The sequence below is a fragment of the Dactylosporangium sp. CS-047395 genome, from assembly GCF_050942185.1.
GTDB lineage: Bacteria > Actinomycetota > Actinomycetes > Mycobacteriales > Micromonosporaceae > Dactylosporangium.
This window is the reverse complement of sequence record NZ_CP192015.1, coordinates 4,526,738-5,428,326: the sequence shown is the minus strand read 5'-3', so window position 1 is coordinate 5,428,326 and position 901,589 is coordinate 4,526,738. Positions and strand designations below refer to the sequence as shown.

General features: G+C 72.4%; 852 protein-coding genes, 21 pseudogenes and 1 riboswitch (2 of these 874 running past the window's edge). Of the genes and pseudogenes, 427 read left to right on the top strand and 446 right to left on the bottom strand.

What is annotated here, in order from left to right:
• Nucleotides 1-1,256 carry the 5' portion of an extracellular solute-binding protein gene (locus tag ACQP00_RS25545; RefSeq protein WP_433223214.1) on the bottom strand. 46 nt of this gene lie to the left of the window's left edge, so the window shows 1,256 of its 1,302 coding nt (coding positions 1-1,256); its start codon is at nucleotides 1,254-1,256; its stop codon lies beyond the left edge, outside the window.
• 319 nt (nucleotides 1,257-1,575) lie between these two features.
• Here ACQP00_RS25545 and ACQP00_RS25540 point away from each other — a divergent pair.
• A pseudogene (locus ACQP00_RS25540) lies at nucleotides 1,576-2,040 on the top strand (IS1634 family transposase); the annotation flags it as partial.
• A 211-nt stretch (nucleotides 2,041-2,251) separates the two neighbouring features.
• Here the strand turns inward: ACQP00_RS25540 and ACQP00_RS25535 are convergent.
• Together ACQP00_RS25535 and ACQP00_RS25530 are read right to left on the bottom strand one after the other, a co-directional pair.
• Nucleotides 2,252-3,199: an amidohydrolase family protein gene (locus ACQP00_RS25535; protein WP_433223211.1), complete on the bottom strand. Its 948-nt coding sequence runs from the start codon at nucleotides 3,197-3,199 to the stop codon at nucleotides 2,252-2,254.
• Nucleotides 3,196-4,158: an acetylxylan esterase gene (locus ACQP00_RS25530; protein WP_433223209.1), complete on the bottom strand. Its 963-nt coding sequence runs from the start codon at nucleotides 4,156-4,158 to the stop codon at nucleotides 3,196-3,198. The genes ACQP00_RS25535 and ACQP00_RS25530 overlap by 4 nt, the downstream gene beginning before the upstream one ends.
• A 105-nt stretch (nucleotides 4,159-4,263) precedes the next feature.
• On the opposite strand from ACQP00_RS25530, the gene ACQP00_RS25525 reads away from it, so the two are divergent.
• Both ACQP00_RS25525 and ACQP00_RS25520 read left to right on the top strand, forming a co-directional pair.
• Entirely contained in the window at nucleotides 4,264-5,367 is a 1,104-nt protein-coding gene (locus ACQP00_RS25525; protein ID WP_433223207.1) for a C45 family autoproteolytic acyltransferase/hydolase, read from the top strand.
• A 37-nt stretch (nucleotides 5,368-5,404) separates the two neighbouring features.
• Entirely contained in the window at nucleotides 5,405-6,082 is a 678-nt protein-coding gene (locus tag ACQP00_RS25520; protein WP_433223205.1) for a FadR/GntR family transcriptional regulator, read from the top strand.
• A 120-nt stretch (nucleotides 6,083-6,202) separates the two neighbouring features.
• Here the strand turns inward: ACQP00_RS25520 and ACQP00_RS25515 are convergent, their stop codons facing one another.
• Complete coding sequence (locus ACQP00_RS25515) at nucleotides 6,203-8,464, bottom strand: catalase (RefSeq protein WP_433223203.1); 2,262 nt, start codon at nucleotides 8,462-8,464, stop codon at nucleotides 6,203-6,205.
• An 81-nt stretch (nucleotides 8,465-8,545) separates the two neighbouring features.
• Nucleotides 8,546-8,676, top strand: a riboswitch (cobalamin riboswitch).
• A 49-nt stretch (nucleotides 8,677-8,725) separates the two neighbouring features.
• Here ACQP00_RS25515 and ACQP00_RS25510 point away from each other — a divergent pair.
• The gene (locus ACQP00_RS25510) at nucleotides 8,726-8,947 is read left to right on the top strand and encodes a CbtB domain-containing protein (RefSeq protein WP_433223201.1); all 222 of its coding nucleotides are present in this window, start codon (nucleotides 8,726-8,728) and stop codon (nucleotides 8,945-8,947) included.
• Nucleotides 8,948-8,960: 13 nt separating this feature from the next.
• A complete protein-coding gene (locus ACQP00_RS25505; protein ID WP_433223199.1) occupies nucleotides 8,961-9,818 on the top strand; it encodes a CbtA family protein in 858 nt (285 codons plus the stop codon).
• Between the two features lies 1 nt (nucleotide 9,819).
• Here ACQP00_RS25505 and ACQP00_RS25500 read toward each other — a convergent pair whose 3' ends face one another.
• The 7 genes from ACQP00_RS25500 to ACQP00_RS25470 all read right to left on the bottom strand — a co-directional run bounded on the left by ACQP00_RS25500 (nucleotide 9,820) and on the right by ACQP00_RS25470 (nucleotide 15,430).
• A complete protein-coding gene (locus tag ACQP00_RS25500) occupies nucleotides 9,820-10,671 on the bottom strand; it encodes a S41 family peptidase (RefSeq protein WP_433223197.1) in 852 nt (283 codons plus the stop codon).
• An 11-nt stretch (nucleotides 10,672-10,682) separates the two neighbouring features.
• Nucleotides 10,683-11,078, bottom strand: a complete 396-nt coding sequence (locus ACQP00_RS25495; RefSeq protein ID WP_433223195.1) for a (R)-mandelonitrile lyase — start codon at nucleotides 11,076-11,078, stop codon at nucleotides 10,683-10,685.
• Complete coding sequence (locus tag ACQP00_RS25490) at nucleotides 11,075-12,100, bottom strand: aldo/keto reductase (protein WP_433223193.1); 1,026 nt, start codon at nucleotides 12,098-12,100, stop codon at nucleotides 11,075-11,077. Before ACQP00_RS25490 ends, ACQP00_RS25495 begins: the two co-directional genes overlap by 4 nt.
• Nucleotides 12,101-12,220: 120 nt before the next feature.
• Nucleotides 12,221-12,823 (bottom strand): flavodoxin family protein, encoded by a 603-nt coding sequence (locus ACQP00_RS25485; RefSeq protein ID WP_433223191.1) that lies wholly within the window; start codon nucleotides 12,821-12,823, stop codon nucleotides 12,221-12,223.
• Between the two features lie 12 nt (nucleotides 12,824-12,835).
• Complete coding sequence (locus ACQP00_RS25480) at nucleotides 12,836-13,774, bottom strand: TIGR03557 family F420-dependent LLM class oxidoreductase (protein ID WP_433223189.1); 939 nt, start codon at nucleotides 13,772-13,774, stop codon at nucleotides 12,836-12,838.
• A gap of 9 nt (nucleotides 13,775-13,783) precedes the next feature.
• A complete protein-coding gene (locus ACQP00_RS25475) occupies nucleotides 13,784-14,395 on the bottom strand; it encodes an NADPH-dependent F420 reductase (protein ID WP_433223186.1) in 612 nt (203 codons plus the stop codon).
• A 3-nt stretch (nucleotides 14,396-14,398) separates the two neighbouring features.
• The gene (locus tag ACQP00_RS25470; RefSeq protein WP_433223184.1) at nucleotides 14,399-15,430 is read right to left on the bottom strand and encodes an LLM class flavin-dependent oxidoreductase; all 1,032 of its coding nucleotides are present in this window, start codon (nucleotides 15,428-15,430) and stop codon (nucleotides 14,399-14,401) included.
• An 84-nt stretch (nucleotides 15,431-15,514) separates the two neighbouring features.
• Here ACQP00_RS25470 and ACQP00_RS25465 point away from each other — a divergent pair, with 84 nt between their 5' ends.
• Nucleotides 15,515-15,964, top strand: coding sequence for a MarR family winged helix-turn-helix transcriptional regulator (locus tag ACQP00_RS25465; protein ID WP_433223182.1), 450 nt, complete (start codon nucleotides 15,515-15,517; stop codon nucleotides 15,962-15,964).
• Between the two features lie 40 nt (nucleotides 15,965-16,004).
• Nucleotides 16,005-17,102 (top strand): M48 family metallopeptidase, encoded by a 1,098-nt coding sequence (locus ACQP00_RS25460; RefSeq protein ID WP_433223180.1) that lies wholly within the window; start codon nucleotides 16,005-16,007, stop codon nucleotides 17,100-17,102.
• A 4-nt stretch (nucleotides 17,103-17,106) separates the two neighbouring features.
• On the opposite strand, the gene ACQP00_RS25455 is transcribed toward ACQP00_RS25460, so the two are convergent.
• Complete coding sequence (locus ACQP00_RS25455) at nucleotides 17,107-17,580, bottom strand: hypothetical protein (RefSeq protein ID WP_433223178.1); 474 nt, start codon at nucleotides 17,578-17,580, stop codon at nucleotides 17,107-17,109.
• Between the two features lie 107 nt (nucleotides 17,581-17,687).
• Nucleotides 17,688-19,973, bottom strand: coding sequence for a putative bifunctional diguanylate cyclase/phosphodiesterase (locus tag ACQP00_RS25450; RefSeq protein ID WP_433223176.1), 2,286 nt, complete (start codon nucleotides 19,971-19,973; stop codon nucleotides 17,688-17,690).
• Nucleotides 19,974-20,192: 219 nt separating this feature from the next.
• Here ACQP00_RS25450 and ACQP00_RS25445 point away from each other — a divergent pair, with 219 nt between their 5' ends.
• Nucleotides 20,193-21,254 (top strand): glycoside hydrolase family 11 protein, encoded by a 1,062-nt coding sequence (locus ACQP00_RS25445; RefSeq protein ID WP_433223979.1) that lies wholly within the window; start codon nucleotides 20,193-20,195, stop codon nucleotides 21,252-21,254.
• Here the strand turns inward: ACQP00_RS25445 and ACQP00_RS25440 are convergent.
• Nucleotides 21,251-22,045 carry an MHYT domain-containing protein gene (locus tag ACQP00_RS25440; RefSeq protein WP_433223174.1) on the bottom strand — a complete coding sequence of 265 codons (795 nt, stop codon included), beginning with the start codon at nucleotides 22,043-22,045 and terminating at the stop codon, nucleotides 21,251-21,253. The genes ACQP00_RS25445 and ACQP00_RS25440 overlap by 4 nt on opposite strands.
• A gap of 147 nt (nucleotides 22,046-22,192) precedes the next feature.
• Here ACQP00_RS25440 and ACQP00_RS25435 point away from each other — a divergent pair, with 147 nt between their 5' ends.
• Nucleotides 22,193-22,642 (top strand): SRPBCC family protein, encoded by a 450-nt coding sequence (locus ACQP00_RS25435; RefSeq protein WP_433223172.1) that lies wholly within the window; start codon nucleotides 22,193-22,195, stop codon nucleotides 22,640-22,642.
• Here ACQP00_RS25435 and ACQP00_RS25430 read toward each other — a convergent pair.
• Entirely contained in the window at nucleotides 22,636-23,598 is a 963-nt protein-coding gene (locus tag ACQP00_RS25430; RefSeq protein ID WP_433223170.1) for a zinc-binding dehydrogenase, read from the bottom strand. The two genes, ACQP00_RS25435 and ACQP00_RS25430, sit on opposite strands and share 7 nt — an antisense overlap.
• Before the next feature lie 109 nt (nucleotides 23,599-23,707).
• On the opposite strand from ACQP00_RS25430, the gene ACQP00_RS25425 reads away from it, so the two are divergent.
• Nucleotides 23,708-24,292 (top strand): TetR/AcrR family transcriptional regulator, encoded by a 585-nt coding sequence (locus ACQP00_RS25425; protein WP_433223168.1) that lies wholly within the window; start codon nucleotides 23,708-23,710, stop codon nucleotides 24,290-24,292.
• A 12-nt stretch (nucleotides 24,293-24,304) separates the two neighbouring features.
• On the opposite strand, the gene ACQP00_RS25420 is transcribed toward ACQP00_RS25425, so the two are convergent.
• Nucleotides 24,305-25,012: a YcnI family protein gene (locus ACQP00_RS25420; RefSeq protein WP_433223166.1), complete on the bottom strand. Its 708-nt coding sequence runs from the start codon at nucleotides 25,010-25,012 to the stop codon at nucleotides 24,305-24,307.
• A gap of 85 nt (nucleotides 25,013-25,097) precedes the next feature.
• Between ACQP00_RS25420 and ACQP00_RS25415 the strand changes: the two genes are divergently transcribed.
• Together ACQP00_RS25415 and ACQP00_RS25410 are read left to right on the top strand one after the other, a co-directional pair.
• On the top strand, nucleotides 25,098-27,119 hold the full coding sequence (locus tag ACQP00_RS25415; RefSeq protein ID WP_433223164.1) for a cytochrome c oxidase assembly protein: 2,022 nt from the start codon (nucleotides 25,098-25,100) through the stop codon (nucleotides 27,117-27,119).
• Nucleotides 27,120-27,163: 44 nt separating this feature from the next.
• Nucleotides 27,164-28,606, top strand: coding sequence for a PepSY-associated TM helix domain-containing protein (locus ACQP00_RS25410; RefSeq protein WP_433223162.1), 1,443 nt, complete (start codon nucleotides 27,164-27,166; stop codon nucleotides 28,604-28,606).
• On the opposite strand, the gene ACQP00_RS25405 is transcribed toward ACQP00_RS25410, so the two are convergent.
• On the bottom strand, nucleotides 28,557-29,126 hold the full coding sequence (locus ACQP00_RS25405; RefSeq protein ID WP_433223161.1) for a copper resistance CopC family protein: 570 nt from the start codon (nucleotides 29,124-29,126) through the stop codon (nucleotides 28,557-28,559). The genes ACQP00_RS25410 and ACQP00_RS25405 overlap by 50 nt on opposite strands.
• Before the next feature lie 69 nt (nucleotides 29,127-29,195).
• Between ACQP00_RS25405 and ACQP00_RS25400 the strand changes: the two genes are divergently transcribed.
• Both ACQP00_RS25400 and ACQP00_RS25395 read left to right on the top strand, forming a co-directional pair.
• Complete coding sequence (locus ACQP00_RS25400; RefSeq protein WP_433223159.1) at nucleotides 29,196-29,723, top strand: copper chaperone PCu(A)C; 528 nt, start codon at nucleotides 29,196-29,198, stop codon at nucleotides 29,721-29,723.
• 1 nt (nucleotide 29,724) lies between these two features.
• A complete protein-coding gene (locus tag ACQP00_RS25395; RefSeq protein ID WP_433223157.1) occupies nucleotides 29,725-30,954 on the top strand; it encodes a Dyp-type peroxidase in 1,230 nt (409 codons plus the stop codon).
• A 139-nt stretch (nucleotides 30,955-31,093) separates the two neighbouring features.
• Here ACQP00_RS25395 and ACQP00_RS25390 read toward each other — a convergent pair whose 3' ends face one another.
• Nucleotides 31,094-31,522: a YybH family protein gene (locus ACQP00_RS25390; protein WP_433223155.1), complete on the bottom strand. Its 429-nt coding sequence runs from the start codon at nucleotides 31,520-31,522 to the stop codon at nucleotides 31,094-31,096.
• A gap of 62 nt (nucleotides 31,523-31,584) precedes the next feature.
• On the opposite strand from ACQP00_RS25390, the gene ACQP00_RS25385 reads away from it, so the two are divergent.
• The 5 genes from ACQP00_RS25385 to ACQP00_RS25365 all read left to right on the top strand — a co-directional run bounded on the left by ACQP00_RS25385 (nucleotide 31,585) and on the right by ACQP00_RS25365 (nucleotide 35,783).
• The gene (locus ACQP00_RS25385; RefSeq protein ID WP_433065011.1) at nucleotides 31,585-31,956 is read left to right on the top strand and encodes a YciI family protein; all 372 of its coding nucleotides are present in this window, start codon (nucleotides 31,585-31,587) and stop codon (nucleotides 31,954-31,956) included.
• Nucleotides 31,944-33,137 (top strand): RNA polymerase sigma factor, encoded by a 1,194-nt coding sequence (locus tag ACQP00_RS25380; RefSeq protein WP_433223153.1) that lies wholly within the window; start codon nucleotides 31,944-31,946, stop codon nucleotides 33,135-33,137. The genes ACQP00_RS25385 and ACQP00_RS25380 overlap by 13 nt, the downstream gene beginning before the upstream one ends.
• Nucleotides 33,138-33,169: 32 nt before the next feature.
• Nucleotides 33,170-33,766, top strand: coding sequence for a TetR/AcrR family transcriptional regulator (locus ACQP00_RS25375; RefSeq protein ID WP_433223151.1), 597 nt, complete (start codon nucleotides 33,170-33,172; stop codon nucleotides 33,764-33,766).
• Entirely contained in the window at nucleotides 33,763-34,395 is a 633-nt protein-coding gene (locus tag ACQP00_RS25370; protein ID WP_433223149.1) for a VC0807 family protein, read from the top strand. The genes ACQP00_RS25375 and ACQP00_RS25370 overlap by 4 nt, the downstream gene beginning before the upstream one ends.
• A gap of 173 nt (nucleotides 34,396-34,568) precedes the next feature.
• The gene (locus tag ACQP00_RS25365) at nucleotides 34,569-35,783 is read left to right on the top strand and encodes an FAD-dependent monooxygenase (protein WP_433223147.1); all 1,215 of its coding nucleotides are present in this window, start codon (nucleotides 34,569-34,571) and stop codon (nucleotides 35,781-35,783) included.
• 243 nt (nucleotides 35,784-36,026) lie between these two features.
• Here the strand turns inward: ACQP00_RS25365 and ACQP00_RS25360 are convergent, their stop codons facing one another.
• Nucleotides 36,027-36,584: a TetR/AcrR family transcriptional regulator gene (locus ACQP00_RS25360; protein ID WP_433223145.1), complete on the bottom strand. Its 558-nt coding sequence runs from the start codon at nucleotides 36,582-36,584 to the stop codon at nucleotides 36,027-36,029.
• A 323-nt stretch (nucleotides 36,585-36,907) separates the two neighbouring features.
• The gene (locus tag ACQP00_RS25355; RefSeq protein ID WP_433223143.1) at nucleotides 36,908-37,582 is read right to left on the bottom strand and encodes a sugar O-acetyltransferase; all 675 of its coding nucleotides are present in this window, start codon (nucleotides 37,580-37,582) and stop codon (nucleotides 36,908-36,910) included.
• Nucleotides 37,583-37,627: 45 nt separating this feature from the next.
• Here ACQP00_RS25355 and ACQP00_RS25350 point away from each other — a divergent pair, with 45 nt between their 5' ends.
• Nucleotides 37,628-37,957 carry an ArsR/SmtB family transcription factor gene (locus ACQP00_RS25350; RefSeq protein ID WP_433223141.1) on the top strand — a complete coding sequence of 110 codons (330 nt, stop codon included), beginning with the start codon at nucleotides 37,628-37,630 and terminating at the stop codon, nucleotides 37,955-37,957.
• Entirely contained in the window at nucleotides 37,957-38,679 is a 723-nt protein-coding gene (locus ACQP00_RS25345) for a cation transporter (protein ID WP_433223139.1), read from the top strand. Before ACQP00_RS25350 ends, ACQP00_RS25345 begins: the two co-directional genes overlap by 1 nt.
• A 308-nt stretch (nucleotides 38,680-38,987) precedes the next feature.
• Here ACQP00_RS25345 and ACQP00_RS25340 read toward each other — a convergent pair whose 3' ends face one another.
• The 3 genes from ACQP00_RS25340 to ACQP00_RS25330 all read right to left on the bottom strand — a co-directional run bounded on the left by ACQP00_RS25340 (nucleotide 38,988) and on the right by ACQP00_RS25330 (nucleotide 40,648).
• On the bottom strand, nucleotides 38,988-39,395 hold the full coding sequence (locus ACQP00_RS25340) for an arsenate reductase ArsC (protein ID WP_433223137.1): 408 nt from the start codon (nucleotides 39,393-39,395) through the stop codon (nucleotides 38,988-38,990).
• Between the two features lie 38 nt (nucleotides 39,396-39,433).
• Nucleotides 39,434-40,168 carry an aquaporin gene (locus ACQP00_RS25335; RefSeq protein ID WP_433223135.1) on the bottom strand — a complete coding sequence of 245 codons (735 nt, stop codon included), beginning with the start codon at nucleotides 40,166-40,168 and terminating at the stop codon, nucleotides 39,434-39,436.
• Nucleotides 40,169-40,267: 99 nt separating this feature from the next.
• Nucleotides 40,268-40,648 carry an ArsR/SmtB family transcription factor gene (locus ACQP00_RS25330; protein WP_433223133.1) on the bottom strand — a complete coding sequence of 127 codons (381 nt, stop codon included), beginning with the start codon at nucleotides 40,646-40,648 and terminating at the stop codon, nucleotides 40,268-40,270.
• A 200-nt stretch (nucleotides 40,649-40,848) separates the two neighbouring features.
• Here ACQP00_RS25330 and ACQP00_RS25325 point away from each other — a divergent pair, with 200 nt between their 5' ends.
• From ACQP00_RS25325 to ACQP00_RS25300, 6 genes are all read left to right on the top strand, one after another.
• Complete coding sequence (locus ACQP00_RS25325) at nucleotides 40,849-41,064, top strand: hypothetical protein (RefSeq protein WP_433223131.1); 216 nt, start codon at nucleotides 40,849-40,851, stop codon at nucleotides 41,062-41,064.
• Nucleotides 41,061-42,317 (top strand): M28 family peptidase, encoded by a 1,257-nt coding sequence (locus ACQP00_RS25320; protein ID WP_433223129.1) that lies wholly within the window; start codon nucleotides 41,061-41,063, stop codon nucleotides 42,315-42,317. The genes ACQP00_RS25325 and ACQP00_RS25320 overlap by 4 nt, the downstream gene beginning before the upstream one ends.
• Nucleotides 42,318-42,344: 27 nt before the next feature.
• On the top strand, nucleotides 42,345-42,677 hold the full coding sequence (locus tag ACQP00_RS25315) for an ArsR/SmtB family transcription factor (RefSeq protein ID WP_433223127.1): 333 nt from the start codon (nucleotides 42,345-42,347) through the stop codon (nucleotides 42,675-42,677).
• A gap of 38 nt (nucleotides 42,678-42,715) precedes the next feature.
• Nucleotides 42,716-43,198: an N-acetyltransferase family protein gene (locus ACQP00_RS25310; protein ID WP_433223977.1), complete on the top strand. Its 483-nt coding sequence runs from the start codon at nucleotides 42,716-42,718 to the stop codon at nucleotides 43,196-43,198.
• Nucleotides 43,199-43,287: 89 nt separating this feature from the next.
• Nucleotides 43,288-44,592: an FAD-dependent oxidoreductase gene (locus ACQP00_RS25305; RefSeq protein WP_433223125.1), complete on the top strand. Its 1,305-nt coding sequence runs from the start codon at nucleotides 43,288-43,290 to the stop codon at nucleotides 44,590-44,592.
• An 11-nt stretch (nucleotides 44,593-44,603) separates the two neighbouring features.
• A complete protein-coding gene (locus tag ACQP00_RS25300; RefSeq protein WP_433223123.1) occupies nucleotides 44,604-45,842 on the top strand; it encodes an MFS transporter in 1,239 nt (412 codons plus the stop codon).
• A gap of 220 nt (nucleotides 45,843-46,062) precedes the next feature.
• Here the strand turns inward: ACQP00_RS25300 and ACQP00_RS25295 are convergent, their stop codons facing one another.
• Nucleotides 46,063-46,386 (bottom strand): plasmid stabilization protein, encoded by a 324-nt coding sequence (locus ACQP00_RS25295; protein WP_433223121.1) that lies wholly within the window; start codon nucleotides 46,384-46,386, stop codon nucleotides 46,063-46,065.
• A 125-nt stretch (nucleotides 46,387-46,511) separates the two neighbouring features.
• On the opposite strand from ACQP00_RS25295, the gene ACQP00_RS25290 reads away from it, so the two are divergent.
• Together ACQP00_RS25290 and ACQP00_RS25285 are read left to right on the top strand one after the other, a co-directional pair.
• Complete coding sequence (locus ACQP00_RS25290; RefSeq protein WP_433223120.1) at nucleotides 46,512-46,913, top strand: hypothetical protein; 402 nt, start codon at nucleotides 46,512-46,514, stop codon at nucleotides 46,911-46,913.
• 81 nt (nucleotides 46,914-46,994) lie between these two features.
• Nucleotides 46,995-47,678 carry a DUF6766 family protein gene (locus tag ACQP00_RS25285; protein ID WP_433223118.1) on the top strand — a complete coding sequence of 228 codons (684 nt, stop codon included), beginning with the start codon at nucleotides 46,995-46,997 and terminating at the stop codon, nucleotides 47,676-47,678.
• 10 nt (nucleotides 47,679-47,688) lie between these two features.
• On the opposite strand, the gene ACQP00_RS25280 is transcribed toward ACQP00_RS25285, so the two are convergent.
• A complete protein-coding gene (locus ACQP00_RS25280; RefSeq protein WP_433207943.1) occupies nucleotides 47,689-48,780 on the bottom strand; it encodes an IS630 family transposase in 1,092 nt (363 codons plus the stop codon).
• A gap of 35 nt (nucleotides 48,781-48,815) precedes the next feature.
• Nucleotides 48,816-49,745, bottom strand: coding sequence for a hypothetical protein (locus ACQP00_RS25275; protein ID WP_433223116.1), 930 nt, complete (start codon nucleotides 49,743-49,745; stop codon nucleotides 48,816-48,818).
• Nucleotides 49,746-49,855: 110 nt separating this feature from the next.
• On the opposite strand from ACQP00_RS25275, the gene ACQP00_RS25270 reads away from it, so the two are divergent.
• Together ACQP00_RS25270 and ACQP00_RS25265 are read left to right on the top strand one after the other, a co-directional pair.
• Nucleotides 49,856-50,554, top strand: coding sequence for a hypothetical protein (locus ACQP00_RS25270; RefSeq protein WP_433223114.1), 699 nt, complete (start codon nucleotides 49,856-49,858; stop codon nucleotides 50,552-50,554).
• Between the two features lie 134 nt (nucleotides 50,555-50,688).
• Nucleotides 50,689-51,060 (top strand): hypothetical protein, encoded by a 372-nt coding sequence (locus tag ACQP00_RS25265; RefSeq protein ID WP_433223112.1) that lies wholly within the window; start codon nucleotides 50,689-50,691, stop codon nucleotides 51,058-51,060.
• Between the two features lie 7 nt (nucleotides 51,061-51,067).
• On the opposite strand, the gene ACQP00_RS25260 is transcribed toward ACQP00_RS25265, so the two are convergent.
• Nucleotides 51,068-52,357: a condensation domain-containing protein gene (locus ACQP00_RS25260; protein ID WP_433223110.1), complete on the bottom strand. Its 1,290-nt coding sequence runs from the start codon at nucleotides 52,355-52,357 to the stop codon at nucleotides 51,068-51,070.
• Between the two features lie 77 nt (nucleotides 52,358-52,434).
• On the opposite strand from ACQP00_RS25260, the gene ACQP00_RS25255 reads away from it, so the two are divergent.
• The 10 genes from ACQP00_RS25255 (at nucleotide 52,435) to ACQP00_RS25210 (ending at nucleotide 72,751) form a co-directional block, all read left to right on the top strand.
• Nucleotides 52,435-53,844 (top strand): class I adenylate-forming enzyme family protein, encoded by a 1,410-nt coding sequence (locus tag ACQP00_RS25255; protein WP_433223109.1) that lies wholly within the window; start codon nucleotides 52,435-52,437, stop codon nucleotides 53,842-53,844.
• Nucleotides 53,841-55,157, top strand: coding sequence for a condensation domain-containing protein (locus ACQP00_RS25250; RefSeq protein WP_433223107.1), 1,317 nt, complete (start codon nucleotides 53,841-53,843; stop codon nucleotides 55,155-55,157). The genes ACQP00_RS25255 and ACQP00_RS25250 overlap by 4 nt, the downstream gene beginning before the upstream one ends.
• Nucleotides 55,138-56,007: a thiamine pyrophosphate-dependent dehydrogenase E1 component subunit alpha gene (locus ACQP00_RS25245; protein ID WP_433223105.1), complete on the top strand. Its 870-nt coding sequence runs from the start codon at nucleotides 55,138-55,140 to the stop codon at nucleotides 56,005-56,007. Before ACQP00_RS25250 ends, ACQP00_RS25245 begins: the two co-directional genes overlap by 20 nt.
• Nucleotides 56,004-56,945: an alpha-ketoacid dehydrogenase subunit beta gene (locus tag ACQP00_RS25240; RefSeq protein WP_433223103.1), complete on the top strand. Its 942-nt coding sequence runs from the start codon at nucleotides 56,004-56,006 to the stop codon at nucleotides 56,943-56,945. Before ACQP00_RS25245 ends, ACQP00_RS25240 begins: the two co-directional genes overlap by 4 nt.
• Entirely contained in the window at nucleotides 56,938-58,146 is a 1,209-nt protein-coding gene (locus ACQP00_RS25235) for a 2-oxo acid dehydrogenase subunit E2 (RefSeq protein ID WP_433223101.1), read from the top strand. The genes ACQP00_RS25240 and ACQP00_RS25235 overlap by 8 nt, the downstream gene beginning before the upstream one ends.
• Entirely contained in the window at nucleotides 58,143-64,262 is a 6,120-nt protein-coding gene (locus tag ACQP00_RS25230; RefSeq protein WP_433223099.1) for an amino acid adenylation domain-containing protein, read from the top strand. The genes ACQP00_RS25235 and ACQP00_RS25230 overlap by 4 nt, the downstream gene beginning before the upstream one ends.
• Complete coding sequence (locus tag ACQP00_RS25225) at nucleotides 64,259-64,552, top strand: hypothetical protein (RefSeq protein WP_433223097.1); 294 nt, start codon at nucleotides 64,259-64,261, stop codon at nucleotides 64,550-64,552. The genes ACQP00_RS25230 and ACQP00_RS25225 overlap by 4 nt, the downstream gene beginning before the upstream one ends.
• On the top strand, nucleotides 64,549-70,143 hold the full coding sequence (locus tag ACQP00_RS25220) for an amino acid adenylation domain-containing protein (RefSeq protein ID WP_433223095.1): 5,595 nt from the start codon (nucleotides 64,549-64,551) through the stop codon (nucleotides 70,141-70,143). The genes ACQP00_RS25225 and ACQP00_RS25220 overlap by 4 nt, the downstream gene beginning before the upstream one ends.
• Complete coding sequence (locus tag ACQP00_RS25215) at nucleotides 70,140-70,547, top strand: MbtH family protein (protein ID WP_433223093.1); 408 nt, start codon at nucleotides 70,140-70,142, stop codon at nucleotides 70,545-70,547. The genes ACQP00_RS25220 and ACQP00_RS25215 overlap by 4 nt, the downstream gene beginning before the upstream one ends.
• A 137-nt stretch (nucleotides 70,548-70,684) precedes the next feature.
• Nucleotides 70,685-72,751, top strand: a complete 2,067-nt coding sequence (locus ACQP00_RS25210; protein WP_433223091.1) for a peptidoglycan DD-metalloendopeptidase family protein — start codon at nucleotides 70,685-70,687, stop codon at nucleotides 72,749-72,751.
• 51 nt (nucleotides 72,752-72,802) lie between these two features.
• On the opposite strand, the gene ACQP00_RS25205 is transcribed toward ACQP00_RS25210, so the two are convergent.
• On the bottom strand, nucleotides 72,803-73,537 hold the full coding sequence (locus tag ACQP00_RS25205; RefSeq protein WP_433223089.1) for a class I SAM-dependent methyltransferase: 735 nt from the start codon (nucleotides 73,535-73,537) through the stop codon (nucleotides 72,803-72,805).
• Nucleotides 73,538-73,699: 162 nt separating this feature from the next.
• Here ACQP00_RS25205 and ACQP00_RS25200 point away from each other — a divergent pair, with 162 nt between their 5' ends.
• The 4 genes from ACQP00_RS25200 to ACQP00_RS25185 are packed head-to-tail and all read left to right on the top strand — an operon-like array spanning nucleotide 73,700 to nucleotide 78,934.
• Entirely contained in the window at nucleotides 73,700-74,344 is a 645-nt protein-coding gene (locus tag ACQP00_RS25200; protein ID WP_433223087.1) for an HAD-IA family hydrolase, read from the top strand.
• A 19-nt stretch (nucleotides 74,345-74,363) separates the two neighbouring features.
• On the top strand, nucleotides 74,364-74,711 hold the full coding sequence (locus ACQP00_RS25195) for a GntR family transcriptional regulator (RefSeq protein WP_433223085.1): 348 nt from the start codon (nucleotides 74,364-74,366) through the stop codon (nucleotides 74,709-74,711).
• A 20-nt stretch (nucleotides 74,712-74,731) separates the two neighbouring features.
• Complete coding sequence (locus ACQP00_RS25190; RefSeq protein ID WP_433223083.1) at nucleotides 74,732-75,199, top strand: hypothetical protein; 468 nt, start codon at nucleotides 74,732-74,734, stop codon at nucleotides 75,197-75,199.
• A 24-nt stretch (nucleotides 75,200-75,223) separates the two neighbouring features.
• Complete coding sequence (locus ACQP00_RS25185; RefSeq protein ID WP_433223081.1) at nucleotides 75,224-78,934, top strand: chemotaxis protein CheB; 3,711 nt, start codon at nucleotides 75,224-75,226, stop codon at nucleotides 78,932-78,934.
• Here the strand turns inward: ACQP00_RS25185 and ACQP00_RS25180 are convergent.
• The 5 genes from ACQP00_RS25180 to ACQP00_RS25160 all read right to left on the bottom strand — a co-directional run bounded on the left by ACQP00_RS25180 (nucleotide 78,918) and on the right by ACQP00_RS25160 (nucleotide 82,880).
• Nucleotides 78,918-79,415 (bottom strand): hypothetical protein, encoded by a 498-nt coding sequence (locus ACQP00_RS25180; protein WP_433223079.1) that lies wholly within the window; start codon nucleotides 79,413-79,415, stop codon nucleotides 78,918-78,920. The two genes, ACQP00_RS25185 and ACQP00_RS25180, sit on opposite strands and share 17 nt — an antisense overlap.
• Nucleotides 79,412-80,014 carry a hypothetical protein gene (locus ACQP00_RS25175; protein ID WP_433223077.1) on the bottom strand — a complete coding sequence of 201 codons (603 nt, stop codon included), beginning with the start codon at nucleotides 80,012-80,014 and terminating at the stop codon, nucleotides 79,412-79,414. Before ACQP00_RS25175 ends, ACQP00_RS25180 begins: the two co-directional genes overlap by 4 nt.
• A complete protein-coding gene (locus ACQP00_RS25170; protein ID WP_433223075.1) occupies nucleotides 80,011-81,420 on the bottom strand; it encodes a PrsW family intramembrane metalloprotease in 1,410 nt (469 codons plus the stop codon). The genes ACQP00_RS25175 and ACQP00_RS25170 overlap by 4 nt, the downstream gene beginning before the upstream one ends.
• Before the next feature lie 82 nt (nucleotides 81,421-81,502).
• On the bottom strand, nucleotides 81,503-82,390 hold the full coding sequence (locus tag ACQP00_RS25165) for a hypothetical protein (RefSeq protein WP_433223074.1): 888 nt from the start codon (nucleotides 82,388-82,390) through the stop codon (nucleotides 81,503-81,505).
• A gap of 64 nt (nucleotides 82,391-82,454) precedes the next feature.
• The gene (locus tag ACQP00_RS25160) at nucleotides 82,455-82,880 is read right to left on the bottom strand and encodes a hypothetical protein (RefSeq protein ID WP_433223072.1); all 426 of its coding nucleotides are present in this window, start codon (nucleotides 82,878-82,880) and stop codon (nucleotides 82,455-82,457) included.
• A gap of 145 nt (nucleotides 82,881-83,025) precedes the next feature.
• Between ACQP00_RS25160 and ACQP00_RS25155 the strand changes: the two genes are divergently transcribed.
• The gene (locus ACQP00_RS25155; RefSeq protein WP_433223070.1) at nucleotides 83,026-85,929 is read left to right on the top strand and encodes a M36 family metallopeptidase; all 2,904 of its coding nucleotides are present in this window, start codon (nucleotides 83,026-83,028) and stop codon (nucleotides 85,927-85,929) included.
• Nucleotides 85,930-86,029: 100 nt separating this feature from the next.
• On the top strand, nucleotides 86,030-86,239 hold the full coding sequence (locus ACQP00_RS25150) for a hypothetical protein (protein ID WP_433223068.1): 210 nt from the start codon (nucleotides 86,030-86,032) through the stop codon (nucleotides 86,237-86,239).
• A gap of 312 nt (nucleotides 86,240-86,551) precedes the next feature.
• Here the strand turns inward: ACQP00_RS25150 and ACQP00_RS25145 are convergent, their stop codons facing one another.
• The 3 genes from ACQP00_RS25145 to ACQP00_RS25135 form a co-directional block, all read right to left on the bottom strand.
• Nucleotides 86,552-88,165: a methyl-accepting chemotaxis protein gene (locus ACQP00_RS25145; protein WP_433223066.1), complete on the bottom strand. Its 1,614-nt coding sequence runs from the start codon at nucleotides 88,163-88,165 to the stop codon at nucleotides 86,552-86,554.
• Nucleotides 88,166-88,236: 71 nt separating this feature from the next.
• Nucleotides 88,237-90,720 (bottom strand): polynucleotide kinase-phosphatase, encoded by a 2,484-nt coding sequence (locus ACQP00_RS25140; RefSeq protein WP_433223064.1) that lies wholly within the window; start codon nucleotides 90,718-90,720, stop codon nucleotides 88,237-88,239.
• Nucleotides 90,717-92,108, bottom strand: a complete 1,392-nt coding sequence (locus ACQP00_RS25135) for a 3' terminal RNA ribose 2'-O-methyltransferase Hen1 (RefSeq protein ID WP_433223062.1) — start codon at nucleotides 92,106-92,108, stop codon at nucleotides 90,717-90,719. Before ACQP00_RS25135 ends, ACQP00_RS25140 begins: the two co-directional genes overlap by 4 nt.
• Before the next feature lie 115 nt (nucleotides 92,109-92,223).
• Between ACQP00_RS25135 and ACQP00_RS25130 the strand changes: the two genes are divergently transcribed.
• Complete coding sequence (locus ACQP00_RS25130) at nucleotides 92,224-93,678, top strand: FG-GAP repeat domain-containing protein (protein WP_433223060.1); 1,455 nt, start codon at nucleotides 92,224-92,226, stop codon at nucleotides 93,676-93,678.
• Here ACQP00_RS25130 and ACQP00_RS25125 read toward each other — a convergent pair.
• Nucleotides 93,675-94,070: a DUF1622 domain-containing protein gene (locus ACQP00_RS25125; RefSeq protein ID WP_433223058.1), complete on the bottom strand. Its 396-nt coding sequence runs from the start codon at nucleotides 94,068-94,070 to the stop codon at nucleotides 93,675-93,677. The genes ACQP00_RS25130 and ACQP00_RS25125 overlap by 4 nt on opposite strands.
• 27 nt (nucleotides 94,071-94,097) lie before the next feature.
• Nucleotides 94,098-95,171 carry a hypothetical protein gene (locus ACQP00_RS25120; RefSeq protein ID WP_433223056.1) on the bottom strand — a complete coding sequence of 358 codons (1,074 nt, stop codon included), beginning with the start codon at nucleotides 95,169-95,171 and terminating at the stop codon, nucleotides 94,098-94,100.
• A gap of 73 nt (nucleotides 95,172-95,244) precedes the next feature.
• Between ACQP00_RS25120 and ACQP00_RS25115 the strand changes: the two genes are divergently transcribed.
• From ACQP00_RS25115 to ACQP00_RS25095, 5 genes are all read left to right on the top strand, one after another.
• Nucleotides 95,245-96,813 carry a hypothetical protein gene (locus tag ACQP00_RS25115; protein ID WP_433223054.1) on the top strand — a complete coding sequence of 523 codons (1,569 nt, stop codon included), beginning with the start codon at nucleotides 95,245-95,247 and terminating at the stop codon, nucleotides 96,811-96,813.
• Nucleotides 96,814-96,925: 112 nt separating this feature from the next.
• Entirely contained in the window at nucleotides 96,926-97,357 is a 432-nt protein-coding gene (locus tag ACQP00_RS25110; RefSeq protein ID WP_433223052.1) for a DUF1801 domain-containing protein, read from the top strand.
• 72 nt (nucleotides 97,358-97,429) lie between these two features.
• Nucleotides 97,430-98,314 (top strand): AraC family transcriptional regulator, encoded by an 885-nt coding sequence (locus tag ACQP00_RS25105; protein ID WP_433223050.1) that lies wholly within the window; start codon nucleotides 97,430-97,432, stop codon nucleotides 98,312-98,314.
• A gap of 99 nt (nucleotides 98,315-98,413) precedes the next feature.
• A complete protein-coding gene (locus tag ACQP00_RS25100; RefSeq protein ID WP_433223048.1) occupies nucleotides 98,414-99,256 on the top strand; it encodes an ALF repeat-containing protein in 843 nt (280 codons plus the stop codon).
• Nucleotides 99,257-99,456: 200 nt separating this feature from the next.
• On the top strand, nucleotides 99,457-102,168 hold the full coding sequence (locus ACQP00_RS25095; RefSeq protein WP_433223046.1) for an NB-ARC domain-containing protein: 2,712 nt from the start codon (nucleotides 99,457-99,459) through the stop codon (nucleotides 102,166-102,168).
• Nucleotides 102,169-102,231: 63 nt separating this feature from the next.
• On the opposite strand, the gene ACQP00_RS25090 is transcribed toward ACQP00_RS25095, so the two are convergent.
• Together ACQP00_RS25090 and ACQP00_RS25085 are read right to left on the bottom strand one after the other, a co-directional pair.
• Nucleotides 102,232-104,265, bottom strand: coding sequence for a glycoside hydrolase domain-containing protein (locus tag ACQP00_RS25090; protein WP_433223044.1), 2,034 nt, complete (start codon nucleotides 104,263-104,265; stop codon nucleotides 102,232-102,234).
• Nucleotides 104,266-104,293: 28 nt separating this feature from the next.
• The gene (locus tag ACQP00_RS25085) at nucleotides 104,294-105,985 is read right to left on the bottom strand and encodes a BTAD domain-containing putative transcriptional regulator (RefSeq protein WP_433223042.1); all 1,692 of its coding nucleotides are present in this window, start codon (nucleotides 105,983-105,985) and stop codon (nucleotides 104,294-104,296) included.
• Between the two features lie 95 nt (nucleotides 105,986-106,080).
• Here ACQP00_RS25085 and ACQP00_RS25080 point away from each other — a divergent pair, with 95 nt between their 5' ends.
• Together ACQP00_RS25080 and ACQP00_RS25075 are read left to right on the top strand one after the other, a co-directional pair.
• Nucleotides 106,081-108,819 (top strand): BTAD domain-containing putative transcriptional regulator, encoded by a 2,739-nt coding sequence (locus tag ACQP00_RS25080; RefSeq protein WP_433223040.1) that lies wholly within the window; start codon nucleotides 106,081-106,083, stop codon nucleotides 108,817-108,819.
• A 210-nt stretch (nucleotides 108,820-109,029) separates the two neighbouring features.
• Nucleotides 109,030-109,452, top strand: coding sequence for an MmcQ/YjbR family DNA-binding protein (locus ACQP00_RS25075; RefSeq protein WP_433223038.1), 423 nt, complete (start codon nucleotides 109,030-109,032; stop codon nucleotides 109,450-109,452).
• A gap of 136 nt (nucleotides 109,453-109,588) precedes the next feature.
• Here ACQP00_RS25075 and ACQP00_RS25070 read toward each other — a convergent pair whose 3' ends face one another.
• The gene (locus ACQP00_RS25070; RefSeq protein ID WP_433223036.1) at nucleotides 109,589-112,843 is read right to left on the bottom strand and encodes a beta strand repeat-containing protein; all 3,255 of its coding nucleotides are present in this window, start codon (nucleotides 112,841-112,843) and stop codon (nucleotides 109,589-109,591) included.
• 291 nt (nucleotides 112,844-113,134) lie between these two features.
• On the opposite strand from ACQP00_RS25070, the gene ACQP00_RS25065 reads away from it, so the two are divergent.
• Entirely contained in the window at nucleotides 113,135-113,620 is a 486-nt protein-coding gene (locus tag ACQP00_RS25065; protein WP_433223034.1) for a DUF6461 domain-containing protein, read from the top strand.
• A 1-nt stretch (nucleotide 113,621) separates the two neighbouring features.
• Nucleotides 113,622-113,954 carry a hypothetical protein gene (locus tag ACQP00_RS25060; protein ID WP_433223032.1) on the top strand — a complete coding sequence of 111 codons (333 nt, stop codon included), beginning with the start codon at nucleotides 113,622-113,624 and terminating at the stop codon, nucleotides 113,952-113,954.
• A 195-nt stretch (nucleotides 113,955-114,149) separates the two neighbouring features.
• Here ACQP00_RS25060 and ACQP00_RS25055 read toward each other — a convergent pair whose 3' ends face one another.
• Nucleotides 114,150-114,809, bottom strand: coding sequence for a winged helix-turn-helix transcriptional regulator (locus tag ACQP00_RS25055; protein WP_433223030.1), 660 nt, complete (start codon nucleotides 114,807-114,809; stop codon nucleotides 114,150-114,152).
• A gap of 111 nt (nucleotides 114,810-114,920) precedes the next feature.
• Between ACQP00_RS25055 and ACQP00_RS25050 the strand changes: the two genes are divergently transcribed.
• Nucleotides 114,921-115,379, top strand: coding sequence for an allene oxide cyclase barrel-like domain-containing protein (locus ACQP00_RS25050; RefSeq protein WP_433223028.1), 459 nt, complete (start codon nucleotides 114,921-114,923; stop codon nucleotides 115,377-115,379).
• Between the two features lie 87 nt (nucleotides 115,380-115,466).
• Nucleotides 115,467-116,543, top strand: a complete 1,077-nt coding sequence (locus ACQP00_RS25045; protein WP_433223026.1) for a vanadium-dependent haloperoxidase — start codon at nucleotides 115,467-115,469, stop codon at nucleotides 116,541-116,543.
• On the opposite strand, the gene ACQP00_RS25040 is transcribed toward ACQP00_RS25045, so the two are convergent.
• From ACQP00_RS25040 to ACQP00_RS25025, 4 genes are all read right to left on the bottom strand, one after another.
• Nucleotides 116,534-117,496, bottom strand: a complete 963-nt coding sequence (locus ACQP00_RS25040) for a cellulase family glycosylhydrolase (RefSeq protein WP_433223024.1) — start codon at nucleotides 117,494-117,496, stop codon at nucleotides 116,534-116,536. The genes ACQP00_RS25045 and ACQP00_RS25040 overlap by 10 nt on opposite strands.
• A gap of 284 nt (nucleotides 117,497-117,780) precedes the next feature.
• A complete protein-coding gene (locus ACQP00_RS25035; RefSeq protein ID WP_433223022.1) occupies nucleotides 117,781-118,383 on the bottom strand; it encodes a hypothetical protein in 603 nt (200 codons plus the stop codon).
• A 201-nt stretch (nucleotides 118,384-118,584) separates the two neighbouring features.
• A complete protein-coding gene (locus tag ACQP00_RS25030; protein WP_433223020.1) occupies nucleotides 118,585-119,076 on the bottom strand; it encodes a MarR family winged helix-turn-helix transcriptional regulator in 492 nt (163 codons plus the stop codon).
• 106 nt (nucleotides 119,077-119,182) lie between these two features.
• Complete coding sequence (locus ACQP00_RS25025) at nucleotides 119,183-119,932, bottom strand: SDR family NAD(P)-dependent oxidoreductase (RefSeq protein WP_433223018.1); 750 nt, start codon at nucleotides 119,930-119,932, stop codon at nucleotides 119,183-119,185.
• 133 nt (nucleotides 119,933-120,065) lie between these two features.
• Between ACQP00_RS25025 and ACQP00_RS25020 the strand changes: the two genes are divergently transcribed.
• On the top strand, nucleotides 120,066-121,367 hold the full coding sequence (locus ACQP00_RS25020) for a low temperature requirement protein A (RefSeq protein ID WP_433223016.1): 1,302 nt from the start codon (nucleotides 120,066-120,068) through the stop codon (nucleotides 121,365-121,367).
• On the opposite strand, the gene ACQP00_RS25015 is transcribed toward ACQP00_RS25020, so the two are convergent.
• Nucleotides 121,324-121,491, bottom strand: coding sequence for a hypothetical protein (locus ACQP00_RS25015; RefSeq protein ID WP_433223015.1), 168 nt, complete (start codon nucleotides 121,489-121,491; stop codon nucleotides 121,324-121,326). The two genes, ACQP00_RS25020 and ACQP00_RS25015, sit on opposite strands and share 44 nt — an antisense overlap.
• A 191-nt stretch (nucleotides 121,492-121,682) precedes the next feature.
• On the opposite strand from ACQP00_RS25015, the gene ACQP00_RS25010 reads away from it, so the two are divergent.
• Both ACQP00_RS25010 and ACQP00_RS25005 read left to right on the top strand, forming a co-directional pair.
• Nucleotides 121,683-123,182 carry an MFS transporter gene (locus tag ACQP00_RS25010; RefSeq protein WP_433223013.1) on the top strand — a complete coding sequence of 500 codons (1,500 nt, stop codon included), beginning with the start codon at nucleotides 121,683-121,685 and terminating at the stop codon, nucleotides 123,180-123,182.
• Between the two features lie 45 nt (nucleotides 123,183-123,227).
• The gene (locus ACQP00_RS25005) at nucleotides 123,228-124,010 is read left to right on the top strand and encodes a class I SAM-dependent methyltransferase (protein ID WP_433223011.1); all 783 of its coding nucleotides are present in this window, start codon (nucleotides 123,228-123,230) and stop codon (nucleotides 124,008-124,010) included.
• Nucleotides 124,011-124,021: 11 nt separating this feature from the next.
• Here ACQP00_RS25005 and ACQP00_RS25000 read toward each other — a convergent pair whose 3' ends face one another.
• On the bottom strand, nucleotides 124,022-124,339 hold the full coding sequence (locus ACQP00_RS25000; protein WP_433223009.1) for an STAS domain-containing protein: 318 nt from the start codon (nucleotides 124,337-124,339) through the stop codon (nucleotides 124,022-124,024).
• An 89-nt stretch (nucleotides 124,340-124,428) separates the two neighbouring features.
• Here ACQP00_RS25000 and ACQP00_RS24995 point away from each other — a divergent pair, with 89 nt between their 5' ends.
• Nucleotides 124,429-126,225, top strand: a complete 1,797-nt coding sequence (locus ACQP00_RS24995; protein WP_433223007.1) for a SpoIIE family protein phosphatase — start codon at nucleotides 124,429-124,431, stop codon at nucleotides 126,223-126,225.
• Here the strand turns inward: ACQP00_RS24995 and ACQP00_RS24990 are convergent.
• Nucleotides 126,182-126,514, bottom strand: coding sequence for an STAS domain-containing protein (locus ACQP00_RS24990; RefSeq protein ID WP_433223005.1), 333 nt, complete (start codon nucleotides 126,512-126,514; stop codon nucleotides 126,182-126,184). The genes ACQP00_RS24995 and ACQP00_RS24990 overlap by 44 nt on opposite strands.
• A 107-nt stretch (nucleotides 126,515-126,621) precedes the next feature.
• On the opposite strand from ACQP00_RS24990, the gene rimI reads away from it, so the two are divergent.
• Together rimI and ACQP00_RS24980 are read left to right on the top strand one after the other, a co-directional pair.
• The gene (gene rimI / locus ACQP00_RS24985) at nucleotides 126,622-127,131 is read left to right on the top strand and encodes a ribosomal protein S18-alanine N-acetyltransferase (protein WP_433223003.1); all 510 of its coding nucleotides are present in this window, start codon (nucleotides 126,622-126,624) and stop codon (nucleotides 127,129-127,131) included.
• 5 nt (nucleotides 127,132-127,136) lie between these two features.
• Nucleotides 127,137-127,310 (top strand): hypothetical protein, encoded by a 174-nt coding sequence (locus ACQP00_RS24980; protein ID WP_433223001.1) that lies wholly within the window; start codon nucleotides 127,137-127,139, stop codon nucleotides 127,308-127,310.
• A gap of 219 nt (nucleotides 127,311-127,529) precedes the next feature.
• On the opposite strand, the gene ACQP00_RS24975 is transcribed toward ACQP00_RS24980, so the two are convergent.
• Complete coding sequence (locus ACQP00_RS24975) at nucleotides 127,530-127,997, bottom strand: DIP1984 family protein (RefSeq protein WP_433222999.1); 468 nt, start codon at nucleotides 127,995-127,997, stop codon at nucleotides 127,530-127,532.
• Nucleotides 127,998-128,039: 42 nt separating this feature from the next.
• Here ACQP00_RS24975 and ACQP00_RS24970 point away from each other — a divergent pair, with 42 nt between their 5' ends.
• The 10 genes from ACQP00_RS24970 (at nucleotide 128,040) to ACQP00_RS24925 (ending at nucleotide 145,003) form a co-directional block, all read left to right on the top strand.
• Nucleotides 128,040-128,495 (top strand): pyridoxamine 5'-phosphate oxidase family protein, encoded by a 456-nt coding sequence (locus tag ACQP00_RS24970; protein ID WP_433222997.1) that lies wholly within the window; start codon nucleotides 128,040-128,042, stop codon nucleotides 128,493-128,495.
• A gap of 100 nt (nucleotides 128,496-128,595) precedes the next feature.
• Complete coding sequence (locus ACQP00_RS24965; RefSeq protein WP_433222995.1) at nucleotides 128,596-130,491, top strand: Hsp70 family protein; 1,896 nt, start codon at nucleotides 128,596-128,598, stop codon at nucleotides 130,489-130,491.
• Between the two features lie 5 nt (nucleotides 130,492-130,496).
• Nucleotides 130,497-131,855 (top strand): Hsp70 family protein, encoded by a 1,359-nt coding sequence (locus ACQP00_RS24960; protein WP_433222993.1) that lies wholly within the window; start codon nucleotides 130,497-130,499, stop codon nucleotides 131,853-131,855.
• 30 nt (nucleotides 131,856-131,885) lie between these two features.
• Entirely contained in the window at nucleotides 131,886-133,340 is a 1,455-nt protein-coding gene (locus tag ACQP00_RS24955) for an Hsp70 family protein (protein ID WP_433222991.1), read from the top strand.
• 11 nt (nucleotides 133,341-133,351) lie between these two features.
• The gene (locus ACQP00_RS24950; RefSeq protein WP_433222989.1) at nucleotides 133,352-135,322 is read left to right on the top strand and encodes a dynamin family protein; all 1,971 of its coding nucleotides are present in this window, start codon (nucleotides 133,352-133,354) and stop codon (nucleotides 135,320-135,322) included.
• Nucleotides 135,319-136,989 (top strand): dynamin family protein, encoded by a 1,671-nt coding sequence (locus ACQP00_RS24945; RefSeq protein ID WP_433222987.1) that lies wholly within the window; start codon nucleotides 135,319-135,321, stop codon nucleotides 136,987-136,989. Before ACQP00_RS24950 ends, ACQP00_RS24945 begins: the two co-directional genes overlap by 4 nt.
• Complete coding sequence (locus ACQP00_RS24940; RefSeq protein WP_433222985.1) at nucleotides 136,986-139,301, top strand: Hsp70 family protein; 2,316 nt, start codon at nucleotides 136,986-136,988, stop codon at nucleotides 139,299-139,301. Before ACQP00_RS24945 ends, ACQP00_RS24940 begins: the two co-directional genes overlap by 4 nt.
• On the top strand, nucleotides 139,294-141,249 hold the full coding sequence (locus tag ACQP00_RS24935) for a dynamin family protein (protein ID WP_433222983.1): 1,956 nt from the start codon (nucleotides 139,294-139,296) through the stop codon (nucleotides 141,247-141,249). The genes ACQP00_RS24940 and ACQP00_RS24935 overlap by 8 nt, the downstream gene beginning before the upstream one ends.
• Entirely contained in the window at nucleotides 141,246-142,808 is a 1,563-nt protein-coding gene (locus ACQP00_RS24930; RefSeq protein ID WP_433222981.1) for a dynamin family protein, read from the top strand. The genes ACQP00_RS24935 and ACQP00_RS24930 overlap by 4 nt, the downstream gene beginning before the upstream one ends.
• On the top strand, nucleotides 142,802-145,003 hold the full coding sequence (locus ACQP00_RS24925; protein WP_433222979.1) for an Hsp70 family protein: 2,202 nt from the start codon (nucleotides 142,802-142,804) through the stop codon (nucleotides 145,001-145,003). The genes ACQP00_RS24930 and ACQP00_RS24925 overlap by 7 nt, the downstream gene beginning before the upstream one ends.
• Before the next feature lie 3 nt (nucleotides 145,004-145,006).
• Here ACQP00_RS24925 and ACQP00_RS24920 read toward each other — a convergent pair whose 3' ends face one another.
• Together ACQP00_RS24920 and ACQP00_RS24915 are read right to left on the bottom strand one after the other, a co-directional pair.
• Nucleotides 145,007-146,524, bottom strand: coding sequence for a PH domain-containing protein (locus tag ACQP00_RS24920; protein ID WP_433222977.1), 1,518 nt, complete (start codon nucleotides 146,522-146,524; stop codon nucleotides 145,007-145,009).
• Nucleotides 146,521-147,018 (bottom strand): PH domain-containing protein, encoded by a 498-nt coding sequence (locus ACQP00_RS24915; RefSeq protein WP_433223975.1) that lies wholly within the window; start codon nucleotides 147,016-147,018, stop codon nucleotides 146,521-146,523. Before ACQP00_RS24915 ends, ACQP00_RS24920 begins: the two co-directional genes overlap by 4 nt.
• A 126-nt stretch (nucleotides 147,019-147,144) precedes the next feature.
• On the opposite strand from ACQP00_RS24915, the gene ACQP00_RS24910 reads away from it, so the two are divergent.
• From ACQP00_RS24910 to ACQP00_RS24900, 3 genes are all read left to right on the top strand, one after another.
• A complete protein-coding gene (locus ACQP00_RS24910) occupies nucleotides 147,145-147,651 on the top strand; it encodes a hypothetical protein (RefSeq protein ID WP_433222975.1) in 507 nt (168 codons plus the stop codon).
• Nucleotides 147,652-147,858: 207 nt separating this feature from the next.
• Nucleotides 147,859-150,954 (top strand): ExeM/NucH family extracellular endonuclease, encoded by a 3,096-nt coding sequence (locus tag ACQP00_RS24905; RefSeq protein ID WP_433222973.1) that lies wholly within the window; start codon nucleotides 147,859-147,861, stop codon nucleotides 150,952-150,954.
• Between the two features lie 70 nt (nucleotides 150,955-151,024).
• A complete protein-coding gene (locus ACQP00_RS24900) occupies nucleotides 151,025-151,936 on the top strand; it encodes a septum formation family protein (RefSeq protein ID WP_433222971.1) in 912 nt (303 codons plus the stop codon).
• Between the two features lie 15 nt (nucleotides 151,937-151,951).
• Here the strand turns inward: ACQP00_RS24900 and ACQP00_RS24895 are convergent, their stop codons facing one another.
• Together ACQP00_RS24895 and ACQP00_RS24890 are read right to left on the bottom strand one after the other, a co-directional pair.
• Entirely contained in the window at nucleotides 151,952-152,788 is an 837-nt protein-coding gene (locus ACQP00_RS24895) for an alpha/beta fold hydrolase (protein WP_433222969.1), read from the bottom strand.
• Nucleotides 152,789-152,824: 36 nt separating this feature from the next.
• On the bottom strand, nucleotides 152,825-153,436 hold the full coding sequence (locus ACQP00_RS24890) for a class I SAM-dependent methyltransferase (RefSeq protein WP_433222967.1): 612 nt from the start codon (nucleotides 153,434-153,436) through the stop codon (nucleotides 152,825-152,827).
• Nucleotides 153,437-153,476: 40 nt separating this feature from the next.
• Here ACQP00_RS24890 and ACQP00_RS24885 point away from each other — a divergent pair, with 40 nt between their 5' ends.
• Entirely contained in the window at nucleotides 153,477-154,445 is a 969-nt protein-coding gene (locus ACQP00_RS24885) for an NAD(P)/FAD-dependent oxidoreductase (protein WP_433222965.1), read from the top strand.
• A gap of 10 nt (nucleotides 154,446-154,455) precedes the next feature.
• The gene (locus ACQP00_RS24880; RefSeq protein WP_433222963.1) at nucleotides 154,456-154,923 is read left to right on the top strand and encodes an SAM-dependent methyltransferase; all 468 of its coding nucleotides are present in this window, start codon (nucleotides 154,456-154,458) and stop codon (nucleotides 154,921-154,923) included.
• Here ACQP00_RS24880 and ACQP00_RS24875 read toward each other — a convergent pair.
• From ACQP00_RS24875 to ACQP00_RS24845, 7 genes are all read right to left on the bottom strand, one after another.
• Nucleotides 154,889-155,497 (bottom strand): hypothetical protein, encoded by a 609-nt coding sequence (locus ACQP00_RS24875; RefSeq protein WP_433222961.1) that lies wholly within the window; start codon nucleotides 155,495-155,497, stop codon nucleotides 154,889-154,891. The two genes, ACQP00_RS24880 and ACQP00_RS24875, sit on opposite strands and share 35 nt — an antisense overlap.
• A gap of 41 nt (nucleotides 155,498-155,538) precedes the next feature.
• Nucleotides 155,539-162,504 carry a ricin-type beta-trefoil lectin domain protein gene (locus tag ACQP00_RS24870; protein WP_433222959.1) on the bottom strand — a complete coding sequence of 2,322 codons (6,966 nt, stop codon included), beginning with the start codon at nucleotides 162,502-162,504 and terminating at the stop codon, nucleotides 155,539-155,541.
• A 255-nt stretch (nucleotides 162,505-162,759) separates the two neighbouring features.
• A complete protein-coding gene (locus ACQP00_RS24865) occupies nucleotides 162,760-163,071 on the bottom strand; it encodes an NIPSNAP family protein (protein WP_433222957.1) in 312 nt (103 codons plus the stop codon).
• 13 nt (nucleotides 163,072-163,084) lie between these two features.
• The gene (locus tag ACQP00_RS24860; protein ID WP_433222955.1) at nucleotides 163,085-163,831 is read right to left on the bottom strand and encodes an alpha/beta hydrolase; all 747 of its coding nucleotides are present in this window, start codon (nucleotides 163,829-163,831) and stop codon (nucleotides 163,085-163,087) included.
• 158 nt (nucleotides 163,832-163,989) lie between these two features.
• On the bottom strand, nucleotides 163,990-164,991 hold the full coding sequence (locus tag ACQP00_RS24855; protein ID WP_433222953.1) for a hypothetical protein: 1,002 nt from the start codon (nucleotides 164,989-164,991) through the stop codon (nucleotides 163,990-163,992).
• On the bottom strand, nucleotides 164,988-165,527 hold the full coding sequence (locus ACQP00_RS24850) for an RNA polymerase sigma factor (RefSeq protein ID WP_433222951.1): 540 nt from the start codon (nucleotides 165,525-165,527) through the stop codon (nucleotides 164,988-164,990). Before ACQP00_RS24850 ends, ACQP00_RS24855 begins: the two co-directional genes overlap by 4 nt.
• Nucleotides 165,528-165,638: 111 nt before the next feature.
• Entirely contained in the window at nucleotides 165,639-166,295 is a 657-nt protein-coding gene (locus tag ACQP00_RS24845; RefSeq protein ID WP_433222948.1) for a TetR/AcrR family transcriptional regulator, read from the bottom strand.
• Between the two features lie 54 nt (nucleotides 166,296-166,349).
• Here ACQP00_RS24845 and ACQP00_RS24840 point away from each other — a divergent pair, with 54 nt between their 5' ends.
• Nucleotides 166,350-167,966, top strand: a complete 1,617-nt coding sequence (locus ACQP00_RS24840; protein WP_433222946.1) for an MFS transporter — start codon at nucleotides 166,350-166,352, stop codon at nucleotides 167,964-167,966.
• A 241-nt stretch (nucleotides 167,967-168,207) separates the two neighbouring features.
• On the opposite strand, the gene ACQP00_RS24835 is transcribed toward ACQP00_RS24840, so the two are convergent.
• The 8 genes from ACQP00_RS24835 to ACQP00_RS24800 form a co-directional block, all read right to left on the bottom strand.
• Complete coding sequence (locus ACQP00_RS24835; protein WP_433222944.1) at nucleotides 168,208-169,617, bottom strand: flippase-like domain-containing protein; 1,410 nt, start codon at nucleotides 169,615-169,617, stop codon at nucleotides 168,208-168,210.
• Nucleotides 169,618-169,880: 263 nt separating this feature from the next.
• The gene (locus ACQP00_RS24830; RefSeq protein ID WP_433222942.1) at nucleotides 169,881-170,615 is read right to left on the bottom strand and encodes a hypothetical protein; all 735 of its coding nucleotides are present in this window, start codon (nucleotides 170,613-170,615) and stop codon (nucleotides 169,881-169,883) included.
• A gap of 155 nt (nucleotides 170,616-170,770) precedes the next feature.
• Complete coding sequence (locus tag ACQP00_RS24825; protein ID WP_433222940.1) at nucleotides 170,771-171,436, bottom strand: GNAT family N-acetyltransferase; 666 nt, start codon at nucleotides 171,434-171,436, stop codon at nucleotides 170,771-170,773.
• A gap of 16 nt (nucleotides 171,437-171,452) precedes the next feature.
• Nucleotides 171,453-172,019 (bottom strand): hypothetical protein, encoded by a 567-nt coding sequence (locus tag ACQP00_RS24820; RefSeq protein ID WP_433222938.1) that lies wholly within the window; start codon nucleotides 172,017-172,019, stop codon nucleotides 171,453-171,455.
• Nucleotides 172,020-172,087: 68 nt separating this feature from the next.
• Nucleotides 172,088-173,395, bottom strand: coding sequence for an NAD(P)/FAD-dependent oxidoreductase (locus tag ACQP00_RS24815; protein ID WP_433222936.1), 1,308 nt, complete (start codon nucleotides 173,393-173,395; stop codon nucleotides 172,088-172,090).
• 1 nt (nucleotide 173,396) lies between these two features.
• Nucleotides 173,397-173,831 (bottom strand): DUF6582 domain-containing protein, encoded by a 435-nt coding sequence (locus ACQP00_RS24810; RefSeq protein ID WP_433222934.1) that lies wholly within the window; start codon nucleotides 173,829-173,831, stop codon nucleotides 173,397-173,399.
• Nucleotides 173,832-174,550: 719 nt separating this feature from the next.
• Nucleotides 174,551-175,180, bottom strand: a complete 630-nt coding sequence (locus ACQP00_RS24805; protein ID WP_433222932.1) for a hypothetical protein — start codon at nucleotides 175,178-175,180, stop codon at nucleotides 174,551-174,553.
• 77 nt (nucleotides 175,181-175,257) lie between these two features.
• Complete coding sequence (locus ACQP00_RS24800; protein ID WP_433222930.1) at nucleotides 175,258-175,707, bottom strand: hypothetical protein; 450 nt, start codon at nucleotides 175,705-175,707, stop codon at nucleotides 175,258-175,260.
• A 63-nt stretch (nucleotides 175,708-175,770) separates the two neighbouring features.
• Between ACQP00_RS24800 and ACQP00_RS24795 the strand changes: the two genes are divergently transcribed.
• From ACQP00_RS24795 to ACQP00_RS24770, 6 genes are all read left to right on the top strand, one after another.
• Entirely contained in the window at nucleotides 175,771-176,745 is a 975-nt protein-coding gene (locus tag ACQP00_RS24795; protein ID WP_433222928.1) for a helix-turn-helix transcriptional regulator, read from the top strand.
• A gap of 163 nt (nucleotides 176,746-176,908) precedes the next feature.
• Complete coding sequence (locus tag ACQP00_RS24790; RefSeq protein WP_433222926.1) at nucleotides 176,909-177,574, top strand: hypothetical protein; 666 nt, start codon at nucleotides 176,909-176,911, stop codon at nucleotides 177,572-177,574.
• Nucleotides 177,575-177,629: 55 nt separating this feature from the next.
• A complete protein-coding gene (locus ACQP00_RS24785; RefSeq protein ID WP_433222924.1) occupies nucleotides 177,630-178,037 on the top strand; it encodes an ankyrin repeat domain-containing protein in 408 nt (135 codons plus the stop codon).
• Between the two features lie 143 nt (nucleotides 178,038-178,180).
• Nucleotides 178,181-178,456, top strand: coding sequence for a hypothetical protein (locus ACQP00_RS24780; RefSeq protein ID WP_433222922.1), 276 nt, complete (start codon nucleotides 178,181-178,183; stop codon nucleotides 178,454-178,456).
• Nucleotides 178,457-178,648: 192 nt separating this feature from the next.
• Complete coding sequence (locus tag ACQP00_RS24775; protein ID WP_433222920.1) at nucleotides 178,649-179,461, top strand: MBL fold metallo-hydrolase; 813 nt, start codon at nucleotides 178,649-178,651, stop codon at nucleotides 179,459-179,461.
• A gap of 341 nt (nucleotides 179,462-179,802) precedes the next feature.
• Nucleotides 179,803-181,428 (top strand): alpha-amylase family protein, encoded by a 1,626-nt coding sequence (locus tag ACQP00_RS24770; RefSeq protein WP_433222918.1) that lies wholly within the window; start codon nucleotides 179,803-179,805, stop codon nucleotides 181,426-181,428.
• Here ACQP00_RS24770 and ACQP00_RS24765 read toward each other — a convergent pair.
• Together ACQP00_RS24765 and ACQP00_RS24760 are read right to left on the bottom strand one after the other, a co-directional pair.
• Nucleotides 181,425-181,853 (bottom strand): MarR family transcriptional regulator, encoded by a 429-nt coding sequence (locus ACQP00_RS24765; RefSeq protein WP_433222916.1) that lies wholly within the window; start codon nucleotides 181,851-181,853, stop codon nucleotides 181,425-181,427. The genes ACQP00_RS24770 and ACQP00_RS24765 overlap by 4 nt on opposite strands.
• 24 nt (nucleotides 181,854-181,877) lie before the next feature.
• Entirely contained in the window at nucleotides 181,878-182,846 is a 969-nt protein-coding gene (locus tag ACQP00_RS24760) for a DNA topoisomerase IB (RefSeq protein ID WP_433222914.1), read from the bottom strand.
• Here ACQP00_RS24760 and ACQP00_RS24755 point away from each other — a divergent pair.
• A pseudogene (locus ACQP00_RS24755) lies at nucleotides 182,845-183,018 on the top strand (hypothetical protein); the annotation flags it as partial. The gene ACQP00_RS24760 and the pseudogene ACQP00_RS24755 sit on opposite strands and share 2 nt — an antisense overlap.
• Before the next feature lie 152 nt (nucleotides 183,019-183,170).
• The gene (locus ACQP00_RS24750; protein ID WP_433222912.1) at nucleotides 183,171-183,911 is read left to right on the top strand and encodes a substrate-binding domain-containing protein; all 741 of its coding nucleotides are present in this window, start codon (nucleotides 183,171-183,173) and stop codon (nucleotides 183,909-183,911) included.
• 11 nt (nucleotides 183,912-183,922) lie between these two features.
• On the opposite strand, the gene gap is transcribed toward ACQP00_RS24750, so the two are convergent.
• Both gap and ACQP00_RS24740 read right to left on the bottom strand, forming a co-directional pair.
• Nucleotides 183,923-184,933, bottom strand: coding sequence for a type I glyceraldehyde-3-phosphate dehydrogenase (gap, locus tag ACQP00_RS24745; RefSeq protein WP_433222911.1), 1,011 nt, complete (start codon nucleotides 184,931-184,933; stop codon nucleotides 183,923-183,925).
• Nucleotides 184,934-184,959: 26 nt separating this feature from the next.
• Entirely contained in the window at nucleotides 184,960-185,940 is a 981-nt protein-coding gene (locus ACQP00_RS24740) for a GlxA family transcriptional regulator (RefSeq protein ID WP_433222909.1), read from the bottom strand.
• 88 nt (nucleotides 185,941-186,028) lie between these two features.
• Between ACQP00_RS24740 and ACQP00_RS24735 the strand changes: the two genes are divergently transcribed.
• From ACQP00_RS24735 to ACQP00_RS24725, 3 genes are all read left to right on the top strand, one after another.
• Complete coding sequence (locus ACQP00_RS24735; protein ID WP_433222906.1) at nucleotides 186,029-186,421, top strand: ankyrin repeat domain-containing protein; 393 nt, start codon at nucleotides 186,029-186,031, stop codon at nucleotides 186,419-186,421.
• Between the two features lie 87 nt (nucleotides 186,422-186,508).
• Nucleotides 186,509-187,450, top strand: coding sequence for a DNA-processing protein DprA (locus tag ACQP00_RS24730; RefSeq protein ID WP_433222904.1), 942 nt, complete (start codon nucleotides 186,509-186,511; stop codon nucleotides 187,448-187,450).
• A gap of 249 nt (nucleotides 187,451-187,699) precedes the next feature.
• On the top strand, nucleotides 187,700-188,179 hold the full coding sequence (locus ACQP00_RS24725) for a ComF family protein (RefSeq protein WP_433222902.1): 480 nt from the start codon (nucleotides 187,700-187,702) through the stop codon (nucleotides 188,177-188,179).
• Here ACQP00_RS24725 and ACQP00_RS24720 read toward each other — a convergent pair.
• On the bottom strand, nucleotides 188,173-189,078 hold the full coding sequence (locus ACQP00_RS24720) for a hypothetical protein (protein WP_433222900.1): 906 nt from the start codon (nucleotides 189,076-189,078) through the stop codon (nucleotides 188,173-188,175). The two genes, ACQP00_RS24725 and ACQP00_RS24720, sit on opposite strands and share 7 nt — an antisense overlap.
• Before the next feature lie 2 nt (nucleotides 189,079-189,080).
• Nucleotides 189,081-189,659: a dihydrofolate reductase family protein gene (locus ACQP00_RS24715; RefSeq protein WP_433222898.1), complete on the bottom strand. Its 579-nt coding sequence runs from the start codon at nucleotides 189,657-189,659 to the stop codon at nucleotides 189,081-189,083.
• A gap of 106 nt (nucleotides 189,660-189,765) precedes the next feature.
• On the opposite strand from ACQP00_RS24715, the gene ACQP00_RS24710 reads away from it, so the two are divergent.
• From ACQP00_RS24710 to ACQP00_RS24695, 4 genes are all read left to right on the top strand, one after another.
• Nucleotides 189,766-190,488, top strand: a complete 723-nt coding sequence (locus tag ACQP00_RS24710; protein WP_433222896.1) for an SDR family oxidoreductase — start codon at nucleotides 189,766-189,768, stop codon at nucleotides 190,486-190,488.
• A gap of 86 nt (nucleotides 190,489-190,574) precedes the next feature.
• Entirely contained in the window at nucleotides 190,575-193,430 is a 2,856-nt protein-coding gene (locus tag ACQP00_RS24705) for a BTAD domain-containing putative transcriptional regulator (RefSeq protein ID WP_433222894.1), read from the top strand.
• A gap of 76 nt (nucleotides 193,431-193,506) precedes the next feature.
• A complete protein-coding gene (locus ACQP00_RS24700) occupies nucleotides 193,507-195,093 on the top strand; it encodes a hypothetical protein (RefSeq protein ID WP_433222893.1) in 1,587 nt (528 codons plus the stop codon).
• 599 nt (nucleotides 195,094-195,692) lie between these two features.
• Complete coding sequence (locus ACQP00_RS24695) at nucleotides 195,693-197,018, top strand: hypothetical protein (protein WP_433222891.1); 1,326 nt, start codon at nucleotides 195,693-195,695, stop codon at nucleotides 197,016-197,018.
• A 323-nt stretch (nucleotides 197,019-197,341) separates the two neighbouring features.
• On the opposite strand, the gene ACQP00_RS24690 is transcribed toward ACQP00_RS24695, so the two are convergent.
• From ACQP00_RS24690 to ACQP00_RS24660, 7 genes are all read right to left on the bottom strand, one after another.
• Nucleotides 197,342-199,051, bottom strand: a complete 1,710-nt coding sequence (locus ACQP00_RS24690; RefSeq protein ID WP_433222889.1) for a glycoside hydrolase family 13 protein — start codon at nucleotides 199,049-199,051, stop codon at nucleotides 197,342-197,344.
• Between the two features lie 28 nt (nucleotides 199,052-199,079).
• Complete coding sequence (locus ACQP00_RS24685) at nucleotides 199,080-201,992, bottom strand: CBM35 domain-containing protein (RefSeq protein ID WP_433222887.1); 2,913 nt, start codon at nucleotides 201,990-201,992, stop codon at nucleotides 199,080-199,082.
• Between the two features lie 14 nt (nucleotides 201,993-202,006).
• Nucleotides 202,007-204,361, bottom strand: coding sequence for a choice-of-anchor D domain-containing protein (locus ACQP00_RS24680; protein ID WP_433222885.1), 2,355 nt, complete (start codon nucleotides 204,359-204,361; stop codon nucleotides 202,007-202,009).
• A gap of 8 nt (nucleotides 204,362-204,369) precedes the next feature.
• Nucleotides 204,370-205,239: a carbohydrate ABC transporter permease gene (locus ACQP00_RS24675; protein ID WP_433222883.1), complete on the bottom strand. Its 870-nt coding sequence runs from the start codon at nucleotides 205,237-205,239 to the stop codon at nucleotides 204,370-204,372.
• A 10-nt stretch (nucleotides 205,240-205,249) separates the two neighbouring features.
• Nucleotides 205,250-206,188, bottom strand: a complete 939-nt coding sequence (locus ACQP00_RS24670) for a carbohydrate ABC transporter permease (protein ID WP_433222881.1) — start codon at nucleotides 206,186-206,188, stop codon at nucleotides 205,250-205,252.
• Nucleotides 206,189-207,559, bottom strand: a complete 1,371-nt coding sequence (locus ACQP00_RS24665) for an extracellular solute-binding protein (protein WP_433222879.1) — start codon at nucleotides 207,557-207,559, stop codon at nucleotides 206,189-206,191. It lies immediately after the preceding gene.
• 312 nt (nucleotides 207,560-207,871) lie between these two features.
• Nucleotides 207,872-208,132: a DUF4235 domain-containing protein gene (locus tag ACQP00_RS24660; RefSeq protein WP_433223973.1), complete on the bottom strand. Its 261-nt coding sequence runs from the start codon at nucleotides 208,130-208,132 to the stop codon at nucleotides 207,872-207,874.
• A gap of 106 nt (nucleotides 208,133-208,238) precedes the next feature.
• Between ACQP00_RS24660 and ACQP00_RS24655 the strand changes: the two genes are divergently transcribed.
• Entirely contained in the window at nucleotides 208,239-209,525 is a 1,287-nt protein-coding gene (locus ACQP00_RS24655) for a cytochrome P450 (protein WP_433222877.1), read from the top strand.
• On the opposite strand, the gene ACQP00_RS24650 is transcribed toward ACQP00_RS24655, so the two are convergent.
• A complete protein-coding gene (locus ACQP00_RS24650) occupies nucleotides 209,522-210,355 on the bottom strand; it encodes a glucose 1-dehydrogenase (protein WP_433222875.1) in 834 nt (277 codons plus the stop codon). The genes ACQP00_RS24655 and ACQP00_RS24650 overlap by 4 nt on opposite strands.
• Before the next feature lie 10 nt (nucleotides 210,356-210,365).
• Entirely contained in the window at nucleotides 210,366-210,791 is a 426-nt protein-coding gene (locus tag ACQP00_RS24645) for a winged helix-turn-helix transcriptional regulator (RefSeq protein WP_433222873.1), read from the bottom strand.
• Nucleotides 210,792-210,868: 77 nt separating this feature from the next.
• On the opposite strand from ACQP00_RS24645, the gene ACQP00_RS24640 reads away from it, so the two are divergent.
• Nucleotides 210,869-211,459: a dihydrofolate reductase family protein gene (locus tag ACQP00_RS24640; RefSeq protein WP_433222871.1), complete on the top strand. Its 591-nt coding sequence runs from the start codon at nucleotides 210,869-210,871 to the stop codon at nucleotides 211,457-211,459.
• A 3-nt stretch (nucleotides 211,460-211,462) separates the two neighbouring features.
• On the opposite strand, the gene ACQP00_RS24635 is transcribed toward ACQP00_RS24640, so the two are convergent.
• Genes ACQP00_RS24635 through ACQP00_RS24625 form a run of 3 tightly spaced genes read right to left on the bottom strand, consistent with a single transcriptional unit; the run spans nucleotide 211,463 to nucleotide 214,508 of the window.
• Nucleotides 211,463-212,281 carry a carbohydrate ABC transporter permease gene (locus ACQP00_RS24635; RefSeq protein ID WP_433222869.1) on the bottom strand — a complete coding sequence of 273 codons (819 nt, stop codon included), beginning with the start codon at nucleotides 212,279-212,281 and terminating at the stop codon, nucleotides 211,463-211,465.
• The gene (locus tag ACQP00_RS24630) at nucleotides 212,278-213,177 is read right to left on the bottom strand and encodes a carbohydrate ABC transporter permease (protein ID WP_433222867.1); all 900 of its coding nucleotides are present in this window, start codon (nucleotides 213,175-213,177) and stop codon (nucleotides 212,278-212,280) included. The genes ACQP00_RS24635 and ACQP00_RS24630 overlap by 4 nt, the downstream gene beginning before the upstream one ends.
• Complete coding sequence (locus tag ACQP00_RS24625; RefSeq protein ID WP_433222865.1) at nucleotides 213,174-214,508, bottom strand: extracellular solute-binding protein; 1,335 nt, start codon at nucleotides 214,506-214,508, stop codon at nucleotides 213,174-213,176. Before ACQP00_RS24625 ends, ACQP00_RS24630 begins: the two co-directional genes overlap by 4 nt.
• A gap of 108 nt (nucleotides 214,509-214,616) precedes the next feature.
• Between ACQP00_RS24625 and ACQP00_RS24620 the strand changes: the two genes are divergently transcribed.
• Nucleotides 214,617-215,744, top strand: coding sequence for a SigB/SigF/SigG family RNA polymerase sigma factor (locus tag ACQP00_RS24620; RefSeq protein WP_433222863.1), 1,128 nt, complete (start codon nucleotides 214,617-214,619; stop codon nucleotides 215,742-215,744).
• A gap of 10 nt (nucleotides 215,745-215,754) precedes the next feature.
• Nucleotides 215,755-215,928, top strand: a complete 174-nt coding sequence (locus ACQP00_RS24615; protein WP_433222861.1) for a hypothetical protein — start codon at nucleotides 215,755-215,757, stop codon at nucleotides 215,926-215,928.
• Nucleotides 215,929-215,931: 3 nt separating this feature from the next.
• On the opposite strand, the gene ACQP00_RS24610 is transcribed toward ACQP00_RS24615, so the two are convergent.
• The 3 genes from ACQP00_RS24610 to ACQP00_RS24600 are packed head-to-tail and all read right to left on the bottom strand — an operon-like array spanning nucleotide 215,932 to nucleotide 220,197.
• On the bottom strand, nucleotides 215,932-217,113 hold the full coding sequence (locus tag ACQP00_RS24610; protein ID WP_433222859.1) for a zinc-dependent alcohol dehydrogenase: 1,182 nt from the start codon (nucleotides 217,111-217,113) through the stop codon (nucleotides 215,932-215,934).
• On the bottom strand, nucleotides 217,110-217,913 hold the full coding sequence (locus tag ACQP00_RS24605; protein WP_433222857.1) for an SDR family NAD(P)-dependent oxidoreductase: 804 nt from the start codon (nucleotides 217,911-217,913) through the stop codon (nucleotides 217,110-217,112). Before ACQP00_RS24605 ends, ACQP00_RS24610 begins: the two co-directional genes overlap by 4 nt.
• A gap of 22 nt (nucleotides 217,914-217,935) precedes the next feature.
• Nucleotides 217,936-220,197 carry a molybdopterin oxidoreductase family protein gene (locus ACQP00_RS24600; protein ID WP_433222855.1) on the bottom strand — a complete coding sequence of 754 codons (2,262 nt, stop codon included), beginning with the start codon at nucleotides 220,195-220,197 and terminating at the stop codon, nucleotides 217,936-217,938.
• An 84-nt stretch (nucleotides 220,198-220,281) separates the two neighbouring features.
• Between ACQP00_RS24600 and ACQP00_RS24595 the strand changes: the two genes are divergently transcribed.
• Nucleotides 220,282-220,833, top strand: a complete 552-nt coding sequence (locus tag ACQP00_RS24595; RefSeq protein ID WP_433222853.1) for a hemerythrin domain-containing protein — start codon at nucleotides 220,282-220,284, stop codon at nucleotides 220,831-220,833.
• 63 nt (nucleotides 220,834-220,896) lie between these two features.
• On the opposite strand, the gene ACQP00_RS24590 is transcribed toward ACQP00_RS24595, so the two are convergent.
• Entirely contained in the window at nucleotides 220,897-221,361 is a 465-nt protein-coding gene (locus ACQP00_RS24590; RefSeq protein ID WP_433222851.1) for an SRPBCC family protein, read from the bottom strand.
• 169 nt (nucleotides 221,362-221,530) lie between these two features.
• On the opposite strand from ACQP00_RS24590, the gene ACQP00_RS24585 reads away from it, so the two are divergent.
• Genes ACQP00_RS24585 through ACQP00_RS24575 form a run of 3 tightly spaced genes read left to right on the top strand, consistent with a single transcriptional unit; the run spans nucleotide 221,531 to nucleotide 225,682 of the window.
• A complete protein-coding gene (locus ACQP00_RS24585; RefSeq protein WP_433222849.1) occupies nucleotides 221,531-223,981 on the top strand; it encodes a PAS domain-containing protein in 2,451 nt (816 codons plus the stop codon).
• 27 nt (nucleotides 223,982-224,008) lie between these two features.
• Nucleotides 224,009-224,380 (top strand): response regulator, encoded by a 372-nt coding sequence (locus tag ACQP00_RS24580; RefSeq protein WP_433222847.1) that lies wholly within the window; start codon nucleotides 224,009-224,011, stop codon nucleotides 224,378-224,380.
• A 39-nt stretch (nucleotides 224,381-224,419) separates the two neighbouring features.
• On the top strand, nucleotides 224,420-225,682 hold the full coding sequence (locus tag ACQP00_RS24575; RefSeq protein WP_433222845.1) for a sugar efflux transporter: 1,263 nt from the start codon (nucleotides 224,420-224,422) through the stop codon (nucleotides 225,680-225,682).
• Here ACQP00_RS24575 and surE read toward each other — a convergent pair.
• The 3 genes from surE to ACQP00_RS24560 are packed head-to-tail and all read right to left on the bottom strand — an operon-like array spanning nucleotide 225,615 to nucleotide 228,778.
• Entirely contained in the window at nucleotides 225,615-226,418 is an 804-nt protein-coding gene (gene surE, locus ACQP00_RS24570) for a 5'/3'-nucleotidase SurE (RefSeq protein WP_433222843.1), read from the bottom strand. The genes ACQP00_RS24575 and surE overlap by 68 nt on opposite strands.
• Entirely contained in the window at nucleotides 226,415-227,350 is a 936-nt protein-coding gene (locus ACQP00_RS24565; RefSeq protein ID WP_433222841.1) for a PfkB family carbohydrate kinase, read from the bottom strand. Before ACQP00_RS24565 ends, surE begins: the two co-directional genes overlap by 4 nt.
• 18 nt (nucleotides 227,351-227,368) lie before the next feature.
• Nucleotides 227,369-228,778 carry an FAD-dependent monooxygenase gene (locus tag ACQP00_RS24560; RefSeq protein ID WP_433222839.1) on the bottom strand — a complete coding sequence of 470 codons (1,410 nt, stop codon included), beginning with the start codon at nucleotides 228,776-228,778 and terminating at the stop codon, nucleotides 227,369-227,371.
• Between the two features lie 21 nt (nucleotides 228,779-228,799).
• On the opposite strand from ACQP00_RS24560, the gene ACQP00_RS24555 reads away from it, so the two are divergent.
• Nucleotides 228,800-229,381, top strand: a complete 582-nt coding sequence (locus ACQP00_RS24555) for a TetR/AcrR family transcriptional regulator (RefSeq protein ID WP_433222838.1) — start codon at nucleotides 228,800-228,802, stop codon at nucleotides 229,379-229,381.
• A 2-nt stretch (nucleotides 229,382-229,383) separates the two neighbouring features.
• On the top strand, nucleotides 229,384-229,809 hold the full coding sequence (locus tag ACQP00_RS24550; RefSeq protein WP_433222836.1) for a VOC family protein: 426 nt from the start codon (nucleotides 229,384-229,386) through the stop codon (nucleotides 229,807-229,809).
• Here the strand turns inward: ACQP00_RS24550 and ACQP00_RS24545 are convergent.
• Both ACQP00_RS24545 and ACQP00_RS24540 read right to left on the bottom strand, forming a co-directional pair.
• Nucleotides 229,766-230,149, bottom strand: coding sequence for a nuclear transport factor 2 family protein (locus ACQP00_RS24545; protein ID WP_433222834.1), 384 nt, complete (start codon nucleotides 230,147-230,149; stop codon nucleotides 229,766-229,768). The genes ACQP00_RS24550 and ACQP00_RS24545 overlap by 44 nt on opposite strands.
• A gap of 115 nt (nucleotides 230,150-230,264) precedes the next feature.
• Nucleotides 230,265-230,585, bottom strand: a complete 321-nt coding sequence (locus ACQP00_RS24540; RefSeq protein WP_433223971.1) for an ArsR/SmtB family transcription factor — start codon at nucleotides 230,583-230,585, stop codon at nucleotides 230,265-230,267.
• Nucleotides 230,586-230,684: 99 nt separating this feature from the next.
• On the opposite strand from ACQP00_RS24540, the gene ACQP00_RS24535 reads away from it, so the two are divergent.
• Entirely contained in the window at nucleotides 230,685-231,134 is a 450-nt protein-coding gene (locus tag ACQP00_RS24535) for an ArsI/CadI family heavy metal resistance metalloenzyme (protein WP_433222832.1), read from the top strand.
• Between the two features lie 20 nt (nucleotides 231,135-231,154).
• Here ACQP00_RS24535 and ACQP00_RS24530 read toward each other — a convergent pair whose 3' ends face one another.
• On the bottom strand, nucleotides 231,155-231,586 hold the full coding sequence (locus ACQP00_RS24530; RefSeq protein ID WP_433222830.1) for a hypothetical protein: 432 nt from the start codon (nucleotides 231,584-231,586) through the stop codon (nucleotides 231,155-231,157).
• A 124-nt stretch (nucleotides 231,587-231,710) separates the two neighbouring features.
• Between ACQP00_RS24530 and ACQP00_RS24525 the strand changes: the two genes are divergently transcribed.
• Nucleotides 231,711-232,976, top strand: coding sequence for a hypothetical protein (locus tag ACQP00_RS24525; protein ID WP_433222828.1), 1,266 nt, complete (start codon nucleotides 231,711-231,713; stop codon nucleotides 232,974-232,976).
• Here ACQP00_RS24525 and ACQP00_RS24520 read toward each other — a convergent pair.
• Together ACQP00_RS24520 and ACQP00_RS24515 are read right to left on the bottom strand one after the other, a co-directional pair.
• Nucleotides 232,973-233,602 carry a cytidylate kinase family protein gene (locus tag ACQP00_RS24520; RefSeq protein WP_433222826.1) on the bottom strand — a complete coding sequence of 210 codons (630 nt, stop codon included), beginning with the start codon at nucleotides 233,600-233,602 and terminating at the stop codon, nucleotides 232,973-232,975. The two genes, ACQP00_RS24525 and ACQP00_RS24520, sit on opposite strands and share 4 nt — an antisense overlap.
• Before the next feature lie 3 nt (nucleotides 233,603-233,605).
• Nucleotides 233,606-234,031 carry an organic hydroperoxide resistance protein gene (locus ACQP00_RS24515; RefSeq protein WP_433222824.1) on the bottom strand — a complete coding sequence of 142 codons (426 nt, stop codon included), beginning with the start codon at nucleotides 234,029-234,031 and terminating at the stop codon, nucleotides 233,606-233,608.
• Between the two features lie 102 nt (nucleotides 234,032-234,133).
• Here ACQP00_RS24515 and ACQP00_RS24510 point away from each other — a divergent pair, with 102 nt between their 5' ends.
• From ACQP00_RS24510 to ACQP00_RS24500, 3 genes are all read left to right on the top strand, one after another.
• A complete protein-coding gene (locus tag ACQP00_RS24510) occupies nucleotides 234,134-235,036 on the top strand; it encodes an AraC family transcriptional regulator (RefSeq protein ID WP_433222822.1) in 903 nt (300 codons plus the stop codon).
• Nucleotides 235,037-235,080: 44 nt separating this feature from the next.
• On the top strand, nucleotides 235,081-235,206 hold the full coding sequence (locus ACQP00_RS24505) for a hypothetical protein (protein ID WP_433222820.1): 126 nt from the start codon (nucleotides 235,081-235,083) through the stop codon (nucleotides 235,204-235,206).
• 366 nt (nucleotides 235,207-235,572) lie between these two features.
• Nucleotides 235,573-236,094, top strand: coding sequence for a hypothetical protein (locus ACQP00_RS24500; RefSeq protein WP_433222818.1), 522 nt, complete (start codon nucleotides 235,573-235,575; stop codon nucleotides 236,092-236,094).
• On the opposite strand, the gene ACQP00_RS24495 is transcribed toward ACQP00_RS24500, so the two are convergent.
• Entirely contained in the window at nucleotides 236,091-236,504 is a 414-nt protein-coding gene (locus ACQP00_RS24495) for a hypothetical protein (RefSeq protein WP_433222816.1), read from the bottom strand. The two genes, ACQP00_RS24500 and ACQP00_RS24495, sit on opposite strands and share 4 nt — an antisense overlap.
• A gap of 121 nt (nucleotides 236,505-236,625) precedes the next feature.
• Nucleotides 236,626-237,303, bottom strand: a pseudogene (locus ACQP00_RS24490) (MFS transporter); the annotation flags it as partial.
• 68 nt (nucleotides 237,304-237,371) lie between these two features.
• Here ACQP00_RS24490 and ACQP00_RS24485 point away from each other — a divergent pair.
• A complete protein-coding gene (locus ACQP00_RS24485) occupies nucleotides 237,372-237,878 on the top strand; it encodes a MarR family winged helix-turn-helix transcriptional regulator (protein ID WP_433222814.1) in 507 nt (168 codons plus the stop codon).
• Nucleotides 237,879-238,142: 264 nt separating this feature from the next.
• On the opposite strand, the gene ACQP00_RS24480 is transcribed toward ACQP00_RS24485, so the two are convergent.
• Nucleotides 238,143-238,706, bottom strand: a complete 564-nt coding sequence (locus ACQP00_RS24480) for a hypothetical protein (RefSeq protein WP_433222812.1) — start codon at nucleotides 238,704-238,706, stop codon at nucleotides 238,143-238,145.
• A gap of 74 nt (nucleotides 238,707-238,780) precedes the next feature.
• Here ACQP00_RS24480 and ACQP00_RS24475 point away from each other — a divergent pair, with 74 nt between their 5' ends.
• From ACQP00_RS24475 to ACQP00_RS24455, 5 genes are all read left to right on the top strand, one after another.
• Complete coding sequence (locus ACQP00_RS24475; protein WP_433222810.1) at nucleotides 238,781-239,161, top strand: ArsR/SmtB family transcription factor; 381 nt, start codon at nucleotides 238,781-238,783, stop codon at nucleotides 239,159-239,161.
• A gap of 282 nt (nucleotides 239,162-239,443) precedes the next feature.
• Nucleotides 239,444-239,908 carry an SRPBCC family protein gene (locus ACQP00_RS24470; RefSeq protein ID WP_433222808.1) on the top strand — a complete coding sequence of 155 codons (465 nt, stop codon included), beginning with the start codon at nucleotides 239,444-239,446 and terminating at the stop codon, nucleotides 239,906-239,908.
• Nucleotides 239,896-240,453 carry a dihydrofolate reductase family protein gene (locus tag ACQP00_RS24465; RefSeq protein ID WP_433222806.1) on the top strand — a complete coding sequence of 186 codons (558 nt, stop codon included), beginning with the start codon at nucleotides 239,896-239,898 and terminating at the stop codon, nucleotides 240,451-240,453. Before ACQP00_RS24470 ends, ACQP00_RS24465 begins: the two co-directional genes overlap by 13 nt.
• Before the next feature lie 47 nt (nucleotides 240,454-240,500).
• Nucleotides 240,501-241,010 (top strand): hypothetical protein, encoded by a 510-nt coding sequence (locus ACQP00_RS24460; protein ID WP_433222804.1) that lies wholly within the window; start codon nucleotides 240,501-240,503, stop codon nucleotides 241,008-241,010.
• Nucleotides 241,011-241,191: 181 nt separating this feature from the next.
• Complete coding sequence (locus tag ACQP00_RS24455; protein WP_433222802.1) at nucleotides 241,192-242,433, top strand: MFS transporter; 1,242 nt, start codon at nucleotides 241,192-241,194, stop codon at nucleotides 242,431-242,433.
• Here the strand turns inward: ACQP00_RS24455 and ACQP00_RS24450 are convergent.
• A complete protein-coding gene (locus ACQP00_RS24450) occupies nucleotides 242,374-243,366 on the bottom strand; it encodes a hypothetical protein (RefSeq protein WP_433222800.1) in 993 nt (330 codons plus the stop codon). The two genes, ACQP00_RS24455 and ACQP00_RS24450, sit on opposite strands and share 60 nt — an antisense overlap.
• Nucleotides 243,367-243,384: 18 nt before the next feature.
• Here ACQP00_RS24450 and ACQP00_RS24445 point away from each other — a divergent pair, with 18 nt between their 5' ends.
• From ACQP00_RS24445 to ACQP00_RS24435, 3 genes are all read left to right on the top strand, one after another.
• On the top strand, nucleotides 243,385-243,819 hold the full coding sequence (locus tag ACQP00_RS24445) for an NUDIX domain-containing protein (RefSeq protein WP_433222798.1): 435 nt from the start codon (nucleotides 243,385-243,387) through the stop codon (nucleotides 243,817-243,819).
• A gap of 22 nt (nucleotides 243,820-243,841) precedes the next feature.
• A complete protein-coding gene (locus ACQP00_RS24440) occupies nucleotides 243,842-244,234 on the top strand; it encodes a hypothetical protein (RefSeq protein WP_433222796.1) in 393 nt (130 codons plus the stop codon).
• An 83-nt stretch (nucleotides 244,235-244,317) separates the two neighbouring features.
• Nucleotides 244,318-245,127, top strand: a complete 810-nt coding sequence (locus ACQP00_RS24435) for an SCO6745 family protein (protein WP_433222795.1) — start codon at nucleotides 244,318-244,320, stop codon at nucleotides 245,125-245,127.
• 195 nt (nucleotides 245,128-245,322) lie between these two features.
• Here ACQP00_RS24435 and ACQP00_RS24430 read toward each other — a convergent pair whose 3' ends face one another.
• The gene (locus ACQP00_RS24430; RefSeq protein WP_433222793.1) at nucleotides 245,323-245,607 is read right to left on the bottom strand and encodes a DUF6959 family protein; all 285 of its coding nucleotides are present in this window, start codon (nucleotides 245,605-245,607) and stop codon (nucleotides 245,323-245,325) included.
• 253 nt (nucleotides 245,608-245,860) lie between these two features.
• On the opposite strand from ACQP00_RS24430, the gene ACQP00_RS24425 reads away from it, so the two are divergent.
• The 6 genes from ACQP00_RS24425 to ACQP00_RS24400 all read left to right on the top strand — a co-directional run bounded on the left by ACQP00_RS24425 (nucleotide 245,861) and on the right by ACQP00_RS24400 (nucleotide 252,778).
• On the top strand, nucleotides 245,861-247,276 hold the full coding sequence (locus ACQP00_RS24425) for a carbohydrate-binding protein (RefSeq protein ID WP_433222791.1): 1,416 nt from the start codon (nucleotides 245,861-245,863) through the stop codon (nucleotides 247,274-247,276).
• Between the two features lie 83 nt (nucleotides 247,277-247,359).
• A complete protein-coding gene (locus ACQP00_RS24420; RefSeq protein WP_433222789.1) occupies nucleotides 247,360-247,908 on the top strand; it encodes a dihydrofolate reductase family protein in 549 nt (182 codons plus the stop codon).
• A 66-nt stretch (nucleotides 247,909-247,974) separates the two neighbouring features.
• The gene (locus ACQP00_RS24415; protein WP_433222787.1) at nucleotides 247,975-248,994 is read left to right on the top strand and encodes a chemotaxis protein CheB; all 1,020 of its coding nucleotides are present in this window, start codon (nucleotides 247,975-247,977) and stop codon (nucleotides 248,992-248,994) included.
• Nucleotides 248,991-249,734: an ATP-binding protein gene (locus tag ACQP00_RS24410; RefSeq protein WP_433222785.1), complete on the top strand. Its 744-nt coding sequence runs from the start codon at nucleotides 248,991-248,993 to the stop codon at nucleotides 249,732-249,734. The genes ACQP00_RS24415 and ACQP00_RS24410 overlap by 4 nt, the downstream gene beginning before the upstream one ends.
• A 9-nt stretch (nucleotides 249,735-249,743) precedes the next feature.
• Nucleotides 249,744-251,621 carry a CheR family methyltransferase gene (locus ACQP00_RS24405; protein WP_433222783.1) on the top strand — a complete coding sequence of 626 codons (1,878 nt, stop codon included), beginning with the start codon at nucleotides 249,744-249,746 and terminating at the stop codon, nucleotides 251,619-251,621.
• A gap of 23 nt (nucleotides 251,622-251,644) precedes the next feature.
• On the top strand, nucleotides 251,645-252,778 hold the full coding sequence (locus tag ACQP00_RS24400) for a SigB/SigF/SigG family RNA polymerase sigma factor (RefSeq protein WP_433222781.1): 1,134 nt from the start codon (nucleotides 251,645-251,647) through the stop codon (nucleotides 252,776-252,778).
• A gap of 228 nt (nucleotides 252,779-253,006) precedes the next feature.
• On the opposite strand, the gene ACQP00_RS24395 is transcribed toward ACQP00_RS24400, so the two are convergent.
• Nucleotides 253,007-254,401, bottom strand: coding sequence for an aldehyde dehydrogenase family protein (locus tag ACQP00_RS24395; protein ID WP_433222779.1), 1,395 nt, complete (start codon nucleotides 254,399-254,401; stop codon nucleotides 253,007-253,009).
• 113 nt (nucleotides 254,402-254,514) lie between these two features.
• Between ACQP00_RS24395 and ACQP00_RS24390 the strand changes: the two genes are divergently transcribed.
• The 11 genes from ACQP00_RS24390 (at nucleotide 254,515) to ACQP00_RS24340 (ending at nucleotide 265,789) form a co-directional block, all read left to right on the top strand.
• On the top strand, nucleotides 254,515-256,170 hold the full coding sequence (locus ACQP00_RS24390) for a carbamoyltransferase family protein (RefSeq protein ID WP_433222777.1): 1,656 nt from the start codon (nucleotides 254,515-254,517) through the stop codon (nucleotides 256,168-256,170).
• A complete protein-coding gene (locus ACQP00_RS24385) occupies nucleotides 256,167-257,057 on the top strand; it encodes a glycosyltransferase family 2 protein (RefSeq protein WP_433222775.1) in 891 nt (296 codons plus the stop codon). The genes ACQP00_RS24390 and ACQP00_RS24385 overlap by 4 nt, the downstream gene beginning before the upstream one ends.
• Nucleotides 257,054-258,616 carry an HAD-IIIA family hydrolase gene (locus ACQP00_RS24380; protein WP_433222773.1) on the top strand — a complete coding sequence of 521 codons (1,563 nt, stop codon included), beginning with the start codon at nucleotides 257,054-257,056 and terminating at the stop codon, nucleotides 258,614-258,616. The genes ACQP00_RS24385 and ACQP00_RS24380 overlap by 4 nt, the downstream gene beginning before the upstream one ends.
• Nucleotides 258,613-259,560, top strand: a complete 948-nt coding sequence (locus tag ACQP00_RS24375; protein WP_433222771.1) for a glycosyltransferase — start codon at nucleotides 258,613-258,615, stop codon at nucleotides 259,558-259,560. Before ACQP00_RS24380 ends, ACQP00_RS24375 begins: the two co-directional genes overlap by 4 nt.
• A complete protein-coding gene (locus ACQP00_RS24370) occupies nucleotides 259,545-260,741 on the top strand; it encodes a glycosyltransferase (protein ID WP_433222769.1) in 1,197 nt (398 codons plus the stop codon). The genes ACQP00_RS24375 and ACQP00_RS24370 overlap by 16 nt, the downstream gene beginning before the upstream one ends.
• Nucleotides 260,738-261,334 carry a D-sedoheptulose-7-phosphate isomerase gene (locus tag ACQP00_RS24365; RefSeq protein ID WP_433222767.1) on the top strand — a complete coding sequence of 199 codons (597 nt, stop codon included), beginning with the start codon at nucleotides 260,738-260,740 and terminating at the stop codon, nucleotides 261,332-261,334. Before ACQP00_RS24370 ends, ACQP00_RS24365 begins: the two co-directional genes overlap by 4 nt.
• Nucleotides 261,331-262,677, top strand: coding sequence for a PfkB family carbohydrate kinase (locus tag ACQP00_RS24360; RefSeq protein WP_433222765.1), 1,347 nt, complete (start codon nucleotides 261,331-261,333; stop codon nucleotides 262,675-262,677). The genes ACQP00_RS24365 and ACQP00_RS24360 overlap by 4 nt, the downstream gene beginning before the upstream one ends.
• Nucleotides 262,674-263,351 (top strand): SDR family oxidoreductase, encoded by a 678-nt coding sequence (locus ACQP00_RS24355; protein ID WP_433222763.1) that lies wholly within the window; start codon nucleotides 262,674-262,676, stop codon nucleotides 263,349-263,351. Before ACQP00_RS24360 ends, ACQP00_RS24355 begins: the two co-directional genes overlap by 4 nt.
• Nucleotides 263,348-264,295 (top strand): glycosyltransferase family 9 protein, encoded by a 948-nt coding sequence (locus ACQP00_RS24350; RefSeq protein ID WP_433222761.1) that lies wholly within the window; start codon nucleotides 263,348-263,350, stop codon nucleotides 264,293-264,295. Before ACQP00_RS24355 ends, ACQP00_RS24350 begins: the two co-directional genes overlap by 4 nt.
• Complete coding sequence (locus ACQP00_RS24345; protein WP_433222759.1) at nucleotides 264,244-265,062, top strand: alpha/beta fold hydrolase; 819 nt, start codon at nucleotides 264,244-264,246, stop codon at nucleotides 265,060-265,062. Before ACQP00_RS24350 ends, ACQP00_RS24345 begins: the two co-directional genes overlap by 52 nt.
• A gap of 208 nt (nucleotides 265,063-265,270) precedes the next feature.
• Entirely contained in the window at nucleotides 265,271-265,789 is a 519-nt protein-coding gene (locus ACQP00_RS24340) for a hypothetical protein (protein ID WP_433222757.1), read from the top strand.
• A gap of 2 nt (nucleotides 265,790-265,791) precedes the next feature.
• Here the strand turns inward: ACQP00_RS24340 and ACQP00_RS24335 are convergent, their stop codons facing one another.
• Complete coding sequence (locus ACQP00_RS24335; RefSeq protein WP_433222755.1) at nucleotides 265,792-266,121, bottom strand: cupin domain-containing protein; 330 nt, start codon at nucleotides 266,119-266,121, stop codon at nucleotides 265,792-265,794.
• Between the two features lie 35 nt (nucleotides 266,122-266,156).
• The gene (locus ACQP00_RS24330) at nucleotides 266,157-266,885 is read right to left on the bottom strand and encodes a DUF4142 domain-containing protein (RefSeq protein WP_433222753.1); all 729 of its coding nucleotides are present in this window, start codon (nucleotides 266,883-266,885) and stop codon (nucleotides 266,157-266,159) included.
• A 128-nt stretch (nucleotides 266,886-267,013) separates the two neighbouring features.
• Here ACQP00_RS24330 and ACQP00_RS24325 point away from each other — a divergent pair, with 128 nt between their 5' ends.
• A complete protein-coding gene (locus ACQP00_RS24325; protein ID WP_433222751.1) occupies nucleotides 267,014-267,805 on the top strand; it encodes a hypothetical protein in 792 nt (263 codons plus the stop codon).
• Entirely contained in the window at nucleotides 267,798-269,297 is a 1,500-nt protein-coding gene (locus ACQP00_RS24320) for an NADH-ubiquinone oxidoreductase-F iron-sulfur binding region domain-containing protein (RefSeq protein WP_433222749.1), read from the top strand. The genes ACQP00_RS24325 and ACQP00_RS24320 overlap by 8 nt, the downstream gene beginning before the upstream one ends.
• On the opposite strand, the gene ACQP00_RS24315 is transcribed toward ACQP00_RS24320, so the two are convergent.
• Nucleotides 269,271-270,620 carry a helix-turn-helix domain-containing protein gene (locus ACQP00_RS24315; protein WP_433222747.1) on the bottom strand — a complete coding sequence of 450 codons (1,350 nt, stop codon included), beginning with the start codon at nucleotides 270,618-270,620 and terminating at the stop codon, nucleotides 269,271-269,273. The genes ACQP00_RS24320 and ACQP00_RS24315 overlap by 27 nt on opposite strands.
• A 95-nt stretch (nucleotides 270,621-270,715) precedes the next feature.
• Between ACQP00_RS24315 and ACQP00_RS24310 the strand changes: the two genes are divergently transcribed.
• The gene (locus ACQP00_RS24310; RefSeq protein ID WP_433222745.1) at nucleotides 270,716-270,958 is read left to right on the top strand and encodes a hypothetical protein; all 243 of its coding nucleotides are present in this window, start codon (nucleotides 270,716-270,718) and stop codon (nucleotides 270,956-270,958) included.
• 62 nt (nucleotides 270,959-271,020) lie between these two features.
• Here ACQP00_RS24310 and ACQP00_RS24305 read toward each other — a convergent pair whose 3' ends face one another.
• Nucleotides 271,021-271,623 carry a TetR/AcrR family transcriptional regulator gene (locus ACQP00_RS24305; RefSeq protein WP_433222743.1) on the bottom strand — a complete coding sequence of 201 codons (603 nt, stop codon included), beginning with the start codon at nucleotides 271,621-271,623 and terminating at the stop codon, nucleotides 271,021-271,023.
• Nucleotides 271,624-271,702: 79 nt separating this feature from the next.
• Between ACQP00_RS24305 and ACQP00_RS24300 the strand changes: the two genes are divergently transcribed.
• Complete coding sequence (locus ACQP00_RS24300; RefSeq protein ID WP_433222741.1) at nucleotides 271,703-272,119, top strand: DUF6069 family protein; 417 nt, start codon at nucleotides 271,703-271,705, stop codon at nucleotides 272,117-272,119.
• A gap of 96 nt (nucleotides 272,120-272,215) precedes the next feature.
• Nucleotides 272,216-273,187: a hypothetical protein gene (locus ACQP00_RS24295; protein ID WP_433222739.1), complete on the top strand. Its 972-nt coding sequence runs from the start codon at nucleotides 272,216-272,218 to the stop codon at nucleotides 273,185-273,187.
• A gap of 3 nt (nucleotides 273,188-273,190) precedes the next feature.
• On the opposite strand, the gene ACQP00_RS24290 is transcribed toward ACQP00_RS24295, so the two are convergent.
• Nucleotides 273,191-273,688, bottom strand: coding sequence for a hypothetical protein (locus ACQP00_RS24290; RefSeq protein WP_433222737.1), 498 nt, complete (start codon nucleotides 273,686-273,688; stop codon nucleotides 273,191-273,193).
• A 92-nt stretch (nucleotides 273,689-273,780) separates the two neighbouring features.
• Nucleotides 273,781-274,656, bottom strand: coding sequence for a DUF72 domain-containing protein (locus ACQP00_RS24285; protein WP_433222735.1), 876 nt, complete (start codon nucleotides 274,654-274,656; stop codon nucleotides 273,781-273,783).
• A 111-nt stretch (nucleotides 274,657-274,767) separates the two neighbouring features.
• Between ACQP00_RS24285 and ACQP00_RS24280 the strand changes: the two genes are divergently transcribed.
• The 4 genes from ACQP00_RS24280 to ACQP00_RS24265 all read left to right on the top strand — a co-directional run bounded on the left by ACQP00_RS24280 (nucleotide 274,768) and on the right by ACQP00_RS24265 (nucleotide 278,995).
• On the top strand, nucleotides 274,768-275,175 hold the full coding sequence (locus ACQP00_RS24280; protein WP_433222734.1) for a YciI family protein: 408 nt from the start codon (nucleotides 274,768-274,770) through the stop codon (nucleotides 275,173-275,175).
• Between the two features lie 244 nt (nucleotides 275,176-275,419).
• A complete protein-coding gene (locus tag ACQP00_RS24275) occupies nucleotides 275,420-276,562 on the top strand; it encodes an RNA polymerase sigma factor (protein WP_433222732.1) in 1,143 nt (380 codons plus the stop codon).
• Nucleotides 276,563-276,566: 4 nt separating this feature from the next.
• Nucleotides 276,567-277,706 carry a hypothetical protein gene (locus ACQP00_RS24270; RefSeq protein ID WP_433222730.1) on the top strand — a complete coding sequence of 380 codons (1,140 nt, stop codon included), beginning with the start codon at nucleotides 276,567-276,569 and terminating at the stop codon, nucleotides 277,704-277,706.
• Between the two features lie 65 nt (nucleotides 277,707-277,771).
• Entirely contained in the window at nucleotides 277,772-278,995 is a 1,224-nt protein-coding gene (locus ACQP00_RS24265) for a hypothetical protein (protein WP_433222728.1), read from the top strand.
• Here the strand turns inward: ACQP00_RS24265 and ACQP00_RS24260 are convergent.
• The 3 genes from ACQP00_RS24260 to ACQP00_RS24250 all read right to left on the bottom strand — a co-directional run bounded on the left by ACQP00_RS24260 (nucleotide 278,982) and on the right by ACQP00_RS24250 (nucleotide 281,419).
• Nucleotides 278,982-279,977, bottom strand: a complete 996-nt coding sequence (locus ACQP00_RS24260; RefSeq protein WP_433222726.1) for an aldo/keto reductase family protein — start codon at nucleotides 279,975-279,977, stop codon at nucleotides 278,982-278,984. The two genes, ACQP00_RS24265 and ACQP00_RS24260, sit on opposite strands and share 14 nt — an antisense overlap.
• A gap of 41 nt (nucleotides 279,978-280,018) precedes the next feature.
• Nucleotides 280,019-281,122, bottom strand: a complete 1,104-nt coding sequence (locus ACQP00_RS24255; RefSeq protein WP_433222724.1) for a sensor histidine kinase — start codon at nucleotides 281,120-281,122, stop codon at nucleotides 280,019-280,021.
• 75 nt (nucleotides 281,123-281,197) lie between these two features.
• Entirely contained in the window at nucleotides 281,198-281,419 is a 222-nt protein-coding gene (locus ACQP00_RS24250; protein WP_433222722.1) for a hypothetical protein, read from the bottom strand.
• 77 nt (nucleotides 281,420-281,496) lie between these two features.
• Between ACQP00_RS24250 and ACQP00_RS24245 the strand changes: the two genes are divergently transcribed.
• Nucleotides 281,497-281,745 carry a CsbD family protein gene (locus ACQP00_RS24245; RefSeq protein WP_433222720.1) on the top strand — a complete coding sequence of 83 codons (249 nt, stop codon included), beginning with the start codon at nucleotides 281,497-281,499 and terminating at the stop codon, nucleotides 281,743-281,745.
• Between the two features lie 116 nt (nucleotides 281,746-281,861).
• On the top strand, nucleotides 281,862-283,448 hold the full coding sequence (locus ACQP00_RS24240) for a copper resistance protein CopC (protein ID WP_433222718.1): 1,587 nt from the start codon (nucleotides 281,862-281,864) through the stop codon (nucleotides 283,446-283,448).
• Here ACQP00_RS24240 and ACQP00_RS24235 read toward each other — a convergent pair.
• Both ACQP00_RS24235 and ACQP00_RS24230 read right to left on the bottom strand, forming a co-directional pair.
• Complete coding sequence (locus ACQP00_RS24235; protein WP_433222717.1) at nucleotides 283,412-283,900, bottom strand: chemotaxis protein CheX; 489 nt, start codon at nucleotides 283,898-283,900, stop codon at nucleotides 283,412-283,414. The two genes, ACQP00_RS24240 and ACQP00_RS24235, sit on opposite strands and share 37 nt — an antisense overlap.
• 8 nt (nucleotides 283,901-283,908) lie before the next feature.
• The gene (locus ACQP00_RS24230; RefSeq protein WP_433222715.1) at nucleotides 283,909-285,495 is read right to left on the bottom strand and encodes a methyl-accepting chemotaxis protein; all 1,587 of its coding nucleotides are present in this window, start codon (nucleotides 285,493-285,495) and stop codon (nucleotides 283,909-283,911) included.
• A 51-nt stretch (nucleotides 285,496-285,546) separates the two neighbouring features.
• Here ACQP00_RS24230 and ACQP00_RS24225 point away from each other — a divergent pair, with 51 nt between their 5' ends.
• Nucleotides 285,547-286,785, top strand: a complete 1,239-nt coding sequence (locus ACQP00_RS24225) for an MFS transporter (RefSeq protein ID WP_433222713.1) — start codon at nucleotides 285,547-285,549, stop codon at nucleotides 286,783-286,785.
• Here the strand turns inward: ACQP00_RS24225 and manD are convergent.
• The 6 genes from manD to ACQP00_RS24195 are packed head-to-tail and all read right to left on the bottom strand — an operon-like array spanning nucleotide 286,741 to nucleotide 292,887.
• Complete coding sequence (manD, locus tag ACQP00_RS24220; RefSeq protein WP_433222711.1) at nucleotides 286,741-287,949, bottom strand: D-mannonate dehydratase ManD; 1,209 nt, start codon at nucleotides 287,947-287,949, stop codon at nucleotides 286,741-286,743. The two genes, ACQP00_RS24225 and manD, sit on opposite strands and share 45 nt — an antisense overlap.
• Nucleotides 287,950-287,951: 2 nt before the next feature.
• Nucleotides 287,952-288,785 carry an ABC transporter permease gene (locus ACQP00_RS24215; protein ID WP_433222709.1) on the bottom strand — a complete coding sequence of 278 codons (834 nt, stop codon included), beginning with the start codon at nucleotides 288,783-288,785 and terminating at the stop codon, nucleotides 287,952-287,954.
• The gene (locus ACQP00_RS24210) at nucleotides 288,782-289,654 is read right to left on the bottom strand and encodes an ABC transporter permease (protein WP_433223969.1); all 873 of its coding nucleotides are present in this window, start codon (nucleotides 289,652-289,654) and stop codon (nucleotides 288,782-288,784) included. Before ACQP00_RS24210 ends, ACQP00_RS24215 begins: the two co-directional genes overlap by 4 nt.
• The gene (locus ACQP00_RS24205) at nucleotides 289,654-290,703 is read right to left on the bottom strand and encodes an ABC transporter ATP-binding protein (RefSeq protein ID WP_433222707.1); all 1,050 of its coding nucleotides are present in this window, start codon (nucleotides 290,701-290,703) and stop codon (nucleotides 289,654-289,656) included. Before ACQP00_RS24205 ends, ACQP00_RS24210 begins: the two co-directional genes overlap by 1 nt.
• Nucleotides 290,700-291,890 (bottom strand): ABC transporter substrate-binding protein, encoded by a 1,191-nt coding sequence (locus ACQP00_RS24200; protein ID WP_433222705.1) that lies wholly within the window; start codon nucleotides 291,888-291,890, stop codon nucleotides 290,700-290,702. The genes ACQP00_RS24205 and ACQP00_RS24200 overlap by 4 nt, the downstream gene beginning before the upstream one ends.
• 13 nt (nucleotides 291,891-291,903) lie before the next feature.
• Nucleotides 291,904-292,887, bottom strand: a complete 984-nt coding sequence (locus ACQP00_RS24195) for a LacI family DNA-binding transcriptional regulator (RefSeq protein ID WP_433222703.1) — start codon at nucleotides 292,885-292,887, stop codon at nucleotides 291,904-291,906.
• A 125-nt stretch (nucleotides 292,888-293,012) separates the two neighbouring features.
• Between ACQP00_RS24195 and ACQP00_RS24190 the strand changes: the two genes are divergently transcribed.
• Nucleotides 293,013-294,893, top strand: coding sequence for a transketolase (locus tag ACQP00_RS24190; RefSeq protein ID WP_433222701.1), 1,881 nt, complete (start codon nucleotides 293,013-293,015; stop codon nucleotides 294,891-294,893).
• A gap of 87 nt (nucleotides 294,894-294,980) precedes the next feature.
• Here ACQP00_RS24190 and ACQP00_RS24185 read toward each other — a convergent pair whose 3' ends face one another.
• A complete protein-coding gene (locus tag ACQP00_RS24185; protein WP_433223967.1) occupies nucleotides 294,981-295,529 on the bottom strand; it encodes a DUF2231 domain-containing protein in 549 nt (182 codons plus the stop codon).
• Between the two features lie 117 nt (nucleotides 295,530-295,646).
• Here ACQP00_RS24185 and ACQP00_RS24180 point away from each other — a divergent pair, with 117 nt between their 5' ends.
• Nucleotides 295,647-297,920 carry a putative bifunctional diguanylate cyclase/phosphodiesterase gene (locus ACQP00_RS24180; RefSeq protein WP_433222699.1) on the top strand — a complete coding sequence of 758 codons (2,274 nt, stop codon included), beginning with the start codon at nucleotides 295,647-295,649 and terminating at the stop codon, nucleotides 297,918-297,920.
• Here the strand turns inward: ACQP00_RS24180 and ACQP00_RS24175 are convergent.
• Both ACQP00_RS24175 and ACQP00_RS24170 read right to left on the bottom strand, forming a co-directional pair.
• Nucleotides 297,917-298,360, bottom strand: coding sequence for a zinc-binding dehydrogenase (locus ACQP00_RS24175; protein WP_433222697.1), 444 nt, complete (start codon nucleotides 298,358-298,360; stop codon nucleotides 297,917-297,919). The two genes, ACQP00_RS24180 and ACQP00_RS24175, sit on opposite strands and share 4 nt — an antisense overlap.
• A 226-nt stretch (nucleotides 298,361-298,586) precedes the next feature.
• A pseudogene (locus tag ACQP00_RS24170) lies at nucleotides 298,587-298,964 on the bottom strand (alcohol dehydrogenase catalytic domain-containing protein); the annotation flags it as partial.
• A 92-nt stretch (nucleotides 298,965-299,056) separates the two neighbouring features.
• Between ACQP00_RS24170 and ACQP00_RS24165 the strand changes: the two are divergent.
• Both ACQP00_RS24165 and ACQP00_RS24160 read left to right on the top strand, forming a co-directional pair.
• Entirely contained in the window at nucleotides 299,057-299,641 is a 585-nt protein-coding gene (locus tag ACQP00_RS24165) for a TetR family transcriptional regulator (RefSeq protein ID WP_433222695.1), read from the top strand.
• Between the two features lie 30 nt (nucleotides 299,642-299,671).
• Nucleotides 299,672-299,896: a hypothetical protein gene (locus ACQP00_RS24160; protein ID WP_433222693.1), complete on the top strand. Its 225-nt coding sequence runs from the start codon at nucleotides 299,672-299,674 to the stop codon at nucleotides 299,894-299,896.
• On the opposite strand, the gene ACQP00_RS24155 is transcribed toward ACQP00_RS24160, so the two are convergent.
• The 4 genes from ACQP00_RS24155 to ACQP00_RS24140 all read right to left on the bottom strand — a co-directional run bounded on the left by ACQP00_RS24155 (nucleotide 299,827) and on the right by ACQP00_RS24140 (nucleotide 303,052).
• Nucleotides 299,827-301,236 (bottom strand): class-II fumarase/aspartase family protein, encoded by a 1,410-nt coding sequence (locus ACQP00_RS24155; RefSeq protein WP_433222691.1) that lies wholly within the window; start codon nucleotides 301,234-301,236, stop codon nucleotides 299,827-299,829. The two genes, ACQP00_RS24160 and ACQP00_RS24155, sit on opposite strands and share 70 nt — an antisense overlap.
• Before the next feature lie 28 nt (nucleotides 301,237-301,264).
• Nucleotides 301,265-301,600 (bottom strand): STAS domain-containing protein, encoded by a 336-nt coding sequence (locus tag ACQP00_RS24150; protein ID WP_433222689.1) that lies wholly within the window; start codon nucleotides 301,598-301,600, stop codon nucleotides 301,265-301,267.
• Between the two features lie 77 nt (nucleotides 301,601-301,677).
• On the bottom strand, nucleotides 301,678-302,538 hold the full coding sequence (locus ACQP00_RS24145; protein WP_433222687.1) for an aldo/keto reductase family oxidoreductase: 861 nt from the start codon (nucleotides 302,536-302,538) through the stop codon (nucleotides 301,678-301,680).
• A gap of 118 nt (nucleotides 302,539-302,656) precedes the next feature.
• Nucleotides 302,657-303,052 carry a PRC-barrel domain-containing protein gene (locus tag ACQP00_RS24140; RefSeq protein ID WP_433222685.1) on the bottom strand — a complete coding sequence of 132 codons (396 nt, stop codon included), beginning with the start codon at nucleotides 303,050-303,052 and terminating at the stop codon, nucleotides 302,657-302,659.
• A gap of 292 nt (nucleotides 303,053-303,344) precedes the next feature.
• On the opposite strand from ACQP00_RS24140, the gene ACQP00_RS24135 reads away from it, so the two are divergent.
• Together ACQP00_RS24135 and ACQP00_RS24130 are read left to right on the top strand one after the other, a co-directional pair.
• A complete protein-coding gene (locus ACQP00_RS24135; protein ID WP_433222683.1) occupies nucleotides 303,345-304,289 on the top strand; it encodes a TIGR03619 family F420-dependent LLM class oxidoreductase in 945 nt (314 codons plus the stop codon).
• Nucleotides 304,286-305,125 (top strand): SIR2 family NAD-dependent protein deacylase, encoded by an 840-nt coding sequence (locus tag ACQP00_RS24130; protein ID WP_433222681.1) that lies wholly within the window; start codon nucleotides 304,286-304,288, stop codon nucleotides 305,123-305,125. The genes ACQP00_RS24135 and ACQP00_RS24130 overlap by 4 nt, the downstream gene beginning before the upstream one ends.
• On the opposite strand, the gene ACQP00_RS24125 is transcribed toward ACQP00_RS24130, so the two are convergent.
• The gene (locus ACQP00_RS24125; protein WP_433222679.1) at nucleotides 305,104-308,139 is read right to left on the bottom strand and encodes an NACHT domain-containing protein; all 3,036 of its coding nucleotides are present in this window, start codon (nucleotides 308,137-308,139) and stop codon (nucleotides 305,104-305,106) included. The genes ACQP00_RS24130 and ACQP00_RS24125 overlap by 22 nt on opposite strands.
• Nucleotides 308,140-308,246: 107 nt before the next feature.
• Between ACQP00_RS24125 and ACQP00_RS24120 the strand changes: the two genes are divergently transcribed.
• Both ACQP00_RS24120 and ACQP00_RS24115 read left to right on the top strand, forming a co-directional pair.
• The gene (locus tag ACQP00_RS24120; protein ID WP_433222677.1) at nucleotides 308,247-309,095 is read left to right on the top strand and encodes an alpha/beta fold hydrolase; all 849 of its coding nucleotides are present in this window, start codon (nucleotides 308,247-308,249) and stop codon (nucleotides 309,093-309,095) included.
• Nucleotides 309,096-309,101: 6 nt separating this feature from the next.
• Nucleotides 309,102-310,562 carry a catalase gene (locus tag ACQP00_RS24115; protein ID WP_433222675.1) on the top strand — a complete coding sequence of 487 codons (1,461 nt, stop codon included), beginning with the start codon at nucleotides 309,102-309,104 and terminating at the stop codon, nucleotides 310,560-310,562.
• 3 nt (nucleotides 310,563-310,565) lie between these two features.
• Here ACQP00_RS24115 and ACQP00_RS24110 read toward each other — a convergent pair whose 3' ends face one another.
• Nucleotides 310,566-311,153: a DUF4352 domain-containing protein gene (locus ACQP00_RS24110; RefSeq protein ID WP_433222673.1), complete on the bottom strand. Its 588-nt coding sequence runs from the start codon at nucleotides 311,151-311,153 to the stop codon at nucleotides 310,566-310,568.
• Between the two features lie 285 nt (nucleotides 311,154-311,438).
• Between ACQP00_RS24110 and ACQP00_RS24105 the strand changes: the two genes are divergently transcribed.
• Entirely contained in the window at nucleotides 311,439-313,088 is a 1,650-nt protein-coding gene (locus ACQP00_RS24105) for a methyl-accepting chemotaxis protein (protein ID WP_433222671.1), read from the top strand.
• Nucleotides 313,089-313,113: 25 nt separating this feature from the next.
• On the opposite strand, the gene ACQP00_RS24100 is transcribed toward ACQP00_RS24105, so the two are convergent.
• The gene (locus ACQP00_RS24100) at nucleotides 313,114-314,259 is read right to left on the bottom strand and encodes a glutathione-independent formaldehyde dehydrogenase (protein WP_433222669.1); all 1,146 of its coding nucleotides are present in this window, start codon (nucleotides 314,257-314,259) and stop codon (nucleotides 313,114-313,116) included.
• A 68-nt stretch (nucleotides 314,260-314,327) separates the two neighbouring features.
• Between ACQP00_RS24100 and ACQP00_RS24095 the strand changes: the two genes are divergently transcribed.
• The 3 genes from ACQP00_RS24095 (at nucleotide 314,328) to ACQP00_RS24085 (ending at nucleotide 316,656) form a co-directional block, all read left to right on the top strand.
• Nucleotides 314,328-314,786, top strand: a complete 459-nt coding sequence (locus ACQP00_RS24095) for an SRPBCC family protein (RefSeq protein WP_433222667.1) — start codon at nucleotides 314,328-314,330, stop codon at nucleotides 314,784-314,786.
• 474 nt (nucleotides 314,787-315,260) lie between these two features.
• On the top strand, nucleotides 315,261-316,046 hold the full coding sequence (locus ACQP00_RS24090; RefSeq protein WP_433222665.1) for an RNA polymerase sigma factor SigF: 786 nt from the start codon (nucleotides 315,261-315,263) through the stop codon (nucleotides 316,044-316,046).
• A gap of 178 nt (nucleotides 316,047-316,224) precedes the next feature.
• Nucleotides 316,225-316,656, top strand: coding sequence for a hypothetical protein (locus ACQP00_RS24085; protein WP_433222663.1), 432 nt, complete (start codon nucleotides 316,225-316,227; stop codon nucleotides 316,654-316,656).
• Here the strand turns inward: ACQP00_RS24085 and ACQP00_RS24080 are convergent.
• Both ACQP00_RS24080 and ACQP00_RS24075 read right to left on the bottom strand, forming a co-directional pair.
• A complete protein-coding gene (locus tag ACQP00_RS24080; protein ID WP_433222661.1) occupies nucleotides 316,636-317,901 on the bottom strand; it encodes a CHAT domain-containing protein in 1,266 nt (421 codons plus the stop codon). The genes ACQP00_RS24085 and ACQP00_RS24080 overlap by 21 nt on opposite strands.
• Nucleotides 317,898-320,255: a hypothetical protein gene (locus ACQP00_RS24075; RefSeq protein WP_433222659.1), complete on the bottom strand. Its 2,358-nt coding sequence runs from the start codon at nucleotides 320,253-320,255 to the stop codon at nucleotides 317,898-317,900. The genes ACQP00_RS24080 and ACQP00_RS24075 overlap by 4 nt, the downstream gene beginning before the upstream one ends.
• Nucleotides 320,256-320,371: 116 nt before the next feature.
• Between ACQP00_RS24075 and ACQP00_RS24070 the strand changes: the two genes are divergently transcribed.
• Complete coding sequence (locus tag ACQP00_RS24070) at nucleotides 320,372-321,403, top strand: DUF6183 family protein (RefSeq protein WP_433222657.1); 1,032 nt, start codon at nucleotides 320,372-320,374, stop codon at nucleotides 321,401-321,403.
• A gap of 8 nt (nucleotides 321,404-321,411) precedes the next feature.
• Here the strand turns inward: ACQP00_RS24070 and ACQP00_RS24065 are convergent, their stop codons facing one another.
• Nucleotides 321,412-322,227 (bottom strand): SDR family oxidoreductase, encoded by an 816-nt coding sequence (locus ACQP00_RS24065; RefSeq protein WP_433222655.1) that lies wholly within the window; start codon nucleotides 322,225-322,227, stop codon nucleotides 321,412-321,414.
• Between the two features lie 113 nt (nucleotides 322,228-322,340).
• Between ACQP00_RS24065 and ACQP00_RS24060 the strand changes: the two genes are divergently transcribed.
• Together ACQP00_RS24060 and ACQP00_RS24055 are read left to right on the top strand one after the other, a co-directional pair.
• On the top strand, nucleotides 322,341-323,516 hold the full coding sequence (locus tag ACQP00_RS24060) for a nucleoside 2-deoxyribosyltransferase domain-containing protein (RefSeq protein ID WP_433222653.1): 1,176 nt from the start codon (nucleotides 322,341-322,343) through the stop codon (nucleotides 323,514-323,516).
• 419 nt (nucleotides 323,517-323,935) lie between these two features.
• Nucleotides 323,936-325,012: a cellulose binding domain-containing protein gene (locus tag ACQP00_RS24055; protein ID WP_433222651.1), complete on the top strand. Its 1,077-nt coding sequence runs from the start codon at nucleotides 323,936-323,938 to the stop codon at nucleotides 325,010-325,012.
• 442 nt (nucleotides 325,013-325,454) lie between these two features.
• Here ACQP00_RS24055 and ACQP00_RS24050 read toward each other — a convergent pair whose 3' ends face one another.
• From ACQP00_RS24050 to ACQP00_RS24020, 7 genes are all read right to left on the bottom strand, one after another.
• On the bottom strand, nucleotides 325,455-325,949 hold the full coding sequence (locus ACQP00_RS24050; protein ID WP_433222649.1) for an ABC transporter permease: 495 nt from the start codon (nucleotides 325,947-325,949) through the stop codon (nucleotides 325,455-325,457).
• A 373-nt stretch (nucleotides 325,950-326,322) separates the two neighbouring features.
• Nucleotides 326,323-327,336, bottom strand: coding sequence for an aliphatic sulfonate ABC transporter substrate-binding protein (locus ACQP00_RS24045; protein WP_433222647.1), 1,014 nt, complete (start codon nucleotides 327,334-327,336; stop codon nucleotides 326,323-326,325).
• On the bottom strand, nucleotides 327,333-328,112 hold the full coding sequence (locus tag ACQP00_RS24040) for an ABC transporter ATP-binding protein (protein WP_433222645.1): 780 nt from the start codon (nucleotides 328,110-328,112) through the stop codon (nucleotides 327,333-327,335). Before ACQP00_RS24040 ends, ACQP00_RS24045 begins: the two co-directional genes overlap by 4 nt.
• 33 nt (nucleotides 328,113-328,145) lie before the next feature.
• Nucleotides 328,146-329,285: a 6-phospho-beta-glucosidase gene (locus ACQP00_RS24035; RefSeq protein WP_433222643.1), complete on the bottom strand. Its 1,140-nt coding sequence runs from the start codon at nucleotides 329,283-329,285 to the stop codon at nucleotides 328,146-328,148.
• Nucleotides 329,282-330,280: a PfkB family carbohydrate kinase gene (locus ACQP00_RS24030; protein WP_433222642.1), complete on the bottom strand. Its 999-nt coding sequence runs from the start codon at nucleotides 330,278-330,280 to the stop codon at nucleotides 329,282-329,284. The genes ACQP00_RS24035 and ACQP00_RS24030 overlap by 4 nt, the downstream gene beginning before the upstream one ends.
• 18 nt (nucleotides 330,281-330,298) lie before the next feature.
• Entirely contained in the window at nucleotides 330,299-331,519 is a 1,221-nt protein-coding gene (locus ACQP00_RS24025; protein ID WP_433222640.1) for an NAD(P)-binding domain-containing protein, read from the bottom strand.
• Nucleotides 331,512-332,060: an OsmC family protein gene (locus ACQP00_RS24020; protein ID WP_433222638.1), complete on the bottom strand. Its 549-nt coding sequence runs from the start codon at nucleotides 332,058-332,060 to the stop codon at nucleotides 331,512-331,514. Before ACQP00_RS24020 ends, ACQP00_RS24025 begins: the two co-directional genes overlap by 8 nt.
• A gap of 65 nt (nucleotides 332,061-332,125) precedes the next feature.
• On the opposite strand from ACQP00_RS24020, the gene metX reads away from it, so the two are divergent.
• Genes metX through ACQP00_RS23990 form a run of 6 tightly spaced genes read left to right on the top strand, consistent with a single transcriptional unit; the run spans nucleotide 332,126 to nucleotide 337,696 of the window.
• On the top strand, nucleotides 332,126-333,310 hold the full coding sequence (gene metX, locus ACQP00_RS24015) for a homoserine O-acetyltransferase MetX (RefSeq protein WP_433222636.1): 1,185 nt from the start codon (nucleotides 332,126-332,128) through the stop codon (nucleotides 333,308-333,310).
• Nucleotides 333,307-334,620, top strand: coding sequence for an O-acetylhomoserine aminocarboxypropyltransferase/cysteine synthase family protein (locus ACQP00_RS24010; protein WP_433222634.1), 1,314 nt, complete (start codon nucleotides 333,307-333,309; stop codon nucleotides 334,618-334,620). Before metX ends, ACQP00_RS24010 begins: the two co-directional genes overlap by 4 nt.
• Nucleotides 334,620-335,099, top strand: a complete 480-nt coding sequence (locus tag ACQP00_RS24005; protein ID WP_433222632.1) for a CoA-binding protein — start codon at nucleotides 334,620-334,622, stop codon at nucleotides 335,097-335,099. Before ACQP00_RS24010 ends, ACQP00_RS24005 begins: the two co-directional genes overlap by 1 nt.
• On the top strand, nucleotides 335,096-335,953 hold the full coding sequence (locus ACQP00_RS24000) for a PhzF family phenazine biosynthesis protein (protein WP_433222630.1): 858 nt from the start codon (nucleotides 335,096-335,098) through the stop codon (nucleotides 335,951-335,953). The genes ACQP00_RS24005 and ACQP00_RS24000 overlap by 4 nt, the downstream gene beginning before the upstream one ends.
• Nucleotides 335,950-337,269 carry a DNA polymerase IV gene (locus ACQP00_RS23995; protein WP_433222628.1) on the top strand — a complete coding sequence of 440 codons (1,320 nt, stop codon included), beginning with the start codon at nucleotides 335,950-335,952 and terminating at the stop codon, nucleotides 337,267-337,269. The genes ACQP00_RS24000 and ACQP00_RS23995 overlap by 4 nt, the downstream gene beginning before the upstream one ends.
• A 10-nt stretch (nucleotides 337,270-337,279) precedes the next feature.
• The gene (locus ACQP00_RS23990; RefSeq protein ID WP_433222626.1) at nucleotides 337,280-337,696 is read left to right on the top strand and encodes an HIT family protein; all 417 of its coding nucleotides are present in this window, start codon (nucleotides 337,280-337,282) and stop codon (nucleotides 337,694-337,696) included.
• Between the two features lie 14 nt (nucleotides 337,697-337,710).
• Here ACQP00_RS23990 and ACQP00_RS23985 read toward each other — a convergent pair whose 3' ends face one another.
• Nucleotides 337,711-338,553: a hypothetical protein gene (locus ACQP00_RS23985; protein ID WP_433222624.1), complete on the bottom strand. Its 843-nt coding sequence runs from the start codon at nucleotides 338,551-338,553 to the stop codon at nucleotides 337,711-337,713.
• A gap of 228 nt (nucleotides 338,554-338,781) precedes the next feature.
• Here ACQP00_RS23985 and ACQP00_RS23980 point away from each other — a divergent pair, with 228 nt between their 5' ends.
• Nucleotides 338,782-339,987, top strand: coding sequence for a hypothetical protein (locus ACQP00_RS23980; protein ID WP_433222622.1), 1,206 nt, complete (start codon nucleotides 338,782-338,784; stop codon nucleotides 339,985-339,987).
• 76 nt (nucleotides 339,988-340,063) lie between these two features.
• On the opposite strand, the gene ACQP00_RS23975 is transcribed toward ACQP00_RS23980, so the two are convergent.
• Nucleotides 340,064-340,336 carry a GlsB/YeaQ/YmgE family stress response membrane protein gene (locus ACQP00_RS23975; RefSeq protein WP_433222620.1) on the bottom strand — a complete coding sequence of 91 codons (273 nt, stop codon included), beginning with the start codon at nucleotides 340,334-340,336 and terminating at the stop codon, nucleotides 340,064-340,066.
• A 145-nt stretch (nucleotides 340,337-340,481) separates the two neighbouring features.
• On the opposite strand from ACQP00_RS23975, the gene ACQP00_RS23970 reads away from it, so the two are divergent.
• Nucleotides 340,482-341,636, top strand: coding sequence for an LCP family protein (locus ACQP00_RS23970; RefSeq protein ID WP_433222618.1), 1,155 nt, complete (start codon nucleotides 340,482-340,484; stop codon nucleotides 341,634-341,636).
• Between the two features lie 6 nt (nucleotides 341,637-341,642).
• Here ACQP00_RS23970 and ACQP00_RS23965 read toward each other — a convergent pair whose 3' ends face one another.
• From ACQP00_RS23965 to ACQP00_RS23955, 3 genes are all read right to left on the bottom strand, one after another.
• Complete coding sequence (locus ACQP00_RS23965; RefSeq protein ID WP_433222616.1) at nucleotides 341,643-342,200, bottom strand: SDR family NAD(P)-dependent oxidoreductase; 558 nt, start codon at nucleotides 342,198-342,200, stop codon at nucleotides 341,643-341,645.
• Nucleotides 342,201-342,292: 92 nt separating this feature from the next.
• The gene (locus ACQP00_RS23960) at nucleotides 342,293-342,973 is read right to left on the bottom strand and encodes a GOLPH3/VPS74 family protein (protein WP_433222614.1); all 681 of its coding nucleotides are present in this window, start codon (nucleotides 342,971-342,973) and stop codon (nucleotides 342,293-342,295) included.
• A gap of 42 nt (nucleotides 342,974-343,015) precedes the next feature.
• Nucleotides 343,016-343,216: a hypothetical protein gene (locus ACQP00_RS23955; protein ID WP_433222612.1), complete on the bottom strand. Its 201-nt coding sequence runs from the start codon at nucleotides 343,214-343,216 to the stop codon at nucleotides 343,016-343,018.
• 48 nt (nucleotides 343,217-343,264) lie between these two features.
• On the opposite strand from ACQP00_RS23955, the gene ACQP00_RS23950 reads away from it, so the two are divergent.
• The 3 genes from ACQP00_RS23950 to ACQP00_RS23940 all read left to right on the top strand — a co-directional run bounded on the left by ACQP00_RS23950 (nucleotide 343,265) and on the right by ACQP00_RS23940 (nucleotide 345,648).
• Complete coding sequence (locus ACQP00_RS23950; protein ID WP_433222610.1) at nucleotides 343,265-343,957, top strand: type 1 glutamine amidotransferase domain-containing protein; 693 nt, start codon at nucleotides 343,265-343,267, stop codon at nucleotides 343,955-343,957.
• 19 nt (nucleotides 343,958-343,976) lie between these two features.
• Complete coding sequence (locus ACQP00_RS23945) at nucleotides 343,977-344,519, top strand: GNAT family N-acetyltransferase (protein WP_433222608.1); 543 nt, start codon at nucleotides 343,977-343,979, stop codon at nucleotides 344,517-344,519.
• A gap of 121 nt (nucleotides 344,520-344,640) precedes the next feature.
• Nucleotides 344,641-345,648 (top strand): serine hydrolase, encoded by a 1,008-nt coding sequence (locus ACQP00_RS23940; RefSeq protein WP_433222607.1) that lies wholly within the window; start codon nucleotides 344,641-344,643, stop codon nucleotides 345,646-345,648.
• On the opposite strand, the gene ACQP00_RS23935 is transcribed toward ACQP00_RS23940, so the two are convergent.
• Nucleotides 345,614-346,375, bottom strand: a complete 762-nt coding sequence (locus ACQP00_RS23935) for an SIMPL domain-containing protein (RefSeq protein WP_433222605.1) — start codon at nucleotides 346,373-346,375, stop codon at nucleotides 345,614-345,616. The genes ACQP00_RS23940 and ACQP00_RS23935 overlap by 35 nt on opposite strands.
• Before the next feature lie 101 nt (nucleotides 346,376-346,476).
• Nucleotides 346,477-347,247, bottom strand: coding sequence for a class I SAM-dependent methyltransferase (locus ACQP00_RS23930; protein ID WP_433222603.1), 771 nt, complete (start codon nucleotides 347,245-347,247; stop codon nucleotides 346,477-346,479).
• Nucleotides 347,248-347,412: 165 nt separating this feature from the next.
• Here ACQP00_RS23930 and ACQP00_RS23925 point away from each other — a divergent pair, with 165 nt between their 5' ends.
• The 5 genes from ACQP00_RS23925 to ACQP00_RS23905 all read left to right on the top strand — a co-directional run bounded on the left by ACQP00_RS23925 (nucleotide 347,413) and on the right by ACQP00_RS23905 (nucleotide 352,765).
• Nucleotides 347,413-350,235 carry an AbfB domain-containing protein gene (locus ACQP00_RS23925; RefSeq protein ID WP_433222601.1) on the top strand — a complete coding sequence of 941 codons (2,823 nt, stop codon included), beginning with the start codon at nucleotides 347,413-347,415 and terminating at the stop codon, nucleotides 350,233-350,235.
• Between the two features lie 52 nt (nucleotides 350,236-350,287).
• On the top strand, nucleotides 350,288-351,208 hold the full coding sequence (locus ACQP00_RS23920; protein ID WP_433222599.1) for an alcohol dehydrogenase catalytic domain-containing protein: 921 nt from the start codon (nucleotides 350,288-350,290) through the stop codon (nucleotides 351,206-351,208).
• 27 nt (nucleotides 351,209-351,235) lie between these two features.
• Nucleotides 351,236-351,973 (top strand): MFS transporter, encoded by a 738-nt coding sequence (locus ACQP00_RS23915; RefSeq protein WP_433222597.1) that lies wholly within the window; start codon nucleotides 351,236-351,238, stop codon nucleotides 351,971-351,973.
• A complete protein-coding gene (locus tag ACQP00_RS23910) occupies nucleotides 351,859-352,224 on the top strand; it encodes a hypothetical protein (protein ID WP_433222595.1) in 366 nt (121 codons plus the stop codon). The genes ACQP00_RS23915 and ACQP00_RS23910 overlap by 115 nt, the downstream gene beginning before the upstream one ends.
• A 76-nt stretch (nucleotides 352,225-352,300) precedes the next feature.
• The gene (locus ACQP00_RS23905) at nucleotides 352,301-352,765 is read left to right on the top strand and encodes a hypothetical protein (RefSeq protein ID WP_433222594.1); all 465 of its coding nucleotides are present in this window, start codon (nucleotides 352,301-352,303) and stop codon (nucleotides 352,763-352,765) included.
• A gap of 3 nt (nucleotides 352,766-352,768) precedes the next feature.
• Here ACQP00_RS23905 and ACQP00_RS23900 read toward each other — a convergent pair whose 3' ends face one another.
• The 3 genes from ACQP00_RS23900 to ACQP00_RS23890 all read right to left on the bottom strand — a co-directional run bounded on the left by ACQP00_RS23900 (nucleotide 352,769) and on the right by ACQP00_RS23890 (nucleotide 355,824).
• Complete coding sequence (locus tag ACQP00_RS23900) at nucleotides 352,769-354,532, bottom strand: thiamine pyrophosphate-dependent enzyme (RefSeq protein WP_433222593.1); 1,764 nt, start codon at nucleotides 354,530-354,532, stop codon at nucleotides 352,769-352,771.
• 108 nt (nucleotides 354,533-354,640) lie between these two features.
• A complete protein-coding gene (locus ACQP00_RS23895) occupies nucleotides 354,641-354,913 on the bottom strand; it encodes a hypothetical protein (protein WP_433222591.1) in 273 nt (90 codons plus the stop codon).
• Nucleotides 354,910-355,824, bottom strand: a complete 915-nt coding sequence (locus ACQP00_RS23890; protein WP_433222590.1) for a cation diffusion facilitator family transporter — start codon at nucleotides 355,822-355,824, stop codon at nucleotides 354,910-354,912. The genes ACQP00_RS23895 and ACQP00_RS23890 overlap by 4 nt, the downstream gene beginning before the upstream one ends.
• Nucleotides 355,825-355,881: 57 nt before the next feature.
• Here ACQP00_RS23890 and ACQP00_RS23885 point away from each other — a divergent pair, with 57 nt between their 5' ends.
• From ACQP00_RS23885 to ACQP00_RS23860, 6 genes are all read left to right on the top strand, one after another.
• Nucleotides 355,882-356,295: a hypothetical protein gene (locus ACQP00_RS23885; RefSeq protein ID WP_433222589.1), complete on the top strand. Its 414-nt coding sequence runs from the start codon at nucleotides 355,882-355,884 to the stop codon at nucleotides 356,293-356,295.
• A complete protein-coding gene (locus tag ACQP00_RS23880) occupies nucleotides 356,292-357,521 on the top strand; it encodes an NRAMP family divalent metal transporter (RefSeq protein WP_433222587.1) in 1,230 nt (409 codons plus the stop codon). The genes ACQP00_RS23885 and ACQP00_RS23880 overlap by 4 nt, the downstream gene beginning before the upstream one ends.
• A gap of 1 nt (nucleotide 357,522) precedes the next feature.
• A complete protein-coding gene (locus tag ACQP00_RS23875; RefSeq protein WP_433222586.1) occupies nucleotides 357,523-357,903 on the top strand; it encodes a hypothetical protein in 381 nt (126 codons plus the stop codon).
• A complete protein-coding gene (locus tag ACQP00_RS23870; RefSeq protein ID WP_433222584.1) occupies nucleotides 357,890-358,168 on the top strand; it encodes a hypothetical protein in 279 nt (92 codons plus the stop codon). Before ACQP00_RS23875 ends, ACQP00_RS23870 begins: the two co-directional genes overlap by 14 nt.
• A 134-nt stretch (nucleotides 358,169-358,302) precedes the next feature.
• On the top strand, nucleotides 358,303-358,545 hold the full coding sequence (locus ACQP00_RS23865) for a hypothetical protein (protein WP_433222582.1): 243 nt from the start codon (nucleotides 358,303-358,305) through the stop codon (nucleotides 358,543-358,545).
• 162 nt (nucleotides 358,546-358,707) lie between these two features.
• Nucleotides 358,708-359,460, top strand: coding sequence for a hypothetical protein (locus ACQP00_RS23860; RefSeq protein WP_433222581.1), 753 nt, complete (start codon nucleotides 358,708-358,710; stop codon nucleotides 359,458-359,460).
• A gap of 128 nt (nucleotides 359,461-359,588) precedes the next feature.
• On the opposite strand, the gene ACQP00_RS23855 is transcribed toward ACQP00_RS23860, so the two are convergent.
• Entirely contained in the window at nucleotides 359,589-360,551 is a 963-nt protein-coding gene (locus ACQP00_RS23855; RefSeq protein ID WP_433222579.1) for an NAD(+)/NADH kinase, read from the bottom strand.
• A 443-nt stretch (nucleotides 360,552-360,994) separates the two neighbouring features.
• Complete coding sequence (locus ACQP00_RS23850; RefSeq protein ID WP_433222577.1) at nucleotides 360,995-361,657, bottom strand: phosphoribosyltransferase; 663 nt, start codon at nucleotides 361,655-361,657, stop codon at nucleotides 360,995-360,997.
• Between the two features lie 499 nt (nucleotides 361,658-362,156).
• On the opposite strand from ACQP00_RS23850, the gene ACQP00_RS23845 reads away from it, so the two are divergent.
• Entirely contained in the window at nucleotides 362,157-362,828 is a 672-nt protein-coding gene (locus tag ACQP00_RS23845) for a dienelactone hydrolase family protein (RefSeq protein WP_433222575.1), read from the top strand.
• Here ACQP00_RS23845 and ACQP00_RS23840 read toward each other — a convergent pair.
• Complete coding sequence (locus tag ACQP00_RS23840) at nucleotides 362,822-363,190, bottom strand: hypothetical protein (protein WP_433222574.1); 369 nt, start codon at nucleotides 363,188-363,190, stop codon at nucleotides 362,822-362,824. The genes ACQP00_RS23845 and ACQP00_RS23840 overlap by 7 nt on opposite strands.
• Here ACQP00_RS23840 and ACQP00_RS23835 point away from each other — a divergent pair.
• Both ACQP00_RS23835 and ACQP00_RS23830 read left to right on the top strand, forming a co-directional pair.
• A complete protein-coding gene (locus ACQP00_RS23835) occupies nucleotides 363,189-364,688 on the top strand; it encodes a DUF7402 domain-containing protein (RefSeq protein WP_433222572.1) in 1,500 nt (499 codons plus the stop codon). The genes ACQP00_RS23840 and ACQP00_RS23835 overlap by 2 nt on opposite strands.
• A 114-nt stretch (nucleotides 364,689-364,802) precedes the next feature.
• Nucleotides 364,803-365,144: a DUF952 domain-containing protein gene (locus tag ACQP00_RS23830; RefSeq protein ID WP_433222571.1), complete on the top strand. Its 342-nt coding sequence runs from the start codon at nucleotides 364,803-364,805 to the stop codon at nucleotides 365,142-365,144.
• Here ACQP00_RS23830 and ACQP00_RS23825 read toward each other — a convergent pair.
• The 3 genes from ACQP00_RS23825 to ACQP00_RS23815 are packed head-to-tail and all read right to left on the bottom strand — an operon-like array spanning nucleotide 365,134 to nucleotide 367,649.
• Nucleotides 365,134-365,784 (bottom strand): hypothetical protein, encoded by a 651-nt coding sequence (locus ACQP00_RS23825; protein WP_433222569.1) that lies wholly within the window; start codon nucleotides 365,782-365,784, stop codon nucleotides 365,134-365,136. The genes ACQP00_RS23830 and ACQP00_RS23825 overlap by 11 nt on opposite strands.
• 37 nt (nucleotides 365,785-365,821) lie before the next feature.
• On the bottom strand, nucleotides 365,822-366,973 hold the full coding sequence (locus ACQP00_RS23820) for an MFS transporter (protein ID WP_433222568.1): 1,152 nt from the start codon (nucleotides 366,971-366,973) through the stop codon (nucleotides 365,822-365,824).
• Between the two features lie 58 nt (nucleotides 366,974-367,031).
• The gene (locus tag ACQP00_RS23815) at nucleotides 367,032-367,649 is read right to left on the bottom strand and encodes a TetR/AcrR family transcriptional regulator (RefSeq protein WP_433222566.1); all 618 of its coding nucleotides are present in this window, start codon (nucleotides 367,647-367,649) and stop codon (nucleotides 367,032-367,034) included.
• A gap of 72 nt (nucleotides 367,650-367,721) precedes the next feature.
• On the opposite strand from ACQP00_RS23815, the gene ACQP00_RS23810 reads away from it, so the two are divergent.
• A complete protein-coding gene (locus tag ACQP00_RS23810) occupies nucleotides 367,722-369,134 on the top strand; it encodes a DHA2 family efflux MFS transporter permease subunit (RefSeq protein WP_433222564.1) in 1,413 nt (470 codons plus the stop codon).
• Here the strand turns inward: ACQP00_RS23810 and ACQP00_RS23805 are convergent.
• From ACQP00_RS23805 to ACQP00_RS23750, 12 genes are all read right to left on the bottom strand, one after another.
• A complete protein-coding gene (locus tag ACQP00_RS23805; RefSeq protein ID WP_433222563.1) occupies nucleotides 369,131-369,337 on the bottom strand; it encodes a hypothetical protein in 207 nt (68 codons plus the stop codon). The two genes, ACQP00_RS23810 and ACQP00_RS23805, sit on opposite strands and share 4 nt — an antisense overlap.
• Before the next feature lie 15 nt (nucleotides 369,338-369,352).
• Nucleotides 369,353-370,654 (bottom strand): diaminopimelate decarboxylase family protein, encoded by a 1,302-nt coding sequence (locus ACQP00_RS23800; protein WP_433222562.1) that lies wholly within the window; start codon nucleotides 370,652-370,654, stop codon nucleotides 369,353-369,355.
• A gap of 54 nt (nucleotides 370,655-370,708) precedes the next feature.
• Nucleotides 370,709-371,401 carry a response regulator gene (locus ACQP00_RS23795; protein WP_433222560.1) on the bottom strand — a complete coding sequence of 231 codons (693 nt, stop codon included), beginning with the start codon at nucleotides 371,399-371,401 and terminating at the stop codon, nucleotides 370,709-370,711.
• Between the two features lie 72 nt (nucleotides 371,402-371,473).
• Nucleotides 371,474-372,274 carry a potassium-transporting ATPase subunit C gene (locus ACQP00_RS23790; RefSeq protein ID WP_433222558.1) on the bottom strand — a complete coding sequence of 267 codons (801 nt, stop codon included), beginning with the start codon at nucleotides 372,272-372,274 and terminating at the stop codon, nucleotides 371,474-371,476.
• Nucleotides 372,274-374,250, bottom strand: a complete 1,977-nt coding sequence (gene kdpB / locus ACQP00_RS23785) for a potassium-transporting ATPase subunit KdpB (RefSeq protein WP_433222556.1) — start codon at nucleotides 374,248-374,250, stop codon at nucleotides 372,274-372,276. Before kdpB ends, ACQP00_RS23790 begins: the two co-directional genes overlap by 1 nt.
• Nucleotides 374,247-375,896 carry a potassium-transporting ATPase subunit KdpA gene (gene kdpA / locus ACQP00_RS23780; RefSeq protein ID WP_433222554.1) on the bottom strand — a complete coding sequence of 550 codons (1,650 nt, stop codon included), beginning with the start codon at nucleotides 375,894-375,896 and terminating at the stop codon, nucleotides 374,247-374,249. The genes kdpB and kdpA overlap by 4 nt, the downstream gene beginning before the upstream one ends.
• Nucleotides 375,896-375,985 carry a K(+)-transporting ATPase subunit F gene (gene kdpF / locus ACQP00_RS23775; RefSeq protein WP_433222552.1) on the bottom strand — a complete coding sequence of 30 codons (90 nt, stop codon included), beginning with the start codon at nucleotides 375,983-375,985 and terminating at the stop codon, nucleotides 375,896-375,898. Before kdpF ends, kdpA begins: the two co-directional genes overlap by 1 nt.
• A gap of 72 nt (nucleotides 375,986-376,057) precedes the next feature.
• Complete coding sequence (locus tag ACQP00_RS23770) at nucleotides 376,058-376,495, bottom strand: hypothetical protein (protein ID WP_433222551.1); 438 nt, start codon at nucleotides 376,493-376,495, stop codon at nucleotides 376,058-376,060.
• A gap of 181 nt (nucleotides 376,496-376,676) precedes the next feature.
• On the bottom strand, nucleotides 376,677-378,866 hold the full coding sequence (locus tag ACQP00_RS23765) for a hypothetical protein (protein ID WP_433222549.1): 2,190 nt from the start codon (nucleotides 378,864-378,866) through the stop codon (nucleotides 376,677-376,679).
• Nucleotides 378,866-379,396: an SUKH-4 family immunity protein gene (locus tag ACQP00_RS23760; RefSeq protein ID WP_433222548.1), complete on the bottom strand. Its 531-nt coding sequence runs from the start codon at nucleotides 379,394-379,396 to the stop codon at nucleotides 378,866-378,868. The genes ACQP00_RS23765 and ACQP00_RS23760 overlap by 1 nt, the downstream gene beginning before the upstream one ends.
• A 92-nt stretch (nucleotides 379,397-379,488) precedes the next feature.
• The gene (locus ACQP00_RS23755; RefSeq protein WP_433222546.1) at nucleotides 379,489-381,684 is read right to left on the bottom strand and encodes an alkaline phosphatase family protein; all 2,196 of its coding nucleotides are present in this window, start codon (nucleotides 381,682-381,684) and stop codon (nucleotides 379,489-379,491) included.
• A gap of 84 nt (nucleotides 381,685-381,768) precedes the next feature.
• The gene (locus ACQP00_RS23750) at nucleotides 381,769-382,500 is read right to left on the bottom strand and encodes a GntR family transcriptional regulator (RefSeq protein WP_433222544.1); all 732 of its coding nucleotides are present in this window, start codon (nucleotides 382,498-382,500) and stop codon (nucleotides 381,769-381,771) included.
• A 163-nt stretch (nucleotides 382,501-382,663) separates the two neighbouring features.
• On the opposite strand from ACQP00_RS23750, the gene ACQP00_RS23745 reads away from it, so the two are divergent.
• Genes ACQP00_RS23745 through ACQP00_RS23720 form a run of 6 tightly spaced genes read left to right on the top strand, consistent with a single transcriptional unit; the run spans nucleotide 382,664 to nucleotide 388,866 of the window.
• On the top strand, nucleotides 382,664-383,602 hold the full coding sequence (locus ACQP00_RS23745) for a phosphate/phosphite/phosphonate ABC transporter substrate-binding protein (RefSeq protein ID WP_433222542.1): 939 nt from the start codon (nucleotides 382,664-382,666) through the stop codon (nucleotides 383,600-383,602).
• Between the two features lie 12 nt (nucleotides 383,603-383,614).
• On the top strand, nucleotides 383,615-384,400 hold the full coding sequence (gene phnC / locus ACQP00_RS23740; RefSeq protein ID WP_433222540.1) for a phosphonate ABC transporter ATP-binding protein: 786 nt from the start codon (nucleotides 383,615-383,617) through the stop codon (nucleotides 384,398-384,400).
• Nucleotides 384,397-386,091, top strand: a complete 1,695-nt coding sequence (gene phnE, locus ACQP00_RS23735; RefSeq protein ID WP_433222538.1) for a phosphonate ABC transporter, permease protein PhnE — start codon at nucleotides 384,397-384,399, stop codon at nucleotides 386,089-386,091. The genes phnC and phnE overlap by 4 nt, the downstream gene beginning before the upstream one ends.
• Nucleotides 386,088-387,194, top strand: a complete 1,107-nt coding sequence (locus ACQP00_RS23730; protein ID WP_433222536.1) for a TIGR03364 family FAD-dependent oxidoreductase — start codon at nucleotides 386,088-386,090, stop codon at nucleotides 387,192-387,194. Before phnE ends, ACQP00_RS23730 begins: the two co-directional genes overlap by 4 nt.
• Before the next feature lie 9 nt (nucleotides 387,195-387,203).
• Nucleotides 387,204-387,872 carry a phosphonatase-like hydrolase gene (locus tag ACQP00_RS23725; RefSeq protein ID WP_433222534.1) on the top strand — a complete coding sequence of 223 codons (669 nt, stop codon included), beginning with the start codon at nucleotides 387,204-387,206 and terminating at the stop codon, nucleotides 387,870-387,872.
• 4 nt (nucleotides 387,873-387,876) lie between these two features.
• The gene (locus ACQP00_RS23720; protein WP_433222532.1) at nucleotides 387,877-388,866 is read left to right on the top strand and encodes a zinc-binding dehydrogenase; all 990 of its coding nucleotides are present in this window, start codon (nucleotides 387,877-387,879) and stop codon (nucleotides 388,864-388,866) included.
• 4 nt (nucleotides 388,867-388,870) lie between these two features.
• On the opposite strand, the gene ACQP00_RS23715 is transcribed toward ACQP00_RS23720, so the two are convergent.
• Nucleotides 388,871-389,305 carry an effector-associated constant component EACC1 gene (locus ACQP00_RS23715; RefSeq protein WP_433222530.1) on the bottom strand — a complete coding sequence of 145 codons (435 nt, stop codon included), beginning with the start codon at nucleotides 389,303-389,305 and terminating at the stop codon, nucleotides 388,871-388,873.
• A 23-nt stretch (nucleotides 389,306-389,328) separates the two neighbouring features.
• Here ACQP00_RS23715 and ACQP00_RS23710 point away from each other — a divergent pair, with 23 nt between their 5' ends.
• Nucleotides 389,329-395,427, top strand: coding sequence for a caspase, EACC1-associated type (locus ACQP00_RS23710; protein ID WP_433222528.1), 6,099 nt, complete (start codon nucleotides 389,329-389,331; stop codon nucleotides 395,425-395,427).
• Nucleotides 395,428-395,444: 17 nt separating this feature from the next.
• Here the strand turns inward: ACQP00_RS23710 and ACQP00_RS23705 are convergent, their stop codons facing one another.
• Nucleotides 395,445-396,353, bottom strand: coding sequence for an aldo/keto reductase (locus ACQP00_RS23705; protein WP_433222526.1), 909 nt, complete (start codon nucleotides 396,351-396,353; stop codon nucleotides 395,445-395,447).
• Nucleotides 396,354-396,396: 43 nt separating this feature from the next.
• Between ACQP00_RS23705 and ACQP00_RS23700 the strand changes: the two genes are divergently transcribed.
• Nucleotides 396,397-397,083: a hypothetical protein gene (locus tag ACQP00_RS23700; protein WP_433222524.1), complete on the top strand. Its 687-nt coding sequence runs from the start codon at nucleotides 396,397-396,399 to the stop codon at nucleotides 397,081-397,083.
• Here the strand turns inward: ACQP00_RS23700 and ACQP00_RS23695 are convergent.
• Entirely contained in the window at nucleotides 397,070-398,185 is a 1,116-nt protein-coding gene (locus ACQP00_RS23695) for a M48 family metallopeptidase (protein WP_433222522.1), read from the bottom strand. The two genes, ACQP00_RS23700 and ACQP00_RS23695, sit on opposite strands and share 14 nt — an antisense overlap.
• Before the next feature lie 46 nt (nucleotides 398,186-398,231).
• On the opposite strand from ACQP00_RS23695, the gene ACQP00_RS23690 reads away from it, so the two are divergent.
• Nucleotides 398,232-398,615 (top strand): VOC family protein, encoded by a 384-nt coding sequence (locus ACQP00_RS23690; RefSeq protein ID WP_433222520.1) that lies wholly within the window; start codon nucleotides 398,232-398,234, stop codon nucleotides 398,613-398,615.
• 48 nt (nucleotides 398,616-398,663) lie between these two features.
• Here ACQP00_RS23690 and ACQP00_RS23685 read toward each other — a convergent pair whose 3' ends face one another.
• The 3 genes from ACQP00_RS23685 to ACQP00_RS23675 form a co-directional block, all read right to left on the bottom strand.
• Complete coding sequence (locus ACQP00_RS23685) at nucleotides 398,664-399,344, bottom strand: AAA family ATPase (RefSeq protein ID WP_433222518.1); 681 nt, start codon at nucleotides 399,342-399,344, stop codon at nucleotides 398,664-398,666.
• Nucleotides 399,345-399,507: 163 nt separating this feature from the next.
• Entirely contained in the window at nucleotides 399,508-399,654 is a 147-nt protein-coding gene (locus ACQP00_RS23680) for a hypothetical protein (protein ID WP_433222516.1), read from the bottom strand.
• A gap of 615 nt (nucleotides 399,655-400,269) precedes the next feature.
• Nucleotides 400,270-401,202, bottom strand: coding sequence for a helix-turn-helix transcriptional regulator (locus ACQP00_RS23675; RefSeq protein WP_433222514.1), 933 nt, complete (start codon nucleotides 401,200-401,202; stop codon nucleotides 400,270-400,272).
• 154 nt (nucleotides 401,203-401,356) lie between these two features.
• Between ACQP00_RS23675 and ACQP00_RS23670 the strand changes: the two genes are divergently transcribed.
• Nucleotides 401,357-401,548, top strand: coding sequence for a hypothetical protein (locus tag ACQP00_RS23670; protein WP_433222513.1), 192 nt, complete (start codon nucleotides 401,357-401,359; stop codon nucleotides 401,546-401,548).
• Nucleotides 401,549-401,693: 145 nt separating this feature from the next.
• Here the strand turns inward: ACQP00_RS23670 and ACQP00_RS23665 are convergent, their stop codons facing one another.
• From ACQP00_RS23665 to ACQP00_RS23655, 3 genes are all read right to left on the bottom strand, one after another.
• Nucleotides 401,694-402,260, bottom strand: coding sequence for a dihydrofolate reductase family protein (locus ACQP00_RS23665; RefSeq protein WP_433222511.1), 567 nt, complete (start codon nucleotides 402,258-402,260; stop codon nucleotides 401,694-401,696).
• Between the two features lie 20 nt (nucleotides 402,261-402,280).
• The gene (locus ACQP00_RS23660) at nucleotides 402,281-403,708 is read right to left on the bottom strand and encodes an MATE family efflux transporter (protein ID WP_433222509.1); all 1,428 of its coding nucleotides are present in this window, start codon (nucleotides 403,706-403,708) and stop codon (nucleotides 402,281-402,283) included.
• 77 nt (nucleotides 403,709-403,785) lie between these two features.
• Nucleotides 403,786-404,229, bottom strand: a complete 444-nt coding sequence (locus ACQP00_RS23655; protein WP_433222507.1) for a MarR family winged helix-turn-helix transcriptional regulator — start codon at nucleotides 404,227-404,229, stop codon at nucleotides 403,786-403,788.
• A gap of 75 nt (nucleotides 404,230-404,304) precedes the next feature.
• Here ACQP00_RS23655 and ACQP00_RS23650 point away from each other — a divergent pair, with 75 nt between their 5' ends.
• On the top strand, nucleotides 404,305-405,168 hold the full coding sequence (locus ACQP00_RS23650) for a hypothetical protein (RefSeq protein WP_433222506.1): 864 nt from the start codon (nucleotides 404,305-404,307) through the stop codon (nucleotides 405,166-405,168).
• Between the two features lie 257 nt (nucleotides 405,169-405,425).
• Here ACQP00_RS23650 and ACQP00_RS23645 read toward each other — a convergent pair whose 3' ends face one another.
• Entirely contained in the window at nucleotides 405,426-406,268 is an 843-nt protein-coding gene (locus ACQP00_RS23645) for an LLM class flavin-dependent oxidoreductase (RefSeq protein WP_433222504.1), read from the bottom strand.
• A 109-nt stretch (nucleotides 406,269-406,377) separates the two neighbouring features.
• Here ACQP00_RS23645 and ACQP00_RS23640 point away from each other — a divergent pair, with 109 nt between their 5' ends.
• Nucleotides 406,378-406,803 carry a MarR family winged helix-turn-helix transcriptional regulator gene (locus tag ACQP00_RS23640; protein WP_433222502.1) on the top strand — a complete coding sequence of 142 codons (426 nt, stop codon included), beginning with the start codon at nucleotides 406,378-406,380 and terminating at the stop codon, nucleotides 406,801-406,803.
• Between the two features lie 26 nt (nucleotides 406,804-406,829).
• Nucleotides 406,830-407,453 carry a hypothetical protein gene (locus ACQP00_RS23635; protein WP_433222501.1) on the top strand — a complete coding sequence of 208 codons (624 nt, stop codon included), beginning with the start codon at nucleotides 406,830-406,832 and terminating at the stop codon, nucleotides 407,451-407,453.
• 129 nt (nucleotides 407,454-407,582) lie between these two features.
• On the opposite strand, the gene ACQP00_RS23630 is transcribed toward ACQP00_RS23635, so the two are convergent.
• Nucleotides 407,583-408,227, bottom strand: coding sequence for a TetR/AcrR family transcriptional regulator (locus ACQP00_RS23630; protein ID WP_433222499.1), 645 nt, complete (start codon nucleotides 408,225-408,227; stop codon nucleotides 407,583-407,585).
• Nucleotides 408,228-408,280: 53 nt separating this feature from the next.
• On the opposite strand from ACQP00_RS23630, the gene ACQP00_RS23625 reads away from it, so the two are divergent.
• From ACQP00_RS23625 to ACQP00_RS23615, 3 genes are all read left to right on the top strand, one after another.
• Nucleotides 408,281-409,675 (top strand): MFS transporter, encoded by a 1,395-nt coding sequence (locus tag ACQP00_RS23625; protein WP_433222497.1) that lies wholly within the window; start codon nucleotides 408,281-408,283, stop codon nucleotides 409,673-409,675.
• 273 nt (nucleotides 409,676-409,948) lie between these two features.
• A complete protein-coding gene (locus tag ACQP00_RS23620) occupies nucleotides 409,949-411,487 on the top strand; it encodes a serine/threonine protein kinase (protein ID WP_433222495.1) in 1,539 nt (512 codons plus the stop codon).
• A gap of 10 nt (nucleotides 411,488-411,497) precedes the next feature.
• Nucleotides 411,498-412,640: an FHA domain-containing protein gene (locus tag ACQP00_RS23615; RefSeq protein WP_433222493.1), complete on the top strand. Its 1,143-nt coding sequence runs from the start codon at nucleotides 411,498-411,500 to the stop codon at nucleotides 412,638-412,640.
• Here ACQP00_RS23615 and ACQP00_RS23610 read toward each other — a convergent pair.
• Nucleotides 412,524-413,792: an alpha/beta fold hydrolase gene (locus ACQP00_RS23610; protein ID WP_433222491.1), complete on the bottom strand. Its 1,269-nt coding sequence runs from the start codon at nucleotides 413,790-413,792 to the stop codon at nucleotides 412,524-412,526. The two genes, ACQP00_RS23615 and ACQP00_RS23610, sit on opposite strands and share 117 nt — an antisense overlap.
• A gap of 94 nt (nucleotides 413,793-413,886) precedes the next feature.
• Between ACQP00_RS23610 and ACQP00_RS23605 the strand changes: the two genes are divergently transcribed.
• From ACQP00_RS23605 to ACQP00_RS23590, 4 genes are all read left to right on the top strand, one after another.
• A complete protein-coding gene (locus ACQP00_RS23605; protein WP_433222489.1) occupies nucleotides 413,887-414,138 on the top strand; it encodes a hypothetical protein in 252 nt (83 codons plus the stop codon).
• A gap of 101 nt (nucleotides 414,139-414,239) precedes the next feature.
• Nucleotides 414,240-415,061: a chemotaxis protein CheB gene (locus ACQP00_RS23600; protein ID WP_433222487.1), complete on the top strand. Its 822-nt coding sequence runs from the start codon at nucleotides 414,240-414,242 to the stop codon at nucleotides 415,059-415,061.
• A 5-nt stretch (nucleotides 415,062-415,066) separates the two neighbouring features.
• Nucleotides 415,067-418,450: a CHAT domain-containing protein gene (locus tag ACQP00_RS23595; RefSeq protein WP_433222485.1), complete on the top strand. Its 3,384-nt coding sequence runs from the start codon at nucleotides 415,067-415,069 to the stop codon at nucleotides 418,448-418,450.
• Between the two features lie 22 nt (nucleotides 418,451-418,472).
• Nucleotides 418,473-419,726 (top strand): macro domain-containing protein, encoded by a 1,254-nt coding sequence (locus tag ACQP00_RS23590; RefSeq protein WP_433222483.1) that lies wholly within the window; start codon nucleotides 418,473-418,475, stop codon nucleotides 419,724-419,726.
• 45 nt (nucleotides 419,727-419,771) lie between these two features.
• On the opposite strand, the gene ACQP00_RS23585 is transcribed toward ACQP00_RS23590, so the two are convergent.
• The 5 genes from ACQP00_RS23585 to ACQP00_RS23565 form a co-directional block, all read right to left on the bottom strand.
• A complete protein-coding gene (locus ACQP00_RS23585) occupies nucleotides 419,772-420,512 on the bottom strand; it encodes a CHAT domain-containing protein (RefSeq protein ID WP_433222481.1) in 741 nt (246 codons plus the stop codon).
• A 906-nt stretch (nucleotides 420,513-421,418) separates the two neighbouring features.
• Nucleotides 421,419-422,450: a hypothetical protein gene (locus ACQP00_RS23580; RefSeq protein WP_433222479.1), complete on the bottom strand. Its 1,032-nt coding sequence runs from the start codon at nucleotides 422,448-422,450 to the stop codon at nucleotides 421,419-421,421.
• Nucleotides 422,440-424,590, bottom strand: coding sequence for a CATRA conflict system CASPASE/TPR repeat-associated protein (locus tag ACQP00_RS23575; RefSeq protein ID WP_433222477.1), 2,151 nt, complete (start codon nucleotides 424,588-424,590; stop codon nucleotides 422,440-422,442). The genes ACQP00_RS23580 and ACQP00_RS23575 overlap by 11 nt, the downstream gene beginning before the upstream one ends.
• An 11-nt stretch (nucleotides 424,591-424,601) precedes the next feature.
• Complete coding sequence (locus ACQP00_RS23570; RefSeq protein ID WP_433222475.1) at nucleotides 424,602-425,561, bottom strand: NAD-dependent epimerase/dehydratase family protein; 960 nt, start codon at nucleotides 425,559-425,561, stop codon at nucleotides 424,602-424,604.
• Nucleotides 425,562-425,786: 225 nt separating this feature from the next.
• On the bottom strand, nucleotides 425,787-428,138 hold the full coding sequence (locus tag ACQP00_RS23565) for a transglycosylase domain-containing protein (protein ID WP_433222473.1): 2,352 nt from the start codon (nucleotides 428,136-428,138) through the stop codon (nucleotides 425,787-425,789).
• 101 nt (nucleotides 428,139-428,239) lie between these two features.
• Here ACQP00_RS23565 and ACQP00_RS23560 point away from each other — a divergent pair, with 101 nt between their 5' ends.
• Together ACQP00_RS23560 and ACQP00_RS23555 are read left to right on the top strand one after the other, a co-directional pair.
• A complete protein-coding gene (locus ACQP00_RS23560; protein ID WP_433222471.1) occupies nucleotides 428,240-429,061 on the top strand; it encodes a phosphotransferase family protein in 822 nt (273 codons plus the stop codon).
• A gap of 35 nt (nucleotides 429,062-429,096) precedes the next feature.
• Nucleotides 429,097-429,303, top strand: a complete 207-nt coding sequence (locus tag ACQP00_RS23555; protein ID WP_433222469.1) for a DUF7489 domain-containing protein — start codon at nucleotides 429,097-429,099, stop codon at nucleotides 429,301-429,303.
• 3 nt (nucleotides 429,304-429,306) lie between these two features.
• Here ACQP00_RS23555 and ACQP00_RS23550 read toward each other — a convergent pair whose 3' ends face one another.
• Together ACQP00_RS23550 and ACQP00_RS23545 are read right to left on the bottom strand one after the other, a co-directional pair.
• On the bottom strand, nucleotides 429,307-429,801 hold the full coding sequence (locus tag ACQP00_RS23550) for a DUF4265 domain-containing protein (RefSeq protein ID WP_433223965.1): 495 nt from the start codon (nucleotides 429,799-429,801) through the stop codon (nucleotides 429,307-429,309).
• A gap of 187 nt (nucleotides 429,802-429,988) precedes the next feature.
• The gene (locus tag ACQP00_RS23545; RefSeq protein ID WP_433222467.1) at nucleotides 429,989-430,879 is read right to left on the bottom strand and encodes an NADP-dependent oxidoreductase; all 891 of its coding nucleotides are present in this window, start codon (nucleotides 430,877-430,879) and stop codon (nucleotides 429,989-429,991) included.
• A gap of 158 nt (nucleotides 430,880-431,037) precedes the next feature.
• Here ACQP00_RS23545 and ACQP00_RS23540 point away from each other — a divergent pair, with 158 nt between their 5' ends.
• The 4 genes from ACQP00_RS23540 (at nucleotide 431,038) to ACQP00_RS23525 (ending at nucleotide 435,195) form a co-directional block, all read left to right on the top strand.
• Nucleotides 431,038-432,129: an L-dopachrome tautomerase-related protein gene (locus ACQP00_RS23540; protein ID WP_433222465.1), complete on the top strand. Its 1,092-nt coding sequence runs from the start codon at nucleotides 431,038-431,040 to the stop codon at nucleotides 432,127-432,129.
• 6 nt (nucleotides 432,130-432,135) lie between these two features.
• The gene (locus ACQP00_RS23535) at nucleotides 432,136-432,270 is read left to right on the top strand and encodes a hypothetical protein (RefSeq protein WP_433222463.1); all 135 of its coding nucleotides are present in this window, start codon (nucleotides 432,136-432,138) and stop codon (nucleotides 432,268-432,270) included.
• Nucleotides 432,271-432,508: 238 nt separating this feature from the next.
• Complete coding sequence (locus tag ACQP00_RS23530; RefSeq protein WP_433222461.1) at nucleotides 432,509-434,764, top strand: HelD family protein; 2,256 nt, start codon at nucleotides 432,509-432,511, stop codon at nucleotides 434,762-434,764.
• 17 nt (nucleotides 434,765-434,781) lie between these two features.
• A complete protein-coding gene (locus ACQP00_RS23525) occupies nucleotides 434,782-435,195 on the top strand; it encodes an AAA family ATPase (protein WP_433222459.1) in 414 nt (137 codons plus the stop codon).
• Here the strand turns inward: ACQP00_RS23525 and lepB are convergent.
• From lepB to ACQP00_RS23505, 4 genes are all read right to left on the bottom strand, one after another.
• Complete coding sequence (gene lepB / locus ACQP00_RS23520; protein ID WP_433222457.1) at nucleotides 435,175-435,657, bottom strand: signal peptidase I; 483 nt, start codon at nucleotides 435,655-435,657, stop codon at nucleotides 435,175-435,177. The genes ACQP00_RS23525 and lepB overlap by 21 nt on opposite strands.
• The gene (locus ACQP00_RS23515) at nucleotides 435,654-437,432 is read right to left on the bottom strand and encodes an ABC transporter ATP-binding protein (protein WP_433222455.1); all 1,779 of its coding nucleotides are present in this window, start codon (nucleotides 437,430-437,432) and stop codon (nucleotides 435,654-435,656) included. Before ACQP00_RS23515 ends, lepB begins: the two co-directional genes overlap by 4 nt.
• Entirely contained in the window at nucleotides 437,425-437,979 is a 555-nt protein-coding gene (locus ACQP00_RS23510) for a TlpA family protein disulfide reductase (RefSeq protein ID WP_433222453.1), read from the bottom strand. Before ACQP00_RS23510 ends, ACQP00_RS23515 begins: the two co-directional genes overlap by 8 nt.
• Nucleotides 437,980-438,052: 73 nt before the next feature.
• Nucleotides 438,053-438,244 (bottom strand): hypothetical protein, encoded by a 192-nt coding sequence (locus tag ACQP00_RS23505; protein ID WP_433222451.1) that lies wholly within the window; start codon nucleotides 438,242-438,244, stop codon nucleotides 438,053-438,055.
• A gap of 322 nt (nucleotides 438,245-438,566) precedes the next feature.
• On the opposite strand from ACQP00_RS23505, the gene ACQP00_RS23500 reads away from it, so the two are divergent.
• Nucleotides 438,567-438,890: a hypothetical protein gene (locus ACQP00_RS23500; RefSeq protein ID WP_433063982.1), complete on the top strand. Its 324-nt coding sequence runs from the start codon at nucleotides 438,567-438,569 to the stop codon at nucleotides 438,888-438,890.
• Between the two features lie 174 nt (nucleotides 438,891-439,064).
• Nucleotides 439,065-439,640 (top strand): HdeD family acid-resistance protein, encoded by a 576-nt coding sequence (locus ACQP00_RS23495; protein ID WP_433222449.1) that lies wholly within the window; start codon nucleotides 439,065-439,067, stop codon nucleotides 439,638-439,640.
• Here ACQP00_RS23495 and ACQP00_RS23490 read toward each other — a convergent pair whose 3' ends face one another.
• Both ACQP00_RS23490 and ACQP00_RS23485 read right to left on the bottom strand, forming a co-directional pair.
• Nucleotides 439,641-442,118 carry a hypothetical protein gene (locus tag ACQP00_RS23490; protein ID WP_433222447.1) on the bottom strand — a complete coding sequence of 826 codons (2,478 nt, stop codon included), beginning with the start codon at nucleotides 442,116-442,118 and terminating at the stop codon, nucleotides 439,641-439,643.
• Between the two features lie 35 nt (nucleotides 442,119-442,153).
• Nucleotides 442,154-443,113: a sigma-70 family RNA polymerase sigma factor gene (locus ACQP00_RS23485; protein WP_433222445.1), complete on the bottom strand. Its 960-nt coding sequence runs from the start codon at nucleotides 443,111-443,113 to the stop codon at nucleotides 442,154-442,156.
• A gap of 72 nt (nucleotides 443,114-443,185) precedes the next feature.
• On the opposite strand from ACQP00_RS23485, the gene ACQP00_RS23480 reads away from it, so the two are divergent.
• Nucleotides 443,186-443,740, top strand: a complete 555-nt coding sequence (locus ACQP00_RS23480; protein ID WP_433222443.1) for a dihydrofolate reductase family protein — start codon at nucleotides 443,186-443,188, stop codon at nucleotides 443,738-443,740.
• A gap of 64 nt (nucleotides 443,741-443,804) precedes the next feature.
• Entirely contained in the window at nucleotides 443,805-445,130 is a 1,326-nt protein-coding gene (locus ACQP00_RS23475) for a histidine-type phosphatase (protein ID WP_433222441.1), read from the top strand.
• On the opposite strand, the gene ACQP00_RS23470 is transcribed toward ACQP00_RS23475, so the two are convergent.
• From ACQP00_RS23470 to ACQP00_RS23425, 10 genes are all read right to left on the bottom strand, one after another.
• On the bottom strand, nucleotides 445,107-446,273 hold the full coding sequence (locus ACQP00_RS23470; RefSeq protein WP_433222439.1) for a CaiB/BaiF CoA transferase family protein: 1,167 nt from the start codon (nucleotides 446,271-446,273) through the stop codon (nucleotides 445,107-445,109). The genes ACQP00_RS23475 and ACQP00_RS23470 overlap by 24 nt on opposite strands.
• Before the next feature lie 12 nt (nucleotides 446,274-446,285).
• Nucleotides 446,286-446,804 carry a gamma carbonic anhydrase family protein gene (locus tag ACQP00_RS23465; RefSeq protein ID WP_433222437.1) on the bottom strand — a complete coding sequence of 173 codons (519 nt, stop codon included), beginning with the start codon at nucleotides 446,802-446,804 and terminating at the stop codon, nucleotides 446,286-446,288.
• Nucleotides 446,805-446,808: 4 nt separating this feature from the next.
• On the bottom strand, nucleotides 446,809-447,957 hold the full coding sequence (locus ACQP00_RS23460) for an acyl-CoA dehydrogenase family protein (RefSeq protein WP_433222435.1): 1,149 nt from the start codon (nucleotides 447,955-447,957) through the stop codon (nucleotides 446,809-446,811).
• Between the two features lie 4 nt (nucleotides 447,958-447,961).
• Nucleotides 447,962-448,816, bottom strand: a complete 855-nt coding sequence (locus ACQP00_RS23455; RefSeq protein ID WP_433222433.1) for an ABC transporter permease — start codon at nucleotides 448,814-448,816, stop codon at nucleotides 447,962-447,964.
• Nucleotides 448,813-449,616, bottom strand: coding sequence for an ABC transporter ATP-binding protein (locus ACQP00_RS23450; RefSeq protein WP_433223963.1), 804 nt, complete (start codon nucleotides 449,614-449,616; stop codon nucleotides 448,813-448,815). Before ACQP00_RS23450 ends, ACQP00_RS23455 begins: the two co-directional genes overlap by 4 nt.
• 17 nt (nucleotides 449,617-449,633) lie before the next feature.
• A complete protein-coding gene (locus ACQP00_RS23445) occupies nucleotides 449,634-450,722 on the bottom strand; it encodes an ABC transporter substrate-binding protein (RefSeq protein WP_433222431.1) in 1,089 nt (362 codons plus the stop codon).
• Between the two features lie 157 nt (nucleotides 450,723-450,879).
• The gene (locus tag ACQP00_RS23440) at nucleotides 450,880-451,878 is read right to left on the bottom strand and encodes a LysR family transcriptional regulator (protein WP_433222429.1); all 999 of its coding nucleotides are present in this window, start codon (nucleotides 451,876-451,878) and stop codon (nucleotides 450,880-450,882) included.
• A gap of 132 nt (nucleotides 451,879-452,010) precedes the next feature.
• Complete coding sequence (locus ACQP00_RS23435) at nucleotides 452,011-452,655, bottom strand: TetR/AcrR family transcriptional regulator (protein WP_433222427.1); 645 nt, start codon at nucleotides 452,653-452,655, stop codon at nucleotides 452,011-452,013.
• A gap of 16 nt (nucleotides 452,656-452,671) precedes the next feature.
• Nucleotides 452,672-453,436 carry an enoyl-CoA hydratase/isomerase family protein gene (locus tag ACQP00_RS23430; protein ID WP_433222425.1) on the bottom strand — a complete coding sequence of 255 codons (765 nt, stop codon included), beginning with the start codon at nucleotides 453,434-453,436 and terminating at the stop codon, nucleotides 452,672-452,674.
• A complete protein-coding gene (locus ACQP00_RS23425; RefSeq protein ID WP_433222423.1) occupies nucleotides 453,433-454,977 on the bottom strand; it encodes a class I adenylate-forming enzyme family protein in 1,545 nt (514 codons plus the stop codon). The genes ACQP00_RS23430 and ACQP00_RS23425 overlap by 4 nt, the downstream gene beginning before the upstream one ends.
• 183 nt (nucleotides 454,978-455,160) lie before the next feature.
• Here ACQP00_RS23425 and ACQP00_RS23420 point away from each other — a divergent pair, with 183 nt between their 5' ends.
• Genes ACQP00_RS23420 through ACQP00_RS23380 form a run of 9 tightly spaced genes read left to right on the top strand, consistent with a single transcriptional unit; the run spans nucleotide 455,161 to nucleotide 463,239 of the window.
• On the top strand, nucleotides 455,161-455,934 hold the full coding sequence (locus ACQP00_RS23420; RefSeq protein ID WP_433222421.1) for an SDR family NAD(P)-dependent oxidoreductase: 774 nt from the start codon (nucleotides 455,161-455,163) through the stop codon (nucleotides 455,932-455,934).
• A complete protein-coding gene (locus ACQP00_RS23415) occupies nucleotides 455,934-456,692 on the top strand; it encodes a crotonase/enoyl-CoA hydratase family protein (protein ID WP_433222419.1) in 759 nt (252 codons plus the stop codon). The genes ACQP00_RS23420 and ACQP00_RS23415 overlap by 1 nt, the downstream gene beginning before the upstream one ends.
• Nucleotides 456,693-456,694: 2 nt before the next feature.
• Nucleotides 456,695-457,816 carry an acyl-CoA dehydrogenase family protein gene (locus tag ACQP00_RS23410; RefSeq protein ID WP_433222417.1) on the top strand — a complete coding sequence of 374 codons (1,122 nt, stop codon included), beginning with the start codon at nucleotides 456,695-456,697 and terminating at the stop codon, nucleotides 457,814-457,816.
• 16 nt (nucleotides 457,817-457,832) lie between these two features.
• Nucleotides 457,833-459,218 (top strand): 4-hydroxyphenylacetate 3-hydroxylase N-terminal domain-containing protein, encoded by a 1,386-nt coding sequence (locus ACQP00_RS23405; RefSeq protein WP_433222416.1) that lies wholly within the window; start codon nucleotides 457,833-457,835, stop codon nucleotides 459,216-459,218.
• A complete protein-coding gene (locus ACQP00_RS23400) occupies nucleotides 459,215-460,201 on the top strand; it encodes an acyl-CoA dehydrogenase family protein (RefSeq protein WP_433222414.1) in 987 nt (328 codons plus the stop codon). Before ACQP00_RS23405 ends, ACQP00_RS23400 begins: the two co-directional genes overlap by 4 nt.
• A 2-nt stretch (nucleotides 460,202-460,203) precedes the next feature.
• Nucleotides 460,204-461,595 (top strand): acyclic terpene utilization AtuA family protein, encoded by a 1,392-nt coding sequence (locus tag ACQP00_RS23395; RefSeq protein ID WP_433222412.1) that lies wholly within the window; start codon nucleotides 460,204-460,206, stop codon nucleotides 461,593-461,595.
• The gene (locus ACQP00_RS23390; protein ID WP_433222410.1) at nucleotides 461,592-461,900 is read left to right on the top strand and encodes a DUF4387 family protein; all 309 of its coding nucleotides are present in this window, start codon (nucleotides 461,592-461,594) and stop codon (nucleotides 461,898-461,900) included. Before ACQP00_RS23395 ends, ACQP00_RS23390 begins: the two co-directional genes overlap by 4 nt.
• Nucleotides 461,897-462,859 (top strand): CaiB/BaiF CoA transferase family protein, encoded by a 963-nt coding sequence (locus tag ACQP00_RS23385; protein WP_433222409.1) that lies wholly within the window; start codon nucleotides 461,897-461,899, stop codon nucleotides 462,857-462,859. The genes ACQP00_RS23390 and ACQP00_RS23385 overlap by 4 nt, the downstream gene beginning before the upstream one ends.
• A complete protein-coding gene (locus tag ACQP00_RS23380) occupies nucleotides 462,856-463,239 on the top strand; it encodes a nuclear transport factor 2 family protein (protein ID WP_433222407.1) in 384 nt (127 codons plus the stop codon). The genes ACQP00_RS23385 and ACQP00_RS23380 overlap by 4 nt, the downstream gene beginning before the upstream one ends.
• Here ACQP00_RS23380 and ACQP00_RS23375 read toward each other — a convergent pair.
• The 3 genes from ACQP00_RS23375 to ACQP00_RS23365 form a co-directional block, all read right to left on the bottom strand.
• Entirely contained in the window at nucleotides 463,219-463,986 is a 768-nt protein-coding gene (locus tag ACQP00_RS23375) for an SDR family NAD(P)-dependent oxidoreductase (RefSeq protein ID WP_433222405.1), read from the bottom strand. The two genes, ACQP00_RS23380 and ACQP00_RS23375, sit on opposite strands and share 21 nt — an antisense overlap.
• On the bottom strand, nucleotides 463,983-465,128 hold the full coding sequence (locus ACQP00_RS23370; RefSeq protein ID WP_433222403.1) for a thiolase family protein: 1,146 nt from the start codon (nucleotides 465,126-465,128) through the stop codon (nucleotides 463,983-463,985). The genes ACQP00_RS23375 and ACQP00_RS23370 overlap by 4 nt, the downstream gene beginning before the upstream one ends.
• An 80-nt stretch (nucleotides 465,129-465,208) precedes the next feature.
• Nucleotides 465,209-466,801 carry a sensor histidine kinase gene (locus ACQP00_RS23365; RefSeq protein WP_433222401.1) on the bottom strand — a complete coding sequence of 531 codons (1,593 nt, stop codon included), beginning with the start codon at nucleotides 466,799-466,801 and terminating at the stop codon, nucleotides 465,209-465,211.
• Nucleotides 466,802-467,081: 280 nt separating this feature from the next.
• Between ACQP00_RS23365 and ACQP00_RS23360 the strand changes: the two genes are divergently transcribed.
• The 3 genes from ACQP00_RS23360 (at nucleotide 467,082) to ACQP00_RS23350 (ending at nucleotide 469,129) form a co-directional block, all read left to right on the top strand.
• Entirely contained in the window at nucleotides 467,082-467,840 is a 759-nt protein-coding gene (locus ACQP00_RS23360; RefSeq protein WP_433222399.1) for an ATP-binding protein, read from the top strand.
• 76 nt (nucleotides 467,841-467,916) lie between these two features.
• Nucleotides 467,917-468,234, top strand: coding sequence for a DUF3618 domain-containing protein (locus ACQP00_RS23355; protein ID WP_433222397.1), 318 nt, complete (start codon nucleotides 467,917-467,919; stop codon nucleotides 468,232-468,234).
• 46 nt (nucleotides 468,235-468,280) lie between these two features.
• Complete coding sequence (locus tag ACQP00_RS23350) at nucleotides 468,281-469,129, top strand: polysaccharide deacetylase family protein (protein ID WP_433222395.1); 849 nt, start codon at nucleotides 468,281-468,283, stop codon at nucleotides 469,127-469,129.
• Here the strand turns inward: ACQP00_RS23350 and ACQP00_RS23345 are convergent.
• Nucleotides 469,089-471,176, bottom strand: coding sequence for a putative bifunctional diguanylate cyclase/phosphodiesterase (locus tag ACQP00_RS23345; RefSeq protein ID WP_433222393.1), 2,088 nt, complete (start codon nucleotides 471,174-471,176; stop codon nucleotides 469,089-469,091). The genes ACQP00_RS23350 and ACQP00_RS23345 overlap by 41 nt on opposite strands.
• Before the next feature lie 119 nt (nucleotides 471,177-471,295).
• On the opposite strand from ACQP00_RS23345, the gene ACQP00_RS23340 reads away from it, so the two are divergent.
• Nucleotides 471,296-472,492: a M20/M25/M40 family metallo-hydrolase gene (locus ACQP00_RS23340; RefSeq protein ID WP_433222391.1), complete on the top strand. Its 1,197-nt coding sequence runs from the start codon at nucleotides 471,296-471,298 to the stop codon at nucleotides 472,490-472,492.
• Here ACQP00_RS23340 and ACQP00_RS23335 read toward each other — a convergent pair.
• The gene (locus ACQP00_RS23335) at nucleotides 472,464-473,051 is read right to left on the bottom strand and encodes a TetR/AcrR family transcriptional regulator (protein ID WP_433222389.1); all 588 of its coding nucleotides are present in this window, start codon (nucleotides 473,049-473,051) and stop codon (nucleotides 472,464-472,466) included. The two genes, ACQP00_RS23340 and ACQP00_RS23335, sit on opposite strands and share 29 nt — an antisense overlap.
• A gap of 117 nt (nucleotides 473,052-473,168) precedes the next feature.
• Between ACQP00_RS23335 and ACQP00_RS23330 the strand changes: the two genes are divergently transcribed.
• The 3 genes from ACQP00_RS23330 to ACQP00_RS23320 all read left to right on the top strand — a co-directional run bounded on the left by ACQP00_RS23330 (nucleotide 473,169) and on the right by ACQP00_RS23320 (nucleotide 477,105).
• Nucleotides 473,169-475,364 carry an MMPL family transporter gene (locus ACQP00_RS23330; RefSeq protein WP_433222387.1) on the top strand — a complete coding sequence of 732 codons (2,196 nt, stop codon included), beginning with the start codon at nucleotides 473,169-473,171 and terminating at the stop codon, nucleotides 475,362-475,364.
• 162 nt (nucleotides 475,365-475,526) lie between these two features.
• The gene (locus ACQP00_RS23325) at nucleotides 475,527-476,105 is read left to right on the top strand and encodes a hypothetical protein (RefSeq protein ID WP_433222385.1); all 579 of its coding nucleotides are present in this window, start codon (nucleotides 475,527-475,529) and stop codon (nucleotides 476,103-476,105) included.
• Between the two features lie 28 nt (nucleotides 476,106-476,133).
• On the top strand, nucleotides 476,134-477,105 hold the full coding sequence (locus ACQP00_RS23320) for a zinc-binding dehydrogenase (RefSeq protein ID WP_433222383.1): 972 nt from the start codon (nucleotides 476,134-476,136) through the stop codon (nucleotides 477,103-477,105).
• A gap of 334 nt (nucleotides 477,106-477,439) precedes the next feature.
• On the opposite strand, the gene ACQP00_RS23315 is transcribed toward ACQP00_RS23320, so the two are convergent.
• Nucleotides 477,440-478,021: a TetR/AcrR family transcriptional regulator gene (locus tag ACQP00_RS23315; protein WP_433222381.1), complete on the bottom strand. Its 582-nt coding sequence runs from the start codon at nucleotides 478,019-478,021 to the stop codon at nucleotides 477,440-477,442.
• Between the two features lie 70 nt (nucleotides 478,022-478,091).
• Here ACQP00_RS23315 and ACQP00_RS23310 point away from each other — a divergent pair, with 70 nt between their 5' ends.
• The gene (locus ACQP00_RS23310) at nucleotides 478,092-479,531 is read left to right on the top strand and encodes an MFS transporter (RefSeq protein ID WP_433222379.1); all 1,440 of its coding nucleotides are present in this window, start codon (nucleotides 478,092-478,094) and stop codon (nucleotides 479,529-479,531) included.
• Nucleotides 479,532-479,731: 200 nt separating this feature from the next.
• Here ACQP00_RS23310 and ACQP00_RS23305 read toward each other — a convergent pair whose 3' ends face one another.
• Entirely contained in the window at nucleotides 479,732-480,361 is a 630-nt protein-coding gene (locus tag ACQP00_RS23305) for an alpha/beta hydrolase (protein ID WP_433222377.1), read from the bottom strand.
• Between the two features lie 85 nt (nucleotides 480,362-480,446).
• Nucleotides 480,447-480,932: a VOC family protein gene (locus tag ACQP00_RS23300; RefSeq protein ID WP_433222375.1), complete on the bottom strand. Its 486-nt coding sequence runs from the start codon at nucleotides 480,930-480,932 to the stop codon at nucleotides 480,447-480,449.
• A 79-nt stretch (nucleotides 480,933-481,011) separates the two neighbouring features.
• On the opposite strand from ACQP00_RS23300, the gene ACQP00_RS23295 reads away from it, so the two are divergent.
• Nucleotides 481,012-481,506, top strand: coding sequence for a MarR family winged helix-turn-helix transcriptional regulator (locus ACQP00_RS23295; protein ID WP_433222373.1), 495 nt, complete (start codon nucleotides 481,012-481,014; stop codon nucleotides 481,504-481,506).
• On the opposite strand, the gene ACQP00_RS23290 is transcribed toward ACQP00_RS23295, so the two are convergent.
• The 4 genes from ACQP00_RS23290 to ACQP00_RS23275 all read right to left on the bottom strand — a co-directional run bounded on the left by ACQP00_RS23290 (nucleotide 481,503) and on the right by ACQP00_RS23275 (nucleotide 484,532).
• Nucleotides 481,503-482,033 (bottom strand): YbhB/YbcL family Raf kinase inhibitor-like protein, encoded by a 531-nt coding sequence (locus tag ACQP00_RS23290; RefSeq protein ID WP_433222371.1) that lies wholly within the window; start codon nucleotides 482,031-482,033, stop codon nucleotides 481,503-481,505. The genes ACQP00_RS23295 and ACQP00_RS23290 overlap by 4 nt on opposite strands.
• A 2-nt stretch (nucleotides 482,034-482,035) precedes the next feature.
• Complete coding sequence (locus tag ACQP00_RS23285) at nucleotides 482,036-483,094, bottom strand: NAD(P)-dependent alcohol dehydrogenase (RefSeq protein WP_433222369.1); 1,059 nt, start codon at nucleotides 483,092-483,094, stop codon at nucleotides 482,036-482,038.
• Between the two features lie 86 nt (nucleotides 483,095-483,180).
• A complete protein-coding gene (locus ACQP00_RS23280; RefSeq protein ID WP_433222368.1) occupies nucleotides 483,181-483,954 on the bottom strand; it encodes a hypothetical protein in 774 nt (257 codons plus the stop codon).
• On the bottom strand, nucleotides 483,951-484,532 hold the full coding sequence (locus ACQP00_RS23275; RefSeq protein ID WP_433222366.1) for a TetR/AcrR family transcriptional regulator: 582 nt from the start codon (nucleotides 484,530-484,532) through the stop codon (nucleotides 483,951-483,953). The genes ACQP00_RS23280 and ACQP00_RS23275 overlap by 4 nt, the downstream gene beginning before the upstream one ends.
• A 65-nt stretch (nucleotides 484,533-484,597) precedes the next feature.
• Here ACQP00_RS23275 and ACQP00_RS23270 point away from each other — a divergent pair, with 65 nt between their 5' ends.
• Nucleotides 484,598-485,290, top strand: coding sequence for a methyltransferase domain-containing protein (locus ACQP00_RS23270; RefSeq protein ID WP_433222364.1), 693 nt, complete (start codon nucleotides 484,598-484,600; stop codon nucleotides 485,288-485,290).
• A 3-nt stretch (nucleotides 485,291-485,293) separates the two neighbouring features.
• Here ACQP00_RS23270 and ACQP00_RS23265 read toward each other — a convergent pair whose 3' ends face one another.
• Entirely contained in the window at nucleotides 485,294-485,620 is a 327-nt protein-coding gene (locus ACQP00_RS23265; RefSeq protein ID WP_433222362.1) for a VOC family protein, read from the bottom strand.
• Here ACQP00_RS23265 and ACQP00_RS23260 point away from each other — a divergent pair.
• Nucleotides 485,574-486,200, top strand: a complete 627-nt coding sequence (locus ACQP00_RS23260; protein ID WP_433222360.1) for a response regulator — start codon at nucleotides 485,574-485,576, stop codon at nucleotides 486,198-486,200. The genes ACQP00_RS23265 and ACQP00_RS23260 overlap by 47 nt on opposite strands.
• A gap of 5 nt (nucleotides 486,201-486,205) precedes the next feature.
• On the opposite strand, the gene ACQP00_RS23255 is transcribed toward ACQP00_RS23260, so the two are convergent.
• Nucleotides 486,206-487,147: an ATP-binding protein gene (locus ACQP00_RS23255; protein WP_433222358.1), complete on the bottom strand. Its 942-nt coding sequence runs from the start codon at nucleotides 487,145-487,147 to the stop codon at nucleotides 486,206-486,208.
• 183 nt (nucleotides 487,148-487,330) lie between these two features.
• Between ACQP00_RS23255 and ACQP00_RS23250 the strand changes: the two genes are divergently transcribed.
• Nucleotides 487,331-488,308, top strand: a complete 978-nt coding sequence (locus ACQP00_RS23250) for a hypothetical protein (protein ID WP_433222356.1) — start codon at nucleotides 487,331-487,333, stop codon at nucleotides 488,306-488,308.
• On the opposite strand, the gene ACQP00_RS23245 is transcribed toward ACQP00_RS23250, so the two are convergent.
• From ACQP00_RS23245 to ACQP00_RS23200, 10 genes are all read right to left on the bottom strand, one after another.
• Nucleotides 488,302-489,414 (bottom strand): hypothetical protein, encoded by a 1,113-nt coding sequence (locus ACQP00_RS23245; RefSeq protein WP_433222354.1) that lies wholly within the window; start codon nucleotides 489,412-489,414, stop codon nucleotides 488,302-488,304. The two genes, ACQP00_RS23250 and ACQP00_RS23245, sit on opposite strands and share 7 nt — an antisense overlap.
• A gap of 111 nt (nucleotides 489,415-489,525) precedes the next feature.
• The gene (locus ACQP00_RS23240; protein WP_433222352.1) at nucleotides 489,526-490,227 is read right to left on the bottom strand and encodes a DUF427 domain-containing protein; all 702 of its coding nucleotides are present in this window, start codon (nucleotides 490,225-490,227) and stop codon (nucleotides 489,526-489,528) included.
• Nucleotides 490,227-492,428 (bottom strand): glycoside hydrolase family 3 N-terminal domain-containing protein, encoded by a 2,202-nt coding sequence (locus ACQP00_RS23235; RefSeq protein WP_433222350.1) that lies wholly within the window; start codon nucleotides 492,426-492,428, stop codon nucleotides 490,227-490,229. Before ACQP00_RS23235 ends, ACQP00_RS23240 begins: the two co-directional genes overlap by 1 nt.
• A gap of 6 nt (nucleotides 492,429-492,434) precedes the next feature.
• Complete coding sequence (locus tag ACQP00_RS23230) at nucleotides 492,435-493,709, bottom strand: MFS transporter (RefSeq protein ID WP_433222349.1); 1,275 nt, start codon at nucleotides 493,707-493,709, stop codon at nucleotides 492,435-492,437.
• A gap of 86 nt (nucleotides 493,710-493,795) precedes the next feature.
• Nucleotides 493,796-494,554 carry a class I SAM-dependent methyltransferase gene (locus ACQP00_RS23225; RefSeq protein ID WP_433222347.1) on the bottom strand — a complete coding sequence of 253 codons (759 nt, stop codon included), beginning with the start codon at nucleotides 494,552-494,554 and terminating at the stop codon, nucleotides 493,796-493,798.
• Complete coding sequence (locus ACQP00_RS23220; RefSeq protein ID WP_433222345.1) at nucleotides 494,551-495,216, bottom strand: ABC transporter ATP-binding protein; 666 nt, start codon at nucleotides 495,214-495,216, stop codon at nucleotides 494,551-494,553. The genes ACQP00_RS23225 and ACQP00_RS23220 overlap by 4 nt, the downstream gene beginning before the upstream one ends.
• Entirely contained in the window at nucleotides 495,195-496,067 is an 873-nt protein-coding gene (locus tag ACQP00_RS23215; RefSeq protein ID WP_433222343.1) for an ABC transporter ATP-binding protein, read from the bottom strand. The genes ACQP00_RS23220 and ACQP00_RS23215 overlap by 22 nt, the downstream gene beginning before the upstream one ends.
• Nucleotides 496,064-496,870: an ABC transporter permease gene (locus ACQP00_RS23210; protein WP_433222341.1), complete on the bottom strand. Its 807-nt coding sequence runs from the start codon at nucleotides 496,868-496,870 to the stop codon at nucleotides 496,064-496,066. Before ACQP00_RS23210 ends, ACQP00_RS23215 begins: the two co-directional genes overlap by 4 nt.
• Nucleotides 496,863-497,798, bottom strand: a complete 936-nt coding sequence (locus ACQP00_RS23205) for an ABC transporter permease (protein WP_433222340.1) — start codon at nucleotides 497,796-497,798, stop codon at nucleotides 496,863-496,865. The genes ACQP00_RS23210 and ACQP00_RS23205 overlap by 8 nt, the downstream gene beginning before the upstream one ends.
• The gene (locus ACQP00_RS23200; protein ID WP_433222338.1) at nucleotides 497,795-499,351 is read right to left on the bottom strand and encodes an ABC transporter substrate-binding protein; all 1,557 of its coding nucleotides are present in this window, start codon (nucleotides 499,349-499,351) and stop codon (nucleotides 497,795-497,797) included. The genes ACQP00_RS23205 and ACQP00_RS23200 overlap by 4 nt, the downstream gene beginning before the upstream one ends.
• Nucleotides 499,352-499,412: 61 nt before the next feature.
• Here ACQP00_RS23200 and ACQP00_RS23195 point away from each other — a divergent pair, with 61 nt between their 5' ends.
• From ACQP00_RS23195 to ACQP00_RS23185, 3 genes are all read left to right on the top strand, one after another.
• Nucleotides 499,413-499,919: a hypothetical protein gene (locus ACQP00_RS23195; RefSeq protein WP_433222336.1), complete on the top strand. Its 507-nt coding sequence runs from the start codon at nucleotides 499,413-499,415 to the stop codon at nucleotides 499,917-499,919.
• 74 nt (nucleotides 499,920-499,993) lie between these two features.
• Entirely contained in the window at nucleotides 499,994-500,482 is a 489-nt protein-coding gene (locus ACQP00_RS23190) for a hypothetical protein (protein WP_433222334.1), read from the top strand.
• A 4-nt stretch (nucleotides 500,483-500,486) separates the two neighbouring features.
• On the top strand, nucleotides 500,487-500,948 hold the full coding sequence (locus tag ACQP00_RS23185) for a hypothetical protein (protein WP_433222332.1): 462 nt from the start codon (nucleotides 500,487-500,489) through the stop codon (nucleotides 500,946-500,948).
• Here the strand turns inward: ACQP00_RS23185 and ACQP00_RS23180 are convergent.
• Nucleotides 500,923-501,549, bottom strand: a complete 627-nt coding sequence (locus ACQP00_RS23180; RefSeq protein ID WP_433222330.1) for a class F sortase — start codon at nucleotides 501,547-501,549, stop codon at nucleotides 500,923-500,925. The two genes, ACQP00_RS23185 and ACQP00_RS23180, sit on opposite strands and share 26 nt — an antisense overlap.
• Complete coding sequence (locus tag ACQP00_RS23175) at nucleotides 501,549-502,358, bottom strand: DUF4397 domain-containing protein (protein ID WP_433222328.1); 810 nt, start codon at nucleotides 502,356-502,358, stop codon at nucleotides 501,549-501,551. The genes ACQP00_RS23180 and ACQP00_RS23175 overlap by 1 nt, the downstream gene beginning before the upstream one ends.
• 175 nt (nucleotides 502,359-502,533) lie before the next feature.
• On the opposite strand from ACQP00_RS23175, the gene ACQP00_RS23170 reads away from it, so the two are divergent.
• A complete protein-coding gene (locus ACQP00_RS23170; protein WP_433222326.1) occupies nucleotides 502,534-502,974 on the top strand; it encodes a hypothetical protein in 441 nt (146 codons plus the stop codon).
• A 37-nt stretch (nucleotides 502,975-503,011) separates the two neighbouring features.
• Here the strand turns inward: ACQP00_RS23170 and ACQP00_RS23165 are convergent, their stop codons facing one another.
• Both ACQP00_RS23165 and ACQP00_RS23160 read right to left on the bottom strand, forming a co-directional pair.
• Entirely contained in the window at nucleotides 503,012-504,433 is a 1,422-nt protein-coding gene (locus tag ACQP00_RS23165) for a PQQ-binding-like beta-propeller repeat protein (protein WP_433222324.1), read from the bottom strand.
• Nucleotides 504,417-504,929, bottom strand: coding sequence for a SigE family RNA polymerase sigma factor (locus tag ACQP00_RS23160; RefSeq protein WP_433222322.1), 513 nt, complete (start codon nucleotides 504,927-504,929; stop codon nucleotides 504,417-504,419). The genes ACQP00_RS23165 and ACQP00_RS23160 overlap by 17 nt, the downstream gene beginning before the upstream one ends.
• 89 nt (nucleotides 504,930-505,018) lie before the next feature.
• Between ACQP00_RS23160 and ACQP00_RS23155 the strand changes: the two genes are divergently transcribed.
• Nucleotides 505,019-505,213, top strand: coding sequence for a hypothetical protein (locus tag ACQP00_RS23155; RefSeq protein WP_433063749.1), 195 nt, complete (start codon nucleotides 505,019-505,021; stop codon nucleotides 505,211-505,213).
• On the opposite strand, the gene ACQP00_RS23150 is transcribed toward ACQP00_RS23155, so the two are convergent.
• From ACQP00_RS23150 to ACQP00_RS23140, 3 genes are read right to left on the bottom strand one after another with little or no spacing between them, the layout of a single operon-like run.
• Nucleotides 505,214-506,422: a S1 family peptidase gene (locus tag ACQP00_RS23150; protein WP_433222320.1), complete on the bottom strand. Its 1,209-nt coding sequence runs from the start codon at nucleotides 506,420-506,422 to the stop codon at nucleotides 505,214-505,216. It abuts the gene before it with no gap.
• A 51-nt stretch (nucleotides 506,423-506,473) separates the two neighbouring features.
• Nucleotides 506,474-507,190, bottom strand: coding sequence for a Type 1 glutamine amidotransferase-like domain-containing protein (locus tag ACQP00_RS23145; RefSeq protein ID WP_433222318.1), 717 nt, complete (start codon nucleotides 507,188-507,190; stop codon nucleotides 506,474-506,476).
• Entirely contained in the window at nucleotides 507,187-508,164 is a 978-nt protein-coding gene (locus ACQP00_RS23140) for a zinc-binding dehydrogenase (RefSeq protein WP_433223961.1), read from the bottom strand. The genes ACQP00_RS23145 and ACQP00_RS23140 overlap by 4 nt, the downstream gene beginning before the upstream one ends.
• Nucleotides 508,165-508,231: 67 nt before the next feature.
• Here ACQP00_RS23140 and ACQP00_RS23135 point away from each other — a divergent pair, with 67 nt between their 5' ends.
• From ACQP00_RS23135 to ACQP00_RS23120, 4 genes are all read left to right on the top strand, one after another.
• On the top strand, nucleotides 508,232-509,023 hold the full coding sequence (locus ACQP00_RS23135; RefSeq protein WP_433222316.1) for an AraC family transcriptional regulator: 792 nt from the start codon (nucleotides 508,232-508,234) through the stop codon (nucleotides 509,021-509,023).
• A gap of 17 nt (nucleotides 509,024-509,040) precedes the next feature.
• Nucleotides 509,041-509,469 carry a hypothetical protein gene (locus tag ACQP00_RS23130; protein WP_433222314.1) on the top strand — a complete coding sequence of 143 codons (429 nt, stop codon included), beginning with the start codon at nucleotides 509,041-509,043 and terminating at the stop codon, nucleotides 509,467-509,469.
• Nucleotides 509,470-509,627: 158 nt separating this feature from the next.
• On the top strand, nucleotides 509,628-510,137 hold the full coding sequence (locus ACQP00_RS23125; RefSeq protein WP_433223959.1) for a SigE family RNA polymerase sigma factor: 510 nt from the start codon (nucleotides 509,628-509,630) through the stop codon (nucleotides 510,135-510,137).
• On the top strand, nucleotides 510,134-511,225 hold the full coding sequence (locus tag ACQP00_RS23120) for a hypothetical protein (RefSeq protein ID WP_433222312.1): 1,092 nt from the start codon (nucleotides 510,134-510,136) through the stop codon (nucleotides 511,223-511,225). The genes ACQP00_RS23125 and ACQP00_RS23120 overlap by 4 nt, the downstream gene beginning before the upstream one ends.
• Nucleotides 511,226-511,470: 245 nt before the next feature.
• Here the strand turns inward: ACQP00_RS23120 and ACQP00_RS23115 are convergent, their stop codons facing one another.
• Both ACQP00_RS23115 and ACQP00_RS23110 read right to left on the bottom strand, forming a co-directional pair.
• Nucleotides 511,471-512,226 carry a cobalt transporter gene (locus tag ACQP00_RS23115; protein ID WP_433222311.1) on the bottom strand — a complete coding sequence of 252 codons (756 nt, stop codon included), beginning with the start codon at nucleotides 512,224-512,226 and terminating at the stop codon, nucleotides 511,471-511,473.
• On the bottom strand, nucleotides 512,223-512,429 hold the full coding sequence (locus ACQP00_RS23110) for a hypothetical protein (protein ID WP_433222309.1): 207 nt from the start codon (nucleotides 512,427-512,429) through the stop codon (nucleotides 512,223-512,225). The genes ACQP00_RS23115 and ACQP00_RS23110 overlap by 4 nt, the downstream gene beginning before the upstream one ends.
• A gap of 80 nt (nucleotides 512,430-512,509) precedes the next feature.
• On the opposite strand from ACQP00_RS23110, the gene ACQP00_RS23105 reads away from it, so the two are divergent.
• Nucleotides 512,510-513,148 carry a trimeric intracellular cation channel family protein gene (locus ACQP00_RS23105; protein ID WP_433222307.1) on the top strand — a complete coding sequence of 213 codons (639 nt, stop codon included), beginning with the start codon at nucleotides 512,510-512,512 and terminating at the stop codon, nucleotides 513,146-513,148.
• Here ACQP00_RS23105 and ACQP00_RS23100 read toward each other — a convergent pair.
• From ACQP00_RS23100 to ACQP00_RS23065, 8 genes are all read right to left on the bottom strand, one after another.
• Nucleotides 513,126-513,818 (bottom strand): GNAT family N-acetyltransferase, encoded by a 693-nt coding sequence (locus tag ACQP00_RS23100; RefSeq protein ID WP_433222305.1) that lies wholly within the window; start codon nucleotides 513,816-513,818, stop codon nucleotides 513,126-513,128. The genes ACQP00_RS23105 and ACQP00_RS23100 overlap by 23 nt on opposite strands.
• Nucleotides 513,819-513,827: 9 nt before the next feature.
• On the bottom strand, nucleotides 513,828-514,964 hold the full coding sequence (locus ACQP00_RS23095; protein WP_433222303.1) for an FAD-dependent oxidoreductase: 1,137 nt from the start codon (nucleotides 514,962-514,964) through the stop codon (nucleotides 513,828-513,830).
• 48 nt (nucleotides 514,965-515,012) lie between these two features.
• Nucleotides 515,013-516,089 carry a TIGR03557 family F420-dependent LLM class oxidoreductase gene (locus ACQP00_RS23090; RefSeq protein ID WP_433222301.1) on the bottom strand — a complete coding sequence of 359 codons (1,077 nt, stop codon included), beginning with the start codon at nucleotides 516,087-516,089 and terminating at the stop codon, nucleotides 515,013-515,015.
• Between the two features lie 25 nt (nucleotides 516,090-516,114).
• Nucleotides 516,115-516,990, bottom strand: coding sequence for an LLM class flavin-dependent oxidoreductase (locus ACQP00_RS23085; RefSeq protein WP_433222299.1), 876 nt, complete (start codon nucleotides 516,988-516,990; stop codon nucleotides 516,115-516,117).
• Between the two features lie 9 nt (nucleotides 516,991-516,999).
• Complete coding sequence (locus ACQP00_RS23080) at nucleotides 517,000-517,536, bottom strand: transcriptional regulator (RefSeq protein WP_433222297.1); 537 nt, start codon at nucleotides 517,534-517,536, stop codon at nucleotides 517,000-517,002.
• Entirely contained in the window at nucleotides 517,533-517,862 is a 330-nt protein-coding gene (locus ACQP00_RS23075; protein ID WP_433222295.1) for a PEP-utilizing enzyme, read from the bottom strand. The genes ACQP00_RS23080 and ACQP00_RS23075 overlap by 4 nt, the downstream gene beginning before the upstream one ends.
• On the bottom strand, nucleotides 517,859-518,197 hold the full coding sequence (locus ACQP00_RS23070; RefSeq protein WP_433222293.1) for a DNA-binding protein: 339 nt from the start codon (nucleotides 518,195-518,197) through the stop codon (nucleotides 517,859-517,861). Before ACQP00_RS23070 ends, ACQP00_RS23075 begins: the two co-directional genes overlap by 4 nt.
• 139 nt (nucleotides 518,198-518,336) lie before the next feature.
• Nucleotides 518,337-519,734, bottom strand: coding sequence for an enoyl-CoA hydratase-related protein (locus ACQP00_RS23065; RefSeq protein ID WP_433222291.1), 1,398 nt, complete (start codon nucleotides 519,732-519,734; stop codon nucleotides 518,337-518,339).
• 51 nt (nucleotides 519,735-519,785) lie between these two features.
• Between ACQP00_RS23065 and ACQP00_RS23060 the strand changes: the two genes are divergently transcribed.
• The gene (locus ACQP00_RS23060; protein ID WP_433222289.1) at nucleotides 519,786-520,103 is read left to right on the top strand and encodes an ArsR/SmtB family transcription factor; all 318 of its coding nucleotides are present in this window, start codon (nucleotides 519,786-519,788) and stop codon (nucleotides 520,101-520,103) included.
• 300 nt (nucleotides 520,104-520,403) lie between these two features.
• On the opposite strand, the gene ACQP00_RS23055 is transcribed toward ACQP00_RS23060, so the two are convergent.
• The 5 genes from ACQP00_RS23055 to ACQP00_RS23035 all read right to left on the bottom strand — a co-directional run bounded on the left by ACQP00_RS23055 (nucleotide 520,404) and on the right by ACQP00_RS23035 (nucleotide 524,640).
• Nucleotides 520,404-521,282: a hypothetical protein gene (locus ACQP00_RS23055; RefSeq protein ID WP_433222287.1), complete on the bottom strand. Its 879-nt coding sequence runs from the start codon at nucleotides 521,280-521,282 to the stop codon at nucleotides 520,404-520,406.
• Nucleotides 521,282-522,136, bottom strand: coding sequence for a hypothetical protein (locus ACQP00_RS23050; RefSeq protein ID WP_433222285.1), 855 nt, complete (start codon nucleotides 522,134-522,136; stop codon nucleotides 521,282-521,284). Before ACQP00_RS23050 ends, ACQP00_RS23055 begins: the two co-directional genes overlap by 1 nt.
• Nucleotides 522,133-522,522, bottom strand: coding sequence for a hypothetical protein (locus ACQP00_RS23045; protein WP_433222284.1), 390 nt, complete (start codon nucleotides 522,520-522,522; stop codon nucleotides 522,133-522,135). Before ACQP00_RS23045 ends, ACQP00_RS23050 begins: the two co-directional genes overlap by 4 nt.
• Nucleotides 522,523-522,604: 82 nt before the next feature.
• Nucleotides 522,605-523,537, bottom strand: coding sequence for a quinone oxidoreductase family protein (locus tag ACQP00_RS23040; RefSeq protein ID WP_433222282.1), 933 nt, complete (start codon nucleotides 523,535-523,537; stop codon nucleotides 522,605-522,607).
• Nucleotides 523,538-523,539: 2 nt separating this feature from the next.
• Nucleotides 523,540-524,640, bottom strand: a complete 1,101-nt coding sequence (locus tag ACQP00_RS23035) for an LLM class flavin-dependent oxidoreductase (RefSeq protein WP_433222280.1) — start codon at nucleotides 524,638-524,640, stop codon at nucleotides 523,540-523,542.
• A gap of 83 nt (nucleotides 524,641-524,723) precedes the next feature.
• Here ACQP00_RS23035 and ACQP00_RS23030 point away from each other — a divergent pair, with 83 nt between their 5' ends.
• Nucleotides 524,724-524,987 (top strand): hypothetical protein, encoded by a 264-nt coding sequence (locus ACQP00_RS23030; RefSeq protein WP_433222278.1) that lies wholly within the window; start codon nucleotides 524,724-524,726, stop codon nucleotides 524,985-524,987.
• A gap of 39 nt (nucleotides 524,988-525,026) precedes the next feature.
• Here ACQP00_RS23030 and ACQP00_RS23025 read toward each other — a convergent pair whose 3' ends face one another.
• Nucleotides 525,027-526,109 (bottom strand): FUSC family protein, encoded by a 1,083-nt coding sequence (locus tag ACQP00_RS23025; RefSeq protein ID WP_433222276.1) that lies wholly within the window; start codon nucleotides 526,107-526,109, stop codon nucleotides 525,027-525,029.
• A 27-nt stretch (nucleotides 526,110-526,136) separates the two neighbouring features.
• Nucleotides 526,137-526,715 (bottom strand): hypothetical protein, encoded by a 579-nt coding sequence (locus tag ACQP00_RS23020; RefSeq protein WP_433222274.1) that lies wholly within the window; start codon nucleotides 526,713-526,715, stop codon nucleotides 526,137-526,139.
• A 141-nt stretch (nucleotides 526,716-526,856) separates the two neighbouring features.
• Here ACQP00_RS23020 and ACQP00_RS23015 point away from each other — a divergent pair, with 141 nt between their 5' ends.
• A complete protein-coding gene (locus ACQP00_RS23015; protein ID WP_433222272.1) occupies nucleotides 526,857-527,291 on the top strand; it encodes a VOC family protein in 435 nt (144 codons plus the stop codon).
• 43 nt (nucleotides 527,292-527,334) lie between these two features.
• Here the strand turns inward: ACQP00_RS23015 and ACQP00_RS23010 are convergent, their stop codons facing one another.
• Complete coding sequence (locus tag ACQP00_RS23010) at nucleotides 527,335-527,508, bottom strand: hypothetical protein (protein ID WP_433222270.1); 174 nt, start codon at nucleotides 527,506-527,508, stop codon at nucleotides 527,335-527,337.
• Nucleotides 527,475-527,768 carry a hypothetical protein gene (locus ACQP00_RS23005; RefSeq protein ID WP_433222268.1) on the bottom strand — a complete coding sequence of 98 codons (294 nt, stop codon included), beginning with the start codon at nucleotides 527,766-527,768 and terminating at the stop codon, nucleotides 527,475-527,477. Before ACQP00_RS23005 ends, ACQP00_RS23010 begins: the two co-directional genes overlap by 34 nt.
• A gap of 105 nt (nucleotides 527,769-527,873) precedes the next feature.
• On the opposite strand from ACQP00_RS23005, the gene ACQP00_RS23000 reads away from it, so the two are divergent.
• The 6 genes from ACQP00_RS23000 to ACQP00_RS22975 all read left to right on the top strand — a co-directional run bounded on the left by ACQP00_RS23000 (nucleotide 527,874) and on the right by ACQP00_RS22975 (nucleotide 534,339).
• Nucleotides 527,874-528,560 (top strand): TetR/AcrR family transcriptional regulator C-terminal domain-containing protein, encoded by a 687-nt coding sequence (locus ACQP00_RS23000; RefSeq protein WP_433222266.1) that lies wholly within the window; start codon nucleotides 527,874-527,876, stop codon nucleotides 528,558-528,560.
• Nucleotides 528,561-528,670: 110 nt separating this feature from the next.
• Nucleotides 528,671-530,476: a putative bifunctional diguanylate cyclase/phosphodiesterase gene (locus tag ACQP00_RS22995; protein ID WP_433222264.1), complete on the top strand. Its 1,806-nt coding sequence runs from the start codon at nucleotides 528,671-528,673 to the stop codon at nucleotides 530,474-530,476.
• A 145-nt stretch (nucleotides 530,477-530,621) separates the two neighbouring features.
• Complete coding sequence (locus ACQP00_RS22990) at nucleotides 530,622-530,858, top strand: hypothetical protein (protein ID WP_433222262.1); 237 nt, start codon at nucleotides 530,622-530,624, stop codon at nucleotides 530,856-530,858.
• Nucleotides 530,859-530,903: 45 nt separating this feature from the next.
• Nucleotides 530,904-532,076 carry a multidrug effflux MFS transporter gene (locus ACQP00_RS22985; RefSeq protein ID WP_433222260.1) on the top strand — a complete coding sequence of 391 codons (1,173 nt, stop codon included), beginning with the start codon at nucleotides 530,904-530,906 and terminating at the stop codon, nucleotides 532,074-532,076.
• A 4-nt stretch (nucleotides 532,077-532,080) separates the two neighbouring features.
• Nucleotides 532,081-532,578, top strand: coding sequence for an N-acetyltransferase family protein (locus ACQP00_RS22980; RefSeq protein ID WP_433222258.1), 498 nt, complete (start codon nucleotides 532,081-532,083; stop codon nucleotides 532,576-532,578).
• 108 nt (nucleotides 532,579-532,686) lie between these two features.
• Nucleotides 532,687-534,339, top strand: coding sequence for a cellulase family glycosylhydrolase (locus ACQP00_RS22975; protein WP_433222256.1), 1,653 nt, complete (start codon nucleotides 532,687-532,689; stop codon nucleotides 534,337-534,339).
• A 43-nt stretch (nucleotides 534,340-534,382) separates the two neighbouring features.
• On the opposite strand, the gene ACQP00_RS22970 is transcribed toward ACQP00_RS22975, so the two are convergent.
• Together ACQP00_RS22970 and ACQP00_RS22965 are read right to left on the bottom strand one after the other, a co-directional pair.
• Nucleotides 534,383-535,852: an MFS transporter gene (locus ACQP00_RS22970; protein WP_433222254.1), complete on the bottom strand. Its 1,470-nt coding sequence runs from the start codon at nucleotides 535,850-535,852 to the stop codon at nucleotides 534,383-534,385.
• Between the two features lie 88 nt (nucleotides 535,853-535,940).
• Complete coding sequence (locus ACQP00_RS22965; RefSeq protein ID WP_433222252.1) at nucleotides 535,941-537,050, bottom strand: Vms1/Ankzf1 family peptidyl-tRNA hydrolase; 1,110 nt, start codon at nucleotides 537,048-537,050, stop codon at nucleotides 535,941-535,943.
• A gap of 78 nt (nucleotides 537,051-537,128) precedes the next feature.
• Here ACQP00_RS22965 and ACQP00_RS22960 point away from each other — a divergent pair, with 78 nt between their 5' ends.
• Nucleotides 537,129-537,410: a hypothetical protein gene (locus ACQP00_RS22960; protein ID WP_433222251.1), complete on the top strand. Its 282-nt coding sequence runs from the start codon at nucleotides 537,129-537,131 to the stop codon at nucleotides 537,408-537,410.
• Nucleotides 537,411-537,478: 68 nt separating this feature from the next.
• Entirely contained in the window at nucleotides 537,479-538,642 is a 1,164-nt protein-coding gene (locus ACQP00_RS22955; protein ID WP_433222249.1) for a sialidase family protein, read from the top strand.
• On the opposite strand, the gene ACQP00_RS22950 is transcribed toward ACQP00_RS22955, so the two are convergent.
• The 8 genes from ACQP00_RS22950 to ACQP00_RS22915 are packed head-to-tail and all read right to left on the bottom strand — an operon-like array spanning nucleotide 538,614 to nucleotide 548,740.
• Nucleotides 538,614-540,371, bottom strand: a complete 1,758-nt coding sequence (locus tag ACQP00_RS22950; protein ID WP_433222247.1) for a hypothetical protein — start codon at nucleotides 540,369-540,371, stop codon at nucleotides 538,614-538,616. The two genes, ACQP00_RS22955 and ACQP00_RS22950, sit on opposite strands and share 29 nt — an antisense overlap.
• 33 nt (nucleotides 540,372-540,404) lie before the next feature.
• Complete coding sequence (locus ACQP00_RS22945) at nucleotides 540,405-540,920, bottom strand: Rv0361 family membrane protein (RefSeq protein WP_433222245.1); 516 nt, start codon at nucleotides 540,918-540,920, stop codon at nucleotides 540,405-540,407.
• A gap of 22 nt (nucleotides 540,921-540,942) precedes the next feature.
• Nucleotides 540,943-541,809 carry a helix-turn-helix transcriptional regulator gene (locus tag ACQP00_RS22940; RefSeq protein WP_433222243.1) on the bottom strand — a complete coding sequence of 289 codons (867 nt, stop codon included), beginning with the start codon at nucleotides 541,807-541,809 and terminating at the stop codon, nucleotides 540,943-540,945.
• 54 nt (nucleotides 541,810-541,863) lie between these two features.
• The gene (locus ACQP00_RS22935; RefSeq protein WP_433222241.1) at nucleotides 541,864-543,663 is read right to left on the bottom strand and encodes a glycoside hydrolase family 15 protein; all 1,800 of its coding nucleotides are present in this window, start codon (nucleotides 543,661-543,663) and stop codon (nucleotides 541,864-541,866) included.
• 35 nt (nucleotides 543,664-543,698) lie between these two features.
• Nucleotides 543,699-544,145, bottom strand: coding sequence for an ATP-binding protein (locus tag ACQP00_RS22930; protein WP_433222239.1), 447 nt, complete (start codon nucleotides 544,143-544,145; stop codon nucleotides 543,699-543,701).
• Nucleotides 544,142-545,155 (bottom strand): AI-2E family transporter, encoded by a 1,014-nt coding sequence (locus ACQP00_RS22925; protein ID WP_433222237.1) that lies wholly within the window; start codon nucleotides 545,153-545,155, stop codon nucleotides 544,142-544,144. The genes ACQP00_RS22930 and ACQP00_RS22925 overlap by 4 nt, the downstream gene beginning before the upstream one ends.
• A 5-nt stretch (nucleotides 545,156-545,160) precedes the next feature.
• Complete coding sequence (locus tag ACQP00_RS22920) at nucleotides 545,161-546,057, bottom strand: PPK2 family polyphosphate kinase (RefSeq protein WP_433222235.1); 897 nt, start codon at nucleotides 546,055-546,057, stop codon at nucleotides 545,161-545,163.
• Nucleotides 546,038-548,740 (bottom strand): cation-translocating P-type ATPase, encoded by a 2,703-nt coding sequence (locus tag ACQP00_RS22915; protein ID WP_433222233.1) that lies wholly within the window; start codon nucleotides 548,738-548,740, stop codon nucleotides 546,038-546,040. Before ACQP00_RS22915 ends, ACQP00_RS22920 begins: the two co-directional genes overlap by 20 nt.
• 105 nt (nucleotides 548,741-548,845) lie before the next feature.
• Here ACQP00_RS22915 and ACQP00_RS22910 point away from each other — a divergent pair, with 105 nt between their 5' ends.
• Complete coding sequence (locus ACQP00_RS22910) at nucleotides 548,846-549,184, top strand: hypothetical protein (protein ID WP_433222231.1); 339 nt, start codon at nucleotides 548,846-548,848, stop codon at nucleotides 549,182-549,184.
• Nucleotides 549,185-549,339: 155 nt separating this feature from the next.
• On the opposite strand, the gene ACQP00_RS22905 is transcribed toward ACQP00_RS22910, so the two are convergent.
• The 3 genes from ACQP00_RS22905 to ACQP00_RS22895 all read right to left on the bottom strand — a co-directional run bounded on the left by ACQP00_RS22905 (nucleotide 549,340) and on the right by ACQP00_RS22895 (nucleotide 550,583).
• Complete coding sequence (locus ACQP00_RS22905; protein WP_433222229.1) at nucleotides 549,340-549,483, bottom strand: hypothetical protein; 144 nt, start codon at nucleotides 549,481-549,483, stop codon at nucleotides 549,340-549,342.
• A gap of 172 nt (nucleotides 549,484-549,655) precedes the next feature.
• Nucleotides 549,656-550,033 (bottom strand): hypothetical protein, encoded by a 378-nt coding sequence (locus tag ACQP00_RS22900; RefSeq protein WP_433222227.1) that lies wholly within the window; start codon nucleotides 550,031-550,033, stop codon nucleotides 549,656-549,658.
• A gap of 223 nt (nucleotides 550,034-550,256) precedes the next feature.
• Entirely contained in the window at nucleotides 550,257-550,583 is a 327-nt protein-coding gene (locus tag ACQP00_RS22895) for a winged helix-turn-helix transcriptional regulator (RefSeq protein ID WP_433222225.1), read from the bottom strand.
• Nucleotides 550,584-550,784: 201 nt separating this feature from the next.
• Between ACQP00_RS22895 and ACQP00_RS22890 the strand changes: the two genes are divergently transcribed.
• Nucleotides 550,785-551,639 (top strand): NmrA family NAD(P)-binding protein, encoded by an 855-nt coding sequence (locus tag ACQP00_RS22890; protein WP_433222223.1) that lies wholly within the window; start codon nucleotides 550,785-550,787, stop codon nucleotides 551,637-551,639.
• Nucleotides 551,640-551,661: 22 nt separating this feature from the next.
• On the opposite strand, the gene ACQP00_RS22885 is transcribed toward ACQP00_RS22890, so the two are convergent.
• A complete protein-coding gene (locus tag ACQP00_RS22885; RefSeq protein ID WP_433222221.1) occupies nucleotides 551,662-552,693 on the bottom strand; it encodes a LacI family DNA-binding transcriptional regulator in 1,032 nt (343 codons plus the stop codon).
• Nucleotides 552,694-552,839: 146 nt separating this feature from the next.
• Here ACQP00_RS22885 and ACQP00_RS22880 point away from each other — a divergent pair, with 146 nt between their 5' ends.
• Genes ACQP00_RS22880 through ACQP00_RS22865 form a run of 4 tightly spaced genes read left to right on the top strand, consistent with a single transcriptional unit; the run spans nucleotide 552,840 to nucleotide 557,540 of the window.
• The gene (locus ACQP00_RS22880; RefSeq protein WP_433222219.1) at nucleotides 552,840-553,736 is read left to right on the top strand and encodes a carbohydrate ABC transporter permease; all 897 of its coding nucleotides are present in this window, start codon (nucleotides 552,840-552,842) and stop codon (nucleotides 553,734-553,736) included.
• Nucleotides 553,733-554,572: a carbohydrate ABC transporter permease gene (locus ACQP00_RS22875; RefSeq protein WP_433222217.1), complete on the top strand. Its 840-nt coding sequence runs from the start codon at nucleotides 553,733-553,735 to the stop codon at nucleotides 554,570-554,572. Before ACQP00_RS22880 ends, ACQP00_RS22875 begins: the two co-directional genes overlap by 4 nt.
• A gap of 37 nt (nucleotides 554,573-554,609) precedes the next feature.
• Nucleotides 554,610-555,878, top strand: a complete 1,269-nt coding sequence (locus tag ACQP00_RS22870; protein WP_433222215.1) for an ABC transporter substrate-binding protein — start codon at nucleotides 554,610-554,612, stop codon at nucleotides 555,876-555,878.
• Nucleotides 555,879-555,902: 24 nt separating this feature from the next.
• The gene (locus tag ACQP00_RS22865) at nucleotides 555,903-557,540 is read left to right on the top strand and encodes a hypothetical protein (RefSeq protein ID WP_433222213.1); all 1,638 of its coding nucleotides are present in this window, start codon (nucleotides 555,903-555,905) and stop codon (nucleotides 557,538-557,540) included.
• Between the two features lie 58 nt (nucleotides 557,541-557,598).
• Here ACQP00_RS22865 and ACQP00_RS22860 read toward each other — a convergent pair whose 3' ends face one another.
• The 4 genes from ACQP00_RS22860 to ACQP00_RS22845 form a co-directional block, all read right to left on the bottom strand.
• Nucleotides 557,599-558,252, bottom strand: coding sequence for a DUF998 domain-containing protein (locus ACQP00_RS22860; protein WP_433222212.1), 654 nt, complete (start codon nucleotides 558,250-558,252; stop codon nucleotides 557,599-557,601).
• 26 nt (nucleotides 558,253-558,278) lie between these two features.
• Complete coding sequence (locus ACQP00_RS22855) at nucleotides 558,279-558,953, bottom strand: dienelactone hydrolase family protein (RefSeq protein ID WP_433223957.1); 675 nt, start codon at nucleotides 558,951-558,953, stop codon at nucleotides 558,279-558,281.
• 105 nt (nucleotides 558,954-559,058) lie between these two features.
• Nucleotides 559,059-559,802, bottom strand: coding sequence for an SDR family NAD(P)-dependent oxidoreductase (locus tag ACQP00_RS22850; protein WP_433222210.1), 744 nt, complete (start codon nucleotides 559,800-559,802; stop codon nucleotides 559,059-559,061).
• 10 nt (nucleotides 559,803-559,812) lie between these two features.
• Nucleotides 559,813-560,430, bottom strand: coding sequence for a hypothetical protein (locus ACQP00_RS22845; RefSeq protein WP_433222208.1), 618 nt, complete (start codon nucleotides 560,428-560,430; stop codon nucleotides 559,813-559,815).
• 239 nt (nucleotides 560,431-560,669) lie between these two features.
• Here ACQP00_RS22845 and ACQP00_RS22840 point away from each other — a divergent pair, with 239 nt between their 5' ends.
• From ACQP00_RS22840 to ACQP00_RS22815, 6 genes are all read left to right on the top strand, one after another.
• A complete protein-coding gene (locus ACQP00_RS22840) occupies nucleotides 560,670-562,295 on the top strand; it encodes a cellulase family glycosylhydrolase (protein ID WP_433222206.1) in 1,626 nt (541 codons plus the stop codon).
• Between the two features lie 141 nt (nucleotides 562,296-562,436).
• Nucleotides 562,437-563,246, top strand: a complete 810-nt coding sequence (locus ACQP00_RS22835; protein ID WP_433222204.1) for a hypothetical protein — start codon at nucleotides 562,437-562,439, stop codon at nucleotides 563,244-563,246.
• A 27-nt stretch (nucleotides 563,247-563,273) separates the two neighbouring features.
• Entirely contained in the window at nucleotides 563,274-564,131 is an 858-nt protein-coding gene (locus ACQP00_RS22830; RefSeq protein ID WP_433222202.1) for a sensor domain-containing protein, read from the top strand.
• A 126-nt stretch (nucleotides 564,132-564,257) separates the two neighbouring features.
• A complete protein-coding gene (locus tag ACQP00_RS22825; protein WP_433222200.1) occupies nucleotides 564,258-564,512 on the top strand; it encodes a sensor histidine kinase in 255 nt (84 codons plus the stop codon).
• Nucleotides 564,513-564,535: 23 nt separating this feature from the next.
• Nucleotides 564,536-565,147: a LuxR C-terminal-related transcriptional regulator gene (locus ACQP00_RS22820; protein WP_433223955.1), complete on the top strand. Its 612-nt coding sequence runs from the start codon at nucleotides 564,536-564,538 to the stop codon at nucleotides 565,145-565,147.
• An 83-nt stretch (nucleotides 565,148-565,230) separates the two neighbouring features.
• Entirely contained in the window at nucleotides 565,231-565,653 is a 423-nt protein-coding gene (locus ACQP00_RS22815; protein ID WP_433222198.1) for a hypothetical protein, read from the top strand.
• Between the two features lie 335 nt (nucleotides 565,654-565,988).
• Here the strand turns inward: ACQP00_RS22815 and ACQP00_RS22810 are convergent, their stop codons facing one another.
• The gene (locus ACQP00_RS22810) at nucleotides 565,989-566,849 is read right to left on the bottom strand and encodes a hypothetical protein (RefSeq protein WP_433222197.1); all 861 of its coding nucleotides are present in this window, start codon (nucleotides 566,847-566,849) and stop codon (nucleotides 565,989-565,991) included.
• The gene (locus tag ACQP00_RS22805) at nucleotides 566,846-567,346 is read right to left on the bottom strand and encodes a SigE family RNA polymerase sigma factor (RefSeq protein WP_433222195.1); all 501 of its coding nucleotides are present in this window, start codon (nucleotides 567,344-567,346) and stop codon (nucleotides 566,846-566,848) included. The genes ACQP00_RS22810 and ACQP00_RS22805 overlap by 4 nt, the downstream gene beginning before the upstream one ends.
• Nucleotides 567,347-567,465: 119 nt before the next feature.
• On the opposite strand from ACQP00_RS22805, the gene ACQP00_RS22800 reads away from it, so the two are divergent.
• The gene (locus ACQP00_RS22800) at nucleotides 567,466-568,215 is read left to right on the top strand and encodes a hypothetical protein (protein ID WP_433222193.1); all 750 of its coding nucleotides are present in this window, start codon (nucleotides 567,466-567,468) and stop codon (nucleotides 568,213-568,215) included.
• On the opposite strand, the gene ACQP00_RS22795 is transcribed toward ACQP00_RS22800, so the two are convergent.
• Nucleotides 568,216-569,061: an NAD(P)H-binding protein gene (locus ACQP00_RS22795; protein WP_433222191.1), complete on the bottom strand. Its 846-nt coding sequence runs from the start codon at nucleotides 569,059-569,061 to the stop codon at nucleotides 568,216-568,218.
• 82 nt (nucleotides 569,062-569,143) lie between these two features.
• Here ACQP00_RS22795 and ACQP00_RS22790 point away from each other — a divergent pair, with 82 nt between their 5' ends.
• The gene (locus ACQP00_RS22790) at nucleotides 569,144-570,064 is read left to right on the top strand and encodes an Lrp/AsnC family transcriptional regulator (protein ID WP_433222189.1); all 921 of its coding nucleotides are present in this window, start codon (nucleotides 569,144-569,146) and stop codon (nucleotides 570,062-570,064) included.
• Here ACQP00_RS22790 and ACQP00_RS22785 read toward each other — a convergent pair.
• From ACQP00_RS22785 to ACQP00_RS22725, 13 genes are all read right to left on the bottom strand, one after another.
• The gene (locus tag ACQP00_RS22785; RefSeq protein ID WP_433222187.1) at nucleotides 570,024-570,758 is read right to left on the bottom strand and encodes an SDR family NAD(P)-dependent oxidoreductase; all 735 of its coding nucleotides are present in this window, start codon (nucleotides 570,756-570,758) and stop codon (nucleotides 570,024-570,026) included. The genes ACQP00_RS22790 and ACQP00_RS22785 overlap by 41 nt on opposite strands.
• A gap of 14 nt (nucleotides 570,759-570,772) precedes the next feature.
• On the bottom strand, nucleotides 570,773-571,423 hold the full coding sequence (npdG, locus tag ACQP00_RS22780) for an NADPH-dependent F420 reductase (protein ID WP_433222185.1): 651 nt from the start codon (nucleotides 571,421-571,423) through the stop codon (nucleotides 570,773-570,775).
• Complete coding sequence (locus ACQP00_RS22775) at nucleotides 571,420-572,142, bottom strand: enoyl-CoA hydratase/isomerase family protein (protein WP_433222183.1); 723 nt, start codon at nucleotides 572,140-572,142, stop codon at nucleotides 571,420-571,422. Before ACQP00_RS22775 ends, npdG begins: the two co-directional genes overlap by 4 nt.
• Complete coding sequence (locus tag ACQP00_RS22770) at nucleotides 572,139-572,462, bottom strand: VOC family protein (protein WP_433222181.1); 324 nt, start codon at nucleotides 572,460-572,462, stop codon at nucleotides 572,139-572,141. Before ACQP00_RS22770 ends, ACQP00_RS22775 begins: the two co-directional genes overlap by 4 nt.
• Nucleotides 572,459-573,442, bottom strand: coding sequence for an LLM class flavin-dependent oxidoreductase (locus tag ACQP00_RS22765; protein ID WP_433222179.1), 984 nt, complete (start codon nucleotides 573,440-573,442; stop codon nucleotides 572,459-572,461). Before ACQP00_RS22765 ends, ACQP00_RS22770 begins: the two co-directional genes overlap by 4 nt.
• Entirely contained in the window at nucleotides 573,439-574,419 is a 981-nt protein-coding gene (locus tag ACQP00_RS22760) for an enoyl-CoA hydratase/isomerase family protein (protein ID WP_433222177.1), read from the bottom strand. The genes ACQP00_RS22765 and ACQP00_RS22760 overlap by 4 nt, the downstream gene beginning before the upstream one ends.
• Nucleotides 574,420-574,429: 10 nt before the next feature.
• Complete coding sequence (locus ACQP00_RS22755) at nucleotides 574,430-575,419, bottom strand: LLM class flavin-dependent oxidoreductase (RefSeq protein ID WP_433222175.1); 990 nt, start codon at nucleotides 575,417-575,419, stop codon at nucleotides 574,430-574,432.
• Nucleotides 575,416-576,849 carry a class I adenylate-forming enzyme family protein gene (locus tag ACQP00_RS22750; RefSeq protein ID WP_433222173.1) on the bottom strand — a complete coding sequence of 478 codons (1,434 nt, stop codon included), beginning with the start codon at nucleotides 576,847-576,849 and terminating at the stop codon, nucleotides 575,416-575,418. The genes ACQP00_RS22755 and ACQP00_RS22750 overlap by 4 nt, the downstream gene beginning before the upstream one ends.
• Complete coding sequence (locus ACQP00_RS22745) at nucleotides 576,846-577,826, bottom strand: LLM class flavin-dependent oxidoreductase (RefSeq protein WP_433222172.1); 981 nt, start codon at nucleotides 577,824-577,826, stop codon at nucleotides 576,846-576,848. Before ACQP00_RS22745 ends, ACQP00_RS22750 begins: the two co-directional genes overlap by 4 nt.
• Nucleotides 577,823-578,884, bottom strand: a complete 1,062-nt coding sequence (locus ACQP00_RS22740) for an LLM class flavin-dependent oxidoreductase (protein WP_433222171.1) — start codon at nucleotides 578,882-578,884, stop codon at nucleotides 577,823-577,825. Before ACQP00_RS22740 ends, ACQP00_RS22745 begins: the two co-directional genes overlap by 4 nt.
• 72 nt (nucleotides 578,885-578,956) lie before the next feature.
• Entirely contained in the window at nucleotides 578,957-579,889 is a 933-nt protein-coding gene (locus tag ACQP00_RS22735) for an acyl-CoA dehydrogenase family protein (RefSeq protein WP_433222169.1), read from the bottom strand.
• Between the two features lie 13 nt (nucleotides 579,890-579,902).
• Nucleotides 579,903-581,054 carry an acyl-CoA dehydrogenase family protein gene (locus ACQP00_RS22730; RefSeq protein WP_433063554.1) on the bottom strand — a complete coding sequence of 384 codons (1,152 nt, stop codon included), beginning with the start codon at nucleotides 581,052-581,054 and terminating at the stop codon, nucleotides 579,903-579,905.
• On the bottom strand, nucleotides 581,041-582,573 hold the full coding sequence (locus ACQP00_RS22725; protein ID WP_433222167.1) for an AMP-binding protein: 1,533 nt from the start codon (nucleotides 582,571-582,573) through the stop codon (nucleotides 581,041-581,043). The genes ACQP00_RS22730 and ACQP00_RS22725 overlap by 14 nt, the downstream gene beginning before the upstream one ends.
• Nucleotides 582,574-582,652: 79 nt before the next feature.
• On the opposite strand from ACQP00_RS22725, the gene ACQP00_RS22720 reads away from it, so the two are divergent.
• From ACQP00_RS22720 to ACQP00_RS22710, 3 genes are all read left to right on the top strand, one after another.
• Complete coding sequence (locus ACQP00_RS22720; RefSeq protein WP_433222165.1) at nucleotides 582,653-583,633, top strand: MBL fold metallo-hydrolase; 981 nt, start codon at nucleotides 582,653-582,655, stop codon at nucleotides 583,631-583,633.
• A gap of 61 nt (nucleotides 583,634-583,694) precedes the next feature.
• Nucleotides 583,695-584,372: a hypothetical protein gene (locus ACQP00_RS22715; RefSeq protein WP_433222163.1), complete on the top strand. Its 678-nt coding sequence runs from the start codon at nucleotides 583,695-583,697 to the stop codon at nucleotides 584,370-584,372.
• A gap of 11 nt (nucleotides 584,373-584,383) precedes the next feature.
• A complete protein-coding gene (locus tag ACQP00_RS22710; RefSeq protein WP_433222161.1) occupies nucleotides 584,384-585,229 on the top strand; it encodes a methyltransferase domain-containing protein in 846 nt (281 codons plus the stop codon).
• 54 nt (nucleotides 585,230-585,283) lie between these two features.
• Here ACQP00_RS22710 and ACQP00_RS22705 read toward each other — a convergent pair whose 3' ends face one another.
• Nucleotides 585,284-587,611: a M48 family metalloprotease gene (locus ACQP00_RS22705; protein WP_433222159.1), complete on the bottom strand. Its 2,328-nt coding sequence runs from the start codon at nucleotides 587,609-587,611 to the stop codon at nucleotides 585,284-585,286.
• A gap of 6 nt (nucleotides 587,612-587,617) precedes the next feature.
• On the bottom strand, nucleotides 587,618-588,115 hold the full coding sequence (locus tag ACQP00_RS22700) for a hypothetical protein (RefSeq protein WP_433222157.1): 498 nt from the start codon (nucleotides 588,113-588,115) through the stop codon (nucleotides 587,618-587,620).
• 198 nt (nucleotides 588,116-588,313) lie between these two features.
• Between ACQP00_RS22700 and ACQP00_RS22695 the strand changes: the two genes are divergently transcribed.
• On the top strand, nucleotides 588,314-588,859 hold the full coding sequence (locus tag ACQP00_RS22695; RefSeq protein ID WP_433222155.1) for an AAA family ATPase: 546 nt from the start codon (nucleotides 588,314-588,316) through the stop codon (nucleotides 588,857-588,859).
• Between the two features lie 10 nt (nucleotides 588,860-588,869).
• Here ACQP00_RS22695 and ACQP00_RS22690 read toward each other — a convergent pair whose 3' ends face one another.
• Nucleotides 588,870-589,481 (bottom strand): YdeI/OmpD-associated family protein, encoded by a 612-nt coding sequence (locus ACQP00_RS22690; protein ID WP_433222153.1) that lies wholly within the window; start codon nucleotides 589,479-589,481, stop codon nucleotides 588,870-588,872.
• A gap of 164 nt (nucleotides 589,482-589,645) precedes the next feature.
• On the opposite strand from ACQP00_RS22690, the gene ACQP00_RS22685 reads away from it, so the two are divergent.
• Both ACQP00_RS22685 and ACQP00_RS22680 read left to right on the top strand, forming a co-directional pair.
• Nucleotides 589,646-590,032 (top strand): Rid family detoxifying hydrolase, encoded by a 387-nt coding sequence (locus tag ACQP00_RS22685; RefSeq protein ID WP_433222151.1) that lies wholly within the window; start codon nucleotides 589,646-589,648, stop codon nucleotides 590,030-590,032.
• A gap of 149 nt (nucleotides 590,033-590,181) precedes the next feature.
• Nucleotides 590,182-590,934 (top strand): hypothetical protein, encoded by a 753-nt coding sequence (locus ACQP00_RS22680; RefSeq protein WP_433222149.1) that lies wholly within the window; start codon nucleotides 590,182-590,184, stop codon nucleotides 590,932-590,934.
• Between the two features lie 5 nt (nucleotides 590,935-590,939).
• Here the strand turns inward: ACQP00_RS22680 and ACQP00_RS22675 are convergent, their stop codons facing one another.
• Genes ACQP00_RS22675 through ACQP00_RS22625 form a run of 11 tightly spaced genes read right to left on the bottom strand, consistent with a single transcriptional unit; the run spans nucleotide 590,940 to nucleotide 602,921 of the window.
• Nucleotides 590,940-592,472 carry a class I adenylate-forming enzyme family protein gene (locus ACQP00_RS22675; protein ID WP_433222147.1) on the bottom strand — a complete coding sequence of 511 codons (1,533 nt, stop codon included), beginning with the start codon at nucleotides 592,470-592,472 and terminating at the stop codon, nucleotides 590,940-590,942.
• Nucleotides 592,469-593,950: a class I adenylate-forming enzyme family protein gene (locus ACQP00_RS22670; RefSeq protein WP_433222145.1), complete on the bottom strand. Its 1,482-nt coding sequence runs from the start codon at nucleotides 593,948-593,950 to the stop codon at nucleotides 592,469-592,471. The genes ACQP00_RS22675 and ACQP00_RS22670 overlap by 4 nt, the downstream gene beginning before the upstream one ends.
• Before the next feature lies 1 nt (nucleotide 593,951).
• Nucleotides 593,952-594,416: a VOC family protein gene (locus tag ACQP00_RS22665; protein ID WP_433222143.1), complete on the bottom strand. Its 465-nt coding sequence runs from the start codon at nucleotides 594,414-594,416 to the stop codon at nucleotides 593,952-593,954.
• A gap of 50 nt (nucleotides 594,417-594,466) precedes the next feature.
• Entirely contained in the window at nucleotides 594,467-595,363 is an 897-nt protein-coding gene (locus ACQP00_RS22660; protein WP_433222141.1) for an SDR family NAD(P)-dependent oxidoreductase, read from the bottom strand.
• Nucleotides 595,360-596,544, bottom strand: a complete 1,185-nt coding sequence (locus tag ACQP00_RS22655; protein WP_433222139.1) for an acetyl-CoA acetyltransferase — start codon at nucleotides 596,542-596,544, stop codon at nucleotides 595,360-595,362. The genes ACQP00_RS22660 and ACQP00_RS22655 overlap by 4 nt, the downstream gene beginning before the upstream one ends.
• Nucleotides 596,534-597,901, bottom strand: coding sequence for a zinc ribbon domain-containing protein (locus tag ACQP00_RS22650; RefSeq protein ID WP_433222137.1), 1,368 nt, complete (start codon nucleotides 597,899-597,901; stop codon nucleotides 596,534-596,536). The genes ACQP00_RS22655 and ACQP00_RS22650 overlap by 11 nt, the downstream gene beginning before the upstream one ends.
• Before the next feature lie 8 nt (nucleotides 597,902-597,909).
• Nucleotides 597,910-598,701, bottom strand: coding sequence for an ABC transporter ATP-binding protein (locus ACQP00_RS22645; RefSeq protein WP_433222135.1), 792 nt, complete (start codon nucleotides 598,699-598,701; stop codon nucleotides 597,910-597,912).
• Nucleotides 598,698-599,573: an ABC transporter permease gene (locus tag ACQP00_RS22640; protein WP_433222133.1), complete on the bottom strand. Its 876-nt coding sequence runs from the start codon at nucleotides 599,571-599,573 to the stop codon at nucleotides 598,698-598,700. The genes ACQP00_RS22645 and ACQP00_RS22640 overlap by 4 nt, the downstream gene beginning before the upstream one ends.
• 4 nt (nucleotides 599,574-599,577) lie before the next feature.
• Entirely contained in the window at nucleotides 599,578-600,540 is a 963-nt protein-coding gene (locus ACQP00_RS22635) for an ABC transporter permease (RefSeq protein WP_433222131.1), read from the bottom strand.
• Entirely contained in the window at nucleotides 600,537-601,382 is an 846-nt protein-coding gene (locus ACQP00_RS22630; protein WP_433222129.1) for an ABC transporter ATP-binding protein, read from the bottom strand. Before ACQP00_RS22630 ends, ACQP00_RS22635 begins: the two co-directional genes overlap by 4 nt.
• 15 nt (nucleotides 601,383-601,397) lie before the next feature.
• Nucleotides 601,398-602,921, bottom strand: coding sequence for an ABC transporter substrate-binding protein (locus ACQP00_RS22625; RefSeq protein ID WP_433222127.1), 1,524 nt, complete (start codon nucleotides 602,919-602,921; stop codon nucleotides 601,398-601,400).
• Between the two features lie 193 nt (nucleotides 602,922-603,114).
• On the opposite strand from ACQP00_RS22625, the gene ACQP00_RS22620 reads away from it, so the two are divergent.
• From ACQP00_RS22620 to ACQP00_RS22610, 3 genes are read left to right on the top strand one after another with little or no spacing between them, the layout of a single operon-like run.
• Nucleotides 603,115-603,840 (top strand): enoyl-CoA hydratase/isomerase family protein, encoded by a 726-nt coding sequence (locus ACQP00_RS22620; RefSeq protein ID WP_433222125.1) that lies wholly within the window; start codon nucleotides 603,115-603,117, stop codon nucleotides 603,838-603,840.
• A complete protein-coding gene (locus ACQP00_RS22615) occupies nucleotides 603,837-604,652 on the top strand; it encodes a VOC family protein (RefSeq protein WP_433222123.1) in 816 nt (271 codons plus the stop codon). The genes ACQP00_RS22620 and ACQP00_RS22615 overlap by 4 nt, the downstream gene beginning before the upstream one ends.
• Nucleotides 604,649-605,164, top strand: coding sequence for a flavin reductase family protein (locus ACQP00_RS22610; protein ID WP_433222121.1), 516 nt, complete (start codon nucleotides 604,649-604,651; stop codon nucleotides 605,162-605,164). The genes ACQP00_RS22615 and ACQP00_RS22610 overlap by 4 nt, the downstream gene beginning before the upstream one ends.
• Here the strand turns inward: ACQP00_RS22610 and ACQP00_RS22605 are convergent.
• Nucleotides 605,111-606,413: pseudogene (locus ACQP00_RS22605) on the bottom strand (MFS transporter). The gene ACQP00_RS22610 and the pseudogene ACQP00_RS22605 sit on opposite strands and share 54 nt — an antisense overlap.
• A 104-nt stretch (nucleotides 606,414-606,517) precedes the next feature.
• Here ACQP00_RS22605 and ACQP00_RS22600 point away from each other — a divergent pair.
• Complete coding sequence (locus tag ACQP00_RS22600) at nucleotides 606,518-609,667, top strand: ATP-binding protein (protein ID WP_433222119.1); 3,150 nt, start codon at nucleotides 606,518-606,520, stop codon at nucleotides 609,665-609,667.
• Between the two features lie 3 nt (nucleotides 609,668-609,670).
• A complete protein-coding gene (locus tag ACQP00_RS22595) occupies nucleotides 609,671-610,846 on the top strand; it encodes a PLP-dependent aminotransferase family protein (RefSeq protein WP_433222117.1) in 1,176 nt (391 codons plus the stop codon).
• Here ACQP00_RS22595 and ACQP00_RS22590 read toward each other — a convergent pair.
• Nucleotides 610,783-611,034, bottom strand: coding sequence for a 2TM domain-containing protein (locus ACQP00_RS22590; RefSeq protein WP_433222115.1), 252 nt, complete (start codon nucleotides 611,032-611,034; stop codon nucleotides 610,783-610,785). The genes ACQP00_RS22595 and ACQP00_RS22590 overlap by 64 nt on opposite strands.
• Before the next feature lie 142 nt (nucleotides 611,035-611,176).
• Between ACQP00_RS22590 and ACQP00_RS22585 the strand changes: the two genes are divergently transcribed.
• On the top strand, nucleotides 611,177-613,663 hold the full coding sequence (locus tag ACQP00_RS22585) for a 2Fe-2S iron-sulfur cluster-binding protein (RefSeq protein ID WP_433222113.1): 2,487 nt from the start codon (nucleotides 611,177-611,179) through the stop codon (nucleotides 613,661-613,663).
• Here the strand turns inward: ACQP00_RS22585 and ACQP00_RS22580 are convergent.
• Complete coding sequence (locus ACQP00_RS22580) at nucleotides 613,653-614,231, bottom strand: class I SAM-dependent methyltransferase (protein WP_433222111.1); 579 nt, start codon at nucleotides 614,229-614,231, stop codon at nucleotides 613,653-613,655. The two genes, ACQP00_RS22585 and ACQP00_RS22580, sit on opposite strands and share 11 nt — an antisense overlap.
• Before the next feature lie 109 nt (nucleotides 614,232-614,340).
• Between ACQP00_RS22580 and ACQP00_RS22575 the strand changes: the two genes are divergently transcribed.
• Together ACQP00_RS22575 and ACQP00_RS22570 are read left to right on the top strand one after the other, a co-directional pair.
• The gene (locus ACQP00_RS22575; protein ID WP_433222109.1) at nucleotides 614,341-615,123 is read left to right on the top strand and encodes an alpha/beta fold hydrolase; all 783 of its coding nucleotides are present in this window, start codon (nucleotides 614,341-614,343) and stop codon (nucleotides 615,121-615,123) included.
• Complete coding sequence (locus tag ACQP00_RS22570; RefSeq protein ID WP_433222107.1) at nucleotides 615,123-616,688, top strand: FAD-dependent oxidoreductase; 1,566 nt, start codon at nucleotides 615,123-615,125, stop codon at nucleotides 616,686-616,688. Before ACQP00_RS22575 ends, ACQP00_RS22570 begins: the two co-directional genes overlap by 1 nt.
• Nucleotides 616,689-616,803: 115 nt before the next feature.
• On the opposite strand, the gene ACQP00_RS22565 is transcribed toward ACQP00_RS22570, so the two are convergent.
• Nucleotides 616,804-617,895, bottom strand: a complete 1,092-nt coding sequence (locus tag ACQP00_RS22565; RefSeq protein WP_433221255.1) for an IS630 family transposase — start codon at nucleotides 617,893-617,895, stop codon at nucleotides 616,804-616,806.
• Between the two features lie 53 nt (nucleotides 617,896-617,948).
• On the opposite strand from ACQP00_RS22565, the gene ACQP00_RS22560 reads away from it, so the two are divergent.
• A complete protein-coding gene (locus ACQP00_RS22560) occupies nucleotides 617,949-618,743 on the top strand; it encodes an isocitrate lyase/PEP mutase family protein (protein ID WP_433223953.1) in 795 nt (264 codons plus the stop codon).
• Here ACQP00_RS22560 and ACQP00_RS22555 read toward each other — a convergent pair.
• The 9 genes from ACQP00_RS22555 to ACQP00_RS22515 all read right to left on the bottom strand — a co-directional run bounded on the left by ACQP00_RS22555 (nucleotide 618,725) and on the right by ACQP00_RS22515 (nucleotide 626,173).
• A complete protein-coding gene (locus tag ACQP00_RS22555; RefSeq protein WP_433222105.1) occupies nucleotides 618,725-619,762 on the bottom strand; it encodes a hypothetical protein in 1,038 nt (345 codons plus the stop codon). The two genes, ACQP00_RS22560 and ACQP00_RS22555, sit on opposite strands and share 19 nt — an antisense overlap.
• A gap of 18 nt (nucleotides 619,763-619,780) precedes the next feature.
• Nucleotides 619,781-620,248, bottom strand: coding sequence for a MaoC family dehydratase (locus ACQP00_RS22550; RefSeq protein WP_433222103.1), 468 nt, complete (start codon nucleotides 620,246-620,248; stop codon nucleotides 619,781-619,783).
• Nucleotides 620,248-620,967 carry an enoyl-CoA hydratase/isomerase family protein gene (locus ACQP00_RS22545; RefSeq protein ID WP_433222101.1) on the bottom strand — a complete coding sequence of 240 codons (720 nt, stop codon included), beginning with the start codon at nucleotides 620,965-620,967 and terminating at the stop codon, nucleotides 620,248-620,250. Before ACQP00_RS22545 ends, ACQP00_RS22550 begins: the two co-directional genes overlap by 1 nt.
• Nucleotides 620,964-621,923 (bottom strand): zinc-binding dehydrogenase, encoded by a 960-nt coding sequence (locus tag ACQP00_RS22540; RefSeq protein ID WP_433222099.1) that lies wholly within the window; start codon nucleotides 621,921-621,923, stop codon nucleotides 620,964-620,966. The genes ACQP00_RS22545 and ACQP00_RS22540 overlap by 4 nt, the downstream gene beginning before the upstream one ends.
• A complete protein-coding gene (locus ACQP00_RS22535; RefSeq protein WP_433222097.1) occupies nucleotides 621,920-622,606 on the bottom strand; it encodes a nitroreductase family protein in 687 nt (228 codons plus the stop codon). The genes ACQP00_RS22540 and ACQP00_RS22535 overlap by 4 nt, the downstream gene beginning before the upstream one ends.
• Nucleotides 622,599-623,360 carry a nitroreductase family protein gene (locus ACQP00_RS22530; RefSeq protein WP_433222095.1) on the bottom strand — a complete coding sequence of 254 codons (762 nt, stop codon included), beginning with the start codon at nucleotides 623,358-623,360 and terminating at the stop codon, nucleotides 622,599-622,601. The genes ACQP00_RS22535 and ACQP00_RS22530 overlap by 8 nt, the downstream gene beginning before the upstream one ends.
• Entirely contained in the window at nucleotides 623,357-624,274 is a 918-nt protein-coding gene (locus ACQP00_RS22525; protein WP_433222093.1) for a nuclear transport factor 2 family protein, read from the bottom strand. Before ACQP00_RS22525 ends, ACQP00_RS22530 begins: the two co-directional genes overlap by 4 nt.
• A gap of 222 nt (nucleotides 624,275-624,496) precedes the next feature.
• Nucleotides 624,497-625,141 carry a TetR family transcriptional regulator gene (locus ACQP00_RS22520; protein WP_433222091.1) on the bottom strand — a complete coding sequence of 215 codons (645 nt, stop codon included), beginning with the start codon at nucleotides 625,139-625,141 and terminating at the stop codon, nucleotides 624,497-624,499.
• 144 nt (nucleotides 625,142-625,285) lie between these two features.
• Nucleotides 625,286-626,173, bottom strand: a complete 888-nt coding sequence (locus tag ACQP00_RS22515; RefSeq protein ID WP_433222089.1) for an SDR family oxidoreductase — start codon at nucleotides 626,171-626,173, stop codon at nucleotides 625,286-625,288.
• Between the two features lie 106 nt (nucleotides 626,174-626,279).
• On the opposite strand from ACQP00_RS22515, the gene ACQP00_RS22510 reads away from it, so the two are divergent.
• On the top strand, nucleotides 626,280-627,149 hold the full coding sequence (locus ACQP00_RS22510) for an alpha/beta fold hydrolase (protein WP_433222087.1): 870 nt from the start codon (nucleotides 626,280-626,282) through the stop codon (nucleotides 627,147-627,149).
• 76 nt (nucleotides 627,150-627,225) lie between these two features.
• Here the strand turns inward: ACQP00_RS22510 and ACQP00_RS22505 are convergent, their stop codons facing one another.
• Complete coding sequence (locus ACQP00_RS22505; protein WP_433222085.1) at nucleotides 627,226-627,966, bottom strand: septum formation family protein; 741 nt, start codon at nucleotides 627,964-627,966, stop codon at nucleotides 627,226-627,228.
• 134 nt (nucleotides 627,967-628,100) lie between these two features.
• Between ACQP00_RS22505 and ACQP00_RS22500 the strand changes: the two genes are divergently transcribed.
• From ACQP00_RS22500 to ACQP00_RS22480, 5 genes are all read left to right on the top strand, one after another.
• A complete protein-coding gene (locus tag ACQP00_RS22500; RefSeq protein WP_433222083.1) occupies nucleotides 628,101-629,765 on the top strand; it encodes an MOSC domain-containing protein in 1,665 nt (554 codons plus the stop codon).
• Between the two features lie 14 nt (nucleotides 629,766-629,779).
• A complete protein-coding gene (locus tag ACQP00_RS22495) occupies nucleotides 629,780-630,841 on the top strand; it encodes a spore photoproduct lyase family protein (RefSeq protein ID WP_433222081.1) in 1,062 nt (353 codons plus the stop codon).
• Nucleotides 630,842-630,844: 3 nt separating this feature from the next.
• A complete protein-coding gene (locus ACQP00_RS22490) occupies nucleotides 630,845-631,273 on the top strand; it encodes a 2'-5' RNA ligase family protein (protein WP_433222079.1) in 429 nt (142 codons plus the stop codon).
• Nucleotides 631,274-631,517: 244 nt separating this feature from the next.
• Nucleotides 631,518-632,207, top strand: coding sequence for an MIP/aquaporin family protein (locus ACQP00_RS22485; protein ID WP_433222077.1), 690 nt, complete (start codon nucleotides 631,518-631,520; stop codon nucleotides 632,205-632,207).
• A 38-nt stretch (nucleotides 632,208-632,245) separates the two neighbouring features.
• On the top strand, nucleotides 632,246-632,545 hold the full coding sequence (locus ACQP00_RS22480) for a GlsB/YeaQ/YmgE family stress response membrane protein (RefSeq protein WP_433222075.1): 300 nt from the start codon (nucleotides 632,246-632,248) through the stop codon (nucleotides 632,543-632,545).
• Here ACQP00_RS22480 and ACQP00_RS22475 read toward each other — a convergent pair.
• Entirely contained in the window at nucleotides 632,510-634,822 is a 2,313-nt protein-coding gene (locus ACQP00_RS22475; protein WP_433222073.1) for an MMPL family transporter, read from the bottom strand. The two genes, ACQP00_RS22480 and ACQP00_RS22475, sit on opposite strands and share 36 nt — an antisense overlap.
• 44 nt (nucleotides 634,823-634,866) lie before the next feature.
• Between ACQP00_RS22475 and ACQP00_RS22470 the strand changes: the two genes are divergently transcribed.
• Nucleotides 634,867-636,039 (top strand): hypothetical protein, encoded by a 1,173-nt coding sequence (locus ACQP00_RS22470; RefSeq protein WP_433222071.1) that lies wholly within the window; start codon nucleotides 634,867-634,869, stop codon nucleotides 636,037-636,039.
• Nucleotides 636,040-636,206: 167 nt separating this feature from the next.
• Here the strand turns inward: ACQP00_RS22470 and yidD are convergent, their stop codons facing one another.
• The 3 genes from yidD to ACQP00_RS22455 all read right to left on the bottom strand — a co-directional run bounded on the left by yidD (nucleotide 636,207) and on the right by ACQP00_RS22455 (nucleotide 638,176).
• Nucleotides 636,207-636,614, bottom strand: a complete 408-nt coding sequence (gene yidD, locus ACQP00_RS22465) for a membrane protein insertion efficiency factor YidD (protein WP_433222069.1) — start codon at nucleotides 636,612-636,614, stop codon at nucleotides 636,207-636,209.
• Nucleotides 636,615-636,670: 56 nt separating this feature from the next.
• Entirely contained in the window at nucleotides 636,671-637,324 is a 654-nt protein-coding gene (locus tag ACQP00_RS22460) for a hypothetical protein (protein ID WP_433222067.1), read from the bottom strand.
• A gap of 117 nt (nucleotides 637,325-637,441) precedes the next feature.
• Nucleotides 637,442-638,176, bottom strand: coding sequence for a hypothetical protein (locus tag ACQP00_RS22455; protein WP_433222065.1), 735 nt, complete (start codon nucleotides 638,174-638,176; stop codon nucleotides 637,442-637,444).
• A gap of 184 nt (nucleotides 638,177-638,360) precedes the next feature.
• Here ACQP00_RS22455 and ACQP00_RS22450 point away from each other — a divergent pair, with 184 nt between their 5' ends.
• Nucleotides 638,361-639,101 (top strand): VIT1/CCC1 transporter family protein, encoded by a 741-nt coding sequence (locus tag ACQP00_RS22450; protein WP_433222063.1) that lies wholly within the window; start codon nucleotides 638,361-638,363, stop codon nucleotides 639,099-639,101.
• A 265-nt stretch (nucleotides 639,102-639,366) separates the two neighbouring features.
• Nucleotides 639,367-639,693: a hypothetical protein gene (locus ACQP00_RS22445; protein WP_433222061.1), complete on the top strand. Its 327-nt coding sequence runs from the start codon at nucleotides 639,367-639,369 to the stop codon at nucleotides 639,691-639,693.
• Here ACQP00_RS22445 and murJ read toward each other — a convergent pair.
• Together murJ and ACQP00_RS22435 are read right to left on the bottom strand one after the other, a co-directional pair.
• The gene (gene murJ, locus ACQP00_RS22440; protein WP_433223951.1) at nucleotides 639,690-641,189 is read right to left on the bottom strand and encodes a murein biosynthesis integral membrane protein MurJ; all 1,500 of its coding nucleotides are present in this window, start codon (nucleotides 641,187-641,189) and stop codon (nucleotides 639,690-639,692) included. The two genes, ACQP00_RS22445 and murJ, sit on opposite strands and share 4 nt — an antisense overlap.
• A gap of 39 nt (nucleotides 641,190-641,228) precedes the next feature.
• Entirely contained in the window at nucleotides 641,229-642,119 is an 891-nt protein-coding gene (locus ACQP00_RS22435) for an NADP-dependent oxidoreductase (RefSeq protein WP_433222059.1), read from the bottom strand.
• Between the two features lie 49 nt (nucleotides 642,120-642,168).
• On the opposite strand from ACQP00_RS22435, the gene ACQP00_RS22430 reads away from it, so the two are divergent.
• Nucleotides 642,169-642,780 (top strand): TetR/AcrR family transcriptional regulator, encoded by a 612-nt coding sequence (locus tag ACQP00_RS22430; RefSeq protein WP_433222057.1) that lies wholly within the window; start codon nucleotides 642,169-642,171, stop codon nucleotides 642,778-642,780.
• Here ACQP00_RS22430 and ACQP00_RS22425 read toward each other — a convergent pair.
• Nucleotides 642,767-643,897 carry an ROK family transcriptional regulator gene (locus ACQP00_RS22425; RefSeq protein WP_433222055.1) on the bottom strand — a complete coding sequence of 377 codons (1,131 nt, stop codon included), beginning with the start codon at nucleotides 643,895-643,897 and terminating at the stop codon, nucleotides 642,767-642,769. The genes ACQP00_RS22430 and ACQP00_RS22425 overlap by 14 nt on opposite strands.
• A 91-nt stretch (nucleotides 643,898-643,988) precedes the next feature.
• Here ACQP00_RS22425 and ACQP00_RS22420 point away from each other — a divergent pair, with 91 nt between their 5' ends.
• Nucleotides 643,989-645,266, top strand: a complete 1,278-nt coding sequence (locus tag ACQP00_RS22420; RefSeq protein ID WP_433222053.1) for a DUF1479 domain-containing protein — start codon at nucleotides 643,989-643,991, stop codon at nucleotides 645,264-645,266.
• Here ACQP00_RS22420 and ACQP00_RS22415 read toward each other — a convergent pair.
• Genes ACQP00_RS22415 through ACQP00_RS22405 form a run of 3 tightly spaced genes read right to left on the bottom strand, consistent with a single transcriptional unit; the run spans nucleotide 645,256 to nucleotide 647,646 of the window.
• A complete protein-coding gene (locus ACQP00_RS22415) occupies nucleotides 645,256-646,497 on the bottom strand; it encodes an MFS transporter (RefSeq protein ID WP_433222051.1) in 1,242 nt (413 codons plus the stop codon). The genes ACQP00_RS22420 and ACQP00_RS22415 overlap by 11 nt on opposite strands.
• A complete protein-coding gene (locus ACQP00_RS22410) occupies nucleotides 646,478-647,071 on the bottom strand; it encodes a carboxymuconolactone decarboxylase family protein (protein WP_433222049.1) in 594 nt (197 codons plus the stop codon). Before ACQP00_RS22410 ends, ACQP00_RS22415 begins: the two co-directional genes overlap by 20 nt.
• An 11-nt stretch (nucleotides 647,072-647,082) precedes the next feature.
• Nucleotides 647,083-647,646: a cupin domain-containing protein gene (locus ACQP00_RS22405; protein WP_433222047.1), complete on the bottom strand. Its 564-nt coding sequence runs from the start codon at nucleotides 647,644-647,646 to the stop codon at nucleotides 647,083-647,085.
• A 267-nt stretch (nucleotides 647,647-647,913) separates the two neighbouring features.
• On the opposite strand from ACQP00_RS22405, the gene ACQP00_RS22400 reads away from it, so the two are divergent.
• Genes ACQP00_RS22400 through ACQP00_RS22385 form a run of 4 tightly spaced genes read left to right on the top strand, consistent with a single transcriptional unit; the run spans nucleotide 647,914 to nucleotide 652,545 of the window.
• Nucleotides 647,914-648,207: a hypothetical protein gene (locus tag ACQP00_RS22400; RefSeq protein ID WP_433222045.1), complete on the top strand. Its 294-nt coding sequence runs from the start codon at nucleotides 647,914-647,916 to the stop codon at nucleotides 648,205-648,207.
• Nucleotides 648,208-648,211: 4 nt separating this feature from the next.
• The gene (locus tag ACQP00_RS22395) at nucleotides 648,212-648,721 is read left to right on the top strand and encodes a tetratricopeptide repeat protein (protein ID WP_433222043.1); all 510 of its coding nucleotides are present in this window, start codon (nucleotides 648,212-648,214) and stop codon (nucleotides 648,719-648,721) included.
• A gap of 52 nt (nucleotides 648,722-648,773) precedes the next feature.
• The gene (locus ACQP00_RS22390; RefSeq protein WP_433222041.1) at nucleotides 648,774-651,410 is read left to right on the top strand and encodes an ATP-binding protein; all 2,637 of its coding nucleotides are present in this window, start codon (nucleotides 648,774-648,776) and stop codon (nucleotides 651,408-651,410) included.
• A gap of 43 nt (nucleotides 651,411-651,453) precedes the next feature.
• Nucleotides 651,454-652,545, top strand: coding sequence for an IS630 family transposase (locus ACQP00_RS22385; protein WP_433207892.1), 1,092 nt, complete (start codon nucleotides 651,454-651,456; stop codon nucleotides 652,543-652,545).
• A 1-nt stretch (nucleotide 652,546) separates the two neighbouring features.
• Here the strand turns inward: ACQP00_RS22385 and ACQP00_RS22380 are convergent, their stop codons facing one another.
• The 12 genes from ACQP00_RS22380 to ACQP00_RS22325 all read right to left on the bottom strand — a co-directional run bounded on the left by ACQP00_RS22380 (nucleotide 652,547) and on the right by ACQP00_RS22325 (nucleotide 675,167).
• Complete coding sequence (locus tag ACQP00_RS22380; protein ID WP_433222039.1) at nucleotides 652,547-659,938, bottom strand: SpvB/TcaC N-terminal domain-containing protein; 7,392 nt, start codon at nucleotides 659,936-659,938, stop codon at nucleotides 652,547-652,549.
• Nucleotides 659,935-660,276 (bottom strand): nucleotidyltransferase domain-containing protein, encoded by a 342-nt coding sequence (locus ACQP00_RS22375; RefSeq protein ID WP_433222037.1) that lies wholly within the window; start codon nucleotides 660,274-660,276, stop codon nucleotides 659,935-659,937. The genes ACQP00_RS22380 and ACQP00_RS22375 overlap by 4 nt, the downstream gene beginning before the upstream one ends.
• Nucleotides 660,273-669,344: a neuraminidase-like domain-containing protein gene (locus ACQP00_RS22370; RefSeq protein ID WP_433222035.1), complete on the bottom strand. Its 9,072-nt coding sequence runs from the start codon at nucleotides 669,342-669,344 to the stop codon at nucleotides 660,273-660,275. Before ACQP00_RS22370 ends, ACQP00_RS22375 begins: the two co-directional genes overlap by 4 nt.
• A gap of 88 nt (nucleotides 669,345-669,432) precedes the next feature.
• Entirely contained in the window at nucleotides 669,433-670,923 is a 1,491-nt protein-coding gene (locus tag ACQP00_RS22365; protein WP_433222033.1) for a DUF6297 family protein, read from the bottom strand.
• Nucleotides 670,920-671,552 carry an ABC transporter ATP-binding protein gene (locus ACQP00_RS22360; RefSeq protein ID WP_433222032.1) on the bottom strand — a complete coding sequence of 211 codons (633 nt, stop codon included), beginning with the start codon at nucleotides 671,550-671,552 and terminating at the stop codon, nucleotides 670,920-670,922. The genes ACQP00_RS22365 and ACQP00_RS22360 overlap by 4 nt, the downstream gene beginning before the upstream one ends.
• The gene (locus ACQP00_RS22355) at nucleotides 671,531-671,878 is read right to left on the bottom strand and encodes a hypothetical protein (RefSeq protein ID WP_433222030.1); all 348 of its coding nucleotides are present in this window, start codon (nucleotides 671,876-671,878) and stop codon (nucleotides 671,531-671,533) included. The genes ACQP00_RS22360 and ACQP00_RS22355 overlap by 22 nt, the downstream gene beginning before the upstream one ends.
• 166 nt (nucleotides 671,879-672,044) lie before the next feature.
• Nucleotides 672,045-672,476, bottom strand: coding sequence for an SHOCT-like domain-containing protein (locus tag ACQP00_RS22350; RefSeq protein WP_433222028.1), 432 nt, complete (start codon nucleotides 672,474-672,476; stop codon nucleotides 672,045-672,047).
• Between the two features lie 8 nt (nucleotides 672,477-672,484).
• Nucleotides 672,485-672,745 carry a hypothetical protein gene (locus tag ACQP00_RS22345; RefSeq protein WP_433222026.1) on the bottom strand — a complete coding sequence of 87 codons (261 nt, stop codon included), beginning with the start codon at nucleotides 672,743-672,745 and terminating at the stop codon, nucleotides 672,485-672,487.
• Nucleotides 672,742-673,122, bottom strand: a complete 381-nt coding sequence (locus ACQP00_RS22340; protein WP_433222024.1) for a DUF2089 domain-containing protein — start codon at nucleotides 673,120-673,122, stop codon at nucleotides 672,742-672,744. Before ACQP00_RS22340 ends, ACQP00_RS22345 begins: the two co-directional genes overlap by 4 nt.
• An 88-nt stretch (nucleotides 673,123-673,210) precedes the next feature.
• Entirely contained in the window at nucleotides 673,211-673,963 is a 753-nt protein-coding gene (locus ACQP00_RS22335) for a hypothetical protein (protein WP_433222022.1), read from the bottom strand.
• Nucleotides 673,960-674,712 (bottom strand): cytochrome c oxidase assembly protein, encoded by a 753-nt coding sequence (locus tag ACQP00_RS22330; RefSeq protein WP_433222020.1) that lies wholly within the window; start codon nucleotides 674,710-674,712, stop codon nucleotides 673,960-673,962. The genes ACQP00_RS22335 and ACQP00_RS22330 overlap by 4 nt, the downstream gene beginning before the upstream one ends.
• Nucleotides 674,709-675,167, bottom strand: a complete 459-nt coding sequence (locus ACQP00_RS22325; protein WP_433222018.1) for a DUF2243 domain-containing protein — start codon at nucleotides 675,165-675,167, stop codon at nucleotides 674,709-674,711. Before ACQP00_RS22325 ends, ACQP00_RS22330 begins: the two co-directional genes overlap by 4 nt.
• Nucleotides 675,168-675,270: 103 nt before the next feature.
• On the opposite strand from ACQP00_RS22325, the gene ACQP00_RS22320 reads away from it, so the two are divergent.
• Entirely contained in the window at nucleotides 675,271-675,687 is a 417-nt protein-coding gene (locus ACQP00_RS22320) for a CBS domain-containing protein (protein ID WP_433222016.1), read from the top strand.
• 13 nt (nucleotides 675,688-675,700) lie between these two features.
• Here the strand turns inward: ACQP00_RS22320 and ACQP00_RS22315 are convergent, their stop codons facing one another.
• On the bottom strand, nucleotides 675,701-676,765 hold the full coding sequence (locus ACQP00_RS22315) for an erythromycin esterase family protein (protein WP_433222015.1): 1,065 nt from the start codon (nucleotides 676,763-676,765) through the stop codon (nucleotides 675,701-675,703).
• 160 nt (nucleotides 676,766-676,925) lie between these two features.
• On the opposite strand from ACQP00_RS22315, the gene ACQP00_RS22310 reads away from it, so the two are divergent.
• The 9 genes and pseudogenes from ACQP00_RS22310 to ACQP00_RS22270 all read left to right on the top strand — a co-directional run bounded on the left by ACQP00_RS22310 (nucleotide 676,926) and on the right by ACQP00_RS22270 (nucleotide 686,335).
• Complete coding sequence (locus ACQP00_RS22310; RefSeq protein WP_433222013.1) at nucleotides 676,926-678,488, top strand: ATP-binding protein; 1,563 nt, start codon at nucleotides 676,926-676,928, stop codon at nucleotides 678,486-678,488.
• A gap of 255 nt (nucleotides 678,489-678,743) precedes the next feature.
• A pseudogene (locus ACQP00_RS22305) lies at nucleotides 678,744-678,854 on the top strand (hypothetical protein); the annotation flags it as partial.
• Nucleotides 678,855-678,933: 79 nt separating this feature from the next.
• Complete coding sequence (locus ACQP00_RS22300; RefSeq protein ID WP_433222011.1) at nucleotides 678,934-679,902, top strand: ferredoxin reductase family protein; 969 nt, start codon at nucleotides 678,934-678,936, stop codon at nucleotides 679,900-679,902.
• Between the two features lie 25 nt (nucleotides 679,903-679,927).
• Nucleotides 679,928-680,515: an O-methyltransferase gene (locus tag ACQP00_RS22295; protein ID WP_433222009.1), complete on the top strand. Its 588-nt coding sequence runs from the start codon at nucleotides 679,928-679,930 to the stop codon at nucleotides 680,513-680,515.
• A 27-nt stretch (nucleotides 680,516-680,542) separates the two neighbouring features.
• The gene (locus ACQP00_RS22290) at nucleotides 680,543-681,163 is read left to right on the top strand and encodes an FKBP-type peptidyl-prolyl cis-trans isomerase (protein WP_433222007.1); all 621 of its coding nucleotides are present in this window, start codon (nucleotides 680,543-680,545) and stop codon (nucleotides 681,161-681,163) included.
• A gap of 129 nt (nucleotides 681,164-681,292) precedes the next feature.
• Nucleotides 681,293-682,219 carry a hypothetical protein gene (locus ACQP00_RS22285; protein WP_433222005.1) on the top strand — a complete coding sequence of 309 codons (927 nt, stop codon included), beginning with the start codon at nucleotides 681,293-681,295 and terminating at the stop codon, nucleotides 682,217-682,219.
• Nucleotides 682,216-683,418, top strand: coding sequence for a hypothetical protein (locus ACQP00_RS22280; protein ID WP_433222003.1), 1,203 nt, complete (start codon nucleotides 682,216-682,218; stop codon nucleotides 683,416-683,418). Before ACQP00_RS22285 ends, ACQP00_RS22280 begins: the two co-directional genes overlap by 4 nt.
• Nucleotides 683,415-685,373 carry a hypothetical protein gene (locus ACQP00_RS22275; RefSeq protein WP_433222001.1) on the top strand — a complete coding sequence of 653 codons (1,959 nt, stop codon included), beginning with the start codon at nucleotides 683,415-683,417 and terminating at the stop codon, nucleotides 685,371-685,373. The genes ACQP00_RS22280 and ACQP00_RS22275 overlap by 4 nt, the downstream gene beginning before the upstream one ends.
• Before the next feature lie 98 nt (nucleotides 685,374-685,471).
• Nucleotides 685,472-686,335, top strand: coding sequence for a Dyp-type peroxidase (locus ACQP00_RS22270; RefSeq protein ID WP_433222000.1), 864 nt, complete (start codon nucleotides 685,472-685,474; stop codon nucleotides 686,333-686,335).
• Here ACQP00_RS22270 and ACQP00_RS22265 read toward each other — a convergent pair.
• From ACQP00_RS22265 to ACQP00_RS22250, 4 genes are read right to left on the bottom strand one after another with little or no spacing between them, the layout of a single operon-like run.
• A complete protein-coding gene (locus tag ACQP00_RS22265) occupies nucleotides 686,274-687,263 on the bottom strand; it encodes an aldo/keto reductase (protein WP_433221998.1) in 990 nt (329 codons plus the stop codon). The genes ACQP00_RS22270 and ACQP00_RS22265 overlap by 62 nt on opposite strands.
• A 33-nt stretch (nucleotides 687,264-687,296) precedes the next feature.
• Nucleotides 687,297-687,923, bottom strand: a complete 627-nt coding sequence (locus tag ACQP00_RS22260) for a response regulator transcription factor (protein ID WP_433221996.1) — start codon at nucleotides 687,921-687,923, stop codon at nucleotides 687,297-687,299.
• The gene (locus ACQP00_RS22255) at nucleotides 687,924-688,649 is read right to left on the bottom strand and encodes a sensor histidine kinase (protein WP_433221994.1); all 726 of its coding nucleotides are present in this window, start codon (nucleotides 688,647-688,649) and stop codon (nucleotides 687,924-687,926) included. It lies immediately after the preceding gene.
• Nucleotides 688,650-688,691: 42 nt separating this feature from the next.
• On the bottom strand, nucleotides 688,692-689,702 hold the full coding sequence (locus ACQP00_RS22250; RefSeq protein WP_433221992.1) for a hypothetical protein: 1,011 nt from the start codon (nucleotides 689,700-689,702) through the stop codon (nucleotides 688,692-688,694).
• A gap of 111 nt (nucleotides 689,703-689,813) precedes the next feature.
• Between ACQP00_RS22250 and ACQP00_RS22245 the strand changes: the two genes are divergently transcribed.
• A complete protein-coding gene (locus tag ACQP00_RS22245; protein WP_433221990.1) occupies nucleotides 689,814-690,119 on the top strand; it encodes a hypothetical protein in 306 nt (101 codons plus the stop codon).
• Between the two features lie 138 nt (nucleotides 690,120-690,257).
• On the top strand, nucleotides 690,258-693,155 hold the full coding sequence (locus tag ACQP00_RS22240; protein WP_433221988.1) for a CARDB domain-containing protein: 2,898 nt from the start codon (nucleotides 690,258-690,260) through the stop codon (nucleotides 693,153-693,155).
• Between the two features lie 28 nt (nucleotides 693,156-693,183).
• Here the strand turns inward: ACQP00_RS22240 and ACQP00_RS22235 are convergent, their stop codons facing one another.
• From ACQP00_RS22235 to ACQP00_RS22220, 4 genes are read right to left on the bottom strand one after another with little or no spacing between them, the layout of a single operon-like run.
• Nucleotides 693,184-693,945: an alpha/beta hydrolase family protein gene (locus tag ACQP00_RS22235; protein WP_433221986.1), complete on the bottom strand. Its 762-nt coding sequence runs from the start codon at nucleotides 693,943-693,945 to the stop codon at nucleotides 693,184-693,186.
• Nucleotides 693,946-693,981: 36 nt separating this feature from the next.
• Nucleotides 693,982-696,336 carry an ATP-binding cassette domain-containing protein gene (locus ACQP00_RS22230; protein ID WP_433221984.1) on the bottom strand — a complete coding sequence of 785 codons (2,355 nt, stop codon included), beginning with the start codon at nucleotides 696,334-696,336 and terminating at the stop codon, nucleotides 693,982-693,984.
• A gap of 17 nt (nucleotides 696,337-696,353) precedes the next feature.
• Nucleotides 696,354-696,803, bottom strand: a complete 450-nt coding sequence (locus ACQP00_RS22225) for a pyridoxamine 5'-phosphate oxidase family protein (RefSeq protein WP_433221982.1) — start codon at nucleotides 696,801-696,803, stop codon at nucleotides 696,354-696,356.
• Nucleotides 696,800-697,153, bottom strand: coding sequence for a VOC family protein (locus tag ACQP00_RS22220; protein WP_433221980.1), 354 nt, complete (start codon nucleotides 697,151-697,153; stop codon nucleotides 696,800-696,802). The genes ACQP00_RS22225 and ACQP00_RS22220 overlap by 4 nt, the downstream gene beginning before the upstream one ends.
• A 186-nt stretch (nucleotides 697,154-697,339) precedes the next feature.
• Between ACQP00_RS22220 and ACQP00_RS22215 the strand changes: the two genes are divergently transcribed.
• Nucleotides 697,340-698,137: a peptidase M23 gene (locus ACQP00_RS22215; RefSeq protein WP_433221978.1), complete on the top strand. Its 798-nt coding sequence runs from the start codon at nucleotides 697,340-697,342 to the stop codon at nucleotides 698,135-698,137.
• Nucleotides 698,138-698,243: 106 nt separating this feature from the next.
• Nucleotides 698,244-698,729 (top strand): GNAT family N-acetyltransferase, encoded by a 486-nt coding sequence (locus ACQP00_RS22210; protein WP_433221976.1) that lies wholly within the window; start codon nucleotides 698,244-698,246, stop codon nucleotides 698,727-698,729.
• Here ACQP00_RS22210 and ACQP00_RS22205 read toward each other — a convergent pair.
• On the bottom strand, nucleotides 698,696-699,085 hold the full coding sequence (locus ACQP00_RS22205) for a nuclear transport factor 2 family protein (protein WP_433221974.1): 390 nt from the start codon (nucleotides 699,083-699,085) through the stop codon (nucleotides 698,696-698,698). The genes ACQP00_RS22210 and ACQP00_RS22205 overlap by 34 nt on opposite strands.
• Before the next feature lie 14 nt (nucleotides 699,086-699,099).
• Nucleotides 699,100-700,506, bottom strand: coding sequence for an amidase (locus ACQP00_RS22200; RefSeq protein ID WP_433221972.1), 1,407 nt, complete (start codon nucleotides 700,504-700,506; stop codon nucleotides 699,100-699,102).
• Between the two features lie 85 nt (nucleotides 700,507-700,591).
• On the opposite strand from ACQP00_RS22200, the gene ACQP00_RS22195 reads away from it, so the two are divergent.
• The gene (locus tag ACQP00_RS22195; RefSeq protein WP_433207943.1) at nucleotides 700,592-701,683 is read left to right on the top strand and encodes an IS630 family transposase; all 1,092 of its coding nucleotides are present in this window, start codon (nucleotides 700,592-700,594) and stop codon (nucleotides 701,681-701,683) included.
• Here ACQP00_RS22195 and ACQP00_RS22190 read toward each other — a convergent pair.
• The 3 genes from ACQP00_RS22190 to ACQP00_RS22180 all read right to left on the bottom strand — a co-directional run bounded on the left by ACQP00_RS22190 (nucleotide 701,680) and on the right by ACQP00_RS22180 (nucleotide 703,807).
• Nucleotides 701,680-701,895: a hypothetical protein gene (locus ACQP00_RS22190; RefSeq protein WP_433221970.1), complete on the bottom strand. Its 216-nt coding sequence runs from the start codon at nucleotides 701,893-701,895 to the stop codon at nucleotides 701,680-701,682. The two genes, ACQP00_RS22195 and ACQP00_RS22190, sit on opposite strands and share 4 nt — an antisense overlap.
• A 9-nt stretch (nucleotides 701,896-701,904) precedes the next feature.
• Nucleotides 701,905-702,816, bottom strand: coding sequence for a universal stress protein (locus tag ACQP00_RS22185; RefSeq protein ID WP_433221968.1), 912 nt, complete (start codon nucleotides 702,814-702,816; stop codon nucleotides 701,905-701,907).
• A gap of 151 nt (nucleotides 702,817-702,967) precedes the next feature.
• Nucleotides 702,968-703,807 carry a peptidoglycan DD-metalloendopeptidase family protein gene (locus tag ACQP00_RS22180; RefSeq protein WP_433221966.1) on the bottom strand — a complete coding sequence of 280 codons (840 nt, stop codon included), beginning with the start codon at nucleotides 703,805-703,807 and terminating at the stop codon, nucleotides 702,968-702,970.
• A gap of 150 nt (nucleotides 703,808-703,957) precedes the next feature.
• Here ACQP00_RS22180 and ACQP00_RS22175 point away from each other — a divergent pair, with 150 nt between their 5' ends.
• On the top strand, nucleotides 703,958-705,382 hold the full coding sequence (locus ACQP00_RS22175) for a Ca2+-dependent phosphoinositide-specific phospholipase C (RefSeq protein WP_433221964.1): 1,425 nt from the start codon (nucleotides 703,958-703,960) through the stop codon (nucleotides 705,380-705,382).
• Here ACQP00_RS22175 and ACQP00_RS22170 read toward each other — a convergent pair.
• Nucleotides 705,365-705,883 carry an MFS transporter gene (locus ACQP00_RS22170; protein WP_433221962.1) on the bottom strand — a complete coding sequence of 173 codons (519 nt, stop codon included), beginning with the start codon at nucleotides 705,881-705,883 and terminating at the stop codon, nucleotides 705,365-705,367. The two genes, ACQP00_RS22175 and ACQP00_RS22170, sit on opposite strands and share 18 nt — an antisense overlap.
• 526 nt (nucleotides 705,884-706,409) lie before the next feature.
• Nucleotides 706,410-707,075 (bottom strand): hypothetical protein, encoded by a 666-nt coding sequence (locus tag ACQP00_RS22165; RefSeq protein ID WP_433221960.1) that lies wholly within the window; start codon nucleotides 707,073-707,075, stop codon nucleotides 706,410-706,412.
• 239 nt (nucleotides 707,076-707,314) lie between these two features.
• Here ACQP00_RS22165 and ACQP00_RS22160 point away from each other — a divergent pair, with 239 nt between their 5' ends.
• Entirely contained in the window at nucleotides 707,315-707,464 is a 150-nt protein-coding gene (locus ACQP00_RS22160; RefSeq protein ID WP_433221958.1) for a hypothetical protein, read from the top strand.
• Here the strand turns inward: ACQP00_RS22160 and ACQP00_RS22155 are convergent.
• Both ACQP00_RS22155 and ACQP00_RS22150 read right to left on the bottom strand, forming a co-directional pair.
• On the bottom strand, nucleotides 707,452-707,925 hold the full coding sequence (locus tag ACQP00_RS22155; RefSeq protein WP_433221956.1) for an NUDIX domain-containing protein: 474 nt from the start codon (nucleotides 707,923-707,925) through the stop codon (nucleotides 707,452-707,454). The two genes, ACQP00_RS22160 and ACQP00_RS22155, sit on opposite strands and share 13 nt — an antisense overlap.
• The gene (locus ACQP00_RS22150; protein ID WP_433223949.1) at nucleotides 707,922-708,644 is read right to left on the bottom strand and encodes an XRE family transcriptional regulator; all 723 of its coding nucleotides are present in this window, start codon (nucleotides 708,642-708,644) and stop codon (nucleotides 707,922-707,924) included. The genes ACQP00_RS22155 and ACQP00_RS22150 overlap by 4 nt, the downstream gene beginning before the upstream one ends.
• Nucleotides 708,645-709,061: 417 nt before the next feature.
• Here ACQP00_RS22150 and ACQP00_RS22145 point away from each other — a divergent pair, with 417 nt between their 5' ends.
• Nucleotides 709,062-709,310 (top strand): hypothetical protein, encoded by a 249-nt coding sequence (locus ACQP00_RS22145; protein WP_433221954.1) that lies wholly within the window; start codon nucleotides 709,062-709,064, stop codon nucleotides 709,308-709,310.
• A 53-nt stretch (nucleotides 709,311-709,363) separates the two neighbouring features.
• Here ACQP00_RS22145 and ACQP00_RS22140 read toward each other — a convergent pair whose 3' ends face one another.
• Nucleotides 709,364-709,501: a hypothetical protein gene (locus tag ACQP00_RS22140; protein ID WP_433221952.1), complete on the bottom strand. Its 138-nt coding sequence runs from the start codon at nucleotides 709,499-709,501 to the stop codon at nucleotides 709,364-709,366.
• A 298-nt stretch (nucleotides 709,502-709,799) separates the two neighbouring features.
• Here ACQP00_RS22140 and ACQP00_RS22135 point away from each other — a divergent pair, with 298 nt between their 5' ends.
• The gene (locus tag ACQP00_RS22135; protein WP_433221950.1) at nucleotides 709,800-710,495 is read left to right on the top strand and encodes a hypothetical protein; all 696 of its coding nucleotides are present in this window, start codon (nucleotides 709,800-709,802) and stop codon (nucleotides 710,493-710,495) included.
• 79 nt (nucleotides 710,496-710,574) lie between these two features.
• On the opposite strand, the gene ACQP00_RS22130 is transcribed toward ACQP00_RS22135, so the two are convergent.
• Nucleotides 710,575-710,811, bottom strand: coding sequence for a hypothetical protein (locus tag ACQP00_RS22130; RefSeq protein ID WP_433221948.1), 237 nt, complete (start codon nucleotides 710,809-710,811; stop codon nucleotides 710,575-710,577).
• A 122-nt stretch (nucleotides 710,812-710,933) separates the two neighbouring features.
• Between ACQP00_RS22130 and ACQP00_RS22125 the strand changes: the two genes are divergently transcribed.
• The 3 genes from ACQP00_RS22125 to ACQP00_RS22115 all read left to right on the top strand — a co-directional run bounded on the left by ACQP00_RS22125 (nucleotide 710,934) and on the right by ACQP00_RS22115 (nucleotide 713,195).
• Nucleotides 710,934-711,449 carry a SigE family RNA polymerase sigma factor gene (locus ACQP00_RS22125; RefSeq protein WP_433221946.1) on the top strand — a complete coding sequence of 172 codons (516 nt, stop codon included), beginning with the start codon at nucleotides 710,934-710,936 and terminating at the stop codon, nucleotides 711,447-711,449.
• 3 nt (nucleotides 711,450-711,452) lie between these two features.
• Nucleotides 711,453-712,625 (top strand): hypothetical protein, encoded by a 1,173-nt coding sequence (locus ACQP00_RS22120; protein WP_433221944.1) that lies wholly within the window; start codon nucleotides 711,453-711,455, stop codon nucleotides 712,623-712,625.
• A gap of 129 nt (nucleotides 712,626-712,754) precedes the next feature.
• Entirely contained in the window at nucleotides 712,755-713,195 is a 441-nt protein-coding gene (locus ACQP00_RS22115; RefSeq protein WP_433223947.1) for a cellulose binding domain-containing protein, read from the top strand.
• Nucleotides 713,196-713,306: 111 nt separating this feature from the next.
• Here the strand turns inward: ACQP00_RS22115 and ACQP00_RS22110 are convergent.
• Both ACQP00_RS22110 and ACQP00_RS22105 read right to left on the bottom strand, forming a co-directional pair.
• A pseudogene (locus tag ACQP00_RS22110) lies at nucleotides 713,307-714,137 on the bottom strand (lysylphosphatidylglycerol synthase domain-containing protein); the annotation flags it as partial.
• A gap of 141 nt (nucleotides 714,138-714,278) precedes the next feature.
• A pseudogene (locus tag ACQP00_RS22105) lies at nucleotides 714,279-719,081 on the bottom strand (NAD-glutamate dehydrogenase); the annotation flags it as partial.
• A gap of 66 nt (nucleotides 719,082-719,147) precedes the next feature.
• On the opposite strand from ACQP00_RS22105, the gene ACQP00_RS22100 reads away from it, so the two are divergent.
• Nucleotides 719,148-720,968 carry a DUF4118 domain-containing protein gene (locus ACQP00_RS22100; RefSeq protein WP_433221942.1) on the top strand — a complete coding sequence of 607 codons (1,821 nt, stop codon included), beginning with the start codon at nucleotides 719,148-719,150 and terminating at the stop codon, nucleotides 720,966-720,968.
• Here ACQP00_RS22100 and ACQP00_RS22095 read toward each other — a convergent pair.
• Both ACQP00_RS22095 and ACQP00_RS22090 read right to left on the bottom strand, forming a co-directional pair.
• Nucleotides 720,962-721,333, bottom strand: a complete 372-nt coding sequence (locus tag ACQP00_RS22095) for a hypothetical protein (RefSeq protein WP_433221940.1) — start codon at nucleotides 721,331-721,333, stop codon at nucleotides 720,962-720,964. The genes ACQP00_RS22100 and ACQP00_RS22095 overlap by 7 nt on opposite strands.
• A gap of 198 nt (nucleotides 721,334-721,531) precedes the next feature.
• On the bottom strand, nucleotides 721,532-721,639 hold the full coding sequence (locus tag ACQP00_RS22090) for a LuxR C-terminal-related transcriptional regulator (RefSeq protein ID WP_433221938.1): 108 nt from the start codon (nucleotides 721,637-721,639) through the stop codon (nucleotides 721,532-721,534).
• A 203-nt stretch (nucleotides 721,640-721,842) separates the two neighbouring features.
• On the opposite strand from ACQP00_RS22090, the gene ACQP00_RS22085 reads away from it, so the two are divergent.
• Nucleotides 721,843-722,499 (top strand): adenylate kinase, encoded by a 657-nt coding sequence (locus tag ACQP00_RS22085; RefSeq protein WP_433221936.1) that lies wholly within the window; start codon nucleotides 721,843-721,845, stop codon nucleotides 722,497-722,499.
• 7 nt (nucleotides 722,500-722,506) lie between these two features.
• Here ACQP00_RS22085 and ACQP00_RS22080 read toward each other — a convergent pair whose 3' ends face one another.
• The 9 genes from ACQP00_RS22080 to ACQP00_RS22040 all read right to left on the bottom strand — a co-directional run bounded on the left by ACQP00_RS22080 (nucleotide 722,507) and on the right by ACQP00_RS22040 (nucleotide 732,747).
• Nucleotides 722,507-723,688, bottom strand: a complete 1,182-nt coding sequence (locus ACQP00_RS22080) for a PP2C family protein-serine/threonine phosphatase (RefSeq protein ID WP_433221934.1) — start codon at nucleotides 723,686-723,688, stop codon at nucleotides 722,507-722,509.
• 168 nt (nucleotides 723,689-723,856) lie between these two features.
• Entirely contained in the window at nucleotides 723,857-724,570 is a 714-nt protein-coding gene (locus ACQP00_RS22075) for a putative N-acetylmannosamine-6-phosphate 2-epimerase (RefSeq protein ID WP_433221932.1), read from the bottom strand.
• A complete protein-coding gene (locus ACQP00_RS22070) occupies nucleotides 724,567-725,412 on the bottom strand; it encodes an ROK family protein (protein WP_433221930.1) in 846 nt (281 codons plus the stop codon). The genes ACQP00_RS22075 and ACQP00_RS22070 overlap by 4 nt, the downstream gene beginning before the upstream one ends.
• Nucleotides 725,409-726,341: a dihydrodipicolinate synthase family protein gene (locus ACQP00_RS22065; protein WP_433221928.1), complete on the bottom strand. Its 933-nt coding sequence runs from the start codon at nucleotides 726,339-726,341 to the stop codon at nucleotides 725,409-725,411. Before ACQP00_RS22065 ends, ACQP00_RS22070 begins: the two co-directional genes overlap by 4 nt.
• A 45-nt stretch (nucleotides 726,342-726,386) precedes the next feature.
• Nucleotides 726,387-727,124, bottom strand: a complete 738-nt coding sequence (locus ACQP00_RS22060) for a FadR/GntR family transcriptional regulator (RefSeq protein ID WP_433221926.1) — start codon at nucleotides 727,122-727,124, stop codon at nucleotides 726,387-726,389.
• Nucleotides 727,125-727,158: 34 nt separating this feature from the next.
• Nucleotides 727,159-728,151, bottom strand: a complete 993-nt coding sequence (locus ACQP00_RS22055; RefSeq protein ID WP_433221924.1) for an oligopeptide/dipeptide ABC transporter ATP-binding protein — start codon at nucleotides 728,149-728,151, stop codon at nucleotides 727,159-727,161.
• Entirely contained in the window at nucleotides 728,148-730,121 is a 1,974-nt protein-coding gene (locus ACQP00_RS22050; protein WP_433221922.1) for a dipeptide/oligopeptide/nickel ABC transporter permease/ATP-binding protein, read from the bottom strand. The genes ACQP00_RS22055 and ACQP00_RS22050 overlap by 4 nt, the downstream gene beginning before the upstream one ends.
• Entirely contained in the window at nucleotides 730,121-731,080 is a 960-nt protein-coding gene (locus tag ACQP00_RS22045) for an ABC transporter permease (protein WP_433221920.1), read from the bottom strand. Before ACQP00_RS22045 ends, ACQP00_RS22050 begins: the two co-directional genes overlap by 1 nt.
• Before the next feature lie 20 nt (nucleotides 731,081-731,100).
• On the bottom strand, nucleotides 731,101-732,747 hold the full coding sequence (locus tag ACQP00_RS22040) for an ABC transporter substrate-binding protein (protein ID WP_433221918.1): 1,647 nt from the start codon (nucleotides 732,745-732,747) through the stop codon (nucleotides 731,101-731,103).
• 150 nt (nucleotides 732,748-732,897) lie between these two features.
• Between ACQP00_RS22040 and ACQP00_RS22035 the strand changes: the two genes are divergently transcribed.
• Entirely contained in the window at nucleotides 732,898-734,010 is a 1,113-nt protein-coding gene (locus ACQP00_RS22035; protein WP_433221916.1) for a Gfo/Idh/MocA family protein, read from the top strand.
• On the opposite strand, the gene ACQP00_RS22030 is transcribed toward ACQP00_RS22035, so the two are convergent.
• From ACQP00_RS22030 to ACQP00_RS22020, 3 genes are all read right to left on the bottom strand, one after another.
• Nucleotides 734,000-734,758, bottom strand: coding sequence for a class I SAM-dependent methyltransferase (locus ACQP00_RS22030; RefSeq protein WP_433221914.1), 759 nt, complete (start codon nucleotides 734,756-734,758; stop codon nucleotides 734,000-734,002). The two genes, ACQP00_RS22035 and ACQP00_RS22030, sit on opposite strands and share 11 nt — an antisense overlap.
• Before the next feature lie 8 nt (nucleotides 734,759-734,766).
• Nucleotides 734,767-735,282, bottom strand: a complete 516-nt coding sequence (locus ACQP00_RS22025) for a hypothetical protein (protein ID WP_433221912.1) — start codon at nucleotides 735,280-735,282, stop codon at nucleotides 734,767-734,769.
• 102 nt (nucleotides 735,283-735,384) lie between these two features.
• A complete protein-coding gene (locus tag ACQP00_RS22020) occupies nucleotides 735,385-736,188 on the bottom strand; it encodes an SDR family NAD(P)-dependent oxidoreductase (protein ID WP_433221910.1) in 804 nt (267 codons plus the stop codon).
• 47 nt (nucleotides 736,189-736,235) lie between these two features.
• Between ACQP00_RS22020 and ACQP00_RS22015 the strand changes: the two genes are divergently transcribed.
• Together ACQP00_RS22015 and ACQP00_RS22010 are read left to right on the top strand one after the other, a co-directional pair.
• Nucleotides 736,236-736,589: a winged helix-turn-helix transcriptional regulator gene (locus ACQP00_RS22015; protein WP_433221908.1), complete on the top strand. Its 354-nt coding sequence runs from the start codon at nucleotides 736,236-736,238 to the stop codon at nucleotides 736,587-736,589.
• Between the two features lie 17 nt (nucleotides 736,590-736,606).
• Entirely contained in the window at nucleotides 736,607-737,374 is a 768-nt protein-coding gene (locus ACQP00_RS22010; protein ID WP_433221906.1) for a class I SAM-dependent methyltransferase, read from the top strand.
• Between the two features lie 7 nt (nucleotides 737,375-737,381).
• Here ACQP00_RS22010 and ACQP00_RS22005 read toward each other — a convergent pair whose 3' ends face one another.
• Entirely contained in the window at nucleotides 737,382-738,269 is an 888-nt protein-coding gene (locus ACQP00_RS22005; protein ID WP_433221905.1) for a fructose bisphosphate aldolase, read from the bottom strand.
• A gap of 233 nt (nucleotides 738,270-738,502) precedes the next feature.
• Here ACQP00_RS22005 and ACQP00_RS22000 point away from each other — a divergent pair, with 233 nt between their 5' ends.
• On the top strand, nucleotides 738,503-738,706 hold the full coding sequence (locus ACQP00_RS22000; RefSeq protein ID WP_433221903.1) for a hypothetical protein: 204 nt from the start codon (nucleotides 738,503-738,505) through the stop codon (nucleotides 738,704-738,706).
• Between the two features lie 11 nt (nucleotides 738,707-738,717).
• Here the strand turns inward: ACQP00_RS22000 and ACQP00_RS21995 are convergent, their stop codons facing one another.
• From ACQP00_RS21995 to ACQP00_RS21975, 5 genes are all read right to left on the bottom strand, one after another.
• Entirely contained in the window at nucleotides 738,718-739,047 is a 330-nt protein-coding gene (locus ACQP00_RS21995; RefSeq protein WP_433221901.1) for a DUF418 domain-containing protein, read from the bottom strand.
• A 386-nt stretch (nucleotides 739,048-739,433) separates the two neighbouring features.
• Nucleotides 739,434-740,045, bottom strand: a complete 612-nt coding sequence (locus ACQP00_RS21990) for a hypothetical protein (RefSeq protein WP_433221899.1) — start codon at nucleotides 740,043-740,045, stop codon at nucleotides 739,434-739,436.
• Entirely contained in the window at nucleotides 740,042-746,347 is a 6,306-nt protein-coding gene (locus ACQP00_RS21985; RefSeq protein ID WP_433221897.1) for an RHS repeat domain-containing protein, read from the bottom strand. Before ACQP00_RS21985 ends, ACQP00_RS21990 begins: the two co-directional genes overlap by 4 nt.
• Before the next feature lie 17 nt (nucleotides 746,348-746,364).
• Entirely contained in the window at nucleotides 746,365-749,979 is a 3,615-nt protein-coding gene (locus ACQP00_RS21980) for a LamG-like jellyroll fold domain-containing protein (protein WP_433221895.1), read from the bottom strand.
• A 5-nt stretch (nucleotides 749,980-749,984) separates the two neighbouring features.
• On the bottom strand, nucleotides 749,985-753,224 hold the full coding sequence (locus ACQP00_RS21975) for a hypothetical protein (RefSeq protein WP_433221894.1): 3,240 nt from the start codon (nucleotides 753,222-753,224) through the stop codon (nucleotides 749,985-749,987).
• Nucleotides 753,225-754,033: 809 nt separating this feature from the next.
• Between ACQP00_RS21975 and ACQP00_RS21970 the strand changes: the two genes are divergently transcribed.
• On the top strand, nucleotides 754,034-754,297 hold the full coding sequence (locus ACQP00_RS21970) for a hypothetical protein (RefSeq protein WP_433221892.1): 264 nt from the start codon (nucleotides 754,034-754,036) through the stop codon (nucleotides 754,295-754,297).
• On the opposite strand, the gene ACQP00_RS21965 is transcribed toward ACQP00_RS21970, so the two are convergent.
• A complete protein-coding gene (locus ACQP00_RS21965) occupies nucleotides 754,288-754,428 on the bottom strand; it encodes a DUF6131 family protein (RefSeq protein ID WP_433221890.1) in 141 nt (46 codons plus the stop codon). The genes ACQP00_RS21970 and ACQP00_RS21965 overlap by 10 nt on opposite strands.
• Nucleotides 754,429-755,680: 1,252 nt before the next feature.
• Here ACQP00_RS21965 and ACQP00_RS21960 point away from each other — a divergent pair.
• Nucleotides 755,681-756,058 (top strand): PP2C family protein-serine/threonine phosphatase, encoded by a 378-nt coding sequence (locus ACQP00_RS21960; RefSeq protein ID WP_433221888.1) that lies wholly within the window; start codon nucleotides 755,681-755,683, stop codon nucleotides 756,056-756,058.
• On the top strand, nucleotides 755,989-756,423 hold the full coding sequence (locus ACQP00_RS21955) for a PP2C family protein-serine/threonine phosphatase (RefSeq protein ID WP_433221886.1): 435 nt from the start codon (nucleotides 755,989-755,991) through the stop codon (nucleotides 756,421-756,423). Before ACQP00_RS21960 ends, ACQP00_RS21955 begins: the two co-directional genes overlap by 70 nt.
• Before the next feature lie 511 nt (nucleotides 756,424-756,934).
• Here ACQP00_RS21955 and ACQP00_RS21950 read toward each other — a convergent pair.
• From ACQP00_RS21950 to ACQP00_RS21935, 4 genes are all read right to left on the bottom strand, one after another.
• Nucleotides 756,935-757,324, bottom strand: coding sequence for a hypothetical protein (locus tag ACQP00_RS21950; RefSeq protein ID WP_433221884.1), 390 nt, complete (start codon nucleotides 757,322-757,324; stop codon nucleotides 756,935-756,937).
• Nucleotides 757,325-757,415: 91 nt separating this feature from the next.
• Entirely contained in the window at nucleotides 757,416-758,330 is a 915-nt protein-coding gene (locus ACQP00_RS21945) for an IS3 family transposase (RefSeq protein ID WP_433200655.1), read from the bottom strand.
• The gene (locus ACQP00_RS21940) at nucleotides 758,327-758,638 is read right to left on the bottom strand and encodes a transposase (protein ID WP_433200652.1); all 312 of its coding nucleotides are present in this window, start codon (nucleotides 758,636-758,638) and stop codon (nucleotides 758,327-758,329) included. Before ACQP00_RS21940 ends, ACQP00_RS21945 begins: the two co-directional genes overlap by 4 nt.
• Before the next feature lie 18 nt (nucleotides 758,639-758,656).
• Nucleotides 758,657-758,947: a hypothetical protein gene (locus ACQP00_RS21935; protein ID WP_433221882.1), complete on the bottom strand. Its 291-nt coding sequence runs from the start codon at nucleotides 758,945-758,947 to the stop codon at nucleotides 758,657-758,659.
• 682 nt (nucleotides 758,948-759,629) lie between these two features.
• On the opposite strand from ACQP00_RS21935, the gene ACQP00_RS21930 reads away from it, so the two are divergent.
• From ACQP00_RS21930 to ACQP00_RS21840, 19 genes are all read left to right on the top strand, one after another.
• Nucleotides 759,630-760,445: a hypothetical protein gene (locus ACQP00_RS21930; RefSeq protein WP_433221880.1), complete on the top strand. Its 816-nt coding sequence runs from the start codon at nucleotides 759,630-759,632 to the stop codon at nucleotides 760,443-760,445.
• A gap of 453 nt (nucleotides 760,446-760,898) precedes the next feature.
• Nucleotides 760,899-761,237: a pilin gene (locus tag ACQP00_RS21925; RefSeq protein ID WP_433221878.1), complete on the top strand. Its 339-nt coding sequence runs from the start codon at nucleotides 760,899-760,901 to the stop codon at nucleotides 761,235-761,237.
• A 1-nt stretch (nucleotide 761,238) separates the two neighbouring features.
• Nucleotides 761,239-762,513 (top strand): conjugal transfer protein TrbL family protein, encoded by a 1,275-nt coding sequence (locus tag ACQP00_RS21920; RefSeq protein WP_433221877.1) that lies wholly within the window; start codon nucleotides 761,239-761,241, stop codon nucleotides 762,511-762,513.
• A gap of 91 nt (nucleotides 762,514-762,604) precedes the next feature.
• Nucleotides 762,605-763,546 carry a PrgI family protein gene (locus ACQP00_RS21915; protein WP_433221875.1) on the top strand — a complete coding sequence of 314 codons (942 nt, stop codon included), beginning with the start codon at nucleotides 762,605-762,607 and terminating at the stop codon, nucleotides 763,544-763,546.
• Nucleotide 763,547: 1 nt separating this feature from the next.
• On the top strand, nucleotides 763,548-765,329 hold the full coding sequence (locus ACQP00_RS21910; protein ID WP_433221873.1) for a VirB4 family type IV secretion system protein: 1,782 nt from the start codon (nucleotides 763,548-763,550) through the stop codon (nucleotides 765,327-765,329).
• A gap of 129 nt (nucleotides 765,330-765,458) precedes the next feature.
• Nucleotides 765,459-768,056 (top strand): type IV secretory system conjugative DNA transfer family protein, encoded by a 2,598-nt coding sequence (locus ACQP00_RS21905; protein ID WP_433221871.1) that lies wholly within the window; start codon nucleotides 765,459-765,461, stop codon nucleotides 768,054-768,056.
• A 254-nt stretch (nucleotides 768,057-768,310) separates the two neighbouring features.
• Nucleotides 768,311-769,198, top strand: coding sequence for a replication-relaxation family protein (locus tag ACQP00_RS21900; protein ID WP_433221869.1), 888 nt, complete (start codon nucleotides 768,311-768,313; stop codon nucleotides 769,196-769,198).
• A 499-nt stretch (nucleotides 769,199-769,697) separates the two neighbouring features.
• On the top strand, nucleotides 769,698-770,351 hold the full coding sequence (locus ACQP00_RS21895) for a hypothetical protein (protein ID WP_433221867.1): 654 nt from the start codon (nucleotides 769,698-769,700) through the stop codon (nucleotides 770,349-770,351).
• A gap of 104 nt (nucleotides 770,352-770,455) precedes the next feature.
• On the top strand, nucleotides 770,456-771,226 hold the full coding sequence (locus tag ACQP00_RS21890; RefSeq protein WP_433221865.1) for a GGDEF domain-containing protein: 771 nt from the start codon (nucleotides 770,456-770,458) through the stop codon (nucleotides 771,224-771,226).
• Between the two features lie 167 nt (nucleotides 771,227-771,393).
• Entirely contained in the window at nucleotides 771,394-772,401 is a 1,008-nt protein-coding gene (locus tag ACQP00_RS21885) for a DUF4192 domain-containing protein (RefSeq protein ID WP_433221863.1), read from the top strand.
• A 152-nt stretch (nucleotides 772,402-772,553) separates the two neighbouring features.
• Nucleotides 772,554-773,708 carry a DUF4192 domain-containing protein gene (locus tag ACQP00_RS21880; RefSeq protein WP_433221861.1) on the top strand — a complete coding sequence of 385 codons (1,155 nt, stop codon included), beginning with the start codon at nucleotides 772,554-772,556 and terminating at the stop codon, nucleotides 773,706-773,708.
• A 124-nt stretch (nucleotides 773,709-773,832) separates the two neighbouring features.
• The gene (locus ACQP00_RS21875; protein WP_433221859.1) at nucleotides 773,833-775,017 is read left to right on the top strand and encodes a hypothetical protein; all 1,185 of its coding nucleotides are present in this window, start codon (nucleotides 773,833-773,835) and stop codon (nucleotides 775,015-775,017) included.
• Nucleotides 775,014-775,976, top strand: coding sequence for a DNA-processing protein DprA (locus tag ACQP00_RS21870; RefSeq protein WP_433221857.1), 963 nt, complete (start codon nucleotides 775,014-775,016; stop codon nucleotides 775,974-775,976). The genes ACQP00_RS21875 and ACQP00_RS21870 overlap by 4 nt, the downstream gene beginning before the upstream one ends.
• Nucleotides 775,977-776,151: 175 nt before the next feature.
• Nucleotides 776,152-777,435, top strand: a complete 1,284-nt coding sequence (locus tag ACQP00_RS21865; protein WP_433221855.1) for a monooxygenase — start codon at nucleotides 776,152-776,154, stop codon at nucleotides 777,433-777,435.
• Between the two features lie 387 nt (nucleotides 777,436-777,822).
• On the top strand, nucleotides 777,823-779,184 hold the full coding sequence (locus tag ACQP00_RS21860; RefSeq protein ID WP_433221853.1) for a hypothetical protein: 1,362 nt from the start codon (nucleotides 777,823-777,825) through the stop codon (nucleotides 779,182-779,184).
• Nucleotides 779,185-779,831: 647 nt separating this feature from the next.
• Nucleotides 779,832-781,145 carry a hypothetical protein gene (locus ACQP00_RS21855; RefSeq protein WP_433221851.1) on the top strand — a complete coding sequence of 438 codons (1,314 nt, stop codon included), beginning with the start codon at nucleotides 779,832-779,834 and terminating at the stop codon, nucleotides 781,143-781,145.
• A 322-nt stretch (nucleotides 781,146-781,467) separates the two neighbouring features.
• Complete coding sequence (locus ACQP00_RS21850; protein WP_433221849.1) at nucleotides 781,468-782,541, top strand: M23 family metallopeptidase; 1,074 nt, start codon at nucleotides 781,468-781,470, stop codon at nucleotides 782,539-782,541.
• A gap of 215 nt (nucleotides 782,542-782,756) precedes the next feature.
• On the top strand, nucleotides 782,757-784,019 hold the full coding sequence (locus ACQP00_RS21845; protein WP_433221847.1) for a DNA-processing protein DprA: 1,263 nt from the start codon (nucleotides 782,757-782,759) through the stop codon (nucleotides 784,017-784,019).
• 237 nt (nucleotides 784,020-784,256) lie between these two features.
• Nucleotides 784,257-784,877: a hypothetical protein gene (locus tag ACQP00_RS21840; RefSeq protein WP_433221846.1), complete on the top strand. Its 621-nt coding sequence runs from the start codon at nucleotides 784,257-784,259 to the stop codon at nucleotides 784,875-784,877.
• Nucleotides 784,878-785,687: 810 nt separating this feature from the next.
• Here ACQP00_RS21840 and ACQP00_RS21835 read toward each other — a convergent pair.
• The 4 genes from ACQP00_RS21835 to ACQP00_RS21820 form a co-directional block, all read right to left on the bottom strand.
• Entirely contained in the window at nucleotides 785,688-786,668 is a 981-nt protein-coding gene (locus ACQP00_RS21835; RefSeq protein WP_433221844.1) for a helix-turn-helix domain-containing protein, read from the bottom strand.
• A 244-nt stretch (nucleotides 786,669-786,912) separates the two neighbouring features.
• Entirely contained in the window at nucleotides 786,913-788,661 is a 1,749-nt protein-coding gene (locus ACQP00_RS21830) for a hypothetical protein (RefSeq protein ID WP_433221842.1), read from the bottom strand.
• Nucleotides 788,658-791,642: a BTAD domain-containing putative transcriptional regulator gene (locus ACQP00_RS21825; RefSeq protein WP_433221840.1), complete on the bottom strand. Its 2,985-nt coding sequence runs from the start codon at nucleotides 791,640-791,642 to the stop codon at nucleotides 788,658-788,660. Before ACQP00_RS21825 ends, ACQP00_RS21830 begins: the two co-directional genes overlap by 4 nt.
• Nucleotides 791,624-791,899 carry a hypothetical protein gene (locus ACQP00_RS21820; protein WP_433221838.1) on the bottom strand — a complete coding sequence of 92 codons (276 nt, stop codon included), beginning with the start codon at nucleotides 791,897-791,899 and terminating at the stop codon, nucleotides 791,624-791,626. The genes ACQP00_RS21825 and ACQP00_RS21820 overlap by 19 nt, the downstream gene beginning before the upstream one ends.
• A gap of 301 nt (nucleotides 791,900-792,200) precedes the next feature.
• Here ACQP00_RS21820 and ACQP00_RS21815 point away from each other — a divergent pair, with 301 nt between their 5' ends.
• The 5 genes and pseudogenes from ACQP00_RS21815 (at nucleotide 792,201) to ACQP00_RS21795 (ending at nucleotide 796,482) form a co-directional block, all read left to right on the top strand.
• Nucleotides 792,201-792,821: a transposase family protein gene (locus ACQP00_RS21815; RefSeq protein WP_433221836.1), complete on the top strand. Its 621-nt coding sequence runs from the start codon at nucleotides 792,201-792,203 to the stop codon at nucleotides 792,819-792,821.
• A gap of 779 nt (nucleotides 792,822-793,600) precedes the next feature.
• Nucleotides 793,601-793,741 (top strand): annotated as a pseudogene (locus ACQP00_RS21810) (IS481 family transposase); the annotation flags it as partial.
• 612 nt (nucleotides 793,742-794,353) lie between these two features.
• On the top strand, nucleotides 794,354-795,235 hold the full coding sequence (locus ACQP00_RS21805) for a glycosyltransferase family 2 protein (protein ID WP_433221835.1): 882 nt from the start codon (nucleotides 794,354-794,356) through the stop codon (nucleotides 795,233-795,235).
• A gap of 469 nt (nucleotides 795,236-795,704) precedes the next feature.
• Nucleotides 795,705-795,986, top strand: coding sequence for a transposase (locus ACQP00_RS21800; protein WP_433221833.1), 282 nt, complete (start codon nucleotides 795,705-795,707; stop codon nucleotides 795,984-795,986).
• A complete protein-coding gene (locus ACQP00_RS21795) occupies nucleotides 795,868-796,482 on the top strand; it encodes an IS30 family transposase (RefSeq protein WP_433221831.1) in 615 nt (204 codons plus the stop codon). The genes ACQP00_RS21800 and ACQP00_RS21795 overlap by 119 nt, the downstream gene beginning before the upstream one ends.
• On the opposite strand, the gene ACQP00_RS21790 is transcribed toward ACQP00_RS21795, so the two are convergent.
• The 6 genes and pseudogenes from ACQP00_RS21790 to ACQP00_RS21765 form a co-directional block, all read right to left on the bottom strand.
• On the bottom strand, nucleotides 796,436-796,864 hold the full coding sequence (locus ACQP00_RS21790) for a hypothetical protein (protein WP_433221829.1): 429 nt from the start codon (nucleotides 796,862-796,864) through the stop codon (nucleotides 796,436-796,438). The two genes, ACQP00_RS21795 and ACQP00_RS21790, sit on opposite strands and share 47 nt — an antisense overlap.
• Nucleotides 796,865-796,990: 126 nt before the next feature.
• Nucleotides 796,991-797,191 (bottom strand): hypothetical protein, encoded by a 201-nt coding sequence (locus tag ACQP00_RS21785; protein WP_433221827.1) that lies wholly within the window; start codon nucleotides 797,189-797,191, stop codon nucleotides 796,991-796,993.
• Between the two features lie 309 nt (nucleotides 797,192-797,500).
• Nucleotides 797,501-797,737: a hypothetical protein gene (locus ACQP00_RS21780; protein ID WP_433221825.1), complete on the bottom strand. Its 237-nt coding sequence runs from the start codon at nucleotides 797,735-797,737 to the stop codon at nucleotides 797,501-797,503.
• 64 nt (nucleotides 797,738-797,801) lie between these two features.
• A pseudogene (locus tag ACQP00_RS21775) lies at nucleotides 797,802-798,179 on the bottom strand (ArnT family glycosyltransferase); the annotation flags it as partial.
• A 234-nt stretch (nucleotides 798,180-798,413) separates the two neighbouring features.
• The gene (locus tag ACQP00_RS21770) at nucleotides 798,414-799,235 is read right to left on the bottom strand and encodes an ABC transporter permease subunit (RefSeq protein WP_433221823.1); all 822 of its coding nucleotides are present in this window, start codon (nucleotides 799,233-799,235) and stop codon (nucleotides 798,414-798,416) included.
• Complete coding sequence (locus ACQP00_RS21765; RefSeq protein ID WP_433221821.1) at nucleotides 799,232-800,173, bottom strand: ATP-binding cassette domain-containing protein; 942 nt, start codon at nucleotides 800,171-800,173, stop codon at nucleotides 799,232-799,234. Before ACQP00_RS21765 ends, ACQP00_RS21770 begins: the two co-directional genes overlap by 4 nt.
• Nucleotides 800,174-800,324: 151 nt before the next feature.
• On the opposite strand from ACQP00_RS21765, the gene ACQP00_RS21760 reads away from it, so the two are divergent.
• Together ACQP00_RS21760 and ACQP00_RS21755 are read left to right on the top strand one after the other, a co-directional pair.
• The gene (locus ACQP00_RS21760; protein WP_433221819.1) at nucleotides 800,325-801,056 is read left to right on the top strand and encodes a response regulator transcription factor; all 732 of its coding nucleotides are present in this window, start codon (nucleotides 800,325-800,327) and stop codon (nucleotides 801,054-801,056) included.
• Entirely contained in the window at nucleotides 801,053-802,510 is a 1,458-nt protein-coding gene (locus tag ACQP00_RS21755; protein ID WP_433221817.1) for a HAMP domain-containing sensor histidine kinase, read from the top strand. Before ACQP00_RS21760 ends, ACQP00_RS21755 begins: the two co-directional genes overlap by 4 nt.
• Before the next feature lie 60 nt (nucleotides 802,511-802,570).
• Here the strand turns inward: ACQP00_RS21755 and ACQP00_RS21750 are convergent, their stop codons facing one another.
• A complete protein-coding gene (locus ACQP00_RS21750; protein WP_433221815.1) occupies nucleotides 802,571-802,843 on the bottom strand; it encodes a hypothetical protein in 273 nt (90 codons plus the stop codon).
• Nucleotides 802,844-802,893: 50 nt separating this feature from the next.
• On the opposite strand from ACQP00_RS21750, the gene ACQP00_RS21745 reads away from it, so the two are divergent.
• The 3 genes from ACQP00_RS21745 to ACQP00_RS21735 all read left to right on the top strand — a co-directional run bounded on the left by ACQP00_RS21745 (nucleotide 802,894) and on the right by ACQP00_RS21735 (nucleotide 804,737).
• On the top strand, nucleotides 802,894-803,220 hold the full coding sequence (locus tag ACQP00_RS21745) for a hypothetical protein (RefSeq protein WP_433221813.1): 327 nt from the start codon (nucleotides 802,894-802,896) through the stop codon (nucleotides 803,218-803,220).
• A gap of 186 nt (nucleotides 803,221-803,406) precedes the next feature.
• The gene (locus tag ACQP00_RS21740; protein ID WP_433221811.1) at nucleotides 803,407-803,802 is read left to right on the top strand and encodes a PAS domain-containing protein; all 396 of its coding nucleotides are present in this window, start codon (nucleotides 803,407-803,409) and stop codon (nucleotides 803,800-803,802) included.
• A 98-nt stretch (nucleotides 803,803-803,900) separates the two neighbouring features.
• Entirely contained in the window at nucleotides 803,901-804,737 is an 837-nt protein-coding gene (locus ACQP00_RS21735) for a hypothetical protein (RefSeq protein ID WP_433221809.1), read from the top strand.
• A 105-nt stretch (nucleotides 804,738-804,842) separates the two neighbouring features.
• Here ACQP00_RS21735 and ACQP00_RS21730 read toward each other — a convergent pair whose 3' ends face one another.
• Nucleotides 804,843-805,928, bottom strand: a complete 1,086-nt coding sequence (locus tag ACQP00_RS21730; RefSeq protein WP_433223946.1) for a carboxylate-amine ligase — start codon at nucleotides 805,926-805,928, stop codon at nucleotides 804,843-804,845.
• A 267-nt stretch (nucleotides 805,929-806,195) separates the two neighbouring features.
• Nucleotides 806,196-806,681 (bottom strand): annotated as a pseudogene (locus tag ACQP00_RS21725) (methyltransferase); the annotation flags it as partial.
• Between the two features lie 335 nt (nucleotides 806,682-807,016).
• On the opposite strand from ACQP00_RS21725, the pseudogene ACQP00_RS21720 reads away from it, so the two are divergent.
• The 5 genes and pseudogenes from ACQP00_RS21720 to ACQP00_RS21700 form a co-directional block, all read left to right on the top strand.
• Nucleotides 807,017-807,580, top strand: a pseudogene (locus ACQP00_RS21720) (iron-containing redox enzyme family protein); the annotation flags it as partial.
• Nucleotides 807,581-807,686: 106 nt separating this feature from the next.
• Entirely contained in the window at nucleotides 807,687-807,863 is a 177-nt protein-coding gene (locus ACQP00_RS21715) for an iron-containing redox enzyme family protein (protein ID WP_433221807.1), read from the top strand.
• Nucleotides 807,864-807,977: 114 nt separating this feature from the next.
• On the top strand, nucleotides 807,978-808,871 hold the full coding sequence (locus tag ACQP00_RS21710) for an IS5 family transposase (protein WP_433221805.1): 894 nt from the start codon (nucleotides 807,978-807,980) through the stop codon (nucleotides 808,869-808,871).
• Nucleotides 808,862-809,068 carry a hypothetical protein gene (locus ACQP00_RS21705; RefSeq protein WP_433221803.1) on the top strand — a complete coding sequence of 69 codons (207 nt, stop codon included), beginning with the start codon at nucleotides 808,862-808,864 and terminating at the stop codon, nucleotides 809,066-809,068. The genes ACQP00_RS21710 and ACQP00_RS21705 overlap by 10 nt, the downstream gene beginning before the upstream one ends.
• A gap of 626 nt (nucleotides 809,069-809,694) precedes the next feature.
• Complete coding sequence (locus tag ACQP00_RS21700) at nucleotides 809,695-810,603, top strand: DNA topoisomerase IB (protein WP_433221801.1); 909 nt, start codon at nucleotides 809,695-809,697, stop codon at nucleotides 810,601-810,603.
• A gap of 96 nt (nucleotides 810,604-810,699) precedes the next feature.
• Here the strand turns inward: ACQP00_RS21700 and ACQP00_RS21695 are convergent, their stop codons facing one another.
• Complete coding sequence (locus tag ACQP00_RS21695; protein WP_433221799.1) at nucleotides 810,700-812,094, bottom strand: aldehyde dehydrogenase family protein; 1,395 nt, start codon at nucleotides 812,092-812,094, stop codon at nucleotides 810,700-810,702.
• 130 nt (nucleotides 812,095-812,224) lie between these two features.
• On the opposite strand from ACQP00_RS21695, the gene ACQP00_RS21690 reads away from it, so the two are divergent.
• From ACQP00_RS21690 to ACQP00_RS21635, 12 genes are all read left to right on the top strand, one after another.
• Nucleotides 812,225-813,868: a carbamoyltransferase family protein gene (locus ACQP00_RS21690; protein ID WP_433221797.1), complete on the top strand. Its 1,644-nt coding sequence runs from the start codon at nucleotides 812,225-812,227 to the stop codon at nucleotides 813,866-813,868.
• On the top strand, nucleotides 813,865-814,755 hold the full coding sequence (locus tag ACQP00_RS21685) for a glycosyltransferase family 2 protein (RefSeq protein WP_433221795.1): 891 nt from the start codon (nucleotides 813,865-813,867) through the stop codon (nucleotides 814,753-814,755). The genes ACQP00_RS21690 and ACQP00_RS21685 overlap by 4 nt, the downstream gene beginning before the upstream one ends.
• Nucleotides 814,734-816,311 (top strand): HAD-IIIA family hydrolase, encoded by a 1,578-nt coding sequence (locus tag ACQP00_RS21680; RefSeq protein WP_433221793.1) that lies wholly within the window; start codon nucleotides 814,734-814,736, stop codon nucleotides 816,309-816,311. Before ACQP00_RS21685 ends, ACQP00_RS21680 begins: the two co-directional genes overlap by 22 nt.
• Nucleotides 816,308-817,240, top strand: a complete 933-nt coding sequence (locus ACQP00_RS21675; protein WP_433221791.1) for a glycosyltransferase — start codon at nucleotides 816,308-816,310, stop codon at nucleotides 817,238-817,240. The genes ACQP00_RS21680 and ACQP00_RS21675 overlap by 4 nt, the downstream gene beginning before the upstream one ends.
• Nucleotides 817,225-818,418 carry a glycosyltransferase gene (locus ACQP00_RS21670; protein ID WP_433221789.1) on the top strand — a complete coding sequence of 398 codons (1,194 nt, stop codon included), beginning with the start codon at nucleotides 817,225-817,227 and terminating at the stop codon, nucleotides 818,416-818,418. Before ACQP00_RS21675 ends, ACQP00_RS21670 begins: the two co-directional genes overlap by 16 nt.
• Nucleotides 818,415-818,993, top strand: coding sequence for a D-sedoheptulose-7-phosphate isomerase (locus ACQP00_RS21665; protein ID WP_433221787.1), 579 nt, complete (start codon nucleotides 818,415-818,417; stop codon nucleotides 818,991-818,993). The genes ACQP00_RS21670 and ACQP00_RS21665 overlap by 4 nt, the downstream gene beginning before the upstream one ends.
• Before the next feature lie 11 nt (nucleotides 818,994-819,004).
• On the top strand, nucleotides 819,005-820,330 hold the full coding sequence (locus tag ACQP00_RS21660) for a PfkB family carbohydrate kinase (RefSeq protein ID WP_433223944.1): 1,326 nt from the start codon (nucleotides 819,005-819,007) through the stop codon (nucleotides 820,328-820,330).
• Nucleotides 820,327-821,007, top strand: coding sequence for an SDR family oxidoreductase (locus ACQP00_RS21655; protein WP_433221785.1), 681 nt, complete (start codon nucleotides 820,327-820,329; stop codon nucleotides 821,005-821,007). The genes ACQP00_RS21660 and ACQP00_RS21655 overlap by 4 nt, the downstream gene beginning before the upstream one ends.
• Nucleotides 821,004-821,903, top strand: coding sequence for a glycosyltransferase family 9 protein (locus ACQP00_RS21650; protein WP_433221784.1), 900 nt, complete (start codon nucleotides 821,004-821,006; stop codon nucleotides 821,901-821,903). The genes ACQP00_RS21655 and ACQP00_RS21650 overlap by 4 nt, the downstream gene beginning before the upstream one ends.
• A 123-nt stretch (nucleotides 821,904-822,026) precedes the next feature.
• A complete protein-coding gene (locus ACQP00_RS21645; RefSeq protein ID WP_433221782.1) occupies nucleotides 822,027-822,896 on the top strand; it encodes a Rieske 2Fe-2S domain-containing protein in 870 nt (289 codons plus the stop codon).
• 61 nt (nucleotides 822,897-822,957) lie between these two features.
• Nucleotides 822,958-824,037, top strand: a complete 1,080-nt coding sequence (locus tag ACQP00_RS21640; protein ID WP_433221780.1) for an NAD-dependent epimerase/dehydratase family protein — start codon at nucleotides 822,958-822,960, stop codon at nucleotides 824,035-824,037.
• Between the two features lie 47 nt (nucleotides 824,038-824,084).
• A complete protein-coding gene (locus ACQP00_RS21635; protein ID WP_433221778.1) occupies nucleotides 824,085-824,297 on the top strand; it encodes a hypothetical protein in 213 nt (70 codons plus the stop codon).
• Between the two features lie 394 nt (nucleotides 824,298-824,691).
• Here ACQP00_RS21635 and ACQP00_RS21630 read toward each other — a convergent pair whose 3' ends face one another.
• Nucleotides 824,692-825,525, bottom strand: a complete 834-nt coding sequence (locus tag ACQP00_RS21630; RefSeq protein WP_433221776.1) for a glucose 1-dehydrogenase — start codon at nucleotides 825,523-825,525, stop codon at nucleotides 824,692-824,694.
• Nucleotides 825,526-825,617: 92 nt separating this feature from the next.
• On the opposite strand from ACQP00_RS21630, the pseudogene ACQP00_RS21625 reads away from it, so the two are divergent.
• Nucleotides 825,618-825,869: pseudogene (locus ACQP00_RS21625) on the top strand (STAS domain-containing protein); the annotation flags it as partial.
• A 145-nt stretch (nucleotides 825,870-826,014) separates the two neighbouring features.
• On the top strand, nucleotides 826,015-827,130 hold the full coding sequence (locus ACQP00_RS21620) for a sigma factor (RefSeq protein WP_433221774.1): 1,116 nt from the start codon (nucleotides 826,015-826,017) through the stop codon (nucleotides 827,128-827,130).
• Here the strand turns inward: ACQP00_RS21620 and ACQP00_RS21615 are convergent.
• Complete coding sequence (locus ACQP00_RS21615; RefSeq protein WP_433223942.1) at nucleotides 827,082-827,210, bottom strand: helix-turn-helix domain-containing protein; 129 nt, start codon at nucleotides 827,208-827,210, stop codon at nucleotides 827,082-827,084. The genes ACQP00_RS21620 and ACQP00_RS21615 overlap by 49 nt on opposite strands.
• A gap of 1,329 nt (nucleotides 827,211-828,539) precedes the next feature.
• Here ACQP00_RS21615 and ACQP00_RS21610 point away from each other — a divergent pair.
• Nucleotides 828,540-828,971 carry an ATP-binding protein gene (locus ACQP00_RS21610; protein ID WP_433221772.1) on the top strand — a complete coding sequence of 144 codons (432 nt, stop codon included), beginning with the start codon at nucleotides 828,540-828,542 and terminating at the stop codon, nucleotides 828,969-828,971.
• A 50-nt stretch (nucleotides 828,972-829,021) separates the two neighbouring features.
• The gene (locus tag ACQP00_RS21605; RefSeq protein WP_433221770.1) at nucleotides 829,022-829,372 is read left to right on the top strand and encodes an STAS domain-containing protein; all 351 of its coding nucleotides are present in this window, start codon (nucleotides 829,022-829,024) and stop codon (nucleotides 829,370-829,372) included.
• 12 nt (nucleotides 829,373-829,384) lie between these two features.
• Here the strand turns inward: ACQP00_RS21605 and ACQP00_RS21600 are convergent, their stop codons facing one another.
• The gene (locus ACQP00_RS21600) at nucleotides 829,385-830,650 is read right to left on the bottom strand and encodes a PP2C family protein-serine/threonine phosphatase (protein WP_433221768.1); all 1,266 of its coding nucleotides are present in this window, start codon (nucleotides 830,648-830,650) and stop codon (nucleotides 829,385-829,387) included.
• A 440-nt stretch (nucleotides 830,651-831,090) separates the two neighbouring features.
• Here ACQP00_RS21600 and ACQP00_RS21595 point away from each other — a divergent pair.
• Nucleotides 831,091-831,204: pseudogene (locus ACQP00_RS21595) on the top strand (diguanylate cyclase domain-containing protein); the annotation flags it as partial.
• 218 nt (nucleotides 831,205-831,422) lie between these two features.
• On the opposite strand, the gene ACQP00_RS21590 reads toward ACQP00_RS21595, so the two are convergent.
• From ACQP00_RS21590 to ACQP00_RS21570, 5 genes are all read right to left on the bottom strand, one after another.
• Entirely contained in the window at nucleotides 831,423-831,746 is a 324-nt protein-coding gene (locus ACQP00_RS21590; RefSeq protein ID WP_433221766.1) for a plasmid stabilization protein, read from the bottom strand.
• Between the two features lie 98 nt (nucleotides 831,747-831,844).
• Nucleotides 831,845-832,534 carry a DUF6766 family protein gene (locus tag ACQP00_RS21585; protein WP_433221764.1) on the bottom strand — a complete coding sequence of 230 codons (690 nt, stop codon included), beginning with the start codon at nucleotides 832,532-832,534 and terminating at the stop codon, nucleotides 831,845-831,847.
• A gap of 81 nt (nucleotides 832,535-832,615) precedes the next feature.
• Nucleotides 832,616-833,029: a hypothetical protein gene (locus tag ACQP00_RS21580; RefSeq protein WP_433221762.1), complete on the bottom strand. Its 414-nt coding sequence runs from the start codon at nucleotides 833,027-833,029 to the stop codon at nucleotides 832,616-832,618.
• 85 nt (nucleotides 833,030-833,114) lie between these two features.
• Nucleotides 833,115-834,296, bottom strand: a complete 1,182-nt coding sequence (locus tag ACQP00_RS21575) for a zinc-dependent alcohol dehydrogenase (RefSeq protein WP_433221760.1) — start codon at nucleotides 834,294-834,296, stop codon at nucleotides 833,115-833,117.
• Nucleotides 834,293-835,096 carry an SDR family NAD(P)-dependent oxidoreductase gene (locus ACQP00_RS21570; protein WP_433221758.1) on the bottom strand — a complete coding sequence of 268 codons (804 nt, stop codon included), beginning with the start codon at nucleotides 835,094-835,096 and terminating at the stop codon, nucleotides 834,293-834,295. Before ACQP00_RS21570 ends, ACQP00_RS21575 begins: the two co-directional genes overlap by 4 nt.
• Nucleotides 835,097-835,186: 90 nt before the next feature.
• Here ACQP00_RS21570 and ACQP00_RS21565 point away from each other — a divergent pair, with 90 nt between their 5' ends.
• Entirely contained in the window at nucleotides 835,187-836,665 is a 1,479-nt protein-coding gene (locus ACQP00_RS21565) for an aminotransferase class I/II-fold pyridoxal phosphate-dependent enzyme (protein ID WP_433221756.1), read from the top strand.
• 348 nt (nucleotides 836,666-837,013) lie between these two features.
• On the opposite strand, the gene ACQP00_RS21560 is transcribed toward ACQP00_RS21565, so the two are convergent.
• The 5 genes and pseudogenes from ACQP00_RS21560 to ACQP00_RS21540 form a co-directional block, all read right to left on the bottom strand.
• A complete protein-coding gene (locus ACQP00_RS21560; RefSeq protein WP_433221754.1) occupies nucleotides 837,014-837,166 on the bottom strand; it encodes a hypothetical protein in 153 nt (50 codons plus the stop codon).
• Nucleotides 837,167-837,373: 207 nt separating this feature from the next.
• Nucleotides 837,374-838,890, bottom strand: a pseudogene (gene istA / locus ACQP00_RS21555) (IS21 family transposase).
• Nucleotides 838,891-839,035: 145 nt separating this feature from the next.
• A complete protein-coding gene (locus ACQP00_RS21550; RefSeq protein WP_433223940.1) occupies nucleotides 839,036-839,623 on the bottom strand; it encodes an IS30 family transposase in 588 nt (195 codons plus the stop codon).
• An 8-nt stretch (nucleotides 839,624-839,631) separates the two neighbouring features.
• Nucleotides 839,632-840,108: a transposase gene (locus tag ACQP00_RS21545; RefSeq protein WP_433221752.1), complete on the bottom strand. Its 477-nt coding sequence runs from the start codon at nucleotides 840,106-840,108 to the stop codon at nucleotides 839,632-839,634.
• A gap of 232 nt (nucleotides 840,109-840,340) precedes the next feature.
• Nucleotides 840,341-840,802: a response regulator gene (locus ACQP00_RS21540; RefSeq protein ID WP_433221750.1), complete on the bottom strand. Its 462-nt coding sequence runs from the start codon at nucleotides 840,800-840,802 to the stop codon at nucleotides 840,341-840,343.
• Nucleotides 840,803-841,002: 200 nt separating this feature from the next.
• On the opposite strand from ACQP00_RS21540, the gene ACQP00_RS21535 reads away from it, so the two are divergent.
• From ACQP00_RS21535 to ACQP00_RS21505, 7 genes and pseudogenes are all read left to right on the top strand, one after another.
• Nucleotides 841,003-841,434: a hypothetical protein gene (locus ACQP00_RS21535; protein WP_433221748.1), complete on the top strand. Its 432-nt coding sequence runs from the start codon at nucleotides 841,003-841,005 to the stop codon at nucleotides 841,432-841,434.
• Nucleotides 841,435-841,439: 5 nt separating this feature from the next.
• A complete protein-coding gene (locus ACQP00_RS21530; RefSeq protein WP_433221747.1) occupies nucleotides 841,440-842,675 on the top strand; it encodes an NRAMP family divalent metal transporter in 1,236 nt (411 codons plus the stop codon).
• 2 nt (nucleotides 842,676-842,677) lie between these two features.
• Nucleotides 842,678-843,070, top strand: a complete 393-nt coding sequence (locus tag ACQP00_RS21525; RefSeq protein ID WP_433221745.1) for a PRC-barrel domain-containing protein — start codon at nucleotides 842,678-842,680, stop codon at nucleotides 843,068-843,070.
• Nucleotides 843,057-843,353 (top strand): PRC-barrel domain-containing protein, encoded by a 297-nt coding sequence (locus ACQP00_RS21520; RefSeq protein WP_433221743.1) that lies wholly within the window; start codon nucleotides 843,057-843,059, stop codon nucleotides 843,351-843,353. Before ACQP00_RS21525 ends, ACQP00_RS21520 begins: the two co-directional genes overlap by 14 nt.
• Nucleotides 843,354-843,627: 274 nt before the next feature.
• Complete coding sequence (locus ACQP00_RS21515) at nucleotides 843,628-844,476, top strand: SigB/SigF/SigG family RNA polymerase sigma factor (RefSeq protein ID WP_433221741.1); 849 nt, start codon at nucleotides 843,628-843,630, stop codon at nucleotides 844,474-844,476.
• Nucleotides 844,477-844,575: 99 nt separating this feature from the next.
• Entirely contained in the window at nucleotides 844,576-844,896 is a 321-nt protein-coding gene (locus ACQP00_RS21510; RefSeq protein WP_433221740.1) for a DUF3618 domain-containing protein, read from the top strand.
• A gap of 46 nt (nucleotides 844,897-844,942) precedes the next feature.
• Nucleotides 844,943-845,219: pseudogene (locus ACQP00_RS21505) on the top strand (DUF4235 domain-containing protein).
• Nucleotides 845,220-845,402: 183 nt separating this feature from the next.
• Here ACQP00_RS21505 and ACQP00_RS21500 read toward each other — a convergent pair.
• A complete protein-coding gene (locus ACQP00_RS21500; protein WP_433221738.1) occupies nucleotides 845,403-846,311 on the bottom strand; it encodes a PP2C family protein-serine/threonine phosphatase in 909 nt (302 codons plus the stop codon).
• Between ACQP00_RS21500 and ACQP00_RS21495 the strand changes: the two genes are divergently transcribed.
• From ACQP00_RS21495 to ACQP00_RS21460, 8 genes are all read left to right on the top strand, one after another.
• Nucleotides 846,306-846,542 (top strand): hypothetical protein, encoded by a 237-nt coding sequence (locus ACQP00_RS21495; protein ID WP_433221736.1) that lies wholly within the window; start codon nucleotides 846,306-846,308, stop codon nucleotides 846,540-846,542. The genes ACQP00_RS21500 and ACQP00_RS21495 overlap by 6 nt on opposite strands.
• 682 nt (nucleotides 846,543-847,224) lie before the next feature.
• Nucleotides 847,225-847,875 (top strand): chemotaxis protein CheB, encoded by a 651-nt coding sequence (locus ACQP00_RS21490; protein WP_433221734.1) that lies wholly within the window; start codon nucleotides 847,225-847,227, stop codon nucleotides 847,873-847,875.
• Nucleotides 847,876-848,190: 315 nt separating this feature from the next.
• The gene (locus ACQP00_RS21485; protein WP_433221732.1) at nucleotides 848,191-848,439 is read left to right on the top strand and encodes a PAS domain-containing protein; all 249 of its coding nucleotides are present in this window, start codon (nucleotides 848,191-848,193) and stop codon (nucleotides 848,437-848,439) included.
• Nucleotides 848,436-848,666, top strand: a complete 231-nt coding sequence (locus tag ACQP00_RS21480) for a PAS domain-containing protein (protein ID WP_433221731.1) — start codon at nucleotides 848,436-848,438, stop codon at nucleotides 848,664-848,666. Before ACQP00_RS21485 ends, ACQP00_RS21480 begins: the two co-directional genes overlap by 4 nt.
• Before the next feature lie 178 nt (nucleotides 848,667-848,844).
• Nucleotides 848,845-848,967, top strand: coding sequence for a hypothetical protein (locus ACQP00_RS21475; RefSeq protein WP_433221729.1), 123 nt, complete (start codon nucleotides 848,845-848,847; stop codon nucleotides 848,965-848,967).
• A 9-nt stretch (nucleotides 848,968-848,976) separates the two neighbouring features.
• Nucleotides 848,977-850,068 carry an IS630 family transposase gene (locus ACQP00_RS21470; protein ID WP_433221255.1) on the top strand — a complete coding sequence of 364 codons (1,092 nt, stop codon included), beginning with the start codon at nucleotides 848,977-848,979 and terminating at the stop codon, nucleotides 850,066-850,068.
• A gap of 344 nt (nucleotides 850,069-850,412) precedes the next feature.
• Nucleotides 850,413-851,252 (top strand): GAF domain-containing protein, encoded by an 840-nt coding sequence (locus tag ACQP00_RS21465; RefSeq protein WP_433221727.1) that lies wholly within the window; start codon nucleotides 850,413-850,415, stop codon nucleotides 851,250-851,252.
• Complete coding sequence (locus tag ACQP00_RS21460) at nucleotides 851,249-852,397, top strand: PAS domain-containing protein (RefSeq protein WP_433221725.1); 1,149 nt, start codon at nucleotides 851,249-851,251, stop codon at nucleotides 852,395-852,397. Before ACQP00_RS21465 ends, ACQP00_RS21460 begins: the two co-directional genes overlap by 4 nt.
• Before the next feature lie 179 nt (nucleotides 852,398-852,576).
• On the opposite strand, the gene ACQP00_RS21455 is transcribed toward ACQP00_RS21460, so the two are convergent.
• The 3 genes from ACQP00_RS21455 to ACQP00_RS21445 form a co-directional block, all read right to left on the bottom strand.
• Nucleotides 852,577-853,230 (bottom strand): GNAT family N-acetyltransferase, encoded by a 654-nt coding sequence (locus tag ACQP00_RS21455; protein WP_433221723.1) that lies wholly within the window; start codon nucleotides 853,228-853,230, stop codon nucleotides 852,577-852,579.
• Between the two features lie 46 nt (nucleotides 853,231-853,276).
• Nucleotides 853,277-853,399, bottom strand: a complete 123-nt coding sequence (locus tag ACQP00_RS21450; RefSeq protein WP_433221721.1) for a hypothetical protein — start codon at nucleotides 853,397-853,399, stop codon at nucleotides 853,277-853,279.
• A 130-nt stretch (nucleotides 853,400-853,529) separates the two neighbouring features.
• The gene (locus ACQP00_RS21445; RefSeq protein ID WP_433221719.1) at nucleotides 853,530-854,051 is read right to left on the bottom strand and encodes a class I SAM-dependent methyltransferase; all 522 of its coding nucleotides are present in this window, start codon (nucleotides 854,049-854,051) and stop codon (nucleotides 853,530-853,532) included.
• 189 nt (nucleotides 854,052-854,240) lie between these two features.
• On the opposite strand from ACQP00_RS21445, the gene ACQP00_RS21440 reads away from it, so the two are divergent.
• The 4 genes and pseudogenes from ACQP00_RS21440 to ACQP00_RS21425 all read left to right on the top strand — a co-directional run bounded on the left by ACQP00_RS21440 (nucleotide 854,241) and on the right by ACQP00_RS21425 (nucleotide 856,376).
• Nucleotides 854,241-854,552, top strand: a complete 312-nt coding sequence (locus ACQP00_RS21440; RefSeq protein ID WP_433221717.1) for a hypothetical protein — start codon at nucleotides 854,241-854,243, stop codon at nucleotides 854,550-854,552.
• Between the two features lie 370 nt (nucleotides 854,553-854,922).
• Nucleotides 854,923-855,054, top strand: a pseudogene (locus ACQP00_RS21435) (transcriptional regulator); the annotation flags it as partial.
• Nucleotides 855,055-855,119: 65 nt separating this feature from the next.
• Nucleotides 855,120-855,578 (top strand): hypothetical protein, encoded by a 459-nt coding sequence (locus ACQP00_RS21430; protein ID WP_433221715.1) that lies wholly within the window; start codon nucleotides 855,120-855,122, stop codon nucleotides 855,576-855,578.
• Between the two features lie 78 nt (nucleotides 855,579-855,656).
• On the top strand, nucleotides 855,657-856,376 hold the full coding sequence (locus tag ACQP00_RS21425; protein ID WP_433221713.1) for a hypothetical protein: 720 nt from the start codon (nucleotides 855,657-855,659) through the stop codon (nucleotides 856,374-856,376).
• Between the two features lie 53 nt (nucleotides 856,377-856,429).
• Here ACQP00_RS21425 and ACQP00_RS21420 read toward each other — a convergent pair whose 3' ends face one another.
• A complete protein-coding gene (locus tag ACQP00_RS21420) occupies nucleotides 856,430-857,212 on the bottom strand; it encodes a cytochrome c oxidase assembly protein (RefSeq protein ID WP_433221712.1) in 783 nt (260 codons plus the stop codon).
• Between the two features lie 67 nt (nucleotides 857,213-857,279).
• Nucleotides 857,280-857,735 carry a DUF2243 domain-containing protein gene (locus tag ACQP00_RS21415; RefSeq protein ID WP_433221710.1) on the bottom strand — a complete coding sequence of 152 codons (456 nt, stop codon included), beginning with the start codon at nucleotides 857,733-857,735 and terminating at the stop codon, nucleotides 857,280-857,282.
• Nucleotides 857,736-858,353: 618 nt separating this feature from the next.
• On the opposite strand from ACQP00_RS21415, the gene ACQP00_RS21410 reads away from it, so the two are divergent.
• Nucleotides 858,354-858,719, top strand: coding sequence for a hypothetical protein (locus ACQP00_RS21410; protein ID WP_433221708.1), 366 nt, complete (start codon nucleotides 858,354-858,356; stop codon nucleotides 858,717-858,719).
• Nucleotides 858,720-859,810: 1,091 nt separating this feature from the next.
• Here the strand turns inward: ACQP00_RS21410 and ACQP00_RS21405 are convergent.
• A complete protein-coding gene (locus ACQP00_RS21405) occupies nucleotides 859,811-860,146 on the bottom strand; it encodes an STAS domain-containing protein (RefSeq protein WP_433221706.1) in 336 nt (111 codons plus the stop codon).
• A 254-nt stretch (nucleotides 860,147-860,400) separates the two neighbouring features.
• Here ACQP00_RS21405 and ACQP00_RS21400 point away from each other — a divergent pair, with 254 nt between their 5' ends.
• A complete protein-coding gene (locus ACQP00_RS21400) occupies nucleotides 860,401-862,053 on the top strand; it encodes a methyl-accepting chemotaxis protein (RefSeq protein WP_433221704.1) in 1,653 nt (550 codons plus the stop codon).
• Nucleotides 862,054-862,469: 416 nt separating this feature from the next.
• Here ACQP00_RS21400 and ACQP00_RS21395 read toward each other — a convergent pair.
• A pseudogene (locus tag ACQP00_RS21395) lies at nucleotides 862,470-862,814 on the bottom strand (GTP-binding protein); the annotation flags it as partial.
• A 14-nt stretch (nucleotides 862,815-862,828) separates the two neighbouring features.
• Nucleotides 862,829-863,112, bottom strand: a pseudogene (locus ACQP00_RS21390) (type B 50S ribosomal protein L31).
• A 243-nt stretch (nucleotides 863,113-863,355) separates the two neighbouring features.
• On the opposite strand from ACQP00_RS21390, the gene ACQP00_RS21385 reads away from it, so the two are divergent.
• A complete protein-coding gene (locus ACQP00_RS21385; protein WP_433221702.1) occupies nucleotides 863,356-865,368 on the top strand; it encodes a S8 family serine peptidase in 2,013 nt (670 codons plus the stop codon).
• Between the two features lie 143 nt (nucleotides 865,369-865,511).
• A complete protein-coding gene (locus tag ACQP00_RS21380) occupies nucleotides 865,512-866,603 on the top strand; it encodes a hypothetical protein (protein WP_433221700.1) in 1,092 nt (363 codons plus the stop codon).
• A gap of 15 nt (nucleotides 866,604-866,618) precedes the next feature.
• Here ACQP00_RS21380 and ACQP00_RS21375 read toward each other — a convergent pair whose 3' ends face one another.
• The 4 genes from ACQP00_RS21375 to ACQP00_RS21360 all read right to left on the bottom strand — a co-directional run bounded on the left by ACQP00_RS21375 (nucleotide 866,619) and on the right by ACQP00_RS21360 (nucleotide 870,116).
• Complete coding sequence (locus tag ACQP00_RS21375) at nucleotides 866,619-867,725, bottom strand: hypothetical protein (protein ID WP_433221698.1); 1,107 nt, start codon at nucleotides 867,723-867,725, stop codon at nucleotides 866,619-866,621.
• Entirely contained in the window at nucleotides 867,722-868,468 is a 747-nt protein-coding gene (locus tag ACQP00_RS21370; protein WP_433221696.1) for a TIGR03943 family putative permease subunit, read from the bottom strand. The genes ACQP00_RS21375 and ACQP00_RS21370 overlap by 4 nt, the downstream gene beginning before the upstream one ends.
• Nucleotides 868,465-869,481: a permease gene (locus ACQP00_RS21365; RefSeq protein ID WP_433221694.1), complete on the bottom strand. Its 1,017-nt coding sequence runs from the start codon at nucleotides 869,479-869,481 to the stop codon at nucleotides 868,465-868,467. Before ACQP00_RS21365 ends, ACQP00_RS21370 begins: the two co-directional genes overlap by 4 nt.
• Before the next feature lie 365 nt (nucleotides 869,482-869,846).
• Entirely contained in the window at nucleotides 869,847-870,116 is a 270-nt protein-coding gene (locus ACQP00_RS21360; protein WP_433221692.1) for a hypothetical protein, read from the bottom strand.
• A gap of 238 nt (nucleotides 870,117-870,354) precedes the next feature.
• Here ACQP00_RS21360 and ACQP00_RS21355 point away from each other — a divergent pair, with 238 nt between their 5' ends.
• The 7 genes from ACQP00_RS21355 (at nucleotide 870,355) to ACQP00_RS21325 (ending at nucleotide 878,716) form a co-directional block, all read left to right on the top strand.
• Complete coding sequence (locus tag ACQP00_RS21355) at nucleotides 870,355-871,011, top strand: choice-of-anchor M domain-containing protein (protein ID WP_433221690.1); 657 nt, start codon at nucleotides 870,355-870,357, stop codon at nucleotides 871,009-871,011.
• 63 nt (nucleotides 871,012-871,074) lie between these two features.
• On the top strand, nucleotides 871,075-871,749 hold the full coding sequence (locus ACQP00_RS21350) for a choice-of-anchor M domain-containing protein (RefSeq protein ID WP_433221688.1): 675 nt from the start codon (nucleotides 871,075-871,077) through the stop codon (nucleotides 871,747-871,749).
• Nucleotides 871,750-871,954: 205 nt separating this feature from the next.
• On the top strand, nucleotides 871,955-873,541 hold the full coding sequence (locus ACQP00_RS21345) for an anchored repeat ABC transporter, substrate-binding protein (RefSeq protein WP_433221687.1): 1,587 nt from the start codon (nucleotides 871,955-871,957) through the stop codon (nucleotides 873,539-873,541).
• 159 nt (nucleotides 873,542-873,700) lie between these two features.
• On the top strand, nucleotides 873,701-874,663 hold the full coding sequence (locus ACQP00_RS21340) for a choice-of-anchor M domain-containing protein (protein ID WP_433221685.1): 963 nt from the start codon (nucleotides 873,701-873,703) through the stop codon (nucleotides 874,661-874,663).
• Between the two features lie 29 nt (nucleotides 874,664-874,692).
• Nucleotides 874,693-875,424, top strand: coding sequence for an anchored repeat-type ABC transporter ATP-binding subunit (locus ACQP00_RS21335; RefSeq protein ID WP_433221683.1), 732 nt, complete (start codon nucleotides 874,693-874,695; stop codon nucleotides 875,422-875,424).
• 4 nt (nucleotides 875,425-875,428) lie between these two features.
• Nucleotides 875,429-876,325, top strand: coding sequence for an anchored repeat-type ABC transporter permease subunit (locus ACQP00_RS21330; RefSeq protein ID WP_433221681.1), 897 nt, complete (start codon nucleotides 875,429-875,431; stop codon nucleotides 876,323-876,325).
• Between the two features lie 504 nt (nucleotides 876,326-876,829).
• Complete coding sequence (locus ACQP00_RS21325) at nucleotides 876,830-878,716, top strand: TIGR03773 family transporter-associated surface protein (RefSeq protein ID WP_433221679.1); 1,887 nt, start codon at nucleotides 876,830-876,832, stop codon at nucleotides 878,714-878,716.
• 1,339 nt (nucleotides 878,717-880,055) lie between these two features.
• Here ACQP00_RS21325 and ACQP00_RS21320 read toward each other — a convergent pair.
• The 6 genes from ACQP00_RS21320 to ACQP00_RS21295 form a co-directional block, all read right to left on the bottom strand.
• A complete protein-coding gene (locus ACQP00_RS21320) occupies nucleotides 880,056-883,166 on the bottom strand; it encodes a hypothetical protein (protein ID WP_433221677.1) in 3,111 nt (1,036 codons plus the stop codon).
• A gap of 209 nt (nucleotides 883,167-883,375) precedes the next feature.
• On the bottom strand, nucleotides 883,376-883,675 hold the full coding sequence (locus ACQP00_RS21315; RefSeq protein ID WP_433221675.1) for an ArsR/SmtB family transcription factor: 300 nt from the start codon (nucleotides 883,673-883,675) through the stop codon (nucleotides 883,376-883,378).
• A 318-nt stretch (nucleotides 883,676-883,993) separates the two neighbouring features.
• Nucleotides 883,994-884,398 (bottom strand): Fur family transcriptional regulator, encoded by a 405-nt coding sequence (locus tag ACQP00_RS21310; RefSeq protein ID WP_433221673.1) that lies wholly within the window; start codon nucleotides 884,396-884,398, stop codon nucleotides 883,994-883,996.
• A gap of 31 nt (nucleotides 884,399-884,429) precedes the next feature.
• Complete coding sequence (locus tag ACQP00_RS21305; protein ID WP_433221671.1) at nucleotides 884,430-885,482, bottom strand: LLM class flavin-dependent oxidoreductase; 1,053 nt, start codon at nucleotides 885,480-885,482, stop codon at nucleotides 884,430-884,432.
• On the bottom strand, nucleotides 885,472-885,864 hold the full coding sequence (locus ACQP00_RS21300) for an SCO5389 family protein (RefSeq protein ID WP_433221669.1): 393 nt from the start codon (nucleotides 885,862-885,864) through the stop codon (nucleotides 885,472-885,474). Before ACQP00_RS21300 ends, ACQP00_RS21305 begins: the two co-directional genes overlap by 11 nt.
• 23 nt (nucleotides 885,865-885,887) lie before the next feature.
• Entirely contained in the window at nucleotides 885,888-886,853 is a 966-nt protein-coding gene (locus ACQP00_RS21295; protein WP_433221667.1) for an ATP-binding protein, read from the bottom strand.
• A 361-nt stretch (nucleotides 886,854-887,214) separates the two neighbouring features.
• On the opposite strand from ACQP00_RS21295, the gene ACQP00_RS21290 reads away from it, so the two are divergent.
• From ACQP00_RS21290 to ACQP00_RS21280, 3 genes are read left to right on the top strand one after another with little or no spacing between them, the layout of a single operon-like run.
• Nucleotides 887,215-888,096, top strand: coding sequence for a metal ABC transporter solute-binding protein, Zn/Mn family (locus ACQP00_RS21290; protein WP_433223938.1), 882 nt, complete (start codon nucleotides 887,215-887,217; stop codon nucleotides 888,094-888,096).
• Nucleotides 888,093-888,950 (top strand): metal ABC transporter ATP-binding protein, encoded by an 858-nt coding sequence (locus ACQP00_RS21285; RefSeq protein WP_433221665.1) that lies wholly within the window; start codon nucleotides 888,093-888,095, stop codon nucleotides 888,948-888,950. Before ACQP00_RS21290 ends, ACQP00_RS21285 begins: the two co-directional genes overlap by 4 nt.
• Nucleotides 888,947-889,843, top strand: a complete 897-nt coding sequence (locus ACQP00_RS21280; protein WP_433221663.1) for a metal ABC transporter permease — start codon at nucleotides 888,947-888,949, stop codon at nucleotides 889,841-889,843. The genes ACQP00_RS21285 and ACQP00_RS21280 overlap by 4 nt, the downstream gene beginning before the upstream one ends.
• A gap of 973 nt (nucleotides 889,844-890,816) precedes the next feature.
• Here the strand turns inward: ACQP00_RS21280 and ACQP00_RS21275 are convergent.
• Nucleotides 890,817-891,014, bottom strand: a complete 198-nt coding sequence (locus ACQP00_RS21275) for a hypothetical protein (RefSeq protein WP_433221661.1) — start codon at nucleotides 891,012-891,014, stop codon at nucleotides 890,817-890,819.
• Between the two features lie 68 nt (nucleotides 891,015-891,082).
• Nucleotides 891,083-891,529, bottom strand: a complete 447-nt coding sequence (locus ACQP00_RS21270; protein WP_433221659.1) for an Hsp20/alpha crystallin family protein — start codon at nucleotides 891,527-891,529, stop codon at nucleotides 891,083-891,085.
• A gap of 179 nt (nucleotides 891,530-891,708) precedes the next feature.
• On the opposite strand from ACQP00_RS21270, the gene ACQP00_RS21265 reads away from it, so the two are divergent.
• Together ACQP00_RS21265 and ACQP00_RS21260 are read left to right on the top strand one after the other, a co-directional pair.
• Nucleotides 891,709-892,380, top strand: coding sequence for a hypothetical protein (locus ACQP00_RS21265; RefSeq protein WP_433221657.1), 672 nt, complete (start codon nucleotides 891,709-891,711; stop codon nucleotides 892,378-892,380).
• A gap of 81 nt (nucleotides 892,381-892,461) precedes the next feature.
• Nucleotides 892,462-892,858, top strand: a pseudogene (locus tag ACQP00_RS21260) (ATP-dependent DNA helicase); the annotation flags it as partial.
• 278 nt (nucleotides 892,859-893,136) lie between these two features.
• Here ACQP00_RS21260 and ACQP00_RS21255 read toward each other — a convergent pair.
• From ACQP00_RS21255 to ACQP00_RS21215, 9 genes and pseudogenes are all read right to left on the bottom strand, one after another.
• Entirely contained in the window at nucleotides 893,137-893,490 is a 354-nt protein-coding gene (locus ACQP00_RS21255; RefSeq protein WP_433221655.1) for a hypothetical protein, read from the bottom strand.
• Between the two features lie 73 nt (nucleotides 893,491-893,563).
• Nucleotides 893,564-893,749, bottom strand: coding sequence for a YegP family protein (locus ACQP00_RS21250; protein WP_433221653.1), 186 nt, complete (start codon nucleotides 893,747-893,749; stop codon nucleotides 893,564-893,566).
• Nucleotides 893,750-894,036: 287 nt separating this feature from the next.
• Nucleotides 894,037-894,420, bottom strand: a complete 384-nt coding sequence (locus ACQP00_RS21245) for an ATP-binding protein (RefSeq protein ID WP_433221651.1) — start codon at nucleotides 894,418-894,420, stop codon at nucleotides 894,037-894,039.
• Nucleotides 894,421-895,121: 701 nt separating this feature from the next.
• Entirely contained in the window at nucleotides 895,122-895,394 is a 273-nt protein-coding gene (locus tag ACQP00_RS21240) for a DUF4235 domain-containing protein (protein ID WP_433221649.1), read from the bottom strand.
• Entirely contained in the window at nucleotides 895,391-895,792 is a 402-nt protein-coding gene (locus ACQP00_RS21235) for a DUF3618 domain-containing protein (RefSeq protein WP_433221647.1), read from the bottom strand. Before ACQP00_RS21235 ends, ACQP00_RS21240 begins: the two co-directional genes overlap by 4 nt.
• Nucleotides 895,789-896,247, bottom strand: a complete 459-nt coding sequence (locus ACQP00_RS21230) for a phage holin family protein (protein WP_433223936.1) — start codon at nucleotides 896,245-896,247, stop codon at nucleotides 895,789-895,791. The genes ACQP00_RS21235 and ACQP00_RS21230 overlap by 4 nt, the downstream gene beginning before the upstream one ends.
• Before the next feature lie 223 nt (nucleotides 896,248-896,470).
• Nucleotides 896,471-896,632 (bottom strand): annotated as a pseudogene (locus ACQP00_RS21225) (DUF948 domain-containing protein); the annotation flags it as partial.
• Between the two features lie 357 nt (nucleotides 896,633-896,989).
• Nucleotides 896,990-897,286, bottom strand: a complete 297-nt coding sequence (locus ACQP00_RS21220) for a hypothetical protein (RefSeq protein WP_433221645.1) — start codon at nucleotides 897,284-897,286, stop codon at nucleotides 896,990-896,992.
• 76 nt (nucleotides 897,287-897,362) lie between these two features.
• Nucleotides 897,363-897,557 carry a hypothetical protein gene (locus ACQP00_RS21215; protein ID WP_433221643.1) on the bottom strand — a complete coding sequence of 65 codons (195 nt, stop codon included), beginning with the start codon at nucleotides 897,555-897,557 and terminating at the stop codon, nucleotides 897,363-897,365.
• A 115-nt stretch (nucleotides 897,558-897,672) separates the two neighbouring features.
• On the opposite strand from ACQP00_RS21215, the gene ACQP00_RS21210 reads away from it, so the two are divergent.
• On the top strand, nucleotides 897,673-898,251 hold the full coding sequence (locus ACQP00_RS21210; protein WP_433221641.1) for a hypothetical protein: 579 nt from the start codon (nucleotides 897,673-897,675) through the stop codon (nucleotides 898,249-898,251).
• Nucleotides 898,252-898,564: 313 nt separating this feature from the next.
• Here the strand turns inward: ACQP00_RS21210 and ACQP00_RS21205 are convergent, their stop codons facing one another.
• On the bottom strand, nucleotides 898,565-898,891 hold the full coding sequence (locus ACQP00_RS21205; protein WP_433221639.1) for a hypothetical protein: 327 nt from the start codon (nucleotides 898,889-898,891) through the stop codon (nucleotides 898,565-898,567).
• Between the two features lie 562 nt (nucleotides 898,892-899,453).
• Here ACQP00_RS21205 and ACQP00_RS21200 point away from each other — a divergent pair.
• A complete protein-coding gene (locus ACQP00_RS21200; protein WP_433221637.1) occupies nucleotides 899,454-899,744 on the top strand; it encodes an NUDIX hydrolase in 291 nt (96 codons plus the stop codon).
• A 9-nt stretch (nucleotides 899,745-899,753) separates the two neighbouring features.
• Here ACQP00_RS21200 and rfbB read toward each other — a convergent pair whose 3' ends face one another.
• Nucleotides 899,754-900,752 carry a dTDP-glucose 4,6-dehydratase gene (gene rfbB, locus ACQP00_RS21195; protein ID WP_433221636.1) on the bottom strand — a complete coding sequence of 333 codons (999 nt, stop codon included), beginning with the start codon at nucleotides 900,750-900,752 and terminating at the stop codon, nucleotides 899,754-899,756.
• 305 nt (nucleotides 900,753-901,057) lie between these two features.
• Between rfbB and ACQP00_RS21190 the strand changes: the two genes are divergently transcribed.
• On the top strand, nucleotides 901,058-901,453 hold the full coding sequence (locus ACQP00_RS21190; protein ID WP_433221634.1) for a VOC family protein: 396 nt from the start codon (nucleotides 901,058-901,060) through the stop codon (nucleotides 901,451-901,453).
• Between the two features lie 83 nt (nucleotides 901,454-901,536).
• Here ACQP00_RS21190 and ACQP00_RS21185 read toward each other — a convergent pair whose 3' ends face one another.
• Nucleotides 901,537-901,589, bottom strand: the end of a protein-coding gene (locus tag ACQP00_RS21185) for a hypothetical protein (protein WP_433221632.1). It continues 256 nt past the right edge of the window; 53 of the gene's 309 nt are visible here — the last part of the coding sequence; its start codon lies beyond the right edge, outside the window — the gene reads right to left on this strand; the stop codon is at nucleotides 901,537-901,539.

Sequence of the window (901,589 nt, the reverse complement as noted above, 5' to 3'; positions counted from 1 at the left end):
GCGTTGGCCGGCTTCTTGCCGCTCATGATCGATTGCATGGCGTTCACGATGGAGTTGGCCCCCTCGACCTTGCCCCAGCTCGCCACCGGCGGGATGGAGCGGGTGTGGTCGGCCTGGTCGGCGAAGGCCTTGAACAGCGGCGCGGAGAACGAGCCGGAGGCCTTCTCCTGGGCGAGGGCGTCGTTCGTGGCCGGGAGCAGCCCCAGGTTCGAGGTGATCGGCACGAGGTTCTCCTTGCTCATCGCGAACTTCACGAAGTCGTTCGCGACCGCCTTGTTGTTGCACTCGCGGAACACGGCGAGGTTGCTGCCGCCCGCGAACGTGTCGTTGTTGCCGCCCGGGCCCTTGGGCAGCACGGCGGTGCCGAGCTTGCCCTCCAGATCCGGGCTCTGCTTGAGGATGGTGCGCAGGTCCCAGGAGCCGCCGACCATCATCGCCGTCTGGCCCAGGCCCATGGACTTGTCGACGTCGGCCGCGGTCCAGGCCGAGGCGCCGGCGGGCGAGAGCTTGTCCTTGGTCAGCAGGTCCGAGTAGAACTGGAAGGCCTGCACGGACTGCGCGGAGCCGGCCTCGGAGACCCACTTGTCGCCGCTCTGCTTGGCGATCTCGCCGCCCCAGTTCCAGATCAGCGGCAGGTAGTACCAGTGCGCGCCGCCGATGATGCCGAACCCGTTGACGCCCTGGTTCTTGGCCTGGATGGCCAGGGCGTCGGTGCGCAGCTCGTCCCAGGTGGCCGGGGCCGCGCTCTTGCCGATCCCCTCGAGCATGTCCTTGCGGTAGATGAGGGCGCGCACGCCGGTGTCGTAGGGCACCGCGTAGGACTTGCCCTTGAAGATGGTGGACTCGATCATGCCGGGCACGTAGGTGCCGTTCATCGTCTTGGGGTCGGCGGCGTACACGTCGAGGGCGTTGAGCGCCGCAAACTCCGGGGTCCAGGTGTTGCCGATCAGCGCGACGCACGGAACGCTGCCGCCGGCGATCGAGGTGAGGTAGGTCTGGTGTGCGTCCTTGCCGAGGAACCGGAGGTTCACCTTGGTTCCCGGGTGGGCGGCCGCGTAGTCGTCGGCCAGCTTCTGCATGATCGGCTGCTGGGCGTCCCCGATGGGGTCGCCCATCCAGAAGTCGATGGTTCCCTTGATCTCGCCCGAACTGTTCGCCCCCGAGTCGTCCGACCCGCCACAGGCGGCGAGGGCGAGGACCCCGGCCAGCCCGACGGCCACGGCGACACGGCCGCGCCATAACTTCCTTGCACGCATCGCTTTTCTCCTCTGCTGGGGACCGAAGACCGGCCAAGCGCGGGGTACGCGGGTGCCTCCGGACCTGTCCACCTGCCCGGCTGTCTGACAGCCCTATAGGTTGCCCATCAGGGTGCACCGTGGCCGGTTGGACCGCAAGGGTCTCCGCTCGGTTCGTTACCAAGAATCCTTGCGCTCCGGTACCGGTGTTTGGTACACACGCGTGAGCAGTAGGTCGAGGATTGTGCTGGTCAGGGGCTCGGAAGGGGCGTTAGTTGTAGTAACACGAGGCAGTATGTTGACCTTGCGCCGAGAGGTCAAGGATGGTTTGGTCGCAGGCATGTTCCTGCGGTTCACGTCGCGGACCAACGCCGACGGCGCGGTGGTGCGCTATGTCGCGCTGGCCCACAACCGGCGCGTGGACGGCCGGGTCAAGCCGGACGTGCTGATGAGCCTGGGCCGGGTCGACCAGGTCGACGTGGCCGCGCTGCACCGCCTCGCAGCGTCCATCGGCCGGCACTTCGGGCTGCCCTCGGCGGAGGTCGTGGACGTACGCTCCATCGGTGCCACCTGGCTGCTCGACGGGTTGTGGCACCGGCTCGGCGCGGGCGCGGCGGTGCGCACCGCGGTCGGACCGCGGCGCTTCACCGCCGGGCTGGAACGGGTGTCGTTCGCGCTGGTCGCGCACCGGGCGGTGGCCCCGCGGGGCGGGGTCGCGGCGGCGGAATGGGTGCGCACGGAGGTCGCGATCGCCGGACTGTCCACAGTGGATGACGCGCAGGTCCGCCGGGGGCTGGATCTGCTCGCCGACGACCTGATCGGGTCGCTGGCGCGGCTGCTGACCCGCACGGCCGAGCACGGCTGCGGGGAGGACTGGCCGGCCATCAGCCGGCGGCTCGGGCGGGTGGCCCAGGTGACGCTGACCGGCCCGGCCGGCACCGTCACCCAGACCACCCCGCTCTGCCCCGAGCAGGCGGCCGTCTATCGGGCCCTGGAGGTCCCGCCGCCGCCCCGGATCACCGGGCCGGCAGATCGCCGAGCAACGCGCGGGCGTTCCCGCTGAGCACGGCCTGCCGGCGCGGGGTGTCGCCCAGGTACTCGCGCAGCAGCTCGAACCGCTCGGCCACCTCGTCGAGCGAGGAGAACGGGAAGTCGGTGCCGAGCACGATCCGCGAGTCGTCGAGGTACGTCAGCAGCGCCCCGAGGTCGGCCGCGGTGTGGGACAGGGCGGTGTCGTACCGGAACGCCCGCAGCGCCGCCAGCACGCCTCCCTGCTCGACCACGGCCGCGAGCTGCGGCATGCCCTCGGCGAGCGCCATCCGGGGCGCCACGACCGGCATCGCCCCGCCGCAGTGCGAGAACACCCAGCGCAGCCGCGGGAAGCGCCGCGGCACGTCGGTGAGCAGCAGGTTGGTGATGAGCCGGGTCGAGTCGAACAGGTACTCCAGCACCGAGGGCCGCAGCGGGATCTCGCCCTCCGGCCACCAGGCGGGCAGCACCGGGTGGACGTGGATGAACGCACCGCGCTCGTCCAGCGTCTCCAGCAGCGCGTCGAACTTCGGGTGCCCGACGTACCCGCCGGAGTAGCTCGTGAGCAGCCCGACGCCGGAGAACTCGGGCCGGTCGAAGACCCGCTCGACCTCGGCCAGGGCGGCGTCGACCGAGGGCAGCGGCAGGCAGGCGACGGCCGCGAACCGCCCGCCCCCATCGCGGACCACCTCGGTCAGCTCATCGTTGGTGTCCCGGCACAGCTGCGTGGTGAAGGCCTGGTCGCCGAACCAGAATCCGGGCGAGGCGACCGACAGCACGGCCAGGTCGATGCCGAGCCGGTCCATCATCCGCAGCGAGTCCGCCGGTTCCCACACCGGGAACGGCGCGCCCGGCTGGGCCTGGATGCCCAGCGCCGTCAGCCGGCCGACGTAGGACGCCAGGGGCGCGTGGTGGTGGAAGTCGACGATGGTCATGACACCAGCTCTCGTACGGCGCGAATGGTGCGCAAGAGGTCCTCGGGCCCGCCCGCCTCGTGGCCGTTGTACGGCCAGACGGTCAGCTCTTTCGGCCCGGCGTAGGCATTGTAGGCGGCGAACACGGTGGAGGGCGGGCTCACGACGTCGTGCAGCGCGACACAGAACCGGCCCGGACAGGTGGCGCGGCGGGCGAAGGAGACGGCGTCGAAGTAGGCCAGCGTGGCGAACGCCTCGTCGGCCGACGTACGGTGGGCGGCCAGCCACTTGAGGATCTCACTGTGCGGGCTGTGGTCGGTCACCTCGACCGCGCGCCGGAACGCCGACAGGAACGGCACGTGCGGCACCGCCAGCCGGACGTCGTCCCGCAGGCCGGCCGCCACCAGTGCCAGGGCGCCGCCCTGGCTGCGGCCGGTGACCGCGATCCGGTCGCGGTCCACGGCCTCGTGGGTCGCCACGGCGTCGACGAACCGGTACGCGTCGGTGTACAGCCGGCGGTAGTAGTACCGCTCGGGGTCGAGGATGTCGCGGGTCAGGAAGCCCGGCGCGGACGGCCCGGCGCCGTGCGGGTCCGCGGTGTCCCCCGGCCGCACCGAGCTGCCCTGGCCGCGGGAGTCCATGACGGCGTGCGCGAACCCGGCGCTGGCGTACGCCAGGGACTCGATCGGGTGCCCGCGGCCGCTGCCGTAGCCGAGGTACTCCACCACGAGCGGCAGCGGGCCGGTCCGCTCGCGCGGGAGCAGCAGCCAGCCGCGCACGTCGTCGCCGGCGTAACCGCGGAAGGTCAGGTCGTACACCTGGAGCGTTGTAATAAGTGCGTCCACGGGCTCGAAGCGCGGCTCGAGGGGGTGGCCGGCCTGCTCGCGCAGGGTCCGGCTCCAAAAGGCGCCGAAGTCCGCCGGCTCGGGATGCGGGTACTCGAACCGCTGCAGTTGCTCCAGGGGAAGGTCCACCCGCATGCACACACTCCTGTCCGACAGCCCGACAGGAGTCTAACAACTTGTCGGGCAACCTGATAGCCTGCCAGGCGGGCAATGCCAGGCGTGAGAAAGTGAGGTGCGGGCATGGCGCGGTACGACATCGTGACCGTCTCCGGCGACCCCGAGGAGCGGGGCTACCGGTACGGGCTCGCCGCGAGAACCCGGATCGAGCACGCGCTGCAGACCTACGCCGGCGTCTTCCGGCACTACGCCGGGTGGGACTGGGCCACCGTGCGGCGGCACGGGTCGCGGTTCGCCGCCCCCATCGCGGACTTCTCCCCCGCCTCCGCCCGCGAGATCCGGGGCATCGCCCGCGGCGCCGGCGTCGAGGAGGCCGACATCCTGGCCCTCAACACCCGCAGCGAGATCATGTTCGCCGCGCCCGGCCGGGCCCGCGCCGTCGCCTCCACCGAGTGCACGTCGTTCGCGCTGACCCCCGAGCGCACGACCAGCCGGACCCCGCTGATGGGGCAGAACTGGGACTGGATCGAAGGAGCCAGAACGACCGCACTGGTACTGCGCGTGCTCCGCGACGACGGCCCGGACTTCGTCACCGTGGTCGAGGCCGGCATGCTCGCGAAGGTCGGCCTGAACTCCAGCGGCGTCGGACTGTGCACCAACACCCTCATCTCGGACGGCGACGAGGGCCGCTTCGGCGTGCCGTACCACGTGCTGCTGCGCTCGGTCCTCGACAGCGACAGCGGCGCCGAGGCGGTGCGGCGGATCCAGTCGGCGTCCCGGGCCAACTCGGCCAACTACCTCATCGCCGACACCACCGGGTTCTGCGCCGACCTGGAGACCGGGCCCGGCGACGGCCCCTGCGGCGTCATCGCGCCGGAGGGCGGCGCGGTCACCCACGCCAACCACTTCCTGGTCGACGGGCTCACCGGCGTGGACAAGTACCTCGAGCGCAAGGCGCACACCCGCAACCGGCTGCACCACCTGACCGAGCGGGTCCGCGCGCGCGACACCCACACGGTCGCGAGCCTCCAGGCGGCGCTGGCCGACCACGCCGACGCCCCGTTCAGCGTGTGCCAGCACCCGGACGCGGCCCAGCCGGACGCCGAGCGCACCTGCACCATCGCCGGGATCGTGCTGGACCTCGCCGATCGCTCGATGGTCTACGCCGCCGGCAGCCCCTGCGAGTCGGCGTGGTCGGAACCGGTGCGCGTCGATGCCTCGTTCTGACCGACCGGCTGCCCGACAGGCTGTTAACCTGGCAGCCGTGAAGGTTGTCCCCGTCGCGCAGCGCACCGCCGCGGAACACGTGCGATCGCAACTCATCGAACTCATCGAGTCCGGCGAGTTCGCGGTGGGCCAGCGGCTGCCCTCCGAGGCCGAGCTGGCCAAGTCGTTCGAGGTGAGCCGCTCGGTGATCCGCGAGGCGCTGCACAGCGTGAGCGCGCTCGGCCTCACCCGCTCCTACGCCGGCAAGGGCACCTTCGTCGACGCCCAGTTCGCGCCGTCGCAGCTGCTCACCGGGCAGTACCTCCCGCGCGACCTGCACGAGGTGCGCCGCACCCTCGAAGTGCCGCTGGCCGCCCTGGCCGCCGAGCGCCGCTCCCGCACCGACCTCAAGACGATGACCGCGCTGCTGGTGCGCTTCCGCGCCGAGCAGGACCCGTCGATCCGGGTCGGCATCGACGCCGACTTCCACGTGGCCATCGCCACCGCGACCGCCAACCCGCTGTTCCCCCGGCTCGTCTCCGAGCTGCGCTCGGTCCTGCAGGAGCAGGCGATCGCCGCGGCCGCCGTCTCGGGCCGGGCGGTCCAGGCGGCCGACGAGCACGACGCGATCCTCGCCGCCATCTCGAAGCGCGACGCCGAGGGCGCGGCCCAGGCCATGCGGCTGCACCTGGCAGCCGTCGAGGACACCGTGACCGCACCCAGCCGCCGCCGGTAACTTACCGGCGGCGGCCGTTTGACCCGGTGCGGTTTTGAGGGGGTGTGGGTGGAGCTTGCTCCCCCACTGTTGTTCAGGACATCCGACGGTAGACCCCGCTGCCCGTACCACCATCCGCCACTAGGCCGTTGCCGGGAACCGCTCCCACACGCGGTGCAGGGCCATCAAGGGCTGGAGCGCCTCGAGGGCGGCCGCGCCGCTGTCGGCCGTGACCACGCCCGGAGTGCCGGCCACGCCGACCTGGGCCAGGGCCTCCGCGCCGGCGCCCCACGCGCCGATCGCCTTGGCGTGCCGCCAGGCCTCGTCGACGAGCAGCAGGACCCGCGGGTCGACGGTCGCCGAGTCGGACGCGCCGGCCTTCGAGTCGCGGGCCGGGATGGCGTCCGGTGACGGCGCCGGCGCGGCCGCGAGCAGCAGGGCGTCGAACTCGACCGAGCGGGCGTTGGCGAAGGTCCGGTTCACCGTGAGATCCCCGATGACGCCGCCGCGCGGGCCGATCACCAGCGGCACCATGCCGGCCGAGAGCACCGAACGGCGCACCGCGTCGACGCCCTCGATGTCCGCCGGGTCCGGGCCGACCACGATGCCGACGGTCCGACCGTCGCCCGGCCAGGCCTCGCCGACCTGGGACAGCGCCGGGCTCGGGTCGAGGTCGACCAGCTCGATGGTGGGCTCCGGCGCGGGCAGGCCGAGGCCGGTGGCGACCTCCGAGCACAGCACCGGGTCGATGTTGGCCAGGCTCAGCAGCTGCCGCTCGCGGATCTCCTGGTGGTAGCACTTGGACAGCTCGAACGTGTATGCGTTGATGATGTGCTGGCGCTCGACCGGCGTCATGCTCAGCCAGAACTGCCGGACCTGGCTGTAGTGGTCGTCGAACGAGGCCGGGTTGGCGCGGATCTTCGGCGCCTCGGTGACGATCACCGGCGCGTCGATGAAGGCCCCGTCGTCCACGGTCGCCGTGAACGGGTTGCCGGCGTCGAGGGAGTTCGGCCGGTACGGCGCGACGCCCCCGTGCACCGCCTGCTGGTGGAACCCGTCGCGCAGCATGTCGTTGACCGGCACGTGCGGGCGGTTGATCGGGATCTGGTTGAAGTTCGGCCCGGCGAGCCGGGTGAGCTGGGTGTCGACGTAGGAGAACAGCCGGCCCTGCAGCAGCGGGTCGTTGGTCACGTCGATGCCGGGCGGCAGGTGGCCCAGGTGGAAGGCGGACTGCTCGACCTCGGCGAAGAAGTTCGTCGGCGTACGGTCCAGGGTCAGCCGCCCGACCGCCTGCACCGGGGCGAGCTCCTCCGGCACGATCTTGGTCGGGTCGAGCAGGTCGATGCCCGCGAAGGTCTGGTCGGGCGTGTCGGGGAAGACCTGCAGGCCCAGCTCCCACTCCGGGTACGCGCCGGCCTCGATGGCGTCGTAGAGGTCCCGGCGGTGGTAGTCCGGGTCCATGCCGCTGATCAGCTGGGCCTCTTCCCAGGTCAGCGAGTGCACGCCGAGCTTGGGCTTCCAGTGGAACTTGGCCAGCGCGGTGCCGCCGGAGGCGTTGATCAGGCGGAAGGTGTGGACGCCGAAGCCCTCCATCATCCGGTACGAGCGCGGGATGCCCCGGTCGGACATGTTCCACATGGTGTGGTGCTGGGCCTCGGTGTGCAGCGACACGAAGTCCCAGAACGTGTCGTGGGCGCTCTGCGCCTGCGGGATCTCGCGGTCCGGGTGCGGCTTGCCGGCGTGGATGATGTCCGGGAACTTGATCGCGTCCTGGATGAAGAACACGGGAATGTTGTTGCCGACGAGGTCGAAGTTGCCTTCGGAGGTGTAGAACTTCGTGGCGAAGCCACGGGTGTCGCGCACCGTGTCGGCCGAGCCGCGCGAGCCCAGGACGGTGGAGAACCGGACGAACACGTCGGTGCGCACGTCCTTGGCGAGGAAGGCCGCCTTGGTGACGTCCTCCGCGGTGCCGTACGCGACGAAGAACCCGTGCGCGCCGGTGCCCCGGGCGTGCACGACCCGCTCCGGGATCCGCTCGTGGTCGAAGTGCGTGATCTTCTCGCGGAAGTGCTGGTCCTGCAGGAGAATCGGGCCACGGGGGCCGGCCTTGAGCGAGTGGTCGGTGTCGTAGAGGCGCGCGCCGTACGAGGTGGTGAGGAACTCACCCTGCTGCGCGTTGGCGGTCGCCGGCCCGCCGGTCGGCACGCCCGTCGGCGTCACCGCGGCCGGGGTGCCCTGCTCGTCGGAGGGGGGCGGCGGCGGTACCGGCGTCGTGGGCTCCTCCAGCGCCGGCGTGACACTGCCGGGCTTGCCGGGCACATCCGGGGTCAGCGCGTCGGTGACCTTGGCGGCGGCCGCCTCGACGACGTCCTTGACGACCTCGGTGGGCTTGCGGGAATTCATGCGGGCGGTCCCTTCGCTCCGGATTACTACCTTTTGGCGGCTACCCGAGCGGCCGGTGAGGAAACAAACACACCCGGCAATGTCGATCACGTTTGACGCGGTGCCGCCGCTGGTCGTAGCGTCAGCGCGAATGACGGTGACAGGAAGCCGGTGCAAGTCCGGCACGGTCGCGCCACTGTGAGCCGGGAGACCGGCGAGTCAGACCCTCCGCCGTCAGCCGCCACTACAAGAGGGACGCCCGATCCCTGAAGGAGGCTCCACGTGAGCGTGTCGTCGTCGTCCAACCCCGGCGCAGTCGCGACGCCGGTCGTCATCCCGCTGTCCCGCTCCCTGGTCTGGCTGGTCGGCACCGCCGCGCTGGCCGCCCTGCTGTACTACTTCATCGGCATCGACCAGGGCGCCGTGTCCGTCTTCGGCAGCGACACCCACGTGCACGAGTTCGTGCACGACGGCCGGCACTTCCTCGGCTTCCCCTGCCACTGAGCCGGGCGATTACGTGGAGAAGCGCATCATCTTCCGCGGCGCGCTCGCCGGCGCCGTCGCCGGCCTCGTCGCGTTCGTCTTCGCGCGGATCTTCGCCGAGCCGCTGATCCAGCGGGCCATCGACTACGAGGGCGGCCGCGGCGAGGCCCAGGCGGCCCTCGACCGGGCGGCCGGCCTGGCCACCGACGACCACGAGCACGAGCTGTTCAGCCGCGCCGTGCAGGGCAACCTCGGCATCGGCGCCGGCATGGTCCTGTTCGGCCTGGCCATGGGCGCCCTGTTCGCCGTCGCCTACATGATCTGCCTGGGCCGCGTGGGCAACCTGCGCCCGCGCACCCTGGCCCTGCTGCTGGCCGGCGCCGGGTTCCTGACGCTGTACTTCGTGCCCTTCCTCAAGTACCCGGCCAGCCCGCCCGCGGTCGGCCACGAGGAGACCATCGGCCAGCGCAGCGCGTACTACCTCATCATGGTCCTCGCCTCGGTGCTGTTCCTGATCCTGGCCGTCATCCTGGGCCAGCGCCTCAAGCCCCGCTTCGGCACCTGGAACGCCACCCTGCTCGCCGCGGCCGCGTTCATCGTGGTGACCGGCGCGCTGATGGCCCTGCTGCCGGCCTTCGGCGAGCTGTCCACCAACGTCGCCGACTACGGCAGGCACGCCACCGAGACCCCGCTCCCCCTGCGCAACGAGGCGGGCGACATCATCTACCCCGGCTTCGACGCCGACCTGCTCTACGACTTCCGGGTCTACTCCCTCGCGGCGCAGGGGCTGCTGTGGGCGGTCATCGGCCTGATCTTCGCCCCGCTGGCCGAGCGCCTGCTGGGCAACCGCCCGATCCGCGTCGAACCCGCCGCGGAACAGGCCGCCGTCTGAGTCACGGCCGGGCGATCCAGGCCGCCGCGGCCGCCAGTGGATCGGTACCGCCGGCATCGTCTACCGGGAGTGGACCCCGATAGACGGTGCGGCGGTGGTCGGCGAACCAGGCCACCGTGAGGTACAACCGGGCCCCGTCACGCAGCTGGTGGGTCTCGTTGGCGCTGGTGAAGCCCTCGGTCGGAGCCCCGAACACGCGGACGTCCGGCCGACCGCGCAGCGCCACCGCCACCGCCTCGCCGGAGCTCGCCGTCTTCCCGCCGGTGAGCACCGCCAGCGGCCGTCCGGGCGTGCGGATCGCCGGGCGAGGGGCACGCGCCAGTTCGCGGCCCGCGAGCCGGATCCGCCCCGCCTCCAGGGTCCAGGGCTGCTCGGCGCCGCCCGGCGGGACGAAGTAGCCCAGCACCCCGTCGGGCAGCAGCGGCGCGAGGACGGCCAGCATCGGCCACATGTTGCCGCCGCGGTTGTCGCGCAGATCCACGATCCACCCGGTGGGCGCGGCCGCGGCCAGGTCACGCACGAGCGAAGAGCCGATGTTCTGGTACTCCCGGTGCCCGCTGCCCGGCAACCGTACCCACGCGACGGTGCCGTCGACGAGCCCGCCGGTCGGCGGTTGTGGCTCGGGCATCGCCGAGGGCCGGCCGCGCGCCCGCAGCCCGCTGTGCGGCCCACCGGCGCGGCCCAGCACCTCGGCGAGCACCGGGTGCGTGTCGGCATAAGTCCGGGCCCCGGCGCAGCGCTCGGCGGCGTCGGCGCGCACGGCCGGCCAGTCCAGTTCGGACCGGAACAGCGCGCTCGCCTCCATCAGGTCGAGGGCGTGCGACAGGTACCGCCGGACCCGCCACGCCCTCATGCCGATTGATGTTAGCGGGCGGTGTACTCCTCGTCGGTCACCTGCTCCAGCCAGTCCACCGCCCGCCCGCCGGCGACGCCGCTGAGCGCGAGGTGCGTCATCGCCGTTCCGGGGGCGGCGCCGTGCCAGTGCCGGACCCCGGGCGGGCACCAGACCACGTCCCCGGCCCGGATCTCCTCGACCGGACCGCCCTCGCGCTGCGTGCGGCCGACCCCCTCGGTCACCACGAGCCGCTGCCCGGCCGGGTGGGTGTGCCACGCCGAGCGCGCGCCGGGCTGGAAGGTGACATAGGCCCCGGTGTACTGCGCCGAAGGCTCGGCCCCGAACAGCGGCTGCACCAGGACCTCCCCGGTGAAGTTCTCGGCCGGGCCGCGGCTGGACGGCTGCGAGCCGCCGCGGGTGATCATCGGTCCGCCCCGGCCGGCAGCGGCGCCTCGCGGTTGGTCATGGCGTCCTGGGCCGCGGGGTAGCGGGCCCCGACGATCTGGATCTGGTCGGCGGCGGCGCGCAGCTCGGCCAGTTGCTCCTCGCTGAGCTCCACCTCGGCGGCGCCGGTGTTCTCGGCCATCCGCTCGGGGTTCTTCGTCCCGGGGATGGGCACGATCCACGGCCGCTGGTCGAGCAGCCACGCGAGGGCCAGCTGGGCCGGGGTGGCCCCGGTGTCGGCCGCGATCCGCTTGAGCACCTCGACCAGCGCCAGGTTGGCCGCGAGCGCCTCACCCTGGAACCGGGGCGTCTGCCCGCGGAAGTCGCTGTCGGCGAAGGTCGTCGTGGCGTCGATCGCGCCGGTCAGGAACCCCTTGCCGAGCGGGCTGTACGGCACCAGCCCGATCCCCAGCTCCGCCAGCACCGGAATCGTGTCCTGCTCGCGGTCGCGCCACCACATCGAGTACTCGCTCTGCACCGCCGCCACCGCCTGCACCGCGTGCGCCCGCCTGATGGTGCCGGCGGCCGCCTCGGACAGCCCGAAGTGCAGCACCTTGCCGGCTTCGATCAGCTCCTGGACGGTACCGGCGACGTCCTCGATCGGCACCTCGGGATCCACGCGGTGCTGGTAGTAGAGGTCGATCCGGTCGGTGCGCAACCGGCGCAGCGACTGCTCGACGGCGCGGCGGATGCTCTCCGGACGGCTGCACAGGCCGCCGGGCTCCACCCCGTTCTCCGCGAAGGCGAACCCGAACTTCGTCGCGATCCGCACCCGGTCCCGCACCGGCTCGAGCGCCTCGCCGACGATGTCCTCGTTGGCGAACGGCCCGTACACCTCGGCGGTATCGAAAAACGTCACCCCGAGCTCCACAGCCTGCCGGATCAGCGCGACCGCATCCTCCCGCGCGGGTCCCCCGCGCTGTCCGTAGGCTCCGGTGAGACTCATGCATCCGTAGCCGATCTCCGACACCGTCAGCCCGGTGCCGAGCGTGCGTTGCTTCACCCTCGTCTCTCCTCCGCGTCGGCCGATCCCACGGCCCCCACTACCCCTGCGTGGCCCGTCCAACCGACGCTACGGCCACCGGGCGCGGTCTGGGAGGCTCTGTCAGTACCTCCATGGGCACTACCTACTCGGCGGGTACGGCGCGTCGGCGAGCAGCCTGGCCAGGTGGGCGGCGTTCGCGGCCAGGGTCTTGGTCGCCGCGCCGGTGGTGTCGGGCTTCGGGCCGGCGTCGCTGTAGTCGACCTTGCCCATCGCCTCGCCGACCCAGTACGTGCCGCCGGCGGCCGGGAGGGTGAAGCCCACGTCGTTCAGGGCCTGGTAGACCTCGGCGGTCACGTGGTGGGCGCCGTCCTCGTTGCCCACGACCGCTACGACCGCGACCTTGCCGTACATCAGCGGGCGCCCTTGATCGTCCATTTCGGACAGTTCGGCGTCCAGGCGTTCGAGGACGACCTTGCAGACCGAGGCGGGCTGGCCCATCCAGATGGGGGTGGCGATGACCAGGATGTCGGCGCCGAGGAGTTTGCGACGCAGCTCCGGCCAGGCGTCGCCGTCGCCCTCGTCGGTGGAGACGCCGAACTTGACGTCGTGGTCGGCGACGCGCACCACCTCGCCGTCGACGTCGTGGTCGGACAGGGCGGTCAGCACCTCACGGCCGAGCAGCTCCGAGCTGGACGGGGCGGGCGACTTCTTGAGCGAGCAGACGAGCACCAGGGCACGCAAAACACGGTCTCCTTACAGGAATTCCTTGCGGTACAGGTCGATGAGCTCGGCGTAGTGCGGGCCGATGTTGGCCACGTACACCTCGTCGAAGCCGGCGTCCTCGTAGGCCTTGAGCTGCTCGGCCTGCTTGGCCGGATCGGGGCCGCAGGCGACCGCCTTCGCGACCTGCTCGGGGGTGACGAGCTGGGAGGCCTGCTCGAAGTGCTTCGGCGAGGGCAGCACCTGCGACAGCTCGCCGGGCACGCCGGAGTTCGGCCAGATCCGGTGCGCGGTCGCGACGGCCTCCTCCTCGGTCGGCGCCCACGAGGCCTTGAAGCCGCCCTGCACCGGCTTGTCGCCGCCGCCCGCCTCCCGGAAGGCCTTGACGAGGTCGCCGTCGGGCATGGTGAGGATGTAGCCGTCGGCGATGCGGCCGGCCAGATCGACCGCCTTGGGCCCGAACGCGGAGACGTACACCTTCGGCGGCTCCGCCGGCCGCGTGTACACTTGGGCCTGTTCGACGTTGTAGTAGCGGCCGCGGTGGTTGACGAACCCGCCGTCCCACAGCTCGCGCATGACGGCGACGGACTCCTCCAGCATCTCCAGCCGCTCGGCCGCCGAGGGCCACCGCTCGCCGGTGACGTGCTCGTTGAGCGCCTCACCGGTGCCGACGCCGAGCACGAAGCGGCCGTCGTGCAGCACGGCGCTGGTCGCGGCGGCCTGGGCGGTGACGGCCGGGTGGATGCGCTGGATCGGGCACGTGACCGCGGTCGTGACGGGAATCGTGACGACCTGGCTCAGCGCGCCGATCATCGACCAGACGAACGGGCTCTGCCCCTGCTCGTCGTTCCACGGATGGTAGTGGTCGGAGATCCACAGCCCCTGGAAACCGGCCTCCTGGGCCAGTTTCGCCTGCTCGATGAGCTGGGCCGGGGTGTACTCCTCGCACGACAGGAAATACCCGATTCGCATGCGGGCCTGTTACCCACCCAGCATTGCCCGTACCATTGCCGCGTCCTCGTTGGCCCCGAACAACGCGGTCCCGGGCTCCATCCGCACGCCCGCGGCGAGCGGTCCGGCGAGCACCGGGTCGAAGCCGAGCGCGTCCACGATCGCGGCGACCGCGGCCAGGTCGTCCGGGTCGTCGCCGGCGACGGCGATCGCGCGCCGCCCCGGGCTGCCGGGCGGGGCGGCGCCGTCCTCGAGGTCGTGGTACCCCATGTGGTTGAACGCCTTCACCACCCGCGAGTCCGGCAGGAACGCCTGCACGAGCGCGCTGGAGTTGCCGAGGTCGTCGCGCACCCCGTCGACCTCCCACCAGTAGTTCATGGCGTCGATGACGAGCTTTCCCCGCAGTTCCTTCGCCGGTACGGTCCGGTGCTTGCCCAGCGGCAGCGCCAGGATGACGACGTCGGCGCGCGCGGCCGCCTCGGCCGCGGTGACGGTGACCGCGCCCGGGGCGAGAACCTCGACGATGAGGGCGATCTTCGCCGGGTCGCCGGAGCCCGCGAGGAGCACCTCGTAGCCGGCGGCGACGGCGAGGCGGGCCAGGACCGTGCCCACCTTGCCGGCGCCGAGGATGCCGATGACCACGGCTCAGCCCGCCAGGATGTCGCGGACCATCGGCGCGACCTTGGCCCCGAACAGCTCGACGGCGCGCATCCGGGCCGCGACCGGCTGGGCCCCGGACGAATAGATCATGTCGAACCGGCCGACGCCGAGCGCCTTGACCGTCGCGGCGATCTTGCGGGCCACGGTTTCCGGGCCGCCGATGTACATCGAGCCGTGCGCCACCTCCGCCTCGAACTCGGCCCGGCGCAGCGGGGGCCAGCCGCGCAGGGCCCCGATGCGGTCCCGGATCACCTTGTACGGCTCGTAGTACAGCTCCTTCGCCTGCTCGTCGGTGTCCGCGACGAACCCGGGCGAGTGCATGCCCACCGGATGCGCGAGCGTGCCGAGCTGGTCGGCGGCCCGGCGGTACAGGTCGATGTAGGGCTTGAACCGCTCGGGGTTGCCCCCGATGATCGCCAGCATGAGCGGCAGGCCGTGCCGGGCGGTGCGCACCACCGACTGCGGGGAGCCGCCGACGCCGACCCAGGTGGCGAGCCGGCCGGACTCGGTCTTGGGGAACACGTCGGCCTCGTGCAGCGGGGCACGCACGGTGCCGCTCCAGGTGACCGGCCGCTCGTCGAGCAGCTGCACGAAGAGCTCGAGCTTCTCCTCGAACAGCTTGTCGTAGTCGGCCAGGTCGTAGCCGAACAGCGGGAAGGACTCGGTGAACGAGCCGCGGCCCAGGATCACCTCGGCCCGGCCGCCGGAGATGGCGTCGACGGTGGCGAAGCGCTGGAACACCCGGACCGGATCGTCGGAGCTGAGCACCGTCACGCCGGAGCCCAGCTTGATCCGGGCGGTGCGGCCGGCGATGCCCGCGAGGACGGTCTCCGGGGTCGAGATCGAGTACTCGGGCCGGTGGTGCTCGCCGAGCGTGATCGCGTCCACCCCGAGCTCGTCGGCGAGGACGGCCTCCTCGACGACCTGGCGGATCGCGGCGGCGTAGGACAGCGGCGCGCCGGTGTGGTCGACCGGGACGTCGCCGAAGGTGTCGAGCCCGAGAACGAGGTCGCTCATGGTGCACTCCCTCACGTTGATTGACGCGTCAATCATGCCGTCGATATGATTGACACGTCAATCAGCTTGGAGGTGACGCCGATCATGCCCCGTCGACTGCCGTACCGTGACGAGTTGCGCACGTGGCGTGAGTTCCTGGAGACCGTCGAGGCCCTGCGCACCGAGCTCGCCGCCAGGTTGCAGCGGGACACCGGGCTGTCGCCGAGCGATTATGCGGTACTGCTGGCGCTGAGCGAGGCCGACGGTCACCGGCTGCGCTCGTCCGACCTCGCCGTGGCGTGCGGCTGGGAGCGCAGCCGCCTGTCGCACCATCTGGCCCGCATGGAACGCCGCGGGCTCATCCGCCGCGAGGAGTGCGTCACGGACAGCCGCGGCGCCGAGGTGGTCCTGGACAGCACCGGCGCCGACACGTTCCGCAATGCCACGATGCCGCACCTCACCGCCGTGCGGGAGCTGTTCGTCGACGCCCTGACGCCCGAGCAGCTCGCCGCCGCCGGCGACATCGCCGCCGCCCTGCGATCACGATTGGGTTGATCCGTTTGGCCGGGTTGCGCCGGGGGTCGACAGTGAAGTCATGTCGATCGATCGCAGGAGGCTCGCCCGGTTCACCGTCGCGGCGATCGCCGTCCTGATCCACCTCATCGCGATCGCCGCCCTCGGCTTCAGCGCCTGGATGGTCATCCGCGACTTCCCGAGCTTCACGCTCCTGCCCGGCGTCGTCCTGCTGGCCTTCGGCGTGCTGCTGCTCCCCCGCCCGCCGGGACTCCCCCGCTACGCGACCCGGCTGCGCCGCGAGGACGCCCCGCACCTCTTCGCGTTCGTCGACACCGTAGCGGGCGCGGTCGGCGTGCCGTGCCCTGCCCTGATCGTGCTGGACGACCGCTTCGACGCCGACGGCGCCACGACCGGCCTGCTGCGGCGGCGGTACCTGCGCCTCGGCGTCCCGCTCTTCGCCGTCCTCGACCCGGGCCAGCGCACCGCGCTGGTCGCCCACCAGCTGGCCCACTTCACCACCGGCAACCCGCTGCGCAGCGGCCTCGCGGGCAGTGCCGACCTCAGCCTGGCCAACCTGGCCGCCATGTTCGAACCGCGGTCCGACACCGCGCTGCGGGCCTTCCAGGACGAGCAGATCGTCAAGGCGTCCCTGAACACCGCCGGCGCGGGCGGCATGCGGGTGAGCGGGAACGTCGCCAACGTCTGGTACGCCGAAATGCTCATCCGCCCGTTCCTGTGGGTCCTGCAACAGATCTCCTCGCTGGGCCGCCGCGCCCTGGTGACCCTCGCCCGCCCCGACGTCGAACGCGCCGAGTTCGCCGCCGACACGGTGGCCGCCCGCACCGCCGGCTCGGCCGCGGCCCTGGAGATGCTCGACATGCTCGCCCTGGGCGAGCCGGTGGTGACGGTCCTGCGCCGGCACATCCGCGCGACCCGCTCGGACACCCCCGACCCGGCCACCTGGCAGGCCCTGGCCCGCGAGATCCGCGGCCACGCGACGACGGCCGACCCGCCACCGTTCGAGGGCCACCCACCGATCACCGACCGCGTCCGCGTCCTGGAGGCGCAGCCGCCCTTGAAACCGGCACTGTCCGCGGCCACCGACGCCGCCGAGGGCGTGGACGCCGAGCTGGCCACCGCGTACCGGCGCCTGGCCCGCGACCTGCGCTACGGCTGAACCGTCACGCGGTCCGGTCGAAGCGGTACAGCTCGCAGCTGTCCGGATCGCCGTCGTACCAGTACAGCCACGGCTCCCGCGCGGTGCCGGAGATGTACAGCGACGCGCTGAAGGAGCCGGGCCGCCCGTCCGAGGTCAGGGACAGACGGATGTCGCCCTGGCTTCCGGTCTCCGGCTGCAGGTGCCATTCCCCCGGGCCGGACAGGTCCATGAACCCGTCCATGAAATCAGTGCTGAGCGCGGTCGCCACGAGCGCGTCGCCCGCCCGCAGTTCGAGCCGGGCCCCGTCCTGGGTCACGTAGGTCCCGATGAGATCGGCCTCGGCGATGCGATCGGGCCGCCCGGCGCCGCAGCCGAAGTAGTTCACCGGGCCGAACAGCACCCATCCCCCGGCGCAGCAGGCCAGCACCGCGCAACAGGCGGCAACGAGCCCCGCCACCGTGACCCCGACCGCCGCGACACCAACCTTCTTGAACACGTTCAGATTCTCGGCCGCGCATGGCCCCGCGGGCAAGACCGGACACGGCGTGACGGTGGACTCATCGGCGGCGATCTTCGACCGCGGCCCGGAGCCGCGGCGCCGGGTCAGGCCGAGGCAAAGTCCCGCTGGTCGGCCAGCAGGCGGGTCATCGCCTCGGCCGGCATCGGGCGGGCGAGGTGGTAGCCCTGGCCCAGGGAGTACCCGAGGTCGAGGAGCCGGTCGACCTGGGCCCGGTTCTCGATGCCCTCGGCCACCGTGTCCAGGCCGAGGGCCAAGGCCAGCTGCATGACCGCGCGGGCCACGGCCTGGCGGGCGTCGGCCTCCGGGGAGCCGGGCTCGTCGAGCTCGATGCCGTCCACGAACGACTTGTCGAGCTTGATGATCGCGGCCGGGAACGAGCGCAGCAGGCTCAGCGAGGACTCGCCGGTGCCGAAGTCGTCGAGGGCCATCCGGACGCCGAGTTCGTGCAGCTGGTACAGGGCGCGGGAGACCTGCTGGCCGCGCAGTACGGCGGACTCGGTCAGCTCCAGCACCAGCCGGTCGGCGGGCAGGCCGGACTCGGCCAGGACGGCCTGCACGTCGGCCACGAAGTCGGGGTCGTGCAGCTGGCGGGCGGAGACGTTGGGGCCGAACTTCTGCAGCGCGTCGGGGCCGAACTCGGCCAGCCAGGCCGCCGCCTGCCGGCACGCCTCGCGCAGCACGAAACGGCCCAGCGGGACGATCAGGCCGGTGCTCTCGGCGGCCGGGATGAACTCGGCCGGCGACACCATGCCGCGGGTCGGGTGCATCCACCGGGCCAGGGCCTCCACGCCGACGATGCGCCCGGTGTGCAGGGCCACGATCGGCTGGTAGTGCACCGTGAACTCGCCCGCGTCGAGTGCCCGCAGCAGCTCGCCGCCGAGCTGGGCGTGGTCGGCCACCGGCTGGGCCATGCCGTCGTGGTACCGCACCCAGTTCGCCTTCCCCCGCTGCTTCGCCGCGTACATGGCGACGTCGGCGTCGCGCAGGAGGCGGTCGAGCGTGGTGCCGGCCGGGGCGGTGGCGATGCCGATGCTGGCGTGCACGAGCAGCCGGTGGGTGCTGAGCGGGCCGGCGAACGCGTCGAGGATGCGCTGGGCGAGGGTCTCGCCGAGGATCGTGGGCTCGCTGATGAGCACCGCGAACTCGTCGCCGCCGAGGCGCACCGGGAGGCCGTCGGCGCCGGTCGCGTCGCGCAGCACGGCCGCGACCGCCATCAGCAGGTCGTCGCCGACGTCGTGGCCGAGGGAGTCGTTGATGGTCTTGAAGTCGTCGAGGTCGACCAGCAGCACGGTGGCGCCGCCCCGTTCGAGCTGCTCGCCGAGGCGCCGGCGGAACAGCGCGCGGTTGGCCAGGCCGGTGAGCCCGTCGTGGGTGGCCTCGTGCTGCAGGCGCTCCTCGGAGGCGCGCTTCTCCCGCAGCAGCCGGGCGTTCTCCCGGAAGACGACGAACTGGCGGACCGTGACCAGGCCGGTGACGAGCACCGAGGCGACGATGACGAGCTTGTCGGTCCAGGTCAGCGCGCCCGGGATGACGGCGATGAGCGGGACGTCGACGGCGGCCACGGCGAGGTACGGCAGCCAGGTGTTGGCCCGCCGCGGTGCGGCGCCGGTGAAGCGCCACTGCCGGTACACGGCCAGCGTGCCCAGCACCGGCGCGATCGGCATGGCCACGGCCTGCGCCGGAATGGTGCCGGGGTCGCCGCCGAGCACCATCAGCAGGGCCACCGCGGCGCCCACCGAGCCGGTGAGGCCGATGAGGCGCAGCGCGGTGCGGTCGATCGGGCCGCCACGGATGTACGAGACCTTGGTGATCCCGCCGACCGCGAGCGTGAACGACAGGCCGAGCAGGACGAGCGCCTGGATGCTCCAGATCCGCTCGCCGCCGATCATCGGGGCCAGGCCGAAGTGGAACAGCACGGTGCTGCCGCCGAGGAAGGCGATGGCCCGGTCCAGCAACTGCCGCCAGCGCTCGCCGGCGCTGCCGATGCCGAGCGGCACCCGGCCCATCGCCCACATCGCGATGAGGAACCCGATCCCGGCGAACACGGCCGCGGCCGTGGGCATCACCGGCAGGATGGAGGTGTCGCGGAAGCCGGCGACGGCGAGGATGGAGTAGCCGACGCCGATCCCGGCGAAGGCGGCCGTCAGGGACCGCCAGAACCGGCGGGCCGGCACGGACAGCGGCGCGCGGCGCAGCAGGTCGAAGGCGGCGAACGCGGTGATCGCCGCGCCGAGCGGCAGCGCCAGGAACGACACGGCGGCCGGTCCGATCCCGGTGATCGCCCACCCGGCGAACCACAGCGAGCTGACCAGCGCGACCACGCCGGTGGCCACGACATAGCGCAGCGGGGCTCGATGGTCGGCGGTCACGGATGGACAGATCGGCCGCGCCGGGCCCGTTTCAAGCGATTGGACGCATCTCACAGCGGGTCCGGAAGTTTCATGCCTCATCCGGTACTTTCGGCGCCGTTGTTCCAGGTCGCGCCCGGACCACCCTGTTCAGGCCGGTGCGTCCCTTCCGGAACCGGTTGACAATCGTCGGCTAGATCGATGAGCGTCGAGCCAAGGAAGGGAGACTTCATGAACCGTATGAGGCTGGTCATCGGGGCCGCCTGCGCCGCCGTGCTGGCCGCCGGGTCGCTGGCGCTGGCCGGCACCGCCCACGCCGAGGCCGACCGGACGGTCACGTCGAACACGACCGGCACCCACAACGGCTACTTCTTCAGCTACTGGAAGGACAACGGCAACGTCACCATGAACCTGGGCGCCGGTGGCAACTACAGCGTCCAGATGAACGGGGTCAACAACTCCGTGGTCGGCAAGGGCTGGAAGCCGGGCTCGAGCCACACGGTGAACTACTCCGGCTCGTTCAACTGCGGTGGCAACTGCTACCTCGCGCTGTACGGCTGGACCACCAACCCGCTGATCGAGTACTACGTCGTGGAGACGTACGGCAACTACAACCCGAGCAACGGCACCCAGCGCCTCGGCTCGGTCACCACCGACGGCTCCACCTACGACGTCTACCGCACCCAGCGGGTCAACCAGCCCTCGATCATCGGCACGGCGACGTTCTACCAGTACTGGAGCGTCCGGCAGAACAAGCGCGTCGGCGGCACCATCACCACCGCCAACCACTTCAACGCGTGGGCGTCGCTGGGCCTGCAGCTCGGCTCGCACGACTACCAGATCCTGGCCACCGAGGGGTACCAGAGCAATGTCAGCTCGAACATCACGGTGACCGAGGGCCCTGCCCCGACCACGAACTCGCCGCGCCCGACGACCCCGGGCCCGACGACTCCCGGTCCGACCACCCCGGGCCCGACCGGCGGGAGCGGTGCCTGCCAGGTGACCAACGCGCTGAACCCGTGGAACACCGGGCTCACCGACAACATCACCATCAAGAACACCGGCAGCACGGCCATCAACGGCTGGCAGCTGAAGTTCAACCTGGCATCCGGGCAGAGCATCACCTCGGGCTGGAACGCCACGTACTCCCCGTCGAGCGGTGCGGTCACCGCCACGAACGCGAGCTACAACGGCTCGATCCCGCCCGGCGGCTCGACCACCATCGGCTTCCAGGCCAACCACACCGGCAACACGGCCGCCCCGAGCGGCTTCACCCTGAACGGCGCCTCCTGCAGTAGCTAGCCGGCGTGCTTCGGGAACGGCCGGCGCCGGGGTTGCGGCGCCGGCCGTCGCGCGGGCGCGTCGCGCTCCTCGGCCGACACCGTGTGCATCGCCACGAACGCCAGCACGATGACGGCGGCCGAGGCGGCCAGGGTGATCGGCAGCTCCAGGCTGATCGGCGTGACACCCTCCACCGGGCCGAGCCAGGCGTCGTCGAGGTGCACCCGCACGGCGGTCATCGCGGTGTAGTGCATCGCGCACACCGCGACCGCCATCACCGCCCCGGCCACGAGCACCTGGGCCCGGCCGCGCACGACCACGGACAGCCACAGCGCCACGATCGCCGCGACGATGGCGACGAGCACGGAGGCGAGCACGAGGTTGGCCTCGTAGGTGAGGTACCCGTTGACCCGCACCGCCGCCATGCCGGTGTAGTGCATCGCCGACACCCCGAGGCCGGTGAACACGCCGCCGGAGATGACCCGCACCGGGCGCGGGCGGCCCGTGCCGGCCACGAACAGCCCGACGAACACCACCCCGCCGGCGAGGACCGCGCTCACGGCGGTGAGGCGCACGTCGTACCGCAGCGGCGAGGCCGGCACGTCGAAGCCCAGCATCGCGGTGAAGTGCATGAGCCAGATCCCGCCGCCGAGCGTGATCGCGGCCAGGGTGAGCCAGCGTTGGCGGTGCCGGGAGCCGGCCGCCCGACCGCGCGCGGCGCAGGTCAGGGCCAGCCCGCTGGCCAGGAACGCGAGGGCGAAGGCGAACGCGGGGTTGAGCGCGCCGTGGGCGAACATGTCCGTCGGGGTCACCGGGGCATTCAGCGGCCGCGGGCGGTGCGCCGACCGCACACCGTGTGCGTCGTTCACCCGTTCGGGTCGGCCTGCGGGCGGTCCGGGCGCGGTTGATCCGGTGCGGACCGGGAAGACTGCCAGCCCCAGCGTCGAAGGGAGACGGCAGTGGCCAAGCGACGCAAGCTCGTCCGCACCTCACCCGATCGCGTGTTCGCGGTCCTGGCCGACGGCTGGACGTACGCCAGCTGGGTGGTCGGCGCGTCCCACATCCGCGACGTCGACGAGGGCTGGCCCGCGACCGGGACCCGCCTGCACCACCAGATCGGCCCGTGGCCGCTGCACATCAGCGACGTGACCACGGTCGAGTCGGTCGTCCCGGGCCGGATGCTCGACCTGCACGCCCGGGTCTGGCCGCTCGGCGCCGCGACGGTACGGCTCGATCTCGAACCCGTCGAGGCCGGCACCCGGGTGACGCTGACGTACGAGCTGACCGCCGGCATCGCCAAGTACATCCCGCGCCGGGTCCAGGCGGCGCTGCTCGGCCCGCGCAGCGCCGAGATGCTGTCCCGGCTGGCCGACATCGCGGTCCGCCGGCGGGTCCCGGCCGTCTACTGACCGGGGAGCAGCGCGAGCTTGCCGACGGTGGCCCGGGCCTCCAGGTCCGCGAGCGCGCCGGGCCCGTCGGCCAGCCCGAACACGGTGGGCTGCTCCGGGCCGAGCACGCCGGCCGCGATCAGGCCGGACAGTTCACCCATGAGCTCGCCGAAGAGCTGCGGGGCGGCCTGGACGATGGTGCCGATGTTCAGGCCGGCGAGGTGGACCTGATGGCGGTACACGAGATCCCAGTTCGTGATCGTGGCCTCGCCGGCGGCCAGGCCGAACACGACGACCCGGCCGGTGACCCGCTTGGCCGCGGCCAGGCTCGCCTCGAGGGTGGCGCCGCCGACCGACTCGAGCACCAGGTCGACACCGCCGGTCAGGTCCAGCACCGCGGCGGCCAGGCCGGGGTCGCGCGAGTCGAGGACGTGGTCGGCGCCGAGGGCCCGCACCGTGTCGTGCTTGGCCGGGGAGGCGGCCGCGATCACGGTCGCGCCGTAGTGCTTGGCCATGCGCACCGCCGCCTGCCCGGTCCCGCCGGCGGCGGCGTGGATGAGCACGGTCTGCCCGGCGGTCAGGCCCCCGACCGGCCGGAGCGCGGCCAGCGCGGTCGGCCAGTTCACCAGCAGGCCCAGCGCCTCCTCGTCGGCCCAGCCCTCGGGTACGGGCATTACGGCGGCCGCGGGCAGCACCATCCGCTCGGCGAACGCGCCGCCGGCGACGCTGACGCCGGTGACGCGGGTGCCCGCCGTGGGGCCGGTCAGCACCTCGCCGGCCGCCTCGATCCCGGCGATGTACGGCGGCTGCGGCCCGCCCGCGAACGTCCCGCGGGCCTGTGAGACGTCGACGAAGTTGACCCCGGCGGCGGTGACCCGGATCAGCACCTCGCCCGCGCCCGGCGCCGGCTCCGGCGCGTCGGTGACCAGCCGCAGGTCCGCCGGCCCGTGCAGGGATGTCTGCCGCAGCGCGCGCATGAAGGTCCCCCTCGTGGTTTGTTTGTCGATCGCCCAACAATTACCCCACGCCCGCCGGAGGCCCGTCAAGGTAAACTTGGTCGATCGCTAAACAAACTACGGAGACCGGATGCCACCCCGCGGCCGCCCGCGCACCTTCGACCCGGACGTCGCCCTGCGCCAGGCCCTGAACGTGTTCTGGGCGCGCGGCTACGAGGGCACCTCGCTCAACGACCTGGCCCAGGCCATGGGCATCGCCTCCGCGAGCATCTACGCCTGCTTCGGCAGCAAGGCCGACCTGTTCAAGAAGGTCATGCGGTTGTACGGCGCGACCTTCGGCGAGCCGCCCCGGCGCGCCCTCCGCGAGGTGCCGGGCGCCCGCGAGGCGGTCCACGCCATGTTGCGCGCGACCGCCGACCAGGTCACCGGCCCGGACACGCCGCACTACTGCATGCTCGTCCTGGCCGCCCCGACCGGCGCCGTGGAGAACCACGAGATCCGCGAGTTCCTGGCCGAGCGCCGCCGCGACCAGTACGCCACGATCCGCGACCGCCTCGCCCGCGACCTCAAGGCGGAGCCGGCCCGGCTGGACGCGGTCGCCCGCTACTACACGACGATCGTCCAGGGCCTGTCCGTCCAGGCCCGCGACGGCGCCACCCGCGCCGACCTGGAGACCGTCATCACCTGCGCGATGGCCGCCTGGGACGCGCTGTGAACGGCGCCGGGGCTACCGGAGCCGGCCGGTGCGGCGGTACGCGAGCAGGCCGACCAGCAGCCCCGCCAGGCCGAGGACCGCGCCGGCGACGCCGAGGGTGATGGCCGTGCCGTCGGTGTTGTCACTGGCATCGTCGGCCGCGCCCGCCGCGTCCTGCGCCGCGGTGTTCGTCGCGGTGCTCTGGGCGGCGCTGCCCGCCTTGGCCAGTTTGAGCACTGGGGCGGGGTGCTCGGCCTCCGCCCCGGCGGCCGGCTCGTCGATCCAGCGCACGACGTCGCCGTCGGAGTACGTCTGCAGGGCCTTGAAGACGATCTGGTCGGTCTCCGGCAGCGGGCCGAGGGAGACGTCGAACTCCTGGAACTGGTGCGGCTTGATCTCCGCGCCCGGGTCGGCGGTCCACGTCACCTTGGCGACGGCCTCGGTGAGGTCGCCGTCGTCGGTCTTCACCGGGGTGGCGAGCTTCGCGACCTCGGTGGTGGCGGTCCAGCCCGGCACCGGCTTGAGCGACACCGAGGCGATCGGCTTGTCAGTCGGAATGGCAATCTCGACCTTCGTCGTGCTCGCGGCGTCCTTCTCGTTCGGGACCCGGAACGTGACCTTGGTGTAGCCGCCCTGGGTGGCCGTGTTCGGGTTCACGGTGACGTGGGCGCCGGCCGCGGCCGGGAAGGCGAGGACCGCGACGGCGGCGACGACGAGCGCGACGACGGGAGTCAAGCGCATGGGGTGGTGATCCTTTCCAAGCGGGAACTTCCGGGGCGGTTCCACCGACCAACTCAGTGATGCTGAAGCGTAATACCTACCAGTCATGATTTTTTCTGACATATCCGTCCGGCGGCTTCTGACCGTCCTCGGCGGCCTGCTCGCCCTGGTCGCGGCCCTCGTCGTCGCGCTGCGCTGGGGCGGCGGGGTGTCAGGCCGCACGATCGCCGGCCTGCCCGACGCCGGGCCGGTCACGTCGTGGGGCCTGCCGCTGGCCCGGGCCGCGGCGGACCTGTGCGGCGTGCTCTGCGCCGGCTGGTGCGTCACCGCCGCGTTCCTGCTGCCGGGCACCGGCGACACCGGGCGGCACGGCGCCGGGCAGCTGCTCGGGCCGGCCGGGTACCGGCTGCTCAGACACGCCGGCTGGTGGGCCGGCGGCTGGGCCCTGGCCGCCCTCGCCCTGCTGCCGCTGACCCTGTCCGACCTGCTCGGCCAGCCCCTGGGCCAGGTCACGTTCGGCGGTGTGCGCAGCCTGGCCTGGTCGGTGGCGCAGGGCCAGTCCGCGCTCACCCAGGCCGGGCTCGCCGTCGTCGTACTGGTCGCGTCCCGGTTCGTGCTCACCCGTACCGGCGCAGCGGTCGTCGCCGTCCTCGCGTGCGCGGCGCTGGTGCCGCCGGCGCTGACCGGGCACTCCGCGGGCGCCGGCAACCACCAGCTCGCGGTCACCAGCCTCGCGGTGCACATCCTGGCCGCCGCGCTCTGGGTCGGCGGCCTGGCCGCGCTGCTCGTCCTGCGCAACGACACGACCCTCGCCGTCGCCGCCCGCGGTTACAGCCGGCTCGCGGCGGGCTGCTGGATCGCCGTCGCGGCCAGCGGGGTCGCCAACGCCGCCGTGCGCCTGGGCGCAATCGAAGAGCTCTGGCTTTCCCGGTACGGCCTGCTGGTCCTCGCCAAAGCCCTCGCCCTCGGGATCGCCGGCGTGCTCGGCGCCCTCCACCGCCGCCGGACCCTGCCCGCCCTCGACGCGGGCCGGCCGGGCGCGTTCCGCCGGCTCGCCGCCGGGGAGCTGATCCTGCTCGCCGCCACCGTCGGCCTCGCCGTCGCCCTGTCCCGCACGCCGACCCCGGTCCCGTCCAACCCGATCGAGACCGACCCGGTGACCGATCTGCTCAGCTTCACCGCTCCCCTGCCGCTGTCGGCCGCACGGGTCTTCTGGCCGCCATTGCTCGACGGTTTCTTCCTGGCTTCCGTGGTACTGCTGGCCGCCGCCTACCTCACCGGCGTGTACCGCCTGCACCGGGCCGGCCACCGCTGGCCCCCGGCGCGCACGGCGAGCTGGCTCGGCGGCGTGGCCCTGCTGGCCGCGTTCACGCTGTCGGGCTTCGCGCGCTACGCGTACGTGCTGTTCTCCGCGCACATGGCCCAGCACCTCGTCCTCGCCATGCTGGTGCCGATCCTGCTCGTCGGCGGCGCCCCGGTCACCCTGGCGCTGCGGACCCTGCGCCCGCCGCCCGGCCCGCGGATGCGCGGCGCCCGGGACTGGCTGCTGCTGGCCGTGCACAGCCGGGTCCTGCGCACGCTGTCGCATCCGGTGGTGGCGCTCGGGATCTACGTCGTGAGCCTCTACGGGTTGTACTTCTCGAACCTGCTCGGGGTGCTCATGCGGTACCACATCGGGCATTTGGCGATGCTCGTGCACTTCGTGCTGTCCGGATACCTGTTCTTCTGGGTCCTCATCGGCGTCGACCCCGGCCGCCGCCCGGTCGCCCCGCCGATCCTGGTCCTCGTGCACTTCGCGGGAATGGCCTTCCACGCCTTCCTCGGCATCGCGCTCATGCAGTCCCGGACGGTGATCGCGCCGGACTGGTACGGCTCCGTCCACCCCACCTGGGCCGCGAGTCTCCTGAGCGACCAGCACGTCGGCGCGGGACTGGCGTGGGGCTTCGGCGAGATCCCGGCCGTGGCGATCCTGCTGCTGCTCGTCGTGCGCTGGATCCGCGCCGACGAACGCGAACAGCGCCGCCTCGACCGGGCCGCCGACCGCGCCGAGGCGGCGGGTGAGGAGGACGAGCTGGCCCGCTACAACGCCTTCCTGCGCCGTGCAGCAGAAACCGCCGAGCGCCGCTGAAAGGTCAGACGGAACTTTGCCGGAGTGTGGGGCGACTACCGAACATGTCCATCGCCACCGATGTCTCGCCGCCGGCCGAAGTCTCGCCGGACCGGCCCGCCGCCACGGGCCGCACCTGGTCGATCGTCCCACTGCTGACCCGCCTGCACTTCTACGGCGGCATCCTGGTCGCCCCGCTGCTGGCCACGGCCGCGCTGACCGGGCTGCTGTTCGCGTTCACCCCGCAGCTCGACGCCCTGGTCTACGACAAGGAACTGCACGTCGAGCAGGTCGGCCCCGGTCTGCCCAAGCCGCTGTCGGACCAGGTCGCCGCGGCGATCGCGGCCCATCCCGGCGGAACCCTCGCGGCGGTCCTTCCGGCCGCGGCCCCCGACGCCACCACCCGCGTCGTGTTCTCCGTGCCGGAGCTGGGCGAGAAGCAGCACACTGTGTACGTCGACCCGTACACGGGCGTGGTGCGCGGTCAGCTGACCACCTGGTTCGGCGAGACGCCGCTGATGACCTGGCTGGACGACCTGCACACGGGCCTGCACCTGGGCGAGGCGGGCACCCTGTACTCCGAGACCGCCGCCAGCTGGCTGTGGGTCCTCGTCCTCGGCGGGCTGATCCTGTGGTGCAACCGCCAGTGGCGACGGCGCGCCGAAACCCGCCGCACCCGCGGCCGCGTGGACGCCACGCTGTTCTACGACCTCAAAGCAGCCAAGGGTGTACGCCGCACCCGTGGCTTCCACGCCGCCACCGGCATCTGGCTCGTCGTGGGCCTGCTGTTCCTGTCCGCGACGGGCCTGACCTGGTCCACCTACGCCGGCGGCAACTTCAGCGCGGCCCTCGACCAGCTCGACGCCGGCCGCCCCGCCCTGGACACGTCCCTGACCGGCGGCGCCGCACCCGCCGCGAGCGCGCACCACGGCGAGGCGCCGGCCGCGGGCGCCGCCGATCCGGCCCAGGTCGACGCGGTGCTGCACATCGCCCGCGAGCACGGGATCACCGGGCCGATGGAGCTGTACCCGCCGGCCGACGCCGCCTCGGCCTGGTCGGTGGTCGAGAACGACAACGTGTGGCCGGTCCACTTCGACAAGCTCGCCGTCGACCCGGTCGCCGGCACGGTCGTGCACCGCACCGACTACGCCGACTGGCCGTTGCTGGCCAAGCTGAGCGCGCTGGGGATCCAGGCCCACATGGGGTACCTGTTCGGCCTGGCGAACCAGCTCCTGCTCGCCGCGCTCGCCATCGGCCTGCTCTGCGTCATCGTGTGGGGCTACCGCATGTGGTGGCAGCGCCGCCCGACCCGCGGCACCCGCCGAGCCGTCGTCGGCCCGCCGCCGGCCCGAGGGGCGTGGCGCCGGCTGCGTCTTCCGCTGCTCGTCGCCGGAATCCTGGCCACCGCCGCGGTCGGCTGGGCGCTGCCCGCGTTCGGCATCACCCTGCTGGCGTTCCTCATCCTCGACGCATCGTTCGGCGCCGCCACAGCACTGCGCCGGCGGTGAGCACCACGACCGCGACCACGCCGGCGACGACCCAGGGCAACCCGCCCGAGCCGTCGCCGGCCGCCGTGTTCCGCGTCGGGGCGGCCTGAGTCGCGACGGCCGGCGACGCCACGGCCGGCGACGCGACGGCCTCGGTCGACGGCGCGGCCGGTGTCCCCGCGGCGTTGGTGAAGGTGAACCGGCCCTCGATCGGATGCCCGTCGGCCGAGACCGTGCGCCAGGCGACCGTCACCGCACCGGCCGGCAGCGGTTGCACCGCCTGACTGAGCGTCTTGTCCACGACCCGCGGTGTGCCGTCCACATAGGACTTTCCGTCGGCCCCGGTCACCACGATCGTGCTGAATCGCTGTTTCACGCCCTCGTTGAACGTCAGCGAGACGGCGGTCAGCGGCGTGCTCACCGTGGACCCGTCGGCCGGATCGCTGCGCAGCAGCGTCGAATGGGCCCACGCCGGCCCGGGCACGAACAGCACCAGCACCGCCGCGGCGAGGACACCACCGATTGTCGAACGCAGTCGCATGCCGGGAACTTTAGGCCATCCGGCGGCGACTATCACGATGACTGTCCACACAGTACGGAGGCCTGCTCGATGCGCTTCACCCTGCCCATTTCCGGCGCCCTACTGATGCTCGCGCTCACCGGCTGCGGCACCGGCGCGGCCACCCCGGCCACCCCGGCCACCCCGGCAGCGCCGCCGTCCGCCGCTCAGCAGCCGGCGCTCATGATGCGGGACCAGTGGGTGAAGACCGCCGACTCCGGCATGTCGGCCGCCTACGGCACCCTGCTGAACACCACCGACAAGGACGTCACCGTCGTGGCGGCGACGTCGACGGCCTCGCCGCTGATGGAGCTGCACGAGACCACGATGGTCGACGGGAAGATGGCCATGAAGCCCAAGGAGGGCGGCTTCACGATCCCGGCCAAGGGCAGCCACGAGTTCAAGCCCGGCGGCGACCACCTCATGCTCATGGACGTCAAGACGCCGGTGAAGCCCGGCACCGAGGTGACGTTCACGCTGACCCTCAAGGACGGCGGCACCGTCCGGTTCACCGCGCTGGGCAAGGACTTCGCCGGCGGCAACGAGTCCTACCAGCCGAGCATGGGCTCGATGGGCTGACATGACCGACCGCACCCCACCCCCGGTCAGCCGGCGCGCCCTGCTGACCGGGGGCGCGCTCACCGTCGGCGGCGCCGTCGCCGGTGCGGCCGTGACGGCGGCGGCCCGGCCCGGTCCGGCCGCACGCACCCCAGCCACGTCCACTGTGGACTATGGCACCGAAGTGGTGCCGTTCCACGGTACCCATCAGGCGGGCATCGAGACTCCCGCGCAGGCGCACGCCGCGTTCGTCGGGCTCACGCTCAGGCCGGGCGTCGACCGGGAGGCGCTGGGCCGGCTCATGCGGCTGCTCACCGACGACGCCGCCCGGCTCACCCGGGGCGTCGCGCCGCTGGCCGACGGGCAGCCCGAGCTCGCCGCGGTCCCGGCCCGGCTCACCGTGACGTTCGGCTTCGGGCCGGGGCTGTTCGACGCGGCCGGCCTGACCGCGCAGCGCCCGGCCTCGCTGCAACAGCTGCCGCCGTTCGCGATCGACAAGCTCCAGCCGCAGTGGTCCGGCGGCGACCTGCTGCTGCAGCTGTGCGCCGACGACCCCGTCACCGTCGCCCACGCCCAGCGCATGCTCGTCAAGGACGCCCGCGCGTTCGCGACCGTCCGCTGGGTGCAGCGCGGGTTCCGGCGGGGCCGCGGCATGCAGGACGACGGCGTGACCCAGCGCAACATTCTCGGCCAGGTCGACGGCACGGCCAATCCGCTCCCCGGCACCCCAGTGTTCGCCGGCGCGGTGTGGACCGACGACGGCCCCGGCTGGCTGCGGGCCGGCGGCACCACGCTCGTCCTGCGCCGCATCCGCGCCGAGCTCGAGACGTGGGACGCCGCCGACACCGCCGGCAAGGAGTTCTCGGTCGGCCGCCGGCTGTCCGACGGCGCCCCGCTGACCGGCCGGGCCGAGCACGACCCGCTCGACCTGAAGGCCGTCACCGCCAACGGCTTCCCGGTCATCTCGGAGTTCTCGCACGCCGCCCGGGCCCACGTGCTGGACGACCGGCAGCGCATCTTCCGCCGCCCGTACAACTACGACGAGCCGCCCGGCCCCGACGGCAGCGCCGACGCCGGGCTCGTCTTCGCCTCGTTCCAGCGCGACATCGCCCGGCAGTTCCTGCCCATCCAGCGCAACCTGGCCGAGGCGGACCTGCTCAACGACTGGATCACCCCGATCGGCTCCGCCGTGTTCGCGATCCCGCCCGGCTGCGACGACGGCGGCTGGATCGGGCAGGGCCTGCTCGGCTGACGACCACCTGACCCGACGCACACCGCGAGCCGCCCTCACCCGGCCCGACGCACACCGCGAGCCGCCCTCACCCGGCCCGACGCACACCCGCGAGCCGCCCTCACCCGGCCCGACGCACACGGCGCGCGGCCGGCGCCGCTCAGTCGTCGGGGGTGAGGCCGGTGCACGCCCGGAACGAGCCGTCCATCGCGAACGGCACCGACTCGTGTTCGTGCGTCACCAGCCACCGGCCGTCGATGCGGCGCAGGCCGAGCGTCACGCGGTACCAGAGGGTGAATGGCTCTGATCCACCGCGCGGGACGGCGCTGAGGCGGTCGAGGCTGGTCGCGAAGGCCACGTCGCCGTCGGTGGTGATCTCCAGCCGGGTGACCTCGTGGCGGGGCGGCGTCTCGAAGGTGGCCATCCAGGCCTCCAGCGCGGCCGGGTCCTCGCCGTCGCCGGGCTGGCGCAGCGGCGGGGCGAGGTTGAATTCCACGTAGCGCGGCGCGTAGTGCGCCAGGATGGCCTTGGCGTCGCCCTGCTCCTGCAGCGCGGCCTTGGCCTCGATGACTTCCCGGATCTCGTCCATGCCGGTACGTCGAAGCCGGGGTGGCCGGTTTCGACGTACCGGGTGAGCGAAAGGGAGATCGCATGAAGTACCTGATCCTGATCCAGTCCAACCCGGAGTCCCTCGCGGTGTGGGAGACGCTTTCCGACCAGCAGCGCACCGACTTCGGCCTGGGCCACCTGCGGCTGACCGAGGAGATGCGCGAGGCCGGCGTGCTGGTGGTGAGCGAGGGGCTCGGCGACCCGGCACTGGCCACCCAGGTGTCGGTCCGCGACGGCCGGACGATCACCTCCGACGGCCCGTACGCCGAGGTCAAGGAGCACCTGGCCGGCCTGTACCTGATCGACGTGGCCGACCTCGACGAGGCGGTCGCGTGGGCCGCGAAGGCGCCGGACGCCGCGTACACGCGGGTCGAGGTGCGGCCGGTCCTCGACATGAGCACGTGGGACCTGTAACGGGGCTGCCGGACCTGCTGCGCGAGTGCGCGCCGCAGGTCCTGGCGGCCGTCTTCCGCCGGTACGGCGACTTCGAGGCCTGCGAGGACGCGGTGCAGGAGGCGCTCATCGCGGCGGCGCGGCAATGGCCGCAGACCGGCGTGCCGGAGCAGCCGCGCAACTGGCTGATCACCGTCGCGAGCCGCCGCCGGGTGGAGCTGCTGCGCACCGAGACGGCCCGCCGGCGCCGCGAGGAGTCGGTCGGGCACGAGTCCCCGCCGCCGGCCCGCGGCGACGACGAGCTGGCGTTGCTGCTGCTGTGCTGCCATCCCGCGCTGAGCGTGCCGGCCCAGGTCACGCTCACCCTGCGGGCGGTCGGCGGGCTCAGCACGGCCGAGATCGCCCGCGCGCTGCTGCTGCCGGAGGCCACCGTCGGGCAGCGGATCAGCCGGGCCAAGCAGCGCATCCGCGACACCGGCACCCGCTTCGACCTACCGGCGTCGGACGAGCGGCTCACGGCGGTACGACAGGTGCTGTATCTGATCTTCAACGAGGGCTACACGGCCAGCTCCGGCGACGCGCTCAACCGGGTCGAACTGACCCGCGAGGCGATCCGCCTGACCCGGCAGCTGCACCGGCGCCTGCCCGACGACGGCGAGGTGGCCGGCCTGCTCGCGCTGATGCTGCTCACCGACGCCCGCCGCCCCGCCCGCACCCGCCCGGACGGCACCCTGGTCCCGCTCGCCGAGCAGGACCGCGGCCGGTGGGACGCGGCCGCCGTCGCCGAGGGCGTCGCGCTCATCACCCGCACCCTGACCAGCGCCCGGATCGGCCCGTTCCAGCTGCAGGCGGCGATCGCCGCGATCCACGACGAGGCCCCGCGCGCCGAGGACACCGACTGGAAGCAGATCCTCATCTTGTACGGCCTGCTGGACCACCTCGCCCCCAGCCCGATGGTCACGCTCAACCGCATCGTGGCCCTAGCGATGGTCGACGGTCCTGCCGCCGCGCTGGCGGAACTCGAGTCCGTCGCCGCCGACCCGGCGCTCGCCCGCCACCACCGCACCGCGGCCGTGCGCGCCCACCTGCTGGAGCAGACCGGCGACCGGGAGGGCGCGCGGGAGCAGTACCGGCTGGCCGCCCGGCAGACCCTGAGCCGCCCCGAACAGCAGTACCTGGAATCCCGCGCCGCCCGCGCTTGACAACCGTTACTCGCATGAGTAAAAAGTTACTCATGCGAGTAAACGACTCCGTGACGGCCGGCGCCCGGCGCGCCCAGATCGTCACCGCCGCGATCGACACGATCGCCGAACTGGGCTACGGCAACGCCTCGTTCGCGCGGATCGCCAAGCGGGCCGGGATCAGCAGCACCCGGCTCATCTCCTACCACTTCGACGACAAGGCCGAGCTGGTCCGGGCCGTCGTCGGGGCCGTGCTCACCGATGCGGCCGAATTCATGCAAAAACGGCTGCGCGCCGCCGAGGGCCGCCAGGAGCTCCTCACGGTCTACATCGAGTCGAACCTCCAGTTCCTCGCCGAGCACCCGACCGCCATCCGGGCGGTCATCGAGATCGCGGCGAACGCCCGCGCCGAGGACGGCACTCCCCTCGTGCGCCCGGACGATTTCGACGACCCGACCACCCGCCTCATCGTGCTGTTCCGCGAGGGCCAGCAGGCGGGCGACTTCCGCGAGTTCGACCCGGCCGTGATGGCGGTGACGCTGCGGGCCGCGATCGACGCCGCCGCCTCGGTCCCCGACCTCGACCCGCACGCCTACGCGGCCGAGCTGGTCGCCCTGTTCACCCTCGCGACCCGGAAGGTGCAGCCGTGACCGAGACCGCCACCCGCAGTGGGCTGGCCAGGCAGCTGTTCCTGGACCTGGCCCTGCCGCTCATCGTGTACTACGGCCTGCGCGCCGCCGGCGTCGACCAATGGTGGTCGCTCCTGCTCTCCGGCGTCGTGCCGGTGGTCTCGGTGCTGATCAGGTTCGTCCGCACCCGCACCGTCGACCTGCTCGCCGTCTTCGTCATCTCCATCGTCGCGCTCAGCCTCGTCATCTCGGTGATGACCGGCGACGCCCGGACCATGCTCATCCGCGACGCCTGGCTCGGCATGGTCTTCGGCCTCGTCGCGCTCTGGCTGCTCGGCTCGGTCTGGATCGGCAAGCCCGCCCCGATGTACATCTACCGCGCCTTCGTCCTGGCCAAGGTCGGCCCGGAGGGGCTGCGGGCGTGGGAGTCCAAGTGGGACACCGACCGGGAGTTCCGCCACGGCATGCGGGTGCTCACCTTCGTCTGGGGCTGCGCCGGCCTGCTCAATGTCGTCGTCACGCTGATCGGCGCGTACCTGCTGCCGCTCGACCTGGCGCCGGCCGTGCTCAACGCCAGCTGGCCGGTGATCGTCGTGCCGACGGGGATCTTCCACCTCTGGTACAGCAAGCGCCGCAACCTGCGCGCCTGAACGGGAGAGCACCGTGCAGACCGATGTGATTGTCGCTCTTCCACCACCGGCCCACCGAGCGCCGCAACCTTTGCGCCTAAACAGGAGTGCACCGTGCGGACCGATGTGATCGTCGCTCTTCCACCTCTGGTATGCCGAGCGCCGCAACCTGCGCGGCTGAACAGGAGCGCACCGTGCAGACCGATGTGATCGTCGCCGGGGCCGGACCGACCGGGCTGATGCTGGCCGGCGAACTGGCCCTCGGCGGCGCCCGGGTCACCGTCCTGGAGAGCCTGCCCGCCCGCAGCGGCCAGTCCAAGGCCCTCAACCTGCAGCCCCGCTCGGCGGAGGTGCTCGCCTCCCGCGGGCTGCTCGACGACCTGCTCGCCGTCGCGCCGGCGCTACTGCCGCGCGGACACTTCGCCGGCATCCCGCTCGACTATGCGGGGTTGAGCACGCCGTACCCGTACCAGATCGGCATTCCTCAGGCCAAGGTCGAGCAGCGCCTCGCCGAGTGGGCCCGCGGCCTCGGCGTGGACATCCGCCACGGCGAGCCGGTCATCGAGTGCACTCAGGACGCGGACGGCGTCACCGTCAACGGCCGCCGGGCCGGCTATCTCGCCGGCTGCGACGGCGCGCACAGCGTCGTGCGCAAACAGGCCGGCGTCGACTTCGCCGGCCGCGACGGCCGGATGTGCGCACTTGTCGCCGACGTCACCCTAGCCGGCGACGGCCCGTCCACGTGGGAGCTGCCCGCGCCACGGGGCGACGGCATGCTCACCGTGCTGCCCCTCGGCGCCGGCCTCTACCGGGTCCTCGCCGCCGGCCCGGTGCAGATGGCAGCCGGCCGCGACGCGCCGATCCCCGACGCGGAGATCGCCGACGCACTCGCGGCCGACGGGCTGCGCCTAGGCGAGGTCCGCTGGGCCAGCCGGTTCACCGACGCCACCCGCCAGGCCGTCCGGTACCGCACCGGCCGCATCTTCCTCGCCGGCGACGCCGCCCACATCCACTCCCCCTCCGGCGGGCAGGGCCTGAACCTCGGCCTGCAGGACGCCTTCAACCTCGGCTGGAAACTCGCCGAGGTGATCCGCGGCGAGTCCGGCGACGAACTGCTCGACACCTACCACGCCGAGCGCCACCCGGTCGCCGCCCGCGTCCTGCAGTCCACCCGCGCCCAGGGCATCCTGTACGTGCCGGACGAGGACGTGCACGCGCTTAGGGCCGTCTTCACCGAATTGGTGGACCACCGTGCCTTGGCCGCGCGGATCGCCGGCCTCGACCACGGGCACCGGCTGCCTGGCCTCGACCTCAGCCTGCTGCACGACGGACGGCGGCACACTGTGGACACTCCGGCCGGCCCGGTCCGCGTCCGGCCCGACGGATTCGCCGACGCGCCCTACTTGTAGCAGGTCGGCTGTGGCGCGCCAGGCGTCCCGAGATCGCCCTACGGGCCGGTCGGGCCGGTCGCGCAGTCACGCCAGTCACGCAGTCGGACCAGTCACGCCAGTCGGGCCAGTCACGCCAGTCGGGCCAGTCACGCTCGTCACGCAGTCGGACCAGTCACGCCCGTCACGCCCGTCACGCCCGTCACGCAGTCGGACCAGTCACGCCAGTCGGGCCAGTCAGGCCCGTTACGCCCGTTACGCCAGTCACGCAGTCGGACCGGTCACGCCAGTCGGACCGGTCACGCCAGTCGCGCCGGTGTTGCCGTCCGGGCGTAAGACCAGCCGGTCGACCGCCCGCCGGATCCGCTCCGGGTCGATCGGGTCGGTGGAGAGCGTGGCGTGCAGTATTAGCCCCTCCATCATGGCGTCGAGCACCTCGGCGGTACCGGCGTCGAAATGCCGCCGCAGCGACCGCCGGGTCCGGTCCATCCAGCCCTGAGTGATCACCCGCAGGGCCGGGTCACGGGCGGCCGCGGCGTACAGCTCGTACGTGAGCACCGCGCTGCGCTGGTTGCCGGCCAGGTCGTCCAGCATCGCCGCAACGACCTTGGCCGGGGCGCCGGCCCCGGGCTCGATGGCGGCCATCCGCGCCTCGAACGCTTCTGCGGCCGTCAGCGCCAAATGCGTGAAAGCGGCCCCAAGGAGTTCGCCGAGACTGCCGAAGTGGTACGTCACCGACCCCAGCGGCACGTCCGCCGCTCGTGCGACCTGCCGGTGGGTGGTGCCGGCCACCCCGCGCACGGCGATGACATCCAGGGTCACCTCGATCAGCCGCTGCCGCCGATCCGGGTCATACCGCCGTTTCGGCCGCTCCGGCGGTTCCGGCGGTTCCGGCGGTTCCGGCGGTTCCGGCGGTTCCGGCCCGCCGCTCACCTGCCGTTTCGGCTGCTTCGGCTGGTCCGGGCCGCCGGTCACGTGCCGCTCCGGTCGCTTCGGCCCGCCGTTATCGTGCCGTTTCGGCCGCTCCGCGTGCCGTTTCGGCCGCTCCGGCTGGTCCGGGCCGCCAGTCTCGTGCCGTTTCGGCTGCTCCGGCTGCTGCTCCGGCCCACCGGTCACGTGTGGTTCCGGCCGGTCCGGCCCGCCGGTCATGTGCCGTGGACGGAACGCACGACGCGCGCCGGGTTGCCGACGGCGACGACGTCGGGCGGAATGTCCCGGGTGACGACCGCGCCCGCGCCGATCACCGAGTTGGCCCCGATGGTGACGCCGGGGCAGATGACCGCCATTCCGCCGATCCACACGTTGTCGCCGATCGTGATCGGCCGCGCTGCCTCCCACTTGGCCCGCCGCGGCTCCGGGTCGATCGGGTGGGTCGGCGTCAGCAGCTGCACGTTCGGCCCCAGCAGCACGTCCTCGCCGATCCGGATGGTGGCCACGTCCAGAGCCATCAGCCCGAAGTTGATAAACGTGCGCGCCCCGACGTACAAGTGGCTGCCGTAGTCGACGTGCAGCGGCGGGCGGATCTCGACGTCGTCGCCGATGGAGCCGAGCAACTGCTCCAACAGCTCCCGCCGCCGCGCCGGGTCGGCCGGGTCGCTGTCGTTGAACGCCTTGGTGAGCACCATCGCCTGGCGCATCTCGGCTTCCAGCTCCGGATCGGCCCCGCGGTACAGGTCGCCGGCGAGCATCCGCTCACGCATGGAGCGCGGATCGCCTTCGGCAGAATCGGCAAACGGCATGCGTACGATCGTACACATCGCATCCGCCGCCCCTAGTGGCCAATCGCCCGTCCGGGGTGGCGCCGCCAGCTCGGCCATCATGGATACAGCTTCCGCTGAATACAGAATCCGCTGTACTGTTGTGTGATGGAGACCGTGACACACGGGCAGGTCCTCGCCCGCTTCGGTCATGCCCTGTCGGACGCCACCCGGGCCCGGCTGCTGCTCGCGCTGCGCGACGCGCCCGGGTACCCGGCGGAGCTGGCCGACCTGCTGGGCGTGACCCGGCAGAACCTGTCCAACCACCTCGCATGCCTGCGCGGCTGCGGGCTGGTCGTCGCCGTCCCCGAGGGTCGGCGTACCCGCTACGAGCTGGCCGACACCCGCATCCGGCACGCCCTGGACGACCTGCTGGGCCTGGTCCTCGCGGTCGACCCGGCGGCCTGTCCCGACTCGGCGGGCAAGGGCTGCTGCTGATGAACCTCCCGCTGATCCCCGTCGCACCGGCCGGTCCCAGCGCGGACCGCCGCGCGGTGCTGGGCCGCCGGATCAGGCTGCTGGTCGCCGCCACCATCAGCTACAACGTCGTCGAGGCCGTGGTCGCCATCGGTGCGGGCGGCGCCGCGGGCTCCACCGCGCTGATCGGGTTCGGCCTGGACTCGGTGATCGAGGTGTCCTCGGCCGCCGCGGTGGCCTGGCAGTTCGCCGGCCGCGATCCGCAGCGCAGGGAGCAGACCGCCCTGCGGATCATCGCCATCTCGTTCTTCGCGCTCGCCGGCTACGTCACCGTCGAATCCGTACGCAGCCTCCTCGGCAGCGACCACGCCGAGCACTCCACCGTCGGCCTGGTCCTCGCCGCCGTGTCGCTGGCCGTGATGCCGGGCCTGTCCTACGCCCAGCGCCGCGCCGGCCGCGAGCTCGGCTCGCGCACCGCGGTCGCCGACTCCAAACAGACCCTGCTGTGCACCTACCTGTCCGCCGTACTGCTCGTCGGCCTGGGCCTCAACAGCCTGTTCGGCTGGAGCTGGGCCGACCCGATCGCCGCGCTGGCCATCGCCGCCGTCGCCGCCAAGGAAGGCCGCGACGCCTGGCGCGGCGACACCTGCTGCGCACCGCTCGCCGGCGCCGCCAACCCCGGCGCGAACGTCAGCTGTACCGACGACTGCTGCACGTCACGAAGTTCGGCCGACGACCGCTGAAGGTGGCGGCTTCGGAACGCACGCGGCGAAGTACCGATGGCAAAGGGGTTGAATGCACGGCCACGGACCCAGCCATCCAGGCGATCGTGGCCCCGCCCGGAGCCGCCGCCCAAGGCGGATGTCGGAGATGCGTGCAGCAGTCCGCTGCGCTCGGCGCCGGTGGGCCCCGCGTCGAGGGCGGAGTCGAGCCGAGACGCGGACGACCAACGCGGACGACCAACGCGGACGACCAACGCCGACGACCAACGCCGACGACCAACGCCGACGGACCGACGGACCGACGGACCGACGCCGACGCGCCGGCGTGGTCAGGCGTTGAGGGGCAGCTCGCTAATGAGCTGCTCGACGCGGCGGCGGATCTCGTCGCGGATCGGGCGGACGGCGTCGATGCCCTGCCCGGCGGGATCGTCGAGCTGCCAGTCCAGGTAGCGCTTGCCGGGGAAGACCGGGCAGACGTCGCCGCAGCCCATGGTGATGAGCACGTCGGAGGACTCGGCGGTGTCCCAGTCGAGTTTGCGCGGGGTGCTGGCGGTGATGTCGATGCCGACCTCGCGCATCGCCTCGACGGCGACCGGGTTGATCCGATCGGCCGGTTCGGAGCCGGCGGAGCGGACCTCAACGGTGTCGCCGGCGAGGTGGCGCAGCCAGCCGGCGGCCATCTGCGAGCGGCCGGCGTTGTGCACGCACACGAACAGTACCGTTGGCTTCGCGCTCATCTGGTGGTTCCTCCGGAGCTGGCGTGCGGTCGGGTGGTTCAGGAGTGGACGGACTCGTCGTCCGGGTGGGCGACAGTGACGTCACCGGCAGCGCCGCCGGCCGACGGGTAGAGCGCGAGGAGTAGCCCGACGCCGACGGTGAGCCCGACGAGCTGCGCCGCGATGAATCCCGGAACGGAACTCGGGGCGATGCCGGCGAACGTGTCGGTGAAGGCCCGGCCGATGGTCACGGCGGGGTTGGCGAACGACGTGGAGGACGTGAACCAGTACGCGGCGCCGATGTATGCGCCGACCGCAGCCGGCGTTGCGGATGCGCGGCCGGAGCGGGCGAGGGCGAAGATGAGCAGCAGCAGGCCGGTGGTGGCGACGACCTCGCCGAGCCACAGGTCGCCGCCGGTGCGCGCGGTACCCGCGAAGCTGAGCGCAGGCAGCTTGAACATCAGGTCGGCCAGGACCGCGCCGCCGATGGCACCGAGAACCTGTGCGACGACGTAACCGGCGAGGTCGCGGGCGGTCAGCCCGGTGCCGGTACGGCGGCCGAGAAACCAGTCGGCGGCGGAGACGACGGGGTTGAAATAAGCGCCGGAGACCGGGCCGAAGGTGAGCATGAGCGCGCCGAGGGCGAAGGCGGTGGCGACGGAGTTCTCGAGGAGCCGCAGGCCGACGTCGCCGCTGAGGCGGGTGGCCATGATGCCGGAGCCGACGACGGCCGTGACGAGTAGCGCGGTGCCGGTGCACTCGGCGAGCAGGCGCCGCCACAGGTTCGGGTTCACGAAGGCGCGGTCCTGTCAGAGCTGGTGTTGCCAGTGGGGGCGATCGCGGACGCCGGGCGGGCGATGCGGTGGTCGGCCGGCCGTCCAGGAGGCGATGGGTCAGTCCGACGCGGGCGGCGCGTCGATGGCCAGCAGCGCGGCGAGCTGGCGCAGGACACCGGCGCGGGCGCGGTAGTACACCCAAGTTCCGCGCCGGTCGGCGTCGACCAGGCCCGCCTCGCGCAGCGTGCGCAGATGGTGCGAGATGGTCGGGCCGGACAGCTCGAACGCCGGGGTGAGGTCGCACACGCAGATCTCGCCGCCGTCAGCGGAGGCGATCATCGACATGAGCTGCAGCCGGACCGGGTCGCCGAGCGCCTTGAACGCGGGCGCGAGCACCGCGGCCGTCTCCGCGGGAAGGCGCTGCCGCGTCAACGGGGTGCAGCACGGCTCACCCGCGTTGAGGTCGCTGAGGGTGAGCACCGGCGCCTGTTTCGACATGTCTCTAGGTTGACAGATCTCGAATCAGCGTGCAACCGTCTGATTAGACAGACGTCGAGACAGGGCTGGTGTCGGCAAGGAAGTCGTCAGATTTCGCGGGCCGCGCCGCGCCGCGCCGCGCCGCACGGCTCGAGGCCTATTTCACCGACCTGGCCGGCCCACGCCGACCAGCCTTCGCCGCCCAACAAAGGAGCACAGCCATGAGCGAGACCACCACCCAAACCGGGCCGACCGCGGCCGGCGGGTTCGCCGGTGACCCGGCCGCCGCGCTGAGCGTCGCCGGGACCGGTGGCTGTTGCGGCAACCCGCCCGCCGCAACCCTTGCCCTGCCCGAGCCCGCCGCGGCCGGGTCGACGTGCTGCGGCAGCACGGCGAAGGCCGGCGCCGTCGCGTCCGGTCAGGGCTGCTGCGAATGACCACCCCCACCCGCCCACCGCAGAACGCCGCCGCCGTCGCCGACCGGCTCCGGGCCGCGCTCGGGCGGATCAGCGGCGCGCGGATGGCCGCGACGGTCGACGCTCTCGCCGGGGACGCGTTTGCCGGGCGGCGGGTCGGCAGCGCCGGCGGTGCGGCCGCCCGAGCCTGGCTGGCCCAGCACCTCGCCGACGCCGGCGCGGTGGTGACCCTGAAGCCGTTCACGGTGCCGCACGTCCCCGAGGTCTACACCACGCCCGCGGTGTCGTGGTCCGGGGACGAAACCGAGCGGCACTTGACGTTCGGTCAGCAGGTCGCCGTGCACCTCGCGTCCGCGGACGAGCCGCTGATCCGCCGTGGCGCGCTCGCGGTCGCGGGCGGCGGCGCCCCAGCCGGGCGGTGGCTGGCGGTGCCGGCCGGCATGACCCTGTTCGACGCCTACGGCAACGCCGAGGGCGCCCTCGGGCTGCTCCTCAGCCGCGGTGTCGACGCGGACGGCTGGCAGTACACGATGCTCGCCGGCCCGGGCCCCGGCCCGCTGCCGATCCTCACCCTTGACACCGCGACGCACACGGCGGTGCTGCACGCGGCGAGCACCGGTGGCGGCCGGTTCGCCGGCAACACGCCGATCCGCCGCCTCGAGGTGCCCGCGACCAACGTGCACGCCCGGTGGCGGCCCGCCGCCGGAGGTCTCGATCTGCTGCTGGCCGCGCACTACGACGGCGTCGGCGACCACCCGGGCTTGCGCCAGCCGGCCGCGGCGGACAACGGCAGCGGCGTCGCCGTCGTCCTGGAAGCCGCCGGCGTGCTCGCCGAGGTCCTCCCGGACACGGTGGGGCTCGCCGTCGCGCTGCTCGACGGCGAGGAGGCCGGGGCGCTCGGCTCCGCGCATCACGCCGCCCAGTTACGCGCGACCGGGGCGGCGCCTACGGTCGTCAACGTCGACGGCGCCGGGCACCTCCACGCCGCGGCCGCGGTCGAGGCCGGCGGCCCCGCGCACGCCCTGCTCGCCGCGCTCGACCAGGCCGGCCGGCACACCGGAATGCCCCTCGTGGCCGGGCCGGTCGCCTCCGACAACCGCCGCTACGCCGCCGCCGGCCTCGCCTCGGCCGGGATCGGCGCCGGAATGGCCGGGTACCACAGCCCCGGCGACACGCCGGACCGCGTCGAGACCGGCACCCTGGCCGCCGTCGCGCGGCTGGTCGTGGCGACCGGGTTGCTCCTGTCCGCCGGCCCGGCTACCGTTTCATCGTAGATCGGCGATAAACGATGAAGTTGGTGGATGGTGACCGAACTGCTCAACCGGGCGGTGGCGGAGACATACGCGTCGTGGTTCCGCGCTCTGGCCGACCCGTCGCGGGTGCAGATCGTGGAGTACCTCGCGCGGCAGGGCCGGCCGATGAGCGTCGGCGATCTCGTCAAGGCGGTCGGTCTGGCGCAGTCGACGGTGTCACAGCACCTGAAGATTCTCACCGAGGTCCGGTTCGTCCTCGTCGAGCCGGTCGGCACGGCACGGCACTACCGGATCAACGAGCGCTGCATCGCGTGCTTCCCGTCCGCCGCCGACGTTGTCATGGGCCGCCCGGCCCCGACCCCGATCGGAGGTTGCGAGTGACCGCCGCACCCGCCCGCGCCGCGTTCCTGATCCGGCCGATGACCGTCGCCGACGCCGACGCCGTCCTGGCGATCTACCAGGCGGGAATCGACGGCGGAAACGCCAGCTTCGAGCACACCGCCCCCGACTGGCCGGCCTTCGACGCCGGCAAGCTGCCCGAGCACCGGTTCGTTGCCGTCGACGGCACCGGCTCGGTGATCGGCTGGGTGGCCGTCTCCCGCGTCTCGGCCAGGGCCGTGTACGCGGGTGTCGTCGAGCACTCCGTCTACGTCGACCCGGCCGCGCAGGGCCGTGGCGTCGGACGGGCGCTGCTCGACACGCTCATCGCCGCCGCCGACGCCGCCGGGATCTGGACCATCCAGTCCGGAGTGTTCCCAGAGAACACCGCCAGCCTCGCGCTGCACCGCGCGGCCGGGTTCCGTACCGTCGGCATCCGCCAGCGCATCGGCCGCCACGCCGACCAGGGCAACCGGTGGCGCGACGTGGTCTTCATCGAACGCCGCAGCCCGCACGTCAGCTGACACCGACCCACCCGCGGCCCGTCCACACCATGGGCATGGTCCGCCCGGTTGATTCGACACTTCTCTAGACAATCGAAGGAGCACCCGATATGACCAACCAGCTCGACGGCCTGCCCGTCGTCGTCATCGGCGCCGGGCCGGTCGGCCTCGCCGCCGCCGCCAACCTCGTCGAACGCGGGATCGCATGTACCGTCCTCGAGGCCGGCGACCGGCCCGCCGCCGCCGTCCGGCAATGGGGCCATGTCCGGTTGTTCTCGCCGTGGCGGTACAACATCGACACCGCCGCCCGCCGCCTCCTCACCGATGCCGGCTGGGTCGAGCCCGACCCGGAGGTCCTGCCGACCGGCGCGCAGCTCGCCGCCGACTACCTGCAACCGCTCGCCGACCTGCCCGCGCTCAAGCCGCATGTGCGCTACAGCGCGCGGGTTGGGGCCGTCACCCGGTACGGCGTGGACCGCCTGCGTACCGCCGGCCGCGACACGGCACCGCTCCTCGTCCGCCTTGACAGCGGCGAGGACATCCTGGCCCGGGCGGTCATCGACGCGTCCGGCACCTGGACGACGCCGAACGTTCTCGTCGCGTCGGGCATCCCCGCGCGTGGCGAGCACGCCGCCGCGGCGTATGTCGAGCAGGCGTTGCCCGACGTGCTCGGCGCCGACCGGGACCGGTTCGCCGGGCGGCGGACACTGGTCGTCGGGGCCCGGCACTCGGCCGCGAACACGCTGCTGTTCCTCGCCGAGCTCGCCACCCAGGAGCCGGGGACGTCGGTGGTGTGGGCGATCCGCTCGGACAGCGCCGCCCGCACCTACGGCGGCGAGACCGCCGACGCCCTCCCGGCCCGCGGTGCGATCGGCACCCGCCTGCGCGAGCACGTCGACGCCGGTACCGTCGAGCTCGTCACCGGCTTCGCCGTGCAGGCCCTCACCACCGCGGACGGGCGGGTCGTCGCCACCGACGGCACCCGCGAGATCAGCGCAGACCGGATCGTCGCCGCGACCGGGTTCCGGCCCGACCACACCATCGCCGCCGAACTGCGCCTCGACCTCGACCCGATCCTCGGCGCCACCCGCGCCCTCGCCCCGCTCATCGACCCCAACGAACACTCCTGCGGCACCGTCCCGCCGCACGGCGTCGACGAACTCACCCACCCCGAGCCCGGCTACTACGCCGTCGGCGCGAAGTCCTACGGCCGGGCACCAACCTTCCTGCTCGCCACCGGCTACGAGCAGGCCCGCTCCGTCGTCGCCGCGCTCGCCGGGGACTGGACCGCGGCGCGCGACGTACGGCTGAACCTGCCGGCGACCGGAGTGTGCAGCAGTAACGTCCCGCTCGAATTGGCGACCATCACCAGCAGCGGCGGGGAGCAGCGGTCCGGCGACACCTGCTGCGGCTGACCGCAGCGCGGATGGACACCACCACGCCGCCGGCCGCGACCACAACCGGTCGCGGCCGGCGGGCGGGATACCACGGGTGGCGGATCGTCGCCGCGTTCGCCGTCACCCAGACCATCGGCTACGGCTGCCTCTACTACCCCTTCGCCGTCCTGCTCCAGCCCATCGCCACCGACCTGCACACCGGCCCGGCCGCGGTCACCGGCGCCCTCACCACCGCGATCCTGGCCTGGGCCGCCGCCGCGATCCCGGTCGGCCGGTGGCTCGACCGGCACGGCGGCCGTGCCCTCATGACCCTCGGCTCCGCCACCGGAGCACTCCTCCTCGTCGCCTGGTCCCGGGTCGAGGCGCTGTGGCAGCTGTACGCCGTCTTCGCCGCACTCGGCGGCGCGATGGCCATGGCACTCTACGACGCCGCCACCGCCGTCATCGTCGCCTGGTTCGACACCGACCGGCGGCCGCGCGCCGTGCTGGCCATGATTGTCGTAGCCGGATTCGCCTCCACCATCTTCATGCCGCTCACCGGGCTTCTCGAGCACCGCCACGGCTGGCGTACCACCCTGCTCGTCCTCGCCGCGCTGTACGCGGCGATCGCCGTACCGCTGCACGCCGCCGTTGTCCGTGCACCGGCCTCCCCGGTCGGCCACACGGCGCGGCCGAGCGTGGCACAGCGCACGGCGGCGGTCCGGGCAGCCCGCCGCGACGGCCGGTTCTGGTGGCTCACCCTCGCCTTCGTCGCGCACAGCGCCGCCATGAGCACCATGACCGTGCACCTCGTCGGCTTCCTCGTCGGCCGCGGCCACCCGGCCACCTTCGCCGCCACCGCCGCCGGACTCCTCGGCGTGCTGTCGGTCACCGGCCGCCTGCTGCTCACCGGCGCCCGCCGCCGCATGCCGCTGGCCGCGGTCGTCGCCGCCGTGTTCGGCGTCCAGGCCGTCGCCGCCGCCGCGCTGCCGTTCATCGCCGGCAGCAGGGCCGGCGCGGCCGCGGGCGTGATCGCCTTCGGGATCGGGTTCGGCGTGGCGTCGCTCGCCTCCCCCGCGCTGCTCGCCGACCGGTACGGCACCATCGCCTACGCCACGATCGCCGGCACCCTCAGTACCCCGGTCACCCTCGCCAAGGCCGGCGCCCCGCTCGCCGCCGCCGGTCTCACCACCCTCACCGGCTACCCCGGAACGCTGTACGCGATCGCCGCCGCCTGCGCCCTCGCCGCCGTCGGCATTCTGGCCCGCGCCGCCACCCCACCGCCCTAGCGCGACGAGGCCACGTCGCGGTCGGCCCGCAGGCCGCGCCACGAAGGGCGGCACAGCATGCGGGCCGCGCCACGACGGGCGGCACAGCATGCGGGCCGCGCCACGACGGGTGGCGCAGCATGCCGCCGAGGGCTGCGGTCGCAGAACGGGACGTTGCCGGCGACGACCGGCTCGACCCAAGCGGCGGCGCGGCACCACCGGGTGGCGCCGCGTCCTAACCTCAGCGCGCCAGTGCCTTCTCCAGCTCGGCCTTGCTCATGCTGGACCGGCCCTTGATGTTGCGCTGCTTCGCCTCGTTATAGAGCTGTTCCTTGGTACGCCCCTGAGCCCCGCTGTGCGACCGCTTGCCGCCCCGGTGCCCCGACGACACGTCCTGCAGCGACGAGCGGCTGGCGGTCCGCGACTCCCCGGCCCGCGCCCGCTCCTTGTTCACGGTGCGGGCGGCGATCTCCTCGGCCCGCTTGGTGGAGCCGCCGCGCTGCTTGACGCTGTCCCTGATGTGCTCGTACTGCCGTTCCCGCTTGGCATTCGATCCAGCCGGCATCGTGTCCTCCTTCGGCCCATCGCCATCCCTGCACTGTGGTGATGCCCCGCACGCGATCGGGTACACCAAACGGCCGTTTCCGGCGGACATGTGTCGAGACCTCCGGTAACGGGCAAGGGTCGGACGTGAAGATCAGGCTGCTGCCCGCGGCGATCCTGCTGCTCGCGGTGGCGGGGTGCGGGGCGACGCCCGGCTCGGCCGCGGCCGGTGACGCCGCGGAGGCGCTGCTACGCGCGCACCAGGACGGCGACGGGTCCGCCGCGTGCGCGCTGCTGGCCCCGGAGACCGCCGCCGAGGTGGCCCGCTCGGCGGGGCGCCCGTGCCCGGAAGCCATCACCGGCGAGGACCTGCCGGCCCCGGCCGCGGTGACCGGCGTGACCGTCGACGGGCAGTGGGCGAAGGTGGTCGTCGGCGCCGACGCCGGCACGCTGTTCCTGGCGATGTTTCCCGGCGGGTGGCGGGTCGCCGCGGCCGGGTGCCGTCCGCGCGGCGAGCGGCCATACGACTGTACGGTCCACGGAGGTTGAGATGCGGACCCAGTTCGCGCTGTGCCTGACCGTGATCGGGTTGGGGCTGCTGTACTTCATCACGATCGGGCTGCTGCACCGATGACCGCGGTGCGCCGGTGGCTGCGCGGCAACTCGCTGGGCCTGGTGTTCGGCGGGCTGTTCCTGCTCGCCCTGGCCGGGCAGGCGGTCTCCGGTCACGCGCAGTTCAACGCCGACCAGCTCACCGACGGCCTGCCGCCGGTGTCGCTCGGCCGTTACCTGACATCGGCCTCATTCGCGGCCGATGTCGCCGAGAACTGGCAGTCGGAATACCTGCAGTTCTTCCTGTACATCGTGCTCACGGTGTGGCTGGTGCAGCGCGGCTCGCCCGAGTCGAAGCCGCCGGACAAGGCGGGCGGCGAGACCGACCAGGAGCAGAAGGTCGGCCCGTACAGCACCTCCGAGTCACCCCGCCCGGCCCGCCGCACGGGCTGGCGCCGGTCGCTCTACGCCAACTCGCTCGGCCTGGTCATGGGGACCATCTTCCTGCTGTCCTGGCTCGCCCAGTCGATCGCCGGCGTGGTGGCGTTCAACGAGCGGCAGCTCAGCCAGCTGCAGGATCCGGTATCGTGGCCGCGGTACCTGACCGAGCCCGACTTCTGGAACCGGACCCTGCAGAACTGGCAGTCCGAACTGCTCGCCGTCGCCTCGATGGCCATCCTCTCGATCTACCTTCGCCAGCGCGGCTCGCCGGAGTCCAAGCCGGTCGGCGCGGCCCACACCACCACCGGCGTCGAGGGCTGAGCGGCACCCGCTAGTGTCGTGAGTCGTTAATGCGTGTGCAGTAGCGGGCGATGGATTCGAGGATCTGGTCGGCGGTCTTGGTCCAGACATAGGGCTTTGGGTTGTTGTTCCAGGCCTCGATCCAGGCGCGGATGTCGGTGTTGAGGGCGCGGACGGTGCGGTGAGTGCCGCGTTGGAGTTTCTTGGTGGTCAGTTCCCCGAACCAGCGTTCGACGAGGTTGAGCCAGGATGCGCTGGTCGGGACGAAGTGCAGGACGAACCGCGGGTGGGCGGTCAGCCAGCGCTTGATGGTCGGGGTTTTGTGGGTGGAGGCGTTGTCCAGCACCACGTGCACGTCCAGGTCCGCCGGGACCTGCCGGTCGAGGGTCTGGAGGAACTTCTTGAACTCGATCGCGCGGTGCCGGGCATGGAGGGAGCCGATCACCTGGCCGGTGGCCAGGTCGAGGGCGGCGTAGAGGCTTGAGGTGCCGGCCCGGACGTAGTCGTGGGTGGCGCGGGCCGGGGTGCCGGGCAGCATCGGCAGGACCGGGGCGGTGCGGTCCAGTGCTTGGATCTGCGACTTCTCGTCCACGCACAACACCACGGCGCGTTCCGGCGGATCGAGGTACAGCCCGACGACATCACGGACCTTGTCGATGAACAGCGGGTCCTTCGACAGTTTCCACGCGTCCTGCCGGTGCGGCTGCAATCCGAACGCCCGCCAGATCCGTGAGATCGCGGTCTGCGACAGACCGACCTCAGCAGCCAACGAGCGGGTCGACCAGTGCGTGGCGTCCTTCGGTGTCGTCTCGAGGGTTGTGGTGATCACCCGCTCTACATCAGCGTCGGCGATCGTGCGGGGCCGGCCGGGCCGCGGCTCGTCCAGCAGGCCGTCGAGCCGATCACCGGCGAACCGGTTCCGCCACTTCGTCACCGTGCTACGCGAAACGCCGAGTTCCTCGGCGATCTGCCCGTTCGCGGCCCCGCCGGCAGCCGCGCAGGCAAGGACCACCCGAGACCGCAACGCCAGGGCCTGCGCACTCGAGGGACGACGCGACCACGCTAGCAACTGCTCTCGCTCGTCATCAGTAAGCACGATCGGTACTGCTGTCGGCAACGGCATAACACACCTGTACCCACTGACGACGATTTAACGACTCAGGACACTAGGGCGCGGTGAGCTCGTTGTAGGCGGCCACGCCGTCCGGGTCGGCGTAGCCGCCGGGCGGGACCGTGGACGAGCCGAGGTACCAGTTGTCGTGCTGCCAGTAGCAGATGACCGTGAACCCGTGGGTCGCCAGCCAGGTGCGCGAGGCGCGGATCGCCCGGGCCGCGGGACGCCCGCACACCCTGATCGTCGTCGATACCCCACTCCGCGAGGGCGAGCGGGCGGCCGAGGGCGCCGAATGCGGCGTACCAGCGAATCATGCGCGGATCGAGGCCGACGCTGACCGGGTCGTCGGGCTCGCTGCCGCGGGTGCTGGCCTGCCAGTAGAGGTCGAAGCCGTACGCGTCGGCATAGCCGGACGGCACGATCCAGTCCTGCACCTCGCGGTCGCCGCCGGTGCCGTTGTTCGTGACCTTCGTCGAGCCGGGGCGCCACTGGTAGGACATGTAGACGGGCACCACCTTGACGGCCGGGTTGGTCAGTTTCGCCAGCACGTAGACCCGGGTGAAGGCGGCGACGAACTGCACGCCGGTCATGTCGTCCTCGGGCTCGTGGAAGTACGTGAGGTAGCTCCCGGACGGCATCGCGGCCGCGATCGTCGCGATCTCGCCGTCGCACAGCCCCGCGGCCACACCGGCCGGGGTGCAGGAGGTCTTGAACGAGTACCAGAGGGTGCCGCCCTGCACCAGTTGGCAGTTGACCGCGTCGGCGTTCGGCGGCGAGCCGTTCGCGGTGAACACCCGGCGGATGGCGAGCGGCCCGAGGTGGGCCCGCTCATCGAGGAAGCCGGCGCAGGTGTTGCCGCTGCCGACGGTATCGCTGACGGAGGTGGTGGCGCCGACGGTGAACGGCGCCACGGCGGCCGCGGGCTCCAGTGGATAGACCACCAGGCCGGCTACGAGCAGAGCCGCGACAAGCATGCGTCCAGCCATACTCCGAGACTACGATGGGTATCGATTGAATGCCCGTGAGTGAACATTCGACGGCCTGGCCCGTCCCGCACGTGGCGGACCGCTGCGACACTGACGCCATGCGGAGTCTCGGGCTGACGGTGGCGACTGCGCTCCTCGCGGTGGCCATCGCGTTGCTCACCGGATCGCTGGAGGATCAGATCCGGCTGCCGCCGGCCGTCGCGTGGACGGGACTGGCCGTCGCCGTCGCCCTGGGCGTGGTCGTCGCCCGCGTCGACCGCAGCCCCGACCCGTATCGGGCGCGGCTCTCCTGGCGGTGGGCCCTTCCGTCGATATCGTTCCGGGCCGGGATGCTCCTGACGTGCCTAGCGCTCGTCGGCGTGTGCGTGGGAAGCCTTCGCGCGTACTCCTGGTGGAACGAACGGATCGTGGCCGATCTCGCGGCGCCGGTCAGGGCGACCGTCGGGACCGCCACGGTGACGCTGGAGCGGGTCACCCTCTCGCGCACCCGGCTCGACGTCACGTTCACCGTGCAGAACGCCCACGACAGAACCGAGATGATTTCGGTACGCCACGTGTGCGCGATCAGCGACGCTCGCGGACGCGACCTCTGGCGCGGCACCTGCAACCCACAGGAGTCGGCGCTCGAGCGCGTCGTCGGCGGCGTGGCCGGCGTGAACGTGCCAGCAGGACAGACCGTCCGGCTCGTCACGGGCCCGGACATCGACGACGGCGCGGACGCCACCCACGTGTACATGGAATTGCACGTCGGCGGGGCGAACGTCCTGCTGCCCAGCGCCGAGCTCAAACGGGCATAGCCCGCCACCGGTCGGCGGCACGGCGATTCCGCGCGCGGGGGCACCCGGCCGCAGCACCACGGGCCTATGATCGGCGCGTGCCCACGACACGCCGTCGTACGAATCGCCGCACCACCCGCATCGTCCTGGCGTTCGTGGCACTCGGGTTCACCGCCGGGCTGATCCTCGGCGGCTGGCGTGCCGTCAACGACGCTCGCGGATCGACCGCCGACGCCGAGATCACCGCCATCCAAGCGGACTACCCTGGCCGACGGGTGTACGACGTCCGGTTCGTCACACGGGCCGGCCGCACATGCAAGTCCACAGTGGACTCCGGCTCCGAACCCGAACCGCGCGACATCCACATGGGCGGACGGTCGCTGGTCCACTATCCGGCCTCGAATCCGTGCGACGGGCTGTACATACGGGAGATGCCGTCCACCGGGCCATGGCCACCCCTGATCCCGCTGGCGATCGCCGATGCCGCATGCCTGGCCGCGATCTGGCGTCTGCGGCCGCCGGCCTGAACGCCTTTCAACTCGCGCGGATCAGGGCGTCCTCGATGTGGCGGAGCATGTCGGCGGCCGCCGGGGCCCACGTCGTGTCCCGGTGGCAGGCGAGAGTCAGCAACGCCGCGCCCGGGCGGTGTTGCACGTTGAGGATGTAGCGCGAGCCTCCAGGGCGGTCCGGCTGCTCCATCACCCGGTCCTGCACCGCGGGATCCGTGAACGGAATGGCCTCCGCGCCCAGTGAGCGGCTGTTCGCGGCGCTCCCCACGATCGACGCATCGATGTAGTTGAACCGCGCCGCCGTCGCACCCGTCGCGGCCAGCTCACCCAGAATCTCACGGTCCAACGCAGCGGCCCGGTACGGATCGAGGTTGGCGAACCGCTGCCCGTGCAACTGGTTCCCGGCCGTCACGGCCAGGTCAGCTCCGCGCGGGACGAGCACCGGCACCGGCATCACCGCCTTGCGCACCGACGCCTGCGTTCCGGCCGACAGCCGGTTCGCCGCCAGCGCGCGGATCCCGGCGCACGGCGAGCCCTCCACCTCGCCGATAGCCGAGCCGAACGCGGTCAGGTAGGCCGCCGAAACCGGTACACCCGTCCGCTTCGCCACGGACTCGGCGGATCGGGCCGCACGCGCCGAGGCCAGCCAGCGGGACTGCAGCACCGGCGAGGCGACCGGCGCGCCACCAGGCGGCCGCCAGTCCGACAGGCCGTCACGCAACGCGGTGAGTTGGCGGCGCCAGTGGGACTCCGCCCGCTCCGCATACGCCCGGCCCGGAGCCGAGGCCTCCCATGAAGCGGTTTCCAGAGGCTGCTCCGGTACCGGCCAATCGGTGAACGCCCCACGCCCGCGCAAAGCTTGCAAGAAGTCCGTCCGCAGGACCCGCATGCCCCAGCCGTCCACCGCGGCGTGGTCGATGACGATGCCGATCCGGGCGACAGCGCCTCCCGTCGATTCCAGGACGAACAGGACCGGTGGCTGCTCCGACAGGCGGAACGGGGTCGCGGCCGCCTCCGCGAGGGCGTCGGAGCCCGGCGGGGCGATGCGCACCATCTCGTCCAGGCGCTCCGCCACCGGGAGCACGTGCTGCTCACGCAGGCCATCCGACCGTACGGGCAGCAGCGTGCGCAGGCCCTCGTGGCGCGACAACACGGCGGCGATCGCGGCCCGGACGTCGTCGACGCGGGAGCCCGAGCCGTGCAGGACGCCCGTGAAGTTGGCGGCGTGGGACCACGGGGTGTCCGCGTCGATGCCGACGTCCAGGAACCACTCACGTTGCGCGCACGTGAGCGGCCCGCGTCGAGTCGAGTTCATTCGCGGTCCCGTCATGTTTCTAAAGTCGATGAAGTGAAATATTGCAAGACATGAGTGCGCCGTGCAACCCTGGCGCCGTGGTTTTGCACGGGGTGCCCACGACGGTTCCACGTCTCCTCGCTGACCGGGCCTTATCGGAGCCGGACCGCGAGGCCCTGGTCGTGGACGGGGTCGGGGCGCTGAGCTTCGGGGAATGGCAGCGCCGGGCCGCAAACCTCGCGGGACGGCTGCACGAGGACGGCGTGGGGCCGGGCGACCGGGTCGGGCTGCGGTTCGCCGCCGGCAACTGGCTCGACTACGCGGTGGCGTACGTGGCGGTGCAGCGGCTGGGAGCGGTCGCGGTGCCGATCGCCGCCGACGCGGCCCCGGCCGAGGTGGAGCACGTACTCGCCGACTGCGGGGCGGTCCGCCTCCTGGAAGAGAGCACCGGAACCGCGGGCGAGGTCCCCGACGACCGTTCGGCGCCGAACGGGTTGGCCCAGATCCTGTACACGTCCGGCACCACGGCCCGGCCCAAGGGGGTCGCCGCCAGCCACGCCAACGTGACGTTCGGGGCGGGCGCCCGGCACCGGCCGTTCCGGCACTCGCGGCACCTGCTGCACGCGTTCGCCATCGGGACCAACGCGGCCCAGGTGATGCTCCTGAACGCGCTGCTGGCCCACCCGGCCGTGGTGACGCTGCCGGTGTTCACGCCGCTGCGGTTCGCCCGCACCATCACGAGATGGTCCGCCGGTACCGTCTTCGTCGTCCCCGCCATGGCCATGGAACTGCTCGCCGTGGCCGACGGCCTCGAGCTCGGCTGCGTGCGGCTGCTCGGGTCGGCCGCGGCGCCGCTGCCGGGACCCGTCGCCGCCCGGCTCGCGGCCGCGCTGCCCAACGCGACGATCGTCAACTACTACACGTCGACCGAGGCCGCCCCGGCGCAGACCGCGATGGCGTACGACCCGGAGCGCCCCGGCAGCGTCGGCCGGCCGATCGCCGGCGGCGGGGTCCGCGTGCTCGACGACGACGGGCGGGCCTGCGACCCCGGCGAGGTCGGCGCGGTCTGGATGCACTCCCCCGCCCCGGCCCGGTCCTACCTGCACGACTCGGCGAGCGCCACGTTCCGCGACGGCTGGGTGCGGATGGGCGACGCCGGCTACCTCGACGGCGACGGCTACCTGTACCTCGTCGAGCGCGACTCCGACGTGGTCAAGACCGGCGCCCACCGGGTGTCGACGCTGCAGATCGAGGCGGCCATCCACGAGCACCCGGCGGTCGCCGACGCCGCCGTCGTCGGGGTGCCGCACGAGGTGCTCGGCGTCGAGCTGGCCGCGGTCGTCGTGGTCCGCGGCGGCGCCGAGCTGTCCCCGCCGGCGCTGCGCGCGTTCCTGGCCGAGCGCCTCGCGCCGCACGAGATCCCCGCCCGCGTCCACGCCGTCGACCAGCTGCCGCGCAACCGGGGCGGGAAGGTCGACAAACGATCCCTGCGAAGGAGCCTGACATGATCCAGGCATCCGCGGTACAGCACGGTATGTGGCTCGCCGCCGCCCGTGTCGCCCCCGCCGCGTACCACATGCCGCTGGTCGTCACGTTCGCCCGCGACCCCGATACCGGGCTCCTGGCCAAGTCCTGCGCCGCGGTCGCCGAACGGCACGGGCTGCTGTCCAGCGCGATCGTCGAGCGCGACGGGATCACCTACGTCGTCCCGGCCACGTTCCCGGCGGCCCTGCGGGTCGCCGGACCGGACGAGAGCGTCGAGGAGGAGATCGCGCGGCCGTTCAACCTCGCCGAGGGCCCGCTGATCCGCTTCGCGCTGTTCGGCCGCACCCTCGTCGTCACCGCCCACCACCTGGTCTTCGACGGGCAGTCCAAGGAGGTGCTGCTGCGCGACCTGGCCGCCCTGTACTCCGGCGCCGTCCCGGAGCCGCTGCCCACCACCGCCGCCGACGACCTCGCGGCCGACGCGGCCAGGCTGGCCGAGCGGCGCGCCGCGGCCGAGGAGTTCTGGACCGGCCGCTGGTCCGAGCCGCAGCCGCTCGTCGTCGCCGGCTTGGAGCTCACCGGCCGCGATCACGGCCCCGGTCACGCATACAGGTTCACCCCGCCCGTGCCGGACCTGCCGGGCCTGACGCGGTTCGAGACGCTCCTGGCCGCGGTGCACGCCACCCTCGCCGCGTACGGCAACCCGCGCGTCACCACCGGCGTCGATCTGTCCACAAGGGAGCGCGGCCCGGCCGGCATCATCGGCCCGTACGCGACGGAATTCCCCGTCGACTCCGAACCGGGCGCGGCGTTCACCGAGCTGAGAACCAAGCTGCGCGAGATGTACCCGCACCGCGCGGTCCCCCTCGCCCGGGCGGTCCGCCGGATCAGGCCGCACGCCGCCCTGGCCCCCGTCTCGGTCAGCTACCGCCGCCTCGGCGAGACCCCGCACTTCGACGGCGCACCGGCCGAGGTCGACTGGCTCGCCTTCGCCGGCGGCGTCCGCGGCGACCTGCAGCTGCAAGCGGTCGACGACGGCACCACCGTCACCGCGAGCCTGCGCTACTCCCCCGCCGCCGCGCCGGTCGCCGAGCGGCTCGCCCGGGACCTGTGTGCCCTGCTGACCCGGACCGCGGTCCTGGCGATCTGGCGCGACGTGTTCGGCAACCCGCAGATCGGCCCCGACGACGACCTGTTCGACCTCGGCGGCGACTCGCTCACCGCGACCCAGATCATCGCCCGGATGCGCAAGACCCTCGGCCTCGACGTCGACATCGACACGTTCTTCGACCACCCCACGGTGAACGGAGTCGTGCATGCCACCGACGCCGACTGACGCATCCGCGATGCTGCTCATCCGCCACTTCGAGACGGCGCTGCTGGAACTGTTCGCGCGGGGCGAGCTGTCCGGGACCACGCACACCTGCCTCGGCCAGGAGTACGTCCCGGTCGCCGTCAGCGGCCTGCTCGAACCCGACGACCACGTGCTGAGCAACCACCGCGGCCACGGCCACTACCTCGCCCGGTTCGACGACCCGGAGGGTCTCCTCGCCGAGATCATGGGCCGCAAGGGGGCCGTCTGCCAGGGCGTCGGCGGCAGCCAGCACCTGTACCGCCCCGGCTACCTCTCCACCGGCGTGCAGGGCGAGAGCCTCCCGGTGGCGGCCGGCCTCGCGCTGCACCTGCGGCGGCAGCGGCCCGGGGCGCTCGCCTGCGCGTACATCGGCGACGGCACCTGGGGCGAGGGCGCCGTCTACGAGGCGCTGAACATCGCCGCCCTGTGGCAGCTGCCACTGCTGGTCGTCGTCGAGCACAACGGCATCGCCCAGTCCACGCCGACCGCGCGGGCGATGGCCGGCACCATCGCCGGGCGGGCGGCCGCGTTCGGCATCGCCCACACGCTCGTCACGACCACCGACCCGGCGCGGATCCGGGCCGGGCTGGCCCCACTCGTCGCCCGGGTCCGGGCGGGCGAGCCGCTGATCGCCGAGTTCCGCGTGCCCCGCCTCGGCCCGCACAGCAAGGGCGACGACACTCGCACCGCCGAACAGGTCGCGGCCATGCCCGACTGGTACCCGGCCGCCGCCGCCGCCGACCCCGCGCTCGACCGCGCCCAGCGGGACCGCGTCGCCGAGGTCGTCGCCGAGGTGTCCGCGCGGCCGCTCGCCGAATGGACCCACGGGTGAGGGTCGCCGAGAACATCAACGCCGCGCTCCACACCGTCCTGGCCGGCGACGAGCGCGCCTACCTGATCGGCGAGGACCTCCTCGACCCGTACGGCGGCGCGTTCAAGGTCGCCAAGGGCCTCTCCACCGCCTTCCCGGACCGCGTGCTGTCCACCCCGATCAGCGAGTCGGCCCTCACCGGCATCGCCGCCGGCCTGGCCCTGGCCGGGGACACGGCGATCGTCGAGTACATGTTCGCCGACTTCCTGACCCTGGGCCTCGACCCGCTCGTCAACTTCGCGGCCAAATCCGTCTCCATGTACGGCGAACGCCTCCCGATGCGCCTCATCGTGCGCTGCCCGAGCGGCGGCGGGCGGGGCTACGGGCCGACGCACAGCCAGACGCTGACCAAGCACCTGATCGGGGTGCCCGGCCTCAGCCTGTACGAGATGACGCCCTTCCGGGACGCGGCCGAGGTCTTCGCCGAGATGCTCAGCCTCGCGCGGCCCTGCGTCTTCGTCGAGGACAAAATCCTGTATACCCGCCGGATGCACGCGGTGCCCGCACCGTTCTCGGTCGACGTGCGCGACGGCGTGGCCCACGTCGGCACCGGCGAACGACCGGCGGTGGTCGTCGTCGCGCCGGGCGGAATGGCCGAGCGCGCCCTGACCGCGGTGCGGACGCTGCTCATCGAGGACGAGATCGCCGGACTGCTGGTGGTGCCTTCCCGGTTGTACCCCGTGCGCCTCGACCTGCCGCCGCACGTCCCCGTCGTGGTGGCGGAGGACGGCACCGCCGGCGGGACCTGGGGCGCCGAGGTGGCCCGGCACGTCGCGGCCCCGGTGACGCTCGTGCACGCCGCCGACACCGTCGTCCCGGCGGCGCCGCACCTGGAGCGCCAGGTGCTGGTGAGCGCCGGCTCCATCTACGAGACGCTGGTGAGGACGGTTCGTGGCTGAACTCGCGGTACCGAAGCTGAACTCCAACGACGACCGCTACCTGCTGCTGGCCTGGCTGGCCCCGGACGGCGAACCGGTCGCCGAGGGCACGCCGGTGGCCGAGGTCGAAACGTCCAAGGCGGTCGAGGAGCTGACCGCGGCCACGGCCGGCGTGCTGCACCACCGCACGCCGAGCGGCGCCGACATCGAACCCGGCCAAGTCATCGCCGTCATCGCCGCCACCGGCGACACGTTTACCGCCGCCGTCACGCAACAAACGCAACCCGGCCCCACCATCACCACGCCCGCCCGCACCGCCATAGCCGAGCTAGGCATCGGCGAGGAAATCGGCAACGAAATCGGCACGGAGCTCGGCGACGCGATTGCAGCCGCCGTCACGCAACAAGCGCAAACCGGCCCCACCATCACCACGCCCGCCCGCGCCGCCATGGCCGAACTCGGCATCGGCGAGGAGCAGGTCGCCGCGCTCGGGTTGGCGATCGTACGCCGGGCCGATGTCGAGACCCTCGCCGGCGGACCGGCCGCAACTGCCGCCGAGGGCAACGTGCTGTCGCGCAACCAGCGGGCCGTGGCGCGGACGGTGAGCCGCTCGGCCGCCACCATCCCGGCCGCCTACACGGCGATGACCGTCGACGTCGGCGCCGCCCTGGCCCGGGCACCCGAACTGGCCCGCGCGGTGCGGCGCCCGGTCGGCCTGGCCGAGCTGTTCGTCGCCGCGATCGGCCGGGTCCACGCCGCCGAACCGATGTGTTTCGCGCGGATCGACGACGACGGCGTGACCCTGCATCCGGCCGCGGCCGCGCACGTCGGCGTCACCGTCGACGTCGGCGAGGGCCTCTACGTGCCGGTGGTCCGCGACGCCGGCACCGCCACGCTCGCCGACATCGCCCGCACCCTGACCCGGCACCGGGTGGCGGCGGCCGGCGGCACGTTCCGCGAGGCCGACCTCAACGGCGCAAACATCACCCTGACCCTGCACCTCGACGCGCATGTGAGCCTGGCCATCCCGATCGTCTTCCCCGGCCAGACGTGCGCCGTCGCGGTGACCGCCCCGCGCCCGGAGCTGTACCTCGACGACGACGACCGCCCGGCCACGCGAACCGTCGTCCAGGCCGGCCTCGCCTACGACCACCGGGTCGTCAACGGCCGCGACGCGGCCCGCTTCCTGTCCGCCCTCGCGACCGCGCTGGAGCCGCGATGAACCCCGCCCAGGAACGCCTCTTATTCCTGCACCAGCTCGACCCCGCCGACGCCTCCTACCACCTGCCGATCGTCCTGCACTTGCGCGGCTCCCTGAATAGAGCCGCCCTCACGCATTCGCTGGACGCGTTGGTGCAGCGGCACGAGACGCTGCGGGCCGTCGAGCTGGAGTCCGCCGCCGCGGACAGCCTCGAGGACGCCCGCACCCGGGTCGCCACGTTCGTCACGCGGCCGTTCGACCTTGCCGAAGGCCCGCTGCTGCGCGGCCTGCTCATCGAGCTCGGCCCCGGCGAGCACGTCCTCGCGCTCGTCACCCACCACTTCGCGGCCGACGGCTGGTCGCTGCAGGTGCTGCGCCGCGACCTGGATGTGCTGTACCGGGGCGGCGAACTCGCCGACCTGCCCCCGCTGCCGGACGCGGCCAACGACGGGGCCGGCGACGAGGCCCGCGATGAGGCACGCGATGAGGCACGCGACAGGGCCCGGAACGAGACCCACAACGAGACCAGCAACGAGACCAGCAACGAGGCCCGCGACAAGGCCCGCAACGAGGCCGAGCTCGGATACTGGACCGACCGCCTCGCCGGCGCTCCCGTGCTCGACCTGCCAACCGACCGGCCCCGCCCGCCGGTGCGCCGCGGCCACGGCACCTCGATCGTCTTCGACCTGCCCGTCGACCTGCTGCACCGCCTCGAAACGGTGGCCCGGGCCGAGCGCACCACCGTCTACACCGCGCTCGTCGCCGCGTTCTCGGTGCTGCTCGGCCGGATGAGCGGCCAGCAGGACATCTGCCTGGGCACGCCGGTCCTCGGCCGCGACGACCCGGACCTGAACGACCGCGTCGGCTGCTTCGCCGAGACCCTCGTGCTGCGCACCGACCTGTCCGGTGACCCCACGTTCCGGGCGCTGCTGCGGACCGCCCGCCGGACCGTCCTCGGCGCCCTGACCCACCCGGCGCCGTTCGAGCGGGTGGTGTCGGCCGTCGGCGCGCCGCGCGACCGCAGCCGCACTCCACTGTTTCAGGCCATGCTCATGTATCTGCGGCAGGACCACGACCGCCCGCGCCTCGGCGACCTCGACGCGGAGCTGCTGGACCACCCGTTCGACGTGGCCCGCACCGACCTCTCCCTCGACGTGATCCAGGGCCCCGAGGCGGCGCTGGGCGTGCTGACCGTCGACCGCGATCTGTTCGACCCCGACACCGCCGAGCGGCTCGTCCGCCGCCTGCTGGTCCTGCTCGCCGACGCCGCCGACCGGCCCGACACCGCGATCGGCGACCTGGCCTGGTTCGACGCCGACGAGCGCGACGAGGCCGTGACCCGCTGGAACGACACCGGCCCCGGCCGGCCCACCCCGCACGTCGCCGACCTGTTCCGGGATCGGGCCCGGGCCACCCCGGACGCCGTCGCGGTCACCGGCGCCGACGGGGCCGAGCTCACCTACGGACAGCTGGACGCCGCCGTCGACCGGCTCGCGGCGCGGCTGCGCGGGCGGGGTCCGCTGATCGGCGTCGCCCTGTCCCGCGGCCCCGCGATGGTGGTCGCGCTGCTCGCCGTGTGGCGCGCTGGGGCGGCGTACCTGCCGCTCGACCCGGCGTATCCGGCGGACCGGATCGCCTTCGTCATCGCCGACGCCGCCGTCACCACCGTCCTCACCGAGCCCGCATTCGCCGACCAGTTCGGGACGGCCGCGCTGCTCATCGACGGCGACGGCGACGGCGCCGACGACGTTGCGGGACCCGCGACGCAGCCAAACGAAGCAGCCTACGCGCTCACCGAGCCCGCGTCCGCCGACCGGTTCGGAACGGCCGCGCTGCCCATCGACGGCGCCGACGACGACGACGTTGCGCGGCCCGCGACGCAGCCAAACGAAGCAGCCTACGCGCTCACCGAGCCCGCGTCCGCCGACCGGTTCGGAACGGCCGCGCTGCCCATCGACGGCGCCGACGACGACGACGTTGCGCGGCCCGCGACGCAGCCAAACGAAGCGGCCTACGTGCTGTACACCTCGGGAAGCACCGGAAAGCCGAAGGGCGTCATGGTGCCGCACGGAGCGCTCGCCGCCTTCGTCGCCGCCATGGCCGACATCCTCGGCCCGCAGGACGGGCGCACCTGGCTCGCGCTCACCTCGCTGTCGTTCGACATCTCCGGCCTCGAACTGTTCCTGCCGCTCAGCCGCGGCGGCCGGGTCGTCATCGCCGGCGACGCGCAGACCGGCGACGGCGCTGCCCTGCGCGCGCTCATCGCCGCTCACGGCGTCACCGACGTGCAGGCCACCCCGTCCGGCTGGCGGATGCTCATTGCGGCCGGTTTCAACCAAGACGTGCCGTCCGCGCTCGTCGGCGGCGAGGCCCTCCCGGCGCAGCTCGCCGCGGAGCTGCGCGGCAAGGTCGACCGCCTCACCAACGTGTACGGCCCGACCGAGACCACCATCTGGTCCACGTTCTGGCCCGTCCCGGCGACCCCGGCCGCGGTCGCGATCGGCGGCCCGATTCCCGGCACCCGGGTCTACGTGGTCGACGACCGACTGCGGCCCGTCCCGGCCGGGGTGCCCGGCGAGCTCGTCATCGCCGGCGCTGGCGTGGCCCTCGGCTACCTGCGCCGGCCGCGGCTGACCGCCGACCGGTTCGTTCCCGACCCATGGGGACACGGCACCCGGTTGTACCGCACCGGCGACCGCGTCCGCCGCCGCCCCGACGGCGTCCTGGAGTTCCTCGGCCGGCTCGACACGCAGGTGAAGGTGCGCGGGCACCGGGTCGAGCTCGGCGAGGTCGAGACCGTCCTCGCCGGCTGCCCCGGGGTCGCCGCCGCCGTGGCCGCGGTCCGTGACGACGCCCTCGCCGCGTACGTCACCGCCCGCCCCGGCGCCGTCCTCGACCCCGCGGTGTTGCGCGACGCGGCCCGGGCTGCGCTGCCCGGGTACGCGGTGCCGGGCACCATCACGGTGCTCGAAGCGCTGCCGCTCACCCCGAACGGCAAGGTCGACCGTAACGCCCTGCCCGACCCGCGGCCGCGGACCGCCGCCGCGTACCTGCCGCCGCGTACCCCGACCGAGGCCCGCGTCGCCGCCGTGTTCGCGGAGGTGTTCGGGGCGCCTCAGGTCGGTGCCGGCGACGACTTCTTCGCCCTCGGCGGGCACTCCCTGCTGGCCGTCAAGGTCGCGGCGCGGCTGCCCGGCCTGACCGTCCGCGACCTGTTCGACCACCCGACCGTCGAGGCCCTGGCGGCGCGGCTCCCGGACGACGAGTTCACGGCCGTCGATGGGGAGTCGGACGAAACTGCGGAGGTCTCAGAAGCCCAGCGGCGGCTGTGGTTCCTGCAGCGGCTCGACCCGCACGACGCCTCGTACAACATGTTCATCGTCCTTCGCCTGCGCGGCGAGCTCGACCGGGACGCGCTGCGACGGGCCCTGGACGCCCTGGCCGCGCGGCATCCGGCGCTGCGCTGCTCCTATCCGGAGATCGACGGCCATCCGACGATCGCGCTGGGACCGGCCACCGTGCCGTTAGAGGAATTCGGCGTCAATTCCGAGACGGCGGCGCGGGCGGCCGTCGCCGAGCGCACCAACGCGCCGTTCGACCTGCGGGCCGGCGCGCCGGTGCGGGCGTCGCTGCTGCGGCTCGGGGCTGGCGACCACGTCCTGTGCCTCATCGTCCACCACATCGCCGGGGACGGCTGGTCGCTCAACGTGCTGCGGGAGGACCTCGCCGCGCTCTATGCGGGCGAGTCGCTGCCGCCGCTGCCGCCTGTGCCCGTCGTGCGGCACGCGGCGGCGGTCGAGCTCGACGACCCGACCGTCCTCGATCTGCCCACCGACCGGCCCCGGCCCGCCGCGCCCACGCACCGGGGCGCGTTCCACGGGATGAGCCTGCCCGCCGACGTCGTCGCGCGGCTGGACGAGCTGGCCGGGCGGCAGCGGACGAGCCTGTTCGCGGTGCTGCTCGCCGCCTATCAGGTGCTGCTCGCCCGGCACACCGGGCAGACCGACATCCTGGTCGGTTCGACGATGGCGGCGCGGGACCGGGTCGAGCTGGAGCGGGCCGTCGGATACTTCGCCCGTACCGTCGTGCTGCGCAACCAGGTTGCAGCCGGCGAGCCGTTCACCGGGCTGCTCGGCCGGGCCCGCGAGTCGGTGCTCGACGCGCTCATGCACCCCGATGCGCCGGTGCCCAAGTTCCAGACCATGTGCATCCTGCACACCCAGGACGAGGGCGGCACCCCGGCCTTCGCCGGCCTGGACGCGTCCTTCTTCGAGTCCGGCTACCAGCAGTCGAAGTTCGATCTGATGCTGGAGGCGTGGCGGATCGACGGCGGGCTGACCCTCGTCTTCGGCTACGACACCGACCTGTTCGACGCGGCGACTGTCGAGGCCTGGGCCGCCCGGTTCGCGGTGCTGTGCGCGGGCATCGCCGACGACCCGTCCGCCGCCGTGGGCGACCTGCCGTTGCTGACGCCCGACGACTCGGCCGTGGTCGACGCACTGGCCGCTTCGGAAAAGGACGATCCGGCCCCTTTCGCGGCCGAATTGGTGCGTCTCCCGGACCCGGACGCGGTCGCGCTGCGATGCGGGGCCGAGTCGCTGACGTACGGCGAGCTCAACCGCCGGGCCGACGCCCTCGCCGCGACGATGGACGCGGACGGGCGGGTCGTGCCGGTCGCCGCGCACCGGACCATCGACACCGTCGTGACGATGCTGGCGATCTGGCGGGCCGGCGGGGCTTATCTGCCGGTCGACCCCGCCCAGCCCGCCGGGCGTACCGCCGGGGCCGAAGGCGCACGCGTCGACGGGGCGGCGTATGTGCTGTACACCTCGGGAAGCACCGGCGAACCGAAGGGCGTCGTCGTCGGGCACGAGGCCCTGGCGGCCCGGATCGCATGGATGCGGCGCGAATACGGGCTCGGGCCCGGCGACACCATCGTGCAGTTCGCGCCGCTGGGATTCGACACGCACGCCGAGGAGCTGTGGCCCGCCCTGACGTCCGGCGCCACCGTGCGGCTGCTCCCGGACGGCCCGCTCACGCTCCCCGAAATGCTCGCCGGCGTCACCGTGCTGGATCTGCCGACGGCGTACTGGCACGACCTCGTCACCGCCATCGACACCGTCGCCTGGCCGCCCGGGCTGCGGCTGGTCATCCTCGGCGGCGAGGCGGTCCACGCGGCCGCCGTGGCCCGCTGGCACGAGCGGTTCGGCGGCACCGTCCGCCTTGTCAACACCTACGGCCCCACCGAGGCCACCATCATCGCCACCGCGACCGACCTCGGCCCGCCCGCCACCGACGCCCCGCCCCCGATCGGCGTGCCACTGCCCGGCGTCCGCGCCGCGATCGTCGACACCGCCCTCAACCCGGTCCCGCCCGGCGCCTACGGCGAACTGCTGCTCGGCGGCACCGGCCTGGCCCGCGGCTACCTCGGCCGCGACGACCTCACCCGGGACCGTTTCATCACAAGCCAAAGCACGCGTTGGTACCGCACCGGCGACCGCGTCCGCCTCCGCCCCGACGGCCACCTCGCCTTCGCGGGCCGGCTCGACGATCAGCTGAAGGTACGCGGGTTCCGGATCGAACCGGCCGAAGTCGAGCATTCACTGCTCGCCGTCCCCGGTGTCACCGGCGCGGCCGTCACCGCCCACAACGGCGCCCTGCTCGCCTACGTGGCCGGCAGCGTCCCGGTCGACGACCTGCGGGCCCGGCTCGCCGCCAGGCTCCCCGCCCACCTGGTGCCGGACCGCTGGATCGCCCTCGACGCGCTGCCGCTCACCCCGAACGGCAAGGTCGACCGCCGCGCCCTGCCCCCGCCCGGCGACGCCCGCACCGGCCCGTCGACGCCACCGCGCACCGACGCCGAACACCTCGTCGCCGACGTCTGGGGCGAGGTGCTGGGCCTGACCGGGCTCGGCGTCGACGACGACTTCTTCACCCTCGGCGGGCACTCCCTGCTCGCCGTGCGCGTCGCCGCCCGGCTGCGCGCGCTGACCGACCTCGACCTGCCCATCCGCCTGCTGTTCACGCACCGCCGCCTGGCCGACCTGGCCGCCGCGGTCGAACAGCGGCTCCTGGACGACCTGACCGCCCTGAGCGACGACGAGGTCGCCGCGCTCCTGGAAGCGGAGGCTCGATGACCGTCGACGACACCCGGCAGGCGCTCCTCGCGCAACGGCTCTGGCGGCGGACCGCGACGCCGACCGTGCCGAACCGTCCAACCGGGACGGTACCCAACCGTCCAACCGGGACGGTACCCAACTGTCCAACCGGGACGGTACCCAACCGTCCAACCGGGACGGTACCGAACCGTCCAACCGGGACGGTGCCGCCGCTATCGTTCGCGCAGGAGCGGCTGGGGCTCCTGGATGACCTGGCCGCCGTCAGCGACGACGAGGTCGCCGCACTCTTGGAAGCGGAGGCTCGATGACCGTCGACGACACCCGGCAGGCGCTCCTCGCGCAACGGCTCCGGCGGCGGACCGTCACGCGGACCGTGCCGAACCGTCCGGCCGGGACGGTGCCGCCGCTGTCGTTCGCGCAGGAGCGGCTGTGGTTCATGGAGCAGTACGCGCCCGGCAATCGCGCCTATCTCGTCCCGGTCGCGCGGCGGATCCGGCGGGCCATCGACGCCGACCGGCTGGCGGCCGCCCTGCGCACCGTCGTCGGGCGGCACGAGGCGTTGCGCACGCGGTTCCCGGCGCGGGATGACGGGGTACCGACGCTGGAAGTTGATGAGGAGCCGGCCGTCGCACTGGACGTCGTCGAGGTGGACGGTGAGGACGCCGCCCGGGTCGCCGTCGAGGCGCTGCACGCCCGCGGCTTCGACCTGGCGCGCGAGCAGCCTTTGCGGGCCGTGCTCGTCCGGCTCGCCCCCGACGACGCGATCCTGGCGCTGACCGTGCACCATATCGCCATCGACGGGTGGTCGGTGCCGCTGCTGCTGGGCGAGCTGATGACCGCGTACGACGGCGGCGCGCTGCCCGACCTGCCGGTGCAGTACGGCGACTACGCGGCCTGGCAGCGCGACCGGCCCGCGCCCGACATCGCCCGCTGGGCCCGGCGCCTGGACGGGGTCGAACCCCTGGCCCTGCCCACCGACCGGCCGCGCCCGCCCGAGCTCACCTACGACGGCGGCAGCATCGAGTTCGCCATCGACGCCGAGCTCGCCAACGGGATCAGGGCGCTGGCCGACAATCACGGCGCGTCGCTGTACATGACGATGCTGGCCGCCTACGCCGCGCTGCTCGGCCGGCACGCGCACCAGACCGACCTCACCATCGGCTCCCCCGTCGCCGGCCGCGGCGCCCCCGAGCTCGAACACGTCATCGGCTGCTTCGTCAACACGCTCGTCATGCGGGTCGACCTGAGCGGCGACCCGACCTTCACCGACCTGCTGCTGCGGGTGCGGGAGACCGCGCTGAACGGGCTGGCCGAGGCCGACACGCCCTTCGAGCAGGTTGTGGCCGAGCTCAACCTTTCCCGTGACGTGTCACGTTCTCCGCTGTTCCAGGCTTTGCTCGCCGTGCAGAACTACGGATCCGGGGGTACCGGCGACGGGCTCGACGGCTACGAGATCCGCGCCTGGGCGACCCGGTACGACCTCGAGCTGTACGTCAGCGACAGCGCCGGCGGCGGCCTGTGGGGGCAGTGCATCTTCAGCAGCGCGCTGTTCGACGCGGCGACGGTACACCGGCTGATCGAACGGCTCGTGGCGCTGCTGCGCGGGGCGGTCGCCGACCCGCTGAGCCCGGTGGCCGCGCTCGACCTGCGCGACGACGAGGAGCGCGCGGCCGCGGCCGGCTGGAACGCGACCGCGGCCCCGTTCGACACCGACGCCACCCTGCCCGGCCTGTTCGCCGCGCAGGTGGCCGCCACCCCGGACGCGCCGGCGGTGACGTTCGAGGACGCCACCTGGAGCTACGCCGAGCTCGACCGCTACGCCGGGCGAGTGGCCGCCGCGCTGCGGGCGATCGGCGCCGGGCCGGGGACCCGGATCGGCGTGTGCGCGCCCCGCTCGCTGCAGCTGCCGGGCGCGCTGCTCGGCGTCATGCGCACCGGCGCCGCGTACGTGCCGCTCGACCCCGACTACCCCGAGGAGCGGCTGGCGTTCATGGCCGCCGACGCCGGCCTGCTGACCGTGCTGACGCTCGACGAGGACCTTCCCGCCGAACCGGCCGAACTCGCCGAACCGGCCGCGTCGCCCAGGTCGCCTAAGTCGCCCAGGTCGCCCGGGTCGCCCGGGTCGCCCACATCGCTCACGTCGCCCGCGTTGGCCATGTCGCCCGCGTCGCCAATGTCAGCCGCGCCGCCCACGTCGCCAATGTCAGACGCGTCGCCCGCGTCAGCCGCGTCGCCCACGTCGCCCGCGTCGGCCGGAACGCTCGCGTCGCCCGCGTCGGCCGGAACGCTCGCGTCGCCCGCGTCGGCCGGGTCGCTCGCGTCGGCCGGGTGGCTCGCGTCGGCCGAAACGGCCGAATCAGCCGAAACGCAGCCGGTCACCGTTTCGGCCGGCGACACCGCGTACGTCATCTACACCTCCGGCTCCACCGGCCGCCCCAAGGGCGTGCCCAACGGCCACCGCGGCGTCGTCAACCGGCTCACCTGGATGCAGGAGCGGTTCAGGCTCGGCCCCGGCGACGTGGTGCTGCAGAAGACCCCGGCCGGCTTCGACGTGTCGGTCTGGGAGTTCTTCTGGCCGCTCATCACCGGCGCCCGGCTGGTCCTCGCCAAGCCGGGCGGGCACCGCGACGCCGCCTACCTGCGGGCGCTGATGGACCGCGAGGCCGTCACCGTCGCGCACTTCGTGCCGTCGATGCTGGCGGTGTTCCTGGCCGAGGAGACGCCGTACGGCGGGGCGGCGCTGCGCGCGATCGTCTGCTCCGGCGAGGAGCTGCCGGCCGACCTGGCCCGTCGTTGCCTGGCCGCGTTCCCGGCCGAGCTGCACAATCTCTACGGCCCGACCGAGGCCGCGATCGACGTCAGCGCCTGGCATGTCACCGCCGAAGCGCTCGGCGACGCGCACCGGGTGCCGATCGGCGGCCCGGTCGCCAACACCACCCTGCACGTGCTCGACGAGCGGCTCCGGCCGCAGCCGGTCGGCGTCCCGGGCGAGCTGCACATCGGCGGCGTCCAGGTCGCCGAGGGCTATCTCGGCCGGCCCCGGCTGACCGCCGAACGGTTCATCCCCGACCCGTTCGGACCACCCGGTTCCCGGTTGTACCGCACCGGCGACCTCGCCCGCCGCCGCCCCGACGGCACCCTGGAGTTCCTCGGCCGCATCGACGGCCAGGTGAAGCTCCGCGGGCAGCGCATCGAGCTCGGCGAGATCGAGGCGGTCCTGCGCGAGCAGCCCGGCGTGCGCGACGCGGCGGTCGTCGTCCGCGAGGACCGCCCCGGCGACCAGCGCCTCGTCGCCTACGTGGTGGGCGAAACCCCGGACCGCGCCGCGCTCAAGCGGATTCTCCCCGATTACATGATTCCGGCCGCAATCGTCCCGCTGGGCGCCCTGCCGCTGTCGGCCAACGGCAAGCTCGACCGCCGCGCGCTGCCTGCCCCGGTCCGCGCGGCGGGCGGTGGCACCGCGCCCGCCACCCCGACCGAGCGGCTCGTCGCCGACATTTGGGCCGCCGTCCTGGAATTGCGGTCGGTCGGCGCCGAGGACGACTTCTTCGACCTCGGCGGCCACTCGCTGCTGGCCACCCAGGTGGCGGCCCGGCTGCGCAAGGCCGGCGCGGCGGTCGGCGTCGTCGACCTGTTCCAGCACAAGACGGTGCGCGAGCTGGCGGCCCTGATCGACCGCCCCTCCACCGAGCCGCGGTCCCTGGTCCGCCGCCTCACCCCCGACCGGCCCACGGACCTGTCGCTGGTGTGCGTGCCGTTCGGCGGGGGCAGCGCCGTGGTGTACCAGCCGGTCGCCGACGCCCTGCCCGCGCACTGTGCACTGTGGTCGGTCGCGATCCCCGGCCACGACGTGGGCGTCATCGAGGACCGGCTCGACTTCGCCGCGCTCATCGACCGCTGCGTCGACGAGATCCTCGCCAACATCCGAGGGCCCCTGAGTTTGTACGGCCATTGCGGCGTCGGATCCGCGCTCGCCGTCGCCCTCGCAAGGCGGCTGGAGGCGGCCGGTCGCGAGGTGCGGACCGTCTACATCGGAGCGATGTTCCCGTTCGCCGAACCCCGCGGCCGGCTGGCCCGCGCCCTGTCCCGGATCGCCCGGATGGAGGGCCTGCGCGGCGACCGCGTCTACCACAACTGGCTGACGTCGATCGGCGCCGACCTGGGCGGCCTCGACCCGGACGAGGCCCGGCACATCGTGCGCAATTTGCGCCGCGACTCCGTCGACGCCGAGCGCTACTACACCGAGATGTACGCCGCCGGCGCCGAGCGGCTGCGGGCGAAGTTCGTCACCATCGTCGGCACCCGGGACCCGGCCACGGAGTTCTACGAGGAGCGCTTCCGGGAGTGGCACTTCCTCTCCGACGACAGCGCGGTGGTGGTGCTGAAGGAGGCGGGGCATTTCTTCCTGAAGTACCGCGCCGCCGAGATCGCCGCGATCATCGATGCCGACCTGTTCGCGGACGACGGCCCGTCCGCTGCCGGCTGGTACCGGCACGCGGTCTCGCACGGCCGCGAGGTCCGCACAGGCCCGCAGCCGAGCCTCGGCCGGTTCGCCACCGTCTCCGCCGGCCAGCTCGCGTCGATGCTCGGCTCGGCCCTCACCGAGTTCGCGATCCCGGTCTGGATCTATTTGACCACCGGCTCGGTCGCCCAGTTCGCGCTGTTCGCCGTGCTGGGCCTCGTACCCGGCCTGCTGACCCTCCCGATCGCCGGCGCCATCGTCGACCGCTACGACCGCCGCCGCATCGTCCTCGCCGGCGATCTCGCCGCCGGCGGCGTCCAGGGCGTGCTGGCCGCGCTGCTGTGGACCGGCCACCTGAGCGTCGGCGTCCTCTACCCGGCGACGGTGGCGCTGTCGATAGCCCTGGCGTTCCAGCGCATCGCGTACACCTCGGCGATACCCCAGCTGGTCCCCAAACGGCTGCTGGGTCACGCGGCGGGCATCGGCCAGCTCGGCGCCGGCCTGGCCCAGCTGCTCGCCCCGCTGCTCGGCGCCGGCCTGCTGGCCACCATCGGCCTGCGCGGCATCCTCACCCTCGACGTGGCGAGCTACCTCATCGCGGTGGCCATCGTCCTCGCCGTCCGCTTCCCGTCCACCATGCCGTGGCGCCGCCACGAGACCCTGCGAGCGGAAATCGCGGGCGGCTTCCGGTACGTGTGGGGCAACCGGAACTTCCGCCGCATGCTCCTGTGGTTCGCGGTGCTGAACATCCCGCTCTCCGCCGTCTTCCTGATGCTCTCCCCGCTCGTGCTGTCGTTCGCCACCCTGCGCCAGGTCGGCCAGATCTCCTTCGTCTCCGCCCTCGGCGTCTTCCTGGGCGGCCTGATCATGGCGGCGTGGGGCGGCCCGCGGCACCGCCGCATGTTCGGCGTACTGCTCGCGACCCTGGCCCTGGCCGCCTGCGCCCTGCTCACCGGCCTGCGCGAGAACCTGATCCTGATCGGCGCCGGCGCGCTGGGCATGGCCCTGGCGCTGACCCTGCTCAACGGCGTGTACACGACGATCATCCAGGTCAAGGTCCCGCAGCGCCTGCACGGCCGGGTCTTCTCGCTCAACACCCTGATCGCCTGGTCGACCATGCCGCTGGGCTTCGGCATCGTCGCTCCCTTCGGCGCGGAGCTGTTCCGCCCCCTGCTCCACGACGGCGCCCCGCTGGCCGACGCGCTGGGCCCGATCTTCGGCACCGGCCCCAACCGCGGCCTGGGCCTGATGTTCGCCGCCTTCGCGCTGGCGATCGCCGTCATCGCCCTGGCCGGCCTGCGGGTCCTGCGCCGCTTCGACGACGAGGTCGCCGACGGCCTGGCCGACGACCTGGTCGGCCTGGCCGTGCTGGAATCCCCGACCGCCACCGACGACGGCCTGGACGCCGCCGCCCTCGCCATCAGGAGCGCCTCATGAGCCACCGCGTCGTCCGCAACGCCGACGAGCAGTACTCGGTCTGGTCCACCGCCGACGCCCTGCCGCCCGGCTGGATCGCCGAGGGCACCACCGGCACCCGCGACGAGTGCCTGGACCACATCGAGCGGGTGTGGACCGACCAGACCCCGGCCCGCACCCGCATCCGCACCTGGCTGACCACGGCCGTCGCGGAGGCCTCGGACGGCCTGCTGTCCCCCGCCGACGTGGCGAACGCCGGGTGCTCGTTCCTCGCCATGGGGGTGTCGTCCCTGGCCACCGTCCGGCTGGTCGACGCGATCGAGCTGCGGTACGACGTGACGATCGACTTCACCGGCGGCGCGCTGCAGGACCTCGACTCGCTGACCGACGCCATCGCCACCGAACGCCTCCACCGCCGGCCGTGAACGGCTCGTTACCGGCAGCTGATCAGCGAATGGCCGTGACTGTTCGGACGTGCTGATCCGAATGCGGACGGTGCTTCGATGTCTCGGGTAGAGAATCCCTTTCCTCTTCCCATTACGACGTCCGAAGGGCCATTGATATGGCAGCGCGTCGAACATTGCTTTCGCTGCTCGGAATGGTGCTGGCCGCCGCGACGATTCCGATCGTGGTGCTCGCCCCGAACGCGGCGTCGGCGGCCGTCGCCGGCGTGCCGAATTGGTTCCCGCTCCGCGGCAATCACCTGATCGGCTGCTCGTACCTCAGCTCGGACGGCAATCCCAGGAACGCGATATGCAGGGGGAACTACCACCCGAACTGGGCCATCGACATCGGGGCGACCGTCGGAGAAACCATCTACGCCGCCGGGAAAGGCACGGTGTCCCAGGTCGTGCGGAACCAGGGCGCCAACTGCGACCCCGGCACGCACGACAGCTACGGCAGCTGTCCGGACGGCGCCAAGGGAAATTCTGTGCTCATCGATCACGGCAGCGGGGTCTTCAGCTACTACCAACACCTGCAATCGGTGGCGGTGGACCCGGGCAAGGACGTCGACGAGAACACGCCGATCGGCGCGGCCGGCGTCAGCGGCTACACCACCCCGTCGTTTCCACATCTGCATTTCGAGCGGCGGCCGAGTGCGTCCGGCAAGTCGGTCGATCCAGGTCCGTTGAAGGCCTGCAAAGGCACGAAACTGGTCACCTACCCGCAGGACTTCGGGGCGGCGAGCTGGCAAGGACTGCCCGGACACAAGTTCATCGCGACCAGTGACGGCACCGCGTGTGCGGGAGCGCCCGGTGGCGGCACCGGCAAGCCGAAGGTCGACCTGGTCTTCGCGATCGACACGACGGGCAGCATGGACCCGTACATCGCGGGCGTTTCGGCCTCGGCGCGGTCCATCACCGCCGGCCTGTTCACCAGGGCCGACGCGCGGGTGGCGCTGGTGGACTACAAGGACCTGCACGCCTGCGCCGGCGACGGCTACGCGGCCCGGGTGGATCTGCCCTTCGCCACCGACCCGGCGGCGTTCGACACCGCCGTCGGCAAGCTGACCGCGGCCGGCGGGTGCGACACCCCCGAGTCGGTCTACTCCGGCCTCATGGCCGCCATCGGGCTGCCGTGGCGCGACGGGGTCAAGAAGGCGGTCATCCTGATGGGCGACGCGCCGCCGCACGATCCCGAGCCGGTCACCGGGCTGACGCTCGCGAAGGTCACCGCGGCCGCCAAGGCGGTCGACCCGGCCACGATCTACGCCATCAACATCAACGGTGCGGCGTCGCCGTTCTTCGACGACCTCGCGGCGCAGAACGACGGGCAGGTGTACGTCGCGGCGGACCCGAGCACCGCGGTCGACCAGATCACGGACGCCATCACGTCCATCACCACGGTGATCGCGGACGCCGGCGGCCCGTACCGCGGCGCCGTCGGCGAACCGGTCACGTTCGACGCCAGTGCCTCGAGCGCGACCGGCGCCTCGATCGCGCAGTACCAATGGGACTTCAACGGCGACAACACGTATGACGAGACGACGACGCTGCCGAGCGTCACGCATGTCTTCACGGCACCGTATTCGGGGGTCGTCGGCGTGCGCATCACGACGGACGGGGCAAAGCCGCAGAGCGCGACCGCGAGCGCGCCGACCGAGGTCCTCGTCCCGACGACCCTGCGGTACACCGGCGACCGCACGGGCGTCGTCGGCAAGCAGCTGCACCTACGGGCCACGCTGACCGGCCCGGACGCGGCCCCGATTGCCGGCGTGCCGGTCACGTTCACCGTCGGTACGCAGTCGTGCTCCGGCACGACGAACGCCACCGGGCAGGCCGAGTGCCAGCTCGTGCCGGCGCAGGCGGCCGGCGCCTACCCGGTGGCGGCCGACGCCAAGCCGGCCGGGCACTACCTGCCGAGCAGCACCGTGGAAGATCTGCAGCTGACGGGCGCCGGCGGTACCCCGGACCCCACCGCGACCAGCGCGGGCCCGACGCCGTCCGGGTCGGCGACGTCCGTCGCGCCGACACCCGCGAGCACCGCGACGCGGGGAACCGGCGGTCCGCTCCCCGTGACCGGCGTCGCGCTGGGCGGGATGGCGCTGGCCGATTCCGGCCTCGTCGGCGCCGGTGCCCTCCTGCTCCTGCTGGCGCGCCGGCGGCGCAATGCCGGGCGCCACTCGTAGCGGGCGCAGCCCCGAACGCCCCGGGCGGCACGCGGCCGCCCGGGGCACCTGTCAGCGGCGGGCGACCAGCAGCAGGCGCGGGCTGCCGAGCCCGAACGGCGTGCCGTCGGGGTCGCCGTACAGGTCGGTGCCGGTGAAGCCGGCCTCCCGGACCAGGCGGACGACCTCGGCGGCGGTGTAGACGTGCTGGACCGACGTGCCGTGGTGCTCTTCGGCGCCGCGGCGGAACGTGAAGGTGGTCAGCCAGCGGCTGTTCGTGGCGTCGTACTCGTTGATCGACGTGGCCTCGATCCCGCCGATGGTCATCGGGGGTTCCTCGAGGTGCAGGCCCGGGAGGAGGGACTCCGCCACGAAGCCGTAGTCGAGGACGAGGTGGCCGCCGGGCTGGACCACGTTCGCCAGGTCGGCGAGGTACTGCCTGGTGCCGTCGTGGTCGAGGTAGCCGAACGAGTTTCCCATGCAGATGGCGAGGTCCGCGTGCAGGTCCTGCGGTACCGCGGCCATGTCGCCGACTCGGAAGTCGACGGTTTCCGCGTGGGTGCTGTGCCGGGCGAACGTAATCGCCTCTTGTGAGACGTCGATGCCGGTGACCCGGAAGCCGCGCCTGGCCAGGGCGAGGCTGTGCCGGCCGCTGCCGCACGGCAGGTCCAGCACGTGCGCGCCGGAGGGCAGGCCGGTGGCCCGGACCAGGAAGTCGACCTCGGCGGTGGTGTACTCGTCGGTTACCGCGGCCCGCCAGAAGGCGTTGGGGAGCTCGGTGAAGAACGTGTCGTACCAGTGACGCATGTTGGTTTGCTCCAGTGCTCGAAGGAAGGCATGACGAAGCCCGGGTTCATCCGCCCCGGGGCTGCCGGGCGGGCCACCATGGCATCGCCTTCTCTGTCGAACTGGAGCCCGCAACCTATCAAGCGCGCGGCGCGGGCGCACCGGGTTATTAGGCTGGCGATCGTGATCTTCTCCGTGGACGCGATCCTGTTCGACATCGACGGCACGCTGGTGGACTCGACGCCTGTGGTGGAGCGGACCTGGCGGACGTGGTCCGCGCGGCACGGGTACGACGCCGATGAGATCCTGCGCGTGTGTCACGGGCGGCGGACCCGGGACACCGTCGCGCTGTTCCTGCCGCCGGGTGAGCGGGCGGCGGCGGTCGCCGAGCTCGAGGAGCTGGAGCGGCACGACTTCGACGGCGTCGTACCGTTGCCGGCCGCGGACTCCCTGCTGCGCGCCCTGCCGCCGGAGCGCTGGGCGGCGGTGACCTCCGGCACGCACACCCTGATGCGGGCCCGTCTCGCCGCGGCCGCCCTGCCCGTGCCGAAGGTCCTGATCGCGGCCGAGGACGTCGCCGCGGGCAAGCCGGACCCGCAGGGCTACCGGATGGCGGCCGCCGCGCTCGGCTTCGACGTGCGGCGCTGCCTGGTCGTCGAGGACGCACCGGCCGGGCTGGCCGCCGGGCGCGCCGCGCCGGCCTCGACCCTCGCCGTCGGCACCTCGCACGACCTGGCCGCGCTGACGGAGGCCGACGCGGCGGTCCCGGACCTGCGTTCGCTGACGATGGAGGTCACGCCCGAGGGCCTGGTGTTGACCGTCGGATAGTGCTAATAATACTAGTACTATGAGATGGACAGTCGATCACGCGTCGCGGGAGCTGCTGCCGGACCAGATCGCCGCCTCCGTGCGGCGGGGGGTGGCGTCCGGCGAGCTGGAGGTCGGGGAGCAGCTGCCGCCCGCGGCCGAGCTCGCCGCGGCGCTGTCGGTCGACCGCAACACGGTGCTGGCCGCGTACCGGCAGCTGCGCGACGACGGGCTGCTGGAGTTCCGGCGCGGCCGCGGGGCCCGGGTGGCGTCCGCGGTCACCGAGCCGCCGCCGGTCCTGGAGGCGGCCCGCGCGCTGGTCGCGGTGGCCCGCACGCACGGGCTGACCCGCACCGAGCTCGTCCGCCTCGTCGAGAAGCTCGCCTGAGCCCGAGGGAAGGAACCGCCATGACGGCCTTTTCGATCTACACCGGCCGGGTCACCAACTGGCCGATCGTCGTGACCAGCGCCGTGCTGGCGGTACCGCTGCTGATCGCCGGCGGCACCTCCGACGGGCCGGCGCGCGACCTGGTGCTGCCGCTGCTCGTCGCCGGCCTGGCCGTGCTCGGCAATGTGCTGACCGGGACCAGCATCCGCACCTCGGCCGGGCCGAACGGGGTGGCCATCCGCTTCGGCGTGCTCGCCTGGCCGCGGTGCACGTACCCGCTGGACACCATCGCGGCCGCCGAGGTGGTCGACGTCCAGCCGTGGCAGGTGGCGTTCGGCTTCTGGTGGACGCCGCGGCACACGTACTGCACCGTGCGCTCCGGCCCCGCCCTGCGCCTCACCCTCCGCAGCGGCCGCCGCGTCACCGTGACCGTCCCGGACGCCCCCGCCGCCGTGGCCGCGTTGCGCGAAACAGGGCTTAGGCTGTGACGCAATCGGTGAGCGAGGTGAGCGATGCCGGCGTCGGAGCGGGACGGCACCAGGCGCATGAACGTGATCGCCCTCGTCACCTCGGCCGGCGGCCTGGACGCGCTCAGCGGCGTCCTGCGGATGCTGCCGGAGGACCTTCCCGCGGCGGTGGTGATCGCCCAGCACCTCGGCGGTCAGGGCAGCGTCCTGGTCAGCATCCTGTCCCGCCGCATCAGCTTGCCGGTGGTGTGGGCGCAGCCGAACGAACCCCTCAAGCCCGGCTGCGTGACGGTCTGCCCGCCCCGGTCGCGCCTGGAGGTGCTGCCCGACCTGACGTGCGCCGTGACGGCCCGGGACGGCGGCCTCGACGAGCGGCCGCTCGACGCGCTGCTGCAGTCCCTGGCCGACAGCGTCGGTGAGGCCGGCGTCGGCGTCGTGCTCACCGGCATGCTCAGGGACGGCGCGCACGGGGCGAAGGCCCTGCACGACGCGGGCGGCCTGGTCATCGCCCAGAGTCCCGACACGGCGGAGCACGCGGCCATGCCACAGGCGGCGATGGACGCGGGCGCGGTCGACCTCGTCCTGCCGCTGCACGAGATCGGCGCCACGCTCGTCGACGCCGTCCTCGGCCGCCGGCTCCCGCTGCCCGCCGCCGAGCTGCAGGCGATCCGCGACGTCTTCGGCACCGAGGGCGTGACCGCGTCGATGGCGGCCGAGATCGACTGGAGCCGCACGCCCGTCGGACGGGTGACGGGCTGGTCGCCGGTCCTGCGCACCGGGGTCAGCATCGTCATGGCCTGCCCGGACGTGGCCAACCTGTGGTGGGGCGACGATCTGCTGTTCTTCAGCAACGATGCCGCGCTGACGGTGCTCGGCGGGCGCGAGCAGACGGCGTTCGCGCAGCCGTACCGGGAGACCTTCGCCGACGTCTGGGACCAGGTCGCGCCGGCCATCGAGCGTGCGCGGCGGGGGAAGGCGGCGCGCCATCTTGCGGTACCGTTCCGCTACGTCCGCGACGGCCGCCTGCAGGACATGTGGACGGACCTCACCGACACGCCGATCAAGGACCAGGACGGCCGGGTCGTCGGGGTGATCCGGGTCGCCCACGAACGCACGGCGGAAGTGCTCGCGGCGCGGCGGCTCACCACGCTCAACGCGCTCGGCCGCAAGGCGCGGGCGGGCAGCCGGCGGGAGGCCCTCGGCGCCGCCGTCCAGGTGCTCAGCGAGGCCGCCGACGTGCCGTTCGCGGCCGCCTACCTGCTCGACCCGTCGGGCCAGCGGGCCGGCCTGGTGGCGGCGAAGGGCCTCGACGAGGGCGGGACGCTGGCGCCGCGCGAGCTGCACGTGACGGCCGACGGCGCCTGGCCGGTGCACGCGGCCGTGACGAGCGGCCACGCGGTGGTGGTGGACGACATCGCCGCCCGGTTCCGGGGGCATCTCGCGGGCGCCGACCGGGTGCTGGCGCGCTGCGCCGTGGTGCATCCGCTGCGCGACGACGCCGAGGACCGCATCACGGGCGTGCTCATCGTCGGCGCCGACCCGTACCTCGCCTTCGACGCCCCCTACCGCGACTTTCTCGCGCTCGTGGCGGACACCGTCGCCGCCCGGGCCGCCGAGGCGCACGCCCGCCAGCGGGAACGGGAGCGCCTCGAGCGGCTCGCCGACCTCGACCGGACCAAGACCGAGTTCTTCTCGAACGTCTCGCACGAGTTCCGCACGCCGCTGACGCTGATGCTCGGGCCGCTCGACGCCGCCCTCGAACGGACGGACTCGCTGCCCGCCCGGCTCGTGTCCGAACTGGAGCTCGCGCGGCGCAACGCGCAGCGGCTGCTGCGGCTGACCGGCGCGCTGCTGGACTTCTCGCAGGCCGAGGCCGGCCGGTTGCGGGCCCAGCCGGCCGCCACCGACCTCGCCGCGCGGACCGGGGAGATCGTGGCCCAGTTCGCAAGCGCCGCCGAGCGGGCCGGGCTGGCGTTGCGCACCGCGATCGAGCCGATCGGCCGGCCGGTGTGGGTCGACCCGGAGATGTGGGAGAAGATCCTCGCCAACCTGTTGTCCAACGCGCTGAAGTACACCCTCGAAGGCTCGATCGAAGTCGAACTGCACGCCCGGACCAAGCACGCCGAACTCGTGGTGCGCGACACCGGCGTGGGCATTCCCGAGGCGGAGCTGCCGCACATCTTCAAGCGCTTCCACCGGGTGCACGGGGTGCGGGGCCGCACCCAGGAGGGCGTCGGGATCGGTTTGGCGCTCGTAGACGAGCTGGTCCGCCGGCACCACGGCCGGGTCCGGGCCGCGAGCGCGGTGGGGTCCGGGACGGCGATCACCGTGTGGATCCCGTTCGGGCGCCGCCCCACGGGCACGACGGGCGACGGGCCGGCACCAGTCGAGGCGACCACGGCCGTCGCTGCCGGGCTGGCCGAGGAGGCGGCCCGCTGGGACGGCGCGGACGGGGGCGAGCGGGCCTGGGCGGGTGACGCGCGGGCCGACGGCTCGGCGGGCATCCACGTGCCCGGCGCCAGGCTTCTGGTCGTCGACGACAACCAGGACATGCGCGATTATTTGTACCGCCTGCTGGCCGGGGACTGGACGGTCCAGCTCGCCCGCAACGGGGCCGAGGCCCTCGACCTCGCCCGGCGCGAACCGCCCGACCTGGTGCTGAGCGACGTCATGATGCCCGGCCTCGACGGCTTCGCGCTGCTCTCCGCGCTGCGCGACGACCCGGTCCTCGCCGACGTGCCCGTCATCCTCGTCACCGCCCGGGCCGGGGAGGAGGCCGGCATCGAGGGAATGCTCGCCGGCGCCGACGACTACATCGTAAAGCCGTTCGCGGCCCGGGAGCTCGTCGCCCGCATCGGCGCCCAGCTGGAGCTGACGCTGATGCGCCGGCGCCAGGGCAAGCTCGACGCGTTCCGGGTCGCCCTCACCGACACGCTGCGCAGCCTGCCGGACCCGGTGGAGGTGCAGGCCCGCGCGGCCGCCCTGCTCGGCCGGCACCTCGGCGCGAGCCGCGCCTACTACCAGGAGTTCGACCGCGTCGCCGGCACGTTCACCGTCCACCGCAACTACACCGACGGGCTGCCGTCCCTGGCGGGCACCTACAGCCTGGCCGACTACAACGACGAGCTCGTCGACGAGTCGCACCGCACCGGCCGCCCGCTGGTCGTCCCCGACGCCGCCGACCTCGACCCCAAGGCCGCCGCCGCGTGGGCCGCGCTGTCCGTCCGCGCCGGCGTGGCCGCCCCCAACATGCGATCCGGGGTGTGCGTCGCCGCGCTCGGCATCACCAGCGCCGAGCCCCGGGACTGGACCGCCGAGGAGATCGCCCTCGTCGAGGAGACCGCCGAACGGACCTGGGCCTACGTCGAGCGCGCCCGGGCGGAGCAGGAGCTGCGCCACTCCGAGGAGCGGTTCCGGACCGTCGCGGATGCCGTACCGGCGCTGATCTGGCAGAACGACGCCGACGGCCGCAACGTCTTCGTCAACCGCTCCTTCCGCGACTACACCGGCCTGACCGACGCCGGGATCAGCGGCGACCGCTGGCAGTCGCTGATCCACCCCGACGAGGCGGACGACTATGTCGCGGCCTACCTGCGAACCGTGCGCGAGCGGGCGGACTGGCGCCGCCGCAACCGGCTGCGGCGCCAGGACGGGTCGTGGCGCACCTTCGACAACTACGCGACACCGCTGTTCGCCGTCGACGGCTCCTACCTGGGCCACGTCGGCGTCTCGGTCGACGTCACGGACCGGCGGTGAGCCACTCCCGCAACGGCGACGCCTGCGCCCAGGACGGTTGCGCCACCGCGATGCCGGCGGCGAACGCATGGGCGAGGTCTCGCATCATCCGCTGGAGGTCGACCATGGGCGCGACCTCGTCCGGTTGCGCCGGGCTCCAGTTCGCGTTGGAGCTGCAGTGCAGCAGCACATCCGGCGTGCCGGGCCGGGGCCGCATGGTGACGGTACGGTCGATGCCCTGCTCGAAGAAGTCCAGCTCGGCCTCGCGCGCGCCCTCGAGTGCGGCCAGCAAGTCCGGCAGCTGCGGGATGATCGCGGCCAGATCGAAGCGCACGTCGACCGGCCAGCGCTCGTCGCCGAACCCCCCGGCGGTGAACCTCCAGCCCGCGTCCTCCATCCGGGCACAGCCGTGCAGGGCGATCGCTTCGAGGCTCCCCTCGGCCGCGACGGCCGGGTCCAGGTCAAAGGGTGCGCCGGCGTGCAGCGCGAGGTGGAAGGTCATTTCGTTTCCAAGGTGGGATACGCGACTCTGATGATGCCGCGGCGGTTCGGAACGATTCGAGCCCGTGGCGCGGGAACCCTGGTGCCGTCCGGCATGATCATCAGCCCGAGGCCCGCCGGGAGGTCCACGACGTACCGCTCGGTCGCCGCCGGATCATAGTGCTCCCTCAAGAAGACGGCAGCGGCCTGATCGTCCAGCCATTGCCCTTGGGCGTCACCGGTTCCCGCCGCACGACCGACGAGTTCCTTCGTGTTGGCCCGGCCGTGGAGGGTGAACGTGTGCCCGAAGGTGGGCACGCTCCTATGGTTCCAATTTATCTCCCGCTCGCCGCGGGCGGGCAGATGGGTGGAGAGCCCGACCGACAGGTCGGTGATCGTCTTGATGGCCGAGAAGTACCGGTACGCGACCACGCCCGCGGTGACGGCGACGGTCAGCCCACCCACCACCGCGGCCGCGATCAGGGCCGCCGACTGGCAGCCGTCGCCCTCGCCGCCGGTCTCGTAGCTGATGCCGCCGCAGGTCGCGCCGGTCTGGAGCGGCAGGAGCAGGGTGAGCCAGGCGATGGTGAGCGCCGTACGGAACGCGGCGCGCCAGGTCATCGCGGTGCTCCCGTGGTCAGGGCGGCATGCAGCTGTTTGTGGTGCCGGACCCGGCGGCGTGACCGGGCCAGGTCGGCGCCACGGTCGGCGCCGCGCTCGGTGGCTAGGTCGGTACCGCGCTCGGTGGCTAGGTCGGTACCGCGCTCGGTGGCTAGGTCGGTACCGCGCTCGGTGGCTAGGGCGAGTTCGGCGGCGTGCAGGCGGCGGAGGTTGCGGTAGGCCGGGATGCCGTACCGGCGCAACGCCGCGATGCGCAGCGCTCGTCGCTTGTGGGGGTCGAGCAGGATGGGCACCTCCGGCGGGGTGATCGCGGCGGACGGGTCGGCGGTCTCGGCCTGCAGCCCGGCGGCGAGGACCGCGGCCTGGGTGCGCAGCCCGCGGCGCAGCAGCAGGGCCTGCAGCACGATCAGCGGGCCCTGCAGCACGACGATCGACAGCGGCAGCACGACGAGCAGCTGCACCGTGTCGCTGACGGCGGGCAGCAGTGCACCCTGAACCGCCGAATAGGTGTTGTACAGCGCATGCCCACCCGCCGCCGCCATTACCCCGCACAGGATGGCGGTGCGCCGGAGCCGGGGGTCACGCAACTGGACGGCGGCTCCGATCGCGGCGCCCAGCACCGCCGAGAACGTCGTGTGCGCGGCGAGCAGGCCGAGGATCTGCCGGCCCCAGTACTGCGCGCCCGCCCCCGACCCGGCGCCGGTCATGTAGACGACCGTCTCGTTGAGGTTGAAGCCGAGGCCGACCGCGGCGCCGAGGACCGCCCCGGAGACGGCGCCGTCGATCCGGCGGCGCAGGAGCAGGCAGGCGATCGCCACCCCGGCCCCCTTGGCGAGCTCCTCGACGAGACCGGCGTGCATGCCCCGCAGCGAGCGGGCGGCCAGGGCGGCGTCGAACGGGTTTTCGGTGAACAGTCCCGCATATGCGGCCGCATACCGCACGAACAGCTCGTTGAGCACGCCCGCGAGGCCGGCGGCGACGAGTGCGCCCCAGGCGAAGACCGCGAGGTACAACCACATCGGCACGCGGCGGAAGCGCTGCACGGCGAACATGGTCCACAGGCCGAACGCGGTCGTCGGCACGCAGGCGAGCAGCAGCAGAGGCTGCGAGCCCAGGTTGATCACCGGCTGGATGGTGAGGGGGACCAGCACCGCCGCTGTGCCCGCGACGGACACGCCGACAGGCAGGATCCGGCCGGGGTACTGCTCCCGGTGCACCCGCCGGATCAGCAGCAATCCGAGCCAGACGGCCGGGAGTACCACGATCAGCAGCCGCAGGACGGCCGGCTCCTCGGCGAGGAACGGGCCCGGTCCGGGCGCGAGAAAGAACACCACGACGGCGGCGGTGACCCCGCCCGCCATCACGACCGCGATGCGCAGCACCCGCTGCCAAGCCTCGGCACTCACCGCGCGCTCCGAGCCAGGCTCGGCACATCGACAAGCAAATGGTCGGCGCCGAAGCCCGGCACTCGCGGCCACGCCCCGGCGCTCACCGCGCGCTCCGGGCCGGGCTCGGCACGTCGACGGCCGGTTGGTCGGTACCGAAGCCCAGCACGAGCGCCCCGCCGCACATCAGTACGCCGATCAGGCCGCCGACGAGCAGGAGCCGGAACTCCGGGCGGCCCGGGGTCAGCCCGGCGGCGATGCTCTGCCCGACATCGTGTACCGCCCGCCACGTGCCCTTCGCCGCCCGCACCACGAGGACGGGGCGCCGGCGTGGGAGCCGCGGCAGCATGGCCGTGCCGACCGTGGCGACGGTCGCGCAGCCGGCGGCGGCCACGCAGACGAGCGCGAAGGTCCTTGGCGCGCCGGTGGGGTGCACCTGGCCGCCGGCCTCGAGGGCACCCGACAACGCGCTCGATCCGGCGAGGGAGTACGCCGCGACGGCCGCGTAGAGCAGGGCCAGCATCGCCGAGTACACGGTGTGCAGCCGGAATAACAGGAAAACGGCCGCAATCGCCAGATAGCCGTAGACCGCCGCCGCGACGGTCGGCGTCTGGTGCAGGACGGCCACGTCGCGGGCGTCGTCGATGTTGCGTTCCCGGCCGCCGACGTTGTCGCTCGCCGCCCCGGCCAGCACGGCGCCGGCGATGAGGGGCAGCAGCGCGGCGTACCACCGGGAGGAAGGGCCGCGCAGTCCCACCGTGACCGCAGTCGCGGCGACGACCGCCCCCCACGGCAGCGCCGCGACCATGAAGAAGCGCACCAATTGGCCGGCGTCGGCCGGAAGCTGATCGGTGTACAGCAGCATCGCCGCGGGCTCGCCCCAGGTCACGGCCGGGCCGCCGATCCAGTCGGCGCCCTCCAGCCGGGTCAGGACATAGCCGCAGACGACCGCGCCGATCATGCCGGCCCAGCGCAGCACTTGCGCGACCATGCCACCCCCGTGTCTCCGCGCCCGCCAACAACATACCGGCAAACGTCGATGCGTGGGGACCCGGCTACCCTACGCTCGCGCCGGGCGGGACGAGCTGGGCCGGGACGGCGAAGACCGCGAGGTACCACTCCGCGACGACGCACGCGGTGTCCTCGCCGCCGGTGAGCGTGGCGGTGATCTGCTTCGATCCCAGGGCGATGGTCGCGCCGTCGTTCTGGCAGCCGGGCCGGACGAACGCGAAGATCCGCACGTCCGGGCGGGCGTGCTGGGTGACCGCCGTCCGGGCGCTGTCGATCGCCGCCGCCGGGCCGGGTGCGAGCCGATCGATCTGGTCGGGCGCGGAGATCTCCACTGCGCCGCCGGTACCGGCGTCCTGCACCATGACGAACGCGATGAGCTCCGGCGCCGGTGCGGCCGGTGCGGCCGAATTCCCGCAACTGGTCGCGATCAGCACGATCAGGCCCAGCGCCGCCGTCGCAATCCGTCCCATGGCAGTTGGACGCGCGGCGCGCCGGGCCGGTTCCACGACCCCTCACCACGCCCCTCGCATCGGGACGCGCTCTTGCCCCGACCACCGGCAAGGAGTATCCACACATTTGAATTCATGCACGTCCACGGCAGAGGAGGAATCGATCGTGGACAGACCTCGAAGGACGAGCGCCGCCCTGATCACCGTCGCGGTGATCGCGGGCCTGACGGTGACGGCGGCCCCCGCGTGGTCGGCCCCGCCCCGGGATCCGGTCTCATCGCCGAGCGCCAATGACTTCCTCGGCGACGGGCCCGGCGCCCGCGACGCCGACAACCGCAAGGGCACCCTCGCGCCGAGCGCCCAGCAGCGCTCGCTGGCCGGCAAGTTCGGCGCGGTGCAGTTCAACAGGCTCGGCACGCCCCGAGCGCTCGGCCCGGCGGCGCCCGGGAAGGCCGCGCTGACGGCCGGGCTCGCCGCCGACCCGGAGACGGCTGCCCGCCAGTTCCTCGTGCAGAACCAGGCCCTCTTCGGCCTCGACGAGCCGTCGGTCGCCGCCATGGACGCGGTCCTCGTGCGGCCGATGGGCAAGGCTTCCGTGGTACTGCTCCGGCAGCGCTTCGGCGGCCTGCGCGCCGGGCACGACGGGCTCGTGTCGGTGCTCGTCAGCGGCGGTACCGTCGTGCGGGTCACCTCGTCGCTCTCCCGCGACACCCGCGCACCGCAGCCGGCCACCATCCCGCCCGCCAACGCGATCACCGTCGCCGTCCGCGACGCCGGGCTGACCGCCGCCCAGGTCGGGAGCGTGGACGTCGACACCGTCGCGGTGCCGACCCCGTCCGACGGGCCGCGGGCCGCGTATGCGGTGACGCTGAACGGTACCGACGCGAACCGGCCGGTGGCGTTCACCACCTATGTCGACGCCCGGACCGGCGGCGTGCTGGTCCGCGAGGACCTCGTCGACTTCGACTCGGACAACCCGCGCTGGGCGGTCTTCCCGGCCACCCCGACGAACACCGTCGGCCTCGACTCCCGGCAGCGCTGGTGCTTCAGCCCGATGCCGGCCTGCGTGCGGACGGTCCGCGACCCCAACAGCGGCCAGGCGTGGGACGTCGACCTGACCACCGGCCAGCCGACCTTCACCTCCAGCGGCAACGCGGCGAACAACGTGGTGCTGTGGGGCGCCGGCACGACACCCACCCCGGCGACGGCGAAGCCCGACCGCAATTACGTGTACCCGTTCACCGACCAGTGGCGGGCCGCCCGCTGCAACCCCGCGGGGTTCACCTCGGCGCAGCGCAACGACGCCGACGCCGCGGTGACGAACCTGTTCGCCATGCACAACCGGATGCACGACTGGGCGTACAACCTCGGCTTCACCGAATCGGCTTGGAACATGCAGGTCGTGAACCTGGGCCCGGACGGCCTGGGCGGCGACGCCGAGCAGGGCCGCGCGCAGGCAAACGCGCTCGGCGGCAGCCGCAACAACGCCAACCAGGGCACCGGCCGCGACGGTCTCCCGCCGACCACCAACATGTTCCTCTGGCAGCCGGTCGCGGGCGCGGCCTACCCGCCCTGCGTCGACGGCGACTACGACATGACCGTGATAGGTCACGAATATACGCACGCCATCACCAACCGCATGATCGCCGGTCCGGACACCGGCATCGGCTCGTTCCAGGGCGGCTCGATGGGTGAGGCGTGGGGCGACCTGCTCGCCGGCGAGTACCTGTACGAGAACAACCTCCGCGCCCAGGGCGACACCCCGTTCGTGACCGGCGCGTACGTCACCGGCAACAACACCACCGGCATCCGCGACTACGACGGCAGCAAGAGCCCGCTGAACTACTCCGACATCGGCTTCGACCTGACCGGCCCGGAGGTCCACGCCGACGGCGAGATCTGGGTCGCCACCAACCTGCGGGTGCGCACGGCGTTCCTGCAGCGCTACGGCGCCGGCACCCCGTCGCTCCAGCAGCGCTGCGCCGACGGCCAGGTGACGGTCGACGCCTGCCCCGGCAACCGCCGCTGGGCCCAGCTCACCTTCGACTCGTTCCTGCTCCAGGCGTCGAGCCAGGTCAGCATGGTCGACATGCGCGACAACATGCTCGCGGCCGACCTGGTCCGCTTCGGCGGGGCCAACCAGGACCTGATCTGGAACGCGTTCGCCCAGTCGGGCCTCGGCACCGACGCGTCCGGCGACCCCGCCGACACCGACCCGACGCCGAGTTTCGCCTCCCCGTACGCGAACAACGCCACCGTCACCCTCCAGCCCCTGGGCGACTCGGCGGGTGCGGTCATCCGGCTGTATGTAGGTGACTACGAGGCCCGCGCGGTCCCGGTCGCCGACACCGACCCGGAGACCGACCTGCCGGCCACCTTCCAGATCATGCCCGGCACGTCGTTCTCCTTCACGGCGGTGGGCGCCGGCTACGGCCACAAGAAGTTCACGTCCCTGTTCCTGCCGGGCCGGTCCCAGGACCTGAAGCTCAACCTCCCGCGCAACCTGGCCTCGACCTCGGCGGGCGCCGTGCTCACCGGCGACGGCGTCAACGTCGACAAGCTCGGCGACGACACCGAGGCGACCGACTGGGCCTCCCTGGACGGCGTCTCGGGCAAGAAGGTCACGGTCGACCTGGCCGGCGACCGCCCGGTCACGGTCAACACGGTCAACGTGAGCGCCCTGCTCCGCCCGGCCATCGACGGCGACGTGGACCCGCTGGGCCAGAACCGCTTCTCGGCCCTGCGCCAGTTCCGGGTCCTGGCCTGCGACTCGACGAGCGCCGATTGTTCGTCCGACTCGGGCTACCGCGAGGTGTACCGCAGCGCCGCCGACGCCTTCCCCGCGGAGGCCTTCCGGCCGGTCGCCTCGCAGCTCAACCTGCGCACGTTCCACTTCAACCCGGTGCGCGCCACGCATCTGCGAATCCAGGTGCTGACCAGCCAGTGCACCGGCAACCCGCGGTACGCCGGTGAGCAGGACAACGACCCGGCGGCGGCCACCGACTGCGCGACGGCGAGCCCGTTCGCCGCGCAGGTCCGCATCGCCGAGTTCCAGGCCTTCTCCCGCTGACCGTCTGACGCGTTCCCGGTGCCGGCTCTCGGGTCCGGCACCGGGACCACCGCCTCGCCGGCGCCGGGAAGGCCCCGAGCATCGTCCGCAAATACGTGACATGACCACCAAGGACAAAGCCGGCCGGCAGCCGTTGCATCGGCTGAGCTGGGCGGCGTCAACGGCGGCCGTCTCACCCGCGCTCGATGGCCTCGAGCAGCCGGAACGCGAACGAACGCCCGGCGTCTCGGCCGATCCCGCACGGGTGGGCGCAACCGTGACAGATCACGGAAATGCGGTGCTGCGGCGCTGCACGCGGCAGGACGAGTGAGCCACCTCGCGATGCGGCAAGGCGGGCCACGCGTCGGCATCGGCCGTGCAGTGGCATCGGCCGTGCAGTGGCATCGGCCGTGCAGTGGCATCGGCCGTGCAGTGGCATCGGCCGTGCAGTGGCATCGGCCGTGCAGTGGCATCGGCCGTGCAGTGGCATCGGCCGTGCGGTGGCGGCGCCGGCGGTAAGGCCGGCGTACGCCAACGCGTCGGCATCGACCGTGCGGTGGCGGCACCGGCGGTCAGGCCGGCGTGCGCCACTCGACCCGGCGCGACATCATCCCGGCCGACAACGACACAAATGAGCTCAGTGCTAGAAGCGGAACCGATCGACGACGGCCTGCAGGTCCCGCGACATCTGGGCGAGGTGCTGGGCCGACTGCGAGTTGTCGCCCGCCCCGTCCGTAGTGCGGCCCGCGGCCTGGGCCACCGTCGCGATGCTCCCCGCGATCGCCGCGCTGCCCTCCGCCGCCGAGGTGACGCTGCGTGACATGTCATCCGTTGTGGCGCGCTGTTCCTCCACGGCCGAGGCGACCGACAGCTGCAGGTCGTTGATGCGGCCGATGATCTCGCCGATGCGGCCGATCGCGTCGACGGCGCCGCGGGTGTCGGACTGGATGGCCTCGACCTGGCGGGCGATGTCCTCCGTCGCGCGGGCGGTCTCCTGGGCCAGGTCCTTGACCTCGCCGGCGACCACGGCGAAGCCCTTGCCGGACTCGCCTGCCCGGGCGGCCTCGATGGTGGCGTTCAGGGCCAGGAGGTTGGTCTGCTCGGCGATCGCGGTGATGGTCTTGATGACGTTGCCGATCTGGGCCGAGGAGGCACCCAGGTTCGTCACGATCCCGTTCGTCGTGTTGGCCATCGTCACCGCCTCGGCGGCCACGGTGACGCCCTCGGTCGCGCTGTGGGCGATGTCCTCGATGGACGTGCGCATGTTGTGGGCGCCGTCGGCGACGGTCTGGATGTTCGCCGAGACGCGGCCGGCGCCGTCAGCGACCGTCGCGGCCTGGCGGGAGGCCTCCTCGGCGCTGACCGAGATGCCGGCCGAGGTCGACGCCACCTGGGCGCCGCTGTCGGCGAGCTGGCGGGCGCTCACGCTCAAAGTTTGCACGGCGCCGCGGATGTGCTGGGTGCCGCGGTTCAGGGCGAGCGCGGTGTCGCCGACCTCGTCGCGGTACCGGACGTCGAGGTGCTGGGTCAGGTCGCCGTCGGCCAGGGCGATGGCGACGCGGCGCATCTCGCGCAGGGGGCGGGCGATGACGCGGATCGCGCCGGCCGCCACGAGCGCGGCCAGGAGCAGGCCGGCCAGCAGGACCACGACGACCACGTTGCGCGCGGTACGGTACGTGGCCTCCGCGTCCTGCGAGACCGTCCGGGCCGTGGTGGCCTCGTAGTCGCTGAGCTCGGCGATGATCGTCTGGGCCTTGTCGGTCGCCTGGTTGGCCTGCAGGCCGAGCTGCTGGATCTGCGGGTCGTTGGGCGGCAGGTTCAGCATCTGCGCGAGCAGCGACTGGAAGCCGGACCAGGTCTCGCCGAACGTGCGCGCGAACGTCTGCTGCGTCGCGTTGGCGCCCGGGACGTCCGCGTAGGTCTTGGCCGCCGCCGTGATGTCGTCGATCGCGGCCTGGTAGTCGGTGGTGGCCTGGGCGACCAGCGCCTGGTCCTGGGCGGCGTTGCGGGTGAGGGCGGCGAGGAGCATGCGGCTGAACGCCTGCTGCATGTCCGAGGCGGCGGTCAGCCGGGCGATGCTGCCCCGCTGCAGCTCCCGCGCGTTGTCGCGGACCTGGCCGAGCTGCACCAGGGCGGTCACCGCCACGGCGATGGTGGTGAGGAAGCTGACCGCCAGGACGAGGCCGACCTTGGCCGCGACGCTGCGGTCGCCGAACCAGCGCCAGGTGCTGCGCCGGCCGGACCTGCCGGTATCCATCGCCATCGCCATCCTCGACCGTTGCCGTCGTACCCCCTTCGGCAGGCGGGCAAGGCACCTGAGAGGAATTGCTACAGCCGCGGGTCGACCGGCTCCGACTCCAGGGCCAGCACGGCGAAGACCGCCTCGTGGACGCGCCACAGCGGTTCGCCCGCGGCGGCGCGTTCGAGGGCCTCGAGGCCCAGCGCGTACTCCCGCAGCGCCAGCGACCGCTTCCGGCCCAGGTTGCGCTGGCGCAGCCGGTCGAGGTTGGCCGGTTCGGTGTAGTCGGGGCCATAGATGATCCGCAGGTACTCGCGGCCGCGCACCTTGATCCCGGGCTGGGCCAGGCCGCGGTCGGTGTGCACCAGGTTGGCGTACGGCTTGACCACCATGCCCTCGCCGCCGGCCGCGGTCAGCTCCTCCCACCAGGCGACCCCGGCCGCGACGGACTCCGGGTCGGTGGTGTCGACGCGCAGCCGCCGGGTGGTCCGGATCAGGTCCGGCGCCGCCTCGGCGAGCCGGTCGGCGATCGCCAGGTGCCAGCCGTGGTCCCGATCGTGAAATGTCACCGAAGTACCGGCGAGCAGCTGGAACGGTGCCAGCCGCACCCCGTCGAGGCCGTCGGTCGGCCAGCAGTAGCGCCGGTACGCCTCGGTGAAGGCCTCCGCGTTCGCGGCCCGTGCCCGGGTGCGCTCCAGCAGCGGAGAAGGGCCGGCCGCCGCCAGGACCTGCACGGCGGCCGAGAGCGTCGCGCGGGCGGCGGCCCCGACGGCGGCGTACTGCGTCCGCAGCAGCTCCGAAGCCTTCGCCGACCATGGCAGCAGTTCGCAGTCGAGCAGCAACCGGTCACCGGCAAGGTCCCACAATCCGGCCGCGGTCACGGATGAACGGACGCGGTCCAGCAACTGCTCGGTGCGCGACGCGTCGAAGAACGGCCGGCCGGTCCGCGTGTACACGGCGCCACCCGCAACGGCATCGACGAGCACGACGGCCCGCGAGCCCATGTGCTTCTCCTCGCAGATGACCTCCGCGATGCCGTCGGCACGGTACGCCGCGAACGCCTCCAGCGGGTGCTCCAGGAGGTCCGGAAGCGACGAGGTGGCGCACGGAGCCATCGTCGGCGGCAGGTACGGCAGCCGCGCCGGGTCCAGCGCGAACCGGCTCATCACCTCCAGCGCACCGGCCGCCTGCTCCTCCCCGACCGTCAACCGCCCGTGGTGGCGCGTCTCCACGATCCGCTTGCCCAGCACGTCGGTGATGTCGAGGCCGTCATCGGCCCGGGGCGGGGGAGCCGACTCCAACGGCCGGACCGGGGTGTACCAGACCTGCGAGGCCGGCACCGCCACGATTTCCTTCGTGGGGTACCGCAGCGCCGTGAGACTGCCGCCGAACACGCACCCGGTGTCCAGGCACATGGTGTTGTTGACCCATTCCGGCTGCGGGACGGGCGTGTGGCCGTACAACACCATCGCCCGGCCGCGGTAGTCCTGTGCCCACGGGTAGCGCACCGGCAGCCCGAACTCGTCGGTCTCGCCGGTGGTGTCGCCGTAGAGCGCGAAGCTGCGCACCCGGCCCGAAGCGCGGCCGTGGTAGGCCTCCTTGAGTCCCGCGTGCGCGACGACGAGCCGGCCGCCGTCGAGGACCAGGTGCGAGACCAGGTCGCGGGCGAACACCTCGGCCTGCTTGCGGAACTCGTCGCTCTCCCCGGCGAGCTGTTCGAGGGTCTCGGCCAGGCCGTGGGTGACCTGCACGTTGCGCCCGGACAGCGCCCGGACCAGCTTGTTCTCGTGGTTGCCGGGCACCGCGAGGGCGTGCCCGGCGGCGACCATGCCCATCGCCAGGCGCAGCACGCCGGGCGAGTCGGGGCCGCGGTCGACGAGGTCGCCGAGGAACACGACCTTGCGCCCGTCCGGGTGGGCGGCGTCGACGGGGCGGCCGGCGTCATCGCGGGCGATCGCGTACCCGAGCCGGTCGAGCAGCGCCTCCAGCTCGGCCCGGCAGCCGTGGATGTCGCCGATGACGTCGAACGGGCCGGTCTCGTGCCGGAAGTCGTTGAGCAGCCGCTCCCGCACGATCTGCGCGGCGTCGACCTCCTCGGGGCTGGCCAGGATGTGCGTCTTGCGGAATCCCTCCCGGGCCAGCCCGCGCAGGGAACGGCGCAGCTGGTCGCGCTGGCGGCGGATGACGTGCGCACCGAACGTACGGTCGGCGCGGGTTTCATTGCGTTCGAGGCAGAGCTTCTCGGGCAGGTCGAGCACGATCGCGACCGGCAGCACGTCGTGCGCCCGGGCCAGCTCGACGAGCTTGCGGCGGGCGTCGGGCTGCACGTTGGTCGCGTCGACGACGGTGAGCCGGCCCGCGGCCAGCCGCTTGCCGGCGATGTAGTGCAGCACGTCGAACGCGTCCGTGGTGGCCGCCTGGCCGTTCTCGTCGTCGGCGACGAGGCCCCGGCAGAAGTCGCTGGAGATCACCTCGTACGGGCCGAAGTGCCGGCGGGCGAACGTCGACTTGCCCGAGCCGGACGCGCCGACGAGCACGACGAGGCTCAGCTGTGGAACGGCAAGCGAAGTCACGACGCCTCCAACGCGAACACGGCCATCTGGGTGGGCGGGCCGACCTCGGGGTCGTCGGGCCCGACGGGCACATACCGCACCCGGTAGCCGTGCGCGGCGGCCACCCCGCCGGCCCACGCGCGGAACTCGCCCCGGGTCCACTCGAACCGGTGGTCGCGGTGGCGCATGGCGCCGGCCTGCAAACCTTCGAAGCGGATGTTGTACTCCACGTTGGGCGTCGTGACGACCACAGTGGACGGTCGCGCCGCGCCGAACACGGCGCGCTCCAGCGCCGGCAGGCGGGGCGGGTCGACGTGCTCGACGACCTCCATGAGCACCGCCGCGTCGAACCCGGCGATCCGCTCGTCCCGGTACGTCAGCGACGACTGCACCAGCCGCACCCGCTCCCGCTGCCGCTCCCCCAGTCGCTCCAGCCGCAGCCGCCGGGCCGCGATCTCCAGCGCGCGGTGCGACACGTCGACCCCGAGCACCTCGCGGAACGCCGGCTCGGCCAGCAGCGCCCGGATCAGCGCGCCCTCGCCGCAGCCGAGGTCGACGACCCGGGCCGCGCCGGCCTCGCCGAGGGCGGCGAGCACGGCCGCGATCCGCTGCTGGACGAGGGGCAGCGGCCGCGGGGCGGGCTCGTCGTCCGGCTCCTCCGGCACCCGGTCGTCGAGTTCGGTGAGGCGACCGACGGCGGTGGCCACCAGCTCGCGGCGGTGGGCGAGGTACCGGCGGGTGATGAGCTCCCGGTCGGGGTGGGTGCCGAGCCAGCCCTCGCCGGCCCGGATCAGCTTCTCGACCTCGTCGATGCCGATCCAGTAGTGCTTGGCGTTGTCCAGCACCGGCAGCAGGACGTAGAGGTGGTTCAGGGCGTCGGCGAGCCGCAGCTCCCCGGTGAGGCGCAGGTCGACGTAGCGGGAGTCGCCCCAGTCGGGTACCGCCGGATCGAGCGGCAGCGGCGTCGCCCGCACCTGCCAGCCGAGCGGGGCGAACAGCCGCACCGCGATCTCGGCCCCGCCCGCGCACGGCAGCGCCGGGACGTGGATGTCCAGCGGCAGCGGCCGGTCGGGCAGCTCGGGCCGCGCGGCGCACCGGCCGGCCATGGCGCTGCGGAACACCCGGGAGATGGCGACGGCGAGCATCGACGACGCCGCGTACGGACGGTCGTTGACGTACTGCGCCAGCGAGAACCCGTCGGCCCCGCCCGGCCGCCGGCCCCGGACCAGCTCGACCGGATCGACCTCGACCAGCAGCACGGCGGTACAAACGCGATCTGTTGCTTCTGGATAGAACACGTGCGCCCGCCCGACCGTCACGTCGAACTCCTGCACCTTGCCCGGATGCTTGTGCAGCAGGAATCCGAGGTCGGTGGCCGGGGTCGCGGTCGTGGTGATGGTCAGCAGCACCGCCGCAGTATGCCCACCCGGCGCGCCCGCGCGCCTCCGGATTTCGGGCCTGCAGCGGACCTGCAGCGAATCTGCAGCGGCCCCGGTGATCGTCTCCCCATCGAAGGGAGACAATGTGAAAATCACGCGTGTGCTCGCGTCGCTGACCACTGTGGTCATGGCGAGCTTCGGCGCCGTCGCCGTCGCGACCACCCTCGACGTCTCGCCGGCCGCCGCGGCCAGCAGCATCGACGGTCAGATCACCCGTTCCGAGGTCATCGCCCGCGCCACCAACTGGTACAACCGCCGCAACGACTCGGACATGACCTACGACCAGGACGACAAGACCTGGGACGGCACGCACTCCCGGCAGTACCGGACGGACTGTTCCGGCTATGTCGACATGGCCTGGCACCTGGGCAGCGACCCGAACACGACGGGCCTGATGGACAGCGACCTGACGGTGTCCATCACCCGCGCCCAGCTGCTGCCGGGTGACATCCTCGACGACGTGGTCCGCCACTCGGACGAGTCCTCCGACCACGTCATCATCTTCGGCGGCTGGGAAGACACGGCGCACACGCATTTCTGGTTCTACAGCTTCGGTGGTACGCCGATCGTGAAGTACACCGGCATGTCCTTCAGCGACGACAAGTTCGGCAGCCACCCGGTCTCCGACTACGTCCCGCGCCGCTACAAGAAGATCGTCGACGACCCGACCGGCCCGACCGCCCAGCCGGGCCGCCAGCTCGCGGACCTCAACGGCGACGGCCGCCCCGAGCTGATCGGCCGGACGAGCGCGGGCGCGCTGATGGCGTACCCGCACAAGGACACGTCGGCGATCGCCGGCACGTCGTGGGACACGGCGGTGCAGATCGGCTCCGGCTGGAACGTCTACAACCAGTTCATCTTCGCGGATCTGGACAAGGACGGCCTGCCAGAGATTCTGGGGATCAACCCGACCGGCAACGGCACCCTGATGGTGTACCCGCACAAGCACGGCGTGACCGCGATCGCGGGTACGTCGTGGGATGCCCCGTACCAGATCGGCTCGGGCTGGAACGTGTACGACCAGGTGTTCGTGGCGGATCTCAACAAGGACGGCCTGCCGGAGCTGCTCGGCCGTACCACCGCGGGGGCTTTGATGGCCTATCCGCACAAGGCCGGCGTGACGGCGATCCAGGGCACCTCCTGGGACACGGCGGTGCAGATCGGCTCGGGGTGGAACGTGTACTCGATCGTCGCGCTGTCCGACCTGAACGGCGACGGGTTCCCGGAGTTGCTGGGGATCACGACCGCGGGCAACGGGCTGCTGAAGGCGTACCCGCACAAGGCCGGCGTGACCGCGATCGCCGGCACCTCGTGGGACGAGGCGTTGCAGATCGGCTCCGGCTGGAACGTCTACGACGCGGTGCTGACCGGCGACCTCAACAAGGACGGCCTGCCGGAGCTCATCGGCCGCACCACGTCGGGCAACGGCCTGCTGAAGGCCTACCCGCACAAGGCCGGCGTGACCGCGATCGCCGGCACCTCCTGGGATGAGGCGCTCCAGATCGGCTCGGGCTGGAACGTCTACACCCTGCTCGACTAACGCTCACCCTCCCGGGATGACCGCGCCGCTCTGGCGACGACGGTGGCGCCGCTCGTCAGCGCCCGTCGCCAGGGCGGCGCCCCGTCGATCTCGATCTGCAGCGAGAAGCTCAGGAACGTCCGGATGAGCACGATGAGGCCGAGTACCGCGACATTGGTGATGGTCGGCGCAACCGCCACGGTCCGGATGAGATCCGCCGCGACCAGCACCTCCAGGCTCAGCAGCAGCACCCCGCCGAACGACTCGCGCAGCGCCTGATACGCCCGCCGCCCGCCCCCGCGGCGCCAGGCTCCCGCGGCCAGCACCGCCGACCACACCAGCCCGACCACGAGCACCAGGGCCCCGAGCACATCGAAACCCTGCGCGGTGTGGTCCATCAGTTCCGTGAACATCGATCCGACGGTACCAACTCAGCCCGCTCATCGGCGCTGGAACGCCGGGAACACGGCGGGCGCCGGGTCGGTCGCGTCCGGCCAGCGCGCCGCCATCGCCGCGGCGAGCCGCTCGAACCACCCGGCCAAGCGAGGCAGCGCCCCGGCCTCGGCGGCGAGCCGGGTGAACACCCCGATCTGCTGCACGAGCTGCGCCCGCCGCCGCCACCGGATCGCCGCGGGCTGATCGCCGGACGCCAGCAATTGCAGCCGTTGTACCCGCACCGCGAGCGCCGCCGCCGCTCCCACCACGATCGCCTGGTCGAGGCCCTCACCCTCCAGCTCGCCGCGGTACGCCCGATCGGCCGCGCGCACGACGCTCGGCGGGAGGGTCGCCCAGTGCGCGCTGTACGTGGGGAACGGGAAGTGCAGGAAGGACGCGTCGAACCCGAGGTGCCCGTGGTCCGCCCCCTCGAAGTCCACCAGCCGCACCCCGCCGGGCGTGACGATGGCGTTGCCCGGGTTGAGATCGTTGTGCGCGAGCACCCCGAACGGCCCGGGCTCGGCGAACTGCGCGGCAACGAACGCCGCGTCCCCGGCCGCGTCTCGTGCATCGGGCAGGCCCAGGTTCGCGCAGGCGGCCTCGACGTCCTGCCACCGCTCCGCACCGGGCCAGGGCAGCTTCACGCCGACCTGGCTGCTCGTCCCCGCGTGCAGCCGCCCGACGGTCGTCCCGAACGCGATCAGGGCCTGAGCGGCGGCGTCGGCGTCGTCGCCGAGCAGCAGGGCCTCCAGCGTCGGCCAGCTCCCGAGGTCGGCGGTGACCACGACTCCCACGTCCTGGTCTGCCGCAATCAACCGCGGCGCGACCCCGAGGTGAGCGACCGCGCGCAGCGCCGCCTCCTCCCGCCGCAGGTAGGCGGGCCCGCCGTGCCCGTCACCCTCGACCCGCCGCGTCTTGACGACCACGGTCCGGCCGACGCCTTCCACCTCCCGATCGAACGTCAGCCGCGTCACCGGCGCAGCCAGGTGCCCGATCGGCTCCTCGCCGACCACCGTCGCCTGGTTGCCGAGCAACGCTCGCACCGCGTCCCGCCGCCGCGCCGTCAAGGGAAACTGCACCCTGCCTTTCTAGCGGAACCAGCCCCCTCCTCGCTGCGCCCCTCCAGGCGGGCGGCCGCTACTGTGCCGGATCATGGACCGCCCTGCGCACCGTCTGCGCGCCTTCGCGCACGGCGAGCCGGCCTGGCGACTGACCCGGCTGCTCCGGTCCCGGGCGGGTCACTCGCGGCGCCGGTCCGCCCCGCTGCTCCGGCTGGTCGAGCACCTCGCGGACCGCCTGCGCGCCGACGGTGTGCCGGTGCAGGGGTACGCCCCGACGGTGTCGGACCTCGATGTGTGGGACCTGCTGGCGGCCGAACGGATTCCCGTGGAGTACCCGGGGGCTCAGTTTTTCGACCTCGCGGCCTGGTTCGACGACCCGCGACCGGGGCGGCGGACGCTCACCGCGCTGGCCGCACATCCCGCGTTCCGCGACCCGTTCCCGCGCGAGTGCCTCACCTTGATGGGCAGCCACACGTTCGGCGCCGACCGTGGCGGGGAGCTGCATCCGAACCTGCTCGCGCTCGCCCTGTCCGTGCCCGGTGTCGCCGCCGCCCTCGACGCCGAGGTCGACGCGGTGACCGCACACGCGGCGGCCGAGCCGGACGCGGCCCGGCGGAGGGCCCTCCGCCGCCTCGAGCCGCTGCGCTCCCCCGCCGGGTACGCGGCGTTCGGCCCGTACCTGGATCGGGTGGCCGCCCTGGACGCGGGATTCGCGGCGCTGCCAGGCGAACCGGCGCCCGCCGCGGTGTCCGTGCACGCCCACGACCACCACATCCGCAACGGCCTCTTCCGGCTCGTCGCGCAGAACCGCCGGTTTCGCGAGCAGCTCATCGAGGACCCGCGCGCGAGCAGCGGCTACGGCACGATCAGCTACCTGGCCACCCTTCCGGCCGCGCTGCGCAACCCCGGGACCGCGCAGCAGCGGCACTGGCGCAAGTCAGGCTTCCGCGTGCCCGGCTGGACGCAGGTGCTGCCGGGGCTCGGCGCCGTCGCCCTGCGCGCCGGCCTGGCCACGACACCGGAGCCCGAACGGGCCGCCCTCGCCGCGTTGCTGCTCGCCATCGCCGACGCCGGCCTCGCCGACGACACGGCCGGCCTGACGGTGGTCACCGTCGTCCTGGAAGGCGAGGAGGCGCCGGATCCCGCCGTGGACCTCGGCTGCCCGGCCGACCTCGCCGAGGGCATCATGAGCACGATCGGCCTGTCCTGCGACCGCATCATCGTGGCCGGAACCATGCCGGCCCACGACCGGTACCAGGTCGTCGAACGCGTGCCACTCGGCGGCTGGGGCGACACCGCAACCGTGCGCCGGTTCCTGGCCCTGCTCGGCGAGCGAGGCCCGATCGCGTGGCGCCCGCAGTGGGTGCCGGCCGCCGTCGCCGCGGGCCTCGACCTGCCGGCCGACGCCGCCTCGGCGTTACTGGACGGCGGCCGCAATCTCGGCCCTTGCAACCGATGGAAGGGCGAGGCCCGCACGGCACCGCCCGAGGTCGCCGACCTGCCGCCCGAGCGGCTGCTGCAACTCCTGAACGCGGCGATGCCGGCCGACCCGGAACGCTGGTGGACGGCCGGCCCGGACGTCGCCGCCCTGGCGCGGGCCTGGCGGTCGGCGCCGCCCGATCCGCCGTTCGACCTCATCTCCTGGCTGATGCTCCGCTGACGGCCCCACCACCCGTGCTGCGGCGCGCCACCCACCGATCGTTCAACATCAGGTCGAACGAGGGAACGCGATAGACGCCAATGGCAACCGCGCGGGGTCTACCCTGGTCGGCATGGCGAGCGAGCCGAAGACGACCAGGACCGATGCGAGCGTGACCGAGTTTCTCGCGGGCGTGGCCGACCCGAGGCGGCGGGCCGACGCCGAGGCGGTCTGCGCGCTCATGCGTGAGGTGACGGGGCTGGAGCCCGCGATGTGGGGGCCGAGCATCGTGGGCTTCGGGCAGTACCACTACCGCTACGCCACCGGCCGTGAGGCGGACTGGCCGGCGGTGGGGCTGTCGCCGCGCAAGCAGGCGTTGACGCTGTACCTGTCCGACGGGTACGAGCGGTACGCCGAACAGTTGCAACGCCTCGGGCCGCACTCGACCGGGCGGGCCTGCCTCTACATCAAGCGGCTCGCCGACGTCGACGTCGAGGTGCTCCGCGAGCTGATCCGGGAGGGATTTCAGCACATCAACGGGCGTACCGTCACGACCGGCGCCTGATCGGATCGGACCACGGCGATCGGGCGCGAGGTGCCGGTGCTCGGCGAGGCTTGTCCGTGAAGGGAGGGCCTCATGATCTCGGCACTCAACCGGCTCGCCGATCTGGTCGAGAAGCAGCTCGTCCCGGAGCAGACCGCCACGGAGCTCGACGTGGCCGCGCTGGCCAAGGCGGCGGGCACGACGGAGTACCACCTGCGCCGGATGTTCTCCTCGCTCGCGGGCATGCCGCTGTCGGAGTATGTGCGCCGGCGGCGGATGACCGTGGCGGCGGCGGACGTCGTGCGCGGGCAGGACGACCTGCTCAGCATCGCGGTCCGGCACGGGTACGGCTCCACCGAGGCGTTCGGCCGCGCGTTCCGGGCGGTGCACGGCGCCGGGCCGGGTGAGGTGCGCCGCGACGGAGGCCCCCTTCGCACACAACCGCAGATCAGGTTCCGCCTGACCGTCGAAGGGAGCATCCCCATGGACACCCGCATCGCCGACCGGCCCGCGTTCCGGCTCGTCGGGCACGCGACCCGCGTGCCGCTGATCCACCACGGCATCAACCCGCACATCCAGCGGTTCGTCGCCGCCCTGCCGGCCGAGGTGCACGCCCGGCTGAAGGCGCTCAGCGGCACCGAACCGGCCGGGCTGCTGCAGGTCAGCGACGACGTCGACCAGGACGCGGCTGAGGGCACCGAACTCACGTACCTGCACGGGGTGGCCGTCGCCGCGGGCACGCCGGCCCCGGACGACCTCGACGCCATCGAGGTGCCGGCCGGCCGGTGGGCGGTCTTCCGCACCGCCGGGCCGTTCCCGCAGACCCTGCAGCAGGCGTGGGCGGCGACCGCGACGGAGTGGTTCCCGTCCAACCCGTGGCGGCTGCGGCCGTGCCCGTCGATCGTCGCGATCCTGGAACGCGCCGACGACTTCAGCACCGCGACCTGCGAACTGTGGCTGCCCGTCGAACCGGCGTGACCGCCCGGTCCGGGATCTTTTCCGGTCGTCGCATCCGTCGACGGGCTTGTATGCTTCGCGGCGGCAATCGCACTCGTGAACGAACGGGGAGACGATCACATGCGATGGAAGATCCCGGCCGGCGTCGTCCTGACCCTGGCTTTCCTGGCCCCGCCCGCCTCGGCGGCAGCGGCCCCGCCCGCGGTGAACGCGGCCACCACCTGTCCCACCGTGTTCGTGTACGCGGACTTCCGCGACCGCATCACCATCGACCTCGACACCGCCTCCGACACCGAGGTCCGGCTGCTGGCCAACCAGCTGCAGGCCGAGGCCAGGGCGGAGAAGCTCACCACCTCGCCGGGCCGCTTCCAGACGGCCCTCGACGGCACGCCCGAGAACCTCCGCACGTACCTCAAGTCCGGCTGGCAGACCTCCTGGCGCATCGACCTGCGGGTCGCGGTGAACCAGACCATGTCGGCCGGCGGCCCCAACGTCAAGGCGGCGGCGCAGATCGTGCTTGATGACGGTACCGTCGAAGCCTTCCTGGCTTTCCAGAACGACGGCCGCTATCTCGCCCGCGCGGCGGACGCCGGCAACCTCAAGCTGTTCGCCGATTTCCGCTCGCTCATCACCATCGACCTCGACACCGCCTCGGACCTTGAGGTGCGGCTGCTGGCCAACCAGCTGCAGGCCGAGGCCAAGGCCGAGAAACTGACGACGCTGCCGGGCCGCCTGCAGACGGCCCTCGACGGCACGCCAGAGAACCTCCGCACGTACCTCAAGTCCGGCTGGCTGACCTCCTGGACCATCGACCTGCGGGTCGCCGTGAACCAGGCCATGTCCGCCGGCGGGCCGAACGTGAAGGCGGCCGCCCAGGTCGTCCTCGACGACGGGACCAGGGACGTGTTCCTGGCCTTCCTGAACCACGGCCTGTACGTCGCCCGCGCGCAGGACTGCGTGTAACTCCTTCCGAGCCGCCCGCGCCGGGGTACCGGCGCGGGCGGTCCCGCGCGCTCTCGGCCGGGCAGCCCGCCGGCCAGTGCACGATCGCGCATCGTACCGATCGGACGACAGCCGATCGGACGGGTCGCCCTGCCGGGGAAGGTGCCGGAATCGACCGCACGCGGGTGGGCAGCGTCCGTCGGCACTGGGACCATATCGGCATGAGCCCAAGGCGACGGCCGGCGGCCTGGCAGGGTGCCGCCATCGCCTCCGGGCTGGCGGCGCTGCTGAACGCGGCGGTCGCCTTCAACACCAACCTGCTGTCGGCGCTCGTACCGCAGAGCGCGGTCGCGGCGCACCGGTACTGGTTCATCGCCTCGACCGCCGTGCTGCTCCTCGCGGCCGCCGGTCTGGCCGCGGTCGCGGTCCGCCCGGCTCGGGCGGAGACCCCGTCCCGGGATGAGGCGCCGCTCGTGACCGCGGACGGCGGGGCGGTCATCGTCCGCTCGCTGCAGGATCACGGCCCGCAGTTCCAGCAGCTTCCCGGCAGCACGAGCGACTTCACCGGCCGGGACGGCGAGCTGGCGGCACTCCACGAGCGGCTGACCGCGGGCGGTGTCGCGGTCGTGGCACTGTACGGGATGGGCGGTGTGGGAAAGTCGGCCCTCGCGCTCGCCGCGGCGCATCAGGTCAAGCAGCATTTCCCCGACGGTCAGCTCTTCGTGAAGCTGACCGACGGCGCGACGCCGGTGCCGGTCGAGGTGCTGCTCCGGCAGGTGCTCATCTCGCTGGAGGCGCCGCCTCCCCCGGACGCCGGCGAGCAGGCGATGCTGGCGTTGTACCGCTCCCTGGTGACCGGCAAGCGCCTCCTGATCGTCCTCGACAACGCCACCGACGAGCGCCAGGTCCGGTGTCTGGTGCCGACCGGCCCGGTCAGCGCGATGCTCGTGACCGGCCGCCGCCCGCTCGACGCTGTCGAGGGAGCGCACGTGGTCCCGGTACTGCCGATGGACGACGACGACGGCCTGCACCTGCTCTGCCGGTTGGCCCCGGACCGAACGGACGACGCTTCGCTGGCCGCGCTGCTGGAGCCGTGCGGTGGCCTGCCGCTCGCGATCCGCATCTGTGCGGGCCTCCTGCGCCGCCGTCCCCATGATGCGGCCGGGGTCCTCGCCCAGTCGCTGAAGGAGGAGCAGAGCCGGCTCCTCGTCGCCGCGGTCGGTGATCTCGAAGTCCGGGCCTCGCTCGCCCTCAGCTACGCGACGCTGCCGCCGGACCTGGCCCGGCTCTTCCGGCGATTGGGTTGCGTCGGCTCGACGGACTTCAACGCCGAGATCGCCGCTCCGGCCGCCGAGCTCGAAGCCGGCGCGTGCGAGCCGCTCCTCGACGAGCTCGTCGAAGCCCAGCTGGTCATGCACTCACCGTTCGGCTTCTCGTCGTACCGGCTGCACGTCCTGGTTCGCGCCTTCGCGATCGACCGGCTGGACGCGGAGGAGGACACCGCCACGATCAACCGGGCCCTCATCGCCTACGTGAACGGATTCGCACTGGCCGTCCGGCGCATGTCGATGTTCGCTGACGCCACGCGTTTCAACGTGGCCGACGACGAGGACGAGGACGTCAGGCCGGGAACAGTGGCCGGCACCCACGTCTGGTTCCGCATCCAGATGCCGCGCGTCATCTCCGTGACCCGCTGGATGGTCGGCTACGAACAGTTCACCAACGCGCATCAGGTGGTCGCCCTCGCCGAGCCGTACCTGCTCACGTCGGGTGACGTCCGCGGCCGGGAGCTGTTCGGCCTCGGTCTGGCGGCGGCGCTGGCCGCGGGGGCCGACGCGCCGGCCGCGCGGTTGGCCGTCGCGACCTGCGAGCACGAGATCGGCCTGGCCGACAGGGCGGACTGGCCCCGGATCGAACAGCTCGCGGCCCAGTTCCCCGGTGACCTTCCGCCGGACCTGCCGGCCGAGACGAGACTGCGGTGGGATGTCGTCCGCGCCCATCTCGCACTCCACGCGGGCGACACGGACGGGGCGCTGCGCCTGGCCGCCGCGGCGGAGGCCGAGGCGGCCGCGCTCGAGCTCTGGACGATCCGCAACAGCGCGCTGGCGTTCCGGTCCCGGTGCCTGCTGATCAGGGGCGATCGCGGCGCGGCCGAGCTCCCCGCACGCCAGGCGTTCGCCGATCAACGCCAGCGCGGGGACTACTTCGGGCTGCTCCGCACCGCAGAACTGATCATGCTCGCGGCCCACCCCGACCCGGAGCGCGACGAGGACCTCCAGTACGGCCACCGCATGTTCGACCGGTTGATCGAGACACCGCACAACGTCCGGTACTACGCCATCTGGGCGGCGTGCCTCGAAGGCAGCGGGAAGTGGTGGACCGCCCTGCAACAGTACGAAGAGGTGCTCCGGATCGCGCGCAACCGCCGCCTGCTGGACGAGCTGCCGAAGGTCACCGAGGCGATCGAGCGCTGCCGCCCGAACGCGGCCCGGTGGGAGACGGCCAGGGCACATTTCCGGGAGACGAATCTCAGGCTGGGCGAGGGCGCCATCACCCCGGAGTTCGCGATCGGCGAGTTCCGCGCCATCGGCGACGAGATGCGTGCGCTGCATGATCTGGACGCCGTGGCGACGACGCTCGTCTCGCTCGGTGTGGCCCTCATGCACGTCGGCCGCCTCGACGAGGCGTGGGAGGCCCAGACCACCGCGCTCGGCATCGCCACCGACGTCGACGAGGGCTTCCTCATCGCCGCGGCCAAGGACAACTGCGCGGACATCGCCACGGCGCGGCGGGACTGGGACCTGGCGGCCCGCCTGTACGACGAGGCCGAGGCCGAGGCCCTGCGGCGCGGGCTGGACGACCTCGTGGAGACCGTCCGCCGGGATCGCGCCGCCTTCGAGCAGCAGCGAGCGGCGTGGCAGTCGGCGAACTGAGCAACCGCAAGAGTGGCGGCGCGGCCCCGCGGTTCGTTGCGGGACCGCGCCGGTGACCGTTCGTCAGTCGAGCAGCGTGTAGACGTTCCAGCCGGAGCCGATCTGCACCGCCGGGTCCCAGGAGTTGCCGGCGATCGCGGTCACGCCGGCCTTGTGCGGGTAGGCCTTCAGCAGCCCGTTCCCCGACGTCGTCCGCCCCAGCAGTTCCGGCAGCCCGTCCTTGTCCAGGTCGCCGGTCATCACCGCGTCGTAGACGTTCCAGCCGGAACCGATCTGCAGCGCCTCATCCCACGAGGTGCCGGCGATCGCGGTGACGCCGGCCTTGTGAGGGTACGCCTTCAGCAGCCCGTTCCCCGCGGTCGTGATCCCCAGCAACTCCGGGAACCCGTCGCCGTTCAGGTCGGACAGCGCGACGATCGAGTACACGTTCCACCCCGAGCCGATCTGCACCGCCGTGTCCCACGACGTGCCCTGGATCGCCGTCACGCCGGCCTTGTGCGGATAGGCCATCAAAGCCCCCGCCGTGGTACGGCCGAGCAGCTCCGGCAGTCCGTCCTTGTTCAGGTCCGCCACGAACACCTGGTCGTAGACGTTCCAGCCCGAGCCGATCTGGTACGGGGCGTCCCACGAGGTACCGGCGATCGCGGTCACGCCGTGCTTGTGCGGGTACACCATCAGGGTGCCGTTGCCGGTCGGGTTGATGCCCAGGATCTCCGGCAATCCGTCCTTGTCGAGGTCGGCGAAGATGAACTGGTTGTAGACGTTCCAGCCGGAGCCGATCTGCACCGCCGTGTCCCACGACGTGCCGGCGATCGCCGACGTGTCCTTGTGCGGGTACGCGAACAGTGCGCCCGAGCTGTTGCGGCCGATCAGTTCCGGGCGGCCGTCGCCGTTGAGGTCCGCGAGCTGGCGGCCCGGCTGCGCCGTGGTGGTGATCGGGGCGTCCAGCTGCACGTCGAGGTAGTCGCTGTCGATGTTGATGGTGACGCCGCCGTAGGTTTCGTTGTGGCCGCCCGTGTACTGGTGGATGCGCTGGTGGTCGGACCAGCGGTTGGCCGGGATGTCGGGGTCCGAGGTGTTGGCGGCGGTGCCCCAGTGGGCGAAGTCGATGATGTCCGGCATCTCGTAGTCGTCGTAGTGGGCCACCAGGTCGCCGATGCCGGAGGAGACGCTGCTGTACATGCCGGAGCTGTAACCCTTGGCGTGCAGCTCCTTCGTCCACGCGGCCATGAACTGCAGGACGGTGGTGGTGGAGCTGGACGAGTACGACTCCATGTCGAAGATGATCGGGCTGCCCTTGCCGAAGCCCAGGGCGCTCGCCTTCGCCACGGCGTCATCCGCGGCCGCCTTGCCGTCGGCGGCCGGTGCGGTGATCTTGCTGCAGTCGCAGCTGGTGGTGGGGGCCTGCTTGCCGACGTACAGCAGGAAGAAGTGCCACCCGGCCGCCACCTGCGTCGACACGTAGCTCGCGGTCAGGTTGGGCTGCGAGCAGCTGCGGTTCTCGCCGCCGATGTAGACGCCCAGGGCCCGGTACGGCGAGGCCTTCCACGCGTTCATCGTCGACGCGCTCGGGGCGGCGCACGGGTCGAAGCCCTTGCCGGTGTAGTTGGTCGCGCCGATCGGCACGGCGGCGAGGGACGGGGCGGCGGTGCGCGGCGACACCGCGGCGCCGGTCGACGACACGCTGGACAGCACGGCGGCCGCGGTGGCGCGGTCGCCGCCGAAGGTGGCCTGGACGTGGACCGCGCCGGCGACCCGGTCGAACTGGCCGGGCGTCTCGCCGTCGGGCGGGGTGGCCGCACCGGCCGGTTCGAGCAGGACGGCCTCGGTCCGGCCGAACAGGTGCGACGGGCAGGCCTGGTCGGCCGCGGGGGTGCCCAGGTACACGGCGTGCACGTCGAAGCGGACGCAGGTGCCCTTCGTGGCGGCGAGGTCGATGACGGGCCAGGCCGCCGGTACGGTCACCGAGGTGCCGTTCCAGGTGATCCGGCGCTCGCCGGACGGGGCCGCCTGCGCGGGATGGGCGGCGGTCGCGAGGACCGCGAGGCTGATCACGCCTGCGGCCAGCGCGCGCAGCGTGACACGGACTGAAGCCAACGTCGGCTCCTAACTCATCGAGGATCTTTTACTCCCCGACATTGACCACCTCCGCTGCAATGGCGCTGGAGGTCTGCTGTAGGTGCTCCAGCGCGAAGCGCCGGGTGAGCGGGTGCATGCGCAGGCGCGGGCCGGCGAGGTCGAGCAGGTGGGCGTCGACGAGCCGGTCGAGGCCGGCCAGGTGATCGAGGGCGTGGCGGGCTTCGGGGTCCAGCAGGCCGTACAACTGCTGGATCTTGATCTTGAAATCGCCGGCGAGGTCGTCGAGCCCCAGTGCCGCCAGGGGCCAGCTCGGGTGGGCCGCGAGCCGCTCGCCGGCCGGTCGCAGCGCCAGGGGCAGTCCCCCGCACGCCTCGACGATGGCGGCGGCCGCGACCGGCTCGGCCCGCAGCCGCTCGGCCCCGACCATGCGCTCCAGGAACCGCAGCGAGGTGCCGGCGTCGAACGGGCCGAGTCCGGTGCGGGTGGCGCCCGGTGGACCGACGCGGCGGTACCGCGACGTGACCAGCACCGCACAGCTCGGCGACCCCGGCAGCAGCGGGGCCAGCTGCTCGTTGTCGAAGGCGTCGTCGAGCACGAGCAGCATCCGCCGGCCGGCGAGCGCCTCCCGCAACCGCACCGCCCGGTCCGCGGCGCCGTAGGGCACGGTCGCGCCGAGCGCGCGCAGCAGGTGGTGCAGCACGGCGGCCGGGTCGGCGGGAGTGTCGCGGCCGTGCAGGTCGACGTGCAGCTGCCCGTCCGGGAAGCGGTCGGCGACGGCGTGCGCGGCCCGGTTTGCCAGGGTCGTCTTGCCGGTGCCGACGGGCCCGGCGATGACGTGGATCGGCACCGCGGGCACCGGGGCGGTGGCGGTGAGCTCGGCGATGATCCCGTTGAGTTCCCATTCCCGCCCGGTGAAGTCCGCCGGTACCGCCGGCAGCTGCGCCGGCCGCCGCCCGCCCGACCGCCGCGGGGTGACCCGGACCGGCCCGAGGACCGCGGTGTCGTCGCGCAGGATCGCCAGGTGGGTCGCGGCCAGCATCGCGCCCGGTTCGACGCCGAGCTCGTCCAGCAGCACGGCCCGCCCCGCGACGAAGGCGGACAGGGCGTCGGCGCGGCGGCCCAGGCGGTACAGGACGGTCATGAGCAGCGCCAGGAACCGCTCGCGGGCCGGGTAGCGGGCGACCAGCGGGGCCAGCTCGCCGGCCAGCCCGTCGAGCCGGTCGGCGGCCAGCGCGGCCGTGAAGCGCTCCTCCAGCACGTCGAAGCGCAGCTCGTCGAGGTGGACGGCGGTGCCGCGGAAGTACCGGTTGTCGGTACCGCCGAACGCCGCCCCTCGCCACAGCGCCAGCGCGCGGTCGAAGGCGTCGACCGCCTCGGCCGGGCGGCCCGCGACCATCGCCTGCCGCCCCGCCCCGGCGTGCCGGATGAACGCCTCCCGGTCCAGCGTCCCGGCGGGCGGCCGGGCCACGTACCCGGCGCCGTTGGTCACGATCGCCGGCTCGGCGCCGTGCGGCCGCAACGCCCGGCGCAGCTGCGAGACGTAGGTCTGGACGAGCGCCCGCGCGGTCGGCGGCGGCTCGTCGCTCCAGACGGCGTCGACCAGGCGGTCCAACGGGACCGTCCGGCCCCGCTCGGCCAGCAGGGCGCCGAGCAGGAAGCGCGGCTTGGGGCCGCCGAGGTCGACCGGGCCGGCCCCGTTCCAGACCTCGATCGGACCGAGAATGCGGAACTCCAGCATGGCGCGAGGGTCGCAGCGCCGCGCACAGGTCCGGGTATAGATTCATCACAGGTCGATGACCGCCTATATGAATACACGGGGAGCACGGATTCGCGATGGCGGACGTACCAGCCTTCGGGCTGCTCGGACCCATGACGGTGACGGTCGGCGGACAGCCTGTCACCGTGCTGGGTCAGCACACGCGGGTACTGCTGGCGGCACTGCTGCTGGAGCGCGACCACGTCCTGCCGCTGGACCGGCTGATCGACATCGTGTGGGGCGAGACACCGCCGCGCACCGCCCGGGTCCAGGTGCGCAACCGCACCGCCGGGCTGCGGCAGGCCTTCGCCCGGCACGGCATCGCCGACGTCATCAGCACCCGCGGCAGCGGCTACCTGATCCCCGGCGACCGGGCCGAGCTGGACCTGGACCGCTTCGACGAGCTCCTCGCCGAGGCGGAACGGGCCGGGGACGCCGAAGCGGTACGGGCCCTGGACGCCGCCCTCGCCCTGTGGCGCGGCCCGGCGCTGGACGGCCTCAGCGACTCGGGCCTGCTCAGCGACGCGCAGCGGCTGGACAAGCGGCGCACCGACGCCCGCATCCACCGGGCCGCACTGCTGGTCCGGCTCGGCCGCGCCCCCGAGGCCACCGGCGAGCTCACCCGGCTCGCCGAGCAGCACCCGTGGGACGAGCGGGTCGCCGCCCAGCTCATGACCGCGCTGCGCACCACCGGCCGGCAGGGCGAGGCACTGCTCGCGTTCGACCGGTTACGCCTCGCGCTCGCCGACGAGCTGGGCGTCGACCCCGGCGCCGAGCTCACCGGCCTGCGCGACCAGATCCTGCGGGTCCGCCCGGCCGCACCGGCCCGCCAGGTGCCCCGCGAACTCCCCCGCGACATCGCCACCTTCATCGGCCGGACCGGCGTGCTGCACCAGCTCGACGCGGCCCTCGCGGCCGACGGCGCCGCCCCGCGCATCGCCGTCCTGGAGGGCACGGCCGGCATCGGCAAGACCACCCTCGCCGTGCACTGGGCCCACCGCGTCGCCGCCCGCTTCGCCGACGGGCACCTCTACCTCGACCTGGCCGGCTTCGCCCCGGGCGGCACCGCGGTCGACACGGCGCGAGCGGTCCGGCGCCTGCTCGAGTCCCTCGGCGTCCCGGCCGCGCGGCTGCCTTCCGAGAAGGAGGGGCAGATCGCGTTGTACCGCAGCCTCGTCGCCGACCGCCGCCTGCTCCTCGTCCTCGACAACGCCCGCGACGCCGAACAGGTGCGCCCGCTGCTCCCCGGCTCGCCCGGCAGCATGGTGGTCGTCACCAGCCGCAACCAGCTGCTGAGCCTGGCCGTGAAGGACGGCGCCCGCCGCCTGCGCCTGGACGTCATGCCGGAGCCGGAGGCGTCGGCCCTCTTCGCGGATCGGGTCGGCGCGGACCGGGTGGCCGCCGAGCCGGACGCGGCCGGCACCATCGTCGCCCGCTGCGCCGGCCTCCCCCTGGCCCTGGCGGTGGTCGCGGCCCGGGTCGGCACCCGCCCCGACTTCACGCTGGAGGGCCTGGCCGCCGACCTCGGCGACACCCGCGCCGGCCTCGACCCGTTCGACGTGGGCGCGGCCGACACCGACGTCCGCGCCGTCTTCTCCTGGTCCTACCGCACCCTCGGCGAGCCGGCCGCCCGCCTGTTCCGCCTGCTGGGCCTGCACCCGGGCCCGGACGTCTCGCTCGGCGCCGCCGCGGCCCTGGCCGGCCTCCCCGCCCGGGCCGCCCGCCAGGCCCTGACCGACCTGTCCCGGGCCAGCCTCGTCGGCCCTCGCGACCCCGGCCGGTTCGCCCTGCACGATTTGCTCCGGGTGTACTCCACTGAGCTCGCCGCCTCCCACGACTCCGACGCCGACCGGCGCGCCGCGATCGTCCGCCTGCTGGAGCACTACCTGTGCTTCGCGTACGCGGCGGCGGTCCGCTTCCGCCCGCACCGCCGCCCCATCGACCCCCCGCCTGGTCTGCTGCCCAGATTCGCCGCCCGTGACGAGGCCGCGGCCTGGTTCACCGCCGAACGCCGCGTCCTGCTGAACATGCTCCGCCTGGCCTCGGAGGCCCGCTGCTGGGACCACGGCTGGCGCCTCGCGTGGTGCCTGGCGGACTTCCTGGACCACCGCGGCCACTGGCACGACCTGCTGGCCGCCCAACTGGCCGGCTGGCGCTGCGCCCGGCACACCGGCGACCCGCGCGCCCAGGCCCACGCCCGGGCCGGACTGGGCCGCGCCTACGCCCGCCGCGGCCACCCCGAACGCGCCCTGCGCCACCTCGACGGCGCCCTGCAACTCTTCGGCACGGCGGGCGACGAGGCCGGCCAGGCCTACGTGCACCGCGGCCTGGCCGGGAACCTGGAGGCCCTGAACCGCCTGCCGGAGGCCCTGGAGCACGACACGCGCGCCATGCACCTGTACCGCCGGGCCGGCGACGAGGCCGGGCAGGCCAGCGCCCTCAACGGCCTGGGCTGGTCCAACGCCCAGCTGGGCCGTCTGGAGCCCGCCCTGACCGCGTGTGGCGAGGCCCTGCAACTGCACCGGCGCACCGGCAACCGGCATGGCGAGGCTTCGGCCCTGGACAGCATCGGGTATGTCCACCACCGCCTGGGCGACCCCCGCGAGGCGGCGCGGCACTACGGCCTGGCCCTGACCCTGTTCCGGGAGCTCGGCGACCGGTTCTCGGAGGCCGACACGCTGACTCACATCGGCGATCTGCGCTCGGCCGAGGGCGACCATCCCGGCGCCGAACGCGCCTGGCGCGAGGCCCTCACCATCCTCCAGCCCGCCGGCCACCCCGCCGCGGCGGCCGTCCTCGCACGCCTGGCGAGGTGACCTCTGGGCAAATACCTGAGCAATGCCAGGATGCCCTGGGCGCCGGCGACGCGGCCGCCTTCACCCGGCTGGAGTGCACGAAGTACGGCTACTGACCATCCATTCGGAGCGGTTCACCTGCACGACACGGAGCCGCAACGCGGTCGCCGTCAGCAGCACCACCACCGCCGCGCACGAGCCGCTCCCCGCTGCCGCCGGTATGGTCGAGAGGTGTCCGGTCCTGGTGACGTGCCGCCCGAAGTGCTGGACCGGCTGCGCGCGATCTGCCGGCGACTGCCCGAAGTGTACGAGGAACCGGCCTGGATCGGGGTCCGCTGGCGCATCCGGGCGCGGACGGTCGCGCACGTCTACACGCCGGACCCTGGGCGGTTTCCGGTGTACGCGCAGTATGTCGTCGACGGTGAGCCGCCTACGGTGATGACGTTCCGGGCGCCGCTGGAGGATCTGCACGGGCTGACCGTGGGCGGGTTTCCGTTCTTCCGCGCGCCGTGGGGGGCGAACGTCGCCGCCGCCATCCTCGGTGCGGACACCGACTGGGCCGAGATCGGCGAGCTGCTCACCGACAGCTACCGCGAGATGGCACCCAAGTTCTTGGCCGCCCGCCTCGACGTTGGTGCCGAATCGGCCGACTGAGTGCCGAACGCTCAGCCGGCCGGTCGCGCTGTTCAGGCCCGGCGCCGGCGGCGGGCGGCGGCGCTCGTAATGCGGCCGGTCGCCGTTCAGCCACGGTGGCGGCGGCGCTCGTATTGCGGCCGCGGCCGGTCGAGGTTCAGGCGCGGCGCCGGCGGCGGGTGGTGGCGGCGATCAGGGCGGCGCCGCTCGTCGTGAGGCCCAGGCCGGTTGCCAGCATCATCGCGAACGCCGGGCCGGTGACCGGGAGGCTGCTGCCGCCGCCGACCGACGGGGCGACGGTGATGGCGAGCGACATCGCGCGGACCGTGCCGTCGGGCGCCACGCCCTGCGCGACCGCGGTGTGGTCGCCGGTCGCCAGGCCCGCCGGGATCGTGACGAGCTTGCTGAAGGAGCCGGTCGCGTCGGTCACCGCGGTGCCGAGCACGGTCGGCGTCGAGTAGATCGTGATGATCGCGGTGGAGTAGGGCGCGAAGCCGGTACCGATGAAGGTGATCTGCTCGCCGGGTGCGGCGCTGCTGATGTCGCCCTGGTCGGTGGTCAGCTGCAGGTTGGTCTGCGGCGGCGCGGCCGGCGGCTCCGGCGCGAGCGGGGTCGCCTCCGCCGACGGGGTGCTCGGGGCCGAGTCACCGGCGGCGGACTTGGCCACTACGGTCACCGTGTACGTCGTGCCGGCCGTCGCACCGAGCACGCACGTCAACGCGCCGTCGGTGGTGCAGGTGGCGGGGCCGGGGCTGGCGGTGGCGACGTACCCGGTCACCGGCGAGCCGTTGGTGGTCGCCGCCGGCCAGCTGACCGTGATCGACGAGGTGCCGGAGACGACGGTCACCGACGCGGGCGCGGCCGGCGGGGCGGTCACGGTCAGCGTCGCGGCGGCACTGTTCGCCGTGGTCACGGAATTGGTGAAAACGGCCCGAAATTGCGTCGCGTCGTCGCCAATCGTCACCGTGAACGTGTAGGTGGGGCTGGTCGCGCCGGCGATGGCGGTCCACGCACCGGTGCCCGCCTTCGACTCCCACTGCACGGTCGGCGCCGGGTTGCCGCTCGCCGCCGCCGTGAACGTCACCGACTGGCCGGCGTTCTTCGTCTGCGCCTGCGGTTCGGTCGTCACGGTCGGTCCGAAGTGGACGGTCAGGGTGGCCGGGTCGGTCGTGGCCGGGGTGCCGATGCCGTTGGTGAAGGTGGCCCGGTATTGCGTGCCGTCGGCCGCGGCTGCCGCCGTGACCGTGTAGGTGGCGTTCGTCGCGCCGGCGATGGCGGTCCACGCGCCGGTGCCCGCCTTCGACTCCCACTGCACCGTGGGCGTGGGCGATCCGCTGGCCGCCGCAGTGAACGTCACCGAGTCGCCGGCGTTCGCCGTCTGCGGCTGCGGCTGGGTCGACACCACCGGCGCGTCGGTGATGGTCAGTGTGGCCGCGGCGCTCTGAATACTGCCGATGCTGTTGGTGTACACCGCGCGGTACTGCTTGGCGTCGTCGTTCGCCGACGTGGTGAACGTGTACGTGTCGGTCGTCGCACCGGCGATGTCCGCCCAGTTGCCGCCGGTCGTCTTCACCTGCCACTGCACGCTCGGCGCCGGGTTGCCGCCGGCGGCCGCCGTGAACGTCACCGACTGGCCGGCGTTCTTCGTCTGCGACTGCGGGGCCGTGGTCACGGTCGGTGCGAAGTGGACGGTCAGGGTGACCGCGTTGGTCGTCGCCGCGGTGCCGACGCCGTTGGAGTACACCGCCCGGTACTGCTTCGCATCATCCGCGGCCGCCGTCGTGAACGTGTAGGCGTCACTCGTAGCGCCGGCGATGTCGGTCCACGCGCCGGTGCCCGCCTTCGACTGCCACTTGACGGTCGGCGCCGGCGTCCCGTCGGCCGCGGCGGTGAACGTCACCGACTGGCCGGCGTTCTTGGTCTGCGCTTGCGGCTGCAGCACCACAGTTGGGGCCGCCGTCACGTTCAGCGTCGCCGCGTTGCTCTGCACGCTGCCGGCGGCGTTGGTGAACTCGGCGCGGTACTGCATGCCGTCGTCGTTCGCGGAAACCGTGAAGGAAAGCGTCGGGTTCGTTTCCGCGGGCATGGCCGTCCACACGCCGTTGCCCTGCTTCGACTGCCACTGCACGGTCGGCGCCGGGCTGCCGCTCGCCGCCGCCGTGAAGGTCACCGTGTCGCCGTCGTTCTTCGTCTGGGACTGCGGCTGGGTCGTGACCGCCGGCAGCGTCTGCACGGTCAGCGTCGCCGCGTTGCTCGTCGCGCTGCTGACGGAGTTGGTGAACACGGCGCGGTACTGCATGCCGTCGTCACCGATCGCCGCCGTGGACATGTACGTGGTGCTGGTCGCGCCGTTGATGTCGGTCCAGCTGCCGCCGGTCGTCTTCGACTGCCACTGCACCGTAGGCGTCGGGGTCCCGCTGGCCGCCGCCGTGAAACTGACCGGCTGGCCGTCGTTCTTCGTCTGCGACTGCGGCTGCGTGGTGACCGCCGGGGCGGTGTTGGAGGCGGCGAACGTGAACTGGACGTCCGCGTTGGAGGTGCCGCCGGGCGACGTGACGACCACCGGCACCGCCCCGGCCGCGTGCGCGGGCGTGGTGGCCGTGATCTGCGTGGCGCTGTTGATCGTGTACCCCACCGCGTCGGTGCCGCCGAAGGTCACACCCGACGCGCCGGACACGCCGGTGAAGCCGCTGCCGGTGATGACCACGGTCGTGCCACCCGCGTCCGTGCCGCTGCTCGGCGCCAGGCTCGTGACCGCCGGCGCCGCGATGTACGTGAACTCGCTGCTCGCCGAGGTGGCCGAGTCCATCGGCTCGGCGCTGGCACCCATCTCCACGTCGTTGATCGTGACGACCACGTCGACCACACTGGCGGGGTTGGCCGGTACCGTCACGGTGAGCTGGGTGTCGCTGTCGATGGTGAGGTTCGTCCCCGGAGTACCGCCGAAGGTCACCACATCCACGAGGTTGAACGCGGTGCCGGTGATGACCACGCTCGTACCGCCGGCGACCGGCCCGGAGCTGGGACTCATCCCCGTCACGGTGGGCGGCGCCAGCCAGTGCACGGTCGTCGACTCGCTGCCCACCGTCGCGGTGGTGCCGTCGTACACCGTGTAGACCTCATCGGTGCCGGCCGGCTTCGCGCTGGCCGGCTGCACCACGATGTCGCTGCCCTGAACGCTCCAGGTGTTGCCCGCGATCGCCACACCGTCGGCCCGCACCTCGGTGACGTCCGCAAGGTTCGTGCCGCTGATGGTGAACTGCGGGGACGGGTTGCTAGCCGCGAACTTCCTCGGGAAAACCGAGGTGACGGTCGGCGAGCCGCTCTCCAGGATGCCCGGCCCGGCCGCAAACGCGATCGCCGGCGCACCGATCAGGCCGAACAGCAGCCCCAGGACCATCGCCAGCCCCACGCCGCCCCGCCACGACTCGCGCCGCCGGTGCCGACCGCGAACCCCGAATGCACCAACCACGTCAACCCCCGCGGACGCTCACAATGTGTCACCGAACATAAGCGCACGGCTCTTCACCTGATGGCGGAATGCGGAGATTCGCGGCCGTCGGACCGCATTGCGAACCCCCCGGGGCTGCTGTGACGCACGGTTCCCACGGCGGCGCCCCGACACTCAAGGCGGTGAGGTCTTGCGCCCCGCGATTGATCATGAGTGGCCGCGGGCCGGCCGGAGTTGGGGCAGGCTGGAAACGTGGTGGCGGCGGAGGACTACGCGTGGGCGGTCCGGTCGCACGCGCTGTCGACCAACTACTGCCTTACCTTTGTGCGCGGGCGGACGCCGGACGAGGTCGTTGCGCGGCTCGGCGGGATGCGGCCGATTTCAATCAAATCCGGGGATGCGGCGTTTGCGGCGCAGCAAGTCGTGCAGCACCGGATCGACGAGGACGGGGCCGCACAGCCCAGCCGGCTCGGCTACGTGGCGGTGACGCAGGCCGGGGAGTGGGCGATGGTCGTCGAGCCCAACGGCTTCGGGTGTACGGGCGGCGAGTGGCTGCGGGCGCTCGACGCGGAAGTGTTCTCGTTCTTCGCCGGCGAGTACTCCGATCCGCAGTTCGTCTGGGCGCGGCGAGGCGAGATCCTGGTCAGCTTCGACCCTGGGTACCCGGACGAGCAGCGCTGGGGGTCGGAGCCGAACCGCCTCGACGCGACGTTGCGGGAGCTGGGGTTCGCACGCTGAGGTGCAGGACACGCTCGCCGCGTCGGTCGGCGATCCCGACGACTGGAGCGGGCAGCGTACCGTCCGGTGGTTCGACTTCGGGATCTTCGATCGGCGGGTCATGGCGCTCGGCGAGGCCGGTCGGATCATCCACCAGTACGACCCGGATCTGGCGTTGCTGGTCGCTTGTGCGCCTGACGAACTGCGCGAGCGGGTTGTCGACCGGCTGCGGGACAGCCCGGCGTCGGAGCTCCGGCGGGCGTTCCCTGAGCTGGACGCCGTCGTCGTCGGGCCTGCTCCCCCGCTGTCCGACCGGGCCGACATCCGGCGCAAACTGGAGGCGTTGCAGCGGTAAACCGAGCGGTACCAGCGGGCCGCTTTCAAGCTTCCGTGACGAGAAGCCACGTGACGAGAAGAGCCGCGTTCAAGCCGACGTGACGAGCAGCCGCATGACGAGAAGAAGCAATGTTCAAGCTGTCGCGTGACGAGAAAAGGCCGTGTTCAAGCTGCCGCGGGACGAGAAAAGCGCGGGATGAGAAAGAAGGCGCGGTCAGGCGGCCGGGGCGAAGGGGCTGCGGCCGATCCAGTTGGGGAAGGCGGCCCGAAGTGGGGCCGGGCCGGTCAGGTCGATGCGGCCGTCGCGCACGGCCGTCCGCGCGTCGAGGCGGCCCAGGAAGACCTCCGCCAGCGCGCGCAGGTCGGCCTCCACGAACAGGTCGACGTCGTGGCCGGGATCGCTCGTGCAAAGGTCGCACAGCGGCGGTTGGACGACCAGCCAGAACGCGGGCGGGCGGCTGCGCGGGCGGAACCGGAAGTGCAGCACGGTGCGGCCCGCCGGGAGGTGGTCCAGCCGCAGGCGGCGGCGGAGGAACCACATGAGCAGGCCCGCGTCCAGGTGCTCAGCTTGGAGGTCGGTCGCGGCGTGCTCGTAGCCCCAGCGGCCCAGGGCCTCGATCACCGGGCGCACCGCCAGGCCGGCCGCGGTGAGGTGGTATTCGGGGCCGGGGCGGCGTTCCAGCAGGCCCATGTGTTCCAGGCCGGCCAGGCGCTGGGAGAGCAGCGCGCGGGAGATCCGGGGCACGCCGCGGTGCAGGTCGTTGAAGCGGTGACTGCCGGCGAGCAGCTCGCGCAGGATCAGCGGGGTCCAGCGCTCGGCGAACATCTCCGCGCCGAGGGCAACGGGACAGAACTGGCCGTACGTGGTGTGCACGCGGCCATCGTCGGCCTGCCGGGCGGTACCGGACAAGTGCTGTTTTTGAACCTCAACCGGCGTGCAGAAGCTGCACTATGCGCGGCCGGCCCCGGCGCGCACGGTGGGCGCATGTCCAGACTCACACATGGTTCACTGATCGTCCTGACCGCCGTCGTGCTGGGTGCCTCGGGGGCGCCGGCCGGGGCCGACACCGCCGCGCCGCCGGTGCGGCTCGTCGGGCAGCAGACCGCGGTCACGCAGCTCGATCTCGGCGCGGCCGGGCCCGGTCAGGGTGACGAGGTCGTGTTCACGGGGCTGCTGTTCGACGTGCAGCATCGCCCGCTCGGCCGGTTCCACGGGGTGCTCGTCGCGGTCGACGCGGCCGGGGATCGCAGCCAGGCGCAGGTGACGCTGGTGCTGCCGGGCGGCCAGATCGCCGTGCAGGGCGAGGTCGACTTCGCCGCGCCCGATCCGGTGGTGCACGCGATCACCGGGGGCACCGGGCGGTACGCCGGGGCGGGCGGCACGTTCGCGTTCCGGCACACCGACCAGCCGGGCGTCATCGACATCTCCCTCGATGTGCGGTGATGTCATGTATCGCCTGTTGACGGTGCCGTTGCTCGTGGTCGCGGCGGCCGTGCCGGTGGCCGCGCACCCCGCCGATGTGGTCGTGGGGTGGAACCGCGCGCTCGTCGAGGCCATCACCGTCGCCCAACTGCCTCCACCACCGGCGATGCGGGCCGGGGCGATCGTGGCAGTTTCCGTGTACGAGGCCGTCACGCAAAACGGCCGCATGACTCTTCCGCGCCTGCGGCGGCGGCCGGGGCCGCGCATCGGGAGCTCGTCGGGCTGTTCCCGGCCCAGAAGGCCGCGTTCGACGCGCGGCTCGAAGCGTCCCTGGCGGAGCTGCCGGATCGCCACGGGGCGGTGCAGCGCGGGGTGGCGTGGGGCGCGTCGGTCGCCGACGGCGTGCTCGCGCGCCGGGCCGATGACGGATTTTCCGCGGTACTGCCGCCATACGTGCCCGATCCGGCATCCGGGCGGTGGCGGCCAACCCCGCCGGGGTTCCCGGCCGCGCCCTCGTTCCGGCAGTTCGCGGGCATGACGCCGTGGACGCTGCGGTCGCCGGCGCAGTTCCGGCCGCCTCCGCCGCCGGCCCTGGACAGCGCCCGCTACGCGCGGGATCTCGCCGAGGTGCGGGCGGCCGGGCAGTCGACGAGCGCCACCCGCGGCGCGTTCGACACGCAGACGGCCCAGTTCTGGCAGTCCGCGACGCCGATCGCGCTGTGGGACCCGGTCGCCGACGAGCTCATCGTCCGGCACCGCCTGGGGCTGACCGAGGCGGCGCGGTTGCTGATGAAGGTCAACGTGGCCATGGCCGACACGGTGATCGTGGTCTGGAACGCCAAGAACTTCTTCGACACGTGGCGGCCGGTCACCGCGATCCAGGCCGTCGACCCCGCGTGGCGGCCGCTGCTGGACACGCCGACGTTCCAGGAGTACCCGGCCGGGCATCCGGCGGTGAGCCAGGCCGCGGCGGCCGTACTGGCGCACCGGTTCGGGGATCGGACGCGGTACACGCTGACGTCCCCAAGTATGGCCGGCGTCACGCGAACGCTGCCGAGCTTCTCTGCCGGTGTGGCGCAGACGAGCGATGCGCGGGTCTTCGGCGGCATCCACTTCCGCTTCGCCTGCGAGGCCGCGACCGAGATGGGGCGTAGGGTCGCGGCGCACGTCGAGGCTCACGTGTAGACGGTGGCCGGACGGGAGGTCTGGCGGATGCCGTCCGGGCCGTCGAACACCCGCCGGCCCCACCACGTCAGGGCGGCGGCGTCGAACTCGCGGACCATGTCGAGGTTGCTGACGTCGCCGCTGTTGCCGCTCCAGGACCAGGCCAGGTAGCCGATGTCGTGGATCCGGGCCTCGGACATCACGGCGTCCTCGTCGACCTCGCCGTCCTGGTGGGTGTACGCGAACTCGGTCACCGCGATCGGCAGGCCCGCCCGCAGGAACCGGTCCAGGTAGTCGTGGATGGTGGTGGCCCGGCTGAAGGCGCCGTACACGTGGATCGAGAAGACCGTGTTGTGCTGCGGGTCGGCGGCGAAGACCCCGGCCGCATCGTCACGCATTGTGAAGGACACATCTTGGCCCCAATCTGGAGCGTCGACCATGAGGGTGTGGCGGAGGCCGGCGCGGCGCAGGCGGGCGATCGACTCCTTCGTGTCGGCGGGCCAGGTGGCGAAGTTGTCCAGCACGTACGGTTCGTTGGCGACATCGATGATCGCGTACTTCTCCTGGCCGATCAGGGCCTGGCGAATGCTGATCCAGTAGTCGACCGCCTTCGCCTGCGGGATGGCCTCCGGGCGGTACCCCCAGCCGGTGGTGTCGTTCACGACGAGCACGCAGATCAGACGGTTCTGCCGGCACAGGCCGATCACCCGGGCGACGTCGGCCGCGTCGTTGCGCCGGGCGACCACGCCCGCAGACAATTCCACTCGTACCGCGTTCGCGCCCATCGCCTTCACGTCGCGGAACATCTGCGGCGTCCGGTCGGGGTACACGGCGTGGTTCTGTCCTACGCCCCGGATGACGAACTCGTGGTGGTCGGCGTCGTACAGCCGGCCGTGCCGCACGTAGAAGCCGTCCGCGGGCAGCCGGCGCGCCCGGATCGTGTCGTCCGCGGGGTGCAGAAGCCCGGGGTGCACAAGCCCGGAGTGCAGGAGCCCGGGGCGCGGGAGTCCGGGGTGCGGGAGTCCGGGGTGCGGGAGTCCGGGGTGCGGGAGTCCGGGGTGCGGGAGCCCTGGGTGCGGTAGCCCGGGGTGCAGGAGCCCGGCGATGAGGGCGAGCGACAGTGCCGCCAGGCGGGTGCGCACCGCCTAGCACTGCCCCGGCACCGGGCCGTCAACCCCTCAAAAGGAGCCGTCATCCCTTAAGACGAGCCTCATCCCTGAAAAGGGGGCCGTCATCGCTCAAAAGGGGCCGTCGACCCCTAAACAGGGCCGTTGTCCACCAGCACGAAGGCGGTCAGCGCGGTGGCGTCGCCCGGCTCCTCCGCGATCACCCCGTTGGTCTTGGACACCAGCAGGTACGCGCCGCTCACGCTGATCGTGTAGGTCGCCGGGTCGCCGCTCGCCGGCGGCTGGATCGTGAACAGCTGGCCGTCGCGGGCCGGGTCGCACTGGGTGGCCGCGATCGTCAGCGGTTGACTGCCGTTGTTCTTCAGCCCGAGACAGGCCTTGTCGCCGGTGGCGGTGCGGATCTGGTGGCGGGAACCTTGCGGTACCAACACGAAAAGGCCCTTGTCGGTGGGGCCGTCGGTGACGTTGAGGCGGCCGGTGTCATCCACGGCCAGGATCGACTCGCCGGCCTCGGCGGGGCGGATCACGAGCCGCCGCTGCCCGAGCAGCATCGGCGCGTCGGGCCCGGTCACCGACGGCTGGGGCGCGGCCTGAGCGGGTTGCGAGGCGGGCGGCGGCGGGGCGGCACTGGAGGCCGGGGCCGACGGGCTCGCGACGATGGGGTTCGCGGCGGTACCGCAGCCGGCCAGCGCGGTGAGCCCGGCCACGACGAGCAGAGCGGCGTTTCCTCGCATTCGTCCTTGATACCCATTCGTGCCCCAGCGCGCACCTCACAGCGGCCGGGGCAGAGTGCCGCGGGCACCTCACCGCGGCCGGTGCAGGGTGCCGCGGGCACCTCACCGCGGCCGGGGCAGAGTGCCGCGGGCACCTCACCGCGGCCGGTGCAGAGTGCCGCGCGCACCTCACCGCGGCCGGGGCAGGATGCCGCGCGCACCTTACAGCGGCCGGGGCAGGGTGCCGCGGGTCAGCACGTTCTCATAGATGTGCTCCAGGGCCGCGCCCAGCGGCGCTTGCAGTTCGGCCGGCAGCCCGTCGAAAAACAGGTCGTGGATCAGGTCGACGTGCCCCGGCGCGGCCGCCTCGAGGGCGTGGCGGCCGCGCGGGGCCAGCGACACCTCGGTCACCCGCCGGTCGCGCTGGGCCGGATCGAGGCTGACCAGGCCGCGCTCGGCCATCCGCCTGGCGTGGTGGGACAGCCGGCTGCGCTCCCAGCCGATGTTGGTGGCGAGCGCGGTGATCGTCAGGCACGACGCCGGCGCGACGCTCAGCGCGGTCAGCACGTCGTAGTCGGGCATCGACAGGTCGTGCTCGGCCTGCAGCTGGCGGTTGATCTCGTACGTGAGGCGGAGCTGGAGCCGGATGTACGCAAGCCAGGTACGCTGCTGGTCGCCGTCGAGCCAGCCCCGGGCGGGACGCTTGGGGGTCATACCGCCATCGTGCCAGTCACGTGAGGCGTTACGGACGCCCGCAACGCTCAGTTACGTGAAATGTCACGAACTTGCCCAACGCTCGATCTCGTGACGTGTCACGGAATCAGAGCTGCTCGGCCCCGCCGTCCACGAACAGCTCGGCGCCGGTCACGAAGCTGCTGTCGTCCGAGGCCAGGAACACCGCGGCCGCCGCGATCTCCTCCGGGCGGCCCAGCCGGCCGAGCGGCACCCCGGCCACGAGCTGCGCGAACAGCGGCTCGACCCCGGCCGGGTCGCCGGCCAGCCCGGCCAGGCCCGGGGTCTCCACCGGCCCCGGGACCAGCGTGTTGACCCGCACCCCGCGCCCGACGAGCTCGGCCGCCCAGGTCCGCCCGAAGGAGCGGATGGCCGCCTTGGTCGCCGCGTAGAGCCCGAACGCGGGCGTGCCGTTCGACGCCGCCGTCGACCCGGTCAGGATGATCGACGCACCGGGCCTGAGCAGCGGCAACGCCCGCTGCACGGTGAACAGGGTGCCGCCGACGTTGCGGTCGAAGGTGGCCCGGTAGTCCTCGGCCGTGATGTCCTCCAGCGCGGCGAACGAGCCGCCGCCGGCGTTGGCCATCAGCACGTCGAGGCCGGCCCCGCGCTGTTCGATCGCCGCGAAAAGCTGGTCGAGGTCGGCCGGGTCGGCGATGTCGCCGGCCACGCCCGTGGCGTCCGCGCCGATCAGCGCGACCGCCTCGTCGACGGCCTCCTTGCGCCGCCCGGTCACGAAGACGTGCGCGCCCTCGTCGGCGAAGCGGCGGGCGACCGCCAGGCCGATGCCCGAGGTGCCGCCCGTGACCAATGCCGTCTTGCCCTGCAGCCGTTCCATGTTCGCGCTCCTCGCTCGTGCTGCCGTACCTTCCGCCCCGTGCAACTTACGTGACATGTCATGCATTCCGGCTCGTGACCGCCGACACTCGCTCATCCCGGCGCCTCACCCGGCGGGTCCGTAGGATCTCGCCGTGGGTGAGGATGCCGCGCAGTTGCGAAACGACCTGGAGCACCGGCTGCGGCCGATGGCCGGGCGCGATCCCGGCGAGCGGGGCCGCTCCACTACCCCGGTCGAGCTGCTCTATGACCTGACGTACGTCATCGCCTTCGCGGCCGCCGCCGACCAGCTCGCCGAGGCGGTCAGCGACGGGCGGGTCGGGTCGGGGCTCGGGGCGTACGCCTTCGCGATCTTCTCGGTGTCCTGGGCGTGGCTGAACTTCACCTGGTTCGCCTCGGCCTACGACAACGACGACGCGCTGTTCCGGGTGGCCACCCTGGTGCAGATGATCGGCGTGGTCATCCTGGTCTTCGGGCTGCCGGTGAGCTTCGAGGCGGCCGCCGGCGGGCACAGCCCGAACAACCTGCTGCTGGTGGCCGGGTACGTCGTCATGCGCGTGCCGCAGATCGGGCTGTGGCTGCGCGCGGCCCGGCAGGACCCGGCCCACCGGCGGATCGCCCGGGCCTACGCGGTCACGATTGCCGTCGTACAGATCGGGTGGGTCCTCTCGGCGCTGCTGCCGCTCCCGCTCGGCGTCACGATCGCCGTGCTCGCCGTCCTCGCGGCCGGGGAGATGGCGGCGCCCGTCGTGCTGGAGCGGCGGCTGGGCGCACCGCCGTGGAACGCCGGGCACATCGCGGAGCGGTTCAGCCTGCTGACCCTGATCGCGCTGGGCGAGGTGATCGCGGCGACCGTCAGCGCCGTCGCCGCGCTGATCCACGCTCGGGGCTGGAGTCCGGCCGCGGTGGTGATCGTCGCGTCCGGGCTGGTGCTGGTGGCGGGGCTCTGGTGGGCGTACTTCCTGATCCCCGCCCGGTCGATCCTCGAGCGCTTCCCCGGTCGTACCTTCGCGTGGCGCTACGCCCACCTGCCGATCTTCGGCGCCGTGGCGGCCGTCGGGGCCGGGCTGCGCGTCGCCACCAACGCCGTCGAGGAGCAGGAGCTGTCGGTCCTGCGGGTCGCGCTCGCCCTCGCCGTTCCGGTGGCGGTCCTGCTCGTGCTGATCTTCGCGACCTGGAGCGTCCTGCTGCACGCGTACGACCTGACGCACGTACCACTGCTGGCTTGTGCTCTTGTCCCTCTCGCGGCGGCGGTGGCGGTGCCGTTCGCGCTCGGCGCCACCGGGCCGGTCGACCTCGCGGATTCCTCCAGCGTGGCCGCGCTCGTGGCCGCGATCGCGTTGGTGGCGCTGTCGGCGGTCGTCGAGGTGGTCGGGCACGAGCTGGTCGGCTTCAGCCACACGATGCGGGTGCTCCGGCGGTCGGGCCGTAGGTGAGGTGCGCGACGCCGGTCGGGCCGTAGGTGAGGTGCGCGACGCCAGTCGGGCCGTAGGTGAGGTGCGCGAAGCCGGTCGGGAAGGTCTCCGAGGCGAGCAGCCGCAGCGGGATGCGGCCGCCCACATCGTAAAAGAGCCGTTTTCCCGCACCCAGCACCACCAGTGCCTCGAGCGGGGACGGGCCGTTTCGACACAAAGGGCCGGCGGGATCCATCGGGTTGCCGCGCGGGTGCCGGGCAGGGCGGGGGCTCAGCATGGCGGTACCGCCGCCGAACGGTTGACGCGAAAGACGCACGCGACACCGGAAAGGCTGCCATGACCACCACCTCCCTGGAACGGGCCCGCATCGCGGAGGCCCAGGAGTCCCACCCGCATCACGCCCGGCGGTGGGCCATCCTCGGCGTGCTCGGCCTCGCCCAGCTCATGGTGGTGCTCGACGCCACGATCGTGAACATCGCGCTGCCCTCGGCGCAGCGGGCGCTGGGCTTCTCCAACGACAACCGGCAGTGGATCGTCACCGCGTACGCGCTCGCGTTCGGCGCCCTGCTCCCCCTCGGCGGCCGCGTCGGCGACCTGATCGGGCGCAAGACGACGCTGCTCGTCGGCCTCATCGGGTTCGCCGCCGCGTCCGCGATCGGCGGGGCCGCGGAGGGCTTCGGTCTGCTGGTCTCCGCGCGCGCCGCGCAGGGTGCCTTCGGCGCGCTGCTCGCCCCGGCCGTGCTGTCGCTGCTCACCACGACGTTCACCGACGCCAAGGAGCGGGCCAAGGCCTTCGGCATCTACGGCGCGATCGCCGGCGCCGGCGGCGCGATGGGCCTGCTGCTCGGCGGGGTGCTCACCGAATACCTCGACTGGCGCTGGTGCATGTACGTCAACATCGTCTTCGCCGTGCTCGCCACCTTCGGCGCCCTGAGCCTGCTGCACAACCAGCGCGCCGAGGGGCCGGGGCACCGCCTCGACGTGCCCGGCACCGTGACGGTCTCGGCCGGCCTGTTCTCGCTGGTGTACGGCTTCGGCAACGCCGAGACCCACGCCTGGGGCGACGCGGCGGTGTGGGGCTGGCTGGTGGCCGCCGTGGCGCTGCTGACCGCGTTCGTCGTCATCGAGACCCGGGTCGCGCACCCGCTGATCCCGCTGCGCGTCCTGCTGGACCGCACCCGCAGCGGCGCCCTGCTGAGCGTGCTCACCCTCGGTGTGGGCATGTTCGCCGTCTTCCTGTTCCTCACGTACTACCTGCAGCAGAACCTCGGCTTCAGCCCGATCCGCAGCGGCGCCGCCTTCCTGCCCATGATCGCCGCCCTGGCCGTCACCGCCACGGTCGCCACCAGCGTCGTCGTCCCGCGCGTCGGCCCGCGCCCGCTCGTCCCGGCCGGGTTCCTGGTCGCGGCCGGCGGCATGCTGTGGCTGACCCAGCTGAACGTCCACTCGAGCTACGCGGGCAGCATCCTCGGCCCCCTGCTGGTCTCCGGCGTCGGCATCGGCCTGGCCATGGCCCCGTCCATGACCGCCGGCACCTCGGGCGTCCGCGCCGCCGACGCGGGTGTGGCCTCGGCCCTGGTCAACACCGCCCAGCAGGTCGGCGGCTCGGTGGGCACCGCGGTGCTGTCCACGATCGCCTCCAGCGCGCTCACCCACGCCCTGGCCGGCAAGACCCCGACCGCGCAGGCGACCCTGGCCGCCGCGATCGACAGCTACACCACCACCTTCACCTGGGTTGCCGCCTTCTTCCTGGCCGGCGCGGTGGTGAGCGGCCTGCTGCTGCGCTCCGGCCCGCTCTCGGTCGACCCGGACGCCGCCCCGGCGGCCCACATGTAGGCCGCGCGCTCGTACCCTCTGATGGTGGACGACGGCCCTGAAAGCATGACGTTACGAGCGACCTTCGACGAGGACGCGGCACGGTACGACCGTGCCCGTCCCGGGTACCCGGCGCGGATGTTCGACGATCTCGCCGCGGCCGGGGCAGCGCCTGGGGCGACCGTGCTGGAGATCGGCTGTGGCACCGGGCAGGCGACCGTGCCGCTGGCCGGGCGGGGCTACCGCATCGTGGCGGTCGAGCTGGGCGCGGAGCTGGCGGCCGTGGCCCGGCGAAACCTTGCCGCGTTCGACGCCGTGGAGGTCGTCACGGCGGCGTTCGAGGAGTGGCCGCTGCCCGGTGAGCCGTTCGACGTGGTGTTCTCCGCCACCGCGTTCCACTGGATCGACCCGGCGGTGCGGGTGCAGAAGTCCGCCGACGCGCTGCGCCCGGGCGGCCTGCTGGCCACCGTCGCCACCCACCACATCGCCGGCGGCTCCTGGACCGAGGACTTCTTCGCCGAGATCCAGCGGTGCTACGCGCGCTTCGATCCGTCGACCCCGCCGGGGCTGCATATGCAGACCGCCCGGGACATCGCCGAAGACGATCGGGAGCTCACCTCGTCGGGACGGTTCGGGCCCGCGACGTTCTTCCGGTACGAGTGGGAGCTGCCGTACTCGACGGCCGAGTACCTGGATGTGCTGCTGACCTACTCCGGGCACCGGGCCCTGCCGGACGCGCAGCGGAGCGGACTGCTGGACTCCATCGCGCGGCTGATCGACGTGGGCCACGGGGGCCGGATCGTCAAGCGCTACCTGACTGAGCTGAGGATCGCCCAACGGGTCCGGTGAGGCCGGCCGGCTCAGGCGGAGGCGGGCTCGATCGTGAAGACGCGGTCGAGTCCGGTGATCTCCAGCAGCCGGGTCACGTTCTCGCTCGGGGCGCGGATCACCAGGCTGCGGTGGGCCAAGGCGGCGGCACGGTAGAGCCGGACCATCGCGGCGAGGCCGGCCGAGTCGCAGAAGTCCACGCCCGCCAGGTCGAGGACGATGGTGGCGAGGTCGGCGGACTCGTGCTCCGCGACGGTCGCCGCCAGGCGGCGGTTGTTGGACAGGTCGATGTCGCCGTTGGCCGTGATGGTCAGCGTGGTGCCGTCGGTGTCGCCGGTCAGCGTGAGCATGGCGGTGCAACGCTACCCCGGCCGCCTCCCGGCCGCCTCCCGGGACGGAACCGTGGTCACCCTGGCGCGCGGGCCGGTACAGTTCGCGCGTGTCATCCGGTCTTTCGGCCAGCCGGTCGAGCGCCGCGGCCCGCACGGGGAAGGTGCCGGGCGCCACGGCCCGCACGGGGTTGGGGGCGTCGCCCGATCCGGTGTTCGACCGGTTCGCGGCGATGGTCCGCACCGTCCTGCGCGTGCCCGTCGCCCTGGTCTCGCTGCCCGGACCCGGCGGCCGGGTGTTCCCGGGCGCGGCCGGACTCGCCGAGCCCTGGCGCACCGAGCGGCGGGCCGCAGGGTACGTCGCCGATGCGGACGAACCCCTGGCGATCCCCGACGCGCGGGTGCGGCGCGACGAGCGGGTGCCGGGCGGGCTCGGGATCGTCGGGTACGCGGGCGTGCCGTTGACCGATGCGGACGGTACCGTGCTGGGCACGCTCTGTGTGATCGACGCCGTGCCGCGCACGTGGACCGGCGAGGAGCTCGCGCTGCTGGCCGACCTGGGGGCCGCCTGCTCCGACGGCCTGCGGCTGCGCATCGCCACGCGGCGGGCCGAGGCCGGGCAGGGCGCGGCGCTCGACCGCGGCGACCGGCTGCGCGGGGCGTTCGACCGCAGTCAGGTGCTGCTGAACGCGAGTGTGGCGCTCACCGGCACCACGACCATCGACGACGTCGTCGCGGCGGTCGGACGGCTGGTCAGCAACGTTCTGGAGCCCGCCGACATCGGCATCGCGCTGTTCACCGGGGAGCCGGAGCTGGCCACGTTCGCGCCGCTCCCGGCCGACCTGGCCGGCCGGTGGGCCGGGTTCGCCGCGTCCGCCCTGCACCCGGCGGTCAACGCGGCGCGCGCGGGCCGGCTGTACGTGCTGGCCAACCCGGAGGCGATCCGCGCCGCGTTCCCCCAGCCCGCCACCGACCTGGGCCGGCTCGGCTGGCAGGCGGTGGCCTGCGCGCCGCTGCTGCACGGCGACGGCGCGCTGGGCGTGCTCACCTTCGCCTGGCGCCAGCCCCGCGACGTCGACCTGGACGAGCAGGCGGTGATCCTCACCATCGCCGGGTACGTCACCCAGGCCCTCGACCGCGCCGACCACCTCCTGCACGAGCACACCGCGGCCGCCACCCTGCAGCAGGCCCTGCTCACGCCGCTGCCGGCGATCGAGGGGCTGCACCTGGCGGCCCGGTACATCCCGGCCCACGAGGACGACCACGTCGGCGGCGACTGGTACGACGCGATCGCCCTGCCCGGCGGCCGGCTCGCGCTGGTCATCGGCGACGTCTGCGGCCACAGCCTGGAGGCCGCCGCCACGATGAGCGAGCTGCGCAGCATGCTGCGGGCATTCGTCGCCGACCGGGACGAGCCGCCCTCGGCCACGCTGCGCCGGCTCGACACCGCCTGCCGGGCGCTGCGCCAGGAGATCTTCGCCACCGTCGTGCTGGCCCGCCTCGAGCCCGCGCCCAGCGGCGGGTTCACGCTGCTGTGGTCCAACGCCGGCCACCCGCCGCCGACCCTGCTCGTCCCGGGTGCGGCCCCCCGCCTGCTGACCGAGCACGACCTGCTGCTCGGCGTCGACCCGGCGACGCCGCGGCACGATCACGTCGTGGACATCGCGGAGGGGGCGACGCTTTTGCTGTACACCGACGGGCTCATCGAATCGCGCACGAGCACTGTCGACGCGGGCCTGGCCCAGCTGCACGAGACGCTGCGGGAGCGCCCCGGCGACGGCGCCCGGCGGGTCGCCGACCACGTCGTCACGCACACCGACACGCACCGGCACGACGACGACATCGCCCTGCTCACCGTGCACGTCAGGCAGCGGCCGGCCCCGCGGGCAGCGCCGGAAGGATCGTGAAGATCTGGTCCAGCGCGGTCAGCCGGAACGTGCGCAGCAACCGCTCGTGCGGACTGATCAGCGTGAGCCGCTGCCCGCGCCCGACCAGCCGCTGATAGATGCTCACCAGCACCCCGAGCCCGCTGGAATCGATGAACTGCACCGCCGCGACATCGACGTACAGCTCGGAGTCGTGCTCGTCGAGCACCGCGTGCAGGTAGCGCCGCAGCTCGTCCGAGGTGGCGATGTCGAGGTCCCCGGCCGCCGTCACCACCGTCGCGCCCGCTCCGGGCAGCACCGACAACTCCACGAGGTCCCCACATCCACCAGCACGGACCGACGTGGGCCGTGCCAGCGATGGTAGCTCGGGCGCGCACCGAAGTACGTCACCGGCGCGACCCGGTTACGCTCGGTCGAGTGGCCCGCGGAATCCCCCGGCTGGACGACAGCACCGGCACCGGCCGGCCCGCCCCGGCGGGTGCCCTGCTGTTCGACACCATGCGCCGCCGCGATGTCCCCGCGGTGTCCGCCATCGAGCGGGTGAGCTTCCCGACCCCGTTCACTCCCCGGGTGTACCGTGCCGTGCTCGCCGACCCCACCGCCCGCTGGTGGGTCGCGCGGTTCGTGGACCGCTCCGCCATCGCCGGCTACGTCGGCTATTTCCTGGCCCCCGACAACCGCGCCCACCTCGCCAAGATCGCCGTCGCCCCGGCCTGGCGCGGCCGCCACGTGGGCGATCGGCTCCTGCGGCACACCCTGACCGCCGCCGGCCGCGAAGGCGCCGAGCTGGTCACCCTGGAGGTCCGCGTCACCAACACCGCGGCGCTGGCGCTCTATCGCAAATGGGGCTTCGTGGAGCTGTACCGCTCTCCGGGTCACTATCCGGACACCGGCGAGGACGGCCTGATCCTGGCCCGCCTACCCTGAGGGACGTGGCTTCGACGCTGCCGGTGATGCTGCTCGACCTCGACGGTGTGCTCAATCCCTTCGGCGCCGCGGTGGGCGAGCGGGCCGCGCCCACGCTGCTCGTGGAGATCGACCCGGCCGTCGGGTGGACGCGGCCCGACATCGATCGGGTGCTCGCGTGGTGTGGTGCCTTGCGGTGACGCGGAGTACCCCGTACCCGCCCTCGTCGTCGTGGATCCGCACCTGGTTGTGTGGCGTGCATCGTGCGCCGTTACCTGTGTGCCGTGCTGGGCATGCGTTGTGCATCGGGGAGTCGAACCCCGGCGCCTGCCCCTAGGCGCACCAGGCGTGGGCCGAGATAACCCGTCGGCCCTCGGGTCGGTGCGCGCCTCCAGCGACGACTACCTGCTCCGCGTCCTCTAGTCCAGGAGGTCGGCCTCCCAGTTCGTACGCTGGATCAGCGTGTCCACCTCGCGCAGCTCCCGCGCCAGGTCGTCGGCCTCGCGGCGCAGCTCCGCGACCGGCAGGGCGGCGATCATCCGCAGCTCCGAGCGCAGCTGCCGCACCCCGCGCTGCCCCTCACCGGCCGCCGCACCCGCGGCCGCGGTGACCAGCTTGTGGCGGAAGCGCAGCACATCGCGCCGCGCCAGGGCGTCGGTGAGCGTGCCGCCGCCGGCGAGCTGGGTCGCCGAGTTCGTGCGGTTGATCCGGCGCATGAGCATCTCCAGCTCGCCCAGCCGCGAGGCCGCCTCGGCCAGCAGGGCCGCCGCGTCCTCGGCCGGCTCCTCGCCCTCCTGGTACCGCGCGGACGCCGTGATCCGCGCCTGCAGCTGGTTCACCTGCCGCGCCGCGTCCGCCCGCAGCGCCAATGCCTCGGCGAGTTTCATGGTCAAAGTTGTATCAAACCCTTGAGATGAAATCATGGGCGCATGACGGCTTGGCGGGACGTTGAGCAGGCGGCGCCGGAGTTCGCGCAGCGCGTGCGGGAATTGTTCGATGCGCACAAGCACAAGACCATCGCCACGGTACGGGCCGGCGGCGGGCCGCGGATCTCCGGTATCGAGGCGGCCTTCGAGGGCGGCGAGCTCACGTTCGGCTCGATGAGCGGCGCGCGCAAGGGGGCCGATCTCCGCCGGGATTCGCGATTCGCCTTGCACAGTGCGACCGTCGACCCGGTCGAGGGGTCCGAGGCGCAGTGGCCCGGCGAGGCCAAGATCTCCGGCCGGGCGGTGCCGGCGGCGGCGAAAGGGGAACCCGGCGAGGGCGACCGGTTCCACGCGGACATCGCCGAGGTCGTGCACACCCACCTCAACCCGGAGGCGACCCTGCTCGTCGTCGAATGGTGGACGCCGGAAGGCGGACTGCACAAAGTGGAACGGGAGTAACAGCCGGAAACAAGGCACCGACCGGACATCCAGTTCGGAATCTCCGGAGGTGCCCCGGGGTGGCGCCGGCACGGTACTCATTGGACGTGAGGACTTGCCGATGACCGAACCGGTCCTCTGCGTCGATTTCGGGACCAGCACCACCCAGGCCTCGCTCGTCACCGGGGCCGGCACCCAGCCGCTGCACGATCCGGCCAGCGGCTCCACGAGCTGGCCCACCGCCGTGTTCGCCGACGACGACGCGCTGCTCGTCGGGCGGGCGGCGGAGAAGCGCAAGCGGGTGCGGCCCGGGGCGTACCGGCACGAGTTCAAGCGCGAGCTCGGGCAGGCCGCGGCGCTCGTGGTCGGCGGGGCGGCGTTCGACGCGACCCAGTTGCTCACCGTGCTGCTGCGGGCGTTGCGCACCGAGGCCGAGCGGCTGCACGGCGCGCCGGTCGGCAGCGTGCTCATGACCATGCCCGCGTCGTACGGGCCGGACGACCCGCGGCGGGCCGCGCTGCTCACCGCGGCCGGGAACGCCGGGCTGGGGATCGCCGAACTGCTGCCCGAGCCGGTCGCGGCCGCTCTCGCGCCGGCCGCCGGGAGCGGGTTCGAGCCGGGCGAGCTGGTGCTCGTGTACGACCTCGGCGGCGGCACCTTCGACACCGCGCTGGTGCGGCTGGGCACGGGGCAGCACGAGATCGTGGGGTTCGAGGCGGTCGAGGACTGCGGTGGAAGGGATCTGGACGCCGCGGTGTACGCCGCCGTGCTCGACAAGCTCGGCCGGCCCGACCCGCTGCGGGCCGAGCACGCCGACCGGGACGCGGCGCTGCGGGCCCGGCTGGACCTCATGGACCTGGCCGTCGAGCTCAAGCACCAGCTCTCCGACGGGCCGGCGGCCGGCGAGTTCACCCGGGACGACCAGCTGGTCGAGATGACCCGCGAGGAGCTGGGCAAGCTGGCGGTACCACTGGTGGAGCGCACCCTGGCGTGCTGCCGGGCGCTGCTGGTGCGCTGCGAGGTCGGGCCGGACGAGATCGCGGGAGTCCTCGCGGTCGGGGGCAGCACCCGCAGCCCGGTCGTCGCCGCCGCCGTGGCCGCGGGGCTCGGGCTGCCCGTGCGCCAGGCCGAGGACCCGCAGCACGCGGCCGTGCGCGGGGCCTGCGAGTGGGCCCGCCAGACGCCGCACCGGACCATCGCCGGCGCGCCGCCCGGGCCCGGGGTCAACCCGCTGGCGTGGACGCTGCCCGGCGGGCGGGCCACGATTGTCGAGCGCCGCCCGGAGGGCACCGACTTCGCGGCCGGCGAACCGCTGGCCCGGGTGCGCACCGCCGACGGCAGCCTGCACCAGCTCGTGGCCGGCTCCCCCGGCCGCATCCTGCACTGGCAGGCGCTGCTCGGCCAGCGGGTGCTCAGCGGCGACTGGCTCGTCACCACCCGGTCCGCCGTCGCCACCGCCCCGCGCCTGGTCGCCGGCAAGCCGCGGCGGTTCGCCATCGGCTCGAACCGGCTGCGCGCCATCGCGTTCAGCCCGGACGGCCGGTACTTCGCGGTCATCGGCACGGGCGGCTGCACGCTCTACGCGGTGACCGGGCCGGGCCGGCTGATCGTACGCGGGGCCGGGATCCCCAAGTGGCTGGCCTTCGGCTCCGACGGCACGACCCTGTTCACCGGCGGCGCCGGAGGCGTCAAGGCGTTCCGCGTCCTCGTGCCGACGCCGGACGGGCTCGCCCTGGCCGGCGCGGTCACCGAGGTCACGGCGCCGGACGTCACCCCGCAGCCGGCGCCGGACGTCGTCTCCGCCCTTGCGCCCGGGGCCCGGCTGCTCGCGGTCGTCATGCGCCGCAAGATCGTCGTGTGGTCGCTCGACGCCGGCACGACCGTGCTCAACCTGGCGACGGAGGGCCCCGTCGATGCGATCGCGTTCAGCCGCGACGGCGCCCGGCTCGCGGTCGGCACCAGCGAGAGCGGCTCCGTCGACGTGTACTCCATCACCACCGTCGTCCAGGAGGAGTGAGTCGCATGAGCGGCGCGGTGCTCGCCATCGACTTCGGCACGACCAGCTCGGCGGCGACGCTGACCGACGGCGTGCGCCGGGTCCAGCTGCGCGAGCCGGGCAGCGGGGTCTGGACCTGGCCGTCGGCGGTCTTCTTCGACGGGCGCCGGCCGGTCGTCGGCACCGCCGCGGTCAGCCGGCGCCGGCTGCGGCCGGGCGGGTTCCGCGACGAGCTCAAGCGGCACCTGGGGCAGGGCACGCCGCTGTACCTCGCTGAGCGCCCACTGCGCACCGTCGACCTCGTCACGCTCATCCTGCAGGCGATCCGGGAGGAGGCCGAGCGGGTCCACGGCGCCCGGGTCGGCCGCGCCGTCATCACCGTGCCCGCCTCCTACGGCCCCGACGACCTGCGCGCCCGCGACATGCTCGAGGCGGCCCGCAACGCCGGGCTGCCCGCCGCCGAACTGGTCGCCGAGCCGGTCGCGGCCGCGCTCGCCCCGGTCGCCGGCGAACCGCTGCCGCCCGGTGCGACCGTCCTCGTGTACGACTTCGGCGGTGGCACCTTCGACGCGGCGCTCGTCCGCCTCGGGGCCGGCGACGGGTCCCCGCACGCGGTGCTCGGCGCGGCCGCTCTCGACGACTGCGGCGGCCGCGAGCTCGATGCGGCCGTCATCACGCATTTACGTGCGGCCGGCGGCGCGGCCCTGGCCGGGGTGCTCGACGCGGCCGAGGACGCCGACGACGAAGCCCGGCTCTCCGCGGCCCGCGACACGATGGAGTTCGCCGAGTTCGCCCGGCACCTCAAGCACCGGGTCAGCGCCGAGAACGCGGCCGACGACTACTTCCGCGCGGCCGGGCTGGTGCTGCGCCTGGACCAGCAGCGGCTGCGGATGCTGGCCCAGCCGCTGCTGGAGCGCACCACCGACTGCTGCCGGCGGCTGCTCGACGACGTGCGGCCCGGCCCGGTGGCGGCGGTGGTCCTGGTCGGCGGGTCCAGCCGGCTGCCGGGCCTGACCGACCACCTGGCCCGCACGCTCGGGCTGCCGGTCCGCCAGGCCGAGGACGTCGAGGTGGCCGTCTCGCAGGGCGCCGGGGTGTGGGCGAGCGGCGGTGCGGTGCTCACCGCCACCGCGCAGGCGCCGCGGCCCGATCGCCAGCCGCTGTCGTGGACGCTGCCGGCCGGTCCGGCGACGGTGATCGAGTGGCTGGTGGGGCCCGGGCAGCGGTACACGACGGGGCAGGTCCTGGGAAGGGTGCGCGCGGCCGACGGGTCGCTGATCGATCTGGCCGCGGCCGCGCCGGGGCGGGTCCAGGTGCAGCACGCGCACCAGGGCGACGCCGTGCTCACCGGCGACTGGATCGTCACGGTCGACACCACCGGCTGACGACGCGCGAAGAGAAGACGGAGCGATCGTTTGGACAAGGACAACCGGCCGGTGCTGGTGGTCGACTTCGGCACGTCGGCCTCCTCGGCCGCGCTGGTCGACGGCGGCGGGCGGGTGCGGCTCATCAAGGAGCCGGCCAGCGGCCTCTACTCCTGGCCGTCCGCGGTGTTCCGGCAGGGCGACCGGCTCCTGGTCGGCTCGGCCGCCGCCGGCCGCAAACGAGGCGCACCGGCCGCATTCCGGGCCGAGTTCAAGCGCGACCTGGGCCAGAGCGCGCCGGTACTGCTCGGCGAGCACCCGTATCGCGCCGGCGAGCTCGTCGCCGCCCTCCTGCGCGCCTACGGCGAACTGGCCGCGGACATCGCCGGCGGGCCGGTCGAGCGGCTGGTGCTGAGCGTGCCCGCGGCGTACGGCCGGCGCGACCCGCGCGCCGCCGAGATGATCGCGGCCGGCGAATCGGCCGGCTTCGCCGAGGTCGAGCTGGTCGTGGAGCCGGTCGCGGCCGGGCTGGGGCCGCTGACCGGCCCGCCGTTCGGCGACGGGGACGTGGTGCTGGTCTACGACTTCGGGGGTGGCACGTTCGATGCGGCGCTCGTGCGGTACGGCCGCGAAGGCCACCACACCGTGCTCGGCCACGCCGCCCTGGACGACTGCGGCGGCCGCGACATCGACGGGCTGATCGCGGCCCGGGTGTCCGCCGAGTCGGGCGAGGACCTCGGGCTGACCGGCGACGCGGCGCTGCGGGCCCGGCTGCACCTGGCCGACTTCGCGCGCGGGCTCAAGCACCAGCTCAGCGCGTCCGACGAGGTCGAGGACTACCCGTCGCCGACGGCCGCGCCGGTGGTGCTGCGCACCGAGGACCTGGCCGCGCTGGCCGGGCCGCTGCTGCGCCGCACGCTGGAGTGCTGCCGCGGGCTGATCGCGCGGGCCGGCGAGGCGCCCGGCGCGGTCCTGCTGGTCGGCGGGACGACCCGGATGCCGCTGGTCGCCGCGGCGGTGGCGGCGGAGTTCCGGGTGCCGCTGCGCCGGGCCGAGGATCCGGAGCTGGCCGTGGTACTGGGGGCAGCCCTCCTTGCCGGCCGCTCCCACGAACGCGACATCACCGCGGGGCGCCCGGTTCCCAACCGGCAGCCGCTGAGCTGGGACCTGCGGGGTGCCGCGGCGACGCTGGTGCGCTGGCTGGTCGCGGAGGGCGCCGCCTTCGAGGCGCGGCAGCTGCTCGGGATCGCCCGCGGCGACGACGGGTCGCTGTGGCGGCTGCGCGGCCCGGAGGATCCCGGCCGGATCGTGGCCCAGCAGGCCCGGCCCGGCACCGCGTTCGCCTCCGGCGACTGGCTGCTCACCGTCGACCTCGCCCGCGAGCGGGTCCGGCACGTCGCTGAGGACCCGGGTTCACTTGCGGTGTCCCAGGAAGGGCGATACAGGCGTCGGCGCGGCAGGGAAACGCTCGCAACCGGCGTCGACGTCGACGACGACTTCATCTGAAGGGAAACGCCATGACCGACGACGAGGCGCTGCACGACGCCGGCGAGGCGTTCGAGGTGCTGCGCGACGAGGCCCTCGGCCTGTTCGAGGTGCTCGCCGGGGCCGCCGCCGGGACCGGGGCCGGGGAGAGCACCCGCCGCCTCGGCGCGGCCCGCGAGCGCCTGGCCGCCGGGCGGCTGTCCGTGGTCGTCTGCGGCGAGTTCAAGCGCGGCAAGTCCACGCTGCTCAACGCGCTGCTCGGGGAGCAGCGGCCGCTGCTGCCGGTCGACACCGTGATCGCCACGCGGCTCGTGACCACCGTCGCCTGGGCCGAGACCGAGTCGGTCACCGTCGTGCTGGAGGGTGCCGACGGCGGCCCCGAGCAGCGCCGGGCGATCAGCCGGGAGCAGATCGCGGAGTACGTCACGGAGCTCGGCAACCCGCAGAACGTCAAGCGCGCGCTGCTGCTGGAAATCCTCACCCCGAACCCGCGGCTGCGCTCCGGCATCCGCTGGGTCGACACGCCCGGGGTCGGCGGCATGTTCGAGGAGCACACGGCGGCGACGATGGCGTACCTGCCGACGGCCGACGCGGTGCTGTTCGTCGCCGACACGACCAAGCCGCTCACCCAGAGCGAGCTGACCTTCCTGCGCAGCGCCACCACCGCCGCGCAGGTCGCCGACGACCCCGACGGCCAGCTGTACGTGCTGACCCGCACCGACACCGTCGGCGACGTCGCCCCGCACGTGCAGGACATGCGAGCCAAGGTCGCCGCGGCCACCGGGCGCCCGGCCGGGTCCGTCGAGGTGGTCCCGGTGTCGGCCACGGCGCAGCTGCACTGGCTGGCGTCCGGCGACGAGCTCGACCGCGAGGTGGCCGGGTTCGACCGGCTCGAGGCCGTCATCTGGAGCACCCTGCACCGCCGGCGCACGACGCTGCTGCTCGGCGGCGCGCTGGCCGAGCTCGACGTGACCGCGCAGGCGCTGCTCGGGCCGGTCGACACGGCGATCGAGGCGCTGCGCAAGGACGGTACCGCCGAACTGGCCACCCTCCGCGAGCAGATCGCGGCCAAGCAGCGCCGGCTGCAGGTGTTGCGGCAGGGCTCGGGCGCGTGGACGGGCGAGCTGCACCGCAAGGTGGCCGAGCTCGGCGGGCTGCTGAAGCGGCGGGCGACGGCCGGGCTCAACGAGGTCTGGCAGCGGGTGGCGACCGACTACATGTACCGCAACGAGTTCCTCGACGACACCAAGCGGCTGGTCGGGCAGATCACCACGGACGCGTCCATGGTCGTCGGCGGGCTCAACGACCTCGCGGCGCGGGAGGCGTCCCGGGTCCTGGCCGAGGTTGCGGCCCGCAGCGAGCTGCAGCTGACCCGGCCGCGGCTGGCCACGCTGCCGAACCCGCCGGTGCCGACCCTCGCCGTCACCGGCGGCCTGGGCGCGGCCGACCGGCCCAACCGGATGCCGGCCCGGCTGCGCGAGATGGGGTGGGCGTCGAGCACCGGCGGCACCCTCGGCGGGGCGGTCGGCTACACGGTCGGGGCGATCATCGGCACGCTCGTCGCGCCCGGCCCCGGCACCGTCGCCGGCGCGCAGTTCGGGGCCTGGATCGTCGGCGCGATCGGCACGCTCTGGGGCGCCTCGATGGGCTGGCAGCACTCCCGCAACGAGGAGGCCAAGGCCGACCGGGAGGCCCGCCGGCGCAGCCTGACGCAGGAGCTGGCCGCGCTGCGCCAGGGCCAGCAGGCCCACATCGAGCAGGAGCTGGCCGAGCTGCAGACCGGCCTGACCCAGGCCCTCGCGGCCGAGCTGACCAGCCGCATCAAGCAGGAGCTGGAGAGTGCCGACGAGACGGTCAAGCGGCTGGAGCGCCAGCGGGAGGGCAGCGTCGCGGAGTCCGAGCGGCGCCTCGGCGAGCTGCGCGCCGAACGGGAGCCGCTGCAGAAGGCCGCGACCCGCATCGCCGAGCTGACCAAGAGCGCGGCCACCCTGGCGGGCCGGTGAACCGCAAGCCCGCCGGAGTCGCCGCGGCCGCCTTCGCCCGGGCCGGCGCCGTCCTCGACGGGGTGCCGGGCGACGAGGCCGCGCACGCCCGGCGGATCCTCGGCGAGGTGCGGGACCGGCTCGGCGAGCGGCTGCGCGTCGCGCTCGTCGGGCGGATCAGCTCCGGCAAGTCCACGCTCGCCAACGCGCTGCTGCGGGCGCCGCTCGCGCCGACCGGGGCGCTGGAGCTCACGTTCAACGTCAGCCGGTTCCGCCACGCCGAGCAGCCGTCGCTGACCGTGCACTTCACCGACGGGGCCGAACCGGAGCGGCACGACCTCGGGCACCTCGACCGGCTGGCCGCGCGGGCCCGCGCGCGCGACGCGGACCTGCGCCGGTTCCTGCTGCGCATCGACCACCTGGAGGTCGGCCTGCCCAACCCGGGGCTCACCGACTACGACCTGGTCGACACGCCGGGGCTCGACTCGTCGCTGCAGGACGACTCGGCCAACGCGCTGCGCTGGCTGGGCCGCAGCGGCGACGACATCACCGACCTGTCCGCCCGGCACGCCAGCCGCGCCGACGCGCTCATCATGGTCTTCGACCGGGGCCTGGCCAAGAGCGACGCGGAGCTGCTGGCCGACTTCACCCGGGCCGGCCTCGGCGGCTCCGGCCCGGTGACGACGGTCGGGGCGCTGACCAAGGTGGAATACTACTGGCCGGAGCACCCCGACCCGATCGCCCAGGGCCGCCGGGTGGCCGACATGATGATGCGCAGCGCGGGCGCCGACCGGCTGCTGTTCGAGCTGCGCCCGCTCGCCGGCCTGGTGGCCGCGGCGGCGAGCACGTTCACCGAAGAGGACCGCACAAACCTTCAAGCCCTCGCTCTTGTACGTCCAGAGCTCCTCCTCTCCCGCCTGCGCCTCGGCCCCGCATTCGCCGGACGCGACCTGCCCGAGCTCCCCGTCGAGCGGGACCGCCGCGCGGCCCTGCTGGACCGGTTCGGCGGCTGGGGCGTGTGGCTGGCCACGGAGCTCACCCGCGCGGGCTGCACCAGCACCGAAGAGCTGCGCGCCGCGCTGCTGGAGCGCAGCGGCCTGACCGGCTTCCGGGAGCTGCTGCTGGGCCACTTCGCGGCCCGGGCCGAGGTGATCGGCCTCGACCGGGTGGTGCAGGAGGTCCGCTCCCTCGAACGCCCGATCCCGCCAACGACCCCGGCGCCGCACACAGCGGACCCCAGCGCGCCGGGCACCACGGAGGGCACGGCGCAAGGCACTACGGAGGGCACGACGCAGGGCGCCACGGCGGACGCGGCGGCGGTTGCGAGCCGGCGGGCCGTGAACCGGGCGGTGGCCGAGGTGACCGGGCTGGCGGTGACGGTGCACGCCTTCGCCGAGCTGACCGTGCTGCGCGACCACTACGCGGGGCGGCTGGCGTTCGGGGCGGCCGAGACCGAGGAGTTGCTGCGCGTCCTCGGCGAGCGCGGCCGCACCCCGGCCGAGCGGCTCGGCCTGCCGCCGGACGCCGGCCCGGACGCGCTTCGGGGCCGGGCGCTGCGCCGCGTCGAGCACTGGGCCACCACCGAACTGACCCGCGTCCACAGTGGACGCACCCGGGTCGCGGCCGGCGTGATCCGGCGCGCCTACGAGGTTCTGCTCGACGAGCTGCGGGTGGAGGAGCACGCATGAACGACGAGGCGGTTCTCGTTCTCGACATCGGCACGTCCACGTCGGCGGCGGCCCTGGTCGTCGGCGACACGGTACGGCTGGTCAAGGAGCGCTCCGGCGCCTCCTGGGTCTGGCCGTCGGTGGCCGCCTGGGACGGCCGGGAGCTGCTGGTCGGCCGGCGCGCCGAGCTGCGCCGGCCCTCGCGCCCCGACATCGCGCGGATCGAGTTCAAGCGCGACCTCGGGGCGAGCGTGCCGCTGCGCCTCGGCGACGCCGAGCGGCGGCCCGAGGAGCTGATCGCCGCCCTGGCCGCGGCGATCCGCGACGAGGCCGAGCGGCTGCACGGCGCGCCGATCACCCGGGCCGTGCTGACCTGCCCGGCCAGCTACCGCGCCGGGGACCCGCGCCGCGAGCTGCTCATCGCGGCGGGCGAGGCGGCCGGGTTCGCCGTCGTCGACCTGCTGCCCGAGCCGGTCGCGGCCGCCCTTGCCCCGATCGCCGGGGCGCCGCTGGCCGCCGGGGACACGGTGCTGGTCTACGACTTCGGCGGCGGCACGTTCGACGCCGCGCTGGTCCGCCTGGCCGCCGACTCCCGCCACGAGGTGCTCGGCCACGCCGCCCTCGACGACTGCGGCGGCCGCGACGTCGACGTGCTCATGCGCCGCGAACTGCTCGCCCTGGCCGGTGAGCCGCTCACCACCTGGCTGGCCGGCGACGGCTCGCCCACCGCCCGGGCCCGCAACGAGGTCGAGTTCGGCGAGTTCGCGGCCTCGGTCAAGCGCTGGCTCAGCGACGAGGAGGAGGTCGAGGCCCGCTTCGCCCCGGCCGACCTGTTCCTCGACGTCGAGCGGGACCGGCTCAGCAAGGCCGTCGACCCGCTCGTGGTCCGCTCGCTCACCCTGTGCCGGGACCTGCTCGACCGCTGCGGGCTGCGGCCCGAGGACCTGTCGGCCGTGCTCCTCACCGGCGGTACCACCCGCATGCCCGCCATCCTCGCCGCCGTCACCCAGGCCTTCGGCGACCGCGTCCGCCGCGTCGAGGACCCCGAGCTCGCCGTCGCCCAGGGCGCCGCCGCCTGGACCCGCACCGTCACCGACCGCTTCAGCGTGGCGACCCCGCCCGGCCCGGACCTGCGCCCGCTGACCTGGGACCTGCCCGGCGGCAGCGGCACCCTCCTGCGCTGGGAGGTCGCCCCCGGCACCGACGTCGCCCCGGGCGCGGTGCTGGCCCTGCTCCGCCTGGCCGACGGCGGCCTGTGGCAGCTGCGCACCGGCGACCGCCCGCTGCGCGCCCACCGCCTGCACGCCACCGTGGGCCAGCGCATCGCCACCGGCGACTGGCTCGTCACCGCCGCCCCACCGGGCCGCACCCCGCACCGCGCGACGGCGGCCCGCCGGCCCGTGCTCGTGCCGCCGGACGACGTCGTCGAGGTGCCGGCCGGACTGGTGCGGCTGTCGCCGGACGGGGAAGGCGTCGCGGTGCGCGCCGCCGGGACGCTGCAATACCTGCGGCGCGCCGAGCCGGCGTGGAGCGCCGAGGCCGGTGGCGCCGGCGAAGCGGGATTCGCGCCGGACGGGTCGCGGATCGCGGTCTGGGACCACGACCCCGGCCGGAACGTCCGCAACGTCCTGCTGGTGCTGGACGCCGAGTCCGGCGAGGAGGTGTCCCGCACCGCGTTCGAGCCGCTCGGCGTGCCCAACGGCTCGGTGCTGCTCCGGCCCGCCTTCGCCGACCCGCAGACCGTCGTCGCGCTGGTGAACGTGGGCGGCCAGATGCAGTCCTGGCGGCTGCGCGACGGCGCGGCGCCGGTCGGCCGGCAGATCGGCCTGGCGGTCACCCCGCCGATCGCCGTCTCGCCCGCCGCCGACGTCGCCATCTGCGGGGCCCAGCGGCACCTCATCGACCTGCGCACCGGCTCCGACTTCGGGCTGATCGGCAACGTCAGCCCGTCGGCCCTCGCCTGGGCGCCCGGCGGCGGCCGGCTGGCTTTGTCCGGGAGCAACACGGTCCGGGTCTTCGACGTGCGCAGCGGCGAGATGCGCTGGGAGGTCACCCCGGCCGCCGCCCACACGGCGCTCCAGGTCAGCCCGGACGAACGCCTCATCGCCGCGGCCGACGGCCTGGGGCAGGTGTGGGTCTGGGAGTTCGACAGCGGCAAACTCGTCGATCGGCTGCTGCACCAGGCGGTCATGGACCCCGCCCCGGCCGGCCCCACGCAGGCGATCACCTTCGCGCCGGTGCGGGACCTGATGTTCACGCCGGACAGCGCGGCCGTGCTGCTCGCGACGCAGCGGACGGTGGCTCGATGGAATCTGGGAGGGCTCGGTGGCTGAGTACGACGTGCTGCGGCAGGAGATTCTGGCGCAGTTCGAGCGGGTCACACCCCTGGCGCACGGGCGCGGCGCCGAGGTGACCGTGGACCGGCTCTTCGGGGCCCAGGAGCGGCTGCACGGCGGGCGGCTCACCGTCGTCGTCTGCGGCGAGTTCAACCGCGGCAAGTCCAGCCTGCTCAACGCGCTGCTGAACCAGCCCAACCTGCTGGCCACCGACGCGTTCTTCGCCACCCGCCTGGTCACCACGATCGGGCGCGGGGACCGCGAGGAGGTGTGGGTCTCGCTCGACGAGGACGCGCCGCGCCCGGCCGAGCGGCGGCGCATCCGGCGCGACCAGATCGGCGAGTTCACCGCCCAGGGGACTACCAACCCGGACGCCGAGCGGGCCCGGCTGGTCGAGATCACGCTGCCCGACGAGCGGATCGCGGCCGGCATGCTGCTCGTCGACACCCCCGGCGTCGGCGGCGTGTTCTACGAGCACACCCGGGTGACCAAGCACTACCTGCCGGCCGCCGACGCGATCGTGTTCGTCGCCTCGGCCGAGGAGCCGTTGAGCAAGTACGAGGTCGACTTCCTCACCGAGGCGGCCCACGCGGTGCGCGGCAGCGACAACCCCGACGCGCTGCTCGTCGCGCTGACCAAGGCCGACCTCGTCACCGACATCGACGTGTGGATCGAGGGGGTGCGCCGGCGGGTGGCCGACGCGACCGGGCGGGACGGGGCGGCCGTGCGGGTGTTCCCGGTGTCCAGCCTGGCCAAGCAGGAGGGCCTGGCCATCGACGACGCCGAGCTCATCGAGCAGAGCGGGTTCCCGCGGCTGGAGGCGGCGCTGTGGGCCCAGCTGGCCCGGCATCGAGCGAAGGTCATCCTCGGCGGCGCGCTGGCGGAGATCGATGCGGCACTGCGGGTTCTGCTGCAGCCCTTGCAGTCCGAAGCGGCGGCCCTGCAGGACAGCAGCCGCGACCGCCTCGCCGAGCTGGAGCGCGAGACCGAGCGGGAGTCGGCGCGGCTGGCCGAGCTGGCGGCCGGCGCGGCACCCTGGCGGCTGCGGCTGGACAAGTCGGTCGAGGCGCTGCGGCGGACCCTCGCCGAGCGGGCGGCGGGCGAGTTCGACCGGGTCTGGACGCGGGCCGAGCAGGAGTACGTCAACGAGCGGGAATACCAGGAGCAGCCCGACCGGCTCGGCGCCCGGCTCAACGGCGACCTGGACATGGCGATGACCGCGGTCGGCGAGTGGGGCGGCAAGCAGGCGGCCCAGCTGCAGCGCGACCTCGCCGCCGAGATCGGGCTCGAACTGGGCAACAGCGCGCTGGGTGCCCTGCCGCCGCCGGGCCTGGTCGACCTCGGCGGGCTGGGCCGGCTGCAGCGCCCGACGCGCACCGAGGAGCGGTACGAGCCGGCGGAGTACCGCACCGTGCGCGAGACCGTCACCCTGGAGCGCAACGCCGTCTCCCGCGGGCTGCGCTCGGTGACCGGGTTCCTGTTCGGCAAGAAGGGCCAGGAGCGCTACGACGCCTTCATCCCGCCCAAGGTGAAGGTCGTGGAGCGGGAGGAGCTGGTGCGGGCCGAGCGGCGCTGGACCGTCGAGGTGACCGAGGAGATCCCGGCCCACGTCCTCGCGGAACGGCGCGAGCAGCTGCGGGCGGCCGTCGCCGACGGGCGGCGCAACCAGACCCGCACCATCGAGGCGGCCGTCGAACGGGTCGTCGGCGACTACACCAAGGACATCGCGGCCGAGCTCGACAGCCGGATCAACCGGGAGCAGGAGCGGATCACCGACACCCTGCCGCGGCTCAAGGCGGCCGCCGCCGCGACCGCCGAGCAGGCCCGGGCCCGCCTGGCCGAGCTGGCCGTGGAGCAGGCCCCGCTGCTGGAGCTGCGCGACGGCAGCGCCGCGCTGATCGAGCGGGTCACCCACCTGTCGAGCATCGGCGAGGACGGCCAGTGACCGAGACCCTGGAGCGCCGCCTGGCCGACGCGTTCGCCGAGGCCGACCGCATCCTCGCCCCCGGCGCCGAGCGGACCCGGCTGCTGCGCCAGGCCCTCGGCGCGATCCGCGAGCGCTCGCGGGCGCTGATGAGCGTGGCCGTCGTCGGCCGGGTCAGCTCCGGCAAATCCACGCTGGTCAACGCGCTCATCGGCGAGCAGCGGGTGGCCACCGGCTCGCAGGAGCTCACCTACAACGTCAACCGTCTCCGGTACGGCACCAAGCCCGGCCTGATGGTCCACTACAAGGACGACCGGCCCCCCGTGCCGTACAGCCTGGAGGCCCTGGAGTCGCTCACCGCGCGCCGCGAGGAGCACATGGAGCAGCTGCAGGGCATCCGCGAGGTGGTGGTGGAGACCACGGCGAAGTACCTGCGCAGCTTCGAGCTCATCGACACGCCCGGCCTCGACGCGGTGTTCGGCGACGACTCGCTCAACACCCTCGAGTTCCTGCGCATGGTGCCCGGCGAGATCCGCACCTCGACGCTGCAGCACGCCTCGACCGCCGACGCGCTGCTGCTCGTCGTGGGCATCCGCGGCCCGGCCGAGGCCGACACGCAGCTGCTGGACAACTTCCTCGGCGGCGAGCGGGCCGACGCCACGCCGCTCAACGCGCTCGGGGTGCTGACGAAGTGCGAGCACCGGTGGCGGTACGGCGAGGCGCACCCGCTCGTCATCGGCCGGCAGCTCGCCGACCGCACGCTGCGCGAGGCGCCGAACATGCACCGGCGCCTCTACGACCTCACGCCCGTGTGCAGCCTGGTCGGGCTCGGCGCCAGCGTCCTGGACGGGCCGACCCTGGAGCAGCTGCGCGAGCTCGCCGCCCTCCCGCCCGAGCGGCTGCGCGGCCGCCTGGTGATGGCCGACCGGTTCACCGCCGGCAACGCCGAACTGCCCCTCGAACCGGCCGAGCGGCGCCGGCTGTGGGACCAGTTCGCCGCGTACGGCCTGTTCGCGGCCACGACCGCGATCCGCGCCGGGATCGACACCCTGGAGCCGCTGCGCGCGCACCTGCTCGCCGACAGCGGGATGGAGGACCTGCGGGCCAAGCTCGTCGACCACTTCGGGCACCGCGCCGCCCTGCTCAAGTTCCACGCCGCGACCGAGCGCATCGGCCGGATGCCGCACAAGCTGGCGGCCGGCCTCGGCCCGCGCGAGCGCACCGCCCTGGACGAGGCGATCGGGGTCTTCACCGGGCTGTCGCTGAACGAGCCGGGGATCGATCAGCTGACGGTACTGCGCAATCTCTACACGGGCCGGCTGAGCCCGGGCAGCGACGAGGAGGCCGAGGAGGTGCGCCGCGTGCTCGGCGAGTTCGGCCGGCGCCCGTGCGACCGGCTCGGCGCCCCGCCCGACACCCCACCGGAGCGGCTGCAGCAACTGGCCCGCGAGCGGCACGCCTGGTGGAGCGTGCACTGGATGTCCGGCATCCTGTACGGACCCGACCGCGAGGCCGCCCGCATCGTCGTGCGCGCGTACGAGTACCTCATCCACGAACTGAACGCGGTGAGCCCATGGTGAGCGCGGATCCCGTCCTGGCGATCGATTTCGGCACCGTCACGACCTCGGCCATCCTCATCGCCGACGGCGCCGAGGAGTTCATCGAGGACCCGAGCAGCCACAGCCGGGCCTGGCCGTCGGCGGTCTGCCTGGATGGCGACGAGCTGCTCACCGGTACCGCCGCCGAGGTCCGCAAACGCCGCCGCCCGGCCGAGTACCGGGCCGAGTTCAAGCGCGACCTGGGCGAGACGGTGCCCATTCCGCTGGGCGAGCGCTCGTACTCCCCGCTGGACCTGGTCACCGCCATGCTCGCCGCGGTGCGCCGCGAGGCCGAGCGCGCCGCCGGCCGCCCGGTCACCCGCGCCGCCCTGACCGTTCCCGCGTCCTACACCGGGCACGACCCGCGGCACGCCCTGATGATCCGCGCCGGTACCGACGCCGGCTTCGAGGCCGTCGAGCTGCTCCCCGAGCCGGTGGCGGCCGCCCTCGCCCCGATGTCCGGCCCGCCGCCGCGCGACGGCTCGCTCGTGCTGGTGTACGACTTCGGCGGTGGCACCTTCGACACGGCCCTCGTGCGCACCGGCGCCGGCGTCCTGGGCCACGCCGCGCTCGAGGACTGCGGCGGCCGCGACATCGACCGCGCCCTCATCCAGACCCTGCTCGACACCGAGGCGCGCCTCGCCGGCCACCTCACCTCGCCGCGGGCCCGCATGCAGCTCGACGCCCAGGTCGTGGCGCTCAAGCACCAGCTGAGCCAGGCCACCACGGCCGACGACGACTTCGGCGACACCGACGTGGTGCTCGCCCTGGACCGCACCGTCGTCGACCGCGTCGTCGCCCCGTTCGTCGGGCGCACCATCGGCTGCGTCGAACAGTTGCTGCGCCGCTGCGAGGTCCGCCTCGACGAGGTCGACGAGGTGCTGCTCACCGGCGGCGTGACCCGCATGCCGGCGGTCGAGGCGGCGGTGCGCGCGGCGCTGGGCCGCTCGGTCCGCTTCGGCCGCTCCCGCGACCTCTCGGTCGTGCAGGGCGCGGCCGCGTTCGCCGCCGCCGCGGCCACCCGCAGCTGCGCGCCGGTCCCGCCGGAGCCGGGCGAGACCCCGCTGCGCTGGGCCGTTCCCGGCGGCACGGCCACGTTCGTGCGCTGGCTCGCCGGCGACGGCGACCAGATCTTCCCGGGCACGGCACTGGCCGAGGTCCGGGCCGGCGACGGCGCGATCTGGCGGCTCACCGCGGCCGGGGACGGCGTGCTGCGCCGGCGGCACGCGCAGCCGGGCGCGCACGTGCACGCCGGTGACTGGCTGGCGACGGTCGACCCGCCGGTCGCTCCGGCGGAGTCCGCGCAGCCCGGGGCGCAACCGGCCTTCATCCGGCTCGGGCACGACGGCCCGGTCGTCGCCGTCGCCTTCAGCCCCGACGGGACCCGGGTGCTGACCGGCAGTCACGACGAGACCGCCCGGATCTGGGACGCCGGGACCGGCGAGGAGCTCGACCGCCTGGACCTGCGGGGCGGCAGCGGCGCCGTGGCCTGGAATCCGGCCGGCGACGTGATCGCCGTGACGCTCGACGACGAGGTGACCGGCCGGGTGGACGCCGAGGACCTGTACGGGGACGACGAGACCGATCACGAGTCCGAGGTGAACCGGATCGCCTGGGCGCCCCGGGAGGACGATCCGGTGTACGCGGTCGCCTGCGCCGACGGGAGCGTGGATCTCGTGGACGCCGACGCCGAGATCGTGCTGACCCTGACGGGCAACAGCCAGGCCGCCCTGGACGTGGCGTTCGGCCGCGACGGCCGCCGGCTGGTCGTGGGCGGCACCGACGGCGACGCGGTCGTCTTCACCGACGACGGCGAGGAGGTCCTGCGGGTGTCCCTCGGCGCCGCCGTGCACGCGGTCGCCCTCAGCCCGGACGACGCGATCCTGGCCACCGGCGGCGCCGACCACGTGGTCGGGCTGTGGGACGCCGGGACCGGCGACCCGCTGGGCGCGATGCGCCACGACGGGCCGGTCACCGCCGTCGCGTTCGCCCCGGACGGCACCTGGCTGCTGTCCGGGGCGACCGACGCGACCGCGCGGGCCTGGCTCGTCGAGACCGGTAAGGAGGTCGCCCGGCTGCGCCACGGCGGCCCGGTCAACGACGTCGCGATCAGCCCGGACGGCGAGCGGATCGCGACCGCGGGCGAGGACGGGTCCGCGCGGGTCTGGAGCGTCTGAGGGTCACTTGGCCAGGAACTGCTCCAGGAGGCCGGGGACGGCGGTGCGGGCGACCCGCAGGGCCTCGGCCTCGGGGACGTCGAGGACCGAGTAGCGCTGCCGGCCGCCGGCTGTCGTCGCGGTCAGGGTGGTCAGGCCGGCGCGGCGCTGGAACAGGGACGCGGTCAGGTTCCAGCCGATGACGGCGTCGGTGCGCAGGACGTACCGGCGGCGGACCAGGCTGCCGTGCCGGGTCACCAGCCAGTCGGGCAGCAGCGCGTGGCCCAGGGAGCGGGCGCGGTCCCAGGCCAGCAGGGCGGCGACCGGCAGCAGGGCCAGGGACGTCCAGAACGCCCACCACGGGGCGCCGGCCAGCAGGACGAGCGCCAGCACGATCAGGATCAGCACCGTGGTTACGGTCAGGGCGCGGGTCAGGCGGCGCCGGCTCGCCCGCGGGCCGTGCCTGGTCAGGGCGGTGTGCAGCGGGTCGGCGGTGCCGATGACGGTGCCGGCGACGTCGGCCGCGATCGCCCGGGGTGCCGGCGGCAGCAGGATCGAGCCGCCGCGGTCGGCGCCGCGGCCGACACGCAGGCCGGTGGCGATGGCCAGGACGCGGGCGCCGCGCACCGAGCGCAGCAGCAGCGGCTCGCTCAGCTCCACCCCGCGCAGGCGGCGCTCCTCGATCGTGGTGTTGCGGGTGGTGAGCAGGCCGCGGCGGACGTGCAGGGTGCCGCTGCCGTGCCGGCTCAGCCGGAAGTTCCAGAAGCCCAGCACGTAGCCGATCGTCGAGGCGACCGCGGTGAACACCACGACACCGGCCGCCACCAGCAGGATCGCGATCGGCAGCGGGCGCTCGCGCAGGTAGTCGAGCACGGCGCGGACGACGCTGACCCGGGTGAGGTCGACGTGGCTCTCGTTCACCAGGCGCGAGCCGATGCCGAACAGCACACCGATCGCGACCAGGCCGGACAGCGTGAACGGGCCGTAGCGGATCCAGGCCGGGTCCAGTACCGCCAGGGGAACCTCGGCCGGGGCTGCAACCGGCTCGGCACCCGGGACCGGCGCGGGCGCGGGGCGGTGCAGCAGCTCGCGGTGCAGGTTCTCGGCCGCGGCGGCGCTGAGCCCGTCCAGCTTCACGCCGTCGTTCTTCTTGTCGGTCTGGCCGGTGCCGACGGTCACCCGGGCCAGCCCGAAGATCCGGTGCAGCACGTGCGAGGTGACGTCGACGGTGCGGATGCGGTCCCGCGGCACCGTCAGCGTCCGGCGGCGCAGCAGGCCCCGGCGCACCTGCACGTACTCGGGCGTGATCCGGAAGGAGGTGGTGAAGTACCGCAGAAACCCGAGCACGATGCCGATGCCGCCGATGCCGAGCGCCCACCAGCCCCCGTCGCCGCCGTTGTTGCTCTGCACCCCGACCGCCAGCGCGACCAGCGGAAAGATCAGCCGCCGCAGTTCCATCACCGGGTGTACGGCCAGCATCCGCGGACTCAGCCGCCGCCACCCGCCCCCGGCGTCGACCGCCGGGCTCACGGTGGTCGTCACGTCGCGTCTCCGGTGGTCCGCCCGACCCGCTCGGTCAGGTCGGCGACCAGCTGGTCGGCGTCGCCCTTGGCCAGCCCGTCGATCTTGATCGGCCCGGCCGCCGACGCGGTCGTCACGGTGACGTTGGCCAGCCGGAACAGCTGCTCGATCGGCCCGCGCTCGCTGTCGACGGTCTGCACCCGCGAGATCGGCGCGATCCGCCGCTCCTGGCTGATCCAGCCGGTCTGGGTGTACACCGCGGTCTCGGTCGCCTCCCACCGGTGCACCCGGTAGCGCCACTGCGGCATCACCACCATGTGCGCGACGGCCAGCAGCAGCCACACCGCCGCCACGACCAGGTGCTTCGCCCGCCCGCCGCCGTCGGCGATCCACCAGATCACCTGGGGCACGACCAGCACGAGCCAGAGCACCACCGCCCGGGCCGCCCAGTACCACAACGCGCGCGGGCTGACCCGGTGCGCGGGCGGCCGCAGCCGCACCACCTCTGCCGTCATCGTCACGCCTCTCACCATCGCATCCCCGAGGCCTTCATGATGGGCCCGTCCGTCGCCGAACGGCCGGGACAAATGTCACGGGTGCCGGGTATCCGCCGTTTGCCGCGAACGCCGACAATGGGCCCCGTGTTCAAGCGTCGGGTGCTGTCCGTACGGGCGTCGCTGGCGGTCCTGGCCCTGGGCTGGCTGGTGGCGGGGGTGGCGCTGATCGCCCAGCGGCAGGCCGAGGCGCAGCTGCGCCGGGCCGAGCAGGCCCCGGTCTGCGCGCCGGACCAGGTGTTCGCCGGCGACGCCTGCCGCGCCGGACTCGACGGCACGGTGACGGCGCTGAGCACCCGCGCGGCCGAGGTCGACGCCGGCGGCCGGCACCTCACGTTCGCGGTCTCGCTGCACCGGATCGACATCTCCGCACCGGGGACCCCGGTCCAGGTGACGGTGTACCGGGGCGTGCCGATCCGCATCGACGGCGACCGGATCCACGTCGACGCGGAGGACTCCCCGGCCGACCGGGTCGACGACGCCCGCGAGTTCGTCCGGGCCGCGATCTACCTCGGCACGGTCCTCGGCGGCCTGAACCTGATCATCTCGCTCGCCACCCGCTGGTTGCGGCGCCGCCGGCCCGCGGCCCGCTGATCCGGCCGACCGGCGGCGGCGGGCCGCGTTCGGGTGGCGGCACCCCTACCACCAGCCCTATCACCGGGTTCGATTCCCCGGAACTGCCATAGGGTTTACACGCCGTTCAGGCTTCGTCTGCCGACCGTCGCATCCGGGCGCCTAACGTCCGCAGGTCGGCCTGCGGGCCGGCGGCACATCCAAACCGACCAACGGAGGTCCGGGTCTATGTCCCGTGCGCTCGTCCGGCGGGTCACCGTCGCAGTATCGCTGTCCACGGCCGGGCTGGCCCTGCCGTTCGTCGCCGGTCCGGCGGCCGCGAACCCCGCGGGCACCGGCCTGGTGATCAGCGAGGCCTACGTCAACGGCGGCTCGTCGGGTGCGAGCTTCCTGAACAAATTCATCGAGTTGTACAACCCGAGCTCGAGCCCGATCTCGCTGAGTGGGGACACGCTGCAGTACCGTGCGCCCACCAGCACCGTCGTGCCGAGCGGATCCCAGGTGTTCACGCTGACCGGGACGGTGGCCGCCAAGGGTCACTTCCTGATCCAGCTGCCCGGCAACAACGCGACCACCAACCCGGGTGCGCCGCTGCCGACGCCGGACCTGAGCACCGGCACCAGCATCAACCCGGGCGCGGGCGGCGGCACGCTGTTCATCGCCGCCAGCGCCACGGGCGTGCTGCCGACCGACGCGTCGGTCATCGACAAGATCGGCTGGGGCACCAGCAACTCCCCCGAGGGGTCCGTCACGTCCGGGAACTCGCTGGTGCTGAGCTACCAGCGCGGCTCGGCCGGGGCTGACTCCGACAACAACGCCGCCGACTTCACCGTGGCGACGCCGACCCCGCAGAACGCGGCGTCGGACGGGGGCACCGGCAACCTCGCGGTGACGAACCCGGGCGCCCAGAGCGCCACGGTCGGCGTCGCGATCGCGCCGGTGACGCTGGCGGCTTCGGGCGGCACCGCACCGTACACCTGGGGGGCTTCGGGTCTTCCGGACGGCCTCGCGATCTCTTCGGCGGGGGTGCTCACCGGCACGCCCACCGCGGCGGGCTCGTCGTCGGTGACGGTCACCGCGACCGACGCCGGCGGGGCGAGCGCCTCGGCCACGTTCACCTGGACCGTGAACGCCGCGGCCGAGGTGCTGGCGATCGCCGCGATCCAGGGCACGAACACGGACACCTCGCCGTACGTCGGCCAGCCCGTGACGACGGAAGGCGTTGTGACGGCGGTGTACACCACCGGCGGCTTCAACGGCTTCTTCCTGGAGACCGGCGGCGCCGGGGGTACCGAGGCGGACGACAGGACGCCCGGGGCCTCCGACGCCGTCTTCGTGTTCGGCTCGATCTCGGCCGCGCAGGTGAGCGTGGGTGACAGCGTGCGGGTCAGCGGTACCGTCCAGGAGTTCCAGGGCGAGACCGAGATCTCGTCGCCGTCGGTGACCAAGCTCGCCACCCCGCTGCCGGCGGTCGTGCCGGGTTCGTTCGCGTGGACGAGCCTCGACACGGACGCGGAGAAGGAGGCGCACGAGGGTGAGCTGATCGCGCCGCAGGGCACGTTCACCGTGTCGGACAACTACGACGCGAACTGGTACGGCAGCTTCACCCTCGCCGCGGGCGACAAGCCGCTGCGGCAGCCGACCGACGCCGGCAGGGCGGGCAGCGCCGAGGCGGAGGCCGTCGTGGCCGACAACGCCGCCCGGATGGTGACCCTCGACGACGGGGCCAGCGTCAACTACAGCACCGCCGCGAACGCCGGCACGCCGCTGCCGTGGCTGACGCCGACCAACCCGGTCAGCATCGGCTCGAAGGTGGCGTTCCACCAGCCGGTGATCCTGGAGTACCGCTTCTCGCTGTGGAACTTCCAGCCGCAGCACCAGGTCACCGACGACGGCGCCGCGGTGGCGACGTTCTCCGACACCCGCACGGCCAACGCGCAGCCCGCCAACGTCGGCGGCAACCTGCGCCTGGCCACGTTCAACGTCGAGAACTACTTCCCGACGACGGGCGAGAAGTACGTCGCGGCGGGTCTTGGCACCTGCTCGTACTACGACGACCGGGCCGGCAACCACATCGCCGTGCGCACCTGCACCGGTCCGAACAACGCCGCGGGTCCGCGCGGTGCCGCGAACGACGTCAGCTTCCAGCGGCAGCAGGCGAAGATCGTGACCGGCATCAACCGGCTCGGGGCGAGCATCGTGTCGCTGGAAGAGGTCGAGAACTCGGCGAAGTTCGGGCAGAGCCGTGACGCGGCCCTGGCCCAGCTCGTCGACGCGCTCAACGCGGCGGCCGGCGCGAACGTCTGGGCGTACGTCCCCTCACCGAGTGCCCTCCCGGCGCTGGGCGACGAGGACGTGATCCGCTCGGCGTTCATCTACAAGCCGGCGGACGTGGCCCTCGTGGGAACGTCGCAGATCCTGCTGACCTCCTCGGGTGCCGGCCAGCCGTTCTCGATCGCCCGCGAGCCCCTGGCTCAGGGCTTCAAGAAGGCGGACGCCCAGGACGCCGACGCGTTCCTGGTCGTCACGAACCACTGGAAGTCCAAGGGCGCGGGCGACCCGCTGTACGACGGCGACGCCCAGGACACCTCGTCCCCCGCGAAGGACCAGGGCGCGTACAACGCGACCCGGGTCCGGGAGGCGCAGGACACCGTGGCGTTCGCCAACTCGGCGGCGTCGACCATCGGCACGAACCGGATCTTCCTGGTGGGCGACCTCAACTCGTACACCCAGGAAGACCCCATGCAGGTGCTGTACCAGGCCGGCTACACCGACCTGGGCTCGGCCCTCGACCCGGCGGAGTCCACGTACTCCTTCAACGGGCTGCAGGGCTCGCTGGACCACGTCCTGGCCAACGCGGGCGCGCGCGCTCTCGTGACCGGGGCCGACGTCTGGCAGATCAACGCGCAGGAGGCGATCGCGTACTCCTACAGCCGGTACAACTACAACGCCACGCTGCTGTTCAACGGCTCCGACCCGTTCGCGGCCTCGGACCACGACCCGGTCGTCGTGGGCATCAACGCCCCCGTGACCCCCGTGGTGCCGGCCTGGAACCCGTCGAAGGTGTACAACAACGGCGACACGGTGTCCTACAACGGCTCCGTGTGGCAGGCGATGTGGTGGACCCAGAACCAGCGGCCGGGCGACCCTTACGGCCCGTGGCAGCAGATCGCCACGGCGCCCGACGGAACCGCCCTGTGGACGCCGTCGCGCGTCTTCACCGCCGGTGACGTGGTCGTGTACCAGGGCAAGAAGTACGTCGCCAAGTGGTGGACGCGCAACCAGACCCCCGGCGACCCGTGGGGACCCTGGCAGCTCGTCTGATCGCTGTTTCGCAGTACCGGGGCCGTCCTTCTCCTGAGGGGCGGCCCCGTCCTCGTCTACAGTCATGATCATGCGCGGTATTTCGTCGCTGGCCGCCGCATTGGTATTGCTGGCCGCCTGCGCACCTGACGTCCCGGCGGCGTCACCGTCGCCGTCACCGTCACCGTCGCCCTCAAGTTCGGCCCCGCCGGCGCGCCCGGTCGTCGGGGGTTGCCTGAGCACGACCGGGCGGGTGCAGTACGGGGGAAAGGGCGACCCGATCGCGAGCCCGATCGACTGCGCCGAGCCCCACCAGCTCGAGGTGGTGAAAACGGCCGCTTTTCCGGCCGGGGCCGCCGTGCCGAGCTGGGGCAGTGCCGACCTGCGGGCCGCCTACGCCGACTGCGCCGCCGCGGCCTCGGCGTACGTGGGCATCGACTTTCACCTGGGCTGGCTGTTCGTGCACGTCGGCCGGCCGGACAGCACCGCCTGGGCCGCGGGCGACCATGCCTACGTGTGCGGCGTCGCCGAGACCGAGAGCACCAACTGGCTCGCCGTGGTGTTGCCGCGCAGCGGTTCGCTCAAGGGCGCCCGGGCCACTGGTTCCGGCCTGGTGTTCTCCCGCTGCGCCCAGGTGAGCGGCGACCAGCCCGACGCTGACGGCTTCTACCAGACCATCACCGGCGAATACCGCGTCGACTGCGCCACCGCCCACGACGCCGAACTGGCGGGCGTCATCGAGCTGCCGGACGGACCGTTCCCCGAGTGGCAGGCCCAGGCCGACTACGCGGAGCCCCGCTGCATCAAGGCGATCGCGGCCCGGCTGGGACTGTCCGAGTCCGCCTTTCTCAGACGTGGCGACATCGCGAGGTACACCACGACGCTGGACAACGAGCACCAGTGGTCCGCCGGCGATCGTGTGCTCCGCTGTTACGCCGTCGTCCCGTCCGACCACCTGTTCACCGGCACCCTGGAGGGCCTGGGCGCCAAGCCGCTGCCCTAACGCTGTTCGAGCGGGTCAGCGCTCCAGGAACTGCAGCAGTGCGGCGTTGAAGGCGTCGGCGTGGCTCACGTTGCAGCCGTGCGGGGCGCCCGGCAGGACGACGAGGTCGCTGCCCGGGATGGCGGCGTGCGTGCGCTTCCCCGAGCCTTCGAACGGTACCGTCGCGTCGCCGTCGCCGTGCAGGACCAGGGTCGGCACGGAAACCTTCGCGAGGTCCTCGCGGAAATCGGTGTTGCCGAATGCGGTCAGGCACTCCAGCGCCGGCACCTTGCCCGCCTGCCCGGTCAGCGCGAGGGCCTCCTGCCGCTGCTGCTCCGACACCTTCAACTGCCCGCCGACGGAGAAGAACTCGGTGATGAAACCGTCGTAGAACTTGTCCTGATTGGCGGTCAGCGATGCGGTCATCTTCGCCGCCTCGCCGGGCTGCAGCGGCCCGTCGGGATTGTCCGGCGTCTTCATCATGTACGGGGTGACGGCCGCCGCGAACACCGCGCTGCGCACCCGTTCGGGGCCGTAGTTCGCGAGGTACCGGGCCACTTCGCCGCCGCCCATCGAGAAGCCGACGAGGGTCGCGTCGCGCACGTTCAGCTCGACCAGGACCTTGTGCAGGTCTTCGGCGAGGGAGTCGTAGGAGTACCCGGTGAGCGGCTTGTCGCTGCGCCCGAACCCCCGCCGATCGTAGGTGATAGGCCGGTACCCGGCCTGCCGCAACGCGGGAATCTGCGCCGCCCACGACGCCCCCGACAGCGGCCAGCCGTGGATGAGCACAACGGGCCGCCCGATACCGCCGTAGTCGTCGGCGTGCAACTTGACGTCCTTGAGCAGCCCGTGGTGCGCGGTGATCTCCGTCATCACCCCCGAATTCCCCGGCACGGTCGGCTCACACAATTACCCCTTGCGCGCGTGCAGCCGCTCGATGGTCCCCAGCTTGAGCCGCTCGGCCTCGACGACCTCGAATCCCGCGCCCCGCACCAACGGCAGCTGCCGCCGCGTGAAGTGCTCCCCCGCCGCCCGGATCGTGAACCGTTCGAGCACCCACTGCCCGGCCCGGACCGGCGGCCACGAGCTGCCGATGTGGTCGAGCAGCAACAACCGCCCACCGGGCACCAGCACCCGGCGCATCTCCCGGATCGCCACGGCGGGCCGCGGAATGGTGCACAGCGAAAGCGCACACACCACGGTGTCGAACTGTTCGGTACCGAACGGCAGCGCTTCAGCATTCCCCAGCACCAGCCGCGCCCCGGTCCCCCGCCGCCGCGCAATGTCGAGCATCGCTGGACTGAGCTCGACTCCGGTGACGTTCCTCGTGTCGGCATAGCACGGCAGATTGAGCCCCGTTCCCACGGCGACTTCGAGAATCCGGCCTTGCGCCCGCGCGGTGAGCCATTGACGTCCACCGCCGAACCAGATGCGTTCGAGCAGCGCGATCTGCCGGTCGTACGTCGGCGCCTGGGTGTTCCACGCCCGCAGCACCTTCGCGGTTTCCTCGTCCTCCCCCACACCAGAACTCTACGGCGCGGCGGCGGGCAGAATGGGTCCCATGTCGGACCGCAGCATCACCGTCGTCGGGGCCGGCATTGTGGGCGCCTCGATCGCCTATCACGCCGCGCGGGCCGGCGCTGCCGTGACCCTCGTCGATGCCGGGCGGCCGGGGGGCGGCGTGACGGCGAACTCGTTCGCGTGGATCGGCGCGTCCGGCGTCCACCGCGGCCCGGCCGCCGCGCTGCGGTCGAGGGCCATCGACGAGTACCACCGCTTGGAGGGCGAGCTGCCGGACCTTCCGGTCACCTGGTCCGGCTCGCTGACCTGGGGCCTGACCGACGCCGCGCCGGAAGCGGGGCCGGGCCAAGAACTGGTCGACGCGGCCGCCGTGGCGCGGCTCGAACCCAACGTGCGCCGGCCTCCGGAGTGGGCGATCTGGGTCCCCGGTGACGGCGCCGTCGACCCGGTCGGCGTCACCGGACGGCTGGTCGAGGGCGCCCGCGCCCACGGCGCTGAAGTGCACTCGAACATGCCGGTGACCGCGGTCCCCCGCGACGGCACGGTCGTCGTCCTCGCGGCCGGCGTGGCCACGGCCGCCCTCGCCGCGCCGCTGGGTGTGCACGTCCCGGTCGGCCCCTCACCGGCGACGCTCACACGGTTCAGCGCCCCGGAAGGCCTGGTCAACACCGTTGTCAACACCGCGGACTTCGACCTCCGCCAGGTCGCCCCGGACCGGCTCGTCGCCGCCGCCGACTCGCCGGAACGGACCCTGGCCGCCATCCGGTCCACGTTTCGCGGCGCGGAAACCGTCGACCTGCTCGGCAGCCGGACCGCCGCCCGCCCGATGCCGGTCGACGGCGAGCCGATCGTCGGGCCCGTCGCCGGGGTGCCCGGCCTCTACGTGGCGGTGCTGCACTCCGCGATCACGCTCGCCCCCGCCGTGGGGCGCCTCGTCGCGCGCGAACTGCTCGACGGCACCGCCGAGCCGTTGCTCGCGGGGTGCCGCCTCGACCGTTTCGGCGGCTAGCCTCGCAGGCATGGCGAGCTTCGAGATCACCCCCATCGGTACCGTCCACAATGGCCGCACGGACATCCAGCACACCGACAACTGGGGAGCCGTCCGCAGCACCATCGTCGTCGACGAGCGCTTCGGCGACGCGTGCCTGCAGGGCCTCGAGGACTTCTCGCACGTCGAGGTCCTGTTCGTCTTCGACCGGTTCGAAGACGGGGGCGACTACCGCGAGCCCCGCCCGTACCGCGGCCGCGAAGACCTCCCGCCCGTCGGCATCTTCGCCGGCCGCGGACCCCGCCGCCCGAACCGCATCGGCGTCACGTGCTGCGCCATCGAGTCGGTACGCGGCCGCGAGCTGACCGTGCTCGGCCTGGACGCGGTCGCGGGTACCCCGGTCATCGATCTCAAGCCGGCGATGACCGAGTTCCTGCCGTCGAACGTCAAGCAGCCGCACTGGGTCAGCGAGGTGATGGCGCAGTACTTCCAGCCGTGATGTCCTCGATCAGCCGCACCGCGGTGCGCGCCGCATCGCCGGCGACCGGCCGGCCGAAGCGGTATTCGGTGCGGAACAGCCGCGTTCCCTTCCGTGCCCCGAAGTGCACCGCGGTGACGGCGTCCGCGGCGCCGTCCTCCCGCGAGCACGATCCGTCCGCCGACCGGGTCGCCGGCCGGACCACGGCTCCCGCGAGGACGTCCCGGCAGTAGCTGTCGAGCTCACGCGACGCGCGCGTCTCCGCCGGGTCGAGTCCGGCACCCACCTCGAGCACCACTTCGACGTCGATCCGCAGGGAACCGGCGCTCGAATCGACGGCACAGTGGCCGCTGTTGCCCTTCGGATGCCCCGACAGATCCAGTTCCGACGAGCGGCCGGTCGGGTCGGGCACCGCACGGTCGAGCAGGGTGCCGTCGAAGAGCGAACAGACGTCGGCGGTACCCAGCACGGGGCGTTCGGGCATCGCCGCCGGTCGTTCCGCGATCCGGTCGATTTCCCAGTACACACCGATACCGCAGAGGATTGCCACGGCGCCCGACACCGCCAGCACAGCCAACAGTCGCTGCCGCTTCATGACATGACCATACCAATCCACATTCTACAAATGCCGCGCTGTTACGGGACCCTCATTTGCTGCACGAACATGTCGCTTTCGCCGGCGAAGGCGTAGTCACGCGCGAGGCCGTACTCGTGCAATGCCGTGAACGGGGCCACGTTGTAAGGACCGGCACCCGGAATGTTGAACGAGTCACCCGGATCAAAATTCCAGGACTTATAGACACTGACCGTGTAGGTCGCATTGACCACGCGGTTTCCTTGCGCATCGAAGCCGACCGACATGTAGCCAGCCACCCTGAACATCACGTGCCCTACCGCGTAGTGGTTGTCGGCATCCTTCAGATCGACCGAGTGCCACAGAGTGTCACCCCAGACGACACACTGGGATTCGCCTCCACAACTCTGCACCACCAGATCGCGGAGTTCCTGGAGCTGGCCGGCGACAGCCGGCGCCAATGCCTCGTCCGCCAGCAACAACTTCATGTACCGGCCCGCGTCGAACGTCGTGCCACTGCGATCGAGCCAGTGTCCCCAAGTGGCGCACGTCAGGAAGAGACCGGCCGCACAGGCGAGGTCCTTCAGCGCCGTGGCCTTGTCCAGGGCACGCTTGTTCGCCTTTTCCTGTTCCTTGTCCGCCTTCTTGGAGTTGAACGGCGCGCTCCCGTTGTTGTCCGCCGGCGAGCTGGTACCGCCCTTGGTCTGGACCTGCCGCTTCGGGGTCGGTGGCTGCGCCGGGAGTAGCGACGTGCCCGGCCACTTCTCGTCCGGTTCGTGGCGCGTCCCAGTCGGGTCGCTGGCACTTACCGGATTGTTCGCGGAGTACGAGTACCCGTTCATCTGTCCGGCGTCGTGCACATCGGTCACCGGGTCGTCGGAGATGAAGCGGCCCGCGGACGGTTCGTATTCCCGGGCACCGAGGTGCGTGAACCCGGTGTTGTCCTGCGTGCCGTTCAGGAACCCGCGCGATGAAGGCCACGCGACGCCGCCGACCGCTCGAGGATTGCCGAACGGATCCAGCCGCCGACGCGTCGCGGCAAGCGTGTCCGCCTTGATGGCCAGCTGGCCGGTGCCGTGCGTGTCGCTCATGAGCCAGGTCACCCCGTTCGACGCCGTCCGTACCGCGACGTCGCCGTAGTAGCGCGTGCCGGTCGTGACCCCGCCCTGGCGGCGCAGGTCGAGGCCCGGCAGGTACACGGTCACGCCCTGCGGGTCGGTGCCCAGGAGCCGGGCACCATCAGCGTCGTACACATAGCCGGTCGTCCCCGAGGCGTCGCTGACACTCTCGAGGTGCTTCTCGCGATCCCAGACCATGGACTGGTTCTGGCCGGCGGCGAGACCACGGCTGCTGGTGCTGCCGCTGTCGTCGTACGTGTAGCTGTCAGTGCCCGCGCCCACCCCGGCGATGTCGACCCGCGTGACGGCATGGGGCCGGACGCTCGATGAACCCGACGCCGGGTAGACGTACGTCCGGGTGGTGTTCCCGCCCGGGCCGTGCTTGATCTCCGTCGCCCGGTTTCCAGTGCTGAGGTCGTACTGCAGGCTGGTCCAGTAGGAGTCCTGACCGCCGAGCGACGCGCCCGGCGTGGTGGGGCACGCCGCCAGCGACGTGGTCCACGCCTCGGTCAGCTCCCGGAGGCCGTCGAACGCGAAGCATTCATTGGCGACGACGCTTCCACCGCTTGTCTCCTTGATCGCGGTGACGTTTCCCGCCTCGTCGAAGCTGTAACCCAGGTTCAGCCGCTCGTCCCACGTCGCCGTGTTCGACTGGTTGGTGCTCTCGGCCAGATAGTTCGTGAGCCGGCCGGTCCGCTCGTCGATCGTCCTGGTGCTGCGTGCCTGCTTGGTGCCGGTGCCGAGCACCTGCTGACGCACGGGTCCCAGACCGTAGTAGCTGGTGTCGGCGACGTAGGTGTCCAGGCCCGTCATCGACAACGTCCTGCCGCTCGCGTCGTACCCGACGGTGACCGTCTCCTGCGGCAGGCCACCGATCGCGGGGTACGCGGTGGACGCGAGTGACCCGTCCGCGTTGTAGGTGTATCCGACCGTGTAGGTGGTGGCCGGCAACGAGGCGGTGGCCGGAATCGTCGTCGTAGTGCTCACCGGGCGGCCGGCGGCGTCATAGCTGTCGATCGCCGTGGTGTAGGCCTGCGACCCGGCGAATCGCGTGGAACTCGTCAGGGCACCGATACGGACGGTGTCATAGTCCCATTGCGCACGCTTGACCCCACTGGTGCTGCCATCGAACACGGCCGTCTTCCTGTTGAGGTCGTCATAGGTATAGGCGAGCGTGACGCCGCGGTTGTCGGTCGAGGTGGTCCTGCGTCCGGCGGCATCATACCCATACTGCTCGGCACCGGTGTCCGGATCGGTCGTGGCGGTGACGCGCCCGAGCCGGTCGTAGGTCGTCGACCACTGATTGCCGGCCGGGTCGGCGACAGTCCTGAGCCGCCCGAGACGGTCGTACTCGTACGTCGTCGCCTGCGATGCGCCGCCGATGGACCCGGCGGTGTACTGCCGCAGTTCGATCACGTCCCCGGCCGCATTCGTGGTTCGCCGGACCGGGGTGTCCCCGGACGGCGGAACCACGGTGGTGCTGTTCCCGTCGTAGGCCGTGGTGGTCTTCCACTGCAGTGCATCCGCCGAGTACAGGCCGGCGACGGTCACACGTTCGCGGCTGTCGAACGAGTTTCGGGTCTGCTGCTGCACGTTGGCGTTGCTGAACCCGGCGAGCTGGCCGGTCGGAGCGGAACTCGAATCCCAGAAGGTACTCTGCTGCCAGGCCAAGCCGCGCGCGTCGAACTGGGTGTCGGTGACGAGGCGTCCGCCCTTGGCGACCGACGCGGGAGCCTGCGTCTGGCGCTTGCGGAGCCGGCCGTCATAGAGCTCGACGGTGACGATGCGGCCGCCGTTCGGCCCGAGTTCCGAGGTCGTCACCGCGTTGGCGGCGGCGTTGCTCAAGGCGTACGAGTACTCGTAGGTGGGCGTCAGATTAGTGGCACGGCCGGGCATCCAGACCTTGGTGCGTTGTCCGAGCGGGTCGTACTGCGCCGTCACGGTCTGGTTGTTCGGATCCCGGACCGCCGTGGCAACACCGTGACCTGGCTCGATGTCGATGACCTGTTGACGCAGCAGCGGATCGGTGATGGACGTCGAGGTGACCGGGCCGCCGCCGGGCGTGTAGCTCATCGTGGTCTTGTGGTCGAGGGCATCGAACGCGTCCAGAACCCGGCCGTACTGGTCGTAGGTGGCACGGCTCTGCTTGGTCCAGGTGATCGCGGTGCCGGACACCGTCGTCATGGCGTTGGTCTGCGTCGCGAGGCCCTGGATGGGCGGTGCGCCGACGGTGGTACTGCCGTCGTACAGCGTCTGGGTGCCCTTGAGGTAGTTGCCGTCGTGCGGCCCCGCGGCACAGTCGGTGATGACCGCCTGCGACGGGAGGTCGATCAGGTATGCCGTGGTGTTGCGGGCGTAGTCGGTGTGGGCGCAGGTGTCGTCGGCGGTGGTACTGATGTCGCCCGAGTTCTTGACGTCGGCGGGCAGGCCGTAGCTGTCGAAGGTGGTGTCGGTCTGGGTCCAGCGCCATGACGAGGTGGCGGCGATCCAGGTCGCGGTCTTCGTCTGGGCTTCGCGGGTGATCCAGGATTCGACGGTCGCGCCGGGCGTGGTGAACGCGGCGCGGGTGGCGGACTGGTTGAACCAGTAGCCGTGGACGCTGTAGTCGGCGACCGCACCGTTGTCGTAGGCGTAGCTGGAGCGGACCTGGCCCTTGAGCGGTAGGTAGTCGCGGCCGCGGCCGATCCAGCGCTGGCTTGTGTGGTCGGTGCAGGTGCGGATGGTGAGCGTCTGGCCGGCGATGGCGAGGTCGCCGGCGTCGAGGCAGAGGCCGGTGGCCGGGTTCTTCAGGGTGCCGTTGGCCTGCGGCTGCCACTGCTGGGCGGCGCCGGTGCCGCAGGTCCAGATCCGGACCGGGCTGCCGCTGGTGGTGCCGTTCGCGTCCAGGCACTTGCCGCCATACCCCCAGCTGGCCACGGTGCCGTTCGGCTGGAGCATCCAGGTCTGGTTCGGGTTGTGGTCCATCACGCCGCAGGTCTGGTTGACGACCGTGGAGCCGTCGGTGCTGCCGGACGCGCCGGCGCAGCGGACGTTCTGGCTCATCACCAGTTCGCCGCGGTTGGTTGGCATCCAGATCTGGTTCCAGGTGCCGGCGCAGTCCCACAGGTGCGCCACGCCGTTGTCACCGATGTTGTAACTGTCGATGTCCAGGCACCGGCCCGAGATCGGGTTCTTCAACGTGCCGTCGGGCTGGCGCAGCCACCGCTGGTTCGTCGCGTTCGTGCACGTCCACTGACGGATGCTGGCCCCGTTGGCGGTCCCGTACGCCTCGATGTCCAGGCACTTGCCGGTCGCGGTGTTCTTCAGCACCTGCACCCCGTCGGCGGGGATCTGCCGGGTCCACTGCTGACGCGGATCGCCGGTACAGGAGGTGGTCCGCAGCGGCGCGCCGTCGGCGGTGTTGGCGCCGGTGACTTCCAGGCACAGCCCGCCGGCGGTGTTCGTGCCGCCACCGGCCAGCCCGACCGCCATCTGCGCGCCCGCCTGCAGCGGCTCGACCGTGAACGCCGGCCGCTGACCGAACGCGACCGCCGTGTCCGTGCCGTTCTTCTTCGCATCACCGGACATGCCACGCTGGTAGATGGTCCTGGAGACGCTCTGCTGCCCGGCCACCGCGCCGTGGGTGACGGTCACGGTCGGATAGCCCCGCCAGTCCGCCCACGACGTCTGCGCCACATTCGCGACGTCGACGTCGTCATGCGCCCACAGCGACGTGTCACTCGAACCGTCCGCCGAATAGCTGTAGGAGGTCACCTCATCCGGGGAACCGCCGGTCAGGTCCTTCTCCGTGACCTTCCCGACCACGTACTTGTTGAAGTACATGAACGCGGCCGGCGCGCTCGGCGGCTTGACGTACTGCGGGAAACACCGGAACGGGTTGCTGTCACCGTTCATCTTCGACTGACCGTTGACGCAGTCGGAGTCCAGATAGTCGACGAGGGTCTCACCGCCGACGCCGTTGCTGACCTTGTCGACCCGCCAGTGGATGAACGGCGCCGTGCCGGCCGTGGGGCTCCAGTCGGTCCGGTTCGCCTTGTCGACGTAGCCGAACGTCACCTTCGGCTCGGCCTGCGTCGTCACGCCGTCCGCGGCGAACCCGGTGTGCGTCAGCCCCATGAGGGCCAGGTTCGGCGCCGTGTCATCGACGTGGTCGCCGTTGCTGTCCCCCGACGTCAGGAACGTCTGATCGAGGTCCCACTTGTCGACGTTGCGGTACACCGAACCCGTGTACACCTGCGTCCGCACCCCAGCCAGCCGGGAGTGGGTGAAATGGACCGGCGCCAGGACGTTCGAGCAGCTGCTCGCCGCACAGTACAGATCCGTCGGGGTGTCGGCGAAACCGCCGTGCCCCGACGACGGCGGCCAGCTGCACGGGTTCGGGGCGAAACACCGCTCCGCGTAGTCGAACACCACCCGCATCGGCGCCGCCGAACCGGCCTCCGAGCCCGACCGGGTGCCGTACTCGATCCGGTTCAGCGTCGCCGACAGGTCATAGGCCGCACCAGCCGGCCCGTACTTGCCGGTCAGCTTGTCGTAGAAGTACGTCATCGTGTTCCCGCGCGGGTCCACGACATAGTCGAGATTCCACCGGTACGCCTGCAGGCACCAGTTCGGATAGCACGGCTCACCCGCGTTGTTCCCGAACACCGGCTCGAACAACACCGACGCCGTATCCGGATTCACGTTGTCACTCGTGTACCGGCGGACCTTGCCGAAGAAGTACTGCGTCCCGTCCTGCGTCGTGACCTTCCAGTACTCCCCGTTCGGCGCGTTGTTGCTCGCCCCCGTCGGGTTCTCGATCTTCAACTTGTCGTCAGAACCGGCATACCAGCCGCTGCCGTTCCAGATCAGCTTCGTCGACTTGCCGCCGAACACCATCGTGATCGTGTTCTTGTCCACCCAGCACTGATCCGGGATGTTCAGTCCGTCGTCCGAGCAGGTGCGGTACGTCCGCTCGATGTAGCCGCCGCCAGCCAGGTCCCAGCCCTCGCCGACGACCGAGGACTGACCGGTCTTCGACGCCGTCTTGGCATCCACGCTGCCCGACGAGTAGCCCAACGCCAGCTGCGGCGCCGGACCGCCCAGCGACGCCGGCGCCTTCAACGGATAGTTGAGGGTGAAGTCACCACCGGACGTACCCGAGGCCCACGAGTACGCCATCGACAGGTCGGTCGCCTTCCAGTCCGCCTCCGGCGACGACCCGTCACCCGCGGACGCCAACGCCACCACCGACGACGAAGACGCAGCACCACCCACCGACACCGTCGACGCGGTCACCGTCCGGGCCACCGGATCGTTCACCGACTCCACCGGCGACTGCATCTGACAATCCTTCGCCGACGGCGTCGTCAGCACACAGTCCGGCAGCGACACCAACCGCAACCGCGACCCGTAGCTCGCCCCGTACCCCGCCGCGAACTTCGCGTAATCCACCGACAGACCAACACCGGCGCGACCCACGCGACCATCGGTACGCGACACCTGCAGCAGGACACCGCGCACCCCCGCCGCCGCGGCCACCGCGGGATCAACCACCGTCACCCGCACCGGCACCCGCTGCTGCGCCGACGCCGACAACTCCTTACGGGTCCGCGGCGCCGCATCCGCCGAAGCATCCCCAAGCGCCCGCACCGGCAACCCACCCGGCGCCACAGCCGACGTCGACGCATCGCTGTCCGCCGAACCCGCCGACGGCCACGACACCGGCGGCAACGCCTTCAACACACCATCGTCTGATGTGGACTTCGTCGGCGCCTTCACCGGCACCTTCGACACCGGCGTCGACTTGTCCGGCGCCGCGGCCGCCCTACCCGCACCAGGACTCGGCGCCGCCTTCGCGGGAATAGCGACCAGACTCGATGCCACCAACGCCACCGCCGTGGCCGTCGCCACGACGCCGAAGCGCCGCATCCGGACAGCACGCAGCCACTCGCGCCCAGGCACCATCGAAACCCCCGCGTAGGTCAATGCCAAAATGCAACGCGCACGCTACGGCCACACCGAATCGCATGGATAGACGTCAACGATGGAGATCACCTCGGGTGACAAGACGTCCGCGTTGCGGAAGGGCCGCATTCGGCATCGAAGCCGTTTCCGCGTGACCCAAATCACCGTCGATATCGACACACGGTGATGCCGGAAATGTCTGATGCCGGCGGTGGCGCGCTAGGGCTCCGGCAGGAGGGGGCGCATGAACGTGCGTTCGTAGCGCAGGACACAGCCGCTCTCGTCGCGGATGCGGTCGGCGACTACGAACTCGGGATCGACGCCGAACAATTGGCGGTACTGTTCGTACGCGGCCAGGCTCGGGAAGCTGAACAGGGCCAGGGCCTTGTCGCTGGCGCCCTCGGCGGGCAGGAAGTAGCCGTGGTGCGTCCCGCCGTGCTGGTCCACCAGGGCCATCCAGCGGCGCGCGAAGGACTCGAAGGCTTCGGTCTTCGCGGGGTCGATGACGTACTCGACGACGCACGTGATCACGGCTCGACCTTACCTACCCCGAGTGCCGGTTCGTCAGATGGCGCTGGAAGAACCGCAGGGCGTCGTCCAGCTCCGCGCGCGGCACGTCGCCGTGGTCGCCCGGATTGGCGTGCAGCGTCTTGACCGGCGCGGCGAATGCGTCGTAGAGGGCGAGGGCACTTTCGCGCGGTACGAAACGGTCGGACCACTGCACGAGAAACTGCACCGGGACCGTGATCCGCGCGGCGTCCGCTTCGAGTCCGAGCGGGCCGCACAGGCCCAGCACCGCGGCGCGCACCCGTGGGTCGGACGCCACGAATGGCACGCCGAGGCCGCAGCCCATTGACAGTCCACGATAGCCAACGGGTCCTTCGCCGACGTTTTCCTGTGTTTGTACCGCACTCACGACGCTTTTCCACTCGCGAACGCTCGTGGTCGCGAGGTACGTGTGCAGCGCCGCCAGTCGCGGTGCCACCTCGGCGCCGGTGGCCATCGCGGCGCGGTTCTCGGCGGCCATCCGGGCCAGGGTCTCGTCCTGCGGGCGGTCGCCGTGGCCGGGCGCGTCCATCGCGACGACGGCGAAACCGCCGGCGATGACGAGGTGCCTGGCCGGGCCGACGACGCCGGGTGCTCGTTTGTGCTGGCCGCCGCCGTGACCGAGAACGATGAGCGGGCGCGGGCCGGTGGCGTCGGCGGGCGTGAACAGTACACCCGGGACGTCGTTGCACGTAAATGACTGCTCGGTGACGCCTTCGAGCGACGTCGAATCGGTGATGCGCATGCGGATCAGGGCCTTTCGATGCCTGTCCGGGCGCTCCCTAGGCCATGCGCTGGAGGGAGGCCCGGTCATCGGTAACAGCGTTGATGGGTCTCACCTCCTCGAGTCGCAGCACTGCACGGCGGCGCCGAACATACCATCCGGCGCCGCCGGGCGTGACGTCAGGGTTTGACGAGCTCGTACGAGTACAACCACTGCATTGCAAGGCGATCGATGCCCGGCGAGGGGCGCGTGTCGATGACGCCCGGACTCGGCGACGGTCCTGCGCCGCCGCGTTCCAGGACGGCGAGCCCGACCACGTGGGCCGTCCCGGGGTCGAGCATGAAGACCTGGAGGTTGCGGCCCATGACGCGGGCGATGGCGACGGTCTCCTGGCCGCCGATCGTCACCGACCGGAAGGTCACGCCGTCGAGCCCGGCCAGCAACCCGAGCAGCCCGACGCGGGCGTCGCCCGGTAACAGAGGGTCAGCGAGCGCCCACAGCTGGGTGCAGATGCCCCACGCGTTCTCGTCGCCCGGACCGGTGACGCCGAGTTGCTGCGCGAGTGCGGTGGGTTCCGACTCGAGGCCGGCCAGCCACTGCGGCGTCGGGTGCCGCGGGCCGGGCCCCTGCTCGCGGAACTCCGCGCGGTCGAGGTCGGCCAGGCTCTCACCCTTGGGGCCCTCGTCGTCCGGCCGGCCGTCGCTGAGGGCACGGACGGTGACGAAACCCTGGATCTCGTACCACGTGTCGTGGACCTGCGGCACGATCCCGCCGTTCGGGCCGCCGGCGGGGACGAGCATGTCGGCGCGGACGTGCAGCTGGTCCTTGTCCTTGGCGGCGAGCGGCTCGGTGGTGGCGGCGACGCGTTGCAGCTCGGCCAGGGTGGCCTGCGGGTCCAGCGTCGCGCCGAACGTGACGCTGCCCGACGGGGCCGGACTCAGGCCGGGCGACCGGCTGCCGCCGTCGCGGTTCAGCGCGATGCCGACCCCGGCCAGCACCGCGAGCGCGACGACGGCGGCGGCCGCGGGGGCGAGCCAGGCGCGGACGTGACTGCGCGTGCGCGGGGCGTCACTGCGGAGGATACGGTACCGGAGGCGGGCCAGCTCCTCCGGCGTGGTCACGGTGCGTGGTTCGGCGAGCGCGCGCAGTGCGTCGAGGTCGGATCGGTCGTCGGTGGTCATCGGTCCCCCTTGGCGCTGGTGTTCCCGGTGGCGGCGAGGGCGGCGCGCAGTTTGGTGCGGGCTCGGAACAGCGCCGATTGGACTGTGCCCAGCGGGATGCCGAGCGTGCGGGCGATGGTGTCGTAGTCGAGGTCGGCGAGCGCGTACAGGAGCAGGACGTCGCGCTGCCGGGCCGGTAACCGGGCGAGCACCGCGGCCAGTTCCCGGCTCACCGCCGACGCATCGGCGCGGGCCACGGCGCGGTCGGCCACGTCGGGCACGAACGGATCCCGGCCGGTACGCGCGAGCAGTCGCAACCCCCGCGTCTCGGTGCGGCGGTGGCGGCGCAGGAGGTTGGACGCGATACCGTACAGCCACGCCCGCACCGGCCCGTCGAGCAGCCGATCCCGGCGCTGGTAGGCGATGAGGAACGTCTCGGCCACGATGTCGTCGGCGAGGCTGGCCCCGACCCGGCTGGCGCAGTAGTGCCGCAGCTCGGGCCCGTACCGCTCGAAGAGGTCCGCAACGTCGGGCGGGCGCTCTTGCGAGTCGGCCATGAAGTGCAACATACCGATGTCTGCCCGCACGCCTGGGCTGTGTTCCCGGCTGTTTCAGGCTTTTCGCCGGCCGGTCGGCGACTTCAGGCTTTCAACAGCAGGCCGGCGAGCTCAGGCTTTTGCTAGCAGGCCGTCGACGAAGGCCCGCACCCCTTCCGGGTAGATGTCGCGGGCGGCGATCGGAGCCCACCGCTCACCGATCGCAGCCAGATGCGGATGCTGCGAGGCGGCCAGCCCCCCGGTACCGAGCGTGACCCCCCGTGACCGTGCGCGCACGAGGACCTCGCCGACCGTGTAGTACCACAGGTGGCGGAACACATCGACGGACCGTTCCGGTGTGCAGCCGTGGTCGGCCGCGCCGGCGACGATCGCCTCGACCATCCACAGCGCCGAGTCGCTGAGCCGCGCCACGAACCCGTCGGTCGTGACCACCTCGACCCCCCACGGCCACGCGGCGAGGGCGTCACGCATCGCGAGCGCCGCCACGACGATCCGGTCCCGGGGCACGGCGGGCAGCTCGGGCCGCGCCAGGTTTTCAACATGCTCGTTCAGCAGTTGTACCAGCAGATCCTCGCGATCCCGCACATGGTGATACAGCGTCATGGTCCCGACGCCGACCTCGGCCGCGAGCCGCCGGATGGTGAGCTTCTCCCACCCGTCGCGATCGATGACCGTACGCGCCGCGGCCAGGATCTGCGCCCGCGAGGTCCGCGGCGGCCGCCCGGTCCTCCCCGGCGCGGCGTTGCCTTCAGCGTTGCCTTCCTGCACGCCTCCATCCTGCCGTGCCTGGACACGGTCGCGTTCGGAAGCTAATTTCGGTACATGTACGAAAACTCCTCCGCGCGGCCCGGGCTGCTGCTCGCCACGGTCGCCGTCGTGCAGTTCATGGTGTCGCTGGACCTGTCCGTGGTGAACGTCGGCCTGCCGCAGATGGCGGCCGGCCTGGGCTTCAGCGCGCTCGGCGTGACGTGGGTGATCCACGCGTACGCGCTCACCTTCGGCGGATTGCTGTTGCTCGGCGGCAAGGCAGCCGACCGGTACGGCCGCCGGCGCGTCCTGCTCCTCGGCCTGACCCTGTTCGGCGTGGCGTCGCTGCTCGGCGGCTTCGCCCAGGAACCCGGCCAGCTGGTCGCGGCCCGCGCCGCCCAGGGAGTCGGCGCCGCAGCCCTGGCGCCCGCCGCGCTGGCCCTGCTGACCTCGGCGTTCCCGTCCGGCAAGGCCCGCATCCGCGCGTTCGGCGTCTGGAGCGCGATGAACGCGGCCGGCGGCGCGCTCGGCGTGCTGGCCGGTGGACTCCTCACCGAGTACGCGAGCTGGCGCTGGGTCATGTTCGTCAACGTCCCGATGGCCGCGATCGCCCTCGCCATGGCGTGGCGCGGCGTGCCGGCTTCCTCGCCCGGCGCGCGGACGGGCCGGCCCGACGTGCACGGCGCGCGAACGGGCCGGCCGGACGTGCTCGGCGCTCGGACGGGCCGGCCGGACGTGCCCGGCGCTCGGACGGGCCGGCCGGACGTGCCCGGTGGGACGGGCCGGCCGGACGTGCCCGGTGCGCGGACAGGCCGGCCGGACGTGCCCGGCGCGCGAACGGGCCGGCCGGACGTGCTCGGTGCGGTGCTGGCCACGGCGGGCATGGTCACGCTGGTGTTCGGGATCGTGCGCACCGACCGGCACCCGTGGACCTCCGCGGCTACCCTCACCACTCTCGCCGCGGCGCTGCTGCTCCTGGCGGTGTTCGTGCTGGTCGAACGGCGTACGACACGGGAACCCCTGCTGCGCCTGGGACTGCTCGCCAACCGCTCGGTCGCGGGCGCCAACGCCTACAACCTGCTCGTCGGCGCGGCGATGGCTTCGGCGTTCTACTTCGCGTCGCTGTACCTGCAACGGGTCCTCGGCACCGGTCCCGCCCTGACCGGATTGCAATTCCTGCCATTCGCCCTGGGCGTCGTGGTCGGCGCGGTGCTGGCGATCCGGCTCGGCTACCGCTTCCCGGCGCGCACCCTGCTCATCACCGGCGGCCTGCTGACCGCGGCCGGGTTCGCGTGGTTCGGCCTGATCAGCGCCGACGGTACCTTCCTGACCGACATCCTGGGCCCGTCCATCGTGACGAGCATCGGCTTCGGCATGTGCCTGGGCCCGGTGGTTTCGGTGGCGACGATGGGCGTGGCGCCTTCGGAGACGGGCACGGCGTCGGGGCTGCTCAACAGTTCGCGGCAGATCGGTGCCTCGCTGGGCCTGGCGGCGCTGGGGACCGCGGCCCACGATCGCACCGGGTCCTCGGTCTCGCCCGCGGCCCTGAACGACGGCTACGCACTGGGCCTGACCTTGGGCGCGGCGCTGCTGTTCGCGGCGGTGGTAATCGCGGTCGTGGTACTGCGCCGCACCGAGACCCCGGCACCGACGCCGCAACCCGCCGCCGAACCGGTCACGTCTTCACACTGACCGCCCCTGTTCACGAGCCCGCCATGTCATCGCGCTGGCAGCCTTCTAGATGAGCCCGCCAGTGAACCGATCATGCCCCCGCCCCGAGGGCCTTCTCGACGAGCCCGCCCCGTGAACCGGTCCCGTCCTTGCGCCGGCGTCCTGTCTGCGAGCCGGCCAGCGAACCGGTGCCGTCCTTGCGCCGGCGGCCTGTCCACAAGGCGGCCAGCGAACCGGTGCCGTCCTTGCGCTGGCGGCCGGCTCAGATGCGTTCGCGCTGGCGGCGTAGTGCGACTGCCGCGATGCCGCCGATCGGAATGAGGATCCAGGTCGAGAGCACCCGGTACACAAGCACGGCCGCAGCGGCTCCGACCCCGGTGGCGCCGGCGGCGGTCAGGCCGGCGATGAGGGCGGCCTCGACCACGCCGACGCCGCCGGGGGTGAGCGGGACCTGGCGGACGATCTGCACACTCAGGTAAATGGTCGCCATGCCCGCGACGCTGACCGGCAGGTGCAGGGCCTCGCCGACCGCGACTAGGCACAGGACGTCGGTGAGCCACTTGACGGTGGCGTACACCAGGGCGAACACCCAGTCGCCGGCCTTCAGCTCCGCGCCGGACCGCCACGCCTCGCCGGCCGAGCGGAGCAACGACCGCAGCGCCCGGGTCACACGATTACCGGCAACATCCTCGGTAACCGGTTCCGCGCTCGATTGGTCGCCCGGGCTCGCGCTCGATTCGGCGCTCAGGTCGACGCTCGGTCCGCTACTCAAAGCCACACCCGGCCCACCGCTCAAAGCCGCGCCCGACCCACCGCTCAGAGCCGCGCCCGACGCAGTGCTCAGGCCGGGGCCAGCACCGGGACCGCCATTCACGCTTGCGCTCGACGCGGTGCTCAGGCCGGAGCCGGCACCCGGACCGCAATCCAGGCTCTCACTCGACGCGGTGCCGAGAGCCGAATCTGTTCCGCCGGCCGGGCCCGCAGTCGACGTGGCGTTCGGACTGGTGCCAGGCTCGCCGTTCGAGCTCGTGGTAGAGCCGGTGCTCGCGGTAGAGCCGGTCCTCGGGGCGGGGTCGGGCCGGCGGGCGAAGCGGCGCCCGGCCATGATGGCCGCGGTGGTGACCAGCGCCATGGCGACGACCACGGCCAGCGGCCGCCAGTTGAGCAGGCCGTCCGGATTGCGGGCCAGCAGCGCGAAGGCCAGCCCCGCATAGAGCAGCGCAAGACCGCCGATCGAGGCCAGACCCGAGACGATCGCGGCGGCGGCGGACGCTTCGCGGGTGGCGCCGCCGCGCTGGTACTCGCGGATCGTGAACGCCGTCGACACCGCCGGACCCGCGGGCATCGAGATCGACAGTGCTGTGCCGGCGAGAGTGATGGCCATGACGTGGCCGCGGGTCAGGTGGGCGCCGAGGCTGTTGAGCAGGCGGCGCTGCTGCAGGGCGAAGGACTCGATCGAGGCGGCCTGCAGCAGGACGGCTACGGCAATCCACCCATAGTCGGCGCCGGCCAGCGCGGACAGGATTTCGTGCGGCGCGGGCAGGCGGCCGTGCAGGCCGATGGCGGACAGCACGATGACGATGACGGCGATGACCGCGAGCCGTACCCATCGCCGGCGGCGGCGCGGCGGATCTGCCGGCGGCGCGAGCTGGGGTGTGGTAGGCGCGGACACCGTGAGATTGTCCCAAACCCCTGCCGGCGGCGCGTCGCCCGGCCCGGTGGCCAGGATCTCCGCCACTCTCGCAACCCCACGGAGCCCGTCGGAACGTCCGCTGGATTATCGAATTATCGGATTACCGGTAATCGTAATACCGGTAATCCGGCTCCGGTCACAGAGCGTGTCCGCCACAGCCACCCCGAAACGCGGCGAGCGAGGCCGTGACCGGCGCGGTCAAGCCGCCGGGACCACGGCGCACGAGGTCATGACCAGCGCGGTCAAGCCGGCGGGACCACCGCGAACGAGGTCGTGACCGGTTGAGCCGGCGCGTACGTGGTCAGGTCGCCCTGCTGCAGCGCGGTAACGGTACACGTGCCAGGGGCGAGCAGGCTGACCGTATCGCCACGCACCGTGCAGATCGCCGGGCTCCGGGTGATGTAGGTCAGCGGCAGACCAGACGTCGCGGAGCCGGACAGCGCCGTGGTCGCGGCCGACAGCGACACGGCCCCGAACGGTCCGAACGTGATCGTCTGCGCGGTCAGCGGCGGCGTCACCGTCAGGGACGTTTCCAGCAGTGCGCACGGCTCGCAGTTGCCGATCGCGCCGACGTCCGTGATCTGCGACGGGACGTTCGTCGCGTGGCTGAGGGAGATGCCGGTCGCCGGGTATGTGCCGGGCGCGTCGACGACGATCGGGACGATGACGCCGCAGCCCTCGAGGCCGAGCGTCGGTTGCGCGGTTCCGGCGGCGGCCACCGTGCTCCCGCCGGCCGGTGCGGAGCTCGCGGTCACGCACGGGCTCTGGGCGATCTCCCGGCCGAGGTCCGCCACCCGCATGTGCGGCGGGAGGGTCGCGGTGAACGCGAACGTCACGCTCGCCCCGGTCGGGTTGATCACGGCGATGCCCAGCGCGGTCGGTACGCCCACCGCGGTCTGCGCCGGCGGCTGGTAGAACGCCACCACGTACGGGTGACGGCCATCGGCCGCAGCGGCGGGCGGGGCTGCCACGGTCACGGCCGCGAATCCAGCCATCACGGAAACGAGCAGAGCCGTCACCGATTGTCGACATACCTTCACGGCTCCCCCGACCCCCGTACGTCGCTACCGACAGTGATCCTTCGGTCGCAATATACGAAGGCGAGGTCGCAATCCTGCGCGAACCGGCGAACTCAGTCGGGGTACTGCGTGCCCGGGCGCGCCGCGATCAGGACTTGGGCGGCGGGGGTCCAGCCCAACATGCCGTACACCCGCTGCCCTTCCTCGCTGGCGACGAGAATGCCCTGGTCGGCGCCCCGTTCAACAGCCGCGGCGGCCAGTTCGCCCATCACTGCGGCGGCCAGGCCCCGCCGGCGGTGGTCGGGGCCGGTGAGGATCCTGTCGGCGACGGCGATGCGGCCGGCCAGACCCGCGTGACCGCGCGCGGCCCAGGCGTCGCCGGAGCCGAACACGGCCACCGACACGCGGGCGTCGGCGGATTCGAGCACCAGGCGGTACGTTGGCGGGACGGCAGGCCGAGGGTGCGTGCGCAGATCGATCGTCATCATCTGCTCCGACGTCCTGAGCAGCACCAGGCCCGCCGAGGTGAGGGCAGCAGCGGCGCGGTCGGGGTCCGTGGTCGGCACCGTCAGCCAGGTGGCGCCCGGCTCGGCCAGGACCCGCGACGCCAGGCCGGACAGGACGGCGGGGTCGTCGTCCAGCGCGAAGTACTCTGTGTCACGGCCCAACTGCCGGCTGTCAACGCGTAACCCGCCGCCCGCATGCTCGGCGGCGGGCAGGTCACGCGAGGCCGCCCAGCCCTGTTCCCAACCGGCGATCAGCGCGCGCAAGTCGCTCATGCGCTCCAGTAGATCATCAATGTCCGGTGGCGGGTCGGCCGCGCCCGCCGCCGTCGCCCAGCAGGTCGGCGAAGAGTGCTCGATAGTGCATCAGCGCCTGGCGCAACTGCTCGGTTGAAGCAAGACCCTTTTCGTTGTACTGGCTGATCTCATGCGCCTCGCGATAGTGCCCGATGGTCTCGGCGTGTTCGACGCTCAGGTCCTCGACCCGCGTGTCGTAGTCCTCGGTCGGGTAGCCCCGCTCGGCCATCACCCGCGTGACGAGTTGGTCGGCCTCCCGGGTGGCGGCCTGCGGTTCCTCGGCGAAGTGGGCCTGCGTCTGCTGCCACTGCTCGGCGTACACCTGGCGCTGCCCCGGGTCGAGATCCTTGAGCTCCAGCCGGTCGTGCCGTTCCTCCCGGTGGCGGAGATCGCGCTCGGCGGCACGGCGGTTGGGCTGCTCCTCGACCGCGCGATCGTACTCGGGCCCGAAGCGCCGGCGCAGTTCCTTCGAACGCCGGAAGCGCCCCACCGCGACCGCGACGGCGGCCACGACGATGAGCACGAGCACGATGACGGCGATGGTGTTGGCGGTCGTCGACATACCACCGACGCTAATTCGGCCCGGGTCGCCCCGGCCTCACCCAGGATGATGGTGGGCAGAGCTTGGAGTCAGCTCGAAGTGCGGTCCGCGAGTTCCGGAGCGCCGGTGTCGAGCGGAACGGCGTTCTTGTCGACCAGGCCCAGCGAGATCCCCGGCCGGGACGTCGTTGCCGTGAACAGCCAGTCCGCCGTCGTCCGCAGCCGGTTGGAGGGCAGCGCCGTGAGGTGGTAGCCGCGCGTGACCGCCCGCGCGAGCGGTCCCGACAGTGGCACGTGCAGCGGGTTCGCCACGGCCTGCCAACCGCCGAGGTCGACGACGAAGCCGAGGTCGCGATGGCGGTACCGGCGTAGCTGCCCGATCCCGTAGGACGCCGCGATGTTGTGCGCCACCACCCGTCCCTGCCGGACGGCGTGCTGGGCGGTCATCGGCGTGTAGCGGCCCGGATTGTGCAGGTCGGGCACTGCGGCGCCGTCCCCGCACGCGTACACGTCCGGGAATCCGGGCACCCGCAGGTGCGCGTCGACGCGGACCCGGCCCTCGTCCATCGGTAGGCCGGCGTTCTCGACGACGGGATCGGGGCGTACGCCGACGCACCAGATGAGGGTGCGCGAGAGCACGCGGCGGCCGTCGGTGAGCGTGACGCCCTCGGCCGTCGCCTCCTGCACCGAGGTGCCGAGCCGGACGTCGATGCTCCGTCCGCGCAGCACCTTGTCGGCGCCGGCGGCCATGCGTGCGTCCATGCCGGGCAGCACCTGCTCGGCGGTGTCCAGCAGCAGCCAGCACGGCGGCGTGTCGCGCAGGCGCGGGTGGCGGGCGGCGATCGCGGCCGTGAGCAGCTGGCCCTGGGCGGCCACCTCGGTGCCGGTGTACCCGGCCCCGACCACCACGAAAGTCATCCGCGCGCGGCGTTCCGCCAGGTCCTCGGCCGCGTCGGCGAGCTCAATCTGGCGGATGAGGTGGTCGCGCAGGTACAACGCCTCCGGCACGCCGCGGAAACCGTGTGCGTGGTCGGCCACACCCGGGATGGGCAGCAGTTTCGTGACGCTGCCGGCGGCCAGGACCAGCCGGTGGTACCCGAGGTTTCCTTTGTTTCCTTCCGGCCCCGTGTACGACACCATGCGAGCGTGCGGGTCGACGCGATCGACTTCTCCGAGCACGAGGCGTACACCCGGAAGCGTGTCCTGCAACGGCACGCTGACGTCGCGCGGGTCGAGGGCGCCGCCGGCCACCTCGGGCAGCAGCGGGAGGTAGAGGAAGTAGTCGGTCGGGTTGACCACCACGACCTCGGCGGCGCCCCGGGACCGGCGAAGCAGCGTGCGGGCCGCCTGGTATCCGGCGAATCCGGCACCGACGATGACGATCCGGGGGCGCGCCACGTCAGCGGCCTCCGAGTGCCTGGACCAGCTCGGACTTGTTCATTGCCGAACGACCCTTGATGTTGCGCCGCTTTGCCTCCGCGTACAGCTCGTCGCGCGACCGATCGGCGCGCGGCTGACTGCGCACGGACTTCGTCGGGGTGCGCGGCTTGTCCGAGGACTTCATGGTGCGGCTCGGCTTGCCCAGCTCCCGCCAGCTGGACTCGGTCATCTCCACGCCGTGGCGCTTCGCGGCGCGCTTGATGCGCTTGAACGCCTCGTCGCGCTCGGCGTCGCTGGCGTCGCGAACCTGATCGAACCGCGCGATCGCGTTGCGCACGTGCGAGGCGTCGTTGAGCGGCTCCTTACGCAGCCGCGGAAACGCGAACGTGCTGTCCGACATGCTGTTGCGCTCGGCGGCGTCAAGGGTGCCGGAGCGCTTCCTGATTGCAGCCATGCACAACGCATACCCGCAGACGGATCATCTATGCCCGCACGCGAGCCGAGACCCCACCGCCGTAGGGCGACCCGAGACCCCGCCGCCGCAAGGCGCGCCGAGACTCCGCCGACGCGACGCGAGCCGAGACCTCGCCGCCACAACGCGAGCCGGACGTGCGGCGGAAAACGCGCGGGAAAACCGGACGGCAAGGATGCCGAACGCTCGCGGAAACCGGCCGGCAAGGATGCCGCGCGCTCCGGGAAACCGGCCGGCAAAGAGGCCGAACGCGCGGGCAAACGCGCCCGAAACGCGAGCCGCACGAGCAGGAGCGGGCTCGCAAGACGGGCCGGACGCACGCCGGAAACGCGACGACGGGCGAGCTCGCGCGAGCCAGGTCGGGCCCGTCCGCAGGGCGAGGTGGACAAAAGGCCACCACACCCGGTGCGGAGCGGACGGGCCCTGGATCAAGAGAGCCGACGGGCCCTGGATCGGGAGACCGGATGGGCACCGGATCAGGAGACCGGATCATGAGACCGGACAGGCCCTGGATCAGGAGACCGGCTCAGCCGCCCCCGCGGACCTTGTCGGGCTTCTGCTCCTCGGCAGCAGGCTTCCTGGGCGCCGGATCGACCGGCCGGGACGGCGGTGCCGAGCCGGGACGCCGAGGTTGGAGTGGACTCAAACCGTCTGAACTCATACCGGCGTTAACTACCCCGTTCGTCACCCGGTAAGCAAATTCACCCCCGCGCCGCCACCTCCGCGAACACCCGGTCCGCGCCGGCCGTGAACGCCTCGCGCAGCTCCCCCGCCGCCGGCGACAGCGCGGCGGCCCGCAGCCGGACGGCCACGCTGACCAGCTCCTGCTTGTCGAGCACGCCGCCGTCCTCCTCCCAGTGCGGCGGGATCGGGATGACGACCACGTGCCCGTTGATGACGACGACGATCGTGCGCCCCGGGTACGGCGTGACCCCGTCCCCCACCGGCGAGCCGAGCCGGCCGTCGGTCGCGCCCAGCATGCCGTCGGTGAACGCCTGCAGCTCGGCCGCGTTCGTCGCCGTCACCGCCTTGGCCGCGTCCGGTTCGAGCTGCGCGACCAGCTGCTGCCGGGTGAGCAGCGCATCGACGGTCGCACTGGTGGCCAGCACCGCCCACTGCGCCCGGTTCAGAGCCGGGACCTCGGGCGGCGCGAATGACTCGTCGACCGCTTCCTCGGCGGCGAACGGCACGAGCACCGTGCCGGGCTTCATCTGCAGTTCGAGCCAGTGCGCCATCATCGTGACGTCGTAGATGTACCCGCGCTCCGGCCCGAACGGCGAGAGGTACGCGGCGGTGATGTCCTCGGGGCTCATGAAGACGACCTGGCCCATGACGGGCCCCCTTCCCGAATGGCGATGTGCATTGTCACCATCCGGATGCGCGGACCCGTCCCCTGATACAGCCGTTTTCACGCACGGGTCAGTTGCATGCTCCAGTTGTACTCCCAGGTGGCCCCGCCGTCCGCGGAGAACTCCTGCTCCCACCGGGCGGAGTCGGCGGTGATGTGCGACCAGATGAAGTGGGCACGGATCGGGCGCCCCTCGTGCACGTCGTCGCCGTAGAAGTCGCCGCGTCCGTCGGCGAACGTGCCGACCACGGGCGGAAACAGTGTTCCGGTGCGGCTGCTGGCCCAGTAGATCGACCAGGTCTTGCGCTCCACGTCGAACAGGCGCAGGGTCAGGCCGCTGCTGCCGAGCGTCGGAAACTCGATCTCGTCGAGGTTTCCGCCGTTGCCGAGGATCGGGCGGCAGGTTGCCTGGCCCGGAAACTCGTACCAGTCGTCGGCCCCCGCGAACAGCGTGCGCAGGCGGCGGTTGACGACATTCCAGGTTCCGAAGAGAAAGTCGAAGTCGTTCACGCGCCCATCGTCGCCACCCACCCCTGACATCTTCTGTCAGACTCATCAGTCAGACTCGTCCCCATGCGCGCGAGCCGGCTCGTTTCCCTGCTGTTGCTGCTGCAGAACCGCGGCCGGATGAGCGCGACCCGGCTCGCCGCGGAGCTCGGCGTCACGCCCCGCACGGTGTACCGCGACGTCGAAGCCCTCGCCGCCGCCGGTGTCCCGATCTACGCCGAGCACGGGCCGGACGGCGGATACGAGCTGATCGACGGGTACCGCACCCGCCTGACCGGACTGACCGCCGACGAGGCCGAGTCGCTGTTCCTCACCGGCATGCAAGGACCGGCGGCCGAACTGGGACTCGGCGCGCAGGTCGCCGCGGCCGAGCTCAAGCTGATGGCGGCGCTGCCCACGCCGTACCGTGACGCATCGATCAGAATCCGCGAGCGTTTCCATCTCGACGCACCCGGCTGGTACCGCGAACCCGACACGGTCCCGCACCTCGTCGCCGCGGCCGAGGCGCTGTGGCAGGACCGGCGCATCGAGATCAGGTACCGCCGCTGGAGCCCCGAACCGGCCGAGGTGACCCGCCGCCTGCGCCCCCTCGGCCTGGTCCTGAAGGCCGGCGTCTGGTACCTCGTCGCGCAGGGCAAGGGCGACCCGCGCACGTACCGCGTCGCCTCCATCAAGTCCCTCAAGCCGCTGCCGGACACCTTCGCCCGCCCGCCCGGCTTCGACCTCGCCGAGTTCTGGCGCACCCACGTCGACCGCTACGAGCGCGCCGACGCCGCCGGGGAAGCCGTGGTGCGCCTCTCCCCGGCCGGCCTGGCCGCGCTGCCGGAGGTGCTCGGCCCGCGCGCGACCCGCCAGGCCCGCGCCACGCTGCGAGAGCCCGGCCCGGACGGATGGTGCGAGGCGACGGTACCGCTGGAGAACCTCCCCCACGCGGCCGCCGGACTCCTGCGGCTCGGCCCGGAGGCGCGGGTGGTGGCCCCGCCGGAACTCGTCGCCCACATGGCCGCGACCATCGCCGAGATGGCGGCCCTGTATACGTGAAAACAGCCGTGAAGGCTCCGCCCATGTCGATCTCGCGACTGGTGGCTGCGGAGGAGCCGGAGCCGCGCGTCGTGGCCTCGCCGGAACTGCTCGCCCACATCGCCGCGACCATCACGGAGACGGCGGCCCTAAATACGTGAAAACAGCCGTTAAGGTCGTGCCCATGTCGATCTCGCGACTGGTGGATGCGGAGGCGCTCGCGGCGTACCCGGCCGACCGGCTGCTCGACGTCCTGCGCGCCGTCACCATGATCCTCACCCTGCCGTCCGCGGCCGCCCAGCGGGCCGAGGGGCTCGCCGTGCTCACCGGACAGGGCGAGACCTGGCGGCTGACCCACGCGATCGCCGACTGGGAGGCCAATCCCGGCCGCCGCCACCTGCTCATCGCCACGACCAACGAGGCCGAGCGCACCAGCGCCCCGGTCACCCTCGACACCCTGCGCGCCCTCGGCCTGCGCCGCACCGCCGGCGTACGGATCCAGCCCGTGCCGGCCGCGCACACCGCCGTCCAGGCCGAGTGGCTCGCCGGCCAGGTCGACGCGCACGGCATCACGGCCCTCGCGCTCGCGGTGTCGCCGTACCACCTGCCCCGCGCGTACCTCACCGTCCTGCGCGCCTGCGAGCGGCGGGGCCTGCACGTCCCGCTGCTCCCGGCGCCCACTGCGGTCCCGCCCGCCACACCGGTCCCCGAGTCCGGCGCCACGGCGTGGGACCTGGTGCCGGGCGAGGTGCGGCGCATCCTGGAGTACACCGACCGCGGCTGGATCGCCGCCCCCGACGAGCTGCGCCGCTACCTGGACCGGCTCTGGACCACCTGGACGCAGACATGAACCGCCGCCGCCGCAAGAAGCTGCACGACCGGCTCCGGACCACCTGGACGCAGACATGAACCGCCGCCGCCGCAAGAAGCTGCAGGACCGGCTCGTCGTCGCCGCCGGGTTCGGCACCCCGGGCCAGGTCGCGGCCATCCTGCGCGCCGGCGCCGACCCGAGCCTTCCCAACAGGAGCCAAACGACGCCGTTGTACCGTGCGAGCGTCCAAAACCGCGCCCTCGCCATCGAACTGCTCCTCGCGGCCGGCGCCGACCCGGACGCCGAGAGCGGCACCGGCGACGAGGGCCTGCCACTGTGCGCCGCCGCCTGCTGGGGCCACGACGCCGCGGTCCGAGCCCTGCTCGCCGCCGGCGCCGACCCCACCCGCCGCGAGGACGGCGGCACCGGCCACACCGCCCTGGAGTGGGCCGAGTCAGGTGGCCACACCACAACCACCGAACTGCTCAGAGCGCCCCAATGACCGACAACGAACGGCAACGAACGGCACCAGGTCACCAAGAGCCCGCAATGACCGAGGACGGCCGAACTGCTCAGAGCGCCCCGATGACCGACAACGACCGGCACGACCGGCAACAAACGGCACCAGGTCACCAAGAGCCCGCCATGACCGAGGACGGCCGGTACGTCGTCATCAAGGGCCGCCGCTGGCGCGCGACCGACCCCGCGATCCCCGAGGACGTCGCCGCCGAACTGCGCAAGGTGCTCATGTCCGCGCGCCGCGACGTCGGCCGGGCCAAGCGCGCCGGCGAGGACACCGCCCCCGCGCGCGCCCGCGTCCAGGCCGCCAAGGAGGCCCTCGGCGAACGCGGCACCCCGTGGTGGGAGCAAACCCTGGACGAGCGCCGCAAACGCTGGGAACGCGGTCTACCCGCCGGATGAAGCCGTGCCGCGCAACCCAGAGCCCCGCACACGTTGGGAAACAGACCAGAGACCACGCACACGTCGCGGAAAGCGGCCTACCCGGCGGATGAGGCCGTGCCGTGCAACCCAGAGCCCCCGCACACGTCGGGAAAGCGGCCTACCCGCCGGATGAAGTCGTGTCGGGTCCGGATACGCGGGTAGTGGGGTCTGATGGAGACTTCGGCCACGTTCATCGGCACCGCGACCGTGCTGCTCCGGCTGGGCTCGTTCACGCTGCTCACCGACCCGAACTTTCTGCACCGGGGGCAGCGCGCGTACCTCGGGCACGGGCTGTGGAGCCGCCGGCTCACTGAACCCGCGCTCGGCCCCGAGGACCTGCCGCCGCTGGACGGGATCGTCCTGTCGCACCTGCACGGCGACCACTTCGACCGGGTCGCCCGCCGCCACCTGCCCCGCGACATCCCGGTCCTGACAACCGTGCAGGCGGCCCGGCAGCTGCGCCGGTGGCACTTCGAGGACGCCGTCGGCCTGGGCGCGTGGGACGACGTGGTCCTGCACCGCGGCGGCGAGCGCCTGCACATCACCGCGGTCCCGGCCCGGCACGGCCCGACCGGGGTGCACCTGGCCATGCCGCCGACGATGGGCAGCATCCTGGACTGGGAGGTCGACGGCGTACGCCGGCTGCGCCTCTACATCAGCGGCGACACCCGCTTCAACCGCCGCATCCTGCGCGACATCCCCCGCCGCTTCCCGGACATCGACACGATGCTGCTGCACCTGGGCGGCACCCGCGTCCTCGGCGCGCTCGTCACCATGGACGCCCGCGACGGCGTGGCGCTGACCAACCTGGTCCGCCCGGACCGGGTGATCCCGATCCACTACGACGACTACGGCGTCTTCCGCGACCCGCTGTCGAACTTCCTGCAGCCCACGGTCACCGCCCACGTCCCGGCCGAGGTCACCCCGATCCTGCGCGGCGAGACCGTGGACCTGGCACCGCAGATGGTCACCGCGTTCGCCTGAGGAAAACGTTTGCCGTCACCGGCCCGACAACCGCCCGCTGTCCCGCGACGCCGGCGCCAACGCCCCGCCGCGTGGTCGTCGGGCAACCCGCTCGAGCCGGCCGCGAGAACGGTCGTGCCCACACCGCCATGCCGCCACGCCACCAAGCCACCACGCCACCAAGCCACCACGCCACCGCGCCGTGACAGCGGACGTCATCACATCGGCCGGTCGGGCGCGGAACGCGAGGCCGACCTGACGTTGTGCCGCCCGTCGGAGCACCCGAGCGGAGCTCCCCCACCGCTCCTGGAAACCCAGCGCAAACGTTTGCTTTCGATGCCCGTGGGGGAACACGCCTGGGCATGGCCGGTCGGTGGTACCGCAATGCTGTCATCTACTCCGTCGATGTGCGGCTGTTCCAGGACTCGGACGGGGACGGGATCGGCGACCTGCCGGGGCTGATCGACCGGATGGACTATCTGTCGCGGCTCGGAGTGAACACGCTCTGGCTCAATCCGATCCATCCCTCGCCGTTTCGCGACGGCGGGTACGACGTGACGGACCACTTCGCCGTCGACCCCTCGCTGGGCGATCTCGGCGACATGGCGCTGCTGCTCAGCGAGGCCGCCGAGCGCGGGGTGCGGGTGATGCTCGACCTGGTGGTGAACCACACCAGCGACGAGCACCCGTGGTTCAAGGCCGCGTGCGCCGGGTCCCGGTCGCCGCGGCGGGACTTCTACGTCTGGTCCGACACCGAGCCGGCCGATCGGTGGGAGGGGCAGGTGTTCCCGGGCGCGGAGCGGGAGACGTGGACGTTCCACGAGGGCGCCGGCGCGTGGTACCGGCACCGCTTCTATCGCAGCGAGCCGGATCTGAACACGGACCATCCGGAAGTACAGAAGCAGATCTTCAAAATCGCGGAGTTCTGGTTGCGCCTCGGCGTGTCCGGGTTCCGCATCGACGCCGCGCCGTTTCTCGTGGACCGGGTCGCGGGTGGCGGGCCCGACTACACGTTCCTGCGCGAGATGCGCGACGCGGTGTCGTGGCGGGCCGGGGACGCCGTCCTGCTCGCTGAGGCGAACGTCGAGAACGACGAGCTGCTCGAGTACGTGGGGCAGGCCGACGGCACCGCCAGCCGGGCCACCATGCTGTTCGCGTTCCGGCTCAACCAGGCGATGATGCTCGCCCTGGCCCGGTGTGACGCCCGGCCGATCCGCGACGTCCTCGCCGCCCTGCCCGACCTGCCCAAGCACGCGCAGTGGGCGACGTTTCTGCGCAACCACGACGAGGTCGACCTGGGCCGGCTCACCCCGGCCGAGCGGCGGGACGTGTTCGCCGCGTTCGGCCCGGAGCCGGAGATGCAGCTCTACGACCGCGGCATCCGGCGGCGCCTGGCCCCGATGCTGAACAACGACCGGCGCCGCATCGAGCTCGCGTACAGCCTGCAGTTCACCATGCCGGGCACGCCGGTCATCCGGTACGGCGACGAGATCGGCATGGGCGAGGACCTCCGGCTGCCGCAGCGCGAGGCGATCCGGACCCCGATGCAGTGGACCGACACCGCGAATGCGGGATTCTCCACGGCCAACCCGTCCGCGCTGGTGGCGCCGGTGATCGACGAGGGCCCGTACGGCTTCCGGACGGTGAACGTGACCGCCCAGCGCCGCGACGAGAAAAGCCTGCTGGTGTGGTTCGAGCGGATGCTGCACACGCTGCGGGAGTGCCCGGAGGTCGGGCGGGGGCACCACGAGGTGCTCGACGCGGGCTTGGACGGCGTGCTGGCGCACCGCGCGACGCTGCCGGAGGGCCGGATGCTGTTCCTGCACAACCTGACCGCCGAGCCCTGCGAGGTGCGGCTCCGCCCGGACGCCGTCGACGGGGCGCAGGCGGTGGACATCGCCGCCGACGGGCCGTACGACGGGCCGGTGGACGTGCGCGGGATCGGGCTGAGCGGCTACGGGTACCGGTGGATCCGTTTGCGCTCTTAATCCCCGGCCATGCGTTCCAAGGCCGGGAGTGCGGCCGCGATCAATGCCTGGTCCTCCTCGGACATGTCCTGCATGAGCGCGGCGAGGTGCTCGGCGCGGACGGCCCGGCGGCGCTCCAGCAGCTCGATGCCGGCCGGGGTGACCTCGATGAGCACGACCCGGCGGTCGGTCGGGTCGGCCGAGCGCACGACCAGGCCCTCGCGCTCCAGGCGCTGCACGAGTTGGGTCATGGCGGGCTGGGTGACCCCCTCGGCCAGGGCGAGGTCGGTGAGCTTGCGCGGGCCCTCGCGCTGCAGCCGCCAGATCGTGGAGGCGGCGGTCAGGCTGATGTCGTTGGGCGGGTTCCCCTGCCGCAGCACGCTGAAGACGCGCTCGACGGCGACGGTCAGGCGCGCGGGGTCCAAGCTCGCAGTCAGTCCGGCCATACCCACGATTGGACCACGACGGGTTCAGGCCGAGTCGAGCAGCTCTCTGACCTGCCGTTCGGTGCCGGCGGTGTCACCCTCCTCGTACGCCTCGACGACCCGCGGGTCCACGTAGGAGGCGCGGGCGACGGCGGGGGTGTTGCCGAGCTTCTCGGCGACCTCCTTCATGGCGCTCGCCACGGCCTTGCGCCGCTTGGTCTGCGTCGGCTGCGGGCCGGCCTCGTCCAGTGCCAGGGCCGCGGTCACGGTGCCGTGCCAGGTGCGGAAGTCCTTGGCCGTCATCTGCTCGCCGCTGACGTCGCGCAGGTACTCGTTGATCTCCGCCGCGTCCACCTCGTGCCACTTGCGGGCGGCCGGGTCCCAGTACGCGAACAGCCGGTCCTCGCCCTTGCGGCGCTTGCGCAGCTCGCGCAGGACGGCGCAGATCTCGCCGTCGTCGACGCCGGAGGCGTGCTCGATCCCGGACTTGCCGGTGAACTCCAGCAGCACGCAGCCGCCGCTGCAGCGCACGTGGTCGGGGCGCAGCGTGGACAGGCCGTAGGAGGGGTCCTCCTCGCGGTTCGCCGAGGCGGCCCCGCCGACCCGGAACATGCCCAGGTCGAGCAGGCCGGCGATGGCCGCGAGGACCCGGTCCCGGCTCAGCCCGCGGCCCCCGGTGAGGTCGGCGCGGATGCGGTCGCGCATGCCGGGCAGCCGCTCGGCGACCTCGAGGACGTGGTCGAACTTGACCCGGTCCTGCTGCTCGCGCCACTGCGGGTGGTACAGGTACTGCTTACGCCCCGCCGCATCGACCCCGATCGCCTGGATGTGGCCGCGCTCGTCGGGACTGATCCAGACGTGCTGCCAGGCGGGCGGGATGACGAGCTCCTTGATCCGCTCGACGGCCCCGGCGTCGCGCAGCGGCTTGCCGTCGGTGTCGAGATACGTGAACCCTTTTCCGGAGCGGCGCCGGCCGAGGCCGGGTTTGTCCAGGTGGCTTCGCCGCAATCGCATGGCGTCGCCGGTACCCCTCGCCCCACCCGCAAAACGCGCAAGTTCTTGCGCGGCCAGCGACGGTTCTTGCCGGACGGGGTACGCTGCTCCCGTGACGACGAGGCTCTCCGAGGTGGCGAAGTACGCCGGGTACAGCGAGGCGACGGTCAGCCGTGTCCTGCGCGACGTGCCCGGGATCGGCGCCGACACCCGCAACGCGGTGCTCACCGCGCTCGACGTGCTGGGCTACCAGCGCCCCACCCGGCACCGCCGCGAGCAGGGCAGCCTGGTCGGCATGGTGCTGCCGGACTGCACAACCCGGTCTTCCCGGCGTACGCCGAGGCGATGGCCGGCGCCCTGGTGCGCCGCAACCTTATCCCGGTGCTGTGCACCCGCACCGCCGACGGGGTCTCCGAGGCGCACTACATCGAGATGCTGCTGGCCCGCAAGGTCGCCGGGATCATCTTCGTCGCGGCCAGCTACGTCGACGCCGGCCCCGAGCAGACCAAGGCGCTGCGGGCCCGCAAGCTGCCGATCGTGCTCATCAACGAGGCCGACGAGAACCTGGGCGTGCCCCGGGTCGCGGTCGACGACGCGGTCGCGGTGGACCTGGCCATGGCCCACCTGCGCGACCTGGGCCACCAGCGGATCGGCCTGATCGTCGGGCCGCGCGGGCACGTGCCCTCGGAGCGCAAGCTGGCCGAGTTCCGCCGCCTCGGCGGCACGCTCGTCGCGCACACCATGTTCTCCATCGCGGGCGGCCAGACCGCGGTCGCGCCGCTGCTGGAGGCCGGGGCGACGGCCGTGGTCTGCGCCAGCGACACCCTCGCCCTGGGTGCCATCCGCGGCGCCCGCAAGCAGGGCCGGCGGGTGCCGGAGGAGCTGTCGGTGGTGGGCTTCGACGACTCGGTGTACATGCCGATGATGGACCCGCCGCTGACCACCGTCCGCCAGCCGATCGCGGCGATCGGGGTGGCCGCGGTGAACTCCCTGGTCGCCCAGATCGAGCGGCGGCCGGTCCCGCTGGACGAGGAGCTGTTCGAGCCCGAGCTCATCGTCCGGTCATCGACGGCCGCCGCCCCGTAACCGTTTGCGATCTAGGCGATGCTTTTTGCGCTCATCAGCGTGAGGGTGTCGACCACCCGGTTGGCGAAACCCCATTCGTTGTCGTACCAGCCGACGACCTTCACATGCCGCCCGTCGACCCTGGTCAGCGCGGCGTCGAAGATGCACGACGCCGGGTCGCCGACGATGTCGCTGCTGACGATGGGCTCGTCGCAGTACGAGATGATGCCCTTGAGCGCTCCGGACGCGGCCTCGCGGTAGGCGTCCAGGACGGCCTCGCGGCTCACCTCCAGCTCGACGGTCGCGTTGAGCTCGACGAGCGAGCCGACCGGGACCGGCACCCGGATCGAGTCGCCGGACAGCCGCCCGGCCAGGCCCGGCAGCACCAGGCCGATCGCCTTGGCCGCCCCGGTGGTGGTCGGCACGATGTTGACTCCGGCCGCGCGGGCCCGGCGCGGGTCGCGGTGCGGGCCGTCCTGCAGGTTCTGCTCCTGCGTGTACGCGTGAATCGTGGTCATGAACCCGTGCTCGATCCCGGCCAGCCCGTCGAGCACGGCCGCGAGGGGCGCGAGCGCGTTGGTCGTGCAGGACGCGTTCGACACGATCGTGTGCCGGTACGGGTCGTACGCCTCGGTGTTCACCCCGTAGGCGAGGGTGACGTCGGCCCCCGCGGACGGCGCGCCGACGAGCACCCGCTCCGCCCCGGCGTCCAGGTGCGCGCGGGCGGCGTCGGCGGCGGTGAACCGGCCGGTGGCCTCCAGCACGATGTCGACCCCGAGCTCGGCCCACGGCAGCTTCTGCGGCTCGCGCTCGGCCAGCGCGCGGATGCGGCGCCCATCGACGACCAGCGCGTCCGCCTCGGCGCTGACCGGCCGCCCGAAACGACCAAGCGTCGTGTCGTACTTGAACAGCTGCGCCAGCGCCGCCGGCCCGGCGAGGTCGTTGACGGCGACGACCTCGAGATCCGCGTCCCGCTCCACAATCGCGCGCAGCACGCTCCGGCCGATGCGACCGAAGCCGTTGATGGCAATTCGTCCAGTCATGTACTGATGGTCGCGAATGTGGGGGTTCAGCCGACAGCGGGCCGCTCGCCACTTCCCGCAAGGTTCGCGCCAAACGTCTTGCGGTACTCGCTCGGCGACGTGCCCAGGATGCGCTGGAAATGCATCCGCAGGTTCGCCCCGGTGCCCAGCCCGACCTGCGCCGCGATCTGCTCGACGCCGAGCCCGCTGCGCTCCAGCAGCTCCCGCGCCCGGTCGACGCGGGCGCGCAGGATCCACTGCGTCGGCGTGTACCCGGTCTCCTCCACGAACCGCCGCGACAGCGTCCGCGCCGACACCCGCGCGTTGCGGGCCAGGTCCTCGAGCGCGAGCGAGTCGCCGAGCCGTTGCAGGGCCCACTGCCGGGTCGCGGCGAAGTGCTCGCCGACCGCCTCGGGCACGCTGCGCGGGATGTACTGCACCTGACCCCCGCTGCGGTACGGCGCCGCGACCAGCCGCCGGGCGACGACGTTCGCGAGGGCCACGCCGTGGTCGCGGCGTACCAGATGCAGGCAGAGGTCGATCCCACTGGCCGCACCGGCCGAGGTGAGCACCTCCCCCTCGTCGACGAACAGCACGTCCTCGTCGACCAGAATTCCGGGATGCCGCCGCGCCAGCTCGTGTGTGTAGTGCCAGTGCGTCGTGGCCCGCTTGCCGTCCAGCAGCCCGGTCGCGGCCAGCGCGAACGCCCCCGTCGAGATCGCGGCCAACCGTTTCCCGCGCGCGTGCGCGTCCCGCAGCGCGCTCACGACCTCGCCGGGCGGGTCCTCACGATCCGGATGCCGGTACCCCGGAATGAAGATCGTGTCCGCCGCCGCGAACGCGTCGAGCCCCTCGGCGACGTGGTACGCGAGCCCGTCCCCGCCCGCCACCAGTCCCGGCGCGGCTCCGCAGACGTGCACCTCGTACGGCATCCCGGGCCGGTTGGTGAACACCTGCGCCGGAATCCCGACGTCGAGCGGCTTGGCCCCGTCCAGCACGAGCACCACGACCCGGTGGATCCCTCTCACCCCTGCAGCTCACACCCTCCGCGCGCCGCACGGAAGTGTCTTGAAAGCCACGTACCGCAAGTTTCTCGCCAGCGTAAGCTTGTTCCTCATGCCGGAGCTGGATGACGAGACCCTTGCGTTCGCCCACCGCATGTTCGACCTGGCCCGCTCCGGCGCGGCCGACGAGCTCGCGGCCAACGTCACGGCCGGCGTGCCGGTGAACCTCACCAACGACAAGGGCGACACCCTGCTGATCCTCGCCGCGTACCACAACCACCCGGCGACGGTGGCCGCCCTGCTCTCCCGCGGCGCGGACCCGGACCGGGTGAACGACCGCGGCCAGACCGCACTCGCGGCCGCCGTGTTCCGGCAGAACGCGGAGACGGTGACGACGCTGCTCGCGGCGGGCGCCGACCCGGACGGCGGGACGCCCTCGGCGGTGGCGACGGCGGACTACTTCAAGCTGCCCGAGATGACCGCCCTGCTGCGCGGTGAGGGCTGAACACGCCCCGAAAGCTGGGCACTTGTCGCAACCAAGCGACGTCGAGGCACTACCGTACTGCACAACGAGCGACTAACCTGATCGAACGTGCGTTCGAAGGAGGGGGAGATGGGCGACCACGCGGCAGAGCAGGCCGCCGTGCTTGCGCTGACCAAGGCTTCCCCTCGCGACTGGTACCGGACGGCGGCGGCGATCTCCGAGGCCGGCAGCGCGCTCCGGCTCCTCGACGGGCACACCAAGGCCCTGGCCGCACCGAATCAGAAGCTCGCCGATGAGCTGGTGGCTCGCATCGAGCCCGGCGACCTGGCCTGGGCCCGGGACACCATCGAGCAGACGGCGGCCAGGGGTGGCCGGCTCTACACCGTGCTCGATCGCGAATACCCCGCCAATCTTCAGATGATCTACAACAAGCCGCCGTTCATCTGGGTTCGGGGCGAGCTGCGCGAGAGCGACTTTCGCGCGATCGCCGTGGTCGGCACGCGGGACGCGTCACCGGGGGGCGTGCGACGCTCGACCCGCCTCGCCCGCGACCTCGCAAGCGCGGGGGTGACAGTGCTGTCGGGCCTGGCCCGGGGTATCGACACCGCCGCGCACACGGCGGCGCTCGGCGTGGATCGCGGCAGGACCGTGGCGGTGGTCGGACACGGGATCCTGACGCCCGCGTATCCCAGCGAGAACCGCCGGCTGGCCGAGGAGATCACCGCCCGGGGTGCATTGGTCTCCCAGTTCTGGCCCGACGCGCCGCCACGCCAGGCGCACTTCCCGATGCGCAATGTCGTCATGAGCGGCATGGCGATGGGGACCGTCGTCATCGAGGCCTCCGCGACCAGCGGCGCCAAGATGCAGGCCCGGCTGGCCCTGGAGCACGGCAAGCGGCTCTTCCTGCTCGAGTCGCTGGTCGAGTCCCAGGAGTGGGCCCAGCGCTACGCCGAGCGGCCGGGCGTCCTGGTCGTGCGACGGCTCGACGACGTCCTGGACGTACTGGTCAAACTGGCCTCCGTGCCGGAGCAGCTGACCCTGAGCTTCTAAGCCCGCACCGACGTTTTCTGAACCGCACGGACGCTTCTCGACCTCACGGATGAGGCATGACGGCCGCCGAGGATTACACCGATCCGTACATCGCCGCATTCCGGCGCGTGCCGCCGATCGGCACCGGCATCTGCGCGGTGTGCCGGCGCGGCATCCAGTCCACCGACCGGCTGTGCTACAGCTGCAAGGTGACCACCCGCCAGGTGGTCTTCCCGGTGGCACCCGCAGGTCAGGCGACATCTCGGCGCCGTGGTCGCGGCGACGCTGGCGCGGTTCCTGGCGTCCCACTGGGCCTGCGTCACCGAGCTGATCAACGGCGAGCCGACGGTCGTGACCACGGTGCCGAGCACCGGCGGCCGGCTTGGGGTGCATCCGCTCGTCACCGCCGTCCACCGGGTGGCGGCCCTCGGACCGCTGCACCGCGAGCTGCTCACCCTCGGCGACGCGCGGATCGAGCGCCTCCGAGCCACCGACCGCGGCTTCGTGAGCGCCGGCGATCTGGCGGGGCAGCGGGTCCTCCTCATCGAGGACACCTTCACCAGCGGCGCCCGCACCCAGAGTGCCGCCTCGGCCCTGCGCCGTGGTGGTGCCCGATCCGTGGGCGTCCTGGCCGTCGGGCGAGTGGTCGAGCCGGGACACTGCGGTGGCTGCGAGCGCGTCTGGCGGTACGCCACCGCGGAGCCGTTCCGCTTCAGCGCCTGCTGCCGATGCACCACCGACCGTCAGTGAGGCGCCGCGCGGTGGAAGAGCATAGGGCCGCCCTCGCCGGTGGCGGCGCCGACGTGGAACAGGTAGGCGGTGACCACCAGGCCCGGCTCGCCCGACGGCAGGTCGAGCACGGTGATCGACGGGTTCGCGATCGCGGCGCTGCCGCCGTGCGTGAGGATCGGCAGCGGCCAGGCGGACTGTTCGGCCACGTCGTAGAGGTACGTCCGCCAGGTGTGCCAGCCGTGCACCTCCGTCTGCCCCTCGACCAGCAGGTACTCCCGGTCCTCCCAGCGGAACGCGTCGCGGCCGCCGATGTTGCCGCGCACGCCCCAGCGCTCCAGTGCGCTGTCGATGTACGGCTCGGGCGTGGCCGACCACTCGCTGAAGCCCTCGAGCACGCCCCGCCCCTGCCGGTCCACCCGGCCCCGCCGGAAGTAGTGGAAGCCGACCTCGATCCGCTCGCGGTCGGCCGAGGCCGAGTAGATGTTCGGCGTGCCCTCCGCGTACTTCCGTCGCGGCACCAGCGTGTGCGGCGCGTCGAAGGTGCGGGCGGCGGTACCGGCAAGGAGGTCGTCGCGGCTCGCGTAGTCCAGCAGGCGCAGCCACGGCGGGGTGCCCGCGCCGCCCGCCTCGATGGCGACCAGGAACCCGCCGTCGTCCAGCCCGATGATGTGTGGCTGCGAGGCGAACGCGTCGAGGCGGGCCCGCGAGGTCCAGGTGGCGAGGTCCGGCGAGGTCGCGACGTGCACCTCGAACATGCCGCGCCCGACGCCGCAGTGGTACACCGCGATGTAGCCGCCGGCCGGATCGGCGATCACCTTCAGCGTGTCCATCGTGCGGCCCCGGTCGTCGCGGACCTCGTAGTGCACGGTCGCCCCGGTCACGGCACAGAGCAGGTCGATGAGCGCGGGATCGGGCACGGTCAGTGCGCCGTCGGCCGGTACACGAGCTCCTGGATGTGCCCGTCCAGCGTGCGCTGCTCGAGCAGCTCCAGGTCGAAGTCCCCCGCGCCGCCGAGGATCGGGCTGGTGCCGGTCCGGCCCGAGATCACCGGAAAGATCGTCACCTGCAGCCGGTCGACCAGCCCGGCCGCCAGCAGCGACCAGTTCAGCGAGAGGCTTGCCTGAGATCGCAACGGTACATCCGAAGCCTCCTTCAAGCCCTTCACGATCTCCACCGCGTCGCCCCGCGCGATCGTGGCGTCCGGCCAGCCCAGCGTGTCGGTGAGCGTCGACGAGATCACCGTCGCCGGTGCCCGCATGGTCCGCAGGTTCCACTCGTCCAGCGCGTTGGGGTCGATGCCCGACGTCATGATCCCGGCCATCTCGCGGAACGTGGTCGCGCCGTACACCATCCGCTGATCGGTGCCGAACAGCGCGGCACGGTGGGCGAGCAGCTCAGGCCCCTGTTTGCTCCAGTAGCCGCCCCAGTCGCCCGGCTCGGCGTACGAGCCGTAGCCGTCGAGCGTGGAGAATACGTCCCAGGTGTACACCGCGGTCATGCCCGTATCCTTCCCAGCCGGACCGGATTTCACCCCGCCTATCGACAACGGGGTGCGGTTCCCGGCCTAGGCTGGGCGACATGGTGCGGTTTACGGTGCACACGGCGTGAGCGGCCCACTGACCGGCCAGACCGTCGTGCTGCTGGGCGGCAGCGGCGGGATCGGCCTGGAGACGGCCCGACTGGCCCACACCGAAGGTGCCGCGGTTGTACTGGTAGGTCGGGACCCGGACCGCCTCTCCCACGCCGCCGCGGACGTGGGGGCGACGCAGACGGCCGCCTTCGACGCGACGGATCCCGAGGCCCTCCAGCGGTTCTTCGAGGACCTCCCGTCCCCGGTCGACCACGTCCTGACCACCGCGGGCGGCAACTACTACGCCCGGCTGGCCGAGCTCGACCTCACCCGCGCCCGCCGCCTGGTCGAGGAGCACCTCTGGCTCCCGATCGCGCTGGCCCGCACCGTCACCGGCCGCATCCGGCCGGCGGGGACGCTGCTGTTCATGAGCGGTACCGGTGGCCGCCGCCCCGGCCCCGGCATGGTCCTGCCGGGCGCCATGACCGCGGCGAAGCCGGCCCTGATCGCCAACCTGGCCATCGAGCTGGCCCCGATCCGGGTGAACGCCATCGCCGCCGGCTTCGTCGACACGCCGCTCTCGGCCCAGCTGCTCGGCGACGACCTGGACCGCCGCCGCGACGAACTGCGCCGGACCCTGCCGATCGGCCGCGTGGTCGGCCCGCAGGACGTCGCCGCCCTGGCCGTCCACCTCATGACCAACACCGCCCTGACCGGCGCCACCTACGACATCGACGGCGGCCAACAACTCGTCTGACGCGGCCGCACCGGTCGTTTTCCCTGCTCGGGGTGCGTCGGCTATGTGATTGTCGCGGAACAAATGCCATCGATACCGTCCAACGGGTGACCGCGGACCTGGAGCAGGTCGAGGCGGCCGTCCGGACCGGACGGGCCGACGAGGCACTGCGCCACCTCGCGGGCCTGCCGCCGGACCTGCCGCTGCCCGCGGCGCTCGCGTGGCGGCTCGGCCGCGCGCTGCACCTGCGCGGCGAGTTCGACGCCGCCGACGCCTGCTACGCACGGGCGGTGCCGGACTCGTCTTCGCAGGCCGCATCCGCGCCGGGCTTGTCTTCGCAGCCCGCATCCTCGGCGGGCTCGTCTGCGCAGGCCGCATCCGCGCCGGGCTTGTCTTCGCAGCCCGCATCCTCGGCGGGCTCGTCTGCGCAGGCCGCATCCGTGCCGGGCTTGTCTTCGCAGGCTGATTGGGCGCAGGTGCTTGCCGGGTGGGCCTCGGTGCGGTGGGCGACCGGCGACCAGCCGGCGGCGAGACGCTTGGCCGCGGATTCCGTGCGGATCGCGGAGGGGTGCGGCGACGACCAGGCCATCGCGGCGGCGTACGTGGCCCAGGCGCTGGCCGCCTTCAGCGACGGCGATCGGGCCGGCAACGAGCACGCGTACGCCCGGGCCCTCGCCGCCCGCCGCGCCGGTGACCTCGAGCAGCAGCTGCGCATCCACTGCAACGTCGGCTCCCGGCTGATCGAGGAGGGACGATACCGGGCGGCCGTCGAGGAGTTGGACGAGGCGGTGGGGTTGGGGGCACAGACGGTACACCCGACGCTGTTGGCTCTGGCTCTGATCAACCGGGCCGAGGCCTGGCTGGGCCTGTGCCGGTTGGAGCGGGCGCGAGCCGACGCCGACCAGGCTGTGTCGCTGTGGCAGCGGGCGCGCTCCCCGCTGGCCGCGTTCGGCCACACGCTGACCGGGCGCGTGCATCTCGCCCGTGGGGCGATGCATCAGGCGACGGCCGCGTACCAGGCCGCGCTGGCCGTGGCCGAACCCGAAGGAAACGCCCAGGTCCTGACCGAGGCCCACGCCGGCCTGGCACGCATCCGGCACGCCGACGACCCCACCGCGGCGGCGCGGCACCTCGAACTGGCCATGCCGGGCGCTGAGCTGGCCGCCGGGTGGGTCGCGCTGTGCTCGGGCGACCCGGCGACGGCCCGGCAGCACGCGGACACGGTACGCGTCCGAGCAGGCCAGCGGCGCGACCCGGCTGCGCTCGCGGCGGCGCTGGAATTGGCCGCGCTGGCCGATCGCTCACCGCAACGCACGACTTCGAGTGCCCTCTCACCGACCCCGCCCGCGAGTTCGAGCGCCCTTTCGCCGTCCCGGCGCACGGGTTCGAGTGCCCTTTTGCCGGCCCCGCGCGCGAATTCGAGTCAGCCCGAACGCGGCTCACGGGCGAGTTCAAGCCATGTCGAAGCGGGTGGGCGCTCGACTTCGAGTCAGCTCAAAGCGGGCCAGGGCGCACCTTCGAGTCAGCTCGAAGCAGGCCAGGGCGCACCTTCGAGTCAGCTCGAAGCAGGCCAGGGCGCACCTTCGAGTCAGCTCGAAGCGGCCCAGGGCGCACCTTCGAGTCAGCTCGAAGCGGCCCAGGGCGCACCTTCGAGTCGGCTCGAAGCGGGTGGGCGCGCGATCTCGAATCAATTTGAAGCGGGCGGGCACTCTTCGTCGAGCCATCTCCACGAGGGCGGACGCGCACGTTGGAGTCAACTCGAAGCGGGCGGCCGTGCTGGTTCGAGCCTGCTCGAAGCCGCGGTGATCTGGGCGGAGCTGGGCAACGAGCTCGCGCTGGCCGTCAACGCGGTGCTGCAGGCCCGGGTCAAAGGTGACCGCCTGGCCGAGGACATCGCCCGCGAGCGGCTGCTCCAGCTCGGCGTACAGGGAGGCGCATGGCACATCGCCGGTCCCCTGGCCGCGATCGGAACCCTGCCCGCAGCCGAGGTCGAGGTGCAGGTCCTCGGAAACTTCCAGGTACGACTGGCCGGAACAGCCGTCCCCGGCAGCCGCTGGCAGTCGCGCAAGGCCCGCGACCTGCTCAAGGTGCTCGCCGGCCTACTCGGGCGACCGGCCGCCCGCCCGGCACTGGCCACCGCGCTATGGCCGGACGTGCCGGCGCCCATCGCGCTGCGCCGGCTGTCGGTGCTCATCTCCACGGTCCGCGGGGTGCTCGACCCGGACCGGCGCTACCCCACCGACCGGTACCTCGTCACCGACCCGGCCACGGTACGCATCAACCCGGAGCACGTCGCGCTCGACACCCTGCGATTCCACGACGCCGCCCGCGCGGTGATCGCCGCCGACGCCGCGACGGCCGCCTACGCCAACTCCAACGCCAACGTCCGCAGCCGCGGCGGCCACAGCGACGGCGGCGGCCACAACCACAGCAACAGCGACGGCCACGGCCATAGCGACGACCACGACGGCGGCCAGGAACACGACCACGAGGGCGGCCACAGCCACAACAACGACGGCGGCCACGACCACAACCACAGCCACGGTGGCAGCGGCGGCGACGAGTTGTTGGCGGCGCGGCTGGAGGCGGTCCTCGCCCTGTACACCGGCGACTTCGACGACACCGGTGACATCGCCGGTGACTGGTTCGAGCGCCCTCGAAGGGTCCTCGCCGGGCTGCACCGCGAGGTGATGCGGCGGCTCGCCGCGCGGTGTCTGCAGGCGGCGATGGTGCCGGGCGGGGCCACGCCGGGCGCGATCTCGGCGGGGCGGGCTGAGGCGGCCGTCGGGTGGTACCGGCGGCTCGCCGACGACGACCGGTACGACGAGCCGGCGCACCTCGGGCTTGTTCGTGCGCTCTCCGCGGCCGGGCGGCACGGTGAGGCGGCTCGGCACTATCGGGAATACGTCAGCCGGATGCGCGAGATCGACGTGCCTCCGGCCGCGTTTCCGGCCGCTTTCTGAACATTTCCCGAACGCCTCCCGAAGGTTGCCGACCAGGCTGTTCATCCCTGACGTCGGACGGGATGGGCGGTACCTCATGAAACGACGGAAAACGATTGCCGCGCTGGTCTGTGTCGGCATGGTGCTGGGCACGCAGTCGGCCGTGACGCCGAACTCGTGGGCTTCGAGCACGGTCAAACTGCGGGTTGTCGTCGAGCATGTCCAGCAGCAGGGGTGCACCGACAACGGCTCCGGATCGGACTTCTTCTCGACGATCGCGATCGAGGGCCAGGAGTTCAAGTTCGGGGAGATCACCGACGAGGACTCGATCTCGCCGAACTGGACGGCGGAGAAGGAGTTCGACGTCGACCAGACCTCGGAGGCCTGGGTCGTCATCAAGCTCTACGACGAGGACGACGGGCTCAACTTCGACGACGACGTCTGCGACATCTCCAGCGCCGACGGCACCGAGCTCGATCTGCACGTCACGCTGCTCCCCTGTCACGTGGCCGGCGAGGCGCCCGGCAGCTGCGTCACGGCGATCACCAGCGGCGGCAGCCAGGACGGCGACGGCAACGCGGACCTGCGTTTCCGGGTCGAGGTCGACGTACCGGCCGCGACCGACGGGCTGGCGGTGCGCTGCACCCATTCCCCGCTGTGGCCGAAGGCCGGCGACGACGTGACGATCACGATCGAGGCGCTGGACGGGTCGGTGCAGGTCGGCGACACCGTGGAGGACTTCTCCGACGGCTCACCCGCGCCGCCGCTCGTGGACCACAAGAAGATCGCGGACACGCTGCAGATCTGGGTCGGCGACCAGGCCGCGGCCGACCTCGACGTGAGCATTAAGTCGAGCACGACCTTCGTGGTCGAGGACATCCCGGGCGGCAACCTGGTGTACGGCTGCCTCGCGAAAGCCGACGGCGAAACAGTCTTCACCGGCTGGCGCCGAACCGGACTGGGAGCCGAGACCGAGAGCCCGGGCATCCCGGTCATCTACACAGGCGCCCGAGTCAACAGCGTTGACGTGGTCTTCATCCCCGACGAGGACAGCTACAAGGGCGCCGACGACCCTGATTTCCAGGATGACGTGGCCAACGTGATCAAGGGCGCCTACTACGGGCAGGACTGGTTCCTCGCCAACCAGAACCGCTTCAACTTCTGGCTGGCCGACGACACCGGTGACGCCGACCGCGTCTCCGCGCCGACCCGGGAGGACCCGGGCGCGACCGAGTGCGTGCTGACAACACCGAAGAACTGGTTCATGTACGCCTGGCGAGACGTCGGCGCGATCCTGCACACCGACAACTTCCGCGACTGCGCCACCGGCGACTCGGTCTTCTCCGCCGAGCCCGGCTCACTCGGCACGGTCCTGCACGAGACCGGCCACGCCCCGTTCGGCCTGGCCGACGAGTACTGCTGCGACGGCGGCTACTTCGAAAACCCGCCCTTCCCGAACCTGTGGGACTCACGCGGCGAGTGCCAGACCGACGCCCCGGACCTGGGCCGCACCCCCGCCGACTGCCGCACGATCACCGACTCCCGCCCGAACCCGGCCCAGAACTGGTCGCTGTCCGAACCCGACAACACCGACCTGATGAACTCCGACCGCCGACCACCACAGGCCGCCGACATCCGCCGCATGGACTGGTTCATCGCCAACTGCGTCGCCGGAAAGTGCTGAGGGAGGCCACCATGAGAACCCTTCGACGCGCCCTCGCCAAGCTGCGATCCAACCACCGCGCCCCCACCACGACCGCCGGACCGGACACGGCACGCCCCACCACAACGCCATCCAACCACCACGCCCCCACCACGAACGCCGACTCGGGCACGGCACGCACCACCACCACAACGCCATCCAACCGCCACGCCCCCGCCGCGAACGCCGACTCGGGCACGGCACGCAGCACCACCACAACGCGATTCAGCCGACATATTCTCGCCGCTGTCTCCGTTCTGGCCACGGCTTCCCGCACCGCACTCACGGTTCTGAGCACTGCGCTAACGACCGCTGTTCGAGCCGGGCGGCGTGTACAAAACACTGCGCTCCCGACCGCTATTCGAGCCGGGCGGAGTGCTCGCAACGCTGTTCGAGCTGAGCGGCGTGCGCACAACGCGGTTCGTGCCGGGCAGCGTGCACTCATCGCGGCGCGAGCCGGGCGGGGCGCTCGCAACGCGGTGCGAGCCGGGCGTGCCCACAACACTGCGCTCCCGACCGATGTTCGAGCCGAGCGGCGTGCGCGCAACGCGGTCCGAGCCGGGCAGAGTGCACGCAACGCGGTGCGGGCCGGGCGGCGTGCCTTGGTCGCCGTTGCCGTTGTTGCCGTCGCGTTGTTTGCGGTCACGCTGACGGTGCGGGCCACGTCGGCCTCGAGCGGTGGGCCGACGAATCCGGCGACGGCGCCGCAGCCCCAGTACGACTTCGATGACCCGGCCAAGGCGTTCGCGGTCGAGCTCGACTTCGGGGCGTCAGCGGCCACGCTCGTGCGCGCCACCGTGGTTGGCGAGCGCTCCTACTCCCACCTCGGCGATCCCCCGCTGCTGCGGCTCTTCCTCACCGACGAGGGCGGGGCATCCGCTGGATCCTTCAATGCCTGGGATCCGCGTTGGTACTTCGAGCAGACTCCAACCGGCGCCGAACGCATGGTGCGTCGCGACGGGCCGGGGACGCTCTTCCTGCCGTTTGACGCCGACACGGCCGCGTTGCGGGTGCACGATCTGAGGGCCGGGACTGACCTCGCCACCGTCGACCTGCGTCCGGCGGTGCATGAGTTCTGCCTGGCCAATCCGGCGGATGGCGAGTGTGTGCAGGCCGACCTCGCGGTGACCTCGGCCACGGCCGCCGGCGATCCGCTCGGGGTGCTCGGCAAGCCGGTCACGCTGCACGCGGCGGCGGGCGTGGCGAATCTTGGGCCGGCCGGGCCGGTCGATGCGGTCGTGACCCAGACCGTTGCCGCCTCCCCGGGGCTGACGGTGACGCCGGCGAGCCGGACCTTTGCAAGCAAGGATCTGAAGGTCAGCAAGGACCCGAAGTCCCCGAACATCGTCACGTACGGCGGCGACTACGCCGTCACCTGCACCTCCCCCGGCACCCGGACCGTGACGGTGACGACGTCCGTCGCGCCGGTCAAGGCCAAGGTCGCCGACGTCAAGCCGGGCAACGACGGCAAGCCGGTGACGTTCACGATCGACTGCGCTGTCCCGGTCGCGGTCAACGTGCTGCCGGGCAGTCTGACCAACCCGGTGCAGGTCGTGCCGCAGGGCGAGCTGCCGGTGGTCGTGTTGACCACCAACGCCGGCGAGTACGGCAATCCGGTTGCCTTCAACGCCGGCTCGATCCAGGCTCCGACGGTGCGCGTCGGCGTACGCGGGCCGCTGGTGGCCGCCGGCACCGGTAGCGCCGAGGTGCACGGCAAGGTTCACGGGGAATATGCGCCCGAGCTCGACGAGACCACCGTCGACGGGGACCGTGATGCGCTGCTGCACGCCAGTCTCACCGAGCTCGGCGTCCAACCGGGAACTACCGAGATCTGTGTTCGCGGTCGCTTCGGGCCCGGCGCTGGCACGTCGTTCTTCGGCTGCGACCACATCACCGTGATCCCCTGACCGAGATCCCCTGACCGAGTTCCCCGACAGAGATCCCCGACCGCCCGGGAGTTTCCGAACGCATGCCGAAAAGCACGGAAACTCGGCAACACCGGCGGCAAGGTTTCCGGGCGCTTGCCGAAACGCGCGGAAACGCGGTAAAACCGGCGGCAAGGTTTCTGGGCGCTTGCCGAAACGCGCGGAAACGCGGCAACACCGGCGGCAAGGTTTCCCGGCGCTTGCCGAAACGCGCGGAAACGCGGCAACACCGACGGCAAGGTTTCCGGGCGCTTGCCCAAGCGCCCGGAAACTCACGGCAACAACCGGCAACTACGCGGCTGGAGTCAGACGGCCAGCCAGGCGCAACCATCGGCCGGCAGCAGCCCGTCGACAACGGGCTCGCTGGACAGCAACACCGCGGCATGCTCCGGCAACCGGGCCGGCGCGGCGGTGAAGTTCACGACGCAAGCGAAGCCGTCGCCACGCCGGAAGGACAGGACGCCGTCGTCGCTGGTGAGCCAGGTGATCTCCTCCGGAAGCGAGACCAACCGGGCGTTGCGGAGGGCCAGCGCCGCACGGTACAAGTGCAGCATTGACGAGGCATCGGCTTCCTGCGCCTCGACCGTCAAAGCCGCCCACGACGCCGGCTGAGGCAACCACGGCTCCTGCGAACTCGGCAAAGACGACGAGCCCGGCGACGACAAGCCGGCCGAAGACGAAGAGTCCGCCGAAGACGAAGAGTCCGCCGAAGACGACAAACTCGGCGAAGACGACGAGCCCGGCGACGAGAAGCCGAACGGCGAAGCGTCCCCCGACCAAGGCAAGGGCACCCGGCACCCGTCCCGCCCGCGGTCCGTGTGGGACGACCGCTCCCAAGTCGGGTCCTGAATGCGATCGAGCGGAATATCCTCCACTTCGGACAGTCCAAGCTCGTCACCCTGGTAGACGTACACGCCGCCAGGCAGGGCAAGGGTCAGCATCGCCGCCGCCCGGGCCCGCCGGACGCCAAGAACCGGGTCCGTGAACGCGCCATGCCGGCGGTTGCCCAGGTCGAAGGTGGTGTCCTCGCGACCGTAGCGGGTCACGTGCCGGATGGTGTCGTGATTGGACAGCACCCACGTCGGCGGCGCCCCGACCAGGCGATGCGTGTCCAGCGTGTCGTCGATCGTCTTGCGGATCGCGTTCGGCTCCCACGCGCAGCACAGGAATTCGAAGTTGAACGCGGAGTGCAGCTCGTCCGGGCGAAGGTACCGCACGAACTGCGCCGTCGTCGGCAACCATACCTCGCCCACGAACACGCGCGGGTCCTCGTAGCTGTCGGCGATCGCGCGCCAGGCGCGGTAGATCTCGTGGACGCCGTCGTGGTCCTGGTAGGGCAGGTCGGCCGGGTCCGGGGCCGCGCCCACGTCCGGCAGGCCCGGGGTTTTCATGAGGCCGTGCGCGACGTCGATGCGGAAGCCGTCCACGCCGCGGTCGAACCAGAAGCGCAGCACGTCCTCGAACTCGGCTCGGACGCCGGGGTGCTCCCAGTTCAGTTCGGGCTGCTGCGGGGCGAACATGTGCAGGTACCATTCGCCGTCGGGCAGGCGGGTCCAGGCCGGGCCGCCGAAGTAGGACGTCCAGTCGTTGGGCGGGAGTTCGCCGTCGGCGCCGCGGCCGGGGCTGAACCAGAAGCGGGCGCGGGCCGGGTCGCCGGGCGGCGCGGCGAGCGCCGCCCGGAACCACGGATGGGCGTCGGAGCAGTGGTTGGGCACGAGGTCCACGAGCACCCGCAGGCCCTGCTCGTGCGCCTCGGCCAGGAACCGCTCGGCGTCGGCGAGGGTGCCGAAGAGCGGGTCGATGTCGCGGTAGTCGGCGACGTCGTAGCCGCCGTCCGCCATCGGGGAGACGTTCCACGGCGTCAGCCAGAGCGCGTCGACGCCCAGGTCCCTCAGGTACGGCAGCCGCGCCCGCAGGCCGGCGAGGTCGCCCACGCCGTCCCCGTTGCCGTCGGCGAAGCTGCGCAGGTAGATCTGGTAGATGGCGGCGGTGCGCCACCAGCCGTTCGAACGCATGGAGCGTCTCCCCAGTGGTTGTACGGGTTTACCAGCCCGAGTTGCCCGGGCCGCGGGTGATCGAGTAGCCGCCCGGGTTGTTGAGCCCGCCGGAGGCGGCGCCGGTGACGGTCACGTAGTTGGCGGTCATCGCGCCGGTGACGTTGTAGACGTCGATGCCCCAGGTGCCGGCGCCGCTGACGGTCACGTGGTCCAGCAGCAGGTTGCCGATGCGGTGGCCGTAGCTGAGCAGCACCGCCTGATAGGTGCTGTCCAGGATGGTGGTGTCGGTGACGGTCACCGGCGTGGTGATGTCGGACTGGTCGGCGTAGATCCACAGCGCGCCGAGGTTCGACGCCCAGTTCGGCTCGTAGCCGCCGGTGCGGGTCAGGGTGTTGCGGGCGACCGTGGTCGGGCCGCTGAACGGGATGCCGAACCTGCTGCTGACCGCGATCCCGGCCGCGCCGGTCACCGTGTCGGACAGCAGGTTGTCGGCGACGACGTTGCCGTTGCCGCCGTAGATGCCGACCGCGTTGGCCAGCAGCGGCGTCTGGACGGTGTTGAAGGTGTACTTCGAGTTCGTCACCGCATGCGTCTGCGAGAACATCGCCAGGGCGTCGTCGCCGGTGTTGCGCACCGCCGACTGGTCGATCCGGGTGTTCTGCACGACGCCGTCGCGGGAGTTGAGGTTCACCCCGTCGGCGAACGTGTTCCCGATCCGGATCGCGGCCGCGTAGAGCCCGTCGGTGCCGGCGGAGATCCACATGCCGGTCTTGGTGTGCTCGATCCGCACGTCGAACAGCAGCGAGCCGGTGCCGAAGTTGCCCTCGATGCCGGTGTCGAAGTTCGTGTCGTCGCGGTAGGTGACGTCGCCGGACATCGTCAGGTCGGCGATGGTGACGCCGGAGCCGGTCGCGAAGAAACCGCCCTTGCCGTTGCGGCCCTTGATCGTGCTGTACCACTGCCCGGCGCCCCGGATCGCCACGCCCTGCACGTTGATCCGGCCGGTGATGTCGAACGTCCCGGCCGGGATCCACACGCCCTTGCCGGCCGCACGCGCGGCGGAGATCGCGTTGCCGAGCGCGCCGGTGTCGTCCGAGCCGTCGCCGGACGTGGCCCCGTAGGACGTGACCGACACGAAGTTGGCCGGCATGGTGTACGCCGCCGCGACCTGCTCGGCGTCGACCACGTCGATGGTGTAGGAGCCGGCGGTGTCGCTCGCGTCCTTCTGCAGCTTCAGGACCGTGCCGGCCGGGAAGTCGCCGATGGTCGCGCGAATCTCGTCGAAGAAGTGGTGGGCCGAGCCCTGCGACGGGACGTTCGTGTACGGGTAGGCGCCGTACACCCACGAGTACCGCGAGGTCAGCGTGATGTCCTTGACGTGCGTGCCGTTCGCGTACAGCGAGATCGGCGCGCTCGCCCCCGCCCCGTCCGCCGAGTCGGGGATCGAGTAGCGGATGGTCAGCGCGTTGGCCGGCTTGCTCAGCGTGAACTGCACGTACTGGCCGGTCGCGGTGAGCTGGACCGCCGAGCGGCCGGTGGCCTCGCTGGCCATCGTCAGGTAGGTGCGGCTCGCCGCGAGCTTGGCGCCGTTGGTGGCCGCGTCCGCCGCCCGGTACTCGGTGTACGGCATCGTCGCCCCGCGGGACGCCAGCGCCAGCCCGCCGTCAACGGTGATGACATCGACGTTGACCCCGCCGTTGTCCCCGCTGTCGACCTGCCAGCCGATGAGGTTGACGCCCGCGCGGAGGGTCACCGTCTGCGTGGCGGTCAGCCACCCGCTGCCGGCCGGCAGGCTCACCTGGCCGATCTTGATCCCGTTGACGTACTGCGACAACGTCCGCGAGGCACCCGCCGCGTTGCCGTAGCGGAGCCCGACCTGGCGCGCACCGGCGGCCGGGGCGTTCACGGTCACGATGACCCGCGCGCCGACACCCGTGAAGCCGGTGAGGTACCCGCTGCCGCTGTAACCGCCGGTGCTCGTCGCCACACTCGGCCCGCTCGAGAAGAACGCGGCCTCGGCCTCGTAGGAACGGCCGGACCCGGTCGGCGGCGGCGAGGTGGAGGACGTGGGAGAGGCGGACGGCGAAGGCGAAGCCGCCGCACCCACGGAGAGGTTGTCGAGGTTGACGTTGCCGGAGTCGGTGGCGTCGAACCGGTACGCGACCGTGTTCGACGCCCCCGTCAGCGACACGCTCTCGGTCGCCGTCCCCCACGTGTCCCAGTTCGCCGTCGCCGGCAGGCTGATCTGCCGCAGCCGAGCGCCGTTGACATACAGCGACAACGTGCGGGCGGACCCGGTCCCGTTCGCGTACCGCAGCGTCAGCGACGACGTCGCCGGCACCGTGAACGTGGTGGCCGCGGTGCCCTTGTTGCCGTCGGTGTACCCGCCGACGAACCCGGTCCCGGTGTACCCGGAGTGGTCGCTCGCCACCGCGGCGCCCCCGGACAGCACGGCGTTCTCCGCCTCGAGTCCACTCGAGGCCGCCGACGACACGGTGAGGCTGTCGAGGTTCACGTTGCCGGAGTCGGCGCTGTCGAACCGGTACGCGACCGTGTTCGACGCGCCGGTCAGCGAGACGTTCTCGGTCGCGGTCCCCCACGTGTCCCAGTTGGCGGTGGCCGCGAGGGTGATCTGGCGGAGCCGCACCCCGCCGACATACAGCGAGAGCGTCTTCGGCGAGCCGGTCCCGTTGGCGTAGCGCAGGGCGAGCTGGTTGCCGGCCTGGACCGTGAACGTGGTGGCGGCCGCGCCCTTGTTGCCGTCGGTGTACCCGCCGACGAAGCCGGCGCCGGTGTATCCACTGTGGTCGGTCGCGACCGCGGCGCCGCCGGACAGGGCGGCCGACTCGGCCTGGTAGGTGGCGGTGGCCGCGTCGGCGGGACGGGCGGCGAGGGCGATGGCGGCGCCCCCGAGCACCACGGCGATGGCGGCCGCCGCGGTGATCAATCGTCGATGCATGGAACAAACCCCCTCTAGTGGGCGTAGACCTCGAGCTCCGACAGCTGCGCCGCCGGCCACCCGGTGTTGCCGGTGAACGTCAGCGTCAGCGTCCGGAGCGCCGTGGCCGGAAAGGTGATGGAAACCGCGTTGCCGGTGTCGGGGTCGAGCGTGTAGTCGGTCGCGGGCACGAGGCCGGAGACGGCGATGGTCTCCGTCCGCGCGCCCCAGTTCGCCGGCAGCTTCAGCACCAGCCGGGAAACGGTCTGCTGGGAGCCGAGGTCCAACGTGACGGTCTGCGGGAACGCGTTGTTGGCCGACTCGAAGTAGGTGCCCGGGTCCCCGTCGATGAGGTTCGCCGGCCCGGTCCAGGACAGCGCCTGCGAGCTGGACGTGATCTGCTGCCCGAGCGCCAGGTTCCCGTCCGGGTCGAACCCGACACCGCGCACCGCGACCACGTACGGCCCGGCCGGCGAAGTGGTGTCGACCATGATCCGCTCGGCGAAGACCCCGGCGTGGTCCGGGTCGAACGTGACCGTCACGGTGCACGACCCACCGGCCGGAATCGTCGCGCACGCCGACGAGACCGCGTACCCGGCCGGCGCCCGCAGCGCGTTGACGGCGATCGGCGCCGGCCCCGGGTTGGTGATGGTGAACGACTTCGTCCCGGCCGTGTGCAGCGCCTGGTTGCCGAAGTCGAGGCTGTCCGCGCTCAGCCGCAGCGCCCCCGCCGGCGGGAATCCGCACCGCGTGCCCGTCCACCCGAGGTTCCCCGCGCCGCGGTCGAGGACGAAACCCGAGCCGCAGTCGTACCGCCCGGCCGCACCCAGCCCCGCCGCGACGACCCACGACAGGCGGGCCGACCCGGGCGCCTGCAGCTGCAGCGCGAACGTCCCGGCCCGCACGATCGCGACCCGGTCGAGGCGCACGTTGTCGATGCGCTGCCCGAAGAATTGCACCGCCGCGAACGGGCTGTCCACGATGGACACGTCATGCACGTCGACCGCACCGGTCATCGGCGCGTCGGCGGCGTAGAACCACAGCGCCCCGATCTCCTCCGGCGGGTTCGGCACCAGGTTCCCGGCCCGCAGGATCACGTTGCGCGCGATGGTGGTGGTGCCGGCGAGCGGCACGGCGCCGAACCGGTTGCCGGCGTGGATGCCGCCGCCCTGGGTGACGGTGTCGGCGGCCACGCTGTCGGTGACCGCGTTGTCCCGCCCGCCGTAGATGGCGAACGCGTTGGCGAGCAGCGGCGCGATCACGGTGTCGTGCACGAACGCGTTGTCGTGGTCGGCGTTGCCGTCCGACCACATGGCCAGCCCGTCGTCGCCGGTGTTGCGCACGAACGTGTCCCGGATGACGGTGTGCGCGACCCCGTTGTGCAGGTTCACGCCGTCGGCCATCGTGTCCTGGATGCGGGCGTGGCTGACGGTCAGCCCGTCGCTGGGCCCGTCGAACCACATGCCGACCTTGGTGTGCTCGATCCACACGTTGTCCACGGTGGACCCGCCACCCATGGTGCCGCCGAGCCCGCTGTCCGATGTGGAGTCGTCGCGCACGACGGTGTCCCCGGCGATCGCGAAATCCGCGAGGTGCACGGCCGCGGTGCCGGCCCCGAACACGCCCACGCCGGCCCCGCGCAGCACGGTGTGCCACGGCCCGGCGCCCCGCAGCGTCACGTTGTTGACGGTCAGGTGCTGCTGGACCCGGAACACCCCGGCCGGAAGCCACACGCCGCGGCCCTGCTGCGCTCCGGCGTCGAGCGCGGCCTGGATCGCCGCCCCGGAGTCGGCCGCGCCGCTCGGATCGGCGCCGAAGTCCACCGCGCTCAGGAACCCGGCCGGGCGGGCGGACGGGCCGCCGGCGAGCTCGAAGTCGGCCAGGTCGAGCACGACCGGCGCGGTGGCCGTGAACCGCACCTTCGACCCGGCGGGCAGCGTCCGGCCGAGCAGCGCGTGCACGTCGTCGAAGTAGTGGTGCGGCCCGCCGTCGGCCGGGTCGTTCGTGTACGGGAAGTTGCCGTACACGTGCGACCACCGCGCGGTCAGCGGCAGCTCCACGCCGGTGGAGACGCGCAGCTTCGAGTCGGGGCTGCCGTCGGGTACCGAATAGCGCACATTGACCGCGTCGGCCTTGGACTTCAGCGTGAACTCGACCCACTGCCCGGCCCGCAGGCTGACCGCGCGCCGCCCGGAGGCCTCGGCGGCGAGCTGCGTGAAGGCGAACGAGGGCCCGACCCGGCCGCCGTTCGACGCGGCGGACTCGGCCTCATAGGTGGTGAACGGGACGTCGGCGCCGGGCTTTTCGACAACCGAAGCGGAGGCGGAGGCCGGCGTGGGGTACAGAATGATGGCAGCGACAATCGCCGCCGCGAGCATGCGACGTGACATCAGCAGATTCAGCCCTTCAGGCTGCCGGTGGTGAGGCCGGACATGATGTTCTTCTGGAAGATGAGGAAGAACACGACGGTCGGCACGGCGGCGATGACCGCGCCGGCGATGACGACGTTCTGGGTGAGACCCTGCGAGAAGGCGTAGATGCCGACGTTGACCGTCCGGGTGTCCTGTGACGGCTCCACCAGCAGCGGCCACAGGAAGTCCTTCCAGATGGCGGTGAGCGAGAAGATGGACACCACGCCGAGGATCGGCCGGGAGATCGGCAGCACGATCGACCACAGGGTGCGCAGGGGTCCGGCGCCGTCGATCGCGGCCGCGGCCATGAGGTCCGCGGGTATCGAGTCGAAGAACCGCTTGAGCAGGAAGATGTTGAAGGCGTTGGTGACCGCCGGCAGCCAGATCGCCCACGGGGTGTCGATGAGGTTCCAGTGCAGCAGCGGCAGGTCGATGGCGGTGACGTACTGCGGGATCACCAGCACCGTCGACGGGATCATCAGCGTGGCCAGCATCAGGCCCAGGAACACGTTGCCGAAGGCCGGGCGCAGCTTGGAGAACGCGTAGGCCGCGGCCACGTCGAAGACCAGCTGGAAGACGAGCGCGCCGAACGCGTACCAGACGGTGTTGAGCAGCAGCCGCCCGAGGCTCAGGGCGGTCCATGCCTCGGCGTAGTTGCCGGGCTGGGGGTCGTGCGGGAACAGCGTCGGCGGGATCTGCGCGACCTCCGGGCCGCTCTTGAGCGCGCCGGTGACCATCCAGTACAGCGGGCCGATGAACACGACGGTGAACAGGACGATGACGAGCGCGACGACGAGCCAGTAGACGCGGCGGGCACCGGGGCGCTGCAGCCGGGCGGTGGAAATCAGGGTGCGCATCTGGTACCGCCTAATCCTGCTTCGGGCTCAGTCGCGCGTAGGCGACGGAGAATCCGGCCAGCACGACCATGAGCATCACGCCGAGCGCGGCGGCGCCGTTGAGGTCGTTCTGCTTGAACGCGTGCTGGTACATCAGGTAGACCACCGACGTCGCCGAGTCCTCCACACCGGCGCCGCCGGCCAGGATCAGCGGCTCGATGAAGACCTGCATGGTGGCCACCACCTGCAGCAGGAACATCAGCGACAGGATCAGCCGGGTCTGCGGCACCGTGACGTGCCAGAGCCTGCGCAGCAGTCCGGCCCCGTCGAGCTCCGCCGCCTCGTAGAGCTCGCCGGGGATGTTCTGCAGCGCCGCGAGGTACACGAGAATCGAACTTCCGACATTCATCCACGTGGACGCGATGACGAGCGAGGGCTGGGTCATCGCCGTGGACTGCACCCACTGTGACGTGGGCAGGTGCAGGGTGTGCAGGAGGTAGTTGAAGATGCCGGACTCGCCCGGGTCGTAGGCCCAGCGGAACAGCAGCAGCGCCGAGGCGGGCGGCAGCATCACCGGCAGGTAGACCAGGGCCCGCAGGTAGCCGCGGGCGTGGCGCAGCTCGTTGAGCAGCACCGCGATGAGGAACGGCAGCGCGTAGCCGATGACGAGGGCGAGCACCGTGAACATCGCGGTGTTGCGCCAGGCGGCGGCGAAGCTGGGGTCGTGCCACAGCCGGACGTAGTTGTCCCAGCCGACCCAGGTGGTGACCCCGCGCCGGGTGCGCTGGAAGCTCATCACGATCTCGCGCACCATCGGGTACCACGAGAAGAACGCGAAGCACACCACCGCCCCGGCGAGGAAGCCGTGCCCGGTCAGGTTGTGCACCAGGCGGCGTTGCCGGATGCCCCGGGCCTTCGGGACGGCGCGGGCCGGTCGCACCGCGCCGTCGAGCCGGACCGCGCCGTCCACTCAGGACTCCTGGGACAGGATCGTGTTGACCTTCTGCTCGGCGGTGGCCAGCAGCGCGTTGATGTCGGCGCCGGGCTGGGTGAGCACGGCGGACATCGCGGCGTCGAGCACGGCGTAGATCGCCTGGGCCCGCGGCGGCTCGGCCTTGATGGTGAGCGGGCTGTTCGCGTACGGCGCGTAGTCGGCCAGGTTCAGGTTGCTGTTGGCCTTCTTGAGCTCGTCGTCCTGCTTCTGCACGTCCGAGCCGGGCTTCCAGATGAGCGGCTCGGGCAGGCCGACGGGGACGCCCATGCCCTTCTGGGCCACGTAGTTGAACTGGCCCTGGCCGGGCGTGAACTCCTCGAAGGCGAGCCACTGCAGGCCGGCCTTGATCTGGGCCGGGGTGAGGCCCTTCTTGAAGAAGTACCCGCTGCCGCCGCCGAGGGTGGACTTGGCCGGGCCGTTGTCGCCGGGCATCGGGCCGATCGCCCAGTCCTCGTACTGGCCCTTGAACTGGGTCACGATGGTCTTGATGGTGTCGGGCGCGCCGACGTACATGCCGACCTTGCCGGCCCCGGCGTTGGTGAGCAGGTCGGCCCACTGCAGCAGCTGCTTCTCCCCGACGCTGTTGTCGGTGAAGCGCATGTCCTTGAGCTGCTGGAGCACCGCCTTGCCCTCGGTGGTGTTGAAGGCGGCCTTCTTGCCGTCCTCGCTGACCACGGAGCCGCCGCGGGAGTACAGGGCGGCGGAGAAGTGCCAGCCGCCGGTGTTGCCCGCGCTGTACTCCTGGTAGCCCGCGATGCCGTTGCCCAGCGCGCCGATCTTCTTGGCCGCCGCGGCGACCTCCTGCCAGGTGGCCGGCGGCTTGTTCGGGTCGAGGCCGGCCTGCTGGAACAGCTTCTTGTTGATCACGAGGCCGAGGCCGTAGCCGGCGTAGCCGATGCCGTAGAGCTTGCCGTCCTCGATGAACGGGTCCTTGATCGCCGGCAGCACGTTGTCCCAGTTCGGGATCGTCTCGGCGGTCACGTACTTGGTGATGTCCTCGACCGCGTTGGCGTCGAGCACCTGGTCGAGGTCGGTCATGTAGCCGTAGAAGACGTCGGCCTGGGTGCCGCCCTGCAGCCGGGCGGTGAAGTCCGGCGGGTTGTTGCACTGGCTGCCGACCGAGATGGTCTTGACGGTGACGCCGGGGTGCGCCTTCTGGAAGGCGGCGACATCGTCGTTCCACAGCTGCAGCGACTTGCCGTCGTTGTCGGTCTTCTGCGGCGGGCAGTCGACCGTGATGGTCGTCGGCCCCCCGGCGGCGGCGTCGTCCTTGCTGTCACCGCACGCGGCGAGCGCGGCGGCCCCGAGCGCGACGACGAGCGCCACCCGGACTGCTTTTATCGACATCGATCTATCCCTTCAGGCGGACGGGATGCGGGAGAGGAATGTGTTTCGTCTTGGTGTCGGGAACAGTACGACCGCATGTGGCAGAAGTCCAGCGTTTGTTGCAAAAACTCGACTTCAAAGACGGCCTTCTCCGAGGCTTGCCAACGCGTTTGTCCAGGCAGTTCGCCCTCGGCCCAAATCGCGGCGCAATTTCGAGCAGCAATTCCGGTCGCTATCCCCTGCAATTCTTGACGCCAAGATCGCAACCGCTTGCAAGGCACACAAAAGCGCCCCGGCCGCGTGCTGCGGCCGGGGCGCTGGTGCCGTCCTGGATCAGCCGGGCCAGTACCCGGTGGCGCGCCGCACGCCGACGGCCCCGGCGCGGTCGACCGCCGCCTTGACCACCGCGAAGATCGCGCCCTGCAGCGCGGCCGCGGCCAGGATCTCGCCCCAGCCGCGGTCCTCGTCGGTCGCGTTGGGCGCGTCGTCGTCACGCCCGGCGACCTTCCACACCTGCTTGAAGACGAGGCCGGCCACCATGCCCGCCCCGGCGCCGAGCAGAATCCCGACCGGCTTGTACGCCAGCTTCGCCATCCGCCCGCTCATGTGTCCCTCCCGATGTCTCATCGACCGGTTTCCCGGCCCGCGGACCGGTCAAACGCCCTGTTTCCCCCTTCCGGGTACGGGTAGCCGCAACGGCATGCCGAACCGGTTGGGAATCGCCGACACCGTGCGCTGCGCCGGGCTCGTCCTCGCGCCGATGCTCGCCCAGGGCGTGATCCGCCGCCGCGACCGGGTGGTCCGCCTGGCCGAGCGCCTCGACCTGGACCGGCGCGGCGCCCGGGTCCTGGGCGAGCTGCGGGACCGGCACGGCGACGGCCCGCTGCGCCTGGCCGTCCCGGGCCGCTCGGTCGCGGTCGTGCTCAGCGCCGACGGCGTGCGGCGGGTGCTGACCGGGACGCCGGAGCCGTTCTCTCCGGCCACCACCGAGAAGGTCGCCGCGCTGCGCCACTTCCAGCCGCACGGCGTGCTGATCTCGACCGGCGCCGTGCGCGAGGAGCGCCGCCGGTTCAACGAGGCCGTCCTGGACACCGGGGCCGAGCTGCACCACGCGGTCGCCGGCCCGCTCGCCGAGATCGTCCACGACGAGGTCAAGCGCCTCGATCCCGGCCGTCTGCTCGTGTACCGCACGTTCGAGGCGATGTTCAACCGCATCGTGCGCCGGATCGTGCTCGGCGCGGCGGCCCGCGACGACACCGGCGTCACCGCCGAGCTGAACCGGCTGCGGGCCGCCGCCAACTGGGCCTATCTGCGCCCGCGCGACGAGCAGCTGCGCGGGCGGTTCCAGCGGCGGATCGAGGCGTACGTGGCCCGGGCCGAGCCGGGCAGCCTGGCGGGGGCGCTGGCGGTGGCGCTGGCCGGGGCGCCGGCCGGCACCCCGGCCACGGCCGGCCTCGACCCGGCCGGGCAGATCCCGCACTGGCTGTTCGCCTACGACGCGGCCGGCATCACCGCGTTCCGCACCCTGGCCCTGCTCGGCTCCGACCCGGACCGCCAGGCGACCGCGACCCGCGACGAGGCCCCGGTCCTGCCGTTCCTGCGCGCCTGTGTCCACGACACCGTCCGGCTGTGGCCGACCACCCTCGTCGTCCTGCGCGAGTCCACAGTGGACACCGACTGGCCCGACGGCACACTACCGGCCGGGACCTCGTTCGTGCTGCCGAGCTCGTACTTCCACCGGTCGGACAACGACGCGTTCACCCCGGAGTCCTGGCTGTCCGGCGCGGCCCAGGACAGCTGGTCGACGTTCCCGTTCAGCGCCGGCCCGGGTGTGTGCCCGGGCCGCAACCTCGTGCTGCTGACCACGAGCACCCTGATCGCGGCGCTGCTGGACCGCTTCGCCCCGCTGCGCACCGTGCACCCGCTGCGCGCCCCGCTCCCCCGCACCCTGGACCACTCGAAGCTGCGGATCGAGCTGCGGGCCTAGAGAATCGGCTTGCCGCCGGTGACCGGGACGATCGCGCCGGAGATGTAGCTGCCCTCGTCGGAGGCGAGCAGGACGTAGGCCGGGGCGACCTCGGCGGGCTGGCCCGGCCGGCCCAGCGGGGTGTTCTTGCCGAACTCCTCGACCTGCTCCGGCGGCATCGTGGACGGGATCAGCGGGGTCCAGATCGGGCCGGGCGCCACGGCGTTCACGCGGATGCCGCGGTCGCCGAGCATCTGGGCCAGGCCGGCGGTGAAGTTCGCGATGGCGCCCTTCGTCGTCGCGTACGGCAGCAGCGTGGGCTTCGGCTGGTCGTAGTTCACCGAGCTGGTGTTGATGATCGCCGAGCCCTGGGGCAGGTTGGGCAGGGCCGCCTTGACGAGCCGGAACATGGCGTGGATGTTGATCTCGAAGGTGCGGGTCCACTCCTCGTCGGAGATGTCCTCGACGCTCTCGTGGGTCATCTGGTACGCCGCGTTGTTCACCAGCACGTCGATGCGCCCGAACTCCTCGACCGCCCGGCGCACCACCGTCTGGCAGGTGGCCAGGTCGGCCAGGTCGCCGGGGACGAGCACGGCCTTGCGGCCCGCCTCCTCCACGAGCTTGGCCGTCTCGCGGGCGTCCTCGTGCTCGTCGAGGTACGAGATGAGCACGTCGGCCCCCTCGCGGGCGAAGGCGATGGCCACGGCCCGGCCGATGCCGCTGTCGCCGCCGGTCACCACGGTCGCCTTGCCCACCAGGCGGCCGCTGCCGCGGTAGGACTCCTCACCGTGGTCGGGCTTGGTCGCCATCGCGCCGATGGTGCCGGGGGGCTGCTGCTGAGGTTCAGACATGGGCGGCCCGTTACCCGGCACCCGCACCACCAAACGGTTCGGCACCGAGGTGGCGCACGCGCAGGTCGGCCATGAGCTCCTCGATCCGCGCTGGGCCGGCGATCGGTTCCTGCTCCCCGGCGTCGCCCGGGCGGAAGTCGTGGCCCCAGTCGCCGAGGGCGCACAGGATCGGCAGGGTGCGGATGCCGGCCTCGGTGAGGTCGAAGCGGGCGCGCTGGCCGCGGGCCGCCGTGCCGCGGGTCAGCAGGCCGGCGTCGAGCAGGCGCTTGAGCCGGTCGGCGAGGATGTTCGAGGCGATGCCCTCGGGCGATCCGGTGAGCAGCGCCCGGAAGTACCGGCGGTCGGCGAAGATGACGTCGCGCAGGACGAGCAGCGTCCAGCGGTCGCCCAGCACCTCGACGGCGGCGGTGATGGGGTCTGCGGACCGTGGTTCCACGACGCCTCCTTGACACGGGTTCGGCCCCCAATATAGTAGTTGCAGATCGCAATCACTATGGGGGGCGAGGGGCACCGATGGGCCGCTTCACGTACTGGATGAACGTCTCCGTCGACCTGCGCATCGAGCAGGTGCCGGGCGACAACGGGGCCGGCGAGTGGCTGCGCATCGACGAGGAGCTGCACCGGGAGTTCAACGCGCGGGCCAAGGGGCTCGCCGCCATGGTCCAGGGGCGGGTCGTCTACGAGGTCATGGAGGAGTTCTGGCCACGGGCCCGCACCGACGAGTCGCTGCCCGAGGTCATGCGGGAGTACGGCCACATCTGGACCGACGCGCCCAAGGTGCTCGTCTCCCGGACCCGCCGCGAGGCCGGGCACAACACCCGGGTCATCGGGGCCGACGGCGACGCCGTCGAGCGGCTCGCCGAGCTGCGGGCCGGGACCGACGGGACCATCGGCGTGGGCGGCGCGACGCTCGCCACCCAGCTGCTGCGCGCCCGGCTGCTCGACGAGCTGCTGCTGTTCACGCACCCGGCGATCCTGGGCTTCGGGCGGCCGCTGTTCGACGACTACGACCGCCCGATCGAGCTCGACCTGCTCGAGCAGCGCACGCTCAGCCAGGGCGTGACGATGCACCGCTACGCGATCCGGGACGCCGCACCGGCGTGAGGCTCAGCCCCGCCGGCCCTGGGTGGCGATGCCCTCGGTGAAGTACCGCTGCGCCAGGAAGTAGGCGATGACCATCGGGATCGTCGTGATGACCGCGCCCGCCAGCACGACCTCCCACCGCGACTCGCCGTTCTGCCCGAACTGGTCGAGGATCGCCTTCATCCCGCGCGGCATCGTGTAGAGGTTCGGGTCGCGCAGGTAGATGAGCGGCTTGAGCAGCTCCGACCAGCTGGCCCGCAGCTCGAACACGAGCACCACGACGAGCGCGGGGCGGCACAGCGGCACCGCGATCTTCCGGAACATCCGCCAGTAGCCGGCCCCGTCGACCCGGGCCGCCTCGAACAGCTCGCGCGGCAGGCCGAGGAAGAACTGGCGCAGCAGGAAGATGTAGAACGCGCTGCCGAAGAGGTTCGCGGCCCACAGCGGCACCTGCGTGGTCGCCAGATGCAGGTGGTTCCAGATGAGGTACGTCGGAATCATCGTCACCGCGCCCGGCAGCATCATCGTGGCCACGACGAGCCCGAAGAGCAGGTTGCGGCCGGGGAACCGGAAGTAGGCGAACCCGAACGCGACCACGGCGCTGGAGGCGGTCACCGCGACGGCCGCCGCCACCGCGACCACCACGCTGTTGAGCAGCCAGGTGAGCACCGGGGCGGCCGACCAGATGGCCACGTAGTTGTCCAGCTGCACGTGGTGCGGCACGAGCGCGTTGTCGAACACCTCCGGCCGTGGTTTGAGCGAGGCGCTGACGAGCCAGAGCAGCGGGTACAGGAAGACGACCGACGCCAGGCAGAGCGCCGTCCAGACGAACACGCGCTTCACCGCGGCTCCCCCTCGTAGTAGACGAATCGCCGGCCGAGGCGCACCTGGACGAGCGTGACGATGACGATGACGACGAACAGCAGCCAGGCCAGGGCCGAGGCGTAGCCCATGTGCAGGAACTGGAAGGCCTGCTGGAACAGGTAGACGACGTAGAACAGCGCGGCGTCGTTGCCGTACTCCTGCTGGTTCGCGCTGCCGTAGAACGCGGTCCAGGCCTCGTCGAAGGTCTGCAGCGCGTTGATGGTGTTGACGATGAGCGTGAAGAACAGCGCGCCGCTGATCATCGGCAGCGTCACCGCGCGGAACCGGGCCCAGGGCGAGGCGCCGTCCATCGCCGCCGCCTCGTAGAGGTCGCGGGGCACGTCCTGCAGCGCCGCGAGGTAGATCACGACGGTGCTGCCGAGCCCCCACGCGGTCATCAGCACCAGCCCGGGTTTGATCCAGGCGCTGTCGACCGTCCAGTTCGGACCGTCGACGCCGACCAGGCCCAGGGCCCGGTTCACCACCCCGACCTGGCCGTTGAACACCAGCAGGAACAGCACGCCGACGGCCACCTTCGGGGTGACCACCGGCACGTAGAAGATGGTGCGGAAGATGCCGGACGAGCGCCGCCCGGCCCGCAGCAGCAGCATCGCCAGGGCCAGCGAGACGGCCATCGTGAGCGGCACCGACAGCACCGTGTACACGAGCGTGTTGGCGAGGCTGTGCCGGACCTTCGGATCGGTGAGGATCGCGCGGTAGTTCTCCCCGCCGACGAAGTCCGTCGACGTGAGCGCGTCGTAGTCGGTGAACGACAGCACGAGGCTCACGACCATCGGCCCGGCCATGAAGACCACGAAGCCGATCAGCCAGGGCGAGATGAAGCTCAGCGCGGCCCAGGACTCCCGCCGCCTCACTTGGTGTTCGCTTTGTCCAGCGCGGACTGGGCCTCCTTCTGGGCCTGGGCGAGGGCCTCGGTCGGCTGCTGCTGGCCGTTGAGCACCCGGTTCACGGCGCCGGTCCAGGCCGCCTTGAACTCCTCGCCGGCGGCCAGGGCCGGGGCCGCGAACGCGCTGTCCTGGGTCTGCAGGACGACCTTCACGGCGTTGTCGAACGCGGCGTTGCCGGTGGGCTTCACGATGTCGCGGAAGATGGTCTCGTCGGCCTTCTCGTTGCCGGTGAAGACGCCCACGAACGGCTTGCCGTCCTTCTGCCGCGCCTCGGCCCGGGCCTTCGCGGCGGCGATCCAGGAGTCGGTGGCGGTCGCGGTCTTGATCCAGCGGCAGGCCTCGGCGGCGTGCGGGGCCTTGGCCGGGATGGCCCAGGCGTTGCCGGTGACCCAGTCCACGGGCTTGCCGTCGCGGCCGAGGAACGGCGTCACCACGAGCTTGACCTGCGGGGAGTTCTGGGCCAGGGAGTTGATGTACCAGTCCTCCATCGGGAACGCGCCGAGCTGGTCGGAGGCGAACTCGTTCTTGGCGCCGAAGAAGTCGAACGAGTCGCGGAACGACTTGAACGCCGACCAGCCGCCCTGGGCCTTGACGAGGTCCGTGGTGTAGGTCAGCGCCTCGACCACCTTCGGGTCGTCCAGCTGTGCCGTCCTGCCGTCGGCGGCCACCAGGTCGGCCCCGTTGGCCTTGGCCCACATGGGCAGGAACTCGGGGATCTTCGGGTCGAAGCCGATCCGGGCGAGTTTGCCGTCGGCCCCCTTGCGCGTGAGGCTCGCCGTCGTCGCGGCCAGGGCGGTCCAGTCCTCGGTGCGCACCTGGGTCTGCTCGGTGGCCATGAGCAGGCGGTTGTCGTAGAACTCGGGCAGCCCGTACACCTTGCCGGCCAGGGTGACCTCGGCCACGGCGGCCTTGCGGTACTGCCCCATGTCGATCTTCTCGTCCTTGATGCACGAGTCGAGCGGGACGATGGCGCCCTTGGCGGCGTAGGTGCCGATCAGCTGGCGGTCCATGTAGACCAGGTCGGGGGCGGTGCCGGAGGCGACGGCGGAGAGGAACTGCTGGGCGTTGAACGCGCCCTCGGCGGCCTTGGCGGTGCCCGGGGCGATCGCCTTGGTGGCAAGGTCGAAGCGGGTCTTGGCGATCTCGTCGCCGGTGGCGAAGCCCATCATGGTGAGGCTCACCGCGCCGCCGCCGGGACTCGCGTCCGACCCGCCCACGCCGCCGCAGCCGGCCGCCAGGGCGAGCACGCCGGCCAGCGCGGCCAGCCGGGTCAGTGGGCGGTGATCGATCGCCGTCATCGGAGGTCCTTTCCCCGTCATCAATGGAGCGGACCTGCGACTACCCCGTTGCGAACGAGGGCTCACAAACTGGTTTGAAGTATTTGTCGCACGGCAACTACGGAGGCCATGGATCTGCAGGTCGCGCTGTCCTCGCGCCGGGACGAGACGCTCATCGAGGCGTCGGGCGTGCTCGACTACGCCTCGACGCCGTACCTGCGCCAGGTGGTCTACGAGCGCTTCGACGCCGGCTCGCACCTGATCACCATCGATGCCTCCCGGCTCCGGCTGATCGACGCGGCCTCGATCAATGTGCTGATCTACCTGCGGGAACGCGCCGAGCGGGCGGGCGGCGAGCTCCGCCTGACCGAGGCCCGGGGCACCGCCTTGGCGGCGCTGGAGATCGCCGGCGTGGCCAAGGAGCTCGACGCCTACGGCGAGCCCGGGTGGCCCGTCGAGCAGCGCCAGAGCGTCCCGGTCGACCTGGGCACGCTGCACATCGGGCACGGGCACTGGCCCGTCGGCGCCACCGAACTCCTCCGCGAGTTGTACTCCCTGAGCCCGTCCGATCACCGCCGGTCACGCCTGCGCGAGGAGGTCATCGCGCTCTGCCTGCCCGCGGCGAGGAACCTGGCCCGCCGCTACGCCGGGGCGGGCGAGCCGGTCGGCGACCTCGCCCAGGTGGCCGCGCTCGGGCTGGTGAAGGCCGTCGACGGCTTCGACCCGGAGCGCGGCATCGAGTTCGGCGCCTACGCCAACCCGACGGTGACCGGCGAGCTCAAGCGGTACTTCCGGGACCGTACCGGCGCCGTGCGTATCCCCCGCCGCCTGCAGGAGCTGCGGCTGCAGCTGAACAAGGCGCGCGAGGAGCTCAACTCCCGGCTGGGCCGGCCGCCGACCGCCCAGGACCTCGCCGCCCATCTCGACGCCTCGGTCGAGGAGATCGGCGAGGTCGAGCAGGCCGCGCACCTGCAGCGGCCGATGTCGTTCGACGCGCCGGCCGGCGCGGACCAGGACGAGGTCACCCTGGCCGACCTGATCGGCGGCGAGGACCCCGGCTACGAGCTGGCCGAGCTGCGCGCCTCGCTGCCACCGGCGATCGCCGGGCTGCCGGAGCGCGAGCAGCGGATCATCGCGCTGCGCTTCTACGGCAACCTGAGCCAGAACGAGATCGCGGCCCGGCTGGGCCTGTCGCAGATGCACGTCTCGCGGCTGCTCACCCATGCCCTGGGCTTCCTGCGCCGCCGCCTGTCCTGAGGGGCCGCCGATGTTGCACGGTCGGGCCGAGCGGGCGCGGGCGTCCCTCGCCTACGCGGCCCGGGCGCGCGCCCGGCTGCGGGAGGCGGTGCAGGCCGCCGAGAAGTCCCGCGAGCGTTCGGTCAGCGCCCGCGAATACGCCGAGCAGGCCGCGGATCGGGTCCGCGGCCTGCGTACACGCTGAGCGTCAGGGCTTGAGCAGCACCTTGACCGTGCCGTCCTTCTTCTGCTGGAACGCCTCGTAGGCGGCCGGCGCGTCGGCCAGCGGGACCCGGTGGGTGGCGAAGGTGTCCACCCCGAGCGGGTCGGCGTCGCCGGTCAGCAGCGGCATGATGTCGCCGATCCAGCGCTTCACGTTGGCCTGGCCCATCCGCAGCTGGATCTGCTTGTCGAACAGCACCAGCATCGGCAGCGGGTCGGCGGTGCCGCCGTACACGCCGGACAGCGAGATCGTCCCGCCCCGGCGCACGGCGTCGATGGCCAGGTTGAGCGCGGCCAGCCGGTCCACCCCGGACTTCTCGATGAGCTTCTGGGCCAGCGCGTCGGGCAGCAGCCCGGCCGCGGTCTGGGCGAGCTTGCCCGCGGGCGAGCCGTGCGCCTCCATGCCGACCGCGTCGATGACCGAGTCCGGGCCGCGGCCGCCGGTGCGCTCGCGCAGCCAGCCGGCCACGTCGTCGTGGGCCTCGACGTCGACCACTTCGATGCCGTGCGCGCGGGCCCGGGCCAGGCGCTCCGGCACGATGTCCACGCCGATGACCCGGTAGCCGCGGTAGGCGGCGATGCGCGTGGCCATGTCGCCGATCGGGCCGAGGCCGAGCACGGCGACGGTGCCGCCGGGCGGGACGGCCGCGTACTCGACCGCCTGCCAGGCGGTGGGCAGCACGTCGGAGAGGTACACGAAGCGGTCGTCGGACGGGCCCTCCGGCACCTTGATCGGGCCGAACTGGGCCTCCGGCACCCGCAGGTACTCGGCCTGGCCGCCGGGCACCTGGCCGTACAGCTTCGTGTAGCCGAACAGCGCCGCGCCCTTGCCCTCGCTGCGCACCTGGGTCGTCTCGCACTGGGTCATCAGCCCCTGCTCGCACATCCAGCAGTGCCCGCAGGAGATGTTGAACGGGATCACGACCCGGTCGCCGGGGCGCACGTTGGTGATCTCGGCGCCGACCTCCTCGACGATCCCCATCGGCTCGTGGCCGAGGATGTCGCCCTCGGTCATGAACGGGCCGAGGACCTCGTACAGGTGCAGGTCCGAGCCGCAGATGCCGCTGGAGGTGACCCGGATGACGATGTCGTTGGGCTTCTCGATGACGGGGTCCTTGACCTCGTCGACGCGCACGTCCCGCTTGCCGTGCCAGACCACCGCCTTCATTTCGCGGACCCCGGCTCGGCCATCTTGCGGTGCATCTCGGCCTTGGCCGTGTCGGGCACGAGCTTGCCGGCGACCGCCTGGACCTTGTTCTTGAACGAGCCCGCGACCACGTGGTCGTCGCCCTTCATCAGCGCCTCGAAGCCCTGCTCGGCCACCTTCGCCGGGTCGTCCTTCTCCCCCGCGCCGACCTTGGTGTCCATCATGTCGGCCCGCTCGAAGAAGTTCGTGTCCGTCGGGCCGGGCATCAGCGCGGTCACCGTGACCCCGGTGTCCTTGAGCTCGTTGCGCACCGCCTCGGAGAACGACTGCACGAAGGCCTTGGAGGCGTTGTACACGGCCTGGTACGAGCCGGGCATGGTGGACGCGATCGACGAGGTGAACAGCACCCGGCCCTGGCCGCGCTCGACCATGCCGGGCAGCACCCGCTTGGCCAGGTGCACGGTCGAGGTGACGTTCACGTCGATGATGTCGAGCTCGTCGCGCAGGTCGGTCTCGCGGGCGAAGTCCCCGCCGGCACCGCGGCCGGCGTTGATGGCGGCCGCGTCGACGGGCCGGCCGGTGTCCTGGATCGCCTGGCACAGCATCTCGACGCCCTCGTAGGTGGCGAGGTCGGTGCGGCAGGTCAGCACCTCGGCGCCACCGTCGCGGCGCAGGTCGGTCCCGGCCGTCTCCAGCCCGGCGTCCTCGGCCGCCAGCAGCACGTCGTACCCGTGCTGGACGAACTGTTTCGCGAGCTCGTATCCGATGCCGCTGCTCGCGCCGGTCACCACCGCGAACGGGCGTTGGGTCGTCTGGGTCATACGTGTCGGCTACCCCTCGTCCTCACCCGAAAACAAAGACGCCGACCGCCGCCGATTTGAACAACGGCTGCTTGGACACCGGATCCAGCGCGGTCGCGGTCAGCTCGTTGGCCGCCTGGGCCGCGTAGTGGAACGGCACGAACACCACGCCCCGGCGGATGCCGCTGGTCCGCGCGGCCACCTTGATCCGCCCGCGCGCCGACTCGACGCACACCAGGTCCCCGTCCGCCACGCCGAGCGCGGCGGCGTCGTCCGGGTGCAGCTCGACCCACGGCTCCGGCGCGGCCGCGTCCAGCTGCGGCGCGCGGCCGGTCTTGGTGCGGGTGTGGAACTGGTAGATCGTGCGGCCGGTGACCAGCGACAGCGGGTACCGGCGGCCGGGAACCTCCGGTGCCGCGCGGTATTCGGCCGGGCGCAGAGCGGCCCGCCCGCCCGTGGCCGGCTGGTGCTCCCGGCCGAGGTCGGCCCCGGTGGCCAGGTCGTGGCCGTAGGTCTCGCAGTAGTCGGGGTCGGTGGCGAAGTGGCCGCCAGCGTAGAGCCGCTCGACGCCGAGGGGCCACTGCACGCCGCTGTCGCCGCGCAGCCGCTCGTAGGTCAGGCCGGTGTAGTCACAGGGCCGCCCGGCCGAGCAGCGCTGCCAGGCGGCGTAGGCGCCCTCGGCGTCCCGCCACGGGATCAGCGGCCGGCCCGAGCGGGTGCGGAAGTCCATGGCCCGGGCGTACGCCAGGAAGATGTCGAGGTCGGGCCGGGCCTGGCCGGGCGGGTCGGCGGCCCGCTCGGACAGGTGCACGGTGCGGTCGGCGTTGGTGAACGTGCCGGTCTTCTCGCCCCAGCCGGCCGCCGGCAGCACGACGTCGGCGAACTCGGTGGTCTCGGTCGGGAACAGGTCCTGCACGACGAGGAACAGCTCGTCGCGGCCGAGAATCCTCCGGATGCGGTCCAGCCGCGGCATGGAGACGGCCGGGTTGGTGGCGCTGACCCACAGCAGGTCGATGTCGCCGCGCTCGCAGCCGGCGAAGATCTCCAGCGCGTGGGTGGGCGGCCCGTCGTGCGGGATGCGGTCCTCATCGACGTCCCACAGCTCGGCCAGGTCCCGCACGTGCGCGGGGTTGGCCCAGTTGCGGAACCCCGGCAGGTCGCCGTCGGCGCCGGTCTCGCGGGCGTTCTGGGCGGTCGGCTGGCCGTTCATCTGCAGCACCCCGGCGCCCGGCCGGCCGATCATCCCGCGGATCAGGTGCAGGTTGTTGACCTGGACGGCCGCGGCGGTGGCCTGGTTGGACTGGTACACCCCCTGCAGCACGGTGGAGACCAGCCGCTCGGCCCCGCCGAGCAGGTCGGCCGCCCGCTCCAGGTCGCGCACCTCGAGCCCGCAGATCGCGGCCGCGACCCGGGGCGGGTGGTGCCGCACGGTGGACATCAGCCCGTCGAACCCGCTGGTGTGCGCGGCGACGTAGGCCGGGTCGTACCGGCCGGTGGTCAGCAGCAGGTACAGCAGCCCGTTGAGCAGCGCCACGTTGGTGCCCGGCCGCAACGGCAGGTGCACGTCGGCGGCGCGGGCCACGGGCGTGTCGCGCGGGTCGGCGACGAGCATCGCCGGCGGGTTCGGCCCGCACCGGCGGTCCAGCATCCGCATCCACAGCACCGCCTGGGTCTCGGCGACGTTGTGGCCCCACAGCGCGATCGCGTCGCACAGGTCGATGTCGCCGTAGCTGCCGGGCTGGCCGTCGGCGCCGAAACTCTCCTTCAGCGCGGCCGCGGCGGTGGCGGTGCACAGCCGCGTGTTGCCGTCCAGGTGCGGAGTGCCGATTCCGGCGCGGGCGAGGACGGACAGCGTGTAGTACTCCTCCAGGAACAGCTGCCCGCTGGTGTAGAACCCGAACCGGTGCCGGCCGCCGGGCCGGGCCAGCAGCGCCCGGGACCGTGCGGCGATCAGGTCGAGCGCGGTGTCCCAGCCGGTCTCGACCAGCCGGCCGTCGCGGCGTACCAGCGGCGTGGTGAGCCGGTCGGGGCTGTTGCTCGCCTGCCAGCCGTAGACGTCCTTGGGGTCGAGGCGGCCCCGGTTGATCCGGTCGCCGGCCCGGCCGCGCACCCCGGCGATGCGCCCGTCGCGGACCGCGATGTCGATGCCGTCGCCGTTGGAGTGCAGGACCGACGCCGAGCGCACCCAGCGGTCGGGCTCGCCGTGCCGGGACGGGTCCGGCCAGGCGTCGACGCGGACCGGCCAGGGCTCGCCGGGGCCGTACGGCGTGCGGGGTCCCCATGGATCGGTGATGCGGTCGTCCATGAACGGGTCTGCTACCCGCCGGAGGGTTTGTTACGCATCGCGCGGCAGGGGTAATGGCCGCGTTCACCGGCGAGAGGGAAGACCGTGGCCGAGGTACCGCAGCGGGACGTCGTGGACGTCCTGGTGGCCCAGCACGCCGAGATCCGGGCGCTGTTCAACCGGATCGCGGTCACGCAGGGCGAGGCGAAGCGCGAGCTGTTCCACGATCTGGTGCGGCTGCTGGCCGTGCACGAGAGCGCCGAGGAGCAGATCGTGCACCCCGCGGCCCGCTCCGCGCTCGGGGACGGCGGGGACCGGGTGGTGAAGGCCCGGCTGGACGAGGAGGCGGCGGCGAAGCGGGCGCTGTCCGCGCTGTACGACCTCGGGGTGGATCATCCCGCGTTCAACGAGCGGCTGGCGCTGTTCGCCGAGGAGGTGGTCGTGCACGCCGCGCTCGAGGAGGCCGAGGAGTTCGCCGAGCTGCGGCGCACCACCGACCCGGACACGCTGCGACGGATGGCGGACGTGTTCATCGCGGCGGAGCAGCTCGCGCCCACCCGGCCGCACCCCGCCGCCGGGGAGTCGGCCCTGGTGAACATGCTCGCCGGGCCGCCGGCCGCGGTCTTCGACAAGATCCGCGACGCGCTGCGGAGGTAAATGCGGCAACGCGAAGGCCCCGCACCTCCGGAGCGGAGATGCGGGGCCGCTGCGTTCGGGCGATCAGGCACCCGGGCGCGGTACGTCGCCGCGCCACGCGCCGGTGCTCTGGCCGCGCTGCTCGATGAACTCCTTGAACCGCTTGGTGTCGGCCTTCACCTGCATCGAGTCGGCGCCCACGGCGCTGCCCGCCTTCTCCACCACGCCCTGCGGCTGCCAGTCCAGCTGGACGGTGACCCGGGTGTCGGTGTCGCCGAGGCGGTGGAACGTCACGACGCCCGCGTGCTGGGTGTCGCCGTCCGTGCTCTTCCAGGCGATCCGCTCGTCCGGGTGCTGCTCGGTGATCTCGGCGTCGAACTCCCGCCGCACCCCGGCGACCTTGGTCACCCAGTGGGTGTGCCGGTCGTCGAGCTGCTGGATGGACTCCACGCCGCTCATGAACTGCGGGAAGGACTCGAACTGGGTCCACTGGTCATAGGCCGTGTGCACCGGGACGTGCACGTCAACGGACTCGGTGACCGTGCTCATGTCAACCTCCTTGCCGGTTTTTTGCTGTACGTCATTCGAGTGCCCGGCACACGGCGAGGAAAACGTGCGCGTTTTCACGAACTTCGGGCGCATGGGTCCGTCGATGCCCCGCCACCCGCTCGGGTACAGGGCGTTTGCCCAGTTCGCAATGGGGGTAGCTGGGCCGCCCGTGACATCGGTTGATGACCTCATCCTGCGCGATCCGGTGCGCGTGGCGGCGGTCGCGCGGGCCCGGCGGCTCGCGCCGGCCCTGCCGATGCCGCTGGACGCGCTCGCCGGGCTGGCCGCGCGGCTGCTCGGCGCGCCGATGGGCCTGGTGACGTTCGTCGGCGCCGACGAGGAGCACGTGGCCGGCGCGTACCGGCTGCCGTCGCCCTATCCCGCGGGCCGCTACGTGGTGTCCGCGGACGGCCCGGTCAGCGCGCCCGATCTCGGCGACGACCCGCTCGCGGCGCAGTGCGGGGTGCGCTCCTATCTCGGCGTGCCGCTGCGCGACGGCGAGCACCGGGCCGTCGGCGCGCTCGCCGTCCTCGACGGGGCGCCCCGGGACTGGACCGCGCAGCAGCAGGCGACGCTGGCCGAGATCGCGCACCTGCTCAACCCGGTGCCCGTCGACACGGCGCCGGGCAGCGAGCGGGTGGCCGGGCTGGACAGCGCGGCGCTGCTGGACAGCGTGCAGGAGGCGTTCGTCGCGGTCGGCCCGGACGGCAGCGTGGCCGCCTGGAACCGCGCCGCCGAGGAGCTGCTCGGCTGGCCGGCGGCGGAGATCTGCGGCCGGTCGCTGGCCGCGACGGTCCTGCCGCACTGGGGCGAGCACGCGGTCGGCGAGGCCCTCGACCGGCTGTTCGCGACGCCCGCGGGCCCGCCGCTGGAGCGGGCCGCGACGGTGCGCCACCGCGACGGTCACGAGGTGCCCGTACGGCTGTCGCTGTCGCTGCTGCGCGGGGCTCGGGGCGCGCTCGCGTGCGCGTTCGTCACCGACCGCAGCGGCGAGGTCAGCGCGGCCGGCGACGCCGAGCGGGAGCGCGGGTTCGCCGAGGCGCTGCTGGACAGCCTCCAGGTCGGGGTGCTGGCGTGGGACGCGTGCGGGCAGGTGGTGCGCTGCAACCGCGCCGCCCGGGAGCTGTTCGGGCTGCCGTCGGGGCTGCCCGCCACCGGGTTCCTGCAGGAGGCGCAGTCGCGGTTGTACCACCCGGACGGCACCCCGGTCGCGCCCGGCGACTTCGGCCGGCGCGCGCTGAGCGGCACGGAGGTGCGGGACGTGGAGCTGGTCGTCGGGTATCCGGGGACGCCGGTGCGGTACCTGTCGGTCAACGCGCAGCCGCTGCGCGGGTCCGACGGCCGGCCGGTGGGCGCGGTCGCCGCGGTCTGCGACGTCACGCAGCAGCGGCGGACCGAGCGCTTCCGGGCCTGCGAGCTCGACGTGGCCCGGACCCTGGCCGGCGCGGCCGACTTGACCGAGGCCGCCCCGGCGCTGCTGGCCGCGGTCGCGGACGCGCTGGGCTGGCCGATGACCGAGCTGCGGCTGGTCGACGGGGTCAGCGACTCGCTGCGGCTGACGGCCCGGCACACCGCCCCGGACGTCGACGCCAGCGCCATCACCGACGGGCCGCTGCGCCGCGGCGAAGGGGTCACCGGCACCGTCTGGGCCACGGGCCTGCCGGTCTGGGTGCCCGACCTGCGGCGCAGCCCGATGCTCGCCGATCCGCCGGCCCGGGCGCGTGCGGAGGCCTACCGCGACGCCGGGGTACGGGCGATGCTCGGCGTCCCGATCGACGACGGCACGACGGTCGTCGGCGTGCTGTCCGGGTTCGCCGACACCAGCGAGCACGACCAGCCCCTCATCACCGGCCTGCTCGCCGGGGTCGCCGGGCAGCTCGGGCTGTTCCTGGCCCGGCAGCGCGCCGACGCCCTCGGCGGGGAGCTGGCCCGGACCCGCGACGACTTCGTGGCCCTCGTGGGGCACGACATGCGCACCCCGCTGACCACCGTCGCCGCGTACACCCAGCTGCTGCTCGACGATCCCGCGCCCCGCCCCAGCATGGACCTGGAGCTGCTGCACGGCATCGAGCGCAACAGCACCCGGCTCCGGGCGCTGGTCGACGGGCTGCTCGACCTGGCCGCGCTGGAGGCCGGGCACCTCTCGCTGAGCACCCAGGACGTGGACCTCACGGCCGCCGTCGCCACCGCCCGGGACGGCTGCGCCGACGTGGCCGAGGCGGCCGGGGTCACGGTGCGGGCCGAGCTCGCCGCGGACGTCCGCGTGCCCGGCGACGCCGGCCGGCTGCGCCAGCTCGCGGCCCGGCTCATCACCCACGCCATCGGCTACAGCCCCTACGGCGGCGAGGTGCGGGTCGAGCTGAGCGTCACCGACGGCGCCGCCCAGCTCGCGGTCACCGGCACCGGCACGCTCTCCGGTTCCGACGAGGTCTTCCAGCGCTTCTCCTCCGCCAACACCACCGGCGTGGGCGACACCGCCACGGGTGTCGGGCTGGCCGTCGCGCGGATCATCACCGAGCGGCACCGGGGCACCATCGGCATCGCCGAGCACCACCACAGCGCGACCGGCACCACCGTCACGGTCCGGCTGCCGATGCACGCCATCGGGTCGACAGCATGACCGGCCATCGATCCGGCGGGAGACACCATGGCCACCGTCCTCATCGGTGAGAACGTGCCCGACCTCGGGCAGGCGCTCCGCCTGATCTTCACCCGGGCCGGTCATGAGGTCCGCGCCACCGTCACCGGGGACGAGACGCTGCGCAGCGCCTGTGCGGAGCCGCCCGACCTCATCGTGATGAACCCGACCCTGCCCGGCTTCGACGGCCTGGAGGTCTGCCGGATGCTGCGCGCCGACCCGCGCACCAGCCGGGTGCCGATCCTCATGCTGTCGGTGCACCAGCAGCCCGGGGACCTGGCCGCCGCGCACGCCGCCGGGGCCGACGAGTTCCGCGGCAAGCCGTTCGACAACCGCGAGCTGCTCGCGTGCGCCGAGGGGCTGATGGCCCGCACCGCCTGACCCGGTAAACCGCTTCTCATGACCGGTAAAGTGGCGGGCATGACGAGCACCCCCCGGCCGCCGCGGTCCGGTCTGCGCGGGCTGAGCCCGGCCCTGATCCCGCTGGGGGTGATGTTCCTGGCGGTCGGCATGTCGACCGCCGTGGTCTACCCGTTCCTGGCCCTGTTCCTCAGCAAAGAGGTGCAGGCCGGGCCGGCCCGGGTCACCGCCTTCCTGTTCGTCGCCCCGCTCGCGGGCGTGCTCGTCACCCAGCTCATCGGGCGGTTGTCGGACCGCGGGCCGTACCGGCGCCGGATCCTCGTCGCCGCGGCGCTGGCCGGCATGGCGGGCACCGGGCTGACCGCCGTCGTGCGGGACTACTGGGTGCTGCTGGGACTGACGGTGACCGCGACCGCGCTGTCGGGCTCGCTGTTCCCGCAGACCTTCGCGTACGCCCGGCAGGTCCTCGAGCGCGACAGCCCCGGCCGCGCGGCCCTGGGCATCAGCGCCATGCGCACCGTGTTCTCGCTGGCCTGGGTGGGCGGGCCGGCCCTGGCCGCGGTGCTGCTGGACGTCGGCGGGTTTCGGCTGCTGTACGCCACGGCGGCCGGACTGTTCCTGGTCGCCGCACTGGTCGCGGCGCTGCGCCTGGAGACGATCGGGCCGCCGCCGCGGCTGGACGACGCCGGGCCGGCCGCGCCGCTGCAACTTTCCCGGGTGCTGCTGGTCGCCACCGTGGTCGCGTTCGTGCTGCTGCAGACCCCGATGACCCTCGCCGTGCAGGCGCTGCCGCTGTTCATCAGCGAGGACCTGCACCGCGACGCCTCCGCCGCCGGCCTGATCCTGGGGCTGTGCGCGGCCCTGGAGATCCCGCTCATGCTCGGCCTGGGCGTGCTGACCACCCGCATCCCGGTGCGCACCCTGATCCTGGTGGGCTCGGCGGCCGGCGTCGTCTACTACGCGCTGGCCTGGACCGCCCCCAACCTGTGGGTCCTGGCGGCGGCCCAGCCGGTCAACGCCGTGTTCATCTCGGCCGTGTCCGGGGTCGCCATCACCTACATGCAGGACCTGATGCCGGACCGCCCGGGCCAGGCCACGACGCTGTTCACGAACACGTTCCCGATCGGGGCGACGCTCGCCGGGCCGCTGCTGGGGCTGTCGGCGCACTTCGGCTACCGCACCGCGTACGGCATCACGACCGTCGTGTGCGCGGCTGGCCTGGTGGTGCTGCTGCTGGCCCGCCCGGGGCGCCGGGTCAGTCCGCCCGCCACCGGGTCGGCGGCTGCAGTGTCGGATGACGCACCGGCGGTACCACGGCCGTGATCGTCGCATAGCCCTCGCCCAGCAGGGCGACGTCCGAGCCGGGGATGCGCTCCTCGCCGCGCTCCTTCAGAGCCGTGCGCACGAAGTCGGAGCCGTGCTCGGCCAGCGTCATCTGGACCTGGCCGAACGGGGCGAGGGTGGCCGGGCGCAGCCCCGCGATCGCCTCGACGGGCCGGTCGGGAACGTTGAGATTCAGCGCGGTACCGGCGGGGGCTTCAAACAGCCAGTCCAGCAGCCCCACCGCGATCGTGGCCGCCGCCGGCCAGTTGCGCCGGTCGTCGTCGACGCTCGACAGGGCGTTGAGCGCGACCTCGCCGAGGATGTCCAGCGACACCGCCATCCCGCGCAGCCCGTCGCCCGCCCCGGTCAGCACCGCGCCGACGGTCCCCGAGTGCAGGATCGCGTGCCCGGCGTTGGCGCCGCGGTTGATGCCCGACAGCAGCACGTCGGGCCGCTCCCCGAAGGCGCCCAGCCCGGCCAGCACCGCGATGTAGGCCGGCGAGGCGGGCACCGAGTACGCCGGCACCCCGTCCAGGCCGTCCAGGCCGTCCAGGGTGACGGTCTCGTACAGCAGCCGCCCCTCCCGCACGGTCGCGGTCAGGGCCGCGCCGGCCCCGCTGACCTCGGTGTGCGGGGCGGCGACGACGACGTCGTGCCCGGCCTCGCGGGCGTGCCGGGCGAGGTGCCGGATGCCCGGCGCGGCCACCCCGTCGTCGTTGGTGATCACGATTCTCACGACTGCTCCAGCGGTTCCAGCCGGGTCCGCCCGACGAGCTCGCGGACGGCGTCACCGCGCCCGCTGCCCAGCCCGTGCCGGGTCACGTTGAGCGCGCCGGCCGCCGCCCCGGTGCGGATGGCCTCCTCGAGGTCGCCGCCCCGGGCCAGCACGGCGGCCACCCCCGCGCTCATCGAGTCGCCGGCCCCGCGATGATCCACGACCTGCAATTTCGGCACGTGTACCGTCGCCACGCGGTCGTCGCCGAACAGTGCCAGGGCCGGGTCGCCCGCCCGGCTCACCAGCACCGCCTGCGCCCCCTCGTCGCGCAGCTGCCGGGCGGCGTCCACGAGCGCCGGCACGCTGTCGTCCTTGGCCCGCCCGTCGTCGATGAGCTCCTCGTGGCTGACCTTCACGACCGCGACCCCGCCGGCGACGACCGCGGCCAGCAGGTCCCCGGACAGGTCGGCGACCACGGTGCCGCCGTTCGCGCCCAGGTCGGCGGCGAGGCGCCGGTACGCGTCGGCGTTCACGATCGCATGGTCGGCCGGCCCGCTGAGGATGCTGACGTCGGCCCGCAGCCCCTCGATCAGCGCCGTGTTGTACAGCTCGTCGAGGTCGTGGCGGGTCATCGGCGGGCCGGGGTGCTCGGCGATCTCGGCGCGCTGGCCCTTGCGGCGGTCGTGGACGTACCAGCCGCTCTCCTCGCCGCGGTTCACCGCGTGCAAGGTGATCGACGGGTCGAGCCGGCCGATCACGTCGGTCAGCACCTGCCCGATCTCGCCGCCGACGCTCACGCACAGGCTGACCTCGCAGTCCAGCGAGGCCACCATCCGCGCCTGCCACACACCCTGCCCGCCCGCGTGGACGTGCAACTCCTCCTGCCCGGCCTGCCGCTCGATCGTCACCGTCAGGACCGGGGCGGGGGCGAACACCATGACCTTGCCGTTCATCCCCGACCTATGCCCTCCTCAGGGGCGCCCGAACCAGGTTTCCAGCGCCTTGTCCAGCCCGCTGAGGTCCTCGCCGCCCCAGGCCACGATTCCGTCCGGGCGGATCAGCAGGCTCTCCGGCCCCCGCTCCACCCGCACCCGGCCCTGCGCGATCCGGCCCGCCGCGCCGTCCGCCGTGGCGTCCAGCAGCAGCCCGCCGGGCGTGCGCAGCAGCTCGTAGAGGCGCGCCGCCCCGACCGGCCGGTCCGCCACGACCCGCCCGGCCTCCGGGTGGTCGCTCGCCATCGGGTACGGCCGGTCGACGCCCGTCATCAGCCGCGAGACGTGCACGTTCGGCTCGTCGTAGGCCAGCAGCTCGGCGAACAGCTCCCGCAGCGCCGAGGTCTGCGGGTCGGGCCGCATGACCGCGATCTGGGCCCGGGTGTTCGCGAGAGCGGCCGCCGCGACCGGGGCGCGCTCCTCGAAGTAGGTGTCGAGCAGGCCCGCGGGCGCCCGGCCGGTGACCGTGGCGGCCAGTTTCCACCCGAGGTTCGCCGCGTCCTGGAAGCCCAGGTTGAGGCCCTGCCCACCGAACGGCGGGTGCACGTGGGCGGCGTCACCGGCGAGGAGGACGTTGCCCATCCGGTACGAGACGGCCTGCCTGGTGTTGTCCGTCCACCGGGTGCCGGTGAGCAGCCGCTCGACGACCACGTCGGTGCCGGAGACCCGGCGCAGGCTCGCCTCGATCTCCGCGCGGTCCAGCGCCCGGTCCCGGTCGGCGGGCGGCCCGTCGAACTCGACGGTGAGCACCCGCTGCGGCCCCGGCCCGTGCACGACCATCCCGGTGTCGGTGCGGTTCCAGCCCTTTTGCAGCGGGTTGGGCTCGGCGAGGTCGACCAGCGCCTGCCGGCCGGTGATGGTCGCCTCGGTGCCCTCGAACCCGAAGCCGGCCAGGCGGCGGACGGTGCTGCGGCCGCCGTCGCAGCCGACGACGTACCGCGCTCGGACGGTCGTGGTGCCGCCGTCGTGCTCGACCGTGACCCGTTCGCCGTCGAGCCCGGTGACCTCGCAGCCCCTCACGACGGGGACCCGCAGGTCGGTGACGTAGCGTTCCAGGACCGCCTCGACGTCCGGCTGCGGGGCGAAGATCGGCATGGTGCGCAGCTCGGGGGCGCCGCGCAGGACCCAGAGCCCGGCGAAGTGCCCGAGCGGCGGCGCCCCTTTGAACATGCTGAGGTCGGGCTTCGGGAAGGCGTCGAGGAGGCCGCGCTGGTCGAACACCTCGGCGGACGACGGCCCGACGGAGCCGGCCTTGATCTGCTGCGAGCGCTCGCCGAGCCGCTCCACCACGACGACGTCCACCCCGCCACGGCGCAGTTCACCGGCGAGGAACAGCCCGACCGGCCCGGCGCCGACTACCATCACGTCGTACGAATCTTTGAGTTCCACAAAATTTAGGGTAACCCAAAAATGCTGCGCGAGGAAAAAAAGGCACGCGCCCGGACCGCGATGGCCGACGCCGCCGCCGGGCTGTTCGCCGCGAACGGCTACGACGCGGTGGCGATGACGCAGGTGGCCCGGGCGGCCGGGGTGTCGGAGCAGACGTTGTACAACTACTTCCCGACCAAGGAGTCGCTCGTCTTCGACCAGGCCGAGCTCTTCGAGACCACCATGCTGCAGATGCTCGCCACCCGCGACGGGGACGTCCTGTCGGTCTACCGCCGCTGGCTGGACGCCTTCCTGCTCGGCCCCGCGGCGCGCCGCGCCCTGGAGAACCCCGGCGGGATGGTCCGCCTGGTGGCCGGCAGCGACACCCTGCGCCGGGTCCTGCTCGACCTGGCCCACGGCGTGTCCACGACGCTGGCCGAGCGCCTGGTCCGCGACGAGTCCTATCCGCGTCCGGCCGCGACCGCGTTCGCCGATGCGCTGCTGGGAGTCTTCGTCCGTACCGTCCTTCGCCTGGGCACCGCCGGCAACGCCCGCGCGATCCCGGCCATCACCCGCCAGGCCCACGATTCCCTCGAGGCGCTGCGGCCGCTGGTACGGTCGTGACCATGGAGCAGCGCATCACGCTCATCACGCTGGGCGTCACCGATCTGCCGCGGTCCAAGGCCTTCTACGAGCAGCTGGGCTGGACCGGCCAGGAGGCCGAGGAGACCGTGTTCATGCAGGCGGGCGGCTCGGCCCTGGTCCTGTGGAGCCGCGCCAAGCTGGCCGCCGACTCGGGCGTCGCGGACAGCGCTTCCACGGGGTTCGCCGGCTTCACGCTCGCGCACAACGTCCGTTCCTCGGCCGAGGTCGACGACATCATGACCGTGGCCGCCGCGGCGGGCGCTACCGTCACCCGGCCGGCGTCCTCGACCTTCTACGGCGGCTACGCGGGGTGCTTCGCGGACCCGGACGGGTACATCTGGGAGATCGCGCACAATCCGGGGTTCACGCTTGCTGCGGACGGGTCTCTGACGCTGCCGGAGTTCTGATTTCCATCGCTTGCACTCGCGCGCCGCTGAACCGATAGACGTGGGTGACCATCTGGTCGGCCAGGAGCGCGTCGTCCTTGCCGCGCACGACTTGGTGCACCGTGACGGCGATCCGGCCGTCGGGCTCTTCGGCGAATCCTTCGGGCGTGACCGTGGGGTTGATTTCGGCCCACTGGCGGAGCCAGTAGTCGCGCACCTGCTCCCTTCCGTGGACGGTGCCGCCCTCCCAGCCGTTGGGCCACTCGACGTTCTCGGTCATGGCGTCGAGGAGAGCGGGGATGTCACGGGCGTTGAAGGCAGCGTAGAGCTCCTCCAGGAGGGCTTGCTGCGGCGAGTCCATGGGGTCAACCCTGCTACAGGGGCGCGCCTTGCGGAAGGCCGTTCGCCCTGCCCTCGCCGCTCGCACTTGCGGCGTGCCTCCCACGGTGCACGGGTGACGAGCGGGCCGGGCACGGTCAGGCGCCGGCCTGGGCGGTGACCGCCGAGGTGTCGAGCAGCTTCGACAGCGCGGCGAGCTGGGCCGGGACGACCCAGTAGTAGACCCAGGTCCCGCGCCGCTGGCAGTCGACGAGGCCGGCCTCGCGCAAGACCTTGAGGTGGTGCGAGATCGTGGGCCCGGTCAGGGTGAACGCGTCGGTCAGGTCGCACACGCAGACCTCGCCGCCGGCGCGGGCGGCGATGAGCGACAGGAGCCGCAGCCGTACCGGATCGCCGAGCGCCTTGAACCCGCGGGCCAGATCGACCGCAGCCGTTTCGCTCAGCGCCTCGCTGACCATCGGCAGTTCTTGTCTCGACACTCGTCTAGTTTGACATCCGTCTAGACAGCGGTGCAAGCTTTGTTTAGATGGATGTCTAGGCAGAGGCGAGGTCATCTCATGTCGCGTGTACAGCTGGCGCTGCGGGTCGCCGACCTGGAGGGTTCGGTCGCGTTCTACTCGAAGCTGTTCGGGGTCGAGCCGGCCAAGCGCCGCCCGGGCTACGCCAACTTCGCCGTTGAGCAGCCGCCGCTGAAGCTCGTCCTCCTCGAAGGCGAGGCCGGTCAGGACACGGTGCTCGACCACCTCGGCGTCGAGGTGTTCGCCGCCTCGGAGATCACCGCCGCGACGACGCGCCTGACCGAATCCGGGCTGATCACGTTGGAGGAGAACGACACCGAGTGCTGCTACGCCTTGCAGGACAAGGTGTGGGTCCGCGGCCCGGGCGACGAACGCTGGGAGGTCTACGTCGTCAAGGGCGACGCCGACCAGCTCGAGAAGGCGCCCGACAGCGCATGCTGCGCCGAAGCGGCAGCCGTGAGCGACGAACAGACCCACAGCGCACCGTGACGTCCGTGGTGCGTCAAAGCTCACGTGGTGTGCGAGATGGCCGCGAGCACAAGGTCGTGCGGCCACTCATCGTGCAGCACCCGGTCGAGCTCCACCGACGAAGAGCTGTCGCAGTACGGCGTCTCGTCCGGATCGCGCACGATCGCCCGTACCGGCGCGGCCAGCAACCCCCACGGCGGCACAGCATTCGCGAGGTACCCAGCCACCACAAGGTCCCGATACTCCGGCGCGAACCAGACTTTCGCGATCGTCTGCAGGTCGGCCGGATCAACGCCCAGCCAAACCCCGAACGTCACCATGTGCCCGCCGGTCAGCCGCACCGGCAACAAAGCGCGCACAAACGCGCCCACGCCCGGGATCTGCATCAGCACCGACGATCGGGCGGTCGCGCCGGTCATCCACGTGCCCGGAGTGTGCTCCTGCTCAGGCAGGTCGAGCACCGGATCCGGCAACGTGAAGCGGACATGCCGGTCGTGCGCGTCAACGGGACGGCCGCAGGACGGGCAGTCGGGAGTCACGGACAGCAGTGTGGCAGGTCGGCTGTTCGAAGATCAACCTGTGCTGTAGCTTGCCGTCGTGATCAATGGGGAGCGCAGCGAGCTGCGGCCCGTCGAGGTGGTCGGCGTGCGTGGGTCGTTGCTGCCGCCGGCGCTCACGCCGCTCGAACCCGAAGGGCCGCCGGCGAAAGGGCGGGGGCTGCTGTTCGGGTTCATCGGCGCTTGTTTGGTCGGTGCGCTGCTCATCGTCGGCTTCCGGGGCGCCCGGCCGGAGTCGCCGGCAGCCGCGCCTTCGTCCGAGCCGGCCGTCAACCTTGTCACTCGCGCGCTCGCCGAGCAGAGCAAGGCGCTGCTCGCCGGGGACCTCGGCGGCTTCCTCGGCCCGGTGGCCTCCCACCTCCGCAGTGAGTTCGTCCTCCGCTACGCGTCGCTGCGCGAACTCGGGGTCGCGGCGTGGACCGCGAAGCCCGACGGCGCACCCCAAGATCTCGGCGGTTATCACTGGAAAGTCAAGGTCGCCATCTCGTACTGCCTGGGCGCCGCCGACTGCGTGCCAGTGCAACTGCTCCTGCCCAGCACCTGGCTCGTCGTGGAGGGCAAGGCGCTCATCGCCGAGTTCCAGCAGACGGTCCTGCCGTGGGAGATGACGCCGCTGCGGGCCAAGGCCGGGCAGCGGGTCATCGTGGCGGCGCCGTTGGAGTTCGAGGGGCGGATCGCGCCCGTGCTCGCCGCGGCGGAGCGGGCCGCCGAGGTCGCTGATCGGTTCGCGCGGTGGAACGCGCCGCCCAAGCGGTACGTCGTCTTCATCGCCGGCGGCCACGAGTGGCAGCAGTGGTGGAACGGCGAGTCCGACGAGGAGGTCGACGGGTACTCCGAGGGCTCCTACGGCGTCGCCATCAAGGCCGACCTCGCCGACGAGCAGCTGCCCGGCCTGCTGGCGCACGAGTTCACGCACGTCGTGAGCCTCGGCGACGACTACGGCGACGCGAACACCTGGTGGCTGACCGAGGGCCTCGCGGAGTACGCCGCCGAGCGTGGGGGCTGGCCGCGCGGGCGGGTGCCGGCCGTGCGGGAGTACGTCAAGGACGGCTGGGACGGCTCGTTGACGCTCGGCGCGATGCCGAAGGACGTGCCGGCCGAGGAGTGGCAGGCGCGGTACGGCATAGCCCTGCTCGCCGTGCAGTGCCTGGCGAAGCGCTTCGGGGAGGACCGGATGCTCGACTTCTTCGCCGCCGTCGTGCGCGGGCGGTCCACCCCGGAAGCGGCGTCCCCCAAAGCGTTCGGCACGGACTGGGCGGCGGTCGCGGCCGGTTGCGTCACCCAAGTCAGAAATGCTCGCGGCTAGGTTTCGACGACGAAGTCGGCGCGCTCGGCCGGAGCCACGCGAGCGAAGTACAACCGCTGCGCCGGAATGTACCGCTCCCGCCAGCGCCGTTCGACCTGCGCCCGCGAGGAAATCGCCTGCTCGCGGAGCACCGCGCGGTCCACGGTCTTGTCGAACGCGACCGACAGGAAGACCCGCAACTCCCACCGGTCGAACAGTTCCGGGCGTTGCAGGAAGACCCCGTCGAACACCAGGACCGCGTCGACGGAGGCGGAATTTCGAGGCGGGGACAGTACGATATCGGCTTGGGGATCGTAAACGGCGACCTGGAACCGCCGGTCCCCGCCCGGACCCAACGGATCGAGCAGCACCCGGTTGAGCGATTGATGGTCGTGGGTGTCGAAGTAGCAGCCCTCGGCCGAGAACTCGCCGCGCCGGTAGCGCCGGGCCCGCGGGAAGAGAAAATCGTCTATCGATGCGCGGATGACCTCGCGGCCCTGGGCGCGCAGGACCGCGGCCAGTTCGTCGGCGAGCGTAGTCTTGCCCGCTGCGGGCGGTCCGTCGATCGCGACCCGCGTCGGGTGGCCGGCGTCGATCGAACCGACGGCCGCGGCCAGCCGGGCGACCACCTCGTCGCGGGTGCTCATGGGCTACGACAGTATCCGCAGTTCGACCGGAATGTTGCCGCGCGTGGCCCGGGAATACGGGCAGACGGCGTGCGCGGCGTCCGCGAGCTCCTTCGCCGTGCCGGGCGCGACGTTGGGCAGCGCGACGACCAGCGTCACCGCCAGCCCGACGTTGCCGTCCTCCTCGTTGCCGATGCTGACGTGCGCGGTCACGGTCGACCCGCGCACGTCCGCGCCGGCCGGGCGGGCGACGAGCCGCAGCGCGCTGTGGAAACACGCGGCGTACCCGCACGCGAACAGCTGCTCCGGGTTCGCGCCCGCGCCGGTCCCCCCGAGCGCCGGCGGCATCGCGAGATCGAGGTCGATCCGCCCGTCCGACGTCACGACGTGACCGTTGCGCCCGTCCCCGCTGGAAAGAGCCTCGCCGGTGTACAGGATGTTGATCGTCATACCGCCAGCCTAGGAACGCTCGCGCCCCGACTGCATGGCTCGACGTCTGCGATTCATGTCCCATCGTCTCGTGGCAGTCATCTCGCCGATACGATCGGGAAAATGGACGTCCTCAGCGACGCGATCGGCGTCATGCGTACGGGCCGCCCGCACTCCAGCGAGATCCGCAAGCGCGCCCCGTGGGGCGTGCGCGCCGAACCGTTCACGGGCGCGGGTTTCCACGTCGTCCTGGAGGGCACCTGCTGGCTGATCCCGCCCACCGGCGAGCCGCTGGCGCTGAGCCCCGGCGACGTCGTGTGCCTGCCCCACGGCTGCGGCCACGCACTCGCCGACACCCCGTCGACGCCGCTCGTGGGCGTGCCCTCGGCCTCCCTCGCGAACGTGCGGCCGACCACCGACAAAGGCGAAGGAGCGGCAACGGTACTGCTCTGTGGCGCGTACACCCTCGACCGCACCCGCCCCCATCCGCTCTTCGCGGAACTGCCCGACGTCATCCACCTGCCGGCCCGCGCGGGCCACCGCTCCCCGCTGCACGCGGCAGTCAACCTCCTCGGCGACGAGGTGGCCAACCCCGAACCCGGCTCCGCGGCCGTCGTGGCGGCCCTGCTGGACATGATGCTCCTGTACATCGTCCGCGCCTGGCTCGCCGACGCCCCGCCTACGGGATGGGCCGCCACCCTGAGCGACCCACCCATCGCCACGGCCCTGCGCCACATCCACGACCAGCCCACCGAACCGTGGACCGTCGCAACCCTGGGCGCGCGGGCCGGCCTGTCCCGGGCGGCGTTCGCCCGCCGCTTCACCGCCCTGGTCGGTCAGCCCCCACTGGCCTACCTGACCTGGTGGCGCATGACCCTGGCCGCACGCCTCCTGCGCGACACCGACAAGCCGATGCAGACGGTGGCTCAGCGCACCGGGTACACGTCGGAGTTCGCCTTCGCCAAGGCCTTCAAACGCGAACACGGCCTGGCGCCGGGCCGCTACCGCCAACAGTCGAGAAGCTAGCCACCACGGACCCAGATGACCTCGCCGGCCAGCCCTTCGACGTCGTGCGCACCATCCGCGACGACATCGAGCAGACGCCCACGCTGCGGCACCATGGCGAAGGCGCTCCCGGTCGCGCATTGTCGACGCTGCTCGACACCTCGACCGTCACCGCCGAGGCCGGCGCGTGAACCGTGCCCGGCCCGCTCGTCACCCGTGCATCGCGGGAGGCACGCCGCAAGTGCGAGCGGCGAGGGCGGGAAACCTCGACGGTGATCTCACCGGCCACGAGTCGTGGCCAAGGCACCTCGTGCGGCCAGGCTCAAATCATTGTTCTTCCTCCCTGAGAGATAAAAGCTTGTCGCTTTTCGCTTTTGACTCTTCGGGCTCGCACCGCGCAGGACCGTCGGCGGCCGGACCCGGCCTCAGCGGAGACCACGGATCCGCCCGTAACGGTTCTGGACCATCGCGCGAAGAGACTTCGCGGACGTGGACTGACGCCGGCCCCGCGAACCTGTACGGTAGCCGCCGGGATCTTGGCGTGAGAGGAACTGCCGATGGGCGCGTCCGGCTGGCACTACACCGTCGACTACCGGGACGACATCAACGCCGCGCTGCAGCAGTTGCGGCGGGAGGTCTACGAGCGGGGCGAGTACTACAAGCAGCAGCCCAGCGAGGATCTCGACATGACCGAGGCGGAGTTCCGGGCGAGTCTCGGCGAGCCCGATGAGGACGATGACGGCCGGTACGAGTTCATCATCGAGGACTGGCTCGACCGCAAGTCGCGGCCTGTGGCGGTCGATCCGGACACGCTGCTCGCCTCGCAGCCGGAATCCGGGACGCACTCGATCATCGACATGGCGAACGGGGTTTCGGCGGAGCCTCGGTTCGCGACGGTGTCGCCGTTGCCGGTGGACGGGCTCGTCCACACGTTCGGGACGGCGACACCGTCGTCCGAGCAGGTGCAGGCGTGGATCGTGAACTGTGGCGACCGGGAGCGGTGGGTCGGCACCTATGTTGTCAGCTTCCGCGACGGTACGCCCGACCGCCTGCATTTCTGCGGCTTCTCCGGCGACTAGGCCGGCACTGTCGCCGGTACGGGCGCCGGTGCCCGGGTGAGCCGCCGGGTGCCCGGGATGAGCAGCTGCGACAGCGCCGCGACGAACAGCACGGCCGCGCACACGGTGAGGACCCGGTCGATGCCGTACGCGTGGGACAGCGGCCCCGCCAGCACGTTGCCGATCGGCATGGCGACGAACGACGTCACGGTGTCCCAGGCGCCGACGCGGCCGAGGGCGCGGTGCGGGACGTTGTCCTGGATGGCGGTCTCCCAGGCGACGTCGAAGTAGATGAGGCCGGCGTACCCGATGACGGCGCCCGCGAGGACGGCGACCAGCTCGGCGGGCCACACGTAGGCGAGGGCCCACAACGGCATCAGCAGCAGGGTGAGCCAGCCGGCCCGCAGCAGGCGGCGGGGCTTGAGGCGCATCGCGACGGCCGCGCCGATCAGGCCGCCGAGCCCCTCGGCCGACGCGATGAACCCGGGCGGACGTGGCGCCGCCGAGGCGTTCGATGGCGACGACCTGGACCAGGACGAGAATGACGCCGTTGGCGATATGGTACAGCGTCGCGCCGAACAGCCCGCCCACCAACCAGTCGCGGCCGCTCACCTCGCGCCATCCGTCGGCCAGCTCACGGAACATCGGCGCGCGGGGACCCCGCTCGGCGCGCACGCGCAGCAGCAGCGCGGCGGCCATCGAGGCGAGGAAGCTGGCCGCGTTGACGGCGAAGCCGGCCGGGGCGCCGAGCGCGGCGACGGTGAGCCCGCCGAGCGCGGGGCCCGCCAGCGCACTGCCGGTCTGCAGCATGCTGAACGTCGCGTTCGCCGCCTGCCGCCGCTCGACCGGGACGAGCAGCGGCTTGAGCGCGATCATCGCCGGGCTGAAGAAGCTGCCGGCGCCGGCCGAGACGGTGGCGAGGGCGCACAGCAGGAGCAGGTGGTAGCCGCCGGCGGCGAACATGACCGCCATCCCGGCCGCGCAGAACAGGCGGACCAGGTCGGAGACCACCATGACGCGCTGGGGCTGCAACCGGTCGGCCCAGACGCCGCCGAAGAGGGTACAAGCGAGCATGGCCATGACGGAGCAGGCCATGACCAGGCCGAGGTCGCGTGCGCCACCGCCCGCCCGGACGACGGCGACCGCGAGCGCGACGGTCTGGAAGCCGTTGCCGACCCAGGAGAGGGTCTGACCGGCGGCGAGCAGCCGGAAGTCGGAGATCCGCGTCATGGCTCCAGACGCTAGTTCATCGTTTAACTATTGACCAATGAATAATCAAGCGATGGCAGAATGGCCGCATGACGGAGGCACGGGACCAGGTCGACGACCACGTGGCGCGCTGGGCGGTGTTCTGGCACGACAACCCGGCGTTCGTGCCGGAAGTCGAGGGCGCATTGGTACGGATGGGCCAGATCCTCCGCCACATGCGCCGCGCCGACGCCGTGGCGTTCGCCGATGCCGAGGACTTCACGCAGGAGGACTACCGGACGCTGCACGCGCTGATGGTCCAGCCGTACCCGATCGAGGCGAGCCCCGCGCAGCTCGCCGACGCCACCCACGTGACCCGCGCCGCCATGACCAGGCGCCTCGACCGGCTGGTGGCCGCCGGCCTCGTACACCGCGAGGTCGACGCGACCGACCGCCGCCGGATCATCATCCGCCCGACCACCGAGGGCCGCGCGGCCTGGAACCGCTACATCTTCGAGGGCATGGCCCGCGACCAGCAGCTGCTCGCCGCCCTCTCCCCCGACGAACTCCTGCAGCTCAACGCCCTGCTGCGCAAGGTGATGGTCGCCCTGGACTGAAAACCGGCCCGGGCCTCGAGTTCAACGGGCGGCGGCGCCGACCGGGCCGACGGGGCACGCACTTGTGATCGGCGGGGCCCAAGCGCCCGAGCCCGAGCCCGAGCCGGAGCCCGAGCCGGGCATGGGCGGCCGGACTCATCGGCGCCGACCGGGATGGCGGTGCCGACGGCGGACCTGCGGACGCCGCGGCGGCCGACGCAACGACGCAAGCTAAAACGGCGACGCAACCCGAAGCAGCAGTGCGACGGCAGATGCGGTGGGCAGTCAGGCCGGTGGGTCGTCGCGGAACAGGTGGTCCCGCACGCCGCGGCCGCCCCAGCGGGTTGCCGTGAGTTCCGGGCGCGGGCGGTACGGTTCCGGCGCCCAGCGTCGCCACTCGCTGTCGTCCGGGGCGTCGTCCCAGTCGGCGATCGACGCGAACGGCACCGGGCCCGGAACGTTGTCGGCGCGCGGTTCCCGGGTCACGGCGGCGGGATGGAAGCGCGTCTCCTGCGCCACGCAGCAGTCGTCGGTCCGGAACGCGACCGGGGCGCCGCACCGCTCGCAGGCGATACAGAGGGTCGAGCCCGCCAGGGACCAGCAGCCGATCTCCACCAGGTCGTGGACGAACCGCGTGCCGCGCAGGTCGCCTGGGGACAGGACGAAGGTGCCGGTGATGCGCTCCCGGCGGTACGGGGCCTGGTCGAGCGCGTACGTGCCCGGCGCGAGCAGCGGCGGGTTCACGCCGTGGTGGTCCAGGCGCGACCAGTGCGGCGGCGCAGGCAGCTCGACCAGCCGCACCGGCACGCTCAGCGCGTTGTCGCACGCGGTGCACCGGAACACCTCCACCCACGCAGGGTGACCCGACCGGGATGGTCTTGACAACCGTATTCGCGCGGCCATACGTTTAACGAGATTGTTAAATGATGGAGGTACGGGTGGCCGGCACCGATCAGCTCAGCCTGGTGTTCGCGGCGCTCGCCGATCCGACGCGGCGGGCGATCCTCGCCGGGCTGGCGGAGGGTGACGCCACGGTCACCGAGCTCACCGCGCCACTGGCGATCTCGATGCCGGCGGTGTCGCGGCATCTCAAGGTGCTCGAGCACGCTTCGCTCATCTCGCGGGCGCGGTCGGGCAAGTGGCGGGCCAGCCGGCTCGAAGCGGCGCCGCTGCGGGAGGCGGCGGACTGGATCGAGCGGTACCGGCGGTTCTGGGACGTCTCGCTCAACCGGCTCGACGCGCACCTCGCGGCGATGCAGGAAACCGCGCCGGAAACCGCGGAAACTGCGGAAACCGCCACGTAGGAAGCCCGGCAAGCGCAACAGGAAGCGCGGCAACGCGACTCGGAAACCGCGGAAACGACGGAAACCACGGAAACCGCCATGCGGGCACGCGGAACACGGAAACCGCCATGCGGGGAACGCGGAACACGGAACACGGAAACCGCCATGCGGGGGACCTGGAACACGGAACCTACGGCGCCGGAATCCACGGAAACTGCGCAACTGCGGAAAGCCAAGGAAACTGCCGGAAACCGCGGAAAGCCGAGGAAACCGCGGGAAGACGCGATATGAGAGGACGGCCGAGTGCGACAGTTGCGCATCTCCCGCGTGTTCGATGCGCCGCGAGCGCTCGTCTACCGGGCCTTCACCGAACCCGAGCACCTGGCCGCGTGGTGGGGACCGATCGGCAACACCCTGCCGCCCGAGGACATCGCCTTCGACGTGCGTACCGGCGGGTATCAGCGGTGGGTGGAGATCAACGCCGACCAGCCCGGCCTCCGCGTGGAGGTCCGGGTCGAGCTGACCGACGTCACCGACGGTGAGCTGCTCGAGGGCGTGATGCACGTCGGCGGGCGGCTGCCGGACGGGTTCGGGCCGCACGTGACCCGGCTGCGGGTCGAGTTTCACGACGAGCCCGGTGGGCGGACCCGGCTGGAGATCCGCCAGTGGGCCGGCGACGACCTCGTCGAGCCGGCCCGGGCGGGATGGGACCAGGCGTTCACGAAGCTGGACGCCTCTTTGCAGAAAGCGAGAACATGGCCAACCTGATCTACCTGACGAACTGCTCGCTCGACGGGTACATCGAGGACGAGCAAGGCGAGTTTTCCTGGTTTCCGCCGGACGCGGACGTGTTCGCGTTCACCACCGAGCAGATGCGCTCGGCCGGGACGCTGATGTACGGGCGCCGGCTGTACGAGGCGATGTCCGTCTGGGAGACCGACCCGTCGCTCGCCGCGCGGTCCGCGGAGATGGCGGAGTTCGCGAGCGTCTGGCGCGCGCCGGAGAAGGTCGTCTACTCCACGAAGCTCACCGCGGTGTCCACGGCGAACACCCGGCTCGTGCCCGAGTTCGATCCGGCAACGGTACGGAAACTCAAGGAAACCGCCGACCGCGACTTCCTGATCGGCGGGGCGAACATCGCCGCGCGGGCGTTCGAGGCCGGCCTGGTCGACGAGTGCCGGCTGCTCGTCTGGCCGGTGCTCGTCGGCGGCGGCAAACCGGGGTTGCCGCGCGGCGTGCGCACGAATCTCGAACTGCTCGAGGAGCGCCGGTTCGGCAACGGCGTCCTGTACGTGCGCTACGGCGTGGGCTGACCGTTCGGGCGACGCCCCCGTGCGGCCGCAGACCGGATGATGGCGCCATGTTCACGAGCTCCCCGGCCCGCCTGGCCGCGTACTTCGCCGTCGCGGCGGTCGGGGTCTGGCTCAGCGTCGCCCTGGTGTTCGGCACCGTATCCGCCCTGGTCGGCGGGTCGATCGGGCGCGCCGCCGGCTTCTGGCTCGATCCGAGGGCGCTGCTCGTGGCGGGCCTTGCGCTCGTGGTGCCGTTCGTGCGGATGGTCCGCCGGCCGTACTGGGTCACGCTGAGCCCCGACGGCGTGGCCATCGGCGCCGGGAACCGCCGTACGGTGCTGCTGCCCCGCGAAGGCGTCGAGTCGGCCACCGTCCACGGCCGCTCGGTGTTCGCCACGGTGCATGTCGTGCTGCGCGGGAACACGTTTGCCGTGGAGGAGCCGGGGCCGGGTCGCCCGCCGGTGACGCGGGTCTGCGACGGGCGGTTCGGCTACCAGATCCCCGCCGGCCTCTTCCCCGGCGGCGCCGAAATGGTGCTCGCGAGGCTGCGCGCGGAGGGTGTCCCGGTCGCCGGTTGACGGCGATGAAACGCCGCACCCAGAGGACAGCCCGGCAACCGGTTGACGGCGATGAGACGCTGCACCCCGAAGGTAGCCCGACAGCCGGTTGACGGCGTCGACGGCGATGACGGCGATGAAACGCCGCACACGGAAGGTATCCCGGTTGCCGGTTGCCGGCGATCATGATGGGGTCGAGGACGTGCTCTGGACCGGAAACTTCACGCGGTACTTCCTTGCCCGCACCGTTTCCGTCTACGGCGACGCGATGCTCGTGGTCGCCTCCGCGCTCGCCGTCGGGCACCTGTACGGCGCGACCGGCGTCGGCTTGGTGCTCGCCGCGTTCACGGTCCCGTTCGTGGCGAGCGTCCTGTTCGGCGGGGTGTTCGCCGACCGCATCGGTGCGCGCCCGCTCATGCTCGGCGCCGACCTCGTCCGCCTGCTCGCGCAGGGGGCGGTGGCGGTGGCGTTTTTCACCGGTACACCCGCGCTCTGGCTGTTGCTTGTCTGCTCGGCCGTGCACGGCGTGTCGTCGGCGGCGTTCCAGCCCGGGGTGAACGGCATCATGCCGCTCGTCGCGACCGATCTGCACCGTGCGAACGCCACCATCAAGGTTGCGCAATCGATTGCCCAGTTGCTCGGACCGGCGACGGCCGGCGTGGTGTTCGGGCTGTTCGGGGCCGGACCGCTCTACGCCACGGATGCGGCGACGTTCGCGGTGAGCGCGGCGTGCCTGGCCACGCTGCGCCTCGGGGTGTTCCCGCGCGCCGACGGGTCCACGTCGCCGCTGCGCGATCTGGTCGGGGGCTGGCACGAGTTCCGGGCCCGCACCTGGATCTGGAGCGTCATCCTGGTCTGGATCGTGTACGGCGTGCTGCTCTTCGGCCCGCTCATCCCCCTCGGCTCGGTGCTGATCAGCGGCCGGCTGGGCGCGGCCGCGTACGGCTGGACGGAGACCGGCCTCGCCGCCGGTGCGCTGCTCGGCGGGCTGCTCGCCCTGCGCCTGCGCCCCGCCCGGCCGCTCACCGCCGGCGCGATCGCGATGTTCGGCTACGGCCTGCTGCCACTCGCGATCGCGCTGCACGCCGGCCTGCCGTTGCTGCTCGCGTCGGCGGCGGTGAACGGCGCGGCGTGGGCGTTCTGGTCGGTGATGTGGCAGACGAGCGTGCAGACGCACATCGCGCCGGCGATGCTCAATCGCATCACGTCGTACGAAATCTTCGGTTCCGACGGCAGTCTCCCCGTCGGGCAGGCCCTCGCGGGACCGGTCGCGGCGCTGCTCACGGCCGAGGCGGTGCTCGGCTTCTCGGTCGCCGTCAGCGTCGCGGGCTGCGTGGCGCTGCTGCTCATCCCCGCGGTGCGCGGCCTGCGCCGGGTCGAGCCCTCACTCGTTGAACCACGCCCAGACGTCAGTCTTGCCCGGCACCCCGGCGGCGCCGAATAGTTGCGCCACGGCGTTGCGGTTCGCCTCGATCCCCTGCCCGTCGCCGAGCACCCCGCGCTCGACCAGCGCCTGGAAGCACGCGGCGAGACGGTCGGCCGGAGCGCCTCCGGGTTCGATTTCCAGAAGAGCCCGCAGGTGTACCGTCAGCGCCTCCAACGACGCGAACGGCGTCTCGACGCTGTAGGCGTACTCGCGCCCGGGATCGCCGGCCCGCGCGTGGTAGTCGTAGAACTCCCGGAACGCAATCTTGTCGTCGATGGCGGACACGAGCAGCGTGAGCGAGAACGTGCATCCCGCGCCGGCGCGGAACGTCGACAACAGCTGGTACCGATGCTCGATCCGCTCTTCGAACTCGATCCCCAGGGCGCGGTAGAGGCCCATAATCCGCTCGATCTGGCCGCCCGTCGCCTCGGTGAACGCCGCGACGAACCGTCCGATCCGGTCGTCCTTGGCGCCGGACGGCCCGGCGAGGTGCGCGGTGATGCGCTCCAGCGCGTCGTACTCCACGACGATGTGCCGCTTCGTCTCACCCGGCTGGTACACGGTGACCGCTATCTGCGGCGCCCGCCCGTCCGGCGTCACGACGAGATGGACACCGGCCGCGAGCGGCACCCACGGCACGCTGCTGGACCGCCGCACCGGCAGCCCGGCCGCCGCGAGCAGCTCCGCGACCCGATCCCGGGCCGCCATCGGCGGCAGCTCGAGCCGGCCGCGGTTCGCGAGGTCGGCCACGGCCGCGACGATCGGCCCGGGATCGGTGTCGAGCCGCGCCTCGGCACGGAACGACGCGTAGCGCCCCAACCATCCGGGCCCGTCCCCGGCGTACTTCTCGAGGAAGACGAGCCGGCTCGGACCGTCGTGAATGGACACTGTGAGCGTACGCACCCGCCCGTCCGTGCCCGTCGAGGTGTGCAGAACCTGCTCCGCGCTCATGCCAGTACGGTAGACAGGGTGCGCCAGAGTGCCCGCGCGATCCTGCTCGACGACCGGTCCCGCCTGCTGCTCATCCGCCGCACCCGCGCCGACCGCCCCGTCTACTGGAGCACCCCCGGCGGCACCGTCGAGCCGACCGACCCCACCCTGGAGTCCGCGATGCGCCGCGAGCTGCTGGAGGAACTGGGCGCCACGGCGGGCCCGGCACGACTGGTCTTCACCACGACCCGCACCTTCGACGACGGCACTTCGGCCCGGCAGCACTTCTTCGTCTGCCGCCTGCACACCCTGGACCTGTCCCGCCGCTGCGGCCCCGAGTTCGCCCGGCCGGACCTCGGCGGCTTCGACCTGGAGCGGATCGTGGTGGGCGGGGACGGTACCGTCGGCGTCAATCTCCAACCGCCGGCGCTGCAAACCTTCATCGCGGCGAACTGGCCGGCGCTCGCCACCTGAGCCGGACGCCTATGCTGGCGCCGTGATCGAGCGACTGACCCACCGCTGGCAACGCGAACGGTCCGAGCAGGAGGCCGCAGTTGCGGCCGGAACGCTGCCCCGCGACGAGGCCTACGCCCTGACGTCTTTCCCGCCGGCGTTCGTGGCCGCGGTCGACCAGGCCCTGGCCGCGTACGAGCGGGAGATCGCCGCCCTCGACCCGCCGGCCGACGAGGCGGTGTGGGCCGCGGTCGAGCGGGTGGTGCTCGCCCTCAACCACATCGACGAGGCCCACGGCCACCCGATCGAGACCATCTCCCGCGAGGAGCTGAGCGAATACATCGAGGACGTCCTGACCGAGGCCGGCCTCGACGTCGTGGCCCTGCTGGACAGCCGCCGCGTCGACGAGGCCGCCGCCGGGTGGCGCGACTGGTAGAAAAAGTTCCGGACGAGGTGTCGGATCGGGGGCGGGGCGTTCGTAGGAGCGGTGAAGGTACCCGACCACAGGAGATGATCCGGATGCGCACCGTCCGCCGCCTGCACCAGCTCGTCGAGCCGATTCACCTCGTCGCCTACTTCGCCGAGGAGCCCGACGAGGCGCTGCTGGCGCTCGGGCTGCGCAACACCTGGGACGCGTACTTCGCCGGGCGGGCGGCGCCGCTCGGGCGGGCGCCGGCCGCCGTGGTCGACGCGATCTTCTACAACTTCGCGCCCGGTGAGGTCGCCCGGCACATCCCCCGCATCTGGGATCTCACGACGCCCGAGCGGGCGATCGCGGCCCGGCAGCGGGGTTGCGTTGCGGCACTTCGGCGGAGCATTGGTGACATGTCCACCATCGCGCGGGCGGCCGAGCTGGCCACGAAGGCGGCCATCAGCGCGCCGATTCAAGGGCGGCCGTTGTACGCCGCGTTGCGCGCCCTCCCCCTGCCCGCCGAACCCCTCGCCCGGCTGTGGCACGCGGCCACGTTGCTGCGTGAGCACCGCGGCGACGGGCACAACGCCGCGCTGGTCGCCGCCGGGATCGGCGGGACGGAGGCGCATGTGCTGCACGCGCTGTCCGAGGGGATGCGCCCGGAGCAGTTCGGCCGGGTCCACCACCTGCCGGCCGAGCAACTGGCGGCGGTCGTCGACGGCATGCGGGCCCGCGGGCTGGTCGACGACGACGGGCTGCTGTCCGACGCCGGCCGCAAGACCAAGGACAACATCGAGGCGGTCACCGACGACCTGGCCGAGCCGGCCTACGCGGCGCTGACGCCGGGCGAGGTCGATCAGCTCATCGCCGACCTCGAACCCATCGCCGCCAAGCTCACCGGCGCCGGCCCACGATAGCCATGCGCGCCGGCCGCAAAGTGTGGCGGATGCGCCGGGCGCCCAGCACGGCCGCCATCGCCCCGGCCGGCCCACGATAGCCATGCCCACCGGCCGCAAAGTGTGGCGGACGCGCCGGGCGCCCAGCACGGCCGTCATCGCCCCGGCCGGCACCCGACCGACCACACGCGCGAGGGCGGCCGCCACGCGCACGGCTCAGCCCGGATCGGCTCGCCGGTACGGCAGGCGCATGCCCTGCTGTGCGAGGGCCGACTCGTAGAAGCGCAGCATGCCGGCCATCTCGTCGACCACGTCGCGCAGGGTGTCCAGCGCCTCGGCGTCGGCGACGTCGCGGAGCCGTCCGGTCGCGTCGGCGAGGCGGTGATGCAGCGTGGAGAAGGTGTCACCCTGGACGTGCAGGCCCGGGAACGCGCGGCCGTCGAGCCAGGTCACCGCGATGTTCCCGCCGCGCTCGAGGACCCGAGCCTGGTCATCGGTCACCCGGTGATCATCGCATTCGGCGGCTGGTGATCCGGCCCGAGGAGCGCTCCCTCGCCGAGCGGTCCGGCCCGGCGTACGCGGACTGCCGCTCGCGGGGTGCGGCGTCGGCTTTCAAAGACATGACACTTACATTTAATAATGTTAACTGATAGCGTACCGATCCATCGATACATCGATGGTGAGGAGTTCAATGAGATCTCGTCGTCGTACATTCGCACTGGCAGCGGGCGCGGCACTGACCATCGTGAGCACCATGATCCTCGTGCCCACGCTCGCGCAGGCGGGCAGTACTGCCATTCTCGCCGCCTGCACCGCACCGACCTGGGCCGAGGGCAACACGTACACGGCCGGCACGCAGGTCACCTACCAGGGGCACACGTACCAGGCCCTGCAGACGCACACCGCCTACCCGGGTGCGGGCTGGACGCCGTCGAGCACGCCGGCGCTGTGGCGGGACCTCGGCACGTGTACCGGAGGCGGCGGGCCCACCACGCCGCCGCCCACCACGCCGTCGGGGGTGCCGTCGGCGCCCGGGAACCTGCGGGTCACCGGCACCACCAACAGCAGCCTCGCGCTCGCCTGGAACGCGTCCACCGGCACCGTGACCGGGTACCGCGTCTACGAGGGCAGCACGGTGCGCGCGACCGTCACCGGGACCAGCACCACGATCTCCGGGCTCGGCGCGGGCACGACCCACACGTACACCGTGAAGGCCTACAACGGCTCGGGTGAGTCGGCCGCCTCCAACAGCACCACCGGCACCACCACGGGCGGGACGACCCCGACCGGCGGCGGCACCGCGGCGCCGTACCTGTACATGGGCTGGGGTGACCCGCCGAACCCGCAGACCGTGCAGCAGGCCACCGGCATCAAGTGGTTCACCATGGCGTTCGTGCTCTCCAGCGGCGGGTGCACCCCGGCCTGGGACGGCAGCCGGCCGCTCACCGGCGGCGTCGACCAGACCGCGATCAACCAGATCCGCGCCGGCGGCGGCGACGTCGTGCCGTCCTTCGGCGGCTGGCAGGGCAACAAGCTCGGCCCGAACTGCTCCACCCCGCAGGCCCTGGCCGGCGCCTACCAGACCGTGATCAACGCGTACGGGCTCAAGGCGATCGACATCGACATCGAGAACACCGACGAGTTCGAGAACGACACCGTCCGCAACCGGATCGTCGACGCACTCAAGATCGTCAAGCAGAACAACCCGTCGATCAAGACGATCGTCACGTTCGGCACCGCGACCACCGGCCCCGGCTACTACGCCCAGCAACTCATCAGCCGGGCCCAGTCCACCGGCGCGAACATCGACGTGTTCACGATCATGCCGTTCGACTTCGGCGGCGGCGCCAACATGTACCAGAGCACGGTCAGCGCCTCCGAAGGCCTCAAGACCATGCTCAAGTCGTCGTTCGGCTGGGACGACGCCACCGCCTACCGGCACATGGGCATCTCCGGCATGAACGGCCTGTCCGACCAGCAGGAGAACACCAGCCCGGCACAGTGGCAGCAGATCCGCGACTACGCACAGAACAACCACCTCGCCCGCCTCGCCTTCTGGTCGGTCAACCGCGACCGGCCCTGCCCCGGCGGCGGCGTGGTGTCCAACTGCTCCGGCGTCGCGCAGAACAACTGGCAGTACACCCAGATCACGGCCACCTTCACCGGCTGACGTTCTGACGGCGGGGGCCGGTGCTGCGGCGCCGGCCCCCGCACTGTGCGGTTAGCCAGGTGGTCACGGGGCACCATGGCAGGATGCGCGAGCTCGTGGTGACCGAGAACATCACCGTCGACGGGGTGATCGACGCCGGCGGGGACTGGTTCAGCCCGGCCTCCTCCGCCGACACCGAGGATCTGAACGCGGCGCTGCGCGAGCACATGGCGGGCGCCGACGCCGTGCTGCTCGGGCGGGAGACGTTCGAGGCGTTCCGGGAGTACTGGCCGAAGCAGACCGGCGACACGACCGGGGTGTCGGAGTACCTCAACCGGGTGCACAAGTACGTCCTGTCGGGGACGCTGACCGAGCCCGGGTGGGACGGGAGCACGATCGTGCGCAGCCTCGACGAGGTCGCGCGGATCAAGGAGCAGCCCGGCGGGACGATCGTGGCCACCGGCAGCGTGCGGATGGTGCAGGAACTGGCGCGCTCAGGGCTGGTCGACGAGTACCGGTTGTTCGTCTACCCGGTCGTGCGGGGCGAAGGCCGCCGGCTGTTCGACAACCCGCACAAGGACCAGCAGCTCGCAACCGTGGAGGTCCGACACTTTGTGAGCGGCATCATACTCGTGAGGTACCGAACAGTTTAGCCCGGCTCCTGATTGGGTACACGGGCAGCCCGTGGGTGGGCCATGGACAGCGTAGAATTATCGAGCATGACCGAGCCTCGGGGGATCGTCGTCGTCGGCGCCTCCGCCGGCGGCGTTGAGGCCCTGCGCGCATTCACCGCCGGGTTGCCCCCGAACCTGCCGGGTGCGGTCTGCGTGGTGCTGCACGTGCCCCGGACGGGGACGACCGCGCTGCCCCAGATTCTGAGCCGGTCCGGGCCGCTGCCCGCGGTGCACGCCACCGACGGCGCGGCGATCGAGGCCGGGTACGTCTACATCGCCCCGCCCAACCACCATCTGCTGATCCGCGACGGCCGCCTGCGCCTGTCGCACGGCCCGATGGAGAACGGCCACCGGCCGGCCGCGGATCCGTTGTTCCGTTCGGCCGCCCGCTGGTGGGGTGCGGCCGCGCTGGGCGTGGTGCTGTCCGGCAACCGCGACGACGGCGCCTACGGGCTGGCCGAGATCGCGCGGCAGGGCGGCTCCGGGATCATCCAGGACCCGCAGGAGGCGTTGTACCCGTCGATGCCGCGCCACGCCGCCGCCCAGGTGCCCACGGCCCGGTCGCTGCCGGCCGGGATGATCGGCGCCGCGCTGGCCGAGCTGCTCGGGGGATTGCCGGGGCCCGCGCCCCGCGAGAGCGTGGAGCGAGCGGAACTGGATGCGGAGGACGCCATGGCGGCACTCGAGGACATCACCGCCGACCGGATCGGCGCGATGCCGGCCGGGTTCGGATGTCCGTCGTGCCACGGGGCGCTGTTCGAGATGCCCGGCACGCCCGGACGGTTCCGCTGCCGGGTCGGGCACGCCTGGTCCGCGGCCGGGCTGCTCGACGAGCTGGGCGGGTCGCTGGAAGGCGCGCTGTGGATGGCCCTGCGCAGCCTCGAGGAGAAGGCGGCGCTGAGCCGGCGGCTGGCCGCCTCGGCCACGGTCCGGGGCAGCGGCTCGATGGCCCGGCACTACGCTGAGACGGCCGGCGAGGCCGAAACCGCCGGCAAGACCATCCGGCAGCTCATCGAGCGGCTCGGAGCTTTGGAGAACGACGTGCCCGAGGACGCCGTGCCATGAATCTGCACACCGATGAGCTGACCTGCACCCACGAGCCGGACCTGCCGGTCGCTGTGCTGCGCCCGGTCGGGCGGCTGACCTTCGCCACCGTGCCGGGCCTGCGCCAGGCGGCCCAGAAGGCCCTCACCGACCACCCCGAGGTGCTGCTGATCGACGTCGCCCAGCTCGACGCGATCGACGACATCACCCTGACCGCGTTCCCGATGCTGGCCCGCCAGGGCGTGGACACCGGCACCGACGTGATGCTCGTCGGGCCGGACACGCACCTGCGCGATCAGCTGGAACGGCTCGGCGTGGCCCGGCAGGTGCCGGTGCACCACGACGCCGCCGGCGCCCTGGCCGCCCACGCCCGGCTGCCCGGCCCGCGCCGGATGGAGGTGGCCCTCGCCGCTGAGCCGGACGCCACCAGTTCCGCCCGCGAGCTCGTCGACCGCGCCTGCACCCAATGGAAGATCACCCACCTGGCCGACACCGCGGCGCTGATCGTCACCGAGCTCGTGGCCAACGCGGTCGAGCACGCCGGCACGCCGATGCAGATCAGTGTCGTCCTGCGCAATCGCCACCTCCACCTGGCCGTTCGCGACGAGAGCCCGCTGCCGCTGGAGCGCTCCGGGGGTGAGGACGAGGAGCCCGGGCGGGGCTTGTTGATCGTGGAGGGCATGTCGTCGGCGTGGGGCTGTGTGCATACCGCCGACGGAAAGGTGGTGTGGGCGACACTGCGCCTCCCCGTCAAGCGGTAACGTGGCGCGGTGACGCAGACCGACCCGGACTTCGAGGCCCTCCTGGTCTACCTCAAGGAGGCCCGCGGCTTCGACTTCACCGGTTACAAGCGCTCCAGCCTGATGCGGCGGGTCGACCGGCGCATGTCGCAGGTGCCGCCGGAGAACTACGCCGAATACCTGGACTACCTCCAGGTGCACCCGGACGAGTTCACGGCCCTGTTCAACACCATCCTGATCAACGTGACCGGGTTCTTCCGCGACCCGGACGCCTGGACCGCGCTGAGCCGCGAGGTGCTCCCCCGCCTCGTGGACGAGCACGACGGTCCGCTGCGGGTGTGGAGCGCCGGCTGCGCGTCGGGCGAGGAGGCCTACACCCTCGCGATCGTGCTGGCCGAGACGATGGGGCCGGACTCGTTCCGCGACCGGGTCAAGATCTACGCCACCGACGTCGACGAGGAGAGCCTGGCCCACGCCCGGCAGGCCACCTACACCGACCGCGATCTCGCCCACCTCGAGCCGGAGCTGGTCGAGCGCTACTTCGAGCCGGCCGGCGCGCGGTACACCTTCCGCAAGGATCTTCGCCGCTCGATCATCTTCGGCCGCAACGATCTCGTGCAGGACGCCCCGATCAGCCGCATCGACCTGCTGGTGTGCCGCAACGCGCTGATGTACTTCAACGCCGAGACGCAGACCCGCATCCTGTCGCGGTTCCACTTCGCGCTCGCCCCGGGTGGGGTGCTGTTCCTGGGCAAGGCCGAGATGCTGCTCAGCCACGCCAACCTGTTCACCCCGCTGGACCTCAAGCGGCGGATGTTCCGCAAAGTGTCCCGGCCGGTGCTCAACGGCGGGGCCTACCTGGCCGAGCCGCCGCAGACGCCGCCGCGCACCGAGCTGTTCGGGCTGGACCGGCTGCGCCACGAGGCGTTCATGGCGAGCCCCGTGGCCCAGGTCGTGGTCACCGCCGACGGGCTCGTGGCGCTGACCAACCGGCACGCGGAGACGCTCTTCGGGGTCTCGCCGCGCGACATCGGCCGGCCGTTCCGCGATCTCGACCTGTCCTACCGCCCGGTCGAGCTTCGGGGGTACATCGAGCAGGCCCAGGTGGAGCGCCGGGTCACCCGCATCGACGACGTCGAGCTCGCGACCGGTGCCGCGGAGAAGCAGTTCCTCAACATCCAGATCCATCCGCTGATCGACTCGGATGCCGGGCTGCTCGGCGTCGTGGTGATCTTCCAGGACATGACGGCGTCGCGGCGTCTGCAGGACGAGCTGGAGCACGCGAACCGCCAGCTGGAGACCGCGTACGAGGAGCTGCAGTCCACCAACGAGGAACTGGAGACCACGAACGAGGAGCTGCAGTCCACGGTCGAGGAGCTGGAGACCACCAACGAGGAGCTCCAGTCCACGAACGAGGAGCTGGAGACCATGAACGAGGAGCTGCAGTCGACCAACGACGAGCTCCAGTCGATCAACGACGAGCTGCGGGAGCGCACCACCGAGCTCAACGACGCCAACTCGTTCATGGAGGCCATCCTCACCAGCCTGCAGGCCGGCGTGGTGGTGCTCGACCGCGAGATGCACATCCTGGTGTGGAACCGCCGCTCCGAGGACCTCTGGGGGCTGCGCCCGGACGAGGCGGTCGGCCAGCACTTCCTCAACATCGACATCGGGTTGTCGACCTCCCAGCTGCGCCCGGCCATCCGCGAGGTGCTGGCCGGCCGCTCGGACCGGGAGGAGACGGAGCAGACGGCCGTCAACCGCCGGGGTCGCACGATCGAGCTGCGCGTGGTGTGCTCCCCGCTCACCAGTGAGACCGCCGGGGTGATCGGGGCGATCCTGGTGATGGAGGTGGGCCCGGGTGCGAATTCTGGCGCTCACGGTGCGCCGCCGCCCACATCGGCATAGCGTGGGCATGAGGGGGCGTGCTCATGGACTTGACGATCAAGGTGTCACAGCGCCCGGACGCGACCTTGCTCGAGTGCGCCGGGGTGCTGGACTACGCCTCGGCGCCGTACCTGCGCCAGATCGTATTTGAGCAGTTCGACGCGCGGACGTCCGAAATCGCGATCGACGTGACCGGGGTCCGGCTGATCGACGCCGCGGCCATCAAGATCCTGCTGTACCTGCGGCGGCGCGGCGAGCAGCTCGACGCCGAGGTGCACGTCAGCGGGGCCGCCGGGGTCGGCCTGTCCGCGCTGGAGATCGCCGGCGCGGCCAAGGCGCTGCGCGCGTACGACCGGCTGGAGTGGCCGGTCCCGCAGCGCGAGCGCCGCCCGGTCGATCTGGAGTCGGTCGAGCTCGGGCACGGGCAGTGGCCCGCGGGTGTCACCGAGCGGCTGCTGCGGATGGCCGACATGGACCCCGCCGACCCGGCCCGGTTCCGGGTACGGGAGCAGGTCATCCGCCAGTGCCTGCCGGCCGCGCACCGCCTGGCCCGCCGCTACGAGGGCGGCAGCGAGCCGTCCGCCGACCTGGCCCAGGTCGCCGCGCTCGGCCTGGTCAAGGCGGTCGACGGGTTCGACCCGCAGCACGGCACCGAGTTCGGCACCTACGCCACGCCGACGATCACCGGCGAGCTCAAGCGGCACTTCCGCGACCGGGCGTCCGGGGTACGGCTGCCGCGCCGGCTCCAGGAACTGCGGATGGCCGTCAACCAGGCCCGCGACGCCCTCACCCAGCAGCTCGGGCGCTCGCCGACGGTCGGCGACATCGCGGTGTACACCGACCTCGCCGAGGAGCAGGTGATCGAGGCGGTCGGGGCGGCCCAGGCGTACCGCCCGCTCTCCCTCGACGTGCCCACGCCCGGCATGGACGACGACAGCACCATGCTCGACACCCTCGGCGGCGAGTCGCCGGAGTTCGGCCTGGTCGAATACCGCGAGTCGCTCAAACGGGTGATCGCCCGCCTGCCCGAGCGCGAGCAGCGCATCCTGTCCATGCGCTTCTACGGCAACCTCTCCCAGCTCGAGATCGCCAAGCAGGTCGGGCTGTCGCAGATGCACGTCTCGCGCCTGCTGGCCCACGCCCTGGACTTCCTGCGCAGACACCTGCAAGAAGACTGAGGCTGCTCAAGCACCCTGCAGGTTGACTGAGGCTGATCAAGCACCTCGCAGGAAGACTGAGGCTGATCAAGCACCCTGCCGGAAGTCTGAGGCTGATCAAGCACCGGAAGGTCGAACCCACTGTATGGGCGCCCTGGCAGCGGGGTTTACCGTTCGATGTCCTGAAAAGCGGTGGGGGAGCAAGCTCCACCCACACCCCCTCAAAACCGCACCGGGTCCTACGGGCCATCACCAGCCCCCCGGCGGCGCTTCCAAGTGCACGACCTTGGTGGCCGTCATCTCGTCGAGCAGTTCTGGGCCGTAGCCGAAGCCCTGGCCGCTGCCCCTTCGCGGGTGGGCGGCGCCGCCGGGCGCGCCGCCGAAGACCGCGTTGATCTTCACTGTGCCGGCCTCCAGCTGCTGCGACGCCCAGTGGGCGTTGCTCATCGAGCCGGTCAGGACGGTGGCCGCCAGCCCGTACGGGGAGCGCGCGGCCCGGCGCAGCGCCTCGTCGAAGGACGGCACCTCGACGACCGCCGCCACCGGCCCGAACGTCTCGCTCTCCACGACCCGCATCTCGTCGGTGCAGCTAGCCAGCACGGTCGGCGGGTACCAGGCGCCGGGCCGGTCCGGCACGACTCCCCCGGCCAGCAGCCGGGCGCCGCGGTCGAGGGCGTCGACGACCTGCCCGTGCACGCCCGTGCGGTGCCGCACGTCGACCAGCGGGCCGATCTCGAACGCGGCCGCCTCCTTCACCAGCGCGGCCAGGAAGTCCTCGGCCACATCCTGATGGACGTAGATGCGCTCCACGGACACGCAGATCTGCCCTGCGTTGGCGAACGCGCCCATGGCGGCCTGCTGGGCGGCCCAGGCCGGGTCCACGTCGCCGTCGACGACGAGCGGATCGCAGCCGCCGTTCTCCAGGAGAACCTTGGCTCCGGTACGGGCGGCCGCGGCGGCGATCGCGCGGCCGGTCGCGGTCGAACCGACGTGCGCGACGACATCGACGGCCGACTCGGCCAGCGCGGCACCGGTCGGGCCGGCTCCGGCGAGCATCGACAGTACCGACGGCGGAAAATGCGGCTCGAGGACCTTGGTGAGCAGCCAGCCGGTGGCCGGGGTGCGCTCGCTGGGCTTGTGCACGACCGCGTTGCCGGTGACCAGGGCGGCGCCGAGCAGCCCGCAGGCGATCGCCACCGGATCGTTCCAGGGCGTGATCGCGGCCACGACGCCGCGCGGCTCGCGCAGCATCAGGTCCAGCGCGCCCAGGTCGCCGCCGAGGGTGCGCCCGCCGTGCAGGGGGCCCAGTTCGGCGTACTGCCGCAGCGTCCCGACCCCCGCCGCGATCGACGCCGCCGCCTCGTGCTCGGGCTTGCCCATCTCGGCCGACATCGTCCGGGCGAGGGCGCCGGTGGCGTGCTCGACGGCGGTGGCCGCGGACCGCAGCGCGTCCGCGCGGGCGTCGGGAGCGGTCGCCGCCCAGTCCGGCTGCGCACCGCGGGCCGCCGCCACCGCCAGCGCGACCTCGTGCGGTGTGGCGGCCGGCACGGTGGACACCGGCGTCCCGTCGTGGGGATCGATCACGGTTGACGTGTCCCGCCCGGCCGTCCACGCGCCGGCGATGAGGTGCTCGACGATGTGCATGGGCAGGCCGAGTTCCCCGTTCGAGCGACTTCAACCGTTCCCACCAGGCGGGATCGGTTCTGCCCGAGAACCGTTTTGGTTGGGCCAGAACAGCGGGGGTAGTCGGCCGGGGCATGAGAGTCCTCGGCATCAACGCGATCTTCCACGACCCCGCCGCGGCCCTCGTCATCGACGGACGCACCATCGCCGCCGCCGAGGAGGAGCGGTTCAGCCGGCGCAAGCACGGCAAGCGGCCGGTACCGTTCTCCGCCTGGGAACTGCCCGAGCTCGCGGCGGCCTGGTGCCTGCGCGAGGCGGGCCTGCGCCCGGAGGACCTCGACGCGGTCGCGTACTCCTTCGACCCCACCCTCTGCGGCGACCTCACGGCCCTCGGCGTCGACGACCCGGCCGACGCGATGCGGGTCGACTACGCCCGCCGGGCCCCGAAGTTCCTCGCCGAGGCGCTGCCCGGCCTCGACCCGCAGCAGGTCCGGTTCGTGCCGCACCACGTCGCCCACGCCGCCTCGGCCGGGCTGGCCGCGGGTGGCAACGGCGCGGTCCTGGTGCTCGACGGGCGCGGCGAGACCGCCAGCCACCTCGCCGGCGTCTACCGCGACGGCGAGCTCACCACCCTCGCCGCCCAGAGCCTGCCGCACTCGCTGGGCCTGCTGTACGAGGACCTGACCCGGCACCTGGGCTTCCTGCACTCCAGCGACGAGTACAAGGTGATGGCCCTGGCTTCCTACGGCCGGCCCCGGTTCCTGCCCGAGCTGCGCGACCTGGTCTACCCCACCGAGGGCGGCGGCTTCGCGGTCGAGCCGATCGACTGGCCGTCGCTGGCCAAGGCGCGCGCGGCCGACGGCGAGCTGACCGCCGACCACGCCGACCTGGCCGCCTCCGTGCAGACCCGGCTGGAGGAGGTCCTGCTGGACCTGGCCCGGTGGACGTACGAGATGGCCGGGCGCCCGCCGACGCTCACCATGGCCGGCGGGGTGGCGCTCAACTGCGTGGCCAACGCCCGCATCGCCGCCGAGAGCCCGTTCCGCCACGTCTGGGTGCAGCCCGCGGCCGGGGACGCCGGCACCGCGCTCGGCGCCGCCCTGCACCTCGCGTCCGCGGCCGAGCCGTGGCTGGAACCCATGCGCGGGGCCGATCTGGGGCGGGGCTGGAGCGACGAGGAGCTCGAGGAGGAGCTGCGCCGGGCCGCGCTGCCCTACTCCCGCCCGCCCGACATCGCCGGCACCGCCGCCGACGTCCTGGCCGCCGGTGGGATCGTGGCCTGGTTCCAGGGCCGCAGCGAGTACGGCCCGCGCGCCCTCGGCCACCGCTCGCTGCTCGCGCACCCCGGCGACCGGGCGATGACGGCCCGGCTCAACGACGTGAAGGGCCGCGAACAGTTCCGCCCGATCGCGCCGATGGTGCGCGCCGAGCGGTTCGGGGACGTCTTCGACGGGGTGTTCCCGAGCCCCTACATGCTCTTCGTGCACCGCGTCCGTCCGGAGTGGACGGACCGCATCCCGGCCGTCGTGCACGTCGACGGGACCGCGCGCGTGCAGACGGTACACGAGCAGGACGAGCCGCTGGTGGCGCGGATGCTGGAGGCGTTCGAGGCGCGCACCGGCCTGCCGGTCGTGGTCAACACGTCGCTGAACACCGCCGGCCGGCCGATGGTCGACACCCCCCGCGAGGCGATGGAGCTGTTCGGCTCCGCCCCGGTCGACCTGCTGGCCATCGGGCCGTTCGCCGTGCACCGGGCCGGCTTCGCGACCGCCTCCGGTGGCGGACGGTGACCGGGGTCAGCCTCGTGGTGCCGACGCTGGGCCGCACCAGCCTGCGCACGCTGCTGGACGCGCTCGGGACGCTGCCGCCCGACGCCGAGCTGATCGTCGTCGAGGACCGCGCGCGGCGGGGCCCGGCCGTGGCCCGCAACACCGGCTGGCGCGAGGCGACCGGTGAGTGGGTGGTGTTCCTCGACGACGACGTGGTGCCGGAACCCGGCTGGTTCGCCCGGCTGCGGGCCGACCTTGCCGTCGGGGCCGACGTCGGCGGGGTGCAGGGCCGCATCCACGTCCCCCGCCCGGCCGGGCGCCGCCCGACGGACTGGGAGCGGGTCACGATCGGCCTGGAGAGCGGGGCGTGGCTGACGGCCGACATGGCGTACCGGCGAAGGGTCCTGCAGGAAACCGGCGGCTTCGACGAGCGGTTCCCGCGGGCGTTCCGCGAGGACGCCGAGCTCGCGCACCGGGTCCGCCGGGCGGGCTGGCGGCTGGTCCGCGGCGAGCGCGCGGTCACCCATCCGGTCCGGCCCGAGAGCCGCTGGGTGAGCCTGCGCACGCAGCGCGGCAACGCCGACGACGCCTTCCTGCGCCGCCTGTACGGGCCGGACTGGCGGCTGCTGCTCGGCATCCCGCGCGGCCGCCGGGCCCGGCACGGGCTCGTCACCGCCGCGGGGATCGGCGCCCTGGCCGCCCTCGCGCTGCCCGGCCGGTGGCGGCGGCTCTCCCCCGCGCTCGGGCTGGCCTGGGCGGCGGGCACGGCCGAGTTCGCGGCCGCGCGCATCGCACCCGGCCCGCGCACCCCCGCGGAGGTGGCCACCATGGCCCTGACCAGCATCCTCATCCCCCCGCTGGCGGTCGGGCACTGGCTGGCCGGCCTGCGACCCCGGCGGGCGGCATGAACCTCTTCGACGCCGTGCTCCTCGACCGCGACGGCACCCTGGTCGAGGACGTGCCGTACAACAACGAGCCGGTCCTGGTCCGCCCGCTGCCCGGCGCCCGGGCCGCCCTGGACCGGCTGCGCGCCACCGGCCTGCGCCTCGGCGTCGTCACCAACCAGTCCGGGCTGGCCCGCGGCCTGGTCACCGCCGAGCAGCTGTGGCGGGTCAACGCCCGCATCGAGGAGCTGCTCGGGCCGTTCGACACATGGCAGGTCTGCCCGCACGACGAGCTGGCCGGCTGCCCGTGCCGCAAGCCGAAGCCGGGCCTGATCCAGCAGGCCGCCCGCGAGCTGGGCACCACGCCGGAGCGGTGCGTCGTGGTCGGCGACATCGGCCGCGACATGGAGGCCGCGCTCGCCGCCGGTGCGACCGGCATCCTGGTCCCGACCAGCGTCACCCTGGCCCGCGAGGTGGGCGCGGCCCCGGCCGTCGTGGCCGACCTGCGCCAGGCCGTCAACCTGATCCTGCGCCGCGACGAGCTGTTCCCGTCGGGCGAGCGGGCCCCGCACACCGCCGGCACCGTTCTCGTGGTCCGCCCCGACTCGGCCGGCGACGTGCTCGTCACCGGCCCGGCGATCCGCGCGGTCGCGGCCTCGGCGGCCCGGGTGGTGCTGCTGTGCGGGCCGCGCGGCCGGGCCGCGGCCGAGATGCTGCCCGGCGTCGACGAGGTCGTCGAGTGGCGGCTGCCGTGGATCGACCCCGAACCCGACGCCGTCGACCCGGCCGCGATGACCGAACTCGTGGCCCGGCTGGCCGCGGTCGGCGCCGACGAGGCGGTCGTGTTCACCTCGTTCCACCAGTCCGCGCTGCCGACGGCGCTGCTGCTGCGGATGGCCGGCGTGGCGCGGGTCAGCGCGATCAGCGACGACTACCCCGGGGCGCTGCTCGACGTGCGGCACCGGGTGCCGGGCGGGGTACCGGAGGCGGAACGCGCCCTTTCCCTCGCGTTCGCGGCCGGGTTCCCGCCGCCGCCCGGGGACGACCTGCGGCTGCGGATCGTCGAACCGCCGCCGCCGGTCGCCGACGAGGGCCCTTACGTGGTCGTGCACCCCGGCGCGTCGGTCCCGGCCCGCGCCGCCCCGCCGCAGGTCTACCGGGCCGTCGTCAAGGCCCTCGCCGCGGCCGGGCACCGCGTGCTCGTCACCGGCAGCGCGGCCGAGAAGGAGCTGACCGCCGAGGTCGCCGGCGACTTCGGGACCGACCTCGGCGGCGCCACCGGCCTGGCCGGGCTGGCCTCGATCGTGGCCGGCGCCGACTGCGTCGTGGTGGGCAACACCGGGCCGGCGCACGTCGCCGCGGCCGTCGGCACCCCGGTGGTGAGCCTCTACGCGCCGACCGTCCCCTTCGGACAGTGGGGCCCGTTCCGGGTGCCGGTCGTGCGGCTCGGCGACGCCACCGCCCCCTGCCGCGACACCCGCGCCGCGCTGTGCCCGATCGGCGGCCACCCGTGCCTGGCGGAGGTCGACCCGGTCGCGGTCGTCGCCGCCGTCGAGCTGCTGCGCTCCGGGAGGAACTCGTGAACATCCTCCTCTGGCACGTGCACGGCTCGTGGACCACCGCCTTCGTGCAGGGCAAGCATCGGTACCTCATGCCGGTCACCCCCGACCGCGGGCCGTGGGGCCGCGGCCGGGCCCGCACCTTCGACTGGCCGGAGACGGTCGAGGAGGTGCCGTACGAGCGGCTGGCCCGCGAGGAGATCGACCTCGTGCTCCTGCAGCGCCCCGAGGAGCTGGACCTGCTGGAGCTGTGGGCCTCCTGCGCGCGCCTGCCGAAGGTGTACGTCGAGCACAACACGCCCCGCGCCGACGTGCCCGACAGCCGCCACCCGCTGGCCGACCGCGACGACGTCCGCATCGTCCACGTCACCCACTTCAACGACCTGTTCTGGGACTGCGGCCGCACCCGGACCACGGTCGTCGAGCACGGCATCGTGGAGCCGCGGGCCCGCTACACCGGCGAGCTGGAACGGCTCGCCGTGGTCACCAACGAGCCGGTCCGCCGCGGGCGGGTCACCGGCACCGACCTGTTCCCGCGCTTCGCCGCGGCCGCGCCCCTGGACGTCTTCGGGATGGGCGTGGCCGGGCTGGCCGCCGAGCGGATCGCCGTCTTCGACGACCCGCCCCAGGCCGCCATGCACGCCGAACTGGCCCGCCGCCGCGCCTACCTGCACCTGTGCCGGTGGACGTCGCTCGGGCTGAGCCTGATCGAGGCGATGACCATCGGCCTGCCGGTGGTGGCGCTGGCCACGACCGAGGCCGTGGCGGCGGTGCCGGCCGGGGCCGGCGTGCTGTCGACGAACGTCGGCGCGCTGACCGAGGCGGCGCTGTGGCTCATCGAATCACCCGACGAGGCCCGCCGCCTCGGGGCCGCCGGCCGGGCCGCCGCCCTGCGCCGCTACGGCCTCGACCGGTTCCTGGCCGACTGGGATCGACTGCTGGAGGAGGAGCTGTGCGCATCGCGCTGATATCCGAGCACGCCAGCCCGCTGGCCGCGCCGGGCATGGAGGACGCCGGCGGTCAGAACACGCACGTCGCCGCGCTGGCCGCGGCCCTGGCCGAGCTCGGCCACGACATCCGCGTCTACACCCGGCGCGACGGCCCGGGCCGCCCGCACATGGTGGCGATGCGTGACGGGGTCACCGTCGTGCACGTCCCGGCCGGGCCGCCCGAGCCGCTGCCGAAGGACGCGCTGCTGCCGTACATGGGCGACTTCGGCCGCTGGCTCGGCGACCGCTGGGACCAGGACACGTGGACACCGGACGTGGTGCACGCGCACTTCTGGATGAGCGGGCTGGCCGCGCTCACCGCCGCCAACCCGCGCGGCATCCCGGTCGTGCAGACGTTCCACGCCCTCGGCGTCGTCAAGCGCCGCCACCAGGGCGCCGCCGACACCAGCCCGCCGCAGCGGATCGGCTTCGAGCGGCGCATCGGCCGGCTCGCCGACCGGGTCATCGCCCAGTGCCGCGACGAGGCCCGCGAGCTCGTCCGGATGGGCGTGCCCCGGTCCCGCATCGCGCTCGTGCCCTCCGGCGTCGACCTGGACCTGTTCACCCCGGACGGACCGGCCGTCGAGCGGCTCGGCCGGCGGCCCCGCATCCTCTCCGTCGGCCGGCTCGTCGAGCGCAAGGGCTTCGCCGAACTGATCCGGGCCCTGCCGTACGTCCCCGACGCCGAATGCGTCATCGCCGGCGCCGCGAGCACCGGCGAGGCCCGGCGGCTGCGCTCGGTGGCCGAGGCGTGCGCCGTGGAGCACCGGGTCCGGCTGATCGGGCAGGTCGCGGTGGCCGACATGCCGGCCTGGTACCGCTCGGCCGACGTCGTCGCGGCGGTGCCCTGGTACGAGCCGTTCGGCCTGACCCCGCTCGAGGCGATGGCGTGCGGGCGCCCGGTCGTGGCCACGGCCGTCGGCGGGCTGCTGGACACCGTGGTCGACCGGGTCACCGGCGACCTGGTGCCACCCCGCGACCCGCGCACCCTCGGCCACGCCCTGCGCCGGCTGCTGCGCAGTGACATGCGGCGGTTCGGGTACTCCTCCGCCGCCCTCGACCGCGCCCGCACCCGCTACTCGTGGCAGCGCACGGCCACCCAGGTCGAGGCCGCCTACCGCACGGCGGTCGGGGCCCGCGTCGAGGCGGTGACCCGATGAGGGCCCTCGAGGCGCATCTCACCGCGCTCGCCGCCGCGATCGGCCCGTTCCGCCAGGCGTCGGCGCACCTGGAGCGCTGGGGCGTGCGGCTGGCCGCGACCCTCGGTGCCGGCGGCCGGCTGCTGGTGTGCGGCAACGGCGGCAGCGCGGCCGAGGCCCAGCACCTCGCGGCCGAGCTCACCGGCCGGCTGCGCGACGAGCGCACGCCGCTGTCGGCGATCGCACTGGGCGCGGACGCCGCGGCGGTGACGGCGATCGGGAACGACTACGGGTACCGCGAGATCTTCGCCCGGCAGGTGCGCGCCCACGGCCGCCCGGGCGACGTGCTGCTCGCCCTGTCCACCAGCGGCCGCAGCCCGAACGTCCTGGCCGCGGTCGACGCCGCGCGCTCGGCCGGGCTGTCCAGCTGGGCGCTGACCGGGCCCGGCCCGAACCCGCTCGCGCTGGCGGCCGACGAGGCGATCTGCTGCCCCGGCGACGGCCAGGTGGTGCAGGAGCTGCACCTCGTGGCCGCGCACGTGATCTGCGAGCACATCGACGCCCACATCAACACCCACATCGTGCCGCGGCGGCACGTGGTGGCGTACTCATGACCGCCGCCCGGCTCGTCGTCATCGGCGACACCCTGCTGGACCGCGACGTCGACGGCAGCGTCCGCCGGGTCAGCCCCGACGCGCCCGCGCTCGTGCTCGACGAGGAGTCCACTGTGGACCGCCCCGGCGGCGCCGGGCTCGCCGCGCTGCTCGCGGCGGGCGACGGGCTCGACGTGACGCTGGTGACCGCGCTCGCCGACGACGCCGGCGGGCTGCGCCTCGCGGAGCTGCTCACCGCGGCCGGGGTGCGGCTGCACGCGGTCACGCTGCCCGGCCCGACCCCGGAGAAGGTCCGCCTCCGCGCCCGCGGCCAGGTCCTGCTGCGCCTGGACCGCGGCGGCACCGACCCCGCCCCGCCGACCGACCCGGCCGGCCTCGCGGCGCTGCTCGACCAGGCCGACGCGATCCTGGTCAGCGACTACGGCCGCGGCCTCACCGGCCGGCCCGGCCTGCGGGCCGCGCTGGACGCGACCAGGACCCCGTTCGTGTGGGACCCGCACCCGCGCGGGGCCGCGCCCGTCCCCGGCGCGAAGCTGGCGACCCCGAACGAGGCCGAGGCGGGCCTGTTGAGCGAGGACGCGGGCGGCGGGGGCCGGATCGCCGCCGCCACCCGGGCCGGGCACGAGCTGCGCCGGCGCTGGCGGGCCGCGGCCGTCGCCGTCACCACCGGCGCGAGCGGGGCGGTGCTCTGCCACGCCGGGCCCACCCCGCTGATCGTCCCCGCGCCGCAGGTGTCCGAGGGGGACACCTGCGGCGCCGGGGACCGCTTCGCCTCGGCCGCGGCGGCCGCGCTGGCCCGGGGCGCGCTGCCCACCGAGGCGGTCACGGCGGCGGTCGGCGCGGCTTCGGCGTACGTCGCCCGGTCCGCGGCCGATCCGGCCGACAGGCGGCCGGTCGAGCATCGGACGGTCGCCCAGGTCCGGGCGGCCGGTGGCACCATCGTGGCCACCGGCGGCTGCTTCGACCTGCTGCACGCCGGGCACATCGCCACCCTGGAGGCGGCCCGGGCCCTCGGCGACTGCCTCGTCGTCTGCCTCAACTCCGACGCCAGCGTCCGCGGCCTCAAGGGCCCCGAACGGCCCGTCGTGCCCGCCGCCGACCGGGCCCGGCTGCTGGAGGCGCTGGGCTGCGTCGACGCCGTGGTCGTGTTCGACGAGCCGACCCCTGAGGCGACCCTTTCCTGGCTGCGACCCGACATCTGGGTCAAGGGCGGCGACTACGCCGACGGCGGCCCCGAGCTGCCCGAGGCCGAGCTGGTCGAGCGGTGGGGCGGGCAGACGGTCATCGTGCCGTACCTGGAGGGCCGCTCCACCACCAGTCTGATCGGAGGGATCCGGGCATGAGCCGAGCCATTCTCGTCACCGGGGGCGCCAGCGGCCTCGGTGCCGCCGTCGTGGAGGCGGCGATCGACATGGGGCACCGGCCGTACGTCATCGACCGCCGCGACCCCGGCGGGGTGCCGTGGATCGAGTGCGACCTCGCCGACACCCGGGCCGCGGAGGCCGCCACCCGCAAGGCGATCGAGGAGCTGGGTGGGCTCGACGCCGTCGTCACCGCGGCCGGGATGGACGTGCCCGGCCGCCTCGCCGACGTGCCCGCCGAGACGTGGGAACGGGTCGTCGCGGTGGACCTGCTCGCCCCGGCCGCGGTCATCCGCGCCGCGCTGCCGGCCCTGACCGAGACCCACGGCCACGTCGTCACCATCTCCTCCACGCTGGGCGTGAAGGCGGTCAGCGACGCCACCGCCTACTGCGCGGCCAAGTTCGGCGTGGTCGGCTTCACCCGGGCCCTGGCCGCCGAGCTGGCCGGGCAGGTCGGGGTCACGCTGGTCGTCCCCGGCGGGATGCGCACGCGGTTCTTCGACGAGCGCGACGCGCGGTACAAGCCGGGCCCGGAAGCGGTTCTGAACGATCCGGCCGATGTTGCGGCCGCCGTCATGTTCGCCATCGGCCAGCCCCGCGGCTGTGCGGTGCGGGAGCTCGTCGTGTGCGCCGAGACGGAGAGTTCCTACCCGTGATCCTGGTGCTGCGGGCGTTGGGCGTCGGCGACCTCGCGACCGGGGTGCCGGCGCTGCGGGCCCTGCGCCGCGGCTTCCCCGGCGAGCCGCTGACCCTGGCGGCCCCGGAGTGGCTGGCGCCCCTGGCCGAGCTGACCGGGGCCGTCGACGCGCTGCTGCCCTGCACCGGCCTCGACGACGAACTGCCCGAGCTGCACCCGGCCGTCGCCGTCAACCTGCACGGCCGCGGACCGCAGTCGCAGTGGCTGCTGGAGTCGGCGCGGCCCGGGCGGACGCTGGGCTTCGGCACCGGCGGCCCCCGGTGGCGCCCCGACGAGCACGAGGTCCTGCGGTGGTGCCGGATGCTGCGATGGTACGGCCTGAGCCCCGATTCGGACGACCTGTCCCTGACCCGTCCGCCATCCCCGCGGCCGGGTGCCACGATCGTGCACCCGGGGGCCAAGTCGGGGCTGCGGCGCTGGCCGGAGGACCGGTTCGCGGCCACGGCCCGGGCCCTGACCGCCCTCGGCCACGACGTCGTCGTCACCGGCTCGTCCGGCGAGGCACCGCTCGCGCATCGGGTGGCCCGGGCGGCGGGGCTGTCCCCCGGCGCCGTCCTCGCCGGCCGCACCGGCCTGCGCGACCTGGCCGGGCTGGTCGGCCACGCCCGGCTACTGGTCAGCGGCGACACCGGGATCGCCCACCTGGCCACCGCCTACGGCACGCCGTCGGTCGTGCTCTTCGGCCCGGTCCCGCCGCGGCTGTGGGGCCCGCCGCCGGACCGCCGGCAGCACGTGGCCATCTGGCGCGGCCGCGCCGCCGAGCCCGGCGACACGCCCAGCGAGACGCCGCATCCCGCGCTGCTGGCCGTCGAGGTCGGCGAGGTGGTGGCGGCGGCCCGTAGGATCTGCGGGTGGAGACCTTCACCGCGTTCGATGGCACCGTCCTGGCCTATCACGCTGTAGGCGGCGTGGATCCGGTGCTCTGCGTGCCGGGCGGGCCGATGCAGGACTCGTCCTATCTGGACGGTCTCGGGTCGCTGCGCCTCGACCTGCGCGGCACCGGCGACTCGGCCGTACCGTCGGATCCTGCGACGTTCCGGTGCGAACGACAGGCCGACGACCTCGAGGCGCTGCGCCTGCACCTGGGCCTGGACGCGCTGGCGCTGCTGGCGCACTCGGCGGGCGCGGCGATCGCGGTGCACTACGCCGCGCGGTTTCCGGATCGGGTCGCCCGGCTCACCCTGGTGACGCCCTCACCCCGCGCGGTCGGCATCGAGGTCACCGACGACGACCGCCGCGCCATCGCCGTGCAGCGCCGCGCCGAGCCCTGGTTCCCGCCGGCGTTCGCGGCCCTGGAGCGCATCTGGGCCGGAGCGCCCACCGATGAGGACTGGGCCGCCATCACCCCGTTCGTGTACGGCCGGTGGGACGACCGCATCGCCGCCTACGCCGCCGAAGGGGAGCGCCGGACCAACCGGACGGCCGCCGCCGCGTACTACAGCGGCGACTTCCTCGTCGGGTCCGGCCTCGACCGGGTGACCGCCCCGGTGCTGGTGGTCGGCGGCGAGCTCGACATCCAGCTCCCGCCGGCCCACGCGGCCCGCTACGCCGCGCTGTTCCCGAACAGCTCCCTCGTCGTCGCCCCGGCCGCCGGTCACTTTCCGTGGCTGGACGACCCCGACTGGTTCGCGGCCACGGTTGGCGTCACACTGAAGGGAATCCGGGGCTGAAGCGCCGCACGGCTTCTGGCAAACTGCCCGAATGCAACGACCGGCGAATGGCTGGACCGTCGGACCTCTGCCACCCTCCGTGTACTGGCGTCGGCGCGCCATGGTCGCGGTCGCCGTCGTGGGTGTCCTGCTCATCGTATGGATCTTCGTCCGCGGTGGCGACGATGGTGCCAAGCCGTCCGCCGTGAGCAGCAACCCCGCTGCTCCGGTGAGCAATGCGACTGCGCCCACGTCGGCCGCCGCGGAGCCGTCGGCGCCCCCGCAGATCGTTCCCGCCACCCCGGATCCCACCTCGACCCCCGCGGCGGAGCGCAGCGCCCCGCCCGCGAACGTCGCCCCGTGCACCGACGACCAGATCGCCGTCACGGTCACCACCAGCCCCTCCCCCGGCGTGGTGGGCGGCACCTTCACGTTCAACATCAGCATCGCGAGCAAGTCGGCGGACTGGTGCTCGCGCGACCTCGGCCCCGGCGCCCAGGAGGTCCAGGTCCTGCACGACGGCAACCTGCTGTTCTCCTCGGACGACTGCGACACCAAGAAAACCACCGACGTGCGGGCGTTCGCGGCGGGCGACGCGGTGCGGTACCGCTTCGTGTGGAGCAGCTACCGCACGACCCCGCACACCTGCAACCCGGCCGCGACCCCAGCGGCGGCCGGCACCTACCAGGTGATGGCCCGCGTCGGCACGAAGACCAGCGGCCCGGTCGACTTCACCATCAACCGCTGACGTCAGTCGGTCTTGGCCACGCTCAGCAGCGCGGCGGATTCCTCTACGGCCTCCAGGCTGTGCCGGCCGGGCGGGATGACCAGCAGGTCGGTCCGGCCGCCCTCCCAGGACTCCGCGCCGCTGCGCAGCACGACCCGGCCGCACAGGACCAGCAGCGTCGCCTCGCCGGGGCTCTCGTGCTCGGCCAGGGACGCACCCGCCCGCAGCGCGATCAGCGTCTGGCGCAGGGCGTGGCCCTGACCGCCGTAGAGCGTCTCGGCACTGCGGCCGGCGGACGACGTGGCCGCGCGCTCCAGGTGCACGCCGACCCGCTCCTTCAGCGAAAGCTCCATCCGTCCACGCTAGCGCGGGGGCCAGGCCGTGCCGGCTAGCGCGCGGGGCGGGGGCGGAAGACGCGGTACGAGCTGGCGGTGGCGGTCACGACGGCGGCGATCAGCACCACCCAGACGACGGTCGGGCTGAAGCCGCTGCCCGCCTCGGCGCGGCCCTGGGCGGTCTGCACGAGCGAGCCGGCGTTGGCGATGTCGACCTCGGGCAGGGCGATCGGCGGCAGCTCGCCGTAGCGGACCAGGTCGGTGCTCTCCAGCATCGACAGGTGGCCCTCGACGACGGTGTTGGCCTCCTGGGCGATCTTGCGCACGATCTCGTTGCGCGTGCCGGAGCGGACGGCGGCGATGATCGGGAAGATCTTGCCGTGGGCGGCGCGCAGGCGGGCCACGAAGATCTGGTCGAACTCCTGGTTCGAGGAGGCGCCGCGCATCTCGTTGAGCCAGCCGGTCTGCTGGTCGGTGGGCTGGGTCGGCAGCGTGACGCCGAGCTGGTTGGCCGCGTCCACGACGTCCTGGTCGAGCTTGACGTGCTGCTGGGCGATCGTCGCGCCGATCTGCCGGACGATCGGGTGAGCGCCGCGCTCCGCGGCCATCTGGCCGGCCGGCATCTCCCACAGGCCGGCGGTACGCACGCCGTTGAGCAGGGTCAGGTCGGCGTTGCTGAGCTGGGTGGGGATGTTCGGGCCGGCGAGGGCCACGGCGGGCGCGGCCAGGGCGGCGAATCCGGCACCGAGCAGTACGAACAAGGCCTGCAACAGACGTCTCACACCCTGCTGTTCGGATGGCGGCACCCGTTGGGTTCAAATTCCGGGAAATTTGTGTCCTTGCAATGAACCACACCCCGCAGCCGGTCCGTACCCGCGAGTGAGAGCGGTACGGGCGAGAGAAGGTGGGCGTGCGCGACGAGCTGAGGCTGACCAGGAGCAGCCGCGAAGGGCGGCCGGCCCGGCGCCGCCGCTGGCCGGTGGTGGTCGCGGTCCTCGGGGCCGGCGTCCTGCTGGCGGCGGCCGGGTACACGCACGTCGGCCGCCTGGCGACCGCCTACGTGTTCGTGATCCTGCACTTCTACGCCGGCGTCGTGGCGCTGGTCGCGCTGTCGCTGACGGTCATGATCGGCCTGGCCTCGACCGACCGGCTGCTGCTGGCGATCGGGCAGCGGGTCCTGCTGCAGACCGTGCACCGCGCCACCGCCGTCCTGGCCGTGGTCGCCCTGGGCGTGCACATCGCCGTGAAGGTCCTCGAGGCCCACGCGGCGATCGGCGACGCCGTCATCCCGTTCTACTCGCAGGGCCGGTCGCTGTTCATCGGCTTCGGTACCATTGCCGCCTACCTCATGCTCGTGACGTACTGGTCCGGCCTGGCCCGCACCCGCTTCGCCGGCAAGGTGCGGCCCTGGGTGTGGCGGCTGGTGCACGGCTGCGCGTACCTGTCGTGGCCGATCGCGATGCTGCACGGCCTGAACGCCGGTCGCCAGGCGGCCACCTGGGTCGCCGTGAGCTACCTGGCCGGCCTGGTCCTGGTCGGCCTGGGCCTGATCGTCCGCATCATGTCCCGCTTCGGCCGCTACGCGATCGGCGCGCGGCCCACCCCCACCGCCGGTGTCCTGCCGCCACGTGTCCCGGTGCAGCGCTCGTCCCCCCGCAACCCGAACCAGCGCCAGCTGACCCAGGGCCGGCGCAATGCATGATCCCGGCGCCCTCGAACTGAGCAACGAGCCCGTCATCAACCTGGGCTGCCACGGCCCGGCACGACTGATGGCCGGCGTCCGCGAATACGGCCGTCTCGACCTATGGGCCCAGACGAAGGTGTACGGCGAGCCGGTACCGATTCCGCTCCCGGCCCTTCTCGACCTGGCCACGCAGATCCGCCTGGGCGGCCGCGGCGGCGCCGGCTTCCCCTTCGCCCGCAAGCTCGAAGCGGTGGTCAAGTCCTCCCAGCGCCGCGCCCTGCCGGCCATCGTGGTGGTCAACGGCACCGAGGGCGAACCCGCCGCCTGCAAGGACAAGATGCTTTTAAGCATGGTTCCCCATCTGGTACTGGACGGTGCCGTCCTGTGCGCGAGCGCCCTGCGCGCCCCGGAGCTCATCGTGGCCATCGCCGACGACGGTGTGGCCGAGGAATCCCTCATCGACGCGCTGGACGAGCGCAGCGGCACGTCCATGCCCACCCGCGTCGTGATGGTCCCGCACCGCTTCCTGTCCGGCGAGGCCGGCGCCCTGGTCCGCGGCATCAACGGCGAGGCGCACATCCCACCCGGCCGCAAGGTCCGCGCCAGCGACACCGGCGTGGCCGGCTGCCCCACCCTGGTCTCCAACGCCGAGACCTACGCCCAGCTGGCGGTGGCCGCCGCGATCGGCCCGTACGAATACTCCGCGGTCGGCACCGACGAGGAGCCCGGCACCGTCCTGCTCACCGTCACCGGCGCCGTCCGCCGCCCGGCGGTGATCGAAACCCCCACCGGCACCCCGCTCAAGGAAATCCTCCGCGTCTGTGGCGCCCCCACCGGCCAGGGCGTCCTGACCGGCGGCTACCACGGCAGCTGGATCACCCCGGAGGAGGCCGGCCAGGCCGAGATCTCCCGCCGCGGCTTCGAGGAGGTCGGCGGCTCCCTGGGCGCCGGCATCATCGTGCCGCTGCCGGACAACACCTGCCCCCTGGGCGAGGTGGCCCGGGTGACCCACTACCTGGCCGCCGAGTCCGCCGGCCAGTGCGGCCCGTGCCGCCTGGGCATGCCGGAGATGGCCCAGCTCCTGACGGGCATCCTGTCGGGCGGCACGTCCCCGGAGGCGGTCCGCGCCCTGTGCGCCGCGATGCGCGGGCGTGGCGCGTGCAGCCATCCGGACGGCAGCTCCCGGTTCGTGCTGTCGGCCCTGGAGGTCTTCGCGGACGACGTGAACGCCCACCTGTACCACCACGGCTGCGGCCGACCGGTCCGCGGCGTCCTACCCATCCCGGAGGGCCCGGACGAGCCGGGCGCGGGACGGCTGACGGTCGACTGGAGCAGCTGCGACGGGCACGGGTTGTGCGCCCACATCCTGCCGGAACTGGTCCGCCTGGACGAGAACGGCTTCCCGACCATCCCGGACGGGGCGGTGCCGTCCTGGCTGGAGCCGCAGGCCCGCCGCGCCGTCGACATGTGCCCGACGATGGCGCTACGCCTCGGCCGCCCCACCCACTGACCACTCGGCCCGGTAGGCGTCGTCGAACTCGTCGACCAACACATTGCCCCGGTACGGCCCGAGCGCCCGATGCACCGCGCCGACCCGGCCGGTCGCCCGCGAGGAGTGTGCGAGCCGGGCGAGCCGCAGTGCCCGCAGCGCGGCGTCGGCGGCCCGATCGACCTCGCCCGCCTGAATGAGCGCGACGGCGAGCCAGGTGAGGTAGAGGGCCGTTTCGCGCGCCACATCGTCGCCGTACCCGGCGGTGGCCCGCTCCAGGATCGGCACCGCTCGCAGTGGCCGCCGCAACTCCGTCCAGCATCGGCCGGCCATGATCTCCACCTCGCCGGCACTCAGCCAGTACACCCAGACGGGGTCCTCGTCCGGCCGGCGTTGCTCCAGTTCTCGTTCGACGGCGCCCAGCGTACGGTCGCACGCGGTGCCGTCCCCGGCGCGGGCCTGCGCCCACGCGACCCGCTCCAGCAGCAGCGCACGGGTCGTGGCCGAGGCGTGACCATCGGCGCCGCACGAGGCCGACCGGGCCAGCACCAGCGCGTCCCGGGGATCGCCGGCGTTCGCCACCTGGTAGCTCAGGCTGGAGAGGTTGTTCGCGGCCGCCGCCCGGTCGCCTCCGGCGTGCGAGGCGCGCATTCCGGCCAGGTACAGCCGCTCGGCCTCGCGGAGCCGACCCGCGTCCGAGGCGACCCACCCGGCGACCTGGCACAGCTCCCCGAGGGCCACCAGCAGCCGACGTCCTACCTCCTCGGCGTAGGCGGCGGTGCGCAACAACCCGGCGGTGGCCTCGACCTCGGCGGTCAGCAGCGCGTACGTCTCCTCGCCGCCGACGTGGTCATCGAGGAGCCGCAGCTGATGGACCCGCCGCTCCACCTGCTCGACCGTGGCGGCACCGATCCGCCGCCCGGAGCGCACTTCGAACACCTGCGGCGGCTCGGCGATCAGCCACTCGTGCGCAAGCCGCAGCGCGCTGCCCGGCGTGGGCGGCGCGGCGACGAGCGAGGCCGCGAGCACCTCGGCGTCGTCCCGGCTCCAGCTTCCGTCGTCGAGCCGCCATGCCGGTCCCCCGCCGCGCCTGCCGAGCGCAATGAGCGCACCCCCGGCGTCGAGCGCCTGATCGACGGCCTCGGCAACCGCCGCCGTCGGCGGTCGCAGGCCCGCCTCGATGCGGCTCAGATGTCCGGGGTCGACGTGGGCCTGCCGGGCGAGCGCGCGCAGGCTGAGCCCAGCGGCCTCGCGCCGGGCGCGCATCGCTTCGCCGAAGGTCACCAGCACCGCCTCGGTCGTGGTGTTGCCAGGTGTTGCCGGACGCCCCGGCAACACGGTCACCCCTGTCACACCGTGTGCCGATGTTCAACGCTACCGGTGATGGACGTCAGAGGAAATCAACAGCTTTGGTTGCCGTCGACGAGTGGAGGCGCGAGATGAGCGGGAAAGTCCGGCACACGTTTGTGCGGCCGTCGTGGCGGTGCGCGGGCTGCGGTGAGGCGTGGCCGTGCGCGGACCGGCGTCGGCGGCTGCTGGATCGGTACCAGGGTGAGGCGCTCCGACTGGATCTGCGCACCATGCTCGGCACGTGGATGGTGCGGGCGAAGCGGGACCTGGCTCTTCCCGAGGAGCAGGCGGAGGCCCGGTTCATCGGCTGGACGTACGACGCCGCCGCCTAGCTCCGCAGGGCGTCCAGCTCGTGGAAGCGGACCCGCTGTCGCCGCGTGGACGTCGTCGGCGGTCAGGGTTGGTGGCGCAGGGCCGGGAGCAGGACGTACTCGACGAGGTGGGTGGCGGTCTGCGGGTCGATGGCCTGGCGTTGCAGCACGACGCTGCGAAACGCGGCGGCCGGGACGATGCCGGCCAGCAGGGCGGTCGGGGCCGGTGAGGTGACCTCACCCCGGGCGCGCCAGCGGTCGATGACGGTCGCGAAGGCCACGGCGGGTGGGCGGCCTATCGCGGCGTAGGCGGCCGCGCGGAGGTCGGGGTTGCGGCCGAGTTCTTCGAGGAGGCCGGCCAGCACCAGGACGGGGCGGCGGTCGGGCAGGACGAAGTGCTGGGCGCAGGCGAGCAGGTCGTCGCGGAGCGAACCGGTGTCGGGCACGACGGGCGGGCGCTGCAGGGCCTGGACGGCCGCGACGACCAGGCCCGTCTTGGTCGAGTAGCGCCGGTACACGGCGGCCTTGCCGGTGCCGGCGGCCCGTGCGACCGCCTCGACCGTGGTGCCGGTGAAGCCGTGGGCGATGAGCTGGTCCTGGGCCGCGGCCAGGATCGCCGCGTCGAGCGCCGGATCGCGGGGGCGTCCGGCGGCCGGGCGGCGGTCGTCGACGCTCTCAGGTGCCACACAGCAAGGATACGGGACTATTGGGTTCCGTAACTTGCGGGACCGAACGGTCTCGTAATCCGCTGGAGAGGGGTGTGTCATGGTGCGACGTACCGTGCTGATCCTGCTGGGCGCCGTCGTGGGTGCCGTCGCCGTCAACGCCGTGGTGGCCGCCGTCGCGGTCGGGGCCGGGGCGAGCGCGTCGTACGGGCCGCTGCAGCCACCGGTCTACGCCGTCTTCACCGCACTCGGCGTCGTCGGCGGCTGGTTCGGGTGGCGGGCCGTGCAGCGCCGCTCGGCTCGGCCCCGCGCCACGCTGAGGGTACTGGTGCCGGTGGTGACGCTCGTGTCGTTCGTTCCGGACCTGGCGCTGCTCGGGCTGCGGTTCATCCCGGACACCGACGCGGCCGGCGTCGTCGCCCTCATGGTGATGCACCTCGTCGTGGTCGCCTTCGCGGTGCCGGCCTACCTCGTCGCCACGCCGGTGCCGGCCGGATCCCCGCAGCCGGCCCACTAGTTCGGCGGCGGCGCCGTCGGGCAGAGCACCGTGCCGCTGGCAATCGGCTGAGGACGGCTCAGCCCGCGCACAGCGGCCACCGACCAGGATCGGCGCATGTCGTTGCGCCGCATGTGTACGGCCGCCTGTGTGCTGTTCGTCGCCGGTGAGGTGGTGCTCCGGCTGTCCTGGATCGCCGGTGGCCGCTGGGGATACACCGCCTGCGACCGTACCGACCTCGGGGATCATCCGGCCGGCGGGTGTGGCGCCGACCGGGTTGCCGCGGTGTCGTTCGCGGACGGGTGGGGCGCACTCGGGCTCTGCGTCGCCCTCGCGGTCGTCATCGCCTGCGCGGATCGCTGGAAAGCCGCCCTGACCTGGGCCGCCGCCGTACTGTTGCTGATCCTGGCCTTTCCGCTGCACCTGCTCTTCGAGATCCCGGCGGGAATCGCCGGGCATCCCACCGACTGGCGGGACATCAGCGGCCGGGTCGCGATGCTGGCCGGCGGCATCGCCTTCGCCGGGCTGGCGAACGCGGTGGGGCCGCCCCGCGGACCGGCGCCGACGGAGTTCCGGCCGGCGCCGGGGTGGGCGCGACGATGGGCGTACGTGGCGGTGGCGCTGCCGATCGTGGGCTGGGCCGTACCACATGGGCTCTGGGTTTTCGGTGTGCCGTTCGGAATCTCCGAGCAGAAGCTGCGCGACGCCGAAGGGGATCTGTCGACGGCGACCGGGGTGGCGATCACCGTGGTGCCACCCCTGGCCGGGCTGCTCGTGCTCGGCCTGGTCCAGCGGTGGGGCCAGCAGTTCCCGCGGTGGGTCCCGGGGCTGGGCGGCCGGCGGGTTCCACGGCAGCTGGCGGTACTGCCGGCCGGCACTGTCGCGATCACCCTCGTCACGTACGGCGTGTTGAGCTTCGGGGTACTCGTCCGGCAGGTCCTCGACGGCGAACAGAGCTGGGCGCAGGTCCGCGAGAGCTGGGCCACGGTCGCCACGCTGCTGGTCTTCCTCGGCTGGGGCGTGGCGGTGGGCGTGACCACCGCCGGATACGTCGTCGCGACCCGCCGGCCGATCTCCGCCCGGTCCTGAACGTCACGCTCCGGCTTCCCGGCTGCGGATGTACGCCTCGATCTCCTCATCGCTGGGACCCTCGAAATAGTCGTACGGGGCAACCGCGACCCCTTCGCAGACGTCGCGCGGGTCATCCTCGGACGCGTCCGGGTCCAGATCACGCGCCGACCGCGAGCCCATCGAGAAGATCGCGAACCCCGGCTCGAAGCGGTGACCGATGTCGATCGGCTCGTGCTGATGGCCCTTCGCTTCGAGATCGGCGACCACGTCGTCCATGAACCGGAACGTCAACTGCACCCCGTCGAAGAACGCCTCCTCGCCGCCGCCACCGGAATAGGCGACCTCGACGACCTCGACGGTGTCCTCGTCGGTGTAGGTCAGCACGAGCAGCGGGCTCGTCTCGTACACCGCCCTGCTGTGCAGTCCGGCATGGACGGGCGGCCCGAGGCGGCTCTCGACCACGTCGCGGCGCTCGCCGACCTTCGCCGAGGCCACGCCCTCGCCCGGAATGATGTCCATACGGCGCATGATTCCACGCCCGTGCCGCCGTCGTACCCGACCTCGTCCCACGCCGAACTCCCGCCGAAGGTGCGGGCTCGTCCGGCCAGATGTCAGTCCGAACTGTCCAGCATGGTCGACAGCTCGGCGGCGTTGCGCTGGGCGTAGTCGGCGTAGCAGTTGTTCATCAGCACGTGGGTGCTCGACGTCTCCGCGGCCAGCTCCTCGATGCGCGGCGTCCAGGCCTGGAGTTCACTCGAAGAGTACAAGTAGCCGAACTTCTCGTGGATGTCCTTGCTCGTCCACTTGGTGCTGTGGCCGTGGAAACGGACCACCGACAGGTCCGACGTGGCCTCGACGACCGGCGGGATGCTGGACTTGTGGCCCTGCGGCATGTCGACGACCACGAACGGCAAGTCGTGGTCGCGGAGGAAGGAAAGAGTTTCCGCCGAGTTGCCTTCGGTGAACCACGAGGCGTGCCGGAACTCGATCGCCACCCGCAGGGGTTTGCAGCGCGAGGCCACCGCGAGCAGGGTTTCCTTGTTCGAGCGGCGCAGGGTGAACCACGGCGGAAACTGGAACAGCAACGCGCCGAGTTTTCCGGCGGAAACCAGCGGCGAGAGTGCGGAAAGGAAACGCGTCCACACGTCCTCGAGCGCGGGACCAGGCAGGTCCTTCGGGTAAACGTTTGTCTTGTCGACGGAGGGGCGCAGGTCGGACGGCAACGCCGAGACGCGCGTCGGGTGGCCCGTCAGCAGGCTGAAGGCCTTGACGTTGAAGGTGAAGCCGGGAGGAGTCCGCGACGCCCACAGGGAAACCGTTTGCTCAGCCGGCGGGGCGTAGTACGTGGAGTCCACCTCCACCAGCGGAAACTGTGACGCGTAGTAACCGAGCCGGGCCGCGGCGGAGTCGGCGGTCGGGGGGTACCAGCCGGACTCGAGCAGCGTCTTGTCGGTCCACGACGCCGTGCCGACCTTGACCTCGCCCATGACGGTCCCATCCCCGCGGCGAGAAAAATAAAACGGGTCGCGAAATACTGTCGAGAAGCCGGGCCCGGTTCCGTCCCCGGGGCAGAAGCAAGCAACCGAGGAGGACCCACGATGGCGAAGTACCTGCTGCTCAAGCACTACCGCGGCGCCCCCGGCGCGAAGAACGGCGCGCCGATGGAGGAGTGGACGCCGCAGGAGATCACGGCGCACATCCAGTACATGCGGGACTGGGCGGCGCGGCTGGAGAAGACCGGCGAGTACGTCGACGGGCAGGCGCTGCTGCCCGAGGGGACCTGGGTGCGCTACGACGGCGAGGGGCGGCCGCCGGTCACCGACGGGCCGTTCGCCGAGACGAAGGATCTCATCGCGGGCTGGTCGATCGTCGACGTGGACAGCTACGAGCGGGCGCTCGAGGTGGCCGGCGAACTGTCGGCGGCCCCGGGCAAGGGCGGCGCGCCGATCCACGAGTGGCTGGAGCTGCGCCCGATCATGAACGTGCACTTCCCCGTGGACGAGTGAACGAGACCACGGCCGAAGGCACGAGACCACGGCCGAAGGCACGAGACCACGGCCGAAGGCACGAGACCACGGCCGAAGGCACGAGACCACGGCCGAAGGCACGAGACCACGGCCGAAGGCCCGAAACCACGGCCGAAGGCCCGAAACCACGGCCGCAGGTACAGGACCACGGACAAGCAAGCGACGGAAACCGTTTGCCGAGTGAACGACGAACCAGCGGGCGAGTGAACGAAACCGTGGACACATGAACGAAACCGCGCTCCGGAGCCTCACGCCGGGCGTCATCGGGGTCCTCGTCCGCCGCGGAGCAGACTTCGCGGCGGCCGAGGACGCCGTGCAGGACGCCCTGGTCGAGGCGGTCCGCGCCTGGCCGGCCGACCCGCCCCGCGACCCGAAGGGCTGGCTCGTCACCGTCGCGTGGCGCAAGTTCCTCGACGCCGCGCGCTCCGACGCCGCCCGGCGCCGCCGCGAGGATCTCGTCGACACCGAGCCGGTCCCTGGGCCGATTCCGGAAAAGGACGAGACCCTCCAGTTGTACTTCCTGTGCGCCAACCCCGCGCTCACCCCCTCCTCCGCCGTCGCCCTGACGTTGCGCGCGGTCGGCGGGCTGACCACGAGGCAGATCGCCGAGGCGTACCTGGTCCCCGAGGCCACGATGGCCCAGCGGATCAGCCGGGCCAAACGCACCGTCGCCGGGGTGCGCCTGGACCAGCCGGGCGACGTGGCGACCGTGCTGCGCGTGCTGTACCTGGTGTTCAACGAGGGCTACTCCGGCGACGTCGACCTCGCCGCCGAGGCGATCCGCCTCACCCGCCAGCTCGCCGCCGTCATCGACCACCCGGAGGTCTCCGGCCTGCTGGCGCTGATGCTCCTGCACCACGCCCGCCGCGCCGCGCGGACGGCTCCGGACGGCGCCCTCGTCCCGCTGGCCGAGCAGGACCGCACCCGCTGGGACACCACCGCGATCGCCGAGGGCGTGGTGATCCTGCAGGCGGCGCTGGCCCAGGACCGGCTCGGCGAGTTCCAGGCCCAGGCCGCGATCGCCGCCCTGCACGCCGACGCGCCGAGGGCCGAGGAGACCGACTGGGTGCAGATCCTCGAGTGGTACGACGAACTGCTCACCCTCACCGCCAGCCCCATCGTCCGCCTCAACCGCGCCGTGGCCCTCGGCGAGGCGGACGGCCCGAACGCCGGCCTGGCCGCGCTGGCGGCACTGGACCACAACCTCCCCCGGTACACGGCGGTCGCGGCCTACCTCCACGAGCGAGCCGGCAACCTGACCGAGGCGGCGACCCTGTACGCCGACGCCGCCCGCCAGGCCCCGAACCTCGCCGAGCGCGACCACCTGTTCCGCCAGGCCGCCCGGCTCAACTCCCGAGCGCGCTGACCGGTTGGCCTACCTGACCGTCCTGCGCATCCCCGGCGCCGCCGCCTTCTTCGCCACCACGGCCCTGGGCCGCCTCGGCGTGTCGATGTACGGCCTCAGCGTCATCCTCGCCGCCGCCTCCGGCTACGCCGACTACCTCCGCGCCGGCCTGGTCGGCGGTGCGTTCGCGGCCAGCGAGGCGGTCGGCGGCCCCGTCGTCGGCCGCTTCGTCGACCGCGCCGGCCAGCGCCGCGCCCTGCCGCTCATCGCCGTCGCGCATCTGGCCGCACTTACGGGACTTGTCACCGTTCTGGCCACCGCCGCCCCGGTCTGGCTCGCCGCCCTGGTCGCGGTGGCCGCCGGCGCGAGCGTCCCGCAGCTCGGCGCCCTCGCCGCCGCCCGCTGGAGCCACCTGCTGCACGGCGACCCGCGCATCGACACCGCGTTCTCGCTGGAGTCCCTGGCGAATTCGGCCGCATTCATCGCCGGCCCGCTGGCCGCGTCGGGCGCCGTGGCCCTGCTGACCCCTACGGCGGGCGTGGCCGCCGCCTGCGTCCTGGTCGTCGGCGCCACCCTGGGCCTGTCCGCCCAGCGCGCCACGATGCCCGCACCGCAAGAACCGAGGGGCGAAAGACCCGTCTGGCGTACCGTCGCCGCGCTCGGCGTCGCCAACGTCCTGCTCGGCCTGCTGTTCGGCACCACCCAGCTCGCCGTCACCGCCCTGGCCCGCGAGCAGGACCGCGTCGCCCTGGCCGGCGTCTACTACCTCACCATGAGCGTGGGCAGCCTGGTGGCCAGCGCCCTGTACGGCACCATCCGCTGGACCGTCCCGCCCTGGGCGCGCCTCGCCGGAGCGGGACTGCTCGCAACCATTGGGGCCGCCATCCTGCATTCGGAGCCGTTCACCGGGTTGTTCGTCATCGGCCTCGGCGTGGGCCCGGTCATCATCGTCATCGGCACCCTGCTCGAGGCCCGCGTCCCCAAATCCCGCCTGACGCAAGCCTTCGCGCTGATGTCCGCCCTGAGCGCCGCCGGCATCGCACTGTCCGGCCTGGCGGGCGGCGCGGCCGTGCAAGCGCACGGTCACACGGGCGGATTCGCGCTCATCATCGCGTACACCTGCGGCCTTGTGCTGTTGCCTTTGCTCTTGCGGCGCGCCGCATAACGGTCCGACGTCGATGTGCGAGCCGGGGGCGGCGCTGCGGGAACCGGCTCCCTTACCGTGGCGACGTGACTGACGCCCCCGCGCCGGAAGAACCCACCGAGACGCCGGAACCCGCGGCGGCGGACGAGACCGTCGAGCACGAGGACAAGGCCGCGGACAACGAAGCCGCCGCGGACAACGAAGCCGTCGAGCGTGACGACGAAGCCGCCGCGGACAACGAAGCCGTCGAGCGTGACGACGAAGCCGTCGCCGTTCCGGTCGTGGCTGAGCCGGAAGCTCGGCGGAGCCGGCGCCGGATCGCCATCGCGGCCGGGGTCCTCGCCATCGCGCTCGTCGCGGTCGGTGGCGTGGTCGTGTGGCGGATGCTCACGCCGAATCCGCGGTCCGTGGCGCAGGAGTACTTCGCCCGCCTCGCCGCCGGGGACGCGAGCGGGGCGTTGCGCACCATCGACAAGGCCTCCATCGCCGCCGACCTGCCGACCGCGTCCCCGCTCCTGAGCGATGCCGCGCTGCAGGATCCCGCGCTGCGGCCGCAGGACATGACGATCACCAAGGTGACGGAGGCGGGCGACACGGCCATGATGGAGGTGCAGTACCGGGCGGCCGGCTCGACCGTCACCCAGACGCTCAAGGCCCAGCGCCAAGGCCGCAAGTACCTGCTGGAGGCCCCGCTCGTCCGGCTCGTCTTCCCGGGCACCGGGCCGGCCAAGGCCACCGTGAACGGGACGCACATCGATCCGGCCAAGGGCGGGCCCGCGTTCCCGGGTGCGTACGCGGTCGCCGTGGACGGCAACCTGCTGTTCAACGGTCGCACCGCCACAGCCGTGCCGGGCCCCCTCGGAGCGGCCACCGTCAACCTGGGTCCGCTGAGTCTGTCCGTGGACGGGCAGGCCAAGGCCGACGCGGCGATCAAGGCCGCGCTCGAGCAGTGCGCGCAGCAGCAGTTCGAGCCGCAGCCCACCTGCCCCGAGATCAGCCTGTTCGGGCGGCCCGAATTCATCCCCGGGCCGCCGGCGGACGCCGAGCCGGTCGAGATCCCGGCCGGGGCGACGGTCACGATGCTCGCCGGTGACCTCAAGGTCTCGCTCGCGAAGGCGCCGGCGTGCACGTACACCGTCGACGGGGAGCGCGTGGCGTTCACCGGCGCCGACGGTGTCGTGCACTGGGACATGAAGCTGTCCAAGGTGGACGGTACGCCGGTGGCGAGCAACTCCGGCGACACGCCGATCGCGCCCAAGGGCCGGGTCGAGCTCACCAGCGACGGCACGCTGCAGGTCAGCTTCGCCTGAGCACGCCCTCCTGGGCGAACGGGGCCGGGGTCGGCTCGCTGATCGGCACGTCGCCGAGCGCGGCGTCGATCTGGGCCAGGATGTCGTTGCTCAGCTCGACGCCCGCCGCGGCCGCGTTCGCGTGCACCTGCTCCGGCCGGGACGCGCCGGTGATGGCCGAGGCGACCTCGGAGCGGCGCAGGACCCAGGCCAGGGCGAGGGTCGGCAGGGTCACGCCGAGCCCGCCGGCGATCGGGACCAGCCGCTGTACCGCCTCCAGGAACTCCGCCCGCAGCACGAGCTCCTTCGACCCGCTCATCGAGTCGCTCGCGAACCGGGAGCCCTCCGGGATCGGCTGCCCCGGCTTGTACTTCCCGGTGAGCACCCCCTGCGCCAGCGGCGACCAGACGATCTGGGAGATGCCGTTGGCCGCCGACAGCGGGAAGACCTCGGCCTCGGGGGCCTGCCACAGCATCGAGTACTGCGGCTGCGACGACACGAACAGCTCCGGCCCGGCGATGTCGACGGCCGCCCGGATCTGCTCCGGCGTCCACTCGCTGAAGCCGAGGTACCGCGCCTTGCCCTGCTCCACCACCTGCTGCAGCGCCTCGATGGTCTCCTCGATCGGCACCGTGGTGTCGAAGCGGTGCGCCTGGTACAGGTCGACGTAGTCGGTCCGCAGCCGGCGCAGCGACGCGTCGATCTGCTTCGCGATCTGCTCGCCGGACAGCCCGCGGTCGGTGTCGGACATCTGCCCCCACACCTTGGTCGCGAGGATGTACGACTCGCGCGGATGCTTGGACAGGATCTCGCCCCACGCCTCCTCGGCCGCGCCCCGCCCGTACACGTTGGCCGTGTCGAAGAAGTTGATCCCGGCGTCGAAAGCGGCCTCGGTGCAGGCGCGGGTCTGGTCGGCCTCGATCCCGCCCGCGTACGTCAGCCAGGAGCCGAGCGAGATCTCCGAGACTTCGAGATCGGAGCTGCCGAGTCTGCGAAAACGCATGAAAACGTCCCTTTCGTCGAGCGCGGGTTCACCACGAAGCCTTACCCCTTCGGCGGCGGCCCAAGCCTGAGGCGCGCCGTGACGCGGTACCCGCCGGTGCCGGTCGGTCCGGCCGCGAGCGTGCCGCCCAGCGCCTCGACCCGCGCCCGCAGCCCGTCGAGCCCGCGCCCGCCGCCGGTGCCGGCCGCGGGGCCGGGCCGCCCGCCGGTGTCGGTGACCTCGACGGTGACCCCGTCCGCCGCGAAGCGCACCTCGACGTCCGCGGCGGCGCCGGCGGCGTGCTTGGCGGTGTTGGTGAGCGCCTCCTGCACGACCCGGTACGCGGCGAGCCGCACCGGCTCGGGGAGGTCGCGGGGGACGCCGATCGTGCGGTACGAAACCTGGATCCCGGTGCTGCGAACACCTTCGACCAGCGTCTCCACCCGCCCGCTCAACCCGGACCGCGGTGCCGTCGGCGCGGCGAGCAACCCCATCACCTGCCGCAGGTCGGTCATCGCCTCCCGCCCGCTCGCCTCGACCGCGAGCAGCGCCTCGGCCGCCTGCTCCGGCGCCTTGGCCAGGCTGACCCGCGCCGCCCCGGCCTGGATGACCATCATGCTGACGTGATGCGTGACGACGTCGTGCAGTTCCCGAGCCAGAAGAGCCCGCTCTTGTACCTTCACCCGCTCGGCCTCCTCGCCCGCGCGCAGTCGCCAGGCCCGCCGCCCGTTCGCCGCGAGGATGATCGGCACCAGGATCGCGAACGGCACGTACTCGTTCGGCACCGTGGGCAACGACGAGTCCGGCGCCGCGGCCGCCAGCAGGGCCACGGCGGCCAGGCTGCCGAGCGCCGGGATCCGGTACGGGCTGTACGCCGCGGCCGAGTACGCGGCCACGACGGCGGCGTAGAACTCGGGCCGCAACTGCTCGGCCGGCGCGACGACGAGCGTGGCCGCGACGACCCAGAGCACGCCGAGCGGGTACCGCCGCCGCACCGCCAGCACCGCGCCCGCGACCACCGCCACGGCCACGGGCCCGGCGGCCCGGCTCTGCTCCCACGCGTACTGCACGCCGACCGCCCCGACCACGACCGCGAGCGCCGCGTCGAACGCCCACTCCCGCCGCGACGGCCGGGGCAGCGGCCCGGTCGCCGCGATGATGCGCATCGAGCCATTCTCCCCGCCCGGATCATGGCGCGACCATCGGCTCGAATGACGACGTCGCATACATCGCAGTGATGACTACCCGGCCCGGCGCAGCCCCCGCCGGCTGGTGACGACCCGATAGCCGTCCTCGAACTCGATGAGCACACTGTTCCGGCTGCCGGCGGCGAGCACCCGGCACCGCCGCCCGGCCCGATCGACCCCGTCCCCGAACCACGCCACTTTCACCGGCGCCGACACGGGATAGGGCGGCCCGACCGTCCGGTGCCGCCAGATCCACACGTAGTCGAATGCGCTCATCAGCGCGCCTCCGATCGCGGAGAGGTTCCCGTCACCTCGACTGTGACATTTGAACCGCCGCCGATGCAGCACCGTTTATGCGGGTCGATCCCGGGCATTACTACAAGCACAAGACGCGAACCTGGGAGATGACGATGAGCTTCGGGGACAAGGTCGAGCACGCGGCGGAAGAGGCCAAGGGTCACGCCAAGGAGGGCTGGGGCACCGCCACCGGTGACCCGGACCTGCGGGCCGAGGGCCAGGCCGACCAGGACGAGGCCAACGTGAAGCAGGCCGGTGACAAGGTCAAGGACGCCGCGCACGACGTCAAGGACGCACTCAGCTAGAGCGAACACCGCGCAAAAGGGGCCCCCGTCGCCGGGGGTCCCTTTTGCGTTTGAACTCTTCGCGGGCGGGTCCCGTACAACGAGACATGCGGCGGGCTGTGTGGTGGGTGCTGGCAGTGGCGTTCGGCCTCCTCGCCACCCTGGTCGCGCCCGCCCGGCCCGCCGCTGCCCATGCCGTGCTGACCACCACCAGTCCGATGGCCGGGACGGTGTTGCCGGCGCTGCCCAAGGAGATCCGGCTCGCGTTCAACGAGGCGGTCCGCGTGGTGCCCGGGAAGACGCAGGTCGTCGGGCCCGACGGCAAGCGGCGCAACGACGGGGACCCGGCCGCGGTCGACGGTGGACTGCTCATCAAGTTACGTGACACCGATCCGCCGGTCGGGACGTACGTGGTCAGTTACCGGGTCGTCTCCGGGGACAGTCATCCTGTTGCGGGATCCTTCATGTTTTCGGTCGGGGCGCCCTCGCAACCGGCGGCCGGCACCGAACCGGTCGGGACCGATCCGATCGTCGCCGTCGCCGTTCCCGTGGCCAAGTACGCCGGGTACGCCGGCCTGGTGCTGCTGATCGGGCCGGCGGTGATGCTCGCCCTCTGGTACCCCCGCCGCCTCAACCGGGAACCGCTGCTGCGCCTGGCGCGGGCCGGGATCATCGCGATCGGGGCCGGAACCGTGGTCTCCATCTGGCTGCAGGCGCCGCTCGCGTCCGGGGCGGCGCTGCTGAACGTCTCCCCCGGCGAGCTCGGCCAGGTGCTGACAAGTCCATTCGGGATCACCCTGCTCGCAAGGTTGGCCGCACTCACGGCAATAGCCACACAAATCCGACGAATCGGCCGAGGAACCAGACAAGTCGCACTCACCACGGCCGTCGTCGCCATGCTCGTGACCTGGCCCCTCACGGGACATCCAAGAGCGTCGCCATACACCGCCGTCGTCGTCGTGGCCGACGTCGTGCACATCGCCGCCATGGGCCTGTGGATCGGCGGGCTGATCTGCCTCTGGGCCGTCCTGCTCCCCCGGGCCGACCAGCGGGAACTCGCCGTGATCCTGCCGTCCTGGTCGAAATGGGCGATGGCCTCCGTGTACTGGCTGGTGGCCGCCGGCGTCCTGCAGGCCCTCATCCAGGTGGGCGGCTGGGCGGCGATCACCGGCACGCAGTACGGCGAAATCCTCCTGGTGAAGGTCGGGCTGGTCGCCCTGATCCTGCTCGCCGCCGCCTGGTCCCGCCGGATGGTGCACAAGGGACGGACCGCCCGGCTGCGCACCACGGTCGGCCTGGAGGCGGGCGTCGCCGCGCTCGTGCTCGCCGTCAGCGCCGTGCTGGTCCAGCTCAGCCCCGGCCGCTCGGCGGACCTCGAGCCCACGGCCGCCGTCCAGGCGCAGGGCTTCGCGGCCACGCTCAACAGTCCGCTCTACGCGGTGCAGTTCGAGGTGTACCCGGCGGTCGTCAGCGAGTACAACAGCTTCCACGCCTTCGTCTTCACGCCCGAGGGCAAGCCGCTGCCCGTGGAGCAGTGGACGGTCACCGCGGCGCTGCCCGACCGCGGGGTGGAGCCGATGGACAACCCGGTCTACACCGTCACCGGGAACCAGGGGCTGGGCAACATCACGTTCCCGCTGCCGGGGACCTGGAAGCTCACGATCACGCTGCGGGTGTCCGAATTCGATCAGGCGACGGTGATCGCGGAGGTGCCGGTGCGCTGAGGCGCCTTGCCCTCCAGGAGTTCGACCGTCACCTGGTGGCCGTCCCACTGGACCATGACCCGGCTGTGCAGGGTGGTGCCCGGCCAGAGGATCTCGGCCCGGCCGACCACGACCTGGGGCAGGGCCAGGTGGCTCGGCTTGGGCAGGAAGCTCTTCACGTTGCCGGCCACGATGTTCATCAGCTCGCCGGTCGCGTCCTGGATGTCGTCGGGCTTCACCGCGGACAGCTCCAGCATCTCGGCGGCGATCGCGGCCGCCGCGCCCAGGCCGCCGCGCAGCACCACCATGCCGAGCCACGCACCGGCGACGCCGACGCTGGCGGTGATCTCGGCGTCGGTCCCGGGCGGGTCGTCGATGCAGCTCACCGTCGGGCTGGTGCCGAGGTAGGCGGTCCAGACCTGCCAGATGATGCCCTCGAGGTCCTCGGGGGTGAGCGGCGGCGGTTCTTCCAACAGACCCCCTACACCAGCTGGAACCGGGAGACGATCTGCTGCAGCTCGCCGGACATGCGGGCCAGCTCGTCGGCGGCGGTGCGGGCCTGCACGACGCCGTCGTTGGTGATCTGGCTGGCCCGGGCCACGCCGGTGATGTTCTCGGCGATCTGCCCGGCGTTGCCGGCGGCGAACGCCACGCTGCGGTTCATCTCGCCAGTGGTGGCGCTCTGCTCCTCCACGGCGGCCGCGATCGTGGTGGCGTACATGTTGGTCTGGTCGATCACCTCGGCGATCTCGGTGACCGCGGCGGCCGCGGCCGCGGCGTCGCGCTGGATCGCCTCGATCCGCCCGGCGATGTCGCCGGTCGCCTTGGCCGTCTCCTGGGCCAGGTCCTTGACCTCGCCGGCCACGACCGCGAAGCCCTTGCCCGCGTCGCCGGCCCGGGCCGCCTCGATGGTGGCGTTCAGCGCGAGCAGGTTGGTCTGCTCGGCGATCGCGGTGATGGTCTTGAGCACGTTGCCGATCTCGGCGCTGGAGCGGCCGAGGCTGTCGATGGTGTCGGTGGCCGACTGGGCGGTGCTGACCCCGTTGCCGGCGACCCGGGCGGCGTCGGCGGCGTTGCGGGCGATCTCGCCGATGGCCGCGCCCATTTGTTCCGTACCGGCCGCGACCGTCTGCACGTTGCTGGACACCTCGTCGGCGGCGCCCGACACGACCGAGGCCTGGCTGCTGCTCTCCTCGGCGCTGGCCGCGATCTGGTTCGACACCGCCGAGAGCTCGTGGGCGGCGCCGGCGAGCGTACTGCTGCGCGCCCCCACCGCCTCGACCGTCTCCCGCAGCCCGGCGATCGCGGTGTTGAGCGCGCCCGCCATGGTGCCCAGCTCGTCGCGGCCCCGCACGTCGGCGGTGCGGGTCAGGTCGCCGGTGGACAGCCCGGTCACCACGTGCCCGACCGCGGTGACCGCGCGGACGAGCTGGCCGGCGACGGTGAGCGCGAAGAGCACGGCCAAGAACAGCCCGGCGCCGAGCAGCGTCCAGGTCCAGGCGAGCGCGTTGCGGTACGCCTGCTGGACGTTGTGCTGGCGGGCCAGGCCGGCCTGCCGTTCGGCCTGGCCCAGCTGGTCGATCAGGTTGAACGTGGTGGTGGCCAGGGGCGCGGTGACCTCGTCGCGGATCCGCTCGACCTCGGCCGTGTTCCCGGCCCGGCCGGCCGGGACGAGCTGGTTCATGATCGCGTCGTTGTAGACCTGGAACGCGGCCCGCAGCTTGTCGGCCGTGGCCGGGTCGCTGCTGGCGGCCCGGTATTTCGTCAGATCGCTGCCGAACTGCTCGGCCACCGCCGCCGCGGCCTGCTCCCACTTGGCGCCGGCGGCGTCGTCGCTGGTGATGACGCTGTTGAGCACGTTGATGCGCACGCCGGCCACGTCCTCGCGAATCTCGCTCAGGTACGCCACCGGCAGCAGCCCGCGATTGTAGAGGTTCTCCGCCTCGTCCTTGACCTGGTGCAGGCGCGCCGACGCGACGGCGCTGCCGGCCAGCGCCACCACCCCCAGGACCGCGACCACGAGCAGCACCTTCGTGCGCACCGCCCGGTTCGCCAGCCAACCGATCATGCCTGCCAAATCGGTTGCAGGCCGGTTGCCTTGAGTGTTCTCCTCGGCCGAGTGCGGGACCGGAACTTCACCTTGCTGTGGATCGGGCAGGCCACGAGCGCGGTCGGCTCGGCGGTCACGTCCGTGGCGCTGCCGCTCGTGGCGGTCTCGACGCTGCACGCGGGACCGGCGCCGGTCGCGCTGCTCACCGCCGCGACCTGGGTGCCGTGGCTGCTCATCGGGCTGCCGGCCGGGGTCTGGGTGGACCGCTGGCCGCGCCGCCGCACGCTGCTGATCGCCGACCTCGCGTCCGCGGCCGTGCTCGTCGCGGTGCCGATCGCCGCCGCGACGGACCGCCTCACCATGCCCGTGCTGCTGACGGCCGCGCTGCTGGCCGGGGTCGCCGGGGTGTTCACCGGCGTGGCGTTCAACGCGTTCCTGCCGCATCTCGTCGGGCCCGAGCACCTCATGGCGAGCAACGCCCGGCTGCAGACCACCGCGTCGATCGCCTTGGTGGCCGGGCCGGGCCTCGGCGGGCTCCTCGCGCAGGCGGCCGGCCCGGTCAGCGGCGTGCTCGTCGACGCGCTGACGTTCCTGGTGTCCGCGGGCTGCCTGCTCGTCCTGCGCGCCCGCCCCGAGCCGCCCCCGGAACGACACCGGCGGCAGATCGCCGAGGCCCTCCGCTTCATCATGCGCGGGCGGCTGCTGCAGACCATGCTCGTGGTGGCCGCGGTGACGAACTTCGCGATGCTGGGCCTGACCGCGCTGCGGGTCGTGTTTCTGGTACGGGCCGAAGGCGTCGCCCCCGGCACGGCGGGACTGGCGATCGGGGCGGGCAGCCTCGGCGCGATCGCGGGCGCCGCCGTCGCCGCGCGGACCGCCCGGCGCTTCGGCAGCGCCCGCACCTACCTGGTCGCGAGCCTCGCCGCCGCGCCGTTCGTCCTGCTGCTGCCGCTCGGCGGCCCCGGCTGGCGGCTGGCCCCGTTCGTCGTCGGCTCGGTCGTCGCGCTCGGCGGCGCCACCATGGCCAACGTCATGACGATGACGTTCCGCGGCACGTTCGTGCCCGGGCACCTGCTGGGCCGGGTCACCGCCGCGTCGCGGATCTTCGTGTTCGGCACGGTGCCGTTCGGCGCCGCCACCGCCGGCCTGCTCGCCGGCGCGCTCGGGACGAGGACGGCGATGTGGGTGCTCGCCGCCCTCTACGTCCTCGCGCCGCTGCCGCTGCTGGCCACCGAGGCCCGCACGCGGCGCGACTTCCCCGGCTCACCAGGAGTGCATGGTGCCGTCCAGGAGACGGTTGACGGGTAGCGCGGCGGGCTTGTACGGGTACTGCGCGGCCAGTTCCTCGTCGATGTCGACGCCGAGCCCCGGCTCCTCGGACGGGTGCAGGTAGCCGGCCTCGAAGCGGTACCCGTGCGGGAAGACGGCGTCGGTCTCCGGGGTGTGCCGCATGTACTCCTGCAGCCCGAAGTTCGGCACGGCCAGGTCGAGGTGCAGCGCGGCGGACATGCACACCGGGGACAGGTCGGTCGCGCCGTGACTGCCGGTGCGGACGTGGTACAGCCCGGCGAGGTCGAAGATGCGCCGCAAATGCGTGATACCTCCCGCATGCACGACGGTGGCCCGGATGTAGTCGATGAGCTGCTCGCGCACCAGCTGCTCGCAGTCCCAGACGGTGTTGAACACCTCGCCGACCGCGATCGGGGTGGTGGTGTGCTGCCGGATGAGCCGGAAGCCCTCCTGCAGCTCGGCCGGGACCGGGTCCTCGATCCAGGTCAGCGCGTGCGGCTCGAGGCTCTTGCCCAGCCGGGCCGCCTCGATCGGGGTGAGCCGGTGGTGCACGTCGTGCAGCAGCTTCAGCCGCGGGCCGAACTCGGCGCGGACGCGGGCGAAGACGGACGGGACGTGGTTGAGGTACGCCTCGGTGGACCAGGTGGCCTCGGAGGCGATGGCGGCGTCGGCGGGCTCGTAGAACAGCTTGTCGCCGCTGACGCCGTAGGTGGTGTCGAGGCCCGGCACGCCCGTCTGCACGCGCACCGCCTTGTAGCCCAGGTCGGCGTAGCGGGCCACCTCGACGAGCACGTCGTCGACGGTCTCCGCGTTGGCGTGGCCGTACACCGTGACGCCCTCCCGGCTCCGCCCGCCCAGCAGCTGGTAGACGGGCAGCCCGGCGACCTTGCCCTTGATGTCCCACAGGGCGGTGTCGACGGCGGCGATGGCCGACATGGTGACCGGGCCGCGCCGCCAGTAGGCGCCCTTGTAGAGGTACTGCCAGGTGTCCTCGATCCGCGCCGCGTCCCGGCCGATGAGCGCCGGGACCACGTGCTCGGTGAGGTAGGCGGCCACGGCGAGCTCGCGCCCGTTGAGGGTGGCGTCGCCGACCCCGGTGACACCGTCGTCGGTGACGATCTTCAACGTCACGAAGTTGCGGCCGGGGCAGGTCACGATCACTCGGGCGTCGGCGATGCGCACGTTCAGTCGACCTCTTCCTGGACACGGGCGACGAGCTGGGTCGGGTTGACGATCCGCAGCGCGAGGACGAGCAGCACGAGCATGGTCGCGGTGTACACCACGGCCATCGCGTCGATGGACTGCTGGGCGCGGATGCCCGGCGAGGCCATCTCCGCGTAGAGCTTGACGACGAGCGTCGAGGACTCCTCGTCGGCGGTGAGGAAGGTGAGCTCGAACATGCCGATCGTACGCACGAGCACGAGAATCGACGCGGCGAGGATGCCGGGCACGAGCAGCGGGGCCAGGATGCGCGTGAACACCTGGCGGGTGCCGGCGCCGCACATCCGGGCCGCGCGCTCCACGGCCGGGTCGATCTGCTCGATGAACGGGGTCATGGTGAGGATGACGAACGGCACCGAGGGCACCAGGTTGGCCAGGATGACCCCGGACAGGTGCCCCGCGAGGTCGTACTTGTACAGCACCGTCGCGAGCGGGATGCCGTACGTCATCGGGGGCATGAGGATCGGCAGCAGGAACGCGAGGTAGACGATGCGCTGCCCCGGGAAGCGGCGCCGGGCCAGGACGTAGGCGGCGGGGACACCGATCAGCAGGGACACCGCGACGACGGCGAGGGAGACCTCCAGGGTCACCAGCAGCACGTGCAGCAGGCCGAACTCGTCCCAGGCCTGGGCGTACCACTGCGTCGTGAAGCCCTGAGGCAGCCAGGTGTCGAACCATTGCTTGCCGAACGAGCTGACCAGCACCGAGCCGACGACCCCGGCCAGGTTGAGCATGAAGAAGACGACGACGCCCCACACGAGCCAGGCCGCGGGGCTGGCCACGATCCGCCGGCTCATCCCTTGCCTCCCGTCGGTCCGGTGTAAAGCAACGAGCGCGCCCCGAGCACCGCCCCGATCACGACGAGCTCGACCAGCCCCATCACGATCGCGATGGCCGAACCCTGGGCGAAGTCGTAGTGCTGGTAGCGGGCCTGCCAGGCGGCGAAGGCGATGACCCGGGTCTCCCCGGCCGGATCGCCGACCAGCACGGCCGACGGGAACACGCTGTAGGCCAGCACGAACGTCAGGCAGAACGTGGTCGCGAGCCCCGGTGCCAGCAGCGGCAGGGTGATCCGGCGGAACCGCTGCCACCAGCCGGCGCCGAGCGTGGCCGCCGCGCGTTCGAGGGTGGGGTCGATGCCGGACAGGTACGACAGCACCAGCAGGAACGCGAACGGGAAGCCGGTGATGACGAGGGACAGGAACACGCCCCACGAGTTGTGGATGAGCCGGATCGGCGCGTCGATCAGCCCCGCGCCGAGCAGCACGCGGTTCAGCCAGCCGGTCGGGCCGAGGTAGTTGAGCAGGCCCTGCGCGGTGAGCACGGTGCCGAGCGTGATGGGCACGACGAGCAACGTGGTGACGGCCCGTTTTCCGTGAAAACGGCCGCGCATGCGGTACGCGATCGGCACCGACGCGGCCACGTTGACGATCGCGGCCGGCAGCGCGATGCGCAGGGTGATCCAGATCGTGTCGCGCTGGTAGGCGTCGGCGAAGAAGCTGCGGTACGCCTCGAGCGGGCCGCCCTTGTCCGGCTGGAACGACAGGCCCACGCCGTAGGCGAACGGGTAGATGAACAGCAGGACCACGAAGGCGGCGGCCGGGGCGAGCAGCCACAGTTGCCGGTCGACGCCGCGCTCGGCCAGCCGGTGCTTGAGGGCGACCATCACGTTGCCTTGTAGATGAGGAGGTTCTTGAACGTCAGGCCGATCGGGTCCTCCGGGGCCAGCCGCGCGGTGGTGCGCAGGTGCAGCAGGAGACCGCCGCCGGTCCGCGCTTCAACCGCCATTTCCCTTCCTTGGTACTCCACGACCTCCACCACGCACCGCAGCCCGTCCTCGGCCGGGGTGAGGTCCTCGGGGCGGGCCGCCGCGATGATGTCGTCGCCGGGATTGACGGGGCTCATGGCGGTACCGGAGAAGGTCTGGTCTTCGATCCTGATCCGGACCTGGTCTCCGGCGACGTGCTCGGCCCGGGCCCGGGCCCGGAGCAGGTTGCGGAAGCCCATGAAGTCGGCCACGTGCGGGTTGGCGGGCCGGGTGTGCAGTTCCTCGGGTGTACCGATCTGCTGCACCCGCCCGTCGCGCAGCACCACGAGACGGTCGGCGAGGGACAGCGCCTCCTCCTGGTCGTGCGTGACGTACACCGTGGTGAGGCCGAGGCGCTGGTGCAGCCGGCGGATCTCGGTGCGCATCTCCAGCCGCAGCTTCGCGTCCAGATTGGACAGTGGCTCGTCCATCAGCACCAGCGACGGCGAGACGACGACGGCGCGGGCGATCGCGACCCGCTGCTGCTGGCCGCCGGAGAGCTGGCCGGGCAGCTTGGCCGCGTGCTCGTCGAGGCGCACCAGGCGGATCGCCTCGTCGGTGCGCCGGCGGATCTCCTCGCGCGGCAGCCGGCGCATCTGCAGCCCGAAGGCGATGTTGCGCCGGACGCTCAGGTGCGGGAACAGCGCGTAGTTCTGGAACACCATGCCGAAGCCGCGCCGCTCCGGCGGCAGCGTGTCGAGGCGGCGCTCGTCGAGCCAGATGCTGCCGCCGGACAGCGGCAGCAGCCCGGCCAGGCAGTTCAGCGCGGTGGACTTGCCGCAGCCGGACGGGCCGAGCAGGGCGATGAACTCGTGCCGGCGGATGTCCAGGTTCAGGTCCGCCAGGGCGGCGTGCCCGGCGAAGCGCCGGGTCACGCCGTCGAGGCGCAGCAGGTCGAACTCGCTCACTTGTTCACCTTCGCGCCGCCGATCTCGCGGTCCCACTTGTCGAACGCGGCCACCAGCGCCTTGGCGTCCAGCGGGGTTTCGAGGGGGTTGTTCGCGATCAGCGACTCGTACTCGGGCCGGCCGAAGTCGGCGATCGCCTTCTGGCTGTCGGCGGGCGCGAGGGACAGCGGCACGTCCTTGACCGCCGGGCCCGGGTAGAAGTACCCCTTGTCGTACGCCTTGGCCTGCTGCTCCTTGGTGAGCATGGACTTGAGCAGCAGCAGGATCGCGGACTGCTTGTCGGCCGACACTCCCTTGGGGACGGTCACGTAGTGCGCGTCGGTCACCCAGTGGAAGCCCTGCAGCGAGCCGATCGCCGCCTCCTTGGGCACCTGGCCGAGCACGCGCGGGTTGATGTCCCAGCCGGTCGTGCTGGCGATGATCTTCGCCGAGCCGTTGGCCAGGCTCTTCATCGTCTCGCTGGTGGTGGACGGGTACAGCGTGACGTACTTGTTGAGCTCGGCCAGGTAGGCCCAGGTCTTCTCCCAGCCGGCGGTCGGGTCCCTGGGGTCCTTGTCGCCGAGCAGGTACGGCAGGCCCATCAGGAACGTGCGGCCGGGGCCGGAGTTGGCGGGCCGGGCGTACTGCACCGCGCCCGGGTTGGCCTTGGCGTACTCGAGCAGCTCCTGGGCGGTCTTCGGCGGGTTGGGCACCTTGGCCGGCAGGTATTCGATGAGCGGGCCGGACGGGTAGTAGGTGACGGTGACGCCGAACTCGCCGGCCAGCTTCTGCATCGCGGCCGCGCCGGGCAGGTAGTCGGCGCTGGTTCTGCCCGCGATCGGCAGCCACAGGTTCTGGTCGATGCCGGCGGCGAGGCCGTCGACGCCGGTGAGGACCAGGTCGATGTCGACCCGGCCGGCGTCCTGCTGGGCCTTGATCTTGCCGGCGAGCTCCGGGGCGGTGGCCTTGGAGTAGGTGACTTTCTCGATGACCTTCGGGTTCGCCTTCGTGAACTCGTCGATCATGCCCTGGGTGAGCTGCAGGTTGCCGGCCACGTCGAGGATGTTGAGGCTGACCGGGGCGCTCGGGGTGTCGGGGACGGTGCCGCCGCTCTCGGCGGTGGTGCCGGCGGGTTTGTCGGGGGCGCCGCAGGCGGCGATGAGGCTCAGTGCGGCGATGAGGACGACGGCGCGCTTCTGCAGGGACATGGCGGATTTCCCTTCAGTGAGGGGCGGCTCCGGTACTGTCGCGGACCATCAGGTGGGAGTCGAGTTCCCGGCGCTGGACCGGGTGGGCGGGATCGTCCAGCAGTTGCAGGAGCAGGTCGACGCCGGCCTTGCCGGTCTGCTCCTTGGGCTGGGCGAGGGTGGTCAGCGCCGGGCTGACCATCTCGGAGAGCACGATGTCGTCGAAGCCCATGACGCTGATCCGCCCGGGCACGGCGACGCCGCGCGCCGCGAACCGGCTGAGCATGCCGATCGCGACCAGGTCGTTGTAGCCGAAGACGGCGGTCGCCCCGGTCGCGAGGACCTGGTCGGCCGCGGCGACCCCGCCGGCGAAGCGCGGCGGCACGTTGCCGGTCTCGATGAGCTCGACGTCGGCGGCCGCCGCGACCTGGCGCAGCGCCCGCAAACGTTCCCGGTTGGACCACGAGTTCTTCGGTCCCGGCACGTACGCGACGCGCCGGTGCCCGAGCGCCGTGAGGTGCCCGACGGCGTGCCGCAGCCCGTCGACGCTGTTCACGGTGACCGACGGCATCCGCCCGACCCGGCGGTTGAGCAGCACGATCGGGGTGTCCCCGGCGAGCGCGCGGACCTCGTCCTCGCCCATCCGCGGCGAGCACAGGATGAGCCCGTCGACCTGCTTGCTGAGGTTGCGGACCAGGCCGGCCTCGGCGGTCGCGTCCTCGTCGGTGTCGGCGAGGAAGACGGCGTAGTCGAACTCGCGGGCCCGGGCCTGCACGCCCTTGACCACGCCGGGGAAGAACGGATTGGCGAGATCGGGCACGAGCAGCCCGAGGTTGCCGGTGCGCCCGGTGATCAGCCCGCGGGCGGCCCGGTTCGGGTGATAGTCGAGTGCGGCGACGGCCTGCTGCACGCGCAGCCGGGTGCCGGCCCGCACCAGGTCGGGGGTGGCCAGGGCCCGGCTGACCGTGGACGCGGACACCCCGGCGGCGCGCGCCACATCCTTGATCGTTACCGGCATCGATGCCTCCCATCGAATACCGCGATTCTGCAAACCTTTTCAGAATCTTGTCAAGGAGGGTCGGCGCGCCGGTTTCACCCCGGCGCCGGATCGCCGTCCCGCGCGGGGCGGGTAGGGCAGCGCGCATGACCACGATCACGAGGGCGGACATCGGCCTGGACACCGTCGCCGAGCTCGCGGCCCAGCTGCGCGTCGACGCGATCCGCGCGTCCACCAGTGCCGGCTCCGGCCATCCCACGTCCAGCATGTCGGCCGCCGACCTGCTCGCCGTGCTCGTCGCCCGGCACCTGCGCTACGACTGGGACCACCCGGAGGACCCGCGCAACGATCACCTCATCTACTCCAAGGGCCACGCGTCCCCGCTGGCGTACTCGGTCTTCAAGGCCGTCGGCGTGGTGGGCGACGAGGAGCTCATGCACGGGTACCGCCGCTTCGGCCAGCGCCTGCAGGGCCACCCCACGCCGATCCTGCCGTGGGTCGACGTGGCCACCGGCTCGCTGGGCCAGGGCCTGCCCGACGGCGTCGGCGTGGCCCTCGCGGGCAAGTACCTCGACCGCGAGCCCTTCCGCGTGTGGGTCCTGTGCGGCGACAGCGAGATGGCCGAGGGCTCCATGTGGGAGGCGCTGGACAAGGCGTCGCACTACCGGCTGTCCAACCTGGTCGCCATCGTCGACGTCAACCGCCTCGGCCAGCGCGGCGAGACCGACCTCGGCTGGGACCTCGACGCGTACGCCGCCCGCGCCGACGCCTTCGGCGCCCGGGTCATCGCCGTCGACGGGCACGACCTGGCCGCCGTCGACGACGCCCTCACCGAGGCGGCCGACCCCGGCGACGCCCCGACCGTGATCCTGGCCCGGACCGTCAAGGGCAAGGGCTTCCCCGAGATCGAGGACCGGGACGGCTGGCACGGCAAGCCCCTGCCGCCGGACATGGCCCGCCGCGCCATCGACGGGCTCGGCGGCGAGCGTGACCTCACCCTGCGCGGCCCCCGCCCGTCCGGCGACGGCGGCCGCGGCGGTCCCGGCGCCGCTCCGGCCGGGCCGCGCGACCCCGTCGTCTACGAGCCGGGCACGAAGGTGGCGACCCGCAAGGCGTACGGCGACGCGCTCGTGGCCCTCGGCGCCCGCGACCCGCGGGTGGTCGCCCTCGACGGCGAGGTGAGCAACTCGACCTACGCCGACGAGTTCGCGGCGGCCTACCCCGGCCGCTACTTCGAGATGTACATCGCCGAGCAGCAACTGGTCGCCGCGGCCACCGGCCTGGCCGTGCGCGGCTACAAGCCGTTCGCGTCGACCTTCGCCGCGTTCTTCACCCGCGCCTACGACTTCATCCGGATGGGCGCCGTCAGCGGGGCCGACCTGCGCCTGGCCGGCTCGCACGCCGGCGTCGAGATCGGCGCCGACGGCCCCTCGCAGATGGCCCTCGAGGACCTCGCCATGTTCCGCGCCGTGCACGGTTCGACGGTGCTCTGCCCTTCCGACGGCACGAGCGCGGTCGCGCTGACCAACGCCATGGCCGCCAATCCGGGGATCAGCTACCTGCGCACCACCCGCGGCGCCTACCCCGTCCTGTACCGCGACGGCGAGACGTTCCCGATCGGCGGCTCCAAGGTCCTGCGCCAGACCGACAACGACCGGGTCACCCTCGTCGGCACCGGCGTGACCCTGCACGCCTGCCTGGCCGCGGCCGACCTGCTGAACGGGGCCGGCATCGCGGCCCGGGTGATCGACGCCTACTCCATCAAGCCCATCGACGTCGACACGCTCGCCACGGCCGCCCGCGCCACCGGCGGCCGTCTCGTGGTCGCGGAGGACCACCACCCGGAGGGCGGCCTGGGCTCCGCGGTGATCGACGCCCTGGTGGTCACCGCGGGGCTGACCGACCTGCACGTCAGCCACCTCGCGGTGCGGGAGATGCCGGGCTCCGGGACCGGCCCCGAGCTCATGGCGTGGGCCGGCATCGACGCCGACCACATCGCCGCCGCCGCCCGAGCACTGCTCGTCTAGACCTGTCCAGCAAGGACTTGCCGCCGCCAGCGGAACCCGGTGCGGTGTTGAGGGGGTGTGGGTGGAGCGAAGCTCCCCCACTGCTTTTCAGGACATCGAGGGGTAGTCAACGGTGCCAGACTGACCATCCGCTGCAGCAGCCGGGCCGTGCATCGCGTACGCGATGTGGCCGCCTAGATAGGCGCTGATGCCTGCCACGCCCAGGCCCGTGTAGGACAGCACGCGGCCGCGGGCGTGGTCGCCGCGCAGGCGGGCGGCGATCGAGGCGGCGAAGAACCCCATCGCCACGCCGTTCGCGGTGAAGTGGGCCAAGGCGACGCGCCGCTGCGGGCGGGTGAGGGTGACGTACTCGGACAGGCCGGTGGCGGCGGCCGGCACGGCCCCGGCGGTGCCGACGGCCAGCAGGGTGGTCGCGGCGTGCTCGGTGCCGGGCAGCGCGTCGAGCACCGCGGTGCTCATCCAGGCGCCGATCGGCAGGTGCACCACCGCCGGGTGCACCGGGTGGCCGATCAGCCGGCGGTGCAGCAGGTCGGCGAGGCCGGGGCGGCCCCAGGTCTTGCGGGCGAGGCGGCGCAGCGCGTCGGCGGCTCCGTCGAGCTTCTGCGCGGCCTCCAGGCGGGCGAGCAACGTAGGCATGTGCACCGATTGCCCCGCACACCCGCAGTGAAACGAAGTGGAAACCGTTCCGCGCTCAGAGATCTCGGGCCGTCCGCCGATGGGACGACGTTGCTCTGAGTGGGATGGTGAAGACGGATGGCCGGCAAGAGGCTCGACCGCGCGGTGCTCGGATCGGTGCTGCTCGCCGTGTGGTCCGCGGGCGCGTTCGCGGTGAACTGGGGTGAAGCGCGGATTCCGCTGTGGCTGACGTGGCTGCCGGCGGTGCTGTCGATCGTGCTGCCGGTGCTCGCCGCGGCGCAGGTCGCGCGGGCCCGGGCGTTCGCGGCGCCGACCCGGCGGTTCTGGCGCGGGCTGGCGCTCACCGCGGTGCTGGCCGGGCTCGGGATCCTGCTCAACGCCCGGGACGCGATCGGCGGCCCGGTGCCGAGCCAGAGCCTGTCGCCGTTGACGGTGACCACGTACGGCTGCGCGGTTCTGGTGCTGCTGTGGTCCCTGTGGCGCCTGCCGACCGGTGCCTCCGGTCCGGAGGAGCGGCTCCGCGTGGGCCTGGACGCCTCGACCGTGATCGTGGCGGCCGCGGTGTTCATCTGGCACTACCAGACCCGGCCGCTGCTGGAGAGCACCGGCTACGAGGCCGGTTCCCTCGCCGCCGCCGGCCTCACGCTGGTGCTGGAGCTGGTCACCGTCTTCGTGATCGTGAAGGTCGCGCTGTCCGGGCACTCGTTCGTGGCCAAGGGCGCGCTGCGGCTCTTCGGCGGCGGCCTGGTCGCCGGTGCGCTCAGCGGGGTCGCGCAGCGGTTCATCATCGACCAGCCGCACCTGAGCCTGCCGCAGATCACGGTGCCGCTGGTGCTGGCGGTGGTGCCGATCGCGGTGCGCCGGCAGTTCCGCACGCTCGCCGCGCCCGACACGGCGCTCGCGGTGTCGCGGCGGCCGTTCAGCGTGCTGCCGTACCTCGCCGTCGGCGCCATCGACGCGCTGCTGCTGGGCTCCATCGCCAACGGCGCCGACGACCTGGCCGTCACCGCGATGGCCGCCGTGGTGCTCACCGGGCTGGTCGTGTGGCGGCAGGTGACCGCGTTCCGGGAGAACACCGACCTGCTCGAGCAGCTGGACTTCAACGCCACCCACGACGCGCTGACCCGGCTGCCGAACCGGGCACTGTTCAACGAGCGGCTGGCCGGCGTGCTCGGCGGGAGCGCGGTGCGGCCGGTGAGCGTGGCCCTGGTCGACCTCGACGACTTCAAGATCGTGAACGACACGCTCGGGCACGGCGCGGGCGATGCGCTGCTGGTGGCCGTCTCCGCGCGGCTGGCCGCCGGCGTGCGCCCCGGCGACCTGGTGGCCCGCCTGGGCGGGGACGAGTTCGTCGTGCTGCTCGACGCCATCGATCCGGCCGAGGCCGAGCTCGTCGCCCAGCGCATGGTGGCCGCCCTCGCCGAACCGGTCCTCGCCGACGGCCACGAGCTGCTGGTGCGGGCCAGCATCGGCATCGCCGACGGCCGCACCGGCGACGAGCCCGGCGAGCTGCTGCGCCTGGCCGACATCGCCATGTACGCGGCGAAGCACGACGGCGGCAGCGGGTACCGCCGCTACGTCCCCGGCATGTCCGGCGCGGTCGCGGGCTCGGCGGCGCTCGGCGCCCAGCTGCGCCAGGCGATCGTCGGCGGCGAGCTCTTCCTGGAGTACCAGCCGATCGTGACCCTCGACGAGGGCCGGCTGAGCGGCGTCGAGGCCCTCGTGCGCTGGGAGCACCCGACCCGCGGGACCGTGCCGCCGATCGAGTTCATCCCGGTCGCCGAGCGCACCGGCCTCATCGTCCCGCTCGGCGAGTGGGTGCTGCGCGAGGCGTGCCGGCAGCTGGCCGCGTGGATCACCGACTTCGGCCCGGACGCGCCGCGCGTGGTGCACGTCAACGTCTCGGGCCGCCAGCTCGCCGCGGCCGGGTTCACCGACATGGTGGCCGCCGCCCTCGCCGACTTCGGCGTGCCCCCGCACCGGCTCACCGTCGAGATCACCGAGAGCGCGGCCATCGCGCTCGGCCCGGCCGCGGTCCGCCTCGAGGAGCTGCGCGCGCTCGGCGTGCGGGTCGCCCTCGACGACTTCGGCACCGACCAGTCCTCGCTGACCTTGCTGCAGGACCTGCCGGTCGACGAGCTCAAGCTGGACCGCTCCTTCGTCCAGCGCGACGAGACCGGCCGGCGCGGCACCATGCCCGCCGCCGTGCTGGCCCTGGCCCGCATCGTGGGGCTGGACATCGTGGCCGAGGGGGTGGAGCAGCAGGAGCAGGCCGACCGGCTGTCCGCGCTGGGCTACCGCACGGCCCAGGGGTACCACTTCGCCCGTCCGATGTCCCCGGGCGGGATCGCGGGCCTGATCGAGGCGGGAGCCCCGGCCGGCGCGCGCTAGTCGTCCAGATCGGACAGATCGAGCACGAAGCGGTACCGGACGTCGCCCTTCTGGAGTCGCGCGAGCGCCTCGTCGACCCGGGAGGACGGCAGGACCTCGACGTCGGCGGTGATCCCGTGCCCGGCGGCGAACTCGAGCAGTTCCGCGGTGTGCTTCGTGCCGCCGGTGCCGGACGAGGACAGGTTCTTGCGCCCGTACGTCAGGTGCATCAGCTGGAGCTGCACCTCGCGCGGGTAGCCCACGACGCTCAGCGTGCCGTCCAGGGCGAGCAGGCGCAGCAGCGGCGCGAGGTCGTGCGGGGCCGGGATGGCGTCGAGGACGAGGTCGAAGCGGCCGGTCGCCTTGGCCGGCTCGGCGTCGTCGGTCGTCGCGAGCAGATCGGCGGCGCCGAGCGCGCGGGCGTCTTCGGCCTTGTCCCTGGTACGGCTCAGGACCGTCACCTCCGCCCCCAGCGCGACGGCCAGCTTGACCCCCAGGTGCCCGAGCCCGGCCGAGTCCGGCGATCGCGACCCGGGAGCCGGCGCCGATCCCGGCCGCGCGCATCGGTTCCCACATCGTGATGCCCGCGCACATGAGCGGGGCGGCCGCGGCCGGGTCCAGGGCGGCCGGCAGCGGGTAGGCGAACGCGGTGCGCAGGACGTACTCGCGGCTGTAGCCGCCGAGGGTGATCGAGCCGTCGATGCGGTCCGTCCCGCCGTAGGTGCTGGTGGCGCCGCGCAGGCAGTAGTTCTCCTGGCCGGCCGCGCACATCGCGCAGTCGCCGCAGGAGTCGACGACGGTGCCTACGGCGACCCGGTCGCCCGGGGCGAAGCCGGTGACCGCGGGGCCGGCGGCGGTGACGGTGCCGGTGAACTCGTGGCCGGCGACCATGCCCTCGACGGGCTTGCCGATGGCGCCGCTGAGCGCGTGCAGGTCGCTGTGGCAGACGCCGCAGTAGTCGACGCGGACGGCGAGGTCGTCGTCGCGCAGGTCGCGGCGCTCGATGGCGGCCCGTTGCAGCGCGGCGCCCGGGCCGGAGCCCTGCCAGGCGGTGGTGGTGCGCATGGGATTTCCTTCCGGAGGGGAAGACAGACCAGTCGGTCTGTTTCGACCGTAGCACGCGGCAGACCAACCGGTCTGTTTGTTATCGTGGGCGCATGCCGGAACTCCCCACCACCGCGCGCGGCACCGCCACCAGCCGCCGCATTCTCGACGCGGCCACCGAGGAGTTCGCGGAGCGGGGCATCGCGGGCGCCCGCATCGACCGGATCGTCGCGGCGGCCCTGACGAACAAGGCCCAGCTGTACGGCTACTACGGCGGCAAGGACGGCCTGTTCGACGCCGTCGTGGCCGACCGGGTCGACCGCCTGATGGAGGCCGTGACCTTCGACGCGCGGGACCTGCCCGGGTTCGCCGTCGCCATGTACGACGAGAACCTGCGCCACCCCGAGCTGATCCGCCTCACCACCTGGCTGCGCCTGGAGCGGCGCTCGGAGGGGCGGCTCGGCGACGACCGGCCCGAGGACGAGCCGAAGCTGCGCGCGATCGCCGGGGCGCAGGCCGCCGGGCTGCTCCGGCCGGGCGACCCGAGCGACCTGTTCGCGCTGGTCCTGGCGATGGCGTGCGCCTGGTCGCCGGCGAGCGCGTTCTACGCCGCGACGCCCGCGGAGCCGGCCGAGGATCACGAGCGCCGCCGCGCCCTGCTGCGCGAGGCGGTCCGCGCGGCCGTGCAATTGGACTAAAAAGCGGTACGAGCGGGCAATGGGACGGACATGACGACCATCACGGCAGACGACATCCGGGCTCTCGCGCAGTCCACGCACACCGACCCCGCCCTCGCCGTGGCGCAGGACGGCATCGTCCTGGTGCCGCAGGCGGAGGACGCCGACGGGCACATCGTGTACACGAAGGCGGAACTCGTCCGCGACTACGGCGAGGAGATCACCGACGTCCAGGCCGAGGTGCTCGCGGCCGGGCTCACCTCCCAGCTGCCCTGAACCGCGGCGCGGGCGCGTTCGGCGCCCGCCCGGGCCAGCTCCGCCGACAGGCCGAGGTGCCGGGTCGGGTCGAGCAGCGCCGCCAGGTCGCCGGCGGTGAGGTACGTGGTCACCCGCGGATCGGTGTCCAGCAGCGCCGCGAACGTGCCCTCGCCGGCGGCCGCGCGGTGTGCCGCCTCCGACACGACCCTGTGCGCCTCCTGCCGGCCGATCACCTTGCCCAGCGCCAGCATCACCGCCTCGGAGACGATCAGGCCGCCGGTCAGGTCGAGGTTGGCGCGCATCCGGTGCGGGTCGAGCTCCAGGCCCTCCAGCACGACCGCGAGGCGGGCCAGCTGGTCGCCGGCCAGGACGCAGGCCCGGCCGACGGCGTCGTCGAGCATCGCGGTGTACGCCCCGTCGGCCTCGTGATCCTGGTGCATGGCTTCGAGGGCCTGCGGCACCAGCGCCCGGATCTGCGCCGAGATCGTCATCATGTCCTGCGACAGCTTCGGGTTGCGCTTGTGCGGCATGGTGCTGCTGCCGACGTCGCCGGGCAGCGCGGGCTCGAGGACCTCGCCGTACTCGGTCTGCATCAGGGAGTACAGCTCCCGCCCGATCTTGCCGCCGGTCCCACCCAGCAGGGCGAGCACGCACACGTATTCCGCGAGGCCGTCGGACGTGCTGCGGGCGGGGACGTCCATCGGCCACAGCCCCAGGCGCTCGGCCAGCCGGGCCTGGACCCGCGGGCCGTCGGCGCCGAGGGCCGCGTGCGTGCCGACCGCGCCGCCGAGCATCGCCACGAAGACCGCGGGCTCGCAGCGCCGCAGCCGGGCCACGTGGCGCAGCAGCTCGTCGATCCACACGGCGGCCTTGAAACCGAATGTCACCGGTACCGCATGCTGCCCATGGGTGCGCCCGGCCATCGGCATCTCGGCGCCCCGCTCGGCCAGTTCCCCGGCCGCGGCCAGGACCCGCCCGAGCAGGCCGAGCAGCCGCTGATGGGCGTCGCGCAACAGCAGCGCGTCGCCGGTCTGCGTGATGTTCTGGGTGGTCGCGCCCCAGTGCACCCAGCCGCCGTAGTCGTCGCCGAGCACCCGGCTCAGCTCGGTGATGAGCGGCATGAGCGGGTGGCCGGTGGCCGCGATCCCGGACCGGATGCGGTTCTTGTCGAGCAGGTCCAGGCGGGCCGCGGCGGCGATGGCCTCGGCCGCGTCGGGTGGCACCACGCCGGCGTCGGCCTCGGCCAGGGCGAGCGCCGCCTCCACGTCCAGCCATCGCTGCCAGTGCCCCGATGTGGTGAACAGCTTGCGGATGCCGGTTTCGGGGACGCTGTCATCGGTGAAACGGGACGGGCTCATCACATTGGCTTGCCCACAAACATCCCGATCAATCCTCGGCGGCGAGGACCCGCAGCACCCCGGTGATGTCCAGAACCCGGTGCACCATGCCGGTCGCCCCGGTCGTGCGGAGCCGGACGTCGACGGTGGCGCCGCGCCGGTACGCGTGCAGCAACGTGGCGATGCCCGTGCTGTCCAGCAGGGTGAGCCCGCCGAGGTCGACGACGATCTCGCCGACCTCGCGCACGGCCAGGGCCTCGTCCAGAGCCTGTTCGAGGATGGGCTGCGTGCCCAGGTCGACCAGCCCGCGCAGGCGGATACTCACCCGCACCCGCCCCGCGGCGTCGCGGCCGAGCTCCCGGTCGGCGGTCAGGTCGCTGCGCATCACCCCTCCGCCCCCACCACGCTGTTGGACGGGGACAATATACCGTTGCCCGACGGCAACCGAACCGGGTCGATGTTTCAGATCGCGTCAAGTTCCCCCAGCGCGTCCTCCGGCAGCTCCAGCGCGGCGCCGGCGACGTTCTCCCGCAGATGTGCCACGGAGGATGTACCCGGAATCAGCAGGATGTTCGGCGAGCGCTGCAGCAGCCAGGCCAGCGCGACCGCGAGCGGGGTCGCCTCGAGGCGCTTGGCCACGTCCGCCAGGGTCTCCGACTGCAGCGGCGAGAAGCCGCCCAGCGGGAAATACGGTACGAATGCGATCCCCTGCGCGGCCGTCAGCTCGATTAGCGGGTCGTCGTCGCGCCGGGCGATGTTGTACATGTTCTGCACGCACACCACCGGCGCGATCGCCTGCGCCTCGGCGAGCTGCTCGGCGTTGACCGTGCTGAGGCCGAGGTGGCGGATCAGGCCCTGCCGCTGGAGTTCGGCCAGGGCCCCGAACGGCTCGGCGATGGAGCCGGCCTCGGGCGCGTCGAGGCCGCCGACCCGCAGGTTGACCACGTCGAGCGCGTCGAGCCCGAGCCGACGCAGGTTGTCGTGCACCTGGTCGCGCAGCTGCTCGGGACTGCGCGCGGGCGGCCAGCCGCCCTGCTCGTCCCGGTACGCCCCGACCTTGGTGACGATGTGCAGCTGTTCGGGGTACGGCGCCAGGGCCTCGCGGATGATCTCGTTGGTGACGTGCGGGCCGTAGTAGTCCGACGTGTCGATGTGGGTGATGCCGAGCTCCACCACCTCGCGCAGCACGGCGATCGCGGCCGCGCGGTCCTTCGGCGGCCCGAAGACGCCGGGGCCGGCCAGCTGCATGGCGCCGTAGCCGACGCGGGTGAGGTCGAGGTCGCCGGTGCGGTACACGCCGCCCGGAAGGTCGTTCGTTGCCATGCCCCCACCATGCCCGCCGCGGCCGGCATGAGACTGCGCATCGGTTTTCCTGGTACCCCGGATACCAGGACGGCCCCCGGGCGGCAGCCCGAGGACCATCCTTCAAGCGGGACGTGGGTTACTCGTCGCGGTAGCTGCGGGTGTAGTAGTCCCCGACCTGCTGCCGGTAGTCGTCCGTGTCAAAGGACCGCTCGTCGTACTCCGGCGAGCTCTTGATCTGGTCCTTCGTCCGGTCCACGTACACCTTGCGCTCCGCGTGGTCCACGTTCTGGACCGTCCCGGCGGGCAGCAGCACCTTCCGGCCGAAGATCCACGGCCCGGTGTCGACGACCAGCCAGGAGTTGTCGATCTCGTAGCTGGCCGAGTCGATCGAGCCGATGTGGCCGTCCAGGGCCTCGACCCGGTACCCGCTGAGGTCCAGGTCGTTGCGGCGCTCCTCCGGGAACCGGGGGTCGGCCGCGTCCGGGTTGTACGTGTCCCTCCACGCCCAGGGCAGGAACGTGATCGGCTGCATGGCTGCCTCCTTTCACAGCGTCCTGCATAGACGGTTACCCACCTGATCCGCTGCCAACCATGAATGCCTAGGCCCTGTCCTGCCGAGCTTGTCGAGCCGAGACGGAGTCCAGATTTCGGCTGCGTGCGCAGCGCGGGAGGTCGGTTACCGGGGTTGTAACCGGCCTTCCGCGATGTGTGCGCAGGCCGCCTTGGCCGGGCCGGCCGGCGTAGCGGCCGGGCCGGCCTTGGCGTTGGAATCTGGGCCCGGTGCAGGCCGGCAAGATCGGCAGGACAGGGCCTAGGATGCGTGCGTGGCGTTACGAGTGGGAATCGGCTTGCCCCAGCTCAAGGAGTTCGACCCCCGCACCGCGGTCGTCCGCGCGGCCCGGGCGGCGGAAGAGATCGGGTACGACAGCGTCTGGGTCTTCGAGCGTTTCCTGCTCCCCGAGGACCAGAGCGGTGCCCACGGGCTCTACAACATGCCGGATGTGCCGTGGCCCGTGCGGTACGGCGGCGTCCTCGATCCTGTGATCGCCCTGACCGTGGCCGCGGCGGTGACCGAACGGGTCGAACTGGGCACGTGCGTCCTCGTCGCACCGCTGCACGTCCCGGCCCGCCTGGCCCGCACCCTCGCGAGCCTCGACGCGGTCAGCGGCGGCCGCCTCATCGCCGGTGTCGGCGCGGGCTGGAGCATCGACGAGTTCGCCGCCCTCGCCCCGCGCCCCTTCACCGAACGCGGCGCGGCGCTGGACGAGTTCCTCGACGTCGCCGACGCCATCTGGGGCAAGGATCCCGTCTCGTACCGCAACGAGCGCTGGACCCTTGCGCCCGCCCAGGTCGGCCCGAAGCCGGCCCGCCGCATCCCGCTGTTCGTCGGCGGCTTCTCGGACGCGGCCCTGCGCCGGCTGGCCCGCCGCGCCGACGGCTGGCTCCCGACCGGCCTGCCCGCACCGGCGGTGGCCGCGAACATGGCCCGCGTGCGCGAGCTGGCTGCCTCCTACGGCCGCGACCCGTCGTCGATCTCGTGCACGTTCCAGGTCGGCCTCGCCCACGACCTGAACGAGCTGCCGGAGGAGGGCCGCCGCCCGTACACCGGCAGCATGGACCAGATCGTGCGGGACATCGCGGCCCTCCCGGACGCCGGCGTCGACCACCTCTTCCTCACGGTCTCGAACCTGGTGACGGACATCGAGGAGTACGTCGACCTGGCGGCCGAGTTCCACGCCCGCCTGACCGCCGCCGGCCTCGTCGCGTGACCGTCAGCGCGGCCGCCGCGCTGGTGGCCGAAGCCGGGCGCCTGGTGGTGTTCACGGGCGCGGGGATGTCGGCGGAGAGCGGCGTACCCACGTTCCGGGACGACCTGACCGGATTGTGGGCCCGCTACGACGCCGAGCGGCTGGCCACCCCGGAGGCCTTCCACGCCGACCCCGACCTGGTGTGGGGCTGGTACGAATGGCGCCGCTCCCGCGCCCGCGCCGCCGTGCCGAACGCCGGCCACCGCGCGGTGGCGGCGCTGGCGGCCCACATCCCGGCCACCACGGTGGTGACGCAGAACGTCGACGACCTGCACGAGCGGGCCGGGAGTACGGCCGTCGTCCACCTGCACGACAGCCTGTTCGCGCCGCGCTGCATCGGCACCCCACCGCATCCCGCCGTGTTCGCCGGCTCGGACGAGCCGGAGGAGGGCCGCCGCCTGGCCCCGCCGCGCTGCATCGGCACCCCACCGCATCCCGCCGTGTTCGCCGGCTCGGACGAGCCGGAGGAGGGCCGCCGCCTGGCCCCGCCGCGCTGCTCCTCCTGTGGGTCGCTGGTGCGGCCGGGCGTGGTGTGGTTCGGGGAGCAGTTGCCGGAGGATGCGCTGGCCGCTGCGGTGGAGGCGGCCGCGGACTGCGACGTGCTGCTGACGGTGGGGACCTCGGGCGTGGTGTACCCGGCGGCGGAGGTCCCGCGGATCGCGGCCCGGTTCGGCGCCGCCGTCATCCAGGTCAACCCGGACCCGACGCCGCTGGACGCGGTGAGCACCCTGAACCTGCGCGGCACGGCGGCCACGATCCTGCCGCAACTCGTTCCTCAGGGCAGCACCGGCTCCTGATAGGTCGTTCCCGGCACCATGTTCTCGTACAGCAGCTGCGCGACGGCGTCGAGCGTCGCCTCGGACAGGCCCGTCCGGTCGATCACCGCCGACCGGACGCGCAACGGCAGGACCCATCCGGCGATCCAAACGGCGACGAAGTCCTCGGGCCCGAGCCGCAGGAGTTCGGCCGCCGCGACGATCTCACTGATCGTCTGGAGCCCGTCGGGCGTGCAGCGGAGCCGTTTCCGGCGGATGTCAGCGATCAGCCGCTGGACGCCGGTGTCGGTCCGCAGCGTCCGGAAGACCGACTGGATCGCCGCACGGTCGAGCTCGTGGCCGTCGGGCAGCGCGCGGAGCGAGCGCAGGTCGGCCCGGGAGTCGGCGATCCGCAGGGCCACCGCCACCACCGCCACGACGAGCAGCAAGGCGCCGCCCACGAGGCCGACGTACCGCCCCGCGACCTCCCAGCTGTGCGGCAGGTGGAACTTGCCGACCACCACGGCCGCGAACACCGCGGCCCCGCACGCGACCACGAGCACCAGGACGGCCGCGGCCGCCCACCAGACCTTCAGCTCCCCGAGGCCGATCCGCCGCAGCTGCCGCCCGGCCACCAGGGCCGGGATCCACAGCGGCAGGACGAGCCAGTGCCGGGCGCGGACGTCCGCTCCCGATTCGATCGCCCACACCACGAACAATGGCCAGATGAGCGCGTACATCGACGCCACCGAGGCCAAGGCGGTCCACACGGACGGTCCGTGCCCGCTGAACAGCAGCGCCGTCGGGAACACGCCCAGGAACCGGCAGAAGGCCGACACCCCGGCCTGCACCTGCCAGGTCTCCGCGCGGATCGGCCTTCGCTTGCGCTCCTGCGAGAGCAGCCAGATGCTGCACGCCTCGGCGGCGCCGATCCCGGCCGCGGCCGTGAGGGGCGCGGCCAGCAGGTAGAGCGCGGCCGCCGGTCGCGGATCGGCCATCGACGCGAAGCAGGCGGCCAGCACCAGCATCAGCACGGCCGCCGGCGGCGACCAGCGCAGGAGCCGGGCGGCCTGCACCAGCGGCTCCGGATCGCTCAGCCGGGCCAGCTGGGCCTTGACCGTGCGCCACTCCAGCAGCAGCCGCCCGCGCATGGCCTGGTCGATCAGCGCGAGGCGCATCGGACGCCGCAGTCCGGGATGGACGCTGACGAGGCGGCCGACGGTGCGATAGGCGGTGCTGCGCAGCAGGGCACTCTGCGAGCGGAACGCGGCCTCGAGGATCCGGGCCGCCGTCGCGGGTTCGGCCAGCAGTACCGCCTGCACGGCCCAGATCTGATAGTGCCGCCGGTCCGTCGACCAGGCCGCGTCGAACAGCGGGTCGACGGTCGACCGGAGCGTCGCCGGGACCTCGTCCGGGCGGTCCGCCAGGCCGCTGTCGAGCAGGCCCAGGAGGTGCAGGCTGTTCGGCGGCCAGGCGAACCCGGCCGGGTCGTCCACCGTCCCCGCGGCCAGCAGCCGTTCGGCCTCGGTCAGCAGCGCCGACACGGCCGGGGCGTCCTGGGTCTGCAGCATCGCCACCGCCGTCTCGCGCCACTGGCCGTCGAGCAGCAGGGCGTCGACCGAGACGCGGCCGGGCTCGCGCAGGGCGACGCAGGTGGCGAAGTACTCCTGGAAGCGGCGGTGCACGAACGAGAACCGGTGCTCGGCACCGTCCTGGGGCTTCGCGAGCTTCACGTACTCCAGTGCGTCCAGGTGCCGGTCGAGCCAGGCCACGTCGACGGTGAGCAGTGCGGCCACCTCGGCCCGGGTGGGGCTCAGGCCCGCGTCGGGGCGGCCGGTGAGCTGGAAGGCCAGCATCTCGGCGAGCTGGCGCAGCTCCTGCGGGGTGACGCCGAAGCGGCGGTCGAGGCGCTCCCGGTCCCGGCGCAGGCGGCCCTCGACGAAGGCCTCGAACACGGCGTGCGCCGAGGCCGGGAACGCGTGCCGCTCGCGGACGTGTTCGCACAGCAGGCCGAGCAGCATCGGGTTGCCCGACAGCTGGGTCACCGTCGGGGTCGCGGTCGCGAGGCCGGCGTGCACGATCGCCTCGGCGTCGGGTTTCAGGGCGGCGCGGCGGACCAGGTCGCGGCGCTGACGGTTGGTCAGGCGCTGCACGGTGAACGTCGGCCAGCCGAACCGGCGCGGGCCTTTGAACTCCCGGGAGGCGATGACGCCCGGGCAGGTGGACATGCCGTGCAGGAAGTCGAACAGGGCGTCCGCGTACCGGCCGACGGTCTCGTCGGACTCGACCGAGGTGAGGATCTCCGGGATCTCGTCGAAGGAGTCGAACAGGAACAGCCAGGTGCCCTCGCGGCGGCCCCGGTCGAACTCCTCGTCGAGGAACGCCTCGACGTCGCGCGAGTTGGCCTGGTTCAGCTGCTCCAGCACGAAGCGGCGGACCGCCTCGGCGTCGGGCCGGCCGCCGGGCGGCCGGAAGTCCTTGAGGTTGATGTACAGCGGGATGCGGGTGTCGAGCCGGGCCCGGCGCGCCTTGCGGGCCAGGGCCTGGGCCGCGTTGCGCAGCGCCACGCTCTTGCCGGAGCCGGGCGGGCCCTGCAGCACGACCAGCCGCTCGCCGGTGCGCTGCAGGGCCCGCGACAGCGACTTCTCCCGCCGCAGGCGTTGCCGCGGCCGCGGGGTCCAGTGCGGGAACCGCCACCGGCCGCGCCCCTCGGTCTCGACCTCGGCCTCCAGCCGCGCGAACCGGTAGTCGCTCCACTCGTCGAGGTCGTCGAGGCGTTCGAGCTGGCTCTGCACGTGACCGGCGAACCGCCTGCGCTGCTCCGCCCGCCACGGATCGCGCCGCGCGGCCAGGGCGCCGCGGACCTTGCCGCCGGCGAAGGCCACGAACTGGAACAGCGGCGCGAGCGCACAGAGCAGCCCGACCGCGACCACGGCGACGAACGACCACCGCACCACCGCCGGATCGTGGACGCCCAGCCAGGACAGCAGCTGCGCGAAGTACCGGTAGAGGCTGGCCGAGCCGCCGGGGTCGGCATCGGGACCAGGGGGACTCATGGGGCGGATGGTAGCGATGCGCGGGCGGCCGTCATATCGCCCGGGAGAGGTACCACCCCGGTCCGGGGGCGGCGTTTGGGCGGATGTCCGCGGGTAGGCAACCCCGCATGGTGGAGATCCGGCATCGGCGCGCCGAGGTGAACGGGGTCCGGCTGCACTACGTGACCGCGGGGCACGGGCCCGTGGTGCTGGGGATGCACGGGTGGCCGGAGTCGCATCGGCAGTACCGGGGGCTCATCGAGCGGTTCGGGGACCGGTACCGGTTCATCGCGCCCGATCTGCGCGGGTTCGGGGACAGCGACAAGCCGTTCGAGGGGTACGAGCCGCAGACGATCGCGCGGGACATGCTCGGGCTGCTCGAGGTTGAAGAGGTGGAGCAGTTCCACGTCGTCAGCCACGATCTCGGGGGGCCGCCGGCCGTGGCGCTGGCGTATGCGGGCGGGGAGCGGGTGCTGTCGCTCTCGACGATCGAGACGCCGTTCTTCGGGCTGGACTACCCCGGCTACGTCGACCCGGTGGTGCACTACTGGCATCTTTCCATGCACATGCGGATGGACGTCACGCGGATGCTCGTCGAGGGGCGGGAGGAGCAGTATCTGCGGCACTTCTTCCGCGACTTCGCCTACGACCCGGAGGCCATGCCGGAGGAGGAGGTGCGGGCGTACGTCACGCTCATGCGCCAGCCCGGCACGCTCCGCGGCAGTCTCAACCTCTACGGGTCGATCCCGCGGCAGGCGGTACAACTGCGGGCTCTGACCAAGGAAAAGCTGCGCGTGCCGATGATGGCGTGGGGCGGTGCGGTCTCCTTCGGGTCGCACTGCATCGACAGTGCGCGGGCCATCGCCGAGGAGGCGCACGGCGGGGTCATCGAGCACTGCGGGCACTGGGTGTTCCAGGAACGCCCGGACTTCATCGCCGACAAACTCGACCGATTCTGGGCCGGAAAAGAGGTGTGACACCGGATGGACAAGACGACGACCGACGCCGGAAACCCGGTTTCCAGCGACGAGCACTCGCTCACCGCCGGGCCCGGCGGGCCGAACCTGCTGCAGGACGTGTACCTGGTCGAGAAGCTCGCGCACTTCGTCCGGGAGCGGATCCCGGACCGGGTCTACCACGTGAAGGGCTTCGGCGGCTTCGGCACGTTCGAGGTGACGCACGACGTCACCGGGTTCACCAAGGCGGCGTTTCTCAACGCGGTCGGCAAACGGACCCCGCTGCTTGCCCGGATTTCCCTCGTTGCCGGCGAGGAGGGGTACCCGGACACCGACCGTGACGTGCGCGGGTTCGCGCTGAAGTTCTACACCGAGGAGGGCAACTACGACCTCGTCGGCAACAACACGCCCGTGTTCTTCGTGCGCGATCCAATGAAGTTTCCCGATTTCATCCACTCGCAGGAGCGACGGCCGGAAACCGGTTTGCGCGACAACAACATGCAGTGGGACTTCTGGACCCTCTCCCCCGAGTCGGCGCACCAGGTGACGTACCTGATGGGCGACCGGGGCACCCCGCGCACGCTGCGGCACATGAACGGGTACGGCAGCGACACGTACATGTGGCAGAACGCGGGCGGCGAGCGGTTCTGGGTGAAGTACCACTGGAAGACCGAGCAGGGTGTGGAGAACCTCAGCGACGCCGAGGCCAAGGCGATGCGCGGCGCCGACCCGGACTTCCACCGCCGCGACCTGCACGACGCGATCGCGCGCGGCGAGCACCCGGCGTGGCGGCTGGAGGTGCAGCTGATGCCGTACGCCGACGCGCCCGGCTACCGGTTCAACCCGTTCGACGTCACCAAGGTCTGGCCGCACGCCGACTATCCGCTGATCCCGGTCGGCCGGTTCGTGCTGGACCGCAACCCGACGGACTTCTTCGCCGAGGTCACCCAGGCCGCCTTCGACGTGGCCAACTTCGTGCCCGGCATCGGGCCGAGCCCGGACCGCATGGTGCTCGGGCGCATGTTCGCCTACGCCGACTCGGCGCGGTACCGCAACGGCGCCAACTACATGGAACTGCCGGTCAACCGCCCGCTGGCCGAGGTGCACAACTACCACAAGGACGGCCCGATGCGCCACGGCCTGCACAGCGGGCCCGTCTACGCGCCGAACAGCTACGGCGGCCCGCAGGCCGATCCGCGCTACCCCGACGCGAGCTGGTCCTTCGAGGGCGGCGAGATCGTCCGCGCCGCCTACGAGGCCCACCGCGACGACGACGATTTCATCCAAGCCCGGATGTTGTACCGCGATGTGCTCGACGCCCCCGCCCGCGACCGCCTCGCCGGCAACATCGCCGGGCACCTCGGCGACGGGGTGGAGCGGTTCATCCAGCAGCGGGCGATCGACGGGTACTGGAGCCGCGTCGACGCCGACCTCGGCCGGGACGTGGCGCGCCGGCTGGGCCTGGCGGTACCGGCCATGGCGGGCTGAGCCTCACGACGTGGCGAGCTCCCACTCGCCCGTCTCGTCGGCGAAGCCGCTGTCCATGGTGAACTGGACGGTGGCGATCCGCTCGTTCGCCGGCACCGCGAAGGTCACGAACCCCTCCGCGCTGGCCCCGGTGGCGATCTTGCCGCCGCCGGGGAAGGCCGGGCCGGCGGTCGTGGCCGTGAACCGCGCGTCGAAGCGCTCCCCGCCGGCGTCGACCAGCGCGGTGCCGTCGTCGGGCAGGTCGTCGTAGACCAGGGTGCCGGTGTTCGCGATGCGCAGCTGCACCGCGACGAACCGGTTGCCCTCCCCCGGCCCGCACACCCCGTCGGCGGCCCGCACCGGGTCGGCCACCCGCAGCACGGTCACCGTCACCTGCTCCCCGTCGCGGTTGCCGTGCAGCGTGAGCGACCCGCCGACGGCCACCGGCGCAGGTGCCGTGCCGGTGGACTCCACGACGACCGCGGCCGGCGCCGGGGCCGACCGCACGACCGGGACGATCAGGCCGATCGCGCCGACGACCGCGACGGCCGCGCCGGTCCACGTCCTCTTGTCGAAGTCGCGCGCCGGCCGCGGGTACATGTTCGGTTGCATCCGTGTCCCCCCACGACGGGTGTGTGTACGAAAAGCGCACGGTGTATCGGCGATTTCGCGCCGGAGGTGAGTGGTTGTGTGAGCGGGGCTCGCGATGGGCAAAGACGAGCCATGCCATGGGTCCTGTGGGTGTTCGCCGGTGCCGTCGCCCTCCGCGGGCTCGCGGGGGTCCTGCTCTTCTGGGACCGCCGCCAGCTCAAGCGCTGACAGCCTCAGATTTGCCCCACTCCCGCCGATAGTCCGACTGGCGCGGTGCGCCACACGGAGCGGCCAGGGGAGATTTCGGTGGCACAGCGGGACGTACGGGTCACGGTCGGGCGCGGATGGCTGACGGCTGCGGTCGCCGACCGCGGGGTCATCACCAAGGCGTTCCTGGCCGCCATGCTGGTCACGGTCGTGGCGGCCGCGGTCGCGGTGCTGTCGCTGAGCAGGATGTCGCGGCTCAACGCCGACCTGCACGACATCAAGACCCGCCACCTGGAGAGCGCGCAGCAGCTGACCGAGATGCGCGCGGGCATGGCCGACATGTACCGCAACATGCTCATCTTCTCGCTGTTCGTGGCCAACGGCGCGGAGAGCCAGGCCGGCCCGTACCGCGCCGCCGCGACCACCGCCGACCAGCGCGTCGACGCCGCCGTCACCGCCTACCGCAGCCTCGCGGCCGGCTCCACCGCCCGGCTGGCCCAGCTGGGCGAGGTCACGGACAACCTCGGGCAGTACCGCACCCTGCGCAACGTCGTCGTCTTCCACGAGGCGCCGCCGTCCGGCTACACCCTCCCCGCCCAGGATCAGCTCGTCGCCGCCTCGACCAAGCTGGAGAACGGGGTCGCCGACGCGCTCAACAGCCTGCAGAAGCTCGAGGAGCAGGAGGCGACCGCGACCGAGGCGCAGGCCGGCCAGGAGTACCGCAACGCCCGCCTCTACATCATCGTGCTGCTGTTCGGCGGCCTCGCCCTGGCCCTCCTCGCCGGCATCTTCGTCGCCCGGATCGTGCGCCGCCAGCTCGGCAGCGTCTCCGGCGCGCTGCGGGCCCTGGCCGGGGCCGACCTGACCAAGCCCGCCGAGGTGTACGCCCGCGACGAGCTCGGCGAGATGGCCGCCGCCGTCAACGACGCCCGCGAGGGCCTGCGCGGCACCGTCGCCGCCATCACCACCGGCTCCCGTACCCTCGGCGACAGCTCCCAGCAGCTCACCGCGGTCAGCGGCCGGATCGCCGCCAACGCCGTCGAGGCCGCCCGCCAGTCCGACGTGGCCGCCGGCGCCGCGAGCGAGGTCTCCCACAACGTGCAGACGGTCGCGGCCGGCGCCGAGGAGATGGGCTCCTCCATCCGCGAGATCGCCCGCAACTCCGGCGAGGCCGCCCAGGTCGCCGCCGAGGCCGTCGGGGTCGCCCAGTCCACCAACGACACCGTGTCCAAGCTCGGCGAGTCCTCGGCCGAGATCGGCAACGTGGTCAAGGTGATCACCTCGATCGCCGAGCAGACCAACCTGCTGGCCCTCAACGCCACCATCGAGGCGGCCCGGGCCGGCGAGGCGGGCAAGGGCTTCGCCGTCGTCGCCAACGAGGTCAAGGAGCTCGCCCAGGAGACCGCGCGGGCCACCGAGGACATCTCCCGCCGCGTCGAGGCGATCCAGGCCGACACCGGCAACGCCGTCGACGCGATCGGCGAGATCAGCCGGATCATCGCCCGGATCAACGACTACCAGCTCACCATCGCCTCGGCGGTCGAGCAGCAGTCGGCCACCACGGCCGAGATGACCCGCAGCGTCGGCGAGGCCGCACACGGCGCCACCAACATCGCCGGCAACATCGCGGGCGTCGCCCAGGCCGCCCAGGCCACCACCTCGACGCTGACCGAGGCCGACACCACGGTCACGGAGCTCTCCCGCCTGGCGGCCGACCTCCAGCGCGAGGTCGGCCGCTTCAGGATCTGACGCTTCCTACTTTCTTGCCCGGGTCTTACTTCTGGCCGGGTCGGAGCAGCACCTTTGTCCAGCCGGCCTCGCGGCGGTCGAAGTGGTCGTAGCCCTCGGCCGCCCGCTCCAGCGGCAGTTCGTGCGAGACGAGGAACGACGGCTGCGCGCGGCCGCTGACGATGAGGTCGCGCAGCTGCCGGTTGTACCGCTTGACGGGACATTGACCGGTGCCCATCCGCTGCCCCTTGGCGAAGAACGTCCCGTAGTCGAACCCGATCCGCCCCTGCCGCGCCTGGTCCGTTTTCGCGCCCGGATCCTCCGGCACGTACACCCCGACGACCCCGATTCCGCCGGTCGAGCGGACAACCTTGATGAGATTGTCGAGTACCAATTCCGGATGCTCATCCCCGCTGGGATCGTGCGCCTGGTAGCCGACCGCTTCGACCCCGCAGTCGACCCCGCGCCCGCTCGTCGCGTCGAGCATCTGCTCAACCGGATCGCCCCGGCCGAAGTCCACCGGCGTGGCCCCGATCTTCACCGCCAGATCCAGCCGGTCCTTCTCCTTGTCCACCACGAACACCTCGGACGCGCCGCGAATCATCGCACTGTGCGCGGCCATGAGCCCGACCGGCCCGGCCCCGAACACCGCCACCCGGTCCCCGGCCCGCATCCCGGCCAGCTCGGTGCCGTGCCAGCCCGTCGGGAAAATGTCGGACAACATGGTGAAGTCGTTCTCGTGCTCGGTCCCCGGCGGCAATTCCAAAAGATTGAAGTCCGCATATGGTACCCGCAGCAACTCCGCCTGCCCGCCGTCGTACGGACCCATGTTCGCATAGCCGTACGCGGCACCATCCATGCCGTCATTCGGATTGACGCGCAGGCAGAAGCTCGTCCATCCGGACGTACAATTGCGGCACGTTCCGCAGGCGATGTTGAACGGAACCGACACGCGATCGCCGACCTTGATCCGGCTCACGCCCGGCCCCACGGCCTCGACGATGCCCATGTTCTCGTGGCCGAGGACCTTGCCCTCCTCGACCGAGGTCCGGCCTTCGTACATGTGCAGGTCGGAACCGCAGATATTGGTGGTCGTGATGCGCACGATCGCGTCGGTCGGCGCCTGGATCGCCGGGTCCGGCACCTCGGTCACCTCGACCTCGCGCGGACCCCTGTAGAGGACTGCCTTCATGAAGTACCTCCGATCAGTCCCTTTTCGCCTACCCGCCCCCGGCGCGGCGTAACGGTTATGGTCGGGGCATGGCGCACTTCACGGTGTCGGTCGAGGTCGGGGCGCCCGCGGCGCGGGTGTGGGAGGCGCTGACCGACTGGCGCAACCACGCGCGGTGGGCGCCGCTGACCACGGTGCGGCTCACGACCGATCGGATGGACGGGGTCGGAGCGGGGTTCGTGGCGCACTCCGGGCTCGGCCCGCTCGGGTTCGACGACCCGATGACGGTGTCGCGCTGGGAGCCGCCGGTCGCCGGGTCGCCGGGGCGGTGCGACGTGGACAAGCACGGGCGGGTGCTCAAGGGCAAAGCCTGGTTCCTGGTTGTACCGCTCGATGCCACCCGCTGCCGCGTGGACTGGTCCGAGGACGTGACCGTGGTGCCGCACCGCCTCGATCGGGTGACCGGAGGCGTTGTCGGACTGGTCGGCCGGGCCGGGTTCGGGCAGGCACTGCGGAAGATGGCACGCGAGGTCGAGCAGGCACGCTGATCGTCCACCGCTGACGCTCCGCCGTGGCGGCCTCGTGCCTGCCGCCGCCCGCACACGACCGGTCGACCGCCGCTCACGTATGGTCGCGTGACCGCCGCACGCGTCCGCCCGCGCACGGCTGCGTGACCGCCGCTCGCGCACGGTCGCCTGACTGCCGCTCGCGCACGGTCGCCTGACTGCCGCTCGCGCATGGTCGCGTGACCGCCACCCGCGCATGGTCGCGTGACTGGCGCGCGCGCCGGGCCGGGGTGGACGCCTCTGGAGTTCGGGCTGCGCGCGGTTCTGGGCAGAGCCGCTTCGACCAGCTGAAAGTGCAGGCCGCAGGGTATCAGGTGGGCGGAATCGACGCACAAATCGACGCAATAGTTGTCGTGGCGCAAGAACCGGGCTACGGTCGGGGAGCACAAGGCGCTCAAGCAGCGGGCGTCCGGTACCGCATCCGGGTTCTTTTCTGCTGCCGTGAGGTCTGCCTTCATGACGATCCAAATCAACTCCCGCCGCCGCGCCGACGACGCCGAGGCGCTGGCGCTGCTCAGTTTGCTTGCCGACCTGCCCGAGGGCGCCGACCGCCGCCGCGTGCGGGGCCGGATCATCGAGCTGTACCTGCCGCTCGCGCACCACCTCGCCGGCCGTTTCCGCAACCGCGGCGAGCAGCAGGACGACCTCGACCAGGTGGCGATCGTCGGGCTCATCAAGGCCGTCGACGGGTTCGACCCCACCAACGGGGCCGCGTTCGTCGGCTACGCCATCCCGACGATCACCGGCGAGCTCAAGCGCCACTTCCGCGACCGGTGCTGGGACGTACGGGTACCACGGCGCATTCAAGAAACCCGCCTGCACATCAACCGCGTGACGGGCGAACTGACGCAGCGCCTGGGCCGCTCCCCCACCGTCGCCGACCTCGCCGCGGCGCTGGAGGTGAGCGAGGAGGACGTCATCGAAGCGCTGGACGCCGGCCGCGCGTACCGCACCCTGTCGCTCGACGCCCCGTCCGGCTCCAACGAGTCCGACGGCCCGACCGACCTGGGCAACCTGCTCGGCGCGCTGGACGACGACATGGAGCAGGTCGAGGCCCGCGAGGCGCTGCGCCCGCTACTGGCCCGCCTGCCGGAGCGCGAGCAGAAGATCATCGCCATGCGCTTCTTCGGCAACCGCACGCAGTCCCAGATCGCGGCCGAACTGGGCCTCTCCCAGATGCACGTCTCGCGGCTGCTGACCAAGTCCCTGGGCGTCCTGCGCGGCCAGCTCAGCCGCGGCTGACGCCCGGCGGACCGGCGGCCGCGCACGGAGCCGGTCCGCCAACACCCGGAATCGGCAGGTCAACGGTTGACGCCCGGCTGGCCGCGCGGTTGGACGGACCGTACGGGCGGTTGAACCGTCGGTGACATCGGTCGATCGACAATGGCTGGAGCTGTCGCCCAGCCGTCGAGGAGACCCCATGCCACGCACCGTCGTACCGCCCGCGCGATTCCGGGACGACGGTGCACCCCCGGTCGGCGGTGACAGCTTCCCGGAGCGGTTGGTCAAGTACGTGCCGGGCGAGACGCTCGCGTTCTTCGTGCCGCTGGCCGCCTTCGTCGGCGACGGCCGGGAGATGCTGCTCGTGGTGGTGGTCCTCGCCGGCCTGATCGGCACGGTGGGCTACCTGTGGCTGGCCGGTCAGCGGGCGGAGGAGGACGAGCGCCCGCTGCCGCATTTCTACGTCCTGGCCGCCGTCGCGTACCTGTGCTGGGCGGCCGGAACGGCGAGCAACGTCGCGGACCTCGCCGGCCTCGACGCCATCGCCGCCGCGGTCGTGCTGGGCATCGCGGTGTTCATCGTTCCGCTGCTCGACGAGGTCGGCAACCGGCTACTGCGTCGCGCCACCTGAGCGGCGGTAGATCTCGGGCCGCTTGCGGTCGGCGATGAGTTCGGTGTCGCCGTGCTGCACGTACACGAGCCCGAGCGGGTTGCGCGTGTCGCGGAGCATGTCACGACGCGCCTGCACCATGGCCTCCCCCAGCGGCCGCTCGCCCTGCAACAGCCGGCCGTAGAGCGCGTCGGCGAAGGTGCCCGCCACCGCGTCCGGCACCACGCTCAGCGTGCCGATCACCGCTCGGTGCCGGTGGCTCAGGAACCACCTCGGGAACGACATGGCGGTATCGGGGTCGGTGCGCGAGCTCGCGCACGCGTTGAGGAAGACGACCGCTCGGGCGGGGGCGCCGCTGCCGTTGCCGTACAGGCGGCCGCTGTACTGCCTGCGAAGCTCCCCGAGCGTGATGGTCCGGTTTCTGCGGTTGCTGGTCGTGAGCCGCAGGGTGTAGTCGTCGTCGTCCTCGGCGGTGGTGTCGCAGTGACAGGCGAAGTGATGCACCTGGACCGGCGGATCGCCGGCGGCCGCCCCGTCGAGGCCCCGGCCGTCGTGCAGCGCGTCGACGATCGCGGCCCGGAAGGCCGACTCGCTCTCCGCCTGCGGCCAGGGTCCTTCGAGCGCCACGGCACCGTCCAGCGCGCCGAGCAGGCCAGGGTCGCGCTTGCCCCCGAACCACGGCCGGTGGCGCAGGAACTGCACCGGCAGGCGCGGATCGGTGCGCAGGATGTGGTTGCCTGGCACCGGCGCCGACGTCACCCTGCGGACGACCGCACTGAAACCGAGGAACCGGGCCGCCACGCGCCGCAGATCGTCGTCGACATGGATCGCCGGCAAGGGGCCGAAGTCGAACAGCGGCAGCAGCTCGAGCGGCAGCGCGGCGTCGCGGCTCTTGAACTCCACCACGGGGATCGGGGCGTCCACGTCCCAGTCGGCGGTCTCCTCCCACGTCGGCCAGGCCGCCCGAAACTCGTCCTGGAGCGACTGCACACGCTCGTACCCCAGGTCGGCCAGCATCTCGGTCAGCTGGACGCCTTTGTGGAACAGGATGCGCAATGCCGTCTCGGCCTGCCGGAGGCTCGGTCGGCGCCGGACGACCGTCTGCATCGCGCGTTGCAGGTCCCGCCCGGCGGTCCTGCGGGCGGCCGACAGCTGCTGCTCGTTCGTCGGCAGGGAGATGCTGCGGCCCGACGGGAACGTGAACTTGATCTCGACACCCGGGCGCCCGGCGCGGGTCCGGGCCTCCACCTCGGCGATGACCGTCACGCCGTCGCCCGTTCGGTGCCCGCCTCGAGGGTCAGTTCGATGCTCTGCAGGGTCCGCCGTCCCTGGGAGACCCGGATCCACAGCCACGGCGGTGCCGGGAAGTCCACGGCGCCCAGTGCGTACGCGAAGCGCACCTCGTCGCCGCCACGTGCCGGCATCACCAGCACCGGCCTTGCCTCCCGGCGCAACTCCGGCCGGTCGCTGTCGACCTCGACGTCGAAAGGCACCGGCCGCCGGTCGATGCCACCGGTCACCACCAGCTGCTCGGCCAGCGGCCAGGCCCGCTCGGCCGCGATACGCACGACAAGCTCGAACGCACCGCCCTCGCCGATCGCGAACGTCCCATCCGCGGCGACCTCGACGTGCTCGTCGTCGGCCACGATGTCGACGTTGATCCAGCCCTGGTAGTTGACCCTCGGCGGTCCCTGGATCACGGACTCGAAACCGGCCCGGACATGATCCTGGATGCGCTCTTCGAGCATGGTCCGCTGATCGGAAAGCTCGCGTTCGAGCCGGTGGACCTGCCCGACGGTCTCCTTCGACGCCCGTACCTCCTCGGTCAGCCTCGCCACCGCCTCGTGCAGCGCCCAGTCCGGTTCGGCGCCACGGACCTGCATGTGGTTCACGACCTCCGGATTGATGTTGGTGACGACTTCCTGCGCGCGCCGATGGACGAGCTCGTCCATGACCACGAGATCCTGCGGTTCGAGTTCGTCGGGTCGCCCCATGAGGGCGCCGGCCAGCGCGACCGGCGCGGCTGGGTACGCGGGAACGGTGAGCCCGATCCGGCGCAACGCCTCGACCTGGTAGATGTCGACGGCGGCGGCGCGCCGGTCGTAGCCCCGCACGACGTCTGCCCGGGCCCGCTGCAGCGCGACCACGGCGCCGAGCATCGCCACGGCGGCCAGGAGGAACGTCCGCTCCGTCCACGACGTCCAGACCGCTGCCACCAGCGTGCTGCCCACTGCGCAGAATGCGCTCGCGGCCAGTACCCGCCAGCCGGCGATCGCCGCGTCGGTGGCGGCCACCGCCCGCCGCTCCCGCGGAGGCACCACGAGCGCCACTCGCGGCCAGGCTTCATCCAGTACCAGTCCGGTGCGGACGGTCGCCTGCCGGTTGGCCCGGACCGCTGCGCGCGAGTCGACGGGAGCCAGAAGCCGCACACCGACGCTGCCGGCGGCGAGCGACTCCTCGACCTGCAGGACGCGCGTCAACCGGTCCCATGCGGCCCGTCCGGCCCGGTACGACTCCTCCTGCTGATCGGGAAGCGCCGGCGAGGGTCTGCGACCGGACGAGCGTGCGCCGGCGGCGTCCCGGTTCAGCGCCTCCTCTCGCGCCGCGGCGATCGCATCGAAACGTCGCTTGTGATACGCGTACTGGTCGGCGTCGAGGGACTGGAGGAGTCGCAGCCGCTCGGATGCCGAGCGGTGCCACGCCGAGTGCTCCGCCCGGCGCAGTTGCAGATCGTGCGCCGTCTCGGTCGGGGGTCCGGTCCCCGGGCTCGCGATGCCGCGAAGCGCGGCCAGTGCGTGCAGCTCGTCGACGGCCGACCGGCGTACCTCCGCGGCGACGAGATCGAGCTGGGCAAGCAGCCGGCCGGGTTTCCACCAGACGAGCACCGCGTGCTGCACGACGGCCACCGCCAGGACGACGGCGAGCAGCCGCAGCAAGTCCGTGCCTCGCGGCGCGGTGCCAAGCGGGTCCGGACCCGCCCACAACAGGGGCAGCAGGGCGATCGCCAGGCCCGTCAACCGGGCCACGAGTGGCGTGCCGGTGCCGATCCGCCATGTCCGCCGTACGCTTCGGAACCCTCGGACGGCCGGTCCGGCCAGACGCCACACGAGCAAGGCGCCCACCACGCCGACAAGCGACCAGTTGTGCGCCATCGCGGCGAAGGCCACAGCGGTCGCGAGCAACCCAGCGCCACTCACCACAACATGGCACGCCAGCGCCGCAACCGCACTGTCGGAAGCGGGCGAGCCCGAGTCGACCAAGGCCCCCAGGGCTATCAGCACCGCTCCAGGAATGACCGTTCCGAGCACCAGACCGCCGACGACCAACCAGAGGCTCGCCTCCGACAGACCTCGCAGTACGACCCAGGTCCCGTACCAGCCGGCGGCGGGCAGACTGGCGATCGCGGCGACACCCGCACCCAGGCGCAACGCCCGGCGGAATCGGGTGCTGCCGGTCGCCGCCCATGCGATCGATGGTTGCGTGGCCACAACCGCGACGACGGTTGCCAGCGTGAGCACGCCGGCCTGCACGTAGAGCTGCTCACGAAGGCCGAATACGAGCAGCACCCCGTCGACAGCTGCGAGCAGCGCCCAGAACATCGCAGTTGATCGCCAGCGCATGCACACATCGTGACGAACATGTCAGCGGACGACTTCCCCCGAACGGTCACGGCACGAACGCCCTCGTCGGACGCGGTCTCGCATGATCGTCGGGCGATTCCGGTACCGTGCCGGTCATGAAGGTGGCCGAGGTCGTCCGGCGGATGGGGCTGGCCGAGACCTACCGCGACCGCGGCTGGGACAAGGCGGTCAGGGTCACCGACACCGAGGTTCAGCGGGCCGGGCCGGAGTGGCTCGCCGAGCTGATCGAGGCGCTGCTCGCGGTGCCGCGGCCGACCTATCCGCAGCGGTTCGGCTTCGAGGTGGCGCTGCGCCGGCTCGCGACCACGCCTGGCGATCCGGGCCGGGTCACGTTCGTGCGCCGCGCGGCCGCGCGGGGGCCGGCCTGGGGTGCGGTGCGCTACGACCTGCCCGAGGTGGCCGCGTACCTGGCCATGGCACAGCGGGAGCAGGACCTTCTGCCGGTGTTCGCCGACGCCGAGCCGAGCGATGAGCTGGCCGCGTGTCTGTGGCAGGAGATGGTGCTGCGCACGGACGCCACCGAGGCCGCGGCCGGCGGGTTCGCCGACCGGCTCGCGGCGGCCGGGCATCCGCTGTCGGTTCTGCCGCGGACCCGGACGGCGCTCGAGCGGGAAACAGCACCCGCGAAGAAGCTGCGGGTCGGCGGGGCCGTGCGCGTGACGTGCACGGCCGAGCGCGCGCTCGGCGTTCACCCGTGGCCCGGCGTGGACGCGGACTGCGCGGACGCGCGGTTGTTCGAGCTCGAGCGGCCCTTGGACGGTTTCGGCGCGGCCGAGTTACGCGCGCTCGGGCCGCGCAGTGCCGGGTCGTCGTTCGTGCACGTCGCGCGCGTCGGCGGCGGTGACGTCCTGCGGAAGCTGCACGAAACTGCCGCCTCCGGGCCGGTGTACGGGCCGCGCAAGTTCGCCGCGTACGGGAGGCTGACCGCCTGGGAGTGCCTCGGCGCGCTCGTCGGGGTGGCCGGACTGGACGTCGCGGCGATCGAGTCGGCCGCAAAAGCATGCACGTTCCTGTCGTACGTGTCGGACTGGCACCTCCAGCTGACCGACTCGCTCGACACCGGACTGGCCGCGCTATGGCCGGACCGGCGCACGGTCACGCTCATCGCGGCCACCGACAGCGACTGATCAGCGGTTCACGGGCGGAAGTCGACGGCGTGGTCGGCGGCCCATTGCCCGAAGCTGCGCGCCTCGTGGCCGGTCAGGTCGCGCACCCCGCCGGCGACGGGCTCTGGATTGTCCACAAGGGACGCCCAGTACGGCAGGGCCGCGTCGGCGAAGCCCGGGTCCATGCCCGCCCGCGCCTCCTCGGGCGAGATTTCCTCGGCCACACCGCCCAGCAGACGGACCTGTTCGGCCTGGGTGACCGCCGACGGTCCACTCAGGACATACGAGCGGCGGCCGTGGGCCGGGGACGTCAGCGCGGCGACGGCGGACTCGGCCAGGTCGCGTTCGTGGATGAGGGAGCGCGCGGCGCTCACGTACGGGATGCGCACCGGTTCGCCCGCGCGGATCGCCGCCGCCCACTGCAGGGTGTTCGTGGCGAAGCCGCTCGCGCGCAGGAGCGTCCAGTCGGCGCCGGTCGCGCGGACGGCCGCCTCGACCTGGCCCCACACGCCGTTCTGCGCCGGGGTGCGGTCGTCGCGGACGTGCATGGCCGACACGTACGCGATCCGCCGGCCCGGGCGGCCGAGCACCGGGGCCACGTGCTCGATGCCGGCGGCCTCCATGAACGGCCAGATGAGCAGGACCGCGTCCACGTCGTCGGCGGCGGTGCGCCACGCGCCCGGGTTCCGTACGTCGGCGCTGACCGCCTCGACCCCCGCCGGCAGGCGCCGCGCCTCGCGGGCCAGGGCGCGGACGTGCACGCCCCGCCGGTGCAGCAGGTCGACCGCGATCCGCCCGATGTTGCCCGTCGCCCCGATCACCAGGGCGCGCTCGATGTCCGTCACCCCGGTACTGGACAACATGAACCCGACTTGAGGTCAAACCGGCATGAGCAAAGACCTCAAGCCGCCATGCCGCGCCGCGTGAGCAAAGAGCTCAAGCTGGCATGCTGGGCCGCATGAGCGACGAGGTCATCGTGGTCAGCCCGCCCGACGAGCCGCCGTCGTGGTGGGACGCGGCGCTGTTCCTGGCCGGCCCGACGCCGCGCAAGCCCGAGGTGGCGAGCTGGCGGCCGGCTGCGATCGAACTGCTCCGGCAGCGCTGGAGCGGCGGGCGGCTGGTGGTGTTCTCGCCCGAGCCGGCGAGCGGGGTGGTGCCCGACTACCTGGGACAGATCGGCTGGGAGGAGGCCGGGCTGCACCTCGCGGACCGGATCGTCTTCTGGGTGCCGCGCGAGCTGAGCACGATGCCGGCGTTCACGACCAACGTCGAGTGGGGCACCTGGCATCGCAGCGGGAAGGCGGTGTTCGGGGCGCCGCCGGAGTCGCCGCGCAACCGGTACCTGGTCGCGGGGGCCGCATCCGAGCACGTGCCGGCCGCGCAGTCGCTCGGCGACACGCTCGGACTCGCGCTCGACGGGCTGGCGCCGGGTGCGCGGCGTGCGCACGGTGAGCGCGAGGTCCCGCTGATCGTGTGGCAGACGAGCAGTTTCCAGCAGTGGTACCGCGCGCAGGCCGACGCCGGCAACGAGTTGCTCCATGCGCGGGCCGAGTGGGTGTACCGGCGCGGGCCAGGCAAACGCCAGGTCGTGTACTGGGCGCTGCGCACCGACATCCGCGTGGCCGCCGAGGACCGGGTCAAGGCGGGCCAGATCGTGCTGTCGCGCCCGGACATGTCCAGCGTCGTGCTGTTCCGGCGGGCGCCAACACTCGACGAGACGCTCGTGGTGCTGGTGCGCGAGTTCCGCTCCACCGCGTCGACGCCCGACGGGTTCATCCATGAGCTGCCGGGCGGCGCCGGCCCCGAGGACGTCGCACCGCTGGAGCAGGCGGCGGCCGAGGTACGCGAGGAGACCGGTCTGTCCATCCCCGCCGCCCGGCTGCGCGCGCACGGCCACCGCCAGATCGCCGGCACCCTGTCCGCTCACCGCGCGCACCTGTTCTCGGCCGAGCTGACCGCGGACGAGGTGGACACCCTGCGGGCAACGGCGGACACCCCGTTCGGCGAGGAGGGTTCGACCGAGCGCACCTGGGTGGAACTGCACACCTGGGCGGCGATCCGGACCGGCGAGCTCGTCGACTGGCCGACCCTGGGCATGCTGACCCAGGTGCTCACCGACCGCGTCCACGTCTAGCGCTCGATCAGCCCGCCGACCCAGGCCCACGTCGACCAGCGATGACCGGCGCAGCAGCGGCACCGCGGCCAGCGCCGTCCACGAGGCCCCGGCGGTGAACAGCGAACCACCCGTGGTGCGGACCTCGTAATAGACGCCCAGGCGGGTGACCACCGCGCGGTGCAGCCGGTCGCCTTGGCCACCTCCCCGGATGACCGCGTCGAACGGGTCCTCAGGGGGGTTCGACCTGCCCGCCGGGGCAGGGTCCACACGGGCTCACATCGGGCGAGCAGCACCCGGTCGTCCGCGATGCACACGGCGTACGCCGCCAGTCGGAAAATCACCCGTGGAAGTTTCACACACAGTTGCCGAAAAGGTTTTCGGCGCGCAGAGTGGCGGGTGCCATGGCATCGGAGATCGTTGATGAGAGGAGACGTAGCGTGCATCGTCATCAGCTCCGAGGTGCCGCCATCGCGGCTGCCCTGGTCGTCGCCGCCGGTGGTGCGGCGGCGCTCGCCACCGGCTCGGCCAGTGCGGCCGCGGCCGGGTGCCGGGTCGGGTACACGATCGCCTCGCAGTGGCAGGGCGGGTTCGGCGCCAACGTTGCCGTCACCAACCTCGGCGATCCGGTCAACGGGTGGACGCTGACCTGGACCTACGCCAACGGCCAGACCGTCACCCAGGCCTGGAGCGCGACCGTCACGCAGAGCGGCGCGAACGTGTCGGCCACGAGCGTGTCCTACAACGCCGCCATCGCCACCAACGCCACCGTGTCGTTCGGCTTCAACGGCGCGTGGAGCGGCACGAACGCTGTCCCGAACGCCTTCAAACTCAACAACGTCGCTTGTACGGGCACCGTAGGCCCGACGGCCAGCCCGACAAGAAGCGCAAGCCCGAGCGCCAGCAGTTCACCCGCCGGGCCCGCCTTGAAGACCGTCAGGGTGTTCTGGCTCAAGCCCACCGACGTGGCGTTCGACCAGCGCTACCCCGACGGCATCGCCGCCGTCATGCGCGAGGCCCAGCGGTACTACAAGCAGGAACTCGGCAGGACGTTCACGCTCAACGCCACCGTGGTCGAGGTGGTCAACGGCGAGCACGACCGCAACTGGTACATCAACACGAACTGCGACCCGAACGGCGACCGGTACTGGTGCGTCGTGGGCAACATGCACCAGGAGCTGATGCGCCGGTTCGGCATCGCCAACCCGGACAGCCGCTGGCTGTGCGTCGGGGAGATCAGCGCCGAGGACCCCGGCAAGTCCGGCGGCGGGGCGAGCCCCGGCTGGGTGACGCTCAGCGGCCACGACGCCGACGGCGGGGCGGGCCTCAACGGGCCGATGAACCGCTGGTACGGCGGCATGGTCCACGAGCTCGGGCACGGCTTCGGGCTGCCGGACTCCAGCTCGACCGATGGCACCCCGATGTCGGCGTCGTTCTACAGCTACCCGAACACGCACTTCAGCCAGGCCCAGAAGACCGCCATCCTGAACGGGCGGTACGGCTCTTTCCTCGCCTGACTACCCTGGCAGGGTGAACCGACGCATCCTGGCCGTCTGCTCCCTGCTCCTCCCGGCGCTCGCGATCGCGGGCTGCGGCGGGCCCGACCAGCAGCACAAGCCCCAGTCGAAGCGCACGACCGCCCCGGCGAAGTCCCCGGCGGCCCGGCCGACCGCCGGGCCGCCGGTCGCGCTCGGCCAGTCCGCCCGGCTGTTGAACACGGTCAGCGCCACCGTCTACGACTTCAAGCTGCCCAGCGTGACCGGCGGCCCGAACGCGGGACCGGCCGGCTACACCTGGGCCTCGGCCGACGTGCAGGTGTGCACGCTGGACTCGGCCAAGCAGAACGTGACCGTGGACTGGAAGACGTGGTCGCTGCACTACCCCGACAACTCGGTGGCCCCGGCGGCGGAGAAGAACGACGACGCCTTCCCGCGCCCGCAGTACCCGTTCACGTCCCGCTCACTGGCCAACGGCACCTGCGTGCGCGGCTGGATCACCTTCTCCGCCCCGGCCGCCACCCGCCCGGCCACCGTCGACTACACCCCGCACGGCGCGGTGCAGAGCTGGATCGTCCCGGCGGCCGCCGCCCCGTCCGCGTCCTAGGAGTTCGAGCAGGCCCAGCAGCGAGTCGGTCGCCTTGCCGATGAGCGCGAGCAGCAGGATGGCGAGGAGCATCACGTCGGTACGGCCGGTGTTCTGACTGTCGATCAGCAGGAACCCGAGTCCCATGGAGGACGCGATGAGCTCGGCCGCGACCAGGAACAGCCAGCTCTGGGCGAGGCCGAGCCGCAATCCGCTGAGCACGGCGGGCAGGGCCGCGGGGAACAGCACCGTCCCCAGCAGCGACAGGCCCGACCGGCCGTAGGCGCGGCCCACCTCGACCAGGTGCGCGTCGACGCGGGCGAGGGCGGCGGCGACCGTGGTGTACACCGGGAAGAACGCCCCGATCGCCACGAGCACGATCTTCGGCGTCTCGTCGATGCCCAGCCAGAGCAGCAGCAGCGGGACCAGGCCAGCGACGGCACCGCCCGCAGCGCCTGCACCGTCGGGCCGAGCAGGGCCTGGGCGACCCGGGACAGTCCGACCAGCCCGCCGAGCGCGATTCCGGCGGCCGAGCCGGCGGCGAAGCCGATGAGGACCCGCTGCAGGCTGATCGCGATGTGGTGGCCGAGCTCGCCGCGGCGCAGCAGCTGCCCGAACGCGGCGAGCACGTCGGCCGGCGGCGGCAGCTGGCTGGCCGAGAAGACCCCGCCGCTCGCCGCCGCCTGCCAGGCCGCGAGCAGCAGCACGGGCACCACCAGGCCCACGGACCAGAGGCCGGCGCGTCTCATTTCGTGCGGGCCTGCGCGTACTTGGGCTCGAAGAGCGAGTCGAGCGCCGTGCGGCCGTCGTCGGCGGTCTTGATGTTCCCGTCGGCGACGAGGACCGGCAGGATCGTCTCCAGCACGGTGCGCTGCGCGGCGCCGGGGACCGGGTCGACGTCCAGCGCGGTGCGCTCGGTGAGCACGAGCCGGGCCACCGCCGGGGAGACCTTGGACTCGCGGGCGAGCAGGTCGACGGCCTGGTCCGGGTTGGCCGCGATCCACGCCTTGGCCTTCTCGTAGGCGTTGACGACGAGCTGGGCGACGGCCGGGTACTTGGCCAGGAACGCCTCGCGGGCGTTGAGGGTGCCGTAGGAGTTGAACGCCTTGTTGCGGTAGATGAGCTTGGAGCCGCTGTCGACCTGGGTCTGCGCCATGATCGGGTCGAGGCCGGCCCAGGCGTCGACGTCGCCGCGCTCCAGGGCGGCCTTGCCGTCGGCGTGCTGCAGGTTGACCACCTCGACGTCCTTGCCGCTCAGCCCGGCCTCCTTGAGCGCCTGGAGCAGGAAGAAGTACGGGTCGGTGCCTTTGGTGGCCGCCACCTTCTTCCCTTTGAGCTGGGCGACGGTGCTGATCGGGGAGTTCTTGCCGACCACGATCGCGGCCCACTCCGGCTGGCTGTAGATGGAGACGACCTTGATCGGGGTGGCGTTGGCCCGGGCGAGCAGCGCAGCGGCGCCGGCGGTGGAGCCGAAGTCGATGGCCTCGGCGCGCAGCGACTCGTTGGCCTTGTTGCTGCCGGCCGAGAGCACCCAGGTGACCTTCGTGCCCTTGGCCGCCAGCTCGGTCTCCAGGAACTTCTGCTCGCGCAGGACCAGGCTGGCCGGGTTGTAGTAGGCGTAGTCGAGGCGCAGCTCGGCGGGCGCGTCCCCGCCCGAGGCGGCGGCCGGCGCGGCCGGAGTGCTGCTCTCCCCCTCCACGCAGCCGGTGGTGAGCAGCACGGCCGTGGCCGCGGCGAGGGCGAGGACTAGGCGCTTCATCGGGGATCCTCCGTGATCGGTGGTACGCCCAGGCGGGCGAGCAGGTCGGCGCGCAGGCCGGCGAGCGCGGCGGCGCCACGGTCGCGCGGGCGCTCGCCGGGGACGTCGAGGGTGTGCACGACGGTGGCACCGGGCCGGCCGGGTTCGGTGCCGAGCAGCACGATCCGGTCGGCGAGGCGCAGCGCCTCGTCGACGTCGTGGGTGACGAGCAGCACGGCGGTCCCGGTGCGCCGCTGGACCCCGTCCACGAGGTCCTGCATCCGCAGCCGGGTCAGCGCGTCCAGGGCGGCGAACGGCTCGTCGAGCAGCAGGACGTCCGGGTGCCGGGCGAGGGCCCGGGCCAGGGCGGTCCGCTGGGCCATCCCGCCGGAGACCTCGCGCGGCCGGTGCCGCGCGAACCCGGCCAGCCCGACCACGTCGAGCAGGCCGGCGACCTCGGCCCGGCCGCGCCCACGAGGAGTGCCCCGGGGCAGGCCGTAGGCGACGTTGCCGGCGACGGTCCGCCACGGCAGCAGCCGGGGCTCCTGGAACATCACGGCGCAGCGGGCCTCGATGCCGCGCACGGGCCGCCCGTCGACGGTGACGCTGCCCGCGGTCGCCCGGTCGAGGCCCGCGACGAGGCGCAGCAGCGTGGACTTGCCGCTGCCGGACGCGCCGAGCACGGCGACCACCCGCCCGGCCGAGAGGCGCAGGTCGATGTCGCGCAGCACCACATGCTCGCCCCACGTCCGGCCGATGCCGGTCAGCGCCACCGCCGCCGGGGAATCGACGATCATGGGCGCATATTACAGATAAACTCGGTAGGATTACTAGTGAAGGTAGCCGAGCTCCGGGAACGCGTGGCGGTAGGCGGCGAGCAGACGTCCGGCCACCGCGTCCGACGGAACGAGCGGGTGCTGGGCGAACGCCCGCAGCGCCGCTTCGGCCGAGCCGGTCGCGGCCGCCTCGAGGACCGCCCGCTCGCTCAGCTTCACGGCACCGGTCAGCGCGGCCTGTTCCAGGCTGAGCGGCGAGACGGGCCGGGGATGCGCGCCGGTCGGGTCCACGTCGCACGGCACCTCGACCACGGCGTCGTCCGGCAGGTGGGCGAGCGTGCCGGCGTTGCGCACGTCGAGGATCAGCCGCGCGGGTCCCTGGCCCAGCAGGGCGCGCATCAACGCCAGGGCGATGTCCTCGTACCCGCCGGCCGGTGCGCCGGGCACCGCCCCGAAGTAGGTGGCGTCCCGCTCGGCGCGCACGGCGTCCCAGGTGACCAGCGGGTCGGCGTGCGGGTCGGCCAGCCGGCGGTAGAACGCGGCCTGCTGCTCCCGCAGGAACTCACCGCGGGTCGGCCCGTCCGGCGCGGCGAACGGTTCCTCGTAGTAGTGCACGTACTCGTTCGCAACGACCTCGCCGCCGGCGCGCAGCCAGCCCAGGTGGTTGAGGCCCGCGTAGTCGGGGTCGGCGAGGCCGCGGACCAGGCCGGCCGGCGAGTCGCAGATGCCGATGACCCGCCCGCCGAGGTGCGCCGACATCGCCTCGGTGACCAGGCCGGCCGGGTTGGTGAAGTTCACCACCCAGGCGCCGGGGGCCAGCTCGGCGATCCGGCGCGCGAGCTCGGTCACGACGGGCACGGTCCGCAGCCCGTACGAGATCCCGCCGGCCCCGACGGTCTCCTGCCCGAGCACCCCCTCGCCGATCGCGATGCGCTCGTCGAGCACCCGCCCGGCCAGCCCGTGCACGCGAATCGCCGAGAACACCACGTCCGCGCCGCGCAGTGCGGTGTCGAGGTCGGTCGTCGCCGTGACCGGGGGCCCGCCGGGCCGCGCGGCGAGCACCCGCGCGATGGCCGCCAGCCGCCCGGCGTCGAGGTCGTGCAGCACGAGCGAGTCGATGAGCGGGTCGCCGAGAAGGGCGCGGTGGATGAGCGGCACGCGGAACCCGCCGCCACCGAGGATGACCAGTCTCATGCGGCTTCCGGCAGGCGGGTGATGGTGGCGGCGGCCCGCCGGGACCGCGGCGGCTCCCCAGCGCTGACCACCGCCGGGATGAGCTCGTCCAGGAAGCCGTAGCCGGGCGCCCCGCGCCAGGCCGCGATCTCGCTCCAGCCCGGGGCCGACAACGAGCCGCCGAAGTGCCGCACCGACAGGGCGGCGACCAGGTTCGCGAAGGCCAGCCGCTCCCCCAGCGGCCGTCCCCACAGCGTCGCGGCGATGAAGCCCGCCGTGAAGACATCGCCCGCACCGGTCGGATCCAAGGCCTCCACGTGTACCGCCGGTGCGCTCACGATCTCGCCGGTCGCCGCGTCGATCGCCAGCGCGCCCTCCGAGCCGCACGTCACCACCGCGACCGGCACCCGGTCGGCGAGCCGGTGCAGCGCCGCGCGCGGGCTGTCGGTGCGCGTGTAGTGCATCGCCTCGACCGCGTTGGGCAGGAACGCGTGACAGTCCTCGAGCGCATCCAGGGCGGCCGCCGGCCACACGGCGCTGTCGTCCCAGCCGACCCCGGCGAACAGCAGCGTGCCGGACCGGGCGGCCCGGCGCACCCACGGCAGCCGCTCGCCGGTCAGGCTCACCGACGCGGCGCGGGCCGCGGGCAGCTCGCCGACCAGGCCGTCCGGGCCGACGGGGGCCGGGTGGCCGTGCGTGATCATGCTCCGGTCCCGCTGGTACGCCAGCGAGACGGTCACCGGGGAGTGCCAGTCCTCGAAGCAACGCGACGGGCCGAGGTCGACGCCCTGCTCGCGCAGAACGCCGCGGCAGAACTCGCCGTACGGGTCGGTGCTGAACGCCGCGCCCAGCCCGGTGTCGAGCCCGAGCCTGGCGGCGGCCACGGCGAGGTTCGCGATGCCACCCGGCGAGGAGCCCATGCCGGGCGCCCAGGTCTCCTCGCCGGGGCGGGGCAGGCGCCGCAGCCCGGTGAAGACGATGTCGAGGAACACGTCACCGGAGACGAACAGGTCCATGCCCGCACAATATGCCGGTTATCCCGATCGGCCTAGTAGAGATCTGGTGAGATCCTCGACCACCTCACGGGCGTCGTCCTCGATGCCGTGGATGAACGTGGACTTGCGCCGGCGCAGGACGGGCAGGCCCAGCGCGTACAGGCCGGAGACCCCCTCAACCACGCCGCCGTCGTGGCGCAGCCGGCCCTTGGCGTCGAGCACGGGCACGTCCAGCCAGGAGTAGTCGGGCCGGAAGCCGGTCGCCCAGACCACCGTGCGGATCTCGCCGCTGGTCAGGTCGAGCTGCAGCCGGCTCTTGGCGGGCACGCGCGTCGGTTCGGGCCGCTCGTCGCTCCGGTCGCCGGCCCAGGCGTCGAAGGTTTCCAGCAGCCGCACCAGCTTCAGGTCGGCCAGGGCGAACAGGTTGCGCAGGCCGCCGGAGAACAGCGCCCGGCCGTCGCGCAGCCCGGCCCACCGCCCGACGAGCTCGACGCCCATCTCGGTGAGCGCGTTGAGGTCGAGCGTGCGCCGCTTCTCGTCGCCGATCAGCTGCGGCGAGGAGAGCTTGCGGGCCCGCTCCAGGTCGTCGATCTGGTCGTGGCGCTGGTCCCACACCCCGGCGGCGTCCATCCACCACAGCACGTCCTTGCCGCGGTACAGCCGGGGCATGCGCACGTGCTCGCCGACGGACAGCGTCACCTTGCGGCCCGAGCGGTGCAGTTCGGCGGCGAGTTGCACGCCGGTCGCGGAGGCGCCGACGACGAGGACGCCGCCCTCCGGCAGCTCGGCCGGCCCGCGGTACCGGTGCGGCGTGATCTGCGCGATCCCGTCGGGCACCCCGGCGGCGAGGGCCGGCACGACCGGCACGTTGCAGGCCCCACTGGCGATCACGACGCTGGCCGCATGGATCCCGCGGCCGGGCGTGTCCAGCGCGAACCCGTCGTCAACACGACGCAACGCCGTGACCGGCGAACCGGTCCGCACGGGCGCGGAGGCGGCGAAGCGCGAGATGAACGCGGCCACCTCGTCGCTGGTCATGTAGCCGTCCGGGTCCGGCCCGTCGTACGGCTGGCCGGGCAGCCGGGTCAGCCAGTTCGGGGTGAGCAGCCGCAGCGAGTCCCAGCGCTCACGCTTCCAGGAGTTCGCGACCTCGCCGCGCTCGAGCACGACGTGGTCGATCGAGCGTTCGCGCAGGAAGTGACTCGCCGCGAGGCCGGCGTGACCGGCCCCGATGACGACCGCGGAGTACCGCTCAGGCAACTTCGACCGTGACGTCGGTCGGGTTGGTGAGCGCGTCGAACACGGCGGAGCGCTTCTGCGACTGCGCGACGAGCGCCTCGATCTCCTGGCGGGAGGCGTCGGCGTCGATGTTGAAGGTCACCTTGATGCCCTCGTAGCCGTTGCGCACGTCGCTGTCGGCGCCGAGGATGCCGCGGATGTCGTGCTGGCCCTCGACCTGCGCCTCGACCGAGCGCAGCTGGATGCCGCGGTTCTGCGCGACGCTCGCCACCCCGGCGGTCAGGCAGCCGGCCAGGCCGACGAGCAGGTACTCGATCGGGGTGATGCCGTTGTCCTCGGCCGCGAACACGGCCGGGTGGTCGGACGGGAACGTCGAGACGGCCTTGTGGGTCTGCTCCTGGCCGAGGCCGAAGAACTTCTCGATCGTGGTGGTGCTGTGCACGCCGTTGTCCCAGCGGGAGGAGGCGCGCCAGGTGAACTGCGCGGCCTCAGGGGCGTCCTTGAGCGCCTGGCGCGCATCGAGCAGTGCCTGAACGTTGACACCGTTGTCGGCGGAAGTCATATCGTGTTCTCTCCTTCGCGCTGCCTATAATCCTGGTCCGATTACCTATAACACCCACTAGGGCGATGGACAATACACCTTCAGTCGAGACGCGGTACATCGACCTTCCGGCTCCCGTCCAGCTTGACTGCGGCCGCGAGCTGCACCCGGTCCGAGTCGCGTATGAGACATACGGCAACCTTGCTCCCGCACGGGACAACGTCATCCTCGTGTGCCACGCCCTGAGCGGCGACGCGCACGCGGCCGGCCTGTCGGCGAGCCCGTCCGCGGCCGGCACCCGCGACGGTTTCGCGGCCGAGGACCGCGACGGCGCCGCCGGGAAGGCTCTCGGATGGTGGGACGGCATGATCGGTCCCGGCAAGGCGTTCGACACCGACAAGTACTTCGTCGTGTGCACGAACCTGCTCGGCGGCTGCCGCGGCACCACCGGCCCGTCGTCGATCGACCCGGCCACCGGGCGCCCCTACGGCTCGGACTTCCCGGTCGTCACGGTGGCCGACATGGTCCGCACCGAGCGCGCGGTCCTGCGCGAACTGGGCATCGAGCGGCTGGCCGCGGTGGCCGGCGGTTCGCTCGGCGGCATGCAGGCCCTGCAGTGGGCCGTCTCGTACCCCGACGAGGTCGACGCGATCGTCGTGATCGCCAGCACGCACGCGCTGCACCCGCAGGGCGTGGCCTGGAACGCGATCGCCCGCGAGTCCATCATGGGTGACCCGGCGTGGCAGGGCGGTCACTACCACGGGACCGGCCGCGCGCCCGAGGCCGGGATGGGCGTCGCGCGGATGGTGGGGCACATCACCTACCTGTCCGGGCCCGCGCTGGAGGACCGTTTCGCGCGCCGGCTGCAGTTCGCCGACGACGTGCGGTACACGATCACCGAGCCGGAGTTCCAGGTCGAGAGCTACCTGCGGCACCAGGCGAACTCGTTCGTGCGCCGGTTCGACGCGAACACCTATCTCTACCTGTCCCGCGCGCTCACGTACTTCGACCTGGCCCGCCAGCACGGCGGGTCGCTGACGAAGGCCCTGTCGGCGGTACAGGCGAAGACCTTGCTCATCGCTTTCAGCTCCGACTGGCTCTATCCCCCGGCCGCGTCCCGCGACATCGAGGCGGCCCTGGCCGAGCTCGGCAAGGCGGTAGAGTTCCACCTGATCGAGGCGCCCTACGGCCACGACTGCTTCCTGCTGGAAGAGGCCCGGCAGACGCCCATCATCCGCCGGTTCCTCGGCGAGGAAGGCGACAGCGAGTGAGTGACAGTTTCCGCACCGAGCAGGACCGGGACTTCGGCTTCGAGACCCGGCAGCTGCACGCCGGGCAGCGGCCCGACCCCAACACCGGCGCGCGGGCGGTGCCGATCTTCCAGACGACGAGCTACGTCTTCGAGGACCCGGAGTCCGCGGCCGCGTACTTCAACCTGCAGGAGTACGGCAACACGTACTCGCGCATCATGAACCCGACGGTCGCCGTGCTCGAGGAGCGCATCGCCAACCTGGAGGGCGGGGTCGGCGCGGTCGCGTTCGCCAGCGGCATCGCGGCCCAGGCGGCGGCGCTGTTCACCCTGCTGCAGCCGGGCGACCACGTGGTGAGCTCCTCGGCGCTGTACGGCGGGACGGTCAACCAGCTCAAGCACCTCCTGCGCAAGATGACCGTCGAGCTGACCTGGGTCGACCCGGACGACGTCGACGCGTGGCGGGCCGCGGTCCAGCCGAACACCAAGGCGTTCTTCGCCGAGACGATCGGCAACCCGGCCGGCAACGTGCTCGACATCGCGGCCGTCGCGGCGGTCGCGCACGAGCACGGCGTGCCGCTCATCGTGGACAACACGTTCGCCACGCCGTACCTGTGCCGCCCGATGGAGTGGGGCGCGGACATCGTCGTGCACTCGGCGACCAAGTTCATCGGCGGGCACGGCACCAGCATCGGCGGCGTCGTCACCGAGGCGGGCACCTTCGACTGGTCCAACGGGCGCTTCCCGGTGATCGCCGACCCGTCGCCCGCCTACCACGGGCTGCAGTTCCACGAGACGTTCGGCACGTACGGGTACCTGATGAAGCTGCGCGCGGAGACGCTGCGCGACCTCGGCGCGGCCATGTCGCCGTTCAACGCCTTCCTGTTCCTGCAGGGCCTGGAGACGCTGTCGCTGCGCATGGAGCGGCACGTCAGCAACGCCCTCGCGGTCGCCGCGTTCCTGGAGGAGCACGAGCTCGCGTCCAACGTCACCCACCCCGGCCTGCCGGGCAGCCGGTACAAGGCGCTCGTCGAGCAGTACCTTCCGCGCGGGGCCGGCGCGGTGTTCTCCTTCGACTGCGCGGGCGGCCGCGAGGGCGGGCAGAACCTCATCCGCGGCGTCTCGCTCTGGTCGCACCTGGCCAACGTCGGCGACGCCAAGAGCCTGATCATCCACCCCGCGAGCACCACCCACCGGCAGCTCAGCGACGCCGAACTGGCCGCGTCCGGGGTCGGGCCCGGCACGGTGCGGCTCTCGGTGGGCACCGAGTCGGTCGAGGACCTGCTGTGGGACCTCGAGCAGGGCTTCACCAACGTCTCCAAGGCGGCCTGATGGACCTCTTGCACTACCAGAACACCGAGACCATTCAGCGTGTACTGCATACAACGCGCACCATCGCGATCGTCGGACTGTCCGCGAACGAACTGCGCGCGTCGTACTTCGTCGGCTACTACCTGAAGCGGCACGGGTACACGGTGATCCCGGTCAATCCGCGCGAGCGGCAGATCCTCGGCGAGACGTCGTACCCGTCCCTGGCCGACGTGCCGGTGCCGATCGACGTGGTGAACGTCTTCCGCGCCCCGGCCGCGCTGCCCGGCATCGCCCGGGAGGCGGTCGCGGCCGGCGCGAAGGCCCTCTGGTGCCAGTTCGGCGTCATCAACGAGGAGGGCGCGAAGATCGCCGAGGACGCCGGCCTCGACGTCGTCGTGGACCGCTGCCTGAAGATCGAGCACGCGCGGTACGTCGGGCGCATGCACTGGCTCGGCTTCAACACCCAGCGGATCACCTCCGTGCGTACCGGGCTGCAGTGACCGCCTTCGCGTACGTCGACGTGTTCGCGTCCGCCCCGCTCACCGGCGCGCCGCTCACCCTCGTGCCCGACGCGGACGGGCTCAGCGACGCGCAGCTGCGCGCGATCGCGCGCGAGTTCAACCAGTCGGAGACCACGTTCGTCGTGACGCCGACCCGCCCGGGGGCCACCCGGCGACTCCGCTCGTTCACCCCGACGGGCGAGGAGGTCTTCGGCGCCGGCCACAACGCGCTCGGGGCCTGGCTGTGGCTGGCCGACACGCTGCTGTCGGGCGACTCCGACACGTTCCACCAGGAGATCGGCGCCGACGTCCTGCCGGTGTACGCCACCCGCGCCGCCGACGGCCGCATCTCCATCGCCATGGAGCAGTCCCCGCCGTTCTTCGGCGCGGCGGCCGAGGACCGGGCCGAACTCGCGGCCGCCCTCGGGCTGGACGAGTCGTCGCTCGTGGCCGGCCGCGACGCACGGGTGGTGTCCACCGGCGCCGGGCACCTGCTCGTGCCGGTCGGGTCGCGCGCCGACGTCGACCGCGTCGCCGTGCACGCCGACCGGCTCGTGGCCGTGCTGCGGGGCTGCGGCGGCGAGGGCTGCTACGTGTACACGCTGGAGGGCGGCGCCTATGCGCGGTTCTTCAACCCGGCGATGGGCATTCCCGAGGACCCCGCCACCGGTACGGCCGCCGGCCCGCTCGCCGCGCTGCTCGTGTCGGACGGGCTGGCCGAGTCGCCGGTCGTGATCGAGCAGGGCCACGCGATGGGGCGGCCGAGCCGGATCACGGTGACCGTCACCGGCTCCCGGGTCGTCGTGGAGGGCTCGGGCGTGGTCTCGGCGACGGGGACGCTGCACCTGTCTTGACCCCGACCTCGCCCCGGACGATCATGCACCTCGACCTCGATGCCGCCTTCGCCAGCATCGAGCAGCGGGACAAGCCGTCGCTGCGCGGCCGGCCCGTCGTCGTGGGCGGGATCGCCGGGCGCGGGGTGGTGTCGACGGCGTCGTACGAGGCCCGTGCGTTCGGGGTGCGCTCAGCCATGCCGATGGCCGAGGCCCGGCGCCGGTTGCCGGCGGGAGCGGCGTATCTGGTGCCGCGCTTCGAGGCGTACCGGCGCACCAGCCAGGTCGTGATGGAGCTGCTGCGCGAGGTGTCACCCCTGGTCGAGCAGGTCTCGATCGACGAGGCGTTCGTCGACCTCGCCGCCGGCGGCCACGACTGCGCCGGGCCGGCCGTGACCGCGCTCGCCCGCGACATCAAGGCCCGCATCGCCACCGCCACCGGCGGGGTGACCGGCTCCGTCGGCGTCGGGTCGTCGAAGCTGGTCGCGAAGATCGCCTCCGACCTCGACAAGCCGGACGGCCTGACGGTCGTCGGGCCGGGCGACGAGCTGACGGTGCTGCACCCGCTGCCGGTGACCAAACTGTGGGGCGTCGGCCCGGCCACCGCCGAACGGCTGCGCCAGGCCGGGGTGCGCACCATCGGCGACCTGGCCGCGCGGGAGCTGATCGACCTCGTCGCGTGGTTCGGCCAGGCGCACGGCAACGGGCTGTTCCGCCTCGCCCGCGCCGACGACGACCGGCCCGTCGTCCCGGAACGCGACACGAAGTCCGTCTCGGCCGAGGAGACCTTCGGCACCGACGTGGCCGACCGCGCCGCCCTCGGCCGGGAGCTCGACCAGCTCGCCGACCGGGTGGCGAAGCGGCTGCGGGGGGCGGGGCTGTCCGGGCGTACCGTGACGGTGAAGGCGCGGTACTTCGACTTCACCACCATCACCCGCTCCGCCACCCGCGACCAGCCGACCGACGAGCCGGCCACGATCCTCGACGCGGCCCGGCGCCTGCTCGCGGACATCGACGTGACGAGCGGCCTGCGCCTGCTGGGCGTGGGCGTGTCCGCCCTGACCGAGTTCGCCCAGGACGGCCTGTTCGCCATCGACACGTCCCCGGCGGCGTTCGTCGCCGACGACGTCCCCGAGCAGGCCCCGGCGCCCGACCTCGAGTGGCGCACCGGCCAGGACGTCCGCCACGACGAGCACGGCGCCGGCTGGGTGTGGGGCGCCGGGCTGGGCCGGGTGACCGTACGCTTCGAGGGCCCCCGCACCCCGCCCGGCCCGGTGCGCACGTTCCGGGCCGACGATCCGTTGATCCACCGCGCCGACCCCCCGGCGTGGCGATAGCTTGGTCGCCATGACCGACTGCCTGTTCTGCGGAATCGTGGCCGGCACCGTGGAGTCCAGCACCGTGTACGCCGACGACGCGATCGTCGCCTTTCTGGACCTCCAGCCCGTGACCCCCGGCCACCTCCTCGTGGTACCTCGCAGCCACGCGGCCGGCCTGTCGGACCTCGCACCGGACCTCGGCGCGCAGCTGTGGACGGTGGCCCAGCGCCTCGCCGGTGCCCTGCGCAGGTCGTCGTTGCGCTGCGAGGGGATCAACCTGTTCCTCGCCGACGGGGAGGCGGCGTTCCAGGAGGTCTTCCACGTCCATCTGCATGTCTTTCCGCGCTTTCCCGGCGACGGCTTCACGATCGACGCCGACTGGCGGGTCCGGCCGCGTGCGGAGCTGGATGAGACGGCCGCGGCCATCCGCGCGGGGCTTGCGTGACGGGCCTCGCGGTGTCAGTGGGGTGACTCGGGCCGCAGGTAGATGTGCCGGGCGGTCGGCACGAAGTCCTGGATGTGGGCGCGGGCGCGGTGCAGGGTGGCGGGCACGTCGGCGCCGGCGGGGAGGCCGACCCGGGCGGTGACCATGAGCTCGTCGTGGGCGAGGTGCACGACGGTGAGCTGGGCGACCGAGCGGATGTCCGCCGCCAGCAGGGCCAGCTCGATGCCGTCGGTGTCGACCGGGCGGGCCGGGGCCAGGGTGGCCAGGCCGACCAGCCTGGCCGCCAGGAGGAGGTCCACGGCGGCGATGGCGGCGGCGACGGTACCGGCGGCGACGGTGTCCAGCAGCCGCGTGTGGCTCAGGTGGCAGGCGGTCGCCCCGGCCAGCACGGCGAAGGTCGCCGCCGGCGCGGCCAGATGGAGGGCGACGGCCAGGGACGCCGCGATGCGCGGGTTGAGCCGCAGGTAGGCCCGCCACGACGCGCCGCCGCGGTCGCGGTTCGCGGCGCGCAGGACGACCCCCGCTGCCACGAGCTGCGCGGCGCAGGCGGTGGCCAGGCCGAGGCGGGCGGCGCTGGACGGGCCGACGCACGGGATCGGGCCCTCGGGGGTGACGGCGGCCCACACCACGTACAGGGCCGCGAGCGAGGACAGGGCCACGCTCGCCGCCAGCGGCAGGAGCATCCGGTCGCGGCGCGGGGCGGTGCCGGACAGCTGGGTGAGGACGCCGGCCAGGGCCAGGGCGGCGACCGCGACGATCATCGTGGCGGCGGTGGCCGCGTAGGCGGCGGCGAGGAGCGCGACGGCGGCCAGCCCGCAGCCGACGGCGACGCGGCGACCGGACGCTGTCATCCCCACGCCGCCATATTGACCGATCCGAGCCATCCGGCCAACCGGCCTGGGTGAGGCGGCCGATCGGCGCAGTCGCCTCGCGGGGGATACAACGACGGCCGGGCGGGCGCGTTGCGCCATCGGCGGGGTGGCCATGCCATCGGGCTACCCCGATTGGTCGAACTTGCGCCGGGCGTACGCCGGTCGATGCGGTCCGGGTGTCTTGAACCGGTTGCGACCTATACGGTCGCCGTCATGCCCTTGGCCCGATTAGTCCGGAACATCGCCCCTCGCTGGCGTCGCCTGCCCGTGCTCGCGGGCGCGCTCGCCGTCCTCGCCGCCGTCCCCGCGGTGGCGTCCGTCTCGTCCGATCCGCTGCCGGCGCCCTCGTTCGACGGGCCGGTCTACGCGGTGGCCTACCGCGACAGCACGGTCTTCGTCGGCGGCGCCTTCACCGCCGCGGTCGTCGACGGGCACCGGGTGCCCCGCCAGCGGCTCGCCGCCTTCGACGCGCGGACCGGCAAGCTGCTCCCCTGGGCGCCGAGCGCCAACGCGACCGTGCGGGCGCTCGCCGTGGCCGACCGCACCGTCTTCGCCGCGGGCGACTTCGGCACCGTCGGCGGCGCGGCCCGGCCGCGCCTCGCGGCGGTCGACGCCGAGAGCGGGGCCGTGACCGCGTTCCAGCACAAGATCTCCGGCCAGCCGGCAACGATCGCGACCGGGCACGGCCGGCTGTACGTCGGGGGGCACTTCTCCGGCGTCGACGGGGTCACCCGCAACAACCTGGCCGCGTTCACGCTCACCGACGGGCGGCTCGACACCGGGTGGGCGGCCGGCGCCGACGACGCCGTGGCCGGGATCGCGGTGACGGCGACCCGGGTGTACGCCGGCGGCGGCTTCCACCGGATCAACGGGACCGGCATCCTGCGCCTGGCCGCGCTCGATCCGGCCACCGGCGCGCTGGATCGCGGGTTCCGGCCCAACCCGCCGGCCGAGGTGCTCGCCGTCGCCGCGGCCGACGCCCCGGCGGCCGCGCCCTCCCCCACCGTGCCCGGAGCGGAGGCCGGCGGCGCGTTGATCGCGGTGGCGATGGGCGGGCAGGGCGGTCGGGCCGCCGCGTACGGTACCAATGGAGGAAACCGCTGGCAGCGGGTCTTCGACGGGGACGTCCAGGCGGTGACCGTGCTGGACGGCATCACCTATCTCGGCGGCCATTTCGACGCGGCCTGCACCACGGCGCGCAACGGGGCGCACGGGATCTGCCGGGACGGGGCGGCCAAGCGGGTCAAGCTCGCGGCCGTCAGCTCGGGCGGGAAGCTCACGACCTGGGCACCGCAGGCCAACGGCATCGTCGGGGTGCGGGCGCTCGCCGCCAGCGCGCTCACCGGCACCGTCACGGCCGGCGGGGAGTTCACGACGGTCGGCGGGATCGTGCAGAAGCGCGTCGCGGTCTTCGGCTAGCCACACACACGAAGACGGTGCGGCGGCGGAGCCGAAGCTCCGCCGCCGCACCGGACTGTCACCGCAAAGCGACGAGTCAGCGGACGCCGCGCCGGCCATAGAAGCCGGCCACCGCCCACACGCCCAGCGCCGCGAGGACGACCTGGATGACGATCTCCAGCCAGTCCACGCCGTTCGTGTCCGCCCAGCCGGCGCCCCGCGCGATGGCGGTGCCGATCAGGGCGGCGATGATGCCGATGACGATGGTGAGCCAGATCGGGATGTTCTGCTTGCCGGGCACGACCAGGCGCCCCAGCGCGCCGATGATCAAGCCGACGACCAGTGCGGAGATGATGCCGCCGACGGTCATGTCACGCCTCCATGTTCCGGGGTTGTTCTCGTCAACGTGGATGCCCCACTGCCGCGAAAACCAAACCAGAGTCGATGGGGGCCCCGGCGTGTTGATGATCTCGTTAGAGTAGGGATTCAGCCTGCCGTGAACGAGGAGTTCGCCCGTGAGCAAGAGCCTGCCCGGACGCGATCCGCGGTGGGCGCGCCTGCTCATCGCCGGCGGCGTCGCGCTCACCCTCCTCGCCGCCGTCGCGTTGATCAGCAAGCAGGTGCTGTTCTCGTACGCCACCCGCAGCGTCGCCCAGCAGAACCTCCTCGGCGACAGCGGGCGGCAGGCTCAGCAGAAGGGCCACGTCGACATCACCGGGGCCAAGAACATCCTGCTCATCGGCATCGACGCCCGGCCCAACCAGGACCCCAACGAGCTGGTCCGGGCCGACTCGATCATCATCCTGCACATCCCGGCGTCGCACGATCAGGCCTACCTGGTGTCGATCCCGCGGGACACGTGGGTGAAGATCCCGGAGTACGACAACGGGGCCAAGGTCTACGAGGGCGGGCACGACAAGATCAACGGCGCCTACGCCTGGGGCGGCAACGGGCTCACCGGGGCCAACCAGCGCGCCCACGCGGTCGAGCTGCTCGCGCTGACCATCAAGACGCTGTGGGGCATCACCTTCGACGGCGCCGCGATCGTCGACTTCACCGGCTTCCAGCAGGTCGTCGAGGTCCTGGGCGGGGTGGACATGTACGTCGACGAGGAGACCACGTCGATCCACATCGGCCACGATGCCAAGGGCGACTATGCGGTGCCGTTCCGGCAGTACACCCGAAGCGACGGAGGACAGGGGCTCTCACCGGTGCCGGGCGTGACCCCCGAGGTCTACCACGTCGGCTATCAGCACCTCGAGCCGTGGCAGGCGCTCGACTTCGTCCGCCAGCGCGAGCTGCTGCCCAACAGCGACTACGACCGGCAGCGCCACCAGCAGCAGTTCCTCAAGGCGCTGTTCAAGAAGATGCTCAGCCGCGACGTGCTCACCGACCCCGGCAAGCTCAACTCGGTCCTGCAGGTCGTCGGCAAGGCGATGACCATCGACAGCGGCGGCCTCGACCTGGCCGACTGGGTGTACGCCATGAAGGGCATCAGCGGCGACGACCTGCTCACGATCAAGACCAACAACGGGACGTTCCACAACGATCCGGACGTGGCCAACGCCGAGCTGCTCGACCAGACGACGCTGGACCTGCTGGAGGCGATCCGCACCGAGCAGGTCCAGACGTTCGTCGCCGGTCACCTGGACCTGGTCGCCCCGAGCTGAGCCGCGTCACCAGGGCAGGTCGGGGCCGTCCAGCGAGACGAACCGCGGCGAGGTCCGATCCGGGCTGTCCAGGAGCCGCACGAGCCGGGCCGCGGCGGCTCCGGGCGGGGTGCTCGCGCCGGCCGCGCCCATCGCCGTCGTCAGACTTCCCGGGTGTACGGCCCAGCAGCGCACCCGCCCCGCCAGTTCCTGCGCCAGCGCGATGGTGAGCATGTTCTGGGCGGCCTTGGCGATCCGGTAGGCGTAACTGGTCGTCCGCCCCCGGAACTCCCCCGCCGCCTGGGCGCCGAGCGACCCGAGCCGCGACGACACGTTGACGATCAGTGGCGCCGGGGCGGCGAGGAGGTTCGGCAGCAGCGCCTGCGCGAGCCGCAGCGGCCCGGCCACGTTCACGTCGACGGCGTGCAGCACGGAGTCGGGGTCGACCTCGGCCAGGGGCCGCCCGGGCGCACCGACCCCGGCGTTGTTGACCAGCGCGTCGACCGGCCGCCCGGCGACGGCCGCGAGCAGCTCGGGCCCGACCGGGTCGCGCACGTCCTGGATCACCCCGGGCCCGGTGCGCACGCACGGCACGACGTCCCAGCCCGCTTCGGTGAGCGCGTCGACCAGGGCGGCGCCGAGCCCGCGGCCCGCCCCGGTGACGACCGCGAGCCGGCTCAGGTGCTCGTCACGGTCGTCGCGGCGGTGGTGGCCGCGGTCACGGCGGCCATGGTGGCGATCAGCGCCTGGATGCGGGCGATCGCCTGGCGGACCGCCTCGGCCGCCCAGTTGCCGGCCGCGATCTCGTCCAGGCGGGCCTTGAGCTCCTTGGCCGGGCGGTCCGGGAACACCTTGCGGGCCAGCCCGACCGCCTGCAGCAGCCCGAGCAGCGCGGCGGTGCGGGCGGACACCGGGCCGGCGCCGTCCAGGGCCGCGGCCAGCTCGCGCCGCACCTCGGTCTCGGCGGCGGGTTCGGCCCCGGTCGCCGACGCGTACCGGGTGCGCGGGAACACCCACAGCACCCGATCCTGGTCGCGGCGCAGCACGCCGGCGGCCACCTGGCGGTCGAGCAGCTCGGCGCGCAGGCCGTCGGTGAGCGGCTGGATCCAGTCGTCGGGCTTGCGCGGCTTGCCGGCCCCGGCGATGCGGGTCAGCGCCCCGTCGGTCACCGGGTCGCCGGTCGGAGCCGGGTCGGTCACCGTGACCCGCTGCTCGGCCAGGTCGAGGCGGCCGGCGAGCATCAGGTCGAGCAGCACGGCGCCCGCCAGGCCGTAGTCGAGGCCGGGGTCGCCGGCCAGGTTGTTGCCCTTGTCGTCCAGGGCGAGCAGCAGGAAGTCGTCCGCCAGGCCGTTGCGCATGATCCCACGGTAGGGCCGGGCGGACGACTCCGCACGCCGGTGCTACTCCGGGCGGGTCTCGCCGGCGTCGTGGTACTCCTTGTCCGTCTTCACCACCGTGCCCGGGTGCCCCGGCGTCGCCCCGGGCACCGTGACCGGCGCGCCCACGGCCAGGAACGCCAACGCGAACAGGACCGCCAGCACCTTCTTCTGCATTCCGTCCCCCATCTCGACATAGGCGCGGGTGACTGTACCGGCTGTCACCCGCGAAGGACCATGCGCCGGTGCGGTCCCGGGGCGGACCCTTGCGGCATGGCCAAGATCCTGTTCGTGCTGACCGGAGCCAGTTACTGGACGCTCAAGGACGGCACCCGCCACCCGACCGGCTACTGGGCGGAGGAGTTCGCCGCGCCGTACTCCGCGCTGTCCGAGGCCGGCCACGAGATCACCGTCGCCACCCCGGGCGGCGTCGTCCCGCACGTCGACTCCATGAGCCTGCGCCCCGCCATGGCGGGCAGCGAGGAGATCGCCCTGCGCCAGGAGGGTGTGATCCGCGCCGCCGAGGAGCTGCGCCGCCCGATCCAGCTCGCCGAGGCCCGCCTGGAGGACTACGACGCCGTGTACTACCCGGGCGGCCACGGCCCGATGCAGGACCTGTGGGAGGACCCCGACTCCGGCCGCCTGCTCACCGCCGCCCTGGCCTCGGGCAAGCCGCTCGCGATCGTGTGCCACGCGCCGGCCGCGATGCTCGCCACCCGCGACCATGGGATCTCGCCCTTCAAGGGGTACCGCGTGACGGCCTACACCAACGATGAGGAGGACGCCGTCGGCCTGGCCCGCAAGGCCCGCTGGCTGCTCGAGGACGCCCTGAAGGAGCTCGGCGTCGAGTTCAGCCGCGGCGAGGTGTGGAAGCCCTACACGGTGGTGGACCGCAACCTCTACACCGGCCAGAACCCGGCCTCGGCCGGCCCGCTCGCCCAGGAATTGCTGAAGGTCCTGAACTGACGAGCCGTATGGTGGGTCGGTGCCGGAGCTGGTTCTGCCCACCGCCGATGTCCATCAGTCGTTCCTGGCCGCCATGGCCGAGTTTCGCGCCGAGGGGCGTGGCGGGCAGGACGACGGCAGCATGATCGCCTGGGAGATGCAGGACTACGGCGGAAGTTGGGGGACGGCGGCCGGGTTCGCGGCGTACGTCAGCGATCTGCGCGCGCAGGCCGTGGAGGACTCGCCCCGCAAGGAGGGGCTCGTGCCGTCGACGACGCTGTGGTTCGTCGAGGGCGCGGAGTACCTCGGGCGGCTCGCGATCCGCCACCGGCTCACCCCGTACCTGCTGGAGGAGGGCGGGCACATCGGCTACGACGTGCGGCCGTCGGCCCGGCGGCGCGGCTACGCCACCGCCATGCTGCGGGCCGCCCTGCCGCTGGCGCGCGGGCTCGGGATCGAGTCGGCCCTCCTGACGTGTGATGTCACCAATGACGCCTCGCGCCGGGTGATCGAGGCGAACGGCGGCGTGCTGGAGGACCGGCGCGCGGACAAGTTCCGGTTCTGGGTACCGACGAAGTCCTGAAGGTTGCATCGATCCACTGTCGGATTTGTCAACTTGAATGCGAGTTGCGCACCGCCTAGCCTCCCCTGCATGGCTTGCCCGGATTCGCCGGGCTTGCCCCGCTGCACGGGGAGGACACACCATGGGTATGAGTCGTCGCGCCGCACTCGCGGCCGGGACCGGGGCCGCCGCCGCGCTGGTCGCCGGCGGAACCGCAGCCGCCGCGGCCGGGCCGGACGACCTGGCGAAGCTGCCGCCGAACGAGAAGATCCGCCGGGTGTACGCCCGGCAGAAGGCCAAGGCCGGCGGCACCTGGTACTCCCACGTCACCCGCGTCGGCGCGGGCGGCACGTTCGAGAACGTCGTCGAGGACGACGCCGACCACGTGGTCAACGGGTACAGCGTCCAGAAGCTCGCCGTCGCCACCGCCGTCATGGACAAGATCGACCGCGGCCAGCTCCAGCTCGGGCAGAAGCTCGACCTGCAGGCCGACATCATCCTGGGCGGCAGCGGCATCTACTTCCTGCACACCGTCTGGGGCGACGACATCACGGTCGCCAACTTCCTCACCGCGATGCTGCTCGTCTCGGACAACACCGCGGTGCGCATGTGCGGCCGCGTCGTCCCCGCGCTGGAGATCAACGACATCCTCGCGGCCAAGGGGTTCGTGCACACCCGCGTCGAGCCGGTCGCCAACCCGAACCGCTTCTTCCTCGGCACCACGACCCCGCACGAGATCACGAACCTGCTGACCCGCCTGGCCGGCGGCACGCTGCTGTCGCCGAGCTCGTGCACGTTCCTGCTGGGCATCCTGCGCTGGATCAACGGCTACCACGACGGCATCCGGCGCAACATGTCCTCGGAGGAGCGCAGCCGGATCGCCACGAAGTACGGCGCCGACTTCAACACCCTGGGCGCGGCCCGGCACGAGGCCGGCATCATGTTCGGCGCCGACGGCGCACCGGCGCTCGTCTACGGCTTCTTCGCCGAGGGCCTGGCCGACCTCGACAACTACGGCGCCACCCACCCGGCGGTCGAGGCGCACTCGGTGCTGGGCCGCACCCTGTTCGACTCGATCGCCGGCACCACGGCGCCGGGTGCCCGCCTCAAGACGGTCATCCCGAAGTTCCAGCCGAACCACGGAGGCTGACCGCCGTCGGCAGCGGCTGCAGGGTCCACTCCACGGTGACGGTGACGGTCAGCCGCTGCCGGCCCGGCTCGATCGGGATCGGCGCGTCCATCCCCGACCGGTAGTCCGGGCCGCCCGCGGGGACCGGGACCAGGTCGCCGACCGGCACCTCGCGCACCGAGACGAGCGGGCCGAGCTGTCCGCCTGCCGCGCGGGCGTACAGCTCGGCCTTGGCCCGGGCGTCGGCGAAGGCCTTCCCGCGCGCCTCGGCGAGCAGGGCGGTGTCGTCCTCGATCGCGTACCAGACGCCGTTGAGCCGGGCCGCTTCGCCGCCGGCCGCGACGGCCGCCGACAGGATCGCCCCGGCCTTCGGCAGGTCCCGGATGGTCGCGGAGACGCCCTGCGTGACCGTGTAGCCGGTGACCGTGCCGTGGTCGTCGCGTTGCGCGGCGACGCTGACGTTCGAGGTCTGCAGGTCGGCCTCGGCCAGCCCGGCGTGCAGGAGCGCGTCGCGCATCCGGGTGGCCGCCGCGGTCGCCAGGCTCATCGCCTTGTCCACTGTGGACTCGTTGGTCTCGGCCGCGAGGTCGGCGGTGAGCGTGTCGGGCCGGCCGGAGACCTCGCCCGTCCCGGTGACGACGATGCTGCCGTCGAACGGGATCTCCGCGGCGGCGGCCGGACGGAGCCCGGGCAGCGCGGACGAGAGCACAACGAGAGCCGCCAGCGCGACGGCACGTGATCGGAACATGATGCACCTTCGGAGTCGTGTTCCTCCTAGTGAAGCGCCCGAACCCGCAGTTCAGCGGGGCTTTCGCGGATCTTGCCCGGATGGGTGAACGGCACGACCGGTCACGCCGGCGGCGCTTCGAGGACGAGCACGTCGCTGTCCATGGTGATCGGTCCGGCGATCTCGCCGGCCGCGACCGCCTCGTCCAGGGCGGCGAACCCGCGCTCGAGCTCCTCGTCCGTCAGGTGCTCGAACGTGGAGATGGCCCGCAGCCGCAGCCGCTCGGCATAGGCGGCGAGGTCGGGGGCGGGTGTCTCGGTGACCCGGTCGAGGCCGAGGACGGTCAGGCCGGCCGCCTCGAACGGGCCCGTGACGTCCGCGACCGCGGGGAAGATCTGCTGCTCGAGCGTCCGCGCGCGGGGAAAGTACCGGTGCCACAGCAGATCGGGCATGCGGTCGGAGAAGGCGCTGCGGATCAGCAACCGGCCGCCGGGTGCCAGCACGCGTACGATCTCCGCCACCGCGGCCGGGCGGTCGGTGACGTGGTGGAACGAGAGGAACATCAGCACCAGCCCGCAGGAGCGGTCCGGCAGAGGGATCGCTTCGGCGCGGCCCGCCAGGTACGTGACGTCCGGGTGCGCCGCGGTCGCCTCGGCCTGCTGCCGCATCCGCTCGGACGGTTCGACGCCGTAGACCGGGCCGCCGAAGGTCTCGGCCAGGATCGGGGTGAAGCGGCCCGTGCCGGAGCCGAGGTCCAGGGCGGTCAGCGGCCGGTGTGCGCCGCCCCACTTGGCGAAGACGTCCGCCCAGAGTCGCGCCGTCTCCGTGGACAGCGCGCGGCCGGCCGCGTAGACGGTGTGTTGCCGGCCGTCGTAGTCAACTCGCTGCAACATGGCGCCCATTCTCCCGCCCCATGGACGGGGCGGCTGACCCGCCATGTTCGAAAAGCCTTGACTCGGCGGCGGAAATCCTGAGTGAACATGGTGGTTTACGTTTAAACATGTCCATGTTACGGTCTCGGGACTTCGCGCTCCCTTGCCCCGCCATCAAGGAGTCCCATGCGCCGCACCCTCGTCGCCTCGGCGGCGGTGGCCGTGCTGCTGGCCGCCGGCATCGTCGTCGCCCAGCAGGTCTCGGCCGCCGTCTCGCCCAAGGCGCCGCCCCTGACCACACCCTGGACCAGCCAGGTCTCGACCACCAACCCGCTGCCGGAGTACCCGCGGCCGCAGATGACCCGGCCCGACTGGCAGAACCTCAACGGTGAGTGGGAGTTTCTCAACCCCGCCACCGACGGCGCCGGCAACGTGAACCGCAACGCCGCGCCGCCCATCGGGCAGACGCTGCCGGAGCGAATTCTCGTGCCGTACCCGGTGGAGTCCGCGCTGTCCGGGATCATGCGCAACGACAACCGCGACCTGATGTTCTACCGTCGCACGTTCACCGTGCCGCCGGCGTGGGCCGGCCGGCGGGTGCAGCTGCACTTCGGGGCGGTCGACTACGAGGCCACCGTGTGGGTCAACGGCCAGCAGGTCACCACGCACAAGGGCGGCTACGACCGCTTCGAGGTCGACATCACCCCGCAGCTCAACGGGGGGACCAACGAACTGGTCGTGCGGGTGTACGACCCGAGCGACGGACGCGGCGAGAAGCAGCCGATCGGCAAGCAGGTCAACAGCCCCAGCGGCATCTTCTACACGCCGAGCTCCGGCATCTGGCAGACGGTGTGGCTGGAGCCGACGGCCACGTCGTCGATCTACTCGGTCGACATCTACCCGAACATCGCGAACAACACGGCGCGGGTGCGCGTGTTCACCCGCGGCGATGTCAGCGGCCACACGGTGCTGGCCGAGGCGATGAACGGCACCACGGTGGTGGGTTCGTCGACCGGTGGATTCACCGATTTCACGGTACCGGTGCCGAATGCCCGGCGATGGTCGCCCGACGATCCCTTCCTGTACAACCTGCGCGTCTCCCTCCGCAACGGGTCGGGCTCCACAGTGGACCAGGTGGTGAGCTACTTCGGGATGCGTGAAATCGGCACCAAACTCGTGAACGGGGTGCTGCGCCCGACGCTCAACGGCGAGTTCGTGTTCCAGATCGGCACGCTGGACCAGGGGTTCTGGCCCGACGGGCTGTACACCGCGCCGACCGACGCGGCCCTCGCCTCCGACCTGCAGAAGCACAAGGACCTCGGGTTCAACATGGTCCGCAAGCACATCAAGGTGGAACCCGCCCGCTGGTACTACCACGCCGACCGCCTCGGCCTGCTGGTGTGGCAGGACATCCCGTCGACACAGGCGTTCGACGCGAACCGGTCCCCCGCCCAGATCGCCGAGTTCGAGACCGAGGCCCACGAGATCATCGACGAGCACCGGTTCTCGCCCGCCGTCGTCACCTACGTGCCCTTCAACGAGGGCTGGGGTGAGTGGAACCTCGCCGACACGCGCCGCGTCACGACCGATCTGAAGAACTACGACACCACGCGGCTGGTGAACGCGCACAGCGGGTACAACTGCTGCGCTTCGAAAGGTGATCCAGGAACCGGCGACATCATCGACTGGCACGTCTACACCGGCCCGGACGCGCCCCGCCCATCGGCGACGAGGGTCTCGGTGCTCGGCGAGTTCGGCGGGCTCGGGCTGCGCACGCCCGGCCACGAGTACAGCCCCGACGGGCAGTTCTTCGCCTACGAGCAGATGGGCAGCGCCGCGCAGCTCAACGACCGCTACACCGGCATGGTGCGCGACGTGCAGCAGCTCATGACGACCAAGGGCGTCTCCGCGTACGTCTACACGGAGATCACCGACGTCGAGGGTGAGTACAACGGGCTGTTCACCTACGACCGCCGGGTGCAGAAGGTGGACACCAACCAGCTCCGGGCGGCGCACGCGGCGCTCATCAACGCCTCGCGCAACCTCAACGCACCGGTCGTGCTGACGCTCGGACACGTCCGGTCGTTCAAGGTGACGACGAGCGGACTGACGAACCGGTACCTGCGGCACGCCAACTCGTTCGCCCGCACCGACGTGCTCAGCACGGCGAGCGGCGACGGCCCGCGCCAGGACGCGTCGTTCCGCACCGTGGCCGGCCTGGCCGATCCGCGCTGCTACTCGTTCGAGTCGGTCAACTTCCCCGGCCGGTACCTGCGCCACGCCGACAACCGCGTGCGCATCGACGCGGACACCGGCGGCCCGTTCGCCGCGGACGCGACCTGGTGCAGCCGCCCGGGCCTGGCCGCCGGCGGCACGTCGTTCGAGTCGCTCAACTTCCCGGGCGCGTTCCTGCGCCACTACGCCGACACCGTGTACCTCGCGCGCAGCGGCGGCCCGAACGCCTGGGACACGGCGGCCGGATTCGCGGCCGACGCGACCTGGGACGTGGCCTCGCCGGCGCTGTGGCGCAGCTCGGTCCTGCTCGCCACGGACGTGCGCCAGTCGCTGCGGGTCACCACGTGGGGGCACACCGACCGGTACCTGCGCCACGCCGACAGCCTCGCCTGGACCGAGGTCGTCAACGCCGGGAGCAGCGCGCTGCTCAAGGCCGACGCGACGTACACGGTGCGGCGCGGGCTGGCCGACTCCTCCTGCTACTCCTTCGAGTCGGTGAACTTCCCGGGCCAGTTCCTGCGGCACGCCGACAGCCGGGTGCGCAACGCCCCCGACGACGGCTCGGCCCTCATGCGCGCCGACGCCACGTTCTGCGCTCGCCCCGGCGTGGGTGGCACGGGGGTGACGTTCGAGTCGCTGAACTTCCCGGGTTCGTACCTGCGCCACTTCGAGTCCCAGGTGTACATCGCCAACGGTACGGGTGACGGCGGCTTCAACCGCCCGCAGACCCTGACCGCGGACAGCGGTTGGGCCCTCGCGGCGCCCTGGGCATAGCTAGTCTCGGCTGGTGCGAGCCGCATATCTGCACCAGCTGGGAGGCCCTGACGTGATCCGGTTCGGCGAGTTCGCCGAACCGGATCCGGGCCCGACGGACGTCCTCGTCCAGGTGCACGCCACCACGGTCAACCCGGTCGACACGTTCGTGCGCTCGGGTCTGTTCGCCACGCCGCTGCCGATGCCGTTCGTCGTCGGCCGCGACCTGACCGGCACCGTCCTGTCCACGGGCCCGGGCGCCACGGCGTTCCGGCCCGGCGATCCGGTGTGGTGCAACAGCCTCGGCCACGCGGGCCGCCAGGGCGCCGCCGCCGAGCGCGCCGTCGTCTCCATCGATCGCCTGTACCGTCTCCCGCCCGGCGTCGCGCCCGAGCAGGCGGTCACCGTGCTGCATCCCGCCGCCACCGCCCACCTCGCCCTGTTCACCCACGGGCGGCTGCGCGCGGGTGAAACGGTCGTCGTGGCGGGCGCGGCCGGCAACGTGGGCGCGGCCGCGGTGACGATGGCCGCCGAGGCGGGCGCGAGGGTCGTCGCGGTGGCGGCCGCGGCCGACGCCGACTACTGCACGGCCCTGGGCGCGGACGAGGTCCTGGACTACCGAAACCCGGACCTGGGACCGATCCGCCCCGACCTGTACCTCGACACGTCCGGCCACAACGATCTGGAGGCGGTGCTCGACACCCTGGCCTTCCGCGGCCGGATCGTCGTCATGTCGGGTGCGACCGCGCGCCCGGTGCTGCCGATCGCCGCGCTGTACATGCACGACCGCACGATCACCGGCTTCGTCATCTCGCACGCCACGACCACAGAGCTCGCGGAGGCCGCGACCGCCGTCAACCGCCACCTCGCCGCGAGCCGCCTGCGCAGCCGGGCCACGCTCGACCGGCCGCTGTCCGATACGGCCGACGTCCACCGATTACTGGAACGCGGCGGTTTACACGGCCGGCGCGTGGTCCTGCACACTTCCTATTAACCCGATAGGTTTGATAGGTTCCGCGATGTGCATGACCGCGCGGTGCTGCTCGTCTGTCTCGGCGCCGGCTTCACCACGCTGCTCGACCAGTCCGTGCTCACCATCGTCGTGCCCGCCCTGCGCGAGTCGCTCGGCGCCGGCCCGGCCGCCCTGCAGTGGATCGTCGCCGGCTACTCCCTCTCGTTCGGCCTCGCCCTCGTGCCCGCCGGCCGCCTCGGCGACATGCTCGGCCGGCGCGGGCTCTTCGTCGGCGGTCTGGCGCTGTTCGCGGCCGGAGCGGTCGTCGCCGGCACCGCATCCGCGGCCTGGCTCGTCGCCGCCGCACGGCTCGCCCAAGGCATCGGCGCCGGCACGGTGAATCCGCAGATCATCGGCCTGTTCCAGGACCTGTTCACCGGCCGGGAACGGGCCCGCGCGCTGGCCGCGTACGCGACCGTGGGCGGGCTCGCGGCCACGCTCGGTCCCCCGGTCGGCGGCCTGGTGCTGGAGCTGACCGGCCCGGACCTCGGCTGGCGGCTGGTGCTGCTGCTGAACCTGCCGTTCGCCCTGGTGATGATCCCGCTCGCGCGGGCACGACCGTCGCGCTGGCCGTCGCCGCGGGCAGCGTGGCCGCCGAGGCGCTCACGGTCCGGTTCCTGCCCGTCGCCTGGGTGGTCCTCGCCCTCGGCGTCGCCCAGTTCGTTACGGGCGCGGCCGGCGGCCTGGTCAACGCGCCCAACCAGGCCCTCACCCTCGCCCACGCCCCACCGGGCGCGAACGGCCTGAGCGCCGCCGTCCTCCAGCTCTCCCAGCGCCTGGCCGCGAGCCTGTCGGTCGCCGCGGTCACGGGCGTGGTGCTCGCCTCCCCCGCCGCGCTCTTCGACGGCGTCCTGATCTGCCTGGCCCTGATCGTCCTCGCCCTGCTGTTCGCCACCCTCGACCGCCACCCCCGCTGGTATCAACCACGTGACACACATCCGATGGGCCGGCCCGCTGACCGGCCCGGTCCGCAGCGCCCTCGCGCTGCGGACGGGTGAGCCCGGGTCGTCTCCCGCCGCGGCGCGCTGGGCACCGCGCTGCGTGAATCCGAGCCGGGCGGGTAGTCGGGCGCGCATGAGCCTAGGACTGTTTCGCGGCGCGCTCGCGGGCGCGGCCGGCACGACCGCGCTGAACGCCGCCTCGTACCTCGACATGGCCGTCCGCGGCCGCCCGGCGAGCAACACCCCGCAGGACATGGTCCAGAAGCTGGCCGACGACACCGGCGTGCCCGTCCCCGGCGACGACGAGACGCGCACGAACCGCCTGCAGGGCCTCGGCCCGCTCTTCGGGATCGGCGTCGGCATGGCGGTGGGCGCCCTGGCCGGCGTCGTGCACACCGCCCTCGCGAAACGGGGCCGTGCGCTGCCCCCGGCGGTGGAGATCGCCCTGATCGGCGGCGCCGCGATGGCCACGTCCGACGTGCCGCTGAAGCTGTTCGGCATCAGCGACCCGAAGACCTGGTCCGCCAAGGACTGGGCCAGCGACGTGGTACCGCACGCCCTCTACGGCGCCGCCACCTACGCCGTCCTGCGCCCCTGAGCGTCAGCCCTTCAGCTGCTGGATCTTGTCCTTGAACAGCGTGGTGGCGATCGCGGCCTGGTGCGGCTGGCCCTTGAGGAACGATGTGGCGAACTTCTTCGCCTGGTCGTAGGTGACGCTCGCGGGCAGTGGCGGCTCGTTCGGGTCCACCGCGACGTCCACCAGCGCCGGCCCGTCGTGCGCGAAGGCGTCCCGCAGTGCGCCGGGCACGTCGGCGGGTTTGTCGACGCGCACGCCGTACCCACCGCAGGCTCTGGCGATCGCGCCGAAGTCCGGCACCGGCTCGCCGAAGCGGACGCCGTGCTCTGGGTAGCCGAGCACCATCTGCTCCCACAGGATCTGGCCCAGGGAGTTGTTGTTGTTGACCACGACCTTGATCGGTAGCCCGTAGCGGACCGCGGTGTGGAACTCGGCCATGAGCATCGCGAACCCGCCGTCGCCGATGAACGCGACGACCTGGCGGCCGGGGTGGGCGAGCTGGGCGGCGATCGCGTAGGGCAGGCCGGGCGCCATGGTGGCCAGGGTGCCGGAGAGGTAGAACTCGCGCCGCCCGCGGATCTGCCAGTGCCGCGCCGCCCAGGTCGCGATCGTGCCCGAGTCGCAGGTGAGGATCGCGTCATCGGTGCTGAGCGCGTCGAGCTGCGCGGCGAGGTACTGCGGGGCGATCGGGTCGCGCTCCGCCGATTCCAGGGCGGTCATCCGCTCGCGCCAGTCGGCGACTTTTTCCTGGTACCGGCGAAGATGCTGGTGCTCCTTGCGCTCCAGCAGCGGGAGCAGCGCCTCCAGGGTGGCCCCGACGTCGCCGACCAGCGGCACGTCCGTCGCGATGCGGGTGCCGGCGCGGCCGGGGTCGATCTCGATCTGCACGATCTTCGCGGCGCCCGGCTTCGGCAGGAACTTCGTGTAGGGGAAGTTGGTGCCGAGCAGCAGCAGCGCGTCGACGTCGTCCATGAGCTCCTCGCTCGGCCTGGTGCCGAGCAGGCCGAGGCCGCCGGTGACGTACGGCGAGTCGTCGGGCACCACCATCTTGCCCGACAGCGTCTTGACGATCGGCGCGCCGAGCGTGTCGGCCACCCGCTCGACGAGCGCCCCGGCCCCGCGCGCGCCGATGCCGGCCAGGATGCCGACCTTCCCGGCCCCGTTGAGCACGTCGGCGGCGGCGCGCAGGTCCTCGTTGCGGGGCCGGACGGCGGGCGCCAGGTACACCGGCGCGGTCGACGGCGGCACGACCGGCGCCACCGTCTGGTACGGGTCCTTGCCCGCCGGCGCGACCTGGATATCGTTGGGGATGGTCAGGTGGGCGACCCCGCGCCGGGCGTACGCGGTGCGGATGGCGATGTCGGCGAGCGCGGGCAGCTGGGCCGGGTTCATGACGATCTGGTTGTACTCGGCCACGTCCTCGAACAGCCGGTCGAGGTTGACCTCCTGCTGATACGCGGTGCCGAGCACGGACGACTCCTGCAGCCCGGTGATGGCGAGCACGGGCACGTGGTCGAGTTTCGCGTGGTACAGCCCGTTGGCGAGATGAATCCCGCCCGGCCCAGACGTGGCCAGGCACACCCCGATCCGGCCGGTCGCCTTGGCGTGGGCGGTCGCCATGAACGCGGCCGCCTCCTCGTGGTGCACGAGCACGAACCGAACCTTGTCGCCGTTGCGGCGCAGCCCCTCCATGATCCCGTTGATCCCGTCACCGGGCAGGCCGAACACCGTGTCGACGCCCCACTCGGCCAGCCGCGCGATCAGGACCTCAGCCGCAATCTCACCCATGTCCTCGCCCGCTACCCGGGCCCGACCCCGCCAAACGCCCTACCGGCCCGATGGCGAGCCGCGCAGTGCGGGCAGCCGTGCGGCCCCCGGCGCCGATGAGCAGGGCGTTCAGGGGCACACGTCGTCGAAGCGGTCGGCCAGGGTCAGGAAGGCGTCGCCCCAGCCGCTGGAGATGGCGACCTCCTGGATCGGGCCGGTCGGCGCGAACAGGATGCGCAGCGAGGACGGCACCTCGCCGGTCGTCCGCACCCGCGCGGTCAGGGCGTCCAGCTCGGCCAGGGCGCCGTCCCGGTCGGCGAACGAGGACCAGGCGAAGTCGTTGTCGGGCCGGGCCAGCAGCGCCCGGACGTCGGCCAGGACCGCCAGCAGCGGCGCGTTCATGACACGACCGTGATCACGGCGTCGGCCACGGCGGGGTGGCGCAGCAGGCGCTCGCGCAGGTCCGTCACGTGGTCGACCAGCTCGCCGGCCGGGCGGGCGCGCAGGTCGCCGCACGGGGCGACGTCGAGCGTGACGAGGAGTTGGGAGGGGCCGACGTACACGGCGCGCAGTTCGCGGACCTCCTCGATCCACGGCTGCGGGCCGATCGAGTCGCGCAGGGTCTCCATCACGTCGTCGGGCGCCGCGGCGTCGATGAGCAGGGCCTTGGAGCGGCGCGCGAGCAGCCACGCGACGACGGCCAGCAGGACGCCGATGGCCATGCTCGCGGCCGGGTCCCACCAGGCCCAGCCGGTGATCATGTGCAGAACGATGGCCGCCAGGGCCAGCGCGAGGCCGATCAGGGCGGCGGAGTCCTCGAGGTACACCGTCGTGGCACTCGGATCCGACGCGCGCACCAGGTGCTCGCGGACCGAGCGGCGCCGGGCCTTGGCGTCCTCGCGCAGCTGGCGGCGGGCGGTGAGCCAGGACCAACCCTCGAAGCCGGCCGAGACGACCAGGACGCCGATGCCGATCCACGGGCTTTCGAGCGGCTCCGGCACCAGCAGGCTGCGCACACCTTCGCCGATCGAGAGCAGCCCGCCGACGAGGAAGATGCCGAGCGCGGCCAGGAACGCCCAGAAGTACCGCTCCTGGCCGTACCCGAACGGATGGTTTCGATCCGGCTTGCGCTTCGAGCGGCGCAGGCCCAGGAACAGCAGCACCTCGTTGCCGGTGTCGGCGAAGGAGTGCATGGTCTCGGCCCACATCGCGGCCGAGCCGGTGATCAGTGCGGCCACCGCCTTCGCCACCGCGATCGCCAGGTTGGCGCCCGCGGCCACGAGGACCGTTCTGGTGCTGCTCTCGTCCGCCATGGAGGCATCGGTACCCGCCGACGCATCGTTTCAAGCCGCGTTGGGTAAACGGCGCGCATGCGACCTCGGATCATGGCCGCCACGCTGACCGGGTTGCTCGTGGTCCTGTGTGGATTGCTCGGGTACTGCTCCGTGCGCCCGCCCGACTACCACGACTTCCGGGTCGCGGCCGAGACGACGGCCCAGGCGGCGCACGACGCACTGCTCACGGCCGACCTGACCGGCGGCGCCGTGCGGGAGGGGCGGGCTCCGAAGCCCTTCGCCACGGTACTGCTGGATGACAGCGCCAAGAGCCTCGCCAGTTCGGTGGCCGACTTCGCCGAGCTGCCCCCGCCCGACGAGGCCGCCACGGCGCTGCGGGACCGGCTCCTGCCGCTGCTCACCGCGGCCGTCGCGAAGCTGCAGGACGCCGCGGCCGACCCGGAGCGCACCGGGGGCCTGCGGGATCTCGCGGAACGGCTCACGTCGTGAAGAAGTGGTTCGCGATCACGCTCGGCATCCTGACCGCGATCGGCGGGTTCGTCGACATCGGCGACATCGTGGCCAACAGCGAGGCCGGCGCCCGGTTCGGGATGTCCCTGGCCTGGATCGTGGTCGTCGGCGTGATCGGCATCTGCGTGTACGCCGAGATGGCCGGGCGCGTCGCCGCCGTCTCCGGGCGCCCGGTGTTCGACCTGGTCCGCGAGCGCCTCGGGCCGCGCGTCGGCCTGGTCAACCTGGCCGGCTCCTACCTGGTGACCGTGCTGACCCTGGGCGCGGAGCTCGGCGGCGTCGCGCTCGCGCTGCAGCTGGCCACAAGCGTCAACTACCTGCTGTTCGTGCCGGTCGTCGGATTCGTCGCGTGGGTCGTCTTGTGGCGAACCAAGTTCGAGACCATTGAGCGGGTATTCGGCCTGGTCGGGCTGGCGCTGGTGGTGTTCGTGGTGGCGCTGTTCAAGCTGGATGTGCCATGGTCGGAGCTGTGGCACCAGGCGTCGCATCCGGGCCCACGAGAGGAGGAGAACTGGGGCACCTACGCGTTCCAGGCGGTGGCGCTGTTCGGCGCGGCGATGACACCGTACGAGGTGTTCTTCTTCTCCTCGGGCGGCGTCGAGGAGCGCTGGACGGCCAAGGACCTCACGATCAACAAGGCGAACGTGTTCATCGGCTTCCCGCTCGGCGGGCTGCTGTCGCTGGCACTCATGGCCACTGCGGCGACCGTGTACCACCCGCTCGACATGCGGCTGGACACGATCGGCCAGTCGGCGCTGCCGGTCGTGCTGGCGCTGGGCAAGCTCGGGCTGGCCGTGGTCATCCTCGGCTTCTTCGCGGCCACGTTCGGCGCGGCGATGGAGACGGGGCTGTCGGCTGGGTACACGATCGCGCAGTACTTCGGCTGGGCCTGGGGCAAGCGCCTGCGCCCGGCCCAGGCCGCCCGGTTCCACACCGTGGTGCTGGTGAGCGTGCTGATCGGCCTGGCCGCCCTGGCTACGACCGTCGATCCGGTGCAGCTCACGGAGTACACCCTCATCTTCAGCGCGATCGTGCTGCCGCTGACCTATCTGCCGATCCTGGTGGTCGCCAACGACCGCGACTATCTCGGCGACCGCGTCAACGGCCGGCTCGCGAACGCCCTGGGGCTGCTCTACCTCGCGATCATCGTGGTCACCGCGGTCGCCGCGCTGCCGCTGATGGTCATGACCGGGATGGGAGGCTGAGATGGCCCTGCTCATCGGCTTCGACCTGCTCGACCGGCAGATCCTCGACCTGGCCGGGGAAGCGGTCGGCAAGGTCGACGACGTCGAGCTCACGGCCGCCCCCGACGGCACCGTGCGGATCACCGCGCTGCTGGTCGGCCCGCAGGCCCTCGGGCGCCGCCTCGGCGGGCGGCTCGGCGGCTGGATCTCGGGCCTGGCCGGGCGGCTGCACCCGGCCGAGAACCCGGACCCGCTGCGCGTCCCGTGGGACGTCGTGTCCTCCACCGACAGCGCCGTCCACCTGTCTGTCCGGCGCGAGCTGCTCACCGAGCCCGCCCTCGAGGAGTGGCTGCGCGAGCACCTGATCGCCCGCATCCCGGGAGCCCACCGTGCCGGCAACTGACCGCGTCCTGCGCGCGAGCGACCTTCTTGGAAGAGCCGTCTCCGGTACTGCCGGTCGCATCACCGATCTCGTCGTGCGGGACGGCACGATCGTGGCCGTGATCGTGACCAGGGGGCCGTGGGGTCGCCTGCTCGGGTACGAACGGGAGCAGACGAGCGGCCCATGGCTCCTGGAGGCCGTGGCGCGCCGGGTCCTGCGCCGCGACAGCCGGGAGATCCCCTGGTCCGAGGCCGCTCCGAGCCTGCTGCCCGATGACCGTTACTGAGGCCCGCCACGAACGGGCGACACCGTTTACTCCACTACGCCCGGTATGCATCGGCCGGGTCACGCTCCGCGCATATGCCGACGTACGCTGCACATGCACGTGCATTGTGCCGCGACGAACCGAGGGGTGACGGTGTGATCGAGACCGACGAGCTGCTCCTGCACGACGCTCCGCGGTTGTTCGGCATCGTCGCGGACCCGGAGGACGACGGGCATCCGGCCGTTGTCGCGTGGGGCCACGAACTGCCTGGACACGCCGTGACGACCTGGTACCTCGCCGACGGGCGGACCGAGGTTGCCGTCTTTGCCTCGGCCGAGGAGGCCCTGGAGGCTGCGGAGGTGCTCTACCCCGCCCGGCTGCTGTGGGCGCGCAAGTAGCCGCCGTTCGTGTTGGGACTTCATCGCGGTGCCGGGCTGTGCGGGCCGCCGTTCGTGTTGGAAACTTCACCGCGATGCCGGGCCGTGCGGGTGCCGATTGCGGGCCTTGGCCAGAATCTGGGTACACGCACTGACATGGATTCGGCACGGAGGACGGCAACGGTGACGGACGCGGTGACGCGGCGCTGGCAGGAGGCCGACGACGCCGTGGAGTCGCTGGTCGCGACGCTGGCCGGGGCGGTCGCGCGGGCCGAGCGGGGGCAGAGCCGCAAGAGCCGCACCCGCACCCGGCCGAAACGCGAGACCAAGAGCACCCGGCGCTACCTGGCCGAGGTCATCCGCTCCCACCGCCTCGCCCCCGGCCTGACCGTGGACCGCAACATGATCGCCGCCCTGTTCACCGGCCACCGCGAACTCGTCGCCAACCCGACCCTGGTCGTCGCGGTCGCGCAGGCGTGCGGCATCATCGCCGGCCGCAAGCTCACCGGCAAGGAGACGGCCAAACTACGCGCCGCGAGCGAGCGGGTCGCTCGGCTGATCGCCCGCGCCCAGGCCGCGGGTCCGGTCCCGGAACCGGCGCCGCCCGCTCCCGTCCCCGACCCGGGTTTCCCACCGCCCGTCGGTGCCCTTCCCGACCCCGGCTACGTGGCGGACCTCGATTCTGTGCCTCCCGCGGATTCGGTGTCGACCCCTGGTTCGGTGCCGGCTCCGGCTCCGCGCGCGCCTCTGGAAAGCCTGCCGATCGTCGAGCGTCTCGTGCTGGAACCGGTCGCCGCGGGACCCATCGCAGCTCGACCCGACGCAGAGGCGCCTGTCGAGAAGGCACCGGCCTCGCATCGGTTCTGGCTGGTGGTGGCGCTGGCCGTCCTGGTGCTGCTGCTGACTGCGGCGCTCTGGCTCGCCGTCGGGCGCTGACCTCCTCGCACCGGCCCGCGGTGGTGTGTAGACCGCGGCGCTCTGGCTCGCCGCGGTGCGTTGACCGCGGCGTTATGGCTCGTCGGCGGGCGTCGGGTAATGGTGGATCAGCCTTGGGTCGGTGATCGTCAGCCTTGGTCGGCAATTTCGCGGCGGGCAATTGCTTCGTGAGCCTTCTGACGCAGCTCCGGCGGGATCAGCTCGACAAGCTGGTCGGGGCGCAGCGGCAGGTCCAGCAGGCTCAGCTTGACCCGGCTGCGGCTGGCGTGTTCGGCGGCGGACAGGCGCACGACCTGCGCGGCGTCACGGCGTAGAACGGTGGTGAGGCGGTGGCCGGGTTGGAGGGTGCCACTGGCGGTACCGTCGACGTCGACCAGAATCGCCGCGCTGTCCGGCGCGACCGTCAGCGTGACCCGGTCCCCGGCGCCGAGGACGACCGCGCGACTGATGCCGGCCATCGGGGCGACCGGCGTGACCACCACGGTGTCCGAGGACGGCGAGAGCACCGGCCCGCCCGCCGCATAGTTGTACGCGGTCGAGCCGGTCGGGGTCGCGACCACAACGGCGTCGGCGCGATAGTACCCATAGCGGATGTCATTGACGGACAGGTCCACCGAAACGGCGCCGGTGCGCGCCGCGCGGGACAGGACCACGTCGTTGAAGCCGAACGCGGTCACCAGATCCCCGCCGCCGCTCTCGGCCTCGAGGCCGGCGTGCCGCTCGATGGTGAAGTCGCCCGCAGCCATCCGGGCCAGCGCGGCGGGCAGTTCCGGCGGCGAGACCTCGGTGAGGAAACCCAGGTTGCCGTGGTTGACCCCGAGAATGGGCACGGGCCGCGCCACCGTCAGCCGCATCGCCCCCAGCATCGTGCCGTCCCCACCGAGCGCCACGATCCCGTCGACCACTTCGGCGAAGGTACCGTCGTCCACGGTACCGACCGACTCCGGCACCCGCCCCCGATCCTGCTCCCGCGCCAGAACCCGCACCGGGTGCTCACGCGCGGCCGCCACAATCGTCTCGACCGAGCCCGCGACCGGCTTGCTCGGGTGCAGCACCAGCCCCAACGTGCCGACTTTCGGCTCCACACTCATGCGCCCAGTCTGCCCGCTGCGACCCGGTTCCGCGGCCAACGGGCGACGCACCCCACATGACCGGGCGGGTGCCATCAAGAGACCGCCGCCGCGGGACCTCCGGCGGCAATCGATTGCCTGGATTTGCCCATAGCGCGGCACGACGGACACCGCGCCAGACCGCCCCAGCGGCAATCGATTGCCCCGCAACGCGCGAGCCCCGCCACGGCGGCACGGCGGGCACGGCGGGCACGGCGGGCACGGCGGGCACGGCGGGCACGGCGCTGCCACAGTCCTGCGGCAATCGATTGCCCGGCAGCGCACGAACCGCGCCCCGGCCGTCACGGCGAGCGCCGCGGTCACGGCGAGCACCGCGGCCGGCGAGCACCGCGCCGCGAACGCCCAGCGGCAATCGATTGCCGCGGCGGTACGCGATGGGCGCTGCGGTGGGAGTCGGGCTGCGATCAGCGGGCGGCGGATCCGGAGCAGCCGCGCAGGGCCGTGTCCACGTCCGCGTCCGTCAGCTGGGTGAAGTCCTGGTACCACTGCCCCACGGCGGCGAACTGGCGGGGGGCGTGGAGGCACAGGACCGTACCGGCGACATCGGCAAGGCGCGAACGAGCCTCCCGGGAACAGACGGGCACGGCCAGGACGATTCGCTCCGGGCGCCGGGAGGCCAGCCAGCGCATGGCGGCGTGTGCGGTGACGCCGGTGGCCAGGCCGTCGTCGACCAGCACCACGCGCCGGCCGGTCACCGTCGGGGCGGGGCGGTCGCCGCGGTAGAGGCGCACCCGGCGGCTCAGCTCGGCCCGCTCGGCGGCCACCGTCGGGGCGAGGTCCGCCTCCGTGATGCCCAGGTAGCGCAGCACGCCCGTGTCGAACACCGGCGGGCCGTCCTCGGCGATCGCGCCCACCCCGAACTCCGGGTGGTTGGGCGCGCCGATCTTGCGGGCCAAAACCAGGTCGAGGTCGGCACCGAGGCGCTCGGCCACGGGCACCGCGACCGGCACGCCGCCGCGGGGTAGCGCCAGCACCAGCGGCTTGCCGTCCGCGCCGGACTCCAGGCCGTGCCGGGCCAGCTCCTCGCCGAGCGCGCGCCCCGCCTCGGTACGGTCCACGAAAATCATGCGGCCTCCTACACGCCCGACGGATACGTCTCGGGCTCGCCTGCATCGACCGCCGCGAGGTGCAGCGGCAGCACGGCGTGGGTCTCGCCGCAGCAGCCGGTCCAGGGTCTCGTCCATGTGCCGCTCGCGCACGTTCCAGGACTGCCGGCCGCCAGCCACCAGGGCCCGGTATTACGCCTCGGCCCCGGGCGGCGCCGATGCGTTCGAGCAGCACGTCCAGGTCCCCCGGGTCCTCGAGCGGCGCCGTGAGGGCGGCGACCTCGTCCCCGTACCCTCCCATGGGCCGCCACTTACCCTTCAGCCTGCCGGTCATGCGTGACCCGGCCCGCGCGGGGCGGCAGAGGCCGAGCCGGAGCGGCAGAGGCCGAAGCGAGGCGGAAGAGGCCGAGGCGGGGCGGCAGAGGCCGGAACATGGCCCGCCACTTGCCCGTCGGCCTGGCCGTCATGCGTGACCCGGCCCGCGCGGGGTAGCCGGGGTCGAAACGGCAAGGGAGGGATCATGACCGACACGCTGATGGCGGTCCCGTCCGGCGGGGTCGTGCTGGACGCCGACGTGGTCGTTCCGGCGCAGGCCCGTGGGGTGGTGCTGTTCGCGCACGGCAGCGGCAGCTCGCGGCTGAGCCCGCGCAACCGGATGGTGGCCGAGCGGCTCAACGGGGTCGGCCTGGCCACGGTACTGACCGACCTGCTCACCACCGACGAGGAGCGGGTCGACGCCCGTACGGCCGAACTGCGCTTCGACGTCGACCTGCTCGCCGAGCGCCTCGCCGGTGTCATCGACTGGATCGCCGAGCAGCCGGCCCTCGCGCGGCTGCCCCTGGGACTGTTCGGCGCCAGCACCGGCGGCGCCGCGGCGCTGCTGGCGGCGGCCGCCCGCCCGCGCCGGGTGCGGGCCGTGGTGTCCCGCGGCGGCCGACCGGACCTGGCCGGTGCGCGCATCGCCGAGGTGGTGGCGCCGGTCATGTTGCTCGTCGGTGAGCGCGACGAGCGGGTCATGGAGCTCAACCAGACCGCGGCGGTCGACCTCGGCGGCCCGTGGACGCTGTGGGTGGTTCCGGGCGCCTCCCACCTCTTCGCCGAGCCGGGCACCCTGGAACAGGTGGCGGGCGCGGCCGCCCAGTGGTTCGACCGCCATCTCGCGGGCGTCGACCTGACCCTCGACGACTACTGAGGTGCGACCAACCCGAGCATGGGCCAAGCGAACGTGCCCAGGATGACCCCGATGGCCGAACGCTCGCGCCCGCGGATCTCCCACCAGATCCCGAGCGCGAGCGACGCCACGAACACACCGAGCGCGAACGCTCGGAACAGCACCGCCAGCGCCAGCAGATAGAGCCCCAGCGACTGCACGAGGCCGCCGACCACCGACCCGGTCGGCGGCCGCTCTTCGTCCCTGTACGTTTCACGCCGAAATGGTTTCGGTGTGCCGTCGTTTTGGAACAACTCGTCACAACATTGACTCCCGACAATGCGGGCTGCCAGGGTGCCGAAAAGGATTTCGCCCCTGCCCCCGTGAAGGGAGTCCGCCACCATGCCCAGATCCGCAACAACACGGATCATCGTCGCCGCGGCCGCCGCCATCGGCCTCGGCGTCACCGGGGTCTTCGCCGGCACCGCGTTCGCCGGTGACCGGACCAGCCAGACCGCCGGCCTCACCGCGATGCCGGCCAACGAACCCGCGAAGGGGCTCGTGTACGACGGGCTGCAGCGCCGCCCGGCCGGCCCGTGCGGCGCCGGGCTGCTCGAGGTCAAGGGCACCAGCCCGACCATGTGCACGCACGGGCCGGACGCGCCGCCGGCCGGGTTGTCGGTCAAGGCGACCGTACCGGCGATGGCTTCGGCGTCCGCGGCCGTGCAGTCCCTCGCCGTGTGCGAGGGCGACGGGACCAGCGGCCGGCGGGTCGAGGTGCTGTACATCCACGGATCGACGAGCCGCTACACGCAGTACCTGGAGACGTTCCGCACCCTGGCCGAGGGCGTCGACACCATCTTCAACGAGAGCGCCAAGGAGACCGGCGGGGAGCGCCACGTCCGCTACGTCACCGAGTCCGTCAACGGCGCCTGCCGCCCAGTCGTGCGCAATGTGCAGATCGCCGACTCGGCGCTGAACGCCAACGACTGGGCGCCGCTGCTCAACGCGGTCAAGGCGGCCGGCTACACGCGCACCGACCGGAAGTACCTGCAATTCGTCGACGCCAATGTGTACTGCGGCATCGGCGGGCTCGCGGGCGACACCCGCAAGAGCGACGCGAACCGCTCGAACACCGGCCCGGAGTACGCCCGCGCGGACAACGGCTGCTGGACCGCCGGCGTCGCCGCCCACGAGCTCGGCCACACCCTCGGCGCCGTGAACAACAACGCCCCGAACGCCTCCGGCTTCGGCCACTGCACCGACGAGTGGGACGTCATGTGCTACAAGGACGACCCGAGCGTCACCGTGCGCACCGTGTGCACCGCGCAGTCCCACGACAACCGGCTGGACTGCAACCACGACGACTACTACAACACCAACCCGGCGGCCGGCTCGTACCTGTCGCAGTACTACAACGTCGCCGACAACCTGTTCCTCATCAAGGGCGGCGGCACCACCACCCCGCCGGACAGCAACCTGGCCCGCTCGGCCACACCTTCGGCGTCGTACACCTCCCCGTGGGAAACGGTTTCGGCGCTGAACGACGGCATCGACCCGTCCTCGTCCAACGACACCGTGAATCCGCGCTGGGGCACCTGGCCCAACAGCGGCCAGCAGTGGGCCGAGCTGCAGTGGTCAAGTGCCCAAACCCTGAAACGCGCCCAGGTGTACCTCTTCGACGACAACCAGGGCATCGACGTCCCCGCGAGCTGGAAGCTGCAGTACTGGACCGGCAGCGCGTACGCCGACGTGCCGGAGGCGAGCGGCTACCCGGTCACCGCGAACACGTACCTCACGGTGACCTTCACGCAGGTCTCCACGACGCGGCTGCGGGTGCTGCTGCAGTCGAACGGCACCAATTCCGTGGGCCTGTTGGAAATCAAGGCCTACGCGTCCTGAACCGGCGGGGCGGGCGTGGCACAGGCCGCCCCGCCCGCCCCGCCCCACCGGCCCCGGAGCATGGCCCGGGCGGGCGGTAGGCTGCGGCGGCCAAATTCAACGGGGGGCGGGGACTTGATCTACCACATCGCGTTCGCGGATGACTGGGAGCGGGCCCAGCACGACGGCGAGTACCGCCTGTCCACCAAGGGCCGCACCATCGAGGAGCAGGGCTTCATGCACGGCGGCACCGCGGCGCAGGTCGCCCCGGTGGCGAACCTGATCTACGGCGACGACGAGGGCCTCGTCGTCCTCGCCATCGACGAGGCGCGGCTGACCGCGCCGCTGCAGTGGGACGCCGCACCGGGCTGGGACGAGCCCTTCCCGCACGTGTACGGCCCGCTCAACGTAGACGCCGTCGTCGATGTGCGGCCGCTCGCGCGCGGGGCCGACGGGCGGTACGAGTTCAGGGCGTAGGGCGCTGCTGGACCTCGATGACGGCGCCGCTCGCCGGGTCGACGCGGAAGTGGCGGCCCGCGGGCAGCGGGCGGTCCAGCGAGCGCACCCGCAACTGGACGCCGTCGGCGGCGAACTCCCGCGCCGCGCGCAAGGCGTACTCGTCCGGGTCGTCGCCGTCGTCGTCCGGCTTGCCCGAGCGGGAGGTCGTCGCCGTGTAGCAGATGATGCCGGTGATGGCGTCGAACACGATCCGGTAGTGCTCCAGGACCAGTTTGCCGTACGGCAGCGGCGCGATCCCGGTGCGGAAGACGAGCCCCACGCCGCCCGCCCAGCCCTGGTGGACGAAGACGCGGAAGCCCACGGCCCGGCAGTCGGCGGACTCCGCCCGCGCCGTCACCGTGTAGTCCCACTTGCCCGTGGCGCCGTCCTGCAGGGAGACGTAGACGTGCGCGCCGGTGGAGAAATACCGGGGCGCCGACGGTACACCCGGGAAGGGGTAGTCCGGCGGCTGCACGTTGGACAGGCTGCCCACCGCGAGCACCTGGCAGCGCGGGACGCGCACGATGTGCTCGGCGATGACGTAGGCCTGGGCCGCCGGGGTCACTGAGAAGTCCAGGATGTTGTCGGCGGCGACGTCGGCGCTGGCGATGAGTTCCATCGGTCGCCGAGCGTAGGCCCGGCGACCGGCGAACGCATCAACGTTGTTGGATAGCGGACATCAGCACCACGGTCGAGCCCAGGGCGAATACCGCGGCGGCCAGGAACGGCAGGCTGGGCGAGAACGCGAACGCCGCGCCGGCCGCGACCGGGACCGCCGCCTCCGCGAGGGCGCCGATGCCCGTGAACACCCCCTGCACGGCGCCCTGCTCGTCCGGGCCGGTGGCCTGGGACAGCCAGGTCTGCGCGGCCGCACCGCCCACCGAGGCGAGCACGCCCAGCGCCTGAAGGGCATGAAGCGCCATTGGTACCTCCACAAAAGCCGTCCCCGCGAGCACCACCGCGCCGAGGGCGCTGCCGAGCACGGCCGCGCGCCGCTCCCCCCGCACGCGCACGAGCGGGCCGACCAGGCGGGCCTGAAATCCAACGCCGGCCAGAGCGCCCGCGGCCATCACAACGCCGAGGTGGGCGGTGTCCCAGCCGAACCGCGACGTGACGAGGTACGTCCACACCGCCTGGTTCGTCATCCGCGCGACGTCGGCGCACGCACGCGCCACGGCCAGCCGGCCCAGCACCGGGCGGCGGAACAATCCAACGAACGAGGGATTCGCGGCCGGGCCGCGGGTCCCGCGCCGCGACTCGGGCAGCAGCAACCATCCATAGAGGACGTTCGCGAACGCCAGGGCCGCCGCGGCCAGGAACGGCAGCCGCACATCGACCGAGCCGAGCAGGCCGCCCAGCACCGGGCCGGCCACGAAGCCGGCACCGAACGCCGCGCCGACCAGGCCGTACGCGCGGGCGCGGCCCGCCGGTGGGACCACGTCGGCGATGTAGGCGTTGACGACCGTGTTGGTGCCCGCGCACGCGCCCGCGAGGCCGTGGAACAGGGCCAGCAGCCAGACCGAGGACGCAACGCCGTGCGCGAGGTAGTCCAGGCCGAGGAAGGCGAGCGAGAGCAGCAGGACGGGGCGGCGGCCGTGCCGGTCGGCGAGGCGGCCCAGCAGCGGGGCCGAGGCGAACTGCAGCAGCCCGTAGCTGGAGCCGATCAGGCCGGACCAGCGGGCCGCGGCCGCCGCGTCGCCGGTGAGCGCGGTCATCAGGGCGGGCAGGATCGGCACGATCAGGCCGAGGCCGAGCATGTCGACGAAGACGGTGACGAGCAGGAAGGACAGGGCGGGCGCCCGGCGCATCGGGACTCCTGTGGATCGAAGGGGACGGGCCCCCTCGACCTCACGGAGGTACGGAGGATCAGATTATCGGTGCCGTCAACCGAATTTCGGAGGCGGTCACGCGCAGCAGCGGCAGCCAGATGACATCGACGATCTCCACGATCTTCTCGTCCGGCACCGACCGCATGGTCATGAGCAGATCGTGGCGCAGCAGGTCGAAGGGCAACACCACGACACGAGCCGGATATGGTACGTCCGGCAGCTCGCCCCGCCCCACCGCCCGCTCGACAATCACCTCGCAGCCGTTGCGCTGACCCGGCGGACGAAGGTGCGCGCGCAGTTCGTCGAAGCTGGTGCCGGTCTCCCGGAAGTACTCCATCAACTGCACACCGACCAGCATGATCGTCCGCGAGCGGCCCGCGTCGGCGTTGCGCAGGAAGCCGAGCATGTCCTCGCGCAGGTGCCCGGTGTCCGGGATCTCGATCGGCGCGGCGGACCAGGACCTCGCCACGGTCGCCAGGAGCAGGTCCTCGCGCTGGGGCCAGCGCCGGTACAGCACCGGCCGGCTGGTCCCGGCGCGCTCGGCGACCGCCTCGTAGGTGAAGCCGTGGTAGCCGCGCTCGACCAGCACGTCCCACCCGGCCGCGAGGATCGCGTCCTCCAGCTCCGTTCCGCGCCGACGGGTCTTAAGACTCACTTGCGTATCTTAACACGGGCACGTACCGTGAAGCTCGTTAGGTACAAACGCGTATCTTAAAAGGCGGAACGCATGTCCAGCATCGATCCGAAAGCCCTGCGCACCGCCATCGCGGTGCTGGTGGGCGGCATCACGGTCATCCTCGACTCGACCATCGTCAGCGTGGCGCTGCACCAGCTCGCGGCCGATCTGGACACCGGAGTCGGGACCATCCAGTGGATCAGCACGGCGTACCTGCTCGCCCTGGGCGTGGTCATCCCGCTCGTCGGCTGGCTGCAGGGCCGGATGGGGGCCAAGCGCCTGTGGATGTACGCCCTGACCGCGTTCCTGCTCGGCTCGGTCCTCTGCTCGTTCGCCTGGGACGCGCCCAGCCTGATCGGCTTCCGCGTGCTGCAGGGCCTCGGCGGCGGCGCGATGATGCCGCTCATGATGACGATGGTCATGCAGGCCGCGCAGGGCCCCGATCGCGCCCGCCTGATGTCGGTCGTCGCCCTGCCCGCCGCCCTCGGCCCGATCCTGGGCCCGGTCATCGGGGGCCTGATCCTGGGCGTCGGCTCGTGGCGCTGGCTGTTCCTGGTGAACGTGCCGTTCTGCCTGCTCGGCCTGGTCCTGGCCGCGCGGCTGATCCCGGCCGACCAGCCGGCCCGGCGGGTCCGGCTGGACGTCGTCGGCCTGGCCCTGCTCTCCCCCGCGCTGGTCGCCCTGCTCTGGGGCCTGTCCAACGTCTCGGGCGCCGGCGGCTTCACCCGCGCGGACGTCCTGGCCCCGATGATCCTGGGCGCCGTCCTCCTGGTGGCCTTCGTCCTGTGGGCCCTGCGCGGCCGCGGCGAGCCCCTGGTCGACCTGGAGGTGCTGCGCTCCCGCCCGACGTGGGCCGCGACGTCCCTGCTGTTCCTGTCCGGCGCTTCGTTGTACGGCGCGATGCTCCTCCTCCCCCTCTACTGGCAGGAACTGCGGGGCAACTCGGCGCTGGACGCGGGCCTGCTGCTGATCCCGCAGGGCGTGGGCTCGCTGCTGAGCCGCACGGTCGCCGCCCGGATGCTGGACCGCATCAGCGCCCGCTGGGTCTCCATCGCCGGCTTCATCCTGGTCGGCGTGGCCACGGTCCCGTTCGCCCTGGCCGACGCGCACACGACGACCTGGCCGCTGCTGGCCGCCCTGTTCGTCCGCGGCCTGGGCCTCGGCATGGTGCTGATCCCCCTGATGAGCGTGGCGTTCCAGGGCCTGTCCCACGCCAAAATCCCACACGCGAGCACCGTGACCCGCATCGCCCAACAGGTCGGCGGCTCGGCGGGCGTGGCCCTGCTGGCGGTCATCCTGGCCTCGACCGCCGGCACCCCGGCCCACGCCTTCGACGTCGCCTTCTGGTGGACGGTCGGCTTCACCGGCCTGGCGATCGTGCTGTCCTTCGCCCTCCCGGCCCGCGCAACGGAACCGACGCCCGCCGCGACTCCTGAGGTCGCAACCGCGGCCGCCGAGGCCTAGCGGCGTTGCCCGGCGCGGGGCGGGGTCGGCAGGCCGGGGGCCGCTATCTTGGCCCGCACGACGGCGAACTCCCGGGCCGCGGCCGTCTCGGCCACGCCGAGCCCGTCGACGGCGGCCCGCAGGGCGGCCATCCGCTCCGGCCACACCCGCACCGCCCCGAGGCGCACGGCGAGCAGTCCACTCATGGCGTCGAGGTCCTTCACATCGTCACGTCCATCTCAGCGGCCCAGGTCCCGGGCGAGCAGGTCGTCGAGCGACTCCCGGCGCACCAGCACCCGGGAGCGCCCGCCGGCCACGGCGAGCAGGGCCGGCCGGGTCACCAGGTGGAAGTTCGTGGCCCGCGCATGGTGGTAGGCGCCCGTCCCCGCCACCGCGAGCAGATCCCCCGGACGCACGTCCGCCGGCAGCGAGGCATCCGGCACGACGACGTCATCGGCGTCGTTGTGCCGCCCGACCACCACCGCCGGCGCCAGGTCCGCACCGGCCCGGCCGATGAGCAGCGCGCTGTGCCGGCTGCCGCACAACGCCGTCGCCGGGCAGTCCGACATGCCGCCGTCCACGGCCACCAGGCGGCCCCCGGCGCGGGTCTCGGTCACGGCCAGGACCCGGTACACCGTGACCCCGGCGCGGGCGACCACGGCGCGGCCCGGCGAAACGGTCAGGCGCGGCGTCGGCAGCCCGTGCCGCCCGGCCTCCAGGTGCAGCACGGCCCGCATCCGTGCGGCGAAGGCGCCCAGGGCCAGGTCCAGCTCCGCCGGTCGGTAGGCCACGGCGTGCCCACCGCCCAGGTTCAGCCGTTCCGGGACGATCCCGTGTGCGGCGGCGAACGAGCAGAGGCGGCCCAGCTCCTGCTCGTACAAGCTGAAGCGGTTCAATTGGTGGCCGATCGAGCAGTCGAAGCCGGCCAGGCGCAGCCCCGGCCGGGCCGCGATCCGGGCCACCGCGGCGGCCGCCTCCCCGTCGGCGACGTGCAGGCCGAAGCGGCGGTCGGCGCGATCCGCGGGGCCGGCCAGGAGCCGCAGCAGCACGCGCTGGCCGGCCGGGGCGGTGGCGGCGATCCGGTCGATCTCGCCCAGCGACTCGACGACGATGGTGCCCACCCCGGCGGCGTACGCGGTGTCGAGGTCCTCTGTGGACTTCGCGCTGCCGTAGAGCACCACGCGGTCCATGGCGAAGCCCGCCAGTGCCGCCACGCGCACCTCGCCCGCCGAGCCCGCGTAGAGGCCGAGTCCCTCGGCGGCCACCCAGCGCGCCACGTCGATGCTCAGCAAGGCCTTTCCGGTGTACGCCACGTCGGCCGCCCCGAACGCCGCCGCGTAGGCCCGGCAGCGCTCGCGCACGTCGGACTCGTCGACGACGTACGTGGGGGTGCCGTGCTCGGCGGCCAGGGCGGCCAGGCTGACGCCGGCGACGCACAGGTCGCCGCGCTCGGACCAGCGGGTGGAGCGGGGCCACACGCCGGCGTCGAGATGGGGCGGGAGGGAGGAGCGCAACGTGGGGAGGATTTGCGTGAGGGTCACGCCAGCAACGCTGACACCGGCGGGGCGGTTCGAGAAGGGTCCTTGACGCAATCTCTACGGCTGGAAGCGGTACCCCATCGCCGGCTCGGTCAGCAGATGGCGGGGCCGCGCCGGGTCGGGTTCGAGCTTGCGGCGCAGCTGGGCCATGTACTGGCGCAGGTAGTGGGTCTCGCCGACGTACGTCGGGCCCCAGACGTGCTGCAGCAGCTCCCGGTGCCCGACGAGCCGGCCGGGGTGGCGCAGCAGCAGCTCCAGCAGCCGCCACTCGGTCCGGGTCAGGTGCAGCCGCTGCGCGGGGTCGGACGCGTGGCGGACGTCCCGGGCGACGAGGTCCACGTCGAAGTCGCCGACGCGCACGACGGTCGCCTGCTCCGGCTCGGGGCGGCGGCGGCGGGCGACCACGCGCAGCCGGGCCAGCAGCTCGTCGACGTTGAACGGCTTGGTGACGTAGTCGTCGGCGCCGGCGTCGAGGGCGGCGACCTTCTCGCTGCTGCCGAGCCGGCCGGACAGCACCACGACCGGCACGGGCGTCCAGGCCCGCAGGGCGCGCAACACCTCGAGGCCGTCCAGGTCGGGCAGGCCGAGATCGAGCACGACGACGTCCGGATGCTGCTCGGCCGCGGCCCGCAGCGCGGCGGCGCCGTCGCCGGCGGTGACCACGTCGTACTGGCGGGCCTGCAGATTGATCCGCAGCGCCCGCAGCAGCTGGGGCTCGTCGTCGACGATGAGAACTCTGGTGCGGTGCAACGGTTTGCCTTTCCGCCGACGGGCCCGGCCCGCCACCCTGCTCGGGAGTGGCGGGCCGGGGGCTTCGCTCGGCTACCTCCGGTCGAGGGCCAAATTCAGCTCGACGACGTTGACGCCCGGCTCGCCGAGGAAGCCGAGGGCGCGGCCGTCGGTGTGCTCGGCCACCAGCTTGCGCACGTCGGCCTCGGACAGGCCGCGCGCGGCGGCGATCCGGGGCACCTGCAACGCGGCGTACGCCGGGCTGATGTGCGGGTCGAGCCCGCTGCCACTGGCCGTGACCGCGTCAGCCGGCACCACGGGGTTCGCGGGCGCGTCGCCCCGGATGGGGGTCTGCACGCCGTCGCCGTAGTCCTCGCCGTCCTTCGCACAGACGACGGGCTTTCCCTGGTACTGCTGGATGAACGGCGCCGCCGGGCAGAGCTCGTTGACGCTCACGGCGCGGTCGGGGTACACGGCCAGCACGGCGCCGGTCCCGCCGGGGGTGCAGTAGGGGCGGGACCCGTCGACGTGTTCGAGTTCGCCGACCGCCTTGCTGCGTTCGCACACGAGGTTGAGCAGTTTGACGTTCTCCGGGCCGAGGTTGGAGGCCGAGGTCGACGTCGGGTCGTAGCCGTCGCCGGCGGCCGAGGGGCGGGACTGGAAGTACTGCTTCAGGGGATTGCCCTGATCGTCCACGAAGGACTGTCCGATGAGGGCGCTGCCGACGACCTTGCCGTCGCGGTCGAGCAGTGAGCCGTCCGCGTGGCCGGACAGGCCCGGAATCCGGGCGATGGCGAGCATGAGCAGCGGGTAGGCCACGCCGAGCACGAGGGTGAGGGCGAGCAGGGCGCGGAGGGCGGCGAGGTGCTGGGCGAGCCAGGCTGGGAGTCGCATCAGGAGATCCCCGGGATGGTCATGATGAGCAGGTCGATGAGTTTGATGCCGATGAAGGGCACGATGATGCCGCCGGCGCCGTAGACGAGCAGGTTGCGGCGCAGCATGGCGGCGGCCGGGCCGGGCCGGTAGCGGACCCCGCGCAGGGCGAGGGGGATCAGCGCGACGATGACGACGGCGTTGAAGATGACGGCGGAGAGGATGGCCGAGGTCGGCGAGTGCAGGTGCATGATGTTGAGCCGGTCGAGGCCGGGGTAGATCGCGGCGAACATGGCCGGGATGATCGCGAAGTATTTGGCGATGTCGTTGGCGATCGAGAAGGTGGTGAGGGCGCCGCGGGTGATGAGGAGTTGTTTGCCGATCTCGACGATCTCGATGAGTTTGGTGGGGTCGGAGTCGAGGTCGACCATGTTCCCGGCTTCTTTCGCGGCCGAGGTGCCGGTGTTCATGGCGACGCCGACGTCGGCCTGGGCGAGGGCGGGGGCGTCGTTGGTGCCGTCGCCGGTCATCGCGACGAGTTTGCCGCCCTGCTGTTCCTGTTTGATGAGGGCCATCTTGTCCTCGGGGGTGGCCTCGGCCAGGAAGTCGTCGACGCCGGCCTCCTCCGCGATCGCCTTGGCCGTCAACGGGTTGTCCCCGGTGATCATCACGGTCCGGATGCCCATCCGGCGCATCTCGTCGAACCGCTCCCGCATCCCCTGCTTCACCACATCCTTGAGGTGGATGACGCCGAGCGTGCGGGCGTCCTCCCCCGCTCGGCGGGAGGCGACGACGAGGGGCGTGCCGCCGGACGAGGAGACGGCGTCCACGATCGCGCCGACCTCGGTGGTGGGGTGCCCGCCGTGCTCGCGTACCCACTTCATGACCGCGGTGGCGGCGCCCTTGCGCACCTCGCGGCCGTCGACGTCCACGCCGGACATCCGGGTCTGGGCGGTGAACGGGACCCACTGCGCGCCGGTGACGTCACGCTCGCGCAGGCCGTGGTGCTCCTTGGCGTACACGACGATGGAACGGCCCTCGGGGGTTTCGTCGGCGAGTGAGGACAGCTGGGCCGCCTCGGCGAGTTCGTCGATGCTCACGCCGTCGACGGGCAGCAGATTGCCCGCCTGCCGGTTGCCCAGGGTGATGGTGCCGGTCTTGTCCAGCAGCAGGGTGTTCACGTCGCCGGCCGCCTCGACCGCGCGGCCGGACATGGCCAGGACGTTGCGCTGCACGAGCCGGTCCATCCCGGCGATGCCGATCGCCGAGAGCAGCGCGCCGATCGTGGTCGGGATGAGGCAGACGAGCAGCGCGACGAGCACGATGCCGGAGACCGGGCCGCCGGAGTAGATGGCGAGGGGCTGGAGCGTGACGACGGCCAGCATGAAGATGATGGTGAGCGAGGCGAGCAGGATGTTGAGCGCGATCTCGTTCGGCGTCTTCTGCCGGTTGGCGCCCTCGACCAGCCGGATCATCCGGTCGATGAACGACTCCCCCGGCTGCTGCGTGATCCGCACGACGATCCGGTCCGACAACACCTTCGTACCACCCGTCACCGCGCTCCGATCCCCGCCCGACTCACGGATCACCGGCGCCGACTCGCCCGTGATGGCCGACTCGTCCACCGACGCGATGCCCTCGATCACGTCGCCGTCACCCGGGATGATCTGCCCCGCCTCGACCACGACGACGTCGCCCTGCTTGAGCTCGCTCGCGCGGACCGTGGTGCCGTCCGGCAAGTACGCGACGGTGTCCTGCTTGGCCTTGCGCAGCGTGGCGGCCTGGGCCTTGCCGCGGCCCTCGGCCACCGCCTCGGCGTAGTTCGCGAACAGCACGGTCAGCCACAGCCAGGCCGTGATCGCCCAGGCGAAGACGCTCGGGTCGGTGATCGCGAGCACCGTCGTGTAAATGGAGCCGATTTCAACAATGAACATGACGGGGTTGCGCCACAACGTGAACGGGCTGAGCTTGCGCAGCGCCGTGAGAAACGCGGTCATCGGATGCCTTCCGCGAGGGGGCCGAGCGCGACCGCCGGCAGGTAGGTGAGCAGCACGACGACGACCGTGACGGCCACGACCATGCCGATGAAGAGGGGTTGGTACGTCTTGAGCGTGCCCGCGGACTCCGGTGTCGGCTGCTGCTTCGCGAGGGAGCCGGCCAGCCCGAGCACGAAGATGATCGGCAGGAACCGGCCGAGCAGCATGCACAACCCGAGTGCGGTGTTGTAGAAGTCGGTGTTGACGCTGATGCCCGCGAACGCGGAGCCGTTGTTGTTCGACGCCGACGTGAACGCGTACAGCACCTCGGAAAGCCCGTGCGCGCCCGGGTTGGCCATCGACGCGCGGGCCGTGTCCGAACCCATCGCGATCGCCGTGCCCACCAGCACGAGCGCGGGCGTCGTCAGCAGATACAGCGACGCGAACTTGATCTCCCGCGCACCGATCTTCTTCCCCAGGTACTCCGGCGTCCGCCCGACCATCAGACCGGCCACGAAGACCGTGATGACGGCCAGGATCAACATGCCGTAGAGCCCTGATCCGGTACCGCCCGGAGCCACCTCGCCCAGCATCATGTTCAGCATCGGGACCATGCCGCCCAGCGCGGTGTACGAGTCGTGGAAGGAGTTCACCGCGCCGGTGGAGGTCAGCGTGGTGGCCGCCGCGAAGGTCGCCGACTGGGCCACGCCGAAGCGGGTCTCGACGCCCTCGGTGGCCGCGCCGACCGCCGTCGGGACGGTGCCCGGGTGGTGGATCTGGATGACGTTCAGCGCGATGGTGGAGCCGATGGCAAGGATGGCCATGATGCCGGCGATCGCCAGGCCCTGGCGCTTGTCGCCGACCATCCGGCCGAACACCCGCGGCAGGCAGAACGGGATCAGCAGGATCAGGAAGATCTCGAACCAGTTCGTCCAGCCGGTCGGGTTCTCGAACGGGTGCGCGCTGTTGGCGTTGTAGAACCCGCCGCCGTTCGTCCCCAGTTCCTTGATGGCTTCCTGCGAGGCGACCGGGCCGCCGGTGACGTGCTGCGTGGCGCCGGCGAGGGTCGTCAGGTCGGTACCGGCGGAAAGGTTCTGCACGACACCGCCCGCGATCAGCACGACGGCGCCGAGGATCGCCACCGGCAGCAGGATGCGCACCGTGATGCGGACCAGGTCGACCCAGAAATTGCCGAGCTGGTCGGTCCTGGCCCGGGAGAACCCGCGCACCAGGGCCACCGCCACGGCGACACCCACGGCCGCGGAGACGAAGTTCTGCACCGCGAGCCCGGACATCTGCACGAGGTGGCCCATCGTCGACTCGCCGGAGTACGACTGCCAGTTCGTGTTCGTCACGAAACTCACGGCCGTGTTCCAGGCCTGGCCGGGCGCCACCGGATCGAAGCCGAGGCTGAGCCACAGGTGGTTCTGGAAGCGCTGGAAGAGGTACAGCAGCAGGATCGACACCGCGGAGAAGGCGAGCACGCTGCGGGCGTAGACGCCCCACGACTGCTCGCCGTCCGGGTTGACGCCGACCGCGCGGTACATGACCTTCTCGGCGCGCAGGTGCCGGGTCGCGGTGACCGCCCGGTACATGTAGTCGCCGAACGGGCGGTACAGCAGCACCAGCACCAGGATCAGCGAGGCGATGAAGAGGATGCCGGCCATCAGAACCGTTCCGGGAAGAGTAGGGCGGCGATCAGGAACGCGCTGAGCGCGACCGCGAGCACGAGACCGACGAGGTTTTCGGCGTTCACAGCCGCTCCACCGCCCGCACCGCCAGGCCGAGGATCGCGAACAGCGCGACCGTCAGCAGGACGAACACCACATCAGCCACGGGGGCTTGCCTCCTTGTATGGGCGTACCGACGACGTGAACCCGTCGCCGTAGAGCCAGACGCGCATCCGGACGACGTCGCGCCGGTGCCGCAGCGCACGGTGCGCGCGCAGGGCCAGCCAGCCGGCGGTGGCCGCGCCGAGCAGCACGGCGAGGCGGATCGCGTCCGCGGTGCCGTGCCACGTGAGCACGCCGAGCCGGTTCACCAGGAATCCGTTGAGCACGGTCCAGGCGATGCCGGCCGTGCCGAGGGCGGCGGGCAGGTTCCCGCCGAACACCCCGACCGCGGCGACGCAGGCCGCCATCGCGACGAGCCGGGCCAGCAGCTCCGGCGGCGTGAACACGGCGGCCGTGAACGCCGCCGTGGCCACCACCGCGGCGGCGCCGCCGGCCAGGGTGATGCCGGTCGGCGCGGCCCACAGGGAACGCATGGGGAAACACCTGCCTCGACACTTGCGCGAGGGCCTTCCATCCGGCCCGCTGCAAGTGAAGACCTGGCTGTTTTCCCTGCCCAGGTGTCTTTGCAGAATCCCTACGCCCGGGACCCGTTTCTTGACGCCTTCTTGATGCCGCCGAGACGGCGGTCACATGCCAGGCCGTCTCGGCCCGGGATCAACGCCGGGTCGCGGCCCGCACGTTCAGCACCAGCACCAGGAACAGCGCGGCGACGAACATCATCAGCACGGCCGCGAGCGTCCAGCCGTAGATCGCGGTGTACGAACGCGCCGGTTCCAGCGCGCGATCCGGCGGCGGCCCGTCGTCGGCGTACTGGTCCTCGCCGCTGGTGTAGTCGAGCGGCTTCGGCTTCACCTGGGCCGTCGCGCCCAGCCAGATGCGGTTGTGCGCGTCCGGCGCACGCTGCTCGAAGGACTGGCCGACGGCCTTGGACACATCGCCGTACTGCTGCTGGAACTCGCTCTTGGCGACGCCCGAGAACTTGACGTCGCCGAAGTCCACGCCGCCGTCGCTGTAGGTGAAGGTGTACCGGTAGCCGCCCCGATCGACGTTCTTCGTCACGTTGTACTCGTGGTCGCGGTACGACTTCACGTAGGCGTCGAACACCTGCTTCGGCTGCCAGGACTGCATCGCGGGCCAGCGGTGCACGTCGCCGCTGTCGATCATCGAGGTCAGGGCGCCGGATTTGCGCTCGCGGTACCACTCGGCGGCGACCCGGGCCAGGTAGACCCGGCGCAGCTCGGCGAACTCGGGCGCGTGGTTCACCGCGTCCTCGACCTTGGGCAGGATGAGCTGCTCGAAGACCTTCTCCATGCGGTCGCTGGGCGCCGGGCAGGACGGGTCGCCGAACTTGCCCTTGGACAGCTGCGACTCGGCCTTGACCTCCAGCGGGGCGTCGAGGATGTAGATCCCGCCGTCGGCCTGGTAGACCGTGGCCGGCTTCGGCACGATCCACTGCCGGGTGACCACGCACTCCTCCAGCGCGTCCGGGTCCGGCTCGCCCCAGAACTGCCGGCCCAGGTCGGTGTTCGGGTTGGTCAGCTTGGCCGACATCTTCTTCATGTCGAGGTCGGCCTGCAGCAGGATGCGCCCGACGTCGGTGGTGGCGAGCTTGGCGTCGATGATCCGGTCGGGCTCGCTCGGGTTGAGGTTGACCCAGAACTTCGACGTCGGCAGGTTCAGCCACACGTAGAACGCGTCGGACATCTGGGCCATCGCCGCCCGCCCGCCGTTGACGTCGGAGGCGACGCCCGGCCCGGCCGGCGACGCGCTGTACGCGTAGCGCAGGTCCCCGCCAGGGCTCTCCGCGAGGTACCGCAGCTGCAGCGTGGTGAAGTCGATCCCGCCCGGGTCGGTGCCGGCGAGCTCGGCCGGGCCGGCCGCGGCGGCGTTGCCGGAGCCGGTGCCGAAGCCCTTGCCGCCCATCGCCACCTGGGCGCCGGCCGCGACCGGGCGGCCCTGCTTGTCCCAGTCCTGCACGCCCTTCTCGACCACGGCGTCGGAGTACTGCTTGTTCGCGAGCTGCTCGCGCGCCTGCTGCTTGGCCTCCTCGCTGACCTTCTTCTTGGCCGGCCCGCTCGGGTACGCCGTGCGCTTGAGCATCGACTCGCTCGGCAGGTCGGTGAGGATCACCCCGCGCTGGAGCTTCGGGAAGAAGGTCCGCTTCAGCTCGTTGACGCAGTCGCTCGGCCCGGAGCAGAACATCTTCTCCGACCCGACCTCGTCGACGAGGTTGGCCAGGTCGCCGCGGTTGAGCGCCGGGCCGACCTTGCGGTCGAGCACCCAGCGGATGTTCGGCTCGGAGTGCAGCTTGCCCTGCTTGAGGTCCTCGGCCAGGGACGGCTCCTGGCTCATGTCCACGGCCAGGCTGGCCTGCGAGGACTTGTCCCACACGACGGGCTGGCCCTTGGCGTCCAGCAGCTGTTTGCCGGCCGCGTCGACCAGCCGCCACAGCCCGGTGCTCTCGTCGAACTGGAAGATGTCGATGAGGGCGACCTTGGTGTTGGCCTTGAACGGGCTGACGCTGGGCGCGGTGAGGTACCAGTCGATCGTCTTGCCGTTCTCGGTGGTGCGCCAGTGCGCGTCGGCGAGGTTGCGCCCGTAGCCGATGAAGTTGTCGATGTTCGGGTCGTTGCGGGTCTGCTCGGTGTGCCGGTAGCGCGACATGAGCAGCGGCAGGAGCAGCCGCTCGCCCTCGGCGAACCGGTCGATGGTGTAGTTCGGGTTCGGCTTCGGGGCCGCGAGGGCGGCGGGCGCCAGGCCGGGCGCGGTGACGGCGACGACGAGCGCGAGCAGGGCGGCCAGGCCGCGCCGGAAGAGCACGAAGCGGATCTCGTACCGCATCATCAGTCGTACTCCACCGCATACTCGTTGAGCAGCACGTTCCACCGGGCCTCGGGGTCCTCGAGCCCGTCGGGGTCCCACTCCTCCAGCTGGTCCCAGATGGTGTCGACGGCCTCCCCGACGGACTCGCGGGTGCCTGCCTCCAGGTCGTCCAGCCGATGCTTGAGCAGCCCGACGGCCAGCACGAACGCGGCGATGCTGGAGTTGGCCGGGACCTCGAAGTCGGGCTCGTCGTGCAGGTAGCGCACCCAGCCCGTCGCGGCGTCGATCCCGTACCGGTAGCGGCGCTGAGCGGCGACGACGACGTAGGACCGCCCGTCGCGCTCGAACAGCTCCCGCAGCCGCTCGTCGCGGATCGGCGTGATGTCGCGGACCTGGGCGTCGGGCAGCCCGACGGTGGTCAGGAAGTCGCGGGTGCGCGGCTCGACCCGCGGGTCGACGTGCTCGGCCGCGATCGGCACGAGGCGGTCGCCCCACTCGGCGCGGACCCGCGCGACGAGCTCGTCCCAGGAATGGCGCTCGGGTTCGGTCACGTCAAACCCCCGTGTGACGCATTTCCATTCGTAGATGGCGAGCACAGTGTACGCCCCTCCGCCACGCGGGCGGAGGGGCGTACTCGCTCAGATCAGCGGACGGTGACGGCGTCGATCATCCAGTACCAGTTGTTGTTCGCGTCGTACATGCGGAACGTGACGCGCATGGAACGGGCGCCGGCCGGCACGGCGACGGTCAGGGCCTCGTCCTTGGCGATCGCGTCGGCGCGGTACGCCTTGACCGTGGTGGCCGCGCCGCCGTCGAACGACACCAGCACGTCGCCCTTCTGGCTGCCCTCCTGCCGGTACAGCGTGGTGTACGCCAGGGTCACCGAGGTGCGGCCGGTGACGGTGTAGGCCGGGGAGTTCAGCGACGAGTCGAACGCGCTGCCGCCGGACTTGTCGGCGAACTCGTCGGTGTCGGCCACCGCGACCACGCCGCGGCCGCGCACGCCGAGCTCGCGGGACTGCCCGGCCTCGGCGCGGGTCCAGAACTCGTCGGTGGTCAGCGCCCAGCCCCGCCACTCGGTGACCCCGCCGGTGGGCATCCGGCTGTTGTCGACGCTCCAGCCGTTCACGCCGGCGTGGCTGAAGCCGAGCACTCCGGCCGGGATGCCGGTCTCGTCGACGCGGCCGGACAGCGCCGGGTAGGCGGCGTCGAAGTCGTCGGCCCGCGACGAGAACAGCGAGCGGCCGTCGAGCTTCCAGGCCGGGTTCACCGGCACGCCCATGTGGGTGAGCGCGGTGACCGCCACGTCGACGAGCCGGGTGTCGATCGGGCGCTGGCCGGCGGCGATGCCGGGGCCGTTGGCGATGACGAACGTGCGGCGCTCCGGGATCGAGTTGCCGCCGTGGCCGCCGGCGTCGGTGTGGCCGTGGTCGGTGGCCACCTCGATCAGCCAGCGCTCGCCGGCGTACGTGGGACGGGCCCGCACGGCCGCCAGCAGCTGGCCGATCTGCGCGTCGGAGCGGGCCAGCGCGGCCAGGTACGCCGGGCTCGCCGCGCCCGAGGAGTGCCCGGCCTCGTCGACCGCGCCCAGGTAGACGAAGGCGGCGTCCGGGTTCTGCTGGCGCAGCACGCGGCCGGCGACGTCGGCGATGCGGGCGTCCTGGCTCGTGTACCCGTTGCCATCGCCGTCGAGCACCACCCGGCCGTCGATCGCGGAGGAGAAGGTGCCCTGGTTGCCCAGCGCCGCCCAGTCCACGGCGGCGAACGTGGACAGCGCCGGGCGGTTCTGTTCCATGCGGGTGAGGAAATCGGGGAACTGGCCGTACTGCTTGCCCGCGAAGCTGTTGTCCCGCACGCCGACCTTGTCCGGCCAGGCGCCGGTGGCGATCGACGACCAGCCCGGCCCGGACAGCGTCTGGGCCATCGGCTGGCTGTAGAGCAGGCTCGTGCCGTACAGGCCGCCGGTGACGAGGCTCCACAGGTTGGGCGCGTCGGCCTGGGTGATCTTGTCGTTGCGCAGCCCGTCGAGACCGATCACGAGGGTCTTGTCGGTGCTCACGCCGTTGGGCAGGGCCGGCGCGGTGACCGGGTCGGGCACCGGCGCGGGCGGAGCGGTGATCGGCGTGTTCGCGACCGTCACGTCGTCGATCGCCCAGTACCAGTTGTTGGCCGCGTCGTAGAGCCGCCAGGCGAACCGCGCCGTGGTCGCCCCGGCCGGGACGGCGACCGCCCGCGTCACGTAGGCGTTCTCGGCGTCGCCCCCGCCGTTGGCGTCGGCCGCGTTCGGTCCATAGTGGACGACGGTGCCCGCCGCCGCGCCGTCGAAGGAGACGGTGACGTCGGCCTTCTGGTTGCCCTCCTGGCGGTAGTGGCTGGCGAAGCCGAGGTACAGCGCCGAAGTACCGGCGGGGATGTCGACCGCCTGGCCGGTGAGCGTCGAGTCGAAGGTGCTGCTCGCGGTGGGGCTGCCGCGGTCGTCCCACTCGTCGGGGTCGGCGACCGCGAAGACGCCACTGGCCCGCGTGAAGTTGCCGCGGTCCTGGGTGTCGGCGCCGGTCCAGAACGGCATCGTGGTGAACGACCAGCCGCGCCACTCGCGCACGCCGTCGGGCATGGCCGGCTTGACCGCGACCGACCAGCCGGACGGCGCGGTGTGGGTCCAGCCGAGGGTGCCGGCGGGAATGGACTCGTCGAGGGCCGGCTGCAGTTGCCCGGCCAGGCCGTCGAAGGTCTGGGTGGCCAGGGTCGCGGCGGCGGCCGGTGGTGCGGCGGCCGCGGTCAGTCCGGCGGCGGCGACGAGCGCGGCCACGGTACCGATAAACAGTCTTCGATAGGACATGCCGAGCAATTTCGGGGCCGGAGCTGAACCCCGGGCGCCGCCGCGGGGACGGCCCGACGAACGCGCCGGAAAGGTTCGTACCTGTTACCTCCCCGATACCAACCGCGTCTCGAAGCCGATCCGGTCGCCCCGGTACAGCGAGCGGACCTGCTCGATCGGGGTGCCCGCCGGGTCGCGGCTGAGCCGCTGCATGAGCAGCATGGGCAGCGCCGGGTTGGTCTGCAGCAGCAGCGCCTCCCGCGGGCTGGCCAGGGCCGTCTCGATGCGCTCGGTCGCCTCGGCCCACACGACGCCGAGTCGTTCCTGCATCCACCGGTACAGCGAACCGCTCGGATCGAACCCGCCCAGCAGGTCGGGGTACCGCTCGGCCGGCAGGTACGTGGTCTCCAGGCCCAGCGGCTCGCCGTCGGCCAGCAGCACCCGCTCCAGCTCGACCACCGGCGCGGCCGGCTTGATCTCCAGCGCCGCGGCCAGCTCGTCGTCGGCCGGGCGCTCCTCGAACGTCACGACGATGCGCGACGGCACGCGGCCCATCGCCCGCAGCGCCTCGGTGTAGGAGACCAGCGACAACGGGTGGATGAGCTTGGGCGGGGCGACGAACGTGCCGCGGCCCTGCTGCGCGGTCAGCCGGCCCTCGATGACCAGCTCCGAGATGGCCTGGCGGACGGTCGAGCGGGCGACCTGGAAGCGGGCCGCCAGGTCGCGCTCCGGCGGCACCGGCGAGCCGACGCCGAGGTGGCCGATCTCGTCGAGGATCAGCGCCTTCACGGCGTAGTACTTCGGGACACGGCCGTGAGCGGGAATGCCGGAGCGCATGGGCTCCGACCTTAGGGCACGGCCCGTGAATAACGAAATGATTACAGGTCCGGACCTTTGGCACTCGTTCGCGAAAGTCGCGGGGCTCGTTCCCGCTGCGTTCACATCACCTCCCTAGCTTGACGGCCGACAATCACGGGTTTGAACGACTGAGGTGGGTCATATGAAGTTCTCCGCTCGGGCGGCGTTGAGCCTGCTCACGGCGGCCGCACTGCTCGCCGGCACGGCGGCCTGCGGCTCGGATGACGACAGCTCGACGTCCGCCGACTCCTCGGCCGCGGCCGCCGGCGGCAAGTTCGCCAAGGACCCCGGCACGCTGATCTTCGGCGTGGTCCCGGACACCGCGTCGACGCAGCAGAACTACCAGCCGCTGCAGGACTACATCGCGAAGATCACCGGCCTCAAGGTCGAGTACCGCGAGTCGTCCGACTACGCCGCACTGATCGAGGCCGCCGTCTCCGGCAAGGTCGACATCGCCAGCTTCTCCGGCTTCACCTACGTGACGGCCAAGAACAACGGCGCCAAGATCACGCCGTTCGCCTCGATCATCACCAAGCAGGGCCAGGAGCCCGGCTACTACTCCGAGGCCATCGCCCCGGCGAACTCGGCGATCAGCAAGATCGAGGACTTCAAGGGCAAGAAGGTCTGCTTCGTCAGCCAGACCTCGACCTCGGGCTACCTGTACCCGAGCTACAACCTGCTCAAGGCCGGCATCGACCCGACCAAGGACGTGACCCCGGTCTTCGCCGGCAAGCACGACGCGTCGGCGCTCAAGGTCTCCCAGGGCAGCGAGTGCGAGGCCGGCTTCGCCGAGGACGTGGCCGTCGACGCCCAGAAGGGCCTGAAGGTCATCGCCAAGACGTTCGTCATCGGCGCCCCGATGACCATCGCCGACGGGCTGCCGGCCGACCTCAAGCAGAAGGTCGTCGCGGGCCTGCAGAACGTCACGATCGACCAGATCAAGTCGGCCGGCATCCCCAACGCCGACAGCGACAACTTCAAGAAGACCTTCTACGCCCTTGCCCCGGTCGACGACGCGAAGTACGACATCATTCGCGACCTGTGCAAGCAGACCAAGGCCGCGGCCTGCAACGCGGGCTGAGGACATAACGCCATGACGGTCGACGACACGGCACCCGCGGTGGTCGAGGTGCACGGGCTCAGCAAGACCTTCGGACAGGTCGCCGCCCTGCGGGACGTGTCGCTGACGGTCGGCCGCGGTGAGATCGTCGTCCTGCTCGGGCTCTCGGGCTCGGGCAAGACGACGCTCCTGCGGCACATCAACGGGCTGGAGAGCCCGACCAGCGGCTCCCTCACCGTGCTCGGCGAGGACCTCGGCGCCCTGCGCGGCCGCGAGCTGCGGAAGATGCGCGGGCGCATCGGCATGGTCTTCCAGCAGTTCCACCTGGTCAGCCGGCTCACCGTGCTGGAGAACGTGCTGACCGGGGCGCTCGCGGGGCTGCGCGGGCCGCGGCTGGGGATCGCGGCGTACCCGCGCGACCTGCGCCGGCGCGCGCTCAGCCAGCTCGACCGGGTCGGCCTGCTCGACAAGGCCTACCAGCGGGCCGACACGCTCTCCGGCGGCCAGCAGCAGCGGGTCGCCATCGCCCGGGCCCTCATGCAGAGCCCGGAGATCCTGCTCGCCGACGAGCCGGTCGCCTCGCTCGACCCCGAGTCGAGCGACCAGGTGATGGCCCTGCTGCGCGAGATCGCCGCGGAGAACCAGCTCACCGTGGTCTGCAGCCTGCACCAGGTCGAGCTCGCGCTCGTGTGGGGGCAGCGGATCGTCGGCATGCGCAGCGGCAGCGTCGTGCTCGACTCGCCCGCGGCCGAGATGACCCGGGAGACCGCGATGCGCATCTACGGGCGGATGACGGCCTCGCTGGCGGAATCCAAGTGAGCGCCACCGAGACACCCGTCGACCTCGAGAAGGCGGTCCGGCGGCCCGGTCCCTCGCGGCCGGCCGTGACCGCCGGCGTGCTGCTCATCGGGCTGCTGGTGTTCGCGGTCTGGTCGCTGAGCCGGATCGGGTTCACCGCCGAGACGTTCACCGAGAGCGCCGACAAGGTGCAGCCGTTCCTGGACCGCATGCTGCCGCTGCGCTTCCCGCCGATGGCCGACCTGTTCACGTCGATCGGCATCACGCTCGGTGTGGTGCTGTGCGGCACGGTCATCTCGGCGGTCGTCTCGGTGCCGATCGCCTACATCTCGGCCCGCAACACCAGCCCGCGCCCGTGGCTGATCCCGATCGGGCGGGCCATCGGGGTCGTCACCCGCGCGGTGCCCGACGTGGTGCTGGCCATGCTGTTCGTGCTGCTGTTCACGCTCGGCTCACTGCCGGGCATCCTGGCCATCGCGCTGCACTCGATCGGCATGATCTCCAAGCTCTTCGCCGACGCCATCGAGCAGATCGACGAGGGGCCGCGGCACGCCGTCCGGGCGACCGGCGCCTCGCGCGGGCAGGAGTTCTGGTCCGGCATCTTCCCGCAGGTGCTGCCGTCGTGGATCGCGACCACCCTGCACCGCAGCGACATCAACCTGCGCGGGTCGGTGCTGCTGGGCTACGCGGGGATCATCGGGCTCGGGTACGACTTGCGGCTGGCGCTGGAGTCGTTGGCGTACAAGCGAGCCATGGCTTTCGCCCTGGTCATTTTCCTGCTGTGCGTCATCTTCGAAATCATCTCTACTTCGATTCGGGCGCAGTTGCTGGGGACCGCGCCCGCGGGGAACAGCCTGGGGGCGCGGCTCGCACGGCGGCGGACTGCTTCCCCTTCTGCGCAAAGCGGGCATTTTGCCTCCGTTGACGCCGCTCTGCGCAGGCCGTGGACCCGGGACCGCGTCGCCTCGACCGGCGGCCTCGTGGCCACCGTGGTGGTGCTCGCCGGGGCGGTGATCGTCTCGCAGGCCAAGTGGCTCGACCTGTTCACGTTCTGGAAGCAGCTCCCCCTGCTGTTCGAGCGGGCCTGGCCGCCGTCGATCGAGCCGCGCACCTGGTCCGACGTGTTCGACGCGCTGCTCATCACGCTGGAGATCGCGGCCGCCGCGACCCTGCTCAGCCTGATCGCCTCGCTCGTGATCGGCCCCCTCGCGTCGCGCAATGCCGCACCCAACGGGATCGTGCGCGGCGGGGCACGGCTGGTGCTGCTCATCGTCCGCTCGATCCCCGAGCTGATCCTGGCCATCGTGCTGATCATCATCACCGGCCTCGGCCCGCAGGCCGGCACCATCGCCCTCGCGTTCGTCGGCGTGGGCCTGCTCGGCAAGCTCATCGCCGACTCCCTCGAGGAGGCACCGCTGGGGCCGCAGACCGCCGTACGGTCCGTCGGCGGCACCCGCACCCAGGTGTTCTTCTCGGCCACGGCGCGGCTGAGCGTGCCCGCGCTGGTCGGGCACACGCTGTACCTGTTCGACAGCAACATCCGCTCGGCCACAGTGCTCGGCATCGTGGCGGCCGGCGGCATCGGCTACTACCTGATCGACGCCACCCGCGTCTCCCGCTACGACCAGGTCACCGCGTTCGTCCTCGTGCTCGTGGCGGTCGTGCTGGTCGTCGAGGGCATCTCGATGGTCATCCGCCGGGCCCTGCGGTGACCGACGCGTTCGACCTGGCCGTCGTCGGCGCCGGCATCGTCGGCCTGGCCCACGCCGCGGCCGCACACGAGCGCGGCCTGCGGGTGGTCGTCGTCGAGCGGGCCGCCGCGATCGTCGGGGCCAGCGTGCGCAACTTCGGCCACGCCTGCATCACCGCGCAGAGCGGGCCGGCCCGCGACTACGCCGAGCGCTCCCGCGAGCTGTGGCTGCGCTACGCCTCGCGGGCCGGCTTCTGGGCCCGCGAGTCCGGCACGCTCGTCGTCGCCCGGGCCGCGGACGAGCTGGCCGTGCTCGAGCAGTGGGCGAGCGGCGAGCCCGGCGTCACGCTGCTCGGCGCGGAGCAGCTCGCGGATCGCGTTCCCGTCGTCGGTACCGTCGGTGGCGCCTTCCTCCCCCGCGACCTCCAGGTCGACCCGCGCGAGGCGGCCCCTGCCCTGGCCCGTTACCTGGCTTCGGAGGGCGTGGAGTTCCGCTGGCGCACGGCGGCGCTGGGCGTGACGGACGGCGTGCTGCACACCGCCCGCGGCCCGATCCGCGCCGAACACGTCGTAATCGCCGTCGGCCACGACGTCGACCACCTCTACCCGGACATCGCCGAGCGGGCCGGCGTCGTGCGCTGCGGCCTCGACATGCTGCTCGTCGAGCCGGGCGCGCTGCGGACCCCGCTGGCCGCGCCGGTCCTCACCGGCTGGTCGCTGCTGCGGTACTCCGGCTTCGCCGCCACCCCCGCCGCCACCGCCCTGCGCGAGCGGCTGTCGACGCAGCACCCGGACCTGTACGCGCTGGACCTGAACCAGATGTACACCCAGCGCCCCGACGGCACCCTCGTCGTCGGCGACACCCACTACCGCGGCGTGACCGTCGCCCCGTTCCAGCCCGAGGCCTCGTTCCAGGCCCTCGCGGACGTCACCCGCGAGCTGTTCGGCCTGACCGCCCTGCCGGTCCGCGAGCGCTGGCAGGGCGTCTACGCCTCGGCCCCGGAGCCGTTCCTCATCGCCGCCCCCGCCGAGGGAGTGCGCATCGTCTCGGTCACCACCGGCATCGGGATGACCACCGGCCTCGGCCTCGGCGAGGCAGTTGTAGCCGAACTCATGCAAACCTAAGGACACGTCATGCAATTCGAAACTGTGGTGCTGGACCTCGCCGGAACGACCGTCAAGGACGACGGCCTCGTCGAGCAGAGCTTCGCCCGCGCCTACGACCGGGTCCTGCCCGACAACCCGGGCCGCGCCGCCGCCATGGAGCACGTCCGCGTCACCATGGGCCAGTCCAAGATCGAGGTGTTCCGCGCCCTGGCCGACGAGCAGACCGCCCAGCGCCTCAACACCGCGTTCGAGCAGTCGTACGCCGAACTGGTCGACGAGGGCCGCTGCGAGCCCATCGCCGGCGCGGAGCAGGCCGTCCGCGAACTGCGCGAGCGCGGCCTGCACGTGGTGTTCAACACCGGCTTCGGCCGCGCCACCGCCGACGCCGTCATCGCCGCCCTGGGCTGGCAGGACCTCGCCGAGGCGGTCCTGACCCCGGCCGACGCCGGGCGCGGCCGCCCGTACCCCGACCTGCCGCTGACCGCCCTCCTGCGCACCGGCGCCAGCTCGGTCGCCTCCCTCGTCGTCGTCGGCGACACCGAGTCCGACGCCGCCACGGGCGTGGCCGCGGGCGCGGGCCTGATCGTCGGCGTCCTGACCGGCGGCCGCCCGGCCGAGTCCCTCCGCGCCGCCGGCGCCCACGAGGTCCTGCGCTCGGTGGCCGAGCTGCCGGCCCTGATCGACGCCCGGTCCTGACCCGGTGCCGACTGCCCGCTACGCCCGCTGGGACGGCGCCGGCCGGCCGTTCGAGCTGGTCGAGACGCCGCTGCCCAGCGACGGCCTGCTGGTCGAGATCGAGCTGGCCACGGTGTGCGGCAGCGACCTGCACACGGTGGCCGGCCACCGCTCCGCCCCGACCCCGACCATCCTCGGCCACGAACAGGTCGGCCGCGTCGTCGCCACCGGCGAACGCGTCGTCTGGTCGGTCACCGTCTCCTGTGGACAATGCCGCCGTTGTACTGCCGGCAGGCCGCAGAAGTGCCTGCTGCTCCGAAAATTCGGCCACGAGCGCATCGACGCGGACTGGACCCTGAACGGTGGCTTCGCCACACACGCCGTCCTGCCGCCCGGCACCACGGTCGTGCCGGTCCCCGCCGCACTGCCGGCGGCGGTGGCGGCACCGGCCTCGTGCGCGACGGCCACGGTGGCGGCGGTCCTGGACGCGGTACCGCCGGTCGCGGGACGCCGGGTGCTGGTGACGGGGGCCGGTCTGCTGGGCGTGACGGTGACCGCGATGGCGGCTTCGGCTGGGGCCGAGGTCATCGTCAGCGACCCGGACCCGTCTCGCCGCGCGCTCGCCCTGCGGTTCGGGGCCGCTTCGGTGGTCGCGCCTTCCGACCTGCCGACAGGGGTGGACGTGGCCCTGGAATTGTCGGGCTCGCCGGCGGCCGTGGCGGGGTGCCTGGACTCCCTTGATGTTGGCGGTCACGCGGTGCTGGCCGGGTCGGTGTTTCCCGGGCCGGCGGTGCCGGTCGACCCGGAGCGGGTGGTCCGCAACCTGCTGACGGTGACCGGGGTGCACAACTACCGGCCGGAGCATCTTGGGCGGGCGGTCTCGTTTCTGGCCTCGCATCATGAGCGGTACCCGTTCGCCGAGCTGGTGGCCGCGCCGTTCGGGTTGTCGGAGCTGGAACGGGCGTTCGCGGCCACCGGGCCGGCGCTGCGACAGGCCATCGACCCCTCGCGCTGACCGCTCAGGCGTCGCGTCCCTCGTCCGGGATCGCGCGGCGAAGCGCCTCGAGCAGCACCGCCTCGGAGACCGTGTCACCCGTGACGGTGACGCGGTCCACGATCTCGCCGTCGATCTCCGTGACGATCTCGATCGACCGGCGCCGGTCGCGCTTGAACCACAGATAGATCACGTTTACCGCGCCGGCCACCGCTCCGGCACTGCCGAGGCTCAGCCCGAGCTCGTGCACCCACCCCTTTTCGCCGGGCACAGCCGGCCGAAGTGGCCCGCGAAGCAAATAGTGAGCGGCTCTCAAATTTGCTTCGAGATCAGTCGCCGCCGATTGCCGGGCCGGATGGTCGCGTTCGACCCCCGAAATGCCCGGCTCGACCGTGATCAATAAAGTTGACATCGCACTCCCCTGGTCGCCATCCGCGGTCGTACAGTAGACCATCGACATGATGGCCGTCGGCGGGAACTGATGTGCACAAGGCGCTTCTGATCTGCAACGCGGATTACACGGAGGATCCGGGCGGTCTACCGAACCTGCGTGGTCCGCGCTGCGACGGACAACTCCTCCGGGATGCCCTCATCGACGACAAGACGGGCATCTTCGCGCCCGAGAATGTCACACTTCTGCTGAACCAGCCATACCTGCAGATGCTCCGCGCGATCAATGTCTTCTTCCGCCAGGCCACGCCCGACGATGAACTGCTGTTCTATTTCAGCGGCCACGGATGCGTCGAACATTCGCAGCTCTACCTGTGCGCGTCGGATTCCAACTCGGGACTGCTCCCGAGTTCCTCGGTGGGCAGCGACTCGATCAAGGCGATCCTGCTGGGTTCCGTCGCCACCGCGAAAGTGTTCCTGCTCGACTGCTGTCACGGCGGCGCGTTCGGCAAGGGCGCACCCGCCATAGCCGAGCACCTCTCCGGCCGCGGTCTGTTCACCCTGGCCTCGGCGCCGTCGAGCGAATCGGCGAAGGACGCGCCCCGGGACGGGCAGCCCAGCCCCTTCACCCGCGCGCTGGTCGAGGGCCTGACGTCCGGGGCGGCAGCGGACGAGTCGGGCAACGTCAACCTCGAGAGCCTCTACAACTACGTGCGCCGCACGCTCGCCGGCAGCCCGGAACCAAGCTGGATCATCGAAGGCGTTGGCAGCCCGCTCATCGCCCGGCGGCCGGTCGAGTCCCCGGCCGAGACGGTCGTCCCGCCGCCGGCGGCGGAGACCGGTCAGGAACCGCCGCCGCCGGCCGCCATGGTGCCGGCCGTGCACAGCCCGGACTTCCTGTCGTCGATGACCGACGCGACCTCCGTCAGCGCGCTGAGGGTGGCGAACTTCCGTCGGGAACTGCGCGAGGACATCGCGCGGCGGATGCCCGAGCAACTGTCGGCGGTCGAGTTCCTCCAACGGGCCCACCTGATGCAGGCCGGCCGGCTGACGGTGGCCGGCGCCCTGCTCTTCGGCGAGGACCCGGTGGCAGTACTGGCGACCGCGATGGTGCAGTGCAGCCGGTTTCACGGCGGCACGATCAAGAAGCTCGATCTGTTCGGCAGCATCCCGGAGCAGATCCAGGAGGCTCGCCAGTTCGTCGAGGACCTCGCGCGCCGCGGCGAGATGCCGACCGAGCACGACGCGCTGTCGCAGCCCGTGTACGACTACCCGATGATCGCCGTGCGCGAGATCGTCGCCAACGCGCTGGTACACCGGGACTACGAACACCGGACCGCGTGCGTCCACGTGCAGATGCGCGAGGACCGGCTGCGGGTCATGAGCCCGGGGACCTGGGCGGGCGGCCCGTTGCCGGAAGGCGAAACGGTCCCGCTGGCCAGCCTGCAGACCGAGTCGCACAAGCGCAATTTCCGGCTCGCTTCGATTCTGACGTGGATGCGGGTCGTGGAGGGCGAGGGGTCGGGTATTCCGCGGTCATTGCTCGACTGCCAGCGCATCGGCGCCCCGATTCCCCAGGTCACCCAGTCCCACGGCATGCTGATCGTCGAGATCTTTCCGCGCGCCGACCGGGGCGGCGACGGGTCCGAGCAGAGCGGTGCTCCGCCCCGCGACGTGCAGACGTTGGCCTCCGGCCTGGCCCAGATGCCCGAGCTGCTCGATGGGAGCACCCGGCAGCATCTCGTCAACCAGCTCCCGGCGGCGGCGCAGAGCGCGATCTCGCGGCATCCGATCGCCCGGACGGACATCGAACGGATCGTGACCGCCACATGCGCACTCCCGGGCGGTCCGCGGCTGCTGTACTCGGCCCTGCTCAACACCATCGGCGCCGAGGCCGCGGGCAATGCCCGGGCCGCGTTCGGTTCCCTGCTCGGCCCGCCGGCGATCGCCGCGGCCTCGTTCCGGGTCACCCCGGGCGGCGGTCCGAAGGCGTACATCTCGGCGACGCAGAAGGATCTCCTGGACTGCCGGGGCGTGGTGCATGCCGCACTGCGTCGCCTGGGCATCGCGGACGTGGCGATGGAGGCGTACGTCGCCGACGGACGTCCGCCGCTGGAACGGTGCCTGGCCGACGTCGCCGCGAGCGACATCTACATCGGGCTCTTCGCCTGGCGATACGGTTTCCGCCCGGCGGGCCATGACATGTCGATCACCGAGCTGGAGTACCGCGAGGCGGTCCGGCTCAGGAAGGCCTGCTACATCTTCCTGCTGTCCGAAGACGCCTCCTGGCCGATGAGCATGGTCGACCGCGACGAGGACGGCGAGCGGATTGCCGCACTGCGGGAGGAACTGCGCACCAGCCACGTGTGCAGCTTCTTCACGGGCCCGGACGACCTCGCCGCCCAGGTCACGGCCGCGCTGGCCAATTACCACGGCCAGGAGTATCGCGAACCGGCCGGGGAGGCGGACGAGCCGCTGGCCGAGGAGCAGGTCGACGCCTATCTCCACCGGCTGCGCCAGCAGTACGTAGGGATCGAGCTCGACGCGCTCAATCCCAGGCCGACGATCGACTATCTCAGCGTCCGGCTGCAGTCAATCTTCGTGGAGCCGTCGGTGCGCGAGGAGGCCGCGCCCGAGGTGCCACGGGCCTGGTGGCAGCGGCTGCCAGCCGAGGACGATCCCGAGTTGCCCGACGATCGCCGGCAGGCGGTACTGCTGCGGGAATCCTATGAACTCAAGGCCCGCGAGCACCTCTTCGACGTAGTGGCCGACCCTGGGCACCCGTTCGTCGTCATCCTGGGCGATCCGGGTTCGGGCAAGTCGGCCGTGACCCGGTTCCTGGCCCTCACCCTGGCCGACGGGGCCGTACCGGCGCGGCTGGCCGGGTTGCGGGACCACCTGCCGGTGCTCATCGAGCTGCGCTCGTTCCTGGCCCACCTGGGCGACGGGCGGTGCGAGGGCTTCCTGGACTACCTCGGCCACCGCGCCGACACCGACCGGCTCGGACTGCCCCGGGAGGGGCTGACCCGATACCTGCGCGGCGGCGGCAAGGCTCTGTTCCTCTTCGACGGCCTGGACGAGATCCTCAACCCGCACCGGCGGGACACCACGGCCAGCCAGATCGCCGCGTTCGCCTTCCAGTTCCCCGGCGTGCGGGTGCTGGTGACGTCACGCACCGTGGGGTATCCGCGGCGGACCCTCACTGAGGCGGGCTTCCACCACTTCACCCTGGACAACTTTGACGGCGACCAGATCGAGCAGTTCCTGACCGGCTGGCACGCACACTCCATGCCTGCGCAGGAGGTGGAGTCGGCGGTACTGCGGGCCCGAATCCACGACGTGATCGCCGAGTCGGCGGCGATCCGGGAGCTGGCCGGCAATCCGTTGCTGCTGACCATCTTCGCCGTCATGAGCCGCAGCCAGGAGCTGCCCAAGGAGCGCTGGAGGCTGTTCGACCACGCGGCCGAGGTGCTCATCGTGCACTGGGACGTGAATCGGCAGCTTCGTGAGCACCACGGCACCGAGCTGGACGAGAACGCCACGAAGACGCTCCTGCAGCGGCTGGCGCTGTGGATGCAGTCGAACGCAGGCGGGCTGTCGGGCAACTACATCGCCAAGCACCAGCTCGTCAGGGTCTTCGAGGACTATCTCGTCGAGCGCTTCTCGTATTCGCGCGGCGCCGCGAGCGCGATGGCCAACACGATGATCGAGCAGCTACGCGAGCGGAACTTCATGCTCGGACGGTACGGCTCGCGGCTCTACGGCTTCGTCCACCGTGCCTTCCTGGAGTTCTTCAGCGCCCAGGCGATCGTCGAGCGGTTCGAGGAGTCCGACCCTGAATGGAGCATGGAACGGCTGCGGGAGCTGTTCGAGGCGCATTGGGCCGACGCCGACTGGCGCGAGGTCCTGCGGCTCATCGTGGGCCAGCTACCGGACGGGCCGGCTGGTGAGCTGATCGAGATGCTGGCGGTCGAGGTCAACCGGCCCTGGCCGGCCGAGGAGTTTGCGCAGCCGCCGTGGAACCTGGTGCTCGCCGCGCAGTGCCTGGCCGAAGTGCCGGACGTTCGCTCCGTGGCGGCCGCCGCCCAGACCGTGCTGCGCCAGCTGATCCTGTTCATCGAGCATGGCATTGCCATCGGGGACCGCACCACGGCCGAGATTGTCGAGGCGGCGATTCTGCCGACGGTCCGGGTGCTCGGCGAACACTGGCCGGGCCGGCAGGCGTTCGGCTTCTGGTACCGCCGCCGCGGCATCGCCGTCAGCTGGGTTTCCGGTTCGTATTTCGCCACGCGGATCGCCGCACTGCTGGCCGCGCCGCAGGAGGCCATCGAAGACGTGCTTGATGACGGGCTGGGTGAGGTCGCCGACCGCCGCGCCCGGCACGCGCTGGTCGCCGGTCTGGCCGAGGTCGCGGCCCGGCCCGGCCTGGGCGACCGGCCTGCCGGAATCGCCCACCGCGCAAGATGCGAGGCGTTGCTGGCGAACCGGGCCCGCTCGGACCAACATGGCGCCGTGCGCCTGGCCGCCGCCGAGGCACTTGTGGCCAACTTCGACTCCGATTCGCAGACCACCCAACTGCTCGTCGAGCTCGCCTCCGACGACCCGTACCCCGATCTGCGGCTGATGGCCGTGCAGACCCTCGGCCGGCGGCCCGAGCTCGACGATGCCCTGGGCACCCTGCTGGTCGAGCGGGCCACCCGTGATCCCGACGAGGCGGTACGAAGGTCGGCGGTTCAGGCCCTTGGGCGGCATGTCGCCGGGCGACCCGACATCGAGCAACTGCTCATGGATTGCATCCGGACCGACTTGGACCCGGGCGCCGTAGCGGCGGCCACCCGTGCTCTCGTCGGCGAGTCCCCGATCGGCGACGAGGTTCGGGGGCTGCTCATGGCCCGCGCCGACACCGAGTCCAGCGACCCGGTGCGCCGGTGCGCGCTGCGCCTGCTCGCCGAGTGGTGTCCGGACGAGGACGTGCTCGGGTTGCTCGTCGCGACGCTACGGGCGAAGGACGCCGATCCCCGCACCCGGGCCGTGTCCATCGAGGAACTCGTCCGACTCGACAAGACCGGGCGTGCTCTGCGTGAACTGCTCGCCGACCTGGCCGCGCACGACGGCGACGGTTGGCTACGGCTCGTCGCGCTGCGAACGCTGACCGAGCGGTACCAGCCCGACCGTAGCCTGCTCGTGCACGCCGCGACCGTCGACACTGACGCCGACGTGCGCATGTTCGCCCTGGAGCAGCTCGCCAAGCGCTGGCCCGACCACACGACCGTCGACCTGCTCGCGGCCCGCGTCCGCGAGCACGGCGCGACCAGCACCCGCGTGGCCGCCATTCGCCTGCTGGCCGAGCAGTTCACCGGCGACCCCGTCAGCCATGGCCTGATCATGCGGCAGGCAGCCGAGGAGGCCGACCCGGCCGTACGGCTCGCCGCGACCCGGGCCCTGCTCCGCCACAGCGGGTCGGCCGACGTCCGCGACCTGCTACTCGATCGCGTGCACAGCGACGACGAGCCCAAGATCGTCAGGGAGTCGGCCGAGGCCCTCGCCGGCTGGCCCGACCATCGCAAACGGGCTCGTGACCGGCTCGCCGAGCGGTCCCGGCACGATGAACACTCCCGCGTCCGGCTGGCCGCCCTGCACACCCTCGTCGGCTTCGACCGGAGCAAGCCGGTCGACCTGCTGCTCGATCTGGTCGCCCACGATCCCGACCCGCAGGTGTTCCGTGCGGCCGCCGAGATCCTCGGGCCGCATCCCGGATTCTTGAATACCCTGGCCGGACTGCTGATGAGCCGCGCCGCTGAGCCCGACCCGGCGATTCGCCGGCCCGCCTGCGAGCTGCTCGGTCGGCTCTTCGGCGACGACGAGCGGGCCCGAGCCGTTCTGGCCGACCACGCCGAGCACGACGACGACATCCAGGTGCGCCGGGTCGCCGTGGCCGCGCTCGGGGCGACCGCGGGGCGGCATCCGCAGGTTCGGCCGCTGCTCGTGGCGATGCTCGACGACACCGACTGGTCGGTGCGCCGCAACGCTGTGCACGCGCTCGGGCGGCAGTTGGGTGATGACGAGACGACGCGCGCCCTGTTCTCCGAGCGGGCCCGGACCAGCCCGGACGAGCACACCCGGCGCCTCTTCGGGGAGGCTCTCACGTGGCTGCCCCGGGCCGATCCGGAGGACCTTCCATCGGTGGTGTGACCAGGAGATCCTTCGCGTTAGAGCTCGTCCCAGAGCGCGTCTGGGATCGGGTGCTCCAGTAGCGCTGCGCTCTGTTCCATCTCCGCCGCCGAGCGGGCGCCCACCACCACGGCGGCGACGGACGGGTGGCGGAACGGGAACTGCACCGCGGCCGCCAGCACCGGCACGCCGTGGCGTTCGCAGGTGTCGCGGATGCGGGAAGCCGCCGGGGAGGTCTCGTCCAGCAGTGCGCCGCCCTGGTACACCCCGGCGGCGAGCAGGGCCACCCCGCGCTCGGCGCACAGGGGCAGCAGGTCGTTCGCACCCGAACGGTCGAGCAGGGTGTAGCGGCCGGCCAGCATGACGCAGTCGAGGCCGGGGTCGGGGGCCTCGCGGATGAAGCGGGCGGCCACGTCGGCGTGGTTGACGCCCAGGGAGATCGCGGCGATCCGGCCGGTCGCGCGCAAACGGGCCAGCGCCGGGTAGGCGGTCTCCAGCGCGGCCGGGAAATCCAACTCAGGGTCGTGGATGTGGAGGACGTCGACCCGGTCCAGGGCGAGGCGGTCGAGGCTGTCGGCGAGCGAGCGGTACACGCCGTCGGCGGTGTAATCCAGGCGCGGGCCGAGTCCCGGTGGCGGGTCGGCCCAGATCGGCTGGCCGTCCGGGCCGCCGGGTTCGATCAGGCGGCCGACCTTCGTGCACAACACGAACTCGTCGCGCGGGCGGGTGCGCAGGCGGCGGCCGGCGCGGCGTTCCGAGCGGCCGTAGCCGTAGACCGGGGCGGTGTCGAACAGCCGGACGCCGAGGCGCCAGGCGGCGTCGATGGTTTCGTCCGCGTCGAGGGTGGAGACCGGCGTGTGCAGGCCGCCGATCGAGGCGAGACCCAGGCCGAGGCGCGTGACGGACAGGGTCGTGCGGCCCAGGGGCACGCGGTCGGCGGCTCGCACGGTGACCACGGTACCGAAGCACACCGACTACGGTTATCCAACCATGGATGGACGCGAGTTCGAGATTCCAACGGCTGAGGGATTGTTCCTGCTCTGGGACGTCTCGGCCGACACGCCCGCGGCGCAGCGGCCCGCCGCCGACGCGGCGCGGATTCCGGGGAGTCGCGGGGGGCGGCTGTTCGGGGCGGCGGGGGCGGTGCTGCGGGTGCGGTGTGCGAGCCAGTACAGCCGGCCGCGCCTCATTCTGGAGCTGCTCGACGAACCACCGGCCGACGCCGACAGCAACGGCAACCGCCACGCGGCCTCGCACGACGAGCCACCGGCCGACGCCGACGGCAACCGCAACGCTGCCTCGCAACACCAGCCATCGGCCGACACCGACGGCAACGGCAGCGGCAACACCGCATCGCCCGACGAGCCACCGGCCGACGTTGACGAGGCGTCGCTCGACGGGCGGCCGCGCGAATCCAACGCCGGCGGGATTTGGCACTGGGAGGCCGCCTTCGAGTTGGAGCTGCCGACCGGGCACATAGTTGTGGAGGGCGACAGTGACGAGGGTGAGCTGGCCGTGATCGCGCTTCCCGCTGGGCCCGGGCGGTACGGGGTTGCGCTGGGGCACGCAGGGCGGGCGGAGCACCAGAAGCGGATTGCCGGGGCCGGGTATGAGGAGTGGCCGGGAATTCAGCGGCTGGAGCGGTACAAGATCAGGCTTTGGTTCATAGGCGTTTGAGGGTGCGGGCCGAACGGGCGGCCGGCTCCGCCAGTTCGGCGTCGATGCGCATGTTCTGCGCCGACGTCACCACGACTGCGGCTGACTCGCCGGGTAGCGCCTCGAGGGCCCGGGAGCGCAGGCCGTTCGGCGGGTGGGAGTCGAACAGGGACACGTCGTCCAGCGAGGACTCCCGGCGCGCGGCGAGGTTGGGGCGGACCTCGACCAGGAGTTTGGCGATCGTCTCCGGCCACTCGGCGAGCGGGCGGTCGGTGCGCGCGTTGCGCATGATGAGCATGACGGCGCTCTTGCGCAGCAGGAGCACATCGAGCAGGTCGACCGCGGCCGTGCGGCCGGCGACGGTGGCGGCGAGGCGGTCCGCGCGGTACTCGGCCCGCTGGCCGTCCCGCACCGCCAGCACGGCGATGCCGACGCGGAACGGCAGGATCGCCGCGCGCAGGACGCCCGTCACGAGGCCGAGGACGAGCCGGGTCACGATGCTGGCCACCCCGACCACCGGCTGCAGCCACGCGTCGACCCGTTGCAGCGCGACCACCGCCGGGGCCACGAACAGGCCGCGGCGCGGGTCGCCGTTGACGAAGTGGCCGAGTTCGTGGCCGAGCAGGGCGACCCGCTGCTGGGCCGGGAGCGAGACCCACAGCGGCAGGCCCAGCACGAGCACCGGCCGGCGGCGTAATCCAACGAGTGTTGTGAAGGCGTTGAACTCGTCGTCCTCGACGTAGACGGCCGGCATCGGGGCGGACAGCGCGGCCGCCACCTGGCCGATCAGCCGGTGCAGCTCGGGGGCCTGCGCCGCGGTCACCTCGGTGGCGTACTTCGGCACGCGACCGAAGCGCGGCCGCAGCTCCACCGCCATGGCGACCAGCGGCAGCCCGAGGACCAGTCCGAACCCGGGGAACGACAGGCTGCACAGCCAGAGGCCGAGCGCGAGTAGGGCGAGGATCAGGGCGTACAGGAGCAGGCTCGTGAAAATCAGCAACCCCGACGCCGCGCGGCCGCCGGGCCGGTTGCCGAGCTGCGCGCCGAACGCGCTCAGGCTGTGCCGCTTGGCCAGCGAATGCGACCAGCGGCCGAGCCGGCGAAAGAAGAAGTCTCCCGTCACGGCGCAGATCATGCACCGCCGGCCGCCGAAAGGATAGATTGCGGCGGTGGCGACATTCTGGACGCTCGGCTGCGACGCCGACGACCCGCAACGGCTCGCGGCATTTTGGGCGGCCGCGTTGGATTACGTCCGGGAGCCCGGGTTCGACGAGCCCGACAATGCGTCCATTGTGGACCCTGACGGGCGCGGGCCGGCCATTGGATTCCTGAAGGTGCCGGAGGGCAAGACCGCCAAGAACCGGATGCACATCGACGTCCGCGTGGCCGGGCCCGGGCCGTGGGACATGGCCGAGCGGGCCCGGCTGATCCGCGCGAAGGTCCCGGAGCTCGTCGCGGCCGGGGCCACCGTGGTCCGCGAGGAGCACTACGGCGACGAGCTGGGCCACGTCGTCATGCTGGACCCCGAGGGCAACGAGTTCTGCGTGGCGTGAACCCGCCGCACCCGGGTGAATGCGTGATCTGAACCCGCCCGGCCCGGCTCACCCGACGAAGTGGATGGCCTCCAGCCGCGTCGCCCCGGCCCGGCCCATTCGCGTGACCGAGGCCGCCTCGCGCGTCGCCTCGGCCCCGTCCATCAGGTCCTGCCAGTTGCGGCAGTGCGCGGCGAACGACGCCGCCCGCACCCGGCGCCCGCGCGCTTCCTGCCCGGCAAGGGCATCCCGCGGGTGTACGTCCAGCAACAACAAATGCACCGGCCGGCGCGACCGCCGCGCGGCCGTGAACAGCATTCGCCGCACCCAGGACTTCGTCGCGCACTCGTGCACGACCACGGGTCCCGGCGCGCGCAGGGCCAGCAGCACCCGAGCGTAGTGGGTCACGTGGACGATCGGCCGCCACCAGCGGTAGGGCAGCCGACCGAGGTACGGCCGCCACCACGTGCGCGTGTGGTCGGAGTCGAGCACGCGCACGCCCGCGGTGCCAGGCGGAAAGAGGCGCCGCAACAGGGTCGTCTTGCCCGCGCCAGGCACCCCGGCGACCACCAGCACGACGTCGGCGCCGAAGGAGAGCGCCGCGACCGCCGGACGCGCCCCAGGCGCGACGCCGGCGTGCGCCTCGGCCGCGACTGCAGACCCGACCCCAGCCGCGGGACGGGGCTCAGCTGCAATGGCGGCACGCGCCTCAGCCGCGACCGCCGGTCCAGCCTCAGCCCCGATCGCCACCGCGGGACGGGACCCAGGCGGAACGGCGACATGCGCCTCGGCCGCGACTGCAGGACCGGCCCCAGCCGCGACCGCGACCGCGGAAAAGGCCTCAGTCGCGACCGCGGGACGGGCATCAGCCGTGACGGCAGAACCGGCCTCGGCCGCGGCGGCGCTGCGCGGCTCAGCCGCGACGGCGGACACGGGACACGACCTGCTGCAGCCGGCGGCGGTTCTCGGGCTTGCGCAGCTCGTTCTGCGCGCGGTAGACGAGGCGCTGCCCCTGCGGGCTGCTCAGGAACCGGCGAATGCGGTCGGCGATCGTGGGCATCGAGTGTCCTTTCCCGCCGCCGACGCGAGCCGAACTCTCGCACGCGAGACCTCGACCCTGTCCGCGGCAACACGTATGTCACCTGCTGGGTCGAAGGTCTCGTCCACCCCGGCGCGCGGGGCCCGGCCACCGGGAGCCACGAGGGCCCCGAACTGACGGCGAACCGGCGAAGGACTACTCCCCTTCGCCACCAAGAGTACCCGGCGTCCGCGAATCCGCCACCTCCGTGACGCGCGGCACCCGGACCAGCGACAACCGACGTCCGCCGAGGGTGCCCACGGCCGCGTGCAGGCGCAGCTGGGCGTCGTTGCCGCAGTGCAGCCCGCACAACCGGCACAGCACGACAACGCCCGCACCCGCCAGGTGCGCAGCCGCGATGCAGCCCGCGCAACCGGCGCAGCACGACGACGCCCGCACCCGCCAGGTGCGTCACCGCGATGCAGCCCGCGCAGCCGCTGCAGCACGACGGCGCCCGACCGCGCCGATTCGCAGCTCGGGTCAGTCCAGCGCGACCACGAGCAACGGCAGCCGATCGAACACCCGCTGCACGAGCCCCCGCTGCGCGAACCCCCGCTCGCCAACCAGCCGCCACAGCTCATCCACGAGGCACCGCCATCAAGGTCGACGCAAGGTCCGGCTCGGTGGAAGGCCGTACGCGGCCCGGTAGTTCGCCGTGAAGCGGCTGTGGTTGGCGAACCCCCAGCGGGCCGCGACCGCCGTGACCGTGGTCGATGCGGGGTCGGCCGCGGCCAGGTCGCGGTGGGCGTGTTCGAGGCGCACCCGCCGGAGGTACGCCGTCGGGGTGGTGTCGAGGTGGCGGCGGAAGGCCAGCTGCAGGGCGCGGACGGTGACGTGGGCGGCCACGGCGACGTCGGCGATGCTCAGGTCGGCGCCGGGGTGGTCGTCGATGAACGCGAGCGCGCGGCGCAGGGAGGCCGGGTGGGCGTCGTGGCGGTCCTCGATGGTCGGGTCGGCGCGGGCGGTGTTGGGGAAGACGGTGAGGGCGGTGGCGGCGAGCAGGCGGGCGGTGCTGCCGGCGATCAGCGGGTTGTCGGTGCAGTCGTCCTGGCCGATCAGGCCCAGCGCGAAGTCCAGGGCGTGGTTCCAGCGTCCGGTGGCGCCGGCGCCGGCGGGGCGGTAGCCGGTGAAGCGCACCGGTTCCGGGCCGGCGACCTGGGCGAGCAGGTCCGGGTCGAGGTAGGTGAGGTCGGCGTCGAGGTGGTCGAGGTCGCAGCTCCACTCACGGTCCGGCTGGCAGGCCAGGAACGTGTCGCCGGCCGCGTAGTCGGTCGACACGGCGCCGTTGCGGTAGACGGCGGTGCCGGAGCGCAGGCGGCCGAACGCCAGCAGGCCGAACGGATCGCCGGCGCCGGTGAAGGCCATGCCGTAGGTGACCCGGGACAGGGTCGCGTGCGGGCCGAGCGTGGTCCACGCCATGCGCATGTAGGTGCGGCGGCCGTTCACGTCCAGCCGCATCCGGGCGTACGTGTCGCTGATCATCCGCTCGGCCGCGTCCGCGTCGCGCGTCTCGAACATCGTCGTCGTCATCGTCGCTGGGCACCGCCCTCCCCCTCGCGACCCTACGGCGGAGGGCGCGGCTGCACATCAGACGAACCGCCTATCCGTTCCGCGAACTGCGGGCGGTCGCGGCTTCGTCTGCGGGGGTAGCCGCCGGGCGGCGGGGCGGGCCACGGTGACCAGCATGGTCGAACCAGCTCCGGCGCCGGCCATCTACGAGCGGGTCCCGCCGTCCGCGGTGGCCGAGGCGCTGGCCGAGGCGGCGGCGCTCATCGCCGAGTCCGAGCGCATCCACCGGCGGTCGCTGCAACTGCGCAACGCGGCCCGCACACGCGACCGGCACCGGGCCGGCGAGAGCCCCGCGGTGCCGGACTGAGCTACGGGGCGGGCGGGCCGTCGAGCAGGGTCGGGACGTACTCCAGCATCCGAGTGCATCCACCGGCGGTCGCTGCAACTGCGCAACGCGGCCCGCACACGCGACCAGCACCGGGCCGGCGAGACCCCCGCGGTGCCGGACTGAGCTACGGGGCGGGCGGGCCGTCGAGCAAGGTCGGAACGTACTCCAGCAGCTGGAGCCGGCCGTCGAAGGTGCGGTGCTCGACCAGGTCCAGCTTCAGGTCCGGGTAGCCGTCGAAGAGGCGCTCCCGGCCGGTGGCCCCGGTGATGACCGGGAAGACGACGACCCGGTACCGGTCGACCAGGCCGGCCGCGAGCAGCGAGCGGCTCAGGGAAAGGCTTCCAAGGGTACGCAGCGGCAGGTCCGACTCCTCCTTGAGGGTGCGCACCGCCTCGACCGCGTCGCCGGTGATCAGCCGGGAGTTGGCCCACGGGAGCGGCTCCCGCAGCGTGGAGGAGAACACGATCTTCGGCTGGGCGGTCAGCGCGTCCATGCCCTCCTCGCCGGGGGTCTGGGTGGCGAAGCCGTGCATGAGGCGGTACGTGGTCGCGCCCATGAGCGCCGCGTGCTGCTCCTGCTCCCCCAGCCAGGCCAGGTACTCCGGGCCTTCCATTCCCCAGAAGCCGGGCCAGCCCTCGCCCGCGCCGTAGCCGTCGAGCGACATGATGAAGTCCACCATCAAGGTCTGCATCGACTCAACCTAACCGCGGCTCAGGCTTCCAGCACGGCTTCGGCCCGCTCCGGCGTGCCCTCGGCCAGGCCCGCGTCGATCGCGCGGCGGGACAGGAGCCACATCGCGACGCCGACCAGGAAGACGATGATCTCGGTGACGGTCAGGGCCCAGATGATGCCGGTCAGGCCGAACCAGACGTTGCCGAGGATCACGATCGGGACGAACAGCACGCCCTGCGACAGCGACATGACGATCGCCGGCACCGAGCGCCCGGCCGCCTGGAACAGCGAGGTCAGCAGGCCGGTGAAGCCGTTGACGACCATGGCCGTCAGCTGGGCCATGAGCACGGTGACGCCGATCGCGAGCACCGAGTGGTCGGCCGAGAACAGCGCCAGGACCTGCTCGCGGAAGAGGAAGACGCCGACGAAGAACACCGCGGCGATGGCGCCGACCGTGGTCGCCGCGGCCCGCAGCGCCGCGGTGAGCCGGGTCCGGTCGCCCTTGCCATAGGCGTACGCGAGCAGCGGCAGGACGCCGATGGTCACGCCCATGATCAGGAACTCCGGGACCTGCGCGATGCGGACGGCGACACCCATCGCCGCGAGCGGGCCGTCGCCGTAGCCGGCCGCGAGGTTGTTGAGCACGAGCGCGGTGACGATCAGGAAGCCGGCCTGCAGCAACTCGCCGGAGCCGACGCCGAAGACCGGCTTGAGCACGGACGGGGCGAGGGTGAACCAGCGCGGGGCGAGGCTCACGTTCGCGCTGTTGCGCTGCAGCCAGAAGGCCCAGTACGCGACGCTGACGAGGTTGGCCAGGCCGGTGGCGAGCGCGGCGCCGCCGACACCCCAGGGCAGCACGAGGATGAACAGCACGTCGAACACGAGGTTGGCCACGGTGGAGGCGATCAGCCCGATCATCGCCTGCCGGGCGGCGCCCTCGGCGCGCACGAGCTGTTCGAGGCAGAACGCGGCGGCCATGACCGGGACGAAGGCGAGCATGACGGCGACGTAGGAACGCGTGGCCGGTACCGCCGCCGCATCCGCACCCAGCAGCCCGACCAGCGGGTGCAGCAGGAGCAGCCCGAGCCCGCCGAACACGGCGCCGGCGAGCACCGAGCCCCACACGGCGAACGACGAGACCCGCTTGATCTCGCCGGCCTTGGCCGGGTCGCGCTCGGACGCGCCGAGCAGCCGGGAGATGAGCGCGCCGCCGCCGACCCCGAACACGCTGCCGACGGCCATGACCAGGCCGAGCAGCGGGGTGCCGAAGGTGACCGCGGCGAGCAGGGCGCTGTCGTGCAGCGAGCCGATGAACCCGGCGTTGATGACGTTGTAGACGGCCCCGACGATCATCGCGGCGGCCATCGGCACGCACAGGTGCACGAGGGCGCGGGCGATCGGGGCGGCGGAGAGGTACCAGCGGTTGCTGCCGGCGGTCTCGGGTGCTTCCAAGGTCATGGTGCTCATGGCGGTCTTCTTTCAGCAAAGAAGGGCAGGGTGGATCGCGCGACGGCGACGACACCGGCGCGTAAGGAAAAGGAGGGTCAGCGCGTGGGCTGTGGCAGCTCCGCCGTGATCTTCACGAGCAGGGCGTGCAGGGTGGCCCGTTCGGCCTCGTCGAGCGGGGCCAGGATGGTGTCCTCGAGGCCGGTCATCGCCGCCTCGAAGCCGGAGATCAGCTCGATCCCGGCCGCGGTGGCGTAGACGCGCTTGCTGCGCTCGTCGCCGGCCTCGATGCGCCGCTCGACCAGCCCGCGCCGCTCCAGGCCCTGCAACAATCCAGAGACACTTGCCGCACTTGTACGGGTGATCGCCGCGATGTCGCGCTGGATGGCACCCGGGCTCTGGGCCAGGTAGCCCAGCACGAAGCCCTGCTCGAAGCTCAGCTCGCGGGCGCGGATCCAGTCCTCGCCCGCCTTGCGCTGCGCCCATCCGATCCAGCGCAGCAGCTCGAGCGTGCTGGTGAGGGGCCGGTCCATCGCGTCCATACTTAAGAAGCTAAGAGTTAGGACCCTAACAGTCAAGTCCCGAACCAAACCGCAACCGTCCGCAATACTGAGACGATGGACATGGATCTCGACGGCGCGGTCTCGTTCGTGGCCACCCACGGCCGGGTGCTCGACCGGCGGCGCCTCGCCGCGCTGCTCGGCACCGGCTCCCCCGACGACGTGCTCGTCGCCCTGGACGCCTACCGCAACCCCGACGGCGGCTACGGCTGGGGCCTCGAACCCGACCAGCGCTCCTCGAGCAGCCAGCCGGTCGGCGCCATGCACGCCCTGGAGCTGCTGGCCGACCTCCGCGACACGAAGAGCCCGCGGCCGGTGGAGGTGCTGGACTGGCTCGCCCGGCACAGTCTGCCCGACGGCGGCGTGCCGTTCGGCCTGCCGCACACCGACACCGCCGGCAACGCCCGGCACTGGGTCGAGGCCGACGCGACGGCCTCCTCGCTGCAGATGACGACGCAACTCGCCGCCCAGGCCCACCGGCTCGCCCGGCACCACGCCGACGTGGCCGAGCACCCGTGGCTCGCCGCCGCCACCGCGTACTGCCGGGACGGCATCGAACACATCGGCACGGCACCGCACGCGTACGAGGTGATGTTCGCGATCCGGTTCCTGGACGCGGCGGGTCTCGACGCCCGGCCGCTCGCCCGGTTCGTGGTCCCGGACGGGCCCACGCCGGTGACCGGCGGGGCCGAGGGCGAGGCGTTGCACCTGTTGGATTTCACGCCGTACGCCGGCGCGCCGTCCCGCACCGCGTTCCCGCCCGACGCCCTCGCCGCCGATCGCGAGCGCCTCGCCGCCCAACAGCGCGCCGACGGCGGCTGGACCGTCGACTACCCGACCTACAGCCCGGCCGCCGCCCTTGAGTGGCGCGGCCACACCACCATCCAGGCCATCCGCGTGCTGCGCGACACGCCGCTGTAGACGCGCCCGCACCGCCGGAAGGATCTCGGCCGGCCGGCGGCGCGGCCACACCACAATCAGGCCATCCGCGTGCTGCACGACACGCCGCCGCTGTAGACGCGCCCGCACCGCCGGAAGGACCTCGCCCGGCCGGCGGCGCGGCCACACCACGATCAGGCCATCCGCGTGCTGCACGACACGCCGCTACAGGCGCGCGAGCACCGCCGGAAGGAGCATGCCACTCAAGGCGCGCGAGCACCGCCGGAAGGAGCATGCCGCTACAAGCGCGCGAGCACCGCCGGAACGACCTCGGCTGCCAGCCGTTCGACGGACTCGGCGCGGTCGGGTCCTTCGGGGACGAGGCTCAAAGCATTGAAACCGAGGCGGGTGTACCCGGCGAGTCGCTCGGCGATCGCCTCGACGGGCTCGGACGACGGGTCGACCGGCAGGTGGTACGCGAGGGTCAGGGCACCCGGATCGCGCCCGGCCGCCTCGGCGGCGGCGTAGATCTTGTCGCGCATGGCCGGGACGCGCTCGGGCGGGGCCGAGCCCAGCGACGGAATCCAGCCGTCGGCGAGCCGGCCGGTCAGGGCGAGCGCGCGGTCGCCGAACGTGCCGAGCCAGATCGGGATCGGGTGCTCGGGGCGGGGCTCGACGTGCGCGTCGACGACGCGGTGGACGCGGCCGTCGTGGGTGAAGCCGGGCCGCGACCACAGGCCCCGCGCGATGGTGATCGCGTCGGCCAGGCCGTCGACCTTGTCGCGGGGGGACGGCACCGGCAGGCCGAAGGCGCGGAACTCGTCGTCCGAGTAGCCGCCGCCGAGGCCCAGGATCAGCCGGCCGCCCGAGAGCCGGTCGAAGGTTTCGGCCATCTTCGCCACGAGCGCCGGCGACCGGTACGGCACCCCGAGCACCCGCGTCGCCAGCCGGATGCGGCTCGTGGCGGCGGCGATCCAGGACAGCACCGTCCACGCCTCGTAGGTCCCGCCGGTGCTCGCCGGGTGGTCCGAGATCGACAGGAGGTCGAAGCCGAGCTCCTCCGCGCGGCGGCCGTACGCGATCGGGTCGAAGCCCGGCTCGGGGCCCGCCGGCACGCCCAGCCCGAACGACAGTGTTGACATGTAAACCAACCTAGGCCCGGGTCGGTTCACATGTCAACGAACTCGCTAGGATCCGGTGATGGTGTGGTTGAACGAGCGGGAATTCCGGGCTTGGATCGGGTACCGGAGAATGCGGTTGCTCCTGGATGCCGAAATGGGGCGGGACCTGCTGCGCTCGTCGGGGCTGTCGGCGCCCGACTATGACGTGCTGTCGAATCTGGCCGACGCGGACGGCCACCGGCAGCGCCTGACCGCCCTCGCCGCGCGGATGCAGTGGTCGAAGAGTCGGTTGTCGCGGCACATCGGGCGGATGGAGGAGCGCGGGCTGGTCGTGCGGCGGGAGGACCGCGCGGACGGGCGGGCCACCGACGTGGTGCTGACCGAGGACGGGCGCCGGGCGATCGAGGCGGCCGCGCCGGACCACGTCGCCTGGGTGCGCCGGCACTTCGTCGACCTGCTGAGCGAGGAGCAGCTGCGGGTGTTCGGCGACGTGACCGAGATCGTCCTGGCCCACCTGCCGTCCATCGAGGACGGTCGGCTACCGGACAGCGCCTGACGGCCCGGCGATGCGATCCTCGCCGCGTGACCGGGAGATCGCGTGACGCGCTGAGCCTCGTGCTGGGACTGGCCGGGCTGCTCATGCTCGGCTTCGGCCTGAACCAGCTGGCCAACACGGGCAGCTGCTCGTCGGGCGGCCCCTACATCAGCACCCGGACCTGCCCGTCCGGCACCTGGGCGTTGACCTTCCTGCTCATCGCCGGCACGGTCGCGTGGATCGCGGGCATCGCCGTGAGCCGGGACGGTCTGAAGCAGGGCACGGGCCTGCTGCTGTGGACCGTCGGCTTCGTCGCGCTCGGCGTCGGGGGGATCATCAAGGTTTCGATCCAGGATTCGGTACCGCCCGATGCCCGCCTCGGCGTCTACATCATGAGCGCTGTCTTCATCCCGGTCGGCCTCGGCCTCGTCGCCGGCAACTGGCTGGAGCGGCGCCGCAGCGCGACCGACATCTCGGTGCGGGCCAACCTGGGCCGGCTGCGCAGCGCGGGCGTGCTGACCCGCGACGAGTTCACCCGCCTCAAGGGGATGCTGGCCGATCCGGGCACCGAACAGCGGGTGGCCGTGCTGCAGCACCTGGCCGAGGACAACGCCCGCGGCCTGCTCACCGAGTCCGAGTTCGCCGACCGCAAGCGGGCTGCCCTCGCCTAGCGCTGGCCCTGCGCGCTGGCCCTGGCCCTGGCCCTGGCGCTGGCGCTGGCCCTGGCGCTGGCGCTGGCGCTGGCGCTGGCGCTGGCGCTGGCTCAGGCGCTGGCGCTGGCTCTGGCGCTGGCTCTGGCGCTAATCCAACGTGCCGAGGATTTTGTGCAGGGCGAAGTCGAAGCGCTCGTGGCCGGTGCCGGAGGTCAGCTCGACCGCGTACCGCCGGATCTGCGGGTAGGTGCGGGCGGGTAGCTCCTGGAAGCGGCGGACCAGCTCGTCGCGGTCGACCACCCAGGCGTCGCCGGTGCGGTGCCGGCGCTGCACCACCATCGACTGTTCCAGCGCGTACGCGCTGACGTAGAGCGACAGGGCGTCGATGGTCCACGCGGCGGTGCGCGGCTCGATGCCCCCGGCCAGCAGGATCGCCAGCATGCCCTCGTTGACCCGCAGCGTCTCCATGTGGGTGGGGACCATGGCCAGGGCGGCCCGGGAGATGCCGGGGTAGCGCAGGTACAGGTCGCGCAGCTGCGCGCACACCGCGAGGATCTGCTCGCGCCACGCGGCCGGGTCCGGCTTGGGCAGCTTCAGCTCGGCGCAGAGCCGGCCGATGATCAGCGCGTCGATGTCGGCCTTGTTGGCCACGTGCGCGTAGAGCGACGCGGGACCGGTGCCGAGCACGGCGGCGATCCGGCGGACGGTGAGCGCATCGTAACCCTCGGTGGCCACGACCTCGAGCGCGGCGTCGACGATCCGCTCGACCGTGATCGGCGCCTTCGTTGCCATGCGGATCACACTACCTTGACACGAACTTAGTTCGACCGTGTAGAACTTAGTTCGTGACAGTCGAACTTAGTTCGTTACGCCGGTCCTGGTTCGTGCTCGCCGTCGTCTTCATCGCCGACGTGATGGACGCCGTCGACGCGACGATCGCCAACCTTGCCGGCCCGTCGATCCGCGCCGACCTCGGCGGCGGCGAGTCGACGCTGCAGTGGGTCCTCAGCGCGTACACCACCGCGTTCGCGATCGGCCTGATCACCTCGGGCCGCCTGGGCGACCTGGCCGGGCGGCGCCGGTTGTTCCTGCTGGGCCTGGCCGGGTTCACCGCCGCCTCGCTCGCGTGCGGGCTGGCCCCCGGCGCCGGGTTCCTGATCACCGCCCGGGTGCTGCAGGGCCTCTGCGGCGCGATCCTGATCCCGCAGGGCTTCGCGCTGGTGAAGGTGGTCTTCCCACCGCACCTGCTGCGCAAGGCGCTCATCCCGTTCGGGCCGGTGATGGGTCTGGCCACGGTGGCCGGTCCGATCCTGGCCGGCTGGCTGCTGCACCTGAACCTCTTCGGCGGTGAGTGGCGCTCGATCTTCCTGATCAACGTGCCGGTCGGCGTGCTGGCCTGGCTCCTCGCCTGGCGGTTCCTGCCTTCCCGGTCCGGCGAGGACCGCGCCGCCCGGCTCGACCTGGCCGGCGTCGGGCTGCTCACGCTCGCCTCGGCGCTGCTCATCGTGCCGCTCGTGCAGGGGCGGGAGCTGGGGTGGCCGCTGTGGACGTACCTGATGCTGGCGGGCGCCGTCGTCGCGCTGGCGCTGTTCGTGGCGTCCGAGCGGCGCAGCCCGCACCCGGTGATCGCCCCGTCGCTGTTCGGCCGGCGCAGTTTCGTCGTCGGGCTGCTGATCACGGCCGGGTTCTTCGCCGGCCTGAGCGGCTTCCAGCTCGCCTTCAACCTGCTGCTGCAGCTCGGCCTGCGGTGGACGCCGCTGCACACCAGCCTCACCATGATCCCGTGGGCGCTCGGCAGCGCCGCCGCGGTGGCCCTCGCGGGCGCCGTGCTCACCCAGCGCCTCGGCCGGGCGACCCTGCACCTCGGCCTCGGCATCGCCGTGGTGGGCCTGCTCGCGCTGTGGTGGACGATCGCGCACCCGGGCGCCGGCCTGACGTCCTGGTCGTTCGCGCCGGCGCTGCTGGTGATCGGCTTCGGCACCGGCCTGGTGTTCGTGCCGATCTTCGACTTCATCCTGGGCGACGCCACCACCGAGGAGGTCGGCACCGGCGCGGGCATGCTCAACGCCGTCCAGCAGTTCGCCGGCGCGCTCGGCGTCGCCGCCCTGGGCACCGTCTTCTTCGCGCGGGCCGGCCACGCGTCGTTCAACTCGGCGAGCGAACTCGTGACCGCCCTCGCGGCCGCGCTGTTCCTGATCACCCTGCTCCTCGTCGGCCTCCTGCCGAAACACGCCCGCTGACCCGAACGGCCGGCGGAACAAGCGTCAGCCTCCTGCCGAAGCGCGCCCGCTGACCGAACGGCGGGCGGAACAGGCGTCGGCCTCCTGCCAAACACGCCCGCTGACCGAACGGCGGGCGGAACAGGCGTCAGCCTCCTGCCGAAGCACGCCCGCCGACCGGACGGCGGCCGGAACGGGATCGTGTTCCCGTGGACAAACATCACTGCGTTCCGCCAACCTTGTGCGTGCCTCGAAGCTCGGGGGCGCGCACGGGAGACTTCGGAGGGATGCTTGATGGCCGCGGCCAACCGCGTGTTCCACGTCGGACCGGACGACGAACCCGATCGGTACCGGCTGCTGCGTCAGGTCGGCGGCGGGGGCGAGGCCGAGCTGTGGAAGGCCGACATGGCCTTCGCCGGCGGGCGGGAGCCGGTGGCCGTCAAGATCCTGCGGGCCCGGCACACGCCGGAGTTCGACCGGTGGCGGGAGCGGTGGGCCGAGCAGGCCGAGCTGCTGCGCCTGGTCCGCCATCCGGGCGTGGTCGGGGTGCACGGGCAGTTCGCCGGGGCCGCCATGCACCTGGCGGGCGAGGCCGAGAAGGGCTCGACGCAGGCGCTGTACCTGGTGATGAACTGGGTGGAGGGGCAGGACCTGCGCGACTGGGTGCCCGCGCACACCGAACCGGCCGATCGCGCCGACGGGCTGCGCTACCTCACCCAGGTCGCGGACGTGCTGGACTGGCTGCACGCCGGCGGCGGCACCCCGTCCGGGCGCCCGGTCATCCACGGTGACATCAGCCCGGCCAACGTCATCGTCAACGGCGACGGTCAGGCCGTGCTCGTCGACTTCGGGCTGTTCCGGATCACCGGCCACGTCACCGCGCTGCCGGCCGGCACCCCCGGATACAGCGCGCCCGAGGTCATCGCCGGCGGCGAGTACAGTGCGGGCTCCGACCGGTACGCGTTCGGCGGGCTGGCCCTCTACGTGCTGACCGGTGAGCACCCGCCGGTCGAGCGGGACCGGCTGCGGCCCGCCCTGCGCGCGCTCGCGGCGACCATACCGCCGGCCGGGCCGACGTACGAGCTGCTGGCCCGGATGTTCGACCCCGACCCGGCCCGCCGTCCGGCCGCCGGGGAGTGGATTCGCGGGCTGCGGCTGCACACCTCGACCGCGCCGGTGCGCACGGCGGCGGCCCCGCCCCCGGGGCGGCTCCCCCCGCAGCGGCGCCCCGTCGCGGCCCGGCTCGACACCCGCTGGGCGGCGGTCACCGCGTCCGCGGTGCTCGGCGCCGTCGTCGCCCTCGCCGTCGCGATCCCCGCCCTCTCCCGCGGCGGCGAAACGCCCGAAGGCGCCGGGCCGACCACCACCACCACGAGCACGACCACGACCGGCTCGTCGGTCACCACCGGGTCGCCCGCGAAGTCGTTGTCGGCCCCGAAGTCGCCGTCGCCGGCCTCGTCACCGGTCGTGGTGCCGGTGGTGAACGTACAGCCGGCCACCTCCGACCTCGTGCAGGGTGTGTGGACCCTCGACGACGTGACCTACCAGCAGAGCCTCGGCTGCACCAGCTGCGATCTCGGGTCGAGCGCGGTGTACAACGTGGACGGCAGGTACCACACCCTGACGGGCATCCTGGCCACCAAGGCGGATTTCAGCGACGCGGTGCTCACGGTCAAGACCGACAACCGGGAAACCGTCACCCGCCGGGCCCTGGCGGAGCATCCGACGCCGTTTCAGATCGACATCTCCGGCGCGCGCAAGGTGACGATCGAGCTGGAGACCGGCAACTGCTGCACCCTGATCATCATCGGGCAAGCGGCCTTCGTCAGCTGAGGGGAGTTTCGTGGCACGGCTCGTGGTGGAGGTCGACGATCAGCGGTACAGCCTGAGTCCCGACGACGAGCTCACGTTCGGCCGCGACCCCTCGTGCACCGTCTGCCTCGCCGCGGACGACCCCGGCGTGAGCAGGACCGCCGGCCGCATCCGGGTCGAGGACGGCACCTGGTGCGTGACGAACATGAGCCGCAAGCGGCCGCTGCACATCGCCGACGCGAACGGGTTCACGCTGCCGCTGCCGGTGGCGCGGGCGGGCTGGCCGCTGAGCCGGCGGGCGGTCGACCAGGCGCGGCTGACGGTGCTGGTGCCGGGGGACGACTGGACGTACGGCCTGACCCTGACCCTCGACGCGCCGCTCGTGGGTGACCCGGACCTGCCGGCCGCTCCCCGCAACCCGGTCACCACCCAGGTGCCGTCGCTGCGGATGACCGACAACCGGCGCGAGGTGCTGGTCGCGCTGGCCCGCGGCTACCTGCGGCCGTACCCGGAGTACGACCCGCGCCCGGCCGGGTACGACGAGATCGCGGCCGGCCTCGGCCTGACCCGCACGCAGGTGACCCGCCGGATCGAGGACGTGCGCGACCGGCTCGTCGAGTCGGGCGTCGAGGGGCTGGACGGCGCCCGCGACACCCGCCGCGCGCTGTGCGAGTGGCTGCTGGCCATGCGCCTCATCACCGCCGAGGACCTCGGCTGGCTCGACGCCCGCACGGCCGCCGCGGGCCGCCTCCGCCCGGCGGTGCCGCCCGTGCCGCCCGGACCCGACACCGACGGATTCGCGGTGCGGCCGCAGGCGCGGGTGGCCCGGGCGGCGCACGCGGCCGCGGCGGCGCTGGGGCCGGTGCTCGCGGCGCGGCTGACGGCCCGCTACGGCCCCGGCTGGCTCGACGTCGTCAACGCGGCCCGCCGGTCGCGCGGGCTGCCGGCCGGGCACGGGCTCGGCGACGACCGCTTCTGCCTGGCCGTGTTCGCCCGCGACGAGGCCGTGCGGGGCTGGGCCGCCGAGGCCGCCCGCGCGGACGCCGCCGCCCTCAAGTCACTCGCCGACGCCGCCGCCCACGGCCGGGCCCTCTCCGCCGACGCCGTCACCCGCGCCCAGCACGCCGCCGACCGCCTCGCCCGCTGGGCCGCCACCCGCCCCGCCGTCGGCTGACCGCCCCACCGCGCTCCCGGCCGGGCAAGCCGACATGCCGTCACCCGCGCCCAGCACGCCGCCGACCGCCTCGCCCGCTGGGCCGCCACCCGCCCCGCCCTCGGCTGACCGCCCCACCGCGCTCCCGGCCGGGCAAGCCGACATGCCGTCACCCGCGCCCAGCACGCCGCCGACCGCCTCGCCCGCTGGGCCGCCACCCGCCCCGCCCTCGGCTGACCGCCCCACCGCGTTCCCGGCCGGGCAAGCCGACATGCCGTCACCCGCGCCCAGCACGCCGCCGACCGCCTCGCCCGCTGGGCCGCCACCCGCCCCGCCCTCGGCTGAGGAAGCAACCGCCGTGCGCAGGGCCGACCGGAACTGCTCGGGCGCCTCCAGCCATGGGTGGTGGCCGGCGTCGGGAATGATGACGGTCGCGCAGGCGAGCTGCCGGCCCAGCCGGACCAGGGCCGCCGCCGGGCGGCTGTCGCCCGCTCCCCCGATGATGACCGTGGCCGGCGGGCGCAGGGCGCGCAGTTCGTCCACATGGGACTCGAGCGGGTCGGCCCGCCCGGCCGCGCCGAGTTCGGCGTTCATCGCGTAGTTCACCGGGCGCACCGTGCGGGCCGAGGCGGCCGCCCAGGCCCGGGCGCGGTCCCGGTCGGCGTGATCGGTCGACCAGGTCAGGGTCAGGAACTCGGTCTCCTCGTCCTCCGTGCGCGGCTCGATCGCGGCCAGCTCGGCCAGCCGGACCTGCTGCCCGTGGGTCAGCCGGGCCCGCTCGGCCGCGCGGGCCGCCTCGCGCCACGGTTCCAGGAACGGGCCGGCCAGCAGGATCAGGCCCGCCACCCGTTCGGGGCAGGCGAGGAGGAAGGAACAGGCCAGGGTGCACCCGTACGAGTGACCGGCGAGCACCACCCGCTCGTGCCCCCACGCGTCGAGGAGCAGGCGCAGATCGCGGACGTGCCGGGCCGGCGAGTGCGTCCCGGGCCAGGCGGAGTCGCCGGTGCCGCGCTGGTCGTACCGATGGATGAGCCCGAGATCCTCGATAAGTGCGCCGACCGGGGCCAGGTAGTCGCGCAGACCCGGCCCGCCGTGCAGCAGAACCACGGCCGGGCCGCCGGCGACACCCGCGGTCCAGGTGCGCAGCCGCACGCCGTCATCCATCTCGATCATGGCCGTGGTCATGCCCCAGTTTCGCAGGCCGAGACGAATCCGTGATCTGGGAACCCCTTGACCGCACCGGGACCGATAGGGCCGGATGGCGTACATGAACGCGTGGGAGATCGACTCGCGAGCGTCCGATGCGGGGGTGCGCGCGGTCGAGCGGGTGCGCGCGTACCGCAAGTTCGCGGCGGAGGCCCGGGAGCGGGCGCGGCAGTCGGCCCTGGAGGCGCAGGACCACGCCGACCGGGGCGCCGCCGCGTGGCAGTTCGCCGAGCGGGCGGCCGACCGGCTCCGCATGCGTGATGCTTCGCTTCGGAGCGCATTTCCGGCTCCAGCTGTTCGCGTGACACGCTAGCCATGTCGGGGCCGGACAGGGCAGGCTGAAGCCGGGTGCCCGTACGCCGCGCGGCTCCAGGTCCTGGCGCCGGCGGAACGGGACCGTGGTCAGGGGGCTCCATGCCGGGGCGGGACGTGGTGGTGATCGGCGCCTCGGCCGGCGGGCTGGGTGCGCTGCGCCGGCTCGTCGGCGGGCTGCCCGCGGGGCTGCCGGCCAGCGTCCTGATCGTCATGCACACCCGGCAGCAGACCACCTCGCGGCTGCCGCAGATCCTGGCCGGCCGGGGCCCGCTGCCCGCCGCCCACGCGGTGTCCGGCCAGGCCCTGACCCGGGGCGTGCTGACCATCGCCCCGCCCGGCCACCACCTGGTCGTGGCCGGCGACGACCAGCTGCGGCTGCACCGGGGCCCGCTGGTGCACCACACCCGCCCGGCCGCCGACCCGCTCCTGCACAGCGCGGCCGCCGTCTGCGGGCGCCGGGTCATCGCCGTGCTGCTCTCGGGCCAGCTGCGCGACGGCGCGGCCGGCGCGGCCGCGGTCGCCGCGGCCGGCGGCACGGTGCTCGTCCAGGACCCGGTCGACGCCCTGTACCCGGACATGCCCCGCGCCGCCCTCGCCCGCGTTCCCGGCGCCGCCGCCTGGCCCGCGGACAAGCTCGGCCCGGCCATCGCGGACCTGGTCGCCTCCCCCGCCCCGGCCCGCGCCGCCCCGCACCCGCACGCCCCGGGCATCCACGGCATCGACGACGCCCTGTGGCTCGCGGTCACCCGCCTGCACGCCCACGCGGCCGCCCAGCACCGCCTCGAGGAGATCCTCGACTTCGACAGCCCGCTGGTCGCCGAGGCCCAGAGCCGGGCGGCCGACGCCCTGCGCGCCGCCGAGATCATCACCGCCCACGTGCTGCCGCTCTATCAGCGCGACCCGACCGACCCGCAGCCCTGACCACCGTGGCGGACCTGGCGAGAGACGCGGCGGAGCTGCTGGTGCGGGCCCAGCGCGACCCGGGCGACGACCGGCTGCTGCACCGCGCCATCACCCTGTTCCGCCGGGCCCGGGAGGCGGGCGACGGCGAGCCGGGCGCGGTGGCGGCGAACCTCGGCCTCGCGCTGCGGATGCTCGCCGAGCGCACCGGCAACCCCCGCCTGGCCGCCGAGGCCGTCGATGAACTCACCACGGCCGTCGCGCACGCGGCCACCTCCGGCCGGTACCTCAACCTCGCCAGCGCCCGGCACGTCCGGTTCCGCCTCACCGACGACGGCGCCGACCTGGACGCCGCGATCGAGGCCGGCCGGGCCGCCATCGAGACCTGCACCGACGACCTCGCCCGGCCGGTGCGCCTGGGCAGCCTCGCCGGGCTGCTGCTCGACCGGGCCGAGCGCACCGGCGACGGCGCCGACGCGGCCGAGGCCCTCGCCCTGACGCGGCGGGCGTTCACGCTGCCGGCACCCGAGGACGCGTTCTGGTCGATCGTGGCGAACAACCACCTGCTCGCGCTGCGGCTGGCGTACCAGCGCGACGGCGACCCGGCGCTGGCCGACGAGGCGGTGACGGTCGGGCGGGAGACCGTACGACATCTGGGCCCTGGAAGCGCGGGGAATCTCGGCCTGGTGCTGCTGGCCCGGCACCGCGCGAGCGGCGACCCGGACGACCTGCGCGAGGCCCTCGACGCGCTCGCCGCCGCGGCCGCCCGCCCCGGCCCGGAACGGCACCTGTGGCGCGGCAACCTGGTGACCGCGCTGACCGACGCCTACCGCGCCGACCCGACCGAGCCCGCGTTCGCCGAGCTGGCCGCGGCCGGGCGGGCCGCCCTCGACGCCCTCGACGCGGCCGACCCGCGCCGCGGCCCGATGCTGGTGAACCTCGGCGGCGCGCACCTGCAGCGGTTCGAGCACACCGGCGACCCGGCCGCCCTCGACGCGGCCGAACGGCTGCACCAGGAGGCCGTCGCCGCGACCGCGGACGTGCCGGTGCACCGGACCCTGGCCTTCGCCGGGCTCGCCGTGGCCTGGCAGCGCCGGGCCGCCGGCACCGGGGACACCGACCTGCTCGACCGGGCCATCGAGCTCGGCCGGAGCCTGCTCGACCGGCCGTTGACCCGCGCCGAGGACCGCGCCGGGGTGCTGTCCACGCTCGGCCTCGCGCTGGCCGAGCGGTTCGTCGCGACCGGCTCCGAGGCGGCCGTGGCCGAGGCGGCCGAGCACCTGCGCGACGCGGTGGAGACGCTGCCCGCCGGGCACGCCCAGCGGCTGGAGCATCTGGCCAATTTGACGGTACTGCTCCTGTCCTGGGCCGAGGCCACCGGCGCGCAACGCGTCACGGACGAGGCCCTCGAAACCGCCCGCCAGGCCGTTTCCACCACGGGCGGCGCCGGCCACCTCGCCAATCTCGGCGGCGCCCTGTGGCGGCGGTACGTGCGCACCGGCGACCGGGAAGCGCTCGCCGAGGCGGTCGCGGCCGGCCGGGCCGCCGTCGACGGGACGCCGGCCGGGCATCCGGACCGCCCGATGTACCTGTCCAACCTCTCCGGCATGCTGGCCCGGCTCGACGGCGGCCTGGCCGACGCGGTCGCCTGCGCGCGGGAGGCCGTCGAGCTGACCCCGCCCGGCCACGCCGACCGGCCGATGCGGCTGTCGAATCTCGGGCTCGTGCTGCGGTACCGCTGGGAGCACGATCACGACCCGCCCGCCCTCGACGCGGCGGTCGCGGCCGCGCGCGAGGCGGTCGCCACCACGCCGGACGGCCATCCCGCACTGCCGGGCCGGATCAGCAACCTCGCCGCCACGCTGCTCGCGCACGGCGACCGGGCCGAGGCCGCCCGCCGCTTCCACGACGTCGCCCGGCACGAGCTGGCCCCGGTCGCGCTGCGCATCCAGACCGCGGCCCGGGCCGGCGAGCTGGCCGCCGAGGACGCCGCGTGGAAGACGGCGGCCCAGGAGTACGCGCTGGCCGTGCGGCTCATGCCCCGCCTGGCCACGCACTACACCGACCGCGGCGACGAGGAGCACGACCTGGCCCGCTTCGCCGAGCTGCCCGCCGACGCGGCCGCGTGCGCCCTGCACGCGGGCGATGCGCGGCTGGCGGTGGAGGTGCTGGAGGTCGGTACCGGCGTCATGCTCGCCCGCACCCTGCAGCTGCGCACCGACCTGACCGACCTGCGCGAGCGCCACCCGGCGGCGGCCGCGCGGCTGGAGGCGGTGACGCAGGCGATCGGCGGCGGCGGATCGCCCGGTTCCGGGGTGGCCGCGAGCACCCTGGACGGCATCCGCCGGCGCGGCGCGGACCGGGCCTGGCGGGAGGTCGTCGAGGAGATCCGCCGGCTGCCGGGCTTCGCGGACTTCCAGTCCCCGCCGACCGAGGCCGACCTGCGCGCCACGGCGGCCGAGGGCCCGGTGGTGATGGTGAGCAGCAGCCGGTACCGGAGCGATGCCCTGGTTCTTGGCAGGAACGGCGCGGTGACCGTGGTCGAGCTGCCCGGCCTGCGGCACGGGGACGTGATCGCGGCCGCTCGCGTCGAGGTGCCGGGGGCCGAGCTCCTGGCGTGGCTGTGGGACGCGGTCGCCGCGCCGGTGCTCGACGCCGTGGCCGCGTCCGGGCGGCTGTGGTGGATGCCGATCGGCGTCCTGGCGCTGCTGCCGTTGCACGCGGCCGGGCGCCCGGGCGGCCCGTACGTCGACGACCGGGTGGTGCCCAGCTACACCCCGACGCTGGGATCGCTGCGCCACCACCGGTCCCGGCCCGTCCCCGCGCAGCTGCGTGCGCTGGTGGTCGGCGCGCCCGAGGGCGGCACCCCGCTGCCGGCCGCGCGCGCCGAGGCGGCCCGGCTCGCCGATCTCCTCGTCCCGCGGGCCACCCTGCTGCCGGGCGCGGACGCGGACGCCGCCCGGGTCGTGCCCGCCCTGCGGGAGCACGGCTGGGTGCACTTCAGCGGGCACGCGCGGGCCGACCTCGACCAGCCCTCGCGCAGCCACCTGCGGCTGACCGACGGCCCGCTGACCGTCGCGGATCTGGCCGCCGCCCACGTCGACGGGCAGGTCGCGGTCCTGGCCGCGTGCAGCAGCACCCGCACCCGCCCGGACCTCGCGGCCGAGTCGGTGCACATCGCGGCCGCCTTCCACCTGGCCGGTTTCGGGCAGGTGGTGGGGGCGTCCTGGCCGGTCGCCGACCGGATCTCACTGCGCTTCATCCAGCAGGTGTACCGCCATGTGCTCGACGCCGGCCGCCCGCGCCCCGAGCGCCTGCCCGCCGCCGTCCGCTACGCCGTGCGCCGGTTGCGCGAGCGCTGGCCCGACGACCCGGCCGCCTGGGCGCCGTACGTCCACATCGGGCGATGAGTCGTTGACTACCCTGGACGGCATGGGCTCAGCCGCGTCGTTTCCCGCGTCCGTCCGGATGGGATTCGTCGTCGACGTCGCCGGGTACAGCCGCCGCTCGGCCCGCGAGAAGGTCGACGTCCAGCACCGGGTCGCCGCGTTCGTCGACGAGGTGCTGCGCGACCTGGGCCTGCGCCTCGACCAGACGCACCACCACGGCACCGGCGACGGCATGGTGGTGTTCCTGCCCAGCGACGTCGAGGTGCACCGCGCCCTGGCCCGGCTGATGCGCGCCGCGACCGAGGTGCTCGCCGAGGACAACCGCCGCTACCGCGACCGCATGCGGCTGCGGATGGCGGCCGTCATCGGCCCGCTCGGCCCGGCCGCGATCGGCTTCTCCGGCGACGCGATCGTCGAGGCCGGCCGGCTGGTCGACAGCGACGCCCTCCGCCAGGCCCTGACCGGCCGCGACCTGGCCTTCGTCGTCTCCGATCAGTTGTACGCGTACGCCGTCCGCGAGCGCCACACCGCCCTGCACGCCGAGGACTTCACCCCGCTGGACGTGCGCACGAAGGAGTTCTCGGCCCGGGCCTGGCTGTGGCGCGGCCCCGCCGACGAGCCGGCCCGCCCGGCCGTGCGGCCGACGGCGTGGACCCTGCCCGGCGTGGACTGCGTCATCGGCGTCCGCCCCGGCCGGATCATGCGCGTGCACGACGTCGACATCTGGGTGAACAGCGAGAACACCGACATGGAGATGGCCCGTTTCAACGAGTTCTCGATTTCGAGCATCATCCGGTACAACGGTGCCCGCCGCGACGCCGCCGGTCACGTCGTCGACGACCTGATCGCCCGCGAACTGGCCGAAGCGGTCGACGGCCGCCGCCCCGTGGCACCGGGCGCCGCGTTCGTCACCGGCCCGGGCGTGCTCGCCGAGACCAACGCGGTGCGCTGGATCGTGCACGTGGCGGCGGTACACGGCGAGCCGGGCGCGGGCTTCCAGCAGATCCGCCACGTCGGCGCCTGCGTGGCGAACGCCCTGACCCACGCCGAACGCCTGGCCCGCGACGACGCCTCGATCCGCACGATCCTGTTCCCCATGCTCGGCACGGGCGGCGCGGGCGCCTCGGTCCCGGCCACGGCGACGGAACTGGTGGACGCGGCCGCCGACCACCTGGCCGCGGTGCCGGGCACGCCGCTGCGCGGGATCTACTTCCTGGCCTTCAACGACGCCGAACGGACGGCGCTGGAGCAGGCCCTGCAGGCCCATCCAAACCTGCGGGGCACGGCCGAGGCATAAAAGGTCCTCATGCCGCACCCTGACCAAGACCAGCCGGCTACGGGCTTACGGTCCGATGTGGACGTAGGCGGCCCAGGCGAGCGGATCGTCCGGGTAGCGCGCGCGAAGCGCAAGCACCATCCGGTGCACGGCCCCCGGAACGTCACCATCGTCCGCGTAGAACAGTTTCGCGGCCCGCAGCGCGACCCGGTCCGGCACCGTCCACAGTGTCGCGACGACGTGCTGGAAGCCGGCGACGTGGAGTACCGACGCGATGTGCACCGTCTCGTCGGCCAGTTCGGGGCTCGTCCGCGCGGTCTCGCAAGCCGACAGGAAGGCGAGCCGCCCGCCGGGCCGGCGCACCCGGCTCAGCTCGCCGACGGTGAACGGCGCGCGATCGTACCGCGCGATCCCGCCCCGCGAGGGGTTGGTCAGGTCGGCGATCGCATGCCCCGCCACGTGTACTTGCGGAAAGTCCCCGATCCGCGCCGCATCGCCGGTGACCACCCGGTCGCCGTAGCGCTGCCGGAGCAGGGTCAGCTCGGCCTCGACGGCGGGGAGGCTGCGACCGCCGGCCGCGACGACCAGGATCCCGCCCGGCTCGGCCCGGGGTCTCCGCCCGCGCGTTGGCCAGTGCCCGCAGGCTCGGCGTGACGGAGCTGACGACGTGCTCGGGGACGGCCGCGTGCAGCGGGAGGACGGCCAGCAGCCCGGTCGGGCACCACCACAGCCGCCGCACGTCGCCGAGCCGCTCGAGCACCGGGTCGGCGACGGTGACCCGGAGCCACGCCAGCACCTCGGCGACATTCGCCGGAAAGCGCTCGGCGTGGGCGCGCAGGGTTGCCGGGTCGAGGCCGGGCAGCGGGAGCACGTCCACGTCGTCCCTGGTGACCAGGAGGGCGTGACTGCCGAACCGGCTGACGTTGACCATCGCCACCGTGCCGTCGACGACGCGCGGTTCGCCGTTGGACCGCGGCGCGTCGGGCAGGGCATGTGCGAGGACGATGCCCCGGCCGCGTTCGAGGAGGTCGACGGCGGCCCCGGGTGCGCCGGCCCGCACGGCGCAGGCGGCCGCGTCGCCGGCCACGCCACCGAGCCGGGTCAGCTCGAACTCCTGGTCGTCGCGGGGAAGGTCACGCGGCGAGACGGCGGCGAGCAGGCCCACGGCCACCGTGTAGCCGGCGAGGGCCTCCGGCCATCGTCCGGCGGTCGCGGCCCAGTGTCCCCATCGGACGGCCGCCCGAATGCGGACCTCGACCGGCCCGTTCGCGGTCTCGGCGGCCCGGCGGGTGTCCCGCAGCGCGCCGTCCAGATCACGCGGATGCCGCACCAGGGCGAGGTTGGCGAGGCAGTTCGCCCGCGCCGGGGCCGTCGGCGGGCAGGCGGCGACGGCCTGCTCGTAGACCTCGATCGCCGCGTCCTCGTCGTGGCCGGCCGCGAGGGCGTTGCCGAGGTTGGACAGGTACACCGCCCGCCGGCGATGGTGTTCGCCCGCCCGGACCGCCGCCCGGCCGCGCTCGATCGCTGCTTGCACGTCGCCGTCTCGGTTCCGGGCCAGCAGGGCGTCGCTCAGGTTGGACAGGCGGCCGGCGCGGTCCGGGTCGTGGTCGGGGGTGGCCTCCACCGCGGCGGTCAGGTCCTCGACGGCCCGGTCCAGTTCCCCGGCGGACTCGCGCCGCACCGCGCGGACATGGCGGGCCAGGCCCAGGTTGGTCAGGGCCGCCGTGTGGTCCGGATGGCCCGGTGGCAGGGCGGCGACCGCGAGCTCCCCGGACTCGACGGCCCGGTCCAGGTCGGCGGTGTTGGCGGTGTAGTGGAACCGGGCGCGCAGGGCGGTGCACCGGACGGCAGCGACGATCGCCGGTGGGTCGGTCGCCGCGTCGAGGGCGGCGATCGCCTCGTCCAGGGCGCCGGGCCGCCGGTGTCCTCCGCCGCGACCAGCAGCGCCGCGGCCAGGTTGGTGCGGTGGCCCGTCGCGCGCTGGACGGCGATCGCCTCGTGCAGGTCGGCCTCGTCGCCGGTCCACTCGTAGCGGTACAGCAGGGCCACGCCCAGGTTCGCGCCGTGGCCCAGGGCGATGGCGTCGTGCAGGTCGGTCAGGCTGCCGGTGCGGGCGGAGCGGCGGCGCAGGGCGACCGCGGTGGCGGCGGCCGGGACTGCGCGGCGCGGGTCGGCGGGATCGAACGCGGCCATCGCCCGGCGGCCGACGGTCACGGCCTCGTCGAAGCCGGCCGCGGAACCGACGAGTTCGGCGTGGTCCTGCAGCGACATGGCGAGATTCGTGAGGTACAACGGAAGCTCTGGATCCTCGCGCGGCGTGGCGGCGACAATCAGGCGCTGGAGGGCCACGGCCAGGGCGGCGCTCCCAGGGTCGGCGGTGGCGCGGGAGTGGGCCGCGAGGGCCAGCGCGGGGCCCTGCCAGGCGTCGGTGGGCTGGACGGGGCCGAGGCCGAACTCCGCGAAGAACTCGCCGATCTCCGGCGGCAGGCGCTCGGGGTCGGCGCGCCAGACCGGTTCGAGCAGGGCCAGGGCCGGGATCAGGTCGTCGTGGTCGGCGTCCTCGTCCTGGTGCCGGCTGCGGCACCACAGCAGCAGGCCGGCGGCCCGGGCCGCGTCCAGGGGAAGGTCGGGGCCGGCCGCCGCGAGCAGGGCGCCGACGTCCTTGAGGGCGTCCGGGTGCAGGACCGCGTCGTCGTCGCCGTCCGCGTAGCGGTGCAGGCGGGACCGGAGCCGTTCAAGCTCCATCCGCGCCGCCGGTGTGGCCGCCGTGCGGGGCTACCGGGGGGCAGGACTCCAGCAGGGCGCGCACGTAGGCGGCGGCCACCGCGGCGGCGTAGCGGCGCCAGTCGGTGTCGAGCCAGCGGTCGCCGTAGTCGCTGATGCCGCGCACCACGAACCAGTCGCGGCCGTCCGCGTGGCCGGCCCGGCCCAGGCCCTTGCCCTCCATCTCGATGGCGCGCAGCTGGTGGCGGTCGGCGAACGCGTCGCGGGAGGCGGCGTTGCGGATCGAACGCTCGGAGCTGCCGATGCGGCCCTCGTGGACCTTCGGGCGGCCGGGGCGCGGGCGGGGCGGGTGCGGGACCGGCATCGCGAAGTCGGTGTCGTCGGAGAACAGCACGTCGGTACGGTCGTCCGGCCGCGCGAAGTCCGGCAGCGCCGCCGTGAGCCGGTCCAGGTGCGCCTCCCACGGGCGCTGGCCCAGCAGTTCGCCGGCCGTGAGCAGCTTCACCCGCGCGGCCAGCAGGGCCGAGCGGCGGGGGAACTCCTGGCGGCGTTCCGGGCCGGTCGGGCGGTCGACGATGTGGTCGAAGTCGACGACGTTCCAGGTGCCGATGACGACGTCGCCGAGGCGGACGTGGGCGGCGGGGTCGCGGGGTCGCGGTACCCCGGCGGCGATCCCGACCATGATCAGCTGGTTGACCGAGGGGAAGCTGCGCACCAGGTGGGCCGCGGCGTGGGCGGCGGCGTCGTTGCCGGTCTCGCCGAGCAGGGTCAGCACCACCTCGTGCGGGCGGGCGGGGTCGGCGCTGGGGACGGTGGCCAGCCGGTACGCGGCGCGGTCGTGGGCCACCGTCCGGTCGGCCGGGTCGTCGAGGAGCGTGAGCATCGCCGCGAACTCCTCCGGCATGGCCGTCACCAGCCCGATCGTCGGCGTCGCCGGGCGCGCGGCGGCCTTGCGCACGACCCGCCCGGCGTGCCGGCGGTCGTACTCCACCTGCCGCAGCAGCGTGCCCGCCACCTCCCGGTCCACCGCGAGCGGGCCGCCGGCCGAGCCCAGCGAGCTCGCCATGTTGTCCCGCGCGATCTCCACCGCGTCGCGCAGCTCCTCCAGCCACACCCCGGCGTCGGGGAGCTCGCCGAGCCTGGCCGCCATCGCGTCGCGGACCCGGCGCTGGTAGTGCACCTTGGCCGCGTGCAGCAGGTACTGCGTCAGCGGCGACAGCTCGAGCCCGCCGCCGCGGGTCCAGATCAGCGCGTTGAGCGCGTCCTCCCGCCCCCCTTCGGCCAGCACCACGAGCCGGCGCCGCCGTCCGTCGCCGGGCGGCGGGAGCTGCCACAGCACCGACTCCCCGACGACCGTCGCGTCGCCCCGCCAGAACTCGTCGACCGTGCGCGGCAGGGCGCCCGCGATCGCCGCGGCGGTCTCGGGCGTTGGTTCAGGGGCCTTGGCGACGGTACCGGCGAAGATCGAAACGGTCGCCATCAGCGCACCGTCGTCGCCGCCCCCGCCGACCGCCTCCCACCGCGCGGCCCACTGCGCCCAGGTCACCCCGGCCGCCTCGCCCGCGACCGAGAGCACGAGCGTGTCGTGCTCGCGCCGCACGATCGCCTGCACCGCATCGGACCGGCAGGCGGCGATGGCCTTGGCCGCGGGTACCGTCGCCGGCAGTGCCGCGGGCAGCCCCAATCCCCCGATCGGGTGAATCGCCCCGAGCGCGGCCCCGCATCCGTCCCACAGCTCGCGGATCCGCTCGTAGGCGGCCTTCGCGTCGGGCCCGTCGACCGGCGCGAACACGTGCACCACGAACGACTGCGTCAGCAGGCCCTCGGTCGTCCGGACCTCGCGGACCCGGGCGGCGGGCTCGCGGGGCAGCGGTTCAGCGCCGAGCGCGTGACACAGGTGGTTGTACAGCACCATGATCGGCGGCGGCGCCGGCACGGTCGCCACGGCGTCGAGGTCGGTGATCCGGATCGGGCTGGCCAGCTCCAGCCGCGCGGTGGCCGCCTCGAGCGCCGCCGAGTCCCCGGCGGCGACGGCGTCGGCCATCGCCCGCACGATCGGGGCGATCCCGTCCCACCACGCCTCCGGCATCCGCCACTGCGGCACGTCGCCGAGCACGTCGAGCGCGTCGCCGACCGCCTCGCCATCGAGTCCGGACCCCATGACCGCCCACTCTATCGACGCAGCGCACCCGCGACGTCGAGCTGACCCTGGTCCACGAGCCACCGCACCGCTTCGAGGACGGCCTCCTCCGGCTCGTACCGCGGCGCGTACCCGAGCAGCGCCCGCGCCTTGTCGATGCTGCAGTAGTGGCTGCGCATCAGGTGCTCCCAGCTCGTCTGGGCCGGGCCCGGATCGGTGGCGGCCCGGAACTCCTCCCACGACACCGGCCGCAGCGTGGCCGTCTGCCCGAACCACCCGGCGGCGAGCTCCGCGAATCCCCGCACGGTCAGGGCCGACGGCGCCACCACGTCGAAGTCCTCACCCGCGGCCGCGTCCCGATCGGCGATCGCGAGCGCGAACGCCTGCGCCACGTCGTCGGCGTGCACGTGGTGCAGCAGCTCGGCGCCGAGCCCCGGCACCTCCAACGGCTCGCCGGCCGACAGCCGCCGCCACACCGACGGGTCGAAGTTGCCGAGCGGCCCGACCGGGTGCCAGCCCGGCCCGACGATGTGCCCGGGGTGCAGCGACGTGGTGACCAGCCCGCCCGAGCGGGTCTCGAACTTGAGCGCGTCGGCGATCGCCGCCTTGGCGATCCCGTACTCCCCGACCGGCGGCGCCCCGTTCGCCTCCGTCACCGGCAGCCGCCGGCTCGGGCCGTGCCGCCAGATCGACCCGCAGTGCAGCAGATGCCCGGCCGACCCGCGCAGCGCGACCACGAGCGCGTCCGCGGACGCCAGGTCGAAGCAGATCAGGTCGACCACCGCGTCCGCCTGCAGGCCGGCCACCAACGCCGGGAACGCCGGATCGGCCCGGTCCGCGGTCACCGCCCGCACGTCCCGCCACGCCGGATCGTCGACGTACGCCGTGCGCTGCCCCCGGCTCAGGTTCAGCACCTCGTGCCCGGCCGCGACCAGGCGGGGAACCAGGAACGTGCCGATGCGGCCGCTGCCACCGATCACCGCGACTCTCATGCACCCACCCTACGGAAGCGCGAGGTCCGATTTCCGCGAGCCGGCCGAGGTCACCGCCGGTCAGGATGGGTGGGTGACCGACTGGGATGCCGTGACCCGAGATCTTGACGACGTCGGCTGCGCGCCGCTCGGCCCGCTGCTCGACGACGACGAGTGCCGGGAGATCGCCGCGCTGTTCGACCGCGAGGAGTGGTCCTGCACGACGCCGAGTGAGCTGTCGAGTGATCAGCGTCCTCCGCCTTTACTGACGACCAGCTGCACCGGGCCGCCCTTCGTGGTGGCGCCGGCCGGGTTGGTGCGGTCGACGGTACCGGCGGGGCACTGGGATTCGATCTGGGCCGCCGCCACCGAGACCGCGAAGCCCGCCTTCGCCACATTGTCGCGGGCCTGGTCGACCGGGAGGCACTTGACCGACGGGATGTCGACCAGCTTGCCCTGCGCGCGCTCCTTCGTCGGCGGGGTGAACTTCACCTGCGGCTGCCCGGCCAGGCCGTCGCGCAGCACGCCCAGCGCCGCGTAGTTCACCGGCGCGTGCTGCATGTTCTGATCGGTCTCGGGCCAGTCCGGGTCGGTCAGGAAGCCCGACACCGCCAGCTGCTTGGTCATCACGGTGAACGTGGCGCTCTTCTCCGAGTCCGTGGTCCCGGACTTGCCGGCGATCTGGCGGTTGACGAACTTCTTGCCGTACTCCGCCGTCGCCCCGTTGCACTTGCCCGTCGCCGACTGGTCGCCGACCGGGCAGCGGGCCATGTCGACGGCGGCCCGGGCCACCTCCGGGTCGACGGCCTGCTTGCACTTCGGGTCCAGCCCCTCGACCTTCTTGCCGCTGTTGTCCTTGACCTCGACGATCGGGGTGGGCTCGCAGTACACGCCGTCCGCGGCCAGGGTCGCGTAGGCGTTCGCGAGCTGCAGCGGGGTGGTCGCCGACACGCCGAGGGTGAACGCGCCCCACTGCTTCGGGGCGGCCGCGAGCTCGGCGTCCTTCTGCGCGTTGAACTGGATGCCGAGCCGCTTGGCCACGTCCACCACGTGCTCGACGCCGACCTGCTGCTCCAGCGGCACGAAGTAGGTGTTGATCGAGCTGCCGAAGGCGGTCCACATGTTGTACGGGCCGGACTGGCCGCCGGAGTTCTTCGGGCAGTAGTGCGCGCCGTTGCAGGACGCGGGGGCGCCGGCCTCGATCGGGAAGTCGGAGACGAACTGCTTCTCGGTCTGGATCGTGGTGGCCAGCGGCAGCCCGGACTCCAGCGCGGCCACCGCCGTGAAGATCTTGAACGCCGAGCCGGCCTGGTACCCCGGGATGTCCGAGTCCCCGGTGATGATCGGCACCGTGGTGTTCGGGTAGTTGCCCTTCTGGCCCTGCTTGCCCGGGTTGGTGTTCGGCTTGTTGTTCGTCTGGTCGTTGCTGTACGTCCTGTTGGTCCCGAGCGCGGTCACCCGCCCGGTCCCCGGCTGCACGGCCGCGAGCATGAGCGCGCTGGACGAGCCGAGCCGGATCTGCTGGTTCTTCGCGACCTCCTTCGGCTGCTCCTGCGCATACTTGGCCGCCGCGGTCTGGGTCTGCAGATCCAAGGACGAGACGATGCTGTACCCGCCGGTGCGCAGCCGCGTCGCCCGCTGGTACTCGTCCTCGCCGAACACCTTCTGATCGCCCCACCAGCGGCGCAGGTAGTCGCAGAGGAAGCCGGCGCCGAGCCCGTCGCGCTGGATCGACTCGCACCCCTCCGGTGTGCGCTTGCCGGCGATCGTGAGCTTCTCGGCCGCGGCGGCGTCGGCGGTGGCCTGGTCGATGTCGCCCATCGCGACCATCTGGTTCAGCACGTACTTCTGCCGCTTGAGCGCCTCCGGCAGGCCCTTCTCGGTCGCCGGGTCCATCGTGCCGGGCGCCTTGACCAGACCCGCGATGAGCGCCGACTCGGCCAGCGTCAGGTCCTTCGGGTCCTTCTCGAAGTAGACGTGCGCGGCGGCGTACACCCCGTAGGCGCCGTGGCCGAAGGGCGCGATGTTGAGGTAGCGCTCCAGGATCTCCCGCTTGGAGAGCTTCTTCTCCAGCGCGACGGCGTAGCGGATCTCCCGCACCTTGCGGATGTTCGTCTTGTCGGTGGCGTCGACCACCTCCTGCGGCGTGCGCGCGGAGTACGCGATGGCCTGCCGCACGTACTGCATGGTCAGCGTCGAGGCACCCTGCTCGGTGCCGCCGGCCGCCTTGTTGGCCACGAACGCGCGGAACACGCCCTTGGCGTCCACCCCACTGTGCTCGTAGAACCGGTTGTCCTCGGCCGCCACCATGGCCTGCTGCATGACCTGGGCGACGTCGACGAGCTTCACGTCGCGGCGGTTCTCGTCGTACATCATCGCCAGCGTCGTCTTGCCGTCGTTGGCGTACACATAGGTGATCTGCGGCGACGGCAGCACGTCGATGTCGGTCGGCAGGCCCTCGAACGTGTCCGCCCCGGCCTTCGCGGCGAGCCCCGAGACCAGCACCGCCGGGAACACGGCCCCCGCGATCACCAGCCCGGCGAGCAGCCCGCAGAGCAGCAGCGAGGCCCCGTTGGGCAGCAGTTTGCGAAGCCGCACGCGAATCGTCCCCCATGTTCATGCGCCGGTGTGTCAGTACAGGAACGCGGCACCCCGCCCGCGAGGTTGGCAGCGACCCGCGAGGTTTTTACGCTGTCGTCATGCGGCTCACGGCGCTGAGGTCCCTGCACGGCGGCGAGAGCCCGTGGTGGTTCGAGGTCACGGCGCCCGACCGGTCGGTGTACCCGCTGGTCCTGCGCTACCCGAGCAGCCGGATCACGGCCGGCCAGATCGCCACGAACGCCGCCGCCCTGCGCGTCGCCGAGCGGCACGGCCTGCCCGCCCCACGCCTGCTCGCGGCCGGCACCACGGCGACGATCGAGACCGTCGTGGCCGGGACCAGCACCTGGCCCGCCGTACCGTCACCCGAACTGCTCCGCTCGGCGGGCGCGGCCGCCGCCCGGGTCCACGCCGTCGCCCTCGCCCCGAACCCGGACCTGCCGCTGCGCCCCCGCCCGATCGCGGTGGACGACTTCGCCGCGGACCGCCGGGCCGGCCGGATGCCCACCACCGCACTGCTGACCGAGGCCGACGCCCTCGTCCGCGCGATCGCCCCGCCCACCGCCCCGCGCGTCTTCGTCCACGGCGACCTCTGGCCCGGCAACACCCTGCTGACCGGCGGCCGGGTGCACGCCCTCATCGACTGGAAGACAGCCGGCGTCGGCCACCCCGGCGTGGACGTGGGCGAACTGCGCAAGCAGGCCGCCGTCGGCTACGGCGACGAGGCCCCGCGGCACATCCTGGCCGGCTGGGAACGGGCGAGCGGCCTGCGCCTCGACGCCGTGGCGTACTGGGACGCCGTGGCCGCCCTGAACACCCCGACCGTCTGGTACAGCCCCGCCGCCACCCGCCGCCGCGACGACTTCCTGCGGGCCGCCGTCCTCATCCTGAAGTCGGAGCGGCAAGACCGGTCCCCGGACTGAGGTGCCCGATCCCTCCGGTTTCCTATGGTTGGTCCATGACGAAGGATGAGGGCAGCTGGAGCGGGACCGTCGCCAAGAAGTCACGGGCCCTGCTGGACGGATCGAACCTGTACCGCCGTTTGGAGGTCCGCCTCGACGACGGTACCGAACTGAAGGTGAAGGTCGAACGTAAGCTGTGGGACGAGCTCGAGGTGGGCGACCGGCTCGTGCGGCGCGAGGGCGAGCAACCCCGGCGGGGCTGAGCGCTACGCCTCCCACCAACGACGCGAGCCGCAGCCCACCTCGTAATGCCACCACCCGTCGGCCCGCCCCTGCTGCAGCAGAGCCTTGATTGCGGCGAAGTCCGCACCGGCCGGGACCGTCAACGCGACGAGCGGCAGCTCATCGCTGAAGACCTCACCGCCGAGATCGAACCGGATGAACTTTTCGTGCACGGCACGCGCACTGCGGCCAAGCGGGCCGTCCGGAACCGGCAGAACACGAATCGTGCAATTGCCCGACTCGACAACACGCCCACGGGCCCAGTGCCGCCCATCGGAGCCGGTCTCGAATCGCACGACGTCGCCCTCGGCCACGCCGTCCTGCAGAAACGGCACATTGCTCACGCTCGCGGTGTCCTCGCCGACCAGCGTGGCCCATAGCCCTTCGGTGTCGTACGGCAACCAACCCTCGCGGGGAACGAACCTGAACCAGATCTTGACCGCATCGCCTGCGGGTCGCTCACGCTCGGCCGACGTCATCGAGGTCACGTCACAGATCATCGCCTACCCCACCCAGCCGCCACCACCACGCACACACCCTGCTCGACGAATGGGCCTACGCCTCTAGGGAGCGTCTCAAAGTCCCTCAGAGCCATTCGTTCTTCTGAAGATCACCGGGAGCGGAACGAACCTGAGACCGCCGGAGATCTGCCGAGCGGCCGTCGACTCAGACGGAGAGCACGACCTTGTCGCTCGGGGTACGGCTCTGCGCCAGCTGATGCGCCCGTGCCGCGTCCTCGAGGCGGACTGTCGCGCCGACCTGGGGCTCCAGGCGGCCCTCCCCGACCAGCCGGCTCAACGCCAGCAGCCCGGTGTGGTCGGGTTCCACCTGGAAGTTGGTCACCCGCACGCCTTTGTCCGCGCCGAGCCGGACGACCGCGTCGTCGACTCCGGACGGCACGAGGATCACGGTGCCCCCGGGGACGACCAACGGTAGCGAACGGGGGGTGTAGTCCTTGCCGACGAAGTCGAGCACCAGGTCGACCGGGGCGACGACGTCCTCGAACCGGGTCGTGGTGTAGTCGATGAGCTCGTCGGCGCCCAGCGCGCCCAGCGCGTTGTGGTTGTCGGCTCGGGCCACGCCGATGACGTACGCGCCGAGTGACGCGGCGATCTGGACGGCCAGCCGGCCGACACCACCGGCGGCGCCGTGGATCAGCACCCGCTGCCCGGCCTTGAGGTGCGCGGTGTCCACCAGCAACTGCCAGGCGGTCAGACCGGCCAACGGCAAGGTTGCGGCTTCGGGGAACGACAGCGCCGGCGGCTTGAGCGCGAACTGCCGCGACGGGGCCGTCACGTATTCGGCGTATGCGCCGGCCTGACGGGGAAACCACGGCATGCCGTACACCTCGTCGCCGGGGGAGAACAGGGTGACGCCGAAGCCGCACTCCTGCACCACCCCGGCCACGTCCCATCCCAGGATCATCGGGAACTGCGACAGGGGTCCGTGCCCTTCGCGTTGCTTGAGATCGGCCGGGTTGACGCCGGCCGCGTGGACACGCACCAGCACCTCGGTGTTGATCGGCCGGGGCGCTGGCAACTCCCCGAGTTGCAGCACCTCAGGACCTCCAAACCGGTCCAACGTCACTACCCTCATGAGGCTCTTCCCCTTGCTCAACCTGACGGAAACGCCGAGTTGCCCAGATGCGTCGGGGACGAAACCGGTTTGTACAAGGGAAGGGGCGTTGTGCAGCGGGACGGGGGTATGCGGACCGGATGGTTGCTAGCCGGCTCGGTACGTGGGTTGCCCGGGAGTATGAGGTCGTTGCCGAGATCCCCGACCTGATGCCGACAGGCGTCACGGTCGCGGACTCCGGGCGGGTGTTCGTCTCGATTCCGCGGTGGGGCGACGACGTTCCTTACACGGTCGCGGAAGTCGTCGACGGCAAGCTGGTCGCCTTCCCGAACGTGGACGTCAACCGGTGGAGCCCGCAGCGGGCCGCCGACACACTGGTGTCGGTGCAGAGCGTGATCATCGATCCGGCAGGTTCCTTGTGGCTGCTGGACACCGGCAGCCTGGCGTTCGCGCCGTCCGTCGAGGCCGGGCCGAAGCTGGTCCAGGTCGACCTCGAAACCGGACAGGTGGTGCGAATCGTCCGTCCCAGCGCCGAGGCCATGACACCCACGACGTACCTCAACGACGTCCGCTTCGACCTCTCGCGGGGCGACGCGGGGTACGCCTACCTCACCGATTCACAGGCCGAGGGCGCCCTGGTGGTCGTCGATCTGGCCTCCGGGGAGAGTTGGTCGCGGCTGCGCGGACACCGAAGTACCCATGCGGAGGAAGGCTTCCGCGCCGTCGTGCAAGGGGTCGTCCGTGAGGGATACGCCGTCGGTGCGGACGGTATCGCGTTGGGGGCCGATGGCGAGCGGCTGTACTTCTGCCCGCTGTCGAGCCGACGTCTGTACAGCATTGACACCGCGGCCCTGCGTGACCGGGAACTCTCCGAGGCCGAGATCGCCGCTCGGGTGGTCGACCACGGTGACAAGGGCTCGTCCGACGGTCTGGAGTCAGACACGGACGGTGCGATCTACGCCACCGCATACGAGCACAGCGCGGTGCTGAAACTTGCCGCCAACGGCACCTGGACCACGATCCTGCATGCGCCCGCCCTGCTATGGCCGGACACACTGTCACTCGCGGCGGACGGCTACCTATACGTGAGCATCAACCAGCTTCCCCGCACGCCGCTGTTCAACAACGGCGTCGACGACCGCATCCCGCCGTACCAAATCGTCCGGGTCCCGGTCCACGCACACCCGGTGCGGCTTGGTCCGGCCGCGGCGCAGCCAACCCCTGCGGAATAAGTCGAGTTGGTCCTGCGATCACACGGCCACGACATCAAACGCTCCGGCGCCCCGCACGAGGAGATGTTCGCCCGCCTCGACCGCGGTGAGGTCGACATCCTGGTCGCCGGCCGGCTTCCCTGGAGCCACGGTACGTACTAGGCCGCGCCCCGGTGGTCAGTGCGCCGGTAGGAGAAACGTGGTGCCGGCCGGGCCGCTCGACGTCCCGAGGATGACGCCGGTCGCCGGGCGGGCGAGCAGCCAACGCGGGGGCTCACCCTTTCACTTTCTATTGTACGGGCCGCGCAACCCCCACGAATCGCCCCAAAGACCGATTTTCCGCGGCCACGGCGGACCTACGCTCGCTGGACACCCCTTGACCCCGCACCGAGGGAGCACTGTGTCCGACACCAGAACGCTCGAGATCGCCGCCGAGCAGGAGATCGTCGACCGCGTGTACGAGCGCCTCGAGGACATGCGCGCGCAGTCCGCGTCGCTCGCCGCCGAGGGCCATCACCGCGCCTCCGGCAGCACGCTCACCGGGCTGGTCGAGCGTGATGCGATGGTGCTGCGGGCCGCCGCGCAGATGCGGGCCCTGGACGCCGAGGCGGAAGGGCTCGTGTTCGGGCGGCTCGACTTCGAGGACGACGAGACGTACCGGATCGGCCGTCTCGGTGTGCGCGACGGCATCGAACCGCTGCTGATCGACTGGCGCGCGCCCGCCGCCGCGCCGTTCTACCGGGCGACGTCCGGGCAGCCGCTCGGGGTCGTGCGCCGGCGGGTCATCATCTGCCGGGGGCAGCGGGTGCTCGACCTCGACGACGACGTGCTGACCCCGGACCGGGCCGGGGACCTGCGCGTGCTCGGCGAGGGTGCGCTGCTGGCGGCCCTGCGCCGCTCCCGCGGCCCGCACATGCGCGACATCGTGACGACGATCCAGCAGGAGCAGGACGCCGCGATCCGGGCACCCGCGCGCGGGGTCACGCTCATCACCGGCGGGCCCGGCACCGGCAAGACCCAGGTGGCGCTGCACCGGGCGGCGTTCCTGCTGTACACCGACCGGGGCCGGCTCACCGACGGGCGCATCCTGGTCGTCGGGCCGTCCACGGTGTTCACCACGTACATCGGCCGGGTCCTGCCGTCGCTGGGCGAGGACAGCGTCCACCTGCGCGCGCTGGGCGAGCTCGTCGACGGCGTCACGGCCACCCGCCGCGACCCGGCCGCCCTCGCCGCGATCAAGGGCCACGACCGCATGGTGGGCGTGCTGACCGACCTGATGTGGCAGACCCCGCCGGCCGCGCCGAAGCAACTGCGCCTGGTGTACGCCGGGCAGGTCCTCACCCTCCCCGAGCCCGACCTGACCGAGGTCCGGAGCCGGGTCCGCGACGGCGGCAAGCCCAACAGCGCCCGGGACAGAGCGGGCCGGGCCCTGCTGGACGCGCTCTGGTCGAAGGCGGACCGGACCCACCTGGACCGCGCCCTGTTCACCGAGGAACTCCGCGACCGCAGCGAGTTCCTGCGCTTCCTGCACGCCTGGTGGCCGCCCCTGACCCCGCCCGACGTCCTGTCCTGGCTGGCCGACCCGGCCAGGATCACCGCCCTGGACCCGGCGGACGCGGAGCTGCTGGCCCGGTCGTACCGGAACGATCCCGGGTGGTCCGTCGACGACGTCCCGCTGCTGGACGAGCTGGACGTCCTCCTCGGCCCGCCGCCGGCGAAACCCAAGGCCCCCGAGCCGGAGTGGCGGCTGCGCGAGCTGGGCGCCGGCCCGCGGCTGGTGTCGACGTTCGTGCTGAGCTGCGGCCTGCGCGACGGCTGGGAGCTGTACGCGCCCGGCCTGCTGACCCCGATGGCCCAGGCCGGCCCGTCCATCGACAACGACCAGGTGTTCCAGGCCCAGCGCTGGGCCGAGGCCGTCATCCGCCGCGAGGGCCACCGCGTGACGGGCTGGACCGACGGCTTCGACCCGCACGGCGAGGAGGGCTACGTCCCGCTGCTCGCCGAACCGCTGCTGCCCGACCCGCCGGAGGACGACAGCCCGGCCCCGGACCCGTACCTCCACGTCATCCTCGACGAGGCCCAGGACCTCTCGCCGATGGAGTGCCGGATGATCGCCCGCCGCGCGTCGTACGCGTCGATGACGGTGGTCGGCGACCTCGGCCAGGCCACCCATCCCCTGGCGTCCCCGTCGTGGCCGGCATTGCTGGACCGCCTGGGCAAGCACGAGATCCGCACCCTGGACCTGCCGACGGGCTACCGCGTCCCGCAGGCCATCGCCGACTACGCGGCCCGCGCACTGGCACCGGGCATCGAACCGACCCGCTCGTACCGGCCGGGCGGCTCGTTGGTCGTCCGCCAGGTCGACGATCTGGCCGCGGCGGCGCGGGCGGCGCTCGCCGAGGCCCCGGCGGAGGCGACGGTGGCGGTCATCGCGCCCGACGCCCTGGCCGCCGGCCTGCCGGGCCCGGTGGTGCCGGTGAGCCTGGTGAAGGGCCTGGAGTACGACCACGTGATCCTGGTAGAGCCGGCCGCCGTCGCCGAAGCCGAGCCGCGCGGGATGAGCCGCCTGTACGTGGCCCTGACCCGCGCCGTCGCCGGGCTCGTCGTGCTCCACCACCGGCCGCTGCCACCGGCCCTGACCGAACCGCGCCCGTGACGGCGACGCTGTTCCTCATGTGCGGCCTGCCCGGCTCCGGCAAGACGACCCTCGCCAAGCGGATCGCCGACGAGCACGGGGCGATCCGGCTGTGCGCCGACGAGTGGATGCTCGACCCGTTCGACCTGCCCGCGCGGCTCCACCTGGAGCGGCGCTTCTGGCTGCTGGCCCAGGATCTGCTCGCCCGCGGCCAGAGCGTGATCCTGGAGTCCGGCTTCTGGTTTCGCGCCGACCGCGACGAAAAACGTGAAAGGTCACGCGCTCTCAAAGCCAAAGTCCGGCTCTTGTACCTCGATGTGCCCATCGACGAGCTCGCCAGGCGATTGGCGGCGCGCAACGACGACCGCCCCATCACCCGCGAAATGCTCGATGAGCACCTGCCGCTGTTCGAGCCGCCCGACGAGGAGGAGCTAGCTTTGTACGACCGCTAGCCGCCGCAGCGCCACGCCGATGACGTGTGAGGCCGGAAGGTAGCCGTACGCGCGCGAGTCGTGGCTCACCGCCGGGTTGTCGCCCAGCACCACGACCATCCCCGGCGGGACGACGGGCGAGCCGAGCGCGGCCAGGGCGGGCACGCGGTCCACCGGTGCCGGATCGCCCGGTACCGCCGCCAAGCGCTTGATGAGCAGCCGCTCGTCGGGCAGGACGGCGGTCACCGGGTCGTCGGAGAAGGCGGCCACCTCGTCCACGGTCGGCGCGTCGGGGCTGCGGAACACCACCACGCTGCCCGGGCGGAGCTTGTCGAGGCCGGTGCGGCGGACCAGCAGGCGGTCTCCCCCGCGGTACGACGGGAGCATGGACCGTCCGTAGACCGTCACCACCAGATAGCGGCGGCGCAGGAATGTGGCGAGCACGACGAGGGCGCCTGCGGTCAGTACCAGCGAAGGAATCATGCGACCGCGTAGCCCTTGGCCTGGAGGCGGAACAGGTCGGCGTAGCGGCCGCCCGCTTCGAGCAGGCACGCGTGGTCGCCCAGCTCGGTGATGCGGCCCTCGTCGAGCACGGCGATGACGTCGGCGTCGCGCACGGTGGAGAGCCGGTGCGAGATCAGCAGGTTGGTGCGGCCGCGGCGGGCGGTGTGCAGGGCCGCGTGGATCTCGTGCTCGGCCTCGGGGTCGAGGCCGGAGCTCGGCTCGTCGAGGATCATCAGGTCCGCCTCCGTTCGCAGGAACCCGCGGGCGATCGCGATGCGCTGCCACTGGCCGCCGGACAGCACGACGCCCGCCTCGGGGCCGCTGTCGTCGCCCTCGCCGAAGAACTCGCGGGTGAGCAGGGTGTCGTAGCCGCGCGGCAGGCGGCTCAGGGTCTCGTCGATGCCCGCCTGCCGGGCCGCCGCCGTCACGTGATTGCGTGAACTGGCACGCAAGTTGCCCAGCTTGATGTTGTCGAGGGCGCTCAGGTCGTACACCATGAAGTCCTGGAACACCGCCCCCAGCCGGGCTCGCAGCGCGGCCGGATCAGCCTCGCGCAGGTCGAGTCCGTCCCAGGTGATGCTGCCGCGGGTCGGGTCGTAGAGGCGGCACAGCAGCTTGACGAGCGTGCTCTTGCCGGAGCCGTTGAGGCCGACCAGGGCGACGGTGGCGCCGGCGGGAATGGTGAGGTCGACGCCGCGCAGGACCCATGGATGGTCGTCGCTGTAGCGGAACCACACGTCGCGCAGCCGGATCTCGCCGCGCAGGGCGGGAAGCGGCGCGGTGCCGACCGGCAGGTCCGGCCCGGCCCGCAGGACCGCGACGAACTCGCCGAAGAGCAGGCCCTGCCCGTGCAGGCCGGCGGTCGTGGCCACCACCATCGCGAGGCCCGACTGCACCGAGGCGACCGCGGTGACGAAGATGGAGACGTCGCCGATGCTGAGCTCGCCCCGGCGCGCGGCCAGCACCGCCCAGACGAGCCCGCCCCCGGCCACGGCCGCCGAGACCGTCGCGAGCACCGTGTGCACGCCGACCTCGCGCTGTTCGAGGCGGCGCTGGGCGGCATCGGCGGTGGCCCGTTCGCCGAGCATCAAACCGCGCAGGAATCCGCCGGTACCGAACAGCCGGATCTCCTTCGCTGCCTGCACGCCGGTGAGGAGCTGGCTGTAGAAGTACTCGCGGCGGTGGTTGGGCTCGACCCGCCGCCGGGTGCTGGCCCGGCGCCGCGACAGGGCCAGCTCGGCGAACAACATCGGCACCGCGGCCAGCAGCAGGAGCCCGGTCATCGCCGGGCTGATGGTGAGCAGCGCCCCGACGAACCCGGCCAGCAGCAGCACGCCGCGGCCGAGGCCGAGCACGCCGTCGACGAGCGCGCCGGCCCCGTCGCTGCCCTGCCGGGCGAGCCGGATCCGGTCCAGGAACGCCGGATCCTCGAAGCGGGCCAGCCCGACGAACCGCCCGGTCGCCGCGAACAGCTCGTCGATCGCGGCCGCGCCGACCCGCCGGTCGATCTCGTTGCGCAGGTACACGCCCAGCCGCTGCAACGCGGCCGCGAGCACCCCGATCCCGGCGAGCGCGGCGACCAGCCCGAGCACCGGACCCGTGCCGGCGAGCCGGTCGAGGACGAGCTTGGTCAGCCACGCCATGGTCACCGGGGCGAGCGCCTCGGCGACCGTGACGGCGACCTGCGCCCCGGTGATCCAACGGGCCGATCTCCACACCAGCCGGGCGACGTGCCCCGCGGTCGAGTCAGCCACGGCCCGCCAGTGCCTTGGCCCGCGGCAGGTCCTGCAGGTGCATGCCGCTGGCGGCGACGGTGCCGTCGGGCCCGATCAGGCACACGGCCGGGAAGCCGGAAACATCAAAGGCGGCGGCGACGGTACCGCCCGGTTCCTCCACGATGACCCGCGCGACCGGTTCCAGCAGCGCGAGGTACTCGGCCGGGTCGGCGTCCTGCACGACGATCGCGAGCACCCGCTCCCGCCCGCCGGGCACCGACCGCGCGTAGTCGGCGAACTTCGGCAGCATCGCCTTGCAGGGCTTGCACGACGGGCTGAAGAAGCCGAGGAGGGTCTCCGGCTCCAGCGTCGTGCCGGAGACGGTGTCGCCGTCCCGGGTGGTCGCCGCGAACTCCGGCACCGGGCTGCCCGCGGCCAGCACGGCGACCTCGGGCATGACCGACTTCGTCAGCTGGGTGAAGCGCTCGGAGTGGTCCCGCAGCCGCCGGATGACGCCGAGCATCAGCAGGAGGTTCAGCAGCGTCAGACCGGTCAGGATCACGACCGCCGCGGTGAGGTACAACATTCGATCTTCTCCGCTCGAAAGGGACGCGGAGCGCGCCGGGTGAGGCCGGCGCGCCCCGCTGGTCCAAGACCGATCAGCAGTAGTAACCGCAGGACGTGGTCGTGGTCGTGCAGCCCTCGTTCAGGCAGCACGTGCGCGTGTGCTTGATGTCGAGGTACTTGCGCGGCGCCGGGCATTCGGTGCACCAGGTTGAGGTGCTGCAGCCCGCGGCGACCGGAGCGGCGGGCACGATCAGTGCCAGCAGCCGATCGGCGATCTTCCGCATGTCGATCTCCCTTTCGGTAAGTCGGTTGGTGCGCCGCACGGTGCCATGGCCCGCTACCAACGCACTACGCCGTGCCTACTCACTCGTTTTCCGGCGATAGCGAGAGAGCGCTTTCGCGTCGTCTTGACCGAATTTGCCATGTATCGCCGCGACTTAGTTCAACATCCGCATGAAGCTCGGAGCTGCTGTTATGCGCGCTGCAAGATTTGTCTCAGTCGAACGACGGGCGAGAATAGATATCGGCGTGTATAAGCCTTGCCGGATTATCGAGAGAGCGTTTACCTTGGCCGGGCCCGTTCCCCACGAACGAGAGGAACCACTTATGCGCAAGCTGAACAAGGCGCTGCGAGTCGCCGCCGTCATCGCCGCCGTCGGCGCCGGCGGTCTCGTCGTCACCGAGACCCCGGCCTTCGCCGCCGGCTGCAGCGGTGCCTACACGGACTCCGGCCGCGGCTACCGCGGCGGCCCGTGCACCGGGTACCCGTCGACCTTCCACCTGCACGCCCAGACCACCTGCAAGCCGATGGGCAGCGGCTCCTCGTACGTGCTGAACGGCCCCCGCGCCGTGATCGGCGGCACCTCGAAGGCGCTGTGCCAGTCGGGCTACTACGCCTCGGGCGGCAAGACGATCGTCGAGAACAACTAGCTCACCGGTTCGGAGCCGGCCGTCCCTCGCGACCCGCATCGCAGGGGCGGCCGGCCCTTCGGCGTCGCCGGGCGGAATCACGCCGCCCGGAATCACGCCGCCCGGGATCACGCCGCGCGGGATCACGCCGGGTGGGTGAGCGCCGCGGGCGCGGGCCACCGAATCGTGGACAGCATGGCGACCACGCACTGGTACCGACGTGGCTCCCGGACCTCGGCCCTCTCCGACGAGCCGTTCCTGCAGGTGCTCCTGCTCGGCATCGCCACGGCGCTGTTCGGCCTCGCGGTGCTGGTCTGGCCGGAGAAGACGCTGCGGTTGATCGGCATCGTGGCCGGCGTCTGGCTGATCGTGCTGGCCGTGGTCCGTGCGGTCACGGCCATCCGCTCCGACACGACGTCGTCGAGGCGCGTGACGGCAGGGGTGATGGCCGCGATCCTGCTCGCGGCCGGGATCACCTGCCTGCGCAACGCCAACGGCGGGATCGTCGTCCTGGCCACGCTGCTCGGCCTGGCCTGGCTGCTGAGCGGGTTCGCGCTGCTGCTGATCGCGATGCCGGCCCGGGGTTCGATCCGCGGGTGGCTGTCGGTGCTGGGCTTCGCCTCGGTCCTGATCGGGCTCGCGTTCATGCTCTGGCCCGGCCCGTCGCTGACCACCGTGGTCCTGATCAGCGGAGTGGGCGCGGTCCTGGTCGGCGCGGGCGAGGTCGCGTTCGCCCTGCGCCTGCGCGCCGTGTCCCGGATCGAGACGTAGCTACTTCGCGGTGGCCGCCGCCGGCGAGCCGCCCGGCTTTTCGGCGGCCGGATCCGGCCCGGTGCTCAGCAGCGCGGCGACGGTGGCACTGGCGAGGGCCGTGCCCGCCGTGGTCAGCACCGACACCAGGATCGTCCCGACCGGCGCCGCGAGGGACCGCAAGCTGCGCACGTTGCGCACGCGGTCCCACGAGTAGCCGGCCGCCCGGGTCAGCCACCGCTCCCACAGCAGCCCGAGCCCGCCCAGCAGCATGACCAGCTGCCCGGCCCGGATGAGCACCGCGATCGCGAGATCCCGGCCGGTCGCCGGATCGAGCACCGAGGACTCGGCCCGCCCACCCGCGGGCAGGTCGAGAATCGGCAGCACCTCGACCCCGAGCAGCGCCACCCCGAACGCCGCCGCCTTCGCGATCGGCCCGTCGCCGCGCAGCAGCGGATAGAGGAACCCGAACAGCAGCGCGTACCCGAACCACCGCCCCAGATGCGCCGCGATCACCAGCAGGTCGGCCACGGTCCGGTACGGCATCCGCTCCGCCGCGTCGACCGGCGCCAGGATCGCGAACAGCTCGTAGCCGGCGAACAGCAGCCCGACCGGCAGCGCATAGCCGAACGCTCGCACCGCGTTCGCCCACGGCGCCCGCCCGCCGCCGGTCGAGAAGGCATCACCCGAGGGCCGCCGCGCCGCGTCGTCGAGCTCCCGCTGCGCCTGGTCGTACTTCTCGAGCGTGTCGTCGGCCGCCCCGAGCCGCCCGCGGGCCCGCCGGAACAGCTCGAACGCGCTCGCCTCGGCCAGCCGTCGCCGGATCTCCGCCCCGACCAGCTCCCGGTGCCGCTCCACCCCGACAGTGGCCAGCCGCGCCGCCCGCAGCCGCCCATCGACCGGCACCGCCCACCGCCACGCGGCCACGAGCCACACCACCGCCACGACGTGCAGCGGCCCGAACGGGAACGGGTCGGTCGCGGCGATCACGGCCAGCGCGAGCGCGGTCGCGAGGACGGTCCGCGACCCCAGCGCCCGCCCCGATCGCCCCGCCTTGCGCAGGAACAGCAGCGCGACGACGCCGAACCCGACCGCCGCCAGCCGGGCGAACGGCCCGGCGAGGTTCGGGGTGATTCCCTCGTAGAACCGCGCGAACGTGCGCAGGTCGGTGAACGCGAGCAGCACCGGCACCGACGCCAGTCCCCCGAGCAGCACGCCGATTCGAGCCCAGAGCGGCACTTGTACCGCCAGCACGACGCTCACGGCCGCCGCCAGCCCGGCCAGCACCAGCCGCGCCGTGTCGGGCAGCGCGAGCCAGCTCCCGGCGGCCCCGACGATCGCCGCGAGCCCGGCGGTCCACACCACCGCCGCGACACCCCGCCACCGCCCCACGTCGTACGCGGCGACGCCGGTCGGGAACAGCAGCAGGAGCAGGGCGGCCGGCGCCATCCAGCCGTCGTCCGGCGTCCCGAGCCGGGCCATCATCGTGACCGCCCCCGCCGCGAGCACCCCGCCGCCGATCAGCAGCGCCGCGGTGCCGTCCCGAGGCGGGTCCACGGTCTCGGCGTACAACCGGCGCGCTGCGAACACCGCACCGGCGACGGCGAGCGGCACGGCGATCCCGAGCACGACGCCCGGCTCGATCAGATCGGAAGTCGCCGGCCTGAGCAGCGGCGGGAACGGCAGCGACCGCAGTGCCGCCCCGAACCAGGCCAGCCCGGCCAGGACACCGGACGCGACGGCCGCCGTGCGCACGACGTCGGCGAACGGATCCCGCCGGCCTTGCACCCGCGCCATCAGCACCCACCCCGGCACCAGGACGACGACCAGCCACGCGGTCCAGTCGAAAACCTCGCCGAGCCAGCCGGCGACCAGGTCGAACGGGTCCGCCGGGGCGTTGATCGCGGGCGCCCCGGCCTCGTCGTCGGCCAGGTGCAGCAGCACGACGGCCGGGGTGCCGGTGATGGCGGCGAACCGCGCCTGCTGCAGGTTCGGGGCGGGCCGCACGTCGACCAGGACGGCCGGGCCGGTGCGCACGGTGAGCCAGCGGGTGGCCGCCCGGGCCGCCGGGCTCTGCAGGCCGCCGTCGCCGAGCGAGACGTAGCGGTGCTCCCGGCCGGTGTACCCGAACCGGAGCTTCGCCGGGCCGGTGGGGCTCGCCCGCTCGACGGTGACCGGGGTGTTCACCGGCCCGCCGGCCAGGTACCGGCCGAGCGACGGGCCGTCCGGCACGAAGTCGAGCAGCGGATCGCCGGCGAGCAGCCGCACCTCGTAGGCGATCGTCATCCCGGGGTGATCGGCCCGCCCGTCGAGCGCCACCTCCATCGTCACCTCGCGCGGCCGCTGGTCCGGGCCCGTCGCCCAGGGCGGGTCCGCGAAGACCTCGCTCAGCACCGCGTCGAGGTCGTCCACCGGCGCGACCCGGGCCGCGCTCGCCGCGGCGCCGGCCACGAAGGCCAGCAGGACGACGAGCACGGGTAACGCGGACGGGCGGCTCATTGGCCGAAGTTACGCAGCGTACCGGCCGGAACACATCAAACGGACGGCCAGACAACGCCGTCCCTTGACGCCCGCGGCAACCCGAACAGGTCGAAGAGGTGCGGGTCGACGAACGTGACGCAGGCTCGGATCTGCCCGCGGTACACCGTGAAGGCCTGAATCGAGTGCGGGCGGAACCCTCCGGTCTGCGGGTCGGGGGCGTAGGCCGCGAATGCCGGGCCGCCGTTGACGTCGATCGGCACCGCCCGCCAGCCCGGCCCGCGCATGGCGAAGACGCGGGCCATGAACGTGCCGAAGTGGGCGCGCCCGGCGAGCCACAGGTTCACCGGCGGCATCTCCAGGACCACGTCGTCGGCGAGCAGGCGGGTCAGGCCCGGCACGTCGGCCGCCTCGAACGCCTTCAGGTAGCGGTCGACCACCGCGCGCTCGTCCGGGTCGGCCGGTTCGCGCAGGTCGTCGAGGGCCGGCGCGGCCTCCCGCAGCGTGGCCCGGGCCCGCTGCAGGCTGCTGTTGACCGACGCCACGCTGCTGTCGAGAATCTCGGCGACCTCGGCCGCGGACAGTTGCAGCACCTCGCGCAGCACCAGCGCGGCCCGCTGCCGGGCCGGCAGCACCTGCAGCGCGGCGACCAGGGCCAGCCGCAGCCCGGCCCGCTGGTCGGCGGCGTCGGCCGGATCGCCGAGGCGGGCGTCGGGGAACGGCTGCAGCCACGGCACGTCGAGGCTCGGCGTGAGCGGCGCGTGCGGGTCGTCGCCGGCCGGCCCCAGCCCGCTCGGCAGCGGCCGCCGCGCCCGGCCCTCCATGGCGGTCAGGCACACGTTGGTGGCGATGCGGTGCAGCCAGGTGCGCACCGAGGCGCGCTGCGGGTCGTAGCGGTCGGCCGCCCGCCAGGCCCGCAGCAGCGTCTCCTGCACCAGGTCCTCGGCCTCCTCGAACGAGCCGAGCATCCGGTAGCAGTGGGCCAGAAGATCACCGCGGTACACCTCGAACTGCATTCCCCGACAGTACGGCGATGAGTTCCGCGCGGGCCGCCGGTATGTGCTGTCAAACGAGAAGGGAGCCCCGACATGGGCGACATCATTGTGATCCAGTTCGCGACCCTCGACGGCGTGGTCAGCGACCCGGACGGGCGCGGCGGCACGAGCTACGGCGGCTGGGCGTTCCGCTACGGCACCGGGCCGGTGGCCGACGACAAGTTCCAGCTCGGCGAGCGGATGGAGCAGGGCGTGCAGCTGTACGGCCGGCGGACCTGGGAGGCGTTCTCGAAGGTCTGGCCGGGGCGGGACAGCGAGTACGCGAAGCTCATGAACCGGGTGCCCAAGCGGGTCGCCACGAGCACCGGCATCGACGCCACGGCCTGGGAGAACTCGGCGGCGATCGACGGCGACCCGGTGCAGTGGGCGCTGCGCGAGCGCGAGCGGCGGGACGTGGTGGTGATCGGCAGCCTCAGCCTGGTCCACGCACTGGCGGCGGCGGACGCGGTCGACGAGTACCGGCTGATCACCTTCCCGGTCGCGGTCGGCGAGGGCGACCGGCTGTTCAAGCGGGGCGAGTTCCGGTTCACCCAGGTGGAGCCGATCGACGCGGCCGTCTTCAGCGTGCTGCGCCGGGCCGGCGAGTGATGTTCACCGGTGTTCCACCCCGGCCACGCCTCGCGTTCCGGGCGGATTGACAGCGTGACGGGCCATGACGCGTACCGCTCGGGCCGGCGCCGCGCTGGCCCTCACCCTGCTCGTCCTGGTCGCCCCCGCGACCTCCGGCGCCGCCCAGGCGCACGGGGCCGGGTCCGGCAAGCCGAACTTCACCACGAAGACGCCGTACGAGCCGCAGGAACGCCTGCGCGACTACCAGGCGGTGCCGCGCGGTTTCACGCCGGTGTTCACCGAGACGGTGGGCCGGCACGGGTCACGGGCCATGTCCGACAGCGAGGACGGTGACGCGGTCCTGGCCGTGCTGCAGCGCGCGGCCGGCCAGGGCGGGCTGACCCGGCTCGGCGCCGACCTCGTCCCGCAGGTGCAGGCGCTGCTCGCGGCCGGCTCGGCGATCGGCTACGGCAACCTCGCCGAGCGCGGCAAGCGCGAGCAGCGGGACATCGCGCTGCGGCTGGAGCAGCGCCTGCCGCGGCTGTTCGCCGACATCGACGCGCACCAGCGCCCGATCGAGGTGCAGACCTCCGGGGTCACCCGCGCGGTGGACAGCGCCGACGCGTTCACCCAGGGCCTGATCGCCGGCGACCCGCGGCTCGCCGGGCGGATTCAGGCGCCGGTGACGAACAAGGATCTGCTGTACTTCCACAAGCAACCCCAGAACGCCGACTACCAGGAGTACGCCGACAACGACCCGGCCCTGCTGGCGACGCTGGAGCGGATCGCGGACCAGCCCCGCACCGCCCAGGTCGCCCGGCACGTCGACGCCCGCCTGTTCACCCCGGCGTTCCTGGCCGGGCTGAGCACCGAGGAGCAGGTCGCGTTCGCCCGCTCGGTCTTCGAGCTGTACAGCGTCGCGCCCGCGTTCTACCAGGACCTCGGCCGGTTCCTGCCGGACGAGGACGCGGCGTGGCTGGCGTACCTCGACGACGCCGAGGAGTTCTACCAGAGCGGGCCGGCGTTCGCGGGCCGCGACATCACGTACAGGATGGCCCAGCCCTTGCTCGACGACCTGTTCGCGCAGGTCGAGGCGAAGGCGAACGGCACCAGCGACAAGGGTGCGGTGCTGCGCTTCACCCACGCCGAGGAGGTCGAGCCGCTCGCCGTGCTGCTGAAGCTCCCCGGCAGCACGAAGGCCCAGCCGTCGACGCAGCCCTACACGTACCGGAACAACCCGTGGCGCGGCGCGTCCGTCGCGCCGATGGCGGCGAACATCCAGTGGGACCTGTACTCCAACGGCCACACCCACCTGGTGCGGATGTTCTACAACGAGCGGGAGACCGCGTTCCCGCCCGCCTGCCGCCCGATCGCCAAGGGCAGCGCCTTCTACCAGCTCGCCGAGCTACGGCGCTGCTTCGGTCGGTAGCAGCGCCCGGACCTCGGCGTCGTGGGCGCCGAGGTCCGGGCCGCTCCAGCGGATCCGGCCCGGGGTCGCGGACAGCCGCGGCGTGACGTTCTGCATCGGGATCCGGCCGAGGTCGGGGTCGGGCACGGCGACGATGCTCTCGCGGGCCTGGAAGTGCGGGTCGGCCAGCATGTCCCGGGCCGTGTACACCCGCCCGGCCGGCACCCCGTGCTCCTCCAGGATCGCCAGCAGGTCGCCCGACTGGTGCTTGCCGGTCCACTGCGCGATGAGGTCGTCGAGCTCCCGCTGGCGCTCGCCGCGGGCGACGTGCGTGCCGTACTCGGCCGACGTCCCCAGCTCCGCCCGTCCCATGGCGACAGCGAGCCGGCGGAACACCGTGTCCTGGTTCGCCGCTACGAGCACGAAGTCGCCGTCCGCGGTCGGGTACACATTGGACGGTGCCACCCCGGGCAGCACCGCCCCGGACCGCTCGCGGGTCACCCCGGCGAGGGCGTAGTCGGGCACCAGGGCCTCGGTCATGGCGAGCACCGACTCGAAGATGGACACGTCGACGACCTGCCCGGCCCCGGTGCGCTCGCGGGCCAGCAGGGCCAGGGTCGTGCCGTAGGCGGCGTGCATCCCGGCCAGCATGTCCCCGATGGACAGTCCGGTGCGGCTGGGCGGGCGGTCCGGGTCGCCGACCAGGTGCCGCAGGCCGCCCATGGCCTCGCCGATCGAGCCGTAGCCGGCGCGCGAGGCGTACGGGCCGGTCTGGCCGAAGCCGCTGACCCGCACCAGGATCAGCCTCGGGTTGACCGCCGACAGCTCGTCCCAGCCGAGGCCGAGCCGCTCCAGGGTGCCGGGGCGGAAGTTCTCCACGAGCACGTCGGCCTCGGCGACGAGCGCGCGCAGGAACGCCCGGCCGGCCTCGGACTTGAGGTCGGCGGTGACGCTGCGTTTGCCGCGGGCGATGACGCTCCAGGACAGCGACTTGCCGTCCTTGCTGTGCCCCCAGTGGCGCATCGGGTCGCCCTCGCCGGGCTGCTCCACTTTGATGACGTCGGCCCCAAAATCGGCGAGGAGCTGACCGCAGAACGGCCCGGCGATGAGCTGGCCGAGCTCGATGACGCGGATTCCGTCCAGCGCCGGCAACTGCTGCTGCATCGGTACCGCCTTTCAGCCGATCCGCCGGAGCGAGTCGCGGTAGAGCCGGGCCGTCTCGACGTACCGGGTGGCGTTGAGCCGCAGCAGGTCGGGGTCGTAGGCCTCGTCCCGGATCTTCGCCGGTACGCCGAGGGCCATGGTGCGGGGCGGCACGACGAACCGCGGCGGCACCAGGGCGGCCGCGCCGACCAGCGCGCCCGAGCCGATGACGGCGCCGGACAGCACGACGGCCTGCGAGCCGATCAGGGCGCCGTCCTCGACGACACAGCCCTCCAGGTGGGCCAGGTGCCCGACGACGCAGTGCGCGCCGACCGTCGTCGGGTGAAGGTCGTTCGCGTGTACGACCGAACCGTCCTGGATGTTCGTGCCCTCCCCGACGACGATGTCGTTGCTGTCCCCGCGCAGCACGGCGCCGGGCCAGACCGAGGCATCCTTGCCGAGCGACACCCGGCCGATCACGACGGCGTCGGGGTGGACGTAAGCGGACGGGTCGATCGACGGGACAAACGCACCAAGGGCATAGATTGGCATCCGTTCACAGCTCCAGCGACTTGCTGATGATGGTCTTCAGGACCTCGCTGGTTCCACCGTAGATGCGGGTGACCCGGGCGTCGGCGTACATGCGAGCAATCGGGAACTCCGTCACGTAGCCGTAGCCGCCGTGCAGCTGCAGGCAGCGGTCGACCACCCGGCCCTGCATCTCGGTGCAGAACAGCTTCGTCTTGGCCGCGTCGGCCGGGGTGAGCTCGCCGTCGAGGTGGGCCCTGACGGCGGCGTCGAGCAGGGCCTGCCCCGCCTCCAGTTCGGCGGCCATCGCGGCGAGCTCGAACTTGGTGTTCTGGAACTGCGCGAGGGGGCGGCCGAAGACTGTGCGCTCCCGGACGTACCGAATCGTCTGCTCGTGGGCGGTGACGGCCTGCGCGACGGAGCCGACGGCGATCGCGAGCCGCTCCTGGGCCAGGTTGTGGGTGAGCTTGGCGAAGCCGGTGCCCTCCGCGCCGAGCAGGTTGCCGACCGGCACGCGCACGTTGTCGAAGGCGAGCTCGACGGTGTCCTGGGTGGACAGCCCGATCTTGTGCAGCCGGCGGCCGACGGTGAAGCCCGGCATGCCCTTCTCGACGACGAGCAGCGACAGCCCGGCCCGGCGGTCGTCCGGGTCGCGGCCGGTGCGGACCACGACCACCACGAGGTCGGCCAGCTCGCCGCCGGTGATGAAGGTCTTGGCCCCGTTGACGACGTAGTGCTCGCCGTCGCGGACCGCGCTGGTGCTGATCCCGGCCAGGTCGGAGCCGACGCCGGGCTCGCTCATGGCGATCGCCGTGTAGAGCTCGCCGGAGGCCAGGCCGGGGAACCAGCGGGCGCGCTGGTCGTCGTCGGCGAAGGCGAGGAAGTACGGCAGGACGATGTCCAGGTGGGTGCGCAGCCCGCCCAGCGTCACGACCGCTCGGGCCGCCTCCTCCTGGATGACCACGTTGTACCGGTAGTCCGGCGTGCCGCCCCCGCCGAACGCTTCGGGGACGGCGAAGCCCATGATGCCGACCGAGCCGAGGGTGCGGAACAGGTCGCGGGGCACGATGCCGTCCTCGCGCCACCCTTCGTAATTGGGGACGACTTCCCGTTCCAGAACCGTGCGGACCAGCTGGCGGAACTGCTCGTGGTCGGGCCCGAACAACGTGCGGCGCATCGGCTCAGACGCTCTCTTCCGCCATCGGCCGGCGCTGCTCGTCGTGGTCCTCCCAGAAGATGACCTTGCGGTTGAGCAGGCCGAGCAGCGCGTGCACGGCCAGGCCGATCGCGGCCATCACCAGCAGCAGGGCGAACATCGCGTCCACGTGCAGCTGGGCGTTGGCCGTGAGCAGCATGTAGCCCAGCCCCTCCGACGAGCTGATGAACTCGCCGGTGATCGCGCCCAGCAGGCTGAACACGGCGGCGACCCGCAGCGCGGCGAAGATGAACGGCAGCGCGACCTTGACCCGCAGCTTCCAGAACGTCTGCCACTCCGAGGCCTGCAGCATCCGCATCAGGTCACGCTGCTCGCGGGTGGACGACTTCAGCCCGACGATGACGTTGACGAACACGGGGAAGAACGCGAGCACGGTCGCCAGGGCCATCTTGGGGGCCATGCCGAAGCCGAACCAGGTGATGAGCATCGGCGCGATGGCGATCTTGGGGAAGTTCTGGAAGGCGATGATGTACGGCGAGAAGCCCCGCTCCAGCACCGGTATGCGGGCCAGCACGGCGGCGACGATGATCGCGGCGACCGAGCCGAGCACGAAGCCGACCCCGAACTCGACCACCGTCACCCACAGGTTCTGGTAGAGCTCGGCGCTGCTGACCATCAGCCACAGCTCGTCGAGCACGTCGAGGGGGTGCGGCAGGATCAGCGACTCGACCTCGAACACGTCGACCGCGAGCAGCCAGGCGCCGAGCGCGACGACCGCGATGAGCGGGGTGACGATCAGCGTGGGGTGGCGGCGCACGAGCGAGCGGTTCGGCCGCTTGGCCGGCGGGGCCACGGCGGGGGGTGCGGCGGTGACGGTCATCCCACGGCTCCTCTGGCGTGCAGGTACCCACGGATGTGGTTGGTCAGGCGGGCCGCCTCGGGCGACTCCATGACGTCGAAGGTGCGCGGCCGGGGCAGGTCGATCGGGACCCGGTCGAGGATCTGCCCGGGCCGCCCGGACAGCACGACCACGACGTCGCTGAGGAACACCGCCTCGGCGATCGAGTGGGTCACGAACAGCGTCGTGGCGCCGGTCTCCGACCAGATCCGCAGCAGCTCGGCGTTCATCGTCTCGCGGGTCAGCGCGTCCAGCGCGCCGAACGGCTCGTCCATGAGCAGCAGGCTGGGCCGGCTCATGAGCGCGCGCACGAGGGCGGCGCGCTGCTGCATGCCGCCGGACAGCTCGCGCGGGTAGCGGTGCTGGAAGCCGTCCAGCCCGACCAGCTCCAGCAGGTCGGCGGCGCGCTGGCGGGCCTGCGGGGAGCGGTCCCGGGCCACGTCCGCGGGCAGCATGACGTTCTTGAAGATGGTCAGCCAGGGCAGCAGGACCGGCTGCTGGAAGACCATCCCGAAGTCCCGGCGGGGGCCCTCGACCGGCGTGCCGGCGACGCTGGTCGTGCCGCCGCTGCTGGTCTCCAGCCCGGCGACGATGCGCAGCAGGGTGGACTTGCCGCAGCCGCTCGGCCCGACCAGCGAGACGAACGAGCCCTGCCGGACCTCCAGGTCGATGTCGGTCAGCGCGACCACGTCACCGGCATTGGTGCGGAAGGTCTTGGACACCCCGCGGACCTCGACCCCGGGCGCCGCGCCGACGGCCGCGCCCGGTCCGCTTGCTTGCATGGTCACGCCGACCTCCATCAGCTTGGCGCCTTCACGGCGCGCACGGCCGTCTTGTCGAACTTGTTGATGTCGGGGATGAGCGAGCCGTCGTAGACCGCGCTGACCTCGACCGGCTTCTTGAGCTGCCCGTTGTCGGTGAGGTACTTGATGATGTAGGTCAGCTGGTCGTTGGTGACCGAGCCGTACTCGCCGTTGCTCGCCGCCTTGACGTTGACCAGCCGGGCCTTGACCTGCTCGACGCCGGTGGCCACGGCGGCCGCCTCGTCCCCGGCCGGCTTGGCGTCCGGGAACTTCTTGTAGTGCAGCTTGACCGCTTCCTCGGGGTTGGCCTGCATCCACTCGGTCGCCTTGGCCACGCCCCGGGCCCACGCGGTCAGCGCCGCCTTCTTGTTGGCCATGACGTTCTTCGTCGTGGCGGCGACGACGCCGATAACGAGCTTGTCGGCCACGGCGGTGTCGAGCACCTTGAGCTTCGCCCCGGCCTGCTGGTAGGTCACGATCGAGGTGTCGGTGTCGGCGATCGCCGCGACCTGGCCGCTCTTGACCGCGTTGGCGGCCTGGGCGCCGGTGCCGATCGCCACGAACTTGAGGCTGTTGGGGTCGACGCCGGCGTCGGCCGCGCCGGCCTTGGTGAACGTGACCGCGCCGCTGGCCAGGGTCGGCACCCCGATGTTCTTGCCCTTGAGGTCGGCCAGGCTGTTGACGCCGTTGCCCTCGGGGGCGGCGATGGTGACGATGCCGCGCTGGCTCAGCGAGTAGGGGATCACGAACGGCTGGCCTTCGGAGACCGGCGGGATGACCGCCTCGCCGGAGACCACCGCGACGTCGACCTTGTCGCCCACCATCGCCTGCAGGGCCGTGGCGGTGCCCTCGATGCGGGTGATCTCGACCTTGAGGTGGTCCTCGGCCCAGAAGCCGAGCACGTCGGGGAGCGAGGTGTACATGGCGGCGCCGGGCGAGAGCACCGCACCGGCGAACCCGAGCCGGATCGTCATCGTCTCGCCGGCGGCTCCGGGGGCGGCGGAGCCGTCGTCGTCGTCCCCGCACGCGGCGAGGGGTAACAGCGCCAGGGCGGCCAGCGCCGCGAGCGCCGTGCGCCTTTTCATTGTCGAGACCACCGAATTCCTCCAAGGGGCGAAAACAATTCCCGGGAATGCGCTCGCAATCATCGTCACGGGCGCCGGTAACGGTGGTCAACATTCGATTCGGTGAAGCGCATACCTACATCCACTGCATCCATAGCGCGGAAGTATCGGTCGCTTTCTAGGCGGCCGCGGAACGGGCCGCGCGGGCGTCGCGGATGCGGGCGTCGACCGCGGCCCCGGCGGCCACCAGGCCCAGCCCGCGGTCCTGCTCCTCCTGCAGGGCGGCGACCCAGCGGCGGGCGTCGGCGTGGATCACGTCGCTGAGCGCGCAGACCCCGACCGAGCGGTCGCCGGGGCGGCGCAGCAGCCGCAGCCGGCGCACCTGGGACGGGGCGATCTCCTGCACCACGGCCCCGCGGGCCTGCGCCTCGATGGCCAGGCGCAGGGTCAGGAACGTCGAGCCGACGCCGGCCAGCACGAGCGGGATGGTGGAGGCGGTGCGGGCGACCTCGACGACGACGTCGGCGGCGACGCCGCGGGCGGCCATCGCCCGCTCGACGTCGGTCCAGGCCTGGCCGCGCCGGTCACCGGCGATCATCGGCACGCCGGCGAGGTCCTCCAGCGGCACCGGCCCGGCCGCGCGGGGCGTGCCGGGCGGCGCCACGAGCACCACGTGCTGCTCGCTGACCAGCAGCTGCTCGAGCTCGTCGCAGACGATGGAGCCGGCGGTCAGGCCGAGGTCGCAGTCGCCGGAGCGGACCAGCTCGGCCACGCCGTCGTCGCTCTCGCTCTCCTCGACCCGCACGACCGTGTCGGGGTACTTGCGGCGGAACCGGCCGAGCCAGGGCGCGAGCGGGTCGGCCACGAGCCCGGCCCCGGCCGCGATCGAGACCTGCCCGGCGTGCAGCTCGCGGACCCGGATGACGGCGGCCTGGGCCCGTTCGAGGGAGCGCACGACCTGGCGGGCCGGGCCGACGAGGGCCTGCCCGGCCGGGGAGAGCACCAGGCCGCGGCCGACGCGCAGGAACAGGTCGGTGCGCAGCTGCCGCTCCAGGCTGCGGATGGCCTGGGACAGCGAGGGCTGGGACAGGTGCAGGGCCTTCGCGGCGCGGGTGACGCCACCGTGGTCGTGGACGGCCAGGAAGTACTCGAGCTGACGGACCTCGATGCTGCTCATCCCGCACCTCACGCATCATCGCCGGGTGTTGATGCGGGCGAGTGTTCCAGAATCGAGTCTGGTTTTCAACGGTTGTGTTAAATCCGTGTTGCGGGCATCGTGGCTGGTCAGAGCCAGTGATGACGATCGTGGTTACGGAGCGGGAAGAACCGGTTCTGCCGGCGGGAGATCCAGCAGCCGGCACGCGAGGGCGATCTCGAAGCGCGCCTCGTCGGCCGAGAGCAGGCCCGCGATCCAGTTGCGGGTGGCCGAGCCGAAGCAGCCGGCCACCACCCGCAGCACCATCCAGGCCTCGTAGCCGGGCGCCCCGTCGTGACCGTGCGCGATCACGCACAGCAGCCGCAGGTGCATCCGCTGGACCTCGTCGTGCGTCTCGCGGTAGTCCGGGTTGGTGCCGACGAGCACCCGGGCCAGCGCCGAGGTGATGTGCGGCTGGCGCTGCTGGGCGGCGAACTCGCGCAGCAGGTACTCCCCGACCCGCTGCCCGGGGGTGCTGCCGTCCAGGTCGATGTCGCCGCGCTGGACCCGGGCGAGGGCCCGCTCGAAGCGCGCCCGGGCCATGGCCAGCAGCAGGTGGTCCTTGGACGGGAAGTACCGGTAGACGGTGGCCAGGGAGACCCGCGCGTCCTCGGCGACCCGCTTCATCTGCAGCGCGTCCTCGCCGCCGGTGGTCAGCAGGGCCGAGGCGGTGGCGAGCACGCGGTCGCGCCGGTCGTACTGCGCCGGGGTCCGCGGCTGCGCCGGAGCCGCGACCGCTCGCACTGCGGGAGCCTTCACGTCGAACATCGTGGCATCATCGTCCCTCGAACCGCGCGGCCCGCCGCTCCCGGAAGGCCGCGATCCCCTCCTGGGCGTCGGCCGACAGCCGGTTCACCGACTGGGCCATGGTCTCCGCGGCCAGGGATTCCTCCACGCCGCGGGCGAACGAGTCGCGCAGCAGCTGCTTGGTCAGCCGGATCGCGACCGGCGGCCCGGCGGCCAGCCGCGCGGCCAGATCCGCGACCCGCGCGGGCAGCTCATCCGGCTCGACGACGTCCTCCAGCAGGCCCAGCTCGCGGGCCCGGGCGGCGTCGAAGATCTCCGGCAGCAGGGTCAGCCGGGTGGCCACCCGCAGGCCGACCAGCCGGGGCAGCAGCCACGAGGTGGCGAAGTCCGGCGACAGGCCGCGGGCCAGGAACATCGTGCCGAACCTGGCCCGGCTGCTGGCCACCACGAAGTCGCAGGCCAGGGCGAGACCGAAGCCGGCCCCGGCGGCCAGCCCGTCGACCTGCGCGATCGTCGGCTGCGGCAGGGAGACCAGGGCCTGACACGTGCGGGCGACCGCGGCCAGCTGGGCCGTGGGGTGCGGGGCGCGATCGCCGCCGTCCAGGTCGCCGCCGCTGCAGAACGCGCCGCCGGTACCGGTGACGATCACCGCCCTTGCATCGCTCGCGGCCACGTCGCGCAGGGCGGCACCGAGCTCGTCCCAGGCCCCGTAGGTCATCGCGTTGCGCCGAGCGGGCCGGTCGATGATCACCGTGAGGACGTCGCCGGCCCGCTCCACGCGCACGTCGCTCACGCCGCCACCCGCTGCACGACCGCCGAGCGGAGCGTCTTGCCGGCCGCGTTGCGGGGCAGCTCGTCGAGCACCACGATGCGGGCGGGCGTCTTGTAGCCGGCCAGGCGCGACCGGCAGTACGCGCGCAGCATCTCGGGGTCGGGGGCCCGGCCGGGCGCGGCGACCACGGCGGCCACCACGATCTGCCCCCAGCGCTCGTCCGGCAGCCCCACCACCGCCGCCTCGGCCACCTCGGCGTGCTCGACCAGGACGTTCTCGATCTCGGCCGGGAAGATGTTCTCGCCGCCCCGCAGGATCATGTCGTCCTTGCGCCCGGCCAGGTAGAGGTAGCCCTCGGCGTCCCGCCAGGCCATGTCCCCGCTGCGGATCCAGCCGTCGACGACCTTGGTCGCGGTCAGGTCGGGCCGCCCCACGTAGCCGCTCATCACCGTGTCGCTGCGGGTGTGGATCTCGCCGACCGTGCCCACCCCGACCTCGGCCCCGTTGGCGTCGCAGAGCCGCAGGTCGACCCCGAACATCGGCCGGCCGATCGAGCCGAGCAGGTGCGGGCGGCCGTCGAGCGCGGCGCGGTGGTCGGCCGGGCGCAGGATGGTCTGCCCGCCACCCTCGGTGCCGGCCCCGAACGTGTTGTACAGGTCGCAGCCGAACGTCTCGATCAGCCGCCGGACCAGCTCCGGCGGCATCGCCGAGCCCCCGTAGGCGATGCTGCGCAGCTGCGGGACCGGCCCGGCGTCGGGGTGGTCCAGCAGCGCCACGGCCATGCTGGGCACGAGCAGGCAGCGGGTCACCGTCCCGGCGCGCAGGCACCCGAGCACGGCCCCGGCCTCGAACTGCGGCAGCAGCATGAGCGCGGCGCCGCGGGAGATCGCGTAGTACAGCCAGCCCATCCCGGCCACGTGGAACAGCGGGGTGCCGGCGTACAGGCACTCCCCCGGCTGGAAGCCCTGCTCCAGCACGCCCTTGGCGGTGTTCGCCTTGAGCATCCGCTGGGTCTGCGCCACGACTCTCGGCGTGCCGGTGGTGCCGCTGGTCAGCATCCACAGCAGCACGTCGTCGTCGGCGGTGCGAGCCGGCAGGCTGGCCGGTCCGGACGCGCCGAACTCCTCGACAGTGGCGATCCCGGGCAGCGGCCGGTCCAGCGTCAGCACCAGCCGCAGCCCCGGCGCGGCCTGGCGCAACTGGTCGAGCAGGTGGGCGTACCGTGCCTCGATCACCAGCACCGCCGGGTCGGCCACCGCCGTCAGCGCGGCCAGTTCGGCCCCGGCCAGCCGGAAGTTCAGCGGCACCCCGATCGTGCCGGCCTTGAGCGAGGCGAAGAGGGTCACCGCGTAGCCGACCCCGTCGGTGCCGAGGATCGCGATCCGCTCCCCCTTGCCCACCCCGGCCGCGAGCAGCGCCGCCGCCAGCCGCGAGGCCCGCGCCTCCAGGCCGGCGAACGTCAGCGCGACGCCGTCGGGGGTCCGCAGCGCCGGATCGTCCGGACAGGCATGCGCGCCGATGGTCGGCCAGTCGCCCGGCCCGACCGAGGACAACGATCTCACTGCCGCACTCCCGACGTCCGACGACCATTTACCGAAACCGACGTTAGCCGCCCGGAAATGGGTGTCAAGGAAGCGGTCGATAGGCGTCCCCTATCAATTCGGCGGGCAGGAGTATTGGACATATCCGGGGCGAGCCGCAATGGTCGAGTGGTCGATCGTGAAATGGCGGCGGGAGAACGCATCGTGAATCTGGACAAGGCCACTGTGGTGGTGACCGGCGGGGCCTCCGGGCTCGGCCTGGCCACCGCGCGCCGGCTCGTCGCCGAGGGCGCGACCGTGGTGATGGTCGACCTGCCCACCGCGGCCGAGCTCGGCACCACCGAGGCGAAGGCGCTCGGCCCGGCCGCGACGTTCGTCGCCGCGGACATCACCTCGACCGAGGAGATGACGGCGGCCGTGGACGTCGCCCGGCAGCGCGGCCCGGTGCGCGGGCTGGTGCACTGCGCCGGGCGGGGCAGCGACCGGCTGCGCATCCTGGACAAGCAGGGCGTGCCCGCCCCGATCGAGGGCTTCGCCGAGGTGGTGCGGGTCAACCTGGTCGGCACCTACAACGTGCTGCGCCTGGTGGCCGCCGCGATCGCCGAGTCCGAGCCGGTCGACGGCGAGCGGGGCGCATGCGTGCTGACCGCGTCGGTGGCCGCGTTCGAGGGGCAGATCGGGCAGGCGTCGTACACCGCGGCCAAGGCGGGCGTGCACGGCATCACCATCACCACCGCGCGCGACCTGGCCAGCCGCGGCATCCGGGTCAACACGATCGCGCCCGGCGTGTTCGACACCCCGATGCTCGGCCGGCTGCGCGACGACCTGCGGGCCGGGCTCGCGGCGAGCGTGCCGCACCCGCGCCGGCTCGGGCAGCCCGACGAGTACGCGGCCCTGGCGGTGCACCTGCTCTCCAACGGGTACCTCAACGGCGAGACGGTCCGGCTCGACGGCGCGATCCGCATGGCGCCGCGCTGATGGACGTCCTCCTCGAGCGCCAGGGGCACGTCGCGGTCGTCACGGTGAACCGGCCGCACCGGCGCAACGCGATCAACCGGGCCACCGCCGACACCATCGCCGAGACGTTCGCCGCGCTCGATGCGGATCCGGGTGTACGGGCGGCGGTGCTCACCGGCGCCGAGGGCACCTTCAGCGCCGGCATGGACCTGCGCGACTTCCCCGAGCAGGGCCGCCCGAGCGTGCCCGGGCGCGGGTTCGCCGGGTTCGTGCAGTCCCCGCCGCGGATGCCGCTCGTCGCCGCGGTGGAGGGCTGGGCGCTCGGCGGCGGCTTCGAGATGGTGCTCGCCTGCGACCTGGTGGTGGCGGCCGAGGACGCCCGCTTCGGGCTGCCCGAGGTCACCCGGGGCCTGACCGCCCGCGGCGGCGGCGCGTTCCGGCTGCCGCGACGGCTCCCCTACGCCCTGGCCATGGAGCTGGTGCTGACCGGCGCCCCGCTCGATGCCAAGCGGGCGGCCGAGCACGGGCTGGTGAACCGGATCACCCCGCCCGGCGGTGCCCTGACGGCCGCGATCGAGCTGGCCCAGGCCGTGGCGGCCAACGCACCCTTGGCCGTCGCGGCCAGCGTGCAGGTGGCGCGGCGCAGCGCCGACTGGCCCGACGGGGAGTCCTTCGCCCGCCAGGACGAGTACTTCGACCCGGTCTTCGCCTCCGCCGACGCCGCCGAGGGCGCTCGTGCGTTCGCCGAGCGCCGGGCCGCCGTGTGGGCCGGGCGGTGAGCATGGACCTCGCCGAACGGATCCACGCCTTCGCGGCCGCCGAAGGGCTGGCCCGCCGCGATCCCGACGCCGACTCCGCCACCCCCGCCACTCCCGGCGACCTGGCCACCTCCATGGCGTTCCAGCGGCGGCTCTTCGACGCCGGGCTGGCCTGGTTCGACGGGCCGGTCGCGTTCGGCGGGGCCGGCCTCGACCCGGCCACCGCGGACGCGCTGCGCGGGGTGCTGTACGAGTATGAGCTGCCCGACCAGAGCTACTTCACGGTCAGCCGCCGCATCGTCGCCCCGACCATCCTGGCCCACGGCTCGCCCGAGCAGCAGCAACGCTGGATGCGCGCCCTGTGGCGCGGCGACGCCCTGGCCTGCCAGCTGTTCTCCGAGCCCGAGGCCGGCTCCGACCTCGCCTCGCTGCGCTGCACGGCGGTCCGCGACGGCGACGAGTGGGTCGTGAACGGTCAGAAGGTGTGGTCCTCGTGGGCCCACCTCAGCGACGTCGGCGAACTGCTCGCGCGGACCGGGGCACCGGCCGACCGGCACCGGGCCATCACGGCCTTTCTCATCGAAATGGACCGGCCCGGCATCACCGTCCGCCCGATCCGCCAGATCAACGGCGACAGCCACTTCAACGAGGTGTTCTTCGACGACGTCCGGATCCCCGACAGCGCCCGGCTGGGCGCGGTCGACCAGGGCTGGACGGTGGCGATGTCCACGCTCACCAGCGAGCGCACCGCGATGGGCAGCCGCGACAAGACCTACCTCAGCCGGCCGTACCGGCGGCTCCGTGCTCTTGCTCCTGAACCCGGCGACGCCGAGCGCGAACTGCTGGCCGAGGCCTGGATCCGGGAGCAGCTGGCCGGGGTGACCGCCGACCGGGTGGCCGCCGGCGCGGTGTCGCCGTCCATCGGCAAGCTGGCCCTCGTCGACGACCTGGGCTTCTACGGCCGCGCCGCCGCCCGGCTGCTCGGCCCCGACATGGTCGCGGACGCCGGCGCGCCCGGCTTCGGCACCTGGTCGGACTTCCTGCTCAGCTCCCCCGCTCAGCGCATCGCCGGCGGCACCGACCAGATCCAGCGCGGCATCGTCGCGGAACGGGTCCTGGGCCTGCCCCGGGACACCAGACACTGAAAGGACCGCAGCAGCCATGATGACCGGGGAACAGTACCGGCAGAGCCTCCGCGACGGCCGCCAGGTCTACATCGCGGGCCGGCGCATCGAGGACGTCACCGAGGAGCCGCTGCTGCGGCAGAGCATCGCGATGACCGCCGCCAACTACGACGAGTTCTACCGGCCGGGCGAGGACGCGTTCGGCCCGCTGTTCTTCATCCCGCACAGCGTCGAGGACCTCAAGTACCAGGAGGTCGAGCAGCTCAAGTGGGCCAACCCGACCCGCACCACGTCGGTCAGCCTGCTGATGCTCATGACCGCGGCCAGCCGCATCCGCGCCGACCTGCCCGACTACGCCGACCGCGTGATGGCCTACTTCGAGCACGCCAAGAAGGCCGATCTGCGCTGCGTGCAGACCATCACCGACGCCAAGGGCAACCGGGCGCTGTCGCCGATGAAGCAGGACGACCCCGACCTGTACGTGCGGGTGGTGAGCCGCGACTCCGGCGGCGTGACCATCCGCGGGGCGAAGCTGCACATCACCGGCGCCCCGATCGACCACGACCTCATCGTGATGCCGACCAAGCGGATGAAGCCCGGCGAGGAGGACTGGTCGATCGCGTGCGCGGTCCCGGTCAACGCGCCCGGTGTGAAGATCATCGCGACCACCTACGCGCCCCGGCCCGACCTGCCGGCCGACTACTTCCCCTACAGCGCCCGGCGCAACATGGCCGAGGGGTTCGTCATCTTCGACGACGTCTACGTGCCCAACGAGCGGGTCTTCCTCGACGGCGAGGTCGAGCACTCGGCCACCTTCGCCCACTCGCTGGGGCTGTGGGAGCGCATCGGCAGCGTCGCGCACTACGTCGAGATGGCCGACACGCTCGTCGGCATGGCCCAGCTCATCGCCGAGGCCAACGGGCTGCAGCGGGTGCCGCACATCCGGCAGAAGATCGCGGAGCTCATCAACTACGCCACGATGGTGCGGGCCGGGCTCGAGGCCGCGGTCAACAACGCCGGCTTCACCCCCGAGGGCTGGGCGTCGCCCGACGAGCTGATGACCAACGCGGCCAAGTACTTCGCCGCCGCCAACTACGCCGAGATGGTGCGCAACCTGCACGACATCGCCGGCGGCAGCGTGCTCACCGCGCCGATGCTCGACGACCTGAAGAGCCCGGAGACCGGCGACTTCGTGGCCAAGTACATGCGCACGATGCAAGGTGTGGACGCCGAGCACCGGATGCGGCTGTTCCACGGCATCCGCGACTTCACCGCCGACACCTTCGGCGGCTGGCAGAGCGTCACGATCCTGCAGGGCGGCGGCGGCCTGCACGCGCAGCGGCTCATCGTCGAGAAGCACTACGACATGCACCACGCGAAGGGGCTGGCCCGCAAGATCTGCGGGATCGAGGAACCGGCATGACGGTCGCCGCCGAGCTGGGCTCCGCGCTGCGCGAGTTCCTGGCCGCCCACGCCAAGCCCGTCGAGGGCGCCGAGCCGCTGTGGCCGCGGCTGCGCGACGAGCTGGGCCTGGACGGGCTGCTCGTCCCGGAGGCGCACGGCGGGCTCGGCCTCGGGACCGCCGAGCTGATCGCGGTCGCGTCCGAACTCGGCCGGGCGGTCGTCGGCGGCCCGTTCCTGCCCACCGCGGTCACCGCGGCCACGGTACTGTCCACACTCGACCTTCCCCCCGCCACCGCGACGACCCTCGCCCACATGCCGTTCCGCCCGTCCACGGTGGACGGTGGTGCGCGGATCACCGGCGTGGTCGGGCCGATCCTGGCCGCGCCCGGTCCCCTGCTGGTCCCGGTCGGCGATCGCCTGCTGCTGGTTACGGACGGTTTCACCCTTTCCCAGCTGCCCTCACTCGATCTCAGCCGGCCCGCGTTCCGGGTCGGCTTCGAGGCGACCCCCGCGGTTGTCCTGGCCGAGGGTCCCCAGGTCGCCGCCGCGATCCGCCGGGCCGAGGTCGCCACCTGGATCGCGCTCGGCGCCGAGTGCCTCGGGGTCGCCGGGCACGCGCTCGAACTCACCGTCGAGCACGCCAAGAGCCGCCACCAGTTCGGCCGGCCGATCGGGGCGTTCCAGGCGATGCAGCACAAGCTCGCCGACCTCGCGGTGACCCTGGAGGTGGCCCGCTCGGCGGCCGAGTTCGCGGCGCGCGGCGACGGGGACGGCGACGGCGACGGCGACGGCACTGAACGCGCCGCGCACGCCCTCGCGGTCAAGGCGTCCGAGGCCGCCGTGACCATCACCACCGAGGCGATCCAGCTGCACGGCGGGATCGGCTTCACCTGGGAGTACCCCGCCCACGTCCTGCTGCGCCGCGCGCACGCCGCCGCGGTGCTCGCGGGGACGCCGGACCAGCACCGGCGCGCCCTGTTCGCCCTGGTCGACGAGGAGTGACCATGAGTAGTGTCCGGTTCGTAGCGCCCGCGGCGGTCATGGGCGGAGGCTTCTCCACCAGGTCCTTCCGCGCGGCGCTGGAGACCAAGCCCGACTTCATCGCCTGCGACGCCGGCAGCACCGACTGGGGCCCCTACTACCTGGGCGCCGCCGCGTCCTGGGCCGGCTACCGGCAGACCCGCCGCGACCTGGAGCGGATGGTGCTCGGCGCGCTGGACATCGGCGCGCCGCTGCTCATCGGCTCGGCCGGGTTCACCGGCAGCGACGCCGGGCTCACCTGGTTCCGAGGCATCGTCACCGACATCCTGGCCGCGCACGGGCGCACCGCCCGGATCGCCACCATCCGCACCGAGCAGCCGAAGGACTGGGTGCTCGGGAAGGTCCGCAGTGGACGGACGTGGGGCCTGGACGGGCGGCCCGAGCTGACCGAGGAGGGCGTCGAGCAGGCGGCTCGGATCGTGGCCATGATGGGCCCGGAGCCCTACGCCGAGGCCCTCGACGCCGGGGCGCAGATCGTGCTCGCCGGGCGCTCCTCCGACGCCGCCATCTACGCCGCGGTACCGCTCATGCGTGGCATCGCCCCGGGCCCCGCCTGGCACATGGGCAAGACGGTCGAGTGCGGGTACGCCATCGAGGAACCGATCGGCGCCGGCGAGTGCATCGTGGGCGAGGTCGACAACGAGGGCTTCACCGTCCGGCCGGTCGGCGGCAAGTCCCGCTGCACCGTGCGGTCCGTCGCCGCGCAGATGCTGTACGAGAACGCGACGCCGTACCTGCTGCGCGAGCCGCCGGGCACGCTCGACACCTCCGGCGCGCGGTACATCCAGGTCGACGAGCACACCGTGCGCGTGGTCGGAGCGACGTTCACCCCGGAGCCGTACAGCGTGCGCCTCGAAGGTGTGGAGCGGCTCGGGTACCGCAGCATGTGCCTGTTCGGCGTGCGCGACCCCGCGGTGGTGGGCAACGTGCGGGAGTACACGAGCGCCATCACCGACCTCGTGCACCGCACCGCCCGCGACCGGTACGGCCTCGACGAGGGCTCGTACACGTTCGGGTTCCGCCGGTACGGCTACGACGCCGTGCTGGGCGACGCCGAGCCGAACGCCGCCGGCGGATACGCGGGCTGCTACGAGATCGGCCTCGTCGCCGAGGCGGTCGCGGCCGAGCAGGAGCTGGCGCACGAGATCGTCTCCGGGGCGATGCCGTTCTTCATGCACGGCGTGCGGGTGCCGGGCGTGGCCAACTCGGCCAACGGCGCCCTGGCCTACGCGCCCTCCGTGGTCGACGTCGGGCCGGTGTTCAACTGGAGCGTGTGGCACGCGGCCGCGCTCGACCACCCCATGGAGCCGTTCACCCTCGAGGTCTCCGACTCTTTCGTGAAGGAGCTCGTATGAGCGACATCCGCTCGGAGTGCAGCACGTTCCGCACGCGCAACGCGGGCGCCTTCCTGGTCTCGGCCGACATGGTGTTCAAGACCGAGGAGTCGTACGTGCGGTGGCGCGACTCCGGGGCGATCAACGCCGAGGCGGTCGCCGCGCTGCTGCACGTCGATCCGGCCACCGTGCAGGTCATCGACTACCCGGCGGCCAACGCCATCAAGGTGACGCTGCCCCGCCGGACCGTCGCCGGCGGCCCCGACGACACCGACCTGGACAGCGCGGCCCAGTTCGTGCCGCTGCTGTCGCTGCGCCTGCCGTGAGCTCGCCGCCGGCCGGCCCGCTGGCCGGGGTCCGGGTGGTGCTGCTGGCCGGGGCGGGGCCGTCGCCGTTCGCCGGGATGCTGCTGCGCGAGCGCGGCGCGGAGGTGATCCGGGTCGACCGACCCGGCGCCGGCGACGGGGTCTCGGGGCTGCCGGTCGGGCTCGACTCGCGGTACACCGGCGTGCGGACCGTCACCGCCGACCTGAAGACGGCGGCGGGCCTGGCGACGGTCCGTGGGCTGGTGGCGGAGGCCGACGTGTTCGTCGACCCGTACCGCCCGGGCGTCGTGGACCGGCTCGGCCTCGGCGCGGACGCGTTGTGCGCCGAGTTCCCGGCGCTCGTCTACGTGCACATGACCGGCTGGGGCCACGACGGGCCGTGGTCGCAGCGGGCCGGGCACGACATCAACTACCTGGCGATCGCCGGCGCGCTGTATCCGACCGGCCCGGCCGGCCACCCGCCCCTGCCGCCGCTGAACCTCCTCGCCGACTTCGGGGCCGGCGGCACGTATCTGGTGATCGACGTCCTGGCCGCACTGCTGGACCGCACCCGCACCGGCCGCGGCGCCGTCCTCGACGTGTCCATGGTGGACGCCGTGCACTCGCTGACCACGCTGCTGCACGACATGCGCGCGGCCGGGCTGTGGACCGACGAGCGCGAGTCGAACATCTTCGACGGCGGCGCCCCGTTCTACCGCACGTACCGCACGGCCGACGGCGGGTTCGTGGCCGTCGGCGCCATCGAACCGGCGTTCCACCGGGCGCTGCTGGCCACGCTCGGCATCGACCCGGCCGGCTGGCCGCAGCACGACCGCGACCGCTGGCCCGCCCAGCGCGCGGAGCTGGCCCGCGTCTTCGCGACCCGGACCCGCGCCGACTGGGAGCGGGCGTTCGCCGGGGTCGACGCCTGCGTCACCCCGGTGCTCACCCCGGCCGAGGCGAAGGAGTTCCGGGCATGAGCCACTCGCTGCAGGACGTGACGACCCTCCAGGCGCTGTACTGCCGGGGCGTCGACGACCGCGACCCCGACCTGCTGCGCTCCATCATCGCCGACGACGTCGAGTTCGCCGGGGCCGACGGCGTGCACACCGTCGGCGTGGACGGGTTCCTCGGCGTGTTCGCCCGCTACTGGACGGCGAACCCGGGGCCGGTGCTGCACATGGTGTCCAATGTGGAGCTGCTCGGCGACGAGGTGCGGTCACTGTTCCACGCGGCCTCGCGGGCGCCCGGCGGGCCGATCGTGCAGACCTGGGGCCGGTACCGCGACCACGTCGCCCGCGCACCCCACGGCGGTCTCGTGTTCACCGCGAAGCGGGTGCTAGTAGTGCACCGCGGCTGACGTCCCGCCCGACACGGTCAGCACCTGGCCGGTCAGGCCCGAGGCGGCGGCGGAGGCGAGAAAGATGACGACGGCCGCAACCTCGGCCGGTTTCACGAACCGGCGCAGCGACTGCCGGGCCGCCAGCTTGCGCAGATAATCTTCTTCGCCGGTACCGTCCGGCGCCCCCGCCAGCAGCATCGCCCGCACCTCGGCGGTGAGGACCACGCCCGGCTGCACGACGTTGGCGGTGATCCCGTCCGGGCCGAGCTCGCGGGCCATCGAGTGGGTGAGGTGGACGAGCGCGGCGTTGCGCACGCCGGAGCTGACGTTGTGCCGGGCGATCCTCGCCGCCTCCCCTCCGACGTTGACCACCCGCCCGGAGCCGCTCGCCCGCAAATGCTCCGCGGCGGCCCGGACGACCCGCAGGTAGCCCACGATCTTCTCCTCGAAGTCGGACCGCAGCAGGGTGTCCGTGGTGCTGAACAGGCCGTCGGGGACGCCGCCGGAGACCCGGGCCGCGTTGTTCACGACCACGTCGAGGCCGCCGAGGGCCGCCGCCGCCTCGGCGACCGCCCGCTCGCAGCCCGCCGGATCGGTGATGTCGGCCGCGTGTACGGACCTGGCCGGCAGGTCGGCGGCGGCCTCGGGGTGCCGGCACAGCACCGCGCAGCGCGCGCCGGCCGCCGCGGCCGCCTCGACGATCGCCCGGCCGATGCCGCGGGAGCCGCCCGTCACCAGGACCCGGCGCCCGTCGAGCTGGGTCATGCGACGAGCTCGACGATGCTGGCGTTGGCCATGCCGCCGGCCTCGCACATGGACTGCAGGCCGTACCGGATGCCGTGGTTTCGCATGTGATGCAACAGCCTCGTCATCAGGATCGCCCCGGAGGCGCCCAGGGGGTGGCCGACGGCGATCGCGCCGCCGAGCGGGTTGAGGCGCTCCGGCTTGGCCCCGGTCTCGGCGAGCCAGGCGAGGGGCACGGACGCGAACGCCTCGTTGATCTCGAACGCGCCGATGTCGTCGATGCCCAGCCCGGCCCGGGCGAGGACCTTGTGGGTGGCGGGCCACGGGGCGCCGAGCATGACCACCGGGTCGGCGCCGAGCACCGAGCCGCTGTGGAAGCGGGCGAGCGGGGTGAGGCCGAGCGCGCGGGCCCGCTCGCCGGTGGTGACGAGCAGGGCGGCGGCGCCGTCGGAGATCTGCGAGGCGTTGCCGGCGTGGATGACGCCGTCCTCGCGGAAGGCGGGCTTCAGCGCCGCGAGGGTCTCCACGGTCGACGTGCGGCGGATGCCCTCGTCGGCGGTGAGCGGGGTGTCCGGCAGGGTGACGAGCTGCCCGGCGAACGCGCCGGCGTCGGTGGCCTGCGCGGCCAACGTGTGCGAGCGGACCGAGAACTCGTCCAGGGCGGTGCGCGACAGCCCGTAGCGCTCGGCGAGCATCTCCGCGCCCTCGCCCTGGCTGAACGACTCGCGCTGGTAACGGGCGAGGACCCGCGGGCCGTACGGCATGCCGGTGGCCCGGGCCGAGCCCAGCGGTACCCGCGACATCATCTCCACGCCGCCCGCGATCACCAGGTCGGCCATTCCGGACAGCACGGTCGCCACCGCGAAGTGCAGCGCCTGCTGGCTGGAGCCGCAGGCGCGGTCGATGGTCATGCCCGGCACCGCCTCCGGGAAACCGGCGGCCAATGCGGCCATCCGCCCGACATTGGTGGACTGGTCACCGAGCTGGTTCACGCAGCCGAACATCACGTCGTCGACGTCGGCCGGGTCGATGCCGGTGCGGGTGACGAGCGTGGTGAGGACCTCACTGGCCAGGTCCACCGGGTGCCAGGGGGCGAGGGCGCCGTTGCGCTTGCCGATCGGGGTACGGACGGCGTCGACGATGACCGCATCACTGGATTCCACGCTCCCATGACAGCCCCTGCCCTGCCGTGGGCACAAAGACGTACCGTCCATCGGTCGATAGGCGCCGCCAATGCCCGCGCTCAGGCCCGTTCGAGGGGCAGCTCGGCCGACAGGTGGGTGCCGTAGCCGCGCGGGCTGTCGACCACGAGGGTGCCGCCGATGGCCTCGCAGCGGTCGGCCAGGCCGAGCAGCCCGGTGCCGCGCCGCGGGTTGGCCCCGCCCTGGCCGTCGTCGTCCACGGAGAGGTACAGGCCGCTGCCCTTCACCCGCACGCCGACCCGCACCAGCTCGGCGTCGGAGTGCTTGGCCGCGTTGGTCAGCGCCTCGGCCACCACGTAGTAGGCGGCGACCTCGACCGGCTCGGGCAGCCGGCCGTCGAGGTGCACGTCGAGCTCCACGGCCACGGCCGAGCGGCGGGCCAGGGCGCGCAGGCCGGGGCGCAGGCCGCCCTGGGTGAGGATCGCCGGGTGTACCCCGCGCGAGAGCTCCCGCACCTCCTCCACGGTGCCGTTGATGCCCTGCACGACGTCGGCGAGCTCGCGGCGCACCCGGGCACACTCCGGCGGGACGTCGGCCTCGATCCGGCGGATGTCCAGGGCGAGGGAGATGAGCCGCTGCTGGACGCCGTCGTGCAGGTTGCGCTCCAGCTCCCGGCGGGACTCGTCGGTGGCGAGCACCAGCCGCGCCCGGGACGCCACCAGCCCGGCGATCTGGGCGAGAGTGACCGCCTGGCGGATCACCAGCAGCGCGAGGACCAGCGAGGCGACGGCGGTGACCGCGGTGTCGGCCGGGGCGCCGCCGAGCCGCTGCCCGACGAGGACCACGCCCATCGCGGTGACCGGGAGGTACGGCAGCACCAGCCGTCCCCAGCGCGGCTCCGGGCGCACCGCCCAGCCCGGCGCGTCCGCCGGCGCGGTCATCGCCGCCACCGCCACGAGGGCGAACCCGGCGACGAAGCCGAGGTCGGCCGCCGCGGGCATCGAGTCGGCTCCGGTCGCCACCTGGTAGGCGAACACGCTGTCGCCGAGGGACAGGAAGAACAGCCCGGCGCCGAGCACCGAGAGCTGGACCTGGTTGGCCCGGCCGATGAGCAGCACCACGATGACGGTCAGCACCAGGTCGGTGATCGGATAGGCCATGGCGATGACGTACTCCGCCCGGCTGGCCGCGCCGGCCCGCATGACCGGGCCGAGGACCGTCACCCAGCTGATCACGAACAGCGCACCGACGATGACGAGCCCGTCCAGGACCATCGCCGCCCGCCCCGGCATGTGCCGCGGCATGCCGGGCACGGGCCGGTCGGCGGCCAGCGCGACCAGGGCGGCAAGGGCGAACACCGGCAGGATGAGATAGCCGGCGTCGGCGAGTGAGGGAGTGGGCAGGCCGACGTTCTCCCACAGCTGGTACCACGACCAGAGCAGCTGCCCGAGCAGCCAGCCGAACGCCCCGGCTCCCATCCACAGCCGCCACCAGCGCTGCCGGCCGGCATGTCGAGCGGCGGTGATCCAGCAGGCCAGGACCGCGGCCAGCGCGGCCAGCGTCTGGGCGAGATCGTCGACGAGCAGTGACCACCACGGGTCGAGCACGCCCGTGGTGTCCAGACCGGCGACGACGGCCACCGACCCGGCGGCGACCGCGAGCAGCACCGGCAGCGACCGGTGATCAGACGCCACGGCAGCTACGCTACCGCGCTGAGGTGGCCGTAAAACGCACCGCTCGGCATGCGCTTTTCGCCCTAGCGCGGATAGCCACCTGCGGCATCACCGATTCGCTGTCCATCGAACGAACACCACGCCCCTCCGAACGGCCCATCTGTTGTCCCAGGGCAGCGGCCTGACCAGCGACGTCCCCGCCGACTGTATTCACGAGCATTGACAGCGCAGCGAACAGGGACAGAGACTGCGCGTAAGTCCTCCAATACAGTCTTCGACGGCACCGGGCAGGGAAGCCGACATGCTGGACACCGCGATCGCCGTGCGCGACAACGTCGACCTCTCCGTCGTCGAGATCGCGGCCACCGGCCGGTGGACGTGGCAGATCCGGGTCGACCTCATGACCGCCTTCCGCAAGGCCCTGGCCCAGCGCCCGCGGGCCGTCCTGCTCGACGTGACCGCTCTCGAGGAGGCGGAGCGGACGCTGACCGCCTCCCTGCTGCTGGCCGAGGAGCAGAGCGCAGCCCTGCACCCGCCGGTCCCGGTCGTCGTGGTGGCCCGCGAGCCGCAGCTGTGGCGCCTGCAGGCCAGCGGCGTGGCAGGACGCATTCCGGTCCACCCGACCCGCAATGCCGCGCTGAGCGCGCTGGCCGGGAGCACCCCGCAGTTCGGCCAGGCCCGCGTCCGGCTGCAGCCCGGCCCGTTCGCCCCGGCCGAGGCCCGCAACCTGGTCGGCGACACCTGCCTGGCCTGGAACTTCGTGGCCCTGCTGCACCCGGCCCGCCTGATCGTCTCGGAACTGGCCACGAACGCGACCGAGCATGCCGGTACCCCGTTCACGGTCACCGTCACCCGCCGCCGCACCGACCTGGTCCACCTGGCCGTCGAGGACGGCGTCCCACGGCTGCCCCGGCTACGCCTCTGGTCGATGAACCCGGAGGCCCCGCTGGCCCAGCGCGGCAGCGGTTTGCGCCTGGTGGCCGCGGCCGCGACGGCGTGGGGCTCCGACCTGACCATCCACGGCAAGGTCGTCTGGGCCACCCTGCGCGCCCGGGCCTGACGCGTTTCGCCGCCGGTCGCGGCGGGAATCATCGCCATGTATGCCCGGCGGAGGCCGGCGCGGAAGGACGGACGCGATGACCAGCACCGCCAACCCTGCGCTCAGTGCCGACGAACTGCGCGCCGAGATCGTCCGGACGCGGGCCGCGCTGGGTGCGACCGTCGAGGCGCTCGCGGCCAAGGCCGACGTGAAGGCCCGGATGAAGGACGCGACCGGCGAACTGGCCGATCGCACCAAAGCCCGGGCGCTCGCCGCGGCCGACATAACGAAGGCGCGGGCGGTTGCCGCGGTGCGTGATCCCCGGCTGCGCGGGCCGGTTCCGCTCGCGGTGCTCGGGGTGGCGGCGGCCGGGGTGGCGGCGCTGATCGTTTTCGGGCTGCGCGCGCGGCGGTAATCCGACACGGTGCAACCTGTTCCCGGGGCTGGGCCGTCTGGATGATGTGCGCCTGGGGATCAAGAAGCCGCCGTCGGCCGGTCTGCTCGTCGTGGCGGTGCTGCTGCTCCTGCTGGGCACCACCGCCCGGGACAGCGACCGGGTGACCCGCGCCGCGAACCCCGCCACCCGGGCGCCGGTGGCCCCGGTCGCGCTGCCCGCCGCACCGTCGCCGTCCGCCGCCCCCTCCGTGAGTCCGACGCCGTCGCTGCCGGTGCGGCCGGGCGACGGGGTGGCGGGGGCGTTCGCCACGACCGGTACGAGCGCGGTCGCGCTCACGTTCGACGACGGGCCGGACCCGATCAACACGCCGAAGCTGCTGGCCCTGTTGCGGCAGCGGCACATCCACGCCACGTTCTGCATGGTCGGGTTCCGGGTGCGCGACCGGCCCGACCTGGTGCGCCAGATCTACGCCGACGGGCACACGCTGTGCAACCACTCGTGGCAGCACCTGCTGGACCTGGCCAAACGCGACCCGGCGTACCTCGACTGGGACCTGCGGCACACCAACGACATGATTCGCGCGGCGGTCGGGGCGGACGTGCCGATCCGGTACTTCCGGGCGCCCGGCGGCAACTTCACGCCGGAGCTGGTGGCCAAGGCGAAGTCGCTCGGGATGGACTCGATCTCCTGGGACGTGGACCCGCGCGACTGGGAGCACACGCACGACGCGAACGCCTCCGCGCACATCTCCCGCGTGGTGAACGCCGTGCAGCACCACGTCCGGCCCGGCTCGATCGTGCTCTCGCACGACAACGGGCAGCCGAACACCATCACGGCGTACGACCAGCTGCTCCCGTGGCTGCAGGAGCGTTTCACGCTCGCCGGGCTGCCACCGGAGGGGCTGTCCGGGTGAGGACGTCCTCGGCGCGGAGTTCCTCGGCGCGGACCTCGCTCAGGCCGCCGCCCTCCAGGTCGGCCAGGAACCAGTGGTCGAGGCGGAGCAGGTCGACGGGCAGCGCCGGGTAGCCGGGGCCGACCTCGTCGAGCGCGATCCGCACCCCGTGCGACCGGAGCCGCTCCAGCTGGGCCACCGCCGCCGGGTCGGCGAGCAGCGCGCGCTCGCCGACGCCGAGGACCAGCGACCGCGGGTCGAGGCCGGTGTCGCCGAGCGCGCCGAGCACGTCGTCGGCCAGCGCCTCGCGGTGCAGGTGGGCCGGGGACATGGGCATCGCCAGGTACAGGTGCGGCCAGCCGGCGACCTGACGGCAGGCGGTGCGCAGGGCCCAGGAGCCGATGTCGTGTATCAGGCCGGTGGCCTCGGCGACCGGCACGAACGCCGCCGGCTCGAGCAGCCCGCGGGCCGGGTGGCGCCAGCGCACCTGGGCCTCGACGCCGGTGACGGTCGCGGTGGAACGTTCGACGATCGGACGGTACAAGAGGATGAACTGCTGCTCCTGCACGGCCAGGGCGAGCTCGCGGGCCAGGACGGTCTCGGCGCGCTCGGCGTCCATGGCCTCGGCGCTGTAGAGCGCCCAGCTGGGCTCCTCGTGCCGCTTGGCCGCGTACATCGCGAGGTCGGCCCGGTGCAGCACCTCGCTCTGGTCGGCCTCGCGGGCGGCGAGCGCGACCCCGATGCTGGGCCGCAGCCGCAGAGTGTGCCCGGACAGGCGCACGAGCGGGCGGCAGGCCTCCAGGATCCGCTCGGCGACCGCGATCGCGCCGGCCGTGCCGTGCACGTCGGGCAGGACGACCGCGAACTCGTCGCCGCCGAGCCGGGCCGGCACGTCCCCGTCGCGCACGCTGCGGCGCAGCACGTCGGCGAACGCGGTGAGCATCTGGTCGCCGACCTCGTGCCCGTAGGCGTCGTTGACCTGCTTGAAGCCGTCGAGGTCGATGAGCAGCACGGCGAGCGGCGAGCCGGAGCGCCGGTGCCGGTCCAGGGCCGCACCGAGCGCCTCCCGCAACTGCAGGCGGTTGGCGAGGCCGGTGAGGCTGTCGGTGATGACGAGCGTGTAGTTCTCCCGGGACGCGACGATCTGGCGGGCGGCCACGCCGAGGGTCATCACCAGCGCGCCGCCGATGAGCCCGAGCCAGGGGAACAGCCCGTCGCGGATCGCGGCCACGATGAGCAGCGCGTACCCGCCGGCCAGCGCGAGGTACGGCAGCCAGGACACCCGCCGCAGCGGCCGGTCGGCGACCACCCCGCCGTCCCGGGCCTTCTGCCGGACGAGCGCCGCGAGCAGGATGAGGAACATCGGCAGGTGCAGCAGCGACGGTACGAGCGCGTCCTGGACGATGTCGCGCACGGTCGAGTACAGGAAAATCGTGTCGACGAAAAGGTATCCGACGGTGCCGGCAAGCAGCAGCACCAGCGGGGTGCGGGCGGCGAGCACCGATCCGCGCAGCAGCACGGTGCCGACGCCGACGAGCAGGATCACGTCGCCGACGGCGAACAGGACCGCGCCGAGGCGCAGCGGGTCGAGCAGGCCGCCGCCCTGCAGGGCCGGGCCGAGCACCAGGTACCACATCAGCATCGCGCCCGCGCCGAGCATGGTGGCCACGTCCATGGCGAGTTTCCAGCCGGCCCGGCGGTCCATCGGCTTCGCCGCGAACGAGAGCAGGCCGAGCAGCAGCACCGGGGTGACGAGCACGCGGGGCACGATGGCGAGCACGGTCGCCACGCCCCAGGCCTTGTCGCCGGTGGCGAACGCGATCGAGAACCCGACCCCGGCCACGATGAGCATCGCGAGCGCGGCGCTGGTGAACCGGAACGGGCGGCGCGCGGCCGGCGACAGCGTGCGGCTCGTGGCGGCCCGCAGGTGGAACCCGAGCGCGACGGTCTCCAGCAGGCACAGCGAGATGCCGGCCGCCTTGGTGTCGAACAGGTCGGCGAGACGGACGGCCACGAGGCCCGCGAAGAGCAGGCCGGCCGCCGTCAGCAGGCGCCGATGATTCCACACGGCCCTGTTATCGGATCAGGCGCGGCCGATCTGAGCGATCGCCGGTAGGGAAAACCCTTCCACCGGTTCGGGTGCTGGCGGGCCTGTGCCGCGGCGGGCGCTCGGCCACGCTCGTATGCATGGCCATCACTCGCCGCGCCGTGCTCGGCGCCGCCGCCGCGTCCGCGTTCGTCCCCGTGCTCGGTCCCGGGGGCGGCGACTCCCACGACCTGATCGCGTTGCGCCGCGACCTGCACCGCCATCCGGAGCTCGCCGGGAGCGAGGAGTACACCGCGTCGGTGGTCGCGCGCCGGTTGCGCCGCGCGGGGCTGGAGGTGACCACCGGGGTCGGCGGCCACGGCGTGGTCGGGGTGCTGCGCGGGGCGCACCGCGGCCGGACCGTCGCCTACCGGGCCGACATGGATGCGGTACCGCCCGAGGGCCAGCTCCCGCCCGGCAGCGCCCCCGCCCACGTATGCGGGCACGACCTGCACACGACCATCGGCGTCGGGATCGCCGAGCGGCTCGCCCAGCAGCGGCGGCACCTCGAAGGCAGTGTGGTCTTCCTGTTCCAGCCGGGCGAGGAGGCCCTGGCGGGCGCGGCCGCGATGCTCGCCGACGGCGTGCTGGAGGCGACCCGGCCCGCGGAGATCCACGCGCTGCACTGCGGCCCGTTCCCGGTCGGGCAGCTGGCGGTCATGCCGGGGTACGGCCTGCCCGGCCTCGATCGCGCCACCGTCACGCTCACCGGCCCGGACGCGGCCGGCCGGGCGGCGACCCTCGCCGCGGCGATCAACGCGCTCGGCACCGTGACCGTGCCCCCGCCGGAGCGGCTCGGGCAGATCGTCGACGCCATGCTGACCCCGGACGGCCCGCTCGCGCGGTTCGTCTACATGCGGGCCACGGCGGCCGGGGAGCAGGTCCGGGCGTCGTACCGGACGTGGCCCGAGGCGCGCTGGTCGGAGATCCGGGCCGAGATCGGGCGGCTCGCCACGGCGCACGGGCCGGCGACGGTGGCGTTCCCGGGCGATCCGTTCCCGGCGATGGTGGTGCGGGAGGAGGACGGGCGGGCGCTGGAGCGGTACCTGCGCTGGAGCACCGGGGACGAGCGCGTGGCGGTGCTGCACGCGGCCGTACCGTTCAACGGCGAGGACTTCGCGCTGTTCCTGCGGCGGCTGCCGGGGACGTTCACGTTCCTCGGGGTGCGCCGGCCGGGCGAGGCGATCGAGACGAGCTACCCGCACCTGGCCACGTTCGACCCGGACGAGCGGGCGATCGCCGTCGGGGTGCGTGCGATGGCGGGCTGGCTCACGTACCGGGCGGCGTCGCCGCACTGACCCGCTTGCGCAACTGCAGCAGGCGGCGGCCGCTGTCGAGGAGGTGCTCGCGCAGCACGGTGTTGTCGAGCGCGGCCAGGTGCGGGTCGTTGAGCGGCCCGCCGAGGCCGGTCAGGAAGATCAGCAGGGGCACCATGGTGGCCGGATCCGGGTCGGGTCCGGCCACGACCATGCGGATCCGGTGCCACCACGTGATCAGGTTCGGGTGCTGCTCGATGAGCTTGGCCACGTACGGGTCGCCCGTCAGCGCCGAGAACCGGATGCGGCTGTCGAGCACCAGGTCGACCAGGCCGATCACGAACTCCTCGATGCGGGCCGACCGGCCGCGGTGCGCCTCGGCCCGGGTCAGGATCGTGTCCAGGGGCGCGAACACCGGCTCCACGACGCCGAGGACGATCTCGTCCTTGGTCTTGAAGTGGTAGTACACGCCGGCCTTGGTCACGCCCATCTCGTCGGCGATGTCCTGCAGCGAGGTGGCCTCCACGCCGTCGCGGCCGAACAGCCGCAGCGCGGTCTCCAGCAGCTGCTCGCGCCCGTCTCCCCGCTTGCGCTGCACCATCGCTCCCCCTTGCCGGTGCGCTGATCGTACCAACGGTCCGCTAAGCCGAGCGGCTTAGTTAAGGTCCGGCGTTTCCTTGCCGATCGGACACCTGACGGCACTGCTCTGGGGGTTCCGATGGCGACGCTGCTGTACCGGCTCGGCCGGTTCTCGTTCCGCCGGCGCGGGCTGACGCTCGCGTTGTGGGTACTGCTGCTGGCAGTCGTCGGCGTCGGCGCGACGACACTCTCGGGCCCGACGAGCAACGCGTTCTCCATCCCGGGAACCGAGTCCTCCCGCGCGATGGAGGTCATCGCGGAGAAGTTCGGCGGCAACTCGGACGCCGCGTCGGCCAAGGTCGTGTTCACCGTCTCCGGCGGCGCCAAGCTCACCGACACCAACCGGCGCACCGCGATCGAGGCGGCCGTCGCCGAGCTGCGCAAGGCACCGCAGGTGGCCGCGGTCGCGGACCCGTTCGAGGCCAAAACGATCGCGCCGGACCTGCACACCGCGTACGCCACGGTGTCCTACACCGCCACCGCCGCCGACGTGCCGACCGCGGCCCGCGAGGCGCTCCTGGCCGCCGGCGACACCGCGAAGAAGGCCGGCATCGGCGTCGAGTACTCCGGCGAGGTCACCCGGACCGCCGCCGAGAGCCACTCCTCCGAGGCCCTGGGCATCATCGTGGCCGCGTTCGTCCTGCTCATCACGTTCGGCTCGCTGGTCGCGGCCGGCCTGCCGCTGCTGACCGCGCTGGTCGGCGTCGGGCTGGGCATGCTCGGCATCCAGCTCGCCACCGGCTTCTTCGATCTGTCCTCGAGCACGTCGGCCCTCGCCACGATGCTCGGCCTCGCCGTCGGCATCGACTACGCGCTCTTCGTCATCTCGCGGTTCCGGGGTGAACTGACCGCGGGCCGTTCAGGAGAAGAAGCTGCAGGGCGCGCCATCGGTACCGCCGGATCCGCCGTCGTCTTCGCCGGTCTCACGGTCATCATCGCCCTCGTCGCGCTCGCCGTCACCGGGATCCCGTTCCTCACCGCGATGGGGGTGGCCGCGGCCGGTACCGTCGCCGTGGCCGTGCTCGTCACCCTGAGCCTGGTTCCGGCCATTCTTGGCTTCGCCGGCCGCCGGGTGCTGCCGAAGAAGCGCCGCAACGCGCCCGCCGTCGCCGGCCACACCGGCAAGGTGCCGTTCGGTCAGCGCTGGGCGCAGTACGTGCTGAAGGCCCGGATCCCCGCGCTCGTCATCTCGCTGGGCCTGCTCGTCGTGGCCGCGCTGCCGGCCCTGGACCTGCGCCTCGCCCTGCCCGACGACAGCACGGCGGCGGTCAGCTCGACCCAGCGCAAGGCCTACGACCAGCTCGCCGAGGGCTTCGGCGCGGGCTTCAACGGCCCGCTGCTCGTCGTCGTCGAGGCGGGCGCCGGCCAGGCCGGCGCCGCGGCCGCCAAGGTGCAGCAGACCATCGCGAAGCTCGGCGACGTGGCCCTGGTCGTCCCGGCCACGGTCAACCCGGCCGGCGACACCGCGCTGCTGACCGTCATCCCGGGCAGCGCCCCGACGAGCGAGGCGACCAAGAACCTGGTCTTCGCGATCCGTGACCACGCCGCCGGTACGGTCACCGGGGCCACCATCGCCGTCACCGGCACGACCGCCGTCAACATCGACATCTCCGACAAGCTCTCCGGGGCGCTGGTGCCCTACCTGGCGATCGTCGTGGGGCTCGCGTTCATCCTGCTGATGCTGGTGTTCCGGAGCATCCTCGTGCCGCTCAAGGCCACCGTCGGCTTCCTTTTGTCGGTCGCGGCCGCGTTCGGTGGACTTGTCACGGTTTTCCAGCACGGGCACCTCGCGAGCCTCCTGGGCATCGAGAGCGCCGGCCCGATCGTCAGCATCATGCCGATCTTCCTCATCGGCATCCTCTTCGGCCTGGCCATGGACTACGAGGTCTTCCTGGTGACGCGGACCCGCGAGGAGTACGTGCACGGCGCCGCCCCCGACGAGGCGATCGTGACCGGCATGAACCACGGCGCCCGGGTCGTGACGGCGGCGGCGCTCATCATGATGAGCGTGTTCGCGGGCTTCATCCTGGCCGACGACACCATCATCAAGAGCCTGGGCTTCGCGCTGGCCTTCGGGGTGGCGGTGGACGCGTTCCTGGTCCGCATGACGATCGTGCCGGCGGTGCTGTCGCTGTTGGGGCGCTCGGCTTGGTTTCTGCCGCGGTGGCTGGACCGGGTGCTGCCGAACGTGGATGTGGAGGGTGAGCAGCTGGCGAGGTCGCTGGCTTCGTCCGCTGGGGCCGATGATCGCCAGCCGGCGCTTACGCGGGGCTGAGCTCGTCCGTTGGGGTGCCGGGCGGCCGGTCCGCCCGGCGATTGCGGCTGTCCGAACGGCGCTTTGGTTTGGGATGAAGCGCTGACCTGTATTTTGCGTTTTGCCTGTTTCCTCCCCTTACGGTGCAGGGACACCAATTCGGCACGGGGGAAGGAAACGTCAATGAACGCCAGGACTCGCCGCTCGCTCACGATCGTCGGCATGGGGGTTGTCGCGGGGGCCGCGCTCGGGCTGAGCGGGACCGCGGCGTCGGCCGCTTCGACCGCCTCGCCGACCGACATCGCCGCCGTCCCGGTCAAGTCGTCCACGCACACCGCTCCGGCCGCGCAAACCGACACCCGCGGCAACGACGGCAACCATCGCGGCAACGACGGAAACAACCGCGGCAACGACGACGGAAACGACGGAAACAATCGCGGAAACCAGCACGACAACCGCGGCAACGACCGCGGAAACCAGCAGGACAATCGCGGCAACGACGGCAACGGACGCGGCAACGACGGAAACGGCCGTGACGGGCGGCACGACCACGACGTGCGCCAGGTGCAGCAGCGGACCCGCACGTTCACGGTCGACCACTACCGCAGCAAGCACGCCTGCCAGTCCGACGCGCGGACCGGGGTGCGCCGCGGCTACTGGGACAAGGCCACGTGCACCCAGGTCGGCCACCGCCACCTGTACGAGCTGCGCGCCACCGTGTACCAGGGTCACCACCGCGCTCCCGCCGGTCACCGCGTTTAGCGGGCACGCGCTCGGGCAGCCTGCCGCGATGCGCGCCATCGTGATCGAGCGGTTCGGGGGTCCGGAGTCCCTGGTGTACCGGGACCTGCCGGAGCCCGAACCGCTCGCCGGCCACGTGGTCATCGAGGTCAAGGCGTTCGGCCTGAACCACGCCGAGATGCACATGCGCCGGGGCGAGTGGGCCGAGGCCGCCCCGGTTAGCGGCATCGAATGCGTCGGCCTGGTCAAAGCCTGCCCCGGCGGCGAGTTCCCGATCGGGGCGAAGGTCGCGGCGCTCATGGGCGGCCTCGGGCGGACGATCAACGGGAGCTACGCCGAGTACACCCGCCCGCCCGTGTCGAACGTCGCGCTCATCGAGTCGGACCTGCCGTGGGCCGACCTGGCCACCATCCCAGAGACCTACGCGACCGCGTGGACGTGCCTGTTCCGCAACCTCGAGCTCACCCACGGCCAGACCGTCCTGATCCGCGGCGGCACGTCCTCGTTCGGCCAGGCGGCCGTCCAGCTCGCGCGCAATGCCGGCGCCCGGGTGCTGGCCACCACCCGCCGCCGCGACCGCCGCACAATGCTGGAGGAGCTCGGCGCCGCCCGCGTGGAGATCGAGGCGCCCGACCTCTCGGTGCGCATCGTCGAATCCAAAACCCTGGATGCCGTACTGGACCTGGTCGGCAACAGCACCATCCTGGACTCGCTCGACATGCTGCGCCGCGGCGGCCGGGCGTGCCTGGCGGGCTGGCTCGGCGGCCTGGCCCCGATCCGCGACTTCAACCCGCTGCTGCAAATGGCCAGCGGCGTGTACCTCACCTTCTTCGGCAGTTTCGTCTTCGGCCGGCCCGGCTTCCCACTCTCCGACGTCCCGCTCCAGGAGATCGCCGCCGACGTGGCCGCGGGCCGCCTGCGCGCACACCCGACACGCGTCTTCGGCTTCGACGAAATCCAGGAGGCCCACCGCGTCATGGAATCCGGCGGCGCGGGCGGCAAAATGGTCGTCGTGCGCTGACGAGCGAATCCACAACGCCGCCACCGCACAACGCCGCCGCCACCACCGCCCAACGCCGCCGCCACCACCGCACAACGCCGCCACCGCACGCCCGCCCGCCGCACGCCCGCCACCGCCGCACGCCCGCCACCGCACGCCCGGCCACCGCACAACGCCGCCACCGCAGACCGCAACCACGCGGGGCAACCGCCGCCCTCCACTGCCCCGCCGCTCCAGCACCACGCGACAGACGACACGACGCGCGTCACGCGTCAACAGCCGTCGTCCACCAACCGCCGCAAGCCAGCACCACGCAGACGAACGGCCCGACGCTCGGCCCGACGCTCGGCACGCGTCAGTCGGCGCGTGAGGCGGCGGCCCAGGCGGCGGCGACCAGGTCCATCAGCTCGTCCACAGCGGCCGGCGGGTCGGGTGCGTCGCGCGCGAGCGGCACCACGTCGAGCACGTACCTTGCGAGCGCCCGATCAGTCGCCGTCACCTCCGCGCGGCCGAAGTCGGCGGCGACGGCCACGGCCAGGGCGTCGGCGTGCCGGGCCCACATGCGGGCCTCGTACTCGCGCAGGTCCGGTGAGCTCGCCACCAGCCGCCAGAACGGCGTGTCGCTCGACACCACGAAATCGCGCACAATCACGTGCACCTCGGCCCGCAGCGCGTCCGGCGCCGGCCGGTCCGGGTCGCGGTCGGTCACGGCGGCGGTCAGGCGGTCCTGCAGCCCCTGGTCCCGGTCAAAGACCAGCGCCTCCTTGGACGCGAAGTGCGCGAAGACCGTGGTCACGGCCACGTCGGCGGCCTGCGCGACCTCGCGGATGCCCACGGCGTCGTAGCCGCGCTCCAGGAACAGCCCCAGCGCCGTGTTGGCGATGGCCTGGCGCGTGGCGGCCTTCTTGCGCTCCCGGCGGCCCGTCTGCTCACTCACGCGCTCCACCCTACCCGTCTCGAAACCGTACCGGTTGTGAAACGCTAACGGTTAGGGTTATGGTCGACGCATGACCACCACGCTCGTCCGCACGCCCCGCTCGCTGCGGGACTCGTGGGTGGCCCTGACCGGGCTGTCCGCGGTGTTCCTGTTCGAGATGCTGGACAACTCGATCCTCAACGTCGCGCTGCCCACCATCGGCCGTGACCTGCACGCCTCCACGACCGCCCTGCAGTGGGTCACCGGCGCCTACGCCGTCGTCTTCGGCGGCCTGATGCTGACCTTCGGCGCCCTGGCCGACCGCTTCGGCCGCCGCCGGATGATGATCGTGGGGCTGGTGCTGCTCGGCCTGTCGAGCCTGGCCACGGCGTTCGTCACAACCGCCGGTCAGCTCATCGCCGTACGCGCCGCGATGGGCGTGGCCGCCGCGATGACCACGCCCGGCTCGATGGCCCTGGCCTTCCGGCTCTTCGACGACGACTCGCTGCGCGTGCGCGCCACCACCCTCATCTCGACCGTGGGCCTCGTCGGCCTCGCCGTCGGCCCGACCACCGGCGGCTTCGTGCTCGCCTTCGCCCCGTGGCAGGTCCTGCTGCTCGTCAACGTCCCGATCGCGGCGCTCGCCATCGCCGGCATCCGCTTCGGCATCGCCGCCGACGACCCGGCCGACCTGCACCGCGACCCCATCGACGGAGCTGGAGCCGTCATCGGTACCGCGACGATCGTCCTCGCCCTCGTAGCCCCCACGCTGTTCGTCGAGGAGGGGACCGGCTCGTGGCTGCCGTGGACGTTCACGGCCGCGGCGATCCTGGCCGCCGCCCTGTTCGTGCTGCGCGAGCGCTCGGCGAAGCACCCACTGCTCGACCTGGCCCTCGTCGCGCGCCCGCTGGTGTCCAGCGGCCTGGCCTTCAAGGCCGCCGCGGGCATGGCCACCGCCGCCCTCGGCTACCTGGTGACGCTGCAACTCCAGCTCGACTGGGGCTGGTCACCCACCCTGGCCGCGGTCGGCCTGCTCCCCCAGGTCGTCGTGCTGGTGGCCGGCGGCGCCCTGATCAACCCCTTCGTCCAGCGCGTCGGCCTGGACCGCGCGGCCTGGCTGAGCACGTCCTCGGTCGTCGCCGGGCTCGCCGTCTACGCCCTCCTCGGCCGGTACGGCTACCCCTTCGTCGCCCTCGCGCTCGTCCTCGTCGCCGCGGGCATCCGCGTGGTCGGCGTGGTCGCGGGCGTCAACGTCCTGCGCGGCCTGCCGCCGAACCGCACCACGATCGGCGCCGCCCTCACCGACACCGCCACCGAGGTCACCTCCGGCGCCGCGATCGCGATCGCCGGCACCATCGTCGCGGCCCTGTTCACCGGCGCCATCGCCGCGCCGCACTGGACCGCGCACCAGACCACCGAGTTCCGCGCCGCCGTCACCATCGCCGGCCTGACCCTGACCGCCATCGCGGCCGCCTTGGTCGCCTGGGGCTTCCTCCGCGCCCGCGGCGCCACCCGGGCAGAGCACGCCTGACCACCCCCGCGGCGGCACCTCTTCCAGGCACGCCGCGCCAGCCGGAACGCATAACCAACGGACGTTGGATTCCCGAACAACAGCGTCGGACTCGGCCACCGGGCGCGGGACGCGGACACCATCGCCGCGCCGACCGGGGAACGCTGAACCAACGGGCGTTGGATTCACAAACCAGCGAAGGCCGGCCTTCCACACCGCCGCTACGGGCGGTCCTGAGTGAGTTGCTGTTCGAGCCACCCCGACAGGGCGGTCAGCGCGGCCGGGGCGATGCCGTGGCCGACCGGGTCGCGGCGGGCGAGCACCGAAGCGCCGGACTCGTCGCGGGTGTACCGCCAGGTCGCGTCGAGCAGCTCGCGCGGGATCACGGTGTCGTGCTCACCTTGCGCGACAAACACAGACGCGCCCGCCAGTCGACCCGACGTCGTGGGGAGGCCGGCGTCGAAGGGCAACGTACCGTACAAGATGGCCGTTGCCCTGAATCTGGACGGATCGTCGAGCAGCAGCCCGCCGGCGAAGGCCGCGCCGCCGCTGAAGCCGATGAGCAGCACCTCGCGGCCCGGCGGGGCGATCGCGTCGAGCCAGGCGCGGAACCAGTCCAGGCCCGCGCGCAGGGACCCGGCGACCGGCCGGCCGATCCCGCGGTTGGCGAACCAGGCGAACCCGCCGCCCTCCGCGATCGGCGCGCGCACGGCGGCGTAGGACGGGCCGGCCGGCAGGTGCTCGGCGAGCGCCAGGATCTGCCGCTCGTCGGAGCCGCGGCCGTGCAGCAGGATCACGAACGGGGAGGCCGGATCGGCGTGGCCGGCGTACGCCACAACAGGAGCGCTCATGCGGTCACGACCCCACTCCACTGTTGAATTCCGGCGGCGAGATCGAGGCGGCCGACCGGGGCGGCGTACGCCACAACAGGAGCGCTCATGCGGTCGCGACCCCGCTCCACTGTTGGATTTCAGCGGCGAGATCGAGCCGGTCGACCGGGGCGGCGTGCTCGTACTCGCCCCAGGAGTCGCGCGGCAGCATCCACATGATTTCGAACTCGTTGCCGTCCGGGTCGGCGCCGTAGACGCTCTTCGTGGCGCCGTGGCTCGACTCGCCGGAGTACGCGTCGGCGTTCACGAGGGCCAGCCGGGCCTGCTCGAGGTCGTCGATGGTGTCGACCTGCCAGGCCAGGTGGTACAGGCCGATGCTACCCGGGCGGCGGGGCGGCGCGGACGGCCCGACGCCGAACAGGCCGAGGTCGTGGTGGTTGCCCGACCGCGGCAGGCGCAGGAACACGGCGTTGCCGCGCGGCTCGCGGGCGGCGACGACCATGCCGAACACCTCGGTGTAGAAGAGCTCGGCGCGGGCGAGGTCGGCGACGAACAGCACCGCGTGGTTGAGGCGGACCGGTCCGATCGGCATGGTGGGCTCCCTGGCTGGCGATTATTCAAGCTTGAACTGAAGGTACCGCAAAAGTTCAAGCTTGAACTAGAGTGCGGGTGTGGCGTACGACGCAGATCCGCAGTGGCTCACCCGCAGCGAGCGCGAGGCCTGGCTGAGCCTCGTGCGGCTGGTGACCGTCCTGCCCGCGGCTCTCGACGCGCAGCTCGATCGCGACGCGGGGCTGAGCTTCTTCGAGTACCACGTGCTGTCGATGCTCTCGGAGCGCCCCGACCGCGCCGTGCGGATGCGCCGGCTCGCCGAGCTCACCAGTTCATCGCCGTCGCGACTGTCCAATGTGGCCAAGCGCCTGGAGCAGCGCGGCCTGCTGCGGCGCGAGGCCGACCCCGCTGACGGCCGGGCCACCCGGGCCGTGCTCACCGACGCGGGCCTGCGCACGGTCGAGCAGGCGGCACCGCGGCACGTGGCCGCGGTGCGCGCCCTCGTCATCGACGCGCTCAGCGCGCGGGAGCTGGCCGGGCTGCGCGCCGCGAACGAGCGCATCCTGGCCCGCGCCGACCCGGGCGCCGGCACCCGCCCGGAGTGGTTCGCCTAGCGCTCGTGCACGCAATGCGTGACGGCGCGACCAATTGCGTGACTGAAGAGCACGAAGCCGAGGTACGCCGGGGTCGCGCCGTCCGGCAGGTCCAGCGTCTCCACGTCGACCGCGTGCACCGCGATGAAGTACCGGTCGGGGCCGTTGCCGGGCGGCGGGGCGGGCCCGAGATAGCGCGCCTGGCCCGCGTCGTTCACGAGCGTCACCGCGTTGCCCGGCAGCGCCCGCCCGTCGCCGGCGCCGGCATCGAGGTGTGTCACGGAGACCGGAAGGTCCGCCACCGCCCAATGCCAGAAGCCCGATGCCGTCGGTACGTCCGGATCGTAGACCGACACCGCGAAGCTACGCGTGTTCGGCGGGAACCCGGACCAGCTCAGCTGCGGCGACACGTCCTTGCCGCCGGCTCCGAGGATGCCGCTGACCTGGTCCATCGCGAGCTCGCTGCCGTTGTCGAACGACTCCGACGTGACGGTGAACGAGCTGAGCGGCGGCAGCAGGTCGTACGGGTTGTACGGCTGGATGGCCATGCTCAGTCCCAGACCAGGACCTGGCGGCCCACCACGTCGCCGCGGGCCAGCGCTTCGAGGCGGTCGTTGAGGTCCTCGTACCGGATCGGCGTGACCGTGTGGTGAATGTGCCCGGCGTTGGCGAGCGCGAGCACCTCGGTCAGGTCGTTGTGGTTGCCCCAGAAGGAGCCGGAGTACCAGCGCTCGCCCGACACGAAGGAGAACAGCGACAGGTTCGTCTCGGTGCCCATGAGGCCGACCGAGACCATGCCGCCCTCGGCCGCGAGGAGCTGCGCGCCGAGCTTCAGCGACTCGGTGCCGGCGCAGTCCAGGATCGCGTCGATGTCCGGCCGGCCGGTGAGCCGGCGCAGCTCCTCCTGCACCTGCGCGGCGGTCTTGTCGCGGGTGTTGATCGCGTGGTCGGCCCCGTGCTTGCCCGCCTCGGCCAGCTTGTCGTGGCTGCGCCCGAGCGCGACGACCGTGGCCCCGCCGCCGAGCAGCTTCGCGTACTGCACGCCGTAGCTGCCGAGCCCGCCGATCCCGTGCACGGCCACCGTGCGTCCCGCGCCGAGGTTGCCGGCCGCCTGCAGCTTCTTCATGCCGCGGTACGGCGTGAGGCCCGCATCGGTCAGCGGCGCGAGATACTCGGGCCGGGGGTCGCCGTCCACCTTGATGAGGTGACGGTAGGGAACCCGCACGTACTCCGCGTATCCGCCGGGCGGGCCGAAGCCGACCCACCCACCGGTCCCGGTGCACAGCTGCTCGTTGCCCTCGTGACACTGCCGGCACGTCCCGTCGCCCCACCCGGCGCTCACCACGACGAGGTCGCCCTGGAACAGCCCGGAGTGTTGCGGGACCTCGGCCCCGAATCGGTCGATGTGGCCGGTGATCTCGTGCCCCGGAATGTACGGGAACTGCAGCGTGACCCCGGACCGGAAGTAGCCCTCCATGAGCTGCCAGTCGCTGCGGCAGACCCCGCAGGCGGCCACCTTGACGAGCACCTCGCCGGGGCCGGGTTCGGGCACCGGTACCTCTTCCAGGACCAGCGGCTGGTTGTAGTCGTGCATCCTGGCCGCGCGCATCTGCTTCAACGTGGTCTCCCCGCTCTCGTCTCCCTCCGAACGTAGGGAGCGCGCGGGGCGCGAACCTCGCCTGCCGTGGGCGAGCGTCAGTTCACCGGCTCCGGCGACGCGGTGCCGCGGGGATCGGCCACGTCGCAGTACGCCGTGATCCGGGTCTTCGTCAGGTCGGCGGTGGGCGGCACGACCTTGACGACGGCCTGCTGCCGATCGCCGGACCCGGCGCACCGGTTGGCCACCCTGGTGTTGTCGAAACCGCCGCCGACAACGGTGCCGCCGATGTCCCGGAACAGCACCGCGATGCCCCGTTCGACGCGGTCGTCGGCGCACCCGGGGCCGTTCTCGACGCCGAAGTCCACCGTCATCGCGCCGCCGGCCCGGCTGATGTTCTGCACGCCGATGGGCAGCGGCCGCAGCAGCAGGTTGCCGGGGTCGAGCGCGACGAGGTGGGTCCAGTCCACCTCCACGTCGAGGCGTTCCGTCCGTCCGGAGTCGACATCGCCGCCGGCGCCGACGACGGCCTGCTCGCCGGGCAGGATGACCGGGATCTCGAAGTGCAGCCAGGTGTCGGTGCGCAGGACCGGTTTTCCGTTGGCGTCCAACGGATGCAGGCTGACCCGCGTGCGGTAGGCGACCCGGTCCGTGCTGTTGGCGATGACCGCGCCCATCGACACGGTCCGGCCGCTGCCGCCCGGGCTGAACCCGCGCTCGGCGACGGTGACGCCTTCGGGGTGCTCGGTGACCACGTCCTTGCCCGGTGGTGCCGACGCCCGCGGACACTGCGGACGTTCCGTTTCTCGTCCCTCCGCGTTGCAACCGGCGAGTGCGAGGACGAGCAGCGGCGCGAGCCAGTGTTGCCTCATCGCGCGGCCTCGCACACCCGCATGGCGCTCTCCGCGAAGGCGGCGTACGCCCCGTCGGCGTCGAGGCGGCCGGCGCTCAGCTCGCCGGCGGCGGTGTGGGCCAGGCCGATCACCGCGGCGGCGAGCCAGGCGGCCGGCAGGGTGCGGTCGAAGTCGCCGGACTGCCGGCCGCGCTCGATGAGCTGTTCGAGCTGCTCGGTGCCGGCCCGGTGGGCGGGCTCGCTGCCGGGCGGGGTGCGGCTGAGGGCGGTCGCGAGCAGGTACGGGTGGCGGCGGATGAGGTCCCAGCCGAGCTCGAGGTACCGCTGCAGCGCCTCGATCGGCGGCGCGGTGTCGAGCCCGGCGGCCGCCATGGCCTCGACGGTCTCGGCGCCCGCGCCCTCGATCAGGGCGGTGATCAGCGCGTCGCGGGAGGCGAAGTGGGCGTAGACGGTCTGCCGCGTGAGGCCGGCGGCGGCGGCGATGTCCTCCATGCCGGCGTCGGGCCGGGCGCTGAGCACCGTGTGGGCCGCGGCCAGGATCGCGTCGACGCTGCGCTGGGCATCGGCGCGGCGGCGGCGGGTTCGCACATCGGGCATCGGCGCCACGATACCGGCTCGGGCAATCCTTGACAACGTGTCAGAGTTTGGCTAAAGCTTACAGCATGTCAAAGATTGAGCGGCCTCGGTACGGTATCGACGCCCCACCGATCCCGGCCGTCCTGGGCGCGGCGGGGCTGGCGGCGATCGCGGGTTCGGTCTGGTGGCCCGGCGGCCGGGTCCCGCTGGCGGTGGCCGGCGCGGTGCTGGTGGCCGGCGCCGGGATCTACCTGCACACCACGCTGCGGGGCAAGCTGCGCGCCTGGAACGGCATCCTGGACCGCGCCGGCCTCGCGGGCGACGAACGCCTGCTGGATCTCGGCTGCGGCCGTGGCGCCGTGCTGATCGCGGCCGCGCAACGGCTCCCGCGCGGCCGCGCCGTCGGCGTGGACCTGTGGACGGCCGACCAGAGCGGCAACCGCCCCGAGACGACCCTCGCCAACGCGGCCGCGGCCGGGGTCGCCGACCGGGTCGAGGTGCACACCGCCGACCTGACCGCGCTGCCCTTCCCGGACGCGTCCTTCGACGTCGTCACCAGCGCGATGGCCATCCACAACATCCCCTCGCCGGAGGGCCGCCGGCGCGCCCTCGACGAGGCGGTCCGCGTCCTGCGCCCGGGCGGCCGGCTGCTCATCGCCGACCCGTCGATGTTCGTCCGCCGCTACGCCGACCACCTGGGCCGCGGCTCGCTGCGCGGGCTGGGGGCGGGCTACTGGTACAGCGGACCCTGGATCTCCGTGTCGCTGCTCGACGCCTGAGGGTCAGTCCCCGACCGGCGGCGCCCAGCCGGGCCGCGGGATCAGGCAGAACGGGTGCCCGGCCGGGTCGGCGAACACGTGGTCCCCCGGCAGCGCCACCGCCCCGAGCGCCAGGACGGCGGCGGTGGCGGCGGCCAGGTCGTCGACCATCACGTCATGGTGCAGCTGCTGCGGTACCGCCGGATCGGGCCACGTCGGCCGCCGGTGTCCGGCCACGCGCCGGAAGGCCAGCCCCGACGTGGTGCCGTCGGCCGCGACGACCACGAAGTCCGCGGTCTCGTAGGTGACCGGCCGGCCGAGCAGGGCGCTGCTGGACGCCGAGGACGACATCGACGTGGTGGCCGAGGCCGGCGACGGCGCCGAGGGGGTCGCGCTGGCCCAGCGGCACCGCCCCGACGTCGTCCTCATCGACGTGCGGATGCCGCTGGTGGACGGCATCGAGGCGACCCGGCGGATCGCGGCCGACCCGTCCCTGGCGGCGGTGCACGTGGTCGTGCTGACCAACTACGGGCTGGACGAGTACATCCTCGACGCGCTGCGCGCCGGGGCCGCGGGCTTCCTGGTCAAGGACATCCTGCCGGAGGACTTCCTGCACGCCGTGCGGGTCGCGGCCCGGGGTGACGCGCTGCTGGCCCCGTCGGTGACGCGCAAGCTCATCGACCGGTACGTCGCCCAGCCGCCCCGGCCCGACCCGGCCGTCCTGCACCGGCTCACGACCCGCGAGCGCGAGGCGGTGGCGCTGGCCGCGCAGGGCCTGTCCAACGGCGAGATCGCCGCCCGCATGGCGATCAGCCCGGTGACCGCGAAGACCCACCTCAACCGCGCGATGACCAAGCTGCACGCCCGGGACCGGGCCCAGCTCGTCGTCATCGCCTACAGCGCCGGCCTCGCCGCCCCCGGCGCGCCCTGACACGGTCACGGGCGCTCGTAGCGGCGGTGCAGCAGGGTGGCGCGGGTGTGCGCGGCCTCGACCCGGGCCCGCGCGCCGGCGGCCGGCAGGATCTTCGTGGCCGGGACGGCCGTCGTCGCGCGGACGGTGAAGCCGGCCTCGTCGTGCCACATGTCGATGCGGTCGCACGCCTGGCGGGCCAGCCACAGGCCGATGCGGGCGCGGGGCCGGCCGTCGTCGCGGTCCGGGCGGTAGCCGGCGAGCGGGTCGGCGAGGCCCGGGCCGCGGTCGGTGACGCGGCACTCGACCTGGTCGGCGACGGCCCAGAGGGCGACGTCGACCGGGGGCGCGCCGTGCAGGTAGGCGTTGGTCAGGATCTCGTTGACGGCGGCGACGAAGTCGGCGCGCACCAGCGCGGGCAGGCCGGGCAGGGCCGCGCGCACCCGGGTCCGGATCGGGTCGAGGTCGTGGACGCCCGTCGAGCCGGTGACGTGCAGCCGCCGCGCGGAGCCCGGTGCGGGGACGGGGGCGGCCGGGGCGAGGGCGGACAGCAGCGCCTCGGGCTCGCGCCAGTCCGGGTTCGGCACCGGGCCGGCGTCGGTGAGCAGGTGCGGGTGGGCGGCCCCGGCCCAGAACCGGACGCGGTCCGGGCAGCCGGCGGGATAGGCGCACACGACGGTCACCGGATGCCCGGCCAGGGCGACGTTGCAGGCGGCCTCGAAGACGCCGGTGTTGTCGAATCCGGCCGGCCGGTCGCCGAAGTCGGGTTCGGCCACGATGGTGACGGGCTCGCCGGCGCGATGGCGGACGATCCTGCGGTACACGGCGACGGCGGCGGCCGGGCGGACCGCCGCGACGACCGGCTCGCCGGCGGTCACCACCGGGCCGGGCAGGGCGGCGACGGTCCGGGCGAGGTGGTCGGCGTCGCGGTAGAACAGCGCGTAGTGGCGCAGGTCGTCGGTCGGCACGTCCCTCCCCCGGCATCGCCCCTTCCTCCACCGTACGTGCCGGGGCCGTGCAATCGAGCGATGCCGACGGGCACGCACCGGATCGGGCAAGGCCGACGGGCCACCGCACGGCGACCTGACCGGTCGGGCGGGCCTGCCCGATCGGCCCATCTCCGGCCATCCAAGATCCGGTACCGTGCCCCGGTGCCCCGACCCTCGCGCGCGCCACTGCTGCTCGGCCTGCTCGCCGTTCTCGTCGCGCTCGGCGGCCTGGCGGCGCTCTTCCACGCCTTCGCGGTGGGCGTGCGCAATGCCCGGGTGGAGCCGTACCTGTCCGACCTGACCTCGGCCGATGCGCTCGCGGCGGCCATCTCCGGCAGCACGTTCGCGGCCCTGCTGCTGGCCGGCGCGGTGCTGCTGCTCGCCGGGCGCCCGGCCGGGCGCAGCGCGCTGATCTGGCTCTGCGGCACCGGAATCGCCCTGGTGCTGTTGCTGTCGTACACCTATCACCAGGCCATGTGGCCGGTCGGCTACGACTTCTGGATCGGGCCGCCGGCCTGGATCGGCGGCGCCGCCACCGCGCTCGTCGTGCTGGCCCTGGCGGCGGCCGCCGTCCTCTTTGGACACCCGGCGATCCGCGACGCCCTGCTCGACCCGGCGGAGGCGGTGCCGGCGCGCACGCCCGGCCGGTTGCGGCGCGCGGTGTGGCTGCTCGGGGCCGGCACCGCGGTCAGCCTCGGCGCGCTGATCGTCGCGCTGCGGATCGACCCGTACCTCGGCGACCGGCCCGGCGCCCTGCTCGTCTTCGGGCTGTTCGCCGTGCTGATCGGCGCGGGCGGGATCGTGGCGACCGTCGCGGCCGGCTTCGCGCGAGCGGGCCGGATCGCCGCCGCCCACCTCGCCCGCGGCGGCGGGGCGGTGCTGCTCGTCGGGCAGTGGCTGGCCCTGGGACTGACGCCGGAGTCGACGGTCATCTCCCTCGGGCGTTACGCCAACGCCGGCGGGATCTCGGCCCCGCTCGGCATCACGTTGTACGTCCTGTGCCTCCTCGGCGTCCTCTCGTCCCTCGTCGCGCTGGCCGGCCTGGCCGACCCGCGCACCGAGCGGTTCATCCGCGCGGCCGAGGAGCACCGCAACAGCCAGTGGGCCTCCTGGTCGAGCCCGGCCCCGGTCGCTCAGTAGCCGATCGCGACCGCCGCGACCGAGCGCAGGTAGGCGGCGTCGTTGGCGGCCACGTACAGGTCGCTCAGGTCGCGGGGCGAGTCGTGGAACAGGATGCCGTACAGCGTGACGGCGTCGAGGTAGATCGCCCGGTCGTGGGGGTGCTTGCCGTCCGGCACGATCAGGTAGGACGGGCCCCGCTCGGCCGCGACGGTCTCGAACTCGTCGCCGATCGGGGCCAGCAGGTTCGGGGTGTGCAGGGCGGTCGACAGTGCCGCGTAGCCGGTGTCGATGGCGGTCTTGGCGGCGGCCCGCGAGGCGAACGGATCCGGGTCGACGAGGGCCCAGTTCTTGAACAGCACGACCCGCCCGCCGGGCTTGAGGGCGCGGGCGAAGGTCGGCTCGTACGTGTGCAGCAGGGTGCGCAGCGCGTCGGCCGGGCTCAGCGCGACGAACGTGCTGTACTCCTGCAACACGATGTAGTCGTAGCGCTTGGTGCCGTCGAGGGCCGGGCCGACCAGGCCGTCGTCCCAGGAGTGTTGCAGCGTGTAACCGGAGTGGATGACCTGGGTGACGTTCAGCGTGCGGCCGCGGGTCGTGGCCAGGTGCCGCACCAGCTGCGGGGTGTTCTCGCCGGACGCCTTGGTGAACGTGCCGAGCAGGCTGTTGCCGACGAACAGCACGTCGAGCGGGGCACCGGCGGCCGCCGAGTCCGTCACCGTGAAGCGCACCGTGCGGCGGTCGCCACGCTCGGTCACCACCGTCAGGGTGTACTCGTCGGGCGTGGCCAGCAACGGGCAGTCGACGTAACCCTGCGGCCCGGTGGCGGTGAAGCTGCCGCCGCTCGCGCCGGTCAGCGTGAACGTCGCGGCGCCGGTCGACTCGGCCTGCAGGCCCAGGTCGCGCCCGGCCAGCCGGCTCAGGTCGACCACGGTGCCGTCGGTCAGCGGGCTCAGCCCCAGCACCGGGCGGTGCGTGGCGTCGTTCACCAGCGCCACCCCGCCGACGGTGCGCGACGAGGCGGCGGCCCCCGCGGACACGGGCGCCGTTCCCGGCCCCAGCGCGACGACGACGATCGCGGCGATCCCAAGCACGGCGGCGATCCAGAGCCGGTGACGGTACGGCATCGTGCGGTGACTCCCTGAGCAGACGAACAATTTCGTCCGCTAAGGGTGTTTTCAACCGCGTTCCGTGTCAATCGCGCAACCGGCTCCAGTTCGCCGCGCCGACGGCTGAAGTCACGCGAAGATGCTGCTGAACGGGGTCTGCGGGCGGGGCAGCGGCCGGCCGTCCACCGTCAGGTCGACCGCCTCGTTGTAGAACGCGATGAGGCCCTGGATCGCCCCGACGGCCGGCAGCGGCTCGTCGTAGTACCAGGCGACGTCCCGCGGCCCGTCCCCGGGCTCGCGCAGCGTCCAGTACGCGGCCGTGCCCTTGTACGGGCAGCCCGTCCGCAGGTCCGAGCGCTCGAACAGGTCGAGCCGCACGTCGGCCGGGGGGATGTAGTACCGGATCGGCAGCGAGGTCTCGAAGACCAGCACCGGCGCGTGCGTGTCGGCCACGACCGTGCCGCCGATGGCGACGACCACGTGCCGGCTGCTGGCGATGGCGTCGACGCGCTTGTGCGGGTCGCGCGGGTGGATGAAGATCTCCTCTTCCTCCTCGTACCAGCGCGCCGCCTTCCACGCGACCACGAGGTGCCCGGCGAGCTCCGGGTCGGCGTGGCGCCACGCGGCCCGGACCACCCGCTCGTCGCCGACGACCAGGTCGAAGTGCGGCCCGGACGGGTGCAGCAGATCGAGCCGCACGTCGGCGTCCGGGAAGGCGTAGCGCGGCACCGGCCGGTCGTCGTCCCAGACGAGGACCGGCGCGCGGCTGTCCACAATGGTCACGTCGCCGTGGCGGCCGCGGACCCAGCGCTCACTCGGCTCCCACCGCATCACGGCTCCCGGATCTCGAAGGTCGTCGTCAGGGTGGCCGACGAGGAGCCGCCGGCCCAGACGTCGAACGTGGCGGCGTCGAGCACCCAGTCCCGCACGGCCGGGTGCCAGTACTGTCGCTGCCGCGGCCCGACGGTGAAGGACACGCGCCGCGTCTCGCCCGGGTTCAGCTCGATCCGCTCGAACCCCTTCAGCTCGCGCACCGGGCGCGAGGCGCGGCCGTGGCGCTGGTGCAGGTACAACTGGACGACCTCGGGGGACGTGCGCTGTCCGGTGTTCGTCACGTCGACGCTCACCGTCACGGTGTCGTCGGGCCCGGCGGTGGCGGGTTCGACCGTGAGCCCGTCGTAGGTGAACCGGCCGTAGCCGAGGCCGTGGCCGAACGGGAACAGCGGCGTGCTCTCCTCGTCCCAGTAGCGCTTGAACTGGTGCTGCGGCTCGTGGGAGCGGGTGTGGCCGAGGAACATCGGGACCTGGCCCACGGTGCGGGGCCACGTGAACGGCAGCTTCCCGCCCGGCGCGTGCGCCCCGAACAGCAGATCGGCGACGGCGTGCCCGCCCTGGCTGCCGGGGTACCAGATGTCCAGGATTGCGGGCACGTGCCCGGCCGGCCAGCGCAGGTCGAGCGGGCGGCCGTTCATGACGAGCAGGACCGTCGGGGTGCCGGTGGCCACGACCGCCTGGATGAGCTCGAGCTGGCGGCCCGGCAGCTCCAGCGAGGAGCGGGAGGCCGCCTCGCCGATCATGTTCTGGTGCTCCCCCGCCACGACGACCGCCACGTCCGCCGCGGCCGCCACCTCGACGGCCCGCGCGAACTCGGCCTCCTCGTCGAAGCCCGCCGGGTCCTCGGGCCGGTTGCCGCCGAACATGTCGAACATGGACGGATAGGTCCGCTGGCTCACCGCCACGCCCCGGGCGTGCTCGACCCGCACGCCGTCGCCCACCGCCCGGCGGATGCCCTCCAGGACGGTGACGGTCTCGTCGAGGTCGAAGTCGAAGACCCACGGGCCGAGCGTGTCCCGCTTGGAGTCCGCGAGGGGCCCGAGCACGGCGATGGAGCCGAGCGCGCCGGCGTCCAGCGGCAGGAGGTCGCCTTCATTGCGCAGCAGTACCGCACTGCGCCGCGCCGCCACCCGCGCCGCCTCGCGGTGCGCGGGGTCGGCCAGCACTTCACGCGCCCGGTCCTCGTCCACGTACGGCTCGTCGAACAACCCGAGCCGCTGCTTCGCGGCCAGCACCCGCCGCACGCTGACGTCGACCGCATCGTCGATCCCGGCGGCCGGCAGGTGCACGTACACCGGCTCCGACACCGCCATCTCCAGGTCCACCCCGGCCAGCAGCCCGCGCGACGCGGCCTCGGCGGGCGTGGCGGCGAACCCGTGCGTCTCCAGGTTCTTGACCGCGTTGGCGTCGCTGACCACGAAGCCCTCGAAGCCCCACGTGTCGCGCAGCACCTTGGTCAGCAGCCAGTGGCTGCCGGAGGCGGGGACGCCGTTGAGGTCCATGTAGGCGGTCATGATGTTGCCCGCCCCGGCCTCGACGGCGGCCCGGAACGGCGGGAGGTAGGTGTTCCAGAGCTCGTACTCGGAGATGTTGGCCTCGTCGTAGTCGCGCCCGCCGAGCGCCGCGCCGTACCCCGCGAAGTGCTTCGGCCCCGCGATGATCCCGCCGCTCTGGAAGCCGCGCACCTGGGCCGCGGCCACGGCGGCGCCCAGGAACGGGTCCTCGCCGGCGCCCTCGATGATGCGGCCCCAGCGCGGGTCGCGGGCGATGTCGACCATCGGCGCGAACGTCCAGTGGATGCCGACCGCGCGCGCCTCCCGCCCGGCGACCGCCTGCCCGCGCTCGATCGTCTCCAGATCCCAGGAGGCGGCCATCGCGATCGGCACCGGGAAGATGGTCCGCAGCCCGTGGATGACGTCGAAGCCGAACAGCACCGGCACGCCGAGCCGGTTGCCCTCGATGCCCAGCCGCTGCAGCCGGTTGATCTCGGCCGGGTCGGTGACGAACAGCAGCGCGCCGGCCCCGCCGCGGGCCAGCGCGGCCTCGACCTCGCGGGGCTGCTCGCCGGCGTCGACGCCGAGGGCCGGATCGGCCTCGCCGGGAAGCGTGAAGTAGAAGTACTGGGTCAGCTGCCCGGCCTTCTCCTGCGGCGTCAGGCCCGCCAGGAGCGCCTCGACCCGCTCGCCCTCGTGCGTCATCGGGGGCTACCTCACCTTCTTGATCGGCAGTACCACCAGCGCGCCGACCAGTGCCGCGACCCCGGCGCTGTACAGCAGCAAGGTGTAATTCTGGTTCGCCGCGCTGCCGATCGCCAGCAGTGCCGCGCCGAAAACGGGTGCGACGGTCTGTGGCAGCGCGTTGGCGATGTTGAACACGCCGAGGTCCTTGCCGGAGTCGTCCGGGTTGGGCAGCACGTCGACGACGAGCGCCAGGTCGACGCCGACGTAGATGCCGTAGGCGACGCCCATGACCGCCTCGACGACGTAGAACTGCCCGATCGTCGTGACGTGCGCGAGGGCCACGATGCCGACGCCGAACAGCAGCGTCGAGCCGGCCACGAGCATCTTGCGGCGGCCGGTGCGGTCGGAGATCTTGCCGGCGATCCAGCCGGAGGCGACGAGCGCGATGGTGTACACGAGCACGCCGATCGTCACCGCCGCCGGCGCCGCGTCCTCGCTCAGCCCGAGCTCGTCCTGCAGGAAGAACAGCCGGAACGTGGTGAACATGAACGTGGCGAGCGTGATGAGGAACCGCGACGCCCAGGCGAGCGCGAAGTCGGGGTGCTTGACGGGGTTGAGCCAGAACGTCGAGAGCCATTCCTGGACGTTCATGGGCGGTGGCCGTACCGGCAGCCGCTGATCGGGCAGGATCACGGCGAAGAGCAGCATGGCCCCGATGGACAGGATCGCCGGCACCACGAACATGATGACGATCTGGTGCTGGAACAGCTGGGCGATGTAGGTGCCGCCGAGGATGCCCACGTTCTGCGCGATGCCGACGAGGGCCGAGACGCTGCCGCGCTGGAACTGCGGCACCTGGTCGGAGATGGTGGCGATGAACGGCGCGAGGGTCGCGTTGGCGCCGAGCTGGGCCAGGCACCACCCGGCGGTCACCACGGCGACGGTCTGGCCGAGCGCCATCACGAGCAACGCCACGGTCATGACGACGGTACCGCCGACGATCCACGGCCTTCGCCGCCCGAACCGCGACGTGGTGCGATCGGAGAACCGTCCGAACAGCACGTTGCCGACCACCGCGAACAGGGCCCCGAATCCGGCCACGGTCCCCAGGGCGGACGTCTTCTGCGTGTCGGGCACGATCTGCTGCACCTTGATGCCGATGCCGACGATGGCCGGGCCGAGCAGTGCCACGTAGAACACGAACTGGGCGAAGACCAGGCCGGCCACGTACCACCACGTGACCGGCCGCGACGGTGGGGCGAACCAATGATGCTCGTGCGGGTCCGCCTGCTGGCTCATGTCCGCCTCCCTCCCCCGAACCACCCGAGGAAATCAGCGCCTGTCAATCGCCAGCGCCAACTACCCAGCCGCCGCCGTCCTATGCATCAGCGCACCCCGGCCACCGCCGCGTCCGGGCCGCCGCGCCAGAGGATGCCCGCCTCGGCGTACCCGGCCGCGCGCAGCGCCTCGAGGTGCCAGGCGACCGGCGGGGTGTGCTCCGCCGCGTGGCCAGACGGGTAGATCTCGTGCCGGCGGGCGACCAGGTCGGTCAGCTCCGGCACCGTGGCCACGTGCTCCCACCACCGGCTCCACGACAGGGCGGCCCCGGCGGCGTAGCGGGCGTTGCGGGTCGCCTCCTCGGTGGCGAGCAGGTTCTTGGTGAGCGTCGGCAGGTTGCCGTCGGGCATGTGGTCGGCGTTGACGAACACGCCGCCGGGGCGGAGCAGGTCGCGGATCTCGCCGTACAACCGCTGCACCCGCTCGGCCGGCAGCCAGTGCAGGGCGGTCGAGGTGAGCACGGCGTCGAACTCGCGGGACGGCAGGGCGGCGGTCCAGTCGGGGCCGGACAGGTCGGCGGAGACGACGGCGGCGCGGCCGGCCAGGCTGCCGGCGGCGATCGCGAGCAGGGCCGGGTCGAGGTCGAGCACAACCGCCTCGACGAACGGGAAGCGGCGCAGGGCGCGCAGGGTGATGGATCCGGTACCGCCGGCCAGATCGAGCAGCCGCACCGGACCCGGGCCGGCGGTGGCGGCCACGGCGTCGAGCATCGCGGCGAAGCGGTGCTCCCGGTCGGGCATGTACGCCTCCTGCTGGCGGTCCCAGCTCTCCTGCAGCGCGGCGGCGTCCACGATGGACAGTGTCATGACGGGATCCCTTCCAGGATGCGGTCGGCCCAGCGGGCCATGAGGGCCGGGTCGTGGGTGACGAGCAGGACGCCGGTGCCGAAACGGCGCTGGTGCCCGGTGATGACGGCGGCGACGTGCGCCTGGGTGGAGGCGTCGAGCATCGCCGTGGCCTCGTCGCAGAGCAGGTAGTCGGGCCGGTGGGCCAGGGCCCGGGCCAGGCAGGCGCGCTGCAGCTGCCCGTCGCTGACCGCGTGCGGCCGGCGGCGCAGCAGGTCCGGGGTCAGCCCGGCGGTGTCGGCCAGTTCCGCGACCCGCTCCCGCACCTCCGCCGACGGGCGGCGCAGCGCGCGCAGCGGCTCGGCGATGAGATCGGCGAGGCTGAGGCGGGGGTCGGCGGCGCCGCGCGGGCTCTGGAACAGCACGCCGATGCGGGTACGGGCGGCGACCGGGGCCCGGAAGCGCGCGCCGCCGACCGGCTCCCCGTCGAGGCTGACGTGCCCGTGCGACGGCCGGTGCAGCAGGGCCAGGACCCGCACGAGGGTGGACTTGCCGCAGCCGGAGGGGCCGCGCAGCCCGACCGTCTCGCCCGGCTCGACGCGGACGGTGGCCCGGTCGAGGACGGTCCGGCCGCCGTAGGCGACGGTGACCTCGTGCGCGCTCAGCCCAGCGGGTGGTGGCACGCGGCACCTCCCGTCCAGGCCGGCAGCGTGGCACAGCCGGCGTCGGCCCGGGCGCACCGCGGCGCGAACGGGCAGCCCGGCGGCAGTGCGGTGAGCATCGGCGGGTGGCCGGGGATCGGCGCGAACGCCCGGTCCGGCCGGGCGTCGAGCAGCGCGGCGGCGTACGGGTGGGCCGGCCCGGCGAAGAACGCGGCGGCCGGGCGGTGCTCGGCGACGCGGCTGGCGTACATGACGGCGACGGTGTCCGCGACCCGCTCGGCCGCCGCCAGGTCGTGGGTGATGAGCAGCACCGCGCCGCCGTCGTCGCAGCGGCGCCGCAGCAGGTCCAGGGTCTGGTCGGCGAGCGGCCGGTCCAGGCCGGAGGTGGGCTCGTCGGCGAGCAGCACCGCCGGATCGGGCGCGATCGCGAGCGCGGTGGCGAGCCGCTGGGCCATGCCGCCGGAGAGCTGGTGCGGGTACCGGTCCAGGTCGCCCGGTGCGAGCCCGGCCTCCTTCGCGACCAGGTCCGCGGCCATGTCCCTGCGGTGGACGCGGAGCGTCTCGGTGAGCAGCGACCGGCCGGTCCGCACCGGGGTGAGCGCGGTGGCCGGGCTCTGCGGGATCAGGCCGATGTCCCGGCCCCGGGCGAACGGCACGCCGTCCGCGAAGGACACCGAGCCGGTGACGACGGCGTTGGCCGGCAGCAGGTCCAGGATCGCGTGGGCGAGCACGGACTTGCCGCAGCCGGACTCGCCGACGACCGCCAGCAGCTCGCCCCGGCGCAGCGTGAGGCTCAGGTCGGTGACCGCCTGCACGTCGCCGTCGCGCCGCCGGAACCGCACCGAGAGCCCCGCGACGGTCAGCGCGCTCACAGCTGCAGCTCCGCCCGGACCCGCGGGTCGAGCCGGTCCCGCCAGCGGGCGGCGACCGCGGCGACGGCCAGGGTGACCACGACGATCCCGGCGCCCGGCGCGAGGCTGGCCCACCAGGCGCCGGTGAGCAGCGACCGCTGCCCGTCGTTGATCATGTTGCCGAGCGAGGCGAGGTGCGGCGGCAGGCCGAGGCCGAGGAACGACAGCGCGGTCTCGTGCCACACCGCGTGCGGGACCATGAGCGTGGTCGCGAGGGCCAGCCGGGGCAGCACGTGCGGCAGCAGGTGCCGGGTCAGCACGCGCATGCGGCCCGCGCCGCCGGAGATCGCCGCGTCGACGAACGGCCGGGTGCGCAGCGACAGCAGCTCGGCGCGCACGATCCGGGCCGTGGACAGCCAGTGCGTGAGGGCCACGGACAGGATGACGGCGCCGAGCCCCGGCCGCAGCATCGCCACGATGAAGATCCCGAGCAGCAGGTGCGGCAGGGCCGAGACGGTGTCGATGACCCGCATGAGGATCCGGTCGGTCCAGCCTCCGATGGTACCGGCGGCCGCCCCGACGATCCCGCCCAGCACCGCGGCCACGAGCGCGGCAACGGCCCCGACGAGCAGCGAGACGCGCAGCCCGGCGAGGGTGCGGTGGGCCACGTCCCGGCCGAGGTCGTCGGTGCCGGCGAGGTGGGTCCACGACGGCGGCTCGTTGGTCCGCTGCAGGGCGACGGCGCTCTCGTCGAGGGGCCACGCCGCCGGTACGAGCAGCGCGGCCGCGATGAGCACGGCCAGTACGACCGCGGCCTTAATCAAGGCGGATCCTCGGGTCGGCGGCGCGATAGGCCAGGTCGGCGAGGAGGTTCGCGGCGAGCACGACGGCCGTGGTGATCAGCGTGATCGCCGCCAGCAGCGGGAAGTCGCTGCCCAGGGCCGCGTGCACGGTCACCGCGCCGAGCCCGGGCAACGAGAAGACGGTCTCGACCAGCACCGCCCCGCCGACCAGTTCGGGCAGGTGGGCGCCGACGAGGGTGAGGAACGGCAGCAGCGCGGTGCGCAGCGCGTGGCCGAACAGCACGATCCGGCCGGGCAGGCCGCGGGCCCGGGCGGCGAGCACGTGGTCGTCGCGCAGGCTCTCGGCGACGGCGTCCCGCACGAACAGCAGGAACCACGGCGCCTGCGAGAGGGCGAGGACCGCGACCGGCAGCACCAGGTGGTGGACCACGTCACCGAAACGCGTGACGTCGGCCGCAACGTCGGTGAGCCCGCCGGCCGGGAACCAGCCCAGCACGAGCGCGAACACGGTGATCGCGGCGAGGGCGAGCCAGAAGACCGGCATCGCCTCGACGGCGTACGCGGCCGTGCGCAGTCCCCGGTCCAGCAGCCCGCCGCGCCGCCACGCCGCGAGCGTGCCCAGCACCAGGCTCGCGGTCAGCACCAGGGCGAGCGCGAGCGCGACGAGCAGCAGCGTCCAGCCGGCCCGGGCGGCGAGGACGTCGGCGACCGGCTCGTGCCGGGTGGTCGACCAGCCGAGGTCACCCCGCACCAGGTTGGTGATCCAGCGCCAGTACTGCACCGGCAGCGGATCGTCGACGCCCCAGTTCGCCCGCAGCTGGGCCAGGTTCTCCTCGCTGGCCGTAAATGCGGCCGATTTCGCGTATTGCTTGGCCGGGTCGTACGGCGACGCGGCGGCCAGCGCGAACATGCCCATGCTGGTGGCGATGAGCACGAGCAGCCGGGTCATGCCCTGGTCCAGGTGTGCAGGTTCCACCACAGGCTGTTGGCCACGTCGTGCTCGTGCGCCTCGACGCGGGGCCGCACACCGCGGACGGTCTCGCGCACGACGTAGGTGTGCTGGAGGTAGGTGAGGAACACCCACGGCACGTCGGCGGCGAGCGCGCGCTGGAACCGCAGGTAGGCGTCCTTGCGGGCGGCCGGATCGGCGTGATCGCGGCCGTCCTGCAGCGCCCGGTCGGCCGCCGCGGATGTGTAGTAGCCGGGGTTGAAGTAGGCCTGGCCGGCGAACCGGGAGCCGAAGAGCTTGTAGGAGACGAAATCCGGGTCGTACGGGGTGCCGTAGCCCATGATGAGCGCGTCGGTGCGCATCCGCGGGTCGATCGCGTCCCAGGTGAGCCCCTCCGGCCGCACCTCGATCCCGAGCCGCTTGGCGTCGGCGGTCAGCGCGAGCGCGAGCTCCTTGCGCAGGCTGTCGCTCGCCGGGTACATCACCGTGAACGCGGCCCGCTGCCCGCCCTTGGCCCGGATCCCGTCGCCGCCGGGCGTCCAGCCGGCCGCGTCGAGCAGCGCTTTGGCCGCGGCGGGGTCGGCGCTCGCCTTGCCGTTCAGGGCCGGGTCGGCGAACTCGGAGGTCGGCGGGATCGGCCCGAACGCGGGCTCGCCGGCGCCGCCGAGGATGCCCTCGACCATGGCCGCGCGGTCGACGCCGAGGTTGAGTGCCTTGCGCACGGCCGGATCCCCGGTGACCGGGTGCTGCATCGGGAGCATCACGCCGCGATAGTCCGCGGTCGGCACTCGGTGAACTGTCCCCTTGTTGAAGCCGTTCGCCAGTTTCGGCGGCAGCTCGGCGGCGTCGAACTCGCCGGCCCGGGTGCGCTGGGCCCGCACGTTGTCGTCGGGCACGAACGCCACCACGACGCGCTCGTTCGCCGGCCTGCCGCCGAAATACCGCGGGTTGGCCTTGAGCACCAGCCGGTCCCCGGCCGTCCAGGAGTCCACAGTGTACGGTCCGGTGCCGATCGGCGCGCGGTTGAACCCGGCCCGGTTGAGGTCCTGCCCGCGCAGCGCCTCCGCCGGCACGATCCCGAGGGTGAGGCGCTGGACGAAGGGTGCGTAGGCGTACTTGAGCGCGAAGACCACAGTGGACGGATCGGGCGCGCTGACCGTGTCGAGCATGTCGAGGTCGGAGCGCAGCGTCGAGTCGACTTTGGGGTCGAGCACCGCCTGATAGGTGAAAACGGCGTCTTCCGACGTGAACGGCGAGCCGTCGTGGAACGTCACGTCCTCGCGGAGCTTCGCGGTGACCGTCCGGCCGTCGGCGGAGACGCTCGGCAGCTCCCGGGCGAGGGCCGGGACGAGCCGGTTCTCCGCGTCGCGGGCGACGAGGCCGTCGAAGATCAGCGAGGCGCCGTCGACGCCGTAGTTGAGAACCGGGTTGAGGGTGTCGGGCTCGCCCGCGGTGGCGACCACGATCGTCCCGCCGTCGGCCGGTTGGGGCTTGCCGCACGCGGACAGGGCGAGCACTGCGGCGCACGCCGCCAGGGCGGCCAGGAGTCGCATGTGGCAACCCTTTCGCACTTGCAACACTTTTGCAATAGGCATCCGTTGGTAAGGTGCCCGCATGCGCAGCGTCGTCCTCGCGGTGATGCCGGCGCTCCTCGCCGGTTGCTCCACCGCCAGCCCCGCACCCCCGCCCCCGCCCTCGCCGTCCTACAGCCCGGTCCCGGTGGATCGCGTGCGCGGCTGCGCCGACAACGCGGGGATGAACCTCCCCGGCGGCGTGACGGCCGGACCGGTCCGCTTCGCGGCGCTCGACATCAGGTTCGGCGAGCCCATGGCGGACTATCCGGTGTCGGCGACCGGCTGGACCTCGCTGAAGATCGCGCTGTTCGTCCAGGCCGGCACCCGGGTCACCGTCAGCATCGCAGCGGAGCAGCGGGCCGAGGCGCGGCTGCTGTACCTGCCGGGTGAGGATTCGACCACCACGTTCGAGAGCTGCCCGGGCTCGGCGGAGACGGCGTTCCCCGGCGGGATCGCGGTCAAGGGGCCGATGTGCCTGCCGGTCGACGTCGCCTGGGCCGGGCAGACCGCCCGCGTGACCCTCGGGCTGCTCAGGGGCGGATGTTGACTTTCACCCAGGGTCAACCTTCAAGCTGGCACCCGGCGGCAATCCGGCCGCCGTGGGGGAAGGTGGGGGTGTCGATGGACGGGATTCGGTTGCGTGACGTGCCAGAGCAGCAGGTCGTGGCCGAGCGCCGGGTGGTGACCCAGGCCGAGCTGGAGGCGTGGCTGCCGGGGGCGATGGCCCGGGTCGCGGAGCGCGCGCGGGCGGCCGGCGGGCTGCTCGGCACCACCGACTGGCCGTTCCTGGAGCGCACCGGCCCGGACGAGCCGGTGTTCCTGGCCATCTACGAGGGCAACCCGAACGAGGCGCCGACCGAGGTCGAGGTGTGCGCGACCGTCGCCGCCGGCGGGGACCGCACCATCCCGGCCCACCGCGAGGCGTACCAGCGGGTGACCAAGGCCGACGTGACCAGCGGCGAGCTCGGCAAGGTGTACGAGGCGGTCGAGCGGTGGGTGACCGACAACGGGCTGGCGGTGGCCCGGGCGCCGCGGGAGACGTACTGGGCGGACTACGGCGCCGCGGCCGACGGCGACGAGGTGTTCGACGTCGCGTTTCCGGTGAGCTGATCGGGTGTACCCGGATCCGACGCTCGCGCGCATCGCCGAGGCGGTGCAGCTGCACCACGGCCGCGGCGAACCGGCGGCGGCCCGCGCGATGTTCGAGCGGATCTGGGCCGACATCGGCGGCGAGCAGGGGGATCCGCTGCACGTGTGCGTGCTCGCGCACTCCATGGCCGACGTACAGGACGACGTGCGCGAAGAACTGCGGTGGGACGAGCGGGCCCTGGCCGCCGTCGCGCTGCTCACCGAGGAGCGCGTGGCGGCGGCCGGGGTGCCGATGTCCGTCGCCGCGCTGCACCCGTCGCTGCACCTCAACCTGGCCGAGTGCCACCGCCGGCTCGGCGATCCCGGCCGCGCCCGCGAGCACCTCGAGGCGGCGCGGGCCGGGATGGGTGCCCTCGGCGACGACGACTACGGGCGGCTGATCCGCGGCGGCCTGGAGCGGCTCACGGGGCTGCTGGCTCCGCCGTGATGACGACGTTGTCGCGGTAGTGGCCGGTGGCCTTGTCGAACGGGCCGCCGCACGTGATCAGGGTGAGCCGGACCGGGCCGTCGCGGGCGAAGTAGCGGTCCAGGGGGATGCGGGTCTTCGGGTACACCTCCCGGGCCTTGACCAGAAAGCGGCGGACGGTGCCGTCGGTGCCGGTGACCGCGACCGGGTCGCCGGGGCCGAGGTCGCGCAGCCGGAAGAACGCGCCGCCGCCCTGCTTGGCGCTGTCCACGTGGCCGGCGATGACGATCGAGCCCGCCGTGGCCTCGAGGCCGGGGCCGAAGCGGTACCAGCCGACGACGTCGACGCTGGGCGGGACCGCGAAGTCACCGGCCTCGTCGACGCCGACGGGGTCGACCCGCGCGACCACGCCCAGCTTGTCGATGCGCAGCCCGGCCGGGGCGACCGGGGCTGCCGGCGCCGCGGTCGTCGGCACGGGCGCCGCCGCCGAGGAGCCGGCGGGGACCGCGGAGGAGCCGACCGGGGGCGGTGGCTGCTCGGCGCACGCGGTGATGCCCGCGGCCAGCGCGACCGCCGTGCCCGTGAGCACGGCGGTCCACGCGACCAGTCGGATTCGGGGCATCAACGCGCGGCGCGCGAACGGCGCAGCGCGGTCACGCCGGCCAGCGCGACGAGCAGGCCGCCGACACCGGCGAAGAGGACCCACGGCGACGGGCCCCGGTCGGCGGTGCCGCCGCTGCCGGAGTTGACGCCGCCGGGCGTGCCGTGCAGGCCGGTGATGGTCTGCGCGACGACGCCGAGCGTCTTGCCCTCGGCCGAGCCGACCGCGTACACGATGGTCGAGGTGCCCTCGGCGAGGTTCAGGTTCGCGGCGGGGATCGCCACGGTCGTGGTGCCGGCGAGCACGACGTCGGCACTGACGGTACCGGCGGCGAGGTCGGCTTTTGCCTCGTTGGGGTTGCTGAGGTTCTTGAACACCGGCTGGCCCCCGGCCCGCACGTCGACCGCGGGAGCGGCCGCGGTGTGCCGCACCACCAGCCGCGCCTTGCCCGCGGCCAGCTTCGACGTGTCGTTGACGAACGGCGTCAGGGTCGGCTTGCCGTCGGCGGTGAGGTGCGCGACGAGGCTGATGTTCGCGTCGCCGGGCACGGCCGCCTGGTCGACCTTGATGATCGGGCTGGTGACCGGGTCGCCGGGCTTCACGATCACGATGTCGTACTTCCCGGCCGCGAGCTCCAGCGGCCCGGCCACGGTCGACGGCTGGAAGTTGTCGAGGGTCTTCTTGCCGTTGACGTAGACGTCCACGGCCTGACCGGGAATGCCGTGCACGACCGACACCTTGCTCGTGGCGGCGGCGTGCACCGGCGGCGCGGCGAGGACGACGACCGCGGCGGCCAGGGCGGCGGCGGCGCTTCTCTTCAGGATTGTCACGCCGGAGGGTTCGCCCGCCGGCCCGCACGCAGATCCGTCGCGTTGGATGTTCCACAAAATGCATCCGCGGGGTCCGCGGTGCACGAACGCGCATTCGCGCACGACTGCTCCCGTGGCGTGGTGTGCTCGAACGAGCGGCGCCGAACCCCGGCGCCCGGTCGCACGGGGGTGCACCATGTCGTCCAAACGCACACAAACGGCCATCCTGACGCTCACCACGGCCTGCACAGCGGCGGTGCTCTCCCCGGCCCCGCCGGCCGCGGCCGCCCCGTCGCTGCTGCCCGCCGGCCAGGCCCGGACGATCGTGCTCGAACGCTCGGGCGGCTTCGCCGGCGAGGAGACCGCGTTCGTCGTGGACCGCACCACGGTGGGCGGCCGCCCGGCGCTGCGCATGGCGGGCAGCCGGGCGTTCCTGAAGCTGCGCCGCTCCTACCAGCCGAAGAACCCGTGCTGCGACCGGTACGCGTACCGGGTGACCGTCACCTACCGCGGCGGGCACCGCAAGTCCGTCGAGACCGTGCAGGGCACGAACGCCCCGCACGTCCTGTGGGACGTGATCGGCCAGTCGGAGCGCTACGGCGTCCGCCCGTTCACGCCGCGAACCGCCACACCTTGATCTCGTCGCCGACCACCGCCACGAGGTGCGTGCGGCTTCAGCCCAGGCCGAGCGCGGGGCCGATGGCGCCCAGCGGCACGGGCTCGCCGTCCAGCGGCGCGACGCCCAGCACCTCGTTGCCGGTGGTGAACAGCAGCGCGGAGCGCGGGTCGATCCAGCCCTGGGTCCGGGCCGGCGCCTTGAGCAGCTGCCGCCCGGCGGCGTCGTAGATCCCGCCCGGCTCGTCGAGGCCGTTGACGAGGACCTGGCCGTCGAGGGCGTGCCAGTTGCGGGTCACGCCCTCGCGGGTCCAGACCGTCCGGCGGCGCCCGGTGTCGAGGTCGACCAGCCGCATGCCGTTCGCCCGCTGCTCCGTGAAGCAGATCCGCCCGGGTCCGCACGCCTGCACCTGGCCGATCCGGGCACCCGGGCCGGCGGTGTACACCGTCGTCGTGGCCGCGGCCGGCTTGCCCTGGTCAATGGTCAGGTCGGTGGCCCGGATCGTGGCGCCGGAGGCGTGGTCGACCGCGTACAGCACGCCGCCCACCGCCACGCCGTCGTCGTGCTCGCCGTCGCTGCCGGACGGGCTCAGCGCGCCGGTCCGGCGGGACGACTCGGCGCCGGTGTCCACGTCCCGGACGATCGCCGTGCCGTCCGCGGTGAACTGCACGAACTGGCCGAGCGCGAGGAACGGCCCGCCGACCGCGCTGCGCAGCGGGGCCGCGCCCGGGCCGCCCGGGATCTGCATCGGCAGGCTGTGCACGATCCGGCTCGACGGGTCGGGGACGGTCCAGCGCACCTGTCCGGTCGCCAGGTCGTACCCCCGGGTCGTGCCCTGCGCCCGCGAGCCGATCACCAGCGTCGACTCGCCGAGCACGATGTCGTCCTGCTCGAAGGCGTCCACGTCGACCTGCAGCAGCGGCTTGCCGGTGGCCGGGTCGAGCGTGAGGACCGAGCCGTCCGGCCGGGTCCCGTCGTCGTGGCGGCCCATGACGACCACGAACTTCGGGTGCCAGGAGGCGACGGCGGTGTCCCGGAACGTCGCCACCACGAGCGGGCCCCACACCTTGCGCCCGGTGGCCAGGTCCACCGCGGCCACGCTGACCTGCCCGGCCTCGCTCTGCACGCACACGAACGCGCGGTCGCCCAGGATCTGCACGGTGGCCAGCCGGTTCCCGGCCGCGGCCCCGAGGCCGACCGGGGAGCCGACCGGGGTGAGCTTCTCGAACCGCGGCGGCGCCTCAGTCGAGGTCGGGCCCGGGGTGGCGGGCTCACCGCCGTGCGGGCGCCCGTGCGGCAGGCCGATCCCGATGGCGAGCGCGATGACCGCGACGACGGCGAACGCGGCCGCCCCGGTCGCCAGGGCCCGGCGCCGCCCGCGCCGCCGGCCGCGGTCGCGCACCTGGGCCGGGTTCGCGGCGGGCAGGGCCTCGGCGTCGTGGCGCAGCGCGGCGAAGAAGGGATCAAGCTCCGTGGACATGGGTCCCCCCGCTGTTCGTCGCCGTGTCCACCGCGAGCAGCGCGGCCAGGGCGGCCCGCCCCCGGGTCAGCCGGGTCTTGACGGTGCTGAGATTCGTGCCGGTCTCCGCGGCGATGTCGGCCAGGGACCGGTCCATGAGATGGAACAGCACGACGGCCTGCCGCTGCTCGAACGGCACCTGCCGCAGGGCCGCGACCAGCAGGACGGTCGCCTCGGAAGGCGGCTCGACGGGCGGCAGCGGGGCCGTGCGGGCCGCGTGGGCCCGCCGCACGAGCAGCCGCCACCACCGGTCGTTGACGAGCCGCCCGATGACCAGCCGCAGCCAGGCCTCGACGTCGTCGTAGCCGCTCACCCGCCGCCAGTGCTGCCAGGCCCGGGCGTACGCCTCCTGCACCAGGTCCTGGGCCTCACCGGGGTCACCGGTGAGGCCGTAGGCGTACCGCGTCAGCCGCGACACGGTGCCGCGGTAGCACGCGTCGAACATCTCCGCCGTCATCTGCCCCGCCGTCGTGGGTCGGAAGTGCCTGCACTGAACACACACGCGCAGGCCTCCTCCGAAGTTGCTCCGGGCGGTACCCTGGGGGCATGTTGCTCGGCTTGCTGCTCGCCACGCTGCTGGTCGGGGTGGTATCGGGCGTTTCACTGCTGCGCTCGGCACTGCACCGGCGGGCCACCCGGCCCGATCGGGACCTGCTCCGCGCGGGCCAGGACGAGCCCGCCACGTCGCCGGTCGCGGCGTTCGACCGGGCCGTCGGGCGGACCGCCTGGACCCGCGTCTGATCAGGTGTGCAGGACGTTGACGTTGAGCAGCGTCTCGGCCCGCCGGATCTCCTGGTACAGCGTGATGCAGTCGTCGTCGGCGCCCGCGACGAGGATGCCGAACGCGTTGTGCATGCTGTAGATCGGCGCGCCGCTGTCGCCCGGCACCGCGCACAGGTTCGTCCACGCCAGGTGGTGCACGGTCGGCCCGTCGTAGTCCATGCTGACGTTGGTCAGCAGCACGAACCCGCACCAGCTCATGAACTGCTTCGCCCCGGTCGTGCACACCCGCTGGCCCATCACGCTGAGCTTGTCGGCGGCGATGCCGTACAGGTCGTTCTGCGTGGTGAACGCGCCCCAGCTGACCCGCACCCGGGGCGCCGGTGACCAGCCCGCCTCGTTGACGATACTCACGATCGCCGCGTCACCATCGCCGTTGTACTCCCAGTGGTGCACCTTCCCGATCACGTGCGACGAGCCGTCGGCGAACTTGGTGCTCCAGTTGCCGGTCCGGTTCTCGCCGCAGTGCCCGGCGGTCACCTGGTACAGCTCACTGTCCACCTTGGACTTCGCCAGGAACCCGCCGGTGCACCCGGCGCCGGTGTGGGTGATCCGGATGCCGCCCCGCAGCGGCGGGTCGCAGTGCGCCCCGTTACAGGCGAGGGCGTGCACGCCGCCCGGTGCGGTGCCGACGACGAGCCCGGCGCCGAGGTCCCGCCGGGCCTGGTCGACGAGCGCGAGCTGATCCGCGGACGGCTCGGCCGGCACGCCCAGCCAGACCGCGTTGAGATCGGGCCGCACGCCGCCGGCCAGCCCGTCGCGGGCGCCGGTGTTGACCCGGGCGATCTCGGGGCCGAGCCGGTCCATGCTCCGGTCCAGGGACGCGGCGGACCGGGCCACGACGACGAGGTCGTACGCCCCGCCGAGCCCGAGGGCCGCCGCCGTGCGGTTGACGGTCGCGGCCGTCGCGGGATCGGCCGCCAGGACACCGACCTTGATCCGGTCGCCATCCTGGCCGTCGATCCACACCCCGCCGAACCGCTCGCCGAGCTCGACCGGCAGGCGCTCGAGCAGGTCGGGCGCGGTGACCTGCCAGCCCAGCCGGCGCTCGGCCTCGGCCACGGTGATCCCCCGCTCGCGGGCGAAGGACTCCGCCTCCTCGCTCACCGTCGCCGCCGACGCCTTGGTCGCGGCGGCCAGACCGCCCGCGACCACGACCAGAACGGCCACGATCGCCGTCCGAATTCGCGGATGTCGAACATTGGTATGTGTCATGGGTCACTAGATAGGCGGCGGCCGATCCGATTGCCACGTTGTGTCGGAACCAGGACTGTTGTCCAGCCGCCACCGGCCCTCGGTCAGGACGTCGACCGCGTCCCCGTCCACCTGCAGGGCGGTGTCGTCGTCGATGAAGTAGATCGGAAAGCCGGCCCGCGCGGCGATCCGGTCGGCCCAGGCGTCGTCGCGCTGCGGGAAGTCGGGCGAGTCCAGGTGCGGCTTCAGGTACCAGTCGAACAACCCGAACGGCGGCTCGACCGTGCCCGCCCCAAGCACGTGCAGGTCGTGGGCGTCGTCGAAGATGCCGGCCGTACCGTCGTGCAGGTGCCGGCTGAACATCATCGACCCGGCGCTCATCCCGACCCAGACCCGCCGCTCCAGCAGTTCCAGCAGGCCGGCCGCCAGCCCGTTGCCGGTGATGCTGCGCGCGAGGTGGTAGTGGTTGCCGCCGCCGGCGTAGATGACGTCGGCCCGGGCGAGCCGGTCGAGCACCACCCGCGGCGGGAGCCCGTTGAGTTCGAGTACGTCGAACTCCCGCCAGCCCAGCGCGTGCACCCGGGTCATGTCGGCGAGCAGCCACCCGTGGTCCCCGGCCTCGGCGAGCGACGCGGTCGGCACGTAGACGACGTTCGCCGCCGCCGTGGGCCGCCCGACCAACGCGCGCAGCGCGCCGGTCAGGGTCGGATTGCGCAGCCCACTGGAGGTCAACAGCAGCTTCACGCGCCCGACACTAGCCCCGGCAGCAGCACGACCTTCCCGGCGGCCCGATCCGCCTCCATGTGCCGGTGCGCGGCGGCGAGCCCGTCCAGCGCGACGACCGAGTCGATGTTCGGCCGGTACCGCCCGTTCTCGACGCCGTCGACGACCCGCTGCAGCACCCCGGCCCCCGCGCGGCCCTTGGCGTCGTCGCTGTGGAACGCGGTGAGCCGGGTCCCGGACGGGATCATCGCGATCGGCTCGAAGTCGCGGAGCAGCCACCCGCTGAGCGACCCGGCAACGCAGACCGTCCCGCCCCGCCGCACGATGCGCAGCGAGTCGGCCACGGTCCGCGCCCCGACGAGATCGAGCACGTGCGTCGGCCCGTCGTCCCACGGCAGCCGCAGCGGCCCGCCCTCGTCCAGCACCACGTGCGCGACCCCGGCCGCCTCCATCGCCGAACCCTTCCCGGCCCGCCGGGTGGTGGCGGCGACCTCGATCCCGCCGCCGCGCGCGATGGACGCGGCCGCCAGCCCGACCGACGAGGTCCCGCCCCGGATGAGCAGCCGCTCCCCCGCCCGGATCCCGAGCGCGTCGAGCGCACCCTGCGCGGTCAGATACGTCTCCGGCAGCGCCGCCAGCTCCACCCACGGCAGCCGGGTGACGACGGGCATGAGCAGCTCATTGGGCAGCAGCACAAACTCGGCATAACTCCCGTCGAACGCCCGCCCCATCTCCCCCATCAGCGCGGCGACGGTCGCCCCCTCGGCGAGCGCCGGATCACTGGTGGCGGCGACCACGCCGACGCACTCGATCCCCAGCACGCGGGGGAAGCGCACATTCGGTGAAAATCCTTGTCTGGTACGGATTTCAGCCCGGTTCAACCCCGCACCCATCACCCGCACCAGCGTCCACCCGGCACGCACTTCGGGCACCGGCAGTTCCCGGATCTCCAGCACCTCGGGCCCGCCCGCTCGTACGCACACCACCGCAAGCATCGTCGTCGTCATGCGTTGAACTCTTGCGGCGAATAGGTGCGGCGCCCCACCGGTACGCTGCCACCTTATGCCCGTAGCCCGCCATTCCCGAATCTGGCCGAGCGGCGGCGTCCACCTGTGGCCGTCGGGCGCGACCGGTTCGGCCCACTCCCACCCCCGCGGCCACCTGGTGTACGCGGCCCGCGGCGTCCTCACCATCCACACCTCGACCGGAATCTGGATCGTCCCGGCCAACCGGATGGCGTGGATCCCGCCGGGCTCCAGCCATTTCCACCGGGCTCACGGCGAGACCGACATGCGGATCGTCTTCCTGCCCCCGTCCCTGGCCCGCCGGGCACCCGCGACCCCGGCGGTGTTCCTGGCCTCGGCCCTGGCCCGGGAGGTCCTGCTGGCCCTGACCGGCGACCGCCACTTCGAACCTTCGGCCCGGACGAGGCTGCACCGCGTCCTGGTCGACGAGCTGGTAGCCGCGCCGGAGCAGCCCCTGCACCTGCCGGAGCCACAGGACGACCGGCTGCGCGCGTTGGCGGCCATCCTGGCCGCCGACCCGGCCGACACGTCGGACCTGACCGACCTGGGCCGGCGCGTGGGCGCGAGCGCACGGACCCTGAGCCGCCTGTTCCACGACGAGCTGGGCATGACCTTCTACGAGTGGCGCATCCAGGTCCGGATCGCCCACGCACTGGTACTGCTGGCCGCGGGCCACTCGACGACACACGTGGCGCACGCGTGCGGCTGGTCGAACCCGAGCGGCTTCATCGCGGCCTTCACCGCCGTGGTGGGCACGACACCCGGCCGCCACCGCAGCGCCGACCTCGCCCACCGCGGCCGCGCCGGTCCGGGTGGAGGTGGCGGGTGAGGGCTACCATCGCGCCCATGCCGTACCAGGTAGCGGAGGTCGTAGCCAAACCCCTGCTCGCACTGCGGGTGGCGGACGCCGACACCGGCGAGCCGCGCCGCATGAGCGTCCACACCGGCGAGGCGGTGCTGGCCACGCAATCAACGGGCCTGCGGATCATCACCGGCATGCTGCCCCGCGAGCCGTGCGCCCTGTTCGTCCCGGACGCCCGCCCGATCGAGCCGCACGAAACCCCGGTCATCGCCCAGGCCGAGGCCTACCTGTGCGGCATCGTGATCGACGGCAACGTCCAGAAACAGGCCGGCTACGGCGTAGGCGACGCCGCGGCCGCCTATGTCCCCGATCCCCGCGGCGGCCAGATGCGCTGGCTGCAGATCACCTTCACCGTGACCACCCTCGTGGCGGTCCGCGTCGGCTACCGCGTCACGATCCTCACCCCGGCCTGACCAGCAGCTCGGGGTGATGGGCGAGTTCTGTAACGCTCCGAGCCATCCCCACAACGTGGTCGACCAAGCGGCGGGCGGGGCGGGAATGCGGGCGCGGGCGTGCAACAGAACGGGTGGATCGCGGCGTCGAGCCCAGTAGAAGGGGCGGTGACGCGGTGATCGGGTTCGACGAGTACGTGCGGCTGCGCGGCGAGAAGCTGGTGCGGCTCGCCCGGCTGTTGGTGCGTGATCGGCATCTCGCCGAAGACCTCGTCCAGGAGGTGCTCGGCCGAGCGTACGTGCGCTGGGACCGGATCAGCCGCGCCGACGACATCGATGTCTATGTGCGCCGCATGCTCGTCAACAAGCATATCTCGTGGCGGCGGCGACGGGCGGCCGGCGAGTACGCGATCGACACCTCCGCGCCGCACCTCGACCGGGCCGGACCCATCGACATCGGGGCCGAGGCGGCCGAGCGCGACGCCGCCTGGCAGCTCATCGCCGAGCTGCCCGCCAAGCAGCGGGCGACCGTCGTGTTGCGGTACTACGAGGATCTCGACGACGCCATGATCGCGCGCATTCTGCAGTGCTCACAAGCCACGGTGCGCTCGCAGGCGATGCGGGCGCTGGCCACGCTGCGCCGCCGGCTGGCTGCGGTGCCGGCCCTCACCGGGAAGGACGCGCGATGAGTGACATGGATCCGGTCTTCAGCATCGCGCTGCGGGAGCGCGCCGACGGGGACGTGCGGGTCGAGGCCCTGCTCGACGGGGCCCGGCGGCGCGGGGCACGGCATCGGCGCAACCGGCGGCTCATGGCCGGGGTCGGGGCGGCGATCGCCGTCGTGGCCGTCCTCGGAGCGACCACCCTCCTGCCGAACGGTCACGGGACGCCCGTACCGATCGGGTCGGCGCCACCGAGCGCCGCGCCCAGCCAGGCCGAGTCCGCGGTGGCGGAAAAGCCGCGCCCGCCCGTGGCAGCCGGGCTCGAACCGCTAACCTCCGGCGGCACGGTCGGCGAGGGACGCCAGATCCACCTCGACACCACCGACCCGGCCCCGTTCCTGCTGGAGTGGAGCTCGGGCGCCGGCCTGGAAAGCATGCGGGCGATCCGAGGCGGTGGCATCTCCGAGTTCGGCTACAGCGGGTACAACGTGATCGTCGCCTCAACCCCGCAAAAACTGGAGGACGCGGCTGCTTCGCAACTCGCGCAGCTGCCCGGGCGGCCGACACTCGAACCGCTGCACGTCGGAACCGCCGACGGCTCGCTGCGCTGGACGAAGGACTGGGCGGCGCTGGCCTGGCCCGCCCGGCCGGACGTCTGGGCGTTCGCGTGGGTCAAGTTCCACGACAGCGTCCCGGACCCGAAGCCGGCCATCGACGCCGCCGACGCGCGGGGGGCCATGCTGGAGGTCGCGCACGCGATCCGGTACGACCGGGTGCTGCGCTGCACGGCGTCGTTCCACCTCACATGGGCCCCGGCCGGCACGAGGACGACCGGCTGCGCGCTGTGGTGGGGCTGGACCGCCGGGGACGCGACCATGACGTTCACGGTGCCGGGCGGCGGCGCCTTCCGCGTCTCCGATGCCGGACCCGACTTCCAGCCGAACACCACCTACAACGGCCGACCAGTGCAGGACGGGGCGGACGGGTCGAGCACCGTGGTCGACGGCAAGGCCTTCCTGGTCGAGCCGGGCGACTCCGCCATCACCAAGGACCAGCGCCTGCGCATCCTCACCGGGGTCCGCCCAGGACCGGCAACGGACGATCCGCTGCGCTAGACGGCGACGAGGTGCACGGCGTTTCCGCACCGCCCTCGGCGAAGGCCGGCCGCTGCACTAGGCGGCGTTAAGGCGCGCCGCTGCATTAGGCCGCGACGAGGTGCAATGCGGCCGCCGTCATTAAACCGGCGCCGAACAGCGCGATGCCGCACGAGGCCGGCGACCGACGATTCGCTGCGCTGGGCGGCGACGAGGTGCACGGCGCTGCTGCGCTAGGCGGCGGCAAGGCGCGCCGCGCCGCTGTGCTAGGCGGCGGCGAGGTGCAATGCGGCCGCCGTCACCAATCCGGCGCCGAACAGCGTGATGCCGCCTGCCGCCAGTACCGGCGTCAGGTGACTGGCGCGCCGCAAGATGCCCATCGATCTGGTGCCCCGCGCCACGACCGACGTTCCCGCGATCGCCAGCAACCCGGCGGCGAACAGCACGACCGCCATGCCGAGGCCGAAGGTGAGCACGAGCAGCAGCGCGAAGCCCGCCCGGCCGAGGAAGAGCCCCGTCGCCAGCACCAGGAACGCGGACGGCGACGGGGTCAGGCCGCCGGAGACGCCCAGGAGCACCAGACCCGGCCGCTTGCCGGAAGCCTCGTGGTCGTGGTCGTGATCGTGGTGATGGTGCTGGTGCGCTTTTCGAACGTGCCGGTGGAGGAGCCAGAGGCCGGTGAGCACAACCAGTACACCCGCGGCGATTTGGAGCCAGGTGGTGAGCTGTTCCAGGCCGATGATCCCGGACAGGGACAGGAAGGTCCAGGCCACTCCGATCACCAGGACCGACACGGTGTGCATCACCGCGACCGTCCCGCCCAGGAAGGCGGCGTCCCGCACGCGGCCGCGCGATCCGGCCAAGTATGCGGCGGCGAGCGTCTTGCCGTGCCCGGGTGTGACCGCGTGGCCCGCGCCGGCGACGAATGCGAGCACGAACGCCAGCGGCGCGATGCCGGGCGCGTGGACCAACTCCTCGAGCCGGGTCGACACGGACGCGGCCCAGTCGGTGAAGCCGTTCACGGCCGCACAGTCTGCCGAGCCCCGGTGAGCGCCGGCCGTCGACCACGTGAACAGACGAACGCGAGCACGAACGCGAGCACGAACGCGAGCACGAACGCGAGCACGAACGCGAGCACGAACGCCAGCGGCGCAATGCCAGGCGCGTGGACCAACTCCTCGAGCCGGGTCGACACGGACGCGGCCCAGTCGGTGAAGCCGTTCACGGCCGCACAGTCTGCCGACCCCCGGTGAGCGCCGCCCGTCGCCCGCGTGAACAACGTGAGCGGTCATGGAAACTGGGGACATGTCAAGTAATGCCGCCCTGGTCGCCCTGGAGCTCGCTGGCATTTTCGTCTTCGCTGTGTCCGGTGCGCTGACGGCCATCCAGAAGGGCTTCGACGCGGTCGGCATCGTGGTGCTGGCCGAGGTGACGGCGCTCGGCGGTGGCGTGCTGCGCGACCTTGTCATCGGCGAGACGCCGCCGGGGGCGTTCCGGCAGGTGTGGTACCTCCTGGTGCCCCTCGCCGCCGCCTGCGTCGCGTTCTTTTTCCATCCCGTGGTGGAGCGGCTCACGTTCGGCGTGCTGCTGTTCGACGCGGCCGGCCTGGGGCTGTTCTGCGTCACCGGCACGCTCAAGGCGCTCGACCACGGCCTCGGCGCGGTCCAGGCGGCGGTGCTCGGCGTGACCACGGGGGTCGGCGGCGGGCTGCTGCGCGACATCATCGCCCGGCAGACGCCCGCGCTGGTGCGGCCCGAGACCGATCTGTACTCGATCCCGGCGATGGTGGGCGCGGCCTTCGTGGCCGTCGCCTACAGAGCGCACCTGCCGATGACGGTGGCCGCACCGGCCGCGGCGGTCTTCGTGTTCGCGTTCCGGGTGGTGGCGATGGTCCGCCACTGGCGCGCCCCGCAGGCGTGGGTCAGGCGGCGCGAAGCACGTTGAAGGTGACCGTCCGGCGCAGTTCGAAACCCATCGTCTCGTACAGCCTGATCGCACCCACATTGTCCGCCGACGCGTGCAGGAACGGCGTCTCGCCGCGCTCGCGGATGCCGTGGGCGATCGCTCGGATCAGGCGGGTCGCGAGGCCCCGGCCGCGGAAGGCGGGGTCGGTGCAGACGGCACTGATCTCCGTGTACCCGGGCGGGTGCAGCCGCTCGCCGGCCATCGCGATGAGGGCGCCGTCGTGGCGTACACCGGCATAGGCCCCGAGGTGATGGGTCTTCGGCAGGAACGGGCCCGGCCGGGTGCGCGCGACCAGGTCCAGCATCTCCGGCACATCGTCGTCGCCGAGCGGGACGAGCTCCACGTCCGGCTCGGTCTTCACGGCGTCGGTCGCGACCAGCTGCACGCCGTCGACCTGCGCGATCGCCGTCCAGCCGGCCGGGACGACGAGCCGGTCGCCGGCCAGCAGCGCGGTGCCGCCGGGGCCGGCCAGCGCCCGCAGGTCGGCCCAGGCCCGCTCGTCCGGCGCCGGCGGGAGGGCGGCGAACGGCGAGACGTCGGTGGGGTAGCGCCGGGCCAGGCCTGTGCCCTCGGCGAGCCGGGCGTGCGGCCCGGTGAGCGCGGCCCAGGCGGCCTGGTCGAGCACGGGCACGTCGCGGATCTCACTCACCCGGAAATCCTAGTCGGGCCGGGAGCAGCCGGGAGCGACCGGGAGCGGCCATGAGCGGACGGGAACGGGCGAGAGCGGACGGGAACGGCCGGAAGCGGCCAGGTCCGCCAAAATACGGCCGACGGCCGGAGCGAACTTGAAGCCGTGGCCCGAGAAGCCCGTCGCCACCACGATCGGGCCGTGCCGCTCGAGCACGAAGTTCGCGTCGGGCGTCGTCGTGTACGTGCAGCTGATCGGCGCGAACACGTCCGGGTCGACGCCGGGCAGCCACCGGCGGGCGTACTCGCGCAGCGCGGCCAGCTGGACCGGTTCCGGCGTGAAGTCGCGGTCGTCCGGGTCGACCTCGGGCCCGACGCCGTGGAAGCCGACCTTGATCCCCTCGCCCGGGGTCGCCAGGCCGTATATGCCGCCGTGGAAGTGGCCGGGGTCGGCGAAGCGATGCCCGAAGCTCGGCCATCCCGGCTCGGCGACCCGCGCGGCGAAGTGCGCCGGTTGCTCCTGCGTCACTTTCAGAGGCGGCAACGGTACCGTCGGCAGCAGCTTCTTCGCCCACCCGTTCACGGCCGCCACGACCCGGCGGACGCGGTAGCCGCCGGCGTCGGTGTGCACGAGCACGGTCTCGTCGCCGCGCGGCTCGATGGCGCGCACCGGGGTCTCGTGCCGCACGACGGCCCCGAGCTTCTCGGCCGCCTCCTGGAACGCGGCCACGGCCCGGTCCGCGTGCAGCCGGCCGCTGTCCGGGTGGTACAGCGCCGCAGTCGCGAACCGGATCCCGGGCCAGCGCTCGGCGGCCTCCTCGGGTCGCAGCCAGCGATGCGGTACACCCGAAGCGGCCAGTCCGTCCGCCAGCTCGTGCAGCGACGGGTGGTCGCCGTGGTCCACGCCGCCGGTGACGGTCAGCAGCCGCGCGCCGGTGACGTGCTCCAGCTCGCGCCAGAGTCCCTCGGCCTCGCGGGCCAGCCGGATGTACCCGGCATCGGGGTACGACAGCCGGAAGATGCGCGAGGCGCCGTGCGAGGCGCCGTTGGTGTGCCCGGCCGCGAATTGTTCGAGCAGCACCACGGCGGCGCCGCGGCGGGCGAGCTGCCACGCGGCGGCCGAGCCCATCACCCCGCCGCCGACGATCGCGACGTCGAAGGTGTCCATGCCGAAACGATAGGCCGCGGCCCGCTAAATGTCTACTAATCCCATAGGCTAGACGTGAGTTAGGTGCGGCAGGACCCGCTTGCCGTAGAAGTCCAGGAACCGGCGCTGGTCGGACTGTCCGGAGTGGACGAACGGGGTGCCGCCGGCGTCGATGATCTGCTGCAGGTTCTTGATGTGCGGCTCGGGATCGGTGCCGCGCGGCCACTTCGCGTACACCTGCGGCAGCGGCCAGCGCTGCTCGGCCTTGGCCTGGATCGTCTCCGGGTTCGGCTCGTACAGCAGGTCGCCGAACGAGCCGACGGTGAAGCGCCATTGCTCGGCGGCGTACTCGGTCTCCGCCTCGCCGCCGACGACGGCCAGGGTCTCGACGTACTTCGGCATCGCGTCCGGGTCCTTGCCGGCCGCCCGCGCGCCGGCCGCGAAGGCGTCGCGCAGGTCGGGCTTGGCGAAGTCGGCGGCGCCGGTGATCCAGCCGTCGCCGCGCTGCCCGGCCAGGCGCGCGCTCTTCGGCCCGCTGGCCGCCATGAGCAGCGGCACGGGTTGTTCCGGCACGTCGTACAACTTGAGCTGTTCAGTCCTGAAGTAGTGTCCCTGGAAGGTGGTGCGCTGTCCGGTCCACAGCCGGCGGATGAGGTCCACGGCCTCGGCGAGGCGGTCGTGCCGCTCGGGGTAGCGGCCGAACCGTCCCGTCGCCGCCTGCTCGTTGAGAGCCTCGCCGGTGCCGGTGCCCAGGAACACCCGGCCCGGGGACAGCAGCCCGAGCGACGCGAACACCTGGGCGACCTCGGCGGGATGGTGCCGATAGGAGGGGCACGTGACGCCGGTACCGAACTGCAGCGCGCTCGTCTTCTCGCCGATCAGCGCCAGGGTCAGCCACGGGTACATCGAGTGCCGCTGGTTGTCCTGCCACGGCTGCAGATGGTCGCTGGTCCAGACCCGGTCGAACCCGGCCTGCTCGGCCCGCTGCGCGAGCTCGACGAGTTCCTGGGTGCGGAACTGCTCGTGGGACAGGACGAAGCCGACCTGCCGCTTGGGCGCGGCGGAGGCGTTGGCGGGGGCCAGCAGGCCGGTGCCGACGGCCGCGGTCAGCGCCCCGAAGCCGCGGCGGGTGATGGTGTGGTCCATGGCCGGGCCACTTACCCTTTGTATTCTAGAAGTAACGCTCCGCGATCAGGTCGACCACCTTCGGGTCGTCGGTGAAGACCGGATCGCCCGGCCGCGGATCGTGGAAGACGATGTCGGTGAAGCCCATCCGCTCGTACCGCCCGGCGAAGTCCTCGAACGCGCCCACGCTCGCGAGGGGCCGCTCGTCGGTGTTGCCGATCAGGAAGTACCGCCGCAGCTCCTTCGGGTCGCGGCCGTGCGCGGCGCACCGCTCGTCCAGCCGGGCGGCCTGGGCCCGGACGGCGGCCTCGGTGGCGGCGGCGGACTGGTCCTCCGCGTTCGGCTCACCGTACGTGATCCAGGCGTCGCCGACCCGCGCGGTCAGGTCGAGCGCCCTGGGCCCGGCGGCGGCGATGGCCAGCGGCACCCGGGGGTGCTGGACGCAGCCGGGGATGGTGCGGGCCTCGTCGGCGGTGTAGTACCGGCCGCGGTGGCTGTGCGCGGGCTCGCGCAGCACGGCGTCGAGCAGCTCCACGAACTCGGTGAACCGGGCGGTGCGCTCGCGGGGCGTGGGCGGTTCGCCGCCGAGCACGGTGGCGTCGAACCCGGTGCCGCCGGCCCCGATCCCGAGCGTGAGCCGCCCGTCGGAGATGTGGTCGAGGGTCATCGCGTCCTTGGCGAGCGTGACCGGATGCCGGAAGTTCGGCGACGTGACCATGGTGCCGAGCCGGATGCGCGAGGTGGCCGCGGCGACCCCGGTGAGCCAGGGGATGGTGGCGTGCCAGGGCAGGTCGCGGTACCGCCGCCAGGAGAGGTGGTCGTAGGTCCACAGGTGCGCGTAGCCGAGCTCCTCCAGGTGCCGCGCCCGTTCGAGGGTCTGCTTCCAGGGGTCGGCGGGCAGTAGCAGGACTCCGATGCGCACCCGGCGATCCTATTGGCGCGCGATTCCCAGCGTGGCGATGAGGTCCTCGTGTAACTCGAACCACACCCGATGGCACGAGTCGACCTCGACTCCGGTGATCCACGCCCCGCCCTTGGCGAGCGCCTGGGTGAAGCGGCTGTGGTACCCGGCGAAGCGCTCCCGTTGCCGCGTCAGGTCCATTTCGGTCGTGTGCAGCTCGGCCGCGAGCCGTTCGAAAGGCCGCCGGTCGGTGGTGTCGCCGAGTTGCCAGGCCGTGAAGGCGGCGTTGGCCTCGGCGTTGAGCGGCACGAACCGGTCGTGGACGGCGCTGATCGCCGCGCGGTCGCCGCCGAGGTCCGCGCGGAGCTGCTCCTCGTTGTGCCGGCGGCCACGGTCGGTGAGGGACCACCCGCCGAGCCCGGCGAACTCCGACCGTGCCACCCAGCCGAACGCCTCGGCGTCGAGCAGGTCCTCGGCGGTCTGCTCCGGGTCGAGCCCGAACCGCGCGGCGATGACCGGCGTGTCGGCGAAGCCCTTCAGCCGTACGGCGTGCAGCACCAGCATCATCGGAGGACCTGCCCGGCCGTACCGTCGACGGTCACGACAACGCCATCGGTCAGCTTGAGCGTGGCATCGCGCGCCCCGCCGACGGCCGGGATGCCAAACTCGCGGGCGACGATGGCGGCGTGGCTGAGCACCCCGCCGGTCTCGGTGACCACGGCCGCGGCGAGCCGGAACAGCGGCGTCCAGGCCGGGTCGGTGGTGCGGCACACCAGCACGTCGCCGCGCTGGAAGCGGTGGAACTCGTCGGGTGAGCGCAGCGTGCGGGCCGGCCCGCGGGCCCGGCCCGGGCTGCAGGGGACGCCGGCGACGAGCGGGTCGGCGCCCGTCATGCCAGCCGGCCCAGGACTCGCTCGTGGCGTTGCTGGGCGGCTTGCGCGGTCCGCAGCCCGAGCGCCGGGGCGATCTGGGACCAGGTCAGCCCCTCGGCCCTGGCCACGAACAGCAGCCCGGCCTCGACCTGATCGAGCTCGGCGCGGGCGGCGGCGAGCAGGGCGATGGCGGCGAGCAGGTCCGCGGGGATGTCGAGGGCCGCGGGGTCGGTGTTGGCGCGCCACAGGGCCTGCCGGATGAGCGTGTACGCGTCGTGCGGCTGGGTCTCGGCCAGCCACGGGAGCCTCGGCAGGTCCCGCCCGTGCAGTCGCTCGCGGGCGGCTTGCTCGTCCATGTGCCCAGCCTGACCTTCAACAGGTTGTTTGTCAACAAGTTGTTGAAGTCTGGGCGGCGGTGCTGAGAATCCCGCACGTTGTTTGTCGACAGGCTGTTGAAGCCTTGCTGATCGCGTTGAGAACCCCGCACGTTGTTTGTCAACAAGATGTTGATTCCTTGGCGATGGCGTTGAGGACGCCGCCAGTCCAGGCTGGGTAGCCGGCGGCGAGCACGGAGGCCACGTCGGCGGCGACCGGGTCGACCTGCACCCCTTCGGCGAGAGCACGGCGGGCGGCGGCGGTCATGGCGGCGGGATCGGGGCCGGCGTCCAGGAGGGGCTGGATGAACGAGCCGCCGTGGACGAGGACCGGAATGCCGCCGCGCGCGCGAATCCCCGGAACGCGACCGGCGTCGTCGACCTCGACGATCGGGGCGTCCGGCGCGAAGAACACCGCGGCGAGCGGGTTGGCCACGCGTTGTAGGAACTCGCGGGGCCCGGTCGACGACGGCGCTGCCTGTGGCGTGGCGAGGGGTTCGGCGACGCGCTGCGGGATCTCGCGGGGTCCGGCCGACGACGGCTCTGCCGGTGGCGTGGCGAGCGGGTTGGCCACGCGCTGCGGGATCACGTGCGGTCCGGTCGAGGGCGGCGCTGCCGGTGGCGTGGCGAGGGAGCGCAGGGCGAAGAAGAAGTGGGCCAGGTCGGGGATCTCGGGCGCGGCGAGCAGTTCCAGGCAGGCCGCGGTCTCGATCGCGAACGCCTCGTCGAGCGGCACGGCGGCACTGCGCTCCGCCACTTCCAGGACCTTGGCGAGCGCGCGGACCGGCGACCCGGCCGAGCGGCGCCGCACCTCGTCGGCCAGGCCCTGCAGCTGCGGCGCTGCGGGGATCTCATAGCCGGGGCGTTCCCACCGCTGCACGAACGGCCCGGGCGGCTGGGCCAGCACCCAGGCATGGGCGGCCGCGACGACGTCATCCGCGAGTTCGTCGACGAGGCCGGCGGCCAGTGCCTCGGCCGGGTGGTACGCGGTGCCCGGGCCGATGATGTCCAGCACCGTCGCGGCGACGCCGAACATCCGCGTCACCCGGACCGTGCCGCCGCCGGCGGGGAGGATGCCCATCCCGGTCTCGGCGAGGGCCCACACGACGGCCGGGTCGCGCGGTCCGACCCGGTAGTGGCAGGCGAGGGCGAGCTCGAAGCCGCCGCCGAGCGCGGAGCCGTTGAGTGCGGCGGCGACCGGCCGGCCGAGGGTCTCCAGGCGGCGGGCCTGGTCGCGCAGCGGTACCAGCAGGTCGTACGTTCCGGCCGCCTCGTCGGGCGGGATCTCGCCGGGCTCGAAGTCGGGCCCGGCGATGAAGGAGCGCTTGGCCGAGGTGAGCACCACGCCGCGGAGCCGGTCGCGCCGGCTCTCGAGGTCGTCGAGGCAGGCGCCGAGTCCCTCGTAGTGGCGCCGGTTGAGCATGTTCGCGGTGCGGCCGGGATCGTCGAGCACCACCGTGACCACCCCGTCGGCGGCCCACGACCACCGCGTCGACCCGAACTGTTGGACATTCGTCATACCATCAACGTAAGCAACGGTATGACGAATGTCCAACTGTATTGTGGTGGCATGCAGCGGGACGACGACGCGATGCCGGACATCGCCGACGTGACGATGGTCGACGTCCTGCGGGCGGTCGCCGACCCGATCCGGCTGCGCATCGTGCAGACGCTCGCCGACGGCCGGCCGCACGGGAAGTGCGGCGAACACTGGGACTTCGGCGTCCACAAGTCGACGATGACCCACCACTTCCGCACCCTGCGCGAGGCGGGCCTGACCCGCACGGTGGTGACCGGCCGCACGCACACGATCGAACTGCGCCGGGCCGAGCTGGAGTCGCGCTTCCCGGGTTTGATCGCCGCGCTGACCACCGCAGACCTGGCCTAGGAGGGCTTCCGCTTGCCGGACCGCCTCGCCCCGGCCGAAGCGCTCGCCCATGTCGTCCAGGCGTCCTCGCACGTTGATTTTCGTCAACGTTGACGACAATCCCGGCGCCAGTCAACGTTGACGAAAAACGTGCAGAACAGTCGACGTAGACGACTGTGGTGCAGAGAACTCAACGTTGACGACCGTCGTGCACGGGCGTCCACGTTGACGACCGTCGTGCACGAGCGTCCACGTTGACGGCTGTCAGGCACCAGCGTCGGCGTGGACGGTCGCCGCACTGGGGTAGAACCGAAGAGCCGGTTACTCGATCGGCGTGAGCGGCATCCGATCCAACAGCATGTGGACGACCATGCGGAGCTTGTCGGGCTCCGCCACCTCGCGCAGGGCGTGCAGGGACGCCACGCTCACGTCGAACAATGCGACCGTGCCCGTGCCCGTGCCCGTGCCCGCGTCGGCGGCGGCGGCGGCGGTGGCGGTGGCGGTGGCGCGCGGGGCGAACCAGATGTGGCAGCGGTACGAGTCCGGGGTGTGGCGCAGCGCCGGAGCCAGGAACACCGTCGTGTCCGGTGCGACCTGCCGCTCCAGCGCCGCCCGCGAGCTCCACCGGGCGCTCAGCCGAAGCCGCTCCGCCTCCCGCTGCAGGGCCAGGAGCTCCTCGAACGTCGCCACCCGCAAGGTGAAGTCGGGGTCGCGCGCCGACACGACGTGGGCGCGCGGGAGGGGTTCGGCACAGAAGGTACAAGTGAAGTCGTTGTCTTTGACGACATTGAGCTCAGTGCAGGCCGGGCATCGGCGGAACGTCAGCTCGTCGGTGAACCGGCCCGGGTGGGGCAGGCCCGCGCGGTCCAGCGCCGCCGCCACCGCCGGCCAGGAGGTGGCATCCGGGCAGTAGCCCGTCGACTGGTTGCTGATCGCTGCGACCTGCCAGCCCGCCGCGGTGCGCGCGAACGTCACCTCGCCCGCGCTGCGGACGGGTGCGCGGCCCGCGCAGGCGACGTGTTCGGTGTGGCGCGGCGCCAGCAGGAGGCAGCCGGTGGCGTCCACGACGTAGGTGTGCGGCTCGTCGCGGGTCTGCCCGGCGATCCAGGCGTCGAACGCGGCGCGGTCCGGGATCGCCGCCCCGGCCGGCCGCGAAGGTGCCGCGACGAGCAGGTCGGGCGGACCGGCGTACGAGTACATCAGCCCGGCACGACGGCGCTCAGGGCGTCCGGGTCGTCGGACGGGTCCGTGTCCACGGCGGGCAGCAGAGTCACCGTCGCGCCCGGGCGGATCGCGGCGCGTACCGCGGCCATGTCGGCGCCCGGTTCCAGGACGTGCCAGTGCCGCTCGTCGTCGACGACCTCGAGGAGGGCGAGCGATGCCGGAGCCGACGACACGCGGGCGGCCACCTCCGACCACCACGAGTCGTCCGCCGGCGGGGGCGGGACCTTGATGGCCGCCGCCCGCTTCGACAGCTCCAGCAGGGTCATCCGCGGCTCGCCGCCGCGCGGGACGGCGGCCACGCCCGAGCGCAGCAGCGCCGCGTGGATGCGGCCCCGCACGCGCCACACGGCGACGCCCAGCACCACGGCCAGCAGCAGCCGCGCCACCAGGATCGGGATCATCCAGCGCAGCCGGACGTCGAAGTCGTGGGTGGCCATGAGGTCGGCGGTGGGCAGGACGCCGCCGGCGATGACGGTGGCCGCCACGCCGACCTGGAAGGCGACCAGGAAGCCGGAGCGCAGCACGTCGCCGCGCTCCTCGCGGAGTTCGTCGACGGTGCGGGCGGCCAGCAGGCGCCAGGCCAGGGCGGCCAGCAGGAGGCCGATGAACAGCACGACCTCACCGACGCCGAGGCCCTGGCCCGATTTCAGCACGTCGAGGGCGGGCGCGGGCAGTGCGGCCCTGACCCGCACGACGGCGGCCAGGTCCAGTGCGGTGACCACGACGTAGACGGCGGCCACGACGGCGAGGACCCAGCCGGCGTACTCCACCCGAGCCGCCACCCCACCCGCCGCGCGGCGAAACGGGGCCGAAGCGGGCGCGGTGCTCACACCCACCACCCGTTGGCCACGGCCTTCAGCTCCGTCGCGCGTTCCACGTCGTCGGTCAGGATGCCCCAGCGGTCGCCGGCCACGAGCGCGCCCGACAGGCCCTGCATCTGGGCCATGAACATCAGCGGGCGCTGCTCGTCGAACCAGTGGTCGCGCTGGGTGTTGGTCTCGAACGTGACCACGACGACGTCGTAGCCACTCTCCTTGCAGCCCAGCGCCTCGTACGCGCCCGTCACGCGTACGGGCACCGGGTCGGGGCAGCCGGCCAGGGTCGCGAGCCTGGTCGCCGACGGCGGGGCGCCGGTCGAGGCGTGGTCCGCGCCGATGGCGTAGGCGGTGATCGCCGCGATCGCCACCAGCGACCAGAGGAGACGCTGCAGGGGCACGCGCGCACTGTACAGGCGGCGCAACCGCTGTGGTGTCCCAAGGCGGGCCCGGTGGACGTGGTGTGACGACGGGCTGGAACCGCTAGGGGATGAGGGCCACCTTGCCGCCGGGGTGGCCGCCGCGGACCAGCTCGATCGCGGCCATGGCCTCGGTCAGCGGGAACGTCCGGGCCATCGGCACGAGCAGCCGTCCCTCGCCGGCCCAGTCGAGCAGCCGGGCCCGGACGCTGTCGCGGTAGGCGGCGCTCTCCGGCAGGTTCCCCGCCACCGCTTTGATGCCGACGGCCCGCGAGCGGTCGGAGGCGACGATGGTGACGGCCCGCGCCGGGTTGGGCAGCAGCTGCTCGACAGAATCGATGGCCTCGCCGGTACCGACAGTGTCGATCACCGCCGCGATGCCCTCCGGCGCCGCCGCCCGCACCCGGTCCAGCAGTCCGGGACCGTACTCGACCGCCTGCGCCCCGGCGCGGCGGAGGAGCTCGAAGTTGTGGGCACTGGAGGTACCGATGACGGTGGCGCCTTTCAGGCGAGCCTGCTGCAGGACGCTGATGCCGACCGCTCCGGACGCACCGTGCACGAGCACCGTCTCGCCCGGCGAGACCCGGGTGACGTGCAGGCACTCCGCCGCCGTCGTGCCGGCCAGCAGCAGGTTGGCGGCGGCCGGGAAGTCGACGGCGTCGGGCTTGGCGAACACGTCCTTGGCCGGCACCGTGACCTGTGAGGCCCAGCCGCCGCGGATGCGGAACGCCACGACGGCGTCGCCGACCGCCCCGCCGCCGGAGGCGATCTCGGTGCCCGGCCCGATCGCGGCGAGCACGCCCGCGACCTCGTAGCCGATCGGCAGCGGCGGCTCCTGGCCCCGGTGGACCGCGATGTGCTTGTAGTCGGCCGGGTTCACGCCCGCCGCCCGCACGTCGATCGTCACCTCGCCCGCCGCGGGCGGCCTGACCTCGGCCTCGACGAGCTCCAGCACCTCGGGTCCGCCGAACTGCGGCGCGATCCACTGCAGAGCCATGCTCACTCCCCCATCAAACCGGCGCGGCGCAGGATGGGCATTACCCCCTCGCCGAAGTGGTATGCCTCCTCCAGGTGCGGCTGCCCGGAGAGGATGAAGTGGTCGATGCCCAGGGCATGGTACTCGCGGATCCGCTCGGCGACCTCCGCGTGGCTGCCCACCAGCGCGGTGCCGGCCCCGCCGCGGACCAGGCCGTAGCCGGCCCAGACGTTCGGGTACACCTCGAGCTTGTCCCGCCGTCCGCCGTGCAGCGCCGCCATCCGCTGCTGCCCGACCGACTCGCCCTGGGCGAACTGGCCCTGCACGACCGCCACCCGGTCCTGGTCGATCCGTTGCAGCAGCCGGTCCGCCTCGGCCCACGCCAGTTCGCTGGTGTCCCGGCTCAGGACGTGGAAGCGGATGCCGTACCGCAGCGTGCGCCCGGCCTCCGCCGCCAGCTTGCGCATCCGCTCGAGCCGCTCGGCGATCTGCGGCGGCGTCTCGCCCCACGCCAGGTAGGTGTCGACGTGGCGGGCCGCGACCCGCTCGGCGGCCGGACTGGCCCCACCGAAGAAGATCGGCGGCGGCTCGTGCGGCGCGAAGTCGATCTTCGCCCGCTCGATGCGATAGTGCTCGCCGGTGAAGTCGAAGGGCTCTCGGGCGACGTTGTTCAACACTGCAAGGAATTCGCCGGTACGGGCATAGCGCTGGTCGTGGTCGAGATGGTCGCCGAAGCGCCGCTGCTCGACCGGGTCGCCGCCGGTGACGATGTTGAGCAGCAGCCGGCCGCCGGAGATCCGCTGGAACGTGGCCGCCTGGTGCGCGGCGAGCGTCGGCGTGATCAGGCCGGGCCGGAACGCCACGAGGAACTTGAGCCGCTGGGTGACCTGGGTGAGCGCGGCGGTGGTGATCCAGGCGTCCTCGCACCAGGTGCCGGTCGGGGTGAGCACCGCCTCGAACCCCAGCTGCTCGGCGGAGCGCGCGATCTGGCCGAGGTATTCGATGCCGGGGCGGCGGAACCCGTCGGCGACCGCGCCGAGGGTCGTCTGCGAGCCGTCGCCGGAGCCGACGATGTCCCGGCTGTCGCCGTTGGTCGGCAGGAACCAGTGCAGGTGGATACCCATGGGCCGAATTATCCACTTGCCCCACTGATTTAGTCGACAACTCCGCTCGCGGATCTTGGATGGCTGTCGTAGGCTCGCCGCTCGTGAGCATTGATTACGCAGCTGAGACCCCCGAGACGGTGGAGCCGGCCGAGGAGCCGGGCGCCGCGCCGTCGATCATCTACACCGCGTACTTCTCCGCCGTCGACGAGCTCGTCGAGCACGTCCGCGCGGCCGAGACGCTGAACCTGGGCTTCCGGGTCGAGTCGTACCTGGTCACGCCGGAGGACGCGCCCGACACCAACCAGGTCGAGTTCGAGTTCACCCTGCTCAGCGAGCAGCCGGTCCGCGACGAAGAGCGGGACTGACCGACCGGCCGGCCCAGCCCTGCTCGACGCTGGGCCGGCTCACCGCGCCGCCGCCTGACGGACCATCCGGTCGGCGTTCTCCCACCGCTCGCCCGTGCCCTGAATGACGTCGCTGGACAGGGTCAGCAGCTGGGTGACCATGCCCTCGCCGTACACCCCGAGCCCCCAGTGCGTCGCCTGCCCGGCCAGCCGCGCCACCTCCAGCGCCGCCGCCCGGACGACCCCGAACTGCTCGCCGCGCCGCCCGGCCCGCTGCGCCCCGCGGATCGTCACCGCCAGCCCGGCCACCGCGCCCAGCAGCGGCTCCGGCATCGGCTCGGCCCGGCGCAGCCCGTCGGTCGCCCAGCGGGCCAGCTCCCGGCACTCCAGCACGACGGTGTCGACGTGATCGACCGCGTGCCGGTACCGCTCCACGTCCCGCCGCCGCTTCCACCGCGCCGGCGCGATCGTCACCACCTCCTCGGCCCCGACCATCGCCTCGTGCATCCGGACCAGGTCCGGCTCGGTGGCCCGCAGCCGGTCGAGGGCCCGCGCGGCGAGGCCGGCATCGCGCTCGGCGATCGCCTGGGCCACGTTGTCCAGCTCGCCGGCGACCGTGTCGATGACCGGAGCGGCCGCCCGGTCCAGCACGCGCATCGGGTTCACCGGCAGCAGCAGCCCGACGACGACCAGCCCCACCACGCCGCCGACCGCCGCCTCCTCGATCCGCCGCCACTGCACGGACGGCACCGCCGGCCACAGCGTGGCGATGAGCACCGCCGAGCTGCCCGCCTGCGCGACGAGCGCGCTGCTGCTGCCGACCGCGAAGAGCGACAGCCCGACCGCGAGCGCGACGACCAGCCCGGTCTGCCACGGCCCGAACCCGATCAGCCACAGCAGCGCGTCGCTGACGAGAATGCCGCCGGCCACCCCGACGAGCAGCTCCACGGTGCGTCGCGCCCGCTGCCCCAGCGCGGCCACGATCGTGCCGACCGCCGCGGTGGGCGCGAACACCGGCGTCGCCACGTCGAGCAGCCGGTGCGCCACCTCCCACGAGATCGCCGCGGCCAGCCCGCACTGCCCGGCGATGACGGCGATGATCTCCAGCTGCCGCAGCCGCACCCGGCCGGCCTCGAACCACACACCGCTCGCTACCCGGGCCGCCGGGCTTTAGGCGAGGCTGCGCACGCCTGCCCCCTTCAGGTGACACCACACGTCGAGGGTCAGCTTCGGCTCGGCCGTCCGCGGGTCGAAGCCGATGCGGTGCCGCGCCCCGTCGGTCAGCGTCAGCTCGACCTCGTACGGGCCGGTGAAGGCCATCGCGGCGTACTGCATCGGCGGTGCGTCGTTGAACTCCGCCCGCGCGCACAGCAGCGGCCGCTGCGACTCGCGCGTGTCCCACCCCGCGGGGCGCACCACCTTGACCTCCTGCCGCTCCCCCAGCCCGTCACCGCTTTTCACCACGACGATCTGGTACCGCCCGTCGGTCGAACTCCCCACCACCGTGCGCTTGCCCGGCTCGTCGAACAGCCAGGCCACGCCGGCAGCGCCCAGCACCACCACGGCGAGCAGCAGCCGCCACCTCGCCCGGCGCAGCAGGAGCAGGCCCACCCCGAGCGGCAGCAGCCACAGCGCCCACTCCCCGATCTGGCGCAGCCGCACCAGGTTCCACGGGTTCCACCACCCGGCGAGCGCGACGACCAACAGGACCATGACGAACCCGCCCGAGGCGGTGAACAAGCGACGCATGCCAGCCATGGTCGGGGCCGTACCGCGCCCCGCGCCTCCAAGATCGCGCATGCGACAACCGCCGGAACGGATGCATCGCGGCGCTGTCGGATCCCTTGCTGCGCCTCGCGTAACCGGCGCTCCCGCGGGTAGAGCCGCGCCATGACCCAGACCATGGCCCCGTCGTTCGAGGGCGTGCACCACATCGGGCTCACCGTGCGGGACCTCGGCAAGAGCGTCGAGTGGTACAAGAAGGTGTTCCGCGGCGACCTGGTCAACGGCAAGCTCCCGCACTACGGCAGGGAGTGGACCGGCTTCGCCGAACTCGTCGTCGAGCCCCGCTCCGGCCTCGCCATCGGCCTGCACCACAACACCAACAACCTGGGCGAGGAGATGGACGAGGCGCACACCGGCCTCGACCACCTGTCCCTGCGCGTCGAGGGCCGCCAGGGCCTGCAGGAGTGGGCCGACTGGCTGGACAGCCTGGGCATCGCCCACTCCGGCATCCAGAGCGTCAAGGAGCCGTTCGTGTACTCCACGCTGGTCTTCCGCGACCTCGACAACAACCAGCTGGAGTTCATCGCCCTGGATACCTGAGTCGAGGAGCGCCGGCACGCATCCGGTCGACTTCGGCTGAGGGTTACCGGCTCAGCAGGAGCAGCAGCCGCGCGCGGCGGCGCTTGCGGTCGGACTGCTCCTGCTCCTGCTGCTGGGCCACCACCGCGGCGATCGGGACCGTCGTGCCCGGGATGTGCATGCCCGGGATGTGGCCGGCGGGGTTCATGACGCCGCCGGGCGTTTGAACCAGAAGCACCGTTCGACGGTGTACGCCCGGTCGTGGTACGTCTCGTTCGCCGCCTGGTAGGTGTAGACGGCGTTGAGGTCGCTCGGGGTGCCGACCAGTTCCCAGCCCTCGCTGCCGAGGTCGTTGAGCGTCGCGGTGACGCTGTCCAGGATGCCCAGGTCGTGCCAGGAGGTCGTGCCCGGCAGGCCCAGCAGGCCGTGGAACTCGTACGGGTTCTTGCCGGGGTCACAGGTCAGTTGCAGGCGGGCGTACTCCCACGTCGTTCGCATCCGACCAACGTACGAAGCGATGATCGACCGCGGAATCGGCCGGACCGGCGTCAGGCGTCGTACCGCAGGCCATGGCCGAAGCGGAAGGTCGGTACCGTCTGATGCGTGCCAGAGCCGAGTCCCGCGGGAGAAGGCCGCCGGGGCCGGGGCCGCCCCCCGCGGATCTCCCGCGAGCGGATCGTGGCGGCGGCCCGGGAGCTCGACCCCGAGGTGCTGACCATGCGGGCCGTGGCCGAGCGGCTGGGCGTGGACCGCAAGGCGCTCAACTACCACGTGAGCGACCGCGACGGGCTGCTCGAACTCGTCGCGATCGACGTCCTGCAGGCCGAGATGCGGCAGGTCGCGCTGCCGGCCGGGGACTGGCGGGCCGCGGTGCGCCGCTTCGCCCGGGCCATGCGCGACGGCATGGCCCGCACCGGCGCGCTGTTCGACCACGTGAAGATGCCGATCGCCGGCGGCCGCAGCGCCCTCGACCCCGCCGAGCGCCTGCTGGGCATCCTGATCGGGGCGGGCTTCCGGCCCGAGGACGCGACCCGGGTCCTCACCCTCGTCGCCGGGCTGATCGTCTCCTCCGCCCGCGACCTCGTGCTGGCCGAGCGCCATGGCGTCCACCCGCAGGTCGCCGAGATCCAGCGGCTGCTCGGCGACGAGCCCGCCGGCGAGCTGCCCTGGCTGCGCCGCAGCGTGGCCGCCGGGCCGGCCCAGCTCTCCGGCGACCAGCTCGACTTCGACCTCGACGTCATCCTGGCGGGCCTGGCCGCGCTGCTCGACCGCCCGGCCGAACCCCGCTGAGCCGGCCACCACGCCGTGCCGCGCGGACGCATCTGAACTGTGCGTGACGAACTGGTGAGCGGCGATATTTCTCCTTGGAGCCACGGCGCCGGGCATCGATGATGGACGGCGTGACCCAGGTGGCACCGGGGATTCCGGCTGACACAGTCGGTTCCCTCGCGCGGCCGGTCGCGGTGGTCGAGGCCACCCTGCGCTGCGTCGAGCTGGACCTGCGCTTCCGCGGCGACCCTTCGCTACCGTGCGTAGCCGTGATGTATCTCGACGGCGGGCTCGGGCTGATCAGCCGCGAGCGGTTCGGGCAGCTGATGTCGGGGCCGTTCGGGTACGGCCGCGCGCTGTGGGAGAAGACGCCCGTCGGGCGGACCGCCGACCCGGCCCCGATGATCGTCGACGAGCACGCCCTCGTCGTGGACGTCTGCGAGCAGGTGAGCCGGCGCGACCGGGTGCGCCGCTACGACGACGTGCTGGTCCGCCGGGGCGACGGGCGGCTGGCGCGGGTGTCGGCGGCGCGGCTGTACGAGGCCCTCGCCGACCTGATGGCCCTGCAGGCCGTCGTCGACCCGCTCAGCGGCCTGGCCAACCGGGCCCGCTTCCTCAACCGGCTCGCCACCGCCTGCCGCGACGCCGCCCACCCCGGCGTCGCCGTGGTCTTCATCGACCTGGACCGCATGAAGCAGGTCAACGACACGCTCGGGCACGCCGCCGGCGACCGGCTCATCGTCTCGGCCGCGCACCGCCTCGCCGCCGCGGCCACCGACGACGACGTCGTGGCCCGCCTCGGCGGGGACGAGTTCGCGGTGCTGACCCGGGTCGTCGGCGGGTACCAGCCGGAGCTGTCCGCGGCCGCGCTCGGCGAACGCTTCCGGCTCGCCATCGCCACCGCCGACGCGTCGCTGCCCGCGGGCGCGCACAGCTCGGCCAGCGTCGGGGTGGCGATCGGGGCCGCCGGGGCCGACCCGGAGACGCTGCTGCGCGAGGCGGACGCGGCGATGTACCGGGCCAAGCAGGCGGGCGGCGACAAGGTCCGGGTGGTCGTCGACGCGGGCGCCGCGGCCGCGCCCCGCCCGGGCGCCGGCGACGGGCTGCTGGCCGCCATCGACCGCGGCGAGCTGCGCCTGTTCTACCAGCCGATCGTCGGCGTCGACGACGGCCGGGTGTGGGCGGTCGAGGCGCTCATCCGCTGGCAGCACCCGCAGCACGGGCTGCTGACCCCGGGCCGTTTCCTGGCCGACGCGGCCCGGGCCGGGCAGACGCCGGCGGTGGACCGCTGGGTGCTGGAGCGGGCGTGCGCCGACCTGGCCGCCTGGGACCGGGTCCTCGGCGACAGCGCGCCCCGCAGCGTCAACGTGAACCTGACCGTCGAGACGCTGCGCGGCCCCGGCCTGGCCGGCGACGTGCTCGGCGCGATCCGGCGGGCCGGGCTGGAGCCGGAGCGGATCCGGGTGGAGCTGCCGGAGTCGGCGGACCTGGCGCAACTGCAGGAGGCGGTACGGCAGCTCGGCGAACTGCGCGAGCACGGCGTCGGGATCGTCCTGGACGACATGGGCGCGGGCTCGGCCACCCTGCGCCACCTCTCGGCGCTGCCGGTCTCCGGCATCAAGATCGACCGCTCGTTCGTCGCCGGCATGCTCGACAACCGCAACGACCACGCCGTGGTGAAGCTGCTGGGCGAGCTGGGCCGCAGCACCGGCGTCGGCGTGACCGCCGAGGGCATCGAGGACGACGAGCAGCTGGCGGCACTGCGGGAGCTGCGGGTGCCGTACGCGCAGGGCTACCACCTCGGCCTGCCCGCACCCGCCGACCACCTCACCGCCCTGCTGCGCACCGGCCGCCCGCGCGGCGTGGCGGCGGTGCCGCTGGCGGCGCTCCCGGCGCCGCCGGCCGTTCCCGTCGAGGCCGGCCGGCACCGCGTCTGAGCCCTCGCGGACGCCTGAACATTACAGCCGGGAAACGCATCGAAGCACACCGTAAGGGACGTGCCTCGTGCAATCCACGCCGGGCAAAATGTAACGTCGGCGTTCCCGATGGGTAGGAGGCGCCCATGTCCGGCGATGTCGCTCCATGCAAGTGAACGCCGACCAGCTCGTCCTCCTCCTGGCCGAGCGGGATTACCTCTACGGGAGCGGCACCTTGACGCTCCGGGTCAGCGCCGTCGAACGCGACGCGCCCATCACCTACGACCACGAGCTGTGGTACTACGTGCACGGTATGCAGCTGGGCTTCGACGGCCGTGAGGTCGGCGACCGCATGGTCGTCGTGCGCGGCCGGCGGCTCGTCGGCACCGGCGCCCTCAACTGACCCCTCCGGCCCGCCGCCCCGCCTCGATGGGGTGATCATGGCTGGGTGAGCAGACTGCAACGGGTGCGCCTGGCCCTGGTGCTCGGATCGCTCAGCGGCTTCGCCCCGCTCACGATCGACATGTACCTCCCGGCGATGCCCGGCATGGCGCGTGACCTGCACACCAGCGCACCGGTCGTGCAGCTGTCGCTCACCGTGTTCGTGGTCGGGCTGGCGGTCGGTCAGGTCCTGGTCGGCCCGCTGTCCGACTCCTGGGGCCGGCGGCGACCGCTGCTGGGCGGGCTGCTGCTGTACGTGCTCGGCTCCATCGGCTGCGCGCTCGCCCCGAACGCCGGCCTGCTCATCGCCGCCCGCGCCGTCGAGTCCCTCGGCGCCGCGGCCGGCGTGGTGCTGGCCCGCGCGATCGTCCGGGACCTGTTCGAGGGCCCGGCCATGGCCCGGTTCTTCTCCACCATCATGCTCGTCAACGGCGTGGCACCGATCCTGGCCCCGGTCGCCGGCGGCCAGTTGCTCACCGTCGCCTCCTGGCGGGCCGTGTTCGTGGTGCTCGCCGCGATCGGCGCGATCCTGATCGGCGCGGTCCGGCTCGCGCTGCCGGAGTCCCTGCCCGCCGAGCGCCGCCGCCCGGCCCACCTCGGCACCACCCTGCGGTCCATGGGCGCGCTACTCGTCGACCGCTCGTACCTGCGGTACGTCCTCGCCGCCGCGCTCATGTTCGCCGCCGTCTTCGCCTACATCTCCGGCTCGTCGTTCGTCCTGCAGAACGGGTACGGCCTGAGCGCCCAGCAGTTCAGCCTCGTCTTCGGCGCCAACGGCCTCGGCATCGTCGTCCTCGCGCAGGTGAACGCCTTCCTGATCGGCCGCGGCGCCCCCGCGCACACCCTGCTGCGATCGGCGCTCCTGGTCGCCGTGGCGGCCGCGGCCGGTGTCCTGGTGTGTACGGCCACCGGCGCCCCGCTGCCGCTGCTGCTCGGCTGCCTGTTCGCGGTCGTGTCGATGCTCGGCGTCGTCCTGGCCGACGCCACCTCCCTGGCCCTGGGCCCGCACGGCGCCAACGCCGGCGCCGCCTCGTCGCTCCAGGGCCTGCTGCAGTTCCTGGTCGGCGGCGCGGCCACGTCGGTGATGGGCCTGGCCGGCCCGGGCTCGGCGGTCGCCATGGGCGCCACCATGTTCGTGTGCGCCGCTACAGCGCTCGCCACCCTGCGCCTCCTACGCTGAGCGCATGCTGTCCATCCGCGCCGCCGAGCCGGGCGACCTGACGGCGGTGGCCGCCATCTACGCGCACTACGTCACCGAAACCGTCGTCACCTTCGACGATGAGCCCCCACCCCTCGACGCCTGGCAGACCCGGCTTTCCGACCTCTCCGCGCGCGGCCTGCCGTTCCTGGTCGGCGAGGTCGACGGCACCGTCGTGGGGTATGCGTTCGCGGGCCCGTGGAAGCCGAAGCCCGCGTACCGGCACACGGTCGAGAACTCGGTGTACCTGGCCCCCGGGTGGGGCGGCCGCGGCCACGGCACGCAACTGCTGCAGGCTTTGCTCGACGACTGCCCCAAGGCGGGCGTGCGCCAGGTGATCGCGGTCATCGCCGACACCGGCAGCGACGCCTCGGCCGCCCTGCACCGGCGGCTGGGCTTCACCGAGGCGGGCCGGCTGACGGGGGTCGGCCGCAAACACGGCCGCTGGATCGACACCGTCCTCATGCAGCGCGCGCTCGGCTGACCACGGCGGCGGCTGATCGGAAACTTTCAGTACTAAAAGCAGGTCGCAAGCGGTGTGCGGCGGGTGTGGATTGACGGCGGGCGTGGGGCCGGAGCCACGATGCGCACCATGACAGCAAGAACGAGAAGGGCCGTCGGCGGGGCCGTCGCGCTGGTCGCCGCTGCGGCCACCGTGATCGTCGCCGTCACGCTCAATGCGGGGACCGCGTCCGCCGGTACCGGGACCGGGTATCTGCATACCAACGGTAACAAGATTGTCGACTCGACCGGGGCCACGGTCAGGCTCACCGGGATCAACTGGTTCGGCATGGAGACCGACAACCACACCTTCCACGGGCTGTGGGCGGGGAAGCCGGCCAGCTGGACGCAGCAGATCGATCACATGGCGCAGCTCGGGTTCAACACGATCCGGGTGCCGTACACCGGGGACTCGCTGCGCTCGGGTGCGACCGCCACGAGTATCAACACCGACACCAACCCGGATCTCATCGGGCTGTCGCCGTTGCAGATTCTCGACAAGGTGGTCAACTACGCCGGGGGCAAGGGGATGCGCATCATCCTCGACCGGCACCGGCCGACCGCCGCCGGGCAGACCGCGCTGTGGTACACCGCCGCGGCCAGCGAGGCGAGTGAGATCGCCGACTGGAAGAGCCTCGCGTCGCGGTACGCGAACAACCCGACGGTGATCGGCGCCGACCTGTTCAACGAGCCGCACGCCGAGGGCAACGAGCCCAACGGGACCGGCTCCTGCTGGGGCTGCGGCGACACCGCCAAGGACTGGCGGCTCGCGGCCGAGCGGATCGGCAACGCGATCCTCGGGACGAACTCGAACTGGCTGATCTTCGTCGAGGGGGTCAGCTGCGACGGCAACGGCGGCTCGCCGAACCCGTACGACAACGTGCCCGACGACCCGATGGCGTGCGACTGGTGGGGTGGCAACCTGTCGAAGGCGGGCACCTACCCGGTCCGGCTCAACGTGGCCAACCGGCTGGTGTACTCCGCGCACGACTACGGCATCTCGGTGTACGACCGGCAGCCGTGGTTCAACGACCCCAACTTCCCGAACAACCTGCCCGACGTCTGGGATCACTTCTGGGGCTACCTGTACAAGCAGAACATCGCCCCGGTCCTGGTCGGCGAGTTCGGCAGCACGCTGCAGAACCCGCTGGACACCCAGTGGCTGAACAAGCTGATGGCGTACATGGGCACCGGTACCAACGGGATCTCGTTCACCTACTGGTCCTGGAACCCGGACTCGGGCGACACCGGCGGCATCGTCGGCGACGACTGGAACACCGTCAACCAGGCCAAGATGAACATCATCGGCCCCTACCTGAACCCGCCGGTCGGCGGCGGCCCGACCTCGCAGCCGCCGGTCAGCTCCCGCCCGCCGACCAGTTCGCAGCCGCCGCGCAGCTCGCAGCCGCCGACCAGTTCCTCGCCGCCGCCGGCCGGTGGGGCGTGCACGGCGACCTACGCGGTCACCAGCCAGTGGCCGGGCTCGCCGGGCGGGTTCCAGGGCGCGGTGACGGTGAAGGCCGGCAACGCGGGCATCACCAAGTGGACGGTCAAGTGGACGTTCGCGAACGGCCAGACGGTCACCCAGCTGTGGAACGGCACCCTGAGCACGTCGGGTTCCGCGGTGACGGTGACGAACGCCGCCTACAACGGCACCATCCCGGCCAACGGGTCGACCGATTTCGGCTTCACCGGTACGTGGAGCGGCACCAACGCCACGCCCACGCTCACCTGCACCGCGTAACGCACGAAAGGGGGCCCGGTCGCGCCGGGCCCCCTCGCACCACTCAGGTCAGCGAGCGCTCCGCATCCGCCGGCAGGTCCTCGACGCCGACGCGCACGGCCTGTTCGTGCCGGCGGCGGGCCGAGGGCAGGATCAGCGCGGCGACGATGCCGATCACGGCCACCCCGGTGCAGAGCCAGAAGCCCTTGGTGAACGCCGAGTCGGTCGGCAGGCCCCGGGCGGTCGTGTTGGAGGCGATCACGGCCGCGATCACCGCCGTACCGATGCTGGATCCGATGGTCCTGGCGATCGCGTTGACGCTCGCCGCCTCGCCCGTATGGGTCGCCGGGACGCTCTCGATGATGGCGTTGGACATCGCGGCGAACGCGAGGCCGATGCCGGCCCCGGTGAACAGGCCGGAGACCAGGATCTGCCAGATCTCGCCGTGGCCCACCGCGGGCAGGGCGAAGGCCGCGGTCACCGCGATCGCGCCGAGCGTCATCGGCACCTTCGGGCCGAAGCGCCGGTCGAGCAGCCCCGCGAGCGGGCCGAACACGAGCATCATGAGCACCGTCGGGAGCAGGAACAGACCCGCCTCGGAGACCGACTTGCCGAAGCCGTAGCCGGTCGCGGCCGGGAGCTCCAGCAGGGTGGGCACGAGCACGAACGTGCCGAACATCGCGAAACCGAAGATGAGGGCGACGAGGTTGGTCGCCCACACCCCGCGCAGGGCCATCAGCCGCATGTCGACCAGCGGCTCGCGGACCCGCAGTTCGACCACGACGAACACGGCGAGCAGCACGACGCCGGCGAGCAGCAGGCCGAGGGTCGAGCCGCTGGTCCAGCCCCACTCGCGGCCCTTGGAGATGGCCAGCAGCAGGGACACCAGGGAGACCGAGAGGATCGCGGCGCCGAGCACGTCGAGGCGGCCGGGCGCGCGGACCGGCGACTCGGGGACGCCGAAGAACACGCCGAGCAGCGCGATGCCGACCACCACCAGCGGCAGCCAGAACAGCCAGTGCCAGGACAGGTGGTCGACGATCGGGCCGGCCGCGACGATGCCGACGCCGGCCCCGATGCCGAAGATGGCCGAGAGCAGGCCGACGGTGACGCCGACGCGCTCGCGGGGCAGCTCGTCGCGGACGATGCCGATCGACAGCGGCATGATCGCGCCGGCCGCGCCCTGCAGTGCGCGGGCCACGATCAGGGTGGCGAGGTTCGGGGCGAGCGCGGCCAGGAGGGTACCCGCGGCCAGGATCAGCAGCACCACCAGCATCACGCGGCGCTTGCCCACCATGTCGCCGAGGCGGCCCAGGATCGGCGTGAGGACCGAGGCCGACAGCAGGTACGCGGTGAGAATCCAGCTGATGTCGCCCGTCGAGGCGTGCAGGTCCTGCGCGATGATCGGCAGCGCGGGCGCGACGAGCGACTGCAGCACCGCGAACGCCAGGCCGCCCAGCGACAGGAACAGCACCACGAGGGTGCTGTTGGAATGCCGGCCGGTGCGCACCGACTCCGTGACGGTAGTGGTCACGAGTACCTCTCATAATGTAAACGACTGTTGACTTTGACCGTAGACGGAGATCCACGGCCAAGTCAACAGCGGTTTACATCACACCCCGTCAGCGGCGGCGCGTCCCCGCGTCCGCGTACCGCAGGAGCGCCCCGACGCCGCCTTCGACCGGCAACTCGTCGCCCGCCGCGAACACCAGGTCGGCGTCCGAGCACGCGATCGCCCGCACGAGGGCCGCGTCGGCCCGCACCCGGCGGGTGTCACGGACACCCATGGCCTGCAGCTCGGCCCGGTCGAAGGACAGCTGGGACGGTTCCGGCCCGATCCACAGCTCCGCGTTCGAGGTCGGGTCGTCCACGAGCACCACGGTCCCGACCTGCCCGCGCTGCAGGGCCGTCACCACCGCCGGCAGCCCGTCGCCCGCGGCGGCGCCCCGCCCCCGCTGGCTCTGGTAGCGGTCCAGGACGTCCCGCACCCGCTCCGCGGCGCGATCCGCGATCGCCTGCACCGTGGCGTCCTCGAGGACGGCCTCGCCGGTGGTGCCGCTGGTCTCCACGACCCGCCCCCGCCAGTGCTCCGGCAGCTGCGCGATGAGCATCGGCCGGGCCTGCGGATCCCCGGCCACCAGCACGATCTCGGCCCCGCAGCGCTCCGCGGCATCGGCCACCGCCGCGGCCACCGTCCCGGCGTTGCGCTCCCAGGTGACCTGGGCCGCCCGCTGGTACCGCGGCTGCGACCACCCGCCCGGCTTGACCCGGTGCAGCGGCCACTGCTCGGCCCCCTCCACGTGCTCGGAGTGCACGAGCTGGGCGGCGTCCACGGCCTCGAGGTCGCCGCCGGTGCGGTCCACGAGCACCCGCACGTACGGGATCGACTCCCCCATCTGCGCGAGCAGCGGCATGGCGTGCGGCAGCGGCCCGTACGCGGCGATGTCCCGGCGCGGCGGCGCGGGCAGCACCCGCAGCATCGCCACCTCGCCGTCGGTGGCGAAGGCGGCCAGGCCGTACAGCCCGTCCTCCTCCGTGTGCCCGAGCAGCGCGCGCTCGAGCGCGTCGAGGTTCTCCGGTTCGCACAGGGCCCGTTCGAGGGTCGTGCGGGCCGCCCGCCAGCGCCGCTCCACGGTGCCGGCCGGGTCTTCGTTGTTGCGCGTCCCGTCGAGGTAGACCGACGCCCACGGCCCGGGACGCTCGTACAACGGGCGCAGGAAGGAGACGTTCATGCCGTCGCGACTACCCCCTTTGCCGGGAAAGAACCGTTTCACGCGTTAGGTGGCTTGCGCCCGGGGTAAGCACACCTCATGTCACCTGAGGAACGGGCCGATCGCGAGGCCGACGAGGAGGCCGCCGCCGAGACCTGGCGCAACGGCGGGCCGACGACGACCGGCGGCGTGCGCACCACGACCGGCTCCAGCGCGGGCCCCGGCGGTGCCGGCCGCGCCCCGCACCGGGCCCCCAACCCGGGCGCCGCCCCGACGACCACCGGGGACGCGACGACCGGCGGCATGCGCTCCCCGGCCCAGGGCTCCACCAGCGACGCCAGCGGCCCCGCGGCCGAGACGGGCGACTTCGCCGACGAATAGACCGCCGCCACCGTTGACATGGAACGATATTCCAAATACGAATATCGAGCATGTTCACCATGCGACGGATGGCCGCAGTCCTGGCCTCCGTGGCGGTCGTGGTGGGACTCCTCGCGTCCCCGGCCGCCGCGGTCAGCCAGTTGCAGAAGCTCTACCAGGAGCCCGGCTCGTTCGAGGCCCGGTTCCCCGACATCGTCAAGCTCGACGACGGCCGGTTGATGGCCGTCTGGTACCGCGCGACGGGCCACACCGGCCCCGACGGCACGGTCCAGCTCTCCTTCGGCGCCCAGAGCGGCACGGCCTGGGACGCGCCGCACCCCGCGCTCGCCCACCCGGCCACCATGGCCGGCAAGGACATGCGCGACCCGAAGCTCGGCAAGATGCACGACGGCAGCGTGGTGCTGACGTTCTTCGTGCCGAGTGACGGGGTGTACTACTCGGTCTGGAAGCCGGGCTGGACGACCTTCACCGACCCGGTGAAGCTGCCCGTCCCCGCCCAGATCCAGGGCAGCGCGCTCGCCGCGCACGGCGGCATGCTCGCCCTCGACGACCAGGGCGGCCAGACCAGCCAGGTGCTGATCCCGGTCTACAACAACACCGGCGCGTGGTTCATCCGGGCCACCTGGCGCCCGGTCTCCGACCCGCGGCTGCTCGTCGCCGACGCGTTCCAGCTCGCCGCCACCGCGACCACGCCCGACGCGAACGGCTTCTACGAGACGTACACCGAGCCGAGCTTCGTGCAGGTCGGCGGCGTCGTCATCGCCGCCGTCCGGCGGGAGCTGAACAACAACTCTTCCACCAACCCGATCTCGAACGGCCAGCCGGTCAAGATCATGAAGTGGAACCCGTACACCTTCACCGGCACCGGGAGCTACTACGACGTGCAGTGGCTCAGCGGCGTGTGGGCGAGCTCCCACCACCTGCTCAAGGTCTCGGGCCCGAGCGGCGACCGGGTGCTGTTCACGTTCGGGGACAAGGCGGTGACGGCCCGCCCGACCTACGGCGTGCTCATCCAGAACCCGCTCGCGCTGTGGCCCTCCACGCCGAAGAAGGTGCTGATCTACAACTCCGGCTCGTCGGACCAGGCCAACCCGTCCAGCGTCGAGACCTCCAGCGGCACCTACTTCACGCTGGCGTACAACGCGAAGCCCAAGAGCACCACCGAGGGCAACGGCATGTCGCCCAACGGCGGCTCCCTCTGGGTCATGCAGAGCTCCGCGTCCGAATACTGAGCACCTGCCACCCCGCGCGGCGCGGCGGGTCGTCGCGCGGCTCGGTCGGGTACTGCCAGCCCTGGTTGGTCCCGAAGAACAGGTGCTCGTCCCCGACCGGGAGGACGCCCCGGATCCCCCAGTTGCACGCGTTGTTGAACCCGGTGGTCGTCAGCGGCCGGGCGGGACTGTCGGCGTCGTCGAAGACCCACACCTGCCCGGCCGTGCGGCGGTCGCGGAACACCAGCCGCGCGGCCAGCTCCCGCCACAGCGCGGTCTCCACGGCCGGCACGGGCCGTCCCAGCACCTGGGTGAGCACGCCGGTCTCCGGGTTCAGCGTGATGTCCCGCAGCACCTTCTCCGTGTTGAACGTACCGACGTACAGCTTGCCCCGGAACACGCCCGCGCCCCAGCCGACGTAGTCGTTGAACCGGTTGCCGAAGCCGCCCGCGCCGAACTTCGGATCCTGGTGCAGCAGGTTGTCCCGCTGCGTCCACTCCCCCGTGTCCGGCTCGTAGCACCAGTACCTCCGCTCGCCGTAGAGCAGCTCGACCTGCTGGTTCAGGGCCCCGGGATCCTTGATCCGGTACACCACGCCGCCGGGCGAGCTGCGCAGGTACGCCAGCGCCAGCTCCGGCACCGTCCCGCGCGGGATCTCCGGGTACGCCGCGAGGTGGTGGGTGAGCGCGGGCGCCACCGACGGGATGCCGAACGTGGCGTACACCCAGCCCTCGTAGGAGGTGACCGCGAAGGACACCATCGCGTCGGCGGTCAGCGGGTCCGGGAACAGCTGGGCCGCGCTGAACACCAGCCGCCAGCCGTGCACGGACTTCGGGCCGAGCTCGTGCAGCGGCGGGCTGAGATAGACGCCGGCCGGCTCGGTGCTGCCGGTGGCCCGCCAGGTGCCCGTGACGATCCGGTTCTCGTGGACGGTGAAGTAGCTGGGCTGGTTGCCGAGCCGCCCGACCTCCTCGCACCGGAAGGGGTGTTTGACGGTACCGGTGAAGCGCTGAACGCTCCCGCCCGCTCCCCCGGCGAGCCCCACGCCGAAGTAGAGCTGCCCGCCGGCGACGACGAAGTTCTTGATGTTGTCCCAGTCCTCGAAGCGCCGCCAGCCCAGGAACGTCCCGTCGACGTGATAGGCCAGCAGCAGCACGGTGCCGCCCGCCTGCGCGCCCGCCGTCAGGCTGGTCTCGATCCCGCCGAGCAGCACCACGTCGCCGATCGAGCCGGCCGCCCGCACCCCGGCCAGCCCCGCGAAGCCGGGACACTCCTCCTCGGTCGGCGTCCGCTCGACGGTCGTGCCGCTGCCGATGTCGTACTGCCAGATCTGCGCCGCCACCACATCGCCCGCGACACCCTCGGCGGGGCCCACCCCGTGCGTGGCGTTGAAGGACTCGGCGAACTCGCAGGTGACGTTGTCCGGGTCGTCCCACGGCCGGACCGGCACCCCGAGCCCGGCCCCGGCGAACTCGGACGCCAGCGTGGCCATCCCGCCGCCGGTGGCGTTGGAGGCGGTGCCCCACCACAGGTGCCGCTGGGCCTCGTCGGCGGTGAACGCCCACACGTACCCCTGCGTGGTCTGCGCCCGCCCGCCGTCCGGGGCGCTCGCGCCGTCGTCGATCGGGCTGGTGGGCCGGCCCATCCCGAACCACCACCGGTCCGGCCGGGCCTGCGCGGCGACCGTCACCCCCTGGCGGCGGTCCTCGCCGGGGATCGATGGCCGCCGGCCGAGCATCGTGGCAAGCATGCGGCCGGGTCTACCCGGCGGGGTGGCGTCGAATCAGTCGGCGAACGAGCAGATCTTCCACTCCCGGTCCTCCTTGACCAGGGCCAGGCTGAGGTTGCTGGTCTTGGTCTGGGTGCCGAGCGTCTTCACGGTGTACTCCGTGGTGACGGTCGCGGTGTCGCCGGTGATCTTCTCGCCGGTCACGTGCCAGTCGACGAGCGAGTCGTTGTCCGAGTCGTCGTCGCCGGCGACCTGGTTGCGCAGCTTGTCGGCCTCGGTCCGGCACAGCATGTCGGCGATCTTCAGCCGGTCGGGGTGGTCCTTGCGCGCCTCGTCGATGTAGGCCGAGACCACCTCGCTGGGCGAATCGGTGAACACCCTCTGGAACGCGAAGTACCCGCCGACGACGAGCACGATGACCGCGAACAGCGCCCCGATCGCGATGAGCGCGCCCTTCAGGCCCTTCTGCGTGCTGCCGGTGTTCGGCGGCTCCGTGGACCAGGGAACAGGCGGATAAGGCTGCTGTCCGTAGGGCTGGTGCGGATCGGTCGGTCCCCCCGGGTACGTCACGGGCAACATGCTATACGCGGACTCAGCCCGCCGCCGCGTCCGCGAGGAGGGCCAGCCGCAGCTTGATCTCGTCCTCCGAGTCGGGTGCCGCGGTCAGGATGACGATCTTCCGGTCGGCGTCGCCCTCGGTCACCACGTCGCAGTCGAGCTCGATCCGGCCGATCGACGGATGGTGGATGACCTTGTGGTCCTCCCGGTGCGCGCCCACCGCGCCCTCCGCCCACAGCGCCGCGAACCGCTCGTTGCCCTCCTCGAGGGTCCGGATCAGCCGCAGCAGGCGCCGGCTGTGCGGGAAGCGGCCGGTGGCCCGGCGCAGGTCGGACACGATCGCGGCGGCCACGGCGTCCGGGCGGCTCGAGCGCACCTCCCGGTCGGTCAGGGCCGGCGCCTCGCCGTGGACCGGGAAGGTGGCCCGGGCGAAGTTGCGCCGCTCGGCCGGGGCCGCCGACGGGTCCCCGAGCAGCGCCGCCCAGCAGCGGTTCCACCAGATCAGCTGCCAGTCGGCGGCGAACAGCGCCACGGCGGTGTCGCCGAGCCGGTTCAGCACCCGGTGCAGGCCCGGCGTGATGTGGTCCGAAATCTCGCCCTCCGCGGGCGGGGCGAGGCCGGCCAGGCGGAACAGGTGGTCGCGCTCGCCGTCGCCGAGCTGCAGCGCGCGGGCCAGCGCCGCCACCACCTGCGGCGACGGGGTGGTCGAGCGGCCCTGTTCGAGGCGCACGACGTAGTCGACCGACAGCCCGGCGAGCTGGGCCAGCTCCTCGCGGCGCAGCCCCGGCGCGCGGCGGACCCGGCCGCTGGGCAGCCCGACCGCGGCCGGGGTGAGCCGGTCCCGCCAGGCCCGCAGGGTGGCGCCGAGCTCAGCCTGGGACTCGGCCGGGGAAGCGGGCATGGGCTCATTCTTCCCCGCCGGCGGCCGCTGAGGGTGGTACCGGCATTCCCAGGGTCAGCCCAGCGCCTTGTCGAGGCGGATGGCCGCGTTGATCAGGCCGAGGTGGGAGAACGCCTGCGGGAAGTTGCCCAGCTGCTCGCCCGTCGGGCCGATCTCCTCCGCGTAGAGGCCGACGTGGTTGCTGTACGTGAGCATCTTCTCGAACGTGAGCTGAGCGTCGTCGACCCGGCCGGTGCGGGTGAGCGCGTCGACGTACCAGAAGGTGCACATCGAGAAGGTGCCCTCCGCGCCGGCCAGGCCGTCCGGGGACTTGAGGGGGTCGTAGCGGTACACGAGGCTGTCCGAAACCAGATGCTCGTCGATCGCGCGCAGGGTCGAGCGCCAGCGCGGGTCCTCGGGGCTGATGAAGCCGACGATCGGCATGTAGAGCAGGGCCGCGTCCACGACGTCGGTGTCGTAGTGCTGGGTGAAGGTCTGCGCCGCCTCGTTCCAGCCGCGGGTCATCACCTGCTGGTAGACCGCGTCGCGGGACGCCGTCCAGCAGGGGAGGTCGGCGGGCAGGCCGAGCGCGCGGGCCACCCGGATGGCGCGGTCGAAGGCGACCCAGCACATGACCCGGCCGTACGTGTTGTCGTGCCGGCCCGAGCGGGACTCCCAGATGCCGTCGTCGGGCTGGTCCCAGACGCCGCAGAGCCAGTCGATGCCCTCGGCGAGGCGGACCCAGCCGTCGTACGCCGGGCGCAGGCCGGACCTGTAGCCCCGGTACACGGCGTCCATCGCCTCGCCGAAGATGTCGAGCTGCAGCTGCCCGTTGGCGTCGTTGCCGATCCGCACCGGGCGGGAGTCCCGGTAGCCGCACAGGTGCGGCAGGTCGAGCTCGGGCAGGTCGGCGTCGCCGTCGACGCGGTACATGATGCGCGGCCGGCCGGAGGTGATCCGGGTGCGCAGCCAGTTCAGGAACGCCTCGGCCTCGCCGCCGTAGCCCAGACCGACCAGGGCGTGCACGGCCAGCGAGCCGTCGCGGATCCAGGTGTAGCGGTAGTCCCAGTTGCGCTCGCCGCCGACGAGCTCCGGCAGCCCGGCGGTGGCGGCCGCGATCGGCGCACCGGTCGGGGCGTGGGTGAGCAGCTTCAACGTGATGGCCGAGCGCTCCACCTGTTCCCGCCAGCGTCCGGTGTACTTCGACTGCGCCGCCCACGAGCGCCAGTAGTCGCGCGTCTGGTCGTACAGCTGCCAGAGCTCCTCCATCGCGACGGCGCGCGGTTGCGTGGCCGGCCCGGTCTCGAGGATGACCCCGCCGGCGGCGCCCTCGGACGCGTCGAGCACCAGCCGGACGCCGCCGTCGATGCGCTCGAAGCGGTCCAGCATCTCGCCGCCGACCGGATGCAGGGTGAGCGACTGGCCCCCGCCGGTGAACACGGCACCCGGGCCGCGCAGCTCGACCGTGGTCGCGGCCCGCGCGTAGTCGAAGGCGGGCGAGCAGTCGAAGATGAACCGGCCGCGGCCGCGCACGACGCGCATGATCCGCACGATGCGGTGCCGGTCGGTCGGCTCGTCGCCGGTGACCGGCATGAAGTCGAGCACCTCGCCGACGCCCTCGGGGGTCATCGTCCGCGTGATGAGGATCGCCGTGCCCGGCAGGTACAGCTGCCGGGTCACGGCGTCGTCGCGATCCGCGCGCAGCCGGCACTGGCCGCCGCGGCCGGGATCGAGCAGCCCGGCGAACACGCTCGGCGAGTCGAAGCGCGGCGCGCAGAACCAGTCGATCGAGCCGTCCTGGGCGACCAGGGCGGCGGTCTGCAGGTCACCGATGAGGCCGTGGCACTCGATCGGGGAGGCGTAATGGTCATCCATACCCCCGAGGGTCACGCCGTCGGGTGACCGCGCCATCACCCGTTCGGGGTCGCGGTCACCGCCGGGAAGGACGCCCAGATGTGCTTGGCCTCGGTGGTGGCGTACCAGCCGACGTCGAGCGACAGCTGCCGGGCCAGGTGCAGGCCGCGCCCGCCGGAGTCGAACGGCTCGACGTCACGCAACTCCGGCAGCGCCTGCATGTCGTGGTCGGCGATGTCGAGCACGAAGCAGTCGTCGGCCTCCAGCAGCCGCACCACGCTGGGCGGCAGCCCGTGGATGAGCGCGTTGGTCGCGAGCTCGGAGGCGACCAGCAGCACCCGGTCGGCCCGGTCGTCCAGGGCCGGCGTCACGATGAGCCGGCGCTGCATCAGGGTGTCGAGCAGCGCCTCGCGCAGTGCCTGCAACTCGCGTACGTTCGTAATGACCCACCGGCGCAGCTCGCTCGTCGCGGGCGGCGGCGGGGAAACACTCAGCGTCGTCACTCGGACGGCATACCCGCCGGAGCGGCACTCGTACCGTGCGCGCGCCGGGCAACCCACCACGATCGGGCGATGGCGGCCAGCGGCGGAGCGAGGAACACCCCGCACAGCCCGCCCACGGCGGCGCCGAGCACGGTCACCGCGAGCACCACGACCGGGTGCAGGTTGAGGGCGCGGCCGAAGACGAGCGGGCGCAGGATGCCCTCCAGGACGTTCTGCGTGATCAGCACGATGACGACCATCCACACCGCGGTGGTGACCCCGCCGGCGCCGAGTGCGAGCAGCACCGCGAAGATGGCCGAGACCCACGCCCCGAGGTAGGGCACGAACGCCGCCACGAACGTCACGATGGCGATCGTCAGCAGGAACGGCACCCCGAGCACGGCCGCGCCGAAGGTGATGACGGCGGCGTCCATGGCCGCGACCACGGCGGTGCCCACCATGTACCGCCGCAGCTGCACCGCCGCCCGCGTGAAGTCGAGGTACTCGGGCAGGTGCGGCTCGATCGCGGCGACCACCCGGGGACCGTCGCGCAGCAGGTAGTACAGCAGGTAGGTGCCGACCAGCAGCCCGATCGCGGCCTCGGCGGCCACGATCACGCCCTGCGACACCGCGGAGCCGGCCCCGAGCAGCGCGGTGCGCCACGCCTCCGACTGCAGGACAGTGCGCACCGGGTCGGCCCCGAGCGCGCTGTGCAGCTTGTGCCCGGCCGCGAGCAGGGCCGGGCGCCACTCCGATGCCTGCAGCAGCACCACCCAGACGAGCAGCGCGGCCACCGCGGCCAGGCCCAGTGGCACCGCGAGCGCACCGAGCAGCGAGGCCGGACCGGGCCTGAGCCCGAGCCGGCGCAGCCGGGCCACCAGCGGCTGCACGGTGACGGCGATGACGACCATGAGCAGCAGGGGCATGAGCAGCGGCACCAGCAGGCCGACGGCGACGGCGGCCAGCGCGGCCCCGCCGACGATGCCGGCCACCGACCAGCCCGCCCGCCCCAGTCGCTGCAGGCGCAGCATCGGGCTCAGCCCTTCTCCAGCGCGCCGCGGAACTGCCGCAGCTCCCGGCGGCCCTTGCGGTCCAGGGTCGGGTACTGCGGGTCGATGCCGATGAGCGTGTCGGCGATGACGGCGGCCGCGGCGATACGGGCGAACCACTTGTGGTCGGCCGGGATGACGTACCAGGGCGCGTGCTTCGTGCTGGTGTGGGCGAGCATGTCGGCGTAGGCGCGCTGGTAGTCGGCCCAGTGCTTGCGCTCGGCGAGGTCGGAGGCGGAGAACTTCCAGTTCTTGGCCGGCTCGTCGATGCGCGCCAGCAGCCGCTTGCGCTGCTCGTCCTTGCTGACGTTGAGGAACAGCTTCACGATGTGGAAGCCGTCCTCGGTCAGCTGCCGCTCCCACTCGTTGATCGCCCGGAACCGGCGCTGCCACAGCTCCTTCCCGCGCGGCGCGGGCGGTTGGTGCTCCTGGTCGAGCAGCTCCGGGTGGACCCGGACGACGAGCACCTCCTCGTAGTGCGACCGGTTGAAGATGGCGATCTCGCCGCGGGCGGGGAGGCGGCCGGAGTACCGCCACAGGAAGTCGTGCGCCCGCTCCTCGGCGCTGGGCACCTTGAAGCTGTGCACCCGCACGCCCTGCGGGTTGACCCCGCTCATCACGTGCCGGATGGTGCCGTCCTTGCCGGCCGCGTCGAGGGCCTGCAGCACCACGAGGACCCCGCGGGTGCTCTCGGCGGCCAGCCGCGCCTGGTGGTCGGCGAGCAGCGCCACCCCGCGCTGGAGCAGGTCCTCGCCGTCGCGGTGGCGGTCCAGCCCGGCGGTGTACCCGGGGTCGTGGTCGCGGCGCAGCCGCACCCGCTCCCCCGGCTCGATCCGCAGCGGGGCGATCAGCTCGGCGATGCGGTCAAGCTGTGGCTCGGCCATCGCGCGCTCCCTTCCGGCGCCGGTGCGCCTTCTGCAGTTCGGTGACGAGCAGGACCGGGGCCGCCGCCACGGCGCAGACGATCCACTGGCCCAGGTCGAGCTGGACGGTGTGCAGGAGCCGCTGCAGGACGCCGAGCTCGGTGGCGAGGACGATCGCCAGCAGCGAGATGCCGCTGGTGACGACGAAGCGGCGATCGTCGAAGGTGTCGAGGCTGAACACCGAGCGGGTGGCGCTGCGGACGGTGGCTGAGAGGTACAAGCTGAGCAGTGAAAATGTCGTCAGCCCCATGGTGCGGGCGGTGTCGAGGTCGTGCCGGGCGTCCGCCCAGGCGATCACCGCGAGCGTGATCGCGCCGATCACCACCCCGAGCACACCGAGCCAGGCGAGCGTCCGCCCGGCCAGCAGCGGCTCCTCGGCGGCGCGCGGCGGCCGGTCCATGAGGTCCGGCTCGGGGCGGCCGTAGCCGAGCCCGATCGACTGCGACAGGTGCACGGAGAAGTTGACCCACAGCGACTGCAGCGGCAGCAGCGGCACTCCCGCGGCCACGCCGAAGATTCCCGCGCCGAGGAACGTGACGATGAAGCCGATCAGCACGCCCATCTGGAAGTAGACGTACCGCTTGAGGTTCGCGTACAGCGCCCGCCCGATGGCGACGGCCTTGACGATGGTCGCGAAGTCGTCGTCGGTGAGAATCATCGCGGCGGCTTCCTTCGACACGTCCGTGCCGGTGATCCCCATCGCGATGCCGATGTCGGCCCGCTTCAGCGCCGGCGCGTCGTTGACCCCGTCGCCGGTCATCGCCACGATGTGCCCGCGGCGGCGGAGGATCTCGACCAGCCGTACCTTGTGCTCGGGCGTGACCCGCGCGATGACCCCGATGTCGTCGACCTCGCGCAGCGCCCGCTCGTCGTCCATGGCCGCGAACTCGGCCCCGGTGATGGCCCGCCCGGTGATCCCGAGCTGCTTGGCGATGGCCCCGGCGGTGACCGCGTGGTCACCGGTGATCATGCGCACCTGAATCCCGGCCTGGTGCGCGGTCGCGATCGCGTCCTTCGCCTGCGGCCGCGGCGGATCGACGATCCCCGCGAGCGCGAGCAGCGTCAGCCCGTCGAGCCCGGCGAGCAGATCGCCGTCCGGGTCAAAGGTGGCCGGGTCGTAGTCCCGCCGGGCGGTGGCCATCACCCGCAGCCCCTGCTCGCCCATCCGCTCGTTCTCGGCCAGGTACCGCTCCCGCTTGTCCTCGTCGAGGTCCCCGCGGGCCAGCAGCTGGTCGGGCGCCCCCTTGACGAAGCACCGCACCACGTCACGGCCGGCCTCGTCGGTCATCCGGTGATAGGTCGCCATCAGCTTGTAGGCGGCGTCGAACGGAATCTCGGCGATGCGCGGATACCGCTGCCGGGTCGCCGCCACATCGAGATGCCCCTTCTCGGCCAGCACCACGAGCGCCCCCTCGGTCGGGTCGCCGACCAGCCGCCCATCGGTCACCACCGCGTCGCCGGCAAGGGCCATGGGCAACAGAAAAGGCTCCAATGGTACGTCCGGATCCCCCGCCACCCGCCGGATGTCCCCCTCGGCGGAGTAGCCCGAGCCGCTCACCGTGTACCGCCGCCCCGGAATCGCCAACTCGGCCACGGTCATCTGGTTGAGCGTCAGCGTCCCCGTCTTGTCCGAGTTGATGGCCGAGGTCGACCCCAGCGTCTCCGTCGACCGCAGCCGCTTCACAATCGCGTTGGACCGCGCCAGCAGCTGCGTCCCGAGCGACAGAATGGTGGTGACCACGGCCGGCAGCCCGGTCGGAATGGCCGAGATGGCAAACGCGATGGCGGCGGTGAACACCACCTGGAACGTGTTGCCCCGGGCCAGGCTCAGCACCACCGAGAGCAGCAGCGCGACCCCGGCCACGAGCAGAATCTGGTTGGTGAGCCGGCTCAGCTGCCGGGTGAGCGGGGTCGGCGCCTCCTTCCCGGTGGCGAGCATCCCCGAGATCCGCCCGACCTCGGTGTCCATCCCGGTCGCGGTGACCAGCAGCTCCCCGCTCCCCCGGGTGACGTTCGTGTGCATGTACGCCATGTCGGTACGATCCCCGAGCGCCGCCGCCTCGGCCGCGACCGCCCCGGCATCCTTACCGGCCGGGATGCTCTCCCCGGTCAGCGCCGACTCGTCGACCTCGAGCCGCGCACTGCGCACCAGCCGCCCGTCGGCCGGCACCCGGTCCCCGGCCTCGACGAGCACCACGTCCCCGGGCACCAGCTCCTCGGCGGCCACGGTGTCCGTGGTGTTGTTCCGCCGCACCCGCGCCTTGGTGATCATCGCCTCTTGCAATGCACTGACGGCAGCCGCCGCCTTCCCCTCCTGCCGCAGCCCGAGGACGGCGTTGAGGAGGGTGAGCGCGATGAGGAGCAGTCCGGTGCCGTACTGCTTGAGCGGGTAGATACTGCCGATGCCCGCCACGAGCAGCACAATCTGCATCAGGTCGGCGTACTGGCGCAGAAAGGCCTTGACCCGCGGCTCCCGGCGCGCTTCGGCGAACCGGTTGGGCCCGTACTGCGCCCGCCGCCGCTCCACCTCCTCCGCGCCCAGCCCTTGCTGCACCTCGACGTGCTCGACGGCGAGCGCGTCGGCCACGGAGAGCGCGTGGAAGGGCGGCGCTTCCTGCCGTTCCGGCAACGTGGACGTCCCCATCGGCGGGTGCTACCCGGAAGAGGCTGCTTCTCCCAAAATGAGGTGGGGGAGCTTCGCTCCACCACCCCGGGCTGGAGCCGAGCGGTCGGGAACCGTGGCGCGTCGGTGCCCGTCTACTGCGATATGGACCTTGATGAAGACTGGCGACCGCGCGGCACCGTGTTCGGTGGGCTGATGCTGTCACTCGGCGTGTATTTGCTGGCGTTGGCCGGATTTGTGGCCGCGACGAGCAACACCCCACCCCGCCATCCGCAGGACGGAGCGGCCATCTTCGCAATCGCGGGCGTCGCCGGGTCGATCGCGGTCGCCATCGTGCGGGGGCTCACCGGTCGCCGCAACTCGGCGTTCGGGGCAGCGGTCGGCACGCTGGTGTGGCCGCTCGTGGCCGCCATCGCGATCGCACTGCTGATGGCACTGATGGCGTCGCACATGACTGTCGTCTGAGCGGCCGAGCCGCTGTCCACGGCCGTCGCGGCCCGAGTCCGCAGCCTGCCGGCTGGACCAGCACCGGGTCGCGATGGCCAACCGGCCGGTCACCAACCTCGCCGCCCGTCCCGGGCTGATGCCGCTTCCTCCCCCCGCCGATCGGTCGAGAGCGGCTACTCGAGGACGGAGTCGAGGCGCGGCAGTCGACGGCTCGACTCATGCTCATCGTCGAAGTCCCAGAACTCCGGCAACTGCGGGTAGCGCGCCGTGTCCGTGCCGCGCCGCTTCGACGAGTTCCCAGAACTTTGCACGCTCATTCCCACACGGTACGGACCTACGGGCACCCAGCCTCACGCGAGCCCGTGCTGGCAACGCACCGTGAGTAATTCGTTCATCCGCCATTCGCAGCAGTCGGCCGGCCCCGACCTGGACGACCGTCCGAGAGGTGCGCACGGAGCCTGGCCGGCTCGGTGCGCAGTCCGCCCGGCCTCAGCCGCCGAAGACCATCCGCAGTGACGACGCCACCCGGTAGTACACCCCGGGCGTGGCAAGGTCCTGCGCGAGCCGATCGTTGTAGATCACGAAGTTCCGGCTGCCGGCATCGGCGAAGTTGATCTGGAGTTCGGCGGTGACCAGTGCCATCGGCGTGCCGCCAGGCCGGATCGGCGCCGAGAAGTCGATCAGCCGGATGACGGCGCTTGCCTCGTTGCCGGTCAACGTCACTGGCGGTGTCTGCTCGGCGCCGATGTCGATGACGCCCCTCCGGCGTACGACGATGCTGTCCACTGTGGCCGGATCGACTTCCTGCTGACTGCCGTCGCTGTCGCTGTCGCTGTCGCTGTCGCTGTCGCTGTCGAAGAGCATCATGACCGTGGTTCCCTGCTCGTGCGGGGTCGGTGCCGGAATCGGCGTCGGCCGCGCGTCCGCAGTCAGCCGGCGATGTTGCGCCAACGGTAGTGGTCCGGGTCGCGCCGGAAGTCGGCGGTGCCATTCCATGGCGATGCCGACGTTGGATCGACCTTTCGCCAGGGCCAGCGGACGAAGATACCCGTCGAGGTTGACCAGGGCTCCTGATTGGCAAGTCCTCCGGCTATCGCTTCCCGGCGCGCTCGTCGTACTCCTCACGCGCTTCGAGGACTTCGCCGATGTGCTGCACCGACCAGTCCGTGAGCGCCTTCAATGGGCCTCGCAGGGTCTCGCCGAGCGGTGTCAGTTCGTACTCCACGCGGATCGGCGTCTCCGGGTACACCGTCCGGAGCAGCAGGCCGTCGCGTTCCAGCGTGCGCAGTGTCTGGGTGAGCATTTTCTCGCTGATCCCGGAGAGCCGCTGCCGCAGCTGCGTGAAACGACAGGCCCCGTGCCGGCCGAGTTCGCCCAGCACGAGAACGGCCCATTTGCTGCCGATCTGGTCGAGCACGTCACGCGACGGACAGCCGCGGACGTAGGGGTCCCACGAGGATGTGTGCTCGTTCACGTCCCGGTGTGTCGTCACCAACCCCACCTCGATCCTTACGTCGAGGTGGTCACCTTACCCGCAAGTGCGTCCTTACCAGAAGAGAGCGAGCAGGTCATCGTGGGCAGCGCTGCGGATGGTCCGCGGCGGAAGGGGCCATCACCCATGTCGATCGTTGTTACCGCCGCCTCTGGGCAGCTGGGCCGGCACGCCGTTGAAGCGCTGCTGAGCCGCGGTGTTCCCGCTTCGCGGATCGTCGCGACCGGTCGGGACGTCACGAAGATCAAGGACCTCGCTGAGCGCGGTGTCGTGGTTCGCCGGGCCGACTTCGCCGAGCCTGCCAGTCTCGCGGCGGCCTTCGAGGGCGCGGAGAAACTTCTGCTGATCTCCACCACGACTCCGAGCGAGCGGGTCGCCAACCACCGGCGCGCCGTCGACGCCGCTGTCGCGGCGAACATCTCGCTGGTCGCGTACACGAGCATGCTGCACGCGGACACGTCCACGGCAAGCCTCGCCCCGACCCACAGTGCCACCGAGCAGTACCTCCGCGAGCGCCTGCCCAGTGTGATGCTGCGCAACGGCTGGTATCTGGAGAACTACACCTCCCAGCTTCCCCGGGTGCTGCAGGGCGGGGCCCTGATCGGGGCCGCCGGCCGGGGAAGGATCAGCGCCGCGACGCGTGCCGACTACGCCGACGCCGCCGCGGTCGTGCTGTCCAGCGACGGCCACACCGGCGAGGTGTACGAACTAGGCGGGGACCACGCCTTCACCCTGGCCGAGCTGGCCACGGCCGTCTCGGTCGCCACCGGCCGGCGCATCCAGTACACCGACCTCCCGGCCGGCACGTTCACCGAGGCGCTGCTCGACGCCGGCGTACCCGCGGAACTGGCGCACGTGCTCGTCAGCGCCGACCTGGCCATGAGCCGTGACGAGATGTTCACCGACTCCGGCGACCTGCGGCGTCTGATCGGGCGGCCGACCACGACCCCCGCCGAGGCGATCGCCGACGCACTGCGCTGAGCGGCGGACCCGCCGTCATCCGCTAGGGCCGGTTGGTGGAGGCGCGGACCTTGAGTTCGCACTGCACCCGGATCAGTTCGTGCTCCTGCGGCTCGCCGTTGACGGCCGCGAGCAACCGTTGCCCGGCCACCCGGCCCATCTCCAGCAGGGGCAGCGCCACGGTGGTCAGCGGCGGCCGCTGGTGCACCGCGAGGGAGCGGTCGTCGAATCCGACGACCGCGACCGCGCCCGGGATGTCCAGGCCCCGGTCGTGGATCGCGGCGAGGGCACCCGTGGCCAGGTCGTCGCTCGCGCAGAAGATCGCGTCCGGCGGGTCCGGTAGGGCCAGCATCGCCGCCGTCAGCTCGTAGCCGTCCTCGGGGGACCAGGAAGCTGCATGCCGTACCAATGCCGGGTCTGGATCCTGACCGGCCGCGCGCAGGGCCGCGGTGAAGCCGTCCAGCCGGTCGGCCGTCGCCTCCCAGGACGCGGGGCCGTTGATGAAGGCGATCCGGCGCCGGCCCAGGTCCAGCAGGTGGCGGGCGGCCAGGGCGGCGCCACCGCGGTCGTCGGGCAGGATGCTCGGGACCGGTTCGGCCATCCCGTACTCGTACAGGAACACGTACGGCGTGTCCGGCAGCGGCAGGGCGGGGCCGGAGCGGGGGCGGACCCGGTTGCCGGACATGATGATGAGGCCGTCGACCTGGCGGTCCAGCAGGCGGCGCAGGTGTTTGCGCTCCTTCTCGGGGTCGCCGTAGCTGTTGGCCAGCAGGACCGACACGTCGTAGTCGGACGCGGCCTCCTCGACGCCGCGCATGAGGGCGGTGGTGAAGATGCCCTCGAGGTCGTCGGTCAGGATGGCGATGGTGTCGGTGGTCCGGGCGCGCAGGCCGCGGGCCACGGCGTTCACGCGGTAGCCGAGGCGGCCGATGGTGTCCAGGACGCGCTGGCGGACCTCCGGGCCCACGTCGGGGCGGTCGTTGAGCACCTTGGACACGGTCGCGGTGGACACCCCGGCGACGGAGGCCACGTCGCGCATGGTGACGCGGCCCGGTGCGCTGCGTGCGGCGGTCACTTGGCTCCTTAACCGATTTCGTTGAGCTTCGGCGATCGACACTGTAGCAGAAAGCCGAGCTGAGATACTTGACATGATCCGGACTTGGGGTTGTAACGTGCGGTCCACGAAAACGATTACGTAGACGGATCACGGAAGGAGTGGGGATGACCCAGCGACGGCGCCGCGGGCCGCAGGCTCGGCGGCAGCGGGTCGGACTGCTGCTGGTGGCTCCGGCCGTGCTGCTCGTGCTCGGGCTGTTCGTGCTGCCGGTGATCGTCACCGCGGTCATGTCCTTCTACGACTGGTCGCTGCTGGGCGATCGGCGCTTCATCGGCCTGGCCAACTACCGGCGGCTGACCGGCGACACCACGTTCTGGCACAGCCTCGGGTTCACCACGCTGTACACCGTCATCGTCACCGCGAGCCTGCTCGTGGTCGGCTTCCTGCTCGCCTCGGCGGTGCGCCACCGGCGGCGCGGGGTCGGGCTGCTGCGCACCGCGTTCGTCCTGCCGGTCGTCATCGGCTTCGCCACCGCCAGCTACATGACGCTGTGGCTGCTCGACGACCGCATCGGCATCGTGCCCGATCTGCTGCGCCGCACCGGGCTGGCCGACGGGCCGGTCTCGGTGTTCAGCAGCTTCCCGACCGCCCTGGCCGTCGTGGTCGTGCTCGTGGTCTGGAAGACCGTCGGGCTCACCATGCTGCTGCTGATGACCGGGATGCAAGCCATCTCCAAGGAGTTCTACGAGGCCGCCGAGGTCGACGGGGCCCGGCGGTTCCGGGTGTTCCGCTCGATCACGCTGCCGCTGCTGCGCCCGACCCTGGCGCTGGTGCTGGTGCTCACCGTGATCGGCAGCTACCTGGCCTTCGACCAGTTCTTCATCCTCACCCAGGGCGGCCCGGACAACAGCACCATCCCGGTCGTCTACCTCATCTACCGGGCCGGGTTCATCGACTTCAACCTCGGCTACTCGGCCGCCATGTCGATCGCGCTGATGCTCATCCTGCTCGTCCTGACCACCGTGCAGCTGCTGCTGACCCGCTCCCGGGAGGACTCGTGACCCGGCGCCCCGGCTGGCTGCCCGCCCTGCCGTTCTACGTCGTCCTCGGCCTGCTCGCCCTGCTGTTCGTGGCCCCGCTCGGCTGGCTGATCGTGGCCTCGTTCAAGACCGGCGCCGAGTTCTCGCAGACCCCGCCGACGTTCCTGCCGCACGAGCCGAGCCTGGAGAACTACCGCCGGCTGCTCGACGCGGGCCTGTTCCGCAACGTGCTCAACAGCCTCCTGGTCACCGCCGGCACCGTCGTCGCCGCCAGCGCGCTGTCGGTGCTGGCGGGCTACGGGTTCGCCCGCTTCCGGTTCCGCTTCCGGGGGCTGCTGTTCCTCGTGGTGCTGTCCACGCTGATGATCCCGTTCCAGTCGATCGTGCCGTCGTTGTACGTCATCCTCGACGACCTGCACCTCACGAACTCGAAGTTCGGGCTGATCGTCGTGTACACCGTGTTCGCCCTGCCCTTCGGCATCTTCACCATGCGCGCCGCCTTCGCCTCGGTCCCGGCCGCGGTCGAGGAGGCGGCGATCTGCGACGGCGCCGGCACCCTGTCGACCCTGCGGCGGGTGCTCCTGCCCATCGTCGCCCCGGGCGTGGCGACCGTCGCGCTCTACGCGTTCTTCACGGCCTGGAACGAGTTCCTCGCCGCGCTCATCTTCACGACGAGGCAGCAGCAGTACACGCTGCCGGTCATTTTGGCGAATCTGCAGACGGGCGCCGGCGGCACGCTGAACTGGGGCGTGCTCGAGACCGGAGCGGTCTTCGCCGCGGTGCCCTGCATCGCCGTCTTCCTGATCCTGCAGCGCTACTACGTCGCCGGTCTCACCGGCGGCGCCGTCAAGGGATAACACCTCCTAGGAGCCCCCCATGTTCCAAATGCGCCGCGTGGCGCCAGCCCTGGCTGCCTTCCTCACCCTCGCGCTCGCCGCCTGCTCCAACACCGACAGCACCGGCGACGCCCCCGCCACCTCGAACGACCTCACCGGTTCCGGCCCGGCCACGCTGTGGGTCCGCGCCGCCGACGAGCCGATGGACAAGGCCCTCGTCGCCGCCTGGAACGAGGCCAACCCCGAGCGCAAGATCACGATGCTGACCGTGCCGGACGCGCAGTACGTGCAGAAGTACGTCCAGGCCGTGCGCAGCGGCGACGCGCCCGACCTGGTCGCCGTGGACATCGCCAACGTCAAGTCGCTCACCGGCCAGAACCTGCTGACCGACATCACGTCGCTGGTGGACGCGCTGCCGTACAAGAGCGCCCTGGCGCCGGCCGCGGTGCAGATCAGCACGGCCGGCGGCAAGATCTACGCGCTGCCGCACCAGCTCGACGTGTCGATGCTGTACTACAACAAGGACCTGTTCACCAAGGCCGGACTCGACCCGGCGAAGCCGCCGGCGTCCCTGGACGAGCTCGTCGCCGACGCCCGGAAGATCACCGCGCTGGGCGGGGACACGTACGGGTTCACCTTCGCCGGCAACTGCGCGGGCTGCAACGCGTACACGCTGCTGCCGTACATCTGGGCCAGCGGCGGCGACATCATGAACGCCGACGGCACCCAGGCCACCCTCGACGACCCCGCGGTCAAGGCCGCCCTCGACGCCCACAGGACGATGTGGGACGAGAAGCTCATGCCCGCCGCGGCCAAGGACGACAACGGCGCCACCTGGTTGAACGGCTTCCAGTCCGGCAAGATCGGCATGATCGCCCTGGGCAGCTTCGCGATCAGCGTCTACAAGGCGCAGGCCGGCCTGAACTTCGGCGTCACCAACATCCCCGGCAGCAAGGGCACCGCGTCGTTCCTCGGCGGCGACGTCGTCGGCATCGCCCGCGGGGCCAAGAACGCCAAGACCGCCTGGGACTTCATCGCCTGGAGCATGTCCGAGGACGTGCAGAAGACCGTGGTGGCCAAGACCGGGCAGCTCACCGTCCGCTCCGACACCGCCGACAACGAGCTGACCAGGGCCGAGCCGCGCCTGCTGCAGGCCAACCAGCTCGTGGCCACGGCGAAGGTGCCGGTGACCGCGAAGTACAACTCGCTGTTCATCGACCCGACCGGCCCCTACCTGCAGTTCGTCCGCGACTGGGTGTTCACCGGCGACCCCGCGAAGGCGATCTCCGACGGGAAGTCCGGCTTCAGCAGCCGGCTCGCGTCCTGATCTTCTTGAGTTAGGAGCAAGAACATGCACGACCTGAGCTTCCGGTGGCCGCACCCGCGCATCGCCACCTCGCTCGGCCCGATCAGCGTCCGGGTCCACACCGGCGAGAACGTGTACGGCCTGGACGCCCTCCAGATCACCCGGGACGGCACTGTGACCACGGCCGTCGCCGAGGGGCTGACCTGGGCCGGCGGGCAGGAGCGCGGCCCCGGTGGCGCGGTCGTGGAGGTCGATGACACCGGGGGAGACGGCACTGACGGCGTCGTGCGGGTCACGGTCCGCGCGACGCACCGCGACGGCGTGCGCTGCGTCGCGGTGGTCCTGCACGACCAGCCGACCGGCGACGTCACCGCCCTGCGCGAGGGCGACCTGCCGGTGCCGGTCACCGGCCGGGTCGTGCAGTACCCCAACGGCTGGTTCGACCTGGCCACCCCGCTGCTCGGCCTCAAGCGCCCGGACGGCTCGGTGACCGTCGCGCGGAGCCTGGACGAGCAGGTGCGGGCCAAGCGGTTCGTGGTCGTCCCGCACTTCGACGAGCCGGGCACGTGTGACTTCGAGCTGATCGTGGACGCCGACGCCACGCAGCCGAGCGCTTCGCTGGCGGTGCCGGTGTGGGAGCTTCGGCGTACCGAAGACGTCGCTTCTGTTCTTGCAGAGCACACCGAGCACGTCCGCGCGGCCTATCAGCTCCCCACGTGGACCGAGCGGGACGACGTGCCGGACTGGCTGCGGCGCACGTCGCTCGTGGTCAGCCTCAACGGCATGCACTTTACCGGCCGGGTCTTCCTCGACTACGACGGCATGCTCGCCACCCTGCGGCGGCTCGGCGAGCAGATCGACCCGGCGCGCATCCTGGCCTACCTCCCCGGTTGGGAAGGGCGTTATTACCGTTGGTACGGCCGTTTCGACGTCGACGAGCGCCTGGGCGGAGCGGCGGGGTTCCGCCGGCTCATCGACGGCGCGCACGCCCTCGGCGCGCGGATCATGCCGATGTTCGGGGCCAACGTCGCCGCCCGCGACCTGCCGGGCTTCGAGACCTGGGCCGCACCGGGCCAGCTGCTCAACCCCAGCGGACACATGCCGATCGGCTCGGTGGACTGGGACGCCTCCCGGCACTTCGACCACAGCTGGGGCGCCCTGATCAACCCGTCGTACGAGCCGTGGCGGCGGCACCTGGCCGAGCAGATCGTCCGACTGCACCACGAGTACGGCTTCGACGCGGCGTTCCTGGACATCTCGGCGATGTACAACAACGACCCGCGCGGCAGCACCACCGCCGGCCTGCGCGCCCTGGTCGACCTGCTCCGCGCGGGCAGCCCCGACCTGCTGATCGCGGGCGAGGCCTGGTTCGACGCCATCGGCGGCCACATCCCGCTGGTCCAGGCCGGCCACCGCGACACCGTGCCCACCCTGCACGACGAGCCGGACGCCGCCCTGTTCACCGGCACCAACCGCTCCTTCGGGCACGTCTGCCTGGGCGACCCCGCGTACGGCTCGACGGGCGTGCACGAGGCCGGCTACAACGCCCACTGGCGCCTGCCGGTGCGCGAGGGCGTGCTGCCCACCCTGACCGTCGTCGACGGCACGCTCGACGACGCCCCGGACCGGGTCGCCCTGATCCTGCAGGACGCCCGCGAGTACGCGGCGAAGTACCTGGCCTGAGCGGGTCCTTCGCCCGCCGTCCCCGGGCGCCTGAGCACCGCCCGGGGACGGCCTTTTCTCACTCGGGCCGGCGCGCGATGCCGAGCGCCAGCGCCGCGATCGCGCCGGAACCGAAGGCGGCGAGCAGCCGCTCGAACAGCCCGGTCAGGTCGGCGGGCGCGTTGACGAAGACGAACAACAGCACAAAAAAGCCAAGGGCGACGCCACGGTACGGCCAAGCCCAGCGCTCCCAGCCCGGCGCGCGCTTCATGGCGGCCGCCAGGACCAGGGCAGCGACCACGAAGAGCAGAATCCCGGTCGGCGTGATCATGGTGTCGATCTTGCCGCCGAGGTTGGCCCGCTGGTCGTCTCCGGTGCAGCCCGGATCGGCCAGCCGGCAGCCCTGTCGTTCGGCCCCGGCGAGCAGGTCCCCGACGCCGAAGATGGACAGGGCCAGCAGCACCGCGCCGACGGTGGCGAAGCGGCCGCCCGGGCGCAGGGCCGGTCGCACCGCCAGCACCGCGAACAGGATCGTGCCCAGGCCGCACAGCGTGAACACCACGATGAGCACCAGGGCCCCCGGCGCGCCGACCGAGAGCATGTCGCTGATGGTGTGCTCGAGCGAGCGGTACCGGCTGCCCTGCCAGGCGGGGGCGACCAGCCAACTCGCCACGAACAGCACCTGGGCCGCGACCCCCACCCACGCCCACCGGCGCACCCGATCGTTGATCATCGGTACATCTTAGAAACAGCGGTCGATCAGACGTTTTCCTTGAACAGGTCGACAACCGCCTGCCACGCCCGCGCGGCGTGGGCCGGGTGGTGGCCTACGCCGGGCACGGTGGGCAGGCTGCGGCCGGTGGGCGCCGCCCAGAAGGCATGCTGGGCGCCGCCGTAGATGTGGGCCCGCCAGTCGACGCCGGCCTCCTGGAGCGCGCCGCCGAACGCGAGCAGCTGCGCGGGCGTACAGATGGGATCCTCGGAACCGGTGCAGAGCAGGAAGGTCCCGGCGGCGTCCGTCCAGTCCTCGGCCCGCGGCGCCGGCAGGCCGGGGTGGATGACGGCGACCGCGGTGAAGGGCACGCCCGTCCTGGCGAGCTCCAGCACGACCTGTCCGCCACCCCCGAACCCGAGCGTGGCGAGCCGCGTGCGGTCGGCGCCGGGTTCGGCGAGCAGCACGTCGAGCGCGGCCCGGCCGATGGTCAGCATGCGGGCGGGGTCGGCGAGCAGCGGCAGGACCCGATCCAGCATCGCCTGCGGCTCGCCGAAGTAGGTCCGGCCGCCGTGGTAGTCCATGGCGAACGTCAGGTAGCCGCGGGCGGCGAGGTCGTCGGCGCGGCCGCGCTGATAGTCGTCGAGACCGACCCCGTCGTGCCCCAGCAGCACGGCCGGCCACGGCCCATCGCCCTGCGGCCGGGCCAGGTGACCGACCATCGTCAGCCCGTCGACGTCATACGTGACTTCCCGCGTTGCGATCACCGGACCGACAGTAGGCCCCGCCGCGGGCTTTGCCGCACCGGTTCGCTACGAGCTGAGTGCTCAGCTGGCTTCCGGATCGGCGCCGTTGACCGCTCGGCCGCCGTCGATGGGCAGGATGGCCCCGTTGATGAAGCCGGCGGCGGGCGAGAGCAGGAAGGCGACCGCGTCGGCGACCTCGCGGGCGGTGCCGACGCGGCCGATCGGGTGCAGCGCCGCCATCTGCGCGTCGACGTCGGGGTACTCGGCCCGGTACCGCTCGAAGCGCGCGGTGGCGACCGACCCGAGCGCGACCGCATTGGTGCGGATGCCGGCCGGCCCGTGGTCGACGGCGACGGCCCGGGTCAGCCCCTCGACGGCGGCCTTGGCGGTGGCGTACGGCAGGGCGCCCCGAACGGGCCGCTGGGCCTGGTGCGACGACACGTTGACGATGGCCCCGGGCCGCCGACACTCCAGGAAATGGTTGACGGCCGTGTGGCAACCGGTTAGGGCCAGCCTCAGGTTCGCGGAGACGAGCTCGAGGATCTCGGCCGCCGATGCCGCGGTGAGACTCGCGTCCCGGAAGACGGCGGCGTTGTTGACCCAGCCGGTGAGCGGTCCGGCCATTTCCGCGGCCGCCGCCGCTCGTCGTGCCGTGTCCGGATCACCGGCATCGCCGACCATGGTGGCGATCCGGTCCGTCTGCCAGTCGTCAGGATCGTGCACGTCGATCACGACGACGTGCCCGTCGCCGGCCAGCCGTTCGGCGATGGCGCGGCCGATGCCCTGGCCGCCCCCGGTGACCACGAACGACGGACGAACGCCCATGCCGGCCAGGCTACTTGTTCTTGTCGACCTCGATCTCGGCGCGGGCCTGCCCCAGCGAGCGCTCCGCGTCGGCGGGGGCGCTGAAGAAGAAGTAGATGACGCCGGTGGCGTACTGGTCGGCCCACAGGCACACCGTCGTCGGCGTCGCCGCGGTGGACGCGTCCGCGCACCGGGCCGAGCCGCGCATGCCCGGATCGACGGGATGGAAGGTGTACTTGCTGAAGCCCTGCAACGACACCTGCTCGACGAAGGCGGCGGGGTCGGTGAGGTCGGCGGTCGACGCGGCGAACAGGATCACGTTCTTCTTGCCGGTCGTGCCGTAGGCCCCGGAGACCTTGCTCTCTTTCGTGCCCCAGGCGCTGCCGACCTTCGCGCCCTGCTCCTTGATGGCGGACTCGGTGGCGGGCGCCCGCCCGAGCAACGTCTTCGGCTGGACCACCGTGTAGGCGATGACGTCCGCCGCGGCCGGCGTGGCCACCGGGGCGGCCGACGGCGTCGGGGACGGGGCGGCCGAGGTGGCCGCGGTCGAAGCCGGGGCCGATGCCGCCGCGGACTGCTCCGCCGGCTTGTCACTGCAACCCGCCAGGGCGATCATGCCGACCGCCAGTACACCCACCATCGCTCGCACGGCCGGGACATTAGCATGATCATGGTCGGTCCGACGCTGACCGAATGACTGATTGATTCCGGGTGCTGTTTTCCGAAAGATGCAGCGCCGCCATTGTGCCGTCGCGCGGCGAATCGGCTGGTCAACGACGTGTACTGGCTGGACGAACATGTTCGTCGAAGCGCGTCGATTGACACCCGCTGCGGCCCCTGGCAACACTCCGGCTCGTTCGGTGATGTGACCGTACGAGAGGAATGCTCATGGGTTTGACAGTCAGGAGGGCCGGGCTCGCAGTCGTTGCCGCCACCCTGGCCCTCGCCGGAGCCGTCTACGGCGTGTCGAGGTCGACCGCGGCCAATGCGGCGGTGCAGCTGACCGGTCCTCAGCTGGTCGCCGACATGGGTGCCGGGTGGAACCTCGGCAATCAGCTGGAGGCCAACGCCAACGGCATTCCCAGCGAAACGGCCTGGGGCAACCCGGTCATCACGCAGGCGCTCATCGACCGGGTGAAGGCGTCGGGCTTCAAGACGATCCGCATCCCCGTCTCGTACCTGGGCAAAATCGGGGCCGGCCCGAACTACACCGTCGACTCGGCCTGGCTGAACCGCATCCAGGAGGTCGTCAACTACGCCTACAACTCCGGCCTGTACGTGCTCATCAACATGCACGGCGACGGCTACAAGAGCGTCGGCGGCTCCTGGCTCGTCTGCGACGCGTCCGACCAGACCACCATCAAGGCGAAGTACCAGAAGGTCTGGCAGCAGGTCGCGACGAAGTTCGCGAGCTACAACGACCACCTGATTTTCGAGTCGATGAACGAGGAGTTCGACGGGCAGTACGGCAACCCGACCCAGCCGTGCTATTCGAACATCGTCGCGTACAACCAGATCTTCGTCGACACCGTCCGTCGAACGGGCGGCACCAACGCCTCGCGCTGGCTGCTCGTGCCGGGCTGGAACACCAACATCGAGTACACGACGGGCAGTTATGGTTTTTCGCTGCCCACCGACACGTATCGGTCGACCTCCATTCCCAGCGGCGAGCAGCGCCTCATGATCTCCGTGCACTACTACGACCCGTGGGATTTCACGGGTCAGGAGGACGGCAACATCACGCAGTGGGGCGCGGCCGCGACGAACCCGGCCAAGAAGTCGACCTGGGGCCAGGAGGATTACCTGGACCAGACGATGAAGAAGATGTACGACACGTTCGTCACCAAGGGCTACCCGTTCCTCGTCGGTGAGTACGGCGCGATCGACAAGACGTCGGCCGATTCGGCGAACAACACCTATCGCGCGAACTTCGCCAAGGCCGTGGTCGCCACGGCGAAGAAGTACGGCGGGGCGACGGCCTACTGGGACAACGGGTACAACGGGCAGTACGGCTTCGGTCTGTTCAATCGCAGCTCGAACACGGTGACGCAGCAGAGCATCATCAGCGCCATCATCACTGCCGCGGGCGGTACGTCGACCACCAGCCCGCCGGTCTCGCCGTCGCCCTCGCGCTCGGCCTCGCGGTCGCCTTCGTCGTCGCCGTCGTCCTCGCCGTCGTCCTCGCCTTCGAGAAGTGGCTCAGGCGCCTGCCGGGCGGTCAGCGCCGTCAATGCGTGGAACAACGGCCTGACCAACAACATCACCATTACGAACACCGGCTCCACCGCCATCAACGGCTGGAACCTGGTCTTCACCCTGCCCACCGGGCAGACCATCACGGGCGGCTGGAGTGCGACCTACTCCCCGTCGAGCGGGACCGTTACGGCGACGAATGTGAGCTACAACGGGAGCCTCGCCGCTGGTGCGTCCACCACCATCGGCTATCAGGCCACCCACACCGGCAACGCCGGGGCTCCTACGGGCTTCAAGCTCAACGGGGCCACCTGCAGCTGAAATCCCGGTCGGGCCGGACGGTGCGCCGTCCGGCCCGACCAGAGGTAGAGCCAGCTATACCGCACGGGTAGTGCTGCCTCACCCGGTTGTGGTAGCTCATGTGCCATCGCGCTCAAAACGGTCCTTCTCTACCGTCGTCCTGTGCGATTTCGACCAATCACGACAGCTGCAATCGGGTTGCTGCTGGCGGCCGGCGCGGCTTTGGTGGCAGCGTTCGAGCTCGCCCCCAGGACCCTCCTGAGGCCACCCTTCGGGTCTTACAGTGAGGCGAAACTGCGGGACGCCGTTGGGCGTGCGCTCGTCGAGTATTGGCGAAGCGGATCCCGGGCGCTTCCCACCAGTCTGACCGCGCTGGTCGACTACTGGTTCCAATGGCATGCGATCAAGGTGGTGATCAGCGCGCTGCTGGTCATTGTCCTGTCCCTGCTCAGCACCGCGCTGTGGCAGCGATATCTGCGCAGCCGGACCTGGTACGCGGCGGTCGCCACAGCCGCAACGGCGTCGACGGTTTTCGCCATCTGGGTGCTAGCGGTGAACATCCAGGTAATGGCCCTGCCTCTGATCCCGTTGCTGCCGCTGCTGCCCGGTGGAACCGCCGACGGAGAGCTCGCACAGGCCTTGAGCGAGATGCGTGAAGGGCTGACGAATGCGGCCGGCCCGCACGCCGGCTCCCCTGCGCTGGCGGTACTGCTCGGCGAGGTCGAGCGATACTACTGGGTCACGGCGGCGATGTTCGCCACGCTGACGGTGGCAAGCGGCCTGGCGAGCATCTATTTCTGGAAGCGGCGTATCGCCGGCGATCCGAGCGCCACCCGCGCCAGATTCATGCACGGCACACTCGGTGTCATCACGGCCCTGACCGCATGTCTGCTGCTGCTCATGGCAGTGGCAAGCGGACTCTCGGCGCTCGAGCCCGCCACCTCGCTGCTCGGTGTCATCGGTGCGGCCTGACAACCGTCGCGTCGTAGGGTCGTGACCGTGGCGACGAGCGTGTGGCGGGCGATGGCGGGCAACCCCGTCCGGTTCGTCCTGTCGCGATGGCCATGGCGCAGCCTGGCCTACGTGGTCAGCAGCGTGGCGGTCATCGCGATCGCCTGGCTGGCCATCATGCCGCTGCTGCTGTTTCCGCCGCTGCTGCTGCTCGTCGGTATACCGATCGGGGCGCTGGAACGCCACCGGCTCGGCTTCATGGAGCCACTGGCGGTCCCCGACCCGCACGCACCCGCGCCCCCGAGCGGCTGGGCATGGGTGCGGCGGCGGGTGACCGAGGCTGCCACCTGGCGCGAACTCGGGTATTGCGCATGCCTCCTGTCGGTGCTTGCGCTCCTCGACCTGGCCGCGATGTTCGTCGTGTTCGTCTGCCTCCTCATACTGGCTCTACCGCTGCTCGTCGCAGTGGGCGCGAACCTTCACCTCGCGGTCGGCACCTGGTCGGCCGAGACCGTCGCCCAGACGAGCGCCGTCGCCGGTCTGGTCGGGGTGCCCGCGACGGTGGTCACCCTGTACGGAGTCAGCGTGCTCAGCGGCGCCCAGGCAGCCTTCGCCAAGTGGCTGCTCGCGCCCACCGGCACCGAGATGAACCGTCAGGTCGAGGAGCTGGCCCGGTCACGCAGCCGGTTGGTCAACGCGTTCGAGGCCGAGCGCCGTCGGATCGAGCGAGATCTGCACGACGGCACGCAGCAACATCTGGTGCTCCTGACGATGAAGCTGGGCCTGGCCGAGCGGCACATGGCCGACGCGGACGGACGCGCCGGCGAGCTCGTCCGCGAAGCCCACGAGCAGGCTCGGCTGGCCCTCACGACCCTCCGGGACCAGATCCGCGGCATCCATCCCTAGGTCCTCACCGATTTCGGGCTGGCCGAGGCGGTACGTGAACTCGCCGAACGGTGTCCGATTCCGGTCGAGGCCGACCTCGACCTGTCCGGCCGGCTGCCGCCCGAGATCGAGTCCACCGCCTACTTCGTGGTCTCGGAGGCTTTGACCAACGCGGTACGACACGCTGCGGCCACTCGCATCCAGATCAGTGGCCGACTTGCCGAGCAACGGCTGGCGCTGACCATCGTCGATGACGGTAGGGGCGGCGCCGAACCGTCACTGGGCACGGGCATGCGGGGGCTGGCCGACCGAGTGGCCGTCGTGGCCGGCACCCTGGAGATCAGCAGCCCACAAGGAGGACCCACCACAGTGCGGATCGACCTGCCGTGTCGCTACGAATAGTGCTCGCCGAAGACGCCACGCTCATGCGGGCCGGACTCGTCAGCCTGCTTGAAGGACTGGGCCACACGCTGGTGGCGGCGGTCGGCGACGGTGACTCGATGGTGGCGGCCGCCCGGGAACACCGACCCGACCTGGTCATCACCGATGTCCGCATGCCGCCCAGTTTCACCGACGAAGGGCTGCGGGCCGCGGTGACACTACGCGCCGGCGACCCGAGCGCGGCGGTCCTCGTGCTGTCCCAGTACGCGGCCACCGCGTACGCCGCTGAACTGCTCGGCCCGTCCGGACAGGCCGGAGTCGGCTACCTGCTCAAGGACCGCATCGGCGAGGTCGCCGACTTCTCCGACGCGGTGTCGCGGGTCGCGGCCGGCGAGACCGTCATCGACCCCGACGTGGTACGGCAGTTGCTGAACCGCCCACGCACCATCAACCCACTCGACCGGTTGACCGCACGGGAACGGGAGGTGCTCGGGCAGATGGCCGAAGGACACAACAACCCGTCCATCGCCCGAACGCTCGGCATCAGCGACGCCGCGGTGGCCAAACACATCGGCAACATCTTCACCAAACTCGACCTCCCCGAAGCGCACGGCCACCGCCGGGTCCTCGCCGTCCTGACCTACCTGCGAAGCTGACCCCACCCGAGCCGGCGCCGGCAGCGACGGTGCGCCATTCGACACACGCCAGGTCCGCCGTCGGGGTGCCTACGATGGCGTCCGTGAGCGAGGTGATGATCGTCGGGCACGAGCTGGTCGAGCCGTGCTTGCGGTGCGACGGGCTGTTGCGCGGTGAGCTCGGCCAGACGGTCGTCGGAAACCGGCTCGCCTGGTCGGTCTCGTCCGTGTGTGACGGGTGCGGCACGCAGCTCGAAAGCTGTGAATGGGACGCCTTGCCCGACGACTACCGCCAGATCCTGCTCGACCGTGACGGCACCGGCCGGCTCCGGGTCGATCCGGAGGGCGGCCGCCCGCTGCGATTGGCGATCCTGCGGACGCTGCGACGGTACGGTGCGACGCTCGCTGAGGCCACGGACACGTACAACCGCCTGACCGGTGCGGGCGTGACCGGTACCCGGGCCGAGGTGCTCCTTCTCGCCAACCGCCTGAACGCCACTGGAGTGAAGACGCAGCTGGATCCGTAGGGGCGTCGAGGCCGTCCGGTCATGCGCGACCGAGGCGGCCATCTTCGCCGTGGCAACCGGGTGGGCGGGAAGCCGAGCGCTCCATGGCATGACTCTCATGTCGGTCGCCGCCGACGGTCGCGGCACGGGTCGCCCCGGGTGGCGTCGTCGCTGCGGATGGTCTTCGGCGGCTGAGGTGCGGCGACTGCGCACCGAGCCGGCCAGGCTCGGTGCGCACCGGGCGACATCCCACCGGCGATCGCCTCGATGTCGCTCCGGCACGTCTCGTCGTCGGGCGGAAGAACCGGATGCGTGGCGACCCCCGTAGCGCGATGCGTCGGGGGTCGCCACCTCGATCACTGCCAGCTCATGCCGTTCAGCAACGCGTCGAACTCGGACTTGCCGACCGCTGTGGCGGACACCTCCAGCGTGAAGTGCACGCCCTGGGCGTCGGAGGAGAACCAGCTGGCGCTTCGGGTGTCGGGACCGTCGTACACGTCGATTCGGTGGCCCTTCACCTCGATGGTGTGGTCGGGGGTCTTGGTCCGGCCGTCGGGCTCCGGTTGCCAGCGTTCCGCCAGCAGCCGCAGGTCCGGGCCACCGGCCTTGGTGAAGCGGAGCGTGAGGGCGGCGTCGCCGGAGCCGCGCCACGACGGCGGCTGTTCGCTCCAGCCGCCGGCCGCGAGGTCGGGCAGGTCCGCGTCGGTGAAGACGAAGGGCTGGCCCCACGGGCTGCGGCCGTCGACCAGGAACCGGGTGCCGAGCGCCTGCGGCAGTTCGAATGTCCGGGCCGCCACCTGTGTGTCGTCGGCGCAGTCGGTGTACGCGCCGTCCAGGGACAGGGTGACCTTGTCGTCGGCGACCAGCAGATTGTCGTGGGTGGGATCGCGTTCGACGCACTTGCCGAGCTGCGGCGCCGCGTACACCGTGATCCGGGTGCCGGCCCGGTCGACCCGCGCGCCGAGCCAGGGCACGCCCGGGGCCACCGCCGGGTCCTTGGACGCGGCCGGTTGCGGTGCCACCGACTCCGAACCCGGTCGGGCGACCGCGAATCCGGCGACGATCACCAGGACGACGGCCGCCGTCGCGCCTCCCCAGGCGGCCACGCGGCGGTTCCGCGCCCGGCGGCGGATCGCGGCGTGCGGTGCCGGTAGCAGCTCCGGCGGTACCGTGGCAACCGCTCGGTCGAACAGGTCGATGACCTCCTCGTCGCTCATCGGTCCACTCCCTCGCTCAACAGTGCCCGCAACTGCGGGTCGTGGCGCAGCGCCGCCAGGGCGCGCGATGTGTGTGACTTCACCGTGCCGAGCCGCAGGCCCAGGACCCGGGCCGTGTCGGCCTCGGTGAAATCGCCGTGAAAGCGCAGCATCAGTACTGCCCGCTGCTGCCGCGGCAGCCGCGAGAGGGCGCCGGCGAGCAGGTGCCGCAGCTCGACCCCCTCGAGCTCGCCACCGCCCCCCGACTGTTCCGGCAGCTGATCCGTGGGCAGTTCCCCCCGCCAGCGCCGCCGCCACCAGCTCAGGTACGTGCTGGCGAGCATCGCGCGAAAATACGCGTCGGGCGCGCCGTTCCTGATCCGCGGCCAGCGTCCGTAGCCGCGGGCCAGCACCGTCTGGACCAGGTCTTCCGCCCGGTGCCAGTCGTGCGTGAGCAGCCACGCCGAGCGCAGCAACCGCGGCCACGCCACACTGACGTACGCCTCGAAATCCTCCACCGGACACCTCCCTGGCCGGTCAACAACGTCGGGCCGGGAAATGGTTGTCATCGGATCCCGACGTTTCCGCGCGTGGGTGACGGACACCGGGCCGGTGCAGAACACGGTACAGTCGGGCCGTGGAGCTTCGGCGCAGCCGGTGGGTCCTTGCGTTCGGCGTGGTGTTCGCGTTCGTCGGCCTCGTCATGCTGCTCGTCGGGCTGCTCCCCCGGCCGGCCGGTGGCCTGTTCCTCGTGATCTTCGGCGCGCTGAGCCTGGCGACCGGCGCGATGGTCGTCCGCCACGAGCGCAAGCCGTTCCGGTTCGGCATCGGCCCCGAGGGGCTGATGCTGGGTCAGCAGCTCGTGCCCTGGACGGCGATCGAGGCTCTGGTACTCGATCAGCCCCTGCCGAAGCTGCATGACCGCAGTACCCGATCCGGTCCCTACCTGGTCCTGCTGCCGGCGCAAGGCTCCGATCTGCTCAGCGGCCGGCCCGAGCGGACCTTGCCGGACGGCCGGGCCGGCCGGCTGGTCCTGGAACTCGACGATGTCAGACAGTCGCGGGAACAGATCGCGGCGGCGTTGCGGGACCACAGCGGCGGCCGGTTCGCCGATGCGCTGCGGGAAGCGCAGGCACGGATCGGCGGCCACGAGTTCAGCACGGTGCCGCAGGGGTACGACCCGGCGGTGGTGGACGGACTCGTCCGGCAGGCGGCCGAGGCGCTCGGCTCGGGCGAGTACGTCAAACGCATCGGGGCGCGGGCCCGCATCGACAACGCGTCGATCCCGATCGTCGACCGCGGGTACGACCGCGAGCAGGTCGACAACGCCCTCCGCACGATCGCGAAGCAGGTCGCCGAGCTTCTCCCGCCGGAGCAGGCGCGCTGATCAGCGGAAGGCGTCGGCGTGGTCGGCGACCCATTGGCGGTAGGTCCGGGCCGGCTCGCCGGTGATGTCGGCGACCGTGCCGGTGACCTCGGCGGGGGCGTGGGTCAGCTGCTCCTGAACCCGCAGAGCCACCTCGGCGTACTCGTCCGGCCAGCCCTCGGCGATCAGCTGGGCGCTGGCCTCGGCCCGGGACCGGGTCTGCCAGCGCACCGGCCGGCCGGTCACCTCGCCGATGATCCGGGCCTGCTCGGCCATGGTCAGCGACTGCGGCCCGGTGAGGGCGTAGCGCTGCCGGTCGTGCCCCGCGTCGAGCAGGGCGTGCACGGCGACGGCGGCGATGTCGGCCTCGTGGATCCAGGCGCCGGCCGCGTCGGGGAACGCGCCGGCGACGACACCGGCGGCGCGGATCGAGGCGGCCCAGTCCAGGCTGTCGGCGGCGAAACCGGCCGGCCGCAGGATGGTCCACTCCGCCGCGCGCTGTTCGACGGTGCGCTCCACCTCGGCGTGGAACCGGGCGATCGGCGCGGCCGCGGGGATCGTGCCGTCCACCGATCCCGACGACAGCAGCACCACGCGCGCCGCGTGCCCGGCGAGGACGTCCAGGGCCGCGGGAGCGGCGGCGGCGGTGAAGAACGGCCACATCAGGTACACCGCGTCGACGCCCTCGGCGGCCGCCGCCAGCGAGCGCGGGTCGGTCAGGTCGCCGCGCACCACGGTGGCGGGCCGGCCGGTGGCCCGCAGCGGGTCGCGGGTCAGCGCCCGGACCTTCGCGCCCGCCGCATGCGACCCGGCGACCACGTGCCGTCCGACCTTGCCGGAAGCGCCGATGACCAGAACAGTCTGCATGGAACAGCAGCATCTCCGCGTCGGCGGTCAGGCCCGAGCCGGCGCACGAAATCCGCGGGAATCCGGCACGGATAGGCTCGGCATGATGCAATCCGGCGGGCTGGACCCTCAGGACCACGCGCTCGTGCACGCGCTGACGCTGGACGGGCGCGCGCCGTTCAGCGCGATCGGTGCGGAGCTGGGCGTCTCCGAGCACACCGTCGCCCGGCGCTACCGGCGGCTGCGCGCGCACGGCGTCCTGCGGGTCGTCGGCATCGTCAACGGCGTGCGGCTGGGCTACAAGTCGTGGACGATCCGGATCAGGTGCACCCCGGACGCGGCCCGGCCGATCAGCGCGGCGCTCGCCCGCCGTGCCGACACCTTCTGGATTTACGTGCTTTCCGGGGGTACCGAAATCGCCTGCAACAGCCAGCCCCAGAACCCCGGCGAGCTGCTGATCGACAAGCTGCCCAGGGGACGCGGGGTGCTCGACGTCAGCGCCCACGAGCTGCTCGCCGACCACGCCGGGCCGTTGGACGAACCGGTTCGCCTGGACGCCGCCGACCGGCGCATGCTCGCCGTCCTCGCCCGGGACGGCCGGGCCACCTACGCGGCACTCGCGAATGCCGGTGGCGGCTCAGCATCGACCGCGGCCCGGCGCCTGCGGTATCTGCGGGCCGCCGGCGCCCTCACCTACCAGGTCGAACTGGCCGCGGCCGCGCTCGGCCGGCACGCCGAGGCCAGGCTGTGGATGTCGGTGCGCCCGGACGCGCTGGCCGCGACTGCCGCCGCGCTCCAGGCGCACCCCGAGGTGACCTTCGCCGCGGTCACCACGGGCCCGACCAACCTGGTCGCCCAGGTCGCCTGCTCGGACTCGGCCGGCCTCTACCGCTTCCTGACCGGGCGAGCCGCCGGGCTGACCGGCGTGAACGCATTGGAGTCCGCGCCGGTCCTGCGCACCGTCAAACGCTTCGGGCCGTCCCTCAGCGAGGCGCCATCCGCAGGGCGCCGTCCAGGCGGATGACCTCGCCGTTGAGGTAGTCGTTGTCCACGATGGACAGCACGAGCTTGGCGTACTCGTCGGCGGTGCCGAAGCGGGCCGGGAACGGGACGCCCGCGGCGAGGCCGGCGCGGTACTCCTCGGAGACCGTCTCCATCATCGGGGTCTGCATGATGCCGGGCGCGATCGTCATCACCCGGATGCCGTGCTGGGCGAGGTCGCGGGCGGCCGGCAGGGTCAGCCCGGCGATGCCGCCCTTCGAGGAGGAGTAGGCGGCCTGGCCGATCTGGCCGTCGAACGCGGCCACGGAGGCGGTGTTGACCACGACGCCCCGCTGGCCCTGCGCGTCGGGCTCGGTGTTGGCGATCTGCTCGGCCGCGAGCGTGAGGACGTTGAAGCTGCCGATCAGGTTGACCTGGATCACCTTGGCGTATTTGGCCAGGTCGTGCGGGCCCTTGCGGCCCAGGATGCGCTCCGAGGGGGCGATCCCGGCGCAGTTGACGACCGTGCGCAGCGGCTCGGGGCCGGCGGCCGCGCGGGCCACGCCGGCGGCTACGGACTCCGGGTCGGTCACGTCGACGATGACCCCGTCCGTGGTGGACTCCTGCAGGTCGAAGCCGTAGACCCGCGCCCCGCGGGCGGCCAGGGCGGCCGCGGTGGCGGCCCCCAGACCCGAGGCGGCTCCGGTGACGATGGCGGCGGTGCCGGCGAGTTCCATGTGCCCAATATTCCTTACACGTCGGTGATGCGCAGACCCGCGTGGGCCCTGTAACGGCGGTTGACGGAGATCAGGTTAGCGGTGAGGGCCTCGACCTGATGAGCATTGCGCAGGCGGCCGCCGTACAGGCCCCGAACCCCCGGAATCGTGGCCGCGAGTTCCTGCACCAGGTCGGTCGCGGCACGGTCGTCGCCGAGCACGAGCACGTCGGTGTCGACGGTCTCGGCCTCCGGGTCTTCGAGGACCACCGCGGAGACGTTGTGGAACGCGCCGACCACCGTCGACCAGGGCAGGATCGCCGCGGCCTGCTGGGCGGCCGAGCCCTCGGGCACGACGAGCGCGTACGCGCCCTGCTTGTCGAAGCCGAGCGGGTTCACGCAGTCGACCACGATCTTGCCGGTCAGCACCGGGGCCACCTCGCGCAGCAGCTCGGCATGGCCGTCCCAGGGCACCGCGACGATCACGATGTCGCCGGCGTCGGCCGCGTCGAGGTTGGCCAGCCCGCGGACCCGGCCGGGCAGGCCGGCCGCGGTCGCCTCGGCGCGCTCGGCCGAGCGGGAGCCGAGCACGACCTCGAGGCCGGCGGCGGCGAAGCGGCGGGCCAGGCCGCGCCCCTGCGGGCCGGTGCCGCCGAGCACCGCGATGGTCTTGCCGTCAAGCGTCATCGGGACCCCGATCGGGAGAGGAAGGCGTCGACCAGCGCGGCGTGCTCGGCGGTCCGGCCGAGCACGACCTGCTCCTTGGCCTCGGCGGCCAGCGCGTCGGCCAGCGGGCCGGCGAGGAGCCGCTTGGACGCGGCCAGGGCCTGCGACGGCCCGGCGGCGAGGCGTTCGGCGAGCTCCAGGGCGCGCGGCTCGACCGAGGCCGGGTCGACCACGTCGCCGGCGAAGCCCCAGCCGGTGGCCTGCTCGACGGTGAACGGCTCGGCGAGGAGGATCAGCTGGGCGGCGCGCGCGTGGCCGACCGCCCGGGGCAGGGTGAACGACAGGCCGGAGTCGCAGGTCAGGCCGACCTTGGTGAAGGCCGTGGACAGGATCGCCGCGTGTGACCAGACCTGCAGGTCGCAGGCGAGCGCGAAGCCGAGGCCGGCCCCGACGCAGGTGCCGTTGACCGCCGCGATCACCGGCTTGGGCATGGTGGCCAGCAGCAGCGTGATCGGGTTGTAGTGGGCCTCGACGGTTTCTCCGGCCGCGGCCGGGTTCTCCCGCAGCGCCGCGGCCAGCTCGCGCAGGTCCTGGCCGCGGCTGAACACCCCGGCCGGACCCGTGAGCACGACCGCCCGCACGCTCTCGTCGGCCGCCGCCGCGCGCAGCTCCTGCAGCAGTTTGAGCTTGACGGCCAGGGTGAGCGCCGGACCGCCCAGGCGGACGACGGCGACGCTCACGACGGCAGCCGCTCGTACAGCACGACCGGGTTGCCCGCCGGGTCGGTGAGCACGGCGCGGCGCTCGTGCGGGCCGACCTCCACCGGAATTTCCGGCCGATCGACCAACAAAGCGTCGAGGTCGTCGACCTGGACGGTGAGCACGACCTGGCCCGGCACCGGCTGCTGGGAGGCGTCGGCCAGGCCGATGGTCACGGCGCCGTCGGTCAGCGCCGCGTACCGGTCGCCGTCGCGGAACTTCGTCGTGAGTCCGAGCGCGCTGTAGAAGGCGAGCTGGGCGTCCAGGTCACCGGCGGGGACGATGATGTGACCGATCTTCATGTGCGGAACCTCGGCATGATCTCGCGGGCGAAGCGCTCGACGATCTCCATCGAGCGCTCGATGGGCAGCCCGAGCCACTGGGCCCGGAACACGAAATGGTTGTACCCGCCGGCCGCGAAGTCCGCGATCTTCGCCGCGATGTCGTCGGGCGAGCCGAAGAAGAGCGCCTTGTGCTTGATGCCCTCCCACTGCGACTCGAAGTAGTCCATGCCGTACTGGACGTACTCGCCGTACGAGCGGCGCACCGGCTCGCCCGCGATGGCCCAGGCGTCGTCGAAGGAGTCGGCCACGCACAGGTCCCGGTGGATCGGGAACACCGCGCCGTCCTCGGAGAAGCCGGCCGCCGCCCGCGCCTCGCGGTAGTCCTTGAGGTTCCCGACCGCCCAGTTGCGCCGCACGTTGGACGGGGCGAGCCAGGGCAGCCCCTGCTTGGCGATGCGGGCGATGCCGATCGGGCCGTTGGCGCCCACCCACACCGGCGGGTGCGGGCGCTGGGCCGGCAGCACCGAGCAGCGCACCCCGTCGAGATTGAAATGCTGTCCGTGGTACTTCACGTTCTCCCCGGTCCACAGCCGCTGCATGACCTCCAGGGCCTCGTTCATGCGCGACACCCGCGTGCGGCGCTCGACGCCGAACGCGGCGAACTCGTCCTCGCGGTAGCCGGAGCCGATGCCGAGCACGAACCGGCCGCCGGACATCTGGTCGATGGTGGCGATCTCCTCGGCCCAGTGCACCGGGTGGCCCAGCGGCAGGATGAGGATGCCGGTGCCCAGCTCCATGGTGCCGGAGTGCTCGATGAGCCGGGACAGCAGCGGCAGCGGCTGCGGGGTGGACAGCGACGACAGGTAGTGGTGGATGCCGAACACCGAGTCGAAGCCGAGGTCACGCACATGCTGGACGTACTCGACGAGCTCGCCGGTGCGCCGGCCGATGTCGTCGCCGGGCTCGTACTGGTGGTCCAGGAGGATCCCGAACTTCACTTCGAGTCGTCCTCCTTGGAGCGGGACTGCGACAGCCGGAAGTACGGGGCGACGAGCCGGTCGCGGTCGGCGAGGGCCTGGGCGATGCCCTTCTCGCGGCGCTCCTTGAGGAAGTTCCAGTCGCCGTCCTCGAAGCTCACGTTGGTCGCCCAGCCGTGCCCGACCCAGCCCGTCATCGCGCCGAGGCCCTTGCCGCGGGCCTCCATCACGATCTGCATCATCGACTTGCCCATCATCAGCGAGTCGAGCGGCATCACGGCGATCGCGTCGGCGTAGTCGTCGACCCACTGCTGCAGCTCGTCGCGCTCGACCACCTTGGTGACGAGGCCCTTGCGCTCGCCCTCCTCGGCGCCGATCGCGCGCATGGTGAGCATGACGTCCTTCATGGTCGTCAGGCCGACCTTCTCGATCCAGTGGTACATGTCCTGCGGGCCCGGGCCGAGGTAGCGGAACGCCGGGTGGGTGAACCGGGCGTCGGGGGTCGCGATGACGATGTCGGCGGACAGCGCGATCTGGAAGTGCCCGCCGTAGCAGTACCCCTGGACCTGGCAGATCGTCGCCTTGAGCGACTCGATGATCGGGCGGGTGAAGCCGGAGCTGAGCACGTTGCGGTCGGGCAGGATCCGCTGGCGCTGGGCGGGGCGGCGGCGCGAGGCCTTGTCGGTGCCGGACTTGTAGCCGATGTAGTGGCCCAGTTCGGAGGCGTCGGCACCGGTACCGAAGTGCTCGCCCTCGCCCTTGAACACGATGACCTTCACCCGGTCGTCGGTCTCGGCCTCCCGCACCAGGTCACCGACGCGCTCGAAGGCGGCGACGGGGATCGCGTTGAGCCGCTCCGGGCGGTCGAAGGTGATGGTGGCGACGGCCCGGGCCTCGTCGACGTCGTACCGCACGTACTTCGCGAGCACCTCGGGGTCGACTTCCATGTTCTCGACGTCCCACTGGTTTTCCAGCAGCTCGGCTTCGGTCTTCTTCACGGCGTAGTCCTTAGTGGTCGAAGGCGGGGAAGACTTCCTTGGCGAACAGGCGCAGCGACGCGCGCACCCGTTCGGCCGGCAGGCCCATCCAGCCGGGCCGGAAGATGAGGTGGTTGAAGCCCAGGTCGCGCAGGTAGCCGATGCGCTCGATGAGCATCTCGGGCGAGCCGAGCAGCAGGGTGTTGAGCACGAGCTCGTCGAAGCGGTCCCGCTGCCAGCGCAGGGCCGGGTACTCCGCGTAGGTGGCGTACTCGCTGCGCGCGTGCGGCAGCCCCTCGGCGACGGCCTGCTCGGTGGTCGGCGCGCAGTACAGCTCGACGCCGACCGGCCGCTCGATGGTCGTGGCGTCCTTGCCGTACTCGGCCAGGGCGGCGTCGTAGACCGCGAGGTGCTCGGGCAGGAACTTCTTGCTCGGGGCGTTGCCGGGCGCATACCAGGCGTCGCCGAGCCGGGCCGCCCGCCGCACCGCCTTCTTGCCGCCGGCGCCGACCCAGATGGGCGGGCCGCCGGGGGTCAGCGGGCGGATGCCGATGGTGGCGTCGGTGAGCGGGAAGTACTCGCCCTCGTGGGTGACCGGCTTGCCGGACCACAGCGCGCGGATGACCCGCAGGCTCTCGTCCATCCGCCGGAACCGGGTCTCGGGCTCGACCCGGAACGCGGCGAGCTCGTTCTCCCGGTAGCCGGCCCCGACGCCGAGGATGACCCGGCCGCCGGAGAGGTGGTCGAGGGTGGCGAACTCCTCGGCCACGTGCACCGGGTGGAACAGCGGCAGCAGCAGGATGCCGGTGCCGATCTGCATGGTGCCGGTCCGCGGGATCAGCGCCGCCATCATCGAGATCGGCTGCGGGGTGGCGAGGTTGGACTGGAAGTGGTTGATCGTCCAGACCGAGTCGTAGCCCAGCTCCGCGGCGAGCTCGACGGTGCCGAACAGCTCATCGAGGTGCGTGCCGAGATCCTCGTCGTGGGGGTACTGGTGCGAGGCCATGATGCCGAACTTCATGCGCTGGTCTCCTTGGCTCGGCTGACCTTGCCGGCGGCGCTGCGCTCGAGAGCGGCGACGAACTCGATGCGGCGCGGGGTCTTGAAGTGGGCGAGCCGGTCCCGGGCGAAGGCGGTGATCCGCTCGGCCAGCTCGGCATCGGGCACGGTGGCGTCGGGCTCGCGCACGACGAGCGCGACCGGGATCTCGCCCAGCCGCTCGTCGGGCCGGCCGAGCACGCGGACGTCGCGCACGAGCGGGTGCCCGCGCAGCTCGTCCTCGATCTCCTCGGGCCAGACCTGGAAGCCGCCGCACTTGATCATGTCGCGGCTGCGGCCGACCAGGAACAGCACCCCGTCGGCGTCGACGTAGCCGGTGTCGCCGGTGTGCACCCAGCCGTCCCGGACCAGCTCGGCCGAGGCGGCGGCGTCGTCGACGTAGCCCTTGGTGAGCTCGGAGCGCACCACGACCTCGCCCTCCTGGCCGACCGGGAGCGCGGTGCCGTCGTCGGCGCGGATCTGCAGTTCCACGCCGGGGTACACCTTGCCCGCCGAGCCCGGCTTCCAGAGCCCGGCCTTCATGTCCCGGCCGGTCCAGCCGGCGATGTGCCCGGCCTCGGTCGAGCCGTAGTTGACCAGGATCGGCACGTGGTAGCGCTCCTCGAACGCCTTGCGCACCGGCCAGGAGATCGCCTGCCCGGCCACCAGCACCGACTTCACGCCCGCGAACGGCAGGTCGCGCTCGGCGTGCACGATGTCGAAGACCATGGTGGGCAGGAAGAAGAAGTTGTCGAAGCGGAACCGCTCCATGAGCGTGGCGAGCCGGTCGACGCCGAAGCGCTCCCAGACGACCGCGGCCCGCCCGACGTGGAACGCGAACAGCAGCGAGTGCTGCCCTCCACTGTGGAACAACGGCAGCGCGATGAGGTTCGGCTTGGCGTCCGGGGCGGCCGAGAGCTCGGCCTCGGTGCCGGTGGAGACCTTGGCCAGCCGGGCCAGGGAGGCGCGGGTGCCGCCGTGGGTGACGGAGACCGCCTTGGGCCGGCCGGTGGTGGTGCCGCCGGTGAACAGGATGCAGGCCTCGGTGTCGGCGTCCACCGCGGCGGCGGGGACGTCGGCCTCGCGGGTCCAGCCGAGCATGCCGTCGGTGACGACCAGGCGGGGCCCGGTCTTGGCGACCGACTCGGCCAGCTCGGACTCGTTGTAGAGGCTGCTGATGGTGACCGGGACGGCGCCGAGCTTCCAGGCACCGAAGAGGAAGAAGGCGATCTCGGGGCCGTTGGTGAGGTAGCAGGCGACCCGGTCGCCGGGTGCGATCCCGCGCTCCCGCAGGTCCTCGGCGACGCCGCCGGCGATCCGGTCGATCTGGGCGAACGTCCAGCTGCGGCCGTCCTCGCCGTAGAGGCCGGTGCGCTCGCCCCGGCCCTCGACCAGATGCGCGAGGTTGATCATGACGCCACCCGCGGGATGACCTCGGCGCCGAAGCGGGCGATCTGCTCCATGGTCTCCTCCTGGCCGGCCCCGACGAACTGCAGGCGCAGCGACACCTCGGTGATGCCGAGCTCGGTCTCCCACCGCTGCAGCTTGGCCACGATGTCGTCGGCCGTGCCGACCAGGCAGTCCTCGGCGAGGTACTTCTCGATGTCGATGTTTTGGGCGTCGTCCCACGACTTGTAGCCGGCGTACTGGCGCTGCAGGTCGGGGCGGACGGCGGCCGCGGCGGCGTCGAACGTGTCGCCGATGTAGCCCTCGCGGCTCATCGGCTGCTCGCGCTGGGGCTGGTGGCCGTGTTCCGCCGCCTCAGTGCGGTACACCTGGAGCAGTCTTTGCAGTTCTTCGTCGTTGCCCTTCGGGCCGATGAGCCAGGGGCAGTCGAGGCGGGCGGCGCGGCGGATGGCGGGCTCGGCGAACGCGCCGATCCACAGTGGAGGGCCGCCGGGCTGGACCGGGCGCAGCGCCAGGGAGGCGCCGGGCACCTCGCCCCAGGTGCCGGACGCGTCGACGGTCTCGCCCCGCCACAGGGCCCGCAGCAGCGGCACGTATTCGCGCAGCCGCCGCAGCCGGTCGTCCCAGGCCACCCCGAACGCGGTGGTCTCGCGCTTGCGGTAGCCGGCCCCGATGCCGACGGTCAGCCGGCCCTTGCTGAGCACGTCGAGGCTGGCGAGGTCCTCGGCGAGCGCGATCGGGTTGAGCAGCGGGGCCAGCAGCACGGCGAAGCCGATCCGGACCCGGGTGGTGGCGTGGGCGACGAACCCAGCGAGGGGCAGCGGCTGGATGAACGCGGACTTGGCCAGGTAGTGGTGGCCGAGGTAGACGGCGTGGAATCCGGCCGCCTCGGCCGCCGCGGCCTGGGTCATGACGTCGTCGATGCCGGCCGTCGGGTCGGCGGACGGGTCGAACTGGGCGCTCAGGAAGCAGCTGACCCTCACCCGACGACCGCCTCGGCCTTGCGGAAGTGCGGGATCACCTTGGTGGCGAACTCCTCCATCGACTTGAGCGCGGCCTTGCGGTCCAGCGACGGGATGCGCAGCCAGCCGATGTAGTGGTTGATGCCGAGCTGCTCGCGCATCATCTCGATGGTCTCGATGACGCGGTCGGCGGAGCCGAAGTTGCCGCCGTGGGTCAGCGTCTGCTCCAGGGTGAGCAGGTCGATGTTCTTGGCCACGGCCGCGTAGTACTTCTTCTCCTGCTCGAGGGCCTCCTCCGAGCCGGGGATGACCTTGCCGACGGACTTGTAGTAGTTCATCGCCGCCGTGGCCGCCTCGCGCAGCCCGTCCTCGCCCTCGCCGACCCAGACCTGCTGCATGAACGGTACGTCGTAGCCGGCCATGTCGAAGCCGTTCGCCGTCATCGCCTCGCGGTACAGGTTGTAGTTCTTCTGCATGATGCCCAGCGGCGTGAAGTTCGGCGAGGTGATGATGGATTCGCCGACGGCGCCGCGCTCGCGGAAGCTGTCCGGGGAGACGGTGCCCTGCAGGATCGGCGGGCCGCCGGGGGTGAACGGCCGCGGATAGGTCGTGATGCCGTCATAGGTGAAGAACTTGCCGTGGTACGAGAAGTTCTCCTGCGTCAGCGCCAGCCGCAGCACCTCCAGGGTCTCCTGGTAGCGCTCCTTGGACTCGGCCAGCGGGACGCCGAAGCCGGCGAACTCCTGGGGCTGGTAGCCGCGCCCGACGCCGATCGAGACGCGGCCGCCGCTGAGCACGTCGAGCGCGGCGATGTCCTCGGCCAGGCGCAGCGGGTCGTGCAGCGGCAGCACCAGCACGGCGGTGCCGATGGTGATCCGCTTGGTGCGCTCGGCCACCGCCATGCCGAAGTGCACGGGGCTGCCGAGGATGCCGTACTTCGAGAAGTGGTGCTCCGCGAGCCACACGGAGTCGAAGCCGAGCTCGTCGGCCAGCCCGATCTCCTCGAGGGTCTCCCGCAGCACCTGGTGGTCGGACACGCCGTCGCCCACCGGGAACAGGTTCATGATGCCGAACTTCACGACGTCTCCCAAACTATTCCGACCAGCCGGTATGTTACTGCTGCAATGCTTTGACCTGCAAGACCTTGATGTCTACGAGCGGCGCGACCGGACGCGGAGCTCGCCGGTGCGGCGGCGGTGCGACGACCCGCTGCCGCCCAGCGCGTCGAGGACGAACGCCCGGCGCAGGAACAGGTGCGGGTCGGCCTCCATGGTGATGCCCATGCCGCCGTGGACCTGGATGCAGCGCTCGGCCGCGAACACCGCCGCGTGCCCGGCCGCCGCCTTGGCCGCGTGCACCTGGATCGCCGCGTCGGGCCGGCCGTGCTCGACGGACCAGGCCGCGTACAGCGTCAGGTCCCACGCCGCCTTGCGCGCCACCGCCGCCTCGGCGAGCTGGAACGCCACGCCCTGGAACGAACCGATGATCCGGCCGAACTGCTTGCGGGTGCGGGCCTGCTCGGCGGCCCTGTCGATGGCGCCCTGGGCGACCCCGCACAGCTGCGCCGCCAGGACCAGGGTGGCCCGCTGGACGCCCTCGACGTTCCGCGTGCCGGTCTGCTCGAAAGCCACCTCGGACAGCGGCACCGACGGGTCGAAGGAGCGCCGCGGGGTCACCGTGGCGTCGACCAGCCCGCCGGGAGCGGCGAAGCCGTCGGCCTGCTCGGCGTACGCGGCGAAGGGGTCCAGCACCGGGGTGAGCACCCGGCGGCCCTCCAGCACGTCGGCAGGAATCTCCCCGTTGCTCAGCAGCTGCACCGCCGCCGCATGGAACGGGAAGCGGCTCGGCACCAGCGTCTCGCCGAGCGCCTCGACCGCGACCATCAGGTCGATCAGGGCGGAGCCGACGCCGCCGGCCGCCTCGGGCACGCCGAGCAGGCCGAAGTCGGCGAGCAGCGGCGCGTCGCAGGAGGGGGCCCGCCACGGGGCGCTCAGCGCGTCGCGGGCGGTGAAGTCCGCTTCCTCCACGATGGCGCGGACCGTCTTGGCGATCTCCAGCTGTTCCTGGGTGAAGGTGGCTCGCATCGGGCGGCTCCGCTCAACGGGAGCGGGGCAGGCCGAGGACCCGCTCCGCGAGGATGGACTTCTGGACTTCCTCGGTGCCGCCCTCGATGGTGTGGGCCCGCGAGCGCAGGTAACGGCGCATCCGGGCGGCCGCGCCGGCGCCGTCGAGCAGCACCCCGCCGGCCTCGTCCAGCTGCACCGCGAGCCGGTTGGCCCGCTGCACGGTGCCGGCCCACAGGCTCTTGAGCGCCGAGGTCTCCGGCCCCGGCACGCCGCCGGCCCGGCTCTCGCCGATCATCCGCATCGAGCCGATCCGGACCGCCTCGGCGTCGCACTGCAGCTGCCCGACGGTGTCCAGGAACGCGGCGTCGCCGTCCAGCCCGCGCTCGATCGCGAGGTCGACGATCCGGTCGACGGCCTGCCGGGCCCAGACCCACAGGTTCAGCGCCATGCTCCCACGCTCGAACGCCAGGGTGGTGAGCGCGACCTTCCAGCCGTTGCCGACGCCGCCGAGGACGTCCTCGTCGGGCACGAACACGTCGTCGAGGAACATCTCGTTGAACTCGGTGTCGCCGTTGATCATCACCAGCGAGCGGACGGTGAACCGGTCCATCGGCGCCAGCAGGTACGAGATCCCCGCGTGCTTGGGCGCGTCGGGATCGGTGCGGGCCAGCAGCAGGCACTTCGACGCGTTGTGCGCGTTGGACGTCCAGATCTTCGAGCCGTTCACCAGCCAGCCGCCGTCGACCTTGCGGGCGGCGGTGCGCAGGCTGGCCAGGTCCGAGCCGGACTCGGGCTCGCTGAAGCCCTGGCACCAGTAGGTCTCCCCGCGCAGGATGCCCGGGAGGTGGCGGGCCTGCTGTTCGGCGGTACCGTGCGCGATGATCGTCGGTCCCGCCAGCATCATGCCGACGCCGTTGAGCGGGTACGGTGCCCCGCGCACGGCCGCCTCCTCGTTGAAGATGGCCTGGGCGAGCGCGTCCAGGCCCCGCCCGCCGTGCTCGACCGGCCAGGAGAGCCCGGCCCAGCCGCCGGCGCAGAGCCGGTCCTGCCAGACCCGCGACCACGACTCGCGCTCGGCCTGGTCCAGCTCCTCCTGGTCGGGCACGTCGGCGAGGGCCTCGTCGAGCCAGCCGCCGACCTCGCGCCGGAACGCCAGATCGGCCTCGCTGTCATCGAAGTCCATGCGATACCTCCAGCCGTGCCTTGTAGAGCTTGCCGTTGGGGTCGCGGGGCAGGGCGGGGCTCACGACGTACGACACCGGGCGCTTCGGCTTGGCCAGCCGCTGCTCCAGGTGCGCGCGGAGGCCCGCCACGGCCGCGTCGGGCTCGGGGGCGCCCTCGCGCAGCACGATGTGCGCCTGCGGGACCTCGCCGAACTCGGGGTCGGGCGCGCCGACCACGGCGGCGTCGGCCACCCACTCGTGCGCGACCAGCTCGGCCTCGATCTCGGCCGGGTAGACGTTCACGCCGCCGACCAGGATCAGCTCCGCGGCCCGGCCGGTGATGTAGAGGAATCCGTCGGCGTCGACGTGCCCGACGTCCCAGACCGTCATCAGGCCGCCGCGGCGGGAACCGTCGGTCTTGCCCGGGTCGTTGTGGTACTCGACCTTGTCCTCGCCCTGCCGCATGTACACGATCCCGGTCTCCCCCACCGGCACCTCGTTGCCCTCGGCGTCGAGGATGCGCAGGGTGGAGATGGAGGCCGGGCGCCCGACGGTGCCGGGGTGGGCGAGCCACTCGTGCGGCCGGGCGATCGTGGTGCCGACCTCGGTGCTGCCGTAGTACTCGTAGACGACCGGCCCGAACCAGTCCATGATCCGCTGCTTGATCTCGCGCGGGCACGGGGCCGCGCCGTGCAGGACGTAGCGCAGGGACGAGATCTCGTACCGGTCGCGCACCTCCTTGGGCAGCTGCAGCAGCCGGTAGAAGTGGGTGGGCACCATGCTCGTGCCGGTGACGCGCTGCTGGTCGACCCGGGCCAGGAAGCCCTCGGCGGTCCAGCCGTCCATCAGCACCATCGTCCCGCCGGCGTGCAGCGCGCCCATGGCCGGCGTGATGTTGGCCGAGTGGTACAGCGGCGCCGACACCAGCCACGAGGCGAACGCGGGCCGCTGCATGCCGAACTCGTTGAACAGCCACACATAGGTCAGCGCCCCGGTGTCGGCGTCGATCCCGCTCAGCGGCCGCTTGACGCCCTTGGGCCTTCCCGTGGTTCCCGAGGTGTACATCATGAGCGAACCCGCCGGCGTCTCGTCCGGACTGGTCGCGGGCATGCCGTCGGTCAGGGCGGCCATCGATGGCGCGCTGTTCGCCTCGCCATCCACGTAGACCTTCACGCCCGCTCCGGCGGCGGCGATCGCGACCTCCGCGACCCGCTCGGAGGCGACGACGACCTTGGCCCCGCTGTCGGCCAGGATGTACTCGATCTCGGGCGCGGTGAGGTGGTAGTTCAGGGTCACCAGGTACAGGCCGGACTGCATCGCGGCGAGGTACAGGGCGACGAACCCCGGGCTGTTGGTCATCACGGCCGCAACGGTGTCGCCGACCTCGAGCCCGTCCCGCGTCCGCAGGCCGTGCGAGATCCGGTTCACCTCGGCGTAGAGCTCGCCGTAGGTGATCCGCCGGTCGTCCGCGGTCACGATCGCGCACAGGTCCGGCTCGGCGGCGGCCCAGAGCCGGAAGCCGGTCCGCTCCTCGCTCATCGAGCTCCTCCTGGTCTTGCTTGAGTTAGATTCCGACCATCCGGTATGTTGGCGCCAACAGTAAGGGAGCCGTCCGACGATGTCCATACCCGCGATCGAGGCGCACGAGGCGAGCTGGCGCGCCCGCGAAGTGCCGGAACCCGCCCAGGTCGTCCCGGGTGTGTGGGCCGTGCCGATCCCGCTGAACGGCCACGCCCTGCGCTCGATCACGGTCTTCCTGGCCGAGACCCGCGACGGCCCGGTGCTGATCGACGCCGGCTACGCGCACCCCTCGTGCTGGACCGCGTTCCAGGCCTCCCTGGCGGTCATCGGCCACCGGGTGGAGACCATCCGCGCCGTCCTGCTGACCCACAACCACCCCGACCACGTGGGCTTCGCCGACCGCGTCCGGGCCGCGTCGGGCGCCACCATCGCGATGGGCCGGGCCGACGACTTCGCCCGGGTGGCCGCCGAGCGCGGCGGCTTCCTGGAGCAGCTGCGCCGCAGCCTGGACCTGACCGGCGCGCCGGCCGCGGTGACGGACGCGATGTACACCGAGGCCCTGACCGTGGCCAAGCACCGCGAGGACCTGCAGCTCGACGTCGAGCTGCACGGCGAGCAGGAGCTGACGTTCGGCGACGTGACGATCCGCGCCGTACCCGCCCCGGGCCACACCTACGGCCACACGGTCTTCCTGGACTCCCGCGGCGTCCTGTTCACCGGCGACACCATGATGGCCGAGGGCCCCACGCAGCTCGCCATCGTGAGCCGCCCGGATGACGACCCGGCCGGCGACCTGCTCGCCACGCTGACCCGCATAGGCACGCTGGGCGCGGCGGTGGCGTGCCCGGCGCACCAGTTCCCGTACGAGGACGTGGCCGGCCGGGCCGCGCAGTTGCGGGCCTTCCACGCCGCCGAGGTCGACCAGGTGCGCGCGCTGGCCGGCCCCGACACCACGGCGTGGACGATCGCACCGCACCTGACGTGGAAGAAACCCTGGGACGAGCTGGGCCCGGGCACCCGCCGCTTCGCCCTCATGCACACCCTCGCCCTGCTTCGCCACATGCACGGAGAACGCTAGCCGGATTGGGTCGCCTGACCGGTCGATGCCGTTCCGTGTACACGGTGAATACGCTCCGCATGTGACGGATCAACCGCCGGTGCGGTCGCGGGGCCGCGTGCTGACGGGACTCGTGGTCGCGGTCGTGGCCCTCGCGGTGACGGTCGTCGCGCTGGTCGTCGTGGTGCTCTCGGGCCGCTCGGGCGCGGAGCCCTCGGCTGGGCCCTCGCGTTCACCCTCGGTCACGAGCCCGCCGTTGGCGGCCCCCATGGCCTCGTCCTCGCCCTCCTCGCCCGGTGCGCCGTCCACCTCTTCGGACGTGGGGCGGGTGCTGCGCTACCTCGACGAGATCGGACCCAGCAGCACCCACGGCTGCGCCAACCTGTGGCAGGGCCCGTTCGTCGTCGGCGAGCACCGCCTCGACCGCAGCGTGTCACTCGCCGCCGCCCCGTGCGCCGACGGTGGCGTGAACTGGTTGGAGTACACGCTCGACCCGACCCAGGGCTGCACCCACTTCAGCGCGTTCGTGGGGGTGCCGAACAGCCAGTACGACAAACTCCGGGCCGCCCTCACGGTCGACGTCGACGGCGAGACCGTGATGTCGGAGCCGTCGATGGCCCGGGCCGCCGGCCGCCAGGTCGACGTGACCATCCGCCCCGACGCGACCATCCGCCTCTCCCTGGAGAACACCACCCCGGACGCCGGCCTGTCCCCGGTCACCGGCGTCTTCGGCAACGCCATGCTCACCTGCGCGGCGTAGGCTCGCCTTTCGTGAGCCCGTCGCAGCCCGATCACCGCTATCTGCTCGACAACGCCCGGCGCGAGGCAGGCGAGCGTTTCACCTGGCTGGCCGAACTGTTCGACGGCGTCACCCGCGGCCACCTCGACCGGCTCGGCCTGCAGCCGGGCCGGCGCTGCTGGGAGGTCGGCGCCGGCGGCCCCAGCATCCCCCAGGCCCTGACCGCAGCCGTCGGCCCGACCGGCTACGTGCTGGCCACGGACATCAATCCGGCCTGGCTCGACCCGGACGGCGGCTACGAGGTGCGCCGCCACGACATCGTCACCGACCCGCCGCCGCCGGGCACCTTCGACCTGGTGCACGCCCGGCTCGTGCTCGTCCACGTGCCCGACCGCGCCCGGGCCCTGGCCACCATGGTGGCGGCGCTACGCCCCGGCGGCTGGCTGCTGATCGAGGACGCCGACACCGAACTGCAGCCCCTCGCCTGCCTGGACGAGACCGGCCCGGCCCAGCAGCGCGCCAACCGGCTCCGGCGCGCCGTCCGCGAACTGATGACCCGGCGCGGCACCGACCTGCGCTTCGGCCGTACCTTGCCACGGGCCCTGCGGGCGGCCGGCTTGGTCGACGTCGCGGCGACCGGGTTCTTTCCCTTCGGCGGGGTGGCGTGCGACCGGCTGGAGGCGTCGACGGTGCGGATGCTCCGCGCCGACCTGCTCGCCGCCGGACTGGCCGACGACGGTGAGATCGACGCCCACCTGGCGGCCATCGACGCCAGCGAGCTCGACCTCACCCTCGCACCGATGATCTCGGCATGGGGCCGCCGGCCGCAGGCACGTCACGGAGGAACCGGCCACATCGGATCCGCTGACGGATGGTGACTACCGCCCGTCGCGAGCGTCGCACCATGGCCGCTCGGTGCGGCCAAGGTTTCGTCAGTGCACGGCGATCTCCCAGGCGAGGCACAAGAGTCCGCCGATGGCGAATCCCAGCCAGAGTGGCGGTTCCGGTTCGGCGGCGGGCGCTCGCAGCCAGGCTCGCATGGCGAAGCCGACCAGTGCCCCCACCAGGACGAGGCTGAGCAGGATCCAGATGTTGTTGTAGAGGGCGAGCGCCCCGACCAGGAGGGTGAAGCTGTGTCGCTCCCCGGGGATCGGCATCCGGAAGTGCGCGTAGCCGATGGTGCCGACGACGCCGACGACGATGAGTGACAGGTCCTGCCAGCGGTGTGCCGGCAGCGTTCCCGCCACGCCGACGGCCAGGCAGGCGACGTAGCAGCCGACGACGAACAGCCGGGGTGCGGGTCGGCCCAGGTAGGCGAGCCACGCCAGGACGAGTGCCGCCGCGCCGGTGACCGTGACGTAGGGCAGGTCGCCGGTTCCTCGGGCGGTCAGCATCACCACGGCGAGCGTCAGGCCGGACACCACCCATGCGACGACGAGTCGAGCGCGTGGCGGCGTCTGGCTCGCCCGGGTGACTGCGGCATTCTCGACCAGCGCCGTCACGGCCGCCGAGGTGACCTGCGCTGCCGCCGGCTCGGCAATCGGGGTGGGTTCGGCCGGCTCCGCGACCGTTGCGGGCTCGGCGGGCGGGACGGCAGCTCGTTGCCGTGGCGGCGGTTGTTGCCAGGACCAGACACGGGCGATGAGCAGCCAACCCAGCGCGATGGCCAACAGTGTGACAGTCCGCCAGTCGCTCCAGAGGCCGACGAGGAAGCGCTCGGCGGTACGGTCGGCGGGGACCAGGAGCGCGTCAGGGGGACTCGGCAGATTCGTCGAGCCCCGATGGGTGTACGCCTCCGCCGCGCGATAGGGGGCGGCCGTGAACGTCAGCGCGGCGACCCCTATGCCGCCGTACATCGTCGCCAGGCGCACGCCCCACCGGTACGCACGCGCGTCGAGTTGTGCGGCGTGGATGCCCAATCGCAGCCGCGCCCCGGCGTTGATCCAGGCGCAGAAGAGCGCCGCACCGACGAAGGCAGCGGCGAGCGGTACCGTCCGCACGGGAACCCACGGCCCAGCCTGCTCGAAGACCAGTTGGAGCGGCAGCAGCCCGCCCGCGATCAGTCCGGCGGCCGCGAGAAGACCGGTGGCGATCCCGGTCGGCACCCGCCCGCCGGTGATGAGCGCGAGGTGCACGTTGCGCCAGCCGCCGATGGCCAGAACCCGGCCGAGGAACGCCCCACCGACCGCGCCGGCCACGACATTGGCGTGCTCGGCCAGCCAGACCGAACCCGTGAGCGGCAGGTACAGCGCCAACGTCGGTGCGAGCAGGCCCGTGCCGACCGACGTGAGCAGCGCCGCGGCGGCGGTGAAGCGCAGCGCACGGCTGCGGTCGTGCAGCGCGGCTATCCGCTCGCCCGGCGACGGGTGGGTCTGGAACACGCGCGGCAGCCAAGCGAGCCGGCCCTTTGGTCCTGCGGCGAGCGCCCGCTCGACCGCATCGCGATCGGCGGTACGGTCGACCGCCCACATGTCGGCCCGGAACTCGCGGCGGCGCAGGTAGTCGCGTAGCGCCGCCAGCCCTAGGCCAAGAACCGCGGCACACTGGGCGGCGAACAAGGCGCCCCGCGCCGGCTTGTCCAGCACCACGGCAATGCCCACGGCGAAGATGACGCCGAACGCCACGACCTGAACGCACAGCGCGCGGAACACGGCCAACGCCCGGTAATAGACGGATACATCGTTGCCGATGAAGTGGAACAGCTCGTGGTGGACAATCGCGTCGAAGCGGCGCCGGTCGTGCACGAGGTCGTACAACGTGCCCTGCGCCACGGCCAGGATCGGCCTGGACGCTCGGCCGAACGCGGTGGGCCGAGCTCCGGGCCGCAGGTCGTAGTACACCAGCGGCGGACGGCGCAGACCGACCGGCCGGCCGTACTCGGAGATGATGCTGCTCACCCGGTCGCGGTCCGGGCCGGTGAGCGGGCGCAGGCCCCGCCGGCGCAGACGCCAAAGCACCTGGGCGGCGTAGACGCCGACGGCGATCATCGCAAAATCGAGTCCACTGACCAGGTTGAGACCACCGGCGCGGATCGCGGGAGCCCGGCAGACGCGCCACTCGTGCGCCCACCGCGCCGCCGCACGCGCGTTCTCGCCCGCATCGGGGAGGGCCTGCCAGGCTGCTGCCTCGCACCGTTGAGCAGCGTCGGCGATGTCTGGCATCGCCCTCGCATAGGCGAAGAAGAGCCCCACCGTGCCCAACACGAGCAACATCAGCCAGACCCGCAGCCGGGTGTCGTCGGGGAACCGGGTGGGGTCCACGACGCCCTACTCGACGCTGGTCACGAGGGTGCCGACGACCGCGTCGGCCAAGTTCTTCGACGTCGACTCCGCGAGCCGGAATTCGCGGGCCTTGCGGTACACGACGGCCCGCACCTCGTCGAGCTGGTCGCTGGTGAGCGCCGCCACGGAGGCGGCCGGAAGTTCCGGCACGACCGGGTCGACGCCCCGACGGAACGCCCAGTCGACGACCCGGCGGATACGCTCCCCGGCGGCCGCGCGCGCCGCCTCGCCGGCCTGCGCCGCGACGAAGGTCAGCGCGCTCGACGCGAGCGCGACCACGTACGGGGTGAGCGAAGCGTCCACACCGCCGAAGCCGGTCGCGTCATCGCCGGAGCGCGGCTTGAGGTGCCGGACCAGCCCCGGATCGGCTTCGTATGCGGTCAGATAGGTCTCCAGGACCGAGAGCTCCGCCGGAGCCAGACGCTCGATCACCGTCCGCGTCACCGCGGGCACCGTCACCATTCCCGGCCGGTCGTCCGTCACGCAGCCATTCTGTTCAGACGGCAACTCAGCGAGCCATCCACGGATCGGGCGCGGCCAACGTCCGACAACAGATCGACGGCACCCGTTCGGTGGAGGGAATCCGGGTACGTCTTGATAAGCGACAATCAGCTGTCTACGGGCGCGGGCCGGCACCGAGGCCAGGATGGCCCGGTCGGTCGAGCCGAATGGGGAGTGCGGATGCGGGTCGGGATCTCCGGGACGCACGGTACCGGCAAAACAACGCTGGTCGAGGCCCTCTCCGCGCGCCTCCCGGGCCACCTCGTCGTCGACGAGCCGTACTACCTGCTCGAAGAGGAGGGCTACGAGTTCCAATTCCCGCCCTCGCTGGAGGACTACCGGGCCATGCTGACCCGCTCGGTGCGGAGCCTGGGCGCGCCACCGCCGTCGCCCGGTGCGATCTTCGACCGGACGCCGCTGGACTATCTCGCGTACTTGGCGGCGGCCGGCGCGGACCCCGCCGAGGAGGTGGACGGTGCACTGCTACGGCCCGCGTTCGCCGCCCTGGACCTGCTGGTCATCACGGTGATCACAGCCGAGACGGAGCGGATGCTGCCGGCGGCGGAGTTGCCCGGCCTTCGCTCGCGGATGAACGCCGCGATCCTGGATCTGGTGTACGACGACCCGTGGGACGCCTGGCCGGACACGCCGGTGCTGGAGCTGAGCGGACCGCTCGAAAGCCGGCTGCAGACGGTCCTGACCGCGCTGGGCACGAACGCCGCCTGATGCGCGCCCGTCATGACGTCGGCGGGTCCGCCGGCCTGGCGCGCTGCGGGTGGATCGTCTCGTGACGGGCCAGCATCGCCACGAACTCGGCGATCTTCTGGGTGCGCGTCCCGGCCCGCTTGACGGCGTTGACGCGGGTGATCAGCGAGAAGCGGTTGGCCTTGGTCAGCACGTCGAACATGGCCTGCGCCGCCGGCACCGCGGCGATCGCGGCGCCCAGATCGGCCGGCACCTCCGCTTCGGACGACGCCGCGTAGGCGGCCGACCAGCGCCCGTCGGCCTTCGCGGCCTCCACCACGGCCTGCCCGGCGGGCAGCATCAGCCCGGCCGCCTCCAACCGGGCCACATTGGCCACGTTGCGCTGCGACCAGACGCTGCGGGCCCGGCGCGGGGTGAACCGCCGCCAGGAACTCTCCGCGTCGCGCTTGCGGGCCTGCCCGTCGATCCAGCCGAAGCACAGCGCCTCGTCGACCGCCTGCTCCCAGGTCAGTGTGGTGACGGAGCCACCCTTCCGGCCCAGGGCGAGCCACACGCCCGGCGAGACGTCGTGGTTGTCCAGCAGCCACGCCCGCAGCGCCGCACCGTCTGCCACGACCAACTCATCCAGCTCGGTTCCCGCCACCACCCCAGGCTAGTGCCACGCCCCGATTCGCCGCGCCGGAGCGTCCGCGCTCTCGGTCAGGCGTCGCTGAACTGTCCGATAACCGCCGGTCGCCGCTGGACGCGCGCGTCCCGGCTGAGGATGAACGAGGTCCGTCACACGTCCATCGATGAAGAGGTTCGACGATGACCCGGTACGCAGTCTCGACCGACAGCGCCCCGCAGGCGCTCGGGCCCTACAGCCAGGCGATCGTCGCGAACGGGTTCGTGTTCTGCTCGGGCACCGCGGGTATCGATCCCGCCACCGGTGTCGCGCCCGGCGGCATCGAGGAGCAGACCGAGCAGGCGCTGCGCAACCTCGACGCGATCCTGACCGAGGCCGGCGCCTCGCTGGCAACGATCGTCAAGACCACCATCTTCTACGCGAACGTCGACGACTTCGCCGCCATCAACGCTGTGTACGAGCGGTTCATGCCGGACCCGCCGCCGGCCCGGTCGGCGCCGGCCAACGTCCGCCTGCCGCGCAACCTGCTCATCTCCATCGAAGCGATCGCCGTCCTCGCCGACGACTGACGGTTCGCGAACTGGTGGCAAGGGGCACCGCGGCGACCGACCGCTGTGATCAAATGAGCCTCCGGCCGGCGGAGGTGATCCCGCGGTCCGGTGCTCGTACGTGCACGGGTCACCGATGTCGTCCTGCGATCAGCGAACCGGAGACCCTGATGAAGCGCATCGTTGCGACGTGGACCTGCCTCATGGTGCTGAGCGGCTGCAGCGCTCCGCACCACGAGGTCGCGGCGTCCTCGCCCGCGGTCGCGCCGTCCAGTGCGGGGGCCAGCACCGGCGGGCCGTCGCCATCCCCGAGCGAGACCGGGCAGCGGAAGCCACTGACGCCGGCGGAGTTGCGCACCGCCGCGCTCGTGCCCACGTCATGGGATGCCCCTCTGAGCTGGGAACTCGCCTACGACAAGGAGACCGCGAACCAGGCCATCACCGGCTGTGGCGGCAAGAAGCTGACGCCCAGTGACCTCGCGATGCACCAGCGCGAGTGGAGCAACTCGCAGGGCACGGGCGGCGGTGAGATCACCGTCGTCCTCGCCGCCTCCGATGCCCCGCCGAATCCGACCGGCAACCCGGGGTACCGGCGAGGCGAGGCGCTGGCCGCGCTGGCCCTCGCCGACCGAATGACCTGCCCCCATGAGCACAAGTCCGACGGCAGCGACACCGTGTCAGACCTCGACCATGGAACCATCATCCGGCCCCAATCGGTCCGGTTCTACGGTAGGGATGCCTACTGCAGCAAGACCACCCGCAAGGGCCACGCCGACTCGTACTCGTGCTGGACCGCCGCGGGCGCCTGCGACGTTTACGCCCAGCTGTACGGCTTCGGCGCCGACGCCAGGACAGCGGCCTACGCACTGAGCACCATCCTCAAGGCCGACGCCGAGGCATTCGACGCACTGCCAAGCTCCTGATCCAGCTAGTACTTCCAGTCCGGCGTCAGGGTCGGGCGCAGGTCCCGGAGGGTGCGCTTCAGGACCTTGCCCGAGGGGTTGGTCGGGAACTCCTCGACGATGTAGATCTCCTTGGGGAGTTTGAACTTGCCGAGGCGTTCCCGGGCGTGCTCGATCAAGGCCTCCGGCGTCAACCCAGAACGGCCGATCACGAAGGCGACCGGCACCTCCTGCCACTTCGGGTCCGGGGCGCCCACCACCGAGGCGGCCAGCACGAGCGGGTGGTCGGCCAGGACGTTCTCGATCTCGGCGCTGGACATGTTCTCGCCGCCGCTGCGGATCATGTCCTTGAGGCGGTCGCGGATGTACAGGTAGCCGTCCTCGTCGAAGCAGCCCACATCGCCCGTGTGGAACCAGCCGTTGCGGAATGCCGTCGCCGTGGCGTCGGGGTCGTCGAGGTAGCCGGGGCTGACCTTTGGGCCGCGCGCTACCACCTCGCCGTCGACGCCTACCGGGACGTCGGCGTCGAAGGCGTCCACCACGCGGACCTGGACCCATGGGACCGGGATGCCGACCGAGCCCTGCTTGGACTCCATGTGTGCGCGGTCGAGGTACGTCAGGCCGCTGCAGGTCTCGGTCAGGCCGTACCCCTCGATGAGGCGTGCGTTGGGGAACAGCCCGCGGGCCACGCCGAACAGTGCGGTGGTCACCTGCGAGTAGATGAGCCAGCGGACCGATGAGAGATCGGCCGCCTCGGTCTCGCTGGCCCGGCGGACCATGTCGAGCATGGTCGCGGCCATCACCATGCCGGTGATGCGCTCGGACTCGATCGCGCGCAGGACGGCGGCCGGGTCGAAGCGGCGCTGCAGGACCATGCAGCCGCCGACGTGCCAGATGCCGTAGCCGGGCAGGTCGGTGCCGCCGACGTGGTACAGCGGGGCGAAGTTGAGGATGCGGTCGCCGGCGCGCAGGCCCAGCTCGACGATCTGGGCGTGCATGTTCATGTTCACGTTGCCGTGGGTGAGCATGACGCCCTTGGGCAGGCTGGTCGTGCCGGACGTGTAGATGATCCGCTGCAACGCGGAGTCCGATATGTCAGAATCAGGCACCTTCGTGCCCATAAATCCGGACAAAAGCGCACGCAAATCCGTCCAGCCCTCGCCGATCGGCTCAAGTGCAAGCCGCTGCACGTGCGGCAGATCGGCACAAGCAGCCGCACTCAAAGAAGCGAACTCCGGCACCGTAGCGACCGCCTGAACGTCAGCGTGGCCAAGCAGGTGCGCGAGTTCGGACGGGGTCAGCCGATAGTTCAGCGGTACAAAAACGGCACCGATCTTCGAAAGCGCCAAGGAGAGGATCAGGAACTCGGGGACATTGTTGGCGATGATGGCGACCCGGCTCGACCGCTGCACGCCCAGCGACAGCAGCCCCGCCGCCAAGGCGTTCACGTCGTCGTCGAGCTGGCGGTGGGTCCAGCGCCGGCCCTCGAAGACCAAAGCGTCCTCGTCGGCGAAGCGCAGGGCGTTGCCGGCCAGCATCGCGGCGATGTTGGCGGTCATGCCGTCTCCCGCAGGCTCTTCTTGAGCACCTTGCCGGAGTCGTTGCGCGGCAGGGATTCCACGAGCTGCACGTACTTCGGCACCTTGAACTTGGCCAGGTTCGCCAGGCAGTGCGCGCGGATGTCCTCGCCGGTGGAGCGGGCGCCGGGGTGCAGGATGACGAACGCCTTCGGCACCTCGTCCCACTGCGGGTCGGCCACCCCGATGACGGCGACCTCGGCCACGTCCGGGTGCTGGGCGATGACCCGCTCGACCTCGGCGCTGGCAATGTTCTCCCCGCCGGACTTGATGAGGTCGGTGCGGCGGTCGACGAACCAGAGGTACCCGTCCTCGTCGATGCGGCCCACGTCGCCGGTCAGGAACCAGCCGTCGCGGCGGGTGCGCTTGGTGGTCTCCTCGTCGCGCCAGTACCCGGGCGAGATCTTCTCCCCGCGCACGATGAGCTCGCCCTCGACGCCCGGCGCGACCTCGCGGAAGTGCTGGTCGACGATGCGGATGTGCACGCCGGGGAACGGGGCCCCGAGCGCGCCGATCTTCGACTCCTCGTGCGCGGCGTCCATGTACGTCACGCCGTTGCAGCACTCGGTCATGCCGAACGTGTCGATGAGCCGCACGTGCGGCAGCCGCGCCTTCACCTTGCGCCGCACGCTCGGTGCGACCCCGGCGAAGAGCAGGTACCGCAGCGACCCGAGGTCCGGCGCCGGGTCGAGGTCGAGCAGGCCGAACAGGATCTGGGCGGCGAGCACCATGCCGGTGATCCGCTCGGCCGCGGCGATCGCGGCGATGTCGGGCGCCTTGAACGTCGGGGTGAGCACCATCGTCGCGCCGGCCACGAAGATCGCCAGGCCGGGCGCCTCCAGGCCGGAGACGTGGAACAGCGGGGCCGAGATGAGGATCCGGTCGTGCTGGGTGAGTTCGAGTTCGAGGACCTGGGCGCGGTGGTTGGCGGCGACGTTGCCGCACGTGTGGATGACGCCCTTCGGATGCGCGGTGGTTCCCGAGGTGTACAGCAACCGGTGCACGTCCCCCGCCGCCTTCTCGGCGTCGGGGACGCGAATGCCCTGCGGCTGCGCGGCGAGCAGTTCCTCGAGCCGCCGCGGGCCGACGCGCACCCGCAGGCCCGGCAGCGCCTCGGCGATGTCGGCGAAGTCGTCGTCGTGGAGCACGACCGCGATGCCGGCCTGGGTGACCACGTAGGACTGCTCGGTCGCGTGCAGCCGCCAGTTCAGCGGCACCGCGACCGCCCCGATCCGGGCCACCGCCAGCAGTTCGAGCACGTACGTGGCGGTGTTGCGGGCCAGGATCCCGACCAGGTCGGCCGCGGTGATCCCGGCCGCGAGCAGGGCGGCCGCGTGCCGGTCGACGTCGGCGTCGAGCTCGGCGTAGGTCCACCGGTGCTCGCCGTCGACGAGGGCCTCCCGGCCGGCCCGGCGAAGCGCCTGGACGCGCAGCACCTCGGCGAAGTTGCTGGTCGCCATGTCAGCTGCCGTTCCCGGCCCGGTAGGCGAGGATCTCCTCGCGGCTGGGCAGCGACACGAACTCGAGGAGGTTGCCGTCGAGGTCGCGGCAGGCGAAGGCGGTGATGTACCCGTAGTTCTCCAGCAACACCCGGTTGGGCTTGCCCAGCATCTCGGCGCCGAGGTCGGCGATGCGCTGGTGCAGCTCCTCGATCTCGTCGACCGGCACCTCGAAGCTGAGCAGGAACGTCCCCAGCTCCAGGTGCCCGGCGGTCGCCGTGCGGGTCTTGGTGCCGTTCCACTCGATGAGCTCGAGCTGCCCGACGCGGGTCGGGCCCTGCATGTACTGCACCTTCCCGGTCGTCCCGGCGGGCAGCCCGAGCGAGTCCTCGATCCCGGGCCCGCCGACGTCACTGCGCAGGGTGCGGCGGTAGCCGAGGGCCCGCTCGTAGAAGTCCGCGGCCCGCTCGACGTCGGAGACCGTCATGGCCACGTGATGCACTTCAGAGACCGGCATGGGGTGAACGCCTTTCCGTGTTACTGACCGAGGACTTTCTGGATGAGTGCGACCTCGTCGGCGCCGGAGGTCGGGACGATGAAGTCGTCCAGCCGGCAGATGTCGTCGAGGTTGGCGAGGATGTCGTCGGGCGAGGCGGGCTCGCGGCCGGAGTACCAGCCGGGGGTGACGCCGAGGAAGATCCGCCCGACCCGGCCCCCGCCGACGGTCAGGATGTGCCGGTTCAGCTCGCACTGCTCGGAGGCGAGGAACGTGCCGACGGCGGCGACGTGGCGCGGGTCGAACCGGTCGGCCAGCTCGCCGAGCAGCCCGTCGGTCATCCGGGTGGCCGCGGTCGGGGCGATGGTGTTGACCAGGATGCCGCGGCGCGCGCCCTCCAGGGACAGCACGTGCATGAGCCCGACCAGGCCGGCCTTGGCCGCACCGTAGTTGGCCTGGCCGAAGTTGCCCAGCAGGCCCGACGAGGAGCTGGTGAGCACGATCCGGCCGTAGCCCTGCCCGGCCATCAGCGGCCAGGCCGGGCGCAGCACGTTGAACGCGCCGGTGAGGTGCACGTCGATGACGGACTGGACGTCGTCGTCGGAGAGCTTGGCCAGGGTGCGGTCGCGCAGGATGCCGGCGTTGTGGATGACGGCGTCGACGCGGCCGAAGGCGTCCATGGCCCGGCGCACCAGCGACGCCCCGCCGTCGGGAGTGGCGATCGAGTCGGTGGAGGCTTCCGCGGTACCACCGGCGGCTCGAATCTCTTCGACCACGCGCTCGGCCGCGCCACCGCTGCCGCTCCCGTCCAGGGCCCCGCCGAGATCGTTGACGACCACCTTCGCGCCGTGCTCCGCGAGGGAGATGGCGTGGGCCCGGCCGATGCCGTTGCCCGCGCCCGTCACGATGACCACCCGGTCGTCCAGCCTGACGCTCATCGCTCACTCCCCAGCACCGCAACGAAAGCCACACATGATCCCGGCTGGCCGCCGAGGTTCTGGGCGACGGCGAGCCGGGCGTCGGGCACCTGCCGCTCCCCCGCCTCGCCGCGCAGCTGGGTGAAGCACTCGAACATCATCCGCAGCCCGGTCGCGCCGATCGGGTGGCCGAAGGACTTCAGCCCGCCGTCGGTGTTGACCGGCAGCGCGCCGGTGCGGTCGTAGCGTCCGTCGAGGATGTCCCGCCAGGCCTTGCCACGCTCGGAGAAGCCGAGGTCCTCCATGAGCACGACCTCGGTCGGGGTGAAGCAGTCGTGCACCTCGGCGAGCGAGATCTGGCTGGCCGGGTCGGTGACGCCGGCCTGCTCGTAGGCCTGTTTGGCGGCCGCGACGACCTCCGGGAAGGTGGTGAAGTCGTAGCCGTCGGTGGCCAGGCCCGCCCCGGAGCCGGCCACGAAGCCCATGCCGCGCAGGAAGATCGGCTTGTCGGTGTACCGGTACGCGTCCTCGGCCCGCACCAGGATCGCCGCCGCGGCCCCGTCGGAGACGCCGGAGCAGTCCATGACGCCGAGCGGGCCGGCGATGCGCGGGCCGCCCTCGACCTGCTCGGCGGTGACCGCCTTGCGGAACTGGGCCCGCGGGTTGAGCGCGCCGTTGGCGTGGTTCTTCATCGCCACCCTGGTCAGGGCGCCGCGCAGGCCGCGGTCGTCGACGCCGTAGGCCTCCTGGTAGGCCGGGGCCAGCAGCGAGAAGCCGGCCGGGGCGGTCCAGTCGACGTCGGTGCCGTCGGCCGGCGGGTACACCGCGGAGAGCCCGGACTGCGAGGCGTCCTTGAGCTTCTCCACGCCGGTCGCCATCACCATGTCGTACGCCCCGGAGGCGACCGCGAAGGCCGCGTTGCGGAACGCCTCGGAGCCGGTGGCGCAGTAGTTCTCGACCCGCGTGACGGGCTTGCCGACCAGGCGCAGCGGCCGGGCCAGGGTCTGCCCGGACATGCCGGAGCCCTGGGTGCCGACCCAGAACGCGTCGATGTCGTCGAGCCCGACGTCCGCCAGGTTGCCGACGCACTCCTGCACCGCGTCGACGAGCAGGTCGTCGGCGGAGGAGTTCCAGTGGTCGCGGAACGGGGTGCAGCCCATCGCGACGATCGCGACGTCGTGGGCCATGCGCCTACTCGCCATCGGTGCTGTCCTTTGCGGGTCGCAGCTTCCAGAAGTAGTTGTGGATGCCGTCGGTCGTCCACATGCGACGGAAGGTCGGTTCCATCGCCGTGCCGACGACGATCTCGCCGGTGCCGGGGGTGGCGTAGGCGCTGAGCCGTCCGCCGCCGTCGAAGTCCGCGACCACGATCGCGACGTCCGGCTCGGGCATCGTGGTGAGGTGGTCGCGGGTCACCGAGACGACCGTCGCGGTCCGGTCGCGCAGGGAGACCTTGGCGGTGCCGTCGCCGGCGATCCCGCACGCGGCGCAGACCCGGCTCGGCGGGGTGGTGACCTTCCCGCAGGCGCCGCACTGGCTGCCTTCGAGGCGGTACTTCCAGCCGGCGCGGCGCACCATCGGCGGGGCCGCGGGCGCGGGGGCGGCCGGGCGGGCCGGGCCCTGCACGTCGAGCAGCCCACGCCAGCGCAGGTACCGCCCGTAGCCGAGCTCCTCCCGCGCCGCGAGCTGCGCGCGCACGGCCGGACCGGACCGGGCCTCCCGCACGCCGGCGCCGGCCCGGAACACGAACGCGTCGGCGCCCTCGGTCGCCGAGACCAGCAGGATGCTCTGCCCCGGCTCGGCCCGGTCGAGGGCGTCGGCGAGCAGCAGCCCGGGGTGGGCGGCGCCGGTGAACCCGGTGGCCTTCTCCAGCTTGCCGTCGTCGCCGGACCCGCCGAGCGCGCGGCGCAGGGCCGCGGCCGCCCGGGCGTTGGACGAGGAGACGACGACGTGGTCGGCCGCGTCGAGGCCGGCCTCGGTCAGCGCCTTGCGGGCCGCGTCGAGCCCGGCCGCGGCGAGGATGTCGGCGGTGAACCGCTCGTCCCACACGCGGTCGTGCCGCTCGCCGGGCAGCCGCCAGCGTTCGAGGAGCTCGGTGGTGTGCCCGGCCTGGGCGAGGAGTTCGGCGGCCTGTCCGGTGCCGCCGGCGAAGGCGGCCGCGGCGTCGCCCTGGGCCAGCTCGTCGGGGGCGCCGGGCCGGGTGGTGCGCAGGTCGGCCAGGGCCGCGCTGCCGCCGGCGCGGACGACGAGGTCGAGGGCGGTGGCGCCGGAGCGGTGCCCGCGCAGGTCGAGCGCGGCCACGCCCGGGTCCAGGCCCAGGGCCTCGTGCACCACGCCGGCGGAGGTCTTCGCCTCGTAGGGGGCGCTGGTCGTGGCCAGCAGCAGCCGCTCGCCATGCCCCGGCAGATGCCGCAGCGCCTCGACGGCCATCGTGATGACGTCCTCGTCGAAGCCGGCGACGGACCGGGCGATGCCGCGCGGGCGGGGCGGGCCGTCGAGGGTGTTGTCGGTGAGCGCGTACGCCGGGAGGTAGGCCGCGTAGGCGTCGATGCCTGCCATGGGTTCGTTCAGCTCCAGGAGGGGATGGCGGCGAGCAGGCGCCGGGTGTACTCCTGCTCCGGGTGGTCGAGCACGTGGTTGACGTCGCCCTGTTCGACGACCCGCCCGGCGCTCATCACAGCGATGCGGTCGCACAGGTCGCTGGCGAGCATGAGGTCGTGGGTGACGAACAGCAGCCCGATGCCGAGCTCGTCGACGAGGGTGCGGAACAGCCCGACGACCTTGGTCTGGGTGGTGACGTCCAGGGCGGTGGTGCACTCGTCGGCGATGACCAGCGAGGGCCGGGTGACGACGGCGAGCCCGATGGCCACCCGCTGGCGCAGGCCACCGGAGAGCTGGTGCGGGTAGCTGGCCAGGACCCGGGCGGTGTCGGTGATCCGCATCTGCTCGAGGACCTCGACCGAGCGCCGCTCGACGTCGGCCTTGGTGATGCCGGGCACGTGGCGGCGCAGCACCTCGGCGAGGTGGGTGCGCACCTTCATGAGCGGGTTGAGCGAGCGCGAGGCGTCCTGGAAGACCATGCCAACCGCAGTGCCACGGACTTTTCCGGTACGGTCCGTGCCCGGCGCCACGATCCGCTCGCCCGACAGTTCGATCGCGCCGCGCTCGACGCGCACGTTGCGCTCCAGCAGACCGACGACGGAGCGGGCGAGGGTGGTCTTGCCGCTGCCGGACTCGCCGACGACGCCGACGATCTCGCCGCGGCCGATGCTCAGGTCGACGTCCTGCAGCAGCGGCACGTCGCCGGCGCCGACCGTCGCGGTGATGGAGAGCCCGGTGACGTCCAGCAGGCTTGTCATCGGCGCCTCTTCCTCGGGTCGTGGTGGGTGAGCAGCGCGTCGCCGAGCAGGTTGACCAGCACGACGAGGACCGTGATGGCCAGGCCGGGGAAGAACGCGATCCACCAGGCCTGGCTGAGCTCGTTCTGCCCGGAGGCGAGCAGCGAGCCCCAGCTGATCATCGGCGGGACGACGCCCAGGCCGAGGAAGCTCAGCGCGCTCTCGACGAGGATCGCGGTGCCGACCTGGAGCGTGCCGAGCGCGACGATGGTGCCGGCCAGGTTGGGCAGGATGTGCCGGAAGACGATCCGGCCCTCCGACGCCCCGGCGGCGCGCAGGCCGAGCACGAACTGCCGTTCCCGGATGGCCAGCGTGGCCGAGCGGGTGACCCGGGCGCAGATGGCCCAGCCGGTCAGCGACAGCACCAGGAACAGCACCGGCAGGGAGCTGCCCCGGTTGGAGATGATCGCCAGGGCGATGAGGATGAACGGCAGGGCCAGCTGCGCGTCGATGAGGATGGAGATGACCCGGTCGACCCAGCCGCGGAAGTAGCCGGCCAGCAGCCCCAGCAGCGTGCCGGGGCCGATCGCGACGAGCGCGCCGACGAGGCCGATGACGATGGTCAGCCGGCCCGCGGAGACGAACTGGGTGAGCACGTCCTGGCCGAGCTTGTCGGTGCCGAGCGGGTGCGACCAGGTGCCGCCGGTGAGCCAGCCGGGCGGGCGGCGGGTGGCGTCGAGGTTCTGGCCGCCGTCGGGCAGCAGGCCGGTCAGCGGCAGGACGAACACGGCCAGGGCGATGACGGCGATCGGCACCGCCAGCCAGAACGCGGACGTCCGGCGCCGGGTCTTCTTCGTGATGGTGCTCGCGGGCGCGATGGCGACCTCGGTCACGCTGTCACCTCACCCTGGGGTCGACGAGCGAATGGATGACGTCCACGAGCAGGTTGAGCACGACGAAGACGAGCGCGCCGAAGACGACGATCGCCTGCACGAGCGGGAAGTCGCGGAACTGGATGGCCTGCAGGGCGAGCTGGCCGAGGCCGGGCCAGGAGTACACGTACTCGACGGCGACCGCACCGGACAGGAGGATGCCGGTCTGCAGCACGACGATGGTGAGGATCGGCATCAGCGCGTTCTTGAACGCGTGCCGCCACACGACCCGGCTGGGCAGGATGCCGCGGGCGCGGGCGGAGTCGATGAAGGGCTCGGCGAGCGCGTCGCTCATCGAGGCTCTGGTGAGCCGGGCGATCTGGGCCATCGGGTACACCGACATGGTCAGCGCCGGCAGCACGAGGTGCGCGGGGGTGCCCGACTGCCCGGCCGGCAGCCAGCCGAGCTTCACGGCGAAGAGCACCACGAGCATCATGCCGAACCAGAACACCGGCACCGACTGGCCGAGCAGGGCCAGGGTCGAGGCGGCCCGGTCCCACCAGGTGCCCTCGCGGGTCGCGGCGAGCACGCCGAGCGGGACGCCGACGAGCACGGCCAGGGCCATGCCGGCCGCGACGAGCTGCAGCGTGAACGGCAGCCGGTCCATGATCATGGTGGTGTTGGGCTGGTAGAACTGCAGCGAGTTGCCGAGGTCGCCGGTGAAGACGCCCTTCATGTAGTCCAGCCACTGCACGAGCAGCGGGCGGTCCAGGCCGAGCTCGTGGCGCAGCTCGATGCGCTGCTCCTCCGGGGCCATCGGGCCGAGGATCGTGGCCGTCGGGTCGCCGGAGAGCCGGCCGAGCAGGAAGGCACCCGTCAGCGCGATGAGCAGCGACGCGAGCAGGGCCCCAATCCGGCCGGCGACGCGCCTGATCGTGCCGGTCGTGAAAGTCGCCTTCCGAGGCGGCTGCACGGTCGTCGCGCTCATCGGCGGGCCCTCCATTTCGCGCCGGGCATGGCGGCCAGCAGCTCGCGCGTGTAGTCGTTCTCCGGTTCGGCGAAGACCCGCTCGCACGGGCCGGACTCGACGACCTGGCCGCGGTACATCACGTGCACCGTCTCGCACACCGAGCGCACGACGGCCAGGTCGTGGCTGATCATGAGCAGCGCGGCGCCGGTCGCCGTGCGGATCTCCTTGAGCAGGGCCAGCACGTCGGCCTGCACGGAGACGTCCAGGCCCGAGGTCGGCTCGTCGGCGACGATGAGCCGGGGCCGCATGAGCAGGGCGCGGGCGATGCACACCCGCTGGGCCTGGCCGCCGGAGAGCTGGTGCGGGTAGCGCTCCAGCAGTTCGGGGGCGAGCCGGACCCGGCCGAGCAGGTCGTCGTCGGTGATCCAGGCGGTCCGCTCCGGCTGCAGGGCCCGCAGCTCGCGCAGGCCGGAGCGCACCGACTGGCGCGGGTCGAGCGAGCCGTGCGGGTCCTGGAAGACCACCTGGACCTCGGGCCGCAGCCGGCGCAGCTGCTTGCGGCCGACCTTGGACAGCGAGTGCCCGAGCAGGCGGACGTCGCCCTCCCCGCGCGGGCCGAGCCCGGTCGCGGCGAGGGCGAGCGTCGTCTTGCCGGAGCCGGACTCCCCCACGACCGCCACGCTCTCGCCGGCGTCGATGCGCAGCGACACGTGGTCCACGGCCCGGAAGATCTCGCCGGTCGTGCGGTTGCGGTGCTCGACGACCAGGTCGTCGACCACCAGGACGGGTGCGTCCGTCTCGGGGGTGCCGGGGTGGCGGGCGAGCACGCCCGCCACCTCCGTCTTCGCTGCCTCAGGCATGTTCCCGTGGTTCCGTCAGTGGGTCGTCTTGGTGAAGTCGACGGTGTTCAGCGGGCCGAACACCACGCCCTTGACCGTCGGGCCGGTCGCGTAGTTGAAGATCTGGCGGTACAGCGGGACATAGCAGTGCTTGTCGACCACGCCGATCGTGTTGAGCTGCTCGTAGATCGGGGCGGCGGCCGCCGCGTCGGTCTGCTCCAGCGCCTTGGTGGCCAGGTCGTCGATCTGCGGGTCGGCGCAGTTGCCGGTGATCGACTTCGTCCGCATGAAGCCGCTGACGAAGTAGTCCGGCGACGCCACGTTCGGGACGCCGGCGAAGATCGCGATGCCGGGCACCTGGTGGCCGACGACCCGCTTGACCAGCGTGCCGTAGTCGATCGGCACGTAGTTCACCTTGAACCCGGCCTTCTCCAGCGCACCGCCCACGGCCTGGGAGACCTCGGCGATGTTGGTGTACTGGGCCGCCGGGTAGGTGATCTGCACAGTCGGTCCGGCGCCGCCCACGAGCTCCTTGGCCTTGGCCGGGTCGGCGGTCACGCTGGAGGCCGGCTTCTGGCCCGGCGTGACGTTGAGCAGGCCGGCGTCGGCGACGGCCTGGCCGTCGAAGATGCCCTTGACGATCGCGTCCCGGTCGATGGCGAGCGCGGCCGCCTCCCGCAGCTTCGGGTCGTTGAAGGGCGCCTGGGTCGAGTCCAGGAACGCGATGATCTTGATCGCGGTCTCGGTGCTCGTCACGTTGACGCCGGCCTTCTTGGCCTCGGTCGCCTGCGCGGGCGGCAGGTCGAAGGAGACGTCGACGCTCTTGCTCTGGATCAGGGCCAGCCGCTGCGACGCCTCGTTGGCCCACGTGAACGTGATGCCGGAGTTCTGCGCCTTGTTCGGGCCCCAGTAGTTGTCGTTCTTCTTGACCGACATGTCCCGCCCGGCGTGGGCGCCGTCCCACACGTAGGGTCCGGTGCCGATCGGAGCGGCGGCGAAGCCCTCCGAGCCCTTCTCCTTGTAGTAGGCCGGCGGCACCAGGTACACGGTGGTGAGCAGGTCGGGGTAGTTGTACTGCGGGGTCTTGGTCTTCATCACGACCGTGGTCGCGTCCGGCGCCTCGACGCTGGCGACGTTGGTGAAGTACGACTTGAGCTGCGACGACGGCGCGTCGCGGGTCAGCGTCAGGGTGTTGGCCACGGCGGCCGCGTCGGCCTTCTCGCCGTTGCTGAACGAGACGCCGTCGCGGACCTTGAAGGTCCAGGTCGTCGGGTCGGTGCGGGTCCAGCTCGTCACGATGCCGGTGTCGATCGGCTTGAGTGACGCGTCGGTGTTGATGAGCGGCTCGAGCATCGTGGCCCAGACGATCTGGGCCGAGCGCGCGCCGACGATGGGGTCGAGGGTGGCCGGCTGAGCGGCCAGCAGGGCGCGGATCGGAGCGGTGTTCGGGGTGTCACCGCTCGCGCCGGAGTCGGAGGTTCCGCCACAGGCGGCCAGGCCGAACGCCGCCACGGCAACCGTGGTGACCAGCGATAACGACCGTCGGGGGTGCTTCATCATTATGGATGTCCTTCACAGCGATGAGGCTGATGTGTCACTGCGAATCGAGCCCGTGACGCTCGCCACAAAGTACCGACCAGCCGGTATCAAGTCAACAGGTCGAATCGGTATCCCGTTCATGACGCCGGTATGACAAAGCGCCGGTCAGAGGCCTGCATTGTCTTCATACCGACTGGTATGTATGATCCGCCACGTGCCCATCTCACTGACCCGCGAACACGACGGCCGCGTCGCCCGGGTGCGCTTCGACAACGCCGGGCGCGGCAACGCCTTCGACGACGCCGCCCTGCGCGAGCTGGTCGCGGCCATGGAGTCGGCGGCCGCCGAGCCGGGCTGCGCGGTCGTGCGCCTCGACATGGCCGGCCGGCACTTCTGCGGCGGCTGGGACACCTCCTCGTTCGCGGGGCTCGGCGCGGCCACCACCGAGTCGGTCGCGGCCGGCCTGCGCGACAGCGACGCCCAGCTCGGGCGCATCCGCGACCTGCCCGTCCCGGTCGTCGCCGCGGTCCGGGGCCGGGTCATCGGCTTCGGCGCCGGGCTCCTCGCCGCGCTGCACCTGCCCATCGCCGGCCGGCAGGCCCGGCTCTCGCTGCCCGAGGTCCGCTTCGGCTTCGCCCCGGCCGGCGTCGGCTTCACCATCGCCCACCGGCTGCCCCGCCCGCACGCCTACGCGCTGCTCACCGGCGTCACCGAGGCCACCGCCGAGCAGCTGCTCGGCTGGGGCCTGGTGGCCCGGGTGGTCGCCGACGACGACCTCGAGGCCGAGGTCGACGCGGTGGTGGCCGGGCTGGCCGCCGTACCCGGGGACACCCTGCGCGGCGTGGTCGGGGTGGTCGAGGCGAGCCTGGCCACCGGCAGCCCCGAGCGGGCCTATCAGATCTCCGCCGCCACCATCACCTCCGGGGAGCTCCGCGCATGAGTCACCGCTTCTCCGCCGGCGAGGCCGTCTGGGTCGAGCTGTGCACCCCCGATCCGGACAAGGCCGAGCGCTTCTACGCCGCCCTGCTGGGCTGGCAGGTCCGGCACGAGCAGCTGGGCAGCGCGACGTACCGGATGTGCAGCGTCGACGGCCGGGACGTGGCGGGCATTTCGGACGCCAACGCCCTGCACGGCGGCCGCCCGCGCGGCTGGATCACCTACTTCGCCGTCGACGACGTCGAGCGCTCGGCCGGCCAGGCCGTCGACCTCGGCGGCGAGCTGGTCACCCGGCCCCGCTACCTCCCGGCAGCCGGCACCGGCGCCGCCGTCATCGACCCGTTCGGCGCGGTCTTCGGCCTCTACCAGGGCGAGTCCCGGGCCGGCGTGCAGGCGGTGAACTCGGCCGGCGCGCTGTGCTGGAACGAGCTGGACACCGGCGAGCCCGAACGCTCGGTCGAGTACTACCGGGCCCTGTTCGGCTACACCACCCAGCAGCGCGGCGACTCCCCCACCGCCCGGCCGTACACCGTGCTCATGCTCGGCGACGTCCCGGTCGCGGGCGTGCTGGAGCTGGACAACGAGTGGCCGAACCAGCTGCCGTCCAAGTGGATCACGTACTTCTCCGTCGCCTCGCTCGACGCGGCCCTCGCCCGCGTCTCCGCGCTCGGCGGCTCGGCCACGGTCGGCCCGGTCGACAGCCCGCACGGGCGCCTGCACCTGGTCAAGGACCCCGGCGGCCACACGCTGTGCCTCATCGAGCTCGAAGGCGGGCTCCGCCCCGATCACCCCTCCGACCCGGCGGTGCAACGATGATGACTGAGCCCCTCTTCGACTCGGCCGAGTTCCGCCAGGTGTGCGGGCACTTCCCCACCGGCGTCACCGCCGTGACCGCGGTGACCCCCGACGGCACGACGGCCGCGCTGACCGTGAACTCGTTCACCTCGGTCTCGCTGACCCCGCCCAAGGTGCTGTTCTGCCTGGCCACCTCGTCGTCGAGCTTCCGGGTGCTGATGGACTCCGAGCGCATCGCGATCCACATCCTGGGCCAGGACCAGGAGGACGTGGCCCGCCGCTTCGCCACCTCGGGCCTGACCGGCACCGAGAAGCTCGGCGGGGTCGCCTGGGTTCCAGGGCCCGATGGTGTACCGCTCCTGCCCGGAACCCCCGCCGTGCTGGCCGGACGCAAGGACGAGGTCATCACCAGCGGCGACCACGTCATCATCCTGCTGGACGTGGACCACGTGCATCTCAAGCCCTCGAAGGTGCCGGCCCTATCGTTCTACCGCGGCCGGTTCGTCGCCCCGAACGGCCCCGTCGCCGAGTGACTGCGCCGTGCCGTCCAGCGTGTACCGCCGCTGCAGCAGGATCGCCGCGGCCATGAGCACGGCCGGCACCAGCGTGAACCCGTAGCGGACCGCGGCGATCGCCCCGGCGGACTGGGTGACCTGCTCGCCGGCCGCGGTGGCCACGAACCCGCCGACGGCCAGGCAGGCCGAGTACGCGTACGGCCCCAGCGCCCCGCCGGTCGCCTCCGCCGCCGTCCACAGCCCCGTGTAGCTCCCGGCCCGCGCGGCCCCGCCCGACCCGTTCGCGGCGATCACGTCGGGCACCATCGACAGCGGCATCAGCTGCATCGCCGCGAACGCCACGCCCAGCACCGCCACCGCCCCGATCAGCACCGGCAGGCCGGCCGGGCGGCCCAGCGCCAGCACCAGCGACCCGGCCACGAACGCGGCCTGGGCGGCGAGCAGGCCGCGCTGCTTGCCGATCCGCCGGGCCACCAGCACCCACAGCGGCGTGGCCAGGACCGCCGGGGCCATGAACGCGCCGATCAGCAGCGAGGTCAGCGCCGCGGCCCAGCACGTACTCGGCGAAGTACGGCATCCCCGCCAGCACCAGGTTCATCGTGATCGCCACGGTCAGGTACGAGCCGGCCAGCCACCGGAACTGCCGGTCCCGCAGCGCGACCAGCAGGCCGCGGCGGTCCCCGGGCGCCGGCCGGGGACCCGGCGCGGCCCGGTTGAGCCGCGCGACCCCGCCGATCCCGGCCAGCATCGCCAGCAGCATCACCGCCCCGAAGACCAGGGCCATCCGCGCGTAGTCGCCGACGCCCGGGTCCGCTCCCGCCAGCAGCGGCGCGACGACCCCGCTGACCAGCACACCGACCGTGATCACCACGTTGCGGTAGCCCATCAGGCGGGTCCGCTCGTGGTAGCCGATGCCGAGGTCGGCGGGCGTGGCGAGGTACGCCACCTGGTAACAGGCGTAGAGCAGGTTCCCGGCGACGAACACCACCGCGACCCACAGCGCGGCCGGGATCCCGCGCAGGTCCCACGGCACCGCGAACATCGCCACGAACACCGGCACCACCAGGCAGCCGGCCAGCATCAGCCGCAGCCGGTGCCCGCGGGCCGACCGGTCGGCGTCGGAGAGCCAGCCGACCCACGGGTGCAGCACGACGTCGACGATGTTCGGCACCAGCAGGACCAGGCCGGCCGCGAGCGGGGGCACGGCGAGGACGTCGGTCAGGAAGTACAGAAGGAACAGGCCCGGCACGGTGACCCAGATGCCCATCCCGACGGAGCCGGCGGCGAAGGGACCGAGCGCGCGCAGTGGGAGTCGGGCGGTGGTCATGGGCGGCCTCCGGGACTTCGCCGAGTGTCATGGATGATAGGGGCGTGCCGGTCGGCGGTTCCACGGTGTACCTCGAGGTGCTCGGCCCGCTCCGGCTGTGGCGGGACGGCGCCGAGCTGGACCCTGGGCCCCGCCAGCAGGCGTACCTGCTGGCCCTGCTGCTGGCCCGGGCCGGCCGCCCGACGAGCACCGGCGAGCTGATCGACCTCATCTGGGGCGACGAGGCGCCCGCCAGCGCGCTCAACGTCATCCACAAGTACGTCGGGGCGCTGCGCCGCACGCTCGAACCACTGCTGCCGGCCCGCGAGACCGGGTCGTTCCTGCACCGGCGCGGCAACGCCTACCTGTTCACCGCCGAGCCCGACCGGCTGGACCTGCTCGCGTTCCGCCGGCTCGTCGCCGCGGCCGGCGCGGAGCCGCACCCGGAGACGGCCCTCGGGCACCTCGCCGGGGCCCTCGCCCTGTGGCGCGGCCCGGCCGGCAACGGCGTCGCCGGCGGGACCGGCGCGGCCAGTGTGTTCGCCGCGCTGGACGACGAGTTCTACGCCGCCTGCACGAGCGCGGCCGAGCTCGCCGTGGCGACCGGGCGGCCGGAGCCGGTGCTGCCGGCGCTGCGGCTGGCCGCGTCCATGGCCCCGTTCCACGAGCCGGTGCAGGCCGGGCTGGTCGCCGCGCTCGGCGCGGCCGGCCTGCAGGCGGAGGCGCTGTCGGTGTACCGCACGGTCCGCGACCGCCTCGCCGACGAGCTCGGCATCGACCCGGGCCCGGCCCTGGAGGCGGCCCACCGCCAGGTCCTCACCCAGACCGCGGCACCGGCTCCCGCCGGCGCGGCGACCACCAACGCCGCCGCTACCACCGCCGACGACGGGGTGCGGGCGAGCGCCGGGCCGGCATTGGTCGGCCGGGTTGAGGAGCTCGCGATGCTGCGCCAGGCCGTCGAGGGCGCGGTCGCGGGCCGGACCGCGGTCGCCGTCGTCGAGGGCGAGCCCGGCGTCGGCAAGACCCGGCTGCTGGAGGAGGCGGCCGCGCTGGCGGGGCGGCTCGGGGCGCGCGCCGTGTGGGGCACGTGCCTGGAGGGCGACGGCACGCCGGCGATGTGGCCGTGGGAGCAGGCGCTGGGAAGCCTCGCCGGGCCGGACGAACTCGGGCTGCTGCTGGAGCCGCACGACGAGGGCGGCCGGGGCGGATCGGACCGCAACGCCCGGTTCCGGCTGTTCGAGCAGGTGGTCGCGCTGGTCGCGCGGGCCGCGGCGCAGCGGCCCACCGTGCTGATCCTCGACGACCTGCAGTGGGCCGATGCCGCCTCGCTGCAGCTGTTCCAGCACCTGGCGGTCCGGCTGCCGGCCGGCACCGCGGTCGTCGGCGCGCTGCGGGACCGGGCGCCGACGCCGCACGAGCAGCTCGCGCAGGTCCTCGCCACGGCGAGCCGGGTGCCGGGGCACCGCCGGTTCCGGCTCGGCCCGCTCGGCTTGGCCGACGTCACCGAGCTGGTCCGGCGCGAGGCCGGGCTCGACCCGGACGCCGGGGTGGCGCGGGCCATCCACGCCCGCACCGCCGGCAACCCGTTCTTCGTGCGGGAGCTGTCCCGGCTGCTCGACGAGGCCGGTGCGCTGCGCGGCGGCGACGCGGACGCCCCGGCCCGGGTGCCCTCGACCGTGCGCGACGTGGTCCGCGACCGGATGGCCGGCCTCGACGAGCGCGCCCGCGACCTGCTGCAGGTGGCCGCGCTCATCGGCCGGGACGTCGACCTCCGGCTGTTGTCGCGGGCGAGCGGAGTACCGGTGGCGGAATGTCTGGATCGCCTCGAACCGCTGCAGGCCCTCGGGCTGCTCGAACCCGGGCCCGCGGACCCGTCGGCGCTGCGCTTCGCGCACGACCTGGTGCGCGAGTCGGTGTCCGAGACCACGGCGGCACCGAAGGTGGTGCGGCTGCACCTGCGGGTCGCCGACGCCCTCGAGGCCGTCCACGCCGAGGACGAGGCGGTGGCCGAGCGCCTCGCGTTCCATCTGTGGGCCGCGGGGCCGCTCGCCGATCCCGAGCGCACCGCCGCGGCGCTGATCCGGGCCGGGCGGCGCGCCGCGAACCGGCTCGCGTTCGAGTCCGCGGACCGGCACCTGCGCTCGGCGGTCCAGGTCGCCCGCACGACCGGCCGGCCCGAGCTGGAGCTGGACGCCCTCACCCTGCTCGCGATCGTGCTGCGCCGCCAGGCGGGCTACGACGCCTCGATCTTCGACCTGCTGGAGCGGGCCGAGTACCTCGCGCTCGCCCTGGGCCGCGACGCCGAGGCGGCCGACTTCCTGTTCATCCGCGTGATGGGCGGCTACACGGCGATGGAGCGCGACCGCGGCCGGCTCGCCAAGCGCATGCACGAGCGGGGCCAGGCCTCGTCCGATCCGGCCATCCGCCGCTACGGCCGCCAGGCGTGGGGCCTGCACCAGTGGGACATCGGCAACATCGGCGCGGCGTACCGGTCGTTCACCGCCGAGGACGACTCGTTCACCTCGGCGGACACCCCGCTGCGGCGCGACGGCGCCATCCCCGGCGAGGGGCCCGGCTGGCGGGCGGTGACCACGGCCCTGCACGGCGACGTCGGGACCGCGCTGGCCTTCGTCGACTCGTGGGACGACCCGGCCGACCCGTACGCGGCCTCGGTCTGGGTCTACTACACCACGATGATCGCCTCGATGGCCGGGGACGCCGACCGGGCCCGCCGGGCCGGGGAGCGCTGGGTCGCCGCCGGCCTGGCCCGGCTGCGCTCGCAGATCGACCACTACATCCGGCAGAACTGGTGCTGGGCGCGGGCCCTCACCGGCGACGACCCGGCCGGTGCGGCCGCCGAGGCGGAGGAGCTGCTGGCCGCGAGCCTGCTCGACCCGCCGCAGTGGGGCGTCGCCTACCAGTACGGCCTGATCGCCGAGATGTGGCTCGCCGCCGGGCTGCCGGACCGGGCCGCCGGCGCGCTCGACCGGGCCGACGCCGCCCTGTGGGACCACGGCCAGCGCTACGCCGAGGGGTTGCTGCTGCTGGTCCGGGCGCGGCTGGCCGCCGCCCGCGGCGAGCCCGCGGCGGTGGTCCGGGCGGCCGCCGAGCAGGCCCGCGCGCGCTCCGCCGCCGTCGGGTCGCACCTGTTCGCCGGGCGCGCGGAGCGGTTCCTGGCCGAGCTCGGGTCCCCGGCCGCCCGCGACAAGGAGTGAGGCGTGACGCTCTCCGAACTGGCCCGCGGCCTGGCGCCGCCCAAGGCGTTCGTCGACGCCAGCCTCACCGCCCCGGCGGTCGAGGCGATCAGGCTGATCAGCGGCGTGCCCGCGCCCGAGGCGCTGCCGGTCGAGGCGATCGCGAAGGCCTCGGCGCAGCTGTGGGCGGACCCCGCCGCCGCGACCGCCGCCCTGCAGTACTCCCCCGGCCCCGGCCATCCCCGCCTGCGGGAGTGGATCGCGGCGCGGGAGGGCGTCGACCCGGCCCGGATCGTGCTGACCAACGGCGGCATGCACGGCCTCACCCTCGCCGTGCTCACCGTCGTCGAGCGCGGCGCGACCGTCGCCGTCGACGACCCGGTGTTCCCGGGCTTCCTGTGGGCCCTGGAGGCCGCGACCACCCGGATCCTGCCGGTCCCGGTGCGGGCGGACGGGTTCGACGTCGAGCACCTCGCCGGGCGGCTCGCCGCCGGGGAGCGCATCGCCGCCGCCTACACCGTGCCCGACTTCCACAACCCGGCCCAGGTGAGCCTGTCCGCGGACAAGCGGGCGGCGCTCATGCGGCTGGCCGAGCGGCACGGGTTCTACGTGCTGCTCGACGACCCGTACCGCGAGCTCCGCTTCGCCGGCCGCGACCAGGGCGTGGCCGCGTGGCACGACTCGGACCGGGCGATCCACGTCAACTCCTTCACCAAGACGCTCGGCCCCGGCTGGCGGGTCGGCTGGCTGGTGCTGCCCGAGCACCTGGCCGAGCCGGTGCTCGGGCTGCGCGGGCGGCTCGACGTGCACACGTCCTCGGTGACCCAGGCGATCGTGGAGCGCCTCGTCACCGCGGACGACCGGTGGTACGACGACCTCGTGCGCGCGGCCGCCGCCCTGTACCGCGAGCGCGCCCGGGTGCTCGTCGACGCGCTGCACGAGCAGCTCCCGGGCGCCTTCACGATCCGCGAGCCGGAGGGCGGGCTGTTCCTGTGGCCGCGGCTCACCGACGACCGCCTCGACCCCGCGGCGCTGTACCGGCGGGCGGTCGCCGCCGGCGTGATCTACCAGCCAGGGGCGTCCTTCGCGGCCGACCAGACACGGCCGTCCACATCGGAGCGCCACCTGCGCTTCGCCTACAGCGACCGCACCCCGGCGGAGCTGGTGGAGGCGGTGAGCCGGCTGGCGTCGGCCTTCTGAACGGCCGCGCGGACCGCCCAGAAGTGCACCACCAGGCCGACCCCCCAGCCGACGATCGACCAGATCGGCCAGAAGTGCAGCTCCGGGGTGAACAGCCACCAGACCAGCACCTGGATCAGGTTGGCGGCGAAGTAGCACAGGGCGTGGATGCGCACGCCCCAGCGCATGGCGTTCGAGTTCTTGTGCATGGCGTCGGCCTCTCGTTCGGTACGACATCTGCGGTGTGCTCCACAAGCTAGGAGGGCGCACTGCACGGCCAGTGGACGCGCGGGAGCCGCGAATCCACGGGCCGTCCAGTGGCCGTCAACTCCGCCTCGTCACCCTGCGGGCATGGTTGAACACGAGGAAGCCGACGTCGTCGTCATCGGCTCGGGCATGGGCGGGCTGGCCGCCGCGCGCGCGATCGCGCAGTTCGGCGGCAAAAAGGTGATGGTGCTCGAGCAGCACTACACGCTGGGCGGGATGACGCACGAGTTCTCCCGGGCCGGGCGCTTCCGGTTCGGCACGGGACTGCACTACATGAGCGCGAACGCCGGGCCGTTCCTGGAGTTCATGACCGACGGGCGGGCGCAGCTGGCGCCGCTGCCGGACGAGTACGACGTGCTGCACTTCCCGGACTTCGACTTCGCCGTCCCGGCCGGGCCCGAACGGTTCCGGGACCGGCTCGTCGAGCGGTTCCCGGACGAGGCCGGCGCCATCGACGGGTTCTTCCGGACCGTCCGCCGCGCGATGACCGGGCTGGCCGCGCGCAACGTCCTCGCCTCGCTGCCGGCCGGCCTCCGGGCGGTCGGGGCGCCGCTCGTCGAGCGGCTCTACCCGTCGACCTACCGGAACTCGGCCGAGCAGGTGGCCCGCAGCGTCCGCGATCCGCGCCTGCGCGCGATCCTGGCCGCCCGGTGGGGCCTCTACGGCATTCCTCCGACCGCGAGCGCGTTCGGCTACCACGCCGCCGTGCCGCTGACGTTCTTCATGGACGGCACCGCGCACCCTGTCGGCGGGCCGGCGGAACTCGGCCGGATCATCATCCAGATCCTGCGCCGGTACGGTGTCGAGCTCCGCCCCCGCCAGCTCGTCCACGAGGTGCTCGTCGAGCGCGGCCGGGTGACCGGGGTCGACGTCGAGGACACCGGCACCGGCGGCCGCTATCGCGTGAAAACGGCCGCAGTGGTCTCCGCCGCCGGGGTCCGCAACACCTACGCGCTGATCGGCCGAAGTGGACAGTTGACCGGCCTGCCCGCCGAACCGTCGGCGCTCATGCTGTTCCTCGGCATGGACCGCTCCCCGGCCGAGTTCGGGGTGCGCGGCGAGAACCACTGGTTCATGCCGGACCTCGACGCGTACGACGGCACCCTGTACGTGTCGTTCCCGTCGCTGAACAACCCGGCCGCCCGCCACCACACCGTCGAGGTCCTCGAGCTCGTCGACCCGGCCGTCGTCGAGCGCTGGCGGGGCGCGAAGGAGGACGGCTACCGGGAGTTCAAGGCGGCGGTGACCGCGCGGCTGCTCGACCGGCTCGAACGGCAGTGGCCCGGGTTCCGCTCGGCGGTCGCGTTCGCCGAGCTGGGCACGCCGCTGTCGTTCGAGCGCTACCAGGACAGCGCCCGCGGCTCCTTCTACGGCCTCGCCGCGACCCCGCAGCGGCTGCGGTCGGCGCGGGCGGGGTGCCGTACACCCGTGAAAGGCTTGTTCGTGGCCGGGCAGGACGCCTGGGGCTCCGGGGTGGTCGGCGCCCTCGCCGGCGGGCTGCTGGCGGCGAACGCGGTGCTGCGCCCGTCCCAGCTCGGCACCATGTGGCGGACCGTGCGGGCGCGGCCGCCGGCCCGGGACGCGGCGGTGCCGTGGGAGGGTTTCCTGCGGGTGGCGGCGGTCGAGGCGCTGACCCCGCAGGTGCGGCGGATCCGGTTCGAAGCGCTGGACGGCGGGCCGCTGCCGTTCACGTTCGCGGGCGGGCAGTACGTGAAGCTGGAGCTGCCGGTGGCCGTCGAGCCGATCGAGCGCGCGTACTCCATCTGCAGCGGCCCGGACGCCCTGGAGATCGCGGTGAAGCACGAGCCGGACGGGCTCGGCTCCGGCTTCCTGCACACCGACCTCGCACCGGGCCAGGCCCTGCGGGTCAGCGGGCCGCACGGCGCGTTCGTGTGGGAGCCCGCGGAGCACACACTGCTGATCGGCGGCGGCGTCGGCGTCACGCCGTTGCTCGGCATGCTGGCCGGGGCCACCGGGCGCATCGACCTGCTGGTGAGCTTCCGGACCGCGGAGGAGGTGCTGTTCGCGGCGGAGCTGGCGGCGTTGCGGGCGCGGCGGCCCGGCCTGCGGGTGCACGTGGTCCTCACCAAGGAGACGGGCCGGATCGGGCCGGAGACGCTGCGGCCGTTCGCCGGCGCGACCCGGGTCCACCTGTGCGGGCCGGCGGGGATGATGCAGGACCTGATCGGGTACCTCACCGAGCTGGGCGTCCCGCGCGCGGCCATCCACACCGAGGCGTTCGTGTCCGGCCGCAGCGCGCAGACCCGCCGGGAGAAGGCGCACGCGATCGCGCTGGCCGCCGGTTCCGGACCGTTCACCATCGGCGTGGCCGGCGGCGGCGGGGCGTTCCCGTGCCGGCCCGGACAGACCGTGCTGGAGGCGGCGAACGCGGCCGGGGTGGAGCTGCCGCAGTCGTGCGGTGAGGGCTCGTGCGGGACGTGCCGGGTGCGGGTGCTGGCCGGCGGGTACGAGACCGACAGCCGCGGCCTGTTCTCCGCCGGCGAGCTGGCCGCGGGCTGGCGGCTGGCCTGCCAGACCCTGCCCACCGCAGACCTGACGATCAGCCGGTGAAGGTCGGCCTCCGGCAGCAGTAGACCAGGGCGGGCGGGAGGTTCGCCCACACCGTCCTGGTCACCAGCACCTCGTCGAACCCCGCCCGCAGCGAGCGCAGCAGCCGGCGGGCGGGGGCGGCCCAGCGGGTGTGGACGTACGCGAACGTGGTGAATACGCCGTCCGGGGCCAGGGTCGCGGTCACCGCCGACAGCACGCCGCGCTGGCGGGTCTCGGCGAACGCGGCCCACGGCAGCCCGCTGACGATGACGTCGGCGCGGTGGAGGCGGCGCTCGGACAGTACCGTCGCCAGGTTCTGGGCATCCGCGAGCACCACCTCGACCGCGGGGTGCCGGTCGGCCAGCTGCTGCGCGAACCGGGCGTTGACCTCCACGGCGACGTGCCGGCCGCGGCCCGCGAGGCGCTGCTGGATGACCTCGGTGAAGGCGCCGGTGCCCGGGCCCAGCTCGACGACGACCGGCTCGCCGGTGCGGGGTACCGCCGCCGTGGCCAGCCGGGCCAGGCCCGGGCCGCTCGGTGCGATGGCCGCGACCGTCATCGGGTCGCGGGCGAACTCCAGAAGAAACATGGCTCAGCCTGGATCCGCGCAGTGGACGGGCACTGAATCGCCGCGTCCACTGCGCGTCAACTGGGCGCTCATACGGTCTGCGGCAATCCCTTCCGATGAGAGGTCCTTGATGATGCCAACCCGTCGCACCGTGCTGACCGGAACCGCCGCCATCGCCACCGGCGCCATGCTGAGCCCGGCGGCCGCCGAGGCGCACCGCCCCAAACCGACCGTCGTGCTCGTGCACGGCGCCTTCGCCGACGCGTCCGGCTGGAACGAGGTCGCCGGCCGCCTGCTGCGCGACGGCTACCCCGTCGTCGCCCCGGCCAACCCGCTGCGCGGCGTCGCCTCCGACGCCGCCTACCTCGCCAGCGTGCTCGGCACCATCGGCGGGCCGGTGGTGCTGGCGGCCCACTCCTACGGCGGGATCGTCATCACCAACGCCGCCGCCGGCAACCCGAACGTCAAGGCGCTCGTGTACGTGGCCGCGTTCGCCCCGGACCAGGGCGAGAACCTGCTGGGTCTGCAGACCCGGTTCCCCGGCAGCCGGCTCGACGAGTCCGCGCTCGACTTCCGCCCGTACGCCGACGGCCTCATCGACGCCTACATCAAGCGCGACGCGTTCCCGCCGGTCTTCGCCGGGGATGTGCACCGGGGCACGGCCGAGGTGATGTGGGCCGGGCAGCGACCGGCCGACGTGCGGGCGCTGGGCGAGCCGTCCGGCGCACCCGCCTGGAAGAGCATCCCGTCCTGGTACCTCGTGGCCCGCGAGGACAAGGTGCTGCCGCCCGCCGCGCAGCGGTTCATGGCCCAGCGGGCGGGTTCCCGGACCCGCGAGGTCAAGGCGTCGCACGTGGCGATGATCGCCCAGCCGGCGGCCACGGTCGACCTCATCAAGGAAGCCAGCCGCTAGTGCTGGACGAGGAGCAGTTCCGCCGGCTCGCCGCCTATGGCGAGCCGGAACACGCCGAGGCCGGCCGGGCCCTGTTCACGTCGGGCGAGCGCGCGTACGACTGCTTCCTCCTGCGTATCGCCGCCGTGGACATCGTCCGGGACGCGACCGCGATCGAGCCGGAGCGGCTGCTGTTCCGGGCCGGGCCGGGCGACGTCCTCGGCGAGCTGAGCCTGCTGACCGGGCAGCAGGTGTACCTCACGGCGCGGGTCGTCGCGGCCGGCGCGGTGGTGCGCATCGACGCCGCGCGGCTGCGGCGGGCCCTCGCCGAGCAGGCCGACCTCGCCGACCTGCTGATGGTGGCGTTCCGGGAGCGGCGCGAGGTGATCCGCGCCACTCCCGGGGGCCCGCTGCACATCGTCGGGAGTGGGGACTCGGCGGAGTCCCTGGCGCTGCGGACGTATCTGGCGCAGTTCGTGCTGCCGCACACGTGGCTGGATGCTTCGTCGGCGACCGGGCGGACGCTCATGGCGCTGTCCGGGCTCGGCGGCGCGGACCTGCCGGCCGCGGTGACCGGCGGGACGGTGCTGCGCCGGGCCACGCCGGGAGCGGTGGCGGAGGCGCTCGGGCTCACCTACCGGGCCGACGGGGGGCCGGTCGACCTGGTCGTCGTCGGCGCGGGGCCGGCCGGGCTGGCGGCCGCCGTGTACGGGGCGTCCGAGGGCCTGCGCACCGTGCTGCTGGACCGGGCCGGGGTCGGCGGGCAGGCGGCGAAGAGCGCCCGGATCGAGAACTACCTCGGCTTCCCGGACGGGGTCAGCGGGGCGGACCTCACCCGGCTGGCGATGCTGCAGGCGCTCAAGTTCGGGGTGAAGCTCTTCGCGCCGTGCGCGGTGAACGGCCTCGACCTCACCGACGAGCACCGGCCGGTCGTCCGGCTGGAGCACGGCGAGCGGATCCCGTGCCGCGCGGTGATCGCCGCGACCGGGGCCGGCTACCGGCGGCTGGACCTGCCGCGGTGGGCGGCGTTCGAGCGGGCGGGCTGCATCCGGTACGCGGCAACCGATCTCGACGTCCGCGACTTCGCCGACCGCGCGGTGACCGTGCTCGGCGGGGCGAACTCGGCCGGGCAGGCGGCGCTCTCGCTGGCGGCCCACGGGGCGAGGGTGCACCTGGTCATCCGGGGCGCGCGGCTGGAGGCGCGGATGTCGGCGTACCTGGTCGACCGGGTGCGGGCGGATCCGCGGATTCGGGTGCTTCCCGGGTGTACCGTCCGCGAGCTCGCCGGCGACGCCACCCTCACGTCGATCGTCACCGAGAACGCGGGCGGGCATCGGCAGCGGATCGAGAGCGGGGCCCTGTTCTGCTTCATCGGCGCCGATCCGGGCTCGGCCTGGCTCACCGGGGTGGCCACGGATGCCGACGGTTTCGTGCGCGCCGACGGCCCGCTGCCGTTCCAGACCAGCGCGGCCCGGGTGTTCGCGGTCGGCGACCTGCGGGCGGGTTCGGTCAAGCGGGTGGCCTCGGCGGTCGGGGACGGGGCGGGTGCCGTCGCCTCCGTGCACGCGGCGCTCGGTCGGGCGTAGCGGCGGCGCTCCCGCATGGCGCGGCGATTCGTGGGTAGCGTCGCCGCACTGGCCGCCATCGGTTTCCTCGTGTTCAGGAGGTTCAGCCATGACCGGGCAACAGACCGAGAAGGCGCTAGTGTCCCGCGTCAGAAATTCGTCGGCAAAATCGTGCGAGTGACTCGAGGATCTCTTCGGCGGTCTTGGTCCAGATGAACGGTCGTGGATTGCTGTTCCAGTCGGTGATCCACGATCGGATGTCTGCTTCGAGTGACTGCACGCTCTTGTGGGTGCCGCGGCGGATCTTCTGCTCGGTGAGGAACCCGAACCACCGTTCGACCTGGTTGATCCAGGATGAGCCGGTCGGGGTGAAGTGCATGTGGAAGCGGGGGTGCCGGGCGAGCCAGGCGCGGATCTGCGGGGTCTTGTGCGTGCCGTAGTTGTCGCACACCAGGTGCACGTCCAGATCGGCGGGCACGGTCTTGTTGATGGTGGTCAGGAACTTCTTGAACTCCGCGGCCCGGTGCTGGCGGTGCAGTTCGCTGATCACGGTGCCGTCGGCGATGTTGAACGCGGCGAACAGGCTGGTGATCCCGTTGCGGTGGTAGTCGTGGGTGCGCCGCTCGGGCATGCCGGGCATCATCGGCAGCACGGGCTGGGACCGCTCGAGAGCTTGGATCTGGGACTTTTCATCGACACACAGCACGACCGCCCGCTCCGGCGGGTTGTGATACAAGCCGACGACGTCGACGACCTTCTCGATGAACTGCGGATCGGTGGACAGCTTGAACGTCTCCGCCAGGTGCGGCTTCAATCCGAAGTCCCGCCAGATCCTGCCGACCGTGGACTTCGACATCCCGGACCGTTCCGCCATCGACTTACGCGACCAGTGCGTGGCGTTGCGCGGCGTCTGCTCCAACGTCGTCACCACAACCTGTTCGATCCGGTCAAGGCCGATCGACGGCGGCCGCCCCGGCCGCTGCTCATCAATCAACCCATCGAGGCGGATCGCCACGAACCGCCGGCGCCACTTGCTGACCGTGTCCGGATGCACGCCCAAATTCGTTGCCACGTCGGCGTTCGAGGCACCTTCAGCACACGCCAGGACAATCCGCGCCCGCATCGCAAGCACCTGCGCCGTCTTCGCCCGCCGCGACCACCGAACCAGCACGGATCGCTCTTCATCAGTCAGCACCAGCGGGGTAGTGGGACGCCCGGTCCTCGGCATCCCACCATCCTACTCACACTTAACCGACGAACTTTTGACGCAGGACACTAGTCCTGCGGGCACTCAACGCGTCCGGCATCTACGTCCTGCCCAACGCCTGGGACGTCGGCAGCGCGATCCTCATTCAGCTGGCCGGGGCGAAGGTGGTCGCGACCACCAGTGCCGGCGTGTCCTGGGGGCTCGGCCGCCCGGACGGCGAGCAGCTGACCCGTGAGGAGAACCTCGTTCTCGTCCGGGCCATCGCCGCCGCCGTCGACGTGCCCGTCACGGCCGACGTCGAGGGCGGCTACGGCGATGTCGCGGCCACCGTTCGCGAGGTCGTGCGGGCCGGCGCGGTCGGCATCAACCTGGAGGACGGCGACGCGGCGACCGGCACCCTGCACCCGGCGACCGAGCAGGCTTCGCGGATCCGGGCCGCCCGCGCCGCCGCGACCGGGGCCGGGCTGGCGGAGCTGGTCATCAATGCGCGTACCGACGTGTTCCTGTTCCAGATCGGCGCGCCCGCGGGCCGGCTCGACGAGGTGCTCGCCCGGGCCGCCGCGTACGCCGAGGCCGGCGCGGACATCCTGTTCGTGCCGGGGCTGACCGACCTCGCGGTCCTCGAGCGGCTCACGGCCGCCGCCCCGCTGCCGGTGAACGTCATGGCCGGGCCGGGCGCGCCGAGCATCGGCGAGCTGGAGCGGGCCGGGGTGCGCCGGGTCAGCCTCGGGGCCGCCGTCGCCCAGGCCGCCTACACCCTGGCGCTGCGCGGCGCGCGGGAGGTGCTCACCGAGGGCACCTACGCGACGCTGGCCACCGCGGAGACGTACGACGACCTCAACGGCGCGTTTCAGCGGAAGGCCGGATAGCCGGTCGGCTCCGCGTCCAGGCCCCAGGTGTCCGTCGCCCACGCGGCCGCGTCGCGCAGGGCGGCGGACAGGACCGGGTAGTCCGCGCGCAGGTTGAGCGCGCCCCAGCGCCAGCGGGCGGTCTGCAGCTGCCGATAGGAGGGCCCGCGGCCGACCGGGCCGACGTGGGGCACGCCGTCCATGGCGCGGTCCGCGAACCAGCCGGTGTTGATCATCGTGTACGCCGCGCAGGCGTCGATCACCTCCCGCTGCCAGTTCGGGCCCACGGTGCCGAGGCCGTCGGTGAACGCGGCGAGGAGGTCCTCGGTGAGGCCGGGCGGCGGGTCGAACACGCACCAGCAGGAGGCGAACGGCAGCACCATGTAGGCGGCGGCGAGGGCCGGGTGGGCGACGTCGGTGCCCTCCAGGTCGAGGAACCACCACCGGCCGTCGATCAGCATGGCGTTGTCGGGGCAGGTGTCTTCGGGCCACAGCACATCGGCCGGGCCGGGCTCCAGCAGGGCGGCGGCCCCGGCGAACTCGGCGCCGATCGCCTCCAGGTCGAGGCCCGGCACGACCCGGGCCAGGTTGGCCAGGCCCCGCTGCAGCACCGGGAACGGGGCTTCACCGGCCGGGCCGTGCGGCAGGCGGCGGCGCGCCTCGGCGACGTGCACCCGGGAGCGGGCCAGCATCGCGCCGAGCTCGAAGGCCCAGCCGTGGGCGCCCGCCCAGGCCGCCTCGCGATCGGCGCCGAGCAGCAGGTCGGCGAGGGTGGGGTGGGGGCCGAGGTCGGACATGACGAGCAGCCGCCCGTCATCGGAGCGGGCCAGCAGGTCGGCGGTGCGGTCGAGCAGGTCGAGGCCGATCGCCTCGCGCTCGTGCCCGCCGTCATCGGCCAGGAAGTGCTTGACGATGACGGTGCGGTCGCCGGTCCGGCCCCGCAGGACCCGCGATCGGCTGGAGCCGCCGAGGTCGCGGGGGTCGTCCAGTGGTGCGCCGAGGATTGCCGCGGCGAGGGCGAGGGTGTCGTCGATGGGCACCCGGCCAGGATGGCAGCCTCAGGCGTAGTAGCGGAACACCGACTCGGCGGCGCAGCAGGCCTGGCCGTCCGCGGCGAACTCGATGACGACCGCGGCCTTGGCCTGCACGCCGCCGTCGATCGCGGTGGCGGCGGCCAATGTGGCGGTCGCCTGGATCTCGGTGCCGGGCGGCAGCGGCTTGACGAAGCGGACGCGGTCGAGGCCGTAGTTGACGCCCATGCTGTAGGACTCGACCTCGAGGATGTCGGCGAGCAGCAGCGGGACGAGCGCGAGCGTGAAGAAGCCGTGCACGATGGTCGAGCCGAACGGGCCGGAGCGGGCGCGCTCGACGTCCACGTGGATCCACTGGTGGTCGCCGGTCACGTCGGCGAACGTGTTGACCTGCTCCTGGGTGACGGTCCGGGTGCCGCTGGCGCCGAGGTCGGTGCCGACGAGCTGCAGCAGGCCGTCGGGGGTGGCGACGGTGGTCTTGCGGGGGGTACGCATCAGGGCCTCTCCTGGGACGCGAGGTGTTCGGTGAGGGTCTGCCACTCGCGGTCCCAGGCAGCCTCGTCGAGCACGGTGCGGGACACGTCCAGCATTCGCGTGACGGCGGCCGGTTCCAGGGTGGCGAGGTGCTCGGCCAGCGCGGCGACCCGGTCGTCGAGGGCCTCGGCCGGGACGCACTCGCTGACCAGGCCGTGGGCCAGCGCCTCCGGGCCGGTCCAGGTCTCGCCGGTGAGCAGCAGCCGCCGGGCCGCGGCCGGGCCGATCGCCTGCGGCAGCAGGACGCTCGAGCCCCAGCCGGGCACCTGGGCGGCGGCGATGTGCCGGTCGCCGATGCGGGCGGTGTCCGCCGCGACCGCGATGTCGCACGCGAGCAGCAGCTCCAGGCCGCCCCCGAACGCGACCCCGTTGACCGCGGCGATGGTCGGCACCGGGCTCGCGCGCACGGCCCGCACCAGTTGCCGGCCCCGGTCCAGGAACGCGCGCAGCGCCGGCTGATCCCCGAGCAGCGCGGTGCCCTCGGTCATGTCGGCCCCGGCGCAGAAATGCCGGCCGGTGCCGGTGAGCACCAGCGCCCGCACCCCCGGTTCGGCCGCGCGGGCGAGCCACGACTCCAGCCCCGCCATGACGGCCGATCCGCACGCATTGGCCGCGTCGGTACGGTCGATGCGCGCCCACAGCGCCGCCCCGCGCAGGGTCACCTCGACGGGGCCGCTCATGAGACGCGCACGCAGAGTTTGCCGAACGCGTCCCCGGCGAGCATCCGCCCGACCTGCCGGCCGGCGTCGGCGAGGTCGGCGGTGCTGTCGACGGCGGGCCGGATGCCGTGCCCGTCCACGAACGCGACGAGGTCCCGGAACTCCTCCAGGGTGCCCATCGTGGAGCCGGACACGGTGACCTCGCGGGCGAAGAGCCGGGCCAGGTGCAGCGGCGCGGTGAAGCCGGTGGAGCCGCCGCAGACGACGATGGTCCCGCCGGCGCGGGTGGACAGCATCGAGTGCTCGAACGTGGCCGGTCCGACGGTCTCGACCACGATGTCGGCGAGCTGCGGCAGCCGGGCCCCGCTCTCCAGGGCGGCGCTCGCCCCGAGGGCCAGGGACCGCTCGCGCTTCTCGGCCGAGCGGGAGGTGACGACGACTGTCGCCCCGGCGGCGACGGCGAGCGCGGTGGCGGCGGTGGCGACCCCGCCGCCGGCCCCCTGCACGAGCACGAGCTTGCCGGGACCGGCCTGGGCCTTGGTGAACAGCATCCGCCAGGCGGTCAGCCACGCGGTCGGCAGGCAGGCCGCCTCCTCCCAGGACAGCCCGGCCGGCTTGGGCACCAGGTGCGCGTGCGGCACCACCACGCGCTCGGCGAGCATCCCGTGGCCGGCGTCGGGCAGCAGGGTGGCGTGCGTGACCGTGCGGCCGGCGGCGTTGTCGGCGGGCAGCACGGGGTACACGACGAAGGCTTGTCCATTGTGGACGACGGCCGCGTCGCTGCCGATGACGTGCGGGCCGTCGCCGGCGGGTTTGGCAATGCCGCGCAATGTGAACACGTCGTGCATGTTGAGCGCGCCGGCCCGCACCTCGGCCTCGACCCACCCGTCGGGCGCCACGGGCGCGGGCACGTCACCGACGAGGACGGCGCCGGCCGGGTCCGCTGTGGACGGTTCGCCGACGTACGCGGCCCTCACGCGGGTCCGTTCCAAAATGCCACATCCTTCAGGTCGGCGCGGGCGGCGGGGCGGAAGTCGAGGCCCTTGGTGTACGCGACGGGCAGCAGGGTGATCGGCCGCCAGTCGTCGGGCAGGCCGAGCACCTCCTGCACCCGGCGGGCCTTGTGCGCCATCGCCGTGGCCATCACCGAGCCGAGGCCGCGCGAGCGCAGGGCGAGCTGGAAGGACCAGGCGAACGGGAAGACGGAGCCGTAGTACCCGGACGCGGCCCCGCCGACGGCCCGCTCCGGGATCGGCTTGGTGCTGCACAGGATCACGAGCACCGGCACCTCGGCGAGGTGGTCGACGAGGTACTTGACGGCGGCGAGCACCCTCCCCTGCCGCGCGGCCGCGACCGGGTCGGCCCGCACGGACGGCGACAGGCGCGTGACGGTCGCCGCCTCGCCCGTCTTCAACGGTTCCTCGACGGTCTGGTACCAGACTTCGGTGTACAGCTGCGACAGTTGCTCCTTGAGCGCCGGGTCGTCGACCGCGACGATCCGCCAGTCCTCCAGGTTGGAGCCCATCGGCGCCTGCTGGGCCAGCCGCAGGCACTCCTCCACCACCTCGCGGCTGACGGGCCGTTCGAAGTCCATGCGGTGGCGCACGGCCCGGGTGGTGGTCAGCACCTCGTCGATGTCGCGGATGACGGGTTCACTCATCGTCGGGCTCCCAGGGCTGATCTCGGTGGGGCGTTGGATTGGCCGGCTGGTCCTCGTAGGGCAGTGCCGTTCCCCAGCGGTCCAGGTAGGCGACCTCGCTGACGGGGCGGCGGCGCGCGGGCCGGAAGTCGGTCCCGACGGTGTACGCGACCGGCAGCATCGTGATCTGCACCGCGTCCGCCGGGATGCCGAGCAGCGCCGCGGCCCGCTCGGCGTGGTGCAGGTGCAGCGTGGTGATGCAGGTGCCCAGCCCGCGGGCCCGCAGCGCGAGGTTGAACTGCCAGATGGCCGGATACAGCGACCCGTAGACGGCGGAGTGCGTCCCGGCCCCGCCGCGCGCCGGGTTGGGGCGGGTGGCGCAGGGGAGGACGAGGTACGGCGCCCGCCCGATGGTGTGCGCGAGGTGCTCGGCCCCGTCCAGCATCCGTTGGATTTTCGGCTCGACCCCGCCGCCTTCGGTCACGCCGCCGAGCCGGCCCCGCACCGTGCCGTGGGCGGTGCCTTCGGTGCTGTGCAGGGGCTTGTGGACGTACTCGAGGTACGCCTCGAGGTACATGGCGGCCAACGCCTGCTTGATGTCCGGGTCACCGACGACCACCCACCGCCAGTCCTCGGCCCCACCCCCGGTGGGCGCCTGCAGGGCGAGCTGCAGACACTCCCCCACGACGTCCAGCGGGACGGGCCGGTCGTAGTCGAGCCGCTTGCGCACCGAGCGGGTCGTGGTGAGCACGTACTCCAGATCGTTGGATTTCACAGCACGTCCTTCAGGTGGGCCGTGTCGCAGTACTCCCGGACCGCGGCGATCCGGTGCTCGCGGACCTCGACGACCCAGAGATACCGGTTCTGGTACCGCTTCTCCCCGGCCAGCACCGCATCGCCACTCGCCTCGATCGCGACGAGCGTGTCGTCCCGAATCCAACGGTGCGGGGTGACGGTGACGGCGGGCGTGCGATAGGCCCCGTCGGCGATGCGCTTGCGCATCTGCGCGAGCTTGTCGGCCATGGCGACGTTCCCGTGGAACGGCCCGTTGGCGTGGACGTCCCCGCGCCCGTGAAGCCGTCCCAGCCGGCGATCCGGCCCGGTGTCCGTCCACCACACGGCGTCCTCGGTGAACAGCGCCGCGAACCCGTCGATGTCCCCGCGGGCGAGGGCCGGCCACAGCTCCCCGACCGGCGCGGGCAGCGGCGCGCCCGGCTCCGGCTCGCGGTCGACTGCAGTAGGGGGAATGGCCGCACCGGCGCCGATGACGTCCTGCGCGTGCCACGTGTCGAGGTACTCGCGAACGGAGGTGATCGCCCCCCGCCCGTCGACGTCGAACACGAACCCGTAGCGGTTCGCGTACCGCTTGCCGCTTGCGTGCAGCCCGTCCCCGTCGACCTCGATCACACACCAGTCGTCGCCGGCGACGATCCGGCGCGGAATCTGACGGCAGCCGGTCGGAAACGCGCCCGGCCCGAGCTCGCGCATGAGGGCGAGCTTCGCGTCCATGGCCATCAGCCCGTGCAACGGAAACCGGCCACTCCCCGCGGGCGCGAGCCCCGCGCGGCGATCGGGCCCGGTGTCGACCCACCAGGTCGCATCGGGCGCGCAGAGCCGCTGCAGCCCACCGAGGGCGCCCTGGTCGAGCGCGCCGATGAACGCCATCCCCGCCCTGACCGCGCGCGGCATAGCGCCCCCTCCCAGCCGATATGCCGTTCATACCGACTGGAAGGTATCTACCATGGCGTCAGGACCGGCGCAAGAGCCCTACTCGACGGCGACCGCCCCCACCGCATGGATCAGAGCCGGCAACGCGGCGCCCGCGATCATCGTCCACTTGCGACGGACATCAACCCGAGGAGGCGGTCGCCAGTCTCGTGGCAACCGCCCGGCGGGTCATTGAAGCGGCGGTCAGGCCGGAGCCTCCAGGCCCTGCAGGACCATGGCGGAGAACTGGCGGGCGACCTCGTCGACGCTCAGCGGGCCGCTGACGTTCAGCCACTGGTAGGCCCAGGCGCACATGCCGACGAGGCCGAAGGTGGCGATCCGGGCGTCGACGTCGGCGCGGAAGGCGCCGCGCTGGACGCCGTCGGCGACCATGCCGGCGAAGGCGGCCTCGACCAGGTCACGCTTGCGGGTGACCTCGGCGAAGAGGTCGCCGGTCAGGTAGCGGCGCTCCTGGTAGAAGATCGTCACGTGGCCCCGGTACTCGGCCACGCTGGTCAGGCTGAAGCGGATCAGCTCGGCCACGCGGGCCTTCGGGTCGTCGCTGCTCGACTCGATCTTCTTGATCGCGGTGAGCTGGGCCTCGAGGTACTCCTCCTGGATGGTGCGCAGGAGGTCGTCCTTGCTCTCGAAGTGGTGGTAGAAGGCGCCCTTGGTGAGCTGGGCGCGGTCGGCGATCTCCTGCACCGAGGTGCGGTCGAAACCCTGGCGTTCGAACAGTTCCAGGGCGCTGTCGATCAGCGACCGGCGGGTGTTCTCCGGATCGTAGCCGCCCGGCCACCGCTGCCGGCGCCGGGTGGTCTCCGGCCGCGCGGATGTCGTACGGGCCATCTGCGGCCTCCCATCTCCCCTGCCGACACAGCGTACCGTCCGGTCGGAAGGATATCGTCAGGGCCGCGGCGCGCAACCCCCGCGGGCGGCCGACGTTCACGATAGCCGATGCCTTGATCCCGCGGGGGGGCGTGCGATGGGCGCTCAGGACCTCGTGTAGTACCCCGCGTCGAGGTCGGCGATGAGGCCCTGGTGGGTCGGGGTCCAGCCGAGGTCCTTCCGGGTCAGCTCGCTCGACACCAGCGAGTCCATGCCGAAGAACGGGCCGATCCAGCCGAAGTGCGCGATGGCCTCGTCGGCGGGAATGGATTTCGTCGGTACGTCCAGTCCGCGCCCGATCGCCTCGGCGATCTCCCGGGTGGGGACCCCCTCCTCGGCCACCGCGTGCACGATCGCGCCCGGCGCGGCCTGCTCCACGGCCAGCCGGACCAGCCGCGCGGCGTCGAGCACGTGCACGGCCGGCCAGCGGCCCGCGCCGTCGCCGACGTACGCGGCCACGCCCTTCTCCCGGGCGATCCCGGCCAGCACGGCGATGAAGCCGTGGTCGCCCTCGCCGTGCACGGTCGGCGCGAAGCGGATCACGCCGCTGCGCACCCCGCGCGCGGCCAGGGCCAGGGTCGCGTGCGCGTTGGCCATCCGCGGCATCAGGTTCGGGTCGCCGGCGGTCTCCTCGGTCGCCGGCTTGCCCGGCAGCCCGGCCACGCCGGAGGCGATGAAGAACGGGCGGCCGGTCCCAGCCAGGGCGTCACCGATCGCGGCGATCGCGGCCGCGTCGGTCTGCGCGGCGTCGGCCATGCGGGAGAAGTCGTGGTTATAGCCGAGGTGGACCACGCCCTCGGCGTCGGCCGCGCCGGCGCGCAGGCCGTCGAGGTCGTCGAGGTGGCCCCGGCGCACCTCGGCGCCCAGGGCGGCGATCCGGGCGGCGGACTCCTCGGAGCGGGCGAGCCCGACGACCTGATGGCCGGCCCCGAGGAGCTCGGCGGTCACGGCGGACCCGATCCAGCCGCTGGCGCCGGTGACGAAGATGCGCATGGCAGTACCCTTCAGGACGATGTCACTTGATGACATGACCAACGTTAGCACGGTGATGTCACCATGTGACATGGACGCGGCGGGTGTGACGCAGGACCATGTGCGCATGCTGATCGCACTGGCGGACGGGCGTGAGATCGAACTGCTGACGGTCGGGCCGGAGGACGGGAAACCCCTCGTGCTGCACCTGGGGACTCCGTCGGGGCCGCACGACGTACCACCGCTGACGAGACCCGCGGCGGCACGCGGACTGCGGACGTTGATCTGCGGCCGCCCCGGCTATGCGAACTCCACGCCGCGGCCCGGGCGGACCGTCGGCGACGTCGCCGGGGACGTGGCGGCCGTGCTCGACCGGCTCGGCTACGACCGGTTCGTCACGCTCGGGCAGTCCGGGGGCGGCCCGCACGCCCTCGCCTGCGCCGCGCTGCTGCCCGAGCGGTGCGCGGCGGCAGCGAGCGTGGCGGGGGTGGCACCGTTCGAGGCCGAAGGACTCGATTGGCTGGCCGGCATGGGACCGGAGAACGTGGAGGAGTTCGGCGCGGCCGTGGCCGGGCCGCAGGCGCTCACCCCGTGGCTCGCCGAGGCGGCCACCGAGCTCGCCACGGTGACCGGCACCGAGGTGGCGGCGGCGCTGGGCGGCCTGGTCCCGCCGGTCGACGTGGCCGCGCTCACCGGCGAGTTCGCCGAGGCCGTGGCGGCGGGCTTCCGCTCGGCCGTCTCCACCGGCACCGCCGGCTGGCGCGACGACGACCTCGCGATGGTCCGGCCCTGGGGCTTCGACGTGTCCGCGATCACCGTGCCGGTCGACGTCTGGCAGGGCGGGCAGGATCGGATGGTCCCGCCCTCGCACGGCGCCTGGCTCGCGGCCCACATCCCGGGCGCGCGGGCGCGGCTGCTGGCGGAGGAGGGCCACCTGTCACTGGTACAAGCGGCGGCTTCGATCCTCGACGACCTGCTGCAGGCGGCGGCGTGGTGAAGGGTCCCCGTGACGGGGCCGTGCCCGTCCTCGACGAGCTCCCTCAGGCGGCGGCTTCGATCCTCGACGGGCTGCTTCAGGCGGCGGCGTGGTGAAGGGTGCCCGTGAAGGGGCCGTGCCCGGAGAGCTGGGCGGTGCACACGAAGCCGCGCACGGCCTGCCCGGGGACGCCGTTCTGGAACTGCCAGAGGTAGCCCGAGCTGTACCGTCCGTCGCGGCCCCCGGTCCAGTCGCGCACGGCGCCGGGGCAGAGCGTGGTGTTGAGCCGGTCGATCTGGCGGTTGTCCGGCGTGGTCGGGAACTCCGCGGTCAGGTCGCGGACGAGGTCGACCTCGTCCGTGTGGGGGCCTGAGCACGGTACGACCGCGGCCGTGCGCAGGTTCGCGGCCTGGGCGATGCACGTGCCGACCTTGAGTTCCGCGAAAACCCTCGGATCGTTGGGATCGGGCCCGTCGGGCATCTCGGTGGCGGATTTCCAGGAAAGCGTCTGCCCGGCTGGCGCGGTCGGCACCGCCGGCGGCGGCGCTGACGACGGCGCGGCCTGCGCCGGCTGGGCCTGCGTCGGCTGGGCCTGCGCCGGCTGGGCCTGTTGCGGTGTTGATCGGCTCTTGTGCAGCGTGAACGATGCGAGCACGACGAGCGCCAGCACGGCCACGATGACGATCGCCGCGGGCATCCGGCGCGGGCGCGGTGGCGGCGGCGGGGTCCAGGCGCGCCAAGGCTGCGGTCCGGCCGGGCGGCGGCGCGGGCGCCGGTCCGTCTCCGTGTACCGGGCGGCCTGCACCCATTGCTCGTCGAACACCGGCGGCTCCCCCATGAGCCAGGATCGTAGATCCACTGCGGTCCGCCGGGACCGGCCCGGAACCGGGTGCTGTCCCAACCGATGTCCGGCGTTCACCCTCACCGGAAAGGGATGACGACAGGTGGCCGCGGCGGTGGGATGCTTCGGCCATGCCGTCTCTCGTCTCCGTCAACGTCGGGCGGCCGAAGGAGGTGGCGTGGCAGGGGCGGACCGTGTACACGGGCGTGTGGAAGCGCCCGGTATCCGGCCCGGTCATGGCGCGCCACCTCAACCTCGACGGGGACGGGCAGGGCGACCTGGCCGGGCACGGCGGCGAGCAGCGCGCCGTCCTCGTGTACCAGTTGGATTCCTATCGCTACTGGCAGCAGCACCTCGGTCGTGACGGGCCCGGCGAGCACGGCCAGTTCGGCGAGAACCTGACCGTCGACGGGCTGCCGGACGACGAGGTGTGCATCGGCGACCGGTACCGCATCGGCGAGGCCGAGTTCGAGGTCACGCAGCCGCGCGTCACGTGCTACCGGGTCGGGCTGCGGATGGGCGTGCCCGAGCTGCCGGCGCTGCTGGTCGCCCACCACCGCCCGGGCTTCTACATGCGCGTCATCCGCGAGGGCAACGTGCGGGCCGGCGACCCGATCGTGCGCACCCGGCAGGGCCCGGGCGCGCTGTCGGTGGCCGAGACCGATGCGCTGTTGTATTTACCGGGCCACGATCCGGCCCGGCTGCGGATCGCGTTGGATATTCCCGCGCTGAGCCCCGGCTGGCAGGGCTCGTTCCGCGACATGCTGGCCGGGGCGAGCGCGCCCGGCCCGGCGTGGGACGGATTTCAGCCCCTGCGCGTGGTCGAGGTGACGCCGGAGACGGCGACCGTCGCCTCGATCCGCCTCGCCGACCCGTCCGGCCGGGCGCTGCCGGCCGCGCTTCCCGGCCAGTACCTCACGCTGCGCCTCCCCGACGCCGGCCCGGTCCGCAGCTACTCCCTGTCGGCGACGCCCGGCGAGGACACGTACCGGATCACCGTCAAGCACGAGCCGCACGGCGCCGCCAGCGGCTTCCTGACCACCGCCCTGCGCCCCGGCGCCGAGCTGGACGCCGCCGCGCCGCGCGGGGAGTTCGTGCTGGAGGACGGTACGACGCCGGTGTTGTTGCTTTCCGCCGGCATCGGCCTGACCCCGGTCCTGGCGATGCTGCACCACCTCGCGGCGCGGCGCAGCGCCCGCCCGGTGTGGTGGATTCACGGCGCCCGCACCCCGGCCGAGCACCCCCTGGCCGCCGAGGCCCGCGCGCTGCTGGCCGAGCTGCCCGACGCGCACGAGCACGTCTTCTACAGCGCCTCGACCGGCCGCCTGACCGCCGCCCGCCTGGCCGAGCTGCGGCTGCCCGCGGACGCGACGGCGTACATCTGCGGCCCCGACGCCTTCATGGCCGACATGCGGACCGCGCTCGCCGCGGCCGGGGTGCGCACCATCCGCACCGAGCTCTTCGCCGCGCACGCGGCCGTCAACCCCGGCCTGACCCACGTCCCGTCCCGCCCGCCGCACACCCCGGAAGGGCCGCCCGGTTCCGGCCCGGTCGTCACGTTCGCGCGCAGCGGCGTCGCCGCCCCGATCCCCGATGCCGGCAGCATCCTGGACCTCGCCGACGCCTGTGACGTGCCGACCCGCTGGAGCTGCCGCACGGGCGTCTGCCACACGTGCGTGACGCCGGTGCTCTCGGGCGGCGTGCGTTACTCGCCCCAGCCTTTGGAAGAGCCCGCCGTCGGTACCGTCCTGATCTGCTGCGCGCGCCCGCAAGCCGACCTGGTGCTCGACATGTAGGCTGGTCCTTGCTCATGGACTCCGCGCTGCTCGACATCCGCCGCATCTACGTGGAACCCGCGGCGGCCGAGCTGCCCCGGGGGCGGGAGGTGCTGGACCGCTTCCCCGACGCCGAACGGGTCGAAGTCGAGAGCCACAACCGCATCCCCGAGTTGTACGGCGACGAGACCAACGTCGCCCGCTGGGTCCGCATCAAGCGTGGCGCCCTGGTGCTCGGCGTCAAGAAGTCCCTGACCGCCCGCCCGAACGGCCGCTCGGCCGACTTCATCGCCCCCTCGGCCGCGAACGGCTGCGCGATGGCGTGCGCCTACTGCTACGTGCCCCGCCACAAGGGGTACAGCAACCCCATCACCGTCTTCGCCAACATCGACAAGATCGCCGGCTACGTCCGCCGCCACGCCGGCCGCCAGGGCCCCAAGCCGACCCCGAACGAGTGCGACCCCGCGCTGTGGGTCTACGACATCGGCGAAAACTCGGACTGCAGCCTCGACGCCCGCGTCAGTGACAACGTCCGCGACCTCGTCGACCTGTTCGGCACCCTGCCCAACGCGAAGGCCTCGTTCGCCACCAAACACGTCAACCGCGACCTGCTGACCTGGGACCCGCGCGGCCACACCCGCATCCGCTTCTCCCTCATGCCCGCGGCCGACGCGAAACTCCTCGACATCCGCACCTCCCCGATCGCCGATCGCATCGCCGCCATCGACGACTTCGTCGCGGCCGGCTACGAGGTCCACGTCAACTTCAGCCCGGTCGTGGTCCGCGACGGCTGGCTGGCGGACTGGGCGGAGCTGCTGGACCAGCTCGACGCCGGCATCGGCCCCGCCGCCAAGTCGCAGCTCGCCGCGGAAATCATTTTCCTGACCCACAACCGCGACCTGCACCAGGTGAACCTCGGCTGGCACCCGAAGGCCGAGGACCTGCTGTGGCGCCCGGATCTGCAACAAGGAAAACGCTCGGAAAACGGTTTCTGGAACGTCCGCTACCGCACGGGCGCGAAGGGCAGCTACGTGTCGGCCCTGCGCGACCTGATTTCCACGCACATCCCGTACTGCCGAATCCGTTACGCGTTTTAAAGCATGCACACCGTCGAGCTGTTGCCGGATCCGGTGCTGGACGCGGGCATCCGGGCGCTGTGGGACCGGCTGCTGGCGGCCGGGTTGCCGAGTCTGGCCACGCACCGCCATCCGACGAACCGGCCGCATCTGACGCTGCACACGTTGCCCACGCTCGCATCGCTGCCGCCGCTAACCCTGCCGGTCGCGGCCCACCTGGGTCCGGTCCGGCTTCTGGGGCGTGCCCTGGTCCGGCCGGTGGCGCCGACGGCGGAGCTGCTGGCGCTGCGGCCCGGCGACTCCTGGGTGCCGCACATCTCGCTCGCGCTGAACGTGCCGCCGCCCGTCCGCGAGGCCGCCCTGGCGTTGCTCGCGGATGTGCCGGACGCGCACGGCCAGTTCGTCGCCGCCCGCAGCTACGACACCGAAACGCGGACCGTCACCGACCTATGATCCGCCGGGTCATGAGCACCACAGCACATCGCCGGCCCGCACCCGCGCGCGCGACAGGGCCGGCCCGACCGGGCCAGGACGGTGCGCTCAGTGCCGGTCAGCGCAGTGCCGGTCAGCGCAGTGCCGTGCGGGTGGTTGCCGGTCGGCTCCGGGAGGGATGGCGGGTCCAGGGCGGCGACGGGCACGTACGCGGGGAATGGCCCGAGGAGTAATAACACCTCGGATCGGGGGAAGGGCAAGGGCTATGCACAGGTACGCGGCGTACGTGACCGAGCTCATCGGAGCGTTCTTCCTGATGTTCACCGTCGGCCTGAGCGTGCTGACCGGCTCCGCCCTCGCCCCGCTGGCGATCGGGGCCGTGCTCATGGTGATGGTGTACGCGGGCGCGCACGTGTCCGGCGGGCACTACAACCCGTCGCTCACCCTGGCCGTGCTCGTGCGGCACAAGCTCGGGCGGCCCGATGCCATCGCGTACTGGGTGGCGCAGGTCGTCGGGGCGATCGTCGGGGCGCTGGTCGCGCAGTGGGTGGCGAACCCGGGCGCGGTGGCGGCGTTCGATCCGGACGGCCGCTCGCTCGTGGCCGCGCTGGTGGTGGAGCTGCTGTTCACGTTCGCGCTGGCGTACGTGATGCTCAACGTGGCCACCAGTCGCAGCAACCCGAACAACTCGTTCTACGGCCTGGCGATCGGGTTCACCGTGGTCGCCGGGGCGATCGTGGCCGGGCGCATCTCCGGGGCGGCGTTCAACCCCGCCGTCACGCTGGGCCTGACCGCGATCGGGGCGCTGCCGTGGTACCTCGCGCTGCTGTACCTCATCGTGCAGCTCATCGCGGGCTTCGCGGCGGCCGCGGCGTTCCTGGCGCTCAACCCCGACGAGGCGCCGGTGCGGCAGGAGGAGCGGGAAACGGTGCGGGCGGACAGTTCCGCGCCGTAGGTCGCAACGCAAGTGGCAACAGCAACGAGGAGGACGACATGATCGGGACACTCCTGTGGGCGGTCATCGGTGGCGCCATTCTCGGTGTCCTCGCCCGGCTGATTCTGCCCGGGAGGCAGAACATCTCCGTGGTGGCCACCGTCGTGGTCGGCATCATCGCCGCGCTGATCGGCGGGCTGGTGGCCACCTGGCTCGGGGTCGGCAAGACGAACGGCATCGACTGGATCCGCCACGCGATCCAGATCGTGCTGGCCGTCATCGGGGTCTGGGCCGCGGCCGAAATCACCAGCCGGCACGGGCGTTCACACGGCACCGGTACCGGCACCACGGCCCGATAGCGGCGGCAGGTCCGCGGGCTCGGGTTCCGGCGCGGGCGTGGGTTCGGGCTCGACCGGTTCCGGCGCGACCGTCGAGCCCAGAACGCTCAGCAGCGCCGGGGCGAGCAGTGAGCGCACCACGAACGCGTCGATGAGCACGCCCACCGACAGCGCGAACGCGAGCTCCCGGAACGGCCGCAGCGGCACGATGAGCAGCAGCCCGAAGCTCACCGCGAGGGTGAACGCCGCGGTGCGGATGGCCCGCGCCGAATGGGGCAGCGTCAGCGCGAGGGCCTCGCGCAACGGGCGGGTGCGGGCCTCGCGCCAGGCCGGTCCGATGCCGAAGATGTTGTAGTCGGATCCGAGCGCGACAAGCAGTACCGCTGCGGCAAATGGCACGTAGAACGTGAGCCCGTCGGCGCCGAGGCGGTCCTGGAACAGCCACGTGGTCAGCCCGAGCGTCGCCCCGATGGCCAGCACGCTGCACACCAGCAGGCCGATCGGCGCGATGAGGGCCCGCAGGAACAGCATCAGGAACAGCAGGTTGGCCAGCAGCGCGGCGATGGCGATGCGGCCGAGGTCGCTGGTGGTCTGATCGACGATGACCCGGGCCACCGCGGTGTCGCCGCCGAGGCTCGCCTGGGTGCCGTCGAGGCCGGCCGCCGACAGCAGGCCCGGCAGGTTGTCGTGCAGGCGGTCGAGGGTCTGCACCGCGGTCGCGCCGAGCGGCTCGTCGCTGAGGATGAGCAGGTACCTGGCGGCGGTACCGTCGGATGAACGGAACACGTCATAGCCCTCGGGCAGGCCCTGGGTCGTCGGGCCGAGCACCGCGGCGACACCCGGCTGGTGGGCGAGCGCCTCCTGCAGCTTCGTGAGCTCGGCCTGCCGGCCGGCGACCGCGTTGCCCTCCAGGAGCAGCTCCGTCGGGGACAGGATGCCGTCGGCGAACCCGGTCTCGGCGGCGGTGGCGGCGGCCCGCGCCGGGCGGTCGGGCGGCAGCGCCTCGACGAACGAGACGCCGAGCTTGATGTGCTGCAGGGGCAGCGCGGCCACGATCAGACCGGCGGTACACACGAGAAGAACCGGCAGGGCGAACCAGCGCCGGGTCAGCAGCCGCGCCCACCACCGGCCGCCGGCGGGCGCGCTGACCGGTGCCTCCTCCGCCCGCCGCCGGAAAGGCGACCAGAACGCGGCGGCGCCGAGGATGCCCAGCAGGGCCGGGACGAGCGTGACGGCGACGGCCACGCCGATGAGGATCGCGAGGGCCATGCCGGGGCCGAAGGCGCGGAACGCGGGCGAGCCGGCCACGATGAGCGCCCCGGTGCCGGCGGCCGCGGTCAGCCCGGCGGTGAGGATGATCGGGGTGAACCGGGCGGTGGCGCTGCGGGCCGCGTCCAGCCGCGAGTCGCCCGCCGCCAGGGAGCGTCTGACCGCGGACAGGTAGAAGACCACATAGTCGGTGACCACGCCGAGCAGCAGTGCGACGAGCAGCGGTTGTGTTTCCTGCGGCACCGGTACCCCGAGCTTCAGCGCCAGAGCCCCGCCCACGTGCAGGGTCAGCAGGGTGGCGACGCCGGCCACGATGAGCGCGACCAGCGGGGCGATGAACGAGCGGAACGCGAACGCGACGATCAGGAACACGGCGGCCACGGTGATGATCTCCAGCCGCGACACCGACGACGTGACGATCCGGGCCTGCTCGACCCGGGCCGGCACCGAGCCGGTGATCCCCACGACGGCGTCGGCGGCGTCGTAGTGCGCGGCGACGAACCGCTCGGCCGCCTTGACCTGCCCCGCGAACGTGACGTCGGGGCTGGTGAACAGCAGCGTGACGATCGTCGTGCTGTCCTCGGCCGAGCCCGGGAACAGCCCGAGGGTGTTCATCACCGGGACGGCGGCGCGGATCGGGCCGGTGTCGCCGTACGTCCCGTCGCTGACCTCCTGCGCCCGCTTCACGGCCTCCTCCTGCGTGGCGCGGGAGAGCCCGTTCGGGTCGCGCTGCACCACGGCGACCCGGCTGAGCAGCGGAAACCCGAACTTGTCGAACGAGCGCAGCTCACTGCGCACGGCGGGATTGTCGGCGGAGACGAGCTGCTCGAGGTCGCTGCCGCCCTGGCCGACCGCCGGGAGGTACACGACGGAGGCGATCGCGGCCGCGGCCCACCCGGCGACGACGATCCAGCGCAGGCCGACGACGAGGGCGGCGTACGCGCGCGGCAACAGACTCGGCCGCCACCTGCTGCTCGTTTCCATGCCCGGCGTGATGCCCAGCTCCGGGCACCGGAAAACGAACGTCACTCTGTTGCCTTGACGCCCATCGATATCGATGATTGTCTCACGGCATGGTCACCACCAGAACGATGGTCGTCTCCGCGCTCGCCGCCCTGCTCGTGGGGCTCCCGGCGGCGCCGGCGGCCGCCGCGCCGGGGCCGTCCTGGCCCGCCAACCTGTCGATCATCACCGACGACGACGTCAACGTCACTTGGACCGGCGGGGCGCTGCGCATCGCCGACCCGGCCGAGGTACCCGACGGGCAGCGCGCCCCGATCGTGTCGGGCATGCTCCTGCTCGCCCCGCACGCCCTCGCCACCCCGGCCAACCTGGTGCGCGCGTTCACGACGAGCGCGACGACGGGGGTTGACGTGGAGTACCGGGGACAGGGCCCGGACGGCACGTGGACGGAGTGGACCCCCGCCGGCACCGCGCTGGCCGCCGACGTCCCGACCGTCCAGGCCCGAATCGTGCTCACCGGCGCATCGGCCGCGGTCAGCGCCGTCGTTCTCGTCGCGTCCGAGGCCCCGGCGGCGCCGGCCGGGCTGGCGGCGGTCGGCAACGTGTACCGGGTGTACGCGACGCGGGAGGGGCTTGTCGGCGGTACCACGGCGAACGGACACGTCATCGCGAGCCGGGACCACTTCGTGGCACTGTCCTCGCGCCGCGGCCTGGCACCGAAGGGCACCGGGGACTACACCGTGCGGGTCTGCACGACGACCGGCTCGCGGTGCGAGTTCGCGCCGGTGTGGGACGTCGGGCCGTGGAACACCACCGACGACTACTGGAACCCGGCCGCCACCCGGCAGTCGTGGAAAGACCTGCCCCAGGGCCGGCCGGAGGCGCAGGCGGCGTATCAGAGCGGCTACAACGGCGGGAAGGACCAGTTCGGGCGGACCGTCGGCAATCCCGCGGGCATCGACCTCGCCGACGGCGTCTTCTGGGACGGCCTGCTGCTGACCGACAACTCCTGGGTCGACGTGGCGTACCTGTGGACGGGCACCGGCGTGCGCGGCCTCATCGGCAGCGGACCGCTGAACATCCGCGCGGGCGCGGGGACGTCGTTCGCGAGCAAGGGGTATGCGGCGACCTATGCGCAGGTGCCGATCGAGTGCTGGGTGACGGGGCAATCGATTGCCGGACCGTACGGGACCACGACTCGGTGGGATCGGATTGGCAGCGGGCAGTACATCAGCCACAGCTACGTCTCGAAAACCACCGGCGGGACCGCGCCGGCCTGCTGACGTCGACGGCCCGCGCGCCTCTCGTCGCGTGGACCTCTCGTCCCGTGGGTCTCGTTGTTTTCCGCGGGACTCGTTTCCCGCGGGTCTCGTTCCCGCGCGGGACTCGTTTTCCGCGGATCTCGTTTTCCCGCCCGGGTCTCGTTTTCCGCGGGGTGGCGTTGCGGCGGTTACGGCACCGGGTCGTGCGTTCCGCGCGGTGTGGTGGCGTTGCAGCGCTTGATGCGGGCGGCGGTCAGGCGGGACCCCACGACCAGGCCGTAGCGGCGAACGGCTTCCATCCCGTAGTTGCTGCACGATGGCGTTTGCCGGCAACGAGTCGGCAAATGCGGGGAAACCCATCGCTGGTACCCCCTGATCGCCGCCATCCCCGCCCGCCCCGGGCCACTCGCGTCGCGGCGCGGGGCCCGGGTCGGCGCGGCGATCGCCATCAGGCCGAGCAGCGAACCGAGCATGAACGGATTGCAGTCACAACCATCACATCCGTCGCACCCGATGTCACAGCCGCTCAGGTCGCAGTCCGACCAGTTCCGCCACCAACGCCGCCGCCCGCCGGGGGCGGCCTCCTCCGCATCCACGCCCGACATTGTGCGGAGGAGCCGCAAGGTTGATCAAGGTTGGTGTCGGGCTTTCGTCACGCGTTCGCGGGTTCGCTCTGCGCTTTGCCCTCGTTCTGCGGCACCGCGAAGCCCCGGCTGCCCGGCGTCCTCGCGGCGTGCACCAGACCGGCCGCGCCGAGCAGGAACAGCAGCCCGGCGGCGAGGTACGCCACCAGGGCGGCTTGCCCGGCCTTGGCGCCGAACTCGCTGAACCCGTACGAGGTCAGCAGCAGCCCGCGCAGCGTCTCGCCCTTGAACACCGTCTCACGCGCGGTGTTGGTGTCGGTGAGCTGCTGCTGCAGGTCCGCCACGGCGGCGGTGTCGTTGTTCTTCTGCGCGTCGGCGAGCTTGGTCTTGAGCTCGGTCTGCACGTCACCGAGCTGCGCGTAGGTCTTGCCGCCGGCGATCGACTTCAGGTGCAGCCCGATGAACTCGTTGGCGTAGCACTCGGCCTGCTTGCCGGAGTTGAGCGGCTTCCCGGCGTACTCCACCAGGCACGCGGACTGTTTCTCCTCCGCCGTCAGCGTGTCGGCGGTCTTGAAGGTGATCTGCTGCTGCCCGAGCTGGTCCTTGACGTAGGAATTGGCGAAGTTGGCGTTGCTGGTCAGCACGATGCCCGCGACCAGCAACAGCCCGGCCAGCAGAACGAGGCCGGCTCCGACGATGAGGTCGAGCGTCTTCCGTCTCATGGTTGCCCTCCCTGGGCTGGGGTTCGCCTACAGGGTGCGGTTCGCAAGCGGCCGCCATGCAGAGTCCGACCGCCCGTCCCGGCGGGACCTCCGGCCCGTCCTCGACCGGTTGCAGCGCTACCGGGCGGCGATGCCGAAGCGGACGGCAGCGGCGGGGTGGCCGGCGCCGCGTGGGAGGCGGCGGACCAGCGTCGGCGGGACGGTCGCGGAGCGTTCGGTGATGGCGGCGGTGACCAGGCCCTCGGCGGCCGCGTGCAGGAGCACCGCCGAGATCGCCTCGCCGGTGGCCAGCCAGTTGTGGGGACCGGTGTCGGGCGTTGTGATCACCGCCCATCCCTCGGGCCGGGGGCGCCGCGCGGCCGGGTTCACCGCGAGCGGGAACAGCCTGGCCCCCGCGGCCTCGGCGGCATGTTGCAGCATGCGCAGCTGCGCCTCCGGGACGGGCTCGCGGCCGATCGGCCGCCGATCGCTGCCGCGCACCGCGATCGCCCGGCCAAGTCGCTGCGCGTGCTCGTTCGGACCGACCTCGCCCGTGTAGTGCAGCCGCGCCATTCGGTGCGGGCCGGCCGGCAGGCGGATCACCTCGACGCCCACCCCGGCCGCGGTCAGCGCCGCCGTCGTGTGGTGCAGCGCGGCACCGCAGCTGATGGTGAGCAATCGGCCGTCGGGGTCGGCGCCGCTCGGCACGCGTGAGGGATCGGCGAGCAGGTCGGCCCAGCCGTCCTCGATGCGCCAGCGCCATGGGTGGGTGTCGAGCACCGCCGGGGCGGCGAGGGCGGCGAGGGCGGCCCGGGTCAGGGTCCGGCCCGTCCGGGCGGCGCCGGCGTGGTCGACGAGGTGGATGGCGGGCATGGCGGGGCTCCCTCGGTGCGGGTTTGGCTGGCGACTCTTCGACGTTGCCGCAGGGGGTACCGGCGCGATCAGAGCCTTTGGTCCCGCCTCCCCGGGCCGTGCGGCATCGACCAAGCCCAGCCTTGCCTTCGTTGCGGGAAGGGGTTTTCCGGTCGTACCGTCGCTGGTGGGCAGGTGATTCGCAATGACCAACGTGGTGCCACTCGAGCCTGTGGCCGCGCCGCATCCGGGCGAGCCGCATGTTGCCGGCGGGCTGTCCGGCCGGCTCAACCAGCTGCGCGCCGGGGTGCTGGGCGCGAACGACGGCATCGTGTCGACGGCCGCGCTCGTCGTCGGTGTGGCCGCGACCACTACCTCATCGGGCGCCATCCTCGCGGCCGGCATGGCGGGTGCCGTGGCGGGCGCGGTGTCGATGGCGCTGGGCGAGTACGTGTCGGTCAGCACCCAGCGTGACACCGAACGCTCGCTGCTGGCCTACGAGCGGCTCGAACTCGAACAGTTCCCGGAGCGCGAGCTGGAGGAGCTCACCGCGCTGTACGAGGCGAAGGGGCTCACCCCCGGCACCGCCCGCCAGGTGGCGCTGGAGCTCACCGCCAAGGACGCCTTCGCCGCTCACGCCGACGCCGAGCTGCACATCGATCCCGACGCCCTGACCAGCCCCTGGCAGGCCGCGGTGGCCTCGGCCATCTCGTTCGCGCTGGGTGCCGCGCTGCCGCTGCTGGCGATCCTGCTGCCCCCGCCGGGCAGCCGCATCCCGATCGCGTTCGTCGCCGTGGTCCTGGCCTTGACGGTGACCGGCGCGGTGAGTGCGAGGCTCGGTTCAGCAGGAGTTGTACGCGCCGTGTCCCGCCTCGTCGCCGGCGGCGCCCTCGCGATGGCGGTCACGTTCGGCATCGGGCAACTGGTGTCCACCCTCGTCGGCTGACATCGACGACCCGACCCCGACCGCCACGACGCCATAACGCCATAACGCCGTGACACCACACGTGACGCCGTGACGTGACGCCGTGACGAGACGCCGTGACGAGACGCCGTGACGAGACGCCGTGACGCCGTGACGCCGTGACGCCGCACAAGCATCGTGACGCCACACGAGACGCCGCAACGCCACAAAAAAGAGACGCCGTGACGCCGCACAAAAACGCCGCGCGGGGCAACATTAGCGCGAAGGTCCTGAGTATCGTCGATGCATGGCAGACGCGTTCGGCCGTGGGGTGCTCGTCGTGCTCGGGTGGCACGTGCTGCTCGGCGCCGCGTTCGTGGTCTACCTGCAGACGCTGTCGGACACGTACCCGGACGAGTGTGCGGGGATCGGATGTTCCAGTCCCCGCGGCACGGCGACGATGATCGGGGTCACGTTCATCCTGCCGGCGATCGTGGCATCGTCATTCGTCGCGGTCCCGGTCACCGCGCTCGTCGCGCGCAAGGTCCACAGTGGACTCGCCGCCGGTACCATAGCCGCTTTTTCGATCTGGCTCGTCGCCGGCGCGGTCCTCTGCGCCTTGGCGCAGTCCTAGATCGGCCGCAGCAGGCGGAACTCCGGCAGGCGCAGCGCCGCCGCGGCGGCCAGGTAGAGCAGCAACCCGGTGAGCCCGGCCAGCACGACCGGCATGACCGACGTCGCGAGGGCCGCGCCGAGGCCGGCGAGGGCCGCCGCCAGCAGGACCTTCGCGTGGGTGCGGGCGATCTGGCGGCCGTCGATGCGACCGAGGCGGCGGCGCAGGACGATTCCGGTCAGGAGCAGGCCGATGGTGTACGCGGCGGCATAGGACACGGCCACGCCCGGCACGATGTCGGCCGATGGGAGCAGCCGGCTCGCGGCCACGCAGCCCGCGATGCCCAGGACGCTCACGGTGGCGGTGATGAGGGCCGGGGAGCGGGTGTCCTGCAGGGCGTAGAAGCCGCGCTGGAGGATTGTGTACGCGGCGAACGGCAGCAGGGCCAGGCCGAACGCGGCCACGACGACGCCCAGGGTGGCGACCGAGGCGCCGGCGCTGTTGCCGTGGCCGAAGAGCAGGGCGGCGACGGGGCGGCCGAAGACGAGCATGCCGGCGGCGGCCGGGGCGAGGGCGACCGCGGCGATGCGCACCGCGAGGGAGAGGTCGCCGATGACGCGGGCGTGGTCGTGGCGGGCGGCGTTGCGGCTGAGGCGGGGCAGTAGCGCGGTCATCACGGACATCGCGATGACGGCGACGGGGACCTGGAAGATGGCGAACGCGTTCTGGTACACCGTGATGCCGCCCGGCCCGCTCAGTGACGCGGCGCGGGTGGCCGCCGCGAGCAGGATCTGGGCCGCGAGGACCGACGGCAGCACCCAGGCGGCGAGGCGGCCGATGCGGCGGATGGCGATGCCGCGCGGGTCGAGGTGCAGGCGGAGCGGGAAGCGGCTGCGGGCGAGGGCCGCGACGACCAGGGCGGTCTGCGCGGCGACGCCGGCGGTGGTGCCGAGGGCGAGCAGGATCAGGTGGCCGCGGGTGAGGTCCTCGATGCGGGTGGTGCCGCCGACGCCGATGTATACACCGGCGACCGCGATCACGACGAGGCTGTTGACCAGCGGCGCCCACGCGGGTGCGGCGAACCGGCCGCGCATGTTGAGCACGGCGCCGGCCGTGGCGGCGACGCCGTAGAACAGGATCTGCGGCAGGAAGTACCAGCTGAGCACCACGGCCAGGGCGCGCTGCGGTTCGCTGAAGCCCGGCGCGTACACGTGCACGATCCACGGTGCGGCCAGGACGGCGGCGACGGTGATGGCGCTCAGGCCGTACACCATGCAGGACAGCAGTCGTTGCGCGTAGACGATGCCGCCGTCGGCCTCGGTGACCGCCGCGTGGGCCAGCAGCGGGACGACGACGCTGGCCATCGTGCCGCCCACGACGAGCTCGAAGACGGCATTGGGCAGCGTGTTGGCGAGGTTGTACGTGTCCAGCAGCCGCGTGCCGAGCCCCAGCGCCGCGGTGAGCACCACGATCCGCGCGAACCCGGCGACCCGGGCGGCGACGGTCGCGATCGCCATCTGCCGTCCGGCCTTGCGCAGGGAAGCCACGGGTCCAGATTAGACGAACACAATTTTTCCGCGGGCGCGTCGCGACTCGCTGAGCGTGTGGGCGGCGGGGGCGTCCTCGAGCGCGAAGGCGGCCTCGACGGGTACTCGCAGCCGGCCCTCGTTCGCCAGGCCGACCGCGATCGGCAGGGCGTGGGCGGCGAGCGGGTCGCTGAGCCCGCTGGACAGGTGGACGCCGTGGTCGGCGGCGGTGAGGTCGGCGATGGTGACGACGCGGGACGGGTCACCCGCGATGGCGATCAGGTCCGGCAGCGCTCCCCCGGCGCAGTCGAACACCGCGTCAACGCCGCGCACGCGGTCGGGCAGGCCCGGGCCGTACGTGGCCGGGGTAGCGCCCAGCGAGCGCAGCAGGTCGTGGTTGCGCTCGCTCGCGGTGCCGATGACGTTGAGGCCGCGGGCGATCGCGAGCTGGACGGCGACCGTGCCGACGCCGCCGGACGCGCCGTTGATGAGCACCGTCTCACCTTCGCCGAGGGCGAGGCGGTCGAGGACGCGGGTGCCCGTTTCGACGGTACCGGCGGCGCCGCCCGCCTCCGGCCAGCTCCACGCGGCCGGTCTGGGCGCCCAGGCCACGAGCACCGCGAGGTCCGCGTTCGCGCCGCGGCGGCTCATGGCCACCCAGCCGAAGACGTCATCGCCGATGTCAACGCCGTTGACGCCGGGGCCCACCTCGTCGACGATGCCGGCGGCGTCGAAGCCCGTGCGGTACGGAAGCGGGATCTGGATCTTCAGAGCGCCGGAGCGGATCAGCGTCTCGCCGGCCGAGAGCCCCGACGCTCGCACGGCGATGCGGATCTCGCCGGGGCCGGCGTGCGGCGCGGGGACGTCGGCGACGTCCATGACGCTGGGCGGGCCGAAGCCGGTGAACTGCAGTGCTCGCATGGATCGCAACGTAACGGAACACCCCGTCCGGATGGCTAAAGTGAGAGCGGTGACGGACGAACCGAGGCAGCGCTCCGACGCCCGCGACAACCGGGCGCGCATCCTGGCCGTGGCGCGGGCCGCGTTCGCGGCCGAGGGTCTCGACGTGCCGATGCGCGAGCTGGCGCGGCGGGCGGGGGTCGGGCCGGCGACGCTGTACCGGCATTTCCCGACCAAGGAGGCGCTGCTCGCCACCGCGTTCGCCGAGCCGATGGCGCTGTGCTCGTCGATCGTCGAGGAGGGGCTGGCGGCCGCCGACCCGTGGGACGGTTTCCGGCTGGTCATCGAGAAGCTCATGGCGCTGCACGCGCGGGACCGCGGGTTCGCGCGGGCGTTCACCTCGCGTGGGCAGGACTATTTCGCGGCGGATCGGGATCGCACGGTACGGCTGCTGCTGCACCTCATCCGCCGGGCCAAGCGCTCCGGGGACCTGCGGCGGGACTTCGTGTTCGAGGACGTGGTGCTGGCGCTCATGGCCAACGACGGCATCCGCGCCGATTCGGAGGCGGCCCGGGCGGCGGCGTCGCGGCGGCTGGCGGCGTTGATGCTGCAGTCGTTCCGGGCTTCACCGAAGCCGGCGAAGCTGCCACCGCCGGCCCGGCTGCCGCTCACCGCCCGCTGAGGTTGTCGGCGGCCGTCACGAGGGCGCGGAGGCGGGTGAGGGCCTCGTGGCGTACGCCGGTGTGGATCGGCCGGTCGGTGAGTGCGGCCGGGCGGATCGGCACGGTGCGGGGCAGGCGGGCGGCGGCGGTGCGGATCGGGCCGGTCAGGGCCGGGCCCCAGGAGCCGCCGATGACGATCTCCTGCGGGTCGGCCAGGGCGATCACGGCCGCGATCACGCCGCTCGCCGCGGTGGCGAGCACCTCGTGGTCGGCCGGGCGAGCGAGGAGGCGGTCGACGTCGATCGCGGTCGAGCCGGGGCGGCGCAGGCCGAGGGCGCCGAAGACGTCGATGAAGTGGGTGGCGCGGCCGTCGGGGCCCGCGGTGAGCAGGTGGGCGATCTCGCCGGTGAGGCCGGTGCCGCCGCGGCGGACCTCGCCGTCGCTGACGATGGCGCAGCCGAGGCCCTCGCCGAGGTACAGGTAGGCGAAGTTGTTGAGGTGCTCCGGGTCGGCGTGGGCGCGTTCGGCGCGGGCGGCCCAGTTCACGTCGTTGTCGACGATCACCGGGCCGGCGGCGAACGGGGCCAGGACGGCGACCGGGTCCAGTTCGCCGACCAGGAACGGGGAGTCCGGGAGCTGGATCAGGCGGCCGGTGCGGCGGTCGACGGGGTCGGCGGCGCTGACGATCGCCAGGCGCACCGGGGGCAGGCCGGGGTCCGCGGACTCCCCGGCCGCCTCGCGCACCGCCGCGGCGACCTGGGCCGGGTCGGCCGGGCGGTCGATCGGGCGGGCGGCGCGGGCCACGGTGTCGCCGTAGATGTCGACCCGTTCGGCGACGATGCCCTCGGGGGCGATGACCACGGCGAGGGCGGTGCCGACGGTGGGTGCGAGGGCGTAGTACGAGCCGACCCGGCCCCGGCCGCGGCCGCCCGGGGTGCGTTCGCCGGTGTCGGCCACCAGGCCGCGCTCGGTCAGCCGGCGGACGCTCTCCCCCGCGGTCGGCTTGGAGATGCCGGCCTCGGTGGCCAGTTCGGCGCGGGTGAGCCGGCGGTGGCGCATGAGGGCGCGCAGGACGTGCTCGTCGGTCGCCGCCCGGACCAGGTCGAGGGAGGACAGGAACGGCTTGTCGGGGTCCACGTGCCAATTCTAGTCAAGGGGGTTGCCTTGAAAGCGGCGGCACCCTAGTGTTAGTACAAGTAAAGGGAGCTGACTAGAAAGGACTTCCGCCGTGTCCGTGTCGACGGTGCTGCCACACTGGGAGCAGACCCCCACCGATCTCAAGGCCGCGACCCGCGAGATCAAGGCGGCGCTGCGGGGACGGATCGCGGCTTCGGGCCGTACCGTCGACGAGGTTTTCGCGGTTGTCGAGGCGCGCGTGCAGGCCGCCGTGGACGACATCGTGGCCGCGCGGCGCCGGGGCGAGACGGTCTGGCCGGTGATCGACTACGCCGACATCGCCAACGGCACGGTGACCGCGGAGCAGCTCGACCTGCTCAAGCGGCGCGGCTGCCTGGTCGTGCGCGGGCATTTCGAGCGGGACCAGGCCCTGCAGTGGGACCGGGACATCGTCGACTACGTGGAGAGCAACCAGTTCTTCGAGCACTACCGCGGCCCGGGCGACGACTTCTTCGGCAGCGTCGGCTCCAAGCCCGAGATCTACCCGATCTACTGGTCGCCGGCCCAGATGCAGGCCCGCCAGAGCGAGCGGATGGCCCGGGTGCAGGCGTTCCTCAACGGCCAGTGGAAGCACGAGTCGGGCGGCACGCAGTGGTTCGACCCCGACCGCGACTCGCTGTACCCGGACCGGATCCGCCGCCGGCCCGAGGGCGCCGACTCGGCCGGGCTGGGCACCCACCTCGACCCGGGCACCCTCGACCTGTGGATGACCCAGGCCTACCAGCAGGCGTTCCGGCACCTGTTCGACGGCAGCGTCGAGCAGTACGACCCGTGGGACGCGAGTTTCCGCACGTCCGGGCCGCAGTACCCGGGCTCGACGATGTGCTCGGCGTTCCGCACGTTCCAGGGCTGGACGGCACTGTCCGACATGGACCACGACCAGGGCGTGCTGCACACCGTGCCGATTCCCGAGGCGATGGCGTACCTCATGCTGCGCCCCCTGCTCACCGACGTCCCCGACGACGACATGTGCGGCGTGACCGTCAACCAGGTCTTCCCCGCCGGCCACAAGTGGCACGCGCCGCTCATGGAGGCGCTGTCCGGCATCCCCGACGTCCGGGCGGGCGACTCGGTCTGGTGGCACTGCGACATGATCCACAGCGTGGCGCCGGTCGAGGCGCAGAAGGGCTGGGGCAACGTCATGTACATCCCGGCCGCACCCTGGTGCCCCCGCAACGAGGTCTACGCGGCGTCGGTCCGCTCGGCGTTCGAGCGGGGCGAGAGCCCGAGCGACTTCCCGGCCGAGCACTACGAGCGCGACTGGGCGAACCGCTTCCAGCCCTCGGACCTCAACGAGATCGGCCGCCGGGGACTCGGGATCACCGGCTGACCCCGGGCCGGCCGGACGGTCTCCTCGAGAAGGTCGCGGCGTACAGCAGCAGGCCGCCGGAGGTCAGCGCGAAGCCGGCCCAGACGGTGGACAGGGGTCCCCAGCCCGCGTCGATGGTGAGCGCGCCACCGATCGCGCCGAGGGCGTTGGCGAGGTTGAGCGCGGCGAGGTTGAGGGCGCCCATGAGCGTCGGGGCGTCCGGGGCGAGCGCGGTCAGCCGGACCTGGATGGTGGGGATCGCCGCCATCATGGTCGCCCCGACCCCGAAGAGGCCTGGCAGTAGGACCAGCAGATCGTCGCCGGCGACGCCGATCAGGACCAGGAGCACCAGCACCCCGCCGTAGCCGCCGATCAGGCCGCGGTGTGCGTACCGGTCGGCCAGCCGGCCGCCGAGCTGGTTGCCGGCCGCCATCCCGATGCCGAAGACGGCCAGGGCGACCGGGATGAGGGAGGCGTCGCGGCGCGCGGCGTCGGTGATGAACGGGCCGATGAAGGTGTACACCGCGAAGATGCTGGAGATGCCGAGCGCGGCGACGGCGAACATCAGCCAGACGCCGCCCCGGCGCAGTGCCCCGAGCTCGTCGGTGACGGAGCTGCCGTGCAGGTCCCCGGTCTGCGGCAGCCAGGCGACGAGGGCGAGGCCGGCCAGCAGGCCCAGGGCGACGACGGTCCAGTACATGGCCCGCCAGCCGGCGTGCTGGCCGACGAACGTGCCCAGCGGCGAGCCGACGACGGTGGCGACGGTCAGTCCGCTCATCACGGTGGCGAACGCCTTGCCGCCCCGGCCGGGGCCGTAGACGTACGCGGCGACGACCGCCCCGGCGCCGAAGAACGCGCCCTGGACGCTGCCGGCGAGGAACCGGAACACGACCAGCAGCGTGATGTCCGGGGCCACCGCGGACAGCCCGTTGCCGGTCAGGAACAGCGCGACCAGGCCGAGCAGCAGGGTGCGCCGGTTGACCCGGGCGGCGAGCAGGGTGATCGCCGGCGAACCGACGACCACCCCGAGCGCGTACGCGGTGATCGCGTGGGTGGCCACCGGTACCGGCACGGCGAGGTCCGCGGCGAACAGCTGGATGATGCCGTTGCTGCCGAACTCACCGGAGCCGATCGCGAACGTGCCCAGCGCCAGGGCGAGCAGCGCGAGCGACGGTCTGCGGACGGGCGAGGTGGCAACGGTGTGCCGGACCTCCTCGGCGACGCACTGTCCGTCAAGGGCGCGGTGATGCATGGCCGCCCTTGTCAGTGTCGGGCACCGGCACGTCGAAGCAGTTGACCGCCACCGCGATGAGGCAGTAGCTGCCGATGAGGAACGCCAGCTCGCCGACGCCGTCGTGGCCCAGCAGCCGGACGGCGCGGTCGTACGTCGAGTCCGGCAGGATCCGCCCGCCGGTCAGCGCGGCCGCCATGTCGTGGGCGACGGCCTGCTCGGCGGTCAGTCCCGCGGGCCGGCCGCCGGCCGCCAGGGTCGCGACGTGCTCCGGGGCGAGACCGACCTGGTCGGCCGTCTGCTCGTGGGCGTACAGCACGTAGCGGGCGCCGTAGGCGGCGCCGACGGTCAGGATGGCGACCTCGCGGACGATCGGGTCGAGGCGGGCCTCGGCCGCGACCGCCCGCTGCAGCATGAGCGCGGGCACCCCGAACGTCGGGAAGTGCAGCATCGCGGCGAACGGCCCGACGAGCGCGCCGTCGTCGTCGAGGATGACGACACGGTCCTGCTCCGCCTTGACCAGACTCGCGATGCCGTCGTGCACCTCGCGCAGCTGCGGACCGAGCTCGTCCGGCGGGATGGGTCGGATACGCATGGCGGTCCGCCTCACAGTCCGTCGGTGTACTGGCCGTCGATGAGCACGAACGCGACCCGGCAGGGCTTCGCCGACCGGTTCGCCCACGCGTGGCTGGTGCCGCGCTGGATCACGATGTCCCCGGCCTCCAGGACGGCCTCGCTGTCGTCGAGCACCAGCGTGAGCTCGCCGTCGATGACGATTGCGTAGTCGACGGTCTGCGTGCGGTGCATCAACGGGTGCGGCGCACCGGCCCCCGCGCGGGCGGCGTCCGCCCCGCCCATCTGCGCGAAGGTCCCCAGCGCCTGCGCACCGGACAGGTTGCGGATCCGGTCGTCCTCCGGCGGGAAGTCGATCACGCGGAGCCGGGTGCCCCGCGCGGGCGGCCCGAGCACCAGGTCGTCCTCCGCCGGCTCGCCCGAGTCCCGGTCGATGCGGGCCGGCGTCTCGGTGGTGTGCCACACCTCGTGGAACATCGCGCCGCCCGGGCCGCCGATCTCGACCGCGCGGGTCGGCGGCGCGTCCTGGGTGATCACCGCCCGGCCGGACGGGTCGTGGCCGGTCACGATTCTGCGGAACGATGGCGTCTCGGTCACAGCGACTCCTGCGTCTCTCGGCTGATGCGGCATCGAGAGGCCGATGCCGACACCGAGAGACTGTCGCGCCGCAGTTGACACCGACTGGATCCGCCGCGGCGGGCGATTCACTGGCCGTCAAGTCCGTCCCGGCTCCTCCATCCCGGCTCAGCCGAAACCTGGGGGGTCCGCGCGGAAACTCGGTAGGCCGTTCCCGATGCCGGGGTGCGGCCTCCTCCTCGACGCTTGAACGGTATTGCCGACCGTCTTCCGTCAGGAGTGCCTTCGATGTCCACGCTCGTGCATCGCACGTTGTGCAGCACCGTCACCGCGGCCGCCGCCCTGCTCATCTCCAGCGGCCCGGCGGCCGCCTCGTTGCCGCTGCCGGAGGGTCCGGTCGCCAAGACCCGCACGGTGGTGGTGCCGATGCCGTACCGCGACCGGGAGGCGGAGACGGTGAACATGCTCGCCGCGGCCGCGGCCGGGGCGATGCTGGCCGGCCTGCTGCGCCGCCGTCGCCACGCAAGACCGGGCCCGCCCGGACCCCGGGTGATCTCGGTCGGCGCGATCGGGCAGTCTTGATCACATGAGTGACTGGGAGCAGCGGGTCGGTGCGGCGTGGGCGGCGATCGACGGGTACGACGGCCGCGAGGACGAGTTCCGCGCGTTGATCGACGGCCTGGCGGCGGAGCGGCCCGACGGCGATCCGGTGGCGGCGTTCGAGCGGGCCTGTGCCTGGGACTCGACCGGACACTCGGATCGGGCCGTGCCGCTGTACGAGCAGGCGCTGGAGCACGGTCTCACCGGGTACCGCCGGCGCCGGGCCGTGATTCAGATGTCCAGCTCGCTGCGCAACATCGGGCAGGTCGACCGGGCCGTCGGGCTGCTGGAGGCCGAGCGGGCGGTCGACCCGGCGACGCTCGACGAGGCCACCCGCGGGCTCGGGGACGCGATCAGTGCCACCCTCGCCCTGTGCCTGGCCGACAGCGGGCGCGAGCGGGAGGCGGTGTCGATCGCCGTGGCGGCGCTGGCTCCGCATCTGCCGCGGTACCAGCGCTCCATGGCCAACTACGCCCGCCTGCTCATCCAGCCGTGACTGTCCCATTGGCGACTGCGCTCGGCGACCGGATCGACTGACATGAACTCCTATGGGGGACGACGGCCTGCTCGAACGGGATCGCGAGCTGCGCGTCCTGCTCGACGCGGTCGCGGACGCCGCCGCCGGGCGGGGCTCGGTCGCGCTGCTCGCCGGTGAGGCGGGCATCGGCAAGACCAGCCTCACCCGCGCGTTCGTCCGCCGGGTGCACGCGGACGCCCCGGCGGCCCGGCTGCTGATGGCCGGCTGCGACGACCTGATGGCGCCGCGCACCCTCGGGCCGCTGCGGGACCTGGCCCAGGGCGGCGACGGGCCGCTGAGCGCCGCGCTGGCCGACGCCGCCCCGCCGGATCAGGTGTTTCCGGCGCTCATCGACGAGCTGACCCGGTGCGCGCCGGCCGTCCTGGTCGTCGAGGACGTGCACTGGGCCGACGACGCCACCCTCGACCTGCTGCTGTACGCCGCCCGCCGGGTCGAGCGGCTCGCCGTGGTGCTGGTGCTGACGTACCGCGACAACGCCGCCGAGGCCAGCGGTCCCCTGCACCGGCTGCTCGGCGCGCTCGCCGGCTGCCCGGTCCACCGCCTGCCGCTGGCACCGCTCTCCCCCGCCGCCGTGGCCACCCTGGCCGCCGGCCGGGGCCGCGACGGCGCCGCGCTCTACGCCACCACCGGCGGGAACCCGTTCTTCGTCACCGAGTCGCTCGCGGCCGACACCGGCCCCGACGGCCTGCCGGCCAGCATCGTCGAGGCGGTCCTGGGCCGGTACCGGCGGCTCGGTGCGCCCTGCCGGTCGGCGCTGGATCAGGTGTCGGTGGTGCCGTCGCTGCTGCGCCACGACCGGGCCGCCGCGCTGCTGGGGCCGGATCTCGACATGCTCGCCGAGGCCGAGCAGGCCGGGCTGATCGAGGTGCGCCCGGAAGGGCTCGCGTTCCGGCACGAGCTGACCCGCCGGGTCGTCGAGCAGCACCTGCCGGCCCTGCGCCGGCGGCGGCTGAACCAGGCCGTCGTGGCGGTGCTGCGGGCCGAGGAGCGCCCGGAGCGGTCCCGGTTGATCCACCACGCGGTCCGGGCCGGCGACGTCGGCACCCTGATCCTCGCCGGTCCGGCCGCCGCCCGGGAGGCCGCCGCGGCCGGGGCGCACCGCCAGGCGCTGATCTGCTTCGAGTCGGTGCTGCCGCACGCCGGCCGGTTCGCGCCGGCGGAGCAGGCCCGGCTGCTCGACGAGTACGGCTGGGAGCTCTACAACGCCCACCGCTTCGCCGAGGCGGTGCGGGCCGGAAGCCAGGCGGCCCGGCTGTACGCGGCGCTCGACGACCCGGTCGCGCACGCCCTGTGCCTGGTCCGGCTCTCCCGGCACCGGTTCATGGCCGGCGACGTCGACGAGGCCGAGCGCACGGCCCGCCAGGCGATCGCGACCCTCGACGGGCCGGCGGCCCGGGACCTCGACGCCGGCCGCCGGGAGACCGCGCTGGCCCATGCCTGCCTGTACACCGGGGTCGTGCTCGCCCTGACCGGCCGGGCCGAGGACGCGGCGCCGCTGCTGGAGCAGGCCCATCGGCTCGCCGGCACGCACGGCGCCGACGGGCTGGCCGCGCTGTGCCGCAACTACCTGGGCGGCGTCCGGGCCGAGCGCGGCGACCCGGCCGGCGCGGAGCAAGTGCGGGCCAGCATCGCCGCGGCGGTGGGCGGCGCGCACTACGAGTACGCCGCGCGGGGCTGGACCAACCTCGCCGAGCTGCTGTACCGGGAGGGGCGGCTGGCCGAGCTGGACGCCTGTGTCCACGATGGACTGTTGTTCGCCCGGGAGCGGGGCTTCTGGTCGCACGCGTACAACCTGGAGGTCCACCGGTGCCTGCGGCTGCTGCGGCGCGGGGACTGGGACGAGGCCGAACGGGAGCTGCACGCCCTCGTCGCGGGCGTGGCCGATCCGGGCATGCTGTTCGCGTACAGCGAGCCGTGGCTGCTGCGGCTGCGGGCCCGGCGCGGCGACGGTGCGGCCGGCCCGGCGCTGGCCCGGGCCTGGGAGCGGGCGCGGCGGCAGCGGCTGCTGATCGGCCTGGCCTACGTGGGCACGGCGTACGTGGAGTGGGCGTGGCTCGACGACGACCCGGCGCTGGCCGAGCGGATCGCCGCGGAGCTGTTGCCGCACCTGCGCCGGCCGGGCAGCGCGCCGTTCCGGGCCGAGGTGCTGCGGTACCTGGCGCTGGCCGGCGCCGGCCCGGCGGCCGAGCCGTTCCCCGGCTGCCCCGAGCGCTACGCGGCCGGCCTGCGCGGCGACTTCGCGGCCGGGGCCGAGGCCTGGCGCGGCTCCGGCGACCCGTACGAGCGCGCCCTGGACCTGGCCCGCACCGGCGACCCGGACGCGGTGGCGGAGGGGCTGCGGCTGCTCGACGACCTGGGCGCGACGGCGGCGGCCGAGCGGATGCGGGCCCGGCTGCGCTCGGCCGGCGACCGGGTGCCGCGCGGTCCCCGGCCCCGCACCCGGTCCAACCCGGCCGGGCTGACCGACCGGCAGCTGGCCGTGCTGTGCCTGCTCGGCGACGGGCTGACCAACGCCGAGATCGCCGACCGGCTGGTGTTGTCGGTGCGGACCGTCGACCACCACGTCGCGGCGGTGCTGGACAAGCTCGGTGTCCGGTCCCGCCGCGACGTGCCGGCCGCGATCGCCGAGCTGGCGACCTGCGGCTAGTGTCCTGAGTCGTTAAATCGTCGTCAGTGGGTACAGGTGTGTTATGCCGTTGCCGACAGCAGTACCGATCGTGCTTACTGATGACGAGCGAGAGCAGTTGCTAGCGTGGTCGCGTCGTCCCTCGAGTGCGCAGGCCCTGGCGTTGCGGTCGCGGGTGGTCCTTGCCTGCGCGGCTGCCGGCGGGGCCGCGAACGGGCAGATCGCCGAGGAACTCGGCGTTTCGCGTAGCACGGTGACGAAGTGGCGGAACCGGTTCGCCGGTGATCGGCTCGACGGCCTGCTGGACGAGCCGCGGCCCGGCCGGCCCCGCACGATCGCCGACGCTGATGTAGAGCGGGTGATCACCACAACCCTCGAGACGACACCGAAGGACGCCACGCACTGGTCGACCCGCTCGTTGGCTGCTGAGGTCGGTCTGTCGCAGACCGCGATCTCACGGATCTGGCGGGCGTTCGGATTGCAGCCGCACCGGCAGGACGCGTGGAAACTGTCGAAGGACCCGCTGTTCATCGACAAGGTCCGTGATGTCGTCGGGCTGTACCTCGATCCGCCGGAACGCGCCGTGGTGTTGTGCGTGGACGAGAAGTCGCAGATCCAAGCACTGGACCGCACCGCCCCGGTCCTGCCGATGCTGCCCGGCACCCCGGCCCGCGCCACCCACGACTACGTCCGGGCCGGCACCTCAAGCCTCTACGCCGCCCTCGACCTGGCCACCGGCCAGGTGATCGGCTCCCTCCATGCCCGGCACCGCGCGATCGAGTTCAAGAAGTTCCTCCAGACCCTCGACCGGCAGGTCTCGGCGGACCTGGACGTGCACGTAGTGCTGGACAACGCCTCCACCCACAAAACCCCGACCATCAAGCGCTGGCTGACCGCCCACCCGCGGTTCGTCCTGCACTTCGTCCCGACCAGCGCATCCTGGCTCAACCTCGTCGAACGCTGGTTCGGGGAACTGACCACCAAGAAACTCCAACGCGGCACTCACCGCACCGTCCGCGCCCTCAACACCGACATCCGCGCCTGGATCGAGGCCTGGAACAACAACCCAAAGCCCTATGTCTGGACCAAGACCGCCGACCAGATCCTCGAATCCATCGCCCGCTACTGCACACGCATTAACGACTCACGCCACTAGCTCAGCGCTGCACGTCGACGTGGAAGTGGTCCCAGCCGTCGGCGAATACGTACTTGAGCATGTCCGTCGGGTCGCTCGCCCGCAGCCGCTCGAAGGTCGACCGCACGCCCGGGTCGACGAACCGGCCGATGACGTTGCCCACGTCCGGGGTGTCGCCGCCGATCTTCGCCTCCCGGGGCAGGAAGAACGGCCCGAACTTGGCCCATTCCGGCTTGAGGATGTAGTGCACCGTCGACTCGAGCTTCGGCGTGATCCGCTGCTCCCAGGTGTAGTACGGGCGCTTGAACGCGTCGCCCTGCTCCTTCGCCGCGCCGGCCGGATCCATCTTGGGCAGCCGGACCAGGCCCAGCCCCAGTTTCGCGGCGACCGGCCCGGAGTCGCTGCCGTCGCCGAGCATGTCGGCGTAGAACTGCGACGTCGCCGCCATCGACGACTGGGGCGCGCTGAAGTGCACGCCGTATCCGGCATACCGGCCGATGTCCAGGGCCGAACCGTTGCGGTGCGGCGACGTCGAATCCGGCTTCTCGGGCTTGCGGTTGAGGCTGTAGATGGTGATGTCGACCGCCATGGGCGCGTCCGGCCGATCGGCGACGGTCTGGGCCCGCCGTTCCCGCGCCCGCTCCACCATCCGCAGCATGATGTGCGCCGTACCGAGCTGGAGCAGTTGGCCGATGTCCTTGTCGTCAGGTGCGGTGGCGATCTCCCGCAGCTGCTGACTGACGATGCCCTCCTTCACCACCTTGCCGTTCTTGACGACGTCCCCGCCGAGCGCGACCAGGCCGTCGTCGCGCGCCTGGAGCATCTCGGCGGCGGCGATCATGCGGTCCGCCTTCTCCCATCGCAGCCGGGCCTCGTACTCCTCGACCATCTTGCCCAGGACATCGGGACTGAGCAGCGTGTCGACGACGTCGCGAAGCTTGGACAGGAACGAAGGGGGATCATCCGTACCGGGCGTGTCCGCGGTGGTGCCGGTGGTGTCGGTCCGGGTGGTCGGGGCGTTGCCGACGTAGCAGTACCGGTTGGGCCCGTCGCCGGTGCCGATCGGGTCGGGCGTCGTCCACCGGCCGAGCCAGGGCGCGTAGTAGCGGGCGCCGTGGTACTGCAGCCCGGTCTCGGCGTCGCGCTCGCGGCCGGTGAACCGGTACCGTTTCGGCGCCTCCAGCGCGCTGCGGGCGGCCCGGTAGGCGGTGCTGCCGTACGGGTGGTACTCCTCGTAGGAGATGACCTGGGCGGCCTCGTCGAGCTCCAGCACCGCCGAGCCGAGGTGGTTGCCGTACTGGTACCGCACCAGCCGCGCCGCCCCCGCATCGCTGCCGGCCGTGCGGGTCTCGACCAGCGCCAGGCGGGCCGAGCCGCCTGGCACGTGCAGCGTCTCGCGCTCCAGCACGACGGTGACCCCGTCGCCGGCGTACTCGCGGTAGATCTCGAAGCCGCCGAGGTAGAGCCGCTCCGCGGCCCGGGTGGGCGGCGGGCCGTCCGCCGCCGCCGAGCGGTCGGTGACCTTGCGGGCCCGCTGCCCGGCGTTGTCGTAGGTGTAGTACGTCGTCTCCGGGGTGCCGGCCGTCACGACCTGCCGGGCCGAGGCCCGCATCCGGTCGGCGTGGTCGTAGGCGAGCACGGACAGGTGCGGCATCGTGGTCAGGTTGCCGTGGGCGTCGTGGGTGTACGCCGCGCCGGGGCCGTCGCCGGTCACGGTGCGGGTGAGCCGGTTGCCGGCGACGCCCGGCTCGAGGTCGCTCGGCTCGCCGTACTCGTACCGGCGGGTCCAGCCGTCGGCCCCGTTCACGGCCGCGTGCACCAGCTCCAGCAGGTTGCCGGCCGCGTCGTGGGTGTACCGCTCGGTGTACCGGCCGATCGCCTCCCCGCCCGGATCCTCGGGCCCGGCCGGTTGCGGCCCGCCGGCGCCGACCTGCTCGCGGCCGGTCGCCTCGACCAGCCGGTACAGCGCGTCGTAGGTGTAGTCGGCGGTGGCCTCGACGACCTGGTTGCGGAAGAACACGGTCGGCTGGGCGAGGTCGGCGATCCGGGTCACGTTGCCGGCCGGGTCGTAGGTGTAGCGCAGGTCCTGCACGGCCTCGGCGTTGCGGTGGGTGCTGAGCCGGCGCAGCCGGAACGTCAGCGGGTCGAACTCGAACCGGGTCACCGCGCCGTTGCCGCACTCGGTCACGGCCCGGCGGCCCCGCGCGTCGTACTCGATGCGGGTCACCGCGGGCAGGTCGGCCGAGGCCGGCGGCAGCGGTCCGGCCGGCACGGGCCGCCGGGACCACACGTCCACCCGGTCGAGCTGCCCGCCCTCGTCGTAGCCGGGCTGCACGACGTCGGCCACGTCGCCGGCGTGCGGTGCGACCAGCTGGGTCACCCGGTTCAGCGCGTCGTGGCGGGTGAGCGTCGTGTACTCGGCCGGCTCCAGCGCCACCGCCGCCGACCAGTCCGGGGTGCCGCGGTAGCCGGCGGTGAACGCCCGGCGGGTCTCGGTCGCGTTGCCCTTGAAGTCGCGCCGGACGGTGGTGGTCGCCCCGGCCCCGTCGTACGTGCGGTACACGGCGCCGCGCAGGTTGCGCTCGGCCGCGTCGGGCAGCTCCTCGCCGTAGACGGTGCGGCCGACGACGATCTCCGGCCCGCCGTGCTCGGAGAGCCGCACGTCGGTCGGGCGGCGCAGGGCGTCGTACCCGATCCCGGTGTGCCGCCCCAGGCTGTCCCACGAGTGGCAGGGTGCGCCGGCGACGTCGGGCAGGACCCAGCGCACCCCGCCGTCCATGGTCGCCTTGCGCAGGCTCTGCCCGTGCACGCTGAACGTCTCGCGCTCCAGGGTCCGGCCGCGGGCGTCGAGGAGCGCGGTCGGGCGGCCGGTGACGTCGAGCAGCACCCGGGAGGTGATCAGCTCGCCGGTGCCGAGGCGCTGGTCGGTGCGGAAGGCGCGGCCGAGGCTGTCCAGGTACGCCACCGACGGGGTGCCGGCGTGCGCGGCCGCCTTCGCCGCGGCGGCCGCCTCGGCCGGGCCGAGCGCGCCCCCGGCCCGCTGGGCGTGCCAGGTCGGCAGGTAGTCGGCCGGCGGCAGCTGGGCGGTGAAGCCGCTGACGACCGGGTCGGTGGCCGGGTCGAGCAGCACCGTGTCGTTGCCGTCCCAGCGCTCCTGCCGCCACGGGTCGAAGACGGCCCGGTCGTAGGTGTGGTCGGGGCGCAGGACGGCGACCGACCGGCCGAGCGGGTCGAGGCGAGCGATCGGGCTGACGCCGACGGTCCGGGCGAACTCCAGCCGGTGGGTGGCGGTGAAGAACGGCTCGTAGGAGCGCACCGGCCGGTCCTTGCCGTCGCGGACGGTCCAGCCGGTGCCCACCCAGCGCACGGGGACGGGCGGGCCGCCGGGTCCGAGCGGGCCGGGGGCCACGAGGGCCTTGCGCTGCAGGTCGCGGCCGAGCCCGTCGGTGTACGTGAGGCCGTGCTCGATCTCGGTCCGCTCCCCCGGCCCGAGGTCGGCCGCGTGGGTGCGCCGGGCCAGGGTGTGCACGGCCGCGCCCTGCGGCTCCGGGCTCTCCCGGGAACGCAGATAGGCGCCGAGGTCGTAGACGACGCGGGTGGTGGCCGCACCGAGGAGTGGCTCGGGGTCGGCCAGCGGGTCGGCGAGGTCGGCCGCGATCACCGCCTCGGGCAGGTCGGTGGCGATCCCGTCGAGGGTGTCGCCGACCGGCTCGCCCGCCCGGCCCAGCAGCGCGGTGGCGACGACCAGGCCGAGCGCGTCGTAGGCGACGGCGGTCCGGTTGCCGTTCGGGTGGGTCAGCAGCGCCGGGCGGACCAGCCGGTAGTCGACCGCCGGGGTGACCGCGCCGGTCGCGGAGCGCTCCCCCGCGGTGGTGGTGTTGCCCAGCGGGTCGCGCAGCTCCAGCGTGGTCAGGTCGTAGCGGTCGGGCTCGACGGTGGTGGTGTTGCCGAACGGGTCGGTGAAGCTGCGCTGGGTGAAGAAGTGCCGGCGGGCCAGCGCCAGCTCCTCGGCCGGGCCGGTGCCGGGCGGGCCGTAGCCGGTCCGGCCGGAGGGGACCCACCAGAGGCCGTCGTCGTACTCGTAGCCGGCCGCGGTGAGCATGGCGTGGTCGACCGGCGGCCCGGCGGCGTCGGCGTAGGCCTGGGCGAGCAGTCCAGGGGTGAAGGCGAGCTCCCGGGAGTCGAACGGCAGGGCGAGCGGCTCGGCGGTGCCGGGCGGCAGCGGGCCGGTGAGGTCGTCGCGGCGGTACCGGATGCGGGTCCGGCCGAGGATGCGCCGGTGCGGTCCGGGTGCCGGCGGGTCGGTGTCGTGCGGGTGCTCGAACGGCAGGTCGTGCTCGGCGGCGGTGTCGGCGTGGCCGCGCAGCTCGTCGAAGGTGTACCGCCCGAAGGCGGCCGGCCCCGGCACGCCCAGCAGCTCGTAGCCGGTCTGCTCGGCCGGCAGCGGGGTGCGGTAGGCCGTCGGGGCCAGGATCGGGCCGGTGAAGCGGTGCTCGGAGACGGTGATGCGGATGCGGGCCTGCTCGAGCCGGTCGGCCGCGGTCAGCTCCGGGTCGGCCGCGGCGGGCGCGCGCCCGTAGGCGACGCTCGCGGTGCGCAGGACGTTGCCGTAGTCGTCGACGGCGAGGGTGAGGGTGTGCGCGACGCGGGGGTCGGCGGTGGCGCGCTCGTGGTGCAGGTCGAGGGTCTCGCGGCCGTGGACGAGGAAGACGGCGTGGCGGTTGCCGGCCGCCCGGGGCTGGATCAGCCGGGCCGTCGCGGTCGTCTCGGAGACGGTGTACGGCAGCTCCGCGCGATCGGTGCCGTCGAGGGCGTACACCTCCCGGCGTAGCGGCGTGCCGCGCAGGGCCCGGCAGGCCTCCCGGGCCTCGTCGGCGCTCAGGCCGGGCGGCCGGACGGCGTCGCCGAGCAACCCGGTGGGCAGCACGGGATGCTCGGTGCCGGTGTGGAACCAGGTGCGGGTCAGCACCGGCGGTGCCGTCGGAACGACCGGCCCCTCAAGGTCGGTGCCGGCCGCGACCGCGTCGAGGTGCTCGACGTCCCACTGCTCGACCATCCCGAACCCGCGGAATTCGCGCTCGGTGCCGTCGAAGTGGCCGTGGTGGTACGCGTAGCGGGTCACGAACCGGCTGCGGGCGACGTGGTCGACGATCTCGAAGCGCTCGACCACGTGCACCGGGAACGGCAGGCTGGTCGCCCACGGCCGGCCGGCGGCCCGGTCGGCGAGCAGGAAGGCGGTCGAGGGCGCGTAGCCGATGCGGGTCTCCCCGCCGAAGTTGTTGCGGACCGAGGTGAGCAGGTGCGGCTTGACCCCGCCGGTCAGGTCGGCGTACCGGACGTGGTGCCCGGCGTCGCCCGGCAGCGGCGTCGACCAGACCAGCTGGGCGGTACCGATGCCGAGCAGATCGGTGACGGTGGCGGAACTGCCGGCGTCCAGGCGCGGGAACCCGGCCAGCCGCCGCCCGCCGTCGAAGCCGTTGCCGGCCTCGTTGCGCCACATCCGGACCCCGTCGCCGTCGAGGTACAGCAGGTCGGCCGGGCCCGAACCGTCGACGTCGGCGAGCCGCACGCGGCCCGGGTCGAACTCGGCCGGCGGCGCGAGCACCGGCGGGGCGGCCATCGCCACCTGGGCCCCGAACCGCCCGTGCCCGCGACCGGGCCAGTAGCAGACCTCGCCCGAGCGGACCCGGACCAGGTCGGCGAGCCCGTCGCCGGTCATGTCGGCGAGGTGGACGGACTGCTCGCGGTCGTCGAGCAGCAGCGCCGGGTGGGCCGGCAGCCGGGCCGGCGGGCCGAAGCCGTCCTCGCCCAGCGACGGGTACCAGGTGGCCCCGTCCTGCTCGGTCACCAGGACGTCGGCCAGCCCGTCGCCGTCGAGGTCGGCCAGGCGCACGTTCGGGTCGGCGAAGTCGACGGCGGGCAGGGCGGCGAACGGCGTGAACGGGCCCCAGCCGCCGGCGCCGTCGCGCTCGGCGAACCCGGCCCCGCCGGGTGCGAACGAGACCAGGTCGAGGCGGCCGTCCCCGGCCAGGTCGACGAGGCGGGCCCGGCCGTCGGCCAGGCCCAGCGCGGAGGGCAGGGCCGGCACCGGCTGGGCGGGCGCGAACCGCCCGCCGCCGAGGTTGGGATGGAAGTGCCAGGCCGGGACGTTCCCAGGGTGCTCGACGAGCAGCCCGGGCACGCCGTCGCCGTCGAGGTCGACCCATTGGGCGCCGGGCTGGCCGGGGCCGGGCAGCACCCCGCCGGGCAGGGCGGCGAGGGAGGCGGGGTCGAGCTCGACGACCTGCTCGCCGGGTTCGGCAGCCTGGTAGCCGAACTCGACCGGTGGCATCGCGCGGGACAGGTAGCCGGCGCCGGAGCGCCGGTGCCCGCGGCGGGTGGCCGAGGTGAGCAGGGTCAGCACCGGCGACTCGGTGTAGCCGAGGTCCAGGGAGCCGACCAGGCAGCCGGCGCCGACCTCCGGCTCGTCCGGGAAGTGGTGGAACATCAGCACCCGCCGGCACAGCCGGTACGTGCGGACCTCGAAGCCGGAGCGGTGGGCCGAGGACGGGTCGGCCCGGCAGGTCCACGGGCGGTCCTCGGCCGGGGTGGGTGTGCCGGGGTCGTGCTCGCCGTAGTCGAGGACCACCTCGAAGGCCCAGTCGGGCGCGGTGAGGTCCGGGTCGAGCAGGCGCGAGACCCGGTTGCCGTACCGGATGCGCTTGAGGTACCGGTTCGCGGCCACCCCGGCGGCGGTGCGGTGCGTCTCGGCCGGGTGACCGCGGTCGACGCCGGCCAGATCCTCGGCCTTGTACTCGTAGGCGATGGCGTTGCCGCGGTCGTCGTGGCTGGAGCAGAGCAGCCAGGTGAACACCCGCGCCGGGTCGTCCGGGTCGGCGATCCGCGAGCCGGGGTCGGCGCCGTACACGGTCGTGATGTTCTCGCGGCTGGTCGCCCGCCAGTGGGTGTCGCCGTCGCCGACCCGGGTCCAGCGCTCGATCCGGGCGAACGCGCCCTCGGTGCGCGGCCGGAACCGCTCGATCCGATAGCCGGGGGCGAACTCCGGCCCGGTCAGGCGGACCGGGTGCCACTCGCCGCTCGCCTCGTCCCGCTCCAGCTCGGGGACCAGGTCCTCGGCCCCGGCCAGCAGGAAGACGTCGCTGCCGGCGGCGTCGGCGTAGACCGGCACCCCGCGGTCGGTGCGCCGGGTCACGGCGGGCAGCCCGAGCGACCAGCCGAGCCCGAACGGGCCGGTGCCGGACCCGGAGTCGTAGCCGAGGGAGTGGCCGGGGCCGAAGCCGCCGCGGCCGGGGGTGACCGGCAGCGGCAGGGTCACCTTGCCGGTGCCGGTGACCGGGTTGGTGGCGAACGTCTCGCCGATCCCGCGGACCGCGCCGCCGCCCTTGGGCAGCGACAGGGCCGGTGCGGCGGTCACCGGACGCTCCGGCCGCCGGCGGCCGGCCGCTCGTAGACGGCGCGGGCCGTCGGCATGATGGTGGAGCAGATCGAGTACGGGTCGGCCAGCTCCGCCGCGACCTCGTCCGGGGTGAGGAACAGCAGGTCGATGCCGATGGCGAGGCCGGACAGCCCGTCGACGACGTCCCGGCCGCGCAGCCGCCGGGGCAGGTCGTCGGCGCGGATCACCATGAGGTCGAGGTCGCTGCGGTCGGTGGCGACGCCCTTGGCGTAGGAGCCGAACAGGTAGATGCGGTCGGGGTCGTAGAGGGCGGTCACCCGGCCGACCACGTAGGCGAGGTCGCGGTCGTCGATCACGGCGCCACCTCGTACCGGACCACGAGCACCAGGTCGTCGATCTCGGCCGGGTCGAGCGAGCGGAAGTCCGGGGCTCCGGTCCGGCGCACCTTCACCGTCCACAGTGGATACGGCTCGGGGGTCGGGGCGCGCCCGATCGGCACGGCCGGGGCGAGCGCGGTGCCGACGTGGTGCAGCCCGCCGAGCGCCGGGTCGGCCCGCAGGGTGAGGGTGAGCTCGGGGCCGCCGGGCCGGGTCAGCACGAGGTCGTAGCTGCCGCCGGTGAGCTTGGCGAACACGTCGAGGCCGGTCGCGGTGAGGTCCAGGCCGCGGGTGAAGATCGGGAAGTCGTCGGCCCGCACCGGCAGGTCGAGCACCTGGTCGGTGCGCTCGCCGGGGTACAGGAATCGGTGCCAGGCCCCGCCGTACTGCTGCCGCGCACTGATCAGCTGGTAGAGCCCGGCGTGGCCGGCGGCCAGCGCGATGTCGTTGAGCTGGGTCCGCACCGTCTGGCGGGCCGGTCCGGCCAGGGTCTCGCCGGCGTCGCGGGCGGTGTAGCGCACGTGCAGGACGACATCGCTGATCGTGGCCGGGTCGAACTGCGGGAAGACCGGATTGAGCCGGACCCGCCAGGTGCTGATCGCGCCGGCCCGTTCGAACGGCAGGTACCGCTCGTCGTCGAGCCGCGTCTCGAACAGGCCGCTGTCGTTCTGCCCGCCGCTGGTGACGACCGTGGCCACGCCGCCCAGATCGTCGGCGAAGCGCGGGTCCTCGGCCGAGGTCCGGGCGTACTGCGGCGAAACGTCGGTGCTGACCCGCACGTGGTTGCCGAGCAGGGTCAGGGTGAGCGGCACGGCGGCGTACGGCCCGGCCACGCACGGCACGCTCACCGCGACGCTCTTGAGCCGCCGCTGGTAGTGCCCGGGGTTGTCCAGGTCGAACAGCAGCTCCGGCAGGTCGACCAGGCACTCGCCGGTGGCCCGCAGCCGGACCAGGGCGTGCGGGTCGAGCCGTACCAGCGACACGTGCTTGGTCAGCTCCAGCTCGCGGACGTGGTCGGTGTGGAACGCGGCCTCCATCCGGCGCAGGTCGTGCAGCAGCCGGTCGCCGGCGAGCAGGCCCTTCTTGAGGCTGTCCCAGTAGCCGAACTGCACGAACGAGGACTGGGCGAGGCCGAGCTCGTGGCGCATGCCCCGCTCGGCCCGCCGGGCCACGGTGTAGGCCAGCTGGTACGCCTGGAAGTACGTGCTGCTGGTCTGCCCGATCATCCACTCGTACAGCTCGCCGTTGCTGTACCGGGTGTGCAGGTACTCGTCGACGGCCTTGGCGTTGCCGATGACGGTGTCGTGGTTCGCCCGGTTGCGCAGCGCGATGTCGTGGCGGACCTTGGCCGCCAGGTCCTGGGTGTCGAGCTGGGCGAGCTCGGCGGTGGCCAGGTCGAACTGCAGCCGCCAGTCGTCCTGCCGCCGGGCGTACTGCGCGCCGGTGGCGGCCAGCCCGGCCTTGGCCTGCAGCACCGCCGCGGCGGTCTTGGCCACCGCGGACCACGAGTTCGCGGCCCGGCCGACGTTCTCGCCGCCGAACTTCGCCGTGGCGTGCGGGGTGCCGCCGACGCCGGACGCGCCGAACTGGAACATCGGCAGGACGTGGGCCACGCCGGCGGTGACGTCGAGCGCGCCCGCCAGCACCTGCGACACCAGGCCCTCGGTGTTGAGCAGCTGCGCGGCCGCCTCGGCGTCGTTGGTCGTGGTGTCCATGCGGTCCTGGTAGAACGTCTGCCGGGTGCTCACCATGGCGCGGGTGCGCACCAGCGCGTCGATCTGGTGCTGGGCCTCGTCGATCGCGTAGTCCTGCAGCACCGTCATCCGCCGCTGCAGGTCGACCTCGGCGCCGGCGCGCAGCCGGTCCAGGCCGTCGGCGTCGCGCTTCTCCAGCACGCCGAGCAGTTCCTGGCCGAGCGTGCGCACGTACTCGGCCAGCTCGATCGCCTCGCGCAGGATGACCCGGAACCGGTATGGCGGCAGCGATCCGCCGGTCTCGCCGGCCACGCTGCTCAGGTCGAGCCCAGCCGCCTGGGCCTGCACCAGCAGCGCCGGGTCGATCGGCGGGGCGAGCAGGGCGAGCGGCCGGCTGACCCCGTCGAGGTTCAGCCCGTTGCGGACCTTGAACAGCCGGTCGGCGACCACGTCCCAGTAGCGCAGGAGGTCCTCGTTCGGCGGGATCGCGAAGTACCCGCCGCGGAAGATCGGCAGGTTCGGCGTCCCGGCCGGGACCGGGGTGAGCGACTGGCTCGGCGCCACCAGGTTCTCGGCCGCGGTGACGACGTTGCTGAAGTCGTCGAGGGTGGACTCGATCTCGGCGTACGTCTTGGCCGGCGGGTCCTCGCGGGGCGGCAGCAGCTCGAGGCGCGGGCCGAGCAGGTCGGCGGCGAAGACGTAGAGCTGCGTCGCCTCGTTGACGGCCTCGAGGGTGTCCTGGCGGAAGAGCTGGTCGCCCCAGTCGATGAGGTTGTCGATGTACCGCATGACGACGGCCCGCTGGTAGGCGACCGGGCGCAGGGCCGCGATGGCGTGCGGGTCGAACGGGTTGGCCCGCCAGACGGCGACCTGCTGCTCGACCTGCGGGTCGCGGTCGTGGATGAGCTGGAGCAGGTGTGCGATCTGCTGGTTCTGGTAGTCGGCGGTGTGGGCCAGGTGGAACGGCTTGGTCACCCAGTACCGCTGCGGCGCCGGGCCGCCGGTGGTGCTCGCCGGGTTGAAGATGTACTCGTACCACCGCTTCGCCTCCGCGAACCGCTGGTTGCGCGACAGGGCCCGGCCGATCTGGAACGGCGCGTGGAAGAACAGCTCCCAGTTGTAGATCGCGTAGCCGGCGTTGCTGTCGAAGTCGACGCCCTCGGACGGCATGTACCCGATGATCATGTTCGGCACGTAGTACGACAGGAAGTTGAACGGCGTGGTCTGGGCAACGCCGGCCGGGTCGAGCTGCAGGCGGCGGTCGAAGAGCCGGTCGACGCCGCCGGCGTTGAGCTCGCGCAGGAACAGCGGTACGAACGCGTGGTAGAACGGGAACGCGTGGTAGCGGATGTAGGAGTAGTAGCTGTACCCGGACGGCGGCGGCGACGTGGTGTAGGAGCCGGGGCCGAGCGGATAGTAGTAGATCGGCACGAGGAAGTACTGCCGGTTCGGGTCGCGGTAGAAGAACGGCAGCGCGGAGTCGAACTGGTGGAACTGGTGCGGCACGACCAGCCGGTACTTGTCCGCCTTGGCCATCACCTGAATGCTGTCGAGCACGCCCTCGTTGCGGCTCAGCGCGGTCATCGGCGCGACGCGGGGCCGGTTGGCGGCGTACGGGGCGAGCAGGTTCGGCACGAACCCCATGCCGTGGCGCAGGCTGTTGGTCGGTCGCTTGATCGTCGCCAGCACCCGCTCGGCGGGCAGCACCCCGATGTCGTCGGTGTCGGGGTCGATCTCGGCCAGCGTGTCCGGCGGGTCGGTGCTGTACACCTCGACGGGGTTGCCGACGCCCTGGAACACGAACTGGGCCCGGTGCATGCCGTTGATGCACACGTTGAGGTGCAGCTGGTCGAAGTACTGGGCGGTGCGCAGCGCCACGTGCGTCGAGCTGATCGCGGTCGACCGGCGCACGTAGGCCTGCGGCACGGTCTCGGTCGGCGACCAGCGGCCGTCCTTGAACTCGCTGTAGGACAGCTTGATCTCGTAGTGCTCGCGGGTGGCCGGCGGCTCCTCGCCGGACAGTGACATCGTCGCCGTGGGCTGGACGTGGTCGGGCTTGCGGTTGATGACGGCCCAGAACAGGTGCAGGCGGCCGCGCCAGATCTGCGGCAGGACGTGGTCGCCGGTGACGTCGAGGTCGATCTTCGTCCAGGCGGTCCAGCGGGCCGAGTCGAGCCACATCCGGTGGTAGTAGGTGGCCGGTACGCCGGGCTTGCGGGCCACGACGTGCATCCGCGGCGGGTTGCCGGGCTCGTGGTAGTAGCCCACGACGTTGAGCCGGGCGACCGCGCGCAGCTTCTCCAGGTAGCCGCGGAACGCGTCCTCGGCCGTGCCACTGGTGATCTCGCCCTGCAGGAGGTCGTTCTCCAGGTCGGCGAAGAACGGGGACTTGTCGCGGCGCAGGGCCGGCTCGATCCAGTTCTCGGGGTACAGGAAGACCTTCCGGTTGGACTCCCAGACCCGGTAGCGGCTCATCCACTGCCACTGCAGCCAGTCGCCGTCCGCCCCGGCGTCGACCGGCACGCCGGGCTCCAGGTTGAGGATGCAGCGCTGCACGAACAGCTGGACCGACGCCGAGGCCTGCACGATGCGGGAGGTGGCCGGCTTGGCGCTCATGGCGACGTCGATCAGGAACCGGGCGTAGACGTCGTTTTCGTCGTACCACCGGGACACCCCGGCCGGCGGGTTGGCCAGCAGCCAGCCCAGCAGCGCGTCGCGCTGGCGTTCCCGGAGCACGTCCCGGGGCGGCTTGGCGACCTCCGGCCACTGCTGTGCGGGGTAGCGGGCCTTGGCCGCCTGCCGGATCGAGGTCGCCTGGGCCGCCGTCACCGTGGCGCCGAGCCAGCCCGCCACCTCGCCGGCCGCGACGCCGAGCCGGTCGAGCGCGGCCAGCGCCGGGGCCAGCCGGGCCAGGGCGATTTCGCTGCGGTACTGCGCCGGGTACGCCAAGTTCAGCAGCCCGGTGTCGTCGGGCTTGGCCGGGTCGCCGGTCAGCACCCGCAGGTTCTCGGCCGGCCAGCCGGTCCGCTCGGCGAGCACGGCCAGGTACTGCGCCTTGGGGGCGCCGTCGCGGGCGAGGTCGAGCAGGTCCGTCACCGCGCCGCCGGGCCCGAGCAGCGGCCGCAGCTCGGCGGCCTCGGCGAGCCGGCGCCAGCCCGCGTACCGGCCCTCGGGCGCCGCCACCGGCGTGCTGGGCAGGGCCGCCGGGTCGAGCCAGCCGGCCTCCACCCCGTTCGGGTGCAGCCAGGTCACGTCGGCCGCGGTGAGCCGGAATCCGGCCGCGACCCGGGCCACCTTGGCGAGGCGGTGGTAGGCGTCGAAGTACGGGGCGAACCCCGGCTCGGCCCGCGTCACCGGTTGCTCCTCGGCGGCCGGCTCCCGGGCGATGTCCGGCAGCGCCAGCAGCTCGCTGAGCAGGGTCTGGGCCTTGTCGCCGAATGCCCGGAACCAGTCGCCGACGAGGGTCGCGACGACGGCGGTGGGCAGGCCGAGGGCGTCGGCGAGCTCCTGGGTGACCACGCTCGTGCCCTGGTCGCGCACGGTGTGCTGGTCGAGGCGGGCCAGCACGTACTCGTAGCGCTCCTTCCCGGGCCGCAGCGCCCCGCTGCCGACCAGGGCCGCCTGCACGGCCGGGACGTCGACGAACGGGCCGAGGGCGCTGGCGATGAGCTGCCGCTGGGCGTCCTCCGGCAGAGGCGACTCGCCGGCCAGCAGGCGCAGCAGCTCGGTCACGGCCGCGTCCGCGAGCAGCCCGCCGAGCACCCGGCGCACGTGCTCGCCGCGCGGATCGTCGCCCGCGACGGCCTCGGTGCGCAGCTTGGCCAGCTTGGCCCGCACCGAACGCAGCAGCGTGCCGATCGTGACGTCGTCCGGGCCGTCCTGCGCCGGGGTACCGCGCAGCAGCCCGTCGAGCCCGCCGATGCCGAAGCCGCTGCGGCGGACCCGGTCGACCTCGGCCGCGAACTCCTCGAGGGCCTCGGGCCGGGCCGGGTCGAACGGGTCGATCGGCTGGGCGGCGCTGCCGGCCGGGCGCTCGGCCAGCGCCCGCATGGTGGCGAGCTCGCCCATCGACAGGCCGAGGCCGCGGGCGAGCACGGCGTGGCGGTGCAGCGCCGACAGCCCGGCCACGGTGAGCCGGCCGTCGGTGAACGCCCCGGCCGCGGTCATCAGCTCGTCGTCGGCGAGCTCCAGCGCGGCCAGCAGCGGCGGGCGGTGGTCGGCCAGCTGCGGGTTCGTCGCGATGGCGGCGATCTCGGTGCCGGCCGCGTCGAGCGTGAACACCGGGTCGACCGGGTTGGTGACGGCCGGGTTCGCGAACAGCCGCCGGTACAGGCTGGGGCGCGGCGCGGGCTCGCCGGGGACCGGGGGCACGTCGCGGGTGTCGAGCCGGCCGAACAGCGCGACGGCGGCGAGCGGCCGGATGCCGAACCGGCGGGCAGCGGTGGTCACCGCGGCGAGCTGGCGCAGCAGGAGCGGGTTGAGCCGGGGCAGGCCGGCCGGGGCCGCGGGCTGCAGGGCGGCGATGGCGGCGTCGGTGTCGTAGGCGTCCCAGCCGAGGCGCCGCTGCAGGCGCACGAACCGGTTGAGCCGCGCCAGGAAGTCCGGGGTGAGGCCGGTGAGCCGCATGTCGCCGAGGTCGTAGGAGTCCGGCGGGTTCACGGTGATCGTCACCGCCTTGCCCGGGTTGACGAACGTCGTGTTCAGCAGCCGGGTCAGCTCGCGGTAGGTCAGCCCGGCCCGGTGCAGCAGGATCCGCACGCGGGCCAGCACCTCGAGCCAGCCGCCGGTGACCACGGTCGCGGTCTGCACCGGGTCGCGCACGGCGTTGCCGGTCTCGGCCAGGCCCCAGTGGTCCCACGGCTTGCGCCCGGCCACGAGCGGCCCGGCGACGATGATGTCGGCCTCGACGGCGGACATCCCGAGGGTCTCCACGGCGGTGGTGACCGACGCCGGCGACCCGGGCGCGGCCGGCGGGGTGAGCACCCGGCGCAGCGCCGGGCGGTCGGTGTCGAGCAGGCCGAGGTAGGTGCGGGCCTCGGCCAGCGGCAGGTCGAACGGCAGCCCCCAGGGGAAGACCGCCCCGGCCAGCTTCGCGTAGGCGGCGTTGTTGACGTGCTCCGGGTGGGCGTTGAGCTCGTCGGTGCTCAGCGTGGTCTGCCGGGCCCGGGCGGCCGCCGCGGGGTTCGCGGGCGGGGCGACCGCGTCCTCGAGCAGCTCGTTGACCAGGTCCAGGTAAGGCAGCACGGTCCCGGAGTTGGCGCAGCTCAGCTCGATCTGGGCGAGGTCGGGCCGGCGGGACAGCAGCGCGGACTTGACCGACCCGCCGGCGATCTTGCGCTGGCCGAGGAAGTGCAGCAGGTCGACGAGGTACGCGGACGGCCCGAGCACCGAGCGGCAGTGCTCGCAGGCGCACAGGTCGAGCGAGCCGAACAGCGTCTGCACGTTGGGGAAGTCCTCGCCGACAACCGGGGCGGGCTGCTGGGCGGCGGCCGGGCTGACCCCGGCGAGCTGGCCGTTGAAGTTCATGGCGACGGTCAGGGCCAGTCCGTAGGTCTGCTCGGCGGCGCGGAAGATCCGGTCCGCCTCGGCCGGGCCGATCTCCGGGCGGGCGCCGTAGGCCTGCCGGAACGCGGCGCCGCCCATCGCGTAGACCCGCTGCGCGGAGTGCAGCCCGTCGGCGAGCAGGGCCCGGGCGGTGGCGTACCGGCCGGTGAGCTTGAGGACCCGCTGGCCGGTCAGGAGGGCCTCGCGCACGGCGGGGCGGTCGGCCGGGCGTACCGCGGCGGGGTTGTCCTTGATGAACCGGTCCACGTCGGAGCGCAGCAGGTTGAACCCGGGCTGGGCGTCGAGGAAGCCGGTGACGAGGGCCTTGGCCGGCAGCGGCGGGGCCGGGTCGGCGGCCAGCCGGGCGGAGAACGCGGTGGTCGGGTGCAGCCGCTCGAAGGTGCGCTCCAGCACCCGGGTGTAGGCCTCGACGGCCTGATCGGGGTCCTGCGCGGTCAGGTTCGGCGGCACCCCGATCACCGGGCCGCCGCCGGTGCCCAGCACGATCGCCTTCCACCCGGCGGCGTCGAGCCGGGCCAGGTCGCGGGTGTGCGGGAACTGCCCGGCCTGGCGGCGCCCGAGCAGGTAGGTGATCAGCGGCAGGTGGCCCCGGGTCGCCTCGCCGACGGTGGTGGCGAACCGCAGCGTGGCGACGTCGGTCGCGCCGAACTCGGGGCGGGTGGCGAGGTCGGCCCAGAATTCCTCGCTGGGGTCGTTCGAGCCGCGGAACAGGGTGAGGAACAGCTCCTGCTTCGCGCCCGGGAGGCCGGCCGCGTCCAGGACGGTGCCGATCGGCGTCTTGTTGGTCCGCAGCGGCACGGTCAGCGCCGCCTTGCCGGCCAGGGTGGTGAGCTTGGCCAGGTCGGCCTGGGCGCGCTTGGCGTAGCCGGGGGCCAGGATGCCCTCGCGCACGGCGTGCCCGACCGCGGTCGCGCGCACCTCCGGCCGGGCCGCGTAGACGGCCCGCAGCAGGGCGGCGGCGTTGCGGTCGAGGTCGGCGCCGCCGCCGGTCGCGGCGAGCACGATCACCTCGGCGTCGGCCGGGACGTCCTGGCGCAGCAGGGCGTAGAACAGCTCGTAGGGCAGCGCGGTGAGCCCGGCCAGGCGGACCGCGACGGTGTAGAAGGCCAGGTGCTCGCGGGCGAACCCGGTGGCCTCGGCGAGGTAGCTCAGGTCGCGGTGCTGCTCGTTCTCGGCGAGCTCCTCGGGCCGCAGCGGGCCGAGCAGACCGCGGACGGCGTCGGCGACCCGCACCGCCTCGGGCGGCTCGGTGCGACCGTCGGCGCCCAGCGCCAGGACGATCTCGGCCCGGGTGCCGGCCCGGTGCCGGACCTCCGAGCGGAACAGCCGCGTGCCGCCTGCGTCGAGCACATCGAGTTGCAGGTCGACGGCGGCCTCAGCCTGATAGGCGATCGAGTAGCGGCCCTGTCCGTCCGTGACCGCCCGGCCGAGCTCGGCCGCGTCGCGCAGCCCGCGCCGCAACGCCACGACGGTGACGCCGGCCATCGGTGCACCGTCGCCGTCGTGCACCGAGCCCTCCACCACGGACTGGTTCTCGCCCGGATCCACGGCCCGGCCGTTGCCGAGCCGGGCGAGGGCACCCCGGGCCAGCTCGATCGTGGTGCGGTCGATGTCGCCGCCGGCCGGCAGGCCGAGCAGGGCGTGCAGCCGGGCCACCGCCGCGCGGGTGGTCGGCCCGGCCTGCCCGCCGGCCCGTTCCGTCTCGTCGACGTCGATGCCGATGGCGTCGAGGGCGTCGTGCAGCAGCGCGATGTCGTGGGCGGTGACCGGGCCGTCGGCTGTCGTCATGGTGCCTGTCTACGTGGCGCCCGCGGCCGGCGGCATCGGTAACGGTCACGCACTTTGGTCCCGCGGTTGCCTATGTTGCGCGGATCGGCTAGCTGCGGCGGCCGGCCACGATCATGCCGCCCAGGGTGCCGGCGGAGAGCAGGATCTGGGTCGTGAGCGCGGCTTCCGGGTGTTTGGTGACGATCGCGAACAGGGCCGGCCAGAGGGCGATCAGCGCCACGTCGACGCCCGCGCCCAGCCACACGAACAGACCCGTGGGCATCATGCCGCCCATCGGGGAGACCACCGGGGCGGTGTCGTGGCGGACCTGGCGGCGGCGGGCCGAGCGCAGGGCGCCCGCGGCCAGGCCCGGGCCCGCGCAGACGCCGAGCAGGGCCCAGGTGCCGAGGGGGCCGCCGGTCTGGGCGCCGACGGCGGTCATGGCGATCGTGGACCATGCGGTGCACACCAGCACCGGCACCGCGACGCGGCCGGTGAACAGCTGGCCGTCGGTGAGGCCGAGCAACCGCGCGAGGGAGGGGTCGTCGCGGTCCCGGCGAGCATTGGCAGTACCGGCGGAGGCTCCGAAAATCCCGCACAGCAACCAGGCCGCGGCGATCACCCAGCGTGACACCGGCAGCCCGGTGGCGAGGACCGGCACCGTGGTGAGGGCGGCGGACAGCAGCAGGCGGACCGGCGAGCGGGCCACGAGCAGCAGGTCCTGGCCCGTCGCGGCCCAGCGGCCGGGGAGGCGGAGCAGCTTGTCGGGGCCGAGCCGGCGGCCGCGCCACCGGCGGTCCTCGGCGGCGCGCGAGGCCAGGCCCGGGTCGAGGGTGAAGAACACGGCGGTGGCGGCCCCGCTGCTCTGCGCGGCGTCGGTGAGGTTGGCGAGGGTGAGGGAGCGCAGGCGGTACCAGAGCGGAATCGGAATCCCGAGGGCGGCCAGCGCGACCAGGATCGCGATCCACTCGTGCCGGCCCGCGAGCAACGGCCACCCCCACGGGCCGGTCGCGGCGACGACGCCGACCGGGGTGCCGGTCGCCGACAGCACCCCGACGACCGCGGCCGCGACGGCCACGACCGTCGCCGTCGCGGAGAGCCGGCGCGCGGGGCGGCGGGACGCGGACTGCACGAGCGCGGCGCCGCCGAGCACCAGCACGCCGCCCGCGACCGCGGTGGCGAGCACCGCCCCGGCGCCCACAGTGGACAGTGTGAGGGTGAGCAGCCCTTGCGCGAGCCCGGCGAGCAGCCCGATCCCGAGCACCTGCGCGGCACCCGGGGTGAGCAGCGCCCGCCGGTCCAGCGGCGCGGTGAACAGCCATTGCAGCGCCGGCGCGGACGTCGACACTGGCCCGAGCGCGGCCGACATCGCCAGCAGCGCGGCCGTCCACGCGAGCCCGGCCGCGAGCACCACACCCTCGCGCACCCCGGGCGGGGCCGTCGTCTGTCCACTGAGGATGGACTGCAGCTGGGCCCAGATCATGTACCCGACCATCGCCACCAGCAGCGCCAGGGTGTAGATGGTCTCGAAGCGGTCGGACCCTCCCCCGGCGGCGCGCTGACGCTGGCGGATGTACCGGCGGACCGGCCCGGCCTTCACTCGTCCTCGACCCAGTCGTGCCCCAGCTCGACGACCTCACAGCCGCCGGTGACGGTCGGATCGTGCGAGGCGAGCAGCGCGGCGCCGCCCTTCGCCAGGTACTCGTCGATGAGCGCCGCGACCGTAGCCCGCCCCGCCTGGTCGAGGTGCCGCTCCGGCTCGTCGAGCAGCAGCAGCCGGCTCGGCCGGTCGAGCACCATCGCGAGCGCGAGCCGCTGCCGCTGCCCCGACGAGAGACTGCCCGGCGTGGCGTCGGCGAACTCGTCCACCCCCAGCCGTGCGGCGAGCTCCCCCTCCGCGAACCACTCGGCCCCCACCGGCGCGTTGGCCAGGCGGACCAGCGTCAGGTGTTCCTGCGCGGACAATCCGGGATACCAGGCCGGGGCTTCCAAAAGCGCGGCAACGGTACGGCGGAAGCTCGCACTCCGCTCATCAGCCCGCTCCCCGTCGACCGTGACGACGCCCTCGGCCGGCGCGAGAAGCCCGGCCACACAGCGCAGCACCGTCGACTTCCCGATCCCGTTGGGCCCGCGCAGCGCGACGCCCTCCCCGGCGCCGATGGCGAGACTGAGCTCCTCGATGACGACCCGGTCCCCGTAGCCGATCTTCAACCGGTCAAGCTCGAGCACCCGCCGAGTGTAGATCCCCGCTGGACGAGGGCTTCGAGCACGTCGCCGTACCGCGGCGGCACCTCGATGTCGAGCGCGACCCCGCCGCGCCCCGGCGTCACCGTGAACGCGAAGAACGAACAGCAGGCGGCCTCGCGTGCGGCAAGGTCCCTCACGGTGTCTTCGAGGTCTTCGGGCCCGGCGAACACCATCCGGGCCCGCGTGGCCCCGAAAACCTCGACGGAGCGCAGCGCTCTGGCGAACAGCGCGTCGAACTCGGCGAGCCGCAACGGTTGTTCGGCGGTCGGCAGCGTACAGGCATCAGGTGCTTCCATGGGTGCGTCCATGGCTCGACGGTAAGCCTGTACCGCGGTACCGGATGCAAGCTCAGACGGCCCTGCGGCGGTAGACGGCCATGGCGAAGGTGTGCGCCGCGATCAGGATGCCCGTGCGCCAGGTCATCGCGGTCCGGCGGAGTCTGGCGATCAGCATCAGGTGCTCGCGTCCGGCTCGTCACTCACAGAAGACCTTGACCTTGGCGCCGGGGTCGTCGACGTCGATGCTGACCTCGTCGAGCTGGTCGATGAGCTCCTCGAGCTGCTGCGGCTTGAGCTGGGTGAGGTCGATCGGGACGCCGTTCTTCTCCAGCTCGGTGTTGGCCCGTTCGAGCGCGACCGGGGGGATGAGGCTGGTGAGCCGCACGCCGGCCCGCAGGAGCTGGAGCGGGACACGGACATTGATGCGGGTGGTTCCCTCGGTTGTACTGTCGTCCGCGTGCACGAGCACGCGAAGGTACTTCGGGCGGCCCTTCGGCGAGGCGGGCGCGGGCGGCTGCTCCTTGTCGAGCGCGGCGATGAGGCGCTCGGCCTCATCCGCGGTGATCTTGGCTTCGGCGAGCATGTCCAGGATGCGGCGGCGCTGCTCGTGCACGAGTTGGTCCCCCATTGTCTGACTCAGATGACGTGTACCTCGAGGCCGAACCGGCCGTCGTCGAGGTCGAAGCGGCTGCCGGGCAGGGCCCAGAAGACCCGGCCGGCGCCGCGCAGGGCGCCCAGCGCGTCGATCCTGAAGATGACGCAGGCGATCACGCCGCCGATCGCGGCCAGGATCAGCAGTGGCGAGAGGAGCAGGACGAGCGGGAGCACCGGGACGTACAGCCGGCGCCAGCGGTGGTCGGGGCGGCGGTACCGCAGCGTGATGAGTTGCGGGATCATCGGGACCGCTCCAGTTCGGCCAGGGCCTGCTCGACGCTGATCTCGCCGCGTTGCAGGCGGTCGACGACGTCGGCCTCGGCCGGGGCCGCGGCGGGCTCGGCGACCTCGAGGTGTTCGGCGAAGTCGAGGCGTTCGGCGATGCGGTTCAGCCTCGCCTTGATCGTCGGGTAGCTGACCCCGAAGATGCGCTCCATCTCCTTGATCGAGCCGTGGGCGCGGACGAACGCGGCCACGAAGACCTGGTCGTCCAGGCCGAGCTGGGCCAGTTGCGGCGGCTCGAACTGGCCCTCGATCGCGATGCCGCTGCCGGCGAGGCGGACCCGTTCGACGGTGAACGGTTGCCCCCGGGTCAGATCCGTCAGCTCCTGCCATTCCACAAATCATTTGTACCTTCAGAATCTCAAGCAGTCAACGCTCAAACCTTGATTTTCTCAATGGCGGCATCAACATCGCTGAGATCTGGGATTAGAAGAGGTCGGGCGAGGCCGGCTGGTCGACCCGGCCCTCGTCGGTCATGCTCACGACGGTCAGGCCGAGCGTGCGCACGAAGAACGTGGCCGCCGAGATGAAGATGACCTCGATCGCGCCGACGCCGATCTCGCTGTCGACGACCGAGGACAGGTCGGTGAGGATCTCCCCGGCGAGGAGGTACTGCGCCGCGGTCATGCACACCGCCAGCACCATGATCGGGACCGACATCCGCCGGCGGGCCGTCGCGCCGGTCGCCAGGAACACCGACGCCGAGGTGACGACGGCGAGCCCGGCCGCGATGGCCACCGCGGCCGGCACGTCGATCGAGACGGCGTACCCGGTGCGCGCCGACAGCACCGACTGCACCACCATCGCGGCGGTGAGCAGCCCGACGGTCACCCCGGCGATGATCGTCCACAGTGGCCGGGGGCGGGCGGCGGCGATGCCGAGCACGGCGATCGCGATGAGCATGGACAGCACCGTGAGCCCGAGGCCCGGCGCGAGGAAGAAGCGCACGCCGTCGTCGCGCAGGTGTACCGCCGTCGCGAGCACGAACAGCGCATCGTCGCGGGCGGTCTCGATCAGGCCCCAGGCCGCCGCGACGACGAGGAACGCGCGGTTGCCGGTGGAGCGCCGTTCGTCGGTCATCCGCACCAGGGCGAAGACCGCGAGCACGCATCCGATGCCGTTGGCGATGAAGACGCCGATGATGTACCAGACGTTGTACTCGACGGGCGCAACGGTCACCGCGGGAGCTTAACGACCCCTGCCGCGCGCCGCGGAACCGGTCGCCAGGAGGCCACGAGCGCCCCGGCGACGAGCAGCTCGGCGATGTCGCCGGCGTAGTACATCAACTCGGCCGCGCCCCGCCGCTCGGCATCGGGCACGGGCAGGTCGACGAGGATCCCGGCGTACATCAACTGGGCCAGGCTCGCGTGCACGGCCACCGCGACACCCAGCACGACCAGGCGCATCGGCACCGGCGGCCGGTGCGGGCCCGGGTCCGGGCCGGCGACGACCCACGCGAAGAGGTACCCGCTGAGCAGGAAATGCACGTGGAGCAGCCCGTGCAGGCCGGGGTCGGCGGCGGCCGCGGCGTAGAGCGGCGTGCAGTAGAGCACGACCAGCCCGCCGGTGCTGAGCGCGAGCGCGACCCACGGATCGGCCACCGCGCGCACCGGCCCGGCGCGCAGCATCCGGCCGAGGGACCGGGCGCCGCGCCGCGGGAGCGTGCGCAGCAGCAGGGTGACCGGCGCGCCGAGGACGAGCGCGAGCGGGCCGAGCATGCCGGTGAGCAGATGCTGCAGCATGTGCGTGCGCAGGTCCCCGGCCGGCCACGGCGACACGGCGGGATCGAGCCCGGCCACCACGAGGGTACAGCCGGCCAGGAAGACCAGCGTCCGCCGGCTGGGCCCGGTGAGCAGGGCCAGGGTCTCGTAGCCCACCGCGGCCGCCACGACGAGCAACGGCAGCGTGCCGGCGTGGGTGTGGTTCACCGGGCCGGGTCCGGGCGGCGCAGCAGCCGGCCGATCCCGACCAGCACCGCGCCGAGCGCGAGGAAGCCCAGGTCCCACCACAGCTGCCCGGGTCCGCTGCGCACATGGTGGATGCCGAGGATCTGGTGGTCGATCAGGCCCTCGACGAGGTTGAACAGGCCCCAGCCGGCCACGATCCAGCCCCACAGGACCCGGGACGCCCACAGCTGGGCACGTTCGCGGGTGACGCGGGAGTACAGCATGGCCAGCCCGATCAGCACCGCCAGCCAGGTGAACGTGTGGAAGAAGCCGTCGCCGAGGGTGTTCATCCGCAGCCCGGACACGGTGTCGGCGGAGACCCGCCCGGTCAGCAGGTGGTGCCATTGCAGCAGCTGGTGCAGCAGGATGCCGTCGACGAAGCCGCCAAGCCCGACGCCCAGGATGATGCCCGGCGCCGCGATGCCTCTGGTGCTCATGAAGGCTCCTGCTACCCGTGGGCCGTCGCGCGACACACCTTCGTGTGAGCGGCCCCGCAGTGGGTAGACGGTGACTGAGAGTAATCGAGCTGGAGGAGGAGCCATGACCACCGCCCGAGAGATCATGACGGCCGACTGCGCGTGCGTCGGCGAGCACGACACCCTGGCCGACGCGGCGCGGATGATGGCCGACCTCGGCATCGGCTCGATGCCCATCTGCGGCGACGACAACCGGCTCATGGGCATGGTCACCGACCGCGACATCGTGATCCGGGCGATCGCCGCGGGTCGCGACCCGGCCGGCATGACCGCCGCGGACCTCGCCGAGGGCAAGCCGGTGACAATCGGCGCCGACGACGACGCCCAGGAGATCCTGCGCACCATGACGGAGCACAAGGTGCGGCGCCTGCCCGTCATCGACGGCCACGACCTGGTGGGCATCGTCGCCCTGGCCGACGTGGCCCGGGCCATGCCGGACCGCACCGTCGGCGAGATGGTCGGCGCGATCTCGACGCCCTGACGTTCGCCGCCCGTCAGGGGATGTGCAGGACCTGGTCCACGCCGGCGATCGTGTCCGCGTCGAGCGGGAAGTACCCCTGGCGCGGTTCGGTGTCGGTGCGCGTCCGCGCGGCCGGCACGTCGGCCGTCGCGGTACACCCGGGCGCCAGTTGCGCCTCGTAGGTGTCCGGCTCGGGCTCGCCGAGCCCGATCGCCACGCTGCGGCCGAGGCTGCCCGCGATGACCGAGTACTTCGCGCCCAGCAGCGGCGCCACGATCGTCCCGGCGCCGCTCCAGCTCAGGTCGAGCTCGCCCAGCTGCCAGCGGCTCGGGGTGCGGCGCAGGTGCAGGTTGTGGCCGTACAACAGGATCGGGGTGTCTCGAAGATCCAGGATGTTCTCCGCGATGAGCACGTCGCGCACCGCCATCAGCCGGGACACGCGGACACTCTGCTCGAGGCCGGTCACCGCGCAGGCCCGGTGGTAGCGCAGCAGTCCGATCGCCGCGCGCAGGTGGATGCGCGCCCGCCGCCAGGCCTCCGTCGCGGTGGCCCGCATGTGCAGCTCGGTCCACAGCTCGTCGGCCAGCCGGCGCAGCTCGGCCGCGTCGGGCGTGGCGCCGGGCGACCGCGCCGGGTCGAGCACGGCCTCGGTGTGCGACCACCGCTCGTCGTCCCCGGCCAGCGCCGCGATGTCATGATCCAAACCGAGAACGCCGCACGTGTACTCCAGATAGCCGCGCGGACTCGGAGCGCTCATGTTCTCGGTGGGCGCGTCGAACCCGTGCAACACCAGCCGTTCACGCACCGGGCGGGACGCGTTGTACTCACGCATCCAGATGACGAGCTCACGGTTGGGCGCGAGGGCGCCCCACCCGTGCGAGAAGCCGTCCCGCAGCACTGTGTCGAGGTCGCCGATCCCGTCGCGCACGTAGTCGTCGACGGCCAGCGCGGCGACCCGGTCGCTCTCCAGCGCGATGCCGCGGAACCCGCGCCCGGCCAGTTCGGCGAGCATCTCGTTGCGCCGGTGCCCGAAGGCCGGTTCCAGATGCGTCGGCTCCCCGAACGCGAGCAGCTCACAGGACTCAGGTACGAAGGTCATACATCTGCATCGTACCGCTGCAACGACGGTTGAACCTTGCAGCGTTTCGGCAGCGGGAGCACCCCGAAAAGTCTCAAGAACGGTTGCCGACCTCGTCGCCGGGGCCGATGGAAGCGCTCGAGGAGAGGTTTGAAACGCCGGTCCGCGGTAGGCATGAGGGATGCGGCAGCTTTTCCGATCCCGGCTGCGGAACCTGGCGTCCCTCCTGTTTCCGGAACGCCCGCCGCCCGCCGGGTACGGCCTCGCGACGGCGGCGGTGCTGATCGCCGCCGAGACGCTGGTGTCCTTCTCGATCGTCACGCCGCCCGGGGAGCCCCGGCGGGCCGGCATCTACCTGCTGGGCATCCTGCTGGTGGCGGCGGTCTGGGGGCCGGCGGTCGGCGTCGGGGCCGCGCTGATGAGCACCGCGGCCCACAACTTCTACGAGGTGGCGGTGGCCGGCGGGCCGCGGTTCTCGCTCGAGCGGGACCTGCAGATCGGGCTCTCGTTCTGCCTGGCCGCCCTGTTCGTCGGCAGCCTGTCGCGGCTGGCCCGCAGCCGGGCGGCCGAGGCGGCCCGCCACCAGCGGGAGACCGAGGCGCTGCTGGCCGAGCAGGCGGCCCTGCGCCGGGTCGCGACGCTGGTGGCGGCGGGCGGCTCCCCGGCCGAGGTGTTCGCGGCGGTGACCCTGGAGCTGCAGCGGCTCTTCCCCGGGTACGCCGGCTTGCTCGTGCGCTACGAGGACAACGGCACCGTGACGTCGCTGGCCGGCCGCGACCAGTTCGGCGCCGACATGAGCCTGGGCGAGTGCGTCCCGATCGAGGGCGACAACGTGTCCAACGCGGTCCGGCGCACCGGGCGGCCGGCCCGGGTGGCCAACTACGACGAGGCCACCGGCGCGTTCGCGGCCGGCCTGCGCGAGCGCGGCTTCCACGCCGGGGCGGGCGCGCCGATCCGCGTCGAGAACAGCCTGTGGGGCGCCGCCATCGTCATGTCCACCGAGCGGTTCGGCGTCCCGGACCACGCCGAGGCCAGGCTGGTCGGCTTCACCGAGCTCGTCGGCTGCGCCATCGCCAACGCCGACAGCCGGGCCCAGCTCGACGCGTCCCGGGTCCGGCTGGTCTCCGCCGCGGACAAGGCCCGCCGCCAGATCGAGCGCGACCTGCACGACGGCATCCAGCAGCGGATCGTCTCGCTGGTGCTCGAACTGCGCACCGCGATGGCTGCCGACCTCGACGACCGCGCCGAGTGCGAGCGGGTCCTCGCGGGCGCCGCCGACGCCCTGAACGGCATCTACAACAGCCTCGGCGAGCTGGCCCGGGGCATCCACCCGGCGATCCTGGCCCAGGGCGGCCTCGGGCCCGCGCTGAAGACCCTGGCCCGGCGCAGCACCCTGCCGGTCCAGGTCAACCTGCACGTCGGGCACCCGATATCCGAGCCGATCGAGATCGCCGTGTACTACGTGGCCTCCGAGGCGCTGACCAACGCGGCCAAGCACTCCCGCGCCTCCACCGTCTGCGTGACCGTGCAGACCGACCCGGAGCAGGTGCACCTCTCCGTGTGCGACGACGGCCGCGGCGGCGCGGACGCGGCCAAGGGCTCGGGGCTGCTCGGCCTGCGGGACCGCTGCGAGGCCCTCGGCGGCCGGATGACCGTGCGCAGCACCCCGGGCGAGGGCACCACGCTCGACACGGTGCTCCCCCTCGACTGCCGCGACAGCACCCTCGCCGCGGCGATGCATTGACCAAGGTGCCGATCGTTGCCCGATAACGCTTTTCGGCATTCCGAGGACTAGTTCACAAAGGCTGTCGAGACAACCGCCGCATTCGTACCGTCAGCAGCCGTGCGAACCGCGGCGAAGCTCTTCGCGGCCATCAGCCTGGCCGTCGTGACGTGGCTCTGGCAGCGCGGCCTGGCCACGGCGCCGGGTGGGCTCGCGGCCGCGGGACGGCTCGCCGCGCTGTGGTCGACCGACCTGCTGCTCCTGCAGGTGCTGCTGATGGCCCGCATCCCGTGGGTCGAGCGCGCGTTCGGCCGCGACGCCCTCGGCCGCTGGCACCGCTGGACCGGCGGCGGCTCGTTCGTGCTCCTGGTCGCGCACGTGGGCCTGGCGCTCGTGGCCTACGCCGAGCGGTCCGGCACCGACCCCGTCCGTCAACTGTGGACGCTCCTGGCGTCGTCACCCCGGCATGTGGACGGCGCTGCACGGGTTCGCCGCCCTCGCGCTGGTGATGGTGACCTCGGCCCGGTTCGTGCGGCGGCGGATGCGGTACGAGTCGTGGCACCTGCTGCACCTGTACGCGTACGCCGGGATCGCCCTGGCCGTGCCGCACGAGCTCTGGCTGGGCAGCGACTTCGGCGGCCGGGCGGCGAAGGCCTTCTGGTGGCCGATGTACGCGGCCGCGGCGCTGTCCACCGTGGTGTTCCGGCTCGGCCTGCCGGTCTGGCGGACGCTGCGGCACCGGCTCACCGTCGACCGCGTCGTCGAGGAGGCGCCGGAGCTCGTCTCGGTGTACCTGCGCGGCCGCCGCCTCGACCGCCTGCCGGCCCGCGCCGGGCAGTACTTCGTGTGGCGCTTCCTCGACGGCCACGGCGCCCTGCACGGCAAGCCGTTCTCCCTCTCCGGCCCGCCGAGCCGCAACAGGCTGCGCATCACGGTGAAGGTGATCGGCGCGGGCACCCTGCGCATCGCCGCGTTGCGCCCGGGGACCCGCGTGCTCATCGAGGGCCCGTACGGCCGGATGACCAAGGACACCTACTCCGGCGGCCCGGTCACCATGTTCGCCTGCGGCGTCGGCGTGACCCCGCTGCTGGCCCTGCTCTGGGACCTGCCCTACGGCCAGGGCAAGGCGACGCTGGTGTACCGCACGCGCCACCCGCACGACGTGGCCTTCCTGCCCGAACTGGAGTGGCTCGCCCGCGATCGCGGCGTCCGGCTGGTGCCGCTCGTCGGCCCGCGCGCCTCGGCCGGTTCGTGGCTGCCCGTCGGCTACGGCGACTACGACGACCTCGCCGCGCTGCGTTCACTGGCGCCGGATCTGGCCGACCACGACGTGTACGTCTGCGGCCCGGATCCTTGGACGGACGCCGTGCTGCGCGCCGCGCGACGCGTGGGTGTGCCCGGCCCGCGCCTGCACCGCGAACGATTCGCGTGGTGACCGGCCTGCCCTTATCCTCTCGCCCATGGATTCGGCGCTGCGGGACCTGCTCGACGAGTTGTACGCCGACGGCGTGGCCTTCGACGCCACCCAGGACGACCGGCTGCTGACCCGCCGCAACCTGGAGCCGGCCAGCGCCGGGCTGCTGTGGTCCCTCGTGCAGATCGCCGGAGTGCGCAACGCGATCGAGATCGGCACGTCCAACGGATACTCCACGATCTGGCTCGCCGACGCCCTCACCCGCACCGGCGGCCGGCTCACGAGCGTCGATGTGGCTCTCGACCCCTCCGCGGAGGCGAACCTCGTGCGGGCCGGGCGCCGGGAGACGGTACGCCTGCACCGCGCCGACGGCGGCCGCTTCCTCGCCGGCCTGCCCGACGCGTGCGTCGACCTGTTGTTCCTGGACGCGGAGCGCACCGAGTACCCGCGCTGGTGGCCCCACCCCTTGCGCGTCCTGCGCCCGGGCGGCGTGATGGCCATCGACAACGTCCTGTCCCACCCCGCCGAGGTGGCCGACTTCCTGTCCCTGCTCGACGACCAGCCCGGCATCGAGGGCCGCACCATCGACATCGGCAAGGGACTCCACCTGGCCTGGCGGGACCTTCGCCTCTGAGCCCGCCGATGTCGTACCGTGTAGCGCGTGAACGATCGCGCCACCGCCCCCGCCCGCCTGTCCAAGACCCAGCAGAAGGCCGCCGCCCGGGCCGCCCAGCAGCGCGCCGCTGAGCGGGCGAAACGCCGCCGGGACTGGGGCATCGCGGGCATCGTGGCGGTCGTGGTCATCGTCGTGATCGCCGGTGTGGTCTGGCTGTCGGTCAGCGCGAACGACGACTCGACCCCGGGCACCGCCCCCGGCACCGGCGCCTTCCCGCCGGTCCCCCCGGGCGCCGACCCGGCCCTGTCCACCAAGCCGACGGTCGCGGCCGGCAGCGGCGGCCTCACCAGCCTCGTGAAGAACACCCTCATCGAGGGCACCGGCCCGGTCACCGCCAACAGCCAGACGATCACCGTCAACTACGTCGGCGTCTCGTACACCACGGGCAAGGAGTTCGACTCGTCCTGGAGCCGCAAGGAGGCCTTCTCCTTCGCCCTCGGCACGGGCAACGTGATCCCGGGCTGGGACCAGGGCCTGGTGGGCATCAAGGTCGGCAGCCGCGTCCAGCTCGACATCCCGTCCAACCTGGCCTACGGCGACGACGCCAGCTCCGGCAAGCCCACCGGCCCCCTCCGCTTCGTGGTCGACGTCCTCGGCACCCAGTGACCCGGAGTCCGGCATCCGTTCGCACGGCCGGGCGCGATGACCGGATGAGCCGGGGATGACGATCGGGTAGCCAACACGGGTCGAGTGATGCGCTCCGTAACCGCTCGATCGCCATCCATACTTTGCTGCGTGACCCAGCCGATCACGGCGTACCGGTATGAGCGGGCCGAGCTCGCTCCGGGAGTGCTGGCTGACTGGACCGTCGACGACAACGCCGGTACGGCGACCGGAGCCTGCCCGGAATGCCGGGACACGACCACCCACGAACTGATCTCGACCGCGATCGCGCACTCGATCGCGCCGCCGGAGCAGACCGCGGCCGTCCAGCTCGTGCACTGCCGCTGCGACCAGACCCACGACGAGGGCCAGACCGCCCACCACAGCTGCGGCCGCTGGTGGCTGATGCGGGTCCGGCCGGAGGGGGTCGTCCCGCGGGTCGTGGAGGAACTCGGCGACACCCACCTCGCCGTCGCGCAGGCCCTCGCCGCCGCGCACGCGCACGACGAGAAGACCGTGCGGGGCGCCGCCGAGAAGTGGGTCGGCGGCGTGACGACGCTGCTCGGGCTGTTCGGCCTGAGCGGCATCGCGATCGGCAAGGACGCCACCAGCGGGCTCGGCGCCGTGGCCACCGGGCTGCTGGCCGGTTTCGTGCTCCTCGCGTTCATCGCGGGCGTGTCCGCCGTCGTCCGGTCCTACCTCGCCGCCTACGGCTGGCCCAAGCAGTTCGACGTGACGACGACGGACGGCCAGCGGACCTGGTTCGCGCGGCGGCTCACCAACACCGGCAACGCCGTCGACAACCTGCGGGAGGCCGTGGGGCTCGCCCTCGTCTGCGTCGTCGCGCTGGCCGCGGCGGTCGGCGTGCTCTGGTTCGGCGGATCGGCGCCGAAGCCGCAAGTCAGCGTCGTGCGGACGGACGACTCGAAGGTCTGCGGCGAGCTGCTCGACAGCCGCGACGCCGGGACGCTGCGGGTCCGCCGGTCCGACGGCACGGTCGAGCAGATCCCCGCCGCCGGCGTCAGCAAGCTCACCAGCGTCACCAGGTGCCCGGGATGAGCCCGGTCCCGACGCCCGGGGCGCGGCCCTGCCCGCACAGCGGCCGGAAGCTGCTGTACCACGCGTGCCCGGCACCCGGCGAGAGCGCGGCCGGGGTGCACGCGCTCGTCATCGGGATCAGCCAGTACGACCGCCGGCGGCGGGGCGGTGCGCAGGTGATGGCGAACCTGCCCGGGGCCGCGACCGCGGCGGCACGGTTCGCCCGGTTCGTGGCCGACGAGCTTCGCGATCCCACCGGCGTTCCGGTGCGCACGGTGCGGCTGCTGACGTCGCTCATGCCGGACCAGACGGTGCCTGACAGCGACGAGGCGTCCCTCGAGCAGGTGCAGTTCGCGCTGGACGACTGGGCCGAGGACTGCGACCGGCACCCGGGCAACGTCGCCGTCCTGTACATCGCCGGGCACGGGGTCGCGACCGCCCTCGACGCCCGCTGGGCGTTCCTGTCCCCCGCCGGAGCCACCGAGTCGCCGTACACGTTCGCGCTGAACCTGACCGCGATCAAGGCGAGCCTCGCCTTCTGCCGGGCGCGGTCGAACGTCTTCGTCTGGGACGTGTGCGCGCTGCGCGGCGAGGAGATCCCCGCGTACCGCACCGGGAACGTCGGCCTGACCGCGCCGGACCTCGGCGAGCGGAACCGGCCGGGCGCCGTGGACCAGGTGACGATCATGGCCAGGATGGGCACCCGGGCCTACTCCGGCTACGGGCGCGAGCACACGATCCTGTCCCGGGCGTTGATCGGCCTCGACGCCGCGGAGGCGCGCAACCGGCTGCTGCACACCGCGGGCGAACTGCTGACCGACGGGCAGTACGCGGTGACCGCCCGGCGCCTCGGCGAGCTGCTCCTCCCGGCCATGCGCAGGCTCAACCCGGCGATGACCGACGGCGAGGAACCGGTCGTCGACCCCCGGGATTCGGCCGCGGGCATCAACCGGCCGGAGCCGCCGCCGGAGTTCGCCGTCGAGCTGCGCTGGCAGCCCGGGCCGGGCGAGCCGCCGCTCGGCGTGACCATCGCCGGCCCCAACGGCGGCGACCCCATCTCGCGGACGATCGGCGCCGGCTTCAGTCTGGGCCTGGCCGCCGGCGAGTACCGGGTCACGGCGGTACGGCGCACCAGCGACGGCACCGAGCGCTCGTCGTTCGACCTGCGCGTCGACCGGGACCGGCGGATCAACGCGCTCGACGGGGCGGACGTGCCATGAGCCCGACCGTCGTGCGCTGGCAGACGCCCGTCACCGAGGGGGCCGTCCCGGCACGATTCGCGCCGGTCCGGATCACAGTCGGCGGACAAGTGCTGGTCGCGGCGGCCGGTGAGCCGGTCGACCTGCCGGACGGCCCGTTCGAGGCACGGGCCGACCTGCCGGGCTGTCTCCCGCTCGCCGTCCGGGGCGAGACGCTCCCCCCGGAGTTGTCCCTGAACCCGGAGGACCTGCGACGGGACCCGCTCGCGCCGTCCCAGGTCCCCGGCCCCCGCAAGCTGACGATCGCCGTCGTGCGGTTGCCGGGCGCGCCGCCCGGGGCGGCGTTCGAGGTCATCGCCGACCGGGCCGAGCTGCGCATCCGGCAGCATGCGGGTCTCCCGGCCGCGGCGGGGCTCCGGATCGCCTCGCCGGTCACGCCCTCACGCCTGCTGATGCTGCCACCGGCTGTGATGGCGGAGCCGTACCGGCTGGCCTGGTACCACTCGCCCGGCCGGACCCGGCGCCCGCGCGTCGAGCCGCTCGACGGGGGTGGCCTGCTGATCATGGAGTACCTGCTGGCCGGCAGCAACGACCTCGCCGCCGCGACGGCCCGCTCGGTGGACCGCGTCCGCGCCGAGGCCGACCCGCTGGCCTGGGTCGCCGCGTCGTACACGCAGCTGCTCATCGGCTACGCCTACGCGCTTGGCCACGACACGGACCGGCTCAGCGACTGGTGCCTGCGGACCGAGGCGGCCACCGGCCTCGGCGTCGACGGGGTGGTCCTGGCGGCCGAGGCCGCGTGGCAGCGGCGCGAGCCCGAGCTGGCCCGCCGGCTGCTCGCCCGGACGGCCGGTGCGGCCCAGCCGGCGGTGACGTTCGGCGGTGAGCTCGCCGTCCGGCTGGCCACCCTGCTCGCCGTCCGGGCCTACGGGCAGCAGCGGCCGTCCCGGGAGCGGGTTCGCCCCGACGCGGTGCTGGATGACCGGCTGGCCCGGATCAACACCGACGGGATGCGGGTGCTGTCGCGGACCGACCCCGGATCGGCCCTCCTGTCCGTCCCGCGCACCGGCATCCCCAGCCTCGACCTGAGCGGGGCGCGGTTCGGGGCCCGGCTGCGCTGGCGGGTGCGGTACGCCCTCACCCACTGGCGCCACACCACCGTCCGCGCGAACACGGTGCGCCTCCCGACCGGCCCGGCCGTCCAGGGGGCGGCCGTGGACTCAGGCGAGGCGAACCGCCGTACCGTGCTGGGCCGGATCGCGGCCGTCGCGCTACCCCTGACCGTCGGCACCCTGATCGCCGTCGTTCCCGACCTCACCCGGCTGACCGGCGCGGCCGGCCCGTGGTCCGTGCTGGGTGTCGCCGGGGCGTTGGCGCTGCTCGGCGCCGGGATCCTGAGCGCGGCCGGCGCGTTCCAACACAGGCTCCGGGCGGCCACCGCCCGCGTCGAGCGCATCGAGCTGCGGGCCCGGCGCGACCGGAGCGCGGCCGCCCGCGAGCGGGACCGGCCTGAGAAGACAGGAGCGGGCATGCCCAGTACACCAATGGCGGTATTGGCGTTCTGGAGGGACCATCGCGAGCAGGTCCGGCAGTACGAGCACCAGCGTGCGACGCTGACCAACGTCCTGCTGGTGATCACGGCCGGGCTGAGCGCCTTCATCGTCCAGCAGCACTTCGCGACCCGGACCGTCGCGGTCGCCGCGCTCATCGCCGCCATCGGCGTCTACGGTGCGCTCGGCAGCGCCAAGTACCACGAGCGGGCCACATATCACCTCGGTCAGGCCGGCGAACTGGCCAGGAGCCTGACCGACCTCAACGCGCTCGACGTCGAGGAACGTCTCGATGAGCGGCGGGCCGAGCACTTCAGCGCCTATCCGCGGCTGTATCGGCTCCGCCCGCTCTGGCTCTGGACCGGGCTGCATGTCGGCATCGCCGTGTACGGGCTGGTGCTCGTCGTCGTCGCGCTCGTGTCCTGAGGAGGCATATTCGGGGGGCGGCGGGGTAGCGAGCAGCGGTGTCGGAGGTCATGCCGCAGGCGGTACTCGGCCCGCTCACCCGATCCGCGCTGTTTCTCGTGGTCACCATCGACCGCGGGGGTGAGGCGCAGGTCCAGGACGCGCTCCCCGAGCTGGCCAAGCTCCAGCGCGCCGTCGGGTTCCGCGCCCAGGCCGGGCGGCTCAGCTGTATCACCGGCATCGGATCGGACGCCTGGGATCGGCTGTTCGTCGGCGGAAGGCCGGCCGGACTGCATCCGTTTCGAGAGCTACACGGGGTGAAACACCGCGCCGTCAGTACACCCGGGGACTTGCTCTTCCACATCCGGGCGCAGCGCCCCGATCTCTGTTTTGCGCTTGCCGCCGAAATCATGGCGTTGCTCCGCGGGGCGGTGACGGTGCGGGATGAGGTGCACGGGTTCAAGTACTTCGACATCCGTGATCTGCTCGGGTTCGTGGACGGCACCGAGAATCCGGTCGGGGCCGAGGCGAAACAAGCGGTGCTCGTCGGGGAGGAGGATGCGGCGTTCGCGGGTGGGAGTTATGTGATGGTGCAGAAGTATCTGCACGACCTCGAATCGTGGAACTCCCTTCCCGTTGAGGCACAGGAGGCGGTCATCGGGCGGACCAAGCTCGACGACGTCGAGCTCGATGATGCCGTCAAGCCCGCCGACTCGCATGTCGCGATGACGTGCGTGATTGACCCGGACGGGACCGAGCGGCACATTCTGCGGGACAACATGCCGTTCGGGCGGGTCGGGGACGGGGAGTTCGGGACGTACTTCGTCGGCTACTCCCGCACGCCCGATGTGACCGAGCGGATGCTGGAGCAAATGTTCTGTACCCCGAAGCACGACCGGATTTTGGACTATTCCACGGCCATCACCGGGTCGATGTTTTTCGCGCCCAGTGCGGCGTTCCTGGAGCGGCCGCGTACGGGCTAGCCCACTCGAAGTGATCCGCCGCGTCCAGGCGACGGATCTGCTCCTCGGTCAGCTTGAGGTCCATGGCGTCCAGCGCCGCGTCGAGCTGGTGCAGCTTCGAGCCGCCCAGCATCGGGCGCACGCCCCGCGAAACCAGCCAGGCGAGGACCACCTGGCCGCGCGTCGCGCCCGTCTCGACCGACACCGCGTCCAGGGCCGCCAGCCGCAGGGTGTTGCCCGGATGGTCGTACACATCCGGGATGGGCTTTGCGGGGTTGTCGTAGGCGCCGGACAACAGGGGCGTGTACGCCCACACCTCCAGGCCGTGCTCAGCCGCGTAGTCGGACTGTTCGTCGCTCAGCACGCCGAAGCGGTGCACGACGCCCGGCGGGAGCGTGCCCGGACGGGGGCGGAGATACGAGCCATTGAGCTGCAGCGCGTCGAACGGGCGGGCGCCGAGGGACAGGGCGTGGGCGCGGCCGCGTTCGGTCAGCCAAGCGGGGAAGTTCGAGACGCCCACGCGGTCCGCAGGAAGGGCAGCCAGGGCCTCGACGGTCTGCTCGATGGGCACCGAGCGGTCCTCCTGGTGCAGCCACAACAGGTCGACGCGGTCCAGGCCCAGGCGGTCCAGGCTGCCCGCGAACGCCGCCTGTACCGCGCGCGGCGACAACCCCTCGCGCCGGTCGGGCCAGGAGCCGGGCTCCAGGGGCTCGGCGCCCAGCTTGGTGGCGATGCGAACCCGCACGCCGGGGCGGGCGGCGAGCCAGCGGCCGAGGACCTGCTCGCTGTGCCCGCCGCGGCCGTCGGCACTGGCCCAGAAGGCGTAGCAGTCGGCGGTGTCGATCCACTCGCCGCCGCGTTCGACGAAGCGGTCGAGCAGGGCGAACGAGGTGTCCTCGTCGACGGTGGTGCCGAACATCATCGCGCCGAGCACGAGCGGGGTCGTCATGCCCCGAGCCTGGCACCTGGAGCGCGCTCCAGGTCAAGGGCCGGGACTGAGGTAGGTGAGGACGGCCATGACGCGGCGGTGGCGGTCGCCGGTGTCGGGGATGCGCAGTTTCTGGAAGATTGCCCGCATGTGGCTCTCGACCGTGCGCTCGGCGAGGTGCAGCCGGGCGGCGACGGCGGCGTTGGAGTGGCCCTCGGCGACCAGGGCGAGCACGTCGCGCTCGCGCCCACTGAGCAGGCGGGACGGGGCCAGCAGCGCGGCGACCACCTCGGGGTCGAGGGCGGAGCCGCCGGCCGCGACCCGGCGTACCGCGTCGAGGAAGTCGTCGACCCGCAGGACACGGTCCTTGAGCAGGTAGCCGAACCCGCCGGACGCGACCAGGTCCACCGAGTGGCGGGTCTCGACGTGCTGGGAGAGCAGGATCACCGGCAGCTTCGGGTGCGTCTCGCGCAGGCGGCGGGCGGCCCGGGCGCCGTCGTCGGTCATGTCCGGGGGCATGCGGATGTCGATGACGGCGAGGTCGAAGGGCTGCTCGTCGACGGCGCGCAGGAGGGCCTCGGCGTCGCCGACGGCGGCGGCGACCTCGTGGCCGGCCTCGGTGAGCAGGCGGACGATGCCCTCGCGGAACAGGACGGAGTCGTCGGCGAGCACGATGCGCATCTACGGGCTCCCGGGGATGTGGACCTGGACGCGGGTGCCGCCGCCGTGCGGGCTCTCGACGCTGACGCTGCCGCCCAGGGACGCCGCCCGGTCCCGCACGGCGGTCAGGTCGCCGGCGCCGCCGATGCCGTCGTCGGCGACGGACACCAGCAGGGCGCCGTCGTCGGTGGCGGCGACGGTGATCTCGGCCGAGGTGGCGTCGGCGTGCTTGAGGGCGTTGGTCCAGGCTTCGGCGATCGCGAAGTACACCGTGGTGGCCACTGACTCGGTGGTCCGGACGTCAGCGACGCTGACCCGCACCGGCAGCGGGGCGTCGGCGACCAGGGCGTGCACGGCGGCGGGCAGCCCGTCGTCGAGGCGGCTCGGGCGCAGACCGTGGGCGAGGCGGCGCAGTTCGGCGATGGTGGCCTCGAGCGCCTCGACGGCGAGGTCGAGGTCGCGGTGGGCCGGGCTGTCCGGGGCGAGGCCGCGCTGGGTGGAGCGCAGCCGCATGCCGACGCTGACGATCTGCTGCTGGGCGCCGTCGTGCAGGTCGCGTTCGAGCCGGCGGCGCTCGGCGGTGGCCGTCTCGACCAGGCGGGACCGGCTGTCGCGCACGTCGCGCAGGGCCGCGCGCAGCTCCAGGCGCAGCCGGCTGACCTCGATCGGCAGCCGGGCGGCCAGGGCGACCTCGCGGGCCCGGCGCAGGCGGCGGGCCGAGGTGCTCGACAGGACCAGTTCCCCCACGTCGGTACCGCCCGAGCGCAGCGGTACGACCCGGTCGGGATCCTAGAACGCGTCCTTCTCGCCGCCCGGGACCCACAGCACCAGCCGCAGGCCCGGGTCGCCGAGGACCTCGCGGAACACCGCCTCGGCGTCCTCGGGCTGGGCCTCGCCGTCGCGCACCTGCTGCACGAACCGCTGCACCCGGACATCGCCGACATAGCGGTCGCGGTCGACGAACCGGCCGACGAGCGCGTCGATCCGCCGGTGCAGCGGCAGCAGCACCAGGGCGGTGGCGAACGCGGCGCCGGTCGCCTCGCCGACGAGCGTCACGACGAGGGCGAAGATCCCGGCCGAGGCGGCGGTGGTGAGCAGCCACGCGAGCGTCGAGCCGAGGAGCCGGTCGATGTCGAGCAGGTCATGCTTCAGTACCGCCACCACGATCGCCGCCGGCAGGGCGAGCAGCAGCGCGGCGAAGAGGCCCAGGTACGCGACGTCCGGCGGGGCTCCGAGGGCCTGGGCGACCCACCCGGCGGCCTGCAGGATCGGGACGGTCAGGGCGCCGAGCATGAGCCAGCGCACCTGCTGCCGGGTGGTCTCGTCGCCCCGGCGGTAGTGCAGGACGAGCACGGTGACGGCGGTGCCGAGCACGGCCAGGACGACGAGGTAGCCGGAGAGGGCCAGTGGCAGCCAACCCCCGAATGACAGCAGCGTCTGGACGAGGACTCCGGCGGCCGGCCCGGCCCAGGCAACGAACCGCCAGCGCCGGCCGGCGGGCAGCCCGGACGGGAAGACCAGGCACAGCGCGACGAACCCGGCCAGGTTCCAGACCCAGGCGTTCTCCCCGAACGTCCCCCACGTCTCGACCCAGAACACGGCGGCGGGAGCGGCCCCGACCCAGGCGAGCGCGGGGCCGACGGGGCTGAACCGGACCCGGACCCCGAGCAGCGCGCCGGCCGCCACCGGGACCCCGAGCAGCACCGCGATCACCGCCGTGGTCGCCGGCCCGTCGTCGACCGCGGCGAACTGCCCGGCCACGCCGGCCAGGTAGACCACGACGGGCAGCAGGACCGGCACCGGATCATCATGGCCGACATCGGGCCCGGAGGTCATCAGTGCCAGCACGCACCGCCGTTTCAGTACCGGCCGGGAAGTGCCGGGGCCGGTGCGCGCGGAGCATTTCGGGGCATGGAACTCATCCTCATGATCCTGCTGCCGTTCCCGATCGGCTTCCTCGTCAAGCACCGCCTCGCGGCGTTCGTGGCGTACATCGCGGTGCACAACTTCGTGTTCACGTTCCAGACGGCGGAGCTGCTGGCCGCCTGGACCAAGGGCGACACCTCGGCGTTCCCGGCCGATACGACCGGGTTCGCGATGTTCCCGTACGCCGCGGTCAACGCGGTCATCTTCGCGGTCGGCCTCGGCCTGGTGTGGCTCGGCCACCGGCTCGGGACCAAGCGCCGCGAGCGGCGGACGGTCGACCTCGCCGCCTGAACAAAAAACCGCCTGAACAAAAATCCGGTCTGACCAGAGGAATGGCGCAAAGCCGACAACGCCGCATCAGGCCGGCCCCGGGGTGATCCGTCCGGGGTCGGTTGTTCTTTCACCACACACCCGAAATGCGGTGGGCACATGCGCAAGACACACATCTTCCTCGCGGCGCTGCTGTGCGTAGTCTGGGTCGCGGCGTCCGCGCCCGGACCGGCCTTCGCGGCCGACACGGTCCAGCTGACCGTCAGCCTGTACCGCGTCCAGGAACTGCACTGCGACGAGGGCGACGGGGAGTCGTGCGGCAACGACTACTACCCGAAATTCGAGCTCGACGGCCAGGGGCTGTACGACGGCAGCGACGACTTCTGCTGCGCACACGGCTCGGACTTCAACACCAACTGGACGCGCACGGCGACGGTCGACATGAGCCACAACCCGGTCGACATCCACCTCGAGCTGTGGGACCAGGACGACGCCAGCCAGGACGACGTCATCCACTGGGTCAACGGCGGGGACTACCTCGACCTGAAGTTCGACCTGAACACGTGCATCTTCACCGGCGGGAACCTGACCACGCAGCAGGGCGCGAATCTGCCGACCCTCGCCGGGGTCAGCGAGGGCAGCGGCGCCGACTCCGCCCGCGGGTACTTCTCGATCACCACCCCGGCGTGCCTGGACCTGGCGAAGACGACCGACAGCGACGGCGACGGCATCATGAACGCCTGGGAGACGCCGGGGCGCGGGCTGGACGTCAACAACGACGGCACCGTGGACCTGGCGCTGGGCGACGCGCCGTACAACGCCACGCCGTGGCGCAAGGACCTGTTCGTCGAGGCCGACTGGATGCAGGGGCACAAGCCCGACGCGAACGTGCTGCCGGACGTGGTCAAGGCGTTCAACGACGCACCGATCGACCCGAAGGGCAACACCGGCACGGACTTCGTCGGCATCAACCTGCACGCCTCGCTGGACGAGGAGATGCCGGTGGTCTTCGAGGTGAAGTTCTCCTCCGACGGGCCGGGGCTCGAGGACGACTTCAACGACCTCAAGGCGGGCAACCCGGTCGTGATGACGGCCGGCGCCTGCAGCGGGCACTTCGGCACCGCGGCCGACCGGGCCAGCCCGAACTGCGTGAACATTCTCAACGCCAAGCGCCAGGTGTACCGCTACATGATCTTCGCCAACAGCTACAGCGAGAGCAAGCGGTCCTCGGGCCGGGCCGAGTACGACTCGACGGCCACGGCCAGGGGCGGCAACGACTTCATCGTGACGCTCGGCTCGGCCTGGGACGCCGACGACATCGCCCGCGCCGGCGGCAAGCGGGTCGCCGAGGCCTCGACGTTCATGCACGAGTTCGGGCACACGCTGGGCCTCGGGCACGGCGGCAACGAGGACATCAACTGCAAGCCGAACTACCTGAGCATCATGAACTACACGCTGCAGTTCCCGACGTACGACACCGCCCGCCCGATGGACTACGCCAGCGCGGCCCGCGGCACGGCGCTGCTGACCAAGCTCGACGAGGGGCACCTGGACGAGACCAAGGGCGTCTACAACAACCCGAACCGCAACCTGGTCTACGCGGTCGGTGGCAAGGAGCGGGTCGTCCCGGCCACGAACGTCAACACGGACTGGAACGGCATCAACGGTTCCGGCGAGACCGACGTCGCCGTGCCGGACATCAACTGGTTCGAGGCCAAGGGCGACGCCTGCCCGAAGGAGTCGGCGCCGCAGCAGTACAGCGGCTACGACGACTGGGCGGGCCTGCAGTACAACCCGCGGCTGAACACGACCTACTTCGCCGACGGCGACCGGCCCGGCGGCCCGGAGGAGCTGACCGTCGACGACCTGCGCCGGATGACGCAGAAGGCGGACCTGGCGGTCACCAAGACGGCCGACCAGGCCACGGCGACCGGCGGCGACACGCTCACGTACACGGTGGGCGTGCGCAACCTGGGCCCCGGCCCGGCGTCCGGCATCACGCTGACCGACACCATGCCCGACGGCACGGTCCAGAAGCGCACCCTCGCCGACCTGGGCAACGGGGCATCCACCACGGTGGCGCCGAAGTTCAGCTACCTGGTGCCGTGCGGGACCGCGGACGGCACGACGCTCACGAACCGGATCAGCGTCGACGGTACCGACAGTGCCGGCATTCCCGACCCGCTGCGCAGCGACAACACGGCCAGCGCGACAACGGTGGTCCGCGCGCCGAAGCTGACGGTCCGGGCGAGCGCCACGCCCACCGCGGACGCCGCCGCCCCGATCACCGAGACGATCGTCTACGCCAACACCGGCGGCGGCGCGGCCTCCGGCGTGGCGGTCACCGCGACCGTCCCGGCCGGCCTGTACTACAGCACCGCCCTCGACCAGGGCACCGGCCCGAAGCCGAGCACGGTGACGCTCAACGCCGACGGCAGCCGGGCCCTGACCTGGAACGTGGGCACGGTCCCGGCCAACTCCGGCGACCGGACCATCACGTTCACCGCCCGGTCCAGCCTGCTGGCCGCGACCGGCACGGCGTACCCGGTGAACTCGGCCGTGCGCTACAGCAACGCGACCGCGGCGTGCACGTTCACGCCGGTGACCGCGGCGGCCACCACCACCCTGGCGGTGACCCCGTCGACCCGCAACGCGGTGAACCTGGCCTGGTGGACGCTGCACCCGTCGGCGTGGACGCCGGAGCTGCTGGCCCGCATCCAGGCCACCGACCAGCGCTACGACACCAACAAGGACGGCGCGCTGTCCACGGCCGAGGCCTCCGCGGCGTACCGCCTGGACGTGTTCAACCCGGTCCGCAGCCTGCTCGGCCAACAGTTGCTCACCACGTACTTCAACCTGGCGAGCAAGCGCGTCAACGCGGCGACGGCGATCCGGTCCGTCAACGCGAGCCTGCTGCACCTGACCACGGTCGGCGGCGCCGTCACCTACGCGAGTGACACCATCGCGCTGCCGGTGAACATCAGCACGACCCTGCGCTACACCCAGATCACCGCCGTCCTCGACGGGATCAACAACAACATCATCGAGGTGTACTGACCGATCGCCCACCCGCCCCGCCGGCCGCTCAGGCCGGCGGGGCGGTGGTGCGCAGGTAGTCGTCGACGGCCTTGGTCGCCTCGGGGGCGCCCTCGGCGGTGATGGTGAGCAGCGCCGTGCCGTGCAGGCCGCCCTCGACCAGGACGAGCTTGCGGTTCTGGCCGGGGGTGGCGTCGTGCATCGCCTGCGCGGTGTCGGCGAAGCCGGTGTCGAACTTGGCCGCGACGTACAGCACCGGCGCGGTCAGCTTCGGCACCGCGTCCAGGGCGCTCTCTCCGCCATAGCTGGAGGGCCCGGAGAGGCTGATGACCGCGTCCGGCGGCGGCGTCATGGTGGCCGCCGCGATCAGGCTGGCCGTCGCGCCGCGGGAGGCGCCGATCAGCACCACCTTGCCGGGGCCGCCGGTGCGGGCGTACGCGGCCGCGGCGGCCACGTCGTCGGAGTTCTTGCCGGTGTCGGCGCGGCGGGAGGTGCCCTCACCGTTGAAGTCGAAGGCGAGCACCCGGTACCCGGCGGCCGCCTTGGCCTTGGCCCACGACAGCCACGAGCAGCCGGTGGCGCTGGCCTGCGGGGCCAGCACGAGCGTGACGCCGCCGGTGCCGATCAGGTAGCCGCCGAGTTCGGCCCCGGTCTTACCGGGGAAGCGCACCGCCTTGCCGGCGAGCTCCGGGTCGCCGCACACCGCTTCAGCCGTCGTCGGCGCGGTCGTCGGCGCGGGACCGGACGGTTTCGCGGTCGACGCGCAACCGGCGAGGAGCAGGACGCAGCAGACCCCCGAGAAAAGACGCATATTGATCTGATGCACCGCACCGGTGGTTCGGTTGCATCACCGGCGGACGTAATCCGCCAGATGCTCGCCGGTCAGCGTCGACCTCGCCGCGACCAGGTCGGCCGGGGTGCCCTCGAACACGATCCGGCCGCCGTCGTGGCCGGCGCCGGGGCCCAGGTCGATGATCCAGTCGGCGTGGGCCATGACCGCCTGGTGGTGCTCGATGACGATCACCGACTTGCCGCTGTCGACGAGCCGGTCGAGCAGGCCCAGCAACTGTTCCACGTCGGCGAGGTGCAGGCCGGTGGTGGGCTCGTCGAGGACGTACAAGCCGCCCTTGTCGGCCATGTGGGTGGCCAGTTTCAGCCGCTGCCGCTCGCCGCCGGACAGCGTGGTGAGCGCCTGGCCGATGCCGAGATAGCCCAGCCCGACGTCGGCGAGCCGCCGCAGGATCGCGTGCGCCGCGGGCAGTTTGGCCTCCCCCGTGGCGAAGAACGCCTCCGCCTCGGTCACCGGCATGGCCAGCACCTCGCTGATGTCCTGACCGCCCATCTTGTACTGCAGGACGCTCGCCTCGAACCGCTTGCCCTCGCACTCCTCGCACACGGACGACACGCCGGCCATCATGCCGAGATCGGTGTAGACGACCCCGGCGCCGTTGCAGGTCGGGCAGGCACCCTCGGAGTTCGCGCTGAACAGGGCCGGCTTCACCCCGTTGGCCTTCGCGAACGCCTTGCGGATCGGCTCGAGCAGGCCGGTGTACGTCGCCGGGTTGCTGCGCCGCGACCCGCGGATCGGGCTCTGGTCCACCGCGACGACTCCCGCCGCGGCCGGGATGGACCCGTGCAGCAGCGAGCTCTTGCCGGAGCCGGCGACGCCGGTGACCACGGTCAGTACACCCAGGGGAATGTCGACGTCGACGTCGCGCAGGTTGTGCGTGTTGGCGCCGCGGATCGGCAGCGTGCCGGTCGGCTCGCGGACGGCGGGTTTGAGGGCGACCCGGTCCGCGAGGTGCCGGCCGGTCGCGGTGTCGCTGCCGCGCAGCTGCTTGACGGTGCCGGTGAAGCAGATCTGGCCGCCCGCCGCGCCGGCGCCGGGGCCGAGGTCGACGACGTGGTCGGCGATCGCGATCGTCTCCGGCTTGTGCTCGATGACGAGGACCGTGTTGCCCTTGTCGCGCAGCTGCAGCAGCAGGTCGTTCATCCGCGCGATGTCGTGCGGGTGCAGGCCGATCGTCGGCTCGTCGAACACGTAGGTGATGTCGGTCAGCGACGAGCCGAGATGCCGCACGAGCTTGACCCGCTGGGCCTCGCCGCCGGAGAGCGTGCCGGCCGGGCGGTCGAGCGAGAGGTACCCGAGGCCGATCTCGACGAACGAGTCCAGCGAGTGCCGCAGCCCCTCCAGCAGCGGCGCCACCGACGGCTCGTCGAGCGCGCGCACCCACTCGGCCAGGTCGCTGATCTGCATCGCGCAGGCGTCGGCGATATTGATCCCCTTGACCTTGCTCGATCGCGCGCCCTCGGCCAGCCGGGTGCCGCCGCACTCGGGGCAGGTCTGGAACGTGACCGCGCGTTCGACGAAGGCGCGGATGTGCGGCTGCATCGCCTCGACGTCCTTGGACAGCATCGACTTCTGGATCTTCGGGATCAGCCCCTCGTAGGTGAGGTTGATCCCGTCGACCTTGATCTTCGTCGGCTCCTTGTGCAGGAAGTCGCTGAGCTCGCGCTTGGTGTACTTCTTGATCGGCTTGTCCGGGTCGAAGTAGCCGCAGCCGGTGAAGATGCGGCCGTACCAGCCGTCCATGCTGTAGCCGGGGACCGTGATCGCGCCCTCGTTGAGCGACTTGTCCGCGTCGTACAGCTGGGTCAGGTCGAGATCGGTGACCGAGCCGCGGCCCTCGCAGCGCGGGCACATGCCGCCGGTGCGGCTGAACGTGACCTTCTCGGTCCGTGCGTTGCCGCGCTCCACGGTGACCGCGCCGCTCGCCCGCACCGACGGGACGTTGAACGAGAACGCGTTCGGCCCGCCGATGTGCGGCTTGCCGAGCCGGCTGAACAGGATGCGCAGCATCGCGTTGGCGTCGGTGGCCGTGCCGACCGTCGAGCGCGGGTCGGAGCCGATCCGCTGCTGGTCGACGACGATCGCGGTGGTCAGCCCCTCGAGCCGGTCGACCTCCGGCCGGGCCAGGGTGGGCATGAAGCCCTGCACGAACGCGCTGTACGTCTCGTTGATCATCCGCTGCGACTCGGCGGCGATCGTGCTGAACACCAGCGAGCTCTTGCCCGAGCCGGAGACCCCGGTGAACACGGTCAGGCGGCGCTTCGGCAGCTCGATGCTGACGTCCTTGAGATTGTTCTCGCGCGCGCCGTGCACGCGGATCAGGTCATGGCTGTCAGCAGCGTGCTTGCCCATCTCGTCTCCCGTTCGTCCTAAAGCCAGTTGCCGTCGCGCATGATGTCCCGGCCGCGCAGCTCGTTCTCCTCGCGCCAGGCCTGCACGCGGCGCGGGGTGATGCGGAACCAGCGGTACCGGTCGCCGAGCTCGCGCGGGTCGAACCCGGAGCGTGCGGCGAACCGGTCGCCGGCCTCCTCGGGCAGCGCGTCGATCGCGAGCACCTCGACGTCGCCGTCGATCATGTTCACGTCCCGGACGAGCCCGAGCCCCAGCCGTACCCGGCCCGACGCGATCAGATTACGGCCGGTCGGGCTGTCCGCCGAGGTGGCGATGAGCAGCGCGGCGCCGTCCCAGTCGAAGGACAGCGGCACCAGGTACGGCACGCCGTCGCCCGACGCGGTCGCGACCCACAGGTCGACGTCCTGGCCGAGCCGGGCGCGGGTGTCGTCCTGGCGCTGCTGCCGCGAGCGCGGTTCGGGGTTCACTGCGGGTCTTGGAGCAGGCCGAGCACGTTGCCGTCGGCGTCCGTCACGGTCGCCACGAGCCGCCCGTGTCCGACGTCGCGGGCCTCCTGCTTGACGGTCCCGCCGGCCGCGGTCACCTCGGCGATCTTGCCGGCGATGTCGGTGACGTGCCAGTACGACACCGGCACGGTCTCCCCGGCCCCGCCCGGCACGAGCCCGATGTGCTGGCCGGCCACGTCGTAGCCCACGTAGTACGCCGAGTCGGTCTGCGGCTCGATGCCCAGCAGCGCGGTGTAGACCGCCTTGGCCTTCGCCACGTCCGACACGGGGTGCAGCACGGTCTTGATGCCCAGGTTCTCGATGTCTGTCATGCCGAGAAGCCTATGGGTGGCCCGGACCTCGTGCTTCTTGATTCCTGATCGTTGCTGTCGGTAGCCATGCGGCCATCATGCCGGGTGCACCGGGCGGCCCGGCCGTTTTCGCCCCGCGCCGAGCGGACCGGGTCCCACCAGCGGTTATGGTCGCGCGTTGTTCGTGGACAGTTCTGAGGTACCCCCATGCAGCACCGCTCGCACCACCGCCGCGGCCGTCATGCGGCTCCCCGCCGGGGCGTCACCGGCCGGTACACGGCTGTCGTCGCCGTCGTGCTCGCGGCCGTCGCCGGCGTGCCGCTGCTGTTCGATGACCCCGGCTCCCCGCACAACCCGGCCACGGCCGCGGCGTCGGCGGGGTCCGCACCGGGCGCCGAGAACCGGATCGCCGAGGCCGAGCGCCGCGCCTCCCGGTCCGAGCCGCGCACGCCCGACACGCCCGGCACGCCCAGCCGTTCTGCTTTGCCGACACTGACACCGACACCGAAGAAGTCTTCTGCGACCGCCGCTCCTCCTCCATCACCTCCTCCGGCGTCCACCACCACCCCCTCGGTGACCCCGAGCGCCCCGGCCGGCGCGATCGAGATGGCCAATGCCGCCACGATCGTCGAAGCCGGACAGCAGCTCGGCCTGCCCAGCAGCGCCTACGTCGTGGCCGTCGCCGCCGCGCTGCAGGAGTGCGACCTGCACAACCTGGCCAACGCGGCGGTACCCGAGTCGCTCGACCTGCCCAACGAGGGCCTGGCCACCGACGGCGCCGGGCTCGGGCTGTTCCAGCAGGACACGGACCGGGGCACCGTCGCGCAGCTGATGGACCCGGCCGCGGCCGCGGGCCTGTTCTACGCCGCGCTCGCGCAGGTCGACGGCTGGGAGCAGCTGCCGGTCGGCGCGGCCGCGCAGGCGGTGCAGGGGGCGGCGAGCCCGGACGGGTACGCCGCCCGGCAGGACCTAGCCGAGCGGATCGTCGCCGCCGCCACCCCGTAGCCGCTCGCACGACGTCACGCATGGTGGTGACGACATACCCGCGCGTGACGAATGGCCTGGCGACGGCCGCGGCATCGCGAGCGGGGCAGCCCGATAGGCTCGGGCCGTGCCTGAACTGCGGCCCCTGCGGGCCGACGACGCCCCGGCGGTGCTGGCCTTCGAGCTGGCGAACCGCGCCTGGTTCACCGTCACCATCTCCGACCGCGGCGACGAGTACTTCGAGCAGTTTCCCGACCGCCACCGCGCCGCCCTGGCCGAGCAGGAGGCCGGCGAGTGCGCCTTCTACCTGCTCGTGGCCGAGGACGGCGCGATCCTGGGCCGGTTCAACCTCTACGATCTCGCCGGCGGCGCGGCGAACCTCGGCTACCGGGTCGGGCAGGACTTCGTCGGCCGCGGCCTGGCGACCGCGGCCGTCCGCGAACTGTGCGCTCTGGCAGCGAGCGAACACGGGCTGCACACCCTGCGGGCGGCCACCTCACCGACGAATGTCGCCTCGCAGCGGGTACTGCTCAAATCCGGCTTCGTCCCGGCCGGCCCGTCCGAGATCGGGCTCGCGTTTCAGCGTGACGTGACGACCGCCGTGTCGGCGTAGAGCTGGACCCGCACGATCCGCCCGCCCGCGAGCCCGAACAGCCACAGGTTCTGGAAGACCACGGGCCGGCCGGTCGCGCGGGGCACGGCGGTGTTGGTGAGCCGGGCGATGACGTGGTCGTCGGCGGCGAGCACCTCGTCGACCGCGATGTCGAACGACGACCAGACCGGCCCGCTGCCCGGGCTGTGCGCGAAGAAGTCGTCGAACGCGGCGCGGCCGGTGTAGACGCCGCCGTACGGCAGGGTGGCGGGCAGCGTCAGCACGACGTCGTCGGCGAGCATCGGCAGGATGGGGCCGCGCTCGTTGTCGCGGAACAGGCGGGTGACGGCGTCGGTCAGGTCGGCCTTGCTGTACATGCGGCGTCCTTCGGCTACAGGGCGGGGTGCTGGTCGCGGACCGGGCTCAGCGATTCGAGCAGCGCGGCCACGCGCAGGATGGTGGACTCGGCGTGCCACTGGGCGACGAGCTGCACGCCGATCGGCAGGCCGTCGCCGGTGGTGCCGAAGCGCATGGACAGCGCGGGGAGCCCGGTGAGGTTGAACGGTACGGTCGTCGAGCTCACGTGGAACGCGCCGACCGTCCGGCCGTCGACGGTGAACGTGCCGAGCCCGTGCGCGTGTGCGGGGATCGTCGTGACCGGGAGCAGCAGCAGGTCGTACTGGCGGAAGTAGTCCGCGAAGCCGTCCCGCAGGCGCTCCACGCCCTCCTCGGCGTCGACGTAGTCCACTGTGGACGTGTCAGGCGTGCCGAGCAGGGTCCTGGAGTACGCGAACATCTGCTCCTCGCGCCCGGCGGTGACCTCGCGGACGGGCGGCTTCATCTCCATGACGTGCTGGCGGGCGAACAGGTCGAGCGGGTTGTCGCGCTCGAGGGCCGGGATGTGCACGGCCTCGACCCGGAGGCCGGCGTCCCGCAGCGCGCCGGCGGCCGCCTCGACCGTGGCCGCGACCTCGGCGTCGACCGGTCCGAGCCCGGAGTCGACCAGCCAGCCGACGCGGAGCTGCCGCACGGGTGCGGTGCCCAGGCCGGTGTCGTAGTCGCTCGCCACGCCGGAGAAGCCGTCGGCGCCGTCGGGCCCGGCCCGCAGGCCGTACGCGAGGGCGAGGTCACGGATGGAACGGGCCATCGGTCCGGCGTGCCAGTCGCGGCGCGGCTCCCGGGGCCAGATCCCGGTCATCGGCACGCGCCCGTGCGTCGCCTTGAGGGCGGCGATCCCGGTGTCGGCGGCGGGCCCGCGCAGCGAGATGGACAGGTCGCTGCCGAGCCCCAGCGGCGACATCCCGGCCGCGATCGCCGCGGACTCCCCGCCGCTGGACCCGCCGGAGGACCGGTTCAGGTCCCACGGGTTGTTGGTCCGGCCGGTGAGGAGGTTGTCGGACTCGATCCAGTACGAGAACTCGGGCAGGTTGGTCTTCGCCAGCAGGATCGCCCCGGCCCGCTTCATCCGCGCCACGGCGGTCGCGTCGGTCTCCGGCACCCGCCCGGCGAAGATCGGCGACCCGCGCTGGGTCGCCACCCCGGCGGTGTCGAACGAGTCCTTGGCGGTGAAGGGCACGCCGTGCAGCGGCCCGACATCGGCACCACCGGCAAGCTCCCGATCGGCCCGCTCGGCGGCGTCCAGCGCGCCGTCGGCGAGGGTGACGATCGCGTTGGTACGGCCATTCACCGCCTCGATGCGATCGAGGTGGGCCCGCACCACCTCGGCGGAGGACGCTTGTCCGGTGCGGATCAGCTCGGCGAGCGCGGTCGCGTCGGCGTACGTGAGGTCGGTACCCATGCCGTGGACCTACCCTCAGATCGAGGTCGTAATGAGCGCTAGTGTCCTGAGTCGTTAAATCGTCGTCAGTGGGTACAGGTGTGTTATGCCGTTGCCGACAGCAGTACCGATCGTGCTTACTGATGACGAGCGAGAGCAGTTGCTAGCGTGGTCGCGTCGTCCCTCGAGTGCGCAGGCCCTGGCGTTGCGGTCGCGGGTGGTCCTTGCCTGCGCGGCTGCCGGCGGGGCCGCGAACGGGCAGATCGCCGAGGAACTCGGCGTTTCGCGTAGCACGGTGACGAAGTGGCGGAACCGGTTCGCCGGTGATCGGCTCGACGGCCTGCTGGACGAGCCGCGGCCCGGCCGGCCCCGCACGATCGCCGACGCTGATGTAGAGCGGGTGATCACCACAACCCTCGAGACGACACCGAAGGACGCCACGCACTGGTCGACCCGCTCGTTGGCTGCTGAGGTCGGTCTGTCGCAGACCGCGATCTCACGGATCTGGCGGGCGTTCGGATTGCAGCCGCACCGGCAGGACGCGTGGAAACTGTCGAAGGACCCGCTGTTCATCGACAAGGTCCGTGATGTCGTCGGGCTGTACCTCGATCCGCCGGAACGCGCCGTGGTGTTGTGCGTGGACGAGAAGTCGCAGATCCAAGCACTGGACCGCACCGCCCCGGTCCTGCCGATGCTGCCCGGCACCCCGGCCCGCGCCACCCACGACTACGTCCGGGCCGGCACCTCAAGCCTCTACGCCGCCCTCGACCTGGCCACCGGCCAGGTGATCGGCTCCCTCCATGCCCGGCACCGCGCGATCGAGTTCAAGAAGTTCCTCCAGACCCTCGACCGGCAGGTCCCGGCGGACCTGGACGTGCACGTGGTGCTGGACAACGCCTCCACCCACAAAACCCCGACCATCAAGCGCTGGCTGACCGCCCACCCGCGGTTCGTCCTGCACTTCGTCCCGACCAGCGCATCCTGGCTCAACCTCGTCGAACGCTGGTTCGGGGAACTGACCACCAAGAAACTCCAACGCGGCACTCACCGCACCGTCCGCGCCCTCAACACCGACATCCGCGCCTGGATCGAGGCCTGGAACAACAACCCAAAGCCCTATGTCTGGACCAAGACCGCCGACCAGATCCTCGAATCCATCGCCCGCTACTGCACACGCATTAACGACTCACGACACTAGGCCTCCTCGTCCAGCTCCATCAGGATGTCGGCCGCATCCTGGTTGCCGGCGGCGGCCAGGCGGCGCAGCTCGTCGAGATCCTCGCGCTCCTGGGCGAGCTCGACGAGCTGGTCCTCGGCGGTGCGGCTCCCGGCGGCGGCCAGGCAGCGCAGCTCGTCCAGGTCGCCGCGCTCGGCCGCCAACTCGATCCGCTGGTCGATGTCGTCACTCATACATGCACCCTATGGGACGGCGGGCGTCCGCCCGATCGGCGCACGATGGTGCAGCGTCGCCGCCGTCGCGCCGGGGGCCGGGGGCACCACGGCGACCGGGCCGGGGGCGTGGTGCAGGACCGTACGGCTGACCGATCCCAGCAGGAGCCGGCCCAGGGTGCCGTGGCCGCCCGCCCCGACCACCACCAGCCCGGCGCCGGACCCGGCCCGGATCAGGGCGCCGGTGGCCCCGCCGAGTTCCGTCCGGACCCGCACGTCGGCGCCGGGTCGCCAGGCGGCCACGGCCTCCTCCAGGAGCCGGTCGGCCGCGGCATGCCTGGCGCCGAGGTCGAAGTAGCCGGGCAGCCGCTGGCCGAGCATCGGATCGACCGGCAGCTGGAACGCGTGGACCGCGGTCACGCCGGTGCCGCGCGCCGCCGCCTGCTCGACGGCGAAGGCGATGGCCGCGGCCGAGGCCGGCGATCCGTCGACGCCGACGACGACCCGCCCCGCGCCGGGCCCGGCCGGTCGGCGCCGCTCGCGGACGACCACGACCGGGCAGCCCGCACGGGCGGCGACCTCGGCGCCGATGGAGGCACCGAGGGGCCGGCCGAGCGTCCCGGCGCCGCTGCGGCCGACGACGAGCAGGGCGGCGTCCTCGGCGGCGGCGAGCAGCACGGGGACCGCCAGGCCGCCGACGGCCTCCGCGGAGACGATGAGGTCGGGGCAGACCTGCCGGGCCAGGTCCGCCGCGGCGGCGAGCAGCCGGTCGGCGTGGGGCAGCGGGCGCGACGGGGCGGGCACGGGCATCGCGAGGCCCGCGGGCGGATGGACCAGGAGCGGGCCGGTGCAGGCGTGGACCAGGTGCAGCCAGCGGCCGGACGACACGGCGTCGGCCGCCGCCCAGCGGATGGCGACCTCGCTCTCCGCGGACCCGTCCACGCCGACAACCGTCACTCCGCGTCCCGGCCCGGCGGCGTTCGCGTCACTGGTCGCCATCGTCCGGTTCCTTCCGCCGTACCACCGTCAGGGGCCATTGCCCGCTGCCGGTCGGTTCATGCGTCGGTCCGGGGTCCGCGCGTCCTGGTTCGCGTCAGTTCCAGCGGTCCTGGTTGAGGAAGCGGGCGAAGCCGCGCCAGGAGTTGGGGCCCATCACGCCGTCCAGCGGGCCGGTGTAGCCGTAGCCGGACGCGAGCTGCTGCACGGCGCGCCAGGAGTTGGGGCCCATGACGCCGTCGATCGGGCCGGTGTACCCGTACCCGCGCATCGCCCGCTGCAGCGCCGCCCAGGTGTTGGTGCCCGGGACGCCGTCGATCGGGCCGGTGTAGCCGTTGGTCAGCCGCAGCCAGTTCTGCATCCGCTTGTAGCACGTCGCGTCCGGGGTGCCGGAGGTCTCGGTGGCCGTCTTGGGCAGGCCGCCGGCGGGCGGGTGGGCCGCCACGTACTCGAGCGGGTTGATCCGCACGCCGCTCGGATCGATCATGTGCCAGTGCAGGTGCGGGCCGGTGGACGAGCCCGAGCCCGGCGCGCCGGCCGCGCCGCCGGACCGCCCGACGGTCGCGCCGGAGGCCACCGCGGCGCCGTTGGCCAGCACGAAGGCCGACAGGTGCAGGTACTGGCTCTTGTACCCGTCCGCGTGCGCGATTGTGACCGTGTGCCCGCCGGTGCCGTTGTTCGGGATGTTCGTGACGGTCCCCGCCCCGCAGGCCGGCAGCGCGGTGCCGACCGCCATGGCGAAGTCGATCCCGCCGAGCGAGCCGTTGGCGCGGTGCTGGGCCCAGGTCTGGGTGATGGTGTACCCGGCGAACGGGTTGTAGATCACCGGCGCGGCGAACGCGGTGCCGGGCCGGGCGAACAGCGCGCCGCCGACCGTCAGTCCCCCGGTCAGGGCCGCGCCGCGCAGCACACCGCGGCGGCTGAGACCATGCGTCATCGGACACTCCTTTGCTCAAGTCCGCCGAGGCTATCTACCACATCTACCATAATCAATGAATTTCGGACAACGGCCCGGCGAAAGGATGGACCTTGAACGTTCACCGGGCGCGCATTGAGCCCGCCGCCGCGCCCGTGACATAGATGAACCATGAAGTTTCGTCTGGCGGCCGCGCTCGGCATCGCCTGTGCCGCAACACTTGCCGTGCCGGTCGCGAGCCTGGCCGCCGCGCCCGGCGACAGCCTGCCGTTCGCGTCGGCGGTGTTCCGGGCCACCCACAACAGCTACTCGGGCAACGTCGACGGCAGCAAGGGCCCGATCACCGCGCAGCTCGACAGCGGCGTGCGGTTCATCGAGTTCGACATCCACGACAACGACTACGCCGCCAACCGCGACTACTCGATCGGGCACAACGGGCCCGGGGACGCCGTCGACCACACCGGCAACCCGGCCTCCAACCTGCTGCGCGACTGGCTGCAGACGGTCAACACGTGGTCCGCGGCCCACCCCGCACACGCGCCGATCGTGGTGATGCTCGACCTCAAGGACAACCTGACCGACAACCCGTCGTACGCCGCCGGCAACCTCCTGGCACTGAACCAGGAACTGCGCGACGCGTTCGGGTCGCGGCTGCTGATAGCCAAGGACGTGCCGGGCGCGCTGGGCACCGTCGGGTCGCTGCGCGGGCGGGTGCTGACGCTGCTGTCGGGCGACGCCGGGACCCGCACCGAGTACCGCCGCGACGTCGGCTACCACCCCGCGGTCGCGGTCAACGCGCGCGGCCAGGTCGTGGAGGTCCACGACTCCGGGTCCGGGACGCTGTCGTACTGGACCGGCTCCTACGGCACCGACGGCCGGATCACCTGGCTGCGGCACGGGAAGTACGACACCGGCACCACCCCGGCGATCGCCCTGAACGACAGCGGCCAGCTGGTCGAGGTGCACAAGTCGCAGTCGGCCGACACGCTGTGGTACCACACCGGAACCCTCGGCGCGGACGGCGAGATCACCTGGTCGGCCAGCCGGCAGTACGACAACGGGGTCACCCCGACGATCCGCTTCACCGGCGGCGGCACGACCCTCCGCGAGATCCACCGCGCCAAGTCGGGCGGCCAGAACTGGACGTGGACCGGCACCCTGAACCCGGCCGCGGGCACCGTCGCGTGGACCGGGAACGCGAAGACCGCCGACGCCCTGTTCGACGCGGCGACCGCGACGTCCGGCAGCACCCGGGTCTCGGTGCGCACCGGCACCGACGGGGCCGCACCCGCCCAGACGCTGCTGTACTCGACCGGCCCGATCGCCACCGACCGCATCCGCTACCCGCAGACGGCGTTCGACGAGTACCAGTCCGGCGACGCCGCCATCCTGCAGGAGGGCGCCCTGTTCTACGCGGCCACCGCGTCCAACAGGACCTTCATCACCGCGAGCCGCCAGTCCGGCCACATCGTGCGCGGCTGGGACTTCGACAGCGCGGGCAACGCGACGAGCCCGAGCGCCAACTATCCGGCGACGAACCATCCGTACGACAGCTGGTACACCACCCTGCTCACCCAGTCAGGCGCGGTCTCCTAGCGCGGCGAGCACCGGCGGGGCGGCCGGCAGCGGTTTGCCGGCCGTCTCGGGCATGAGCAGGACCGCGGCGGCGGCGATCGCCCCGCCCGCGGCCAGGATGAAGCCCGAAACGGGCGCGCTGGACCGGAAGATCTGCTTGAGCTCGTTCGACATCCGCGTGTCGCGGTGTAGCGTGTGCCGCTCGAGGTGCCCGCAGGCCGGCGTCTCCTCCAGCCAAAGCCGCAGGTAGAGCCCGGCGAGCCCGAGCGGCCTGGCGACCAGGAACGGCACCCGCCAACCCCACGCCAGCAGGTCCTCCGGCGAGAGCACCGCCGTCAGCCAGGTGACGAGGGCCGCGCCCAGAACATAGCCCGCGAGGATACCGAACTCGAGCCAGCTGCCCAGGAACCCCCGACGGCAGTCCGGGGCGTGCTCGGCGATAGACCTCATCGCGGAGCCGTACTCGCCGCCGGTCGAGAAGCCCTGCACGAGCCGCGCCACGAGCAGCAGGTCAGCACCCACACCCAGATCTGCGCATAGCCCGGCAGCAGCCCGACGGCGAACGTACCGAAGGCCACCATCATCATGGTGAGCACCAGCACCCGCTTGCGCCCGATCCGGTCGCTGAGCGGCCCGAGCAACAACCACCGAGCGGCCGAACAAGGAACGCGGCGGCGAAGGCGGCGAACGTCGACAACAGCTGGGCCGGCGTCCGCTCGGATCGTCTCCTTGTAGTCCTGCGCCTCCACGATCGAGTCCGGCAACAGCGCACATCCCCGCCGGAGACACATCCTCGAACCGAACTGCGAACCGCGTCCCACCCTCAACGCCGCAGCCGATCAATCCCTTCCCCGCCAGCCGGCCAGACCCGACGACTCATCCAGATGACCCGCTGCCTTCGCCACCGGCATGGACATGCTGGTATGCACGCGGGCAGTTCGTGCACGATCGGTGCGGGACGGCGGCCGAACGGCCGCCACGTTCCGGCTGCGCGCCACTGATCGGGCGGGCGCGCGCAGCCCGATCGCGACGCCCGCCCGACCAGCCATCAGTGAGGTTCAGTCCTCTCCAGCTGGACGCCCGCCTCCCTCAACTCGGTCGCGAACTGCTCAGCCGACACAGAGCCGTCGCGGACCTGCTCGTAGATCGGCCACGCCCTCTCGTCCACCTTCTGGAACCCCCACCGGATCCTGGCGACGACCGGACCGATACCAACACCCCACAGCTTGGCGGCCACCGCCGGCTCGATCCCCGGGTGCTCGGCGTACCACATCCGGGCCTCGTCGACCGAGAAGCCCGCCCGAGCCCACTCGGCCGCCCGATGGCGCAGCCCTTCAGCCTCAGCCAGCTTGATGAACGCGACCCGGCGCACGGGCCGGGGCCCGAACGATAGGTGCGTGCCCTCCGGCCTGGTGTCGGATATGGCTCGTCGAACCTCATAGAGCATGCGCTCCATCGGCGGCAGGTCGACGATCCGCACGCGGTCCAGAAGGGGGCGACCTTGTGATGGGCGGCTTGGGCGGTTGGGAGGTGGGGCGGTCACGGGCCCAGCGGTCGCGGGCCGGGCCGGCTGCCGCACTGTGCCGCGCAGCTTTGCGACCTCGGCTACGCCGAGCGGACGATTCAGATTGTTGGTGCCGAGCACGAACGCAGCGACGCCTCGCAGCTCCTCGACGTCCATGTTGAACTCGTTGGCCAGATCTTCCAGCTGCATCTGTCCACATCCCCTCAAACGTGTGTTCGACAAGGTACGTGACAGTTTGTCGCATCCGTCGGATTGACACGCGGCGCGTCGCCGCTCGATTCCCCCCGCGGGGGACGTACCGGATCACGAGGGTGCGCTATGCGCGAACCGGACGTTTCTGCAGGCGAAATACATAGAAACGGCTGTTTTAATACGCATGTTCGAATGGCGCGGGCGGTCATATGCGATGCCACCGACTCTGTCCGGCCATGAAGACCACGACCACCGCCACCGGCGACGTCGAAGTGCGACGCGGCAAGATCGCGAGGCATATCGAGCAGGGCGACCCGGTCCACGAGGTGAAGGTTGGCCCGTTCCCGATCCGCTGGCGTGCCGCTGTTCCCGATCAGCCCAGGTAGGGAGTGGGCCGACGTTCGGCCAGGTGCCGCAGACGCAGGCGGCCGGTCTCATGCATCTGCAGGCCGGGCGCCTCGTCCAGTAGCACCCAGCGCAGCTCCGTGGATTCGTCGGAGATCTGCAACTCACCGCCGGTGACACGGCCTGTGAAGGCCACCACGAACTCCTGCCGGACTTCCCCGTCGGAGTACGCGATGACGTGCCCCGGGTCGGTGTAGATGCCCAGCAGCCCGGTGATCTCGACGTCCAGGCCGGTCTCCTCGCGGACCTCCCGGACAGCCGTCTGGGCCAGGGTTTCGCCGACGTCCATGGTCCCGCCGGGCGCCGACCAGTTGCCGGAGTCGGCGCGCCGCTGCAGCAGCACCCGCCCGTCGTCGTCGGTGACGAGCACCTGGGCGCCGGGCACGATGCGGGTCGCCTCAGGGGCGTTCGGGTCGTTGTAGAAGTCGGTGCGTCGGCTCATACGGTTGTGGCCTCCAGAGGACGGACGGTCGCCCAGATCTCGCCGAATTGCTCTTCGTACGAGCTGAATATGCCGTGTTCGGACAGTTTCCGCAGGTGCAGGGCGGGGTGCTGATAGCCCCGGGCCCGGTAGAGGTACGGCGTGACGATCATCTGGTCGTCGAACCGGAAGATCGAGCTGTAGAGATGCACCTGGTGCAGGCCGATACTGATGTTGTCGACGTCAACCAGGTCGCCGAGGAACGACAGGGCATTGCGGATGCGGCCCGGGAGCGAGCCGTTGAGCTGCTCCAGGGCGTCGCGTTCGGCGACGTGGGCGCAGTCCGGATCGGCGAACCCCATACGAACGGCGACGCCCTGGGCGGCCTTCGTGGCAATGAGGCGCCCGGCGTCGGGCCGCAGCTCCAGCACGAAGGGGTACGCGTAGCCGAGGAGGTCGATGCGCTGCCGCGCGCCCGCCAGCAGGGCCACCCAGAGGTCGTGGGGGACGTCTGCGCGGTGGGCGTAGGCGCCGACCACCTCGGACAGGGCGGGCGCCCCTGCGGCCTGATCCGGCCGGGCCGCTGGCCACAGCGCGCCCTCCTCCTCGCCGAGGCATTCGGCGACGGCCAGGCGGCTACGGCGGTGCGGGACGCGGCCGCTCAGCCACCGGTCGACGGTCTTCGCATCGACGCCGACCTGGGCGGCTAGCGCCGCCGAGTCGAGCCCGGTCCGCAGCATCGCCGTGCGGAGGCGTGTGTTCGCCATGGCTGGAACCTACCGGACGCCCTGGGACGTTTCGAAGACGTAGAGACGTCCGTTCATACGTCCCGGGGGACGTTTTGACGTCCTGCTGGCCCTGGAAGCGTTCGGGACAGTGGGTGCGCCGGTCGCATGACCTGGCCTGCGAACCGTCGCGGCCGGTGCACCCTCCGACCAAGGGGGCGACGTGCACGCGCGAACGTGGATGTGGCGGCCCTGGCCGCCGGGGTACCGGTGCCGGGCCTGCGGGCTGCGGTGGCCGCGTAGCTGGGTCCGGTGCCTGGACGAGCCGCAACGGCCGCAGGCCAACGGCGCCGCGTTCGACTGGAACGGACCCACGTTGACCCTTGCGCCGTTCAGGCTGACCCTTGGCCAGCAGGTTCGAGGAGGCCGCGCGTGGCCCACCAACTGAAGCGGCCAGGGTGGAAGTGCACGTGCTCCGAGCCGTGGCCGTGCTCGACGCGCCGCAGCCAGCTCCTCGACGACTATGACGGCTCGCTGCCTGAGCTGCGGCTCTTGATGGGCGCCTACTTGGCGCTGGCCTTCCACGACCTTACCGCGGGGTCGCCGGAACCGGAGGTGCTGCGGCGGCAGCTCGTCGGCTGGCTGCCGCCCCGGACCCGCCGGGCCGGGCCCAGCGCCTGAGGGCTTGGCCCCGCTGTCACGGCGGGGGGCAGCCTTCGATGTGCGCGCCTCGATTATCGCGACACGCCGGGAGACACCGGTATCACGATCGGGCGCGGGATCGGGCCGTTGATGACGATCGCCGTCTTGCGCTTGATCGGCGCACGGCTGCCGACCGTGATGTCGAATGCAGGCCAGGGAGACTTGGCCACGGCTCGCTCCTCACCGCAGGGACGACCCCAACTGGAACACGAACGCCTGGAATGCCTACAGCCGGGCCGTTTCCGCGATTGAGGAATTCGAAAAGGTCGCCACTGTCCAACTGGACGCCTGGCCCGGCCTCGACGGTCCTGACGCCGATCCAGCCATCACGGCAGAGTAGGCGCCCGGCCCCCGCTGCGCCGAGATGAGCAGAGCGTGTCGACCTGGTGATCTGGACGCCGAATCGTGCGGTCTGACAGCTTCGGCGAGTCGCGTGCATCGACTGCCGCCGCGCGGCATTCTGCGGCGATGGAGTCCACCCCCGGCATCACCTTCCGTGCCGCCTCCCGCCGGTGGCTCCGCCGCCTCGGCACCGCCCTGCTGCCCTGGACCGTGGTCGCATGCGCGGCCGCCCTCACGCTCACCGCGGATGGGCCGGCGCAGCGGCTCGACTACGTGAAGGCGCTCATCTGGCCGGTCGTGGCCGTCGTGGTGGTCTGGTCGCTGCGGGACCTGCTGCGCACTAAATTTGGCCAGGTTGAGCAGGTCGACGCGCTCGGCGTCGCCATGAAGTTCCGCGTCGCGCAGGAAGCTGCGCAGCAACTGCAGGACGACGTACGCGATGCAGTCGCGGAACTCGACGCGACGGACGCGCCGGTCGAGATGCGCGTTACCGAGGCGGGCGAGACCTCAGACGCGGAGTTGGCCCGAGCGGCCGCCGAAGCAGAACAGCGGCGCCGGGCCGCAATTGAGAGCCTTGTTGAGACGGCCGCACTCCTGGGCTACGCCATGATCGATCGAGGACAGCCGCCGAAGATCGGCGTGACGTGGACGGAGGACGGCGAACCAAAAGTCCGGATCGCCAATCCCCAGCCCCTCGATCCACACGACTTAGCTCGGACTCTCACATCCACCGACAGGTCGAATCTATGGCTTCTCGCGATGGCGGCCCGGGACAAGCTGGGCGGTAAGGACGCCCGGCAGTCACCGCATCAGGAGTGGTAGCTGTTCACCCTCGACGTGGGACGTTCTCGTCGAAGCCCTCGTCGTCGTCCAGGCCGTCGTCCTCGAACTCGTCGTCGTCCTAGTCCTCGTCGTCCAATAGATCCACCTCGCCGTCCTGGTCGCCATCCTCGGCGGCGTCCCACTCCTCCGCCGACGCGCTGGCCTCGGGAAAGAAGACCGCGCCCAGGGTGACGGCGATGTAGCTGAACGCCCCGAAGTCGAACCACTCCACCATGTTCCGGGCCTCGGCGGCGACGATCGTCCGCCGCAACGCGACCGGGTCGACGACGGTCGCCGTCGCGTCCGAGGTCGACATGGCGCGGGCCTACCCGCCGCCCCCGGTAAGCGCGCCGGCCGCAAACCAGGTCCGAAGGTGATGCAACCTCGCGGGGCTGGCGCGCCGTTATTGTCGGGACGCGGGCGGAAGGATGCCTACCGGTGCGAACCGAGAACCAGCAGCAGTACGTCGAGTACGTGACCGGCCGCATGCCGGCGCTGCGCAAGCTGGCCTATGTGCTGTGCGGGGACCGGCATCGCGCCGACGACCTCGTGCAGCAGACGATCACCCGGCTCTACGTGCGCTGGCGGCGGGTCGGCGGCGTGGAGCACCTCGACCAGTACGTGCGGACGATGCTGGTCCGGGCGTTCGTCGACGAGAAGCGGCGCCCCTGGTCCCGGGCGGTGCTGACCGGCGACGCCCCCGACCGGCCCGACCCGGGCCGGCCGCCGCACGAGCAGGTGGTCGACGCGGTGACCGTCCGGGCCGCGCTCCAGCAGGTGCCGCCGCGCCAACGGACCGTGCTGATCCTGCGGTTCCTGTGCGACATGTCGGTCGAGGACGTCGCGGTGGCGCTCGAGTGCTCGACCGGGAACGTCAAGAGCCAGTCCTCCCGGGGGCTGGCCACGCTGCGCCGCGTCCTCGGGGACGACATCGCCGTACGGAAGGACAGCTGAGGCATGGGTACCGACGAGCAGTACGGTGTGGCGGTCTTCCGGGTCCTGGACGGCGAGCCCGGCGCGTCCTCGGTGGACGTCCTGCGGGCCATCGCCGACGGCGAGCGCCGCCACCGCCGGGTGCGCCTGGCCGGCTCGGCCGGTGTCGCCACGGCTGTGCTCGGCGTCCTGGCCGCCGGCTGGCTGCTGCCCACCGGCTGGCGCGGCCCCGCCACGCCGCAGACCGCCGACTCGATCTCGGCTCCCCCGAGCGCACCTCCGAGCGCGGCGGCACACCTGGTCTGCCGCGCCGCCCAGCTCCCGACCCCGCCCGGCCAGCCGCCGAAGGGCGTCGTGAGCGGCGCCGACCCGAGCGGGCGGTACCTCGTCGGCCGGACCTACCCGGACAACGACCATCCCAGCCCGGTGATCTGGGTCGACGGCACCCCCCACCCGGTGGCGATCCCCGGCGACGACCCGGGCCTGGTCGACGTCAACGCCTCCGGTACTGCGGTCGGCATCAGCCTGGTGCACGACGCGTTCACCTCCTGGGTCTACACCGGCGGCGTGGTGACCCAGCTCAAGGGCGGCCCGGCCCAGGTCGCGGCGATCGACGAGCACGGCACGATGGTCGGCTCGACCGCCGCCGGCGCGGTCCGCTGGGACTCGCTCGGCGCCGACCCGGTCCCGCTGCCCAGCCCGGTGCCCGGCTGGAAGACCACGGCGCGCGACATCGACCAGGACGGCACGATCCTCGGCACCGCATCACGCGGCGCCTACGAGAACGTCGCGGTGCTGTGGCACCCCGACGGCCGGGTCGAGACGCTGCCCGCCCCGACCGGCTACGGCGCCACGAGCACGGATTACCGCGGCACCGCCATCCGCGGCGGCTACGTGCTCGGCAAGGCCCTGTACGACTGGCCCGGCGGCAAGCGCTTCGACGGCGTGGTCTGGAACCTGCGCACCGGCACCGTCACCAGCACCCCGGGACTGTTCAACGCGGTCAACGGCACGGGCTGGATCGCCGGGTCCTCGGGCCTGGTCATCGCACCGGGCAAGGTGGCGCTGCCGGGGTTGAGCCCGGCCGACGACGCCCGCTCCACCGAGGTCTACACCCTGAGCGACGACGGCACCAGGCTCGCCGGCCAGGTCGGCGGGACACCGTTGCCGGTCGTGTGGACGTGCACCGCCGGTTGAGCATGATGTGCAACTTCCACCCGGACGCGCCGGAGCCGGGGCCGCGACCACGGTCAACGCCGGCGGGGCAGAGGCGTGGCCGCGCGGGCGGGGGTGCGGGCCGTATCCTCAGCGCATCGACAGGTGCGCATGCGATCGAGGGGATCGGCCGCCATGAAGACCTTCACGCGACTCGCTGCTCTTGCCGGGTCCGCCGTCATGTTCAGCGGTGCTGCCGCCGTTGCGCTGCCCGGGGCGGCGTACGCGGCCGCCGGATGCGTCATGTACCTCAACGTCGCCTCGTTCAGCCCGTTCTCCGGGACGATCGACATCATCAACACCGGGGACCCGATCACCAACGGGTGGGCGCTCACCTTCACCTTCACCGGTGGGCAACGGATCACCAGCGGCTGGCCGGTGACCTTCACCCAGCCGGCCGGCAGCGGCACGGTGACCGTGGCCAGCAACGCGCCGTGGAACAGCAGCCTCGCCACCGGCGTGCCGTTCCGTGCCGGGTTCGTCGGGACCTCCCGGCCGATCGTCTCCCCGCCCACCGCGGTCGCGCTCAACGGCACGGTCTGCCAGGTCTGAGCGAAGCGCCGCAGCCGGCCGGGTGACGCCGAGGGCGAACACCGCGGGCAGCCCGGCCAGCGCGACGAGCCAGCAGGACAGCAGCCGGTACGCCACGACGACCGCGGCCGCCGCTGAGCCGTTCGAGCCCGCGGTCACGAGCGCCGCGAGCAGGCTTGCCTCGACCAGTCCGGCGCCGCCGGCGACGAGCGGGATCTGCCGTACGAGCAGTCCCGCGAGGTACGCGCCGACGAGGGCCGGCACGCCCGCGTCGAGCCGGTAGGCGGCGGCGACCGCGGCCAGGCAGGCCAGGTCGAACAGCCGCCGCCCGACCGCCGAGCCGCCCGACACGAGCCAGTCCCGGCGGGTGAGCGAGCCGCAGGCGCGGGCCGCGTCCGTGCCGAATCCGGCGAGCCGGCGCCAGCGGCCCCGTGGCGCCGGCTTCGAGCGCGGGCGTGGGAGCTGCCAGGTGACTCGACGGGCGAACAATGCGAGCGGCAGCGCCAGCACCAGCACCACCAGCAGCGCCGCGGATGAGCGGCCGAGGCCGGCCACGGCGATCCAGCCGAGGTACAGCGCCACGACCGCGGCGCTCGCCTGCACGCTGGTCAGCGCGGCGACGGCGAGGGCTTCGGCCGTGCTCACCCCGTGGGTGCGGTACTGCCGCACCGCGAATGCGGTCGACACCGGGCCGCCGGCCGGCATCGCCGTGGACAGGGTGGTGCGGGCGAGGGAGAGCCCGGTGGCGCGGCCGAGGGACATCGTCCCGCCGAGCGCGGCGACGAGGCGGCGCTGCTGGGCGCCGTACAGCACGATCGAGCCGGCCCCGAGTGCCAGTGCCCCGGCCAGCCACTCCCAGCGGGCTCCGGCCAGGGCCGTCAGCACGGCCCGCGGCTCCGGCAGGGAGCGGCGCAGCAGCACGAACGCGAGCGTCACCACCCCGAGAGTGATGACGAGCCCCATCCAGGGCCGCCGGCGGACGAGCCCAGCGCGCATGCGGTCAGGGTGCGCGAACGACATGAGAATTCGCTGAACGCCGCACGACCGGAGAGGGTCGGGCACCTCGCCAGCCTGCCCGGGGCCGGTCCGGGCAAACCCACCCGGTCAGGCGGCGGAGGTCCGCACGAGGGTGCGGATCTGGCGCAGCAGCACCGAGATGGCGGCCAGGTCGCCGGGGGACTCGCCGAACTCGCCGATGGCGCTGCGGGTGCGGGCGATCGAGGTGATGTTGCCCTGTTCCCACTCGTTGACGCGGGCCACGGCGTCGGCGTCGGGTGCCGTCGCGTCGAGGACCTCGGCGGTCAGGGCGGCCAGGGCAGCGTACAGGTCGTACCGCAGTGCCCGGCGGGCCAGGGTCTGCCAGCGGTCCTCGCGCGGCAGGGCGGAGATCTGCGACAGGAGGTCGTCGACGCGGAAGCGGTCGGACAGCACGTAGTAGACCGCGGCGACCTCGCCGACCTCCCGGCCGGCCCGGGCGGCGACCTCGACGACGTCGAGCAGGCCGAAGCCGTACGCGATGCGGGTGGTGCGGTCCGCGATCCCGCCCGGCAGGCCGAGGTTCCGCAGGCGCTGGGCGTTGGCGTGCAGGGCCTCGCGCTCCTGGCCGTGCAGCAGCGTCTCCAGCCGCGGCAGGAGGTGCGCGATGCCGGGGCGCAGCCGGGCGGTCTCGCCGGGGACGTCGATCGGGAGCCGCCGGTTGGAGACCAGCCAGCGCACCGCCCGGTCGAGCAGCCGCCGCAGCTCCAGGTTGACCGCGGTCTGTGCCTCGGCCGGGACCTGGTTGTCGAGGGCCTCGGCGGCGTGGCGGAGGTCGCTCAGGCCGTACACCTGCTGCATGACGACGGATGCCCGCAGGATGTCCGCGGCGCCGGTCCCGGCCTCCTCCGAGGCGCGGTAGAAGAACGATGTGCCGCCGCAGTTGACGGCCCGGTTGACGAGCTGGGTTGCGATGATCTTGCGGCGCAGCGGGTGCTCGGCGATCGCCGCGGCGAACCGGCGGCGCAGCGGGGTCGGGAAGTAGTCGACCAGGACGTCGGTGGTCCAGTCGTCGGCGGCCAGGCTGGAGTCGAGGATCTCCCGCTGCAGCATGATCTTCACGTGCGACAGCAGCACCGCGAACTCGGGTGAGGTGAGCCCGGCTCCACCGGCCGCGCGCTCGTCGAGCTGCTCGTCGGTGGGCAGGTCCTCCAGCGCGCGGTCGAGCTGCCCGCGCCGCTCAAGATCGGACATGAGCCTCCGGTGTACCGGCAGCAGCGACCGCGACTGCGCCCGCGCGTTGCCCAGCGCGGTCGCCTGGTCGTAGTTGTCGCGCAGGACCAGCTCGCCGACCTCGTCGGTGGTCGCGGCGAGCAGCGGGTTGCGCTCCTGCGGGTCGAGCACGCCGTCCGCGATCGCCCGGTCGAGCAGGATCTTGATGTTGACCTCGTGGTCGGAGCAGTCCACGCCAGCCGAGTTGTCGATGAAGTCGGTGATGATGCGGCCGCCGCCCAGCGCGTACTCGATCCGCCCGCGCTGGGTCAGGCCGAGGTTGCCGCCCTCGCCCACGACCTTCACCCGCAGCTCGGCGCCGTTGATCCGGACGTGGTCGTTGGCCTTGTCGCCGACGTCCAGGTGGGACTCCCCGGTCGCCTTCACGTAGGTGCCGATGCCGCCGTTCCAGAACAGGTCGGCGGGGGCCGACAGGATTGCGTGCACGAGGTCGTTGGGGGTGAGCGGGCCGGTGGTGGTGATGCCGAGCGCTGCCCGGGCCTCGTCGGAGGGGTCGATCGACTTCGCGGTGCGCGGGTAGACGTCGCCGCCGGGCGAGATGACCGAGCGGTCGTAGTCGTCCCACGAGGAGCGGGGCAGGCCGAACAGGCGCTGCCGTTCCGCGAACGAGGTGGCCGCGTCCGGGTTCGGGTCTATGAAGATGTGCCGGTGGTCGAACGCCGCGACCAGGCGGATGTGCTCCGACAGCAGCATCCCGTTGCCGAACACGTCACCGGACATGTCCCCCACACCGACCACCGTGAACTCGGTGGTCTGGGTATCGAGCCCGAGCTCGCGGAAATGCCGCTTGACCGACTCCCACGCACCCTTGGCCGTGATCCCCATCTTCTTGTGGTCATAACCCGCCGACCCGCCCGACGCGAACGCGTCACCGAGCCAGAACCCGTACCGCACCGAAATCTCGTTCGCGATGTCCGAGAACGTCGCCGTGCCCTTGTCCGCCGCCACCACCAGATACGGATCATCCGGATCGTGCCGCACCACATTCGGCGGCGCCACCACCTTGCCACCGTCGAGATTGTCGGTCACATCCAGCAGCGCCGAGATGAACAACTGATAGCAGGCCACCGCCTCGTCCCGGTCCCCCGGAACCTGCTTGAGCACGAACCCGCCCTTGGCACCGGTCGGCACGATCACCGCGTTCTTGACCATCTGCGCCTTGACCAGCCCCAGGATCTCGGTCCGGAAATCCTCCCGCCGATCCGACCAGCGCAGCCCACCCCGGGCCACCGACCCGAAGCGCAGGTGGACGCCCTCGAAGCGCGGGGAGTACACAAAAATCTCGAACCGCGGCCGCGGCGCCGGCAGATCCGGAATCGACTGCGGATCCAACTTGAACGCCGTATACGACTTCGGCCGCCCACCATCGCCCCGCTGAAAGAACGACGTCCGCAGCGTCGCCTGAATCAGATGCAGGAACGACCGCAGGATCCGGTCCTGATCGAGGCTCGTCACCTCGTCCAGGTCGGCGTTGATCGCCGCGACCATCTTCTTCGACCACTCCGAGCGCGCGGTCTCGGACAGCTGCAGGCGGGGGTCGAAGCGGGCGGTGAACAGGTCGACGAGCTTCGCGGCGATCGCCGGGTAGGCCAGCAGCGTGGTCTCCATGTAGTCCTGCGAGACGGTCGCGCCGGCCTGGCGCAGGTACTTCGCGTAGGACCGCAGGATGACGACCTCGCGCCAGGTGAACCGGGCCTTGGAGACCAGCGTGTTGAAGTTGTCGATCTCGGTCTCGCCCCGCCACATCGCCGAGAACGCGTTCTCCAGGTGGTAGCGGACCCCGACGATCGCCCGGGCGTCCGGCGGCAGTTGCAGGCCGAAGTCGCAGAGGTGGACGGTACCATCGGCGCGGTCGATCTCGTAGGGCCGCTCGTCGGTCACCCGCACGCCGAGGGAGTGCAGCAGCGGCACGACGGCGGACAGCGGCATCGGGTCGGCGAGCCGGAACACCTTGAACCGGATGTCGCTCTCGGCCTGGCGGCGCCGGTACACGTGCATGACCAGCTGCCCCGGCTCGTCGAGCAGCTCCAGCTTGGCGATGTCCTTCACGGCCTCGAACGGGGTGTGCTCGTCCTTGTACGTGTCCGGCAGCGCCCGGCAGTACCGCCGGTACAGCGCCTTGGCCTGGTGCTCGTCGCCGACTTCACGCTCCAGCACGAGCCGGAAGTCGTCGTCCCACAGCCGGGTAGCGTCGGACAGCCGCTCGGTGAGCCGGCGGACGTTGATGACGCCCGGCGGGTTGGTGGGGTCGAGGCGGACGACGAGGTGAACCCGGGCGAACTTCTGCTCACCGACCAGGGTGGTGTAGTCCACGCCGATCCCGTTGAGCTCGGCCTGCAGGATCTGCTGGATGCGCCGCCGGTTGGCCGTGGTGAACCGGTCCCGGGGCAGGTAGACCAGGCAGGAGACGAACCGGCCGTACGCGTCGCGGCGCACGAACAGGCGCAGTTCCCGCCGCCCGGCCAGCCGCAGGACGCCCATCGCGGTGCGGTACAGCTCGCCGGTGGTGATCTGGAACAGCTCGTCGCGCGGGTACGTCTCCAGGGTCTCCAGCAGCTCCTTGCCGGAGTGGCTGCGCGGGGACAGCCGGGAGGAGGCGACCACCTCGGCGACCTTGCGGCGCACGACCGGCAGGTCGCGGACGCTGGTGCGGTACGTCGCGGAGGAGAACAGGCCCAGGAAGCGCTTCTCGCCGACCACGGTGCCGTCGGCGTCGAACACCTTGAAGCCGATGTAGTCCAGGTACGTGGAGCGGTGCACGGTGGCCCGCGAGTTGGCCTTGCTGATGACGAGCAGGCGCCGCTCCTGCGCCCGGGCGTACACGTCGGCGGGCACCGGGCCGAGCACGCGCGGGCGGACCCGGCCGGCGCGCAGGATGCCCAGGCCGGAGCCGGGCGCCGCCTGCAGCACGTACTCCCCCGCGGCGCCGGTCGCCAGCCCGTACTCCCGGTAGCCCAGGAACGTGAAGTGCTCGTCCGCCAGCCAGCGCAACAGCTCGACCGCGTCGGTGATCTCCTCGTCCGGCACCGGCGGCCGCGCGCCGGCCAGTCCGCCGGCCAGCTCGTCGGCCAGCGCCAGCGCCTGCCGGCGCATCGCGGTCCAGTCCTCGACGGCCACCCGGACGTCGTCGAGCACCCGGGTCAGGCCGGCGCGCAGCCGCTCGAGCTCGACCTCGTCGCGGATGCGGTCGACCTCGATGTGCATCCAGCACTCGACGACATCACCCTGCGCACCGTCCTGCGGCTCGTTGCTGACCCGGATCTGCTCGATCGCCCCCAGCGGCTCCCGCCGCACGACGAAGAGCGGGTGCACCAGCATGCGCACGTCGAGGTCGCGCGCCGACAGCGCGCTGGTGACCGAGTCGACCAGGAACGGCATCTCGTCGGTGGCGATCTCGATCGCGGTACCGCCGGACAGCCCCGTGACCAGGCGCAGTTTCACCTCGCCGGGCGAACGCTGCCGCGCCAGCTCCACGTGAGCTCGCACGGCGGCGACGAGGTCCGCCACCTCGCACCCGGTGAGCTCCTCGTCCGGGATCAGGCGCCAGTAGTGCGCGACCAGCTCGGGGTCGGCGCCCTGGTCCGCCGCCAGGGTCACCGCCTCCGCGATCAGCGCTTCCGCGTCGGGCACGGGCCGCTCCTCTCACCCAGCGCCGACTACCCAGCCACGGCCCGGTAACCGGGGCGCCCGATTAGACTTTTGGCGGTGCACGTCGGCTCGCTGTCGTGGCTGGTGCGACCGACGACCTCGCCGCGATGGCTGGGGATCGCGGTTGCCGCCCTGTTGATCGTCGCGGAGACCATGCTGGTGTATCCGCTGCGGCGGATCGTGACGCCGTTCGACCCCAGCATGGTGTACATCGCCGGGGTCCTGATCGCCTCGATGATGTGGGGCATGTGGCTGGGCATCGCCACCGCGACGGCGAGCACCCTGGCCTTCGCCTACTTCCACGTCCAGCCCAGCGGCCGGTTCGCGGTCGCCGACGTGCGCGACATCGTGGGGCTGGCGATGTTCCTCGTGCTCGCGGTGGCCACGAGCGCGGTGGCGCACTTGGCCCGGCTGCGGGCCGCGCACGCCGAGGAGTCCGGCTGCACCGCCGAGATGGCCCGGCTGCTGCTGCGCGCGGACGACCTGCCCGCCGCGCTGCCCGCGGTCGCCCGGTGCATCGCCCGCTCGTTCAACCTGCCGGGCGCGGCCCTGCACCGAACCGCCGTACCCGGCGACGACCGGCACACGGCGTTCCCGCTGCAGGCCGGGGGCGAACGGCTCGGCACCCTGGTCGTGCCGGCCGGCCTGCCCGAGCCGACCGTCCGGCGGCTGCGCCTGCGGGTCGTGCCCGCGCTGACGTCGTTGCTGCACGCCGGGTGCGAGCTCGCGGCGAGCCGTGAGCACTTGCGCCGGCTGGCCGCCGAGCAGGCCGCGCTGGACCGGGTGGCGAGGCTCGTGGCGGCCGGCTGCGACCCGCTCGACGTGTTCACCGCGATCACGACCGAGCTGCACGGCCTGCTGCCGGAGTACAGCACTTGGCTGTGCCGCTACGAGCCCGGCGACGCGGCGAGCGTGGTCGCGACCAGCCTCACCGACCCGGAGGCGAAGTGGGCGCACTGGACCCTGGAGGGCGACAACGTCCTGGTCAAGGTGCGCGACACCGGCCGCGCGGCCCGGGTCGACGACTTCGCGGACATGCCGGGCCCCGTCGCGGCGTTCGCCCGCGACCTGGGCGTGCACTCCTCGGTCGGGGTGCCCATCCTGGTCGAGGGTCGGCTGTGGGGCGTCGCGGCCGTCGCGTGGACGCGGCCCGAGCCGCTGCCGGCCGGCACCGCGGAGCGGATCGCGGCCTTCACCGACCTCGCCGCCACCGCCATCGCCAACGCCGACAGCCGGGCCGAGCTGGCCGCGTCCCGGGCCCGGCTGGTCGCGGCGGCGGACCAGGCCCGCGAGCGCATCGAGCGCAACCTGCACGACACCGCGCTGCAGCACCTCCTGGCCGTCGCCATGCAGTTCGGGGTCATTCAGGCGGGCCTGCCGCCGGAGCTGGAGCAGACCCGGCGGGACCTGTCCCGGGCGGTGTCTGGCCTGAACAGCGCCGTGGACGACCTGCGGGAGGTCGCCCGCGGGATTCACCCGACGATGCTCGCGGTGGGCGGCCTGCCACCCGCGCTCAAGGCCCTGGCCCGCCGGTCCCCGGTGCCGGTCGACCTCGACCTGCGCGCCTGCCCGCGCATGCATCCGGTCCTGGAGGTGGCCGCGTACCACGTGGTGTCCGAGGCGCTGACCAACGCGGCCAGGCACGCCGGCGCCACGGAGGTCCAGGTGCGGGCGGTGTCAGACGAGTCCGCGCTGCACCTGTCGATCCGCGACGACGGCGTGGGCGGCGCCGACCCCCGGCGGGGTGCGGGCCTCATCGCGCTGCAGGACCGCGTCGAGGCCCTCGGCGGGCAGTTCACCATCAGCAGCCCGGCCGGGGCCGGCACGACGCTACGGGCGACCATCCCGAGTACGCCGCCCGAGACGGGTGATCACTGAACGGGCACGGTCTTGTGGTTGAGATACGCGACGACCCGCAGCGCCGTGCCGTCCTCGTACATCAGGTACGACGAGGAGAGCTCGGCCGGGTCGCCGCCGGTGGTGCTGGGCAGCGTCCAGTCGGTTCGGACCAGGAGATAGTGCTCGTCGAGGCGCTGCTGGTCGACGGCGGTGAGCTGGGCCCGGCCGTAGCCGGCGGCGGCGAACAGCTCGGCCCGGCGGGGCAGACCGGCGAGGAAGTCGGCCCGGGCGATCGGCCGGGCACCGCCGGCGTCGGCGAACAGGAACGGGTCGGCGAAGAGGTCCGCGGCGCCGGGACCGGTCAGCGCGGCGAGGAACGCGGGGACATCGGGCTGTGTCTGCATGCGGCCACCGTAGTCATCACCCGCGCATATCATACCATAGTCGGACATTAATCTCTAGTACCGGTCGGCCGGGATTCGGCCGCCGTTCGTCCGTCATGCCAGCTTGTTGTCCACGGCGTACCGGGTGGCGCTGCGGCTGTGCACGCCGAGCTTGTGGTAGATGGAGCGCAGACGCGCCTCGACGGTGCGCTCGCTCACCTACAGCCGCTGGGCGATCTGCGCGTTGGAGGCGCCCGTGGCCAGGACGGCGAGCACGGTCACCTCCCGCTGAGTGAGCGGCGGTCGCTCATCGGTGCGCGGCTTCAACAGCTGTCCCGGATGGGGGCAGGTGCTCAGGATCTGCTCCGCCGCGGTTCGTAGCTCGTCATCGACAACTCCCGGGATCTGCCTAGACCGCCGGCCTTCCCGCATTAGGCAGCGGCACCGATGCCCGCCAAGCCGTGCGTTCCTAGCGTTGACGGCATCACTCAACGTTCGCACACGCTTTGGAAGAGGAGCGCGACACCATCATGCGAATCGGACTGGTCGCACCGCCGGGTGCCGGCAAGGGAACCCAGAGCGCGCGCATCGCCGCGCACCTCGGCATCCCCCACATCTGCACGGGTGACATCCTGCGAGACCACGTCAGCCGCGGCACCGACACCGGCCGCACGGTGAGCCACTACCTCGACCGCGGCGACCTGGTCCCCGACCTCGTCCCCGACGAGATCCTGTGCGACACCATCCACCAGGCCCTCAGCGACGCGATAGCGGCCGGCGGCGACTACGTCCTCGACGGCATGCCGCGCACCATGGAGCAGGCGCGGGCCATCCACCGCGTCCCCTCGGAACTCGGCATGTCCGCCGACGTGGTCCTGCATCTGCGCGCCGACGACGAGACGGTCACCCAGCGCATGCTGGCCCGCGCCGCGATCGAACACCGCTCGGACGACACCGGGCCGGCGATCCAGCGCCGGCTGGCGCCCTACCACGAGCTGACGGAGCCGATCCTGGCCTGGTACGCGTTCCGCGGCATCCTCGTCACGGTCGACGCCACGCGTACCGCGGCCGAGGTGGGCCGCGAGATCCTGACGGTGCTGGAGGTGCTGCGCCCGGTGATCCGCAACGTCCCGGAGAAGATGCGCCGCCCGGTCGACCTCAGCGTGCTGCACCAGGCCGTGGCGTGAGCGCGGGTCAGGCGGTCGCGGGGCGGAAGGTGAGCAGCGCGGCGGTGGCGTCGTCCTGGAGCTGCTCGTGCTGGTGCTCGAGGATGGCGTGGACCAGGCGGCGCATGGTCTCCGCCGTGGAATGGTGGTCGGCGAGAGCCCGCGCGACGAAGGCGGCGAGCCGTTCGATGCCGAAGAACTCGCCGGCGGCGGTGCGGGCCTCGACGACGCCGTCGGTGTACAGCAGGAGGTTGTCCCCGGGCCGCAGGACGGTCTCGGTGATGTCCGGAATCGGGTCGGTCAGCTGGCCCAGGCCCAGCGGCATGGCCGTCGGCGCGGGCAGCAGGTGGACCAGGACGTCGTCGCGCAGCAGCAGCTCGCCCGGGTGGCCGGCGCTGATGCGGCGGTACACGCCGGTGCGGGTGTCCAGTTCGCCCAGCAGCGCGGTCAGGAAACTGTCGGGGTGCTGGGCGGCGACCCACTTGTCGATGGAACGGTACGTGTCGGCGAGGTCGAGGCCGAGCCGCCGGGCGTTGCGGTAGGCGTTGAGCGCCAGCGAGGTGGTGGCGCTGGCGGCGATGCCGTGGCCGACCGCGTCGAACATCGCGACGTGCAGCACGCCGTCGTTGATCGCGTAGTCGAAGGCGTCCCCGCCGACGTCGTAGCAGGGTTCGAGGACGGCGCTGACCGCTACGTCGCGGCTGGCGAACGTCAGCGGCGGGAGCTGGGTCCAGATGATCTCGGCCGCGAGCTGCATCGGCAGCCGCCGGCGGGCCCGCTCGATCGCGTCGCCGTACCGGCGGCGGGTCACCAGGATCTCGGCGAGGAGCGCGGCGACGGTGCCGTACGCGGTGAGCGCGACCGCGTCCGGTGCCGCGGCCGTGACCGTGTACAGGACCCCGAGCCGTTCGGCGCCGTCGACCAGGGGGGCCCAGACGTGGTACACCCCGCCGATCGCCGCATGCTGGATCGTGCCCGTGCCGTAGGACTGCCCGGCGAGGGTGCCGTCGATCGCCACCAGCTCCCCCGGCGGGCTGCCGGGCGGTGCGAACGGCGTGAACGCGGTCTGGGCGTAGTCGACCAGGTACACCGTCATGCCCAGGGCGCCGAGGTCCGCGCTCACCTGGCTCGCGAGCGACGCCAGGTCATCGGGCCCGGCCCGGTGGACGGCGTCGGCGAGCCGCTGGACGGCTTCGGGCAGGGCGATCACCGGTGGGTACCTTCCTGTGGCGCGTCGCCGGCCGCCCGTGCGCGCGTGGCCGGCCCGCCCGGGTCTGCCACTCCCGGCGACCCGCCGCCCACCGGAGCAACCGGGCGCCGTGGCCGGCGGGACCGGGTCAGTCCAGCGGCAGCGGCCGCAGCATCCGGGCCGCCACGATCAGCTCGGCGACGGGCGGTCGGCGGCGGCGCGGACGCCCGCTGCGAAGGCGGCGGTGATCCAGGTCGCGTCGGTGATCGCGGTGCCGACGACGACGGCGTCCGCCCCGGCGGCGACGGCCGCGGCGGCCTGCTCCGGTGTGTGCAGGCGGCCCTCGGCGACCAGCAGGACGCCCGGCAGTGCGGCCCGCAGCGCGGCCACCAGCCCCAGGTCGGGCCCGTCCCGGCGGCTGTTCTCGGGCGTGTAGCCGGCGAGCGTGGTGGCCACGGCGTCGGCGCCGGCCGCGGCGGCCGCGATGCCCTCCTCCAGGGTCGCCACGTCGGCCATGACGAGGGCACCCGCGTCGTGGACGGCGCGGACCGTGGCCGCGAACGGCGCGCCGTCCGGCCGCAGGCGCAGGGTGGCGTCGGTGGCCACGACCGTCGCGCCTGCCGCGGCGACGGCGACGGCCGAGGCGACGGTGGGGGTGATGTAGACCCCGTCGTCGCCCTCCTTGGTCAGCCCGATGACCGGCACGGGTACGCCGGTGGCGATCGCGGCCACGTCGGGGAGGCCGCCGACGCCGCCGCAGCGGATGGCGGCGGCCCCACCCGCGACCGCCGCGAGCGCCAGGCGGGCCAGGGTCGCGGTGTCGCGCAGCGGGTGGCCGGCGCCGGCCTGGCAGGAGACGATCAGCCGGCCGCGGACCGCCGCGGCGAACTCGTCGTGCTTCATCGGGTCGTCTCCTCCAGCGCGTCGGCGGCGAGCAGGGCCGCGCCGACGATCGGGGCGTCGGCGCCGAGGGCGGCGCCGAGGATCGGGATCGCGCGCAGCGGGGGCAGCACCTCGGCCCGCAGCGCCCGTTCCAGCGGGGTCAGGAACGCCGCGCCGGCCTGGGCGACGCCGCCGCCGATGACGACGGCGTCGACGTCGAGCGCGGTGACGAGCCCGGCGAGGGCCCGGCCGAGGACCGCCGCCGCGCGGGGCAGCGCGTCCGGGCCGCCGGCCGCGATCGCCGGGCCGGAGGCCACCGCCTCGACGTGGTCGGTGCGGCCGCAGCCGCAGGCGATCGGGCCGGTCTGGCCGGCCAGCAGGTGGCCGACCTCCCCGGCGGTGCCGTGCGGGCCGCGGCGCAGCCGGCCGTGGTGGGCCAGGGCGCCGCCGATGCCGGTGCCGACGGAGACGAACAGCACGTCGGCGTGGCCGCGGGCGGCGCCGGCCCGGACCTCGCCGAGGGCCATGGCCCGCACGTCGTTGTCGACGGTCACGGGCCGCCCGAGGCGCCGCTCCAGCGCCGGTCGCACCGGCGCTCCGGCCCAGCCCGGCAGGACGTCGGTGGCCGACAGCACCGTGCCGGCGACCCGGTCGATCACGCCCGGGGCGCCGACGCCGACGCCCGCGACGGTCTCGCCGGCCATCACCCGGGTCGCCAGGTCGGCCGCGGCGGCGAGCACGGTGTCGGCCCCGGTGCGCGGCGTCGGCACCCGGTCCGAGCGCAGCAGCCGGCCGTCGGCACTCACCAGCCCGGCGGCGATCTTGGTGCCGCCGATGTCCAGCCCGGCGAAGCGGGCGCTCACACCAGTCCGGCCGCGGCCAGTCCGGCGCGGACCCGCTCGACCTCGTCCGGGGCCAGCGGGATCTGCGGCGGCGCGGTCACCGGGCAGGCGATGACCCCGCGCAGGTGCAGCGCGGCCTTGAACGCCCCGAGCGCCGACGAGCTCGGGCCCATCCGCGCCGGATCTCCGGCCCGGACGATGTCGAACAGGCGGATCAGCCGCTCCTGCTCGGCGGCGGCCGCGTTCCAGTCGCCGGCGCGGCAGAGCCGGTACAGCGTGGCGAAGCCGTGCGGGTCGACGTTGCCCAGGCCCGGCACGACCCCGTCGACGCCCATCCGCAGGGCGGTGTCGACGGTGAGCTCGGCGCCGGTCAGCACGCTGAACCCGGCCAGGTCGGCGCGCTCGCGCTTGGCCAGGGCGAGCCGGCGCAGGCCGCCGTCGTCGCCGCTGGAGTCCTTCACGCCGCGGATGACGCCGTCGGCGGCCAGCCGCAGCAGCAGGTCGCCGGCGAGCTTGGAGTGCACCGACACCGGCAGGTCGTAGGCGTACACCGGCAGGTCGCAGCAGGCGGCCACGCCGCGGAAGTGCCGTTCGATCTCGGCCGGGTGGGTCCGGGTGTAGAACGGGGCGGTCGCGACGATGCCGTCGACGCCGGCCTTGCGGGCCGCCGCGGCGTGGTCGAGCACCCGCAGCGTGGTCATGTCGATGACCCCGGCCAGCACCGGGACCTGGCCGGCGACCCGGGCGACGGCGACCTCCAGCACCTGCCGGCGGTGCCCGTCGGGCAGGAAGGCGACCTCGCTGGTGGAGCCGAGGAAGAACAGCCCGTCCGCGCCGCCGTCGACGAGGAAGTCGATCAGCCGTTCCAGCGAGGGGACGTCCACGTCCAGCTCGGGCGTGAGCGGCGTGCAGACCGGGGGTACCACACCGCGCAGGTCCGGGTCAGTCATCGTTTCTCCTTGTTCGGTGTTGCGCGTTCGGTGTTGCGCGTACGGTCACGACTCGATCCGCCTGCGGATGCCGTCGAAGTGCCGGGCGATGGCCTCCGCGGCCCGGACCCCGTCGCGGGCCGCGACCGCCTCGTAGATGTCGCGGTGCACGCGCACGATCTCCTCGTGGCTGCTCTCCACCGCCGGCAGCTCGTGGCTGAGGTCGTGGTACACGTCCCAGAAGACCCGCAGGAGCTGGCTCATCAGCTCGTTGCCCAGGGCCGTGTACATCTCGTCATGGAAGGCCCGGTCCGCGGCGTCACCGGCGGCGCCCTGCCCGGCGTACGCCTCGAGGTCGCCCAGCCGCGCCCGGACCCGGGCCAGGGAGCCCTCGTCGATGCTCTCCACGAGCCGCTGGATGAGGCCGGTCTCCAGCGCCTGGCGCAGGTCGAGGATCTCGTGCAGCTCGCGGCGGTCCCCGCGCATCGATTTGCGCCCGCGGAACACCAGCGTGTCGGTGAAGGGGTCGAGCGAGCATTCCCCGACGTAGGTGCCGAAGCCGTGCCGGATCTCGACGATGCCGAGGGCCTGCAGGGCCTTGAGCGCCTCGCGGACCGAGTTGCGGCTGACGCCGAGGGTGTCGACGAGCTCGGCCTCGGTCGGCATCGGGTCGCCGGTGGCGAGCCGCCGTTCGAGGATCAGCTCCTTGATCCGCTCCTGGATGCCCTGCTGGGCCTGGCGCGACCGGTCGGCCGGCCGGTGCGTCCCCAGCAGGGCCGCGGCGGTGCGGGCGGGTTGGTTCATCGAGGCCCCCATGAGGATCGTCGGGTTGATGCGGTCACGGCAGGTCCTCCGCGGCGGCCCCGGCCAGGTCCGCCGGCGTCAGCACCGGGTGGTGGCAGTGGTACTGGTGCCGCGGCGACGCCGGCCCGGTGGCGGGCGGGGGCATCCGCTCGGCGCACTCGCCGGTGGCGCGCCAGCAGCGGGTCCGGAACGGGCAGCCGCTCGGCGGGTGCACCGCGGAGGGCACCGGGCCGGTGAGCCGGATCGGTGCGATGGGGTGCAGCAGGCTCGGTGTCGCCGACAGCAGGGCGCGGGTGTACGGGTGGCAGGTGCCGTCGATCGCTTCCGGCGGTGTCTGCTCGACGATGCGGCCGAGGTACATCGTGACCACCCGGTCGGCGACGCGCGTGACGGTCTGGATGTCGTGCGAGATGTACACCATGGCGAGCCCGAGCCGCTCCTTGAGCTCGAGCAGCAGGTTGAGCACCTGGGCCCGGACCGAGACGTCCAGGGCCGAGGTGGGCTCGTCGGCGATCAGCAGCCGCGGCTCGAGGGCGAGCGCGCGGGCGATCGACACCCGCTGGCGCTGGCCCCCGGACAGCTGGGCAGGCAGCGACGCGGCGGCGGAGCGCGGCAGGCCGACCAGGGCGAGCAGCTCGTCGACCCGGTTGGCCCGGTCGGCCGGCGTGCGCCAGCGGTGGATGTCGAGCGGGTCGCGCAGGATCTGCCGTACCGTCATCCGGCGGTTGAGCGAGGTCGAGGGGTCCTGGAAGACCATGCCGACCTGCTGCCCGATCCGCCGGCGGCGTTCCCCGCCGCGCAGCTGCCACACGTCGCGCTCGCCGTAGGCGACCGTCCCGGCCGCGGGCCGCTCCAGCCCGACGAGGACCTTGGCGAGGGTCGACTTGCCGCAGCCGGACTCGCCGACGATCCCGACGGTCTCGCCCGCGGCGACGGTGAGGTCGACGCCGGTGAGGGCGTGCACCCGCGCGCCGCGGGTCCGGTACGTGACGTGCACATCGGTGAGCGCCACCGCTGCGGCGTTCATGACCCCACCCTCTCCCGGGGTTCCGCCCGCTCGGCGAGAGCGGGATGGTGACAGGCGAACGCGTGCCGGCCGGGCTCCCCGGACAGTACCGGTGCGACGGTGCAGGCCGGTCCGGCGAGGGGACACCGGTCGGCGAACCGGCATCCGGCCGGGAAATGCGCGGGTGACGGTACGACCCCGCGGATCTGGGTCAGCCGCGCCGCCTTCTGCTCCAGCGACAGCACCGCCCCGAGCAGCCCGCGGGTGTAGTGGTGCGCGGGCGCCGCGAGGACCTCGCTGAGCACGCCGGTCTCCACGAGCTGCCCGCCGTACATGACGGCGACCCGGTCGCAGACGTCGCTGACGAGCGCGAGGTCGTGCGAGACGAGCACGAGCGCGAAGCCCAGCTCCCGGCGCAGCTCGAGCAGCAGGGCCATGACCTGCGCCTGGACCGTGACGTCGAGGGCGGTCGTGGGCTCGTCGGCGATGATGAGCCGCGGCTCGCGGGACAGGGCCATGGCGATGACGGCGCGCTGGCGCTGCCCGCCGGACAGCTCGTGCGGGTACGCCCGCAGGGTGCGCGCCGGTTCGAGCCCGACCATGTCCAACAGCTCGGCCGGCGTGCGCCGCCCGCCGCGCCGGGTCAGCTGTTTGAGCTGGGCGCCGATGGTCATCGCCGGGTTCAGCGCGCCGAGCGCGTCCTGGTAGACCATGGCGATCCGGGTGCCCATCAGCCGGCGGCGGGCCCGCGCGGACAGGGTGAGCAGGTCCTGGCCCTCGAACTCGACGGTGCCGCGCACGCGGGCGGTGCGCGGCTGCAGCCCCATCACGGTGAGCGCGGTGAGGGACTTGCCGCAGCCGGACTCGCCGACGAGGCCGAGCACCTCCCCCGGGTTGACCTCGAAGTCGATGCCGTCGACGATGTCGACCCCGGCGTGCCGGCCGGGGAACCCGACGCGCAGGCCGCGCACGCGCAGCGCGGCCGGGCCGGGCCGCAGCGGGCGGGCCCGGGCGGCCAGGCGGGCGGCGGCCTCGGCGAGCCCGGGCAGGGGCGTGACCTGTCCGCTGCCGGGTGCGGGGGCCTCCAGCGCGTCGTGGGTGTCGCCGGCGGAGGCCGCGCCGCGGCGGGCGGCGGGCGCGGCGAACAGGTCGGAGATGCCCTCGGCGAGCATGTTGAGCGCCAGCACGGTGAGCAGGATCAGCAGGCCGGGGAAGAACGTGGCCCACCAGCCGTGCACGGCGAGCAGCTGCTGGCCGTAGGAGATGACGCTGCCCCAGGACGACGGCGCGTCCTGGCCCTGCAGGCCGGCGCCGATGAACGACAGCGAGGCCTCGAAGACGATCGCCGTGGCCACCATGACCGTCACGTAGACCAGCACCGGCGCCGCGCAGTTGCGCGCGACGTGGCGCACGAGGATGTGCCGGCGGCCGGCGCCGGTCACCCGGGCGGCGGCGACGTAGTCCTCGCTGTACTGCTGCTGCACGTTGGCCCGCACGATCCGGGTAACCTGCGGGACGAAGACGAAGCCGATGGCGACGACGAGGACCAGCAGGTTGCCGTTGCCGAAGGCGATCACGAGGATCGCGGTGAGCACGATCATCGGGAACGCCATGACCACGTCGAGGACCCGCATGACGACCTCGTCGACGAGCTTGCCGCTGGTGGCCGCGAGGGAGCCGAGCACGGAACCGCCGAGCAGGGCCAGGGCGGACGAGCCGAGTCCGATGATCAGTGAGCGGCGGGCCCCGGCGACCAGCCGGGAGAAGACGTCCCGGCCGAGGCGGTCGACGCCGAACCAGAACTCGCCGTTCGGGCCCTGCGACGGCGGGGCGAGCCCCACCGAGGTCGGGTCGTGGGTCTGCAGCAGCGGGGCGAACACGCCGACGAGCACGATCAGCCCGACGAAACCGAGGCCCATCCGGGCGGCGACCGGCAACTGCCCGAGCCGGCCGGTGCCGTGCCGCACGGCACGGGCGAGAACGTTGGCCATCAGTGCGCTCCCCGCAGCCTGGGGTTGAGGACAAGGTACAGGAGGTCGACGACGAGATTGACCACGATGAAGGCCAGGGCGATCGTGATGACCACGCCGCGGGCCAGCCCGATGTCGTTCTGCTGGACCGCGGCCATGATCTGGGTGCCCATCCCGGGCAGCGAGAAGATCGCTTCGATGATGACGGCGCCGCCGATCAGGTAGCCGATCTGCAGGCCGAGCGCGGTGAGCGGGGTGACGAGCGCGTTGCGCAGCACGTTGCGCCCGACGACGACGAGCGGCGGCAGCCCGGCCCCGATCGCCGTGCGCACGTAGTCGCGGTCGAGTTCCTCGACCATCGACGTGCGCACGACCCGCGCCAGGCCGCAGCCGACCGGGACGGCGAGCGCGATCGCGGGCAGCGCCATGCTCTCGATCCAGCCGGAGAAGGAGTCGCCGGGCGCGATGTAGTGCCCGCTGGGGAACGGGCCGCCGCCGATCGTGGAGAGCCGCTGGATGAGCAGGATCGCCAGCCAGAACGACGGCATGGCGATACCGGCGACGGAGACGGCCCGGATGAGCTGGTCGGGCCAGCGGTCGCGGTACAGCGCCCCGAGGACCCCGAGGAGCAGCGCGACGAGCACCGCGCCGAGCACCCCGAGCCCGGTCAGCTGCAGCGTCACCGGCAGGGCCTGCCCGATGATCGAGCCGACCGGCTGGTTCAGCGTGTAGGTGGTGCCCAGGTCGCCCTGCAGCAGGTCGCCGAGGAAGGCGACGTAGCGGACCAGCAGCGGCCGGTCCAGCCCGTGCGCGTGGTCGAAGGCCGCGATCTGCTGCGGCGTCGCGCCGTCGCCCAGCGCGTACACCGCCGCGCTGTTGGGGGCCAGGGCCAGCACCACGAAGATGAACAGGATCACGCCCAGCATCAGCGGGATCAGCGTCGCCAAGCGGCGCAGCACGAGTCCGGCAACGGTCCTCATCCTCGGCAGCCTCTCGTGCCTCAGGCCGCCCGGCCCGCGCCGAGGAAGTAGGTGCCGGTGGTCGACGTGCCGCCGAAGCCGGTGACCTTGCTCGGGTCGGAGCCGGTGATGGTCTTGGTGTGGTACAGCATGTACAGCGGGACCTCGTCCGCCACGAGATCGAACACCTGCTTCCAGGTGGTCTTCTGCTCCGCGCCCTGCTGGGTGGCCGCCTTGTCGATGAGCTCGGCCAGGCGGGTGCGGGCCGGGTCGCTCCACCGGGCCCGGTTCACCAGCCACTGGTTGCCGTAGTAGTACCAGCGCAGCAGCAGGTCGGCGTCGGGACCGTAGATCGTCGGGTCGCCGGAGCCGGCGAGCACCCGGAAGTTGTCGGCCGGGACGAGCTGGCTGAGCACCTGCGCGGTCGGCGCGGTGTTGAGCTTCGCGGTGACCCCGATCTGCTTCCAGCAGTCGATGATGACCGGGGCGCTGTCGGCGATGAAGGCGACGTTGGTGGTGACGAGCTCGAAGGACAGGCCGGTGACGCCGGCCTCGGAGAGCAGCTGCTTGGCCTTCTGCGGGTCGTAGTCGTACACCGTCGCGGCGCGCTGGTAGTCGGGGTTGGCGCTGTCGAGGTAGCTGGTGGCCGTCTCCCCGAAGCCGTTGAGCGCGGTCGCCATCACTTTCTTGGTGTCGATGGCATAGAAGAGCGCCTGTCGTACCCGCTTGTCGTTGAACGGCGCCGCCGAGCAGTTGAACATCAGGTAGAGCCCGTTGAACGCCTGCTTCACGTCGGTCTTGAACGGCGCCTGGACGGTGGCGGCGTTGAGGAACGGGACCGCCTCGATCACCTGTGACTGGCCGCCCTGCAGGTCGTTGAGGCGGGCCGAGTTGTCGTTGTTGGTGCGCATGACGATCTGGGTGACCAGCGCGGGGCGGGGCCCGTTGTAGTTCGGGTTGTTGGACAGCACGGCCCCGGCGGTGACGCTGGCGCTGTCGAGCTTGAACGGCCCGGAGCCGATCGGGGCGCTGTCGAAGGCCTTGGCGGCGGCCGCGTCGCCGGTCTTCGCCTTCGGCACGATCTTGATGACGGCGATGCGCTGCGGGAACAGCGCGAAGGGCGTCTTGAGCTTGAACTGCACCGTGCCCGCCCCGGTGGCCGTCACCGAGTCGAGGAACGCGGTGAGGAACGGGGCGACCAGCGCGTTGCCGGCCGGGTTGAGCACGCGGGTGAAGGACCAGGCCACGTCGTCGGCGGTCACCGGGCTGCCGTCGGAGAACTTGGCGCCGTCGCGCAGCGTCGCGGTCCAGGTCAGCCCGTCGGGGCTGGCGGTGGGCAGGGCCTTGGCCAGTGCGGCGTACGGCTGGCGGGTCACCGGGTCCAGGTCGACGAGGGCCTCGAAGATGTGCTGGTTGACGCACGTGCCGACGGCGCCCGAGGTGTTCATCGGGTCGAAGCCGCCGTTGAACTGGAAGGCCAGCGTCGTGGTGATGGTGCCGGCCGGGTGCTCCGCGGTGCCCATCGCCGTGCCCCCGGACGACTGGCCGGTCGGGGCGTTGCTCGTGCCGCCGCACGCCGAGAGGCCCGCGGCCACGGCGGCGGCCGCGCTCAGCGACCCGGTGAACCGCAGGAAACGGCGCCGGTCCATGCCGGCCGCGAGTACGTCACTGAACCTGTCAGCGTTCACGGCGCTGTCTCCTTCGCATCCGTCTGGGGGTGACCAAGAACGCAGGACATTGGACATCCCATGTCTGGTTCGACCAGCACCGTAAGGCGGCCAAGCGCCCGGGGTCAACCCCTTGCCCATAGGACATGGGATGTCCTATGTTCCGAACCCATGGACATCGTCAGGTACGGCATCGTGGGCACCGGCTACTTCGGCGCCGAGCTCGGCCGGATCCTCAGCCGCCAGCCCGGATCGGCCGTGAGCAGGATCTACGACCCCGTCGGGGCCGACCGGATCGCCGCCGAACTCGGCTGCACCGCCGCGGACGACATCGCCGGTGTGACCGACGCCGACGACGTGGACGCCGTCATCGTCGCCTCGCCCAACCACGCGCACCGCGAGCCCGTCGAGCGGGCCGCCCGGGCCGGGAAACCGGTGTTCTGCGAGAAGCCGATCGCGCTGTCGTACGAGGACTGCCGGGCCATGCTGGAGGCGACCTCGCGGGCCGGCGTGCTGTTCATGGCCGGGCACGTCATGAACTTCATGCACGGTGTACGGGCGGCCAAGCGCCTGATCGCCGAGGGCGCCATCGGCGAGCTCCTCTACTGCCACACCGCGCGCAACGGCTGGGAGGAGCGCCAGGGTTCGGTCAGCTGGAAGAAGCGGCGGGAGCTGTCCGGCGGGCACCTCTACCACCACATCCACGAGCTCGACCTGGTGCAGTTCCTGCTGGGCCCGGCCCGGACGGCCACGATGGTCGGCGGCAACGTCGCCCACCGCGGCGCGGGCTTCGGGGACGAGGACGACCTGCTGCTGATCACTCTGGAATTCGCCGGCGGCCGGTACGCCATGCTCGAGTACGGCTCGGCGTTTCGCTGGCCCGAGCACTATGTCCTCATCCAGGGCACGGCCGGCGCCATCCGGATCGACCTGCAGGACGTCGGCGTCGAGCTGCGCACCCCCGAGCGCTCCGAGCGCATGCTGCTGCACGCCACCCGCGAGGAGGACGAGGACCGCAAGCGGTTCTACGGCCTCGGCGACCGGGCCATGGACGGCGCGATCATGTACGGCGACCCGTCGAAGCGCCCCCCGCTGTGGCTGCGCGGCATCATGGAGGCGGAGCTGCGCTACTTCGACGACCTCGTGCGCGGGGCGACGCCGGACGCCGAGTTCGCGCCGCTGACCGACGGTTCCGCGGCCACGGCGGCCATCGCCACCGCCGACGCGCTCACGCTGTCCCTGCGCGAGGGGCGCAAGGTCGCGGTCGCCGAGATCACCGCCTGACGTCCCGGCGCAGCGTCGCGGCGTAGCCCGGGATGAGGACCGTCAGCTCGCCGCCCGCGAAGAGCGGCGCCAGCGTCGCCCGGCACCAGTCCCGGGCCTGTTCGGCGGTGCAGGCCCCGCGCGCGACGGCGGCGTCGACGTTGAGACCGCCGAGCACGTGCCGCAGGTACACCTGGAGGGAAACGGGCAGCGGCAGCTCGACCTCGGCGCAGTCCTCCAGCCACAGCCCGCTGCCGGTCAGCGGCAACGTGCGCGGGTCGAGCGGCCGCCAGCCCGGCGGCCAGGGGAACCGCTGCTCGAAGGCGGCGAACCAGCCCGGCAGCGCGTCGCCGGCCGCCGAGCGCCGTCCCTCGGAGAAGTCGTACAGCACGAGCCTCCCGCCGGGCACCAGCACCCGGGCGATCTCCGCCAGCGCCGCCGGCAGATCGGTGTAGTTCAGTGCTCCGGCCGCGGTCACCAGATCGAACGTGCCCGCCCCGAACGGCAGCCGCTCGGCCGTGCCGACGACGAAGCCGGCCGCCGGGGCGACGGTCCGCCGGTGCGCGAGCATGGCCGGCACCGGCTCCAGGCCGACCACCTGCTCGGCCAGCGGGGCCAGCGCGGCCGTGGACAGGCCGGCCCCGCAGCCGACATCGAGCGCCCGGCGCGCCCGGCCGCCGAGGCGGGCCGAGCGCAGGAGCCGGTGATGGACAGGCGGCCGGTCGAAAGCGTACGCCGCCGCCAGCCGAGCGCTGTCGTAGCCGCTCACGCCGCCGGTCAGACGCTGCCGTACGTGGCGTTCGGGCCCCAGTGCGGCATGGTCTTCGCGGTGTCGATGCGGTCGTGCTGGTCGTAGCTGCCGTCGTCGTTGCCGTCGCGGTCCATGGTGTCGAGCCGGCCGTCGTTGTTCGTGTCGGTCTGGCGCAGCTCGGGGTGACCGTCGTGGTCGGCGTCGAGGCGGACCTCGTCGATGCGGCCGTCCTCGTTGTGGTCGTATTCCTTCTGGTCGATGGAACCGTCGTGGTTGGTGTCGTAGCCGGTCATGTCCATCGTGCCGTCGCCGTTGAGGTCGTACTGCCAGGCGTCGTCCTTGCCGTCGCCGTCGGTGTCGGCGCTGACCACGTCCACCCGGCCGTCGTGGTTGAGGTCCTGCTCGTGTACCTCGGGCCCGTAGTGGTGCGGCGTGTAGGCCTGGTCGACGTGGTCCGACAGGCCCGAGTGCTCGCCGAGGTCCAGCACGTGGGCGTGGTAGGGGTCGTCGAGGTGGTCGGAGGTGAAGTCGTGGTCGGTCATGGTCGAAGCGCCTCCTCAATGTTCTTCGATCGACGGTACGCCGAGGTCCGCCGGCCTCCCTCCCGTCTTCGTGCCAGCCCGCGACGTCCGCCCCGGAGTGGCTCAGCGGCCGGGCACCGTGGCCAGCAGCGCCTCCGTCGCGGCCCGGAGCCGGGTCGCCGCGGCCGGGTCGAGGGTGGGCAGCGACGGGTCGAGCACGCGGCCGCGGTCGAGCGCGGTCAGCCGCGCCGCCGGCGGCTGGTCGATGAGCTCCACGATGGGCCCGATCGACGCGGCGACCGGGCGGGCCGCGACCCGGGCCAGGGCGCGCAGCGCCAGTCGCAGCGGCGGGCTCAGCGGGCTGAGGTCGCCGCTGCGGGTGAACCCCGGGTGGTAGAGCACGTACCGGGCCTTGCCCGTGTACCCGGCCCCGAGCAGGTCGTTGAGCCGCCCGGCCTGCAGCTGGGCGCGGATCATGCCGTAGCCGGTCCTCAGCTGCAGGTCGTCCCAGGCGATCGCGCCCTTGGTGACGCCGACGCCGGCGACGTTGATGATGACCGGGGCCGGCGCCGCCTCGAGTTGCGGGCGCAGCCCCTCGGTCAGCAGATACCGGCTCAGGTAATAGAGCCCGAAGGTGTACTCCAGACCCTCCGCCGTCTCGCGCCGTGCTGGACTCTGCCGGTTGGCACACAGGACGAGCGCGTCGACGGAGCCGTGGCGCTCGGCCACGGCCGACACGACGGCGCGGACGGCCGCGATCGAGCTGAGGTCCGCCCGCAGGAACGTGATGCCCGGGCCGAGCGTGCGGCCCTTGGCCTCGTTGCTGCCGATGACGACCACGGTGTCGCCCCGTTCCCGGCGGGCCAGGGCCGTCGCGCGTCCCATGCCGTCCGTACCGCCGCTGATGACAATCGTCTTCGAGCCCATGCACCCATCGAAGTACGCTCACCGCAGGCGCGGAAGGAGGCACTTTGATGTTGGATACGCACACCCGTGTGCCCGTCGCGGAGTACGACGCGTGCCCGGTCACGGAGATCGTGCGCCGCATCGGCGAGCGGTGGACGCTGCTGGTGCTGTCGCTGCTGGGGCGGCGGCCGTACCGGTTCAACGAGCTGCACCGCGCGATCGAGGGCATCAGTCAGCGCATGCTGACCCGCACGCTGCGCACCCTTGAGCGGGACGGGCTGGTCGCGCGGACGGTGTTCCCGACCGTGCCGCCCGCGGTGGAGTACGCGCTGACGGACAAGGGCGTGACGCTGCTCGAGGCGCTGTCGGCGCTGACCGATTGGGCCGTAGCCAACTCCAGGTCTGGAAACGACGGCCAGTAGTAACTACCCTGATGGTCATGACTCCTTACAAGCTCGACTCTCGCGCGTGGCAGGAGAGCTGGGACCGCCAGCAAGAGGCGTTCATGCCCGACCGCGAGCACCGCTTCGCCGCGATGCTCGACGTCGTCGATGCGGTCACGCCCGCCGACCGGCCGGTGCGCGTCCTCGACCTGGCCGGCGGCACCGGCTCGATCAGCCTGCGCACCCTCGCGCGCTTCGACCGCGTGGAGGTCACCCTGCTCGACCTCGACCCGGCCCTGCTGGCCATCGCCGGCGCCTCGCTCGGCGACCGCGCGCGGCTCGTCGTCGCCGACCTGCGCGACCCGGGCTGGGCGGCCACCCTGCCCCACCGTTCCTTCGACGCCGTGCTCACCGCCACCGCCCTGCACTGGCTGGCGCCGCAGCGGCTGGCCGAGCTGTACCGCGAGCTGCCGGCCGTCCTCCGCCCGGGCGGCGTGTTCGTCAACGCCGACCACATGCCCGACGAGACACTGCCGGAGCTGTCCCGCCGGCTGGTGGCCCGGGCCGACCAGCGCCGCGACGCGCGCTACGCCACCGGCGCCGTACCGTCGTGGCGGGCCTGGTGGGAGCTGGCCGCCGCACACCCCCTGCTCGCCCCGCTGGTCGAGGAGCGCAACCGCATCTACAGCGAACCGCACTCGAGCGAGTTCCTGCCGCCCGCGGCCTGGCACCTCGACGCGCTGAAGGCGGCCGGCTTCGCCGAGACGGGCGTGGTCTGGCGCGGCGGCACGGACGCCGCCGTGGCGGGGGTGACGCCTGGCTGACCGTCGTTCAGGTGCTCGACGCGCGGAAGATCTCGGCGATCGAGTCCTCCAGCGTCCGGTTGAACGCGTCGTCCGCCTGCTCGTAGCGCAGGCCCTCGCTCAGCGCCCGCGAGAAGCTGGCGATCAGGCCGTGGTTGCGGGCCAGGCGGGCATCGGCGTCCTGCCGGGAGTACCCGCCGGACAGGGCGACCACGCGAAGCACCTTCGGATGCCCGATCAGCTCGGCGTAGCCGTCGTCCTCGGTCGGGATCGACAGCTTCAGCATCACCTGCCGGTCGCCGGGCAGCGCGGCCAGCCGTTCGAGGATGCCCTGCCGCAGCAGCCGCTCGGCCGCGGCCTTGGTGTCGCTGTGGATGTCGACCTCGGGTTCGAGGATCGGCATGAGATCGGCTTCCAGGATCTGCCCGGCGTACCCGAACTGCTGGTCGAGCACGGCGGCGACGCCGGCCGGTTCGGCCCGGGTGATGAACGAGCGCATCTTGGTGCCGAACACGCCGCGGCGGCCCGCCCGCTCCAGCACCTCGCCCAGCCGGGTGAACGGCTTCATCAGCCGCACGCCGTCCGCCTCCTCCGCGAGCCCCTCGTCCACCTTCACGAACGGCACGATGCCCTTGCGTTCCCAGAGGTACTGCGGCGTGGCGGTGCCGTCCACCTCCCGGTCCATGGTCTGCTCGAACAGGATGGCGCCGAGAATGCGCTCGGAGGTGAACGCCGGGGCGGTCATGATCCGGGACCGGAACTCGTGCATCAGGTCGAACATCGCATCTTCGGTCGGGTACGCCGACTCCGGCACGCCGTACTCGGCCAACGCCTTCGGGGTACTGCCGCCGCTCTGATCCAGGGCGGCGAGAAACCCGCGCCCACCGGCGATCCTTGCCCGCTGCTCGTGCTGCATACCTCGATCCTGCACCGGCAGCGGGCACACCGCTGGGTTTCGCACCGCATCTCCGGGCCACCCACCCGCGGCCCGGGGTGAGGTACTCGGCTTCTCGTTCGATGCGGGCGTGGGGGCGAACGACCGGGACTTCGGCCGCCCGGTAGGGCGCGTGGAACGCGAGCCGGACGCCGGGTGGGACGCATCCCAGCATTGATCCGCGCACAGCGACGAGCGTCGCGCAGCGGCGGCGCTTGCTGCGCACCGGCCTGGCCGGGCTCCCGGTCGAGCGTCCCGCGGCCGCACCGCCGGACTCCGGCGGTGCGAATGCCGCACCGCCGGAGCAGCGCAGGCCCGTTGCCGGGCTGGCCGCGCTCATCGGCGCCGCGCTAGCGGTGGCCGTGTTCGTCGTGGCCTCCGGGATGCGCGGGCGAACCGGCGGGGCCGGGCGGCGGTGACGGCGAACCGGTCACGCCGGGGCGGGGTGGTGGATCGGGGCACGCTGCCACCAGGTGGCGCAGCGCCAGGCCCACTCGGCCGGGCCGTAGCGGAACGTGCGCAGCCACAACGTGCTCCACACCGCCCGGACGGCCAGTATGCCCACCGTCTGGCCGATGAAATGGAACAGGTCGTCCGTACTATCGATGCCGAGCAGCGGACCGATCAGCAGGAACAGGACCGTGGCGCTGAGGTAGTTGGTGAGCACCATGCGGCCCATCGGGGACAGGACCGCCGACAGCGCCGGGCCGGCGGGAGTACGCAAGAGCAAAAGCAGGCCGCAGCAGTACGCGAACCCCATCGCGATTCCGCCAGTGGGTCCAGCAGGCTCACGCCGCCGCCCGGGCCGCCGAGGATGTTGACGGACGGCAGGTGCACGCCGCGCCATGCGAGCACCATCCACGTGGCGGCGAAGACGGCGAAGGCCACCGCGATCCGGCCGGTTCGATGTTCCAGCGCCTGGGGTATGTCGAGCACGCTCAGCGCGTACCCCAGCGCCGGCAGGCCGCGATCGGGCCGTAGCCGACCACCAGCTGCGCGTCGGCGAACAGCAACACCAGGGCCACCACGAGCGCCACGCGGCCGGGACCTGCCGGCGTGGGGGTTCGTCGCGCTGCAGCTGGTCGCCGCAACGCTGGCCTCCGCGCGGGCATCGACGAGCCCTGACGGGCGTCAGTGCCCGTCGGTTCACAGGGCGGTGCGCACCCAGGCGGCGAGCTCGGCGTCGCCGCGGCCCTGGAGGAACGTGGCCAGCCGGTCGCGGTCTGCGGGCGCCGTGTCCTCGATGACGCACATGAGCTCGCCAATGCGCCGATCCGCGGGCAGACCCGGCAGTTTCGTGCCAGAGTCGCGCAGCGCGGCGTGCAGGGCGGTCCGGGGCAGCAGCGGCAGCCAGACGTCGCGCAGCGCGGTGCGCAGGGTGCTCACGAACTCACCCCTGCGCTTGTCTAGGGTGGTCTCAGTGACCTCCCAGATCCCGGGCGGCCAGCCGTTCGGCGCCGCGATGCGGTCCCAAATCACCCCGTCCCCCTCCCGGTAGGGCGTGCCGCGGGCCGCGGATAGCGGTTCGCGGCGCGTCCAGGCGGCGTACGGCAGCAGGCACAGCGCCACGGCGGTGTGGAACGAGGCCGTGCCGGCCGGGGCGGCGCGCCGCTCGGTGTACACGACCAGGCGGTCGCCGCGCTCGCCGTCCACCGTGAGAACGCCGCCCTCCCGGCGCACGTCGAGGTCGGCCAGCTCGCCGGTGGCCGCGTCCAGCAGCGCACCGACGAGGGCCGAGGCCTTCAACGACTTCGTCACACCGCTCCCGCAAACCCGTAGGCGATCCCGCCGAGGGTAACGGTACCCGCGACCGCCGCGGCTCCGGCCGCGACCTCCGGAGCGATCAGGATCGCGACACCGACCGCGACACCGACCAGGAGCAGGCCGCCGAAGACGGTCTCCGGCGACAGGTAGCAGACCCAGCCGGCGTTGCAGGCCGGCAGCGGGAACCCGTAGGGGCCCCACGGGTTCGGAGACGGCTGGGGCAGCCCGGGCGTCGGGGCCGTGGTCGGCACCGTCACCGGGACCCGGCCGGGGATCGGCTGCGGCCCCGGGACCGGCACCGGCACCCGTGTCGGCTGCGGCTGCGGCTGTTGCTGCCACGAGCTGAATCGCTGGTAAAGGATCGTGCCGTCGGATGGGCCCTGGAAGGCCACGATGTAGCTGCCGGGCGGCGAGCCCGGCGGGTAGCCGACCATGAACGCCGACGGCGGCAGCCTGAATCCGGGCTCGACCACCTTGTTCGTGAACCGGTCCATCGCGACCAGCTTCTCCGCGTAGTGGTCGATGGTGTCCTGGGCCAGCTCGTCGCCCTGCCCGACCGCCTTGACCTCCCAGACGAAGATCGTGTCGCCCTCGACATACATGATGTCGACGAAGCCGGCGTTGCCGGAGCCCTTGTTCTTGTACGAGCCGGCCGGGATGTGGAACCCGAGGTACACCTTCGTCGGATCGCCGCCGCGCCGGATCACCTCGGCCTGGATGAGCACGTAGGCCGCCGCGACCGCGGTGTTGTGCTCGAGGGTGAACCAGGGCCGGCCCGGGCTGGCGGCCGCCCTCGATTCCTCCATGCGGTCCTCGTCCGGGATCCGTCGCCCGGACGGGTCCGCGAGACTGACCGGGTTGTTGCCGGCGTAGGCGTAGCCGTTCCACGTCTGCGGGCTGTCGCTGTCGAACTCCGGGTCAGCGCTGATGAACCGGCCGAGTATCGGGTCGTACTCGCGGGCGCCGATATGGGTCAGCCCGACGCCGGCGTCGACCGTCGCGCCGATGAAGCCCCGCTGGTCCGCCCAGGTCGCCGGCACCGCGCCCCGCACGGTGCCGTACGGGGTGGTCCGGCGCCGGGTCAGCGTGCCGCTGGCGGCATCGACGATGCACAGCGAGGTGCCGCGAGCGTCGGCGACCTGGAACACCACGCCGCTCGCGGTGCGCGACGCGACGACCCGGCCGCCGAACTCGTAGTGCCGAGTGCCCTTGACCTGATGCGTACTGGTGTCCAGGCGCAGCTGCATCGCACCGAGGTAGAGCGTCGTCGCCCCCGGCTCCTTGCGCACCAGCCGGTTGCCGTCGGCGTCGTAGACGTAGCTGGTCGTCTGCGAGCCGGCGGTGATGCTCTGCACGTGGCCGGTGGCGTTCCAGACGATCGACTGCGGCCCGTCGACGGTGGTGTTGCCGGCGGCGTCGTAGTCGAAGTCCTGGTGGGTGGCGGTGCCGCCGGCGGTGAAATCGACGCTCTGCAGCGTGTGCGGCTGGTTCTCCGCGTCCTCGGTGTAGTTGTAGGTCTTGCTGGCCGCGACGGCCCCGGCAGCGGTGTACGCGGTCTCCGTGGCCCGGTCCCCGGAGGTCTTGAACGTCCAGGCCAGGTGGTAGGGGGCCGGTCCGCCGACGCCGCTCGCGGCGGCGTTGCCGCCGGCGCACGGGTCGGTGCCGGTGTTCGCCGTCGACCACGCCTCGTCCAGGCGCCGCAGCCCGTCGTAGCCGAAGCACTGCACGTCGCGGTCGCCGCCCGCGGGGGCGTCGGCGGCGGAGAGCACGTTGCCGGCGGCGTCGTAGGTGTAGGTCGTGTCGAGGTCGACCGCCGCCACGTTCTGCCGGTCCAACCGGGTGCCGAGCAGCCGCCCGGTCCCCCTTTCGTACTTCAGCGTCTCCCATGCCGTCTTGCCCGCGGCGCCCGTCGACATCGTCATCCGCAGGATCTCGCCGGTGTCGGCGTAGTCGGTGGCGGTAACGTAGGTGTTGGCGCCGGTGAGCGTGATGGGGCGCATCTGGGTGTCGTAGCCGATAGCGAGGCTCTCAGCCGGCAGATCGTAGGCGGCCGGGAGCCCGACCGTCTGGACGCCGCCGTCGAGGTTGTACGACATGCCGAAGTCGTAGGTCCGGGCGAGTTCGGTGCCGGCGTCGGCGGGCACGATGTAGCTCGTCTTGAGGATCCGGTAGCGCGCGTCGCGGCTGGGATAGGTGACGTAGTACGTGCCGCCGGTGGTGAAGCGGGCCGTGCCCGCGAGCTGACCCTTGTAGTACGAGTCGTAGGTCCAGGACGCCTGCTTGCTCCCGGTGACCGGTGCGCCCAGCCATTCCTCGGTCTTGCGGTCCAGTTTGTCGTAGACCCACGAGACCGTGACCCCGCGCGCATCGGCCTTCGACGCCTGGTTGCCGTTCTTGTCGTAGGTGAAGGTGGTCACGCCGGTGTCGGGGTCGTCGACGCTCTTCGGCCGGCCGTTGCGGTAGTACTTGTAGTCGTACCGTGAGCCGTCCGGGCCGACCGAGGCGCGGACCCGGCCCTGCACGTCGACCTCGTACGTCGAGAGGTCGTAGGCGCCGGTCGGATTGTCGCCGTGGTACTGGTACAGCGCCGTGCGATTGCCGCGCACGTCGACGACGGTCGTAGTCGCGATGCCGCCCGCCGGCGGGTCGACCGTGGTCCGGTCACCGTCGTACGTGGTGTGCGTGCGCCATTTCTCGTCGCCCGCGACCGCGGTGATCTCGTCCGTGACCCGCCCGGCGCCGTCGTAAAGGTACTTCTTCTGGCTGTTGACGGAGCCTTCGGGAACGGTGATGACGAGGTCGCCGGCGGTGGCCAGGGCGAGATACGGCCCGTTGGTGACTACTTTGTCGCCGGTCGGGCCGTAGATCGTGTCGCTGAGCAGCCAGCCGCCGCCGGGCCCCTCAATCTGGCGCTGCCGGTCGCGCAGCAGGCCGTCGAAGAGCTGGTAGCTGACCCGGTACCCGCCGTCGTTACGCAACGACTCGGTCTTGGTGACGGTTGGCTTGTCGGCGCGAACCAGGTAGCTGTACTTGACGTCGGGGCTGTAGCCGAGGGACTTCGGGCGGGTCGGGTACCACACCTGCGAGACGCGGCCGAGCCCGTCGTAGGCGATGTCCGTGCGTTTGAGGTTCGCGTCGGTGCTGGCCGTCACGACGCCGAACGCAGGCAGATAGGTGGCGCTGGTGGCGTGGCCGAGGGCGTTGGTCACCTTCTGCCCGACATTGAGCCCGGCGACGTCCGTGAACTCCGTCGTGGTCGACCATCCGGCGTTGTCGGTGAGCTTCTTGCGCCGGCCGAAGCTGTCGACCTCGTAGTCGGTCTTGGCGTAGGTCGTGCCGGTCGCGTCGACGTCGTCGAGCTTCTCCTCGCGGGTGACGACGCCGGCGGTCGGTGCCGCGCCCCAGGCGTGGCCGTCGTAGGAAGTGCGGACGCTCTCCAGCAGCGTCGCGGCACGGTCGGGGTTCGTGGTCGCGCAGCTCGTCGAGAACTTTTCCACGAGGCTGCGGTACGAGTACAGGTTGCTGTTCGCATTGTCGCTGTAGCCGACGCGGGTGCAGGTGTCGTCGGCGGTCGTGGAGAGGTCGCCCAAGTCCTCGGCCTGCACCGGGCGGCCCCAGACCGGGTCGTAGCCGACAATCTGCTTCGTCTCGGCCCACCGCGCCTGGCCCTGTGCGTCCGGCGACAACGCCGTGAAGCTGCGGGTCGTCTCCGTCTTCACCATCGAGGAACGACGGGTTCCCCAGGTTTCGGTCTGGGTGAGCGTCGTCCACGACTTCGGCACCTTGATCGTCTTGGTCAGGACGCGGGCGCCGTCGTACTTGGCCACCTCGAGCTCCTGCCCGGCCAGTTCGTCGCGGTCGGTGTAGGAGGCCCCGGTGGAATCGGCGACGCTGACCGAGCGGGTCCCGCCGGCGGGTTTCTCGTCGCCGTCGAGGCCGCGCAGGAACGTGTGCTCCTCGCGCGTGGTCAGTGTCTGCGGGCTGCCGGCGCGCACGGTCACCTTCTGGTAGCCGCGCCATACCGACCAGGTGCGGTAATCGTCCTTGGTCAGCCCGTCCGCGGGCGCCTTGCGCCAGCCGGCGTCGCCGTCGTAGTCGTACTGCGTGAGCATGTCCGCACTGCCGCCGGTACGGTCGATCTGAATGACCTGCGCGACGAGGTACTTGTGGAACCAGTCGGTGGTCTCGTCCTCGGGGTCGAACGGGTTCCATTTGACGGGGAAGCAGCGCCTGGTGCTGTTGCCCTCGGTCGGATGGTCGGACGGGGTGCACTCGGTAGGCGTGTAGTTGACCTGGATCTCGGCGCCGGTGTCGGTGTAGATGGTGCTGAGACGGAACCGGTTGAGCGGGGCGAGCATATCGGTCGGGCTGTCCACGCGGTTGGGCATCTGGATGCCGACGAGCTGCACCGGCGGAGTGGTGACCGTGCCCCCGTAAAGGCCCGTGTGGTCGATATGATCGAGCCAGAGCGTCTTCGAGCCGTCGCCGTTGTCGCTGAAGGTCTGGGTCAGGTCCCAGCGCTCAACCGGGGTCCAGGACGAGCCCTCCCGGATCTGCGGGGTGATCGTGGTCAGCCGCTTGCGGGTCCAGAACGTCGGACCCGCCTGGGTCGCCTTGCAGTGAGTGTTCGCGGCGCAGTTGCGGTCCCAGGGCACGTCCGGCCACGCGTAGGCGTTGTCGTCGGTGAGCTGCGCCTCGGCACAGGTGATCCCGCCGGTCGGCAGGCAGCGCTCGCCGGTGTCGAAGACGACCCGGGCCGGCGCGTCGGTGGTGTAGACCTGACCGTCGACCTGACCGTAGTCGACGCGCTTGAGCCAGCCGCCCCGGTCGTAACCGGCGCCGTTAACGTCGGTCTTGCCGGCCCGCGCGTAGAAGTTGCGTTCCTTGCCGTAGTAGTACGCGATGACGTTGTTCTTCGTGTCCTTGACGTAGTCGAGGTTCCAGCGCCAGCCCTGGTCGCAGAACGCGCTCTTCCAGTCGGCGTTGTAACACGGCTCGCCGGAGTCGTCGCCGCTGACCGGGGTCACCCAGGCCGAGTTGGTCTCGTCCTTGTTCGCCGACCAGCCGGGCAGGCGGTTGAGGCCGAAGAAGTACTGCGTGCCGTCGGGCGACGTGACCTTCCAATACTCGCCGTTGTCGTCGCCGTTGGTCGCGCCGAGTAGGCGCTCAACCTTGGTGCCGTCGTCGGTCGGCAGCTTCCAGGTGTTGTCATTCACCTTGACCAGGTCGCCGGCCGAGCCGGAGAGCATGATGGAAGCGTTGGCCGGGCCCCAGCACTGGTCGCCGTAGCCGGTGTGTCCGTCGTCGGAGCAGGACTTGTACCGGCGCTCGATGTATCCGGGTTCGTAGCTGAAGCCCTCACCGATCCAGGAGCCCTGGTTGTTGGTGTTGGCGGTGCGGCCGTCGACCGACTGTGAGGTGTAGGCGAGCGATACCTGCGGCGCGAGGCCGCCGGGGGTCTGGGGCGTGCGGATCGGGTACGTCCATGCGAACGCGCCGGACGCCAGCGAGACGTCCCACTTCGCCGAGGGCGAGAGCTTCGTCGCCTGATAGTCGCCCTGCGAGGAGGTGTCCCCGGCCTCCGCGGCCAGCACCATCGCTCCACCGGCAGCGAAGTCGGCGCTGACCTGACCGGTGGTCGCGCCGGTCGGGACGGTGGCGGTGAGTGTGCGGGCCGCTGTGTCGTTGAACGTCGGCACCGGGGTAGCGGTGCGGCACTGCGGAAGCTGCGGGGTGCTCAGCGCGCAGCCGGGTAGCCGCACCAGGCGCAGCCGGGCGCCGTAGTCCCCGCCGTAGGCGCCGGCGAACCCCGCGTAGCCGACCTCGAGGCTGACCGCCCCGGCGCCGTTTCCGCCGTCGCTGCGCGACACCGCGAACATCGGACCGCCGGCCCCGGCTCGCTGCGCGGCCGCCCGGTCGAAGGTCTGCAGCCGGATTCGCGACGGAGCGGATGACCCGGCGGCGTCGGCTCGCGACTGCCCGTCCGCCTTGGTGACCGGCGCTACCGCCACGGCCCGCACCGGCAGGCCGCCGACCTGGACCGAGGCGGTATGCCCGGCAGCCACGGCGACGTCGGTGCTGGACGCCGCGGGCCAGCCGGGCGCCGCCACGGTCGCCGTGCCGGACCCGGCGGACCGGCCCGCCTTGATCCCGACGGCGCCGCCCTTCGCCGCTGCGGGCTGGGTCGGCAGGGGCGGTGCCGAGCGCGTGAACGGCGCGTTCGGCGAGGCCCCGGCCACGGCTGGCGCGGCCGCGATGGTGACGAGCACGACGGTCGACAGCACGAGGTACCGCATCAGCGACATCGAATTCCTCACAGGTCCGGGACCGCGTTGGGGACGTTGAGCTGCATGATCGTCGTCGGGTCGAGCACGCCGGTGTACACGCGCAGCTCGTCGAGGGTGCCGGCCAAGTATTGATGCCAGCCGGTGTCGACCAGCGCCCGCCCGATCTGCAGCCCGCCGGCGCTGGCCGCCCAGGTCGCCGGGACGTTCGTCGACGTGCCGATGAGCACGCCGTCGACGTAGAGGCGCAGCGTCTGATAGGCCGCGTCGTAGGTCAGGGCCAGGAACTGGCCCCCAGACACGGTGGGGTCGGGGCGCAGGACGTCGCCGGTGGCGACCACGGCCGCCGGGGCGTTGGCGTCCGTGCCCGGCAGCACCGCCCGCCACTTCGCCCCACCGGCGCCGTCGGGTGCGCAGCCCAGGTCGAAGCCGCTGGCGTGGACACCTGGCTGGGACAACACGCTCATCGGCCCGGCGGTGCAGTCGGCAGCCAGCTGGACCCTGGCCGTGACGCTGAAGCTGCCGCTCGTGACCGTGATCGGCCCGGTGGTGGCGGCGTATCCGGTGGCCCCATCGAGGACCATGTGGCCGTCCCCGACGAGCGGGGACGGGGCGAACGGGTCGTAGCCCGGCTCGTCCGGTGAAAGCCGGCGATAGTGGGTGGCGCCCGGGTACACGCCGAGTTCGAGGGCCGGTTCCAGCTCGGCGGTCGGCCCGTAGCCCGGGCTGCGGCCGATCAGCGGCGGCTGGTCGTCGATGGGCGTGAAGCCGTCGAGGTCCCAGTACCCCTGCCGGGCCGTGACCTGGTGGGGCAGCGCCGCGATCTCGGTGGCGGTCAGCAGCCGGTCGTAGACGCGCACGTCGGCGATGTCACCCGCGAACGAGTCGCCGTAGATGCCGGTGCGGATGAAGCGCCGGCCGATCTGCAGCGCGCCTCGGGCCGTCCAGGCGTACCCGCGCCGGGCGGTGACGGGCGCGCCGCCGTCGACCGACATGCTGATCGTGTGCTGCATCGGGTCGAACACGACGGCCAGCTGCGTCCACTTGTCCTGGACCGCGACCGGTCCGTTGACGCCCCAGCTGCCGAGCGAGTTGATGTCGTCGTTGGGCGTGGTGACGAACCAGCGGGTGCCGGTGGGGTTGTAGCCGATCCGCAGCGTCGACTCGGCGCTGCCGTCCAGCGACAGCACCACCTGGTAGCGGGACATGTCGGTGATGCGGACCCAGGCGCTGATGGTGACCGCCCGCCCGCTGTCGAAGAAGTTCTTGTCAGCGGTGGCCAGGTAGCTGCCGGAGGTGTTGGTGAACCGTACGGCGTGGTCGGCCGGGCCGCCCGGTCCGGGCACGCCGAACACGACGGCGGACCCGGCGTTGGCCTGATGCCCGCCCGCGGAGTCGGCCGCGGCGCTCGATCCGCCGGCATCGTCGAGGCGCCACTCGGCGACCGGTCCGGTACCGGCGGCGACGCGGAACGTGCAGCTGGAGATGTCCGACTGCTTGCCGGCGCGGTCGATGGCGACCACGTTAAGCGTGTGCGGGCCCTCGGTGGTCGGCAGCCAGCGCACCGTCACCGGGCCGCCGTCGGTGGCCGGGGTCAGCTGGTTGGCGGGCTGCGGGTTGGTGTCGAAGCCGTACCGGTATGCGTTGACGTCGGTCGCGGCCGAGTCGAACGTGAACGTCCCGTAGCGCCCGACGCCGGGCAGCCAGGTCGCGCTCTCCACACAGTCTGGCGTGGTGTCGGCGGCGTCGCTGGGCAGGTACTCCGGCGAGTCGATGTCGGGCCCGGTCGGTTTCGTCTTGTCCAGGATGAATTCGCACGGCGGTGACCAGCCGCTGGTCGCGGTGCCGTCGCTGGCTTGGACCTGCCAGCTGGCCACGACGTTCTCCGGCAGCGCGGGTGTGCCGGAGCCGGTGTCGGCGAGGTCGTAGGTGAAGGTCGACCCGTTCGCCAGCCATGGCGAGGTCCACGACTTGGTCTGGGTGGTGCCGCCGGGCGGCGTCCAGGTGACCTTGAACTCGCCGCTCAGCGGCTCGGCGTCGGCGGTGTCGGGGTCGGCCAGCGTCGCCTTGAGCTGTGGCAGCGAGCTCACGTACGGCCGGCCGGAGCCGGTGACGCAGGCGCCGCCGGGTGACATCGTCAGGGCGGAGGCGCCGGGCTGGTACGGGGCGCGGTTGTACGTCACCGACAGGATGGCGTTGTTGCAGTACCGCTTCAGGTGCAGGTAGCTGGACTCGTTGTCGGCGCGGATCATGAACGTCGTCTTGCTCCAGCCGTTGGCGGCCGCGGTCTGCAGCGCCTCCAGGGCGTTGAACTCGACGTTGCGTGTCGCGCCGGTCTCGCAGGCGGTGGCGCCGGTCGGCGAAATGGTCTGCTGTTTGTAGAAGCCGGAGTTGCCGCTGCCGCCCGGCATGTTGTTCCAGTTCGTGGCCGAGGTGATGAGGGCGCCGCCACTGCCGGCGCGGTACAGCGACACCGCCCGTGCGGTGCCGTCGTAGGTGTGCTGCTGGGTCACGCGGAATTTCGCGTCGGAGATCGTCATGCCGGAGAAACTGGTCGGCAGGACGTAGAAGAGGCGCTTGATCCTTGAGCTGTTGCACACCTGACCGGCCACGCCGACCGGGCAGTAGCCGACGCGCTCGTTGTTGTCGCCGGCGAACTTCCAGTACTCGTCGTTGGGATAGCCCGAATCGACCATCGCCCACGACTCGTTCGACGTGCCAGCGACGAACGGGTCGAGGTAGACCGGGAAGCGAATGGCCGGGTCGGCCAGCATGTCGCGGTCGGGCACCAAGGTCAGGCTGTCAGCGGCGAGCCGGACCCCGAGGTGCGCGGTGCGGACGCCGTCGGGCGCGCCCACGGTCGGGTCAATGTCGTCGTCGGTCCCCGGCGGCGCGGACTCCCACATCCGCGGGGTCGGTGCCTCGAATACGGTCGCACCCGATCCGGCGTCCACCATGGACAGTCCGCCGCCGGGGCGGGTCGTGACGCGCAGCAGGTCGGTGCGCAGCCCGAAGGTGACGTCGGCCAGCCGGGCCGCGGCCGCGTTCTTGAGCACCAGCACATGGGAGAAGCCGTCGAGCTCGGCGTGCAGCACCAGGTCGACTCCCGGCAGCACCTCCGGGTACGTTGCCGTGTCGCCGTCCAGCACCGGCGACGGAAGGGTGCCCGGCCAGCTGAGCGCGTAGCGGCGCCCGGCCCGGGAGATGCTCGCAAGTTCGGCCCCAGCCGCGCCGCCACCGGAGAAGCGCAGGTCGGTCACGGCGGCGCGGGGCCCGACCGTGCCGTCGGCGTTGCGGGCCAGCGTCGTGTCGGTCGGCACCCAGGAGCCACCCTTCAGCACCCGCACCGGCTGCTGGTGAATGTCCTGCGTGAGGGTGCCGTCCGGGTTGGCATAGATCTCGCGGCGGTCGGTGCGCAGGCCGGTCGCCTCGACCGGGCGGCCCGTCTGCCGGGCCGCGACGAACGCCTGCTGCTGCGTCGTCGTGTGCGGCAGCGCCGCCTGAGCCGGCGCGGGCGGTGGCGCGGCGGGCCGCCGGGCGACGTCTGCGGCGGTGGCCGCCAGGACGACCGCGGCCGCCGTGACCAGCCAGGCGGTGCGTCGGAAGGTGTTGCGCATCGTCCGTTCCCCCGTGGTGTGCGTCATCGTCCTCATCCGACCGCGATGCCGAAGCCGACGGCGCCGCTCGGCAGCCCGTTGACGCCCGGCTGATAGGTGACCGCCGGCGTGGCCGTCCCGGCCGCAAGCGCGGTCCACGGAATGGCGTAGACCGCCCTGGTGCCGTAGGCGCTGGACACGAACAGGTACTGCGGCGAGGCGCTCAGCCAGGCACCGATCAGTTCACGGTCCAGGGGCGCCCCGGGCAGGGCGGCGGCCTTGCGGTACACCGTGGTGTCGGCGACCGTCGTGGTGCCGCCCGCGAAGACCCGCACCTCGCCGGCGTCGGCGACGCCGAGGTCTTCACCCGGACCGCCGACCGCGACCAGCACGGTCGTGGCGGAGGCCTCCGCCGCCGGGTTGAGGTTCACCGCGACGACCCGCTCGCCGAAGTCGTCCCCGGCCTCGTTGTCGCCGGAGACCCCGGCCGAGTTCTGGTGCAGGGTCGCCAGTTCCGTGATACCGCCCGCGGCGACGAGGAACTGCTGGACCATGCCGGTGTCGGGCACGCCGCCGACGTCCTCGCCCGGCACGCCGACGACGAGCAGCGAGTCTGCGACGCCGGCCGGGGCGCCGACCGGGCGGTACGGCGCCATCGCGATCGACTTGCCGAACTGGTCGCCCGGCTCGGCGGTGTCCGAGACCCCGGCGGTGTCCTGGTCGATGCAGCCCCGCAGTGTGGGCGCCGAGCCGCTGATCGTGTGATCGAGCACGCAGACCGAACCGGCGAACTCGGTGTCGCCGGCGGGTCCGCGGCCGGGCCGACCGGCCGCGAGGTGGTACGGCGAGCCGGCCAGCGACGCGCCGAACCGGTCGTCGGTGGCTACAGGTCCGGCCCCGATCGCCGCCTCGTCGAAGGCGACGTTGACGGTACCGCGGAGATAGTGCACCTTGCCGGCGTCGCTCGCGCTGCCGATGTCCTCGCCCGGCGCCCCGATGATCAGGTAGGAATCGCCGTTGGCGGTCTGCCCGGCGGCCAGTGAGGCCCCGAACCAGTCGCCGTACTCCGGCGTGTCCGGCACCGTGCCCATGTTCTGCCCGAGCGCCGCGCCCTGCTGAATTGTGAGGCTGGCCGGGCCGGTGCCCAGCCCGCCGGGCGCACCATAAATCAGGTACACCGCACCCGCGTCGGTCGTGGTCCCGACGTCCTCCGTGGGCGCGCCGACCGCCAGATCGGCGCAGCCGTCCCGGTTGGCGTCGTAGACCGCCAGCGTGCGGCCGAACTCGTCGCCGCCCTCGCGGGTGACGGGCACGCCGCCGCTGCCCTGCACGAGGGTCGTCACCACGCCGGTACCGCCGTTGATGATCTGCACCGCGCCAGCGTTGATCTGACCGTTGTACGGCGCCTTCGGATCGCCGATCGCGATGTCCCGCACGCCATCGCCGTTGAAGTCGCCTTCGACGCCGTTCTGGCAGCCGTCGACCGGCGGCACCGTGACGTACACGCTGAACTCGCACCACGACGAAGTGGTGACCGCGGAGCCGTCGCTGACCGAGACCCGCCACTGGTACCGGCCGCCCTCGCCGAGCTGCCCGGCAGGGATCGTCGTGCTGACCGCGGCGCCGTTGCCGACCCCGTTGACCGTGGCCTGCCCGACCATCGCCGAGTCGCCGACCTTGGCCCAGGCGAACGTGACCGCGTTGGCGCTGCCGTCGCCGTCGCCGACCGTGGCCGACAGCGTCGGCGTGCTCGTGGTGATCGCCGGGCGGCCGGCGCCGGTCACGCAGGCGGTAGCGGGCGTGGTGGAGCGCGCGTTGACCGTCGGGTACGAGTTGTAGGTGACTGTCGCCTTCGGATACACGGTGTTCGACGTGTTGTCGATCGAGCGCATCTGCCGGAACGCGAGCGTGTCGGTCTCGGTGCTGGCCCGCAGCCCCATCGGCGCGGTGGTCCAGGCGTGATCGGCGGCGTACTGGAAGAACTTGACGCCGCTGATGTTGACCCAGTTGTCGTTGCAGGTGCTGTTGTACCCGGTCGTCTCCGTCGACTCGGCGGCGGGCTGGTCGCCGGCCACGTTCGGATCGGCGTCATACCACTCGGGCTGGTTCGCCCAGTTCGTGGCGGACGAGGCCGGTCCGGTCGGCCAGATCTGCCAGGCGGCCGGGGTACACGACTGCGACCAGAAGCTCCAGAACGAGACCGTCGAAGCGGTGATCTGCTTGCCGACCAGCGGGGCACTGTTCCAGTGCACGAAGCTGCGGGTCCGGCTGCCGCTGATGTACCCCAGCCACAGATCGTTCGCCGCCGAGTGGGTGCTGGGGTCGCCTTCACGCACGTAGGTGTCGAACGTGACCGCCGCAGCGGGCGTGAGCACCGGATCGATGACGACCGGGAAGACCGTCTGCGGGTCGAGGATCCACGCGGTCTCGGAGTCGAGGGCCACATCCACGCCGGCCCCGGCGCTCGTGCGGGCGCGCTGTGCGGTGGCCGACGGGCGCAACCGCTGCCGGCGGGCGGGCTCACCGGATGCCAGCGGCGGCCGGGAGTCCCACATCTCTGGCGGCGGCACGTAGGCGACGTCCTTGCCTGAGGCGTCTCGCAGCGACACCGCGCCGTCGGCGCCCACGGACGGCGCCGCGATCCCGTCACCGACGATAGGCACCCGCAGCCCGCGCACCGAGTCGACCGCGGCGCGCGACTTCACCACCAGGAACTGCTCCAGGCCGGCCCGCGTGGCCTGGACAACCAGGTCGACGCCGGGCCGCACATCGGGATAGGTGGCCTTGGACCCGTCCAGGACCGGTTCCGGCAGCGCACCGGTCCACCGCATCCCGACCCGCCGGCCGTCGGCGGCGAGCGAGGCCAGCTCCCCCTCGCCCGACTCGGCCCGGCCACCGGCTATGCGCAGGTCACCCGGGTGCGCGACCGGAGCGATCACGCCGTCGGGGCGGTACTGGAGCGTCAGGTCGATCTCGACCCAGCGCCCGTCGCGGCGGAACCGTTCGGCCGCACCGGCGATCTCGGCCTGGAACCCGCCCTCCGGCAGGGCCCAGACCCGGGTCGTCTCGGTGGTGAGCGGGTCGACCAGGACACGGGCGCCGATCGTGCGTGCCCGCTCAGAGGCCTGGGCCTCGGCGGGCGTGAGCCCGCCGGATCGCGCGGCGGCCGCGGCCCCGGTCGGCTCAGCGGGCGGCGATGAAGGCTGCGGATCCTTGCCCGGCGCGGCCGCGGCGGCGGTTCCGGCGAGCACGACGACCAGGGTCAACAGCCCTGCGGACAGTCTTTTGGACATGCGTGATGACCGAGCCATTCACCAAACCCCCGTTGGAATGCCGTCGCGCTGGCGAAATCATGTGGTCGCGCGATCAAGCTGTCAAGAGGGTTGTGTCGATGCGACGCCCGACGATGCGATCATGATCGTTGCGACCTGCGGCGATGTCTCGCAAACGCCCGCCGGGAGCGACCGTTCCGTACAACCGCCCGAATCCGGACTTATGCGGGCGCTGGCGCCGCAAGGCCATCGGCCTTGTATCGGACCGGAACCGGTCCACTGTGGACCTGCCTACGCCGCCGGGCCGGGTGTACGGTGTCGCCGGGAGACTTCGCCAGACGAGTCGCAGACACTGCCTCGGCGCTGCGGTCGTCTGCGACTTCCGTCCTATGTGGAGGGAAGCGGGCCGGAGAGGTTCAGGCTGATGCGCGCTGCGGCGGACCGCAGGTTCCGCACGACCCTGACCGCCTACCGGCGCACCTTCACCAGCCGGTCGCGGTAGCGACCGGCTGGCCAGCGACCAGGGCATCCTCCGCATCGCCGGCGAAGGCCAGGCACGGTACGCCGTCGGATGATGGGTACCCCCGACGCCCCGGCACACGGCTTGGTGGCGGACATCAGACCGAGCCGGGCCTCGGTGGTTACGCCGGATTGTCGGGGTATTGAACGCTTGTCGGGGCGCTGCCGGCGCTTCTCCCCCATCGGACGCCCGGGGCCTGGTCGCCGACTACCGGGCCGGGATCGCCTTCGCGCGCCGCGCGGATCCGCTCAGTCTGGACGGCTTCGCTGGATCCTGTGCCGACTACCTATAGCGCCTGAAGCAGGGCCTCATGGACGGCAAGACCACCAACACGTCGCCCCACAAGGAAATGTCCACGGAGGCCAACGGCGTCATCAACCAGCTGCGCCTGCGCCGCGTCGAGAAAGTGATCATGGCGGGCCGGGTCGGAAACCTGTGTCTGGAAGCCCACGTGCGGGACATCCTCGAGCCAGCCCAGCGCATGGGTGTTGCTACCGGTGGGGCAGAAGGGCCGCGCCGCGCCCCCACGGGAGGGAAGGCGCGGCGCGGCAGATGTCCACCAAGCTACCAATAGTGCCGACGGCCTGCGACGGGCCGCCCGATTGAGCCCAGGATGAACAACACGGCACCGATCACCAGCAGGATGACGCCGATGGTCGTGAGGATGGTGACGTGGAGGAAAATTCCGAGCAGCAGCAGGATCACGCCTAAAATGATCATCTCGTTACTCCGATCCGCGACGTCCCAGCCCCCTACCCCGCTGCAGGCGCGGCAATCAACCGTCCTTGCGGGATCGCGGGGTTGCGCGGATGGTCGGCGATTCCGAAGGGACGGGTGAGCGTTGAAGCTGTCGGCAAAAGTAAAGTGGCGTTACCGGGTTCGGCCACGCCCGCACGGTTCCGTTTAGTGCGGCCAAACCGCGTAGGACCCGTTGGTCCGGGTCGACCTTCGTCCGTTCCGCCGGCCCGGCGCGTATAGATGGTCACACCAGGAGTCGGCGGGCGGGTCAACGTACCCGCCCGCCGGCGGAGATCTCGGAACGCTTCGTCCATTCGGCGCCCACCGGATGCAATCGTGCAATATTCGTGCACCATTCGCAGACCAGGCGGCGACTGGCAGACCGTGAACGTTCCCGGCCGGTACACCGGATGAGGCGCGGCGGCAGGGTGCACCTCACCGAGGACACCGCCTCACGCAGCACGGCAGCCGCCGCGCCAAACTGCGCAGCGCGCGAACCGGGCTGACCTACGCAGGGGAGCACTGCGCGAATCTGCTGCTCGAGCTGTTCGCAGCGGCGGACCAAATGGGCGCGGTAGGGCCCGTGAGCGCGGATGTCCAGGTGGACGACGAGCCTGCGAAGCTGCGCGACGACCTCAAGCGTTTTCTGGTCGACGCCGTTTGGGTTGCACACCTGCAGCGCTGAGGCACAGCGCCGTGGCATACCTGCCGGTTTCCGGCTACATGCGAAAGGCCATACGGCGGCGAACCTCGCTGACCTGCAGCGACATCTCCACAGCCATGCACTGGCACGCGCACCCTCGGCTGCATGCCGGCCGCTCAAGGATGATGCCGGAGGCGGCTGTTCGGATGGAACTTGTTCCCCAATCGCCTCCGACAGCCCGCCGTGTGCCAAACTCCGCTCCGCCGCAGTTGGGGTTTCCCAGTTGGCGTGCGCACTCTGGGAGGTCGGCACAGCCCGGCCGACCAGACCCTGGCCATGACGAGAGGCACGATGAACACGGCAGGCATGAACGCCCTGAACACCCTCGCCGGGTGACTGCGCCACGCCAAGCCGGAAGACCTGCCGGGTATAGCCGAGGACACGGCGATCAGTCTCGGCGCCACCGCCACCACGCTGTACCTCGTCGACTACAACCAGGTCGACCTGCTCGCGTAGGTTCCTTCGGACCGGGCGGTACCCGATCCGATCCCGATCGACGGCACCGTCGCCGGGCGTGTGTACAGCACCGGCGTCCCGACCAGCATTGGTGACACCGGGGCGGGTGCGGATCACTGGTGGCTGCCGATGCAGCTCGCGGCGGAGATCATCTGGACTCAGTTGCCGCCGCTGACGTTCGCCACCGACCGCGCCACCGTGGCGGCGATCCTCGAGCCCGCCTATGAAGTCGGCGGTGACGCGTTCGACTACGCCGCCAACGGTGACGCCCTCCACGTCGCGCTCTTCGACGCCGTCGGCCACGGCATCGAGGCCAGCGCACTGACCGCCCTGACGCTCAGCGCCTACCGTAACGCCCGGCGTTCGGCTTGGACCTCAGCGACACCTACCGCTCGATCGACAAATGGATCAACGCGCAACACCCCGGCAGTTTCGTGACCGCGGTGCTCGCCGAGCTCGACACCACGACCGGCACCTATCGCAAGATCGGCGCCGGACACCCCGGTGAACTGCTGCTCCGCAACGGCCGGTGCATCACCGAACTCCCGGCTCCGACCGCAATGCCGCTCGGCCTGGGCAATCTTGTCGACCCGATCCCGGCCGTCATCGAGATCGCCCTCGAGCCCGGCGATCAGCTGCTGCTGTACACCGACGGCGTCGTCGAGGCCCGCACCGACGCCGGTGACCTCTTCGGCGTGCAACGCCTCGCCGAATTCGTCATCAGAGCTCTCGCGGATCAACTCCCGGCCGCCGAAACCATGCGCCGGCTCGTCCACGCCATCCTCGCCCACCAACACGGTTGACTCAAGGACGACGCCACCGCCGTCCTCGTCGAATGGCACGGCACGCCCGTACCCGCCGCCACCGATCCGCTCATCCTCGACACCGTCAGCCAGCCGGCCTCCGTCACGCACGAAACGGTCGAGCTGACAGGTGCCACCCGAACCAGGTGAACCTGGCGGGGCCGCACTCACGCCGACGGCGACGTGGGGATGGTCACGGACGCGCCGACGAGGGACCGCTCGGTGGCGAACCTGGCGGCTGAGGCTGAATCGGCGCATCGCAGTCACCAGACCGCGCAGCGCACCGCTCAAGATCGCGGCGTGTTCGAGGCGGATGTTTGCGCTCGAAACGATTGCTGCGACGTCCTGTGGCCTGGTCGCATCCGGGCGTCATGCAATTCCTCGAATCCCTCGATCTGACTGACCTGCGGCCATCCAAGGACGTCGGCCGCGAGACGTGCGCACATGCTATGGGGCCTGTGTTACGTGATCGCTTAGCGGCGCCCACGAACATCGAACTTGCGATTCCCGCTCACCTGCTCCTGAACATGATCAGCTCAAGGCAGGCAGCCGTTCCGACGGATCGGTAGCGGTGGTCTTGGCGAATGGCGTTGGTCTCGGCGTCCGTGGCATAGAAGAGGAACTCGTCGCCGATGCTCGATATCGCCACGATCCGCTGTGTCTGGACGAGTCCAGCGGTACGTGCTGCCGAGAGCAGCACGCTGAGCTCATCGGCAGTCGCGGTGCTCGATGGGTCGGAGGTCACGGGATCCACTGCGACGACCGTCCAGGTTGCGGCTGTGGTGATGAGGCGGCACACGGCAAGCAGATCGGTGGTGTCTGCGAGCTGCTGCGCGGCATGCGCTGGCCAGCGCAGCAGGACCAGGCTGACCGGGTTATCGGCGAAGACCAGGTCGACCACTGCGGCAGGGTTGGTAATTGACACGTAGGAACGTGCGAGGTCGCTGCAGGCCCGTTCGAGGTGAGTTCCCCCCGTTTCGACGGAGCGGTGGTTACCTGCTTCCGGTCGGGGCAGGGCTGAGGTTATCTGGCTCGGCCTGGGCGTGCCAGGCGGCCTCGTACTCGTCGGGGCTGCGGTAGCCGAGTTCGCGTTGGATGCGGCGGGTGTTGTACCAGGTGTCGATGTAGGTGAAGATCGCGTTCTCGGCCTCGTCGCGAGTCCGCCAGCTCGTTCGGTAGACGAGTTCGATCTTCAGAGTGGACCAGAAGTTCTCCATCAGGGCGTTGTCGAACGAGTCACCGACCGAGCCCATCGACGGCCGGATTCCGTTGTCCTGCAAGCGTTGCGAGAAGCGGAAGCTCGTGTAGTTCGACCCGCGGTCGCTGTGATGTATGAGCTGGCCGTCGCGGACGTCGCGGGACCAGATGCCGTACTCGAGAGCGGCGAGAATCAGGTCGGTGTCGCACCGGTCGGAGGTCTTCCAGCCGACGATGCGGCGGGAGAACACGTCGCGGACGGCGGCCAGCCAGAACACGCCCTCGCCGCAGGGGATGCGGGTGGCGTCTGCGACCCACAGCCGGTTCGGGCCAGCCGCGGTGAACTGCCGATTGACCAGGTCCGGTGCCGGCGTGTGCCGCGGGTCCTGCCGGGTTGACCCGCCACGCCAGCCGCGGCGCAGGAACGCCCCGTGCCAGCTCTGCTGCGCCATGAGCCGCTCGACCCGCTTACGGCCGACCCGGATGCCGTCACGGCGCAGTTGCCGATGCACCCGGTCCGCGCCGTAGGTGCAGCCGGAGGCTTCCCAGATCTCGTAGATGTTGGAGAGCAGGCCGAGGTCGACCAGGTCGCGGTCACATGGCTGCTCGGCTGCGCGCACCCACTGGTAGTAGGTTGACTCGGCGATGTTGAGGACCCGTAGCAGGAGCGCGACCGCGAAGCGGCCGGAGTGTTCGTTGATGAACCTCATGACCGTCGCCGGGCCGGGCCGAGCTCCGACGCGAAATAGCTGCTCGCAGCACGCAGGATCTCATTCACCCGGCGCAGCTCAGCGACCTCTTCCCGCAGCCGGCGGTTCTCCTGCGCCATCTCGGTCGTCGGCCGATCGTGTCGTTCACCTGCGTCGGCCTCAGCCTGGCGAATCCAGTTCCGCAACGCCTCGTGATGCACGTTCAGCTGCTCGGCGAGTCGCCGGATGGTCGGCTTCGGGTTCGACTCGCGATACAGACGCACGGCACGCGCACGCAGCTCGTCGGGGTACTTCTTCGGTGCGGCCACAGAACTTCCTCCCCATGATCAGTCGATCACGTTTGAGAAGCTCCGCCAAACCGGGGGGAACTCAAGGAGCACGTCGCCGGTGAAGTCTGCGACGGTATCGCCGCGTTCGGTGTAGACAGCCACGAGCTGGCGCGCCAGGCGCCGCGCGAACCGCGGTTCTGCCGCGTCGTCAGCTGCCGTTTCGTCCCGGTCGTCGAGACGCCAGATCGTGATCGGAATCTGGCCGGTGGCGGCGGGCGAAGCGCGTCGGTGTGCGGCCAGGTCTGGGTGGGCTGGGCTGTTCGTGTTTTGGCGGCCTGGTGCAGGCATGTCAGGGTGGCTCCCGCGCCGACTGACCGTGTTCGCACTAACAAAATGCATTGTCGAGGCGGGCTTCGCCATGCCTGGCCGGAGGTGTTGGTCCAACAATGCCCGGCGTGCCCTTTGCAGGCGGCCGAGCGCGGCGTCCTGCGTCGGACCAACAATCCGGATCTCGGATGCAACAGTCGATTACCCGTTGTCCGCGGATCAAGTGTTGACCCAACACATGCGCTGCCTTGCCCGCCCGAACGGCCGCCCTTCATGGGGATGTTCTGTCTGTTCATGTGTGGCCGGATGTGGTCGGGCACAGCTTTCGCTCTCGGGCGCGTGACAGCCGACTGACCAGCCAACAGGCGTGCAGGTGCCACAGGAGCCGCGTGCCGTGGCTCCGCTGCGTGCCGGCACAAAGCTGAGCGGCTTCGGTTCCGCAGGCATGGTCGACCGGCGGGAACTCAGCGGGTGACTGCCGCGGCGGTGGCATACCGCGGCGGCGACGACGCCCGCCGGGCATTGGCTGCTGCCATGGCCGCAGGTCTCCTGTTCGCCCCGCCCGGGTCACCGGATGTCCGTTGATAGGAGGGTCAAAGTCTGCGCGAGGCGTCCGTCTGATGCTGCGCTGTTGGGTTGGCGTGCGCCGATAGGGTCGTGCACCGCCGTTGAGGTGCGGTGCCTGACCCTTCAAGGGGATGCCATGCCTACGCGATCCTGGCCGTCGTCGCCATTGGCTGCCGCCGGTCGTGCCTTCGACCTGCTGGTACAGCACCCAACCCACGTCGTGTTCGACGGACGCGACGTGGCTGGGCTGCCCGATGAGGTACTGCCGCTTGGCCGGCTCCGGACACTCCTGCTGGACGCGCAGACCGGGCCCGAGGTTCGTGACGCGGTGTGGCGTGCGCTCGTCGTGCGGGCCCGGCGGGACGGCCCGGCCTGGGTTGTCGCCGCGGTAGGGATCGCGTTGCCGGGTTTGCGGCGTATGGCGGGTCTGCTGGCCTTCGGGTGGCACGGCGATACCCACGACCTGGATGCCGAACTGCTGGTCGGGTTCGTCGAGCGCCTCACATCGATTGACCTGGAGCCGCCAAGGGTGGTCGGCCGGCTAATCGGTGCTGGGGTGCGGGCTGCTCGGCGAGCCCGTGATGCGGAGGCCGACGCCTATATGGTCCGGGCAAACGCTGTTGATCCGATCGCACCGGTGCAACCGTGGGACCATCCGGATCTGGTCTTGGTCCGGGCGGTCGCGGCCGGTGTGATCGACGTCGACGAAGCGCGCCTGATCGCGGCGACCCGCCTCGAGGACGTGACATTGGCGGAGACGGCGGCCCGGATGGGTATTGCGGCCAGCACGGCGTCGTTGTGGCGGCAGAAGGCGGAACGACGGTTGCTGGAGGCCATCCGCGACGGTGACCTGTTCATGCCGCTGCGTCGGAAGGCTCGGCGCCTGCCGGTCGAGCAGCGCAGTGAACCGGGCGCCACGCCGCGGCGCGACGTGTCTGCCGCCCGCCGCTGACGGTTGACGGGCTGACCCTGCCCCGACAGGCCTACTGGTCGCGGCTGTCGGACATGCGGATGCCCATCTGATGACGGCTCCACCCTAACGTCGTTCGATGGGTTGCTGGCGACGAGTGGTCGGGGCTGCGCCAGGGACACGACGGTGTTGTGTCAACAGCGCGCTGCCGCGAATGAGGCACAGCCAGATGGTGCGGCGATGTTGGGCTGCGTTGGGCGACGGCCCGGCTGCGGACCTGTTGTTGGGAGCCCAACAACTGGCCTTTGTGGGCAAGACGACGGTCGGACAGCGGTCGTTGTCGGCGTCGCCGGGGCCGGGGCGTACGGCGTGAGTGACCGTGTTCGCACTCGATCACCTTACGGCTGGAAGGAGCGATGCTCCCACGGCCGCTCCGTCCCCGGTGACGCACCGTGCCCGATCTGAGCCCCGCGTACGGGGCGGGAGGTGCCCGTCATGTTTCGCCGCAACAGCTTCCGCGTCCTCGCGATCACCACTGTCGTCGTCACGACCGTGGCCGGTCCGGCTCCGGCGTTTGCCGCCGAGCCGCTGATCCTGGCCGCTTACACGCTGCCGGTCATCATCCAGAACATCACGACCTGGGTCGTGGGGCTGCTGGTTGGTGTGGCCACGTTGTTCCTCACCATCGGCGGATTGCGCCGGATGGCCGCGGGCGGTGACCCGACGGAGATCGAGAAGTCGAACTCGGCGTTCAAGAATGCGCTGATCGGCTACGCCCTGGCGATTCTCGCGCCGATCCTGCTGGCGGTGGTGCAGGGCTGGATCGGCGGCTGAGGTGGGCGACTGGTTCGCCGACCAGGTCATCGGCCACGTCACCAAGTGGACGGCGGAGCTGGTGATCGGTGCGCTGAACATGTTGTGGGACCTACTGTCCGCGACCGCGTTCGTCAGCCCGGACGTGACGAAACTGCCGCAGGTGACCGCGTTTGCGGCCACGTCCCTGGGCGTGGTGAACACGTGTTATGTGCTGGCGTTCCTGTGGGCGGGCATCACGGTCATGGGTCGCGGCACGATCCAGGCCACGGCGGAGCCGGGTGAGCAACTCCCGCGGCTGGTGCTGGGGCTGATCGGCGCGAACTTCGCCGTGCCGCTGTGCTCGGCGCTCATCGACCTGGCCAACGCGTTCACGGCCGCCCTGACGAGCCAGGACATCACCTCGCCGGGGTCGATGCAGCTGCTGCGAGCGACGACGGTCAGCATCGTGGCGAGCCAGAACGGCGACAACCCTACCGGATTTCTGCTGGTGCTCACTGGTCTGCTGGTCGCCGTGCTTACCGGCACGCTGCTGGTGCAGTGGATCGTCCGCATTGGCGTGCTAGTCGTCGCCGTGGGCATCGCGCCGATCGCGCTGGCGCTGCACGGCACCGCCCAGACCGAGGGGGCGGCGAAGCTGTGGTGGCGCACGATGCTCGGCACGCTGGGCATCGTCGTGGTGCAGGCATTCGCGTTGCACGTCACGCTGCGGGTCTTCCTCTCCCCCGACAGCAACCTGGCGGTCCTGGGCGTGCCGATGCCCAACGGCGAGCCGTCGGCCCTGCTGAACCTGCTGATCGTGGTGTGCCTGTTGTGGGGGATCGTGAAGATCCCGGGGCTGATGCGCCGGTACGTGACGCAGAGCCGTCCGGGTGCGCTCGGCACGGTGCTGCGGGTCGTGGTCGTGCAGCAGCTGTCGAAGGGCATCTCCCGCGCGCTGGGTGGTCCTCGCCGGGCCGTACGGGGCGCCGGCCGGGCCGCGGGTGGCGGTGGGGGTGCCGGTGCGGGTGGCTCCGACCGTCCGTGGCCGGTCCGGCCGGCCGGCGGCGCTCCCGGTGCTCGACGGGCCGCCGGGCGGGGCGCAGCGGGCCGTAGTGGGTCTGCCGCGCCGTCCGGTGCCGACCAGGGGCGGCCTGCCACGTCCGGAAGCGCGGGTCGCGCACGGTCGGTCCCGCCGCCGAGGCAAATATGGCCCCGGTCGTATACGCGTGCGGAGCTCGCGTCCGGAGTCGATCTCTACACCCGCGCGATGAAGGCCCGCTCCGCGCGGCCACCGGCCGCCAAGCCGCGGGCATGACCCGGCGCCGTCCGTCCGCGGCTGCCCGAGCCGCGGCTACTACCGCCGCCGCGCACCCGATGCGCGGTGGCTATCACCCACGGAGGAGACCATGATGCGCGCACCTGAGGATGTCGTTCCGCATGCCCGGATCCCTGCCGACGTCGACGTCCCCGACAAGATCGCCTATGGATTGACGGCCCGCCAGCTGGCCATCCTGGCGGTGGCCGGTGTGCTCGGCGTCGTGATTGTGCAGATCGCCGGTGGTCTGGTGCCGCAGCCGGTGCTCGTCGCCGTGCTGACACCGCTGGCCGGGGTGGCGATCGTACTGGCGCTGGGCCGCCGGGACGGTCTGCCGATGGATGCCTGGCTGCTGGCGGCGCTGCGCCATGCCCGCGCGTCGCGGCGCTTGGCGCCGGCAGCGACCGGCCGCGCGGCGTCGGTACCGGCGTGGGCGCCGCAGACGGCGCCGCCGGGCCGGGCGGTGCCGGTCCTGCGGCTGCCCGCCAGCGCGATCAGCGACAGCGGCGTCATCGACACCGGCCCGCATGCGGTGGCCCTGGTCGCGTGTACGACCGTCAACATCGGCTTGCGGACCGGAGAGGAGCAGGCCGCGCTCATCGGCGGGTACGGGCGGTGGCTGAATTCGATCGGCGGTCCGGTGCAGATCGTCGTCTCGGCGCAGCGCGTGGATCTCGCCGGCCACGCGCTGCGGGTCGCCGACGGGGCCGAGTCGATCGCCAATCCGACGCTGGCCGATGCGGCGAGGGACTATGCCGGGTTCCTCGATGAGCTCGCCGCCCACCGCGATCCGCTGTGGCGGACCGTGACCGTCGCGGTGACCGCGGACGGCGACCGAGCCCGAGACGCGGAGGTGCTGCGCCGGGCTGAACATGCTGCGGGTGCGTTGAGCGCGCTCGGGGCGCAGACCGCTGTGCTGGACGGCGGTCGGGCCGCTGCGGTGCTGGCGTGCGCCACCGATCCGTACGCCCCGGCCGATGTCACCTGGGCCAGGGCTCTGCCGGACACGGCCGTCACCGGACCGGGGGTCTGAGATGGCTCTGCTGCCCTGGCGGCGCTCTGCCGCTGCGACCGGTGGCCTGCTCGATGCGGCCGAGCTCACGGCCGTGCTCGGTCCGGCCGCGATCGAGCACACGCCCCATCATCTGCAGGTCGGGGATGGTTACGCGGCGACGCTGATCGTGACCGGCTATCCGGCCGAGGTTGGCCCGGCGTGGCTCGACCCGCTGCTGGCTTGGCCGGGCCGGCTCGACGTCGTCGTCTACATCGATCCGGTGCCGCCGCAGGCGGCCGCGGCCCGGTTGCGGCGGCAGCGGGCCCGGCTGGAGTCGAACCTGCGCACCGACGCCGGCCACGGCCGGCTCACCGAACCGATCACCGAAGCGGCGGCCGACGACGCTGCCGATCTGGCCGATCGGATCGCCCGCGGCCACAGCAAGCTGTTCCGCGTCGGGCTGTACCTGTGCGTGCATGCGCCGAGCGTCGAGGAGCTGCAGGAGGCGGTCGCGCACGTGCGGGCGACCGCCGCGTCGGTGCTGCTGGACACCCAGCCGGCGACGTGGCGGCAGCTGGCGGGCTGGACCGCGACGTTGCCGCTGGCCACCGACGGGCTCGGCATGCGCCGGGTGATGGACACTGACGCGCTTGCCACCGCGTTCCCGCTCGCCTCGCCGGACCTGCCGGCACCACTGCCGGGTGAGCCCGGCACCACCGGCGGGGTGCTGTACGGGCTCAACCCGGACAGCAACGGGGTGGTGTGGTGGGACCGCTGGGCGCAGCACAACGCCAACAGCATCGTGCTGGCCCGGTCCGGGGCCGGCAAGAGCTACTTCGTGAAACTCGACGTGCTGCGTTCCCTCATCGACGGCGTCCAGGTGGCGGTGATCGACCCGGATCACGAGTACAGCCGGCTTGCCGACGCGGTCGGCGGGGTCACCATCGCACTGGGCGCCGACGGGGTGCGGCTCAACCCGCTCGACATCCCGCGCGGTGACCGCCGGCCGCAGGCGCGCACCCATCGGGCGTTGTTCCTGCATACCCTTGTCGCGGTGCTGCTGGGCCGGCAGCCGCCGCCGTCGGAGCGGGCCGCCCTCGACACGGCGATCATCGCCGCCTACGACGGGGCCGGGATCAGCAGCGACCCCGGCACCTGGGACCGGCCGGCGCCGTTGCTGCGCGACGTCGCGGCTGCCCTGGCGGGCCAGGGCAGCGAAGCCGGCGCGACCCTCGCCGCCCGGCTGATGCCGTGGACGTCCGGGTCGTTCAAGGACCTGTTCGACGGTCCGACGACGACGGTGCCCGACGGGCACCTGGTGTGCTGGTCGACGCGGCAGCTCGCCGACGAGCTGCGCGCGCCTGGCATGCTCCTGGCCCTGGACGCGATCTGGCGCGATGTCGACATCCCGGCCGCGCCGTCGGGGCACGTCCCGCGGCGGCTGGTTGTCGTCGATGAGGCCTGGATGCTGCTGCGCGACGGCGAGGGTGCCCGGTTCCTGGCCCGGCTGGCCAAGGCGGCCCGGAAACGGCGGGCCGGGCTGGCGGTCGTCACCCAGGACGTCGGGGACCTGCTCGGCTCCGACCTCGGCCAGGTCGTCATCGCCAATGCCGCGACCCAGATCCTGCTGCGGCAGGCGCCGCAGGCGATCGACGCCGTCGCCGACGTGTTCGGCCTGACTGGTGGTGAGGCCCGGGTGCTGCTCAGCGCTCGCCGCGGCGAGGGGCTGCTGGTCGCCGGCACGCATCGGGTCGGGTTCCAGGCGGTGGCGTCGCGGCAGGAGCACCGGCTGTGCGTCGGCGACCTGGAGCTGGACGACTGAACTGCTTCGGCGCCATCCCGCCGGGCCATGACCTGACAGTCCCCCGTACCCCGCCGCTGCGGGCTGCGGGCCGCCGCGAACGGGTGGCCCGCAGCCCCTGCGCGGCACCTGCCGAAAGGGCCGATCCTCGTGCACCCCTGCATCGTTCTCGGGCCGACGCCCGTCCCGATACCGCCCCCGCCGCTGCTGCCCGCGCCGTCGCAGCGGCTGCTCGACGCCGTCACCGCCGCGGCCGGCTGGTGCTGGCACCGGCCGTGGCTGGCCGTCCTGCCCGTCCTGTTGGCCGCCGCGGCGGTCATCGCCCGTACCGTCATCGCCTCCCGCCGGCACGAGCGAATGACCCGGCGGGCGCGGCTGATCACCGTCAGCCCACCGCCACAGGTCGACCCGGATGGTGCCGCCACCTGCTGGGCCACACTGGCCGAGCTGCTGCGGACCGGGCTGTGGCGGCGGCTGCGGCACGGCCGGCCCCACCTCGCCTTCGAGTACCGGTGGCAGGGCCGGGAGCTCACGATCGCGGTGTGGGTGCCTGGCACCGTGCATCCCGATCCGGTCCTGGCCGCGTGCCGCGGCGCCTGGCCCGGGGCGGCCTGCACCGTGACCGACGCCGAGCCGCCGCTGCCGCTGGACGCGACCGCGGCGACCGGCGGGGCCCTCACCCCGGTGCTGCCCGCCTGGTATCCGCTGCGCAGCGACCACGACCAGGACCCGTTGCGGACGCTGCTGGCCGCCGCGTCCGGGCTGCGACCGGGCCAGTCTGCGTGTGTGCAGGTCCTGACCCGCCCGGCGACCCGCCGGCAACTGCGGATGCTGCGCCGCGGGGTGCTGGGCCTGCGGACCGGCCGGCCGCCACGCGCCGTACTCGACCCGGCCACCTGGCTCGGCCTCGTCCTCGACCTCGGCGCCGGGCTCGTCAGCGCCGGGCGGCGGAGGTTTCCGGCCGGACGGCCCGGCCCGGTGGCCGACACCGACCCGCAACGCGACCGCGACGCCCGGGCCGGCGTCGACAAGCTCGCGAGCACCCCGTGGGAGGTCGCGTTGCGCTACGGCGTCGCTGATGCCGACCCGCGCGGCGGCGATCCCGCCGAGCGGCTGCCACGCCTGGTCGTGGTGGCGCAGGGCATGGCTGCGGCGTTCGGCGCCTGGACCGGCCGCAACCGGCTGCGGCAGCTGCCAGTCAGGCAGCCGGCCCAGATGCTTGCCGGGCGGGTGCTGAGGGCCGGGTTCCTGCTCTCGGCGGCGGAGCTCGCCGCGATCGCCGCGCTGCCGCTCGACGTCGCGGTGCCCGGCCTGGACCGGGCCCGGGCCCGGCCGATGCCCGCGCCGGTCGCCGTCGCGTCCGGCGGGCGCGGCACGAAGGTGCTGGGCCGGGCCGACGTCGGCGGCCACTCGGTCGCGTTGCACGTCGCCGACGCCCGCCAGCACCTGCACGTGCTCGGCTCCACCGGGTCCGGGAAGAGCACCCTGCTGTCCAACATGATCCTCGACGACATCCACGCCCGGCGCGGTGTCGTCGTCATCGACCCGAAGGGCGACCTGATCCTGGACCTGCTGGACCGGATCCCGGCCAGCCACGCCCGCCGGCTGACGATCATCGATCCGGATCAGCCGGCCGGGACCACGCTCAACCCGCTGCAGGGCGACGACCATGACCTCGTCGTGGACAACATCGTGTCGATCTTCGGGCGGATCTTCGCCAAGCACTGGGGGCCGCGCATCGACGACACGATGCGGGTCGCGTGCCTGACCCTGCTGCGCAAAGCCAACGCGACGCTGACGCTCATCCCGCCGCTGCTCAACGACCGGCAGTTCCGCCACGCGTTCACCGAGGACCTCGACGACCCGGAAGGGCTGCGCGGCTACTGGGAATGGTTCGAGGCGACGCCGCCGCCGCTGCGGGCTCAGGTCATCGGCCCGGTCCTGGCCCGGTTGCGGGCATTCCTGCTGCGTGACTTCGTCCGCCGCACCCTCGGCGCCCCCCGGTCCAGCTTCGACATGCGCCGGGTCCTCGACGGCGGCATTCTGCTGGCCCGGCTGCCGAAAGGGCAGCTCGGCGAGGAGACGGCCCGGCTGATGGGCAGCTTCGTGCTCGCTTCGGCGTGGCAGGCGGCGATCAGCCGGGCCCGGCTACCTGAGGCCGAGCGGCGCGACTGCTTCGCCTACATCGACGAGGCGCAGAACTTCCTGACCTTGCCCGGCTCGGTCGGCGACATGCTTGCCGAGGCCCGCGGGTACCGGCTCGGGCTGGTGCTGGCCCACCAGAACCTCGCCCAGATGCCGCGCGAGACGCAGCTGGCCATCTCCGCCAACGCCCGCAACAAGGTGTTCTTCAGCTGCGCCCCGGAGGACGCCCGGCAGCTGGCCCGGCACACGACACCCGAGCTGGACGAGCACGACCTGTCGCACCTGGACGCCTACCGGGCGGCGTGCCGGCTCGTCGTCGCCAGCCGCGAGACCGCGGCGTTCACCCTGCGGACGAATCCGGCGCGGCCGGTGGTCGGCGAAGCGACCGCAGTCCGGCAGGCAGCGGCCCGCGCCAACAGCGGCGGCGACGTCTCCCCGGCGATCGCAGCACTGGCCGGTGGCGGCCGGCGCCCCGAGCCCGCCACGGGTGAGCCGACCACAGGCGCGGCGGACGGCGCGGACGGGACGAGGCTGACCGGCCCGACCCGCCGGCTCCGCGCGGGGCACCGCGAGTGGATCGCCGACCGCGACCGCGCCGGCTGACCGGCGATCCGCCGGCTGGGCACTGCGGTGTGCCCGCCGCCCCGGACCGGAATCGCCGGGCTGCGGCGGGCACCGGCCGGAGTCCGGTCTCAGGCTCCGCCAGTAGCCCGGCCCGGGTCCGGGCTGCGTGCGGCCGGGCCACGGCCGACCCTCACGATCCATCTCGCCAGCTAGGAGCCGTCATGTCCGCTCGACACGAAACGCGACCCTTCCCTGAAGGGGAACGCTCCACGGGGGATGCCGGCGGTGCCGGCGTGCCACGGCGCCCGGCCGCGTCGACGCTGCTCGACGTCTCGCACCGGCTGCGCCCCCGCGACTATGCGATCGCCGCGCTGCTCGACGAGCACACGACGCTCACCACCACCCAGCTGACGGCGATCCTCTTCGACAGCCCGACCACCTGCCGGCACCGGCTGCAGTTGCTGCGCCGGCTGCAATTCGTCGACCGCTTCGTCCGCAACCGGCCCGGCGCCCCGAACCCGGTGTGCTGGGTTCTCGGGCCGCTCGCCGCCCGGTACACGGCGTTGGCCCGCGGCGGCATGCCGCCGACCCGCCGGGCGCTGCGGGAACGGCAGGACCGGGTGTATTCCAGCCCGGCCCTGGAGCATCTGCTGGCCGTCAACGACGTGTTCGTCGCCCTGCTGCACCATGCCCGCCGCCGGCCGGGTACGGCGTTGACCCGCTGGTGGTCGGAGCGCACCACCACGGCGGCGTTCGGCCGCCGGATCAAACCGGACGGGCACGGTGTGTGGGTCGACGGCGGCCAGGAGACCGGATTCTTTCTCGAGCTCGACCGTGGCACCGAGCCGATCAGCCGGCTGGTCGACAAGCTGGCCTCGCACCGGAAGCTGCGGGCGGAGGGCGGCCCGCAGTATCCGGTGCTTTTCGCCCTGCCCAGCCGGGTGCGGGAGCAGCATCTGCACCGCCGGCTCGCCGACCGGCCGGAGCCGGCGATCGTCGTGGCCACCACGTCTGCGGAGTCCGGGCTGGACCCGGCCGGGCCGGTGTGGCGGCTGGCCGGCAACGGCCGGCACCGCCTCACCCTCGCCGAGCTGCCCAGCAGCCACGGCCAGCCCGGCCCGCTGACCCCAGGACCGGCCCGGCCGGCCGAGAACCCGCTGCGGCTGCTCGCGACCCGCTGATCCGGCCGGCCCCGATCCGCGGCACCCGACCGGCCGCATCGGGCGCGCTGCCGAGGCGGCATCCACCGCCGGAGCCACCACCGACGGGCAACAGCAGGCCCACTGTTGGGCTGACGGGACACAACAGCGGGCCTAGCCGACGATTCCCGAGGATGGCCGACACCCAACAGTGCGGCCGCCGGGACCGCCACCGGCTCGGTCCGGCGGCCCGTTGGGTGCCGCGGTTACGGTCGGGGCTCACGTTTGTGAACCCCCTGGCATACCACCATCCGGGCTTCGCCGCCCACGCCCGCGGTCGCATCCGCCCACCCGCCATCCGGCCGGTCGGCCTGCCCCGCTCGTCGGCGCCCCGCCCACCGCACCACCCATCCACGCGCACCTCGCGCATCCGCCGCAAGTCGGCTGTTCCCGCGTGCCCGCTGGCACCCATCGCGGTCCACTGCCCTGCAGCCGTGCCGTCCCGGCACACCACCCTCGTTGAGGAGGAACCTTGTCCGACATGTCCCTGACCATCGTGTGCCTGCCGCACGGCACTCCGACCGGCGACCTGGCCGACGACGCCGCGCACGCCTTGCGGTCCGTCACGCTGAAGAGCCTCGGCGTCGCTGGGCACTTCATCACCGGCACGCGCCTGCACCGCAACCGGCTCCTGCAGCCGTGGCAGGGCACCGCCGCCGGTGGACCGGTCCAGCTGCTCGACGTCGACGCCATGCGCGCCGCCGCCCAGCGGGAGTATTGGTACCGCTGGCACATCTGGCACCAGGTCGTCGCCCCGACCCGGCCCGCCCAGCCGTACTGGACGTTCGCCGAGCGGCACCTGGAGGACCCGCGGAAGTACTCGCTGGCCAAGGCCCAGCAGCAGTACCGGGCGCAGCCGCGCATCGCCGCGATGCTCACCTACAACGCGCTGCCCAACCGCGTCATGGACCTGCCGACCGCGGACCTGGAGGCGTTCCAGACCGGGGCGCACGGGTACGCCAGCCTCGGCTGGCTCACGGCCGTCCCTGGCAACGCGCTGCTCTGCCTCGACGGCAGTCTTGTGGTCGTCGACCGCGGCCCGTACGCGACCCGGCTGGCCCGCCTGGCCGAGGCGAATCGCCGCATCGACACCCTGCACCGCCGCGACGCCCTCGTCGCGCTCTGCACCCGCTGATCCCCCGCCACCAACCCCACCACCCGCATCGGCACACCGGCCCCGCCGGTGTGCCTCGCCGTCGTCGGCGACCACCCACACCTGGTTCTGGAAGGAGCCGCACCATGACCCCTGGACCCTCGCTGCCCGCCGCCGGCTGGACAGCGGCCGCCGTCATCCCCCTCCTCACGGTTGTTATCGCGTCGCTGTGCCTGTGCAACGGTTACGCCGCGGTGGCCTATGCCGTCGTCGTCCTCGGCCTTGCCGGGCAGGCGGCTGTCCTCGGCCGGATCACGCGCCGTGCGATCCGGTTGGCGGAACTCGTCCTCGACCTGGACGCGTCGCTCAGCATCGCGCTGCGGGACCCGGTCACCGGCCTGCCGGTCCGGCGCGTCGCCGAACAGCATCTGCGGAATGCCGCCGGCACCGAGGTGACCGTGGCCCTCATCGACGTCGACGGCATGCACGACGTCAACACGGCCTTCACCCACGACGGCGGCGACGCGTACCTGGCGCAGCTGGCGCAGCGGCTGACGGACGTCGCCGGACCCGGGGATCTCACCGCCCGCCTCGGCGGGGACGAGTTCGTCGTCATCAGCCGCCGTCCCGCCCTCGTGCTGGGCCGGGCGCTCGCCGCCGCCCTCATCGCACCGGCGACGATAGGTACACAGGCCCGGGCGATCCGGGCCAGCGTCGGCATTTGCCGCGCCCCTGGCGGAGATCCGCATCACGCCCTCGGCCGGGCCGACCGGGCCATGTACACCGCGAAGCGGCGCGGCACCGGCATCGAGTACTACGACCGGCTCCGCGACGGCGATCCGCTGGAGCACGGGGTCCGCCCGCCGATCCGCCACCGCGACAACCGCACCGCCCGCTCGGCCACCGGCGACCTCTAACCCGGCCCGAGCGCCGCCCGTCGCCGCGGACGGCCGAGCATGTCGCCCGCGACGCGACGACGCAGACCAAGCCCTGCCGTGGCTGCCATGTCCGGCAGGTGCAAAGCCCAGTCCTCCAGGCCGGGCGCTGCCCGGTCTGCACCGTGTGCAGTCAAGGAGACCCAACGATGGAACTGTTCACCGGTCCTGTGCCCGTGCGCAGCATGCACGACCTGCTGGCCGTGCTGCCGTATCTGGTCGGCTACCACCCGGCCGACAGCGTGGTCTGCGTCGGCATCCGCGGCGCGCGCCTCGAGGGAACGTTCCGCTTCGACCTCATCGACGACCCGCAGGTCCGATCCTCCTGCATCGCCGTGATCCGGGAGACCTGCCGCCACCATGAAATCCCGGAAACGGTGCTCGTCGGCTACGGCGACGCAGGGCGGGTCGCCGCCACGCTCGGCCCGACCACGACGGCCCTGGCCGGCGCCGGCGTCGATGTCGATGTCGTCGCCACCGTGCACGTCGATGGAGGGTACGGCCACGTGCTGGACCACGAATTCCGTCGCGTGCGTGACATCGCCCTCGACCCCGGCCGCTCCCCCGCCGTGGCGGCGGCCATCGTGCACGGCCTGGTGGCCCGCTCCAGCCGGGCCGCCGTCGCCGACCTGGTTGCGCCGGTGACCGGCGCCAGCCGCGACGCGCTGGACCACGCCGACTACGTCGCCCGGGCACGGCTGCTCGGCCTGCACCGGGCGATCCTGGACCCGGCCCGGCCGACGCCGGTCATCGCGCTGGAATCTCGGCTCCACCGTGCCGGCACCGCCACCATCCGCGCTGCACGCCGGCGGGCCACGGCCGGCACCGCACTCCCGGACACCGCTGTGGCCTGGCTGGCGTTGCTGCTGCAGCGGCCCGGTGTGCGCGACGACGCCATCCGCGGCTGCGACGGCAGCCCGGCCGAGGTCCGGCTGTGGACCGACGTCACCCGCCGCGCCGACCCGACCCTGGCCGCCGAACCCGCCTGCCTGCTGGCGCTGAACGCCTACCTGGCCGGCGACGACGCCCTGGCGATCGCGGCGACCGAACGGGCGCTGCAGACCGAGCCGGACCATCGCCTGGCCCGGCTCATCGCTGTCGCCATGGCGTCCGGCATCGGCCAGCACGTCCTGCGCCAGATCATCGCCGGTCGGTGACACCGCCCGGCAGGACCTGACCGCCGACGAGCCGCCGAGTTCGTATCGCACCGCGATAGGACGGCCCTTCTCCTCGTGCTCACGGGCAGGCTGGGGCCGTACCGGTCCCAGCCTGCCCGCCGCCACGAGGCGGAGACAGGAGGCCAGACACGATGGCCACGCACGACCACGACCGCCACGACCACGACCACGACCGGCCTGACAGCATCCCGGTCCAGCACGGCTCCGCACCGGCCGGACCGGGCGATGTACCGAGCCGTGCGCCGGGACCCGTCCGCGATGACCATGAGCTCATCGCCGCCGTGCCCTACATCACCCGCTATCACCCGCAGCAGAGCCTCGTCGTCGCCGTGCTCCGCGAGGACCGCATCCATGCGGTGCTGCGCGCCGATCTCACCGGCGAGCCGGCCGGACCTGGCACTGGCACTGGCACTGGCACTGGCACTGGCACTGGCACTGGCACGGCGTACCTGGCCGGACTGGCCGACGCGCTCACCGACCAGTGCGTCACCTTCGGGATGCCGATGGTGATGCTGCTCGGGTACGGGCCGATCGAGCTCGTCCGCGCCGCCGTCGTCACCGTCGGCCAAGCGCTGCGGGCCGCCGGGCTCCGCATCGGCAGGATCATCCGCGTCGGTGACGCCACAGCCGATGTCCTCGACGAGCACGGCAACCCGGTCAGGACCTTCACCATCGACCCGCAACGCCGCCCGGCCTGGGCCGCTGGGCCGGACCAGGACCGGGTGGTGTACGCCAGCCGCGACGCCGTCGCCGCCCTCGTCGCCCCGGTCGTCGGGGATGATCGGGTCGACATGGACGCCGCCACGGCAGCGGCGTGGAGCGACCTGGTGACGCTGCGGGCGCGATTCGCGCAGTCCGCCCGCGCGGCCGACGGCGGCGAGGCCTTGCAGGCCGAGCTGCGCTCCGCCGGTGACACCGCGGTCTGGGGGGCCCGGTATGACACGGCCCGCGGCGCTGGGCTGTACGACGACGACGTGGCCTGGCTGGCCCTGCTGCTGGCCGAGGACGTGGTCGTCGATGACGCGCTGCCCGGGTGCGACGGCAGCGCGGCGGAGATCGCGCTGTGGCAGGACGTGACCCGCCGGGCCGAGCCCGCGCTGGCCGCGCCGGCGGCGTGCCTGCTGGCCCTGAACGCCTGGTTCGCCGGCCACGACGCGCTCGCCATCGCCGCTCTCGATCGAGCCCAGCACGAGGCCCCGGGTAATGCGCTCGCACGGCTGGTGCGGGCGAGCCAGCAGCTCGGCCTCGACCGCAAGGCGGTGCGGGCCATGCTCAGCGGCGGCTGAGCGGCGACGCACAGCACCACCGCCGATTCCGGCGGCCCCTCTTCCTCGTGCCAACGGGCGGGCTGGGGCCGTGTGAGTCCCAGCCCGTCTGCCGCCACGAGGCGGGGATAGGAGGCCATCCAACATGGCCACGCACCACCGCACCCGGCGCGCCACCCGCGCCGGCACCCCGGGCACCGCACCACGAAGCGCCGCGGACCGGGCCGCGCTTGTCGAGCAGATCCACGACGACCTCCTGCGCCGGCTGCAGGGCTTCGCCGCGGAGCCGGCCCAGTGGGTGGAGTTCCTGGACCAGGTCGCCGTCTTCGGCGCCCGCTACAGCTTGCGCAATCAGATCTTGCTCGCCGAGCAGGCCCGGCAGCGCGGGATCGTGCCGCGCTACTTTCTTCCCTTCGGCAACCGGGCCGGGACGAGCGGCTGGCTGGCGTGCGGGCGGCGGGTCCGCGCCGGCGAACGGGCGTTCCACATCTGGGCGCCGATCCGCCGCCGGGTCGCTAAGGACGCGCAGCAGCAGGTCGGTGACGGTCCGGTCATGGGCACCGGCACCGCACCACACGCCGGACAGGACGTCGGACAGGACGCCGGATCACCGGCGCCGCAGCGGCTGGCCGGATTCCGGCTCGCCGCCGTGTTCGAGCTGTCCCAGACCGACGGAGCCCCGTTCGAACCGCCGACCGTCGAGCGGCGCCGCCGGATGCTGCTGCCCGCCGGCCGGGCGCCGCAACTGCTGCTCGGCGACGACCCGACCAACGTCTTCACGGATCTGGTCGCCCTGTTCGCCGATGCCGGCTACCAGTTCCAGCTCGACGCGCCCGGCAGCGCGCTGCTCGGCGACGCCAACGGCCGCACCCGCGTCATCCTCGGCCGCGGCCGTCCGCGCCGCTCAGTGACGGTCCGCAACAACCTGAGCGGCGCGCAGCAGGTGAAGACGATGCTGCACGAACTGGCCCACATCCGGTGCGGTCATCTCGACGATGCCGCCCCCGGCGAACCGGCTGTCGCGGTCCACGAGGGCCGGGCCGAGACCGAGGCCGAAAGCGTCGCCCATGTCGTGTGCGCGGCGCTCGGCCTGGACACCAGCGGCTACAGCGACCCGTACGTGTTCTCGTGGGCCGGCGGCGACCTCGACCTGATCCGCTCCTGCGGTGACCGGATCGTGCGGGTCGCCCGCGACATCCTCGCCGACCTCGACCCGCTCGACGGCTGGGACACCCCGGACACCGTCCCGCCCGATACGGCGGATGCCACCGACGGGCGGGGCGACGGGCGGGACGACCCTGTATCCGCCGACGCGGACCCGGGGCCGTGACCGCCGGCGAGGACCGGACGGCCCGGGCCATGCTGAGCTGGCTGACCGAGCCCGGCGACGACACGATCGGACAGCTGGTGTCGCAGCACGGTGCGGCGGCCGCCCTCGATCGGCTGGTCGCCGACGTGTCCGCGGCGGCGCGGGTGCGGCCCGAGGTGGCGCCGCTGCCTGGTCCGCTGCGCCAGCTGGCCGAATCGGGTGCGGCCGCCGCCCTGGCGACCTGCCGGATCGTCGTGCCGGGTGACGCGGATTGGCCGGCCGGCCTCGATGACCTTGCCCGCACCGGGGGAAGGCCGCCGGTCTGCCTGTGGGTGCGAGGTCCGGGCCGGCCGCCGGCCCCGGCCGTCACGGTCACCGTCGCCGGGACCCGGGCCGCCAGCGACTACGGCCGGATCGTGGCCATGGACATGGCCGCTGGGCTCGCCGCCGCCGGTTTCACAGTAGTGTCCAGTGGCCGTGCCGGTATCGACGCCGCCGCGCTGCGTGCCGCCCTGGCCGTGCCGCAGCCGGGGGCACCGGTCGCTCTGCTGCCCTACGGATTGCACCGGCTGCATCCGGCCGCCGAGCTGCGGATGCTGGAACAGGTCGCCGACACGGGACTACTGATGTCGGCGTGGCCGCCGGATGCCCAGCCGAGCCCGTCGCGGACGGTCGTGAACCGCACGCTGCTGGCCGCCGTCTCCGCCGGCAGCGTCGTCGTAGAGGCCCGCGGCGGGCACGGCTCGGTCACCGTCGCCCGCCGGGCCGCGGACCTCGGCCGTACCGCGATGGTGGTGCCCGGACCGGTCACCGCCGCCACGTCGGCGGGCGTCCACCGGCTGCTGCGCGGCGACCCCCGCGTCCGGGCGGTCACCAGCGTCACCGACATCGTGAGCGAACTGCGCGTGGCCGGACCCCGGGTCTCGATGCGGGCGCTGCCCGCGGCGGGTGAGGTCCGTCCGGGTCCGTCGCCCACCTGAGCGGACGGGCCGCCCTCCGCGGCATCACGCCCCGGGCGGCCGCTGACCTACCACCCGCTCCGCTGCTCATCCAGCTCCACGGCCGACGCCCGGCCGCCGCGCATCCGCGCACCCCGGGCACGGCCGCATGGCCGTGCCCGGGATCCCGGCCCCACCTCACGGAGGCACCGCAGCCATGCAGTCACACCAACCCGGCAGCGTAGGGTTCGGCCTGCGCATCGCCGTCGTCGGCGGTTCGCTGACCGGCACCGCCACCGCCCTGTTCTTGGCCCAGCACGGGTTCACCGACGTCACCGTCTACGAAGCGTCCCCGGCCGCAGCCACCCTGAGCGGCGGCCTGCTGACACTCGACCACATGGTCCTGGACCGGCTCGACCGGGCCGGCATCGCCCAGCACCACTATGTCCACATCCCATCGGAGACGATCTGGCAGGTACCGGTCCGCCACCGCCAGCCGGGCCGCCCGGACGGGCGGCGCTACCCGGGCCGGTTCACCACCTGGACTCGGCTCGCCGCCGCCCTCTCCGCCGCCGCAATCGGATGGCTGCCGCCCGGCGCGATCCGCACCGGAGCTCGCGTCACTGGTCTCACCGAACACTCCGGTCGCCCACGGCTGCACCTGACCGGCGGCGGCATCGTCAGCGCTGACGTTGTCGTGTTCGCCGACGGCTGCGCCTCCATCGGACGGCGCCTACTCGCCCCGCAGCGGCAGCTGCACTACGCCGGCTACGTCGGGTACCGCGGCTCGATCGCCGCGGCGGAGCTCCCCTGCCCGGCACCGGCACCGCCCGCCCAGGTGCCGCAGACCCTGGCCGAGATCGCCGGCCTCGGCGACTTCTGGCGGCTGCAACCCGGCGACGGCCTGCAGTGCAACGTCTGCCCGGTCCCCGGCGGCCTGGACTGGACCTGCTACCTCGACACCACCGACGAGCAGCTGCCTGCCATCTTCGGCGCGGCCCCGCACCAGCGGTTCTTCGCGCCCGGCAAGCACATCAGCGAGCTGGCCCATGCCCGCCTCGACGCGTCCGTCACCGACCGGCTTCCCTTCGCGTTCGCCGCACTGATCCACGCCACCAGCAGGCGGGCCGCGTTCCCGATGCTGGACGTCGACCCGCCGGCCCGCGCCGTGTGGCCGGTCGGCGACGGGTGGGCAGTGCTCGCCGGCGACGCCCTCGCCCCGGTGCGGGCCCACACCGGGCGCGGCGCCAACCACGGCCTCGAGCAGGCGGCCGCGCTCACCGCCGTGCTGGGCCAGTACGCCCGGCACGGGGCCGACCTCGGCAGCGCCCTGCACGGCTGGCAACGACGCATCCTGCCCGCCGTCCTCGACACCCTGCTGCTCGGCCCCCGCCTCGGCCACCGCGCCGGCCTCGGGATCACCGCCACCGCGAGCCCACGACCAACCCGTGGGGCGGAACCCGCTGTGGCAGCGCTCCCGGGCCCGGCACCGCGCAAGTAGTCGCCCACGGGCGGGGCGTTGCCGACGCCATTCACCGGCCGCGGCCCCGCGGCCTTCGCGCTCCTCCAACGCCGGGCATTCGCACCCGGCGCCGGTCATCGCACGTCGGGCATCGGCTGCTCGGCGGCCTGTGCCCGGCCGAGGGCCGTGCACGCCACGCCGCCCGCGTAATGCACAGCCGCGCGTCCTGACCTGCGCCAGCTCGGCTGGCGGCCGCATCACCGGGCCGCCGCCATGTCATCCGGCTCGGCACACCGCCGAGCTCTCCCACCCAGTTGACCCTTCCGGGTATCGCGCCGGCCGCGTGGCGAGACCCGGGACGGCCCGGGGATCCGCACGCGGTGCGGCGCGATGCCTGGTGCATCCTCGTCGAAAGGACACCGCACCATGCTCGAACCCTCCGCGCAGATCGATGCACTGCTTAACGGCGCCACCGTCCAGCCGGGCAACGCAGGTATCCAGGCGATGCTGGAACGGGAACCGGAGTTCCCGAACCGCCTTGCTGCGCAGCTCGCCGGGATCGCCGCCGACCCCACTGCTCGTGCCCTGGCCGATCAGTACCTGGACACCTCCTGGGCCGACGAAGAACGCCGGCAACGCCTGCTGCAGTCCAGCGGGTCCGACCGCGAGGTCATCATCGGCAGCGGCTGCCACGCCGCCGTCTACGCCGCGGTCCGGGTCCTCAGCGGCTATCCGCGGCCGCTGGTCCTGGAGCGGGGCAGGCGGGCCGGTGGCACGTTCGCGATGACCGGCCGCCCGACGTTCTACCTCAACTCCCGCAACCGTGCGGGCATCGCGGGCCTGGCCGGTGACCTTGGAGCCAGCCTGAACTTCCTGCCGGGTGCGCCGGTCCAGGCCGCGAACTTCTCGATGGCCGAGTATCAGACGAACGCCGACCTGGCGTTCGTCATCAGGCTGGCACTGGCCCAGTACGCCGACGTGGTCACCGAGGCCGACGTCCGCGCAGTCGCCGGCGACGGCAACGGCCTTGAGATCGGCATGCAAGGCCGCAGCCCGCTGTTCGCCCAGCGCGTCATCGATGCCCGCGGGCTCGGCGATCCGGTCGACGCAGGCCTGGCCAACGGCACAACCGTCGTCACCTTCCCGCAATTCATGCAGCGCATGGCCGGGCCGTGGCCACTGCGCGGGGTGCGCCGGGCCGCCGTCATCGGCGGCGGCGACGCCGGCAAGTGCACCGTCGAATCGCTGCTGGGCATCGCACCCGCACCGCAACTGGCCGCGGCCGCGCTGGACTGGGTCGAACGGATCGACTGGTACGCCGACAGCCTGCCGGCCACGTGCGATGACTGGCGGGACGACATCCGCGGCCGGTACCAGGCCATCGGCCCATACCTGCGATCCGACCGGTACGGGGTGCAGCGGGTCTTCGTCCAGGATCGCCGGGCGACACCGATCGCGGTGCCGGGCGCGGCGTTGATCGAGGGCCGCGGCTACGACCTGGTGGTGCTGTGCACCGGCAGTGCCGAGACTCTCATCGACGGCATCGGACCCGGCGCGTTCGACCTGTATACGGCAGCTGACGGCGCCCCCGTGGCGCGGAAAGCGTACGGCCTGCCGGTGTTCAGGGTCGGCCCGCACGCACGCCTGCCGATCACCGTGCGGGAAGAACAGAACGGCGTCGGCGACATCGACGCCAACGCGGTCTCGATCTTCCGACTGGCCGCCAAGACCGCAGCGCTCGCCGCGACCCTGCCCTCCGCAGCGCGCGAGGCTGACCGCCTGGCCTGACCATCTGGCCTGACCATCTGGCCTGACGGGCGGGTCACGGGCGGCCATGTGGCCGAGGGGACCTGCGCTGCGCGACCGCGCACGTGGACGCGTCACGACCTGGACATCCCGGCGCCCGCCGCCGACCCCCTACCGTCCAGCCCTCCGCAGCCATGGCGGCGATGAGCAGCACCACCCAGCCCGCTGGGCCGCGCTAGCCGGCCCGAACAGCCGCCTGGCCTGTCCCAAACCGACGCCGAGACCTGCATGCGTGCCTGCAGGCCCGGCGGGGGCCGGGTTTGCGTGGCCACGCCTGCAGGTCCGGCCCACACCTTGTGGAGCACATCCTGTGACTGCAACCTTCGACACCGGCGCTCAGCCGGTGCCAGCACCACCCTCGGCCCCAACTGGACGGCAATTATCGGCGGGCCTGCCGCCCGGCCTGCCCGGCAACCGCGGACCCGCCGCAAGCCGATCGGCACCGGCCGGCCGGCGGCGGATCACGTCCGCCGTACACCGGCGTTGCGCCGAGGACCGGCCGACCGTCCGGAGCACACGACCACGGTCCGCCGGCCGGGTGTGTGAGATCCCCGCGGCGGCGCCGCTGTTGCCGTCCAACCGGCGCAGCGGCGGGAGGCAGCTAGATGCGTCCTGAGCGTGCGTCACGGATGGCTTGCAGGACCTGCGGCACGCTGCTCAACCGTTACCAGGACCTCAACAGCGGACAGACGCGTTACGTCCATCCGGCCGGCGTCGGTCGCGGACCGCGTCATGCCGCCGACCCGGCGCCGTTGGACGAGGTCGACGTGCGCCAGGCGTGCGACTTCTGCAGCGACGAACGCGTCGCCTACACCGTCGCAACCGAGCCCATCACCACGATCGGTGCATTGAACGGTGGGACGCAAGTGGACCACTACGACACCGAATGGACGGCGTGCTTCCCGTGCGAACGCGACCTACGCGCCGGTGACCTCGACGCGTTGCGCCGGCGGCTGGAACTGACCAGCCGGATGGCGGGCCTGCTCGACCCGGCGATCGCGCAGGTCCTGCACCAGGCGGTCCGGCGGGGACTGCGGCCCGGCAGGACCCTGGCCGTCACGGGCCGCTGGCCAGCCGGCCCGCTGCCAGCCGCCCACCTGCCCAGGATCCGTGACCGGCTCGCCGCCCTGTATGGCGGGCCGACCGGCCTGCCCCTCGCCCTCGACGATGCCGGGATTCGCAGCAGCGTCGCGGGCAGCATCGCCGCGGCACGGCTGATCTGGATCGACGCCGCGTTCACGGAGCTGGCCGATCACGCCGCCGGCTCGCTGCCACCGACCGTCATCGACCCGGCAGACCTGCCCGCCCCGCACGGTCTGCTCGCCTGGGCAGGCCCAGCCGGGACGGCCCGCCTGGACGCTGCGTCGTGGACCAGCGGACCGGACGGGGTGCGGGTGATTGGCTACCGCAGCATCGGCACCGGGCTGCCGCCGCGGGACCTGCAGCAGCTGCGGGAGGAGATCGGCTGGCTCATCCCCCGCGTCCACACCCGCCTCGAGCCCGGTGTCCCGGTTGATGCGGCCTGTCCCGTCGCGGTGCTCATCGTGACCTGGCTGCTGATCGCGCAGCGGGTCGCCGAAACCGTCCCGGCCGCCATCGACAAGACGGTCCGGAAGGCCTATCTGCGTTCCGGCCGGCCGGCCCCGGCGGTGCAGCTGGTCCGGATTCGTGGCACCGGCCGCAGCGAGCAGGATCGTACGGACGACGCCGGCCGGGGTCCCGGCGGCCAGGAACGGGCCCCGCGGGCGTACCGGTGGTGGGTCCGGGCCCACTGGCGCCAGCAGCCGTACGGCCCGGGCCGGACACTGCGCCGGCCCGTGCTCGTGCTGCCGCAGGTGCGCGGCCCGCGCGACAAACCGATCAAGGTCAGCACCGTGGTGCGGATGCTGACCGATGTACCGCAGCGCCCGGAGGCGGCGGGCCCGGACGAGCCCGGCCAGTGACAAACATCGCGCATCCACTGTGGACGGCCGCGGTCGGCGCCGGCGCTGCCACGCAGCGTCAGTCACCCGGCCGCGACCGTCCACCGGAGGTCACCACGGGACCCGCTCCGGCGGCGAACGTCATCGCGGTAGGCCGGGAAGGTCGCCAACGCCGCTCGGTCTGAGCCCGATCGTGACGGGACTGCCGGCGTGATCGGGCCGCGCGGCGATCTCGCCGCCGGCGTGTCCATTGCCACCGCCACTGCACCGCAACCCGTCGCCAATAGCGCTAAGGAGTCGTCGTGCCTGCATCGTTGAGCCGCGCCGTGTGCGGAGCCGAACAATGACCGGACGAATGCTGACGATGATCGCCGTCTGCATCGTCGGCCTGACGTTGTGCTGCGTCGGTGGTCTCGCCGCCGTCACCGGTGTCGCGGTGAGCTGCGGGGCAGGCCTGGGCGGGTCCGGCGGTGACATCGTCCGGTACGACGCCGAGCAGCGCGGCAACGCCGCTCGGATCGCCGCCGTCGGCGCCCGCCGGGGCATCCCGGTCCGCGGATGGGTGATCGCCGTGGCGGCGGCGATCCAGGAGTCGGGACTGCGCAATCTCGGTGATCTCGGCGCCGCCAACGACCACGACTCGCTCGGGCTGTTCCAGCAGCGTCCCAGCCAAGGGTGGGGCACCCCGCAGCAGCTTCTCAACCCCGAGTACGCCGCCGGGGCGTTCTACGACGCGCTGCTGCGGGTGCCGGGCTGGCAGGCGCTTCCGCTCACGAGGGCCGCCCAGGCGGTACAGCGCAGCGCTTACCCGGATGCCTACGCGAAATGGGAGGCCGACGCGACAGCGCTCGCCGCCGCCGCCGTACCAGGCCGGGCGACCGACGGCGGCCTCACCGGCTGTACCGGCAGCGGATGGACGCGGCCAGTCGATGCCGCAATCGTGTCGCCGTTTCGTGGGCCCGGCCGGCCCTCTCACGACGGTGTCGACCTCGGCGCCGGCCGCGGCACCCCGATCCGGGCCGCCGCGGCCGGTGTCGTCATCACGGTGCGGTGCAACGCCCACCGCACCGACGGAAGCCCGTACTCGTGCGACATCGACGGCGATCCGCAGACCGTCCGCGGCTGCGGCTGGTACGCCGAGATCGCCCACCCGGACGGCACAGTCACCCGCTACTGCCACCTGCAACATCAGCCGGCCGTCGCCGTCGGCGACCCCGTCACGGCCGGGCAGCCGATCGGCGTCGTCGGCAGCAGCGGCCACTCCTCAGGTCCGCACCTGCACTTCGAAACCCATACCGGTCGGCCCGCATCGCCGGCCAACGCCGTCAACCCCGTCGCCTTCATGTCCGCCCGCGGCGTCAACCTGACCGCGCCTTGCAACGGGACCCGGGTCTGCATCGAGGTCGGCGAAACCTGATCGCCGACCTCGGATGCCGGCGGCTCGGTGACGGACCCGGCAACCACGCCGCCTCCAGAGCCCCCAGCACAGCCGCATCGTCCTGGGCCACACCCGACCCCACGACACCAACCGCCGGGACCAGCTGGCATCCGCCTCAACCCGGCCAGCACACGCCACCCACATCGCACACCGCACGTTCGGCCGTGCACATCTCGTATGACCAGGAGGTCCAAGTGCCCTACACCACTCGCCCCGGCCACCAGCTGTCCACCGACGACCGGCAGGCCCGCATCGCCCTGGCAATGCTGACCGAGCCCGGCGACCGCGAAACCGCCCAGCTGATCGAGGCCTTCGGCGCACCGGACGCCTTCGGCCGGGCCGTCGCCGGCCACGCCGTCAGCGCCGGACTGGCTGCCGCCGTCCACACCCGCCTCACCGAGGCCCAGCTGCGCCGGCCCAGCGGCGGCGACACCGCCGCCGTCGCCCGGATCGCCGCCACCCTCACCGACCACGCCCAACAGCGGGCCGCCGGGCTCGGCGCACGCATCGTCACCCGGGCCGATGCCGAATGGCCGAGCCGGCTCGATGACCTCGCCCGCACCGGCCTGGCGGACATCTGCCCGCCGACCGCGTTGTGGGTGCGGGGGCCGCTGCAGCTCGCAGATACCGTGGCACACTCCGTGGCCATCGTCGGGGCACAAACCGCCACCGGCTACGGCGTGTTCGTCGCCGCAACACTCGGCCTCGGCCTGGCCGAACAGGGCTGGACCGTCGTCTCCAGCGGCCGGCCCGGCGTCGACGTCAGCGCACACCGCGGCGCCCTTGACGGGGCCGGTGCCACCGTCGCGGTCGTGGCCAGTGGCCTCGATCAACCCCGGGCCAACCCGGCCGTCATGGATCAGATCGGAGCGGAAGGGCTGCTCGTCACCGACGTCCCGCCGGGCACTCGCACGGCGTTTCGGCACCGCCGCAGCCGCAACCGAATCCTGGCCGCCCTGTCCGGCGGCACCGTCCTCGTCGAAGCAGGCCCGCGCAGCGCCGCCCGCACCGTCATCACCGCCGCGCGACAGCTGCGCCGCACCGTGATGACGGTTCCTGGGCCCGTCACCTCCCCGATGTCGGCCGGCTGCCACCAGGAACTGCGCCGTCCCGGCACCACACTGGTCACCGGGGCCGGCGACATCATTGACGCCGTCAGCCGCGCCGGAGCCGCACCGGCGTCCCCCGGGCTGGCGGGCCAGACGGTGTACCTCCTGACCTGGGATCAAGGCGACGGCACTGAATCCTACGTTTGCGCCGATGCCGCGGCCGCGGAACGGCGCCGCGATGCGCTCATCCGGGAACACTGGAACCTCGTGAACTGGTACGACGGGGTCCCGGCAGAGCCGCCCAACGACCCGGACGCTGCGCTGGCGATCTGGGAGGCCACGAATGTCGAGAACGCCGACGCCTTCGTTGGCCTGTTCACAATCGACGCGGTTCGTGTCGCACGGTAATTCATCGCCGGGTCGCCTCAGGCCGGCGCAACTCAACCCATCCCTGCACGGTGGATCGGCCCGGTCAGGGCGAGCAGGTGTGAACCCTGGCCGCGGCGCGGGTGCGTCCGCGGTGGAGGCAGGTACGTTCGTCGTATCGACGTCGGCAGCTACTACTGGAGGGAGCGAATGATGTGGTGGTCCAGGCCGCGCCGTCAGCCAGCTGGCTTCGAGGACACGTTGCTCGACGGTTCGCCGATGCCGTCGCATGACGTTCAGTTCGATGCACCGTTCACGTCCTGGGCGTGCAGTTGCGGGGAAGGCGGCGAACAGCGGCCGGGTTGGCCTGCCGGGTATCAGATCGTCGAGCATGGCGTGGTGACCACGGCGCCGCTGCTGCCCCTGTTGCGCGAGAGCCAGCTGGTGACCGCGATGCGGCTGAGTGTGGCAGCAAGCAGGCCACACAGCGTCGCCGCGGTTGAACTGTTGATCGGCAACGGATTCTGGCTGCATGACCGCCGGGTTCGCACCCTGCTCAGGGGCGGCTGGGATGCCGGCCGCCTCACGGTCCGCGTCGACTGGACAGCGGTGGCGCAGGCGCTCGGCGTCGTCGACGAGGCACTGCGAACCATCAAATGGTCGCAAGCCAGGCCCGAGTGGATGGCGGACGTCCTGGACGCATGGAGTGGCATGCCGGATCCCGAGACAGCGATCCCACTGACGGAGTCCGAGGCGTCCGACGTGATGTTGCTCCGATACGCCACATCGATCGCCGGCGGCATGCCGGTCACGCTCAGCAATCTGGGTAGCCACCACCTCGACCCGCACGATCGAGAACTGGTCATGGAAGCGATCCAGCGTATCGCGACAAACAGGTGATGTACCGGGCGAACAGTCGAAAAACGCTCCGGCCGTAGGCCACGCGCTCAGGCCGCCCGGGGCTGTCGATCGCCGGCCGGTCGCGCGGGCCGCCGCCATGCCGCGGCACGACGCCGTTGCGCCCGACGCTGACATTGACGGGTCCGGCATGTGCCGGCGCCCCGACTGGTCGCGACTGTCGCGCTGGCGAATGCCCGCACCCGATGGCGGACGGCCACGTGAGGCGTCCGGACGGAGCGAGCCAATGCAGTGCAAAGCATGCATGAGGCATGCATGTCATCCCGCGGCCGGCGTCCGAGTTCGTTCGCCGCGCCAGGGCATGGCTGCCCGCTGGATGCCAGCGAGCATCCCGCATGTCCAGGAGCCTTCCCGCGCGCTCAGCGTTGCCAAGGTTGCTGGCTGGCAGACTGCTGCGATCGATGGCGATGCGCACGACCAGGTCGGGGTCGGCGCCCGAGGGTGAGGAGCACCTCGGTGCTGGCACGTTGGCAGTCATGGGGACCGCTGAAGAACGCGGCGCTGCGGGCAAGGATGAGCCGGCGCTTAGCTTGGAGCCGCTGGACCTCGGCGTCGATGACGGCGCGAGCATCGCCGACACCCAGGCCGCAACGGAGGGTCGCGTTTCCAGCAGTCCCAGTGATGCTGGCGACGGCGAGAAGCTCTTGACGTTGTGGCGTTCGACCCGCAGCCCGGCCGGGGTCATGATTAGGTTTCTCGTACACGCGTACGAACTACGGTAGATCGGGGTCGCGGTGCGCCAGCGTGTAATTGCCGCTCCATCGGCCTCGACCGCAGACCGCTCCCGCCCGGTCATGGTGCCGGTACGTTACCCAGGTCGCGCCCCTGTGCTGGGAGGGGGTACGTCGTCACGGCCGATGCTGCAGCCGATGGCAGCCGTACTGGAGGATCCCGCCTGGCGGCTATGGCCGGTGTGGCGCACTCGGCCACAGCCGGGCCAGCGTGCACAAGGCGCAGCAGGGGCCGCCGGGCCTCCCCGGCCGATGCGGCTGATGCGGCTGAACCGAGGCCACGGCGGCATGCGGGACAGCGGATCCCGCTGTTGCCGCCGAGGCCGTGTGCGCACCGGCTGGGGTCACCATCAGCTGGCGCGGCAGCGGCGTCGGCTGCTACAGCCGCAACGTCCGAACGAACGGCATTGTCGATGGGATGGTCGCAGTTGTGGTTCGGTCCGTGGGTGGTGGGTGGTGACGGCATGAGGTGCAGGTGTCGGCCGCCGTGTGGTGCAGCTGCCGCTGAGCGCGGGTTGCCGTGGGGTGCAGCTGTATGCTGAGCGCCCCAGCCTGCGTCCCACGGGTCGGGGTGCAGGGCCGGCGGATCGAGGTCGTCTGCATCCCGCGGGGTGGGGCGCGGCCGGTGTGGCGGCCGGCTCGGTGCGGTTGCTGCCGGAGGCTTGTGTCGGCCGCGGCGGCGCGCCGCAAGGACCGCGGAGGACTCGGTGACGTGCGCGGGGGTGAGCACGTCGATCCGGTCGAGGATGTCGGAGGCCAGGATGAGCCGGTACTCGTCGGCCTGCCCGCGTCGGGCCCCTTTCCGGACTACGGCGATCAGGCCCGCTTCGCGCAGTCGCTTGAGGGCGGTCTGGATGACGTTGTAGGTCAGTTCACAGTCCACCGCGAGTCGTGCCACGCCGGGGTAGACGCGGCTGCCGTCATTGTCGGCATAGGTGGCCAGCATCAGAGCCACCGCTTTCGCCGTCCGGCCGAGCCGGGCGCGGCGCACCACGTCGAGCCATTGGCGCAGGGTCACCGACTCGTCGCCCAGCTCCGGCATGCTGCGGTCCTTTCTCATCGGTGTAGGCAGGCGACAGCAGTCGCCGCTGCAGCGCAGGCATCGCTGCTTCGAGGCGGGAGGGCACGGCCGGTGAGCTGCTCGATGCAGTGACGCTGCGGTGTCACGAGCACCGGCTCGTCTTCCGTGCCCTCATGTCGGCGTGCCGGCTTCGGGCACAGTGGAGTTCTCGACGGCCGTGCCGGCGTCCCCAGACGTTCGGCGCGGCGCGGGATTCGGGTGTTCATCAGCGTCCGGCGTGCTCGAGGGTCGTCTCGTCGGGCCGGTTGGACGCCGGAACCGGCTGGTTCGCCGATGCTGGTGGCTCGTCGCTGCCTGGCTCACGGTGAAGCCATCGATAGTCGTATCCGTCGGCGATGCGGGAACGTGTCGTGCTGACGGGTTCGGGACCAGGGCTCGACGTATGGGTTGCCATGTCGTCGAGCAGTTGCCACCAGTCGACGGTGACGACAACGGGATTGAGGTGATAGCGGCCGCCTGTGTTGACGATCGGCTCGATCCAGATCGTGCGCATCGGGTATCGGTCGCCGATAGTCGCGTCCGCGTCGAGCACGCTGCGGATGACGCCGCGCAGGTTACTCAGGCAGGTCGACAGCCGCTGTCCGGCTTTGTGTGGCTCGACCTCGGGCCAGATCGCGGTCAGGATGTCCGTCAGTGCCGCACCGTCGCGCTGGACGGCGAGGTATACGAGGAGTTCCAGACTTTTGGCGCGAAGTCCGCGAACCGGGTTGCCGGTGCTATCACGGATCATCGGCTCGCCAATGATGTGCACGTCGACCGGGCCCGTCGCCGCCAGCGCGTTCGGATCCTGCGTCCACCAACCGGCGGCGTCTGGCAGTCGTTCCGTGCTGCCGTTGCCGCTCTCGCCGATGGCGGTCGCGGGTCCTGCGGGATCTGGTGGCTGCAGGACCCACGGGACAGGACTGGCTGGCGGCGGATACGCCGGTGCTGGTGCGGCCCAGCCGATTGCCCTTGGGCTCTCACCTGCCGCCGGCTGCTCGACGGGGCGCCCCGTTGACTGGCGGTTGTCGGCGGCCGATTCGTTGCCCGGCACCGCCGTGAAACCGGTATGCCGTCCGGCCGGCACGGCTGCGGTGCTGTCCGGTCCGGGTTGCCCGGTCGCGGCCTGCGTGGCGGATGGATGCCCGTGGCGGCCGTGCAGCATACGGTCGATGGTCAGTTCGCTGGCCAGGACGGCCGTCAGGCCGTCGTAGTCGGCGGTGGCGCGAAGTCGGTGCGCGACTTCGCCGAGGTCGTAGGTGAGCACGGCGATGTCGGCCATCGTCCGGCCGGCTGCGGCACGGATGCGGGTGCGCAGGGCGTCGGTGAGGGCGGCGTCGCGGCGTTCGCCGCGCCGCACGAGCAGCGCCGCTTCGAGCGAGCCGCTGAGGCCGAGCTGCGGATAGGTCCGGGCGAGGCGGCGGGCGAGGCTGGTGGTGACCGGGTGGCGGATCCAGTGGCCCCACAGGTCGTATCGCGGGGTCGGCGGCGGCAGCATGCCGCGGGCGCGGAGCCGGTCGCGGCGCTTGTTTTCGACGTCGAGCCACCAGCTGGCGAAGCCGAGGATACTCATCAGCGCGTAGAACCCGCCGAGCAATTGGCTGCCGTGGGTCGTCAGGTTGAAGGTGGCTGCGGCGACGGCGATCGCGGCGCCGAGCAGCCGTGAGGCGGTGGCGTGCTCGCCGACGCGGCGGCGGACGTCGGCGTTGGACAGGAAGGTCACGCTGCCGAGTTCGAGGGCGATGACGCCGCCGATGGCGGTCCACCATGGCAGGTCGAAGGTGACGGCGACACCGGTGGCGGTGCCGTACAGCGCGACGACGAGGACGGCTAAGTAGAAGATCCGGCGCGTCCAGGCGGTGGTGCGTACGGCCCGGGCGAGGTCGTCGTCGAGCTGCTCGGCTTCCGCGGCGGCGTGCGGATCGCCTGGCCGGGTGAGGCGCCGCACGAGCGCCGGGTCCAGGGTCGCGATCACCTGTCTGCTCCTGTCCTCGAGGTCCGGCTGGGTGCCGCGCGATGCTGGTTGCTGCTGGGCTGGCGGATGCCGGTGGTTCGGCGGAGCTCGGCAACGAGCGTGAGCGTCTCCGCACCCGGTTGTTCGCCGATGGTGGCGAGTGCGGCACGCAGCCGCTCGAGGCGGTTGGCGATCGCGGTAATGTCACCGATCGCGGCGAGGCCCCGCAGCGCCCGGCGAGCAAGTTCTTCGTGGAGTGGGTCGAGGTCGGCGGCAGCTTGCAGCAGTTCCGCCGCAGCGGGCGGGTCGGCCTCGCCGAGGAGCGCTGCGAGTCGGACGCGGCCACGGATGTGCTGCCGGCGGGCATGTTCGCGGTGCAGGTCGATCCAGTCGTAGGGCCGGTCGGCGGCAAGGGGTTCTGGTGGGATGCCGACGGCGGCACGCAGGTGCCGGAGCCGCTCGGCCGGGTCGGTGGCTGCGGCGGCGGCGCCCAGGGCGTCGTCGAGGCGCCACAGGTCGACGTCGACGACGTCAGGGTTCAGGTGGTACCGGCTGCCCATGTTGACGACGGGTTCGATCGTGGGTTTGCCGGCGGTCGGGCCGTGGCCGGGGCTGCGGCGGAGCTGGCCGGCTGCCTCGCGGATGCGCCGCCGAAGGTCGGCGGTGTCGGTGGACAGGCGTTGCCCGGCGCGGCTGAGGGTCGCGGCCGGCCACAGGATCTCCATGATGTCGGTGAGCGCCGCACCGTCGCGGTGGACGGCGAGATAGACCATGAGCTCCCGGGCGTGCTGGCGCATGCCCGCGACCGGATGCCCGCCGGCGTCGAGGACCACCGGTTCGCCGAGGACCCGGACCTGGACCGGGAGCACCAGCGCCGGCCCGCTCAGGTCCACGGCCGCGGCCGTGGCCGGGCGGGTCGTGCCAGCGCCGTTCATGCTCGGCTGGGCCGCCTCGGATCGCATCCGGACGTCAGGCGGTTCCGGGGCGGCCGCGTCCTCGGCGACCCGGGCGGCCGGCGGGTCGGGCGTGAGGCCGGGTCCGCCTGATGTCGCCGGTGGCTGCGGCGCCGGCGCGGCGGGTGCCGCGACGACATCCTCGGCCGGACCGCCGTCTGCCGTGCCGAGCGGCGACGAGCCGGTGAGCAGCCGCAGGGGGGATGCTTGGTCGATCATGACCGGGTGCCTGCCGGGACGGCTGGAGCGGCCGTCGCCGTGCGCGTCCCACGGTGTGGCGCCGGACCAGGGTCCAAGGACGGCGGCTGTGATGCGCAGCGGAGCTCCGAGTCCGAGGACCGCCCGCATCCGCGGGTCGGCGCTCGCCTGTGGCGGATGGGTGAGCAGCAGCGCCCGGGGATGGTGTGGGCCGGAGGCTGGAGTGTCGGGTTCGTCGGGCTGGGCCGGTTCGCATTCCTGCTCGCGCCGGCGCCGCCGCAGCAACAGCGTCTCGAGGACGGTGAGGGCTTCCGGCAGTGACGCGGTAACGTGCAGCCGCGGCAGGGTGGCGGCGCGGTCGGTGTGGCCGGGAAACAGCGCGGCGAGGGTCTCCGCGGGCACGATGACCTGGTCGTAGTCGCCGGCGTCGGGCGCCGGTTGGGTTGCGGTGAGCGTCGCGACGAGCATGCCGCGGGCCGCATCGTGCGCGCCAGGTCCGGTCAGTGCGCAGGTGTCCCCCGGCGGCCAGGACGTGGCGTGGACAGCATCGCTGTCTGGGTTGCCGCTGGCCTCCTGCTCGTCCTCGGTCGGATGCATGGCCTGATCCCTTTCACTGCGACCGTCGCCGGCCAACCCCGTCGGGCGAGGTTCCGGCCTCATGTCGTGTCGACGTTCGGAACCTGCCGACTCGTCCAGATCGGCTGCGCCGCTGGCCGGGTGCTGCCGGCGCAGCCACAGCAGCCCCGCGACGACGACGGCGACGATCGGCACGCCGATCCAGCCCTTCGACGACAAGATGCCGATCTGTCGTTGCTGCGTTACTGGCGTCGGCGCTGCGGGACTGGCTGGCGTCGCGGCCGGATCGGACGCGATGCCGGTCGGGCTGCTGCTGGTCCCGGTCGGCTGGATCTCGGCGGCTGGCGAGGGCGGGCTCGCGCCCGGTGCGGGATCGGCTGGTTCGTCGCCGTCTACCGAATCGGCCGTGTCGCCGTCGTTCGTGATGTCGCCGTCAACATTGATGCTGGCGCCGGTTGCGTGCCGTTCCGGCCCGCGGTCCTGCGCGTCGGCGGGCAGGACCAGCCGCCACCCGGCCTCGATGTGGTTCGGGCCGTGCCGGCCGGACCCGTCGCGAATCAGTTCCGGGTTGAGCCGCTGCACTTCCGGGTACCGGTCGAAGTCGCCGAGAAACCGGTTGCTGATCGACCCGAGCCAGTCGCCGCGGCGAACCTCGTAGATGACCGCTGGGCTGCGCACCGTCTGACCGGACGTCAACGTCGCTGCGCTCGCCGGTTCAGCCGTCACGGCGGTCATCGCTGTCGGCTCGGCGGGGAACGGCGACACTCCGATGGACGGATCGGGACCTGCGACCACCGACGGCATCGCGGGCGGGGTGCCCGCAGCCGCACTCGTGGGCTGGCCGAGCACCGCGATCATGCCTGCAACGCCACCGGCAAGACCAGACAGTGACGCCGGCAGGCGGCGGCGCAGCGGCTGACGGCGCAGCATCGCTGCGACATCGTGCGCCGTGCCGATGACCAGCCACAACCAGATTCCCCAGCCGCCGCTCACGACCGCGAACAGCACTGTGATGAGCGACATCGGCTCGGCGAGGACAGCCCGCCAGTCAGTGGCCGCCCATAGCACCGACTGCAGCCACCACAGGATGACCGGCAGGACACCCAAGCCAGCCACCGAACAGATCAGCGCCGTGCATGTCCGCAGCGCAGCCGCGACACGGTCAAGCAGCAGCAGGCGGTGCCACCGGGTTCGGCCGCTGCGCCACGGCTCGACGCGCCGGGTTCGGCGGTCTCCGCCGACGACACGGTTGGCCTTCACCACGTCACCGACCACGCTGCGTCGTTGTGCCCTTCGCGATCGCGCACCAGTCGGTCGTGCGCGTTGAGCGCCTGGCGCACGACTCGACACGCTGCGACGCCCGTCAAATGACGCCCTGCTTCCGACTGCCATGGCGTCTGCACCACGTCGCCGCGCGAGTTCGATGCGGCGGGCACGTGCTGGAGGCCGTTCACGGGCGCCGCGTCGCACGACACGATTCGCCCGCCTGCGACGACATACGGGACTTGGATGTGGGTCTCGAGTGTGGTCACGGCCATCAAACCCTCCGTCGACGGGGTAGCGGATCGTTCCGACGGTAGGAGCACATCCACGCGGGTGACGGTCCGATTCGCGGTCACGCCGATCACAGCAATCACAGCGGTAACACCGCTGCTCACGGGCCCGACAGCGACGAGACTCCCGATGCACGTGCGCGTGGGCGCGGGCCAACGATCAGCGGAAAGCGTCCGCCGCGAACCGCAGCGCACGCCATGACCGCGTGTCAACGGCCAGTTGGGCTTGGCTCTGGCACAAGTTTGCTGATCGAGCGTTGCTGATTGATGATCGTGGGCCGTGTCAGCTCTTGATCTCGTCCACGTCGTGTTCCCGCACCTTGCTGCTCTGAGAGTGTTAAACGCGCGGCCGAACGGCTCATCGGTGCGGGTGCATGCTGAGGTAGCGGCCAAGGCGGCGCGCTGTTCGTTCTGCGGAGTCGCGTTGCGACGGGTCCACAGCCGTTATGAACGTCGGCTGCTTGATGCGGCGGTCGGTGGCCGGGAGGTGGCACTGCACCTCAAGATGCGACGGTTCTTCTGCGACACCCCGACCTGCGCACGAAGGATCTTCTCGGAGCAGGTTGACGGCGTGACGATCCGCCACGGCCGCTACAGCACGCTGGTGCGGCAGCTGATGCAGGCCCTTGCCATGGCGTTCGCCGGGCGTGCCGGGCAGCGTCTCGGTGAGCACCTGGTGGTTCGGGCCGGCCGGATGACGCTGATTCGACTGATCCGCAGCGCGCCCGAGGCGACCCCGGTGACTCCGGTCGTGCTGGGCGTCGACGATTTCGCGCTGCGCCGCGGGCACCGCTACGGCACCGTACTTGTCGACATGGCCACCCGCCGGCCGATCGACGTGCTGCCCGACCGCACCGCTGAGTCGTTCGCCGCCTGGCAGCAGCAGCACCCCGACGTGTAGATCATCTGCCGTGAGCGTGGCTGCGCCTACGCCGAGACCGCAGCCCGTGCCGCGCCGCAAGCTCAGCAGGTCGCTGATCGCTGGCATCTGTTGAAGAACCTCTCCGACGCAGTCGAGCGCGCCACGGCCAGCCACCGCGGCTGCCTACGACCCGCTTCACCGCCCGAACCGCAACGGCCGGTCATCAGCGACGCGCGTCCGGCCGAGGGCAAGCTCGCCGAGCGCATCCGGGCCCGGCACGCTGAGGTGCAGCACCTGCGAGCAGCCGGTCTGGGGACCTACGCGATCAGCCGCCGATTGGGCATCGACACCAAACCGTCGACCCATACGCCACCACATCCGTCGAGCCATTGCTCCGCAACAGCGGCACCACACAGGAATCGGTGAACGGTCAGTCGAGCACAACGGGCCAGGTCGGCCAAGCGTCAAACGTACCTGCCGTGGGGACGATGCGAGGTAACACCGCAGCTCGGGCAGATCGCACTGGTGGTTGCCGTGGCCGCCCGCAAGACAGCGCTTTGTCCCAACGTATCAAGGCTCTCGATACCCGACCGAACCGAGATGAGACAACACTGTCCTGAGTGGATCTACGCGCACGGATGGTCATGATGGCGGACAGCCAATCACAGCAAGCAATCAATCCACACCAAGTGGATCAGGGCCAGTCCAATTGGCCGTTGACAGACGGAGCCCACGGCTTGTGGGTCTTGACGTAGGTGAGGCCTTCTGGCTCGGTGTGTAGCAACCAAACTCGCACCCCGAGCACCAAGAAGGCCCTCATACCACACGCTAACGTACCCCTGACCGAGACCGGCCGGCTCCGCCTGGCGCGCTGCGTTGTCGAGGACGGCTGGCCGCTGCGCCGCGCCGCGGAACGGTTCCAGGTGTCACCGACCACCGCGGAACGCTGGCCCGGCCGACCGCTACCGCGAACACGGCGAGGCCGGGATCCGCTCCTGGCGGCGGCCGCGGATCGGCTGAACGGCACCGACCTGCGCTGGACCTATCGCGAGGGACCGCCGATGCCGCTCGCCGCCCTGAGTCCGGTCGAGGTGGCCCAGACGCTCGCCCGGCAGGCCCTCACCCGTCGGCGTCGAGCAGCAGACCGCGCTCGCCCGCGCGATCGGGCCGTCTGAGCCAGATCGTGCGGTGTCCACCGATGCTGCTATCGAGGCGGGGCGGCCCCACCGGTAGCGAGCGCCGCTACAACACCGGGGAGGTTCTCGGTCCCGGCCTCGACGCTCGCCGCGGCGGCGCGCGATGTCGGCCCGGGACGCGGGCGCGGTGGCGGCCAGCCCGGCCGGGCCGCGCGGGCGACGTCCACCGCCGCCGCCACTTTCGCCAGCCCAGCGGCTGGCACCGTGGCGCCGTCGTGCGGTCGACTACCACGAACCGGTCCTGACCGGCCGTCCAACGACCGGCCGCAAGATGCTCGACGACATGCATGCTCTGCGTCTTCCCGAGCGCTGCCGGGCAAAGCGGTGCGGCCGGCGCAACGGTTTGATAATCACCAACTTGGACATCGTGCAGACATGTCAGACGTGACCGTGGTGATCGCCACGCGTAACCGCAAGGACCCGCTGTCCCGCACCCTGGCCCGGCTCGACGCACTCGCGGACCGGCCGGCCGGCATCGTGGTCGTCGACAACGCCTCGGAGGACGGTACCGCCGCAGTCGTGGCGGAGCGCTTCCCCGGCGTGCGGCTGCTCTCACTCGCCCGCAACGAGGGAGCGGTCGCGCGCAACCTCGGCGTGGCGGCCGCCGCGACGCCGTACGTCGCGTTCGCCGACGACGACTCGTGGTGGGCCGACGGCGCCCTGGACCGGGCCGCCGCCCTGTTCGATGCCCACCCGCGGCTGGCGCTGGTCGCCGCGCGGACACTGGTCGGCCCGCAAGGGCGCCCGGACCCGCTGGCCGGCGTCCTCGCCGCGGCGCCGCTGGGTGTCCCCGACGACCTGCCCGGCCCCGCAGTGCTGGGCTTCATGGCCTGCTCGGCGGCGGTCCGCCGCGACGCCTTCTTGGCCTGCGGCGGCTTCGACCCGGTGGTGTTCTTTATGGGCGAAGAGCAGCGCCTCGCCTGGGACCTGTTCAGCGCAGGCTGGGGCCTAGCCTACTGCGACGACGTCGTCGCGCACCACCATCCGGCCCCGGCTACGGGCGCCGACCGGGGCCGCAAGGAAACCCTCCGCGCGCGGAACCATGCACTCACCGCCTGGATGCGTCGGCCCTACCGGGTTGCGCTCGGCCACACGGGCCAACTGCTCCGCGCCGCCGTGACCGACCCGACTGCCCGCCGCGCGGTGGTACAGCTGCTCGCCCGACTGCCGGCCGCCCTCGCCCAGCGGCGGCCACCCGAGCCGGCCTTGGAGGTCGCGCTGGGCCAGCTGGAACAGGCGCCCCTCCCGCCCGCGTGATTCGCTCTTCCACACCGGGGTAGGAAGGGCGATGGAGGAGGTGTCGGATGACCGTCGCACCCGCGGTCGAGCTGTGCCCGCCGCTGCCGCAGCAACTGCAGGTCGAGGTCACCTCCGCCTGAACCTGCGCTGCGCCCGCCAGATCCAGTTCCGCAACGCCTCGTGATGCACGCCGAGCTGCGCGACCAGCCGCCGGATCACCGGCTTCGGGTCCGACTGTCGCCGGTCCCGGAAGACTGACCCCCGGGCGATCGGTGGGTTTTAGTAGTTGTCGCAACACTTTCTTGATCGTTTAAGGGATGTGTTGATGGCGAGGCGCGGGCGGAAGCGGCAACTGGACGCCGAGACTCTATACTGGCAGTTGATCCTCTCCGGGGCGGGAACGGTCGAGGCGTGCCAGATCGTGGGGATCGGCCGGAAGACGGGCTATCGATAGCGGGCCGAGCATGGAGGTGTCCCGCCAACGCGTGTGGCTGAGGACGCCCGGTCGAACCGGTACCTGTCGTTGCTGGAGCGTCAACGTATCGCGACGCTGCGCCGTGACGGGCTCGGCGTGCGGGCGATTGCGGCGCAGCTGGGCCGGGCGCCGTCCACGATCAGCCGGGAACTGCGCCGCAACCGGCTGGCGCACGATGCTGGCTATGACGGCGACCTGGCACACAGCCGGGCCCGGGACCGAGCTCACCGGCCGCGTCGAGGCCGCCTGTTCACCGATCACGAACTGCGGGCTCTGGTCCAGGCAAAAACTTGAACTGGAGTGGAGCCCCGAACAGATCGCCACCTGGCTACGCCAGACGTTTCCTGACCAGCCTTCTAAGCATGTGTGCCACGAGACGATCTACCAAGCGTTGTACTGCGGCGGTCACGCCGGACTCCGCCGCCAACTCACCCAACAGCTACGAACCGGGCGTCCGCTCCGCAAACGCCGCCGCCGGCCGCAGGAACGTAGCCCACGGTTCATCAGCCCCGGGCAACTCATCGATCAGCGGCCGTCGATCGTCGCTGACCGGGTCCGGGTCGGTGACTGGGAAGGGGATCTGATCGTCGGCCGGCACAGCCGCTCCGCGATCGGCACACTCGTCGACCGTGCCAGCCGCTACGTCACGCTCGTGCACCTGCCCGGTAACCACCGCCGAAACCGTACGCGACGCACTCATGTCCACATTGGACAGTCTCCCGGCCCCGAAGTTCGGCGCACCCTCACCTGGGACCAAGGATCCAAGATGGCCTTCTGCCGGTGCGGATGAGGGTGGTTAAAAGCGTCGAGGTTGGGGAGGCGGCGGTGCCGCTGAAGCCGCTCGTAAGGAGGCGCTCGCCGGCGGCGGTGATGTATGGCGCGGCGGTGTTCCAGGAGTCGGTGGCGGCGAGGTAGCGGGCGCCGCCGCGGTGCCGGCGGAGATAAGTCAGTAGGTGCTGTTGATCGGTGGTGAGCGTGGCGCTGCCCTGCGGGCCGCCGCCACCGAACGGGGCGCCGCCGGGCGGCCCGGCCATGCGGAGGGGCCCGCCGGCCGGTTCGGTGCTGGATGGTCCGGCGGCGGCGTCGAAGGCGCTGCCGCCGTAGTCGGGGTGCAGGACCGAAGCGGCCCAGGCTGTCGGTACGGCGAGCGTGGCGGCGATGGCGCCAGCCATCGCAGCGCCGATGAGGACGGGTCGCGGCCGGCGGTTGCGGCTGGCCGGTGCGGGTGCGGTCCGCCGATCGCGGAGGCCGGTGGCCGCCACGGTGACGACGGCGGCGGCACCGAGACCCGGGGCAGGCTAGACGAGCCAGGGCAGGAAGGTGGGATAGCGGACGCTGAGGTAGCCGGTCCAGGTGAGCTCGGCGGCGACCATCGTGGGCAGCAGCCAGCGGCCGGTGCGGGTCTGGTAGGCGTGCCAGGCGTGCACGATGCCGGCGGCGATGGCCGGGGCGAGGGAGGCCAGGTAAGCGGTGTGCGGCAGGGTCATGGCGGAGAACACGGCGACGAAGGTGCCCAGCCAGGTGCCCCAGAGTAGATAGCCGGCGCGGGCCGGGTCGGTCCTGGGTGCGCGGCGGGTGCTTCACAGTCCGGCGGTCAGGGCGATCCCCCGCGAGCGGGTAGAGCCAGCCGATCTGGGTGGCGTACCGGGCGTTGCCGACCTTCATCCAGCCACCGCCGTCCGGCCTGGCCCCGCCTGGCGGACCGGCGGCATCCGGGCCGCCCGGCCCACCGGGCCGGTTGGCGCCGGTGGGCTGGGTGAACCCGGCCGGCGGCTCGAACCCGCCTTCGTCGCTGGTGGCGCCGGCGGTCATGGGGTCATGGCGCCGGGCCAGTGCAGCCCGAACTGGTCGGTGCCGTTGTAGCCGAAGACCATCGCGGCGGCGCTGTTGATGGTGCTGCCGTCGACGTAGGGCCGGTCCGCGCCCGGGGTGACGGTGTAGAGCGCGATCCAGGACAGCGACACGGCGAGGGTGACCGCGCCGGCCGCGGCCAGGTGTCCGAGGCGCCGGCGGAGGGTGATCGGGGCGGCGAGCAGGTAGGCCACGGCGAAGGGCGGGCACGATCATCCAGGCTTGTAGCATTTTGGCTTGGAACCCGATTCCGACCCAGACCCCGGCGAGCAGCAGGCTGCGTAGCCGGGCGTGCCGGATTGCGTGCGCGGCGGCGTCGGCGGCCAGGACCAGGCACATGGTCAGCAGCCCGTCCTCCATCGGGTGGCCGAACATGGAGGCCACGACCGGCGTCAAGCCGAACAGGCCGACGGCGAGCAGGCCGGCGGCGGGGCCGAGCCAGCGGCGGCCGATGCGGTACAGGGCCAGGACGGCGATGACGCCTTCGATGACCTGCGGCAGGGTGAGTGCCCAGGCGTGGTAGCCGAAGATGCGCGCGAACAGGGCCTGCGGGAGGGACGATCCGGCGAATTGTCGATGGTGATGGTGGCCGGGGTCCAGGGCCCCGTACCAGAAAGCCTGCCAGCTCACCGACATGCTCTTCACTGCGATCGAGTAGTACAGGGCGTAGCCGCTGTCGCGGATTCGCCATCCGTACAGCAGTGCGGCGACGGCGGCGATGCCGAGCAGCGCGGGCCGGGCCCAGCCGGGCTGCTCCGCCGGTGAGCGCCAGAACCGCAATCGTTCCGCGGTCGGGCGGCGGACCGCGGCCTGGTCGGGGTTGGACACGGAGGCTCTCCTCCGGAGGGCGGGCGCTGGGGCCGGGACCGGTCAGGCGGTGACGTCGCGGCGGCGCAGCAGCACGGCGACGATCGCGACGACGGCGGCGGCATAGGCGGCCAGGACCGTGAGGGCGTAGCCGTAGCCAACGTCGGCGGTGCCGCCGCCCGCGACGGCGGCCAGCAATTGGCCGGGCAGGTAGCGACCGGCGTCGTCGACGGCGGCGTTGACGATGTTCTCCACCGGCAGCGCGTAGGCAACGCCGACGGCGATCGCCGCGACCGGCGTGCGCAGCGCGACGGCGAGAGCGAAGCCGATGCCGGCCCAGCCGATGGTCGACATGGAGGTGTTGGCGGCGGCTCGCAGCAGGTCCCCGGCGGCGGCACCGGTGGTCCAGGCGCTGGTGTCCATGCCCGTTAGGGTGGCGGCGACGAACGAGGCGGCGACGTTGGCGAGCGTGGCCGTCGCGACCATAAGGGTGGTGAACGCGGCACAGGCCAGGGCGATGCCGGCGAAGAGGCGGAGCCGGCGGGGCTGGCGGATGAGCAGGTTGCGGAGGGTGCCCTGGGCATACTCTCCGGCCACGGCGCCCGCGCAGAGGCACAGGGCGACGACGCCGAGCAGGGTTGCGGCCGAGGACAGCCCGTTGGACAGGCCGGACGCGGACTGCAAGGCCGCGACGGTGACGCCGATCCTCGGCCCGCCGGGGGCCTGGCGGGCGGTGCCGTCGCCGGCGGTGGCGATCCCGATGGCGGTGGCCAGGGCGGTGACGGCGACGACGGCGCCGAGGGTGCCCCAGAGCAGGCCGGGCCGGCGCAGTTTGATCCACTCGGCGCGGGCGGCGCGGATGACGTCGAGCAGCAGGGTGTTCATAGGGCCGCCTCCAGGGGCGTGGTGCGGGTGTCGCCGGTGGCGGACCCGGTCAGGGCGAAGAACGCGTCCTCGAGGTTGTTCTGTCGGGCGGCGAGTTCGATGAGGGTGATGCCGTGCTGCATCGCCTCCCGGTTGAGTTCGCCGGCGAACGTCGCCGGGGCGTCGACGAGGACGGCGCCGTCGCTGACGGTGGCCGGAAAGCCGCGGTCCGTGGCGAGGCTTCCAAGGAGGGGCAGGTCAGCCGGGTTTTCCGGGGTGGCGTGGATCCGGGGGTGCTGGCGGGCGAGGAGTTCGCTGGTCGGGCCTTGGAAGACGAGGCGGCCGGCGCGGATCATGACGAGGTGGTCGCAGACCACTTCGAGCTCGCTGAGCAGATGGGAGGAGACAAAGACGGTGATGCCGGTGTCGGCGAGGCGGCGCAGCAGCTGGCGAATCTCCACGATGCCGGCCGGGTCCAGGCCGTTGGTCGGCTCGTCCAGCAGCAGCAGTTTCGGCTGGGGCAGCAGGGCGGCGGCGATGCCGATCCGCTGTTTCATGCCCAGCGAGTAGGACTTGAACGGCTCGTCGGCGCGGTGCGCCATGCCCACCAGATGCAGGGCCTCACCGATGCGGGACCGGTCGTGCCCGCCGAGAACGGCGAGCAGGTCCAGGTTGGCCCGCCCGGACAGCGCCGGGGTCATCGCCGGGCCCTCGATCATCGCCCCGACCCGCGGCAGGAACCCCTGCGGCTTGGTGATCTCGGTGCCGAGGACCCAGGCCCGCCCTTCGGTTGGGCGGATCAGGCCGAGCAGCATCCGCAGCGTGGTGGTCTTGCCCGCCCCGTTCGGCCCGACGAACCCGGACACCACCCCGGCCGGCACAGCAAGATCCAGGCCGTCGACCCGGCGGACCCCGCCGTATGTCTTCACCAGCCCGGTGCTGGCAATTACCGCGTCCAATCGCCCACCCCTGCGACATAGGGGCCTGCCGTATGCCGGCCCTGGTGCCAACACCATCGGCGGGAACCTCCCAACGGCGCCCTAACCGGGAGTAAGAACTGAGTAAGAACGTCCCCGACAGGTCGGCGACGGCCGCCGGCGGCGCACCGGGATGCGCGATAGTTGGGGAGTGTCCCGCGGGCAGATCCTCGTCGCCGACGACGAAGCCGGGGTCCGTGACGCCTTGGACCGGGCGTTGCGGTTCGAGGGCTACGAGGTGCGGCTCTTCGCAGACGGGGCGGCGGTCCTGGCCGCGGTTGCCGAACGCGAGCCCGACGCCGCCGTGTTGGACGTGACGATGCCAGTGCTAGACGGTCTGGAAACCTGCCGGCGGCTGCGGACCGGCGGCCACCGGCTGCCGGTGCTGATGCTCACCGCCCGCGACGCCGTGGGCGACCGCGTCGCTGGCCTGGATGCGGGCGCCGACGACTACCTCGTCAAACCGTTCGCCCTGGAGGAGCTCCTCGCTCGGGTCCGGGCCTTGCTGCGCCGCAGCGATCTCACCGCCGGCGACGACCCCCCGGCCGGCGGCGATGCGGTGCTGCGCTTTGCCGACGTGGTGATGGACCGGGCCAGCCGGACGGTGACCCGGGCCGGCCGGGCGATCGAGCTGACCCGGATGGAGTACAGCCTCCTGGAGGTGTTCCTGACCCGGCCGGGCCGGGCGCTGACCCGCGGCCTGCTGTTCGAGCTTGTCTGGGGCTACAACCTCGACGGCGCGTCGAAAAGCCTCGACGTGTACATCGGCTATCTGCGCCGCAAACTCGAGGACGGTGACCGGCCCCGGCTGCTGCACACGATCCGCGGCGTCGGGTTCATCCTGCGCGACGAGGCCGGCCGATGAGCGAAGGTTCCCACGGGCCGACGCGCGGCGGTCGGCGCGGCCGGCGATGGTCGCTGCGGACCCGCCTCGCCGTCGTTGCCGGGCTTGCGCTGGCCGTCACCGCGGCCACGGTGTGCGCCGGCGCGTGGCTAGCCCTGCGTCAAAGCCTGCTCACCTCGGCCGACCGCGACCTGGACCGGGCCGTCCAGGGCCCCCTCGCGATGCTCGACGAGGACCTGCTGCGCGCCCTACCGCCCAGCTCACCACTGTCCAACACCGACCTGCGTATCCAACTGCTGTTCCCCGACGGCGCCGCGACCCGTCCGGCCGGGCAACCCGGCCTGCCGGTGACCGCCGCCGACCGCGCTGTCGCGGCCGGCCGCACCGGCAGTGCCCGGCACACCGTCAGCACCCCCAACGGCCGCTACCGGATTCTCACCCTGCGCCGCGCCGGCGGCACCACCGTGCAGCTCGGCCGGTCCCTGCAGGCCGACGACAGCACCCTGCGCCGGTTTGGGCTGCTCATGGCCGCGCTCGCCGCGTTCGTCGCGGCCGGTGCGGCCGTGGCTGGGCAACTGGTCGCCGCGGCCGGGCTGCGCCCGATTAACCGGCTCACCACAGCCGCGGTGACGGTGGCCGCCACGCAGGACCTGCAGCAGCCGATCGACACTGTCGGTGACGACGAGATCGCCCGCCTCGCCCAGGCGTTCAACACGATGCTCGCTGCCCTCGACACCGCCCGCCAAGCCCAGCAGCGCCTCGTCGAAGACGCCGCCCACGAGCTGCGCACCCCGATGACCGGCCTGCACACCAACCTCGAACTGCTGCTCAAGGCCGGCGACCGCCTCGAGCCGGACGACCGCGACAACCTGCTGCGCGACCTGCGCGCCCAAAGCCGGGAACTGGACCACCTCGTCCGCGAACTGGTCACCCTGGCCCGCGCCGACGCCGCCGAGGACCCTGCCACCGACCTCGACCTCGCCGACCTGGCCGCCGCGACGGTCGAACGGGCCCGCGCCCGGACGCCCGACGCCCGCTTCGAGCTCACCGCCACGCCGACACCGGTCCACGGCCGGCCCGCGGCACTGGAACGCATGGTGCTCAACCTGCTCGACAACGCCGTCAAGTTCGGGCCGCCCGGCGGCCCGGTCCACATCCGGGTCACCACCACCGGCGAAGCGTCCGGCCGACGCGCCGAACTCATCGTCGCCGACCACGGACCCGGCATCGACCCGGACGAACGGGGCCGGGTGTTCGACCGGTTCCACCGCGGCAGCACCGCCACCGCCACCCCCGGGTCCGGGCTCGGCCTCGCCATCGTCGCGCAGGTCGTGCACGACCACCGGGGCGGCGTCAACGCCGAGGAACGCCCCGGGGGCGGCGCCCTCTTCCGCGTGTGGCTGCCACCGACGTCCGCGCGGCCCGGGAGCGGCAGTTCATTAACGATCGTTGCAGGGCCACCCGGCAGCCCGTGACGGGCCGCTGATCGGCCCGGGTCAGGTAGTGTTGCAGCACCGGGGCGGTCGCGGCGACGATCACGTCCGCCTCGGCCGCGGCCAGGGGCTCCACGCCGACGATGTACGGGCGAATGTCAGGCCGACCACGTGCGCGCCGATCAATGTCGTCTGCAGCGGCGCATGCGGCGCGCCGATCGCCTCGGCCAAGGGCGTGAACAGCTCCCGGGTGACGAGGTCACGCACCAGGCGGGCCGCTTCGGGTCCGCTGGCCGCGGCCCGGACGAGGCCGATCATCCGCTCGCGGGCCTGATCCACGCCCATCACCTCGACCATGAATCGGGCCAGCCGCATCCCGAGCTGCTCGACGTCACCGGCCAGCAGTTGGGCAGCACCTGCGCGGGTTGGAACGGCGGCTCTACGACCTGCACGAACAGCGCCTGCTTCGACCCGAAGAAGTGCGTGATCAGACCGGGTCGACGCCGGCGGCCTGCGCGATTGCACGTACCGACGTGCGGTCGACCCCGACCTCGGCGAACTGCCGCCGCGCGGCGGCCAGGATCGCCTCATCTCCGCGGCCGCGCGATGTTGCGCGCGGCGCAGCCGTCGCCGCGACCGCGCGTGATACTCGGCTGCGCCGGCCGGTCCCGGTCGCGATCATCGGGATCACGATCGCTGCCGCGGCGACCGCGACGATCGTGATCGTCGGGTTCCGCGGACGCCACCGCTAACCCTCCATACGTCGAGCGCACCTGCCGCGCCACGCGGTGCGATGGCGCCCCGCCGGCCGTGCCGCGGCAGCGTGAGCGCGTCGGCGCCGCCGCCCGGTCGGCGGCCCGAGGTGCGCTTACGGTGTTCGGTACCCGTCCGGTGATCTTCGACGTGTCGCTGTTGCTGCTTGTATGCGGGAGCCGCCGATGAGCCAGCCTCTCATGCCGGAGCCGATCAGCTGCACCCCGGCCATGGTCGAGGCCCCGCAGGCGGTCCTCGCCGCGGCCGCCGAGGCGTGCATCGCCGCCGACACCACCGTGCGGGTGATGGAGTGGAACCCCGCTGCGACCCGCACGCTCAGGTGGACCCTGGAGCAGGCGTGCGGCTACGACATCGCCGAGCTCATTGTGCCGGCGCGGCTGCGGCCCGCGCACCGCGCCGGACTCGCCCGCCTGGCCGCCGGACGCCCCGGCCGGGTCCTCGGCGAACGGCGGCAGCTGGCTGCACTGCACCGTGATGGCCACGAGTCCCGATCGGACGGACCATCAACGTCACTCCGGTCGCGGCCGGACTCATCATCCACGCGTTCGCCCACGACGTGACGATCGCTGAACGTGCCACCCGCTACACCACGGTCGAGGCGGCCGTGTCGCGCGGGTTGGCGGAGGCGGCGGCGTGGACGGCCGCGGCGCAGCGGAGGGTGGAGGCCCTCGGGGTGCGGATGGGCTGGCCGGTCGCGGAGCTGCGGCTGGTCAAGGAGGACCGGCAGATGGTGGCCTGCACGGCCCGGTGGGTCACCATCGACGCCAGCCTGGACGGGTGCATCGGCCTGCCCGGCCGGGTCTGCCGCGACGGGCGGCCCGGCTGGATCCCCAACCTCGCCGCCGCCACCGCGTCGCTGCACAGCCGGGCCGCCGCCCGCATCGGCCTGCACGTCGCCGTCGGTGTGCCGATCGCCACCGCCGGGCGGGTGCTGGGCGCGCTGTGCGTCACGGCGACCGGATCGAAGACCCCGAGGACGCCTCATCGGGCTGCTCGGCGGCTTGGCCGCGCACGTCGGGCGGTTCCTGGAACGCCGCCGTGCCGAAGAACTCACTGTCGAACTGGCCGCACCAAAGACGAGTTCCTCGCCCTGGCCACACCCGACTTACGCAACCCACTCACCGCGCTGACCAGCACCCTGGCCCTGCTCGACGACGCCCTCGACGGCCTGAGGCGCGCTCGGTTGGCGCCCGTCCCCGCGACACGCACGGTTCGTCACCGGCACTCGCCCCCAGATGGGCTCCCCACTCGATCGGGTGACCGGCCCGAATCGTCCTCGCCGGATGCTCGTACTCATGATGCCTGCGCGGGCACAGCAGTGCTCGGCTGGCTCTCCGGCAGGTTCCGGGCGGCGTCGCCGATGAGGGTGCTGGTCGAGCCGGACACGACTCAGCCGACGTTGTCGATGACCTTCTGCACCGTATCCTTGCCGAACAGCCACGGGACGGTGACCATCACCAGCAAACCGGGGAAGATTGATAGCATGCCGTACTAGGTGAGCGTGGCCGCCCAGCCAGCCTTCTGACGCGAGCGCTGGTCCATGCATGGCCGCCCATGCCGCGCTCAACGACGCTGATCCGCGTGAACGGCTACGCCGCCGTCAGCCGGCCGTCTGGTCAGCCAGGTTGGCCAGTGCGCGGGGCAGGTCGCCGGCGCGGCGCTGACGGTCGGCACCGGTGCCCAGGGTCCGCAGCCGGTCCAGTCCCGCCGCGACGAGGGCGGCGTCGCCGTGGCGCTCCAGGGCCGGGGCGACGGTCTCGTGCAGCCGGTCGACGAGCTCCCAGGCCGGCCGGGCGCAGCGCTCCCACAGGTCGGTGAGCGTGCCGCCGAGGCCCTGGTGCGAGGCGTTCCAATGGGCCGCCCGCAGCAACTGCTCCGGCATCCGCAGGGCGGGCCGGCCAGCCGCGATGTCGCCGACCGCGGTACCGACGAGGGCCCGGACCAGACCGGCGACGAGGACGGCGTCGTCGGCGGTGGGGCTCACGTCGCCGACCCGAATCTCGACGGTCGGGTAGCGGGTCGACGGGCGGGCCCACCACAGGCCCATCGTCGCGTCTAGCATCACGCCGGTACCGACGAGCTCGTCGACGGCTTGCTCGTAGTCCTCGGGCGAGTCGAGCAGCGGCCACGGGCCCAGGTTCGGCCAGCGCTCCAGGGCGATGCCCCGCCAGCTGGCGTGGCGGCTGTCCGTGCCGGCGTACCACGGCGAGTTGACGCCCATTGCCTGGATGACCGGCAGCCACGGCCGCAGATGGTTGCAGACCTCGAGCGCCAGCTCCCGGCTCGGCACGCCGACGTGGACGTGGCAGCCGCACAGGGCCGGGTCCTGGGCGATCGGGCCGTATTGCTCGACGATGGCGTGGAACCGCGGCGTGTCCACCTCCGTCAGGTCCGGTTCGGCGACCGGGGTGGCCCCGACCGCGACCAGCCGCGCGCCGCACCGCCGGGCCGCCGCGGCCGCCGCCGTCCGGTTCTCGGCGAGCCGGTCGCTCAGCTCGGCCAGGGTCGCGCAGACCGGCGTCACCATTTCGACCTTGCTGCTGCGGAACTGCGCGTGGTCGCGCTCGCGCAGCGACTCGGGCAGCGCCACCCGCAGCTCGTCGGCGGCCGGCACGTTGCGCCAGGTCGGCGGATCGAGCAGCAGGAACTCCTCCTCGACGCCGACCGTCGGCGGGTCCGGGCGCAGCGTCCGGGCGGCGGCGGTGGCCCGGGCCGGGCGGGTCGCGGTGAGCACGACCAGCGCGATCCGCTCGGCGTGGATGTAGCACGAGTCCAGGTTCTCCGGGTACACGTCGGGGTCGATCTCGCGGTACGTCCAGGTCAGGCCGGTGCGGGCGAGGCGCTCGGTGGCCGCCTCGAGGAGCGGGTCGCGGCCGCCGACGATGCCGGTGCCGGCGAAGAGGACCAGCGATCCGCCCGGCTCGAGACGCTCCTCGGCGGCGTCGACCAGGGCGAGCGGGACGTCGTGGCCGTGCTCGCCGCCGCCGTCGCGGTACCGCCGGCCCTCCGGATCGATCATGAACGGCGGGTTCGACACGATCAGGTCGAAACCACCGCGCACGTCAGCGAGCAGGTCGCTGCGGCACACGGTGACGTTGCCGGTGCCGGCCAAGGCCGCATTGACCCGGGCCAGGCGCAGCGCGGCCGGGTTGAGGTCGACGGCGACGACCTCCGCGTCCGGCAGCCGCTTGGCCAGTGTCACCGCGATCGCGCCGCTGCCACAGCCGACGTCGACGACCCGACGCGGCGGCCTCCGCAACGTGCGCAGGTGCGCCAGGGCGGCATCGGCGGCGCGGTGCGTGTCCGGGCCGAAGAAGACCGCGTCGGGTGCGCTTGCCGGGAAGGCCGAGTGCAGGAAGAGCTCTCCGTCGTAGCTCGAGGCCCGGACCAGACTCCGCCACGTGCCGCCGTCGCGCTCCAGCACACCTGCCGCCGCCATCAGCGCCGGAAACCCGACCGGCAGGACGTCGGCGCCGAAAGGCCGGCTCCACCCGAAGACGTCGCGCAGGTCCCGGGCCCGCTCGGCGCCGGGCCGGGCGTTGACCCGGCGGTGGGTGTCCGGCGCGACGGTCGTGAACTGGTGACCGGCGTCCCGCAGCGCGGCGCCGAGCCGCAGCAGACCGGCGCCGTCGGCGAGTTCGGCGGCGGCGGGAGCGTCGGCGACTGAGGTCATGCGCGACCGTTTCCCTGAAAACTCCTGCTTAACCGGGCACTTTCGCGGGCACCAGTTGCGCCACGCACCTGCCCTCCGCCCGAGGCCCCGTCTCCGAAGCCGTGCTCGCGGCACCGTCTGGGGCGCTGCCGCGACGGCCCGCCGGCGTCGAGAGCGACCTGCCCGACCGGGGCGACCTCATCGCCGACGAGGACCTCCAGTCGACCCTGCACGTGTGCTACGAGCAGCACTACCGCGGCTTCGACGGCACCGACCCGCGCTGGGCATGGGACCCAGCACTGCTGACTCTGCGCGCGGCCGCCGAGGAGCGCATCGAGGCGGCGTTGCACGAGCTCGTACCGGCCACCGGGGATCATGTCGACGTGCCGCGTGCGCTCAAGGCCGTGGTCGAGCCCGGCGACGGCCGTTCCCTGTCGCGGTACCTGACCCGCCGCGCCACGTTTCCCCAGTTCCGCGAGTTCGTGGTCCAACGCTCGATCTACCACCTGCGCGAGGCCGACCCGCACACGTGGGCCATCCCGCGCCTGGACGGCCCGGCCAAGGCGGCGCTGGTGGAGATCCAGGCCGACGACTACGGCGGCGGCCGAGCCCCGCGCATGCACGCCGAGCTCTCCCGTGTCACCATGCGCGAACTGGGCCTCGACACCCGCCACGGCGCCTACCTGGAGGCCGTACCGGCGGTGACGCTGGCGACGAACAACCTCATGTCGCTGTTCGGGGCTGCACCGGCGGCTGCGCGGTGCGATCCTGGGCCACCTCGCCGCCTTCGAGATGACCTCCTCGCTGCCGAATCGCCGCTACGGCAACGGCCTGCGCCGGCTGGGCGGCAACGCCGACGCGACCCGTTTCTACGACCAGCACGTGGCAGCAGACGCCGTCCACGAGCAGATCGCCGCCCACGACCTGTGCGGCTCGTTCGCCGCCGACCACCCTGACGAGGCGCGCTAGGGCGCGTTTCAGAAGTGGGGCTGGGGCCAGGTTCCGGCGTGGCGGTGATCGATAACTGAAGAGGTCTCCGGTAGAGGGTTCAGCGACCAAGCAGAACTTCATACCGGAGACCTCGTGGCCACCTTAGCGGTGACGAGGCGGCACGACCTGACCGACGCGCAGTGGGCGGCGCTGGCGCCGCTGCTGCCTGCACAGCCGTCGATGGGTCGTCCGCCGAAGTGGGACAGACGGCAGCTCATCGACGGGATCCGCTGGCGGATCCGGGTCGGTTCGCCGTGGCGGGACGTCCCGGCCGAGTACGGGCCCTGGCAGACCATCTACGGGCTGTTCCGCCGCTGGCAACGTGACGGCACCTGGGACGTCGTCCTCGCCGCGGTGCAGGCGCGCGCGGACGCCGCGGGCCGGATCGGCTGGGACGTCAGCGTCGACTCCACGACCAGCCGTGCGCACCAGCACGCCGCCGGCGCCCGCCGTGACGGCCACCTGCAGCAGGAACCACCCGGCGGCGTCCACGACGAGCCCGCCGACCACGCACTCGGCCGATCGCGTGGCGGGCTGACCACCAAGACACACCTGGCCTGCGAGCAGGGCCAGAAGGTCCTCGCGATGATCGTCACCGCCGGGCAGCGCGGTGACAGCCCCCAATTCATCCCGGTCCTGCGCAAGATCCGCGTCGCCCGTGTCGGTGGCGGACATCCGCGCACCCGCCCGGACCTGGTCCTGGCCGACAAGGCCTACACCTCGAAAGCCAACCGCAGCCATCTACGCTCCCGCGGCATCACCGCGTGCATCCCCAGCAAGGCCGACCAGGACGCCCACCGCAAAGCCAAAGGCTCCAACGGCGGACGCCCACCCGCATTCGACCCGATCCGCTACCGGCAACGCCACGCCGTCGAGTGCGGCATCAACCGCCTCAAACGCCACCGCGGCGTCGCCACCCGCTACGACCAACTCGCCGTGCTCTACCAAGCCGTCCTGACCATCGCCATCATCAGCGAATGGCTCTGACGAGCCTTACGAAACGCGCCCTAGTGCTCTTCGGCGCCGCCTGCGGGCTCGCCCTGGACGCCCGCTTCGCCAGCCACGTGCTGGGCCGCCGGCAGGCCGGGCAGAGCTCGCTGTGGAATCAGCGCGCGGCGCCAGCTGGTCGGCGGCGTGAAGCCGACAACCTCACGGGTGCCGTCGCAGATGGGCTTGATGACTGATCGGCCGCACCGGCACAGCGGCACCGTCCGCCGGCCCGGGTCGACCGGGCTCGCCGTCCTGAGTGAGCAGCTCGAAGCAGCCGCGAACGAGCAGCGGACCGTCGTGGTCCCTGCGGCCATAGGCGTCAGCCCTGAGGCGATGGCGGACGACATTTTCATGCATTGGGTCGGCGGGGTGGCTGCCGTGCTGCGATTGGCGGTGCCCTCGGTGAGGCGCATACGCTACCGCGCCGACCACCCATACCTATCGAACGGGAACGCTCACAAGCACGGCGAAATACCTGATCTTCGCATAGCGCATGCAACGAAACTCGGTGCATCAGGGCATATGAACGCTGTCTGGGCGAGCCACGCCGATGCCTCGAGCAGCCAGCATCGGATCCGGTCGCCTCACCCGGCAGCTGAGGCGAGGACCTTCGGCCGCCCGTCGCTGCAAGCGGCGGCGCGGCAAGGGCCGCGCCAAGTTCCACGGCGGAGCCGGCGCCGACGGTTGCCGTGCCGGTCGGCAGCTAGGGAAGCGCGCCGACAGCGAGCCCCGCATCGGATAGATCACCCGACGCCGCCGGCATGACCCCATATGAGGAATATGTCGTTACGACTGGCTGGAGGCCGGGTATCGGCGCGGCATGCGGTTACGTCGCAGCCATCCCGACAAGCCCGGCCTCCGCCGGGTCCGTGCCGGCCGCGGATTCAGCTATCGCGATGCCAGCGGTACACGGCACACCGATACTGCCACCCTGGACCGGATCAAAGCCCTGGTGATTCCGCCCGCCTGGCAGGACGTGTGGATCAGTCCCGACGATCGCGGCCACATCCAGGCCGTCGGTGTCGACGCCGCCGGACGCAAGCAGTACCTCTACCATCCGCAGTGGCGGGAACAGCGCGACCGTGCGAAGTTCGCGCACACCCTCGACGTCGCGGCGGGCCTTCCCGCCATGCGCGACCGCATCCGCCACGACCTGACCCACGGCCGCGGCCTCAGCCGCGATCGGGTGCTCGCCGCGATCGCCGGGCTGCTCGACCTCGGCATGTTCCGGGTCGGCGGCGCCGCGTCGGCCGACCGCGACGACGACCCGTCCTACGGGCTGTCCACGCTGCGGCCGGACCACCTGCGCTGCACCGGCGGGTGTGTGCTGCTGGAGTTCACGGGCAAGTCCGGGATCGAGCACGAACGCCGGGTCGAAGACGGCGAAATCTGTACCGTCCTGCGGGATCTGCGCCGACGCCGCCACGGCGAATCCCGGCTCTTCGCCTATTGGGATCCGGCCGCGCGGCGCTGGCGCGAGGTGACTGCCGCGGCGATCAACACCTATCTGCGGGACATCGGCGGCCAGGATATGTCCGCGAAAGACTTCCGGACATGGCACGGCACCGTCGCCGCGGCGAAGGCGCTCGCGGAGCAGGGACCTCAGCCGACCGAGACGAAACGCCGAAAGGCCGTGGCGGAGGCAATGCGGGACGTCGCCGACCTGCTCGGCAACACCCCCACCGTCGCCCGGGCGTCTTACGTCGATCCTCGCATCATCGACGCATAGTACGACGGTGGCACCGCGGAGAATGAGCAGGGCGTCCGCGACCTCCTCGAATCGGCCTCGTAGCCGGACCTGCCCGCAGCGAGCAGCGTCCCTCCGTCACCAGCCGCCAGGCGGCGCCTCCAGATGGACGACCTTGGTCGCGGTCATCTCATCGAGCAGTTCGGGACCGTAGCCGAATCCCTGCCCGCTGCCTCGGCGGGGATGGGCCGCCCCGCCGGGCGCGCCACCGAAGACCGCGTTGATTTTGACGGTACCGGCCTCCAGCTGCTGCCACGCCCAGTGCGCGTTGCTCATCGAGCCGGTCAGCACTGTGGCCGCCAGCCCGTACGGTGTCTGCGCGGCCCGGCGCAGGGCCTCGTCGAACGATCCGACCGTCATGACCGGTGCGACCGGCCCGAACGTCTCGGACTCCATCACCCGCATCTCGTCCGTGCACTCGGCGAGCACCGTCGGCGGATACCATGCCCCGGGCCGGCCCGGCACGACCCCGCCCGTCAGCAATGTCGCCCCGCGGTCGAGGGCATCGACCACCTGACCGTGGACGGCCGCTCGGTGGCGCTGGTCGACCAGCGGCCCGATCGCGAACGCGTCTGCCTCCTTTACCAGGGCGGCGAGGAACTCCTCGGCCACGGCCGCGTGGACGTAGATCCGTTCGACGGCGACGCAGACCTGCCCGGCGTTCGCGAACGCCCCGAGCGCGGCCTGGGCCGCGGCCCAGGCCGGGTCGACATCGGCGTCGACGATGAGCGGGTCGCTGCCGCCGTTCTCCAGCAGCGCCTTCGCGCCGGTGCGGGCGGTCGCGGCGGCGATCGAGCGGCCGGCCGTGGTCGAGCCGACGTGGGCGACGACATCGACGGCGGACTCGGCCAGGGTGGAGCCGGTCGGGCCGGCCCCGGCCAGCATCGACAGGACGCCCGGCGGCAGGTGTGGCGCCAGGAGTCTCGTCAGCAGCCAGCCGGTCGCTGGGGAGCGTTCGCTGGGCTTATAGACGACCGTGTTGCCGGTGAGCAGGGCCGCGCCGAGCAACCCGCAGGAGACCGCGACGGGATCGTTCCACGGGGTGATCGCGGCGACGACTCCGCGCGGCTCGGGCACCATGAGGTCCAGCGACCCGGGGTCTCCGCCGAGCGTGCGGCCGCCGCGCAACGGGGCCAGCTCCGCGTACTGCCGTAGCGTCCCCACACCGGCTGCGATCGACGCGGCCGCTTCCGCCTCCGGCTCGCCCATCTCGGCCGACATCATCCGCGCGAGCGCGTCGGTCGCCTGTTCCACCGCGATCGCCGCGGCCCGCAGGGCGTCCGCGCGGGCGTCGGGGGCGGTCGCCGCCCAATCCGGCTGGGCCGCCCGGGCCGCCGTGACCGCCGCAGTGACCTCATGCTCGGTGGCGGCCGGCGCAGTGGACACGGGCGTTCCGTCGTGCGGGTCGAGCACGGTCGACGGGTCCGAGCCAGCGGTCCATGCCCCGGCGATCAGGTGTTCCACGGTGTACATGGGCGGATCTGGTTCCCCGGCACCGCGACCTTAAACGCTTCTGCGGCAGAACCGTTCCCAAAAGACGATATCGATTCTCCTGGAGAACCGTTTTGATTCACGGCACTCGGCCGTGGTAGGCGGGGTGGGCATGAAGGTGCTCGGCATCAACGCGATCTTCCACGATCCGGCGGCGGCCCTCGTCGTCGACGGGCGCACCGTCGCCGCCGCCGAGGAGGAGCGCTTCAGCCGCCGCAAGCACGGCAAGCGGCCGGTGCCATTCTCGGCCTGGGAGCTGCCGGAACTCGCGGCGGCCTGGTGCCTGGCCGCGGCCGGGCTGCGTCCCGAGGACCTCGACGCGGTCGCGTATTCGTTCGACCCGGCGCTGTGTGTTGATTTGGGTCCGCTCGGCGTCGACGACCTCTCCGACGCGCTGCGGGTCGACTACGCCCGCCGGGCCCCGCAGTTCTTGGCCGCGGCCCTGCCCGGGCTCGACCCGCGGCAGGTGCGGTTCGTCCCGCACCACGTCGCCCACGCCGCGTCCGCGGGTCTGTGCGCGGGCGGGGACGGGGCCGTGCTCGTGCTGGACGGGCGCGGGGAGACCGCCAGCCACCTGGCCGGGGTCTACCGCGGCGGCGAGCTGACCACGCTGGCCGCGCAGCGTCTGCCGCACTCGCTGGGCCTGCTGTACGAGGACCTGACCCGGCACCTGGGCTTCCTGCACTCCAGCGACGAGTACAAGGTGATGGCTCTGGCGTCCTACGGGCGTCCGCGGTTCCTTCCCGAGCTGTGCGAGTTCGTGCACGCCACCGGCGACGGCGGCTTCCGGGTCGAGCCGATCGACTGGGCGGCCCTGGTCAAACGTCGGGCGGCCGACGGCGAGATGACTGACGATCACGCCGATCTCGCCGCGTCGGTGCAGACCCGCCTCGAGGCAGTACTGCTGGAATTGGCGCATTGGCTCTTCGACGCGTCCGGCGGGCCAGCCGTGCTGACCATGGCGGGCGGGGTGGCGCTCAACTGTGTCGCCAACGCCCGCGTCGCCGCCGAGGGACCCTTCTCCCGGGTCTGGGTGCAGCCCGCGGCCGGAGACGCCGGCACGGCACTGGGCGCCGCCCTGCACGTCGCGTCGACCGCCGGGGTGGTCGAGCCCATGCGCGGAGCCGATCTCGGGCGCGTTTGGAGCGACGACGAGCTCGAGGCCGAGCTGCGGCGGGCCGCGCTGCCGTACACGCGCCCGCCCGACATCGCCGCCGAGGCCGCCGACGTCCTCGCGCGCGGCGGGATCGTCGCCTGGTATCAGGGGCGCAGCGAGTACGGCCCGCGCGCGCTGGGACATCGCTCGCTGCTGGCCCATCCGGGCGAACGGGAGATGACGGCCCGGCTCAACGACGTCAAGGGCCGCGAGCAGTTCCGGCCGATCGCGCCGATGGTGCGGGCCGAACGGTTCGCCGACATCTTCGACGGCGTGTACCCCAGCCCTTACATGCTCTTCGTGCACCACGTCCGTCCAGAGTGGACGGCGCGAATCCCGGCGGTCGTGCACGTCGACGGGACCGCGCGGGTGCAGACCGTACACCCGGAAGATGAGCCGCTCGTGGCCCGGCTGCTGGCCGAGTTCGAGGCCCGCACCGGCCTGCCGGTCGTGGTCAACACGTCGCTGAACACCGCCGGGCGGCCGATGGTGGACACACCACGCGAGGCGATGGAGCTGTTCGGTTCCGCCCCGGTCGAGCTGCTCGCCCTCGGGCCGTTCGCGGTCCACCGGGCCGCGGCGTTCGGGGTGAGCCGATGACCGCGATCAGCATCGTCGTGCCGACCGCCGGCCGGGAGAGCCTGCGGGCGCTGATCGGCGCGCTGGGTCTGCTGCCGGCCGACGCCGAACTCCTGGTGGTGGCGGACCACGCGCGCCGCGGTCCGGCTGCCGCCCGCAACACCGGCTGGCAGGAGGCGACCGGCGAGTGGGTGGTATTCCTCGACGACGACGTGATCCCGGAGCCCGGGTGGTGCACGCGGCTGCGGGCCGACCTCGACGTCGGCTCCGAGGTCGGCGGCGTGCAGGGCCGCGTTCGGGTGCCGCGCCCGACCGGACGACGCCCCACCGACTGGGAGCGGGCCACGATCGGCCTGGAGCACGGCGCCTGGATCACCGCCGACATGGCCTACCGCCGGGCGGCGCTCGAGGCCGTCGGCGGTTTCGACGAGCGGTTCCCGCGCGCCTTCCGCGAGGACGCCGAGCTGGCCCACCGGGTCCGCCGGGCGGGCTGGGAGCTGCGGCGGGGCCGGCGCACGGTGACCCATCCGGTCCGCCCGGAGAGCCCGTGGGTGAGCCTGCGCACGCAGCGCGGGAACGCCGACGACGCCCTGTTGCGCCGGTTGTACGGCCGCGACTGGCGCCAGCGCCTCGAGATCCCACCCGGCCGCCGGGCCCGCCACGCGCTCATCACCGCCGCGGCCGCCGCCACCGTGGCCGCGGCACTGCTGCCGGGCCGGTGGCACCGGGTCGCGGCCGGGCCGGCGCTCATCTGGGCAGTAGGCACGGCCGAGTTCGCCGCCGCCCGCATCGCGCCCGGCCCGGGGAATCCGGCGGAGGTGGCCGCGATGGCCGCGACCAGTGTCCTCATCCCGCCGCTCGCGGTCGGGCACTGGCTGGCCGGGCGATGGCGGTGGCGCGCCGCGTGAGCCTCTTCGACGCCGTGCTCTTCGATCGTGACGGGACGCTGATCGAGGACGTGCCGTACAACGGCGACCTGGCCCGGGTCCGCCCGCTGCCGGGCGCCCGCGCGGCGCTGGACCGGCTCCGCGCGGCCGGGCTGCGCCTCGGCTTCGTCACCAACCAGTCGGGGCTGGACAACGGCCACTTCGACGCCGGGCAGCTGCGCGCGGTCAACGCCCGCGTCGAGGAGCTGCTCGGCCCGTTCGACACGTGGCAGGTATGCCCGCACGACGACGCCGACGGCTGCGCCTGCCGCAAACCCCGGCCCGGCCTCGTCCACGCGGCCGCCGCGGCGCTGGGGACCACGGCCGGACGGTGTGTCGTCGTCGGCGACATCGGCCATGACATGACGGCCGCGCTCGCCGCCGGCGCCGCTGCCGTGCTGGTGCCGACCGCCGTCACCCGGCCGGCCGAGGTGGCCGCCGCCCCGGCCGTCGCCCCCGACGTACCCACGGCCGCGGACCGGATCGTGGCCGGCGACGAGCTGCACCCGAGCGGCCCGCACCACCCGCACACGGCCGGCACCGTCCTGCTGGTCCGGCCCGACTCGGCCCGGGACGTGCTGCTCACCGGCCCGGCGATCCGCGCCGTCGCGGCCGGTGCCGGCCGGGTGGTGCTGGTGTGCGGGCCACGCGGACGGGACGCGGCCGAGCTGCTGCCCGGCGTGGACGAAATCGTCGAGTGGCGTCTGCCGTGGATCGACCCCGAGCCGGCCCCGGTCGACGCCGTGGACATCGCGGAGCTGATCGTCCGGCTGGCCGGCGCACGGGCCGACCAGGCCGTCGTGTTCACCTCGTTCCACCAGTCGCCGCTGCCGACCGCGCTGCTGCTGCGCCTGGCCGGCGTCGGGCGGGTCAGCGCGATCAGCGACGACTACCCCGGCTCGCTGCTGGATGTACGCCACCGGGTGCCGTCCGGGATTCCGGAGGCCGAACGGGCCCTGTCGCTCGCGGCCGCGGCCGGGTTCCCCCCCGCCCCGGACGACGACCTGCGACTGCAGATCGGCGCCCCGCCGCCGTCACCCGAGCCCGGCCCGTACGTCGTGGTCCATCCCGGCGCGTCGGTGCCCGCCCGGGCCTGTCCGGCGCCCGTGTCGGCCCGCATCGTCACCGCCCTGGCCGCGGCCGGGCACCGGGTGCTCGTCACCGGATCGACCGCCGAGCGGGACCTCACCGCCGCCGTGGCCGGGACCGACGGCGTGGACCTCGGCGGCAAGTTCGACCTGGCCGGCCTGGCTGGGCTGCTGGCCGCCGCCGGCTGCGTCGTAGTCGGCAACACCGGCCCGGCCCACCTGGCCGCCGCGGTCGGCACGCCGGTCGTGAGCCTCTACGCCCCGACCGTCCCCTTCGGACAGTGGGCGCCGTATCGGGTGCCGCTGGTCCGGCTGGGCGACGCCGCTGCGGCCTGCCGGGACACCCGGGCCGGTGTGTGCCCGATCGGCGGGCATCCGTGCCTGGCCACCGTCGACCCGGCCGAGGTCGTCGCCGCCGTGGAACTGCTCAGCGCCGGGAGGCACCGATGAACATCCTGCTGTGGCACGTGCACGGCTCGTGGACCACCGCGTTCGTGCAGGGCAAGCACCACTATGCCGTGCCCGTCACGCAGGACCGCGGCCCCCTCGGCCGCGGCCGGGCCCGCACCTGGGACTGGCCGTCGACCATCGAGGAGGTGTCCCTCGCCGCACTGCCGGACGTGGACGCCGACCTGGCAATCCTCCAGCGCCCCGAGGAGTTGCGGCTGGTGCCGCCCGGCATGCCCAAGGTGTACGTCGAGCACAACACGCCGCGCGGTGACGTGCCCGCCACCCGCCATCCGCTCGCCGACCGCGACGACGTCGTCATCGTCCACGTCACCCACTTCAACGCGCTGTTCTGGGACTGCGGCGGCACCCGGACCGCGGTCATCGAGCACGGCATCGTCGAACCACGGGCCCGCTACACCGGCGAGCTGGAGCGGCTGGCGATCGTCACCAACGAGCCGGTCCGCCGCGGCCGGGTCACCGGCACCGACCTGTTCGCGCGCTTCGCCGCCGCCGCGCCCTTGGACGTGTTCGGCATGGGTGTGGCCGCGCTGGCGAGCGACCGGATCGCGGTGTTCGACGACCCGCCGCAGGCGGCCATGCACGCCGCGCTGGCCCGGCGCCGGGCCTATCTGCACCTGTGCCGCTGGACCTCGCTCGGACTGAGTCTCATCGAGGCGATGACGATCGGCGTGCCGGTCGTCGCCCTGGCCACCACCGAGGCCGTCGAAGCCGTTCCCCACGGCGCTGGCGTGCTCTCCACCGACATCGGCTTTCTGGTCGACGCGGCGCTGTGGCTCATCGAATCACCCGAGGAAGCCCGGCGCCTCGGGGCCGCCGGCCGGGCCGCGGCCCGGCGCCGATACGGCCTCGACCGTTTCCTGGCCGACTGGGACCACCTGCTGGAGGACGAGCTGTGCGCATCGCGCTGATATCCGAACACGCCAATCCCTTAACACCACCGGGAACCGAGGACGCGGGAGGGCAGAACACGCACGTGCGTGAGCTGGCCGCCGCCCTCGCCGCCATCGGCCACGATGTGCAGGTCTACACCCGCCGCGACGCCGCGGACCAACCCCTCACGGTGGCGATGGGCGACGCCTCGGTCGTCCACGTCCCGGCCGGACCGGCCGAGCAGCTGCCCAAGGACGCGCTGCTGCCGTATATGGGCGACTTCGGCCGCTGGCTGGGCGAGCAGTGGGACACCGACCCTTGGACCCCCGACGTGGTCCACGCGCATTTCTGGATGAGCGGCCTGGCCGCGCTGACCGTTGCGGGCCCGCGGGGCATTCCGGTGGTGCAGACGTTCCATGCGCTCGGCACCGTCAAACGCCGCCACCAGGGTACGGCCGACACCAGCCCGCCGCAGCGGACCGGCTTCGAACGGCACATCGGCCGCCACGCCGACCGCGTCATCGCCCAGTGCCGCGACGAGGCCCGCGAGCTGATACGCCTGGGCGTGCCGCGCTCGCGGATCGCGCTCATCCCGTCCGGCGTCGACCTGGACCGCTTCACCCCCGACGGCCCGGCCGAGTCCCTGCCCCCGGCCCACCACCGGATCGTTTCCGTTGGCCGGCTGGTGGAACGGAAAGGTTTCGCCGAGTTGATTCAAGCCCTGCCATTGGTACCGCGGGCAACGTGCCACATCCTCGGCGGTCCGGCCGACGCCGAGGCGGCCCGCCTGCGCCACATCGCCGAGGCATGCGACGTCGCCGACCGCGTGCACCTGGAGGGACCGGTCCCGGCCGGCGCCATGCCCGCCTGGTACCGCGCCGCCGACGTCGTCGCCGCCGTCCCCTGGTACGAACCGTTCGGCCTCACTCCGCTCGAGGCCATGGCGTGCGGCCGGCCCGTCGTCGCCACCGCCGTCGGCGGACTGCTCGACACCGTCGTCGGCGGTGTCACCGGCGACCTGGTCCCGGCCCGCGACCCACGCGCACTCGGCCACGCGCTGCGCCGCCTCCTCGACGACGACATGCGCAGGTTCGCCTACGCCTCGGCCGCCCTCGACCGGGCCCAGACCCGCTATTCGTGGCGGCGCACCGCCGAGCAGCTCGACACCGTCTATCGCACCGTCGCCGGCACCCACGTCCAGGCGGTGGCCGGATGAACCCGCTGCAGAGCCACCTGGCCGCGCTCGCCGCCGCGATCGGGCCGTTCGGGCAGGCCGCCGATCGCCTCGAACGCTGGGGCGTCCATCTCGCTCGGGTCCTCGGCGACGGCGGACGGCTGCTCGTCTGCGGCAACGGCGGCAGCGCAGCCCAGGCACAGCACCTCGCGGCCGAGCTGACCGGGCGGCTGCGCGACGAGCGGATCCCGCTGTCGGCGATCGCGCTGTGCGCCGACTCGTCCGCGGTCACGGCGATCGCGAACGACTACGGATACGAGGACGTCTTCGCCCGCCAGGTCCTGGCCCACGGCCGCCCCGGCGACGTGCTCATCGCCATGTCCACCAGCGGCCGCAGCCCCAACGTCCTGGCCGCGGCCGCCGCCGCCCGCAGCGCCGGCCTGCACACCTGGGCCCTCACCGGCCCCGGCAACAACCCCCTCGCCGACGAGTGCGATGAAGCGGTCCGCTGCCCCGGCGACGGCCAGGTCGTCCAGGAACTGCACCTCGTGGCCGCCCATGTGATCTGCGAACACGTCGACGCCCACCTGAAGCTGCACCGGCTGGTGGCATCATGACCCGCCGGCTGATCGTCGTCGGCGACACCCTCCTCGACCGTGACGTCGACGGCGACGTACGGCGCGTCACCCCGGACGCCCCGGCGCTGGTGCTCGACGAGACGTCCACCGCCGACCGGCCGGGCGGCGCCGGGCTGGCGGCCCTGCTAGCCGCCCGCGCCGGGCTTGACGTGACCCTGGTGACCGCCCTCGCCGCCGACACCGGCGGGCAGCGCCTCGCCTCCCTGCTCACCGCGGCCGGCGTCCACCTGCATGCGGTGACCCTGCCGGGTGCCACGCCCGAGAAGGTCCGGCTCCGGGCCCGCGGGCAGGTCCTGCTCCGGCTGGACCGCGGCGGCTACCAGCCGATTCCGCCCGGCGATCCCGGCGACGTCGGGGAGTTGCTCGCCGCCGCGGACGCGGTCCTCGTCAGCGACTACGGCCGCGGCCTGACCGGCCGGCCCGGACTGCGGGCCGCTCTGGCCGGGACCGGCACCCCGATCGTCTGGGACCCGCATCCGCGCGGCAGCGCACCGGTGCCCGGCGCCCGCCTGGCCACGCCGAACGAGGCCGAGGCCCGAACGTTCAGCGACGACGCCGGCGGGGGCACCCGGATCGCCGCCGCCACCCGGGCCGGGCACGAGCTGCGCCGCCGGTGGCGGGCCGGCGCCGTCGCCGTCACCACCGGAGCCGCCGGAGCGGTGTTGTGCCACGCCGGCCCGACACCGCTGGTCGTGCCCGCCCCGCAGGTGGCCGAGGGGGACACCTGCGGGGCCGGCGACCGTTTCGCCGCCGCGGCGGCCGCCGCCCTGGCCGACGGGGCCCTGCCGTCCGAGGCGGTCCAGGCCGCCGTCGCCGCCGCGAGCGCCTACGTCGCCCGACCGCCCCAACGCCCGGCCGAATGCCCGGCCGAACGACATCCGCTGGCCGACGTCCGGGCCCGCGGCGGCACGGTCGTGGCCACCGGCGGCTGCTTCGACCTGCTGCACGCCGGGCACATCGCGACCCTCGAAGCGGCCCGGGCTCTGGGCGACTGCCTCGTCGTCTGCATCAACTCCGACGCGTCGGTCACCGGGCTCAAGGGCCCCGGCCGGCCGGTCGTGCCCGCCGACGACCGGGCCCGGCTGCTGCGGGCACTCGCCTGTGTCGACGACGTGATCGTCTTCGACGAACCGACACCCGAGGCCACCCTCGCCTGGCTGCGCCCTGACATCTGGGTCAAGGGCGGCGACTCCGCCGACGGCGGACCGGCGGCCCTGCCCGAGGCCGAACTCGTCCAGCAGTGGGGCGGCCAGACGGTCATCCTGCCATACCTCGAGGGCCGCTCTACCACCAAACTCATCGGAGGACGAACATGAGCCGCTCCATTCTCGTCACCGGCGGCGCCAGCGGCCTCGGCGCCGCCGTCGTGCAGGCCGCCGTCGGCGCCGGCGACCGGCCCTACGTCATCGACCGGCAAGCGCCCGCCGACGACGTGCCCTGGATCGCCTGCGACCTGGCCGACACCCGGGCCGCCGAGGCCGCCACCCGCAAAGCCGTCGCCGAACTCGGCGGCCTCGACGGCGTCGTCACCGCGGCCGGCATGGACGTGCCCGGCCGCCTCGGTGACGTCGCCGCCGAGGTATGGGAGCGGATCGTCGCCGTCGATCTGCTCGCCACCGCCGCGGTGATCCGGGCCGCGCTGCCCGCGCTGACCGCCTCGCACGGCAACGTCGTCACCATCGCCTCGACCCTCGGCGTGAAGGCGGTCAGCGACGCCACCGCCTACTGCGCCGCCAAGTTCGGCGTCGTCGGCTTCACCCGAGCCTTGGCCGCCGAACTGGCCGGGCACGTAGGCGTGACGCTGATCGTCCCCGGCGGCATGCGCACGAAGTTCTTCGACGACCGCGACGAGCAGTACAAACCCGGCCCCAACGCGATCCTCAACGACCCGGCCAACGTCGCAGCGGCCGTCATGTACGCCGTCAGCCAGCCCCGCGGCAGCGCGGTCCGGGAACTCGTCATTTGCGCGGAACAGGAGACCTCCTACCCGTGATCCTGGTCCTGCGCGCCCTCGGCGTTGGCGACCTCGCCACGGCGGTCCCGGCGCTGCGGGGCCTGCGACGGGCCTTCCCCGACGAGCGGATCGCGCTGGCCGCCCCGGCGTGGCTCGGCCCGCTCGCCGACCTCACCGGCGTGATCGACGAGCTGCTGCCCTGCGAAGGCCTCGACGACCGGCTGCCGGAACTGCACCCGGCGATCGCCGTCAACCTCCACGGCCGCGGCCCGCAGTCGACCAGCCTGCTGGACACCACACTCCCCCAGCGCCTGCTGACCTTCAGCGGCGGTGGCCCACAGTGGCGCGCCGACGAGCACAAGGTCCTGCGATGGTGCCGGATGCTGCAGTGGTACAGCATCCCCTGTGACCCTGACGACCTCACCTTGACCCGGCCCCTGTCGCCACGCCCGGGCACCACGATCGTCCACCCCGGCGCCAAATCCGGCTTGCGCCGCTGGCCCCCGGACCGGTTCGCCGCAACCGCCCGCGCCCTGACCGACGCCGGGCACGACGTCATCGTGACCGGCTCGCCGGCCGAGGCGGCGCTCGCCCACCAGGTCGCCGATGGCGCCCTGCTACCACCCACCGCCGTCCTGGCCGGGGCGACCGGGCTGCGGGACCTGGCCGGCCTCGTCGGCCACGCCCGGCTGCTCATCAGCGGCGACACCGGCATCGCGCACCTCGCCACCGCCTACGGCACACCGTCGGTCGTGCTGTTCGGGCCGGTCCCGCCCCAACTATGGGGCCCGCCACCGGACAGGCCCCAGCACGTCGCCGTCTGGCGCGGACGGGCCGCAGAACCGGGCGACACCGTCAGCGACCTCCCCCATCCGGCGCTCCTGGCCGTCGGGGTCAGCGAGGTCGTGGCCGCCGCCGAGCGGGTCGGTCAATGAACGGCGGCCCCGCCCCCGCCGGCGCTCGTCGACGTCAACCGCGTCGATCCCGGATAGCGGGTCACTGGCGCAGGCGACGATCGGAGGCCGTCATGGTGCAATCGCGCATGAATGGTGTTTCGGGTGGTCCTGCCCGGGCATGCGACAGCCATGCGCGTGCTGGCAAGGCTCCAAGGCGCCCGATCCCTGGACCGGATCGCTGACGCCGTCCGCCGCGCCGTCCGGAGCGCTGTCGGGCGGGGCCGCCTCGCAGACCTGTTGCACGGCCGTCAGCTTGGCCATCCGATCCATCCGGCGATGGTGCAGTTTCCGGCCGGGATGAGCGCGACCGTGCTCGACTTCGTGCCCGGAGCCGAGCACGCCGCCACCGCGCTGCTGATCGCCGGAACCGCGGGCACGTTGCCGGCCGCCGCCACCGGCGCGGCCGACTATGCCACGCTGTCGCGCCGGCAGCGCCGGGTCGCGCGGTGCACGCGGCCGTCAACACCGCCGCCATCGGCCTGTTCACTGCATCGATCGTGGCCCGCCTGCCCGGCGATCGGCGGCGGGGTCAGGAGCTCTCACTGGCCGGCCTCGGTGTCGCCGGGGTCAGCGGCTACCTTGGCGGGCACGTCGCAGGTGCGCTGGCGGGTGGCGTCAACCACGCCGCTGCTGCCCTGCCGGGTGTACCGACGGGACTGGCAGCCCGTCGGTGCCATGGACGACTTCACTGACGGGCAGGTCGCCTCGCGGACGCTCGGCAGCGCACTGGTCCGGGTTTACCGCCAGCGTGACCGGTTCAGCGTGCTCCTGGCGCAGTGTGCGCACCGGGGCGGTCCGCTGTCGGCAGGCCGCACGGTCCAGGTCGACGGCCGGACCTGCGTCGGATGTCCCTGGCACGGCAGTGTGTTCGATCTCGCCGACGGACGTGCGGACCGCGGCCCGGCGGGCTCCGACCAGGTGCAGCTGCGCTCCCGAGTACGCGACGGCCGGCTCGAGGCCGCCCGTCCCTGAACGACAGTCCAGTGAGCGGGAAGGAACTCTCACCATGGGTGGACCAATCACGGGGCGGTCGATGCGTATCGTTATCGTCGGCGCCTCCGGCAATGCCGGGACCGCTCTCCTGCGGCGGCTGCACCGGGAAGGCGGGCACGACCTGCTCGGCGTCGTACGGCGGATTCCGCCGTCGACCGAGGCGCCGTACACCGGTGTGGCCTGGCACTCCATCGACATCGGGGCCCATTCGGCAGTCGATCGGCTGGCCGCGGTCTTCGCCGGAGCGGACGCCGTGATCCATCTGGGCTGGCAGATCCAGCCGAGCCACGACCAGCGGCAACTGCACCGCACCAATGTACTGGGCAGCCGGGCCGTGCTCGCCGCCGTCGTGCGGGCCGCAGTGCCCGCGCTCGTGGTGGCCTCGTCGGTCGGCGTGTACGCGCCCGGCCCGAAGGATCGCCTGGTCGGCGAGGACTGGCCGCACACCGGGGTACGCGGCTCGTCCTACAGTCTGCACAAGGCGGTCGTCGAGGCGATGCTGGACCGGGCCGAGATCGACCACCCGGGCCTGCGCATCGTACGGCTGCGGCCCGGCCTGATCTTCCAACAGGCCGCCGGTACCGAGATCGGCCGCTACTTCCTCGGCCCGCTGGTGCCCACCGGCCTGCTGCGGTTCGGCCGGGTGCCGCTGGTGCCGACCGACCCCGCGCTGCGCCTGCAGGCCGTGCACGCCGACGACGTCGCCGACGCCTACGCTCGCGCCGTCACCTTCGGCGCCCGCGGCGCCTTCAACGTCGCCGCCGATCCGGTGCTGACCCCCCAGCTGGCCGCCGCCATGTTCCACGGCCGGACAGTGCCCGTCCCCGGGGCGGCACTGCGTGCCGCCGCTGGCCTGACCTGGCGGCTGCGGCTGCAACCGGTCGACAGCGGCTGGGTCCGGCTCGCGCTCGCCGCGCCGCTGATGTCCAGTGATCGGGCCGCCACGGAGCTGGGCTGGCGCCCGCAGACCGACGCCGCCGCGGCGCTGCAGGAGCTCGTCGACGGCCTGGCCACCCATGCCCATACCGTGGCTCCACCGCTATCCGGCGGGGCCACTATGCCCGGCCGGCCCGGCGGGCTGCTGCACGGCCGGCTGCCGGGCACCGGCGATCCCTACTGACCTGCAGGCCAGGCGCCGGTCTCCTATCGGCTGCGGCGCTGCTGGGTGTGGCGGCGCATCTCGTCGCTGCTGGCCGTGACCTGGTCGAGGCGCTCGGCCAGCGCTGGATGACCGTCCAGATGCCGCCGGACGGCGGCAAGCAGGTCCGGGACCACGGTTGCGTCAGGGTCGGCGAGAGCGCGATGCAGCCGGTCGAGGGACCTGGTGGCGGCGGCGGGTGCGTTGCGCAGGGCGGCGACCTGCCCTGCGAGGCTGCGTAGGTCGGCGGTGTGTGTCGGCGGTCCACCGGGCAACGGCGCGCACTCCGGCCCGGTGGTCCCGCTCGGCTCGGACGCGGTCCTCGCGGGTGCCCGCGTCGGCGCCGGGGCTGGGTGTGGACCACAAATAGCGCCGCTCGGCGGCCTTCGCCGTGAGCTCGCGCAGGATGTCCTCGACGATCTTCGCCTTGGGTGCGGCCGGGCCGTCTTCGGCGGTCAGGAACGCTTTGAACAGCCGCATGACGATATTGTCATCGTCTTTGAGCAGCACAATGAGCGTCAGTCGACATTGACTCTCCTCGCGGGGGTATCAGCGTGAACCGGTGCGTGTACCCGCCTCGGGCCTGCGTACCCGACGCGACCCTGTTGCCGTCATGTCCGTAGTTGCGACGGTGGGCTACAGGATGGGTTTCCCGCCGGTTACCGGGACGATCGCGCCGGAGATGTAGCTGCCCTCGTCCGAGGCGAGCAGCACGTAGACGGGTGCCACCTCGGCGGGCTCGCCGGGGCGGCCCAGCGGGGTATTCGTGCCGAACTCCTCGACGTGCTCCGGTGGCATGGTCGAGGGGATGAGCGGGGTCCAGATCGGGCCGGGCGCGACCGCGTTGACGCGGATGCCGCGGTCGCCGAGCATCTGGGCGAGACCGGCTGTGAAGTTGGCGATGGCGCCCTTGGTCGTTGCGTAGGGCAGCAGTGTCGGCTTTGGCTGGTCGTAGTTCACCGAGCTGGTGTTGATGATGGCGGCACCGGTCGCTAGATGCGGCAGAGCGGCTTTCACCAGCCGGAACATGGCATGGATGTTGATGTCGAAGGTTCGGGTCCACTCCTCGTCGGTGATCTCCTCGACGGTTTCATGGGTCATCTGGTAGGCCGCGTTGTTGACCAGCACGTCGATGCGCCCGAACTCCCGGACCGCGGCGGCGATGACGGCCTGACACCCGGCCCGGTCGGCGAGGTCGCCCGGGACGAGTACCGCGCGGCGGCCTTCGGCTTCCACGTATCTGGCGGTGTCCCGGGCGTCGTCGTGTTCGTCGAGGTAGGCGATGAGCAGATCGGCGCCTTCCCGGGCGAAGGCGATCGCGACCGCGCGGCCGATGCCGCTGTCGCCGCCGGTGATGACCGCGACCTTGCCGGTGAGCCGGCCGCTGCCGCGGTAGGTTGCCTCACCGTGGTCGGGTTTGCGCGTCATCGCGCCGAGAGAACCGGGCGGCTGCTGCTGCGGCTCGGACATGACGGGCTCACTACCCCACCCGTCGGCACCGAAACGCATTCTACCCCCCGGCCTGGTCGGCAAGAGACCCGCGCGACCGGTCGAACAGCGCCATGATGCGGCGGTTGGAACGCATGGAGCTGTCGGTCAACCTGCACCGCCGCGGGAACGGGACCCTGCTCGAGGTGGGTGGCGTGCTCGACTACGCCGCCGTGCCGGCGTTCCGCCAGGTCGTCTTCGAACGCTTCGACGCGTGCTCGCACCGTATCACCATCGGCGCGGCCGCCGTTCGGCTCATCGACGCCGCCGCCATCAACGTTCTGCTCTACCTGCAACGCCGGGTCGACGAAGCCGGCGGCGGGCTGCGGCTCACTGGGGCACGCGGTACCGCACTCGCCGCACTGGAGATCGCCGGCATCGCCAAAGACCGCGACGCCTACGCCGAATCGGGCTGGCAGCTGAAGCACCGCACCGGTGCCCTGGTCGACCTGGCGGGCGTGCGAGTCAGTCATGGGCAGTGGCCGCCCGGCGCGACGGAACTGCTCACGTCGCTGTACGCCCTGCCGCCGCAGGACCCGTGCCGGGTCCGGCTGCGCGGAGAGACCATCGCCCCGGAGCCTGCCCGCGGCACAGCAGCTGGCCCGCCGCTACGCCGCGGGCCGCGAGTCCCTCGGCGACCACGAGCAGGTGGCCGCGGTCGGCCTGATCAAGGCGGTCGACGGTTTCGAGCCCGCCCACGGCGTCGAGTTCGGCGCCTACGCCACACCCACCCTCACCGGGGAGCTCAAGCGGTACTTCCGCGACCGTACGGCTGCCGTGCGGTTGCCACGCCGGCTGCAGGAGCTGCGGCTGCAGATCATCCGGGCACGCGGCGAACTCGCCGTGTACCTCGGGCGAACGCCCAGCACCGCGGACCTGGCCGCGTATCTCGACGCGGACGAGGCCGACGCAACCGAGGTCGTCGCAGCCCAGCACGTGCAGCATGCGATGTCGATCGACGCGTCGGTCCACACCGGCGGCAGCGACGCCGAGGGCGACGTCACCGTCGCCGGCACCGTGGCGGCGACGACCCGGGCTTCGCCCTGTCGGAGTTGCGGGTGTCCCTGCCCGTCGTGCTGTTCGGGGTGCAGCACAGTGCCGGGGGTGTGGTCGATCGATGACACAGCGGTCGATCCGGCCAGGGAGATCCGAACAGGGCACGGCTATCCGGACACGGCCGTGAGGAAGCAGCTTACCTGGGTCGTGACGCGTGTTGCCGCGGTCACGGTGCCGGTCGACGGCCGCGGTCGTCAGCCGGTTCCATCTCGATCGAGGCCAGCGTTCGACGGGACGTCGAGCACGGCGGACTGCTGGGACGTGTCGAGTGCGAATGGTCGGTCGCTCCGCCGCGGTAGCGCAGCGAGGCTGGCTACTGCCGCGGGTCCGCATGCTGCTGGAAGCGGCGCTGAGCAACTCCCCCAACGGCGTTGGTGGGCCTCGACCTGCATGCCGGCGCTCACTCGGCCGCCGGCTTCGGGTCGCGGTGCGCGGAGCTGGCCGGTGTCCTGCTTGTCGTCATCCCCGCCGGATTTGCCGTGCTACCAGCGCAGGGTTCGGCTGGGCAGTTCACCGATGTGGCGGCGGTAGGCGGCGGTGAATTGGCTGGTGCTGCTCCAGCCCCACCGCCGGGCGACGTCGGTGACGGTGACCCCCGCCGGACGGGTCAGCCGCCCGCGGGTCGTCCGCGGCCCGTTCGAGCCGGACCCGGCGCAGGTACTGCGTCGGTGTGGTCTGCAGGTAGCGGCGGAACGCCGCCTGCAGGGTCCGGCCGCTGGATGCGGTGGCGGCCGCTGGATGCTCGAGGGTGAGCGGCTGGTCGGTGTGCTCGTGGATGTAGGCGCAGGCCCGGCGCACGCTCGCCGGTGCCGCCCAGCCGGTTCCGGCCTGGTAGGCGGCGGTCATCGCGGTGCTCGGAAAAGTGTGCACGGCGGTGACTGCGGCGGTGCGGATCAGTTCCTCGACGAGCAGCGCGCTGACCGTGGGCGAGTCGTCGGTCAGCAGCATCGCGCCGGCCAGCCGGGGGGCGACCGCGGTCCACTGCCGGGCCGCGGCCGCGGACAGCGGGCTGGTGGACTCGAACCGGAAGTGGCCGGCCGCGACCCCGGTCAACTGCTCGGCGGCGGCCGCCACCCGGGCCACCGGCAGCTGCACGGCGAGCACACCCATGTCGAACAGGTCGACCTGTAGCGGCATGCCGAGCGGGTAGAATGAGACGTCACCGGCCGGCACCAGGGTCTCGTCCCGGCCCTGCCGGATCTGCAACCGGCCGTTGCCGACGCAGAAGAACAGGTAATGGTCGAACGGATCGGTTCCGGCTGAGTAGTCGACCGTGGACCGGAGCCGGCTCACCGCGAGGTCGCCGGTTTGGGCCACCGTCGCGCTGAACCTGGCATCGCCCGGCACACGCAGGAACCGCGACTGGTTCCCCACGTACATCTGCCGGATGAAGTCCTCGGTTCGGGTCTCGTGCTGGGTGGAGACCGAGAACCGGTGGACGATCTCGGCCGGACCCGTCTGCGCCGGCATGCGGTGACCACCTCCCATCCGCGGCCGGAACGGACACCGGCGTCGGTACCGGACGACCTGACCACCGTACGCCGTGATCGTCCCTGATACGCAACCAATGTCCCCGCCAACTTGGCCGATACGCGACCGTCGTGCTCGATGAACAAATGCAGGCAGCACAACGTGCGGCGCTGATCACCGCCTGGACCGGCGCCGCCCACGCCCGCGCCGTCCGGCTCCTGGCCCAGGCGGTCGTACTCCAGCATCAGTCCGCCGCGGCCCGCCGCGCAGCTGAGGCCGCGGCTGCCCGCGTCCGCGACCTGCGTGAGCGCCGCACCGCCCCGACCGCAGCCGACCCGCCCGTTTCCAAACCTGGACGTGCAGGAGCCCGCGTCGGTACCCACACCGTCCGCCCGGATCCCGGACGCAGGACGGATTCACAGGACCGCCGGGCAGTCCCCGGATGGGAGCGGCCATCGATGCGGGTGACGATGACGGTGTCGTTGCCGCAGCAGCCGGCCTCAATCGCCGAAGCTCGCCATGTCCTCGCCGTGCTGCTGAGCCTGACCAGCACCGATGAGCAGGTCCGCGACCGGCTGGCGACCGCGCTCACCGAAGCGTGCGCCAACGCCGTGGCGCACGGCGAGCCCGGCACGACCATCGACCTGTCCATCGCCGTCGACGCCGGCATGTGCGTGCTGGAGGTCGGCAACCGCGGACACCTCCTCGAAGATGGGCTGCTGGCGTCCGCCATGCCCGCTCCCGACCAGACCTTCGGCCGCGGGCTCGGCCTGATCAGCGCCCTGACCGACACCGCCGCGTTCCTGCCGGCCGCCGCCGGCTACGTCCTGCTCCGGATGACCACCTGCCTGCACGACGGCGCCGGGAGCCCGGCACGGTACGGGGCGACGCCACTATCATGATGTCCGAGTCTGGCCGTGATGTGCTGATCGTCGGCGAGGGTGGAGGGTGCGTGGAACTGTCTGTGGCGACCCGGCCGGGCCGCGCCAGTCTCGTCGTGCAATTGCACGGTGTCCTCGACTTGGCCACCGTCACCCACGCCCGCGACCAGCTGCAACAGGCCCTCGACGACGATGTGCGCACCATCGTGCTAGACCTCGCCGAAGTGCGGCTCATCGACTCCACCGCGCTCGGCATGATCGTCCAACTCCATAAGGACCTGCTCGAGCGCGGCGGCCGGGTGTGCGTCGCGGCGCCGCGGCCGATTGTGCGCAACGTTCTGCTGCTGACGTCGGTAGATCGTCTGGTCGGCATGTACGACACCGTGGCGGCAGCCGAGGCCGACCTTCCCACCGATAGGTGAACACCACGGCGGTCAGCCGGGCAACGGCTGGCTGGCGATGGCCTGATCGGCACCTGCCCTGCCGCGCCGCAGGTGTCCATGCTGGCCGTACCAGTCGAGAATCAGCAGCGTGGCGTCGTCGGCCAGGGTCGGTCCGGCCACCTTCAGCACGGCATCGGCCAGGGCCCGGGTCGCCTCCCGCGGATGCAGCCCGGCGGCCCGGCGCAGCTCGGCGTCGAGATCCAGCTGCGCCGCGCGGCGCTCCCGCATCCCGTCGGTCACCACGACCAGGCGGTCACCGGGCTGCAACCGCACCTCGCCGCTGGTGAAGGTGGCGTCGGCGAGCATGCCGAGCGGGAAGTTCCGCGGCAGAACCACCGGCTCGATCGCCCCGCCGCGGATGAGCAGCGGCGGCAGATGCCCGGCGTTGATCAACGTGCAGACGCCGGTGGCCAGGTCGATCCGGCCGAGGACCGCGGTGATGAACGTGCTGCGCGGCCCGGCGTGCTCAGCGATCGCAGCGTTCGCGGTGCTCGCCTGCTCCACCAGGTCCAGCCCGCGGCGGCGGGCGTTGCGCAGACTGCCCACGCCGAGGGTGGCGGTCAACGCGCTGGCCACACCGTGGCTCATCGCGTCGGTGACGCTGAAATGCAGCACGTCACGGGCTAGGGCGTAGTCGAACGTGTCCCCGCCGATGCTCGCCGCCGGCTCCAGCCACCCCGACAGCGTGAACGCCCCGGCCTCGCAGGTGAACGCGGCGGGCAGCAGCCGCCGCTGGATCTCCGCCGACAGGTCGAACGGCGTGGTCCGCTGCCCCCACTCGAACAGGTCGGTATGCCGCCGGTTGGCGATCACCACGAACCCGAGCAAGTGCGCGACCCGGCCAATCTCCGACACCGACCGCGCGTCCGGTACGGCCGGCAGCACCAGCTCCAGCAGCCCGATGACCTCGCCCCGCTCGGTGACCGGCGCCAGCACCGTCCAACCGCCGTCGGCGCCGAGCACCTGGGTGGTCTGGGTGCGCAGCGCCTGCTCCTGCGGACCGCCGTCAAACGGCAGTACGGTGGCGACCTCGTCACCGCCGCGCCGGCCCGCCTCATCGTCGGCTGCGTCGGCCAGCGGTATGTGCGCCAGCCGGACCAGCGCCCGGCCGCTCAGGTCGGCGATCAGGAACGACACCGACCGCGCGTTGAGGGCCTTGCCGAGCTCGCGGGTGACCGCCTCGACGGCATCGACCGGCGCAGCGTCCTCGGCCGCGCTCAATATTACTGCCATCATCGACGTGCCGCTGACCTCCACCCCTGCAGCATACGATCGCCTGGCAGTGACCAGTTCGCCAGACGCGGCCGATCTGCCGCGGACCGAACGGCACCGACACCCGACGTCCGGATCCGGACCGGGTGGCATGAGACGTTCTTCGGCGGTGTCCGAGCGGATCAGCGTGGTGCCGTTCCTCGCCGTCGCCGACGCCGACGTGCTCCTCCTGGCCACCCCCGCCAGCCAGCCGGGCGAGACCCGCGCCATAGAAGCGGTCGCCGTCGCCTTCACCGGGCTCGTCATCACCCGGCAGATCATTGCCCTGCGCGACAACCACAGGCTCGTCGCCACCGTCGACGCCCAGCTCGGCGAACTGCACCGCAATCAGGACCGGCTCACGCGCCAGGCCACCCACGACAGCCTTACCGGCGCGGGCAACCGCGCCCTGTTCGAGCACGACAGCCGACGGCGTTCCCTTCCGCGTGGCGCTGCTCGACCTCGACGACTTCAAGGCCGTCAACAACCGGCACGGCCACCACCTCGGTGACCGGCTCATCACCACCGTCAGCACGCGCCTGCACACCGTCATAGGCGGGCGGGGCACCGTGGTACGGCTCGGCGGCGACGAGGCCGCGCTGATCCTGAGCGCGGCCGGGCAGCCGCCGCGCCTCCGCTTCGACGTCGCCGCCAGCGGCGACGAGGCCGGCGGTCACGATTCGTGCCCGCCTTCGCCGCGCTGGTCGGCCGACCAACCGCCAGCATCCTCGGCACGTCTCATCGTCGAGGGTTTACGGCGCGAACCGGGAGGCCGTTGTCAACGCGACAGGGCGTGTTCGAGCTCGGCCTTGGTCATGCTCGACCGGCCTTTGATGTTGCGCTGCTTCGCCTCGTTGTACAGCTGTGCCTTCGTGCGACCCTGTGCGCCGATGTGCGAGCGTTTCCCGCCCCGGTGGCCGGACGACACGTCGTGGGTGGAGGAGCCGCTGGCGGTGCGGGACTCCCCAACCCGGGCCCGTTCCTTGTTGACGGTCCGGGCCGCGATTTCCTCGGCCCGGCCGGTGGACTCGCCGCGCTGTTTCACGCTGGCCTTGATGTGCTCGTACTGCCGTTCCCGTTTGGCATTCGAACCCGCCGGCATGACGTCCTCCTTCGATGACCGCGCAATCTCGGCTCCCGCACAGGGTTTCCCGGGATCTGGACCGCCTAACCGGGTGACGCCGGGCGTTGCGACGGGGTTCAGCCTTCGACGCCGGTGGAAGTGTGGGCGGCGCCGACCGGTTTGGACTCGGGGGAGCCGCGCTGGCGCAGGTAGATGGCGAGGACGGCCATGGAGAACACGGCGAGGAGCTCGGACTGCCAGTTCTGCAGGGTCCGGTTCCAGAAGTCCGGCTCCGCGAGGTACTGCAGCCACGAGTCCGGCGCCTGCAACTGGCTGAGCTGCCGCTCGTTGAACGCCGAGACTCCGGCGATGGACTGGGCCAGCCACGACAGCAGGAAGATCGTGCCCATGACCAGGCCGAGGGAGTTCGACAGCAGCGCCCGCCGCCAGCCCGCCGCCTTCGCCCAGGCCGGCGAGTCGGCCCGGGCGTACGGGCCGACCAGCTGCTGCTCGTCGGATTCGGTGCCGGCCTGGTCCAGAGACTTTGACTCCGGTGAGCCCTTCTGCAGCAGCCACACGGTCAGCACGATATACAGGAAGAACTGCAGGTATTCCGACTGCCAGTTCTCGGCCACGTCGACGGCGAAGTCGGCCGACGTCAGGTACCGGGCCATCGAGATCGGCGCCAGCCCGTCGGTGATCTGCTGCTGGTTGAAGTCGGCGTGCCCGGCAATCGCCTGACCGGCCAGGGCCAAGACGAACAGCACCCCGAACACCAGGCCCAGGGAGTTCTCCCGCAGGCGTCTGCGCATCGAGCTGCCGCTCATCGCTGCAGCGCCCCGATCGTGATGATGTACGCCAGGCCGAGGCCGACAACGGTCAGGCACAACACGAACAGCGTCCGCATCTCAAGCCCCCCGGCCCACGCAGTCGTACGGGCGCTCGCCTCGCGGGCGGCAACCCGCGGCGACGACCCGCCAGCCGCCGGGCAACGCCGCCAGGAAGACCGTATCGTCGTCGAAGACGACCTCCGCCCACTGGCCGTAGACGCCGACGTGCTGCACCGCGCCCGGCCCGGGCAGGTCCTCTTGCAGGATCGCGTCGGCGCACACCGCGTCGCCGGCCGCCTGCTGCACGGCCACGGCCGTGTCCGGGGCGAGCAACGCGCAAGCGGTGCCGCCGTCACGATCCTGCACCGCGGTCAGCAACCGCACCGCGGCGTCGGCGACGGCGTCCCGGCGCGGGACGCTCGTCGCGCACCCGGCCACGAGCAGCGCCACGCTCACACCGGCCGCGGCCGCTACCGACCGCCTCGTTCGCATACCGCTGGTGTTGCCCAGCCGCGAGATCCGGCACACATGATCAGCGCCGGATCCACCGGCAGGATCCCGATCTCGTGACCGGGCGCTACGGGTGCAGCACAACTTTCACGGTGCCGTCCTGCTTCTGCTGGAACGCCTCATACGCCTGCGGCGCATCCTCGAGGGGTACGTGGTGGGTGGCGAACGTATCCACGCCGAGCGGGTCGTCGTCGCCGGTGAGCAGTGGCAGGATGTCGGGGACCCAGCGCTTCACGTTGGCCTGGCCCATCCGCAGCTGAATCTGCTTGTCGAACAGCACCATCATCGGCAGCGGGTCCGCGGTACCGCCGTAGACGCCGGACAGTGAGAGCGTGCCGCCGCGGCGGACCACCTCGATCGCCAGGTGCAGGACGGCGAGCCGGTCCACGCCGGCCTTGTCAATGAGCTTCTCCGCGACCGCGTCCGGCAGCAGCCCGGCGGCCGTCTGCGCCAGCTTCCCGGCCGGCGAGCCGTGGGCCTCCATACCGACGGCGTCGATGACCGAGTCGGGGCCGCGCCCGTCGGTGAGTTCGCGCAGCCATCCGGCCACGTCGTCGTGTTCCGTGAGGTCGACGGCCTCGACGCCGCGGGCGTGGGCTCGGGCGAGACGCTCGGCGACAAGATCGATGCCGATCACGCGGTAGCCCCGGTGGGCGGCGACTCGGGTGCACATGTCCCCGATTGGGCCGAGCCCGAACACGGCCAGGGTCCCGCCGTCGGGTACTGCGGCGTACTCGACGGCCTGCCACGCAGTGGGCAGCACGTCGGAGAGGTAGACGAACCGGTCGTCGGGTGGCCCGTGCGGCACCGTGATCGGCCCGAACTGGGCCTGCGGCACCCGCAGGTACTCGGCCTGACCGCCCGGCACCTGACCGTAGAGCTTCGTGTAGCCGAACAGCGCCGCGCCCTTGCCTTCGGTCCGTACCTGCGTGGTCTCGCATTGGGTCATGAGCCCGCGGGTGCACATCCAGCAGTGCCCGCACGAAATGTTGAACGGGATGACCACCCGGTCGCCGATCCGCACGTTCGTGATGTCGGCGCCGATCGCCTGCACGATGCCCATCGGTTCGTGCCCGAGGATGTCGCCTTCGGCCATGAACGGGCCGAGCACCTCGTACAGGTGCAGGTCCGACCCGCAGATGCCGCTGGACGTCACCTGGATGACGATGTCGTTCGGCTGTTCGATGCGCGGGTCCGGGACCGTGTCCACGCGCACGTCGCGCTTGCCGTGCCAGACGACGGCCTTCACGATGCCGACCCCGGCTCGGCCATCCTGCGGTGCATCGCGGCCTTCGCGGTGTCGGGTAGCACTTTCGCGGCGACCGCCTGCACCTTGTTCGTGAACGAACCGGCGACCACGTGGTCGTCGCCGCGCATGAGCGCTTCGAATCCCTGCTCGGCCACCCGGGCCGGGTCGTCCTTCGCCCCGGCGCCGACCTTCGTGTCGCCCATGTCGGCGCGGTCGAAGAAGTTCGTGTCGGTCGGTCCGGGCATGAGTGCGGTGATGGTGACGCCGGTGTCCTTGAGCTCGTTGCGGACGGCCTCGGCGAAGGACTGCACGAAGGACTTCGACGCGTTGTAGACGGCCTGGAACGAGCCGGGCATCGTCGAGGCGATCGACGACGTGAACAGCACGCGCCCCGCGCCGCGTGCCACCATGCCCGGCAGTACCCGCTTCGCCAGATGCACGGTCGAGGTGACGTTCACGTCGATGATGTTGAGCTCGTCGCGCAGGTCCGTCTGACGCGTGAAGTCGCCGCCGGCGCCGCGGCCCGCGTTGATCGCGACCGCGTCGACCGGCCGGCTCGTGCCCGTGATCGCCTGCCAGAGGGACTCGACGCCGTCGAACGTGGCGAGATCCGCTCGCACCGCCTGCACCTGGATGCGCCCGTCGCGACGCAGATCCTGCGCCGCCTGCTCGATACCCGGGTCCTCCGCGGCGATGAGCAGATCGAAGTCGTGCTGGGCGAACTGCCGGGCCAGCTCGTATCCGATACCGCTACTGGCCCCCGTGATCACCGCAAATGGTCGTTGCGTCGCATCCGTCATGCGCCGCCCGATACCCGGGCACCTCACCCGAAAACAATCCGGTCGCGGCGCCGCCGTTTCGGTGGCCCGCGATCGTGGTAGGCAAAACCGGTGCCACAGTATCGGATGGACCACCGCCAGGCGCCGCTGCTCGAAGCGTTGGCGCAGTACCACCGCCTGGACCGCTACGGGTTCACGCCGCCCGGGCATCGCCAGGGTCGCGGCGCCGACCCGCGGGCCCGCGCGATCCTCGGCGCCGACACGTTCCGCGCCGACGTACTCGCCTCGGCCGGCCTGGACGACCGGTCCTCATCGAACGGATACCTGTCACGGGCCGAGGCGCTGATGGCCGACGCCGTCGGAGCACGGCAGGCGTTCTTCGCCACCGCCGGCAGCTCCCTGTCGGTGAAAGCCGCAATGCTCGCCGTTGCCGGCGGCCAGGGACAGCTGCTGCTCAGCCGCGACGCGCACAAGTCGATCGTCGCCGGGTTGATCTTCGCCGGGGTCGAGCCGCGCTGGATCCCCGTGCGCTACGACCCAGACCTGCACCTGGCCCATCCCCCGTCGCCGGAGCAACTCGAGACGGCCTGGCAGCGTCACCCGGGTGCGGCGGGCGCGCTCGTGGTGAGCCCGACACCGTACGGCACCTGTGCCGACCTGAACGCGCTGGCCGACATCTGCCACCGCCGCGGCAAACCGCTCATCGTCGACGAGGCGTGGGGCGCGCACCTGCCCTTCCATGACGACCTGCCGACCTGGGCCATGGACGCCGGCGCCGACATCTGCGTCGTCAGCGTCCACAAGATGGGCACCGGGTTCGAACAGGGCTCAGTCTTCCACAGCCAAGGTGACCTCGTCGACGCCCAGCACCTGGCAGCCTGCGCGGACCTGCTCATGACCACCAGCCCGAACGTCATCGTCTACGCCGGCATCGACGCCTGGCGCCGCCAAATGGTCCAGGACGGCGAGCGGCTGCTATCCAACGCACTCACGCTGAACCACCGTGTCCGGCAGCGCCTTGACGCGATCAACGGGGTGCGGGTGCTGCACGACGAGCTCCTCGCCAAGGAGGCCAGCCACGACCTGGACCCGATGCACGTCCTCATGGACATCAGCGAGCTCGGCATCAGCGGCTATCAGGCCGCCGACTGGATCCGCGAGCACTGCCACGTCGACATGGGCCTGAGCGACCACCGCCGGATCGAGGCGACCACGTCCATGGCCGACGACGAGAGGACCGCCGACCTGCTCATCGACGCCGTCACACGGCTCGTCGCCGCCGCACCCACGCTGCCCCGGGCGGCGCGGATCGCGCTGCCGCTGCCAGGCGAGTTCGAACCCGAGCCGGTTGTGCTGCCCCGCGACGCGTTCTTCGGGCCAGCCGAACAGGTCCCCGCCGACCAGGCCGTCGGACGCATCTGCGCCGAGCAGCTCACCCCCTACCCACCTGGCATCCCCGCCCTGATCCCCGGCGAGCACATCTCGGCCGAGATCGTCGACTACCTCCGAACCGGGCTCGCCGCCGGCATGGTCATACCCGACGCCGCTGACACGAGCCTCGCCACGATCCGCACCGTCGCGGCCCGCTGAACCACGACGCGGGCGACGGTGGCCCGCTGGACCGGGATCGTGGCGAGGTCCCTGCTCCCGGCCGAGCCGTTCGCCGCATTCCCTGGTGGCCAGCGCGAGCCGGAGCATAGCCACCGTCGCGAGCAGCCCACGGCCCACTCATCCCTCGCGCTGCCGCCTCCGCATGCGCCGCGCCGCCGGCCGCGGCCAGGTGGGCTGATCGGTCCCGGCACCACTGCGCGTCGGCGATGGTCAACGATGCGGACGGCGGAACAGCATCAGCTGCCCGGGCACTGCGGTGTGCACATCACCGGGTCGCCGTCGAGGATCGGCTCCGGCCGCCACCAGGCCCATGTCTACGGCTTCCGATCAATCGGTAGCCAGCCGGACCGGCGGATCGGGCTGCGCGGCCGACAGCGGCACGTTCGGCAGCCAGCGACAGCTGCAGCCCGATTGGACCGCCGGTGCGGCGTCGTGCAGCATCGCGAGCGCGAAGTCCTGGTCGACGAGCCAGATCCCCACGGTGCAGGCCCGGCACGCCAGGCCGCAGCCGCCCAGCGCAGCAGGACCCGGACGACCTCGGCGGGGTCCCAGCGTTGCGCTTTCGCGGTCGGGATCAGGTCGGCCATCGCCCGGCGGATGTGGGGCAGCTTCAGCCGTCGGTCAGCTCGATGGCCTCGGCGAGTGGGTCGCCGGCGGCGCCGGTGACCGGGCGCAGCCCGGTGATGCTCATGCCTGGTCTCCAGTCGGATTCGAGGTGGTGGTGCCGAACGCGGCCCAGGCGGAGGTGCCGGGTTGCAGGCTGTGGGTTTCGCTGGCGCGGGTCGGTTCGGTGTCGTGGTCGCGCTGGTGGGCCAGGATGCGGATGACGTCGTTGTCGGCGAACCGGCCGGCCAGCGCCGCGACGCCGAGCGCCTGGTCGACCGCGGCGACGCCGTGGAGCTTCGCCAGGGCCACGGCCTCGGCCATCTTGCGCCGGACTCGGCGGACCCCGGCCGCGCCGGCCTCGACCAGCCAGGCCGCAGCACCCGGGCCCAGCGCGAGGAACGCCGCCTCCTCGGCCGTGTGAGCTCGGGGCGTGCGGTCCTCCAAGTCGGACCGGCGGGCCCGGGGCGGGTAATGCTCGTCGAGGATCGACGGACTGCCCGGCTGCGCCCGGGGGTGGCGGGCGACCTCGGCCGGGCCGGTGCCGGTGACCGCCGTGACGATGAGTTCGTCGCCGTGGAACCGGGCCCAGACCCTCGTGTCGACCAGCTGGTGCGGAACCGAGTAACGGACCCCGTCAACGGAGATGGTGCAGTCCCAGTTCACTCGGCGGGTGGTGCCGAACGCGACCGTGAACGGCTGCTGCGGCAACGGATGCAGCCGAGCCCGCTCCTCCAGCAGCGCTTCAGCGGGCTGGCGGCGGGTCTCGCGGTGGACGCGGCCGTTGACGTGGTCGCTGAACTCGCGGCAGGCCACCTCGAGCTCCGCGAACGAGCGGTAGTCGTCCAGCAGGTTCGCCGTCGTGGGCACCAGGTCCGCCTTGGCGATCTTCACCGCGTTCTCCGACCCGCCCTTGGACTGCGGATCGGCCGGGACGCAGGTTCGGATCGTCACCCGTAATGCCGGGCGACCTGCACGATCTCCGGGTTGCGGACCGCGATATCGGCGACGTGCTCGACGGTCATCGTCTTCTCGTTGTCGGTCAGGACATAGGCCGGAACCCCACCGACCCGGCGCAGCGTCGCGTCCAGGCAGGCCACGATCGTCGGCAACGTCTTGTCCAACACCGGGATCACGACCCGGAACCGCGACCAGGCCAGCCACGCGCACCACAACGCCGTGCGCCGCCCGCCGATGCGCGGGCCTTCTCCCCAGTCGAACTGCAGCCACAATCCCGGCTCGGCGACCCACGGCCGGAACACCCGTCGCCGGCCCGCCTGCCACGCCTGCTTCACCGCCGCGACCGCCCGCCGGGTCGTGCGTTCCCCGCCGGTGAACCCCATCGCGGTGATCCGCCGATGCACCACATCCGCCCGGACCCGCCCACCCGAACGGGCCACCAGCTCCTCGATCTTGTCCATGAACTCGTCGATCGGACGCGCCCGCTGCGTCCGCTCCTCAGGACCGCGGCCCTCGTTGCGCAACTTCACATACCGGGCCACGGTGTGGTGGTCACACCCCGCCAGCTCGGCCACCGCACGGTAACTGCCCGTGAGGTCGTAAGCCTCCAAGATTTCCACGATCTCCCTGCCGCTCTTCACGCCGCCGACCCTCGCCGACCGGCATCAGCTCATGACCAGCGGGGAGGTAACTGGCCGTCCATGGGGAGAACCATGGCCACCAGCGAAGCGCTAAACGGCCGCCTGCGGGGAGGGCGGATTCCAGTGGTGGTCGCAACAGCGCAGGTCAGCCGGTTGTGCCGGTGAGTGCAGCAAACCGCTCGGCGGGGCTTGACCAATCGAGTGTCCGGCGGGGGCGGTTGTTCAGCTCGGCGGCGGTTGCGGTCACGTCGTCGGCGGTGTGGATGCTGAGGTCGGTGCCTTTCGGGAAGTACTGGCGAAGCAGTCCGTTGGCGTTCTCGTTGGTGCCGCGCTGCCAGGGGCTGGCGGGATCGCAGAAGTAGACGGGGATGCCGGTGGCGGCGGTGAATTCGTGATGGCGCGCCATTTCCACGCCTTGATTCCAGGTGAGGGTGCGAACCAAGTGCGTCGGGAGGCTAGACGTCGCTGTGCTGAGGGCATCGCGGACTCGCTCGGCGTTGTGGCCATCAGGAAGGTGCAGCAGCATCACGAAGCGGCTGGAGCGTTCAACGAGACTGGCGATGGCGGAGCGGTTGCTGGTTCCCTGGATCAGGTCGCCTTCCCAATGTCCGGGCTCGGCGCGGCTGACGGCCGCTGGAGGCCGGTGACTGTTGAGTTTCTCGGCACCGATGAACCGGGTGGCACGCTGACCGGTCCGCCGGCGGGGTTTCCGGCGGAGCCGGCCGGTGCGCAGCGATCGCGTCAGCTCGCGTCGGAGTTCACCATGTCCTCGACAGAGGGACTGGTGATGGTTTCTGGTGCGACTCGCATACGTGGCTGATCGGGAAACCTCATGGGGAGCACGTTGCCGATCTGCTCTGGGCTCCATCGCCGTTCGAGATGGTGCTGGACGAACTGGCGGAGATCGACCTCAGTCATGAGCCTGGCAGCTTTCGGGCGCGCCCGTCGACCTCGCGCTCGCTGGTGTGCGCGGAACAGGTGGTAGACGACGCTGAGTGGATCACTGTTGCGACGCACCTCGCGGCTGATGGTGGAGGGACTGCGGCCGAGTTCAGCAGCGATCGCGCGGATGCTGGCGCCGTGGACCAAGCGGTCCGCGATCGTGATCCGCTCGTCTTCGGACAGGAACCGAGCGCTGATGTGCTGCCGCGGCCCGACAATCGGTGCATAGGTATGGACCTGGCCAGCTCGGTCGACGACCGTGCGACCGTGCTCCATCGATTGCCGGCTTCACGATGCACGCCGACGATGCGACATGCCTCGGCGTTGATACCTTGCGCCATCAGGCGAAGATAGTGATCACGTTTCTCAGTCAACGCAGGAGGCCCGGGCGCCTTCCGCGGTCGACGTACTTGAGGCACAGCAACTCCTGAACAGATCAGGTGTTGCGATCACCCTTAGAATCCGCCCCGCCCGGGCTTGTGTGGTCGTCGCTGCCGGGCGTGGGCGATCAGGTGGTCTGGTCGTCCGGGGTCCGGCGGGGCAGCGCGACGGTGTGGCCGTAGAAGTTGCGGATGGTGATGATCACCCGGTCGTAGTCGTCGAGGTTGATGGGTTTGGTCACGTAGGCGTTGGCCTGGGCGTCGTAGCTGGCGGTGATGTCGGCATCCGCAGACGAGGTGGTGAACACGATCGTCGGGATCGCTTTGAACCGCGCATCGGTTTTGATCATGACCAGGGCCTGCCGGCCGTCGACGCGGGGCATGTTCAGGTCGAGCAGGATCAGGTCCGGGCGGGGTGCGTCGCCGTACGGGTCGTCGTGGTTGAGGAAGGCGAGTGCTTCGCCGCCGTCGGTGACGTGGTGCAGGGTGCTGCGGATACTGTGCTCGTCGAAGGCGCTTTCGATCAGTGCGACGTCGCCGGGGTCGTCCTCCACCACGAGTACCTGCAGCAGCGACCGGTCGGTCTCCATTGGTCCCTCCATGGGGTGGGGCGTTGCCGAAGTGTGCCCGACGAGCGGCACCTCCAGCGACCAGATGCCAGCCTGCCGGTCTCAGCAGACCCGCGCCGCGAGCCTACTCCACCCCGCACCCCGCACCCCGCTCCGCTCGGCGGCTGCCCGCCAGCCCCGCCCTGGTTTTGGGCGGGCGAGCGGTGGGGTATGACGCGCGTATGCGACCTCGGATCGTGGCCGCCGCGCTGGCCGGGTTGCTGGTCGTCGCGTGCGGGCTGCTCGGCTACTGCTCGGTGCGCCCGCCGGACTTCCACGACTTCCGGGTCGCGGCGGTCACAACGGCCCAGGCCGCACACGACGCACTGCTGACCGCGGACCTGACCGGCGGCGCGGTCCGCGACGGCAAGGCGACCCGTCTGTACGCGACGGTCATGCTCGACGACAGCACGAAGAGCCTCGGCTCCGCGGTCAAGGACTTCGCCGAGCTGCCGCCGCCGGACGCGACCGCGACGGCGCTGCGGGACCGGCTCCTGCCGCTGCTGAGCGAGGCCGTCGCCCGGCTCGGCGACACCGCGGCCGACCCGGCGCACACCGACGGACTGCGCGCGCTCGCCGGGCGGCTCAAGGTGTTCACCGACGAGAACGGGTGAGCGGCGTGAAGCTCAGGCAGACCCTCGCGATCACGTTGGGCATTCTGACCGCCATCGGCGGGTTCGTCGACATCGGCGACATCGTCGCGAACAGTGAGGCCGGGGCCCGGTTCGGGATGTCCCTGGCCGGGGTCGTGGTCGTCGGTGTCATCGGGATCTGTGTGTACGCCGAGATGGCCGGCCGGGTCGCTGCCGTCTCCGGCCGGCCCGTGTTCGACCTGGTCCGCGAGCGCCTCGGCCCGCGGATCGGCCTGCTCAACCTGGCCGGCTCCTACCTCGTCACAGTGCTGACCCTCGGCGCCGAGCTCGGGGGTGTCGCCCTGGCCCTCCAGCTGGCCACGAGCGTCAACTACCTGCTGTTCGTCCCCGTCATCGGGTTCGTGGCGTGGGTGGTGCTGTGGCGCACGAAGTTCGAGACCATCGAGCGGGTCTTCGGCCTGCTCGGCCTGACCCTGGTGATCTTCGTCGTGGCGCTGTTCCGGCTGGACACTCCTTGGCCGGACCTGTGGCGGCAGGCGTCCCATCCCGGCCCGCCGGGCAGCGAGAACTGGGGGACGTACGCGTTCCAGGCCGTCGCCCTGTTCGCGGCCGCGCTGACCCCGTACGAGGTGTTCTTCTTCTCCTCCGGTGGTGTCGAGGAACGGTGGACGAGCAAGGACCTCACCGTCAACAAGGCCAACGTCTTCATCGGGTTCCCGCTCGGCGGGCTGCTGTCCCTCGCGCTGATGGCCACCGCCGCGACCGTATTCCACCCTCTCGGTGTCCGGGTCGACACGATCGGGCAGTCGGCGCTGCCGGTGATCCTCGCCGCCGGCAAACTCGGCCTGGCCGTGGCCATCCTCGGCTTCTTCGCCGCGACGTTCGGCGCCGCGATGGAGACCGGCCTGTCGGCCGGATACACCATCGCGCAGTACTTCGGCTGGTCGTGGGGCAAGCGCCTCAAACCCACTCAGGCGGCCCGGTTTCACACTGTCGTCCTCGTCAGCGTCCTCATCGGCGTGGCCGCACTCGCCACGATGATCGATCCGGTGCAGCTCACTGAGTACACCCTCATCTTCAGCGCGGTCGTCCTGCCGCTGACCTACCTGCCGATCCTGGTCGTCGCGAACGACCGCGACTACCTCGGCGACCGGGTCAACGGCCGGCTCGCCAACAGCCTCGGCCTGCTCTACCTGGTCATCATCGTCGTGGTCGCGGTGGCCGCGATCCCGCTCATGCTGTTCACCGGAATGGGAGGCTGAGCATGCCGATCCTGATCGGCTTCGACCTGCTCGACCGCCAGATCATCGACCTCGCCGGCGAGTCCGTCGGCAAGGTCGACGACGTCGAGCTCGCCATCGACACCGACGGCGTCCCGCACATCGCCGCGCTCCTCGTCGGCCCGCAGGCCCTCGGCCGCCGCCTCGGCGGGCACCTCGGCCGGTGGATCTCCGGCATCGCCGGGCGGCTGCACCCGGCCGAAAGCCCCGACCCGCTGCGCATCCCCTGGGACATTGTCAACACCGACCGTATCGCCGACGACAACGCCGTCCGGCTCACCGTGCGCCGCGAACTGCTCACTGAGCCGTCGCTGGAGACGTGGCTGCGCGAGCACCTCATCGCCCGCATCCCGGGAGCTGACCGTGCCGGCAACTGAACCCACTCCTGCCGCACCGCGCGCGAGCGACCTCATCGGCCGGACCGTCACCGGCCCCGACGGCCGACATCTCGGCCGCGTTGCCGACCTCATCACCGACAACGGCGCCATCGTCGCCGTCATCGTCACTCGCGGCCCCTGGGGCCGGCTCCTCGGCTACGAACGCGACCAGGTCAGCGGGCCATGGCTCCTGGAAGTCCTCGCCCGGCGGATCCTGCGCCGCGACAGCACCGAGATCCCCTGGGCCGACGCCGCCCCGAGCCTGCGATCCCAAATGCAATAAGGCACGCGCGGCACGGTTGCCAACGCAATCAGTCCCGGTATGGTTGAACGAGGGTTCAAACCCGGCTGTCACATGCCGGGGCGCACCAGGGGATGCCGTCCAGCAGCGGCGGCACGACACCTTCCCATCGAACCCGCCTGTACGGATGTTGCGAACACTGCGCGCTCAAGCAATGGGCGTCGGTTGCCGTTCCGCTGTCACCGCCGGATGCCCGTCCGCTCCCGGCCGCAGCCCGCCGACCTCCAGCACCTTGCTGACCGTGAAGGGTTACCACATGGCCGTTACCGCGCCCACACTCCACGATTCCCGAGCTGACCTCGTGCAGGATGCCGCGCGCCTGACCCGCATCCGGCCGGCCTCGCGCGAGGAGACCGACGCGGTGGCGCTCGCGCTGCTGTCGCTGCTGGGCGATCTGCCCGACGGCAGCCCGGACCGCGACCGCGTCCGCGGCCGGCTCATCGAGCTCTACCTGCCGCTCGCCAAGTACCTCGCGCAGCGGTTCCGCAACCGCGGCGAACCCCTCGACGACCTCGTCCAGGTCGCCAACGTGGGCCTGATCCAGGCGGTCGACGGGTTCGACGCGACCCGCGGCGCGGCGTTCACCAGCTACGCCATCCCCATGATCTCCGGCATGCTGAAGCGGCACTTCCGCGACCGCTGCTGGGACGTCCGCGTTCCCCGCCGGGTCCAGGAGCTGCGCCAGCAGATTAACCGGGTCACCGAGACTTTGACGCACACGCTGGGCCGGTCGCCGACCGTCGCCGATCTCGCCGCGGCCGTCGACGCCACCGAAGAAGAGGTCATCGAAGCCCTCGAGGCCGGCTCCGCCTACAAGGCGCTGTCCCTGGACGCGCCGGTCGGCGGCGACGACCAAGGGGTGACCGTGCTCGGGGACATGCTCGGCCACGACGACACCGGCCTGGAACTCGCCGAGGCCCGGGAAGCGCTGCGGCCGCTGCTGGCCCGGCTCCCCGCCCGCGAACAGACGATCGTGGCCATGCGCTTCCACGGCGGCTGCACCCAGTCCCAGATCGCCACCGAGCTCGGCATCTCCCAGATGCACGTCTCCCGCCTGCTCGCTGGCGCCCTCACCACACTCCGAAACGGCCTCCTCGCCGGCTGACCCCGCACGCACGCTGCACCTCCACAGATCGACGTTTGTTACCCGATGACCAGGGCATGCACACGGCAGGACGACGTGACGAGTCACGGGACGGACGGCATGACCACCATCAGCGCACCTGCCGATCCGGATCAGCTGCGGGCCGAGATCGCCGCCACCCGAGCCGCGCTCGGCGCGACCGTCGAAGCCTTCGCCGCGAAGGCCGACCTCAAGACCCGCGCCGCAGACGCCGCCACCGACCTGGCCCACCGCATCCGAGCGCGCACCGCGGTCGCCGCCGACCGCGTCCGCGAGCAGGCCACCACTGCCGCCGTCGCGACCGCCCACCAGGCCCGCACCGTCAGCGCCGCCGTCGGTGACCCGCATCGATGGCAGCGGCTACGCCGCCGGTCACGCTCGCGGTCCTCGGCGGTGCGGTAGTCGTCGCTGCGGCGCTCGTCGCGGCCGGCGTGTGGGAACGGCGCCGGTGAGCGGCTGGGTGGGCAAACTCGCGTACAAGCCGGTCGGGTAGCTCCTCGGCGTCGCCGCCGGCGCAGCCGCCGGTGCGATCTTCAAGCAGGTCCGGCGGCTCGCCGGCCACGACGACGACGCACCCAACGCCACTGACGAGGACCGCGGTTGGGGCGAGATCCTCGCCGCGGCGGCCCTGCAAGGCGCCATCTTCGCCATCGTCAAGCCGCCGTAGACGGGCTGGCGCCGTCGCCATCGCCGTGCGCCGCACCACCGGATACTGGCCCGGTTGACCACGGTCGCCGCGCCGCAGCCCCGACGCTCTCGGGCCGGCGCCAGTCGTGCCGACCCGTACGGCAGCAGCTCGGCATCGAGTGTCACGGTGCTGATGCCGGTGCCGTCGTGCCTCCTGCCGCGGTCGGCCGCACAGCGCCGCAGAAGCGCCGTCGCCGGTCACCCGGTCCTGATGGCTCCGGTCAGCGCCACAGATCCGTCGAGGGCCTGGGTTGCGTGGCCGGCCGGCTGTTGGTGTTCAGGACGTACGGACCGGCAGCCGCGGGCACGGGTGCGCTGTTCCATTCGAGGAGGACGGCGGTGGCGTCGTCCTGGAGTCGTTCGTGTTGGTGGGCGAGGATGGCGTGGACGAGCCGGCGCATGGTTTCGGCGGCCGGGAGTTGATCCGCGAGAGCTCTGATGACGAATTCGGCGAGGCGTTGCACGCCGAAGAGGTCACCGGCGTCGGTGCGGGCCTCGACGACGCCGTCGGTGTAGAGCAGCAGCTGATCGCCGGTGTCGAGGGTGAGCTCGGCGACGGCGGGGATCGGGTCAGCGAGGTCGCCCAGGCCGAGGGGCATGGCGGTCGGCGCTTGGAGTTCGGCGATGCAGCTGCCGTTGCGCAGCAGCAGTTCGCCGGGGTGCCCGGCGCTGATCTCGCGGTACAGGCCGGTGGTGGTGTCGAGTTCGGCGAGGATCACGGTGACGAAACTGCCGGGGTGCTGGGCGTTGACCCACTTGTCGACCGAGCGGTAAGAGTCGGCGAGGTCGAGGCAGCGGCGGGCGTTGCGGTAGGCGCTGAGCGCCAGGGCGGTCAGCGTGCTGGCCTCGATGCCGTGCCCGGCGGCGTCGATCAGCGCGACATGAAGGGTGTCGCCGTTGCCGGCGTAGTCGAACGCGTCGCCGCCGACGTCGTAGGCCGGTTCGAGGATCGCCGCCACGGTGGCGTGGTCGGTGGCGAACGTCAGCGGCGGCAACTGAGTCCAGATGATCTCCGCGGCGAGCTGCATCGGGAACCGGCGGCGGGTGCGTTCCATGGCGTCGCCGTAGCTGTGCCGGGCGGTGAGAATCTGCCCGAGCAGCGTCGCGAGGGTCTGCAGATTCCTGTGCACATCCGGATCGGCGGCCGCGGCATGGCTGAGGGTGACCTCGAAGACACCGACGCGTTCGGCACCGTCGACGATCGGGAGCCACCACTGCTCGCCGCCCATTTCGCCGCTGGCGACGCGGGTGGTGGCGCCGATGCTGTAGGCGCGCGCCCGACGATGGTGCCATCGATCGGGATCGGGTCGGGGGCCGCCCGGATCGCCGGTACCTTGGCGAACAAGTCGATCTGGTTGTAGTCGACGAGCCACAGGGTGGTGGCGGTGGCGCCGAGACTGGTCGCGGTGTCCTCGGCGATACCTGGCAGGTCCTCGGGTTTGGCGTGGTGCAGTCGCCCGGCGAGGCTGTTCAGGGCGGTCATGCCTGCCGTGTTCATCGTGCCTCTCATCATGCCCGGATATGGAGCCGGCTGGGGTGTGCCGGCCCCATAGTGCGCACGGCGAGCGGCGATCCCCAACCGCGGCGGACCCCGCGTTGGCGCATGGCGCAGGACATGGTGCGAACGGCGGGTCACCCGCTATTCGAACCGTCAGCTGCGGCATCATGCTTTCGGCCGGCCGGCGTCCCCAGGGGCGGGGGTGACGGCTGGCACCCGCCCGCGGCGATGGCGCCATCGGCATCAATCCAGGAGGCCGACGCCCGGCGCAGGTGGACCATCGCACCGGTGACGTACGCGAGCTGGGAGGCCGCAGCTGGCCGCACCGCACGCTGGACCCCGCCACCGGCGTGCTGGTCGCCGGCTCGACGGGTCGCTCCTCGTGCTTCGCGGCCAGGCGCGGCGACGCCGCGTCGAGTCGCCACATCGGACCAGGGCGAAGGTCCGGCCGATGGAGGGACCCGGGCGGTGCCGCCGTGCGCGATGGCGCGGATCCACGTTGCCCGGAGGTATGGGTTCGCGACAGAACCCCGTACGCTGAGCGGATGAACGGTGCGGCCGCAGGGATCGAGCCGGCCGTGACGCGCGTTGGCGCGGCAGCGGGTGGCGCTGATCGCGACCCGTTTCCGGTCGAGTTCCCGGTCGTGGCGATCATTGCCTCGACTGGTGGGGTGGCGGCGCTGCTGCGGGTGCTGGAGCCGTTGCCCGAGGATTTGGCCGCAGTGGTGCTGGTGGCCCTGCATCAGGCTCCGCACCGGGTCAATGAGCTCGCGCGAGTGTTGGGTCGGCGGACCCGGCTGCCGGTGGAGCTGGCGGAGCCGGACATGGTGATGCAGCCGGGTGTGGTGCTGGTGGTGCCGCCGGGACGGCACTTGCTGGTGACGTCGCGGGCGCGGATCGCGCTGATCGAGACGGGTTCGTTGCCGCCGGCCCGGCCGTCGGGGGACCTGCTGCTGGCCACGTTGGCGGTGACCTGTGGCCCGCGCGCGCTGGCGGTGGTCCTGACCGGCTATGGGCATGACGCGCAGGCCGGGGTCCGGGCGGTGGTGCACTGCGGGGGCACGGTCCTCGCCCAGGACGAGGCCACGTCCGCGGTGTTCGCCATGCCGGAGGCGGCGATCGCCACCGGCAAGGTCAGCCAGGTCCTTGCCCTCGATGACATCGCTGCGGCGATCATGGACCTCGCCGCGCGCTGAGAGCTGCCTGCGCCGGCGTCGGCCGCGACGGCGGGCGCCCGGCTCGTCGCCACCGCCGCGTCTCGCGCATGGCCGGGCTGTGTGCGGCTACAGCGTTACCTGTGATCCAGGTCACGCTCTACCAGCGCGGTCCGCATCTGGGGGCGTGCGGCCATGTCCAGTGCCGTTCTGCTGTCCGAGGGTGTCGGTGGCTCAAGTTGCCGGGGTGGTGGTCGATGAGGCAGGGGTGAGGGTCGGTCTGCTGCAGCGGCTCGACGAGCGTTCGCGGGCGCGGCTGCTCGCCGAGGCGTTCGAGCACAGTGTGTGGCCAAGGCGGTGGCGAGTCTGGCGCCGGCGTCGTTCACTGACCTGGTCGAGGTCAACGCCGCGTTCTGTACCCTCGTCGGCTCCACGCGGCAGGAGGTGCTTGGCCGGTCCGCCCTGGCGGTGTTCGACCCGGTCGACCGGCCGCCGGTGCAGGCGATGCTAGAGCGGCTGGCCCGCGGGCAGCAGCGGGAGATCGTCGTCGAGCGGCAGCTGCACCACTACAACAGCACGCGGGTGTGGGTGACCATCCGGCGGTGATCACGCACGACGCCGGCAACGCCCCGTACGTGGTGCTCGAGTCGGTGGACTCCGGTGATCAGCATGCCCTCGCAGAGCGCGCCGCTCGGTTCCGGTCCGTGTTCACCGCCGCCCCGGCCGGTGTGGTCCTGCTCGGCCTCGACGGGATCGTGGCGCAGGCGAACCCGGCGGCCACCGCCCTGCTCGGCTTTGTCGGCGACGACCTGTCCGGCGCGGACGTGGGATGACTGATCCCGGCCGAAGACCTCACCGGTCACGGTTTGCGGATGCGGCAGCTGCTGGCCGGCCGGGCGCCGCCCTACCAGGTCCACCAGCGGCTGGTACGCCGCGACGGGCAGCACGTGTGGTGCCTGCTGGTGGTGGCGGTCCTGCCGGGCGAACGGGGCGCGCCGCCGACAGCCGCTGGTGCAGCTGGTCGACGTCACCGAGCAGCGCTATGACCGTGAGCTGCTCGACGCGATCGTGTCGGCCACGCCCGACCTGCTGCTAGTGTCCTGCGTCAAAAGTTCGTCGGTTAAGTGTGAGTAGGATGGTGGGATGCCGAGGACCGGGCGTCCCACTACCCCGCTGGTGCTGACTGATGAAGAGCGATCCGTGCTGGTTCGGTGGTCGCGGCGGGCGAAGACGGCGCAGGTGCTTGCGATGCGGGCGCGGATTGTCCTGGCGTGTGCTGAAGGTGCCTCGAACGCCGACGTGGCAACGAATTTGGGCGTGCATCCGGACACGGTCAGCAAGTGGCGCCGGCGGTTCGTGGCGATCCGCCTCGATGGGTTGATTGATGAGCAGCGGCCGGGGCGGCCGCCGTCGATCGGCCTTGACCGGATCGAACAGGTTGTGGTGACGACGTTGGAGCAGACGCCGCGCAACGCCACGCACTGGTCGCGTAAGTCGATGGCGGAACGGTCCGGGATGTCGAAGTCCACGGTCGGCAGGATCTGGCGGGACTTCGGATTGAAGCCGCACCTGGCGGAGACGTTCAAGCTGTCCACCGATCCGCAGTTCATCGAGAAGGTCGTCGACGTCGTCGGCTTGTATCACAACCCGCCGGAGCGGGCGGTCGTGCTGTGTGTCGATGAAAAGTCCCAGATCCAAGCTCTCGAGCGGTCCCAGCCCGTGCTGCCGATGATGCCCGGCATGCCCGAGCGGCGCACCCACGACTACCACCGCAACGGGATCACCAGCCTGTTCGCCGCGTTCAACATCGCCGACGGCACCGTGATCAGCGAACTGCACCGCCAGCACCGGGCCGCGGAGTTCAAGAAGTTCCTGACCACCATCAACAAGACCGTGCCCGCCGATCTGGACGTGCACCTGGTCTGCGACAACTACGGCACGCACAAGACCCCGCAGATCCGCGCCTGGCTCGCCCGGCACCCCCGCTTCCACATGCACTTCACCCCGACCGGCTCATCCTGGATCAACCAGGTCGAACGGTGGTTCGGGTTCCTCACCGAGCAGAAGATCCGCCGCGGCACCCACAAGAGCGTGCAGTCACTCGAAGCAGACATCCGATCGTGGATCACCGACTGGAACAGCAATCCACGACCGTTCATCTGGACCAAGACCGCCGAAGAGATCCTCGAGTCACTCGCACGATTTTGCCGACGAATTTCTGACGCGGGACACTAGTGTCCACCCCGGCCGGTCGGGTGGTCCGCGCGAACACCGCCTGGTCCCGGCTCGGCTGGAGCGAAGCGGACCTGGGCGGCCGTGCTCGGCCGCAGCCTCGACGAGGTGCCCGGCCACCGCGACCGCGACTTCATCCACCCCCGACGATCTCGGCCGCAGCGAGGAGCAGCGACGGCGAACCAGGCAGCAGCCGGGCCTGGTCGCCCGGTTCGGCATCCGACAGGTCCGTCCCGACGGCAGCATCGTGTGGGCTCGCCTGAGCCTGACTGCGATCCCCCGGCCCCAGCTCCGGCTCGGGCGGCGTTGCGCATTGGGCGTTCCAGGCCGAGGACATCACTGCGACCGTGGCCGCGACCGCGCGGGCGCGGCGGGAGACGGCCCGGCTGCGGACCACGATCGCGGGGCAGCGGGAAGTGACCTCGGCGGCCGGTGACCGCGACACCATACTGCAGGCGATGGCCGACGGGGCGTTGCAGGTCATCGACGCCAACGACGCCACCTCCGTGCACCTGCTCGACCCCGACGGCACGACGCTGTCGATGGCGACCGCGAGCGGTGATGTGCCCGCCGACCGTCCGCCGGTGCCGGTGACCGGGTCCCTGGCCGGGCTGGCGATGCGCACCGCGACCACGCAACGCTGCAACGACCCTGCCCGGGACGGCCGGGTCGCGGCGGCGGTCGTCGCCGCCGCGCGCGTCGGGTCGTTCATGGTCGCGCCGCTGCTCGGCGCCGACGGGCCCCTCGGGGTCCTGTCGGTGCGCAGCCGGTGGCCGGGCGCATTCGACGACACCGACGAGCAGCAACTGAAGCTGCTCGCCGACTCGCTGACCGGGGCGCTAAGCCACGCCGAGGCCACCGCCGCCCGCCAGCACGCCGCCGAACGCGAGACGCAGCGGATGCGCGAGCTGCTGCTGGTGCAACGGGAGGTGACCGCGGCCGCCGCCGACCGCGACATCGCGATCGCCGTCGTCGCCCAACGCGCCACCCGCCTCTTCCCCGCCGCCGACGGCGTCGCCGTGGAACTCCTCGACGGCGACACGATGCGGTACGCGGCCACCGCCGGCACCCTCACCGCCGCGCTCGGCACCCGGGTCCCGGTCGTCGGCTCGATCAGCAGCACCGTCCTGGTCACCGGCGAACCCGCCCACTGCACCGACACCCGCACCGACCCGTCGGCGCGTTGACGGTCGCCGCCACCCGGGCCGGCGCGTTCGACGACACCGACGAGCAGCAGCTGAGCCTGCTCGCCGACAGCCTCAGCTCCGCGCTGCGCCACGCCGACGACGCCGCCCGCACCGCGAACCTGCTCGCCGAACGCACCGCCGCGCTCACCGCGCTGCAGGCCAGCGAAACCCGCTTCCAGGTCGCGTTCGACAACTCCCCGCTCGGCCTGACCCTGGCCAGCGTCGACCCCGCGGAGTTCGGCCGGTACCTGCACGCCAACCCGGCCATGACCCGGATCACCGGCTACAGCACCGCCGAACTCAGCACCATGACGTTCCGGGACCTGCAGCACCCCGACGACGTGGACAGCACCGCCGACCTCTTCCACCAGCTCATCGACGGCACCTGCGACATCGTGACCATCGAACGGCGCTACCGGCACAAGGACAGCCACACAGTCTGGGTCACCGTCGCTGTCGCCATCGCCCCTGACGAGCACGGTGCGCCGCGGTATGCGGTCGACCAGGTGAAGACGTCACCGACGTGTCGTGCTGCCCTGGCCCAGCTGCAACGCCAGGCCACTTTGCTCGAGCTCATCCCGGCCACGGTCCTCGTCCGTGACCTCGACGGACCCATCCGGTGGTGGAACCGGGGCGCCGAAGAACTCTACGGCTGGGCCTTGTCGGCCGCCACCGGCGAGAGCAGCCATCGGCTCCTGGCAACCCGGTTCCCGCACGGCAGCACCGCCGCCGACCTCACCCGCACGCTGCGCGAAGACGGCCGCTGGGACGGGCAGCTGGACCACGTCACCGCGGACGGCCGCACCGTCACCGTCCTCAGCCGGCAGGTCCTGCACCTCGACACCACCGTCGGCGCTGCACAGCCCGCTGCAGGCGCCGACCTGGCCGGGTCGGTGTTGGAGATCAACACCGATGTGACCGCGGAGCGGGCCGCCGAGCGTGCCCTCGCCGCATCCGGACAACGGTTCAAAGGCCAGTTCAGCAACTCCGCCGTTGGGCAGATCATCCGCGCCCTCGACGGCACCCTCCTGGCCGTCAACCCGGCCTACGCCGCCCTGCTCGGCCACACCCCCGAGCAGCTCATCGGCGGGAGCAGCATGGGCGATCGATGGGTGCGCATGCCGAAACGGTGCCCGGCGTGCTGAACGGTTGCGCTACATCCGATCACCACCGGAACACAACGCGATCGCTGCGGCATGGGCTACGAATCCCCGACCGCCGGTCGTGCGCCTCGCGACAAGCCAAGATCGACTCACTCATCTGGCCGGGCTGCGGTCGTAGATCCAGCAAATAAGTAGCCGATGTGCGGATGCCGCAGGTCCGTCTATTCCTGGTCGACGAACGAGACCACAGCGTTGATGGCGTTGTCGCGGTGTACGAATCGGTCTGCCGGGTCCGTGTACAGGCGGGCGTGCAGGTGCATGTCGTGCCAGCCGTCGGCGTGCAGCAGATATCCGCGCAGGGTGCCCTCGGCGGGAAACCCGCACCTCGTCGCAACGTTGCAGGACGCCGGGTTGCCGGTCGAGTGCAACAGGAACACGCGATGCAGCCGGAGCACCTGGAATGCCCACCGGGCGAGTGTGAGGGTCGCCCTCGTCGCCACGCGGGCACCGCGCGCGGCGGGTATGACCCAGTAGGACACCTGCGCCTGGGCCGCGAACAACGCGATGGTGCGCAGACTGACATGGCCGATCGCCCGATCGTCGCCGGTGCGCACGACGGCCCAGCCCGCATCGGTCTCAGCCGGCCACGTCGTGGCCCAGGCAGCCACCCACTGGCGGGCTTCGTCGTCGCTGTCGATCCTGCGCATGTGCCAGCGCTGAATGTCGGGGGCAGCGAACGCGGCACGGACGGCGGCTGCGTCGTCGTCGTCGGCGCGCCACGGGCGCAGCACCAGGTCGTCGTCGACAGCCAGTCGAGGCTGTGTGAGGCTGCGCAGCGATCCGGCCGCAAGTGCGGGATCGACCAAGCTCGGCATATGCATCACCGTAGCGGCCGGCGCCCGCACCCGCCGCGTGAGCCGGTCAGTGGGCCACCACGAACCAGCGGTCCGGGGTACGACGGCCGACGCCGGCGCTGATCCGCACGTCGCGCAGGCCACTGTCGCGCAGGACGTCGCGGAGTTCCGGCTCGGTCCAGGGTCGCATGGTGAAGCTGTAGTGTGACACCTGCGACGGCATGGCGGGCCTGTCCATCTCGTACGTCTCCTCGACCTCCAGCCGTCCGCGTCTCCAGGTCGTACGGCTGACGAAGGTCAAACGGCCGCCGTCACCAAGGTCAACCTGCCGTGACTGGGGGGCGCCATCGGCCCGCCGCCGGGAACCCGCTGCCTCGCGCAGATCGAGGAACAGCACACCGCCCGGGCACGAGGCTGCCGGCCAGCGACCGTACCGCGGACGACCGGTCCGCGTCGGTGATCATGTCGTTGAGCACACCCCGGCAGGTCACCGCGTCATAGCGCGGCCAGGCCGGCATGGTGCACAGGTCGGCCGCCATCGCCCGCGACTGCGGGCACCGGGCAGCGGCCTGCGACAGCAACTCGGCCGACGCGTCCAGCACATCCACGCGATGACCCTTCGCGATGAGACCCGCGGCATGCCGGCCCGTGCCGCACCCCGCATCCAGGACGAACGCGGTCGAGCGCCCGGCCCCGGCGAGCACGTCATGCACCGCGTCGACCCACGGTTGCACAGAATCGGTGATCAGCAGGTCGTACGCGTCGGCGTGCAGGGCGTAGAAGGGCCGTTCCGAGCTTGTCCGTGCCGAGGCCGAGACCACCGTGCCACGATACCGCGGCACGGCCAGCTCCCTGCGTTACCACGTCGGACGAGATTCGGTGCTCGAACCTGGCGCAATCAGATCGCTGCCGAACGCAGCGGCGAGCCGGGTCGACCGGTTCACGCTCGCACCGACGAGGGGCCCGCACGCCTGGCCGGCGTCTGGCAGCCTTGACTGTGTATGGATCGGGTCACCTCCGTGGATGGCGCGATGATCGAGTTCACCAGTGTCGGCAGCGGGCCAGGATTGGTCGTTCTGCCCGGCAACAACCGTCAGGCCCGCCACTATGCGCGGCTCGCCGCGGCGCTGGCCTGGCGCGGCGGCTGCCGTGCTGCGGAAGGCGGTGCCCTCGGCGAGGGTGCACCTGCCGCTGCGCCTCGTCCCGGTCTACCGGCCGTGAGTGGTGACACGCGCAGCGACGGTTGCGGATTTCGGATGATGCACGACTCGTATCCAGGCGCATCCGGCGGGCGCCACTCGGGCGAAGCGTTCCGGGTTTCCGCTGGCGGACAGGCCCCCTAACCTGCCCGCCAGCTCTCTCGTGTCGAACCCATCTCCTGACGGGTCCGCAGCCCCGACGTCGACCGGACGCCGCCGGCCCAGGAGTGACTGGTGACGGCGGTTGAGCCTGGCTTGGGCCGCCCGCCTCAGCCACGACTCGTTGCCAGCGGACAGGGCATGCACCCGGGCATCGGAGAGTCGGTTGATGATGGTGTCTGGCGACATGCATACAAAGAAGAAGATCGCATCGGCGATGAGGCTAGCGGCGACCTCCGGTGCCAGAGGGTAGATGGCTCACGGCGGCCGCGTGAGCCACCGGGCGACTGAATCGAGGCTGGCCATGGTCAAGGTGCGCTAGGGCGCCCCGGCCTACCGCGAGTCGACCCTGGACGTGCCCTCGCTGGCCGCGGTGACGGGCGCCCTCGACGCGATCCTGACCCGGCAGGAGCCCCACCCGGCGGTCGTGCTGGACTGGTCGTGGGACATCCGCCGCACGAACGCGGCCGCCCCGCAGTTCTTCGCCCTCCTGTTCGACGGCCGCCCCGGTCCCGCGGGCCCGCACAACGTCCTGCGCATGATGTGTGGACGGTGGAGCGGTGGCTGCGGTACTGGCTGTCCAGCCGCACCAGCATCCGCCCGACGACCAAACTGCACTACACCCGCGATATCAAGCGAGTCCTCATCCCACACCTCGACAGGCTGTGCCTGGCCGATCTCGACACCCGACGACTCCGCGCCGTCTTCACCGAGATCGAGCAGACCACCAACACCAAAGGCCAGCCGCAGTCCGCCTCCGCGATGCAGCACCTTCGCACGATCTTGCGCGCCGCGCTCAACCTCGCCGTCCGCGAAGGCGTCGTCGCCGCCAACCCGGCCCGACACACCGAGGTCTCGTCCTACCGCAAACCCCACGCAAAGGTCTGGACCGACGGCAGCGTCGAGGAATGGGAACGCACCGGCGAACGACCCTCCGTCGCGGTCTGGACCGCCGACCAACTCGCCACCTTCCTCCACGGCATCTCCAACGACGCGTTGTTCGCGCTGTGATGGCTCACCGCCCTGCGCGGCCTGCGCCGGGGTGAGGCGTGCGGGCTGCGCTGGTCGGAGCTCGACCTCGAGCACGGCGTGCTGTTCGTCGTCCGCAACCGGACCACCGCCGGCTACCAGGTGATCGAGGGCGAACCGAAGACCGCCGCCGGGCGGCGGGCGGTCGCCCTGGACCGGCGCACCGTGAAGGTGCTGCGCGAGCACCGCCGTCGGCAGGCCCAGCAGCGTGAGCGTCGACTCGCCGCCGGAAAGGTGTGGCGCGACTCCGGGTATGTGTTCGTCGGCAAGGAGGGCAACCCGATCCACCCCGGCTACGCCAGCGGCTGGTTCCGGCTCCTCGTCAAACGGGTCGGTGTTCCGCCGGTCCGGCTGCACGACCTGCGGCACGGCGCCGTCCCTAGCCCACAAAGCCGGTGCGGACCTCAAGACGCTGCAGGACCTGCTCGGGCACTCCAGCATCGTGATCACCGCCGACACCTACACCAGCGTCCTCCCGCTCGCCCAGCGCAAGTGCGCCGACGCCACCGCGAAGCTCGTCCTCGCTGCCGACCGCCGTACCCGAGAGAAGATCCGCGTCAAGAGCCGCCGGAACCGGCGCCACCAGCGAACCGCGAAAGGTGTGCCGACCCCGGCACGACCGACCAACGTCAAGAAGTCTCAGGTCACACCCCCACCGATCAGGACGGTGTCACAGAGCGTGACGACACCACTGTGGCACCCGCGTGGCACCAACCGTCCACAGCGGACAGAAACAACGAAGCGGTCGTCCCGCGCTTCCGCAGGTCAACCGCCTCTTGATGGTGCGCGCCCGAAGGGACTCGAACCCCTAACCTTCTGATGCGTAGCGCGGATCACGATCGACGAGGCGCCGGGTGCGGGCAGGCCAACGGCAGCGGTGGCGGGCGGGTGCGGGGTGCGGCCGCGCGGTACCACTGCCAGCAGAAGACCGTGATGAGCGCCAAGTCGAGCATGTCACCGCCGTAGTACATGAGCTGGGCGCCGGTCCGCGCCCGGCCGCCCGGCACACCGGCGGGTGGGTGGGCGTAGAGGTGTTTGGCGAGGATGTCATGCGCGGCCAGGAACGCCACGATCACGACGGCGCGGACCCGGCGGTTCGGGCGGTGGGGTGCCGGGTCGACACCGACGACCGCGGCGGTGAGCAGGTATCCGGCGGCGGCGATGTGGGCGTGCACCGCCAGGTGCAGCCACGGGCGGGTGCCCATCTGCTGGTACAGGCCGGTGCCGTACAGCAGCCACAGGCCGCCGACATTCAGGGCCGCCGCGGTCACCGGATGGGTGAGCACGCGGGCCGGGCGCGTGCTCAGCAGCCGGGCCACACGCCGCGCGAGGGGGACCGGGAGCGCGCGTAGCGTCAGGATGACCGGCGCGGCGGGGACCAGCAGCAGCGGGGCGGCCATGCCTAGCAGCAGATGCCCGGCCATGTGGGCGGTGAAGTCGTGCCGTCCCGCCACCGCCGGGCCGAGGATCGCCGTGGCGGCGGTGAACAGTCCGGCAAACCACACACCGATGCGCCACCCCGGCCAGTCGCCGCCACGGCGGCGGACCCGGTCCACGGCGGCGACGTAGCCGACCGCGGCGCCGAACGGCACCGCGACGGCCAGCCACACCCCCACCAACCCCGCCCCCGCACCGTCAGGGTGATGCAGATGGTCGGTCAACGCCTCTACCACCCAGGCCCGGTCAGCCGTGGCGGACGTCGACGCGACGGTCCCGAACCAGCAGGACGACACCGGCGACGATCATGACAGCGGCGAGGATGTTCCAGGTCCAGTCATAAGGGACCAGGTCCACGTGGTATCGGATCTGGTGCAACCGCATCAGTTTGTGCTGGACGGTGCCGTCGTACAGCTGGAACGCGCCGGCACCGAGGAGGACCCCGGCCCACCAGCGCAACGGCGCGAAGGTCCGCCGGCGGCGCAGATCCGCGAACAGGAACAGCGCCGCGACGGTGGCGAACCAGCCGAGAGCGTGGAAGATCCCATCGGAGATGAGCCCGACACTGGGGGTGGATCTGTCATAGAAGTGGTGCCAGTGCAGCAACTGGTGGAAGATCGTCTCGTCAATGAACGCGGCGATCCCGAAGCCGAGCAGCACCCCCGATAGGACGTTCGGACCGGCGGCAGGGTTCGCCCTCACGCGTTCGCCGGGGTACCGGCCGGATCGGCGCCTCAACAGATCTCCGTCCTGGCCAGGTGCGGACCTGCCAACCAGCGTGCCCGATCGGCGTGGACCGTCCCCAAGCCTCCCGGTGTGATGTCGCTGTCGCTACCCGAGCTACGAATAGCGAAACACACGGCCCGCACCGCCCTATACCTAATGAAGGTGGCTGCACTCGTTCCCGCGTGGCGACCGAAGCGATACGTCGGTTCCCGCCCAGATGCTGACACCGTCACCGTCTGGCTGCACCGGAGAGCCGCGGTCACTCCGACGGGCGACGGACCACCGTTCCGGCATAGCCATGCTGAGCCCAACATTGATGAAAGGTGACGGACCTGCGGTCAAGCAAGGGTGTGACCTTCAAGCGGTCCGGCTGTCGAGACGGGTGCGGTCGGCGACTTGAACAACGCTGCCCGCGACTGGGCGAGCAGGCGCACGGGTCGTGGTGCTTCCACGCCTCCGTCCGCACCTGCACGGCCGCTCCGAACGGGTCCGCCGCGGCAGCTACCCATCCCAGGCCGTCGCCCGACGGGCCCGCGACGAATGACTCGCTGCCACCGGTGAGGAACGCACCGCCCGGTCCTGGACGGTGGACCTGTGGCTGCGCGGTACTGGCTTTCCACCCGCACCCATCTGCGACCCACGAGCATGCTGCACGACACCCGCGACGTCGAACAGGTCATATTCCCGCGGCTCGGCACCCTGCGCCTCGCAGACCTCGACGGAACGCTCCTACGGGCCAGGTTCGCCGAGATCGCCACCACCAACCGGAAAGGCCAGCCACAGCTCCCGTCCGCGATGCAGCACCTACGCACCACCCTCTGCGCCGCACTCAACCACGCCGTCCGCGAAGGCATTATCGAAACAAACCCGGCCCGGCACATCGAGGTCCACGGCGACCGCCGACCGCACTCCAAGGTCTGGACCGAAGATCACGTCACCGACTGGCACACCACCGGCTAACGCCCAGCCGTGGCGGTGTGGACCTCACCGTGCGGGGGCGGCGTGCGACGGGTGCTGCAGGGCCTTGCGCGAGCTATCCGAGTATGCAGGCCGCGTCGTGGCGGTCCGTCGGGAGACCGCCGTCGGCAACCACGGCAACGGCCGTCTAGCCGTCGAGGAGGACGGCCCGGTACCGCGCTGAAGACGTTAGGACGCAGCGGGGCTCCACGGCGGCTTACGCCCGCTCCGCACCGTCCGCGTCGGCCTGGCGTTCCCAGTTCGGAGGGCCTGCCCTTCACCAGGAATATCGGCACGCCCTCGCTCAGATCGGTAGATCGAGCGTCCCAAATTGGTTGCAGCGGACAGTGCGATCCGCCTCAAGAATCCAATATGAGCAGCAGCCGACCGGGGAAGCGGTATCCGTACTGACTCGCCTCGCCCGGTTGGGCATCCGCCAGGCGAAGCGGCAAATCTGGCGTTGGCTCATGACGCCGCCGTCGATAGCGGCGCGTCCCGACAACCGTAATCGAGGCAAATGATCGCCAGTTGACAGCCAGCCTCCCAAGCGATCCGCGGACGGATCTATCGATCAGCAACGCGCCAGTTCACGGCGCAAGCCGCCTGCCAAGACCTCGAATCCCGCCCGAACCGGACGCCGCACCTTGAAGCCAAGATCCGGTGCGCGCATCGGCCGTGTCTGTTCACAGAACCTGCCGCGCGACACGGCACCAAATATGGCCATATGGCTCCCGCGGCGCCGGAACGTGGCTACGATCTCGGACCCACCCACCGTCTGGTACCAGGGGCCTGGCGCCCGGCATCCAGGGGCTGGACCCTGACGTGGCAGCCCGCGCCCGTGGTGTACCGGGGCGGCATCGGTCCTCCTAGCGAGGCCACGCCGGGCAGTGGGAGGCTGCGCCTGCGGACCAGGGTGCTGCGGGGGCAGCGTTCGATACCGTCGGTGCTGAGTTGCATACCGTCTACCACCGTTCGCCGTCGATGATGACCGGTGTCTGCATCTCGACGTGGACGACGCGCATGATCATGGCGCCCGTCCCGTGCTGGGCGTCGGTCTCACTGAGACGCAGCACTCAGCCCCGGGGCCTCGGCCGTCATCGGCTGGGATGCGCGCTCGGCAGACCGAACCGTTCTTGGAGGTGCAGCACCTCCAGCAGCCGGCGGACCTGCCGGTCGGCACCAAGCAATACCACCGAACATCCGGACCGGTGCTGCACGTCGTCGAGTACCCGCAGCCCGGCCAGGGAGAAGTGGGTCACCTGCGCCATATCCACTTCGAGCACCGCCGGAGACCCGGCTCCGGACGGGCCGAGCACAGCCTGGTCGAGGGCAGCCAGCAGGACGGATGCGGTCGACTCGTCGACGTATCCGGCGAGGATCACCTGTCGCCGGTCAGCGGTCGCCGCCCCGATGGTGACCGTCAGCGGCATGCCACGCACAGCCATACCCTGACGGTACGACCACCTCAGCTGGGCGGCAGCAGGCAGACGGACCGACACTCCCGACAACCGGTGTACCGTGCTCACCGATCCGGCGGCCCGCGAACCGGCTGGCCGGGCCGTTCGCCAGGTCGTTGGCCGGACAGTTGCGGCGAGTGGATTGGTGACCTCAGGTTGCGGTGATGGTCGCCGAACAGAGCGGCATGCGTGGTGTGTGGCGATACGTGGCTCCTGGGCTAGGTGCGTTGACCGGGCTGGGGTTGGCGTTGCTGGTGATGCAGCAGATCACCACCGGCGCCTTCCAGCAGTTGGAGGCCCAACAGGTGGCCCAGGACGCCGACCGGATCCGCATCGGCCTGGACAGCCAGGCCCAGCTGCTGCGCACGTTCGGGGCGACGAATGCCGTCTGGGACAACACATATCAGGACATCGCCGGCGCCGACCCGGCCAGGTTCGCCGAAGACTTCCCGCCCGCAACCCAGCACACGGCCAACGACCTGGACGGGGTGCTCGGCATCGGCACCGACGGAATGCTCCGGGTCGGCGGAATGACCGACGGCACCGACACCTACCGGCCGCCGGACCAAGCCTTGGCCGACCCCACCGTGGTGCGCCGGCTGTTCGACCCGGTAGCCGGCGCGGGCCACGCGAGCTGCGGCCTGGTATCCGCTGGAACCGTCTACCTGTACTGCGGGCTCGGCGCCTTCCCCAACACCGGTGAGGGCACTCCAGCCGGTGGCCTGATCCTGCTCAAACGCCTCGACCACGCCCGCCTCACCGCGTTCAGCGCCGCGATCAACCTGCCCGTCACCCTCACCGCCCGCCCCCGGCCAGGTGCCCAGCCGCAACCGGCACTGCCCAGCCTTGCCGGGCCGATCACCGTCAGCACCACCGTGCTCGGCGCTGGCCGCATCGCCGTTGACGCCGCCATCCCCACCGCCAACGGCGGCCGGATTGTCCTGGACAGCGTCCAGCCCCGCCCCATTCACGCGGCCGCGGACCGCACCGCGTTGCGGCTATTCGCGTTCGTCGCCGCCGCGTCGGCCCTGCTCATGGTGACGCTGTTGTGGTCCGTCCGGTCCACCCTGCGCCGGCGGGTCGGACCGCTGCGCCGCACCATGGAACGCATCGTCCAGTCCGGCGATCACACCCTACGCATCGACCCGGCCGGGACCGACGACATCGCGGTCCTCGGCCACTCCATCGACGCCATGCTCGACACCCTCGCCGGACGCGACGCCCAACTGCACGCCGAACGTCAACAGCGCGAACAGGAACATGCCGAAGCGCAAGCCGAACGAGCCGCCGCCGACCACGCCGCGCAACGGCACGCCCGGCAGGTCGTCGAACACACCTCCCGGACCGTGACAGCCCAGCTCGACCAGGTCGGCGCCGAGGTCACCGCGGTCGGTGCCGCTTCCGCGGACATCGACACCAAAATCCAGGCGGCGCACACCGCGGCGAACGACATGCTCACCGAAAACGCCCGCACCGGCCAACTCGTCCGCACCCTCCAAGAGAGCCTGAACAAGGTCGACGACGTCGTCCGGTTCATCGCCGTCATCGCCCGCCAGACCAACCTCCTCGCCCTCAACGCCGCCATCGAAGCCTCCCGGGCCGGCATCGCCGGCCGCGGGTTCGCCGTCGTCGCCGGCGAAGTCAAAACCCTCGCCACGACCACCGCCGAATCCACCGACGCCGCCACCAGCACCCTCGCCGAGCTGCGCCGCGACGTCGACGGCGTCGTCACGGCCATGACCCGCATCGGCCAAGCCATCACGGGCATCGACACCACTATCACCGACGCCCGCCAGGTCGCCGCCCACCAATCCAGCACCGTCGCCGGTCTCACCACTCAAGTCCGCCACGCCGCCGAACAAGTCGCCGCCCTGCACTGACCACGGCAAAAGAAACCGGGGGAAATGATGGCACCCGTAGCGACAAGGATTATCATCGATGCACTCACCCCCAGGAACACTCCAATGATCGCAGGGAGTCCGACCTGACTTAGCAGAAGGCACACGATGAGTTGCCTGTGGCGCCTAGTGCACGACAACGCCCGAAATCCTTTCGGCGCATCGTTACGAGCGCGACCAGGTTAATCATTGCCAAGGCCGCGGAGATTGCCAAACTTGCAAGGACCGTGCCGTGGCCCAAAGCGTTCAACTCACCGTTCACCAACGCCCGAACGGCGGCAAGTTAGGAGGCCGTTTGCGCGGAAACCTTAGTGGGATCAATTCCCGCGACAAGACCATTAACGACTGCGGTAACCGCGTCCACCTCCCTGGACGTCGGCCAGAACGCGGTCGTCCCCGTCGATACCGAAGGCGAAGGTGGCAGCGACCGGCATAGGCTCGGAGATGCCGCTGGACTCGATGAGGAGATAGTCAAACTGGCCTTGCCGGGCAAGGTCGGCCACCTCGCCGAGTAGGTCGTCGCGCAGGTTACAGCAGATGCACCCATTGGTCATCTCAACCAGCCGTTCCTCGATACGGGACAGTCCGCCACCGTCGCGGATCAGCGCGGCATCGATGTTGACCTCGCTCATGTCGTTGACGATGACCGCGACCCGCAGGCCGTCGCGGTTGGCGAGCATATGTTTGAGCACCGTGGTTTTTCCGGCGCCGAGAAACCCGGACAGCATGGTGACCGGCAGCATGACTGTCGTAGCAGTCACGGACGGCCGCTGGCTCGAGCATACTTGCTACGGAACTTCTCAATCCGGCCGGCGGTGTCGAGAACCCGGCTGCGGCCGGTATAGACCGGGTGGCTGGCCGAGGAGATCTCGACAGCGCCACCGGGTAAGTGTTGCCGTCCTCCCCCTCGACCGTCTTGTCGCTGGTGGCCGTGGATCGGGTGAGGAACTGGAACCCGGCGCTGCGGTCACGGAAGACGACCCCGCTGACCGTGACGAACCACCCGTGACGACCATCCGCGGATAGTTCGGCACCGCACAGACACCGAGGTGGCCTCCGAGAGGTGCCGGTCCTCGGGCTGTCCGGCAACGGACCGGGGCTGAACACATTGCCACATCTGCATTTCCGGCGGCCGCATCGCGTCCGAGTCAATCACTAACCATCATGAGTTTCAATCTCTATTCAGCTGGTAGGCCCGGTCGTACCCTCCTCTCAGCAATCAATGTCCGTCGAGCGCCACGAACCGCCGGCGGACCGTCCCATGCCGTAGGGAGGAGCAGGGACATGACATTCCCTTATCAGGACCGTCGATGGTATGCCGGCGGCGTCGCCGCCGTGACCGTCGTCGTGGCCGGCGTCTTCGGAATGAGTACGACCGCGGCCGCCGCGCCGCAGGAGGGTGCGATCCGCCCCGCCGGAGGCGCCACGGTCGCCGGCAGCTACGTCGTCGTGCTGAAGAACACCACGGCACTACAGCGTGACGGTGTCGACGCCACCGCACAGCACCTCGGACGCGAGTTCGGCGGCACGGTCGGGCATACCTACCGCAACGCGTTGCACGGGTTCGAGGTGTCCCTGAGCGAGGCTGCGGCGCACCGGCTGGCCGCCAGCCCTGCTGTCGACTACGTGCAGCAGAACGGCGTCTACCGCATCTCCGGTACCGAGTCGCCGACCCCGTCCTGGGGCCTGGACCGTATCGACCAGCGCAACCTGCCGGCCAACAACAGCTACACGTACCCGACCGTGGCCAGCGGCGTGCGGGCGTACATCATCGACACCGGCATCCGGTTCGCGCACAACGACTTCGGCGGCCGCGCCGTGTCCGGGTACGACGCCATCGACGGCGGCAGCGCCGACGACGCCAACGGCCACGGCACCCACGTCTCGGGCACGGTCGGCGGCACCAGCTACGGCGTCGCCAAGGGCGTGACGCTCGTCGGAGTGCGGGTCCTGGACGCCTCCGGCAGCGGCACCACGGCGCAGGTTGTCGCCGGCATCGACTGGGTCACCGGCGACCATGACCCTGGCGAGCCGGCGGTGGCCAACATGAGCCTCGGCGGCGGCGTCGACACCAGCATCGACACCGCCGTCAACAACTCGATCGCCGACGGTGTGACCTACGCCGTGGCGGCCGGCAACGACAACGGCGCCAACGCCTGCAACGGCTCGCCGTCGCGGGTCCCGAACGCGATCACGGTCGGCTCGACCACGAGCACCGACGCCCGGTCGTCGTTCTCCAACATCGGCACCTGCCTCGACATCTTCGCGCCAGGCTCGTCGATCACCTCGGCGTGGTACACCAGCAACACGGCGACGAACACGATCAGCGGCACGTCCATGGCCACACCGCACGTGACCGGCGCCGCGGCCCTGGTCCTGGCCCAGAACCCGACCTACATGCCGCAGCAGGTCCGTGACTCGCTCGTCAACAGCGCGACGACCGGCGTGATCACCGGCGTCGGCACCGGCTCACCGAACCGCCTACTCTATGTCGGCGGCGGCACCGCGGCCAACGACTTCTCGATCGCCGCCTCGCCGGCATCCGTGTCGACCGTACCCGGCGGGTCGGTCAGCGCCACGGTCAGCACGACCACCACGTCGGGCAGCGCGCAGAGCGTGTCGCTGTCGGCCAGCGGCCTGCCGGCCGGGGCCAGCGCGTCGTTCAGCCCCGCGTCGGTCACCTCGGGCGGCTCCTCGACGCTGTCGATCAGCACCTCCGCGTCGACCGCGCCCGGCACCTACTCGGTCACGATCACTGGTACCGGGACCGGCGCCACCCACACGGCCAGCTTCTCGCTCACCGTGGCTGGCTCCGGCGGCGGCTGTTCCGGTGCGGGCCAGAAGCTGGCCAACCCCGGCTTCGAGTCCGGCACCGCCTCCTGGACCGCCAGCACCGGTGTCATCGGCCAGTACAGCAGCAACGGCCAGCCGACCCGGACCGGCACCTGGAACGCCTGGCTGAACGGTTACGGCAGCACCCACAGCGACACCCTCAGCCAGACCGTGACGCTGCCAAGCGGCTGCTCGGCCTACACCCTGGCCTTCTGGCTGCACATCGACACCAGCGAGACCAGTACCTCCACCGCCTACGACAAGCTCACCGTGCAGGTCGTCGGCGCCTCCACCACCACCCTGGCGACCTACAGCAACCTGACCACGGCCACCGGCTACGTCCAGAGGACGTTCAACCTCGCCGCGTTCGCCGGCCAGACCGTCACCATCCGGTTCACCGGCACCGAGGACAGCTCCCTGCAGACCTCGTTCGTTCTCGACGACACCGGCCTCACCGTGTCCTGATCCACTGCCCGCTCGACATCGCTCCAGGCCCGGTCCCGGCTACGCCGGGACCGGGCCGTCCTGTCCGCCATGGGCGGTCCTGGACCGATCGCGGCAACGGCGAGGAGCGGGGTTGGTAGATTCCGGCGACGCGGCTCGCGCACGTGCTTCCGGCCGGTTCGCTCGCCGCGGCGGTCCTGGCCACCGGCTGGCTGCTCACCGCGCCGGCACCGCCGGTGCCGGTCGCCGCGTCCGGCCCGCCGTCGCCGGCCGCCCCTGGAGACGCTCGCCCAACGCTGGCCCACAGCCGTGGTTGCCGACGCCCAGGCGTCCTGGCCGACGGAGTGGCGTTCCAGCCGCTGCTCTATGGCGACGCGACGACGGCGGTCGGGACGGCGCCGACGCCGGCGGGGGACGCGGTGCGGCTGCTCCTGCCCGACCGCTGTGGTGTGCGGCACCTGCAGCGGGTGGCGCAGGACCGGCAGCCACAGTTCCTCGGCTTCGCCGTTGCCGATGGGGTGCTGTTCTGGACGGAGCTCAGGGTCAGTACGGGTATCGGGCAGGCATCGACCGAGATCTGGCGGGTGCCGCTGTCCGGGTCTGCGTTGGCGTCGCTGCTGACCAAGGACGCAGGCGCGGCGGTGTTCTTCGAGTCGCAGTACGACCTTGTCGTCGCCGACGGGCGGGTGCACTGGGTCGCCGCCGCGCCGGGCGACGCCCTGGTCACCGAGGTCCGGTCGGTGCCGGTGGTCGGCGGGCCGGTGCGGGTTGACCGGGTGACGGGGGCGTTCGCGTTGTCGGCGTGGCCATGGTTGCACAGCGCGCCCGGGGTCGGCAGCGGACCGATGCGGCTGCGGCGCCTGGACACCGGGGCGGAGACCGTCGTGGCGGCGCCGCCATTGGAGAGGGTGGTGTGGTGCCGGTCGATCGTGTCCGGCGCGGGCGCGGCGACCCGGTATGACCTGGTGCGGCCGGATGGCTCCGACAGGAGGCGGATCGGCGGTGGGACGCCGTCGGCGGTGCTGTACGACGTGGCGCTGCTGGACCGGTTCGAGCCGGTCAGCGACGCGGCCGGGGCGTCGGCAACGACGCTGGGGCTGCGTCTGCTGCTGTCCGACCTCACCGACGGGCGGTTGGTGCTGGTGACGGAGACGACCGGGCAGGTGCTGGGCCGCGACGGGGTGCTGTGGTGGTCGACCGGGGACCAGGAGGCACTTGTCTGGCACAGTCTCGACCTGCGAACACTGCCCCGCTGAGAGGTCCGGCTGTCTCTACTGCAGGGTAGCGAGGTCGAGCAGGTGCCAGGTCATGGTCTCGTTGTCACCGGTGGCCCACCACAGCCAGGTCCCGGACAGGCCCTCGGCGGTGGACACGGCGAGGCCGACGCGCCGGGCGTTGGTCAGGTCGTAGAGGGTGAGTCGTTCGCTGGCGGTGGCGGCCTGGGTGGAGATCGGGGCGGTGAAGAACTCGAAGCGGTCCACGATCGCGACGTCGGTGAAGAGCGGGACCTCCCCGTCGGTGTTGATCCGGGCGGTCTGTGCGGTGCCGTCGGTCCGGCCCAGCGTGACGACCGTGCCCTGCGTGGTCCGCACGACGTGACGGCACCAGACGGCGCCGCAGTCCAGGTCCTGCCCGATCGGTTGGTCGAGAGTGCGCTGCGCGCCGGTCACGAGATTGCGCTGGATGACGGGTCGGCCTCCGGTGCCGTCGTCGACCGCCCAGGGCCAGTGGGTCAGGTGATAGGTGCCGTCGACGGGACGGACATCGACGGTGCCGCCGCCGGCCGGGACGGAGCGCAGGTCGGTGGTCGGCACGGTGGAGCCGCGGGTCGCCGTCCACCAGATCCGCCCGTCGGCGGCCTGCAGGTCGTAGCTGCTGCCGCGGAATGTGGCATCGCCGGTGTCCGAAGTGAGCACGGTGGTGTGCCCGGCCGCGTCGGCGCGGTGCAAAGTGTCGCGGGTGCGGTTCTGGTCATCGGCGACGCTGGACATCCAGTAGACGTGCCCGCCGTCGACGGTGACGGCGTCGAACGAGCCGCCGCCAGCGATCGGAATCGTGTCCAGGCGGAGCGGATGGGCCGGGTCGGCGGGGTCGAGCAGTGCGAGGGAGGCGGTGTCCGGGTCGGCGTCGGCGATCTGGACGACGATGTGGTGCGGGTCGAGGACGGCGGCCGGGGTGTAGGTGGTGCCGTCGGGCAGGGTCGCCGCCGCGTCCACGGTGCGCGCTTGCGGCCAGATGCCGGCCAGGGTGTCCGCCTGGTCCGGCGGTCCGGGAGTGCCGCTGCCCGGGGTGGGCAGGGCCAGCAGCGCGGTGGTCGCGGCGACGGCGGCCGCCGCGGCGAGCGGTGTCCGCCAGCGTCGGATCACCTCGGCGGTCACGACTCGTAGGGCTCTTTCGGGGCCGGGATCGGCTGCGCGGTGGTGACGGTGACGTAGGGGATGGGGGCGCCATCGACCGGGTCTGGGTCGGTCTTGGCAGTGTAGGTGCCGGTGATCTCGAGCCACGTGTCGGCGGCCAGGCCGGGCGGGACGGCGCCGGTGAGCCCGACCTTGACCGGGCGTGCGTCGGCCGCGCAGCAGGTGATGATCATCCGGGTGAGGTAGCGCCGGTCGCCGTCGGTGACGATGAACCCGGACATGGTCACGGTCCGGCCGGTCAGGCTGCGGCCCTGGTCGAACACGGCCCGGGAGGCGTATTCCAGCAGCGAGACCCGGGCCGGGTCGCCGGCCGGCAGCGGCGGGAAGTCGGAGCCGCCCGAGGCATTCAGGGCGGTGCCGCCGTGGGATGCGGCGTAGGAGCCGAGAGCGGGTGGCGCGACGAGCAGCAGGGCGAGGACCGGGGCGACGACGAGCCAGGACGGCTCGAACCGGCTGTGGCCGTGCCCGTGCCCGTCGTCCGGTTCGTGGTCATGGTGCTCGTCGGTCGGCGGGCGGGTGGTGGCCAGGAACAGGCGGGCGAGGTTGACGAGGGCGACCAGGACCAGGACGGCCCCGGCAGCGACCAGGTACCAGTGCAGACCGGGCTTCACGTAGCGCACGTACGTGCCCGTGGTCGCGGTGCGGATGAGCGCACCGCCGGCCAGCAGCAGCACGACAGACTGCACTCCGGCCCGGCCGTTCACAGCAGCACCACCCCGGTGAGCACGGCGATGCTCACGCCGACGACGAACGTCGCCGGCGCGAAGCGCACGGCGAACCGGCGCCCGAACGTGCCGGCCTGCATCGCGAACAGCTTCAGGTCGACCATCGGCCCGACGACCAGGAACGCGAGCCGGGCGGTGAGCGAGAACTGCGACAGCGACGCGGCGACGAACGCGTCAGCCTCGGAACAGATGGACAGCAGTACCGCCAGTCCCGCCAGGGCGGCAACGGCGAGCACCGGGTGCTCGGCGAGAGCGTGCAGCGAGCGCTGCGGGACCAGCACGTTGAGACAGGCGGCGGTCGCGGCGCCGATGACCAGGAACCCGGCGGCCTCGGCAGCATCCTGCCGCACTGCCGCGAAGTACGCCATCGTCCGGCTGCCAGTCACCGCAGGCCGCCGCGGCATGCGCAACCAGTCGGTTCGGCCCAGCCGCAGCCACAGCCAACCCATCGCCAGGCTGGTCGCCAGGCTCGCGACGAGCCGGGCCACGACCATCATCGGCCGGCCGGGGAACGCGACCGCGGTCGCCGCGAGGACGACCGGGTTGATCGCGGGCGCGGCCAGCAGGAACGCCAAGGCCGCGGCGGGTGTGACGCCGCGCCGCATCAGCGCACCGGCGACCGGCACCGACGCACACTCGCAGCCGGGCAGGGCAAGGCCCGCGACGCCGGCCACCGGCACGGCGAGCGCCGGCCGCGACGGCAGGGCCCGGGCGAAGAACTGCTCCGGCACCAGGGTGGCGATGGCCGCGGACAGCAGCGTGCCGAGGACGACGAACGGCACGGCCTGCACCACGATCGCCACGAAGACGGTCACCCATTCCTGGGCGCGGGGCGAGGTGAACGCGCCGCCGATCCAGCCGCGGGCCACGATCGCCGCGACCAGCAGCAGCGCCAGCAGTTCCAGGGCCCAGGAACGACGGTTGCGGCGGCTGCCGGTGGCGGACTCCGCCGGAGTGCCGATCCGGGCGGCCGACGGTTGGGTGTCGTGCATCCCGCACAGGGTACGCCGACGCCCGTGGTCGAGTCATACCGTTGCGGTGACCGTACCTGGTCGGATGCCCACCGTGACATACCGTGGTGTCGATCATCGTGACAGCATCCGGTTATGGTCAGGACACAGCCGCTCCGGCGCAACGCCGGAGCGCGCCGACGTTGGGCGCTGGATTGAGCGAAACGACCAGTCGCGTTGATCGGTCCGCGGAATCAGATTAACGAGCGGAGCGTGTGGCGGCACCGTGCGGACGCGCACCGGTCACCGGCGGTCTGCTCGGCACCTCTGGATAACTGGAACCCCTGCCCGCCAGCACGTGCGGTGGCCCGTGAGCGTCGGTGTGCACCGACGCTCGCACGGACTGATCACCATGACCCGGGAGGCCCGGGACCCGGCGGCCGAGCGGCTGTCGGCAACGCTGCGACCAGCGCCAGGACTCCAGCAGCGACAACGCCGAGATCCGAACCTGCGATCAGCGCGAGCACCTGCACCACGACACACGCGAGACGCAGCGTCGACGTCAGTGCGGACCGGTACTCGATGGGCGCCACCGGCACACCACGGCGCAGCCCGGCGACGAACCGGGAATCGCTGCGCTCCCACGTGTCGTGCAGGGCCATCAGATACGGATGCACGAGCCACCTCGTCCTGGCAGTCAAGCGCCGCCGCCCCGGTGCGGGGCCAGGCAGCGCGGTCAGCCAATCACAAATCATAATCATGTTCAATAGTGCCGACGGCAACCGCATCGGCGCGGTTCGAAGTCTCTAGTATGGCCGGATCTATATATAAAAGATCGACACCTTGACGTCTTATTGAACATGAATATCATCTGCATTAGCGCTATCTGGGGCGCTGTCGACGGATGGAGTGTGTATGCGTAACCGAGCAGGCTTGCGGGCGGTTGTGGCGACCGCATCGGCGGTGGCCGCGGTCGCGGTGGCGACGCCGGCGCACGCGTCGCCGGTGACGGTGATCTCGCAGGGTCACGTCGACGCGGTCGATGTGGGCTTCGAGAACGGTCATCTGGAGATCGTGATCCACGACGAGCGGACCGAGCCGGGCGTGGAGCTCGACCCGGCGAAGGTGTTGCTGGTGGCGAAGAAGCAGTCCAAGACGCAGGTGCCGAACGACCCGGCGTTCAGCTTCCTGGGCACGCCTGGCGCGTCGGTTTACCTGCTGCCGGAGACCCAGGACCCGACCCTGCTGTGGCCGGGCCTGTCCACCGAGGACATCGAGCCGGGTGTCTTCCGCAACGACGCGGTGACGATCCGCTTCAAGCAGGTCATCGGCCCGGACGGGGTCAGCCTGTTCACGTTCAACCCGGACGGCTCGCCGAACAAGCTCGTCGACAGCGAGGACGGTCTGCCCGACAACGTCGTGCTGCAGGCCGGCGCCCACGTCCACGAAAACTGGGCGTTCGAGAAGTCGGGCGAGTACAAGATCAAGGTCGACGCCACCGCGAAGCTCGCCTCGACCGGCGCGACGGTAACCGCCCCGGCGGTGTGGATCACGTTCTGCGTCCAGAAGTAGCAGCCGAAACCGCCATCGACGACCGGCTCCACGGCTGGACGTCGTGACCTCAAAGGATCGCTGATGAAGCTCGTACCCCGCATGCTGGCCGTGCTCACCGCGGCGACCGTCGGTACCGTGGCAGCGGTGACGCTCGCCGCCGGCCCGGCGTCCGCGGCGACGATCACCACCGGCCACATCGACGCCCTGGACGTCGACTACGAAGCCGGCGCCCTGTCGCTCAACATCAAGACCCACGCTCCGATTAGCCCGGTCACCGACGACCTGTCCCCGACCGGCACCGTCCTGCGGGTGCTGCCCGCCTGGACCAGCACCGTGCCGTCCGGCTCGGCCTGGACGTGTCTGGGCCCGGCCGGGTCGACGTTCTACGTCGCGCCGCAGGCCTACGACGCCAACAAGCTCTACGCCGGCTGGGACACCAACGACGTCCCCGCCGCGCAGGGCCCGATCAAGATCGAACTGGTCAGCGCCGTGTCGAACCCGCCGGGCGGCCGGTTCACGCTCTACACCACCGCGACCAGCGGCCTGAGCGTCGTCCCGACGTTCCGGCTCAACAGCAACACCGCCGCCGGCTGCAACCTGCCGATGTGGCCCGGCGGCATCGGCGCCGCCGTGCACGGCCACGGCAACTGGGCGTTCTCCCAAGCCGGCACCTACACGCTGACGTTCAAGGCCACCGCCCAGAACGGCGCCGGCGCCACCTCCGGCAACGTCGCCTACACCTTCCAGGTCGGCTAGCAGCCGCCACCGATCTCACCGCGCGCCCGGCACAGCTGCAGGTGACGAGCCGGGTGCGTTGCAGCAGGACTGCGTCCCCCTCCACACCTTCATGACGCGGTCCCTGCCGTCGGCGGCGGGTCTCTGCCGGCCGGCCGCCGACGGGCTTCACATCTGCTGCCACTGGTACTGCGAACACCGCGACACGGGAACGGTTGACGACACGATGACAGGACGACTGCCGCGCACGACGCGGGCCCGCGACGGCGTCACGGCGCTACTCGCCACCGGCGCCATACTGCTGACGGGATGCGCGGCGAAGCCGGCACTGCACCCCGGCAGCATCCGCCTGCAGGTGGTGACCACCACCGGGCTGCTGCGGGACCTGGTCCAGCAGGTCGGCGGCGACCGTGTCGACGTCGTGTCGCTGGTACCCGACGGCGGGGACCCGCATACCTACGAGCCGACGCTGCGTGATGCCCGCAACGTCGTCTACGCCGACGTCGCGTTCAGCAACTACGCCCTGCTCGAGGAACACAACGTCATCAAGACCTTGGACGCCAATCTGGCCGATGGCGCGCCGAGTGTGTCGCTGGCCGAGGAGTCAGTCAAGTATGCCGCCGAGATCATTCCGCTGGTCGAGCACGCCAGCCTCGACACGGTATGGCTGGGTGTCCGGGTCCACGGTGACGGGGGCGGATACGAAGCGACCCGGGCCTCCGACGTCCTCGTCTCCGCAACCGCGATGACCGGCCCGGGACAGCTGTACGCCTATCTCACCGGCTCCTTCGGTGACACCGACGTCTACATCGACTCGTCCGACGGGTTCAACGCCGCCACCGGCTACCGGGACGACACCATGACCCTGCCCGCGGACGCGCATACCCATCTGTCCTGGGCGTTCACGAAGCCCGGCATCTACCGGCTCGCCCTGCAGGCCAAGCTGCGGGTCACCTACACCGCCAAAGCGGTGCCGCTGGGAGAGGCCACGTACACGTTCGCGGTGGGGGTCAACCCGACCGCCGCCGGCGTCACCGACCCCGTGGTCCTCGACGAGGGCCACGCCGACGTGACCGCGGATCTGGACACCGGCCGGCTCGGGGTGCTGTACGACCCGACCGGCGGCGGGGAACACAGCCAGGAGTGGGTCGACGCCCGCCAAGCGGTGATCGCCGTGCCGGGCAAAGCGATCGAGGAGATCCCGGCCGGGCCGCAGTTCCGGTTTCTCGGCCGACCGGGTGCGCAGGTGTACCAGCTGCCGCAGGCGGTCCTCGGCAAACACGTCCACGGTGAGATCGACCCGCATCTGTGGCATAACGTCCGCAACGCCATGGCCTACGTCAAACTCATCCGCGACACCCTCATAGGTAAGGATCCGGCCGGAGCGGCCGTCTACCGGGCCAACACCGAACGGTATCTCACCCAGTTGCAGGCTACCGACGACTATGTGCGCCAGCGCATCGCTCGGATCCCGAAGCCGAACCGGTACCTGATCACTACCCATGACGCGTTCGGCTATCTCGCTGCCGCCTACGGGATCACCGTGGCCGGGTTCGTGACGCCGAACCCGTCCGCGGAGCCGTCGCTGGCCGACCGGCGCAAGCTCACCGAGACGATCCGGCAACTCCAGGTACGGGCGGTCTTCCTCGAACCGAACCTCAAAGCCCGATCCTCCACCCTGACGCAGGTCGCTACGGAACAGCAGGTACGGGTGTGCCCGATCTACGGCGACACGTTCACCGGCGACGTGCACACCTACATCCAGATGATGCGCTTCAACGCCGACTCCCTGTGGACCTGCCTGGGCGACTGACCCGGACATAGCCGACGCCCCGACGTTCCCCTTGCCGATCGCCCGATGCCTGATGGAAGAGCACACATGCCTCCTGTGTCTATGGACCGCCGCTCGAATGGATGGCGGCGCGCTGCCGCGTCCGCTGCCGCCGCGCTCATCGCGACCGCCGTAGCAGCCGTGCCGGCATCGGCGGACCCGTCCGACGATCCGCAACTGCGGCAGAGCCTCGACGCCAACCAGCAGATCGTTCGCGGCGACCGGGTCCTGGAGTCCGGGCACGTCGACATGGGACCCAAGTTCGACAACGGCAACTGGCGGTTCCTGATCCACGACGACGCCCGCAAAGCCGATCCGGGCGCGAGCAGCGTCTGGCGCTACCCGCAGCAGACTGTCCTGCACGTGACCGACGCGGCGAAGCTGCCGGTCCCCGACAACCCCGCCTACGCGTTCATCGGGGCGCCACCGGCGACGCCGGTCTGGGTCGTGCCGCAGACCCAGAACCCGGACGTCGTGTGGGTCGGCTGGAACACCCAGGACCCACAGGTGATGCAGCGGATCGACCGGGGCATCACCTTGTCCCTGACCGGTGTGCAAGGACCCGGAACGGTCACCGTCTACCTGCACTCCGGCAACTTCGGCACCCCGCAGATCCTCTGGGATTCCCGCAAGCCGGAACCGCAACCGGTGTGGGTCGACGTCAACACCCACACCCACGCGAACTGGGTGTTCACCAAACCTGGCGTCTACCTGCTCCAGCTGCAAGCCAAGGCCCAACTCGTCGACGGCAGCACGGTGAGCGACACCCAGCTGGTCCGCTTCGCGGTCGGCGCCGGCACATCGGCTACGGATGCCCTCGCCGCGTCCTGGCCGAGGCCATCGGCCAGCCCCGGCGACCCCTCGGCGGCGAGCTCCGAGACCGGGCAGCACCCGGACGGCACGGCAGCATCCGAATCGCAACGGTCACTGCCGTGGCTGCTTGTCGGTGTGACCGCCCTCGTGGTGGCCGCGCTGACCGTCGCCACGATCGCCGCCGCCCGGAGCAGCCGCACCCGACGGCGGGTTTTCGCCGCCCGCACCGCCGCCGGAGACGATCGGACGCCAGCGGACCAGCCGAACGCCGACGGCGGCGGGAACCGATGACCGCGACGACAACACCGACAGGCCTGCTCATGGACGACGTGGACGTCGACCTCGGCGGCCGCCAAGTCCTCTCGGCCGTGCGGCTGACAGTCGAACGGGGCGAGCTGGTCGGCTTACTCGGCCCGAACGGCGCCGGCAAGACCACCATGCTGCGCACTGCGCTAGGTCTGCTGCGCCCTGCAGCCGGCCGCATCGTCCTGGATGGGACGTCGGTGCGGGCCGGACGCACTCCGGTCGGGTATGTGCCCCAGCGGCACGAGTTCGCGTGGCAGTTCCCGATCTCGGTCGCGCACGCTGTCATGACCGGCCTGACCGGCCGGCTCGGGCTGCTGCGCCGCCCGGACCGGGCCGCGTGGGAAGCGGTCGCGGACGCGCTCGACCGGGTCCGGCTCACCGACCTCGCCGACCGCCCGATCGAGCAGCTGTCGGGAGGGCAGCGGCAACGCATCCTCGTCGCCCGCGCTCTCGCCCTGCAGTCGCGGGTGCTGTTGCTCGACGAACCGTTCACCGGCCTGGACATGCCGACCCAGGAACTGCTGTCCGACCTGTTCATCGGCCTGGCCCGGGAAGGCCGGGCCGTGTTGATGACCACGCACGATCTGGCCAGCGCCCTGTACACGTGTGACCGGATCGCCCTGCTCAATCGCACCGTCATTGCCACCGGCACGCCCGCCAAGCTGGCCGGCGACCCGCCGGTGTGGATGCGCACCTTCGACGTCACCGAGCACAGCGCCCTGCTGCGCATCCTCAAGGCGGTATGACCGCATGAACCCGCTCGAGTTCCTCACCGACCTGCTCAACCCCGATCTGGCGTTCCTGCCCAAGGCCCTCGCCATCGCCGTCATGTCCTCCATCGTGTGCGGCGTGGTCGGCTGCTACGTCGTCCTGCGCGGCATGGCCTTCATCGGCGACGCCGTCTCCCACGCCGTGTTTCCCGGCCTCGCCATCGCGTTCGTCGTATCCGGTAACCTCGTCCTCGGCGGATCGATCGCCGGGCTGGCCACCGCAGTCCTCGTCGCGGTGTTCTCCCACAGCCGCCGTCTGCGCGAAGACACCGTCATCGGGGTGCTCTTCGTCGCCGCGTTCGCGCTCGGTATCGTCATCATCTCCGAGGCCCCCGGCTATGCCGGCTCGCTGCAACAGTTCCTGTTCGGCTCCATCACCGGCATCCCAACCTCCGACCTATACGTCGTCGCGGGAACCGGCCTCACCGTCCTGACCGTGATCCTCCTGCTGCACAAGGAGCTCGTCACCGTCTCGGTGGACCGTGAAAGCGCCCGCGCGCTCGGTCTGCGGGTGTTCTGGCTCGACCTGACCCTCTACGTCATGGTCACCCTCGCCGTGGTCATCAGCGTGCAGACCATCGGCAACATCCTCGTCCTGGCCCTGCTCGTCACCCCCGCCGCCACCGCCCGGCTGCTCACCGACCGGCTCGGCCGCATGATGGCCCTCGCCCCTTCGCTCGGCGCCGGATCCGCCGTGGTCGGCCTGTACATCTCCTGGTCCTGGGACCTGCCCACCGGCGGCACCATCGTCCTTGTCCTCACCACCGCATTCCTGACCGCCTGGTTCCTCGCCCCACAGCGTGGCCTGATCGCCCGGCAACGCCGCCGCACCAGCCATCAGCAGTACCAGAACCGTTCCGAGCCAACCACGCCCTGACACCAGCACCCGCATCGCCGGACCTGCCTTGTCTTAACACTGCCGCGCCCGGCCGACAGCCGTAGCGGCACCGGGGTAGTCGGGCTGCACGCGCCGCGGGAAGCCCGGCCGCCGGTTCACTGTGCAGTCAGTGCTCCGCAGGACCGGCATCACACCAATGCCTCCAGGTGTGGCGATCCGACAACTTGACGATCTAATGAAAACGAATATCAGCTGCAATAGAGCGCCATTTTTTCCTTCGATAGGTGGGCTTCCGCGGCGGGTCGCCAGTCGGCGACCAACGCCGATTGGGCTGCGGACCGTGTCGCACGGTATCGGACCTTACGCACGATGAATGGATATGAAGTGAGGGGTGTTCTGATGCAACGGGCAGCGGTGCGACATGCCGGGCTGCGGCGATGGACCGCGGCCGGCGCGGCGGCTGCGGCGGTGGTCTTGGCAGGTCTGTACGCGGTCACCACGCCGGCCGCTGCGGCTGCGCCGCCGGTGAGCGGGCAGCGGCGAGTGCTTAACGATGTGCACACCGACGCGCTGGATGTGCAGTGGACCGACAGGGCGCTGCGGCTGCAGACCCGGATCGGTTATGAGCCGTTCGAGTACGACGACCCCGGCCGCCTGATCTTTCAGCTCCGTGACACACCGGATACCCACGTGCAGGTGCCGGAGGATCCGGTCTACGGCTTCCTCGGCGCGGCCGGTGCATCGATCTGGGTGGCCCCGGAGACGCAGAACCCGGCGGTGATCTGGCCCGGCTTCGACACCGAGTCGATCCTGCCGGGCACGTTCGCCGGTGACACCGTCGACCTGCACCTGCAGAACGTGCAGGGGCCCGGGACGGCGGAGGTGTTCTCGTTCAACCCGGACGGCACACCGGCCCGGGTGTTCTCCGCCACCGATCCGGCCTACGCCACGAAGACGCTGCAGACCGGCGTGCACGTCCACACCAACTGGGCGTTCACCGCGCTCGGCTGGTACACCCTCACCTTCGAAGCCACCGCAACCACGCCGGGCGGTGACACGGTGAGCTCTGGCCCGCTCGACTACACGTGGTACGTCGGCGGGATCGAAACCACCGACTTGGTCCCCATCGCGACCACGGCGACCCTCACCGCGACGCCCGACGGTGTGCAGGCCGGGGACCCACTCACCCTCACCGCACGGATGTCCCCGCCGCAGGCCACCGGCTGGGCGGAGTTCCTTGACGGCACGACATCGCTGGGTAGCGCGGAGGTCGTCGACGGCACTGCCACCCTCGCCAGGACCGGCCTCGCCGCCGGCGACCACACGCTGTCGGCCCGGTTCGTGCCCCGCTACGACAACCACTACGCACCGGCGACCTCGGCTACGCTGCCGATCATGGTGGTCCCCGGAACCACTATCCCACCGACGACACCGCCGGCCAGCCCTTCGCCATCGGTGTCGGCGTCCCCGTCAGAATCGGCGAGCCCGTCAACGACCGTCAGCCCGACCGGTTCCACCACGTCCCCGCCGGCGCAGACCACGGCGCCGCCGACGGAAGGCACGACCACCACGGCGCCCACGACCGCGGCACCGACGCAGACGACCTGCGTCCCGACGACCAGCACCAGCACGGGCGGTGTCGTGCTCGACCAAGGGCACGTCGACTACGCCGCCCGCATCGTCAACGGCAAACTCGTCTCGCAGATCAAGGACGGCACGAAAGCCGGCACCACGGCGTGGCGTTCCCCGCCGGACGTCGTGTTCCACCTCACCGACAAGGCCGCTGGGAAGGTCCCGGCGGGACCGTTTGACTTCATCGGGCCGTCCAACAGTGCGATCTGGCAGATCCCGCAGACCCAGCAACAGGGCATCCTGTGGGCCGGCTGGAACACCGAGGAGATCACCACCGCCCAGGTCACCGGCTCGGTTACCTGGAAACTGACCGCCCTTACCGGCCCCGGCGCTCTGTCGATCTTCGAATATGACTCGTTCGGCCAGCCGAAAGTCATCTTCAACAGCAAAGACGGCCTGCCCGACACCTACAACATCCCCCTCGGCACCCACGCCCACGGCAACTGGGTCTTTACCGCCGCCGGCACCTACAGGCTCACCTTCACCCAGAGCGTGACCCTGGCCTCCGGCCAGCAGTCCAGCACCACCCAGGTCGTCACGTTCGCCGTCGGCAACACCGAACCCAACGCGCTGCTGCCGAAGAAGACCGTCACCACCGGCTGCGCCGGCACCGGCCGGCTGCCGGCGACCGGCATATCCCTGCAAGGTCCGCTGTGCGGCGGCCTCAGCATGCTCGCCCTCGGCGTCGCGCTAGTAACCGCGGCCTCACTGCGCCGTCCCCGCAGACCGCAGCTGTCACCGGCGGCCCCGGACATCACGCCATCGCCCGGCGACCCGGCCGGACCCGGATCTGCCTAACACCCACCTGCCCGGCCGGTTCGGCGATGCACGGACGCCGAACCAGCCGGGCACCTTCGCCAGCACGGGGCAGGTGCTGTCGCATGTACGTATCGGCATGCCGGGCGACGCCAACTCTTGAAGGCCTTCGAGCCGAGCCTTGCTTGACCGCGACATCGTCGACGCCAAGCACGTCCCGAATCTGGACGAGGCAGTCTGCGAGGCGGCGGATGGTATGCAGCAACGTCACCGGTTGGCCGGAGCCGCAAGAACGCCACTCACGGCGCGCCCGGCCGTCCGCCTAACGCCGACGCGACAATCTCCGCCCACGCGGGACCACCCGCAGAGCGGCACCGGTCTGTTCGGCGGAGATCTTCCGGTCACAGTTGGCATCAGCGCAGACGAACCTGTGTACACCCAACCGGATCAGTGCCCGCCGCCAAGCGACCGCGAGTCGGTTGACCAGTGTCGACGCCTGCTATCCCCCACCTCCGCGCCGCAGCGGCCCGGATACGTCGCCGCTGTCGCGACGCACGCACCTCGGCACAGACGCCGGACGGCGCCAGCACGACCCGGTCCATTCCAACTTCTCGTGGCCCCACACGGTCGTCGATGCGTCCGATGGAGCCCGCCGGCCACCACGACCCCCAGTCGGCGGCTCGCGACGGGACGCCGACCGAGCGGTTCGCACGGCACCAGGCTTGACGCTCGGGACAGTCCGTCGGCGAACCCCTGGTCTACGCTGGCGCTCGTGCCGACCGGGTATCTCGAGGCGCCACCTCGGCACCGCTCGGACCGATCGCTCAACTCCGGACGGCGGCCCGACCGGCGAGCCAACAGCGGCCATCTCGTAGTAGCGCGCTCACGATGCCAAGGTGGGGCCAGAAGGCATTGCCAAACGAACTCTGTCGATGTCACTGGTACCAGAAGAAGTTGAAACCCTGGTACCAAAACAGGTTGCCGAGAACACATCAGCCTGCGCACAGTCATTCGCTTCACGATCGCACGCCGCCCAGCGGCCTGAGGAGCTGGCGTGGTGTTGGCATCGGCGGCCTGCTGGCGAGCTGAGCGCAGGCCAGCGGCCGATCGCGTGCGGAGTCCGGCTGCAGGGCGTCTGCAGCGCGGAAAGTCACGGTTGCGCCGCCAGGATGTACTGCGTGAACGTGGGCAGCGGAGCATCATGGCCGGTGTCCCAATCGCTGACTGCTCTCAGCGGGCCGTATGTGTGAATGGAGCGCGTGGCTCTCATAGTGGTGACGGGTGGCAGCGACCACAGTGCGCGACCTGGTTCAGCGTTACGCCGGGATGCATTCGTCACGTACTGGCTATGCGGGCGGTGGCGCCTGCTGCTGGGGTCGGGTCACCACACCGCGGCTGGTTCGCCGTCATCAGCCAGGCCGTACCGCTCGATCATGTCGGCGGCGACCCGGTTTCCAGCCGTGCGGTGGATCCGGGCCAGCTCCGGTATGGCCTCGGGGTCAGCGGCGTTGACTGCGAGGATGCACCGGGCGATGGCCTGCTGCAGGTTGCCGTCGGCGAGCTCACGTCGGGCGAGGATGATGTGGGCGCCTGCTTGCTCGTACAGGTTGGTGACGTCGAGGGGCGGCGGCGCGTAGCCGGCCATTCGGGCTCGAGTGGTCGTCCGAACGTCGACTGGGATGCCCGCCGCTGCCGCCCGGCGGTATAGACGTTCCGCGCCGGCGAGATCGCCGGTCAGGGCCCGGACCGTGCCGAGGTCTGCGACGGCCCGCCGACGGCAGTGCACCGTGGCACCGAGGGCAAGGTGCTCGGCGCGGACCGGGTCGCCGTCGTCTTCGGCCCGCATGTGCGGCAGGTCGAGCAGGGACTGCTGGTCGCCGTGGGTGTACGCGGACCAGGCCAGGGCTGCGGCCTCGTCGGGGTTGTGGCGTCGGCGCAGGCCGGCGAGGTGCCGCAGTATGGCCGGGGTGCCGTGTTCGGCCGCTGCGGTGGCCAGTGCTCCGGCGTCGCTTCGTGCGTGGCGGTCCCAGAGTCGGGCCAGGAGCTGGGCTGCGGTGTCGTCGCCGTGGTCGGCGGCGTGGCGGTACAGCGCAGCCGCGGCGGGCAGGTCACCAGCGAGTTCGCGGGCCAGGCCGAGGTCGCGTGGGGCAGTGGGATGCCCGAGTTGTTCCGCGAGCTGGGCGTAGCGGGCAGCGGCGGCCGGGTCGGTTGCTTGCAGCAGCTGGGACATGGTGTTGGCGGCGTCGCCCACGCCACCGCGGGCCGCTGCCCGGTACAGCGGTTCGGCGGCTTCGATGTCGCCGCTCTGGTGGAGGGTCCGAGCCTGGTCGAACAGGGCATCTGGGTCGCCAGAGGCAGCGGCGAGCGCGAGGAGTCGCTCCGCTTCGGCGGGACGGCCGTGTCGCCGAAGGACTCGGGCCAGCCGGCGCCGTGCGGTGCTGTCGCCGAATGACGCGGACCGTTCAGCCATTCGGATGGCACCGTCGTGATCGCCGGCCGCGGCGAGGTGCATCGTGAGATCGGTCAGCGACGATGGGTCCGCGCACCGCGCGGCGATGACCGCCAGCCGCACCGCGCCCGCTCTGTCGCCGGCATGTTGCCGGTCGGCGGCGAGGGCGCGTAGGGGGCCGGTGTGCCGGCGGCAGGCCAGCCGAAGCGCGGTGGAGATGGCCCGAGTGAGACTGACCACGCTCGTTGCCTGCAGGCGGCGAAGGGCCGCGCCGTCGGCGTCGTCAGCGATGCGCGTCAGGAGGTTCGCCGCCGCCTCGGGTCGGCCGAACCAGCGTTGTTCCTCCCGCAGCACCCGATGTTCGTAGGCGCTGCCGTACCGGGCCGCGGCGACCGCGAACCGCTCTGCTTCCTTGGCGGCCCCGCTAGTGCGGTACAGCTCGGCGATGCGACGGAGGGCGCTGGTGTCACCGCCGGCGGCGGCCTGCCGTCCGTACCGCTTGAGGTCGTCGGCATCGCCGCGGGTGTAGGCGATCAGGGCGAGCTCGGCCGCAGCGGACGCGTCGCCGTGGTCGGCCGCTGCCCGGTAGAGGTTCCCGGCCCGGGCCGTGCCGGGATGGCGTCCGGCAAGCTGACAGGCCAGAGCTGTGTTGCCGGCGCTGGCCGCAGCGTTCGCGAGGGCGTCAGCGCGGGCAGCCTCGCCGTGTTCGTCGGCGGCGAGGCTGAGCTGCTCGATCGCGACGCGGTGGCCGAGCTGAGCGGCGCGCCCAGCAAGGGCGTCCGCGCCGTGATGGTCTCTGACGGCCTTCCGCAGGATGCTTAACCGGGTGATCGCAGTGGGGTCGCCGCCACGCATGGCGAGGTGGTACATCTGCGCCGCTCGGGCGATGCGGCCGCGTCGTTCGGCGTGTTCACCGGCCGCACGAAGCACGGCGGGATCGCTGACAGTCGCGGCGAGGGCGTCCCAGAACGGCGCTGGGGGAAAGACCGTCGTCCGTTCGGATGTGGCCGCATGGTGCACGGCACCGGTCAGTCGATAGGTCGGCCCGACCTCGGCTGCGGGGCATGCGATCAGCAGCCCGGCGTCGGCGGCCCAGGCCAGTGCGGTATGCGCGGCAGTGTCGTCGTCGAGGACCTGGCGCAGCAGTGTCACCGGAATGCGTGGCGGGTGACCGAACCGGCGGGCGTCGACGGCGGTGTCGATGATCGTCCGTACCGTTGCTGGCGCCTGGCGGTAGCGACCCAGGCGGCCCGGGACATCGGCCAGCAGCTGTGCGATGTGATCGTCGCCGGTGGCCGCGCCGGCACGCAGAACTGGATCCGCGTTGGACTGCAGGGCGGTCAGTTGCTCGTGGGTGAACACATCGGGAACGACGATGGTCCGGCCCTGCAGCAGTGCCCGCACAGCGGCGTGCGGGTCCGGCTCGCCGGGGGGTGGGGGCTCGGTGAGTGTGGTCGCGTCCTCGGGCCAGAGGAGGATCACCACCAGGACCGGACTGCGGTCCTGGTGGTCGGTGAGGGCCCGGACTTCCGCTGCCCAGGCTGTTCCGATCGCGGGCTGTAGGAGGTCGGTGCCGTCGGTGAGCCATACGACCGTGTACGGCTCGGCCGCCGCCACTGCGGTTGCCGGATCGACGTCGGGGCACCAGATCCGCCACAAGTCGGGCAGGGCGCGGACGGCCTCCCAGGCGGTGCGGGCCCGGCCCGAGCCCGGCAGTCCGACGATCGGCAGGATGCGGCTGGCGCCGTCCCGGGTCTGCGCCACGATACCGGCCGCCCGGTCGTCGTGCGGCCGCCGGAAATATTCCGGCAGGAACGGCGCGTCGCTGACCCGATGGACACCCAAAGCGAACGGGTCGGCCTCCCCGACCGCGACGCCCGGCCGCCGGCCGTGCAGGGTGCGGCTAGCGGTGTGCGCAGTGTGCCACGCGGCCCGGACGATGTCGCCGGCGACAGCCGGGTCACGACCGCCGGCGTGCGCCAGCGCGGCGCCCACGAGCACGGCGTAGTACTCGCCTGGCAGGCCCGAGTCGCCGCGCAGCATCGACGCGACGGCGGTGCGAGTCGGTCCTCGTCCGGCGCCGGCCCGAGCGGCGAGGGCGCGGGCATGTTCCGTGACCGTAGCCAACCCCGGTCGACCAGCTGCGACGTACAGGTCGCGCAACAGCGCTTTGAACGCGCGTGTCGCCTGCACGACTGACCTGGGTGCAGGCAAATCTCCTGAGGACACGGCGCTTCCAGGACGCGGGGAGGTCATCCCGGATCGCCGAAGAACTGCACTGCTGCGGCGAGGACCGCGGCGATCCGCGGGTCGGCGAGGCGGTAGATGACGCTGCGGCCAGCCGGTACCCGGTTGACCAGCTGCGCGTGTCGCAGGATCCGAAGATGCTGTGAGGTAAGGGTCTGCGGTACACCGGTTGCTTCGACGATTTCCCGCACATACAACTGACGGTGGGTGACCAGGAGCTCGAGGATCGCCAGCCGGGCCGGTGCGGAGAGGGCCTGGAACAGTGCGCTGATCCGTTTGTGGTGCTCAGCGTACGATGTCGGCATCGGCGCTCCTCGACTACCGGAGGGACGCGCAGACGATACTCGTTTTCATTTCATATAACGAGATGTCATATCGCTATAACCGCATACCAGGGTTCGCCGGCAGAGGTTGTCTTGTCGTGTCGCCCTGCCCGTACCCAACCATGTACGACGAGGAGAGCGGGCCGGGCGGCGGGGCGGAACCTCCGCAACGGTCGGCGCGGCATGTGATAGCTCGGGGAAATCCTGAAGTCTCCGCGTGGCACGTTGAGCACCTACGCGGTGGGATCCGGTGTCAGGTTGCCATCACCGCGAGATTTCAGCAGGTGACGTCGTATCGCGTCACCTGCGGCTGCAGCGCGAACAGGTGCCGAAGATCTCCAGGGTGTGCCCGACGTCGGTGAAGCCGTGTTCGGCGGCGATGCGTTCGGCCCACCGCTCTACGGCGGGACCCTTGACCTCGACGGTGGCGTTGCAGACGCGGCAGACGAGGTGGTGGTGGTGGCTGGCCCCGCATCGGCGGAACAGCTGGTCGCCGCCCGGGAGCCGGGTGGAGTCGACCTCTCCGGCGTCCTGGAGCAGCTGCAGGGTCCGGTATACGGTGGTCAGCCCGACCTGTGCGCCGCGTTCGCGGAGCATGGCGTGCAGCTGCTGCGGCGTGCGGAAATCCGTGACCTCGTCCAGCAGGGCGAGGACTTCGAAGCGTTGCCGGGTGTTGCGGGACGCGCCGCCGATCGTCTCACTCATTGTCACCTCAGCATATATCCGGATGCGGACTTCAGGGTAGGCGGCGAAGTGGCGGCACGACCTCCCGGCCGAGGCGCTCGATGTTGGCGAGGGTCCGGCGCGGGTCGCCGTCGCCCTCGACCATGAGCAGGAGTCGTCTGGTCCCGGTGGCGGCGACGGTCGCGGCCAGGCGTTGCACGCACCGAGCCGGCGGTCCGACGGGGTGGATCGCAAGAAGCCGTTCCAGGTAGCCGGTGAGATCGCGCCGTGGTGGCGCTGAGCGGTCGATACGGGGCTGTCCGCCGGCGGCGGCCAGCCAGCCAGGCATGACGTGGCGCAGCGTGGCCTCGGCCTCCTCGACGGTGTCGGCAACGTAGGCCAGATGCGCCGAGGCGTGTCCGGGTATTGGTGAGCCAGATGCGGCTGCGGTATGTGCTCGGAGCATGGCGGCCTTCGCATCGTCGTCGTCGTGCATGCCCAGCAAGAGTGGCAGCGCCCGGGCGGCGGCCAGAGTAACGGTCGGCGTCGAGGTGGCCGCGATCCACACCGGGATGTCCCGCCCCGCGACCGGCACCATGGCGACCTCGGGAAATGGGAACCGTTGCCCGTCGCCGCGGACCGTGCCAGCACTGGAGAGGCCGGCCAGGAGCAGGTCAAGGCCGGCGGTGAAGCCGTCCATGCGGTAGCGGTCGAGGCCGGTGCCGAAGACCTGGAGGTCGATCCATGGGCCGCCACGGGCGACGCCGAGGTCGAATCGGCCGCCGGAGACCGCGTCGAGCAGGGCGGTCTCCTCGGCCAACGCGATCGGATGCCGGGTCGGCAGGATCGCCGCCGCCGTGCCGACCCGCAATCGAGTCGTGCGGCCCAGCAGGTACCCAGCCATGGTGACCGCGGATGGGCAGGTCCCGTAGTTGCTGAAGTGGTGCTCGGCGAGCCAGACTCCGTCGAACCCGGCTTGTTCGGCCAGGATCGCGTAGTTTGTGGCGGCGCGTAACGCCTCGGCATGGGTAAAGCTGGGGAACTGCCCGGCGAGCAGGAACAGGTCGATCTGCAACGCCGGGCCGGTGTCTACCGGCCCGGCGCCGGCCCGATGTTCAGCAGTCACGCAGTTCCGGCGACTGGTTGAGCAGCTGCCCGCGCGGCGAGATGAACGCGCGGTACCGTTCCCCGCCCACTGCGGCCGGGGTGAACGCGCCGACACGGTGGCAGTTCTGGAAGGCGAGGGTGACGCCGAAGTGCCGTTCGAGGCCGCCGCGGATGGCGTCGCTGGCTAGGGCCCGCAGCAGCTGGCCACGCTGGGCCTCTGACGGTGGCGGGACGCTGTGGTCGGCGAAGTCGCCGCCGCCGGTCTGCAGGTCGGCGACGAGATCGCTGATGATCGTCCAGGCGTAGGGAAGCGACGCGCGCACGCAGGCGACGAACTCTGCGTCGTCGACTGGACCGGCTTCTGCGCGCTCCAGCAGGGCGGTGGGGACGTCCAGGGACATGTGTTCCTCCTCGGGTGCGGTGCTCAGCGCGCGGCGGCGGTCGCCGGCGCCAGGGTGAAACCCGGTTCGATCTGCGTGGTGAGGTCTGCTCCGGCGCGGGCGTTGCCCCACGCGAGGGCGTTGCGGGTGTGGAACTCGGCGGCCTGCCGTGCGTAGCGCTCCCAGTCCTTGCTGCACCGGTCCAGCGCCGACCGCATCGCGGCCAGGGCAAGGGCATTACCGGGCTCGAGCTCGTCGATCGGCAGGAACGTTCCGCGTTCGGTCGCCTTGACGAAGCTGGACCGGCCGACCCAGCAGAGCAGGTCATCGCCGACCTGCTCGCGTAGGAACGCCACGTCGGCGTCGTCGTCGACCTTGTTGCCGATGACTGCGACTCGCACGCCGTGGTCCCGGGCGTAGCCGACATACTGCCGGTACACCCCGACGCTGCGCACCGTCGGCTCGCACACCAAGAAGGTCAGATCGAACCGGGTGAAGAGCCCCGAAGCGAACGAGTCCGCGCCCGCGGTCATGTCGACCACCGCGTACTCTCCCGGACCGTCGGCCAGATGGTTGAGCACGAGCTCAACCGCACCGACCTTCGAGTGGTAGCAGGCCACCCCCAAGTCATCGGCCGCGAACGGGCCGGTCACCGCCAGCCGTACCCCACCGAACGGCCGGACCAGCTGCTCATAGAGCGGATTTGGCTCCGCGACCCTCAGAATCCGCGATCCGGGCCCGGGCGGTGTCGTCTTCAGCATCGTCGACGCGGACTCGATCCGTGGATTGCTGCCCCGCAGGTACTCCTTGATCTCGTCCAGGTGATCGCCGAGGGCCGGCAGCAGCGCTGCCTCTTCGGGATCGGCGCCGAGCGCCACGGCCAGATGTTGGTTGATATCGGCGTCGAACGCCAGCACGCGCGGAGCGTCCTGGACCGCAAGGAACCGGCAGTACAGCGCGGCCAGGGTGGTCTTCCCGCTCCCGCCCTTGCCGACGAAGGCAGCTTTCACTCTTTATTGGTATCGGTTTCCAATTCCGCGGTCAAGCGGAACCGCTGAACGGCAACCGTTCGAACCCAACCTGGCATAACGGCCGGCAAGGCCATTCGCCACGCGTGCGGTGTTCGCGCTTGCAGTTATGCGCTCGTAGCAATGGCTCGATAGAAGCCGGAGGTGTGGTGTCATGCAGCCGTTTATGGAGCACCTCAGGCTGTATGTGCGAGACCACCTGGGGTGCCTTGCCCCGCCGGGCACCGTGCCCTAAGGTCCTGATGGAAACGACTTTCATTACAAAAAACCTGCTGAAAGGTAGGCGATAATCATGTCGCGTCGAGCTCGGGGCTGGTGGAGCGCCGGTGCGCTTGCGGTGACGATGATGGCGACGGCGGCGTGCGGCGGGTCGTCGGACACGCCCGCCACGCCGTCGTCAAATGCCGCGAGTGCGGCCGGGGCGGTGCCGGTGGTCGCGTCGACCAACGTTTACGGCGACATCGCCAAGCAGATCGCCGGCGACCGGGCCGCAGTCACCTCGATCATCAGCAACCCGGACGCCGACCCGCACTCCTACGAGGCCGACGCCCGCACCCAGCTGGCGCTATCGAAGGCCAAGGTGGTGATCGAGAACGGCGGCGGCTACGACGACTTCGTCGACACCATGCTCAAGTCAGCCGGCAACACGCCCAAGGTCCTCAACGTCGTCGACATCTCCGGCAAGAAAGCCACCAGCGGCGAAGAGCTCAACGAGCACGTCTGGTACGACTTCCCCACCGTCGAGAAACTCGCCGACCAGCTGGCCGCCGCGCTGGGCGAGGCAGACCCGGCGGGCGCCTCGACGTTCATCGCCAACGCCGCCACGTTCAAGCAGAAGGTGCAGCAGCTCGAAGCCAAAGAGGCGTCGATCAAGACCGCGCACACCGGGGCCGGAGCGGCGATCACCGAGCCGGTACCGCTGTACATGCTCGAGGCGTGCGGGCTGGAGAACAAGACCCCCGACGAGTTCAGCGAGGCCATCGAAGAAGGCACCGATGTCCCGGCGAACGTGCTGCAGCAGACCCTCGACCTCTTCGCCCACAAAGAGGTCAAGCTGCTCGCCTACAACGAACAGACCACCGGCCCGGAAACCGAGAAGGTCCTGGGCGCCGCCAAGGCGAACAACATCGCGGTAATACCCGTCACCGAAACACTGCCCGACGGCAAGGACTATCTGACATGGATGACCGGCAACCTGACGGCGATCGAGACCGCACTGCGATGACCAGCCGCACCACGTCAGCGACGAATGACGTCGCGCACGCCAGCGCTGCGGCGCTGGCGTTGCGCGACGCGTCGCTGCGCTACGGCCGGCGCCGTCTGTGGTCGGGTCTGAACCTGCTGGTCGCGCCGGGCGAGTTCCTCGCGGTGCTCGGCGCCAACGGCTCCGGCAAGACCAGCTTCCTGCGCGCCGTCCTCGGCCTGCAACACCTGGACACCGGCACCGTCCTGGTCGCCGGCCGACCGCCGCGGCAGGCCCGCGACGACATCGGCTACGTCCCGCAGCAACGCCACACCGACCCGCTCGTCCCGCTGCGCGTCCGCGACGTCGTCGGCCAGGGCCTCGACGGCCACCGCTGGGGCATCGGCTGGCCCAGCCGCGCCCGCCGCCGGCAGATCGAAGCCGTCCTCGAGGCCGTCGGCGCGGCCCACTACACCGACGCACCCATCGGCCGGCTCTCCGGCGGCGAGCAGCAACGCGTCCGCATCGCCCAGGCCCTCGTCGCCGACCCCAAACTGCTGCTGTGCGACGAACCGCTACTCTCCCTCGACCTGCGCAGCCAGCGCACGGTCACCGCCCTCGTCAACGCCCGGCGCCGCACCAGCAACACCGCCGTCGTTTTCGTCACCCACGAGATCAACCCCGTGCTGCCCTACGTCGACCGCGTCCTCTACCTCGCCGGCGGCCAGTTCCGCATCGGCCCAGTGACGGAGGTGCTGAACTCGACCACGCTCAGCGAGCTGTACGACATGCCCGTCGACGTCATCCACACCGGCGGCCGGATCGTCGTCGCCGGCCTGCCACACACCGCCCCCGAACCCGACCATGCCCTGGCCGGGACCGGCGGTGCTGCGTGACCTCTCCGGCCGATTTCTGGGACCGTGTCTTCAACTTCACCGACTACCCGCAGCTGCTCACCCTCGTGCACAACTCGCTCATCGCCGCCGCGATCCTCGGCGTCGTCGGCGGTCTGATCAGCACCTTCGTCATCAAACGCGACCTGGCCTTCGCCGTACACGGCATCAGCGAACTCTCCTTCGCCGGCGCCTCCGGCGCATTGCTTCTCGGCGTGAACGTCGTGGCCGGCTCACTCGTCGGCTCGATCCTCGCCGCGGTCGTCATCGGCGTCCTTGGCAGTCGCGCCCGCGACCGCAACTCCATCATCGGCGTCCTCATGCCATTCGGACTCGGCCTCGGCGTCCTGTTTCTCGCCCTCTACAAAGGCCGCGCCGCGAACAAGTTCGGCCTGCTCACCGGCCAGATCGTCGCCGTCGACACACCCCAGCTGTCCTGGCTGATCACCACCTCGATAATCGTGCTCATCGGCCTCGCAATCATCTGGCGCCCACTCAGCTTCGCCAGCACCGATCCTGACCTCGCCGCCGCCCGCGGCGTCCCCGTCGCCGCCCTGTCCCCGGCGTTCATGCTCCTGCTCGGCCTCGCCGTAGCCATGTCCGTCCAGATCGTCGGCGCGCTCCTCGTGCTCAGCATCCTCGTCACCCCAGCCGCCGCAGCTGTCCGCGTCACCGCCTCGCCGCTACTCGCCACCCTCCTCAGCGTCGCTTTCGCCGTCGCCTCGACCGTCGGCGGCATCCTGCTCGCCCTCGGCAGCAGCATCCCCATCAGCCCCTACGTCACCACGGTCTCCTTCACCATCTACCTCGTCTGCCGCCTCATCGGCGCCCGCCGCCAGACACGGGTGAGATTCCCCAGACCGACCGAACTTGCCCAGTCGTACACCGTGGGCTGATTGTGCCCAATGAGGCAGCCGGCGGCGCCTTCTCATCGAGAGTCGTGGTTTGAAGGTTGTGACACCACCCTGCCGACGGCGACCCCGCACGCGGGCAGCAATCTGCGAGCCGCCCAGGCGGCAATTGTGCGATTGCTGCCGGACCAGCCGGAACCGGCAGCGCCCGCACGGGATGTCGTTCATCGACTCCGGAACCACCCGATGCGGACGGGCTTCCGGCGCCGCCATAGGCCGGGGCGACGCTGGGGCTGGCGCTGGGGGTGGTGCCTGCGTCAGGTATCGGCGCGGCGGTGACATCACCAGGGTCCAGGTGCGCCGGCGATCCGGCCGGTCCGGCCTCCCCGGCACCGGCCGCCGGGCCCTGGCCTGGCCCGGCCGCCGGTGATGCGCCGTCGCGGGCAGGATCAGGACCCAGCCCGGCTCGATGTGGTTGCCACCGCGCATCCCTCCGTCGTGGTCGTAGCGGCCAGCGTTGACCTGGAGGATGCGGATGGCGTCGTCGTCGGCGTCCCCGCCGATACCGACCAGGGGCCGCGACGCCGAGGGCCCTGATCGGCCTCTTCAACACCGTAGAGCTTGGCCAGGGCGACCGCATCAGCCATCTTGCGCCGGATTCGGCGGACCCTGGCCGCCCGTGGATGGCGGTCGACCTCGCGTGGGCCGCCGCCCGGCCGATGTCGGTGACGGTGACGGCGGGACGACGAGTTCGTCGCCATGGAACCGGGCACAAACGCGATTGTTGACCAGCTGGTGCGGGAACGAACAACGGACCCCGTCGATGGAGATGGTGCAGCCCCAGTTCACTGTCGGTGAGTCCGAACGCGCCTGCGCAGGTGCAGGAACCTGCTGCGCGGCGGCCCGGCGTGCGTGGTCTTGCTGACCTGCGATCGTTTCGGTCGCCATTTCGGCACCGGGACCGGCGGAGACGACGTTGCGGCCTGGCTGGGGTGCTGGTCGCCGGCCGGTGTGATGGTCAGGCGCTGTCGTTGCGGTTCTCGTGCTGTGCCGTCGATGCCGGTGGCGGGCTGGCGGGCGGTGCCGGCCAGTTCGCCGTGGTGATTGACGTGAACTCGGTGTCGACGACGTCGTGGTCGCGGCTGATGAGCTCAGCGAATGCGGCGTCGAATCCACGGTCCCACTCGGGCGACAGTCCTGTACGCGCACCTGGCATCACCGATCACCTCCTCTGCTGCGACGTGCCGCCGCTCCCGATGGCCCGGAAGCGGTCACGGACGGAAGTCAGCGGCTGAGGAGCTCCGGGCCCGCTCCGGTGTGCGACGCGACGGTGATCTTGCGGGGTTTCGCCTGCTCCCGGACCGGGATCCGCAGCACCAGGACGCCGTTGTGGCAGGTCGCTTGGATCTTCTCGACGTCCAGGGCGTCGCCGAGGAACAGCTGGCGGGAGAACACCCCGAGCGGTCGCTCCGACAGCACCGCCTGGGCGCCGTCACCGAGATCGACCGGACGCCGCTCGCAGCGCACGGTCAGCACGTTGCGCTCGACGTCGATGTCGATCGCGTCCTGGTCCACGCCCGGCAGGTCGAAGGCGATCACGAACTCATCGCCGCTACGGTATGCGTCGACCGGCATCGCGGCCGGATGTGACCAGGTCCCGGCGGGTGTCGCGCCGAGCAGCTGCTGGGCGATGCGGTGGACCTCGGTGAACGGTTCGCTGCGCATCAACATGGTGCACCTCCTGGATTCGACGGAACAGTCAATGCGCGATACCTTCGTTGTACCACGTCGTCGTTTGGACGACAAGTCGAACGTCAACGAAACGATGACGTCACGTCCGGGGGCTCGTCATCACCACGACACCAGGTTCCGATGACGACGGCACCGACCCTGCCGCTGCGCTCAACGCGGTGCTCACCACCCTCGCCCGCACCGCCAACGGCGCAACAGTCCAGCCGGACCGCATCCTTACCGCACTGACCCTGCTGCGAACCCTGCAACAGCAGCTCAAGCAGATCGAACCGGCGCTGGTCGCCGCGGCCCGCCGCGCCGGGGTCAGCTGGCAACGTCTCGCTCCGGCCATGGGCGTGGGCAGCCGGCAGGCCGCGGGACGCCGCTACCTGCGTACCGCCGACAGCAGCACCGGAGACGACCCTGCCGCTACCCGGGACGGCCGAGTCCGCGCCAAACGCGATCAACGGGCCGGCAACCACGCAGTAGCGATCTGGGCCAACGCACATACAGCCGATCTCCGGCGTATCGCCGGCCAGATCACCGTCCTCACCGACCTGCCCCTCACCGCCACGACCGACCTCGACGCACTGCACACCGCGCTCGGCGCCCCCGACGCCGCCACCCTGCCCACGCGACTCGCCACCGTGCGCCGGCACCTCACCGACGGACACCCCCACCTGGCCGACCAGATCGACCAGATCACGACCGCCACGAACGACGTTCGCCACACCACACAGCACCAGCGCGACCAGCGGCATCCCGGCACACCGACCGAGCACCGACCGAGCACCGACCGAGCACCGACCGAGCACCGACCGAGCCTGCAAGCCCACGCGTCACCTACATAGAGGCTGCGGCGCGCAGCGGCTGCGAGCAACCGCGCCTGTCGACGATGGCAGCCGGATACCAGCCGGGCATGCACGCGCCACAAGGTCACCCAGATCCGCAACAACTACGACAAGGGCCAGGGCGGGGTGTTCAACGGCACCCTCGGCGTCATCACCGCACTCTCCACTGTGGAGCAGACCCTCACGGTGCGAACGGACGAGGACGGTCGATCGGCTATGACTTCGTGAACTCGACGAACTGGCGCACGCCTACGCCATGACCATCCATCGCGCTCAGGGCTCCGAGTATCCCGCCATGGTCATCCCGCTGACGACGAGCGCGTGGATGATGCTGCAACGCAACTTGCTCTACACCGCCGTCACCCGCGCCAAACAGCTCGTCGTCCTCGTCGGGTCTCGCCACGCCCTCGCCGCCGCCGTGCGTACCGTCGGCGCCGGCCGACGCCATACCGCCCTCACCCACCGACTCACAACCTGAACCTGCACCCAGACGCCCCGCCTGCAACCCGGCACCGCACAAGGCAGGCGAAGGAACGCCACGGCGAGCGGTCGATACGCGCCTCCCGGCACATGCGCCAACTGATCAGTGATCAGTGGTGGCACCAGCACTGGCGGCGAGCGACGACCCATGAGCGTCTGCCATCGGTAGGCCGGTTCGGCGGCGTCCACCTAATCTCGATCATCCATGAACCAGCAATCGACCCGCACCCATGATCGGGTGCGGGTCGAACTGTTCGAGGGATTCGCTCCGGCAGGTCAGCGGCTGAACCCGCGGCGGGTCGCGGCCTTCCAAACGCGGGCCGCCCGGTGCTGCGGGCGGCGGCGGTTGCGCTGCCATAGCGCCACCCCGACCGCGGCGGCCGCGAGCGCGAGAACGCCCGCGCCGATGCCGGCCCAGCGGCCGGGCTGCTCTTGGACCGACTCCTTGACCCGCTGCGCCTGCGCCTTGCCGGTCTCGCGGACCTGCTCCACCGCACGGCGGGCGGCGTCAGCGGGCCCGCTGTGGCCGTCGACCTGCTCCGGCCCGGTCTCGGGCGCACCATCGAGCGCGGTGCGCATCCTGGAGGTGTCGGTGTACAGGTCGCTGGGCGTACCCGTCGTCATGGCCATCAGAAGAACGCTCCTCAGGATTGGAGGTCATGTGTTTGAGGCTGTCGCACGCGGCCCCGGCTGGGCGCTTCGGTCAGCTTGCGGTGGTGGTCTGGTCGTCGATCTCCGCGGTACCGATGTTGCGCTGCAACGAGGCGATCGTGTCCAACGCCGCGGCCTTGCGGGTGTACGTCTCGCTCGTGGCCACCACCTGACCATTGCTGGCCACGATCGTGAACCGGAACTGGTCGTTGCTCGTCTTCTTCACCACAAACTTCATCGCTACCTCCCTGACGCTGTATACCCATCGGCTCCCTCGGGCAACACCACCATCAGGGGAAAGTTGCGTCATGAGCACGCAACACAGCTCCCGGCGGCACCACACAACGCGGCCGAACCCAGTCACCGGGTCGACGGCCGATCCACTCCGTAGAAGACAGCCCCCGGAGAATCAGGTGTTGCCGCCCCTGGGGTCCGCTTGAAAAATCGACGGCTGCCTGCCGATGCGTTGTTCGTAGGCGTCGACCCAGTCGCGGAGGACCTCCATCCGGGCAGCGTTTGGTTCGATCAGCGCGTGACTGTGGGAGGTCGGTGGATCGGCAGTTCGAACCGGACCGTCTTGCCGTGGTTGTGGTGCTGGTCGACGCCCCAGGTGGCGGCGATCGCTGCGACGAGGAGCAGGCCACGGCCGTAATCCAGGTGTAGGTCATGGCTGGCGGCGGGAGCGTTTCGCACCGTGGGCAGCGCTGGGTTGCGGTCGCTGACGGCGGCCCGCACCGTGGCCGGCGTGCAGTGCAGGTGGACGGTGTCGAGGCCGTCGCCGTGCTGGACCGCGTTGGTGCACAGTTCGCTGAGCAGAAGCTCCACGTCGTCGGCGAGTGCGTAGCCACCCGGGTGCTCGAGAAGGCCGGGCGGGGTGCGGCGGCTCCAGGCGCGGGCAGCAAAGGTCACGGCCAACTCGGTGCCGACGTTAGGCTTCCAGGACGCCGAACGCGGCGGCGCATCGGATGAGCCGGACGGCAGCCGTGGTCCGAGATCGGCCTGGCCAGGTCGTGGCCGGTGTGAGGGCGTCCCGCCTTGGTGGTTCACCAGCATCCCCTCGCCCGCTCGCGCTCGGGTCTCCGCGCTCGGGGATACCCGAGGCCGGAACAGCCATTCACAAAGGTGAGGATCTGTCGCTTTATCGACCGTGGTACAGCGATCAGGAAAATGCGGTGGTCGCTCGGCAGGGAGGCTCGTAAGACGCGGGTCCGGCTGCCGCGCTGATGGCGGCAGCCGGACCCGGGATGGCGGAAATCTAGGCGGTTGGCTCGGCCGGGCTCGGTGTGGGGCGGCGCCCGGGGCGGTTCGCGCCCGTCGCTGTGGCCGGGCCGGTGGTTGCCGCAGCCAGGACGTCACCGCCAGGGGCCGGGACGGGCGGCGCTTCGGTCGATCCGAACAGGTTCGTGACGGCCGTGAGCGCTTGTCCAGCGGTCGGGTTGGCCCGCACAAGTCGGGCGTTGGCCACAATCTGCTCGTACTTCTCTCGCCCGGCCCGAGCGCCGAGTACATAGCCGACAGCGAGCCCTGCTGTCAGGGTCAACAGTCGCATCCTGATCTCCTCCAACAACCCGCCTGCAGACGACGAGTCACGTGTTGTGATGATTCGGCGGTCAGCCGGGCCAGGTGCCGGTGGCCTTGCGCACCCCGACCGCGCCGGCCCGGTCGACCCCGGCCTTGACGACGGCGAAGATCGCGCCCTGCAGTGCGGCGGCGAGCAGGATCTCGCCCCAGCCGCGGTCCTCGTCGGTCGCGTTCGGCGCATCGTCGTCATGGCCGGCGAGCTTCCACACCTGCTTGAAGATCAGCCCCGCAGCCATCCCAGCGCCCGCGCCGAGCAGCAGCCCGACCGGCTTGTAGGCAAGCTTCGCGGTCCAGTTGCTCATGACCGCCGCCGGCGCAGCAGGTAAATCGCCAGCCCCACCGCTACCGCGCCCACCACGAGCGCGGCGAGGGGCACCGGCCGGCGAACCTTCGCGGGCAGATCCGCATCGCGGACCGTGTCCCGGACCGTCGCGGCGGCGCTGCCGGCCCTGTCCGACACCGTCGCAGCGGCGCTGCTGGCCTTGTCCGATACCGTCGCGACCAGCCCGGCGGCCTGATCCCGGACCGCGCCGAGCTTATCCTTCACCGAGCCGGCGACCTGGGCGGCGGCGTCCTGCGCGCGGGCCTTCACATCCGCCTTCGCCGCGAGGGCCTCCACGGTGGCGCCGAGTTCCGCCCGGGTGGCGGCGATCTCCGCCCGCAACGCGGCCGGGTCGGGCGGCGTGTCAGCACTGCTCATGATCGTCCCTCCCGCGCCGCGGCCTTCACCGCGTCCACATCCTGCTGCACGTTCGTCACCGTCTCCTGCGGCACCGGCGACCCGACCGCCTGCAACTGCCGCCGCCCCACCAACGCCGCGATCCCCGCCGCGGCGAACACGACCACCGTGACGACCAGCACGGCCAGCCACAACGGCCACACCAGATCCAGCGCGACCACGGCCAGGACCAATGCGAGACCGAGGCCGTAGACAGCTAGGACCGCGGCGCCGCCGAAGAGGCCGCCGCCGATCCCGGCGCGTTTACCCTTCTCAGTCAGCTCCGCCTTCGCCAAGGCCAGCTCGGCCCGGACCAGTGTCGAAATCTGCATGGCGGCCTGACCGACCAGGTCGCCCGTGGACGCGCTGCTGTCGTACTGGTGGTGTCCCGCCGGTGCCGTCACAGCACTCACCCCTCCTCGGCCCTCCCGCAGCATGCCCACCCCAGCCACCACTCAAACACCCACCACCAGGCACTCACATCCCCAGGGCGGCCAGTGGTGGCACCTGCACCGTGACCGCAACGAGGCTGCCAGCCCGCGCCCGATCTGGCGGTCATCGTCGTGGCGCCCGCATCGATGGTGCTGCGTCACTCCCCCGACGTGCGCTCACGGCTCCTGCATGCTGCAGCCGAAGCGCCGAACCGGGTCCCCGCTGGTGTCAGTGGGTGGGTCGCTGCTTGAGCTGCTCGCGGACTTCGGCGTCGTCGGCGGCGTGACGACGGTGACCGATTGCTCGGCGAATGCCGTACCCGAACACGGCCACCTTCGCCAGAGGGCTGGCCGCCGCCGCACTGACCATCGTGGACAGGTTCGCAACGTTCCTCATCGGCCTGCACCAGGCGGGCGATGACCGGCACGGATGCCGCCGACCGAGGCGAGCACGGCCATCGCACGTCGCAGCGGATCGCTGAGCCGGTCCCACGTCTGGTTATTCGCAACAGCTACCGACCTTCCCGGTCAGATAACCGCCGCACACGCACAGGTCCGCCACCCCGACAGCCCGACCGTGGCAACGCCGCCCGGCCTGCACGCCGGGCGGCGCGTCATCCAACACCGTGAACGTTCAAGGTCAGGGCACTAGGCGCGATTGGTCATGGACGAGAGTCGGTGGGCGCGTCGTGCGGTCGCTTGGGCCGACGCGCCGGCTTCGTCGCGACCATTGCCTGATCGGCGCAGATCAGGCGGCGTTGGCCCATCGGACCTGGGCCCACAGCCAATCCGGCATCCCAACCGGTTCCAGGCCGAGCGTGGCCATCGCATCCAGCAGGACTCCGTCCCAATCCAGTGTCGGGTCTTCAGCGAAGGCCACGTCGATGCCGACGATGGCGTCGTCGTCACCGTGCATCTCGTGGTTCTCCTCGTCGAGGTCGCGCCACGAGTCAGCGACGATCAGGGCGAAGCGATCGGTGGCCGCCCGGTCGGGACAGCAACTCGGAGTCGGCCGGCAGGAAGCCGCCGAGCGGCGGCGGAGCATTGGTCTCCCGGCTCCAGCCGGGCGGCGAGAGGGTGAGAGCCTCCACGACCGTGACCGGCAGGCGCATCTCGGCCTGCTAGACCGACCGGAACCCGAGCCGGGCCGCGAGTTCGGTGATCGCGCCCCGCTCGAACGTCAGTGTCGGCACGGTCTCGTCGAACCAGCCGATATCCAGCGCGCCGCCCACGGGGACATTGCGGAGGTTCCAGGCGCCGGGCCCGCCCAGTGGATACCCGTAGCCGATACACGTGTGAACAGCGCCCAGCGGCATGCCCGTCACCGTATCGACGCCGACGAGCCAAGTCGATGCTGGCATCAACCATTCGGATGGCCCCGCACGGGTGGATCGCCGCCTGCGCCACCAAGGATCTGCGGGCGCGGTGCCAGTGACGATCGACGTCCAGCAGCGGCAGCTCACCCCCGGCGATCGTCGGCCTCGCAGCCAGGATGCCGCTGCCCGCATCGCTCACGGCGGCGATCAGCATGATGACCCGTTCCCGGAGTACCGGGTCAACCGGTCCGGATCGCAGGACGTCCGCGATCCGCTGGTGCACGAGGGCTTCGGGACACGCGCTCGGAGATACAGCCCGTCGTTGTCCGGTGGTCTTGCCGAGGGGGGCGAGCAGTGCCCGCAGGCGTGCGACCTGCTCCTGGGTGAGCGGCGGCGCCGCGTCGACCAGTCGCTGGGCGTGCGCGCGCATGTCGGTCTCCTGCGCGTGCTCCCCCGTGCCGCGGCGGCCACCTGGCGCCGGAGTGCCGTCGAATCGATGGGCCGCGCAGCGAGCAGACGTTCCCGGATCGGCGCCACCAGCTGGGCGAGGCGATACCGCGCCTCGCCGTCGAGCGCGTCAATCATCGTTTCGATGCCCTCGAGCTCCATCCCGGCCGACATGCCGCGCATTGTGGCACCGACGCTCGCGCCGTGGTCCTCGCCGCCACCTACCCACTGGACGAATGCGGTCTGATGCTGCAGACCTGAACCCAGTGCGGCAGGACACGCATGCCGCCGGCGGAGCCGACTCCGGAGTCAGGCCGGGCGTGGTGAGTGCAGACCGCAGCGCCTGGAACCGGTCGAATGCGGGGAAGGAAAGGACCCGTACCTCGTTCGAGGCAGATGTTGCATCCGGTGATACCTGGGTACACCGGCTGCGAGATTCTGGCGTTGGGGTCGATGCCGCCACGTCGGCAGTACCGAAATCGGCGGCTCGACGGCGGCACCCGCAGTGGGCACACGATATGTGGCACCGCGGTACAGGGGGATACAGGGGGAAGGAACGATCAATGACGATACGTGACCGGGTCGATGAGCTGCACGCCCAGTTCGCTGCCAGCCGTGAGGATCTCGACGGGCTGGCGCAGCCGCGCACCGGGTCCCGCAATGCGAAGAACCCGGCAGGTGAGCTGGTACGGGAGGCTGCGACCTCGGCCCGCGACCACGGTGTGCGGCAGGTGCAGCGGGTGCAGCTGCCTGTGCGGCGGCGGCCCGGTCGCTGGGCTGGTGCCGGCGTCGGTGCGCTCGTCGTGGCCGCGGCGATCGCCGTTGCCCGGGTCTGGCAGCGCACCCGGCAGCGGCCTCGGCACCGGGCCGCGAGTGCGTGGCAGCATGCCGTCAACCGTTGGAGTCGATGATCTGAACACCCGAGACGGGCCGCCCGCTCGCTGCTGCAGCGAGCGGGCGGGCGGGGCGGGGCGGCCTGTACTACGCGCGGCAGGGCGATTGACCAGTGACCGCGCCGCCGTGGTTCGGCGACGCGGTCGGGGTGGATCGGTCATGGGTGCTGCACCCGTCGACCGTCAGGCGGCAGCAAGGGCGGCACCGGGTTCCCGGCGCGGGAGGCGACGGTCGGGACGCCAGCGGGTGCTGGCGATGCTGACGGCACTGGTGAACCAGCCGTCGAATCTGCCGGCATTCGCGCGTCGTACTGCCGCTCGGCCGATAGCAGCACCCGGGCCGGTTCCGGCCGGAGCCGTCCGCGTCGCAGCCAGCCGCTCGGCCCGTCCACCGTCACCGACCTGCGCGACTACATCGACCGCCGCGACCGCTGGCAACAGATGGCCGGCAACGACTGGCCCGACACCGGCCTGTTCTTCGTCCGCCCCGACGGCACCCCCTGGCACCCCGAAACCGTCAGCAACCGCTTCGACGACCTCATCGCCAAAGCCGGCGATGCGCGAACTGCTCGAGGAGACCGGGCTGGCCGCCGCCACCTGGACCTCGGCCGGGATCGTGCACCCCTACCCGACCAATGTCGCGGCGACCGTCCACCTGTTCATCGCCCACGACGCCCGGCCCGTCCAGGACCCCGAACCGGGCATCGACCTGCTGCGAGTCGACCGGGACACCGCGCTCGACCTGATCGCCAAGCACGAGGTCACCCACGCGACATCGCTGGCGTGCCTGCTGACCTACCTCCTGCACAGCGCCAGCAGCTCGCCACCAGCCAGCGGCGGCGGCTGAGCGGCGAGGTCAGCGGCCGAGGACCTGGTATTTCGCCTCGGTCGCTTCCTTCTGCGGCTTCGACCACCACTCGTTGGCCCGGTACCAGTCGATCGTCGCCGCCAGACCCGCCGTGAAGTCGCCGTACACCGGCGCCCAGCCCAGCTCCGTACGTAGCTTCGTGGTGTTGTTCGAGTACCGCAGATCATGCCCAGGCCGGTCCGGCACATGGTCATAGGCGTCAGGCGCCTCACCCATCAGCTCCAGGATCAGCTCCAAAATCTGCCTGTTCGACCGCTCGTCACCGGACCCGATCAGGTACGTCTCGCCGAGCCGGCCGCGGGACAGGATGGCATGCACGGCGGCGTTGTGGTCGTCGACGTGCGTCCACTCCCGCACGTTCACCCCTTCGCCGTACAGCTTCGGCCGCTGCCCGGTCAGCACGTCGGTGATCTGCCGCGGGATGAACTCCTCCACATGCTGGTACGAGCCGTGGTTGTTCGCGCAGTTCGACAGCGTCGCCTGTACACCGAACGAGCGGCCCCACGCCCGCACCAGCATGTCTGAGCCGGCCTTCGACGCCGAGTACGGACTCGACGGGTCGTACGGGGTGTCCTCGGCGAACTGGTCCGTGCTGTCCAGCGGCAGATCACCGAATACCTCATCGGTGGAGATGTGGTGGAACCGGCCGCCGTGCCGACGAACCGCCTCCAGCAGCGTGAAGGTTCCGATGATGTTGCTGCGGATGAACGGCTCCGGATCGTGCAGCGAGTTGTCCACGTGCGACTCCGCCGCGAAGTGCACGATCACGTCGGACTCCGCGACGAGGCCGTCGACGACCTTGGCATCGCAGATGTCGCCGTGCACGAACCGGACCTGGTCCTGCACCGGCGCGAGCGTCGTACGGTCACCCGCGTAGGTGAGCGCATCGAGCACGACGAACTCGTACTCCGGATGGTGCCGAGTGGTGTAGTGAACAAAGTTCGCACCGATGAATCCAGCACCGCCGGTGACCAGGATTCGAGTCATGCCCACGCATCCTACGGACGCCCGCAGCGGCAACCTCCTCCAGCGCCATGATCCGCGGGTACATTTTCCACTCCCAAGCCGTACCGCGAGGAGCACGGATTTGTTTGAGCCGCAACATCAATGAATGCTGTCCGGCGGCGTAATGGCTGCACACTGCATCGATCCACCACCGCCCTCCATCGGAGTTATCGCAGCAACACCGGCCGAGGCATGCATGCAACTGCGAACGCTCGTTGCACCGTACGGCTACACCACGTCCTGACCCAGCACCGATCACCCAACCGCGTTCACCAGGGAGCACACCGATGACCAGCCTGCATCACCTCGCGCTCACCGCAGCAGACCTGGCCGCAAGCGCCGCCTTCTACGACCCGTTCCTCACCGAACTCGGCTACCAGCGCAGCGGCGGCCTCGAAAGCCCTCTCGTGTACCTCGGAGACGGCCCAGAGATCCTCGTCTACCTGGTCGAGGGTGACGACACCGCACCTCACAAACACGGCAGGCGTGGACTGCAGCATCTCGCATTCCAGGTCGACGACCGCGCCATTGTCGATCGTGCTCACAGCGCCGCTGGCAGCACCGGCGGCACGATCGTCCATGCCCCGAGCGAGTACCCACACTACACAGAGGGGTACTACGCCACCTTCGTCGAGGATCCGGACGGCTCCCGGATCGAGGTCCTCACCATGCCATCGTCCTGAACTGGTGATACGTGCCCGAGGCTGATGCGCCGCTGCCTGCCCAGCCCGGGACCTGCCCAAGTTAGTCGCGAATCGTCGTGCCCTCAGTGGTACAGGTTGCGTCCCCCGCGCTTGTACCAATCCACGTCGACAGATT

Coding starts and splice junctions, on each gene's coding strand:
- ACQP00_RS24250 (WP_433222722.1), bottom strand. CDS start 281,419: ATGAGCGCATTCGACTACGTGTGGATCTGGCGGCACCGGACGGTCGGG.
- ACQP00_RS22670 (WP_433222145.1), bottom strand. CDS start 593,950: ATGGCGACCAGCAACTTCGCCGAGGTGCTGCGCGTCCAGGCGCTTCGC.
- ACQP00_RS23205 (WP_433222340.1), bottom strand. CDS start 497,798: ATGACCCGGCTGCTCGTGCTCATCGCCACCAGCATGGGCATGTTCGCG.
- ACQP00_RS25215 (WP_433223093.1), top strand. CDS start 70,140: ATGAGCCACCGCGTCGTCCGCAACGCCGACGAGCAGTACTCGGTCTGG.
- ACQP00_RS23225 (WP_433222347.1), bottom strand. CDS start 494,554: ATGACACTGTCCATCGTGGACGCCGCCGCGCTGCAGGAGAGCTGGGAC.
- ACQP00_RS23885 (WP_433222589.1), top strand. CDS start 355,882: ATGCGACCTCGGATCATGGCCGCCACGCTGACCGGGTTGCTCGTGGTC.
- ACQP00_RS23340 (WP_433222391.1), top strand. CDS start 471,296: ATGGCCATCACTCGCCGCGCCGTGCTCGGCGCCGCCGCCGCGTCCGCG.
- ACQP00_RS25275 (WP_433223116.1), bottom strand. CDS start 49,745: ATGCTTGTCGCGGCTCTGCTCGTAGCCGGCCTGGTGGTCTATCCACTG.
- ACQP00_RS25245 (WP_433223105.1), top strand. CDS start 55,138: ATGCCACCGACGCCGACTGACGCATCCGCGATGCTGCTCATCCGCCAC.
- ACQP00_RS24160 (WP_433222693.1), top strand. CDS start 299,672: ATGACGACCATCACGGCAGACGACATCCGGGCTCTCGCGCAGTCCACG.
- ACQP00_RS21655 (WP_433221785.1), top strand. CDS start 820,327: ATGAGCCGCTCCATTCTCGTCACCGGCGGCGCCAGCGGCCTCGGCGCC.
- ACQP00_RS24825 (WP_433222940.1), bottom strand. CDS start 171,436: ATGAGCGACTTGCGCGCGCTGATCGCCGGTTGGGAACAGGGCTGGGCG.
- ACQP00_RS22855 (WP_433223957.1), bottom strand. CDS start 558,953: ATGGTCGGTCACCTGGCCCGGCCGCAGGGCGATGGGCCGTGGCCGGCC.
- ACQP00_RS24870 (WP_433222959.1), bottom strand. CDS start 162,504: ATGCGGCGCTTCGGCGTCGTGGCGACGGCCACGGCGGTGGCGTTGGTG.
- ACQP00_RS21690 (WP_433221797.1), top strand. CDS start 812,225: ATGAAGGTGCTCGGCATCAACGCGATCTTCCACGATCCGGCGGCGGCC.
- ACQP00_RS22950 (WP_433222247.1), bottom strand. CDS start 540,371: ATGCTTGCCACGATGCTCGGCCGGCGGCCATCGATCCCCGGCGAGGAC.
- ACQP00_RS23490 (WP_433222447.1), bottom strand. CDS start 442,118: ATGAGCCGCCCGTCCGCGTTACCCGTGCTCGTCGTCCTGCTGGCCTTC.
- ACQP00_RS25345 (WP_433223139.1), top strand. CDS start 37,957: ATGAACCTCCCGCTGATCCCCGTCGCACCGGCCGGTCCCAGCGCGGAC.
- ACQP00_RS24180 (WP_433222699.1), top strand. CDS start 295,647: ATGGCCGGCAAGAGGCTCGACCGCGCGGTGCTCGGATCGGTGCTGCTC.
- ACQP00_RS22485 (WP_433222077.1), top strand. CDS start 631,518: ATGCACAGGTACGCGGCGTACGTGACCGAGCTCATCGGAGCGTTCTTC.
- ACQP00_RS22695 (WP_433222155.1), top strand. CDS start 588,314: ATGCGGGTCGGGATCTCCGGGACGCACGGTACCGGCAAAACAACGCTG.
- ACQP00_RS25280 (WP_433207943.1), bottom strand. CDS start 48,780: ATGCCGTTGCCGACAGCAGTACCGATCGTGCTTACTGATGACGAGCGA.
- ACQP00_RS22515 (WP_433222089.1), bottom strand. CDS start 626,173: ATGCGCATCTTCGTCACCGGCGCCAGCGGCTGGATCGGGTCCGCCGTG.
- ACQP00_RS21925 (WP_433221878.1), top strand. CDS start 760,899: ATGTTTCGCCGCAACAGCTTCCGCGTCCTCGCGATCACCACTGTCGTC.
- ACQP00_RS24360 (WP_433222765.1), top strand. CDS start 261,331: ATGACCGCCGCCCGGCTCGTCGTCATCGGCGACACCCTGCTGGACCGC.
- ACQP00_RS25320 (WP_433223129.1), top strand. CDS start 41,061: ATGACCACCCCCACCCGCCCACCGCAGAACGCCGCCGCCGTCGCCGAC.
- ACQP00_RS21450 (WP_433221721.1), bottom strand. CDS start 853,399: ATGCGACCCTGGACCGAGCCGGAACTCCGCGACGTCCTGCGCGACAGT.
- ACQP00_RS21970 (WP_433221892.1), top strand. CDS start 754,034: ATGGACGGCAAGACCACCAACACGTCGCCCCACAAGGAAATGTCCACG.
- ACQP00_RS24045 (WP_433222647.1), bottom strand. CDS start 327,336: ATGAAGCGCCTAGTCCTCGCCCTCGCCGCGGCCACGGCCGTGCTGCTC.
- ACQP00_RS22730 (WP_433063554.1), bottom strand. CDS start 581,054: ATGGACTTCGATGACAGCGAGGCCGATCTGGCGTTCCGGCGCGAGGTC.
- ACQP00_RS23180 (WP_433222330.1), bottom strand. CDS start 501,549: ATGCCCCGAATCCGACTGGTCGCGTGGACCGCCGTGCTCACGGGCACG.
- ACQP00_RS25295 (WP_433223121.1), bottom strand. CDS start 46,386: ATGCCGGCTGGATCGAATGCCAAGCGGGAACGGCAGTACGAGCACATC.
- ACQP00_RS21760 (WP_433221819.1), top strand. CDS start 800,325: ATGCGCGATAGTTGGGGAGTGTCCCGCGGGCAGATCCTCGTCGCCGAC.
- phnC (WP_433222540.1), top strand. CDS start 383,615: ATGACGGTCGACGACACGGCACCCGCGGTGGTCGAGGTGCACGGGCTC.
- ACQP00_RS23820 (WP_433222568.1), bottom strand. CDS start 366,973: ATGCGCCGGGCGCCCGCCCTGTCCTTCCTGCTCGTCACCGTCTTCGTC.
- ACQP00_RS23070 (WP_433222293.1), bottom strand. CDS start 518,197: ATGGACGAGCAAGCCGCCCGCGAGCGACTGCACGGGCGGGACCTGCCG.
- ACQP00_RS25100 (WP_433223048.1), top strand. CDS start 98,414: ATGCGATGGAAGATCCCGGCCGGCGTCGTCCTGACCCTGGCTTTCCTG.
- ACQP00_RS21250 (WP_433221653.1), bottom strand. CDS start 893,749: ATGAAGTTTGTGGTGAAGAAGACGAGCAACGACCAGTTCCGGTTCACG.
- ACQP00_RS21590 (WP_433221766.1), bottom strand. CDS start 831,746: ATGCCGGCGGGTTCGAATGCCAAACGGGAACGGCAGTACGAGCACATC.
- ACQP00_RS21915 (WP_433221875.1), top strand. CDS start 762,605: ATGATGCGCGCACCTGAGGATGTCGTTCCGCATGCCCGGATCCCTGCC.
- ACQP00_RS23895 (WP_433222591.1), bottom strand. CDS start 354,913: ATGAACGCGCCGCTGCTGGCGGTCCTGGCCGACGTCCGGGCGCTGCTG.
- ACQP00_RS21685 (WP_433221795.1), top strand. CDS start 813,865: ATGACCGCGATCAGCATCGTCGTGCCGACCGCCGGCCGGGAGAGCCTG.
- ACQP00_RS25270 (WP_433223114.1), top strand. CDS start 49,856: ATGCGGAGTCTCGGGCTGACGGTGGCGACTGCGCTCCTCGCGGTGGCC.
- ACQP00_RS21755 (WP_433221817.1), top strand. CDS start 801,053: ATGAGCGAAGGTTCCCACGGGCCGACGCGCGGCGGTCGGCGCGGCCGG.
- ACQP00_RS23170 (WP_433222326.1), top strand. CDS start 502,534: ATGTCGTCCAAACGCACACAAACGGCCATCCTGACGCTCACCACGGCC.
- ACQP00_RS23230 (WP_433222349.1), bottom strand. CDS start 493,709: ATGAGCCAGCAGGCGGACCCGCACGAGCATCATTGGTTCGCCCCACCG.
- ACQP00_RS22900 (WP_433222227.1), bottom strand. CDS start 550,033: ATGATGCTCTTCGACAGCGACAGCGACAGCGACAGCGACAGCGACAGC.
- ACQP00_RS23960 (WP_433222614.1), bottom strand. CDS start 342,973: ATGCGCAACGGCCTGGCGGACGACTTCCTGCTGCTCGCCCTGGACGAC.
- ACQP00_RS25010 (WP_433223013.1), top strand. CDS start 121,683: ATGACCACCACCTCCCTGGAACGGGCCCGCATCGCGGAGGCCCAGGAG.
- ACQP00_RS22345 (WP_433222026.1), bottom strand. CDS start 672,745: ATGATCCCGCAACTCATCACGCTGCGGTACCGCCGCCCCGACCACCGC.
- ACQP00_RS21470 (WP_433221255.1), top strand. CDS start 848,977: ATGCCGAGGACCGGGCGTCCCACTACCCCGCTGGTGCTGACTGATGAA.
- ACQP00_RS22880 (WP_433222219.1), top strand. CDS start 552,840: ATGACCCAGCGACGGCGCCGCGGGCCGCAGGCTCGGCGGCAGCGGGTC.
- ACQP00_RS23560 (WP_433222471.1), top strand. CDS start 428,240: ATGCGGCTCACGGCGCTGAGGTCCCTGCACGGCGGCGAGAGCCCGTGG.
- ACQP00_RS22160 (WP_433221958.1), top strand. CDS start 707,315: ATGAAGACCACGACCACCGCCACCGGCGACGTCGAAGTGCGACGCGGC.
- ACQP00_RS23825 (WP_433222569.1), bottom strand. CDS start 365,784: ATGGAACTCATCGCCAGCGCCGACGTCGCCGCCGACAACATCCTGGAC.
- ACQP00_RS22925 (WP_433222237.1), bottom strand. CDS start 545,155: ATGCTGCGCCTGCAGCGACTGGGGCGGGCGGGCTGGTCGGTGGCCGGC.
- ACQP00_RS23275 (WP_433222366.1), bottom strand. CDS start 484,532: ATGCCCGATGTGCGAACCCGCCGCCGCCGCGCCGATGCCCAGCGCAGC.
- ACQP00_RS25025 (WP_433223018.1), bottom strand. CDS start 119,932: ATGGAACGGCTGCAGGGCAAGACGGCATTGGTCACGGGCGGCACCTCG.
- ACQP00_RS23790 (WP_433222558.1), bottom strand. CDS start 372,274: ATGCGACTCCCAGCCTGGCTCGCCCAGCACCTCGCCGCCCTCCGCGCC.
- ACQP00_RS23280 (WP_433222368.1), bottom strand. CDS start 483,954: ATGAGGCAACACTGGCTCGCGCCGCTGCTCGTCCTCGCACTCGCCGGT.
- ACQP00_RS21275 (WP_433221661.1), bottom strand. CDS start 891,014: ATGCCAGGTGCGCGTACAGGACTGTCGCCCGAGTGGGACCGTGGATTC.
- ACQP00_RS24395 (WP_433222779.1), bottom strand. CDS start 254,401: ATGCACATCGTCGAGCACCTCATCGCCGGCGCGTGGACGGCCGGGCGG.
- ACQP00_RS21300 (WP_433221669.1), bottom strand. CDS start 885,864: ATGTCCCTGGACGTCCCCACCGCCCTGCTGGAGCGCGCAGAAGCCGGT.
- ACQP00_RS24420 (WP_433222789.1), top strand. CDS start 247,360: ATGCGCGAGCTCGTGGTGACCGAGAACATCACCGTCGACGGGGTGATC.
- ACQP00_RS25085 (WP_433223042.1), bottom strand. CDS start 105,985: ATGCTGGAGTTCCGCATTCTCGGTCCGATCGAGGTCTGGAACGGGGCC.
- ACQP00_RS22755 (WP_433222175.1), bottom strand. CDS start 575,419: ATGAAGTTCGGCATCATGGCCTCGCACCAGTACCCCCACGACGAGGAT.
- ACQP00_RS21205 (WP_433221639.1), bottom strand. CDS start 898,891: ATGCTGCCACGCACTCGCGGCCCGGTGCCGAGGCCGCTGCCGGGTGCG.
- ACQP00_RS23480 (WP_433222443.1), top strand. CDS start 443,186: ATGGGCGACATCATTGTGATCCAGTTCGCGACCCTCGACGGCGTGGTC.
- ACQP00_RS23400 (WP_433222414.1), top strand. CDS start 459,215: ATGACGGTCGCCGCCGAGCTGGGCTCCGCGCTGCGCGAGTTCCTGGCC.
- ACQP00_RS24590 (WP_433222851.1), bottom strand. CDS start 221,361: ATGAGCACGGTCACCGAGTCCGTTGACGTGCACGTCCCGGTGCACACG.
- ACQP00_RS25425 (WP_433223168.1), top strand. CDS start 23,708: ATGCCACCCCGCGGCCGCCCGCGCACCTTCGACCCGGACGTCGCCCTG.
- ACQP00_RS23140 (WP_433223961.1), bottom strand. CDS start 508,164: ATGCTTGCGGTGGTGTGCGTACGAGCGGGCGGGCCCGAGGTGCTGGAG.
- ACQP00_RS22975 (WP_433222256.1), top strand. CDS start 532,687: ATGACAGCAAGAACGAGAAGGGCCGTCGGCGGGGCCGTCGCGCTGGTC.
- ACQP00_RS21235 (WP_433221647.1), bottom strand. CDS start 895,792: ATGAGCAGTGCTGACACGCCGCCCGACCCGGCCGCGTTGCGGGCGGAG.
- ACQP00_RS25420 (WP_433223166.1), bottom strand. CDS start 25,012: ATGCGCTTGACTCCCGTCGTCGCGCTCGTCGTCGCCGCCGTCGCGGTC.
- ACQP00_RS24020 (WP_433222638.1), bottom strand. CDS start 332,060: ATGACTTCCGCCGACAACGGTGTCAACGTTCAGGCACTGCTCGATGCG.
- ACQP00_RS23900 (WP_433222593.1), bottom strand. CDS start 354,532: ATGGGTGAGATTGCGGCTGAGGTCCTGATCGCGCGGCTGGCCGAGTGG.
- ACQP00_RS23195 (WP_433222336.1), top strand. CDS start 499,413: ATGCGCAGCGTCGTCCTCGCGGTGATGCCGGCGCTCCTCGCCGGTTGC.
- ACQP00_RS25315 (WP_433223127.1), top strand. CDS start 42,345: ATGGTGACCGAACTGCTCAACCGGGCGGTGGCGGAGACATACGCGTCG.
- ACQP00_RS21740 (WP_433221811.1), top strand. CDS start 803,407: ATGAGCCAGCCTCTCATGCCGGAGCCGATCAGCTGCACCCCGGCCATG.
- ACQP00_RS24545 (WP_433222834.1), bottom strand. CDS start 230,149: ATGGACTCGCCGCAGCAAGCCCTCCTGGAGGAGCTCTACGCTGCCTTC.
- ACQP00_RS24035 (WP_433222643.1), bottom strand. CDS start 329,285: ATGAGACTGGTCATCCTCGGTGGCGGCGGGTTCCGCGTGCCGCTCATC.
- ACQP00_RS21215 (WP_433221643.1), bottom strand. CDS start 897,557: ATGCCGCTGGGCGCTGTTCACACGTGTATCGGCTACGGGTATCCACTG.
- ACQP00_RS23570 (WP_433222475.1), bottom strand. CDS start 425,561: ATGAGAGTCGCGGTGATCGGTGGCAGCGGCCGCATCGGCACGTTCCTG.
- ACQP00_RS22955 (WP_433222249.1), top strand. CDS start 537,479: ATGGCCGCAGTCCTGGCCTCCGTGGCGGTCGTGGTGGGACTCCTCGCG.
- ACQP00_RS25220 (WP_433223095.1), top strand. CDS start 64,549: ATGACCGTCGACGACACCCGGCAGGCGCTCCTCGCGCAACGGCTCCGG.
- ACQP00_RS24400 (WP_433222781.1), top strand. CDS start 251,645: ATGGACTTGACGATCAAGGTGTCACAGCGCCCGGACGCGACCTTGCTC.
- ACQP00_RS21350 (WP_433221688.1), top strand. CDS start 871,075: ATGAAGCTCGTACCCCGCATGCTGGCCGTGCTCACCGCGGCGACCGTC.
- ACQP00_RS23575 (WP_433222477.1), bottom strand. CDS start 424,590: ATGGGGTCCGGACTCGATGGCGAGGCGGTCGGCGACGCGCTCGACGTG.
- ACQP00_RS21285 (WP_433221665.1), top strand. CDS start 888,093: ATGACCAGCCGCACCACGTCAGCGACGAATGACGTCGCGCACGCCAGC.
- ACQP00_RS24900 (WP_433222971.1), top strand. CDS start 151,025: ATGCGCGGTATTTCGTCGCTGGCCGCCGCATTGGTATTGCTGGCCGCC.
- ACQP00_RS24100 (WP_433222669.1), bottom strand. CDS start 314,259: ATGAAGGCAGTCCTCTACAGGGGTCCGCGCGAGGTCGAGGTGACCGAG.
- ACQP00_RS23095 (WP_433222303.1), bottom strand. CDS start 514,964: ATGGACACCTTCGACGTCGCGATCGTCGGCGGCGGGGTGATGGGCTCG.
- ACQP00_RS23105 (WP_433222307.1), top strand. CDS start 512,510: ATGTCAAGTAATGCCGCCCTGGTCGCCCTGGAGCTCGCTGGCATTTTC.
- ACQP00_RS24975 (WP_433222999.1), bottom strand. CDS start 127,997: ATGAAACTCGCCGAGGCATTGGCGCTGCGGGCGGACGCGGCGCGGCAG.
- ACQP00_RS21220 (WP_433221645.1), bottom strand. CDS start 897,286: ATGCTCCGCCGCCGCTCGGCGGCTTCCTGCCGGCCGACTCCGAGTTGC.
- ACQP00_RS22050 (WP_433221922.1), bottom strand. CDS start 730,121: ATGGCCAACGTTCTCGCCCGTGCCGTGCGGCACGGCACCGGCCGGCTC.
- ACQP00_RS24600 (WP_433222855.1), bottom strand. CDS start 220,197: ATGGACGACCGCATCACCGATCCATGGGGACCCCGCACGCCGTACGGC.
- ACQP00_RS24335 (WP_433222755.1), bottom strand. CDS start 266,121: ATGGAGCTTTCGCTGAAGGAGCGGGTCGGCGTGCACCTGGAGCGCGCG.
- lepB (WP_433222457.1), bottom strand. CDS start 435,657: ATGATTCCTTCGCTGGTACTGACCGCAGGCGCCCTCGTCGTGCTCGCC.
- ACQP00_RS24200 (WP_433222705.1), bottom strand. CDS start 291,890: ATGTCCCTGCAGAAGCGCGCCGTCGTCCTCATCGCCGCACTGAGCCTC.
- murJ (WP_433223951.1), bottom strand. CDS start 641,189: ATGGCGATCGCGACCGTCGCCGCCCGGGTCGCCGGGTTCGCGCGGATC.
- ACQP00_RS25385 (WP_433065011.1), top strand. CDS start 31,585: ATGAAGTACCTGATCCTGATCCAGTCCAACCCGGAGTCCCTCGCGGTG.
- ACQP00_RS22580 (WP_433222111.1), bottom strand. CDS start 614,231: ATGTTTCTTCTGGAGTTCGCCCGCGACCCGATGACGGTCGCGGCCATC.
- ACQP00_RS21510 (WP_433221740.1), top strand. CDS start 844,576: ATGACCACCATCAGCGCACCTGCCGATCCGGATCAGCTGCGGGCCGAG.
- ACQP00_RS24185 (WP_433223967.1), bottom strand. CDS start 295,529: ATGCCTACGTTGCTCGCCCGCCTGGAGGCCGCGCAGAAGCTCGACGGA.
- ACQP00_RS25340 (WP_433223137.1), bottom strand. CDS start 39,395: ATGAGCGCGAAGCCAACGGTACTGTTCGTGTGCGTGCACAACGCCGGC.
- ACQP00_RS21335 (WP_433221683.1), top strand. CDS start 874,693: ATGGACGACGTGGACGTCGACCTCGGCGGCCGCCAAGTCCTCTCGGCC.
- ACQP00_RS23840 (WP_433222574.1), bottom strand. CDS start 363,190: ATGGTGGCGGACTCCCTTCACGGGGGCAGGGGCGAAATCCTTTTCGGC.
- ACQP00_RS23765 (WP_433222549.1), bottom strand. CDS start 378,866: ATGATGCGGTACGAGATCCGCTTCGTGCTCTTCCGGCGCGGCCTGGCC.
- ACQP00_RS22445 (WP_433222061.1), top strand. CDS start 639,367: ATGGCAGACGCGTTCGGCCGTGGGGTGCTCGTCGTGCTCGGGTGGCAC.
- ACQP00_RS24575 (WP_433222845.1), top strand. CDS start 224,420: ATGACGAGCACCCCCCGGCCGCCGCGGTCCGGTCTGCGCGGGCTGAGC.
- ACQP00_RS23660 (WP_433222509.1), bottom strand. CDS start 403,708: ATGAGCACCATGACCTTGGAAGCACCCGAGACCGCCGGCAGCAACCGC.
- ACQP00_RS22060 (WP_433221926.1), bottom strand. CDS start 727,124: ATGAACCAACCCGCCCGCACCGCCGCGGCCCTGCTGGGGACGCACCGG.
- ACQP00_RS24260 (WP_433222726.1), bottom strand. CDS start 279,977: ATGCGTTTTCGCAGACTCGGCAGCTCCGATCTCGAAGTCTCGGAGATC.
- ACQP00_RS22990 (WP_433222262.1), top strand. CDS start 530,622: ATGCAAGTGAACGCCGACCAGCTCGTCCTCCTCCTGGCCGAGCGGGAT.
- ACQP00_RS22260 (WP_433221996.1), bottom strand. CDS start 687,923: ATGCGCATCGTGCTCGCCGACGACTCCGTCCTGTTCCGCGAGGGCATC.
- ACQP00_RS25415 (WP_433223164.1), top strand. CDS start 25,098: ATGATTTTTTCTGACATATCCGTCCGGCGGCTTCTGACCGTCCTCGGC.
- ACQP00_RS24380 (WP_433222773.1), top strand. CDS start 257,054: ATGAACCTCTTCGACGCCGTGCTCCTCGACCGCGACGGCACCCTGGTC.
- ACQP00_RS23500 (WP_433063982.1), top strand. CDS start 438,567: ATGCGCAAGCTGAACAAGGCGCTGCGAGTCGCCGCCGTCATCGCCGCC.
- ACQP00_RS22535 (WP_433222097.1), bottom strand. CDS start 622,606: ATGAGTGAACCCGTCATCCGCGACATCGACGAGGTGCTGACCACCACC.
- ACQP00_RS23130 (WP_433222314.1), top strand. CDS start 509,041: ATGCCGTACCAGGTAGCGGAGGTCGTAGCCAAACCCCTGCTCGCACTG.
- ACQP00_RS21355 (WP_433221690.1), top strand. CDS start 870,355: ATGCGTAACCGAGCAGGCTTGCGGGCGGTTGTGGCGACCGCATCGGCG.
- ACQP00_RS24655 (WP_433222877.1), top strand. CDS start 208,239: ATGCCGAACCGGTTGGGAATCGCCGACACCGTGCGCTGCGCCGGGCTC.
- ACQP00_RS22615 (WP_433222123.1), top strand. CDS start 603,837: ATGAGTCACCGCTTCTCCGCCGGCGAGGCCGTCTGGGTCGAGCTGTGC.
- ACQP00_RS22935 (WP_433222241.1), bottom strand. CDS start 543,663: ATGGATGACCATTACGCCTCCCCGATCGAGTGCCACGGCCTCATCGGT.
- ACQP00_RS22505 (WP_433222085.1), bottom strand. CDS start 627,966: ATGGGGGAGCCGCCGGTGTTCGACGAGCAATGGGTGCAGGCCGCCCGG.
- ACQP00_RS22635 (WP_433222131.1), bottom strand. CDS start 600,540: ATGAGCGCGACGACCGTGCAGCCGCCTCGGAAGGCGACTTTCACGACC.
- ACQP00_RS24145 (WP_433222687.1), bottom strand. CDS start 302,538: ATGGCAACGAACGACCTTCCGGGCGGCGTGTACCGCACCGGCGACCTC.
- ACQP00_RS24520 (WP_433222826.1), bottom strand. CDS start 233,602: ATGAGCACCCGCGACGAGGTGGTCGCCCGGCTGGCCGCGGCCGTCGGT.
- ACQP00_RS23355 (WP_433222397.1), top strand. CDS start 467,917: ATGACCAGCACCGCCAACCCTGCGCTCAGTGCCGACGAACTGCGCGCC.
- ACQP00_RS23445 (WP_433222431.1), bottom strand. CDS start 450,722: ATGAAAAGGCGCACGGCGCTCGCGGCGCTGGCCGCCCTGGCGCTGTTA.
- ACQP00_RS21885 (WP_433221863.1), top strand. CDS start 771,394: ATGGAACTGTTCACCGGTCCTGTGCCCGTGCGCAGCATGCACGACCTG.
- ACQP00_RS24005 (WP_433222632.1), top strand. CDS start 334,620: ATGGACCTCTTGCACTACCAGAACACCGAGACCATTCAGCGTGTACTG.
- ACQP00_RS23080 (WP_433222297.1), bottom strand. CDS start 517,536: ATGATGCTGGTGCTGCACGCCGTACGGCTGAAGGGCTTCGCCGACACG.
- ACQP00_RS22195 (WP_433207943.1), top strand. CDS start 700,592: ATGCCGTTGCCGACAGCAGTACCGATCGTGCTTACTGATGACGAGCGA.
- ACQP00_RS22575 (WP_433222109.1), top strand. CDS start 614,341: ATGATGCCAACCCGTCGCACCGTGCTGACCGGAACCGCCGCCATCGCC.
- ACQP00_RS23835 (WP_433222572.1), top strand. CDS start 363,189: ATGCCCAGATCCGCAACAACACGGATCATCGTCGCCGCGGCCGCCGCC.
- ACQP00_RS24275 (WP_433222732.1), top strand. CDS start 275,420: ATGAACGAAACCGCGCTCCGGAGCCTCACGCCGGGCGTCATCGGGGTC.
- kdpB (WP_433222556.1), bottom strand. CDS start 374,250: ATGACCGCGTTTCTCACGGCGCTGCGCAAGCTCAGCCCGTTCACGTTG.
- ACQP00_RS22395 (WP_433222043.1), top strand. CDS start 648,212: ATGAGTGACTGGGAGCAGCGGGTCGGTGCGGCGTGGGCGGCGATCGAC.
- ACQP00_RS21865 (WP_433221855.1), top strand. CDS start 776,152: ATGCAGTCACACCAACCCGGCAGCGTAGGGTTCGGCCTGCGCATCGCC.
- ACQP00_RS25470 (WP_433223184.1), bottom strand. CDS start 15,430: ATGAGCGACCTCGTTCTCGGGCTCGACACCTTCGGCGACGTCCCGGTC.
- ACQP00_RS25530 (WP_433223209.1), bottom strand. CDS start 4,158: ATGCGGGTGGACCTTCCCCTGGAGCAACTGCAGCGGTTCGAGTACCCG.
- ACQP00_RS22150 (WP_433223949.1), bottom strand. CDS start 708,644: ATGCTGCGGACCGGGCTCGACTCGGCGGCGCTAGCCGCCCAGGTCGGC.
- ACQP00_RS22510 (WP_433222087.1), top strand. CDS start 626,280: ATGCTGATCGCACTGGCGGACGGGCGTGAGATCGAACTGCTGACGGTC.
- ACQP00_RS25525 (WP_433223207.1), top strand. CDS start 4,264: ATGGCGCGGTACGACATCGTGACCGTCTCCGGCGACCCCGAGGAGCGG.
- ACQP00_RS23405 (WP_433222416.1), top strand. CDS start 457,833: ATGATGACCGGGGAACAGTACCGGCAGAGCCTCCGCGACGGCCGCCAG.
- ACQP00_RS22315 (WP_433222015.1), bottom strand. CDS start 676,765: ATGACCTTCGTACCTGAGTCCTGTGAGCTGCTCGCGTTCGGGGAGCCG.
- ACQP00_RS21700 (WP_433221801.1), top strand. CDS start 809,695: ATGCGGTTACGTCGCAGCCATCCCGACAAGCCCGGCCTCCGCCGGGTC.
- ACQP00_RS25430 (WP_433223170.1), bottom strand. CDS start 23,598: ATGCGCGCGCTGCGGCAGACATCCCTGCACGGGCCGGCGGACCTGCGG.
- ACQP00_RS24850 (WP_433222951.1), bottom strand. CDS start 165,527: ATGGCCGACTCGCAAGAGCGCCCGCCCGACGTTGCGGACCTCTTCGAG.
- ACQP00_RS21715 (WP_433221807.1), top strand. CDS start 807,687: ATGACCTCCTCGCTGCCGAATCGCCGCTACGGCAACGGCCTGCGCCGG.
- ACQP00_RS25390 (WP_433223155.1), bottom strand. CDS start 31,522: ATGGACGAGATCCGGGAAGTCATCGAGGCCAAGGCCGCGCTGCAGGAG.
- ACQP00_RS23270 (WP_433222364.1), top strand. CDS start 484,598: ATGTCAAAGATTGAGCGGCCTCGGTACGGTATCGACGCCCCACCGATC.
- ACQP00_RS24640 (WP_433222871.1), top strand. CDS start 210,869: ATGGGCCGCTTCACGTACTGGATGAACGTCTCCGTCGACCTGCGCATC.
- ACQP00_RS21515 (WP_433221741.1), top strand. CDS start 843,628: ATGGCCGTTACCGCGCCCACACTCCACGATTCCCGAGCTGACCTCGTG.
- ACQP00_RS21750 (WP_433221815.1), bottom strand. CDS start 802,843: ATGCGGCTGGCCCGATTCATGGTCGAGGTGATGGGCGTGGATCAGGCC.
- ACQP00_RS25030 (WP_433223020.1), bottom strand. CDS start 119,076: ATGACCCCCAAGCGTCCCGCCCGGGGCTGGCTCGACGGCGACCAGCAG.
- ACQP00_RS23475 (WP_433222441.1), top strand. CDS start 443,805: ATGACGCGTACCGCTCGGGCCGGCGCCGCGCTGGCCCTCACCCTGCTC.
- ACQP00_RS22020 (WP_433221910.1), bottom strand. CDS start 736,188: ATGGGCTCGAAGACGATTGTCATCAGCGGCGGTACGGACGGCATGGGA.
- ACQP00_RS22310 (WP_433222013.1), top strand. CDS start 676,926: ATGCGGCAGCTTTTCCGATCCCGGCTGCGGAACCTGGCGTCCCTCCTG.
- ACQP00_RS24780 (WP_433222922.1), top strand. CDS start 178,181: ATGACCGAGGACGGCCGGTACGTCGTCATCAAGGGCCGCCGCTGGCGC.
- ACQP00_RS21310 (WP_433221673.1), bottom strand. CDS start 884,398: ATGAGTGAGACGATCGGCGGCGCGTCCCGCAACACCCGGCAACGCTTC.
- ACQP00_RS21835 (WP_433221844.1), bottom strand. CDS start 786,668: ATGCCGGAGCTGGGCGACGAGTCGGTGACCCTGCGCCAATGGCTCGAC.
- ACQP00_RS24685 (WP_433222887.1), bottom strand. CDS start 201,992: ATGCATCGACGATTGATCACCGCGGCGGCCGCCATCGCCGTGGTGCTC.
- ACQP00_RS24715 (WP_433222898.1), bottom strand. CDS start 189,659: ATGACCGCGGTGTACACCTGGGACGTATTCTCCACGCTCGACGGCTAC.
- ACQP00_RS24125 (WP_433222679.1), bottom strand. CDS start 308,139: ATGAGTCCCCCTGGTCCCGATGCCGACCCCGGCGGCTCGGCCAGCCTC.
- ACQP00_RS23605 (WP_433222489.1), top strand. CDS start 413,887: ATGAACGCGTGGGAGATCGACTCGCGAGCGTCCGATGCGGGGGTGCGC.
- ACQP00_RS21570 (WP_433221758.1), bottom strand. CDS start 835,096: ATGACGGATGCGACGCAACGACCATTTGCGGTGATCACGGGGGCCAGT.
- ACQP00_RS21910 (WP_433221873.1), top strand. CDS start 763,548: ATGGCTCTGCTGCCCTGGCGGCGCTCTGCCGCTGCGACCGGTGGCCTG.
- ACQP00_RS25105 (WP_433223050.1), top strand. CDS start 97,430: ATGATCTCGGCACTCAACCGGCTCGCCGATCTGGTCGAGAAGCAGCTC.
- ACQP00_RS24245 (WP_433222720.1), top strand. CDS start 281,497: ATGCGGGTCGATCCCGGGCATTACTACAAGCACAAGACGCGAACCTGG.
- ACQP00_RS23930 (WP_433222603.1), bottom strand. CDS start 347,247: ATGTTGCAGCGAGTTGACTACGACGGCCGGCAACACACCGTCTACGCG.
- ACQP00_RS21580 (WP_433221762.1), bottom strand. CDS start 833,029: ATGCGAACGAGGCGGTCGGTAGCGGCCGCGGCCGGTGTGAGCGTGGCG.
- ACQP00_RS21840 (WP_433221846.1), top strand. CDS start 784,257: ATGCCGTCGCATGACGTTCAGTTCGATGCACCGTTCACGTCCTGGGCG.
- ACQP00_RS22025 (WP_433221912.1), bottom strand. CDS start 735,282: ATGACCGACCACGACTTCACCTCCGACCACCTCGACGACCCCTACCAC.
- ACQP00_RS21805 (WP_433221835.1), top strand. CDS start 794,354: ATGTCAGACGTGACCGTGGTGATCGCCACGCGTAACCGCAAGGACCCG.
- ACQP00_RS23580 (WP_433222479.1), bottom strand. CDS start 422,450: ATGGAGCTTGAACGGCTCCGGTCCCGCCTGCACCGCTACGCGGACGGC.
- ACQP00_RS21975 (WP_433221894.1), bottom strand. CDS start 753,224: ATGTCCAAAAGACTGTCCGCAGGGCTGTTGACCCTGGTCGTCGTGCTC.
- ACQP00_RS23645 (WP_433222504.1), bottom strand. CDS start 406,268: ATGTCAACACTGTCGTTCGGGCTGGGCGTGCCGGCGGGCCCCGAGCCG.
- ACQP00_RS21535 (WP_433221748.1), top strand. CDS start 841,003: ATGCGACCTCGGATCGTGGCCGCCGCGCTGGCCGGGTTGCTGGTCGTC.
- ACQP00_RS22915 (WP_433222233.1), bottom strand. CDS start 548,740: ATGGGGACGTCCACGTTGCCGGAACGGCAGGAAGCGCCGCCCTTCCAC.
- ACQP00_RS24300 (WP_433222741.1), top strand. CDS start 271,703: ATGGTGCGACGTACCGTGCTGATCCTGCTGGGCGCCGTCGTGGGTGCC.
- ACQP00_RS25175 (WP_433223077.1), bottom strand. CDS start 80,014: ATGACCTGGCGCGCCGCGTTCCGTACGGCGCTCACCATCGCCTGGCTC.
- ACQP00_RS23320 (WP_433222383.1), top strand. CDS start 476,134: ATGCGCGCCATCGTGATCGAGCGGTTCGGGGGTCCGGAGTCCCTGGTG.
- ACQP00_RS24565 (WP_433222841.1), bottom strand. CDS start 227,350: ATGAACGGCAAGGTCATGGTGTTCGCCCCCGCCCCGGTCCTGACGGTG.
- ACQP00_RS21240 (WP_433221649.1), bottom strand. CDS start 895,394: ATGAGCAACTGGACCGCGAAGCTTGCCTACAAGCCGGTCGGGCTGCTG.
- ACQP00_RS24750 (WP_433222912.1), top strand. CDS start 183,171: ATGGCCGGCGCCCTGGTGCGCCGCAACCTTATCCCGGTGCTGTGCACC.
- ACQP00_RS22625 (WP_433222127.1), bottom strand. CDS start 602,921: ATGATGAAGCACCCCCGACGGTCGTTATCGCTGGTCACCACGGTTGCC.
- ACQP00_RS24355 (WP_433222763.1), top strand. CDS start 262,674: ATGAGCCGAGCCATTCTCGTCACCGGGGGCGCCAGCGGCCTCGGTGCC.
- ACQP00_RS22410 (WP_433222049.1), bottom strand. CDS start 647,071: ATGCGTATCCGACCCATCCCGCCGGACGAGCTCGGTCCGCAGCTGCGC.
- ACQP00_RS25300 (WP_433223123.1), top strand. CDS start 44,604: ATGGACACCACCACGCCGCCGGCCGCGACCACAACCGGTCGCGGCCGG.
- ACQP00_RS21405 (WP_433221706.1), bottom strand. CDS start 860,146: ATGCCGCTGACGGTCACCATCGGGGCGGCGACCGCTGACCGGCGACAG.
- ACQP00_RS21675 (WP_433221791.1), top strand. CDS start 816,308: ATGAACATCCTGCTGTGGCACGTGCACGGCTCGTGGACCACCGCGTTC.
- ACQP00_RS22795 (WP_433222191.1), bottom strand. CDS start 569,061: ATGCAGACTGTTCTGGTCATCGGCGCTTCCGGCAAGGTCGGACGGCAC.
- ACQP00_RS23750 (WP_433222544.1), bottom strand. CDS start 382,500: ATGCGCTCCGGCATTCCCGCTCACGGCCGTGTCCCGAAGTACTACGCC.
- ACQP00_RS23460 (WP_433222435.1), bottom strand. CDS start 447,957: ATGCGCCGCACGTTGTTCGGGCCCGACCACGAGCAGTTCCGCCAGCTG.
- ACQP00_RS25515 (WP_433223203.1), bottom strand. CDS start 8,464: ATGAATTCCCGCAAGCCCACCGAGGTCGTCAAGGACGTCGTCGAGGCG.
- ACQP00_RS22725 (WP_433222167.1), bottom strand. CDS start 582,573: ATGAGCGAGGAGCGGACCGGCTTCCGGCTCTGGGCCGCCGCCGAGCCG.
- ACQP00_RS22675 (WP_433222147.1), bottom strand. CDS start 592,472: ATGACCGCCAACATCGCCGCGATGCTGGCCGGCAACGCCCTGCGCTTC.
- ACQP00_RS22850 (WP_433222210.1), bottom strand. CDS start 559,802: ATGGGCGTTCGTCCGTCGTTCGTGGTCACCGGGGGCGGCCAGGGCATC.
- ACQP00_RS23620 (WP_433222495.1), top strand. CDS start 409,949: ATGGCCGCGGCCAACCGCGTGTTCCACGTCGGACCGGACGACGAACCC.
- ACQP00_RS24155 (WP_433222691.1), bottom strand. CDS start 301,236: ATGAGCCCGTCCCGTTTCACCGATGACAGCGTCCCCGAAACCGGCATC.
- ACQP00_RS24925 (WP_433222979.1), top strand. CDS start 142,802: ATGGTGAGCGCGGATCCCGTCCTGGCGATCGATTTCGGCACCGTCACG.
- ACQP00_RS24290 (WP_433222737.1), bottom strand. CDS start 273,688: ATGGACATCATTCCGGGCGAGGGCGTGGCCTCGGCGAAGGTCGGCGAG.
- ACQP00_RS24885 (WP_433222965.1), top strand. CDS start 153,477: ATGTCGGACCGCAGCATCACCGTCGTCGGGGCCGGCATTGTGGGCGCC.
- ACQP00_RS22280 (WP_433222003.1), top strand. CDS start 682,216: ATGAGCCCGGTCCCGACGCCCGGGGCGCGGCCCTGCCCGCACAGCGGC.
- ACQP00_RS22865 (WP_433222213.1), top strand. CDS start 555,903: ATGCACGACCTGAGCTTCCGGTGGCCGCACCCGCGCATCGCCACCTCG.
- ACQP00_RS24735 (WP_433222906.1), top strand. CDS start 186,029: ATGCCGGAGCTGGATGACGAGACCCTTGCGTTCGCCCACCGCATGTTC.
- ACQP00_RS21270 (WP_433221659.1), bottom strand. CDS start 891,529: ATGTTGATGCGCAGCGAACCGTTCACCGAGGTCCACCGCATCGCCCAG.
- ACQP00_RS24460 (WP_433222804.1), top strand. CDS start 240,501: ATGTTCACGAGCTCCCCGGCCCGCCTGGCCGCGTACTTCGCCGTCGCG.
- ACQP00_RS21695 (WP_433221799.1), bottom strand. CDS start 812,094: ATGTACACCGTGGAACACCTGATCGCCGGGGCATGGACCGCTGGCTCG.
- ACQP00_RS23630 (WP_433222499.1), bottom strand. CDS start 408,227: ATGGCAACGAAGGCGCCGATCACGGTCGAGCGGATCGTCGACGCCGCG.
- ACQP00_RS22630 (WP_433222129.1), bottom strand. CDS start 601,382: ATGCCTGAGGCAGCGAAGACGGAGGTGGCGGGCGTGCTCGCCCGCCAC.
- ACQP00_RS23940 (WP_433222607.1), top strand. CDS start 344,641: ATGGGTATGAGTCGTCGCGCCGCACTCGCGGCCGGGACCGGGGCCGCC.
- ACQP00_RS24165 (WP_433222695.1), top strand. CDS start 299,057: ATGCCGGAACTCCCCACCACCGCGCGCGGCACCGCCACCAGCCGCCGC.
- ACQP00_RS23190 (WP_433222334.1), top strand. CDS start 499,994: ATGGACGGGATTCGGTTGCGTGACGTGCCAGAGCAGCAGGTCGTGGCC.
- ACQP00_RS24840 (WP_433222946.1), top strand. CDS start 166,350: ATGTACGAAAACTCCTCCGCGCGGCCCGGGCTGCTGCTCGCCACGGTC.
- ACQP00_RS22045 (WP_433221920.1), bottom strand. CDS start 731,080: ATGAGGACCGTTGCCGGACTCGTGCTGCGCCGCTTGGCGACGCTGATC.
- ACQP00_RS21525 (WP_433221745.1), top strand. CDS start 842,678: ATGCCGATCCTGATCGGCTTCGACCTGCTCGACCGCCAGATCATCGAC.
- ACQP00_RS23325 (WP_433222385.1), top strand. CDS start 475,527: ATGAACGCCAGGACTCGCCGCTCGCTCACGATCGTCGGCATGGGGGTT.
- ACQP00_RS22905 (WP_433222229.1), bottom strand. CDS start 549,483: ATGAGCGTGCAAAGTTCTGGGAACTCGTCGAAGCGGCGCGGCACGGAC.
- ACQP00_RS21980 (WP_433221895.1), bottom strand. CDS start 749,979: ATGACGCACACCACGGGGGAACGGACGATGCGCAACACCTTCCGACGC.
- ACQP00_RS24495 (WP_433222816.1), bottom strand. CDS start 236,504: ATGCGCCTCAAGCCCCGCCGCCTGCTGCGGGCCGGCTGGCTCACCCTG.
- ACQP00_RS22960 (WP_433222251.1), top strand. CDS start 537,129: ATGTCACCTGAGGAACGGGCCGATCGCGAGGCCGACGAGGAGGCCGCC.
- ACQP00_RS24650 (WP_433222875.1), bottom strand. CDS start 210,355: ATGTCTGAACCTCAGCAGCAGCCCCCCGGCACCATCGGCGCGATGGCG.
- ACQP00_RS22065 (WP_433221928.1), bottom strand. CDS start 726,341: ATGACTGACCCGGACCTGCGCGGTGTGGTACCCCCGGTCTGCACGCCG.
- ACQP00_RS24435 (WP_433222795.1), top strand. CDS start 244,318: ATGCGCACCGTCCGCCGCCTGCACCAGCTCGTCGAGCCGATTCACCTC.
- ACQP00_RS23360 (WP_433222399.1), top strand. CDS start 467,082: ATGCTGGACACCGCGATCGCCGTGCGCGACAACGTCGACCTCTCCGTC.
- ACQP00_RS23285 (WP_433222369.1), bottom strand. CDS start 483,094: ATGCGCGCGGCCAGGATGCACGACTACAACCAGCCGCTGGTCCTGGAA.
- ACQP00_RS24195 (WP_433222703.1), bottom strand. CDS start 292,887: ATGCCGGTAACGATCAAGGATGTGGCGCGCGCCGCCGGGGTGTCCGCG.
- ACQP00_RS22750 (WP_433222173.1), bottom strand. CDS start 576,849: ATGATCAACCTCGCGCATCTGGTCGAGGGCCGGGGCGAGCGCACCGGC.
- ACQP00_RS22415 (WP_433222051.1), bottom strand. CDS start 646,497: ATGCATCACCGCGCCCTTGACGGACAGTGCGTCGCCGAGGAGGTCCGG.
- ACQP00_RS21680 (WP_433221793.1), top strand. CDS start 814,734: ATGGCGGTGGCGCGCCGCGTGAGCCTCTTCGACGCCGTGCTCTTCGAT.
- ACQP00_RS24905 (WP_433222973.1), top strand. CDS start 147,859: ATGTCCCGTGCGCTCGTCCGGCGGGTCACCGTCGCAGTATCGCTGTCC.
- ACQP00_RS23335 (WP_433222389.1), bottom strand. CDS start 473,051: ATGGTGCAGCGCAAGCGGGGAGACGGGCGCGAGCAGCTGCTGGAGACC.
- metX (WP_433222636.1), top strand. CDS start 332,126: ATGGACAATACACCTTCAGTCGAGACGCGGTACATCGACCTTCCGGCT.
- ACQP00_RS22735 (WP_433222169.1), bottom strand. CDS start 579,889: ATGCGAGCCACCTTCACCCAGGAACAGCTGGAGATCGCCAAGACGGTC.
- ACQP00_RS21585 (WP_433221764.1), bottom strand. CDS start 832,534: ATGAGCGGCAGCTCGATGCGCAGACGCCTGCGGGAGAACTCCCTGGGC.
- ACQP00_RS22890 (WP_433222223.1), top strand. CDS start 550,785: ATGTCGATCGTTGTTACCGCCGCCTCTGGGCAGCTGGGCCGGCACGCC.
- ACQP00_RS23075 (WP_433222295.1), bottom strand. CDS start 517,862: ATGACGGGCGCCGACCCGCTCGTCGCCGGCGTCCCCTGCAGCCCGGGC.
- gap (WP_433222911.1), bottom strand. CDS start 184,933: ATGACTGGACGAATTGCCATCAACGGCTTCGGTCGCATCGGCCGGAGC.
- ACQP00_RS25205 (WP_433223089.1), bottom strand. CDS start 73,537: ATGCGTCACTGGTACGACACGTTCTTCACCGAGCTCCCCAACGCCTTC.
- ACQP00_RS23925 (WP_433222601.1), top strand. CDS start 347,413: ATGCGCCGCACCCTCGTCGCCTCGGCGGCGGTGGCCGTGCTGCTGGCC.
- ACQP00_RS21620 (WP_433221774.1), top strand. CDS start 826,015: ATGGGCAGTGGCCGCCCGGCGCGACGGAACTGCTCACGTCGCTGTACG.
- ACQP00_RS23310 (WP_433222379.1), top strand. CDS start 478,092: ATGACCACCACGCTCGTCCGCACGCCCCGCTCGCTGCGGGACTCGTGG.
- ACQP00_RS21850 (WP_433221849.1), top strand. CDS start 781,468: ATGACCGGACGAATGCTGACGATGATCGCCGTCTGCATCGTCGGCCTG.
- ACQP00_RS23290 (WP_433222371.1), bottom strand. CDS start 482,033: ATGGCCATCCAGCCGTACAACCCGTACGACCTGCTGCCGCCGCTCAGC.
- ACQP00_RS22035 (WP_433221916.1), top strand. CDS start 732,898: ATGGACATCGTCAGGTACGGCATCGTGGGCACCGGCTACTTCGGCGCC.
- ACQP00_RS24280 (WP_433222734.1), top strand. CDS start 274,768: ATGGCGAAGTACCTGCTGCTCAAGCACTACCGCGGCGCCCCCGGCGCG.
- ACQP00_RS21875 (WP_433221859.1), top strand. CDS start 773,833: ATGGCCACGCACCACCGCACCCGGCGCGCCACCCGCGCCGGCACCCCG.
- ACQP00_RS24580 (WP_433222847.1), top strand. CDS start 224,009: ATGGCCACCGTCCTCATCGGTGAGAACGTGCCCGACCTCGGGCAGGCG.
- ACQP00_RS24610 (WP_433222859.1), bottom strand. CDS start 217,113: ATGAAGGCGGTGGTCTGGCACGGCAAGCGGGACGTGCGCGTCGACGAG.
- ACQP00_RS25445 (WP_433223979.1), top strand. CDS start 20,193: ATGAGGCTGGTCATCGGGGCCGCCTGCGCCGCCGTGCTGGCCGCCGGG.
- ACQP00_RS23585 (WP_433222481.1), bottom strand. CDS start 420,512: ATGTCGCCGAGGTGCTGGCGTGGCTCCGGGTCACCGTCGCCGACCCGG.
- ACQP00_RS21330 (WP_433221681.1), top strand. CDS start 875,429: ATGAACCCGCTCGAGTTCCTCACCGACCTGCTCAACCCCGATCTGGCG.
- ACQP00_RS22685 (WP_433222151.1), top strand. CDS start 589,646: ATGACCCGGTACGCAGTCTCGACCGACAGCGCCCCGCAGGCGCTCGGG.
- ACQP00_RS23540 (WP_433222465.1), top strand. CDS start 431,038: ATGGTTGCTAGCCGGCTCGGTACGTGGGTTGCCCGGGAGTATGAGGTC.
- ACQP00_RS23600 (WP_433222487.1), top strand. CDS start 414,240: ATGCCGGGGCGGGACGTGGTGGTGATCGGCGCCTCGGCCGGCGGGCTG.
- ACQP00_RS23440 (WP_433222429.1), bottom strand. CDS start 451,878: ATGAGCAGCATCGAGGTCCGTCAGCTCGAGTACTTCCTGGCCGTCCAC.
- ACQP00_RS22720 (WP_433222165.1), top strand. CDS start 582,653: ATGTCCATACCCGCGATCGAGGCGCACGAGGCGAGCTGGCGCGCCCGC.
- ACQP00_RS23160 (WP_433222322.1), bottom strand. CDS start 504,929: ATGACGGCGGAGATGTTCGACGCGTGCTACCGCGGCACCGTGTCGCGG.
- ACQP00_RS24950 (WP_433222989.1), top strand. CDS start 133,352: ATGACCGACGACGAGGCGCTGCACGACGCCGGCGAGGCGTTCGAGGTG.
- ACQP00_RS22005 (WP_433221905.1), bottom strand. CDS start 738,269: ATGCAGCACGAGCAGCGGGCAAGGATCGCCGGTGGGCGCGGGTTTCTC.
- ACQP00_RS25125 (WP_433223058.1), bottom strand. CDS start 94,070: ATGTTCACGGAACTGATGGACCACACCGCGCAGGGTTTCGATGTGCTC.
- ACQP00_RS23410 (WP_433222417.1), top strand. CDS start 456,695: ATGGACCTCGCCGAACGGATCCACGCCTTCGCGGCCGCCGAAGGGCTG.
- ACQP00_RS23330 (WP_433222387.1), top strand. CDS start 473,169: ATGGCGACGCTGCTGTACCGGCTCGGCCGGTTCTCGTTCCGCCGGCGC.
- ACQP00_RS22495 (WP_433222081.1), top strand. CDS start 629,780: ATGGACTCCGCGCTGCTCGACATCCGCCGCATCTACGTGGAACCCGCG.
- ACQP00_RS22470 (WP_433222071.1), top strand. CDS start 634,867: ATGGTCACCACCAGAACGATGGTCGTCTCCGCGCTCGCCGCCCTGCTC.
- ACQP00_RS25355 (WP_433223143.1), bottom strand. CDS start 37,582: ATGATGGCCGAGCTGGCGGCGCCACCCCGGACGGGCGATTGGCCACTA.
- ACQP00_RS24605 (WP_433222857.1), bottom strand. CDS start 217,913: ATGACCCAGACGACCCAACGCCCGTTCGCGGTGGTGACCGGCGCGAGC.
- ACQP00_RS22135 (WP_433221950.1), top strand. CDS start 709,800: ATGGAGTCCACCCCCGGCATCACCTTCCGTGCCGCCTCCCGCCGGTGG.
- ACQP00_RS24875 (WP_433222961.1), bottom strand. CDS start 155,497: ATGAAGCGGCAGCGACTGTTGGCTGTGCTGGCGGTGTCGGGCGCCGTG.
- ACQP00_RS25395 (WP_433223157.1), top strand. CDS start 29,725: ATGACCGACCGCACCCCACCCCCGGTCAGCCGGCGCGCCCTGCTGACC.
- ACQP00_RS22095 (WP_433221940.1), bottom strand. CDS start 721,333: ATGCAGACACAGCCCGATGTCCCCGCGTTCCTCGCCGCGCTGACCGGT.
- ACQP00_RS22355 (WP_433222030.1), bottom strand. CDS start 671,878: ATGGACGCACCCATGGAAGCACCTGATGCCTGTACGCTGCCGACCGCC.
- ACQP00_RS23770 (WP_433222551.1), bottom strand. CDS start 376,495: ATGCGTTCCCTGTGGGCCGCGCCGACCGGCATCACCCTGGCCGGCGGC.
- ACQP00_RS24555 (WP_433222838.1), top strand. CDS start 228,800: ATGCTGCGCGAGGAAAAAAAGGCACGCGCCCGGACCGCGATGGCCGAC.
- ACQP00_RS23650 (WP_433222506.1), top strand. CDS start 404,305: ATGGACATGGATCTCGACGGCGCGGTCTCGTTCGTGGCCACCCACGGC.
- ACQP00_RS21190 (WP_433221634.1), top strand. CDS start 901,058: ATGACCAGCCTGCATCACCTCGCGCTCACCGCAGCAGACCTGGCCGCA.
- ACQP00_RS22075 (WP_433221932.1), bottom strand. CDS start 724,570: ATGAAGCACGACGAGTTCGCCGCGGCGGTCCGCGGCCGGCTGATCGTC.
- ACQP00_RS25000 (WP_433223009.1), bottom strand. CDS start 124,339: ATGCTCACGCTGACCGGCGACACCGACGGCACCACGCTGACCATCACG.
- ACQP00_RS22165 (WP_433221960.1), bottom strand. CDS start 707,075: ATGCAGCTGGAAGATCTGGCCAACGAGTTCAACATGGACGTCGAGGAG.
- ACQP00_RS24970 (WP_433222997.1), top strand. CDS start 128,040: ATGACGGCTTGGCGGGACGTTGAGCAGGCGGCGCCGGAGTTCGCGCAG.
- ACQP00_RS22660 (WP_433222141.1), bottom strand. CDS start 595,363: ATGAGCGTCAGGCTGGACGACCGGGTGGTCATCGTGACGGGCGCGGGC.
- ACQP00_RS21255 (WP_433221655.1), bottom strand. CDS start 893,490: ATGGCCATGACGACGGGTACGCCCAGCGACCTGTACACCGACACCTCC.
- ACQP00_RS23640 (WP_433222502.1), top strand. CDS start 406,378: ATGCGGTTGCTCCTGGATGCCGAAATGGGGCGGGACCTGCTGCGCTCG.
- ACQP00_RS25150 (WP_433223068.1), top strand. CDS start 86,030: ATGACCACCAAGGACAAAGCCGGCCGGCAGCCGTTGCATCGGCTGAGC.
- ACQP00_RS21545 (WP_433221752.1), bottom strand. CDS start 840,108: ATGGAGCACGGTCGCACGGTCGTCGACCGAGCTGGCCAGGTCCATACC.
- ACQP00_RS24680 (WP_433222885.1), bottom strand. CDS start 204,361: ATGTCACGTCGCATGCTCGCGGCGGCGATTGTCGCTGCCATCATTCTG.
- ACQP00_RS22820 (WP_433223955.1), top strand. CDS start 564,536: ATGCGGGCCGGACTCGTCAGCCTGCTTGAAGGACTGGGCCACACGCTG.
- ACQP00_RS22680 (WP_433222149.1), top strand. CDS start 590,182: ATGAAGCGCATCGTTGCGACGTGGACCTGCCTCATGGTGCTGAGCGGC.
- ACQP00_RS22350 (WP_433222028.1), bottom strand. CDS start 672,476: ATGGGGGACCAACTCGTGCACGAGCAGCGCCGCCGCATCCTGGACATG.
- ACQP00_RS23525 (WP_433222459.1), top strand. CDS start 434,782: ATGTGCGGCCTGCCCGGCTCCGGCAAGACGACCCTCGCCAAGCGGATC.
- ACQP00_RS21640 (WP_433221780.1), top strand. CDS start 822,958: ATGCGTATCGTTATCGTCGGCGCCTCCGGCAATGCCGGGACCGCTCTC.
- ACQP00_RS23300 (WP_433222375.1), bottom strand. CDS start 480,932: ATGCCGATCGGACCGGTCCGCCTCAACCACGCGGTGCTGTTCGTCGCC.
- ACQP00_RS23980 (WP_433222622.1), top strand. CDS start 338,782: ATGCCCTTGGCCCGATTAGTCCGGAACATCGCCCCTCGCTGGCGTCGC.
- ACQP00_RS23510 (WP_433222453.1), bottom strand. CDS start 437,979: ATGTTGTACCTCACCGCGGCGGTCGTGATCCTGACCGGTCTGACGCTG.
- ACQP00_RS24880 (WP_433222963.1), top strand. CDS start 154,456: ATGGCGAGCTTCGAGATCACCCCCATCGGTACCGTCCACAATGGCCGC.
- ACQP00_RS24765 (WP_433222916.1), bottom strand. CDS start 181,853: ATGGCCGGACTGACTGCGAGCTTGGACCCCGCGCGCCTGACCGTCGCC.
- ACQP00_RS23850 (WP_433222577.1), bottom strand. CDS start 361,657: ATGATTTTCGTGGACCGTACCGAGGCGGGGCGCGCGCTCGGCGAGGAG.
- ACQP00_RS25225 (WP_433223097.1), top strand. CDS start 64,259: ATGACCGTCGACGACACCCGGCAGGCGCTCCTCGCGCAACGGCTCTGG.
- ACQP00_RS22295 (WP_433222009.1), top strand. CDS start 679,928: ATGGATTCGGCGCTGCGGGACCTGCTCGACGAGTTGTACGCCGACGGC.
- ACQP00_RS23665 (WP_433222511.1), bottom strand. CDS start 402,260: ATGCAGACCTTGATGGTGGACTTCATCATGTCGCTCGACGGCTACGGC.
- ACQP00_RS25325 (WP_433223131.1), top strand. CDS start 40,849: ATGAGCGAGACCACCACCCAAACCGGGCCGACCGCGGCCGGCGGGTTC.
- ACQP00_RS22015 (WP_433221908.1), top strand. CDS start 736,236: ATGTTGGATACGCACACCCGTGTGCCCGTCGCGGAGTACGACGCGTGC.
- ACQP00_RS24500 (WP_433222818.1), top strand. CDS start 235,573: ATGGGCGCGTCCGGCTGGCACTACACCGTCGACTACCGGGACGACATC.
- ACQP00_RS23465 (WP_433222437.1), bottom strand. CDS start 446,804: ATGCCAATCTATGCCCTTGGTGCGTTTGTCCCGTCGATCGACCCGTCC.
- ACQP00_RS22200 (WP_433221972.1), bottom strand. CDS start 700,506: ATGGGTACCGACCTCACGTACGCCGACGCGACCGCGCTCGCCGAGCTG.
- ACQP00_RS22665 (WP_433222143.1), bottom strand. CDS start 594,416: ATGACGGTCTCCGACGTCGAGCGGGCCGCGGACTTCTACGAGCGGGCC.
- ACQP00_RS25250 (WP_433223107.1), top strand. CDS start 53,841: ATGATCCAGGCATCCGCGGTACAGCACGGTATGTGGCTCGCCGCCGCC.
- ACQP00_RS22190 (WP_433221970.1), bottom strand. CDS start 701,895: ATGAGTGACGACATCGACCAGCGGATCGAGTTGGCGGCCGAGCGCGGC.
- ACQP00_RS22590 (WP_433222115.1), bottom strand. CDS start 611,034: ATGCACAAGAACTCGAACGCCATGCGCTGGGGCGTGCGCATCCACGCC.
- ACQP00_RS24855 (WP_433222953.1), bottom strand. CDS start 164,991: ATGACCACCGACGACCGATCCGACCTCGACGCACTGCGCGCGCTCGCC.
- ACQP00_RS24790 (WP_433222926.1), top strand. CDS start 176,909: ATGTCGATCTCGCGACTGGTGGATGCGGAGGCGCTCGCGGCGTACCCG.
- ACQP00_RS25400 (WP_433223159.1), top strand. CDS start 29,196: ATGCGCTTCACCCTGCCCATTTCCGGCGCCCTACTGATGCTCGCGCTC.
- ACQP00_RS23700 (WP_433222524.1), top strand. CDS start 396,397: ATGGATGGACGCGAGTTCGAGATTCCAACGGCTGAGGGATTGTTCCTG.
- ACQP00_RS22435 (WP_433222059.1), bottom strand. CDS start 642,119: ATGCGAGCACTGCAGTTCACCGGCTTCGGCCCGCCCAGCGTCATGGAC.
- ACQP00_RS23725 (WP_433222534.1), top strand. CDS start 387,204: ATGCAATTCGAAACTGTGGTGCTGGACCTCGCCGGAACGACCGTCAAG.
- ACQP00_RS23200 (WP_433222338.1), bottom strand. CDS start 499,351: ATGCGACTCCTGGCCGCCCTGGCGGCGTGCGCCGCAGTGCTCGCCCTG.
- ACQP00_RS22055 (WP_433221924.1), bottom strand. CDS start 728,151: ATGAACGCCGCAGCGGTGGCGCTCACCGATGTGCACGTCACGTACCGG.
- ACQP00_RS25115 (WP_433223054.1), top strand. CDS start 95,245: ATGGACCGCCCTGCGCACCGTCTGCGCGCCTTCGCGCACGGCGAGCCG.
- ACQP00_RS24915 (WP_433223975.1), bottom strand. CDS start 147,018: ATGACGGCAGAGGTGGTGCGGCTGCGGCCGCCCGCGCACCGGGTCAGC.
- ACQP00_RS23680 (WP_433222516.1), bottom strand. CDS start 399,654: ATGCCCACGATCGCCGACCGCATTCGCCGGTTCCTGAGCAGCCCGCAG.
- ACQP00_RS24115 (WP_433222675.1), top strand. CDS start 309,102: ATGGACAAGACGACGACCGACGCCGGAAACCCGGTTTCCAGCGACGAG.
- ACQP00_RS23675 (WP_433222514.1), bottom strand. CDS start 401,202: ATGACGACGACGATGTTCGAGACGCGCGACGCGGACGCGGCCGAGCGG.
- ACQP00_RS24690 (WP_433222889.1), bottom strand. CDS start 199,051: ATGCGTTCGAACGGCTGGTGGCGCACCGCCGCCATCTACCAGATCTAC.
- ACQP00_RS21935 (WP_433221882.1), bottom strand. CDS start 758,947: ATGCCTGCACCAGGCCGCCAAAACACGAACAGCCCAGCCCACCCAGAC.
- ACQP00_RS25500 (WP_433223197.1), bottom strand. CDS start 10,671: ATGAGGGCGTGGCGGGTCCGGCGGTACCTGTCGCACGCCCTCGACCTG.
- ACQP00_RS21230 (WP_433223936.1), bottom strand. CDS start 896,247: ATGCTGCGGGAGGGCCGAGGAGGGGTGAGTGCTGTGACGGCACCGGCG.
- ACQP00_RS22320 (WP_433222016.1), top strand. CDS start 675,271: ATGACCACCGCCCGAGAGATCATGACGGCCGACTGCGCGTGCGTCGGC.
- ACQP00_RS21880 (WP_433221861.1), top strand. CDS start 772,554: ATGGCCACGCACGACCACGACCGCCACGACCACGACCACGACCGGCCT.
- ACQP00_RS25260 (WP_433223110.1), bottom strand. CDS start 52,357: ATGAACTCGACTCGACGCGGGCCGCTCACGTGCGCGCAACGTGAGTGG.
- ACQP00_RS21995 (WP_433221901.1), bottom strand. CDS start 739,047: ATGGGGTTCGCGTACTGCTGCGGCCTGCTTTTGCTCTTGCGTACTCCC.
- ACQP00_RS23455 (WP_433222433.1), bottom strand. CDS start 448,816: ATGACCGTCACCGCCGCACCCCCCGCCGTGGCCCCGCCGGCCAAGCGG.
- ACQP00_RS22460 (WP_433222067.1), bottom strand. CDS start 637,324: ATGAGACGGAAGACGCTCGACCTCATCGTCGGAGCCGGCCTCGTTCTG.
- ACQP00_RS24810 (WP_433222934.1), bottom strand. CDS start 173,831: ATGGCTGCAATCAGGAAGCGCTCCGGCACCCTTGACGCCGCCGAGCGC.
- ACQP00_RS21455 (WP_433221723.1), bottom strand. CDS start 853,230: ATGCCGAGCTTGGTCGATCCCGCACTTGCGGCCGGATCGCTGCGCAGC.
- ACQP00_RS22325 (WP_433222018.1), bottom strand. CDS start 675,167: ATGAGCACCAGAGGCATCGCGGCGCCGGGCATCATCCTGGGCGTCGGG.
- ACQP00_RS22235 (WP_433221986.1), bottom strand. CDS start 693,945: ATGCGTCTTTTCTCGGGGGTCTGCTGCGTCCTGCTCCTCGCCGGTTGC.
- ACQP00_RS23055 (WP_433222287.1), bottom strand. CDS start 521,282: ATGTACTCGTACGCCGGTCCGCCCGACCTGCTCGTCGCGGCACCTTCG.
- ACQP00_RS25195 (WP_433223085.1), top strand. CDS start 74,364: ATGAGATGGACAGTCGATCACGCGTCGCGGGAGCTGCTGCCGGACCAG.
- ACQP00_RS23020 (WP_433222274.1), bottom strand. CDS start 526,715: ATGCGTCGCTTGTTCACCGCCTCGGGCGGGTTCGTCATGGTCCTGTTG.
- ACQP00_RS25165 (WP_433223074.1), bottom strand. CDS start 82,390: ATGGTCGCGCAAGTGCTGCGCTGGGCCGGCATGATCGGCGCGGTCGTC.
- ACQP00_RS21320 (WP_433221677.1), bottom strand. CDS start 883,166: ATGCTGCGCGGCGACTCGGGCCTGCCAGGCGAGTACTACGCCGTGCTC.
- ACQP00_RS22965 (WP_433222252.1), bottom strand. CDS start 537,050: ATGAACGTCTCCTTCCTGCGCCCGTTGTACGAGCGTCCCGGGCCGTGG.
- ACQP00_RS23905 (WP_433222594.1), top strand. CDS start 352,301: ATGAGCCTAGGACTGTTTCGCGGCGCGCTCGCGGGCGCGGCCGGCACG.
- ACQP00_RS21540 (WP_433221750.1), bottom strand. CDS start 840,802: ATGGAGACCGACCGGTCGCTGCTGCAGGTACTCGTGGTGGAGGACGAC.
- ACQP00_RS22400 (WP_433222045.1), top strand. CDS start 647,914: ATGTCCACGCTCGTGCATCGCACGTTGTGCAGCACCGTCACCGCGGCC.
- ACQP00_RS23855 (WP_433222579.1), bottom strand. CDS start 360,551: ATGAGTGTGGAGCCGAAAGTCGGCACGTTGGGGCTGGTGCTGCACCCG.
- ACQP00_RS23755 (WP_433222546.1), bottom strand. CDS start 381,684: ATGTCCTATCGAAGACTGTTTATCGGTACCGTGGCCGCGCTCGTCGCC.
- ACQP00_RS24075 (WP_433222659.1), bottom strand. CDS start 320,255: ATGCGCTGGCGATCAACTGCGATGTTCTGGGCGCTGCTCGCAGCTGTC.
- ACQP00_RS21890 (WP_433221865.1), top strand. CDS start 770,456: ATGACCCCTGGACCCTCGCTGCCCGCCGCCGGCTGGACAGCGGCCGCC.
- ACQP00_RS22240 (WP_433221988.1), top strand. CDS start 690,258: ATGCGCAAGACACACATCTTCCTCGCGGCGCTGCTGTGCGTAGTCTGG.
- ACQP00_RS22220 (WP_433221980.1), bottom strand. CDS start 697,153: ATGACAGACATCGAGAACCTGGGCATCAAGACCGTGCTGCACCCCGTG.
- ACQP00_RS22385 (WP_433207892.1), top strand. CDS start 651,454: ATGCCGTTGCCGACAGCAGTACCGATCGTGCTTACTGATGACGAGCGA.
- ACQP00_RS22205 (WP_433221974.1), bottom strand. CDS start 699,085: ATGTACAGCAAGGCCGACCTGACCGACGCCGTCACCCGCCTGTTCCGC.
- ACQP00_RS23375 (WP_433222405.1), bottom strand. CDS start 463,986: ATGACCCAGCTCGACGGGCGCCGGGTCCTGGTGACGGGCGGCTCCCGC.
- ACQP00_RS25375 (WP_433223151.1), top strand. CDS start 33,170: ATGCGAGTAAACGACTCCGTGACGGCCGGCGCCCGGCGCGCCCAGATC.
- ACQP00_RS24515 (WP_433222824.1), bottom strand. CDS start 234,031: ATGACGATCAACATCCTGTACACCGGCGAGGCTCTTTCCAGCGGGGAC.
- ACQP00_RS24540 (WP_433223971.1), bottom strand. CDS start 230,585: ATGGTCAGCGAGGCGCTGAGCGAAACGGCTGCGGTCGATCTGGCCCGC.
- ACQP00_RS22450 (WP_433222063.1), top strand. CDS start 638,361: ATGACCAACGTGGTGCCACTCGAGCCTGTGGCCGCGCCGCATCCGGGC.
- ACQP00_RS23395 (WP_433222412.1), top strand. CDS start 460,204: ATGAGTAGTGTCCGGTTCGTAGCGCCCGCGGCGGTCATGGGCGGAGGC.
- ACQP00_RS24070 (WP_433222657.1), top strand. CDS start 320,372: ATGAAGGTGGCCGAGGTCGTCCGGCGGATGGGGCTGGCCGAGACCTAC.
- ACQP00_RS25310 (WP_433223977.1), top strand. CDS start 42,716: ATGACCGTCGCCGACGCCGACGCCGTCCTGGCGATCTACCAGGCGGGA.
- ACQP00_RS21315 (WP_433221675.1), bottom strand. CDS start 883,675: ATGCCGACATCGTACGCTGAGCACCACAAACGGATCAGCGCACTGTTC.
- ACQP00_RS21365 (WP_433221694.1), bottom strand. CDS start 869,481: ATGCACGACACCCAACCGTCGGCCGCCCGGATCGGCACTCCGGCGGAG.
- ACQP00_RS24040 (WP_433222645.1), bottom strand. CDS start 328,112: ATGATCGTCGATTCCCCGGCGGCGGTGGCGCTGACCGGCATCGGCCGG.
- ACQP00_RS23950 (WP_433222610.1), top strand. CDS start 343,265: ATGGCCAAGATCCTGTTCGTGCTGACCGGAGCCAGTTACTGGACGCTC.
- ACQP00_RS23810 (WP_433222564.1), top strand. CDS start 367,722: ATGTCCAGCATCGATCCGAAAGCCCTGCGCACCGCCATCGCGGTGCTG.
- ACQP00_RS24285 (WP_433222735.1), bottom strand. CDS start 274,656: ATGGGCGAGGTCAAGGTCGGCACGGCGTCGTGGACCGACAAGACGCTG.
- ACQP00_RS24095 (WP_433222667.1), top strand. CDS start 314,328: ATGGCGCACTTCACGGTGTCGGTCGAGGTCGGGGCGCCCGCGGCGCGG.
- ACQP00_RS24425 (WP_433222791.1), top strand. CDS start 245,861: ATGATCCTCGTGCCCACGCTCGCGCAGGCGGGCAGTACTGCCATTCTC.
- ACQP00_RS22010 (WP_433221906.1), top strand. CDS start 736,607: ATGACTCCTTACAAGCTCGACTCTCGCGCGTGGCAGGAGAGCTGGGAC.
- ACQP00_RS23485 (WP_433222445.1), bottom strand. CDS start 443,113: ATGCAGTTCGAGGTGTACCGCGGTGATCTTCTGGCCCACTGCTACCGG.
- ACQP00_RS22455 (WP_433222065.1), bottom strand. CDS start 638,176: ATGCCCGCCATCCACCTCGTCGACCACGCCGGCGCCGCCCGGACGGGC.
- ACQP00_RS21345 (WP_433221687.1), top strand. CDS start 871,955: ATGACAGGACGACTGCCGCGCACGACGCGGGCCCGCGACGGCGTCACG.
- ACQP00_RS22300 (WP_433222011.1), top strand. CDS start 678,934: ATGTGGACGGCGCTGCACGGGTTCGCCGCCCTCGCGCTGGTGATGGTG.
- ACQP00_RS25285 (WP_433223118.1), top strand. CDS start 46,995: ATGACCGCGGTGCGCCGGTGGCTGCGCGGCAACTCGCTGGGCCTGGTG.
- ACQP00_RS21945 (WP_433200655.1), bottom strand. CDS start 758,330: ATGAGGTTCATCAACGAACACTCCGGCCGCTTCGCGGTCGCGCTCCTG.
- ACQP00_RS22940 (WP_433222243.1), bottom strand. CDS start 541,809: ATGCCCGCTTCCCCGGCCGAGTCCCAGGCTGAGCTCGGCGCCACCCTG.
- ACQP00_RS22550 (WP_433222103.1), bottom strand. CDS start 620,248: ATGCGTACCCCCCGCAAGACCACCGTCGCCACCCCCGACGGCCTGCTG.
- ACQP00_RS24535 (WP_433222832.1), top strand. CDS start 230,685: ATGTCGCGTGTACAGCTGGCGCTGCGGGTCGCCGACCTGGAGGGTTCG.
- rfbB (WP_433221636.1), bottom strand. CDS start 900,752: ATGACTCGAATCCTGGTCACCGGCGGTGCTGGATTCATCGGTGCGAAC.
- ACQP00_RS23265 (WP_433222362.1), bottom strand. CDS start 485,620: ATGTCGTCCTCGGCGTCCAGCAGCGCCCTGCTCGGCCGGCCGGTCACC.
- ACQP00_RS23495 (WP_433222449.1), top strand. CDS start 439,065: ATGGCGACCACGCACTGGTACCGACGTGGCTCCCGGACCTCGGCCCTC.
- ACQP00_RS24625 (WP_433222865.1), bottom strand. CDS start 214,508: ATGACGGCGATCGATCACCGCCCACTGACCCGGCTGGCCGCGCTGGCC.
- ACQP00_RS24110 (WP_433222673.1), bottom strand. CDS start 311,153: ATGCAACCGAACATGTACCCGCGGCCGGCGCGCGACTTCGACAAGAGG.
- ACQP00_RS22175 (WP_433221964.1), top strand. CDS start 703,958: ATGAAGTTTCGTCTGGCGGCCGCGCTCGGCATCGCCTGTGCCGCAACA.
- ACQP00_RS22480 (WP_433222075.1), top strand. CDS start 632,246: ATGATCGGGACACTCCTGTGGGCGGTCATCGGTGGCGCCATTCTCGGT.
- ACQP00_RS24665 (WP_433222879.1), bottom strand. CDS start 207,559: ATGTCGATAAAAGCAGTCCGGGTGGCGCTCGTCGTCGCGCTCGGGGCC.
- ACQP00_RS24230 (WP_433222715.1), bottom strand. CDS start 285,495: ATGATCGGTTGGCTGGCGAACCGGGCGGTGCGCACGAAGGTGCTGCTC.
- ACQP00_RS21795 (WP_433221831.1), top strand. CDS start 795,868: ATGCTGGCTATGACGGCGACCTGGCACACAGCCGGGCCCGGGACCGAG.
- ACQP00_RS22650 (WP_433222137.1), bottom strand. CDS start 597,901: ATGGCAGGCATCGACGCCTACGCGGCCTACCTCCCGGCGTACGCGCTC.
- ACQP00_RS21665 (WP_433221787.1), top strand. CDS start 818,415: ATGAACCCGCTGCAGAGCCACCTGGCCGCGCTCGCCGCCGCGATCGGG.
- ACQP00_RS25080 (WP_433223040.1), top strand. CDS start 106,081: ATGGCGGACGTACCAGCCTTCGGGCTGCTCGGACCCATGACGGTGACG.
- ACQP00_RS23005 (WP_433222268.1), bottom strand. CDS start 527,768: ATGCGAACGACGTGGGAGTACGCCCGCCTGCAACTGACCTGTGACCCC.
- ACQP00_RS24660 (WP_433223973.1), bottom strand. CDS start 208,132: ATGGCGAAGCTGGCGTACAAGCCGGTCGGGATTCTGCTCGGCGCCGGG.
- ACQP00_RS22545 (WP_433222101.1), bottom strand. CDS start 620,967: ATGAGCGGCCCCGTCGAGGTGACCCTGCGCGGGGCGGCGCTGTGGGCG.
- ACQP00_RS23415 (WP_433222419.1), top strand. CDS start 455,934: ATGGACGTCCTCCTCGAGCGCCAGGGGCACGTCGCGGTCGTCACGGTG.
- ACQP00_RS22520 (WP_433222091.1), bottom strand. CDS start 625,141: ATGGCCCGTACGACATCCGCGCGGCCGGAGACCACCCGGCGCCGGCAG.
- ACQP00_RS24090 (WP_433222665.1), top strand. CDS start 315,261: ATGACGATCCAAATCAACTCCCGCCGCCGCGCCGACGACGCCGAGGCG.
- ACQP00_RS22085 (WP_433221936.1), top strand. CDS start 721,843: ATGCGAATCGGACTGGTCGCACCGCCGGGTGCCGGCAAGGGAACCCAG.
- ACQP00_RS22610 (WP_433222121.1), top strand. CDS start 604,649: ATGATGACTGAGCCCCTCTTCGACTCGGCCGAGTTCCGCCAGGTGTGC.
- ACQP00_RS22585 (WP_433222113.1), top strand. CDS start 611,177: ATGGTTGAACACGAGGAAGCCGACGTCGTCGTCATCGGCTCGGGCATG.
- ACQP00_RS21770 (WP_433221823.1), bottom strand. CDS start 799,235: ATGAACACCCTGCTGCTCGACGTCATCCGCGCCGCCCGCGCCGAGTGG.
- ACQP00_RS25050 (WP_433223028.1), top strand. CDS start 114,921: ATGTCCAGACTCACACATGGTTCACTGATCGTCCTGACCGCCGTCGTG.
- ACQP00_RS22230 (WP_433221984.1), bottom strand. CDS start 696,336: ATGGGCAAGCACGCTGCTGACAGCCATGACCTGATCCGCGTGCACGGC.
- ACQP00_RS23975 (WP_433222620.1), bottom strand. CDS start 340,336: ATGACCGTCGGCGGCATCATCTCCGCACTGGTCGTCGGCTTGATCATC.
- ACQP00_RS25210 (WP_433223091.1), top strand. CDS start 70,685: ATGGCAGCGCGTCGAACATTGCTTTCGCTGCTCGGAATGGTGCTGGCC.
- ACQP00_RS23990 (WP_433222626.1), top strand. CDS start 337,280: ATGACCGACTGCCTGTTCTGCGGAATCGTGGCCGGCACCGTGGAGTCC.
- ACQP00_RS22370 (WP_433222035.1), bottom strand. CDS start 669,344: ATGACGACAGCCGACGGCCCGGTCACCGCCCACGACATCGCGCTGCTG.
- ACQP00_RS21930 (WP_433221880.1), top strand. CDS start 759,630: ATGCCTACGCGATCCTGGCCGTCGTCGCCATTGGCTGCCGCCGGTCGT.
- ACQP00_RS24390 (WP_433222777.1), top strand. CDS start 254,515: ATGAGAGTCCTCGGCATCAACGCGATCTTCCACGACCCCGCCGCGGCC.
- ACQP00_RS22500 (WP_433222083.1), top strand. CDS start 628,101: ATGCCGTCTCTCGTCTCCGTCAACGTCGGGCGGCCGAAGGAGGTGGCG.
- ACQP00_RS23670 (WP_433222513.1), top strand. CDS start 401,357: ATGGTCGAACCAGCTCCGGCGCCGGCCATCTACGAGCGGGTCCCGCCG.
- ACQP00_RS21200 (WP_433221637.1), top strand. CDS start 899,454: ATGCGCGAACTGCTCGAGGAGACCGGGCTGGCCGCCGCCACCTGGACC.
- ACQP00_RS23235 (WP_433222350.1), bottom strand. CDS start 492,428: ATGACGCACGAGGGCGAGCGGGTCGAGGCGCTCCTGGCGGGCCTGACG.
- ACQP00_RS22980 (WP_433222258.1), top strand. CDS start 532,081: ATGCTGTCCATCCGCGCCGCCGAGCCGGGCGACCTGACGGCGGTGGCC.
- ACQP00_RS24030 (WP_433222642.1), bottom strand. CDS start 330,280: ATGGACCTGTTCGTCTCCGGTGACGTGTTCCTCGACATCGTCTTCACC.
- ACQP00_RS25405 (WP_433223161.1), bottom strand. CDS start 29,126: ATGCGACTGCGTTCGACAATCGGTGGTGTCCTCGCCGCGGCGGTGCTG.
- ACQP00_RS22215 (WP_433221978.1), top strand. CDS start 697,340: ATGCAGCACCGCTCGCACCACCGCCGCGGCCGTCATGCGGCTCCCCGC.
- ACQP00_RS23875 (WP_433222586.1), top strand. CDS start 357,523: ATGGCCCTGCTCATCGGCTTCGACCTGCTCGACCGGCAGATCCTCGAC.
- ACQP00_RS23155 (WP_433063749.1), top strand. CDS start 505,019: ATGTTGCTCGGCTTGCTGCTCGCCACGCTGCTGGTCGGGGTGGTATCG.
- ACQP00_RS25465 (WP_433223182.1), top strand. CDS start 15,515: ATGCCCCGTCGACTGCCGTACCGTGACGAGTTGCGCACGTGGCGTGAG.
- ACQP00_RS23550 (WP_433223965.1), bottom strand. CDS start 429,801: ATGACGTCGGCCGAGCGTGAGCGACCCGCAGGCGATGCGGTCAAGATC.
- ACQP00_RS21490 (WP_433221734.1), top strand. CDS start 847,225: ATGAACGGTGCGGCCGCAGGGATCGAGCCGGCCGTGACGCGCGTTGGC.
- ACQP00_RS24140 (WP_433222685.1), bottom strand. CDS start 303,052: ATGCAGCCGATCACGTTCCTGCCCTGGGCGTGGAGGGACACGTACAAC.
- ACQP00_RS24615 (WP_433222861.1), top strand. CDS start 215,755: ATGTTGCACGGTCGGGCCGAGCGGGCGCGGGCGTCCCTCGCCTACGCG.
- ACQP00_RS23655 (WP_433222507.1), bottom strand. CDS start 404,229: ATGGACGCGATGGACCGGCCCCTCACCAGCACGCTCGAGCTGCTGCGC.
- ACQP00_RS24215 (WP_433222709.1), bottom strand. CDS start 288,785: ATGAGCCGGCGGATCGTGGCCAGCCCCGCGGCCTGGCTCGTGTGGGGC.
- ACQP00_RS21860 (WP_433221853.1), top strand. CDS start 777,823: ATGCTCGAACCCTCCGCGCAGATCGATGCACTGCTTAACGGCGCCACC.
- ACQP00_RS24310 (WP_433222745.1), top strand. CDS start 270,716: ATGAGCGGGAAAGTCCGGCACACGTTTGTGCGGCCGTCGTGGCGGTGC.
- ACQP00_RS23305 (WP_433222377.1), bottom strand. CDS start 480,361: ATGAGCGCTCCTGTTGTGGCGTACGCCGGCCACGCCGATCCGGCCTCC.
- ACQP00_RS21855 (WP_433221851.1), top strand. CDS start 779,832: ATGGCTTGCAGGACCTGCGGCACGCTGCTCAACCGTTACCAGGACCTC.
- ACQP00_RS21895 (WP_433221867.1), top strand. CDS start 769,698: ATGTCCCTGACCATCGTGTGCCTGCCGCACGGCACTCCGACCGGCGAC.
- ACQP00_RS23015 (WP_433222272.1), top strand. CDS start 526,857: ATGACCCAGACCATGGCCCCGTCGTTCGAGGGCGTGCACCACATCGGG.
- ACQP00_RS24700 (WP_433222893.1), top strand. CDS start 193,507: ATGAAACGACGGAAAACGATTGCCGCGCTGGTCTGTGTCGGCATGGTG.
- ACQP00_RS21385 (WP_433221702.1), top strand. CDS start 863,356: ATGACATTCCCTTATCAGGACCGTCGATGGTATGCCGGCGGCGTCGCC.
- ACQP00_RS21985 (WP_433221897.1), bottom strand. CDS start 746,347: ATGCGGTACCTCGTGCTGTCGACCGTCGTGCTCGTCACCATCGCGGCC.
- ACQP00_RS25005 (WP_433223011.1), top strand. CDS start 123,228: ATGACGTTACGAGCGACCTTCGACGAGGACGCGGCACGGTACGACCGT.
- ACQP00_RS24785 (WP_433222924.1), top strand. CDS start 177,630: ATGAACCGCCGCCGCCGCAAGAAGCTGCAGGACCGGCTCGTCGTCGCC.
- ACQP00_RS22860 (WP_433222212.1), bottom strand. CDS start 558,252: ATGATCAACGATCGGGTGCGCCGGTGGGCGTGGGTGGGGGTCGCGGCC.
- ACQP00_RS23135 (WP_433222316.1), top strand. CDS start 508,232: ATGCCCGTAGCCCGCCATTCCCGAATCTGGCCGAGCGGCGGCGTCCAC.
- ACQP00_RS24770 (WP_433222918.1), top strand. CDS start 179,803: ATGGCCGGTCGGTGGTACCGCAATGCTGTCATCTACTCCGTCGATGTG.
- ACQP00_RS25180 (WP_433223079.1), bottom strand. CDS start 79,415: ATGACCTTCCACCTCGCGCTGCACGCCGGCGCACCCTTTGACCTGGAC.
- ACQP00_RS21630 (WP_433221776.1), bottom strand. CDS start 825,525: ATGTCCGAGCCGCAGCAGCAGCCGCCCGGTTCTCTCGGCGCGATGACG.
- ACQP00_RS24675 (WP_433222883.1), bottom strand. CDS start 205,239: ATGCGCACCCTGATTTCCACCGCCCGGCTGCAGCGCCCCGGTGCCCGC.
- ACQP00_RS23590 (WP_433222483.1), top strand. CDS start 418,473: ATGGGCTCAGCCGCGTCGTTTCCCGCGTCCGTCCGGATGGGATTCGTC.
- ACQP00_RS22840 (WP_433222206.1), top strand. CDS start 560,670: ATGGGTTTGACAGTCAGGAGGGCCGGGCTCGCAGTCGTTGCCGCCACC.
- ACQP00_RS24365 (WP_433222767.1), top strand. CDS start 260,738: ATGAGGGCCCTCGAGGCGCATCTCACCGCGCTCGCCGCCGCGATCGGC.
- ACQP00_RS25185 (WP_433223081.1), top strand. CDS start 75,224: ATGCCGGCGTCGGAGCGGGACGGCACCAGGCGCATGAACGTGATCGCC.
- ACQP00_RS22115 (WP_433223947.1), top strand. CDS start 712,755: ATGCGATCGAGGGGATCGGCCGCCATGAAGACCTTCACGCGACTCGCT.
- ACQP00_RS24895 (WP_433222969.1), bottom strand. CDS start 152,788: ATGACGGAGATCACCGCGCACCACGGGCTGCTCAAGGACGTCAAGTTG.
- ACQP00_RS24860 (WP_433222955.1), bottom strand. CDS start 163,831: ATGCGCATCACCGATTCGACGTCGCTCGAAGGCGTCACCGAGCAGTCA.
- ACQP00_RS23555 (WP_433222469.1), top strand. CDS start 429,097: ATGACGAAGGATGAGGGCAGCTGGAGCGGGACCGTCGCCAAGAAGTCA.
- ACQP00_RS24060 (WP_433222653.1), top strand. CDS start 322,341: ATGAGCGACGAGGTCATCGTGGTCAGCCCGCCCGACGAGCCGCCGTCG.
- ACQP00_RS23890 (WP_433222590.1), bottom strand. CDS start 355,824: ATGGCGGACGAGAGCAGCACCAGAACGGTCCTCGTGGCCGCGGGCGCC.
- ACQP00_RS21705 (WP_433221803.1), top strand. CDS start 808,862: ATGGCTCTGACGAGCCTTACGAAACGCGCCCTAGTGCTCTTCGGCGCC.
- ACQP00_RS25460 (WP_433223180.1), top strand. CDS start 16,005: ATGTCGATCGATCGCAGGAGGCTCGCCCGGTTCACCGTCGCGGCGATC.
- ACQP00_RS25230 (WP_433223099.1), top strand. CDS start 58,143: ATGAACCCCGCCCAGGAACGCCTCTTATTCCTGCACCAGCTCGACCCC.
- ACQP00_RS24190 (WP_433222701.1), top strand. CDS start 293,013: ATGACCACGATCACGAGGGCGGACATCGGCCTGGACACCGTCGCCGAG.
- ACQP00_RS22245 (WP_433221990.1), top strand. CDS start 689,814: ATGGAACTCATCCTCATGATCCTGCTGCCGTTCCCGATCGGCTTCCTC.
- ACQP00_RS23380 (WP_433222407.1), top strand. CDS start 462,856: ATGAGCCACTCGCTGCAGGACGTGACGACCCTCCAGGCGCTGTACTGC.
- ACQP00_RS22130 (WP_433221948.1), bottom strand. CDS start 710,811: ATGTCGACCTCGGACGCGACGGCGACCGTCGTCGACCCGGTCGCGTTG.
- ACQP00_RS21440 (WP_433221717.1), top strand. CDS start 854,241: ATGATCGAGTTCACCAGTGTCGGCAGCGGGCCAGGATTGGTCGTTCTG.
- ACQP00_RS24760 (WP_433222914.1), bottom strand. CDS start 182,846: ATGCGATTGCGGCGAAGCCACCTGGACAAACCCGGCCTCGGCCGGCGC.
- ACQP00_RS23165 (WP_433222324.1), bottom strand. CDS start 504,433: ATGTCCACGGAGCTTGATCCCTTCTTCGCCGCGCTGCGCCACGACGCC.
- ACQP00_RS22265 (WP_433221998.1), bottom strand. CDS start 687,263: ATGACGACCCCGCTCGTGCTCGGCGCGATGATGTTCGGCACCACCGTC.
- ACQP00_RS23505 (WP_433222451.1), bottom strand. CDS start 438,244: ATGCGGAAGATCGCCGATCGGCTGCTGGCACTGATCGTGCCCGCCGCT.
- ACQP00_RS22645 (WP_433222135.1), bottom strand. CDS start 598,701: ATGACAAGCCTGCTGGACGTCACCGGGCTCTCCATCACCGCGACGGTC.
- ACQP00_RS22155 (WP_433221956.1), bottom strand. CDS start 707,925: ATGAGCCGACGCACCGACTTCTACAACGACCCGAACGCCCCTGAGGCG.
- ACQP00_RS24960 (WP_433222993.1), top strand. CDS start 130,497: ATGAGCGGCGCGGTGCTCGCCATCGACTTCGGCACGACCAGCTCGGCG.
- ACQP00_RS21610 (WP_433221772.1), top strand. CDS start 828,540: ATGACGGTGTCGTTGCCGCAGCAGCCGGCCTCAATCGCCGAAGCTCGC.
- ACQP00_RS24805 (WP_433222932.1), bottom strand. CDS start 175,180: ATGGGCCAGGTCGTCTTCATGAGCCCCGAGGACATCACCGCCGCGTAC.
- ACQP00_RS25145 (WP_433223066.1), bottom strand. CDS start 88,165: ATGGATACCGGCAGGTCCGGCCGGCGCAGCACCTGGCGCTGGTTCGGC.
- ACQP00_RS22785 (WP_433222187.1), bottom strand. CDS start 570,758: ATGGAACTCGCCGGCACCGCCGCCATCGTCACCGGAGCCGCCTCGGGT.
- ACQP00_RS24410 (WP_433222785.1), top strand. CDS start 248,991: ATGAATCTGCACACCGATGAGCTGACCTGCACCCACGAGCCGGACCTG.
- ACQP00_RS23610 (WP_433222491.1), bottom strand. CDS start 413,792: ATGATCGAGATGGATGACGGCGTGCGGCTGCGCACCTGGACCGCGGGT.
- ACQP00_RS23715 (WP_433222530.1), bottom strand. CDS start 389,305: ATGTCGATGGTCTACTGTACGACCGCGGATGGCGACCAGGGGAGTGCG.
- ACQP00_RS22390 (WP_433222041.1), top strand. CDS start 648,774: ATGGGGGACGACGGCCTGCTCGAACGGGATCGCGAGCTGCGCGTCCTG.
- ACQP00_RS25190 (WP_433223083.1), top strand. CDS start 74,732: ATGACGGCCTTTTCGATCTACACCGGCCGGGTCACCAACTGGCCGATC.
- ACQP00_RS23935 (WP_433222605.1), bottom strand. CDS start 346,375: ATGTTCCGATCACGTGCCGTCGCGCTGGCGGCTCTCGTTGTGCTCTCG.
- ACQP00_RS24085 (WP_433222663.1), top strand. CDS start 316,225: ATGCCACGCACCGTCGTACCGCCCGCGCGATTCCGGGACGACGGTGCA.
- ACQP00_RS23060 (WP_433222289.1), top strand. CDS start 519,786: ATGCAGCGGGACGACGACGCGATGCCGGACATCGCCGACGTGACGATG.
- kdpA (WP_433222554.1), bottom strand. CDS start 375,896: ATGGCCGGCATCCTCTTCATCGCCTCGCTGATCCTGGTGCTGGTGCTG.
- ACQP00_RS25480 (WP_433223189.1), bottom strand. CDS start 13,774: ATGCGAATCGGGTATTTCCTGTCGTGCGAGGAGTACACCCCGGCCCAG.
- ACQP00_RS24940 (WP_433222985.1), top strand. CDS start 136,986: ATGAACGACGAGGCGGTTCTCGTTCTCGACATCGGCACGTCCACGTCG.
- ACQP00_RS22655 (WP_433222139.1), bottom strand. CDS start 596,544: ATGGCGAGTAGGCGCATGGCCCACGACGTCGCGATCGTCGCGATGGGC.
- ACQP00_RS24120 (WP_433222677.1), top strand. CDS start 308,247: ATGGTGGAGATCCGGCATCGGCGCGCCGAGGTGAACGGGGTCCGGCTG.
- ACQP00_RS25110 (WP_433223052.1), top strand. CDS start 96,926: ATGGCGAGCGAGCCGAAGACGACCAGGACCGATGCGAGCGTGACCGAG.
- ACQP00_RS24820 (WP_433222938.1), bottom strand. CDS start 172,019: ATGTCGACGACCGCCAACACCATCGCCGTCATCGTGCTCGTGCTCATC.
- ACQP00_RS24415 (WP_433222787.1), top strand. CDS start 247,975: ATGACCGAGCCTCGGGGGATCGTCGTCGTCGGCGCCTCCGCCGGCGGC.
- ACQP00_RS23470 (WP_433222439.1), bottom strand. CDS start 446,273: ATGCAGCAGCAGTTGCCGGCGCTGGACGGAATCCGCGTCATCGAGCTC.
- ACQP00_RS24320 (WP_433222749.1), top strand. CDS start 267,798: ATGCATGATCCCGGCGCCCTCGAACTGAGCAACGAGCCCGTCATCAAC.
- ACQP00_RS24465 (WP_433222806.1), top strand. CDS start 239,896: ATGGCCAACCTGATCTACCTGACGAACTGCTCGCTCGACGGGTACATC.
- ACQP00_RS22810 (WP_433222197.1), bottom strand. CDS start 566,849: ATGAGCGACGAGGAGGTCATCGACCTGTTCGACCGAGCGGTTGCCACG.
- ACQP00_RS24620 (WP_433222863.1), top strand. CDS start 214,617: ATGGATCTGCAGGTCGCGCTGTCCTCGCGCCGGGACGAGACGCTCATC.
- ACQP00_RS24965 (WP_433222995.1), top strand. CDS start 128,596: ATGACCGAACCGGTCCTCTGCGTCGATTTCGGGACCAGCACCACCCAG.
- ACQP00_RS25410 (WP_433223162.1), top strand. CDS start 27,164: ATGTCCATCGCCACCGATGTCTCGCCGCCGGCCGAAGTCTCGCCGGAC.
- ACQP00_RS24475 (WP_433222810.1), top strand. CDS start 238,781: ATGATGGAGGTACGGGTGGCCGGCACCGATCAGCTCAGCCTGGTGTTC.
- ACQP00_RS21790 (WP_433221829.1), bottom strand. CDS start 796,864: ATGGCTGGCGCCATCGCCGCCACGCTCGCCGTACCGACAGCCTGGGCC.
- ACQP00_RS23040 (WP_433222282.1), bottom strand. CDS start 523,537: ATGGCTCTGCAGTGGATCGCGCCGCAGTTCGGCGGACCCGAGGTGCTG.
- ACQP00_RS24150 (WP_433222689.1), bottom strand. CDS start 301,600: ATGCGCAGCGACCTGACCGCCGACCGGGAGCTCGGCCGCGACGCCGCG.
- ACQP00_RS24485 (WP_433222814.1), top strand. CDS start 237,372: ATGACGGAGGCACGGGACCAGGTCGACGACCACGTGGCGCGCTGGGCG.
- ACQP00_RS25535 (WP_433223211.1), bottom strand. CDS start 3,199: ATGACCATCGTCGACTTCCACCACCACGCGCCCCTGGCGTCCTACGTC.
- ACQP00_RS23390 (WP_433222410.1), top strand. CDS start 461,592: ATGAGCGACATCCGCTCGGAGTGCAGCACGTTCCGCACGCGCAACGCG.
- ACQP00_RS22565 (WP_433221255.1), bottom strand. CDS start 617,895: ATGCCGAGGACCGGGCGTCCCACTACCCCGCTGGTGCTGACTGATGAA.
- ACQP00_RS22790 (WP_433222189.1), top strand. CDS start 569,144: ATGATGCAATCCGGCGGGCTGGACCCTCAGGACCACGCGCTCGTGCAC.
- ACQP00_RS25495 (WP_433223195.1), bottom strand. CDS start 11,078: ATGATCACCCGCGGCGGCTCGCAGCCGTCCAGCCGCGGCCCGGCCGAG.
- ACQP00_RS24295 (WP_433222739.1), top strand. CDS start 272,216: ATGTCGTTGCGCCGCATGTGTACGGCCGCCTGTGTGCTGTTCGTCGCC.
- ACQP00_RS24795 (WP_433222928.1), top strand. CDS start 175,771: ATGCGCGCGAGCCGGCTCGTTTCCCTGCTGTTGCTGCTGCAGAACCGC.
- ACQP00_RS23240 (WP_433222352.1), bottom strand. CDS start 490,227: ATGCGGTGGGAGCCGAGTGAGCGCTGGGTCCGCGGCCGCCACGGCGAC.
- ACQP00_RS25350 (WP_433223141.1), top strand. CDS start 37,628: ATGGAGACCGTGACACACGGGCAGGTCCTCGCCCGCTTCGGTCATGCC.
- ACQP00_RS22770 (WP_433222181.1), bottom strand. CDS start 572,462: ATGAAGATCGGTCACATCATCGTCCCCGCCGGTGACCTGGACGCCCAG.
- ACQP00_RS24255 (WP_433222724.1), bottom strand. CDS start 281,122: ATGCGCATCATCGCGGCGACCGGGCCGCTGCCCCGGCCGTCGCGGCGG.
- ACQP00_RS22525 (WP_433222093.1), bottom strand. CDS start 624,274: ATGCCGCGCGCGGTCAGGGCGGGGATGGCGTTCATCGGCGCGCTCGAC.
- ACQP00_RS22180 (WP_433221966.1), bottom strand. CDS start 703,807: ATGACGCATGGTCTCAGCCGCCGCGGTGTGCTGCGCGGCGCGGCCCTG.
- ACQP00_RS25095 (WP_433223046.1), top strand. CDS start 99,457: ATGAGCCCAAGGCGACGGCCGGCGGCCTGGCAGGGTGCCGCCATCGCC.
- ACQP00_RS23035 (WP_433222280.1), bottom strand. CDS start 524,640: ATGGGTATCCACCTGCACTGGTTCCTGCCGACCAACGGCGACAGCCGG.
- ACQP00_RS23090 (WP_433222301.1), bottom strand. CDS start 516,089: ATGGACCACACCATCACCCGCCGCGGCTTCGGGGCGCTGACCGCGGCC.
- ACQP00_RS21290 (WP_433223938.1), top strand. CDS start 887,215: ATGATGGCGACGGCGGCGTGCGGCGGGTCGTCGGACACGCCCGCCACG.
- ACQP00_RS22920 (WP_433222235.1), bottom strand. CDS start 546,057: ATGGCCGAGCCACAGCTTGACCGCATCGCCGAGCTGATCGCCCCGCTG.
- ACQP00_RS25330 (WP_433223133.1), bottom strand. CDS start 40,648: ATGTCGAAACAGGCGCCGGTGCTCACCCTCAGCGACCTCAACGCGGGT.
- npdG (WP_433222185.1), bottom strand. CDS start 571,423: ATGACGCTTGACGGCAAGACCATCGCGGTGCTCGGCGGCACCGGCCCG.
- ACQP00_RS23120 (WP_433222312.1), top strand. CDS start 510,134: ATGAGTGACATGGATCCGGTCTTCAGCATCGCGCTGCGGGAGCGCGCC.
- ACQP00_RS24775 (WP_433222920.1), top strand. CDS start 178,649: ATGGAGACTTCGGCCACGTTCATCGGCACCGCGACCGTGCTGCTCCGG.
- ACQP00_RS25160 (WP_433223072.1), bottom strand. CDS start 82,880: ATGGGACGGATTGCGACGGCGGCGCTGGGCCTGATCGTGCTGATCGCG.
- ACQP00_RS24550 (WP_433222836.1), top strand. CDS start 229,384: ATGGAGCAGCGCATCACGCTCATCACGCTGGGCGTCACCGATCTGCCG.
- ACQP00_RS22275 (WP_433222001.1), top strand. CDS start 683,415: ATGAGCCCGACCGTCGTGCGCTGGCAGACGCCCGTCACCGAGGGGGCC.
- ACQP00_RS24510 (WP_433222822.1), top strand. CDS start 234,134: ATGGACGTCCTCAGCGACGCGATCGGCGTCATGCGTACGGGCCGCCCG.
- ACQP00_RS23450 (WP_433223963.1), bottom strand. CDS start 449,616: ATGCAAGCAAGCGGACCGGGCGCGGCCGTCGGCGCGGCGCCCGGGGTC.
- ACQP00_RS23065 (WP_433222291.1), bottom strand. CDS start 519,734: ATGACGAATGTCCAACAGTTCGGGTCGACGCGGTGGTCGTGGGCCGCC.
- ACQP00_RS23245 (WP_433222354.1), bottom strand. CDS start 489,414: ATGCCGTACCGTCACCGGCTCTGGATCGCCGCCGTGCTTGGGATCGCC.
- ACQP00_RS25305 (WP_433223125.1), top strand. CDS start 43,288: ATGACCAACCAGCTCGACGGCCTGCCCGTCGTCGTCATCGGCGCCGGG.
- ACQP00_RS25035 (WP_433223022.1), bottom strand. CDS start 118,383: ATGCGAGGAAACGCCGCTCTGCTCGTCGTGGCCGGGCTCACCGCGCTG.
- ACQP00_RS24450 (WP_433222800.1), bottom strand. CDS start 243,366: ATGAGCGCGGAGCAGGTTCTGCACACCTCGACGGGCACGGACGGGCGG.
- ACQP00_RS23745 (WP_433222542.1), top strand. CDS start 382,664: ATGAAGTTCTCCGCTCGGGCGGCGTTGAGCCTGCTCACGGCGGCCGCA.
- ACQP00_RS22120 (WP_433221944.1), top strand. CDS start 711,453: ATGGGTACCGACGAGCAGTACGGTGTGGCGGTCTTCCGGGTCCTGGAC.
- ACQP00_RS22490 (WP_433222079.1), top strand. CDS start 630,845: ATGCACACCGTCGAGCTGTTGCCGGATCCGGTGCTGGACGCGGGCATC.
- ACQP00_RS23845 (WP_433222575.1), top strand. CDS start 362,157: ATGACCGACACGCTGATGGCGGTCCCGTCCGGCGGGGTCGTGCTGGAC.
- ACQP00_RS24210 (WP_433223969.1), bottom strand. CDS start 289,654: ATGGTCGCCCTCAAGCACCGGCTGGCCGAGCGCGGCGTCGACCGGCAA.